The following is a 922,746-nucleotide window of genomic DNA, read 5'->3' on the forward strand; positions in this document are numbered from 1 at the left end:
GAAAATCATGATGCATTTGATTTAAATTGTCACATGCTGATTCAAGCGCTTGGAAGGCGATATCTGGGTTTTGATTCGCGCTAATTAACACAGATTCCGTAATCCGCATATATTGCATGTTATAGTTTTGGATTTGCCTGATATCCCCGTTAGAAATGGTTAACAGCTTGCCGCTCCATTCTCTAATTTGCAGAGAGCGGAGACCAATCTCTTCAATGGTTCCATTAAAGAGGTTATTCACCGTCACATAATCCCCTTTATGAATCTGGCGTTCATAGATGAGAAAAATGCCTGCTAAAATATCACGAATGAGCGTCTGGGCACCAAAACCGATGACGATCCCAGCGACACCAGCACCCGCAAGAATTTTCCCAAAGTCATGAAAGAAAAGAGAAATGACATAGAGCACAAAGCAAATCGAAGCAGTGTATTTCGTGACCGATTTGACCAAACTCTCAATTGTTTTCTTCTTTTTGTCCTCTATAAACTCAGTTCGTTTAAAGAAAATTTGAAGGGCTTTGTTGATCATAAAGACAGCAAGCCAAAGAACGAGCCCAACAAGGAGAATTTCAATGTATTTATTTTTGACCACTGTCAGAAATGTATCGTCCATCTATCGGTTACCCCCTGGCTGTTCGAGAAGTAAAATCAACATCTTGATAATAGCTGTTTTTCACTAGAACATTCGGACCGAGGCACTGCACGCTTGGGCAATGACAATTCAGCTCTTTTGCTAATTTCGTGTTCATCCAGCGTGTATAGGCTGATTGCAATGTATCAGTTGCAATGTTTCCAAGCGGCGGTGTATCGCCAAAGTCTGTCACAATAATATTCCCATCAAAAATATTCACATTCAACCGTGAGCGTCCATCAGGGTCATTTCGAACTGTGACATTTTTCTCCTGGCGCAATCGGTTGAGGAGTCGCTGGTCTTCTTCATCTGTGCTGCATGAATAAAATGGCAGGGTGCCAAACAGCATCCATGTGTTTTGATCACGAATATCAAGCAGCTGATGAATCGCATCCCGCATTTGCGGAAGCGTCAAAGATTCAAGGGCGCTGGCGAAATCACTTGGATACATCGGGTGAACTTCGTGGCGCTGGCATTTCATTTCCTCGACGATCTGCCGGTGAATGTGCTCAATATATGGAAGCGTGCGCTTATTCAGCATGGTCTCAGCGGATACGGTTACGCCTGCTTTGACAAGTGCCTGACTATTTTCAATCATGCGGTTAAATAATTTCTCGCGCTGCTCAAAGGTTGGTTTACGATCCATCATGGCAAAACCGACTGTTGCAAACTCTTCGACAGTGCCCCAGTTATGTGAAATGTGAAGGACATCTAAGTATGGAATAATTTCTTCATAGCGTGCCAAATCAAGGGTTAAATTTGAATTGATTTGTGTACGCACGCCGCGTTCGTGGGCATACTTTAATAAAGGGACGACATATTCTCGTACAGATTTAAGAGAAAGCATAGGCTCTCCGCCTGTAATACTGAGTGAGCGCAGGAGCGGAACTTCATCTAAACGGCGAAGTAACAAATCTATCGGCAGCGCATTCGGGTCTTTAGGCTGTAAGGTATAGCCGACCGCACAATGCTCACATCTCATGTTACACAATGTTGTTGTCGTAAATTCAATATTAGTCAGCTTCATTTCTCCGTAATCCTGCACATCGAGATAGGCTTCCCAAGGGTCGTATGCAGGGGTGATCGGACGAAGTGCTGTTTTTTGGTTCATGGTATCTATCTCCTTTTCATTCGGGCAAACGTAGACCCGCCAACAGTTAATTTTAAGCCTCATCACGGTTATACGCAAGAGGGACACAATTGATTTACAAGGGAAAAAAAGATAAGCTATAAACAAACGCTAAAGGGAGTGTATCAATGGGCAAGGCAGCAGACAGCAAAGAGCAGCAGGTTGATTATTTAAAGAACCGATTAGATATGTTTATGAATGTGATTGATTCATTAGATCCCGAATCAACAGACGTTGAGGATATAGACAGACTGATCCAGATGATTGACGACCTAGAAGCGAAATATGAACGGTTTAAAAATGATTGGAAGGAAGAATAGCTCGCGCAATGCGGGCTTTTTTCTTTAAATTGGCAGGTGAATCGGTGTATGAGTCTCGGTCTTATTCTGCACAATAGAAGAAAAACCGGGAAGTGACGTAAATGAAAAAATTCATGCTGATCTGTTTATGTGCGCTTTTTGTTTCCATACCTTTTTCAGAAGTAGGAGCAGTGTCTAATAAGCCCATCCACTGGGGATTTGCGAAAAGCAAAGAGCACAGGCCGCCGGATGCGGGCAAAGAATTGACGGCACTCTTAAAAAAGTATGATGCCTTCTATTTAGGTAACACGAAAAAGAAAGAGATTTATTTCACCTTCGACAACGGCTATGAAAATGGGTACACACCCAAGATCTTAGAGGTGCTGAAAAAACATCAAGTACCAGGCACCTTTTTTGTGACAGGTCATTTTGTAAAGGACCAGCCCGGGCTTGTCAAACGTATGGCAGAAGAAGGTCATATCATTGGCAACCATTCCTATCATCATCCAGATTTAACAACAAAAAGTACGAAAGAAATCAAAGAAGAACTGGACCGTGTCAATGAAGCTGTGTACAAAATCACAGGTAAACAAGATAACCTCTACCTTCGTCCGCCGCGCGGTGTGTTCAGCGAAAGGGTACTAAAAGAAACGAAACAGCTCGGCTACCAAACTGTTTTCTGGTCAGTAGCGTTTGTAGACTGGCATATCCATCATCAAAAAGGAAAACAGTATGCTTATGATCAAATGATGAAGCAGGCGCACCCAGGTGCCATTTACTTACTTCATACCGTCTCAAGAGACAATGCCGAAGCGCTGGATGATGCCATCACCGCTCTGAAAAAACAAGGATATTCCTTTAAAAGCCTAGACGATCTCATGCTTGAAAAAGTATGGCATCTGCCTCAGCTATAGAAAGAAGCCTGCAGAAGACCTGCAGGCTTTTTGATTATCCTTTTCTGATTTTACGCTGAAACAAAAGAGGGGGATGAACTGAACAAACATTATTTAAAAATCCTAAACCACCCTTTATGTTTAAACCACAAAAGCATACCCGAAACGAGCAGACCCATGAAAATCAGCACGCCAAAATAGCCGTATTTCCAATGTAATTCAGGCATGTTGTCAAAGTTCATTCCGTACACCCCAACAATAAAGGTCAGTGGAATAAAAATGGTCGACACAATGGTCAATGTCATCATAATCGCATTCATCCGGTTGGAATTCAGCGTCTGATAGCTGTCTCGTAAATCCGCTGTCATGTCCCGGTTCGACTCAACGATCTCTGTTAGTTTCAAAAGATGATCGTAAATATCATTAAAATACGCTTGGCGGTTTGTATCGCTTTTCATCGTATTTGTGTTCACAATACGATATAAAAGGTCCCTCATCGGGATAATCGTTCTTCGCAGTTTGAGCAAATCGGATCGGATTCCGAATACTTCGTTCATCAACGTGCCATACGTTTTATGACCTTCTTCATCCTCAATTTCATTCAGCCTGTCCTCTATTTGATAAATAATAGGGAAATAATCATCAACAAGCTGATCAATCAGCATGTAGGCAATATGCTCAGGTCCGCTGTTTCTTTCTTTATCAGACCCCTTGAGCTTTCGAATGACACGCTCAATGTATGGCGCTTCCTTTAAATGAAAGGTCACGATATAGTTTTCACCAACAAACAGATCAACTTCCTCAGAACGCAGCGTTTTTTGATTAAGGGCATGCAGCACGAAAAATAAATACCCCTCATAAAAATCAAGCTTCGGCCGCTGCAAATAATGGAAGCAATCCTCAATCGCAAGCGGATGGAACTGAAAATATTCCTTCAAAAGCGCTGCTTCCTTTTCCGTTGGTGCATGAAAATCAATCCAATACCAGGCGATTTCGGGGCTTGAAAGCTGCTGCATTGTTGCATGTTCAATCAAGTCGCCGTTTTTTGTCACTGCAAGTTTTCTCAGCATGTGCACCCCTCCAGACTTGCATTATATCATGAAGCAGCGCCGGTGAACTTATACGTTTTCTACATAAAAAAGCCGATCTCAGAAAGAGATCGGTTATCGGTTAAATGTGCGTGTATGATTGATGGATAAAACTGAGAATTAAGGACGATGGAACGTAACGAATTTATCTTGACGGTCAAACCAGCCTCTAAACGCCCAGTTATCCCAGCCGCCATCGCCGTTGTTTTTAAATGTACCACTTTCGAATACCCAAATTCCGTAAACAACATTACCAAGATTAGCAGTAGCGAAAGTTTTGACGCCGTTAAAACGGTCTTCGTAGTTCTGGCTTAGGTTAAAGACCATGACATTATATCTGCCGCCAGCAGCGTAGAATGTGCTTTCCATGACGCTTTTCACGAATCCAGAACGGTTTGCATTGGCGTTTACTGCGTTTACAATGGCATTGGCAATCCCAAGAACATCAAAGTTTACGTTAACATTAGGGCTAGCTGTAGTGCCAGCTTTACCTTCAGCAGCAGCTTTGTTTAAGACAGTTTGCTGAAGTGTAGTAGAAACAGGTGCTGAAGTTTTTGGCTCAGCAGCGTCAGCGAATAATGGCAGTGTCGAAGAAACAGCAGTGGCAAGTGCAACAGAAAGAATGGTTTTTTTCATTGGTCGGATCTCCTTTGTTTTTTAATTTTGGGTCTTCTTTTTTGTAAAATGTGAAACTAGGTGAAGCCGGTTATCAATGAGGTAAATATGTTCTTGCAAGATAAAACAAATGATTGCCTAATCCGCTAATTCCTTTGTTCACCTCCTTGATATGTCATAATTATACAAATATATTCAGGGAGGAAGATATCACCCAGAGGTTCTATTTCTAATTTAAGGAAAATGATCCTAAAATGTTGAAGATTGCTGTCGAATGTTAGCTGAATTCGACTAAAAACTTTCTTCTATCCAAAAGGAGAATGACCACAAATAAGGAAGATATAACTGATAAATTCTTGTACTCTTTATGTTAAAAAGTATTCAATAAAGAGAATCATTCATGCAAAATGAAACAATTACATCTGCGTATGTTGGCAGAAAGGAAGAGGACATGTATGTGGGAAAAACAGCTGGTGATAGAGCCGCCGTATCATTTCGATCAAGTGCTTAGACGCTTATCAAGTGATCCATTAAAAGCAGTCGATTTGAGTCAAAGAGAAATCAAAGTGCCGATCAGATTGGAGCAAAAACCGTATGTGGTCATCGTTCAAGCTACTGGAACAATAGATGCGCCTATGTTCCGGGTGCGATCAAACGGCCCAGAGGAACCCCTTCTTTCTGAGGTGAAACGGATATTTGGCATGGAGCATCAATTACACATGATTCAAGACCACTTTTCTCAAACCAATCTAGCGCCCATTTTTAAGGAGCATATCGGAACGCCGCTCATGCTGGATTTTCATTTATATCATTGTTTCATGAAATGCATCATTCATCAGCAGCTGAATCTTTCGTTTGCTTACGAGCTCACGAAACGATTTGTCCATACGTACGGTGAGCAAATAGAAGGTGTTTGGTTTGATCCTTTACCAGAAACCATCGCTTCTCTTGAAACAGATGATTTGAGAAAGCTTCAATTTAGTCAACGAAAAGCAGAATATGTCATCGATGTATCGAAACGAATTGTGAGCGGCTCACTTTGTTTAGAGGAATTACACGATTTATCTGATCTGGAGGTAGAAGAGCGTCTGCTTCCGATTAGAGGGATTGGACCTTGGACGGTTCAAAATGTGCTCATGAATGGGCTTGGAAGACCAAATCTCTTTCCAATGGCAGATATCGGCATTCAAAATGCAATCAAACGGCACTTCGACCTGCCTGAAAAGCCGACAAAAGAAGAGATGGTAGCGCTAAGCAAGGAATGGACCCCATATTTAAGCTACGCTTCTTTATATTTATGGAGAAGCATTGAGACAGATAAATAAATGAAAGGCATTTTCTCTCTTTGTCCAAGACGTGATATACTAAGGAGATGGAATAAAATGAAGACAACCTATCAATGGTTTAAATAGAACGGAGAGAATAAAGTGAAAGAAAAACAGCAAGGTGCCCTTTTGCAAAAGGGACAGCAGTTCCCGCTTACCATTAAACGCCTTGGCATTAATGGAGAAGGGGTCGGTTATTTTAAAAAACAAGTGGTCTTTGTCCCAGGCGCGCTTCCAGGTGAGGAAGTGGTGGTTGAAGCAACGAATGTCCAAGCAAAATATGCAGAAGGTACGGTCAGGAAAGTGCGAAAGCGCTCTGAGCATCGAGTCAAACCGCCATGCCCAGTATACGAAGAGTGCGGCGGCTGTCAGCTTCAGCATTTGGCGTATGAGCAGCAGCTAAATGAAAAGCGTGATATTGTCATTCAATCAATGGAGCGCCATACAAAGCTATCGGTTGAAAAGCTTGATATCAGGCCAACGATCGGCATGGAAGACCCGTGGCATTACCGAAACAAAAGTCAGTTCCAAGTAGGACGTTCTCACAGCGGAGACATCATTGCAGGACTTTACGGACTGAATTCTCATAAGCTTGTACCGATCAAGGAATGTATCGTGCAGCATCCAAAAACGAACAAAACAACGGGTGTTGTTCGCAAAATTTTAGAGAAGTTCGGCGTATCTGTTTACAATGAACGGACAAGAAAAGGCGACGTGCGTTCGATTGTCGTGCGTGTCGGCTTTGAAACAGGGGAAGTACAGGTCGTTCTTGTCACATCAAAACCTGAATTTCCAAAGAAAAAAGAAATTGCCGAAGCCATTCAAAAACGTCTGCCTGAAGTGACGTCCATTATGCATAATATCAATGGCGAAAAAACATCAGTCATCTTCGGCCATAAAACATCTCACCTAGCTGGCAATATGGTCATCCAAGAATTTTTAGGAGACGTCTCTTTCGAACTAAGTGCACGTGCTTTCTTCCAATTGAATCCGAAGCAGACGCTAAAGCTTTATGATGAAGCGAAAAAAGCGGCCAAACTGACTGGCAAAGAAAAGGTTGTCGATGCGTATTGCGGCGTTGGAACCATTGGGATGTGGCTCTCAGATGGCGCAAAAGAAGTAAGAGGAATGGATGTTATCAAAGAATCAATTGATGATGCTAAGAAAAATGCCAAAAAACACGGCATGAAAAACGCGACCTATGTGACAGGAACAGCTGAACATTGGCTGCCAAAATGGGTCAAAGAAGGCTTCCGTCCTGACGTCATCGTCGTCGACCCGCCAAGAACAGGCTGCGAGCGCACCTTCTTAGACACCGTCAAACAAGTCAAACCAAAACGCTTTGTCTACGTCTCTTGCAACCCATCCACACTAGCAAAAGACCTTGAATACATGTCAAAAGACTACAAAATCGAATACATGCAGCCAGTTGATATGTTCCCGCATACGGCGCATGTGGAGACAGTTGTATCAATGGTAAGAGTGTAAAAAGTGAAGTGAATAAACAGTCCGTGATTTGAATACTGGTGGCTAACTGGTAGGATGATCACGGATTTTTTTATCAACTGAGTAAATCAAGTTCATAAAATAGAGGAGGATAACGATGAGTCAATTTGAAATACTGACAAAATACATACCGATGCTTCACGAGGACCATATCGGAGAATGGGTGATCGATCAAGAAAATGATGGAACAGCTGAACGCCCAATCCAGATGCCCTTTGTGAATTATTCCGAAACGGTCCAACGCTTTCTTGATGATGTCTATACCTTTGCAGAACAGCATCAAGAAATGGAACTTACCCGCTATAGTGAAATCCTCTCAGAAAATGGAATTGATTGGGGAACGAACGATATGGAGCATGTGGACATCTCAAATTTAAATGCGCAGTGTGTACTTGCTCTCATCATGGGGGCTTTGAGAGCTGAGCGATTTAGTGAGGGAGCCATATTCAATTTCTTTAAAAGTGGAAACATGTTGAAGTGTCTTGAAAGATTAGATTGTTTGGACTAAGAGCGGTTTATTTCAATTATTGGAGTGATCATATGAAAAATAAAACAGATGCAGTCGATACTTTTCCTCCTATGAAAATAGAAGAAATTGATCAAATTTTATTATATGATCTTGATGCAATAAAAATTGAAAAAGAAGATGAACGTATAAAATTCATTTTACAAGATCCCTATTGTCCTGATAAAAGTCATATTCACAGTGTGTATGTCATTTATAAGAAATCTATACTCAATTTACTTGAAGGTAGGATTCGTTCTATTCATAGTCATGAATTCAAGAATGCTAATAAAAAAGATCGAACGATTTCTAAAGAAGATATAGAATATGTATTAGAGATGGCTACAGTTGTGGTTCTTGCAAGTGAAAATAATGGAGTAGTGACGAATTATTTTTATAGTGGAGACGGAGAAAGGTTAGATCGTATTTTTAATATATGCTTAGGTTATTCAACAGACTTACAAAAAGAGAATAGAGTAAGTTTGGAACGATTTATGAATGATATGAAGATTGTTGAGCAGATGGGATTGTTAGAAAAAATGTTAGGATAATGGGCAAAGCTTAGATTTTAGAGAAATCTAGGCTTTTTGCGCTTTTGAAAAATTTATTCAACTTCATCAAATGATTATGCAAATGAAAATCTTCTATTGACTTTCCCCTTAACTGAAAGGTTTATACTTTGATCAGATCAACAAAACGGAGGAGATCAGGATGTTCAAGATTGGTGATTTTTCTATGTTAAGTAAAGTCCCTGTCAAAACCTTAAGGTATTATGACCAAATCGATTTATTAAAGCCTAAACAGATCGATCAAGATTCTGGATACCGGTATTACTCAGCTGAGCAGCTGCTTGAGGTCAATCGGATTTTTCTATACAAGGAATTAGGTTTTACGTTAAAGCAAATGAGTCAGCTTCTTCGTGAAGATATTTCTGTCGACCAGATTCAGGGCATGTTTCTCTTGAAAGAGAGTGAGATTCAGCAATTGATCGATCGAGAACAGCAGAAATTAGCCCGTATTAAGGAGCGGATGCACCTCATCAAACGAGAGGGGTGTGTGGAAAAAGAGCAGGAGGTCATCATCAAATCGGTTGAAAGCAAACACATCATGTCTTTTCAATCCAACGGAACTGTTGACGAAATCCCATCATTCTTTGAAACGTTTCATCATTTGTTACAAAAACATCCGCAAGAATTGAACTCTGAGCCACAAATCGTGCTGTGGAGGGAATCACTTGCTAAAGAAAGTGAGTTCGAATTTCAGGTTGGGTATTCCGCTAAAGCGTTAAGGGGCTCTCTGCCTCAGGGAATTACGATGCGCACGTTACCAGCTGAAGAAACCATGGCGACGCTCCTATTTCATTCAGATTCTCCATTTGCACAATCTGCTTGTGTTGACCTGGCGACATGGATCGAAAATAACGGATACCGCGTGAAAGAAGATCAGCCTGGCAGAGAGATTTATTACCCATTGTCTGAAAATGAAGAAGGAAGACTCATTGAAATACAAATTCCTATAAAAAATGAAGTGTAAACATTGCCCAAAGGAGAAACTTCACGATGAAAAATAAAGCCGTTGTTTATTTACTTGCTTTAGCAGCCTTCTTAATCGGAACAATCGAATATATCATTACAGGGATTATTCAAATGGTCGCAGATGATTTACAGGTCACGATATCAGCTGCTGGTTTATTGGTCACATCCTTAGCGCTCTCAGCAGCAATCGGCGCACCGATTGTCATTGCACTAACCATCAATATCGACCGCAGAAAAATATTATCATGGATGCTGATCATTTTTACTTTAAGTAATATCCTCACAAGTGTCAGCCATTCGTTTGAAATGGTGCTGATGACAAGGATTTTACAAGGAATTAGTGGAGGGACGGCCATTGTGGTGGCAATGGCTGTGGCTACTCGTCTTGTCGAGCGAGAAAAAAGAGGAACAGCCATTGGCATCATTTTAATGGGATTAAGCAGTTCCTTGGTTTTAGGTGTGCCAATCGGGACATTTCTAAGCAGCATGATTGGATGGAAAGCATTATTTGCAGCCATTGGATTGATCACGCTCATTCCGCTGATTGTTGTATATAGGCGCATCCCTTCTATGAAAGAACAAGAACCGGTGACGCTAGGTATGCAGTTATCAATTTTAAAAGATAAGAGAATTTTGCTGGCAGTGGCAGTGACGCTATTCTATGTTGGGGGATATTCCACTTTATTTACCTATTTAACGCCCTTCCTGCAAGAATCAGCAAACCTTAGCATTACAGAAATCAGTGGCATTTTATTACTAGCGGGAATATGCAGCTTTTTGGGCTCCAGTCTTGGAGGGGTAGCAGCAGATAAAAAAGGCCCAACATTCACGATTTTCTCCGGAATTATTCTACAAATCATCATGCTTATGCTGCTAGCATTTGTGACAGGGAACCTCGTGGTCATGGTGGCGGTGATCATGATATGGATGATTGCTACATGGAGCACATCGCCAGCTCAGCAGCTATATCTTGTCACACTTGTACCGAAATCTCCTGATATCGCATTAAGTGTCAATACATCATTTATTCAATTCGGATTTGCTTTAGGCTCTGGTTTAGGAGGACTTGTACTAAGCAGGACATCTATATTGAACCTCAGCTGGATCAGCGCTGGAACGGTTCTTCTCGCTTTACTCATGACCATTCTGATGGTGGCGTTTGATCGAATCTCTCAGCAGAAGAGTTTGAAGGTGATGGAGCAAGTAAGGTAACATGAACGATTTCACTAGTGAACATACAAATTTAGTTTTGTATTGTGGGAACTACTTATTTAGGGTAGTTCCTTTGCCCATTTCCTGGGCTTTTTTTATAAAAATTTTTATCTCTTCACTTCTGCTTTATTACTTCTGTAAATACCTGATCATCTCATTGTCATACTTTTGAATGAAATTGACTCAATAGAATTGACGCAAGAACCATGAATAGGTGAAGATGAAATAAACTGTAAGATAAAGGGAGACGGATGATGATGCATATCATATTTGGGGCGGCAGCTGCCGGTAGTTTAAAACAAGCAATACGTGAAATGAAGCAAAATCAAATAGATGATGTCATCTCTTTTGATGATATTTATTCAATTGGGCCACTTCTACAATTACACGAACATGAAGGACAAGCAAACCGTATAGAGTGGCTACGTAACGTGATGTCAAATGAATTTGGCTATTTTGATGACATGGTCAACGATCAGCATAGAATGCTTCAGCAAATAAAAGAAATAAAAGCTGGCAGTCGTATACTCATCTGGACAGGCAGTAATGCACATGAGCAAATTGGCTTGCGATATGCCGTCTATTTATTAAAAGAGAAAAGGGTTGAATTGTCTGTAATCAATATAACGACAGCATTTGATCAGCTGTTCAATACGAATACAAGAAGAATGATCCTTCGACATTCCGGAGAAATCGCATCTGAAAAATTTAAAATTTTGTATGAGAGTAAATCGCATATTCACCCAGTGACAAAAGAAGAGAGAGAAAGATTACAAAACGAATGGCTTTCACTTGCTAAAGAAAATCATACGCTGCGGATATGGCAAAAAGGACAAATGATCAGCGTACCAGAAGATGAATTTGATGCTTATTTAGTGAAAATGGCTAAGCGCCTTCATCAGTCCGCGCCAGAAGAGGAGTACATCGTAACTCCACGCCTGATAGGGGAAGTCATTGGTCATTTAGATCAGTATATCGGCGATGATTTTATTGAATATCGATTGAAGACATTAATTGATCAAGGGATGTTTGACATGAAAGGAAAACGAACTTCCATGCGTTATTACTCGATTAAACTGACAGAGTTCGGTCAGCACTTCAAAAAATGGGTGTGCTGTCGAGAGTTTGAGGATCATCCTTTTGTGAAAATTGAAGGAGATTACGGTGGTGAACCTTTTCATTGCGGGCATTGTCAATGTCATTTAGAAAGAGATGATGTACCAATGAGTGATACCCTTTTCTCAAAGTTATGGAATTGGAATATACAGTATGGCCGATGGTTTGACGAAGAAACCGATGATTTGCAGCCAAATGGTGTAGACATGGAAAAGAAATTCAATCAAGAAGGAGAGAGAATCACTGAAGAAGTGAAACGAGCCTTATCACCTGCGTTTCAAATTGAATATAGCCCAAGTGAATACACACAATATTACATTTAAAGAATGAATTTCAAAAGCTCTTCACAAAATAATCCTTTACATCATCCATTATCATCATGTAAGATATGAAGAAATTAAAAGCGAAGAAAAGGACATGAGCCATTTTTACTGGTTATCAGAGAGGGAAGTGACGCTGAAATCTTCCTAACACAGAAAAGTTGTCTTACCACCTTTGAGCTGTATTGGGGAAATTACAGTATCCAATATCGTCTACGCCACGTTACGGCACCAGAGCCATAAAGCGAATACGCATTATGGGAATTTGGGTGGAACCACGGATCACACATTCGTCCCTCTATGAGGGATGGGTGTGTTTTTTTTGTACACTCATATAGGATCATTGCTTTGAAAAGGACATGAGCAGCTTTTATCGGTTACCAGAGAGGGAAGTGACGCTGAAATCTTCCTAACGCAGAAAAGCTGTCTTACCACCTTCGAGCTGTATTGGGGAAAATTGGAGTAACCAATACCGTCAATGCCACGTTACGGCGCCAGAGCCATAATGCGAATACGCGTTATGGGAATTTGGGTGGAACCACGGATTACACATTCGTCCCTCTATGAGGGATGGGTGTGTTTTTTTATTTCAAAAAATAGGAAAGGTGTGTCATTTATGAGAGAAAACATGGTGAAGATTCAATTTCCAGATGGAAAGATAAAGGAGTTTCCAGCAGGTACGACTGTTGCAGATGTTGCCTCCCATATTAGTCCGAGCTTAAGAAAAAAAGCGGTGGCGGGAAAGGTCAATGATCAAATGGTTGATTTAAGTGAAAAGCTAAACAGCGATGTTGGGCTGTCTATTGTCACACTTGATTCAAAAGAAGGGGTTGAAGTGCTGCGCCATACATCTGCACACGTATTAGCCCAGGCTGTGAAAAGGTTATATGACAATGTCACACTGGGAATCGGACCTGTCATTGAAAATGGATTTTACTATGATATGAAGCTCGATCAAACATTAAGCGTAGAGGATTTAGCAGAAATTGAAAAAGAGATGAAAAATATCATAAATGAGAATCATCCTATCCAAAGAAAAGAGGTCTCTTACAAAGAAGCTGAAGCGCTATTTGCACATGATCCATATAAGCTGGATATTTTAAAAGATCTGCCCTCTCAAGAAGCCATCACAGTTTATCAGCAAGGAGAATTTGTAGATTTATGCCGCGGGCCGCATGTACCTTCTACAGGGTACTTAAAGGCATTTAAACTAACACGTGTTGCAGGGGCTTATTGGCGGGGAGATAGCAATCAGGATGTCTTGCAGCGAGTGTATGGTGTAGCGTTTCAGCATCCAAATCATCTAGCTGATTATCTTCATTTCATGGAAGAAGCAAATAAACGTGATCACCGGAAATTAGGGAAACAGTTATCCCTCTTTATGTTTTCAGAAGAAGCGCCAGGCATGCCGTTTTATTTACCAAAAGGTCAGATTGTCAGAAATGAATTAATGGCCTTTTCAAGAGAAGTGCGAGGAAAAGCGCAATACGAAGAAGTGAGTACACCGTTTATGATGAACCAAGAACTTTGGGAAAAGTCAGGGCACTGGGATCATTATCATGAAAATATGTATTTCTCAGAAGTAGACCATACAAGCTTTGCTTTAAAACCGATGAACTGTCCAGGGCATATGCTCATGTTCAAAAACAGCTTATATTCATACAGAGACCTTCCAATCAGAATGGCTGAGTTTGGTCAGGTGCATCGTCATGAATTTAGCGGAGCGTTAAATGGATTGTTCAGGGTCAGGACATTTTGCCAAGATGATGCTCACATTTTTTTAAGAGAAGATCAAATCGAAGCTGAAATCAAACGGATTTTCCAATTAGTTGATCATGTGTATCGGACATTTGGGTTTGAGTATTCAGTCGAGCTATCCACTCGTCCAGAAAAAGCCTTAGGGGATGATGCTATTTGGGAAATATCCGAAACAGCACTAAAAAATGTGCTTGATCGTCTAAAGGTCGACTACCAGCTAAATGAAGGAGATGGGGCATTTTATGGCCCGAAGATCGATTTTCATATTAAAGATGCCCTGCAGCGGAGCCATCAGTGCGCCACAATTCAGCTGGATTTTCAAATGCCTGAGAAATTTGATTTAACATATATCAACGAAAAAAATGAAAAGATACGGCCAGTTGTGATTCACAGCGCCATTTTTGGTTCTCTAGATCGTTTCCTAGGCATTCTCATTGAGCATTTTGCGGGTGTCTTTCCATTATGGCTAGCACCAGTACAAGTACAAATCATCCCAGTCTCAACTGTTCACCTTGATCATTGCTTAGAGGTGCAGCAGCAATTAAGAAGTATCGGGATAAGAGCAACAATCGATGAGCGGGATGAAAAACTTGGCTATAAAATGAGAGAAGCACAAATGCAAAAAATCCCTTATATCGCTGTCATTGGCGATACAGAAATGCAAGACAACACACTAAATATTAGACAGCACGGAGAAAAGACTTCAAAGCAAATGTCTGTTGAGGACTTTAAACGTTTAGCAGCTGAGCAAATAAAAGACAGAACAGCTGCTCAAGAAATGATGTGAGGATTTCATTACGAAGTATGAGACGTCCATTGAATGATGGGTGTCTTTCCCTTTCCATTTCTGCAATGGAAAGGGAAAATATTGAAACATTTTTTCGGTAAAATCGTAATAAAGATAGAGCGTTTAACAGAAACCTTTAAAACGGAGAGGAGTATTACATGGAACAAGCTGCACTGAAAAAGATGAGGACAAAACAAGTAGTTATCTCTAATTTACTATTCGGCGTGATGATCTTGATTTTTTTTATTTTGATTCAAAAAGTTGAGATTCAATTTACATATTTCTTTCTTTGTTTAGGAATCTTCATGCTCCTTCAAGGCATTTACGGCTTGATCAAAAAAGGATCAACAAAGTCTTTCATTCCCATTTTTGAGCAGGTAGCCATTTATGAAAAAGAGAAATTGGGGAAAGAGTGGGAGAAGGAACAGAGAATGGAGAACATTTGGAAATTGATATTGAGCGGGCTTATGTTCTTCCAATCATTTAGTTTACAAACAATACCAGATACATTCTTTGAAATAGAACTTAAGTTTCTCATTTTCTTATTTGTTATGGCTCTAGCCATTATCAATATAAGCATGCTCTTTCGCTTTAGAAAAATCGACCGGTCGACTGAAGCGCACGGATTAAAAGGCTTTACAAAGGAATCAAATATGCTGGCAATGGCATTAGGATTATTAACAGCGATCGTTATCTTCGGCTTTATCGTCATCTTTCTTCTTCCATAAAACTGAATTTTGAGGTGAAAAAAATGAATGCAAACATACAACAACTGATCGATCAGACAAAGGCGAAATTTGGTTTAGATTTGTACCATCTAAAAAGACACAGTTTTCATCGCTACGTCAATATGTTCAATGAAACGGTGTATACATTGAATATGGAATGGTTTCCCTCCCATGAAGCTGAACCCGAGGACGATGATCTAAACCCGGACGGCACTGCTGTGATTGACGTGAATTTGAATACAGGGCAGGTTGAAACGGCTGTTTTTGTCATGGACAAAACCTATGCGAAGAATGGTGTCACATTTAAGAGGCCTTATCCAGCTCATGCCATTCAATGGATTGAACAAGAAACAGGGTTGATTGATGGTGAGCATTTTCACTTGCAACAAAAGGAGAAAGGGGAACTTTTTTTCGAAGAAGCAATAGATGGTGTGAAAGTGACGCCTTCAGGTAGAATCGAGGTGAAATGGGATGAACATGGGCAGCTCATTCACTTTATACATCGAGGGCCATTTATGGCAAAAAAACGACTAAGAGCTGAAGAATATGTGCTTTCCATTGATAGGACCGAGGATTTAGCTGAGCAGCAAGTGCAGCGGTTTGATTGGCCCTCCTTCGAGCAGAATCGAATCCGCCCTATATTTGCGTTAGAAGAAATTTATGTCAAGAACGATGGAACAGGAACGATACCATTTGAAATTGGGCGTGAAGAAACACATTGTATACACATGAATCAGGTCATGGAGTGGAATGAACCGTTAAACAAAGCCTTTGAAAAAAAGGAAATCAATATAAACGAGGACATTACTGCTGAACAAGCCTTCTCACTGGAGCCTTCGCCAGATACATTCCCGATCTCAAAAGAAGAGCAAGCTGAGTGTATCAAAGCGGTTCGCACCTTTTTGGCGCAAAAATATTCAAAGGATACAGGGAAGTGGGTGCTTAAAACACTCCACCGTGATCATGGCTATATCGAAGCGATATTAAAAACGAATGAGCAAGAAGGCTGTGGATTTATGGATAAGATCAAGGTCTTCATTGATGCCAGCACTTTTGAAGCCATTAATTACATAGATAAAAAAGAGATGTTTCAAGTATGCGGGATACTCAATCCATCTCAATCAGCTAGTGAAATCACCATATCTCAGAAAGAAGCCTTTGAAACATTGAGAGAACGCCTCGAACTTACACCCATCTATGTCTATGACGATGTGCAAAAACAATATGTTTTATGCGGCAAGCTTGACTGTCATGATGGCGTTGATGCAGTGAGCGGCGAAGTATTCTCTTTGACAGACCTTTCATAACTTCTAAAAGAACAGTGAGCAGCTGTTCTTTTTTGTCCTATTTTCCTCTTTTTAGAATAAAAATGGAATTTTGTAGAAGGAAGTTGTCGTTTCATCACGAAAGAAACAGATAAGAATATGATCATAGGTCCATCGGTGGGAATTCGTATTTCATATAGTAAACGTCATACATATGGAAAACTCATGACAGTAAAGTTGATCTACAAATCTTTTAGAAGAAAAAATGACATTGTGTCTCTAGTAGTATGCGAAAATAGGCGGACTGAGATCATAGGGTGAGTTGAACATGTTTGTTTTAGGTAAGCTTAAAGCTATAAATAGAAGAAAGTGAGGATATCTAACTTGAGTACATTGGAAGTGTTTCGTCAGTTTTTGGTTGACCATTATCCTGCGTTACAAGATGAGCTTTGGTTGCAAGATGTTGATACCCTTCGAATCTCTCCTATTCTTCATCCTTTTCTGAAAAGCAAGCTGCCAGAAGGAATCGAAAAATTCACTTGTGTCCTATTCACGCAGCAGACAGATCAAACTGCTGCACCGCTCAAAGTCTACCTTCTATTAGATGAATATGAGCAATCGCTTTATGCTATTGATTTGATGAATGAACAAATAGCGCTTCATTAATACAGAAGCAAAAAGCTGCTTGAGAGAGCTCCTCAGCAGCTTTTTTTGGTGAATCTTAGTTTGTCATATCAACCAATCTTGAGTGCAAGTTGTCCACTTCTTTCTTTGTTGGAAAAGAGCTGATCAGCAGCGTAGACCGTCCTAATTGATTAGGAAGTTCAGTATCGGTCACAATCATATCAATCCCAAGTCGATCCATTGTCTGTTCATTTAATGTATTTTCTGGACTTGTGAAAATATGAATGAGAGGAGGCAATCTTAATTTAATTAAATCCGCAATAAACAAACTATGATTATAACCTAATGTTGAAATGACAAAAATGTTCAACACGTTTCTCCGATCCATTTCCAAATGAACAAGACCCCTCCAGTTAGAAGTAATGATACGAATCAATTCTCGTTCATTTTTCACAAAAGAAGCAAGTATATCGTCTGTTTTTAACTCTTGGATGATATGAGTAATCCTCGAATAGAAGTAAGGAAGCTGTTTTTTTACCTCTGATAAATACCTCGATTTCTTTTTGAAAAGGAATCCATCTCTTACGGTAATTTCCCTAGAATACACATAATATTGGAGAAGAATCAGTGTCATCGCCTTGCGATTAGCCACCTCTTGATGAAATATCAACTCCAGTTGATTGATAAAGGAATGAATGGCTTCGAAGAGGTGTGGTGTATGCGATTGAAAGAACGTCAATTTTTCTTCGACAGTTTCAATTGATTTATAATGGCCAATAGCTGGTTCAATCAATAGTAAAAAGACAAATTCGTGACGATCCAACGTAACACCAAAAGTGTCCTTTGTCATTTGGCAAACGTGTTCTTCCAAGTTTTTGATTTGATTATAGATACCTTTAGCTGTAGATGTTTGTTTTTCCTTATCCATTGAGTACCTATAATCGCGTCGTATTGAAAAATTTTTCCTCACTCGGTGTATGGAAACGGCGAGCCATAGGCAAAATTTATCTATCGCCACATCAGGTAGATTGACTTCGAGCACCTGAAATAGCTTTTGTAAAAAATCAACTGCATCTTGCTTTTGAATATCATCGAATGGCCAAAGCCTGCTTCCATAGACTTCAAACAAAAATTCCACAAAAAATTGACGAATCTCCTTCTCATTTCCATGGAACTGCATACTATCTGGTCGTAACTCAATGTCATACGAGATAAGAAGCGAATTGATTTTATGAATGGTGTTATACAATGTGGATCTACTGATATTCAGTATGTCCATCCATTCATAGAAAGATCTGTTTTGTTCAAAGAAAACGCCATCAATCAATCGAATTTCAATCGTATCTTTTAGAATTTCTTTGATATAGTAGTCGACTCGTATCGTCTGTGTATAACAAATGGATATGCCTTGTCTTGGCTTTATGTGGATTAACGGCTCTCCGTTTTCTGTTTGGAACGACTTCATTTGTTCTAAATCGCTTTGAATGGCACGAACCGAACCGATTTGTTCATTCGATATTTCTTGAAGGCTCCACCACTTATCTTTTGATACAAGCAGTTTTAAAATTTTTATCCATCTCTTTGATTTATTATCAATGAGCTCCATTAAACAACTAACTCCTTCCCTTGGCTTGCCTCTATATTATGAAGTTCACTTAAAGAACATTTGATTTTCTAAATAGGCATAAAATGATTTTAATATTTAGGCTAAATCGTTTTGTCTTCACTTTTCATGATAAAAGAGAAAAAAATTAGACGAAAACAAATATTATTCGTTAATTCTCCATATTTTTCTTTTAAAAGGTGATAAGTAAGCCATGAATCCTATAAAAATGGATCATTTTAGATATTTTGTTTATTTTTTTGCTGTTGAAACGGTAAATGAAAGAATAAAATGCAGCAGATTTTTGATTACCATATGAAAGGGAGTAGAAAGGAATGCGGTCTATAAGATGCTGAACTGTCTAACCATACATACCATATGATACATGCTTGTTTCATATGAACGAACTATATGTGAATACATGCTTATATATGCATGTACACATCGTTTATTGTTCATTCAAGTATCAATAGAAAAATTCATATTTATTCTTTCATGATCCCTCTCACTATTCCCCATTTCTATGGACCCCAATCCAGTTATTGAATCCACTACTCATGATTGACAACTCATTTTATTCATAGGGTCTTAAGGTGCAATTTTTAGAAAATATTTGATCAGAAGCGGAGTGATTGATCTGACAGTATACAACTGATTTTTTTATCATTGTTGAAAATTAATTTTAGAAAAGGGTGGATGTATTGAAAAGAATATTGTCGCTGGCACTCATTGCGGTGCTAGTCATACAGTCTAGTATATTAGGAGTCTTGCCTTTAGCAGGGGCACAAGCAAAAGAAATTCAAGAAAATATTTATGGGGATATTGAGTTTGCTGATAGCGAAGGCAACAAGTTATCAAGCATGGAAGATCAGCAAGTAAGAAAGGCCACTGTGCATTGGTCAATAAAAGGAATTGATCTAAAAAAACAATATCCGTATGTTTTCACTCTTCCTTCAGCCATCCAGGTAGAGAAGGAGCAGAAGGAACCCATTACTGTAGGTGACATACCTGTTGGCGAGTATACCGTTTCAAAACAAAATGAAGTGACGGTAAAATTTAAAGAAGATGTTGAGATCGATCCAAATTTAGAAGGATCAATTGACATCGATGTCACCAGTATAACTCAGCAAGAAGAGAAAACAAAGCAAAATGAGGGTGAAGAAAGCCTTCCAAAAGATGACTCAACCTCATCTGAGAAAGATAAAGCTTCTAACAATCAAGAAGCCGCTCAAACGAAACAAAACGAAGAAGATGAATTACTAAAAAACAAAGTGAGCGTGTCTAAGCGTGCAGGGCTGCAAAGTGTTACAAAACAAACGCTGATACAAGAAAATCTCCTCACTGATGCGAAATTAATATTTGAAGATCCGGAAGGAAATTCAATTGAGAAACCTGATATCAACTCGCTGATTTCCATTAACTATGAGTGGGCCATCCCGAATGGGCATAGCTATAATGGCGGAGATGAATTCCATTTCAAGGTTCCAGAGGAATTAGTGATTTACGAAAAAATCGATCGTCTTGAGATGAAATTTAATCAGGCAACCGTTGGTTATTTCTCTGTAGATGAGAGCGGAAATGCCTCCATCGAGTTCACCGATTTTATTAAACAATATTCAAATATCCATGGAACACTTCAAGTTTGGACGCAATTAGATCAACAAACAGTCATCACTGAAGAAAAAGAAGTCATCATTACCCCGATTGAAGGCAAGGATACGGTATCTATTCCGATTCAATACATTCCAAATGGTCCAAACGTCTCTAAAAAGGGAAAACCAAATCGATCTTACAATGCTGAAACCATTCAATGGACAGTAGATTTTAATATGGACTTAGACGATGTGAAACAAGCGAAGCTATTAGATCCGATTCAAGAAGGTCAGGCATTGAAAAAAGATTCAATCAAGCTTTATCGTATTGATACAAAGCTAAATGGAGAAACATCGATTGGACAGCTGCTTGACGAAAACCACTACACAATCGGTCAAACAGCAGATGGTCAAGATTTCACGATTGAATTTAAAGATGACGTGCATCTAGCTTACCGTTTAATGTATGAAACGGACATTACAAATCAAGATCAGTCTGCATTTCGTAATAAAGCGTCCCTAGTTTCCGGTGATAAAGTGATCAGTTCAGCAGAAGGCACAGTGAATGTGACAAGAGGCAGTCCTTTAAATAAAAAAGCCGCTCACTACGATCCAGTCACACAAACGATTACTTGGGAAATTCGATATAACTATAACGAAAAAAAGCTGGCTCAAAAGGATGCTTTGTTAGAAGACTACTTTAATGGCACACAGGCGCTGATTTCTGATTCATTTCAAGTCAAAGAAGTCACAATTGATCAAAATGGCAACGAAGCAGGGACAAAAGCGTTTGAAAATTATGTAGTTCAACCTCAAAAAAAGGATGAACAAAACGGGTTTACCTTGCAATTCAATCAAGATATTCAATCAGCTTATCTCATCACCTATCAAACAAAAGCAACCGAGCGGGTTTTTGAAGCTGAAGAGATCATCAATACGGTAACAGCTGGCAAAGAGAGCAAACAAGTGAAGCAAAGAATTGACCAGCAAATCCTAACGAAAAATCATGGAACACCGAATTACAAGACCAAGACCATTCCATGGCGTATCACCTTCAACAAAGATCAACAAACGATGAACAATTTGATATTAAAAGATACGTTTACAAACGAAGGATTGACGTTGCAAAAAGATAGTTTAAAAGTGACGACAGGCAATTCAGTGCTTGAAGAAGGCACAGATTACCTAATAATTGAACATGAAAATGGATTTGATATTCAATTTACGAAAGAGATTAAGACAGAACATATAATCACATATACAACGTCTTTTGATTATGAAAAAAGAGCAGATAAAGACCAAAAGAATCTGCGTAATCATGTAAAGCTTGAATGGATAAATGAAGATGGCAAGGATTTGACGAAGGAAAATCAATCTGTCTTCACGCCTGACACATACACGCAGTCAAATGGTTTTAAGAACGGAACTTATGATGCAAAGAAAAAAGAGATCACATGGAATATCGGTGTGAACTATAATTTGAAACATCTAGAAGAGGCGAGAATCGAGGATTTCATTCAAGGAAATCAGCGTTTGCTTAAAGATTCAATCACCGTCTATTCGCTTGATTTACAAGGCGGGGAAAATGGGGCAGAAGAAAAAGAGGTATTAGCGAAAGAACATTATGACATCAAATTCCTTGAAAATGAAAAGGGAGAAACAGGCTTCGAAGTCATCTTCAAAAAAGCCATTGATTCCCCATACAAAATCACGTATCAAACAAGTGTTGAAGGAATGGATTTAGTACAGAAAACCTACGAAAATAAAGCGACCCTTTATGATGGACAGACAAAAGAATCAGATGTGAATGCTGTGGTGTCCATCCCAAATGGAGGAAAATACACGAGCAAATCAGGAAATCAACAAGGGAAAGTTATTGATTGGAAAGTGAATATCAATTTTGGTCAATCAACAGTCCAAGATGCGACGATTATAGACCATCCAAGCAGTAACCAAGCCATAATAGAAAACTCATTTCATCTCTATTCGACGACAATAGATGAAAAGGGGCAAGTGACAAAAGCAGAAGAGCTGGAAAAAGGGAAGGATTATGAACTAGACCTTGAATTCGACCCAGATTCTTTTCAAATCAAATTTAAAGAAGAAATCACGAGACCATATATTTTGGAATACCAATCTCTCATTTTAGATAAGGTGGGAAGTACACTTCAAAACGAAGTAACGTTTAGAGGTGAAAATGTAAAAGAAATCAAAAAGGAATCCGAAGCCTCAATTGTGGTCAAACGCACCGCTGGCATGGGGGACGGCACAGGAGCGATTGGTGCTTTAACCGTTAAAAAGGTAGATGCGAGTACTGGAAAAGCGCTAAAAGGAGCAACCTTCTCACTTACAGATGCTGCGAGTGGCATCGTCATTGGTACAAAGACAACAGATGAAGAAGGATCTCTTCGATTTGATCGTCTTCTGTATGGTGACTATATCGTGACAGAAGAGAAAGCACCTGATGGTTATATTAAAACCAAGGATCCGATCCATATAACGATTGATCAGCCTTACGAATCTGGAGATCAAGCGAAAACAGGAAATAGCATGACGGTGCAAAACCAAGAAATCCGCCAGCATGTCAAGTTAACGAAAAAAGACAAAGAGACGGGTGCAGCATTAGAGAATGCAGAATTTGAACTGAAAAATGAATCTGGAGATACCGTCCAAACCGATTTGAAAACGGATGAAAAAGGAGAAATCCTTTTCAAACATCTTGAGCCAGGTTCCTATTATTTTGTTGAGACAAATGCACCGAAAGGCTATCAATTAAATCAGCAAAAATGGCCGTTCACCATTAAAGAAAATCAAACAGAAACAACAATTGTAACTGCAGTAAATGACATCATCAAAGGCTCTGCAGAATTGAGCAAAATAGGTGAAGGCGGAGAGCGACTAGAAGGTGCACAGTTCAAGCTTTTAGATCAAGATGGGCATGAGCTAAAAGGTTCGCTTGTCACAGGAGAAAATGGCAAGATCACGATAAACGAACTAAGGCCGGGCACGTATCAGCTCATTGAAACAAAAGCACCCGATGGTTATGTATTAGATGAAACGCCAATCAAATTTGAAGTACCACTTGATCCAAAGGAACCAATCGTCATTTCGCAAAAGAACTTCTATGAAACAAGTGCATTAGAAGTGATAAAAGAAGGGGAAGATGGCAAGAAGCTTCAAGGTGTTCAATTTGAAGTCTTGGATCAAAATGACAAAGTCGTACGTAAAGATTTGACAACAGATGAAGATGGGAAGCTTTTGGTTGATAACCTCAAACCGGGCAAATATCAGCTCGTGGAGACAGAGAGTATTGATGGTTACCAAAAGAAAAATAAATCTTATCCTTTTACCATCGAAATCGCACAAAAAACACCGGCAGAAATCAAAGTGATCAATGATCTCAAAACTGGATCTGTCCAGCTCACGAAGCTCGGCGAAAAGGATGATGTGCTTGAAGGAGCAGAATTCAAGCTTGTAGATGCAAATGGAAAAGAGATGAAAACAGGTCTTGTCACTGATCAGAACGGGAAGATCATCGTCAACGATCTGAAGCCTGGAACCTATCAGTTTGTTGAAACGAAGGCGCCATTCGGTCACGAGCTTGACGAAACACCTGTCACTTTTGCTATTCCATTTAACCCTGAGAAGCTGGTCAGTGTGACAAAAGAAAATAGCCGCAAAACAGGCGGAGTGCTGCTCCACAAAAAAGGCGAAGATGGGAAATCATTAGAAGGGGTTGTCTTTGATCTATCTGATGATAAAGGAAAGATAGTGGCAGGAGGAGAAGGAATTACAACCAATCAGGATGGAAAGATCACCTTCACAGGGCTAAAACCTGGAACCTATCAATTTGTTGAAAGAAAGAGTCTTGAAGGCTATGAATTGAGTACGAAACCACTTGTCTTTGAAGTTGAATTAGGTCAAAAAGAATTGATTCAAGTGGAGGCAATCAATCAGCTCAAGAAAGGTTCTGTAGAACTCACAAAAATAGGGGAAGAAAAAGAAAGATTGAAAGGCGCAGAATTTACACTTTTCAATGACGATGGCAAAGAAATGATGTCAGGTTTAACAACAAACGAGAAAGGCATCATCACTGTCAACGATTTGAAACCAGGCGCTTACCAATTGGTTGAAACGAAGGCTCCGTTTGGACATAAACTAGATGCAGAACCAGTAGAATTTAAAATTGATTTCAACCCAAATCAACTGGTGAAAGTGACAAAAGAAAATATTCGGACGACAAGTGCTGTGAAGCTTCAGAAAAAAGGAGAGGATGGTCAGTTGCTCGCTGGGGTGACCTTCGATCTGATGGATGAGCATGATCAGCGTATTCAGAAAGACTTAAAGACAGACAAAAACGGTCAACTGACAGTCGATCAACTGAAGCCAGGAACCTATCGATTTGTCGAAACAGCAAGCATTGCCGGCTATGAATTGGATCAGACACCTGTCTCATTTACGATTCGTTTAGGTCAAGACAAACCAGCAAAAGTAGAAATGATCAACAAACTGACGCCGGGAGCAGTGGAACTGACCAAAATCGATGATGAGGGACATCCGCTGGAAAATGCAGAGTTTGCTCTTCTGAGTAAAGAAGGAAAAACGTTGAAGAAATCACTTGTAACGGACCAAAAAGGAAAGCTTCACATCAACGATCTAAAACCGGGAGAATATCAATTCGTTGAAACGAAAGCACCTCATGGTTATGAATTGGATAATAAGCCGATCCTGTTCACAATTGAGAAAAATCAGCAGAAGCCGCTTCAATTAACAGCGAAGAATCACTTGATCTTAGGAAGTCTGCGTATCATAAAGGTAGACCAGCAGACAGATAGAACCTTAAAAGGGGCAGCCTTTGACATTCGTACAAAAGCTGGGAAAACCATAAAATCTGTGACAACAGGAAAAGACGGAGAAGCCATTGTCAAAGGGCTTAAACCTGGAGAGTATCTACTCACAGAGACGAAAGCACCAGATGGTTATGTAGCTTTAAAGAAACCGCTCGCTTTTACAATTCAAATGGGCGAAGTGGAGATCAAGACAATGATTGTGAAAAATGCACCAGTGAAGAATGAAGAGGACCACACGAATCCTCCAGCCTCAGATAAAGGGGATCAACATCCGCCTCATGACTCAAACGGAGAGCTGCCAAAGACTGGAGAAGAATGGCTGCGTTACTTGATGTATGCAGGGATTTTACTAGTAGCTTCTGGAACTGTTCTTCTTGTTCTTAGAAGAAGAACCATTCAGTAAGAGGAAGGAACGAGTGTATTGATGAAAAAAAGAACCTTATTAGGCAGCTTTTTGGTGGTCACGGGGCTGATGCTCATCTCCGTTCCTTTTCTATATGAGTGGCGAACTTCTCAAGAGACAGAAGCAATGGAACAGGCATTAAAGATGATTGAAGAAAATGAAAGTGATGCCCTTTCTTCTATTCCACATTTAACTGTGTCAGAAGAAGACCTGCGAGATGTGATGGAGCTAGAGATCCCGTCAATTGATTTAAACGAGAAAGTGCTTCCTGTTACAACAAAAGAAAATTTAGGCATTGCATTGACTCAAATCAAATCTCATCAAATGCCAGGTGAAGGAAATTTCACGATTGCAGGCCATAGAGGGTATAGAGGCGACCGCCTTTTCCGGCAGCTGCCAGAGGTACCTAAAGGAGAAAAAGTCGTCTTACATCATCAAGCTGAAACATACGAATATAAAATTGTCAGCTCTGCTACGATAGAACCGACGGATGTGGATGTATTAAAGGATCGCGGGAAAAATGAACTGACATTGATCACTTGTACACTTGATGGTCAGAAACGCTTTGTCTTAAAAGGAATACGAATCAACGCTTCAAAGGGTGAACAGCTGTCGGATGTATAACACCAACATAATAAATGATGGATGCGATGGAAAAGCAGCGCTCACGACCGGCATGTTACACCAATTGTTATCAGAGCAATATCCAACTTTAAAAAACGAATGTTGGGATGTTGATGTAGATACAATTCGGGCTTCACCTATTCTTCACCCTTTATTAAAAAGAAAGCTGCCAGTTGGTATTGAAAAATTCACATGTGTTTTGTTCACGCAACAGACAGCAGCTTTTGGAGAACCTTTGATTGTGTACTTTCTGTTGGATGAGAAAGGCGAATCGATTTACGCAATGGATCTATTGCTTGAGCAGCAAGATACCCATTAAACGAGAAAGATTTTAAGGTAGAAAAATAAAATCAGTCATATCATGAGGACTCTAATTCGTATACGAATTAGAGTTCTTTTATTTGTTATATATAGGCGTTTTGCTAACTTTATTATCTACTAAAATTAGCATATCAATTGGTAGAAGTCCGCTGACTAGCAGATAGTCTCCAATGACTGCTTCATAAGAAATAGTAGAAAATGCTAAAGATCATAATGTGTTGACTCCTAAATACTGATAAAATTTATTTGGATATTCCTTGATTATAGGTGTGGAGGTAAAAGCATGCGAAAAGAAGACCCCCAATATATTTTTCATCATGATAAACGACCAGAAGTTGTTCATGATTTAGCCGATGTAGATGAAAATTCTACTGAGTTGTTAATTATAGGGAAAACAATAAACATTGAAAAATTGAAATCTTTTTCTAACCTGACGAAATTGTGGATTTACAAAGTGGACCAAAAGGAATTCAATACGATCTTGAGTTTAGTTAATCCAAAAATGCTCTTTGTGCATGAACTGAGAGTAGAAGATTTATCAATGATAAGTTCTCTTAAAGATGTAGAGGTATTGGCACTTGAATGGAATACAAAGGCACAAAGTTTATGGGATTTATCAAAAAACACGTTTTTAAAATCTTTATCCATAAAAGATTTTTCAAAGTTGAATGACATAGCCCCTTTGCAAAAAAACACTGGTTTAGAATTGCTAGAATTGTCAGGCGGGGTTTGGAATTCATTAAATTTAAATACGCTTCAACCTTTAAGATACCTCAAGAATTTAAAATATCTGTGCTTATCAAATATAAAAGTGAAGGACGAGTCTTTAGAGCCAATATCGGAATTAGAGGGACTCAAGGAACTTGACATTTCGAACCAATTCCCGACAGAAGAATATGCCAGGTTATCCGTAACCCTCCCAAATACGAAGTGTGATCGTTTTGCACCATACATCTTTTTATCAAGTTCTATTGTAGATAAAGATGTGATGGTGATTGGAAAGCGAAAACCGAAATTAAATTCAAAAGTGGATGGGGCAAAGTTGCAAAAATACGAAAAACAATTTAAAGCGTACCAACAAAAGTATATAAATTAACTTAAAAATGGAAAATCAATTCCATTGCTTTTTTTATTACGCAAACAACTTCAGTCCAACCACACCAATCACAATCAGCAGCAGGCTGAGTATACGAATCATGTTTTTCGGCTCTTTAAATAGAATCATATTAAACAAGACAGAGCCCGCCGTTCCAAGCCCGATCCAGACCGTATAAGCGACGGATACTTGAACGGATGAGAACGAGGCGTATAAAAACAAAAAGGATAACGCAAACCCGCCGACAAATAAAATGCCTGTCGTGATTTGCTTTTTCTTACTAAACATATTGAGGCCAATGGTGCCGCCGATTTCGCAGGCAGAGGCTAACAGTACAAAAAACCAGCCCATGTTATACCGCTTCTCCTTTCTGCTCATGTGCATCTCCATCAGACACTTTCAGTCCAATAATTCCGAGAATTAAAATGCCCATAAATAAGAGCTTTTCTAATGAAAATGAACCGCCAAACAGTGCATAATCCATCAAAGATGTCCCAATTGTTCCAACACCGGCAAACACGGCGTACACGGTCCCTGTCGGCAGCTTTTCGCAGGCCTTCATTAAAAAATAAAAATCAACCGGGATCAGGCAGATAATGATGGCCCACTCCCACAACGCATCTGCTCTATTTAAACCAAACACCCAAAGTAATTCGAATAAACAAGTAAGTGCAACATACATCCAGCTTTTTTTCATTGTATTTCCTCCTAAAACTCAAAACTGACGATTCGTCATTTTAAAGCCAAAAAAGAGCGTACAGCAAGTGCTGTACTAAGAATGTCGACAAAGGGCTAAAATGAACTTTATTTTAGCCCTTTGTTTTCTTTTCTGCGTGATAGAAAACCTTTGCAGTCTAGGAAGGACGAGCACTGGCGCGGAGCGAATTTGACATTCGTGAGCACCAGCGCGCAGGACTGACAACGAATGCGAGGGTTTGTCTACACGCTGCGTACAGCAAGTGCTGTACTAAGTTAAGGTGTCTCTATGCCAAGTGCGTAAAGAAGAAATTGCTTCACCTCTCGCTTTTGAATCAGAACCTCTTCTGTATCTGTTTCCGTAAATAAGTACATTTGCTCAGCAGACGATTCGAGTAAACCGATAATGAATTTCGCCGCGTAATGACAGTTCAAATTCGCACGGACTCGTTTGTCCTGCTTTGCTTTTTCTAGAAAAGCAGCGACCCATTTGTAAATTGGCTCATAAATATCTTCCCATTCCTTTAAATGCTCGGTGGCGGCTAAGCCTGAGTAGGTGAGTGCAAGGACATCACGGTATTGCCTTGTAAAAGCAAAAATGAATTCAACAAGTGCATCTGCTTGATCGAGGACATCTGCATGCTGAGTGAATTCCTTTTCGATCGCAGGCACCATCTGAGCGATCAGATGTTCAGCGATCGCAGGCATGACGGAAAGCTTTGAAGGAAAATATAAATAAAACGTTCCTTGCGCTACTCCTGCTGCTTTCACAATATCCGAAATGGTCGTCTTTTCAATGCCTTTTTCTTTAAACGCATCAATCGCAGCAAGCATAATCTTTTCTCGTTTCGACATATCATCACCGACCTTAAATGACTGAATGTCATTCAGTTTAGCGAGAAAATGACGATTTGTCAATATGGTTTTCTCTACATTGAATGTGAGAATAAGTGATGAATAGATGCGGGCAAGCCTGAATAAGCTGTAAATATGGTCAAGCATCATCATGTGAGAAAGGGGCAGCTCTCTGTATGACATCCAGTGCTATGTTTTCCATTGCTTATTTTCTCCTGCTCGTCCCGCTCTATTTACATATGAGATACAGACAGGCAAAAAAGCAACATCGTTTTATCTATTTACGAACAGAATTGATCCTTGCCTGCCTGTTTATTTATACGAATGTTTTATTATATTTGACGGTCTTTCCAAATCGTTTTTCCGCCCCAAGGGATCAGGTGAGTGTGAATCTCATACCTTTGCAGTCCATTTATCAAAATCTTCACGCCTACCATCACGGCTATCCAAATCTCGTCTTTTTAAATTTAGCAGGGAACATATTGTTATTTGTCCCACTCGGTTTTTTTCTTTATCAAGCCTTTCGAACCATGCGCTGGCAAAAGGCGCTTCTTGGCGGCTTTCTCCTGTCAACCATGATCGAAATGCTCCAATGGATGTTCTCGCAATCTGGTATCATTACAAGAAGCAGCGATATTGATGATATTCTTTTAAATACACTTGGCACAGCGCTAGGCTGTATCGTGTATCAGATCTATCGAAAAAGGAAGGAGAAAACCTGAGTGAAGCGAGTTTGTATTATTCCATGTGGCGCGAAGAAAATTTGGGACGTCGATCCAGAGGCAGGGAGCCAGCCAGCGAACCTTGTTTATTTAAGTCCCCTGCATCAGCGTACGAAAAGCTATGCTCAAACGTTCTTTTCAGACTGGATGATCTTATCAGCGAAGCACGGATTCTTAAAGGCAGATGATATCATACATGAAAATTATGATGTGGCTTTTGGTATACCGCATGCTAAGCAGATCACACGAGAAGAACTGAGCCGGCAATTTCATCAAAAAAATCTTTTCGCATATGATGAACTGGTGGTACTAGGTGGGAAGAAATATCGAAAAGTGATCGACCCTTTATTACATCCTCATCAAAAAGCGAATTACCCGCTGGCTCCATATAAAGGAATTGGCTATATGCTTCAGGCGTTACATCAAGCAGTGGAATCAAAAATAGAACTTCCGCCGCATATTTAACACATTCACATCTACCGGTAAGCAGGGTTTTGATCATTAAAAAGAGAATAATTGAAATAGCGATGCTGATTGTTTCATATCTTTTCAGCAGCCACTAAGATGCCCGTATCGCTCGGGTGAAGTGGCTCAATGAAAAAGGGAGGCGTATGAACATGACAACCATCTATTTAGCTGGTGATTCGACCGTTTCATCTTATCCAGATCGTCCTGTTCAAGGAGGATGGGGAGAGTTTTTACACCGCTATACAGCGCACGGCGTTCACGTCGACAATCGTGCCATTGGTGGAAGAAGCTCAAAAACATTCATTGAAGAAGGACGCCTTGATGACATATTGGCTGACATTCAGCCAGGAGACTGGCTTTTCACACAAATGGGGCACAATGATGCTTCCAAGGAGAAGACCGAGCGCCATACAGATCCTTTCACGACGTATAAAAGCTACCTGTCTCAATATATTCACGGAGCAAGGGCAAAAGGGGCAACACCACTTTTACTCACTCCAGTCGGCCGTTTTCATGAAAAAGACGGAGAATATATCAACGATTTTCCTGATTACTGTGCCGCTATGAAAGAATTAGCCGATGAAGAAGAAGTTCTTCTCGTCGATTTAAATACCGCAAGTCTTCAGTTTTATCAAATTTCCGGCATAGAGAAAACGACCTCTTACTTTATGCTGTCAACAGGAATTGAGGATCGCACGCACTTTACAAAAGAAGGCGCAGATGCGATTGCAAGACTTGTTTCTCTTGAATTAAAAGACCTTGGTTTAACGATCGTGTGATGAATGACAGGACGAGTGAGCGCTCGTCCTGTTCTTTTTTTTGCAGAAAGCTATTGATTCCCTTCACTAGAGTAGACTACAATAGATACATATGATAATGAGAATCAATATCACTGATAAATAGATCATTCGATGGAAAACTGGAGGGACTCAAATGTCAGATCAGCTTGAATTGTTTGACGTCACCATTATTGGCGGCGGACCAGCAGGCATGTACACCGCCTTTTATAGTGGGATGCGGGACTTAAAGACGAAGGTACTTGAGTACAACGAAAGCCTTGGCGGGAAAATCCTTCTGTATCCTGAAAAGGTCATTTGGGATGTCGGCGGTTTGCCGCCAACAAGAGGAGAACAGCTGATACAGCAGCTGGAAACCCAGGCGAAAACATTTGAACCAGAGATTGCACTGAATCAAAAAATCACGTCATTCGAGCGAGATGAACATAATCATATCCTACTGACGGCTGAAAATGGTGATCGTCATTTGACAAAGACCCTCATATTAGCGATGGGTCACGGCATTCCAGTTCAGCGGAAACTTGAAATCGAGCATGCAGACCGCTATGAAGTGACAAACCTTTATTACACTGTCCAGGAGCTCAAGACATTTGCAGGGAAGCGGGTTGTGATTTCTGGAGGCGGCGACTCAGCGGTTGACTGGGCCAATGCCCTTGCTCCAATTGCTGAAAGTGTCACCGTTGTGCATCGCCGTGACATGTTTGGCGGACATGAGAAAAACGTCGCCAATATGAAGGCAACTTGCAAACGAATTTTAACCCCGCATGAACTGACAGAACTGCATGGTCAAGGTGACAAAATTGATGCTGTCACCATTCAAAACATAGAGACAGGTGAAAAAGAACGAATCGAAACAGATGCTGTGATCGTTAATCACGGGATGAAAGGCGATTTAAGCGTGCTATCAGAATGGGGTCTCAAGCAAGGTGAATGGGGACTGATCGAGGTTAATGAAAAAATGGAAACCAATTTACCGGGCGTCTATGCAGTAGGCGACTTGTGTACACATAAAAGCAAGGTCCGCTTAATTGCTGGTACGTTTGTTGATGGAGTCAATGCGCTGAATAGCGCAAAGCTTTACATCGAACCAGAAGCCGAAAAAGTGGCATACGTTTCCTCTCATAATGAACGCTTTAAGGAGAAAAACAAAGAATTACAAACAGCTGGAGCTCGCTGATGAATTTCCAGTCAAACATTGAAGTGCTAAAATTTTAGCACTTTTTTTATATGGAAGGAGAAAGAGAAAATGACAACCCGTCCTCATACCATTCTGCGCATGAAAGAAAGTAAAGAGCGATCTCTTTCTGTCAAACAAACAGTCTCCTGGCATACATCTTTCCCTATGTTCTTGACATGCGACGGATCTGTGAGAATTGAAATGGAAGGATTGCAATATCAGCTAAACGCAAAAGACAGTATGTTGATCCGCTCAGGTATCAATGTCATGCTCCAATCTTTATCCAACGAACAGGTGGCGATTTATACGATCACATTTGATCAGTTTATCCTGACAAATGATGCGCAAAATGAATTGGTTTTTAAGATGAGCTATGATGATCTGCCAGATAATGGAGCAATGGTCAAAGGCTCTGCCGTGCTGTTTTCTTACATCAAACAAATGAAGGTGAGTCAGTGCATCCGAGAACAGGAGAAAAGGCTGGAGGACATCATGCACATTTTTCACCGTCAATCCAAGCCATACGCTGAGAAGGTGCATTATTCAATTGAAATGATTTTGCAGTATATGGCGCAGCATTATGAAAAAAAGCTTACGAGAAAAGACTTAGCCCATAAGATGGGTTTTCATGAGAGTTATTTTTCGACCTTTTTCAAACAAAGTATGGGACTGAGTGTGAGTGACTATATTGCACAAATTCGAATAGATGAAGCAAAAAAACGGCTTCTGCAAACAGATGATCAAATTCAAATGATTGCGCGGCAAGTGGGCTATACAGACAGTTTATATTTCAGCAGGAAATTCAGGCAGAAGACAGGAAGGTCCCCTAGTCAGTTCCGAAACAATCGAAGACCAGAGCGAATTGCTGCTTTTCAATTTGTCGGGTTATTGGGCGCGCTAGGCATTCGCCCTGTCTGCATTGACCAAGATACCTTTCACCATTCAGATATACTCAAAGATCAGCTGGCCGGTACGCTGGTCATAGATGAACACACGCCTGATGACGTATTCAAATCACTTCAACTAGATTTAATCATTATTCCTAACTATTTTTATTCGAAGCCTGCGTTGATCAAGCGGTTTGAGCGCATTGCCCCTGTCCTTGTTCTGCCATATGCCGGTGGTCATGTTGTACAAGAGGTCTTATCTACAGGGCGCCTGTTAGGAAGAGAGAAAGAGGCAGTTGATTGGGTGAAACGCTTTGAACATCTGAGTCAAAAGGCAAGAAATGATCTATCTTCCTTTAGGGAAAAAGGAGAGACAGTGGCGATTTATGAAATGAGAGGACATGACAAAGTGTACATGTGGTCCTATGATGCTAGAGGTGCCTTCTACCTTTACGAAACGCTTGACTTAAAGCCTCCGAAGACGATTCTAGAAGAAGTTCTTCTCCCCAATCAACATACAGTCATTCCTTTAGAAAGGTTAAGAGAATACGAGGCGGATCACATGTTTTTTATTGTAGGTGTTGAACATGGGTGGTATGAACAAATGGATCAGCGGATGGAGGAAAGCGATGTTCTTCGTCAATTGTCCGCTGTGAAAAATGGAACCTTCTACCCATTAAAGCTAGAGGATTTTCGATTTGATGAAGGGGAGCGGGCTCTTCATTTGATTGACCGTTTTGTCTCCCGATTGACTGCGGCAGCCAATCCAACAATTATCCATATGTAAGTTGCGAGAATCCTCCATAGACCACTTCGTATGAGGTTGGTAGAATACATGAGACTAGTAATTGATAACTATTCTCATTTGTATCGGAGAAATGAAGGAGGAATACTCATATGAAAAAGACATATTGGATATGTGCTGTCATCTTCATGCTGGTATTGTCAGCCTGTGGCAAAAAAGAAGAAGCCAAAACGGCAGAAACAGAGCAGCAAACGAAAACCATTGAGACTGTAAAAGGAAAAATCGACATTCCAGCAAACCCAAAACGCGTTCTCATAGATGGATATTTAGGCAGTGCAATTGCATTGGATGTTCACCCTGTAGGTGCAACGACTCAAGATTTAAAGAATGTACACTTGAAGGACAAGATCAAAGGTATAGAGGACATTAGTGACGAGCGTTCAGCTGAAAAAGCACTCAGCTTAAAGCCTGATCTAATTATCACCGCAGTGCAGGATGAAAAAGTCTATGATGTGTATAAAAAAATAGCACCAACACTCGTATATCCTTACAATTCATTCAAAGACGCACATGAAGAAATCACAACTTTGGCCAAGGTGTTAAACAAAGAAGAGGAAGGAAAGGCGTTTCTCGCCTCCTTTGACAAACGAATCGAAGCAGCTCGAAAAAAAGTAAAATCTGTATTAAAAGAGAATGAAACAGTTTCTATCATGGGCGCATTTAAAAATGATGTGTTTGTGTATGGGAACGGAATTTACCGAGGTGGACAAGCACTATATCAACAATTGAAAGTGAATCCGCCAAAAGAGGTCAAAGATACAATTTTAAATAGTAAAACAGGCTATGAGGTACTCTCCTATGAAACCCTTCCGAAATATGCAGGGGATTATATATTCATTGATGAATCCAATGGCGGGACATTTGATAAAAATAATTCCATCTGGAAGAGTTTAAAAGCTGTCAAAAAGGAACAGACCTATCAACTGGATGCAGAATTCTTTTGGCCTTATGATCCCATTGCAGTCATGAATCAAGCTGAAAAGTTTGCTGATTTATTGACAGATTTATCTCATCATTAGGAGGTCTGTCAATTGTTCAAACGTTTTTTTTCATACTACAAACCCTATATGGGGCTGTTTATATTAGATTTTTCCTGTGCGGTACTAGCGGCCTTACTCGAACTATCCTTTCCGCTAGCCATCAGTAAAGTGATGGACGATTTACTGCCAAATGGTGATTGGGAAGCCATTTGGTTCTGGGGCAGTTTGCTGCTCATTTTATATGTCATCAGTTCCACCATGCATTACGTTGTGACTTATTTTGGCCATAAGCTGGGGATCAATATTGAGACCGATATGAGGAATCAACTATTCTCTCATGTACAAAGAATGTCCTTCCGTTTCTTTGACCAAAAGAAAACAGGCAAGCTCGTTTCCCGCATGACCAATGATTTAATGGATATTGGAGAGATGGCACATCACGGCCCAGAGGATTTATTTATCGCCATCATGACATTAACGGGTGCGTTTGGCCTCATGCTATCGATTAACTGGCAGCTTGCGGTTCTCACATTTATTGTCGTTCCATTCCTGATCGGATTATCTGTCTACTTTACGAAAAAAATGTCTGCTGCTTTTGATAAAATGTTTTCAAGCATTGGACAATTCCATTCACGTGTGGAAAACAATATTAGCGGCATTCGTGTGGTGAAAGCATTCGGGAATGAGTCACATGAAATGGATCGTTTTATCGAGCATAACGAGCAGTTTAGAAAAACAAAACTGACCACATATCAAATGATGGCACTGCATACAGCAGTGAGTCATTTACTCATTAAAAGTGTCACCGTATTTGGCCTCGTGTGCGGTGCATGGTTTGTGCTGCAAAAAAATATGACATATGGAGAATTTGTTTCGTTCGTGCTATTAACAGGTATTTTCTTAGGACCCATTCAGCAAATCAATGCAGTCATTGAAATGTATCCAAAAGGTGCAGCTGGCTTTAAACGATTCGCATCACTGATCGATCAAACACCAGATGAAAAGGATGATGAGGATGCAATCGAAGTCTATCAGTTAAAAGGGAATATCACTTTTGAGCATGTATCATTTCAATATGAACCAAACAAACCTGTGCTGCATGACATCAATCTTGAGGTCAAGCAAGGAGAGAAAATTGCCATTGTCGGTCCATCTGGTGCCGGGAAATCGACCCTTTGCAATCTGCTTCCCCGTTTTTATGAATGGCAGGAGGGGAGCATTACAATTGATGGCATAGAAACGCGAAAGATGACACTTGCATCGCTGCGCGCACAAATTGGTGTCGTACAGCAGGACATTTATTTATTTCATGGGACGATACGCGAAAACATCCAATACGGAAAACTGAATGCATCTGAAGAAGAAATTTGGCAGGCAGTAGAGAAGGCTCAGCTTACGGACTTAGTCAAAAGTTTGCCAAAAGGACTTGATACGATGATCGGTGAGCGTGGGATGATGTTATCTGGAGGACAAAAACAGCGTATCTCCATAGCACGTATTTTCTTGAAAAATCCGCCCATTTTCATTTTAGATGAGGCGACCTCTTCGCTTGATACTGAGACAGAGTCATTTATCCAAGCATCACTAGAAGAGCTGGCTGAAGGACGAACGACCTTTATCATTGCCCATCGTTTAGCGACAATACAGCATGCCGACCGCATTATTGTTCTTACAAAAGAAGGCGTAAAAGAGCAAGGAAAACATGAAGAGTTACTCAAAATAGATGGTCTGTACCGTCGTTTATACGAAACACAATTTAGAATGTAAGGTTCGAAAAGAAGACAAAGGGCTAAAATAAACATCATTTTAGCCCTTTTTGATGTTAGAAATTAACTGCGTGGCGCAAATAACATCACACTGACTCCAGCCAAACAGATCAAAGCACCCATCCAGTCATATAGATCAGGTGTTTTTCGATCGACCCACCAGCCCCAAAACACAGCAAGAATGACAAAAACACCGCCATAGGCAGCATAAACCCGTCCGAAAGTCGGAAACTGCTGAAAGGTCGGAATGACGCCATATGCGACTAGGATAAGGCTGCCGGCGATTCCGAAGCTGACAGGCTTTGCTTCACGGAGCCAAAGCCACACCAAATAGCCGCCGCCAATTTCTGCTAAACCTGCTAATAAAAAAAGAACTATCGTCACCATCATATATGGACACTCCAATTTCTCCAATTTACACCCTATTATGACATGCGGAAAGAATGCGTTCTACCTCAATTGAATGGAGAGATCAACTGATTAGAGAGTGGTCACACATGGATTCTTGACTTTTGTATCATGAGTGATCCAAATGGTCTGTTATGTCGTAAAGTAAGTACATTCTCATGAGGAGCACACTTCCTTTTTCAGCGCTCTTTTTTTCTCCTTGAAAAAAGAGTAAAGTACAAGGTAGGCTTATTTCAGTAAATCGAGTGATAAGCAATACGTGAAGGATTTCATGATGGATGCGCATGCTCTTTCTCATGAAAAAGGAAGGAGATGACCATGGACACACTGAAAGATTTTGAGCTGTATCACAAGATCAAATATGATCGTCACAAGCCCTCGCTTGAAGTGCTGTACGATCGCTATGAACGTGTATTATATTCGTTTATTTATAAAATGACTGGCAACCGTGAGCTCGCGGAGGAAGTGCTTCAAGAGGTCTTTATCAAGCTCTGGCGCGGCATAGGAGAATATCATACGGATAAAGGGAAATTCTCTTCGTGGTTATTCATGATGTCACGCAACACGGCCATTGATCTCTTAAGAAAGCACCGGAATGAAACGGCTTTGGAAGATGAGCATATTGAATATTTAGCCGATCATCAAGAAGATGTATCAAAAGAAGTGGAATGGAAAGAGGAAAAACAGATCATACGTGAAGCAGTATCTACATTGTCAAAAGAACAGCAAACCATCATAGAAGATGTCTATTTTAAAGGAATGACACAAAAGAGCATCGCTGAAAAGCTGGGCATCCCTATTGGTACGGTAAAGGGAAGGGTTCGATTGTCTTTGAAGCATTTGCGATCGAAACTGTCTCGCGGAGGAAAGGAGGAAGAGGCATGACTCAGTGTAAACATCAAGTGATTGATTATTTCAACGGGCATTTACAAGGAGAAGAAAAAACGCAATTTGAAGAGCACATCAAGCACTGCCCAGCTTGCAAAGAAGAGCTTGAAGAATTGACAGCGCTCATGTCTGACATTCCACTTCTAGCCGAAGACCAAACACCTCCGGCAGGGATGAAAGACCGTATTTTATCCCAGGTGTTTGAAGAAGAGACAGTCGAAGAAAACAATAGCGATAGAAAAGAGCAAAAGGCTGCACCTGAGCCAAACGAAATCAAACCGCTGCAAAAGAAACGAAACCAATGGCTCTTACCGCTCGTTGCCGCACTGCTTCTTATTTCAGCAGCTGGAAATGTGTATTTCTTATCGAATGGAAAACAGCAGGCGGAAGAACCTGTCAGGGTTGTTGCCACAAAATCACTGACTTCTGCCGCATCACCAAAAACGACAGGTGCTTTCTCAGTGATAGAGCATAACGGCAAAAAAGAACTTGTTGTGAGTGCAGACGGCTTAAAGGGGCAACTTGATTCATCTGCTGTTTATCAAGTGTGGCTCATTAAAGGAGATCAGCCGGTGCCAGCCGGTGCTTTTAAAACAGATAACAAAGGGGAAGGAACCGTCACCTATGCGTTATCTGAAAAAGAAGCAAACGAATCATGGGATACCGTGGCTGTTACCCTGGAACCAAAAAAGGATAACAAGCTTCCGCAAGGTCCAGTCGTACTAAGCGCTGCTTTTTAAGTTTGATTCATCAAGGATGCCTTTTTAGGGGTATCCTTTTTTTATAGGTTTGGGAAACTTTTCGGCAAATGAAACGTAGTTCATATGGAGGTGAAACAGATGAAAACATCTATGGAAAAAGTCCTATTTCTCTTATCTGTCAGACACGCATTGATTGCCTGTTATTTTTTAGTCTTTCCGTTCGTTGCACAAGTCCTTTATACCCCATCACCTTTATTGCTCGTCCTCATCGCTCTTTTTATGATTCATAACCTAACAGAAAGTATTATTTGGTTCTACAAATCGAGAAGGATCAGAAAGCACCAGTCTGGTGATCTAACAAAACGCGGGCATGTCTTTAGCCAGCTCGTGCAAAGAGTTGAACAGCTCCTCATCGTCGGTTTTGTGATTCTTTTGATCAATGAATGGATACAGGGAAGAGTAGATCTAACTACTCTCTCATTCACTCTTTTTCTATTAATCATCGTTTTTCTGCAGCACATTCAGTTTTACTACGTTCAGCTGTTTTTTAAATCCAACAGCTGGTTCACTTATGTTTTTTCTTTGCAAAAGGCACGTCCTTCATACATGGCGAGAGAGCGAAAGGCCCTGAAGAGGTCATAAATGTGCCATCACTCGTTTGACCCAGCCATAAACATCAGAAAATTATGATAAAATGTGGAAAGAAAGAATGGAGAAAGGGAGTGCGAGCGAGTGAAAGCAGTTGGACTATTGGAGTATTTACCGATTGAGCATGAGCAAAGCCTGATGGATCAAGAGGTTGAAAAGCCTAAAGCGTCTGGCAGGGATGTACTGGTGAAGATAGAGGCTGTGTCCGTAAATCCAGTTGATACAAAGGTGAGATCACCGAAGGAGCAGAAGGAAGAAAAACTGAAAATTCTTGGCTATGATGCAAGCGGTACGGTTGTTGAAGTGGGCGAAGCGTGTACATTATTTCAGCCAGGCGATCACGTTTACTATGCGGGAGATATTACGCGTCAAGGCTCGAATAGTGAATACCAGCTTGTGGATGAGCGTATTGTGGCGAAAAAGCCAGCTAATCTATCCTTTGCAGAAGCAGCAGCGATGCCCCTTACAACAATTACGGCTTATGAGGCTTTATTTGACCGGATGCATATGAAGCGGAATGCAGAAGGCTCAACCTTGCTGATCATTGGTGGTGCAGGCGGGGTTGGTTCAATTGCCATTCAACTAGCCAAATTAGCGAAGGCAACTGTGATCGCAACCGCATCAAGACCAGAAACAAAAGAGTGGTGTCTGTCATTAGGGGCCGATCATATCATTGATCATCATCAGCCGCTTCTCGCGCAGCTCGAGGAAAAAGGAATCGGCGAAGTGGATTTTATTTTATGCTTAAATGATACAGATGGACATTTCAAAGGCATGGCAGAAGCCATCAAACCGCAAGGCACGATCTGTACCATTGTCGAGAACAAGCACAACCTAGACATTCAGTTACTCAAAAATAAAAGTGCGGCATTTGTATGGGAATTCATGTTCACACGTCCTATGTATGAAACAGCGGACATGATCAAACAGCATGAGCTTTTGACAGAAGCGAGTCGGTTATTTGAGCAGGGGAAAATAACGCATACCTTAACAAAGGTTCTCAGCCCGATCAATGCTACTAACTTGAAGCAGGCACATCAAACACTTGAACAAGGAAAGATGATTGGAAAATTTGTGCTTGAAGGATTTGAGAGAGGAGAGAACGTATGACGTCATTACAATATCCGATTGGCTTATATGAACCGGTAGAAACAAAAACGAGAGCACAGCTGGAAGCATGGATTGATGAGCTGGCTGCAATCCCTGAAGAGTATGAAGCGGTGACTGCACCGCTTACAGATGCACAGCTTGATACACCTTATCGGCCGGGAGGATGGACTGTTTGTTCGTCAGCTCATTCACCACGTAGCAGACAGCCATCTAAATGCATACTTACGATTCAAACTTGCTCTCACAGAAGATACACCGGACATACGTCCATATGATCAGGAGGGATTTGCCTCACTTCCTGACAGCAAGGCTCCCATCAGTTTATCCCTGCCTTTGATCAGCAGTTTACATCGCAGGTGGGTCACTTTACTGCGGGGAATGTCAGAGGAAGACTTCAACGCTTCTTATTATCACCCTGCCGATCAACAAACAGTGTCCTTATATGATGCAACGGGAATGTACGTCTGGCATTCAAAGCATCACCTTGCCCATATTACGGATTTAATCAAAAGAAATCATTGGAAGTAAAGGAGTAAACGCATGTCTGGAAGAAGAATTGTCGGCGCCATGTTTATCTGTATGGCGGCATTGTTTTATATAGCGAAATATGTTCTTTTTGAGATTCATTTTTTTAGAACGAGCTTTGATGATGAGGTCAGTAAATTTCAGCTTCTTGAAGAAGTGCTTCCTGGCGGTACGTGGATCAGTATCCTTTTTCTCATTATCGGCTTAGCCTATCTTTTATGGGATGACAGGGAAGTCATTCGTAAAAATCTTTTCACCCCAGATCGACAAATAGAAGAAACAAAAAAGACGGACCTCAAGTGACCGTCTTTTTTCTTTTTTACTTTTTTAGCCGCGTTCAGGACGCAGTGCTTTTTCTAAGATAGCAAGGCCTTCATTGACTTTTTCTTTTTCCTCGTCATTGAGCCGTTGCAGGGAATTTTTGATTTTTTCGTGTCCTTTTTGATAAATACTTCTGAAAATATTTTTCGCTTCCTCTGTCAGCTCTACGACAATGATTCTCCGGTCACGCTCAGAGTGCTTTCGCACGACAAAGTTAGACTGTTCTAACCGGTCAAGCAGACCTGTCATATTGGACAAAGAAGCGCCCATTTTTTCAGCGATTTCGGATACTTTGAGAGAGCCATGGTTATTGAGCAGCATGAGCACCTTCATTTGAGGCATACTCATATCAAGCTTCATCCATTCAGAAACATCTCCAAGACCTGCAGCTGTGAGCACTTTCATATAAAGAACCCATGTCTTTTTTTCCTCTGGAGATAGAATCTCTTCTTTTAATACGGTGGTGTCATGAATATTATATTCCACGCTTGTTCACTTCCTTTAAGCGGCTCTTTTTCTTTATATTACTGATTTTTACTTCTAATTGAAAGGTTCGTCAAGCTTTTGAATGTTAAACTGCATGAATCAAGTGGTATTTGTTGTATAATAATGTTCAGTTGAAATAATTGAAGCAACCTAGAAAGTTGGGAAAAACATGTGGAACAAAAAAACGGGTATGACGATCTTAAAAATGCTTTTTCCGATCGTGATTATCCTTGTCTTGATCTTTGTCGCGAAGCAGGAGCTAAGCGGACTTTCCATTAAAAAGACGTTTTATATTATTGACAGCTTGAACCGAATGGATTTGTTTATTCTTGTCTTTCTTGGACTTGTTGCGGTTTTATCGATGTCCTTATATGATTTTATTTTACGGAAAAGCCTAAATATGCCGATCAGCGGTTGGAAAACGATTCGCATTTCCTGGATTGCAAACTCCTTTAACAGTGTTCTTGGATTCGGCGGTCTATCAGGAGCAGGGCTTAGAACGCTTCTCTATAAGGAGTACATAACAGATACGAAAAAACTGCTGAAAGGCATTGCCCTTTTGACTTCCTCTGTCCTTTTGGGCTTATCTATTTTCAGTGATCTGATCTTGGTCAGGGTGCTTCCTGTTGAAAGTATTATCAGCCAGGAGCCGTGGCTATGGGCATTTGTCATTATCTTTGCCTGTATTGTACCAATATATATCGTCATGGCTTCCATTCGAAAAAGCTCGATTGAGAGCGGTGAAAATGGACTAAAGCATCCAATTTACGCTTATATCGGTGCATCGTTTTTAGAATGGCTGGCAGCTGGACTTGTCATGTACATGGCTGTCGTATCTATGGGAATGAATGTCGATGTCCGAATTGTATTAGGTGTATTTGCGATTGCATCAATTGGCGGTTTAATCAGTATGGTTCCGGGCGGATTTGGTTCGTTTGACCTCATCTTTTTACTGAGCATGCAGTACATTGGTTTTGATAAAGAGATGGTTCTGACGGCGCTCGTCTTGTACCGCTTCGTGTACTCAATCTTCCCGTTTATCCTAGGGCTTTGTCTAGCTGCTTACGATTTAACAGGCACGACGCTTAGACGTCTTGAAGGGAATCCGAAAATGGCACCTGCCATTGAAACAACGAACGTCTTAATTGTTTTGCACCGTGCTTTATTAATCCGGTTATTGTACGGATCTTTATCGATTTTAACCTTTGGAAGCGGCTTGCTTATCATGGCATCTGTTGTGCTTCCAGTCGATCGATTAGGTGTGATTACCAGCATTCCGCGCTTTCTTTTATCAGGATTTAATGGTCTTTCCTTAATGTTCGGAATCATTCTGATGATTTTGTCCATTGAAGTGTATAAAAGAACGAAAAGATCGTACGTGCTGACAATGATCTCCTTAGCAGGCGGTTTTGTGTTTACTTTGTTAAAGGGGTTTAACCTCAGTCTGATCTTTATTTTGCCAGTCATCATGGCTGTGTTTTTCTCTCTTCGAAATCAATTTGTGAAGCAGCAGGCACCTTATTCTTTGAATCAGTTTGTGGCGGCTGCCGCTGGATATTTATTCGTGCTCTTTAACTATAATGTCATTGGCAACTATATTTGGACAAAAATAGGGCATTTCTTGAGTAAGGATTATCTCGTTCACAATGAACGGCATATCACGATGACAAGCATGATTGCTCTCATCGGTGTCCCGCTTTTCTTCTTCATTAGTAAATTGATTTTTAATAAGAAAGCATTTCCGATTGGAGAAAAAGCAGATGAGGAAAAATTAAAAACGTTTTTAGAAGAAAAAGGCGGAAATGCCCTCAGTCATCTTGGCTTTTTAGGCGACAAAAAACTATTTTTCTCAAGTGATGGAGAAGCGATGCTTCAGTTTGGACGAATTGGGCGCTGCGTCATTGTGCTCGGAGATCCATCTGGACGTGAGGCGTCTTATCCGCTTGTACTTGAAGAGTTTTTACAGGAGACAGAAAAAGCCGGCTACCGCGTCGCTTTTTATCAAGTAGAACGAGAAGGGATGGCTCTTTATCATGACTTAGGTTTTCACTTCTTTAAGCTTGGGGAAGAAGCCATGGTCGATTTAGAAACGTTTACTCTGTCAGGTAAGAAAAAATCAAATTTACGAGCTGTGGCGAATAAATTTGAACGAGAAGGCTACACCTTTGAAATGCTGGAACCTCCCTTTTCAAATGAGTTGATCTCAACTTTAAAACAAATCTCTGACAGCTGGCTCGGAAAGAAGAAAGAAAAAGGATTTTCGCTCGGTTATTTTCAAGAAGACTATCTTCAAAAAGCACCGATTGCGATTCTAAAGGATGAACAAGGGCAAATCATTTCCTTTGTATCATTAATGCCGATGTATCAAGAAGGGGAGATTTCCATCGATTTAATGCGTCATATGCATGATGCACCGAACGGGATGATGGATGCGCTGTTTATCCACCTGTTTCAATGGGCGAAAGAAAAAGGCTATAAATCGTTTAACATGGGAATGGCACCTTTATCGAATGTGGGGACGTTCCATCAGTCCTTTCTCACGGAGCGTTTGGCGAGTGTTATTTTCAACAATGTCAGATATATGTACAGCTTCAGCGGTTTACGGTCGTTTAAACAGAAGTATAAGCCTGAATGGCGCGGGAAATATTTAGCGTATAAAAAAAATACGTCACTGCCTGTCACAATGGTGCTTGTCACCAAGCTGATTGGGACGGACCCAAATCGAAATCGGCGTCGATAAACCAAAAGACCTTTACCTTTCACTAGGTGAAGGTTTTTTTAGACAAAAGAATAGCAAAAGTGGTAAAGTTGAAGGGTAAGGGGGATGTTCATATGACATTAAATGAATGGTTTACAAAGGGATTAGCTGAACGTACATATGTACACAACATGGAGAAAAACCGGGAAAATCTACTCACGGTGTACAACCAGTACGCAATTCATCAAAAAGAAAAAGAGCTGCTTCAAAAGCTGCAAAAGAAAAAGCTCAGAGCACTTGTCATCACAGCGGATTGGTGCGGGGATGCAATGGTCAATGTCCCGATTTTCATGCGTATTGCAAATGAAGCACTCATTGATGCGCGCTATTTCATTCGGGATGAGAATCTAGACCTGATGGATCAGTATTTAACGAACGGGACCGCAAGATCGATTCCGATTATCGTCATCATTGATCAGGACGGAAATGAAGTGGGGAAATGGGGACCTCGCTCAGCAGAAGCACAGCGCTTTGTGGACGAGAAAAAACCGGACAAAGATGCACCTGATTATGAAGAAGCTTTTCAAGTATTTGCGAAAGAAGCCGCACATCACTATACGACAGACCGTTACTTATGGAAAGATATTGAGAAAGAAATAGTAGAAGTTTTGGCAAAAATATAAACCAAAAGACTACTTCGCCGCAATGGGAAGTAGTCTTTTTTTATCTTGTTTTTGCGTTTTACCTACAAAACCACCGCATAAAGGTGTAGAAAACCGCAGAATTCTATCAAAAACCGCAGAAAACCGCAAAGCACCACGATTTTCCCAACCACTTTTAGTTGAAAAACCTCATATATGCCATGAAATCAATGATTTTGCCCTTATCCAAAGGCTCATATAACGCACAAGGGTTGGCTTTTTCCCAATACAAGAGGCCCAGCAACTATAGTAATCTAGTTGTAATCTCCTTTGAACGAACTAAAAAAATGACAGAAAAGGACAGGCGATCAATTTATGAAAAAAATCATTTATCTCGATCAAGAAAAAAAGAAGCTCGCTGAATCGAAAAAAAGAGAACAGCGTTCCATCAAATCACTGAGACTGCTTGTGTTTTATGATGGACAAAGTCCTTCATGTGCAAAAATGATTGATTTGTTAAAATCACTCGATTGGAAAAATCGGATTCACTTTGAATCCTTTAGACACTCGCAGCTGCTCAGGCTGAATAAAATCAGTGAAGAGAAGGCGGAAAAACGAATCGTGTCTATTTCCCTAGCCAAAAATCAAAAGAATTCAGGGATCTATACTTGGCTGCGTATGGCTTGCCATATCCCTGCATTATGGGGAACGGTCCCATTCATCATGCTCAGTATATGGCTTGGCTTTGGACAGCATGCGTACGATTTTTTTGCAAAAAGACGGTATATTCATTCTGTCAAACGGATGAACCATCATGACACAGATCAACAAAAGACTATTTAATAAATAGAAAAAGCATGACCTTCGATCGGCAGAAGGTCATGCTTTTTTGTAATAGGGAAGATATACTGTTAAATGATCTAGCAGCTTCTTTGTGTAGAACTTATAGGCCTGATCATCAAGCTCAGCACCTGCATAGGTAAGCAAGGTTCTAAGCGCAAACAAATATTCACTGTGCAGCTCATTGTGTTCAAAGTAAGGAAGGGCTGCTTCGATCAAATAGGTTTTCAAATCAAGAGGATTTTCCTCAATCATCAATTTATAGATTTTGATCATATATAAACAGTTTGGCTGAATACGAGGCTGTTTTAACAGCTCATGTATGTAGGGAAGTGCCTTTTTGCGGTCATATTCAGCATATAGTGTCGCAATTTCATATAGCGTTTCACAGTAGCGATCTTCTATCTGTTCTTGATTAAAGTAATTGAGTGAATCTAGTAAATAAGGCACAGCTGAAGAGAAATCGCCTTCACGTTTTAAAAGCACCCCGTAATAAAAATATGCGGACATTTTAATATAGGCATCAGGGTAAAGGGAAGTGTGCAAAATCACTTCCTTTATATATTTCTTCGCAGTTTGATAGGCTTTTAGTTCAAGTGAGATCACGCCGTGAATAAGTGTACAGTGAATAATCCGCTTGAAATTGTTCTTTTGTCTATATAAATCCATCGCTTGATGTGTCGCTTCAAGCGCGTCACCGAGCTGTCCCATGTTTCCGAGTGCTTTTGCATAGTGATAATACAAATCACTTTGTTCAACTGAGGCGTAGGAAAAGCAGCTTTCAAGCTTTTTCAGCCCATCCTCAAGCTGACCAATTTTAATTTGATGAATACCGTCTAGATATTCAAAAATTTCTTTTTCCGTTTCAATAAACGTTTTTTCGAATTTTTTGAGCACGCGGTGTGTTTTTAAGGCAAGCGGCTGTTTTTCCGTTAATAAATAAAATTGAAATAAAGACAAATGATACTGTATGCCTAAATCCAGTGAAAAGAACTGCTCCTCGTGCTGAATGATCATTTCTGCATTTTGTTCAGCCTGATCGAGAGCATAGAAGTACATATTCATTTGAAACTCATCCAAAAGTGACAGCAGATGACGCGCCTTTTGTGACAGCTTTTCTTGGCTGATACCAAGCCGTTCAAGCAGCAGATTGATCGTATCTTGATTGGCCTCCTTTGAGCCATTTTCAATTTTACTTAAATGAGAGACAGAACAAATTCCTTCTGCCAATTCAGATTGGGTCATATTTTGTTTATAACGGTAGAGTTTAATGATTTGTCCAATATTAATTTTCATTCCATCCAGAAGCCTCCCTTCCAATCATGGTTGAAAGCCTTTTGACAAAAAAACTGAATCAGACAAAATGGGAATACTTGAAAATCATTTCATCATCTTGGCTTTTTTCTCAAAATTTGTTTAAAACGTAATATGATTGTAACATTACTTGAAAAAGTCAAACAACTATTTAGCAGACGGGGAGGAGAGATACTTGATTTGCAACTGCACGCGATGATGTTTATAATGTGAATGAGAATCAATTTCAATTAAGGTTGATTGAGAGGATGACATATATGCCAGAAACGAAACAACAAAAAGACGCGTTAACGGTTCGAGACGCTGTCAGATATAGACGATCGATTCGCAAATTCAAAGACACACCGGTGACGATTGAACAGCTTCAGCCGCTATTAGAGGATGCAGTCTATGCACCAAACCATAAAATCACGGAGCCGTGGCGCTTTTTATATGCGGTGACGGATGAAGCCAAAGCCACTTTTGTAGAGCGCTTCATTGCGTTCTTTCAGCGCAACAACCCAGATGCAAAAGAAGAAAAAATCAATCAATACAGAGATTACTTTTCTAAGGTCCCAGCGCTTTTACTTGTCGTACTAAAAGAAGACGAGAACCCTGTGGTGAGAAATGATGATTTTGCCGCCGTGAGCGCGCTCATTCAAAATCTCCAGCTGCTTGCATGGGATCAAGGAATCGGTATGGTATGGAAGAGCGGACGTATTTTATACGATAAAGGCTTTCAACAAGACATGGGATTAAAGGAAAACGAACGGTTTGCTGCGATCCTTCATATAGGTTATCCAGAAGAGGTGCCAGAGGAAAAATCACGCCAGAAAGCATCAAGTCTTCTTACTGAAATCAAATAAAAGAAAAGCAGACCGCTGAATAAGGTCTGCTTTTTTACTTATTGTTTTTTGGCGCGCTGATCGGCTGCTCTCATACGTGCCATTGCTTTTAAGTCATTCGGATCTGCAAGTTCTTTGGAAAATTCAACATATTCGCCATCCGTCTCTTGTGCTGCGAGCTCGTGGTTGGATTTTTTGTGTTGGTCTTTTTTCAAAGCCTTTCCCTCCTTTACAAGATCACTTTAGTTATGTGCTTGTTGGAGGGGAATATCCGTCTTATTTGTTTCTTTTTTCTGCTGCTCTTTCCGCTTTTTTGAATTCCTGCTGATACAGGACTTCCTGAGTTTTTTTCAGCTTTGAAGTTGGCTGGTGTTCTTTTTTCTTCATCAAAATCGCCCCCTCATATCATTTCTAATAGGATGGGTGTTTTTGACAACATTTATTCCTTAGAATGCAAAATCGCTTCTTTTAGTTCAGGGTGCAAAAAGTCATAAGAAGAGAGCAGTGCTTTTTTTGGCAGAGCACGCTGGCCTTCTAAAACAAGCAATGACATTTCACCGAGTGCCGTTTTGATCACAAACGATGGCACCTTCAGCCAATGGGGACGGTGAAGGGCAGAAGCAATGGTTTGTCCAAGCTGTTTCATTTGAACAGGATTCGGTGATGTCACATTGAGCGGGCCTGAGAGGTCGTCATTATGAATCGCATAGGCAATGAGATGTGCCACATCCTCAACATGCACCCATGAAACCCATTGCGAGCCAGCGCCAATTGTCCCGCCGGCAAACAGCTTGTAAGGAAGTGTCATCAGCGGCAGTGTGCCTTTTTCTCCTAACACGACGCCAAAGCGTGTGTAGACCGTACGAATGCCGAGGGCTTCAATCTTTTGCCCCTCAGCCTCCCAAAGTTTTGATGTATGACTTAAGAAATCAGTATCCGCAGGAGGTGACTCCTCCGTAAAATCTCCTGTTTGAGATGTGCCATAAATCCCGACAGCACTTGCTTGAATCAGCACAGTTGGTTTCGATTCCTGCGCTTCTATTATGCGTCTTACCTCTTGTGTTGATTTGAGACGGCTGGAGAGGATGCCTTCTTTTGCCTTGTCTGTCCAGCGTGTGAAAATGGATTTTCCAGCAAGGTTAATCCATACATCGATGGCAGGCAATTCATGCTCAGGCGCAGCACCTTCGGTAAGCCACTGCACATAATGTAAATGATTTTGTTCGGATTCCTTTGGATTTCTTGTTAAAATATATAGATGATGTCCCTCAGCAGCGAGCACTTTTGTAACATGCTGGCCGATAAAACCGGTTCCTCCGGTAATGGCGATATTCAATTGACATCTCTCCTCTCATATACATACCTATATCTTTCACGATTTTGAATCAGAAGAAACATCCTGACTGTTTTGGAAAAGGAGTGATCACAGGATGCCCTATATTACAAAAATTTCTGCTCAGAAAAACAATACAGAGCGGGTCAACATCTTTCTTGATGAAAAGTACGCCTTTAGCGTTGATTTAGATGTGCTCGTCCAGCACGATTTGAAAAAAGGCAAAGAGCTGGACGAAGCAGATATCATTGAGATTCAATTCGGTGATTCGGTGAAAAAAGGATTTCAGCAGGCCGTTGATTATTTATCCTACCGTATGAGATCAGTGAAAGAAGTCACCGATTATTTAACGAAAAAAGAAATCCCGGCACCTGCTATTAGTGAAATTATACACAAATTAAAGCATTATAAGTATGTAAATGATCTTGAATTTGCAGAAGCCTATGTCAGCACCCATCGCAAAACGAACAGCAAAGGACCGTCCGTCCTAAAAAAAGAATTGAAGCTCAAGGGGATAGACGATGACACGATTGAGCAGGCGCTATCGCAATACCCTGATGACTTACAGCTCGAGGAAGCTGTAAAGCAGGTTCTCAAGCTTGTCAAAAAAGAAAAAAATCGTTCTGCAAAAGAGATCGAGCAGCGCATCAAGCTGCAGCTGCAGCGAAAGGGATTTTCGTTTGAGATAATTGATAAAGCCCTTCAAGAAGCCTATGATGGACAAGAAGAGGAAAAGGAAGAAGAAGCCCTCCTTTATATGCTGGAGAAGGCAAAACGCAAGGTAGGGTATGACGGATCATTTGAAAAGAAGATGAAAGTGAAGCAATTTTTATTCAGAAAAGGCTTTGATCTCGATACAATTGATCACGTTTTAGACAAAGGGGAATGACAGATGGAAAAACGCTATAGTGAAATGACAGAATACGAATTGAAGCAGGAAATTGCCGCCCTTTCTGAAAAAGCACGAAAGGCTGAGCAGCTTGGCATTGTGAATGAATACGCAGTTTTAGAACGGAAAATCGATATGGCGAAAGCCTATTTATTAGATCCAGCCTCGTTTCAAACGAAAACGACTTATCAAATCAAAGACACAGAAGAAGAGTTTTATGTGGAATATTTAAATGGCGTGTTTGCGTGGGGATACAGAGTATCGGCTCCAAATAAGGAAGATGCCCTGCCGATTTCAATGCTGACGCAAAAGGACTGATCCTAAAAGATCAGTCCTTTTCTTTACTTCGAACGTTGTTTACGGACGTTGTTCTGAAGTACGATGTCGTGCTGCGTTTGCTGCGTTTCTCCGTTGACCTGAGAGGCAGAATGCTTTGCATTTGCCCATGGTTGAGGGTAAGCGGTTGTCCTTAATTGAACAAAGTCTGCCATATACGATTTCCCATTTGAACTCATATCTCAAGCACTCCCTTTGGAAAAATTAGCGTTTCCCTGATGCCCTCATACGTTCCTGTGGACGTGTATTCGTTTCACCATTCGGCCGTTTAGACGCATAAGCATCTGTAGCGCCTGGTTCGCCTTCAAACTTGTGATTTACCTGATTTGGAAAGCCTTTTGCTTTATTACGCATATCGATTCCCTCCAAACAATACAAATCATTTGCGTCTTTTGAAGACGTAAGGGTAGTATATGAAAAAAGAAGTTTTTTTAAAAAGGCACTTTCTGCTAGATGAAGGAGGAACAAGCATGGAACAATACTTTGAGCGACTAACAGAACAACTCATGGAAAAAAACAATATGCTGACATATGACGAAGCACGTACATGGGTAGAGCTGCTTTGGAGTGATTTTGAAACGACTTATGCAAAGGCTGGCCGCAAGTATAAAGGACAGGAAACAACAGAACGAATTGTCCAAGAGTGGATCGAGAGCTACGGCGCACAGCTGCATCTATTTCAAAATAAACAATCAAAGGCAAACGAGCATCTGCAACAAAACAATCGAGGGCTGCTTCACTAAAAAGGCTGCCCTTTCACTTCCATTCATCTTTTTCAATAAATAGGAAAATATACAAATGAACAAATAACTTTATGAAACAATACCCAGTCTGTGATCGAAATTACAGGCTTTTTACAATGATTAAACTTAAAATTACATTAAATTCATCCTGCTGAAAATCACTGGAAATAAAACTCTGATATAATGAAACGATTAAAGAGACATGTAATTTATGGATAATAAAAAAGGGTTTCGTTTTCTGACAAAAAAGGAATAATGAACATATCAGACTATGTGAAAAAAGTGAAGAGAAGGTGCGATATGGAACGGGAATTGCTCTCTGTGATAATTCCTTCTTACAATGAAGGTGAAAACATCAGACGAATCTTTGAGGCACTCGAGGAAGAGTTTCGCGATTTTCATTATGACTTTGAAATCATCTTTGTGAATGATGGAAGCAAAGACAATACGCTTCAATACATGAGAGAGCTCTCTCGCAAAAGTGCAAAGGTCAAATATATATCCTTTTCGCGTAACTTTGGAAAGGAAGCCGCTATTTTGGCAGGTCTTGAACATGCAAAAGGAGCAGCTGCGATTATTATGGACGCCGATCTGCAGCACCCGACGTATTTAATTCAGGACTTTGTCAGAGGGTATGAAGAAGGCTACCATCAAGTCATTGCCAAACGGAATCGTAAAGGTGACAGCAAGCTGCGCTCTTACCTGTCATCCATGTACTATAAGGTGATGAACAAGGTAGTAGAAGTGGACTTGCGTGATGGCGTCGGGGATTTCCGTTTAATTTCACGCCAAGCCATCGATGCACTGCTTCAGCTGAAAGAGGGAAATCGTTTTTCGAAAGGGCTTTTTTGCTGGATTGGGTTTGAAGAAAAGGTCATCTATTATGAAAATGTAGAAAGGCAGCATGGTGATACAAAATGGTCACTGAAGAAATTATTTAACTATGGCATAGATGGCGTCATTTCTTTTAACAACCGCCCGCTGCGAATTTGTTTTTATACTGGCATACTGATCTTATTTCTCTCATTGATTTACATCGTGGCCACCTTTATTCAAATCGTCAGAACGGGCATTATGGTGCCGGGTTATTTTACTTTAATATCAGCTGTGCTGTTCCTCGGAGGTGTCCAGCTTTTGAGTCTAGGTGTGATTGGAGAATATATTGGCCGTATTTATTATGAAACGAAAAAGAGGCCGCATTATTTAATCCAGGAATCAAATGTGATGGAACAAGAGACAAGCTCAAAGGAACAAGACCGAGTGTTAACGCAGTTATTTAAATAACGTGGAGTCAAATAACCGGCAAGCACGAATCGCTTGCTGGGTTGTTTTGTTTCAAAGAACAGTGGATCTTTTGTGGAAAGGATTTAGATGATGAAACGTAGATGGATAATCATAGGAATGTGCCTCATTCTCGCTTTATTAGGACACTCCTTTTTCTTATATGAATATACGCAAGGCCGGTATATGACAGGAGATGGAGACGGCATCTCACAAATGCTCCCATTTAAAAAGCTGCTTTACGATGAATACGTCAAAGGAAACTTCTTTTATTCCTATCAATTCGGTCTAGGCGGCGGTACATATACGCAATTAGGTTATTATTTCACAACCTCGACTGTCTTTATGGTCACAGTCGCTGTCGTCTGGCTGATGAATGCGCTTCATGTCATCCAGTCAACGGACATTCATTTCTGGGCAAATGCCGTCATTTGGCTGAGTGTGATCAAGCTGACGCTCATTCTGTTCATCGCTTACCATGTGCTTCTTTCAATGGTTCAGCATAGGCTGAGCGCATTAACAGGAGCCGCAATTTACGGGTTGTCTATTGTGTATTTTCGGCATCAAACATTTTGGGAGTTTTTCACCGACAGCATGATGTGGCTCCCGCTGCTTGTGCTTGGGGTTGAACGGATTTTCAAAACAGGTAAGCCGGCTTGGTTTATTGCGGCGTGCAGCCTGATGCTCATCAACAATTTTTACTTTGCTTATATTCATTTTATCTTTTTAGCGATCTATCTTGTCTTCAGATATATCATCAAGCTTCGAAGTGAGGAGAATGGGTGGAAGGTGTTCTGGACGCTGGCGGTCTCTACGCTGTTATCCTTTGGAATCAGTGCTGCCTTTTTTGTTCCGTCTGTCTATGGCTTTCTTAATAATATAAGACCGCCATATGATCAATCTATACCTTGGTTTGATCTGCATGATCATCTGCTGTTTACAAGCAGGGTGTATTTATTACCTGTGATCTTTCTCATTTGTATGTTCCTCGTTCCGCTTTACCGGAACAGGTGGTTTTTCATGTTTACATCAATCAGCCTTCTGCTCATTGTTTTTCACTACAGTCCAAAGATGGCGAGCGTGTTTAATGGTTTTTCAGCACCGCAGTACAGGTTTGAATACATTCTTGCCTTTACAGTTGGAGCGGCCGTAGCCATCACCATCAAGCATTTCTCGCAAATCGAGTGGAAGTGGAAAAAGCGTGCGGTCTTAGGCGCTTGGATCGTGTTTCTTCTCGCAGTCATCTTATCAGAACGAGCAAAGGGAAATATGGATGTTGTTGTATTTACAGCCATAGGACTGCTTGTGATCAGCGTGTTTTTCCTTGTGATTCATGCGGAAAAACGCCAGCACCTTCGTCTCTTTTCAGCTGTGCTCATCGTTGTCAGCTTACTGACAGCAGGCGTGTATCAGCAGGGCTACTTATCTGAAAGAAGCAATATTAAGAGCGTATCAGATACGTATCTGAATAGTGAGGCATATGCTGGACATGAGCAAATGAAGCTCATTCAGCAGATTCAAAGCCGCTCTTCAAAAGATCCGCTTGCCCGGATTGATTGGATGAATGGCGTGCGCAACAATACCCCGTTATTTGAAGGCTTTCAAGGCATGAGTGCGTATTCAAGTATATTGAATCAGCATTTGCTCAATTTCTACTGGAATGACCTGCAAATCGATATGGGACGTGAAAGTGTCAGCCGTTATGCAACAATGGGGGACAGGGCGAATTTATACAGCCTGACCTACGGAAAGTATTATATGAGAGACAATACGATGCCTTACTCACCGCCAGCTTATTTTAAGCCAATATTGGAAAGCGAGCATTATAAAGTGTATGAAAATACACGGCCGCTGCCATTTGCAAGAACAACAAGCACGATTTATTCAGAAGAATCCTTAAAAAATGCCTCAGCACTTGATAGGGAGCATGCGATGCTGCAAGGTGTGATTTTAGACAAAAAAGGAAACGCTGAAATTGAGCATGCGCCAAATCGAGTCAAGGATACAAATATTCATACCGAACAAGCTATATACGAACATGGTGTGCTTGATGTATACGGAGAAACAGGCGGCCTGAATATCACGCTGCCAGATGATATGGCCCGCGCTGGAGATGTGTATGTGAGCTTTTATGTGAAGCGGACAGACCGAAACGAAGGATTTCAGTTATCCGTTGACAACTACGTCACCTCACGAAAAAGCAATACATCCATCTACAAAACAGGCGTCAATGAAGTGACGATTCGAGTCCCTGCGGAAAAAATTCTTTCCATTCGAGTACCAAAAGGGACGTATGAACTCGATCAACTGAAGCTGTACCAAGAGCCTTACCGCATTCTAGAAAAAGCATATGAAAAAGAAAAACAGGACAATGGCAGCCAGCAAGTAAAGCTCGAAAATAACCGCTTTACGATTTCATATGATAACAAACGTGGCGATGATTATATGATCTTGCCAGTACCATATGAAAAAGGCTGGGAGCTCACGGTAAATGGAAAGCAGACCGATATTGAACAAGCCAATTACGCCTTTATCGGTTTTCCAATAGAAAAAGGCAAAAATGAGATTGTGCTAACCTACTATCCGCCATATATCAGAATTCTCGCGTTGATTTCACTCGTCAGTTTGATCGGTGCGATCCTATATGCACGAAGAAAACACAAGAAACACCACTTTTCATCATAAGTGGTGTTTTTTTATCTTCCAAGGGCTGATCGAGCACGATACCCATCATATGAAGCAAATCACTAAGCTTCTTTCTCAACCGAAAACGTCGCATAATCAAACAAAAAATGAAACAACCAAAGGCTTAGCGCAAAGAGAATTTCCTCAGAAGTAGAAAGTAAAATGCCGCCCACCAATTCATCTGATAAATAGACAGCACCCCAAATAAACAAAAGATGAATGGAAATGGCATAGAAAACGATGGAGCATTTTTTGGATCGGCACTTTCTAACAACCCTCATAAGCACATGTTCCACATGCTCAAAGGATATCCCAAGTACCACATAGATGCCCATAAATAAAAGCATCGATAAAATCGACTGATAAAAAGCACCAGTTAAATGAAAGAACAGTACACAAAACAACAAAAATATGTAACAGACAGCCGACGCCGCCATGAACCATTTCAGCCCTTGCCATAAAGCGTGAACAGATTGCTGCATAGTTGAACAAACACTCCCTTACATGAAGATACCTGCAAAAAGGACAGCCTTTTTGCAGGAAGTCATACGTTAATCCTCTTTTTTAGGTGCAGCGATCACAGAATGTTTTTCAGCATCAAGCAGTTTTAAGAAATCTTCGCCTTGATCTAAATGATCAAGAACAAGCTGTTTCGGTGTGACCGCAAGCCACTGATTAAGTGAGATATCTGCATAATGATCGCTCTTAAAGATTTCTAAGAAATAAAGCGGTTCGTCGCCTGTATTTTCTACATAATGCCCCATCGCAAATGGGACATATCCAACGTCTCCCGCCTGATAGTTGAAGGTTCTCGCATGTCCATCAGAAGCAAATACCGTCATTCGTGCTTTTCCAGAAATGAAATATTGCCATTCATCCGTATTTGGATGCCAATGCAGCTCGCGAATGGCACCTGGATCAACTTTCACAAGAGCGGATGCAATCGTTTTAGACGCTTTGAAATTGGTAGAGTCCGCAATCCACACTTGTCCGCCGCTTGACGTAATCGGCTCCTGTTTTAACAGCTCATATTTAAAGGAATTCGGGACTTCTCCTTGCTCTGTTTTCACCTTGTCACATTCAAGGGAACCAGGAATTCCTTTTTGGAAAATATATTTTTCTTTCTCTGGCAGCTTGTCAAACTGCTCTTTTGTCATACCGAAGTTCTTGAGCACGACTTCCTCTGGCGTGTGGGCAAGCCAATCGGTTACTTGGAACGTACTATTTTCTGAGAATGACCCATCATCAAACACAAGCAAGAATTCAGCTCCCGGTTCAAGTGCTTGGATAGAGTGCGGCAGGCCAGAAGGGAAGTACCACAAATCACCCTCAGTCACATCCTCTGTAAAATTGCGCCCCTCTGCATCAACCGATGTAATCCGGGCTTCCCCATAAATCATGTACGCCCATTCTGCTTCCTTATGCCAGTGCAGTTCACGAATCGCACCAGGCTTTAGCCGCATATTGACAGATGCAAGACTTTTAGAGATCGGCAGTTCGCGGACTGTTACCTCACGAGCGTAGCCGCCTTTTTCTAAACGATTGTGTGTATCAGAGAAAGAATATTTCAGATTGGAGACCGTTCCATGATCGGTTTCTGGCGGCGTGAGCATATCTGGGTTTTGTCTATCCCGCTCGAGATTACGTGGAATTTTGACCGTTGCTCCTTTTTCTCCTCGAATCGGCTGTGGTATTCCATTTTGCTTTTCACTCATGATAAAATCCCCTTTCAACATCGTATTGTGTGAGGTGACCAAAAGGCCTTTCATTTCGCCCTCGTTTTCATAAGGTGAAACGAATCAAGCAGATGTCAATCTGATTCATCATTTTTTTGAGCAGCGACTAATCGTTGGATGAGCTTGCTTAATTCATCAAACTTTCGTTCAAAGCGTGTCAGCAAGTAAACCGTCAAAATGGCAGGGAAGCCAGCCTGACCGAGCTGCTTCAACCATTCCTCTGAAAAAAAGGTCTCCATTTGTCTCACCCCCCAGCGGATACTCGTCTTCTATATAAGTGGTATGAAAGAAGAAAAAGGAAAGCAGAGGGGGATAAAATGAACCATTAGACCCGTTTCACGAAGTTTACTTTTTTTAACTTTTGTCCACTTAATGCTAGTAGAGGGAACAAAGGGGAGGATGCACATGGATTATCGGCTGTTATTGAAAGCAAAATGGAAGGAAATCATTGATCACCCGCTCATTCAGCAGTTTTTAAGCAACCCGAAAAACGAGCAGCTGCTCCGGCAAGTCATGGAAGAGCCAAACGAGGAAAATGCCAAAAAACTAGATTCCGAGTTCAAACAGTTCTATCAGAAAATCCGCATCATCAAGTATATCTCCACAATGATACGCATCTTTTCAGTCGACTTTGACAAACGAGTAAAAAAGAAACAGCAGCGTTTTCCACTCATACTCGATCATCCTGATACACAAGAAGTGAAAGACCCTGTTCAAACAGATACGTATGAAGCCGTGCTCTTCAACCAGCAAGACTTAGGGGAGCATCTGCAAGACCAAACATTGTACAAGGCCTACCAGCAGCTCACAGAAAAACAAAAAATGGTCTTAACCCAAATCTATGTCGAAGGTCAAACAATGAAAGAAATAGCCGATCAGTTAGGCGAAACAAGACAAAACATCTCAAACATTCACAAAAAAGCACTCAACAAACTAAAAGAAGAAACAGGGGGAGATGTCCGTGCACGAAGACAAAATGACCAATGGAGAAATGGAAGAACTCATTGAAACCTTCACACCCATGATCAAAAAGAAACTACAAAACACGGCATATCAAGAAAGAGAAGACCTCGAACAAGAACTCTATATCAAACTCATCGAAAAAGTAGACCGGCTGATTTACCAAGAAGGACCTGGCTTTTGGGAGTTTATTGTGGAATATATGACGAAGTTGTAAAAGTGAAGCACAAAAAAAGACTCGCTCACACAGAGCCGAGTCTTAATTTTTTTTGCAGTTTTTCTTCACTGAAAATCCAGCCGGTATAGGAATTTTTGATTTGATGATCCATGTCAATATGGCAGATCGCGACAAAAGGATAATGACCTTTGCTGCGGTAGCGCAAATCAATGAACCGTACCTCATAATGATCCTTGAATTTATCCACTTCCCACCGGTAGACAGGGGAGAAGGAGAGAAAGGCTGAAATGTTTTCATCTTGCTTAGCAATTTTCATAATTTCAGTATCAGGGACCGGCACTCGGTTAAAGGTGTCTAAAATGACGACCTCTCCATTCATACTGCGCCCAACATGGAAAGAGGATTTACATTTCACGGCAATGCGCCATTGTCTGAACTTCATTGTAGGCGAAATAATAATCTCTTCAATTTCATCGAATCGTGCACGCAGCTGACGTTTAATCTGAAGCTGCATGATCACCCTGACGACATAGTAACAGAATATCACCGCATACAGCGTTATGAACGTATAGCCGGGATGTCCGCCAATCGCCCAAACGACAATGGCGACAAGATGTGTAAAAAAGATAAACGGATCAAACGTATTAATGATCCCTAGCGCTACCCACTTCTTCGAAAATGGACGAATGGCCTGCGTACCGTATGCGTTGAAAATATCGACAAACACATGAAGCACAACGGCTAATAGTGTCCATAACCAAAGGTGAAGTAAATTCGCCCCTGGCACAAATGGAAAAATCACAGCCGGGATCAGCAATGACCAAAACAGTACAGCCGGAATGGAATGTGTAAATCCTCGGTGATTTCTTATATAAACCGCATTATTTTTTAGTTTTAGCACAGTATCAATGTCTGGTGCTTGGGAGCCGGCGATGGTCGCGATCATTACGGCGTGTGCCATGTGTGGATCTGCGCTGACGGCTGGATCTAAAAGTGCAAGTCCCCCAAGAGAAATGCCCATTACTACATGAGTACCAGTGTCCAATTGATTACCTCCTAGTTGTCATGCTTAGGAACAATCATACAAAGTATACGTCTCCAATCAAGACTATGTGCAAAATCACTTTTGCTTTATCCCGATTTAATGTAACATGTTAACGTATCTACAAACAGTATACAACAAATAAGGTTCTATTCAGAACGTTAGCCCTCGGTCCAATGAGAAGGAGTATAGATATGAAAGACATTCAAGAAAAGCTGGACCGCAAAGATATTGCGGGCTTTCAGCATGATTTAATTGATTGGTATGAAAAAGAACAACGAACATTGCCATGGCGTGAAAATCAAGATCCATACCGTGTCTGGGTATCAGAAGTGATGCTTCAGCAAACGAGAGTGGATACAGTCATTCCGTATTTCAACCGGTTTATGGAGCAATTCCCGACGGTGAAGGATCTCGCTTTAGCTGATGAAGAAAAGGTCATGAAAGCATGGGAAGGTCTTGGCTACTACTCAAGAGTGCGTAATTTACAGGCAGCTGTGAAAGAAGTATATGAATCCTACGGTGGCATTGTCCCTGAAACGAAAGAGCAATTTTCAAAGCTTAAAGGTGTAGGCCCGTATACGAGCGGCGCAGTGCTGAGTATCGCCTATAACAAGCCATATCCTGCGGTAGACGGCAACGTGATGAGGGTCATTTCTCGTATTTTGTCCATATGGGATGATATTGCAAAACCAAAAACGAGAAATATTTTCGAATTTGCGGTCGATCAGCTCATTTCCCGGGAAAAGCCGTCAGAATTTAATCAAGGGCTGATGGAGCTAGGTGCGCTCATTTGCACCCCAACATCCCCTGCCTGCCTCATTTGCCCTGTGAACATGCATTGCTCGGCACTTGAGGAAGGCGTTCAGCATGAGCTCCCAGTGAAAAGCAAAAAGAAAAAACCGACTGCAAAATCAATGGCAGCAGCGGTGTTATTTGATGACGCAGGCAACCTATATATTCATAAGCGGCCAAGTACAGGCCTTCTTGCGAATTTATGGGAATTCCCTAACATGGAAACAACAAAGGGAAGAAAAACGGAAAAAGAGCAGCTGATTGATTTCTTAAAAGAGGAGGCGGGTGTACAAGCGGAGCTTGGTGATTTAGAAGGCACCATCCAGCATGTATTTACCCACCTCATCTGGAATATTTCTGTTTTCTTTGGACGAGTTACCTCTATATCTGATGACACGATGCTGAAAAAAGTCACAACAGAAGAATTTGAGGCGTATGCTTTGCCAGTCTCACACCAAAAAATTTGGAAGCTGGCACTTGAACAGCCTAGTCGTATTTAACCGTTGTACCGTGGGTATAATCTGCTTCATTTCGGTGCAGACCCCCGCGGTCTTCGATTTCTGAAATGATTTCTCGATACTTAGATTGCCCTTCTTCATTCAAATAAGGTAAAATTTGTTGGAAAGCATGATGAAAGTAAGCAAGCTCAGTATCTTTCCATTGATTCTTGGACATCATGCCAAGCTGGCTTAAATCGCGTCCGACATACATGAATGTAACCTCCTAATAGGAACTTTTCTATTAGTGTGAAGCGAATGAACGAAAACTATTCAAATCAGGAGATGAACCATAATGAGTCAACGTAAATGTGCATTAATTACAGGAAGCAGCAGAGGAGTAGGGAAAGAAGTGGCCCTTCGCCTCGCTGAAAAAGGATATGACATTGTCATTAACTATGCGAGAAGCAAAAAAGCCGCACTTGAAACAGCGGAAGAAATTGAAGCGATGGGTGTTAAAACATTGGTTGTTAAAGCCAATGTAGGCCAGCCTGAGAAAATCAAAGACATGTTTCAGCAAATTGATGAAACCTTTGGCCGTTTAGATGTATTTGTAAACAATGCGGCATCAGGTGTTCAGCGTCCAATTATGGACCTTGAAGAAAATCATTGGGACTGGACGATGAATATCAATGCGAAAGCCTTGTTATTCTGCGGACAAGAAGCGGCGAAACTAATGGAGAAAAACGGCGGCGGACATATCGTCAGCATTAGCTCACTAGGCTCTATTCGCTACCTTGAAAATTACACAGTAGTCGGTGTATCAAAAGCAGCACTAGAAGCTTTGACACGTTACCTTTCAGTTGAGCTTTCACAAAAAAATATCGTCGTCAACGCTGTATCAGGCGGCGCGATCGATACAGATGCACTTAAGCACTTCCCGAACCGTGAAGAGCTTTTAGAAGATGCGAAGAAAAACACACCTGCCGGCCGAATGGTGGAAATTAAAGACATGGTCGACAGCGTGGAATTCCTTGTATCAGGCAAAGCAGACATGATTAGAGGCCAGACGATTATTGTCGATGGCGGACGTTCTTTGCTTGTTTAAAAAATTCATGAATAGGATGTACACCTTCTGCACAAATTAATGTGCGTGGAGGTGATAATGATGGATCAACAACAAAACAAAACAAACGCACAACAAGTGAAGAAACAAAACCAAGCTGCTGCACAAGGTGGTCAATACGGCACTGAATTTGCTAGCGAGACTGACGCACAGCATGTAAAAAAATACAACCAAAAAGCTGAGCAAAACAAACAACAAAACAGCTAATCACTGAAACAAAGGAAAGCACTTCATATACGAATGAAGTGCTTTTCTTTTTGCCTCGCACCACCATCCGACAAAACCTGTAAAACCTCTACATAAACAGTCAAAGGATTTCCTCCTTCTTTCAAGAAATGGTATACATACAAAAAGTGGATTAGATGAAAAGGGAGGAGTTAGATGTCTGATTTCGATCAGCTTGTAAAAGAACAAATGCAGCTCATGGATCAGCTGCTCGACGTGCAGGGAGAACTCGATCTATGCTTAGAAACAGAAAAACAATTGCTGCAGGATGAAAAAAAAGAAGAGTGGCATAGGCTTTGTGATCAGATCAAACAGAAACGTGAGGAACTGCAAAAAGTGCAAACCTTATTTACAAAACAGACAGAAGAGGTCATCAATTCATATAAACAGATGGAAAAGAGTTCTAGCGTGATGTAAATCAGTGTGCCGTTCAATTGGGTTGAATGGCTTTTTCATTTCATTTTTTAATGATGTAACGGTATAATATAATAGAGACATGTTTAGTTGGGAAATTAGGTCTTTGGACTGTTAGGTTTGTTTGTTATAGAAAGTAGGGGAGAAAATATGGGCTATCCCAAGGAAGGAGAAACCATCCAAATTCAAAGCTATAAACATAATGGCTTGATCCACAGGATTTGGAATGAAACCACCATTCTGAAAGCAACGGAATTGTGTATCATTGGTGCAAACGACCGTACAATGGTGACTGAATCCGACGGCCGTACTTGGATGACGAGAGAACCGGCTATTTGCTATTTCCATGCAAAACAATGGTTTAATGTAATTGGGATGCTTAGAGATGATGGGGTATATTACTACTGCAACATCAGCTCTCCTTTTGCGACAGATGATGAGGCAATTAAGTATATTGATTACGATTTAGACGTCAAAGTCTTTCCAGACATGACGTACAATATTTTGGATGAGGACGAATATGCAGATCATAAGAGGCAGATGAATTATCCAAAAGAAATCGATAGTATCTTAAGAGAGCATCTAAATACATTACTGCATTGGATTCACCAGCGGAAAGGTCCGTTTGCTCCTGAATTTGTGGATATGTGGTATGAACGTTTTTTACATTATACAAAATAAGCAAGAGCATCAAAAAACCTGTTTGGCACTTTAGGCTAACAGGTTTTTGACTGCGTACGGATAAGAGGCACTGATAGATTGGGAAGGAGATTTACATGGGGGTCATTAAACGCTACATGGCTTTTGTAACACCGTATAAAAAACAGATTGCATTGACAATGGTCATCGGGATGATTAAATTCTCGATTCCGTTAACATTGCCTCTGCTTTTAAAGTATGTCATTGATGATGTCATTCAAGGCTCGGGGGCGCCTGAAGAAAAGACATCAACTCTACTGATCATAATGGGAATCATGCTCGTATTATTTTTAGTGATGAGGCCGCCTGTTGAATACTATAGACAATACTACGCGCAGTGGACAGGCAGTAAAGTATTGTTTGATATTCGGGAGAAGCTGTTCTCGCATATTCAAAAGCTAAGTCTTCGTTATTATGCCAACACGAGAACAGGAGAAATTATTTCAAGAGTGATCAACGATGTGGAGCAGACAAAGGAATTTGTTATCACAGGTCTCATGAACATTTGGCTGGATATGATGACTGTACTGATCGTGATCGCCATTATGTGTACACTGGATCTGAAGCTCACGATCGTGTCTGTCATTATTTTTCCACTATACGCGTTTGCAGTAAAGTATTTTTACGGACGGCTGCGCAAGCTGACAAAAGAGCGGTCACAGGCGCTGGCTGAAGTGCAAGGACACCTGCATGAGCGGGTACAAGGAATGCCGGTCATTCGCAGCTTTGCGATTGAAGAATATGAACAAGAGAATTTTCATGATGAAAACAAAAATTTCTTAAACAAAGCAATCAACCATACGAATTGGAACGCCAAAACATTTGCTGTCGTCAATACCATCACCGACATTGCGCCGCTGTTAATCATTGCATTTGCGGGCTACACAGTAATTAACGGATCGCTGTCGATCGGGACCATGATCGCCTTTGTCGGCTATATTGACCGGATGTACAATCCGATTCGCCGTCTCATTAACTCATCTACGACGTTAACCCAGTCCGTTGCGTCAATGGATCGGATCTTTGAGTTTATTGATGAGCCATATGAGGTCACAGACCGGCCGAATGCAAAAGAAGCCAATCATTTAAAAGGAGAGGTCGAGTTTAAAAATGTGTCGTTTCGTTATGAACACACGCAGGAAGAGATTCTGCACAATATCTCCTTAAAAGTAGAAAAAGGACAAACGGTTGCCCTTGTAGGAATGAGTGGCGGAGGAAAATCGACACTCGTCAGCTTAATTCCAAGGTTTTATGATGTCACAAACGGGTCACTTGAAATTGACGGCATTGATATAAAAGAGTACAAAGCAAGAAGTCTTCGAAATCAAGTCGGAATGGTGCTGCAGGATACATTCCTATTCAGTGACACGATTAAAGAAAATATTGCGGTTGGTGACCCTGAAGCACCTTTTGAAAAAATCGTGTCGGCTGCAAAAGCGGCAAATGCGCATGATTTTATTATGTCTCTTCCTGAAGGATATGACACGAAAGTAGGAGAACGGGGCGTAAAGCTGTCAGGCGGACAAAAACAGCGGATTTCGATTGCAAGGGTATTTCTAAAAAATCCACCGCTGTTGATTTTAGATGAAGCAACGTCTGCACTTGATTTAGAAAGTGAGCATTACATTCAAGAAGCGATGCAAAAGCTGGCGAAGGATCGCACAACTTTTATTGTCGCACACCGCTTATCAACCATTACACACGCTGACCAAATTGTGGTCATGGAACAAGGCGAAATAGTGGAAAAAGGAACACACGAAGAATTAATGAACCAAGACAGTCACTATCGTCATTTATTTACCATTCAAACATTAAATTAGTAGAAGCCTATCCGATTCTAGCGGATAGGCTTTTTTATGCTTGTCAAAAACATGACATATTTCCCAGCTTGTCTCAATACAATTTTAAAAAGTATGACGGGGTGGTGAATATGTGAAAGAACAAGACGTGCTGCTAGATGTCAAACAGCTGTCCATTGCGTTTCAGCAGAAAAAGCAAAAAGTGCCCATCGTCCATCACATATCGTTCTCGATACAAAAAGGGGAAACGTTAGGAATTGTGGGCGAATCTGGCTGCGGGAAAAGCATTACAAGCATGTCATTAATGGGATTGAATCAGCAAACCGATACAACGGGCGAGGTTCATTTCGAAGGGCAAAATCTGCTGTCACTTTCAGAGAAAGAGTGGCGAGAGATAAGAGGAAATGACATTTCGATGATTTTCCAAGAGCCCATGACTTCTCTGAATCCATTAATGACCATCGGCAAACAAATGACGGAAGCCCTTTTCACACATCAATCAATCGGTCAAAAAGAAGCAAAAGCGAAGGCGATTGATCTGCTTCAAACAGTTGGGTTGAAGCAAGCAGAATCGCTGCTGAAAAAATATCCACATGAATTATCAGGCGGTATGCGCCAGCGTGTGATGATTGCAATGGCAATGCTTTGTCACCCAAAGCTCATGATCGCTGATGAACCGACAACTGCACTTGATGTCACCATCCAAGCGCAAATCCTTCGTCTGCTCAAAAAGCTGAACGAAGAGATGGACACTGCTATTTTATTTATTACTCACGATCTAGGCGTGGTGCGGCAAATATGCCAGCGAGTCATGATTATGTATGCCGGTCGAATTGTAGAAGAAGGAACCGTTGACCGTATTTTTCAAAAACCTCTGCATCCCTACACGAAAGGTCTTTTCGCCTCAGTTCCATCGTTTAAAGAGAAAAAAGAAAAACTCATCTCTATTGCAGGTCATGTGCCTAAGCCAGGTGCCATCCGGTCCGGCTGTCAATTTGCACCACGCTGCCCATATCAAATGGCGCAATGTCTTGAAAAAGATCCAGCCTTACAATCCATTGAACAGAATCACCGCGTGGCATGTTTTCTAATGGAAGGAGGAGAAGACACTGAGTCACCCACTTTTGCAAGTGAATCAGCTGACAAAACGGTATGACACAGCTGCTTTTTTTTCTAAACATAAACAATCGACTTTGGCTTTAAATCAAGTCTCCTTTCACGTGAAGGAAGGAGAAACGCTTGGCATTGTTGGTGAATCAGGCTGCGGGAAATCAACACTTGGCAAAAGCTTGATGAGATTGACTGAACCGACGTCAGGCTCTATTCAATTAAAAGGGCAGGAGATCACCCTTCTGAAAGAACGAGACATGCGTTCCTTAAGAAAAGATATTCAAATGATCTTTCAAGATCCTTATGCTTCTTTAAATCCGAGAATGAAAATCAAAGATATTTTAGAGGAACCGCTGATTGTTCATCATCATGGGACGAAAGCAGAAAGACGGAAACGGGTTAAAGAGATGCTGCACATTGTTGGATTTGATCCTTCCTACGGGGAACGTTATGCGCACCAATTCAGCGGCGGACAAAGGCAGCGTATTGGCATTGCTAGAGCGCTCATTACGCACCCAAGTCTTGTCATTGCCGATGAACCAGTTTCGGCTTTAGATGTATCCGTTCAAGCGCAAATTTTGAATTTGATGCTTGAATTACAAAAGACGCTTTCTCTGACGTATCTATTTATTTCTCACGACCTTGGGGTTGTCAGATATATGAGCGACCGGATCGCCGTCATGTATGCTGGGCGCATTGTCGAGATGGGGCCTGCCGAAGAGGTGTTTCACAGCCCGCTTCATCCCTATACGTCGCTGCTTCTGAAATCCATTCCACATATGGATCACGTACTAGAGTCGCAAGATGTGGCAGCAGAAGAGACCACAATGGCGGAACGCGGCGGCTGTCCTTTCTACAAAAGGTGTCCAAAAAGATGGGAGAAATGCCTGAAAGCAGTTCCTGCTTTGTATGAGAAGGAATCGGGACATGCGGCTGCATGTTATTTATATCAAAAGGAGGAACACAATGAAGAAGACATGGTTATTCAGTAGTTTCATTTTTGTGCTGGCACTGGCGCTCTTTTTAGGGGGATGCTCATCATCACCGACATCGGAAGAAAAAGCAACAAAAGATACCCTCGTATTTGGCAGAGGGGGAGATTCCACTTCACTAGATCCAATCACAACGACAGAAGGCGAAACCTTCAAGGTCACAGAGAATATATTTGAAAAGCTTTTGAATTACGGTGAGAAAGACACGACCATCCATCCTGGCCTCGCAACAGAATGGGATGTTGCAAAGGACGGAAAATCATACACGTTCTACTTAAGAGAAGGTGTGAAATTTCACGATGGCACAGATTTTAACGCAGAAGCAGTGAAATTCAATTTTGAACGCTGGATGAATGGGGACGCAGAAAAATTTCCTTACTATGGCATGTTTGGCGGCTATAAAAAAGATAAAGGGCATGTCATTAAAGACATCAACGTCAAAGGCGAGCATGAAATTGAATTTCAGCTAAAGCGACCGCAGGCGACATTCCTCAAAAACATTGCCATGTCACCATTTGGCATTGCCAGTCCAGCGGCCGTTGAAAAAAGCGGTGATTCATTTAGAGAAAATCCGGTGGGGACAGGACCATTCAAGTTTAAAGAGTGGAAGCAAAACGACCGTATTGTGTTAGAAAAGAACGAGGATTATTGGCAGAAGGGTAAACCGAAACTGAATCAAATCATCTTCCGCTCCATTCCAGAAAACTCTGCTCGTTTAAATGCCTTGAAAACAGGCGAGATCGACTTAATGGATGGCGTGAATCCGTCAGATTTAGATGGCATTAAAACCGACAAAGCACTCCAGCTCATTGAAAGACCATCGATGAACGTAGGCTATATCGGACTGACCGTCACAAGAAAGCCGCTCGATAACAAGCTGGTTCGTCAGGCACTCAATTATGCGGTCGATAAAGAATCCATTATTGAGTCATTTTATGGAGGACTTGCTGAGCCAGCAAAAAATCCATTGCCGCCAGCTTTAGAAGGCTACAACGACGACATTGAGCCATATCCGTATGATCCAGAAAAAGCGAAAGAACTATTAAAAGAAGCGGGCTTCCCTGATGGCTTTCGCATCAAACTTTGGGCGATGCCTGTACCACGTCCATACATGCCAGATGGGATGAAGGTAGCAGAAGTCATTCAGTCAAATTTTGAAAAAGTCGGTGTCAAAGCAGAAATTGTGACATATGACTGGGCGACCTATTTAGATAAAGCAAGTAAAGGGGAAGCAGATGTGTTCTTATTAGGCTGGACAGGAGACAATGGCGATCCTGATAATTTCATTTACACACTGCTGGACAAAGACAGCATTGGCGGTAACAACTATACATTCTTCGAAAACGATAAAATGCATGACATCCTCATTGAAGCGCAAACAGACACAGATCAAAAGAAACGAAATGAGCTGTATAAAAAAGCACAGGAAATCATTCATGACGAAGCACCTTGGATTCCATTGGTGCATTCAATTCCAATGCTTGCCGCATCTAATGATTTAAAAGGCTACCAGCCGCATCCAACTGGTTCAGAAGCTTTAACTGACGTGTATTTCGAATAAGCAAATAAGGGAGATCTTGTATCTCCCTTATTCAAACAAAGAAAAAGGCGGTGAAAGCTGTTTGTTTGCTTATTGTATGAAGCGGGCAGGAATGCTCATCCCAGTACTGATCGGAATGACATTGGTCGTGTTTTCAATTATTCGTTTTATACCTGGAAATCCAGCGCAGGTCATCTTAGGACAGCGGGCAACGAAAGAGGCAGTAGAACAATTAACGATCCAGCTCGGTTTAGACCAGCCATGGTACGTTCAATACGGTCATTATATGCTTGGCCTTTTAAAAGGGGATTTAGGGACTTCCATTCGAACAGGAGCGGCTATTGCCCAGGAAATGAAGCCTTACTTATTTGCGACGTTAGAATTGACCTTTTTTGCCATGGTTCTGGCGATTGTTGTGGGAGTGAATGCCGGAATCATTAGTGCTTGGTTTAAGCATTCTTTCTTTGATTATGCCGCGATGTTTATTGCACTTATCGGAGTGTCCATGCCGATTTTCTGGTTAGGCTTAATGGGGCAGTGGCTGTTCTCGATCGAATTAGGTATTTTGCCGACAACGGGCCGAGAAGACGTAAGGAATCCAGTGGAGTCGATCACGTATATTCATACACTGGACACGCTTTTGCAAGGCCGGTTTGATCAATTCGCTGACAGCATCAAGCATTTGATCTTACCAAGTACAGCACTCGCCACAATCCCTGCTGCAATTATTGCGAGAATTACAAGGGCAAGTATGCTGGAAGTGCTTCATTCAGACTTTATTCGAACAGCAAAAGCAAAAGGGGTACGTTCATTCTTCATCATTTATCAGCATGGTCTGAAAAATGCGCTCATTCCGATCTTGACGATTATTGGTCTTCAGACAGGCCTCTTGCTTGGTGGAGCGATTTTAACAGAAACCATTTTTGCTTGGCCGGGGATTGGCCGGTATATATATGACGCCATCAGTTATCGTGATTACCCAGTCATTCAAACAGGCATTCTCGTCGTTGCGCTTATATTTGTCCTAATCAATTTCATTGTGGACATCTTGTATGCGGTTATTGATCCAAGGATTAAATATTAGGGAGGGAGAGTGACAATATGGAAGCACAAAAAGAGCTTGAACCACCCCAGCCAAAAGATGAACGCCCTCAATCATTGATTCTTGAATCAATGAAACAGTTCTTTCAGCACAAGCTGGCGGTCATTGGCAGTGTGATTGTCTTTTTATTTCTCATCCTAGCGATCTTTGCACCGCTCATTGCTCCTTATGGAATCAATGAACAATCACTCGGTGAGCGATTTAGTGCCCCTTCAGCTGCACACTGGTTTGGTACAGATGATTTCGGTAGAGATATCTTTTCAAGAGTTGTGCATGGAGCACGGATATCCTTATGGGTCGGCTTTTTCTCGGTTCTCGGGTCTGTCATTTTAGGCACACTGCTTGGATTGATAGCTGGCTATGGCGGAAGAGTGCTAGATGCTGTGATCTCGAGATTGTTTGATATTTTACTTGCTTTTCCTAGCATTCTCTTAGCGATTGCTATTGTCTCCATCCTAGGCCCCTCCTTACAAAATGCCCTTATTGCCATTGCGATTATTAATGTCCCAACCTTTGGACGGCTCGTTCGTTCAAAAGTGCTGAGTATTAAACAAGAAGAATACGTGCTGGCAGCAAAGGCGGTAGGAATGTCACACCGCCGCATCGTGCTGCGTCACATTCTGCCAAATAGTATGGTGCCGGTCATCGTACAGGCGACGCTAGCGATCGGAACCGCAATTATTGAGGCAGCGGCTTTAGGCTTTTTAGGATTGGGTGCACAGGCGCCAAGTCCAGAATGGGGGAAAATGCTCGCCGACGCGAGACCTTATCTCGTTCAAGCCCCTTGGACATTATTCTTCCCAGGGATAGCAATCATGCTGACGGTTCTAGGCTTTAACCTGATGGGGGATGGATTAAGAGACACACTGGATCCTAAAATGAAGAAAATAAAATAAAATAAAATAAGACCGATTCTAGGAATCGGTCTTTTCTGTTTATGCTTCTTTTTCTTCTGTCTCGATTTCACTATCTTTTGGGTGATACGTCTGGAAGCTTGTAATCAATGTATCTAAATGCTCTAATTCATCACGGTATTCGATGATGCTGGACATGACATTCAGCATGTTGTAATCGAGCAGGTCATTTTCTTGGTTTTGCTGATGCTGAATAAATGATTTCGTTAACGTCTCAAGGCGAAGAGAGCATTCATTTTGAAATTCATCATCCTGCGGCTTCATTTTTCCGACGAATTTCATCAAGGTGCGCTCATGCCAATACAGTAAATAATCAATTTCATCCGTTAAGCTTTCCCTGAAATGCTCTGGCATCAAATGAATCTCATTTTCTAATTTATGAAGCTTTTTCAGCAAATATAGCGCGCGATTCGATGCCATAATGGCCTGCCTGAACAAAACAAGTTTTCTTGATTTGACATAGGTTGTTTTCTTTAAATAGCTTCGTTCTTCTTTGTATAACAAGTAAATGTGATCTAATTTGATCATGCGTTCTTTTATTTGATCGATGTCATCCTTTAAGGTGGAATGATCAGTAGACTGTCTGGAGGTCAGACGGATCCATTTTAAAATCTCCTCCGTATTTTCCATAATGTGATGAACAAGCTTTGTTTCATACTTTGGCGGCAGGAAGATTAAATTCACTAAAAATGAAGAAAGAACTCCTAACACCACAGTAGCTGTTCGAATTAAGGCAAAGGAAAGGAAATGATCCCCTGCACTTTCTAAAATTGCGATGACGGTTACAAGTGCAATCGGAATGGTGTGTTCAATCTTCAGTTTTAAATTAATGGCGATGACCATGACGGCCGTTAAACCGATAATGACTGGTCCTGTGCCAAAAAGCAGACCGAACGTAATGGCAAGTGCTGCTCCAATAATATTGGCTTGCACTTGATCAACAATAGTTAAAAAAGATCGATAAATAGATGGCTGGATAGCAAATACAGCTGCAATTCCCGCGAAGACGGGCGTTGGCAACCCAAGCCATGTTGCCAGGTAAAGCGCGAGTACAATGGCAATACCAGTTTTTAAAATACGGGCTCCAAGTTTCATTGGTTTTGTCCCTGCATTCCTTTCTTTTCGATAATAGATGATCACTCGTCATTTATCATTCATATTTTGATGAAACAACTAAGTAATATACAGCGGTCTTCCGAAATATTCAAGTGATTTTTGAAAGTTCATGAAAACATCAAAAGAAGGTATTGAGAAGAAATGTAACAGATTCGCACGCTTTTGACAAACAAGAGCTGGTCAATAAAAAAACAGGCGCATGTTTTTACGCCTGTTTTGGACTTCATTATGATTGTTTCAGCTGTGCAAACGCATGATCTACAGCTTGCAGCGTCTCGGAAATATCTTTTTCAGTATGTGCAATTGTTAAGAACCAAGCTTCATATTTAGAAGGAGCGAGGTTAATGCCTTGCGCGAGCATTAATTTGAAGAAGCGGGCAAACATTTCGCCATCCGTATTTTCAGCCTGCTCGTAGTTCACAATCGTTTCTGTTGTGAAATAAATTGTGAGAGCGCCTTTTAAGCGATTCACTGTAATATCTACTTGATGCTTTTTGGCATGGGCTAAAATGCCTTCTTCTAACATAGCGCCAAGCTGATCAAGACGTTCGTAAACGCCGTCTTCTTTTAACACTTCCAAGCAGGCAATACCTGAAAGAATGGATGCAGGATTTCCTGCCATTGTGCCAGCTTGATAGGCTGGTCCAAGCGGAGCGACTTGTTCCATAATTTCTTTTTTACCGCCGTAAGCACCGATAGGAAGTCCGCCGCCAATAATTTTTCCTAATGCAGTAAGGTCAGGTTTTACTTGAAGCAAGTCCTGTGCACCGCCATACATAAAGCGGAAAGCGGTAATGACTTCATCATAAATCACCAATGCGCCTTTTTCATGTGTGAGGTCATTGACCTGCTGCAGGAAACCGTCCTTAGGTTCCACGATGCCGAAGTTCCCGACAATTGGCTCGACAAGGACAGCAGCTACTTCATCGCCCCAGCGATCTAATGCTTCTTTATAGCTGTCAATATCATTAAATGGAACCGTAATGACTTCATTGGCGATACTCTTTGGTACACCCGCAGAATCAGGTGTTCCTAAAGTGGAAGGACCAGAGCCAGCTGCCACTAGCACAAGATCAGAGTGGCCATGATAGCATCCGGCAAACTTAATGATTTTTGTTCTGCCTGTATATGCGCGTGCCACTCGAATCGTTGTCATCACTGCTTCGGTACCTGAATTGACAAAACGAACTTTGTCCAAAGCAGGCATGGCTTCCTTCAGCATTTTAGCAAAAGTGACTTCATGCTTCGTGGGTGTTCCGTAAAGGACACCTGTTTCAGCCGCTTTCGTGATGGCTTTTGTAATATGCGGGTGGGCGTGTCCTGTAATAATTGGACCGTATGCTGCTAGATAGTCGATATAGCGGTTTCCGTCAACATCCCAAAAATAGGCGCCTTCTCCTCTTTCCATCGCAACGGGTGAACCGCCGCCTACTGCCTTATATGAACGAGACGGGCTGTTGACACCTCCAACAATGTGCTCTAGCGCCTCTTGATGTAATTTTTCTGATTCTGTGAATTTCATAAATAGCCTCCTATCTCAACGTATCACGTCGTCTATCATTATTTTAACATGCCGATGCAAGCGTCCTTAGTTGAATATCCTCTCAAAATTGGATAGGCTAATTAAAAAATAGGTTGGAGGGATTGTGTCATGACAATCGAAGTAGGGCAGCAAGTACCTGACATTGAATTAACCGGTGACAATGGGGAGAAAGTAAAGCTTTCTGATTTTAAAGGAAAACATATTGTTCTTTATTTCTATCCAAAAGATATGACACCAGGCTGTACAACAGAAGCATGTGATTTCCGCGACCGCCATCAAAGCTTTGCAGAACTAGATGCTGTCATTATCGGCGTAAGCCCAGACAGTCAGGACAAGCACCAAAAGTTTAAAGAAAAACATGATTTGCCGTTCCTGCTTCTTGTAGACGATGAACAGAAATTGTCTGAAGCCTTTGGCGTATGGAAGCTGAAAAAGAACTTTGGCAAAGAATATATGGGAATCGAGCGTTCAACGTTTCTTATTAATAAAGAAGGTACGCTTGTGAAAGAATGGCGAAAAGTAAAGGTGAAAGACCACGTAGAGGAAGCGCTTGAGGAATTGAAAGCTCACGCTTAATATCCTAACAGGATGAGATCGGCAGTCATGCCGGTCTTTTTTGTAAGGAAGAATAGGTAAAAAAGAGGATTGTAATTGACAAAGTTTCGGCTCTGGGGGTACACTATTTATAAAGATTACAATATAAGAATATTTTTGAAGAGAGGTGCATGATGAAATGGCTGCTCACGAACTAAAAGACGCTTTAGATGCTCTAAAAGAAACCGGTGTTCGAATTACTCCGCAGCGCCATGCCATCTTGGAGTTTCTCGTAAATTCTATGACTCACCCAACCGCAGACGATATATATAAAGCACTTGAAGGAAAATTTCCAAATATGAGTGTCGCAACGGTTTACAACAATTTACGAGTTTTCCGGGAATCTGGATTAGTAAAGGAATTAACGTATGGTGATTCCTCAAGCCGATTTGATTTTGCGACATCTGACCACTACCATGCGATTTGTGAAAACTGCGGAAAAATCGTGGACTTTCACTATCCTGGCCTTGATGAAGTTGAACAGCTTGCATCCCATGTGACGGGCTTTACAGTTAGTCATCATCGCTTGGAGATCTATGGAACTTGTCAAGAATGTGCGAAAAAAGAAAATCATTAATGAAAAAGCTGACCGGTTAAATGGTCAGCTTATTTTTATGACTTTTTTCGATTGTAGGATTCATCAAACTCTTTACCTTCTAATGTTGGATCAAGTGTAAGCGGCTCCCTGCAATGCATGCACATGTCCACACGCCCAAGCACTTTTGTTTCCTTCTCACAGCCTGGACAAACGACACGTACTGCCTTCGTAGAAAGCATACCAATCCAAAAGTAAACGGCTGTACTTAATCCAATCGATAAGACGCCGAGTAGCATAAAGAAAGTCGACAGCCAGATCGATTCCTTGAAGAACACACCGACATACATGATCAGAAAGCCAACAAAAACCAAACTAAGTGCAAATGTTCTGATTTTATTAATCTTACTGGAGTATTTCGCCATCCCTAGTCCCCCTTATCTCCAATATAGCACATTTTACCTTTCCGTTTGAATTAGTTATAGAGTTTTGTGAATAAATTGCTTATAATGATTCAATGATCTTTTTTCATGTATTGAAGGAATTTTGATTCTATGAGGAGAAATACATAGCATTAGAGAAGAACTTTACACCCGAGTATTGGAGGAATCACTATGGAAAATCTTCTCCGTCCTATTTATCAAGAGAGAGCAAGCCATCCAGATACATTAGCTGTGATTATAGTAGAAAGAAGACATAAAGTATCTTCTGAGACGGATAACTTTGATGCAGCACTTTTAGTCATCGTAAAAGAAGCGGAAGAGCCGTTATTTATCAAGCACTATGAATCCGATCACCAAACAGCTTCTTTAAACGTTGTCACAGATGATCAACTAAAGGAATGGATTACCCTCGGTACTAACCGCCGAATCATCGATTGGATTTTGAATGGCAAAGTCCTGTTTGATCGAAATGAATATATTTTCAACTTAATTGATGAACTAAGTACATTCCCGTTTTCAAACCGCAAGCTCAAAATCGGTTTAGAATATGGCAAGCTCATTCGCAGATATATAGAAGGAAAAGCATTTTTTGAGTCAAATCAGTTCCTTGATGCATATAATTCTATTGTGCATGCCCTGCATCACTTAGCACGTATTGAAGTAATTGATAAAGGCTTCCACCCAGAAGTGACCGTTTGGAACCAAGTGCGTCATATGGAGCCGGAAGTATACAAACTTTATTCAGAACTGATTGAAAGCCATGAAAGCCTGCATAAACGTTTGGAACTTTTATTTTTAGCAAATGATTTTTTGATCCATTCAAAAGCAGAAATTGGTGCCGCTCATTTGCGTCATGTCATGGAACAGAAGGATATATGGCTTTTTGGTGAGCTTCTTGCACACCCTGATCTAAAGTATTTCACGCCTGACCTTAGCGTTATGATTGATTTCTTTGTGGAAAAAGGAATTGTTCAAGTGGAGCCGATTGAGACAAAGGGACAAAAAATCTATCATCGAGGATATTTTGTGAAAAAAGATATTGACGCATGAATATTATGATGGTATATTATTAAACGTCGCTAACGAGCAACTGAGTTGCTTTGAAAGAAAAGCTGACAAAAAGAAATTCTAAAAAACGCTTGACGCACACGGTGCTCAAATGTTATATTAAGAAAGTCGCCTCTGAGCGATAACGAAGATGATCTTTGAAAACTAAACAAGACAAAACGTACCTGTTAATTCGAGTTTTTATAAAAAAATCCTATGATACTTCATAGGTAGTCAGTCAAACGCTGACGAGGCAGGAAATGATCACATGCTAAGTTCGCTACATCGTGTAGCAACGCATGTGTGATATGCATCCTGCATACCTCGGAGAGTTTGATCCTGGCTCAGGACGAACGCTGGCGGCGTGCCTAATACATGCAAGTCGAGCGGACAGAAGGGAGCTTGCTCCCGGATGTTAGCGGCGGACGGGTGAGTAACACGTGGGTAACCTGCCTGTAAGACTGGGATAACTCCGGGAAACCGGAGCTAATACCGGATAGTTCCTTGAACCGCATGGTTCAAGGATGAAAGACGGTTTCGGCTGTCACTTACAGATGGACCCGCGGCGCATTAGCTAGTTGGTGGGGTAATGGCTCACCAAGGCGACGATGCGTAGCCGACCTGAGAGGGTGATCGGCCACACTGGGACTGAGACACGGCCCAGACTCCTACGGGAGGCAGCAGTAGGGAATCTTCCGCAATGGACGAAAGTCTGACGGAGCAACGCCGCGTGAGTGATGAAGGTTTTCGGATCGTAAAGCTCTGTTGTTAGGGAAGAACAAGTGCGAGAGTAACTGCTCGCACCTTGACGGTACCTAACCAGAAAGCCACGGCTAACTACGTGCCAGCAGCCGCGGTAATACGTAGGTGGCAAGCGTTGTCCGGAATTATTGGGCGTAAAGGGCTCGCAGGCGGTTTCTTAAGTCTGATGTGAAAGCCCCCGGCTCAACCGGGGAGGGTCATTGGAAACTGGGAAACTTGAGTGCAGAAGAGGAGAGTGGAATTCCACGTGTAGCGGTGAAATGCGTAGAGATGTGGAGGAACACCAGTGGCGAAGGCGACTCTCTGGTCTGTAACTGACGCTGAGGAGCGAAAGCGTGGGGAGCGAACAGGATTAGATACCCTGGTAGTCCACGCCGTAAACGATGAGTGCTAAGTGTTAGGGGGTTTCCGCCCCTTAGTGCTGCAGCTAACGCATTAAGCACTCCGCCTGGGGAGTACGGTCGCAAGACTGAAACTCAAAGGAATTGACGGGGGCCCGCACAAGCGGTGGAGCATGTGGTTTAATTCGAAGCAACGCGAAGAACCTTACCAGGTCTTGACATCCTCTGACAACCCTAGAGATAGGGCTTTCCCTTCGGGGACAGAGTGACAGGTGGTGCATGGTTGTCGTCAGCTCGTGTCGTGAGATGTTGGGTTAAGTCCCGCAACGAGCGCAACCCTTGATCTTAGTTGCCAGCATTTAGTTGGGCACTCTAAGGTGACTGCCGGTGACAAACCGGAGGAAGGTGGGGATGACGTCAAATCATCATGCCCCTTATGACCTGGGCTACACACGTGCTACAATGGACAGAACAAAGGGCTGCAAGACCGCAAGGTTTAGCCAATCCCATAAATCTGTTCTCAGTTCGGATCGCAGTCTGCAACTCGACTGCGTGAAGCTGGAATCGCTAGTAATCGCGGATCAGCATGCCGCGGTGAATACGTTCCCGGGCCTTGTACACACCGCCCGTCACACCACGAGAGTTTGCAACACCCGAAGTCGGTGAGGTAACCTTTATGGAGCCAGCCGCCGAAGGTGGGGCAGATGATTGGGGTGAAGTCGTAACAAGGTAGCCGTATCGGAAGGTGCGGCTGGATCACCTCCTTTCTAAGGATATATGGAGCAGCGTGCGTTTTCGTCTTGTTTAGTTTTGAAGGATCATTCCTTCAAAACATGTCTCTAGCGAGACAGGATTGTTCTTTGAAAACTAGATAACAATAAGTAATACATTCACATTGAATGCAATGCAAAGTTCATCACACATAGTGATTCTTTCTAAAGTAAGAAATGGTTAAGTTAGAAAGGGCGCACGGTGGATGCCTTGGCACTAGGAGCCGATGAAGGACGGGACGAACACCGATATGCTTCGGGGAGCTGTAAGCAAGCTTTGATCCGGAGATTTCCGAATGGGGAAACCCACTGCTCGTAATGGAGTAGTATCCATACTTGAATACATAGAGTATGAGAAGGCATACCCGGGGAACTGAAACATCTAAGTACCCGGAGGAAGAGAAAGCAAATGCGATTCCCTGAGTAGCGGCGAGCGAAACGGGAACAGCCCAAACCAAGAGGCTTGCCTCTTGGGGTTGTAGGACACTCTATACGGAGTTACAAAGGAACGATATAAGCGAAGAGGTCTGGAAAGGCCCGCCAAAGAAGGTAACAGCCCTGTAACTGAAATGTTGTTCTCTCCAGAGTGGATCCTGAGTACGGCGGAACACGTGAAATTCCGTCGGAATCCGGGAGGACCATCTCCCAAGGCTAAATACTCCCTAGTGACCGATAGTGAACCAGTACCGTGAGGGAAAGGTGAAAAGCACCCCGGAAGGGGAGTGAAATAGATCCTGAAACCGTGTGCCTACAAGTAGTCAGAGCCCGTTAACGGGTGATGGCGTGCCTTTTGTAGAATGAACCGGCGAGTTACGATCCCGTGCAAGGTTAAGCAGAAGATGCGGAGCCGCAGCGAAAGCGAGTCTGAATAGGGCGCATGAGTACGTGGTCGTAGACCCGAAACCAGGTGATCTACCCATGTCCAGGGTGAAGTTCAGGTAACACTGAATGGAGGCCCGAACCCACGCACGTTGAAAAGTGCGGGGATGAGGTGTGGGTAGGGGTGAAATGCCAATCGAACCTGGAGATAGCTGGTTCTCTCCGAAATAGCTTTAGGGCTAGCCTCAAGGTAAGAGTCTCGGAGGTAGAGCACTGATTGGACTAGGGGCCCCTACCGGGTTACCGAATTCAGTCAAACTCCGAATGCCGATGACTTATCCTTGGGAGTCAGACTGCGAGTGATAAGATCCGTAGTCGAAAGGGAAACAGCCCAGACCGCCAGCTAAGGTCCCAAAGTATACGTTAAGTGGAAAAGGATGTGGAGTTGCTTAGACAACCAGGATGTTGGCTTAGAAGCAGCCACCATTTAAAGAGTGCGTAATAGCTCACTGGTCGAGTGACTCTGCGCCGAAAATGTACCGGGGCTAAACGTATCACCGAAGCTGCGGACTGTTCTTACGAACAGTGGTAGGAGAGCGTTCTAAGGGCTGTGAAGCCAGACCGGAAGGACTGGTGGAGCGCTTAGAAGTGAGAATGCCGGTATGAGTAGCGAAAGACGGGTGAGAATCCCGTCCACCGAATGCCTAAGGTTTCCTGAGGAAGGCTCGTCCGCTCAGGGTTAGTCGGGACCTAAGCCGAGGCCGAAAGGCGTAGGCGATGGACAACAGGTTGATATTCCTGTACCACCTCCTCACCATTTGAGCAATGGGGGGACGCAGGAGGATAGGGTAAGCGCGGTATTGGATATCCGCGTCCAAGCAGTTAGGCTGGGAAATAGGCAAATCCGTTTCCCATAAAGGCTGAGCTGTGATGGCGAGCGAAATTTAGTAGCGAAGTTCCTGATTCCACACTGCCAAGAAAAGCCTCTAGCGAGGTGAGAGGTGCCCGTACCGCAAACCGACACAGGTAGGCGAGGAGAGAATCCTAAGGTGATCGAGAGAACTCTCGTTAAGGAACTCGGCAAAATGACCCCGTAACTTCGGGAGAAGGGGTGCTTCTTAGGGTGTTAAAGCCCCGAGAAGCCGCAGTGAATAGGCCCAGGCGACTGTTTAGCAAAAACACAGGTCTCTGCGAAGCCGTAAGGCGAAGTATAGGGGCTGACGCCTGCCCGGTGCTGGAAGGTTAAGAGGAGCGCTTAGCGTAAGCGAAGGTGCGAATTGAAGCCCCAGTAAACGGCGGCCGTAACTATAACGGTCCTAAGGTAGCGAAATTCCTTGTCGGGTAAGTTCCGACCCGCACGAAAGGCGCAACGATCTGGGCACTGTCTCAACGAGAGACTCGGTGAAATTATAGTACCTGTGAAGATGCAGGTTACCCGCGACAGGACGGAAAGACCCCGTGGAGCTTTACTGCAGCCTGATATTGAATGTTGGTACAGCTTGTACAGGATAGGTAGGAGCCTTGGAAACCGGAGCGCTAGCTTCGGTGGAGGCATCGGTGGGATACTACCCTGGCTGTATTGACCTTCTAACCCGCTGCCCTTATCGGGCAGGGAGACAGTGTCAGGTGGGCAGTTTGACTGGGGCGGTCGCCTCCTAAAATGTAACGGAGGCGCCCAAAGGTTCCCTCAGAATGGTTGGAAATCATTCGCAGAGTGTAAAGGCACAAGGGAGCTTGACTGCGAGACCTACAAGTCGAGCAGGGACGAAAGTCGGGCTTAGTGATCCGGTGGTTCCGCATGGAAGGGCCATCGCTCAACGGATAAAAGCTACCCCGGGGATAACAGGCTTATCTCCCCCAAGAGTCCACATCGACGGGGAGGTTTGGCACCTCGATGTCGGCTCATCGCATCCTGGGGCTGTAGTCGGTCCCAAGGGTTGGGCTGTTCGCCCATTAAAGCGGTACGCGAGCTGGGTTCAGAACGTCGTGAGACAGTTCGGTCCCTATCCGTCGCGGGCGCAGGAAATTTGAGAGGAGCTGTCCTTAGTACGAGAGGACCGGGATGGACGCACCGCTGGTGTACCAGTTGTTCTGCCAAGGGCATCGCTGGGTAGCTATGTGCGGACGGGATAAGTGCTGAAAGCATCTAAGCATGAAGCCCCCCTCAAGATGAGATTTCCCATTCCGCAAGGAAGTAAGATCCCTGAAAGATGATCAGGTTGATAGGTCTGAGGTGGAAGCGTGGTGACACGTGGAGCTGACAGATACTAATAGATCGAGGACTTAACCTATATTCTAATGTGAAACATGAACATTGTTATCTAGTTTTGAGAGAACATTTTTAAAATATCTCTTGATTTATTTTCAATACATAGTATAATATCTTTTGTCACTAAATTGTCTGGTGATGATGGCGAAGAGGTCACACCCGTTCCCATACCGAACACGGAAGTTAAGCTCTTCAGCGCCGATGGTAGTTGGGGGTTTCCCCCTGTGAGAGTAGGACATCGCCAGGCTTTCTTCATTCCGCAGTAGCTCAGTGGTAGAGCTATCGGCTGTTAACCGATCGGTCGTAGGTTCGAATCCTACCTGCGGAGCCAATTTGGAGAGCTGTCCGAGTGGCCGAAGGAGCACGATTGGAAATCGTGTAGGCGGTAACCCCGTCTCAAGGGTTCGAATCCCTTGCTCTCCGCCACAATTTACATAATAAAAGGCCCGTTGGTCAAGCGGTTAAGACACCGCCCTTTCACGGCGGTAACACGGGTTCGAATCCCGTACGGGTCACCATTTTTATAGAATATATACCAGCATTTTTTATTCGGAGGATTAGCTCAGCTGGGAGAGCATCTGCCTTACAAGCAGAGGGTCGGCGGTTCGAGCCCGTCATCCTCCACCATATCTTTTATATCGTCGCGGGGTGGAGCAGTTCGGTAGCTCGTCGGGCTCATAACCCGAAGGTCGCAGGTTCAAATCCTGCCCCCGCAACCAAAATGGTCCGGTAGTTCAGTTGGTTAGAATGCCTGCCTGTCACGCAGGAGGTCGCGGGTTCGAGTCCCGTCCGGACCGCCATTTTTCAAAAGAATACTTGGCTCGGTAGCTCAGTTGGTAGAGCAACGGACTGAAAATCCGTGTGTCGGCGGTTCGATTCCGTCCCGAGCCACCACTATTTGCCGGTGTAGCTCAATTGGTAGAGCAACTGACTTGTAATCAGTAGGTTGGGGGTTCAAGTCCTCTTGCCGGCACTGTTTTTCAAATGTGGAGGGGTAGCGAAGTGGCTAAACGCGGCGGACTGTAAATCCGCTCCCTCCGGGTTCGGCGGTTCGAATCCGCCCCCCTCCACCATTTTTTATTTTCATAGGGGCATAGTTTAACGGTAGAACAGAGGTCTCCAAAACCTCCGGTGTGGGTTCGATTCCTACTGCCCCTGCCAATTATACTTTATAATTCATTACATCTATGGCGGTTGTGGCGAAGTGGTTAACGCACCAGATTGTGGCTCTGGCACTCGTGGGTTCGATTCCCATCAATCGCCCCATTTTATTATTGGGCTATAGCCAAGCGGTAAGGCAACGGACTTTGACTCCGTCATGCGTTGGTTCGAATCCAGCTAGCCCAGTTGATGTGCGGAAGTAGTTCAGTGGTAGAACACCACCTTGCCAAGGTGGGGGTCGCGGGTTCGAATCCCGTCTTCCGCTCCAATAATGGCGGCATAGCCAAGTGGTAAGGCAGAGGTCTGCAAAACCTTTATCCCCGGTTCAAATCCGGGTGTCGCCTTTTTTGAAAAGACTGCCGGGGTGGTGGAATTGGCAGACACACAGGACTTAAAATCCTGCGGTAGGTGACTACCGTGCCGGTTCAAGTCCGGCCCTCGGCACCATTGTTTTTAATATAAGATGCGCTCTTTAATGATCATGCCGGTGTGGCGGAATTGGCAGACGCGCACGACTCAAAATCGTGTTCCTCACGGAGTGCCGGTTCGACCCCGGCCACCGGTATCTAGTTTTAGATATTCTTTATTATCGTCAAATACAGAAGAATTAAGGAATATCAACGTTTAAAACGTCTTTCTACAAATTGTAGGAGGGCGTTTTTATTTGTTTTTTAGCTGATTTTTCACACGAAAATATCACTTCAAATTGTGTTAAAAGGAGATTATCTTTTACTTTATTGATGGTTACCTTATTATTAAACTAAAAGGGCAGGATAATTGAAGAAGGATGAGATAAATTGTACATAGGAGAGATGTTGTCATGATTACGGTTAAAAATGCTGAAAGTTATCTTAAAGATAGCATTGATGAAGATACCGATGATATAAAAAAGGTTTGGGAAACATTTAAGGCTTTTTCAAAGGAGACAGTTGAGGGCGAAGAAGATAAAGAAATTTTATTTCAGTGTGGTGTCTATGACTTTACAGGAGAGGAACTATTTCATTTTGACCTTGTACGTCAGTTTACAGTTTATGAAGAAGATGATTATTCTCACATGGAACAACTACACTGTGAATTTTTATTTAAACCAACAAGCGAGTTAAAAAAGTTAAAGGTGGTAGAAGAATGGTCAATGGATTATGACGATATCGATCATTTTTTTAATCATATTGAAAGTATTCATGAGTTTAAAATACCTTTGAGTTTAAAGCCGATAAAATCAGAAATATATCAAGAAGAACTTTGATTTTTATTTTATAAACGGGTACTTTACTTTAAGAGGGTATACCTTGCCTTTTAGGAATAATTTATCATGGATTGCCGGTTCAGCTCCGGCCATCGGTATCTATTAAAAGTTTCATGATTGGTTTTTACCGTGAACCTAACGTTTCACCCTTGTGGTAAGCGTTTTTTTTTTGGTTTAAATGAGTTATTAAAAATAGAAACCTATTAGAAAATAATGAGCATGTACTTCTTTTAGCAGAATAATCTTTAGATGATTTGCAACATTTGATAGGATATATTTAACCATGTAAGGAAACAAAATGGGGCAGCACATTCACATAAAACAGTGTACAACCTTTGAGTAACTAAAAATATTTGGGTAAATACGCATCTTTAGCTGATATCATCATTGTGATCCAAATTTAGGGGAGAATTTATGAAAAAACAAAATGATCATGAAGAGTTATTGACAGGTGGCAATATCTCGAACGTATATCGTTCGGGAGATACGGTTCGTCGAGAAGTAAAGTCAGACAATATCAATATACGAAAGCTGCTAAAGCATTTAGAAAAAAAGAATTTCTCCTATGCTCCAAAGTTTTTAGGGGTTGATGAAAAAGGTAGAGAGATCTTGTCTTTTATTGAAGGCGAAGCTGGCCATGATCCCTTAAAAGAATTCATGTGCTCTCACCAAGCTTTAAAAGAAATAGCGAGAATGCTTAGACTGTATCATGATGCTGTTTGTGATTTTCCCATTTCAGACGATTGGGAACGAATGGACAATACGCCTAACAACATAGAGGTTGTATGCCATAATGATTTTGCTATGTACAATATCATTTTCAATAACGAAAAACCAGTAGGAATTATTGATTTTGATGTAGCTGCTCCTGGTCCAAGGCTTTGGGATATCGCATATACTCTGTATACATGTGTACCTATCAGTAGGTTTTTTCGCACCAAAACAGGAGATATCGTGAACTATCATTCATCAGAACATGCAGACCATATAAAGCATAGAGTGAAACTGTTTTTTGAAGCTTATGGGGAGGAAATAGCAGAAGATTATTTGGATATGGTGCTGTTGCGTTTAAAAGGGTTATGTCAGTACATGAAACGAAAAGCGAGTGAAGGGGATATCGCTTTTCAAAACATGATTCATGAGGGGCACCTTGAGCATTATCAAAAAGACATTCAATTCATTCATGAACATAGAAAAGATTGGATGTAAAGAGGCGGCGTTGTTATTGCAAACGAAGACGATATTACAGACCATCATTAAAGACGAGGGATCACATGATTATCCTCTTTTTAGACAGTACTGTGTGAAAAAAGAACAGGGCCTGCGTAAAGATGCGCTAAAAGTTCTTCAGGCCTTTATTGAAGAGATGAGAGAGAACGATTTTGAAGTACAGCGTTCATTTGTTTCTTGGCTATTTGAGAAGATTGAACGGTTTGAGGATGGTCATCATTTGCTTGTGTATCCATTGATAATTGGGGTGATTCAGCCTGTTCTGCAAGAGTGGGAGAAGGTTGACCCAATGGATGTGAGACCATATCGCTGGCAGGGCTTGTTTGTACATCAGGGAGAAGGGCTGCCCTATTTATTGAAAGCACTAGAGCTTGGAGGCAGCAAGGAGCAGCGTGTGATTGTTCGAATTTGTGAAATCTATTTATCGGCCTTGTGGTATTCGTTTCATCATATACATGAAGATCTTTATTTAAGCATCTATGAGAAAGACCAAGAGCGAATTCAAGGTATTGAAGATGTCATGATGCTGATTGAAGATAAGAGGATTCGCTCTAATGTTGAAAAACAAGCAGCCTATTATGATCAGCTTTTATCGGACTGGAAGAAATTTCAGCAAACGGAGACAAGAGGCTTCATGAAATGGTGTGCGGAGCGTAAGAAGCCGTATGAGTGGGTAGAGGCTTTTTATTATCAACAATAGATGAGGAAACGGCAGAATTCATTCTGCCGTTTATTTATACCATATTCGTTCTATTTCTACATGATCTGGTTTGAAATATTTCAGGATATAGACATCTGGATTGCTTAATTTTTCCCACTCCTTGAATCCAATCGTTGGATCGGCATGTTTAAGAAGCAGGCTCATGATATTACCATGTGTGATGAATAGGGTATGATCTTTTTCTAATTTTATTTGTTCGTGGAGCACTTCTACAATACGATTCATGGCTTCTTGGCTCGATTCTCCGCCTTCACAGGTCATATGTAAGTCTGTAAAACTGAGCTTTAGCTTCTCATACCAATTGTCTATTGGCTTGCTGCTTAATACACGTTCAGAGAGGCGCTGATCGATTTTTATCTCGAGCTGTTTTGCATGAGCAAGGGGCTCAGTAGTTTGGATCGCTCGTTTATAAGGACTTGAGATAATCTGATTAAGATGAATGCTGGAAAAAAACTGTGACAGTTCGTGAGATTGAGTGATGCCTTGTGGTGTTAAAGCTGCATCTTTAGATTGTCCATCTGCTTGGCAGTGTCTGACGATATAATATGTTTTCATTGGATACACCTTTCATTGAGTATAAAAAAATCATCCAGTATTGGATGAGGATTTGTGAAGAGCTAGGTAAGCTTGTTCGTATCTGTTTCTTTATAGGGATCTGTGAGCTTGGAGGTCAGGTCTAGGTTGAACAAAAAATCATCGACGGTGTCTGTGCCAAAGGGAAGTGTGGAGAAGTTGATTTGGATGCTGTCTTCTTGCTTTTCTGAAGCGACTTGCTGTGCAGGCTGCTTTTTTCTCCAGTTCTTAAACAAGCGCATGTGAGGCCCCCTTTTCTTTGAAAAAGATGGATTTATACATAATATACGGGGAGAGTTGTCCAGGCGTCAAATGTTTTCTTCAAAAGGAACGATTCAATTGATAAAACAAGAGCCACAGGAAAGTGCGGCTCTTGTTGTTTCAGTTTACATTGCGCGTTGTAATGCTTGTAGTAATTTACGTTCGCATCTTAAGTTGTATCGCTTCTTATGGAGTTTCTCCGTTTTAAACCTGCCTATGAGACGCCGGACACCGGGATCATAAATGATGAGCTCCCTGCAAGTTTGATCAAGTAATAGTGCTTTAAACCAGCTATATTTTTTGAGATGTGCTGCGTTCCTTGAGATATCCTCTTCATCCACTTGTAGAAAAGGGATATACACAGCAAGTGAAAAGATGTCTAAAATGAATCCCATTTTGCTTCCTCCTTTCATATTATTCATTACGCTTAGGAGAAGGCAAGGTTTCATTCAATAAACGTTAAAAACAATCCCAGTGCATAAACCATTCTTTTGATTCTTTGTCATAATAGAAATACATCGTGCCGTTATCACCAATCATGAAACGAGGTTTTTCTTCTGAGGCGATTTGCAGCATGAATTCGCCTTGTTGTTGATGGGGTGGGGATTGAATATACGCCCCATACCCACCGATTTTTGTGAACGAATAATTTGTGTATTGATTAAAAAAGTGGTCTGTCGCTTCTTCACTTTCGTTTACTTCTGTTAGATCCACATATGACCATGCTTCTTCCCAGCAAGGGAAATCCCTTTGCTCACTTTTGTTCCATTGGATTTGAAAGGGTTTGAGTCCTCTCACTTCTTCAGGAGTCTCAGCTACTTCTAAACCTTCGATTGATGCATATTCAATGAGCTTCCAGCCTTCGCCGTTTTTTGTGATATCAATCGGAAGTGCTTTCTGGTTGAGGAAAATTTGAATCAGCTTACACTCATTGAAGCCGTTCATTCCTCCTGGCACTTCTGGTAAATAAATTTGTAAGATCGGAATCATGGAACCATCTTGATCTGTCGGCCAGCCCTGATGAGGATCGATGAAAAAATGGCCTGCAAACCAGCTGTGTACAGCTGGATCAGGACGGAACCCGCCTATTTTGGCAATGGCTGGCGTTTTCCCAATTAGATTTAATTCTTGAAAAGCTTTGATCTCCATCTAATGTCCCTCCAGCTGTTAGCCTGCAATGTGTGCATCATGAAATGTGCCATTTATATTTCCTGTGATAATAATGACATGTCCCCAAAATAAATCACCGTCATGATAGTAGACTTCAAACTCTCCCTCAGGGTAAACATGCAGGCTTTCAAGTGAAATGCGGCTCATAAATTGATTCAGTGTGAGTTCTTCTTGCTTTTCAGCTGATTCGTCTTGTTCCTGCCAATCCTTTGCTAGATCTATCAGCTGATTCGCGGCAAATGATTTAATAGAAGAATCCCATTTGGCTTGTTCTGGTATGAGTTGTTTTGCTGTAGAAAGTGAGTCATTTATTTTTTCATCTTCTTCGAGGTTGAAGTAGAGAAGGCACTCTTCATTGCTCCATTGGATCGTCTTTTCAAATAAGTCTAGTCCTTTCACTAGCTCAAAGGTTCCAAGTGTATCATCATGGTAAAACACAGGCTTTTGGGCTTGTTCTAAAATTTCTTGAAGTGCTTGATCCTTTGTATCTGTATTGATCAAAGATACAAGCATGAATTCACCTTCGCCTTTTCGAACCTGAAGTGTAACGATTGATTCTTTATGTAATTGTGACTGCTTTTCCCTTAATCCTTCGTCATCTGTTAACCAGCAAAGTCTTACATTTTCGTTTGTGATATGGCCGTTTTCCTTCCAGGCAATTAGTGGAATAGAAGCGGTCCAAAGAGGTGCCTGTCCTGCTTTTCCTGCCCCTACACCAGAAGGTCCTGTAACAGCAATGATAGTGACTATATCTTCTGAAAATCTTCCTTCAAAAGTGTTGATTTGTTTGTTAATCTTCATGTGATGTCCTCCAGCTCGATATTTTTGTTATGAACATAAGGATGATATGATCAAAATCTACCTCTTAATCACACCGCACATTAGTAGGGGAAATCAAGCTTTTTTTGTTTAAAACTGTTTTTTTAGGAGGTACATGGATTAATGAAGGTTGAGTCACAATAAAAGAAGCATGGATCGAATTTTGTATAAATTTGGGTAAGTGAGTCGAAAAGCCTAGGTGATTCTTCCTTTTCTTTATAATTACTTTGACACGAATAGATGAAAAAAGTAAAGTAATACTGAGTGATTTACAAAACCTTCTTCATCCACTAAAACATGAAGTGTGCGTAAATTTAATGTAAATGGATATTTTTCCTTTTATTTACTCGTATTTTTTTTGAAACTTATGATGCCTCTCGTTCGTTATATTAAAGGAGCGCATGTATCCGGCGGAGACAGAGCATCGGAATGCTTGACGAAGAAGATTTACATTTGCAAAATGAATGTAAATTTTTTATGATTTCATTTATATCAGAACGATGATAAGAAAGAAGAGGTTTTATGAAAAAAATATTTGCGAACAAATATAGCTTTTTTGTTTTGGCTGTCCTATTATTCTGGGCTAAATCATACACAGCCTACAAAATGGACTTTAATTTAGGAGTGAAAGGTTCTTTTCAAGAGGGGCTTCTCTTATTGAATCCATTTAGTTCAGCCATTGTGTTTTTTGGACTTGCTCTCTTTTTAAAGGGGCGTAAATCTGCCATTGTTTTAATTGTTATTGATTTTATTATGACCGCACTTTTATATGCAAATGTAGCGTATTACCGTTTCTTTGATGACTTTTTGACTTTCTCAACAATGAAGCAGGCAGGAAATCTTGGGGGAGGCATGACTGGCGGTGTGTTAGCAAGCATTAAGCCGCATGACCTTTTATACTTCCTTGATATCATCATCTTGATTGCGATTGTCATTTGGAGACCGGAAGTGAAGAAGTTCCAAATGAAAAAGACGTTTGCACTGCTGATTGTAGCTGCAGGTATTGGACTGTTATTTGTAAACCTTCATTTGGCTGAAAAGGATCGTCCAGAATTATTAACGAGAACCTTTGATCATAAGTATGTTGTCAAATACTTAGGTGTTTACAATTATACGATTTATGACGGGGTACAAGCAGCACAAAACGCAACGCAGGTTGCAAATGCAAGCAGTGAAGATTTAACGGATGTTGTGAACTATACGTCTTCTCACTATGCGAAGCCAAATGCAGAGTATTTTGGAAAAGCAAAAGGTAAAAACATTATTAAAATTCATTTAGAAAGCTTCCAGTCTTTCTTAATTGACTACAAATTAAATGGAGAAGAAGTGACTCCATTTTTAAACAAACTGGCTCATGGGAAAGATGACTTTACGTATTTCGATAACTTCTTCCATCAGACTGGTCAAGGGAAGACATCTGATGCTGAGCTGATGATGGATAATAGTATGTTTGGCTTGCCAGAGGGAGCAGCATTTGTGACAAAGGGTGAAAATACCTTCCAATCACTACCTGCCATCCTAGATCAAAAAGCAGGCTATACGAGTGCAGTGCTTCACGGGGACTATAAATCTTTCTGGAACCGTGACACGATTTATAAACATATGGGAATTGATCAATTCTTTGATGCTTCCTATTACAACATGGATGAAGAAAACCTTGTGAATATGGGTCTGAAGGATAAACCGTTCTTCAAAGAATCAATCCCAATGCTAGAATCAATGAAAAAGCCATTTTATGCACATTTAATGACACTGACAAATCACTATCCATTTAATTTAGATGAAAAAGATGCGACAATCGCTAAGGCAACAACGGGCGATAAAACAGTCGATAACTATTTCCAAACAGCAAGATATTTAGATGAGTCATTAGAGCAATTCTTCAAAGACTTGAAAAAATCAGGTATGTATAAAGACTCAGTCATTTTATTGTATGGTGACCATAACGGTATTTCTGAGAACCATAACCGTGCAATGAGTGAAATTCAAGGGAAAGAAATCACTCCTTATCAAAATGCACAAAACCAGCGTGTTCCGCTCATGATTCGTATTCCTGGTAAGAAGGGCGGCGTGAACCATACGTATGGTGGTGAAGTCGACGTGATGCCAACACTTCTTCACTTACAAGGTATCGATTCAAATGAATTCGTGAATTTTGGAACAGACTTATTCTCTAAAAAGCATGATGAGACTGTTGCCTTCCGTAATGGAAACTATGTGACACCGAAATACACACTTGTCGATAATACCGTTTATGATACGAAAACGGGTAAAGTGGTGAAACAAAATAAAAAGACAGAGGCGATTAAAGCCCGTGTTGATAATCAGTTAAGTCTTTCAGATAAAGTGCTCTATAGGGATCTTCTTCGATTCCATAAGTTATCTGATTTCAAACCAGTGAATCCATCGGATTATTTCTATGGTAAAGCAAACAAAGAAAAAGAAGCGGATTCTTCTGCTAACTAACTGAGTTTTGGGCAAGCACAGAAAGGTGCTTGCCTTTTTCTCTCTCTTTGCTTGATTTGTTGGCAAAATATGTTTATATTTAGGGAGAAACAAGCGTGATGCTGGCTGGCAGCTGGTGACACACATTTCGTCCTTGGGGAATTCAGGAGGAGCTTATGACAACAAATACAAAAACACAAAAAAAGAAATCAGAATTATTGGGCTGGATCAAAGCCATCTTAATCGCATTTATTGCTGTTTTTATCATTCGGAACTTTTTATTCGCACCGTACATTGTGAAAGGGACTTCTATGAAACCAACACTGCAAGACACAGAGCGGGTTTTTGTGAATAAAACGGTTGATTATTTCGGTGATTATAAACGGGGACAGATCATTGTTCTTGATGGGGAAGATCGCAGCACTCATTATGTCAAACGATTGATTGGTTTACCTGGTGATAAAATTGAAATGAAAAATGATCAGCTATATGTCAATGGTCAAAAAGTGGCAGAGCCTTACTTAGCGTCAAACAAAAAGAAAGCAGCGGCAGATGGTACTTTGCTGACACCTGATTTTGGCCCTCTGACTGTTCCAAAAGGAAAGTACTTTGTCATGGGGGACAATCGCCAAAATTCAATGGACAGCCGCAACGGCTTAGGTCTTTTTACAAAGCGCGATATTCAAGGAACTACCTCATTTGTATTTTATCCTTTCCAAGACATTCGATTACTCAATCATTAATAAACAAGAAAAAAGCACACAGCCGTGTGCTTTTTTCTATGTCATTCAGACTGACTTTTGGTAATCGCCTGTTCAAGATCTGCAAGAATATCTTCAATCGCTTCTGTTCCAACGGATAAACGAATGAGCTCTGGTGTGACACCTGTCGCTTTTTGTTCTGCCTCGCTTAATTGTTGATGCGTTGTGCTGGCAGGATGAATGATGAGAGATTTAGAATCGCCCACGTTTGCGAGATGGGAGAAAAGTTTCACAGAATCAATGAGCTTTTTACCTGCTTCGCGTCCACCTTTGATACCGAATGTGAGGATTGCGCCTTGTCCTTTTGGTAAATAGGTTTGAGCAAGTTCATAGGATTCGTGACTTTCAAGGCCCGGATAGCTTACCCAATCGACAAGAGGATGATCCTGTAAGAACTGTGCTGTTTTCAACGCATTTTCACTATGCCGCTCAAGACGAAGGTGTAATGTTTCTAAGCCCTGCAGAAGTAAAAATGAGTTGAATGGCGACAGAGCTGCCCCTAAATCACGTAAAAGCTGTACTCGTGCTTTTGTGATATAAGCCGCTTCTCCAATAGCTTCTGTATATGTTAGACCGTGATAACTTGGATCTGGTTCAGTCAGCCCTTTGAACTTATCGCTGTCAGCCCAAGGGAATCGGCCGCTATCAACGATGACGCCGCCAATTGATGTACCATGACCGCCAATAAATTTCGTCGCTGAATGGACGACAATGTCTGCACCGAACTCAATAGGTCTTAATAAATAAGGGCTGGCGAGTGTATTGTCCACAATAAGCGGGATATGATGCTTGTGTGCAATGGCTGAGATGGCTTCAATATGTAAAATGTCGCCTTTTGGATTCCCAATGCTCTCTGCATACACTGCCTTTGTTTTGTCTGTGATCGCTGCTTCAAGTTCTTCAAGGTTGGATGAGTCGACGAATTTTACTGTAATTCCGAGTTTTTTGAGTGTATGGGCAAATAAATTGTAGGTGCCGCCATAAAGACTACTTGAGGAAACGATTTCATCCCCGGCTCCTGCAATGTTTAAAATAGAATAAGTCGTCGCTGCTTGCCCAGAAGAAACAGCAAGTGCACCAATCCCACCTTCAAGCTCTGCGATACGCTTTTCAAATACGTCATTTGTCGGGTTCATAATACGTGAATAAATATTTCCCGGTTCCTGAAGACCGAATAAATTCGCTGCATGATCACTATCTCTAAAACCAAAGGAGCTTGTTTGGTAAATAGGCACGGCTCTTGAATAGGTCGCTGAATCAAGTTCCTGACCTGCGTGAATGGCTTTTGTTTCTAAACGAAATGGACGTTCTTCTGACATGTGTGTATCCTCCTTTTGTTAGATAAAACCAACTGTTTTGATAAGAAATATTTAATAAGACTATAAATCTTGTTCACTGCTCGGTCAATCATTTTTTAGATAAATCTGAAAAAACAATAAATATAGTTGACAGGTAGGAATAGTATGTATTAACATGAGCATACTGAAAACGCGAACAAGAATGGCTGATCGGTCAACCGAAGGCTCTATCACTTAAGCATGAGTGAAGAGCCTTTTTTTATTTGAATGAGAAAGGATGATGAAGATGGAAAAAAAGAAAAAACGAAAAAAATACAGAAAACACATGGATATCACACTAGACATCTTAATTGAGCGGAACAAATATGAGATTTACAGCAGCAAGGAACGAATAGAAGCGATTTACGATCGGATTGATGAAAAGCATACAAGGACAAAATAACTATTTTATAAAATTGAGTTGATTTATGGGATTAATATGATTTAGGATGGTGCTAACAATTCAATATGATTAGCTGATCGGACAACACGAAGGCTCTTATCTCTTTTTTGGGGATAAGGGCCTTTCTGTGTATTTATCTGATGGCAAGAGGAGTGGAGGGTTTCAATGACGATTTCAATTGATATTGCGGATAAATCCTTTTGGAAAGACAAACAGACCATTCGGGTTCTTGAAGACTTGAGATTGAGCATGATTCCAGGTGAATTTGTAACAGTGATAGGTCCGAGTGGATGCGGAAAAAGTACGTTGCTAAAAATCATAGGCGGGCTCGACACAGCGTATGATGGGCAAATTTTGATAGGAGACAGACGGGTCACAGAACCAGGAATGAAACAGGGCTTTATCTTTCAGGAACACCGCCTGTTTCCATGGCTGTCAGTCGAAGAAAACATAGCGGCCAATTTCAATTTAAAACAACAGGATGTACGCCGCAAAGTGGATGAATTGATTGAAATTGTTCGATTAAAAGGATTTGAACATGCCTATCCACATGAGCTTTCAGGAGGAATGTCGCAACGGGTTGCCATTGCGAGAGCACTCCTTCGTGATCCGGAGATCTTATTGCTTGATGAACCATTTGGTGCGCTGGATGCATTCACACGAAAACACTTGCAGGATGTGCTGCTGGACATTTGGCAGGAGAAAAAAACAACGATGATGCTCGTTACTCATGATATTGATGAATCGATTTATTTAGGAAATGTAATTGTGCTCTTACAAGCGAGACCTGGCCGAATCCATAAAATTCTTCCTGTGAATCTGCCTTTTCCGCGTGATAGAACGTCAACCTCTTTTCAACATTTAAGACAAAAGGTGCTTTCGGAATTTGAGAAAACAGATGAATTGTTACTAACTGATGGATCAGGGATTTAGGGAGGGGAAATCGCATGAAAAAGATACAAATGATCGTGATTTTTTTGAGTCTTCTCCTTGTTTTAGCAGGGTGTGGTCAAGCAGCAGACGGTTCAGAAAACAAGGTGAAAGAAATTCGGATTGGGATTCAGCAAAGTTTGAGCCCGCTGCTTTTAGCAAAGGAAAAAGGGTGGTTTGAACAATCATTTGAAAAAGAAGGAGTGAAGGTAAAGTGGGTGGAGTTTCAAAGTGGTCCTCCCCAATTTGAAGGACTTGCTGCAAATCAATTAGATTTCTCGCAAGTTGGAAACTCACCTGTCATAGCAGGTCAGGCAGCGGGTATTGATTTTAAGGAAATTGGTTTATCTCAGGATGGGCTGAAAGCGAACGGTATTTTAGTGAATAAGAACAGTGAGATTCAAAAAGTAGAAGATTTAAAAGGGAAAAAAATTGCTGTCGCTAAAGGGAGCAGTGGCTTTGATTTTTTATACAAAGTATTAGATCAGGCAGGTTTATCTGCGAAGGATGTTCAGATCATTCAGCTACAGCCAGATGAAGCGATATCAGCATTTGAAAATGGATCCGTTGATGCTTGGTCGATCTGGGAGCCGTTCTTATCACTTGAAACGATCAAGAAAGGAGCAAAGCTGCTGGTGAATGGGGAAGCGACTGATTTATATTCTCCAGGTTTCACACTTGTTCGCACTCAGTTTGCTGATCAGCATCCTGAACTAGTGGTGAAATTTTTAAAGGTATATGACCATGCGGTGAAGTGGCAGAAATCACATCCAGAAGAGGCTGTTACTCTATATGCGCGTTTAAAAAATTTAGATAAGAAGGTCGTCACACAAGTATTAAACAATACGGAACCACTCAATAAGCCCATTTCGAAGAAGATCATCAATGCTCAGCAGCATACCGCTGATTTTCAATATAAAACAAAGGCGATCCAGCGGAAAATTGATGTCAATCAGGTTGTAGATAATTCGTTTATTGAAAAAATGCTGAAAGAGGAGATGGATGAATGAAAGCTATTTCGAACCCGGCTTTAGCATCTAAAATTGAGCGGTCAAAGAGAAAAAGGAGAAAAGCTTCTTCTTTATATAAGTTAAAGGGACTGGTATTACCTGTTCTACTTATTGCGGTTTGGCAGATTATAGCTGGTTCTCAAATTGTTTCTTCCACTGTATTGCCTTCGCCCGTTTTGATTGCTGAATCCTTTCGAGAGTTGATACGTTCTGGTGAGCTGTTTGGCCATCTTTACATCAGTCTTTATCGAGCAATATGTGGATTTTTACTTGGGGGAGGCTTAGGTCTTATGCTGGGCGTATGCGTAGGGTTTTCTAAAAAAACAGAGCAGTATGTAGATCCGACCTTGCAAATGCTGAGAACCGTTCCTCATTTAGCGGTCACCCCTTTATTCATCCTCTGGTTTGGCTTTGATGAAACGGCGAAAATTTTATTGATTGCACTTGGGGCTTTTTTTCCGATTTATATTAATACTTTTCTTGGTATTCGCAGTGTAGATAATAAGCTGTTTGATGTGGCTCGCGCCTTAGAGTTTAATCTGTATCAAAGCATCACAAAGCTGATTTTACCGGCTGCTCTTCCGCATATTCTTCTGGGCGTGAGGCTGTCATTAGGAATTGCTTGGCTAGGTTTAGTGGTAGCTGAGTTAATGGGTTCAAGCAGCGGCGTCGGCTATATGATTATGGATGCAAGGCAATTCTCTCAAACGGATAAAGTGTTTGTCGGAATTATCATCTTTGCAGTAGTAGGTAAGCTGACAGATTCATTTGTACGTCTGTTAGAAAAGCGTCTGCTCAAGTGGCGCACTAGTTATCAAGGTGAATAATAACAGGGGGCGATGTCATGAATATTTTATGGTTTATTCCAACACATGGAGACGGCCGTTATTTAGGTTCAGCAAAAGGGGCAAGACAGGCAGACTATCCATATTTTAAACAGATTGCTCAAGCAGCTGATCAGCTTGGTTATACAGGGGTCTTGCTGCCGACTGGGAGATCATGTGAAGATCCATGGCTGACGGCAGCTGCTTTAGCTGCTGAAACCACTCATTTAAAGTTTCTCGTGGCTCTTAGACCAGGGCTTATGCAGCCGTCTGTTGCTGCTAGAATGACGTCTACATTAGATCGTCTTTCAGGTGGAAGGCTGCTGATTAATGTGGTAGCAGGGGGAAGTAAAGAGGAGCTTGAAGGAGATGGGTTATTTATTTCTCATGATGAACGCTATGAGGCAACAGAAGAATTTTTGACGATTTGGAAGCGGTTATTGAAAGGAGAAAATGTACAATTTCATGGCAAACATCTACAAGCGGAAAATGGCCGGCTGCTATTCCCGCCAGCTCAAACCCCCCATCCACCAGTCTTTTTTGGCGGATCATCATCAGCAGGAATTCAAGCGGCCGCCAAGCATACAGATGTCTATTTAACTTGGGGCGAACCGCCTGCACAATTAAAAGAGAAAATTGAACAAGTGAAGAAACAGGCTGAAAAGGAAGGAAGAACGGTGAAGTTTGGCATTCGTCTTCATGTGATCGTGCGAGATACCGAAGAGGAGGCATGGCAGGCAGCGGAACATCTGATTCGTCATTTAGATCAGAAAACAATTGAGGAGGCGCAAAAAGTTTTACAGGGGATGGACTCAGTAGGTCAAAGACGGATGGTGGAATTGCATCAAGGGAGGAAAGACAAACTTGAAATTAGCCCAAATCTTTGGGCAGGCATTGGCTTAGTACGCGGCGGTGCAGGAACAGCACTCGTCGGAGATCCGCAAACAGTAGCAGATCGTATCATAGAATACAAGTCTCTAGGCATTGATACATTTATATTTTCTGGCTACCCGCACCTAGAAGAAGCTTATTATTTAGCAGAGCTTGTTTTCCCGCTCCTTCCATTTAAGAGGTCGGGGGATACAGGACTCTCTGTGCCAGCTGGTGAAATCATTGGGAACAATCATTTTCCAGATGCAGCCTCTGCTGCTAGTTCCTCATAAATATGAAAAAGCAAAGCAGTCTGCGATGGCTGCTTTGCTTTTTTTCATAGAATAGGAGCGAGTCATATGTTGTGTACTGCTGAACAAGGTAAGGGCTTTTTTCCCAATCGATTTTCTTGTATATACATATTTTCAGAGTCAAGAGAAGAAGGAAAATATACTCACTCTTTTATCGGAATGATCAGTAAATATTTCATAATTGATGTTATTGCGACATATAATCAGGACTTTTATATCTGATATATCGGGGGAATTCTTTCTATCTCACAAAAAAGAAAGAATAAAAATGATAGATGATAAATATGGACTATTTGAAAAAGAGAAGAAAAAAGATGGTGCAAATGACATTAAATGGGTTTTGTGGTTCTTAAGAGGTGTTAAAATCTAGTAAATAAGAGAGGGTTTAAACAGATGAAGGTGAATAATTGAATAAAAAGTCACATTTTAATCAAATGTATGTTCGGTCAAAAATGGGATGTTCTGTAGATGTTTGGCGTGTGACGCCTATGATACGATCATCATAAGCTGGGAGGTGAAAAGTATGACTTATGCAGCGCCGCAAGTTGACTATTCCACTATGGAACCTGCTATTATGGACCAAGCTTGGTTCTTAGTATTTGTTGCTGTCCTTCTTGGATTGGGAGCAACAGTTGTTCTAGGAGCAGCAGTTTGGTGTATCGCAAACGGCAAGGGTAGCTTTACAGGAGCCGTTCAGTGGGAAAGTGGCTTAAAAGTCCAAATTGAATGTAAGTAGCTATACTTAGGATTCATCTTTTTACTTCTTAGATAAGACACCAGGGCTAAACCGTCTGTGGCGGGCGGTTTAGCCTGATCTGTTTTTAAAGAATATGCAGACACTTGGAGGTTATATGTTTACGATCGAGAATTTAACCAAAACGTATAAAAATAACGTGACTGCTGTCAATGATTTTCATTTAAAGATCGACCCTCATCAAATCGTTGCTGTTGCTGGACCGAATGGTTCGGGTAAAACAACGATGATTAACTGTATACTTGGCATCATTAAGCATACAGAAGGAAAAATTCATTTGCAGGGCGTCACTAATGATGAACCATCCTTTAAAAAACAAGTAGCCTATGTTCCAGATGACCTGCTGCTCCCTGAAGCATTGACTGGTGCTGAATATTTAGAGTTTGTTTCTTCTATGTATGAATGTAAAACAATTCACAGAAGAAATCAACTAATTGAACTGTTTGATATGGACTCGGCTTTATCAAGACCGATCGAAACCTATTCACATGGGATGAAAAAAAAGACACAGCTGATTGCTGCCTTTATGCTTAATAGTCAATTGGTGATCATGGATGAGCCCTTTAGAGGACTTGATATTGAAGCGGTTATAAACACAAAGAAACTGATGAAGCGGTATGCCGAGCACCATGGTGCGATCTTGCTTTCAACGCATGATATGCTTTCAGCGGAAGAGCTGTGCCAAAAAATCGCCATTATTTCTAAGGGAAATAAAATGGATGAAGGAACAGTTTCAGCCTTAAAGGAGAAGTATCAATCAAGCACACTGGAACAGGTGTTTCTGAAAGCTTCAATGTTAAGTGATAGGGGTGCACATTTTGATGAAATCATTAATCATTTCTAAAATGATGCTTAAAATGTGGCAGCAGGAAATGTATAAGCTCTTTGATACTCAAACGAAGCGGATCATTGTGGTCTTATTCTTTTTGTTTGCCGTCACAATGGGGGCCATTATCGGATATAGCTTTACAGGTGTCTTTATGAAGGCTTTCTTAAATGGAGATGAACGGTCACTTGGATTACTCGTTGTCTCAATGGCGATCAATGCCTCTATTTTTACAAGCTTGTTATTCGTTTTGATCAAGGTCAGAACACCTGAACAAGACCGATTTTCTATGCAGCTCAGCTGGTTTCCGCTCTCTACCTTTCAGAAAAGTTTTGGATACTTCATTCCGATGGTGACAGTGGTGGCAGGACTTGTTTTATTTTTTATCGGTATTCTGCTTTTACCTAATTTTATTGCCCAGGGAATAGGTGTTTTCTTTATCTTTACTTTCTTTTTGATGGTGCTTTTGCAGTCGCTTTTTGTCTTAATGCTCCTGCAGTTTATTTACAATATCACTTATTTACTCGTTTTGAAATTAAAATTACCGTTGCAAAAATTTGCAGCGATATTTGTTTTATTGGCACTCGTTGTGGCGTATGGATTGACGCATTTTGATATTAGCCAAATTCAGCAATCATATCTACAGTTTGATTATCATTTGATGTATTTTACAGCACCGTTTTTCTTAGCGGCACAAGGAATGTCTCCTGAAGGGGTGAATTATGCCATCTTGATTCTGTTCATCCTCTTATCGGCAGGCGGCGCATTTCTTTCTCTTGCGATGATGCCGATTATGGCAGAGAAAAAAGCGTTAACCTTTTTACACAAGATGCCATTCTCTTCTTCAAAAAAGTGGTCACTTATTGTGAAGGAAATGAAGTCACAGGTACGGAATGAAGAAAACATTTTAAACTTTCTTATTCTTCTCATAGTGATCTTATTCGTCCGTTATCAATTTGGATTCCGCTTTGAAGAAGAAGCGTTTTTTGTTCTATGTGCTCTTGCTGGATTAACAGCCTTCAATTCGTTTGGCAATGATAAACGAATGCTGGGGATGTATAAAACATTTGGCCTGAGATCCTGGGAAGTGGCTTTGTACAAGTTTATCGGTCTTCTGCTTGTTGGTGTACTGCAAATTGTTTTATTCATGCTGACAACGCTGACGCTTCCTGATCAAATTTGGCACGCGTTGATTGGTGCGGCTGTCTTATGCAATGCCACTGCGCTCTTTTATGTAGTAGGTATTTTACTTCCTCTTGATCGAAACAATCCCTACACAGGCATATTTTCATTTGGAGCGCTTATTTTACTCATGATTCCGATTGTTTTTATTGGGAACTATGTCATAGGGGCATCGAGTCAAATGCTTCAATGGCTGCTTGTCGCTGCATTTGAGGGTCTGCTCATCTTTGCCATATACAAAGGTTTTTCATGGAGGTATTCACATGATTCAACTTCTTAACAATAAGCTAAAGATTGAGCGGGTACCGGAACTAGCGCCGTATGTGACCTTACAAAAGAGGCATCTCACGGATACGCAGTATGGAAGCACACTCCCGATCAATGAAAGTGCCTATCATATGTTAACGAAAGTGGACGGTAAAAGGACAGAAGCGAGTATTACAGCAGAGCTCGCCGATTTGTTTCAGGTCGATGAGTCGGTGATTGCTCGTGATTTTTATCAGCTGATGACGGGATTGAATCAGCATCACTTGCTGTCCATTCATTATCATTCACCGTATCGGATTGTGACAGCCTGCTGTCAATTTTTCAAGCAGTATCAAGTCAAAATGAAGGAACGATTTGATTGTACTGGTCACTCGTTCCTTCACATTTTTGGAACGGCTTTGCTCATGGTGACGCGTAAAATCATCTTTTTCTGGATGCTTTTTATGGTCATGGCAGGGCTCGCTTTTTTATTCATTCCTGATCCATCGATTGCAGCCATTGCGATTTATTTTACGATTATATATTTCGGGTTAATTACCGGAACTGCCTTACATGAGGCGGCACATGGCTATGCGCATCGAAAATTTGCAGGGCGAAATGGTCCTCAAGGCTTTTTTGCGAGTGACATGATGTCAGTGAAGTTTGTAAGACCCGTATTAGATCCGTTTCAGAAAAAGCAGGTATGGATTACGCTGCTTGGACCGCTCGTTCCCGGTGTGATTGGCGCAGCAGGCATCATTGTGACCATTTTATTTCTAAAAGAAAATCCGGTTTCAACAGGTTTTTTCATTTTTTCAATCTCGTATTTTATCCAATTACTCTATCTTCTTCCGTTTATGGGGGATGGTAAATCCATTATGAAGCAGCTATTGCTTGGGGGAATGGGAGGACAACGATCATGAACGTACAGGCGATGAAACAAGGCGCAATAGTTGGTGGTTTTTTGGGGTTCTTAGGCTTTCCGATGCTGACAATCGGCGTACTGTTCTATCATTTATTTCAATCAAAAACGAATGATGCTTTATTATTTAACAGTCTCGCTTTTGAAATGGAAGGCTCGTCCGCATTTACTTTTCAGATCAAGCCAAACTTTTTTATTTATATGATTGTGATTTTTGCTGCGAGTTTTCTCATTGTGGCATGCCTATCAGCAATAAAGCAGAAAAGAGCGAAAGATTAGGAAAATTATCCTAATCTTTTTTTGTATGACAAACCAAATTTTAGTATAATAAGAAATAAAAAAACATCAAAGGGGATCACAATGTTTAAAAAATGGAGCATTCTTTTATTCACAGTTTTTCTATTAGCAGGATGCGGCGAGAAGGCTGCAGAAACGACGACGACAGAGAAGACGGTATCAGAAAAACCTGCAACAGAAAAAAATAAGGAAATATCAAATCAAGATAAAGTAACTGTTGAACCAATGAAACTAACAAAGAGTGAAAAAAATCTTTTGGATGTATTAACAGCAGATAAACCCGAATTAATGATGACAGTTCAGGGGCTCAAAGCAAATAATAAAAGCGTTTCCTTAATCGGTGTGCATTACAAGGATGGACAATTACTTAAAGAAGACACAAAAGATGTCACCATTAAACTTCATCAAAATGGTGTCGATAAGAGTGTGAATTTTATCTATCAGCTAGATGAGGAAAAAGATGATCTGTTAAAAGCAACGTATGGCTTTTGGGTAGATAAAGAGAAGAACGAACTAAGGAAACTCTCAACTAGCATGGATTTTAAACAGGATGTGGGAGGAAACCTAATGATAATGCAAGCAGAAACTTTTCACATGGCTCCCGGAGAGAAAAAATTAATATCAATAACCATCACAACTGGAGCTAAATCATCAAGTCCTGGTTTAATAGAATTTGAAAAGAACCCTAAAAAGAATTTGAAAAATGTGAAGCATGCCTATTTGGTGTATTTGCAATTAGATAAATAACTATCGTAATATATACGGAGAATATGAATTATTTTGACGAAAAATCTTCATATTCTCTTGACGAATTGTTAAGAAAGTTGTAACATAATAAAAGTCAACACGATGACGTTGCTTTTAAAAAATTGATGCGGGTGTAGTTTAGTGGTAAAACCTCAGCCTTCCAAGCTGATGTCGTGAGTTCGATTCTCATCACCCGCTCCAATACATAATTTTGTTTATAACGCAGTATTTCGTTTCATAGATAAACGAAGTGTTGCGTTTTTTATTATGTCAGTATAATGTGAAAAAGCACTGTCAGGCTACAGTGCTTTTTCAATGAGTTCATATTTGCTTTCTCCGCCATGTATTTGTACAAACATCTTCGTCAAGGATTGAATAAGAGCTTCACTCTTTTCCCGGGAAATAGATGGAGGGAAAAGGATGATTTGAAGAATGTTCTTTGTGTCTGGAGAAATATGTGCTGTACTTGCTTGAGAAAATAATCCATTCAGTCCTGCGCCGTCCTGCCATTCGATGTGACCAGCCTCATGTTTTGTCAGTGAAAGCGGTCCTTTGATGCGATCGGCATCTAATGTCAGGATGGGTAAGAAATATTTTAGTGAGAAAAATATCGACAAATCCTGTACGGAATTGGTCGAGTCAATAAATTGTTCCTTTTGGATATCAGAAAGAAGTGAAAGGAAAGGAACATCTTTTAAAAGATCCGTCCATTCTTTGATGGCTGGTACTTCTTCTAAGACTTTATCTTCGTATTCAAAAAATAAAGATTCTTGAAACAGGCGTAAGCGGCCTTTTAACATTTGAGGTGATGTGCCAACTTCAATATGCGAATATTCAATCTGCCCAACATGGATAGACGGGTTTTGAGGATGAGAAATTTCCATATGTATCTTCACAGTGACTCACTCCAATCGGTCATGATACACTCGTATTATACTGAAAACAACAGAAGAAACAAAGAAAGGAGGTTTGCAAGGTGATTCATGTTGGAGAATTAAAAGAAGAATTGATTCAATATGCGAAAGAAATTGGTGTGGATAAAATTCGATTTGCAAGTGCCGATACATTTGATTCATTAAAGGACCGTCTCATCTTACATGAATCGTTAGGGTATTTGTCAGGCTTTGAAGAGCCTGATATTGAAAAACGGACAAACCCTTCTTTGCTGCTTCCGAAGGCCAAATCAATTGTTGCGATAGCGCTCGCGTACCCTTCCAAAATGAAAGATGCTCCTCGAAGTACAAAGGACGCGAGACGGGGGATCTTTTGCCGGGCTTCATGGGGAACAGATTATCATGTCGTGCTGAAAAAAAAGCTTGATATGCTTGAAGAATTTTTGCGGAGCAAACATGTTGATATACGGACAAAATCAATGGTGGATACAGGAGAATTGTCTGATCGTGCTGTAGCAGAACGTGCTGGCATTGGTTTTAGTGCAAAGAACTGTATGATTATCACGCCAGAGTTTGGATCTTATGTGTATTTGGCTGAAATGATCACAAATGTCCCGTTTGAGCCGGATGAGAAAATTGAAGACCAGTGCGGAACATGCAATAAATGTGTGGATTCGTGTCCAACAGGTGCGCTTGTGAATCCCGGACAGCTGAATTCTCAGCGGTGCATTTCATTTTTAACGCAGACAAAAGGGTTTTTACCTGACGAATTTCGTTCGAAAATAGGAAATCGATTGTACGGGTGCGATACGTGTCAAACTGTCTGCCCGATCAATAAAGGAAAAGATTTTCATCTGCATCCTGAAATGGAGCCGGATCCTGAAATTGCAAAGCCGCTGTTAAAGCCGCTTCTGACGATCAGCAATCGTGAGTTTAAGGAAAAATACGGTCATGTTTCAGGTTCATGGCGGGGGAAAAAGCCCATTCAGCGGAATGCAATTTTGGCACTCGCTCATTTTAAAGATACATCTGCCTTACCAGTGTTAATTGAGCTGATGCATAAGGACCCAAGACCGGTCATTCGGGGAACGGCTGCTTGGGCGATTGGCAAAATTGGCGATGATCAGCAGCTCCCAGAGCTGGAAAAGGCTCTTGAGCGAGAAAGTGATGAAGAAGCGAAAGAGGAGATTGTGAAAGGGATTGAGCTCCTGCAGACACCTTTAAATACTAAATAACATCCCTGTGAACATAGAATGAACCAAACAGAGATTTTAAAAAATGTTTGGTGGTGTCTGTGTGAAACAATTATTAGAGAAAACTTTAGAAGACAGGCTGGCGTATTTAATCAATGACCGTGCAATCAAGCAGCCGCAGCTTATGTCTGATGTGGAAGCAGTAGAGCGGAAAAAAGAGCTTTTTGCTAGAAGACAGGTTGAAATTGTGAAGGCGAAAGCAAAAACAAAACTTCTCGATTCATCCATTCAAGATGATGGGGCTCAGCATGTGCAGTATCTTGCTCATCTCACATATGTCTGCAAGGATGTAGACGATTCTTTTTATTTAGAGGAACAGGTGGAAAAAAGAGAAGCATTTCTTTATAACGACATGCTTGTCAAAGATCGGATGATGCTAGAAGAGCGGCAAAGAGAAGAGCTTATGGATGAGCGCTTTCAGACCGAAGAACAATTCGGCAGAGCTTTTCACTATGACCGGCGGGCAGCCGTGCAGTATGCGGAGACTTACTGGAATAAGCGGAATCCAGCCTATAAAAATTTTGAAGATAACTGTACAAATTTTATTTCACAATGTTTGAAAGCTGGGAATGCGCCAACAAGAGGATATCCGAACCGCGGGTCTGGCTGGTGGGTGCGTCCGCATACGTGGAGCTATAGCTGGACGGTAGCTCATGCGATGAAAAATTATTTAGCGAATTCGAAAGCGGGTTTGAGAGCAAAGAAACTCAAAGAACCACGCGAGCTTCAAATTGGAGATGTCATTTGCTACGATTTTGAAGGTGATGGAAGGTATAATCATACAACCATTGTTGTTGATCATGACAAAGGCGGAATGCCTCTTGTGAATGCACAGACGTATGACTGCCGCATGCGTTATTGGTCATACGAGGATTCGACCGCCTATACACCTGCTATTCGATATATGTTTTTTCACATTTTGGACGATGCCGCGAAAGGTAGTTAGTGGTATAATGTTGAGCGGAAAAGAAAATTAGAGGTGAACTTTTTTGGGACTTCATGTCGTTTTATATCAACCAGAAATTCCAGCTAATACTGGAAATATTGCGCGTACATGTGCAGCAACAAATACAACCCTTCATCTGATTCGTCCGCTTGGTTTTTCGACAGATGACAAAATGCTGAAGCGTGCAGGACTCGATTATTGGAAATATGCCAATGTGGTCTATCATGATTCACTTGATGAATTGTTTGAGGCTCATCCGAAGGGGCAATTTTTCTATATCACAAAATTTGGCCAAAAGCCGCATACGACATTTGATTACTCTCAGCTGGATGAAGACTATTTCTTCGTCTTTGGCAGAGAGACAAGTGGATTGCCAAAAGATTTGATTGAACAGAATATGGATCGTTGTCTTCGTTTACCGATGACAGAGCATGTTCGTTCCCTGAATCTGTCGAATACGGCAGCCATTCTTGTATATGAGGCACTTCGCCAGCAGCAATATCGCGATCTCATATAAGATCATGATAAAAGCCGAGATACTGATCTCGGCTTTTTTATGTGAGATAAGATACAGACAGATGAAAAATATGACTTAATTATACTTTTTTTGACATGTTAAAAAATAGGTAGTATGATAGATTGTGATGACGTTTTCAAAAAATGATGAATCCATTAGGAGGAGTAATGAGATGAAAAAGCTACTGATCACTAGTGCCATCAGCTCAGCAATTTTAATGGGGACGATTCCAGTCAGTATTCCAGGACTCTCTCAGACGCAGGAGATAGAAGCAGCTCAGCTATCAAAAGGGATTGGCGGGCGTACTTATATCAATAGTAACGGATCCATATTGGTCACAAAAATTCAGCTCCCTCCCGCAATGAGTGTGTCAAATGGTACAGCTTATATTTATTCTGGATTCACAGGTTCAAAGGAAGCGGATATTGGGCTTCAATACAGTCCAACCTATAATGTGTGGAAACCTACGATGAAAGTAGGAGCAAATAATCAAGAGACATATATCGAAGGAAAAAATGACTTTACGTATACAAAGGGATTTAAACCTGGAAGTACTGTTCAAATGACGATTTATAAAAATTTGAATGGGCATACAAGAGCGACGTTCTGGGGCACAAATAATGTTGGCTATACCGGCCGCATTATTACAGAAATTCAAAACTCAAACATTGGCGCTGTGACCAAATGGAAACTACTGTCGACGGTAGCAGTAACTGACGATATTTATCGAAAAGACATTCGGGCGAACTTCTCTACTCGTTTTACTGACATCACATTGGATAATCGTGCCGTCACACCTGTGGTCGATACGCAAGACTTTACGAAGGTTCAGGTGTCGGGGAATACAGTGAATATGCAAGTGCTGAAAACAACGAACTAAATGAAAAAAGGATGTTCCGCAAATGGAACATCCTCAGCGTGTAGACAAACCCCCGCATTCGTTGTCAGGTCTGCGCTTCGGTGCTCACGAATGTCAAATTCGCTCCGCTCCGGTGCTCGCCCTTCCTAGACTGCAAAGGTTTTCTATCACGCTGAAAAGAAGACAAAGGGCTAAAATCAAAATCATTTTAGCCCTTTGTCAACAATCTGAGGATGTTCCGCAAATGGAACATCCTTTTTTTCATTTCCCAGGCTTGCCTTCGTACCCAGCAGTGAAAATGGATACTAAAAACGTAATGATGACGCCCATCATAATGACCGTTCTCATATAAGCTCCCCCTTATCCCTTTGTTCCGTTCGCTGCCTGTTTCATATGATGTGAAGTTCACCTTGAAAAGCAGGAGAAGAAAATCATTTTTCTCCTATTTTTCCTTTATTATGAAGGGTCTTGCGGATGGTTGTCAATTCAGTTTGCCAATTCGTCATTTTGAAGAACGAAAGCATGTAATAGGACGCCTCCGCATAGATTGTAAAACAGTATCTGATTTCTAGCTTCAATCTTGAAAGAGGAGGTTCATATGGATATTTTAAAGAAAATCGAACAGCACAGAGAAGAAGAGCAGCGTCTCAAATGGGAAGGCACATTCAGCGATTATTTAGACATTATTAAGGAAAATCCACTTGTCGCTCAATCTGCTCATTCTCGCGTTTATCATATGATTAAAGATAGCGGGATTGAAGAGGAGAATGGGGTCAGAACCTACAAATTTTTTGATCAGGAGCTGTTTGGGTTAGAGGAATCACTCGAAAGATTAGTGGAGGAATATTTTCACCCTGCTGCAAAGCGGCTGGATGTCAGGAAGCGTATTTTATTACTGATGGGACCAGTAAGCGGAGGGAAATCGACGCTTGTCACTAGATTGAAAAGAGGACTTGAAGAATATTCACTGACAGATCATGGCGCAGTTTATGCGATCAAAGGCTGCCCTATGCATGAAGATCCGCTTCATCTTATTCCGCAAAATTTGCGGGAGGATTTCTATAGAGAATATGGGATTCGTGTGCAGGGGAATTTGTCGCCTCTGAACATGATGAGACTGGAAGAGGAATATGGCGGTAGAATTGAGGATGTAAGGGTCGAGCGGATCTTTTTCTCAGAGGATAAACGGACCGGCATTGGTACCTTTAGTCCGTCTGATCCGAAATCTCAGGACATTGCCGATTTAACAGGAAGCATCGATTTTTCAACCATTGCTGAATTTGGATCAGAGTCAGATCCCCGTGCGTACCGCTTTGATGGAGAACTCAATAAAGCAAACCGAGGGATGATGGAGTTTCAGGAGATGTTAAAGTGTGATGAGAAATTTCTATGGCACCTCTTGTCATTAACGCAGGAAGGAAATTTTAAGGCAGGAAGATTCGCCTTAATTAGTGCAGATGAATTGATCGTCGCCCATACGAATGAAACCGAGTACCGGTCGTTTATTTCAAATAAAAAGAATGAGGCTTTGCATTCAAGAATTATTGTGATGCCAATTCCTTATAATTTAAAGGTCACAGAAGAAGAACGCATTTATCATAAAATGATTTCAGAAAGTGATGTCTCGGATGTGCATATTGCCCCGCATACGCTGAAGGTAGCAGCCATGTTCTCCATTTTGACGAGATTGAAAGAGCCGAAGCGTTCTGATATTGATTTGGTGAAAAAAATGCGTCTGTATGACGGAGAAAGTGTCGAAGGCTTCCAGTCAGTCGACATTGATGAGATGAAAAAGGAATTTCATGATGAAGGGATGAGCGGAATTGACCCGCGTTATGTAATCAACCGAATTTCATCTACCATCATTCGAAAGAACATGGAATCGATCAATGCACTGGATGTCCTGCGCTCCTTAAAAGAAGGGCTTGATCAGCATCCATCTATCTCCAGCGAGGACCGGGAGCGTTATTTGAATTTCATCTCAGTCGCGCGAAAAGAGTATGATGATATTGCGAAGAAGGAAGTGCAAAAGGCATTTGTGTATTCCTATGAGGAGTCTGCGAAAACGCTGATGGATAATTACTTAGATAATGTCGAGGCTTATTGCAATAAAAACAAGCTGCGTGATCCATTAACGGGTGAAGAAATGAATCCTGATGAAAAGCTCATGCGTTCAATTGAGGAGCAGATCGGCATTTCTGAAAACGCCAAAAAAGCATTTAGAGAAGAAATTCTGATTCGTATTTCGGCTTATGCGAGAAAGGGAAAACGCTTTGATTATAATTCGCATGAGAGATTGCGAGAGGCCATTCAGAAGAAGCTGTTTGCCGATCTAAAAGATGTGGTGAAAATTACGACATCGACGAAGACACCGGATGAACAGCAGCTGAAGAAGGTCAATGAAGTAGTGGCTAGATTGATTGATGAGCATGGATATAATTCAACAAGTGCAAATGAACTTTTAAAATATGTAGGCAGTCTTCTGAATCGTTAATAAATGAAGGAGGCATTATTGGCGCATCAGCACCGGTAATGTCTTTTTTAGAAATGATCGTCAACTTGGATGACGAGCAGCATAGGATAAAGGAAGAATTGTGCAAAAAGGTGAGGAGGGGGATGGATGTCCCGGCAAGAAAAAAGTCAGTTTATTGTGTCTCAGGAAGACTGGTCCCTCCATCGAAAAGGCTATGACGACCAGCAGCGTCATCAGAAAAAAGTCAAAGAGGCGATTAAAAACAATTTGCCGGATCTTGTCACAGAAGAAAGCATCATCATGTCGAACGGAAAAGATGTTGTGAAAATTCCGATCCGTTCATTAGATGAATATAAAATTCGGTATAACTACGACAAAAATAAACATGTAGGTCAAGGGGATGGAGACAGCGAGGTTGGCGATGTTGTTGCGCGCGATGGCTCAGACAGTAAGCAAGGGCAAGGAAAAGGGCAGGGCGCTGGAGATCAAGCTGGTGAGGATTATTACGAAGCAGAAGTCTCATTAATGGATCTCGAGGAAGCACTGTTTCGTGAACTGGAGCTGCCAAACCTCAAGCAAAAGGAGCTTGACGACATCATTGTCGAACAAATTGAGTTTAACGATATTCGCAAAACCGGGTTAACAGGAAATATCCACAAAAAACGAACGATGCTCTCGGCATTTAAACGAAATGCGATGACAGGCAGCCCTTCCTTTTATCCCATCTATCCGGAGGATATCAAGTATAAAACGTGGAATGAAGTGACCAAACCAGAGTCGAAAGCTGTCGTTTTGGCGATGATGGATACGAGCGGAAGCATGGGTCTTTGGGAAAAATATATGGCGAGAAGTTTTTTCTTTTGGATGACACGTTTCTTACGGACAAAGTATGAGACAGTTGATATTGAATTTATTGCTCACCATACAGAGGCGAAGGTGGTAGACGAAGAACATTTCTTCTCTCGGGGTGAGAGCGGGGGGACCATTTGCTCGTCTGTCTATCGAAAGGCACTAGAGCTCATAGACGAACGATACCCGCCGTCGCGGTATAATATTTATCCTTTTCATTTTTCTGATGGTGACAATTTGACATCAGACAACGCCCGGTGTGTGAAACTTGTTTCTGAGATCATGAAAAAAGCCAATTTATTTTGCTATGGTGAAGTGAATCAATACAACCGGCATTCTACGTTAATGTCAGCATACAAGCATATTCAGGATGAGAAATTTAAGCATTATATTCTGAAACAAAAATCAGACGTTTTTCTCGCACTAAAAAAATTTTTTCAGCAGGAAGAAGTTCATTCATAACGAGCACATTTGAAAAAACCTTTCAGCATAAGGGCTGAAAGGTTTTTTGTGTGGAGAAGGAAGGGATCACCAGAAAAAAAGTAAAACTTTCTCTTTGACATTTCAATTTTCATTTATTAATATTTAATCTTGTTAAATATAAGTTTTTCAAAAAAGATGCCGATCGTCTTTTCTTCTTTTTCTGCTCCTTGCTCATAATTGCACAATAAATATAAATGGGCTGCACACCATGTTTCGGGCGGGGGTAGATCAAGGGAAAAAGACAGATTGTTGAGCTTGTTTCATATTCTGTCAGATGATGGGCATTCTAAGTTTGCTAAAGCAGATGACACTATATTTTTATACATGAAAGGAGAAACAAAACATGAACAGAGGGCGTTTATTGCTAACGAACATTATTGGCCTTATTGTAATTCTTGCCATTATTGCCGGAGGTGCTTATTACTACTACGAAAGCACAAACTTTGTCAAAACAGATGAGGCTAAAGTGACAGGTGACATGTATCAAATCACAGCACCAGCAGCTGGACAAATCAAAGGCTGGGATATCAACGAAGGTGACGAAGTGGAAAAAGACAGCACAGTTGCAAAAGTTGAAGGACAAACAAAAACAAACATTAAAGCAGTGGCTGATGGCACATTAGTCAAAAAAGAAATCCAAAACAACCAACAAGTGCAGCCTGGTACAGTTCTTGGTGAAACAATCGATTTAAGCAAGCTTTACATCACAGCAAATATTAAAGAAACAGATATTAAAAACATTGAAAAAGGCGATAAAGTCGACATCGTTGTAGATGGAGATCCTGATACAACATTTGAAGGAACTGTTGAACAAATTGGTTATGCGACAAACTCAACATTCAATATGCTGCCAGCAACAAATTCAAGTGGTAACTATACAAAAGTAACGCAAAAAGTAGCAGTGAAAATTTCTATTAAAAATCCATCAGACAAAGTACTTCCAGGTATGAATGCTTCTGTCAAAATTTCATCTTAATGATGATTGATACCAAAAAATGAAAGGAGGTTGTCTGAGATGGCAAATCAACCTGCAGCGACAAAACAGGGAGCAGGCTCCTTGTCTTTACTGATCATTTTAATGGCCGGTTTGTTCGTAGCGATTTTAAACCAAACGCTTTTGAACGTAGCTATGCCCCATTTAATGACAGAATTTAATGTGAGTGCGACAACGATTCAGTGGCTGACAACAGGCTACATGCTTGTCAACGGTGTGCTGATTCCGTTGTCTGCGTTTTTAATCACACGTTTTGGACAGCGCAGCTTATTCCTAGTGGCGATGATCTCATTTACACTAGGTACATTTATTTGCGGTATTGCGCCAAACTTTTCAACAATGCTCATCGGCCGTTTGATTCAGGCTGTCGGCGGCGGTATCTTACAGCCGCTTGTCATGACAACAATCCTTTTTATTTTCCCTCCGGAAAACAGAGGGAAAGGAATGGGGATTTTCGGTCTTGCGATGATGTTTGCTCCTGCAGTAGGACCAACATTATCTGGTTACATTATTGAACATTATTCTTGGCGTATTATGTTTTACGGACTTGTGCCAATCGGTGCGATTGTCATTATCGCGGCTTTCTTTATGTTTAAAAATATTGTAGAGCCTAAAAAAATCAAGCTGGACAGTCTTGGTGCGATTCTTTCAATCGTTGGTTTTGCTTCCCTTCTTTACGGAGTGAGTGAAGCAGGAAGTGATGGTTGGACAGATCCGATCGTCTTATCTACGATTATTATTGGTGCGATTGCGATTATTCTCTTTATTTTCCAACAGTTGAAAGTTGATAATCCGATGCTTGATTTCCGCGTATTTAAATACAGCATTTTCTCATTATCAAGTGTCATTAACATCATTATTACGGTTGCCTTATATACAGGGATGTTCTTACTTCCGATTTATCTGCAAAACCTCGTTGGGTTTACGGCATTGCAATCTGGGCTATTAATGCTTCCAGGGGCACTTGCGATGCTCATTATGTCCCCGATATCAGGGATCTTGTTTGATAAATTTGGACCTCGTCCGCTTGCGATTGTGGGGATGCTCATTACCGTTGTCACGACATATGAGTTTACAAAGCTGACCATTGATACTTCTTATAGTCACATTGTGCTCATGTATGCAGTACGTGCATTTGGTATGTCACTTCTTATGATGCCGGTTATGACAGCAGGGATGAACCAATTACCACAGCACTTAAACAGTCATGGTACAGCGATGTCTAATACATTGAGACAAATTAGCGGTTCCATCGGTACGAGTTTGATCACAACGATTTATACGAATCGGACGACATTCCATTATTCCAATATGGCGGATCAAACAAATACAGCCGACCCGCTCTTTATGAATTCATTCCAGGCGGCTGTATCGAATGTGATGCATCATATGGGCATGACAGCAGAAGCTGCTCAAAAATATGTATCCACCCAGCTCTTTACGAAAGCACAGATCGATTCAAACGTGATGGGTATCAATGATGCTTACATGTGGGTGACATTATTCTGTGCGGCTGGTGTCATTCTCAGCTTGTTCCTGCGAGATGTTCGTAAGGATAAAAAGCGAAAAGAACAGCAGCATAAGAAACAAGAAATATCATTGCTTCCAGCACCTAAGGAAGCAAACCAAGATGCAAGATAAGTGTGGAGGGACCGTACATGAAAATTTATGTTGTATACGATAGTGAAGGTGACCATACAAAAGCACTTGCAGAAGCGATTGCAGCAGGCGCAGGTGAAACAGAGCAAGCTGAAGTATTCATTGATCACGTGAAAGATGCAGACATTCGCAAGCTTGATCAAATGGATGCGATCATTTGGGGCTGCCCTGGTCACTTTGGTACTATTAGTTCTGGGTTAAAGACATGGATTGACCGTCTTGGCTACTTATGGGCAGAAGGGAAACTAATCGATAAAGTCGGTGCTGTTTTCTGTACAACTGCTACAACACACGGCGGTTTAGAAATGACAATGCATAATTTGATTACCCCGATGTTCCACCAAGGAATGCTTGTTGTCGGCCTTCCTGGGAATGTTCCTGAGAATGCTTTATACGGCTCTTACTATGGAGCTGGTGTGACATGTCCGATCGATTCTGATGAATTGATTTCGACTGAAGGCATTGAACTCGGAAAAGCACTAGGAAGACGTGTAGCATCAGTCACTGCATCATTTAAGCGATAAGGAGAGGGTTCTTTTGGCGACGATTATTGTAGCGTTAGTAGCTGCTGTTCTAGTCATTATTGGATTAGTAGCGTTCAATGTCAGACACGCATCGGCCGATAAGGAAGAGATCAAAGAAGATGTCTCCAATCAGCCTGACGTGCCGCATAGCGAGCCAGAAGCTGTGGCGAGACCTGTAGAGCCTGAAGTTGAAAAAAAAGCGTCAGAGCCTTCTCAAACAGATGATGCTGCGTCTGGCGACGATTTCTATAGACAGGCGCTTCAAAAGTTTAAACAGCCAGAACCACCTGTCAAAGAAGAAGAACCAGAAACTAAAATGAATGATGATATGTATCGTTCTGCTTTGCAGAAGCTAAAACAGAAGGATAAATAAAAAAGAGAACCTCTCATCAGGTTCTCTTTTTTTATGGAACAAAAAAACCGCCGACAGAAGCCGGGCGGTTTTCCTTCACTCTATAAAGTGCTAAAAGAGCAGATGCTCTTAAATTACGCTTTGTTAACGTTAGCAGCTTGTGGTCCACGGTTACCTTCAACGATTTCGAAAGAAACTGATTGACCTTCTTCTAAAGTTTTGAAGCCTTCGCCTTGGATAGCAGAGAAGTGAACGAATACATCGTCTTGACCTTCTACTTCGATGAATCCGAAACCTTTTTCAGAGTTGAACCATTTTACTTTACCTTCTAACATGAAATTTCCTCCTAAAGCGATCTTAACGCTTAAATTCACTATTCTTGCTCTTACACAAACTTCAAAGACGAAAACTCTTTCAAAACTTTCTTCTTAAAGATGATACGAACAAAAATAATTACCTTTACTTTACCAGTGTTTGCGGGAAAAAACAACTGTTATACGAAAACTTTTTTAAAAATAATTAGCGCTAACAAATTGAGGAAAATGCCTATGTCAAATGGTCTTTTTTTCTCTCTGAAAAGCTCACTTGATTTCGGCCGGACTCCTTCGCTTTATAGAGCTCTTGATCAGCTATAATCGGTAATTGCTTGATGTCTGCACTAGTTCCATGAGAATAAGCACATCCAATTGATACTGTAGTGTGAATGGACAGACCGTTTTTTAAATAAATCGGCTGATCTGCTATTTTTTTTCGTAAGCGTTCTGCAATCTGCCATGTTTTTTCAATTGTACAGTTTGGTAGAAGGACAGCGAATTCTTCACCGCCAATCCGCCCAATATAATCAGAGCTTCTTGTGTTTTTAATCAGCCTTGTACCGATTTCTTTTAAAACGATATCTCCCTCATGATGCCCGTATTGATCATTAATGGTCTTGAAATAATCGATGTCTAGGTAAATAAGGGACATTTGATGGATAGGCTGCTTCAACTTCTTAGTAAAAGCATCACTTAATACCTCATCGAACTTCCGTTTATTTAAAACACCTGTTAAAAAGTCATAATGAGCTTGGAATTTATACAAATTTAACAGCTGATATGCTTTTGTTTGATGCTCAATGACATAAAAGTTAAACAATCCAGCAATATATGAGAAAATCCAATAAGTAGAATGCAGTTGAAATGATGTCTCATGCACGACCATGATAAACAGGCTTGTGGCCATCACATTACCAATCGTAATGGATAACAGCATTTTCACAACATGATTCATATGACGCTCTGCAATCAAAAAAGAAGAGGTTGCGATAAACATCATGGAAAAAATATTGATGGAAGAAGCGATGTTGGCTTCAATTAATAACCGGCCAATGATGACAACAAAGGCTGCAACCATTGTTTGGGCGATGCCTCCATAAAAGGCCGTTAAAATAAGGGGAATATGTCTTAAATCGATGATCGCTGGTCCTGTTTTAATAGAGAAGAACATTAAAAGGACACCGAGTAACCCAGAAAGCATGCCTTTGCATAGTTGTCTGAGCAAGGTATCTTCTTTCTTCAGAAAGTTCTCTTTAAACACAAGCATAAATAAATAATGGAAAGTAACAAGAATTGTTAAATTAATAAAGAGGTCTCTTAGCAAAATAGAATCACCTTTTTAAAATTACTAAAATTTGTTGCAAAAGAAAAGGGTAAAAAGGATAATTAATAAAAAATTTAATGAAGAGGAATTGAAGAAAATGCGAGGAAAACGCTTTCCAGATCAAACGGACTGGCTTTCTTTTTTTGAAAAAATGCCAGATGCCGGATTTGAAAAAGAAATGCCGGTTGAATATCAAGATTTGACGTTTCGGTTCGAGAATCAGGAGGAGCGATTTGTTGTGGACATGTCGCTTGCTATGCGGGAATTTACCTTAAAGGTTGTTCGAAAAAAGAACGAATCTGTTTTAGGCATATATGATTTTAAAACTGTGCAGCATGTAGAGATAAAAAAAGATCGGAAGGAAGAAAAGGAGCTGTTGCTGATATTAGAGCATCATGACGACTTCCTCACAACAATCGAAATCTCATTTTTACCTTCCTTTTGTCTCATGGTCAAAGAACATTTTTCTGGAGAATAAACAGGAGCCTCTTTTTATGAAGGCTCCTGTTTTATTATTTGTGCTCGATGTCATTGATGACTTGCTGGATTGATTCATCATCCATCACATTCATCACATTTTCATCAATGTGAAGAGATTGCGCATAAGACTCTCTTGGCTGATGGGTTCTTGTTGGTGATTGGTGCTGGTTTGTTTGATTTGGCTGGACAGCTGTGAATGCTTGCTTGATCATTTGTCCAACTTCACCTGTTCCTTTTGATTCTTTATGTGAGTGGGACTCATGGCGAGATGAGTTTTGGTGCTGATGGTTTGCGCCTGTCATCATTGAAGACATATTCATTTGTGCCATGCTTTTCAGCCTTCTTCGTAAAACTGGGGAGAATAATGCAATGATAGCTGTTGATACTGCGATCATTGCGCCAGTGCTCATACCTTTTCTTTTTTTAAACAAACGAATCCCTCCATTTGGTCGTGATGATTCTTCATCATGTTTAGGATGACCAAACCCAGCTGAATTATGAATTCATTTTACGAAAACAGAGGATGTGTGCATAAAAAGCCGGCTGGATGAAAAACCTATGAGCAAAAGGAGGGAATAATTGATGAATAAGAAATGGATGCTATCTTTACTGCTCGTGCCAACATTAATCACCGCTGGGTGTGGAATGAACAATCAAGGCGATGAGCGTAGAGGAACAATGAAAAGGCAATATGAAAATGTCACATATAAGAATGACAACATGAGACAGGATCAGCCAGATGTTCAAACACCTCAGAAGGTCAAAGTGGCAGATAAGGCGTCAGAGCTTGTAGCGAATATGTCTGAAGTGAAAACAGCGAACGTGCTTGTCACTGGAAAAAATGCATTTGTAGCCGTTGTGCTTGAAGGCAATAAAAGCGGTGATGTGACGGACGATCTGAAAAAGAAAATTTCAGACAAAGTCAAATCAACGGATCAACAAATCGACAACGTGTATGTATCTGCTAATCCAGACTTTGTCGATCGTATGCAAGGGTACGGAAAACGTATTAAAAGCGGAGAGCCAATTTCAGGATTCTTCGATGAATTTACTGAAACGGTTAGACGTGTCTTCCCTGAATCAAAATAGCTACGACAAAAGCCGTATGTCATATGCGGCTTTTTTGTTTGGAACCGCACCTCGCGTACCTGACTGCATAAAGTAAAAAATATATCACCTCTTGTTGATCTTTGTTTCTTCATAGAAAGAGAAAGAGGGTGCAGGATGAATTCAGGTGGGGAGCAAATGAAAGCCAAGCCGTCATTGATTCATAAAAAACTTGTAGGCGGAATGATTGCAGCAGGTCTGATTTTTTATGCTTTCACCGCGTACTTGATTTATGTTGCGTTTCAGCTGACAGGACAATATTTAGAGCAGCAGTCTTCTCCTAAAACGATTATAACGGAGGGACTCAATAAGCAAGTATATGAACATATTCGAATCTACTATGCAGAGGAAGAGGAAGCTTTTGTTGATCTGACAATAGAGGCTTTGAAACAGGCAGAGAAGAGGACAGCGTCAGTGTTTCAATTTGAAGCTGACAGACCTTTAGACGTTATCTATTTTGATGATAAAGAGTCGATCGAACAAATGGCAGGGATCAAGCATATTACTGGATTTTACTCTGATCATGATCAAATGATAGGGTTATATCCAGATAAACGGGAAGCATTATTGAAGAAAGAGACACTGCCTTTATACTTTTTCAATACGTTGTTTATTCATGAGTATGCTCATTTTGTTTTCTATGAAAAGGTCCATTCATATGAAGTGTCTCCAGGAATGTTTCCGCTTTGGTTCCACGAAGGAACAGCAGAATGGACGGCCTATGACGTGTTAAATGCTACGTCTGAACGCTTCGACGTGATTCCTTTTCAATCTCTTCATTCTGATCAAGACTGGCAGAATTCCCGGGTGACGTATGAGACAGATGTCTATTTACAAAGCTATTATATGATCTATGAGCTGGTGCAGCTTTGCGGACGAGGCGTCATACATGAAATCATAGAGGAAACTGCGAAAACGGGCCAATTTGCTAGCGGCTTTGAACAGGCGACGGGGAAGAGGCTCACAGATTTTGAAGATCAGTTTAAAGTCATGTACCAAAGAAAAAACGGCTGACCAAAGAAGGGGGTCAGCCGTTTTTCTTAATGAAGAGGCTTTTGTTGATCGGCCTTACTAGGAGGCATTTGAACCTGCCCCTGAAGCGGTGCAAAAGCTGACGTCATGGCGGTCATGTCTTGTTTGGAAAGCTGAGGAACTTGATAGTAGCCATGCTTATTTTGATACAAGAAAATTTCATACGCCATTTCGATAAAGTTCGGAATCTGCGCAGCAAGCACACGTCTGACAACAGGGTTTGTTACTTCTAATGCTGACATTGAAAGTAACCCGGAGTGTGATTTGACTAGGCTGAGCATGTGTCCTGTGATGCCTAAGTCTTTTACATCCTGTAGTGACTGGTTCGGCTTCTTCGGCTGAGAAGGTTTGATTCCGTATGTCACTTGAGTGTGTTCTTTCATCATATAAGTAGCGGTTTCTTCACTAGGCTTTTGGCCTGTAGAAAAACAATCTACAGTGACATTGTACTGGGATAAAACGAATTGATATTGTCGATCCAGGATGTCGGATAATGCAGGATCTTGAATAAATTGCCGCAAGATCATATATTGATCCAAAATATTAATCGTGCCGGCTAAAATTTCATGTAAATCGAATAACTCATGCCCGCCATGGTTGAGCTCAGGCTGCTGAGCGCTTCCTTGAAACATTGGCTGCTGATCGTTTTGCATTGAGATTCCTCCTTCTGTTTATACACTCTGTTTTAATGTGAGGATGTTTTCACGATTTCATGCAAAAAACATTATTTACAATTAGAGGGTTTTCTTTCTTTTTGTCGAAAAAAAGTATCAGACGAATGAACATGGGGGTACCAGATGCAGGACAAAATCATTAATCGTTTGATAGAAGACGAACATGTGCAGACACCAGTGATCGGCATCGGTGTTTCGCCGTTTGAACAGCATCATCTTGAGGCTTTTTTTCAATCATTACCACATGATTTAAATGCCTCTTTTATTGTTGTGCAAAATCATGTGACAGGCGATTGTATAACAGATTTGGAAGCACTTGTTTTACCGATTGGCTACCGGGCAAAAACGATTAAACATGGTGAGAAAGTCATGAAAAAGACGATCTATTTTTGTCCGCAGCATGCAGCTGTGACGTTAACGGAAGATCACCGGCTTCATGTATCTGAGCAGCTGCCAACAAACAAGGCATGCTCTGTCAACTCGCTTTTTAAGTCACTTGCCAGTGTTCAAAAGGAAGAGGCATTTGCGATCTTTTTTCAAAAAGGTCATTGTGTGGGGAGTGGGTTGCTTCAGTTGGTTGAGCAAGGCGGTACAGCCTTATCGTGCAGTGAGGTAGAGAGTGGTTTTGACAGTATGTATCATCACACATTCAAAAATCCATCCACTCTTGCGGCATATATGGCCAATATCATCAATGTTCCGCATGCTGATGAGATGGATCCAGCTTTACTAAGAATCATTGAACGTCTTGAAATGTATAAAGGGATTGCCTTTTCAGCCTATGAAAAGAAAAGGCTGCTTTCTGTCATTCAAAAGCGTATGCGCACTGCAAACGAGCCGATGTCATTATTATCAGAGTACGATCGTTTATTAGAAAGAGAACCAGATGAGCTTGATCGCCTGCACGCTCAGCTCCTAAGCGGCACGACTACTTTCTTTAGAGATACGGAGGCTTTGCGAGTATGTGAACAGAAGGTGATACCGTCAATCATTGACCATTCGATGAACAACGGGAAATCTCGATGCCGAATTTGGGTTGCGGGATGTTCGACAGGGGAAGAAGCTTATTCTTTTACAATTTTATTTTTAGAAGAAATGAAGCGAAGAGATGTGTCCATTGAACTTCAAGTCTTTGCGACAGATATCAACCGAAAAGCCATTCAAATAGCTAGTAAAGGTCTTTATTCGAGAGAATCTATGGCAAGCATACCGGAAAAATGGCGGGCGCGATATTTCGAAAAGAAAGGTGACGCTTTTATTGTGAAGCAGTCGCTTAGAAAACATATTGTTTTTGCTCCTCACAATTTATTGATTGATTCACCTTTTATCCACCTCGATTTTATCAGTTGCCGAAATGTTCTGATGTACTTTGAGCCAGAAGTGCAAAAACGAGTATTATCCCGATTCCAATATGCTTTAAAAGATCAAGGGGTGTTGATTTTAGGGCCAAATGAAACTGTCCCCAATATCCCTCGATTGTTTCAATTGTTCAATGAGAAGTGGAACATTTACACCTATTCCAACGTTCCTGCACCTAGTGTCCCTTGGGTACATGACGCTCGTGATGCCGAGTTAAAAAAGCGAGCTGCACAATATATGAAGGATGTAAGCGAGGATTATGATGCATGTATAGTCATTAATGATTGTAACAAAATCCTGGCGATGTCAAATGGGGCATATTCCTTCTTAGACCATGTAGAAGTGTCAGATCAATCATGTGAATATGTGACACCTGAATATTTGAAAGAGATGTTAAGTCAAACCTTTCAAAAGGTGTGGACTGACGAGACAGAGGTTGTGTTTCAGCATGTTCTCATTTCGGAAAAAGGAAAAAAGCAGTATGCGGATTTTACTGTAAAGAGTTTTGATCGCCGTTTTAAAGGAGTATACGTCATTCTTATTCGAATGAATGAGAGAGGAAAAAATCAAAAGAACAGCAGGGAAAATGGGATGTCAGATCAGAATTCAGTCTATCAACAGCGTATTGTCGACTTAGAAAATGAACTAAATGAAGTCAAACAAAAAGAGCAGGAGGCAAGGGCTCAATTAAAAGCGAAAAACACGCAAATAGCGGAGCTTGAGAAAAAACACGATCATTTTATTAATATCATAAACAACTTAAGGGTAACAAGGGAAGAACTGTATAGACCTTCTGTCAAGCCGGAGCTTGCGACGTTGTTTGTGGACCGAGACATGAATATTCGCTACTACACTCCTACAGCTGCCTCTTTATTTACTTCAGCTCAAATAAGGCACCAGCAATCCTTTCAGTCGATGGCTAAGAAACTTACGCAGGAAACGCTCTATCATGACATACAATCCGTTATCTCGGATAAGCGCGTCATCGAACGAGAAATTGAAACGAATGAAGGAGAACAATTCACTGTTCACATCACACCTATTCTTGACCAAGATCATGAGGGAGCGGTGATGACGTGGATTAAAATGACGGAAATGACAAAAATCAAACAGTCACTTCATCTAGCGGTAACAGCACTGGATAATAGCCATATCCATATTGTTGTTGCAACTGAGGAAGGGGTCATCCAATGCGTGAATCAGCGTTTTTGCCAGTTTGTGCAGCAGCATGAATATGACCTGATCGGCAAAGATATCTTTTCTGTCTACCATTCTCTGTGTCAATGTGATGATTTAGAAAAGCAATGGGACGTTTGTTTAAAAGAAGGCAGCTGGACAGGTGAGCTGTACTTTCAGGATTTATCAGGCCGTGAACGATGGGAGAGGGTCTCTTTACATCGAATTGATGATCCTGACAAAATGCAGTCTACCGTGATGCGAATTTCAGAGGACATTACGAATCAAAAGCAGTCAGAGAAGATGCTGATGAAGTCAGAGATGCTGTCCGCAGTTGGTCAGCTTGCAGCCGGCATCGCCCATGAGATAAGGAACCCGCTGACGTCGTTAAAGGGATTTTTACAGCTGATGATTCAAAGTAAGAAATATCAGAAGGATTATGCAGATGTGATGATGTCTGAATTTAATCGGCTTGAAGCCATTATTAATGAATTCCTTGTGCTCTCTAGAAGCAAATCGGTGAAATTTGAGCCGGTACAAGTCAATCTTCTGCTCGAAGAAGTGATCATGGTCGTTGAATCACAAGCGGTTTTAAAAGGCGTGTCTATTCAAAAGAATTTGTCTCCGTCGCTGCCAAACATTCAAGGTATACCGAATGAACTGAAACAAGTCTTCTTAAACATTCTTAAAAACGGTATTGAAGCGATGGATGGTGTGACAGGTGTTATTCAGGTCACATCCGTATTGGAACATAATCAGATGATGCTGATCTTTGAAGACCAAGGTAAGGGCATACCAGAAGACGAAATAGGGAAACTGGGTGAACCTTTTTATACAACGAAAGAAAAAGGGACTGGCCTTGGTTTAATGATGACGATTAAAATCATTGAAAGCCATGGCGGCAGCATTCGTTTTGAAAGCAAAAGCTTCGAGGGGACACGGGTGATTATTACGTTTCCAATGAGCTAGCAGACATAAGATTTACAAGAAATCCATCTACCATCAATATTTACTTAGTACACTATGAGAGATAAAGCTCGGAAGGGGAGAGGTTTAATGAAACGTGTTCGATCCATTCGAATGATCTGCTGTTTGGTTTTGGTGATTTTTAGTCTGCAATCCTTACTGCCTGGCGTGATCACAGCAGAACAAGCCAGTGCGTCTGAAAAGAAGGAAACGGTATGGAACCAAAAGAAACCAATGAAAATCAAAAAAGCCCGTCAGCTAATCGGAGAGACAGTGACAGTGAGCGGAATTGTGACAGCAGATCAATCGGTTATAGGCAATGGGAAACTGTCAACGTACATTCAAGACAAATCAGCTGGAATCAATATATATTCAGCACAGCCTGACAACTTCCCAGAACTAAAAGCTGGCATGAAGGTGACAGTATCGGGGAAGATCACGTCTTATAAAGGACTGATTGAAATTGTGCCGGATCGAGACCGCCTGAAGATCGATGGTGTGAATCAAACCTTGCCAAAGCCGAAGCGAGTCTCCGTGAAACAACTAGAAACGGATCAGGCACGTAAACATGAAGGAAAACTTGTGAAGGTCAAGGGCTATGTTGAATCAAAACCAGAGCAGCCGGCTGGCGGTGGATACAATGTGGTGATCATTGATAAAAAATATCACAGCACCACCCTTAGAGTGATGGTGGATACAAGTGCCATTGATGAAGTGAAGACAGGGAAATGGTATGAGTTTACAGGAGTGTTAAGCAGGTATGATTCGCTGCAGGTGCTTCCACGACACAAGGGTGATGTCAGCCTGCTGAAACGCCAGCCAAAGCCGCCAAAAATCAAGAAAGAATACGAGGCAACGGTTGACCGGGTGGTGGATGGAGATACGATTCATTTAAAGAAGCCTGTGCTTGGTACAACAAAGGTGCGCTTTGTGAATATGGACACGCCGGAAACGTACCATAAGCCAAAAAATGAATTAGATCAAAACCAGCTGCGTTTTGGACAGAAGGCGGCAGACTATTTAAACACACTTCTTTCAAGCGGAGATAAAGTCACATTAAAGATTGGTCCAGAAGCGAAGGACGGCTATGGACGTCTTTTAGCTCAAGTGAAAACCAAAAAAGGGGTCAATACGAATTTAGAGCTTGTGAAAAAAGGATATGCTCCTACGTATTTCATCTGGCCGGTTGGAGATGAAAAGGACTATCAGACGTTCCAAAAAGCTGTCAAAGAGGCGAAAGAAAAAGGGCTTGGCATTTGGAATGAAGCAGATCCGCTGCTGGAACAGCCGTTTGAATTTAGAGCACGTGAACAGAAAAAAGGACTGACACGCTACGTCGGTGATTCATCAGCGAAAACGTACGTATCGCCTGACAGCTGGAAAGAAATCGCTGTAGATAAACGCATCTTTTTTGCTTCGAAAGAAGAAGCAGAACAGGCTGGCTATCAGCCGGCAGAAGGAACTGGGGAAGTCCCATTAACCATTTTAAGCATGAATGATTTACACGGGAAAATTGATCAACAATACGAACTGGATCTGAAAGGTGATGGCAATAAAGGAACGTACGGACGGATGGATTATGTGGCGGCTTATATGAAACAAAAACAAGCAGCAAACAAAAATACGATCACAGTTCATGCTGGAGATATGATTGGCGGCAGCTCTCCAATATCTTCTCTTCTGCAAGATGAACCAACGGTTGAACTCATGGAGAACATTGGCTTTGATGTTGGCACGGTCGGCAACCATGAATTTGATGAAGGGGTGGACGAGCTATTACGTATCATAAATGGCGGAGAACATCCTAAAGGCACAAAGGGATATGACGGACAGAATTTTCCGCTCGTTTGTGCAAACTGTGAATACAAGGATACAGGTAAACCACTTTTACCTGCTTATGAAATCATGGATGTCGAAGGAATCCCTGTAGCATTTATCGGTGTTGTGACAAAATCAGCCGCAGGAATGGTCATGCCAGAAGGGATTAAAGACATTCAGTTTACAGATGAAGTTAAAGCCGTAAATGAAGCCGCGAAGGAATTAAAAGAAAAAGGGATCAAAGCCATTGCGGTTTTAGCTCATATGACAGCCTCGCAAAATGGAGATACCATCACTGGAGAGAGTGCGAAGCTTGCCAAAGAAGGCGATGATGAAATTGATGTCATCTTTGCAGGGCATAATCACGAAGTCGTAAACGGAGAGGTCAATGGGAAATTAATTGTTCAAGCCTTTGAATATGGGAAGGCCATTGGCGAAGTTAATGTAACACTTGACCGCAAAACGAAGGATATTGTCAAAAAGAGTGCAAATATCCAGTATGTAGACCAGTCTGGTATTGAAAAGGACAAGGAAGCAGCCGGCATCTTGGCTCATTACGGGAAAGAAGTTGAGCCGATTATTAGTGAGGTAGTTGGAGAAGCTGGTGTCAAAATGGAAGGCGGCTATTCAAATGATGGAGACACACCGCTCGGTAATTTGATTGCCGATGGTATGAGATATTCTATGAAAAGTGATTTTGCCATGATGAATGGCGGCGGGATCAGGCAAAACCTTGAAAAAGGGCCGATTACGTGGGGAGATCTGTTTAATATTCAGCCCTTCGGCAACGTCTTAGTTAAACTTGAGATTAAGGGGAAAGACTTGGCTGAGATCATTGAAGCGCAAATTTCTCCTCAATTTGGACCAGATTATAGCATTTCGGGCTTTTCATATTCCTATGATCCGGTAACATATAAAGTAGTCGACTTAAAGCTTCCAGATGGTTCAGCCGTTGCGCTCGATCAAACGTATACACTCACGGTGAATAACTTTATGGCAACTGCAACTGGCAGTAAATATGAACCGATAGGAAGGCTGGGGAAAAATCCTGAAACAGGTCCAGAGGATTTAGAAGCCACTGTCGCTTTTGTGAAGAGCTTTGAAGGAGCTTCCATTGTGTATCAAAAAGAGGGACGCATTCAAAAAGCAAAACAAGAAGAAAAAGCAGCAAGCTAATGACCGTATCATCTAAGAGAAATGTAACAGGTAAAGGAGTTTAAGCATGAAAAAGTGGCTTGCACTTACTGTGATGACAGCAGGAGTTGTCTTGCTCGGCTGGGGAATTTGGCAAATCGCCTCTACGCACCTTCAAACGGCACAATCATTAGAAGATGCAAAGAAAGCGGTAGCGGACGATCAAGGGATGTCAAAGAAGCAGTTTTCTCCTGATGTGGGGAAAGCCTCTGGCATCCTGACGATTCCGAAATTAAAAGCAGACCTTCCCATTGTCGAAGGGACAGATGCGGATGATCTTGCCAAAGGAGTCGGGCATTACAAAGGCAGTTATTACCCAGATCAGAAGGGACAAATCGTCCTATCTGGCCATCGTGACACGGTGTTTCGCCGAACAGGTGAACTGAATATTGGGGATCAGCTGAAAATCACTGTGCCGTATGGTGAGTTTGTTTATGAAATCACACATACGAAAATCGTGGATCAGCATGATACTTCCATTATTACTTTACAGAATAAAAAGGAAGAGCTGGTGTTAACGACATGCTATCCATTTCATTTCGTCGGCAATGCACCAGAGCGGTATATTATTTATGCAAAAAGAGCATCTGTCTAAATAAAAAGAGCCTGCATTTGATCAGCAGGCTCTTTTTTTAATGGATGATTTCGTCCATGAGCTGAGACATATCTAGAGGAAGCGGTGCTTCTATGCTCAGGTGCTCACCTGTAAAAGGATGTGTCATGTCTACTTGTTTGGCGTGGAGAGCGCATCTGTTGATATGATGACGAGCTCCGCCATAAAGTGTATCTCCGGCTAAAGGGTGCCCGAGACTGCTAAGATGGACTCGAATTTGATGTGTTCTTCCGGTCTCAAGTTGCAGCTTGACGGATGTCATTTGCAGACGTTTATTGGTGTCCATGACCTGAAAGTGTGTGACAGCACTTTGACCAGTAGGAGAGATTCTTCGTCTGACGGCATGATGCTTGTCACGGCCAATCGCTGCATCAATAGTGCCTTTCTTTTTCTTGAAAAGTCCTTCTGCGATGGCGATGTAGGTTCGGCTGATCGTTTTTTTAGAAAGCATTTGATCAAGCACTGCATGAGCTAATCTGTGTTTAGCAAAAATGACCGTGCCGCTTGTGTCTTGATCGAGTCTGTGAATATGTCTCACTCGCTTTTCCTCGCCATTTGCTTGAAAATGAAAGGCCACAAGGTTTGCCAGTGTGCCCGTTTGTCCCTTTTCATTCGGGTGCGTCGGTCGTCCAGCGGGTTTTTGTACAATCAATAAGTGCTCGTCCTCAAATAGCACCTCTAATTCACCATATTCTGGCGTCACATCACTTTCTTCCGTTTCAAATAAATCGATCAGTATGTGATCACCTGTACTGACTTTTGCCGCGTGATGGGCAGGCTTTTGATTTAAACGTACTTTTTGATGCTCCATCCAAAAATGGATAATCGGTTTTGAAGCCGACACGGCTGTTTTTAAAAACTGACTCAGTGAAGAATCTTGATGCTGCTCACCTACTTTTAGCGAGAGCGTGTGTCCTTTAATGTTCATGATATCCGTTCCTCTCTTTGGGTATATATAGGAAACACTTACCTTGGCGAACGCCTTTTTTTCTGTGCTATTCTGAATGGAGAAATAACGACAGAGAGGTAGATGTCACGTGAGAATAATGAAAGCTGCTACAGACCTGCAAGAGCAGGCAATTGAAGAAATATCAAAGGATGTTGAAGATCTTCTATCCCATCCTGTCGATGAAGACCCAGCTGCGCGTCAAAAAGAACGCCCGCTAACCTTTGTTGAAGGGGTTTATAACGGAACGATGGACGATGCTTTTCGTATTTTATCGGGACTTCAGCTATTACATACCATTATTGTAAAACCTAAACGCCATATTACAAAGTGTGATCGTGAGCTATTTGAGCGAAACCGTGAGCAGGTCAATGCATGCGGCTTTTCTTTTCCGTTTGATTTAGACGATTTTGCCAGCCGCCGCCTTCAAAATGCGTAAAAGTTGGTGTGAACTTCCTTGTTAACTTACAAGGCTGCCGCACATACTATTTTTAAGGGAATGGAGAAACCTTTAGATCTGTAATACCAAACCCGCTCTTTTTCAACATTGCCTATTTCTCCACGAATCGGAGCGCTTGGACCTCTTGCAGAATGAACCGAACACGGGTAGGAGCCTGACAAAATGGTACAGGCTCCTTTTATACATAATTATTTTAGCAGACATTCATCTTTGAAAGTCAATTTTATTCACGATATGATAGCATTGAGTATCATATTAAAGACTTTCGTAAAAAAAAGGAGTGGCCTCGTTGGTAAAGGCGATTATATTTGATTTTGACGGATTAATTTTAGATACAGAAACACATGAATATGAAGTATTACAAGAAATGTTTGCGGAGCATGAGTCAGAGCTGCCTCTTTCCGTTTGGGGCAACGTCATCGGGACGCAGGCAGGCTTTAAGCCGTTTGAATACTTGGAAAAACAGCTAGGAAAGACGCTCGATCATGAGGCACTCACAGCGGACCGGCGTTCTCGTTTTCAAAAGAGAATAAAGGATGAATCAGCACGACCTGGCGTAGAAGCTTATTTACAGGCAGCGAAGGAGCTTGGGATCAAGATTGGACTTGCTTCCAGCTCAGACTATAAATGGGTGTCTGATCACCTGAAGCAAATTGGTCTTTTTGATTACTTTGAATGTATCCGTACGTCAGATGATGTGGAAGAAGTCAAACCTCATCCAGAGCTTTATTTGCAAACCGCAAGCTGCTTAGGTGTAGAGCCAAAGGATTGTGTGGCTTTTGAGGATTCAGTGAATGGATCAGTGGCTGCCAAACGGGCAGGCATGAAATGCGTCATCGTCCCAAACAAAGTGACGAGCACGCTGCAATTTGAAGAATACGATGTGAGATTAGAATCCATGGCTGAAATCGAATTGCTCCAGCTATTCCATCAGCTTGAAAAAGAGGATCAGTAAGGGGGCAAAAACATCATGGCAGAAAAACTCGATTTAACGCGGTTTGAAAAAAGAATGGTGATCCGTAATATCCGGGAAGAAGATATTGACCGAATCATTGCCTTACAGGAGGTATGCTTTCCGGGCATGGACCCTTGGAAACGAGAGCATCTTGAAAGCCATCTTGAACATTTCCCAGAAGGGCAGTTTTGTGCTGAATTTGAGGGGGAAATCATTGGCTCTTGTTCAAGTTTATTAATTAACTTTGATGAATACGATGACCGTCATACTTGGCAGGACATCACAGATGATGGGTACATTACAAACCATAATCCAGATGGGATGAATATGTACGGAATTGAGGTTATGGTTAGTCCTGAGTACCGCCGCATGAAAATTGGCCATCGTTTATATGAAGCAAGAAAAGACTTAGCAAGAAGATTAAATTTGAAAAGTATCATTATTGGTGGACGCATCCCGAATTATCATAAATACCAAGAGGAAATGACGCCTCGTCAATATGTGGAGCAGGTCATGCTTCACCAAATTTATGATCCTGTTTTATCTTTTCAGCTGTTAAATGAATTCAGCCTCATGCGGATTAATCCGAATTATTTGCCGGATGATAAGGCATCCAGCACATACGCGACGCTAATGGAATGGAACAACGTCGATTATCGTCCGCAATCGAAAAGATATTATAAATCGGCATTCCCAGTTCGTATTTGCGTCATTCAATATGCGATGAAACAAATTCATTCCTTTGAGGAATTTATGAATCAGGTGGAGTATTATGTTGATGTCGCATCAGATGCGTCAGCTGACTTTGCCGTCTTCCCAGAAATTTTTACAACGCAGCTCATGTCTTATTTAGAAGAGCGCTCCCCAAGTCTTGCAGTGCAGCGTATCACGGAATATACCGAGGACTACATTAATTTGTTCACAGACCTTTCTGTGAAGTACAACATTAATATCATTGGTGGATCCCATTTCGTTGAAGAGGAAGGAAAAATCTACAATATCGCCTATTTATTTAGACGTGATGGAACGATTGAAAAGCAATATAAGCTCCATATCACACCGAATGAAAGAAAATGGTGGGGGATTTCAGCAGGTGATCAGGTTCGGGTATTTGATACGGACTGTGGTAAAATTGCGATCCAAATTTGCTACGATATTGAATTTCCTGAGCTGGCTCGGATTGCAGCTGATAAAGGAGCAAAAATTATTTTTACTCCGTTCTGTACAGAAGACCGTCAAGGTTATTTAAGAGTGCGTTATTGTGCACAGGCAAGAGCGGTTGAAAATCAGATTTATACCGTCATCTCTGGAACTGTCGGAAACCTTCCGCAAACCGAAAATATGGATGTCCAATATGCACAATCAGCGATTTTTGCCCCATCTGACTTTGAATTTGCAAGAGATGGGATTGTAGGAGAATGTAATCCGAATATAGAAATGGTTGTCGTTGGCGATGTCGATTTAGAAATTTTAAGAAGACAGCGGCAAGATGGAACGGTACGTCAGCTCAAAGACCGAAGAAGAGATGTGTACCATATTGAATATAAGAAATAATGAAAAGAAGCGCCTATCATAAGGCGCTTCTTTTTGATGACATTTTTTAAAATGACATAGCAGCTGGACGAGCTAAGGCTTTCGCTGCTACCTGTTCAAGATTCATCATAATGTATTGTAAAAATAAGCTAAGAGAGAGGAGAGCTTATTTTTTCATGTGATAAAGGGATGCTCGAGCAAAATCTGAATATACTGAAACGAGATCATGTGTTCAAAAAGGAGAGGAAAATGGGGCGACAAGCTAAACATTTGTATATCAATTTACCGGTAAAGCATGTCAAGGAATCAAAGGCTTTTTTTGAGCAGCTGGGTTTTGACTTTCAAGAGCAGCTGACGAATGATCAGGCAGCTTGTTTGGTCATTGGTGACACCATTACGGTCATGCTGTTAACCCATAAGCATTTTCAAACCATCTCAGAGAAACAATTGGTGGATGCAAAGCAGGGATCAGAGGTCATTGTCTCTATGCGGGTTGATTCCCGAAAAGAGGTCGATGAGCTGGTGGAGCAGGCGAAGGCAGCAGGCGGGTCACCGTTTAAGGAAAAGCAGGATCATGGGTTCATGTACGGTTGGAGCTTTCAGGATCTTGATGGTCATTTGTGGGAAGTGTTCTATTTGGATGAGGAGAGAAGCGGCCTTTCATAAGGGTGCTTCAGCGTGTAGACAAACCCTCGCATTCGGTGTCAGGCCTGCGATCCGATGCTCACGAATGTCAAATTCGCTCCGCTTCGGTACTCGTCCTTTCTAGACTGCAAAGGTTTTCAATCACGCTGAAAAGAAGACAAAGGGCTCATTTTAGCCCTTTGTCAATAATCAGAAGCGGCCTTTCATAAGGGTGCTTCTTTTTTATTGTTTAACAGTGGTATGATTATGAGGAAACAAAAAATAGGAATTCATCTAGAGAAAAGTAGGTGCAGCATGGAGTTTTTACTTGTCTTACTGCCAGTGTTCGGTATTTTCCTTATCGGGTATATTGGGCAGAAGGCCATTGGTTTTGACATACATACGCTCTCATCAATGTCTTTATATTTAATGTCACCATTTCTTGCGTTTGAAACCTTTTATCAAAACAAAGTGTCGATGGACTATGTGTACCTATCTATTTTTGTCGTCGGACTTTGTCTTTCACTTGTTTTATGTGTCTTTATTTTATCTCGTATCTATGGTTATTCGAAGGAAATGTATTGTGCCATGATTCTGTCGTCAGCATTTATGAACAATGGGAATTACGGCACGCCTGTTGTCCTGCTTGTCTTCGGAGCAGCTGGTTTAGATATTGCTATCGTTTTAATGGTGCTGCAGCAGCTTGTCATGAGTACGATCGGTATGTATTATGCAGCAAAGGGCGGAGAGGATGCAGGGGATGGAAAGGTCGTGCTGAAAAAAGTGCTGCGTATGCCGGTTGCATATGGGGCACTCCTCGGTCTATTATTTCAGCTGATGGATCTTTCACTACCTAAAGAGGTGATGACGGGTGTCCAGCTTGTGGGAGATGCTGCCATACCGACGATTATGCTTATTTTAGGTATGCAGCTCGCCGTCATTTCTTTTAAGCAAGTGGATTATCGCAACATTTCTTATGCTGTATTGCTGAAGCTGTTTATCTCACCACTCATCGCATTTGGCTTTACACTTATTTTACCGGTAGATGATCTAGTGAAACAAATTATGATCTTAGTTGCAGCGATGCCGACAGCAGCAAATACTACGCTCATGGCTGTACAATTTCGAACGAAGCCTGAGTTTGTCTCAAGCACGACATTTCTCAGTACCGTTTTAAGCATCGTGACATTACCCGTTTTATTATGGATCTTATCTATGCACCCTCTGGGATAGGGGATAGGCGGCAAAACAAAGGGGGACATATCAATGAATGTAGATGTTCATTTTCAAGTGAGTGATGTGTTGAAAACAAAGTATTTTGCCCATGCGAAAGTGTTAGCAGGAGAAAAGGGATTGTTTCGGCAGGTCAGATGGGTTCATGTGTTAGAAGTGCCTGCTGTAGAAGATTTGTTAAATGGGGGAGAGCTCATACTAACAACAGCCGCAGGCTTCCATGATCAATTGGATGTGTTTCAAGCATTTTTAAAGCAGCTGATCGATTCTGGTGCGGCAGGCTTGTGTATTGAATTTGTTCCGCTCAGATTCGATGTGCCGGAAGAACTGATTGTGTATGCAGAAGAAAGAGATTTTCCGCTGATTTTGTTTACAAAAGAAGTGAAATTCGTCAACATCACACAGCATCTCCATACGATGATGATTGAACGCCAGTATCAAATGATGGCTGATCTAGAAGCACTATCATCAAAGCTGAATGAGCTTTTGCTGACTCCCCATCCGCAGATGGATATTTTGGATCAAGTGTATCAGCACGTAAGGGGCATTCTTTTACTCATTCCTGTTCAGGGGGAGCCGATTATTTTATGTGATTCCTCCAAACAAACCGAAGAGATGGTCATGAATTATTTACAGTTTGCTTCCTTGCCAAAAGGATACGAAGTGACCAAAAAAGAAGTGCTTGCACTCAAGCAGACATTTGCAGACCTTGTGCTCATTCATCAAACAAACACACTCTCAGAATTTGAACTGCTCGTAATGGATAAAGGAGCAAATGCTCTGGCCCAGCAAACGCTAAGAGAGCTTTATACAGAAGAATTGAAGAAGACCAAAGAGAACGAATGGCTGCAAAAATGGTTCCAAGAAGAGCATACAGAAAGAGATATATTAGAGCATCTTGAAGAAACAGAAGGATTGAAAAAGCCAACCGGCTGTGTCGTGATGCTCTTTCAAAAGCATCATCAAATCGAAGAAATCGCAGGAAATCTATATTTTCTCGTATCGTGCCGCTCCATCTTTCAGCGTGCGGGTTTCCATTTGATTCCGTATGAGCATCAAGGACAAACCTTGTTTATTTTATTGAACACGAGAAAGAAAGAAGACTGGAAAGAGCGTGCAGAGAAGGCTGCAAGCGACATCAAACAATTGTATGATCGGGAGCAGCCACGCGGAACCGTGATCAATTATGGCATCGGTCCATATTGTGAGCAGTTTCAGCATATGAGAAAAAGCTTTCAAGCAGCCAAAGAAGTGCTGCATTTAAAGAAAGTGATGCCCCATCGGGTGGAAAGCCCATTTTATCAAGATTTGCATATGCTCCGTCTCATGCCTGTCATGCAGGAAAGCGGACTGCTTGAATGTATGGTGAAAGAGTATTTGGAGCCTGTGCTTTTATATGATAAGCAAAATAGCGGAAGACTCTATCAAACGCTGAATATCTTTTTACAGACAAACGGTTCTAAAAAGGAAACTGCAAGCCAGCTCTTTATTGTCAGGCAGACCCTTTATCATAGACTAGATAAATTGCATGCATTGCTTGGCGAGGATATGATGCAGGCCCCGAAACGACAGGCGCTTGAATTTGCGATTCTTGCATATGAATTCCTTCAAGGAAATCGCCGTTAACGAGGTTTGTTAGATTTGCTAAGGCACCAGAGTAGAATGTCTTATCGTTCTTTTCAATCAGTTGACGATCTGTCTAATGTAATCAGCCCAGCCCCTTTTTTATAATGAAAGTAACGGTTGGTTCTCTCTTACAGGCGGCCTAGTTTCAGTTTCATATGCCTCCCTTTTCATCCATATAATGAATGGAGAGGCAATGTGCTGCTGAACCGGTCTAAGCTTCTTTAGTGATGAAAACGGATACATGGGGGCGGGAAGATGAAAATACATGAGCAGGCTCAAAATATTCAGGCGAAAGATGATCAGTTGATCTGGCATCATATGAAAGGGACAAACAAGGAAAATGAAAGCATGGTTATTCACGAGGCAGAAGGCGCATGGGTGACAGATATTCATGGGAATCGCTATTTAGACGGGATGTCAGGTCTTTGGTGTGTAAATGCCGGTTATGGCAGAAAAGAGCTTGCAGAAGCGGCATATAAGCAACTAAATACAATGCCTTATTATCCGCTGACGCAAAGTCATGTGCCAGCGATTCAATTGGCTGAAAAGCTAAATGAATGGCTTGGAGGGGACTATGTCATCTTCTTTTCTAACAGCGGTTCTGAAGCCAATGAAGCCGCATTTAAGATCGCCAAACAATATCATGCGCAAAAAGGAGAGAGCACAAGAACAAAGTTCATCTCCAGGTATCGGTCGTATCACGGCAATACAGCAGCTGCCCTTGCCGCAACGGGGCAGGCGCAGCGTAAATATAAATATGAACCATTAGGTCAAGGCTTTATCCATGTCGCACCGCCTGATATGTATCGTCATCCTGAGGATCAAGAAACTTTGGCAAGTGCAGCGGCAATTGATCAAGCCATGACGTGGGAACTAAGTGAGACCATTGCTGGAGTTATTATGGAGCCGATCATTACAGGCGGCGGTATCTTGATGCCGCCAAAAGGGTATTTGAAGAAGGTTAAAGACATCTGTGAGGCTCATGGGGCGCTTCTCATTGTGGATGAAGTCATCTGCGGCTTTGGCCGGACAGGGAAGCGGTTTGGTTTTATGCATGAAGATGTAAAGCCGGACATCATTACAATGGCAAAAGGGATCACAAGCGGCTATTTACCTCTTTCTGCAACGTGCGTGAAACGAGAAATCTATGAAGCCTACGCAGGGGAAGATACGTATGACAGGCTGCGCCATGTGAATACATTTGGCGGACACCCTGCTTCCTGTGCGGTTGCCCTTGCGAACCTAGAGATCATGGAAAACGAGAAATTAGTAGAACGGTCTGACACGCTTGGGCAAGACATGCTTGAACGTTTGCAAGAGTTAAAAGAGCATCCATTTGTCGGTGATGTCAGAGGCAAAGGCCTGCTGTTTGGAATTGAGCTTGTCCAGGATCAACAGTCCAAAAAACCAGCTGATCCACAGGTTGTCGGTCAATTGATTGCAGAATGTAAAAAACGCGGACTGATCATTGGGAAAAATGGTGATACGGTTGCCGGCTATAATAACGTTGCCCAGCTTGCACCGCCGCTCAATATAACAGACGAAGACGCCTCATTTATTATGAACACGCTTAAAGAAAGCATGGCACAGTTATAGCAGAGAGATTTCTCTGCTTTTTTCTATGGAAAAAGCACATACGCTGCTAAGTAAAATCGGCATTGGATACACTAGGTGTATTGAAAAATAGAAGAGATTCTATTACTGTTAGGAGATGACTGAACCAATACATTTTGAAGGAGACGGCATATGAGTTTTCATGATCAACCCATTCTACCTGCTGTTCGCAATATGAAGCAATTTGAGGAATTTTTAAAAAGTCCATTTACATATGGGGTCTTACTTGATGTCCATTTAGGCCGGCTAAAGGGCATCATGAATGAGGCAAATGCCCATCATAAAAAAATGTTTGTCCATGTCGATCTCATTCACGGGATCAAACATGATGAGTATGGAACGGAATTTATTTGTCAGGAAATGAAGCCGGCAGGAATTATTTCTACTAGGTCTTCAGTCATAGTAAAAGCCAAGCAAAAAAAGGTATATGCCATTCAGCGAATGTTTTTACTTGATACAAGTGCCATGGAAAAAAGCATGGAGTTCGTGGGGAAACATCGCCCAGATTTTATTGAAGTATTGCCAGGGGTCGTGCCGGATCTCATTACAGAAGTGCGCGAGCGAGCTGGGATTCCAATATTTGCAGGCGGGTTTATCCGTACAAAAGAAGATGTAGAAAGAGCGCTTGAAGCAGGTGCTACAGCTGTGACAACATCGAATACAGCCCTTTGGAAAGCGTTCCAAAAGTGAAAAAGATAAAATGTGAAAATTGATTGACAACGTTTTCATCCTCTGATACTATAGCACTAAGTTAATATCATGTGATGGAGAAACGGAGATCCACAACAGCGCTTTACTAGGTGACAAATGACCCTGATGTAAAGTATGTTTGTTGTGGATCTTTTTTCTTTATCTTTTTTACACATTCATAGGGGATGGCAACTGAACCAGAGGAGGAATTTTCATGACACCATTTTGGGGTGAAGTCGTAGGTACAATGCTGCTTATTATTTTTGGAGGCGGTGTATGTGCGGCAGTCAATTTAAAGAAATCGCTCGCATATCAGTCCGGCTGGATTGTAATCGCTTTCGGATGGGGATTTGCAGTAGCCATAGCAGCTTATGCAACAGGTGGAATCAGCGGAGCGCATTTGAATCCTGCACTGACAATCGGGCTTGCGTTAGAAGGAAGTTTTCCTTGGGCTGATGTACCAATGTATATTGCCGGTCAAATGCTTGGCGCATTATTAGGAGCTATTATTGTCTTTTTACATTACTTACCGCACTGGAAAGCAACAGACGATCCAGGTGCAAAGCTTGGTGTATTCTCAACTGGTCCTGCGATTCCGCATACTTTTGCAAACGTACTTAGTGAAGTCATCGGTACATTTGTATTGGTTCTAGGAATCTTAGCGATTGGTGCAAATAAATTCGCGGATGGAATCAATCCGCTGATTGTTGGTTTCTTAATTGTCGCAATTGGTCTTTCATTAGGCGGAACAACTGGTTATGCAATCAATCCTGCACGTGATTTAGGTCCGAGAATTGCTCATGCGATTCTGCCGATTCCAGGTAAAGGTCCATCGAATTGGAAGTATGCGTGGGTGCCGGTCGTTGGTCCAATTTTAGGCGGTGCATTTGGCGGTGTTTTCTATAATGCAGCCTTTAAAGCGAACATCACTCCAGCCTTTTGGATTGTAAGCGTTATTTTAGTTGTGGTATTGTTAGGACTCTATGTCTCTACGAAAAATCAAACAAATGCTGTAAATGAAAGTATGTAAGGGGAGGAAAACACCATGGCAAAAGAAAAATATATTCTCGCTTTAGATCAAGGGACAACAAGCTCAAGAGCGATCTTATTTGATCAAGAAGGCAAAATTGCACATACAGCTCAGAAGGAATTTAATCAATATTTTCCGAACCCAGGTTGGGTAGAACATAACGCAAATGAAATTTGGAGCTCTGTTCTATCCGTCATTTCAACTGCTTTAATTGAATCAGGCATTGAAGCAGATCAAATCGCCGGTATCGGCATTACGAACCAGCGTGAGACAGCTGTTGTTTGGGATAAACATACAGGCGCACCTGTTTATAATGCAATTGTTTGGCAGTCTAGACAAACGTCAGGCATTTGTGAAGAGTTAAAAGCGCAAGGACACAATGAAACGTTTAGAAATAAAACAGGTCTTCTCATTGATGCTTATTTCTCAGGGACAAAAGTAAAATGGATTTTAGACAATGTAGAAGGTGCTCGTGAGAAAGCAGAAAATGGCGACTTGCTGTTTGGCACAATTGATACATGGCTCATTTGGAAGATGACAGGCGGTCAATCACACGTCACAGATTACTCCAACGCGTCAAGAACGTTAATGTTCAACATTTACGATCTGAAATGGGATGAAGAATTACTGGATATCCTTGGCGTACCTGCTTCTATGCTTCCAGAGGTGAAACCATCTTCACACATCTATGGTGAAACAACAGACTATCACTTCTTCGGCAGAAATATCCCGATTGCAGGAGCGGCGGGAGACCAGCAGTCTGCACTATTCGGTCAGGCTTGCTTTGAAGAAGGAATGGCGAAGAACACGTATGGTACAGGATGTTTCATGTTGATGAATACAGGGGAAAAAGCAATTAAGTCGGATCATGGTTTATTAACGACAATTGCATGGGGCATTGACGGTAAAGTTGAATATGCTTTAGAAGGAAGTATTTTCGTAGCTGGTTCAGCGATTCAGTGGCTGCGCGACGGGCTGAGAATGTTTAAAGACTCAAAAGACAGCGAAGCCTATGCGGAGCGCGTTGAGTCAACAGAGGGCGTATATGTCGTTCCAGCATTCGTTGGTCTAGGCACACCATACTGGGACAGTGATGTCAGAGGCGCTGTATTCGGATTAACACGCGGTACTTCTAAGGAGCACTTTGTCCGTGCAACGTTAGAATCACTTGCTTATCAAACGAAGGATGTTTTAGATGCGATGGAAAAGGATTCAAACATCTCATTAAAAACTTTGCGTGTAGATGGCGGAGCTGTAAAGAATGATTTCTTAATGGGCTTCCAAAGTGATTTGCTGGATGTACCAGTAGAGCGTCCAGAAATTAATGAAACGACGGCACTCGGTGCGGCCTATCTTGCGGGAATAGCAGTTGGCTTCTGGAACGACCGTTCAGACATTGCAAAACAATGGAATCTTGACAAGCGCTTTGACCCTAAAATGGAAGAGGACAGCCGTGACTCGTTATACAGCGGGTGGAAAAAGGCTGTAAAAGCAGCTCAAGCTTTCAAATAAACCAAAAGTATGGTATACTTCAAGTAAGTTAATAGAACGGTTGGAGAACTGGAGAGACCGCAGGCACCGAAGTGTAGAAATACGCTTTGGGTGTTTGCGGTCTCTTTTTCTTTACCGTACAACATGGGAGGAACAAGAGATGACTTTTTCTAGCTTAGAAAGAGAACAAATGCTGCAGGAAATGACAAAAAAACCATATGATGTGTTTATCATTGGTGGGGGTATAACAGGCGCTGGTACAGCACTTGACGCGGCTTCACGCGGAATGCGTGTCGGTCTTGCAGAAATGCAGGATTTCGCAGCAGGTACGTCTAGCCGCTCAACGAAACTAGTGCACGGCGGACTTCGTTATTTAAAACAATTTGAAGTGAAAATGGTCGCAGAGGTCGGTAAAGAGCGTGCCATCGTATACGAAAATGGTCCTCATGTTACAACGCCAGAATGGATGCTTCTTCCGATGCATAAAGGCGGGACATTTGGGAAGTTTTCAACCTCTATTGGACTGAGAGTATATGACTTTTTAGCTGGCGTAAAGCATAGCGAACGCAGAAGCATGCTAAGTGCGAAAGAAACACTTGCAAAAGAACCGCTTGTCAAAAAGGACGGCTTAAAAGGCGGAGGCTACTATGTTGAATACCGTACAGATGATGCACGCCTCACAATCGAAGTGATGAAAGAGGCTGTGAAATTCGGAGCGGAAGCGGTCAACTATGCGAAAGTAAAAGAATTTATTTATGATAAAGGCAAAGTGGTTGGTGTTGCCATTGAAGATGTCATGACGAAGAAAACATACGATGTGTATGCGAAGAAGATCGTCAATGCGACAGGTCCATGGGTAGATCAGCTTAGAGACAAAGATCACTCAAAAGAAGGAAAACACTTACAGCATACAAAAGGAATTCACTTAGTATTCGACCAATCGGTCTTCCCATTAAAACAAGCGATCTACTTTGACACACCTGATAAACGTATGGTCTTTGCCATTCCAAGAGAAGGCAAAACGTACGTTGGAACAACAGATACAGTGTACAAAAAACAGCTGGAGCATCCGCGTATGACAAAAGCGGATCGTGACTATGTTATCCAAGCGATTCAGTACATGTTCCCTGATCTCAATATTACAGAAAAAGATGTGGAGTCCAACTGGGCCGGTCTTCGTCCGCTCATTCATGAAGAGGGCAAAGATCCTTCAGAAATTTCTCGTAAGGATGAAGTGTGGACATCATCTTCAGGCTTAATCACCATTGCTGGTGGTAAATTAACAGGCTATCGCAAAATGGCTGAGCATATTGTCGATCTCGTACGTGATGGATTGAAACAAGAGACTGGCAAAGATTACGGTCCATGTAAAACAAAACATATGCCAATCTCAGGCGGTCATGTAGGCGGATCTAAAAACATGGCAGCTTTTGTTCAAGCGAAAACAGCAGAAGGAGCATCTGTTGGTTTAACAGAACCGATTGCACAAAAACTAGCTGAAAAATATGGTTCAAACGTCAGCAGTGTCTACAAACGAGTAGAGCAGCTTCAAGGGGAAGCAGACAAACGAAACATTCCAGCATATGTGCTGGCAGAGCTTGTGTATGCGATCGAAGAAGAACTAGCTGTAACACCTGTCGATTTCTTCTTAAGAAGAACAGGAAGCCTATTATTTAACATTAATTGGGCAAAAAAATACGCACAGCCTGTTGTTGATTACATGGCAGAGCGTTTTGGCTGGGATGAAGCAGCAAAACAGAAACATCAAACAGAATTAGATCAATTATTCCATGAAGCAGTCGTACCGCTTGATGCTGAATAAAAGGAAAAGCCGATCATGTATCGGCTTTTTTAATTGTTTATCGCAATTTTTGATATAGCATGACATTAAGGATGATTCGATATAAAATATAAGTAGATATTATTTATAATGATGGCAAGAAATAGGAGGACGACCATGAGTTGGAAGACGAATTATGAGCGATGGATCAATGAGAAGCACCTGGATACTGAACTAAGGGAATGGCTGGAGACGCATCAAGATGATCAGCAAGCACTTGAAGACTGTTTCTACAAAAACCTTGAGTTCGGCACTGGAGGAATGCGCGGTGAGATTGGTGCAGGCACGAACCGAATGAATGTGTATACTGTTCGTAAAGCTTCAGCAGGTCTTGCTGCTTATATTGCGAAACATGGAGAGGATGCAAAAAAAAGAGGCGTCGCCATTGCATATGATTCACGCCATAAATCGCCTGAATTTGCGATGGAAGCAGCCAAAACACTTGCTTCACAAGGCATTCAAACGTACGTATTCGATGAATTGCGTCCGACACCAGAGCTCTCCTTTGCAGTTCGTGAGCTGCATGCATTTGCTGGAATCGTTGTGACAGCTAGTCATAATCCACCAGAATATAATGGCTATAAAGTGTATGGTGAAGATGGCGGGCAGCTGCCTCCATTTGAAGCAGATCAAGTCATTCAAGAAGTAGATGCAATTGAAAATGAACTGTCGATTTCAGTTGATTCTGAAGAAACGTTGAAACAGCAAGGGCTGATCAAAATGATCGGAAAAGAAATCGACCATGCTTATATTGAAAAATTAAAAACCATAAGTGTGCACCCTGAGCTGGCACATGAGGTCGATGTCAAAGTCGTGTTTACTCCGCTTCATGGGACAGCTAATCATCCTGTCAGAAACGGGCTTCAGGCTCTAGGTTATCAGCATGTAACGGTTGTGCCTGAACAGGAAAAACCAGATCCACAGTTCTCAACAGTAACCTCGCCGAACCCAGAGGAGCATGCAGCATTTGAGTATGCCATCAAGCTTGGCGAAAAACAAAATGCCGATATCCTCATTGCCACAGACCCAGATGCTGACAGGTTAGGCATTGCAGTCAGAGATCACGAAGGAGAATTTACCGTCTTAACAGGCAACCAAACAGGCGCCCTGCTGCTCCATTATTTATTATCTGAAAAACAAAAGCTGGGTCAGCTGCCGCCTCGTCCTGTTGTGATGAAAACCATTGTCACAAGTGAGCTTGGGCGCGCTGTAGCATCAGCTTTTGGTGCCGACACGATAGACACACTTACAGGCTTTAAATTTATTGGAGAAAAAATTAAGCAGTTTGAAAAGAGCGGAGAATACACGTTTCAATTCGGTTATGAAGAGAGCTATGGCTATTTGATCGGTGACTTTGTCCGAGATAAAGATGCAGTGCAAGCGGCACTTTTAGCCGTTGAAGTCGCTGCCTTCTATAAAAAACAGGGCAAGTCCTTGTACGACGCGCTTGTCGATATTTTCAAGCAGTTTGGATTTTATCGGGAAGGATTAAAGTCATTAACCTTAAAAGGAAAACAAGGAGCAGAGCAGATTTCAGCGATCCTTCATACCTTTAGAACAAATCCCCCAGCTGCAATCGCAGGGCAGCGCATCACAGTGATCGAGGATTACCAATCAAGTCAAAGACATCTTGTGGCTGAAAAGAAAGAGGAAACCATTCATCTGCCAGCATCAAACGTGCTGAAATATTTCCTTGAGGATGGTTCGTGGTTCTGCTTAAGACCTTCCGGCACTGAGCCTAAAGTGAAATTTTATATTGCAGTCAAAGGCACATCTTTAACAGATAGTGAAGAAAAACTAAAGCATCTGTCAGAAGAAGTGATGAAAGTCGTTTATGATATTGTGGAAGAAACAGCAAAATAACGAAAAACAAGGCCATCGTGTTTGAATGCATGATGGCTTTTTTCTCAGTCAAAAGGATGAGAAGAAATCATTCTTTTGAAGAAAGAGCCGCGTGGGGACTCGTGGTATAATGAGCGTAATGATAAGTGAAGGCTGCAAATGCCGGGGGTAAACAGTATGGGAGAATACCAAGAGAAGGTTGAAACATTAAAAACGTTAAAAGAAATTGCTGAAAAGCTAAATGAAGGCATGGAAATGAAAGAAACGCTCCATGAAGTGCTCCAAATGCTGATGGATGTCACAGGCTTTCATTCAGCATGGATTTATTTTATAGAAAAAGACGGGTCATATGAACTGATGGCAGAGGTTTCTTTACCTGAAGCACTCGCAAAGCATCAAAAACAGCTCATGTGTCAAAATGATTGTTATTGCATCAATCGATACACAAAAGGCTCATTGCAATCAGCCACCAATATTATGAACTGCAAACGGATTGAAACGGCGATTGAACAAAAGCTTGGAGATACAGAAGGGATTACACATCATGCGACGGTGCCGCTACAAGCATGTAAGCGTACGTTCGGCTTATTAAATGTGGCGGCAAAGGGAAAAGTCACATTTACACAAGAAGAGCTGAATTTGCTTGAAAGCATTGCGCTTCAAATTGGCACAGCGATTCAGCGGATGAAGCTTGTGCAAAATGAACAGCAGCACGCCCTTTTACAAGAAAGAAACCGGCTGGCACAGGATTTACATGATTCTGTCAACCAAATGCTATTCTCTGTGAGTCTGACTGCTAAGGCTGCACGGCAAATGACAAGCGATCAGAATCTAGGGGAAATGATTGATTTTATTCAGCATTTGTCACAAGACGCTCTGATTGAAATGCGGTCACTCATTTGGCAGCTGAGACCAAGAGGCCTTGAAAAAGGGTTTACGACAGCAATTGAAGAGTATGCTCAGCTTTTAGGATTACGCTGCAATTTATCTTTATCAGGCTGTATAGAAATGGATCATTCTCACAATGAAACTTTGTTTCGGGTATGTCAAGAAGCGCTGAATAACTGTCAAAAACATGCGGAAGTAGAAGAAGTCGAGGTCAAACTTGAGCAATCAAAAGACACGTTTGAGATGAAAATCATTGACCTCGGAAAAGGTTTTCAATATGACGAGCAGATGAGCCTTCCTTCACTTGGGCTGAAAGGGATGTCTGACCGCATCCGAAGAGCAGGTGGTACATTTTGTATCCATTCAGAGTTAGGGAAAGGAACAACGATTCATGTAAAAGTGCCATTTTCACAAGAAAGGAAGGGATCGTCATGAGAGTTGTCATTGCAGATGATCATCATATTGTGAGAAAAGGCCTGGTGTTTTTCTTACAGACACAGCCTGATGTGGACATCGTTGGTGAGGCGTCCAATGGGCAAGAGGCATTAGAGGTTGTCAGAGATACTCAGCCTGACATTGTCTTAATGGATTTGTCTATGCCTGTCATGAATGGCATTGAGGCAACGAAACAAATGACGCTGGAAATGCCGGACACCCGCATTGTAATCCTGACAAGCTATGCGGATAAAGATTATGTGATTCCCGCTATTCAAGCAGGGGCGAAAGCCTATCAATTAAAGGATGTAGCACCAGAAAAGCTGCTTTCGACCATGATTGAAGTACAAAATGGCACCTATCAGTTAGATGGTCATATCACGACCTTTCTTGTGCAGCATCTGACAGAGCCAAAAGAGCAGAAATGGGCATTGATGAAAGAGCTGACCAATAGAGAGCGAGATGTTTTATTTGAGATTGCAAAGGGCAAAAGCAACAAAGAAATTGCCTCATCTCTGTTTATTTCTGAAAAGACTGTCAAAACGCATGTATCTCATGTATTATCAAAGCTAGAGCTGGCAGATCGAACCCAGGCGGCTCTGTATGCAGTGGATTATCAAAAAAATCAGCCAAAAGAGCTGCTATGACAGAAAGGATTTTAGTCGTTATGCTAAAACTTTTAAGCGCACATTCAATTCAATGAATTGAATAAAAAAGAGCACAGATGTTGGTTATTTGATGTGCCCTTTTGCTTAAAAAGAGAAGCATGGACAGTCTAATTTCTAATAGAAAAACGTAAAAGACTTGACGAGTGGATGCTCATCAAGTCTTTTTTTATTTTATAGGAGGTGATGAACTGGTCAATCACAGGTGAATTTAAAATGGGAGGGAATCAAAGTGGGAAAATATGAATTAGTAAGTGATTATCGCCATGATGTCAAATTAAAAGAGAGCTTTAATAAGCTTGCGATCGATACATTTGATTTGGATTTTAGTGACTGGTACGAAAGAGGCTATTGGGATGAAAAATATATACCTTATTCCTTTGTACATAACGGGAAGGTAATCTCTAACGCTTCTGTCTATCTTATGTCAGTGATCATTGATGGGCAAACGTATCGAGCAGTTCAAATAGGCACTGTTATGACAGATCAAGCCTATAAACGTAAAGGATTAGCGGCAAAGTTAATGCAGCATATCATGGATCAATACAAAAATGAGTGTGATATCATCTTTCTTTTTGCTAATGAAACTGTGTTAGATTTTTATCCTAGATTTGGTTTTACCCGTCATCACGAAAGTGAATTTAGCTTAAATATCAATAAAAGCGCTGTTCAAATAAAAAAAGGCGTAGATGTTAAAAAGCTGACATTGGAGCAAGACCTCTCATTACTTGAACGTTTCGCAGAAAAGCGGCAAACTCACTCAATGAAGCTGGATGCTCAGCATCACAGCAGCTTATTGATGTTTTATTTTACATTAGTATGGCCGGATGACATTTTTTATATTGAAGCATTAGATACCATTGTGCTGATGAATGAAGAAAATGAAACGATGCATTTGTTTGATATCATCTCGCTTCAAACGCCAAATGTACAAGAAGTTGTAGAAAGCATTGTGAAGGAAACAACGGAGAAAGTGATCTTCTATTTCACGCCTGATACGACAATTGAAGGTTTACACGTGGTTACAAGGCCAAATGACGAGGATGCATTGTTTATTTACACAAAGGAACATTGGGCAAAAGGCCACTTTATGTTTCCCATCACAGCGCACTGCTAATTGTATGTAAAAGGGGCTAAAATAAATATCATTTTAGCCCTTTTTCTTTATGTGTACATCGGTTGTGAATAAACTTCAGAAGCAGCAGCCTCTGAAGCGTGGTCAATGTACTGCAGGAGCCCATATAAACATTTTTCAACATCTGCATCGTTCCGGTTAAATTGATACGCATGTAAGAAATGCTCAATACGTTTCGAGAGCAAATCATCTTGCGTACGTACCATAAGAATAAGTAAATTATCCCATTGCGAGCGATGCGTATAATAAAGTGCTTTATCATAATCCGCCACATTCATTAAACCTTCTCCTTTCCCTTGAGAAGTCCTCATTAGTTTGCTCGGATCATATCGACTTTTTCAGGGGAAAAGTTGGTGTCCGCATGAATTGCGTACCGGGAATTATAGGCTGAATAATTGCTTCATGTATGAAAAAGGACCGGCCTGCTAAACCTAAACAAAACATATATGAAAGTGAGATCAGTGATATCATGCAGCCGAAATGGTGGATGCTTATTGCAGCAGGAATCGTTTTGCTTGGCAGTTTGATGATTCATCCTGCATCAAAAGCAGCGGTGCAGCCGTTTGAAAATTGGGAAAGACTCGCGTACACAGCGTTGCAAGATGAATATAAAGGTGCCGCTTTAAACGATTATCATTACATTGGCCGGACAGAAGTGAATGATGAGCAGACAAAAGATGTGTTTCGCGTAACTGTTAAGGAAGGCTCAACTCGCTTTGCCGCACATGCAGAAATTTATTTTCATCCGGTCACCGGTCATTTGATTAGTATTAACGTGTTTCGACTATAAAGAAGCACCTTTTTTTGTAAAAGGTGCTCGAGGTGTTCTGACAAGACCTCAATAACTGCCCTTACTAGCACGCTCAAAAAAAGACAAAGGGCCAAAATTAAGATCATTTTAGCCCTTTGTCCAACGATTTATTTCGAGATGGATTTACTTCATGCTTCCTTGAAGATAAGCGCGAATATCCACACCAAGTGAATCCGCTAATCGCTGACCGTAATCTTCATCGGCACGATAGAAGTTGCAGATTGCAAGTAATTTTGTTTTGTCATTTACATCTTTCAAATCAGCTGTTAGGTTTTTAATCAATGCTTGTTTCTCTTCTTCAGAGTAGCTTCGATATCTTTCTCCAGCTTGTTTGAAATCGTTCGGTTTTTCAATTTTTTGTCTCACCATACGGTCACCGTGAAGAACTGGCTCACTTTCTTTGTAGTGAGGGTTTTCTTTTGGCTGATCGTCATAACGGTTTGGTTCATAGTTAATATGACCGCTTGGACGAGTCGTTGTCATAAAGCCATCCTGCTGGTTATTGTGTACAGGTGCATAAGGGCAGTTAACCGGAATGCGCATGTAGTTCGCACCAAGACGGTGACGCTGCGTATCAGGATATGAGAACAGACGGCCTTGAAGCAGTTTATCTTCAGATGCCTCAATTCCTGGAACAAATGCACTTGGCGTGAAAGCAGACTGTTCTGTTTCAGCAAAGAAGTTTTCAGGATTGCGGTTGAGTGTCATGCGTCCTACTTTTTGAAGCGGGTAATCTTCCTCGCTCCACGTTTTTGTTGGGTCACATGGATCATAATCAAGTTCATCATAATCGCTAAGCGGCATAAGCTGAACATATAAGTCCCATGCTGGGAAGTTGCCTTTTTCAATGCGGTCATATAAATCTCTTGTCGCATGCTGGAAGTCGTTCGCTTGAATTTCTGCTGCTTCTTCCATAGATAAGTTGTGAATACCTTCAGAAGGTCTCCAGTGATATTTCACATATTTTGCTTCACCGTATTTGTTCACCCATCTAAATGTATGCACACCAGAACCGCGCATTTCAGCGTAGCTTGCAGGGATTCCTTCGTCAGAGAAGAGCCATGTGAGCATATGAGTGGATTCAGGTGTTAAGGTCATAAAATCCCAATAACGGTCAGGATCTTGAATATTGGTTACAGGATCTGGCTTGAGAGAGTGAACCATATCAGGGAATTTCAATGCATCACGAATAAAGAAGATCGGTAAGTTGTTACCAACGAGATCATAGTTGCCTTCTTCTGTATAAAATTTGACAGCAAAGCCGCGCGGGTCACGTAAGGTTTCAGGTGAACCTTTTGGATGAATAACGGTGGAGAAGCGAACGAAAACGTCTGTTTGTTTTCCTTCTTCACTTAAGAAGGCCGCTTTTGTATGTTTCTCCATGCTGTTTTCTACTTCAAACACACCGTAAGCGCCGGCGCCTCTAGCATGAACGACACGTTCTGGAATACGTTCACGATCAAAGTGTGCGAGTTTTTCAATCAAATGGTAATCATCAAGAAAGGTAGGTCCGCGGTGACCAGCTGTTCTTGAGTTTTGGTTATCGCCAACAGGAACGCCTTGGTTCGTTGTCAAATTTTTATGATTTGAATTTGTCATTCTTTTCTCCTCCTGTAAACAAAAAAGTGTTTTCTAGCAATCTATATACCCTAATTATATTGAATCAAACATGATAGTCAATATTTATTTATAATAATTTTAAATAAATTATTATTACAAGAAGGTAAAGAAAAAGACGAAAGAATAAAATTCTTTCGCCTTAAAGCAGGAGCTCTCTGAGAGCATCTTTGTTTTGTGTTAAATCCTTTAGTGTGTATCGGTCAAGAACGCTTAAATAAGCAGTGAGTGCTTCATGAAGTACATGCTTTAATGAACAAATCGGGGAGATGATGCAGCCATTTTTCTTTGGATCAAAGCATTCAACCATGACTAAATCATCCTCTGTATAACGGACAACCTCTCCAATGTTAATGCTTTCTGGGCTTTTTCCAAGCCTGATCCCGCCATTTCTTCCGCGAATCGTGTCTACATACCCACGTTTTCCAAGATGATAAATCACCTTCGTCAGATGATTTTTAGAAATGCCATAAACATCGGCAATCTGCTGAATATTTGACAGTTCATTGTTTTCTCTTGATGCTAAATAAATGAGTACCCTTAATGAGAAATCTGTGTAATTCGTAAGTTTCATTTTGACGACCTCTAAACCTAATAGAGTTTTGTATCATCGTAACACATTTTAGACAAAAACTGTTCGAGAAAGTGTGAAATGTGACAACATTTAAAACATGTATTATAAATATTGCTTTTAGAGACTGTCTTCCATTACGATAAAGATGTATTTAAAATACTTCTTTTGAAAGAAGGAATGACGATGTTATCTACAGATCAAATGAATGCAATAAAGCAATCAGCTCCTCTACTAAAAGCCGAGGGAACCAAACTTGTCACTGTTTTTTATCAAAATATGATTCGCCAGCACCCCGAGCTTCTCAATCAATTTAATAAAACAAATCTTATGAACGGAAGTCAGCCAGAGGCACTTGCTGCGACATTATATCAGGCTGCACTGCACATTGATCGATTAGAGGAATTACTTCCTGCGGTCAAACAAATTGCCCATAAGCATGTCAGTGTCATGGTCAAAAAAGAGCAGTACCCAATTGTCGGATATCACCTGATTGAAGCGATGAAAGATGTGTTTGGTTTAAGAGAAGAAGATGACACTTTATTAGCGTGGAAAGCTGCATATGACATCATTGCGAATATTTTCATTACCATTGAAGCAGAAATGATGGATGAAAATGTGAAGCAAACAGGCGGATGGGCAGATGTGAAGCCGTTTGTGATAAAGAAAAAGAAGCAAGAATCTCCGTCGCTTATCTCCTTTTATTTAGTACCAGAAGATGAATCAGAGCTGCCAATGTATAAAGCAGGCCAATACATTACGGTTCAGACAGAAATGCCAGGAGAAGCCTATATGTGCAGCAGACAATACAGCTTATCAGACGAGCATCATCCATCTTATTACCGTATTACAGTGAAGCGTGATGGTCATGTGTCTACATTTTTGCATGATGAAATGGAAGAAGGGGACGTTCTTCAAGTGAGTATGCCGCAGGGAATGTTCTGCTTGCAAGATGACATAAATGAGCCTGTTTATTTCATCAGTGCTGGATCTGGTGTCACACCAATGATTGGTTTAGTGAAAACTGCAGCACAAAATAGCCGGACATTTACGATGATTCATGCTGATCGACTAGAGGATGTCACCGCTTTTGATAATGAGTTTGAACGCGTTTTAGCTTCAGCTGCCCATGGGCGCATCATTCTATGTAATGAACAATTTGCGCAGTCTGGAAAGGGTGAGCTTGTTGAGAAAGCGGTTTCCCGCATTGATCGTCCATTTCTTCAATCGGTGATCGGAGAAGGGAAAGGCCAATTTTATCTATGCGGTTCCCCGGTGTTTACACAGGAGATCATTCATATTTTAAAAGAGCTGGGAATTCCAGCAGACCATATTCATTTCGAAGCATTCGGCGGGCAATCCACGAAAGAAATGGAAGTCGTCTAAACGGTTGGCGGAACATCATGTTTTTTTACATACGCTCATATAGTAGGGATAAGTCCGATGAGGAGGGATGGTTTCCTTGAGCGTATCTGAAAAACGTCTTTTACAAAGAGCGATTGATGAAATTACAGAAATTGCAGAAGGATTTGGTCTAGATTTTTATCCGATGAGATATGAAATCTGTCCCGCGGAAATTATTTATACGTTCGGTGCATACGGAATGCCAACACGATTCAGCCACTGGAGCTTTGGGAAGCAATTTCATAAAATGAAGCTTCATTATGATTTAGGGTTAAGTAAAATTTATGAGCTGGTGATCAATTCAAATCCTTGCTACGCCTTTCTACTTGATAACAATACGCTTGTTCAAAATAAATTAATTGTGGCTCATGTACTGGCACACTGTGATTTCTTCAAAAATAATTGCCGTTTTCAAAACACAAAACGAGATATGGTCGAAAGCATGTCAGCAGCGGCAGAGCGGATCAAAGAATATGAGCATATTCACGGGACAAAAGAAGTCGAATCCTTTTTAGACGCGGTATTGGCTATCCAAGAGCATATTGATCCGTCTCTTGTTCGATCAAAATTAAGCTGGAGTATGGACGATGAAGAAGAAGATGAAGATGATAAACCAAAACGTCAAACGCCTTATGATGATTTGTGGGGAATGGATGAGCCGAAGACGCGTGAGAAAAAGAAAACCGTCAAGCAATTTCCGCCGAAGCCGGAAAAGGATCTTTTACTCTTTATTGAAGCGCATTCCCGGGAGCTGGAGCCATGGCAGCGGGATGTTCTTACTATGCTGAGAGAAGAAATGCTCTATTTTTGGCCGCAGCTGGAAACAAAGATTATGAATGAAGGCTGGGCATCGTATTGGCACCAACGGATAATGCGGGAGCTTGATTTGGATTCAAGTGAATCGATAGAGTTCGCAAAATTAAATGCAGGTGTGGTGCAGCCATCTAAAACAGGCATCAATCCTTACTATTTAGGGCTGAAGATTTTTGAAGATATCGAAGAGCGCTATGACAATCCATGTGAAGAATTAAAAAAAGCTGGGGTCACAGAAGGATCTGGCCGCAGCAAAATGTTTGAAGTCAGGGAAATTGAATCGGATATTTCCTTTATTCGAAACTACTTAACGAAAGACCTTGTGATGAGAGAAGACTTGTACTTGTTTCAAAAGCAGGGGAGAGATTATAAAGTCATTGATAAAGAATGGAAGGCAGTACGTGATCAGTTAGTCAGCATGAGAGTGAATGGCGGCTTTCCGTATTTGACCGTGATTGATGGCGACTATTTAAAAAATAATGAACTTTATATCAAGCATTGGTATGAAGGCATTGAACTTGATCTGAAATACTTAGAAAAAGTCCTGCCGTATTTATATCAGCTATGGGGAAGAAGTGTGCATATCGAGTCCGTTCTTGAAGGAAAAGAAGTCATGTTTTCTTATGATGGAAAAGGGGTTCATAGGAAATATCTCGCATAAAAAAGACGAAAAAAGATGTCTCTTAGCAGACATCTTTTTTGCTCGTTTTATTGGTTTTTCAGCAGTTTGAAAATGTGCTTTGCTTGATCGGTGTTTTCCATCAGACCTTTTAGCTGCTGGCTTGTTGGACCATATGCATAGAATGGAACTTCATCACCCGTATGACCTGATGTGGTCCAGCCTGTATGTGATCTCGTGTTGATCACTTCTTCAATCGCATCATCAATTTTAACAGCATCCTTTGTTTCAGCTGCCTTTTGAATGGCGGCTGTTTCCTCTTTTGTGAAATCAAGATTGATATATTGTTTCAGCGCTGACTCAACAGGCATGCCGCTGACAATTTTGTTTGCGATAAAGTCAGGCGTCTTTTTCGCTGCTTTGACCGGCTTGTAATCCCAGCTGCCCGAACCGTCTGCTCCGAAGGAAAGTCCGCCAGTTGAATGATCTGCTGTCGTGATGACTAACGTGTTTTTATCCTTTTTCGCAAAACGAATCGCTTCTTCAAATGCTTTTTCAAAATCCTTCATTTCGCTCATCGCACTGACAATATCATGATCGTGTCCAGCCCAGTCAATTTGACTACCTTCAACCATAAGGAAAAATCCTTTTTTGTTTTTAGACAGCTGTTTGATGGCTGAGGATGTCATATCTTGCAGGGAAGGAGTCGTTTTATCACGATCGATGGCTTTATCTAGACCTCCATCAGCAAAAATGCCTAACACTTTTTCATTTTTGTTTTTTTGTAAGGCGGCTTTATTGGTGACATAATCATAACCGGCTTGTTTGAATTCTTTCGTCAGATCACGATCCTTTCGCACAAAATCGACAAGTCCACCGCCAAGCATGACGTCGACTGTATGCTGTTTACCGATTTTCTCATCGAAGAAATCATCAGCGATGGCTGCTGTGTTTTTCCTAGACACATCGTGAGTGGCATACGCAGCAGGCGTGGCATTCGTTAATTCAGATGTCACGACAAGACCCGTTGACTTTCCTTTGCGTTTGGCTTCTTCTAAAACGGTTTTTAATTTTTTGCCGTTTTTATTTACACCAATGGCATTGTTGTATGTTTTTTTACCAGTGGCCATGGCTGTACCAGCCGCTGCTGAATCAGTAATGTTACTTTTAGAGTCGTCAGGGTATGTTTTATGCATGCCAGTGAGGTAAGGGTCAAACGCTGTTTGCTTTGAAAGGTCACCGTTGTGTTTAAATGAGCGGTAAGTTGAAAGATAAGGTGTTCCCATGCCATCTCCAATCAGCACGATCACATTTTGCACATCATTTTTCGGCTTCTTTTTAGCCTCAGCTTTGTCAGCTTGTCCAAATTCAATCCCTGAAAAAATGCCAATCGATAGCACAGATGCTGCTGCCACTGCAGCGATTTTCGTTTTTGAGTTTTTCAACACACTCATTCATTTTGCCTCCTCATTGTTTATGTATCGCTCTTACGTTTACAATGGTAGAGCAGAAGTGTGGATTCCTTTTTACAGCATCGTAAAGTTCACTTTAAAATTGTAAAGGTCCACTTTACATAGAATGAACCAAAAAGAGAAATGAATGTATCATTTATCCATGACAAGGTGTGATTATTTTGTCATGATTGTGTAATGAAAATGAAATAAAAAGAACCCTAAAAAAAAATAAATTTTGCCGAATTAATAAGCATAATGTCGTAGGAAGTCAAGACTATTTCTTCTGGTATTTGATCCTTATAATAGGGAGTAGATAAAAAATCGGATCAGATAGATACATACAGGAGGAACAAATGAAAAAACAATTGATCACAGCTGCAAGTGCAGTTCTACTTGGGACGACATTATTTGCCGGAGCTGCCTCAGCACAATCAGTAAAAGTTCAAAAAGGTGACTCTCTTTCTGTTCTAGCGAAAAGATACAAAACAAGCGTGAGCAAAATTAAATCAGACAATAAGCTGAAATCTAACGTAATTTATGTTGGACAAACCTTAAAAGTGAATGGCACTTCTTCGAAAAAAGCAGTGAAAACATCAAAAACAACAACAAAAGTAAAAACGGCTTCAGCAACTGCCACTCATAAAGTTGTCAAAGGCGATACATTATCGAAGATTGGCAAAAAATATGGGATGACTGTGAAAGAGCTGAAATCGTTAAATAAACTTAAAACAGACCTCATCAAAATCGGACAAAAGCTAAAGGTGAAAAAGACGTCTAAAGTAAAGACGAAACCTGTAAAAGAAAAAACAGTCTCTACTTCTTCCTTAAACACGTCTAAGCTCATAGCAGATGCTAAAGCGCAGAACGGTACACCATATAGATGGGGTGGAACGACACCGAAGGGCTTTGATTGCAGCGGATTTATGTGGTATATCATTAACAAACAAAAAAAGATTTCAAGACAAACCACTGAAGGCTTCTGGGGATCGATGAAAAGTGTATCCAAACCAAAAGTTGGAGATTTTGTCTTCTTTACAACGTATAAATCGGGTCCATCTCACATGGGTGTCTACCTTGGGAACAACAAGTTTATTCATGCTGCTTCTGACGGAGTAACGATCAGTGATATGACATCAAGCTATTGGAAGCCTATTTATCTTGGAGCGAAAACATTTGTAAACTAATTCATTTTAAGAGACTGCTATGAAGCAGTCTCTTTTTTCATATATCATTTGTGCCGCGGAACTGGTCTTTTATCATAGATCACTATCAGTCTAAAGGCTTTAAAATAACATAATTGTGGACCCGCTTTTTAAAAAAGGTCTAATTTTTGTTGCATAATAAGTATTCTAAAAAAATATAATCTTCTATGTTGTATAATAAATAGAGAAAGACAAGCTATCAATTGAATAAGGAATGGAGAAAATCTAACCCACTTATTGACAAACATTCCGTTGATATATAAGAATTTTCACTCTATTTTTAAAAAAAGTGTTTTCATTTTTTAATTTTCATATATAATAATTTTACGCCACCAATTTATTGTGCTAAATTTAATCTAAATATTCAGAAAATATTGTGAATTACATGAATGTGGCGTCTTTAGACTGATACTAAGTTTTGGGAGTGATGGTATGAGCAATTCGTTGTTTAGAAAAAAGAGCATTTCAGAGCTCATTGCGGCAACACAAGGGGAAAAAGCATTAAAAAAGGAATTGGGTTCATTTGATTTAACCATGCTTGGCATTGGAGCCATAATCGGGACAGGGATATTTGTTCTGACAGGTACAGGAGCCGTCACTGCAGGGCCAGGACTTGTTCTATCATTTGTCATCGCAGGTCTTGCTTGTTTGTTTGCAGCACTGTCATATGCGGAATTTGCTTCCGCAGTGCCTGTATCAGGGTCTGTGTATACATTTACGTACGCATCAATGGGGGAATTTCTAGCGTTTATCATTGGCTGGGATTTAATATTAGAATATATGCTGGCCGCTAGTGCCGTTTCAGCGGGCTGGTCGGGCTATTTTGTGTCATTTTTAAATGGGATAGGGATTCATATACCAGTTGAATTAACAGCAGCACCAGGTGGTTTAAAGGGGCAAGTGACATATTTTAATCTTCCAGCATTTATTATTTTAATGGTTATCACCTTCCTGTTGTACTTTGGTATTAAAGAATCAAAACGAGTAAATAACATCATGGTTATTATGAAAATTGCTGTGATTCTGCTCTTTATTTTAGTCGCTGTGAAATATGTAAAACCTGAAAACTGGACACCATTCGTTCCATTTGGGACATCAGGGGTCTTAAGTGCAGCAGCCCTAGTATTCTTTGCATTTATCGGTTTTGATGCAGTAGCTTCCGCGGCAGAGGAGACAAAAAATCCATCACGCAACCTGCCTAGAGGGATTATTACTTCCTTATTGATTTGTACGCTGCTTTATGTTGTTGTTAGTGCGATTATGACGGGCATCGTTCCTTTCATGAATTTTGAGGGAGTATCACATCCAGTGTCTCTCGTTTTACAAGTAGCCGGACAAAACTGGGTGGCGGGTATTGTGGATGTCGGTGCGATCCTAGGGATGACAACCGTGATGCTTGTCATGCTGTACGGCCAGACACGCGTGATGTTTGCTATGTCTCGTGATGGTTTGGTGCCGAAGGTTCTATCAAAGGTTCATCCAAAGCATAAAACACCTTACATCAATACACTGTTCTTCGGTACATTGTCAGCATTAATGGGTGGATTTATTCCACTTGATGAGCTGGCAAGCCTAGTGAACATCGGGACACTTTCAGCATTCATTTTGATTTCAGTGGCGGTCATTGTGATGAGAAAAACGCAGCCGGACTTACCGAGAGCATTCAGATGCCCAGCAGTTCCGCTTATTCCGATCTTGGCTATTCTATCTTGCGGATTGCTCATTTATAAGCTTGGTGCAATCACCTTTGTTCGTTTCTTAATCTGGCTTGCCATTGGGCTGGTTGTGTATTTCTTATATTCAAGAAAGCACTCAGAATTGAATAAAAAATAAATTAAAAAAGCCCGTGCTACTTGGTGCAGTCAAGTAACACGGGCTTTTGCTTTTGATTGCTGATTAAAAACCTAACTGAAGATCGACATCGATTGATACGATGGCATAGACACAAACAATGACAAAGATATTCAGTACGACACCGAGGAAACCTGGACCCGTACGGCCTTTTTTAATGAACAGTTCAATAATGCCAAATGGAACTGCGGCCATTGCAAAAGGAAGCATTTGAAAAGAATAAAATGTCACGTTGCTGATAATGGCGAGGTTTAGCATGAGCAGGGATAATATCGCTGTGCCGACAGAAATCCAGCCAAATACATTATGCTCTTTAAAGATTCTTACCAATTCCATAATTCCACCTCGCTCACTTTTGCCGTTTTAATGCGTTTTGTCTTCACAAATTTCTCAATTTCTTTAGAAGGTCCAGTGACCACAGAGCCATAAACCGTGACGCCATTTCGATCGATATAGCGTATACGATTAGACAGATCAAGATCAGGTCTGCCAGAGATCGTTGTTGCCCAGGTCGGGTGCTGATTGACATAAGCAAGGGCATCTTTGAATTGATCTACCTCAGTTTTGGATGTGTGCTGAAGCTCTTTTAAAAATTCAGAGTCTTTCCCAGGAAAGCCGATTGGCCGCTGATTTCCACTTAATGAATCCTCTGTTTTAATCGCATTCCACAGCACTTTCATATCGTATTTTTTAGCAAAGGAATAAACATCCTTTGGTGTGTAAGCTTTGTCATAGGATACATACACTTCACTTACTGTTCCTTCAGGAAGCTTGTCTAACGTAGTGAGTGTTTGTTTTTTTGAGGCATCTGCTTGCGCCGAAGGATGAGTAAAGAAACCTTCTGTTTCGCGTGCACTGTCACCATAATAAGAGATGGTAGGCTGCTTTAATTTATCGAAAAACATCTCGATTTGTTCACTGCCAATGGCTTCTGTTTTATTGCCAATTTGTTTTTGCAGCTTCAATTCGGTGTTCATCCCAAAAAGTTTGACCTGACCTTTTAAATCCTTCATATCTATGGCCACGTTTGGTTTGGTCAAAGCGACGGTGACAGCGGCTGTTTCCATGAAGTGATTGCCTTTGCTCTCGGCTCCGCCAACGCCGTAGTATAGATAACTTCCTAATGTACAAAGTGGTAAAATAATGAGTGTCGATATGACAGCAAGTACGGAAATACGTAAATATGACTTTCTTTTTCCGTATTGTAAAATGGCTTTTTGCTTCTCAGGACTGATGGAAAAATCTGTCCAATCCGAGTCGTTCAGTTCCTGGCTTAAGCGTTTTTCGTTTTCTTCAAGCTCTTCTTCAAACGCCATCATTTCTTCCTCATTCATCTCACCATTATTATATTGTTCCCATCGCTTGTTAAACTCTTCATTCATCATTAACACCTCTGTTGTAAAGTGCTTTTAGGCGCTGCCTTGCACGAAATAAAACACTTTTAAAATTTGCTTCAGTAATATTCATGACCTTGGATGCTTCCTTGTAATTTAGTTCTTTTAAATAATACAATGTCAACGCTTCCTTGTAGTTATCTGGAAGCTGCTCCAAATACATGGTGAGGACTTCCTTTATTTCAACCTGTTCAGCAGGGCTTTGTACAGACGTTTGTAAAAGGCCGCCAATGAGGTCATCCGATATGGTCACTTCTTTTTTATGTTTCCTGACATAATCAATAAAAGCATTTCGTGCCACCTGAAATAACCAAGGTTTCACTTTGCTATGGTCGTAGGAATGAATATGTATATAAGCACGCATAAAGGTTTCCTGCAATAAGTCCTCTGCCAAATGTTTGTCTTTTGTCATGGAGAGCAGAAACCTGTAAACATCGTTCATATACATTTGATAAATTTCATCGATCGTCACTGATTTTTCTCCCCTCTATGTTATACACGCATAAGAAAGGCATAAAGTTGCACGAAACTTCTCATTACCGTACATTACTCATTTCTTTCGCCGAATCAAAATCATTTCTCCTTATCATAGCGAAATTTGCATCATTTATAAAGTATTTTCAATAGAACAAATCAGGAAAAAACATCGAAAAACGACAAAAATGGACACAATTCCTATTCTATTCTCCCCTAAAACCATGTGCTTGAATACAGTCAGAACGTTCATTTTAAACGAAAAAGACAGGGAGGATTGGGCTGCTCATAAATTTTTAGTACCAGGTAATAAAAAATTTGTTATAATAGAGACAAATCCTTCATTTTTCAAACAAAGGAAGTGCACTATGTATAAATTTTCAGGCTATACCGTCAAATTAATATTTGGTCTCCGAGGTGGAATCAAAGTATATCAAAAAGAGAATCTGCCAACTGATCGGGGGTTTGTCATTGCTTGTACACATGAGGGTTTTGTGGATGTTCTTGCATTAGGCGCAGGAATTCTTCCGTTTGAGATCCATTACATGGCGAAAAAAGAATTGTTTGCGAATAAATGGATCGGTGGATTTTTAAAAAAGATTCATGCCTTTCCAGTTGATCGAGAGAACCCTGGGCCAAGCAGTATTAAAACGCCCATTAAATTATTAAAAGAGGGAAAGATCGTTGGAATTTTTCCAAGCGGAACACGTACAACAGAGGATGTTCCTTTAAAAAGAGGGGCAGTGACCATTGCGCAGCTCGGTAAAGCGCCAATTGTTCCAGCCGCATACAAAGGGCCTTCAAATGCGAAAAGTCTTTTCAAAAAAGGGAAAATGCGCTTAATCATCGGTGAACCGATTGAGCTGTCTGAATTTGACCATCTGCCGCCAAAAGAAAGACTAGGTGCCATGACGGAAGTATTAAACACGAGAATCAAAGAGCTAGAAGCTCAATTAATTGAAAAGTCATAAGAAAAACGACCGCTTGCTTAGGCAAGGGTCGTTTTTTTATTAAGAAGCGCCTTCTTCAGCTGCTTCTAATAATTGTTCATTTAACTTTTTTACTTCGATGTATGCCACATGGTGTCCATCGACTTCATTAATGATAAATTCATAGCCTTGTTCACGAATGGCGTCATTTTTCTCTACTTCATATTTCTGAGTAAGGAACCAGCCGCCGATTGTGTCGACCTCTTCATTATCAAGCTGTATACCTAATAGCAGGTTGACTTGATCAACAAGGACCTTGCCATCAAAGATGTAATGGTCTTCTCCAAGTTTACGCACTTCGTTGATTTCATCAATGTCGAACTCATCACGAATTTCACCGACGATTTCTTCAAGAATGTCTTCAACAGTGACAAGACCTGCTGTACCGCCATATTCATCAGATAAAATGGCCATGTGTACACGTTCACGCTGCATTTTGAGCAATAAATCATGAACAGGAACCGTTTCAATCACATGAATAATCGGATTCACAAACTTTTCGATCGTATCACTTGTAGAACACTCACCGCTAATGCAGGCAGTGAGAACCTCTTTAATATTTAGAACACCGATAATGTTGTCTTTGTCGCCATCTTCAATTGGATAACGTGTATATTTTTCTACCTTTGTTACCTTCAACATTTCCTCAATGGTAATATCATGAGGGAAGCTGACAACTTCAGTACGAGGAATCATAATTTCTTTCGCCAGACGGTCATCAAATTCGAAAATTTTATTTACATATTTGAATTCAGACTGGTTAATCTCGCCGCTCTTATAGCTCTCTGATAAAATAATCCGCAATTCTTCTTCAGAATGCGCCATGTCATGCTCAGATACTTGCTGAAGACCAAACGCTTTTGTTAACAAACGAGCAGAACCATTTAATACCCAAATGAACGGGAACATCACTTTGTAAAAGATCATCAGTGGTCTAGCAAATAGAAGGGATACTTGCTCCGCCTTTTGAATGGCGAGTGTTTTTGGTGCAAGCTCTCCAACGACAACGTGTAAAAACGTCATGATACTAAACGCAATAATAAAAGTGACAATAGAACTAGCTGATTGAGGAATGGACAGCTCTACAAATAGTGGAGCAAGCATATGTGCAATTGTTTCTTCCCCTAACCAACCAATACCAAGGGCGGTAATGGTAATACCAAGCTGACAGGCTGATAGGTACTCATCAAGGTGAGTCGTTACATGCTTGACAGCAACTGCTGTTTTATTACCTTCTGCGATTAACTGATCAATTCTTGAGCTTCTTAAGCGAATGATCGCAAACTCTGATGCAACGAAAAACGCGGTTAAAGCTATAAGTAAAGCAACTATGAGTAAATTAACTATGTCCAATTAAGGCCTTCGTTCTGACTTTGAGAACGAAGGTAACACCTCCTGTTTAGTAAAAATTTTAACTTAACAGCAGTAAAAATGATTGGACAGCCGTCATTTTTTCAGGAGTAAGCTGTTCTTTTAGTTTTTCACGTTGTTCTGGCTGAAGCTGCTTACAACGTGCCAAAATGCGGTCCATATGCTCATTCATCCGATCGATATCAGAGGTTAAATGGACAAGTTCATCTTGATCTTCCTTTTGAGAAGGAAATTGTTCATCTAATCTGGATTTGATGTCAGAAAGAGCCAATCTCTGCTGTTTGCAAAGAACGATTAATTGTAATCGTTTTAAAGCATATTCATCGTAATAACGATAATTTGAGCAAGATCTAACAGGCGCAAGCAAACCTAGATTTGTATAATAATCTACAGTTCGTTTCGTTACCTGTGCAATCTGTGCTAGTTCACCAATACGATACTTTTTCTCAGCCCCATCTGAACATCTCCTCCTAACCGTCACGTTATAGTTTATGAAAATAGTTTAATATAATTCTAGTCTGAAACACAAGTTAATTGTTCATATTTCCTGCCAATAAGAAGAAACAGAGGAGGATTTCCCTCAATTTAGTCAGTCATGTCAAAAACAGCATGATGATACAGGAATTTTCAGATTATTTATGGTAAGATAAAATGAATACCGTTTCATATATATGTAGAGAGGCGGAATTTTACGTGAACCGGAGGTGGTTAAGTGGGGCCCTCAAAGTCGTCTTATTTAATCAGTTAACCGTTTTGCAAAACATAACATCATCAATCAGGAGGTGACTCCTTGTTCTTCAAAGAAAGAGCAAGGTTAAATGGACGATATTGTTAATCTGAGTATAGTCGGTGTTTTGATTGCTTTAACAGCTTTCTTTGTTGCATCTGAATTTGCCATAGTAAAGGTGAGAAGTTCAAGAATTAATCAGCTTGTTGCCGAAGGGTCCAAAAAGGCCATCATGGCGAAAAAGGTGACATCAAGGCTAGATGAATATTTGTCAGCCTGTCAGCTCGGTATTACAGTGACATCCCTTGGTTTAGGGTGGATTGGTAAGCCGGCTGTGAAAGAACTTTTGGTTCGAGGTTTTGGTTTGACAAACATTCCTGATTCAGCAATCAGCCTGATCTCAGCAACACTTGCGTTCTCTATTATTACCTTTTTGCATGTAGTTGTAGGTGAGCTTGCACCAAAAACGCTTGCCATTCAAAAGGCGGAAAAAATGACGCTATGGCTGTCAGGCCCGCTGCATGCATTTTATATCCTTATGTTCCCTTTCATTTATGTGTTAAACGGGTCAGCCCGTTTGTTAACTAAAATGATGGGCATCGATATGGGGTCTGAAAAAGAACATTCCCATTCTGAAGAGGAACTGAAGATTTTATTATCTGAGAGCTTAAAAAATGGGGAAATCAACCCATCAGAATATAATTATATGAACAAGATTTTCGATTTCGATAATCGAATTGCCAGAGAGATCATGATACCGCGCAGAGAAATTTGTGCGATTCCAGAAGATATGCCGTTAGATGATATCCTCGCCATTATGACGCAGGAAAAGTATACACGTTTCCCTGTGTTTTCAGGAGATAAAGACCATGTTATCGGCATGCTGAACAAAAAGCAGCTCTTTGCAGATCTTGTGTATCAAGGAGAAAAAGATCAACTGAAAATTCAAGATTATATATATCCAGTGATTGAGGTCATCGACACGATTCCTATTCAAGAGCTTCTCGTCAAGATGCAGCGTGATCGAATGCATATGGCGATCTTAACTGACGAATATGGCGGAACGTCTGGGCTTGTCACAACGGAAGATATTTTAGAAGAGATTGTCGGAGATATTCGAGATGAATTCGATGAAGATGAGCAGCCAGTTATTCAAAAAAGAGCCGATCATCATTATGTTTTAGATGGCAAAGTGAGATTGGATGAAGTTCAAGATTTGATCGAGATTTCATATCATGATGAGGAAATTGATACAATCGGCGGGCTCATCTTAAAAGAGAATATTGATATTAGAGAAGGACAATCCATCTATCTTGATGATATTCGAATGAAAGTGCTGGAAATGGATGGACGTTACGTTAAAAAGATTGATTTAAAAAAAGGTGTCACATCGGCAGAAAAAGGCAGTGCACGCACTGGGCTTGATATAAAGGAGCCGCTGCTAGTAAACGAAATGACCTTGAGCGAAAAATAAGCTCAAGGTTTTTTTAGGTATTTAGTCTCTTTTAAACGAATATATGTTCGGTATATAATAAGAACAAACGTTCGATAAAGGGGGATGGACATGCTTTGGTACGAAACAGCAAGTATCACGGAGAAAAAAACCTCAATGAAACGAATTGAGTTTCATTTAAAGAATTTCAAAAATTATCAAGCAGCGATCTTAAATATCGAAAGGCAGCTTGAAAAAAGAAGCCCGCATCATCTCGACCACATGACACGGAAAAAGTTAGAAGAGCAAAAAAGTCAGTATGAACTCATCGTTGCTTGTATTGAAACGGCATTAAAAGAGTTGGATGAAATAGAGCAGCAGCTCATCGATTATAAATATTTTCGAGATTGGCGGATGGCAAAATGTGCAATGGAAATCGGCTATAGTGAAAAAACACTCTTTTTGATGAAGCGCCAGCTCATGGATCAGTTGCTCATCAGCTTAGCCGCCATCACCAATATTTAAAAAAGATGCTGTCCTATTTGATAAAACGCAGCAAACAGACATAAAGACCCGATGATGGTGACCAATAAGTAGACAGCAAGCTGTCCAATTTGCCGCTCATGCAGCATGGACGCAGCCTCTACACTAAATGTAGAGAATGTTGTAAAACCACCGAAAAAACCAGTCCCAATGATCATAAGCAGCGGATCATTGTTAGTCACTGCACCTGTCAGTAAACCTAAACCGGCAGCGCCGAGTAAGTTGATGAGAATAATACTAAACGGAAAACGAGTATGAAACTTGGTTTTCTGAATCGATTGACTGAGGAAAAAACGAAGGGCACTGCCTATCCCGCCAGCAACAGCTGTATACAATACAATCATTTATCTGCTTCCTTTCGGCTGCTCATTTTGTTGAAAGAGGTGCTGAGCGGTGATCAGTCCACATAAGGCAGCGCCCACTCCAGCAATCACTGAGAGTAGAATGTACATGACACTTGATGTGAACAGTCCATCCTGTAATAAAAGAACTGTTTCTTTAGAAAAAGTGGACATTGTCGTAAAACCACCACAAAATCCTGTTCCGATTAAAGCAGCAAGATATTTTTTTCCCTTCCGAAACATAAAATACCCTGTTGAAAAGCCAAGAAGCAGACTGCCTATAATGTTTTCAATCAGCGTTGCATAGGGGAATGTGTGGCTGACAACGGACTGGCTAAGTTCATATCTACAAAGGGTACCAACCAGTCCACCGATAAATACGGCGAGATATGCTTTCATTTACATCATTTCTCCTTTAGAAAAAATGGCGGGTGATCCGTCACCACTCCATCAATGGGATATGTTTTGATCCTGTCGGCTGTTTTTTGGTCATTCACTGTCCATACAAAGACATCCATTCCAAATGAGTGGATGCGATCAATCCACCATCTGTTGATCAGCGTTTTCTTCATATTAAGGCAATCCGCAAAGGAGCTGTACTCCGCTAATTTCCTTTTCGTCAGTTTGAAGGCAGAGGGTTTTATAATAAAAGCCGTTCGAAGAGAAGGGGCGTAAGCTTTGACTCTTTGAAGGGCATTGGCATCAAAAGATTGAACCATGATGTGACGGGAATAGGCAAACCGGTTGATGATGTCGACAACTGCTTTTTCAATCCCAATCTGCCGTTTTGGATGCTTGATCTCAATCAGTATCCCGACACGCTGACTGTACCTTTGAAGGATTTCCTGTAAGGTGGGAATTCGTTCGTTGGCGTACTGAGAATCAAACCAGCTTCCTGCATCCAGTTTCTTCAGCCGATCAAGTGTATAACTTTTCACTAATCCGCTTCCGTTACTCGTTCGATCAACGGTATCATCATGGATAACGGCTACGTGCTGATCCATTGTCAGCTGGACGTCTAACTCAATATAATCCGCACCCTGCTGAACAGCTAAATCAAATGCGGCGATTGTATTTTCTGGGGCAGCGCTTGATGACCCTCTATGTGCGATAATATACACATGCTCCAGCTCCTGACATAAGTTCTGGTCTTATCATATCAAATTTTTGCTGTTTTTCCTTCTTTACTATATGGAACGAGGGAGAGCTGTATGTAATGGAACATGGCTTGTGGTGAGAAAGCATCGTGTATAAAAGGTGAAAAGTTGCAGGAATATCCCAAGCTCTTATTGAGTAAATCTGAACTACATCATTTTTTCTTCGATCAATTTTGTCCAAATCGTCAGCGTTCGTCAAAATATTAGTGCTTTCGTCATGTTGACTGAAAATTCTGATGTTTTATAATGATGAAAAGGAGGCGAGATGATTGGGTAAAGGGAGAATTAGAGTGGAAGAACGTATTAAGGCCGAAACGGATGCTGAAATGTTTAAAGCGACTCTCCTTGATCAGGCTCAGAAGAAAAAGTAGTTTGCTGCCCGTCGATATGTCTCTAGCCAAAATTTCATATTTGAACATCATGCCTCGGGATTATTCCCGAGGCTTTTTATGTAGAGGTCAGACATTTAAGAGAGGACATGAACGAAGGTTATATTATAAACTAGAGAGGATTGTTTTAAAGGAGAGAGACAGACATGTTTACACAAAAATGGATGGATACATATTTTACAGTAGATATTGCGATCCAAATTGGAATCAGCCTTTGTATTTTATTGCTGTTTTTATTGCTTCGGAAAGTATTTACGAAGTATTTATTTCAACTTCTGTTTAGGCTGACAAATCGGTCGAAGACGGAGGTCATTAACCAAATTGTTGTGGCATTTGAAAAACCAGCCAGGCTGTTTTTCGTGGCACTTGGTTTATATTTTGCGTTAAGACAGGCGCCATACTTTGAGCATCATATGGATGTCATCATTAAATTGTATAGATCCTCCATTATTTTGATGCTGACGTGGGGACTTTGTAATTTAACCGCAGCATCTTCCTTCTTATTTCAAAAGGTCAATTCGAAATTTGAATTAGAAATGGATGATATTTTAGCACCGTTTTTATCAAAGGTACTTCGTTTCATTATTATCGCACTAAGTATTAGTATCATTGCACAAGAATTTAATTATGATGTCAATGGACTTGTGGCAGGTCTTGGTTTAGGTGGTCTAGCCTTTGCGCTGGCTGCGCAGGATACAGTGGCTAACTTTTTTGGAGGGATTGTCATCATTACAGAGAAGCCTTTTACGATGGGCGACTTTGTGGAGACACCAAGTGTTCTTGGGACTGTTGAAGATATTACATTTCGAAGCACAAAGTTTCGAACACCTGCTGAAGCCGTTGTGACCGTTCCGAATTCTACGCTTTCTAAGGAGCCGATCACAAACTGGACGAGAATGAATAAACGTCAGATTACGTTTTCTGTTCGCGTTTCCTACAATACACCAAAGGAAAACATTGATCAGTGTATTAAGCGTCTCAAACAGATGCTTCACGAGCATGATGGTGTGCATAAGGAGACGATTATGGTGAATCTCGATGTATTGGCAGACAGCTATTTGAACTTGTTTTTCAACTTTTACACAAATACGACAGCTTGGTCTGAAAACCTTGATATTAAGCAGGACATTAACTATCGCATCATAGATATTTTCCACGAAGAAGGTGTAGAATTTGCTTTCCCTGGACAGACCATTTATATGAAACAAAAAGGCGAGAAACAGCTGGGTGAATAAAGGAGGAATGGTACGTGGATCAAAAAAAGGTGGAAGCGCTAAGAGAGAGAATATCGCAGGCTTCACATATCACAGTACTCTCAGGTGCAGGTATGAGTACAGAATCGGGTATTCCTGATTTTAGATCAACGGGTGGATTGTGGACGGAAGATACTTCTCGCATGGAGGCGATGAGCCGGTCCTACTTTTTATCAAATCCTCATCAATTTTGGCCGAAATTTAAGGAATTGTTTCAGATGAAAATGAGCGGGGAATACGAGCCAAATAGCGGGCACATCTTTTTAGCCAGCCTTGAGCAACAAGGGAAGCATGTGGATATTTTTACCCAAAATATTGATGGTCTTCATAAAAAGGCGGGAAGCCAGCACGTATATGAACTCCATGGTTCCATTCAAACGGCTACTTGTCCAACATGCCAGGCGGTATATGATTTGCCTTATTTGTTAAAAGAAGAGGTGCCGGTCTGTCAAAAGGTTTCCTCTGATGGCAGTACGTGCGGACGTGTGCTAAAAACAGATGTTGTTCTTTTTGGAGATATGGTCAAACATTTAGACCAAGTGGAGACATCACTTCAGAAAACGGACATGCTCCTCGTCATGGGGACTTCCCTAGAAGTAGCGCCAGCAAGATATATTCCAGAAGACGCAGCCCATGATCCTTCCATCTTCATGGTGATGATGAATTTAAGTGAAACAGAATTCGATCCGCTTTTTGATCTTGTCTTTCATGAGCGAATTGGCGATCTCGTGAAAGCTTTATAAATCATGAAAAACCCGCATCCAACAGGTGCCGATTTTTGACTTTTCATATTGAATACACGACAAAAAGAAAAGCTCCCTATTTTCGTAGGGGGCTTTTTACTGCATGAATTGATAGGTTGATGCAATGCGGTTTCTTTGGTCATGCGTCCACGAGTCGATTATTCTGCTAGTTGTTTTCTAAAATGATTAGTAGCTATCATACCTTACTTATCTAACTGCTATTGAAGGTAATATAATCTTATCAACAATTTTCTCAATGTAACTCTTACTTATTGGTTGATCAATTAATATGATACGATGTGAAAATAATCCAAGAATCGTATCAACTAATATGCTTCCCTTTTCCTCTAATGTCTCAGTGCCTAAAAAAGGTTGCACGATCGTTTCAATTGCTTTTTGTAAGTTCAAAATAAATTCTCTATATAAATCCTTATTCTTTATGCTTGCATGAGGGAGGGCTGCAAAAAGGATCGTCGTAAAATACTCATGTCGTTTATTACCCCTTACAAAGCTATGGCATAGCAAATTAACTAATTGTTCTCTAAGGGGTAATTCAGCCCCTTCTATCGGCAAAGAAATAGAACCGTTTTTAAAGGGATCAATTCGTTTTACTGCCTCCAAGACAAGTTCTTCTTTTGAACTCCATCTTCGATAAATAGCAGCTTTACTTACTTTAGCTTCTTTCGCTATTTTATCCATGGTCAAATTTAAGAAGCCAATGTCAGTTAATATGTTCAGTGTCGTTTCCAATATGAGATCATTCTTATCCGGATCTATCGGCCGGCCTCGCTCTTTGGCTTTCATACATTCTCTATCCATTCTGAAAACTCCTTTTTCTTTATTATGCACTACAACTATTTGAACACAAAAAAGTTTTTTAGTAAATACGGTACCATTAAGTACCGTATTTGTGTTATAATCATTTTCGGAACTTATGAGTTTCGAAAATGATTATAGGAGACTTCTCTATTTTTTCATTTATACACACTAATGAAAGATGAGAGGGAAGAAGAAAGGGAGATTTTATTTGAGTACAAACACAAATGTCTCGGCGCCTGAAGTTACAGGTAAAGAGTATAAAGTTATTCCAATTTTTGCTGCATTTTTAATCAGTGCTTTTATTGGACTTTTTAGTGAAACAGCTTTAAATATTGCATTAAATACATTAATTGATGTTTTCCATACTAATGCGACTACGATTCAATGGTTAACAACTGGATATCTATTAACATTAGGTATTTTGGTTCCTGTTTCAGGACTTTTACAACAATGGTTTACCACAAGACAATTATTTATTACTTCTTTAGTTTTTTCTATTATTGGCACCGTTATTGCTGCAATGGCTCCTAGTTTTGAAGTGCTAATGGTGGCTCGTATTTTCCAAGCGATAGGTACTGCATTAATATTACCTTTAATGTTTAATACGATTTTGATTATTATTCCTCCAAAAAAACGTGGTGGGGCAATGGGGATGATTGGGCTAGTGATTATGTTCGCGCCAGCTGTTGGCCCTACGTTTTCCGGATTAATTCTCGAAGATTTAACCTGGCACTGGATTTTTTGGATTTGTTTACCCTTTTTAATTATAGGATTACTAGCAGGTATTTTTTATATGGAGAACGTTTCCGAATTAACAAAACCGAAGATTGATATTTTATCCATTGTATTATCAACAATCGGTTTTGGTAGTACGGTATTTGGATTTAGTAGTGCTGGAGAAGGACCAGAAGGATGGGGAAGCCCAAAAGTAATAGGATTGCTAATTATTGGAGTGATCGCATTAATCTTATTCTGCTGGCGCCAACTAAAAATGGAACAGCCTATGATAAATTTACGTGCTTTCCAATATCCAATGTTTACCCTAGGTGTTGTACTTGTATTCGTTTGTTTTATGCTTATTATGTCGTCGATGTTACTTTTACCAATGTACTTACAAGCAGGTTTGACGCTTTCCGCATTTGTGGCCGGTCTTACTCTACTTCCAGGTGGAATCATCAACGGCTTGATGTCTCCTGTTATTGGTAAATTATTTGATCGCTTTGGCCCCAAATGGCTTGTCATTCCTGGGTTTTTAATAACTATTATTGTAGTATGGTTTTTATCCAATGTTACGACAACAACTACGTTAACAGTGATGGTTCTACTTCATATCTCCTTGATGATTGGGATTGCCTTGATTATGATGCCAGCTCAAACAAACGGATTGAATCAGCTGCCTAAGAAATATTATCCTAGTGGAACAGCTATCATGAATACCCTTCAACAAATAGCTGGTGCGATTGGAACAGCCGTTTCAGTAAGTATTATGTCTTCGGGGCAGCAAGCATACTTAGCAGCTACCAAAGACCCTACAAATCCAATACACATCCCTGAAGCCATCACGGCAGGAATTCAGAACGGCTTTATATTTGTATTATTTATTGTAGTTCTCGCATTAATCTATGCATTCTTTATAAAACGTGTAGACATTAATTAAATAAAAATACAAGAACCAAAAAGAAAAACTCCTTATGTAAGATAGGGAGTTTTTCTTTTTGGTGTGTACATTCATTCTAATGTATTTGCCATTTAAGAATTTTCAGTAGTTCAATTAATTATTCATTTATTATTTCATTCGTATCTGAGATTACGATAGAAGAAACTGCTTGTCTAATAGTAAACGCTATAGTATAACCCTAGATATCCTTTATTATAGTGAAATTTTAGAAACAATAAAGTACAGGATTTATCTAAACTACTAGTGTGTTTTATTAAATTTTCGAGCTTCATTTTGGTTTGCTGACATCTCGAAAATTGGGTAGTCATAAGCTCTCATAGCTTTTTCATATTGAGAAATCGCTTTATATACATCAGCTTTCTGTTTATGAACAGTTACAATTTGCTCTGCTAAAATACGAGCATCTCGCAAAGCTAAATTTGCACCAGCTCCGAAGCTTGGTGGCATAGCATGGATGGCATCACCAATCAATGTAACACGACTAGTCTCCCAAGGATCTATTGGTTCTATTGCACGAACGGAAAGCGCTGCTACAGTATGAGGGTCAATGCGTTCAACGAGACCTCGTAAAATAGGATGCCAATCTTTTGTTAAATCAACCATCATCTGATGAAGTTTCAGAGGAGATTCTCTGTCTGATGCACTTAAGTATTGTGGAATTCCCAGTGTAATCATGACATAATCATCAACAGACTCAATAGTAGATTTAGGTGCTAGTTCCTTAGCAGCTTCGTCTACTGTACGTCTTGGCTCAAACGGTCCAATTGCCATAATTGTGTCATTTGAATCTGCCGCCATGATGAAACCATCAAATAAGATGTCTGGTAATGTCTGTCTGATCTCTTTGGTAAGAGGAGATTTAGAATAAATTGCTCTAGCATTTGTATCTATTGGTTGGACGTGAGGCATAAGCTGATAGCGAACAGCTGAATTGATGCCATCTGCTGCTACTAATATGTCCCCTTTGGCAACCGTACCGTCAGCTAAAAATAATGTTACTCCTTGTTTATCCTGTTCAAATCCTGTAACAACTGAGTTGAAATGAACATGTTTTTCAATGCCACTCAGTAAAATTTGGCATAATGTTTTTCGATTTACAGCTGTATGGGGAAATTTTTCATCGTTTGGAGCTCCAATATGTGGACGAACACCTATTTCATTCATTTGTTCATCTATTAATACAGCCATTTCACGACGTGGATTTTTTCTTGACGTCTGTACATACAACTCATACAAATTTTCCGGAAGAGCAGCACGAAGCGATTCGCCACCATCCATATTCATATGCAAGCGATATCCATTTTTAGATACTTCATCTTCGCGCTCATATATGGAAAAGCTAATGCCTGCTTTCTTTAAGTGCTGCCCTAGACACAACCCTCCAATACCGCCGCCTGCAATTAATACGTGTAAATCTGACATTACATATTCCTCCTAAATAATATTAAAACAACACTTTGTATGTTAAAATTCAAAGTGTTAGTTTATATTATCTAATTAAGTTGCTATCCAACAACCATTAATTTTCCATAAAATGTGGTTTAAACAACATTTTTTACAATTATTGTCGTTTAAATTTTTAAAATAATTCAAAAGTAGGAGTTCAATGAGAAATGAAAAAGTTAGATCGACGTGTTTTGAAAACGAGAAGAGCCATTATTTCTGCATACCTTTCTTTACTAGAAGAAAAGAATATGCACGCTATATCTGTTATTGATATTACAGAAAGAGCAGATATAAACCGCGCTACATTTTATGCTCATTATAAAGATAAACAGCACTTACAAGAACGGAGCATCAAAGAAATATTAGATGACTTGGAAAAAGCCATTGCAAATAAGCCTTCGGGAGAGAAAACAACAGAATTTAGCTTAACAATGCTTCAAAATATCTTTGAACGAATGTTTGAAAACATCTATACCCATAGTAAATTTTATAACATCATGCTCGGAGAATATGGTCCTTCTGTATTTGCTAAGAAGTTAGAAGGGATTATTAGAAAACATACTCGAAAAGGTTTGGAGGTTGTTAAAGCAGATGACATTGATTCATCTGTTTCTCAAGATATTTACTTAAGCTATATGACATCAGCCCAACTAGGAGTTATTCATTATTGGAGAGAAAATCAGTTTAAAGATTCACCTGCTTTTATGGCTCAGCAACTTCTTCAATTGTATAAGATAGGAATGACTATTAAGGATTAAATAGGAAGGGGTTAAGGGAATACGTTATGAATTTAAACAGATTTGTAGATTTATATATAAACTTTCTTTTTATTTTTTTAAGAAGACAGATGATCAACCTTAAAGATGTGGTTTATTTTCCCTACAATTAGTAGTGAAGCAAGGTATGATAGCGAAAACAACTAACAGATTAAATCGACTCTTGGACGGACACCACAGATGCCGTATTGCATCAACCTGCGTGATAATTCATGCAGCAAAAAAGCCCCCTTTGAAAATAGGAGGCTTTTCTTTTGATCTTCTTGTTTCATCAATTCAATTTAGAAGGTTAACACAGTGACAGAAAAAGTAACTAGACTTACTAAACCACCTGTTAACATTGGTTTTATTGGTCACATTGATCATGGGAAAACCACTTATTGCTGCAGCGGCTTCATTGTTTCATCAAGGACTTCAAATGTATAGCCCTTCGCCTTTAGCTGCGTGATTAAGCTGCTTAAGTATTTTGCTGTTGCCGGCTGATCATGCATTAAGATGATTTTTGGTTCTTTTGGATATTTTGTTTCCAGCACTTGTAGCTGATTTAATACCTCTGGTACATATTTTGAGCTTTTATATTTCCAGTCCAGACTGTCAATGGTCCAGTCCCAGTAGACAAAGCCTTTTTGTTTTAAACGTGCTTTTTGCTGATCGGTTAAATTGGGGGTGCTGCCATAAGGTGTTCTTACAAGATGGGTATACTCACCTGTGACAGAAGCCAAAATGCGCTGATCTTCCTTCATCTCGTTAACAGGAGAATCACTTTTTTGATAAAAGCGTTTCACATCATGGGTAATACCATGAAGCCCTAATTGATGTCCTTCTTGATGGAGTCTTTTCACAGCTGCCGGGTGTTCTTTAATCTGCGGCCCGAGCATAAAGAATGTAGCCTTCACTTTTTGCGCTTTTAGCACATCTAACAGCTGATTTGAAGTCGCTGATGGACCATCATCAAAGGTTAAAAAGATTGTTTGATCCGTTACATGTTTATTAGAATCGATCTTAAAATGTGCATCTAATGTTTTCCTAGAAGCATCTTTTGCTTTCATACTAGTGCTTGTGTCCCTAAATTGACTGCTCGCAGACAATTTCGCCGGCTGATCTGCTGCCTGCATATTGGTTTTGGACATATCCCAAATAAAAAAGAGGATCAGTGTCAGAATGACAAAACCAATCGCCTTTGAGAGCAGCATTGTGTTTGAAGGTGTCTGTTTTTTTTTAACCCGTTGCATTACAATCGCTCCAATAAATCAAAAATTTGTGTCGAATCATGTAGTAGATTCTGTCTTTTTTCGCTGTTTTTTGTCATGTTTATATGGTGTCAGTATACAGGAAAAAAGAGCCTATGAATATAGAAGATGCTAAAAAATTGGAATCTTTTTGGTTATGAATCTATATTTGTTACAATAGAAAGTTATCCATTTTATATGATGTGAAATAATTCTGAATAATCATTGAAACGTACTCATTTATCCGCTAAGATAGCATCAGATTCAACCATTATTGCAAAGCGAAGGGGAGATTCCATATGAAAGTATTGTACAATGGAGATTTCGTTGAAAAAAAGGATGCACATGTTGATATTGAGGACAGAGGCTATCAATTTGGGGACGGAGTCTATGAAGTCATCCGTGTATACGATGGTACTTTGTTTACGTTAAAGGAGCATACAGAGCGTCTGTTCAAGAGTGCAAAGGAAATTGGTATTCATCTGCAAGGTACAGTATCTGATATGGAAGAAAAGTTAAAACAGCTCGTCGCTCACAATCAATTAACAGATGGCGGTGTATATATTCAAGTCACGCGGGGTGTCGCCCCTCGTAAACATCAATATAGTAATACTCTTATTCCTCAAATCACGGCATATACGTTCCAGGTGAAAAAGCCTGTTCAAGAGCAGAAAGCTGGTGCAAAGGCCATATTATCTGAGGATCTTCGCTGGTTAAGATGTGATATCAAAAGCTTAAACCTTTTATATAACATCATGGAAAAGCAGAAAGCATCTGAAGCTGGTGCGTTTGAAGCAATCCTGATAAGAGACGGCTTTGTGACCGAGGGAACCTCCTCGAATGTATATGCCGTGATTGATGGCGTGATTCGCACTCACCCTGCAAACAATCTCATTTTAAACGGCATTACCCGTAGAAAGCTGTTAGAAGTATGTGAGGAAGAAGGGTATAGTGTTGAAGAGACTCGTATAAGTAAAGAAGAACTGCTGCGCGCGCAGGAAATTTTCATCAGCTCGACGACGGCTGAAGTCATTCCGATTGTTGAAATAGATGGCGAGCCAGTAGGGAAAGGCGTTCCAGGCGAGCTGACAAAGCGCGTACAGGAAGGCTTCCAGCAAAAAATTAAACATGAAAGTGAAGCATCGATCTCTTCATAAATAAAAAAGGCTGTAAACATTCGTTTACAGCCTTTTGTGATGCATTTATTTCACAATAAGCACAGGTATATCTGATTTTGCTGATAACTTTTCACTCACACTGCCAAATAGCATTTTTTTCAATCTGCTTTGGTCACGTGCTCCCATGACGATGAGGTCTGCTGATATTTCCTCAGCATATTCGATAATCGCTTCTGCTGGTTCTCCCTCCACGATTTCAATGGCAGCCTCAAACTGCTCCTCATTTAAAAGCATTCGTGCTTCTGCGACGACCTCTTCTGTATGGTCTTCAAAAATCAAGGGACTTTGCTGTTCATCATGAGGCACATACACAGGGGGTGTTTGAAGATCTGCCATACCGCCGCCGATATAAGCTCCGCCAGTCATTGGGCGCGGTGCATCAAACACCTGTCTGCCTGTTTTGCCATCATGGGCATAGGCAACGGTCAGCTTGGCATGCAAGGTTTTGGCTAAAGCGATTGCCTTTTTTAATGCTTTCTTACTGTCTTCATGTCCATCAAATGCAACGACCATCCGATCAGCTTGAAACAATGTCCTCATTCCTTTCAAAAGGAGTCTTTACACTCATGGTATACCCGTTAATAGAAAAAGATACACATAAGAGAGATTGATTTTTGTTAGAAAATTTCATTTATTGAAAAATATTTATTGACAAAATGGTGACAGCCACTATAAGATAAAAAAAGATTCAAGAGCCAAAAGGAGGAAATGTCATGTGCAACATTGGAAGAATGAAATCAAACTGCATGAATGGGTTGATTCACGTGACAATTACACCTTCATTGGTCATTGAAAAGGAACTCGTATGTTCCAATTGATCGGATGAATCAAGGCGTATGTTGCGTATTTGTCAACATGCGCCTTTTTACATGACGAAAAGAGGCGTACCAGCTAGCTAGCCGGTGGCCTCTTTTTTTGTTGTATTCATTTCGCATTCCGAAATAAAGGGATGGAAAACAACAAGTAAATGAAGAGGAGTGAAAGCATGTGAACATGCCAAAATCAAGACAAATGATAAAAGCCCAAAAAACGAAACAAGGTGACTTGCAGGAAAATTTAGAAAGCGGCTAGCTTGAAAAGGAGAGACAAACATGTTTTCAGTATTTGCGAAATTAGGCTGGTTCTTTAAACAAGAGTGGAGGCGTTATACAATCGCTATTACGCTTTTGCTCATTGTGAATGTGCTTGAAATGCTGCCGCCAAGATACCTTGGCCAGGCAGTGGATGACATTCGTTCTGGTCAATTTACAACATCCAGTATTTTGTTTTATGTGACCATTTTTTGCTTACTCGGTGTCGTCGTCTATACACTTACATATTTTTGGATGTATCAGTTATTTGGGGGCGCAAATGTCATGGAGCGTGTGATGCGCGGGAAACTGATGCGCCACTTGCTGAAGATGACACCGACCTTTTATGAAAAGAAAAAAACCGGTAACTTAATGGCATTAGGAACAAACGATTTGAATGCTGTTGCCTTAACGACAGGCTTTGGCGTTCTGACCTTGGTTGATTCCACTGCTTATATGCTGATGATCTTCTTTACAATGGGTCTGACAATTAGCTGGAAATTAACCTTAATGGCGATTATCCCTATGCCGCTGATGGCGCTCTTAATTGCGTTTTATGGCAGCAAAATCCATGAGCGCTTTACTGTCGCTCAGGATGCATTTGGTGATATGAACGATCGTGTTCTTGAATCAGTGGCAGGCGTTCGAGTCATTCGGTCTTTTGTACAGGAGAAACAAGATGTCGAACGCTTTCGCGAAATGACAGATGATGTATTCCAAAAAAACATGCGAGTGGCGATCATTGATTCCTTGTTTGAACCGACAGTGAAATTACTTGTGGGGATCAGCTACTTAATCGGAATCGGCTACGGAGCCTATCTCGTATTCCAAAGTGATTTAACCATTGGGGAGCTTGTTGCATTTAACGTCTATCTTGGCATGATGATCTGGCCAATGTTTGCGATCGGCGAATTGATTAATATTATGCAACGAGGAAATGCGTCGTTAGACCGGTTGAATCATACACTCAGCTACAAGCCGGACGTAACAAACGCTGCTCAGCCGAAAACGTTACAAGAGCCTGGAGATATTGAGTTTGATCACGTGACATTCAGGTATCCAACTTCACCTAAAGATAATCTCATTGATGTGTCCTTTACCGTTCGAAAAGGGCAGACGATTGGGATTACAGGCAAAACGGGAAGCGGCAAAACGACCATTGTCAAACAGCTTCTGCGCCAGTACCCGGCAGGTGATGGGCAAATATTGCTATCAGGTGTTCCAATCCAAGACATTGAATTAGATCAGTTATTTCAATGGATCGGATACGTACCTCAGGATCATATTCTTTTCTCAAAAAGTGTCGAACAGAATATGCGCTTTGGTCATCGGGACGCGAAACAAGATGAGTTAGCACAAGCAATCAAAGATGCTTACTTTGAAAAGGATCTACGCCTTCTGCCAGAAGGTTTGGAGACCATGGTTGGGGAAAAAGGTGTTGCGCTGTCAGGCGGACAAAAACAGCGAATATCCATTGCACGTGCTTTATTAATTGATCCAGACATTTTAATTTTGGATGATTCATTGTCTGCGGTAGATGCAAAAACAGAAACCGCTATCCTAGAAAATCTAAGACAAAACCGTCATGGCAAAACGACGTTTATTACGACTCATCGCCTATCAGCTGTTGAACATGCGGATCTCATTCTTGTCATGGAAGAAGGACGCATTGTCCAAAAAGGCACTCACAACGAGCTCATCCAGCAGGATGGGTGGTACAAAGAACAATTTTTGCGTCAGCAGCTGACAAATCAGCTGGAAGGAGGGGATGAGGCATGACAACAGGAAGAAGACTCCTTGCCTACGCACTCCTATATAAGAAAGTACTGTCTGTTGCCTTAATCTTTCTAATGATTGCAGTTGGTGCTGAGCTGACAGGACCGTTTATTGGGAAGAAAATGATTGATGATCATATTTTAGGTGTAGAAAAACCGTATGTCGAGGTCAATGAAAAGACAGATAAAACCGTTTATTACCAGGGAAATAACTATATACGAAGCGATCGATTAAACAATGGACTGGATTCTGGAAAGCAAATCAATGTGGTGCAAGTCGGATTCGGCTACTATTTTGTGAATGAGCCGATTCGTTTTGATGGAAACAGAAAGATATCGGGAGATCAGCTCACCATTGATAATGGGAAAGAGCGTGAGACCTATGAGGTACAGCGCTTATCAAAAGAAGAGATTTTTGCTTTTTATCAGCCAGAAATCAGTGGTTTGGTGCAGCTTGTTCTATTTTATCTAGGGCTGCTCATCGTTGCGATTTTCTTTCAGTATGGGCAGCATTACTTGCTCCAGAGGATTGCAAATCGAATTATTCAAAAAATGAGGGTAGACGTCTTTGAGCACATCCAAACGCTGCCGATCCGATATTTTGATAATTTACCGGCTGGAAAGGTTGTCGCGAGAATCACCAATGACACGGAAACCATTCGTGACCTATATGTCACAGTCCTTGCTAATTTTGTGACGAGTGCCATTTACATGATTGGGATTTACATTGCCATGTTTTTATTAAATGTGAAGCTGGCACTCATTTGTTTGGTTGCAGTACCGATTATTTTCCTATGGTCGATGACTTACAGAAAGTTTGCATCCGTGTACAATCACCGAATTCGTTCGATCATCAGTGAAATCAATGCCAAGTTAAATGAAGCCATTCAAGGGATGACCATTATTCAAGCGTTTCGTCATGAAAAAGCGACGAAAGAGGAATTTGATGAGCTGAACAACAATCACTTTCGGTATCAGCGAAAGATGCTGCATTTAAATTCACTTCTTTCACATAACTTGGTTAACCTACTGCGAAATTTAGCATATGTGGCGCTCATTTGGTATTTTGGCGGTGCGTCATTAAGTGCGACAGGCATTGTGTCCATTGGTGTGCTCTATGCGTTTGTCGATTATTTAAATCGATTGTTTCAGCCGATCACAGGTATTGTGAATCAATTCTCTAGGTTGGAATTAGCAAGGGTTTCATCGGAAAGGGTGTTCCGATTATTAGATGAACCCGGTACAGAGGTGGAAGAACCTGTTCAGAAGAAGCTGGAGGGACACGTTCAGTTCAAAGATGTCACCTTTGCTTATAATGAAGGGAAAAATGTCTTAAAGAACATTACGTTTGAAGCTAAGAAAGGTCAAACGGTTGCACTTGTGGGGCATACTGGTTCTGGGAAAAGCTCGATCATGAACTTGCTGCTGCGTTTTTATGACATTCAGCAAGGAGACATTCTCATAGATGGCGAAAGCATTTATGATCAGTCGCGTCAAACGCTGCGTAAACAAATGGGCATTGTGCTGCAAGATCCGTATTTATTTTCGGGAACGATTGCCTCCAATGTCAGCTTAGGAAATGAAGACATCAAAAGAGAAACCATTGAATCCTCATTAAAGCAAGTAGGCGCAGCAGAGTTATTGAAGCATCTGCCGCAAGGCTTTGATGAACCAGTCGTTGAAAAGGGAAGCACCCTTTCCTCAGGGGAACGTCAGTTGATTTCATTTGCGCGCGCATTAGCGTACGATCCAGCGATTTTAATTTTAGATGAAGCCACCGCCAACATTGATACAGAAACAGAAGCGATCATTCAGCGGGCGCTTGATGTAGTCAAAGAAGGACGAACGACTTTTGTGATTGCTCACCGATTATCCACGATTAAGAAAGCCGATATGATCTTGGTGTTAGAAAAAGGTGAAATCGTCGAGCGTGGCAGTCATGAACAACTCATGCAGCAAGAAGGGCTGTATGCGCAAATGTATGAACTGCAAAAAGGCGCTGTTGCAAACAGTTGATGAAATTATAAATAGAGAAAGCCTCTTTCAATTGAAAGAGGCTTTAAAAATGAAATTTAAGTAACATTACTATTATCAGTGGAATATATCGTTCTAACTTTAAATTTAATATAAATATAATCGTAAAGTATCGTAAATATGGTTTATTAATGTATTTTTATCCATGTTTTATAGGATTTTTAAGATAGGTATATATTGTTTTCTCTCTTTTGTGATATTATATTACTTGTATCGTCATAAAAAGAGGAGGTTAGAGAATGGAGAGAAATGAAGTATTTTTTAGAAATGTCATCTTAATTGTGGTAGTAACTTTAATTATTTCTGGATTCAGTGGAATTACATTATCTGCATCGGCAACTGAACAGAAGGGGAAATTAGTAGAAGAAAAAACTAATTTATCATCGGAAATTCATTCATTTAAGACCGCCAAACAGACTGGAGAAGTTCATGCTCTAGGTAATATTGATTCATCAGAATATGCTGCTAGGGTTACTGTGAATTTTAATCAAGCTTTAAATATGGAAGCTGCTCAACGTAATGTTTATAAAAAAGCATTTCAAAAAAAAGATTATAGTAACTTAAAAGATGCATTAGGCGCAAGTTCAACAATACTTGGGTTATTATTTATTGCTAATACACCTACTGGTGTAGTTACTGGAGTGACGGGTTTACTTGCTACAATAGCTCCTAGTGCGCAAGCAGAACTAGATAAGCTAGTGAAAAATGGTTATTTTGAGATGGGTGAATTAAAAGAATTCTTACACAAAAATAAAAAGTATGATTTAATTGATGTTCAACTTCCTTTTATTGAATACAAAGTAAAAGGGAAAAGAATTAGATTTGTTACCGGAAAAGGTGTAATCAAACGAGTTCATTCAAAATCTGGTTGGGTCGCTCTCTGATTTATAATCAGAATTATTTGAATGATCAAAAAAGTCGAGGTGACACCTCGACTTTTTAATAAATATAAATTTTCCAAGATGGGCTCGTCCATCAATAAGCGATGCCGACGCGTTGATGCACAAATTCCTTCGAATTTAACTGCTGATATAAAAAGTGTGCGGTATCTTCAACTGAAATTTTCTTTCCATCTATAGGGAGAAAATCTTTCTCATAGCGATATGACCGTGTCACTTCTCCATCTGGTAAATAGGTTGGACAAATAATGGTCCAATCTAGATCAGTTGATTGAAGGATTTCAAACGCTTTCGCATGCTCTTTAGCTGCTCGGGAAGTAGTCCGCTTTGATTCATTTGTTTCAAAACGGTAAAGCTCCGGCTGCTGCCTTGCTTTTAAAATACCTGCTGTACCAATTGTAATAATTCTAGATGTATTTGTTTGCTTCATGGCTTGTACGATATGCTCCATTGAAACAGATAATGTATCATCACCATCTGTTGATAGACAGCTCACAACAATATCTGCTCCTTTCATTGTCTCAAGCACATCTTCTCGATTTCTTGAATTGCCGGTGACTTGAAACATACCCGCAAGCATTTCTTCTCGGTTTGTCCGAATCAATGAACGAACCATGTAACGATCATCTACTTGAACGAAACGAAGAAATGCTTGTCCTACACGTCCATGAGCACCGAAAAGAGCTATTTTCATCTGTTCGATCCCTCCACTACATACTATAAGTGAAAAGAACCCAAAATGGTACAACTTTTATGTGATGCTTTTTTTATAAAGGTGAAAGGACCGAATACTATGACCATATTCACATAATAGAGAGATCCCTACAAATTGTAAAAGTTCAAAATTCATACCAGAAATAATGTCCATGAAGATCCGCTCCTTTCTACTACATGATATGAGCTGAAAGGAGTTTGGTGAGGGATAAAAACAAAAAAAGAAGACACCATAAGAGGTGCCTTCTATGATCCAGGTATGAAATTAAGCTTTTGTTCCGCCAAGGTTTTGTTGAGCGTAAGACACAAGACGTTTTGTGATTTCTCCACCAACTGAACCGTTAGCACGAGCTGTAGTTTCTGCTCCAAGGTTTACACCAAATTCAGAAGCAATTTCGTATTTCATTTGATCGATTGCTTGCTCTGCTCCAGGAACTAGTAATTGGTTTGAACTATTAGAATTTGCCATGATGTGATTCTCCTTTTTGTATATGATTTATTTTTTTGGTTGGGTTTGCTGGAATCGCACCAGCGAAATGATCAAGTCATTTGCCACTTGGCGAAACCCAATGCAGTAACTGCTTTGTACTAAGTATTATGGTTATTTCCGAAAAAAACATACGAGAAAAGAACATGGTAAATGTTGTTGTGTCAACATACAAAAAACCATCACCCAATAATGAGTGATGGAGCTGCTTATATATCTTTTTATTCAGCTGAGCGTATGCGCAATTCTGTATCTGAATCAAAGAAATGGGCTTTGTTCATATTAATCGCAAGAGGGATAGACTGTCCCGCCTGTACATCGGTACGAGAATCAACACGTGCAATAAACGATTGATCATCGATAGAAGAGTAAAGCATCGTTTCTGCTCCCATTAATTCAGCTACCTCTACGTTAGCATTAATTTTTGTGCCTTCAGACGCCTCTATAAATACTGGTTCATCGTGAAAATCTTCTGGTCTGATGCCTAGTATGATATCCTTTCCAATATAGCCTTGGCTGCGTAATACTTTCATTTTTCCCTCTGGTACACGAATGTGAGTTTTTCCAACCGCGATGGCGCCGTCAGAGAGCTTTCCTGTAAAAAAGTTCATTGCAGGTGAGCCGATAAATCCACCTACAAACACATTCTCTGGGTTTTCATATACATCTTTCGGTGCTCCGACCTGCTGAATAAAACCATCTTTCATCACAACAAGGCGGGTTGCCATTGTCATGGCTTCAGTCTGATCATGTGTCACATAGATAAATGTCGTTTGCAGACGCTGATGAAGTTTAGAAATTTCAGCACGCATCTGAACACGGAGTTTTGCATCTAAATTAGAAAGCGGCTCATCCAAAAGGAAAACCTTTGCATCACGTACAATCGCTCTGCCAAGGGCAACACGTTGTCTTTGACCGCCAGACAGTGCTTTTGGTTTTCTGTCTAAATATTGCTCAAGCCCCAATATTTTAGCGGCATTTCGAACCCGCTCATCAATCTCTGCTTTCGGAAACTTCCGAAGTTTTAACCCAAAAGCCATATTATCGTACACATTCATATGAGGGTATAATGCATAGTTTTGGAAAACCATTGCGATATCCCGGTCTTTCGGTGCTACATCATTCATCCGTTTTCCATCTAACAGAAAGTCTCCTTGTGAAATTTCTTCTAGACCTGCAATCATGCGAAGGGTTGTTGATTTTCCGCAGCCTGATGGACCAACAAACACAATAAATTCTTTATCTTCTATATGTAGATTAAAGTTGTCTACTGCTGTTACCTTGTTATCGTACACTTTATAAATTTGATTCAGCATTATTTCAGCCATTTGATGTCAGCCTCCCCAGTTTCTCTTTTTGAAAGCGCTTTATTGTTGAATAAAGTGTATAAAATGGGGAAGAGTCTGTAAATGGACAACGTGCACAACATCCTATTTTCATTTTTGGGCAGGATGCTCATACCTTCGTTTTTTATGAAAGATCGAGTAGAGTCATCATTAAATAAGCAGCCGATGCTTCTGAAAAATGTCGTATATCTAGCCCAGTGCGCTCAATAAATTTATCAATTCGATATTGAAGACTGTTTCTGTGAACATATAATGCTTTTGCTGCTTTGGATGCGTTTAAATTACATTGCATATAGGTCATGAGAGTGCGGTAAACATCTCGGTCAACAATCGCTTCTTTAAAAGCATCTGATATAGCATGAGAGAGGACAGATGCATCATAACAAATGAACGATGGTAGGCATTGATAAAATGTGGCAACCCCTGATCTAAGCTTTTCTCGCTGCATGTGGCATACAAAGAGCTGTTGTTCATTTAATAATCTCATCTGTAAATGGTCATTTGGCAAATGCAGCTGCCCTTGTATAAAGACTGAGTCTGTTAAAAAATCACTTGTAATGGCCAGAGACAAATCATTTAATTGATCTAATTGACTATTTTCTGATGTAGCATTTGGTTGAATCAGCATAGCTGTTTCAGGGCCTGTCCATATGAAATGAGTATGTTCGAGGCTGTTATTCACAGCCTCTTTTATTTGCTGTCTTTGTTCCTCTTGATGGATCATTTGAAAATAATAAACACGGACGGGATGTTGGACAGTTAGTGGTTTGTTTTCAAAAAGATAGCTGAACCATCTTTGTTCACCCTCGGTATGCGCTTTTTGAAATAGATCAATCGGTGTAAGAAAAGAGTTGAGAAGTAGTGTTTCTCTTGCTGTAATCTCCGATTTGTCTACTCCAAATATTTCGCCTTCGTCTGTTTGATACCAAAGAATTTGTTTGTCATGAGTAGGTGTACTGATGATATGGTCTCCGTAAACAAGTTTTAATTTTTCTAACATGGCGGGGCTCCTTAAACAGTTTAATCATAGACATGGAATAGCATTAATTCGTGGATTTCTTCTTTTAAGGTTGGTTCAACTTCATGGGGCGGAAGCTGAGAGCCCCATTCAATGTCACCTGTTTTGTGGTAGATGCCTTCATAATGCGCACCATTGTGGAAAAAGGATATTTTCCAGCCTGGCAATTGTGCTTTTTTAAAAAGAGGTTTCCATTGAAAATGAGAAATCATATCATCATTGCCTCCTTGCTTTTATTGATGAAACAATAAACAAACACGACAACACGGAAACAACCTTGAACTTGATTTTATTGTATCTCATCTCATGAAAAGAGCATAGAAAAAGCATAAATTTAAGAGCACGACATGTGGCAAAAATGTAGTCAGTAGACGTTCGCGTGATCTGAAGTGGTGAGTGCCGTTTCTGAAAGGTAAGATGCGAAATCCATGATTCTTTTCCCGATCAGCCATTCTGATTTTTTCAAAGAGACATGCTGGAAAATCTCTCGGCCAGGGCGAGAATTGGCCTCAAACATCCAAATGGCGCCTGTTTGATCAATGCCTAAGTCAAAACCGATTTCACCAATATGCCCGGTCATTTTTTTATCTATTACTTGGCTAAGCGTGATGGCAGTATGAGAAAGCTGATGTAAAATCTGCAAACGTTTCTTTTCTTCTGGAAAGACAGCATAAAGTGTTTTCACCGTTCCGCCGTGTAACTGGTGAGTTGTGATGGTGTGATCTCCAGAAATTTTTGCTGCTGCTGCTGTGACTGTCCAATCACCGTCTTTATTTTTATTCGTATGAACTCTGAAATCCATCTGCTGATTGTCTATTTGAAGAAGCTCAATGCCTTGTTGTGCAATAAAATCATGAATTGCATGATCTTTTCGCAGCCTTTGAACAAACTGATCTATTGAATCATATGGAATAGCCCTTCCAAAATTTGAGCATACAGTGATTCCGTGATTTTCCTTTTTTAACCGATAAATACCGTCTCCATGACTTCCATTCGTCGGTTTTAAGTATATAACTTGATGCAGGTGGAGAAGTGTTTCAATTTTACTTAGAGCGTCCATGGGATCTAATTGTACAGAATGTGGGAGAAAGGACCATGTTTTTTCATCTGTTAATAGCTGTTCATGAATCTCCCATTTATTAAAAAAGTAAGGGTTGAACCAAGGGATATTATAGTCTTGGGTGAGTTTTCGCTTCGTTTCTTGAATGAGTGCTGACTGAGCAGCTTTTCTATTTGGAAGACGGTCATAAATAACTGACGGCAGGGGAAGCTGTTTTTTAACCCATGAACCTTGCTGGTACAACAATCCTTCTACAATTCCTTTTTCCCAATCAATAGAATGTGACCCAAAAAGATAGGCAAAACCAGCATGCTGTCTGAAAGAATTCAGCAGTTTGATAAAGAATTGTGATCTTGTTCCTAATGGCTGCGTGCTTTGCTCAAAACCTGCAGTGAAAATGCCCATCAACGGCCCTATAAAAAGTGTATGGTCAATGATGATCACATCAGCTTTTGATTGGTAAGGAATCAGTAAATCTCTGTATAGATCTTCAGATAATAATATTTTCTTTGGATGCTGATGATAGGAAATGTTGAAGCCATCAACTAAACGAGACCCTAGAGCAAGAGAATAGATGGCCTCTTTCTGTTTATAATGGTCTGGAAGATGAACTGTTTTTTCACTTGTGAGGTGTGGGGCGATGATGCAGCGATTTTTGTTCATAAGAAACCTCCTTCGGTTGAGACATCATCGATTGCGCATGTTCAAGAATGGTACGAATCAATTGATGTTCCTTTTCAGGGTAAACTTTTAAAAAAGCGGACCGTCCTGGCTTTGATCTGACATTTGATATGAACAGCCTGCCTTCACTTGTATGAAGTAAGTCTACTGCGAATTCAAAGCAAGGAGAGTACGTTTTATCTATATAAGCTGGAATTGATGCCTGAATGGATGCAATATCATCTAAAAGGAGCTCCTTGATGTGTGGCTGCAATGTATGTAGATAGTGTTCAAAGCCTATCACAGGATCCGATTTTTGTGTATAACTTAAAAGACTATTTTCTGCAGGTGATTTTGTGTGAATCCCCATGCGTTTCCATTGATTTTGTGAATCTTTCATAAGAAAAATCCTGATTTCATTAAATAAAGGTTCTTTTTGATCACTCGTGTTGAAAAATTGAAGGAAATACCGGCCTGCATATTTTTTGCACCAGCGCTCCATCTCTGACGCCCGAGAAAATGTAATGGTTTGATTGGAACTTAGCTGAACGGTGAATGTTGACTTGCCATCAAAGGAAATGAAGTAAGTAGATGCTGCATGCTGCTGGGAGAGAGGCTGCATTCTATAATAACCGCCAGCCCCGCACTCCCTTACCATATTGATCAGATCTGAGGGCTCTTTTAATAAAGAGCAGCCAGGTAAATATGGCTGTAAAGCAGAGAGGAGGCGGAGCTGTTCAAATAGCACCATTTTATTTGAAATGCCGGTATTCAAAAAATCTGTTTTTGGATACTTTTTTAGCCATTCCATGATGGGTTTTGCTTTTTTAGATTGTGCGTCATGCCGGTAAAGACATCGATCGTAAATCAAATCGGGAATCGGAAACTGTGCGTCGGCAAACCCTTGGTCATTCATATATGTTTGACCTTGTATCAAATTTGAAGCCGGCTTTAAATCAAGTGGTGTAAAACGAACAACCTTTAAATGATAAGAAGAGGCAGCTTTGGCGAGCTGACGTGTAAATGCCTCTTCATACTGCGGAGAAAGGGTTACAATACCTAATGTTGTCATTAAAAAACACCTTCTTTTCAACTTCTTTTTTTACCATCACAAAAACGTTTTTTTATGATTTTACTTAAAGCTTGCGCTCCTTTATCATTACGACAGATCGCTTGATCATATGTCTCGCTGCATACTTCATTTGCTTGGAAACTTGACAACAACTATAATACGTATAGATCAAAACAATAAACATCGGGTGTTGTTTGAAAGGTAGATGACGACTTTGAATATATTCACAACGTTTATCTTTATGATTGTTATCGGCGCAGTCATAGGAGCAGCGACAAACCATCTTGCAATTAAAATGCTTTTTCGGCCTTATAAGCCATATTACTTATTCGGAAAACAGCTTCCATTTACACCAGGGCTTATCCCTAAAAGAAGAGACGAAGTAGCCAAGCAGGTTGGTGTCATGGTTATGGAGCATTTGCTCACGCCAGAAGGTATTCAAAAGCGATTTGAATCATCCGAGGCAAAGCAAGAGATCCTGCGTACAGTCCATCGATATATTGACAAAGGCGCAAATATGGAGATAACCGTATTCTCCTTGCTAGAAAGATTCGGCGTTACAGAGGCTGATGTCAAAGCAGATAAATGGCTCCATCAGTGGTCTGATCAGAAGCTCAAGTCACTGCTTGAAACTTATAACCAGCAAACTTTATCTGAATTGCTCCCTGTAGAAGTGGAAAACAAAATATCATCGAAAATTCCAAATGCAGCAGATTATATTTTAAAGAGAGGCATTCATTATTTTGAAAGTGATGAAGGCAAAGCAAGGCTTGGCAATATGATTGATGATTTCTTAAAAGAACGGGGAATGCTTGGCAGTATGGTCCAAATGTTTCTAGGGAATTCAAGCTTAATTGATCGTGTACATCCCGAAATCATCAAGTTTTTAAGAAACGCAGAAACAAAAAGATTTTTATCCGATTTGCTTGTTCAAGAATGGGACAAGGTGAAGCAATTTTCTCTTCATGAGCTTGATGAAAAATGGAATGTGAAGGAACTTATTTTTAGTGTGAAAAATCAATTGCTTTCTCATTTCTCTACAAAGCTGATATTAGACAAACCTGTTGGGATATACGTCAGTGCTGTCGCGGATGATCTTAAAACACACTTTGCGCCAGTGTTGATTGATAAGGGGATCGGAGCGGCTTCAAATGCTTTAGAGGGTCTGCTTGCTAAGCTGCAATTTGAAGATATCATTCGTGAACAAATTGAACTTTTCCCGCTTGAAAAAATGGAAGAGCTAGTAGTCAGCATCTCCAATAAGGAGCTGAAAATGATTACATTTCTAGGCGGTCTTTTAGGCGGGATGATTGGTGCTATCCAGGCTGTTTTTGTGGCTCTATTCTAAGACAAGCTAGAGAAATTTTAATGAATTCATTGTATATATGTGAAACGAAAGCCATAGTTTGTTATAGTGGAGTGGTGTCCGCCGATCATATCGGTGATAACGGATAGAAAGGAGACATAACATGTCTGTAAATCTTTACGATGTTGCATATGACCTTGAAAAAGCATTGCGTCATAGCGAAGAATATTCAACTTTAAGAAATCTTTATGATGAGGTAAACGCGGATGAGTCCTCTAAAAGAATGTTTGAGAACTTCCGTGACATTCAAGTAAACCTTCAACAAAAACAAATGACTGGTCAAGAGATCACACAAGAAGAAGTGGAGCAAGCTCAAAAAACAGTTGCGCTTGTTCAGCAGCACGACAAAATCTCTCAGTTGATGGAAGCGGAACAACGTGTGAGTGTTCTTATCGGTGAATTAAATAAAATTATCATGAAGCCACTTGAAGAGCTTTATGGGAATCCAGAAGAAAACTAATGGAAAGGGCGATGTCATTCGCCCGTATTTTGTTTTATCTTTTCTCCTCAATATCTTTTAAAAAAAGGTTGTCGAAGCACATAAATTCTGCGATAATACTTATATTGAAAGTGCTTTCAAAAAGGCGCTCTCAAGGGACAATTGGGTGCGTTTCACTTGGGATTTAAGGCAGTGAGCCAAACGAGAGAGAAGCGCTTCTGGGAGAAACGCAAAGCATAAGGGGATCTGATATAAGCAATGCTTTGGTGTGTGAAAGATAAGGGGATCATGGGGAGCTTCATCACTCCATTGTAACGCATCCAAACCATACATAAAAAAAAAGCCTAGGGGTAGGCTTTTTTTATTTATCAATCATTCATAACCTGTGGCTCTTTCAACTGCATGTTCTAAAGCGCCAAGCTAGGGCATATCCTCATCGTAAGTACAGTCATCAAGAAGGGGGATGCCTCAGTGTCAAAAAAACTACTTGCACTCAATATAGATGGGACGTTACTTCGTTCCAATGGTAAAATCCATTCCGCTACAAAAGAAGCTGTGGAATATGTAAAGAAAAAAGGGGTTTACGTGACGATTGTCACCAACCGGCATTTTCGTTCCGCTCAAAAAATTGCCAAGGCGTTGAAGATTCCAACATCAACCCTTGTGACGCATAGTGGTGCATTTATCGCGGATAAACTCGATGAGCCGCTTCATGTGAAAAAATTAACGGAAGAAAAGACATTTAATCTTGTGCAAATCCTTGAAAGCTTCGATTGTAATGTCCGCTTGCTGCATGAAAAATTCTCGATCGGCAACCGGAAAAAAACGCAGTCTCAGCTGATGGGAAAGACGCTCATTCATCCGTCTGATCCAATTTTCTATCCCGTTCAGTTTGTTGAATCGTTAAGTGATATGCTGATGGATGAACCGGTCAGTACACCAGTGATTGAAGTATATTCGACAGCGGAGCTTCAGCCTGAGATTCACAGGACCATTCAACAAGCATTCCCATCTGTTGATCTTATTAGGATCAGTGATGAGAAAATGAATATTGTCTGCAAAGGGGTTTCGAAAGAAGCGGGACTTTCTCTCTTAACCTCTGCACTCGGTTTTACTTTAGAAGATACGGTCGTTATTGGACATGGAACAGATGATATTCCAATGCTTGAATTGGCTGGTTTAGGCGTTGCTATGGGAAATGCTCCCAATGATGTCAAGCGCAAAGCCGATTGGGTGACCCGCTCGCACGATGAACAGGGTGTGGCTTATATGATCAAGGAATACTTTAGAATGCAGCAAAGAGAAGGATTTTTACATCAATTTGATATTAAAAGATAATACAGTGAAGGCCCTGTCAATCAAGAAATGACAGGGCCTTCGTCTGTTCCCTTCATTGCTTTTCCTACATGAATTTTGTAAAATGAAACAAGTTTGAAGATAAAGGTGATATGATGCGAATTTTAATTAAAGGGCTGTCAGATGAACGATTTCATCGCCCGCTTGTCAATATAGCCAATTTATTTGAAGAAGATAGTGAAGTGATATTTGAACCAAGTGAATTTAATGATGGTTTGGTCATTGAATTTAGTTGGAAGGAAGAAAATGGCATGGTGGAAGCGTCTGGCTATATCGATGGATCAGATATCACCAGTCGTTTTTCACGGGATCTCCCAAAGAACTTAAACGATAAGGAGCGCTGGAAGCAAATCAAAAACACAGTGCTGTCTGTTTATTTACACTTGCTTCAGGAGCACACAGGAATGACACAAAAGTGGGGGATTCTCACAGGAATACGTCCTACGAAATTGCTTCATAAGATGCTGAGAGAAGGCATGTCAAAGGAAGATGCACATGCGACATTAAAGCGTGATTACTTGATTCATGATGAAAAAATCAATTTGATGCAGGAGATTGTCGACCGTCAGCTTAAAGCCATCCCAGATCTGTATGACCTTCAGCAGGAAGTGAGTATTTATATCGGCATTCCTTTCTGCCCCACAAAATGTGCTTATTGTACGTTCCCTGCTTACGCCATTAAAGGACAAGCTGGTAGAGTGGGAACGTTTTTGTTTGGTCTGCATTATGAAATGCAAAAAATGGGCGAATGGCTAAAAGAACATGGGATCAAAGTGACGACCGTTTACTTTGGCGGAGGCACGCCAACGAGCATCACAGCGGAAGAAATGGATTTGCTGTATGAAGAAATGTATCGCTCGTTCCCTGATGTGAAGCATATACGGGAAGTAACTGTCGAAGCAGGGCGTCCTGATACGATTTCTCCTGATAAGCTAGAGGTGCTAAACCGCTACAATATTGACCGAATTAGCATTAACCCGCAATCGTATGAGAATGAAACACTAAAAGCTATTGGCCGGCATCATAGTGTGGAAGAAACGATTGAAAAGTATCACTTATCAAGACAGTACGGCATGAATAATATCAATATGGACTTAATCATTGGATTGCCGGGAGAAGGGCTCAAAGAATTCCAGCACTCCTTGCAGCAGACTGAGGAACTCAAGCCTGAATCTTTAACTGTGCATACACTTTCCTTTAAAAGAGCATCTGAAATGACGCGCAATAAGGAGAAATACCAAGTAGCAGACCGAGAAGAAATCACACGTATGATGGATGAAGCGGTCACTTGGACGAAAGCGCATCATTATTACCCATATTATTTATATAGACAAAAAAATATTTTGGGAAATCTCGAAAATGTCGGGTATTCATTAGATGGACAGGAAAGCTTGTATAATATCATCATCATGGAAGAAGTACAGACAATCATTGGCATTGGGTGCGGTGCAGCAAGTAAATTCATTGATCCACGGTCAGGGAAAATTACACAGTATGCCAATCCAAAAGATCCAAAATCGTATAATGACCGCTATGAACACTATACAGAAGAGAAAATTCAATTCCTTGAATCATTATTTGTTTCTCACGTTTAAACACTGCGATGACGCAGTGTTTTTTTCATTTGTAAAAGGGTATATAAGTGATAAAAAGTTAAAGCAGGTGTACATATGATAGATGTGATCGGAATTGGGGTTGGGCCTGCCAATTTAGGATTGGCCGCTTTGTTAGAGGAGTATGAGGATGTCTCATGCTGTTTTTTTGAACAGGAGTCTGAGTTTGCTTGGCATCCCGGTATGCTGATCAAAGGAACGGATTTACAAGTTTCCTTTTTAGCAGACCTTGTCACAATGGCGAATCCAAGGAGCAGGTATACCTTTTTAAATTATTTACATGAATCAAATAGACTTCACCGCTTCTATACATTTGAACAGTTTGATATCCCGCGGAGAGAATTCAATGAGTATTTATCATGGGTTGCAGGAGAGTTAGATAGCTGTCAGTTTGGGATGAAGGTAGAAGAAGTGACGGACTGCCAAGAAGGCTACCTTGTGAAAGTCAGACGATTGAAAGATGGTTCACTATCTGAGTATCGTGCAAAGCATGTCGTGCTTGGAACAGGAAGTAAACCGATGATTCCGGTCGATGTGCCTGAAGCAGCATACCCATATGTGACCCATAGCAGCCGTTATTTAGAACAGCAGAAATCACTTCACGAAGCTGAGTCGGTGGCGGTGATCGGTTCAGGGCAGAGTGCAGCCGAAATTTTCTTAGACCTGCTTCAGCATCAAAAGAAAGGCCAGCAGCTTTCGTGGTTTACGCGTTCTAGTGAATTTAGAGAGCTGGAGACGGCTGAGCTTGGCCAAGAGCTTTTTACACCAAAGTATGTCGAGTATTTTCATTCGCTTCCTTATGAAGAACGTATGAACACATTGCCTAGGCTGACAGGATTAAGAAATGGCATCGATGCATCGACGCTTTCGCGCATTTATCAGGAATTGTATCATCGCTCTGTTTCAGGTGAAGAGCCATCTGTGATCATTCAGCCAATGACCGAGCTTGAAGCGATTCAAATAGGAAAGCAGCAGCCCTTAGAGCTGCACCTCAGACAGTGGCAGCTGAAGAAAGAAAAAAGCATAACAGCAGATCATGCCGTATTAGCTACAGGATACACACCGAATATCCCTGAATGGTTTGACGCATATGAACCTTTGATTGAATGGGAAAGTGATGCGCATTTTAAAGTGACAGACGACTTCAGGCTTGTGTTCAAAGACAAGCGCTCAAATCATTTCTTTACATTCACGAATCTTGATCATTCTCATGGAACAGCGGCGACCAATTTAAAACTATCGATTTACCGCAACCAGAAAGTGATTCAAACCATTCGCGGGGGCGAGGAAGCGCCAGTCAAGCAAGAAACTGCATTTCAGCAATTTGAATAAGACATAAAAAAGGGCCCAAGCATAGGGCCCCTTTTTTATTAGATCGTCGTTTCTTTTTTTACTTTTGGTTTTTCAGGTTTCCATTTGAAGATTTTGTTGAGGATTTGATAGATTTTCTTAGATTCTTTCGTTACGAGCGGTCCTAAAATCGCAAGAATTAAGACATACAATGCAGCGAAGGGCTTCAAAGTAGCGGCAAGTCCGCCCGCAATGCCAAGCTCGGCAACAATGATTGAAAACTCTCCTCTCGATACGATGGTTAATCCAATATTAGAAGAGGCTTTATGAGAAAATCCAGCTCTCCGTCCAGCAAACATTCCGGCAGTGAAGTTTCCAATTAGGGTAAGCATCACAGCGCCGATCGCAAGCCAGAAGGCATCACCCAATGTAAATGGATCAATACTGAGACCAAAGCTGAAAAAGAACATTGCTCCAAAGAAATCTCTAAACGGAACCACGAGATGCTCGATGCGGTCAGAGTGCTCTGTTTCTGAGAAAACAAGACCAAGTAAGAGAGCCCCAATAGCCTCTGCTACATGAATCGTTTCTGAGAAACCAGCGACAAAGAACAAAGCCGCAAATATCACAATGATGAACACTTCGTTCGAACGGATATCAAACAACTTGTTTAATAGTTTTGGCAGCTTTCGCGCAATGATAAAGAAAAGCATCATATAACCAAAAGCAATTAAAATAGATAATAAGGCACCGCCAACAGTAGTGGCATCTCCTAGGACAAGACCTGATACGACGGATAAATAAACAGCAAGGAAAATATCCTCAAACATAATAATCCCTAGAATTAACTCTGTTTCAGGATTTGCCGTCCGTTTCAAATCGACAAGGACTTTGGCTACAATGGCGCTGGATGAAATGGTGATAACCCCTGCCATAATGAGAACCTCAAGGAATCCAAACCCTGTGATAAAACCGTAGAGCAGTCCTAAGCTGAAGTTGATCAAAATATAAATAGATCCGCCGACTGCAATGGATTTACCCGATTTAATGAGTTTTCCGACAGAGAACTCAAGTCCAAGATAGAAAAGCAGGAACAGGACGCCCATTCTGCCAAAAAACGAAATAATCTCGGTGCTTTCGATAAATTTTAAATCAATAATCCCGATAGTTGGAGCATGCGGCCCAACAATCATTCCGAGGACAATGAGAAAAGGGATGATAGAAAATTTAATTTTATTGGCGATTAAGCTGGCAATGGCGATAAGAATAAGCGCCGTCCCAACTTCAAAGACTAAATGATCCATTCATCACTCTCCCCCTCTAGAAAGAAAATCACGTACCAATCGCTTCAAGTGTTTTCTTTCGCCCGAAATGACCATCGTATCATTTGCTTGAATAATCGAATCGGCACCAGGGTTGAGTAATTTTTCATTTGTATGTTTAATGATCGCAATCACGGTGACTTCATAATTTTGTCTCACATCTAAATCACCGAGTGTATGTCCCACCGCTTTTGCACCTTTTTCCACCTTAAACCATTCAATGATCAAGTCATTGAATGCCATTTCAATGGTTTCTAGTGCCTGCGGTTTATACACCATACCGCCGATAATAGCAGCGATTTGCCGGGATTCAGCATCATCGAGTGAAATGGTAGACAGGACTTCATCTGGATCATCATCGTCAAAACGATAAATTTCCCGTCTGCCATCATCATGAATCACAATCGTCATCTTTTCTCTATTTCTCGTTTCAATTTCAAATTTCTTTCCGATCCCAGGAAGATCATTTTCTTTAATGTTCATTTTATCCCTCCGAATTTGATAGGCTGTGTTTTTTCTAATAGTAAATACGGATGAAATAAAATGAATCAGTAGAGGTAATTAGATTGATACATAACGGGGATCGCGCACTTCATTTCCAAAAAACATAGATCAATGGATAATGCAGCTGATGGGGCAGGCTTTGGCAGAAAAGTCTTGGCATCCGCCATTGATAATCTGTCCTTCAGCAGAATGGATGAAGCATGTTTTTTTGAAAATGAAGGTGTCTTCACAGCATTAATTTCTTCATCATAGATGGATGGAGAAATCAGGCTAGGTGTGCTCGCTTCTGCTTGTGACGCAAAAACGACATTTGAAAAAGGAGAAAACATGACGATGAAGCTAACCAATATCATGATGGAACATCTGATCAATCATCCTCCTCCTTTCAAATTTATTTTCTTTCTTATTTTACTATATAAAAATATATTTCTTGTTTCAATGATTATGCTTATTTTTGGTATCAATTGATCTTGAAATTTTTTGTTTAGAGAAAAAGGTTTTACTTGATGGAAATGGAAGTAAGTTATGAGCTTTTAAATGAAAAGGGGGTTGGATGATGACATATATCAATTGTCAGTTAGACGGGGATGTTTTTGAAATCGTTTTCAATAGGCCTGAAGCATATAATTCGTTTCATGTGGATATGTTTGCTGAATTCAAAGAAGCATGTGATGCAGCGGAGGAAAGCAGTGCTAAAGTCGTTGTCATCAAGGGAGAGGGAAAAGGGTTTTCAGCAGGCGGAGATATTGGGATGATGCTTAAGCAGGAAAGTGAAGAAGATTTCCATCGTGTGATGGATTTGATCGAGGGAATTACACTTTCACTAGCTAGTATGAAAAAAGTGACGATTGCGCTTGTCCACGGGTCAGCAGCAGGCCTCGCTTTTAGCTTTGCCCTAAGCTGTGACTACTTGTTTATGCATCACGATGCTAAACTTGCCATGAATTTTAATGGGGTAGGATTAATTCCAGATGGCGGGGGGCATTTTTTCCTCACAAAAAGAGTCAGTGAGCAAACCGCCAAACAATTGATTTGGAGCGGACAAAAGCTGCCGGCTGAAGAAGCGTTAAAGCTGCGCCTTGCCGACGGGCTGTTCCAAGAAGAGGTCGATACGTACCAAAAAGTGTGTGTGAAGTCGTTTATGAACATGCCGCTTCAAGCCTTTATCGAAACAAAGATGATCTATTTCCAGCAGTCAGAATCAAAGCTCTTAGCAGTTCTTCAAAAAGAGAGGGCAGCACAGGCAAGACTGAGAAAAAGTCATGATCACAAGGAAGGTATACAGGCTTTTTTAGAAAAAAGACGACCTGTCTTTCAAAAAGCATAGATGAACATAAGGCCGGCGAAAGCTGGCTCAGCGTGTAGAGAAACCCTCGCATTCGGTGTCAGGTCTGCGCTCCGGTGCTCACGAATGTCAAATTCGCTCCGCAAAGGTAGCCGTCCTTCCTAGACTTCAAAGGTTTTCTATCACGCTGAAAAGAAGACAAAGGACTAAAATCAAGATCATTTTAGCCCTTTGTCAACAATCTGGGCCGGCGAAAGCTGGCTTTTTAACGTTCAAATAAAAGCAGTTTGCCTGCTGGATCAACGAGTCGATGAGAATGCTTTGTGTATTGCTGTTCCATTAAGCGATGACGTCCTAATTCCTTTGCCTTCTCGTCACTATCCGCTGTGATTTTTTCATTTAATAAAGTCTCACCCGACCGGTCAAATACGGTTAAAAAGTATGTCTTCTCCATCCCTCATCTTCCTTTCCTCTGTTTTTAATGTAATTAAACATGGAATAAGACAAAACCTCTTTTTTAGCCCTTAAAAATGTGTTTTGTAGAATGAGAGTGATAGAACGTGCATTCGTAAAAATGGCATGATAAAATATGGACAATGACAGTATCGGACAAGGAGATAGACGTTTGACTAAGCTCACCTTTATTCATGCCGCAGATTTACATTTAGACAGTCCATTTGCAGGAATGTCGACTATACCTAATTCCATATTTAAGCGGCTCAAAGAAAGTACATTTCAAAGTGCTAAGAACATGTTTGATCTTGCCGTTGCGCGAGAAGTAGACTTTGTGCTGCTGAGCGGAGATTTATTTGATGAATCCAATCGAAGCCTGAAAGCACAGCTGTTTTTAAGAAACCAGTTTGTAAGACTGCAAACACACGGAATTGAAGTCTTTATTATTTATGGGAATCATGATCATTTAGGCGGTGAATGGACTCCGATTGAGTGGCCCGAGAATGTACATGTCTTTTCGAGCAGTACACCAAGTGAGCACTCCTATTATCGAGGGGATCAGCTAGTCGCAAGCATATATGGGTTTAGCTACAAAGAGCGGGCTGTCTATGAAAATATGACATCTCATTATGTCAAAACGACAGATGCTGCCTATCACATTGGGATGCTTCACGGCACATTAGCCGGGCAAGAAGGTCATGATGCCTACGCCCCATTTCAGCTTCAGCAGCTCCTTTCGCAAGATTTTGATTATTGGGCGCTCGGACATATACATAAAAGAGCCCTTCTGCATGAAGATCCATATATTATTTATCCTGGTAATGTGCAGGGCAGACATATAAAAGAAACGGGAGAAAAAGGCTGTTACTTGATTCACCTCTCTGAAGATTCTCACACAGCGGATTTTATCAGCTGTGCAGATATCATCTTTGAGACACTGGCAATAGACATCACAGAAACGGCTCATATGACTGATCTTGTCACACTTGTGGAAGGCAAAATCAATGAGCTGAAAGAGGAAGGCATTCCTCATTTTGTGAGAATTGAATTGATAGGTGATGCGCCTTCTTACTTTGAGCATACACAGCTTGAGGTCCTCGAAGAGCTGATGACTGTTTTTCATGAGCAGGAGGAAGATGAAGACGTGTTCGTTTGGGTGATGTCAATTGACTGCCGAACAAATGAGGATGTGATCTATCCAGAGGATTCTTTTTTGAAGGAACTCACTACAGAAATTGCACAGTTTGAGTCATATGAAGAGCTGCTTTCACCGATCAAGCGTCACCCAACCTACAGAAAGTCAGGAAAAGCGCTCACAAAAGAGGATGAAGTGGATATAAAAGAAGAAGCACAAAGGCTGCTGACGGAACAGCTGAAGCAATTATGAGAAAAGGAGAGGTATGATGAAAATACGTTCACTCCATATAGCGAATTTCGGGAAATTTTCAAATCGAACCTTTCACTTTTCTGATGACGGTTTTCAGCTAGTTTACGGCCTGAATGAATCGGGGAAAACGACATTGAAGGCGTTTATTGAGTCGATGTTATTTGGTTTTTCAAAAAACAAGATGTACAAGTCGAAACAAGGTTCTTTCTATGGCGGCTCCCTCACTTGCTTAGATGAGGAGTTAGGTGTCATTCACATTGAGAGATCGTCCGATCGAGGCGGTCAAGCACAGGTGTTTTTACCGAATGGTGAAGTGAAAGACGAAGCATTTCTGCGGACTCTTTTAAAGGGAACGGATCGCAGATTATTCCAATCAATCTACTCATTTGATGTGTTTGGACTGCAAAATGTCCAAGCCTTAAACGAAGATCAAATCGGTGAATTTCTTCTTTTCTCAAGTTTATTTGGCTCAGATGCGGCCTCCAAGATAGAGAGCAGGCTGCTTAAGCAGCAGGAGCAGCTGTTTAAACCAAATGGACGCAAGCCAGAATTAAACCAGCAGCTTGATCGTTTAAAAGAGCTGACTGGCCAGCTGAAACAAGCTAGATTGGCAGAAGGCCGTTATACAGAAAAGAAACGGGAGCATTCTGAATTCATAGAGACGATCGCAGCGCTTCAAAAGGAAATGAAGCAGACAGAAGAACAGATACAGCAGCTAACTGAACACATTCAACTTTATCCCATGATAGAGAAGAAGCTGGAGTTAAAAAAAGAATTAGCCCGTTATCCAGAACGAGTCAAACGCTTTAGATCAGAAACAGAGCATGAATTGGATAAGTTAGAATCACACCTTCACCCGAAAAAGGCTCAAATGACTGCACTAAAGCAAAAATTAGATCATTTGCAAACCACGTTGGCACAAGTTCAACCGCTTCATGACAAGGATACGTTACTGGAGATGAAGCGTGTCGTTGATGAATCTCCTCATGCTGAACGTGTCAAAAATCGCTTAGCTGAATGTAAAGCAGAACGTGATTCATTGAAACAAAAAATGGACGAAGCCGCAGTGAAGCTGAAGTGGCAGCGTTCAGTCAAGCTCGATCAGATCGACGACTCCCTTGAATTTGAGTGGGAATTAAAGGAGGCTGTCAGCCAATATGTTCGTTTAATGGACAGAAAGGCACAGCTGGATGACAGGTTTGATCATGCAAGACATGAGCTGGAAGAAGCGGAAACCGCTTTAAAAGGATTAAAGGAACAGCAGGCCAAATCGCACAGTACAGTGGAAACTGGGGAAACAAGAACAAAAGAGAAACAGGCTCATTCCCGGGCGTGGTTATTCCCTGTGATGGTGATGTTTGATGCTGCATTTCTGCTTGTCCTTTTCTTTTTAACAGAGTGGTGGGTTACTTTCTTATTTGCAGGTTTTTCTGTTTTTGTCTTCTTTGCTATTTACCCATTTTTGAAATCGGCACAGGTGAAACAGGGAAGCGGCGTGGGAACATTCGATTCCTTCCAAGTGCAGGCAGCTTCAGCTGAAACGCTTGTGAGGCAGAAGGAGCTTTTGTACGAAAGGATTATCCGGCAATATGAAGACTGGGAGCTGGAGCTGGAACCTGTCCAGCAGCAAGTAGAGGAAAAGAAAAGACAGCTGGGCTTGTCCTCAGAGCTTTCTTTCCTTGTAGAAGCCTTCCTTATTCTGAAGCAATTAAAAACGGATACAGCGGGATATGAGGAGCTTAGCCGGGAAATAGACGAGCTTGCCGGCCAGCAATCCAATTATGAGCACAGGGTGGAAGCGTTAAGCAGTCTTCTTCAACGAAAGGAAGGCACCATTCAAGAGAATATCTTGGCCTTTCAAGAGATATTGAAAGATGAGGCGAAAAGAGAAAAAGAACGTCAGACATTGGATGTTTCGATTCAACATGTGAAACAGCAGATCACGACGCTAGAAGGGGAAATTGACTATTACGAAAAACAAATGGACGCGCTTTTTCGTCAAGTAGAAGCAGAGTCCAAAAAAGATTACCAAATCCTTACTCATTTATCAAAAGAATATCGGGAACGGCTTTCCCATTTGCAGCAGCTGAATCAAGAGCTGCATAGAAGCGGCTGCTTTGATGAGGAAGAATCGATTGTTCGTAAAGGATTGCGTCTTCTTGAAGAAGAGTGTGCAGAAGCGAAGCAGCACCTGAATAACGTACAATCGAATGCGGCTAATATGGAAAAACGCTTAGCAGAACGAGCAGTGGAAATCCGGCAAATAGAAGCTTCTGGTACAGTTTCTGATTTGACTCATCAGCTTGCAGCTGAGCAGGAGCATGCAAAGCACCTTGCGAAAAAATGGGCGGCGATTCAGCTTGTCCGCTCCGTCATTCGAGAAAAATTGAATGAGCATAAAGAAACAAGGCTGCCAGCATTGCTGCAAACAGCTTCAAGCTTTATTCAGCCGTTAACGAATGATCGATATGAAGCCATTTTATTTTCACCCGAGGATGACCGGCTGATTGTGAAAAGGCTGGATGGACGAATATTCCGCCCAGAAGAGCTCTCACAGGCAACATGTGAACAAGTCTATCTTGCGATTCGTTTTGCACTCGCCTTGTCGCATCAGCAGGAATGTCAGCTTCCGTTTATGATGGATGACAGCTTCGTTCATTTTGATCATGTTCGTCTAGGAAGAGTGCTGGAGTTGATAAATGAACTCACGCGTTTTGAAACACAGCTGTTTTATTTTACCTGTCATCAGCATATGGCGCAGGCAGCAGAAGATGGACAGATTACGAGTTTAGCAGTTGAATGATTGACAAATAATGACTTATGTTATACTTATATGAGCAGAAACATGGAAGGAGCTTTTATTGAATGGCTAAAGGGATCATGACCTATGATGTCGGCGAACAAGTTGACCTGCATTTATTAATTAAATCATCTACTAAAGGGATTGCAAGTAATGGCAAACCATTTTTAACGCTCATTCTTCAAGATCAAAGTGGAGATATTGAGGCGAAACTATGGGATGCAAAGCAGAATGATGAAATCACCTATGGCCCGCAAACCATCGTGAAGGTAGTAGGCGACATTCATCATTATCGCGGGAGGAATCAGCTGAAGCTTAGGAATATACGCCCTGTTGCTGAAAACGAGCAAATTCGAATTGATGACTTTCTCGAAACAGCTCCTATTCCAAAACACGATATGATGGATACGATTATGCAATATATCTTTGATATGAAAAACCCTAATATTCAGCGTGTTACAAGGCATTTGCTGAAGAAATATGGACAGGAATTTGCTGATTATCCAGCAGCGACAAAAAATCATCACGAATTTGTCTCTGGACTCGCCTACCACGTCGTGTCCATGCTGCATTTAGCAAAATCCATTGTTGACCTATATCCATCACTAGATCGAGATCTTTTATATTCAGGTATCATTCTTCATGATTTAGGGAAAGTAAAAGAGCTTTCAGGTCCAGTCTCTACCACATATACAGTGGAAGGGAATTTAATTGGCCACATTTCCATCATGGTGACAGAAATTGCGAAAGCGGCGGAAGAGCTTAGCATTGATTCAGAAGAAATTCTCATTTTACAGCACTTAGTCCTAAGTCATCATGGAAAAGGAGAGTGGGGCAGCCCGAAACCACCAATGGTGAAAGAGGCTGAAATTCTCCACTATATTGATAATTTAGACGCGAAAATGAACATGATGGATCGTGCGCTTGAGCATGTGAAACCAGGAGAATATACAGAACGTATTTTTGCACTTGAGAATCGTTCGTTTTATAAACCAACCTTCCATCACGAATAATCATGTCAAAACGTCCGTTTATGCGGGCGTTTTTTTCATAACTTGTCTTCTTTTCGCATAAGCATGTAACACAAAGGAAGAGAGGAATGTCCTTAAGAAAAGGAGGCGATGAAAAAATGTTGTTTTTTCCGTGGTGGGTGTATGCCTGTATCATCGGCATTATTTTCTGTGCGTATAAATTAATGACAACAGCCAAAGAGGAGCAAGAAATTGATCAATCCTTTATTGAAAAGGAAGGAGAAATTTTTATCGAGCGAATGGAACAGGAAAGAGAGCGCAGACGTCAGGATCAGCAGGTGAAAAGATCACAGGATACTGCGGCACAAGAAGATCATTCAATTGCTTAATCTAGTCATACAAAAACCCCTCTGCACGATGATGGCAGAGGGGTTTTTTGTGATTACTGTTGAGTCTGCTGATTTTGTGCAGGCTGTTCAGATTTTTCTTTGAACGTTTTTTCAAGCTCTTTATCTTTTACTTTCACATCAGCATCTTTTACTAATTTGTTTAAGATGTTTTGGATTTCATTTGTGTCTGCCTGTTTTTGGTCAAGCAGTTCTTTTTTCAAGTCCGCTTTCATGTCATCATATTTACCGCGTTCTTCGGTCTTTTTAATGATATGATAGCCGAATTGGGATTTTACTGGCTTGCTGATTTCATTTACTTTTAGTTTGAAAGCAGCCTTACTGAAGTTCTCGTCCATTTGGCCTTCTTTTGCGAACCAGCCTACATCGCCGCCTTGTGCAGCTGAAGCAGTATCAGTTGAATATTCAGAGACAAGGGCATCCCATTTTTCACCTTTATCTAATTTCTTTTCCACTTCGTCAGCTGTTTTCTTATCAGCTACTAAAATATGGCTTGCACGGATTTTCCCTTTAAGGTCATCGTAATACGCTTTGACTTCTTTATCAGTGATTTTGATGTTAGCTTTGGCAGCCTTTTGAGTCAGCAGCTCATATTTCACTTGATCTTTGATGTAATCTTTACCGAATTCATCTTGAAGCTGTTTTAAACGATCTTCACCAAGTGTCTTTTTATATTCTTCCAATTTCTTATCGATTTCTTTATCGGATACTTTGTATTTGTCAGCAAGAACCTTTTGTTGAACAAGTAGGTTTAGAGCATCTCCACCTGCTTGTTTCTTAAGAGTTGTATAAAGTTCACCTTTTGTGACATCTCCTGATTTTGTTGTTGCGATTACATCTTTATCACCGCTACTGCATGCGCCAAGAGTTAAAACACTTACTGCTGTTACAGCTGCTAAAGCCATTTTTTTCATTCAAAAAACACTCCTAATCTTTCCAATTTATTTATCATTGCTTGTATCATAACATATTGTGACATGCTGTAAAAAGAAATGCAAATGGAAGGGCATTCGTCTAGTCAAAAAATTGCGCGCGACATACACATATAGTGATCACAAAAAGGAGGCTGAATTATATGGGAGCAGGATATTCTAATGGGTTTGCTTTATTGGTCGTGCTATTCATTTTGCTGATCATCGTTGGTGCAGCATATCTTTACTAATTAAATCGCTGTGACAGAAGGGAGCCGTCCTGCCGTGCGTGAGGGCGGTTCTTTTTTCAAACGATGACAGGTGCCTAAACGCTTTTTATTTTTCTGCATACACTGAGCTTAGAACAGAGGAAGAACTGGCAGGAGGTGTTTTTACATGGGAGGAGAAGTCTTTGCTGGCGGTTTTGCACTAGTCGTCGTATTATTCATCTTATTGATCATCATCGGTGCATCTTGGATTTGCTAATTAAAATATACACAAAAAGCTGCCCTCAAACTGGCAGCTTTTGCTTTGATCTTAAATGGAAATGGTAATTTCAACAAATGATGAGATAAGTAAGATCAGTATCGATACATTGATAAAGCGAAACACCTTATCTTGCCGTTCTTCAGGAATCTCTCTGACAAGGCATAATGTATTAGTAAGCCTGTTTATTGAATACACAATAAACGCGGCAAAGACGATGAAGTAAAATAAAACTATCGGAGATCCCCCCTCTCTATGCTATTCCCATACTACATTACCAAATTTTTTATGAAAAAGATAGAAGTTGGCTTTAAAAACCTCATGATGAGGAAGTTTGGTCAACTAAAATATCAAACTCGTCTTGAGCTTGATCGATGATGCAGGATTTAGGTGCTTTGAGCAGCTTCCATGCAAATAAAAAGTCAGGCAAACAATAGCCTGCATGTATACTTGCGATGATGATAAAATAGTGTGCATACATGGGAAACGCCACGCCTAATACAAAGTAAACCGGTGAGATGACACAAAACGGGCTGAGAAGTGAAAAAAGCATCACTTTTTTAGGAACGCGCTGCCAGCAATTTCGTTTCATAAATAGCGTCATTTTTTTCTTATTTTTCATCACTGGGATCAAGTGAACCACACGGTGGACAAGCAATGTCACAAGTAAGAGCACGGCAAAAAGCGGTGCGTTATGGCTGCTTAGCCTCGTTTCAGGATGAGTCAGTTGAAAACATAAAAATGCCATAATGAAAAAAAGGATAGCAAGACTTATGGCAGAAATCATCATTCTCGTATAACCATAATCCTTTTCAAGATTAATGGTCTTCCAACAATTCATTTTTCATCCTTCCAATCTAAAAATCGAATTGAATATCTCAAGATAATTTACTCTTCCTGAGGATAAAAATCAATGGTTTTGATGAAAAAAAATAAAATGCTGCCTTCAAATGGAATAAAGAGAGGAAACTTTGGATTTTTCAAGAAAAAAGAACAGAAGGGGGAGGTTCGTCTCTTTCGTCAATGAGTAATTTCGGCTAAAATAGAAGGACTAAGAGAAAGAGGGAACGTACATGAGTATTGAGGAACGAATGAGCCAGCTTGAATATTATATGGAACTTTTATTGACGGCAACCGATATGAGCCGTTATCCATATTATGCGTTATTGATCAGGCAGCGTGTATCGAAAGAAGAGGCAGAGGGAATTGAGCGTATTTGTGCTGAGCTTTCAGAGGAAATGGATAAGCAAAAAGCACAAGGCTACGTCATGTTTGACGATCTCCTCGCGCTTTTTGCGGGACAATTAATTGAAAAGCTGGATGTTCATGAGACCATATTTGCTTTGCATGATCAAGGACTATTTCAGCCGTTAATGAATGAATTTATAAAGATCATTAAACAATTTGATTTGTGTTAGCCGCTTTTTCTGCTGCCTCAGCTGAGTTTTCAAGTTCCTCAGTCTTTTTCGTGACTTTTCCTCGCTCATTCAAAAAGTCCTTCTCAATGTTTGAAAACGATTTCTCAAAAATCTCCATGAAATCCTGACCATAAATGTTTCGGATGATGCACATCATTTCTAAAATCTCAGGGAATTTTCCGTAAATGTCATGAAGCGGCTGTGCGCCTTTGACAATACCAGTTCGTGCCGGGTCAAAATCTTCGAGTAGTTTATGGAATGTCTCTTCGCCTTTTGGCGTTAGCTCAATATACGTATTGCGTTTATCGTTTAACTTTTTAGAAAATTTTAAAAATCCTCGTTCCTCCAGTTTCTTGGAGAAGTTAAACGCCGTTGATACATGCATGACGCCAAACTTTGCAATTTCTGATATTGAAGCTCCTTTTAATTGATACGCAATCCATAAAATATGATGTTCATTGATATTTAGGTTATACGGTTTGATCCACTGCTGCCAGTCCTTTTCAATGGATTTCCAAAGAGCTTTGCTCAATTGGGCCATTCTTTGACTGAATAAAAGTGCTTCTTTTACATCGAAAGGCTGTTCCGAATGATTCATCCATTTCACCTACTTCTCTTTTTCTTGTAATTCTATTATGCCAATAAAATAAAGATTAATAAAGCTGAAAATTCAAGAATTTTTAAAAGTCATGAAAAACATTGACAAAATAACCTTTTTTCAACAAAAAAAGTGCGGGATACGCACCCCGCACACTTTTGTAAACGAATATTTTTTTGTGAGTATATTAGTTTTGTAAGGTTTTCTCCAGTTGTTTGAGCTTTTCCTCAATTTCCTGAATTTCCTTTTGTAAGTCCTGCTGATGAGGTTTGATTTCTTCACGCCATTGCTGAATCGATGTTTGCAATTCAGATCCGACTTCTTTAATCACCTCTGCGCTTTCTTTTGCTGTTTCCACAATTTGCTCTTTTAAAGCTTGTCCATCTCTTTTTAATTTTGTCAGCGTATCTTCGAATTTGTCATAGCCGTCTTTCACTTTTCCGCGCACATCTCTGCCAGAAGAGGGAGTCGTCAGGAGCACTGCCGCACCTCCGAGGAGACCGCCTACAAATAATCCTGTTAATAAAGAACGTCCACTAGCCATTCAAATCACCTCTAGTCAAATTTTACACATTCGCATGTTCTCTCTGAGCTGACGATCAGCTTCATTGAACTTCCATACATAGCTTGCTTTATTTTAGCATACTTTTGAAGAAAAGGGAGGGGAGAAGGTTGTCTGTCTTTCTGTTCGTTTTTATGTGTATCGTCATCGTTTTTACAGGTGGTTCTATTCATTATGCAAGACAGCTTGGGTATGCAGGGTCTTATCCGCCAAAACATGTCTTAAAACAAAAAGCACTTGTGTGTGCGGCAGGTGCAGGGATTTCGCTCCTCATTTTGCTGCTGACCCTTTTTCTTTTATAAAAGCATGAAAAAAACCTCTTCATCTATCATGAAGAGGTTCGGTTATTCGTTAAGCAACTTCTATCATTCTTGCACGTCTCAAAATGGACTGAGCAATTGGGAAGACAAATACCATAGCGATGGTATTAATCACAGCTGCTGGCAGGACGACGCCCACAAGAAGTGCCGGTAATGCAGCTGGCAGTCCAGTGATCAGTAAAGCGGCAGATAAAAAAATCACGCCGGATACGATGGTTCCAATCGCAGTTAACACAGCGGTCAGCACCACTTTGTTCTTTATCTTCGAGCAAGATAAGAAAAGGGCTAGGAAGATAAAGGCTGTCACTGGCTTATCAATCATATTCGGAATTTGTCCGCCTGGGAATCCCGTTGTTAATGCAGAAATGACTCCAGTCACTAGCGCAATCACGACGACATGCTGAACCTTTGGGAAAAGGATGATGCTTAAAAACATCATGACCAGCATCATATCAGGTTTCATTCCGAAGAAGATGGGCGGGAAAATCGTATGCAAAACAGCTCCCATTGCTGCAAGCAATGACATAATCACTAATTCTTTTGTTTTCATTTCTATGCTCTCCTCTGCTAAGCTCTTATAGGACTCTCCAATAATATGGCTCATCATTTATTGCAAGAGTCATGACTTTATATTTCTCGTTATTATAACAAATTTATTTCCCTATAGAAAAGCCTTTTTACTTATTTTCTTGCTGGAACTTTTTCATAAAGTCCGCAAGCTTTTGGCAGTCTTCAATTGAGACCGCATTGTAAATAGATGCTCTGCATCCACCGACAGAACGGTGGCCGGCAAGTCCAACCATTTGCTCTTGCTTTGCTTTTTCCACAAAGGAAGAAGTAAGTGCATCATCGCGAAGAGTAAAGGTGACATTCATATGCGAACGGCTGTCAGCACGCGCATGTCCTTGATAAAAACCGCCGCTTTGATCAATTGTATCGTAGAGAATGCCTGCTTTTTGTTCATTGCGTTTTTCCGCTGCTTCTACACCGCCAGCTTGTTTAACATGCTCAAGGACAAGCGACAGCATATAAATCGCAAAAGTCGGTGGTGTGTGATAAAGAGAGTTAGCTTTTGCGTGTGTTGAATATTTTAATATTTTTGGCGTACTGCTTTTCTCTTTCTCTAATAAACGTTTACGTGCGATCACAATCGTGATGCCAGAAGGCCCTAGGTTTTTTTGTGCCCCGGCATAAATGAGATCAAATGAAGAAACGTCTATTTTTTTGCTGAGAATATCACTGGACATATCCGCAATGAGCGGCAATGACGTTTGTGGGAACGTTTTCCACTGTGTGCCGAAGATCGTATTGTTTGATGTGATGTGTAAGTAAGCGCCATCTGTTAAACCGGAAGCATCTACTTCTGGAATATACGAGTAGTTGTCATCTTCACTTGAAGCAAAGACAGATGTCTGACCAAACCCTTTTGCTTCTGACAAGGCTTTTTCTGACCAAGCGCCTGTTTGAATGAAATGAGCTGTTTCGCCTTCATGTAAGAAATTCATAGGAATCATCGCAAATTGAAGACTAGCTCCGCCTTGTAAAAAGAGGACTTCATAATCTTCAGGAATGTCCATCAGTTCCACCAAAAGCGCTTTTGCTTTATTGTGGACTTCTTCATATTCACCGCTGCGATGAGAAAGCTCCATCACAGACATCCCAGTTTGTTTAAAATCAACAAGTTCTTCCTGTGCTTTTTGAAGCACTTCTAGCGGCAGTGCCGCCGGACCAGCATTAAAATTTGTCGTTCGCTTCATCACAATCTCTCCCTATTTCTCGCGTTAATGGATCAAAAGATAAAACCATCCTATCACAAATTTGAAGCATTTGGACAAAAAATTTGAATCGTTCAAAATATCTTACTATTAAAAGGTGAAAGCGATGAAAAGGGGCGAAAATAAGAAAAACCTCATCTGTTAAGATGAGGTAAGCCGCGTGTGGATGGCAGAAGAAATGTCTTTTAAATCCTCTGACGTGTATTGATCTTGATGTGATTTCCATACGGCACCAAAGCCATCGCCTTTGCCGTAGCGCGGAATGATATGCATATGGTAATGGAACACCGATTGTCCGGCTTTCTCGCCGTTATTGTTCAGGAGGTTTAACCCGATTGGTTCAAATTCCTGTTTGATCGCCCTTGCAATTTTTGGAATCGCTTGGAAGTAATGATTAGACACTTCTGGTGTCATCTCATAGATATTTTCTTTATGTATTTTCGGGATTACAAGGGTATGTCCTTTTGTTACTTGGCTGATATCAAGAAAAGCCAATACATGCTCGTCTTCATATACTTTTGCACATGGAATGTCTCCATCAATGATCTTGCAAAAAATGCAGTCGCTCACGCCATGTCACTCCTCATTATTTTTCCTTTATCGTATCACAAAAAGAAGCAAAAAAGAAAACAGGACAAGCGAACTCCTTTGGTCGCTCATCCTGCTCCTGCAGAAGAAATGCTGATGCTTTCATTCGATATGCCTTTTGAATTCTCTATTTACTGAAATAAAGAATTCATATGCCTGCTATTTCTGCCGTAAACACCTCATTTGACGTTTTGGTTTGTCGTATACATATTGTATAGGACACAAAAATCAAGAATCAGTGAAGCAAAACAGAAGCTAAGGTTTTTAGATGAAAAACCAACTTGTCATGCGGTTCTTTGCCTTTAACAAACACCTCATTTACTTATTGGTCATCAAGTTCATTTCTTCTACATACATTATGATGACCATAGCGCCTATTTTTTATTCATGACTCGTCTATAGGTAAACATTTCAAATTATCATTCGTTTTTGTTACTATAAAGGAAAAAAGAAAGAAAGGAACGAATTCATGTCCCTTCTCACTGTAAAAGATGTAACGGGTGGATATACGAAGAATCCCGTTCTAAAAAATATTTCATTTGAATTAGAAAGAAATCAAATCGTCGGTCTCATTGGCTTAAACGGGGCGGGAAAAAGTACAACCATCCGCCATATTATCGGGCTTATGAAACCGCATAAAGGTGTCATTGAATTGAATGGACGAACCCTTCAAGACGACCAAGAGGCGTATCGTTCACAATTTACATTTATTCCTGAGACACCTGTTTTATATGAAGAATTAACGTTAAAAGAGCATTTAGAGCTGACAGCGATGGCTTACGGTCTATCGAAGGAACAATTAGACGAACGGCTGCCGTCGTTGCTGAAAGAATTTCGGATGGAGAAACGGCTGAAATGGTTCCCTGCTCATTTTTCAAAAGGAATGAAGCAGAAGGTCATGATTATGTGTGCATTCCTTGTGGAACCAGAGCTGTATATCATCGATGAACCGTTTTTAGGGCTTGATCCTCTTGCGATCAATGCACTGCTTGAACGGATGAATGCTGCGAAGAAAAGCGGTGCTAGTGTCCTGATGTCAACGCATATTTTAGCGACAGCTGAGCGCTATTGTGATTCCTTTATTATTTTGCACGAAGGGGAAATCAGAGCGAAAGGAACACTGGCAGAGCTGAGAGAACAGTTCAATATGAGAGACGCGACACTCGATGATCTTTATTTGGAATTAACAAAGGAAGAAACCTATGAGTAAAACAACGCTTACTATTTGGAAATCAAGATTAGAGGAACACATACAAGAAACAAGAAAATACTTAAAATACATGTTCAACGATCATCTTGTCATTGTGCTCATTTTTTTCCTTGCAGGCGGAGCAAGCTGGTACAGCAGCTGGCTCAAACAGATTCCGGCTCACTTCCCATCCTACTGGGTGATGGCAGTTGTTTTCTCGTTAGTACTTACAAGCTCATACGTACGTACGTTAATTAAAGAAGCCGATCTTGTGTTTTTGCTTCCTTTAGAAGGGAAGATGGAGCCTTACTTAAAACAAGCTTTTAACTTTAGCTTCATTTCTCAGCTGTTTCCTCTCATTGCTGTATCCATTGTCGCACTTCCGCTTTATTCGGCAGTGTCTTCAGGAGGCATCACGGGGTATGTGCTGATACTGGCGCAAATGATTTTGATAAAGGGTTTGAATACAGCCATTCAATGGAGAATGACTTATTTTCAAGGAAAACACGTGAGATGGCTCGATGCAGCCCTTCGTTTTCTATTAAATATGATGTTGATCTACACCGTCTTACAGGCAGCCTATGTGATTGCAATCGTTTTTTATCTTATCTACGGTGTCTATCTCGTCTACTTAACAAATGCAGTGAAAAAACAGCCTTTTCAATGGGAACTGCATATTTCTGATGAATTAAAACGGAAGCAGCGCTTTTATCGTTTGGCAAACTTATTTACCGATGTGCCTCACTTAAAGAAACAGGTGAAAAGAAGAGCATACATGGACTGGATGTTGAAGTTTGTTCCTTACGATCAGCGTAAAACTTTTTCTTATATGTATGTGAGGGCGTTTGTACGCTCAAATGACTATTTTGGTCTGGTGTTTAGATTAACGGCCGTGTTTGTCCTGATTATTTTGTATACAGGTGCAGCAGGCTGGGTGGGTGCGTTGCTTGTCTTATTCACAGTATTTATCACAGGTGTACAGCTTGTGCCTTTAACGAAGCACTTTGCTCATCTTTCATTACAGGCACTTTATCCAGTTTCTCAAAAAGAAAAGGATCGAAGCTTTTTTGTTCTCGTCCGTAATGTGCTCATCATCCAATCGATATTGCTGAGCTGTGCGGTACTTCCAGCAGGAGGCTGGCAGGGAAGCGGACTTGCCCTTCTCATTTCTGTAGCGTTTGTGCTTGTCCTCTTTAAGCCTTACGTACAAAGCAGGTTAAAAAAGATGAGATAAGTGGAGGTATGTTATTTACAACGCGCGTATGATGACATCTAGGAGGGGACCGGATGAATGCAGCTGAACGGGAGTTGTATGAAGAAGCCATTCTTTTTCAAACACGTTTTTTAAGAAAACCTTCAAAGATCGAACGGTTTTCAAAAGGAGTTCAGCAGCAGGTGAACCGCCGAATTCCTGCCAGGTTTCATCAAGTCATCACTAGTGCAGTCAAAACAATGGTTGAATCCACCGTATCAGGATCACACTTCACTTCATTTTCAGTGATTGATGAACAATTATCTCTTGTAGAACGAAATGAACTGGCAAAGGATAAAGTGAAGTATTACCAGAAGGCGGCTGCCGTCGAAGGGATTGGAACAGGTGCAGGCGGTTTATTCCTTGGAATGGCAGACTTTCCGCTGCTGCTGAGCATAAAGATGAAATGCCTTTATGAGCTGGCGTGTATTTACGGCTTTGATTTATCTCAAAAGGAAGAAAGACTCTTTTTGCTCTGTATATTTCAACTCGCTTTTTCCAGCAGTGCACATCGTCAAAAAATGATGAAGATCATAGATGATTGGGAAACGAGCCGAGAGGAAATGGATTGGTACAGCTTTCAGCAGGAGTATCGAGATTACATTGATCTTGTGAAGCTGTTTCAATTAATGCCGGTCGTCGGAGCCGCTGTTGGCGGCGTGGCAAATCATCAGCTGACAGGACAGCTCGGAGAGGTCGCACGCCATGTATTTCACTTGCGAATATTGAAAGATATGAATTAGAAAAGCCGCTGAGGACAGCGGCTTCAGATTGTTGACAAAGGGCTAAAATAATTTTTATTTTAGCCCTTTGTCTTCTTTTCAGCACAGCGTGATAGAAAAAACCTTTTCAGTCTAGGAAGGACGAGCAGCGGAACGGAGCGAATTGGACATTCGTGAGCACCGGAGCGCAGACCTGAAACCGAATGCGAGGGTTTGTCTACACGCTGAAACCGCTGAGGACAGCGGCTTTTTTTTATTCATTGTAGGAAAGAACGGCGTTAGCGAGTACCTTTGCTGCGACAGGCATTGCTTTTTCGTTGATATCGAACTTTGGATGATGATGTGGATACACATCCTGGCTGTTTTCCGGCATGGCGCCTGTGTAGAAGAAGGTGCCAGGGACATGCTGAAGGTAGTAAGCAAAGTCTTCTCCGCCCATTTGGGTTTCCGCTTCTTTTACTTCTGTTACACCTTCCGTCTGTTCTGCGACGTCCGCAATATATTCAGTAGGCTTCGGGTGGTTTTTGACAGCTGGATATCCTCTCACATATTCATATGTGTAGGAAGCATCATGCATCTGGCACACCCCTTTTACCACCTGTTCAATTTCTCGTTCGATGATATGCCGTGCACTTTCTTCAAAGGATCGTGCAGTACCAGTTAAAACAGCTGAATCTGCAATGACATTAAAGGCATTCTCTGCGACAAAACCTCCAACAGACACTACAGCAGAATCAATCGGATTGACTTTACGGGCAACGACTTGCTGCAGGTTTGCGACGATTTGTGAACCGATGAGTACGGCATCTTTTGTTAAATGAGGCTGGGCACCGTGTCCGCCTTTCCCTTGGACTTGAATAGAGAAACGATCGGCGGCTGCCATAAAGTTTCCGCTTTTATAAAGAATCGTGCCACAAGGCTCTGAAGACCAAAGGTGCGTACCAAATATCACATCGACACCGTCTAAACAGCCGTCTTCAATCATTGGTTTTGCACCGCCGGGAGCATATTCTTCCGCATGCTGATGAATGAGGACGATCTTTCCTTTTAATTGGTCACGATGTGTATGCAAAACTTTTGCTAATACAAGAAGTGTCGCAGTATGCCCATCGTGACCGCACGCATGCATCACTCCAGGTTTTGTTGATTTGTAAGGTACATCTTTTTCATCGTGGATGGGAAGTGCATCAAAATCAGCTCTGAGGGCAATGGTTGGCCCCGGAGAAGCTCCTTCGATAAAAGCGAGTACGCCATGACCGCCCACCTGAGTACGCGTAGGGATTTGTAATGTATCATAGTAGCTGGCGATGAAAGCGGCTGTTTCTTCTTCCTGAAAAGAAAGTTCAGGATTCATATGGAGATGGCGTCTAATTTCAACCATTTCCTCATAATGTTCATCAAGACGTTCATTGATGCTTTTCTGTAAAGTGGATATTGTCATTGAATCGAAAACCTCCTTCATGCTCTTTTACTGATTGTATGGTAATTGTTAGAATCTTTCAACAGAAGAGGATTTCGTGGTCAGTATCAAAAGGTCATTTTGCATAAAAGTCGAAGTTGATATGAAGCAGGGAAAGGGAGGAGTAGCGTTGGGAAGCTGTCCAAATTGTTCAAAAACATTTTCTTTCGTCGAAAAGTTTCATTTATCACATACGAAAATGATGATGTGTCCAAGCTGCCGGCATCAAATCAAAGAAACGTTTGTCTCAAAAATGAGTTTTTTCATGATCTGTTTGATTCCGCTATTGGTGCTGCTCGTTCAATTGAAAGGTGCTTCACCTATGTTGAAATGGCCGGTCTTATTGGGTTGGATATTGCTGAATTTCTATGTGCTTCAGCCGATCATTCATCGGTACGAGCTGAAATCAAGCTCATAAAATGAAGAGCCCAGCGATTGGGCTTTTTTTCATGAAAAAAAGAAGTGCTGAGAGCAGCACTTCCTTAATTGTCTGTGACGGCATGGTAGGATGTGAGGTAAGCCGGACGAGAGAAAATGGAGCCTGTATCCTCGTGTGGCTGAAAGAATGCTTCTGATTCTTGAAAGTCTTGAAATAAGTCCTCTGATTCCCAAAGTGTCAAAATCAAATAAACTTCTTCATCTTTTTGAGGTCTTAAAACGCGAATAGCTTGGAAGCCGCGCTGATGTTCTGAGATGTTCGTCTTTTTCTGAAAGGTGGATTCAAAGAGTGCTCTGCTTTCAAGCTTAACAGGGATATGATTCAAGGTGACGAAACCAGATTGGACAAGCTCGCCTTTCGCATAAATCACATCATAGGCATGAGGGGCTTTAAATACAGTCTCACCCTCCGTTTCATGAAAAAGAGCTGCTTGTTCTTTCCCGACCATATAAAGCAGATTTTCCAGATGGTGTTTTTTTGCGATTTTATGCAAAAAATCTGCTGTTCCATATGTAATATAGAAATTCATCTAAACCGCCTCCTGCTTGATAGTATAACAAAAGAATGATATATAATTCTTTGGCAGTCAATCCATAAAACATATTATGAAGCAATACATCCCATACTATCCGTATAAAGGAATGAGGTGACCTAATTTGAAGAAAAAGAAGATAATCATTCCATTAGTCATTGCAGGAAGTACAATCGTACTCTCATTTATTGGCTATCTGACGATTTTATTTTTAGGACATTATGTCATAGATGAAAAGAAGCTTGTTTTTCACGCTTCCTCCAAAATCATTGACCAGAATGGAAAAGAACTCACAAGCATGTATTCAGAAAATCGGGACCCTGTGTCGTTAAAAGAGGTGCCCGATAAAGTAGCAAAAGCCTTTGTGGCTGTCGAGGACAAGCGTTTTTATGAGCATCACGGAATTGATGCACAGTCTATTTCAAGGGCGGTTTATCGAGATATATTAGCAGGAGGAAAGGTAGAGGGCGGCAGTACAATTACTCAGCAGCTCGCAAAAAATATTTTTCTCACAAATGACAAAACCTTTCTTCGAAAAACGAAAGAAGTCATTATTGCCATTAATTTAGAAAGAGATTATTCCAAGGATAAGCTGCTTGAAATGTATTTGAATCAGCTTTACTTCGGCCATGGTGTTTATGGTATTCAGGCAGCAGCCAATTATTACTTTAGTAAGGATGTCAAAGATTTAACGGTCAGCGAAGGTGCTACTCTCGCTGCGATGCCAAAGGCACCATCTACTTATTCGCCTGTTCTACACCCTGATAAAAATAAACAAAGGCGGGACACCATCCTGAATTTAATGAACGAACAAGGATATTTGTCTTCAACAGAAACGGTAGAAGCAAAAGGGAGAACACTAGGCATTCATTTAAAAAAGAAATCAGAAACACCTTGGGTGGACAGCTATGTTGATCTCATCATAAAAGAAGCAGAATCAGAGTATGCCATTTCACATGAACAATTGCTTCAAGGCGGCTATACCATTAAAGTACCGATTGATATGAATCTGCAAAAAACTGCATATGATGCGATGAAGAACAACCGTTATTTCCCGGGAAAAAGCGGTTCTCCGGAAGGCAGCGCCGTATTTATTGATAACGAGTCTGGTGGAGTGAAAGCAGCCATTGGAGGACGAGAATATCAGGCGAGAGGCTATAACAGGGTGACAGCTGTTAGGCAGCCGGGATCTGTTTTTAAGCCGATCGCGGTGTACGGTCCGGCAATGCAGGAGAAAAAATTCAGACCTTATTCGCTGCTTGAAGACAAAGAAAAAAGCTATGACGGCTACTCACCTAAGAATTACGATGGGCAGTATGAGGGCCGGGTCACAATGATGGAAGCCCTCATGAAAAGTAAAAATACCGCTGCTGTGTGGACGTTAAGCCAGCTGGGCATTGATACGTCGAAGTCATATCTCGAGAAAATGGGGATAGATATCTCTGATAAAGGCTTAGCTATTGCGCTTGGCGGTTTAGAAAAAGGAGTTTCGCCATTACAGATCGCTGGAGCCTTCCATACATTTGCCAATGAAGGCGTATATAAAAAGCCTTTCTTTATTCAAAAGATCACCAATGATGAAGGAGAAACTGTAGAAAAGAATCGTGGTAAGCAAGAACGAGTGTTTAGCGTGCAGAATGCATGGAACATGACAAGAATGCTTCAGCAAGTTGTCAAAGGCGGGACAGCCCAGAGCGGTTCATACGCTGGAGATTTAGCTGGTAAAACAGGGACGACCACATATTCGGGTGTGAAAGGTGCAACAAAGGATGCTTGGTTTGCCGGTTATACGCCTAGTACAACGGGTGCGATTTGGATGGGGTATGACAAAACCGATAACAGCCACTATTTAACTGGGGGCAGTCAATACCCAGTGCAGCTGTTTAAAGATATTTTAACAGCAGCTCAAATCACCAATGAAACGTTTGAAAAACCAGAGGGAATAAAAGAGCTTCAATCTCCTATCCATTTAGAGGGAGTATCAGGATTTGAAGCCCGCTATGCGTTTAAAATCAAAGGATTATTTACATTAGAGCTGTCTTGGGACAAGCAGGAGGATAAACGCGTTGAATACCGCATCTATGAAAAGAGAAATGGAGGCGAGACGCTGATCGACACAGTGACAGGCGTGGGCAGTTATACAATGCCGTATGCCAATGTATTTTCAAACGCAGAGTATAAAGTTGTTCCATATAATACCCAAACACAAGAAGAAGGCGAAGGCAGTGCGTATGTCAAGCCAGAGTCTTTTGGACGTTAATATTCGGCGATTTTTTGAACATTGAGCCGCTTTAGTATACCGTGCCTTGAAAACGCGGTATAGTAAAAGCAGTGTTTGAGCCTTATGCAAAGAGAGTGTAAGGCGAAAGGTGGAATGAAAGGTAATGGGAAAAACGAAGGTTTTTAATGACACGTTCTTAAAGGCGTGTAAAGGGGAAAAAACAGACCATGTACCAGTTTGGTATATGAGACAGGCAGGACGCTCACAGCCTGAATATCGTGCCCTTAAAGAAAAATACGGGCTATTTGAAATTACGCATCAGCCAGAGTTATGTGCTTATGTAACAAGACTTCCTGTAGAACAATATGGTGTAGATGCTGCTATTTTATATAAAGATATTATGACCCCGCTTCCGGCTATTGGAGTGGACGTAGAAATTAAAAATGGAATTGGACCTGTGATTGATGCACCGATTCGATCTAAAGCAGATATCGAACGTCTTGGGGAACTTCATCCTGAAGAAGACCTGCCATATGTGCTTGATACCATTCAGCTTTTAACGAAGGAGCAGCTGAATGTTCCACTTATCGGTTTTGCTGGCGCACCATTTACGATGGCAAGCTATATGATTGAAGGCGGTCCATCTAAAAATTATCATAAAACAAAGGCGCTGATGTACAGTGATCCTGAGGCGTGGATGCTGCTCATGAACAAGTTAGCTGATATGACGATCACGTACATACGCGCGCAGGTAAAAGCCGGGGTCAGTGCATTTCAAATTTTCGACTCATGGGTTGGCGCTTTAAATGCAGCAGATTACCGGACATTCATTAAGCCTGTCATGCAGCGAATTTTCACAGAGCTGAAGTCTGAAAATGTCCCAATGATCATGTATGGAGTTGGTGCAAGCCATCTAGCGAAAGACTGGCACGATCTGCCGCTTGATGTGGTTGGACTGGATTGGCGTATGAGTGTAGATGAAGCGAGAAAAGAAGGGCTCACAAAAACGTTACAGGGGAACCTTGATCCAACCATCTTACTTGCTCCTTGGGAAGTCATTGAAGAAAGAGCAAAAGATATTTTAGATCAAGGAATGAAATCAGATCACTTTATCTTTAACTTAGGTCATGGGGTATTTCCTGATGTTTCACCAGATACGTTAAAGAAGCTGACAGATTTTATTCACGATTATTCAGCGAAATATAAAAAATCATCCATCTAAACTATTTCAAATGATCTGAAGGAGTGTTGGTTGTGGAGAAAAAGAAAATGGGACTTCTTGTCATGGCATATGGCACCCCATATAAAGAAGAAGATATTGAACGTTATTATACACATATCCGCAGAGGCAGAAAACCGGAGCCAGAGATGCTGCAAGATTTGAAGGATCGCTACAAGGCAATCGGCGGTATATCTCCTTTATCAAAAATTACAGAACAGCAGGCAAATGGTTTGTGTGATCATTTGAACGACATCCGAGACGACATTGAATTTCATGTCTACATTGGCTTAAAGCATATTGAACCATTCATTGAGGATGCAGTTGCAGAGATGCACAAAGACGGCATCACAGAAGCAGTGAGTATTGTTCTTGCCCCGCATTTTTCAACCTTTAGCGTGAAATCGTATAACAAGCGTGCACAAGATGAGGCAGACAAGCTTGGCAATCTGAAGATTACGTCTGTGGAAAGCTGGTACGATGAGCCGAAGTTTGTGGACTATTGGGTGAAACAAGTGAAGGATACGTATGCATCGATGAGTGAAGAGGAAAGAGAATCAGCCGTACTCATTGTGTCTGCACACAGTCTTCCTGAAAAAATTATTGCAGCAGGAGATCCATATCCTGATCAGCTCGCACAATCTGCCAAAATGATTGCAGCAGGTGCAGGAATTGAACATTATGAAATTGGCTGGCAAAGTGAAGGCAATACGCCTGATCCATGGCTTGGACCTGACGTTCAAGACTTAACACGGGACCTATTCGAACAAAAAGGCTATAAAACGTTCGTATATGTGCCTGTTGGGTTTGTCGCTGACCATCTAGAAGTGTTATACGACAACGATTATGAATGTAAAGTTGTGACAGATGAAATCGGTGCAGCCTACTATCGTCCAGAAATGCCAAATGCGAAACCAGCATTTATTGATGCTCTCGCAACTGTCGTATTAAAGAAGCTTGACGAAAGCAAGTAATTATATAAAAGAAGGCGATCCTATGCATGACAATCAAAAACACCTTGTCATCATTGGCGGTGGCATCACTGGTTTAGCCGCCGCCTTCTATTTGGAAAAGGAAGTCGAAGAAAAAGGTCTTCCCATTCAAATATCTCTTATTGAAGCGAGCCCTAGGCTAGGTGGAAAAATACAAACATTATATAAAGACGGGTACATCATTGAACGTGGACCTGATTCATTTTTAGAAAGAAAGGTCAGTGGACCGCAGCTGGCGAAGGATGTTGGTCTCGCGGATCAGCTCGTCAATAATGAAACAGGACAAGCATATGTACTAGTCAATGAAACCCTTCACCCGATGCCAAAAGGCGCTGTCATGGGTATTCCAACTCAAATCAGCCCATTCATCACAACCGGTCTTTTTTCAGTTGCAGGAAAAGCGAGAGCCGCAATGGATTTCGTACTGCCAAAAAGCAAGCAGACAGAAGATCAGTCGCTCGGTGAATTTTTTAGAAGACGTGTCGGTGATGAAGTAGTTGAGAATTTAATCGAACCTCTTCTATCAGGCATTTATGCAGGTGACATTGACCGCCTCAGCTTAATGTCCACCTTCCCGCAGTTTTATCAAACAGAACAAAAGCATCGCAGTTTGATTCTTGGGATGAAAAAATCACAGCAGCATGCGAAAGCGCAGCAAGTGACAGCGAAAAAACAAGGGCAGTTCCAAACGATCAATCAAGGACTGCAAGCGCTTGTTGAAGCAGTAGAAAGCAAGCTCAAGCTGACAACGGTTTATAAAGGGACAAAAGTGAAGCAGATTGAAAAAACTGATGGGGGCTATGGAGTGCAATTAGACAGCGGTCAAACGCTTTTTGCCGATTCAGCCATTGTGACAACTCCTCATCAATCGATCTATTCCATGTTTCCAAAAGAAGCGGGACTTGAGTACTTGCATGATATGACATCTACTTCTGTTGCAACAGTTGCACTCGGTTTTAAAGAAGAGGATGTTCATAATGAATATGACGGCACTGGTTTTGTCATCTCAAGAAACAGTGATTTCTCTATTACAGCCTGTACGTGGACGAACAAAAAATGGCCGCATACAGCTCCTAAAGGAAAAACGCTATTGCGTGCTTATGTAGGGAAGGCTGGCGACGAATCAATTGTCGAACAGTCAGACCATCAAATCGTCAGCATTGTGCTGGAGGATTTGAAGAAAATTATGGATATTAAAGCAGATCCAGAACTGACGACAGTGACTCGTTGGAAGACGAGCATGCCGCAGTATCACGTCGGTCATCAGAAAGCCATTTCGAACATGCGAGAAACGTTTAAGCAATCATATCCTGGTGTTTATATCACAGGTGCTGCTTTTGAAGGTGTCGGAATCCCTGATTGTATTGATCAAGGAAAAGCGGCCATTTCAGAGGCTGTATCTTATCTATTTTCATAAAACAAACTCCCTTTTCTACCAAGGAAAGGGAGTTTTTCGTGTTCTCATCATTCAAAAAGAGTTGTGAATCATAAAAGTGAACAAAGTTGTTGCATCCGGAGAAAAGGATGTGGTATATTACTTTCTGTACTTAATGACCAAAACGTTCAAATAGTCATTTTGGGAGTGAGATCATGAGTGTTGATAGGAGACAAATGATTTTAGACGGGGCTACGAAGGCATTTACTCAATTTGGGTATAAAGCCACCACAATGGATCTTGTGGCGAAGCTGGCCAACGTCGGAAAAGGAACCATTTATACCTTTTTTAAAAACAAAGAAGAGCTGTTCGATGAAATTTTCACATCCCTTTTAATAGAGATGAGGAAAATTGCAGATGAAGCAATGGATGAGGAGAAAAGTTTCTCTGAAAACCTTCATTTAGCACTCTTTGCAATATTGGAATTTCGAAAAAACCACCAGCTCACAATCAAAATCTTTCAGGAAAATGCGGAGCTTGGCACATCAGCGGTCAAGGAAATGATTGAGAAGATGGAGCAAATGATCATTCGCTATGTTAAAACGAAAGTAAAAGAAGCGATTGATAAAGGCGATATTAAGCCATGTGATCCTGAATTGACTGCATTTGTGATGGTGAAACTATATATTGCACTTATTTTTGATTGGGAAAAGCGATACGACCCTTTAACAAAAGAAGAGGTGGCCGAGTCGCTGGAGCTTTATGTACTCAAAGGACTTTTAGCCGCAACATAATTTTTTTTAAGTTCAAATGACCAAATTCTAAATTTAGTCATTCATCTATGGGAGGAAAACAGCAATGAATTTAATTCGGAATCAATGGAAAGACATTGTGACGAGCAAAAAACTACTGATCCCGATTTTCGCTGTGTTATTTATTCCGCTGATTTACAGTGGCGTATTTTTAAAAGCGTACTGGGATCCATATGGTACAGTCGATCAATTGCCTGTAGCAGTGGTCAACTTGGATGAAGGCAGTCACTATGACGGGAAAACACTGCATGTCGGCGATGATTTAGTGAAGGAATTAAAGAAAAACGATAATTTCAAATGGAACTTTGTTGATAGTGAAGAAAAGGCAGTGAAGGGATTAAATAACGAGGATTATTATCTCGTCGTGGAAATACCAAAGGATTTCTCGAAAAATGCAAGTACAGTCCTTGATAAACATCCAAAAAAATCGAATCTGAAATATTATACGAATCCAGGCGCCAACTATGCGGCGTCACAAATTGCGAATAATGCCATTATCAAATTAAAAGATTCGGTTTCAAAGGAAGTCACAAAAAATTACGCAGAGGTCATTTTTGATAACTTCAAAACGATTGCAAAAGGCTTAGATCAAGCAAGCGATGGTGCGAAGAAAATTGATGACGGAACAAAAAGTGCAAAAGATGGCAGTAACAAGTTAAAAGACAATTTAGCAAAATTGGCTGAAGGAACGTTAACCTATAGCGAAGGTGTTCATCAGTTTGCTGGTAAAATGGGTGAACTGAACACAGGGATACAATCTCTTGACAGCGGACTTGGCCAGCTCTTAACAGGCTATCAAACCATCGATCAGAAATTTGGAGAGCTTGGTTCAGGAATTGATACATTGACTGAAGGGTTAAACACAAGCCGGGAAGGCCATCAGCAGCTCGCTTCTAAAATGCCGCAATTCACAGCGGGCATTGAGCAGCTAAACAACAAAGCACAATCCTTTTCAGAAAAAATTGAAGCAGTAGAAAAAGTCTTGTCATCACCAGAATTAGCGAATCTTGAAAAGATGGCGCCTAAACTCGATCAGGTGAAAAAAGACGCAAAAACGTTTAGTACAAAACTTGCTTCATTAAAAGAAGCGTTATCGAATCGAGATGCTAAAGTAAAAAGCATTATCCAAAACAGCTCAATGACAGATGAAGAGAAAAAGGCGGCAATGGATCAGCTTGACAGTCTGCCTAAAATCGAACTCCCTGATCTGTCTGGACTTGAACAAAGCTTAGCGGCCTTGCAGGAACTGCCTGATGCAAGTGAGGTTCAATCTGCGGTTGCTTCTGCAAAAGCTCAGCTGCAGCAAGTCAAACAGCTGCCACAGAAAACAGAACAGCTGTACACATCTACAGTCGCGATACAAAATGCGATTGATCAAATGACATCTGGTACGAATAAATTGTATCAAGGTGCACTGAAGCTTCAAACAGGTCAAGGCCAATTACAAGATGGTCTGCAGACAGCAAATGGAAAGCTTGATACAGCGAAAAGCGGTGCAGATAAGCTTGCAAATGGTTCAAGCCAGCTAAGCGCAGCGTTAAATAAGCTGGAAAGTGGTTCAACGAATATCCAAAGCAACACATCTAAGCTTGCTGAAGGCTCAAAATCACTCGATAAAGGATTGGGAGATTTAAAGAGCGGAACAGGTAAGCTGTCCGATAAATTAAAAAGCGCCGCTGATGAAACAGGAGAAATTGATGCGGGTCAAGACAATTACAATATGATTGCGAGTCCCGTGAAAACAGAAAATGATACAGCGAAAAAGATTGATAATTATGGTACAGGACTCACACCTTATATTTTATCGATGGGACTCTTTGTAGGGGCTCTCATGCTCACCGTTGTCTTCCCAATGAAAGACCCTGCTGGACGCCCTAGAAATGCGTTTGAATGGTTTTTCAGCAAATATAGTGTGCTCTTTTTTGTCGGTATCCTACAAGCAGTTATTGCAAGCTCCTTGCTCATCTTTGGGCTCGGTCTTGAGGTGGAAAGCCTCTGGCGCTTCTATCTCTTTGCGATTATCGTCAGTCTGACATTCTTAGCGATCATTCAGCTGCTGGCGACAACAATGGGGAACCCAGGACGCTTCATTGCTGTTATCATCTTGGTTCTTCAGCTCGCAGCAAGTGCTGGTACATTCCCGCTTGAGCTTGTGCCGAAATTCTTCCAAGTCATTCACAGTCTGCTTCCAATGACGTATACAATCAACGGATTTAGAACGATCATTGCAAGCGGTGATGACAGCTATTTATGGCACCAAGCAGCGATCCTTGGTACAGTTGCGATCATCATGATGGCGGCAACAACAGCATACTTTGCTTGGAACGTAAGAAAAATGAAACAGGACGAAGCTTAATCCATGAATCCTTTCTCTTTAATAGAGGAAGGATTTTTCATTTGAAATTAGACATCTCGAACCTGAAGCGATATATTTTAAGAAGAGATGCTGAAAAAGGCATACATGGAAGGAATTGCTTTCAGACAAAGGAGGAAATGCCGAATGACTACTGAAGTAAATGAAACCGTTCAGCTGATTCAAAAGCTTGTATCAATCCCAAGTCCATCAGGAAATACAGAAAAAGTGATCGGCTTTGTTGAACGTTTTTTACAAGATTTGAACATTGAGACAAAACGAAATCGAAAAGGCGGATTAATTGCCACCATTAAAGGAACAGATGACAAAGAACATCGCATGCTGACAGCGCATGTCGATACGCTCGGTGCGATGGTTAAGGAAATTAAATCAAATGGACGGCTTCGTCTAGCACTTATTGGAGGCTTTCAGTATAACTCAATTGAAGGCGAATATTGTGAAATTGAAACAGCATCAGGCCATACATACACAGGGACCATTCTTATGCATCAAACATCCGTGCACGTCTATGCGGATGCTGGAAAAGCGAAACGAAACCAAGAAAATATGGAGATTCGTCTCGATGAAAAGGTGAAAGATGCAGACGATGTCAAAGCACTTGGCATTCAAGTAGGGGACTTTATCTCATTTGATCCGAGAGTGGAAGTGACGTCTTCAGGTTTTATTAAATCAAGACATCTGGATGATAAGGCAAGTGTGGCGCTACTTTTGCGGCTCATCCACAGAATTCAAAAGGAAAATATCACATTGCCGCATACGACGCACTTCTTAATTTCTAATAATGAAGAAATTGGCTACGGCGGGAACTCGAATATTCCAGAAGAAACGGTGGAATATCTAGCTGTAGATATGGGCGCGATTGGTGACGGTCAGTCAACAGATGAATACAGTGTATCGATTTGTGTAAAGGATTCGAGCGGCCCTTATCACTATGGATTACGCAAGCATTTAGCTGCATTAGCAGAAGAGCACAACATTGATTACCGCCTTGATATTTACCCTTATTACGGCTCTGATGCATCAGCAGCCATTAGAGCAGGGCATGATATCATTCATGGACTGATTGGTCCTGGTATAGATTCCTCGCATGCCTTTGAAAGAACACATGAAGATTCACTTGTCCATACTGCAGATCTTCTTTATCACTATGTTCAATCACCATTAATCACAGCATAAAAAAAGAACCCCGATAGATGGGGTTCTTTTTCATTAGCTTGAAAGCTGTGTTGGCTCGGGTACCTCTTGTCCTGTCATCACGCGATGTCCTTTTTCAGGGTCATACTGCCCTTCCCATTTAGACATCACAACAGCTGCAAGTGCATTTCCTGTTAAGTTCACAACAGTCCGTGCCATATCCATGATACGGTCCACACCTGCAATAAATGCAAGACCTTCAGCAGGTACACCGATCGTTCCTAATGTCGCGAGTAATACAACAAATGAAGTACCAGGAACGGCAGCCATTCCTTTAGATGTTACCATCAGTACAAGAACAAGTGTAAGCTGCTGGACGATCGTGAGGTCAATGCCATATACCTGTGCAAGGAAAAGCGCAGCAATGGCTTGATACAAGACGGAGCCATCCAGGTTAAACGTATAACCGATTGGGATAACGAACGAAACAATTCCTTTTGGACATCCGATGCGTTCCATTTTATCCATGACTCTTGGTAAAACTGTTTCAGAGCTGGATGTACTAAAGGCAAGAAGCATTTCGTCTTTCATGTAAGCAAGAAATCTGAAAATATTGACGCCAATCATCTTTCCGATAATTCCGAATACAACGATAAGGAAGAGAGCGAGCGCAAAATAAACAAGACCTACAAGCTTACCTAATGAAATAAGAGATTCAAGACCAAATTTTGATACGGTCACACCAATGAGTGCGAATACACCAAATGGTGCAGCTTTCATCACAACATTAACGACATGGAACATGGCATGTGATACACCCTCGAAGAAGGCGAGCACTGGTTTACCGCGTTCCCCAATCGCTGAAACGCCAAGTGCAAACAGCACAGTGAAGAAAATAATCGCAAGCAAATCACCTTCCGCCAATGATTGGAAGAAGTTCGTTGGAACGATATGAAGGAACGTATCAGCAACTGATTTGCTGCTTTGCTCTTTTTCCGTTTCAACATACTGGCTAATATCTTGTTTTTCCGTATTTCCAAAGTCAACGCCTGCACCAGGCTGTACAAAGTTTGCTAGGACAAGGCCAAGGATAATCGCAAATGTTGTGATAATTTCAAAATAAAGAATGGTTCTAAAACCTAGTTTCCCTACTTTTTTACCATCACCCGCACCTGCAACACCTAAAATTAAGCTGGATACGACAATTGGTATGACAATCATCTTAATGAGTCTTAAGAAGAAGTCTCCAATTGGTTTTAAGTATGTCTCGACTCCTGGGTTACCGAAAAAGATTGCCCCAACAACGACACCGAGAATAAGACCGATTAGGATTTGAGTAGCCAATCCAAATTTTAATTTTTTCATAGATTTCCTCCCTAACATATTCATTAAAGGAATATTCCCATCATATTAAGTTTTAATATATGAATTAAAGTATAACTAAAATTAAAGAGGTTCGTCCACGATAAAATTATATTAAGAAAATACAAAATTGTTAGAAAAAATAGACATTTAGAACCTCCTTCATTGTTTTTAGTCAATAAAAAGTGTCTTCAGAACTAAAACTCATCATATAAAAATACTAAAAAACCCTTTTGTGACAAGGGTTTTACCTTTTTACCTATTTTTCAGAAAAAATAAAAAGCACTTTTGACTCCAACTGACGGAGGAGGGAAAAAGTGCTTTTTTATTCAATTTATTCCCTTATTTAAGATAACTTACTTGTGAGCATTCCTCACATTCATTACCGTAACACTCGTGCTGTTCCATTAAATCATTTCCACATTTTGTGCATTTCTTTGAGGGCAAATTTCTAAAAAACTCTGTGATTTTTCCTAGCATTTGTCATCCTCCAATACGTTTTGTTGCTATCATTGTATTATAACAGATTAATATTTGTCAATCTGTTTTGTAACAATAGGCAAGAAGAATGCTTTTTCCATGAAAAATGGGTATATTGTAAGAAGGGGATTTTTAGAAAAGGAGGGAAAATGACGATGAAATTAACCGTAATTGGATGCTATGGAGGGTTTCCGGCAGCAGGTGAAGCGACATCAGGCTACCTTTTTGAATCGAATGGCTTCAGGCTTCTTGTAGACTGCGGAAGCGGTGTTCTTTCAAAGCTTCAGCAATACATTGATATAGAAGAACTAGATGCTGTTCTCCTTTCTCATTATCACCACGATCATATTGCAGATATCGGACCACTCCAATATGCGAAGCTAGTGGGATATCATTTAGGAAAAAGCAGCGGCCAGCTTCCGATCTATGGACATACTGGTGATCAAGAAGCATTTGGACGGCTTTCTGATGATGTACATACAAAGGCAAAGCCTTATCAGCCAGAAGAAGGGATTCAGCTTGGACCATTTCAAATTGATTTTTTGAAAACGGTTCATCCGGCAGAATGCTATGCTATGAGAATTCAGGCAGAGGATGCTGTGGTCGTGTATACAGCAGACTCAAGCTATCAGGAGGCATTTATTCCTTTTAGCAAGGGAGCAGATCTGCTCATAGCCGAAAGCAATTTTTACGCTGGACAGGATGGATCAGGTGCTGGACATATGAACAGTACAGAGGTAGGGAAGATTGCAAAGGAAGCAAATGTTGGGGAACTCATCATCACCCATCTGCCCCATTTTGGTCGTCATAAAGACCTAGTCAATGAAGCACAGGCGTTATATACTGGCAATATACAGCTTGCCCATTCAGGGCTTAGATGGAACAAGGAAGGAAGATAGAGATGCTGTTTATCGATAACGAACAACATTATGATCCAATGATTAACTTGGCAATTGAAGAATATTGCTTAAAATATTTAGATCCAGAAGAAACGTATTTGCTGTTTTACATCAATCAGCCGTCAATCATTATTGGAAAGAACCAAAATACAATAGAAGAAATCAACACGAAGTATGTGGAAGACAACGGAATCAAAGTCGTGCGCCGCTTATCTGGCGGTGGTGCAGTTTACCATGACAAAGGAAACTTAAACTTCAGCTTTATCACAAAAGATGATGGGGACAGCTTCCATAACTTTAAAAAGTTCACAGAGCCGGTCATCAAAGCGCTTGAAAAGCTAGGTGTAAAAGCTGAATTGAGCGGCAGAAATGACATCATGGCAGATGGACGTAAAATTTCTGGAAATGCCCAGTTTGCAACAAGAGGACGTATTTTCAGCCATGGCACGCTGCTATTTGATTCAGAAATTGAACATGTCGTTTCGGCTCTAAATGTGAAAAAAGAAAAGATAGAATCAAAAGGCATCAAATCGATTAGAAGCAGGGTTGCCAATATCAGTGAATTGATGGATCAAAAAATGACAACAGAAGAGTTTAGAAAAATTCTTTTAAGCTACATTTTTGATACAAATGGGGACGTGCCTCAATATCGCCTGACCGAAAAGGATTGGGAAAAGATTCACGAAATTTCCCGAGATCGCTATCAAAAATGGGAATGGAACTATGGCCGTTCACCAAAATTTAATTTACAGCATTCTAAGAGATTCCCTGCAGGCTCCATTGATTTGCGATTAGAAGTGAAAAAAGGGATGATCCAGGATTGCAAAATCTTTGGTGATTTCTTTGGCGTAGGGGATATTGCCGATATTGAGAAGCGGCTCATTGGGCAGCAATATGATCGTAAAACGATCAGTGACGTCTTAGAAGATATGGATATGCGCCACTATTTCGGCAATGTATCAAAAGAGGATTTTCTTGATTTGATTTATTAATTGCGTGAAAGCACGGCTAGAGATAGCGGTGCTTTTTTGATTGAAGGAAATGAAAGCGATTTACATTTGATCTTGTGGATTTTTTCGATTGTCTATTATAATAGAAAGGAGGAATGTTCGGCCATAAAATGAATGGTCATTCATTCATTGATGACATGTAAGGGGTGGGAGAATGGATTTGATCAAAAATCTTCAGCAGACGGCGATGACGAAGGGAGAAAATATCGCACTGATCTATGAAGGAAAGAAGTGGACCTATCGAGAGCTGATGACAAGTATCGAGCGTTTTGCAGATGGATTAGTCAACGAAGGGTTTCAAGCTGGGGATCATATCGCGCTTATTTTAGGAAATTCACCGCATTTTGTCATTTCTTTTTTTGGCGCATTAAAGGCAGGACTTGTCGTAGTACCTATTAACCCAACATACACACCTAGTGAAATTGGGTATATGCTCATCACAGGCGATGTAAAAGGTATTGTGGCGCCTGAACAGCTTCTGCCAGTGTACGAGCAGGTGTATGAGCAGCTTCCGTCCATTGAAAGAGTCATCATTTGTGCAGAAAATGAATCGGCGTGCAGATCAAGCTTCAAGGAAGTATCTGATCGACTTGTTTTCTTTGGAAAGCTTGTGTCAGGAGCTGCGAATGAGAATGTACATCCTTCCATTCAGCCAAATGATACCGCTGTTATTTTATTTACATCTGGCACGACAGGAAAACCAAAAGGTGCAATGCTGACTCATTTCAACCTTTATTCAAATGCCAGAGATGTCGCTGAGTATTTATCGATTGATAAAAAGGACAAGGTCATTGCCGCTTTGCCAATGTTCCATGTTTTTTGTTTAACAGTCTGTATGAATGCACCGTTGATTCATGGTGCGACGATTTATGTCTTGCCGCATTTCAGCCCATCAGAGCTTTTGCGCATGATGGAAAAAGAGAAGCCAACGCTATTTGTTGGTGTGCCCACCATGTATAACTATTTGTACCGCCAGGAGGGGCATGATAAAGCGATGGCATCTGTGAGGATCTGTATATCAGGCGGTGCCTCCATGCCTGTTGCCTTACTTCATGGCTTTGAGAAAAAGTTCGGTGTTACGGTCCTTGAGGGTTATGGATTATCAGAGGCATCACCAGTGACTGCATTTAATCCGCTTGACGGAAAAAGAAAACCAGGTTCTGTCGGGACTGACATTATGAATGTGAAGAATAAAATAGTGAATGAACTAGGAGAAGAAGTCGGTCCAAATGAAGTCGGAGAGCTGATAGCAAAAGGGCCAAACATCATGAAAGGCTATTATCAAATGCCAGAAGATACGGAAGCTGCACTAAGAGACGGCTGGCTGTATACTGGCGATTTGGCAAGAAGAGATGAAGAAGGATATATTTATATTGTCGACCGGAAAAAGGATATGATTCTTGTTGGCGGTTATAATGTGTATCCAAGAGAAGTAGAAGAAGTACTTTATCAACATGAAGCTGTAGCAGAAGCCGTTGTCATCGGTGTGCCAGACCCAAACACAGGAGAGGCAGTCGTCTGTTACATTTCCCCTAAGAAACATGCTCACATCAATCAAGAAGACATCATTACACATTGTTCACGCTATTTAGCGAAATATAAGCAGCCCCAAACGATCCATTTCATAGATGATATTCCTAAAAACACAACAGGTAAAATTTTAAGAAGAGCGCTAAAGGAAAAGTATCAAGCAGAAGAAAGTAAATAAAAAAAGGGAGTCTCTGATGAGGAGGCTCCCTTAGCATGTAGACAAATCCTTGCATCTCACGCCGAAAGAAGACAAAGGGCTAAAAAGATCATTTTAGCTCTTTTGAATGGCTTCTTTTAACTGTTTCTGAAAAGATTTCGACTGTTTTTGATTCAGTTCATAAAACGTTCCATCAACTAAAAAAACGACTTGTGATCGGTTGGTCCAAAGCTGAAAGGTGGTGCCGTTTGTTCGTCCGAACATCACTTTGGCGATATAATCGGGCTTTTTTAAATTTTTCTTGAGATGATTGCTTGTTTGTCTGCCTTTATTTAATTCTTCAATTAGATCTTCTGCTGTGTCCTTATCATCTATTTCATACGAGATGGCTTCATTCGCTGGCGAGAGCAGCAATTTTTCTGCTCGATTCTCATCAAAGATTTCGCTCGTCCGGCTGAACACATAAAAGAAGGTGATGAATAAAAGTCCCAAAATCACAACTCCTGCAAGGATTTTCTTCATTTTGATCCTCCAACTCACTGTTATACATGTAGCTTCTCCGATTTTTAAGTCGCATAATCATTTTTTTCGCGAAAGCTTTTTCAGATGGGGCATGCTATGATGGAGCCACATGAGACAGGTTCTAAACGAAAAAAAGAGTGATTAGAATAGAGAGAGGAATGGAAAGGAGGCTGACCTGTGCGAGTACGTAAATGGGTAGCTCTTGCAACGGTAGCATACATATTGTACGGTCTTTTTATTTATTCATATTTGTTTCTAATGGGGGATTCATCGGTACCTGAAAGCGTAAAAGGGACAAGTGCAGATCCGCATACTTTTATGACAAGTCATGAGCTTGCGATCAGCGAGAATTTCTCGAACATACGGAACCTGCTGTATTTCATAACCATCCCATTAGATTGGTATGTCTTTTTCCTTTTGCTCATTTCAGGGTTTTCACGGAAAATAGCAGACTGGAGCCTGGCAGCAGCTCGTTTCACGTTTTTAAGCAAACTTGTGTACGTGTTTGTGCTGTCGCTTCTAACAATGCTCATTTCATTCCCAATTAAGTGGATTGGCTATCAGCTGTCTTTACACTACGGAGTATCTGCACAAAGTACGGCAAGCTGGTTGAAAGATCAAACACTGGATTTTTGGATTCAATATCCGCTCCTTGCCCTTTGTGCAATTGTGTTTTTTTGGCTGATTCAAAAGAGAAGAAAACGCTGGTGGCTGTATGCGTGGTGTTTGACAGTCCCAGTTACGCTGTTTCTCTTCTTTATACAGCCGGTCGTCATTGATCCATTATATAACAATTTTTATCCACTAAAGGATCAAGCGCTTGAGAAGAAGATATTAACGCTTGCAGACAAAGCGCATATTCCGGCAGATCATGTGTATGAGGTCAATATGTCTGAGAAAACGAACACGATGAACGCTTATGTCACAGGAATTGGTGAAAATAAGCGTATTGTCTTATGGGACACAACACTTCAAAAGCTGAAAGACCGCGAAATTTTATTTATCATGGCGCATGAAATGGGACATTACGTCATGAAACATGTTTATATTGGATTAGCAGGATATTTAGTGCTGTCACTGGCCGGATTATTTGCGATCGACCGTCTTTATTTTTATCTTTATCAAAAAGGAGCAGGCACATTTCGTCTGAAAATGTCACACGACATTGCTGCTCTTCCGCTTCTTTTAATCATCGTATCGATGCTGTCATTTGCAGCTTCACCTTTTACAAATGCAGTGTCAAGGCATCAAGAACGGGCAGCCGATGAATATGCGGTGAACATGACAAAAGACGGGGAGGCGGGCGTAACGTCTTTTCAAAAGCTTGCAAAATCAGGATTGTCCCAGGTGAATCCACCGTTTCTAGTGAAGATTTTCCGTTATGGACACCCAACCATGATGGAGAGAATCATGGATATGGAAAAAGCGGCGGAAAAAGAGAAGCCGCCTAAAAAGCAGTAATAAATAAAATCCGGCTGGATCAGCCGGATTTTATTTATCACACTTGGTTAGTTAGAAGCCGCTTGAACGTTGATTAACCCTTTTCCATAATAGAATGAGTCACCAAGCGGTGTCGCTGTATTTTCTAAGCGCATGCGAACCTGTGAATTTGTTAGGTTCGGGTTTTTAGAAAGAATAAGCGCTGCTGCTCCTGCTACATGAGGAGACGCCATAGATGTTCCAGTATAAGAAGTGTATCCACTGCTTGGCACTGTACTTAAAATAGAAGTACCAGGTGCAGAAACATCTAATTCAGGACCTGCGCTAGAAGATGAGTTTCTGACATTGTTACTGTTTACATTGGCAACAGCAATTGTAGAATCGTATTTTGCTGGATAGCCAACTGTACTGCTAGAGCCGCTAGAGCCAGAATTACCTGCTGCTGCCACAACAACGACTCCACGGTTATTCGCTGTATCGACGGCATTTTTAAGCGCAGTTGAACCGCTTGGTCCGCCTAAGCTCATATTGATGACATCCATATTATTGGCTACAGCCCATTCAATACCGCTAATAATCCAGCTGTATTGTCCGTCGCCATAGCGGTCTAATACTTTTACAGCATATAGGGAAGCGCTTGGAGCGACCCCGAGTACACCAATTGTGTTATCAAGGGCAGCAATGGTTCCAGCTACGTGAGTTCCATGTGATTGAAAGTCTTGGGTGGCATTTGGCTCTGAAGGGACGAAGCTCGCACCGCCTGCAACATTTAAATCAGGGTGTGCAGCGTGGATTCCAGTATCAAGGACAGCTACTTTGACATTAGCACCTTTATAACCTTGAGCGTGTACAGCTGGAGCTTTGATTTGAGGGATTCCATAAGGGACGGTTTGTGCATATGCTTCTGCTTTATGGTCTTCTTCTACGTAAGCAATGCTAGGGTCATGTTCAAGTTTTTTGGCGGCTTGTTCGGACATTTTCACTTGTGCAGCATTAATGAGGCGGTATTGTTTTTCTAGTTTTCCACCATTTTGAATGACAGCTTGTTTTTTAGAGCTGTTTGTGGTGGCAGAGGCTTTAAAACCAACAATATAGCTTTTTTCACTATCTGTTTTGGAGACCGTCTCGGCATTTGCCATGGAGCCTCCAAACCCTGCTGAAAACAGAAGAGGGACAGCCAATAAAACACTTGTCATCACATTTTTCTTTTTCACGCACATTCCACATCCCTTTTTCCTTATTTCAGAATAATCATCCGTAGTCTAATAGAATGATCCGTTTGACTATTCTGTATATTCAGTTTAAGGGAAGTAGGCAAATAAGAGTAGACCTGAATTTTTGTGAAAGTCCTAGCGAAAATTGGGGAATTAAGTCACTTGGAACTGGTGGTAAAATATGTTTATTCTATCATTTCAGCGATGATCTATTAAAAAGGGAGTGTGCTTTTTTTCTCATGATCCATTTCCGGTTAAATATTCGATACCCGAAAAGCCATAAAATAGGTAGAATCGTCTAGCATCTATTTCGAATTTCGATATAAAAAAATATTATTTTATCATTGTTTTTGTCATAAAAAAGAACCTGCTAAGATAACAGGCTCTTTAAGAAGGGGTGGATTGAGTTAAATGGCTGACCACATTGTAATCACGAACCTTCCATTTACCATCTGACCATTCCACATAATTTAAGCAAGCATTGACAAGTCTCGTGTTCTGTAGACCCATATGTTCATCAGCCAAAGTGGTGAGTAAAGCATGGATAGCAGCGCCGTGAGCTACGATCAAGACATGTTGATCTGGATAGGCGGCTCTGACTTTCTCAATACCTTCTAACATTCGGTTTTGAATCGTCTCAAGTGGTTCCATATTTGGATACTGTTTATCTGGAAACAGCTTTTGACGTTCCTCAAACGACATGCCTTCAGCGTCACCGTAATCTCGTTCAATGAAATCATCCATGATGACAAGTGGGGCATGGACATGATTTAAAATCAAGTGTGCCGTTTCTTTTGCCCTTGTTAGTGGACTGGAAATGACAACATCCCAATGGACATCCTTTAAGTAAAGTCCAGTTTGTTCAGCCTGCCATTTACCTTTGTCGTTTAAAGGGATATCTGTTCGTCCTTGAATTCGTTTCGCTGCATTCCAATCTGTTTCCCCGTGTCTGACTAGGCAAATTGTTGTCAATCAAATCCCGCCTTTTCTATCTTTTCTTCTATTATACTAAAGCAGAAGAAAAAAGGCTGTATTAGCGATTTGTCAGGCTAGTTAAGGATTCGACGGAGCTTGCGACTTGAGACACCGTTTGTTTGACTTCCTTCAATTCGTTAAGGAAGGTCTGAAGGTCAATTTCAATTTTTCCGTTTTGGTTTTTGCTTAAGTTCATGCTGCTGACGATATCATCAAAGAGTGAATTGATTTGAGTCATTTTTTCTTTACTGTCTGTCACAAGTAAGTTCACGTCCGCAATATGCTGGGACACAATGGCGATTTGTGAATTGGTATTGTTAACGAGTTCAGATACAGTTGAAACCGTTTTCTTTGTGTCCTCTGATAATTTGCGCACCTCGTTTGCAACGACAGCAAAGCCTTTTCCGTGTTCACCTGCTCGTGCAGATTCGATTGAGGCATTTAAAGATAACAAGTTCGTCTGCTCTGCAATACCTGTAACGATCCCAAAGATTTGTTCAATTTGTTTAGCGATTTCTTCAAGGCGCTTAATTTCTGTTTCAATTTTTGTCATGCTGCCGTCAATTTGATTCATTTGTGTTTGCTGAATTTCTAATTCTTTTTTACCGCCGATTGATTTTTCTTCAACCTGTGCTGAAATTTGTGTTCCAGCTTGTGACATGTCCGCCATCTCATCCGATTTTGAGACAAGCTTGTCAACTGCACTTGTTGTGTTTGAGAAGAGAGAAGCAAGCGAATTTGACGTTTCCGTGATTTTTGTATGAAGCTCCTGCTGCTGCTCTTCTGCTTCATCACGAATTTTAGAATATTCATTTTGGAATGTATCTAGGACAAGCTGCTGCTCTAAATTTAAAATTTTCGTTGTCGCTTTGACTGCTGTCTGATATTCTTTGAAATCTTGGATATGGTTTGCAAATAAATCCATAATTGATAGCAGAAGGTCTTGGAATGCGGCCATGTACCATTTAGGCTGGAGGCCAATCCGTAAATGAACTTGAGCAATTTTAATGCGTTTTGCCACATAGTTTTCGTCAATCACACCTGCAAACATTTCGCTAATATGAATGCGGAGTGTTTTTTTCAAACGATCGACAGAACTATTGTCTTGAATGATATGCATCAAGGAAGACTCGACTTCTAAATTTTTATAAAATTTATCAACGATATGTGCAATATCATCCTGAACAATTGAATTGAGCTGCTTTAATATCAATAGGTCATGCTGCGTCAGGTCGATCATTTTGATTTGTTTAGCAATGTCCGTATTGTTCGAGAAATTGATTCGTTTTATCCCATCATCCTGCTCTGTGAAAAAAGCAGTGTTTTTTCTTTTCGGTTCTTTTTTAAATAACAATTTGTTTGTCCCCCCATAATCATCACAAATATCAGACTTTATGTTTTTTATCGGATAATATTGGATTTTTTAAAGGGGAAGAGTGAAATTTTACTGTTCTTTATACGACCTTTTTAGTGGTTTTTTAGCAGGGCCTTCTACTACTTCTCCAGTAATAGAAAAACGTGAACCGTGACACGGGCAATCCCAAGTGCGGTCACTATTATTCCAAGCGACTTCGCAGCCTAGGTGTGTACACGTGGTATCGACAAGAAAGACATTTCCATCCTCTGATTTATAGGCGCCGCACTTTTTATGTTCATACGAGATAATGCCGCCCTCGCCTGGTTGTAAATCATCGATTGTTTGATCAGTTCGTTTGAATTTACCACTGATCAGCTTGGCAGCGACATTGGTATTTTCTTTTATGAAATCTTTGACGAAAGAGTCAGTAACAGGTCTTGATGGCGTAAAAATTGATTCGTATGGATTCGATTTTCCTTCAATTAAATCACCGATAAGAGTAGCAGCCACGTGGCTTGTGGTCATGCCCCATTTTCTAAAGCCGGTCGCTACAAAGATATTCTGGTGGTGTTTGGTCAGGCGGCCAATGTAAGGGATTTGATCCATTGTGACCATATCGTGTGTCGACCAGCGATACAGCACTTCTTCAATTCCAAGGGTGGCGTCTCCAAACGTTTCTAGTCCTTCATAGTGAGCGGATTCATCTCCGCCTTGTCCTGTTTTATGACCTTCTCCTCCGATGAGGACAACTTCCTCGCCGTGCCATTCTGACGTTCTTAAAGAGTGAGCAGGCTGATCAATTCCGAGGTACATCCCGTCTGGGAGAGGCTTCGTCGTTTTGGCTGCTACGACATAGGATTGTTCTGGATGAATTCGGGTGAAGTAAAGTCCTTTCCCATCATAAAAAGGAAAGTGTGAGCATGAAATGATGTAGCGCCCTGTCAGATGATGTCCGTTTTTTGTGACGACAGCAGGCCGGTTCCCTTCTTTTACATCAACAGCGGTTGTTTGTTCAAAGATACGTACACCTCGCTCGAGGAGCTTGTCAATTAGCGCATTGAGATAATGAAGGGGATGAAACTGTGCCTGATTCGTCATCGCAAGGGCTGCTTTGATGTCAGCGTCAAAAGGAAGCTCTGTTTTCCATTCTCGGTCAATACCAAGCTGTTTGTAGGCATCTAATTCCTTCTTTAACTTTTTTACACCGCTTTCTTCCTTTGTATAAAGGTACGCATCTTTAATCTCTAGCTGACAATCGATGTCGTGCTCTTTGATACGAGCTTGAATGAGGTCTTTTGCTTTCTCGTTTGCTTCTACATACAAACGTGCTTTTGGCATGCCAATTTGTTGAATCAGCTCATAATAGTACACATCATGCTGTGAGGTGATTTTAGCCGTTGTGTGTCCGGTCGTGCCTTGCAGCAATTGATCGGCATCAATGATGATCACATCTAATCCTCGCTCTTTCATTTCAAAGGCCGCAGCGATACCGTTAATACCGCCGCCGACAATGATTACATCTGCTGTGAGATCTTCATTGACAGAAGAAAAAGAATGCTTCCGGCTGTCCAACAGCCATAACGATTTTGCCTCTTCCATTCCTTTATGTTCTTGTTCCATGTTGTCGCCTCCACTTAACTTGTTGTGTATAATTTTTCCACAATAATGAAAATCATACACCTGAAAGGAAACAAGGGCGTCATACATAAAAAAGGAGCCAGCACATAAAAATAAACAAGATAAAAGGAAGGAGTGGACTACCGTGTCAACAAAGCAGCCGAAGAAAACATTGCCGCCTCAGCACCAAAATGAACGGCCGGGTCTTGAATATAAAATGAACCCTAGACCTGTCTTTGATCGTGAGGTGCAGGACAAAAAGTTAGCAGGAAAAACAGCCATTGTGACAGGTGGAGACAGCGGGATCGGAAGAGCAGTCTCTGTCTTATTTGCGAAGGAAGGTGCCAATGTCGCCATTGTTTACTTAAGTGAACATCGCGATGCCGAGGAGACGAAGGACTATATTGAGAAAGCGGGAGGCCGTGTCATCTTAATTGCAGGTGATTTAGGGGATGAGGCTTTTTCAAATGAGGTCGTCAAAAAAACAAAAGATGCGTTTGGTTCCATTGATATTTTGGTGAATAACGCCGGGGAACAGCATCCGCAAAAAAGCATTGAGCAAATTACCTCGCATCAGCTTCTTCGGACGTTTCAAACGAATATTTTTGCCATGTTTTATTTAACAAAGGCTGTTCTTCCTCATTTAAAAAAAGGAAGCAGTATTATTAATACAGCATCTGTCACCGCCTATAAAGGGCATGAAACATTGATCGATTATTCATCTACAAAAGGGGCGGTCGTCACATTTACGAGATCATTATCCTTATCGCTCATTAAACAAGGGATTAGAGTGAATGGGGTAGCACCGGGTCCCATTTGGACACCGCTGATTCCATCAACCTTTACGGAAAAAGAAGTCTCTGAATTTGGCGGGGATGTCCCAATGGAGCGTCCTGGAGAGCCAGTAGAGCTTGCACCGAGTTATTTATTTTTAGCAAGTGAAGATTCATCTTATATGAATGGACAAATGCTCCATGTGAATGGCGGAACCATTTTAAATGGATAAACAAAAAACTTGCGGTAAAGAGACAATTTGCTGTCTCTCTGCCGCAAGTAAAATCATCATGATTGATGTAAGCAGTGTTCTGCATATTGAGCTGACAAGTCATTGAATCGCTTTTCATCACGCTGATCCAGTGCCTTATCAATCTCTTCTCTTAGGAAGGTTAAGCGCTGTTTATAAAGCGCCTCATCTAAAACCATTTGAATATAGATGTCTAAAATGGTGACGCCGTTTTCTTCGGTTTTTTGGGTGTTGCGGGACTTCATGAGCTCAGCATACGTTTTTTTCTCTTTCATAAAGAATCCCCCCGATGCCTTTTTTATAGTATATGGATTGGCGGAGAAAAAATCAACAAGAATTTATAATTTTTAGACAATTTATTTTTGAGCAGAATCGACATCACTTGTCCAATCGACAGAATGTGATATATCTTTAAAAAAAGCTTTTCGATAGATCGAATGGACTAAAAAATATGATAAAAAGATGATTTTTAATAAATTTTGAAAAAATCCTGTCGTTTCTTATATGTTGGTGATAGATTAATAGTATCTTAAATAACCAAATATTAACACAGGAGGAAATGAAGTGTCAGGAATTAGTGAAACACCTTTAGATTCATACGTCATTAATCAAACAACAATGGCGGTTCTTTCAGTTGAAGAAGGAAAAAGAGTATATTCAAAAGTCATCGAAAGAGAGACAAGCTTTTATGTTGAATTAAAGCCCCTGCAAATTATTGAACGCAGCTGCAGATTCTTCGGCTCAAGCTATGCAGGCAGAAAGGCGGGAACATATGAAGTAACAGGTATATCTCATAAACCTCCAATTGTGATTGACTCATCCAATCATCTGTATTTCTTCCCAACCTATTCATCCAACCGTCCTCAGTGCGGCTGGATCTCCCACAAATACATTCATACCTTCCAGGAATCATCCCTCGGAGACACGGTGGTCACCTTTACAAATGAGCAAACCATCAAACTTGATGTCTCATATAAATCATTTGAGAGTCAGGTGCACCGAACAGCATATCTCCGAACGAAATTTCAAGATCGTCTTGATGGAGGTCTTCCTAAGAAACAAGAATTTATGCTGTATCCAAAGGAACAGCAGCTCAATCTCGTATACGATTTTATATTAAGGGAGCTTCGTAACAGATATTAATCAAAAGCCAGCGGCAGAGCAGCCGCTGGACCTCTTATCTCATATGGACTTCATGCAATGTAAAAAGGGGGACATCCATCATAAAGATGAATTCATTGAAACCAAATACGTATGTCTCGTCGTCTATTGGTTGTATTGGGAAATGACAGGGAAATGTGAATCCTTAGACGTATTTTCATCTATTTATTCATAAATCACAGAAGTGACACGAGCTTGTCTGTTACAATAAAAGAAATCATTTCTTGCGAAGTATTTTTATGTAGTAAAGGATGCTTATATTTGACCGATATGAACGAATGGGATGAAGAAATGGAGGCTCTGTATGAAAAAACAATCACATTTGGTGCTGCTATTTATCCTAACAGTGACATTACTAGCAGCCTGTCAGCAAGCAGGTCAATCGCCTTCAAAACAAGACGCAAAAGAAGCTGCTTATGAACAATGGGTTCAATCTTATATGGATGAGTTAAATGAATCATATGAAAAGATGACCGATCAGTTTATCTCAGATGGACATGGAAAAATTCAAACAAATAAAAAATTGACAGAAGCGACGAAAGCATTTGATCGTGTGATTCAAAAAGGGCTTGATCATCAAGAAGTTCCAGCCGCTTATCAAAAGGCCGATCAACAATTAAAGACGGGCCTGGCTTCATTTGAAAAAGGGGTTAGTAAGGTGGAGAAACTCTTGAAGCATCCCGATCAAGAAAAGCTGTTTATATCCGCTACCCATCATTTTCAGGATGGCTTGCAGCAGACAGCCGCATTTATTGAAGAAGTAGGTCAGATTCAGCAATCATCCTAAAAAAGCTTGGAAGGTTTACTTCCAGGCTTTTTAGATGTGCAGTATTTTCTTTAAACGGCGAACGCCCTCTTGAATCATGCTTTCGTCCGTACAGGCGAATCCTAGCAGTAATCCCTTTCGATTGCTTTCAAAACAATAAGGACTTAATGGATAAATGCCAACGCCAGCTGCCTTTGCTGCTTCAATGCTTCCTTTTTCATCAAAGTCTGGTGTTTCTTCTAAAAAGACATGAAGGCCCGTATCGGTTCCATAGATACGGAAGTGTTTGTCAAATTGATGTGCCAAAAGGGCTTCCATCATGGCTGCCTGTCTTTTTTTATACAGCTGTCTCATTCGCCTGACATACCGCGTGAATTCTCCTTCTTTGAAAAAAGAAGCGAGTGTGATTTGTTCCATAATAGGCAGCTGTCTTTGAATGAGTGATTGCAGTGCGGCAATTTCTTTTATGACTGCTTTGGTACCGATAATGGCAGCAAGCCGGATGCCAGGCGCCAGCACCTTTGAGAAGCTTAAGATGTAAATCACATGCTCGGGTGCTTCTGAAAATAGGGAAGGGAGCGGCCCGCCATGGTAACGATAATCTCCATCAAAATCATCCTCTAATATATAAGACTGATGGCTGACAGCAAACTTTAGCAGCTGCTGCCTTCTGTTTACACTCATACATACTCCAGTTGGACGCTGATGGGAGGGCGTCACAGCAATCAGTTTTGTTTGCTGGGGCAATGTATTCACCACCATTCCTTCTTCATCAACTGGTGCGGGGTGAATGTTCATTTCGCGATGCATAAACGACAGCCTTGCCCCAGGAAAACCTGGATCTTCAACAGCTACTGTATCCCCTTTTTTAAGCAATACCTGTGAAATCAAATCAATGGCTTGCTGTGTGCCACCTGTTAACACCATTTGATCTTCTTCTACTTCAATCCCGCGCTCAACAGATAAATATTGGCGTATTTCTGAACGCACTTCCCATAATCCATGCGGGGAGGAATAGCCCCAATTCTTCATATCTAATCGCTGTAATGCTTTCATGAGCGAGCGTTTCCATATGTTTTGAAAGTGGTCATCGATCGCCGGTTCCTGATGACGAAAATCAATATCGAGCTTCTCATGAAATTGATTGGCTGACAGCCAATGGTCCATTTGTTTTTCGGCTTCTTCAAAGTGAGGTCTTATCGGAGGTGGGAAAGGTGGTTCACTTTGATGGGGAGGGGAAGCTGTATATTGATCACTTGAAATGACCTTTGTACCGCCTCTTCTAGATGTGCTGACGTAGCCTCTTGCCAGCAGTTCATCGTAGGCAAGCTGGACGGTTGATCTTGATACATTAAGCTCCTGTGCGAGCACTCTTGTCGGTGTTAACTGATCGTCAGGATGCAGTTTTTGTGAATGAATTTTTTGAATGATCTCATTTACGATTTGCTGCCAGAGCGGGGTGGCGCTTGAACGGTCTAAATGAATATACATCGTGCACCTTCTCTCGTTTTCACATCATAAGATGATGATGACACGGAATTATGGACTGGTCAATAGTGCCGTTTTTGGATGTAGGAAGTAAGCCAAATGGTGTGTACACTGTTCTCATATGCAATGACATAGAGGAGAGAGTCAAATGATCCCAGCATCCAAAGAAGAAACGGCACACTTATCCATGATCCCGTTTATTTTCGTTTTACTTGGTCTTTTTATGATTACGATTGCTGTGAATCTGCAAGTGCCCCTTTATACGGCGTATGCAGAACAAGCAGGGTACGGAAAGGCGGCAACAGCACTTGTATTTGCTGCGTATGTCTTCGGACTCATTCCAGTTTTGCTTTTTCTTGGCGGCATTTCTGACCGGGCTGGACGCAAACCGATTTTATTGGTTGCGCTTAGCTTTTCGTTATGTGCCACCTTGTTGATGATTGTACATCCTTCCATACAGATGCTTTTTGCTGCCCGGCTGCTGCAAGGTGTCGGTCTTGGTCTTAGCGTTGGAACATGCACCGCATATTTGATTGCTTTATATCCTGAGAAATCAAGCTGGATTCCAACTTTTATTGCATTATGCAGTTCGGTTGGATTTGGAGGCGGTGCTCTTTTTACGGCACTTCTTTCTTTTCAGCGTGTGTCGCTCACGCCGCTTAGCTATTGGATTGTGCTGGCCTTTTTGTTCTTAACTATTGTGGGTGTCTTCTTTTTCGTTCCGCCTGTCCAAGGAGATTCAGGTAAACCGATGATGAACATGCCAAGATTTCCAAAAGGAACAATGCCGGCGAATGCAGCCATTGCTATCGCGTGGTCGGTGTGCGGCCTTGTCATTTCAATTTTGCCAGCACAGCTTAAATTAAATGGTTATGAATTGTGGGTAGGACCGGCGCTCTTTTTGATTAATATGGCAGGTGTCCTGATGCAGCCCTTTGTGCGCAAGATGAATAGCAGCACAGCGCTTCTTTTGGGGTTTATCTGTCTTCCATGCGGATATGGCCTCTTGCTATACGGTGCAAACAGCGGATCTATCTTCCTTGTGCTTGCCGGAACGATGCTGGCGGGTACTGCCTGCTATGGATTTACTTATTTAGGCGGACTTCAGCTCATTGTTGAGCGAGGGAAAAAAGAGGCGGCTAGAGCCGTTGCAGGCTATTACTTGTTTGCTTATTTAGGTCTTGGTATTCCAAGTGTGTTTGTTGGCCTCTTCGCTGATATTTACGGTACTCAACTCGTATTAACCCTATTTTTCTTGCTCGTTTTGGCTGCCTGCCTCATTTTATTCATCTCAGGTGTCAGACAGAAACAAAAGTAAGGTGTCCATCTTTCTCTTTCTCCTCCAATTCGTTTAAAATATAGAGAGGAGAGGGGAAGATGAACATGAAAAAAGTGCAGCTGGACGGCGCAGTGTGCAGGTCGCAAGAAGAGCTTCACGATCAGCTAAAAAACGTTTTACACCTTCCTGATTATTACGGGAAAAACCTTGATGCTCTTTGGGACTGTTTAACAGGAGAGGTGAATCTTCCAGTAGAACTGACATGGGTGAATTTTCAAACGAGCAAAGACGCTCTTGGCGATTATGCTGAGAGGTTGCGTCAGTTATTTCAAGAAGCAGAAGAAGAACTGAAGGGACAATTTCAATTTGATATTCAATCATGATGGAAAAAGCAGCCGCTGCCGCAGGCTGTTTTTTGATTTAGATTTGTAAATAGGTGAGCTGTCTGAAGCTTAAGATTGTGGATTCATAAAAATATGTTGTATGAAGGAAACTTTCATCAAAATATGTTATAGTGGGACCTACATTGATAGACTAAGATAGAGTGAGGGTTCGGAAAGGATGAAGGAAAAAACAAGATCAAAAAGAAGACTAAGGCCTTGGGTCAAAGCCGTGCTGTTTATCATGGCATTTGTCATGGTGATGGCAGTGTCCGTGACTGGATACGCATATTATAAAATTTCAAAAGCGTCGAATAAGGCGCAAGTATCATTAGAAAGAGGAGACACCTCGCAAAAGCGTGTGAAAGCTTTTGATCCAGGAAAAGACAGCTTTTCGGTGCTGCTGCTTGGAATTGACAGCCGTCCAGGTGAAACGGTAGACGAAGCAAGAAGTGATGCGGTCTTACTGGCGGCGGTGAACCGAACAGACAAAACCATTAAGCTTCTCAGTATTCCTCGTGATTCTTATGTGGATATACCGGGAAGAGGATATGATAAAATTGCTCACGCTCATGCGTTTGGAAGTGCAGATTTGTCAGTCAAAACGGTCGAAAACTTGTTGAACATTCCTGTAGACTATGTGATTTCAGGGAACTTTAAAGCATTTCAAGACATTGTGGATGAGCTAAACGGAATTGATGTAACGATTGAAGATGAAAGCATCGTAAAACAGATGGAAAAGGATTCAAAAGGAAAAGTTCAAGTGCAGACAGGCACTCATAGACTGAATGGCGAAGAAGCTTTAGCCTTTGTGAGAACGAGAAAAGCAGACAGTGATCTCATGCGCGGAAAGCGCCAAATGGAAGCACTTCAAGCCATCTTTGAAAAATCTAAATCGATTTCTTCGATCCCGTCATACGACAACATCATTGATACGCTTGGTGATAATGTCTCAACCAATCTTTCCATGAAACAGTTCATCGGTCTTTTCCCTTTACTGAGTTCATTAAAATCTGTGGATACCATTCAGCTCAAAGGGCATGATTATCAGCCTGGGAATGTGTATTATTTTGAGTTAGATGGACCAGGATTAAACGAAGTGAGAACAGAGCTGAGAAAACAGCTTGAATTATCATAAATAAGTAGGAGCCTGCCGCCGCGGCAGGCTTTTTTTGCATGTGTAACGCGCAACATTTCAGCCTATAGTTCATTTGTTTGTTGGAGAAAATATCGAGTCAGCAGTTCCTCTACCCGGTGACGTATACGCGGATTAAAGTATTTATGCTTTTCTTCATAGCCATTTATGATAAATAGATACGTTGTAAATCCCTCATCGTGTTCAATTTGCTGTACTTTCATACTTTCTTTACGTAAATGCTGCTTCAGTTCATAAAGTGCTTTCTGTGCTTCCTTTAACACAAAGGTCACAAGCTGAATGTATGGTTCATTTAATTTAAATGTTTGATGTTGTTTTAAGTGTGTCAGATCACGATTGAGGATGGAGATGACCATAGGAAGAAAGATGGCCTGTTCCATCATTTGAAGCTGTACTCTTGATAGTCTCGTCATGTCTAAGCCTGCTTTCTTTATAAATAGAACAAACGTTCTTATTTATTATATCGAATGAGTCAAACAATCTCAAGGGGGGGCGAGTGGGATTTATTTGTATATTTTTATGTTTTCCATGTAAAATGAAATGTAGACAAACCTTGAAGGAGTCAAACAAGTTGACATCATTTCTTTCTCTATTTACTCATGAAAATATCACATCATTTTTTGAAAGCTACAAGGCCTTTGGACCAATTGTCGCTATATTGCTTCCTCTGATTGAAGCATTTCTTCCTTTTTTACCACTCGTGGCGTTTGCGGTGGCAAATGCAAATGCATTTGGCCTTTGGGAAGGCTTTTTATTAACCTGGATCGGTGCAAGTGCAGGTTCTATTCTTGTCTTTTTACTGATCAGAAAATTTGGACAGATGAGAATGCTGAACTTTATTAGCAGACACCCTTCCATTAAGAAATTAATGCTTTGGGTAGAGAAACGGGGATTTGGTCCGTTATTTATTTTACTCTGCTTTCCTTTTACACCTTCTGCTGCCGTCAATGTGGTAGCAGGCTTATCAAGAATTAGTATGTGGCAATTTTCATTAGCTGCTTTAGCTGGTAAGTGTGTCATGCTCTTTATCATTAGTTTTATTGGTTATGACCTTTCTGCCTTAGTAAAGAATCCGTTAAGAAGTGTTTTTGCGGTTCTAGTTATCGTTTTATTATGGTATGTTGGAAAGAGAGTAGAAAATAGGTTGAACATTCGAATGAGCAAGCGTGAGGACAAAGGAGGCTCTTAATGAAAAAGAAGCCATTGCTATGGTTGATGATTATTACATGCATCGTCTTATTGTTCCAGGTAAAGAATTTCATGTTTGTGAAGTATAAAGTAGAAGGGGTTAGTATGGACCCCACATTTACAGATGGAACAGAATTATTAATCAACAAGTTCTCGCCAAAACTCACGAAAATTAGCCGGTTTGATTATGTGTTATTTCACGGACCAAAAAATCAAATTTTGATCAAACGGGTCATTGGGCTCCCGGGAGAATCGATCAAGTATGTCGATGATCAGTTATTTGTGGATGGTGCAAAATGGAAAGAACCCTATTTAAAAGAGCAGAAAAAACATAAAATGGGGAATGTCCTGACAGGGGATTTTCAGCTGAAAGCCATCACAGGACATGATAAAATCAAAAAAAACCATTACTTCGTGATCGGAGATAACCGAATACATAGCTTTGACAGCCGGCATTTTGGAACGATTTCAAAAGATCAAGTAGTTGGTGTCAAAAGAAATCAGGATGAATAAAAAAGAGGCGCTCTGCACATGCAAAGCGTCTCTCTTTTTTATTTAGCGGCTTTATAATCAGGATGTCTTTTTGCCCAGACATGATGTAAGAATCGAAAAAACGGTGGCAGCATAGCTATGACAAGAATGATTCTAACGACTTGTACAGCTACTACAAAGGTTGAGTCCTCATGGAGTGTAACTGCTGTTGTTGCCATTTCTGCAATACCGCCAGGCGAAAAGGCAAGAATGGCTGTAATGACAGAAATGCCAGTGACCTCAGCAATGGCAATTGAACTGAGAACCGTTGCAGCAATCAATCCAGCTGAGCTGACGACGGCTACAATTAACGTGTTTTTTAGTCCGACAAACATCTGTTTATTCATTTTTGAACCGATGGTTGCACCTAGAAATACCTGTGATGCGATATTCGCTTGTGCTGGCCAATAAGGAATCAAATCATGACCTATGAGCGCACCTGCACCTACTTGAAGAGCAGCAACTCCTAACATGCTGCCAATCAGCCAAGGGGCAGGGAAATGAAGACGAACCGCCAGGCGTGACATAAGCCAGGCACCTAAAATAAGTGCAGCAGTCCACGAGATATTTGACAGGGTGAAAACACCGGATGAAAAGGCGCTCCCTTGAACGCCTGCAGCTGCATCCGCTGGATTTTTTGTATTTAAATAGAACACCGTAAATGGGATGGTGAGTACCACCATTAATACACGTGTTGTTTGTACGAGACTGACAACGGCTGTATTTGCTCCAACCTCTTGGGCAATCCCTGGCATAGCAGATAAACCGCCTGGTGCTGTGCCGACAAAGCTGGTCAGCATATCTGTTTTACTCAGCTTCCATAAGGCAAAGCCAGAGAGCATCGCCAGTAGAATAGAAAAAACGAGCATGAAACTCACAGGGAGCCAATGTTCAGCGAAAATATGAAGAACTTTCATGTTCATTTTTTGTCCGAGTTCGATTCCGAGAATAAATTGACCAAGGAGTAGCCATCTGCTGTGAATACGCAAGGTGTTGTTTCCTTTACGCTGAAACAGGGTGGGACGTCGCATGGCAATAAATGCAGCTGTGATTAATGTACCGATCATCCAGCCAATAGACATTCCTGTTAAAGACAAAAGAAAACCACCTAAACCGCTTATTGCGATCAAAATGAGATCGGTTCGAAGGCTGTTTCCTTGTTTCATCACATGTAAACCTTCTTCCTGTAATTTTGTTCAGTAAGTGAAATGTTGTTATCTTCACTATAATACAAAAGTCTCTATAAATAAAATACGAATTTTTTTACCATTTTCATAAGATTAACTTATCAAGAACCTGACAGCTTCTTAATAAAAGTGAAGATATAATTTTTACCAAAAACAAAAACAAATATACAACGATTTTCCCCTATTTTTGTTATCAGTTGACTATCATTTTCAATTACACTACAATCCTTAGTGTGAGGTGATAACATGAAAATTCCTTCTTTTAAATATAATGAAAAGGGATTGAATCGTTTTTTCGGTCCTTTAGAGGGAAGAATTATGGAGATCCTTTATCAAGGTGAGGATATGCCGATTAAAGAAGTGCAGCAGAAGCTGTCAGATGAAAAGCCGATTAATTTCAACACGGTGATGACTGTGCTGAACCGCTTAACCGAAAAGGGAATTGTGGAGAAGAAAACAAAAGGGCGTTCATCTATTTATAACCCCATTTTAACAAAAGAAGAATTTCTAAATGAGCAGACAAAATGGATTACGCAAGGTCTGATGGACGATTTTGGTCCACTGGCAGTGAATCATATGGTGGATGCAATTGAAAGTGCTGACCCTGAATTACTCAAAGTGCTTGAAGCAAGGCTGGCATCCAAAAAAGAGGAGCAGCAAAATGAATAAAATGAAATCGAGCCTGCTATTTTTAGGCGGTATATTGATTGGTTTAACGATTTTTTATCAGATGGGGTATTACGTGCTTTCAAGCTTTTTTGGCTGGAATCAAGCATATAATCTCATTCATGTATGCCAATCTGTTCTCGAATTCTATGGATTCACTCCTTTGAAATATTTTCTAGATGCTTTAGTGCTCTATACACTGGGATTTGCGATTTTCTATATGACGAAGCAAATCAAAACGTACATTCAATTCAAGCAAAATCTCATGCTTGCAGTCAATCACGAGTCGACCGAATCTTTATCTGAGAAATATGCAAACGACATCGTTGTGTTTCATTGTCATGAACCGCTTGCTTTTGCCATGGGGATGCTTCACCCAAAGGTTTACTTATCAACGTCTCTCATGGACATGCTGGATGAAGAGGAGATTGACGCTGTTGTTCATCATGAATTGCACCACAAATACAGCTATGATCCTTTAAAGGCCTTCACATTCTCAATGCTCACAAAAGTTATTTGGTACATTCCAGTGTTAAAGCATATGAGACAAAGCTATTCCGTTTTTCGTGAAGTGATCGCAGATGACTATGCGATTCGGCAGACAGGCACTGAGCTTGGAGTAGGGCAAGCCCTTTTGAAACTCATTAAAAAGAGAACTCAGTTTCAAAAACAAACGAAGTTTGCGGTATCCTTTGGAGATCGGGCATTGAATTTAAGAATACAAAAGATCTTAAATCCAACATACAATATTCCTTTCAATGTACCCATCATTCCCATTGTCACATCAACCATTCTCATGGTGGTCTTAATGATTATGCTTAATCTAAATTACTAATTTTTTTTACTTATTAACATTACATTATGTAGTGTAAAAACAGGAGGAAATCACTATATGAAAACGAATCAAGAAATAGGAACACTTTTCGTGCGTGTTATTTTAGGTTTGATCTTCTTTCTACACGGACTTCAGGCATATCAAGGAGGTCTGGGAGGAACAGCGGCATTCTTTGGACAAATCGGTATACCGGAATTTATGGCCTATATTGTGAAGACAATTGAACTGGTCGGTGGTATCGCCTTGATTTTAGGTCTAGGAACACGTATTTTCGCAGCGCTATTTGTACCAATTATGGCTGTGGCGATTATGACGGTTGGTTTTTCTAAAGGATTTGTTGGCGGTTATGAATTTGAACTATCACTGCTTGTCATGGCGCTTTATTTAACACTTAGCGGCAGTAAGATGCTGTCCATTGATGGGCTGCTAAAACATCAGCAGCAAAGCAATGAAGCAAAATTTCATTAAACGATCATGAAAAAAACTCCTTCTGCTATGTGTGGCAGAGGAGTTTTTTTATTTATCAAATTGTCGTTTTCACGTTTGAAAAAGTGAAAGAGATGAGAGGTTTGCTGAAAATAGTCCTTTATTTTATAGATTGAATGAACAAAAAGACGATTTCATTTTTTGACGGAACATACGATCTCCTATTAAAATAGGACTATCTAAGACACATGGTGCGTTAAAAGATATAAAAACCATACAGCATGCTGCTGTTCATCTTGAGCAATACGTTTCATCAGCTCTTTTGTTCCTTGATCCCGGACATAATCTGATACCGTTAAGTAAAAATCGACCGTTCTTTGTTCATCTTTAAATGCGAAAAGAAGCCCTTCTCTAAATTGATCTGGACAAGGTTCTGTTACGCTTGGTTTGTGGTTTTTACCTGTTAAAGAATAATATAGCTTTGTAAATAGTTGATAGTGTCTGACTTCATCCTGGCGTATTTCTTGAATGATTTTTTTTGCCTCAGGAGTTTTTGCTCTTTGGGCAAGTTTTTCGTAGCATTGGATCGCAGAATATTCACCATTGATCGCTTTTTCAAGGTCTGAAATGATTCTTGTGTTTTGGCGCATGTCATATGGCGAGTAGTCATAATAACCGTAATACATGATATTGCCAGCCTCCTTTAAGTTCATGATGGTTTATGATATGAGAAGAGTTAGGAAAGGTGCCTATATCTTTTTAGGAAGGAGAAGGGGAAAATAGCTATTTACTTTTATTTTCGCTAGAATATGAGTACATAAGAAAGGTGTTGTGGAGCGTGGAGATTCAGTTTTTAGCAGGCAGATCGGGGAGTGGAAAAACGACTGCAATCTTAGAGGAAATCAAAGAACAGCTTCGGCTAGATCCACTGGGTCCGCCAATCATTTTTTTAGTCCCGGATCAAATGACATTCTTAATGGAATACGAGCTTGCAAAAACGTCTGAAGCTGGCGGGATGATTAGGGCCAAAGTATTTAGTTTCACGCGTCTTGCTTGGTCTATTTTACAGCAGACTGGCGGAGCGAACCGGCAATTTGTGACAAGCACAGGAATTCAAATGCTTTTAAGAAAAGTAATTGAAGAAGAGAAAGAAAAGTTTAAGGTATTCAAAAAAGCGAGTGATAAGCCAGGTTTTGTCGAGCAAATCGAAAAGACGATGGCTGAGTTCAAAAGATACTGCATGCTGCCGGAGGATATTGAAAAAATTTCATTATCGAGCATGCATTCAGAGTATACAGAAGAAAGACGGGCAGGCGAAAAATTGCATGATCTGCATGTTCTTTATCAGCAGATGGAGCAGCATTTACTAGATGAATATGTGCACTCAGAAGACTATTTGACGCTTCTCACGCAGCAAATTCCTCTATCTGAAGAAATAAAAGGAGCACATATTTATATAGATGGCTTTTATCAATTTACACCGCAGCAGCTTCTCGTCATTGAACAGCTTCTGCTTCATGCTGAGAAAATAACGGCTGCGTTCACAGTGGATCGTTCCTACCATGATAAGCAGCCAAATGAACTTGATTTATTTCGTATGACTGGTAAAACGTATTTCCAGCTCTATCAGCTTGCCAAAGAGTGCGGAGCGGTCATTTCTGAGCACATTTTGGAGAGAAATAACCGGCATCTTCATACGCCAGATCTTGCTTATTTAGAACGCCAATATGAGCAGAGACCGGTGCAGCCATATCAGGAAGTAACCCCTCATCTCACAGTGTCTAAAAGTGCGAGTAAACGAGCTGAAATTGAGGGAGTAGCGAGAGAAATTCTTCATTTAGTGAGAGAAGAAGGACTTAGACTGCGAGATATTTCAGTTGTCGCACGGCATGTAGATGACTATAAAGATACGTTAAAAGAGGTTTTTCGAGATTACGATATTCCTTTTTTTATTGATGGAAATGAATCAATGCAGTATCACCCGCTTATTGAATTGATTCGTTCGAGCTTGGATGTCATAAAAGGAAACTGGCGGTATGAGGCCGTGTTTCGCTGCGTGAAAACAGAGTTCTTATTTCCGCTCGAACTTGCCAAAAACAAAGCGAGAGAACAGGCAGATCAGCTTGAAAACTACTGTATTGCTTATGGTGTAAAAGGAGAACGCTGGACAAACGGCTCCCGTTTCCACTACAGACGATTCCAATCTTTAGATGAGGATTTTGGACAAACAGATCAAGAAATTGAAATGGAACAGATGCTGAATGATGTAAAGGAATGGATTGCACCTCCGCTTTTCCAATTGCAAAAAAGGCTGAAAAAAGCGCAAAACGTAAAAGACATGGTGGAGGCAGTTTATGTCTTTTTAGAGGAAATACAAGTGCCAGATAAACTTGAAAAAGCTAGGCTGGAAGCAGAAGAAGCAGGTAGATTAGCTGAAGCCATGCAGCATGGACAAGTATGGGATGCTGTTATTCAATTAATGGATGAATTTGTTGAAATGCTCGGTGATGAGGAGCTCTCATTTCCTTTATTCCAGCAAATGATGGATACAGGATTGGCCTCTTTAAAATTCGCTTTAATTCCGCCTTCACTCGACCAAGTATTTATCGGAAGTATGGATTTATCAAGAATGTATCAAGTGAAGTGTATGTTTATCATTGGGGTAAATGATGGCGTTATTCCCGCACGCCCTTCTGACGAAAGTGTTTTGTCTGAGGATGACAGGGAATGGTTAAAACGAGCAGGAGCAGAGCTGGCAGAGACAGGAAAGGAACGGCTGCTAGATGAGCAATTTTTAATTTACCAGGCGCTGTCGAGTCCATCTCATCATTTGTATCTGTCTTATTCAGTGTCAGATGAAGAGGGGCGCTCTTTATTGCCTTCAACTCTTATCAAGTATTGTCAGGAGCTTATGCCAAATCATCAGCATGCTTTGTATGTGTTAGACCCGGAACAGCTGGATGACGAGGAGCAATTAAAATTTGTAGCGAATGAGCATGTCTCGTTATCGTATACTGTCTCGCAGCTGCAGCAATGGCTCAACCAATATCCCATCAGTGGTGTATGGTGGAGTGTTTATAATTATTTGATAACGTCAACTCATCGGGATGTATCAAAAAACATCTTGTCGAGTTTGTTTTTTACAAATCGAGCAAAGCGCTTAAAACCAAACGTCACAAAAGAACTTTACGGTGATCACATTCAAGGCAGTGTTTCAAGAATGGAGAAATTCAATGCGTGTGCATTTTCTCATTTTGCTTCCCACGGGTTAAAACTAAAGGACCGGCAATTTTATAAATTGGAAGCACCCGATATCGGCCAGCTGTTTCACTCGGCTTTAAAGCATATTTCAGATACGCTTGTTGAACAAAAAAAGGATTGGAAAAACTTAACGAAGGATGACTGTGTCAATTATTCAAGACATGCAATCGAACAGCTTGCTCCGCGTCTTCAAAAGGAAATCCTCTTAAGCTCTAATCGGCATGCTTATATTAAAGAAAAACTCCAGAAAATCTTAATTCGAGTCTCTTCTATCTTAAGTGAGCATGCAAGAGTGAGTGGATTTTCTCCCGTTGGACTTGAGTTAGGCTTTGGCGGCCAAGGACCTCTTCCGCCGTTCACTTTTCAATTGAAAAATGGCTGCACGATGGAGCTTGTCGGAAGAATTGACCGAGTAGATAAAGCAGAAGGTTCAAAAGGGCTGCTGTTGAGAATCGTCGACTACAAATCGAGTGAGAAAGGTCTTGATCTAGCAGAGGTATACTATGGGCTTGCCTTGCAAATGCTCACTTACTTAGATTTAACCATTACGTATTCGAAGGAATGGCTCGGTGTAGAAGCAACGCCAGCTGGCATTTTATATTTCCATATCCATGATCCGCTCATTCAAGCACCGATTCCGCTTGCAGAGGATGAAATTGAGCAGGAAATATTCAAGAAATTTAAAATGAAAGGTCTATTGCTTGAAGATGTAGAAGCGGTAAAGCTAATGGATCAAACGCTTGAATCAGGAAGATCACAAGTCATTCAAGCCGGTTTGAAAAAGGACGGATCTTTCCGTTCTGATTCTGCTGTTTTAAGTGAAGATCATTTCCATATACTCACACAGCACGTTCGGCGTACATTTGAAGAAGCAGGCGAAAGAATTACAAATGGTGAAGTAGCCATTAATCCATATAAATTGAAGGATCAAACACCATGCCGCTTTTGTTCATTTAAGTCTATTTGCCAATTTGATGAATTGGTAGAGGATAATGAATTTAGAGTGCTATCATCTGAAAAGGATGATGTTGTGATAGACCGGATCAAAAAAGAAGGGGATCAGTATGCAAATACCAAAACCGAATAACAGTACTTGGACGGATGACCAGTGGGAAGCGATCGTTTCAGAAGGACAAGATATCCTTGTTGCGGCGGCAGCAGGGTCAGGTAAAACAGCAGTTTTGGTTGAACGGCTGATTCGAAAAATGACCCGTCCAGAAGATCCAGTTGATGTGGATCGTCTGCTCGTTGTGACTTTCACAAATGCATCTGCGGCAGAGATGAAGCATCGGATCACAGAAGCACTTGAAAAGGAATTAGCGAAAAACCCCGGGTCTCTTCATATGAGAAGACAGCTGTCGCTCATGAATCGTGCCAATATTTCTACCTTGCACTCTTTTTGTTTGCAGGTTCTGCGCACCTTTTATTATGAAATTGACCTTGATCCAGGCTTCCGTTTGGCTGATCAAACAGAAGGAGAATTATTAGGAGATGAAGTGTTGGATGAACTGTTTGAGGATGTATATAAGGCTGGAAAGCCATCGTTCTTTGAACTGGTTGATCGCTATACTTCTGACCGTCATGATTTAGACTTGCAATGGCTGGTGAAGAAAATTTATGAGTTTTCCAGATCTCACCCTTCACCTGAGCAATGGATGAGGGCATTTCTTTCTCTTTATGATGTAGATGTTCAAACAAAAGTAGAACAATTACCGTTTTACCCATATATCAAAGAGGACCTTTCTCTCGTTTTTCGAAGCTGTCTGGAACTACTTGAACGAGCTCTCGCCCTATCAAAAGAACCGGGCGGCCCGGCACCGAGAGCAGAAAATTTTATAGATGATCTAGAGCAAGTCAATGAATTAATCAGGCACCAAGATGATTTTGAGAAGCTTTACGAGCTGGTGCCAAACATCAATTTTAAAAGGCTCAAAACATGTAAAGGGGACGAATATGACCCTGTGCTGTTAGAAAAAGCCACAGATGCACGTAATCAAGCAAAAAAACAATTAGAAAAGCTTAAAGATGAATACTTTATGCGCAGTCCAGCCCAGCATTTGAAGAGTTTAGCTGAAATGAAGCCGGTGGTCGAAACACTTGTGGAGCTTGTCATCCAATTTGGACAGCGTTTCGAAAAAGCGAAGCAAGAAAAATCAATCGTGGACTTTTCGGATTTAGAGCATTATTGCTTACGCATTTTAGCAGAGCAGGATGCAGAAGGAAATTTGATCGAAACAGAAGCGGCTAAGTACTATCAACAGCAGTTTGAAGAAGTGCTCGTTGATGAATACCAAGATACAAACCTTGTACAAGAAACGATTTTAAAACTTGTATCTAAAGGGGAATATGCTGCAGACGGCAACCTGTTTATGGTTGGTGATGTAAAGCAGTCCATTTATCGTTTTAGACTGGCTGAGCCCATGCTCTTTTTAAACAAATATAAACAATTTACATCAGACGGCAAAGAAACAGGGAAGAGAATCGATTTAAATAAAAACTTCCGAAGCCGTTCAGATGTGTTAGACAGTACGAACTTTTTGTTCAAACAGCTGATGGGGGAAACAGTTGGAGAAATTGAATATGATGAACAAGCTGAATTAAAGCTTGGAGCGAGTTATCCAGAAAGTAAAGATACAACGACAGAAATGCTTCTTGTCCATTTAGATCAACAGGAAGCAGAAACTGACGAAGAGCGAGAAGAACTAGAGACCGTACAGCTTGAAGCGAGAGTCATTGCTAAAAAAATAAGAGAATTGGTGGAGCAGCCATTTCAAGTGTACGATGCAAAACAGCAAATGACCCGTAACTTGCAGTATCGGGATATTGTGATTTTGCTTCGTTCTATGCCATGGGCCCCGCAAATGATGGAGGAATTGAAGAAACAGGGAATCCCTGTGTATGCGAATCTTTCTTCCGGTTATTTTGAAGCAACAGAGGTGTCTGTCATTCTTTCTCTGTTAAAAGTCATCGATAATCCATATCAGGATATCCCGCTTGCAGCTGTATTAAGATCACCACTTGTCCATTTAGACGAAAATGAAATGGCAATGATTCGCACGAGTGATAAAAAAGGCACTTATTATGATGCTGTGAAGGCATTTATGAGTGTGACTCATTCAGATCACCCTACATGCAAAAAACTAGAACGGTTTTTCAGATTGCTGCGTAAATGGCGTGATTTCTCGATGAATCATTCAGTAGCGGAATTGATTTGGGAAGTATACCGCGATACGCAGTATCTAGATTACGTTGGCGGGATGCCTGGAGGCAAGCAGAGACAGGCGAATCTCCGCGCTCTTTATGATCGATCAAAGCAGTATGAAAAAGCTGCCTTTAGAGGACTGTTCCGTTTTCTTCGTTTTATCGAAAGAATGCAGGAGCGTGGAGATGATCTTGGTGCGGCAAAAACGTTCAGTGAAACAGAAGATGTTGTTCGCATGATGACAATTCACAGCAGTAAAGGGTTAGAATTTCCAATCGTCTTTACCGCAGGACTCGGCAGGAACTTTAATATGATGGACTTAAACCAGTCCTATTTACTTGATAAAGAGCTAGGTTTTGGAAGCAAGTATATCCATCCTGAGCTGAGAATTAGTTATGCAACATTACCGCTTGTAGCGATGAAAAAAAAGATGAGGAAAGAGCTGTTATCTGAAGAGCTGAGAGTTCTATATGTGGCGCTCACAAGGGCTAAGGAAAAATTATTTCTGGTCGGCTCAGTCAAAAATCAGGTGAAAGCATTAAGCAAATGGCAAAATGCTGCAACCGGAGAAGATTGGCTGCTCCCTGATTTTGAACGTTATCAATCGAAAACATACTTAGATTTTATTGGTCCTGCTCTCATCCGTCACCAAGCAATGTCATCTATTTTAGAAGAAACAGGTGATGTTGTTCTTTCGCATCCATCAGCATTCACAATCTCATTTACTCAAGCTTCCGATCTTCTAAAAGAAGATATGTCACTTGAAAAGGAGCAGCAAGACGAGGTGGTACAAGCTTTGATGGAGGGGCTGCCTGTTGAAGAATATGGTGATGCTGATGAGAAAGTAGCAGAGAGACTTTCATGGAGATACCCATATCTAGCGGCCTCACAAGTCGGCACAAAGCAGTCTGTTTCCGAGATAAAGAGAATGAAAGAAATACAGGATGAGTACAGTGTTCCTTCTTCTCTTCGAAAAGCTCGTGCCACGTTGTATGACCGGCCGGCTTTCATGAAGAAAAAAGCACTCACTGCCGCAGAGCAAGGCACCGCAATGCACACAGTCATGCAGCATATTGCGCTTCCTTCTGACGAGCCCTACGATGATTCACGTATACAGCAGCTGCTCCATTCCTTACAGCAGCGAGACTTGCTAACAAATGAGCAAGTCCAGTCAATTGATCAAGAAGGAATTGCAGCCTTCTTCTCTACTTCTATTGGTCAAAAGCTGCGAAAAGCGGATTGGGTGAAACGAGAAGTGTCATTTAGTATGGTGTTACCTGTTAAAGAGGTATACAGCCATATTGATGCAGAGGGGGAGCCTGTCCTTATTCAAGGGATGATTGACTGTTTATTTGAAACGGACGGAAAGCTATATTTACTAGATTATAAAACCGATAGAGTGCAAGGAAGATTTACAGGCGGCCTTGAAGCAGCTGTGCCTATATTGAAAAAGCGCTATGAAACTCAAATAGCGTTATATGCAAAAGCAGTAGAACGTTTAACAAACAGAACATTAGAGGAGAAAATTCTTTATTTCTTTGACGGGAATTTAGAAATTTCATTATAAATGTATCGGAATGAGAGGTGAATCACATGAGGATTCTGCATACGGCGGATTGGCATTTAGGAAAAACCCTTGAAGGCCGAAGCCGGCTTGATGAGCAAGCACAGTTTTTAGATGAGCTGTATCAAATCGTAAAAGACGAACACATTGATGTCATTGTCATGGCTGGAGACGCCTTTGATACAGTGAATCCGCCTGCTAGAGCAGAGCAGCTTTTTTATGAAAGTCTATCCGCCTTATCTGATAAAGGAAAACGTCAGGTCGTGGTCATCTCAGGCAACCATGATAATCCGGATCGACTATCCGCCGCATCTCCTTTAACAAATGATCAGGGGATTCATTTAATTGGATATCCGACAAATGATATCATCCGCGTCGATGTTCCTTCTTCGAGTGAACGTTTATCCATTGCAGCACTCGCCTATCCGTCTGAAGCGAGACTAAACGAGGTACTGGCTGAAACATTTGAAGAGAAAGTGCTTCGTGATCATTACAATTTAAAAATACAGCAAGCATTTCAACATTTAAGCACTCAATTTCAAGCCGATACGGTCAATATCGCAACGAGCCATATTTATGTGGCAGGAGGAAGTCAAACAGATTCAGAAAGACCGATTGAAGTAGGCGGTGCATATACCGTTGCGGCTGAAAGTCTGCCAGAAGCAGCCTGCTATGTGGCCCTTGGTCATTTGCACCGGCCGCAAACCATCAAGCGTGCCAAAACGATCGCCCGCTATTCCGGGTCACCTCTTGCTTACAGCTTTTCTGAATCAGGATATGCCAAATCAGTCACGATTGTTGAGGCAAAACCTAATGAAAAAGCAAGCTGGAAAGAAGTGTTGTTATCAAGCGGAAAACCACTTGTGAAATGGAAGGCGACAGAGGGACTAAGTCAAGTACACGAGTGGCTGGATGAAAAACGGGATCTTCAGGCATGGATTGATTTAGAGATTCATTTAACAGATCAGCTCTCCATAGAAGAGATCCATCAGCTCCGAAAGCAGCATAGCGGGTTTGTTCATATTAGACCAAAATTTAAAGAACTGCAGCAATTGGAAGAACAAAAGCAAGTTGAAAAGCTCTCGATCGAAGAGCGGTTCGTGAAATTTTATGAGCGCCAGACAGGCGGCGGACTTCCTGATGAAAAAACAGTTAAGCTGTTTTTGGAGCTCGCCAATGAAATGCAAGAGGAGGAAGCGACTTGAAGCCGATTACGCTAACCATTAAAGGACTTCATAGCTTCAGAGAAGAACAAACAATTGACTTTAGCTCATTATGTGATGCAGGTGTGTTTGGCATTTTTGGACCGACAGGAAGCGGAAAATCGTCCATATTAGACGCGATGACCCTGGCACTCTATGGCAAAGTGGAACGTGCGTTAAATAATACACATGGTATTTTGAACCAAGCGGAAGAGAAACTGTCAGTTTCCTTTACGTTCGCTTTGCAGAAGGAACACCATATTTCTTATAAAGTCGAACGTGCTTTTAAGCGGGCGGATGAAATGAAAGTCAGAACGACACTATGCCGTCTGATTGAAATTGGTGATACGCAGACAGTCCTTGCAGATAAAGCGAGTGAGGTCAATCGTAAAATAGAGGAATTACTCGGGTTAACCATCGATGATTTTACGCGTGCGGTTGTCTTGCCCCAAGGGAAGTTTGCAGAATTTCTTTCCTTAAAAGGAGCCGATAGACGACAAATGCTTCAGCGTTTGTTTAACCTGGAAAAGTATGGGGATCAGCTCGTCAAACGTTTGCGTGCAAAGGCGCAGAATCAGTATGGACAAAAAAATGAACTGCTTGCTGAGCTGAATGGTTTAGGTGAAGCTGGTCCAGAGGCGCTCGCAAAGGCAAAGGAAGCGGCAGAGCAGGCAAAGGCTATTTTTCATGAGAAAAAACAAGCGCGGGATGAGGCGTTCACTGCTTTTACAAAGGCGCAAACAATTTGGCAGTATCAAAAAGAACAAGAAGCTTATGAGACGGAACTAAACCATCTGAATCAACTGGCACCATCAATGGAAGAAAAAAAGGCCAAGCTTCATATTGCTGAGCAGGCAGAGGCATTAAAGCCCTATGCGGATGCATTAACAAAGGCTGAAAATCAGCTTTCTCAAGCATTAAAAGAGAAGCAGGAAGCAGAAAATCAGCTTCTGCATCAACGATCGATCTATGATCAAATGACGCAGAACTATGAGCAAGCCAGACAAAAGAAAATAGAAACTGAGCCGGAACTTCTCCAAAAGAAAGAGCAGCTGATTCAGCTAAAGGAAATTGAACGAAAAAAAGAGGCGGCTCTTCAGGAAAAGACGGCAATCGAACAGAGAAAAAATAATACAGCGCAGCAATTATTACAAAAAAAAGAAGAAGCAGACAATCTCCAATCATTGTTAGAACGTGCCCTGGCAAAACAAACACAGCTGAAGCGTGAGCTGGAGTCATTACAAGTCTCTGTAAAAGAACGGAAAAGTGTACAGGATGCTTTGCGTTTAAGCGAAAATGTTCAAAGAATACATCAAAGCATACACAAGGAAGAACAAAAGATGGAGGAGCTCAAAAAGCGATCATCACAGACCGTAGCAGCATTTGAAAAGCTTCAAAAACAGCAAAAAGACCATCATGAAAAAATAGACCAATCGTTTCAAGCGATTGAACAGCTCTATTTCTATGTATGTGAATTCGAACGGGCTTTTACAGAATGGAGTAAAAGAGAACAAAGTCAGAAGCTCGAAAAATTAAAACAGCGTGATGCTGTTAGGGCGGCGGAATTAAGAAAAGAATTAGCGGCAGAGCTTGTAGATGGTGAGCCATGTCCTGTTTGTGGATCGGTTCATCATGACCCAAAGGCATTGGAAAACAATGACCATGAAGAAACAGTGGCACAAATCGATGAAGTGATTCAACGGATGGACACAGAGCTTAATCGGGCAGAGGAATACACAAGAGACATGTATGCCGCCAAGCAGCTATTGGAAACGCACGCTAATCAATTAGTAAAACAATTTGCCTTTTTATCTCAGAAAGCTCCAGGTGCGGAAGTGGCAGCAGCAGTAGAAGCAGTGCAAAATCCGGAGTCCTTGCAGTATCTCATGCAAGAATGGAAAGGCTTGAAACAAGATATTCAAGAAGTTGATCGTAAACGAGCTCGTTTAATGGATGAAACACATGATCAAGCAGCAGAGATAAACAAGATAAAAGATCAAATGACATTTGAACAGCAGCGTATCGAAGAATTAGACGGGCTGATCAAGGAGCTTCAATCTGAGCTTTCAGAGCAAACATCTCAATTTGAACAGGCCTTCCCGCACTTTACATTGCATCAAGTACAAGAAATGCAAAAGCAGATAGATGCAAAGGACCAGCAAGTGGAAGGCTATAAAGAGCGGATTGAGAAAAGTATTTCATTTTTGGAAGAAAAACAGCAGGCAAAAGAACAGCTGCAAACAGCCATATACGATGTGGAGAAGGAACTTGATAAACTAGCGCATCAGCTGGAAAGTCAGGAAAAGCTCATTCATCAATATGAAACAGATTTAGGGCGGTATCCATTAAAAGCTGTCTCCATTTCTGAAGAACTGATCGAGGTTGAACACACGCTTGTTCGTCTGAATGAAATGGAACAGCAATCGTACAAGCAATTACAGCATGCGCAGGAGCTCTTTAGTCAAGCACAAAGCCATTTTTCAAGCAGTGAGCGTCAGCTTCAAGAGGCTGAACGAAGAAAACAAGAAGCACGAGCAGCATGGGATAAAGAATCGGAGTCTTCTCCTTTTGATAAGCCTCAAGAGATTGAATCTGCTTTGCTGAATCAGGCAGTACGTCAATCAGTTAAACAAGAAATTGATGAATTTGAGGATAAAAGAAAGCAATGTGCCGCAAACTTAAAGCGAATTTCTGAACTGCTGAAAGATGAGTCACTAGATGAAGAGCAGTGGACTGATATTCAACTGAGGAAAGAAGCGGCAGAAAAGGCATTAGAAGAAGCAACAGTGATGAGCGGCTCTGCTTATGAACATCTGCGTGTGATGGAAGAAAATCACCAGCGATTTGCAAGTATTCATGAACGCTTAGCGGAGCTGCAGCAAGAAATTGATCGGCTTGATAAGCTGCAAACTGTGTTTAAAGGAAATACATTTGTTGAGTTCTTAGCAGAAGAACAGCTGGAAAGTGTCAGTCGTGATGCATCTGCCCGTCTTGGTATTTTGACAAGACAAAGGTATGCGATTGAGGTGGATTCAGAAGGCGGCTTTGTCATGCGCGATGATGCGAATGGCGGTGTCAGACGTCCAGTGTCCAGCTTGTCCGGCGGGGAAACCTTCCTGACGTCGCTTGCGCTTGCACTAGCTCTTTCAGCGCAGATTCAGCTGAGAGGTGAGTTTCCGCTGCAATTCTTTTTCCTTGATGAAGGCTTTGGTACCCTTGATCAAGACTTGCTTGATACGGTCATTACCGCATTAGAGAAATTACAATCCCAAAACTTAGCTGTTGGTGTCATCAGCCATGTGGAAGAATTGAAAATGCGGCTGCCGAAGAAACTGATTGTCCATCCAGCAGATCCAAGCGGGAAAGGGACAACAGTCTCAATGGAATTAATGTAAATATTGAGGTGATGACACGGTGGCAAAGCAAACAATTGGATTATGTGAGCTGTGCGGAAGACAAGATGTCCTGCTCACAGAACATCACTTAACGCCAAGAGAAGAGGGTGGTGCTTTTTTACCGACTGCCTTCTTGTGCATCCCTTGTCATAAACAAGTACATGCCCTTTTTACAAACCAGGAGCTTGCCGCACGTTTGAACACAATTGATGCACTGAGGCAGGATGAAAAGCTTGCTTCGTACATCAAATGGATTCGGAAACAGCCGGCAAGCAAGCTGGTTAAAACAAAAAAATCGAGACAGCGCAGAAAGAAATAAGCATAAAAAAGCGCTCCTCTATTTGAAATGGGTGTAGAGGAGCTGCTTCATGCATTGCCTACCATATTCTGATCGTTTAAGTCAGGATCCACATAGTTGGTGGCGCTAATGCCATTATTTAATATCAAGAAATCTCCGGTATTCCCCGCTCCAGAGCCTAAAGCAGATTTTGACGAACTTTTAGGCGACAGGTAGAATGAGTCACCGACGTTTACGACGCCTCCAGAAATAGAGTTAATGTAAATGGGTCCGACAATTGCTGGCATAATCGACATCCTTTATTCGAAGTCATATCACCATCATATGCGCAGGTAGGTCCATTTGTGAGTTTTGCGGACTTTCATCATTGCTAAATAGCTCCCTAATATGCTTCACTCGCGCAACGCCATTCATTCGACAAGTAGAGCCGATTTGATAGACAGAGGACGATGATACCCCTTCTACATGGATGGAAGACACTTTAATCACAGGCTTTTCATGGTAAAAGGCTGTTCTCACTGATCGTTCTGGCAGCATCAATGGAATAGGCTCATAATACACTTCAAATTCTTTCGCATCTAAATTTTCTGCTTCATAGCCATAAAACAAACTAATGGTTCGTTGAACAGCTAACACCTTGACTTTCGGGCATAGCTCCTGAGTATCACCGATTTGAACCACACTCGAAATCCCGACAGAATTCACCTTTGAGAACTTCACTTGAGATGTGCGCTTGATCATTATCGAGGTGCTAGAGGAACAAACGGGCCAATAATCAGAGATTCTGGCGGTGTATCGAAAATTGAGGATAATTGTACATGATCTGTGTCCCCGATGATAAATAAGGAAGAAGACGATACCCCGACTACTTTAATGCTTCCGGTCTCAATGTTGCGGTTGACAACTGTGAAATTCATCCGTTTTCCTCTCCTTTCGTTTCACTTGGAATATGGGCTAAAAAGTGCTCAATCGCCCGCTTTACATCATGCTTCACATATTCAGCAATTTGCTCTGAACGCTGCAACGGTGTCATATCTTCCCGGTGTGGTAACTGTCCCGCATAGTATTTGATCCTGCTGTCAATTTGCTTGCGAATGTCCTCAATGATATGGTGTTTGTTGCTTTCATCGAGGGATCCTTCATATCGCTGTTCTAGTTCTTCAAGAAGTTCTGGAGCTTCTTCATTTAAAAATGCATCGACAAGCTGCCGTGTTTGATTGAAAAATTGATCAGCCATTTCTTGCTGCATCATTCCAATTCCCGGGGTTGTTGTTTGGCCCACTTCAAAGTTTTGAACACTGTTTGGATCAGATGGGTTGAGGCCGATATTCAGCGTCCCTTCCAGCCGTTCGATTTTCAGTTGATCAAATTGATAATCAATCCGTTCTATATTCGTTGTCGGTTTATCTTTGATCATTTGTATTTCCTGCTGAAGCTCGTTAAGCCTTTTTTCAAGCATCATGATTTGTTGCGATTGTTTTTGAATGATGCCATATACTTGTGAAGCGTTGCTCTGATAATCATACATTTACCTACACCTCCGGGGATTGCAGATGACTTAAGTTGTTGGTGACTGAAGCGGTACAAAAGGTGCTGTGCTTGCGCCTTGAGATTCTTCAATTCCTTGTGTACCTGCTGCGGCAGGCGCTGCTTCTACGTAGCTTCCCGTGTTATACAGGTTGGAAAGGGCTTTGATGGATCCAGCACTCCCGATTTGCAGAACAGAGGAGTTACTCACAGACTCCACACGTAAATAATTAATTTGTATCGCTTGATTAATATAGAAGTTCAACGGATCCTCACTCCTTACAAGTTACCAACAAGCGGTTGATCTATGACATCACTGTCGTACGTATTTGTCACACTTTTGTAGTTGCTAATTTGCAATTGATCACCTGTATTAAAACTGCCTGCGCCAGCAAACGTTTTAACCTGACTATTTGGAGAAATGGTGATACAGTCTCCAACATGAACGACTCCGCTCGTTCCGACGGCATTTACTTTAAAGGCTCCCACAATAGCCGGCATAGCGGTGCACATCCTTTATAAAATTAGGGCACTTTGTTTTGGGCGTTTCACCATAGCTTATGATGGGTCTTTTAATGTGTGATTGTCTTTTTGAAAGCTTTTCATGAGAGGAATTAGATGTATGGCTTACCCTTTTTTTGAGCAATCTTTAGAGGTGGATTTGATGCCTTTATTTAAGAGCATGTCAAGCTCTTGACTGCATCTGATGGTTTCTTCGGCATTCATCCCGAATTTTTTTGCAGTCTCAATCAAATGTAATCTTTTTTGTTCAATTTCATAATTGATCATAACGGACGCCAACTCTCACATTTTTTATCAAATAGAAGGATATGGTTAGTATACCCTATTTTTCTATAAAAAAAGCTGTTTCGTCAATATGAGTAATAAAGTGACAAAATTCGAAAGAGTTCTTACGTGCCAAATTTCTCTTTTCTGATCTCAGCCTGTAAATAACGTCGTCTTTTGTTGATATACTGCCGGATTAAGTCTCGTTCAGATGGCAGGATGTCTTTTCGATCTTTCGTATATGGATCATCTCCAATTCGGTCCACAATCGATTCATGCCATTTCTCTATGATTGGACAGAGCCGGTCTTCTACAAAATGTGTATCGAGTACATGCTGGAAAAGTGTGTAATAGGCCTCTTTAAACGAAGGGATATCTAGTAATCTAGCAGTTAATGTATTAAAGCCGTTTAATGGGATGTAATCAAACGCCATTTCTTCACCATGAATGTCACGACCCCATGTTGCATCATAATCCCAAGGAAGTACTTGAAACCGTCCTTGTTCATTCACATAAAGAGCGTAGTTATGAACAAAACCATCAAAGTTTTGTGTGCATACCACACCGATGAGCCAGCGAAAATATTGTGTTACATCTAGGTATTGTTCAATTTTTTCTGCAAAAGTGTCATCTCTTGCTGTGTTGAGAAAGTAAATAAATTCGCTCAACTGCTGATCATGTTGAGACGTCCCCGTTTTTTTCTCGTATCCGAGAAGAAGGTGCTTTTTTGGCTTTTTATCAAAAGAACTCAAAAGGGAGAAGTTCGCGTCGTCATCAACCGCATAATAAATGCCGCCTCCTGAAAGCTGCCGTTTTTGAAGAAAGAACTCATCGACGGATTCTATTTTCAAATAAATGCCTTCTTTTCTTCCGTTTATGGTGAGAAACACATGAGAAGCGGCTGGACTAAGCACCCCCATCTGCTCAAAGAAATAAAAAGATAGTCTGTTTCGGATAAACGAAGGGTCATTGTACTCTGCATTTAAATGAAAGATGGATTCGCCTTGTCTTTGTTTTGGCTTTCGATATTCAATTTGATAGGACTTTTTCTTAAGCTTTCTAATGTGTGAACCGCGGTATGAAGCATAAATATGTGATTTGATTTGGCCTGTTTTCAGAATAGCTTCAACAGGTTCATCGTTCCAAATATCTTTTTTTAGTTCAATCAGGTCCTTTGGATGAATCCACATATCAAGTTGTTTTAAAGGTTCCGTGTTCATACGTTCATCAGCCTCCTATATGCTCTTCTTTACAATATGAAAGTGAAGGAATGTCCTGTACCGGCTGGTAGGTATTCATGGAGTTTTAAAGGAAAGAGGCATTCGTCACGAACACTTGTCTACCGAGTCTCGTAACATAAAGCAGAGAAGATAAACAGCTTTGTCTGTTTGTTTTGTCGCAGCATAGACTGGGAGGGGAATTGTTCGTGAGTACATTTGATCATTCACACATTGAACATGCAGTGGCTTCACTTCGAAGTGAGGGACGTGATCATCACTTAGATCGTGAACCAGAATCGAGACGTTCGCATAAGTCAGCTCGTTCTCGTCATTCAAATCGCGGTCATTGGTTCTTTGGTGGTGGACGCCGTAAATCACGCCGCAGTAAAAAAAGCTACAGAAGCTATCGTTCAAAGAAAAGTTATCGCTCTAAGAAAAGCTATCGTTCGAAGAAAAGCATGAAGAGTAAAAAGTCATATAAAAGCAAGAAATCTTACAGAAGCAAAAAGAGCGAACCGAAAAAGTCATGTCGCAGCAAACACAGATCGCATCATAAGAAGAGCTGCCGCAAGTCACACCGCAGCAAACACAGATCGCATCATAAGAAGAGCTGCCGCAAATCACATCGCAGCAAACACAGATCACATCATAAGAAAAGCTGCCGTAAATCACATCGCAGCAAGCACAGATCACATCATAAGAAGAGCCGCAAGTCACGCCGTAGCCATCGATCTAAACGTTCTCATCACCATAAACGCAGCCGATCTTGCCATAGATGTAGAAAGAAAAAGCATCGTTCTCAAAGAACAGGAAATGTTGAGCGTAAATGGGACCAAGGAAATATGTGGGAATACCGCCGTTTCCGCTAGGCATTCAATCATCATTTTTGAAACCCTTTTTAAAAGAGAGTATGATAAAAAAGGGTTTTTTTTATTTCATAGAGAAATAAAATGAGACATCATAACTTAGCGAAATGAAGATTGTGAGGGGAAGACATGAAGTTTTTTACAGGTGAGATACATAGCAGCATGTTTATTGGGGTAGTCATTGATGATGAATGGGTGATGGACGTCAAAAAGGCAGAAGCCAAATTATTTGAGCTTGAGACTCTGCCAAACTCTTTATCTGAGTGCATCAAAATGGGGGACAAGTTTGTAGAACATGTGGGGCAGCTTCTTGATTGGGCTGAGAAAAAAGAAGAAGACCGCGGCTCTTATGTATATCCGCTTTCGGACGTGAAACTCCATGCCCCGATTCCAAAGCCGTCTAAAAACATCATGTGTGTCGGAAAGAATTATCAAGATCATGTTATGGAAATGGGAAGTGCGGCGGATATTCCTAAAGACGTGATGATTTTTACAAAGGCACCTACTTCTGTCATTGGACACGAAGATGAGATTCTTCTTCATGAAGATGTGACAAGTGAATTGGATTATGAAGGAGAGCTTGCTATCGTGATGGGCAAATCAGGGAAAAACATTGCTCCTGAAGAGGTCCGAGATTATATATTCGGTTACACCATTCTAAATGATGTGACGGCAAGAGATTTGCAGAAAAAACACAAACAATTTTTCATTGGCAAAAGCTTAGATACAACCTGCCCTATAGGACCTTATATCGTTCATAAATCAATGATCGAGGATCATGGTGCGCTCCATGTGGAAACAAAGGTAAACGGAGAGGTTCGTCAGTCTGCCAGTACGGAATTAATGATCTTCACAATTGAGAACATCGTCTCCACTCTTTCAAAAGGGATGACGCTAGAAGCAGGTGACATCATTGCAACAGGTACACCTTCTGGGGTAGGGAAGGGCTTTGAACCGCCTAAGTTTTTAGCTTCTGGAGATCGAATTGACATCACGATTGAACCGATTGGGACGCTGACAAATCACGTCAAATAAAGCACGTGATGACACAGGATTGTCGCTTTGTGTTCGACTTATTTCGTGGTACGATGAGAAGGTACTTGTTCTGATAAAGGGGGAAATCACAAATGGGAACACATTTACATATCACAGCATGGGTGCTGGGGATTATTTTATTCTTCGTAGCCTTTGCTCTAGCAGGTAAAAACGACAAAGGCGCTAAAATTGTGCACATGATCGTTCGCTTATTCTACTTGATCATTATCGCAACAGGCGTAGAGCTGTATGTTCGCACAGGAATGAAAATTCCAGGTTTCGGGGGCGAGTATATCGGAAAAATGATTCTCGGTATCCTAGTGATCGGTTTCATGGAAATGGTCCTAGTGCGCAAGAAAAAAGGAAAATCGGTGACTGGTGTGTTGATTGGTTTTATCGTATTTGCGATTGTGACCATTCTTCTCGGTTTACGTCTGCCGATCGGTTTCCATATCTTTTAATATAAAAAGGACATTGCTTATACGAAGCAGTGTCCTTTTTATGTGGCATCAAATTGTGAAACGATCCGTTGTCCATCTGAAGTGGTCCATTCAAAACGAATGTGACTGGAGGCAGGGTCATGGTGACATTGAAGTGCAAGTGATTGCGTATCTGCCGAAAACTGAAAGAAAGAGACGCGCTGCAATGAATGAAAGGAAGAGAAGACACAATCATAGACGGAAAAACCAAGCTGCTCTACCTGCTCAAGGATGTGATCAAAGACGTTCTCCGGTACGAACAAGAGAAGATCGAGCCAGCCTTTGGCAAGGGACGCCGTATATTGAATTTTTTCTCCTCCTTGTACTTCTATTAGCTGCCCGTTTTCATGAAGAACCATGGAACCAAGCAATTCTCCTTTTGTCCATCGGTCATTTTCCTTCAAACAGATCATTGTGCTTTGAAGACTTTCTGGCAGCATGATCTCTCCTTCTTCATCTTCAATCAAACAATGCCCGTTTTCAATGAGCAAATACCCGTTACACCATCTTCTGCTACAGCGTTCAAGCTGCTTCATTCGATTCTCCATTTGCAAAAGCTCCTTTCCTCTTTCTTTTCTTACCAAATCAAGCCTGTCCTATACGCCGGGAAAAAAGGACAAATCAACTATCAAGGAGACGATGCATAAACTAAGAAAGGCTGAATGAGAACACTTGAGGAAAAACGGATGGGAGCTGATGATGATGTGTGGAATTACAGGCTGGGCAGACTTTAAAAAGCAGCTCATCCAACAGGATCATGTAATCAATCAAATGACAGATACATTATCTAAAAGAGGGCCAGATGATACAAATACGTGGAAAAGTGAGCATGTTCTTTTCGGACATAAAAGGTTAGCGGTGGTAGATGTAGAAGGCGGAAAGCAGCCGATGACATATACACATCAAAACCATGCTTATACGATTGTATACAATGGAGAGCTCTATAACACGGAGGATATAAGAAAAGAATTGTTAAAAAGGGGGCACCGCTTTCTTGGGCATTCTGATACAGAAGTTCTTCTTCATGCCTATACAGAATGGAAGGAAGAGTGTGTCTCCCATTTTAATGGCATTTTTGCATTTGTGATCTGGGATAGTGAGCGTGAATTGTTATTTGCAGGGAGAGACCGGCTCGGCGTCAAGCCATTTTTCTATACAGAACGTCATCATTCCTTCTTATTTGGTTCAGAGATTAAAGCACTTCTTGCTCACCCTGATATCAAAGCAAAAGTCGATCATGAAGGGCTGTCGGAGATCTTTGGCTTAGGGCCGTCAAGAACACCAGGCCAAGGAGTGTTTAAAGGGGTAAAAGAACTGAGACCTGCACATGCCTTGACCTTTTCAAAAGACGGCCTGCGCGTGTGGAGATACTGGAATGTCAAAAGCAAGGAGCATACTGACTCACTTGATGACACCGCACAGCACATTAAGCATCTCTTTACAGATGCCGTGACAAGACAGCTTGTCTCTGATGTGCCTGTATGTACATTTTTATCTGGCGGCGTCGATTCTAGTGCCATTACTGCCATTGCCGCTAAGCACTTTGAGAAAATAGGGAAAGCACCGCTTCATACGTATTCCATTGACTACGAAGAAAATGATCAATTCTTTGAAGCAAGTCAATTCCAGCCGAATGCTGATGGCCCGTGGATTAATCAAATGACCAAAGCATTTCAAACGAATCATCACAACTGTATCATCGGTCAAAAAGAGCTGGCTGCGTATTTGAAGGAAGCGGTTGAGGTTCGAGATTTACCAGGGATGGCAGATATCGATTCTTCTTTACTTATATTCTGCCGAGAAATTAAAAAGGATTTCGTTGTCGGTTTGTCAGGTGAGTGTGCTGATGAGATTTTTGGCGGCTATCCTTGGTTTCACATGGCAAATGAAACAAATAGTTTCCCTTGGATGAGATCGACAGAAGCAAGAACGCAGCTCCTGCAAGACTCTTGGCAAAAAAAGCTGTCACTTAAGGAATATGCGCAAAGCAAATATGAAGAAACGGTTGCAGAAACGCCTCTTTTAGATGGAGAAACTGGAGTCGATAAAGCCCGGAGAGAACTTTTTTACTTAAATATGATCTGGTTTATGACAACACTGCTTGATCGAAAAGATCGAATGAGTATGGGTGCTAGTCTTGAGGTACGTGTGCCATTTGCAGATCATCGCCTTGTCGAATATGTGTGGAATATTCCTTGGGAAATGAAAATGCATGGAAATCGTGAAAAAGGGGTTTTACGAAAAGCATTAGAGGGAATTTTACCGAATGAAGTGCTTTATCGAAAGAAGAGTCCTTACCCGAAAACACATCATCCAGCCTATACTCAGGCTGTGAAAGAGATGCTGACAAACTGTCTCGCACAAAAAGATTCTGTACTTCACGAATTTTTAGATCCACATCAATTAAAGCAGCTGATTGAAACGGAAGGAGCTTCCTTTCATGTGCCTTGGTATGGCCAGCTCATGAAGGGCCCACAGTTGATTGCCCATCTAGCACAGATTCATCATTGGTTTGAAACGTATCGAATTGATATAGAAGCGTAATAGAGGGTCGGCTTTCTTGCATTTGTTGAAAGGAAGCCGGCTTTTTTGATACATAACATGAGACTTTTTGAGCACATCAAAAGTTGATCTAATCTTTCTAATTTGTATAATTAACTTAAAGTGAATTAATTTGGAGGAAAAAGGATAATGAAAATCATTGTGATCGGAGCGGGACCAGGGGGACTTGCGGCAGCTATGATGCTTCAAAGCAAAGGACATGAAGTTCATGTATACGAAAAACAGTCCTTTGTCGGCGGACGTAATGCTAAGTTTCAGCTTGGTGATTTCACGTTTGATACAGGTCCTACCTTTCTCAGCATGATTCATATTGCAGAGGAGCTGTTCACCTTTGCTGGTAAAAATCTTTATGACTATATCGATGTGATTGAATTAAAAGAGATGTATAGATTAATTTTTCAAGACAATCAGCTGGATATGATCAGGGATCGCGATGAAATGTACAAACGATTAGAAGCCTTTGCACCTGGTGAGGGTGAAGGATATCTAAGATTTATGAAGGATACAAAGCGCAAAATGGATCGGCTCACACCAATTTTACAAAGTAAAATGGACCGCTTTCATCATTACCTTCGTCCGAAGGTGATCAAAGCACTTCCACAGCTTTCGCTAAATAAAAGTTTGTATGATGTACTGTCAGACTATTTCTCGAATGAATCAGTAAAATATGCCTTTACATTTCAATCAAAGTACTTAGGAATGTCGCCGTGGGAATGCCCTGGTGCGTTCTCAATTCTTTCGTTTATGGAGCATGATACAGGTGTATTCCATCCGAAGGGCGGTGTCAATCAGCTGTCAGAAGCGATGGCAAAGGCGGCGGTTGAAGCTGGAGCAGAGATTCATCTGTCAGCTGGCGTCGAAAAGCTGCTCACGGAGGGAAGGAAAGTAAAAGGCATTCGTTTAGAATCTGGGGAAGAAATACAAGCAGATGAGGTTGTCGTCAATGGAGACTTTGCACATGTGATGACAAGGCTTGTCGAGCCAGGTCTTTTAAAGAAATACAGTCAGAAAAAACTAAAAAAGAAAAAATTCTCATGCTCTACCTTTATGCTCTATTTAGGATTGGATACCATGTATGATGAGCCGCATCATACCATTGTTTTTTCCGATGATTATGCTAGATTCGTCAAAGGCATTACGAAAACATATGAGCTGCCAGATGATCCGTCTATTTATATACAAAATGCAAGCGTAACTGATGACTCACTTGCTCCAAAAGGAAAATCAGCTCTTTATGTGCTGGCTCCAGTTGCCAATAACCAAAGCGGTATTGACTGGGAAGCGCATCAAGATGAATTTAGAGAGCTAGTGCTGGATACATTGGAGCGGAAAACCGGCTTTCAGAATGTCAGGCAGCATATAGAAGTTGAGCGGATGATCACACCGAAGCAATGGGAGGAAGACCTTTACGTATATGAAGGAGCTACATTTAACCTTGGCCACCAGCTCACGCAGATGATGGTCCTAAGGCCGCACAATGAATTTGATGAATTAAAGCACTGCTGGCTCGTTGGAGGAGGAACACATCCAGGAAGCGGACTGCCAACCATTTTAGAATCAGCGCGTATCACGACAAATGCCATTCTTTCAAAAGAGAAACATTCACACAAAACAATGCGGCATCAAGAAAAGGGGAGCGCCTCATGAAACAACATATATTGATTGCAGGTGGCGGTATTGGCGGAATGATCTCAGCGCTTTATTTGAAAAAAGCGGGACATGATGTCACCCTTGTCGAAAAAAATGAACGGCTTGGCGGGAGACTTGCTTTTGTACGTGAGAAAGGATATAAAGTAGATGAAGGTCCGACCATTGTCCTACTTCCTGACATGTTAAAAGGCATTTTACATGAGGTAGGAATTGACGAATCATCTCTTGATCTGTTGCAGCTTGATCCGCTGTACACAATTCAATATCAAGATGGAACCTCCTATACGAAATACTCTGATGCACGTCGTCAGCTAGATGAAATCAGACGTGTATTTCCAAAAGAAGATCAAGGATTCCAGAGGTTTATGGAAGAAATGACGGACCGGTTTCAAGAAGGGCAGAAAGCTTTTCTAGAAAAATCATTTCATGAAAAACGTACATTTTTTACAAAAGCCAATATGAAGATTTTAATGAAATTAAAGGCGTATCGAACGGTACAAAGCGCTCTGAAAAAATATTTCTCAGACGAACGCCTGCGAGATGCATACGCACTTCAAACCCTCTATGTTGGGGGAAACCCGTATGAAGCATCGGCCATTTATTCGCTTGTTTCATATAGTGAGCACGCACATGGAATTTACTATTTAAAAGGCGGTTATGCAAGTTTAGTAGATATATTGGAAGGGCAGCTTATCAAAATGGGTGTGCATGTAAGAAAAAATGAAGAAGTCACGCAATTTGAGTTTGAGGGAAAACGGGCAGTCAAAGCAAAAGTGAATGATGAACATGTAGCCGCTGATGCATTTGTGATTAATGGAGATTATCCAGCTGCGTTAAAACAGTTTGGTTTAGACGAACAAGATCGCCGAAAATACGTGCCGTCCTCTGGCTGTTTGATGGTGTATCTTGGTTTAAATAAGATGTATCAGGAAGCACCTGTTCATCAATTTTTTATGGGAGAACACTTTGATCAGCATATGAAAGAGGTTTTTCAAACGAAAACGATTCCTCAAGACCCGTCATTTTATACATTTAATCCATCGATCATTGATCCATCTCTTGCCCCAGATGGCTGCAGTGTTCTATACATGCTCGTTCCCGTTCCTTCAGGAGATCATATCAACTGGGAAGAGGAGACAGGTTTTGTCGAGAACATGGTGGGTGTCCTTGAAAAAAGAGGTTTTCCGGGATTGCGAGAGTCGATTGTCTGGCAAAAGGTCAGGACACCAAATGATTCCCTGCGAGAAGGATTGTTTGAAGGCGGCAGCTTTGGACTTGCGCCTAATTTGTTCCAATCAGGTGTCTTCCGCCCGCAAGTGAAGGTCAGTGAGACAGACAATCTTTATGCGGCAGGTGCTTCCATCCATCCGGGCGGCGGGGTGCCGATCGTGATGCAAAGTGCGAAGCTCATGGCTTCTGTACTACTAAAAGATTTGAATGATAGAAAGGAAGTGAAGCTAAGTGGTTGATGTACAAACAGCATTAAAAGTGTGTGAGGAAACCATTCAAACCCATTCAAAAACGTTTTACCGGGCCTTTTCCATGCTGCCTAAAAAGAAAAGACAGGCCGTCTGGGCCGTGTATTCCTTTTGCCGGAGAGCAGATGATATTGTAGATGAGTCGCCTTCGCCACAAGAGGACCTTGCATCCTTTCGGGAGACGTTTGATCGATTTTTACAAGGTGAGGTAGACCGGAATGATCCGATATGGGTGGCGCTAGAGCATACATTTCAAGAGTTTCGGATGGATGAAGCCCCGTTTCGTGACCTGCTCCAAGGACAGGAGATGGATTTAGAGCAGCAGCGATACGAAACGTTAGATGAACTGCTCATCTATTCCTATCATGTTGCTAGTACCGTTGGACTCATGCTCCTTCCTATTATTGCACCGCGTAAAAAAGAGCAGCTAAAAGAAGCAGCCATTTCGTTAGGGATCGCTATGCAGCTAACCAACATTCTTCGAGATATCGGCGAAGATCAGGCTGAAAGAGACCGTATTTATTTGCCAAAGCAAGTGATGGATCAATTCGGGTACACAGAGCAAGAATTGAAGGAAGGGATTGTCAATCAAGCTTTTCAGCACGTCTGGGAGTACATTGCTTTTGAGGCAGAGGCATACTACGAGGAGTTTTTTGACCATCTTCATGAATTCCCGCTATATTCACGTATACCGGTGAAAGCAGCAGCCCACTTTTATAAAGCCATCTTAGATAAAACAAGAGAAAACGAATACCGCGTCTTTACAGAGCGAGCATTTATTTCAAAACAGGAAAAAGCACTTATTTTAGAAGATATTACGTAAAAAAGGACTGCACCCCGCAGTCCTTTCAGCGTGTAGACAAACCCTCGCATTCGTTGTCAGGTCTGCGCTCCGGTGCTCACGAATGTCAAATTCGCTCCACTCCGGTACTCGCCCTTCCTAGATTGCAAAGGTTTTCTATCACGCTGAAAAGAAGACAAAGGGCTAGAATCAAAATCATTTTAGCCCTTTGTCAACAATCTAAAAAGGACTGCACCCCGCAGTCCTTTTTATGTGGAAGAAAAACGATACTCCGTCCATACTCTGGAACGCCAGCGCCTATACATAAAGATGCCTCTGACCCATTCATCCACGATAAAAGAAATCCAAACCCCGATGAGCCCCATTTCAAGCTGAATGCCTAACAAGTAAGCGATCGGAAGCCCGATTCCCCACATTGAAATCATCGCCATATACACTGGAAACTTCGCGTCACCAGCAGCCCGCAATGAATTAATAATGACCATATTAAAAGAGCGTCCCGGCTCTAAAATGATCGTCAATAGGAGAAGTGTGGCGGCGATTTGAATGATTTCATGATTGCTAGTGAAAAACGTAAGCAAATGCGTCGATGATAAAGATAAAGCAGTGGAAGAAAGAAGAGAGATCGCAATGGCCCAGTATAAGCTTTTCATACATCTGCGGTAGGCCGCATCGAATTCTTTCGCTCCGATATGGCGCCCGATTAAAATCTGTGTCCCTTGGCTAATCGCTGCACCAAATAACATAATAAACATCATCAAATTTTGAGTGTAGACCTTAGCTGCTAAAGCCTGCGTCCCCATAAATGTAATAAACAGGGTAATGATCATTTGAGAGCCGTTATAAGAAAGCTGCTCTCCAGCAGAAGGAATGCCAATTTTCAGCAGCCTTTTTAAATGCGTCCGCTGGATGTGAAACATGCTCTTCAGCGAAAAGCGCAATCCAATTCGGCGGCGGACAATGAGAATCATCGCCATCAATCCGATCAATCGAGCAAGCGAGGTTGAAAAGGCAACACCCATGACACCTAATACCGGAAAACCAAACGGACCAAAAATGACCAAATAATTGCCGGCAACGTTTAGCAAATTCATTCCGATGGTGACATACATCGTGTCTCTTGTATATCCGTAGCTTTTTAAAATAGCACTGTACGTCATAATAAGCGCTTGAATAAAAGAAAGCAGCCCGACAATTTGTAAAAAGACCGCCGCATCCGGCATGAGTTCACTTGATAAGCCCATCATGTGCAGAATGGGAACAGCTAACATAAACATGAGGAGACTAATGACAAAGCTGATCAAGAAGTTGGTCCCTAGTGAGACATAGGCGACTTGAGTCGCTTCCTGCTTGCGGTCAGCTCCTAGAAGCTGCGCAATCACAATGGTCGTTCCTGTTGTAATGAAGCTGAACATGACAATTAATAAATTCAGGAGCTGGTTACTTACACCTACTGCGGCCACACTGTTATCAGAGTATTGGCTGAGCATAAGTGTATCAGCGCTCCCCATGAGCATATATAAAGAGATTTCGATAAAAATAGGCCAAGTTAATGCAAATAATGAAGGGTGCGTTTTCTCATCTTTGGCTTGAACCTTTTCATATGACAGGGTTTGAGATTTCATCACAAAGCCCCCTTTCGTATAAATCCGATTTATAGTGTACCTTGCATCGACTATAATAAGAAGAGATGAAACCGAAACTTATTGGAGAAATACGACTTCATAAGGGGATGAATATGAATCGATTTATTACATTTACTGTACCGCCGTTTCCTATTTATATAGCTTCAGGTAGAGGGATATTTCATCAAGGAGAAAGACATATCTCAAGAACCTTCGCTGTATTTGATCTTCTCTATGTCACAAAAGGTGAACTATGGATGACAGAGGACGAGGAGGCTTTTCACGTAAAAGAAGGTGAATATATGATTCTCTCACCGGGCCTGTCACATGGCGGACATCTGCCATGTGAAGAGGATACCTACTATGAGTGGCTGCATTTCTCAATTGATCGATTTGAGCTGACGAACCGGCCGAGAGAACACTGGATTGATATGAAACAAAACCAAGCCACCTTCGAAAAGCCGGCAACATATGAATTTAGCCTGCCTCGTTTAGGAAAAGTGAAGGGACGAAGTGTGTTAGAAAAACACCTTTCAGCGATGAGCGCACTAAATCATGATGCATCTGAACTTCCGCTGAAAAAACAGCTTCTATTTGAGGAACTGCTCATTCACCTGCAAAAGGAAGCATTCCATATTCCAAGTGCAAAAGAGACTGTCGCATCAGAAGTAGTTCACTATCTTGAGCATCACTTTATGGAGAAATTGCATATGGAGCAGCTTTCAGAGAAGCTGCACTATCATCCTGACTACATGACAAGGTGTATGCAGACGGTGTATGGATTGACGCCAAACCAGTACAGCCATCGTCTCAAGATCGAAAAAGCTAAAAGCATGCTCGCCTCAACAAATGAAAAAATCGCAGCCATTGCAGAGCATGTAGGCATTGACGACCCTACTTATTTTTCTAAGCTGTTTCGGCAAAATGAAGGCATGACGCCGATTGAGTACCGTCATCTAGCAAAAAGAACGACAAAGTAAAGGAACGTGAACAGATGAAAAGAGAAAAGGAAGAGCTTGTGAACATACGTCCATTAACCGAAACGGACTTAGAGGCGGTGTGGCATTTAAAATTTAAAGCACCAGACCAGTCCTATCGAAATTGGAATGCCCCTTATTTTTATGAACACGAAATCCCGCTTTCTGCATTTAAGAAACGTTACTTACAGGATGAATCCATTCCCCAAAAGCTATATGGTATTGAAATAGACGGTGATATCAAAGGTACCGTATCATATTATTGGGAGAATGAACGTACACGGTGGCTTGAATGCGGCATTGTCATTTATGACTCACGCTTTTGGAGCGGGGGCGTTGGGACAAAGGCATTAAATCTATGGATTGATGTATTATTTACGCATATTGATATCCCTCGAATTGGTCTAACCACTTGGTCAGGGAATGAACGGATGATGCGGTGCGCAGAGAAATGCGGATTTGTCCTTGAGGGGAGACTGAGAAAGGTCCGTTATTATCAAGGAGAGTATTATGATTCGATGCGCTACGGAATGCTGAGAGAAGAATGGCGAAGCCTCCCGCGCAATATCCTCTGAATCATTATTTTTTAGGAAAAAAGAATCATATAATGAAATAAACTGAAGAAGGGTGGCAGAAGAATGTGGGCTGGATAACTGGATGGTTTGTTTCTATTCTAGTCGCAATCTATCTATTGATAGATGCACCAAAACATGGGAAAAATAAATGGTTATGGTCTATTTTAGGTCTTTTATTCGGGCTCTTTGCATTTGGGATATACCTCATCAAAACAGGAAGAAAAGGATTGGGCTGGACAGTTCTGATCGTGTCCATCATCATCTATTCTATTGTTATGCTAGTCTATGTTTTTTACTTCCTGTTGCTGATCATCGGATACTCAAACGCATCATAGAGAGCGCGTATACATAATAAGGGGGAGTTTAATCTTGAGAATAACGGGTCTATTCGTTTCACTTGCTGTTGCTATCTATTTATGGTTTGATGCGCCAAAGCATCACAAAGACAAATGGCTGTGGGCCATTTTAGGCGTGCTTTTTAGTACCATCGTACTCGGTATTTATTTGATCAAGACAGAGAGGAAGGGGCTGGGCTGGACGATCTTGATTTTAACCATCTTGTTTTATCTCATGCTGCTCATCTCTGTTTTAATCGGTGTAATTCTTTTTTATCAGGCGCCTTCATGAAGAAGGGCCTTTTTCTTTTACCTTTTGAGCCGGCACACCAGCAATAACGATCTCCTCTTCATGAAAGGAATGATTCACCACGGCATTTGCTCCAATTGAGATATGATTTGCGATATAAATGTCTCCAAACAGCTTAGCACCGGGCCCAATCCATACGTGATCTCCAATGGTTGGTACATCCTTTTCGGAATGGTTTTGACCAATATTCACCCCTTGATGAATATCACAAAATGCCCCAATTTTTGCGTGCTTATTCACAATTAAGAGGCCAGTATGATTGATTCTAAGGCCGGGGCCAAAGACGCCAATCGGGATATCAAAGCCAAGCTGCATCCCTTTCTTTTTATGTAAATAGCGGTAAAACCATTTGCGCAATGTAGCACCGCTATTAGAATAGTATTCATATTTTCGTAAATACCTTTGATATTTCCATATATCGTCCCCAAACCATTTTGGCCTTCTGCGCGTGATAGCTAATGCTTTCTTATCCTGCGTTAAGTAATGGTGAAGATCTTGCTTTGTTAAAATCATCAAAATTCCCCTCTCCATCCCCTTATGTTTCAGAGAAATTATACCATCCAAACCATTTATATCAAGAAAAAATAGTGTGATTTCTTCAATTTTCTACCTTCATTTCATCCAAATTTCTGCATAAAATGAGTGCTTTGAATTGAATAGAACAAATGAACCAGGAAAAATGATTTGTAATTTTTTTCAATGTCAATCCATCTCATGCGTTCCATCTCCTTATGGCAGTAAGGTTTGTAAAAATTACTCGAAAATACTCATTAAAAAGAGAATATTGCATTCATATGCTTTTAGAATCATCTTTTTGAATACAATTGACTTTCATATCTTACATCCTCTAGGCTAGTAAATGAAAATGATAATCTTTATCAATTGGAGGAGTGTTTTATTATGTCCATCAAAACCGTTTCTAAAAATCAGCAATTTTTAGAGCAGCAAAGTCAAAGAGAATCTAATGCAAGGTCTTACCCGAGACGGTTCCCATTAGCCATGCAAAAAGCCGAGGGCATGATCGTGACAGATGCGGATGGCAGAGAGTTTTATGACTGTCTAGCAGGCGCAGGAACACTTGCACTTGGCCACAATCATCCGGTTGTGATAGAAGCGATTGAACGTATGCTTCATGAAAAAAGGCCATTGCATACGTTGGACATAACCTCAGAAATTAAAGAAGAGTTTGTGAATGAAATTTTTTCTCACCTGCCAGAAGAGTTTGCAAAGAGAGCAAAAATTCAATTTTGTGGACCAACTGGCGGTGATGCCATAGAAGCTGCGATTAAATTAGTCAAGACAGCGACAGGAAATCGTTCCATTCTTTCTTTCCACGGTGCTTATCACGGTGCGACACATGGCACGATGTCATTAAGCGGGAATTTGTCTCCAAAGGAAAGAGTGCAAGGGTTAATCCCAGATGTGCATTTCATGCCTTATCCATATGAATATCGCTGCCCATTCGGAATTGGCGGGAAAGATTCACACCGCATTTCCAGCTCTTATATTGAGCGTGTATTAAATGATCCTGAAAGTGGTATTCTTCCGCCAGCAGGTATGATCTTTGAAGCAGTACAAGGTGAGGGAGGCTCAATTCCAGCATCTATTGAATGGATGCAAGAAATGAGAAGAATCACAAATGAAAAAGGCATTCCGCTCATCATCGATGAGGTTCAATCAGGCATTGGCCGAACAGGTAAGATGTTTGCTTTTGAACATGCAGGAATTGTGCCGGACGTCATTGTATTATCTAAAGCCATTGGTGGAAGCCTGCCGCTTTCAGTTGTGATTTATGATAAAGATTTGGATCAATGGAATCCAGGTGCACACATTGGCACATTTAGAGGAAATCAAATGGCAATGGCTGCAGGAACCGCTACGCTTAAATTTATAAAAGAAACGAATTTGCTTGATCATGTTGACCAGTTAGGGAATCGCATGCAGGCTCATCTAAAAGACATTCAAAAAAATGTACCTGCTATCGGTGATGTTCGAGGAAGAGGATTAATGATTGGTGCTGAAATAGTTAATCCAAATGAAAAGCAGGATGTGGATGGAAGTTATCCAGCAAATCCTGAGCTAGCCAGTCTCATTCAAAAGAATTGCTTCGATAAAGGCTTAATTGTAGAGACAGGAGGCCGTTTCGGCAGCGTCATTCGATTCTTACCGCCATTGATCATGACAGAAGAACAGCTTGAACAAGTTATCGCTATTTTCAAAGAGGCCGTATACGATGCAATCAACTAAAGCTTCTGTGGATTCATTATTTATCAATCAAAGCCAGCTTGGAAGAGAGTCCTTCCAAGCGGCTCTTCATACATCTATCGACAGCTTACTGGACCAATGGCAAAAAGACCAAGGACCATACAGTGGAATATTGCCTGGGAAATTAGCGGCTAGTGTCGAATCATTATTTCAGTTTCAACCGTCAGGCGAATCAATTGAATCTGTCTTTCAAGATATAAAGCAGCACCTTTTGCCACATCTGGTTGATGTATCGCATCCTAAATGCTTGGCACATTTGCATTGCCCGCCGCTTATACCTGCGCTTGCCGCAGAGGTGATAGTAAGTTCTTTTAACCAATCAATGGATTCCTTTGATCAAAGCGGTATTGCATCTTTGGTTGAAGAGGAAATTTTAAAGTGGCTATGTGCGAAGTTTTCTTATGGAAATTTAGCAGATGGGACATTTACGAGCGGTGGAACCCAATCTAACTACATGGGGCTGCTTCTTGCAAGAGATGCTTTTTGTGAAAACACATGGCAATGGAATGTTCAGCAGAAAGGCTTGCCGAGTGAGGCTCACCGCATGAGAATTCTTTGCTCTAAGAATGCTCATTTCACTGTGAAAAAATCTGCATCCCAACTAGGCTTAGGGGAGCAGGCGGTTGTTCTGATAGAGACAGATGAGCGTCACCGCATGGACCTCAACGATTTGAAGAAGAAACTTGTTGAGTTAAAGGAACAGGATCTCCTGCCTTTTGCGCTAGTGGCGACTTGCGGGACAACTGATTTTGGCAGTATTGATCCCGTTCGAGGTGTGTATGACATCGTCAAACCATACGGTCTGTGGATACACGCAGATGCTGCCTATGGTGGAGCGCTTGTATTAAGTGAAAACTACCGAGATAAATTAGATGGTGTTGAGCTTGCTGATTCCATCACGATTGACTTTCATAAACAATTTTATCAGCCGATCTCCTGCGGAGCATTTTTGCTGAAGGATAAAAGGCATTTCGGTTTGATCAATTATCATGCAGATTATCTTAATCCAAAAGAAGATGAACTGGATGGAATACTACATCTCGTCCATAAATCTGTCCAAACGACGCGCCGTTTTGATGCACTGAAATTGCTTCTTTCTCTTCGTCTGATTGGGGAGGAAGGGTTTGGTGACATGATTGACCATACCATTGATTTTGCGAAGGATGTGGCTGCGCTTATCGAGAGCAATGATCACCTTGAAGTGATCAATCCTGAGCCAGAAATCAATGCAGTAGTGTTTCGATTTAAGGGTGCGGATGACATCAATAAAATCATCCATCGAACGCTATTCACATCAGGAACTGCTGTCATTGCAAAAACAGTGGTGGATGGTCAAACATGCTTGAAATTCACTTTGTTAAATCCGAGAACGACAATTACACATATTGAGGAAATCCTTTCTGACATCGTTGATATCGGGATCGCTCATATTCAATCCGGGAGGGTACTACGTTGAGTCAATATAAACAAATGGCTGAAAATGCAACTATGCAAAGTTTTTTAAACTGTTTTTTACGTGAAACAGGAATCGATCGATCTGCAAAAAAAGAGACGAAAGCAGATGGTTCGCTTGTATTCGTGGCAAAACTAGCAAAGCAAGACCTTGAGCTTGTGATTCCGATCCGATACTTTTCATCTGTAGGCCGCCATCTCTTTGATTTTCCGATTCGCTTTCGTCCGAGTGGAAGCGAGCAAGAGGGGACGATCGTCGATTACACGACACTTGTTGCTTTATGTTCAAAGGAGCTTCTCATTGCATATGGCCGCACAGATGCAGAGGATGAATTCATGCTTCGCATCATTTTAAGCTGCCGAAATATTGAACGATTCTTAAGGGAGAGAGAAATTGATCGAGCTGCTTTATCTCAAGCTGATTTTGAGTACATCGAGGCTGAACAGTCACTTCTCCTTGGGCATTTAACACATCCAACACCAAAAAGCAGACAAGGGATGACAGAAGAGGAGGAAGCCGTCTATTCTCCTGAGCTGAAAGGGGCTTTCCAGCTTCATTACTTTAAAGCGCACCATTCGATTGTGCTTCAGGATTCATCTATTTCACAACCTGCGGCAAGTCTCATGTTAGAAGAGCTTTCGCGTCAAGTGCCAGAAGAAACAGAGAGACTGAATAGGTTAACAGAAAACGGAGAATATGTGTTCATTCCAATTCATCCGCTGCAAGTCAAAGTGGTCATGGAGAAGGCATTCGTGAAGCGTTATATAGAGGAGGGGAAACTGACTTATTTAGGACCGCTAGGGTCTGAATACACAGCGACCTCATCCTTTAGAACGGTCTATCAAAAGGATTCTGCTTACATGCTCAAATTCTCTGTTCCTGTGAAAATTACGAACTCGTTACGCATCAATAAACAAAAGGAACTGGATCGAGGAGTAGAGATGTCCCGCATCTTAAAAACAGAATTAGGCGTTTCTTTATATGAAAAATTCTCTGGATTCCGGGTCATTGAAGATCCTGCATATCTATCTATTCGAGGAGATGAAGCGGAATCTGGCTTTGAAGTGGTCATTCGTCAAAATCCATTCTTGCATCGTGAAAAAGGCGCAAGCTTAATTGCTGGGCTGTGTCAGGATCATGCGTACGGAGGAAAATCAAGATTAGCAGGAATTATTTATAAACTTGCAGATGCAGAAGGCCGGTCAACAGAAGCGGTCAGCCAAGATTGGTTTAAACAATACTTAACCATTTCGTTAAAGCCGATGCTCTGGCTGTTTGAAACGTATGGTCTTGCACTCGAGGCCCATCAGCAAAATGCTGTTGTGCAAATGAAGGATGGTTATCCAGACACCTTCTATTACCGTGACAATCAAGGCTACTATTATAGTGAATCAAAAAAAGATAAGCTCGCAAATCTAGTTCAAAACTTGAGCGTAAGAAGTGAAACCATTTGTGCGGATGATGTCGCCGTTGAGAGACTCCGTTATTATTTCTTCTTTAATCATTTATTTGGTCTCATTAATGGCTTTGGCACAGAAGGACTAGCAAAGGAAGAAGACTTGCTGGCACTCGTGAGAGATACATTGCTTGCTCATGAGGAGATGTATGGAGCTTCTGATCTGACAAACAGCCTTCTCCGTTCAAAAGAACTTCCTTCAAAAGCGAATTTGCTGACACGATTTGAAGATATGGATGAGCTGACAGGATCTCTGGAAACACAGTCTCGTTACACAGCTGTCTTGAATCCGCTCTTTTTACATAAGGAGGCGCTGATTGGATGAGGCATCGTATTAGGTTTATTCGTGCTGAATATGAAAGAGACGTCCAGCTTGTCCATAAATGGATGCAAGAAGAGTATGTTCACCCATTTTGGCATTTGAATATTCCGTTTCCTGATTTTGAAAAGCATTTTTATCAGGCAATACATGATCCGCATCAAACCCTTTATTTAGGCACGATTGATGGGACGCCAATGAGTTATTTTGAGGCTTACAACGTGAAAGGGGATGTCATTGAATCCTACTATGAGCCTTCTCCGCATGATCAAGGCATTCACCTGTTAATAGGGGAGCCGGATTATGTGGGAAAAGGATTTGCTGCGCCGCTCCTTCAGGCAATGACAGCATTTCAATTTGAGCAGAACAAGCGAACAGAAAAAATCGTCGCTGAGCCGGATATTCGCAATGAAAAAATGATTCATGTATTTGAAAAATGCGGCTTTGAACGTGTAAAACCAGTCACTTTGCCGGATAAAACAGGTCTTTTGATGTTTTGTGATCGAGAACGATTCGAAAGGAAGTATAACCATGACGCGGTTCAACAAGCAAAATAATTTAGTGGATGTAATTGGGATCGGCATTGGCCCGTTTAACCTTGGACTTGCCGCATTATCTGAAGAGGTAAATGAAATCGACGCTTTGTTTTTTGAAAGAAGTGAAGCCTTTCACTGGCACCCAGGGATGCTCATTGAAGGGACAACACTGCAAGTCCCATTTTTAGCGGACCTTGTCAGTATGGCAGATGTGAAAAGCAAATATAGCTTTCTCAACTATTTGCAGGAACAAAACCGTTTGTATTCATTTTACTTTCTAGAGGACTTCCATATCCCGCGCAAGGAATACAGTCATTACTGTCGCTGGGTCGCTGACCAGTTAGACTCTTGCCGATTTGGCATGAACGTCGAATCTGTCTCACTGGTTGAAAAGGCAGGGGAAAAGCGGTATGAAGTGCATGTCCGTCATGTGAAGGATCAAACTGTAGAGGTGTTTGAAAGCAAACATCTTGTCTTAGGAATTGGCACGCAGCCCGCAGTGCCAGCATCGCTCCAGCCAGCTTTAGGAGAGAAGGTTTTTCACTCAGCTGACTATTTAAAACGAAAGAAAGAAGGCTGTTTCAAAGGGAAATCTGTCACAGTTATCGGCTCTGGTCAAAGTGCAGCAGAAGTGTTTTATGACATTTTATCAGATGATGAAGCGAAGGATATTCACTGGTTCACACGGTCAAAAGGATTTTTCCCAATGGAATATTCAAACCTAGGGCTGGAGTATTTCTCCCCTGACTATATTGATTTCTTTTATGAGCTTCCGCAAACAAAAAAGGATGCGTTATTAAAACAGCAAGACTTGCTGTATAAAGGCATCAGTTCGGCAATGATTCGTGATATTTATCATTTGCTTTATGAACGTTCTGCCTGCGGAACGCAGTTGAACACAGTGCTTCAAGCCATGACGGAGGTCAACTTGATTGAGGAAACAGCGGGCGGATTATCACTTTCCTGCACGCAATGGGTCAAGGAAGAATCATTTACGCATGAGACGGATATTGTTGTATTGGCGACTGGCTATCAATCCGTTCTGCCGCCATTTATCAACCCTATTTCTCACCACATTCAATGGGATGATCAAGGACGTTTCCAAGTGGAACGTGAATATCGTTTGAAAACAAATACGATGGGTGAAAATGATATTTTTGTACAAAATGCAGAGCTTCATACACATGGGGTCGGCGCTCCAGATTTGGGGCTGGGGGCTTATCGAAACAGTGTGATCATCAATGAACTTGCTCGTCAAACCGTGTATCCACTTTATCAAAAGCACGTCTTCCAGACATTTGGTACACACAAGAACGCACACACATTTGAAGAAATCAAAGGTTAAGGAGGATGAAGCGATGAGTGTACAAGACGAATTGAAAAAAGCGGTGAATCCTGCTGCTTGGAAAAAGGCAAACCAGAGAATGGTGGCAAAAATGCTGTCCGAATACATGTATGAGGACATGCTTCATCCTGTCGAGCTGGATCGTAAGGATGGCATTGCCCAGTATGAATTAATCATTCATGAACATAAGAAATATCGTTATCTGGCAAAACCTCGGTTGTTTGATAGTTTTGATACAATCGCTGAATCAATTGAGTACTGTCAGGATGGAAAGTGGTCAAAGGATGTCAGTGCCATTGTGTTTTTACTAGACATTCAGCCGATCATTCCAATGTCCTCTGACACAACAGGCCATCTTATCAAAGAGCTTCACCATACTTTGTTAGCCGATGTCCATTTGCTGTCGAAAAAAGCACTTCGTGCGGATGAGCTGACAGATACGGATTATGCATGGATTGAAGGAGAAATGACAGGCCATCCTTGGATTGTGTATAACAAAGGGCGTATAGGATTCAGCTACGATGATTACTTAGCCTATGCACCAGAACGTCAAGAATGTGTGCAGCTGTCTTGGATTGCTGTTCACAGGGAACTTGCGACATTCCATGCAGTCGATCATGAAAACTATGAGCAGGTGATCGCCAAAGAATTAGATGAAGTCACGATTCGTCAATTTCAACGTGTGTTAAAGGATGAAGGACTGAATGCAGCTGACTATTATATGATGCCTGTCCATCAGTGGCAGTGGACGCATATGATTATTCAGCATTTTCCGGAAGATTTGGCCTTGCGCCGGATTGTGTATTTAGGAGAGGGGCTGGATCAATATATCCCGCAGCAGTCGATCAGAACCTTTACAAATATCTCAAATAAAGGCAAGCATCATATTAAACTGCCAATGAGTATTTTAAATACACTTGTGTACCGTGGACTCCCATCAGAACGTACGGTCATTGCCCCGCGCATTACAGCACATATTAAAGGGATTGCCGATCAAGACTCATTTTTATCTGATGTGTGCCGCGTCATTTTACCAGGTGAGAATGCAAGTATCAATGTCGATCATCCATACTACAGCAAACTGCCTGGTGCGCCTTATCAATATCTTGAGATGCTCGGTGTCATTTTTAGAGAAAGCATTTATACGTACTTAGATGAAGGGGAGAGCCCTGTTACACTTGCGGCACTCACATATGAGGATCATGAAGGAGAGCCGTATATCAAGCAGCTGATTGAAAAATCAGGTCTCTCCGCAAAAGAATGGATGGCGAAGTTTTTCCATGTCGTGATGCCGCCGCTTTTACACTTTATGTATCAATACGGCACAGTCTTTTCACCGCATGGGCAAAATACAATTCTTGTGTTAAAAAATCATCAGCCGCATCGTTTGGCGATCAAAGATTTCGTTGATGATGTGAATATAAGTGACCAGCCGCTGCCTGAATTAGCTTCACTAGAAGAAGATTTAAAAGAAGTGCTGCGCAGTGAGCCGCCAGAAGGTTTAGTACAATTTATTTTTACAGGATTATTTATTTGCAATCTGCGCTATGTATCCAACGTATTAGACAATCACGATCTGTTAGATGAAACGACTCTTTGGCGTTTGCTTGCTGAAGAAATTCAGCAGTATCAAAATCAATTCCCACAGCTAAAAGACCGTTTTGAATTATTTGATCTATTCCAGCCGAAGCTGACAAAGCTTTGCTTAAATCGTAATCGAATGATTGATTACGGCTATGGAGATGGTGATGACCGCCCGCATGCATCAGAGCATGGGAAGGTCACAAATGCACTCGCTCATGTTCTTTCATCAGTTGGAGAGAAGTAATAAAAAAGCTGTAGACATCTAGTGTCTACAGCTTTTTTGTTTTTTAAGAAAATGCTTGAGAGGCGAGGAAATAGAATAGGGCGGGATCATTTAGTTTTTCTTTCCCACGAATCATCATAAAATGGGCTACGTTTGTTTTCGTAAATCCTGCTTCAACAAGTGTTTCATGCAGGTGCTCAGCTGTTTCTTCCTGCATATCTAAACGAATTGCCCCTGAATAAGACGAGATGAGTGATTGGATGAGCGAGAGAGCGGTTTGTTCATCGTTTGCTGCAAGCGGCCCAATCATGAGATTAGCAGGGGTTTCGATGCCAAATGCAAAGCCAGTTGTTTCATGATGTTCATTCTGTGCGATCAGCCGGAACGATGCTCGATCCATTCGCTTTCTTATAAAGCTTGATCGATTGGTACCTGCACCTTTTTCGTCAAGTGCTTCAATAGACGGGAGATGAGTTTCATCAGCGGGAGACAGATGAATCTTATCTGACACCTGAAGCGCAGTAGGATTTGTTTTCTGTGCTTTGTATGTATGAATGTAGCCGGCCGTTTGAAATCCGATTTTTTCGTAAACGGGCTGTCCTTGTACAGTAGCGGTTAAAACGACAGGAACGCTTTGATCACTCCGGCGAAGCAGGGTGTCAATCATTTTCCGTGCAAGACCTAAGCCGCGATGCGTCTCAGATACAATCACGGCACCAATTGATGCTGCTTTATCATATTGGAAAAGTCCCGCACATGAGATGACTTGTCCATCTGTTGTTGAAAAACCAGTAAAGTATCCGTTTGTTAAAAGAGATGTAAGCTCATCCACATTGTAATCAGGCCAGTCGACCTCTTTTGACAATGCGATAAGATCGGGTATGTCATGAAGTGTTAAAGTTCGTTGTACAACGTTTTCCAATACACGCAACTCCTTCTTAGCTGATTTCATCTATATGTATCGTACCATATGAAGGCATAAGAAAAAGGAAAAGGAAGATCCTTTTCCTCACAGCGTGTATCAAATAAGAACCCCCAATCACGGAGGTTCTAGTCTTAATGAACATTAAAATATCGAGCTTCAGGGTGGGAGACGACGATCGCTGAAACAGATGCTTCAGGTTCCATCATGAATCCTTCTGTCAGGTGGATGCCGATTTTTTCAGGCTGAAGCAGCTTGAACAGCTTTTCTTGGTCCTCAAGATTTGGACACGCTGGATAACCAAAGGAATAGCGCTGCCCTTGATATTTCGCTTGAAATCGTTTTTCCATTGTAAAATCGACTGGGTCAGGGAAGCCCCATTTGTCACGAATCACTTGGTGGGTTCTTTCAGCTAATCCTTCTGCAAGCTCAAGTGCCAGAGCTTGGACAGCATGCATTTTTAAATAATCTCCTTCCTGCTTAAATTGCTGCGCGACTTCACGTATACGCGCGCCAGCTGTGACGGCGAATAAGGCAATATAATCTTTCTCGTTTTCATCACTTTTCCGTACATAATCAGAAATGGAGCGGTACGGGAGCTTCTCCTGCCTTGGAAATTGGAACGTTTCAATGATGCGGTCAGGCTTTTCGGGATCATAAATATGCAAATCATTTCCGTCTGAACCGGCAGGGAAGAATTGATACACAAATGCTGGCGCAAACCAGTTTTTCTCTCTGCCTTCGTTTAGAAGATCTGTGACAAGCTGTTTTAATTCCAATGCTTTTGGGTGCTGTTCAGCTAATAAGGTTTTGACCTTTCCCTTTAAGCCGAGATGATGACCAATGAGCATTTGTTCATTCACATAAGGCATAATATGATGCAAATCGATGTCCCTCACATAATGGCGTGCAGTATCTTCTGGCGTAAATACCGGTGCCTGAGGAAGGGCTACGCGTTTTTCTAGTAATTCAATGACAGCTTTCGGCTGCTTTCCTTCTTTCTCCTTGAAAGGTGCCACTGGCTCCTCTTCGGGCTTTGTTTGAAATTGCAGTGGATTCGCTTTTAACTCATTGGCTAATGACAGACCGTCCATGGCATCTTTTGCATAAAGAACAGGTCCATCATAATGAGGCGAAATTTTCATTTTCGTAAATTTGCGAGAAAGGGCAGCACCGCCGACCAAAATAGGAACAGAAATATTGGCCTTTTGTAAATCCTGAGCGGTTAATACCATTTGCTGTGCGGACTTTACAAGTAAGCCTGATAATCCGATCATATCTGGTTTTTCCTTTTGCACAGCTTCAATCAATGTTTGAGGTGTCACCTTGATGCCGAGGTCGACTACTTGAAAGCCGTTATTGCTCAAAATGATGTCGACAAGGTTTTTCCCGATATCATGGACATCTCCTTTTACGGTCGCAAGAAGAATCTTTCCTTTCCCGCTGGCATGCTGCTTTTCCATATATTGCTCAAGGAACGAAACAGATGCTTTCATGACCTCTGCTGATTGAAGCACCTCGGCGACAATCAGTTCGTTTTGATTAAAAAGACGACCAACCTCAGCCATTCCCTGCATTAACGGACCATTGATAATATGAAGCGGCGATTCATATTGCTCCAAAGCAAGGGATAAATCATCGATGAGACCTTCTTTCGTTCCTTCGACGACGTAGAGCGCCAGCCTTTCATCAAGTGATAAGGAGACCTTTGGTTTTTTCTCCGTTTTCTTTTTGCCGCGGTAAAATTGGGTGAATTCAGCCAGTGTTTGGTCATTTGTTTCATAAAGCAAGGTTTCAGCTAGTTTGATTTCTTCCTTTGGAATGGATGCGAAGCGCTCAAGCTTTTCCGTATTCACGATGGCATAGTCAAGTCCTGCTTGCACGCAGTGATACAAATAGACGGCATTTAAGATTTCTCTGCCAACAGGCGGAAGTCCGAAAGATACATTGCTGATGCCTAAAATGGTGAGGCACTCGGGCAGGGTTTCCTTGATCATTTTAATGCCTTTGATCGTTTCTTCAGCGGCGCCAATATATTGCTCGTCTCCAGTGCCTACAGGAAAGACAAGCGGATCAAAAATAATGTCACTTGCAGGAATTCCATATTTCTTCGTTAACAAATCATGCGAACGTATAGCAATTTCAAGCTTTCGTTCTGCTGTCACAGCCATTCCTATTTCATCAATTGTGCCAACAACAAGTGCACCGCCATATAGCTTCACAAGAGGTAGAATCTCTTCAAAACGTTCCACGCCATCCTCAAGATTAATAGAATTGATGATGGCTTTCCCTTGAGAATAGGTGAGTGCCTTTTCAATCACGTGTTTATCCGTTGAATCAATGACAAAAGGAGCTTTCACCTTTTTCATCGCTTCTTGTAAAAAGCCTTCCATGTCTGCTGCCTCATCACGGTCTGGATCGGCGAGACACACATCAACGACGTGAGCGCCATTTTTCACCTGAGCACGAGCAATTTCTGCTGCTTCTTCAAACTTTTGTTCCGCAATGAGCCGTTTGAATTTGCGAGAACCAATGACATTGGTCCGTTCGCCTACAAAAAGAGGACGCATTGAATCCTCATAAATAAGGGGCTCAATTCCTGATACGGTATGCTGCGGTGATTCGCGAGTGATATGACGCGGCTGAATCGTGCGTACTTCATCTGACAATGCTTGAATATGTGCAGGTGTCGTTCCGCAACAGCCGCCGACAATATTTAACCAGCCTTCCTTAGCAAAGGCAGCGATTTTTTTAGCAAGAGAAGCAGGGGATTCATGATATTGGCCTTCTTCATCTGGGAGACCAGCATTCGGATAGCAGCTCACCGCTGACTTTGCGATGGAGGAGAGCGTGCGGATGTGGTCTGTCATAAATTCTGGACCAGTCGCACAGTTCAGGCCCACACTGATGGGTTTCATATGCTCAAGAGAGATATAAAAGGCTTCGATATCCTGACCAGCAAGGGTGGTGCCCATTGGTTCAATCGTTCCTGATACCATGAGTGGTAATTGAATGCCCGTCTGCTGAAAGGCTTCCTGAATTCCTTTGAAACCAGCTTTTACATTCAGCATGTCTTGGCTTGTTTCTAAAAGAAGGGCATCACACTTTCCGTCAATTAGAGCGCGGGCCTGTTCTTCATAGTTTCTGACGAGCTCACTGAAGGTTGTGCCGCCTGTTACAGATAATGTTTTCGTTGTTGGGCCCATTGCGCCTACAACAAAACGTGGCTTATCCGGTGTGGAGAAACGGTCTGCTTCAGCCTTTGCCAGCTGTGCAGCTCGAACATTGAGTTCATAGGCAAGGTGGCCAAGCCCATATTCATCAAGAACGAGCTTTGTCGCGCCGAACGTATTTGTTTCAATGAGATCGGCACTTGCTTCGAGGTACTCCCTATGGATCGCACGGATGATGTGAGGGGCTGTCACATTCAAATACTCGTTACAGCCCTCATACTCTTCTCCGCCAAATTCCTCTGCTGTCAGGTTGGCGTTTTGAATCATTGTGCCCATTGCACCATCAAGGACGAGGATGCGTTTTTTGAGCTGTTCAGTGATAGTTGACATGGATGTTAGACTCCTTTTCTTTCTGATGGATGTAGGTGGTCAGTTCTGCTGTTAAATCTGATCGAAGGAAAGGAGTAATTAAATAAATGCCATTAAACAATTCGCAGGCTGTATCTAATAAAGAGCGGGCAATCGCTAAACCTTCTGCTCGCTGCTTTTCTTTATCCTCGCCAGCCTTAGCCATAATGTCACGAATAGAATCAGATAATTTGATGCCGGGAATTTCGTGATGAATAAACTCTGCATTTCGGCTGCTTGTTAACGGCATAATGCCGATGTAAATTGGTTTATCCAAGTGGCGGCTTTCCTCATGAATTTTCACAAGCTGTTCTTCAGAATAAACAGGCTGTGAAATAAAATAATCAGCGCCGTATTCGATTTTTTTCTCAAGACGTTTGACCGCTTTATCTATATGACGCACATTTGGGTTAAACGCGCCAGCCACTGAAAAATTGGTCTTTTTGCCAAGAGGCTTTCCTGAGAAAGAAAGGCCTTCATTAAATTGTTTGATGAGACGAATCAAATCAAAGGAGGTTAAATCATAGACAGATGTTGCACCTGGGAAGTCTCCAATTTTAGATGGATCGCCTGTGATCGCTAAAATATCGGTTAATCCAAGGGTGTCGAGCCCCATTAAATGGGATTGTAGCCCAATCAAATTACGGTCGCGGCATGTGATATGAACAAGAGAACGCATATCAAGCTGCTGCTTTAATAATGCGCCGCAAGCGACATTGCTAATGCGCGGAGTCGCAAGAGAATTATCGGCTAACGTTAACGCATCAATGCCAGCATTCTTTAATTCATTTGCAGCAACGAGAAATTTTTCGAAGTTCAGCTTCTTCGGTGGATCGAGCTCTACGATAATCGATCGTTTTTTCACAGCCAGCTCATCAAGACCTGGTTCAGTGCGCTGATCTTGGATGGAAATGATTTCTTCTTTTAACACCTTCACTTCTTTTTCAGTAATCGGTGCTAAATCTTTGACCGCTTCAGCCATTGTGCTAATATGTTGAGGTGTTGTTCCACAGCAGCCTCCGATAATGCGTGCGCCCTGATTTCTAAATTCAAGTGCACTTTTTCGGAAATAATCGTTATCAGTATCATAGACGAGTCTGCCTTCTTCAAGAGAGGGGAGACTACTGTTAGGATAGACAGATAAATGCGAATTTTCTAAAAGTGGAACGCCTTCAAGTGCCTGAATCATGTGATAAGGGCCCAGCCTGCAGTTGATGCCGACGACATCTGCACCAAGAGATGATAACTCAGATAAACCATCCTTCAGCGGGGTACCATCCTGCAAAACGCCTTGTTCATGCATAGAGACATTCATGACAATCGGAAGAGTCGTTTCTTTGCGAGCAATTTGGAGAACAGCCTTCGCTTCTTCTATGTCATAATACGTTTCAAGCAATAATCCGTCAGGCTCTTCATTTAATAGGATGTACAGCTGCTCTCTAAAACTTCGTTTGATTTCTTCTATAGAGTAGGCATTTTTGTTAAACGTTCGAATGCCGCCAATTGTTCCGAGAACATAAGCAGAGCCAGCGGCTGCTTTTGCAATTTGTACCGCTTTTGTATTGATGCGTTTCGTTTCTTCCTCTAAGCCGTAGCGGGATAGTTTAATATAATTCGCACCGTATGTGTTCGTTTGGATGATGTCAGCGCCTGCCTGCACATAAGCTTCGTGCACGCGTTTCACTTCATCCTCTTTCGATAAATTTAATTCTTCAAAACAGCGGTCAATGCCGTAAGAGTATAAAAGTGTTCCCATCGCTCCGTCAGCTATCAGTACGCGATTTTGTAAGTCTTGTAATAGGCCCATTGTATTCCTCCTTATTTCTATGTAACAAAAAAAGCCTTCTGATAAGAAGAAGACTTTTTGGCTGTATCGTAATTCTTCTCCTTATCTTCCAAGCAGTTGCTTGCTGGATTTAGCACCTTGGTCATAGAAAATAGATTTCTACTACACCGGTTGCTGAGGCTTCACAGGGCCAGTCCCTCTGCCTCTCTTGATAAGAAAGCAATATGAACATGTCAATGAATTGAACTTCCATCAACTGTAACGAAAAATGCAGAAATAATCAATGGAAAATTTGAAATTTATCGAAAATTTATAAATTGGACATCAATCGGCAAATCAGCCTTACGCATAAGAGAAATAACCTCTTGTAAATCATCTTTATTTTTCCCTGTCACACGCACTTGGTCATCCTGAAATTGTGATTTCACTTTGATGCCAGACTGCTTGATGAGTGCGTTAATCTTTTTAGCGTTGTCTTGATCAATCCCGCTGATCAGCTTCGCACGCTGGCGTACTGTACCGCCAAGAGCATGCTCGGTTTTTCCGTAATCGATGTTTTTAGTTGGCACATTTCGTTTGATCAGCTTTGTCACAAGTACATCTTTTAGCTGCTCAAGCTTGAAGTCATCATCAGAAATGAGAACAAGTTCTTCTTTTTCGAGAGAAATATCACTTTTACTTCCTTTAAAATCATAACGGTTTTTAATTTCTTTCAGCGCTGCTTGAACAGCGTTTTGCACCTCAGGCAGTTCGACTTTCGATACAATGTCAAATGAGCTTTCTTTTGCCATCACACATGACCTCCAAGTATTGATATTGCGTCTATTTTATCATGCCAATAGGCGAAGAAGAAACTTTATCGAAGAGATGAGGCAAAGAGTTCAGCCGGCTGCGGTATAAATCGTGACCAGTTTGTCCACTTTAGCTAACAGAACTAGAGATGTTCATGCGGGGAGAAGTATAGTAGAATAAAGTGAATCAAAAGATGAACGAACGCTCTTTTATGGGCAGATAGGAAGGAAGAGAACATGAGACCAGGTGAGCAACTGACCTTGCAAATAGAGAACGAAATGGAATACGGCTACTTTTTGACAGATGGTGAAGATTCGGTTCTCCTGCACCGCAGTGAAATGACAGAGGATCTTGATGACCGAGATGAAGTAGAGGTCTATTTATATGTAGATCATGAAGAAAGACTCGCTGCCACAATGAAAATCCCTACAATTAACGCACATACATATGGCTGGGTACAAGTTGTAGACGTGGTAGAAGACATGGGTGCATTTGTCGATGTTGGACTATCAAAGGATGCACTTGTTGCAACAGAACACCTCCCGCCATTTGAGGAAGCATGGCCGAAAAAAGGAGACAAACTCTACTGTATGCTGAAAGTCACAAGTTACGGCAGAATGTTCGCAAAACCAGCCACAGAAGACGTGATCAGTGAATTGTTTACTGAGGCACCAGAAACCTTAATGAACAAAGAAATCACTGGAACAATCTATCGTTTAATTGCGACAGGTTCTTTTATGCTGACAGATACAGGTGTGCGAGGGTTTATTCACCGCACGGAACGAAAAGAAGAGCCAAGACTAGGATCGACCGTTACGGGACGCGTTATTGCAGTGAAAGAGGATGGAACCGTGAACGTTTCTCTGCTTCCTAGAAAACAGGATGCATTATCTGTCGATGCAGAAGAAATTTTAACCTATATGAGAACAAGAAACGGCGCCATGCCTTACGGAGACAAAAGTGATCCAGAGGATATCCGCGAAAGATTTCAAATGAGCAAAGCCGCCTTTAAACGAGCACTAGGTCATCTGATGAAAAATGATCTCGTTTACCAAAAAGAAGGCTGGACATACGAGAAAAAGTGAGCATTTGCTCACTTCAGCGTGCAGACAAACCCTCGCATTCGGTGTCAGTCCTGCGTGCCAGTACTCACGAATGTCAAATTCGCTCCGCTCCGGTACTCGTCCCTCCTAGACTGCAAAGGTTTTCAGGTCACGCTGAAAAGAAGACAAAGTTCTAAAATAAAGTTCATTTTAGCCCTTTGTCAATGATCTAAAAGTGAGCATTTGCTCACTTTTTTATTTTTGTCTTAAATAATGGATTTTTTCTATGAAAAAAGTCATGAAAACCTTCACTATATCATTGAAACAACGCCCCTCAAATCCGATAAAAAAGGAGTAAGGATGATAAAAGGAGTGTGTTTTTGGATGAAAGTGAAGATTTCATTGCTTCTGATGGCAGCCATGCTTATGGTGCTCGCCGCATGCGGTAATCAACAGGAGGGGTCGCCAAAATCAACTGCGAAGCATATTGGCGTTATGCTCACAGATGATGGTCTTGGTGATCAATCATTTAACGATTCATCATTTAAAGGATTAGAAAAAGCACGTGATGAGCTTGGCATTGAATTTGATTATAGAGAAATTGCAGAAACTGATACATATGAAAAAGGGCTGACAGAACTCGTAAAAGATGGTAATGATCTCATTATCGGTGTAGGTTTTAGTATGCAAGAAGACCTAGAAAAAGTCGCAAAGAAATATCCGAAGAAGCAGTTTCTTCTGATCGATGCCGTATCTGAGCTGAAAAATGTGACCTCTGTGACGTTTAAAGAAGAGGAAGGCAGCTATTTAGCAGGTGCACTTGCTGCGATGACAACGAAAAGCGATGTCATTGGATTTGTTGGCGGTGTTGATGCAGACGTCATTCATCGTTTTGAAAAAGGGTTTCAAAAAGGCGCCAAATCAGTCAATCCAAAAATCAAAATCTTATCTACCTATGCCGGTACATTTAGTGATGCAGGTAAGGGCGGTAAAATAGCCAAAGATATGATCAAAAAGAAAGCAGACGTTTTATATGCTGCAGCCGGTTATTCAGGTGTTGGTGTATTAAAAGAAGCGCAATCGCAAGGCAAATATGCCATTGGTGTTGACAGCGATCAGTACTATACTGCGGAAAAAGCTGTGATTTCATCTATGGTGAAAAAAGTCGATGAAGTGGTTTATCAATTCAGCGAACAGGTCGTCAAGAACAATCAAATTAAAAGCGGGCATGTTGTCTATGACTTAAGCAATGATGGAATCGATATGGCAAAAATCCGGATCTTGAAAAATGCTGAGACACTGACCAAAAAATTAAATGGTCTGAAGCAGACGCTTCTGAAAGAAGAGGGGGGCGCATCATGAGTTTACGCGTCAAAATTTTACTCAACTCACTTATCTCACTTCTTTTAGCAGTTGGTGTCATTGCCTTTATCATTGTCAGCATGACAAAGATCCAATCATCAAATGAAGCAGATGTCCAAACCTTATTAAACGTACAAAAAACGAAGGCAAGCTTTGAAAGTGTCGAGCAAGCGATGACCAATTATTCGATGACACTTTCAGATGAACAGCTAGAGATCGTTCAAAACGATATTTCTACAGCAAAAAAACAGCTGCAAACGTTAAACAAGTATGCAGGAAATTTGAACAAAGAGGCATTAACAAGGTTAAATTCAAAATATGACACATGGACCAAAGAAGCAAACAATGCCATTGGTGAAAAAAACGCCTCGGATGCAAGACGTGTGGCAGCAAGAATTGATGGCGTTTTAAACGATGTGCATACGATGAATAAAAGAGCAGAAGAAGCGTATAAACAAAATCTAGAGGATGCAGCAGACAATGTACAATGGATTATTACAAGTGCACTCGTCTCAGCCCTCACACTGATTGTCATTGCCGTCTTTTTGAATATGGGGTTAACGCGATCCATCGTGACACCTATCAAATCACTATCCTACAGAGCAAAGCAGATCGCAGAAGGGAATCTTGCTGTGGAGCGGACAGATATTCAGCGTAAGGATGAAATCGGCGGCTTGAATGAATCCTTTAATCAAATGACAGATCAGTTGATTAGTTTGATTAAAGAAATCAGCCATGTCTCAAGCCGGGTAGAGACATTCTCGATCCACCTGAATGATGAAAATAAAAAGATGATGGAATCTGCCAATCAAGTATCTGTCTCAACAGACGAAATGGCCAATGGGTCACAAGCGATTTCAGAAGATCTCCAGCATGGCGTCAGCTTGATTGAGAAAATGGACCAGCATGGACGTAAAAATTCCGAACGCTCACAAACGGTCATCCGCAGTACAGAGGATGCCATCGAAGCCGTAGAAAGCGGAAAGCACACGTTAACAGAAACAAAATCAGCGATTGAAAAAAATACACATGCCACGAGACAAATCGAAGAATCAGCAGGAGAATTCACGCAATACGCCAGCGGAATCTCGGCCATGGCCAAAACGGTTTCTGACATTGCGGATCAAACAAACTTACTTTCCTTAAACGCAGCCATTGAAGCGGCAAGGGCAGGCGAAGCTGGAAAAGGCTTTGCCGTTGTAGCAGATGAAATTCGCAAGCTTGCCGATGAATCGTCAAATGCAACAAGACAAATTTTTGACATGGTCAGTCATATTGAAAGAGGGATTCAATCCATTAGTCAAACGGTTCAAGAAGGGGTCAAGCTTTCAATTCAGCAGCAGGATGCGATGGACAAAACCTCACACTCCTTTGAAGATATAGAAACAAAAGCGCAGCATATTAAACAAGAAATGGCGGTCTTAAATGACCAAATTATCCAATCAACAGAACTTGGCGGACAAGTACTGCACTCGATTGAAAATATTAGTGCAGTAGTAGAAGAAACAGCAGCTGGCAGCGAAGAAATTTCTGCCTCAGCAAATGAACAGCTGCAATCGTTCCATCAAATGAACAAACAAGTCGAAGAATTGATGAGTATGACGGCAAGGTTAAATGAAACTGTCCAGCGATTTAAACTTTCATAAGAAAAGCACCCTTCCCGTGTTGTATCAGGGAAGGGTGCTTTTTATGATCATTTGCCTGTAAAAAAGATCGCAAGCGTGCTAGGTCCTGAATGGGATCCCACAGCGGCGCCGATGATATGAATATCAATTTCTTTAGGATGAAATTCGTCTTCAATCAGTTGTTTCATGTCTTCTGCAAGTGCAGGATCATCACCATGACTAATGCCAACCGTTTGATTAGGCCAATCCGTTCCGCGTTCTTTCATTAGTTCAATAATGCGTTTCAGCAGCTTTTTACGTCCACGGATTTTTTCTAGTGGGATGAGTTTTCCATCTTCGACATGTAAAATGGGTTTAATGCTTAACAAACCGCCAACAAATGCGGACGCTTTACTGATCCTTCCGCCTCTTGCTAAATACGTTAAATCGTCTACAGTAAAAATATGTTGTAAAGATTCACAAAAATGCTTTACAGACGTTTCAATTTCTTGTATTGTATTTCCGTCAATGGCAAGTGATTGAGCGTGTTTGACAGCAAGCCCATAGCCGAGTGAAGCGCATTTAGAATCAATGATTCGTAAATCAAAATCAGGATATTCTTCCTTCACTTCATTTGCCATCATCATAGCTGTCTGATATGTACCTGAAAGCTCTGATGAAAAAGCGACATAGATGGCAGATGTATGGGTTTGAGCGGCAGAAACAAAGGCTTCCTTGATCCGGTTTGGTGAAGCCTGTGACGTTTTTGGACTGGCTCCTTGTCTCATCGCATCAAATACTTGTTTTGGTTCAATGGTGATCAAATCCTCAAATTCCTGCTCGCCAAGCAACACGCGGAGCGGAATGAGTGTTATGTTATGTTCATCATAATAAGAAAGAGGCAGATCAGCAGCACTGTCTGCTATGATATGAACAGTCATATAAATCCCTTCTTTCTAAAAAATAAGCCATATTTTACATCTTTTTAGCCTAACTATATCATAGAAATCATCTTTTCGTGTTCAAATTCTAAATTTTAGGGAAAACCATAGAGAGAATGGTAAGTGGAGGAATGACAACATGTTCATTGGAGAAGCAAAAAAACTCATTGTCGTCGTAATTGGTGCATTACTCAATGCGATTGGACTGAATTTATTCTTAATCCCAGCTGACGTATATGCGAGCGGTTTTACAGGGGTGGCCCAGCTGCTATCCAGCTTAATCGATCAATATGCGCCATTTTATGTATCAACAGGGATTCTATTATTTATTTTAAACATTCCAGTCGGCATTTTAGGCTGGATGAAAGTTGGCCGTTCCTTTACTTTGTACAGCATCATCAGTGTTGCACTAACAACCATTTTCCTTGGCGTTTTACCAGAAACGAGTGTTTCCCATGATATTTTATTAAATGCTGTGTTTGGTGGTGTCATATCCGCCGTTGGGATTGGGATCACGCTCAAATACGGGGCATCGACAGGCGGACTCGACATCGTTGCTATGGTATTAGCAAAATGGAAAGACAAACCAGTTGGCACGTATTTCTTCATTTTAAATGGAATCATCATTTTTACAGCAGGATTATTACAAGGTTGGGAGAAAGCATTATATACGCTTGTCACATTATATGTGACCACAAGGGTCATTGATGCCATCCATACAAGACATGAGAAGCTGACCGCGATGATTGTGACGAAAAAAGCAGATGAAATCAAAGAAGCCATTTACGGAAAAATGGTCAGAGGTATTACGACTGTACCTGCAAAAGGCGCATTCACCAACGAGCAAAAGGAAATGATGGTGATCGTCATTACAAGGTATGAGCTGTATGAACTTGAACAAATTATTAAAGAAGTCGATCCAAAAGCCTTTACAAATATTGTGCAGACAACCAATATTCTTGGATTTTTCAGACGAGATTAAAAAGGTGGGTAGCAGATGAAAAAAGGGTTGGTACTTCTTCTCATTCTATTGTTTTTAGCCGCTTGTGGACAACAAAAAAAGGATGAACCAGACAAGGAGGTTTCCGGTCAAATGGGAGAAAAAACGGTTGTACTCACAGTAGACCCCGTCCAGAAAGGTTCTTCAGTTCAATTTAACATGTCACTGAAAAATGAATCAGATCGAGATATTGAATTTACCTTTAACACAAGCCAAAAATTCGAACTCAGTGTGTATGACGAAAACGGGAACGAACAATATCGCTATTCGAAAGACCGTATGTTCACACAGGCCATCCAAACTTTTGTGCTGAAAAAAGGCGAGGCCTATGATTTTCAAGACACGTGGTCAAACGGTGTAAAGCCCGGAACATACGAAGCGGTTGTAACGTTTAAAGGAAAAGCAGAAGGGCTGAAACAAATCACGGAGAAGAAAACATTCCAAGTCAAATAAGCATGGGAATTAGAAAAAGCTGTCCATCAAATGTGGACAGCTTTTTTATGTCAGAGATCATCAAGCAAGTCTTGGAAGGTATGCAGCTGGTTTCTTTCTGCATCTGTTGAATTGGCAAATGCAGAGGATACGGCATTTTTCGCTCGTTTGACTGCCTGTTGACGCTCTAACCCAGATGAAAATGAAGAAGTAAGAGCCTCTTCAGTAAATGATTTGGCTTGATCAAAAAGTTCGTTTCTCACAATGAACCTCCAGAAGCATCAGTCTTCATATTTCCTCTGTCTGACGCTTCTTCAAGTGTCGAACGGTAAGGAAAACGTGCGTCATGAAGACTGACTGAATCTTTACCTTGTTGTATAAAGCGTTTCGATTTGCTTCTTTTACCCATTCGGAATCCGCCCCTTTACACAAGCTGACAGGACAACCTGTCTAACGGTAGTATGCCCGCTTCCATCTGCTATGTATGAATGGAAAAATTAAAGCGAGAAGTAATTCGTTAGAAACTTAGCAATCCCGTCTTGTTCATTCGTATCAGTGACTTCATTTGAGACACGTTTCACGGCATCAATTCCGTTGCCCATTGCCACACCACATCCAGCAAATTCAAGCATTTCTAAATCATTGTCTTCATCTCCGAATGCCACAATCCGCTCCTTAGGAACACCGTAATAATCACTGATCTTTTGCAGTCCAACAGCTTTGTTCATGCCTGTTTTAATGATTTCAATCACGTGCCACGGGGCAGCCCAGCGTCTGTGATCAATCACTTCTGCATGAACATCTGATAAATAGCTTCGAATAGCTCCGACGTCCTCTTCTTTTGCATGAATTAACACGCTCGTCACATTTTCTCCAAGGTTGTCCCTTAGGTCTCCAACAGTGACTTTGTTTGCATTCATATTAAAGATATCAATGAGTTTTTCATCATGATAATGGAAATACAAATCGTCTAACACTTCAGCTAACACATTGTGCACTTTATACTCTTCACTAATGTCTACAAGCTGTTTGACCACTTGAAGATCAAGTGACGTATGAAATCTGCCCCATTTTTCATCGAGAGGATGATGGACAAACGCTCCGTTAAAATTCACAATTGGTGAATCAAGCTGTAATTGCTGATAATAAGGAGAGCTGGATCGAAATGGCCGGCCTGTTGATATACAGACGTGATGCCCGCTGTCTCTCACTTTTTGAATGACGTCAAGTGTGTGCGCAGAAATGGTTTTATCATCTTTTAATAATGTGCCATCCAGGTCAAGTGCGATTAGATAAGGTTTAGTCTCCATAAAATCTCCTTTGATCTGTAAGTGATAGGAGGCAATCCATGTTAGCGCCTCTTTCTATAGTGTATCTTTATCACATCTTTGTTGTCTACATGTTAAAATAAACAAAGACGGGAATGATAAAGGAGGATTCATAGGCTGTGATCACCATTGATGAGCAAATTACGCGCGATATTCCATTTTTACATATCGTAAAAGCTGAAAATAAAGACAAACCGCTGCCGCTTGTATTTTTTATTCACGGATTTACAAGTGCACGAGAGCATAATTTACACTTCGCCTTCCATCTGGCGGAAAAAGGCATGAGAGTCATTTTGCCTGACTGTGCTTATCATGGTGTAAGATCAGAAAACCTCAACTTAGAGGAACTGGCATCAAAGTTCTGGGAAATTGTCCTGAACGAAATTCGTGAAATCGATATACTCAAAACATACTTTCAAGAAAAACAATTGATTGAAGCCGATTTGATAGGCGTTGCAGGTACTTCCATGGGCGGCATCACCACCTTTGGCGCACTTGCCAAGCATGATTGGATCAAAGCCGCTGTCAGCTTGATGGGGAGTCCGAACTATACGACGTTTCTAAAAGCACAGATCATGGACATGCGTCACAAAGGGTTGATGAAAGACATTACAGACGAAGAGGTTCATCTGCAACTAGACGCCCTGCGCCCATATGATTTAACGCTGCAAACGGATCGATTAAACAAAAGACCGCTGTTATTCTGGCATGCAGAAAATGATCCTGTAGTCCCTTACCGGCACGCAAAATCCCTATACGATGAGTTAGCGTCCACACAATATAAGCAGGATCCGCACCTGATTCGCTTTATCACTGATGGACAAGCTGGCCATAAGGTCTCAAGACAAGCGATGTTTGAAACGATTGACTGGTTTGTGACTCATCTGAAAAGCACAAACGTTTAGTCATAAGAAAAAGTACGTTATACTAATGGAAAAAGGAGTGGATATCATGGATGAAGCATTGAAAGAAAATATTTTAGGTGCCCTAGAACAGGTGATTGACCCTGAGCTGAATGTTGACATCGTCAACCTTGGACTTGTCTATGATGTCGATCTTGATGAGAATGGAAAAGCGGATATCACCATGACCTTAACATCAATGGGTTGTCCTCTTGCACCAATTATCGTGGATGAAGTCAAAAAAGCATTAAGTGATCTTCCAGAAGTAAAAGAAACAGAAGTTCACATCGTATGGAATCCGCCTTGGACACGAGACAAAATGTCAAGATACGCAAAAATCGCGCTCGGTATTCAATAAGCACAAAATGAAAAATGCCTGGTATGAGATAAACTCATGCCAGGTTTTTTTATGAAAAATTAAGGTGGAGGAAGAGAATGGCTTGATATAATGGATGTAATTTTATAGAACGGAGTACCTATCATGAAACGAAAATGGCTATGGGTCGTTCTTTTGATCGTATATGCTACTGCATTTTTTGTATCAATCACTATACGAGAAGGCCAAACACACAAAAAACAGGATCTTGAGGCTTTTACTGATGTTAGTCATCTCATGCCTGTCAAAATCAAAAAAGTTGTTCAAGGGAAAGAAATAGACACGTTAAAAGAAGTATTGAAAGAAGCAAAAGCAAAACACCTGCCGATTTCTATTGCCGGTAAACAGCATAGTATGGGCGGCCACACATATTATGAAAACGGCATCGTGCTCGATATGACGGAATTCCGCCAGATTTTAGCGTTTGATCCTAAAAAGAAAACGATTCGGGTTCAAAGCGGCGCTACATGGGATGATATACAAAAATATGTGAATCCATATGGTCTTGCTGTGAAGGTGATGCAATCGCAGAATATCTTTACAATTGGCGGATCTTTAAGTGCAAACGCACATGGACGTGACATTCGTTACGGGTCACTCATTGACACAGTTCGCTCATTCAGGCTGTTAAAAGCAGACGGTGAGATTGTCACAGTAAAGCCAGGCGATGATTTATTTACTGCCGTTATTGGGGGATACGGTTTGTTCGGCGTCATTTTAGATGTGGAGCTTTCTTTAACAAAAGATGAACTATATAAAATGGAGACAACCTCTCTGGGTTACGATGAGTATACGGATTATTTTCAAAAGCATGTCAAACACAATAAAGAAGTACGCATGCATCTTGCCAGAATCTCAACAGCGAAAACAAACTTTTTGAAAGAGATGTATGTGACGAATTATTCACTTACTTCACAACAAGGGATTGAATCATATCAAGAACTGAAAGAAGATCAACTCGTCATGCCTTTGAAATTTATGCTCGGCCTTTCAAGAAGATTTGATATGGGAAAAGATCTGCTCTGGAATTTGCAAAAAAAGTATTTCTTAAGTCAAAATGATCAGCTGATCACAAGAAACAATGTGATGCGTTCTGACTCTGCCTTTTTAGAATATGAAAATGAATCTGACACAGATGTGCTGCAGGAATATTTCGTCCCAGTTGACCGTTTTCGTGCGTACATCGATGACATGAGATCCTTTTTACAACAAGAAGATTTGAATCTAATGAATATCACAATACGTTATGTACAAAAAAATGAAAAAGCGGATCTCTCATATGCGAAACAAGATATGTTTGCACTTGTGCTTTTAGTGAATTACGGGTTCGAAAAAGAAGAGAAGGCGGAAGCCGAGCGAATCATTCGAAAAATGACAGATATCACGCTGCGGCACGATGGAAGCTATTACTTACCGTATATGCCTTATCAAACGAAAGCGCAAATGAAGCGGGCGTATCCTAAAACCGATGTATTCTTCCAAAAGAAAAAACAAGCAGATCCAGATGGCACGTTCACCAACTACTTTTATGAGAGGTACAATACACAATGAATGCAAAAGCAATGAAATGGTTCGTTTACTCACAAAGTCTGCTGTTTTTCGCCAGCAGTTTGATTTTCCCTTTTTACATTCTTTTTATTAAAAATGTTGGGTCAAGCTATTCACAGTTTGGTCTTGCCTACGGCCTGTTTGGTTTAAGCGGAGCATTTATTCATTTACTCTTAGGGAAACTGCCCGAAACCACCGACAGGCGGCTCTTTTTAATCATTCATTCGTTCGGTATGGCGTTTCTTTTGCTGCTTTTTCCGCATATAACAGAAGTGGAGCAAGTGTATATGATTCAGCTGGCACTTGGTGCGCTTGGCGGCTTTCAAAAGCACGGAGAGAAACTGCTCGTCACGGACCTTACAACAGAGAACAAAAGAATGAAAGAAGTCGGTCACTATCATTTTTGGACAGCCCTTTTTTCATCCATCGCTATTATGCTTGGAGGTCTGTTCGCTGATTTCTTTACCGTTTACTTCATTTTTTATGCAAGCTCTATATTATATTTATGCAGTGCGCTCATGGTCATCTATATCAAAAACGAAAGATAAATCCGCATGTCTCGTGAAGATATGCGGTTTTTTTGTTGAAAAAAAATGAAAACAAATATTAAATATACAATTGAATTAATTTTTATACATGTTATAATGTTAAATAATTTCACAAAGATCAAGAGGGTGTATTGACGTTGAAAATAGGTATTATAGGTGCTACAGGGTACGGTGGTGCGGAATTGGTTCGTATCTTCAAGCATCACCCGCATGTGGAGGAATGTATATTGTATTCATCAAGTGGTGATGGGCAATCATACAGTCAATCTTATCCACATCTAACAACGATTACTGACCAAACATTAAAAGCCATTGACCCGGCTGCTATTGTGCAAGAGACAGATGCTGTGTTTTTAGCGACTCCAGCAGGCGTATCAAGTGAACTGACGCCAAAGCTTATGAATCAAGGAGTGCCGATCATTGATTTATCAGGTGATTTGCGCATTCAAGATGGAGCCACCTATGAAGCTTGGTATAAACGAAGGGCAGCGGATGAAGCATCTGTTCAACAAGCGGTGTACGGTTTATCCGAACTGAATCGTGACAAAATTCAACAAGCTGAAGTGATTGCCAATCCGGGCTGCTTTCCTACCGCAGTTCTTCTCGGTTTAGCACCACTCATCAAACAGAATGTCATCGATGAATCTATGATTATAATAGATGCAAAAACAGGGGTGTCCGGTGCCGGACGATCTGCCTCACTTGGAACGCATTTTTCAGAACTAAACGATAACTTTAAAATTTATAAGGTGAATGAGCATCAGCATACGCCAGAAATAGAGCAAATATTAAGAGAATGGAATCCGCAGACGGCGAACGTCACATTTTCTACGCATCTTGTCCCGATGACAAGAGGGATTATGGCGACGATGTATACACAATTAAAAACCGATGTCACAAAAGAAGAATTGATGAAGCGAATGAAAGGCTTTTATGAAGATTCCTATTTTGTCAGAGTGAGAGATCACGGAATTTATCCACAAACGAAAGAAGTATATGGCAGTAACTTCTGTGACATTGGCTTTCATTTAGATGAGCGAACAGGGAGACTTACAATCGTGTCGGTCATAGACAATCTCATGAAAGGCGCGGCCGGCCAAGCGGTTCAAAACTTCAACATCATCAAAGGCTTACATGAAGAGGCGGGCCTCACAATGACACCTCTTTATCCATAAGAGAACAGGGGAGACAACAAACATGATCGAATTGAATGAAAAAAGCATTGTCAAAATAGACGGTGACGTATCATCACCAAAAGGCTTTGAAGCGAAGGGGATTCACATTGGCTTGCGCTATTCAAAAAAAGACCTTGGCCTCATCGTCAGCGAAGTACCAGCAGCAAGTGCAGCGGTCTACACACAAAGTCACTTTCAAGCTGCGCCTCTCAAAGTCACACAACAAAGCTTAAAAAAGACAGGACAATTAAAAGGTGTCATTGTCAATAGTGCCATCGCCAATGCATGTACTGGTGAGCAGGGATTAAAAGACGCGTACGACATGCAGGCAGCCTGTGCAGATATGTTAGGTGTAGCACCTGATTACATCGCTGTTTCTTCTACTGGTGTCATTGGGGAATGTCTGGAGATGGATAAAATCAAAAAGGGCATCGCCGAGTTAAAAGAAGCAAAAGCCGAAAAAGGCCATTTTGAAGAAGCGATCTTAACGACAGATACTGTCATTAAAAATACAACATACACCCTTACGATAGACGGAAAAGAGATCATCATTTCAGGCGCAGCAAAAGGCTCTGGCATGATTCACCCGAACATGGCGACAATGCTTGGCTTTGTCACAACAGATGCAAATGTCGAACAGGAAGCCTTACAGCAAGCGCTTCGTGACATTACGGATGTGACCTTTAATCAAATTACCGTCGATGGAGAAACGTCGACAAACGATATGGTGCTCGTGATGGCAAATGGCATGGCAGAAAACGATGTACTCAATGAAGAGCATCCAGAATGGCCTTTGTTTAAAGAAGGATTAAAACTAGCTTGTGAGGATTTAGCCAAAGAGATTGCGAGAGATGGAGAAGGTGCAACGAAATTAATTGAAGCGAAAGTCGCTGGTGCTAAAAATAATTTGGAAGCCGGCATCATTGCGAAAAAAATCGTTGGTTCAAGTCTTGTCAAAACCGCCGTATATGGTACGGATGCTAACTGGGGTCGAATCGTTGGAGCCATTGGTCATAGCGCAGCTTCCGTCACTCCGGAAGAGGTAGAAGTTTATTTAGGCGGACAATGTTTATTCAAACACAATGAACCGCAGCCATTCTCAGAAGAGGAAGCAAAAGCATATCTAGAGCAGGATGAGATTACGATTTTCATTCAAATGAGTGAGGGAAATGGTGAAGCAGCAGCTTGGGGCTGTGATCTCACCTATGATTATGTGAAAATTAACGCGAGCTATCGCACATAAAGAAGGAGATAGACATGGATAAAACGATCGTGTTCAAGTGTGGAGGCAGTGTCATTCGAGAACTTTCAGATACCTTCTATGAAAATGTCCGCTCACTTCAAGCTGCTGGGTTTAAGCTGGCTATCGTGCATGGCGGAGGACCTGAAATCACCGACATGCTGCAAAAATTAGAAGTGAAAACAGAATTTGTTGACGGTCAGCGTAAAACAACGAAGCCTGTGTTAGAGGTAGCCGAAATGGTTCTCTCGGGAACAGTCAATAAATACTTTGTGTCAGAGCTCGCAAAGCATGATATACCATCTGTCGGCGTATCCGGTAAAGATGGGCAGATGCTTGTCGCCGATTTCCTTGATCAAGACGTTTATGGGTACGTTGGCGAAATCAAAGAAGTTCATCCAGAAATGGCGGAAGCACTCATGGAGAAACAATTCATTCCTGTAATTGCGCCGCTGTCTATGACGGAAGAATGCCAAACCTTAAATGTGAATGCTGATTTAGCAGCATCAGCTGTCGCCGGAGCCATGAAAGCTGATAAGCTCATGTTTGTCACAGATGTTGAAGGCATTTTAAAAAATGGTGAACTATTAGATGTCGTCACCGAACAAGAAGCCCTTTCACTCATTGATGAAGGCATTATTTCCGGGGGAATGATTCCAAAAGTACAATCCGCTTTGAGTGCTTTATCAGGTGATGTAGATGAAGTGATGATCGTAAATGGCAAAGGCAGTATCTTTACAGGAGAAACCTTTAAAGGCACAAGAATCGTAAAACAAAAGGAGGCGGTCCTGTGAGTCATCTTTTTCAAAATTATGGACGGTGGAATGTTGAAATTAAAGAGGCAGCAGGTTCTTGGGCAGTCGATACAAATGGGAAAAAATATTTAGACTTTATCCAAGGCATTGCAGTAACAAATTTAGGCCACAATCATCCAAAGGTCAATCAAGCCATTAAGGAACAGCTTGATCACGTCTGGCATGTGTCGAATCTGTTTGAAAATGGTCTGCAAGAAAAAGCAGCAGAAAAGCTGGCAGCAAACAGTTCAGGCGATCTCGTTTTTTTCTGCAATAGCGGCGCAGAGGCAAATGAAGGTGCCATTAAATTAGCACGTAAAGCGACAGGGAAAACAAATATCATCACATTTTTGCACTCTTTCCATGGGCGCACGTATGCTGGTATGGCTGCCACAGGTCAAGATAAAATCAAAACTGGCTTTGGTCCTATGCTAGAAGGCTTTCACTATGTACCGTTTAATGATCCAGACGCTATGTCAGCCTGTGCAGTCGATGATGTGGCAGCGGTGATGCTGGAGGTTGTGCAAGGTGAAGGTGGAGTGAATCCAGCGACACCAGAATTTCTAGAAGCAGTTCAAGCATTTTGTGAAAAGCATGAAGCACTGCTGATTGTAGACGAAATTCAAACGGGCATCGGTCGTACAGGAACAGCATTTGCGTACGAAGAGACGTGTCTTGATCCTGATATTATCTCTGCAGCAAAAGGGTTAGGAAACGGCTTTCCAGTTGGTGCAGTTATAGGGAAAAAAGCTCTAGGAGATGCATTCTCCCCAGGTTCACATGGTACAACATTTGGTGGAAATATGCTTGCCATGGCCGCTGTGAATGCGACACTCGATGTAATTTTCCAAGAAGAGTTTCTTTCAGAAGTGAAAGAAAAGGGTGATTACTTGTTAGAAAAGCTGCAAAATGTCAAACAGCTGAATATCGTAAAAGAGGTGCGGGGAAAAGGATTGATGGCAGGTATTGAATGTGGTCAGCCAGTCGGTGAATATATCACAGCTCTTAGAGAACTGGGGTTGCTGGTGCTTCCAGCTGGTCCCAATGTCATTCGTTTATTACCTCCGCTGAATGTGAAGAAAGCAGAGCTGGATCAAGCGATCGAAGCAATTGTTCAAGTATTAGCCAATAAAACAGTTTCGGTGTAAATTTTTTTACAAAGAAACGTATAAAAATACATTTGTATCATTAATTATTCAATTTTGGGGTGACATAAGCATGAAAGGTTATTTAAATTTAGAAGATGGAGCCTCTTTTGAAGGAGATCTGACAGGAGAAGCTGGCATCACAGGTGAAGTGGTCTTTTTTACAGGTATGACAGGTTATCAAGAGGTGCTCACAGATCCTTCCTATAAAGGTCAGATCATTGTTTTCACATATCCGCTGATCGGAAATTACGGCATTAATCATGAAGACTTTGAGAGCAAAAAGCCTCAAGTAAAAGCGGTGGTTGTTTACGAGGCAGCAGAGCATTTTTCACATCATCTTGCAGCGGTCAGCTTAAAAGATTATTTACAAAAGTGGAATATTCCGCTTCTGACACATACAGATACGCGCGCAGTCGTGCAAAACATCCGGGCAAATGGAACGATGAACGCTGTGCTCAGTGTAGACGAAAACGAAACGCCGCCTGCAATGAAACAAGACAATGTCGTCGCACAGGTGACAGATAGCGAGATCTACACACAAGGCAGTGGTGAGGAACATGTGGCGCTCATTGATTTTGGCTTTAAAAAATCAATTGCAGATTCGCTTGCAGCGCGCGGCTGTAAAGTAACCGTCATTCCATATAAACAAATGGAAAAGGTGTTTGAGATCAAACCAGATGCGATCCTGCTGTCAAACGGACCTGGAGATCCGAAAACCATGACACCATATTTAAAAACGATTCATGACATCATGATGACATTCCCGACACTTGGAATCTGCTTAGGTCACCAATTAATCGCTCTAGCACTTGGCGGGGATACGTATAAGCTGCCATTTGGCCACAGGGGAGCGAATCATCCTGTACAGGATACAGAATCCAAACGTGTCTTTATGACAAGTCAGAACCACAGCTATGTGGTGAATGAAAAAAGCATGAATGACAAAGAAGTGGATGTGAAATTCCTTCATGTCAATGATGGATCTGTAGAAGGATTCATTCATAAAGAAAAGCTGATTATGTCAGTTCAATTTCATCCAGAAGCACACCCAGGGCCTGCTGAAAGTGAATGGGTATTCGATGATTTTATTGAGAAAGTGAAACAAGCAAGGAGAGAAGTCGCACATGCCTAAAGATCAAAGCATACAAACCATTCTAGTCATCGGGTCTGGTCCAATCATCATTGGTCAGGCAGCAGAATTTGATTACTCAGGAACACAAGGATGTATGGCCTTAAAAGAAGAAGGCTACAAAGTCATCTTAGTGAATAATAACCCAGCAACCATTATGACAGACGAGTCATTTGCTGATGAAATCTATTTTGAACCGCTTTCAGTTGATTCAGTGACAAGAATCATTGAAAAGGAAAAACCAGATGGTCTTTTAGCCAACCTTGGCGGACAGACGGCTTTAAACCTTGCTGTCGAGCTAGAAAAAGCCGGTGTGCTGAAAAAGCATGGGGTAACTCTGCTCGGAACGTCAGTTGAAACAATTGAAAACGGTGAAGATCGAGAGAAATTCCGTGCTCTCATGAAGCATTTGAACGAACCTGTGCCAGATAGTGAAATTGTGGATAATGCGGAAGATGCCCTTCAATTTGCAAAAGAAGTCGGCTTCCCAGTCATCCTAAGACCAGCATACACACTTGGCGGTAAAGGCGGCGGAATCGCTCTAACAGAAGAGGCATTTAAGCCGCTCATTGAAGGAGCTCTTTTAGCGAGTCCGATTCACCAGTGTTTAGTTGAAAAAAGCATAGCTGGCTTTAAAGAAGTCGAATATGAGGTCATGAGAGACCGTCAAAATACGTGTATCACGGTATGCAACATGGAAAATATTGATCCAGTTGGTGTGCATACAGGAGACTCAATTGTCGTTGCACCTTCCCAGACATTAACGGATCAGGATTATCAAATGCTCCGTTCAGCGAGCCTGAAAATCATTTCAGCACTGGATGTAGTCGGCGGCTGCAACATCCAATTTGCCCTTGATCCACTCAGTAAAGAATACTTTGTCATTGAGGTGAATCCTCGGGTCAGCCGTTCATCTGCTCTTGCATCAAAAGCAACGGGCTATCCGATTGCGAAAATGGCAGCTAAGCTTGCGGTGGGGTATACGCTTGACGAATTGAAAAACCCGCTCACAGGCACAACCTATGCTAGTTTTGAGCCGGCACTCGATTATGTTGTCGTGAAATTCCCGCGCTGGCCGTTTGATAAATTTAAACAGGCAGACCGTCAATTAGGCACAAAAATGAAGGCTACTGGCGAAGTCATGGCGATTGATCGGAATTTAGAATCAGCCATCCAAAAAGCAGTTGCATCCCTTGAAATTAAAACGAAGGGCTTCCACCTGCCAGAACTGAAAGAGCAATCGACAGAACAATTATTTGAACTCATCAAAACACCAGACGATCGCCGATTTTTCGCAGTTATGGAGCTTCTTTCAAGACAAGAAACGGTTGAAACGATTCATCAAACGACGAAAATCGATCGATTCTTCTTACATGTGTTCCAGAATATGATTACGCTCGAGCAAGAATTGAACGATCATAAGGGGACGCTATCAAAAGATACCTTGAAAAAGGTAAAAGAAAAAGGATTCCTTGATGAAACGATTGCTCTTCTTACGGGTCAAACGGAAGAGTCAATCAGGCAGCTCCGTCAAGAGTACGGGATTGCTGCTTCATTTAAAATTGTCGACACATGTGCGGCGGAATTTGATGCAAAAACGAATTACTTCTATTCCACCTACTTTGGAAAAAGTGATGGTGAGCATCAAGAAAAAACAAAGCAGCGTGCTCTTATCATTGGCTCAGGTCCGATTCGAATCGGGCAGGGGGTCGAATTTGATTATAGTGCCGTTCATGGCGTTCTTACCTTGCAAAAGCTTGGATTTGAAACCATCATGATGAACAACAATCCAGAAACAGTCAGTACTGATTATGAGATTGCAGATCGTTTATATTTTGAGCCGATTACATTAGAGCACATCCTAAACGTTGTGGAAGCAGAACAAATTGATTTTGTCATTGTCCAATTTGGCGGACAGACTGCGATCAACGTCGCAGAAGGCTTAGAAAAAGCCGGTGTCACGTTGTTAGGTACATCCTTTGCTACGCTGGATGCACTTGAAGACCGTGATTTATTCTATCAGCTTCTTGATGAACTGAACCTTCCTCACGCAAAAGGAGATACAGCTCATTCAAAAGAAGAAGCACTCGTACATGCGAAAAGCATCGGTTACCCTGTATTAATTCGCCCATCGTATGTCATTGGCGGAATGGGAATGATCGTTGTTCAGTCAGAAGCACATTTGGCATCACTGCTCGATCAGCCAGATCATTTGCCATACCCAATCTTAATTGATGAGTACGTCACTGGAAAAGAAGTTGAAGTGGATCTTATTTCTGACGGAAAAACAGCCTTCATTCCAACGATCGTAGAACATATTGAGAAAGCGGGCGTGCACTCAGGTGACAGCTTTGCCATTTTACCAAGCATCTCAATCAGTGAAGATATCAAACAGCAGGTGCATACTGCGTCTGAACAAATAACGAAGAAATTAGCGTTCAAGGGCATTATGAATATCCAATTTGTCATCAAAGGTGATCAGGCGCTTGTATTAGAGGTGAATCCGCGGGCAAGCCGGACTGTTCCAGTCGTCAGTAAGGTAATGGGCATTGATATGATCCCAATAGCCACTCAATTATTAGCTGGTGCGGCGCTTGAAGAGCTAAACCCTGCAACGAAAAACAAAGGGGGGACAGCGGTCAAATTCCCAGTGTTCTCATCCCATGCCATTCAAGATATCGACCTCAAGCTGACACCTGAAATGAAAGCGACAGGAGAAGGAATGTGTGTAGGCAAGAACGCCGAAAGCGCCTTGAAAAAAGTGTTTGCACCGATCTGGAAGAAAAAAGGAAGCCTCTTTATACAAGGCAGTGAGCAATTGATCGATGAAGCGAAACATGCAGGCTTTGACGTCTGGACTGGCAGCTTTGAATCCTGGCTGCAGAATGAAGATAAATCCCTTCATATTCATTTAGGAGAAGATGAAGAGGCAAAAGAGCAGCGTGTAAAAGCACTCACACACGGCGTTCAAGTTCTAACTGAATATGAAACAGTTCAAGCATTCCTGCAAGGGAAAAATGGAGATGTATCACCAGTATCACTCCATGAATTATATAAAAAGGAAGTGACGGCATGAGTCAAATCGACGTGCAACCGGCATTATACGGAAAAGACTTTTTATCGTTAAAAGATTTCTCAATCCATGAGATTGCTTATTTAATTGAAAAAGCGGAAGAAATGAAACAAAACCCATATCAAGATTTATTCAAAGGGAAAACGTTAGCAATGATTTTTGAAAAATCTTCGACTAGAACCCGTGTCTCGTTTGAAGCGGGGATGACGCAGCTAGGAGGACATGCGCTCTTCCTCAGCTCAAATGATTTGCAAATTGGCAGAGGGGAAACCATCAGTGATACAGCGCAGGTGCTGTCTGGCTATGTCAACGGTATTATGATTCGAACCTTTGAGCATGAGAAGGTTGAAGAGCTTGCACAATACGCGTCTATTCCAGTCATTAATGGATTAACGGACTACTCACATCCATGTCAGGCACTTGCTGATTTATTAACGATTAAAGAAACAAAAGGCACGTTAAAAGGAATCAAAGTCGCCTATATCGGTGACGGAAATAACGTGGCGCACTCCTTGATGGTCGGCTGTGCGCAGCTAGGCTGTGACATTGCGGTTGCATCACCAAAAGGCTATGAACCACTTCAAGAAGTAACAGACACTGCCCGTGAGTTTGCGAAACAATCAGGTGCAGAAGTGACCGTGACGACAGATCCTGTCGCAGCTGTAAAAGATGCAGATGTTATTTATTCAGATGTGTTTACAAGCATGGGACAGGAAGCAGAAACAGAGAAACGTCTTGCTGAATTTAAAGAATATCAAATCAATGACGAACTGATGAGTCTTGCGGCAAAGGACTATATTTTCCTTCATTGTCTCCCGGCACATCGCGGCGAAGAAGTGACGGCAGATATTATTGACGGGCCGCACTCAAAAGTATTTCAGCAGGCAGAAAACCGCCTGCATGTGCAAAAAGCGTTAATGAAAGAACTTATGTATCAACCATCCAAATAAATCAAAGTGTCCCTGACTCGTATGAGCAGGGACTTTTTGCATAAAGGATTGGAGAGTCAAGGGACGGGACATAATAACATCAATCGAGAAAGGAGGATGAAAATGGGTCAGCAGCATCAATTTAAATCAGGGAATAAGGCACCAAATAATGGTGTATATATCGAGATCGGTGAAACTGGCAGTATGGTGAAAGATCCTTTAAAGATTAAGCTTAAAGCAGGCGATGTCTTTCCTGATAACTCGAACCATAATCGTGTTTGGACTTACCAAAGAAAGCCGTAAGCAATTGACTAAGAGTCATAAGGAATAAGTCTTTAGAGGCATGTGTCATGCCTCTTTTTTCTTTATAATAAAAAACAATTAAGTTCCAATTTTCAAATAAATAGTATGAAAAAAAGAGAACTTAAGGTAAAATATGTAATATATTGTTGAAAGGATTTGTGTGATGGAAAAGATGAATCTCAGTGAAAGTGTTTGGAATAAACGCTTCACCTCATTATTCATATCAAGACTCATTAAAAACACAGGGGAAAGTTTTGCTTTTACATCCGTCCTTTGGCTATTGATTTTAAGAGGGGATGGAGCGCTCGGTACAGGACTTCTTCTAGCAGTAACTGTTCTCCCTTCATCTTTGCTAGCCCCAATATTAGGACCTCTTATGAAAAAGCATCATTTGTCTAAATGGATGTTCGCTTCAGATGTTGTTCGAGCAACAATTGTACTCATTATTCCACTTCTGCACTTTTCGCATCTATTGCCTCTATGGTTATTGATCTCATTAATGGTTATTCAATCGGCAACAGGTGCAGCATATAATCCAGCTTCGGTGGCCATCTTACCGCAGATTGTTCCAAAGCATCTCATTCAAAAAGCAAATGCGATCCTGCAATCTTCTTTTGAGATTGTTGCACTTGCAGCAGTCATGGTGGCTGGTCTTTTGGTTAAATTGATTGGCCCTGCTGATACCCTGCTGATCACCACTGCTTTATTTGTTATTTCTGGCCTGTTTATTATCGGGGTTAAGCTGAAGAAAACCGATGAAGAAAAAGCAGCAGGCATTAAACAAGCGAAGAATACATATTTGTATAACTTAAAAAAAGGGTTTCTCGTTGTCAAAAACCATCACATTTTATTTGCACTCACACTTTATTGTATCTTAATGAATGTCGCAGCAGCTCCGTGGCAGGCGCTCTCAGCGGTATACGTAGCAGAAGCGCTGCAAAGCGACTCCATGGTGTATTCCATTTTAAGAGGCGTTGCCGCAGTGGGCGCGTTTATGATGGGCTTTGCTCTAGCGAAGGTCAAAATTAAGAGATTTGGTTTGTTCTTTATTGTCGCTGGCATGATTGAAGGGGCCGCGTTCTTTATGACAGGGATGAGTACATGGCTGCCGGTCGTTCTGCTTGCTTCCTTTATTTTCGGAGCTGCTGTCAGTGCGATCAATGTACCGGAAATGGTCATTATTCAAACGTCTGTTGACCAAGAGGATCAGCCGCAAGTATATGCTGTGATCAATGCGTCATCAAATGTCTTTCTCCCGCTTGCAGCTGTCGTATCAGGCGTTCTGGCAGAAAGATTTGGAGCGGGACCTGTCATTGCTGGCGGAGGAATCCTTGAAATTTTATCAGGTATCGCGATCTTCCTGTTTACAGGGCTTGCGAAAAGCCATTTGACAGCGGACAAACAAAAGTCCGAAACCGTCGAGGTGTAAACGATAAAAACCCCCTGAATGTTATAGACAGGGGGTTTTAGCATGCCGCTTTTTAATCACGCAGAAAAAAAGAAAAAAGAGCTAAACATCATTTTAGCTCTTTTTCACAAATCGTTTTCTTGCATATTAAGAGTGTTTTGTTGAACTTTCCGTTTCTTTCATTGGACTTACTTCAGCAAAGATGAATAAAATAACCGTAAACACAACTGCAAGAATGGAAGTGAGCGTAAAATCATAAGCAGCTCCATTCATAGAGGCAACGATGTAACCAGCCATATGTGTCAGCAGAAAAGTCCAAATGAGGGTGATAATATAATGCATAATCCCACCGTCCTTTATGTAACAATCTATTGATTATCATACCATAGATGCAAGTGAAGGGAAAAGACTGTTTTCCGCCTTTATGTGACCATTTTTAGACCTTCTGCTATAAAAATAAAAAGAATTCTTCTGTCTTTAGGGGATTTCCTTATTCCTACAAGAGTTGTTGTTCATATCATAGAAAGCAGAATCACTGAAAGGAGGCTGGCCATATGGGTGTAAGCGAACGTTTTTTCCAGCTTGGTTCCCAGTGGAACATCATTCACCTTCCTCAAAAACCAAATGGCTTTGGCATTCTAATCCTCGGTGACCGAAATCACTTTGTGCAGGAAAATACATCATTCTGGCTTCAGCATTATGGAAGAAACCAGCTTTTAACTGCCTTAAAGGATGAAGGATATACATTGTTTAATAGTCAACTTCATGGGAATCACTGGGGATGCGAAGATGCTGTTTTTAGTGCCAAGCAGCTCGTGCATCACACATTAAAACAAGAAATATTAAACCGGGAAATTCATGTGCTCGCAGAGGGAATGGGCGCACTTGTTGCCATGAGCCTTGCAGAGGAGATGCCTGAAGTGTTAAGGTCCATTGCGATGATGAATCCATGTCTGAATCTGGATGCACAACGAGAAAGAGAAAGGGAACACAAATTCTTTTACAAGCAGCTGATCAAAGAGTTAGCAGAGAGCTATGGCTGTTCTGAAAAGGAAGCTGAAACGTATCCACTGCCTTCTTGCCCTGTTCATTCTGCTCATGTGCCGATTCATATATGGCAAAGACTAAACGGCGCACCTTATGCATATGATCTTCACGCAAAACCTTTTATTGATCAGCATATGAAAAATCCAGAACATTGTCAGATCGATCTCACACTGCATATGTTTGATCATCCGAGAAGAATCTTTCAATCCATTCACAAGTTTTATAAATCGCATGAAAGAGAATTGTGATGAATAGGATGATAACAGCCCTTCATAGAAAGGGCTCTTCTTTTTATTCGATATTAAAAAAGGGGACATGAACATGGAAACAGGACTGATCATAGGGGCAGATGAATTTTTTGGCCTGACACTTTGTGAATATATGATGAAAGAGGGCATTCAAGTGGATATCACGCGTCCTCATGATCTTAAAGAAGAACAAAAGGAACTGTTAGAAGAGCGGATGATGTGGCTGGGCAGAAATGATCTCGTTCGTGTCATTGACCTTCAGGATAGCAAAGACACGTATGATCTCATTTTTATTCAATCAGAGGAACCGCATAACAGGCAGGAAGACATCAAAGCAAAGCATGGCATGTACAGGATTCTTTTTCATAAACCTGAAAACGAATCAGCAAAACAGAATGTGCCGGCAGTGATTCTTCCTCACATGTTCGGACCATGGACACTCAATGAAGATCAAACAAAGCGTGCAGATTCATTTTTTGTAGAAGATGTGGCGAAGAACTTGTTACAATGGGCATCAGACACAGGTCAAAGACAGGACATGACGTATGAATTGAAGGTAGAAAGCGAAACAGATGACAAAAAAGCAGAAGATATGATAGCTGAATGGAAAAGACAAAACTCAACATTTTTCGACAAAAAGCAAGAATGATCTTCCATCTTATCTTTTTTCAGTATAAAATAAACCTATATTTAACATACAGGTTCATCACTGCATGTTGCAAAAGGGAGTTGAACATGGCATGAAGTACCAGCGGCTTGTCATGATCTTTTCGTTCCTTCTTCTATTATCTGCCTGCTCGCAGGCGCCTTTAAAAGGAAAAATTGAGAAGGTGGGTTTACTCGTCCCCGATACGATCAATGATCAAGTTTGGGGAACGAAAGGTTATAAAGGCTTATTAAGTATCCAATCAACATTTGGTGTAGATGTTTATTATAAGGAAGGAATGGTCGACAAGGAGAAAATCGTTGATGCCATTGAAGAATTCCATAAAAAAGGAGTCAATTTGATTATTGGCCATGGCAATGAATACAGTGAAATTTTCAACTTGATCAGTGAAGATTATCCAAACATACAATTTATTACGGTCAATGGAAACAAGCCTCAGGCGGACAATGTCACAAACGTGACGTTTAAAGGTGAAGCGATGGGCTTTTTCGGAGGCATGACAGCTGCACATATGTCTAAAACAAAAAAGATTGGTATTCTTGCTACATATGATTGGCAAAGTGAGGTAGACGGCTTTATAAAAGGGGCAAAATATCAAGATGAACATGTACAAGTGTTAGCAGAGTTTGTCGAAAACTGGGATGATGCTGACAAAGCGGTGGAGCTCTATCAAAAATTAAAAAAGCAGGGCGTAGATGTTGTGTATCCCGCAGGTGATGGTTATAATATCCCTGTCATTGAACAAATCAAAGCCGATAATTTATCAGCGATCGGGTACGTGACTGATCAATCCAACCTCGGAAGTCATACGGTTTTAACGAGCACTGTCCAGCATGTTGATAAAGCGTACAGCATCATTGCAAAGAAATTTAATGAAGGCAAGCTGAATGAACAAGGTCAGTACTCCTTTGATTTTAAAGAAGGAGTGATCGAGATGGGGAAATTTAGCACCACCATTGACGACGCTTTTGTGAAAGACATTGAAAGTGATATTGCGTCTTACAAAAAAACAGGCAAACTGCCAAATGAAAAGTGAGGAGACGACGATCATGCAGCACGAAAAATCGATGGAATTTTTACAAATTGCCATGAAGTATTTTCCGCAGGCAAAGGAAGAATTAGATAAAGCAGGGATTCAGCTTGAGCCTGAAGCGCTTCAGCCGCTGCTAACATTATTTACATCTGTCATGCAGGAAGCATATGAGCTAGGAAAAGCAGATGCAGAATCAGAAAAAGCCACAGAATAGTGGCTTTTTTTTATGATAATTTTTTCTTGAAGGCACTAATCATAGGACCAACATCTTTAAACACAGGCTTCAGCTCATCGATGGAGTTCATAATGTTCCCAATTTGATTCATGACATGCATGTAGTCAATTGAGTCATCACTTGAAGATGTCTCCGCACGTTCCTCCTTTGCCTCTGACTTACTTTTCTCCTTTTCAATCGGCTGTCCAAACATCATTGCTGAGAAAATATCTTTTTGCGCCATAACACATGTTCCTTTCTACTATTGGTATATATCATTAATCTATGAAAAAAGTGAGAGAAAAGGTTAGACGTTTGTATTGCCAAGAAGAAAAAAATAAGGTAAAATTAGTACCAGATACTAATATAAGATCACAATATCACATGCTCGTATGAGTAAAAGGAGTCTTATTCAATGAATGCTGGAATTATTGGCCTTGGCCGCTATATACCTGAAAAAGTATTAACAAATCATGATTTAGAAAAAATGGTTGAAACTTCTGACGAGTGGATTCGTACTAGAACAGGTATAGAAGAAAGAAGAATTGCATCTGATGATGTCAATACATCTCATATGGCGCTTGCTGCTGCAAAAAAAGCATTAGCTGACGCAGATGTGGCTGCAGAAGATATCGATATGATTCTTGTGGCAACAGTCACGCCAGATCAAGCATTTCCGACAGTCGCTTGTATGATTCAAGAGCAGCTCGGTGCACATAAAGCATGTGCAATGGATATTAGCGCTGCGTGTGCTGGCTTTATGTATGGGCTTGTTACTGGAAAACAATTTATCGAATCAGGAACTTACAAACACGTGCTTGTCGTCGGTGTTGAAAAACTTTCTCGCATTACCGACTGGGATGACCGCAATACAGCTGTTTTGTTTGGAGATGGAGCTGGCGCTGCTGTGCTGGGAGAAGTCAGCGAAGGCAAAGGAATTCTATCATTTGAACTCGGAGCAGATGGAAGCGGCGGGAAGCACTTGTACTTAGATGAAAAAGATCATACAATCATGAATGGACGAGAAGTATTTAAATTTGCTGTAAGACAAATGGGCGAGTCAAGTGTAAACGTCATTGAAAAAGCTGGACTATCAAAAGAAGACGTTGACTTCTTGATCCCGCATCAAGCAAATATTCGCATTATGGAAGCAGCACGCGAACGCTTAGAGCTGCCAGTTGAAAAAATGTCGAAGACTGTCCATAAATATGGAAACACATCAGCAGCTTCTATTCCAATTTCACTATGTGAAGAAATCGAAGCCGGAAAAATTCATGACGGCGATGTGATTGTAATGGTTGGTTTTGGCGGCGGATTAACTTGGGGCGCAATCGCTATGCGATGGGGCCGATAAAAGAGTGGGGTGCACAAATTAATGGATAAGAAACGAGTAGTTGTTACAGGATTAGGTGCTTTGACACCACTTGGCAACGATGTAGAATCAACATGGAAAAATGCTTTAGCGGGAGTATCAGGGGTTGGACCGATTACACGTGTCGATTCAAGTGAATATACCGCAAAAGTAGCAGCAGAACTAAAAGATTTTAACATTGAAGATTACATGGAGAAAAAAGAAGCGCGAAAAATGGCACGCTTTACGCAATATGCAGTCGTTGCTGCTCAAAAGGCGCTCGAAGATTCACGTCTTGAAATCACAGATGAAATCGCACCGCGTGTTGGTGTATGGGTTGGGTCTGGTATTGGCGGACTTGAAACATTTGAAGAGCAGTTCGAAGTGTATTCAAATAAAGGGGCAAGACGCGTAAGTCCATTCTTCGTCCCAATGATGATTCCTGATATGGCGACAGGTCAAATCTCTATTGCACTTGGTGCAAAAGGAGTTAACTCTTGTACAGTGACAGCATGTGCAACAGGTACAAACTCAATTGGTGATGCATTTAAAGTCATTCAGCGCGGAGATGCAGATGCAATGATCACAGGCGGAACAGAAGCGCCGTTAACAAAAATGTCGTTTGCGGGTTTCTGTGCGAACAAAGCCCTTTCGACAAATCCTGATCCAAAGACAGCAAGCCGTCCGTTCGACAAAAACCGTGACGGATTTGTCATGGGTGAAGGTGCAGGGATTATTGTTCTTGAAGAACTTGAGCATGCGTTAAAACGTGGTGCGACCATTTATGCTGAAATCGTTGGTTATGGTTCAACTGGAGATGCCTACCATATTACGGCGCCAGCTCCAAACGGTGAAGGCGGCGTCCGTGCAATGCAAGAAGCGATTCGAGATGCAGGTTTGTCTGTGGAAGACATTGATTATATCAATGCCCACGGAACAAGCACACCTTACAATGATAAATTTGAAACAATGGCGATTAAAGAAGTGTTCGGAGAGCATGCGAACCAGCTTGCAATCAGTTCAACAAAATCAATGACAGGTCACTTACTTGGCGCAGCGGGCGGAGTAGAAGCTATTTTCTCTGTTCTTGCGATTAAAGACAGCGTCATTCCTCCGACCATTAATCTTGAAACACCGGATGAAGAATGTGATCTTGATTATGTAGCAAATGAAGCACGTTCAAAAGAAGTACAAGTTGCTTTAAGTAACTCACTTGGTTTTGGCGGGCATAATGCGACAATAATTTTCAAAAAATACGAAGCGTAATACTTCCTGAGAAAGCGGCGGTCGATAAACAGATCGCCGCTTTTTTGCATATGATGAAAATGGAGGTGTTCAGCGGTATGGGTCTGATCAATACACAATATCTCATTCATCAATCATCATCATTTCAGGAGCTTGCGGCGCGCTTTATTCCTTATTTTAAAGGGGCAGAGGAAAAAGAATGGTCGTCTATCCTCGCTCACCTGCAGCATCACGGGATGGTTCGGTCTTGGAGCTCGTGTAAAAACATGATCGACAAGCTCAAAGAAAAAGGGTACTTCAAGCTTGTCATGAAAGAATACCAAACGCTTCAAAAAGAGTGGGAAGGTCCTGACATCCCTGTGTTTATTTTACCTGTCAACGAGAGCAGCAGAGAAATCAGAGAGCAATTTTATTATCAATCCGGCATGGCATTTGATGACAAGGTCTTTCTTTTTTTGTCTCCAAATACCCCGAAGGAGCGAATCGGTACATTGCTGACTCACGAGTATCACCATGTATGCAGGCTGCATTTTCTCTCAAAAGAAGAAAAAGACTTTACATTCCTCGATACAATCATGATGGAGGGGCTCGCTGAATATGCTGTGTATCATAGATATGGTGAGAGCTATACAGCGAAATGGACCACCTTCTATAGCGAATCCCAGCTTCAGCGCATGTACAAGAAATGGGTATCCAGTCATCTTGATCAAAAAGTCCAGGACGACGAAAGGCTGATACAGAATCTTCTTTATGGAAAAGGGAACTACCCTAAAATGCTTGGTTACGCCACCGGGTTTTATATCGTGAAAAAATATTTTAATGAGCACCGAATCAGCGAGGAGTCTATGATTGCAGAGCCGTCAGAAACTTTTTTAAAAGCGATAGAATCAAAAAGTGAGTAATTCACATAAAAAGAGACATATTACAAATTTACTAAATACTTCTTGATTTCGTCATAGCGATGTAATAATATACAAATAATTCTTTTTATTTTAAAAAGACGGAATATTCAGGTTCGATTCTATTGATCTATGGAGAAAGGGGCGAATGAATGAGCACGCTGCTTGAAGTGCAAAACTTAAAAACATATTTTTTTCGAAAAAAGGAACCGATACCTGCTGTTGATGGCGTTGATTTCAGCATCAACAGAGGAGAAACTGTCGCATTAGTCGGTGAGTCTGGATCTGGCAAAAGCATTACGTCCTTATCCATTATGGGTCTGATTCATGGAACTGGTGGGAAAATTATGGACGGTTCTATCAAACTTGATGGAAAGGACCTTGTTACATATAGTGAAAAGGAATTATGCAGCATCCGTGGTAATGAAGTATCTATGATCTTTCAGGAACCCATGACCTCACTTAATCCCGTCTTAACCATCGGAGAACAAATAACAGAAATCCTCATCTATCACAAAAAATTTTCAAAAAAAGAAGCGGTCAAAAAAGCGGTTGATCTGCTGAAGCTTGTTGGTTTTTCCCGTCCGGAGCAAATCATGAAAGATTATCCGCATCGATTATCAGGCGGCATGCGGCAAAGAGTAATGATTGCCATAGCGCTCAGCTGTGATCCGAAGCTTCTCATTGCAGATGAACCGACAACAGCCCTGGATGTGACCATTCAAGCACAGGTCCTCACATTAATGAAAGATTTATGCTCTACCTTTGGTACTTCTATTCTTCTTATCACACATGATTTAGGTGTCGTGTCTGAAGTAGCAGATCGAGTGATTGTCATGTACTGCGGACAGGTTGTTGAAAATGGAACCGTGGAAGAGTTGTTTGAACAGCCGCTTCATCCTTACACAGAAGGGCTGCTTGAATCAATTCCTGTCATTGACGGAGACATCCAGCCGTTAACAGCCATCAAAGGAAATGTTCCTGCGCCAGATCAGCTTCCAGCCGGCTGCCGCTTTGCTCCTAGATGTCCGCAAGTGAAGGAACGCTGCCTGGGTGAACTGCCTAAGCTGAGAACATTTGAAGATGGCAGAAGCGTCAGATGTTTCTTATATGAGGAGGCAGATCAAACATGACCCTTGCTCAAAATCAAACACAAATAACGGAATTACCAGAGAAAGAAACGATTCTTGAACTGAAACAGATTCGAAAACATTTTCCGATTAAAGCGGGTGTCTTTCAGAAAAAAGTCGGTGCAGTAAAAGCTGTTGACGGCATAGACTTGAAGATTTATAAAGGTGAAACGTTAGGTATTGTCGGGGAGTCAGGATGCGGTAAATCCACATTAGGACGGACGATGATTCGTCTATATGAACCAACTGACGGTCAAATCTTTTTTAAAGGGCAAGACATCACGCGCGTATCAGAATCAAAGCTAAGACAATCTACACGAAAAAACATCCAAATGGTTTTTCAAGATCCCTTTGCATCACTCAACCCTAGAAAAACACTTCGAAGCATCATCAAAGAACCCTACAAAACACATCACTTATATTCCTTAAAAGAAAGAAATGAAAAAGTAGAACAGCTTTTATCAAAGGTAGGCCTTCATCCAAGCTTTGCGAACCGCTATCCCCATGAATTTTCAGGCGGGCAGAGGCAGCGAATCGGCATCGCTCGTGCGCTTGCCATGAATCCCTACATGATCATCGCAGATGAGCCTGTATCAGCACTTGATGTATCCATTCAGGCGCAGGTCATTAATCTAATGGAGGAGCTTCAGGAGGAATTTGACCTTACCTATCTATTTATCTCTCACGATTTAAGTGTGGTCAGGCATATTAGCGATAGAGTCGGCGTCATGTATCTCGGCAAAATGATGGAGCTTGCCGATAAACATAGTCTGTACGATGAACCGCTCCATCCATATACACAGGCTCTGCTTTCTTCCGTTCCTGTCACCCGTAAAAAAGGGCAGGTGAAAAGAGAACGCATTATGCTGCAAGGCGACCTGCCGAGTCCTGCAAATCCGCCAAAAGGCTGCGTATTTCACACAAGATGCCCGCATGCGAAAGAAATCTGTAAAGAAAAAGTACCAGCATTTCAGGAGTTAAAAACGAACCACTTTGTTGCCTGCCACCTCTACAACGCTTGATCAAGCTTGTATGATCTCATCTTTGAGAGGGGGGATGAAACAGGATTCTGTCATGATTTTTAAAAAAGAATAGGGGGAATTGTCTATGAAAGTTAGAAATAGAAAGTCCATTTTGGTCAGTTTACTGCTGATTTTTACATTAATCCTAGCTGCTTGTTCTGGTGGAAATAAAACATCTGGAGACAGTGAAAAGAAATCCACTGGTAAACCGGTACAAGGCGGAGATCTTGTCATCGGTTCAATTGCAGAGCCAACATTATTTAACTCTCTGTATTCTACAGATGTGGCAAGCTCTGATATTGAAGAAAGAATCTACAGCTTCTTACTTCAAACAGACGGAAAGCTGAACCCTCAGCTATCGCTGGCAGAGGATATTAAAGAATCGGATGACGGCAAGCAGTTTGATGTCACCATTAAAAAAGGTGTGAAGTTTCATGATGGTGAAGAACTGACTGCTGATGATGTTGTGTTTACATACAGCATTCCAATCAATAAGGACTACAATGGGGAGCGCGGATCAGGCTTTGAAGTATTAGAGTCTGTTAAAAAGACAGGGGACTACTCGATCGAATTTAAGCTTAATAAAAAAGATCCCTATTTTTATAATGTCACATTAGGAAGCTATGGCATTTTACCTAAGCATATTTTAGGTGATGTGCCTATAAAGGATCTCGGTGAAAACGAATTTAACCGAAAAAAACCAATCGGTTCTGGTCCATTTAAATTTGCAGAGTGGAAAGAAGGAGACTACGTCAAACTAGAAGCCTTTGACGATTATTGGGATGGACGTCCATACCTTGATACCGTCACGATTAAAACGATTCCTGACCAAAATGCAGCCATTGCTCAGCTGTCAGCAGGCGATATTGATTTCTTTGCTGTACCAGGAGCGGAGCTGCAAACAGCTGAAAAAGTGAGCAACATTAAAATTGAATCTGACTTAGGCCTGAATTATTCATACATTGGCTGGAACCAGAAAAATGAACTTTTTAAAAGTAAAAAGGTCCGCCAAGCGCTGACACATGCCATTGATCGTCAAACGATTGTTGACCAAGTGTTAGATGGAGACGGCAAAGTAGCTAACATTCCAGAAAGTCCGCTGTCCTGGAACTATCCAAAGGATGAAAGTGTTCCAGTATTTGAATTTGATCAAGAAAAAGCGAAAAAGATGCTGAAAGAAGAGGGCTGGGAGGATACAGATGGAGATGGCTATCTTGATAAGGATGGCAAGAAATTCTCCTTTGTCATAAAGACCAACCAAGGAAATAAAGTTCGTGAAGATATCGCTGTCGTTGTCCAGCAGCAGCTCAAAGAAATTGGTGTGGAAGCGAAGCCGCAAATTGTGGAATTCAGTGCACTCATTGAGCAGACGACACCGCCTAAATGGGATTATGATGCGCTGCTGCTCGGCTGGAGCCTTGCGACATTCCCTGATCAATTTAGCATTTTCCACTCAAGCCAGTCAGAAAAAGGCTTAAATAACATCTGGTATAAAAATAAAGAGGTCGATAAGCTGTTAGTCGATGCTAAAAAATTAAGCGATCGAAAAGATTATTCAAAGGCATATGAAAAAATTTATAAACTGATCGCAGAGGATCAGCCATATACGTTCCTTTACTATGCTAACTCACATCGCGCTATGCCATCTAATCTTCAAGGCTATTCTTACCACCCGAAAGATGAGTATTACAAAATCGAAAAATGGTGGCTTGAACAGTAGGCTGATAGTGAAGAGGGGGAGGATTCTCCCCTTTCACCGTGAGAACAATCCCTTGCATTTGGTGTCAGGTCTTTGCGTGGTGCTAATCGCGCTCCCGTATCAGCACGAGAATTCAAGGGGGTTCATATCACGCTGAAAAGAAGACAAAGGGCTAAAATAACTTCATTTTAGCCTTTTTTTCACAGAATGGCGATCCGATGAAAAAGGAGTTGTGCATATGGTTACATATATCATTAGAAGGACATTGCTCTCTATTCCTATTTTATTAGGGATTACCATTTTGTCCTTTGCCATTATGAAAGCAGCACCAGGCGATCCGATGTCACTCATGATGGACCCTACCATTAGTGCGGCAGACCGGGAAGCATTTATTGATAAGTACGGCTTGAATGATCCGGAATATGTGCAATATATGAAATGGCTTGGCAATATGCTTCAAGGTGACTTTGGCACATCCATTGTCAAAAAGGGAACGCCCGTGGCTGATTTGATTTTTGCCCGGCTGCCAAATACCCTCATCCTCATGATTTTTTCTACATTAGTTGCCCTGCTGATCGCCATCCCATTTGGTGTTCTTTCAGCAAAACGTCCGTATACAAAGCTTGACTATGGGATTACGGTTACATCTTTTATCGGACTGGCTATTCCAAACTTTTGGTTTGGTCTCATCCTCATTATGGTTTTATCCGTGAACCTAGGGTGGTTCCCGACTGGCGGAGTCTCTACCTTGAATGCTGATTTTAATGTGTTTGATCGGCTCCATCACATTATTTTACCTGCCTTTGTTTTAGCAACGGCTGATATGGCAGGGCTGACCCGGTACACAAGGTCGAGTATGCTTGATGTCATGAGGCAGGATTACATTCGCACCGCAAGAGCGAAAGGCTTTAGAGAAAACAAAGTTATTTTTAAACATGGTTTACGGAACGGTCTTATGCCTGTCATAACGATTTTCGGATTGATGATACCATCCTTTATTGGCGGCGCAGTCGTGGTGGAACAAATCTTCACCTGGCCTGGACTTGGAAAGCTGTTCATTGATTCTGCCTTTTCGAGAGATTATCCGGTCATTATGGCGATGACCGTTATTTCCGCAGTGCTCGTGGTGGTGGGGAATTTAATAGCGGATATTTTATATGCGATCGTTGATCCGCGTATTGAATATTAGAAGGGAGCTGAAGGACAATTGGCACAGCCTAATATGGGAACACCTCCTGTTGATATCAAATTAAAGGAGGGCCTTCCGCCAAAGCCAGAGACAATGCTGCGTTTATTTTGCGAGAAATTTTTCAAAAATAAATTGGCAGTTGCCGGCTCCGTGATCTTATTGGTCATTATTTTTTCTGCCATTTTTGCTCCAGTGATCGCTCCATATGCACCAGAGCATCAAGATTTATTGAAGCGGCTCCAGCCGCCAAGTGCTGAGCATTTTATGGGGACAGACAAGTTTGGCCGCGATATTTTCTCAAGGGTGCTATATGGCGCGCGCGTTTCTTTATTGGTCGGTTTCGTCTCGGTGGTTGGTGCAATCACTATTGGAACTGTCGTTGGCGCGGTCGCGGGGTATTTCAAAGGGTTTGTTGATTCCTTGTTAATGAGGTTTGTGGATGTCGTGTTGTCGATTCCAGATATTTTTCTATTGATCACGCTCGTCACCATTTTCAAACCGGGCATTGATAAATTGATTTTAATCTTTGCTCTGACTGGCTGGACAACAACCGCCAGGCTCATTCGCAGTGAATTCTTATCACTTCGAACAAGAGAATTCGTACTCGCGGCAAGAACCATTGGAACGAAAAATCATGTCATCATCTTTTCGCATATTTTACCGAACTGTATCGGTCCTATTATTGTGTCAGCTACATTAAAAGTAGGCTCTGTCATTTTAGCTGAATCAACGCTCAGCTACCTTGGCTTTGGTATTCAGCCACCAACGGCAAGCTGGGGCAACATGCTGCAAGATGCACAAAATTTCTCGATTATGGTGCAAGCGTGGTGGTACCCGCTTTTCCCAGGCTTACTCATTTTGCTGACTGTTTTATGCTTTAATTTTTTAGGAGATGGGCTGAGAGATGCGCTTGATCCTAAAAAGCTGAAGTAAGGTTTAAAGGGGCTCTGCGTGCGCTCTCCGTTTCCTGAATGAAATAAAGACACGAAGCCGTCATTCATCCAGCTTGAAGTTTTGATAAAGTTGGAATAATTTCTCTATCCCTTGCCCATACTGTGGACAACAGTTTTTATAAAGTGAGGGATTGGTTATGTTATTTCTTCATGACGTATGGGTGAATTGGTTTGAAGGGGAAGAAAATGGCTACAATGTGTGTCATTTTCATGAGTGGCGTAAGGAGGACAGCGTTGAGCTGTTAGATCAAGTGCCTTTACTTAAGGTGCAGAGTCCTTTGTTTGATTACATAGAGAATGATCTTTCAGAGCTGCCAAAGACGCTGCTAGAGTCTGTATTTGAGAAATCATATATTCGAAAAAATCATGAGCGCCGTAAATTAGAGTATTGCTTTGTAGTCACAGATGGCATACGAATCATTGCCGTGGATACGATTGGGTATTCCATTCCTGTGAGAAAAAGCCGCTTGATCCCAAGGCAGGAGCAATTGGTCTATGAAATGGTGAAAGATGTGAAAGCAGAAGAATATGAATTCTCTAAGGACAGTCTTGAATCGACGAAGGAGTACCACATTCTATCACTGCCGCCGCAGCATATCAGCGGATTAACGAGAAAAGAAAGACAGCTGAAGCAGCTGATGTTTATGGCGCTCGATCAATTAAAGGGGCTCCAAAACAGGGCGGAGATTGCGTATTGGTATACGGAATGGAACCCGCGCATGTACAACCAAATCAAACGAATGTCATTCGAAGAGATTTGGAACATGCTTTACAATGAAACGATTGATGGATGGTCAGAAAATCATTTAGCTTTCTGTGAAAAAATGATTAAAGGACAGCCATTTTTCGAAAAACTTTGGGAAATGGAAAACGAATCAAAAGTAAATTAGAAAAAGCTTGCAGCGAGTAGTGCTGCAAGCTTTTTTTATTTGCGTTTTCTGCCAAGACCCATCGCATTCTCCATTTTTTTCAGCATTTTGTTTGCTGTGCGGTTTGCTTTTTCAGCACCTTCGTCTAGAATACGGTCAAGCTCGTCTGATTCAATGAGTTCATAGTATCGATCTTGAATTGGTTTTAAAGCATCAACGACAACGTTCGCAAGATCTCCTTTAAACTCACCATATCCTTTGCCTTCGTACTTTTGCTCCAGCTCTGCAATCGATTTGTTGCCTAATACAGAATAAATCGTCAGCAAGTTGGCAATTCCAGGCTTGTTCTCTTTGTCATACTTGACGATGCCTTCTGAATCCGTCACAGCACTTTTAATTTTCTTTTCAAGCTGCTTTGGTTCATCTAATAAGGTAATGAAGGATTTTTGGTTTGGATCGGATTTGCTCATTTTTTTCGTTGGATCTGTTAAAGACATAATCCGAGCGCCTTCTTTTGGAATTTTCACTTCAGGCACAGTGAAGATGTCATTGTATTTTCGGTTAAAGCGTTCAGCAAGCGTTCTAGTCAATTCAAGATGCTGCTTTTGGTCTTCTCCAACAGGGACTAAATCAGTACCATATAATAAGATATCGCCAGCCATTAATGGGGGATACGTTAATAGGCCTGAAACAACTGCTTCCTTACCAGCGGATTTGTCCTTGAATTGGGTCATTCTTTCTAATTCTCCAATATAAGCAACACATTGCAGCATCCATCCTGCCTGGGCGTGAGCAGGTACCTCTGATTGGATAAACAATGTCGCCTTCTCTGGATCAAGTCCAACGGCTAAATAAAGAGCTGCTAAGCTTCTAATATTTTGGCGGAGAGCTAATCGGTCCTGACTCACTGTAATCGCATGCTGATCTACGACACAAAAATAGCCATTATAGTCATGCTGCAAATCGACAAATTGCTTCATTGCTCCAATATAGTTCCCTAATGTGACAGAACCGCTCGGCTGAATGCCTGAAAAAATTGTCTTCTTTGTCATACTAAAACCTCTTTTCTTCAATATAAAAAGGCCCACCCGTCACTTTTCAACAGAAAAGGGACGAATGAACCGTGGTACCACCCTTGTTATTTCACATAGAAATCACTCAAGACGTTGATAACGGAGACTGCTCCGTCTAAGCCTACTCACTTATTTAGAAGTGTTCGGTTAGCTGCTCCAAAGCCCATTCCATACATGCCATTATCTGCTCACACCGGCCGCAGACTCTCTGTAAATGGTGAATATATGTACTCTTCTTTTTCATCGCAACAGTATAATTTAATCCATTATAAATAAGCAAAATTCAAATGTCAAAGCCTATATATAATAAATGAAAAGCAAAATAAACATTTCAATTAGTAAGCTAAAACCTATTATTTTCATAGAGGAAAAATTGCTTTGGAATGATGATGATAAATGTTTGTTTAAATCATCGTCAATAGTGCCCTTTTGTTTATTTATTGAATCAAATACCTTTCGAAAGCTGTAAGCTGTTTGATCAAAAAATCCACTTTTTAAAGTGATTAACGATAACCATACTAGCAAAGTGCCCGATGCTAAATAAAAAGTGATGTTAATCATGTTTAAGAGAGAGATGTGCCCATAAAAAATGAAACTTAAAATGAATACAAGACAATTAGAACTAATTAAAAGAATAAAAAATTTGATAACAATCACTCCTGCGCATTAAAACTTTACTGTACTAAAATAGCAATTAAAACGTTTAATTCAAGACTTTCACTATATAAGAAAAACGAAACAAGGAATTAAGCAGTTGTTTTAACAAAATTCTTGATATTAGTTTACAATGAATCATGAAGATTGCCAATTGTATAGACAGGATTACTTCTGATTAGGTATTTAAGATCACAAAATGAAAGGAAAATACCCAATTTGTTTCAATTTTTTAATAAATTTATTAAAAAACAATCGAAATATGAAAATTTTCTTAAAAAAATGAATGCACAATTACTTATTTGCTAGTATAATAGTTCCTGTAGTTCATTTATGAAGGGGAGGTCAACAACTAGATGAAAAAGTCTAAATTTTCACTGCTTTTAGTTTTTTTATTGGTGCTGACTATTTTTGTATCTGCATGTTCAGGTAAACAAAGTAGCGACAAGGGCACTGCATCCAAAGATTCAAAACAAGAGGCTACAATTTTAGAATCACAGGAAATGCCTGCAATGGATACAATCCAAGCAAGTGATACAATTAGTTTCACAACGATGAATAACGTTTTTGAAGGTTTGTATCGATTCAACGATAAAGAAGAATTAGTACCTGGTATGGCGGATGGCGAACCAGTTGCTAACAAAGATAAAACAGTTTATAACATTAAACTGAAAGATGCAAAATGGTCTAATGGTGATCCAGTTAAAGCACAAGACTTCGTTTATGCTTGGCAACGTGCTTTAGATCCAGAACAAAAGTCTGAGTATGGCCCATATATGATGGTTGGTAAAATCAAAAATGCTGATAAGGTCTACAACAAAAAAGCAAAGCCTGACGAACTAGGAATTAAAGCTGTAAGTGATAAAGAATTGCAAATTACACTTGAAAAACCAATTCCTTACTTCCAATCTCTACTTTCATTCCCAACTTTCTATCCAGTGAATGAAAAGTTCGTTAAAGAACAAGGCGATAAATATGCGAAGACTGCAAAAAATCTTGTATACAATGGCCCATATGAACTTTCTTCTTGGGATGGACCACAAGCAACTACTTGGGAATACAAAAAGAATGAAGAATATTGGGACAAAAAGAACGTCTCTATGACAAAACTTACTTTTAAAGTATCTAAAGATCCACAGGCAGCCGTTAACGCATTCGAAGCTGGAGAAGCTGATATTACACCTAAATTATCAACTCCTGCAATCATCTCCCAATACGAAGGTGATAAGCGAATGAAAAGATTACTAGAGCCTACTGTGTTCTGGTTGAAAATGAACCAAGGAAATAAATCTCTAAAGAATGAAAACATTCGTCGTGCAATTGCAACAGCAATTGACAAAGAAGCGTTTGTAAAAGATGTATTGCAGAATGGTTCTGTTGCTGCATACTATCAAATTCCAAAAGACTTTGTACATGATGAAAACGGAAAAGACTTCCGCGATGGAATGCCTAAATACTTAGAAACAAACAAAGACGAAGCTAAGAAACTTTTCGAAAAAGGTCTAAAAGAATTAGGTACGTCTAAAGTAACGCTTAATTACTTAGGTGATGATTCTGAGACAGCTAAAACAATCGGAGCTTTCATTAAAGATCAGCTTGAGAAAACTTTACCTGGCTTAGATATCAATATTCAAAGTGTTCCTTTCGCTACTCGTATTGATCGTGATAAGAAAGAGGATTACGATCTACAGATGGCTGGATGGGGTCCTGATTACCTTGATCCAATCACATTCTCTGACTTGTTTATCACTGGTGGCGGAAACAACCACATGGGATACTCAGATAAGAAATATGATCAGCTGTTAAAAGATGCATCTGGGAAATTAGCTGCTAAACCTGAAGAACGCTGGAAAGCTTTACAAGAAGCTGAAAAAGTATTACTACAAGACGACGCAGCACTTTCACCAATTTATCAGAGAGCAACTAACTATTTGATTAATAATAAAGTTAAAGGGTTTGTCATTCACAAGGTTGGTCCAGAATTCAGCTACAAATGGATGAAAATTGAAGGATAATTAACAATCTTATAGAAAAGAGAGTGTATTCTCTGAATATACTCTCTTTTTCACTGAAAGAAATATGTCGAAATATACAGAAAAGTCAGTTTTATCAGGAGGTGCAAGTATGCTGAAATACTTAATTAGACGGGTTGGCTTCATGGTCGTTACCCTCTTCATCATTGTTTCAATCACTTTTTTCTTAATGAAACTCATTCCGGGTTCTCCTTTTGTTAATGCACAAAAGTTGTCAGAAGCCCAACAAGCTGTACTTAATGCAAAATATGGGCTAGATCAGCCTATCCCAGTTCAATACTTTCATTACTTGATTAATACATTCACTGGGGATTTAGGTGTTTCATTCCAATTCAACAATACCTCCGTAACAGAACTTCTTTCATACCGAGTAGGACCATCTGCTGTCCTAGGCCTTCAAGCGATTATTATAGGAACGATTGTTGGTATCTTCTTGGGAGTAGTTGGAGCTTTAAGGCAGAACACATGGGTGGATTACTCTGCTACTTTCTTGGCAGTTATCGGTAAATCAATACCGAGTTTTGTATTCGCGGGATTACTTCAATACTATATTGCGGTGAAATTGGGGTTATTACCAACTCAATTCTGGAATGGATTCGAGTATACAATCTTGCCTACTATCGCATTAGCAATGTTCCCTATTTCCATTTGTGCACGTTTTATGCGAACAGAAATGGTTGAAGTACTTGAGACAGACTATATTTTGCTGGCAAAGGCAAAAGGGGCAGGCTATTTTGAAATAGCATTTAAGCATGCAATGAGAAATGCTTTAATCCCTGTTGTTACAGTTCTTGGTCCATTAACTGTTAGTTTAATGACGGGATCTCTCGTAATCGAAAAAATCTTCTCAATCCCTGGAATTGGTGAGCAGTTTGTTAAAGCAATTACTGTAAATGACTATCCAGTTATTATGGGAACAACAATTTTATTCGCCGTTCTTTTTGTTGTGGTTGTATTTATTGTCGATATTCTATATGGAATTATCGATCCGAGAATTCGTGTAGCAGGGGGTAACAAATGATGAAACAGCAAGAAGAAAATATTGATAAAAGTCTATTTGAGCCCGCTGGTGTTGATACATTTTCTGCTGAAAAAATTGAGAAACCTAGTCTGAATTATTGGCAAGATGCATGGCTTAGAATCAAAAAGAATAAAGCTGCGGTTGTGAGCTTGGTGATTTTATTTTTAATTGTATTGATGGCTATAGCCGGACCTTTAATTAGTGGTAAAGATTTTAGTACTCAGACAACATCTGAAGCGAACCTACCACCTCGAATCCAAGGATTAGAGCATGTTAGTTTTCTTCCATTTACTGGAGAGAGAACGCTGAAAAATGGTGATGTGGTTAATCCTTATGAACAAAAAGGAATTGATCATTACTACTGGTTCGGTACAGATAATCTTGGGAGAGATCTATTTACACGGGTGTGGAAAGGAACTCAAATCTCACTGCTTATTGCTGTTGTTGCAGCTGTGATCGATTTAATTATTGGTGTTGCTTATGGTGCTATTTCTGGTTATTTTGGCGGGAAAATTGATAATGCGATGCAGCGTGTTTTAGAGGTTCTAATGGGTATTCCAAACTTGATCGTTGTCATATTAATGATTCTCGTCTTAAAGCCAGGGATTATTCCAATTATTATTGCTCTAAGTATTACCGGGTGGATCAGTATGGCCAGGGTTGTACGAGCCCAAGTCATGAAGCTGAAAGAACAGGAATATGTACTAGCCGCTAGAACTTTGGGGTTAAGCAACTTTAAAATTATCTTTAAACACATGTTGCCTAACTTAACAGGTGTGATGATTATTAATACAATGTTCACCATTCCTAGTGCAATTTTCTTCGAAGCTTTCTTAAGCTTTATTGGTTTAGGTCTCCAAGAGCCGCAAGCTTCACTAGGGACGTTAATTGAAGACGGATTTAAATCAATGATCGCTTTCCCATATCAGATGGTTTATCCAGCAATTATCATTAGTGTTATCATGATCGTCTTTAACCTTGTTGCCGACGGTGTGAGAGATGCACTTGATCCAAAAATGAAAGATTAGTACGGGACGGTGATGATGATGAATAAACAAGAAACCATTCTAACAGTAAATGACTTAAATATCTCATTTCACACGTTCGCTGGTGAAGTCAAGGCGATAAGAGGTGTGAATTTTGATCTGAAAAAAGGTGAGACACTTGCCATTGTAGGAGAATCAGGTTCAGGAAAATCAGTTACTTCTAAATCAATCATGGGACTGCTTCCTAAATCTAACTCTGAAGTGAAAAAAGGCGAGATTTTGTTTCAAGATAAAGACTTAACAAAACTTTCTGATAAGCAAATGCAAAAAATACGTGGAAAAGATATTGCAATGGTCTTTCAAGATCCTATGACATCGTTGAATCCTACAATGACAATCGGCAAACAAATTATAGAACCGATCTTAAAACATCAAAATGCTAGTAAAGAAGAGGCTAAAAAAAGAGCGCTTGAATTACTTAGTCTTGTAGGCATCCCAAATCCTGAACAAAGATTTAAACAATATCCTCATCAATTTTCTGGAGGGATGAGACAAAGGGTTGTGGTGGCAATTGCACTTGCTTGTAATCCGAAAATATTAATTGCAGATGAGCCAACTACAGCGTTAGATGTAACAATTCAGGCGCAAATTTTAGAACTGATGAAGGACCTTCAAAAGAAAATTGAAACATCAATTATCTTTATTACGCATGATTTAGGTGTCGTTGCGAATGTAGCAGATCGTGTAGCGGTAATGTATGGTGGTCAAATTGTTGAAATTGGTACAGTTGATGAGATTTTCTATAATCCGAAACACCCTTATACATGGGGTTTATTAAGTTCTATGCCAAGCCTGGATACTAAAGAGGAGAAATTATTTGCAATTCCTGGAACGCCCCCAGATTTGCTAAATCCTCCAAAAGGCGATCCATTTGCCGCTAGAAATCAATATGCAATGAAAATTGATTTTGAAAAGCAACCGCCTTTATATCAAGTGTCAGAAACGCATTATGCAGCGACATGGCTATTACACCCAAATGCACCTAAAGTAGAACCTCCTGAATCCATTAAGCAAAGGATGCTACAATTTAAAGCGCAAAAAGGGGGGGATCACATTGAGTGAAAAAGATGTTATTTTACAAGTGAAAAATCTTAAACAATATTTTAATGTGGGCAAACCAAATGAAGTAAAAGCTGTTGATGATGTTAGTTTTGACATATATAGAGGAGAAACATTGGGGCTAGTAGGTGAGTCTGGCTGTGGAAAATCAACTACGGGCAGAACCATTATTCGGTTATATAATGCAACAGGTGGAGAGGTTATTTTTAATGGACAGAATGTTCATGATAAAAAATCGACCACTGATCTTAAGCAATTTAATCGTAAGATGCAAATGATTTTTCAGGATCCATATGCTTCTCTCAATCCAAGAATGAAAGTTGAGGATATCATTGCAGAGGGCATCGACATTCATGGTCTTGCGAAAACAAAACAGGCGCGTAAAGAGCGTGTGTATCAATTACTTGAAACTGTTGGATTGAACAAAGAGCATGCGAACAGATACCCGCATGAATTCTCAGGCGGTCAAAGACAGCGTATTGGAATTGCACGTGCATTAGCAGTAGAGCCTGATTTCATCATCGCCGATGAACCAATCTCTGCATTAGACGTGTCGATCCAAGCGCAGGTCGTCAACTTATTGAAAGAGCTTCAAGAGGAAAAAGGTTTAACGTACTTATTCATTGCTCATGACCTGTCCATGGTAAAATACATCAGCGATCGTATCGGCGTGATGTATTTCGGAAAATTGGTTGAGCTGGCACCAGCGAATGAATTATACGAAAACCCGCTTCATCCATACACAAAATCATTGTTGTCTGCGATTCCGCTTCCAGATCCTGATTATGAGCGTAATCGTAAACGAATCAAGTATGATCCATCTGTTCACAAAGGAACAAACACCGAGTTCCGTGAAGTAAAGCCAGGTCACTTTGTGAGCTGCACAGAGGAAGAATTCAAAGAACTTCAGGCGAAACAATCATAAGAAGAGAGAAGCACTGCTAATGCAGTGCTTCTTTTTTTATTTTACAAAAAAACAAGATGATGGTAATTTTTAGTTAAGTACAAGCAGATACCGGAGGAAATCAAATGTCCAATTGGAAAACCTATCGTTATTCATTGCTTCATGTTCTCATTGTATTCATACTATTTTCAACGTCTTTTTTCAGGAAACCAAACGGAGGAAAGTGGATGCTCTTGTTTATGGTGCTCATTGGGATTGTGTCTTTTTCAGTGGAATATATGCTTAACCAAAAGACAAGGGGTCAGAAGCAAGAAACACGGCGTGTAAAATATCTTTATTTCATCATGTTGCAAATCACGATGACACTGATCTTGTTTGTCTGTATTCAACTCGTCATGAATCGTTCGTTATAAAACTTTTTTTACGTTAATTGAAAAAAAGTGAAACTACTGAAGACCTTGCTGCGTCTTACTAGTACAGGCGTTTAAATAGCAGGAAATCGGGAATATCTAAGGAAGTGGTTCTTAACTATAGCATAAGGAGCAGATCCATGAATTGGTATGAAAAGCTCAGTGAATACTTCCCGATAGAAGAAATGAAGTCAAAAGAGCATATGGAAGCTTTATTAAAGGAAAGAAGTGATATTTATCATAAGGAGGAAGGACCTCATCATGTGATGATGTATGCCGAATTTGATTCTTTCATCTTTATTGATTATTTATTTGTTTCCAAAGATGCAAGAGGTGAAGGCCTCGGATCAAAGCTGATCCATAAGCTGAAGGAAAAAAAGAAACCGATCTTGCTTGAAGTCGAGCCTGTAGATGAAGATGATGCAGATACTGCAAAACGCCTAAAGTTTTACCAAAGAGAGCACTTCAAGCATGCAGAATCAATTGGTTATAAACGCAGGTCACTTGCAACAAATGAAGTGAACCGCATGGAAATTCTTTATTGGTCGCCTCTTACAAACCATGAGGAAGAGATCATGGAAGCTATGAGGAAGACCTATGAACGAATCCATACGTATAAAGATGAAGAATGGTATGGACAATCGTATGAGGATGTTGATGATGTATTGAAGATCATTGAAAATAGAAAGCAAAAAAATATTTTCGATCATCTCGACTAAATGAGAATGTTCTGACATCAAGCAGCACCACAAAATGAATAAAATTGTCTAGTTTTTGTCACAAAAATTGCAAGAAAATCTGTTCACACTTACTTTTTTATAGTATAATCACTATAAAGATTACTTATTTAGAACAATTTTAATTTAAGAATACAGATCAATATTCATTCTACAAATTGAGGAGTGAAGATTTATGGTAACATTATACACATCACCAAGTTGTACATCATGTAGAAAAGCAAGAGCGTGGTTAGAAGAGCACAATATCCCGTATCAAGAGAGAAACATTTTTTCTGAGCCTCTTTCAATCGATGAAATCAAAGAAATTCTTCGAATGACAGAAGACGGTACAGACGAAATTATCTCAACACGTTCAAAAGTATTCCAAAAACTAAATGTCAATGTTGAGACAATGCCGCTTCAACAATTGTATAAACTAATCAATGAGCATCCAGGTCTTTTACGTCGTCCAATTATCTTGGATGAAAAAAGATTACAAGTTGGGTACAATGAAGATGAAATTAGACGTTTCTTGCCAAGAACCGTTCGTACATTCCAACTTAGAGAAGCTCAGCGACTTGCTAACTAATATAAACACGAAAAGCTGCCGATCATTTGGCAGCTTTTTTTATTTGGTTTCAGCCGTTTGCTCGTAAAAGAGGCCCGCTAATATGACCACTATGACGGTTAAGAACGGAAGCAACAATTCAAGCGTGGCATGCTGTGACATAAATTCAGTCAATTTCACATCACGTACAATCATTTCTCCGCCAGTAAAGGCTAAAAGCGCACTTCCTCCGTATAAAAGAAACGGAAATTTGGTCAAAGCTGCATGAATCAGCTTGCTTCCCCAAATAATAATCGGTACTGAAATCATGAGGCCAAAAGCGGTCAGAAGCATGTTGCCTTTTGCCGCACCTGCAACTGCGATGACATTATCAAGTGACATAAAGAGGTCGGCAATCACAATGGTTTGCACCGCACGCCAAAGGGAGCCGCTGCTCTTAATCCGAATCGATTCCTTCTTTTGTTCAATTAACAGATTGTATCCTATATAAAGGAGAAAAAGACCGCCAATAAACTGCAAATAAGGGATAGTCAATAAATAAACGGCGGCACCAGTCATTGTAATTCTCATCAGCACGGCTAAAAGTGTGCCGATCCAAATGGCTTTATTGCGTTTATCATGTGATAAATTTCGACTGGCCATTGCAATGATGAGCGCATTATCTCCGCCTAAAATCAGGTCTATGCCAATAATCATCAGTAAGGATACGATCCACTCTGTTTCCATCCATTTCACCTCATGTCCCAAATAGAGCTCGTACAACCAATATATGAAGACAATTCAAATATATGTTTCTGCAAGTTTTCTCTGCAAAAAATGCGTTTTTATTTCTTTTATTCATGTTTTATCATAAAATAGACAGTACGAAGCAATACCTCAATTCTTTAAACGGTTAACATGTAGACGTAACGGGTAAAGTGTAGTAAAGTACTATTAATTGGGAGCTTGTATGTCCCTTCAACATCTTATATAGAAGGGAAGGTTGGCAAAATGGAAATCGAAAGAATAAATGAACATACAGTCAAATTTTATATTTCCTACGGTGATATTGAAGATCGCGGATTTGACCGTGAAGAGATTTGGTATAATCGTGAGCGCAGTGAAGAGCTGTTTTGGGAAGTAATGGACGAAGTGCACGAAGAAGAAGAATTTGCAGTAGAGGGACCGCTTTGGATTCAAGTACAGGCACTTGACAAAGGTCTTGAAATTGTCGTGACAAAAGCCCAACTTTCTAAAGATGGACAAAAGCTCGAATTGCCGATTCCAGAAGATAAAAAAGATCAAACAGATGAAGAAAGCTTAGACGCACTGCTTGATGATTTTCATAAAGAAGAGCAAGATCAAGAAGACCATAATGAGAAGGACAAAAAACTTCAACTTCAATTCGTGTTGAAAATGGATGATTTTGAAGATTTGATTGCACTTTCTCAATTAAATATGCAGGATTTTACCACAAGTTTATATTCGTTTGAAAACCGTTATTATCTATATGTTGACTTCCACGAGGATTTGTCAGATGAGCAAGTGGAGAATAAGCTCAGCATTTTGCTTGAATATGCTCATGAATCAGTTGTCAGCATCTACAGACTGAAAGAATACGGTCAGCTGATTATCGAAGGGAATGCCCTTGAAACGATTCAACAGCACTTCTCGTAACTACAAAAAGTCGATTTCTATAGAGGAATCGGCTTTTTTATCTGAATGAATAGGTAAATAAAGAGATTGGCAAGGAGAAAATGAAATGAGAAATTTAGTCAAAGTTCTATTTTTTCTAATCATTACGATAGGTGCTTATTTAATCGTCCAATTGATTGTCGGTGATTTAGCGGTAAGTGTATTAAGTTCAGTCAGTGTTCTATTTACTTTATCGATTATTTTCATCGGATTTGTTATTTTCTTGGAGAACCGGAATCCGTCTCACACGATTACATGGCTTGTCCTGCTGGGCAGCTTTCCGTTATTCGGCTTTTTGTTCTACATTTTCTTTGGACGCAATATCAAAAAGCGCCGGCTGTTTGAAAAGAAAGCGGTATTGGATGAGCAGTTAATCCAGGAAGATGAACGTATTCATAGAGAAGCAATTGAAAAAATGACGCATATGGGTTATCATCAGCAGCTCTTATTTAAGCTGGCCCACAGACTTGGACATACTCCTATTACATATCGCACGTCCTCTAAAGTCTTAACCAATGGTGAAGAAACATTCTCTCATATTTTTGAAGAGATCAAAAAAGCAACACATCACATTCATTTAGAATATTACATTCTCCGCCACGATGACCTTGGCCAAGAATTAAAGGACATTCTAATTGAAAAAGCGAAAAATGGCGTGATTGTCCGCTTTTTATATGACGATGTAGGAAGCTTAAAGCTTTCTCGTCAATATATTGCTGACCTAGAAAAGGCTGGCGTTCAGATCGTTCCATTTTTACCAGTAAGGCTCCCCCTTTTAAATAATAAAATTAACTTCCGAAATCATAGAAAAATTGTTGTTATTGATGGAGAAGTGGGGTTTGTCGGCGGGCTTAATATCGGAGACGAATACATGGGCAGAAGCAGACAATATGGATTCTGGCGTGATACACATCTGATGATTAAGGGCGAAGCTGTTCGTGACCTCCAACAGATTTTCATGCAGGATTGGTATTATATGACGAATGAAAGATGCTCAGGTGTGGACTATTTCAAAGATTTCAGTCACCTTGAGAGTACAACAGAAGGCGTACAAATGATTGCTGGCGGGCCTGACAAGCAGTGGGAGGTTATTAAAAATCTCTTTTTCTCTATGATCATCTCTGCTAAAAAGTCCATCTGGATCGCTTCACCGTATTTTGTCCCGGATGATGATATTTTGTCCGCATTGAAAATTGCCGCATTGAGCGGAGTAGATGTCCGGATTATTGCTCCAAAGAATCCAGATAAACGGATTGTGTTCCATGCGTCTCGTTCATACTTCCCAGAGCTTCTTGATGCAGGGGCGAAGGTGTACGAGTATGATCAAGGCTTTATGCATAGTAAATTTATTATTGTGGATAGCGAGCTGGCTTCGATAGGAACAGCAAACATGGATATGAGAAGCTTTCATTTGAACTTTGAAGTGAATGCCTTCCTCTATAAAACGAAAAGCACAGAGAAGCTTGTCAACGATTTCTTAGGTGATTTAGAGCAGTCACATGAAATTGTGTCAGAAGAGTTCGCAAAGAGACCTTTGAGGGTCAGACTGTTTGAATCAACTGCAAGATTATTATCACCACTTTTATAAAGATTGTATTTTCCCTCTTTTCTATAAGGGGGATTTTTTATTTTACGGAAGTTATGATCAGTAAAATCATTTTTTGACACGGTAAAAATTCATTTTCCCTTTTCGCTTTCTTATAGACGAACAAGCTATAATACGGGCATCAAAGAGCGAGGGGCGAACTGAATGAATGCAGCAATGATGGATAACGGTAAGCTTATCCGAATTACACATCATCTATCGAAAAGCCGGCTGGAGCATGTAAGAACGACGTGCAAATTTTATTGTCCTGAATGTAGGGAGGAGGTGCAATTAAAGCTAGGGGAGCATCGTGTCTATCATTTTGCGCATAAACAGCTGACAGCATGTTCGTTAGCCTCAGGCGAAACAGCTTATCATCAGGCGGGAAAGGAAGCCATTATGAATTGGCTGAAGCGGCTTGGACATATACCTGCGCTGGAAAAGTATATGTCAAAGGTTCATCAGCGTCCTGATGTGACCGTCACTATAGGAAATGAAACCTATGCAATCGAATTTCAATGTGCTAATATTTCCCGGCAGGAGCTGCGCAGAAGAACAGCAGGTCTCCGTGAAGCAGGTCTCTTTCCAATATGGATGATAGGGGCAAATCGTTTGAAACGAAAATCTGCCCAGCTTTTTTCTTTCTCCTCCATTCATTGGGGAATTTTAAGGGAATCAGAGAAAAGGCGGTTGATTTTTTTCTGCCCGCTTCAAAATAAGTTCATCCATCTTGATCAATTTCTCGTGTTTCAACCAACGAAAATATGTGCGGCAATGACTGTCAGATCACCTTCCGCATACAGCGAAATTCCTGCACTCCTATCTCCGCCCTCAAGCAAGTGTCAAGTAAACCAACAATGGCTTAAATGTATACAGCAATTTAGGCAGCGTCCTCCTCGCATTTTATCAAATGAAAGCAAACGTTTGAGAGATGTTTTTTATGAGCATCATCAAACGGCATTCCCTTTTTTGCCGACTGCATTATTTATCCCGGTGCAAGAAGCGTATATCTTTACAAGTCCCGTATATGTTTGGCAAGGTTGCCTCTATGATTGGATGATGAGGAAAAAGGGAAGCAGGCGAGTAACGATTCAACAGCTCATGAAAGAAATCAACCGGTGTGTGCAGATGAAAGAAGTGAAACTCCGATATAGTGATGTGTCAAGAGAAGAAATAAAAGGGGTGGTCACTGCATATGTAAAGGCGCTTGTAAGACAAGGGTTTTTACATATGACGAAAGAGGGTAATTATGAAGTATCGTCGAATCAAATGCCAATACAAACACTTGATGAAGTGCTAAAACGAGATGCTTTCTTATTTCATTAGCATGTTTCATGACCACTTTGATCATGATAAGAAAAAGGTGGTGCTGCTATTGAATCGAAAGAAACGCTTTTTTCTCATTTTTTTAGTCTGTTTGGTATTTATTTCTGCATATGATTTGACAAATATAGTTCAAAACAAAGAAGATAAATACAACACCAATTTCTTTCACTTTCCGAAAGGTTGGTTCAACACAACTCATGCAAGGGGGATTCATATGACTTCACAAAACAAAAACAATCATCTACCAGACAGAAGCGAAGTAAAAGAAGAAAACAAATGGCGCCTTGAAGATATTTTTGAAAGCGTCGATGCATGGAACAAGGAATTCGAAGCGGTCAAAAAAGAAATTCCGAAGCTGGCACAATTTAAAGGCAAGCTGGCCCATTCTGCTGATGTCCTGTATGAAGCCCTAACCTTTCAGGATCAACTTTCTGAAAAGCTTGGCAAGCTTTATACATATGCGCACATGAAATACGATGAAGATACAACGAACTCATCCTTTCAGGCGTTAAATGATAAAGCCTCGAATCTATTTACACAGCTATCTAGTACATCTGCTTATATTGTTCCAGAGATTTTATCAATTCAAGAAGATAAATTGCAGCAATTTATTCTGGAAAAAGAAGAATTAAAACTGTATTCTCATGCTCTCGAAGAAATTAATAAAGAGCGTCCACATATTTTAAGTGAGGAACAAGAAGCTTTATTAGCTGGGGCCTCTGAACCACTTTCATCTGCATCTACTACTTTTAGTATGTTTAACAACGCCGATATTTCGTTCCCTTCTGTAAAGGATGAGAATGGGGAGGAAAAGAAAATTACCCACGGCAACTTTATTACATTTTTAAATAGTGATGATCGTGAAGTGAGAAAGAATGCCTTTAAAGCTGTGTATAAAACGTATGATCAGTATAAGAACACACTTGCTTCTACACTAAGCGGTTCAATTAAAAAGGATAATTTTTATGCAAAAGTACGAAATTACAAATCGGCAAGAGAAGCAGCACTATCACGAAACAGCATCCCAGAAGAAGTGTATGACAATCTAATTGATACAGTTCATCAATATTTACCGTTGTTACACCGCTATATTGAATTACGCAAAAAGGTATTAAAGCTTGATGAAGTGCACAATTACGACTTGTATACACCACTTGTGAAAGATGCTGGCATGAAGCTCACCTACGATGAAGCAAAGGATTATATGCTGAAAGGGTTAGCGCCATTAGGAGAAGAATATGTGTCCGTGTTAAAAGAAGGACTCGAAAATCGCTGGGTAGACGTTTATGAGAATAAAGGGAAACGAAGCGGTGCTTATTCATCAGGAAGCTATGGTACAAATCCATATATCCTCATGAACTGGCAGAATAACATTGATAATTTGTTTACGCTGGCTCATGAATTTGGGCACTCTGTACACAGCTACTACACGAGAAAACACCAGCCATATCCGTATGGAAACTATAGCATCTTTGTAGCTGAAGTGGCTTCCACTACAAATGAAGCGTTATTAGGCGAATACCTGCTTAATCATTTAGACGATAAAAAACAGCGCCTGTATGTATTAAACCACTTGTTAGAAGGATTTAGAGGAACAGTATTCAGACAAACGATGTTTGCTGAGTTTGAGCATCTTATTCATGTGAAAGCACAAGAAGGAGAGGCTTTAACGCCAGAATTTATGACGAACCTTTATTATGACCTGAACAAGAAGTATTTTGGTGACGGCATGGTGGTTGATAAGGAAATTGGATTAGAGTGGACGAGAATTCCTCATTTCTATTACAACTATTATGTGTATCAATACGCGACAGGCTATAGTGCGGCGCAGGCATTAAGCAAGCAAATCTTACAAGAAGGAAAACCAGCGGTAGAGCGCTATACAGATTTCCTTAAAGCAGGAAGCTCTGATTATCCAATCAATGTGCTGAAAAAAGCTGGTGTTGATATGGCTTCTAAAGAACCAATTGAAGCAGCATGCCAATTGTTTGAAGAAAAACTAAAAGAAATGGAAGAGCTCATCTCTAAAACAGGTGAGTAATGAAAAGACTTCTGTCAGACGTGTGAGTGCCAGCTCATCTTTTGACAGGAGTTTTTTTCTCATAAAAAAGACCTCTTCAGATGGAGAGGCCAATCCTTTTAAATGATCAACCTTTAAAACCTCTAAAGGTCTTACGATGATTCATTCGATAAAGCGTAAAAAGAATTGCAGCAAATAAAAGTGGAGACGTCAAATAAAGAGGAAGCATTTTCATTAAGCCTAATATATTTAAAAAGAAACATAAGCCAATGGCAACAAGTCCAATAGTTGTGCTGCGCATGCAGATCCCCCCATTTTTTTGTTACTTTTACTATATGAAAGTGACAACCCTCTTATGTTTTGTGACAAAAATATGAACATATAGTATATCTGTTGTCATAAGTCGACAAAATTTGATATACTACAGATGTGAAATTAATCACATACAAACATTACCCCTTTGTTTGACCGTGAAAAATTTCTCCCATCCCCTTTGTTGTCGTTAAGACATAGTGAAACCGCGCTTATCCCGGCGCGGTTTCTTCGTGTCTATAAACGGAACAAATGTTCCTTTTTGGAGTAAAGAAAAACATGGGTCAGCACCCATGTTCATTTTCACAGCGATAGACATCAAGATCTGTATGGTTGTCATTCTCTTTATAGCGCCAAAACATTTCTTGCTGCACTTGTACACGTTCTACCTTTTGAGCGAAAGCCAGCTTCTTCATTTCTCGTTCAACTTCTTCAAGCGTCAGATCATAAACAACGGCTATCTCTTTTGCGGATGCAAATTGAAAGTATGCAATAAACCATTCAATTGGAGGCCGTTCAGATGGTGTTGGTTTTTCACCAATCATTTCAAAAAGGATTTCCTCGTATATATCATAAGAGTAGGCACCTGAAATTTTTAATCCTTCATCTCCATTTACGGTATTAAAAAAGGCGAAGGTCGGAAGCTCAGATACGTCCATTTCAGCTGCAATTTTCATATCACATTGCAGTGCTTTCACCGCACTTTGAGAATGAATGTCGCGCTGGAATTCCTCGATGTCCAGACCAGCACTTTTTGCATTTTCTATCAGCACCTGCTCACTTGTGACATCTTGCTGATGGCAAAAAAGCGATTCTTGAATGAGACGCAAAAATTTCATTCCGCATTTTCTTCCTTGAAGCTCCGCTGCTTTTAATGCGAGTGAGGCGAGGTAGGGTGATGTCACAATTTGTTCAGACAGCATTTGTTCTTTTTTGGTCTGCGTTTTAGTGGCAAATTTCCCCCATGCTTCAGTCAGTAAATGTTTCTTTCTTTTCCGATTCAATGCATTAATACTAGAACTTGTTACTGTTCGTAAAGTGAAAAAACGGCCATATTTCATTTTCAATTTTTTAATGGATGGCTCTAATAACCAGCAGTCTGGGCTTAGCGGATCAATGAATACATAGATTTCAATCGGCTTTTGAGGATGTCCGTGACAGTGTGAGAAATATTGATCGTGCGAATTGCAGCTCAAAATCGTCCATCCTTTTCAGGTGTTTGGTTGACCATATGACGAGCCGTCAGAGAAAGCCGTTCAAATAAAAAGTCACGAATATCGCCGGTTAGTCCTACTTGATCCATTGCATCCTCCATGCATTCAAGCCATGCGTCCGCCCGCTCCTCAGTAATCGGAAAAGGGAGATGTCTCGCCCGCAGCATTGGGTGGCCATGCTCCTCTGTATAGAGCGGTGGTCCGCCTAAATATTGCGTTAAAAACTGTTTTTGTTTTCTTGCTGTTTCTTTTAAGTCATCCGGGAAAATAGGATGAAGCAAAGGATGACACTTTACATTTTCATAAAAAGTATCAACAAGTTGCGATAGAAGTTCCTCTCCAACCGCTTCGTAAGGTGCGTTAAACGATTGTACCATGTTGACTACTCCTTTTACTCGTAGTTAATAGGATGACTCACCCTATTGCGCATTTCATTTATTTCAAAAGTGATATTCAGTTTGTTCTATTTTATTGTTTCTATTCTTGTACTTATTTTAACAACCTCATCTCAATTCCACAAACAAACAGCTTTGGTCTGCTCGAAATAAAGAGTGGGGCGGGTTCCGTGATCAATTGACCATATCATAACACATTCAGTCAAAAAAGGGGGAAAAGCGACATACAAAAAACCGAAGAGGTTATTCTCTTCGGTTTAAGCGAAATATTGAGCTGTGATTTTCTTTACATAATTTTGTGTTTCTTTAAATGGAGGGATGCCCCCGTATTTATCTACATTTCCTGAACCTGCATTATAGGCAGCTAAGGCGAGTGAGATATTTCCGTTATATTTCTGAAGCATTTGTTTTATATACTTCGTTCCGCCTTCAATGTTTTGGGCAGCATCAAAGGCATTGTTGACGCCAAGTGACTTAGCCGTAGATGGCATGAGCTGCATGAGACCAAGCGCACCTGCATGGCTGACAGCATTCGTGCGATAGCCGGATTCCTGCTTGATGACTGCGTGAATCAGCTTTTCGGGAACGCCATGCTTTTGAGCCATTTGTGACACGATTTGATTAATCTCTTTTGATGATGAGCCGCTGGAGACAGCCTTTTGAAGCGGCGGTGTGTAGCTGTTGTTTAAGACATTTCCAATGCCATTCGCTGTATTTAATTGATTGTCATTTGCATATAAAGATTGAGCCTCAAGCTGATCACTGCCGGCAATCGCAGATAAATATGGGTTTGTACGCGCATATTGCGTGTTCGGAGCCGTTGATGGGTCCGTGCCCATAAAAGCAGAAATGGATAGCGGGAGACGTGATAATTCTGATCCGCCTAAAAAATCTTGCAGCAGCGATTGAAATGAAGCTTGGGCATTTGATTCTTGACCGGCAGACATTTGCGTTTGTGCTGGATCTGTTTGTAACGTTTTAAGCGCTTGAAGCTGCATAAAGGATTGAAGTTGATTAACGTTCATCATGTTCCTCCTTCAAGGAATTCATCTATTCTGTGATTTCATTTTTTCTTCATAAAAACGAACGACTTTGTTTTTCGTGTTTCGTACTGGGATATGAAATTTGCGGAGCAATGCGGAGAAAGCGGCTTGTCCGATTTCCAGGTCGCTCACTTCAAATTCAAGTTCATAGTCCTCTACTGTTAAATATCGGCTGTGATCCAAAACAATTAAGCCTTCTTGGATCATTTTTTCTGCTCTTGACGTTTCAAGTGAACCAAAGTACACAATTTGATCCTTTTGAATGTTCAGGTGGTCTAATCTGTCCGCAACTTCACCTTCTGGCAGCTCAAAATCGTTAAGTTGTGATGGGGGAGCGATCGTTTGGTGGGTTTCAAGCAAGCCTATCTCGTGCGGTTCCTTTAATGTGAGCACCCATTGACCGTTTTTTTCTCTCATTCTTAATGCAGCCAATTGAGATTTTATATCAAATTGAGGTGTATCAAAATAATAGTTGGTTTGCGTGTGGAAATCCGCATCCTTCAATTGAAAATGCAGTTTCAGCTGTTCAAATTCTTCTTTCATTAATAATTGTTTTAGTTCTATTTCAATTTCCTGTGCCATTTTGACATCAACCTTTCATTTAGAGGAAATATGATTATTGTACATGAAGTGTGTTCACCATGTAAAAGACTGTTTTATTCTCTTTATTTTCTTTAGGTGTGGACCAAAATGAATGAAGAATCGTGTGAAAGAATCATTTAAAAGAGAAAAACAGGATTTTCTCCAAAAGTTCGGTTTATCAATATTGAACTTGATATGATAAAATAAAGCTGTACTTTGTTGTAAAGGAGATCATGATGCAAAACAGAATTGAAATCACAGAAGCAACTTTAAAAGAAGACAGGCTGATTTTGACAATCCAGTCAGAAGAGCAAATCCAAAAAGCAAAAGCATCAGGACAAATGCTTGTTGATTCTGATCACTTTGCGTTCGTTTACATACTTGAAACCGAGGAGTCCTTTTCGTATCTTATTTTAGGGGAACATACATGGGCTCCATTAAAAGAAGCAATGAATCGTGACATCCCTGTCTATTTGGCATCGGATGAATATTCGCTGGAACTCATTCAGCTTCAACAGGAATTACATTATTTAATCGACAATATTAAAGACAATGCCAATTACGGAGATATGGAAGAGAAAGTGAAAAGCACATTCCTCTGAAATAATTAGGTATATGGAATTGGGGGAAGTTTCATGGACAAAAAACAATGGGATCAATTCCTCGCACCGTATAAACAAGCAGTCGAAGAATTAAAAGTGAAACTAAAAGGCATTCGAAAGCTGTATGAATTCGAGGATGACCATTCACCAGTAGAATTTGTCACAGGCCGAGTGAAACCCGTTGCCAGCATATTAGAAAAGGCAAAGCGTAAAAACATCCCGATGCATGAGATTGAAACGATGCAGGATATTGCTGGGCTTCGCATTATGTGCCAGTTTGTAGAAGATATACAAGTCGTGAAAAAAATGCTCCAGTCACGTAAAGATTTTGTGGTTGTAGATAAACGCGACTATATTGCAGAACATAAAGAAAGCGGATACCGCTCTTACCACCTTGTTGTGTTATATCCGCTGCAAACGATCAACGGAGAGAAGCAGCTCCTTGTCGAAATCCAAATTCGTACGCTTGCGATGAACTTTTGGGCGACCATTGAGCATTCTCTGAATTATAAATATAGCGGGAATATCCCGGAGAAGGTTAAGCTGCGCCTTCAAAGAGCATCTGAGGCAGCATCTCGTCTCGATGAAGAGATGTCCGAAATTAGAGGGGAAATTCAAGAAGCACAAGTGGCATTTTCCCGGAAAAAGAAAAACGACAGCTGAGCCAGTTTGATCAAATATGATGCTGCCCTCTCATAGCAGCAAGGTGAAAAAGGAGAAGAATTCATGAAATTTGCAGTTTCTTCAAAAGGGAATTCTGTATCTGACACGCTCAAAAGTAAAATTCAGACCTACTTATTGGATTTTGGCATGGAACTAAATGAAGAGGAACCGGATCTTGTCATTACGGTTGGTGGAGACGGCACCCTTCTTTATGCCTTTCACCGCTACAGCAACCGTCTGAATGAAACAGCCTTTGTCGGTGTTCATACAGGTCATCTTGGCTTCTATGCTGACTGGGTGCCGAGTGAGATTGAAAAACTCGTCTTAGCCATTGCGAAAACGCCTTATCATATTGTGGAATATCCGATCTTAGAGGTCATTGTCAGATACAACGACGGCGGCAGAGAAGAGAAATATTTAGCAATGAATGAATGTACGATTAAAAGCATGGAAGGGACACTTGTGGCAGATGTTGAAATCAGAGGCCAGCTGTTTGAAACATTCAGAGGTGACGGCCTTTGTTTGTCTACTCCATCAGGCAGTACGGCCTATAATAAGGCACTTGGAGGCGCCATTATTCATCCTTCCATTAGAGCCATTCAGCTGGCAGAAATGGCTTCAATCAACAACAGAGTGTTTCGGACGGTCGGTTCACCGCTTATTTTGCCTGACCACCATACTTGTGTGATTAAGCCGAGGAATGATGTCGATTTTCAGGTGACGATTGATCATTTGACGCTGCTTCATAAAGACGTCAAATCCATTCAATGCCGGGTGGCAGATGAGAATGTCCGTTTTGCTAGATTTAGACCGTTTCCGTTTTGGAAAAGGGTGCAAGATTCCTTTATCGGAAAAGGAGAATAAGAAAGAGGTTGTTCTCGCTGGAATACTTTACGTTAAACAAAACCATGACAGCCAAAGAAGAAGGGCTGTTTTTAAAGGAATATTTAATTGATCTTGGTATTTCGAAAAGAATGCTGACGGATATTAAGTTTGATGGCGGTGACCTCCTCATTAATGGAGAGCATGTTACCGTGAGATATGAGCTGCATGAAGGGGACAGGCTCACCATTTTATTTCCCGAGGAAAAAGTGAGTGAAGGGCTGAAGCCTGCACCGATTCCGCTTGATATTATATTTGAGGACGAGCATGTCCTTGTGCTGAATAAAAGGCCGTATATTCCTTCGATCCCTTCTCGGGAGCACCCCGAGCACAGTATTGCGAATGGATTACTGCACCATTATGCCAAGCAGTCTGTTCGGCATACGGTTCATTTAGTGAACCGTCTTGATCGTGATACATCTGGCGTTATGCTTGTGGCGAAGCATCGTTTTGCCCATAGCCTTTTATCTAAGGCACAAAAGAGTGGAGCGGTTAAGCGAACATACAGAGCGTTTACACATGGCATGATCACAGAAAAACATGGAACCATCGCTGCAAAAATTGCCCGAAAAGGGGATAGTATCATCGAGCGGATGGTTGATGATACTGGGCAGGAGGCAGTGACGCATTATACCGTGCGAGCAGTAATCGCTGAGTTAAATATGTCGGATGTGTCTCTCTCGCTTGAAACCGGGAGAACACATCAAATTCGTGTGCATATGCAATTTCTTGGGCATCCGCTCATCGGAGATACGCTGTATGGCGGAAGGGCCGAGCGGATAGACAGGCAGGCACTGCATAGTGAAACCCTTGTGTTTCCTCATCCGATGACAGGTGAGCAAATGACATTTTCAGCTCCGCTTCCTGATGATATGAAATCCTTGCTTTTTAATTAGAGAAACCCGGTCACCTGCATCGCAGGGCCGGGTTTTTTTATAATGTGAAATGCTGAAATCTTGAATCGTCATAAGGCATAGATGAGGGAACGGAGACCGTTTTAAGCTCAGGGTATGTGAGGGCAGACAGTTTGTTGCCAAATACACAGCCTGTATCAATATTGACGGTTCTGCCAACGAATCGAGGTTCTTTCACAGGTGTATGGCCGTACACAATCCACGGTTTTCCGTGATATTCCTTTGCCCAGTCCTTGCGAACAGGCCGTCCATCTGGCCATGTTTCTCCTGTGACGGCACCAAATAATAAGTAGGACCGCATCTGTTTATTCGGCTTTTTTCCAATATCCTTTTCCTTCATCGCTGCGTGTGCAATGATCAGCTCATCAGGAATGAGTACATCATAAAGCGGAGCCTTCTCAAATAACTGCTTAAATTCATGTGACAATTTGTTTTGTTCATGAGTTGGCAGTTTTTTTATTTCGTTCACTGTCGTTTCGATGCCATGAAGCAATTTGACGGGATTTCCTTTTAAATAACGATAAAGCTTAAAGCAATGGTTGCCAGGTACATATCGGATTGCGCCTTGTGAATAGGCATGAATGACAAATCGCATGACGTCTACTGACTGAGGCCCTCGATCTGTTAAATCGCCAACAAGGGCCAGCGTTCTCTTATCAGGATGGACGGGTAATCCATGTTTGAGTTCGTATCCTAGTTTGTGTATGAGGGTAAGCAGCTCTTCGTAGCAGCCGTGGATATCGCCAATGATATCGAATTTCATAAGGTTTCCTCCTGATTTTTTTCATCCATTCGTCGGATATAAAGAAGTTTGAATTTTAGAAAATATAACGAATGGCTTTCATTTCATTTAGGCAATTGTTAGAATCAATCCTTTAACGTAAGACTTATAAAATTAAACATGAATGTTAGGAGGCTTTAGCCAATGGAGCATACATCTGTTTCATCACTCGTTGTCGTTATTATTGTCGCCTTTTTCACCCCTATTTTATTGCACCGATTTAAGCTGACCATTCCGGTCGTTGTAGCTGAAATCATTATGGGGCTCATCATTGGGAAAAGCGGTCTTCAACTGGTTGTCGAACATGATGCGTGGTTAGATACATTATCCATGCTCGGTTTTATTTTTCTGATGTTTTTAAGTGGACTTGAAATAGATTTTTCTTCTTTTGAGTCAAAGAAGAAAGCACGAGAACTTCCAAATGGTTTAAAAGAACCAAATACATTTAAAGCAGCCACCATTATTTTTCTTGGGGTATTTTGTATTTCTTTTATCCTGTCCTATGCGTTTGTACTCGCAGGGTTTATCCAAAATGCCTTTTTAATGACGCTCATTATCTCTACCATCTCATTAGGCGTAGTGGTGCCAACCTTAAAAGAGGAAAAGTTGATGCAGACGAATATCGGTCAAATCATTCTGCTTGTAGCTGTCATTGCTGATTTGGTCACGATGATTTTACTTGCTGTGTTTTCCTCCATTTATGGAGATGGAACAGGGAACATGTGGCTTCTGCTCTTATTATTTGCTGCAGGCATTCTTCTTTATTTATTTGGCCGCGTATTTAAGACAAAGTCAATTTTTCAGTCGATGTCAAAAGGAACCGTGCAAATTGGGACAAGGGCAATCTTTACTCTCATTATAGTCTTAGTTGCCTTATCTGAATCACTCGGGGCTGAAAATATTCTAGGGGCGTTTTTAGCTGGCGTGCTTGTGTCCCTTCTTTCACCAAATAAAGAGCTCGTTCAGCAGCTGGACTCATTTGGCTACGGATTTTTAATCCCGATCTTTTTTGTGATGGTCGGAGTGGATCTAAATATATGGGCACTGTTTAAGGACCCGACGATTATGATCATGATTCCGCTGCTGTTTATTGCGTTGCTTATAAGTAAGCTTATCCCAATTCTTTATTTGAAAAAATGGTATGACATGAATAAGGTCATCGGCTCAGGCTTTTTATTAACTTCAACATTATCTCTCGTCATTGCAGCTGCGACGATTGGTGAGCGGCTCGGTGTCATTGATCATAAAATGTCTGGAGCGCTGATTTTAGTTGCTGTGCTAACGAGTATTTTAACACCTGTTTGGTTTAAAGCGCTCTTTAAAAAAGAACAAGCGGCGAGCCATAAGAAGCGTGTGACCTTTATTGGTGCAAATCAGCTGACCTTACCTGTCACACTTGATTTGCATCATGATGAATATGACATTCGGATTTTGCATGTGTTTCAAGAAAATAAGGAAGCACTGCTGGCAGACTCTATCTTTGAAGTCGAATCAATTGAACAATACGACGATGAGACGCTGAGAAAGGCAGGCGTCGGCCAAGAGGATGTCCTTGTCGTCGCAACAGGCAGTGAGACAAAAAATAAGGAAATTGCTTTATTTGCAAAAGAAGAAGGTTCAAAACAAGTCATTGCAAGTGTCAACAAAGCTGAGGCAGAGCTGACATTGAAGGAAGCGGGCATTGATACGTTTTCTACTTTCCTTTCATCTAAAACGGTGCTAAGAGCTTTGATTGAAGCACCTGATGCGATTCGATTGCTAACAAATGAGGATTCTTCTTTGTATCAAATTCAAATGAACAATCATCGTTATCATAATGTCATGCTGAGAGAATTTCCTTTCACCGGTGATTTGGTATTTGTCCGGATTTTCAGAGGGGTAGACAGCTTAGTACCGCATGGAGATACGACACTTAGAAGCGGCGACCGTGTGCTTGTATCGGGCTCCCGGGAGTATGTAGCAGGACTAAGAGCCCAATTAGAATGACAATGAACCCTTGACCAATGAACAATTCCTGATTAAGATAGAGGTACAACATCATATATTTGATCCACTAGGGGAGTCCTTTAAAAGGGCTGAGATAAAAGTGTCGACTTTTAGACCCTCATTACCTGAACAGGTTCATACCTGCGTAGGGAAGTGGTGCGGTTTTTGACTATGCTTTTTACAAATTCCAAGCCACTTTCCACGCGGAAAGTGGCTTTTTTATATGGAAAAAAAGGAGGAGAGGAACATGACGTTTTCAACAGAATGTAAAGAGGCTGCAGCAACATGGTGGAATGGAAGCTTTACGCATCCTTTTGTCAAAGGGATTGGGGATGGCACACTTTCACTCGATCGTTTCACCTATTACGTGATGCAGGATTCGTATTATTTAACTCATTTTGCAAAGGTGCAGGCATATGGAGCGGCGATTAGTGAAGACTTACATACGACGGGCAGAATGGCGTATCATGCACAGGGCACGTATGAAGCAGAGCTGTCGCTGCATAGGAAATTTACAGAGCTTCTGCAAATTTCTGATGAAGCCATTGAGAACTTTAAGCCTTCCCCGACTGCTTATGCGTATACCTCTCATATGTACCGGTCTGTAAAAAGCGGACGGTTTGAAGAGATTTTAGCCGCGTTATTACCGTGTTACTGGCTTTATTATGAGGTAGGTGAAAAGCTAAAACAAACAACACCTGACCATCCAATTTATCAAGAATGGATTTTGACATATGGAGGCGATTGGTTTAAGGAACTCGTTTTCGAACAGGTGAACCGCTTTGATGAACTAGCAGAAAAAGCACCAGAACATGTACGCGCCAATATGAAAGAAAATTTTGTGATTTCAAGCTATTACGAATATCACTTTTGGGAGATGGCGTATCAAAAAGAATTGTGGCAAACAGCATGCTTAGATGGGGTTGGTGCAAATGGAACTCCACGCAGTGACAAATGATTCGCTTCCTGCGGGTGAACTGATCAAACAAATAAAAGCCATTGCGTCTGAAGTGGATTTTATTCATATTCGGGAACGGTCTAAAACAGCAGGTGAGCTTGTTGATCTCGTGAAGAATCTCCTTTTAGAAGGTGTACCGAAAGAAAAGCTCGTGATCAATGACCGAGTAGACGTGGCGCTGCTAACCAATATTCACAGGGTGCATCTTCCGGGCCATAGCTTTTCGCCGAAAGAGCTGCGAAGAAAATTCCCTCACCTTCATGCAGGGGTGTCTGTCCATTCGATAGAAGAAGCGAAAGCAGCAGAGAAAAATGGAGCAGAGTATGTCATGTTTGGGCACGTATATGACACCTCTTGTAAACCAGGACTTCAGGCAAGAGGTGTACAGCTTGTGAAAGAACTGACTTCTGCACTAACAATTCCAGTGGTGGCCATCGGCGGGATGACCCCAGAACGAGTTCCAGAATTGAAACACGCTCATGTGAAAGGAATCGCTGTCATGTCTGGGATTTTTACTCATCATCAGCCGCGTATGATGGCACAAGCATTTTCTGAAAAGGTAAAGGAGAATCCTTATGAAAAAGCATTATGACGTTGCAATCATTGGTGGTGGAATCATAGGGATGTCAATCGCCTATCACCTTGCAAAAGCAGGAAAACAGGTGATCTTATTTGAAGCAAATGAGATAGGGAAGCAAACGACAAGTGCGGCTGCCGGGATGCTCGGTGCACATGCTGAAGGAGAGGGGCATGAGGATATTTTCTTTCAGGCAGGCAGAGCAAGCCAGGCATTATACGAAAAATTAAAGGTCGATCTTTTGCATGAATCAGGTATTGATATTCGGACTTCAGCAGGCGGCATCATGAAGGTCGCCTTTACTGAAGAAGAGAAGCAGGCCCTTTGCCGGATGCAGCATTTGTCTACGTTTAAGTGGCTTGATGCAAGCAGCGTAAAAAAATGCATGCCTCAAGTCACAGATCACATGCTGGGAGCAGGTTTGATTGAAGAGGATGTGCATGTGGAGCCTTATGCTGTATGCAGGGCTTTGTGGCAGGCGGCGGTCCGGTACGGAGCAGATGTGAAAGAGTGTACACCTGTGATCGAAGTGAAGCGGGACAAAGAAGTGTTAACTGTCAGAACAACGAAGGGCACATTCACATGTGATGACCTGACAGTTGCAAGTGGTGTATGGTCTGGCCGTTTTTTTGAAGAGCTCGGATTATCTCATTCTCTTTATCCAGTAAAAGGAGAATGTGTGTCTGTATGGAATAACGGTCCAGCGCTCGCACACACCATTTATCATGATCATTGTTATATCGTTCAGCGAGATAGTGGAAAGCTTGTTATCGGTGCAACGATGAAGCCAAACGAGTGGCAGGCTGTTCCAACGCTTGGCGGCATGGAAGCTGTGATTCAAAAGGCGTCTCAGCTTATGCCTTCTATTAAAGAGATGCCGATTGAAGAGTGCTGGGCAGGCCTTCGTCCGGCGACAAACGACCGGCATCCCTATATCGGAAGACATCCAGAAGACAAGCGTATTCTTTTTGCTGCAGGGCATTACAGGAATGGCATTTTACTTGCGCCGATTACTGGAGGAATCATTCGTGACCTCATATTAGACAAACCGGTCAAAGAGGAATGGCTTCACGCATTTCGTATTGGACGAAAGGAGGCACTATTCGTATGAAGATTCAATTGAATGGCAGAATCGTTGACTTCGATCAAGAGAATGGAACGATCTATGATCTGCTATCAGCCTATCAGCTTGAAAACCGTGTGGTGATCGTTGAAAAGAACCAAGAAATCATTGATAAAGAAGCGTTTCAACAAGTAGTGATTCAACCAAATGACACGATTGAAATCGTTCATTTTGTAGGAGGAGGATGATCCAATGCTGCACATTGGCGGAAAAACATTCACATCAAGACTATTACTCGGAACAGGGAAGTACCCATCATTTGAGGTTCAAAAAGAAGCGGTGAACGTATCGGAAGCCGAAATTTTAACCTTTGCTGTCAGAAGGATGAACATATTCGAAGCATCTCAGCCTAATTTTCTAGAGCAGCTTGATTTATCAAGATATACGCTGCTTCCGAATACAGCTGGTGCAAGTACAGCAGAAGAGGCAGTGCGTATTGCCCGTTTAGCAAGGGCTTCTGGGCTGTGTGACATGATCAAGGTAGAAGTCATTGGCTGTTCAAGGTCTCTTTTGCCAGATCCAGTTGAAACATTAAAAGCATCTGAAATGCTGCTCGAAGAAGGATTTATCGTGCTGCCATATACATCTGATGATGTGGTGCTCGCAAGAAAATTAGAAGAACTCGGTGTCCACGCCATCATGCCAGGTGCTTCTCCGATTGGTTCAGGCCAAGGCTTACTAAATCCTCTGAATCTCTCATTTATTATCGAGCAGGCGAAGGTGCCGGTCATTATTGATGCTGGCGTAGGTTCTCCGAAGGATGCAGCTTATGCGATGGAGCTTGGAGCTGACGCAGTATTACTAAATACCGCTGTCTCTGGTGCAAAGGATCCTGTGAAAATGGCAAAAGCAATGAAACTGGCGATTGAATCAGGAAGACTAGGCTATGAGGCAGGACGTATTCCCCTGAAAAACTATGGGACAGCGAGCAGTCCACAGGAAGGAATGCCGTCATTTTGAGCACTCGTTATTCACGCCAAGAGCTTTTTCAGCCAATTGGAACAGAGGGACAAAAGCGGCTAAATGACTCAAAGGCGGTCATTATTGGAGCGGGGGCACTTGGAACGGCTAGTGCAGAAATGCTCGTTCGTGCCGGCGTTGGATCTGTCACCATTTTGGACCGAGATTATATTGAATGGAGCAACCTTCAGCGCCAGCAGCTTTACACGGAGCAAGACGTGAAGGATCGGCTGCCAAAGGCTGTGGCGGCTGAAAAAAGACTCAAGCAAGTAAACAGTGACGTGTACGTCAAAGGCATCGTGATTGATGTGACTGCTCACAATATTGACGAACTGGTCAGCGGGGCTTCGATCATTGTCGATGCAGCGGATAATTTTGAGGTAAGAATGATTGCAAATGATGCTGCTGTCAAACATCAAATTCCGTTCCTTTATGGGGCCTGTGTAGCCAGTTATGGTATTCAATTTACTGTGATTCCTGGTGAGACGCCGTGTTTACACTGTCTGCTTGAACATTTACCTGCACAAGGCATGACATGTGATACAGCAGGTATCATTAGTCCAGTTGTGCAGCAGGTGGCCGCATATCAAGTGGCAGATGCACTTAAATATTTAACAGGACATCCAGTGACGCCAATATTAAAATCCTTCGATTTATGGAAAAATGAACGGTCTGACATTCGGTCGGCCGCATCTTTAAAGAAGAAGCAATGTCCAAGCTGTGGACTTAAGATGTATCCATTTCTTTCATATGAGAAGAGTGCGAAGGCAGATGTACTATGCGGCCGCAATACGGTACAAATCCGCAGTGCAGCAGAAACACCGCCGCCTTTACATGAAGTGGCTCTTCGGTTAAAGAAAGCAGGGATGGATGTGCTTGAAAATCCATATTTGCTTTCGTGTCAAAAGGATGAATTTAAGCTTGTCTTATTTAAAGATGGCAGAGCGCTTGTTCATGGAACCAATGATATTGCCAAAGCAAGAACGATTTATCATCAATGGATTGGCTAATGAGAGGTGTGAAGAAATGACGATCAAAAAAGCATTCACAATCGCGGGTTCTGATTCTGGCGGCGGAGCAGGCATTCAGGCCGATTTGAAAACTTTTCAGGAGCTCGGTGTGTATGGAATGTCTGCAATCACAGCGATTACTGCGCAAAACACACTAGGTGTTCACGGAATTTACCCGCTTTCAATTGAGGCGTTAGAGCGTCAAATAGATGCAGTGGCAGAAGATTTACTGCCAGATGCCGTCAAAACAGGGATGCTGTGGAGTGCAGACATGATCAAGATCGTAGCTGAAAAAACGGTTCAATATGATATGAAGCTGATTGTAGATCCAGTCATGATTGCAAAAGGAGGAGCCTCTTTATTAAATGAAGATGCGGTCGCTGCGATGAAAACACACTTGCTGCCTGTGAGCTATGCTGTAACGCCGAATCTTCCTGAGGCAGAAGTACTGTCAGGTTTACGTATTCAGACGAAAGAGGATCGCTATCTGGCAGCAGAGCGCCTTTATGAGCTCGGTACGAAACATGTCGTGATCAAAGGCGGCCATGGTCCATCTGATGGGATGATTACAGACCTGCTGTATGATGGAAAAGGCTTTATTGAAATCACAAATGAACATATTGATACACCACATACACATGGCACAGGCTGCACGTTTGCAGCAGCATTAACCGCTGAAGTTGCGAAAGGTTATTCGATAAAGGAAGCCTTTGAAACAGCAGAAACCTTTGTCCATGAAGCGATCAAATTCCCTTTACGAATTGGATCTGGACACGGGCCTACAAACCATTTTGCTTATCAGCAAAACAGAATCAAACGTTAAGGGAATCGAACCGTCTTCCTTGTGAGGGCGGTTTTTTTGCGAAAATGAAACTTTCTTTCAGAGGAAATTGTCATTCTCTTATGATCTGTGATAATATTATGATCAGGTACTAATACTATGTCTTGAAAAAATAGGAGGCTTTATTACATATGAACTTTTCTTTAGAAGGCCGTAATATCGTGGTGATGGGTGTTGCCAATAAACGAAGCATCGCTTGGGGAATTGCCCGATCACTTCATGAAGCTGGAGCTCGTTTAATTTTTACTTATGTTGGAGATCGTCTTGCTGAATCGGTAAAAGAGCTTGCAAGCACACTTGAGCGTGATGATTCAATTATTCTTCCGTGTGATGTGACAAGTGATGAAGAAATCGAGAAATGTTTTGCTGAAATTAAAGAAAAAGTACAAGTCATTCATGGCGTTGCGCATGCCATTGCATTTGCAAATAAGGAAGAGCTTGTTGGCGAATACTTGAACACGAATCGTGAAGGTTTCCTTTTGGCGCACAACATTAGTGCATACTCATTAACTGCTGTAGCAAAAGCAGCACGTCCATTAATGACAGAGGGTGGAAGCATTGTGACGCTTACATACCTAGGCGGAGAGCGTGTTGTATCTAACTACAACGTAATGGGTGTAGCGAAAGCATCACTTGAAGCAAGTGTGAAATATTTAGCAGCTGATTTAGGCGCAGAAGGCATCCGCGTGAACAGTATTTCTGCTGGTCCAATTCGTACGTTATCTGCAAAAGGCATCAGCGGCTTTAATACCATTCTGAAGGATATTGAAGAGCGTGCACCGCTTCGTCGTACAACAACTCCTGAAGAAGTTGGCGATACAGCTCTATTCTTATTCAGTGATCTATCTCGCGGCATGACAGGTGAGAATCTGCATGTTGATTCTGGCTTCCATATCATTGCCCGCTAAACGAATACATGATTTGCAGCATACCGAAGAAGGGTATGCTGTTTTTTTATTTTTCTTCTGATTTGAGCCCTCCGTTCATATATATAAGGAATGAATCATTCGGGAGGGATTAGTATGTCAAATAAAGGTGATGAGAATCAAAAGCCGCTGATGTATATTGTTCAGCCGAGCTATCATGAATCAAAGCCGGCCATGCAAAATATTGTGAGAAAGCGAAAAAAATCAGAAAAAAAGTCAGAAAGTGATCACAATGCAAAAGGCGAGATCGAAGAAAGCACGCAGCAGGAGCCTGCGATTCAAGAGATAGAGCAGAAAAAAGAAGCCGAGCCGCCTGCACACCAGCAAGATCGAGATATAAAACAAGAAGCCGAGTTTACAGAAGAACGAGATATCGCACAAGAGGCTGAGCTTGCACAGGAACAAGAGAACACACAAGAACCAGAGCTCATACAAAAGCAAGAGCCTCAGCAAGAAGAGGGGAACCAGCCAGAGGGTGTCTTTCATGAAACAAAAGAAGAACCAAGAAGAAAACGAGTGAAAAAGCCTTTAAGTCAGATGAGTATTGATGAAAAAGTCGATTTTCTCACAAGACTGCCTCATAATATGCCAAGGGCTCTTTGTCTGATTGAAGCTGATGGTAAAACATATAGAGGAATCATCATGGATCGAAAAGACGATACTGTGATCATTCGTACAGCAGGCGGGGGGAATCCAGTCGAATTAGTGATTGCTGAGATTTCTTCCATCCACCCGCTTGGTTTTTAACAAAGAAAAAAGTCCCATATAGGGACTTTTTTTTTAGCAGTTACGGTTGATGAGTCTTGGGTTTAGGCATTCGATTGCGCAGAAGCAGTCAAGGTCTACTTCAATGCAATATTTTGATTTTTCTAATCGGAACACATCACATAAGGAATCTTTATCTGTAAAATCTAAAATATGACGGTCTTTGTCAAATGCGATAAGCAAGCTGAGAGTTGCGCAGTGATCAGAGATGTGTTCGACTCTGAAAAATGCAGTGCTGAAGCAAGGGCCTGGATCTACTTCTCCGACGTTTCCGAATGCGACGAATGGTTTTGATTTGGATGTAAAGAGAACAAATGGGACAGTGTCACCTAAAGAATGTGATGGAGAAAGGAGATTGCTGTAACAGCTGGTCGGGCAATCTTCTTCGACGGCATTTTGTAAGTCGTGAATGTTTTCAACAGCCTCTGCTACACAGTTCCATGAATGTTTGCGGCTCATATTCAACCCTCCTATACTAGGAAATTTGTTTGAGTGTTTGAGCACTGTTATCATCTACAAGCTATTTTTGCCGGTTCGTGCATCTACTTTTAACCAATGCGGAAGCGGCCGCTACTTATGCTGCCTGCTCCGCATAATTGGCTGTCATTCGTAAGGAAGGGGATGCTTTGACTCATGACAAGTTAGATGATCGGCCTGTTGATTTAGCCGTGGTGATGATGCTTTTTATCTTTCGATGGCATGACTCTGTCGACAAGCTCTGGGTTTAAGCATTGGATTGCGCAGAAGCAGTTTAAATCAACCTCAATACAAAAGTCCGTTTTTTCTAGACCAAAGAAGTCAGGGTCACAAGGGTGACACACGCTTAGCGTATGTCCGTGTACATCAACAGGTCTTAATACAGATAACGTAGCACAGCAGTCGTGTAATTTTTCAACCCGGAAGAAAATAGATTCGAAGCATTGGCAATCGTCAACGAATCCTCCAATATTTCCGAAAGTAGAGAACAACCCGCCCTTTTTATCAAAAAGTAAAAACGGAATCGTATCTTTTCCAGAAACTGTTGGGCTTAATAAATTACTGTAGCAGCTCGTAGGACATTTATCTTCTACAGCTTCCTGCTCTGCTAAAATCTTATCAACCGCATCGCATACACAGTTTTCATCATGTCGGCCATGGTGTTTTCCGCAGCTCATGGATTTCAGCTCCTTTAACAAGGTATTTGACTTTAGTCCTTAACAACATATGTATGCGCCCTCTAGTTGGTGTGGGTAAATGACCATTTATATTTGTTGTATTTTTATAAAAGGAAAAGCAGAGCTTTTCGCTCTGCTTTTGGACATTAGAGGATGCCGATTGCAACGATTGTCGCAACAAGAGTTTGTGTAAGTGTTTGGATTGCGATAGAGATGTCCGCATCGATTGTAGATACTGTAACGTTTCTTGAATTTTCGATGACAAGTTTTTGGCGGTTTGTTTGTTTGTGAGTAGCAGCTTGTAAGAGATCCTGCGTGACGCGGTCTGCCAAATCACCGTCTGCGATTGAGATGTTTGTAATGGTGATGATCGCTGTTTGAATCGCTACTTGGATAGATGCTGCAACCTGTGCATCGACAGAAGATACGTTAATGTCACAAGAGTCCCTAACGATAATGACCTCTTCAGATGTCTGCTTTGTGAAGCTTACTTGATCCAAATCTTGTAAGACATCTTCGTCATCATAATAATCGTCACAAAGTGCTTTTCTTTCATAGTTGCAATCGTCGTGGTGTTCGTGGTATCTGTGGTGTCCGTGGTGTGAACAGTTACGATCTAGAGCGACCCAAGAATATGGTTTAGAATCCATTTCTATTCCTCCTTCCGTTTACTTTATTAAATGCTGGAATGCGTTGTTTTGTCTCGGGCATTTACCCTAGCAGGCAACCCATTTTTATTTAATCGTTATTACGCTGAGCATTACGACGCTGCTGAATACGATTTCGAAGTGAATTTCGATTTGGACGTACTTTTGGTTCAGGCACTACTTCTTCTGGCTGTTTTGCTGCCTCAGCCTGCCTTTTTTTCTCCTGCTGCTGTTCTACGAAATCATTTGCTTTCTTTTGTAAGTCCTCGACTAATTTCAAAATCATTTTTCTTTGATCATCTGAAATTTTTGCTTTCTGATCATCAGTGATATTGTTTTTGTTTAACACATCACTGACAAGAAGACTTGTTAATGGATCAATATCCGTATTGATTTGAAACTCCTTTTTTTCGTTCTCTTCAGCCACGATGATTTCACCTCTTTCATACGTCATGTTAGAAAAAGAAAGGGTCAAAGAATGCCGGCTTCAACTAAGAGCACATTCAATGTTTGAGTGAGAATTTGGACGGAGTTCATAATGGATGCATCTGATAATGTAATTGTAATGTTATAGCAGTTGATGATTTGAATCACAGTTTTCTTTTGGATTTCCACTTGTTGCACAGCTAAAAGCTGATCTGTGATGTCAGCAGCCACTTCATCGTCTGGTACAAGAATTTGGATTAAAAGAGTAATGATTGTCGTTACGGTCGCTTGAAGGGAGAGTGCAGCTGTTACATCTGTTTTATGAATTGTGACATTTTCGGAATCTTTGATCTCAATGAAATCATCATAATTGCTGATTAATTCGTTTAACAGTTGTGTATATAATATTTCAGCACTTTCTTCAATAGACAATACTTTCACTCCTTTCTTATCTATACATTATTTAATGCAGCAAGGACTCAAGGTGGAATCGGAAAGTGTGAAAAAGTACAACCCAATTTTATTTCCACTCGATTCATCATGATGGTCTTTTTTCTTGCATATATAAAGAAAGGACGGAAAAAGAAGAAAGAAGGAGGTGGAGGCTTCTGAGCGGTGCTTTGTCATTTGTCGTGTTTGCCCTCGCATCCTTTAGACTGACGAGACTGATTGTGTTTGATACCATTACTGCCCCTTTCCGCCGTCTATTTCATGAAGAACAGGAAGAGGTAAATGAACAAGGTGAGGTCGAAACATATATCATCATTAAAGGTGAAGGACTGCGGTCCTGGGTTGGAGAACTGTTAAGCTGTTATTGGTGTACTGGCATGTGGTGCACTGCTGCCTTACTTCTGATATACATACTTTTTCCTGTCATCAGCATGTGGCTTAATTTATTATTAGCGATTGCCGCAGCAGCAGGCATCATTGAAGCGGTCGTCTCGAAGCTTGTGAAATAAACAGGCATTCTGATCAGACACGCTTTCAATAAATGCATATACTATCAAGGAATAGGAAAGGAAGGGTTGCGATGAAACCAACTGAAACGCCGTCACATATGCTTCAAGGTTATCCAGCGCAGTCAAATCAACAATCTGTATATACGAAAAAAATCAAGAAAACAGGCTGCGGCTGTGGAAACAAAAAGAAACCTCAATAATAGAAGAGAAAAACAAAAGCCGGATTTATCCGGTTTTTTTGTTGCCCTTTTTTTGAGTGGTGCATATGTAAGAGAGAAGGGGTGACCAGAATGGATGCATTCGAACAATTAATCGGTTCCTTGTTCACTAAACCCCATGATGGGAAAGAACAAGCGCACGAAAAGGCTGAAATGGATCTATCGGATAAAGCTCATGATCTTGAGGAGCACTTAAAAGCATTTGGCGTGAAGATGGAGGCTTTTGCAAAAGAAACAGAAGCATTCATGATGCGTCATACAGAGGCAGATTACGTCTTTAAACAGCAGAAATAAAAATTCCGCACTTTTTTATGTGATCGTCCAAACCATTTCTTGCATTTTTCATACTTTGTAAGGGAGAAGAGGAGGTGCTTAAATATGAGTTACGGTTACGGTGGCGGTTCTTGCGGCGGCTACGGTGGAGGCTACGGCGGCGGATATGGATCAACATTTGTTCTTGTTGTCGTGCTTTTCATCCTTCTAATCATCGTTGGTGCTTCTTTCTTTAACTACTAAAAAGTAAGAAGGTGAGGGAAGCAAGGGGGAAGCCTTTTGCTTTCCTTTCTCTTTGGTCAAACAAGGTTTTAGGATAGGCACATATCCCGCCTATTTTCATATAGTAAGGTGATTACTCCACAAAGAGGAGGCAAATGAATGGATAATAAATTCTTTAAAAGCGTAGAAAACAAAACCGGTGTGAATATGAATGATGTGTTTAAACTTGCAGGTTCTTTGCAAAATGCCAACTTTAAAGATGAGAATACCGTTCGAGGTGTCATTAAAAAAGTAGCGCAGCTTGCGAACAAACGTGTACCTAAAGAAATGGAAGACAAAATCGTTCAATCGATTACTAGTGGAAAAGAAAAGCTTGATTTCAATACAATCGCTAAAATGATGAATAACAAAAAATAAACAACAGGCTCTCCGTTTAAAGGGGGGCCTGTTGTTTTTTTGTAAATAATTCACGGTTTTTCTTTAGAAGAGGATACAAAAAGCGAGAACGATGAGCCGTTTTGCCTCGTCTAAATGAAGGAACAGACAGATAAAGAGATTGTTCAGCTCTTGTCATGGCCACGTATAATAAACGGCGCTCTTCTTCCAGCGCTTCTTCATCACCGTTTCTGAGTTCATCCAGTGAGAAATCATGAGGCAATGCCCCATCGACCACACAAGTGATGTATACTGTCTGGAATTCAAGTCCCTTTGCACGGTGGATCGTCATGAGCTGAACACCGGGTTCATCTGTTTTTTCCTTTTCGGCAGATTTCATATGTTCGGCATGTGCGAGAAAGGCTTCAATCGTTTCAAAGCGTCTGGCAGCTGTTTTCACATCACGTACATCATCTGTCCCTTTTTCAAGTACATTCGTATCGTTCACCCGTTTTTTTAAGTAATCACCGAGTCCCATCTTTTGTTCAATAAATGTCACCGCGTCCGATGGCTTTAATGTTCGTAACGTTCGGAACAAAGGAACGATTGATTGCAGCTTTTTCCGTTGAAACGGCTGTATATCTGTCAGCTTTCCGAGCGCATCTACCATTGAACAATCCTCTGTGATAGTCAGTGCCTTTAGTGTATTCAGCGTTTGCTGCTTTAAAAAGAAAACCGGCAGCAGCTGTTTCATGGCGGCCACATCATCTGCATCCTGACTTAAGGAAAGAAAGGCGAGGAGTACCCGAACAATTCGTCTGCTGTAGAAGGCTTTAACGCCAGCATCCGTTTCATACGGAATGGCCGACTGATGCAGTCGTTCATAAATCGCACGGCCGCCTGTATTCGTACGAAACAGCACGCAGAAGTCATTCGGCTTTGCGCCGTTTTTAATTTTCTCCTGAATATCTGCGACAATCATCGTCGCTTCCTCTTCTTCATCATATGGATAAAAGAGCGTCGGCGAAATTTTCTCCGCCCGAACGGCTTTTAACGTCTTCTCATAACGATGCTGATTTTTCTTAATAATCGCATCTGCACTTGCGACAATTGTATGATGAGAGCGGTAATTCGCATGTAAATGGACGATCTGAGCCGAAGGATAATCCTGTTTGAATTCAAGGATGAAAGCAGGATTGCTACCCCTAAATGCGTAAATGGCTTGATCATCGTCCCCTACACAAAATAACTGCTCTGATTCTCCGGCTAAAAGTTGAATCAAGCGATATTGCACTGGATTAATATCCTGAAATTCATCCACTAAAATATACTGGAATCGTTCTTGATACCGTTTTAACAGTTTAGGCTGTTCTGTCAGCATATGTAAGCAGGCAATCGCCATATCATCAAAGTCAAATTGCTGATGATCTCGTTTTTGCTGTTCATATGATTGATAGATCGTCCACATGTGTTTTTCCTTTTCATCCTTCAAATCAGGAAGTTCACCTGGTAAAAAGGCATTTTTCCAATAGCCGATGGATTGCAGCACTTGATCAGTAGGGTAGTCTTTCTCATCAAATCCTTCATTCATTATGGCTTTTCGAATGTATTGCTCCTTTTGCCAGTCAAACTTGATCAGATGCTGGCCGTTCCATTTATTTGCGTCATCGTGAAGCAGCATTTTATAAAAAAGACTGTGGAAGGTGCCTGTCACCACTTGGCTGGCTTGTGAAGGATGAAGCTGGTATTGCTTGCGCAGTCTTTCTTTCATCTCACTGCTCGCTTTTGTAGTAAAAGTTACGAGTAAAATATGGTGAGCAGGAATATGATGATGGGACATGAGATAAGCCGCTCTAGCCGTCAGGACTCTTGTTTTCCCGCTGCCGGCACCAGCCAGCACAAGCATCGGACCATCTAAATGTGTGACAGCTTGAAGCTGCGGTGTGCTAAAGGTGATATGCGGGAAGAGGTCGATCGTATGAACTTGTTCATTTTCTTCTAAATGTAAGGCGTCGCTAAATTGAATCGACTTTGGTTCCTGCCAGTCATATGATTCGCTAGTTTGCGAGATGATCTGTTTGCCGGTTGGAAAACGGAAGCCGCCAAGTTCTTTATAGGAAGCCTTTTCCTCCTGTTCAGCCGTTTGATTATGATCTGCTTGTTCTTCAGCTTGTTCACAAATCTCTTGCTGAGACATGTGCTTATGAATAAAGGCAGGTTCATCATGTATATTTAATCTAAAAAAGACCGGTTGTCCGCAATATGGGCAGAATAATTGTCCTTTTTTTCCCTCGTCATGGAGGAATTGATAATGTTCTCTCGAATACGTATGTAATGAGATCGTTCGATCATGTCGTCGTGCGCATTTCAAAGCTAGTCCTCCAATAGTCAATCAATCTTAAAATGAAACACATCTAATCATATCAAATGAGGCGTGTTTCAAACAGTCATAATTAGGGAATAGTAGAGTAAGAGAGAAGCAAAGGAGGCGTTCTTGATGGGATATATAGCCCCGATTCAGCCGGATCTGTATTTTCAATATATCAATCGTCCAGCTCCTCAGGATAAAGAAGACTACGCGAAAGTAACAAAGGTTACTCGCACCTTTCATGACAAGATTTACAGAGAGCTGGAGAAAAAAGAGGACTTAGTGACAGAAGCGGAAACGAAAGTACAGCAAAAAAAGCGGGAACGCTTTGTACGAGATATGTTTATGGAGGAAGGAAAAGGCGTTCATATCAATACGTATATATAAATGATTGCGCTTTCTTCCATTGGCGAACGATAATGAAAAAGAAAAAGCCAGGGCATTTTGAATGCTCTGGCTTTTCTTTTGGTCAAACAGACAGTGTTTTTGTCATTTTGACATGGGTGATTCCAGCTTCTTCAAACGGTTCAGAAACCGCTTTGTAGCCTTTCTTTTCGTAGAAAGGAAGCGCATGGACTTGGGCATGCATCACCGCTTCTTTTGCTCCATTAGCAATTGCTTCTGTTTCTAGCGCCTCTAATAGCTTGAGGCCAAGGCCGAAGGAGCGCGCCTCTTTTAACACACAAATTCTTTCTAGCTTTGCCTTTGATCCCTCAATGATCCGCAGTCTAGCGGCCGCCTGAGGCTTTTTGTCATCATTGTAAATGACAAAATGGGTGGCTTTGTCCTCTAGTTCATCTATTTCGATCTCTACTGGAACTTCTTGTTCTTTGACGAATACTTCTTTTCGAACGTAATATGCATCTTCTCGTTGTGTTTGTTCTGTTGCGATGACTGTTTTCAAATGTCTTTAACCCTCTTCTCCTAAAATAAATGTTTCATAGACGGTCCAAGATCCGTTTTCTAATTGATATAAAAGGTGGAAGCGATCCACTGTTTCTTCATGGTCAATCTTTCTCAGCTTTAATGTGCCAAGTACGTCTGAATGCTCATCATCTGATAGTTTTTGAGCCACTGTGACATGCGGAACAAAGGCATATTCAGGTGTACCAGCCAGTGGCTCTGCGTACAATCTTTCATTGAGCGCCATGATGTCCTCGTTCGGTTCTACTTTCATATAAATGACGTTGTTTACAGGAGCGAATGAACTGAATTTTTTAATACGTAACGTAATAGGAGAAGCATTTTTTGCATAATCTCTTAACGTTGAGACGACCTCAGCCGCTTCTAGATCCGTTAATTCAAAAGGTGTTCTTAATGTTAAATGAGGCGGTATGAGTGCATAGTTCGGATCATAACGCTTCCGGTAAGAGTTCGCAATATCTTGCAATTTTTTTGATGGAAATATAACAACTCCGTATTTCATCATGTTCCCTCCTGAATAAGAAAGTATTTATTATTGTTTATTATAACAAAATTCAGTTGATTAACGAATATGGGAGCATTCTTTTTAACGAAGGCGCAATGAGCGGCTGCCAAAACGTCCATTTATGATCCCCTTCGAATGTCTCAAATAAATAATCCGCTCCAGATTGTTCAAGAAGGGCCTTTAAATCATCATTCGGCTGAACAAAATCAAGCACCTGGCCATCTGTTGTTTTCACAGCGGTTTCCTCCAGCCCAATTTGATGGATAATCGCATAATGAGAAAGGGCTGTCGACTGTTTGACGGCTTCTAGAACCGACTCGTCAACGTAAGGGGACTGCAAAATCAGCCCGCCAAATAAAGAAGGATAATCAATGGCTGTCATGAGGGAAATCGTCGCACCAAGTGAATCACCAATAAACGTACGTCCTGATCCAATTTGATAGGTTGGATAGTGTTCATCAATATAAGGAACCAGTTCATTGGCTAAAAAGCGTTTATACGCTTCAAACTTTGTGCCGTCTGGATGATACGTGTTCCGTCTTTCCGTAACATTTTCATAAGGGACACCAATGATAATCGAGCGTTCCATTTCTTTGTTCTGCATCAATTCTTCTGCCTGTCTGCCTATTTTGCCTAGGCGGAAATAATCATGACCATCCTGGGCAATGATGACATGATATGTATAAAGGGGGGAGTAATTGACTGGCAAATAGATCAAAATAGTCATGTCCGCCCCAAGTTCTTTTGACTGTAAGGTTTCTTCTTGAATGATTCCTGTTTTCTTCACCATAATCCATTCCTCCAGCTAACCAAATTCATCATAAAGTGAAACGTTTCCATTCATTGTAACACGAAAAACAGCGTTGTTCCTATATGCTAACATGCAATCAAACCGTATAACATCGATTCTGTTATAAAATACAGAAAATTTTAATTAATCATGACATTTCCCCTTGAAAAATGAGATTTAATGGGTTACAGTATTAAGAATTAGAACAGACAGACAACACATTCTTATCGTGAGAGGTGGAGGGACTGGCCCTTTGAAACCTCAGCAACCGGTATGCATCACTACATGTGATGTACCAAGGTGCTAAATCCAGCAAGCAGCTTTTTTGCTTGGAAGATAAGAGGAAGCGATTAAACCCCTTCTTCTTATGAAGAAGGGGTTTTCTGTTTTGAAATCAGATTTTTACTTAGGATGGTGTCAAATGACAGAACATGTGGAAACGAAATTAGCGCAGATTGGAAACCGTAGCGAAGAGGTGACTGGCACTGTCAGTCCTCCCGTTTACCTTTCGACAGCATACAGACATAGAGGTATAGGGGAATCTACAGGATTTGATTATATTCGAACGAAAAACCCAACAAGACAGCTCGTAGAGGATGCAATTGCTTCACTCGAAGAAGGGACGGCCGGTTTTGCCTTCAGTTCGGGAATGGCTGCGATTCAAACGATCATGGCTCTATTTGAAAGCGGAGATGAACTCATCGTCTCATCAGACCTATATGGCGGTACATACCGTTTGTTTGAAAACGAATGGAAAAAGTACGGCTTACGTTTTCTTTATGATGATTTTGCAGATGAAGACTGTTTACGCTCTAAAATCACGCCAAACACAAAAGCGGTCTTTATTGAAACACCGACAAATCCACTGATGCAGGAAGCAGATATTCAAAAAATAGCGAAGATTGCAAAAGAACATGGCGCTTTGGTGATTGTCGATAATACTTTTTACACACCAGTCTTGCAAAAGCCGATTACGCTTGGAGCGGACATTGTCATTCATAGCGCAACCAAATATTTAGGCGGACATAATGATGTTCTTGCAGGGCTTGTCGTGACAAAAGGAGAGCAGCTGTCTGAAGACATGTTCCAGCATCAAAACGCGATTGGAGCGGTTCTATCACCATTTGACTCATGGCTTTTAATGAGAGGAATGAAAACACTGGCTCTTAGAATGCGCCAGCACGAGGCAAATGCGAAGGAGCTGGCTGAGTTTTTAAAGAAACAGCCAGAAATTCAAGATGTGCTTTATCCAGGAAAGGGAGGCATGCTGTCATTTCGAGTAGCTAAAGAGGACTGGGTCAATCCATTTTTAAAGCAGCTAAAAACGATTTGTTTTGCTGAAAGCCTTGGCGGAGTCGAAAGCTTCATTACGTATCCTGCAACGCAAACGCACATGGATATCCCAGAAGAAATTCGCATTGCAAACGGTGTATGTAACAAGCTGCTCCGTTTCTCTGTTGGCATCGAGCATGTAGATGACCTGAAAGCAGACCTGAAACAGGCACTATCACAAGTAAAAGAGGAGGTACACGCCAAATGACCACACATGATTGGACACTCGAAACACAACTCGTTCATAATGCGTTTAAAACAGACCGTTCAACAGGTGCAGTCAGTGTACCGATTCAGCATGCATCCACCTTTCATCAAAGCAGCTTCGATGAATTTGGCCAATATGACTACTCGAGATCGGGAACTCCTACACGTCAAGCATTAGAGGATACGATTGCGGCGCTGGAAGGAGGAACGAGAGGGCTTGCCTTTGCATCAGGCATGGCTGCTATTTCAACCGCTTTTCTTCTATTATCAAAGGGAGATCACGTCCTTGTCACAAGAGATGTGTACGGCGGGACTTTCCGAATGATCACCCAAGTTCTGTCGAGATTTGGAATTGAGCATACCTTCGTGGATATGACGGATTTGAATGAAGTCAAAAGAGGCATTCAATCGAATACAAAGGTCATTTACATGGAAACACCGTCAAATCCAACACTAGGCATTACAGATATTGAAGGTGTCGTACAGATTGCGAAAGAGCATGACTGTTTGACATTCTTAGATAATACGTTTTTAACGCCTGCTCTTCAGCGCCCGCTGGACCTTGGTGTGGATGTTGTTCTGCACAGCGCAACGAAATTTTTAAGCGGCCATAGTGATGTGCTGTCAGGCTTAGCCGTGGTAAAAGATGAGAAGCTGGGAGAGGAACTCTATTCACTGCAAAACTCCTTCGGTGCGGTCCTTGGCGTGCAGGATTGCTGGCTCGTGTTAAGAGGATTAAAAACCCTTCAGGTCAGATTAGAGAAAGCTAGTCAAACGGCCTTCGAGCTAGCTTCATTTCTTAAAGAACATCCTGCGGTCAAAAAAGTATACTATCCAGGCTTAGATGATCACCCGGGTGCAGATATTCAGCGAAAGCAAGCGAGCGGAGCAGGGGCTGTTCTCTCATTTGAACTAGAAAACCAAGCGGCAGTCAAAGAATTAGTGGATGCCGTCACATTACCTGTATTCGCCGTCAGCCTCGGCGCCGTCGAATCCATTCTGTCGTATCCAGCCAAAATGTCACATGCGGCTATGCCAAAAGAAGAAAGAGAAAAAAGAGGGATTACAGATGGGCTGCTTCGTTTAAGTGTAGGTGTCGAAAACGGAGAAGACCTCAAACGTGACTTCAAACAAGCACTCGATCAACTAAAGCCCGTCCTTGTGAACCAATCATAAAGAAGGAGAGAAAAAAGCCGGCACGGCCGCCGGCTTTTTGACCTTTTTTAAACAAAACCATTGACGCTTTATTATTATGGTTATATAATAGAGACTGTCAGTAACAGAAAGCCCAGAACTGATACATAACCCGATTCCGTAGCTCAGCTGGGAGAGCGCTACCTTGACAGGGTAGAGGTCGCTGGTTCGAGCCCAGTCGGAATCATCGTTGAAACCCTTGCGTAGCAAGGGTTTTTTGTTTTTATCTTTCTTCATGAAAACGTATGAAATTTGTATCGCAACGCCTTTTGAGTCACCTAATAAATGGATCAGTAACTTTTAAATCCTATATGATTTTATTTCCTTTATCTTTCCAGACTTTGCAGCACTACTAAAAATATATACATCACAGAAATCAATTTTTAAACCATTCGCTAGTAACATCACACCATTTATTGAAGCAAATTTCCCGTGTGTGATTACTTGGCAAATTTCAAGTTCGCTAACGATTTCTCTGTCCTCTTTGTACAAAGTGGAGATTAAGGCATTTCGTCCTTCAAGCTTTGTATTATCCTTTAACTGATACCAGATAATAGATTCATCCGCATATTCCTTAATAACTTCAGTCTGCCGCGTTAATATAGCTACTGTAAAATCAATGACTATTTGCTTCCTAGGAGCATTGTCACATCCTGTTGGAATGATAAGCTTTATTTCATTGAGGGAACTGTCCACTAATGTTAACCTCCTAAAAATACGTTTTATAAAAGCTTTTTGTGATGTAATTTGGATCGTCTGTTAAAGTTCAAAAAAGGCATTTTTAAACTGATATTGAATTATATCATAAAGAATTTATAGTTCATTACCTAAGATGGGAGAGATTAATTTAGAAAAACAATTAAATCCTCCCTTAAAAAGGTAGAGTAATCCACATTTTCAGGATAGAGGTCGCTGGTTCGAGCCAGTCGGAATCATCGTTGAAACCCTTGCCTAGTGTTCTGCAGTGTTAAATTCTAATTTGTTTGTGACATGACTATAAATACCTGAGGTTGTTTTAGCACTAGCATGTCCCGCTCTTTTTTGAATAGATGTACCCCACCTGTTTGGGATGGGGTATCTGCATCAATACATTCAATATTTGTCTGGTGTAATTTAAATAAATAAAGTTCGTTTATCTTAATATTTAATAATGGTTCTTCCTAAATGTTGGCCATTTTTAATGGCTTCAATTTTTTCAGGTAACGTATCGAGCGTAATCTCATTGACTAGAGTCGTTTGGGAGATATTCCATTCGTTTGCTATCTCGTTCCAAATTACTTTGCGTTTATTGATTGGTACATTTACAGAATCAATCCCTAGAAGGTTGATCCCTCTTAGAATAAAAGGTAACACAGTTGTTGTTAATTTAATTCCGCCTGCATTCCCGCACATGCTCATGCTTCCACCATAAGAAATTTGAGGAATGATCACAGAAGCCACATCTCCTCCTACGGTATCTAAGACGAAGTCAAATTTTTGCTTGTTTAATGGTTTTTTTAGCTCTCCTAATTCGTTTGCAAAAATGACATCAGCTGCTCCTAAAGATTTTGCTATATCAACTTGATTATCTTTACGCACTAAAGCAAAAATATTGTTGTACCCAATTTTAGATAATAATTGTATAGCAATGCTACCAACTCCACCAGTTGACCCTGTAACGAGTATATTAGGTTGATTTTTCGTACTCATACCATTTTCCTGTAAAGCCATGATAGAAAGAGCTGCGGTAAAGCCTGCTGTTCCAAAAATCATTGCTTCTTTTAAAGTCAAGTTATTTGGCAAAGGAACAATCCAATCCGCAGGTACTCTAGCATATTCAGAAAAACCTCCAGTGTGGCTCATGCCCATAGCGAAACCTGTGACAATCACTTGTTGACCCTCTACGAAACGATGATCTGTTGTATGAACGATAGTCCCACTTAGATCAATTCCAGGAATCATTGGATAGTTACGAATAACACCTCCATTTTTTTGAACAGCCAGCATATCTTTATAATTGATTGAAGAATATGCTACTTTAATTAATACTTCTCCTTCGGATAAATCATTAACACTTACATTTTGAAGATCATAACTAACTTGATCATTTTTTTCTGTAACTAGAATCGCTTTAAATGAATCCATTGTGTATCTTCCTCTCCAAAAATATATTACAACAAAATATTTCTGTTCCAAAAGTATTTCAATTAAAAAACTACCATGATATTATAGGTGAAGTCAATGTGGGGGAGATAAAATGGAATTATCAGAGTGCATAAATTTTTTACTAAGTGTTAGTCAAAATAAAGTGTTCAAGTACTTTAGTAAACTTTTAGAGGAAAGTGATTTGACACCCGCTCAATATGGTGTGTTGAACTGTCTATGGAGAGAGGGTCAGTTATCTCCTAAACAAATTGGAGAACTTGTATATTTAGAAGCCTCAACCGTTTCTGGAATATTAGATAAAATGCAAAAAGCTGACTTAATTGAACGCACAATAGATCCAAACAATCGAAGAAATATATTAGTAGAGGCTACTCAAAAATCTTTAGTCATTAGAGATCAAGTTGAAGCAGCAACAATTGAGCTGAACAAGACAGCGCTTCAAAACTTGTCAAATGATGATAAGGTTGTACTAAAGAAAGCATTAAGTACCATTATAAATAATTTTCAATGATGTACTTTTATAAACAAGTTTCATATTAAATCGATAACTATCACAAGGCTCCTTTACAGGAGCTTTTTTCAGTTTCTTTTCGGTGCTTTGTAAATCCTTGGATGTGATAATAAATATAATATTAAGTTTTTTATGGAAATTAGGTAAGGAATGGACAAAATTCTTTCTTCAGTGGAGAAGATTCAATGTTGATGGCAGCTATTCAGAATGGTTGGCTTGATGTAAATGTTGTAATTGAAGAATTATTAATGTCGTTCAAACGCGCCGGATGAGCTGGCATTTTGACTTATTTTGCTTTAGATATGGCTCCGCGACTGAGAGATGGAGAATCTCAAAACATATAGGCAAAATGAAAACAGACCATGCAGGGTCTGTTTTTTTATGAGGAATTATTTGAGGACCTTCAGAAAAAGTATTGATGGAAGAAATCCTTTTTCATACCGATCACACATCTTTTAATAGTATCAGCATATTCAGTTTAAGAGGTTACTTACAAAATATTTAGAACTATCTTGTAAGAATCCTCCTAAATGTAATACGGACTTTACATATTTTCTATTTGTCTATACCTTTCATATCTCTGTTGGATAAGCTCTTCTGAGGATAATGGTGTCAATTTTTTTAGAGATGATTCGATCACAGATTCAATCATTTGTGCCTGTGATTTTATATCATTTTGTGCTCCACCTTTTATTTCAGGGATGATTTCATCAATAATTCCTAAATGCTTTAAATCTTTTGCTGAAATTTTCATATGTTCAGCAGCTTCTGGAGCATACTTAGCGTCCTTCCATAGGATAGATGCTGCTCCTTCTGGTGAAATTACCGAGTACCATGAATACTCTAACATATGGATATGGTTACCGACACTAATGCCAAGAGCTCCACCACTTGATGCCTCTCCAATTACAATACAAACAATTGGCACTTTAAGCGTAGCCATTTCCAATAGATTTCGAGCTATCGCTTCAGAAATTCCACGTTCTTCAGACCCTTTCCCTGGATAGGCGCCTATAGTATCAATAAATGTAATAATAGGGCGATTAAATTTATCAGCTTGTTTCATCAGTCTTAGCGCTTTTCTATATCCTTCTGGATGAGCCATTCCAAAATTTCTTTCTATATTTTCCTTTGTACTTCTACCTCTTTGATGACCTATAACCGTAACGGGCATTCCTTTAAATTTTGCAATACCACCTATCATTGCTTTATCATCACCATATAATCGATCACCATGAAGTTCGAAAAAATTTGTAAACAATAAAGGTATATAATCCAATGTCGTGGACCGGTTACGTAGCCTTGCAATTTGAACTCGTTGAAAAGCTGTAAGATTAGAATAAACTTCATCTTGCATTTTATTTAAACGTTTTTCTAATAAATGAATTTCTGACGATAAATCTACATTATTTTCTTTCATCATTTTCTTTAATTCATCAAATTTCTCTTTTAGTTCAATAATAGGACGTTCAAAATCCAAACTCATTTTATCCTCCAAAGGTTATGACCTCACTCTAATCAAAAGACTTAGAAATAGAATCAATAAATAATTCAAAACCATCCACAACAATTTTTTGTTCTGATTCTGATAAATTATTAAGGATACGTTGATAAAATGTAAGGGATTGTTCTCTTAAGCGATTAACAGTAATGTGCCCTTTTTCTGTGAGGTGCAGAAAAAGCTCTCTTCTATTTTTTTCATTTACTTCACGATAAACAAGCCCCATTTTTACTAACTTATCTACCAACCTACTTACAGTTGAAGTCTCTAATCTAAGTTTATTGGATAGTTGCCAAACAGTTAATTTTTCCATCTCTAGTTCCTCTAACGCCATCATTTGAGAAGTTGGTAGAGGTTTTTCAAATGGTCCATTCGGCAAATTTTGAGATTCGAAAACCCCAGTTAATATAATCATTTTCTTAATATCTGTTCTTAATTTTAAGGCATCTTCTCTTTTCAAAAGGTCAACCTCCTAAAATTCATGCATCATACATCAATTGTATTATACATCAATTTGGTTTTTTCACAAGCTTAACATAAGCCAATGTGACAACATGGACGAGGTATTTTTTCTTGTTAAAATGGTTTAGGTGGATTGTTTTCTACAAATGGCAGAACATCAATTATGTATCAGGGACCTTTATGGGGTACCGCTCATCGCAATCAAGCTAAGAAAATGAAAGTATCTCAAAAGGTCGATTTGAAGAAGCTACAGCTGCTTATTAAAAGATATTAGAAACACAACTCAAAATTTAGAGAGAGGATTGTTTGTATGATTTTTAAGAAGGATTTTACGATGATCGCTCTTACAGTGATTTCAGCTGCAGGAATGTACAGTATTGCAGCTGATCGAAACACGACGATGATTGATCCAAACTCAACATTTTAAAAAGGAGACGAACCCTTTCAGTTTTCTTTAGAAATGCACATTTTTTATCAGAAAGGCTCATCATAGAACCTTATTTAAATCAGTCTTGTTCAGGGAAAGTCTGTTTGCTTCGGATGAAGTCATTCACCTTGACAGGGTAGAGGTCGCTGGTTCGAGCCTAGTCGGAATTATCGTTAAAACCCTTGCGTAGCAAGGGTCATCTTGTAGACAAAGTTGAAAAGGACGGCATCATTGCGGACGGCGTTGACTTAATCGGCTACATATCATGGGGACCAATCGACCTTGTCAGCGTATCCACTGAGGAAATGAAAAAACGCTACGGCTTCATTTATGTAGATCGGGACAATGAAGGAAACGGAACGTTAAAGCGCATCAAGAAAAAAGCTTCAACTGATATCAGCTAGTCATCGCCACAAACTGAGAGAGTCTCTGACAACTTTTTGAAAACTGACGCACTTCAATTGACAATAATCGGAAGCAGGAGGACAATAAAAGAGAAAGATGAACCAGCCACATTCCGAAAGGCGGGAAGAGCATGTTTAACAAAATGTTAGTTGCGATTGATGGATCAGACATGAGTGAAAAAGCGTTTGATGCCGCAGTGCATTTGGCTAAAGAACAGCAGGCCGAACTAAGCATCCTTCATGTGGGGAGAGAAGCCGTCGTCGCGACTTCTTCTCTGACGGGAATTGTCTATGTACCCAAACATTTTATTGATGAAATTAGGGACCAGGTTAAAAAAGAAGGCCTGAAAATCCTTGAGAACGCAAAAGAAAAAGCAGCCGAGAACGGTGTTCAGGCTGAAATCATTTATGCGAATGGCGAGCCGGCACATGAGATATTAAATCATGCAAAAGAGAAAGGCATCAGCTTGATCGTAGTCGGAAGCCGGGGCATCAGCGGCCTGAAAGAAATGATGCTTGGAAGCGTCAGCCATAAAGTGTCGCAATTATCACCTTGCCCGGTTTTGATTGTTCGATAGATTTGTAAAAAAAGCGCCCTCGGGCGCTATTTTTATCTGTTAGAAAAGGTAACTAATAAGATATCTCGATGTGCCTGCCCCATCTGCATTGGCAGTGTCGACCGGTGTTACCGCATGAAAAACCTGTTTCAAGCGGTTGATTTTCAATAATCTGAATACTACAGTTTGACAATCAATGCAGCAGGAATAAGGGAAAAATCACCCTGTCCGGGATTAACGGCAGCACCTCATTGACACAGCTGATGGGATCTGGCATCATTTGGGCAGTTCTCGCTGCACTGTTTTATGCGTTAACAACTTTAGTGGGAAAAGGCATTCAAAACCTCAGCCCTTACACGACCACCTTCCTGCAAACTGGTTTAGGGGTTATTATCCTGATTCCGTTTATTCACTTCGGCGCTTTTACCAACCTGTCTCAAGGAAACTGGATCATGGTGGTATCTACTGGTATCATCCATACAGGTATTGTGTATTTGCTGTTTTTTGATAGTTTGCGATTTTTATCAACGAAGTTTATTTCAATCATTGTCTTCCTAGACCCGGCTGTCGCGATCGTGCTGGATACCGTCTTCACAGGCTTCCGCCCAGACCTCTATCAAACACTGGGTATCGTAATGATCTTTGCAGGTATGACTTTGACGCTTGTCAGGAGTCGGGGAAAGGCAGATATGGTTGCTGAGGATAAGGATATTGAGCAAATTCACTAATAAAAAAATGTAAAAAGGCCTAAGCGGCCTTTTTTTTGATTCTTAAAATAAAATAAACATTCCAGAAAACATATTGTAATCATATTTTAATGACGATAACATGTTAAATCAATAATACACTTATTTCAAATTGCGAGGTGAATCATTGAATCACTTGTTAAGGATTTGATGCAAGTATCATAAAGGTTTTTATTGGATTTTACCATTTATTTAGCAGAAGTAACATATACGTTCTTACCAGAATTCACACCAGTAATTAAAATAATGACTGAAATGAAGATTAGCATTAACAGAGGCACAGTCCAATGATAAGTAACGTCATGTAACCAACCGAATAAAATAGGACCTATAGCTGCTAATAGATAGCCTAAAGACTGTGCCATACCAGATAATTCTGCTGCTTCTTGTATATTTTTGGTGCGTAAACTAAAAAACATCATGGCTAAGCTAAAGGCCATTCCAATGCCAATCCCAATCATTATAATCCACAGAGGTATAAAGAAAGACACTCCAAATAAAATTCCCAATAAACCAACAACAAGCAAGAGAAAAGAAATCAATACTAATATCTGTTGCTTGCTAAAATGTCCAGCTAAAATAGGTACAATAAATGTAGCAGGAAGCATTGAAAGTTGCATTAATGAAAGCATCCATCCACCTTCATTAGTATTTAGCCCTTTAGTTTCAAGAATTTCAGGAAGCCATGAAATTACTGTGAAAAATATGAAGGACTGAGTCCCCATAAACAACGTAACATTCCATGCTATCTTTGAACGCCAAAGGCTGATAGAATTTTTCTTATTTTCTTTTTGAAAAAAATCCACAGATTCTGGGTTGTTCTTTAATTGTGGTATCCAAAATATCATGGTAAGAAGAGTTAAGAATCCCCAACAACTCAGGGAGCCTGACCACTCGAAACCTAATGATGAAGAAATAGGGACGCTAATCCCTGAACCAATAGCTCCAAATAAATTCATAGAAACTGCATATACGCCAGTCATCAAACCTAATTTTTTTGCAAATTGATGTTTAATGAAGCTAGGTAATAAAACATTACAAACCGCGATAGATGAACCTATTATGATGGTACCTAAAAATAACGTGTCCACTCTACCAACAGAGCGTATTCCAATTCCAACTAATAATAATGTTATTGCTATAAACAGTGTTGATTCTATGCTGAAATGACGAGTGATCTTAGGGGCAAAAGGAGAAAACAATGCGAATGTGAATAAAACGGCTGTAGGAATTGTACCAGCTAATGTGTTAGAGATCTCAAGATTATCACGAATGGAAGATAATAATGGACCAACTGCTGTAATTGGAGCCCTAAGATTTGCTGCAATTAGAATAACACCAACAACAGTTAATATCCTCTTTTTTGTCTGCATACTCGATCTTTGCTCTTGCTCTGTTTGTGGAATTCTCATGACAGCTAAGGCCCCCCTCCAAATCTCTTATGGTTAATTGGGACAAGCAGGATTAAATGATTTGAACCTGCTTGCAAGAAATAATAACTATCGAATTGGAGAACGACAACTACCTACTTTTATTCCCAAAGCATTGTAATGATTTTTAATATTTACAACTGCGTGTCCACGTGTAACTTTATCGATTAATTTATTTATTTTTTGAAGGTTCACAGGCTTTTTTGCAACTAAGTCAGTAAAAAATTTTTGAATCTCTTTTGGATAAACATTTCCTACCATACTAGAAAGCCCATTACATCCGTTTAATATTTTTTCAGTGATATTTACATCTCCTCCAGCGAACATGATAAAGTCATCTGGTAAAGTTGTATTTTTATGGCGTCTAACATCACTCTCTTCTTTCATACCAACCAATGTAGCGTGTTTTTGATTAATAAGAGTCTGAAATGAGTCAGCACTCAATTCAAACCCTGTGCGAGAAGGATTGTTATAAAGAACAATGTTTTTGAGGTTTGCTCTAATAATTCATTAATGTAAGACATTGCTTGTTCTTGAGTTGGTTGAATATAAGGAGGAAATTGAATTAGAATGGAGTCGAAAACTGAATCCTCGAGACGTTCAATTAATTTTATTGCATTTTTTGTCGTTGTAGCTGATACACCAAACATTAGTTCAACATTTTTAAAATCTTGCTGATTGAAAAAATCAATAATGTGTATCCTTTCTTCAATACTCATTGAGTTTTGTTCACCTGTAGTTGCAGATACGAGTAGTGAGTCAATACCATTTTCAGCTAAATATTCAACAATTGGTTTAAATCCATCCAAGTATAGACTTTCATCTTCGTGAAACGGGGTTGGAATTGCTACATTTAAATTCTTCACTTGATTTAACCTCCTACAATAAAATTTCTATAACTTATAAAAAATGTTACTTGTTCTTGTTATATCTACTGACCTCCTTTACACGATCTGAAGGATTTCTTTGTATAAGAATTTTGCATTTAAGTCTGGCCTTCATGTAATAGTCTAGGACACTTTTTTTAATAGAACAATTCAATTATTTATATAATAACTATAGTTTGTAACTATGGTATAATTTGTATAATGATGTATATTAGATGACAATATTTAAAAATCATAAGGTTTGTACTTATAAAAAATATAATTGGGAATCGAAAGAATGGAATTAAGACAATTGGAGTATTTTTATGCAATGTGTCAGGAACTGCATTTTACAAAAGCTGCAGAAAAGGTTGGAATATCTCAACCATCTTTAAGTCAGCAAATCAAACTTTTAGAGTATGAAATAGGAACACCTTTGTTTGATCGTATTGGTAAGAAAACGACTCTTACTGAGTCTGGAAATCTTCTGTTAAAATATACTCGCAATATTTTTCACGAAATTGAACAGGCGAAAATATCGATCAATGAATTGAATGGACTTCAAAGAGGATCAATCTCTATTGGGACATTACTAACAGTAGAGAATTATCTTATTCCACCAGCATTATTTAAATTTCATCAGCAATACCCAGCTGTTAAAATTTCTGTACTAGGTCTGCGTACTGGGGATATTCAAAAACACTTAATAGAAAATAAAGTGGACTTAGGGATTGTCTTTTTACCAATGAAAGGGGATGAATTTGAAACAATCTCTCTATACACTGAAGATATGGCTTTTGCAGTACCTGTTAAACACCCCCTAGCACAAAGCGAAATGCTGGGGCTAGAAGTATTAAAGGAAACCGCTTCAATTTTGTTTCCTGAGCAATTTTTCATCAGACAATTTATAAACAAAAATTGTAAGGATATCGGTTTTGCACCGAATCCTATTTTTGAAGTAACAACTATGCAGTCATTAATTAATATGGTGGTAGATGGCATAGGGATAACGGTCTTACCGACCCCTTATCTTGAATATCTAAGCGAACCTCAATTAAAGATTATTCCTATAAAGAACGCTCATCTTATTAGAAGTGTAGGAATCGTTTATAGGAAGGACAAACATCTAGGAGCAGCCATTCATATTTTCATTGATATATTAAAAGAGATTGCTTTTGGTTTGAACTATGTTTATGAGTCGAGAAAGAAGTAATGAATTTTTTTGGAAGTAAAAAAGACTCTTAGAGAAAAAAACAGCTCTTAAGGGTCTATTTTTATATGAGGACGAGCTGATATTTGCCAGAAAAAACGATGACTAAGATTGATGATTAGGAAATCATCACCTGAAAATATACTGACAAGTCTATGTACCGTAATGTTAGAAGAGCAACTCCTATGCAGAAGTTGCCCCGTATGTCATTCACTAATTCAATGACTCAAGGTGCTAGTCATAATTTAAGTCACTGCTGTTGCAACTGATTGTGCCGATTTCTAGTTATTCCTATATCAATAAGAAAACCTTATTAGCAATAGATAATACTTAAGAGCATGAAAATAGCTGAAAATCCATACTGTAAAGGTGCAATTTTTCTCTTGAAGATTAGAGAAACACTCATATAATGCAAACTGTCAGTAGCCAGTATGTCATTGTTTACTTCTTTGTAGAAAAGAAATAAGAAATTATTTTATTTCCTCATCCATCACTTTCTTATATTTTTCAAACTCAGAATCCTTCATTTCTCCGTTCATTTGAAGCAGGAAGTTTCCTTTTGAATATGTGTGAGAGAAGAACATAGATCCAGCATTTCCCAACTCATCATAATAAGATTTGGCCTGGTTAAGGTCAGTTTCATTTCCAAATTTAAAAATCCTTCCACCAGCATTTTCACCTAAAGAAGGAATGAGAATCCTTTTTCCTTCTTCTCTTATATTTCCAAACTCTTTTTGTTTAAGGTCAGTTGGTTTTTCTGCTTCAAGCCCAGCACTTTTGAAAGCTTCAATGATGTTGTCTGTGGTGAGCTGTTTTTTAGTAGATGCTGCACTGCTACAAGCTGTTAACAATAGTAAACAAGTAAAAAATAATACAAAATTTTTCTTCATAGTAGATCCTCCTGATTGATAGATGCATAAGGATCTTACACTAAGTAATTCCTGTTTACTATCCTTTCGACAAAAGTAGACAAATATGAAAAAATAAAGGAAGGGTAAAATGATAACATCCAGGTGAATATATATTTGATAAAATATTTAGCGAGGGTAGAAAGATATGAAGTCATTTTTACTAATTGGACAATCAAATATGGCGGGGCGTGGCTTCAAACATGAAGTGCCTCCGATTTATAATGAAAGAATTATGATGCTGCGAAATGGTAGATGGCAAATGATGACTGAGCCCATTCATTTTGATAGGCCGGTAGCTGGCGTAGGACTAGCTGCTTCCTTTGCGGAGTCTTGGTGTATGGATCATGAAAGAGAAAAGATTGGCCTTATTCCTTGTGCAGAGGGTGGCAGTTCCATTGATGAGTGGTCGCAGGATGGAGCATTATTTCGTCATGCTATAAGTGAAGCTAAATTTGCAAAGGAAAATAGCGAATTGGTCGGGATATTATGGCATCAAGGAGAAAGCGACAGCCAAGATGGGAAATACAAAGAATACTATGAAAAAATAATAAGATTATTTCATGAACTAAGAACTGAATTATCTGTACCTAACATTCCGCTTGTAATAGGAGGTTTGGGCGATTTCTTGGGGAAAACAGCATTTGGCGCAGGGTGTGTGGAATATCAACTGATGAATGAAGAACTAAAAAAATATGCACATCATCATGAAAATTGTTATTATGTTACTGCCAAAGGCCTTGCACCTAACCCAGACGGAATTCACATCAATGCGATGTCTCAGAGAATATTTGGTATAAGATATTATGAAGCATTTCGAAAAAAAGAACATATACATGAACCATTACCAAATGAATATGAGTTAGTGAATGAATGTCATAATAGAATGAATACCTCAGCGGAGAAAACATATATAGCACTAGAAAAATTCACGTTGGGCAAGCTGACTTACGAAGAGTTGTTAAAGGTTTTATCGTAGGCTAAGTGATAGACTGAAATATAATATATCTCTTGAAAGGATGATTGTGGTGGTGAAAACAGATAAAGTCTCCTCCTGAATACAGTAAATCACATTCAGGAGGAGATAAAAAATGTTTAAAAAAATAGATGGAAATTATCCGAGAAAAGAGCACTTTCATCATTATATGAAGGTAACCCGATGCTCATATAGCCTAGTGATCGATTTAGATATCACGAAATTGCATGCAATATCAAAAGAAAAAAAGCTAAAAGTATATCCTGTGCAAATTTATTTGTTAGCAAGGGCTGTGCAAAAAATACCGGAGTTTCGGATGGATCTAGTGAATGATGAACTTGGTCACTGGGATCTTCTCCATCCTAGTTATACGATTCTAAATAAAGAAACAAAGACATTTTCAAGTATTTGGACGCCTTATGACGAAAATTTTGCTCGGTTTTATAAAAGCTGTGTAGCTGATATTGAAGCTTATAGCGAAAGTAACAAACTATTTCCGAAACCTCATATGCCAGAAAATATGTTCAATATTTCAAGCCTGCCTTGGATTGATTTTACTTCTTTTAACCTTAATGTATCTACAGATGAAACTTATTTACTGCCGATATTTACGTTAGGCAAATTTAAGGTGGAAGAAGAAAAAATCATCTTGCCAGTCGCCATTCAAGTACATCATGCTGTTTGTGACGGCTATCATGCCGGTCAATATGTGGAATATTTGAGATGGCTGATAGAACATTGTGAAGAGTGGTTAAGCGATTCATTGTATACTTAATTTTCAAAGGTATAGTCATTTGATAGAAAAAGGCAGACTTAGTAGAGTCTGCTTTTTCTGTTGTGAGCAGAAATGTGTAAAGTCACGTTATGAATTGTTCTTTTTGCGGTTTCTTTTCGGTGCTTTGTCATCTCTTACATGTGATAATAAATGTAATATAAGGGAAATTAGTGGAAGGGGAATAAGGGATGGAGAAAGTGATTTCTTCACATGTTGGTGTGAAAATTAATGAATGGTATAAAATGATTCGGCAATTCAGTGTACCCGATGCAGAGATTTTGAAAGCTGAGGTAGAACAAGAAATTGAACGGATGGAAGAAGATCAGGATTTACTGATTTACTATCAACTAATGTGTTTTCGCCATCAGCTTATGCTTGATTATATTAAACCTTCGGAAAAACGATCACCTTCTGTTTCTGATTTGGTTGATAAAATCGAAAATTCAAATCATCAACTTTCTGGTATGTTGCAATACTATAATGCTTTTTTTAGAGGAATGTATGAGTTTAGTAAGAAAGAATACATACAGGCTATTCAATATTATAAGATCGCTGAAAGGCAGCTCGCACTGGTTGTCGATGATATTGAGCAAGCGGAGTTTCACTTCAAGGTAGCTGAAGCCTACTATATTATGAAACAAACTCATGTTTCTATGCATCACATCATAAAGGCGCTTGAAATTTACGATCAGTATGAGTTATATAAGATTAGAAAAGTTCAATGCTTATTTGTCATAGCAGGAAATTATGATGATTTTAAGCAGTATGAAAAATCATTAATACATCTGAATAAAGCCTATTCCATCGCTGAAGAAATAGCGGATAAAAGGTTGATTGCCAAGGTACTTTTAAATATAGGAAACAATTATGAAAAAAAACAAGAGTATGCAAAGGCTATCCAATACTATCAAGAATCCCTTGAAATATCAGAAGATGGTATGGACGATGTAAAATCGGTCATATATGTTAACCTTTGTTGGGCTCTATATAAGATTGGAGAAAATGCCGAAGCATCCAAATTAGTGGATAAAGCTTTGAAGCTGGTCTCTCATAAAGAGAATCCACACGAGAATTTATTAATACGATCTATAAGAACAACATATGAGAGTAATGATGAGGAAGAGATTCAAGCTATGCTTCAGACATTTGAAGAAAAGCAGTTGTTTGTTTTCGTTGAAGAATTCACTAAAAACCTTGCAGTTATTCATGAAAAAAGAGGAAAGTTTGAGAAAGCAACAGAATATTACAGGAAGGCATTTCAAGCCCAACATAATATTCAAAAAGGAGAGTGTCTTTATGAGTGTTAAAAAAATGATTGTTATAAGCACAATTATCCTTCTAGGTGCAGGTGTATATGAAGCATCTAGCTTAATTAAACCAGCATCAAATAGAAATACAACAATGGAGGAGTCGAATAGAAATACAACTTTTATTCCACAAAAAATCGATCGAAACACAACTTCTCAAAACGTATAAATAAAAAATTAAAACAGACCCTGCCTGGTCTGTTTTTTTAGGGGAGGGTTTGGGGTTTAACCCTTTCGGTTTTCTTCAGAAATTCACATTTTTTATCAAAAAGGCTTATCATAAAACTTTAATAAATTAGTCTTTTTCAGAGAATTTATGTTCAATCATCGTTGAAACCCTTGCCTAGCAAGTTTTTTTGTTTTTCCAATAATGAATGTTCTGTTTTTTTGATCGGGACGGGCTTTTCTATCAAAATTGTTTTGAGTGTTTTTAGGAAGAGCTCGATATCACTTATTAAAAAACAAGTAACCTATAACTCTAGATAGTAATCTGGGTTTTGTTTTTGTGTCTTTACTCCTATTTCATGACAAATCCTCTGTTGGTAAAATTGACCTTGTCAATGAATAGGAAGGAGTGAATTCTGCTGGGGAAGATACTTGATGCAAAAGCACTAACAAGTGCAATGGACACAAGGGCAAAACACTATCAGGAACTCCGCGAACAAATGATAGATTTAAAACAGGCATTACAAAGTGTTGCCAACCTCGGTGATGATTTTACTGGGAAAGGTGCCGATAACATTAAAAGCTTTTATAAAGAACTAGCGGGTAATGTTGACATGTTTATCAATTTCATTGATAAGCAAAAAGCCTTTCATGAAGGTGTTTCTGGGACACTGGATGATACGAGCTTTGGCGGCGATACCTTTGTAGAAGAACACTTTTTAGACAACGCAGTACATATGGGCATCAAGAATGCCAAAAGCATTGTGAAGGATCAAAAAAAGGCACTCAGAACGATTTTTCAAGACATTGATGACCTCATTTCCCTAGAGGTATTTGATAGCCAAACCTTTGATGAAAAAATAGAAGATGCGGAAGATGAACGAAAAAAAACGGTCAAAGAACTAAGAGAGCTTGATCAAAATTTAAAAGATGAATATGCTTTGTCAGAGACTGAAGAGAAGGCTACAATGGCATTGTACGCTGAAATGATGAGTGCAACAAATGACGGAAAAGCGATTTCGCCTATGAATTTTGACAAGAAAGCGTATCAAAATAGCGACATCTACAAGGCAAAAAGCGATATTGAGAAGCAAACTTCTGAATATCTCAAAATCAAAAAAGAACAAGAAGAAGCCCGAGAGATCGCAAAGGAACAAGAAGCACTCGCCAACCGCCCTTGGTATGAAAAAGCGCTCGATTATGGTGGAAACATCGTGAATGAACTGACAGGTGTGAACGATGCAAAACGTGCCGCAACAGGCGTTGATCCAATCACGGGCGAGGAACTCACCGCTGGACAGCGTGTCGCGGCAGGTGGAATGGCAGCAGCCGGTTACATTCCAATCGTCGGCTGGGCAGGCCGCATTTTCAAAGGCGGAAAAGCTGTCTATAAAACCACCCAAGCCACATCAGCTGCAGTCAGAGCAGTCGACATCTACAAGACATCACAAAAATCCTTTGATGCCCTAAAGACATCACAAAAAGGATTATATGGCCTCACCGCCACCAACGGCTTCAGCGAAGCAATCACAGGCCGAGACATGTTTGGAAATAAGATCTCGAAAGAACAGCAGGAAGCAAGTATGAATGCGGCGCTGGGAATGCTTTTGCCATTTGGGGCGAAAGGGTTTCATGGGAAAATGGGAATTAAGAAAGGTGAGAAAAATTCTTTATCTCCAGGTAATGGATTAGCTACACATGAATCCAGAGGTGGGCACTTAATAGAAAGACACGTTGGGAAAACAGATAAAGAACTATTAGAAAGATTGAAAAGTAATCCTAAAATTACGGGTTCTTCTACTTTTAATGATAGAATGACTGCAGAAAAAGTTGCTGATTCAGTTTTGGGTGATCCTAAGAGTGTTGATAAAATACAAAAGTGGTTATCTGACCCCAACAGTAGACCTACTTTACAATTAAAATATAAGGGTGATGGAGAGGTAATTGGCAGAAGTGTTTCGAGAAATTCAGAAGTAGTCGAGAATGTTACAAATGCGAAAATTATATTGAAAAAAGATGAGAATGGCGGTTTTATTTTAACAGGATACCCTGTTAAATAGAAAGAAGGATGATAAAATGAATGAGAGTTACAGATATTTAGAAGAGTTAGAAGATTTTTTAGGTGGCACATTTCATCAAGATATCGATTCACCAGAAGAAGCGATGGATGAGTTTATTCATGAAGCAAGCAAAGAATGTCTGGTGTCTACTATAAAGGATTGTCAGGATTTTATGAATAGTACTTTAACAATACAGGAAAAAGAAAGCTTTATCGAAAACAATGCAGAAATCCACTTTCCGGCGATCTCATTAAACCCTTTACAGTGGTTTAATAAAATAATAGAGGAAATGAAAGAAGCAGTGAAAATGAAGTAACAAAATGAACCTTGATTGGCTAATGCCTTTCAAGGTTTTTTTGTCTCTATTGGTAAACAAACCGAGAAAAAGAGGATCTTTTTCTACGTGGATCATCGTATGATATAGATAAACAAATCGAACGTGAATATTTTGTCCAGAAGGAATAACCTGAGGATGCTGGCATTGAGCACTTTAAGTGCCTTGTACTTAGCTGGCACTCCAGTCAGATCTTTTTTATATCTACTGATAAATTCTTTATTGGAGGAAGGGATTGAACAGGTTTGTAATTTGAGGTTTTAAAATGGTAAATGAACAGTTGGTCAATGTTATACTAACCTCAATAGATATAGGGAGGTATCCACTTTGAAATCATTCTGGGAGAAAGAAGAAGAGAGCCCTTTCACGTTAGAAAAGGTAGATGAGGAAAAAATTCGTGAAGCAGAGGGGACACTTGGTGTCACTTTACCTGCTACATACAAAAAGCTCATTTTAGAATGGAACGGTGGCTTTACAGTGCGTAATGCGTTTCCAACTGATCGGCCGAACTCATGGGCAGATGATCATGTTCAATTTGACCATCTAAGAGGAATCGCCAAAGATGATGGCATCATGAATAGTTCCCAGTTAAGTGATGAATTGGAGCTGCCGGAGGGGCTTGTGATCATCAGCGGAGAAGAAGATACATGGATCGCAATGGATTATCGAGAAACGAAGGAACACCCGCCTATTCACTATTTTGATTTAGAGATGGGAGTCGATTTTAAACTGGCGGATACTTTCGATGATTTTATTGAGCAGTTATATACAGCTGAAGATGCGATGATCGAGGTTGTAGAGATTGATGAGGAATCTTCTGAATTATATATAAGTAGAGAAGAGCTTGAACTCATATTTGAGAGAGGAGACCTTCGTCAGCAGAACCTCTTTAAAATGGCACATTATCCAATGGAAGACATTGAAGAGATTGAATGGTTTTTCGATCGTATGAAAAAATGCATCAAACAGATAAAAGATCAAAATGTCTTGTACGAAGCAGCCACTACTGTTCACTCAATCCTTTTGTTAAATCCAGAAATGCCAAGGAATGACCGTATCAATCAAGAGCTGAAAGAAATTGCTGAGTTTCTAGAAAAGAGTGGAGAGTCTCTTACCGTCCTTTTGGGAGAAGACATTCATCCAGTGAAAAAACGATAGTGAAAGAATAAAAGCCCTTAAAAGGCAATTAGCCAGCATTATAGAAAAGTTCTATTTGAAGGTTGATCAAAAACGCTTTTTATTTTCTTCTTTATCTGTCTTGAGGTATGAGTTACAATCTATCCAAAATCCATTAAAATAAAGAAAAACTGATAAAGGAGCAACCACATGAATTTTAATTTAAATGAAGCTTTGGATATGTTGAGTCGAACTCCTCACACGTTAGAAAGTCTTTTGTCGGGTTTATCGAAGGATTGGCTTCACAGCCGTGAAGGGGAGGGGACGTGGAATCCAGTTGAAGTCATTGAACATTTGATTGAAGCAGAGAAATTCAACTGGATTCCTCGATTAAATGTGATTCTTGCTGATGGAGAGAATACACCATTTCCTGCGTTTGACCGCTACTCTCATTTGAACCAATCTGAAAGACAGATAGAACAAGCATTATCTGAGTTTCATCATATGCGGATGGAGAATGTGGCATACATTCAGCGTATGACACATTCAGGCCTTGATTTAGAAAAAAAGGGCGTTCACCCGGAGTTTGGAGTCGTGAAAGTGAGCGAATTACTTTCTGCGTGGGTTGTCCATGACTTCACACATATGTCCCAGATTGTTCGGGTCATGGCGGAACGATATCGAACCGATGTAGGCCCGTGGAGCGCTTATTTAGGGATTTTGAATAGGAAATAAATGTTTAATGGTGCTTGGCGGCCCACTCAGATTGAAGCATGGCATATTGATATTCATCGACCCAATGTCCCTTCGACATATAATTTTGCAGCAAATGTCCTTCGCGTCTCATTTCTAAACGTTCCAGCACTCGAATGGATTTTTCGTTGCGCACATCTGTAAAGGCAATGATTTTATGTTTGTTTAGTGTTATAAAGATATATTCGAAAATTGCACTCAGAGCTTCATGAATATAGCCCATTCCTTGGTATTCAGGCGCGAGTGTAAAACCTATTTCAACAATTCTCGGCTCACTGTCAAGTGTATGAATGGCGCAATCTCCTATCAGCTGATTGGATTCAGATAAGGCAATAGCGTATTGAAACCACGTCCCCGGTTGATTAGGTTTTTGTGTCATTTGATGTTGAACAAATGATTCAGCATCTTCGTACGTGTAGTTTTCCCAAGATTGAAATTTTGCAATAGAGGGATTTGCTCGGTATTGATAAAATGCTTCAATATCCTGCCTGTCAAATTGGCGAATAACAACCCGGTTTGTTCTTGTGAATATGCTGTTTGCATTCTTCATGTGTTAACCTCACTTTTAGTTTGTTCTTGATTTGAAAAAGTCTATCAGCCATTCAGATAGCTGCTGTTGTGCTTTGCTGACAAATCGATCTGCATAATAAATTAATTCCAAGTGCCGGACAGGTGCTGGCTCAGCAATAGGAATCGAAACAATATTGGACCACGTCGAATGTTGTTTTAGTAATCCTCTTGGCTGAATGGTTGCACCGATCCCGGCTTCAACCAGCTGCAATAGCGAAAATGCGGATCCAACCTCCATGGCAGTGTCTAGTTCAACACCCTGTTCTTTACATACGTCATCTACTAAATCCCTTCCTAGATATCCCTTCGGATACATGACCAACGCATGCTGAGTCAGCTCTTCCAATGTCACTTCACTCTTTTGGGCTAAATCACTTTTTGAATGAACAAATAATTCGTATGGCTCACTCCCAAGTGGAATTTGAACGAGACGCTTATCTGCAGGCCCTCGCAGCCCGATGCCGAGATCCACTTTATGCGAAAGGACTTCTTCACGCACGAAGATATTTGAATATGCCTTCAGATTGGTTTCGGGGTAAAGTGTTTTAAATTCTACAAAAAGTGGCACCAGCTGAAAATCAAGATCGGATGGGAGTACTGCGAGACGAACGGTTCCTCGTTTTTCCGATAATAGTTCTTTCATCGCATTTTTTGCATCTCTTTCAGCTTGAAGCATTTTCATGCCATATTGATAAAGCAGCGAACCGGCTTCGGTAGCCACGACTTTTTTGCCGATTCGATCAAAGAGCGGCATCCCAACTGCTGCTTCAAGCAGTCGAATTTGCTGGCTAAGTGTCGGCTGTGAAATGCCTAGCTCCTCAGCAGCCTTTGTAAAATGCAAATGATGATATACAGCCATAAAATAGGTAATATGCCGGGTATCCATTTGTCCTCCTTTCATAAATGATAGCCTTTTCCTATCATCATAATACGATTTATTGTATTGATCAATGGATGCAGCAGTTTTATACTCAAAGTAACCTTAACGAGATGAAAGAAGGGTATTGATGAAAAAAATATATTATTTAGCCGCTTTATTTTTAGCAGCATTAAACTTACGTCCAATCATTACGTCCGTGGCTTCCATGATGAGCATGATTCAATCAGAGCTTGGTGTAAACGCACTGACAGCAAGTCTTTTGACCACTTTGCCTGTCCTTTGTATGGGGGTATTTGCTCCTGTTGCGACGATACTCAGCCGGCGTTTTGGTTTAGAAAGAACGCTGTTTTTCTCAATTCTTCTTATCACGATTGCCACAGCACTGCGTGGTACAAGCCAATCGGTTGCTATCCTGCTCATGACTGCGTTCGCAGGAGGGGTAGGGATTAGCTTTGCGGGTCCTTTATTGTCTAGTTTTATTAAAAAATATTTCCCGAGAAATCCTGGTATTGTTAGTGTGTATTCAATTTCGATGACAATAGGTGCAGCGCTCGCTTCCGGCTTCACCATTCCGATTTATCTACGCAGTCAGCATCACCTTACGTTAGCTTTGTCCTGCTGGGCGATTCTAGGGGTGATTACCCTTATTCTATGGGTCGGTTTAGTTCGCAAAAATGAGCGGAGTGATCATGTAACTTTGCCGTTAAAATTGCCGTTGAGAAACAAAAAGGCTATTCAATTCACTTTGTTCTTTGGCTTTATGTCTAGTATGTTTTATTCTTTGACGGCATGGATTTCACCGATTGCTCTTAGCTTTGGAAACAGTCCGCAATATGCTGCCATGCTGCTGACCATATTTACACTCATTCAGATTCCAGTGGCACTGCTTGTTCCAGCGGTCGTTACTCGATTAGGAAAACCGAAATTATTTCTCATCTTATGCAGTCTGTCTGAACTCATTGGCCTTATCTTTCTTCTTCTGCCAATGCCGATCTTGCCAGCCGTCATTTTCCTAGGTATGGGTGCAGGTGGATTATTTCCTTTAGCGCTTATGCTCCCGATTATGGAGACGAATACTCCAGAGGAAGCCGGAACCTGGTCAGCGATGTCGCAGATGGGCGGGTACATTGTAGGTGGATTCGGTCCATTTTTCATTGGCTTGGTTTTCGATCTAAGCGGACATTTTTATGCTTCTATTGTGGCAATGGTTGTCATCGTCATGCTGATGATTGGCGTTCAGTTATCCATGAACCTTGGTAAAAAACGCGAAGTGGGATCCAATTAAAGATCAATTGATCGGCGCTTTTATATCATTGCACAATGGAAATCGCCATAGCCTTCCTAAATAAATAGGCTATGGCGGTTATTTTTTTAGAAGCTGCACATGAACGAATTATCTTGCAAGATATTTTTCAACTTTACGGGTAGCCATTTCTGCAGCTTCCATGATCATTTCACCTAATGTTGGGTGAGGATGAATCGTCATTGCTAAATCTTCTGCTGTAGCGCCAATTTCAATAGAGAGAGCTAGTTCTGATATAAGAGTAGATGCTTCAGCCCCTACGATTTGTGCCCCTAGAATAAGACCAGATTCAGCATGGGCTACAATCTTCACAAAACCTTCTGGTTCTTTTAATGCAAGCGCTCGGCCATTAATGGAGAACATTGCTTTCCCAATGACAGTCGGAATGGATTTTTGCTTGCAATCCGTTTCGCTTAGTCCAACACTCGTCAATTCTGGGCTGGAAAAAACAACAAGTGGGATCGCTTTATAGTCTATTATCGAAGGTTTACCAGCGATTGCTTCTGCTGCAACTTTTGCTTCATAGGAAGCTTTATGAGCCAAAGCAGGCCCCTCTGTGATATCACCAATCGCATATATGTGCGGGATGGATGTTCTGCATTGTTCATCAATTTCAATTCGTCCGTGAGAAGGAATAGACAACCCGATAGAATCAAGACCTAATGTTCCATCTGTATTCGGTTTTCTTCCGACAGTAATCAGTGCATATTCCGCTTTCACCGTGTAGCTTTCTTTCTGTTTCTCATAATGAAGATCAATTCCGCTCATACGCTGCTCGGCATCTGTGACGTTTGCTCCTGTAATCAGCGTGATTTTATCTTCTTTCAATTGACGAACGACAGGCGAGACAAGCTCACTTTCAAAGCCAGGCAATACTTGATTGCCGCCTTCCAAGATGGTGACTTTTGTTCCAAACCTAGCAAACATCTGTCCTAATTCAACCCCAATATAACCACCCCCAACTACGACAAGGCTTTTAGGGATCTCGGGAAGGGATAGTGCTTCAGTGGAAGACAATATACGACCACCGAAAGGGAGTGATTTAATTTCAATTGGACGGGAGCCGGTTGCTAGTATAAGGTGTTTGAAGTTGATTTGCTTTTCACCTTTTTCTCCATGTTGAATGACCGCTGTATGCTGATCGATCAAGCTTGCATCGCCTTCCAGTATGGTAACTCCCGCTGACTTTAACAAAAATTGTACGCCTCCCGCTTGTTTATCCACAACCGCTTTTTTGAACGCTTGAGCTTCCTTGAAAGAGCCGCCTTCTTGAAAACCACCCCATTGTGTGCGGAGCTTGAACCGCTCTGCTTCTGCTATTAGCGCCTTAGAAGGGATACAGCCTACATGGGTGCATACTCCACCTAACTGATCACGCTCTACAATCGCTGTCTTCATGCCGAGATGAGCTGAACGTAATGCCGCCACATAGCCTCCCGGACCTGATCCAATTACTAATGTATCTACTGTGTCTAAATGAATCATTTCTTGCACCTCCAACTTCAAAATATGATGATCATAATATATTATAGTCGTCATATTTTAATGAAGTCAATCCCATCTGAGTGAGGAAAGATGGATTTCAGTCAATTGACAGAAGATAATATGATGAATATAATATTTTGATAAGAAGGAGGTTAGGTAGAGGGATGCCTTATCCGAAAGGTCATAAGTCAAAAGTGAGAGAGCAGATCATTGAAAGTGCTGCACGAGCATTTCGAACAAATGGCGTTCGTAATATCAGTTTGCCATTCATTATGAAAGGAGCAGGCCTAACTCATGGAGGGTTTTATGCTCACTTTAAGAACAAGGATCAGTTGGTGATAGAGGCTTTTCATTTTGCTATCACTGATACGATCAAGCTGCTGCAAAGTGTTGCAGACAAGAAAGCAGATCAGCCTCGAATTCAGACGATCATTGAATTCTATTTAAGTTCGGTTCACCGTGATCAGACGGAGGTCGGCTGTATACTGCCTGCGCTGTCAGGAGAAATTGCTCAATTATCGCAAGAGGTACGGAATGCTTATACCGATGAATTGAAACGATTTATGGATTTTATAGCTGATGCTGGAAACATAGATCTCTCTACAAGTTACGCACTAGTAAGCAGCATGATTGGTACAATTGCTCTTGCACGTGCTGTCAATGATTCGCAGTTCAGTGATCAATTGTTACTGGCAGGCATAATACAGGCAAAACGCGTTCTAGAGGCGAATTAACATTCAAATAAAAAACATAGGAGATGTTGCGATGTTGATTAGAGAAGCAAGCATAGAAGATTATCCAGAATTAAGACAAATCTATTTAGAATCCCGGCGCCAAAGCTTTCACTGGCTTAATCCAGAAGAACTCAATCTGCAAGATTTTGATCAAGATACGCAGGAAGAGCAAATTTTCTTAGCTGAGGAGAACAATAAAATCCTCGGATTCATTTCTCTATATGTACCCGATCGATTTATTCACCTCTTGTTTGTACATCCAGAAGCTGCGGGCCAAGGGGCTGGAGATCTGCTGCTCAAACAAGCGATAAAAGTTTTGGGAACACCGGTCACCCTCAAATGTGTCTCCGAAAATCACAAAGCTTTATCTTTTTATCAAAAAAGAGGCTGGAAGGCTGTTGTAGAAGAAGGAGAACCTGGGGCAGAATACTGGGTGCTTATTTATGAATAGAAGTCTTTTTATCTTATCATTCGCATGGCCCTTTATAGGGCTTTTTTGCGGTTTCTTTTCGGTGTCGAATGGTTCATAAAATGATAATATATGTCATTATAGGGAAAATAGAGGAAGGGGTAAGGGCTGATGGAGAAAGTGCTTTCTTCTCACGTCGGTTTGAAAATCAATGAATGGTATTATCATATTCAAAGATTTAACGTACCGGACGCCGAAGCATATAAAGAGGAAATCAAATCAATGCTTGATCATATGGAAGAAAATCAAGATTTATTATTGTATTTCTCACTCATGGAGTTCAGACATAAATTAATGCTTGATTACTTGAATCCTTTAGAAAATGGGAAAGAGCGGGCCAACTTCAAGGAACTCGCAATGAAGATCAAAAGGGACCAAGAGAAATTAACAGGATTGCTCGAGTATTACTTCAATTTTTTCTACGGCATGTATGAATTCGAAAACTATGAATACCTAAATGCGATTACCTTCTATAAACGGGCAGAAAAAAAGCTGTCTCTTGTCAGTGACGATATTGAACGGGCCGAGTTCAATTACAAGATGGCTGAAATCTATTACCACATGAAACAAACCCACATGTCCATGCACCATATCGCACAGGCGATAGAATGTTATCGAGAAAAAGATACATACACAGTAAGAGAAATACAATGTTCTTTTGTGATTGGATTAAACTACATAGATATGGGCTGCCCCGAAAAAGCAATACCCCATTTTCAACACGCACTAGAAAAAGCCGCCGACAACTCAACAAAACGATTAAAAGGATCAGCACTCTATAATTTAGGGTTGAGTTATTTTCATAACAAAGAAATAGCCCAAGCAATAATTCACTTTAATGACTCAATTCGAGCATTTAGAGAGCAGGGATACGAACATTTAAATAGAATCTTAGACCCGCTTATTATGTTGTCAAAAGCCTACTTCAAAAAGAAAGAACAGGATTTAGGTATATATGCTTTAAATAACGGCATAGAACTATCTGAAAAACTGAAAGACCATGTGCTGTTATTGATATTCAAATTTTTAAGATCACTATACGTTGACAACAATTTTGAGCAGTTGGAAAAAATAATGGAATTGCTAGAAATAAAGTCAATGTATCCTGATCTAGAAGATTTAGCAAAAGATGCTGCAAAATATTATAATGAAATGGGAGATAAAGACAATGCGATGCTTTTTTATGAGAAAATTCTTTATTTCCAAACTCAAGTGAAGCGGGGGGACTGTCAGTATGAAATTTAAAACGTTATCAGTCGTATTTGTGATGATCAGCATTATCAGTATTGTTGGTTATTTTACATCTGAAGTGACAGCAAGTCATGATGAAGCTAGGAGAGGTCATACTGCAAGTATCGGTTACACTGCATAAAATAAAAAGCCCTTTAAGGGCTTTTTATTTTAAGACGGAATATATGCTATGAATAAAGAATATTTTTTCCATAGAAAAGATATTAAGGAGGAAGTAAAAATGACAATGTTAAAATCAACATTATTTAGAAGGATTTTTATTATATTTTTTGCTTTAACCTTTATGATTAGCTTGTTTAATATGGCTGTGTTTCCAGGAACGCCAGCGTCTTATTATATTGGCCTAGTTTGTAAGATGTTGTTTATCAGTTTGTTAAATGGTTTGTTTTTCGGAACAATCATCTATTTGATTGTCGTCTTTCTCAATGCTAAATCTTCAAAAGAAAATCAATAACGAGCGAGCGGCTAAAGTCCGTTCTTTTTTATTTTAAAAATGACAGAGAACATGTATGAACTAGATCGCACATTACATTATTTTTAATATCCTACTGCATTCTATTTTAAAGGATGTTACCGTTGGTTGTAAGGAATGATTGGCCAGTCTTCCAATAAAAATTGGAGGGAAATCATGAATTACAAAATTGAAATGTTAACGAATATGAAAATGGTGTATATGAGAAATATAGGATCATATGGCAGCAAAGAGAATTTTGAGATGATGAAGAGATTTAAGAAATGGATCAAGCAACATCAATTAAATGATGAATTAAAGGAATATGGTATATATGGTGTTCCTCAAGATGTTCCTGGAAAAATTCCATCAGAAAAATGCAGATACGACCTCATGCTTATGACAAATAGAGATTTCACAAATGATCAAATGGTTCAGACTGGTCATTTTGAAGGGGGAAAGTATGCTGTGTTTACAGTGACACATACAACCGAAAAAGTGAATTTATTTTGGAGACAATTGCCTCAAATGATCCAACACAATCAATTGAACACGCGTCAGGTACCTATTATGGAGAGATATAGAGAAGAAGAAGGCGTGTGTGAGTTCTTACTACCTATCTTTTAAACACTTTATTGAACTGCAATGAAAACAGACCTCTTATGGTCTGTTTTCATGAATATGAAATGTTTAAATATTCTACGACTCGCTCCTTTAAATAACGATACTGATCCTCATTCGTATCTTGAAATGCTTCTTCTCGATTTGAAGGTACATCCATATAAACGATTTCCTCAGAGAATTGTGCAGAAGTAAAGTCGATTCTTGTTCCATTCACTACGTTGTAAAAGTGCCATCCGTTGGGTAATGCAGTTTTGTTTATTTTTCCGCCTAAAAGATCATGTACGACTAAAGAAGTGACGCCACATTGTCCGTTTGCCGGGTTGTCTTTACTCCATTTTGAACTAGATTGAGAAGACCATGCTTTATAAAGAGCATCAATGATTTCGTCTGTCGTGTAGAGGTTCATCATAAAAATCCTTTCTATTTGAAAAGTGAAATGAATGTAGTATCTGTTTAGTCTATAGTAGATTTTTTTTCGATCAAAATCCAGATGCTATACTATGGCTAAACCAATATAACAATGAAGATTCAGACAGGAGAGCTCGATGTGGTATTCATCATAGGTATTGTAATCGCTTATATTGTTGCTATTTTAGGCTTTACTGTTTTCGTAGATGTAGGGAATGGGTTGGGGACGGCTCTCAGCATCATCGGGGGAATGGTCATTTTATTCATAGCTGGTAGATTACAAAGACAAAAAGAAAAGAATGGTCCAAACATATTATTAGATAAAATGATGATGCTTTTTCAAGAAGACGGATTTCAGGCTTCAACATACATCTTTTCACAAAATGTGGATAAAGGTTTTGCGATTGATGATGTGCGAAAGGTCATGCGCTTTATTACACATCAACCTGGCGGCTCATCTCGAAAATTCAGGTTTGATGTTACTGAGCTTTCCATGAAAGAGTTGAAACAAGTTGACATGTTAGAAGATGGTGTGCCGATTGAACAATCTGTTGAGAGTGATAATAATGAAGAGATCTCGACACTTGAATTGAGATTAACTATGAATGATCAGGAATCATCAACGATCACGCTCACCTTTCTAAAATTTGATGTGCCTGTTCGTAAGAGCACCGCAGAATATTTGATTGAACGAGAAAATCTGGAGGAGATTTATCATGAAATTGATTCAATGATGAAATCTGAGGATTAATGAAATGACTGTTCATAAAGAAGAAATCACAGTTTGAGGTGGTTTCTTTTTTTATGTCAATCAAGTCAAAGCTGATCCAGTCATTGCGGTTGAATGTTTTTCTCAAAAATGAATAAAGATAGACTAGACACGAAAACGAACATTGATATCGAAATGACTCATGTGATGAGGAGGAAACATACATGCAAAAGCTTTGCAGGGAAGTCTGGATCGAGGTCAATCTTGACGCGATTAAAAGAAATATCGAAGCCATTCAAGCGCATATTCCAAAGAAAAGTAAGATCATGGCTGTCGTAAAGGCGAATGCATATGGGCACGGTTCCGTGGAGGTTGCGCGGCAGGCATTAGAAAGCGGTGCGACAGAGCTTGCAGTTGCCAGCTTGGAAGAAGGCATTGTATTGCGGAGAGCAAAAATTGAAGCACCGATTCTCGTCCTTGGATTTACCCCGCTCGACTGTGTGAAAAGAGCTGCAACCTGGAGAATTGATCTCTCCGGCCTTCGTGAAGACTGGATTGTTCAAGCAAATGAGATTTTAGCGGAAGAAGAAAGTCTGCCCCGGCTTGGGATTCATGTCAATGTCGATACTGGGATGGGACGATTAGGTGTACGGACAAAGGAAGAGCTGTTAGAGGTGGTGAGGGCGCTTGAAGAGAGTGAAAACCTGAGATGGGATGGAATATTTACGCATTTTTCCACTGCGGATGAGCCTGACCCTGATTTCACACTGCTTCAGCACAGCATTTTTATTGATTTTCTTCGTTTCTTAAAAAAACAAGGCATTACATTGCCCACGGTACATATGAACAATACAGCAGCTGCCATCGCATTTCCTGAATTTAGTGCAGATATGATTCGGCTCGGCATCGGGCTATATGGACTGTACCCCTCGCAATACATTGAGAGTTTAGACGCTGTTAAGCTAGAGCCCGCTCTCAGTTTAAAAGCAAGGATTGCGTTCGTGAAGGAAATGGTGACAAAGCCAAGGACCGTCAGCTATGGGGCAACCTATGTAGCAAAACCTGATGAAGTTATAGCAACCATACCAATCGGTTATGCAGATGGGTATTCACGTGCTTTATCCAATAGAGGATTTATGCTTTTCCGAGGAAAACGAATGCCGATTGCTGGCCGAGTCACAATGGATATGACCATGATCAGTTTAGGAGAAATGAAAGCAAAGCAAGGCGAGGAAGTCGTTATTTACGGTCGTCAAAAGGGCGGAGAAATTTCTGTCGATGAAATTGCTGAAATGCTCAATACGATCAACTACGAAGTTGTTGCCACTTTAAGCCGCCGCGTTCCTAGGTTTTATCGTCGGGGCGGGAAGATTATTAAAATATCGACGCCGGTGATGTATGTGTGAGTCAATTTGTTAGACCTCATATGAAAATTCAAATAGCCCCCTTTACTTGGCAAGGGGGCTAATGAGTTTGTGCTCTACTTTCACGACTTAAGCACGATACTCTTTATCTAAAATAAGAATTGGTTTAATCGTAGATCCATTTTTAGAATCTTCAAAGGCTTGTTCAATATCTTCTAATTCGTAGAATTTTGCTAGTTTCTCAACTGGGAATTGTCCATTTTTAAAGAACTTCACTAGTTTAGGAATAAGTAGTTGTGGAACGGCATCCCCTTCTATCACACCTTTTAATGTGAGAGCATTGGTCATTAGGTCATTTGTTACATTAAATGTTAAGTCACGCTTTCCTACTGCTACTGTTGCACAAGTCCCTTTGACACGCAGACAATGAAGGGCAGCTAGAGTGACTTCTGGTACACCAGTTGTTTCAAATGAGTAATGTGCACCTTTGCCTTCTGTGATTTCCTTAATTTTTTCAGCTGGATTCTCATGCTTACTGTTGATGATATGTGTTGCACCTAATTCTTTTGCTAACTCAAGGCGGCTATCATGAATATCAACGGCAATAATCGGATCACAGCCAGCGATTTTTGCTGCCATTAACCCACTTAAACCAACAGCCCCTGTACCGAACACTACAAAGCTTGTACCTGGTGCTGGAGCAAGTGAATTTAAGACAGTACCGCTCCCGGTCATTAAGCCGCATCCGAATGGGCCTAAATAACGTAAATCGATTTCTTTGTCTACTTTCACCACATTTTTCTCATCAACCGTGGCATATGTACCAAATGACGATTGACCGAAAAATTGCGATACATCTTGGTGATCATGTGTATGAAGTGGCGTTTCATTATGTTTATTACGACCAGAGAAATTCAAAGGCATCATGTTCTCACATCCACCTGCGTTCCCATCTAGACAATTATGACAATGACCACAATAAGAGAAACCTAGTACAACGTGGTCTCCTTCTTGAACGGTTGTGACATTAGAACCTGCTTTCACTACAATGCCAGAACCTTCATGTCCTAATAGAGCAGGACGAGGGACAGGAAGCGTTCCATCTAATACTGTCGCATCAGTATGACAGACGCCAGATGCAACAATTTTGACAAGCACTTCATCTGCTTTTGGGTCATCTAGTAATAACGTTTGTTTCTCAAAATCTTTTTCATTTGTTGTGACCATCGCTTGAATTTCCATATCATGTGCCCTCACTTTGTATAGTATAATATTCAATAAAGTTAGATCAAATGTCACAAAAAATTCATTTCTTTATGACTAATTTGATTGTAGGATGAAAGATTTTTCGTTTCAATCAGCAAAAAAACTTTTTTGTATAGGTTTTCAACATAAAAGTTTTTTTGTATCTCTATTCAACATTTTTTTAAAAGTGTCTAAAGGAGGGGCCAATGATCAAAAAAGAGGATCGCCGTGTTGAGCGAACAAAAGAAACACTTCGTCAAACATTCAAAATACTAGTAAAAGAAAAAGGATATTCACACGTAAAAGTGAAAGATATCGTGGAAAAGGCAAACTATAATCGGACGACGTTTTATGTGCATTATGAAAGTAAAGATGAACTAGCAACAGATGTTATTCACCGGGAAATGGAAGATTTCGAATATGAATTTTGTAAGCCAACTCGTGAAAATCCACTGTTGGATTTAACCCGCATGAAACCAGGGGGCACCGATGTGTTTCAATATATCATCGAAAATCGCGACTACTATGATTTATTAGTGATGGAAGACCGCATCCCGCAAATACAAGAACAATTACTTAAGAAAATACAATATATCTTCCAAAATAGAATGTCGTTTGTGAGTGATCAGTATGCAGAAATCAACGACAGTTATTTTATCCAATATCGTTCATACGGTATCTTTGGTTTTATCATTGAATGGATCAGAAATGACTACAATGCATCTCCCTCAGAAATGGCACGTCGCATTATCAATTTATTATATATTCAATCCTCACTTATGATTCAATTGAAAGATGAAGAAGTGATTATGAAAAGGTAATGCTTAGGGCGCATCTCTAGCACACAACATTTTGAATGTATATAAATTTTTATTTAAACGCCTTTAAATTGTAAACTTTGTAAAAAATAGCACGATAAAAGGAGGGAATATGACGAGTTGGAGGAATTATGAAATGAAAAAAAGGTTTTTATTATTTATCACGGTACTCCTATTAATGAGTACTCTTAGTCCATTTAAAGCAAATGCAGAAAATTCAATTGGATGGACGAAACGAGCTGATTTACCAGAAGAACGTATTAATGCTGGTGTAGGCGTTGTTGATGGGAAAATTTATGTATTTGGTGGAGCTAGTGAAAAAAATAAGTTAAATAACCAAACATTTATGTATGATCCAAAAAAAGATGTTTGGGAAGAGAAAGCCAGTATGCCAAGAAATAGAACAGGCGGTACTTACGCTACTGTAGGTAAAAAAATCTATCTAATAGGTGGAATTAATGAAGAGACAGAAGTAGCTTATAACACTATAGATATTTATGATGCAGAACTTGATCAGTGGGCTGAAGAGCCGATTCGAATTCCAAGAGAGCCGGTTTTTTCAGCTTATAGTAAAGGAACTTTACAAGCAGTTGCAGTGAAAGAGAAGATATATATTGTATCTTCAAAAAACTCATATAAGAATAATGTCTATGAATACAATACAGTCTCTGGTGAATGGAAGAGCTTGAACTCATCGGGTTTACCATCTCGGAATGGGAGAGCCATTTCTGCAATTGATGGAAAAATATATGTTGCAGGTGGCGAAAATTCGATAGGGCATAGTAGAGAAAAGTATTTGTTTCAGTATGATATTTCAACAGATACTTGGAAGAGATTAATTGATGTTCAGTTAACATCTTATATATATGAACCCTCCTATGAAACTTACAACGGCAAGTTCTTTATTATTGGTGGGCAATTATATGGTGATAGTTCAAAAAATATGGTAAACAAAGTTCAGATTTTCAATCCAAAAGATGGCCAATTTAAAAATTCAGCATATGATTTACCAGAAGGTAGAGTATCAGCTGTCGCAGCAATTGTTGATGACCAATTGTATGTCATTGGCGGACGTAACTACTCGGAATCAATGAGACATCTTTCTGTAAAAAGTGATTACAGATCCGTTATTTCTATTTCATTAAAAGACTTACAAGTGATTGAGGATGGAACAAAGCAGGATGATGGGTTAGCAGAAGACCCAAAGGATCAAGGTGGAACAAGGCCAGATGATGACACAACGAAAGACCCGAAAGATCAAGACGGAACAAAACCAGATGACGGAACAACCGAAGAACCAAAAGATCAGAATGGAACAAAGCCCGGTGATGGGGCAACGGAAGAACCAAAAGATCAGGACGGAACAAAACCAGATGACGGAACAACCGAAGAACCAAAAGATCAGGATGGAACAAAACCTGGAGAAGAAACTGCGAAAGGTATACTTTCTATAACTATGATCAATGGACTGCAAAAGGATTATCTGCTCTCAATGAAAGATATCAACGATTTTCTTAACTGGTACAAAGAAAGAAGTTTTGGAATTGGTATGAACTTCTATGAAATCAATGATGAGCATAATAAAGGACCATTCACAAGTAAGAAGGATTACGTGGTGTACCAAAATATCTTAATGTTTGATATTAAGCAATACTGATATTCAAAAACGATAGAGCTGCTGAAAATAGATCAGCAGCTTTTATATTTGTAAAATTGTTAAAATTAGGATCAATGTCATGAAAAAATATGATATCTTTTAAAAAATCTGCTAAACATCCTATAACCACGTCCGATAATAAAATTGTCAGGGTTGATAAGCCCTAGAACGAAGGACTTTTTTCAGATAAGGACGTCTGTCAGGTCCCACATACATGGAGGTAATAGGAAATGAGAATTAACCACAATATCGCAGCACTTAACACATTAAACCGTTTGTCTGCAAACAACGGTGCGAGCCAAAAGAACATGGAGAAACTTTCTTCTGGTCTAAAAATCAACCGTGCAGGAGATGACGCAGCAGGTCTAGCAATCTCTGAAAAAATGCGTGGACAAATCCGCGGATTAGAAATGGCTACTAAAAACGCACAAGACGGTATCTCTCTTATCCAAATCGCTGAAGGTGCATTGACTGAAACTCACTCAATCCTTCAACGTGTTCGTGAACTTGTTGTTCAAGCTGGAAACACTGGTACACAAGACGATACAGACCTTGGTGCAATTCAAGATGAGATCAAGGCGCTTGTAGAAGAAGTTGGTGGACAAACAGATAGTAAGGGTATTGCTGACCGTACTCAATTTAACGGTAAAAACCTTTTAGATGGTTCTTTTGCTACTGATAAAATTACATTCCAAATTGGTGCCAACTCTGGTCAACAATTAAGCGTAAATATCGATAGCATGAAAGCTGCTGATTTAGGTAGCGCTACTGTAAAGATCAGTGCAATCGATGTAACTGATTTTGCTACAACATCTTTTGACAATCAACTTGATGGAGTTGATGCTGCAATCAACCAAGTATCTACTCAACGTTCTAAACTAGGTGCGGTCCAAAACCGTCTAGAGCACACAATCAACAACCTTGGTGCTTCTGGTGAAAACTTAACAGCTGCTGAGTCTCGTATCCGCGACGTTGACATGGCGAAAGAAATGAGTGAGTTCACAAAGAACAACATTCTTTCTCAAGCGTCTCAAGCAATGCTTGCACAAGCGAACCAACAGCCACAAAACGTACTTCAATTACTACGTTAATGACAGGCCCCTTTATGGGGCTTTTTTCTTGATAACTTACTACTTAGATGGAATTAGATTGTATAAGTTAAACTAGATATAAAAGATTGGTAAATTAATAATAAAATTAAGATGAAAGATAGAAAAATGCTAAACTTTCTTTGGAATTATCCGATATTTTAAATGTCAGGGCACCTTAGCCCTAGAATAAAGGACTTTTTTCAGACAAGGACGTCTGTCAGGTCCCACATACATGGAGGTAATAGGAAATGAGAATTAACCACAATATCGCAGCACTTAACACATTAAACCGTTTGTCTGCAAACAACGGTGCGAGCCAAAAGAACATGGAGAAACTTTCTTCTGGTCTAAAAATCAACCGTGCAGGAGATGACGCAGCAGGTCTAGCAATCTCTGAAAAAATGCGTGGACAAATCCGCGGATTAGAAATGGCTACTAAAAACGCACAAGACGGTATCTCTCTTATCCAAATCGCTGAAGGTGCATTGACTGAAACTCACTCAATTCTTCAACGTGTTCGTGAACTTGTTGTTCAAGCTGGAAACACTGGTACACAAGACGATACAGACCTTGGTGCAATTCAAGATGAGATTAAGGCGCTTGTTGAAGAAATTGGTAATGGAGCAGACAAAAATGGTATTTCTGATCGTACAGAATTCAACGGAAAGAAACTACTTGACGGTTCTTTCAGCGCAACTGCTGCTACACCAAAATCATTAACTTTCCAAATCGGTGCTAATGGCGCGCAACAGTTATCAGTTAACATTGAAGCAATGTCTGCTGACAAACTTGGTGCAGTTGATCCCGGTACTGGTGATTTAGTAGCGAACCAAGCTGTAGTAAATATTGATGTTACAAAATTTGCAGCAAACGCTGCTGATGCAGCTGATGTTGGTTTTGATGCACAATTAGGAATTGTTGATGGAGCGATCAAACAAGTTTCAACTCAACGTTCTAAACTAGGTGCGGTCCAAAACCGTCTAGAGCACACAATCAACAACCTTGGTGCTTCTGGTGAAAACCTAACAGCTGCTGAGTCTCGTATCCGTGACGTTGATATGGCGAAAGAAATGAGTGAGTTCACAAAGAACAACATTCTTTCTCAAGCGTCTCAAGCAATGCTTGCACAAGCGAACCAACAGCCACAAAACGTACTTCAATTACTACGTTAATGACAGGCCCCTTTATGGGGCTTTTTTTTATGTTGTTTTTTCTTCGAATTACCTCCACTCTTATGATTCTTAAATCCCTCTGATAAATCATGAAAAATGACCTTTAAATTTGGCATGCTCTAGCGAAACGATCATAGTGAATGAGACTTTATTCTTATTTATCCCTTTTTTGTTAAACATATTCCAGTTAAGTTCGATAAATGGATTGTAAGGCTTACAAAAAAATTTTAATTTAGAACTTTTGGATAAGGACGTCCAATTGGTTCAAACACATGGAGGTCATTTAACATGAGAATTAACCACAATATCGCAGCACTTAACACACTGAACCGTTTGTCTGCAAACAATGGGGCAGGACAAAAGAACATGGAAAAGCTTTCTTCTGGTCTTAAAATCAACCGTGCAGGAGATGACGCAGCAGGTCTTGCAATCTCTGAAAAAATGCGTGGACAAATCCGCGGATTAGAAATGGCGACGAAAAATGCACAAGACGGTATTTCTCTTATTCAAACTGCTGAGGGAGCATTGACTGAAACTCACTCAATCCTTCAACGTGTTCGTGAACTAGTCGTTCAAGCTGGAAACACAGGTACTCAGGATGATACAGATCTAGGTGCGATTCAAGAAGAAATTGATGCGCTAGTTCAAGAAATTGGTAACGGTACAGATAAGAACGGTATTTCTGACCGTACTGAATTCAATGGAAAGAAACTTCTTGATGGTACTTTTGCTGCTGAACCAGAAGGCGGAGAAGCGAAAAAACTTACTTTCCAAATTGGAGCTAACGGTGCGCAGCAATTGTCAGTTCATATTGAAGCAATGTCTGCTGATAAACTTGGAGTTGAGGATAAAACAGTTTCTACTATTAAAGTAACTGATTTCGCCGAAATTGCAGCAGATGAAGAAGGTGGATTTAACGACCAATTAGCAATCATTGATGGAGCAATCAAACAAGTTTCTGATCAACGTTCTAAACTAGGTGCAGTCCAAAACCGCCTAGAGCACACAATCAACAACCTTGGTGCTTCTGCTGAAAACTTAACAGCTGCTGAGTCTCGTATCCGTGACGTTGACATGGCGAAAGAAATGAGTGAGTTCACAAAGAACAACATTCTTTCTCAAGCATCTCAAGCAATGTTAGCACAAGCAAACCAACAGCCACAAAACGTACTTCAATTATTACGTTAATGAAAAAGCCCCATTAAAGGGGCTTTTTTTAGTTCAATCAAATGACAGCAAGTGCTCTAGACGAAAGTCAGGAACCGCTTCATGGAAAAAAGCTCGGTTGCCTTCATCGTTCTTTTGATCCCATTGCTTCCACCATTCGGCGGTTTCTCCTGAGGTGTCAGCTTGAATCATGTCGTGCAGCTGTTCTAAGTTGATGATTTCTCTCGGTTCTGTTAAGAAAGAATGCATCCGGTGATACACCTCAAAACGTTCAGGCTGTTTTGTGACAATGGCGTATTGTACGTAGCGATTTAAAAATTCCTGTACGAACGTCAAGTGGGGTATGGTTGTTTCTCCTTTTAACTCGACACCGTCCCAAGCCATATCAGCAATTGCACAAAGCCACCAGCCAAGTTCACTCGCGTGCTGCATTTGTTGTAATGTGTCCTTTTCAAAAGAGACTCGCTCATTTTTTTGTGTTTGTTTGAGCATACGGTCAAGTGTTTGTGCTTCAAGAGCTGCTTTGGTCATACCCTGCCCATGAATGGGATCTAATGTACACAAGGCATCGCCCATCACCAATAATCCACTTGGCCAATCCTGCATGTGTTCATAGTGATGTCTTACGCAAGAAGGAACTCTAAATCCTTTTGGTTTTGTAAAGGGCGTTAAATGGGTGATGGCTTCTGCTATCGCGGGATCGCTCAGAGCAGCGGTTTCTGAATCAAACTGATCAGCATCCGTTGTTGGATAATGTGAACCGCCGGCTGCAGAAAGAAGCACAGCTACTAAATCATGATCTACCCGTTCAAACAGTCCTGTTGGGATTTGCTTGTCTGGCTGGCCAACTACAACCATTGATTGCAGGGGTGGCGCACCTGATGGTATTTGATAGTATCTTGTGCTGTAGCCTAGAAACACACTTAACTCATCAGTCTGTGGTAAGGTGAGTCCAGCGTCTTTCAGCCATTTTGGCAATTTAGACATTCTTCCAGACGTATCAATTACTAAGTCCGCTTTCATTTTATGAATGCTGCCAGGTTTTACTTGCCGGTCCTTCACGATAAGCCCCATGACTTGATTAGTTCCCTCTTTAAACTGAAGGGAGATGGCTTCATGTTTTTCTAAAAACTGCACGCGTTCTTCTGTTACTATTCTTTGCATCAATACCCACTCTAGCATTGCGCGTCTTGTGACGGCGGTTTCTTCTCTATCAGTGAGTGTTAATTCGCCATCTTTTGTGATAAATCGAGAGGTTTGATGCATGGTATTAAATCCGCCCATCGCCAGTAACTCTTTTGTATAACCAGGAAATAGCCGTTCAACGATTTGCTTGCCAAGTGGCAGCATTCTATGTGGATGAAAGGCTTGAGGAGTGCCGAGACGATTCTCAGGAGAGTCCGGCAGTTCATCCTTTTCAATAATCAATACTTGATGATAAAACGTTGATAAAACTTTTGCAGCGAGCATCCCGGTGATACCTCCGCCAATGACGATTGCCCGCTCATATTTCATGGGTTGTGTCACAACATGCGCCTCCATTGAATACACAAAATGGTTACATGACCATTTCATCATATGTTGATTCATTAATTATAGCAAATTTACGCTTGAATATAGAAAGGAAACGTACTTCTTTTTACTCGTAAATATGAAGAATTTCTTCAATCATTATTATTATTTTTAAAAAGTAACTATTAATTTAAGAAGAACGACCGATAAACTATATAAGGGGGTAGAGAAATTGGATATACTACAGAGTATTGTGACAGCAGCACCTTATATGATGCAGATTTTAAAAAACGAAGTGACGATGGGTGTCATTGATCGAGAGAAATTCTTGCTGTATTTGCCATCGAAAGATGTGGATTTTCAAATTCGTGCTGGAGAACTTATTAAACCAGATGATTTAAATATGAAAAAAGCGCTTAGAGGTGAGACATCAAGTATGTTTGTGCCTGAATCGGTTTACGGAATACCGTTAAATGCAATGGGGCTGCCAATTTTTGATGAAAATCAACAGGTTATTGGTGCACTCGCTTTAGGTTTTCCGCTTAAAAATCAATTAGAGCTTGAAGCATATATGGAGTCATTAAATGACATCATTCATAGTATTCAAGAAAAGGTGCATGTGGTGGCGGCGCATTCAGAAGAGCTTTCTGCGACAAGTGAGGAAATGACCTTACAAACGCAGCAAACACTTGAAAGCTCGAAAAAAACATCCGATATTACAAAAATGATTAAAGGGATTTCGAAACAAACGAGTTTGCTAGGATTGAATGCGTCAATTGAAGCAGCCCGGGCAGGAAAAGAAGGGGCTGGCTTTAGTGTTGTAGCCAGTGAGGTTCAAAAGCTTTCAAGTGAAACTTCACGTGCAACAGAAAATATCGAAAGCTCTTTGCAAGGAATTTCCTCCAATATACATACATTACTTGAGAGTATGGGACATATGAAAAGTTCATCAGCAGAGCAGGCTTTACTTGTAACAGAGTTTAGTGAAATTGTGGAACGACTGACAATCGTAAGTAAAGAAATGAAAGAATTTATGCAGCATGTGATGTCAACGTAAAAAACGAATCCAAGAGGGATTCGTTTTTTTAATACGCTATTTTCTTTTGTTCCGATCAAAGCGATAATCGTATGTTTCACCCTTTACCACATTTAAAAATTCATGCCCGATTTGTACAAGCTGTCCATTTTTCCACTTGATGAGGGGGTCTTTATCAGGGTATTTCCAGTAAATCGTTTTCTTTCGGTGGGTGAGCTTGTTTTCAATTTCTGCTCTAACTGCGTTCTCCTTTAGTTTCCCTCCGCTATGTCGATAGGTGTTGATGATATATGTTCCGTCTGGTGATGTCATCGAGCGGATAAAGGTTCCGTGAGATACGCCTTGAAGAGAAAAGCATTTCCAGTAAATGATGCCAGCGAAGCTAAGGAATAAGATGACAAGGGTGATGGTGGTTTTCTTTTTTAACATGAATTCCTCCAGATGTAGATCACAATATTTCTAATTTATGAGAGAGAATGCAAAAAGATTCATATAGTCCAAAAGTTCTATTCATTTCAATTATCGGTCATTTTTTCTCAAAATTCAACAGATAGCCGTAAAGATAAGGAAAATTTAAGGATGTTTCATGTCGATAGGTCATTCGAAATCCCTTTACAAAAGAATTTAAGATCAGTAGACTTATGCTCATATAGAGAAATGGGGAAGATGGAATGACGCAAATCATTGATACATATCAAAGTTATGAAGAGCTTTCCGCTCATGAAAGAGAAGGAATCGATTATCAAATTCTTCACGAGTGGAAAGGTGACCAGCTTTTGGTTTTATCTCCTCATGCCGGAGGAATTGAATCTGGCGTGAGTGAGCTCATTCATGAAATCGCAAGTGATCAGTCTATGTATTTATTTGAAGGCCTTAAAGTGAAAGGCAATCATGTGCTTCACATTACAAGCACACGTTTCGATGAGCCGGTCTGCCTTTCTCTAGTGCATACCCATCATTACACGTTTGCGCTCCATGGCTACGGTGAAACGGAGATGCTTCAAACATTAGTGGGCGGGACAGACAGAGAAAGAGCGGCAGAAACAGTGAAACGTTTAACGCTTAATGGCTTCCAAGCAGTGCTGCTATCTGAATCTGATCGTTATTCTGGAACACATCCTCACAATATCAATAATCAATGTCTGACGGGAAAAAGTGTACAACTTGAAATCAGTCAGGCGCAAAGAAGAGCATTCTTTCAAGACTTCAGACGGCGCTATCGCCGCGAAACGCAAAATGAGCAATTTTATCGGTACACAAATGTACTCAAGCAAGTATTAAACCTGTATGAATAAACGCCTGCTCCCCTATGCAGAGAGGCTTATGTTTGATAAACAGCTTCTTTTTCCGCGACCTTTTCAGCTTTCATTAAATAAGATGTAAACTCTTGTTGAAAGCGAATGCCTGCTTTCCGTTGTTCGAATAAGGCCAGCCGCTTTTCAGCGAAAGCCCAGGTGACGTGAAATGTTTGCGCAATCTGCAAAATGGCTTGCTGCCGAAGGTTTGGAAGCTTCATTTGCATCAGCATAAAGGTCGGTACACAAAAGTGATACATGAATTGTTTAGCCTGAAACTCTTGCAGTTCTCGAAAGAGTTTGTGCATCTTGAAATGATTGCCTGCATGCTTCAGCACATGACAAAGCTCGTGGGCAAAATCCTGCCATTGTTCCTCTGATGATAGAGATCTGTTTAATATAATACTGTAAAGACCTTGATGTTTGATCATCATGCTGCCAGTATCCTCATAGTGGACCCATACATGAAATTCAGAAGCGATCCTTTGCATGTCTCTATAAGCAGGACCGCTTATTTGTAGTTTGGCATATAACCGTTTAATCTCTTCTTCTAAATGGGTTAAAAATCCAGTCATTTAAAAACCTCCAAGCAAACGTATGTTCTGTTTTTGGCGTAAAAGAAAAGTCCATATAGGACTAAATAGCTAATTGAGCTATTGCTTACTTTTATTATCGGCTTATTTTTAACAATTTTAACATAAAATCAAGGAAAAATGGAATTAATTCCTGTTTTTTTCTTCATTTTTACGTTTTCCACTACTAAAATGAGTGATTGAATTCAAATTTTACCATAGTCTTATCACTAAAACAAACTCATGTTGTCTTACGAACGCCACCAATTGATGAGAAAGATCAATTCAATCTAGCAAAAGGGAGTGCAGAACATGGTAGAAATTTATCAAGATTTTATTCCAGTTGGAAACGGAAACCGCCCAGGATACGCCATGACACCGATGTATGTGACGGTGCATAACACAGCAAACACATCAAAAGGAGCGGATGCGAAAAGTCATGCGGCATATGTGAAACGCCCAACGACAGAGGTGAGCTGGCACTTTACAGTGGATGATCATGAAATCTTTCAGCATCTGCCGTTAAATGAAAATGGCTGGCATGCAGGGGACGGACAAGGCAATGGTAATCGAAAGTCGATCGGCATTGAAATTTGTGAAAATGAAGATGGGAATTTCCAGCAAGCGGTCAAACATGCGCAATGGCTCATCCAAAAGCTGCTGAAAGAACATAACATTCCACTAGCTAACGTGGTTACACATCAGCACTGGTCTGGAAAAGCATGTCCACGCCTGCTTCTTGCTACATGGGATGAATTTAAAAAAGGAATTGAAACGGCAGGAGACCCTGAGACGGTCATCACGTATGTCGTCAAAAGCGGGGATACGTTAACGAGTATTGCTAAAGCTCATGACGTCACAGTTCAGGATCTACAGAAGTGGAATAACATTAGCGACCCGAACAAGATTCAAATTGGACAGGTTCTTAAAATTTATCGAAATGATGGAAAAATGATGTATGAGCTGCCGGATGGGATTTTAAAGGTGACTTCGCCTCTAACGAAGGGAGAGCACGTACGCCTCGTCCAAAAAGCGCTTGCTGCCGTTTATTTTTATCCTGATAAATCGGCTGCAGATAAAGGCATCGATGGTGTTTACGGAGAAAAAACGGCGAATGCCGTGGCACGCTTTCAGCTGGTGAACGGTCTGACAAGTGATGGGGTATACGGTCCTAAAACGAAGGAAAAGCTGCTTAAACTATTAAATCAGTGAGTGTTTCTGTTTGTATGATTGGATGGCTGTTTCACTTTTTTCAATTAATCGCCTAGTATATGGGGATGGCTGATATTCGGCAAACTGAACATATCTTAGTTGTTTGATTTTCTTTTTCATTTTGGCACCTCAATCGTTGCAGCGTATAGCGTATTGTATGCAAGTCTATGTAAAAATGGAATCAGGACGCGGATTTCGTTCCGCGTCCTTTAGTGTAATCAAGCCTTTTTGTTTTTATACTCATCGAGAAGCTGTTCATTCTTTTTAAAAATTCGCTCAGTATGGGGGCTTACCTTATAATCGGCCATACTGATATGGCGTTTTTTCTTTAAAATTTTAAAAGGGTTTTTCTTAGGATTGTTGTTATCCCCTTGAAGTGCGTGGTCCATCTTCATCACCTTCCTCTTCGTCAGGCAAGATTAGGTCATAAATTGTTGTAAGTGATGTCATTAATAAATAGTCGAACTCCGTGACAATCTCATCGGAGGTGAGCTTAATGACAAAATGAGCATCTGCTACAGAAAATGGGATGAGCACCAAATGACCGAAATCATCATAATATACTTCCTGCCTGTCAAGCTTCGCCTGAATGAGAGCCCGCTGGTCAAGTGTCCGAAGCAGGTCATCTTTTTGTTCCTGCGTATCGTATGGACAAAGCACCGCTTGAATATTCATCTTGTCGGCAAAAGAATAAATTAGCCGCTCAATTCCCTCTATATATGCCTCTACACTTCCATAATATACATGGATCGGTTCATTTTTCAATAGGTATTGGTACGTTTTTAGTTTATTAAGGTAAGAATGAAGCAGATCGTTATTTTGTTCAAGGAGTTGATGGGTGTCGGTTTCCAGCTCATGATTTCCGAGTTTCTTAATATAGGAGCTAAGAAAGATGAAAGCATCGGTTAATGCGAAAAAAACGGCAATGATCAAGTAGTGCATCCAATCAGTGAAGATAGAAGAAGGATCATTTGTCCAGTACACGACAGCACCCGCTACATAAATCCAATACCACGTTTTACGAATGGCAAACATCTTTTCTTTTACTTTTTGTTCAAAGCGCCATACCGCAAATACATACACAGCAAGAGCACCTAGCAATAACCATACAGTCAATTGAAAAAATAATAGCATGTTCTTCTCTCCCATAGACAGATGATTACTTGTTTATTTCTATGGATATGATTGGAAACCCTGCTTCATGAAAAAATGTCCTGCGGGGAAAGGATATTTAAGTGTGCAGACAAATAAAAAAAGACCTGTCAGACAGGTCTTTGAAATTAGAGAATCGCATTTAACACAAAGTATATAAGAGCTCCTAGAGTTCCTGAAATCGGTAATGTAATCACCCAAGTGACAAGCATACGTTTTGCCGTACCCCAGTTTACCCCTTTGACTCTGTGTGCAGAACCTACACCTAGAATAGAAGATGAGATCACGTGAGTGGTACTAACAGGTAAGTGAATAAACGTCGCACCGAAGATAATAGCTGCACCCGTTAAGTCGGCAGATACTCCGTTTACTGGACGAATTTTCATAATTTTACCGCCGACTGTTTTGATAATCTTCCAGCCGCCAATAGAAGTACCGAGTCCCATTGCAAGCGCACAAGAGAATTGTACCCAGAAAGGAATGTCGTCTGTTGTATGCAAATTACCTGCAATTAAAGCCATCGTAATAATTCCCATCGCTTTTTGCGCATCGTTTGTTCCATGGGTATACGATTGCAGTGCAGCCGTTAAAATTTGAACACGTCGGAATTGTTTATTTGTTTTTGCGAGATTGTTGTTTCTAAATATAATTTTGATAATGGTATACACGATATATCCCAATACGAAAGCTAGGATAGGTGAAAGCAAAAGGGCTTGAATGATTTTAATGAATCCCGAATAGTTTAAAGCGCCAAAACCAGCAGAGGCAATAACCGCTCCTGCAATTGATCCGATTAGTGCATGTGAAGAACTACTCGGAATCCCGTAATACCAAGTAAGCAAGTTCCATGTGATGGCGGCAATTAAAGCAGCCAAGATCACAACAGAGCCGTTTTGAAGTGTAAATGGATCTGCGATATCTTTTGTAATGGATTTTGCCACACCTGTAAATGTCATTGCTCCTAAGAAGTTCATGAACGCTGCCATGATAATCGCATGTCTAGGCTTTAATGCCTTCGTTGAAACTGAAGTCGCAATGGCATTTGCTGTATCGTGGAACCCGTTAATGAAATCAAAAGCAAGTGCACAAATGACAATAAGTATGGTAAGGATGAGTAATGTGTCCATGTTTAACTAACCCCGTTACGCATTCTTCATAATGATTGTTTCTAGATTGTTGGCAACACTTTGACAGGAATCAGCGATTTCTTCAAGTGTTTCGTAAATTTCTTTGTATTGAATCACCTTAATTGGATCTGTTTCTTTTCCAAACAAGTTCTTTAATGATTTACGATGAAGATTGTCACAATTATGTTCAATCTCTTTAATCTTGATTGCGTGCGGATGAATATCTTTCAAGCGATTTTCAGCTAGTAAATCAATTGTGATTAAAATTTCTTTCGCACACTCTCTGATGTAGTGGCTGAATTTGTCGATATGTTCGTCAGAGCTTGTGATTGAGTAAATTTCTAATGTTGCGGAAAAATGCTCAATTCCATCTAAAACATCATCGAGGCTATTCGTTAATTGAAGAATGTCTTCACGTTCAATCGGTGTAATAAAGGCTTTGTTCAGCTCTTTAATCATGGTATGAACATGATTATCACCTTTTGTCTCATATTCCTTCAATGTGTCAGAAAATTCTTTCAGAGTGGTTTGATTTGTTACTTTATAGCTAACAAAATACTCAGCAGTTTCATCTAAATTTTTAGCAATTTCCGTTAACAAGACGGAAAACTTGTCTTTTTTCCTTTTTAACATGTAAAAACCCTCCATTGTATAAATGAGACAATGCACACATCAAATAATTATATATTCTTTTGTCGAAAAAAAACAGGTGTAGTCGAAAATTTCTTCACTTTTTCTATTTGATCTTATTCTGACCTAAAGATGTGATCTCAACACACCTTTTTCTAAAAGGGGAAAAGCAACGAAAAAAGCGGGCCATTTTTGGCACCGCTTATAGGCTAAGAAGCCGAATGAATCAGCTTAAACCTTTCACAAACAAGAAGCATATCCTCTTTGAAATCTAATCCGTATGATTGGAGTGCTTCTGTGAAAAATTCTTTATGTTCTCTATACCAATAGTCATAAGATAAATCGCCTTCACCTTCTGCTTTTGCAAATGATTCGGGGACTTCATTCATTGGCATGACATCTACATGTGTAATTTCAATGATGGCTTTTGGCTCTTCCTGGCTATCCAAAATGACCGCATATTGTCCGGGTTTTGGAAGCGGCTCCTGTTCCTTTTCATAAAACAGGTGTCCAGAACAAGTGGCTGTTTTCTTTCCTTGCTTGACAAGATCAAGTAAATGATCTGGATCTGATCCGAATGCCCACGCCGATACAAATGCGTCAGCGGGTGCTTGTTCTGATTTCTCTTTCCAATAGTCTTCCCAAAATAATCTGCTTTTGTTGTTCACCGTTTTTTCCCCCTCTTTGTTGTATTTATTATACCTTGAACCCGAATCGTTGGAAATGCTGTGTCTTTATTCCTAATGATCGAGTGCGTCATATGTTTTGAAAAACAATGTCCGATTTGGGAAATGTAGGATGATAGGATGAAAATTTTAGAAATTTTAGAATAATCTATTGTATTCTGGTCAAGAAGTCGGTAAGGTCAAAGTAAGAATATGGAAGGGGTGTTGTTCATGAAACGCATTTCTCTAACTGTTTTGTCCATATGTCTGTTTGTTTTCTCGTTTTTTCTGCCTGTCAGCCAAGTCAATGCGAACGAATCTCATGGGAGTAAAGTAGCTGTTGGTAAAGATGGCATGGTTGCTACTGCTCACCCGCTGGCATCAGAAGTAGGTGCTGATGTATTGAAGAAAGGTGGAAACGCAGTGGATGCTGCTGTTGCCATCCAGTACGCACTGAATGTGACAGAGCCAATGATGTCTGGAATTGGCGGCGGTGGTTTTATGATGGTTTATGATGGAAAGACAAAAGAAACATCCATCATCAATAGTAGAGAACGAGCACCACAGGGCGCAACACCTGACATGTTTTTAACGGACGAGGGAAAAGTCATCCCATTTGCTGAGCGGTCTTCACACGGTAATGCGGTTGGTGTTCCAGGGACAGTAAAAGGTCTCGAGGCAGCATTGGATAAGTGGGGGACCCGTTCGATGAAGGAATTGATTGAGCCTTCCATCAAGCTTGCAGAGGATGGATTTGAAATCGATTCTGTTCTGGCACAAGCCATTGAAGATCATCAAGGGAAGCTGAAAAAAACGGCTGCAGCGCCAATCTTTCTTCCAGATGATCAGCCGCTCAAAGAAGGCGATCTGCTTGTACAGCCAGGCCTTGCCAAAACATTTAAGCTCATTGCGAAAAAAGGAAGTAAAGCATTTTATGAAGGAAAAGTAGCAAAGGCACTTGCAAATACAGTCCAAGATTTTGGCGGAACGATGACAACTGATGACATTGGTCGTTATGAGGTCAAGACTGACAAGCCTATCTGGGGGGACTATAAAGGATACCAGCTTGCAAGTATGCCTCCACCAAGCTCAGGCGGTGTGTTTATGCTGCAAATACTCAAAATACTAGATCACTTCAATCTATCACAATATGACCCCAAATCATTCGAAAAATATCAGCTGCTTGCTGAAACAATGCATCTCTCCTATGCTGACCGTGCTGCATATGCAGGCGACCCCGAATTCGTAGATGTTCCACTAAAAGGACTACTAGACGATGATTACATTTCAAAAAGAGCTTCTCTCATTCAATTAGATCAAATGAATAAAAACCCGAAAGAAGGAGATCCATGGGCTTATGAGGATGAAAAGAATCCATCCCCGATTGTCCCGCAGCCAGAAGATAAAACCATTGGCGAGACCACTCATTTTACTGTTGCCGATCAGTGGGGAAATGTCGTGTCATTCACAACAACCATTGAACAGTTATTTGGTACAGGGATTCTTGTTCCGGAATATGGCTTTTTCTTAAACAATGAACTAACAGATTTTGACGCAAGACCAGGCGGAGCAAATGAAGTCCAGCCGAATAAACGTCCATTATCCAGTATGACTCCGACGATCATATTCAAAGATAACGAGCCGGTCATGACTGTTGGCTCACCTGGAGGAACGACCATTATTGCTTCTGTTTCACAAACCATCCTAAACTTGCTTGAATACGATATGGAGCTTCAAGATGCAGTGGAAGAGCCGCGGATATATACAAACAGTCCAACTTCTTACCGTTACGAAGTAGGAGTTCCCCTTGATGTGAGAACGAAGCTAAATGACATGGGTCACCGTTTTGGCAGTTCGCCTATTGATATAGGAAATGTGCAAGCCTTACTCATTGATCGAAAAGCAGGGACATTTACTGGAGTAGCTGACTCCTCGAGAAATGGAACCGCTGTTGGTGTCAATTTAAAGCTATCTGCCGATTAAAACCATTTCCCGGGAAAAGAAGCGCCTCTTCAAGATGGCGTTTCTTTTTTGTTAAATGAAAAAACAGAGTTGACACCTGTGAATAGTTTGAATAATATATAGACTAACATCAATCATACATAGCTGATCGGACAACCGAAGGCTCTTGGCAATTTGAAGTACAGGACTGTAATGTATTTCAGGTGGCTAAGGGTCTTTTTTGCGTATGAAACGGCAAGGTTGGTGTCACTATTATTTGATAACAGGGGAGCGGGATAACGTGAAAAAGTGGAAATGGGTCTCGGTTGTAACCATCGTAGTGGTCTTGGCTGTGACGAGTGCTGCGTGCTCAAACGCAAACGAAGCCTCAAAGCAAAAGGGGAAGGTTGAGCTGTTAAATGTTTCGTATGATCCTACACGTGAATTGTATCAGGAATACAATCAAGCCTTTCAGACGTATTGGAAAGACAAAACAGGTGAGGATGTCACGATCAAGCAGTCTCACGGTGGATCAGGCAAGCAGGGAAGATCGATTATTGATGGACTCGAGGCAGATGTGGCAACGCTGGCTTTAGGGTATGACATTGATGCGATTGCAGATCGCGGACTGCTTTCGAAAGATTGGCAAAAAGAATTTCCAAATCAGTCAACTCCTTATACATCCACCATTGTGTTTCTTGTGAAGAAAGGGAACCCCAAAAATATTAAAGACTGGGACGACTTGATTAAACCAGGTGTGTCCATCATTACACCAAATCCGAAAACGTCCGGCGGTGCGAGATGGAATTACTTAGCTGCATGGGCCTATGCCGATAAAACATTTCATGGGAATGAAGACAAAACAAAGGATTTTGTCAAAAAGCTATATGAACATGTCGAAGTCCTTGATTCAGGTGCACGCGGGGCCACAACGACCTTTGTTGAACGCGGTCTTGGAGATGTGTTAATTGCATGGGAAAATGAAGCCTATTTAACACAGCACGAACTAGGCAAAGACAAATTTGAGATTGTCACCCCATCGATTAGTATTCTAGCAGAGCCGCCTGTTGCGGTCGTCGATCAAAATGTGAAACGTAAAGGAACAGAGAAAGTGGCAAAGGCTTATTTAGATTATTTATATTCTAAAAAAGGGCAGGACATTGCGGCGAAAAACTATTATCGTCCTAGAAATCAAGAAGTCTTAAACAAATATAAAGACCAGTTTAAAAAGATTGATATGGTGACGATTGATCAAGCATTTGGCGGGTGGAGAAAGGCGCAGAAAAGATTTTTTGATGATGGCGGCTTATTTGATCAAATATACAGCGGACAAAAATAGGGGGCGATGTGATGAAGAAAACACATGCAGCCGCCAATAAAAGAAAACGTATATTGCCTGGATTTGGGCTGAGCCTTGGGGTGACGCTCGTTTATGTAAGTGCGATTGTCGTCATTCCTTTATCCATGGTATTTATTTGGACGGCTTCATTAGGAGCAGAGGGGATTTGGAAGGTGTTTACCGATGCAAGAGTATTGAAGTCGCTCCAGCTGACCGTGACGACTTCCTTTGCAGCTGCTCTCATCAATGCAGGGTTTGGTGTACTGATTGCCTGGGTTCTCGCCAGGTACACATTTCCCGGAAAGAAAATTTTAGATGCTCTCATCGATTTGCCTTTTGCGCTCCCAACGGCTGTTGCGGGTATCGCTCTCACCACCCTTTATTCTCCAAATGGGTGGATTGGTCAATTTCTGCATTTAAAGGTGGCATACACACCGATTGGGATTATTTTGGCACTTATTTTTATCGGCATACCATTCGTTATCCGAACCGTTCAGCCTGTGATAGAAGGGCTGCAGCAGGAAGTGGAAGAGGCTGCGGCGATTCTTGGTGCGACAAGGAGACAGACCTTTTTTCACGTGCTACTGCCAGCTTTGTTTCCTGCGGTGATGACTGGATTTTCACTTGCGTTTGCAAGAGCACTAGGGGAATATGGCTCTGTTGTGTTTATTGCTGGAAATATTCCGTTTAAAACAGAAATTACACCGCTGATGATCATGTCCAAGCTTGAACAATATGATTATCATGGTGCAGCAGCGATTGCATGCTTGATGCTGCTTCTTTCGTTTTTCATCCTGTTATTGATTCACGGCATTCAGTGGTATGTTGAGCGGAAAAAACAAGTATACGTGAGGTGAAACCATTGGAGAGAGAGCTTAGTCATCGGCATCATGTTCAGTATAAAAGTCCTGTAACCGAATCTAAAGCGGTGAAAATCCTATTAATTACGGTTGTGTATGCTTTTTTGATTTTATTTTTACTCATACCGCTGATCGCCGTGTTTTCAAAGGCATTTGAGAAAGGGTGGAGTTCATACCTTCTGGCCATCTCACATCCAGATACACTAGCGGCAATCAAATTGACCGTTTTCATTGTCGTCGTCACCTTGCCGCTTCAAATGATCTTCGGGGTGAGTGCTGCATGGCTTATCACAAAATTTAACTTCCGCGGCAAACGTTTGTTGACGACTGTAATTGACCTCCCGTTTGCCGTTTCGCCTGTGATTGCTGGACTTGTATTTGTGCTTTTATTTGGTTCAAACGGGCTTTTAGGACCTTGGCTTATGGAGAATGGATGGAAAGTCATTTATTCTGTACCAGGCATGATTCTAGCAACCATATTCGTTACATTTCCGTTTATTGCTAGAGAATTAATCCCGTTTATGCAGCATGAAGGCATTCATGAGGAGGAAGCATCACTCACACTTGGTGCAAACGGATGGAAGACTTTTTTCCTTGTGACACTCCCAAATATCAAATGGGCTCTTTTTTACGGCGTTATTTTAGCCGGGGCAAGAGCGATTGGTGAATTTGGTGCTGTGTCGGTTGTATCAGGTCATATTCGAGGGATGACCAATACGATACCGCTTCATATCGAAATTTTATACAATGAGTACCAATTTCAAGCCGCTTTTGCTGTGGCGTCTCTTATGGCATTTGTGGCAGTCATTACTTTAATCATTAAACAAATCATTCAGCAGAGGGATCACCGTCTTGGCAAGCGGTCAACATAAATGGAGGGATCGGCCTTGGGGATTACAGCAAAACAAATATCAAAACAATTTGGTCAGACAAAGGTTTTGCAAAACGTGGATTTATCGATAAGAAATGGTGAATTGATTTCTTTATTAGGACCATCTGGCTCTGGAAAGACGACGTTATTAAGAATCATTGCAGGTCTTGATTACGCCAATAACGGGCAAGTTTTATTCGGAGATCAGGATTATACACACGTTCCAGTACGAAAGCGGCAGATTGGATTTGTGTTTCAGCAATATGCGCTTTTTCGAAATATGACGGTTTTTGATAATGTGGCATATGGGCTGAAAATTAAACCTAGAGGAGAAAGACTGCCTAAAAAAGATATCAAAGAGCGGGTGCATGAGCTTTTAGAGGTTGTTCAGCTCACACAGTATGAGCAGCGTTATCCAGAGCAGCTGTCAGGCGGACAAAAGCAGCGTGTAGCACTGGCACGAGCACTTGCCGTTCAGCCGAAGGCACTTTTATTAGATGAACCTTTTGGTGCGCTTGACACAAAGGTGAGGAAAGAATTAAGGCATTGGCTGAAAAAAGTTCATCGTGACTTTCAAATGACCACTATTTTTGTGACACATGATCAAGAAGAAGCATTCGATATTGCTGATCGTGTCGTGGTGATGAATGAAGGAAGAATCGAAAAAATTGGCACAAAGGAAGAAATGGCAGTACAGACTGACAATCTATTTGTATCTGAATTTTTAGATATAGGAAGCCACATTTAACAAGAAGTATAGAAGGTGAGTAGGGAAAGACGCAGTGATCACTGCGTCTTTTTTTTATAAAAATTTCCCTAGGAACATTGACTTATAATTTCGAATATTATAATATCTTTACAAAGGTAACAACGTTGAACATTTTTAATAACTTGATATTGTAAGCGCTTTATAAAAGATTCTATTCTAAAATGTTCTTTTTTTTGTTACATGTGTTCATGTTTATACCAAATGAAAGGGGTGGTTGTTTGAATAACTTGTTTGAGTTAAATGAACAACTGATTACGCTGCAGTTCGAAGCATCTTCGAGAGAGGAGGTGACGACATACTTAGCAGATAGGTTAGAAGCTGGAGGGTACATTAAATCGAGCTATTTACCTGCAGCGCTTGAAAGAGAAAAAACATATCCTACAGGTCTCCCGCTTGCAACTTTTGGGGTAGCGATTCCGCATACAGATCCTGAGCATGTGAACAAACCGGCGATTAGTGTTGCTACATTAAAGGAACCTGTCGTGTTTCATAAGATGGGGAGCCCCGATGAAACAGTGCAAGCCAAAATTGTGTTTGTCCTAGCAATCTCTGAGCCTAGCAAACAGCTTGTGATGCTCGAGAAGCTCATGACACTTTTTAGAAAAGAAGAAGTGATGACAAAGCTGTCTCACATGACCTCTTATGAAGAAGCGGCTCATTTGCTTCAACAAGAGCTAAACCAATAATCATTCATGAAATAATGTAAGCGCTTTATCTGAAAAATTCAGGAGGTGGATGTATGATCAAGCAAGCCGTCGATTTTATATTAGACCTTGGACCAACTATTATGCTCCCGATTATTATGACGCTTTTCGGTATGATTTTAAGACAGGGCTTTAAGAAATCCTTCAGGGCCGGTATTACGATCGGAATTGGATTTGTCGGTGTCAATCTTGTCATTAATTTGCTCGTGAGCGGTCTTGGGCCAGCAGCGAAAGCTATGGTTAATTCCCTTGGACTAAAGCTCGACATTTTGGATGTTGGATGGCCGATTGGCGCTGCCATATCCTTTGGTACACCTGTTGCCCCGCTCATGATTCCTCTTGTGCTTTTGTTAAATGTGATTTTATTGTCCGTAAACTTCACGAAAACACTGAATGTGGATATTTGGAACTTCTGGCATTTAATTTTCGCAGCCTCTGTTACTTACTACGCTTATCATAATATGTTCTTGGCTCTTGCTGTTGGCTTGATTGTTTCTGCGATCACGCTTAAATTAGCCGATTGGACAGCGCCGACAATCGAACACCATTTTGGATTAAAAGGCGTATCGATGGCTCATGCTGAAACGGTCAACTTCGCACCGCTGATGTATGCGTCCAACCGCGTCATTGATAAAATTCCTGGTTTAAACAAAATTCATGCTGATCCAGAAACATTAAAGAAACGCTTTGGCATCTTTGGTGAACCGCTTGTGATGGGTCTCATACTTGGTATCATTATTGGTCTTCTCGGCGGCTATGATGCAAAAGGCGTGATGACACTCGGGATTCAAATGGCAGCAGTTCTTGTCTTAATGCCAAGAATGGTTGCGTTATTAATGGAAGGACTCATTCCAATCTCTGAGGGCGCTCGTTCTTATATTCAAAAGCGTTTCCCAGGGAAAAATGTCTATATTGGTTTAGATACAGCGATTGTCATTGGTCATCCAGCGAATATGGCGGTAGCCCTTTTAATGGTGCCGATTACGATTTTGCTCGCTGTTGTTCTGCCTTACAATGGCATGCTTCCGTTTGCTGACTTATCGGTTCTGCCATTTACAGTTGTCTGGGCAGTAGCAGCCGCTCGTGGAAATATTATTCGCGGCCTTATTAACAGTATTTTTACATTAATGATTGTCTTCTTTATCGCAACGAACCTTGCACCGCTTGCAACGACCATGGGGAAAGCCGTCGGCTTTGATTTCCCAGAAGGGGCAAACATGATTTCAGGTATTGACCTTGGTTCTCACGTCATTCCTTGGATCATGGTGAGACTTCTTGATCCGAGCAACCCTTACTTTATTGCAGCGATTATCTGTGCTCTGGCTTATGCGCTTCTATGGTACTGGGTGCGAAATGATATTAAAAAGCAGTATGCAAAAGAAATGGGTTTAGATCAGAAAGAACAATAAATGAGCTGGAGGGATTCTAATGGCGAAGAAAATATTAGTATCATGCGGAACGGCAGTTGCAACATCAACGGTTGTGGCTAAAAAGGTAGAAGAGACGTTAAAGGAAAAAGGATATGATGTCGTGGTGGAACAATGTAAGGCATCTGAAGTCCCGCAAAAAGCAGAGGGCGCCGATTTAATTGTGACAACAACGCCTGTGAGTGATACAAAAGGGACACCTGTGATTCAAACATTATCCTTTTTAACTGGATTTGGCATTGAAGATGATATCGAGAAAATCATAGAGTATATCAAGTAGAGGGCTATTTTCTGGAGGAGCTTTCGCGGCTCCTTCTAGTGATTTGAAAGGAGGAAGTCTCATGCAGCATCATGCTTATAGCCGAACGTCTGCAGTGTTGTCTATTTTTCTTCCGGCTGTGCTTATCTGTCTGTTTTTTCTCTGGTCTCTTTATACGTTATGGTCAGCAGGACCTGAGCCGTTAGCTGTGCTGGGCGTTTATACACTGCCGATTCTCATGCTGTCTAGTATCACAGGACTGAACCAGCCGACAAATGTCGTCATTAGTGAAGATCAACTGAAGATAGGGGCTTTTGGCAGATGGCACACATATGCAGTGTCTGATATTAAAGGAAAGCTTTTTTTAAAGCCATATCCTCATATTGGGAAAGTCTATGTCAGGGTGGGACCAGCCCGGATATTCGGAGGGCGCTACTGGATATCAAGTGAGATGAGTGAGTATAAGCAGCTTGTTCAAACGTTACAGGATTTTGCGACGGGTGATGAAAAGGAGGATGCCGCTACATGAAATCAGCTGTCTTTTATTCTTCAGAGGACATTCGGTATGAGGAGCGGAACCGGCCAGCCATCGGTGATGATGAAGTTCTGTTAAAGCTGCGAGCCTGCGGCTTATGCGGAACGGATATTTATAAAGCAACGCATGAGACAGTACCTCCTGGGACCGTGCTGGGACATGAAATCGCTGGTGATATTGTCGAGACCGGCACACGAGTGACACATGTCCAGACGGGGGACAGGGTCTATGTGGCGCATCATGTGCCTTGTTTCACCTGTGACTTTTGTCAAAAGGGATTCTATACGATGTGTCCGCAGTTTACAGCCACAAATGTAGAGCCAGGCGGGTTTTCAGAATATATCCGTATACCTGCTTTGCATGTCAAGCACACGATGGGCAAGCTTCCAAAAGACGTATCGTATGAGCAAGGGGCGATGGTAGAACCCGTTGCCTGCTGCCTGCACGGATTTGAACGAGCACCTGTTCATCCAGGAGATTCCGTCTTGATCCTTGGAGCGGGGCAAATTGGCTGTATTCAATTGCAGCTTGCCAAATATTATTTAGCTGGAAAAGTGATGATAACAGATGTGAATGAGAACAGGCTGCTGCGTGCGAGAAGTTTAGGTGCAGATGCCGCTTTTCATCCAGCAGCTGAACCAGTGGAAAACCGGGTGATGAAAGAAACAAATGGAAAGGGAGCAGACCTCGTTATTATTTCTGTTGGGAGCAGTGCGCTTTTAAAAGAGGCGTTTCAAGCTGTAGCGCGAGGCGGGACGATTTTGGTGTTTGCTCATTTTCCAAAGGGAGATGTGGCCATTCCTGCTGAACGATTTTTCAATGATGAAGTGAAGGTAGTAGGAGCCTATTCATCGCATCCATATCATTATCGTGAAGCCCTTGAGCTTCTGAAAGCAAAAGTGGTCAACACTGAAAAGATGGTGACGCACCGTTATCCGTTAAGCCAGCTGCTTCAGGCGATAAAATGCGCAAGGAATCCTGAGGGTGAGAGCGTCAAAATCATGATGTATCCAGATGAATGAGTGTAGGAGATTAAAAGAGAAAGAGAAGTTCTTTGGAAAAGGGCTTTGCCTTTCTCTTTTTTTCTGACAAAAGATGAAAACGCTTAAAAATGAGAGAGAATTGCTTGACTTCGCTGACACTTAAACGTATGATAATTACAAATGTAACATACAAGAACAAATGTAAAGGGGAGAGAAGAAATGCAAAAACAAATCACTTTGCCTGAACAGATTAGTCATGAGAAGTTAGCAGATTTATATAAACAAATGTGGTTAGTGAGATATTTTGATGAAAAGGTCGATCAATTCTTTGCAAAAGGACTTATCCATGGCACCACTCATTTATGTGTTGGACAGGAAGCATCAGCTGTTGGATCGATTGCAGTGTTAAAGGATAAAGATAAGATCGTCAGCACACACCGAGGACATGGTCACTGTATTGCAAAAGGGGCCGAGGTCAATAAAATGATGGCTGAATTGTTTGGACGTGAAACCGGCTATTGTAAAGGAAAAGGCGGCTCCATGCATATTGCGGACTTAGAAAAAGGAAACCTTGGGGCAAATGGAATCGTTGGCGGCGGTATCCCGCTGGCAACAGGTGCAGCGCTCACATCTAAAATGAAGCAGGAAGGCTTTGTTGTTCTTTGTTTCTTCGGAGATGGCGCCACAAATGAAGGCAGCTTCCATGAAGCATTAAACCTTGCGTCTATTTGGGATTTACCAGTTGTGTTTATTTGTGAAAACAACCAGTACGGCATGTCTGGCCCTGTGAAAGAAATGATCAACATTGAAGATATTTCAACAAGAGCAGAAAGCTACGGAATGCCAGGGAAAACAGTTGATGGAAATGACATGGTTGAAATTATGAACACAGTTGATGAAGCAGTCAGCCGTGCGAGAGCGGGAGAAGGCCCATCACTTATTGAAATGAAAACGTACCGCTGGAAGGGTCACTCTAAGAGTGATGCGAAAAAATACCGTACACGTGAAGAAGAGACAGAGTGGAGACAAAAAGACGGCATCAAACGCTTTAAGTCTCTTTTGATTGAACTGAATGTTTTGACAGAAGAGCAGGCAGCAAGCTTACAGGAAGAAGCGAAGCAGGAAATTGAAGCGTCTGTAGAATTCGCCAAAAACAGTAAAGAACCGTCAATCGACACACTATTAGAGGATGTATACGCCTAATTAGGAGGGGAATCACGTGACAAAAACAACAGTGAGAGAGATTTCATATTTAGAAGCCGTTCGAGAGGCTATGAGTCAGGAAATGAGAGAAAACCAAGATGTCTTCATTTTAGGTGAAGATATTGGCGTATATGGAGGTGCTTTTGGGGTCACGCGCGGCATGATTGAAGAATTTGGGCCAGAGCGCGTTCGCAATACACCTATCTCAGAGGCTGCCATCGCAGGTGGGGCAGTCGGAGCGGCTTTAACCGGTATGCGTCCGATTTTAGAACTTCAATTCTCTGACTTTATTACAATCGCAATGGATCAGCTTGTGAACCAAGCAGCCAAAACACGATACATGTTTGGCGGAAAAGGGAAGGTGCCGCTTGTTGTAAGAACGCCAGCAGGATCGGGAACGGGTGCAGCGGCGCAGCACTCACAAAGCTTAGAAGCGTGGATGGCACATATTCCAGGACTCAAAGTGGTTCAGCCTTCAACAGCCTATGATGCAAAAGGTCTTTTAAAAGCAGCGATGGATGATGACAACCCTGTCATTTTCTACGAGCACAAGCTTTTATATAAAACAATCGGTGAAGTGCCTGAAGAGCAATATTCAATTCCTCTAGGAAAAGCAGATGTGAAAAGAAGCGGGAAAGACGTCACGATTGTAGCAACAGCGATTATGGTTCACAAAGCGTTAGAAGCGGCGAAGGAACTAGAAGCAGAGGGAATCGATGTTGAAATCATTGACCCAAGAACACTTGTCCCATTAGATGAAGAAACGATTATCGAATCTGTGAAGAAAACAGGTAAATGTATCGTGGTTCATGAAGCGGTAAAACGAGGCGGCTATGGCGGAGAGATTGCAAGTATGATAGCGGAAAGTGAAGCCTTTGACTACTTAGATGCTCCAATTAAACGACTTGGCGGTCTTGCGGTTCCAATACCATACAACCCGACGCTGGAAAAAGCGGTCATTCCACAAGTGCCAGATATTATTGAAGCAGCAAAAGAGCTTGTGCGCTCTTAAGTAAAGGGGAGAAGATCATGCCAAAAGAGATATTTATGCCGAAGCTAAGCAGTACGATGGAAGTCGGCACCTTGCTTCAATGGTTTAAAGAAGAAGGAGATTCGGTTGAAATCGGTGAGCCTCTTTTTGAAATTATGACAGACAAGATCAATATCGAAGTGGAAGCCTATGATGATGGTATTTTTCTAAAGAAATATTATGAAGCCGATGATCAAATTCCAGTCAATGCTGTCATTGGATATATCGGAGAGGCAAATGAACAGGTGCCAAGCGAACCGCCAGCACAATCAGATGAAGATTCATCCGGGAGCAGCGAATCGGCTTCATCAGACACGGCTTCATCCAGTTCTACTGAAGCCCCAAAAACACCTAATGAAAAAGTGCGTGCCACTCCTGCGGCGAGAAAAACGGCAAAGGATCATCATGTGGCGATTCATGAGGTATCTGGCACAGGACCTAAAGGCAGAGTTCAAAAGCGGGACGTCGAGGCGGCTGTCCACTCTAATGAGAAAGATCAGCGCGTGTCACCTCTAGCAGAGAAAGTGGCTGCTCGTGAAGGAATCGATTTAGCGAATGTTGCTGGATCTGGTGCGCACGGAAAAATTATGAAGAGTGATGTAACGGCAGCAGCTGCACAAACAGCTGAGTCTTCTCCAGTGAAAACACAAAAACTAGCTGGTATGAGAAAAGTGATTGCTGATCGCATGTCACAAAGTGCCTTTACAGCACCGCACGTGACATTAACAAGTGAAATCGATATGACAAAAACAAAAGAAGTACGCAAACAGCTATTGCCAGCGATTGAAAAAGAGACAGGCTACAGACTGTCGTTCACAGAAATTATCATTCATGCGGTTAGCAATGTACTCACGCGCCACCCGCATATCAATATGACGTTTGAACAAAATGAGCTCCATTTCCATGATGATGTGCACATTGGTCTCGCTGTCGCTGTAAAAGATGGCTTAATGGTTCCAGTCATTTCTCATGCGAACCAAAAAGGGTTAAAACAGCTGACAAAAGAGGCGAAAGAAATCGGCCGAAACGCACGTGACCAAAAACTGCTGCCAGACCAGCTGAAAGGGTCCACTTTTACCATTAGTAACTTAGGTATGTATGCCATTGATACCTTTACCCCGATTATTAATCAGCCAGAAGTGGCGATCTTAGGCGTTGGGCGCATTCAAGAAAAACCTGTTGTGGTAGATGGAGAAATTCAGGTGCGGCCGATGATGGGCGTTAGTTTATCGTTTGATCACCGAGTGGTAGATGGCGCACCAGCGGCTGCCTTTTTAACAGACCTTAAAAAAGTGCTTGAACAACCATTTGAATTGCTAATGTAGGAGATGAATCGGATGACGAAAACGTATGATCTGACAGTCATTGGCGGAGGGCCTGGCGGATATACTGCCGCCCTTCAAGCAGCTGAGCGTGGACGGAAGGTCGCATTGATTGAAGAGGATTTTCTTGGCGGTACTTGTTTAAATCGTGGCTGCATTCCTTCAAAGACACTGCTCAAACATGCAGAAGTCATTGAATCAATTGAGAAGGCGAAAAGCTGGGGAATTGAAACAGGTGATTTGGTCCTTTCCTTCGATAAAATGAGAAAGCGCAAAGATGACGTCATTGAAAAGCTCAGAGGCGGAATTGCCTTTTTATTAAACCAAGGAAAGATTGATGTATATAACGGCAGAGGTACAGCTGTGACAAGACACCAGATTGGGATTGAAAAACAAGATGGTTCAGAATTGATTGAAACGAAAGAGCTCATGATTGCCACTGGATCTTCACCCGCTATTCCGCCAATACCGGGCCTTAAAGACATTCAATTTGACACAAGTGATACGATCTTTGACATCCCAGATATTCCTGCTTCTGTCGTCATCATTGGCGGCGGTGTCATTGGACTTGAGCTGGCTTGTATCTTCCAGAGCCTTCAATCAAAAGTCACGATTATTGAAGCAGCTCCGTCCATTATTCCGCAAGAAGACGAGGAAGCATCTAAGCTGCTAGAAAGAGAATTAAAGAAAAAAGGCATCCATATCGCGAAGAAAACCACTGTGACAGAGGTAACGGAAAGCGAAGGAGTCAAAGCGGTTCATGCATCAGACGATAAAGGGGAGACGCATATCTTTACGGCTGAAAGACTGCTTGTTTGTGTAGGAAGAAGACCTGCTGTTTCTGCTGTCAGCCAGCTTGATCTTCAGCTGGATGGTCCTTTTATCAAGGTGAACGACAAGATGCAGACAAGCGTTGAAGGTGTCTATGCAGTTGGGGATGTTGCGGGCGGCTATCAACTGGCTCATGCAGCGATGGCAGAGGCGGCTGTTGCGGTCAGTAATATTTGCGGTGTGTCTGAAAAAATGAATGCTGATATCATGCCTAGATGTATTTATACATTACCAGAGGTAGCAAGTGTCGGTCTGACTGAGAAAGAGGCAAAAGCCAAAGGACTTAACGTGCGGGCAGAACGATTTGATTTAGCGGCAAGCGGTAAAGCACTAGCGGCAGGTGAGCAAACAGGCTTTATTAAATTGGTATACGATACAGCCTATGGTGAAGTGATTGGCGCGACGATGGTTGGCCCGCACGTCACAGAGATGATTTCAGAAGCTTCCTCCTTTATGTATTTAGAAGGAACAGCAGAAGAGATGGCGAAAATGATTCATCCGCATCCGACCATCTCAGAAGGTTTTTATGAAGCAGCACTTGATATCGTGAGTAAGCTGAGAAAATAATGGCCAAACAAGGGATAGGGAGGAGATACGTGTGCACGTCCAGCTTCATCAGAAAGCGGCACTTGTGACAGGTAGCACAGATGGATTTGGAGAAGCCATCTGCCTGGCTTTAGCCCAGGCAGGTGCACATGTTTTTTTACACACGTTTCATGATGAATCAAAGGCTAAAACCATTCGTGAAGACATTCAAAAAATGGGCGGTCAAGCGAGTATTATTCAGAACCCGCTGGAAACGCCGCATGATGCGACACGGATGCTGAGGCAAGTGATTGATACATGCGGTAAACTGGATATTCTGGTCAATCAAGCAGAGCAAGGAGCGTGCGCAGAGCTTGATGACGTGAGCCCTGATGGATGGGTAGATGAAGTGGAATCGGCTGTGAATACCGTCTTTCTTTCCAGTCAGGCTGCCGTATGGCATATGGTTGATCAGAAGCAAGGCTGCATCATTAATATATCGTCATCAGGCAGTATCACAGGAGATGGCGGGATCTCGCATGCTACTTCGAATTCTATGCTGAATGCCATGACAAAAGGGTTAGCGAGAGAATTTAAAGACAAAGGCATTCGGGTGCTTGCGCTGCTGCCTCCGCCTCTCGATTTGGTTCCTGATACAGAGCAAATCAAGGAGACTGTGGCCCATATGACGGTGTTCCTCAGTACATCCTATGGTGCATTTACAGATGGCGTGGCGATTATGCTTGATGGGGGTGAGAGCGCTGGCTAATGATCAAAAACCAGTTCTCATCGTTGGCGGAGCACAAGGGATCGGAAAAGAAATAGCTGAGCGTTTTTTAAAAGAAGGACAGCCAGTTGCTGTGTCAGATATAGATGAAAAGGGACTTTCGCTCTTAAAGACACAGTATCCTCAGCTGCTGATATTTCAAGCTGACGTTTCATCGTGGGAAAGTGTTCAGCAAATGATATCAGCAGCTGAAAGGGAGCTGGGCGGTATTGCTCATCTTGTGTATTCAGCAGGAATGACAAAATCACTACCTTTTTTAGAAGTCGATTTTTCACTCTGGAAAAAGACATTGGCTGTGAACTTATATGGTCTTTACTATTGCATCAAAGCGTTGGCACCCTATATGTGTGAGCGGGAGGAAGGCAGTGTTGTCATTATTGGATCGGGATCGGCCATCACCGGCTCAGGCGGCGGTATTCAATATTATGCATCAAAAGCAGGTGCTTTTGGATTGATGCGATCGCTCGTAAAGGACCTAGGCTCCCATCATATACGCATCAATGTGATTGCTCCCCGCGTGATTGAATCTCAAATGCTTGATACACTCTATCCGACTGTTGAGGAGAAACGGCAGCTGCAATCACTCATTCCCATCGGAAGGTTAGGAAAACCTGATGATATCGCGGGACTCACTTTATTTCTCACACGTGATGAGGGGAGTTATTTGCACGGACAAATTATCTTGTTAGACGGTGGGAGAACGTATCAGCCGAAATATACTGAGGGAAAAAGAGCGGAGAGTTAATCGCTCTTTTTGTCATTTTCATAACAATTGTTCCAATTGGAAACGAATGTTTGATATACTGGTAATCATAGTATATTAAAAGGATGATGTCACATGCTGAATTGGGAAGAAAGACGACAGCTCGTCAAAGTTGCTCATCTTTATTATACAGACGGGTGGACGCAGCAAGAAATTGCAAAAAAGCTCAATGTCTCAAGACCAGTCATTTCAAAGCTCTTACAAAAAGCAAAAGATGTGGGAATCGTTGAAGTGTACATTAAAGACGAAAGCATTCATACAGTGGAACTTGAGAAGCAGCTGGAAACAACCTTTCAATTAACAGATGCGGTCGTTGTCCCAAGTGTTGGGACAATGTCCGAGATGGTGAAGCGGGCAGTCGGTCAAGCAGGCGCCTATTATTTGTCTAAAAACATGAAAAATGCGGAGAAAATCGGTATTTCATGGGGGACGACGCTTGCTGAGCTTGTCAAAGAATATCCGTTTGAACGAAGAAACGATGTGAAGGTCATTCCTTTAGAGGGCGGAATGGGCAGGCAGGCAGTCGATATTCATGCCAATCAGCTGGCATATGAGCTGGCAAAGAAAATGAACGGCACGTGTTCCTATTTATATGCCCCTGCGATTTTAGAAACAGAAGAATTAAAAGAACGGCTCATGGCGATGCAGGACATAGAAGCTGTGCTTGAAGAAGGCAGAAATGTGGATATTGCCCTCATCGGTATTGGCAACCCGCATAAAGGGTCGACTTTAAAAACAGTCGGTTATTTAAAAGAAGAGGATTTATCTGGTTTAAGGCAATCAGGCGCTGTCGGTGATATTGGTTTTCGTTTCTTTGATGGAGAAGGAAAACCTGTCCAAGATGAACTGAATCAAAAGGTCATAGGCTTATCGCTGGAACAATTAAAGAGCGTCAAAACGGTCATCGCTGTTGTAGAAGGAACCCATAAAGCTGAAAGTATTTTAGGGGCTTTAAATGGCGGCTTCATCCAAGTACTGGTGACAGACGAACTAACGGCGGCAGCCATTTTAAAGGAAGCATCCGTGCAATAAAAGGCTTGCAGCGTTCGAATGGTATAACAAGAGCAACATCAAACGAGAAAGGAGCTGTGTATCTTGAAGAAAACCGAAATGGAAGCAAACCTACATTGTACTCGGTGCCAAGAAGAGACCCTCCACAGCATCGTTTATGTGAATGATCAGATGAAAAGCGTTGAGTGTACAGAGTGTCATCAAAAGATCAGTGTGCAAGTCGACATCATGAAGGAATTTTACAAAGAAGTATATGAAAAAATAGCGACAAAGCCAAAGCGGATCACGCAGGAATATAAGTCGAACCTGAATGGATTTATCTCAAGGCTCCCAATCCGCGTGCTTAGTAAGCCATACCGGCTCATGAGATATTTAAACGAATCATATAAAGTGATCAAACAATATAAAAAATGAAGCAGAGCACTGATTAGTGCTCTGCTTTATTTTGTGTTTTTTTCATATAATAATAAATAGGCAGTCCAGCCATGCCGATCAGCATGGAGATCAGACAGCTTTTCCAATCGGTGATCATGGTGCTGATTAAGACGAATAATGAACCGATAATCGCAATGATTGGTGTCAGCGGGTAAAGTGGTACACTGTACGCACGCTTCATTCCGCTGTTTTGTTTTCTCAGCTTAAAGACGGCGAAAAAGGCCATGACATAAAAGATGTAAATCATGAAAATCGATACTTCAGACAGCTTCTCGGGATTACTGACGATCATAAACACAATGGCGATCAAAATTTGCACAAATACAGCGATCCAAGGTGTTTTAAATGTTGGGTGAATACGGGAAATCGCGTTGGCGAAAGGAATCTGCTTTCGTTCTGCCATCGCAAAAATCACACGTGGGAATGAAAGAACCTTTCCGTTCAAACAGCCAAAGATACTGATGATGATCCCAATACTAATGATTTTCCCGCCAATTGGTCCAAAGAGCATGGTAGCAGCAGTGCTTGTCGCATTTTCACCTAGCTGGACGATTTGATCAGCTGGCAGCACGTGCAAAAGTGCGACATTAATAAAGAGATAACAAGCCGTCACAATTAAAATTCCGCCTGCCATCGCGCGAGGAAGCAGTTTCTCAGGGTTTTTCATTTCTCCACCAAGCGCAGCAAGTAAAATCCAGCCATCATAAGCAAATAACGTAGCCAAAATCGCTGCACCGAAGTTCATTTGAGCGATACTATCGTTGACAGCCATGAAGATGTTTTCGTTACCTTTCCATATGCCAAACACAATAATAGCGGCAATCGGGACAAGCTTTCCAATAGTGGTCAGCCCCTGAACAAATCCGCCGTATTTTGTTCCCATGATGTTGATGATACATAAAAATAAAACGGTGATAATGCCGATCGTTGTAGACCATAAAGTCGAAAGCGAAAATAAATTGGCTAATAATGAACCAAAATAAAGACCAAGTGCACCAATGATGGCGGGTCCGTAAATAATAATCTGTACCCAGCCGCATAAGTAGCCCCAAAATTCACCATACACTTCTTCAAGATAGGCGTATAAACCGCCGGTTCTCGGGATTTGTGTACCAATTTCAGCGACAGTCAGTCCGCCTGCAAGGGTTAAGATTCCACCTAACAGCCAAGCGAATAATGCGATGTCTGAGCTCCCTGAATAGGAAAGGACGTTGCCTGGCTTCATAAAGACGCCTGACCCGATAATGGTCCCGATGACAAGAGATAGGGCGAAAAATAAGCCGATGTCTTGTTTTAACGCTGGTTGTTCTTTGTTCATTACACACGACCTCCTGCATCAATTTCGTACGTTACTGTGACATGTATTTTGTTCATTGTAATACGATTTTAGGAAAACAAGAATTAAAAAAATTTTCTGATTTTCGTATTTGTGATTGAAAGTGTTCGTTTATTGGAGATATCAGGGTGAATGTTGTGTTAAAAACGAACAATGAAAGATTATTTTCGATTTAATGTTAATTTAATGTCCAGAAACCGAACATCCAGTAAACGTACAGTTAAATGGTTGACTTTTCTTGAAAAATGAACTATTTTATTCATAAGGAAATTATCTCGAATTCGAGATAATTAAAAATAGGAGTGAAAATAATGAAAATCAATGGGATTCACCACGTATCTGCGTTAACAGCCAATGCTCAGAAGAATGTTGATTTCTATCGCCAAATTCTTGGCTTGAAACTTGTAAAGAAAACAGTCAATCAAGATGACCCGTCTATGTATCACTTGTTTTATGGAGATGAGGTTGCTTCACCAGGAACAGAGCTTACATTCTTTGAGATTCCAATGCTTGCCCGCCGTTTGGAAGGGACAAATGCGATCACAAGCACAGGCCTTCTCGTTTCTTCTGAAGAGGCACTCACGTTTTGGGAAAAGCGGTTTGAAGATAAAGGCGTACAGCAAGAAACAGCTTCCTTGAGAGGCGGAAGACCTGCCTTACGTTTTAAAGACCCAGAAGGGCAGCAGCTGTTTTTAACAGTAGAACCGAACGCACAAGAAGAAGGCTCACCGCCAGTGCATGATGATATTCCTGCAGAGTATGCGATTAGAGGTTTAGGTCCAGTTGAATTAACCGTTGCAGAAGCTGATAAGACGATCCGTGTTTTAACAGACATCCTTGGTTTCACCGAAAGAGCACGTGAACAATCAAATGATGGTGAGATCGTGACCATTTTTGAGTCAGGAAATGGCGGTGCTGGAACAGAAATTCATGTGATTGAAAAAACAGGAGGGCCTTCTGAACGTTCCGGCAGAGGAAGTGTGCATCATGTCGCATTCCGCGTAAAGGATGCAGAAGAGCTTGAAAAATGGTATGAAAAAATATCAAAAGCAGGCTTTACGAATTCTGGTGTTGTAGAACGTTTTTACTTTAAAGCTCTTTACTTTAGAGAGCCAAATGGTATTTTATTTGAAATTTCAACAGATGGTCCTGGGTTTACAGTCGATGAAGGGGTGGATGTACTTGGCGATCAATTAGCCCTTCCGCCATTCCTAGAGCATAAACGAGCAGAAATTGAACAAAGATTAACGCCAATTCAATCGTCATAAAAAAACAGCTCATAATTGAGCTGTTTTTTCATTAGGAACTGACCTGCTTAGATTCAGATTGTGTTAATGTGACCTGTTTTGTTTCTTGTTTTCCGTTTCGAATGAGGGTGATGCTCACGGTGTCTCCTACTTTTGTATTCGTGTATAGCTCGTGACGTAATTCGCTGCCAGTTTTGATTTGTATTCCATTGATGGCGGTAATGACATCCTCTGACTTTAAGCCTGCTTTGGCGGCAGGTGAGCCAGCGGCGATTTCTTTGACATACACGCCTTGATCGAGCTGACTGCTTTTAAGTCCGAGTGTTTCTTTCTGATACACATCTGGAACTTGTTCGAGATCCAGCATGCTGATGCCGATATATGGACGTTCAATTTTTCCTTTAGCGAGAAGCTGATCAGCGATTGGTTTGACATCATTGATTGGCAGCGCGAATCCAATGCCTTCCACACCTGTTTCAGAGATTTTCATACTCGTGATCCCCACAACCTTTCCGTCTGTCGTCAGAAGCGGGCCGCCGCTGTTACCTGGATTAATGGCTGCATCTGTTTGAATGACATTAATGCTGCTTTCGCCTGCTGATGTGTTCATAGAGACTGTTCGGTCGACACCGCTGACAATTCCTTGTGTCACCGTTCTTGAAAGGTCTTCACCAAGCGGGTTTCCGATTGCGATGACAGTTTCTCCAGCACGCAGTGAGGAGGAATTGCCTAATGCCGCCACCTTCGTCACATGACTGCTGCTAATTTCCACAACAGCTAGGTCAGTGAGCGGATCAGCTCCGACCAGTTTTCCTTCAATGGTTTTGCCATCGTGTAAGGATACGGTGAGTTTGTTTGCCCCTTCAATGACGTGGTTGTTTGTTAAGATATAGGCTTTATTGCCTGATTTTTTGAAAATCACTCCTGAGCCTGTACCGGTTTTTTCCTCTTGACTGCTTTTGTTTTGCTGTGATTCATCGAAAGGGTTACTGAAATCGCCAAAGCTCGTGTCTGTTTGAGTTTGTGCTTGGTAGTTTGTAATGCCGACAATTGCTGGTGATACATTTTCGACCATGCTGGAAATGCTGTTTGATGAATTTGATGTTTGGACGGCTGTTGTTTTTGACGAATTCGTGTGATTTGTCGATACTGCTTCTGTTTTCGCTGCCGAATCATTTGCAGTGCTGTCTGATGAATGCTGAGCATACGGTGTAAGAACGTAGACACCTAACGCTAATATACCGCCCACAACACCGCTGACGAATGGTTTAAACCAGCCATTTGGCTTCTTCTGTTTTTGAGGTTGTTCAATAGTTTGTTTGTCATCTTTGTGAGTCATCCGAATCACTCTCTTTCATTGATTTTTTCATGTATGTGTTCAAGGTGTTTTACCGTATGTGGTGGTGACTGATTTTATCGTAAGAAAAAAGTGTGGGATAAAAATGAAAACATTGTGGGAAATTGTTAAAATAAGTAGTGAATCTTAGTAAATAGAGGAGTTTAAACTGTGGAGACAATCGGAATTATTGGATATGGAAGTATGGCTGATATGATGGTGCAAAAGTGGTTGGAAAATGGGGTGCTAGATGCTCATCAAATCATGATCCATACAAGAAGTGAAACGGAACGCCTGCATCAGCTTAAAGAAAAGCACCAAGAAATCAACATTTGTTCATTAGACGAACTTTCTGCGTCATGTGATATATTGTTTGTCTGCGTGCCGCCGCTTGCTGTACTAGATGTTCTAGATCAGCTGCCATCTAAAGCGAAAGCGGTACATATTGTGTCAGTAGCAGCAGCTGTGACATTAGAAAAGTTACAAGCGCATACAACACAGCTAGTGTCTAGATACATCCCAACACTCACGTCAGCTGTTGGCACAGGCGTATCCCTTGTTGCGCATGGTGCAGCCGCAGGGCGTGAGAACAAGGAGCGTTTACACCGTCTGCTTTCAGCTTTTAGCATCGTCAGGGAGGTAGAGGAAGACCGGTTTGATGCGGCAAGCAATTTGACAAGCTCATCTCCTGGTTTTATTGCTGCTCTGTTTGAAGAAATGGCGAAAGCCGCTGTGAGAAATAGTGATCTTTCCTTAGAGGAAGCGAATGAATTTTTAACGTATGCCCTTTTAGGGACAGGCCAGATCCTTGTAGAACGAGGTCTCACCTTTGCTGAAACTGTCGATAGAGTGGCGACAAAAGGGGGAATTACAGGAGAAGGTGCTGAGGTCATTCAACAGCAGGCACCTCAGATGTTTGATGATTTATTTACACAAACCATGAAGAAATATGAACAGCTGAAATCGCAGATTAATGAAGCGGATAAACACCACTAAAGACATAGTTAGTGGTGTTTTATTTGTTAAAAAAATCCTTTCTGAAATAGTCTTTTGACCTGTATTATCTAAGTCTAAATTCCTTATTTTCAGACATTGTATTGAAAAATCAATCAAGTTCTCATATAATTTTTTAGAAAATTTAGAAAAATATACACAAATTTTATGTTTAATTAAAGGGGGATGGGAATGAAGCTCTATCTATCTGTCGATATGGAGGGAATTACTGGTCTAGCTGATCATACATTTGTTGATTCACGCCAGCATAATTATGAGCGGGGCAGACGCATTATGACAGGTGAAGTGAACGCCTGTGTAGAGGCGCTTATTCAGCATGGTGCCACCGACATTTTGGTGAATGACAGTCATTCTAAAATGAATAATCTTTTGATCGAAGAACTGCATGAAGAGGCAGTTCTCATATCAGGTGATGTAAAGCCTTATTCAATGGTGCAAGGGTTGGATCAAACCTATGATGCAGCTGTTTTTTTAGGCTATCATGCAAGAGCATCAATGAAAGGTGTGATGTCGCACAGTATGATTTTTGGGGTCAGACATTTTTACATAAATGATCATCCAATTGGTGAAATGGGCTTTAATGCGTATATTGCAGGCTACTATGGTGTTCCAGTGATTCTTGTTTGCGGGGATGATCAAGCAGCACTTGAGGCAGAAGAGCTGATGCCTGGTGTAAAGACAGTAGCGGTGAAAGAGACCATCTCAAGATCTGCTGTGAAATGCTTACCTCCTGCCAAAGTCAATAAACAAATCTCGCAGCAAGTGGAAGCCGCGATGAAACAGATTGATCAAATGAACCCGCTGACGCCTCCTGATCAGCCGCTGCTTAAGATTGAGTTTGCCAACTATGGACAAGCTGAATGGGCGAATTTAATGCCGGGTACTGCCATCATAGAAGGAACAACAATGGTAACGTACCAAGCAGAGAATATATTAGAAGCCTATCAAGCGATGCTTGTCATGACAGAGCTTGCCGCACGTACAACATTTTGTTAAGCGAGGGGGAGACAGCAGATGGCCAGCTTTTTGCTCAAGCGTTTCATTGCGATGATTGCCACGATCTTAACGATTACGACTTTAACGTTTATTTTAATGAAGGTCATCCCAGGATCGCCTTTCAATGAAGAACGAAATACAAACGAAACCGTCCAGCGAAACCTCGAAAGCTACTATCACTTAGACGAACCACTCTATGTTCAATATGTCATCTATTTAAAATCCATTGTTACCTTTGATTTTGGTCCTTCCATTAAAAAGCCTTCTGAAAGTGTCAATGATCTATTGGCGAGAGGCTTCCCAGTCTCATTAGAACTTGGTCTTATCTCAATATTGATTGCTGTCATCTCTGGCATTCTGCTAGGGGTCATGGCTGCCCTCCGGCATAATGGTTTGATTGATTACATCGCTATGACCATTGCTGTTTTCGGTATATCCATTCCAAACTTTATCTTTGCTACCTTATTAATTCAGCAGCTTGCTGTCAATTTGAAGCTCTTTCCTACAGCGATGTGGACAAGTCCAATGCATATGGTGCTGCCTACAATCGCCCTTGCTGTCGGGCCAATGGCCATTATCGCCAGGTTAACGAGATCGAGCATGATTGAAGTGCTGTCGCAAGACTATATCCGTACTGCCAAAGCAAAAGGACTTTCTCCCTTAAAAATTGTATTTAAGCATGCGCTTCGGAATGCACTTTTACCCGTTGTGACCATTCTTGGAACACTTGTCGCAAGTATTTTAACAGGAAGTTTTGTCATTGAAAAAATATTTGCCATTCCTGGAATGGGAAAATACTTTGTCGAGAGCATTAACAATCGTGATTATCCTGTCATCATGGGAACCACTGTTTTTTACAGCATTATTTTAATCACACTTCTCTTCATTGTCGATGTGGCGTATCGTCTCCTTGATCCGAGGATTCAGCTGCATCAGAAAGGAGGAAAGGCATGAGTATACACCTTCAGCATGATCCACCGAACAGGCACCCTGAAGTCCCGGACGAATGGTTTTCTTCTCGAGAGCAAAAGAAAACGGAAGCCCATGCCATTAAAAGACCCTCTCTTTCCTATTGGGCTGATACATGGAGGCGGCTGAAGCAAAATAAGCTTGCGATGTTTAGTCTATCGGTCCTGATTTTTCTTTTTGTCATGGCAATCTTAGGCCCATTGCTTGCGCCAAATAGTGTGACAGAGCAGCGTCTTTCGATGCAAAATCTGCCGCCCTCGGCTGCTCACTGGTTCGGAACAGATGAGCTTGGGCGAGATGTGTTCACACGTACTTGGTACGGAGCACGCATTTCGTTATTTGTGGGTGTCATGGCAGCCCTGATTGATTTTGCCATCGGTGTGATTTATGGGGGCATAGCCGGCTATAAAGGCGGACGCTATGACCATATCATGATGCGGATTGTCGAGGTGCTCTATGGACTTCCTTATTTACTTGTCGTCATTTTATTGATGGTGCTCATGGGGCCAGGGCTTGTCACCATTATTGTAGCGCTCACTGTCACCGGATGGATTGGAATGGCAAGAATTGTGAGAGGTCAGGTTCTTCAGCTGAAAAGCCAGGAATATGTCCTTGCCTCCAAAACCTTTGGTGCCAAAAGCCTGCGGATCATTCGCCGCAACCTTCTGCCGAATACGATGGGGCCGATTATCGTCCAGATGACCCTCACTGTGCCGACCGCGATATTTGCTGAAGCGTTCCTAAGCTTTCTCGGTTTAGGTATTCAAGCGCCGTTTGCAAGCTGGGGCGTGATGGCCAATGATGCTTTGCCGACTGTGTTGTCAGACAATGGACATTGGTGGCGTTTATTTTTCCCGGCATTTTTTATTTCACTCACGATGTTTTGCTTTAACAATTTAGGTGATGGCTTGCAAGATGCGCTTGATCCAAAGATGAAGAGGTGATGGTGCTGTGAAAAAAGTTCTGCAAATTATCGATCTGCACGTCAGCTTTCGAACATACGGCGGTTCAGTTCAAGCAGTACGCGGAGTGAATGTCGATGTTTATGAAAAAGAAACCTTAGCCATTGTAGGAGAATCAGGCTGCGGAAAAAGTGTGACATCACAAAGTATTATGAGGCTTCTGCCTGCATACAGCGCGCATGTTGATCAGGGAGAAATCTGGTTTCAAGACCGCAACTTGCTGTCATTATCTGAAAAAGAAATGCGCGCCATAAGAGGTGTCGATATCTCGATGATCTTCCAAGATCCGATGACGGCACTCAACCCAACCTTGACAATAGGAGATCAGCTGATGGAAGCAGCGAAGGAACATCAAAAGCTGACGAAAAAAGAAGTGAAAGAAGCCGCCGTACAGATGCTTGATTTGGTTGGTATTCCGCAGCCGAAGGAGAGATTAAAGCAATACCCGCACCAATTCAGCGGGGGAATGAGGCAGCGGCTCATGATTGCAATGGCACTGATTTGTGAGCCAAAGGTACTGATTGCAGATGAACCGACGACCGCGCTGGATGTGACCATACAGGCACAAATTTTAGAGCTGTTTAAAGAGATTCAGAGGAAAACAGGTGTCACCATTATTTTAATCACACACGACTTAGGGGTCGTAGCCCAAGTTGCCGACCGGGTAGCGGTCATGTACGGAGGGAAAATGGTTGAAGTCGGAACAAGGCGAGATATTTTTTACAGTCCGCAGCATCCTTATACTAAAGGGCTCCTGCAATCCGTTCCAAGACTTGATATGAAAGATGAACTGATTCCGATTGAAGGAAGCCCGCCTGATTTATTTGCTCCGCCAAAGGGCTGTCCGTATACCGATCGCTGCCCATCTGCCATGAAAGTGTGTGATCATATCATGCCGCACGAAACGCAGCGGTCACCTACTCATACAGTGCATTGCTGGCTCCAGGATGAGCGAGCGAACCAAGCGATGTTATCTTCAACACAAAGGGGGAGTTTTTGATGAGAAAAAAAGGGTGGATCATCAGTGTTTGTTTGTTCATCATCATGCTGCTCGCAGGATGTACAGCGAATGAGCAAGCAGGTAAAGGATCATCAAGTAACAAGGGTGAAAAGAAAATATTAACCTTAAATAACGAAAACGAACCGACGTCATTTGACCCGCCGATTGGTTTTAATAATGTATCGTGGCAAGGGCTGAATAACTTAATGGAAGGATTAACAAGACTGAATGAAAAGCACGAACCATCTCCTGCAATGGCTGAAAAATGGGAGATTTCAGAGGATGGAAAAACGTACACGTTTCATTTAAGAGATGGTATCAAGTGGTCGAATGGTGATCCAGTGAAAGCGAGTGACTTTGAATATGCGTGGAAGCGTCTGCTCGATCCGAAAACAGGCTCCTCTGCATCGTTCTTAGCTTACATGATTGAAGGCGGAGAGGCATTTAACAGTGGAAAGGGAAAGAAAGAGGACGTAAAAGTCAGTGCTGAAAATGACAAAACGCTAAAAGTCACACTGGCATACCCGCAGAAGTCATTCTTAAATATGACCGCAAACCCTGCCTTTTTCCCTGTTAATGAGAAGGTAGCTGAGAAGGACCCAAATTGGGCAAAGGATGCCAAAACTTTTGTTGGGAATGGACCGTTTCAGCTGACAGAATGGAAGCATGATGAGAGCTTCACTATGGAAAAAAGTGAGACGTATTGGGACAAAAAATCAGTTAAGCTGGATCAGGTAAAGTGGCTGATGATCAGTGATCGCAACACTGATTATCAAATGTATCAATCGGGAGATTTAGATACTGCCTTCGTCCCAGCAGAACAAAGTGAAAATTTGCTGAAAAATAAAGATGTGCACATTGAAGATCAGGCAGGACTGTTCTTTTATCGTCTGAATGTGAACATGGAACCTTTTCAAAATAAGAACATTCGCAAAGCCTTTCAAATGGCGATCAATCCGCAAGATATCGTGGATTATGTAACGAAGAATAAAGAGAAGCCTGCCCGCGCCTTCGTTTCACCGGGAATTCTAGATTCAAAGGGTGAAGATTTCAGAGAAGCTGGCGGCGATCTTGTCAAACAAGATACGAGTGAAGCTGCGAAGCTATTAGAAAAAGGGCTGAAAGAAGAGAACTATTCGAAGCTGCCGCCCGTCACATTAACATATAGTACAAAGCCTGAGAACAAGAAAAAAGCTGAAGCCATCCAGCAACAATTAAAAGAAGCGCTGGGTGTAGACGTGAAGCTTGCGAACATGGAAGCCAATGTATTTGCAGAAGATCAAAAGGCACTGAAATTCCAATTCTCGCAAAGTTCATTTTTAGCAGACTATGCAGATCCGATCAATTTCCTAGAGAGCTTTCAAACAGGGAATGCGATGAACCGGACGGGATGGTCAAACGACACCTATGATCAGCTGATTAAAAAGGCGAGCCAGGAAGCAGATGAACAAAAGAGAAACAGCATCCTTCATGAGGCAGAGGCACTTCTCATGGAAGAAGCACCGATCATTCCAATTCATTTTTATAACCAAGTCCATTTACAAAAAGAGGGCGTAAAGGGGATTGTCCGCCATCCTGTTGGGTATATCGATTTGAAATGGGCGCAAGTAGATGGAGAGTAATAAATGAGAAACACGGACGCTTTGGAAAAAAGCGTCTGTTCCTTTATTCGTTCATGTTATGGAGAAGATGCCCATAGATTGAAAGAAACAAAGAGAAAGAGGGGATTGGCATGAACCAGCTGCCAGCAGCGCTTCAAACAGGGGATACGGTGGGGATTATTGCACCAGCAAGCCCGCCTGATGAATTGAAATTAGCAAAAGGAATTGCCTTTTTAGAAAGCCTCGGGCTGAAGGTGAAAAAAGGGAAGTATCTCGATTCTCGGTACGGGTATTTAGCGGGGCGTGATCATGAAAGAGTGGAAGATCTTCATGGCATGTTTCAAGATCCAGAAGTCAAAGCAGTTATTTGTGCCTGCGGAGGGTACGGAACTGGAAGACTTGCGGAAGCCATTGACTATGATCTCATTCGCCGGAATCCGAAAATCTTTTGGGGTTATAGTGACATTACGTTTTTACATACGGCCATCCAGCAGCAGACCGGCCTTGTGACCTTTCATGGTCCAATGCTTTCCTCTGATGTGGGACTTGAAGAGGTTCATCCGTATACGAAGGATACCTTTTTGCAGCTGTTCACGCCGAAGGCCTTTACGTATACGCATCACTTGTCACCTCTTCATACCTTCTACCCCGGCACTGCTTCAGGTGACATCATAGGAGGGAATCTTGCCCTCATCGTGACAACACTTGGTACACCTTTTGAAATTGATACGAAGGGAAAGCTGTTGTTCATTGAAGATATTGACGAAGAGCCGTATAAAATCGATCGCATGATGCAGCACCTCACCTCTGCTGGAAAACTGGATGATGCGGCAGGATTCATCATTGGAGATTTTCATCAATGTGAACCAAAAAAGAAAGACCAGTCCTTAACCTTGGAACAGCTGTGGGAAACCTATATTGTGCCGCAAAAGAAACCTGCACTCGGCGGCTTTCGGATCGGTCATTCATCACCGAACTTTGCCATTCCAATGGGCGTGCAGGCTGCTCTAGATGCGGCGGGGAAAAAACTGCACATTTCCCCAGGCGTTGCTGCGAAAGAGGCGATCAAATGAAAATCGTGGATGTTCATACATGCAGAACGAGTGTACCGCTAAAAAAGCCTTTTAAAACCGCTTTAAGAACGGTGTATGACGCAGCATCTCTGATCGTCATCATCACATATGATCAAGGTGACGTCAGCTACGGAGAGGCAGTTCCCACGGCGGTGATTACAGGAGAAACGCTGGAAAGCATCGACTATGCTATCTGTGAAGTGATCAGACCCATTTTGCTCGGGGCTTCCTTGGCAGAGTATGAACAAATCTTTTCTGCTATGAACCGTGTGCTCGCAAGCAACACAAGCGCAAAGGCTGCAATCGATATGGCCATTTATGATGGGTTAGCAAAGCAGGCAGGACTTCCGCTTTATCAATATCTTGGCGGATATCGTCATCAGCTCGAAACCGACTATACGGTCAGTGTAAACCGTCCGCTCGAGATGGCAGAAGATGCGAAACAATACGCAGCCGAAGGCTTTCAGACGTTAAAGGTGAAAGTGGGGAAAGATGACATACACACGGATATTCAGCGGATCAAGCGGATTCGAGAAAAAGTCGGACCGGACATTCAGATCAGGCTCGACGCAAACCAAGGATGGACGTGGAAGGAAGCGATCACAGCCATTCGAAAAATGGAAGCACTGAATATTGAATTAGTAGAACAGCCAGTACCGAAAGAAGATATCGAAGGTCTGCGCCGTGTGACAGAAGCAACTGATACATTGATTATGGCAGACGAAAGCATTTTTAGTTTTCATGATGCAATCAAAGTGCTTGAAACGAGAAGCTGTGATCTGATCAATTTAAAATTAATGAAATCAGGCGGCATAAAAGAAGCACTAAAAATCAATGCCCTAGCTGAAGCATACGGTGTTCAGTGCATGGTTGGCAGTATGATTGAGTCAAAGCTTGGCATTACAGCAGCGGCACATTTCGCCGCAAGTCAGCCGAATATCACCCGCTGCGATTTTGATGCGCCGCTTATGCTGAAAGAAGACATGATAGACGGAGGAATCGTGTACAAAGGAAAAGACATATTTTTACCGATCGATCATGGGTTAGGCATTCAAGGGGTGAAAGGAGTCTCGTGATGATATATGAATCGAAGGTTCCAGTCGCTAACGTATGGACAGCGCCGCAGTCTCCGAGAGAAATCGATCGAAAGGTACTTCAGGATTCCATCAACATCAAAGAATGGATTGACCAGCAAACATATGAAGAAAAGTTGGCTTTATGTGAAGAAAATTTGATTCAATCTCAAGTACTGCTCGGCGGGCGAGTGATTGGATTAGAAGAGACAGATGGCTGGATAAAAGTCGTCATACCGCAGCAGGCCAGCCGGAAACATCCGCAAGGCTATCCAGGCTATATACCTGCTGAGCAATTAAACCAAGTAACAGAGGGAAGTGCGTCAGCAGCATCTCTGATCGTTTGTCAGAAAAAAGCCACGCTCTATCAAAACGGGGAACCCGATATGGAGATTAGTTTTTTAACAGAGCTGGCAGCAGCTAAAGAAACAGATGATCAATTTTATGTTGTCACCCCAGTAGGAATAAGAGAAATCAACAAAGCGGATGTGCGCCCAGTTTCACATGCTTACTCTTTGACCGGCAAAGATGTCGTAGACACAGGAAAACAATTTATTGGACTTTCGTATTTATGGGGAGGCATGAGCAGCTTTGGCTATGATTGTTCAGGCTTTGCTTACAGCATGTACAAAGCGTGCGGATATCTTTTGCCGAGAGATGCAAGTGACCAAGCAGTTCAAGGAACGCCGGTGACATCAAGCCATTTAGAACCAGGCGACTTGTTGTTTTTTGCAAATGAAAACGGAAAGGGAGCGGTCCGCCATGTAGGGATCTACGCTGGAGACGGGAAGATGCTTCATTCGCCTAAAACCGGCAGACATATTGAACTGCTCTCCCTTTCTGGCACTTCATATGAAAAGGAATGGGCAGGTGCAAGGCGGTATTTACCAAGCGAGAGGAGGAGCGATCATGACAGTTGAACCACTTTTACAAGTAAACAACCTCAAAAAACATTTTCACCTATCAAAAGGGAGAACGTTAAAAGCGCTGGATGGTGTCTCTTTTCAGTTGAAACAAGGTGAAACCTTTGGTCTCGTTGGTGAATCTGGCTGCGGCAAATCCACACTTGGAAAAGTGCTCATGCGTCTTTATGAACCAACAGATGGTGAAGCCTTATATGAAGGGAAAAGTCTTCACCACCTTTCTAAAAAAGAATCATTTGATTTCAACCGGCAAATGCAAATGGTCTTTCAAGATCCGTATTCCTCCTTAAATCCGAGACTGTCAGTAAAAGATATTATGCTGGAGCCAATGGAGATTCATCAGCTTTATGGCAGTCAAAAGAAAAGGATTGCCCGCGTAAAAGAACTGCTCGAAGCGGTAGGGTTAAGCTATGATTTTGCCACCCGGTATCCGCACGAATTTAGCGGAGGACAGAGGCAGAGAATCGGCATTGCAAGAGCACTTGCCTTAGCGCCAAAGTTTATTGTGGCAGATGAGCCAATTTCTGCACTAGACGTCTCCGTTCAAGCGCAGGTCGTGAATCTGCTGAAGAAACTGCAAAAAGACGAAGGATTAACTTTTCTTTTTATTGCACATGACTTGTCGATGGTGAAATATATTAGCGACCGAATCGGTGTCATGTATTTAGGCCATCTCGTTGAATTGACGACGAGTGATGCATTATATCAAACACCGCTTCACCCATATACACAAGCCTTACTGTCTGCCATCCCCATTCCAGATCCTGACGTAGAGGACAAGCGCAAAAGGTTTATTTTAAAAGGAGAAATTCCAAGTCCTGTGAACCCGCCAAGCGGCTGTGTATTTCGAACAAGATGTCCTGCCGCGATGGATGTGTGTGCTGAAAAAAAGCCAGTATTACAAGCAGTGGAAGAAGGACATGAAGTTGCCTGTCATTTATATAATAGAAAATAGGACAAGCCAGATAAAAAGCCAGCAAGTAGACAAGCTGTTCTACTCGCTGGCTTTTTTAATAGATGAACGCCGAATAGGCAATGTGCAGCACCTGAACGAGCCGCCAGATTTAATAATTTCAGAAAAGTCCACTTCAATAACGTTGTACCCGTGAGCGGTTAATGCAGCATTTGTTTCTTGGTTGCTGGGCAAGCTGATCACTTTTTTCTGCCCAATGGATAAAACATTTGGTCCAAGCGTGAATTGCTCTTGTTCACCGATTTCAACAAAATCATAATACGTTTTGAGCAGCTGGAGATCCTTTTGCTTGAACGCTTCAGGATAAATGAATATCTCGTCATGAGACAGAATATTCATCACACAATCGAGATGCAAAATGTGAGGAGGAAGGTGAATTGGGATGATGTCGTGATCCGGCAGTTCCTTTTTGAGCTGGTAGATAGCGGCTGGACTAGTTCTTTTGCTCGTGCCAACAAACACTCGGTTCTGATCCACAAGCACATCGCCGCCTTCAATCGTTCCGTCTGTCAAGGTGACAGCTGATAACCCGTTTGCCTGTGCCCACTCTTTTAGACATTGTTCTTCCCCTTGCCGAACCGGAGCGGCCATCTTTGAAACAAACAGTGTATGTCCAATCGTAAACCCAATATCCCGAGTGAAGACTTGCTCAGGGAAGCGGTCATTCGCTGGGAGCAGGATGGGCCGTACTTGATGATCTTTAAGCGCTTGGATCAATTGCTTATGCTGAGCGACTGCTTTCATTTGAGAAATATTTTCTTTCGCAAAATGTTTCTGTGTTTCGTTGATAATTTGTTTGATTTCCATATAAATAGGACTGCATAAAAGAACTTCTTCTAAATCGTCGTATTCACTCATGCATTGCGGCATTTTGTATAATTGCTCTGCTCTCATCGAATCCATCAAATGGCCTCCTTGTTTGTTCATAGTTCTATTATTCCTTCTTCTTGTCATGGTTGAAACATTTCCGAAAGAAAATCTCTCACATAAGACTAAAGCAAAAAGTTTAGACAAACCTAAAAGAATAGTGTTTAATAAAAGTCGTTCCGCATCTACGAAAACAGCAAGAAGGAGCTATGATGATGAGTGAAGAAAATTTCAAATACTGCAAGGAATCGAAAGTTGTAAAAACCAGCAGGGTATTCCCTCTCGATACGAATAACCACCAAACGTTATTTGGCGGGAAATTAATGAGCTATATAGATGACATTGCCTCTATCTCGGCAGCAAGACACAGCCGCAGTGAAACGGTCACAGCTTCAATGGATTCTGTTGACTTTTTAGAGCCGATTGGACAAAAGGAGTCAGTATGCTTGGAATCCTATGTCACATGGGTCGGCACGTCTTCTATGGAAGTGTTCGTCAAAGTTATTAAAGAAAACTTGATGTCTGGAGAACGCAGGCTCGCAGCGACTTCATTTCTGACATTTGTCTCATTAGATGAAAACGGAAAGCCTAAACGAGTCCCGCAGGTGATGCCGGAAACAGAAGAAGAGATCATGCTTCATCAAACAGCGAAGCAGCGGGCAGAGGAAAGAAAAAGCCGCCGAAAACATAGTAAGGCGCTTGCTGACGCACTTGGGACAGATAAACCTTGGGCGTAAAAATCACCCTTTAAGTGGTGATTTTTTTTCTAGTACGGTATCTTGCATGGCAAGATAGTGTATGGTAAGATGAAGCTATCTTGTGATGCAAGATACTTAAATCGGAGGAACAATCATGACAACATCCACACAAATGCTAAAAGGGATTTTAGAAGGCTGTCTGCTGTCGATTATTTCTGAGGGAGAAATTTATGGGTATGAAATGACGAAGAAGCTCGCGCTTTATGGGTTTGATCAAATAAGTGAAGGCAGTATCTATCCGATTTTGCTGCGAATGCAAAAGGAACAGCTGGTGACCACTGTCACAAAAGCGTCAGCAAGCGGACCGAAAAGGAAATACTATACGCTCACACAAGCGGGTGAACTAGCGCTCACAGAGTTTATTGCCCGCTGGGATGAGCTTTCAAATAATGTAAACCGCTTATTACAAAAAGGGAAGTGAGATTATGGTATCAAAAGAAACACGACACATTCTACTAGAGCTGCAACTTTATCTCATATCAAAGGGAAAAAATCAGGATGAGATTGATGAGCTGATGGATGAACTGACCACACATGCAGTTGAGGCTGAAAAAGACGGCAAAACAGGAGAGGATGTGTTCGGCGGAGATCCGCGGAGCTATGCAGATGAACTGGCAAAAGAGCTGTCAGGAAATCATAAAGACTGGGTGCCGTTTGTCAGTGCATTTTTGATTGGGTCACTTTTTTACATGATTTTATCAGATGCAATCAGTCAAAACTTATCGTATTCTTGGTTTGCTTTGATTGGATATCCAATCGTTTTAGTGGCCAATGTGATCATGATCATTGTGATGTTTAGAGCGACCGCCTTTCAAACAAGCCGCAGGGCATTTCTCTATTTTTGGATATTAGGAATTTTCCAGCTGACAGCAATGGTGACAATCAAACTTTTGGATCAAAAACTTGGCACGCCATTACTTGTACTTACTTCAGGACAAAGATGGGGCGTCATTCTGCTTATGCTGCTATGTATCGTTGTATTCAATGCAATCTTAAAGGCGAATGTCGTTTCATTGATTCCGCTCATTTTTTTCGGACCGCAGCTCATATTCGAATGGATTGGCTGGACGTCACCAAGTGTGATTTTACTGCAAAGCCTGCTGTCTATTGTGATTTTAATAGGGCTTATGCTCATTGTCCTGCGCCGGGCAAATAAGAAAAATGAAAATACGAATGTAAACTGAGCACATCCGATCCGATGTGCTTTTCTTTTTCTAAAAAAATGTAGAAATGGAATTGTGTTTTTCATTACAATGGGGAGAGGACAAAAATGAAAAGGGGTTCTGTTTTTGGATATCGTATGGGGGTATGTACTCGTTTTTGTATTGGCTGCTTTGCCTTTTTTTGAAGTGATTGGAGTCGTTCCATTCGCAATCTTAAGTGGACTGCATCCTGTGACAACAGCTGTGATTGGATTCATCGGCAACTTTCTCACAGTCTTGTTTCTCATTGTGTTTGTGGACCGGTTTAAAGCATGGTGGTTAAAGAGAAAAGAAGAGAAAGGTGATGAAAAAGGAGAGAAAAAGCAGCTGCGGGCGAGAAAAATTTGGGAACGATATGGTCTGCCTGGATTAGCGCTCATTGGTCCTTTTATCATCGGCAGTCATTTAGCGGCCTTGATGTGCATGAGCTTTGGAACGAAAAGAAAGCAAGTCGCGGTGTGGATGACCGTCAGCTTAATGATGTGGACAGCGCTGGCTGCAAGTTTAACCGGTGCGGGCTTCCATTACTTTGCCCCAGATTCAAATGGGTTGTTCGGAGATATTTTTAGCAAGTAAAAAAGGGAGGATCATCAATGACAATTCAAACAAGAACAGTATTTGAAACAGAGCGCCTGAAACTGAGAACGATGAATGAACATGATGCGTCATTTTTATATGACGAGCTGTTCCAAGACGAAGAAGTGATGAAGTATTATCCTTCTTTGAAGGATGAACAGCAGACAAAAGAGTGGATTGCATGGAATCAAAAAAATGACCGCACGTACCACACCTCGCTATGGATCATTGAAGATAAAGAAACAAATGAACGACTTGGACAAAGCGGAATTGTTCTGCAAAACATTGAAGGGCAAACCGAGCTTGAGATCGGCTATATGCTAAAGAAAGCGGCGTGGGGAAATGGCTATGCTGCGGAGGCTGCAAAAGGCTGTCTTACTTATGGATTTGAAGAAATGATGGTCAGACGGATGATCAGCTTAATACGCCCTGAGAATGAAGCGTCGGTGAAGGTTGCTTTAAAAATGGGCATGAAAAAAGAAAAAACCATTTCAAAATGGGACCAAATCATTGATGTATACAGCATCACCCGTGACGGAGAAAATGGCTCGCTTACTGAATAAGCAGAGCCGTTTTTTTCTTTTATGCACGTTGTTCTAACTGAAGCAAATATTTCTTTCGTTCAATTCCCCCGCCGTAGCCTCCAAGTTCACCATTTGTTTGAATCACGCGGTGGCAAGGAATGATAATCGCCAATTGATTCGCACCATTTGCATTACCAACGGCACGAACCAAATGCGGATCGCCAAGTCTCGTGGCTAGATCACGATAGGATCTCGTTTCGCCTGATGGAATGAGTGAGAGCTGCTCCCACACCTTCATTTGAAAAGGGGTGCCATGTAAGGAAAGGGGTACAGTAAACTTGGTCAGCTTTTTCTCAAAATATAAGGCCAATTCCTTTGCTAATTGCTGATGGACGTTTGTTTCTCCAACTAAAATACGGGCATGATGCTTCTTTCTTAATGTTTCAATTTCTTTTTCGAGTCCCCGCCTGTCCATAAACTCCAGTAAATACACATGTGTGGCATCTGTCACGCTGATCATCCGCCCGATTGGTGTGGAAATAAAATTAGCATAGAGAATGTGAATCTGCGCTTTTTTAGGGGGATTTCCCATGATTTTCGTAAATGCATCATTGAAGGCGCTTGAAGATTCATAGCCGAAGGTGACCTGCTGATCGATTACTTTTTTTCCGTTCAAAATTTCTTTAAAGGCAAGTCCCATTCGGCGTGATCTTGCATATTGAACAAAGGTCATGCCGTAAATGTCTTTAAACTTTCTTCGAGCTGTGGCAGAGTGAATCCCTAATTGACGGAAGTCCTCTTCCTTCCAGCGTTTCTCAGGATTTTTTTCTACTGCTGAAACGAGTGTTTTGACTTCTTCAGGAATACTGTTAGGGTATGTTAATGGTGTGCAGCGTTTGCATGGGCGATACCCTGCCAGCAGTGCCTCCTCCGCTGTAAAGAAAAACTCACAGTTTTCATATTTGGGCTTTCTGGCCGTACATGTGGCATGACAGAAGATGCCGGTTGTCTTAATACAGGCAAAGAATGTGCCGTCATATTGCGGATTCTTGTCAATAAGTGCTTGATAAAATTCATGTTTTTGTTCATCGGTCATCATCATATGAATCCACCTCTTGATTTTCTATAAAATGTTTTTCAGTATTTTAAAGTTGAACGTTCATCACATCAATCTTATTTCATTATATCAGCGATGTGATCGTTGCCGTACCCGTACCCGCGCTTTAAGGAAGGCGGAATGAACCTTCTTTCTCGTATGAAAGCATGATAAATATGTCGATCTCCTCCTGTTTTAGTTCATATACTTTAGCTGCTTCTGTTTCATTTCTTCATAAAATGCTTCAACTTCTTGTTCGTAAAGTACGGTCTCCATGTCCTTGTATTTACGCTTGATCGTCAATGTCATAAAAAATAAATGGATTGTCATATATGCTCATTTCCCTTCAGTCCGCAGCACGCGAAACAGCCCGTAAATCTTCTTGATCAGTTAACCTGTTTCTAACACTTAGTATACGGCGGTCCCATAAAAATTCTTTCGAAAAATGAACAAGTATATTTGGCAGAGGAAAGCAAAGTGATAGACCAGTATTTAGGGGTGTGATACAATTTTGACACAGAATCTGCTCTAAGTCAGATCTGCTTATCATGAATTGGTTTTCTAGGGTTCCGTGCGGGTGGCGCAGTCTGGACCGAGAGAAAACACATAGGGTCTAGACAATAGACCGTATGACACGGAGGGATAAAAGCCCGGGAGATTTGATCAAACGATCGATTTCCAGGCTTTTTTTGTTGGTTGGAATCGTTCAGAAAGGAAGGGATCTAATGAAATGGGGAAATGTCTTGATTGCGGCGATCTTTGAAGTCGGCTGGGTGATGGGATTGAAATATGCTGACTCTTTATTGGAATGGGCCGCAACCATCGTTTGTATTGTCGTCAGCTTTTATTTACTCCTGAAAGCTACGACTGTACTGCCAGTTGGCACACTTTATGCCGTTTTTACCGGACTTGGGACAGCAGGTACTGTCATAGTAGGTATGGTCATGGGGGAGCCGGTACAGCTAGTGAAATTACTTTTAATCATGGTGCTTTTAAGCGGTGTATTAGGGCTCAAACTGACCATAGGAGAAAAGAAAGGAGAGACTGAATCATGAGCTGGCTTTTACTCATTGGGGCAGGCATTTTAGAAATGCTTTGTGTCACCATGATGAATCAATTCCAGAAAGACCGGCATGTCAAATGGATTTTATTTATTGCAGCTGGATTTTCGCTGTCCTTTCTCATGCTCTCTCTTGCGATGAATACAATTCCGATGGGAACGGCGTACGCCATTTGGACAGGTATTGGAGCTGCTGGAGGAGCCATTGTCGGCATGCTGTTTTATGGTGAGTCGAAAGACGCAAAACGTATTTTCTTTATCGCATTGATTTTATCTGCGGCGGTCGGTTTAAAGATTATTGAATAAGAAAAGGGCTGGCATCTGTCTGCCAGCCTTTTTTATTACATCGAATGATGATTGGAATCGTTTTCATTTTTTCGGTAAAGCTGACTCACAAGCAGAAAACAGACACCAAATGTGAGCAAAGGAATGAGTCTCTCACCGGTCATAAATAGATAAATACCTGTGATTAGACATACGATGCCGAGCCAAAAGCTCACTTTACCAAACAAAGTCATGCTTTTCATCTCCATCACTCCTTTTGTGATAAAAGGTCTACTCACATTATATCACGCTAGGTGCAGAATTGAATGAATATTCAATAAAAAATGGACTCTTCATTGCTTTTTCTCTTTCCAGTCCAGTATAATATTTCATTAGAATGAAAACGTAAATGAGGTCATGATACATGAGAACATTGATTACAGAGAAACTTGAATTACACAGACAAAAGCACGAGCAAAAAGGCAGACTGCTTGTCAGTTGCCCGGATCAGCCTGGTATTGTATCAGCTGTTTCTTCCTTTTTATTTGAGCACGGAGCGAACATCATTGAATCCAGCCAATACACAACAGATCATGAAAGCGGCCGGTTCTTTTTAAGAATTGAATTTGATTGGAAAGACATTTCGGCCAACTTAGATCAGTTGAAAAATAGCTTTGAGCCAATTGCCGCATCATTTCAAATGACATGGAGCATGTCACGTGCAAGTGATCTGAAAAAGCTGGCGATCTTTGTATCGAAAGAGCTTCATTGTTTAAATGAACTTCTATGGGAATGGCAAAGCGGAAATTTAATGGCTGAAATCGCAGTTGTGATCAGCAATCATGAAACGGCAAAGGATACGGTCGAAGCACTCGGCATCCCATTCCATTTTGTGAAGGCGAATAAAGACATTCGTCAAGAGGCAGAAAAACAGCAGCTTGCTCTATTAGAAAAGTACGACATTGATGCCGTTGTGCTTGCTCGATACATGCAAATTTTAACGCCTAAATTTATTGAAGAGCATCCAAACAAAATCATTAATATTCATCATTCCTTCCTGCCGGCGTTTATTGGTGCAAACCCATACAAGCGGGCATATGAACGAGGCGTCAAATTAATTGGTGCGACTTCTCATTATGTGACCAATGATTTAGACGAAGGACCGATCATTGAACAAGATATTGAGCGTGTAGATCACCGGGATGATGCGGAAGCTCTAAAAAATATTGGCCGGACAATTGAGCGCAGTGTGCTTGCACGTGCTGTCAAATGGCACTTGGAAGATCGAATTATTGTTCATGAGAATAAAACGATTGTCTTTAATTGACCGCTTGACTTTTCTTTAGCAATTGGTGATAATATAAAAAAATTAACGAGCGTTGAAAAGGAATAGTAAGCAGGAACTGATGCGTAAAGAGAGCAAATGATATGCTGAAACATTTGCCGCAGACAGCTGCTGAACCTGCCCTTTGAGCCTTAGAGGAAAAATCTAAGCGCGTGCCTGGCGTTACAGGAGTTGAGTGGAATAAGCATGTCGCATGCTTATTCAATGAAGGTGGTACCACGGAAAATCCCTTTTCGTCCTTTACATAAGGAGAAAAAGGGATTTTTTTGTGCCTAAAGGTATAGCGGAGGGAATCAAGGATGAAAAAGCAAAGGATCGTCATAAAAATTGGCAGCAGTTCATTAACAGAGCAAAAAGGAGCGATTGATGAACAAAAGATGCAGGATCATGTAAGAGCCATAGCAAAGCTCAAAGAAGCAGGGCATGAAATCATTTTAATTTCATCAGGAGCCGTTGCGGCAGGATTTGGAAGCCTAGGCTATCCATCAAGACCTGTGACCTTAAAGGGGAAACAGGCAGCCGCTGCCGTTGGTCAGGGCTTGTTAATGCAAAAATATACAGAGCTTTTTTCACAGTTTCAGATGACACCTGCTCAAATGCTTTTAACACGTAATGACTTTTCAGATCGAACAAGATATCGAAATGCTTACGCAACGATGATGGAGCTGCTGGAAAGAAAGATTTTGCCGATCATAAACGAAAATGATTCAGTTTCCATCGAGGAGCTTACCTTTGGGGATAATGACATGCTGTCAGCTCTTGTCAGTGGATTAATCCATGCAGACCAATTGATCATATTAACAGACATCAATGGCATTTATGATGCAAATCCAAATGAGCATCCTGAGGCGAAGCGGTTTGATGTCCTGACTCACATTTCAGAAGAATTGTTTTCATATGCAAAGAGCACTGGTTCAAAGGTTGGAACAGGCGGAATGAAATCGAAGCTGTCTGCTGCACAAACGGCACTTTCACTTGGTGTGAAAGTCTTCATTGGTACAGGCACTGGGGAAGACAAACTGCTTCGCATTCTTGCGGGTCAAGGTGACGGAACGTATATCGGTGAACAGGATTTATCAGCTGTGAACAACCGCCGTCAATGGATTCAATTCCACTCACCGGTCTCTGGAAAGATCATGATTGATGCAGGAGCGGAAGCGGCGATTTTGCATAATGGCAGAAGTCTTCTTCCGGCAGGAGTCATTGATGTCGCTGGTGACTTTTCTAAAGGAGAGGTTGTAGAAGTCGTCGGGCCAAACGGATTAGTTGGTAAGGGACAAACCTTGTACGCATCCGATGAGCTTCTTGGCATTAAAGGAATGCGAAGTGACGAGCTTTCAAAAGAGAAGCCTGAGGTCATACACCGAGATCACTGGGTACAGCATGTACAAAACTGAGGAGGGAATACGATGAATGAAGTTCTTGAAAAAGCAAAAAAAGCAAGTGTAGCTAAAGATCAGCTGCTTCTAAAAACGACGGAACAAAAAAATGCTGCCCTGCACGCCATAGCAAGTGCACTAAAAGCATCTTCAGCTTATTTAATAGAGGAGAACCAAAAGGATGTTCAAGCGGCTGAGGAAAAGCAGTTCACGCCATCTGTCATTGACCGGATCACACTCACGGAAGAGAGAATTGAAGCCATTGCAGACGCAACCCTTCAACTCATTCAGCTAAAAGACCCAATTGGTGAAACGTTAGAAACCATTCAAAAAGAAAACGGTCTATTCATCGAAAAGGTCCGTGTACCGCTTGGAACGGTTGGTATGATTTATGAAGCAAGACCAAATGTGACAGTCGATGCTGCGACCCTTTGTTTGAAAACTGGGAATGCTGTTATTCTGCGCGGAAGCTCATCTGCTATTCATAGTAATAAAGCGATTGTAAAGGTGATTCATGAAGCGCTTCATACGACGGATATTCCAGTAGACAGTGTGCAATTGATTGAAGATACGGGCCGTGAAACGGCGAAAACGCTGTTCACCTTAAATGAATACCTGGATGTCCTCATTCCGCGCGGAGGGAAGAATTTAATTGATCTTGTAGTGAGAGAGTCTACTGTGCCGGTGCTTGAGACAGGTGCAGGAAATTGTCATATCTACATTGATGAAACAGCGAAAAACGAAATGGCTGAGCGGATTGTGCTGAATGCCAAAACCCAAAGACCATCTGTTTGTAATGCGATTGAGAGCATTGTCATTCATGAAACTTGGGCAAAAACATACGGTGCTTCGTTATTTGAAGCCCTTCAATCAAATGGGGTAGAAATACGCGGTGATGAAGCCGTTTGCGCGCTTGCTCCTAGTGCTGCATTAGCGACAACTGAGGACTATGCAACGGAGTTTTTAGCACCGATTGTCAGCATTAAAATAGTAAAAAACTTAGAAGAAGCGATTCAGCATATTCAAACATATAGCTCTAAGCACTCTGAAGCGATCATTACAGAAAATGATGAACATGCAGCCCTTTTCTTAACAGCTGTCGATGCAGCCGCTGTTTATCATAATGCTTCTACTCGTTTCACAGATGGATTTGAATTTGGTTATGGAGCGGAAATAGGTATTAGTACACAAAAACTTCATGCAAGAGGGCCAATGGGTCTACCAGCCTTAACGTCTGAAAAATTTGTCATTCGTGGTCAAGGACAAATAAGAGAATAACGAATTCAAAAGAGAGTCTTGTGACAACAGGCTCTCTTTTTCCTTTCATTTTTGTATTTCTCCGGTCAAGTATGATAAAATATGGTAATGTTTTATATTTTGAGAAGATTGGAGAAGGCAACGTATGGCGAAAATCATTCCCTCTTCGGATATTGGAGTGAAAATCAACAAGTGGTATGAATTAATCCGCAGATTTGATTCAGAACAAGCAGAACAGTTAAAACAGGAAATTCGCACCTCTCTTGATTCAATGGAAGAAGATCAGAATTTGCTTCTCTATTTTTCTTTAATGGAATTTCGGCATGAGGTCATGCTCGATTATTTAAAGCCATTAAAGGAAGGAAAGCTTCGCGCCAACTTTTCCGAGCTTTCGAAAGAAATAGATGAGCATCAAACGCATGTCACAGGCATGCTTGAATACTACTATCATTTTTTCAGAGGCATGTATGAATTCGGACGGAGGGAGTATATTGCTGCCATATCGTCTTATCAAAAGGCAGAGCACAAGCTTTCTTTTGTATCAGATGATATTGAACGTGCGGAATTTCATTTTAAAATGTCAGAAATATATTACCACATGAAACAAACACATATCTCGATGCACCATGCTAAACTAGCGCTGGATGTTTATGTTCAGCATGAACTGTATGCGCTTCGCACCATTCAGTGTCAATTTATTGTGGCCGGTAACTACGATGATATGAGAAGGCATGAAAAAGCATTACCACATCTCGAAAGAGCACTTGCGAGATCAAGAGAGTTTCAGAATGTGCGTTTTATTGCCTCCTCTTTATTTAATATGGGCAACAGTTATTACCGAATGGGAGACTTGGACCGCGCACTCGAATTAATGAAAGAATCCATCTCGTTATTTGATCAAAATCAATCCGATCATCTTCGTCGATCTATAGACCCTCTTTATACAGCCGCTCAGATATTATACAAACAAGGAAAACACGAAGAAGCATTACACTACAGAGAAGAATGTATGAAGCGAGCAGAAGCTCTTCAAGATGACATTCATATTCAGAAAACCATATTTCTAGAAGCTTTGTATTTAAGACAAGATGCGGAGCATATGAAACGAATTTTCCATTTTTTAGAGTCTGCCTATGCATATCCTGATATAGAGGAGCTGGCATTAGATACCGCAAAGTATTATAATGAAATGGGGGATTATGAAAAATCTTCCATGTTCTATGGGGAAGCGGAACATGCGCGAATCTATATTCAGAGAGGGGATTGTTTATATGAATTTTAAAAAATGGGCAGTCGTCTGTACAAGCATCACCATCATGGCATTGTGGCTGGCAGCAGCAAATGCCGATCCAGATAACAGAAACCATACGCTAGAACAACCGAATCCACAGCATGACACGATCTAAAAGCCCTTGTTAAAGGGCTTTTTTTATGTCTAACAATTTTGGGACATGCTCATAAAAAGGGTTCAGGGAGGAAAACTTAAAAAAGAGTATTTATTGATTGACTCCGCAATTTAAATTGTGTACAATTCAATTGTAGAAAATATTATTGGAGAGAAAGAGGGTTATATTCATGTCAGACGTTTTATTTACAGCAACGGTATCAGCTGTCGGAGGAAGAGAAGGAAAGGTTGTTTCAACAGATGGTGTACTTGAGCATGATGTAGCAATGCCTGGAACACCAAGAGCAAAAAAACTTGAAAAAGCAACAAACCCAGAGCAATTATTCGCAGCAGGCTACTCTGCATGTTTTGATTCTGCCCTTCAAATGGTAGCAAGACAAGAGCGTATCCGTTTTGAAAGTGAAGTAACAGCACATGTCAGCTTATTAAAAGACAGTTCAGATGGCGGCTTCAAACTAGGCGTTCAATTAGAAGTAAAGGGAACTGGCATTGAGCAGTCAGTATTAGAAGAACTTGTTCATAAAGCACACGGTGTATGTCCATATTCAAAAGCAACTCAAGGAAATATCGAAGTAGAACTAGTAGCTGTCGCACAATAATTAGACATCAATAAAAGGCTGAGGGGATCGTTCCCTCAGCCTTTTGGTTGTGTTAAATTTTGCAAAAGCTCATGTAAAGAGGCGCGCAGTATTTTTAGCTCTTCTTCTGATCTGCCTGTCCCAGTCAGCATGTGAGACGGAATTGCAGTAGCCTTTTCCTTTAGCTGTTCTCCATATTCCGTTAAACGAATTTGCACAGACCGCTCATCCTCTTTCGAGCGTTCTCGGATAATGAGTCCGTTTTGCTCCATTCGTTTCAGCATGGGTGTGAGTGTACCGGAGTCTAAATAGAGAAGCTCTCCCATCGTTTTCACATTTAATGTTCCATGCTCCCACAATAAAAGCAGTGCCAAATATTGCGGATACGTAATGTTTAATTCTTCTAATAACGGTTTATACTGCTTCGTCATCTCTCGTGAACTTGCATATAACAAGAAACAAAGCTGATTTTCCAGCTTCATATGTTCAAATTCATTTGTCATGTCAGTCACCAACTATTTTTTGTCATACTTATCATTGTATAAGATTTTCTTCCTTTTTAAAATAAATACAGACGAAAAATGAAAAATTGTTCAATGTGCGATAAATGTTTGAGAAATGAATAGAACGTGAAAAGGATCAATAGATAAAGGAGGAGATGAAGATGAAACCATTATTCACAGCAAAAGTAAAGGCGCAGCATGGAAGAGCTGGACATGTTCGTTCAGAAGATGGTGTGCTCGATCATAACATTGTCATGCCTAACGCAAAGAAAGATGGAGAGACTGGTACAAACCCAGAGCAATTATTTGCAGCAGGCTATGCAGCTTGTTTCGGAGGAGCACTTGAACAGGTAGCCAAGAAGCAAGGGATAGAAATTGAATCGGAAGTAGAAGGACATGTCAGTCTTTTAAAAGATGAAAGCGACGGCGGCTTTAAGCTTGGCGTAAAGCTGATTGTGTCTGCGAAAGGTCATGATCATGACAAAGTGAAAGAGCTTGTCCATGCTGCACATGAATTCTGTCCATATTCAAAAGCAACAAGAGGGAACATTGAAGTAGAGCTTGAAGTGGCGAAGTAATAGTAGAAGACACCTGCTTACGAGCAGGTGTCTCAGCGTGTAGACAAACCCTCGCATTCTTTGTCAGGTCTGCGCTCCGGTGCTCATGAATGTCGAATTCGCTCTGCAAAGGTAGCCGCCCTTCCTAGACTTCAAAGGTTTTCTATCACGCTGAATAGAAGACAAAGGGCTAAAATAAAAACCATTTTAGCCCTTTGTCAACAATTCGCAACACCTGCTTACGAGCAGGTGTCTTTTTTTAATATTCTTTCTTTTTATCGTATGCTTCCCATGCTTCAAATGGCGCAAGGGTTTTTTGAGGTGTCAGCTTGTAAAATGGTATATTTCTTGATTCGTATTCTTTGTTGATTTCTTCATAAATAAACGAGTCATCAAAACCAGCATCCGCTGCATCCTGATGTCCAGCAGCAAAATACACCGCTTTTGGTCTAGCCCAGTAAATAGCGCCAAGGCACATCGGACAAGGCTCGCAGCTTGTGTATAGAGTGCAATCTTCTAATTGGTATGTATGTAGAGTTTGGCATGCATTTCGAATGGCTGTGACTTCTGCATGTGCGGTAGGGTCATTACTCGTTGTCACATTGTTGCTTCCCTCTGCAATAATCTGACCATCCTTGACAATGACTGCTCCAAAAGGGCCGCCAGTTCCACTATTGACTCCTTCTACTGCAAGATCAATTGCGCGTTGTAAAAAATCTTCGTGATTCATTGTCTTCCTCCCTTTGTTCGACTGACTTCTCTAGTATAAACGAATCATGCTAGAAAAGAAATCTTCATAGTAGAAGATCGAACAGGCCAATTTGCACATAAAAAACCCCTGCCACGTTCAGCAGGGGAGAGGTATTCAATTATGCGTGCTGCGCAAGCTTTTTACGAGCGACTTGAGCAGCTGTGACCATGTTTTTCAAAGCAGCAATGGTTTCAGGCTCTTGTCTAGTTTTTAGACCGCAATCCGGATTCACCCAGAAGCGATCTGTTGGACAAACGTTCAGCGCATCATCAATGATTTCGCTCATTTCTTCAACAGATGGAACGCGCGGGCTATGGATGTCATAAACGCCTAGTCCAAGTCCTTTCAAATACGGGTGCTTTTCTAAGTAATCGAGGAATCCGCCATGACTGCGTGAATGTTCAATTGTAATCACGTCAGCATCCAAGTCTTCGATCGTATCGACAATATCCTCGAAGTTACTGTAGCACATATGTGTATGAATTTGTGTGTCATTTTGAACGGATGATGTGGATAAACGGAATGACTCTGCTGCCCAGTTTAAATATTCTGCCCAATCACTTTCTTTGAGCGGAAGTCCTTCTCTTAGCGCAGGCTCATCCACTTGGATCACTTGAATACCAGCTGCCTCTAAAGCTTCTACCTCTTTACGCAAAGCGAAAGCGATTTGGAAAGCAATGTCTTTTCGAGAGATATCCGTTCTTGGGAAAGACCAGTTTAAGATGGTAACAGGTCCTGTCAGCATTCCTTTAACTTTTTTCTCTGTTAAACTTTGTGCGTAAACTGTCTCTTTCACTGTCATTGGCTCTGTAAACTCTACATCTCCATAAATGATTGGCGGCTTCACGCAGCGTGATCCATAGGATTGTACCCAAGCAAATTTTGTAAAGGCAAATCCGGCTAGCTTTTCACCGAAGTATTCAACCATGTCTGTCCGTTCAAATTCTCCATGTACGAGCACATCCAGGCCAATTTCTTCTTGAATATCAATCCATCGTTTTGTTTCTTTCTTAATAAATTCATCATACTCTGCATCTGTCCACTCATTTTTGCGCCACTTTTGACGAGCACTGCGTACTTCGGCAGACTGCGGGAAGCTGCCAATTGTTGTGGTTGGAAGAAGCGGGAGCTCAAGAGATTCGTTTTGGATACGCAGGCGTTCTTCAAAGGCAACTGGACGTTTAAAATCTTTCGATGAAAGATTGTTGCGTTCCGCTGTGAGATCCGCATTTGTTCCTTTTGCGAACTCTTTTAAGGTAAGAAGTGCTTGTGCTGCTTCGTTAATGTCGGCATCAATGGCAGCTGCTCCTTTTGTTAAACCTTCTTTTAATAATGTCAATTCAGCCAGCTTTTCAGTGGCATAAGATAGTCCGTTTAATAGTTTTTCTTCAAGCTGTTCACTTGGGTGCTTGGCAACTGGTACATGCAGTAAGCTGCTTGATGGCTGCAGCCACACTTCTTTCGGCTGAGCCTCAGCAATGACTTCAGAAATAAAGGATAATCTTTCCCCAAGATCTGATCTCCAAATATTTCTTCCATCAATGATGCCAGCTGCTAAAATTTTATCTTTCGGGAAGCCGTGCTTTTTCACTTGATCCAGGTTGCGCCCTTGATCATGGACAAAATCAAGACCGATTGCTTCAACAGGATATGTGACAAGCTCTTCATACGCATCTACTGAATCAAAGTAGGTTTGAAGAAGAATGTTCAAGCCAGGTACGGCTTCTTTGATCGTTTGATAAATTTCTTTTACGGATTTTACGTCTTCACTTGAAGCTGTGACAAGTGCAGGTTCATCAATTTGAACCCATTTGACGCCGGCTTCTTCAAGTTCTTTTAAAAGCTGCGTATAAAGCGGCACTAGACGCTGCTGGATTTCTTTCACTTCATTTGCTTCATAACCTTTAGAAAGTGAGACAAATGTATAAAGACCAAGTACAACCGGTTTTGTTTCAACACCAAATGCCTTTTTCACCTTTTCGTAAGCTTCAAGCGGTTTGTTGTGTGTGAGTTTAAATTCTGTGCTTTTTTCGTATTCTGGAACGATGTAGTGATAGTTTGTATTAAACCATTTTGTCATTTCACTTGAGACGGCATCTTTTGTCCCTCTTGCCATCGCGAAGTATGTATCTAGCGGGTCTTTTAAGCTGCGGAAGCGCTCTGGAATCCAATTGAACATAACAGCAGTATCCAGTACGTGATCATAGAAGGTAAAGTCTCCAGAAGGTACAACATCAATTTGTTGATCGATTTGTGTTTTAATGGCAGTTAAAAATTGTTCATCCAGTGTGCCTAAGAGGGTTTCGCGGTCTGTTTGACCTTTCCAGTAAGACTCAAGTGCTTTTTTCCATTCTCTGTTTAAACCAATTCGCGGAAAGCCTAGATTACTTGTTTTAACAATTGTCAATTCCAATTCCTCCTCTAAATATAAAAAGACATTTACGCTCATGATCAAGATTGATGAGGTAAATGTCTGGTTTAAAAGACAAAATGTGTGTGCGAAATAAGGCGTGAGTATCACCGACGCTTTTCCGACATCTCCTATCAACCGTAGGGGGTTTGATGTGATAGAGCGGCTGGTATCCTGGCTGGTGAATCTGCAAGCTTTTCATCCTTCCCATCCTAATGACAGTGGATTACTGAGAAAAGCTCTCCTCACTCACAGTGGCGGGACCGCGCCGGATTTTCACCGGTCTTCCCAATTAAAATTCGACGTGTAATCGAATTACCGACTCTCAAACTATGAATTTATTGTGTTCGATTATATAACGTTCACTTCATTTCGTCAAAGTAAATTTTGAATAATTTTAATTAAAAAAATCCTGAGAAAATTCTTACTTTTCTCAGGATCTCTATTTAAGCTATAGAGATAAAAGATCTGCTTCCAATGTTTTTTCTAAAAGGACATCAGGCGCAGTTAAATATAAAAATCCATTCCCTACAAGGGCTTTCGACTGTTTTAATGGAAGGGTTCTTCTGACAAGCTGAGCATAGATCTCAGGCTCTGTCAGCTTGCGCTGGAACGCTTCTTCTTCGGCATTTTTAATAATGGCTAGTGCACCGCTTACGTGAGGGGCAGCCATTGAAGTCCCTGTGAGCCTGCCATATTTATGGTTAGGGAGAGTGGATAAAATGTCTTCTCCTGGAGCAACGAGGTCGATTTCTTTATTGGCATTAGAAAATTCAGAGGATTCTCTAGCAAGGGAAACAGAACCGACGGCAATGACCTCATTGTATGCTGCTGGGTAGGAGAACTCTTCCGTACGCTCGTCCCCGTCCCCTTCATTTCCTGCTGCGCAAACAACAAGCACACCGCTTTTCACCGCATTTTGAATGGCTTCCTGCAGGGCTGGCTCATTGCTTGGACCACCGAGAGACATGGAGATAATATCAACCTTCTGCTCTGCAGCATAGTTGATGCCATCAATGATCCATTCATATTTTCCGCTGCCATTTTCACCGCCAAGAACTTTCACGATGAGCAGCTTGGCTTCAGGGGCAACCCCTAAAATTCCGCCATTTTGATCTGTTGCGGCAATCGTTCCTGCTACATGGGTACCATGCCCATTGTAGTCTTTGACATTTTCAGCATCTCCATCGTCATCATCGGTAAAGTTCTTTCCTCCGATAATCTGATCTTTTAAGTCGGGATGCTCTGTGTCACAGCCTGTATCAAGGACAGCAATGGTTATGCCTTTTCCTTTGAAGCCACTTGACCAAAGTTCGGGTGCTTTAATCTCCTGAATACTTTCCGGCGTCTCTTTCGCTTCCATCACATTGGCTTTTACTTCATACGGAATTAAGCGAATTTCACCTTTCATAAGAAAGCCCTCCTTATTTTGTTTTCAAAGTAGATTCAGGCTGCATAATGTTATTGTATAAAAGAAACTTTTGATCGGAAAGGGTCAATTGTAATAATTTTTCAAATAATCAATCTATTATCAAAAGTGCAGTTCTCCTCACTTATTGACGAAAGAGCTCACCTTTTGAAGAAAACTCTTGATATCATATGAAAAAGAAGGAAATGCTGCATAGTGAGGTTGCACCTGTACAGATGAAAATGGGTGAATAGAACTAAAATAGGCAGATTGAAAAAGAATCAATAGATGAAAGAAGAGAAGAAAATAGATAAACCATGAGAGCAGAATATTGCTTTTCAATGATAATTTTATAAAGAATAAGAAATGTAAAAAGTATTTGACATTTAAGGGACTAATGCTATGATTATAAATGTAAAGAATATTTGACATTTTATTTGAAAGGGGACTAAAGATTGGATTACGTAAAGGTTGTCTATTCAGTTATAATATTATTGATCGGATTGTTCATTTTGATCACTTCGATGATTCAAAAGGGTGATGAACGAAAGAGATTTATTTACTCGAAAGCTCAATCTTATGCGTTTATTGTGGTTTTCGGTATGCTTTTATTAGAAGTCGCACAAAATATTTTTCTAACGATTCAAGGGAACTCAAATCAGGGGATTGGGATTTCACCTATCGCGTTCCTGTCTGTGGTTTCAATAATATATGTATTCACATTCCTCATTTACAGAAAAAAATATGGTGATTAAATGCAGAATCATATTAGAGAGCTAAGAAAATCTAATAAATTGTCTCAAGAAGAATTAGCTAAACTTTGTAAGGTGTCGAGACAAACCATTAATGCGATCGAAAATGATAAATATGACCCCACTTTGCAATTAGCTTTTGACATAGCTTTTGTTTTAGGAACTTCAGTAGATCAGCTCTTTGTCAGCAGACCTATAAAAAAGTAAACAGGCCTCAAGATGAGGTCTTTTTTTGAGTGGTTAGCCGTTTTATTTTCCTTTCAATTGATGTGCGGTTACTGTGTTAAAAAACAACTTCATTCAATATATTTCTTCTTTTATGAAAAAATAGATGTGAAGATTGTGACTGTTCCAAATGAGAAAGGCAACATATAATAATGGAAAGACAAGCTTGCCTTTCAGATAGGAGAGATAGAGATGAACAAAGGGAAGATACTCGTAGTCGAAGATGAAAAGAAAATCGCAAGGGTGCTGTCACTTGAACTTGAATATGAAGGATATGAGGTGACAGTCAAAGAGACAGGAATGGCCGGCCTTCAGGCTCTTGAAGAAGACAGCTTCGATTTGGTGCTGCTTGACGTCATGCTTCCAGAGTTAAGTGGTCTTGAAGTGCTGAGAAGGGTTCGAAAGACAAATACAGCGACACCTATTATTTTGATTACAGCAAGGGGGAGTGTCCCTGACAAGGTAAGCGGGCTCGATCTTGGGGCGAATGATTATATAACAAAACCTTTTGACATAGAAGAATTATTAGCACGAATTCGCGCGCAGCTAAGACTGAATATACATGCACAAGAAGAAAAGGAGACAGAGCTGAGCATAGCAGATTTAACGGTCAACGAGAAAACAAGAGAAATACAAAGGGCTGGGCAAATGCTTGAACTCACGCCGAGAGAATATGATCTGCTTGTCCACTTACTGAACCATCAGCAGCAAGTGCTCACAAGAGATCAGCTTTTAACAGCGGTTTGGGGTTTTGATTATTTTGGTGATACAAACGTGGTTGATGTCTATATCCGTTATTTAAGGAAAAAAATCGATTACCCATTCGAAAAACAGCTGATTCACACAGTGAGAGGTGTGGGTTATGTGATGAAAGGATAAAGAATGAGATTAAAAAATAAGATTCAGCTTTATACGTCGTTGTCTTTGTTTTTAATGGTGCTCTTGTTTCATACAGCCATTTATTTTATTTTTTCGATGACCTTGACGCAAAAAGATATGTCCCGTTTGTCTGAGGTGGCTGAAAATATTGCCATTGCTTTAAAAAAATCAGAGGAAGAGGGTCTTCCGTCCTCGGAGCTGCTGAAGGCGTACCTGCCTCAAAATGGCATGATCCGTGTCGTGACAGAATCGGGAGAGTCAAAACTGACTGTCACAAAGGAATCAACGTTTAGCTCACTGCCTTTTACATACGAATCTGGCCAGACGGCTGAAATCAAAGAATACAATAAGCATATGGTTGCGTTCGCTGCTATTCCGGTCATTTGGACAAATGGTGAGATTATGTCGCTTCAAGTATATGAAGAAATCGAAAATACGGAAGAGAACTTAGCGTTATTAAAAATGATTTTAATCACAACCGGCGTTTTGTTTATTGTGCTTTCCTATTTTGCTGGCCACGTGTTAACAAAGCAAATTGTCCGGCCGATTAGCAGAATAACGAGTACCATGAAGGCAAGTATGAAAGAGAAGGCGTTTAAACGAATTGAATTAACAGGCGATTCAAAGGATGAACTATATCAAATGGGACAAACCTTTAATGAAATGTCCGAGATTCTCGAGAAGCATTATGAAAAAGAACAGCAATTTTTGCATGATGCCTCTCATGAATTAAAGACTCCTATTACCGTCATTATGAGCTACAGCAATTTACTAAAACGCTGGGGGCAAACACGTCCAGAGGTTGTAGAAGAATCTTCCCAAGCGATTCATGATGAAGCGAAAAAAATGAAAAGACTGACAGATCAATTACTGACATTGGCGAAAAACGGTCAGCCGTTATACTTGGATATGAAGCCGGTTGATCTTGGTCATTTGTGCAAGCAGCTATGTCATACACTTGAAGTGGCCACCAATCGAACGATCCAATTCCATGTGCAGACAGATCAGCCGCTGATCGCAGAAGGAGACGAAGAGAAAATCAAACAGCTTTTGACCATCTTAATTGATAATGCGGTCAAATATAGTAGAGAGCCAGTTGATGTGACCTGCGGATGGGCAGGAGACAAGCCGTTTATTTCAGTGATTGATCAAGGAATCGGTATAAAAGAAGAGGATCTGCCGAAAATCTTTGACCGCTTTTTCCGTGTGGATGAAGCGAGAAACAGCGAGACGGGCGGAACCGGTCTTGGTCTTTCAATTGCGAAGCAAATTGCAGAAGAACATGGGGCCGAGCTGAAGGTAGACAGCCGTATCGGCGAAGGGACAGCCATGACCATTCTTTTTCAGAAATGAATGGGTCTTTTCTCATCAATTTCTCATTTCCTCCTTATAAAATAGGAAATAGGAAGGAGGCGCTGCATGTCTAGAAAAACGAAAATGGTGCTTGCGCTCGCAGGATGTCTTGCAATTCTTGCGGCCTTTGCAATGCTCATGATCCAAACCATTGATCATAAAATATTAAGTGAAGCAGAAATGAAAAAAATGATCTCAAAAGACTACAATGGAAACATTACACATATTGATCTAATCAACCATAAACAGGACTATACATTGACGCTGGAAAATGCAAATGGCATCTACCAAATCATTGCATCTTCTTCAAGCGGTCAAATGAAAGAAATTAGACAGTTAAAAAGCTATCAGAAGCCGAATGAAAAAAATGCTGAGCTCCAGGCAGAAGAGGCGGCTGTTAAAAAGGTGAGCGGAACCGTCATTCAAAAAAAAGAGACGACAGATCGTTTTATTTTTACCATCCAATCAAAAAAAGAATTGTATCAAGTCGAGGTCGACAAACAGTCATTCAAGGTGCTTGAAGCAGAAAAGAAAAAACCAACCTCTAAAGAAAAGAAGCTCACAAAAATCACTGTCGAGGAAGCCATCCAAATTGCCGTCAAAGAAGTTGGCGGAACAGTGGATGATGCCGATCTTGAAACATTCAGCGGTATGCTCGTTTTTGAGGTGGAGCTGGATTTGCCTGACGGCAGAGAGGCAGAGGTGCTTGTGAACGCCTATACAGGAGACATTGAGGGCATTACGTACGAAAACTAATCCTTTTCTCATGATATTCTCATGTTTCTTTCCTTCCTTTATCATCTTGTTTTCTTAAGATATAGAAGAAATCAAAAAGAGGAGGAAATGAACATGATGAAAAAAGTACTAGTAGCTACTGCATTAACGGGAACTCTTGTCGCAGGTGGTTTCACACTTCAAGCGCAAAATACAAATCAAACAGCAAACGCCGAGCAAGTCGTGCAAAAGAAATCGTCTTTTGTTTCAAAGAAACAAGCTGAAAAAGCAGCCTTAAAAGTGGTGAAAGGCTATGTAGACGATGTGGATCTTGAGCGTAAAAAAGGAAAATGGGTGTATGAGGTCGAGATTAAAAAAGGCGGCTTTGAATATAAAGTATATGTCGATGCAAAAACTGGAAAAGCGCTGAATGATCCAGTCAAAGAAAAGAAACAGAATGTGAAGATCACGAAAAAACAAGCTGAAAAAATTGCTCTTGCAAAAGTAAAAGGCACAGTCACCGATTCTGATCTAGATAAAGAAAATGGTGTGTACATCTATGAAGTTGAAATCACAACACCTAGCGGCGAAGAAGTTGATTTTGAGATTTCCGCTAAAACGGGCAAAATCCTGAAGCAAGAATGGGATGATTAAGCCATCACCAAACCTTACACTTTCATGTGTAAGGTTTTTTCATTGGGACAAACTACGGGAAAGGAGGCGAGAGAATATGAAGAAAAAAGAAGAAGAGCAGACAATGGATTATGCGGAATACGTTCCGCATCCTGATGGAGAAGGATATGCTTTGTTTTTGCATGATTCCTTTCATCTCCTCTCCCAAGAGGATATGAATCAGCCGGAAGAGGAATAAAAAGACAGGAAAGGGCGATGGCAAGAGCTGTCCATCGCTCTTTTTTTAAAAAGTAAGCGAATACATAAGAATACTTGGCATCTTGCTTATTGACATCATTCCGCTTTTTCTGTAATCTCAGTGTGTTAACAATATGAGACTTCGTTAGGTGAGGCTCCTGTATGGAGATACGCTGCTGCCCAAAAATGTCCAAAGACGCCAATGGGTCAACAGAAATCATCGACATAAGGTGATTTTTAATGCAGCTGGATTTTATCCTATGCCATACAGTGCTAAAGCTCTACGATTGAAGGAGCAAGTGTTTATTTTGTCATGCTTACAAAGCGCCTTCATTCGGTTGAAGGTGCTTTTTTATGAGAAAAGGAGGTGTGGGGATGGATCATCCCGATTCGAGACACATAGAGAGTATGTCAGAAGATCAGATTGACGCATCAGACAGAGGAGATCCTGACCCCCGCACATTCTAAGGGATTCGGGTATCTCCTGATTTTGGGGAGGTAACAGCGATGATACAGAACATTACGTACGATGAACTCATTTTAAGAATCATTATTTTGTTAAGAGATGGCAAACGCAAAGAATTCAAAAACATTATGGAAGAACTTCAGCCATATGATATGGCCTATTTATTTAAAGAACTTCCAGAAAAACACCGCGGCCGCTTCCTTAGCTTTTTAACAGTCGATGATGTGACGGAAATGATGGGTGAGCTTGAGCGCGAGTACCAAGAAATTGTGCTTGAAAAAGTAGGGAAAGACAAAGCCACCTTCGTCACAAACAAAATGGATAACGATGACCTAGCCAACTTGTTTGATGAAATGGATGATGAGCTGAAAGATCAGCTTTTATCAAACATGGAGGCAGAGGAATCAAAGGCCGTCCAGCTTCTCATGAATTATCCTGCTGAGACAGCAGGCCGGATTATGACCAACCGGTACGTATGGATTCCTCAGCACTATACGGTTCAGGACGCAGTTGTGAAGCTGAAAAGCTTTGCTGAAATTGCAGAATCGATCAACTATTTATATGTTATTAACGATCAAAAGCAGCTTGTAGGGGTTCTGTCGTACCGCGATCTCATTTTAGGTGAACCAGATGAAAAAGTGCAGGATCTTATGTTTACAAGAGTCATTGCCGTTGGGGCCTTTCAGGATCAGGAAGAAATCGCCAAGCTGATTGAACGGTATGATTTTCTTGCCATTCCTGTTGTGGAAGAGAACAATGTCCTCGTCGGAATCGTCACAGTCGATGATATCATTGATGTCGTCATCCAAGAGGCAGGAGAAGACTATGAGAAGTTCGCAGCCTCCGGTAAAGATATTACATTCGACACGCCCGCTTTTGTTGCAGCATACCGCCGTCTCCCGTGGCTCATTTTACTTTTATTCATTGGGCTGATTTCAGGCAGTATTTTAAATTACTTTGAAGATACCCTTCAGCAAGTCGTCGCCTTAGCTTTCTTCATGCCAATGATTGCTGGGATGACAGGGAATACAGGGACACAGTCGCTAGCGGTCGTCATTAGAGGACTTTCAAAAGAAGAATTAACGAAAAAAACCATTATGCGCCTAATTTTTAGAGAGCTCCGGACCAGTATTTACATTGGGATTGTCTGTTCCATCATTATTACAGTCGTCGCAATGGTGTGGCAGGGCAATATGATTTTAGGTTTTGTTGTCGGGTCCTCACTACTTGCCACACTGATTATTGGAACGATGGCAGGTACGATCGTGCCTATTATTTTACACAGATTAAACGTCGACCCTGCTATTGCATCTGGGCCGCTTATTACAACATTGAATGATATTTTATCACTGCTCATCTATTTTGGAATTGCGACAGCGTTCCTCCATACACTTATGTAGCAAGAAGACTGTAAAACATGACGTTTTACAGTCTCAGCGCGCTGACAAACCCTTGCATTCGGTGTCAGTCCTTGCGTGCCGGTGCTCACGAATGTTCAATTCGCTCCGCTCCGCTCCGGTACTCGTCCTTCCTAGACTTCAAAGGTTTTCAGATCGCGCTGAAAGGTAGACAAAGAACCATCCTTTGTCCACAATCTAAGACTGTAAAACATGACGTTTTACAGTCTTTTTTTGTATAAAGATTGCATATAGCGCTTCCATCCTTTACATTTTAAGGAGAAGGTGGGAGAGAAACATGAAGAAGTTTTTATTCATTGTGATGTGTTTGCTTTTGCTGAATGCATGTCAAAGGGAAGACGAGGGGAAAGACCGGAGGCTAGTGGCTGCAGAGCATATGCTTGAAGCCATCACTGAAGGAAATAAAAGAAAAATGGAAGACGTCTACGTCGAAGGTGCGGTCCCGAGCCCAAATGACATTCTGAAATTGAAAAAAGAATGGGGCATAGACACAATTTCTTATGAGGATTTTCAATTAGAAGAAGCCAGCATTCATGTGTTCCATGCGAATTATGAAGATGCAAAAACCGGGAAGAAAAAGGCACTTGCCCTTCGGGTGAAAGAAGATCCAGAAAGAGGCGGTGTGCGAATTGACTTTGTAGGGGTTGTTGAAGGGTCTGAGGCATCCTCTAAATAAAAGTCAAGGTATATTTAAAAGGATAGAAGAGCTGACAAAAATTAGCTCTCCTATCTTTTTTTTATCACAAATCAGTTATACCCATTAACTCCATAAAGTGTGAGAGGGCACTGGTCATGTAAGAATCGCGGCGCCTTATAAACACAGTGGGTACTATTCTATGTGGCTCCGGTAATGGATGACAGGTAAAGCCGCCTTGCACCCGGGATTCAACCATAGATTTTGGTAATACGGTAACTCCCAGACCGTTTTCAACGCATTTAAGCACGCCCTCTAAAGTACCATATTCCATTACCTTCATAGGAGGATAACCGCTGCTCTCTAGCCATTGCTGCCAACGGCCTAAATAGATGCAATGAGCGAATGACGAGAGCAATGGTTCGTGTAAAATTGATTCTACCTGGAATTGCTCCGAGGAGTAGCTTGTAATCAGGACCAGGGATTCGTCCAATAAAGGATACTCCATAATTTCCGGATGAAGAATGGGCCCATCTACCAATGCGCCGTCTACCTTGTAGTTGAGAATAGAATTAACTTGATCTACTGTAGGTGCCATATACATACTCAATTCTACTTGTGGAAAATTCTTATGATATTCGGCAAAAATTTTTGGCAATCTTGTAGAAGCGGTTGACTCTATAGATCCAATGTGTAAAGTTCCCCGCGGAGTAGAGGAAAGCTTTACTGCCTCTATCGCTTCTTCGAAATCGTAGAGTAATTTGTTTACATAGGGCAATAGTTCGCGTCCTGCAGGTGTTAAAGATATCTTCTTATGATATCGATAGAGAAGAGGAACTCCTAATTCTTGTTCAAGACGTTGGATTCGTGCAGTAACATTGGACTGCACATAATTCAATTTCTGTGCCGCTTTTGTGATGCTTTGTTCAATTGCAACGGCTTTAAACACTTCCAAAGATTTAATATCCAAAATAACTCTCCTTTTTGCATCACAAATTGTGATCAACTATACATTATTTTTTGATTTTACGTGATCCAATGGAATAAGTAAACTTAAAGATATAAGAGGTTGATGCTAATTGTGTCCCTTGGTATCTGATCATGAGGAGGATGGTGAGGTAGGGAATTTTATCTAGGAAAAGAAAAACAAACGTTTCCAATGAATGAGGAGGGAATCTATTGATTTCAAAGACGAATGTCCAAGAGAAATTTTTGCAAATAAATGATTATTGGAATCCTAGAATAAGCGGAGAATTGAACGATTCATACATTAAGATGGTAAAAGTTAAAGGTGAATTCATTTGGCATCACCATGATGAAGAGGATGAAATGTTTTTTGTATGTAAAGGGAAGCTGGTCATCCGTTTCAGGGATAAAGAAATAGCTCTTAATGAAGGGGAGTTTATTGTGATTCCTAAAGGAATTGAACATCAGCCAATTGCTGAAGAAGAAGTTCATTTGCTATTAATTGAACCCAAAACGACGCTAAACACGGGGAATGTGGTCAATGAACGAACCGTTTCGATTCCTGAGCGAATCGATGAACACTAACTCGTTGCACTTAACAGGTGCGTTAGTTAAAAAAGAGGCAGCAATCGCTGTCTCTTTTTCATTCAGCAATTGCAACAATCAATACGAACAAAACTTTGATTTTAAAGAATAAGCGATTCTTTTTTTGTTTAACGATTTTTATACCGAAAGTGTGCATTAATCTGGCCTTCAAGCATTTTTTTCTTAAATTGTCCGCTTTTTAGCGCTTGTTCTTTTTTCTTCATGTCTTTTAAAATTTCAGCTGTCTGCACACCGTCTTCCCGTTTATTGGCGATGTCCATTAAACGTTCAACATCTGCAAAAGAATATTTCCGTGTGCCTCTTGTTGAGCGCTGGGGGTAAATGAGTTTACGTTCCTCATAATATCGGATTTGCCTGACGGAAAGCCCTGTTAACTCACTGACAATCCCGATTGAAATGACTTTTTTATCTTTATAAGATACATCTTCCTGCGTCATATACTCACCCCTGCAAGTCTTTTCTTCATATTATATAGAACGAGAAGTAAAAAAACCTATCGTTTGTTAGAAAATATAACACAAAAACGAAAAAAATGAAAAAACTATGGAAGGAAAGATAACAGATAATGTGCAATACATCTTACGCCGGCATATAATCATGGTGAGTTGACATAGGAGGAGGAGCATATAATGGAGCAAGCACAGATCATTCGTATGGCAAAAGAAATCATCGCATTAGATGTGAAGAGGGATGAATTGCTCGAGCAATTCATGCAGGCTGCGGGTCAGAATGCACATGCGCTTCTAAGGGCCATACAAAATGATTTGTATAAGAGGTCTTCATAAGCACCCGATCCAAATCACTTGATAGGAGGGGATAATCGGTGCGGCGTATATTAAAGGAAGCTTTAGCAAAAGAAAGACATTATTATACGAAGCAGCTATGTTCATTAGGGGTTTACAGCCCTGATGCGGCCAAGAACATGACAATTAGTGACTTAAAAAAAGAGTATCATTTCTTTTTCAACAAAACAGAGCGCTGTTTGTAAAAATCCCTTGAAATGTGCGTATGTCACATAAAGGGTTCTTTTTTTGTGTTTAATATTATAGCAATATTGAATTTTGTAGAAATTTGGCGAATGGAGTGCAAGAAACCATAGATTCTTTACAGATTATGTTAAAGTGTGTCGCATCTTGATGGTTTGCTGAAAAAGCTTTTTTTCGAGATGATTGTGAAAAATAAGAAGGATTTTAAAAGTTTATATCGAAAACTTATACATAACACGAATGGAGTCACTTATGTGGTTGAAAGGGTTTTCAAAAACGTACTTCTATTTTTTACGAAAGGCTCCAACTGCACCGCAAGACAGCCTTGAAGTTAAAAAAATATTATAAGAGGTAGATATGTGATGAGACTATCGTTTAATGAAGAAGAAGTAGAACGCTCAATGACGCTTTACAAAGTTTTTGCAAGAGCATTTAAAAGCGTTTCAGAACACAGTATTAGAGACAGCAAAGAGCATGGGTTTAATCCAACTGAATTTGCCGTACTTGAATTACTGTACACGAGAGGTGCTCAAAAGCTTCAGCAAATCGGCTCAAGACTCCTGCTTGTCAGCGGGAATGTGACGTACGTAATTGACAAATTAGAACGAAATGGTTTCATTGAAAGAGAACAGGACCCTAAGGATAAACGTTCGGTTTATGCCCATTTAACGGATAAAGGGCGAAGTTATCTTGACAAGATTTATCCGATCCACTCTCTTCGGATTGCGCGTGCATTCTCTGGTCTGACGCGTGAAGAACAAGAGCAATTGATTAGTCTATTGAAAAAAGCAGGTATTCACAGTCAGCATTTATTATTTAGATAAAACGAAAAGGTGCCATGATTGGCACCTTTTCGATTGTTGATAAAGGGCTAAAGTGATCTTTATTTTAGCCCTTTGTCTTCTTCTCGGCTCAGCGTGACAGAAAACCTTTGAAGTCTAGGAAGGACGAGTACCGGAGCGGAGCGAATTGAGCATTCGTGAGCACCGGCACGCAGGACTGACACCGAATGCGAGGGTTTGTCTGCACGCTGGAAGGTGCCATGATTGGCACCTTTTTTATGTATCAAGATGCGCCGGATAGGCGATGAATTTTTCAATATCGCTTGCTGGCAGCGGCTTGGCATAATAGAACCCTTGCAGGTCGTCACAGCCCTGGGCAGATAATAGCTGGGCCTGTGCAAATGTTTCAACACCTTCTGCTATCACTTCGAGAGATAATTGGTGTCCCATCGCTATAATAGCCCCTGTAATCTGTTCTGACTTTGAATCACTTAAAATATCCTCAATAAAGGATTTATCAATTTTCAGCCGATGAATAGGTAAATCCTTTAAATAGCTTAAGGAGCTGTGGCCTGTACCGAAATCATCAATACTAATGCGGACGCCAAGCTGTTTTAGCGATGTCAGCACTTGTTTTGATTGCTTGATATTGTCCATTGTCATACTTTCTGTGACTTCAAGCTCCAAGAGGGACGGTTTCAGGTCGTATTTTTTCAGTGTCAGCTTGATCAAATCAATTAAGTCTTCAGAATTGAATTGTTTCGCAGATAAATTCACAGCCACAGGGATCTTTAGCCCATCGTCATACCACCTTTTTGCCTGCTTGCCAGCCGTATCAATGACCCATCTGCCAATATCGATGATCAGTCCTGATTCCTCTGCCAGCTCAATAAAAGCCTCAGGTGACTTTAAGGAACCATCTGGTGCCTTCATTCTTAAAAGGGCTTCAACCCCAGTCATCTTTCTTGTTTTGGCACTGACTTGCGGCTGGTAGTGAAGGACAAATTGTTCTCTTTGAATGGCATCCCTCAGCTCCAGCTCCCGGTTTAACCTGTCCTCACTCAATCTTTCCATGGATTCGGTAAAGAACTCATAACGGCTTTGCTTATGTTTTTTGGATAAATACATGGCCATATCGGCTTTTCTCATCAGCTCCATTCCGTCTTTGCCATTTTGCGGAGAGATAGCGATTCCAATGCTGATGGATGTAATGAGCTGATGGTTCTGGATGAAAAAAGGACGTTCAAATTGATGGATGATATTTTTAGAAAATTGTTCGACTTTATATGTATCATGATCCATGTGAGGAAAGATCATTAAAAATTCATCGCCGCCAAGTCTTGCGATAAAGCCATTGTCCGGTAAACATTGCGTCAGTCTATTTGCGGCAGCTTTCAGCAGTAAGTCTCCGATGTTATGCCCAAGTGCATCATTAATAATTTTAAAACGATTTAAGTCAAGAAACAGAACCGCTGTTGATGTTTTTGACTTTTCTTGAGCGGAGAGAACATCATTTAAATGATTAATGCCGTGGCGGCGGTTAGGAAGCTCTGTTAATGCATCATAATGTGCCATCACATGAATTTCTTTTTCTGCTATCCGCTGCTGCGTTAAATCTTTTAAAACAAGATAAATGCTGTCGAGTGAATTGTTTACATGGACAGGTATGTAAGTGACATGATAATAATAAAAACGATCTGCTGCTTTCAGTTCTGCTTCGCGTGTAATGGCTTTTTTTGACTGAGAAATAAATTCTTCCCACAATTCAGTAGGCATCACATATTGGCTGACATCATCACCAATCTTAGAATTGCACAACTCTAAGATTTGTTTACCTGAGTCATTTGCAGAAAGCACCTTTCGATGGACAGATAACACGATAATACCGTCTATATTATGCTTGATCAGCGATTGAAACCGCTGTTCATTTTCCTTCAGCTGATCTGACTGTGTCATGATCCGGTGATCAATATAGGCACCAAAGATCATCAGCGTTTGGACAATCAGTGTCATCAATCCGATGAAAAGCGACAGGCTAAATGGCGACATTTCAAAAAAACCACCTGCATCGGCCTGTCCATTTGAATGATAAAACATGGTAGAGGCAGCCATACCAGTATAATGCATACCTGCTATAGCACCGCCCATCAACATTGAACCAAGACCCTTTAAAAGATAATTCTCCCGTTTACTTTTAGTGCGGTCAACACGAAAGAAGAGTTTCAATGAGAAGTAGGAGGTAATGGCAGCAATGAAAAACGAAAGAAAAAAGAGGACTGGATCATAGCTGATTGAGACATTGGCCATTGATTCCATTCCAAGATAATGCATGCTACAAATAGCTGAACCCATGGTGATTGAACTAATGAGCAGCCGTCTTCTAGAGAGCTGCTTTTGAATGCATATTGAAAAAGCGATCAAGGATCCGATAAATGAGGCCAAAATCGATAAAATCAGTAAGTATGTATCATATGTGATGCCAACACGCATTTGAAATGCCATCATGCCAATAAAATGCATCGACCATATCCCCATTCCCATGATCATTGCACCAATGAGCAGCCATACCTTTTTCTTTGCACCGCTTGATTGTGCTACCCTGCTGGCTATATGAAGAGCTGAGTAGGAGGCAACAGCGGCGACAGCGATTGACAGAAAGACAAGCCATCCGTTGTAGCTTCCTGTTAAATGGGTCATGTAAGAAAACCTCCAGTACTTTAAAACAGACATATACTTAATATATCGGATCGAATGGCTTCTGTGTTCACCTTTCCTTCACTTAAATACAATAATCAACGTTTTTTTCACCCTTTTTTTATAGTAAAATCAAATTTAATGTAAAAAAACGACGAAAAGCGAATCGTTTCTTTGGTTTTATTCGTTTAATATATGGTGTGATTCTAAAAGAGATAGGATCAGTCAAATGATTATGTTTGAAAGGGATTGATAAACATCGAAGATTTTATTATTTCTTTAGCTGATGCCTTTAAGAACTTGTCATACTTTGGCATCTTCCTCGCATTATGCATTGAATTTGTACCTGCTGAAGTGGTTTTGCCTCTTGCGGGTTACTGGGTCTCAGAAGGGGACATGGCTTTTATCGGTGTTGTGGCGGCCGGCTCCATTGGCGGCGTGGCAGGTCCTTTGACCTTGTACTGGTTAGGACGTTACGGCGGCAGACCCTTTTTAAATAAATATGGAAAGTACTTTTTTATAAAACCTGAGTCGCTTGATAAATCGGATGCTTTCTTTGAAAAGCATGGTGGATTCGTCGCATTCAGCGGCCGGTTCATACCAGGGGTCAGAACACTTATCTCCATCCCGTGTGGCATTGCCAAGATGAATGTGTGGGTCTTTTGCCTGTATACGTTTTTGGCAATTACACCAATTACGTTTGTGTATGTGTATCTTGGATTTATGCTCGGAGAGAACTGGAAAGAGGTTGGCGCCATCTTAGATCCATATCTTTTACCAATTGGGATCGGTGTGGTGTTATTGTTTGTTCTCTACTTATTGCTAAAACGAAGAAAAAGAAAAACAGAAACGCCAACTGCCTAATCAATGGATCGAAGTGAATTTCACCTGTTGACAATCCAGTGTCTATTGATTAAGATATAAGTAATCTAAATATTCTAAATCCCGCCAAAGGGGAGTAGCGTCCGGTTTTTACCGGAAACAAAGTCGTCATTACATGGACTGATGTTCATCGGCTTTGTTGGCATGATTCTACATATCACATGTCTAGCAAGACCTTTGCCATTACAGGCAAAGGTCTTTTTTGCATTCATAAGCCTTTGTCTGTTGTGGGACAATAGATAAAAACAAGGAGGAATGATGATGGATGCAGCCATTATTTTAGAGTACGGGTGGGTTCTACTCGTACTGATTGGATTAGAAGGGATTTTAGCAGCTGATAACGCGCTGGTCATGGCCGTGATGGTCAAACACCTTCCTGAAAAACAAAGAAAAAAGGCACTGTTTTACGGACTTGCAGGTGCGTTTGTCATGCGATTTGGTTCTCTGTTTCTTATTTCGTTTTTAGTGGATGTATGGCAAGTTCAAGCCATTGGCGCAATTTATCTTCTTTATATTTCCATTCACCATATTTTAAAATCGCACGTATTTAAGAAAAAGGAAACTGAAACAAATATGAAACAAAGCGGCTTCTGGGCAACAGTCGTGAAAGTAGAGCTTGCCGACATTGCTTTTGCTGTTGATTCCATTTTAGCGGCCGTCGCTTTAGCTGTGACACTGCCGAAAACAAGTCTTCCGCAAATCGGTGGACTCGATGGCGGTCAATTTATTGTCATTCTTTTGGGCGGTATTATTGGTCTTGTCATTATGCGATTTGCAGCAACGGTCTTTGTGAAACTGCTCAAAACAAGACCGAGCCTAGAAACAGCAGCATTTGTCATTGTCGGATGGGTGGGTGTGAAGCTCACGCTTTATACACTGTCACATCCAGCCATTGGGGTCGTATCGTCTCATTTTATCCATTCAGCATTATGGAAAGTGATTTTCTGGACAGTGCTTCTCGCAATTGCAGCATTTGGCTGGTTTTTATCAAATCCATCAAGAAAAGGCGGGCAGGAAAACGAGGAGAAACAAGAGGCACGCCTGGGAGAGTAGGTTTTTTGAAAGAAATATCATTTCATTTTCATAACACGTATATTACAAATAAGGGGGAGATACCCCCTTATTTCTTTGCTTTTAGACGAAACATTGTAAAGTAGATGATGACATACATGTCATAATTGAGTAACAGGAAATGAATTCCTCATTTCTTCCTTTGCGCTTCCCTCATAAATTAGCTATCATAAATGAGTAATATAGGGAGAACTGAGGTGAAACCATTGCTTAGCCTTTTGTTTAAAAAAGGAAAGAAAAAGCAAACATTAGAGCAGTCGGCTATCAGTATTCAACAAGGTGATAGCGAACTGCAAAATGCATTAATAGAGCAATACAAACCATTTGTCGCTAAGACGGTTTCATCCGTTTGTAAACGATATATAGATGAAAAAGATGATGAATTCAGCATAGGCTTAATTGCCTTTAATGAAGCGATAGAAAAATACTCTGCCGAAAAAGGAAACTCACTGCTTGCTTTCGCAGAATTAATTATTAAAAGAAAAGTGATTGACTATATTCGAAAAGAAGCAAGAAATGCGCCAACGGTTCAAATGGACCTGCAAGAAAGTGAGAATGGCGAATACTCTCAAAGCATGATTGAAGCAGAGCTCTCTGCAAATGAATATAGGCGTTTAATTGAACAAGAACATAGAAGAGAAGAGATTGAACATTTTAAAGAACGACTGAAAGTATACGGTCTCACGTTTCAAGAGCTGCTTGAGCATTCACCAAAGCATGCAGATGCCAGGCAAAATGCCATTAAAGTAGCCCATACACTCGTTGAACACGATGAGCTGAGAACGATTTTATTTCAGAAAAAACAATTGCCGGTCAAACAGCTGGAAAAGCTAGTGGAAGTCAGCCGCAAAACGATTGAGAGAAATAGAAAATATATCATTGCGATGGCGATCATTATGACAGGTGATTATGTGTATTTGAAAGATTACCTTAAAGGGGTGCTTAATTCATGAGAAGAGGCATTATAGTAGAGAAAAACAAAAAATATGTCACGCTGCTGACCCCTGATGGACAATTTCTGCGGACAAAATATGAAGAGCAAAACTATGAAATCGGCCAAGAAGTGACATTTCCAAATGAATCACGTCTTGAAAGAAAAAGAGCCGGTTTTTTTGACCTGCTTCGTTTACGTCCTTTAAATGCAGGAATCCTATCAATAGCAGCGATTATTGTCGTAATTTTTACTATGATGCCATCTTTCTCAAGTCAAAAAGCATATGCGTATATGACAATTGACATTAACCCAAGCTTTGAGCTGAAGCTTGATCACAATTATCAAGTGATCGGTGTCACACCGCTGAATAAAGATGCGAAGCAAGTACTGGCGAGTATGAAGGATTTAGAAAAAAACGACATGACCAAAGTCGTGCAGGAAATTATAGATGACTGTGACAAAAAAGGATATGTGAACGACTCTAAAAGTATTTATATTTCAACCGTTTATGAAAACAAGCAGGACAATACATATAAAACAAACGTAAAAAGCAAAATTAATACCATTTCTGGTGAATATCAAAAACGCAATTATAAGCTGGAAGCTGTGGAAAGTGACCTGGAAACAAGGGAAAAAGCTCAAAAGGCAGGCATTTCAACAGGAACATATATTAGAAATCAAGAAATGCAAGACAAAGAACATGAAAATATCAAAAAGGATGAAGACGCAGCAGAGAACGATGCTGTGAAGGAAGAAGATCCTAAGAAACATGATGAAGAACAAGCAGATAAAGACAAACAAGAAGACGTAAAAATAGACGATAGCAAAGAGATGCAGCCAGATCAAGAGGCTCCAGAAGCTGAGGACAAAGAGCAGAAGGAAGCAGAGAGGGAAGAGCAAGGATCTGTTCAAAAGCCTCAAAAACCTGAGGATGAAAGCAAAGACAACAAAATAAAGGAAGAAAAGGTTCCTTCTTTCGATAAAGAGCAAAAAAAAAATCACTCAACTGATCGTGATGAAAGAAGACACTGGAACGGACCATCACGTGGTGATGCGGAAAAACACGCAAAAAAAAACCGCAGGGATCTGAACAATCCTTCCGCTGAACAAAAAAGAGAACATGCAAAGCAAAAAGGGAAAGGTGCACCGTTTCCTTATCGCGAGAACAGGCATGAGCACACATATGAACAATAAAAAAACGCCAGAATAGCTCCGGCGTATTTCACCATGTCTTTATTTAGATTGATTGCCCATTTGTGATTGAGCTTGTTGAACGAGTCTTTTTGTGATTTCACCACCAACAGAACCGTTAGCACGTGAGACTGTATCTGAACCGAGAGTGACGCCAAATTCTTGCGCGATCTCGTATTTAAATTGATCTAAAGCTTGTTCTACTCCAGGAACAAGAAGTTGATTTCGATTTGCCATGTCATATTCCTCCTTTCACCTCATGTTTGTTGCGCCTTCTTATTTTGAAAAAAACGGCGTGCAATTATGCTGGCAATTGCTGTACAAAAAAGCCGAGGTGATGGAAGTCACCTCGGTTCTTATTTATCCCTTATTCAGCTGCAGCGTATTATACATCATTTCTTGAGCTGTGCTTTGCAAATGAGAAGTAAAGACAGAGAAGACGGTAGAACTGATAATGCCTTTAATCAAATGCCATTGGCTCTTCGTTAATTCTGTAAACTCGTCATGGAGCTTGTCTGTCTGCTCCTCGGTTATTTCTCGTAAATTTGTTTCCTTTAATGGAAATTGTGTATGGTGATAAATAAAATCAAGGACGTGCGCATATGCTTCATAAAAACGGATTGGACTAATAATATCATCTGTTCGATCTGTGATGGTGTTAAATAAGGCAGATAAGATCACACGAATGGTATCGAAGTCAAAAACTGATTTTAAATCCCTGACAATTAATAAAATAACGACCTGATCAATAGAGTATTTTTTGCCAAGCTCTGGATGGCCAATCATATCTTTAATATCACGTTTGATCCAATTTTGAATCGCCGTCGATTTAAGAGAAGTCAGCTCACACAAGTTGCCAAGCTCAACAATTTCATTTGTAGACAGACCATGCTCTGATTTTTGCTTCCGCCGTTCAAGCTTCTCAAAAAAAGACGGGATCTTTAATTCATCATAGTCATGATCCTTGCCATTTTTTACAGATAGTTTCAAAAGCTGAAGCGGAGTCAGATCTCCCTCTCCTTTTAGAGAATACAGAAGTCTTGTCATGTCAATTCTCGTTAATTTAAAAGTAACCATGTTCCACCTCATTTGTACGTCAAAACGTGATTATTGATCTAATTCAACATCATAGTCTCTTTTTGATGAAAATGCAAAATAAACTCAAAATCAAAGCCGGCGCGTCACAATTTGTTCACTTTTATGCTGGGACAAATGTCGTAAATATTGATGTGACGGGGCTTTAGCCGTTATGATAAACAGAGAAAGTGATTCCTTTTTCCTTGCAATTTGAGACGTTTATTTTTATAATTTTATTAATAAGTTCATTTGAACTTAATATGACAGCGGAGGTTATGTATGGGTAAGAGAATATTTCTGTTTATATTAACGAACATTCTTGTTATCACTACGATTGGTATTGTACTGTCGGTTATTAGTGCAGCAACTGGTGTTGGTTCTTATATAGGAGCAGACGGAAGACTTGATATCCTTTATCTTCTTGTATTCAGTGCAGTTGTTGGTTTTGTTGGCTCGTTTATGTCACTTGCAATGTCTCGTTGGATGGCAAAAATGATGATGGGTGTACGTGTGTTAAATCCAGAAAAGGATTCATTAACATATGATGAGCAGCAGCTTGTTGACCGCGTGCACAGACTTTCAAGAGCAGCAGGCCTTTCTAAAATGCCTGAGGTTGGTATTTATCAATCATCTGAAGTAAATGCATTTGCAACAGGTCCTTCTAAGAGAAGATCACTTGTTGCGGTATCAACTGGATTGCTTCATGAAATGGATGATGCAGCAGTTGAAGGTGTAATCGCCCACGAAGTTGCTCACGTTGCAAATGGTGACATGGTGACAATGACGCTGCTTCAAGGAATCGTCAACACGTTCGTTGTCTTCCTTTCAAGAATTGCGGCATGGATCGCAAGCCGTTTTGTTTCACGTGAAGAGCTTGTGCCGATTGTTCACTTTATCGCTGTGATTGTTTTCCAAATCATTTTCTCTGTCCTAGGAAGTCTTGTCGTGTTTGCATATTCTAGACACCGTGAATTCCATGCAGACCGCGGCGGAGCCGACCTTGCAGGTAAAGATAAAATGATTCATGCGCTTCGTTCACTTGAGGCGTACACGTCAAGAATCAAAGATGATGACCAAACAGCAGTCGCTACGCTAAAAATCAGCGGTAAACGAAAAGCTTCTCTTTTCTCAACACACCCTGATTTAAATGAAAGAATCAGAAGACTTGAAGCAAAATAAGAAGGACGAAAAGACATTCTTTTACAGGATGTCTTTTTCTTTTTGATGAAAAAGAAAATAAAGCATAAAATAGCTTTAAAATCATGTCTCTTTTCATTAAAATGATAAAGGTATTCGAAAAGATAGATAAAAGAAGGAATGACAATGAATCCTATAAAAAAGCTAATTGACCGGCTGTCAGCGTTTCAGTTGATTGCCCTTTATTATTTTCTTGCTGTAACCGTGTCGCTTATTCTTCTCAGCCTTCCAGTGGCTCATCAAGAGGGGGTCAAATGGACATTCATTGATGCCTTGTTTACAGCGGTGAGTGCTGTAAGTGTCACAGGACTGACTGTTGTCGACACCTCACAAACTTTTAGTGTCACAGGGATGTGGATCCTTGCGTTTGTTCTGCAAATCGGAGGCATTGGCATTATGACGCTCGGTACCTTCGTATGGCTTGTCATGCGAAAAAGAATTGGAATTAAAGAAAGAAAACTTATCATGGCAGATCAAAACCAGAGCAATTTATCTGGAATTGTAAAACTAATGAAGCAGGTCTTATATTTGATTTTACTGATTGAGTTTGTCGGCGGGCTCATTTTAAGCATGTATTTTCTCAAATATTATGATGTGCAAGGAGCTTTCTTACATGGTTTCTTCTCGAGTATTAGTGCGACAACCAATGGGGGCTTCGATATTACGGGGAGCTCACTTATCCCTTACAAAGATGATTATTTCGTCCAGTTTATTACGATGCTGCTGATCATCTTTGGAGCGATTGGTTTTCCTGTGCTAGTGGAAGTGAAGGATTATTTGTTCAATCAGGACCGAAAGCACGCATCGTTCTCATTGTTTACAAAAATCACAACGCTCACGTTCGGCGGTCTTGTCGTTGTTGGAGCGATTGGGATATATGCACTAGAGGCCGGGTTTAGCTTCGTAGGGAAGAGCTGGCACGAAATCTTGTTTTACTCTTTGTTTCAATCGACTGCAACAAGAAGCGGGGGGCTGACAACGTTAGATATTACGCAGCTGACCGAACCGACGCTTTTATTTTTATGTATGCTCATGTTTATCGGGGCTTCCCCAAGCTCTGTGGGGGGCGGAATTCGGACAACTACGTTTGCCCTTAATTTACTCGCATTGTTTCATTATGCTAGGGGAAACAAGTCCATCAAAATCTTCAAGAGGGAGCTTCATCAAGCAGATATTAATAAATCCCTTATGGTGACCATGATGGCTTTTATTTTGGTTTTTGGCGCTACGTTCCTGTTATCCTTAACAGAGCATAATACACTTCTTGAAAATTTATTTGAAGTTTGCTCTGCTTTCGGAACAACGGGACTGTCGCTTGGGATTACCTCAGATCTCACTGTGTTTGGTAAATGTATCATCATGATTGTCATGTTTATTGGACGGATCGGTATTCCAAGCTTTTTATATTTAATCGGCCGAAGAGAAAGCGAAGCGAATTATCATTATCCGAAAGAGCGCGTCATCATTGGCTAAACAGCATTCAATTTGAATGCTGTTTTTTTATTTCCATTATCTAACTGGCTAAATCACATGGGATGTTCGCAATCTATAGGTAAGAGGTGAACGAGACGTGCTGGATGTGTTGTGGAAAGCAATTGTCATGCTGCTAGTTGGTACCTTGCTGCTGAGAATAGCAGGGCCTAAATCCATTAGTCAATTAACTGTACAACAAACAGTGATTATGATTTCAATCGGATCGATTATTATCCAACCCTTTATTGAGCATAATTTACTTGAAACCATTTATGCAGCTACCATCTTTATTGTGGCACTTGTCATTATGGAAAAACTGTCGATTCAATCTGATTTCTTTGAAAAGTTGCTTTCAGGCAAATCGGTCGTGATTTTACAGGATGGCGAAATGCTTGATCATAAGCTGAAGAAAACAAGGCTCACAAGGGACGAATTTAGAATGCGTTTAAAGCAGCAAGGCATCACTGACATCAGCAGTCTCAAAAAAGCCACGCTAGAAGCCAATGGACAAATTGGCTATGAGTTAAAACCTGAGGAAAAGCCAGTGACGGTCAAGCAGATGAAGGAATTCCTTGACCAATTAAGAGAAGAACTAAACCTGCCAAAAAAGGACTGAATTCAGATGAAAAGAAAAGCAGCGAAAAATGAAGCATTAACAAATAATATGACGCCGACAGAAAGCATGGCACATGATCAAGGACAAACCCAATTTGATGAACAATCAAGAGATCGTCAGGCAAACCGAAATTCTCATAAAGGGAAACAAGGGGGGGCATCTCGTGACTAAGAAGCATGTGAAGAGCAAAGAGATGAAGGACCATAAAAAGCCGATGGACCCAGATATTTTAGAAGAGGAATTTGGCAGTGAGCTTGGAGATATCAACAGCAGCAAATGGATTGATACGTTGATGAAGCCAAAGAAAGATGCTGCATGTAAGCAGAATAAGAAATAGAAAAAACGATCCAATCAGGATCGTTTTTTATTTGATATAACTCCCCTGCCTGCCGGTGATCGTTCGCATGAAGTTGTTCATTTTGAGCTCAATCACTGGCTGTGCAACGGTTTTAACAAAAGTGCTAGACAGGGTAAAGGTTAACAGAATGGTCAGCAGCAATAAAATAAGAACACTTGCTGCATTTAGCGCCCAGTCATCAAACCAAGTGGTTCTTAGCAGCTTGATCACAAAGCCATGTAATAAATAAACATATAACGTTCTTGTTCCCCATTTTGTAAAGAAGAAACGGCGTGTTGGAACTAATGCAAAGAAGCTGAATGTAGCACCAAATGCAAGCAAATACCAAGCCATTCGTTTCATCGCCGCAATCATTCCTTCATCTCCTAGAGAAGCATACGACTTTGAGCCAAATAAGAAGGAATAATCAAATTCATAGAAGTAGCAAAACAGGAAGACAGCCATTAATACAAAAAGTGCTGCCAGTTTTCCTTTGCTTGTACGAATGAATTCAAAATGCTGCTTTTTTAAATAAAATCCAGCTAAAAACATAGGCAAAAAGACAAACGTACGTGATAAGCTGAGTGTATTGCTGATGCTGTCCACATAACCGACAAGTAATGCAATCGATAAACTGACGATCATCGCCCAGTGGAACGGCAGTTTTGAAAAAGGAATAAGCAGCAAATTCCAAAAGAATAAACTAATTAAAAACCATAAGGACCATTGCGGATCAATTGGATTTAAATTGGTTATGCTTTGATCCTGTAATAGGTAATAGTAAACCGAATAGATCACCTGAAAGATTAAATATGGGATGATCAGCTTAACGGCGACTTTTTTCATAAAGCCCGGTTTTCTAAACCCTTTTGCAAAAAAGCCAGAAACTAAAATAAAGGCGGGCATGTGAAAGGTATAAATAAACTTGTATAAATAGAGCATCCAGTCATTATCGTGAATGAATGATCGTAACAAATGACCAAAAACAACTAGAAAAATCAGAAGGAATTTCGCATTATCAAAATAACTATCTCGTGAAGATGCCATAACATCACCTTTCCTGCTCGATTTCAAACATAAATGTTCTAAGTGCACTGTTCCCTTATTTGCCCCATTCTAAAATACATTTTTGCTTAATTCGCTATTTGATGTGAAATTGTAGAACGGTTGTAAAAGAAGCGTAAGAAAAGTGAAATGTTATACAATCCTGTCATCCAAATGAAATAAATGAGACAGTCTTCGTGTAAAAAGTTATCTTTTTTTATGAGTCGAATGAAGGAACAATGAAAATATTGTAGAAATATTGTAGAGGAATGAGGCTGGAAAAGGAGTGTAAGAGAATGACTGAAACGCTCGATGGCAATAGATTAACCCCTGCAGGAGATATCAGAAAATTAGAAAAAGAGAACGAATATTTGCGAACTGAGTTGATGCAGCAAAAAATGCTGTTAAATAAGACGCTAGATGCCATTTTTATATTTGATCAACACCTCAACATCATCCAAGCCAACGAAGCAACATGCAGGCTTGTACAGACACCGAAAGAAGACCTCCTCAATAAATCCGTTCTAGATTTCCTATACGGCATCCCGAAAGATAAAGTTGAATGCTCACTCGATCTATTTTTTCGAAAAGGTACGTTAAAAAGAGAAATCTCCATTCAGCTTGAAAGTGGTGAAACAAAATACATTGAATTTGTTGCAGAGCATGACACCATGAATCAGCAATATATTGTGGTCATGCGAGACATTTCCTCCAAAAAAATATTAGAACGGGAACGCTCCATGAATGAGCAGCTGTTCAAAGATTTGTTTGACCGGGCCATTGACGGGATGGTCATATTTGATCAGGATGGCTGCATGATTGATGCGAATCATTCTTTTTGTCAGAGCTTTGAGCTGCAAAAGACTGATTTAACCGACCGCTATTTACATGAATTTGTCGAAGGCGATAATCTTCCAGCTTTGCAGCATCTTTTAACGTCACTTAAAGAAACAGGGAAAGCAAAAGGGGAGCTTCCTGTTACCCTTCAATCTGGCCAGCAAAAATTATTCGAACTCACCATTACATCAAATGTGATGAGTGGTTTTTATATGTCCATCATGCGGGATATTACAGAAAAAAGACTGATGGAAGAGAAACTGTTAAAAAGTGAAGAACGCTTTAGAGAAATTTTCGAAAATGCAATGGATGCCATCATTATATGGGCGGACGATGGAGAGATTGTGAGAGCCAATGAATCAGCCTGCCGAATTTTTGAATTACCGATGCACTCGCTGATTGGCAAAAAGCTCACCGACTTTCTCGTCAAATCTGATAAGAGATATAGACCAACAAGAAGACGTTATATCCGCAATCATGAAATAAGGGAAGAGCTATTGTTCAAAATGGCAAATGGGCAGTATAAAGAGCTTGAGTTTACATCAAAGCATGCGGTATTAGAAGGACAGCACTTAACCATTTTACGTAATGTAAGTGATCGAAAAAGAATGGAGCAGGAGCTGCGCGAAAGTGAGCTCAAATTCCGTAAAGTATTTAATGGGTCAATGGACGGCATTGTTCTTTTTGATAATCAATACCGAATCATTGAAGTCAATCCATCTGCAAGCGAGCTGCTTCAATTGAAGGACGATCATTTAACAGAAATGAATCTTTTCCACATCCTTGCCCCTTATCAAATTGAAAATTTGGCTCAACCAGCCGAGGCGATGTCATTAGATGAAATGGACAATGAGGTTCCGTTTGTACTGAATCATCCAGATCAGCGTATATTGGAATTCTCTTTTAAACGTAACATTATCCATAATATGAATTTGGCCATCTTTAGAGATGTGACAGAGCGGAAGGAATTAGAAGAGCGGGTGAGAAAATCAGATACCCTTCATGTGGTCGGAGAGCTTGCTGCTGGAATTGCTCATGAAATTAGAAACCCGATGACAGCATTAAAAGGCTTCATTCAGCTATTAAAAGGAAATATTGAAGGGGAGTATTCGCTCTATTTTAATGTCATCACATCAGAGCTGAAAAGAATAGAATCCATCATCACTGAATTTTTGATTTTAGCGAAACCGCAAGCTATTGTATATGAAGAAAAAAATGTGGTGCAAATTGTGAAGGACACGATGGATCTTCTGCACGCACAGGCGAATCTTGGCAATGTTCAAATGCATCTCAATGTGCTGGATGAGATTCCGCTCATTTATTGTGAACAAAACCAATTAAAGCAAGTCTTTATTAACATTTTAAAAAATGCAATTGAAGTCATGCCGCGCAAAGGAAATGTCTATGTGAGCATTCAGCGGAAGGGCGAGGAGCATATTGTCATTTCACTGCGTGATGAAGGCTGCGGAATGGCAGAGGATAAGCTAAAGCGTCTAGGTGAGCCTTTTTATACTACGAAAGAAAGAGGAACTGGACTTGGTTTAATGGTTAGTTATAAAATTATTGAAGAGCATCAAGGAACCATTGAAGTAGAAAGTGAGGAAGGCGTAGGAACCGTCTTCCATCTCACGCTGCCACTAAGGCAGCAGAAACAAGAAGGAGAGCAGTAAAGTGTATTATACCGTCTATCACGCACCCATTGGGGCATTATACATACTAGAAAAGGACGGTGCCATCATCGAGGTGATGTTTGATGATGAGCCGTTTTTAGCAAAAAAGCAGGCAGTGTATTTAAAGCAAGCAGATACGCCAGTCTTACAAGAAGCGAAAAAGCAGCTGGATGAATATTTCAAGGGAGAGCGTCAAGTATTCGATCTCCCGCTCAAGCAAACAGGTTCTCCGTTCCAAGAGCAGGTGTGGGGAGCATTGTCGGCCATTCCATATGGTGAATCAAAAAGCTATGCAGACATTGCAGAAGCGATAGGCAATCCCAAGGCTGTAAGAGCCATCGGACAAGCTAACAGACGAAATGCATTACCTATTTTTATTCCTTGTCACAGAGTGATTGGAAAAGACCGGTCTCTGACTGGCTATGCAGGATCGAAGACAGACATGAAAGCGGTCCTCCTTGAATTAGAAGGCATCCCATTTGTTCAAAAATAAATCGATTGACCTGTTCCGAATTTTTCCTAAGCGACATATCCTTTTATTAAGCTAAAAAAGTTGGTTGAGGGAAAAAGGAGGGCGCTGGCATGTTTTGGGGCAAAAAAGGTAAAATGTATGCCGTTACGTCACTATGTGTCAAAATGAACGTTTTAACGGAAGAACAGAAAGAAGAAATCTTAACAAAAACGAATCAAGAAACAAAAAAGCGCGGTGCTCTTAAATGACAAGAACACGGCGCTTTTTTGCGATCATTGGGAGATGCTTTCGGCGAAAAGAGCATCAATCTCTTCTGCATAGTTCGATGTGATAATTCCCTTTTCTGTAATGATGCCTGAAATGAGATGATGAGGAGTGACATCAAAGGCGGGATTGAATACTTGGACATCGGGCGGTGCAATGGGGACACCGTTTAATTCCTTTACTTCCAGCGGGTCGCGCTCTTCAATTGGGATATCTGACCCGTCATGGGTGGATACATCAAAGGTTGAAAGCGGTGCTGCTACAAAAAACGGAATGTGAAAATGTTTGGCTAGAACGGCAAGACCTAACGTTCCAATCTTATTCGCTGTATCTCCATTACGGGCGATACGGTCTGCTCCAACAATGACAGCAGAAATTTGCTTTTCTTTCATCGTATGGGCGGCCATGTTATCTGTAATGAGTGTCACATCCACGCCGCCTTGCATGAGCTCCCATGTTGTCAGACGAGCGCCTTGAAGAACAGGGCGTGTTTCACATGCATAAATGTGAAGGTCAAGATTTTTCTTTTTGGCTAAATAAAAGGGAGCAAGGGCTGTTCCGTACCGGCTCGTTGCAATGGAGCCTGCATTACAAATGGTCATGATACGGTCACCTGATTTAAAGAGCTGAAGTGCATTTTGACCGATTTGTCTGCATGTTTCTTCATCTTCAATTTGAATTTGAATGGCTTCATGGACAAGATCTGTTTTAGCTGCATTTACTGATGCTGCACGCTGAATGCGCTGCAGCAGCCGGTCTAATGCCCAGGCGAGGTTCACAGCAGTTGGACGAGCACTGTTTAAATATTCTTTGATTCGAATCACTTCTTGTTTAAAAACATCGATTTCTTCTGTCTCAATGGCTTGCGCACTAAGTGCCAGTCCAAATGCTGCTGTAATGCCAATCGCAGGGGCTCCGCGTACTTTTAATGTCACAATTGCATCATACACATCTTCTTTCGTATATAAATGCTCAAAGACGGTTTCGGTCGGTAATTTTTGCTGATTTAAAATGTGAATACGGTTTTCTTCCCATTCGACAGAACGGGGGACTTCAAATTCTTTTGACAAAACCCGTCACTCCTTTACAGATGGCTGGAATAATGCGACGAGGTCAGACGCTGTTTCCACTGCATGATATTGTTTGATAAATGTTTTTCCAAGTGTCAGTGCTGCTTTTTTCTGTTGAATCCGTCTAGTTGGTGATGGAATCGCATCAAGATCAGCGGCATGAGCAAGGCCAATTGTTCGGCGGACAAGCTCACAGCCGGCAAAGCCTGTCGCTTCTTTTAAAATCCGGTCAAACGTTGTTTCTAAAAAGCTGTCCGATACACTAAATGCTTCAATGCTGTCCTCTTTCCAAGCTTTTGTGAACACTTCTTTGAATGTTGCCCATACATTGACGACATGGTCAAAAAGGTGCTGCTGCTCGTGTTCATTCTCGCGAGATAAAGCATTCAGGAACAGATTGGCGATAAAGTGGCCGATATCGAATCCAAAGGGACCGTAAAACGCGAATTCTGGATCAATGATTTTCGTTTCAGTCTCATTTGCAAAAATACTGCCTGTATGAAGATCTCCATGAACCAATGTTTCAGCTGATGTCAGGAAGATACGCTTCAATTCTGCTGCTTTGGCCTGCACTTCAAGATCTGCCCAAAGCGCTTCTGCTGATTCTCTTAATTCTTCTTCGAAGTCATTTGTTTCACTATCAAAGAAAGGGTCTGTGAAGACAAGTTTTTCTGTGATATCACACAGGTCAGGGTTCGTAAATTGCTTCACAAATTGTTTTTTGATTTTAGGATTTGTCGCAAAGTCAGATGTGTAAAAAAGTGTTTTTCCTAAAAATTCTCCAACATGATCAGATAAATGCGGATATTGTTTTCCGGCAATTAGCCCTTTTCTGACGATTTCTAAGTGTGAGAGATCCTCCATGGCTGTCACTGCAAGAGCTGTATCCGAGTAATAGACCGCTGGTACGAGATGCGGAGCATATTCTGACTGTTTGATCAGGGCAGCACTTTCAATTCTTGCCCGGTCTAATGTAAGAGGCCAGCTCTCACCAACCACCTTTGCATAAGGTAGCGCCTGCTTGATGATCAATCCTTTTTCTTGTTTGTGATCATAAATATGAAAGACGTAATTTAAATTTCCGTCGCCGATTTCAGTACAAGTCAAATGACTGCTTTCTTGGATTAAGCCAAGTCTAATTGCGAGTGCAACTGCCGAGCTTTCTGTTAGTTCTTCATATGATGCCGTAAGTGTAACCAATTGCTTCCCCTCCAAATCATATAAAAAAGCCTCTTTCTCCTGAGAGAAAGAGGCTTGATGGTGTGTATGCTCAAAGCCTCTCTTATCTCTCAGCACATACGTCTGATGGAATTAGCACCGTGCCCTATAAGACAATTGTCTTGGCGCGTTACTTGCTGCGCCCCACTTCACAGTGGTATTAACGGTCGGTTGCTGTTGGGGTCAAAAGGCCAAATCCCTCGCCCAACTCTCGATAAGAGAAATCAATATGTAATTGTTTCGTGTCTGTTTGCATTTCTTAATTCAAGATATTATCAGAGCTGCGCTTTACATGTCAATCTTTTTTCAAAATTGCTTTACAATTCATAAAACAATCCATTACAGTGATTGTATTGTTACGTAACTTGAATAGAAGGTGAAGAAATGGAATTCCAGCAATCAGATGTGTTGAAACAATTACCGAAACAATTTTTTGCGTCTCTTGTCCAAAAGGTGCAGAAAAAAGTGCAGGAAGGGGCAGATATCATTAATTTGGGGCAGGGAAATCCTGATCAGCCAACTCCTCCGCACATTGTAAAAGCCATGCAGGAAGCGGTAGCAAAACCTGAAAATCATCAATACTCCTCATTCCGTGGAACAGCGAAATTAAAAAAGGCCGCTGCCGCTTTTTATGAAAGAGAATATGGCGTTACGCTTGATCCAAAGACGGAAATTGCGATTTTATTTGGCGGGAAAGCAGGGCTTGTTGAGCTGCCTCAATGCCTGCTGAATCCGGGTGATACGCTTCTCGTCCCTGACCCAGGTTATCCTGATTATTGGTCAGGTGCTGTACTTGCTGGAGCTCATATGGTGACCATGCCACTTCTTGAAAAAAATGATTTTTTACCTGACTACGATTTGCTGCCTGAGGATGATAAGAAAAAGGCGAAATTAATGTACTTAAATTACCCCAACAATCCGACGGGGGCTACGGCAAGCCGTTCATTTTTTGAAGAAACCGTGACATTTGCGAAAGATCACAAGCTTTGTGTTGTTCATGATTTTGCATATGGCGGCATTGGATTTGATGGAGAAAAGCCGATCAGCTTTCTGCAAGTAGATGGAGCGAAAGAGACGGGAATAGAAATTTACACATTGTCTAAAACGTACAATATGGCAGGGTGGAGAGTAGGATTTGCAGCAGGTAATCCGTCTGTTATTGAAGCGATTGAGCTTTATCAGGATCATTTGTTTGTCTCGTTGTTTAAAGCCACGCAAGATGCAGCAGCGGAAGCCCTATTAAGCGATCAAACGTGCGTACGGGTGCAAAATGACCGATATGAGAAAAGACGGAATGTGTGGATAGCTGCCTGCAAAGAAATTGGCTGGGAAGTCAGTGCTCCAAAGGGATCATTTTTTGCTTGGTTAAAGGTGCCAGAAGGATATACATCTGAAGCCTTTTCTGATTTATTATTAGAAAAAGCGCATGTTGTTGTAGCGCCAGGTAATGGCTTTGGTGCTCACGGTGAAGGGTACGTGAGAGTAGGGCTTCTAACAAGCGAGGAGCGGTTACAAGAAGCTGCTCAGCGCATCGCTGCCTTGAAGCTGTTTGAAAAAAAGCCATTGACAACATAAAAAAATGGTGCGATAATTCAGGCAATATTTAAGAAAATTGAATATTCTTATCAAGAGTAGGCAGAGGGACTAGCCCAATGAAGCCCGGCAACCGACTTCCATGAAGCACGGTGCTAATTCTTGCAGCAAGCGCTGAGAGATAAGATTCGGATGAATAACACGAAATAACCTCTTTAAGGCGCTCAAGAAGCACTTGAAGAGGTTTTTTTATTGAACATATGCATGACGCAATCGAAAGGGGATTCCTAGTGAGTGAATTACTGGCAACATACGTATTAACACATCGAGAGGATGAACAAATAAATCGAAAAGCGGAGCAGATCGCGCTTGGTTTAACAGTTGGATCATGGACGGATTTGCCGCAGCTCAAAAAGGAGCAGCTTCAAAAGCATAAAGGCCGAGTTGAAAAAGTATTAGAAAAGGCTGCTACAGCCGAAAATGGCCTTTATCAATCAGAGGTGACCATTGCTTATCCTGAGGCAAACTTTTCAGCAGATTTACCAGCTGTTTTCACGACGATTTTTGGAAAGCTTTCACTAGACGGAAAAGTGAAGCTAGTCGATATCCAATTTTCTGAAGAATTTAAAAAAAGCCTGCCAGGACCGGTATTTGGAATTGATGGCATACGAAATAAGGTAAATGTATTTGATCGTCCATTATTGATGAGTATTTTTAAAGGTGTTATCGGCCGTGATATGCAGGATTTAAAAGAGCAGCTCCGTTTACAGGCATTAGGCGGGGTTGACCTCATCAAAGACGATGAAATTTTATTTGAAAGTCCATTAGCTCCTTTTGAAGAGCGAATCAAAGAAGGAAAAGAGATTTTAAAAGAAACCTATGAAGAGACAGGACACCGCACGCTGTATGCTGTCAATTTAACGGGCAGAACCTTTGACCTGAGGGATCGAGCGAGAAAGGCCGCTGAACTTGGAGCAGATGCGCTCTTATTCAATGTCTTTGCTTACGGCCTTGATGTTATGCAAAGCTTAGCTGAGGATCCAGATATTCCACTGCCTATTATGGCGCATCCCGCAGTGAGCGGTGCATTGACATCCTCTCCTGAATATGGATTCTCGCATTCTCTTCTTTTAGGCAAATTAAATCGATATGCTGGCGCTGATTTGAGCCTCTTTCCCTCACCGTATGGATCGGTTGCACTTCCGCAAAAGGATGCCCTTGGAATCTATGAAGCTTGCGTGAAAGAGGATACGGTTCAAAAAACATTCCCTGTCCCGTCAGCAGGCATTCATCCAGGAATGGTTCCAGTATTGATCAAAGATTTTGGAATTGATCATGTGATTAACGCAGGTGGAGGCATTCACGGACATCCGCGGGGAGCCATCGGCGGAGGGAAGGCATTTCGTTCGATCATTGATGCCGTGATACAGGAAGAGTCTATCCAAGATAAGGCGGCTTCCTGCCAAGACTTAAAAGCGGCACTTGATCTTTGGGGAAGGGTAGCAGAATAATGAAAAAACCAATTGTGTGTTGTGATTTTGATGGAACAATTACAAAAAATGATAATATCATCCGCATCATGAAACAGTTTGCACCGAGTGAATGGACGAAACTGAAGGATGGTGTCCTGTCAAAGGAAATTACCATTCAAGAAGGCGTCGGGCAGATGTTTCAATTACTGACAAGTGATCAGAAGGAAGCCATTCAATCATTTATTTTAGAGGATACAGAGATTCGAGAAGGATTTAAGGAATTTGTTGATGAGGTAAAAAAAGCAGACATTCCTTTCTATGTACTTAGTGGGGGGATGGACTTTTTTGTCTACCCCATCCTCGAAGGCATTGTCGATCGAGACGATATTTATTGCAATCATGCATCATTTGGGGAAGAGCATATTCAGATTGAATGGCCGCATGCCTGCGATACGCAATGTCAAAATGGGTGCGGATGCTGCAAGCCCTCAATCATTCGAAACCTGACTCATGAGGATGATTTCATCATCATGATCGGAGATTCAGTGACTGATGTGGAGGCGGCGAAACATGCAGATCTTACGTTTGCGCGCGACTACTTGCTCAATGAATGTCAAGAGCTCGGGCTCGTACATAAGGAGTTTGACACATTTATTGATCTACACGCGCAATTTGTTCAAATAAAGGAAGTGAAGGAATGGCAGACGCAAAGAGCAAACGCTGGCAGGAGCTAGCAGACGTTAAACGTGAACTGGCCCAAAGAGACTGGTTTTTCGGAACAAGCGGTAATTTATCGATCAAGGTGTCGGATGATCCAACCACGTTTTTGGTGACGGCAAGCGGCAAAGATAAACGAAAAGAAACGAACGAAGATTTTCTGTTAGTGAATGCGGAAGGCCAGCCTCACGATCCGAACGAATCACTTAGACCATCAGCTGAAACACTGCTTCACACGTACGTGTATGAACGGACGAAAGCAGGCTGCTGTCTCCATGTCCACACCATTGATAATAATGTGATGTCAGAGCTGTATGGGGATAAGGGAGAGATTCGTTTTAAAGGCAACGAAATCATCAAAGCGCTTGGTTATTGGGAAGAGGATGCAGAAGTGTCGATTCCGATTATTGAAAATCCAGCTCATATTCCGCATCTTGCAGAGCAATTTGCCAAACATCTGACACTAGAGGCGTCATCTGGTGCTGTACTCATTCGCAATCATGGCATCACGGTCTGGGGAAAAACAGCCTTTGAAGCAAAACGAGTATTAGAAGCATATGAATTTTTATTTAGCTATCACTTAAAATTAGCGCTGTATCAACAGCAGCTTGTAAGATAAAAAGGAGGAAAAGCACATGGCGACGATTTTGATTCACAATGAAGAGAACACATTACTTGAGAACGAGCAAGAGGTTGCATCATATTTAGAAAACCAAGGGGTTATTTATGAGCATTGGGATATTGAAAAGCTGCCAAACCGTTTATCAGAAAAGTATGATTTAACCGATGAGGAAAAGGAAGAGATTTTGACTGTTTTCCAAAAGGAAATCCAAAGTATTTCTGAAAAAAGAGGGTACAAAGCGCAGGATGTGATTTCATTATCTGATGCCACGCCAAATCTTGATGAGCTGCTCCAAAACTTTAAACGTGAGCATCACCATACAGATGATGAAGTACGCTTTATTGTGAGCGGGCACGGAATCTTTGCTATTCAAGGCAAGGATGGCGTCTTTTTTGATGTGAGATTGAACCCAGGTGATTTAATTTCTGTTCCGCCAAACATCCGTCATTACTTTACACTTCAAGAGGATCGCAAAGTGGTCGCAGTTCGCATATTTGTCACAACTGAGGGCTGGGTGCCAATTTACGAGGAAGAAACGGTTTAATGATAGAGCTGATCATTCCGCATGAGGCGGAAGATCAGCTTTTTTTTAGGAAATTAGACATAAAATGTGAAAGAAAATAGTTGATTTTGATCTTCTGTATAGGATAAAATTCTGTTTAATCAATGTGACAGTCCTGTCCAAATTTGAAGTTTACCCCCAAATTTGATTGGGTAAAAGGTCTTTAGGCTGTAAAAAATTAAATAAAATAAGCATATTTAATTTAATTTACAAATAAAGTATAATTTTGGTGTCGGATCATTTTGAGCATAGACAGTCGAAATCATTGCGGGAGCTGAGATCATGAATATTTATGTAAGGAAAGAACAATTGCTGATGTCCATTGATGAGAAGAGAAAACAGATGGTAGAAGCTGCTCAAGTGGAAGGGTACACTGGTGAGATGACAATTAAATATAGTCAAGAACTGGACAACCTGATGAATGAGTATCAGCATCTTCTTTTTCATGAGAAACAATCTGCCCCCTCCTTTCATGATCTTGTGTCTCAAATGAGTCTTTTATCTGTGAACCGCCCCTCTTATTGACATGAAAAACCGGTCTTGCATAAGCAAAACCGGCTGACATCTTCAGCTATGCTGAGTGAGCAGAAGGAAGCATGATCATAACAGTCGTTCCTTTATTCACTTCGCTATGAATATCAATTGTTCCGCCATACATCGAAATGATTCGTTTACACACGACAAGCCCGAGACCCGTGCCTTTTTCCTTCGACGTAATAAAGGGGAGGAAGATGTGCTTTAACATCTCTTCTGGTATGCCTTCACCTGTATCCGCTACTTTAATGATGACATGTTCTTTTTCAGCTTCGATCACAATCTTCAAATGACCGCCGTTTGGCATCGCTTCTAAAGAGTTCTTTGCTACATTTAAAACGACTTGTTTAATATGATCCTTCGTGCAATACACGCCCACATCTTGAATCGTATTGATTTGCAAATCCACTTCGACATTATAAAGGTTTGCCTCAGAGAAAACGATCGGCATAATCTCACTTACAATTTCTTTTACAGAGTTATTCTGCCATTTTTCTGCCGTTGGTTTTCCTAATACAAGAAATTCACTGACGATTTGGTTGATCCGTTTAATTTCTTCCTCGATGACAGAAAAATAGAGCTGATCTTCTTCTGAATGATACTTCTTTTGCAATAGCTGGATAAAGCCGCTAATCCCTGTTAATGGGTTACGAATTTCGTGTGCTGTACTTGCTGCGAGTGTTCCGATCAATTCAAGCTTTTGCGCTTCGTTTTGATGACGCTCCTGCTGAGTTTGCCGCCTTAACACGATATATTGGACTAGTGTGAATAAAATATTTAATAAAATAAACGCACTGGATAAAGGAATGAGCATCACAGACAGCACTTCACTTGTTGAAGCACGCTGCGGAAAGACCTCTAGCTTCCAGCTGTTTTCGTCTAAATATGTAGACACGGTGCTGCCGCCCTCGGATATTGGCTGTGGACCACTTGTAAACACGACATGTCCATTTTGATTCAGCATTTTAAAATGAAGATCAGGATTCAATACATTCATAATATTTCTTAAATAATCAATTTGAATGGCTGCAATCAGCACATTGGTGACCTCTTCATTTTCATCGAGAACAGGCACACAAATGGAGAGAATCCGCTGTTTTGTAATTCGGCTCACATAGTTGTCTGTGATCACGGTCTGCTTGGTCACTTGAATGCGTTTAAAGTAATCTCTGAATGATAGGTTGATTTTTTCCTTTAACGGGGTGGTGCTTGCTGTTACATTTCCTTTTTTGTCTAGGAGATACAGACCTGAAAAACGAGGTTCTTGTTTATAGATTTTCTCTAGGATGTTTTGTACTTTTTTCGTCTCAAGTGGCTGGTCAAATCCCATGGCAAGGGAAGTTAATCTCGCTTCTGTTTCACTTATTAAATAATTCATTTGGTTTTTGTGAATATTTAACATAAGTGTAGCGGTTTGTTTGTTCTTTAAATCGATTTTTTCAGTTTCTTTTTCGTAGATAAAATAACTAATGATTAGGGTTGGAAGCATGACCAAAATAAGGTAAAGTCTGATCTTCTTCCAAAACCCTTTGAGTATACTCATCATTCATCGCTCCAACGTATTACCTAATAGACTTATTATAGCATTGAACCTATCTTTATTACGATGACTTGTGTGATTTTTAAAAAATTAGGTGATTCGTTCTGGTCTCATTTTCGTGCTAAAGATGGATCAAAATGTTGACATTTTACTTATTGTTTATTAATGTCACATTAGTGGGTTGCATTTCATAAAGGATGATAAAAAATGGAAAATCATAATGTTGAAAAATCATTGAAATTATTTATTGTATTATCACGTGCCTATCGCTCAATTAATCATCACATGAACAAACATATTGTGAAGCACGGGCTGAATCCAACTGAATTTGCTGTGCTAGAATTGCTGTATCATAAAGGTGATCAGCCGCTTCAGCAAATCGGTGATAAGATCTTACTTGCAAGCGGCAGCATCACGTATGTGGTCGATAAATTGGAGAAGAAAGAACTCCTCAGCCGGAAGGCTTGTGCAGAAGACCGCAGGGTGACATTTGCGCATATTACAAAGCAGGGACGAGCTTTGCTTGATGACATCTTCCCAGATCATGCGAAAGAAATTCATGAGATGATCAGTGTCCTGAGCGAAGAAGAGAAAGATGCCTGCATCGATATGCTCAAACATGTAGGGCTGCGTGCAAAGCATTTATATGATCATCAAGAATAAATAAAAAGGAAGCCGCTGGCTTCCTTTTCAGCGTGCAGGCAAACCCTCGCATTCGGTGTCAGTCCTGCGCTCCGGTGCTCGTCCTTCCTAGGGCTGCAAAGGTTTTCTATCACGCTGAAAAGAAGACAAAGGGCTAAAATAAAGATCATTTTAGCCCTTTGTCAACAATCTGAAAGGAAGCCGCTGGCTTCCTTTTTTATTTCGCTTTTTTCTCAATCGGTAAAATGAGTACTTCTACACGCCGGTTTTTACTTCTGCCTTCTGCTGTATCGTTTGAGGCAATCGGTTTGAATTCGCCGTATCCTTTTGTACTAAAGTTCTCTTGGTCTAGGTTGCTGTTTTCAAGAAGAATATTTAAAAAGTTCACAGCACGAATGGCGCTTAAATACCAGTTTGATTCAAATTCTGAATTTCTGATCGGTACATTATCTGTATGTCCGCTAATGACGATGTCACGAGCGGGATTAATGACGAGCAGCTTTGAGATTTCTTTTGCTAACGGGACATCCTGAGAGCGAATAACTGCCCGTCCGGAATCAAAGAAGATACTGTCCTCAATCGTAATGAGAAGTCCTTCATCCGTAAGCTTTGTTTCGAGCTTGGAACCAAGTTTTTTATTTGCAATGAATGAATCGACCTGCTGTTTGACCTTTGTGAGAACCGCTTGGTCTCGAGCCTTTGCTTTGGCTTCTTCATCTTTCTCTTCCTCGGCTGCTTTCTTGACTTGGTTGCTATGTTCAGTTTCTTCCGTGCTTTGCATGCTGGATTGATCCATGACACCAGTACCGCCAGTAAAAACAACATTAAAAGACTTAGCCATCTGTTCATATTTTGCCGCATCAATCGAACTAGATGCAAAAAGCACAATGAAGAGGGCGAGAAGAAGCGTCAGAAGATCGGCATAAGGGATAAGCCAAGATTCATCTACATGGTCTTCATGATCATGGTTTTTACGTTTCCTAGCCATTTTGATTTTCTCCTTCTTCAATGACAAGATTTGCACGTTCTTTTGCTGGTAAGTACATAAGAAGTTTTTGTTCAATGACTTTTGGAGATTGACCTTCAAGAACAGAAAGAATACCTTCGATCATAATCAGACGAAGCTTTACTTCTTCCTTTGATTTACGCTTCAATTTGTTGGCAAATGGGTGCCATAATACATACCCGGTAAAAATCCCAAGCAGTGTGGCGACGAAGGCAGCACTGATTGCATGTCCAAGTGCTTCAATATCTCCCATGTTGGCAAGTGCTGCAATAAGTCCGACAACGGCGCCAAGTACCCCTAGCGTCGGAGCGTATGTACCAGCTTGTGTAAAGATTAATGCGCCTGACTGATGTCGTTCAGACATGGCGTCAACTTCTTCTGTTAAGACGTCTCGAATAAATTCAGCACTTTGGCCGTCAACTGCCATGCTTAACCCGTTCTTTAGAAAATCATCATCGACTTCCTCAAGACTTGCTTCTAATGCCAAAAGGCCTTCACGACGCGCAATTTGTGCCCAGTTTGAAAATAGAGGGATCATTTCTTGAATCGTTGGAAGCTGGCTGTCTTTGAAAATTTTGCCGAACAATTTTGGTGTTTTCTTAATTTCACTAGAAGGGAATGCGATGACAACAGCTGCAACCGTCCCAACAATGATGATTAATATAGCCGCCGGGTTGAGAAGAGCAGTTAGACTCACACCTTTCAAAACCATACCGACACCTAGTGCAATAAATGCTAAAATAATACCAATTAACGATGTTTTGTCCATTATCTCACCAAATCCTTTAACTATCTTTTTCTATAGTTAATATCGGTGTGTTCTAGAAGGGTTTTAGTCAGAATATAAAATTAAGACAGTTTCTGTGAAGAATTTTTGACGAAAGCGCTTTCTATATTTGTAAAAAGAAGAAACTCCCTCTCATATAAAGGGAGTCTCCATTTAATCGTTTTGTGCTGGTTCATCTAAATGAAGCAGCTCTTTTAATTTTTCTTCATACATAATTTTGACAAGATCGTAGCTCCAATTCATCATGTGATCCACCTCTTTTTCTTTTATCGTAAAGGAAAAGAGGCGGGGGAGCGTCAGCGTTCAGATGGAACTTAGCCGCCGCAACATGATGGAGGTACATATCATCCTGAAGATGTAGTTATCCTTTTTTTACGACGATTTCGTCATGTTCAACATCCACAGTAAATCCAGAAAGCTGCTCCTCTTCAAGCAGGATTTCTGTCATTTGATCTTCAACGTGCTCTTGGATGGTTCTTCGAAGTGGACGAGCACCAAATGCAGGGTGATATCCAAGCTCTGCGATTTTTTCTTTCGCTTCATTTGTGACATGGACTGTTAAATTCTGTTCTTTTAATTGCTCTGACAGCTCATTGAGCAGAAGATCAACAATCTTCACTAAGTCCTCTCTGTCTAGTGAATCAAATTGAATAATGCTGTCAAAGCGGTTCAAAAATTCTGGTTTGAAGTAGCTGCTGAGCGAATCAATGAGTGATTGTTCCTCAATCGCTTCGTCCTGATCAGACTGGAAGCCGACCTTGACCGTTTTATCTGTGCTGCCTGCGTTACTTGTCATGATGATGACTGTATCTTTAAAGCTGACCGTTCTGCCTTGACTGTCTGTTAAGCGGCCATCTTCCATGATTTGAAGGAACATGTGCTGTACATCTGGGTGTGCTTTTTCGATTTCATCCAGCAAAATGATGCTGTAAGGTTTTCTGCGCACTTTTTCAGTCAGCTGGCCAGCTTCATCGTGTCCAACGTAACCAGGAGGAGAACCGATGAGTTTGGACACAGAGTGTTTTTCCATGTACTCACTCATATCTAAACGAATGATCGCATCTCTTGAACCGAATAATTCTTCAGCCAGTGTTTTAGACAATTCGGTTTTCCCGACACCTGTTGGTCCAACGAAAAGGAAGGAGCCTGTCGGTCTATGTTTCGATTTTAATCCAGCTCTGCTTCTTTTCACGGCTTTCGCCACTTTATCAACCGCATGCTCCTGCCCAATTACTCGTGCTTTTAGACGGACATCAATTTCTTTCATTTTGGTTTGTTCGTCTGCTTGCAGTTTGCCGACAGGAATGCCTGTTTTTTGTTCCACAATGGCCTGAATGTCCTCTGCTGTGACGATATGCTCTTTGTCAGTTGTTTTGTTTTGAAGTCTTGCTTCTATCGCTTCTTCTTCGTCGCGAAGCTTCGCTGCTTTTTCATATTGTTCTTCTTTTAGCGCAGCCTGTTTTTCTGCGGCAATTTGCGCTAGTCGGTTTGTCAGTTCATCTTCACTTGCTGCATCAATGGAGAGGTTCGCTTTTGAACCAGCTTCATCCATTAGATCAATGGCTTTATCCGGCAAATGACGGTCTTGAATATACCGGGAAGATAATTGAACGCACGCTTTGATGGCTTCATCTGAATAGGTGACACCATGATAGGCCTCGTACTTATCTTGAATGCCTTTTAAGATGTCGATCGCTTCATCTGGTGTTGGCTCATCCACGATAACGGGCTGGAAGCGTCGTTCGAGTGCAGCATCTTTTTCAATTTGGCGATATTCTTTTAATGTCGTCGCACCTACTAACTGCAGTTCGCCTCTTGCAAGGGCTGGTTTTAAAATGTTTCCAGCATCCATTGATCCTTCTGCAGATCCTGCGCCCACAAGAAGGTGGATTTCATCTACAAACAAGATGATATTTTTACGGCTTTGCAGTTCTTTAATTAACTGCTTCATTCTTTCCTCAAATTGACCGCGTACACCTGTGTTTGCGACAAGTGAAGAAACATCTAATAAATAGATTTGTTTGTTCTTTAATTTATTTGGCACATCGCCGCTCGCAATTTTCAGTGCGAGTCCTTCTGCGATCGCTGTTTTCCCAACACCTGGTTCACCAATAAGAACAGGGTTATTTTTATTTCTTCTATTTAAAATCTCAATGACTCTTGCGACTTCTTCATCACGGCCAATGACTGGATCAATTAAGCCAGCATTTGCTCCATCTGTTAAGTTACGGCCAAGCTCATCGAGTAAGCCTTTTTGTTTTGGCTGCTCCATGTTTGGGGCATGACCTGCCTGCTGAGAGAAGAATGAACTTCCTCCAAAAAGCTGAGGTCCCATTTTCATTTTTGACTGCTCCATCAAAGAGGTATAGCAGTCTTCACATAAAACCATTTGGCTCCGGGACGAATTTACTTGCATATTCAGGCGAATAGTTGCTTCATTTACTTGACAATGTTGACAACGCATTTGCCATGACCTCCTTAAAATAAAGTTTGACTTTATTTGACCAATGAATGTTAAAGAAAATGGTCTGTTGTTTGACCATCTTTGACTATAGTATACTCTGACCTATTTTGACTTTCAACTGTTTTGCTCAAAGACGGATAAAAATCCTTTTTTGCATTTAATCATGGTTTGTCCTTCTTTTCAAGGAACTTGTCTCATAGGATAAAAAAGAGACAATCGAAAGTGATGGGTGCGGAGGGGTCACATGAAACGTTCAAATGAATCCGCTTTTCAGCTTGCCTTTGTATATGTAGGAACAGTGGTTGGAGCTGGGTTTGCGACAGGAAAAGAAATCGTAGAATTTTTTGTTCGTTTTGGCTGGATTGGACTATTAGGAATCCTGATTAGCGGTGTTATTTTTACTGGCCTTGGTGCAAAAATGATGCTAATTTCGAAACGAATCAAAGCAGAATCTTATCAAGATATGAACCGTTTTTTATTTGGCGCAGTTGCGAGTCGATATATTAATATTGTGATGTTTTTTATTTTACTCGGTGTTACCTCAGTCATGATTTCAGGTGCAGGGGCTATCTTTGAAGAACAGCTTGGTATATCGAAGGAGTATGGGATCTTTTTGACGATCATTCTGAGCGTCATTGTACTCTTTAAAGGTTCAAAAGGGCTGTTTGGTGTTAACGTCCTTGTCGTTCCAATGCTGATTTTCTTTTCATTGATTGTGTTTCTTGATTCATTTGTTTTTAGCAGCAGTGAAAGTTATGTTCTTGCGCTGCAAATGGGTGAGGGCGAGTGGATACTATCAGCAGTGTCCTATGGTGCCTTTAATTTAGCACTGTCACAGGCAGTGTTAGTACCCGTTGCAAATGAAATGACCTCTGAAGCAGTCATTAAAAAGGGAGCGGTGCTTGGGGGCGTCATGCTGACCCTCATTTTGCTTGCTTGCTTTTTATCTCTTTCTTCATTAGATATGCTGGAGGCGTTTGATATTCCAATGGCTCAGGTGGTGTATCAAGTCGCAAACTCCATTCATCTCATTTATTTATTTGTCATCTTCGGTGAAGTTTTTACATCCGTCATAGGCAATTTATACGGGCTGGAGAGACAAGTAAGGGCATATATCCGAATGAACAGCATCTTTACGATATCCCTTATTCTCATATGCTGCTATGTGATTAGTAAAATTGGTTACGGTACACTGATATCAACGGTTTACCCGGTTTTTGGCTATGTCAGCATCTTTTTTATCCTCTTTCTTTGTCTAAAAAAAGTGCCTGCACCGCTAGGTAAGTAAAGAAAGGATAGCCTGCATGAAAAATATGTGGTACACTATCCTCTGTGAAAATTGAACAAAAATCCGTGAAGACGGGAGAGGTTCTAGCAAAACCCTCTATAAAAAACTAAGGACTTGCCGTATCCTTGGATGTGGCATTTTTTATTTTTTATGGCTGGGACACCTCATACACATGTAAAGGTGTCTTTTCTTTTGAGGAAAATAGGGGTTTTCAGGAGCCTTTCAGATGCAGTGTTGTACGGTTGTACGCTCTGCAAAAGGAGGAGAACAGAAAATGAAAAATGAAAAAGCAGTCGTTGTCTTCAGCGGGGGACAGGACAGTACGACATGTTTGTTATGGGCACTTCAACAATTTGAAGAGGTAGAAACAGTGACCTTTCATTATAATCAGCGTCATCAAGAAGAAATTGATGTCGCCAAAAGAATCGCTGACAAGTTAGGTGTGAAGAATCATCTATTAGATATGTCACTTTTAAATCAGCTGGCGCCTAATGCTTTAACAAGAGATGACATTGACATTGAGGAAAAAGAAGGAGAGCTTCCTTCCACATTTGTGCCAGGAAGAAACTTAGTGTTCTTATCCTTTGCCTCTATTCTGGCGTATCAAATTGGAGCAAGACATATTATCACAGGTGTTTGTGAAACAGACTTTAGCGGCTATCCAGATTGCCGTGACGAGTTTGTGAAATCTTGCAACGTCACAGTGAACTTAGCAATGGAAAAACCATTTGTGATTCATACACCACTGATGTGGCTGAATAAAGCAGAAACATGGAAGCTGGCAGATGAGCTCAATGCACTGGATTTTGTGAAAAATGAAACGCTCACTTGCTATAACGGCATTATTTCTGATGGCTGCGGGGAATGTCCTGCGTGTAAGCTGCGGAAAAACGGCTATGACACTTATATGGAAATGAAGGAGGCAAAATAAATGCTTTCTCAAATCTATCCACAAACCGATCATCCATTTTCATTTGAATTGAATAAAGACATGCATGTATCGGCTGCCCATTTCATCCCGCGAGAAGATGCGGGCGCATGCAGCCGTGTTCATGGTCATACGTACACCATCAACATCACAATTGCGGGCGATGAACTAGATGAATCGGGTTTCCTTGTCAATTTTAGTACATTGAAGAAGCTTATTCATGGGCAGTACGATCACACGCTGCTCAATGATCATGAGGAATTCTCATCAAACGATCGATACGCGATGCCAACCACTGAGGTGGTGGCAAAGACCGTACATGACAAAGTCGCAGCGTATTTATCGACTTTAGCGAACAAGCCAACATGTGTTCAAGTCTTTGTCAGAGAGACACCAACAAGCTACTGCATTTACCGTCCGAAACGAGTTGAGATCAATGGCTAAAGCGATTCCTGTATTAGAAATCTTTGGTCCAACCATTCAAGGAGAAGGAATGGTGATTGGACAAAAAACGATGTTTGTCAGAACGGCTGGCTGTGACTACTCTTGCAGCTGGTGTGATTCAACCTTTACATGGGACGGCTCAGCGAAGCATGATATTCAGTGGCTTGAGGCAGAAGACATTGTCAAAGAATTAAAAAGAATAGGCGGACAGGCTTTTTCTCATGTCACCATTTCAGGAGGAAATCCTGCGCTTTTAAAACAAATGGAATCCCTCATTGATTTGCTGCATGAAGAAGGGATTGATACAGCGCTTGAAACACAAGGGACGATGTATCAGGAATGGTTTTTGAAAATTGATGACTTAACCATTTCCCCTAAGCCGCCAAGCTCGAATATGAAAACAGATTTTACGAAACTAACACGTATCATAGATGAGCTGAAAAACGGAAATAGATTGCAGCATGCAAGCCTGAAGGTCGTGATCTTTGACGATCGTGATCTAGCGTATGCGAAGGATGTTCATGCGAAGTACCCTGAGCTTCCTTTTTATTTGCAGGTAGGAAATGATGACACGACGACAGGTGATGATGCGTACTTATTGACGCATTTATTAAAGAAATATGAAGCGCTTGTAGATCAAGTCGCACAAGATCCAGACTTAAACCGCGTAAGAGTGCTGCCGCAGCTGCACACGTTATTGTGGGGAAATAAACGAGGCGTATAGAAAGGAAGAGATGTCATGACGACAAGAAAACCGGAAGAATTAGAAGGTGTCACGTTACTAGGAAACCAAGGAACCAATTATTTGTTTGATTACGCACCACATGTGCTTGAAACGTTCCCAAATAAACATACAAATAGAGATTACTTTGTGAAATTCAACTGCCCAGAATTTACATCACTATGTCCGCAAACAGGACAACCGGATTTTGCAACAGTTTATATCAGCTATATCCCAAATGAAATCATGGTCGAAAGTAAATCCCTAAAATTATATTTGTTCAGCTTCCGTAACCATGGTGACTTCCATGAGGATTGTATGAACATTATTATGAACGACTTAATCGAATTGATGGACCCAAGATATATTGAAGTTTGGGGCAAATTTACGCCAAGAGGCGGTATTTCAATTGATCCGTATACGAACTATGGGAAACCTGGGACAAAGTATGAAGAAATGGCATCGTACCGTATGATGAACCATGATATGTATCCAGAAACGATTGATAATCGCTAATAAATAGGAAAAGACATGCCGGATGCATGTTTCAGCGTGTAGACAAACCCTCGCATTCGTTGTCAGTCCTGCGCTCCGGTGCTCACGAATGTCAAATTCGCTCCGCTCCGGTTCTCGTCCTTCCTAGACTGCAAAGGTTTTCTATCACGCTGAAATGAAGACAAAGGGCTAAAATCAAGCATTTTAGCCCTTTGTCAACAATCTGAGACATGACGGATGCATGTCTTTTTTTTATGGGATTGTAGCGATTCAATCATAAAAAAAGAGAAGAGTCATGTCACTCTTCTCATACGAATGGGAATAGAACTTGCTAGGACGGCTGGGGGCTACCAGCTCGTAAATATATTATACATGACAGAACGTATGTTTGTAAAGGTGAATCATGCTTTTTTTGCTTATCTCATTTGATTTAAGATAAAATAGGGGTATTGAATGGTAAATGGAGGCGTTGGATTTGGCAAACAAAGAAGAGCGGGCAGAGCAGCTGCTAATGGAGCTTAGAGAAGAGCTTCAAATGCTTGAACATCAAAACAAAGAACGGTATAAATGGAGTGCCTCCACATTGCTTGGAGTGATTGCCCTCTTGATTGATAAAGGAGTGATCACCCCTGAGGAAGTCGAGATGTACAAGACGAAGGCGGAAATGCAAACCTTTCATACGCAAAAAGACTAATGCTTACTGATATGATGTGGCGAGAAAAAGAAAAGGACATAACAAATTGATGACTCAATTGATATTATGTCCTTACTTCTGCAATTCGTTTTCACAGCATTAAACCAGCTTATACATTAAAACGTCATCCCAGTATTCATGATCATTTATTTTAAATTCTTTTATTTTACGTCCTTCTTCTATAAACCCCATCTTTTTGTATAAAGAAATGGCCTTTTGATTTGTAGAGAAAACGGCTAAACTAACCTTTTCAATTGAAGGATTCTTTTCTGCCCAATGTAATAAAGCTGTTAGTAACTTTTCTCCTACGCCTAAACCTCTATAGCTCTTATGCACCATCAGCCCGAATGATCCCGTATGAGAAGTTCTTTTTCTATTTGATGAATGTTCAAAGGCTATCCATCCAATGACTTTCTCATCAGTTTGAGCAACTATGTACGTCTCGTTTTCATTTTCAATTCTTTTCTGTATCCATTCCCTGTGTTCTAAGAGGGTTTTTTTGTTTTCTTCAGGTGATGTAAGAAGATAATCTGATTCAGCAATAACTGATTTCTGTATTTCTAAAGTCATTTCAGCATCTTCTATTTTTCCAAAACGTACAATGATATCATTGGAATTTTGCATATTAGTTTCTCCTGTCTAGAGCTAATACTGAATCTTATCATTTTTTTAGAAGGGTACTGAAATAGCAATCACCATTTGGTCGAATCGTGATTAGCTTTGCTTTATATATACGTATGTACCGATCGTCTGTATTGAGGATTGCAAATTAATGTACGGAGTCTTTGATGATTTTATAGTTTTTGTGATTAACGACTGTTAGTGAATCCAGTTCTAAATCTCTATAGTTGTCCATAATGGTGACATCCACAATGACAGAGTTTTCATTCACTTTTTCAACTACACCTGTTAAACCATTTCTAAATTCGATCACATTTCCAATTTTTGCAATCTTCAACCGATCCCTCTCCTTTAAAAACAGATTTCATTCCCTATTAAAAAGTATTTTGCAATATTTTCATACCAATGTAAAGGATAAAGACGTTTTTGTTTTGTTTTCGTTGTATGCTCTTCTAACGAATGGTATATTTAATATTTGATCATGGCTGAAAAGGAGCGATTTTTTTGACTGAAGAACAAATCCTCACAATCATCGAATCTTTACGGAATGGGACGGAAAAACAGGTGACCATCCAAAAAGATGACTTTTTAACGTTTCGTTCTGTTTTGGTGAATCAAGATGATTTTAAACATTTTCGCGGAATCGCCAAACATGGTGGAGATGTTATTTTTGAATATCTTACAGAAGCAAGAAGCTAAAGCTTTTTCTCATTGATGAGAGAAAGCTTTTTTATTTCGTTCTTTTGTCACACTTCAAACCACTTTGATACATATGAAAAGAAAATGTAATAACCCATAAACAGGAGCATAAGGATGATGATAGGTGAAAAAAGGACCTTTTTAAGCGCTAACAATTCCATTTTATGTGCGCAAAACTAGGTCATGCCATTTAATGACGGAATTTGGACAGGCATGTAAATCTTTGTGCGTGAAAATAGAATGAGGTCTTGTTAGAGTGGACAAGTATCTTACAGCCTACTTTGATTAAAGGAGGAAAAAGGCGAATGATTAAAATTCATACAGCTCTTTTTGTCATCCTTATGCTGGTTGCAGCAATGAAGATGGACAATATACAAGAGCATCAAGGCACATTAAGTCACGAACTTTCACAAGCACCTGTTAAACATCAGCTTTCATATATAGATCAAGGTCACGATCAAGTCATCCCAGCATTTTCTGAAGAGAAGCGTCAACCAAAAGTGAAAATGCTAAGTACGTCAACAGAAGAAAAGTCTTCAAAACCGAAGCAAAAGAAAAAAGTAAAATCTGAAACGACGAATAAGGCAAGCGGCAAACAGTATTCTAATGAAGAAATGGACTTGCTTTCTCGATTGGTTCACGCTGAAGCGAAAGGTGAATCTTACGAAGGGAAAAAAGCGGTGGCAAGCGTTGTTTTAAACAGAGTAGAGCATCGTTCTTTTCCTGACAGCGTAAAAGGTGTGATCTATCAGCGAAATGCTTTCCAGCCAGTATCGAATGGAAGTATTCATGATAAGGCAGATCAAGATTCCATTAAAGCTGTGAAGCAGGTAGTAAAAGAGCATGACAGAACAACAAAGGCTATCTATTTTTATAATCCAAAAACGGCAACAGATCATTGGATTCGTTCCCGCAAAATTGTAGAACGCATCGGACGTCACGTATTTGCCGTATAAAGAAAAAGAGCGATCAATGAGATTGCTCTTTTTTGTCTTCAATTATTAAAATATTTTTTGGACTTGTCTCATAGAATGTGAAAAGAATTTGCTTTAGACAAGGGGAGGCTACATGAATCGATTTGTAAAAGGGGTCATTCTGCTATCTGTCGCAGCTTTTATTGCGGAGTGTATCGAGTTTTTAGTCAATATGATTTTAGCGAGAGAGCTTGGAGAACATGGAATGGGTTTATATATGAGTATCCTTCCAATCATCATGCTTGTCCTTGTGATCGCTAGCTTAGAGCTGCCAGTCTCCATTTCTAAATTCATTGCAGAATCACATGAGCGTCTCCACAAAAGTATGCTTCGTCATGCCTTTAAAATGACGCTTGTGGTGACAAGTACAACAACAGGTATAGCAGCCATTGTACTGCCTTTCATTCCAGTGTTTCAGTCGTATCATCCGCTTATGAAGGGCCTAGTGCTGTCACTTATCCCGATTATTGCGTTTACCTCCATTGCCCGCGGCTACTTTATGGGAAAGCAGCAAATGGGCAGAATCGCTCTAGCCAATATGATGAAGAAAACAATCCAGCTGATCTGCTTATTTTTGTTTTTTCATTGGTATTCGTTTGATATTGAAACAGCAGTACTCATCGCCATCGGTGTCATTGTTGCGAGTGATCTTGTCGTCTTTATTTATTTATACTCCCAATACGTCATGGCGAAAAATGCTGTGAATGTCAGGTCTGTTGAATTAAGAGGGATTGATGTGCGAAAGCGCCTATTAGCCGTTTCTATACCGACAACGGGCATGCGCATCTTTCATGCGATCGCTAATGCGGTTGAACCATTTTTAATCAAAGGAGCGCTCGTTGCAGCAGGCATCTCTGGAACACTTGCTGTTGATCATTACGGCATGCTGGCTGGTGTCGCGATGTCGATCGGTTTTTTCCCAGCGTTTATCGCTCATTCGATCATGATTGTGATGATTCCGAGTGTCTCTGAAGCCTATGCTTTAGGTCAGTATGATCTTGTGAAAAAACGGGTCAGACAGGCGATTCTCATAACGTTTGGATACGGGGTGCCGGCAGTGATGGTCATGTATTATTTTGCTTACCCGCTCACACAGCTTTTTTTTGATTCACCGCAAGCTGCTGTCTATTTACAGCTGCTTTGGCCATACTTTTTATGCCACCTGTTTGTGATGCCGTTTCAAGCGTGTTTAATCGGTATGGGGCTCATCAAAGATGTGTTCCTACATAATATATGGGTGCATGTCGTTTCTTTTTCTATGGTGTATTTCCTCGGTTCAATGGAAAGCTTGAATATGATGGGGGTCATTTTAGGGATGAACACAGGCATGCTGCTTTTGACTGCCCTGCATTATGCGACGATTTGTAAGGAGCTCGGCGTTTCAATGTTTCTTACATTGAAAAAAGCTTGAATGTCATCGCCATCGAGAGGGCAAGCTATAAGAAAACTGGGAAGGAAGATCCTGATGAATCGTAAACATCTACCCGCCAGTCTTCTAATGATGACCATGCTGCTATTTCTAATGAGCGCAGCAGCGGAAGCAAAAGAGCCTGTGATGGCGCCAAGAATAGAGGCACCGACATTAACTGGTGAAATGCAGATGGTTCCCGCAAAAGGGAAAAAGACCATTTTGCATTTTTGGACAACATGGTGTCCGTCCTGCAAAATGGAGCTGCCCGAATTTGAACAGATTGTGAAAGAAAATCAGAGTGATGTTGACATATTGACCGTGAATTTACTAGGTGCTGAACAAAGTAAACATGCTGTTGCCCAATTTGTGAAAGACAGAAGGTTTACATTCCCGATCATACTAGATGAACACGGAGAAATGATGAAGAAGTATCAAATTATCACCATTCCAACGACCTTTTTGATTAATGAAAAAGGAGAAGTGGTGAAAAATCATGTAGGTCCACTGACGAAAAAACAAATTAAAGAGTGGACGAATTCGTAGAACCAATCCTTTCTGTGAAAGAACCAATTCTGTTGGTTCTTTTTTGTGTTCATTTGCTTTTCATCTGAATACACTGTGCTCAGAAGAAGAAGGAACGGTCTATATCAATAATGATAATTATTATCAAAAAGAAATTATAATAATTATTAATTGAAAATTGTTCAGAACCTGTTATAATGAGTTACAGACCAATAAAAAGCTTGAAACAGCAGAAAATATAGATGGAATAAGAAACGGGCAACGATTGATAATGTGAAAACGATTATCAATTAGAGAGGAGAAAACAATCATGAATGAGAATACAGTACTTTACCAAACGACAAATCAAAAGGAATCGAAATGGTCCTTACATAAATGGGCACAGCACGGAGAATTAATTGCAGCAGGAATATCGGGGATTCTCATTTTAATTGGATGGTTTCTAAAAGATGAGAGCATGTGGAGCATTCCTCTTTTCATCCTGGCATTTGTCATTGGTGGTTTTGCAAAGGCGAAAGAAGGAATTGAAGAAACGATTTCGTCTAAGACCTTGAATGTGGAACTTTTAATGATTTTCGCAGCAATAGGCTCAGCTCTGATCGGCTATTGGGCAGAAGGCGCTATTTTAATTTTTATTTTCTCACTGAGTGGTGCGCTAGAAACGTATACGTCAAATAAAAGCAAGAAAGATTTAACAGCTTTAATGAGCATTGCACCAGATGAAGCAACTTTAATTGAAGAAGATGGTACGACCATTCAAATCGCCGCTTCATCATTAACACCTGGTGACCGTATTATGATCAAAGCTGGGGAACGCATTGCAGCAGATGGTGTGATTTTAAGCGGGAGAACAAGTGTGGACGAATCTGCACTTACAGGCGAATCTGTTCCACAGGAAAAAGGGCAGGGGGAAGACGTATTTGCAGGAACAGTGAACTTAAATGGTTCCTTAACAGTGGAAGTCACTAAACATAATGAAGAAACGCTTTTCCATAAAATTATTAAACTTGTCGAATCCGCTCAAGAAAGTGTTTCGCCAAGCCAGGCATTTATTGAAAAATTCGAGGGTGCCTATGTAAAAGGTGTGCTGATCACCGTCGCAATTTTAATGGTTCTGCCTCATTTTGTACTCGGCTGGAGCATGAGTGAAACCTTCTACCGGGCAATGGTGTTTATGGTCGTTGCTTCACCTTGTGCTCTAGTTGCATCCATAATGCCAGCAGCACTGTCATTGATCTCAAATGGCGCGAGAAATGGAATGCTTGTCAAAGGAAGTGTCTTTTTAGAAAAACTAGGCACAAGCAGCATGATTGCTTTTGATAAAACGGGGACGATTACAAACGGGAAGCCAGCCGTAGAGCAAGTCGTCATCGCTAAAGGACAGGATGAATCTGCTTTTTATCAGGCGCTCTATCAAATTGAGAGTCAATCAAACCATCCATTAGCGAAAGCAATTTCTGATATGGCAAAGGAGCACCAAACAGATAAATCAGTCCATGTCACCATTGAAGAAACCTCTGGATTTGGTGTGAAAGCACAATTAAATGGGGAAACGTGGCGGATTGGGAAGAAAGACTTCGCTGGTAAGGCGTCAATCGACCGCGAGATGGAAGAGACAGGTGATGACCTTTCAGCGCAAGGATACACAGTGGTCTACGTTCAAAAGGGTGAAGAAGTTGTTGGCTGTCTTGGCCTTAAGGATCAAATCAGACCTGAAGCCAAAAAAATGATTCAAGAACTAAATGATTTAGGCATCCAAACCGTCATGCTGACAGGAGATCAGCAAAAAACGGCTGAAGCGATTGCGCAGGAAGCCGGCATCCAAACTGTCGTGGCTGAATGTCTTCCAGATGAAAAGGTACATGAGGTCAATCAATTAAAAAAACAAGGTAATTCAATCATCATGGTAGGAGACGGAATCAATGATGCGCCAGCACTCGCTACAGCAGATGTTGGGGTTGCGATGGGCGGAGGCACAGACGTTGCTTTAGAGACTGCGGATCTCATCTTAATGAAGAACAATTTAAATAACCTAACAAAGATGATCCGTCTTTCAAGAAAAATGAATCGAATCATTAAGCAAAACATTGTTTTCTCATTAACGGTGATCTGTCTGTTAATTTGTGCGAATTTCTTACAAGTGCTTGATTTGCCTTTTGGCGTCATCGGGCATGAAGGAAGTACGATTTTGGTCATTTTAAATGGTCTGCGTCTGCTTCGTGCATCTTAATTAATCATCAAGGCGCACTGGATCTATGCCAGTGCGCTTTTGTGCGAAATACAGCAAAAACTGATACAATAGACCAGTAGTAAAACGTGTGAGGAGGATCATGATGAACCGAATGAAGAGCTTGTCTTCTTGGTTTAAGAAAGAAGACATTCAAGGTGCATTTATACATACAAAGGAAAATGTGTTTTATCTATCTGGATACTTCACAGAGCCGCATGAAAGAGTGATGGGGCTGTTTGTGTTTCAAGAGGCAGAACCATTTTTTATTTTGCCTAAAATGGAAGTCGAGCAGGCAAAAAATGCAGGATGGTCCGGAGATATCATTGGATATGAAGATCATGAGAATCCATTTGATTTCATTCAATCAGCGATAGAAAAACGAGGTGTTCATGCCGCGCGTCTTGCGATTGAAAAAGAATCGATACCGCTTCAAAGAGCAGAGCAGCTCCAAGCTGTCACCGGGGCAGAAATGTTCGTCCGGGCTGAAGATGAGCTCAATCAGCTCAGACTGATTAAAGATGAATCTGAAATTGCTACACTCAAAAAAGCGGCACAATTAGCAGATGAAGGTGTAAAAGTTGGGGTTAATGCCTTAAAAGAAGGAATCACGGAAACAGAAGTTCTCGCTGTCATTGAATATGAACTAAAGAAAAAAGGCATTCAAGGCATGTCCTTTTCAACCATGGTTCTCTTTGGTGAAAAATCAGGCGAGCCTCATGGAAATCCGGGGCAGGCAACCTTAAAAAAAGGCGATTTTGTGTTATTTGACCTTGGTGTCATTGTCGATGGATATTGCTCAGACATCACACGAACATTCATCTATCAGGAGGCTTCTGAAAAACAAAAGGACATTTATCATACTGTCTTAAATGCAGAAATGGCAGCACTTGAAATGAGTAAGCCTGGCGTTAGAATCGGTGATCTTGACTTAAAAGCCCGCGGGCTCATCACAGAAGCGGGATATGGTGAATATTTCCCGCATCGCCTCGGACATGGGTTAGGGGTTTCTGTTCATGAGTTTCCTTCTATGAGTCAGGCAAATGACGACCTTCTGCAAGAAGGTATGGTGTATACGATTGAACCAGGAATTTATGTCCCGGGAGTCGGCGGCGTAAGAATTGAAGATGATGTTCTCATTACGGCAGATGGTCCAGTCACTTTAACCAATTATCCAAAAGAGCTGACGATCATCAAGTAATGAAAAAAATCACGATGAACGTCCAGGTCTTGGAAGCGTCATCGTGATTTTTTATCACTCTTCTCGATCCTTATCAACAAAAAAATCATCAATTGATTGAAACGGTTTGATTTTATGTTCTTTTCCTAAAGGATGTAATGCAAAACGAGCAGAAAACAAAACAGTCATACATAATATAATCCATATGATGAAACCCATCTTGAATTCCCCTTTCCATCCAGTGATTTGTTCAGCTCACATACATCTTAAAGTATGAAACGCTTACCATATCAAGAGAAAGTAGGAGAAAAAATGGCAAACATAAGGGAGATTGCGAAAAGAGCGGGCGTATCTGTGACAACCGTATCACGTGTGTTGAATGAGCATCCTTATGTTAAAGAAGAAAAAAGGGAACGTGTTCTACAAGCGATGGAAGAGCTCAAGTATACGAGAAACATTCAGGCGGTCCATTTAGCGAAGGGCTATTCGAATATGCTTGGCATCGTCCTTCCAAACATTGAACACTCTTATTTCAGCGCACTCGTCACAGGTATTGCAGAAAAAGCACAGGCGCGCGGCATGCATTTTGCTTTATTTCAAACAGGATATGATCCATTAAAAGAAAAAGAAGCGTTAATGAGTTTAAAAGAGCGCCGTGTGGATGGTTTAATATTTTGTTCAAATGCGTTAAGTGATAGGCATATTTTAAAGTGGCAGGAATCAGGACCGATTATATTTTGTCATCCTGCGCCGCACGATAAGTGCTCAACCGTGTCAATTGCGCATGATCATGCATTTAAGGAGGGCCTGCATCATTTGGCGGCATGCGGACATCAACGAATTGCGATCGTTCTCGCCAGAACAGAAGGAGCAAATAGCGAGTCGCGCCTTCAGGCCTATCAAGACATGATGCAATCCCTCGGGCAGACCATTGATGAGGAATGGATCATCGAAGGGAAGTTATCCCTGCTTGATGGGAAGCACTTATTTGCAGAATGGCAGAAAATGAAAAATCGTCCTACAGCTTTATTCATTACAAATGACGAAGTTTCTGCAGGCTTTTTATTAGAGGCGCAGCGTCATGACATAAAAGTAGGCGAATCACCAGCCATACTTAGCTTTCAAAATAACCAATTGAGTGAGGCGCTAGGGATTTCCAGCATTCATATTCCCCTCAAACAAATGGGGCAGGAAGCGTTTGACTTGTTTGACCGGGCATTAAAGGGAGAGAAATCAGAAAAAAGAATGCTGCCATTTCGTCTGATTGAGCGAACAACTACCGTTTTGAAAAACAATCGTTGACGCACGTTTCATCTGTTTTGTACGATAAGAGGGATTGAAAAAGAAGGAGGTGGGGATGTTCATGGAATCCTTCACCGTTGATAAAGCGTTAAATAATAATGTCATCATCGCAAGGCACCCTTCTTTGGGCGAAGTAGTTCTGATTGGGAAAGGGATTGGCTTCGGTAAAAAATCGGGGGATGTTCTCGATCAAGACGTGTTTGAAAAAATGTTTGTGTTAAAAAACACGAAAGAACAAACAGAATATAAACAACTGCTTCATCATATTGATGAGAACATGATTGAGCTTGCCAATGACGTCATTTATCATATACGAGAAAAAATGGGACAACGCTTGAATGAGCATATTCATGTTGCACTGACCGACCATATTGCGTTTAGTTTTAAGCGGGTGCAGCAAGGCTATGATATCACGAACCCTTTTATGCTTGAGACGCAATCGCTATACCCGAAAGAATACGAGGTCGCAAAGGAAGTCGTTGAACTGATTAACGAGCGGCCAGATGTTAAAACGAAGCTGCCAGAAGGAGAAATTGGCTTTATAGCGCTTCATATCCATTCAGCTTTGACGAATCGGCCTTTATCTGAGGTCAACCGTCATTCGCAACTGATTACACAAATGGTCCAAGTTATAGAAGATTCATTTCATATGAAAGTAGACAGAGAAAGTATTCATTATTTACGCTTATTACGCCATATTACGTTTTCAATTGAGCGTATTAAACGGGGAGAATCTTTAGAGGAGCCAGAAAAATTGCTTCATCTATTGAAAAATGAATATCCTTTATGCTACAATACTGCTTGGAAAATGATCAAAATTTTGCAGCATGCATTGAAAAAGCCTGTACAGGATGCTGAGGCTGTCTACTTGACACTTCATCTGTACAGATTGACAAATAAAATTTCATAGTTTCCTTGAAACGTGTAACTGATTCGATCAGGCATGAGTGACTTAAGGTAAATACAGGATAAGATCCTGTTATTTGCGCAACCTTATATCACCATGCCTTTTTTGCATTTGAAAGTGAAATGTAAACGGTTAATTATGAAATGTACGTCAGGGAGCAGCCCAAATGTATGTTGTAAGCGAAAACAAAAGGAGGTTCAACCAGTGTTTAAATCACTTTTTGGTGTGTTGCAAAAAATTGGACGAGCTCTCATGCTTCCAGTTGCGATCCTTCCTGCTGCCGGTATTTTACTAGCACTTGGGAATGCGATGCAAAATCCGCAGCTGATTGATGTAGCTCAATTTTTAAGCAATGATACAATTCAGCTTGTTGCAAGTGTCATGGAGAATGCGGGGAACATCGTCTTCTCGAATCTTCCGCTATTATTTGCTGTAGGGGTTGCCATCGGTCTTGCAAATGGAGACGGAGTGGCAGGGATTGCCGCTATCATCGGTTACCTTGTCATGAACGTAACGATGAGTGCCGTATTAATGGCTAACGGATCTATTCCATCCGATTCAATCAAATTGGCTAAGTTCTTTAAGGAAAGCCATCCAGCATATGTGAATATGCTCGGTATACCGACCTTGTCTACCGGCGTTTTTGGCGGGATTATCGTCGGGGTATTAGCCGCTTATATGTTTAATAAATTTTACAAGATTGAGCTTCCGCAATACCTTGGCTTCTTTGCAGGTAAGCGTTTTGTTCCAATCGTCACTTCTATTTCAGCACTTATTTTAGGGCTTTTGATGCTAGTCATTTGGCCGCCAATCCAAGGTGCATTGAACTCATTTTCAACAGGACTGCTTGCAGCAAATGAGCCGCTGGCTGCCTTTGTATTCGGAGTCATTGAACGCTCATTAATTCCGTTTGGTCTGCACCACATATTCTACGCACCATTCTGGTATGAATTTTTTAGCTATAAGAGCTTATCAGGAGATATTATCCGTGGTGACCAGCGTATTTTCATGGCGCAAATCAAAGATGGTGTTCAGCTGACAGCTGGTACATTCATGACAGGGAAATATCCATTCATGATGTTCGGTCTTCCAGCAGCAGCTCTTGCGATTTACCATGAAGCAAAACCAAAGAATAAAAAGCTTGTAGCAGGAATTATGGGATCAGCAGCCCTTACTTCTTTCCTAACAGGGATCACTGAACCGCTTGAATTCTCATTCTTGTTTGTAGCACCGATATTATTTGCGATTCACTGTGTATTTGCTGGATTATCCTTTATGATAATGGATATTCTAAACGTGAAAATCGGGATGACCTTCTCAGGAGGGTTAATCGACTTCTTCCTATTTGGTATCCTGCCGAATAGAACCGCTTGGTGGCTTGTCATTCCAGTAGGTCTCGTACTTGCTGTCATTTACTACTTCGGATTTAGATTCGCCATTCGCAAATTTAATCTGAAAACGCCAGGCCGCGAGGATGAAGCAGCAGACGGAGCAAGTGAAGCGAAGTCTGAAAAAGGGAATGACTTGCCTTATGAAATCCTTGAAGCAATGGGTGATCAAGAAAACATTAAGCACCTTGATGCTTGTATCACGCGTTTACGTGTTACTGTCAATGATCAGAAGAAAGTGGACAAAGACCGCTTGAAAAAGCTTGGCGCTTCTGGTGTTCTCGAAGTAGGGAACAACATCCAGGCAATTTTCGGCCCGCGTTCTGATAATTTAAAAACACAAATGCAGGATATCATTGCAGGCCGCACGCCTCGTCCAGCGAAAGACCCTTCTGCAAAAGAAGAAGTCAGCCAGCAGGTCGAAGAAGTCATTGCAAAGCCGCTTCAAAATGAACAAGGGGAAGAAATTTTTGCTTCACCAATTACAGGGGAGCTTCATCCAATTACAGATGTACCAGATCAAGTATTCTCAGGGAAAATGATGGGTGACGGTTTCGCTATCTTGCCAACAGATGGAACGGTTGTTTCACCGGTAAGAGGGAAGATTTTAAATGTGTTCCCGACGAAACACGCCATTGGCCTGCAATCTGACGGTGGACTTGAAATTTTAATCCACTTCGGAATTGATACGGTCGGCCTCAAAGGAGAAGGATTTGAAGCATTTGTACAAGAGGGAGATCAAGTAGAAATCGGTCAAAAACTTTTAGAGGTTGATATTGATAAAATTAAGTCTGAAGTACCATCTTTGATGACACCAATTGTATTTACCAACTTAAGTGAAGGACAATTTATTGACCTTCAAGAATCCGGTGAAATCAAAGCTGGACAAGAAAACATCATGAAAATTTCAAAATAATTTTCATAACTGCCGTTCTTGTTAGATGACAAGCTCGGCAGTATGATATAATATTGTGGATGTATTAATTGTATAAAAAGGAGATTGATAAAAATGGCTCAACAAACATTCAAAGTAACTGCAGATTCTGGAATTCACGCACGTCCTGCAACAGTTCTTGTACAAACTGCTAGTAAATATGATGCTGATATCAACTTAGAATATAATGGTAAAACAGTGAACCTGAAATCTATTATGGGTGTAATGTCTCTAGGAATTGCGAAAGGTGCTACAATCACAATCTCTGCTTCTGGTTCTGATGAAAATGATGCACTTGCTGCGCTTAAAGACACAATGAAAAGTGAAGGCCTAGGCGAGTAATGCAACAACTGAAAGGAATCGGTGCTTCAGCAGGCGTTGCAATTGCAAAAGCATATCGTCTGGAAGAACCAGATTTAACAGTTCACCAAAAAGACATCAACGATCCAGAGACAGAAGTGAAGCGTTTTGAAGAAGCAATTCATGTTTCTAAACAAGAACTTGAAGCAATTAAAGAACATGCGCTAAAAGAACTTGGCCAAGACAAAGCAGATATCTTTTCTGCCCACCTTCTTGTGTTAAGTGATCCTGAACTGCTTAACCCAGTAAAGGATAAAATTAGTGCTGACAAAGTAAATGCTGAATTTGCTTTAAAAGAAACAGCGACAATGTTTGTCACAATGTTCGAAGCAATGGACAATGAATACATGAAGGAACGTGCAGCGGATATTCGCGACGTCACAAAACGTGTTATTGGACATTTGCTAGGCGTTGACATTCCAAATCCAAGCATGATTTCTGAAGAAGTCATCATCATAGCTGAAGATTTAACACCTTCTGATACTGCTCAGCTGAACAGACAATTTGTTAAAGGCTTTGCGACAGATATCGGCGGTCGTACTTCTCACTCAGCGATCATGGCGAGATCTATGGAGATTCCAGCAGTTGTTGGGACAAAAGAAGCAACAAAAACGGTGAAAAACGATGATCTGATCATTGTGGATGGTATTACTGGAGACGTCATCATTCAGCCTTCTGAAGATGAAGTGAAAGCGTATCAAAAAAAGCATGAAGACTACTTAGCTCAAAAAGCGGAATGGGCGAAACTTGTTGACCAGCCAACGGTAACAAAAGACGGCGTTCACGTAGAGCTAGCTGCAAATATCGGAACACCTGAAGATGTAAAAGGTGTACTTGAAAATGGCGGCGAAGCAGTCGGATTGTACCGTACTGAATTTTTATACATGGGCAGAGACCAGCTTCCTACAGAAGAAGAGCAGTTCGATGCGTATAAAACCGTTTTAGAGAAGATGGAAGGGAAAGCAGTGGTTGTCCGCACACTAGATATTGGTGGCGATAAAGAACTTCCTTACTTGCAGCTTCCAAAAGAAATGAACCCGTTCCTTGGCTATAGAGCTATTCGCCTTTGCCTGGAAGAGCAGGAGATTTTCAGAACTCAACTACGCGCCTTACTTCGTGCAAGTACATATGGAAACTTGAAAATCATGTTCCCTATGATCGCGACATTATCAGAATTTAGAGAAGCAAAAGCCATTTTACTTGAAGAAAAAGAAGCATTGGTTGCCGCTGGTACAGACGTTTCTGATTCCATTGAAATCGGAATGATGGTAGAAATTCCATCAACGGCTGTCATCGCAGACCAATTTGCAAAAGAAGTAGATTTCTTCAGTATTGGAACGAATGATTTGATTCAATACACAATGGCTGCTGATCGAATGAACGAACGAGTGTCTTATCTTTACCAGCCTTACAACCCAGCGATTTTACGTCTCATTACGCTTGTGATTGAAGCAGCGCATAAAGAGGGTAAATGGGTCGGCATGTGCGGTGAGATGGCAGGAGATGAAATCGCAATCCCTCTTCTACTTGGATTAGGATTAGATGAATTCTCAATGAGTGCAACATCCATTCTTCCAGCTAGAACACAGCTAAGCAAGCTATCTAAGGAAGAAGCTGCATCATTTAAAGAGCATATTTTATCACTTAGCACAACAGAAGAAGTGGTTGATTTCGTCAAGAAAACATTTCAACAGAACTAAGTGAATGAAAACCAGACAGGTGAAACTGTCTGGTTTTTTTGTCGAATTTTATCATATTGAGTCATATTGGGCAGTGAGAAGGGCACCCTATTATTAAAAAATGGAGGTGACCAGATTGCCTTTCTCAGACTATAAACCAGGTGATCAAGTATATGTGATTTATCGAAATCCACATGCTGCAAACGTAGCACAAATTAAAGAAGCTGAAATTGTTTCACATCCTTACAACGAAGAAGAGCTTGCCCTCTTTTTACTTGAAACGTATCATCCACTAGCACCTGATGATGCTGTTTTTCCAACATATGAAGAAGCAGAAGCACTTTATCAAGACTTATTTGAATAAGGGAGATTTTAGAAAGGATAAAAGCCATCCTGTGCGGTTAAAGTAACGGTATAAAAACGTTAAAGGTAAGGATGTGCTTAATATGATCAAACCTTTCGTCCCCCAGCTTGTTTACATTGAACCCCGGGCGTTAGAGTACCCGTTAGGACGAGAGCTGAAGGAAAAGTTCGAGGGTATGGGAATCGAAATAAGAGAAACAACCTCACACAACCAGGTAAGAAATATTCCGGGGAAAAATGACCTGCAAAAGTATCGTAACGCGAAGTCAACGCTTGTTATTGGTGTGAGAAAGACATTGAAGTTTGACTCGTCTAAACCATCTGCAGAGTATGCGATCCCATTTGCAACAGGATGTATGGGACATTGTCATTATTGCTATTTGCAAACAACAATGGGAAGTAAGCCCTACATTCGAACGTACGTCAATGTAGAAGAAATATTAGATCAAGCTGAGCAGTACATGAACGAGCGAGCGCCAGATATCACAAGATTTGAAGCATCATGTACTTCAGACATCGTAGGAATTGATCATTTGACACACACTCTCAAACGAGCGATTGAATACTTTGGGCAGACCGATCTAGGAAAACTTCGATTTGTCACGAAATTCCATCATGTTGATCATCTGTTAGATGCAAAGCATAATGGCCGGACAAGATTCCGTTTCAGTATTAATGCCGATTATGTCATTAAATATTTCGAGCCTGGCACATCACCGCTTGATCAGCGGATTGAAGCGGCTGTTAAGGTTGCAAAGGCAGGCTATCCTCTTGGCTTTATTATTGCTCCCATCTACATCCACGAAGGCTGGCAGGAAGGATATAAAGTTTTATTTGAAAAGCTCGATGCAGCCCTTTCTGATGATGTGAGAGACGATATCACCTTTGAAATGATTCAGCATCGCTTTACAAAACCAGCAAAGCGTGTGATTCAAAAAAACTACCCGAAATCTAAATTAGAATTAGATGAAGAAAAAAGACGATACAAGTGGGGGAGATATGGGATTGGGAAATATATCTACCAAAAAGATGAGGAACAAGAACTAAGAGAGACGTTAGAATCATATATTGATCAGTACTTTCCGTCCGCAAAAATTGAATATTTTACTTAAAGCAAGCCTATAGGGCTTGTTTTTCTATTTAAATTTTCTTACAACTATTGAATGCTTTACCCATTTTGCCGATATATAAAATAAGGTGTGAAAGTAGATGTAGGGGTGTGAGGAGATGTTTAAGAAACTTCAAGTGAGAATAGCTGTTTTCATCTCAGTTATTTTAATTTTAACCGTCGTGGCTGTTCAAGTGGGTTCTAACTTAGTGTTAAGACCACTTATTGAACGAGATGCAAAAACCACCGCAGCAGCAACGGCAGAAAGCCTGAAAGACATTATTACAGAAAAGCTTGATAATTACGGCAATACCATTAACAAAGTGGCAACAAGTACAATGACTGAAGAATTTGCGCAAAAACAAACAAAACAAACATTAGCTTATGAAACAGATGCACTAAAAAAATTGCAGGAACAGGATAAACTCATTTCGTTTACCTATATTGGAACAATTGATGGCAAAATGCTCGGCTTCCCAGAGTTCGATCTTGGCGAAGGCTATGATCCATCTAAACAAGGCTGGTTTAAACAAGCAGCCGAAAAGCCTGATCAGGTCGTTTGGACAGATCCATATGTTGATGAAGCAACGAAAAAAGTGATTGTCTCAGCCACGAAGGCGATTGTCAAAGATGGAAAGGTCATTGGGGTCGCTGGACTTGATTTGAAGCTGTCCTCGATTCAGTCCTATATCAATGAACAAGAGATTCCTTATAAGGGGACCGCTTTCTTAGTTGATGGCACAGGCACCCTTTTGGCGCATCCAACAGAGCAAGGAAAAAATATATCAAAGGTCGCTTCTGTGAAAAAAGCGATCGACAACTCAGGTATTGATGACAGTAAAGAACTGACGGTCACATCTAAAATCAAAGAAGCCGATTGGACGGTTGGTGTCAGCTTTGAGAAAAAGCAACTGCTTTGGATTACAGAAAAAATGAATCAGACAAGCATCATTATATCCGTCATTGCCATTATTCTTGCGATGATCCTCAGCTTCTTATTGGCAAGAAGCATAACTACGCCAATCAAGCGTCTAATAGAGCACGCTCGTAAGGTGTCAGAAGGCGATTTAACAAGCACGCTTGAAACGAAGTCTCAAGATGAAATTGGTTTCCTTACGAAAAGCTTTAATCAAATGACCGAGGACATCAGGGAGTTAATTGAAAAAGTGAAAGGGGCTTCAGATCAAGTTGTGGAATCAGCGGATGAAGTGACCCAAATTTCAAATGAGACCTTGCTGTCTAGCGAACAGATTGCAACCGCGATTCAAGAGGTGGCAACAGGGGCGACTAAGCAGGCGTCGGATGCAGAAACGATTAATGAGAAATCAGAGCAATTGTATGAGAAAGTGCGCCATATGGGTGAACTCGCCACACAAATGCAAACCAACTCAAAATCATCTGAAGATGCAAGCTATAAAGGGCTTGATGCACTTGGTGTGCTCGTCCAAAAATCAACACAAGCGAGCGATGAATCGAAAAAGGTTGAGCAAATGCTGCTAGATCTTGAGCATAAAACGAAAAATATTGAAAACGTCGTGACTGCTATCTCTGAAATCTCTGATCAAACGAATTTACTTGCACTGAATGCAAGTATTGAAGCGGCGAGAGCAGGAGAAAGTGGACGAGGATTTGCTGTAGTTGCAGAAGAAGTCAGAAAGCTTGCTGAACAATCTGCGCAGTCAACAAAACACATTAGTGAAACCGTCAAACTCATTCAAGATGAATCGAAGAAAGCGGCGGAAGCGATGACAGCAGCAAGTAGAATGAATGAGGAACAAGGTGATGCCATTAATGCAACAGGTGAGGCACTCAGCAGCATCACAATGGAAATGCAGGCACTTGTCGGTTCAATCGACAGCATTCATACACAGATCAATGAAATGACAGAAGAACAGCAGAAGATGAGTGAATCCATTCAAAGTATTGCTGCTATTTCAGAAGAATCTGCTGCCTCAGCTGAGGAAGTGCATGCGTCTACAGATGAACAAGTTCAAGCGTTAGAAAGAACGAAAACCTCAACTGAAATGCTAAACGAATCAAGCCAGGCACTGCGTCAGGCGGTTGACCGATTTAAGGTGTGATTCGCGGAAAGGAACCTTGCGACGTGAGCAAGGTTCTTTTTGTATGATAAAATGAACGAGAGGAGGTGCTTACATGGATGTCAAACTAACTGGAAAAAAAGCATTGGTCGCTGCAAGCAGTCAAGGTATCGGAAAAGCGATTGCCTTTGCTCTAGCAAAAGAGGGAGCGGATGTAATGCTCTCGGGAAGACATGAACAAACGCTGAAAGAAACAGTCAACGAGCTGTCTCCATTTGCCAAAGGACAGCTGACTTATCAAGTATGTGACGTATCTGACGCCAGGCAAATTAAGGCGCTTGTTCAAGCGGCGGCTGGCGATGAGCAACGTCTAGACATTCTTGTGAACAATACAGGCGGACCTAAAACAGGAACGCTTGACACCTTAACAGATGAAGATTGGATCGAATCATTTCAGCTTCATTTACTCAGCTATATTCGGTTATTAAAAGAGGCATTACCTTATTTGAAAAAACGTGGTGCACGTGTGTTAAACATTGCGTCAATGTCAGTGAAAGAACCGATCCCAGGCTTGATGCTGTCGAATACATTTAGACCAGCTATAGCCGGCTGGACAAAAACAGTCGCTCAGGAGCTTGCAAAGGATGGTATTTTGATCAATACGTTAGCACCCGGAAAAATTGAAACAGACCGCGTCAAACAGCTGGAAAAGCACCGCGCACAAAAAGAGAATCGAACGGTTGAAGAAATCAAAGCACAGGCTGAACAAGCGATCCCGCTTGGCCGCTATGGACAGCCAGAGGAATTTGCAGCATATGCAGCTTTTCTTTTATCTGAAGCCAATACATATATGACAGGTCAAACACTGATCATTGATGGTGGCTTGACAAAGTCTCTTTAAGGAGGAACAAGTGATGGCACAAATCAAAACGGTTGGTTTTATAGGAATCGGTGTAATGGGGCGCAGTATGGCAGGACATTTAATGGATGCAGGCTATGAAGTTCTCGTTTATACAAGAACGAAAGCAAAAGCAGACGCATTGATTCAAAAAGGGGTGTCATGGAAGCCGGCAGTAAAGGACATTGCAGAGAGTGCAGATGCTGTCATCACAATGGTGGGATATCCATCTGATGTAGAAGAGATCTATTTAGGTGAAGATGGGCTTGTGGCACATGCCGCGCCTGGAACATATCTCATTGATATGACGACCTCGAAGCCTCAGCTTGCAAAAGAAATTGAGTTGAAAGCGAAGGAAAGAGGTGTATTTGCATTAGATGCACCTGTATCAGGGGGAGACATAGGAGCTCAAAATGGCACGCTCGCCATTATGATCGGCGGAGAAAGGTCTGCCTATGAAGCCTGCCTGCCGGTATTTGAGCAAATGGGTAAAAATATTCAATATCAAGGACCGGCAGGAAGCGGTCAGCATACAAAAATGTGTAACCAAATTGCCATCGCAGCGGGGATGGTCGGTGTCGCAGAGGCAATGGCCTATGCCGAAAAATCAGGGCTTGATCCAGAGCAGGTGCTCAAAAGCATCACAACAGGTGCAGCAGGCAGCTGGTCATTGTCAAACCTTGCACCAAGAATGCTGAAAGGCGATTTCGAGCCAGGGTTTTATGTAAAGCATTTTATCAAGGATATGGGCATTGCACTTGAAGAAGCAGAGCTGATGGGAGAAGAAATGCCAGGGCTCTCACTTGCGAAATCACTTTATGAAAAGCTGAGTGAACAGGGCGAAGAAAACAGCGGGACACAGAGCATCTATAAATTATGGGTCAAATAAAAAAACGGCCCCGCCTATGTGGATTGCAGCGTGTAAACAAGCCCTCGCATTGCTGAAAAAGTAGACAAATTAAAAACCTGTCCCAAATAAGGACAGGTTTTTTGATATTATTTTCCGATGAATTGCTGCGTCCAGTAGTTGCCAGATTTCACATAACCAACACCGATATGTGTATAGCTTTTGTTTAAAATGTTCGCTCTGTGGCCTTCACTGTTCATCCATGCTGTCACAACTTCTTGAGGAGATCTTTGACCTTGAGCAATGTTTTCACCTGCTGATTTGTAAGTGATACCGAATTGCTTCATTTGATCAAATGGAGAGCCATAAGTTGGGCTTGTATGAGAGAAATAGTTTTTATCTTTCATATCTTGAGATTTTGCGCGAGCAGATTTGCTTAATTTAGAATCCACAGAAAGTGCCTTTAAGCCCTGTTTTGCACGCTCTTTATTTGTAAGCTCGACCACTTCTTTTTCAAATGCATTTAAGCTGCTGTCTGCTTTTGATGCATTTGTGTCTTTTTGGTCAGCTTTTGTGTTGCTATTGCTGTTTGTGTTTTCTTTTGCTGGAGTGCTTGGTTTAGAAGCAGTTGGTTTTTTCACTGATTCTTGTTTTTGTTCTTGTTTTGCTTTGTTTACTTCTTTTACTACTTTTGTTCCAGTAACAGGCTGGCCGCTTTTGATCAGCTTGTTTAATAGAGCTTCGATCTCTTTTTGATTTGACTTGCTTAGCTTGTTTACATCTGAAGAGATATGTAATTTTGCTGCTAATGTATGAAGATCAATGGCTTGATGCTGTACGTTTATCACTTGTTTCAGGTTAAGCTCCTTCGCATCAGCTGAATGTCCCCCAGTGAATGTGATGAGTGCAGCAGCTGTCAGCGCTGAAAAAAAGAATGATTTCTTCTTCATATTGTAACTCCTCCTAAAATCTTTGTTTTGTTTTCTCACAAAAAATCATACCATGGACTTTTTGTTATAAACGTACCAGCATCCTCCATTGACAATACCAGTTTGTCATTTTTGTTAAAGTCATAGTAAGAGCCGCTTCATATCAAAGGATAGGGAATTCTTCCATTTAAAGAAAACGACATAAACATACCAATATTTTAAAGTGTTAGTATATTTTTTTGCAGATTAGGGATTGACAGCTTTTTTTCACTCGTTTCGCTGTAACAACTATTACAAAAGTGTTACAATAATGAGTGGTAATTGTAAAAGATTGAAAAGGATGAGAGGAGCTACATAAGTGGGAGAGAAACAGCATCAAGGTGCTGCCGAGCAGAAAAAAATGAAGCGCCGGAACGCCTGGAGGATTAATCTCTTTTTCTTCGCTGTATTTAGTTTATTTGCTGGACTTGTGATCAAGCTTGGTGTGCTGCAAATCGTCAATGGTGAAGATTATAAAAAGCAAGCCAACCGAACAGAGGTCAAAACGGCATCATACCCGTCTCCAAGAGGAAAAATGTATGACGCGAGAGGAAGAGTCGTCGTTGATAACGAAAGTGTACCTGCCATCGTTTATACATCAGAAAGCGGTGTGAAAGCGAAGGATAAGATTAAGGTAGCAAGAAAACTTGCGACTTATATAAAAATGGATACTGATTTTTTGAGAGAGCGTGACATTCGGGATTTTTGGCTGGCGAGCCATCCAAAAGAAGCGGATAAGCTCATTTCAAAAGCGGAGAAAAAGGATATCGATGCAAAAGATGTCTATCCGCTTCAAGTAGAGCGTGTCCCAAAGAAAGAAGTCAAAGCGATTGAAAAGGATGCGGAGGAAAAAGCTGTTGCAGCGATCTACCGTAGATTTACAGGCGGATATGCCTTTGAGCCTCAAATCGTGAAGGCAATGGACCCAAACGAAGAGAAAAAAGGAGACGAAAAAGTTGCTTTACTCGATGAAACGAAAGAATCAAAACAGACTTCATCCGTGAGTTTGACATATGAAGAGATTTCACTTGTCTCAGAGCATCTTGATGAACTGCCAGGTGTGAACGTCATCAATGACTGGACAAGAAAATATCCGTATGAAAAGACCCTTTATAATGTACTTGGCGGTGTGACCACACCAGAGCAAGGAATCATTAAAGAGCGCGAAGATTACTATATGGCAAGAGGCTACTCGCGAAATGACCGTGTAGGGAAGAGCTATTTAGAATATCAATATGAGGATTTTCTGAACCCAGAGAAAGCAACCGTTCAATATACACAGGTTGGCGGGAAGCTGCTTGATGAAATCAAGCGGACAGAAGGACGAAGAGGACTTGATCTTGCGCTGACATTTGATATGGAGCTGCAAAAGGAAGTCGACAAAATCGTCGAATCAGAGCTTAGATCGGCCAGTGCGAGAAACTATATGATGGATCGTGCCTTTGTCGTCATGATGGATCCTCACACAGGGGATGTTCTCGCCATGTCGGGCAAGAAAATGGACGGCAGAGACGTCACAGATTATGCGATCGGAACATTTACGACTCAGTATGAAATGGGCTCTGTTGTCAAAGGAGCCACAGTACTTGGCGGTTATCAGGACGGGATGTCACACAACCAAGCCTATATGGATACACCGCTCTACTTTGCAGGAAGTAAAGGAAAGCCGAAACAGTCTTACAAAGTTCTTGGATGGGTTAACGACATTCAGGCACTCCAAAAAAGTTCCAACGTCTACATGTTCCAAGTAGCGATGAGAATGGCGGGCATCACCTATCAAAAGGATGGTCCGTTACCTGCAAGGCCTGAGCACTTACAAAAAATGAGAAACTACTATGCGCAATTCGGTCTTGGCGTAAAAACAGGGATCGACCTGCCGCAGGAATCAAGCGGGATGCAGACGCATCCTAAGACGGTCGGCGGACTCTTGCTTGATGAAGCAATTGGTCAGTATGACACGTATACACCGCTCCAAGTGGCACAATACATGTCGACGATCGCCAACGGAGGCAGCCGTATTCAGCCAAGAGTAGTGAAAAGTGTTCATCTTCCAACGAAGAAGGATGAAGTAGGCCCAGTCGTAAAAAAATATGAGCCGAAGGTGCTGAATACGATTAACAACTCGAAAGCAGATATTGACCGCGTAAAAACGGGACTGAAAATGGTCACATCAACAGGCGGAACTGCCGCTGGCCGATTTGGTCAGCATGATGTCGCGGGAAAAACGGGTACAGCGCAAACCTTCTACTATGGCGCCAACCGCAGCTGGTGGGGAAATGCCACGTACAATTTAACCTTTGGAGGATATTATCCTTCTTCTAATCCAGAGGTAGCGTTTAGTGTCGTGACACCTTATGTCTCAGATAAAGATCCTGTCATTAAAAATATCCCAAGTAAAATTGTGGATAAGTACGTAGAATTACAAAAGAAATATGAAAAACAATAAACCGCAGGGAGCACAGCAGCAGAAAGTGCTCCCTTTTTGCTGAAAATATGGACGTTTCCCTCGATGACAGAAGGAAAATACGGGTTTTCTAGCGAATCTTTTTTATACATCAATCTAAGGACAACCCTAAAAAATGAAAAGGAGGGTCGGACGACGATGGAACAACAAATGAAAGATTCGAATCAATTGTATTCGAACATCGATTTACATGCCGTTCTTTCTTCTAATGGCCGCTTTCTCTACATTTCTTCCAACTGTAAGCAGCTTTTGCTCTATGAACAAAAGGATTTACTAGGGTGTTTTTTGAAAGACTTTGTTCATACCGAAGATCAATTTCTCGTCGAAAGTTATTTTTACAATCAGCACATGCTAGAGGTTTGCCACTTTAGACTGCTAAGAAGTGATCTGACAGCTGTATGGGTCGAAGCAAGCATTGATTTTGTTGCTTGTGATGGGTTAGACAACGAAGAAAGTAGAGAAATGATCCTGAAAATGAGGGTGCTGGATACTAAGCCCCAAAAAGCAGCATTTCAAGAAGTATCAAAAGTAGCAGAACAGTCGCTGGGCAGTCTGCCGGCTTTCCAAAATGTCGGTGAAGCTGAACAATTGATTGCCATGCTGCCAAATCCGTTATGTATTACGACTTTAGGGAAAATTGTGTATGCGAATGATGCGATGCTGCAATTAATGGGGGTAAGTGCAAGAGATGACATGATCGGCAAGTCCGCGTTTGATTTTATTGCTGAAGAGTACCATGATATTGTCAGAAGCCGCATAACAAGGCTGCAGCAAGGTCTTCCAGTCGGAATGATTGAACAGATATGGAAGCGTAAAGATGGGAGCAGTATTCATATTGAGGTAAAGTCATCACCGACGATTTATCAAAATCAGCGGGCAGAGCTTTTGCTGCTCGTGGACATCTCATCCCGTAAAAAATTCCAAACTGTTCTTCAAAAAAGCCGGGAAAGGTATCAGCTGCTCATTCAAAACTCCATTGACACGATTGCAGTCATCCATGATCACAAATGGGTGTTTATGAATGAATCAGGTATTAAATTATTTGAAGCCGAGCATTACGATAAATTAATAGGAAAGGATATTTTTCATCAAATTCATTCCTGTGATCAGCAGAAGGTCAAAAACAGCTTATCTCGTATTATTGAAAGAGCATCAGATTCCGAGATTGTCACGATGAGCTGTCATACGTTTAAGCATAAGCTGATTTATACAGAAATGGTCTGTATCCCAACTACATTCTTTGGAGAAACAGCGGTTCAAATTATTTTAAGAGATATATCCGAACGTAAGCAGACAGAAGAGCTCATGCTCCGCTCTGAAAAATTATCGATCGCAGGTCAATTGGCGGCTGGCATTGCACATGAAATCAGAAATCCATTGACCGCCATCAAAGGCTTTTTACAGCTCATTAAACCGAAAACAAAGGATCGCGATCAATACTTCGAGATTGTTTTCTCTGAGCTGAGCCGAATAGAAATTATCTTGAGTGAACTGCTAATGCTGGCGAAACCGCAGCAAACGTCCTCAATGCAGACGCTTGATTTGAAAAAAATCATCAGCGAAGTCACGGCTTTGTTAGAAACACAAGCGAACTTAAATGGCATTTTAATGAACACAAGTGAGATAGAGGAAGGTCTCCTGATGAACGGGGATCAAAATCAGCTCAAGCAAGTGTTTATCAATTTAATCAAAAATGCCGTAGAATCCATGCCGGACGGAGGAAAGGTAGACATCACGGCCAAAGCAGAAAGTGAAGGAATACTTGTCACCATTCGTGATGAAGGGGTCGGCATTCCAGAAGCGGTAATGAAACGGATTGGAGAGCCCTTTTTAACCACAAAGGAAAAAGGAACTGGACTTGGCCTTATGGTCACATTTAATATTTTAGAAAATCATAATGGGACGATCCGTGTGGATAGTCAGCCTGAAAAGGGCACCGTATTTCACATCATGTTTCCTGCAAAATAAAAACAACGGCAAGAGAGCCGTTGTTTCAATCTAGCGAATGAATGGAACGTTTTTCAAGTACAAATTGTTCTAGCCGGTCAAGTCCTTCTTTCAGCGTTTCAAGTGAATAAGCATAAGACAGGCGCACATACCCTTCGCCGAGTGGAGAGAAAGCAGAGCCTGGGACGACCGCAAGTCTTGTACTTTCTAACAGCTCCATGCAAAAATCAAAGGAACTTATCCCAAACGATTCAATGGATGGAAAAATATAAAAAGCGCCAGAAGGTTTAATCACCGGAAGCCCCATAGAAATGAGCCGATCATATACATAATCGAGTCTTTTCTTATATTGCTCTCTCATGATCAGTGCATCATCCACACCATTTGTCACAGCTTCAAGTGCCGCCTTTTGTGAGACAGCCGAGGCACAAGACACGTTATATTGATGTACTTTTAATACATGTTTAGCAATTGGAGCTGAAGCAAATAAAAAGCCAATTCTCCATCCAGTCATGCTATGAGATTTAGACAGTCCATTGATGACAATGGTCTGTTCTTTTAAGAAAGAGGCAATTGAATGATGCGGCCGGTCAAATGTCAGCTCACTGTAAATTTCATCGGATAAAATAAAGATGTCTTTTCCTTCAAGGAGCTGGGCAATTTCTTTCAATTCTTCTTCTGAAAGCGTGACACCAGTCGGGTTTGAAGGGTAAGGAAGAACCACACACTTTGTCTTTTCCGTTAACGCATCCTCAATCAGCTTGGCATTCAATTTAAAGCCGGCATTCGTTGTGTCAATATGTACAGGTACTGCACCGCACATTCGAATGATCGGTTCATATCCGGGGTATACAGGTCCAGGTAAAATGACCTCGTCGCCTTCTGTTAAAATGGTTCGAAACGCAGCATCAATTGCTTGACTTGCACCTGTTGTCACAATGATTTCTGACTCTGCATCATAATCAAGATTCACTTTCTTCTTGATATAATGCTGAATCGCTTGTCTTAGCTCTAGGAACCCAGCATTGTGAGTGTATGAAGTGAAATTCTCGTCAATGGCTGCTTTGGCAGCTGTTTTGACATGATGCGGCGTATAAAAATCGGGCTGGCCTATCGTCAATGAAACGACATCCTCATATGACGATACGAGATTTGAAAATGTTCGAATGCCTGAAATTTCAATATCCTTTACTCTTGGATTCAGCAAATGCTCCATTTCTCATCACCTTAAAAATTTATGTTTTTATCCTATTTTACCATTCACTGCATAAATGTCATCTGCGAAAGGCACTGGATATCGTTATATGTAGTCTATTCTCCTATCCATCACCGCATGAGTGATATATTAAAGAAAGAGCAACATTTATTATAGCGTAACCTCAAGAGAAAATACAGGCTGTGATGAGAATGATTAGAAAACGGCAAAACTGCGTAAACTGAAAGAACGTGAGAATCATGGTCATGGGAATGGCTTTCATAGACATACGATCTCCTAAAGGAGGACGATAGATGGAACAATCAGCGAAGACATCGAAAATCGCGTTTCTATCCGTGCTGAGCAACACATTTGTTGTCATCTTAAAAATCATTGTAGGTCTCTTAACCGGATCTGTTGCGGTTTTATCAGAAGCCATTCATTCGTTTCTCGATTTAATGGCTTCGTTTATTGCATTTATTTCTGTTCGTATTTCAAGAAAGCCAGCAGATTCTAAACATCCTTATGGACATGGAAAAGTCGAAAATATTTCTGGAACGATTGAGACCCTGCTCATTTTCGTTGCTGGCATTTGGATTATATACGAATGTGTTCACAAATTAATGCATCCAGAGCCAGTTAAGCTACCCGTGCTTGGCATTGTGGTCATGCTGCTAGGCGCGCTCATCAATTTTGTTGTATCGAGGATTGTGAACAAAGAGGCTGAGCGAGTACATTCAGTCGCCATGAAATCAAATGCATTGCACCTTTTAACGGATGTGTATACGTCACTAGGGGTGGCATTCAGTTTATTGCTTGTAGCATTAACCGACTGGTATTTCCTAGATCCGATCATTGGAATGATTCTGGCCCTCTTTATTATGCGTGAAGCGTTTAAACTCATGAAGGAAGCCTTCCCGCCGCTTGTTGATGCTCGTTTAACACCAGAGGAAGAACAATCAATTGAAGCGATCATTCAAGGATTCAGTCAAGAATTTATTGAATATCATGACTTTCGAACAAGGCGGTCTGGTGCAGAGGAATATATTGATTTCCATTTGATTGTAGATGGAAAGACAACCATTGAAGATGTTCACCAATTATGTGATCGAATTGAAGAGAAGATTCAGCTCGAATTTCCGCATGCGCAAATCTTTATTCATGTGGAACCTGAAAGTGAAAGAAGCTCACAAACGTAAAAAAGGCGATCAACCTATTCTCAGGTTGTATCGCCTTTTTTTACGCTTCATCTATGAAATGAAATCAATATCCATAAGCAGTATCGTAGTCTTCGTACCAAGAGATATAAGCTGTGTCATCGTTTGACAAACCATGCTTCATATCTAAATAATCAGCTTCGCAAATATCTTCAATTACAGTCATTTCGTTGTTCTTTAATAATACGACAGTTCCCATCATGAACACCTTTCTTTAAAAAATCCTTGACTATTGTACCATTTGAAGAATCATTGTCAACAGAAGAATGGAAACAAGACGAAAATATCACAAAATGTTAAAAAATCAGGAGGTAAAAGAACTAGAAGTGCCATGATTTTCACAAATTTTCAGTATTTATTCACATAAATCATTTAGATCAAACTGATCTAAAATGTATGTAAAAGTGTAAAGCTGCATTGATCTTGCTATATTCATAGGATATAATAACGAATGATTATAAGAAATTTATAGAAAACATACATAATAAAGGAGAAATAGGATGGAAACCAACATAACAGAACCACACATTCAAGAAAAGAAGCATCCTGAGCTAGCAGGCGTAGGCTATCGTTTTCTTGCACATCTTTTGGACGGTATCATTATTAGTGTACCATTTTCATTCATTGTATTTATTCTGGCAACACTCTTTTTTGTCTCAAGCCCTGAGGCGGCATTTTTAATGTATGATGATAGCTATTACTATTCTTCAACGGTGATTACGGATGAAGAATGGGCAGTCATTATGGGCCTTATCTTTTTCTATGGCGTAACGATCTTAGTCGGTATCGCGGTGACTTGGCTGTATTATGCGATCATGGAATCATCAAAGTTGCAAGGAACTCTTGGCAAGATGGCTCTTGGAATTAAAGTGACAAAAGTAACGGGTGAAAAAATAACATTCGGGCGCGCGACAGGCCGATTTTTTGCAAAAGGCTTTTTGTCTCCAATCTTATGTATTGGCTACATCATTGCGTTTTTCACAGAAAAAAAACAAGCACTTCACGATTTGATTGCAAGTACCATTGTTGTAAAGAAATAATGAAAAGAAGCACCTCTGCTATATAGTAAGGGGTGCTTTTTGTATAGATGCTTGTATGGAAGAGGGAAACGTCACATAAAGTAGAATGATAGTGAAAATAAAGCAGAGAAGGGAGTCAATCTATTGAAAAGAGGGAAAATGACTGTTCAGAAAAAAGGGGCAGGCTTCGGGCTGTTTTTGACAGCACCTGTGCTGGCCTGGGCTTTGTATGATTTTGCAAATACGATCTTTTCATCAAATATGATCACCATTTTCTTCCCGTTTTACTTGCAGGAAACGATCGGGGACAGTGCGAGAATGGACCAGATCGCAAGTACCTTTATTTCTTATGCAAACGCATTAGCCAGCTTTTTTCTCGTCATTTTTACACCTTTATACGGAGTGCTGATTGATCGTACAGGAAAAAAGAAACGCTACATTACGGTGTTTACGTTCATATGTATTGCTTGTACGGTGTTGATGGGGATTTTTGCTGGGATTGATTTCTCAAGTGAATGGTTTGGGCTGCCTGTTTCTTTATTGGTCGTGGTTACCTTGTTTGTGATCGCAAAGTTTTTCTATCATTCTAGTCTTGTTTTCTATGACACCATTTTGCCCGATCTTGGGACAAAGGATGAAATCCCGCTTATTTCTGGATTTGGTATCGCCGTTGGCTATTTAGGAACACTTGTGGGTCTCTCTGTTTATTTACTTGTCGGCAATGACCAGTTTCATGAAGCATTTATCCCAACAGCCCTTTTATTCCTTCTCTTTTTCCTACCTTTTCTCTTTTTTGTAAAAGATCCTCATCCGCTGCCTCAGCAAGAGAAAAAGGCATCTTTTTTCAGCGGGTATAAAGAGATTGTTCACACGTTTAAAGAGATGAAAAGGTACAAGCCAGCTTTTATTTTTATGATCGCCTTCTTTTTTATGAATGATGCCTTACAAACAGCAATTGCGATGATGGCTGTTTATGCCAAAATCATTATTGGCTTTACAGCTGGGCAATTTATTTTACTCTATCTTGTGTCGACCATTTCAAGTATCATTGGCTCCTTTCTGTTTGGTTATATCACAAAAGCGATAGGGGCAAAACGCTCGATTACCGTCGTGTATGTCATTTTAATTGTGGCGCTCATTCTAGCTGTGACAGCGACAACCGAATGGGTCTTCTGGGTAGCTGGCAGTTTATTTGGGATTTCACTTGGCGCAAGCTGGGGGGCATCACGAATCTTGATTATTGAACTAACCCCGAAGGAAAAGCGAGGACAGTTTTTTGGCCTCTTTGCCTTCTCAGGAAAGGTGTCTTCCATTATTGGGCCCATTATTTATGGCTCAGTTACCCTGCTGTTTGCAGAGCACGGAAATCTCGCAAGCCGCCTTGCACTAGGGTCTTTGCTCATCCTTGCATCGATAGGACTTGTGATTCATCAATTCGTTCGAGAGAAAGCGTAAAGAAACGTCAACTTTTTACCTATGCTGCCGATATAAAAAGTACAATCTAATATTGAAGAATAGAGGGATTTCCGTGGCTTTAAATAAACAAGAAATTTTACTTGACTCTGGTACCAATGAATTGGAAATTGTGAAGTTTGAAATTGGTGCAAATCAATTCGGCATTAACGTCATGAAAGTAAGAGAAATCATTCAGCCGGTTGAGGTGACGGTTGTACCGCACTCTCACCAAGATGTAGAAGGGATGATTAGTTTACGAGGCGAGATTTTACCAGTCATCAATCTATTTTCCTTTTTTAATGTCGAGTCAGATCAGTCGGAACAAGAGAAATATATTGTGACTGAATTCAACCAACGGAAATTTGTGTTCCACACAGGAACAGTATCACAAATTCACCGCGTCAGCTGGGAAGAGATTGAGAAGCCGACTGCACTGAATCAAGGGATGGACCGTCATTTAACTGGCATCATTAAGCTTGATGAAAAAATGATTTTCCTTCCAGATTACGAAAAAATCATTTATGATATTGAATCCGCTTCAGGTGTTGATACGTATCATATGTTTGACGGTGAGAAAGACGAGAGAAGAACAGGGAAGAAGCTGTATGTCGTTGAAGATTCTCCGCTTCTCATGCGTTTATTAACAAATGAATTAACCGAAGCAGGCTATAAAAACATTGTGACCTTTGAAGATGGCAAACAGGCATATGATCATGTCATGGATCTTGTCAGCAAAGGAATCAGTGTGACAGAAGAAATTGATATGATTATTACGGATATTGAAATGCCTAAAATGGATGGCCACCGGCTAACAAAATTGCTCAAGGACAATCCTTTAACAAATTCCATCCCGATTCTTATCTTCTCTTCATTAATCACTGAAGATTTGCGTCATAAAGGGGAAACGATCGGTGCAGATGATCAAATCAGTAAACCAGAAATTCATCAGCTGATTGAAAAAGTCGATCATTTTATTATCTAAACAAAAAACCACTCGGCATGAGTGGTTTTTTTCTGTTTAAAAATAACTTTCCCCGAGTCGTTTGAAGACGGGCTTTGTGTAATGTGATTTTTGTTTTGTGGCGGCAGGTTTTTCTTTTAAACCGACATACGTTTGAAGTATTTGCTTTGCTCGGTTTAATGACATATTCGCTTTCGGATTGCGATATGATTGATTTAAATTTCCTAAGTGTGGCAAAAATTCGAAGTCTTCTTTCGTTGGTGGCAGGTGAAAATAATAATCTCCAATTTCAATCAGCACGTCGGACTGTTGTTGACTATACTTGGGATTGTTAGAGAAATGTAGGCCCACTTTTCTTCCTTTACCTTCTTGCAATAGTTTTTGCAGCGCGCGTTTTTTCAAAAGATAAAGAAACTTTGGGTTTGGTGCGGTTTTAGCATGGCGGTTAACAGTATAAATGGCTTTTGCGATGTTTTCTGCTGTAGGTTCTATGTCTTTAGTATGAGCATAATCGTCCATTTTTTCTCTCCTTTGTCTTTCGTCTTCCTGTGCTTAGTATAAATTATACGTTTTTATTAGTAAATTGCAAATAGAGATATTGTAAAAAGAAAACCTTTGGTATAAAGGGATTATGGAGGGTTAAAAATTTTGTGTGTTCGAATCCCCCAATCTCCCCCAAAAAAACTTCAACTGATTCTATTTCTGTTGATTATATAGTATGTATATAAGTTATTAATGAAAGGAGGTAATATCATGACATTCAAAAAAGCATTCAATATAGGTTATCTTGTGTTGCTTTTATCTTTTGTTGTCGTATATTTCTTGCTTCCAGCCGATCAATTATTTACAGCAATTATGATCCTCACCGTACTATTCGGAGTATATCAATTTGTGATTTTTAAGAAACTAAAAGAACAAAAACAGCAATAAAAAACGCCCTTGTCTGCATTAGGCGAGGGCGGTTGAAATGTAGCCATTCTCATCGTTTGTATTTACAAAAGCCATTTAAGACGCCTTCTGCATTATTTTTCTTCTATCCATTTTATCTGGAGAGAATCCAGCTGTTTTAATTTTCTATATGCTAAAGGTGTCGTATTTTTTATTCTTTTAAACAAATTGATAAAATAACTTGTGCTGTTAAAGCCTACTTGGTAGGCGATTTCTGTAATATTGAAATCCGTTTCTTGGAGCAGGACGAGGCTTTGCTGAATTCTATATTCATTTACATAATGCATGGGTGATTTCTTTAAAATGTCTTTGAAGGATCTGCAGCATTCTGAGCGACTTAACTGTCCTGCACGAGCAATATCTTCGAGAAGGATCTTTTCATAATAATGCTGGTGAATCCAATTCAGCATAAGTTTCATCCGTTCATTTTTATCGTGTTTACGCGCATCATGTTTCATTTGGAATCCGTTTTGTAATAAGCATTTCCAAATGGTGATAAGCTGAATATTGAGTTCAAGTTCATAATATACCGGAGTTTCATCAATTAATTGTTGAATGATTTGAATGCATTGATAGATCTGCTTTGGCCAATGATCTTTTCGGTTGAATAAAATATAAGGTGTCTGGCTCGCACGCATATATGGATGGACAAATGTGGTGAATAATTCATTCGCTGTGATGAAAGAGGGAGAGACATTTAAACAAACATAAGTACATGCCGTCCCATTCGCATCTTTTGCCATGTGCAGGCAGCCACTATTGATGAAAATGCCATCTCCTTGCTTTAAACATAATGTTTCTTCATTGATATGAAATTCAGCTTCACCCTCTAAAATAAAGACAAATTGAAACTCGTCATGCCAGTGAAGAGGGATATAGCTGCTTCTATGATGACGAATTTTTGTATGATAAATAGCAATAGGCCATGTTGTCGTAGAATGCTCCGTCAATTCTTTCAGGTTGTAGTCAATCAGAAAATGATGGTTGTGCATAATTCTCCTCAATATTCTTTTATTTTTATGTTCAATTGATATATCAATATGTAACAAAGTGAACTACTATCAACTATATTATCATGATTTGTTGAGAATTGAGGAGAATGAAAATGAATAGGAGAAAGGGAATTTTACTTGTACTCATAGGCGCTATCTGCTGGGGAGTAGGAGGAACAATTTCACAAAAATTGTTTCAGCAATATGGGATTGATGTCAATTGGCTTGTGACGGTCCGGCTGCTCATTTCAGGGGGATTGCTTTTATTTGTTCATGTGATGACAAAAGAAAAAACACATCTGTTCGGTGTGTGGCAAAAGAAGAGGACAGCGATGCAAGTCCTTCTATTTGGGCTAATGGGTATGCTGGCTGTTCAATATACTTATATGGCATCCATTCAACATGGAAATGCTGCTGTGGCAACGCTGCTGCAGTATACAGCCCCTGTCATGATTATCGTGTATTTGGTCATTCGCAGGCAATCAACCTTCACTAGAAGAGATTTGGTCACAGTGGTATTGGCTTTAGCGGGTATGTTTTTCTTATTGACGAATGGTTCTATTTCAACATTAACCGTTCCATTTGTGGCAGTGATTTGGGGAATACTATCGGCTGTGTCGCTCTCGTTTTATACGTTATATCCGATCAGCCTGTTAAAACAATTCGACTCTCTAGTGGTTGTCGGCTGGGCGATGCTTATAGGAGGAGGCGCCCTTAGCTTGATCCATCCTCCATGGAAGGTCAATCTCACTCATTTACCTTTTGAAGCGTATGTCTATTTATTGTTTGTGGTCATATTTGGAACGATGATCGCTTTTTGGTTTTACATAGAAAGTTTGCAATACTTATCACCAAAAGAGTCGAGCTTAATTGGAAGTGTTGAGCCCCTTGCAGCAGTCGTCACGACTGTTTTCTGGTTAAAAGAGCCATTCGGACTTTTCCAATGGATAGGGACAGCTTGTATTGTCTATATGATTTTATTCTTGGCATTGTATCAGCCGAAAAAATGAGCGGGGTGGGCGATGAACAATAGAAGAAATGATAAGAAGAATTGACTGAATGAAATATAAACAAAGTGAACTATTAGTTCATGATAACTACCTATTTATCAAAATGGGTAGTTTCTCAAATGATATTTTTTTATATATGCAGTCCACCATATGCGCGTATATGTGATGCATACAGGATAAATTATTTTGTATGAATAGAATAAGCGCAATAAAAACAACCATTAAAGTCAGTTTCATTCGTCATTTGTTTGGCTTCATCCATGGCGCTTTCGCCATTCATGTGCAGGCCAATCAACGTACGGCTTGCAGCATCGCCTAAAAATGCACAATCTTCTGTATGTACAACAAACTGTCCCTGTTCATTTTTAGTATGAATAAAATAGTAACTTTTTAGCATTTCTTTCACCTCCAACCTGACTATCCTACTATAAAACGTTTAAAGATGTAAAGGAATTTAATTGTGAAAAACAAGAAAAAATGGATCAATAAAGCAAGCCTTCAAGCAGATTCTCTCAACAGAGGAAATGCATGAAGGACGTTTCATCCATGAAAAAAGGACTTTCCTGAAAAGAAAGTCCTTTTTGCTATTTACTTATTGAACTCCCTGCCCCTTTAGTTCACGCTGCACGTCTAAGTCGTCAGCTTCTCTGCTGAACTTTGGCAGTGTAATGAAGTAAAAAAGGAAGACAAGTAAAATAATAAAGCCCATTCCGTAATAAATATAAGAAACATTTGTGATGAGTTTTGGAAATAATACAGCAATCAGACCTAATGTCATCGATTGAGCAAACATAGTGAGCGGGTCAACCCATCCTGACACACGACCCATCAGTCGAGGATGGACGATTCTAGGCAGCCAGCCTCCAATGACAATGTTGACTGGGCCGATGCATGTACCAATGACAAATGAGGTGACATAAAACAACCATAATGTATGGGTAGAACCAAGGACAAAAATCAAAATACCTGCGACCAAAATTGGAATCGACATGAGATATTGCATCTTTACCTTTTTAGCGAGGACAGAGCCCATTAAGCTTCCAACGAGCAAGCCTGCACCGATCGCAATGGTAAAGAAGGATGTATGCAGTTCAAAATGGTCTGGTGAAAGTCCATATTTCATTGTAAACATCGGCAGAACGGCAAATGCGCCATTAACTAGACCGAAAACAAAAAAGCCAAAAATTAAAGAAGCCAATAATTTATTTTTTAAAATATATAGGATGCCTTCTTTAAAATCTTTCAGAGACGTTTTGATGGTCATGCCTCTCCAGCCAGCTTGTCCATTTGGCTGACGCGCTTCAATTGGAATGTTACATGAACGAATCAGGATGCCTGAAATAATAAAGCTGACCAAATCAATTGTAATGGCACCGTGAAGTCCAATCGTCTTATACATAATGGCACCGAGTCCAACGCCAAATACCATAAATAAACTAAACAGCATTTGATTTAAGCCAGCGGCTTTTGCATATTGATCTTTATTTAAAATCGCCTGAACGAGAGAAGCTTCAGCTGGATAGAAGAACTTCGTAATAGCACTTCGAATAAACAAGATCAAGAAAATAAGTGGCAGTGAATTAAAATAAATAACGATGAATAATACAATCGTCAGCCCAGCTCGTATCCAATCACAATTCTCTGCGACTTTTTTACGATCAAAACGGTCTGCGACCACACCGACCATAAAAAAGACAAAGACGGTAGGAAGAGAATACATAAGTTCAGCCAATGTGGCGTATGCGGGCTGATGACTAAAATGGTCGAGCAAATAAAAGGCAAACGCCATATTGCCTACTGTTGTCCCCATTTGCGAAGCAAGTGCCGCAAAAAAGAGACGAACAAAATTTCTGTTTTTAAAAATATCCATAAATACGCTCCTTAACCTGAAGATCCCACTTTATATCATATAAAATTTTAACCATTCGTACAATTGATTTCATCTACTGGCTAATGGTCACAGGTGTTCCGTTTGGAACGAGTGAAGCAAGCTCGATGACATTCTGATTATACATGCGAATGCATCCTCTAGAAACAGCTTTACCAATTGAAGACGGGTTATTCGTACCGTGAATGCCGTAATGAATTTTTGAGAGGCTCAGCCAATAAGCGCCAAAGGGACCTCCTGGGTTTGGCTGTCTGTTGACAATATAATAAGAACCTGTCGGTGTCATATTTAAAATTTTCCCTGTTGCAATCGGATACGAACGAATAAGCTGTGATCCAGAAAACAAAACGAGACGTTTCGTTGAAATCGAAACAAAGATGCGGTAAGGGATCGTATTAGGATCTGGCAAACCAGGTATGATGATGACCTCATTTTGTTCAGGCTCGCGAGCTTGAAGTGACGGATTTGCAGCCTTTAAGGCATCTGTTGTTGTTCGAAAATCAAGCGCTATAGAAGCAAGAGTTTCTCCTCTTTTCACCGTATATCGAAGCACCAAAGTACACTCCTTTTACTTAAATAAAAGAAGCCATGATGCCGTCACTTGACATACTATATGGACGGAATCAGGCTCAGTAAGGTTTCTCCTAACATTTGTCATGAAAAAGTACTTTGATTATACATATGCAGGAGAGGGCGGTTTGGCTTCTATTTATACACGAGATGTAAAGGTAAAAAAGGTTAACTCCGGCTTGGCTAAAAACCGAAGCGGGAGACGTGTTGTCCCAAGTCCACGGTTGACATAGATGCGGTGCTGACCGCTTTCGTATAAACCTTCTACATATGTACGGCCGTAAGGTGCTGTGAGAATCGGTCCATAGAAAGGCAGCTGCACTTGACCGCCATGCGTATGCCCGGAAAGCTGCAAGTTAATAGGTGTTGTTTTCAGCTCTAATGCTGCATCAGGCTCATGGACGAGCAGCAACGTAAATAAATCAGATGATACTTCCCGTTTGATCAAATCGTAATCAGGCACGCTCATCATAAGATCATCCAGTGCAGCAATCTGAATATGTGCATGATCTTTTTCTAATAGAAACACATCATTTTTACATAATGTAAATCCACAAGCCTCCATTGTTTTCTCATAAAGCTCCACTCCGAATGGTCCGTAGTCATGATTTCCGTAGATGGCTAGTTTACCGAACGGAGCATGAAGCTTATTCAAATAAGTCTTCGCTTTTTCATGCTCTTGGGTGGATGCTTGAAAATCAACGAGATCACCTGTGAACACAATGAGATCTGGAGATGCAGCATTGATTTTCTGAACGATGGCTTCTAGGTCCTTCGCAGGAAATGTATCACTCAAATGAACGTCACTAAATTGGGCTATTTTAAACTGGTCAAATGAAGCTGGAAGCTGAGCATCTTGAATGGTCAGTGACACGGTATCGATCATGCGCGGCTCAATGTACCTGGCATATCCATATCCACAACTTGTAGCCAAAAAACCGAGAATACTCGCACCAGCTGCTCCTTTTAAAAATTGTCTGCGGGAAAGCTGCTTCATATAAGACTCCTTTATAAATAAAATTAAGTATAGCATCATATTTGGATAATCTCCCATATGGTGCACCGAGGGTCAATCATGATATGATAGACAATAATGAATGAATAGTCATTCAAATCATACAAAGGGGGAGAACAAATGACGAAGCAAACAGTGATTGTCACAGGGGGATCAAGCGGTATGGGGAAGGCAATGGCTGCCCATTTGGCAGCTGAAGGCTGGAATGTTGTGATTACTGGTAGAACGGAAGAGACGCTGGAAAAGACGGCAAAAGAAATGAAGCAGAAGGGCGGAGCAGTCGCTTACTTCCAAATGGATGTGCGAAACCCAGAGGATGCTGACCAAATGGTCAAGTTTGCGGTGGATACATTTGGTGATGTCGATGCCCTCATTAACAACGCAGCAGGAAATTTTTTAGTGCCAGCAGAAAAGCTGTCTCCTAACGGCTGGAAAGCTGTGATTGATATTGTGTTAAATGGTACATTTTTTTGCAGCCATGCAGTGGGCAATTACTGGATTCGGCAAAAGAAAAGGGGCAGTATACTTAACATGGTGGCTACCTATGCATGGGGTGCTGGTGTAGGCGTGGCGCATTCGGCGGCAGCAAAGGCCGGCGTGTTGTCCCTGACTCGAACGCTTGCTGTTGAATGGGGGAGGCAATATCGAATTCGCGTCAATGCCATCGCACCAGGCCCAATCGAGAGAACAGGCGGAGCAGATAAACTATGGGAATCAGAAGAAGCAGCGCAAAGAACATTAGATAGCGTTCCTCTTGGCAGACTGGGCACACCTGAGGAAATTGCAGCGCTTGCGAGCTTTTTATTATCGGAGCATGCGTCTTATATAAATGGAGATTGTATTACGATGGATGGGGGACAATGGCTCAACCAATCACCATTTTGATTGACGATGTAAGACCTGCTTTTGATGTGGTATAATCACACAAAGAGAGAAGCAGGTGATGAAAATGGTCGATCCATTGGATATTTTAACGAATATTGAAGATGTTTTCCCGCACTATCAAGCAATATTCAGTGCGGAAGAGCAAAAAGTGATAGGCTATGAGATTCTAGGAAGAATGAAGCTTGAGTCAGAAACGGTCAGCCTAGGCTCCTTCTTTACGGATTCATCTATTCCTGACGAATATAAATTGGAAGTAGATCACAAAGTACTGACTCAAGCACTTGATCTCTTCACAACAGCAGATGACGATTTGCTCATTTTTATTAATCATGATGCCAATATCCTCATGCTGGATCACGGGGAAAGCTTTTTAGAACTCTTAAAGGAATATGAAGCAAGGGGCATTCAGCTTAACCGGTTTGTTATTGAGTTTGCAGAGCATACGTTTAGCGGCGACATTGAACAGCTTTACCATACGTTAACGTATTATCGTACATATGGGATTAAAATCGCCGTCTCAAATATAGGAAAAGAAAGCAGTAATCTGGACCGGATTGCCTTGCTTTCACCTGATTTATTAAAAATAGATTTACAGGCATTAAAGGCATCGGCTCCATCTCCTTCCTATGAATATGTCTTGTACAGCATTTCATTGCTTGCAAGAAAAATAGGAGCTGCTTTAATTTATGAGGACATTGAAGCAAATTTCCAGCTACAGTATGCTTGGAGAAATGGCGGGAGATATTTTCAAGGGTTCTATCTTCATGAGCCTGCAGGAGAATTAATCGATCGAAGCCACCGAAAAGATCAGCTTAGAGAAGAATTCCAGCAATTTATTGCCCATGAGAAAAAGAAGCTGCAAGCTGTCTACGAACATTCTGAAACATTTTATAAACGAATTCATCAAGCTGTTACGACTTTAAAGAAATCGTGCAGCACAAATGATGAGCTCATTCAAAAACTGGCACTTGAACTAACAGATTGCAGCTTTCGGATTTATATGTGTAATGAAGAAGGCTTTCAAATCACTGGAAATGTGTTCAAAAAAGAAGAAGAATGGTTGTTTCAGCCGGAGTATATAGAAAAAAACTGGAGCTGGCGTCCTTATTTCCTAGCAAATATTCTTCAAATGAGAATTAGCGGAAAAGGATTTTTCAGCGATATTTATAGTGATTTAGAAACAGGTGAGAGGATACGTACGTTTTCTTATCCTTTAGAGGGAGATATGTATTTGTTTATAGACCTTCCATATGCCTATTTATATGAGCAAGATGGATTAATTTGAAGACGCGGCGTGAAGACTAATCCTCGCATTCTTTGTCAGTCCTGCGTGGCAGTGCTCACGAATGTATAATTCGCTCCGGTACTCGTCCTTCCTAGACTTCAAAGGTTTTCTATCACACTGAAATGTAAACAAAAGGAATTTCAGCTTTTTGTCATCAATCTGAGCAGCCTCGTAGGCTGCTTTTTTTGATAGAAAAAAGAAAATAAAAAATGGTTGACAATGAAACTGATAATCATTATCATTTAGTTATAGAGAGAAGCTACTCTCTGTTCCCCAACCCCTCTATCAGATCAAGATCCAAAAAACTTGGCGCTACCCCCGCCAAGTTTTTTTTGTGCTTCAATCTTTCCCTTCATGCATAGGACAGCCCAAACCCTCCATACATCTTAAGTGATGATAGTTAGACAGTAGGAGGGAAACATCATGATCAAACGTGACACGCGGCTGCTCATTGATTTGCCAAGACCAGATCACCCAGATGCAAATGGTGCCGCTGCTGTGCAAGAATTACTCGGCGGAAAATTCGGTGAAATGTCCACATTAAATAATTACATGTTTCAATCCTTTAACTTTAGAGGGAAACGAAAACTCAAACCGTTTTATGACCTCGTATCCAGTATTACAGCTGAAGAATTCGGTCATGTTGAGCTTGTGACCACAGCCATCAATCTCATGATTACAGGAACTACCCATGGAGGAGATCCAGATACGACGCCGATGAAGGCAGCTGTCGATAAACGAAATACACAGCATTTTATTCAAACAGCCCAAACAGGCTATCCGTTTGATTCAATGGCAAAACCTTGGACAGGAGAGAATGTGTTCTCAAGCGGCAACCTGATTCTTGACCTCCTTCATAATTTCTTCCTTGAATGCGGAGCACGTACGCACAAAATGCGTGTATATGAAATGACGGACCACCCTACAGCAAGAGAGATGATCGGTTATTTACTTGTCAGGGGCGGCGTGCATATTGTGGCATATGCAAAGGCACTAGAAGTCGCTACAGGAGTAGATGTAGGGAAGATGCTCCCAATCCCAAATCTCGATAATAAATACTTTGATTCAGCGAGAAAATTTGAAGACCAGAATGTTCATACAAAGCTGTATACATTTAGTGATACGGACTACAAGGATATCAATAAAATTTGGAAAGGGAGCCACCCGATTGATGGAAAACCGCTCACAGTCATTGAAGGCACCCCGCAAGGTGCACCTGTGCCAGATTATAGAGAATTACCGGAAGAGTTTGCTCCAGGCATTTCAAAAGAGGATTTTGATGAAATTGCGAAACGGCTGATGAGATCTGCTGGTTTATAAAAATCATGGTGCATGAGATTAGAAAAAAGACTCAAACTAAAAAAACAGATTCTTTTTCTTTTTTTGAATTCAAGAGGAAAAATATCATCTGAGAACACTTTATGGTATGATGCTTTGTAGGACTTGTGTATAATCAATACGGGTTCATCTTGAGTTGTTTTTTTGAAAGGAGTCTTTTTTTAGAATGTCACAATTAATGGGTATCATTACAAGGCTGCAAAGTCTTCAAGAGACAGCAGAAGCTGCAAACGAGCCGGCACAGCGTTATTTCGAAGTGAACGGTGAGAAAATCTGTAGTGTTAAGTATTTCGAAAAGAATCAAACGTTTGAATTGACTGTTTTTCAACAAGGGGATAAGCCAAACACTTTCCCATTTGACAACATTGATATGATTTCGATTGAGATTTTTGAGCTTCTACAATCCTAAGCTGAATCGTATGAAATGTTTTTTCTGAGGATTCCTTCGTTTATTGCGGCAGCATACATGGATCATCATAGATGATATGTACAAATGGAAGATGATCAATCAGCGCATTTTTCGGATAAGAGACCATTAAAAAGGAGTTCCTTTCTGTGAGTGATTCTTTTTTCTACAATCTTTCTGAAGATCGTTTAGCGTTTTCTGATGTCGTCATGAGAATGAAAGACTTTATTCGAAAAGACCCTAGGTCCGCCTATGTGTTATCAATTGGTACGGACTCTCAGGTCAATCAAAATGTCACAACATTTATGACTGCAATTCATCTCCACCGGATTGGCAAAGGAGCTTGGGGCTGCCTCACACAACAAGTGATTGAAAGACCCGTGCAAAGTCTTAGAGAAAAAATTTCATTAGAGACAGCGTTTAGCCAAAAGGTATGTGCAGACATCCTTGAGGGGCCTTTAACAGAACTGATGGATTTGCTTCTTCCGTTTGCTGAGGAAGGGGCAGACCTTCGTTTTGAAGCCCATCTGGACATTGGCAAAAAAGGAAGTACAAAAGAGCTGATCCAGGAAATGACCGGAATGATCACAGCTATGGGAATTGAAGCGAAAATAAAACCCGACTCATATGCAGCATTTTGCTATGCCAATCGATATACAAAATAAATTCCGTCATTTTTCTCCAAACCTTGTCGAAACGTGCGGTTGACGATTCGATTCTAGTTCCTTATTCTAGCTGTATAGAGAGGAAGCAGACATTCAAAAGCCTGCTAATCAATATAAAAGCATATATGAAACAGGGGGCCTGATGTTGAATGAGCGTCATCGAAAATCGTTTTAATGAAGAAGAGAAAAAGCTATTATTAAACGTATTGCTGAATCAGGAATATGCTGTCGAATTACTAAGCAGTGAGATCAATGATATAGAATGTGGAACAAAAAATGTCGACGACAATACGTATAAGCAATTGATCACATTGTATGACAGAGTAAGGTTTGAGAATTAATATTGCTTTAACATTCTATTAGATACTCGGGGGCTGAGTATCTTTTTTATGCAGAAAAAATCTTTCGACAAAATTCGTTTTAGTTTATGCTTAATCGTAATGGGGAATGTATGATTGATGATTGAGAGAAAAGGGGTCGAAGAAACATGATAGAGATAGAGCCGACTCAATTGCTTGAGTCCACAGTAGCCGAGCATATGATTGATGCAGATAAAGTCGCACATGTTCAAATTGGCAATAACCTTGAGCATGCCCTATTGGTCCTAACCAAAACAGGATATACAGCTATTCCGGTATTAGACGCTTCTTATCATTTACACGGGTTAATTGGAACGAATATGATTATGGATAAAATCTTCGGTTTAGAACGAATCGAATTTGAGAAGCTCGACCAGTTGAAGGTCGAAGAGGTTATGCTGAAGGATATTCCGAGACTCAAAACGACAGATCCTGTAATAAAAGGCGTTCACGCTGTGACAAATAATGGATTTGTTTGTGTAGTAAATGAGGAGCAAGTCTTTGAAGGCATTTTTACTCGACGAGTTGTATTAAAGCGCTTAAATGAGGTCATTCATTCCGCGAAAAAATGAGCTGCAGCCCAGCTTATTTTTTTTGCCTTCATAAGTTAAAATTTATATAATGAGCATATGAAATAAGAAAAACTTATAGAGAGAAAGGGGACGCCCATGCAGCTTCAGGAGTTACATATGCTTGTTGTGCTAAGTGAAGAATTGAATATGAGGAAGGCTTCGGAACGGCTCTTTGTCTCTCAGCCTGCATTATCGCAAAGATTGCAGACGATCGAAAAGGAATGGGGAACGAAAATCTTTTTTCGTTCACAAAAGGGGCTGACCGTGACTTCAGCAGGTGAACAGATTATCCAATTTGCAAAAGAAGTAACGGTTGAACAGGATCGAGTGAGAGAACGAATTGATGAACTTGAGGGTGACATTCACGGTACACTCAAGCTTGCGGTGGCGTCGATTATTGGACAGCACTGGCTGCCAAAGGTGTTAAAACGGTATGTCGAAAAATATCCAAATGCCAAGGTGTCACTCGTTACCGGCTGGAGCAGTGAAATGCTCAAAAGCTTGTATGAAGACCATGTGCACATAGGAATCATTCGCGGAAACCCTGATTGGAAGGGGACAAAGGAATACTTGATGACAGATCATTTATACTTAGTCGATTCCGTGATCAAGGACGTAGATGAATTAATCAAGACTGAACGGCCATTTATCCAATTTAAAAGCGACAGCACGTATTATCAGGAAATCCAGCACTGGTGGCATCAAAAATTTAAAGTATCTCCAAAGCAGACGATTTTAGTAGACCAAATTGAAACATGTAAACAAATGGCCTACCACGGCATCGGCTACGCCATTTTGCCTTCTGTTACTCTATATGACCACGAAAAAAGTGTTTATAAAACACCGCTTGTTGATGTGAACGGAGAGCAAATCGGCCGTGACACATGGCTGCTAGGCTATGAAGCGTCTTTTCAGTTAAAACAGGTACAAGCATTTGTTGGTGTGGTTAAAGAAATGCTTGAAAATGATGCCGTGTAAGTACCTTCTTGGAATAGGGAGGTACTTTTTTTTATGAAATCATTTGACAATGAAAATCATTATCATTTAAAGTGTACATATAATAATTGAAAATGATTATCATTTAGATGAGGTGACCGATAGATGAAAGCACTAATTGCATTTGCGAGTATGTCTGGAAATACGGAAGATATGGCAGCGATCTTAAAGCAAACACTTGAAGGAAAAGGGATAGATACAGAGATGATGGAATTTGATGATACGAACGCAGAGGACCTATCCTCATACGATTACGTATTCATTGGTTCTTATACTTGGGGTGATGGAGATTTGCCATATGAAGCAGAGGATTTTTATGAGGAGGTCTCTACTCTTGAACTTAGTCACATAAAAGCAGCTGTCTTTGGATCGGGTGATTACAGCTATCCAAAGTTTTGCGAGGCTGTCCATACATTCCATGACATGCTGAAATCAACGGGTGCATCTGTTTTTCCTGAAACATTAAAAATGGAGCTTGCACCGGATACAGATGAAGATGTGGCGTGCTGTCAGGAATTTGCTGTGAGCTTTTTAACGTGGGCCGCTTTGTCTGAGAAACGAGTTGAAAATCATGTTTCATAAAGGAGCAACAGCCGTTGCAGCATCTAAAAGTGGTGGATACTTTGTTGCTGTAAAACGTGAAGGTATTTTTCACTATAGTGTGGAGAGCGGATGGCAGCAGCTATTTAAGCTCAAGCATAAAATTCATGCGATCAGCTATATTGGCCCTTATTTATTCGGTGTTGGTGAAAATGGCACAGTGATTAGATCAGGAGATGAAGGCAATACATGGGCGTTATCTTCATTTCCAACAAACGCAGTCGTCTGGTCTATTACAGGACGCAAAGATGGGTTTGTATGTGCGCATGGAAAACATAGTATCTATGTGTCAAATGATTTCGGAATTTCCTGGGAAATTATGAAGCCATTTGCTCATGTGAATCATCCGCCGGTCATTCGTTCTTTATGTGCTGCAGGTGACCACCTTTATATTGGAACACAGATTCATGAAGTTCACGGAGGAATATGGGTGTATGACTTGCAGAGTGAACAAATTTTTCTTTTAAACAGAGAGGAGCACCGAATGACAGCTTCTATGCTTCTCTGTCATGAACATCTTCTTGTTTGTGCATTAGGTTCAAAAAAAGGCAAAAAAGGATCTGTTCAAATTTTAGATTTACATACAAATATTCTGCATGATATTCAATCACAGGCCTTTGCTAGAGAAGAATCATTTTTGGATGTATCAGAGGATAATGGCATTGTGTATGTGACTACCTCACAAGACGAACACGGATTTTCTAAAGTGTATCAGCTTGATATTGAGCAAAAAGAGCTCAAATGGTTTGATACGATCAAAGGACACGGTTTTCGTGTAGCCAATCAAAACGAAAACTTTTTCTGTGCGGGTTTATATGAAAGTAAGTTTGTCAGGCCGTATGAGGAGCCTGCATTGATTCATTGATAAGGAGGAAGAAAAAGTGACAGAAAAGGTTTTATTGGTGTATGCCACGATGTCTGGAAATACAGAAGCGATGGCAGATTTAATTGAAAAAGGTATAACGGAAGCAGGAGCCAGCGTGGACCGGCATGAAGCGATGGATATTGATGCGGAGCTGCTTAATGATTACTCGCACATTATGTTAGGTGCGTATACATGGGGAGATGGCGATCTTCCGGATGATTTTATTGATTTATATGAAGAAATGGAAGAGCTTGATTTAACGGGAAAAGCATTTGCAGTATTCGGTTCTGGCGATACATCTTACGAACATTTTTGCGGAGCTGTTGACCTAATCGAAGAAAAAGTGAAGGAGCTTGGCGGTGACATTGTCCTCCCATCAGTTAAAATTGAGCTGAATCCAGAAGGAGAGGAAGAAGACGAATTAATTTCTTTTGGTAAACAATTTGTTCAGCTTCACCAGCAAGAAGCGGGATAATCGGTCCCGCTTGTTTTATTTTCCATTGAGGAGATGACTCTTTCACTTGTCATTAAAACACTCCTTTGGTACAGTAATGAAGTATAAATTAAGAGGAGGACATACATACATGAAACAAATGGATGCTAATGAAATTATTTCATTTATTCAAAATAGTACAAAATCAACACCTGTCAAAGTCTATATTAAAGGTGACTTAGAAGGTATTGAGTTTGGTGAACATGCAAAAACATTCATCACAGGAAACACTGGAGTTGTTTTCGGTGAGTGGAGTGAAATTCAAGAAGTGTTAGCATCAAACAAAGACAAAATTGAAGATGTTGTCGTGGAAAATGACCGCCGCAACTCTGCAATTCCGATGTTAGATTTGAAAAACATTAAAGCCCGTATTGAGCCAGGGGCAATCATCCGTGACCAAGTTGAAATCGGTGATAATGCAGTCATTATGATGGGTGCTTCTATTAATATCGGTTCTGTGATTGGCGAAGGTACGATGATTGACATGAACGTGGTGCTTGGCGGCCGTGCGACAGTAGGTAAGAACTGTCATATCGGTGCTGGATCTGTTCTTGCAGGTGTTATTGAGCCGCCGTCTGCTAAACCAGTTGTGGTAGAAGATGACGTTGTCATCGGTGCGAACGCTGTTGTTCTAGAAGGCGTGACAATTGGTAAAGGTGCAGTAGTAGCTGCTGGTGCGATCGTTGTGAACGATGTAGAGCCTTACACAGTTGTAGCAGGTACACCTGCTAAGAAAATCAAAGACATCGATGAAAAAACAAAAGGTAAGACTGAAATCAAACAAGAACTGCGTCAGCTTTAATCATATAATTCGCAGCTGAAGACAAAGACGTGGATGAGATATCCACGTCTTATTCGTATAGAAGAAAGGAAGTGAGTTCACTTGTTAAATCGTGAGCAATTAATATCCATTCGAAGAGATTTACACCAAATCCCTGAGCTTGGTTTCCAAGAATTTAAAACACAAGCTTATCTCATTCAGCATTTGGACACCTATTCAAAAGATCGAGTTGAGATTGAAACGTGGCGAACTGGGCTTTTTGTAAAAGTGAAAGGGACAAATCCAACGCGCGTATTTGCTTATCGTGCAGATATGGATGGCCTGTCTATACCCGAGGAAACAGGGTATCCATTTGAATCTGTGCATGAAGGGAAGATGCATGCATGTGGACATGACCTTCATATGACCATTGCACTTGGTATCATCGATCATTTCGTTCATGAACCGATCAAAGAAGACGTATTATTTATCTTCCAGCCGGCAGAAGAAGGTCCAGGCGGTGCCGAACCAATGCTTGCAAGTGATGTTCTCAAAAAATGGACGCCAGACTTTATTACAGCGCTGCATATCGCACCTGAATATCCTGTTGGAACAATTGCTACAAAGCCTGGTTTGTTATTTGCCAATACGAGTGAGCTTGTGATTGAGCTTGAAGGAAAAGGCGGACACGCTGCATATCCTCATTTAGCAAATGATATGGTTGTTGCTGCAAGTGCTCTTGTAGGTCAGCTGCAATCGGTGATTTCGCGTAATGTTGATCCCCTTGATAGTGCGGTCATTACAGTGGGCACGATTACTGGAGGAACGGCTCAAAATATTATTGCGCAGCATGCAAAGCTTGACGGTACCATTCGCACACTTTCGCCAGAGTCTATGGACAAGGTGAGAAAGCGAATTGAAGCATTGGCAAAAGGAATTGAAATTGGCTACGAATGCAAAGCAACCGTTCGTTACCCTTCGTCTTATTACGAAGTGGACAATTCAAAGGATTTGACAGAGGAATTTATGTCATATGTAGCCGAAGAAGGACTTGCGAATGTGATTGAATGCAGAGAAGCCATGACAGGAGAAGATTTTGGCTACATGCTGAAAAAATATCCCGGCTTCATGTTTTGGTTAGGGGTCGATTCAGAATACGGCCTCCATCATGCAAAGCTCCAGCCGGATGAAAACGCGATTGAAACAGCTGTGAATGTCATGACGGCTTATTTTAAAAAGCAAGCTGGTGAATGAATAATCGAGCTGCCTCCTGTACACCTTATGAACAGGAGGTGTTCTTGATTATGACAAGAATTGGTGTAGAACAATCTTTATCCGATGTAGAAGAACTATTGAAGCAAAAAGGGTATGATGTCGTACGTATTCAAAATGAACAGCAAATGGATCAGTGTGACTGTTATGTCGTCACAGGATTAGATTCAAATGTTCTTGGCATTTCAGACACAACAACAAAGGCATCTGTTATTACAGCATCAGGTATGACGGCTGATGAAATTTGCCAAGAAGTAGAACAGCGTGTTCAATAAAACAAGAAAAAGAACCGGTAGATTATGATCCCGGTTCTTTTTGCTCTTTTTCTATATCGAGTACTTCTTTCATTTTTTTGCGCAAGATTCGTTCTACCCGCCATTGCTCCATTGTTTCAGTTTTCGCTATGATGCGCAGCACAAGGGAAGAAGAACCGAACGCCTCCACGCCGACAACTTGAGGACCTTCGATAATTTGAGGAGTTTCCTCCCGCACCTCATCACAGGCAGCTTGAAGGGCTGTGATCATTTGATCCACATTTTCATCCGGAGACAGCTCAATATCAACGAGTGCCTGCATCGTCCCTCTTGAATGGTTGCTCACATTCAGTATGCTGCGATTAGGAATGAAATGAAGGGTGCCGTCGAAGCTTCGAAGCTGTGTGGTTCTTAGTCCAATTTGTTCGACAATCCCATCAAAGCCAGCGACCGTTATATATTCTCCTACATCAAATTGTTTTTCCAATAGTATAAAGAATCCGGTCACAATATCACTCACTAACCCTTGAGCGCCAAAACCGATCGCAAGTCCTACAACGCCTGCACCTGCCAGCAAAGCAGTCGGGTTATAATGAAATAAGTCGAGGATCATCACAACTAGAATAAAAATCAATAAGTAGGCGAAAATATTTAACGTTAGACTTTGCAGCGTCTGGGCTCTTGATAAAGAGACTTCATGCTTTTCAGCGAATGTGGAATAGGCTCGCTTAATCATCTTGTTTCCTATGGCTCTGATGATAAAGTAAATGGCAAAAATGGCGACTAGTTTTAGCAAAATCATACTGCTATTGAGGATAATGGAAACCCAATCTACTTGTTGAAATGCTCTCATGATCTTCAAAACCTTTCTATGTATGCTCTAAAAGAGAAGCTAATCATTTGTTCCCTTATGCAAGTCATGTTAAACTTTTGATAGGTGAAGCAGGAATTGTGACAAATCGTTAATTAAATTTATTATTAATTAATATTGACTAAAAATCGCATAAGTATTATAATTGTAATTGTGAAGTTATTAACTAAATGAGAATTTTAAGTTTTGATTCTCATTTTATATACAGCTAAGAAGACTGTATAAAGATATTATTTTTTGGAGGGATTTACATATGGCAGAGCGTTTTGTAGGAAAACAAGCTCCACGTTTTGAAATGGAAGCAGTACTTGCTAACAAGGAATTTGGTAAAGTAAGTTTAGAGGAAAACATGAAGAATGACAAATGGACAGTTCTTTTCTTCTATCCAATGGATTTCACATTTGTTTGCCCAACTGAAATTACTGCAATGAGCGATCGTTATGACGAGTTCGAAGATTTAGATGCAGAAATCATCGGTGTATCTACTGATACAATCCACACGCATCTTGCTTGGATCAATACAGACCGTAAAGACAATGGTCTAGGTGAATTAAAATACCCGTTAGCTGCTGATACTAACCACACAGTGTCTAGAGAATACGGCGTTTTAATTGAAGAAGAAGGAATTGCTCTTCGCGGTTTATTCATCATTAACCCAGAAGGCGAACTTCAATACCAAACAGTATTCCACAACAATATCGGTCGTGATGTAGATGAGACATTACGTGTTCTTCAAGCATTACAAACTGGTGGACTTTGCCCAGCGAACTGGAAACCTGGTCAAAAAACACTTTAATTGATAACTGAAGAAACAGGAGGGTCTAACTGATGTTAGACCTTTTTGTTTCGACACATACAATGGATGGAGGCGCTTCATAATGAAATTACGTCAACCAATGCCAGAACTAACTGGTGCAAAAGAGTGGTTAAATGGAGAAGTAACAAAAGAAGATTTGATTGGTGACAAACCAACATTGATTCATTTCTGGTCAGTCAGCTGTCATCTTTGTAAAGAGGCAATGCCTCAAGTCAATCAATTCCGTGATGAGTACAAGGATCAACTAAACGTTGTAGCAGTTCATATGCCTCGTTCAGAAGATGACCTAGATCTAGAAAAAATCAAAGAAGTTGCGAAAGAACATGAAATTACGCAGCCAATCTTTGTGGACAGTGATCATCACCTAACAGAAGCCTTTGAAAACGAATATGTACCTGCATATTATGTATTTGATAAAACAGGTGCTTTGCGTCACTTCCAAGCCGGCGGAAGCGGAATGAAAATGCTTGAAAAGCGTGTCAATCGAGTGCTTTCTGAGTCTGAAAAGGCTGCAGAATAGACTTTCCCCCATAAATGGGGGTTTTTTCATGGGCAAAAACAGGCGGCGTATTGCACTGGATGAGTTTATTATTCCTAAGAAAAGAGAAAATGAGGGAGTTTATTAAAAAATATCCCTGAAACAAAAAGGTATAACGACCTATTTACATTTTTGTTTTGAAATGAAATTGTAAAGATTTTAACTTTTTACTATTCAGAACGTTTTTGCACAAAAGAAATTTCAGTTAGGTAAATAACTATATAAATCAAGTAGTATAAGCGTTTATTCAATTTTTTTACAATATTTTAAGGTTTGTCAAAAGCCTATAGTGGCAATGAAATAAGTGCCGATTCTTCCTCCTTGGCAAAATTTTAGTTGAAAATACCTATCTGTTAGCAAACTGTAAAATGATAAAAAAATAGTTGATAAAATTAGTTTTCTAATCTAATATTTACTATAGAATATTTTTTATATGATGAGGGGGAAATCCATTGTTTAATGAGAGGGAAGCGTTACGTTTACGATTGGAACAATTAAACGAGGCAGAAGTAAAGGTCATCCGTGAATATCAAATTGAGCGCGATGCGATTTATGCAAAATTAAGAGAATTAGACCGTCAAGGAACAGGTCTAGTGTCAGATACAAAAAAAGAAGTACGTACAGAAAGAAAGACAGATTCACTGCCTGTATTAGCTGAGCTTGCTGCGCAAGAAATGAGAAGCTACCAGCAGCCGGCACAACCACAATCATCATCTTTAGGAACAGGACAGCTAAACGGTGCACCTGTAGGTATTCCTGAAGGATCGACAAGACGCAGAAGAGGCACAGCTCGTCCTGGCTCAAAGGCAGCGAAGCTTCGTGAAGCTGCGATTAAAACGTTAAAACGTCATAATGCAGCGATTAAAAGCTCAGAGCTTCAAAAAGAGATCGAAAAAGAGAGCGGTCTTGAAATCCCAAATATGACAACGTTTATGCAAAGCTTAATTAAAATGTATCCTGAAGTGAAGAAGCCTTATCGCGGACAGTATATTTTAGAAGGCGACATTCAAACAGAAGACGAATAAATAAAAAAACTGCTGGGCGTCAAGCCAGCAGTTTTTTTATTCGAGAATTACTTCTTTTGATCAACTGTATAGACAATTTTGCGTTCCTTAGGCAGGTGATCACGCTGTTTTTTAAAGCCGTCGATTTTGACTGTCATGACTTCTCCATTACGCTGCACAGCATCGACTTGTTCCTGAAGTGTTTGAACTTGTTCGTTGAGTTTCTTCAAAATCGGTTCGATTTCTTCTGTCGTTTGCAGGATGCGGTCTCGTGAGAATGGCTGTGAATTTGTTTGTGCTGACTGGTCAATATCAGCAAAATGAGATGCGATCCATTCCTCGCTTTCTGCTAACTGCTTTTGATAGCTCGTGAGCGTTTCATAAAAAATCGCTTCTTTTGCTTTTTCAATTTGCAGTAATTTCTCCTGCGTTTCATAAAAACGCTCTTGAAGGTGTCTGACGCCTTCCTGTAATACATGGAGCTCTGCGTTTTTATCGCCCAAATTTTGCTGCAGCTTTTCAATCACTGCGGATAAAGTATTTCCTTTTTTCTCCTCTTTTGCAAGTCGTTTATCTTGATCCTCTATCCGTTCATTTAATTGTTGCGAGATTTCCTTATATTTGACAACTTTCAAATGCAGCCTGTGTTTTTCTTCTGTTTCTTTTCTTCTATGATAGGTTTCCTTTTGCAGCATCTCATGGAGAAGGACCATTTTATGTAACAATTCTGATTTGCTGTAGGAGAGATCCTGTATTTTTGAGGCAGCATCATGTTGATCATTGGTTATTTCATCCAGTTGTTGTTTTAATTGCGTGTAATCCTTTTTCATCTCATGATATTCTTGAGTTAGCTTCTTATTTTTAGAATACGTATACGAGGACTGTAAATCAGAGATCATTTGTTGATATTTGGCAGTTTCAGCTTTTAAGTATAAATTCTCTTGAGATAGATCATGGAATAGGGGAGAAGCATGGCGCCTGTTCATCGATAGACCCTCCTTATTCATGTTACCAATAAAGTATGCGAAAGGAGTGCGATTAGAACAACCATATCAAAGGAGGATGAGAGGATGCACGTAGTGAATGTGATTTTAGCTGGAGGAGCTTCCAGACGTTTTGGAGAGCCAAAGGCAAGTCATATGTATCAAGGGAAACCATTATATGAGCATGTGAAAGAGCAGCTTTTAGAGGGGCAGACTGTCATCATCAGTCATCCATCGCTTCTTCCTTTTTTCAAAGCAAGAGGTGAACAAAGTGTGTGGTTAGATGATGAAGAGGTGCGCGGATGCGGACCGCTTGCTGGCATATATACAGCAATGCAAAAGCAAGAAGCAGAATGGTATTTAGTGACGGCATGTGACATGCCTTTCATACGGAAGAAAACGGCGGAAGTATTATCGTCCTATTGCAGTGAGCACGCAGATGCCATCATCCCGCTTGTTCAGGGCAGATTACAGCCTTTATTTGCACTTTATCACCGCCGCTCTCTGCCGTTTATTCGCGCGTGCTTAAAAGAGAATCAATTAGCCATTAAAGATTTGCTTCAAAAGCTTCATGTGCGTATCGTTTCAGAGAAAGAACTGAACGTGACATCAAACGAATTTCGTAATATCAATAAAAGAAGCGATTTACCTGAAAACGGTATGATATGATACATAAAAAAACGGTGAGGAGAGAACAGCATTGAATGACCGATATTCAAGACAAATCTTGTTCCCTCCGGTTGGGGAAAAAGGGCAGAATGCGCTGGCTGAAAGTCATGTGCTGATCGTTGGAGCCGGTGCACTTGGTACCGCTTCTGCGGAAGGGCTTGTCCGGTCTGGCATCGGTACGCTTACGATTGTCGATCGTGATTATGTGGAATTTTCAAATTTACAGCGGCAGCAGCTCTACACGGAACATGATGCAAAGGCACATGTACCAAAAGCAGCTGCGGCACAAAAACGTCTCGAGCAGATCAATCATGAAGTGACCATACACGCTCTGATTGAAGATGCAGGGGCGGAGCTGTTAAGGCCGTTATTCCAGAGAGCAGATATCGTCATTGATGCAACAGATAATTTTGAGACAAGAATGGTGATGAATGACTTATCACTAGAAACGAAGACGCCGTGGATATATGGTGCTTGTGTGAGCAGTCAGGGGATGTATATGACCATATTGCCGGATAAAACGCCATGTTTATCATGTGTGTTCACGGCAATGCCTGTTGGCGGCTTGACGTGTGATACAGCGGGGATTATTTCACCTGCTGTTCAAATGGTTTCTGCTTATCAGCAAACAGAGGCACTAAAATATTTAACAGGGCATGAAGATCAAATCGAGCGGAAATTTGTCACGTTTGATCTTTGGCAGTCCACATCATTTAAAATGGATTTATCTCGCACTAAAGAGAAGAACTGTCCAACTTGCGGCATCGCAAGAACCTATCCTTATTTACATGATCAGCGTAAAAAATCGACGGTCCTTTGCGGACGTGACACCGTTCAAATTGTTTCAAAGGATTTAGCAAAACTCTCATTTCAGCATATGAAAGAGCGGCTCTCATCTATTTGTGAGGTGAAAGTAAACGACTTCTTAATCCATGTACGCTACGAAAATTACCGGATGGTCTGTTTCAAAGGAGGACGTGCATTAATCCATGGAACAAATGATGAAAAAGAAGCCAATTCATTACTAGCGAGACTGCTAGGGATATAGGAGTGAAGTGTGATGGAAAGACGGCAGCCAATACCAGTAGAAGAGGCTATAAAGAAAGTTCACCAATACGAAAAACATGGAGAAATAGAATGGGTCCCTTTAAAGGATAGCCTTGGAAGGTTTATTGCAGAAGATATTTTGGCAGACCATGATGTTCCGGCATTTGATCGTTCTCCGTATGATGGATTTGCGCTTCGGGCAGAAGATACAAAAGAAGCGTCAAGTGCGCATCCAGTTGAATTCGAGGTCATTGATCATATTGGTGCAGGAACGATCTCAGCAAAAACCATCGGTCCCTTTCAGGCCATCCGTATAATGACAGGGGCAAAAATTCCAAATGGAGCAAATGTCGTCATCATGATCGAGCTGACGAAGACTTTCGAAAAAGACGGCAAATCATTCATGTCACTGAAAAGACCGCTGAAAAAGGGAGATAATATTTCTCGTCAAGGAGAAGAGGTTCTCAAAGGAAACGTGATGGTCAAAAAAGGAACAGCTGTCACTTCTGGCGTCACGGCTCTTTTGGCGACATTTGGATATGCGGTAGTGCCAGTTGTCAAAAAACCGGTGATTGGCATTATTTCAACGGGCACAGAGCTTCTTCAAGTAAGTGATGCCATGGTAGACGGCAAGATTAGAAATAGTAATCTGAGTATGGTCTATGCGCAGGTACTTGAGGCCGGAGCTGATCCGCTAGATTTAGGCGGAGTCTCCGATGATTTTGACAAAAGTTATCATGCGGTAAAAGAAGCCATGAGCAAGGTAGACATTTTGATCACAACAGGCGGTGTGTCTGTGGGTGATTTTGACTTTCTGCCTGCCATTTATGAAAAGCTGGGAGCCAAGGTACTGTTTAATAAAGTAGCCATGAGACCTGGAAGTGTGACGACTGTGGCTGCAATGCCGAATGGTCAATTGCTGTTTGGGCTGTCTGGAAACCCTGCTGCCTGTTTTGTGGGCTTTGAATTATTTGTGAAACCGATCATTTATAAATGGTATATGAAAGAAAATCCGTTTCCCGCTTTTGCTGAGGCGAAACTCACACATGATTTTCCAAAAGCCAATCCGTTTACTCGTTTTGTCAGGGCGGCTCTTCAATTCACTGGGAGTCAGATCAGTGTGACTCCGACAGGTCTTGATAAATCAAGTGCGGTGACCTCTATTGCAGAGGCTGACTGTTTCATCATGCTGCCTGGGGGAACAAGAGGTTTTCAAGCAGGTGATCAAGTTGATGTTCTGCTGTTTCAGCACAAAGGCGGTGGGTCTCCATGCTGGATGACAAATTAAGCATATTACAGGTGGTCGGTTTTCAAAATAGCGGCAAGACCACATTAATCGAAAAGCTCTGTCAGCTGGCCGAACGTGAAGGACTGAAGCTGGGTTGCTTTAAACACCATGGACATGGCGGGACACCAGATCGTCTTGTCAAAGAAAAAGATACTGATCGATATATTCAGGCAGGTGCCTATGCCGCAGGTGTGGAAGGAGAAGGTGAATTTCATTTTTCGATGCAGGACTTCACGTTAGAACAGCTGCTCAACATGTGTCAGCATCTTCCGTTAGACGCTGTTCTCATAGAGGGGTACAAACAGGCGCCTTATCGCAAAATCGTTTGTGTAAAGAATGAAGAGGAGCTTATTGACCTTTCCACTCTTTCCAATATACAAGCAGCTATTTATTTTTCTCAAGAAGATCAATTAACCGAAAATTACCCGTTTCCTGTGTTTTCAGCTTTTGATAAGCGCGGGATGACATTTGCTTTTCACTTATTGAAGGGAGGCGGCACGTTTTGAGCGAATTTTTTAAAATAACAAAAACCCCGATTGAGGTAAACGAATTGATTCAGCATGTGACAAGACGAAAGGCAGGGGCGATTACGACGTTTATCGGGACGGTCAGAGAATGGACAAACGGCAAGAAAACATTGCGTTTAACCTACGAAGCATACATACCAATGGCGGAAAGCATGCTAAGGCAGATTGGACAAGAAATCAAGAATCGATGGCCTGACACTGAAGCAGCGATTGTGCACCGGATTGGAACACTTGAGATAACGGATATTGCTGTTGCGATCGCCGTTTCGTCTCCTCATAGGAAGGCTGCCTACGAAGCCAATGAATATGCCATTGAACGAATCAAGGAAATCGTTCCCATTTGGAAAAAAGAATATTGGGAAGACGGAGAGGCCTGGATAGGTGATCAGCTTGAAACGGTTTCATATCCAGAAGGTAAACCTAGCAATCTTCAACTTGCAGAGAAAGAAGGTGATCAGCATGATTAATGTATTATTGTTCGCCGGCCTTGCTGAGAAGGCCGGTAAACAACAAATCATCATTCAAAAAGATCAAACAACGGTTGATGAGATTAAAATAGAATTACAGGAGGTATATGGTGTTGATGCTGCACAAAACGTAATGGTTGCAGTCAACGAAATATATACGAGGGAAAATGCTGAAGTGCGTAGCGGGGACACTGTTGCACTCATTCCTCCTGTAAGTGGTGGATAATAGATATTAGAGGATTTGGTTATGGCCACCCGGCTGTAACCAATTTTTTATGTGTGAAAAGTTTGTAGAGGTACTTGGGTGTGATCTTCGTAAATAAAACATCCCCTTCTTGCTTTAGAAATGTGAGGATCGAGCTGCTGAATGAGATCATACAATTCGCTGATTCGTCTCACATTGAAATCTGTTTGGGCTTGAAGCTGTTCTTTTAATTCTTTTGTGCTCACAATGCTTCCCTTTTTCTCTTTGATAATATCTACACATCTTGCAGCGTAGTATATTTTGTCATTAGAAGGTCTGCTTTCTTTCATATCAAGTAATTTGAGCTCATGATAAATCGATTCTCTTTCCTTTCGAAAGTATTGCCATGCTTCTTGTTCCTTTTCATACAGTAAAATCAATTGCATTTTCAATTTTTCTCTTAACATTCACTTGACTCCATTTCCACTATCATTTAACCTACCTCTATTTTACATTATATGAAAAAATAACTTTTGATCAAGTAAAATCCCTTTATTTTTAATTTTTTAATATGAAAGTATTGATACTAAAGACTTATTTGTTCTGTAAAAGAAACCAATCATAGTCCTATAAAGCCGGGATTTGTCGAAATTACTAGGAATATTTTAACAAAAAATTGTTGTGTCTATCTAAGACCATGCGAATCCAAAAGAAAAGGATATTTATTCCGAAAGACATATTGTTTACTTAATAAAATGTTTTTAGGTCAGTAAAAGCACGATTCTTGGTATGAATATGGTCGGATCATGAGGTCATTTGAAGGGTTTCTTTCGTGAAAATAGAATAATAGATAAAATTTTTTCTCAACGAAAATAAGAAAATCAAATGTTCGATCACTTATTGGCAATCTTTTGATAAAATAGAAAGAAAAAGAGCGTTATTGTGCGTTTGCATACTTGCTTGACATAGAGAGGATGACATTTGATGAAAGAAAACATGGACAAACCTACAATCATTGGAGTGAGTACAAGACCATCAGAGCACCTGAAAAGAGTATGGGAAAATCCAGTTGTTTGGTGGCCTTTATCTTGTGTGCTTATTTTAACAGTCGTTGTGACTTATTTGTCTGAGCTCGTAAATAAGGGAATGTGGGCAGATTTAAGTTTGCCGGTACCTGTTGTTTATGTGGTGACGCTCATTGGTCTCGTATTTGGAATTGTCATCAATGCGGCTATATATAAGTTCATCGTTTTTTTAGCGAAAGGTGATGCATCATTTCGGCAGCTTTTTTCAGCGGTCCTGTTCATTACACCCGTTACGATCATTGGGACAATTATTTCTCATTTGGCAGTCATCCTTTTTCATGTTCCAAAAGACATCACGGTTACCTCGTTAAACGCGCTCATTCGAATTTCTGGTCCATGGCAGGCGGTGTTAGCCAATATCGATCTATTTGTGATCTGGAATCTTGTTTTAACTGGCTTTTTATTCATCCAAGTTGGGCGTATATCACCGAGAATTTCTTGGGTGATTATAGGCGTTTTTTATATCTTAACGTTAATTTTTCAATATGTAGGAACAGCAATTAACATATCAGTAAGCTGGGGGTAGAAGGTTTTTATGAGAAAGAAAATCATCATCGGATCTATTTTAATTATTGTGATTGGACTATTTATTGGATTTAATATTGCGAAAAACCAAGCAAAGCCTGCTTCTACAGCAGCGATTAAAACAGTCAAACTCACGCCAAAAGAAATCACCTCTACCGTGATGACACCGGGGACACTTTCATTCTCTGAAGAGCAGTTCATCTATGAAGAAGAGGAAAAGGGGAAATTGAAGGGAATTGCTGTGAAAGAAGGGGAAAAGGTAAAGGCTGGAACGCCGCTTCTTACATATGAAAATAAGGAACTGGAGTTTGAAGAGCAGCAGCAAGCACTAGCCGTTGAATCAAGTACATTAAAACTGGAACAATTGCAAAATCGGCTGAGTGAATTAGAGGAGAAAAAAGCAGGCGTTAATATCAAAAGCGAGCGAGATCAGCTTCAATTAGAACTGAAAGCGGCTGAATTAGAACAAAAGCAAGCAGAGATCAGCCAAGAAAAAGTAAAGGCTCAAATAGAAGATTTAACCGTACATAGTAAAATTGATGGAACAGTGATTTCCATTGAGCAAGAGGCAGGGGCAGGCAAGGCGGAAGAAAGGCAGCCGATCATCCATATTGGTCATGATAAAAAAATGACCGTGCGGGGTTTGATCTCAGAGTATGATGCCATAAAAATCAAAAAGAAACAAAAAGTGAAGGTAACGTCTGATGTCATTCGCGGGAAGAGCTGGCAAGGAGTCGTGAAAAAAGTAGGCACTGTTCCTGTCCAGACAGCAGTCGAAACAACTTCGAGCGACCAAACGGTTCAATATCCTGTTGAGGTAGAAATAAAGGGAAAGAAACCTGAGGCGAAGCCTGGTTTTAAAATGATCATGGAAATTCAAACAGATAAGCGCCAAGCGCAAACAATTCCTGAAACAGCGGTAAAAAAAGAGACTGATGGACAATACGTTTATGTTGTTGAAAAAAATGAATTGAAAAAAGTAAAAGTGGTCATAGGGGAAACGTCAGGTCATGATCTTGAAGTGACAAAAGGTGTCAAGGCAGAGGATCAAATCATTGCTCATCCAACAGATGACATGTATGACGGAATGGAAGTGAATGCTGAATGATTCAGCTTTCCAACGTGACAAAAAGCTATGAGGTCGCACACGAAACATTTGATGTATTAAGTGATATGAATCTTGTCATTGAAAAAGGCGAGTATATGTCCATTATGGGCCCGTCCGGCTCTGGAAAATCAACATTAATGAATATTATTGGCTGTTTAGACCGCCCAACGACAGGACAATATCATTTTAAAGGTACAGAGCTGTCAGCAGCAAAGGACCAGGAGCTTGCGGTCATTCGAAATCAATCCATTGGATTTGTTTTTCAGCAATTTCATCTGCTGCCAAGGTTAAATGCGAGGCGCAATGTGGAACTGCCGATGATTTACGCTGGGATCAGTCAAAAGGAAAGAAAAGAACGTGCGGAATTGGCACTGGAAAAGGTTGGTTTGGCAGATCGAATGAAACATATGCCAAGTGAGTTGTCAGGAGGACAAAAGCAAAGGGTGGCAATTGCACGAGCGATTGTCAATAAGCCTCAGCTGATTTTAGCAGATGAACCGACTGGTGCTCTCGACTCAAAAACAAGCATCTCAATTATGGAACAGTTTACACAGCTGAATGAGGAAGGGACAACGATTGTGCTTGTCACCCATGAAGAAGAAATAGCTGCGTATACAAATCGGACTGTCGTTGTGAGAGATGGACGGCTTGTTGAAGATAGATGGATACAAGGGGACGCTATGAATGAAACTCTTTGAAAATATCAAAATAGCGCTGAATTCGGTTTTAGCTCATAAATTACGTTCTATTTTAACGATGCTTGGGATTATTATTGGTGTTGGATCAGTCATTGCAGTCGTGGCGATCGGTCAAGGCGGTGAGCAAATGTTAAAAGGATCAATTTCAGGTCCAAACAATACCATTGATATGACATATACGCCTTCTGACGAAGAATTAAATGCAAATCCAAATGCCTTATTCGAAGCCGCATTTACTGAGGAAGACATAAAAAGCATTCGGACAATCAACGGGGTGAAGCAGGTCGCCTCCTCGACTGCACAAGGAATGCAGCTGAGGTTTCAAGATACGACAGTTGATGCGACAGTTAACGGTATAAATGAAGGGTATACAAATGTACATTCATTACAAATCGCAGAAGGACAGAATTTAAGAGATATTGATTTTAGAAGCGGCAGAAGAGCTGCTCTTATCTCAGATGGCTTACAAAAAGAACTATTCAACGGACAAAAGGCATTAGGCGAACTGATTTGGATGAACGGACAGCCAGTTGAAGTCATCGGTGTGTTAGCAAAACAGATAGGGATGTTTTCATTTGATATGAATGAAATCTATGTCCCATTTGCGATGCTCACCTCCACATTTGGTATGAGTGAATATGATAAGTTGTCTATTCAAGTCGCACATGCTGATCAAATGAAGGAAGTAGGAAAGAGCGCGGCTGCCATATTAAATGAAAATCATCATACAGAAGATGATTACGAAATGATCAATATGGAAGAAATCGCAGAAGGGATTGGTCAAATAACGTCCGTTATGACAACGATCATTGGCTCAATAGCTGGGATCTCTTTACTTGTGGGCGGAATCGGTGTGATGAATATTATGCTCGTTTCTGTGACAGAGAGGACAAGAGAAATCGGTATTCGAAAGGCGATGGGCGCAACAAGGGCTCAAATTCTCGTTCAGTTTTTAATTGAGTCTGTCGTTTTAACACTCATCGGCGGGTTGATGGGGATTGCACTTGGCTTAGGTGGTGCTTCGTTAGTATCACTATTTGCCGGCTGGCCGTCTCTTGTATCTTGGCAAGTAGTATGTGGAGGCGTACTGTTTAGTATGCTCATTGGTATTGTTTTTGGGTTAATTCCTGCGAATAAAGCAGCGAGACTAGACCCTATTGAATCGCTCAGGTATGAATAATTCGGAGAGGAAAGAAGCATACAATCGGTTTACATTCGCCTTCATTACCCATCAAAAGCTTTTATGCAAATTGCATAAAAGCTTTTTTTAGTTCCATTGAATGAAATAAAAAATGATAGAAATGCTAATATCATGACTTTCATCTTATTGTCACATATTTTTCAGTTTACAAATGGTACATATAAAGGTAAGATGACCATGGTGAAAGATTTTGATAGTTATTGAATGTATTTGATTGTTTTGTATTGATAATGTTGAAAAAAGCGATTACAATAAAGGTGCGCGCAAAATGAATACGTTTTCAAAAGGGGTGTTTGCATGTTAACACCGGAAAGACATCAACTCATTATCGACAGCTTGGAAGAAAATGATGTCATTAAAATACAGGACTTAACGATGATGACGGATGCGTCTGAATCTACAATTAGAAGAGATTTATCAGCCCTTGAAGAAAAAGGATTTCTTAAAAGGGTTCATGGAGGAGCAGCCAAGATTTCGAGTATTCGCCTTGAACCAGATGTATTTGAGAAATCTGCCAAAAACCTTCAAGAAAAGTCATTGGTAGCAGAGGCAGCGGCATCTCTTTTAAAACAGGGCGACTGTATTTATTTAGATGCTGGTACAACCACACAGCAAATGATTGAATATATCGATCCAGATCAAGATATTGTCGTGGTGACAAACGGTGTGATGCACATTGAAGCCCTCATGAGAAAAGGTATTACCTTTTACTTGATAGGCGGATCAGTGAAACATCGAACAGGAGCCATGGTTGGAGCCGCAGCTTTGACAGCGATGGAGAATTATCGTTTTGACAAAAGCTTTGTTGGGACAAATGGCATTCATCCCGAGGCGGGTTTTACAACACCTGATCCAGAGGAAGCACTCATGAAAAAAAGAGCCATGAAACAGGCGAAAAAAACCTATATCTTATCAGATGCCTCGAAGTTTGGCGAAATATCGTTTTCAACCTTTGCTAGTTTACAGGAAGCCACCATTATCACAAACGACGCAAAAGAAGATTCATTCGATAATTACCATGAAAAAACGGTTATAAAGGTAGTGAAAACATGATTTATACAGTTACTTTAAACCCATCAGTTGATTACATCGTACACGTGGAGGATTTTGCAGTCGGCGGTTTAAATCGTTCAACCTATGATCAAAAATATCCAGGTGGTAAAGGAATCAATGTCTCAAGGCTATTAAAACGTCACGGTGTTGAATCGAAAGCACTTGGATTCATTGGTGGATTTACAGGCAAATATATTCAAAATTTTTTACAGAACGAACAATTACAAACAGCCTTTCACGAGGTGTCAGAAGATACAAGGATCAATGTGAAACTAAAAACAGGTGAAGAGACAGAAATCAACGGACTCGGCCCATCTATTACTGAAGCGCAATTTGAGTCGTTTCTATCTCAATTTTCTTCATTGACTGAAGGAGATGTCGTTGTTTTAGCTGGCAGCATTCCTTCATCATTACCTCATAACACATATGAGCGTATTGCTGAAGTTTGCCGAGAGCAAGGTGTAAGAGTTGTTCTTGATATTTCTGGCGAAGCGTTAAAAAAAGCAGCAGACATGAAACCGTTCTTAATGAAGCCAAATCATCATGAACTGGGTGAAATGTTTGAGACGAGTATTTCATCAGCAGCAGAAGCCATTCCTTATGGGAAAAAGCTGTTAGAACAAGGTGCTGAGCATGTCATCGTCTCCATGGCTGGTGATGGCGCCCTCTTATTCAGTAAAGAAGGAATCTATCAGTCCAATGTTCCAAAAGGAACGCTCGTTAATTCAGTTGGAGCAGGGGATTCAGTCGTTGCAGGGTTTTTAGCCGGCGTTTCAAAAGGCCTTTCAATTGAAGAGTCATTTAAGCTTGGTGTCACTTCAGGAAGCGCTACAGCCTTTTCTGAGGAGCTTGGCACAAAAGAGCTTGTCGACACACTATTACCACAAGTAAAAGTCACACGCATTTAAAGGAGGAGTCATCATGAAAATTACAGAACTACTCACGAAGCATACCATTAAGCTTCAATTAGACAGCCAGCAGAAAGAAGCAGTCATTGAAGAGCTTGTCACTGTTTTAGATACAGCAGGCAAGTTAAATGATAAAGAGGGCTATAAAGAAGCTGTGATTAATCGTGAAAAACAGAGCTCTACTGGTATTGGTGAAGGAATTGCCATCCCGCACGCTAAAACAGCAAGTGTAAAAGAGCCTGCCATTGCATTTGGCCGCTCCACTGCTGGTGTAGATTATGAATCACTGGACGCTCAGCCGAGTCATCTTGTCTTTATGATTGCCGCAACTGAAGGCGCAAACAACACGCACTTAGAGGCACTTTCTCGTTTATCTACACTTCTTATGCGTGAAGAAATTCGAAAGCAGCTTCTTGAAGCGGCGACTGAAGATGAAATCATTGAGATCATCAATACACATGATCAAGATGATGAAGAAGAAGAGGAAGTTCAAGAAGAGCCGGCTGCAGAAGGAAAACCTGCTAAAATTTTAGCGGTAACAGCTTGCCCGACCGGCATTGCACATACATTTATGGCAGCAGATGCTTTGAAAGAAAAAGCAAAAGAAATGGGCGTTGACATTAAAGTTGAAACAAACGGCTCTGGCGGTATTAAACATGCCCTTACAGCAAAAGAAATTGAAGAAGCACCAGCCATCATTGTGGCAGCGGACAAGCAAGTTGAAATGGAACGCTTTAAAGGCAAACATGTCATTGAAGTCCCTGTAACAGCTGGTATTCGCCGTCCGCAGGAGTTAATTGAAAAAGCCATCAATCAAGATGCGCCGATTTATAAAGGTTCAGGCGGCAGTTCTTCTAAAGACGAAAATGAATCATCTGGCAAAGGAAGAAGCGGATTTTACAAGCACTTAATGAGTGGTGTAAGTAACATGCTTCCATTTGTTGTCGGAGGCGGTATCTTAGTTGCGATTTCATTCTTCTGGGGTATTAACTCAGCAGATCCTAAGGATCCTTCATTTAATTCATTTGCAGCTGTCTTAAAAGGAATTGGCGGCGATAATGCGCTTGCCTTGATCGTTGCGGTATTAGCTGGATTTATTGCCATGAGTATTGCAGATCGTCCAGGTTTTGCGCCAGGTATGGTCGGTGGATTTATGGCGTCAGCAGCAGGTGCAGGGTTCTTAGGTGGACTGATTGCTGGTTTCCTAGCAGGTTACATTGTTGTACTGCTCAAAAAAGTATTCACATTCGTACCGCAGACACTCGACGGGATTAAACCGGTTCTGCTGTATCCATTGTTCGGTATTTTCTTTACAGGCATTATCATGCATTATATTGTCAACACACCAGTGAAAATGGTGATGGACGGATTAACACATTGGCTTGAATCATTAGGTACTGGAAACCTTGTTTTAATGGGTATTATTTTAGCTGGTATGATGGCAATTGATATGGGTGGCCCAATTAACAAAGCGGCTTACACATTTGGTCTTGCAATGATTGCTGCTGGCAACTATGCACCGCATGCTGCAATTATGGCAGGCGGAATGGTTCCACCACTAGGTATTGCACTTGCAACAACGATCTTTAGAAATAAGTTCTCAAAACGTGACCGTGAAGCAGGGATTACATGCTACTTCATGGGAGCAGCCTTCATCACTGAAGGGGCGATCCCATTTGCGGCGGCAGATCCTCTTCGTGTGATTCCTTCAGCTGTTATTGGTGCAGCAGTTGCTGGTGGATTAACGGAATTCTTTAGAGTGACGCTTCCTGCACCGCATGGCGGACTATTTGTTTTCTGGGTAACAAATCATCCAGTTCTTTACATCATCAGCATCTTAATCGGTGCCGTTGTGACAGCGATTTTACTGGGTATTTTGAAAAAACCGGTTCAACAAGAAGCGTAATGCAGAAGAGAAGCATCGTGAAAAACGGTGCTTCTTTTTGTTTAATCATCAGTGAATTAGGAAAAAATATCTAATTAGATGGTTGTCTTGTGAATTTTTAAATGACATATGATAAAGTAAAGTTATTCAATTCACGTTTCAAGTCTTTTAGCAGAAAGTCTTAGGAGGAAGCAGTATTTTGAACGAAGAAAACAAACAAAACGAAAATGACATTCAATCTGATGCGAAGCAAGCCAAAACAGAGAAGAAAAGTTCACTGTTTGAATGGATCAAAGCCATTTTAATTGCACTTGCGCTCGTCTTGCTCATCCGTACATTTATATTTGAACCGTATGTGGTGGAAGGAGAGTCAATGGAACCGACACTTCATGACGGGGAAAAGCTGTTTGTCAACAAAACCATTAACTATCTCGGTGGTGTGAAACGCGGTGACATCGTGATTATTAATGGAAAAGATGGACAGAAGATTCATTATGTCAAACGATTGATCGGCCTTCCAGGTGATACGATTGAAATGAAGGATGATACGCTTTACATTAATGGTAAAAAAGTAGATGAGCCTTATTTAAAAGAGAACAAGGCGCATGCGAAAGAGTATGAAGTGCATTTAACTGGAGATTTTGGTCCAGTGAAAGTACCGAAAAACGATTACTTTGTGATGGGGGACAATAGACTCAATTCCATGGACAGCAGAAATGGACTTGGCCTCATTGAAAAGGATCGGGTTGTCGGGACATCAGAATTTGTTTTCTTCCCGTTTGGCGACATTCGACAGACAAAATAAAAGCACCTTCTCAGAGGCAAGAGAAAGGTGCTTGAACGAGCGACCCTTACAGAAGGGTCGTTTTTAATTTGGCGTGAGCACTGTAACAATGATCACAATGGCTAGTACCGAAGCGAATACAGATCCGGTAATGGCTAATACGGATCGAAACAATCCGATTTTTTTGTTTTCTTTTCCCCGCTTTTGTAAAAAGCGTTTGGAAAAGATGTGGACCAGTGTGTAAATGAGGACAAGCCCAATATAAAGGCCAAAGTCCTTCGCATTAAAGCCTGTTGCAGATAAATAAATGCCCATAAAGAAAATCAATAAACAGTATTCCATCAGTGTGAGTAATCTCAAATCGCCCGAACTCCTTCAATCAATCATTCCCGTTTATTATACCATAATGGACAAAAAGCCTTCGTTCTTAGCGAGAGACGTTTCTATCAAACGTTATTCATGTTATACTTCATAATGATGAATGAGTGATGGAGGATTAATAAATGATTGCAGTAAATAATGTTAGTTTGCGCTTTGCTGATCGTAAACTATTTGAAGAAGTAAATATTAAATTCACTCCTGGCAACTGCTACGGATTAATTGGTGCCAATGGAGCTGGTAAATCAACGTTCCTAAAGATTCTTTCTGGAGAAATTGAGGCTCAAACGGGTGATGTTCATATGAGCCCTGGTGAGCGTTTAGCGATTTTAAAACAGAACCACTTTGAATACGAAGAGTTTGAAGTGCTGAAAGTCGTCATCATGGGTCACAAACGTTTATATGACGTGATGCAGGAGAAAGATGCGATCTATATGAAACCTGATTTCTCAGATGAAGACGGGATTCGTGCAGCCGAGCTTGAAGGTGAGTTTGCTGAATTAAACGGATGGGAAGCTGAAAGTGAAGCAGCGATTCTACTAAAGGGTCTTGGCATTCCAGAAAGCCTTCAATCGAAGAAAATGTCTGAGCTTGGCGGTTCTGAAAAGGTAAAAGTACTTTTAGCTCAAGCTTTATTTGGCAAGCCTGACGTTCTTCTTCTCGATGAGCCAACGAACCACTTGGACTTACAAGCGATCCAGTGGCTCGAAGAGTTCCTCATTAACTTTGAAAATACCGTCATCGTCGTTTCGCATGATCGTCATTTCTTAAACAAAGTATGTACACATATTGCGGACCTTGATTTCGGAAAAATCCAAGTATATGTCGGTAACTATGATTTTTGGTATGAGTCCAGCCAGTTAGCGCTGAAATTAAGCCAAGAAGCAAATAAGAAAAAAGAAGAACAAATTAAGCAGCTTCAAGAATTCGTTGCCCGGTTTAGTGCGAACGCTTCTAAATCGAAGCAAGCGACATCAAGAAAGAAATTGCTTGATAAAATCTCTTTAGATGACATTAAGCCGTCTTCACGTAAATATCCGTATGTTCATTTTGCGCCAGAGCGCGAAATCGGAAATGATGTCCTTCAAGTAGAAGGTCTATCAAAAACAATTGACGGTGTGAAAGTACTTGATAATGTCAGCTTTATTATGAACCGCGAAGATAAAATTGCGTTCTTAAGCCGTAATGAACTTGCTGTGTCCACTTTATTTAAGATCCTTGCTGGTGAAATGGAGCCAGACAGCGGATCATTTAAATGGGGTGTCACAACGTCACAAGCCTTTTTCCCGAAAGACAATAGTGAATATTTTGAAGGAAACGATGTTGATCTCGTTGATTGGCTTCGTCAATATTCTCCGAATGATCAAAGTGAAAGCTTCCTGCGTGGTTTCTTAGGACGTATGCTTTTCTCTGGGGAAGAAGTGAAGAAAAAAGCAAGTGTCTTATCAGGAGGAGAAAAGGTTCGTTGTATGTTATCAAAAATGATGCTGTCTGGAGCGAATATTTTGCTGCTGGATGAGCCAACGAACCACTTAGACCTAGAATCCATTACAGCGCTGAATAACGGCCTCATGAGCTTTAAAGGAGCAATGCTCTTCTCATCTCATGACCATCAGTTTGTTGAAACAGTCGCAAACCGAATTATCGAAGTGACGCCAAATGGCATCGTCGATAAACAAACAACATATGATGAGTTCTTATCAGATCAAGACATCCAAAAAAGACTTCAAGAGCTTTACGCATAACAAAGAAAAGACATCCTATGGATGTCTTTTTTTGATTAAATCGCCCAGTTTCCATTTCGGAAGATCGGTTCGCGTTTCCCGTCTTTTGTAATCCCGTCAATATTCATTTCCTTTGAACCAATCATGAAATCAACGTGTGTAATACTGCTGTTCACACCCGCTGCATCCAATTCTTCTCGTTTCATTTCTTTTCCGCCTTCGATATTAAACGCATATCCGCTGCCGATCGCAAGGTGATTTGATGCATTTTCATCGTAAAGTGTATTGTAATAAAGAATATTGGAGTTAGAAATTGGTGAATCATCTGGTACGAGGGCAACCTCACCTAGATAATGAGAGCCTTCATCTGTTTCAACGAGAGATTTTAAAATATCTTCGCCTTCTTTTGCTTTCACATCCACAATCCGGCCATTTTCAAAGGTTAATGAAAATTCATCAATGATGTTTCCGGCATAGCTGAGCGGCTTAGTGCTTGAGACTGTCCCATTTACACCGTCTTTTTTCGGTACGGTAAAGACTTCTTCTGTCGGCATGTTGGCCATGAAGGAAACGCCGCGTTCACTTACGCTGCCAGCACCTACCCAAATATGCTGCTCTGGAAGTTCAATCGTTAGGTCTGTGCCCGGTGCTTCATAATGAAGCTTGTGGTAGTGGCGTTCATTGAGTATTTTGACCTTTTCATTTAATGACGCATCATGCTTTTTCCAAGCCTCAACAGGATCTGCTTGATCAGCGCGTGCGACTTTAAAGATTTGATCCCACAATAAAGTGACAGCTTCTTCATCTGTATGATCAGGGAAAATCTTTTTCGCCCATTCTTTTGATGCAGCACCTACGACCGTCCAAGCGACTTTGTCAGATTGAACGTATTGACGATATGTATGTAGTGCTGAACCAGCAGCTTTTTGCTGTGCAGCGATTTTTTTCGAATCAATGCCTCGCAGAAGGTCAGGGCTTTCTGACAGGATGGTAATAAAAGCACCGCCGCGTTTTGCGATGGTTTCCATCATCTGTGCTTCCCATTCTGGGAATTGCTCAAAGACATCCTGTGGCGCATGTTCAAATTTTAAACGGGTGAGAACACCATCACTCCAGCGGATATGTATGTTTTTCGCCCCGCGCTCATACGCGTGTTTCGCGACAAGACGAACAAGGTGTGCAGATTCAGTAAATGCGGATACAACCACTTCCTGCCCCTTTTGTACATTCACACCGACTTCAACGATGGTCTTAGCATATTGATCTAGTTGTTTTTCAAATGAACTCATAAAAAACCCTCCTTTAGTCATGTTCATCATATCAGATTTATGACCGAAAAGGAAAATGGGGAGCACGCTTAAAGCCAAAATAAAAAAGCCGCTTTCGTGCGGCTTTTTTAGCGGTTCAGTTGTTTCACAGGCTGTGCATTAGAAGGCGGCATATGTGAAAACGACAGGCTCATTCCTCCTAAAATAATACCCGTTAAAATGACTGTGACAACGACCCGTTTACCTAAATCAAGCAACATGTTCTTCCTCCTTCACGTTTATCCATTTCTCACGATATGATCGAAATGACAAAAAAAGAAGTAGAACATGAAGATTATTTTAATGTTTTTTGCAATTTGTCGATGACTTCTAATGAACGACCTGTTCCAATGGCAACAGACTCAAGTGGATTAGCTGCAATATGAACTGGAACAACAATCTCTTGAGAGAGCCATTCTTGAATTCCATTTAACAGAGCGCCTCCGCCAGTTAAAATGACGCCGCGGTCTACAATATCTCCGCTTAGCTCTGGAGGGCTGTCCTCTAATGTGGCACGAATCGCTTCTAAAATATGAAGAAGTGATTCTCGCATAGCGCCTTGAATTTCATGAGAGACAAGTGTGATCGTTTTTGGCAGACCTGTCACAAGGTCGCGCCCGCGCACTTCTAATGATTCAGGCTCATGCTCAATAAGACCATACCCAATTTCCATTTTCACCTGCTCGGCAGTCCGTTCGCCGATTAATAGGTTATATTTCTTTCTGACAAACGTAATGATATCTTCATCCAGCTGATCGCCGCCAATTCGGATCGAATGACAAGAGACAACACCGCCAAATGAAATAATCGCAACTTCTGTTGTTCCGCCGCCAATATCGACTACGACGTTCGCAACAGGCTCGTCTACCGGAAGATCAGCACCGATTGCTGCTGCAACAGGTTCTTCAATTAAATGCACATGTTTTGCTCCACAGTTTTTCACAGCATCGCTGATGGCGCGGCGCTCAACAGCTGTTGATCCAGAAGGTGTACATACAACGACAGTTGGTTTTCTAAAGGTAAACCCGATATTTTTTCCTGCTTTTTTCATGATTTGTTTAAGTAAATCTGTTGTCATATCATAATCAGCGATAACACCGTCTTTCATCGGACGGATCGCAACAATTTTCCCAGGTGTTTTCCCGATCATTTCTTTTGCTTCTGATCCGACGGCAAGTACAGTCTTTGTTTCTGTATCGACTGCCACGACGGACGGTTCATTTAAAATAATTCCCTTATTTTTACTATAAACCAATATGTTAGCTGTTCCTAAATCAATTCCAATTTCGGCATTTTGAAACATGTTTTCACCCAATCTCTATTTTTGCTGTTTTAAACAATTTTACATTTAAAAGTTCAGAGGGTTGATGTCATTTGTGGGGGTTTGTGATCACCTTGAAATGAATCTGTAAAATTCAAGTATCATTTTGACAATCACAATAAATTTTCCCTTTGTTTTTTCTTTTATGAAAAAAATTTTTATAGAGGAGAAACCTTTTAAGAATCTCTTACGTCTACGATATATCAATTGGTGAAAAACAGATTGATCTTGAGCTAATGAAAGAAAGAGGGAACGAAATTGAAATCTATCGGAGTCGTAAGAAAAGTAGACGAACTAGGGCGTATTGTGATGCCAATCGAATTGAGAAGAGCACTTGATATCGCTATTAAAGACAGTATGGAATTTTTTATAGATGGAGATAAAATCGTCTTGAAAAAATATCAACCAGAGGGCGTTTGTCTCATGACTGGTGAGATTACATCAGAGAACCATGAATACGGAAATGGTCAAATTACATTAAGCGCTGAAGGCGCAGAACTGCTGTTAAAAGAGCTGCAAGAAGCTCTTCAGCAGTAATCGAAATAGCCTGATCTCTTCCTTTGTGCTGAGAACAGGCTATTTTTCTTTAAAAAAAAGTTCCTTAAAAATGCCCCATCTCCCTCAAAAAATAAGTGGAAAATGGTACAATTGACAAAGAATCTCAGGGCGGCAGGTGGAATCATTTGAACAAAACATATCAAGTGCGGATCGTGTTATCTGTTCTTGCATTTATCTTAATCATAAGCTGGGATTTCTTTTATTATCTAGGCGGCTATCAAATTAATTGGCCGCTCGATTTAGCCTTTACAGTCGTTGTGTTAGCAGGGATCTGGGTTGTCTCAGGGTATGTAGACCGCTTGAATTTATTTGTGTCAGATCTAAATAAGAGAGAAAAAGAAGCACACGAACTAACAGAGCGGCTGAATCGAATTACAGATAACTTGCAGGAAATCGTCTTTGAAACAGATGAAAAAGGGCACATCATTTTCTTAAATCAAGCATGGAAACAAATGACCGGCTATGACATAGATGAATGTCTAGGTACGATGTACAATCAGTACTTTGATCAAGAAGAAAGAGTTATTCAGCATTTGTCATCTGTCATCAAAGAGCATAAAGATTCAGGACGGATCGAGCTCCAGCTTCTTCATAAAGAGGGGAAGAAAGTATGGGGAGACGTACATTATAAGCTCTACTTTGATGAAGAGCATCAGTTTACTGGAGGTATTGGAACAGTTGCAGATATTACAAAACAAAAGCTGGCAAAGCTTGAGCTTGAAAGGTCAAATCAACAATTGCAAATGCAGGCGCAAAAGCTGGCCGTTGCAGGACAAATCGCCGCTGGAATCGCCCATGAAGTCAGAAATCCGCTGACCTCAGTAAACGGCTTTTTGCAGCTGATGAAAACTCAATATCCTGAAAGAACCGATTATTTTGACATTATCTTTTCCGAAATTAAACGGATTGATTTTGTTTTAAGTGAACTGCTTGTGCTGGCAAAGCCGCAGTCGGTCCATTTTCAAGAAGTTCAGCTTCATGGACTGTTAGAGCAGGTCATTACATTGCTAAAAACCAATGCAGTCCTTTCGAATATTGATCTCAAACAGCCATTTAAAAAGCAGGATGCCGGCGCTATTTTAGCAGACGCTAATCAAATGAAGCAGCTGTTCATTAATTTAATCAAAAATGCCATTGAGGCAATGCCTGAAGGCGGCAGCATATACATATCAACAGAAAAAGTGATGAACGAATGGAAAATTACCATTCAAGATGAAGGAAAAGGGATGTCTGAAGAGGATATTCAGAAAATATATGATCCTTTCTTCTCCACGAAAACAGAAGGGACGGGTCTTGGCCTCACCATCTGTGCAACGATTTTAAAAGATCATCACGGTAGGATGGATGTGGTCAGTGAGCTGGGAAAAGGTACAACTTTTCATATCTATTTACCTGTGTGTCAAAAAAGCAGACAGCAGCAAGGCGAGAGGACGTGATTTCATGAAGGCGAAAGCTTTATTTGTATATGGGACGCTTCTGCAGCATGAAGAACACCACGAGACATATATGAAAGAAAGCAGACCATTAGCTAAATCAGCTTGGATCAGCGGCAAAATCTATGATACAGGTCAAGGATACCCTGCGTGCGTTCCAGAAGAAAAAAGCACAGTATATGGAGAATTGTACGAGGTAACCGCAAGCACGCTGAATAAGATAGATTTACTTGAGGAAGGGTATGACAAGCAGGTGGTCGATGTCATGACAGACCGGGGGCTGGTGGCGGCTATTACATACACTTTACCAAAACAGAAGGCATCAGCGCTGAAGGAAATCGAGAGTGGCTGCTGGAAGGAATATAGACTATGGCAGCAGAGGCCGGCATCCTTCTATTATTTTGCCTATGGCTCTTGTATGGATGATGCAAGATTTAAACTGGCAGAAGTCGATCATTATTTTAAACAAATCATCGGCGGTGGTGCTCTGAACGGCTTTACAACTAGATTTACATTGGTGAGGCCTGATGGGTCAAGAGCCGATATGGTAGAAGACGGCGGAGAAACAGAGGGCGTTTTATATGAGGTTCCTTTTGATGCCATTCGATATTTGTACAAACGAGAAGGCGTATATGAGGGCACATATCGTCCAGCTTTTGTGGATGTTAAAATAGGTGACCAAATATATGAGGACTGTTTAACCTTTCTTGTTCTTCAAAAGAGCGAAGAAATTGCTCCACCAGGTCATTACCGCAGTGAAATTGAAAAAGGAGCAGACCTTTACTTAAGTGAAGCGTTCCGTAAAAAAATTCGCTCGCATATGGATTCATTAATCAAACCGTAGTAAAATGCATGGTAAGTGAGATAAAAGGAGTCTGAACATGAAAAAGGAATATGCAGTCATTGGTCTTGGACGCTTTGGCGGAAGTATTTGCAAAGCGCTGAGCGAAGAAGGACTTGAAGTCATGGCCATGGATATGAATGAAGATCGAGTGAACGAATACGCGAAAATTGCATCACATGCGGTCATTGGCGATTCGACGGACGAATCGGTTTTAAAAAATCTCGGTATTCGTAATTTTGATCATGTCATCGTTGCGATTGGTGAAAACATTCAGGCTAGTATTTTAACGACGATTATGCTGAAAGAGCTTGGCGTCAAAATGGTCACAGTAAAGGCGCAAAACGACTATCACGAAAAGGTACTAAATAAAATTGGGGCTGATCGCATCGTTCATCCAGAGCGAGACATGGGCAGACGAATTGCACATAAAATCATCTCCAACAACGTATTAGATTATCTTGAGCTGTCAGATGAGTACAGCCTCATTGAAATCGTTGCCAACAGCAGGCTTGCAGGGCATTCTCTTTTAGATCTCGATATTAGAGCGAGATATGGCATTAATATTGTGGCGATAAAGCGTGGAAAAGAAGTGATTGTTTCACCACTCGCAGATGAAATGATACAAAAAGAAGATATTCTCATTGTCATCGGGGCAGTAGCCGATATTGGACGCTTTGAAAAACGAGAAATGCAGAACGATTATTAAACACTCCGGAGCGGGGTGTTTTTTATATTGTTGTGTACACACAGGACGGACAGTGAGGAGAGAAGAAGACACTAAAAAAGGGCTATTTTGTTCTGCATAAACAGCAAAAGCCAATCATCATATTTTTCGTGCAATTATCACTATTCAGAAATAAAAATCAGCCTTTTTATCTGGATGATTTTCTCTAAATGTCATTGACTGGGCAAACAGATTCGTTTACGATAAGAAACATTATATTGTTTACTTGGAGGAGGCAGTGTCGTTGGATAAGGAGCTTTTCAGACATCAAATTGAAGTAGCTGCAAAGAGAAAAAAAGCAGCTCTAGTGATTAAACATGCGAAGGTTATGGACGTGTTTAACCAGGAATGGATAGACGCTGATGTCGCTGTTGAAAATGGACAAATAGTAGGGATTGGAGAGTACGAGGGAGAACAGGAGCTGGATGCAGCAGGTCAAATGCTTGTACCCGGTTTTATTGATGGCCACGTTCATATCGAGTCCTCTATGGTGACCCCTGCTGAATTCTCCAAAGCTGTCGTCCCGCACGGTGTGACAACTGTCGTAACAGACCCGCATGAAATTGCCAATGTGTCAGGGATCTCAGGCATCCGTTTTATGCTGGAAGAAGCGAGAAAAGCTGCCTTAAATATTTATTTCATGCTGCCATCCTGCGTACCGGCAGTCAGTTTTGAACGATCAGGTGCTGTCTTAAAAGCGAAAGATTTAAAGCCTTTGTATCAAGAGAAAGAGGTTCTTGGTCTTGCTGAGGTGATGGATTACGTCGGTGTAGAGCAGGCAGAAGAAGATATGCTTCAAAAGCTGCTTGATGCACAAAACGAACATAAACTGATTGATGGCCATCTAGCAGGCTTAACAGACCGATTAATAAACGTTTACCGCACAGCAAGTGTCCAAACAGATCATGAGGTAACAACAGCCAGCGAAGCCCTTGAACGTGTAAAACGAGGCATGTATGTCATGCTAAGAGAAGGCTCTGTTGCCAAAAACGTGAAAAACGTTTTACCAGCTGTGAATGAAAAGAATGCGAGACGCTTTTTCTTTTGTACCGATGATAAACATTTAGATGATTTAATGTCGGAGGGAAGTATTGACGAACAAGTACGTATGTCTATAAAAGAAGGGTTAGACCCATTTTTAGCGTATCAAATGGGAAGTTTAAACGCAGCAGAGTGTTTTGGCCTCAAAACAAAGGGAGCCATTGCGCCAGGCTTTGATGCTGATTTTATGCTCGTCTCTGATCTTCATCAAGTCGACATCACCAGCGTATTTATTGCAGGAGAATTGGTGGCGCAGCATGGAGAGTACAAGCCAAGTGTCGAAAAAATTGCACCGAGTCCAGCATTATTACAATCTGTTCATACTATAGACGTTCAAGAGCAAGATCTGGCACTGCCTATCACAGCTCATCAAAAAATGAATGTGATCCGCATTATTCCGAATCAGCTAGAAACAAAATTAGAACAAGTCTCTCCTTCAGAAACGAACGGACAATTCACTAGTGATACAGAAAGAGATGTATTAAAAATGGTGCTTGTCGAACGCCATCAAGGCTTATCTGAAATGGGGATAGGGGTTGTCAGCGGCTTTGGATTAGAAAAGGGCGCAATTGCAACAACGGTTGCGCATGATTCTCACAATTTAATTGCGGTTGGCACAAATGATGCTGATATCGTAAAAGCCATTGACGTGTTAAAAGAAGCAGGCGGCGGTTTGACTGTTGTCAAAAATGGCGAGTCTCTACATACGCTGCCATTACCGATATCTGGTTTACTTTCAGATCAGCCGGCACATCTTGTAAATGAAAGCCTTCATGCGCTCCATGAAGCGTTAAAAGAAACAGGCTTTACTTTAGACTTTAATCCATTTTTGACGCTGTCCTTCTTGGCACTCCCAGTCATTCCTGATGTGAAAATGACGACAAAGGGTTTGTTTGATGTCAGAAGCTTTCAGCATCTCCCAATTCAATCATAAAAAAGAGAAACCGCATATGTATATATGCGGTTTTTTCAATGAATGGTGAAAAAAAGAGACACAGCCAAGCGGCTTGTGTCTCTTTTTTGTGATTACACTTCCATAATAATCGGTAAGATCATTGGACGGCGTCTTGTTTTTTCATAAAGGAAAGGTGCAAGAGTGTCAGTAATTTCGTTCTTGATTTCAGACCACTGAGTTGTCTTACGTTCCATTACTTTTTCAAGATGCTTTGAAATTAAATCCTGTGCATCGTTGATAAGGTCTCCAGATTCTCTCATGTAGACAAAACCTCTTGAGATCAAATCAGGTCCAGCAGAGATTTTGAATTCTTTCATGTCCATGCTGACGACTACAATGACAAGACCCTCTTCAGAAAGAATGCGGCGGTCTCTTAAAACGATGTTTCCGATATCGCCAATACCGCTTCCATCGATATACACGTTGCCTGATGGAATTTTGCCAGCGACACTTGCTTCGTCACCTTTCAGTGCAAGAACTTCACCGTTATCCATGATAAAGCAGTTTTCCTCAGGGATGCCGCAGTCATTCGCAAGCTTGATATGCGTTTTTTGCATGCGGTATTCACCGTGAATCGGCATAAAGAATTTTGGTTTAATTAAACGGAGCATCAGTTTTTGTTCTTCTTGTCCGCCGTGACCAGATGTATGAATATTATTAAGCGAGCCATGAATAACCTCAGCGCCTGCACGATAAAGCTGGTTAATGGTGCGGCTTACGCTAATATTGTTACCTGGGATTGGTGAAGATGAGAAGACAACAGTGTCTCCAGGGTTAATCGAAATCTGGCGGTGAGTACCGTTCGCAATACGAGAAAGAGCTGCCATCGGTTCACCCTGGCTACCAGTACAAAGAATGGTTACTTTGTTTGCTGGAAGGCGGTTGATTTCATTATGTTCAATAAACGTGTTTTTTGGACATTTAATATAGCCAAGATCTTGTCCAATATCAATAGCAGACTCCATACTGCGTCCAAATACAGCGACTTTTCTACCGTTGGCAACAGCAGACTCAATCACTTGCTGAAGTCTGTGAATGTTTGAAGCAAACGTGGCAAAGATGATACGTCCGTCGACTTTTCTAAAGATGTCATCAATGCTTTCACCTACACGTCTTTCAGACATCGTAAATTCTGGGATTTCACTGTTTGTACTATCAGATAAAAGACAAAGTACGCCTTCTTTTCCGATCTCAGCCATTTTGGTTAAATTGGCAGGCTCGCCAACAGGAGTAAAGTCAAACTTGAAATCACCTGTATGTACGATGTTACCAGGAGGTGTCTTGACGACAATTCCATAAGAATCTGGAATACTGTGTGTCGTTCTAAAGAAAGACACAGCTGTTTTTCTAAATTTGATGGTATCTTCTTCTTCAAAAATGTGAAGTTTTGTTTGTCTCAAGAGACCATGCTCTTCCAATTTATTACGAAGTAGGCCGATTGCGAGTTTGCCGCCGTAAACTGGAATATTCACTTGCTTGAGAAGGTAAGGGATACCGCCGATGTGGTCTTCATGTCCGTGAGTGATGAAAAGACCTTTGATTTTATCTTCGTTTTTAACTAAGTACGTATAGTCAGGGATGACGTAGTCAATTCCAAGAAGCTCATCTTCAGGAAACTTAATACCAGCATCAATTAAAATGATTTCATCTTGAAATTGAACGCCATACGTGTTTTTACCGATCTCGCCTAAACCGCCGAGCGCAAAAACTGCCGCCTGATCGTTTTTTACAAATTTCATTCCTCTCATAGCTCCAATACTTTAAAATTTTCACTTTCTCGTTCATAGTCTAAAAAAGCACCGTCTACAGGCTGAATGAATTCAATGTTGTAGTTATGTTTTTTCAACTTATCGCGTACGTCTCTTTCAGAAACCGCTTCAACGTATAGTGAATCTGTGTGTTCTCTTACAGGTACCTCAGTAGTACTTGCCTGAAAAAATACCTTATATATCATCCAAATCTCTCCTTAAATACCGTATGTTACACTCGCTTATTCTATTATATTAAAAAAACGCGCATAAGAAAAGTCTCTGAGAAAAAAGGACCTTCGGCAAATGTGCGAAAGATCCCTTTAAGCAATCGATTTTTTACGAAGCATGTCCTTCCATTGTCTTCGAATTTTCTTGCGCAGACGACGAAGCATCACAGGCCGCCTCCTTTCGGTTTAAAGTAAGCTTAAACAGCGTATTCCGATCTCTCTATATACTTGTATTATATGATGTTTCCAATGAATGTTACATGGATATATGTGGGAAAATAGGCGTTTTCAAAAGGATTTGGTTTCGAAAGCGAAAATCTTTCTGTATGATGAAAGGGAGTGTGTATACATAACAAAGGGCAGGAGGGCGAGATATGAATAAAAAAGTCATCTTCTTTGATATCGATGGTACTTTATATGATCATGATAAAAAAATACCTGAGTCAACGAAGCGAGCGGTTCATTTATTAAAAGAAAAAGGTCATCATCTCTTTATTGCATCTGGGCGTTCTCCTTTTCTGATTCAGCCCATTTTAGAAGAATTAGGGCTTGACTCATTCATTGCTTATAACGGTCAGTATGTCATGTATGAGGGAGACGTTATTTACGGTAATCCGCTGAAGCAGGAGCTGATGGAGCGGATTTATGAGACAGCGGATCGTCATGATCATCCGCTTGTTTTTATGGGAGAAGAAACGATGAAGGCGTCTGTACCGAACCATCCGTTTATCCATGAAGGAATCGGTACTTTAAAAACAGAGCATCCTGAGCACGATTTGTCTTTCTTTAAAGAAAACGACATTTTTCAAATGCTGTTATTTTGTAAGGCAGAAGAGGAAGAGCAATATAAGGCATTCTACGATGAGATTGACCTTGTCAGATGGCATGAGCTGTCAACAGATGTTCTGCCAAAAGGCGGATCAAAAGCTGAAGGAATCAAACGAGTCATCGAAAGACTTCCTTACGATCAAAAGGATACCATTGCCTTTGGAGACGGACTGAACGATAGAGAAATGATTTCGTTTGCTGGAACAGGCGTTGCGATGGGAAATGCTGTGAGTGAACTGAAAGCATTGGCTGATTTTGTGACAAAGCCAGTAGATGAGGACGGCATATTCCATGCAGTGACCCATCTTGGCCTTATTGAAGAATAAAAAAGAAGACCCTTAGATGTGGGGTCTTCTTTTTTATGTTATGATCTGCCGATCGCAACAGAGTTTTCTGGCTCAGCGAAAGGCTGATCCTTTTGAATATGATCATAAAACATAATGCCATTTAAATGGTCAATTTCATGCTGAAAGACAATAGCAGGGAATCCTTTTAGACGGATATCAATGTCCTCTCCTTCAAGCGTTGTGGCCTTGACCCTGATTTTTTGATATCGAGGAACAAATCCAGGGATGGCTTCATCAACTGATAAGCAGCCTTCACCAGTAGCTAAATAAGCTCTTTTGACTGAATGACTGACAATACGCGGGTTGAACAGAGCATAGCTGTATTCTTCTCCGTCTTCATCCTCACAATGAACTGCGATCATCCGTTTACTAATATTGATCTGCGGAGCAGCTAATCCAACGCCGGGTCTTAGTCCGTATTTTTCAGCAATATCAGCATCTTGACTGTTTTTGACGAATTCGATCATGTCAGTTAATTGCTGTTTTTCCTCTTCTGTCGGCGGGAGCTCGACCGCTTCAGCTGTTTGTCTTAAGACGGGATGTCCGTCCCTTACGATATCATCCATGGTAATCACAAAACTTCACTCCTATTTCCTTTGTATGTAAAGTATATAAAATGATACACAACATATGCAATGAAATAAAGAAGACCGGTCCTTTGAGACCGGTCAGAGGCTTAAACAGCCTTAGCAGCAGCCACCGCCGCCTAAGAATGCTGCGCCAACGATGATTAATAGGATGAAAAGCACAACGATTAAAGCGAATGTACGTCCGCCGCCGTATCCGCATCCGTATCCACCGCCATAACTTGGGTAACAACAGCCGCCGCCGTATCCATACCCGTAACCGCCGTATCCACCATACATACTTCCATGACTATAATTAGACATACTTTTGACCTCCTTTGGAAATACACTCGGCCTTTCATAAGTGAAGGCGAAGCGTGTAATATAAACTATGTATGAATGCACTATTTGTATAGTCATGAGCCTATTGCTTGAAAAAAATCTTCTCCGCCTCATCTGACTGACCTCTTTCCTTGTCACAAACGCCTATAAAAATTATAGTGGTATGTGGAGATGTAAAGGGGGACCTTGTGATGAGACAGATGAAAAGAAGCATGAAAGCAGGTGCTGCTTTAGCGGGGATATGTACCCTTTTGCTGACAGGATGCGGAGGTCAAAATCCATTCAATGACATGCAGGATGCGATGATGAAAATGAGTGAAAAAGAAGCATCCTTCGAAAAAGAGCAAGGTACACTGCAAAGCTATGAGAAAAAAGAACAGAAGCTGTACACAAAAATGATTCAAACAACAAAGGACCATACAAAAACAGTGTCAAGCCTTTCTAATCAGGCGTTAGCATCGGCAGCGAAACGAGAAGAACATTTAAAAACAGAAAAAGACAGCATGGATGAATCGAAAAAAGAATTGAAAACGGTAAAGGAATCTGCTGCACGATTGCAAGATGCCGAGTTAAAAGAGAAAGCAGATCAAACAGTCAAATCGATCGAGAAACGATATGCATCATATGATCAGCTTTACAAGGAGTATCAAAAGGCGCTGAAACAAGATCAGCATTTGTATCAATCTTTAAAGAAAAAGGATCTAGGATATGAAGAGCTGAAGTCTAAGCTGAAGACCGTCAATCGTTCATATAGCAAAGTCAGAAAAGAAAGTAAGAAGTTCAATCGATATACAGATCAATTGAATGATCATAAAAAGGCTTTGTATAAAGCAGCAGAACAAGAGTCAAAAAAGAGCTGAAAAACAGCTCTTTTTTTATTTTTCGACAAAAACAAACATTTTCTATTGTAGTACAGTAGTACACTCTATACTAGTACAGATTAGGTTGTTTGTTAAACAGATTGATACAGTTCACCATAAAAAGTAAAGCGAATACATTTATTTAAATAAAGCCGTTAAATCAATTGACGGACTATTTTTCTTGTTGTAAACTATTCCTTGTTAACAGAAGTTGTATTAGTTTTTTGTGAACTATCGTTAATACAGTTAGAAGGACTCAAAAAAGAGTGGTCAACCTATGTTTCGACAACGATCTTAGTGGCTATTATATACAGGAGTCATATGAGTATTTTGGGTTATCCTATATCTGTATGTATAAATGGATTCACGACAAATGGACTGTTAAAAGAAAGGAAGAGGTGACTTTAGAATGGCTGCAAAAACAAAAAAAGCAATTGTTGATAGCAAAAAGCAATTTGATGCCATCAAAAAGCAGTTTGAAACGTTTCAAATTTTAAACGAAAAAGGCGAAGTCGTAAACGAAGCGGCAATGCCGGATCTTTCAGATGACCAATTAAAAGAATTAATGCGCCGTATGGTGTTTACACGTGTATTAGATCAACGTTCAATTTCATTGAACCGTCAAGGACGTCTTGGCTTCTATGCGCCAACAGCTGGACAAGAGGCTTCTCAGCTTGCAACTCACTTTGCACTTGAGAAAGAAGATTTCATTCTTCCAGGATATCGTGATGTACCACAATTAATCTGGCATGGTCTTCCGCTAACAAAAGCATTCTTGTTCTCTCGCGGACACTTTGTTGGTAACCAAATGCCTGATGATGTGAATGCACTTTCACCGCAAATCATTATCGGTGCACAAATCATTCAAGCTGCTGGTGTAGCTCTTGGTTTGAAAAAGCGCGGTAAAAAAGCTGTTGCAATCACTTACACTGGTGACGGTGGAGCTTCACAAGGTGATTTCTACGAAGGTATTAACTTTGCAGGGGCTTACAAAGCGCCAGCGATTTTTGTTGTCCAAAACAACAGATATGCGATCTCTACACCTGTTGAAAAGCAGTCTGCTGCACAAACAATTGCACAAAAAGCAGCTGCAGCTGGTATCGTAGGCGTACAAGTTGACGGTATGGATGCATTAGCTGTTTATGCAGCAACTGCTGAAGCTCGTGAGCGCGCTGTAAATGGTGAAGGACCAACATTAATCGAAACTCTTACATTCCGTTACGGCCCACATACAATGGCTGGTGACGATCCAACAAGATATCGTACAAAAGAAGATGAAAACGAGTGGGAGCAAAAAGATCCATTGGTACGCTACCGCAAATTCTTGGAAAACAAAGGCCTATGGTCTGAAGAAGAAGAGAATAAAGTGATCGAAGATGCAAAAGAACAAATCAAACAAGCGATCAAAGAAGCTGACGAACAGCCTAAGCAAAAAGTCACTGACTTGATTGAAAACATGTACGATGTGAAACCATTCAACTTAGTTGAACAGCTTGAAATTTACAAACAGAAGGAGTCGAAGTAAGCCATGGCGCAAATGACAATGATTCAAGCGATCACTGATGCGTTACGCACAGAACTGAAAAATGACGAAAACGTTCTCGTTTTCGGAGAAGACGTTGGTAAAAACGGCGGCGTATTCCGTGCGACTGAAGGATTGCAAAAAGAGTTTGGTGAGGATCGTGTATTCGATACTCCACTTGCTGAATCTGGTATTGGCGGTCTTGCAATTGGCCTTGGACTACAAGAATTCCGCCCAGTAATGGAAATTCAATTCTTCGGATTCGTTTACGAAGTATTAGATTCTGTTTCTGGACAAATGGCTCGTATGCGTTACCGTTCTGGCGGACGCTGGCATTCTCCAGTGACAATCCGTTCTCCATTCGGTGGGGGAGTTCACACACCTGAGCTTCACGCTGACAGCTTAGAAGGTCTTATCGCACAACAGCCTGGTATCAAGGTTGTCATTCCTTCAACACCTTATGATGCAAAAGGACTTTTAATTTCTGCAATTCGTGACAACGATCCTGTAGTGTTCCTTGAGCATATGAAACTTTATCGTTCTTTCCGTCAGGAAGTTCCTGAAGAAGAGTACACAATTGAAATCGGTAAAGCTGACGTGAAACGTGAAGGTACTGACCTTTCAATCATCACTTACGGTGCAATGGTTCACGAATCACTAAAAGCTGCTGAAGAGCTAGAAAAAGAAGGCGTTTCTGCTGAAGTTATCGATCTTCGCACAGTAAGCCCGCTTGATATTGAAACAATCATCGCTTCTGTTGAAAAAACAGGCCGTGCGATCGTTGTTCAAGAAGCACAAAAACAAGCTGGTATTGCTGCAAACGTAGTAGCTGAAATCAATGACAGAGCGATCCTTAGCCTGGAAGCACCAGTACTTCGTGTAGCTGCACCTGATACTGTATTTGCTTTCTCTCAAGCTGAGAGCGTATGGCTTCCAAACCATAAAGATGTACTTGAAACAGCGAAAAAAGTTCTTGAATTTTAATTAAATGACAGAGGGGAAAAGAATTTATTTCTCTTCCCCTTTATCAATTACATGACCGTGTAAACATACACAACAAGGGTTCAACAAAATCTAGGAGGCGAAAAACAGTGGCATTTGAATTTAAACTTCCGGACATCGGAGAAGGTATCCACGAAGGTGAGATCGTTAAGTGGTTTGTTAAACCAAACGACGAAATCAATGAAGATGACGTTTTAGCAGAGGTACAAAATGATAAAGCAGTTGTAGAAATTCCTTCACCTGTTAAAGGAAAAGTATTAGAATTAAAAGTTGAAGAGGGAACAGTTGCAACTGTAGGACAAACAATCATTACGTTTGATGCACCTGGTTACGAAAATCTTCAATTTAAAGGCAGCGAAGAAGAAGGCGAAGCAAAAACTGAAGCTCAAGTACAAGGTACTGCTGAAGCTGGTAACGAGCCAGAGAAGAAAGAAGTAGCACAAGAAGAAGCGGCAGCAGCAACTGGTGCAGGCGCACAAGAGCAAGTAGATGCTGATCCAAACAAACGCGTGATCGCTATGCCATCTGTACGTAAATATGCTCGTGAAAAAGGCGTTGAAATTTACAAAGTTGCAGGTTCTGGTAAAAACGGACGTGTGTTAAAAGAAGATATCGACAGCTTCGTTAATGGTGGTTCTGCAGCTCCAGCAGCAGCACCTCAAGCAGCTGAAAGTGCGAAAGAAGAAGCAGCTCCTAAAGCGGCAGCAGCTCCAGTTCTTGAAGGAGAATTCCCAGAAACTCGCGAGAAAATGAGCGGAATCCGCAAAGCAATCGCGAAAGCAATGGTGAACTCTAAGCATACAGCTCCTCACGTAACATTAATGGATGAAGTTGATGTAACAAACCTTGTTGCACATCGTAAACAATTCAAACAAGTTGCAGCTGATCAAGGAATCAAGTTAACTTACTTGCCTTACGTTGTAAAAGCTCTAACTTCTGCTTTGAAAAAGTACCCAGTACTTAACACTTCTATCGATGATAAAACGGATGAAGTTGTTCAAAAGCATTACTACAACATCGGAATTGCAGCTGACACTGAAAAAGGCTTGCTCGTTCCAGTTGTGAAAAATGCAGATCGCAAAGCGATTTTCGAAGTTTCTAACGAAATCAATGAGCTTGCAACAAAAGCACGTGATGGTAAATTGGCTCCAGCTGAAATGAAAGGTGCATCTTGCACAATCACAAACATCGGTTCTGCTGGTGGACAATGGTTTACTCCAGTCATCAACCACCCAGAAGTAGCGATCCTTGGTATTGGCCGTATCGCTGAAAAAGCGGTTGTTCGTGATGGCGAAATCGTTGCAGCTCCAGTCTTAGCTCTTTCCCTAAGCTTTGACCACCGTATGATTGACGGAGCTACTGCGCAAAATGCCCTTAACCACATCAAGCGTTTATTGAATGATCCACAATTAATTTTAATGGAGGCGTAATGTCATGGTAGTAGGAGATTTCCCAATCGAAACAGATACTCTTGTCATCGGTGCAGGTCCTGGTGGATATGTAGCTGCTATTCGTGCTGCACAGCTTGGACAAAAAGTAACAATCGTTGAAAAAGGAACACTTGGCGGTGTATGTCTAAACGTTGGTTGTATTCCTTCAAAAGCATTAATCAATGCTGGCCATCGTTTCGAAAATGCTAAGCATTCTGAAGACATGGGTATCAAAGCTGAAAACGTAACAGTTGATTTCACAAAAGTTCAAGAGTGGAAAGCTTCTGTTGTAAACAAATTAACAGGTGGAGTTCAAGGTCTTCTTAAAGGAAATAAAGTAGACATCGTTAAAGGTGAAGCTTATTTCGTAGACAGCAACTCTGTACGTGTAATGGATGAAAATTCAGCACAGACTTACACTTTCAAAAATGCAATTCTTGCTACTGGATCTCGTCCAATCGAATTGCCTACTTTTAAATACACAGACCGCGTGATCAACTCAACTGGTGCTTTAGCGCTTAAAGAAGTACCTAAAAAGTTAGTTGTCATCGGTGGTGGATACATCGGTACTGAGCTTGGTACTGCTTATGCAAACTTTGGAACAGAAGTTGTGATCCTTGAAGGTGGAGACGAAATCCTTCCAGGTTTCGAAAAGCAAATGAGCTCATTGGTTAAACGTAACCTGAAGAAAAAAGGAAACGTTGAAATCCATACAAACGCTCTTGCAAAAGGCGTTGAAGAAAAATCTGATGGTGTCACTGTTACATTCGAAGTAAAAGGTGAAGAAAAAACAGTTGATGCTGATTACGTACTTGTGACTGTTGGGCGTCGTCCAAACACTGATGAGCTTGGTCTTGAGCAAGTTGGTGTTGAATTGACTGACCGCGGAGTTGTCAAAACAGACAAACAATGCCGTACAAGCGTATCTAACATCTATGCAATTGGTGACATCGTTGATGGACCACCACTTGCACACAAAGCTTCTTACGAAGGTAAAATTGCAGCTGAAGCAATCGCTGGAGAGCCAGCTGAAATTGATTACCTTGGTATTCCTGCTGTTGTATTCTCTGAGCCAGAACTTGCAACTGTTGGATACACTGAAGCAGAAGCAAAAGCAGAAGGAATCGAAATCGTTGCAGCGAAATTCCCATTCGCAGCGAACGGACGTGCACTTTCTCTTGATGCAACTGATGGCTTCATGAAAATGATCACTCGTAAAGAGGATGGTCTAGTTATCGGTGCTCAAATCGCAGGTGTTGGCGCTTCTGATATGATTTCAGAGCTTAGCCTTGCAATCGAAGCTGGAGTGACTGCTGAAGACATCGCTATGACAATTCATGCTCACCCAACATTAGGTGAAATTACAATGGAAACGGCTGAAGTAGCAATTGGAAGCCCAATCCACATCGTAAAATAATGAACCTATGAAACCCTCTCCTTGATGGAGAGGGTTTTTTTGCGCCCTGAACACCATATGAAAAACCCCTCATGAGGTGAGGGGTTTTTTCATATGGTTATATATAAGTGCAAGGAAAATATCATTAGTTTGTATTGACGCGGTCTAAAGCATGGCATAAGGGCGATAAGATCTCCTGTTTACTGCGAACATTTCCTTCAACCTTCACGATGACTTTTTCATCATTGACAAGTAAAATAGCCGGCAGTTCATCAACTTCATTTTTCCAGCCTTTACGATCTTCTTTCACAATCATTTTTGACATTTCCTTAGGGTATTCATTCTTTAAATCGAGGACTGCATCATAATAAGGGCTTTCTTTATCAAGGTTTTCTGCATCAGTAAAGAAGAGAATTCTCGGTTTTTGAATATGACTGACTTGGTCGGTCTGAGTCGGTATGATATACGCAAATGAGCATGAACTAAGTACAAAGAGCATGGGGAATATAATGAGAAGTGTCCTCATAAAATTCAATCTATTCACCTCAAAATCATTTGGGGTTGTCCCAACATTTTTAGGAGCTTGTTCCCTGTTAGTCACTCTAGTGTATCATGTCCCTTTTGACAATTTTCGATTGTTACTCAATTGTTACAGAATTGATATGAAGCAAAATACAATTGAAACGTTCCCTCAATATGATGAGAAAAAAGCACATATTTATAAAAAATGATTAAATGTGTCATACAATTAACCGTTGACAACTTAAATGTGACATCATATTATAGAGATAAGAAATAGATCAAACGCTTTCAAACTATGAATGAAGAAAAGGGGAATGTACGTGGGTACAATTATTTGTCAAGATTGCAATGAAACCATTGATCAATTTGAAAATGAAAAAGTGACAACGCTATACGGAACGTGCGGTCACTGTCATTGCTGTGATGAAGCCTCTGAATAAATAAAAAAAGCATGCAGCTCCATTTGGGGCTGCATGTTTCTTTTTTATAAAATTGGTTTTTGTTCCTTAATCACACGGATCATTTCAAGCGTTGAATCTTCAGGTCCTTGGACAGGGAGGCCAATTTCAATATTTTTAAAGATATACGATATATTTTCTTCTGTGATAATTTCACCTGGTATAAAAATTGGAATACCTGGCGGATATACCATCACAAACTCTGCGGTGATGCGGCCGACTGCTTCCTTAAAAGGAACGACTTCAGTTGTGGCATAAAAGGCGTCACGCGGCGTCATAGCAAGCGATGGGATATCAGGCAGCAGTACCTCTGTTACCGCTTGTTTGCCGCCGTCACGAGTAGACGCTGCGGCAATTTCCTGCATCGCCGTCACGAGCGTATCAATTGTCTCATCTGAATCACCAGGGGTTACGATACATAAGATATTGTAAAGGTCAGAGAGCTCTACTTCAATTCGATAGCTTTCTCTCAGCCATTTTTCGACATCATGTCCGTTTAACCCAAGGTCTTTAATGGAGATAATTAATTTCGTTGGGTCATAATCGTAAGTAGAAGCTGAACCGAGTATTTCCTTGCCGATGCAGCTAATACCGTCAATTTGATTCAAGCGGTCTCTCGCTGATTCAGCCAAACGAATGGCTTCGTCAGCAAGTGCCTTTCCTTCAGTGGCTAATCGTTTTCGAGCGACATCCAGTGATGCTAAGAGCAAATAAGAAGTGGATGTTGTCGTCAGCATACTCAAAATCGATTGCACGCGGTCTTTTGAAACAAGCCCTTCCTTCATATTTAAAATAGAGCTCTGCGTAAGAGAGCCGCCAAGTTTATGGACACTTGTTGCTGCCATGTCGGCACCTGCCTGCATCGCAGAGAGGGGAAGCTCATCATGAAAATGGATATGCACACCGTGTGCTTCATCGACAAGGACAGGCACATCAAATGAATGGGCAATGTCTACGATTGATTTTAAGTCTGCTGAAATACCAAAATACGTTGGATTAATGACAAGTAAACCTTTCGCATCTGGATGCTTAGTGAGCGCCTTTTTGGCTGATTCAGGTGTAATACCGTGAGAGATGCCAAGCTCTTTGTCTATTTCTGGGTGAATAAAAACAGGAATGGCGCCAGAAAATACAATCGCGGACATAATTGATTTATGAACGTTACGAGGAACGATAATTTTATCTCCAGGTCCGCATACCGTCATCACCATTGTCATGATGGCGCCGCTTGTTCCTTGAATAGAGAAAAACGTATGATCAGCACCGAAGGCTTCAGCAGCAAGCTCCTGTGCTTCTTTTATCATCCCTCGTGGTGAATGTAAATCATCGAGAGGTTCTATATTAATGAGGTCAATGCTTAATGCATTGTCGCCAATGAATGCTCTAAATTCAGGATCCATTCCGGCTCCTTTTTTATGGCCTGGAATGTGAAATTGGACTGGATTGGTTGCTGCGTGTTTTTTTAGTCCAGTGTATAAGGGTGTATCATGTTGTGACAATTGCTTTCCCACCTTCATCGAAATACCTGCTATTATTGTGCCAATTACAGCAGATTTCATTGCATAAAACAAAAGAATTATATTATGAACTGATCGGAATGTAAAGCATAAAATCAATCGGTTTCTTAACAAACAGATGCTATAATAAAAGTTCAAATCAGAAATGAGTATTAAAGTGAGGGACAAGTAAATGGAATATCAATATCCAATGGATGTCGACTGGACGACAGAGGAAAAGATTGCGGTCATTTCATTTTTTCAGGCTGTTGAAAAAGCCTACGAAAAAGGAATTGCGAAGCAGGAGTTATTAGACGCATATAAACGATTTAAAGAGGTTGTGCCATCAAAAGCAGAGGAAAAAACGCATTGTGCGGCGTTTGAAAAGGGAAGCGGGTATTCCCCTTATCATGCAGTAAAAACCGCAAGAGAGGCAGAAGAGACTGCTATTATACGCATGTAAAAAACGAGCCTAAAAGGGCTCGTTTTTTCATACAGATTCTTTCTGTGTAAAACGGTATAGATACGTCAGCGTGCGGAAGGCATTTTCAATTTTCGAGAGGAATTCTTCATTATTCATTTGCACGACTTCTTCTCTCGGTAGCTGAATGCCGCAAAGAAGCTCGGCTTTCTTGACTGTTTGAACACGTTCAAACAGCGTTTTCAGCTGTTCTGAATCTAGTTCGCTGTGACGCATGACATCTGGTTTCATATGATCTTTAGACCAAACAAAATCTTGCGGTATTTTCTGCTGAATGGTGTCTAGTTCTTTTTCAAATAGCTGGCCGTACTCACCTTTTACTGGAGATTCATAAATGAGTGCAAACCAGACAAAGACATGTGTTTTCCAAAGCCCGATTTGAAAATGAGGGAGTTTTTTATATCCGCGCTTACTGTTTGCAAAAGCAACCCACGTATCATTTGGCGGGTTGACAGATCTTCTAGCATGCTTTGCGACGTGTACAAACATTTCGTCTCCTGTAATAGAAGAAAGAAGTGGTGCAAAATGTTCGCCAAGTGCCTCAAGCTTTGGACGGACTCTTTCTTTTAATACAGTCATTCGTTCATCTAAACCATCAACTGTGAATGTTTCAAAATCTTCATCTCTAAAACGCATTTCACTCATGTTATGCCTCCTGTATCTTTTCGCTGATCATATTTTATCATAGCTTGGGTCAAGCTCAAAAAAAGATGCACCGTTAGATCAAAGTTTATGAAGGTCGTGTCGCAGCGTTTAAAATCATCAATTTTGTGGTACATAATAAATAGGTAAAGACACAATTTTCAGAATGTCGTTGCGGTTATGCGATCGCTTCATACGATATAAGCAAGAACCATTTCTCTTATCGATTGAATTTTTTATCAATGAAAACTGACAAGGAATGAATCATTCTCTGGAAGGGGCGTTGACCAATGAAGCAAATCGTGAAGCAGGGGTATAGGCAGGAGAAGAAGAATCGCATCGCTGTGTGGAGATTAGAGGTTGATTATGAGCTTTCTACGCTTCATGAAGCCATCGAGCATAAAGATGACATCCAAATCGAACGCAGCAAACGAAAGCTTGAGCGCCTAAGAAAAGAATGGGAGCAGCTTCAAGGGTAAAACAGCGTGAGGTAAAAACGAACCAATTCATCGGTTCGTTTTTGTATGAAGCTGCTTTTTTCTTGCTTTTACGTACATAATATCAGTATGCTATTACAAATAGGTCCTACATAGAAAAGAGGTTTACAATCTGATGACAAACTGGGTGGAAATTGACCGTCTTGCAAAGCTCTGGGTAAAAGAAGCAGGGAGCCGTATTAAAGCGTCCATGCAGGAAGGTCTATCAATTGAAACAAAATCAAATCCAAATGATCTTGTCACGAATATCGATAAAGAAACAGAGCGTTTTTTTATTGAAAAAATACAGTCGACATTTTCAGACCATCACATTTTAGGAGAAGAGGGACAAGGGGAAGAGGTGACCTCACTCGATGGGATTGTGTGGATTATTGATCCGATCGATGGCACAATGAACTTTGTCCATCAAAAACGCAACTTTGCCATTTCAATCGGGATATTTGAAAATGGTGTTGGGAAAATCGGTCTTATTTATGACGTTATTCATGACGAGCTCTACCATGCCATCAAAGGAGAAGGAGCTTATATGAACGATACCCTGCTCCCTCGATTAAAAGATGTGGAAATTGAAAAAGCCATTGTGGGGATTAATCCGACATGGGCGATCGAAAGCCCTTATTTTGACGCCAAACCATTTGCCCGTCTTGTGCGTGATGTGAGAGGGACACGAACGATTGGATCCGCTGCCCTTGAGCTTGCTTATATTGCAAGCGGCAGAAGTGACGCATATGTCACGTTAAGGCTTGCGCCATGGGATTATGCAGCGGGCTGCGTACTGCTTGATGAAGTAGGGGCTGTTTACTCAAATATTCACGGAGAGCGTCTTACGTTCCTAGATAAAAACAGCATAGTCGCCGGAAATCGATCCATTTGTGAAAAAATCTTGCATGATTACATAAAAGGAAGCGGAAATAAAAAATAATCGGAATCACTTCATGAGAATGAAGTGATTTTTTGTTTTTCCTGAAACTTTTTGGTAAGGCGAATGTCTATACGAATGAGGCCTTAATTTTATGTAAAGGATTGTGTATCAATGTTTGATTTGTTTAGTGATTTATCGCTCCATTTTGAAAGGTATTTTATTTTAAATGAGTATAGTATCCGCATCATTCAATGGTGTGTACTTGGACTATTTGTTCTTTTCATGACACTTCCGCTATGGAAAGAAAAGAAGAGTGGTTATGTATTTTATGCTGGAATCGTATTAAGAGTTGTTCTGCTTGGCGGAATAACAGTTGAAATGATCCACCAAGTCCTAGCTAGACAGTATACGATCGAAACATTTGAAGTGCTGACAGATTTCATGCAATTTCTCATTTATGGGTATGTTTTGCTTGCATCACTGTACTATGTGATTACTCTTCCTTATTTAAAAAATAAAGGCATGTTTTTTGCTTTTGATTTATCTGTATTACTTCTGCCTTTATGTCAAACCGTGTTTATTGTGTTTGCTGAAAGCAAAAAGTTCTTTCTTAGCGGTGATATGGGGCTAGTATGGAGAGATCTGATCACCATTTTGGTTATGGCTGGCTTTGCCGCTTTAGTACTGCATCTTTTCTTTCGCTTGTTTTGGCACTGGAAGTGGAAGGGATTGCTGTTGTTCTATGGCCTAATTTTTGCAGCCCTGCTTTATATTTTTTATCCTTCTATTTCGAAGTATGAACTTCAATCTACATTTAAATCGATTGTCATTTTAGCGGCAGCAGCAGGAAGCTTTATGACGATTTATTTGTTATCTGCTTTACTGCGGGACAAAGTGAGATTAAGGCAGTGGGGCGCTGGTTGTATAGCTGTCTTTTTTCTGCTATTACTCAATCCGATTATTAATATCCCTCATACCATGTTCCAATTCACCAAAACGGAATTGGTAGATACTTTCTCGGAAGAATATCGCCCTTTATCAGCAGCAAGTGCAAAAGCATTCGCTTCAAAGTTTGTACCGGAGAATCAATCGCTGTATTTAAATGCTAGTCATCAGCCTATCCCTTATCATTACGTGTTTGCAGATGATCAGTATGAAGTGAATATTTCTCCGTTTACAGGTGAATTAAGCGAATATTCTTATCGAGGTCGTGTAGAGGGAAAGGAACTGACCGATAAAGAATATAGGCAAAAGACCATTGAATTTTTCGAAAGAAGCGGAAGGTCAATAGATCTCAATCGCATTCAATTGACTGTACAAAAAGAGGATGGAGAGACGAACGTTCTTCTTCTGCCAAAAATGTCTCAGATTGAAGAGGACAGTTTAGCGTCTGCCACCTGGGAAAAAGGGACGCTTCGACAAGCGCAATACGTAAACGCCATCTTTCAATTAAAGGATATTGACGGAATCCATTTAACAGAAACGGAGATAAAAAACAGGATCAACAGTATTTATAAACATTTAAACCTCAAGCCGCCAGCTTATCAAATCACAGGCATTGATGAATTTTATTTTGATTGGCAGCATGAAGTGAGGGTCACAACAAAAGATCAATCGGAGTTTCTGTTTAATGGCTCATTAAATGAAGTCATCAGCTTCAAGCTGTCAAAAGCGTTTCTTCAACAGAAAAAAGGGAACGTCAGCGATAAAGATTTGTTAAAGATCATAGGGAAAACACCAAAAGACGTAAGGAAAGAAATAGGCACTAGTGAAAGTAAACAATATACATTTAAACGCTCCTCTCATGTCGTCAATCTTTTTAAAGGGGATGATGGAATTGAGTTGAGAGTGCAAGTTGCTTCTTCTATCCCGCACGCAGTATCTAATCAAGATCGTGAGGACGTCTATCAGCAAGTACTTAAAAGGTATAAACCATATACGATCTATAAAAAGCAAATAAAACCTGTGAGAATGATCGACAAAGAAGGGAACATCGACATTTCATGGCTTGTCATCATACAAACCTTCGGATCAAATGAGCATAAAATCTATGAAGTGCGAACAAAAGAGGTGCATCGTTTTGACAGATAAAGAAAAACAAGCCATCTTTCAAGACTTATATGAACTGTATCAAGAAGGGGATCTGGGAGACGAGGCAGCTAGCTGGATGAAGGCACACGAACAGCAATTTCAGCATGCGGTCACGGGTAAAAAGCCGTCTTCAGCGCCGATGGAAGGTCAGAAGGACTATGACGAGTTAAAACGTATGAAAGGGTTTATTTACTCGTTATATTTCTTTTTTATCGTTTTATCGATTTGGATGACTGTGTGGTTTTATTTTTGATGTCCAGACCAGCAGAGCAAATTGAAAAAATCTATCAAGAATATTTTCAGGAAATCACTAAATATTTATATCGCCGGACGGGAAATATGGAAACAGCCAAGGACCTTGCACAGGACGTATTTATGAAGGCACTGCATGGGTTGTCCTCCTTTAAGGGACATTCAAGTATGAAAACATGGCTTTATACCATTGCGTATCACACATTTGTGAATGATTATCGCCGAAAAGTAAAATGGACTTTTACGAACGTAGAGGAAATGGATTTCTTAGAGCAGCAGTCGTTCACGACACCAGAAGATCACATTGAAAAACAAGCTGATATAGAAAGGCTGTGGCATCATATTTATCAGCTGAAGGATTCCTACCGGGAGGTCCTCATTTTAAGAGATATTCAAGAATTGTCATATGAAGAAGTAGCTGAAATTTTGAATTGGACTTTATCTAAAGTCAAAACAACCCTTCATCGAGCCAGATTAGAGCTGAAGCGAATGCTACATTGTGAGGAGTTCAATAAATGAGCTGTTATTTGATTGAAGAAATGTTACCACTTTATATAGAGGGGGACACAAGTGCAGAAACAAATAAAATTGTTGCAGAGCACTTACAATCCTGCGAGAGCTGCCAACACCTTTATCACGAAATGAAAGAGCCAATAACCCTTATACAAACTCCTGATCTCATGCCATATATAGATGAAAAGGAAGAAAGAAGAAAATTTGAAAAGCGCTACTATGGCAAGCTGTTATATAGAGCAAGTATCGCATTTGGTATAGGATACGCCATGATGATCATTCTTTATTGGCTGAAATAAAAAACCCCCATCTGGATAAACCAGGTGGGGGTTTTTTCTGAGCTTAGCTTAATTTTTCTTTCGCAATTTGAACTGCATCATAAAACGTTTTTAATTGCTCTTGAGGAATTTTCTTAAGCATTTGGTTGAAAACAAGTAATTCAGTAGAGCTGAATCCAAGACCTTTTGCGATTTTTGAATCAATCACAACGTTTCCTTTTTTGTCTAGAACAAGGGCATCACCAGCAAGATCAGCAATTCTGATCACTGATTTGAAAAGCTTTTCGAATTTAGCCGCTTCTTCTTTTGTAAGACCAAGTTCAACAGCTTTTGCTGCATCAAAAACCAATTTCCCTTTTTCGTTTTTAGTGATGCTTTCACTGAAAACGATTGTAAGAACAGCTGCGCGATCTAAGAATTTCTCAGCAGTCGCCGCTTCTTCTTCAGTTAGTCCGAGCTCAACAGCTTTTTTCACATCAAATGTGTAGTTGTTGTCTTCCTCAACAAATGAATTGATGAGAATGTTGATGACACGCTCGTTTTTCTCCAATAATTCTTGAATGATTTGCTGCTGTTCAAAAGGAATTCCTTTGAAAGTTGCAGCGCTTGCTTGCCCAGGAGCTACTGTTGTGAAAGTAAGAATGATAGCTAAAGCGAAAAATACAACAGAGCTGAGCGATTTGCTCAAAAACTTCTTCATGCTTCTTTTCTCTCCCTTTTCTGTTAAATTTTGTTGCAAGAACAGCATACCATGAGAAACTTTGTGGAAGAATAGGAAAATTGTAACTTTCTGTTTGATTTTGGAGAACTATAAAAGTTCTTGTCGAATTATGGAGAGGTTCAGATTGCTTACTTTTGTCAATTCTCAATAGATGTTTTTGTATGTGACGCAAGCTTTCATAGGTGATTTGTCTTGTTTTTACTCAAAATAAAAAGCCTTCTACATATAGAATGTAAAAGGCTTTTACCTAATTTTATGATTGCACGTTTAATTTTCTTTTTAATGTAAATCCTGTACCCATGAAAATCATGGCGAATACAATGCTTAGACATATGCCCAGTATGTTTTTTTCTGCAAGAGTTACCCCAATAAACGCCATACTGACAACTGCAAGTAATGCACATAATAATAGAAGCCATTTGATTTGTTTCATAATGTCCCCATCCCTTTTTTTAGAGTTAATATAAGTTTACAGAAAAACGATCGGCATTTAAAGGGGATTGTGATATAATATGAAAGTTATCTAATTATTTTAGGAGATGAAAATGTGAAACTTCGAAAAGACCTTCGCAACATCGCAATTATTGCCCACGTTGACCATGGTAAAACGACGCTTGTTGACCAATTGCTCCATCAAGCTGGTACTTTCCGTGCGAATGAAAATATCGCTGAGAGAGCCATGGATTCAAATGATTTAGAGCGAGAGCGCGGTATTACGATTTTAGCTAAAAATACTGCGATAAATTATAAAGATACACGCATTAATATTTTAGATACACCAGGACACGCCGATTTCGGTGGTGAAGTTGAGCGTATCATGAAAATGGTAGATGGTGTACTCCTCGTTGTGGATGCTTATGAAGGCTGTATGCCTCAAACACGCTTTGTGCTGAAAAAAGCACTTGAGCAAAACTTAACACCAATCGTTGTCGTCAATAAAATTGACCGCGACTTTGCTCGTCCGGCTGAAGTAGTCGATGAAGTGATTGACTTGTTCATTGAATTGGATGCAACAGAAGAACAGCTTGAGTTCCCAGTTGTCTATGCATCAGCAATCAATGGTACAGCAAGTAACGATGCGAGCAAACAAGATGAAAACATGGAATCTTTGTTTGAAGCTATTGTGAACCATATTCCTTGCCCGGTTGATAACCATGAAGAGCCGCTTCAATTCCAAGTGGCGCTACTTGATTACAATGATTATGTTGGCAGAATTGGAATTGGCCGTGTATTCAGAGGAACAATGCAAGTAGGACAGCAGGTAGCCTTGATGAAAGTCGACGGCACTGTGAAACAATTTCGTGTAACAAAGATCTTTGGTTTCCAAGGGTTAAAACGAGTGGAAATCAACGAAGCGAAAGCGGGAGATCTTGTCGCTGTATCTGGAATGGAAGACATCAACGTAGGTGAAACGGTTTGTCCGGTAGAACACCAAGAGGCACTTCCAATCCTTCGTATTGATGAGCCGACACTTCAAATGACGTTTGTTGTAAACAACAGCCCATTTGCAGGCCGTGAAGGAAAATACGTGACATCACGTAAAATCGAAGAGCGTTTAGAGCAGCAGCTTCAAACAGACGTCAGTCTTCGTGTGGATCCAACTGATTCACCTGATGCTTGGGTTGTTTCTGGACGCGGAGAGCTTCACTTATCCATTCTCATTGAGAATATGAGACGTGAAGGATTTGAATTACAAGTATCGAAGCCAGAAGTTATTGTAAAAGAAGTTGATGGTGTTCGATGTGAGCCTGTAGAGCGCGTTCAAATTGATGTACCAGAAGAGCATACTGGCTCTGTTATGGAATCAATGGGTGCAAGAAAAGGTGAAATGATTGACATGATCAACAATGGTAACGGTCAAGTTCGCCTGATCTTTACAGTGCCATCACGTGGTTTAATTGGATACACAACTGAATTTCTTTCATTAACTCGTGGTTTTGGTATTTTGAACCATACGTTTGACAGCTACCAGCCAATGCAGTCTGGTCAAGTCGGCGGACGCCGTCAAGGTGTACTTGTTTCAATGGAAACAGGTAAAGCGACTGCTTACGGAATCCAAGGTGTTGAAGAGCGCGGTGTGATCTTCGTTGAGCCAGGTACTGAAGTATACCAAGGCATGATTGTTGGGGAGCATAACCGTGAGAACGACCTTGTTGTAAACGTAAGCCGTATGAAACAACAAACAAACGTACGTTCAGCGACGAAAGATCAAACGGTTAGCATGAAAAAACCTCGTATTATGTCACTTGAGGAATCTCTTGAGTACTTGAATGAAGACGAATACTGTGAGGTTACACCTGAATCCATTCGTCTTAGAAAGAAAATTTTAGACAAAAACGAACGTGAGAAAGCAGCGAAGAAGAAAAAGCTAGCAGGATTATCTTAATTCCATGAAGAATTAAAAAGATAGAACCCTGAAAGATAAGGGGAGGGAATCTTTTTGAATGAACAGGAAGTAAGTGAAAATCTATCCTTTTTCGCGATGCTGTTTCGTGTCGATGAAAATCCGCAAACAGGGATGTGGCTCCTATATGGCACCATCCTTGTTTTAGCGATTATTGTTTTTAAGCTCGGCTTTGCAAGACGTTTACCGATTTTAAAAGCGCTCGTGATTTATTTGTTTTTGATTTTTGGCTGCACGTTTCTCACATTTCTAGGAATCTTCCTGCCAGTAGCGGAAGGCCTTGTTGTGGCAGCTGCCATTTTGATTATTTATAAAATACGGCTGCATCGTGCGAAAAAAGAAGGAACAGTCAATACGTAAAAAAAGACCTGAACATGTGTCAGGTCTTTTTTTATGTCTTTTGTTCTTTCTTTCCTTTTTTCTTCTTTTTCTCTTTTGTCGCAGGATCCTGATAAAGAGAGAATCTGCCGGTTTTGATGCGAGCTTCTGTCTTTATTTTAATGCGTTCTTGGCAGTCATCGCACATATATGTATGAATTGGCCGGTTTCTTAACCGTTTCGCAACGAGTGTATCATCATCAATGGTTTCAAGCTTTTCACATAATGAGCACTTCACTCTCATCATTTTCACCTCACTTTATTGCATTTATTATAGCATGTTTTCCAGCCACTTAAAATCAGCGTAGAAAAAGGCTTATATCACAGGAGATATAAGCCGTTCTCATTATTTCTTTTGGTTCATATGATGATTTGATTGGTCGTTTTGATTTTTTTCTAACTGTTTTTGATCTTGTTCTTTGAGCTGATTATTCGGATCATTTGTCGGATCCTTTTCGTTACGGTCGATCTCATTTTTCGGCATCTCTGGCATCACGCGGCCGACAATGGCAGCCAGTTCATCCATAATACCGCTTACAGGGCGGCCTGCTTGAATTTCTTTGCCCATTTCTTTTAAACGGCTGACTGTATCCGGATCAGCAACCACAACAGCATTTGCACCTTCCGGGTCATTTCTCAGCGCTTTTGCAACTGAATATTTAATGGTTTCTACTTTGCTTCTATCTAAATCATCTTTTACATCAATACCAACAACAGCATATCGGCCGATGACGATTGCTGTTGCATCATTGACATCTGCTACGTGCTCTGTCACATTGACAAGATGCTGCGCAACATCTGTGGATGGGCGGGCTTGATCTGTCTTTTTCTTCGATGAGTCAGACACCCTTACTAAGTGCTGGCGTCCATCTTGCTTGTCCAGCGCCTCTGGCTTTTCCTGCTGCTGGCAAGCGCCTAACAGAATGATCGTTTGAATCATGAATAATGTTAAAAATAGTCGCATCTAAATTCCCTCCTTCACAAACTGCATGATTTATTTTATTGTTGAATTAACCTTCTAACTTTATTCATGAAAACATATATTTTAACAATCGTTTTGGGAAAGACAAGGATGAATGAAACCCCGATCAGGAGGCGAAGGACCTGAGTAAAATTTATGTATTAGACACAAATGTGTTATTACAGGATCCGAATTCAATCTTTTCATTTGAAGACAACGAGGTCGTCATTCCGGCCGTTGTGTTAGAAGAAGTAGACTCGAAAAAGAGATACATGGACGAGGTTGGGCAAAACGCTCGGCGCGTCTCACGTTTAATCGACGGTTTGAGATCGAAAGGGAAACTGCATGAAAAAATTACGCTAGAGTCAAAAGGAACGCTGCGCATCGAGCTGAATCATCGCTCTTTCCATGAACTTCAAGAAATTTTTATTGAAAAAACGAACGATAATCGGATTTTGGCTGTCGCGAAAAATTTGAGCTTAGAGGAAGAAACAAAGCCTCACGGCCGGCCAGTTATTTTGGTCAGTAAAGATGTTTTAGTCCGGGTAAAGGCAGATGCTATAGGCCTCCAAGCTGAAGACTTCTTAAGTGACCGTGTGCTGCAAAACGAAGACATTGATAACGGCTATCATGAGCTCTATATTCCGACGGAGCAATTAAATACATTTTATAAACAAAGCCAATTACCGATAAAAGAAGTCACGAGTGTACCATTAAACCCTCATCAGTTTGTCATTATGAAGGGGAATGAAGGCGGCTCTGCTTTAGGAATGCTTGACCAAAAAGCAGAGAATGTGAAACGGCTCATTTATGATCAAGAGCATGTTTGGGGAATTCGTCCGAAAAATGTTCAGCAGACGATGGCACTAGAACTGCTATTGCGCCGTGATATTCCCCTCGTGACATTGATCGGAAAAGCGGGAACTGGTAAAACACTCCTTGCGCTGGCTGCCGGATTAATGCAGACAGAGGATCTCGGCATGTTTAAAAAACTGATCGTAGCCCGTTCAATTGTTCCTGTCGGCAAGGACTTAGGCTACTTGCCAGGTGAAAAGGAAGAGAAACTCAGACCATGGATGCAGCCGATCTATGACAATCTAGAATTTTTATTTAATACAAAAAAACCTGGTGAACTTGATGCGATTTTGGCAGGAATTGGTTCGATTCAAGTGGAAGCTTTAACGTATATCCGCGGAAGAAGTATCCCTGATCAATTTATTATCATTGATGAGGCGCAGAATTTAACGAAACACGAGGTGAAAACATTATTAACGCGAGTCGGAGAGGGAAGTAAAATTGTGCTAATGGGAGACCCAGAGCAGATCGATCATCCTTATTTAGACAGCTTAAATAATGGGCTTACGTATGTCATTGAGCGGTTCAAAGGACAGCAAATATCTGGACATGTCAAGCTTGTCAAAGGAGAAAGGTCTGGACTTGCACAGCTTGCAGCTGATTTGCTGTAGTCCAGACCCTCTGTCTTATGTAATGATGAGCTCTTTGACACCTTTTATCGGCTGAGTGAGGTTGGACTGATCCGCGAAATAAACGTGGATTGGTCCTTCTTCAGTTATAGGCTTCCCATTTTGGCTGAAGTGTGCAATGCTTTCCATTGCCTGAGAAAGCGGAACAGAAATTGTTCCTGTTTCTGTGACAAATTCGCATGTATCTGCATGTTCAAGCGGTTCTGCATTTTTCAGCATATCACCCAGCTTCATTCCGAAGCTGCCTGTGACGAGTCTTTCCTTTTCGTACTTCTTCTCTGTTTTTAAAGTGGGTGGAAGTGTTTGTCCTTCTCTGATCACCCGCTCTTGGTCAAGCTCCTGATCCAGCTGACTTTCTTCATTTGCTGCACTTTTTTCAAAAAATGAATCCATTAAAAATTTGCGGTCATCAAAAATCCATACACTTGGATCAATGGTGATCTTGTACTTTACGTTCCCCTTAATTTGAATGATGCTCATGTTCAAGACAACCCCTTTCCACCATAAATTATAGAAGTTTTCGCCTGCTTTGTCACTTTCATAAACATGCATCTCCTTGTACACACTAATCTTACATGAAAGATAGGGAGGATATTGGGCATGGCATGTCGCGACAATGAAGAGCTTCAGCGATTTGTAGAAGAAGCAAAAAAAGTGGCCAAAGATGGCAAAGTAGCATCCTATATTCCCGCTCTCGCCAAAGCGGATCAGACGGATTTATCTGTGGCTGTGTATCATGTGAGTAATACTTGCCACTCGGCAGGAGATGTAGATAAACGCTTTACTCTGCAAAGTATTTCAAAAGTATTAGCCCTTGCGCTCGTACTCTCAGAAGAAGGGCCAAAAAAAGTTTTTCAATTTGTTGGCCAAGAGCCTACAGGTGACCCGTTTAATTCAATGATTAAGCTGGAAACAGCAAGTCCGAATAAGCCGCTGAATCCAATGATTAATGCAGGAGCGCTTGCAGTCACAAGCTTAATAAGAGGCGCGACACCGCAAGATCAGCTAAACCGCCTGCTTGGCTTTATTAGAGAGCTTGCAAATGATAAAAGCATTACATATTGCAAGGAAACAGCCGCATCCGAATTCGAGACATCTATGATTAACCGGGCTATGTGCTATTATATGAAGCAATATCATATTATTAGAGGGAACGTAGAAGAGGTCATGGACGTGTATACGAAACAATGTGCCATCATGATGAACAGCTTAGATTTGGCGAAAATTGCTTGTGTTTTTTCATTAGATGGCAGACATCCAGAGACGGGGCAGCAAATTCTTTCAAAAGATGTCGCTAGAATTTGTAAAACCTTTATGGTGACGTGCGGCATGTACAATGCAAGCGGGGAGTTTGCCATTAATATCGGCATACCCGCTAAAAGCGGTGTTTCAGGCGGGATTATGGGAGCGGCTCCATATGATTTTGGGATCGGAATTTTTGGTCCTGCACTGGATGAAAAAGGGAATAGTATTGCTGGGATTAAGCTGCTTGAGCTCATGAGTGAAAAATATGAGATGAGTATCTTTTAATGATGAATGTCTTCTTTTTATTTTTACAAAGCGAACTGTACAAATCTGCTTGCAATTTTGGGCGTTTCGCTTTATGATAAATAGAAGAATTAGGTACTCGCCTGGGGAACGGAGGGATACTTTTGGCGTCAGAAATTTTAGTCGATCATCGGCAAAAAGCACTGGCTTTATTAAAATTGGATGCAGATAAAATTTTAAAATTGATCCAAGTGCAAATGGACAACTTAACGATGCCGCAATGTCCTCTTTATGAAGAGGTTTTAGATACTCAAATGTTCGGATTATCGAGAGAAATTGATTTCGCTGTCCGGCTTGGATTAGTTGATCAACATGAAGGCAAGAAACTGCTCGATAAACTTGAGAGAGAGCTTTCCGCACTTCATGATGCGTTCACAAAAAAATAATGATTGAAAACTCAAACTTCCATAACTAAGTTTGAGTTTTTTTGTCCTCTATTTTCTTTTGATGGATTGACGGCAAACGGACTTGATTCTTTCATGAATGACGAACAATATAAAAGAGGTAAAACGGGATCAAACGGAGAAAATGTAGTAGAATAAGAACAGCTAAGAAGATATCAAGCAGTAGAAACAGACGTTAGGAAGAGGATTATATGTTAAAGAGAATGCTAAAATCGTATGACTACTCATTATTGTTCGCCATTATCTTAATCAGCGCATTCGGTTTGGTTATGGTGTATAGCTCAAGTATGATTACATCTGTTATCAGATACGATGCCGCGCCAGATAACTTTTTTAAGAAACAGCTCTTATTTATGATTGTTGGAGCAGCCATCTTGATCTTTACAGCATTAGTTCCATATCAGCTGTTTTCAAATAAGAAATTCCAGATTGGTATGCTGCTGCTTTCAGTTTTTTCCCTCATCTATGTATATTTTGGCGGTCATATTGCAGGGAACGCAAGAAGCTGGATCAAATTAGGACCTTTTAGTCTTCAGCCAGCTGAATTTGTGAAGATTGTCGTCATCATCTATCTTGCTGCGGTGTATGCCAAAAAGCAGCATTATATTGATCATATTTTAAGAGGTGTTACGCCTCCGATCGTGATTGTCTCTATCCTGTGCGGATTTATCATTTTGCAGCCAGACTATGGGACAGCCTTTATCATTGGCATGATTGCCCTTGCGATGATTTTATGCTCAGGTTTTAGCGGCAAAACGCTAGCGAAGCTGCTCGCGCTATTTAGTGCAGTAATGGTCGTCGTGACCCCATTTATTATTCTTTTTTGGGATAAAATTTTCACGCAAAATCGTCTCGGACGTTTTGAGAGTTTCCAAGATCCATTTAAAGATGCAGGGGCTACTGGGCATCAATTGATTAATTCATATTATGCCATTGGATCAGGCGGCTTTTTTGGACTCGGTCTAGGAGAAAGCGTTCAAAAGTACGGATATCTGCCAGAACCGCACACAGACTTTATCATGGCAATTATCTCAGAAGAGCTTGGTTTTTTCGGCGTGTTTTTCGTTATCGCTCTTCTTGGTTTCATCGTCGTGAAAGGTTTTTATATTGCGAGAAAGTGTGAAGATCCGTTTGGAAGTTTGCTTGCAATAGGAATTTCCTCCATGATTGCGATCCAAACTTGTATCAATTTAGGCGGTGTTTCAGGTCTTATTCCAATCACTGGGGTGACACTTCCGTTTATCAGCTACGGGGGATCGTCCATCATTTTACTTAGCATCTGTATGGGCATGCTGCTGAATATCAGCATGTTTACTGAATATAAAGAGCGTTACAAAAAGAAAAAATCAATGAGCAAACCATCGGTTGAAAAAAATGGATTGCAGAAAACTTTGAATCTTTAGAAAACAAAAGTGTACAGTTTTCATTTCTTCCTTTATTATAGAGTACATATAAAATTTTAAGGGATATGGAGGAGTGAGAATGTCACAGAGAACAATTCAAAAGGTTCTAGTTGCAAACAGAGGGGAAATCGCTATCAGAGTCTTCAGGGCCTGTACGGAGCTCAACTTACGTACAGTGGCCATTTATTCCAAAGAAGACTCTGGCTCTTATCATCGCTATAAAGCAGATGAAGCATATCTAGTTGGAGAAGGAAAGAAACCGATTGATGCCTACCTTGATATCGAGGGGATCATCGAAATTGCAAAACGAAATGACGTGGATGCGATTCATCCAGGCTACGGATTTTTATCCGAAAACATTCATTTTGCAAGACGATGCGAAGAGGAAGGCATTCAATTTATCGGTCCAACTTCTCAGCATTTAGATATGTTTGGAGATAAAGTAAAGGCGAGAGAAGAAGCGAAAAAAGCTGGTATTCCAGTCATTCCAGGAAGTGACGGACCAGTTGATTCGGTCGAAGAAGTCGAAAAATTCGGTGAAGAATACGGTTACCCGTTTATTATTAAAGCTTCACTAGGCGGCGGCGGCCGGGGTATGCGGATTGTCAGATCAAAAGAAGAGCTGAAGGAAGCCTATGACCGTGCGAAGTCAGAGGCAAAAGCTGCTTTTGGAAATGATGAAGTATACGTTGAAAAGCTGATTGAGAATCCAAAACATATTGAAGTGCAGGTGATTGGTGACAATCACGGCAATATCATTCATTTATATGAGCGTGACTGCTCAGTTCAAAGGCGGCATCAAAAGGTCATTGAAGTGGCGCCAAGTGTGTCTCTAACAGATCAATTGCGTGAAGATATTTGCGAAGCAGCTGTCAAGCTGGCCCAGAATGTATCGTACATTAATGCTGGGACTGTAGAATTCCTTGTTGCAAATGGAGAGTTTTACTTTATTGAAGTTAATCCAAGGGTGCAGGTAGAACACACGATCACAGAAATGATCACAGGTGTCGATATCGTCCAAACCCAAATTCTTGTTGCAAAGGGGCATAACCTTCACAGCAAAGAAGTTGGTATTCCAAAGCAGGAAGATATCTTTACACACGGCTTTGCCATTCAATCAAGGGTCACAACAGAAGATCCGCTCAATGACTTTATGCCAGACACAGGAAAAATTATGGCCTACCGTTCAGGTGGGGGATTTGGTGTACGTCTTGATACAGGGAACAGTTTCCAAGGTGCGGTCATTACACCTTATTACGATTCACTATTGGTCAAGCTGTCCACATGGGCGCTCACATTTGATCAAGCGGCTGCTAAAATGGTCCGAAATTTACAAGAATTCAGGATTCGCGGGATTAAAACAAACATCCCATTTCTTGAAAACGTAGCTAAGCATGAGAAATTCTTAAAAGGAGAATACGATACATCGTTTATCGACTCAACGCCAGAGCTATTTAATTTCCCTAAGCAAAAAGACCGCGGAACGAAGATGTTAACTTATATTGGTAACGTTACCATTAATGGGTTCCCTGGTATTGCGGAGAAAAAGAAGCCTCATTTTGACAAGCCAGACGTACCGAAGCTTCCTCTCAATCAAGAGATCCCGTCTGGGACAAAACAATTGTTAGATACGCATGGACCTGAAGGACTTGCCAACTGGGTGAAAGAACAAAATAACGTCCTTTTAACTGATACAACCTTTAGAGATGCGCATCAGTCTTTGCTTGCGACACGCTTTAGAACTCATGATTTAAAGAAAGTTGCCCAGCCAACAGCAGGTTTATGGCCGGAGCTGTTTAGTATGGAAATGTGGGGCGGTGCTACATTTGATGTCGCGTACCGTTTCTTAAAAGAAGATCCGTGGGAACGATTGAAAGAGCTTCGTCAAGAAGTGCCAAACACACTGTTCCAAATGCTATTAAGATCATCAAACGCTGTCGGATATACAAACTATCCGGATAATGTGATCAAAGCATTTGTAAAAGAATCTGCCGAGGCAGGCATTGACGTGTTCCGTATTTTCGATAGCTTAAACTGGGTCAAAGGCATGACGCTTGCCATTGATTCTGTTCGGGAATCAGGCAAAGTGGCAGAGGCGGCCATTTGTTATACGGGGGACATCCTTGATCCGTCTCGTCCAAAATATGATCTTAGGTACTATGTATCTCTTGCGAAGGAGCTTGAATCTGCCGGCGCACATATTTTAGGTATTAAAGATATGGCGGGGTTATTAAAACCGCAGGCAGCCTATGAGCTAGTCTCTGCTTTAAAAGATGAGCTTACAATCCCTATCCATCTTCATACGCATGACACGAGTGGAAATGGACTGTTCACCTATGCAAGAGCGATTGATGCAGGTGTTGATATTGTGGATGTTGCCGTCAGCTCTATGGCAGGACTCACATCGCAGCCAAGTGCAAGCTCACTTTATTATGCTTTAGATGGACATGAAAGAAAGCCAGACATGAACGTCCAATCTGTCGAACGCCTTTCTCAATACTGGGATTCCGTCAGAAAATACTATCATGAATTCGAAAGCGGCATGAATTCGCCTCATACAGAAATTTATGAGCATGAAATGCCTGGCGGTCAATATAGTAACTTGCAGCAGCAGGCGAAAGGTGTCGGTCTTGGCGAACGCTGGAATGAAGTAAAGGAAATGTACAGACGTGTGAATGACATGTTTGGTGATATTGTAAAGGTAACACCATCCTCTAAAGTAGTTGGAGATATGGCACTTTATATGGTGCAAAATGATCTAACAGAAGAAGATGTCTATGAAAAAGGAGCAACATTAGACTTCCCGGATTCTGTTGTGGAATTATTTAAAGGCTATTTAGGCCAGCCGCATGGCGGATTCCCAGAAAAACTGCAAAAGCTGATTTTAAAAGGGGAAGAGCCTCTTACTGTCAGACCTGGTGAGAAGCTGAAGCCAGTGGACTTTGAAGACATTAAGAAGCAGTTCAAAGAATCTCATGACCTGACGTTAACAGAGCAAGACGCAATTGCGTATGCCCTATATCCAAAAGTCTTTTCTGAATTTGTCCAAACAGCAGAAAGCTATGGTGACATCTCTGTTCTTGATACACCAACGTTCTTCTACGGGATGAGACTTGGAGAAGAGATTGAGGTAGAAATCGAAAAAGGAAAAACCCTTATTGTCAAACTCGTATCAATTGGCGAACCGAATCCAGATGCCACAAGAGTTCTTTACTTTGAGTTAAATGGCCAGCCACGTGAAGTGGTGATTAAGGATGAAAGCATCAAATCCTCCGTTCAAGAAAAAATGAAGGCGGACCGCTCGAATCCAAATCACATCGCCGCGTCGATGCCAGGCACTGTCATTAAAGTACTCGTGGAAAAAGGACAAAAAATTTCACAAGGCGAGCATTTGATGATCAACGAAGCCATGAAAATGGAAACGACTGTACAAGCCCCATTTTCTGCGGTCGTAGATGAAATACATGTGACAAATGGAGAACCGATTCAAACCGGTGATCTGCTCATTGTATTAAAGCCTGAATAAGAAGTGAGACACATCCACCGTGATGTGTCTTTTTTTTGAGCGCATTAAAATGTGCAGCAGCAAGTGAGAGTGATTACACTATAGAGTGAGGTGAAGAAGGTTGGACAAAACTGTTGTGATATGGTTTCGCCGGGATATGCGATTAGATGATCATATCGCCTTATCAAAAGCGATCACATATGCAAAAAAACACGAGTACAAATTATTTGCTCTTTATCATCTAGATCCATTCTTTACTGAAATGGACCTCGATTTAAACAACGAACATTTTTTCCAAAACGTGGCGCATTTCGTCAAGGAAGCAAGAGAATCTCAAATGTATGTTCACCTTCTCTATGGAGATGTCTTGCGTGCCTTTCAGCAAGTTATCGATCTGTATGACATCAAAGCTGTTTTTTTTAATGAAGATCAAGTGGGAATCGGACAAAGGCGTGACCATCACGTAACCGATTTTTTAGAAAAGAAGGGCATTCATGTGTCAAAATGGCAAGATACACACCTTCACGGGGCGCAAGATATTTTAAAAGCGGATGGCACTCATTATCAAGTGTTTACTCCATACTATCAATCATGGCGAAAGCAAGAGAAGCAGCCTGTGATAAAAGTTGACAAATCATTTCTCAGCAGCGCTCATACGATTTGTGATGAGTCACTTTCGCATGAAGGGAATGACAAACTACGCAGCATGATCAAGAAATGCTCAAGGAAATTTGATCAAATCGGCTCACACAAAGCGATGAACACGCTGCATGACTTTATCCAAAAAAGATTAACACGTTACCATGAAAAACGAGATATTCCATCTGTTTTTGGAACGAGCAAGCTGTCACGTTTCTTAAAAACAGGGACAATCTCAATCCGAACGATCTTCCATGCGGTTCAGGAGGAAGCGCTGTTTGAAGACGAGGGCAGAGAAACCTTTATCAAAGAGCTAGCATGGCGAGATTTTTACCATATGATTTATGCTCATTATCCAGAGATGAAAGAAAAAGAAATTAATTCGGCGTTTCAAGGGATGAAATGGAATGAAGATGAGACGCTGTTTAACGCATGGTGTAAAGGTGAAACAGGCTTTCCCCTCGTCGATGCAGGGATGCGGCAGTTAAATGAGGAAGGCTGGATGCATAACCGTTTAAGAATGGTCACCGCCTCATTTTTAACAAAGGACTATTTGATTGATTGGAGAAAGGGAGAAGCGTATTTTGCAAAAAAGCTTGTGGATTATGATGAGGCTTCGAATATCGGAGGATTTCAGTGGGCAGCTTCTGTTGGGACAGATGCCGTTCCATACTTCCGTATTTTTAACCCAACGACTCAGTCAAAGCGATTTGATCCGAGCGGGGAATATATTAGAAGATATGTACCAGAGCTTAAGCATGTCGATGAAAAATGGATTCATGAACCAAGTAAAATGCCGATCGATGAACAACTGAAATCGAGCTGTGTACTAGGGGATACATACCCGCTGCCAACAGTTGATCACGGGGAAAGACGCAAAAAAGCCATCTCGCTATTCGAAGAAGCAAAACAACAATAAAAAAATCCCCCTTTCGGCATGATAGGGGGATGTAAATCTTATTTAAATGGCTCTTTGCTTTCATATTTAAACCGGGCAATAAGTAAGCAGAAGTAGCATAGTACCCCAAACAAACAAGAAATAAAGAATGAATGAGCCAACGCGTAACCAAGTGCAAGCTGAGAATAAACAGACATCACACCTGAAATGGCTTGAAGTGTAATCAGAATGGCTGAGATGATCCATCCATAATACAGCTGCTTCTGTTCTTTATAATGTTTCATGGCATGGAACATAGCGACAAATATCCAGACGAATAAAAGAAGTGCTGCTGCTCGGTGAGACATTTGAACCCACTGATTAAAATAAGTTGGAAGCGCACCGTCTTTTGAACAAAACGGGAAGACAGAGCAAGCAAGGCTTGACTTTGTATGTCTCACATAAGCACCCGTATAGACAACGATATACGTATATGTGATCAACCCATAAATATGGAACTGCATCTTTTTGCCGATATGAAGCGGCTTCACAAGCTTTGTTTCAGATCTGGTTGCTTCAAAGACAAGAAGGGCAAGCAGTAATACTGAAGCAAATGAAATGAGTGAAATACCGAAGTGCAGTGCCATCACAAGTGCGTTAGAACCAAATACGACGGCAAGAGCTCCTAAAAGCGCTTGAAGCACTAAGAATATAATGGACATGATGACCAAAAATTTGGTTTCACGGAATACTGGACTAATTTTTTTCCAGCATAAGACCGCTAGTGCCAGAACAAGAATGGTGGAAACCCCTGTTGACATGCGGTGACTCCATTCGATGATGGAAGCGGGGTTCATTTCAGGAAAGAAACGACCGTGGCAAAGCGGCCACTGTCTACCGCAGCCAAGACCCGAACCGGTTTTCGTAACAAGCGCACCGCCAATCAGTACGATCAGCATCACAAACGTTGTGATCACGCTCAATAGCCTTAAAGCAAATTTCATCAAATTATTTCACCTTCTCTAAAAAACTTCTGATGTAAATGAAAACCTCACATGCTCTCAAGTTTAAGCCAAATGCGTGTTCTGTTGCAATTCATAATGACCAAAGTTCACAAAAAAATGATATGTTAGTTCACAAAGTTTACAGATTTAGAGTGCTTGATCTTTCTTTGACAGTCTGATAGAAATAGAGGAGAGAATATTTCATTTTGCACCGCCTTCTGAAACACACATATATCCTAATAAATTCACGAAAAGTTCACAAATAACTTCAAGTTTGTCGTTTATTATTTAATAGGATGTTTTTTTACAGCTGTTTATCTTGTATGATAGAGTTGTAATGATTTTACGTGTCATTCGTTCGTTTGAAGGTTTGGGCAAGGGAGGTTATACACATTGGCAAATTCCAAAACAGCCGCGGAAGCAGCTATTCATGGACAAATAGAAGAAACAACAGCGTGGAAAGATTTTCTTGCTCTGATTAAAATGGGCATCGTCAATTCCAATTTCATTACGACATTTACTGGAATGTGGCTTGCTTTTTATTTTACAGGTATGAGTTTTCTTGGAAATCTTGATATTGTGCTGTTAACAATGATTGGTTCTTCTCTTATTATTGCCGGTTCATGCGCGATTAATAATGCGTTTGACCGTGATATTGATATATTAATGGAAAGAACAAAAACAAGACCGACGGTTACAGGTAAAATTCAGCCGGGGCAAGCGTATGCATTTGGCATTCTGCTTGTTGTATTAGGACTCATTATGCTTCTGATGACAACCATTACATCAGCAGTGATTGGATTTATTGGAGTCTTTACTTATGCGGTTCTTTACACCATGTGGTCTAAACGCCATTACACCATCAATACAGTTATCGGAAGTGTATCTGGCGCGGTTCCGCCATTAATTGGCTGGACAGCTGTCACAGGTACAATCGACACAACGGCTTGGGTTTTGTTTATGATTATGTTCATTTGGCAAATCCCGCACTTCCTATCACTTGCGATTAAGAAAACAGAAGATTACCGTAAGGCGGGCATTCCAATGCTGCCAGTTGTTTACGGCTTTGAAGTCACAAAACGCCAAATCATCATTTGGACAGCATGTCTTCTTCCACTTCCATTTTTCTTAGGTGGATTAGGATGGCCGATTGTCGCACTTGGTACACTGCTTAATATTGGATGGCTTGTTATTGGCCTTATGGGCTTTAAAATGAAAGACGTCATGAAGTGGTCAACGCTCATGTTCGTTTATTCATTAAACTACTTAACCATCTTTTTCGTAGCGATGATTATTATTACACTATTCTAGAGTGAAATACACTTTGATCACATCAAAACAATGGCTATATCTTATAACACAACATTTTCTAACAACTATGAAAGCCGCCTGATATTCAGTTCTATTTAGGCGGCTTTCTGTTTATACATAGATGGTATTTTGAGTAAAAACATCATTTTTTTATGAAAAGAGGAAATGTAAGTGCTTTTATAAGAGGCGGGGGTTATAGATGGGTGAGAAGTGATTTTATAAATAAGAGGTAAAAAGCGAAAGGCAAAGGAGATCAAGCAAAAGGGGTTGGGACAAATTATGATAAGAAAATGGCGTGTTTATTCACTGTTTCTCTTACTGACGCTCGTTTTGGCGGGCTGTGGTGAACCATACTTATCAACACTCAAGCCAGTTGGGGAAGTAGCAGATAAACAGTTTTTCCTAACGGTACTGAGTACACTTATTATGGTTCTTGTCGTCATTGTTGTATCGATCATTTTCTTTTACGTCATCATTAAATTCAAACGTTCTAAAGTGGGAGAAGATACGATTCCAAAGCAGGTGGAAGGGAACCGCAACTTGGAAATCACATGGACAGCGATTCCGATTCTTCTACTTATTATTCTCGTTGTACCTGTTGTGGCATACACGCTTGAACTAGGGGATACAAGCGCTATGGATAAGAAAAAACGAGATCCTGAAAAGACACTTGTTGTGAATGTAAGGGCCAGCTTATATTGGTGGGAATTTGAATACCCTGATTATGGGATTGTCACAAGTCAGGAATTGATCGTACCAACAGATCAAAAGGTGTACTTTAAGCTAAAAGCATCCGATGTCAAACACTCATTCTGGGTTCCATCGGCTGGCGGTAAAATAGATACAAACACAGATAATGAGAACAAATTTTATTTAATCTTTGACTCGAAACGAACGAAAGATGCAGGGGAATATTTCTACGGGAAATGTGCGGAGCTTTGCGGACCGTCACATGCTTTAATGGACTTTAAAGTTAAAACGCTTTCTCAAGATGAGTTCTTAGGATGGACGAAAAAAATGGCTGATTACAAGAAGCCTGAATCCACAAAAGATCTCGCTTTAGAGGGTGAAAAGCTATTTAAAGAGAAAAACTGTTTAAGCTGTCACGCAGTAGAGCCTGGTGACGAACGGCCGGAAGCAGCAAGGACAGCACCAAACCTTGCGACCTTCGGAGAACGGACGAAAGTAGCTGGAATCAAAGACATGAACAAAGAAAATGTGAAAGCGTGGCTGAAAGATCCAGAAAGCTTTAAACCAGGTAATAAGATGACAGGAACGTACCCTAAATTAAATGACTCAGAAGCAGATGCACTTTACGAGTATTTAAAAGGTCTTAAAGTCGAGTAACAACTAGAAGCAGATATGCAAGAGGGTATGTGATCGATGTGAAGTTTTTGTTAAGAGCTCCCGAATATGTCTCTACAACCGAGAAGTCGTCATCTGTCAGACATAGTCTGTTTAAAGGATCGTGAAGAAAGACATCTATATGAAAAGGGGCAAATGGGAGATAAGAGGGGGATTTCATGGTGAGTACAATAGCTAAAAAGCGGGGGTTTGGCGCTGTCTTATGGGATTACTTGACAACGGTTGACCACAAAAAAATTGCCATATTATATTTAGTGGCAGGGGGATTTTTCTTTTTGGTTGGCGGAATCGAAGCGATGTTTATCCGTATTCAGCTAGCCATCCCTGAAAGTGATTTTGTCAGTGCAGGGGTTTACAATGAAATCATGACGATGCATGGAACGACAATGATTTTCCTTGCAGCTATGCCGCTTTTATTTGCATTAATGAATGCGGTTGTACCAATTCAAATTGGTGCACGTGACGTAGCATTTCCGTTTGTGAATTCACTTGGTTTTTGGTTATTCTTTTTCGGAGGAATTTTCTTAAACCTTGGATGGTTTATGGGCGGAGCACCTGATGCAGGTTGGACTGCATACGCTTCGCTCACGCTGAATTCTGAAGGGCATGGAATGGATTTCTATATTTTGGGTTTGCAGATTGCGGGTATTGGTACGCTGATTGCCGGGATTAACTTTCTTGCAACGATTATAAATATGAGAGCGCCTGGTATGACGTATATGAGAATGCCGCTCTTTACTTGGACGACATTTGTCGCCTCCGCACTTATTTTATTCGCATTCCCGCCGTTGACAGCAGGGCTTGCGATGCTGATGCTTGATAGAATGTTTGACACGAGCTTTTTCAATCCAGAGCTTGGAGGAAATACAATCATCTGGGAGCATTTGTTCTGGATTTTCGGACACCCGGAAGTATATATCTTGATCCTGCCGGCATTTGGAATCTTCTCTGAGATCATTCCTGTGTTTGCAAGAAAAAGACTGTTTGGCTACTCGTCCATGGTGTTCGCTACTGTATTGATTGGTTTCCTTGGATTCATGGTGTGGGCGCATCACATGTTCACAACAGGGCTTGGACCTATCGCTAATGCGATCTTTGCCGTAGCGACCATGGCAATTGCGGTGCCAACAGGAATTAAAGTGTTCAACTGGCTGCTCACGATATGGGGCGGTAATGTGAAGTTTACAACGCCGATGCTTTATTCTGTTGCCTTTATTCCGTCGTTCTTACTTGGCGGGGTAACCGGGGTCATGCTTGCGGCAGCTGCAGCAGATTATCAGTTCCATGATACGTATTTTGTTGTGGCGCATTTCCATTACGTCATTATCGGCGGGGTTGTATTCGGTATTCTAGCAGGTGTGCATTACTGGTGGCCGAAGATGTTTGGAAAGATACTGAATGAGAAACTTGGAAAAATTGGCTTTGTGCTGTTTTTCATCGGTTTCCACTTAACTTTCTTTATCCAGCATTTTCTCGGTCTATGGGGCATGCCGCGCCGGGTCTTTACGTTCCTGCCAGGTCAGGGTCTCGAGCTTGGGAACTTGATCAGTACGATTGGGGCACTGTTTATGTTTGTAGCTGTTGTGATCATGCTGATTAATATCATCTGGACAACAGCAAAAGGGGAGCGTGTATCGAGCGATCCTTGGGGAGATGGAAGAACACTTGAATGGGCAGTGTCTTCGCCTCCGCCAGAATACAACTTTAAACAGCTTCCGCTTGTGAGAGGACTAGATCCATTATGGATTGAAAAAATGGATGGTAAAAAAGGAATGACAGCATCTGAACCGCTCGATGATATTCACATGCCGAATAATTCCATTTTGCCTGTCATTATCTCATTCGGTCTATTTGTGTCAGCGTTTGGTTTCATGTATCGTCAAGAGCACGACTGGGGGCTTCCAGTGATCTTCATTGGTCTTGGTATTACGTTTGCGACCATGCTCGTTAGGTCTCTGAAAGATGATCATGGATACCATATTCACAAAGAAGATTTGACCGACGACGATGATAAAGGGGTGAAAGCATAATGGAACCACAAAAAATGACGGCGGAAACCTTTCCGGCTTCTCCTGAGAAAGCCACGTTAGAAGGGAAGAATAAGTTTGTCGGGTTCTGGCTGTTTCTTGGAGGAGAAACCGTTCTGTTTGCATCGCTTTTCGCCACGTATTTGGCGCTGAAAAACTCAAATGCAGGCGGAGCAAAAACAACTGATATGTTTGACCTCACACTTGTCTTTATTGCCACAATGCTTCTATTAACGAGCAGTTTAACGAGTGTGTATGCCATGTATCATATGAAAAACTTTGCCTTTAAAAAGATGCAGCTTTGGCTTGGTATCACGGTCCTTTTAGGTGCTGGATTTTTAGGGGTTGAGATTTATGAGTTTTATCACTACGTGCATGCGTATGAATTTACGATTACCAGCTCAGCTCTTGGTTCTTCCTTCTATACACTTGTAGGAACTCACGGAGCTCACGTCGCCTTCGGACTTTGCTGGATTACCGCTCTCATGATTCGAAATATGAGACGCGGACTCGATTTATACAATGCACCGAAATATTATGTGGCAAGTCTCTATTGGCACTTCATTGATGTTGTGTGGGTCTTCATCTTTACCGTTGTATATTTAATGGGAATGGTGGGATAAGAATGGGAAATAAAAACACAAATCAGTCCAAAGTCGACCTTGTATATCGTAAAAAGAAAAATGCCGAAGAAATGAAGCATCAGCTCATTTCTTTCGGCTTGATGATTGGATTAACATTTGTTGCGTTTTTAACGATCGCCTCAGAAGACGTTGGAAATTGGTTCGCTGTACCGTTTATTTTACTGCTTGCAGGCATTCAGGTGGCTTTTCAGCTTTATTATTTTATGCACATGAACCAAAAAGGGCATGAAACACCCGCCTTGTTTCTATACTCAGGTGTGTTTGTTGCGTTTATTACCGTATTAGCCTTTTTGACCATTATATGGTGGTAAACCCGCTTTGCCCTTGAAGGAGGCGCAGCAATGGAGAACTTAGAAATATTCGGATTTCGGGCATTATGGAGCCCTTATTATTTGACTTGTATTGTGATAGCAGCTGCTCTTTATCTGCTTCTTGTGACAAAGGGGAAGTACCGTGCGACGGTGAAAGAGAAAACGTTATTTCTGACGGGGCTTGTTCTATTATATGCCGTGAAAGGGAGCCCAATTGATTTAATGGGGCATATTATGTTTAGTGCACATATGGCGCAAATGGCAGTGCTCTATTTAGTCATCCCGCCTCTCCTTATTACAGGATTGCCTGCAGCCATCTGGGAGCGGATCATTCAAACACCAGGTATTCAAGCCGTTTTCCGTTTGTTTTCCAAGCCTTTAATTGCACTGCTTGGGTTTAACGGCTTGTTTTCGCTGTATCACATTCCACTTGTGTTTGATTTTGTGAAAACAGATCCGTTTTACCATGCATTGATGACGGTTGTTATTTTTATCGCTGCCTTTTTCATGTGGTGGCCGCTTGTCCATAAAGTTCAAAGTCTGCCGCAGATTACAGGCATTTTGAAGCTTGGATATATCATGGCAGACGGGATATTGATGACTCCGGCCTGTGCACTCATCATGTTTAGTGAGGCACCGATCTATGCAACCTATTCTGATGCAGGTGCATGGATACAAGCACTGCATTTATGTGTGCCAAGTGATATGCTTGCAGGCCTTGCTCTCACTGGTCCTGATATGTTCCACACCTTGCCGCTGCTAGAGGATCAGCAGCTAGGTGCCATTTTGATGAAAATTATTCAGGAGATTGTGTACGGCTCTATTCTTGCTGTTGTCTTCTTTGACTGGGCAAGAAAAGAAAGAGCAAAAGATGCCGTACCAGATGCGCTTATTCCGAAATATGAATAAAAAAGCACAGCCGACTGGCTGTGCTTTCATCTTAGAAAAAGGGCTAAAAGATCATTTTAGCCTTGTTTTATGCTTCAGCCGTCATGGCTTCTAGTTTTTCCTTCAGTTGTGCAAGTGTTTTTTTGCTTGATTGGATGAGAGACTTAGGGAATTCTTCGCCTTCGCCATATTCAACGCCATGTGGATAATAATGTTTTCCAAGTAATGGTGTTAGAAGCTGGATGTGTGCCTTTTTGGAACCGACATCTCCTTCAGTGGCGTAGCCGGAAATTCGTAAATAAAAGGTTCCCTCTACCATGCTGTACTTTCTGTCGTACGTCACACGCTCATAATCCCATTGATCGGCTCGTACAAATCCTTCACTTTCCATAATGAAATCTAATTTATTTAAGTCAGCTGATACTTCTTCAATCCCCGTACCTTCAAACTTCACCCAAAACCCCTCCTTATAAAATTTCCCTTTACTGACAATCATAGTATGAAAGCGTTAAACTTTCAACTGTGAAAGGTATGTTCTTTTATAAGCTGGTTACAGTAATAAAGAAAATAACGGATGGAGGAATCAACGTGAAAACGAAAAAAATCAAAGATATTATGACAAAAAAAGTAGTGACATGTCAGCAAGATGACAATACGTATGAAGCAGCAGTCAAAATGAGAGATGCTGACATCGGTGCCATTCCAGTAGTTGACGGAGAACAGCTCGTTGGAATAGTGACAGACCGTGACCTTGTGCTTAGAGGCATTGCAGAAAAAAAGCCAAATTCACAGGAAGTGGGCTCGCTGATGACTAAGGAAGTACTAACAGCTGAAGAAGATGCAACGCTTGAAGAAATTGTCCGGCTCATGTCAGAGCATCAGCTCCGCCGCATTCCCGTTGTGAAAAACGGTGCATTAACAGGGATTGTCGCTCTTGGAGATTTATCAGTCGAAGATTTATCAAATGATCGCGCGGGAGATGCACTGACAGAAATCTCTCAACAGGATCAAGATCATGGACAAGGATTTCTTCATTAAGAGGGGCATATTTTAAATTCGTGTTAAATAGGCTGTATTGTCGTTGATAAATGGAGCAAGTTTTGTTTAAATGACAGTAGAAGGTACTTTTTGTACCTTGCCAATTTAACGGAGGTGTTTATTTGAAAACTGTGCTCAAAACACTCCTCATCCTCCTGATTATATCTGGAACGTACGTTCTGTTTATTCAATATGGATCTTCACCAGAAAAAGAAAACAGCAATGAACCGAAGGTGTCTAATGAAGAAACATCTAGCGATAAGCCGATCAATATCCCAAAGAAGGGGCTCATGTCCTTTATGGGGAAATCTTCAAACGAAGTGCTTAAACAGCTGGGAGAACCAGATCGCATTGATCCTTCCGCATATGATTATGACTGGTGGATTTACAACCAATCGAAGAAGCACTATATTCAAGTAGGGGTAAAGGATAGTAAAGTGGTGACCTTGTTTGCAACAGGAGACGGACTGAATGTAGAACCATTTAAAATCGGTCAAGCCACAAGTGAAGTATTTAAGAAAACACAAATTGCACCTTACATTCATGTAGAGGATGAACAAAATTCATACCGCTTTGAATTCTCAGAAGATGATATGAATACAAGACCCACTGTGAAAGTGGGAGATGATGTGTATGTTCAGCTTTACATGGATAAGTTTGAAAGCACCCTTTCAAGTATCAGGGCCTTCAACGCAGATACATTTGTGAAACAAAAGCCGTATGAGGTCGTCTACCGAGGTCAATTGGTAGAACCTGAGCCAATATCGGGCGAAAAGTGGAAAGATATCGAAACATCCAGTCAAAAACAAATTTTTGATATGACCAATATTATCCGCCATAAGTACAACCTGCCGATCTTAAAGTGGGATGATGAAACCTCTCAAGTGGCCTTTATGCATAGTGAGGACATGAAAGAGAATCATTATTTCTCCCATGAATCTAAAAAATACGGTACGCTGAAAGACCGGTTAGAAAGAGGCGAGGTGGGCTTTCAGCTCGCAGGTGAAAACATTGCCTATAACTATGTCGATGGACCTGCAGCGGTAGAGGGCTGGCTCAATAGTGAAGGTCACAGGAAGGCGTTATTAAATAAAGATTACACGCATCTTGGCGTAGGGGTGAAAGAAAAATATTACACCCAGAATTTCATCAAGAAATCATCTTAAACGAAAGCAGCTGCATAAGTCGCAGCTGTTTTTTGATGTTTAAAAAGAGGCTCACCAAAATAGATGCTGGTGTATATAGTATAGTAGGCATTTGTATGGGGGGTGAGGATATGACAAACAAGCAAAAACAAACATCCATTGATGAATTTAAACAATTCGTCAGACGCCATCCGAAGTTAATTCAAGAAGTGCAAACGCAAGAAAAAAGCTGGCAAAGTGTCTACGAGAATTGGGTCATGTTTGGTGAGGAAGATGAGATGTGGTCACCTTACCGGCAATCGAAATCTGAAGACGCGAAAGAAGAAAAAGCCTCTAAGCCAAGTGAAGCAGGAAAAGCAGATTTTATGTCTAAAATGGTTTCTGCTGTGAAAAAAATGGACGCTGATCAAATGAATGAACAGATTAACAAAATGAGCCAGTCTATTTCCTCTTTACAAAGCTTACTCGGCCAATTTTCATCCAATGGTTCAAAGAAAGGTTCATCTGGAGGCAGTCAGCACCCATTCTCCTTCAGGAAAGATTAAGTGAAAGGGGATGCTTCTGGTGCGAAAAGAAGTACAGGAATTTGTCATGGCCGAAGAGGATCGAATCAAATTCATAAGGCAGCGTCCTCTCTGGTACAGACAGCTGACGCGACATCCTGAAAATCTCTCGTCCTTTGAATTAGATAAAATGAACTTTTACGAAAAAACCATTCCTCATCGTGTAAGTCAGTTGAGCAATAGCGTCCAAATGGCTGAAATGATGATTCAAATGTTCCAAGCAATGCGCAATCAAAATGGAGCCGGTTGAGGCTTTTTTGAGTTGATTAAGATGTCTATTTCCTGAGCATCCTATAAAAGTAGATGAAAGGAGAATCAGATGATGAAATGGATGCTGTCAATAGGCGCATTGCTTTTTCTTGTTACCGGGTGTCAAAGTCAACATGGAGAAGAGCAAGTGATCAAGCAAGACCCAGCAGTACCAGTCATGCAGCAAACCAAAAGCGAAATGCAGCAGCAAGGCTTTTTGAAATACAAAGTGCAAGGATCGTCGGTCTATATAGAAAGTACACTTCAAGATTTTCATCTTCAGCCAGAGCGTCTAAAAAAGAACGAGAAGGCGGGATATTTCACAGTGTATGTAGACGGGAAACGTGCAGGGAATGAGTATACTGCGGCATTTGTGGTCAAGCACCTTTCAAAAGGAAAGCATAAAATGACCGTTGTGCTGAATTCTCGTCATCCAGAATATAAACAGAAAAGAGAAACATGGGATGTATTTGTCACGTAAAAGCATTTTCTGATCCATAGGTTTCGTGGTAAACTATGAATTGGAGGTGCAACATTTATGTATGCGACAATCGAATCTGTGGAGCTCCAAGAGGAAGCAAATCAATTGGCTGCCATGATTCTTCAGTCGGAGGAGGCTGAACATTACCGCAACTGCTTTAAGCGTCTCCAGCAAGACGAAGAAGCCCAACAAATTATTGCCCATTTTACAAAAGTAAAAGAGCAATATGAGGATGTGCAGCGGTTCGGCAAATACCATCCGGACTATAGAACGATCTCAAAGGAAATGCGTGAGGTCAAAAGAAAGCTAGATCTTCACGATACAGTGGTTGATTTCAAAAAAGCAGAAACAGCGATTCAATCCATCTTAGATGAGATTAGTATTGAAATCGGTCAAGCTGTATCAGCATATATTAAAGTTCCAACAGGGAACCCATATTTTGATGGTCTATCATCATGCGGCGGTGGCTGTGGATCAGGTGGCAGCTGCGGCTGTAAAGTATCTTGACGAGACTTGAATGTCTCGTCTTTTACATAATGAATGAAAAGAATTGAAAAGCGGCAGGTGAAAAGATGGAAACCAAACGTCAAGGGATGGTCGTCTGGCTGCATTCGTTAAAGCAGTCAAAAGCGCTAAGAAAATTCGGGAATGTTCACTATATTTCAAGGAAAATGAAATATGCGGTGATCTATTGTGATATGAATGATCTTGAGCGCCATATGGCTAAGCTCAGCTCGTTACCATTTGTGAAACGTGTTGAGCCTTCATATAAACCTTTTATTAAATTAGAGTACGAATCCAAATTGGACAAAGCAAAAGAGTATGATTATAAGGTGGGCTTTTAAAGACACAAAAAAATCCCCGCGGCATCACCCGCGGGGTCCTTCTATTCTTAATGATTCATTAAGGAGAAGGCAAAGGGAGAGGAGAAACCGGAGGAAGAACTTATGGGGAAACGTAAGTCTTCTCCGCGGTTGGCAACAGCACCACATCAGATGCTGTTATAAGTAGTATGACCCCGGATTTCTTGATCTATACATAGAAAATGAATGAAAATCCGCGCATTGTTCCTTGAGGAGTGATGTGGTAAGATAATGTTGAATTTTTTGTCATCAACAATGACCAATAGAAGCAAGCAGAAAAAGTGGTGGAAAAATGAGAGTCATCTCTGGAACGAGAAAAGGCCGCACACTTAAAGCGGTACCAGGTCAATCAACAAGACCGACGACAGATAAAGTAAAAGAATCGATATTTAATATGATCGGCCCGTATTTCGATGGCGGATGGGCCCTTGATTTATTTGCAGGAAGCGGTGGTTTAGGAATTGAAGCGCTTTCTAGAGGATTCGATCATTGCATATTTGTTGATCGCGATATGAAGGCGATTCAAACGATTAAAGGCAACCTGAATCAATTGTCGCTAATGGATCAAAGTGAAGTGTTTCGAAATGAAGCAAAGCGTGCACTCGCAGCTGTTGTGAAACGAGAGGAATCCTTTCAAGCCATCTTCCTTGATCCGCCCTATAAAGATCAACAGCTAAAAGCACTTCTTGAAATGATTGACGAGCACGCCTTGTTAACAGATGACGGCGTGATCGTGTGTGAGCACGACAAAGATGTGAAGCTGCCAGAAGAAGCAGGACAACTTCACATCACAAGACAGGAACTGTACGGATTGACTGGTATTACGATCTATAGAAAGCGGGGAAATTAATATGGGGAACATAGCCGTTTGTCCGGGCAGCTTCGATCCAGTCACATTGGGGCATTTGGATATCATCAAAAGAGGTGCAAAGATTTTTGATGAAGTGTATGTATGTGTATTAAATAATTCATCTAAAAAACCGTTATTTACTGTTGAAGAACGGTGTGAGCTTATTCGCCAAGCGACGAAGGAGCTGCCAAATATCAAAGTTGAATCCTTTCACGGCCTGCTCGTTGATTACGCGAAACAAAAAGAAGCCAAAGTCATTTTACGTGGACTAAGAGCTGTGACGGACTTTGAGTATGAGATGCAAGGCACCTCAATGAACAAAGTGTTAGACGATGAAATTGAAACGTTTTTTATGATGACCAACAATCAATATTCTTTCTTAAGCTCCAGCATTGTCAAAGAAGTAGCGAAATATCATGGGGCAGTCAAAGATCTTGTACCAAAAGAGGTAGAAGCAGCGCTGAAGGAAAAATTTAATGGATGAGTGCACCTGGCACTCATCCATTTTTTAATTTCCGATAGTAGAGCGCGATATACACAATCAAGCTGCAAAGTGTGATTAAGGGACCAGCTGTCACAAGCTGATTCCAAAGCACGCTGCTGAACATGACGACCTGCTGGCCTGCATCAAAGGCACCCGCCGGGAGAGCGATGTCTGATCGAGAGACATAAAGAGGCTTGAATAATAAAAAGGCAAAAACAGCTGCATAAATCCCGTGAAGCAAACGGGCGAAGAAAAATGGTTTAAAGCGGATATCGGTTGCCGCTAGAATGCCGGCGACTTGGGCTTGAACAGAAAACCCGCTGAATCCTAAAATAAAGCTGACGACAATGGTTTTAGCGAGAAGGGTGACTTCCTGTGCCCCCGTCATCTGGCTTCCTAATGTGATTTCAAATAAACCAGCAATCATGGCAAGGTCTAATTCTGGCGGAAGGTGCATCGTTTGCAGCATATATCCGAGCCCTATGGATAAAAGGTCTGTCACATGGACAACTGACAGCATTTTACTAAACACAGAAAATAAGATAATAAAGCCGCCAATCATAAAGAGTGTTTGGACTGATGACATGACTGCATCACTTAAAATTTGGCCGAGCGGTCTTTTCTCTGCGAGTCTTGCTGTATGAAGAGCATTGAAAGCCTCTTTAAACGGCGGGATTAAAAATTTCTTGCGGCTTCTTAGATGCGCATCATGCCGCGCTTTATATCCCCGCATCGTCACACCAACAGCAAGGTTCCCTAAATAATGTGCGCTTGCCAATACAATGCCTAAAGCTGGGTGATGAAAAAAACCAACAGCCACCGCACCGAAAATAAACAATGGATTCGATGAATTTGTAAAGGAAACGAGACGCTCTGCTTCGATCCGCGTCAGCTGCCTTTCCTGCCTCAGTCTTGTCGTTAATTTCGCACCGGAAGGAAACCCTGAAGCCATTCCCATTGCTAGGACAAATCCGCCTACACCTGGCACCCGGAAGATGGGGCGCATAAATGGCTCTAATAATACTCCGACAAATCTGACAATCCCAAAACTAATTAATAGCTCGGACAAAATAAAAAAAGGAAGCAATGATGGAAACACAACCTCCCACCACATTGCAAGTCCATTTTTCGACGCTTGCAAAGAGGCTTGTGGGTGTGTAATCACAGTGGCTGTTAAAAAAATAAAAAAAGCAGCGATGAACAGAGTGTTCCATTTTTTCATGGAGATTTCGCCCCTTGCCGTTATGATCTATTGGCGAGCTCGTGATAAGAAATTTGCCGAGCCTGTCTTCTATTACTATACGAGCAGTAGGGGCATGTTTAGACCTATAGATTCGTATATATGCATAGAAAGAGGAGGGTGGATTTTCATGAAGCGACCGATCATCGGGCTTGCACTAGGCTCCGGGGGTGCGAGGGGAATGGCGCATATCGGGGTTTTGTCTAGTCTTGAGAAGCAAGGGATACAGGTAGATATGATCGCAGGAAGCAGTATTGGCGCACTTGTTGGGAGCTTTTATGCGGCAGGACAAGACGTAGAAAAAATGAAAAAACTTGCACTTGTCTTCAGAAGAAAGTATTATGCTGACTATACACTGCCAAAAATCGGTCTTTTAAAAGGAAATCGAATTTTGCAGCTGATTCACACGTTTACATATGGGAAAACATTCAAAGAATTAAGCATGCCCCTTGCGGTGGTCGCCTGTGACCTCGAAACAGGGGAAAAGGTTGTGTTTAAAGAAGGGTCTGTCTCACAAGCAGTCAGAGCAAGCATCAGCATTCCAGGCGTGTTTGTTCCTCACGAAATGGGCGGCAGACAGCTAGTGGATGGAGCGGTTGTTGACCGCATTCCTGTGTCTGTGTTAAAAGAAATGGGCGCAGACCTTATCATCGCCTCTGATGTATCAAGGGTGAAAAAAACAGAAAAGGCGACGAGATTATCGGATGTGATTATGCAAAGTTTGGACATCCTTCAAAATGAATTGGTCCGTCATCAAACCATTCATGCAGATCTCATGATTCGGCCGAGGCTTGAAACATTTAGCTCTAGTTCGTTCACACAGGTTCAGGAGATGATTGAAGCTGGGGAGCTCGCCGCAGACCAATTAACAGGTAAACTGAAAGATGTCATTGATAAATGGGAGTGTTAATAGAATGAAAAAATTGAATATTCGCTGGCTCAGCTTTTTTGTCGTTGTTCTTGTCTTATTTGGCTTAACTTTTGTCAAACTGCCGTATTACGTGACAAAGCCGGGTGATGCAACAGAGATTGCCCCTCACATTCAAGTGGACGGTGGATACGGTGAGAAGGGCAGCTTCTCTCTTATGACAATTAAAGTAGGTCCAGCCAATCCGTATACGTATTTGCTTGCGAAAATGAATAAATATGACGAAATCGTCCCAGAAGAAAATATTAAAGCGGACGGAGAGTCGGATGAAGATTATATGAAAAGACAGCTTCAGCTAATGAAAAGCTCTCAAGAAAATGCCATGATTGCAGCGTATACAAAAGCAGGTAAAAAAGTAGATTATACGTTTAATGGGGTATATGCGAGCTACGTCATGAAAGGCATGCCTGCTTACGGCAAAATTGAAGTGGGTGACCGGATTAAAAGCGTTGATGGCAAGACGTATGACTCAGCTGATAAAATGGTGTCGTATATCAGTCGTCAAAAAGCAGGTACATCTGTCCGTTTTGTCCTTGAACGAAACGGCAAGGATATCACGCAGCAAGTGAAGTTAAAACCTTTTAAAGAAGAGCCGAATCGAGTCGGGATTGGCGTATCATTATTTACAGATCGAAATGTGAAAGTCTCGCCTTCCATTAAGGTCGATATTGAAAATATCGGCGGCCCGTCGGCAGGTTTAATGATGTCACTTGAAATTTATAACCAGCTAACAAAGGAAGACGAAACTCATGGCTATGCGATTGCAGGGACCGGAACGATTGACGCAGATGGCACGGTCGGGCCAATTGGCGGCATTGATCAAAAGGTCGTTGCAGCAGATAAAGCAGGAAAAGATATCTTCTTTGCACCAAACGATAAAGGTGATCCAAACTCAGACTACAAAAATGCAGTGAAAACAGCGAAAGATATTAAAAGTGATATGAAAATCGTTCCTGTGGACACAATGCAGGACGCACTGAACTATTTAAACAAGTTAAAAGAGAAAGCATCTTAACTAAAAAAGAGCAGCCTTCATCAAAGGCTGCTCTTTTTATCAAGATTGGAAGAGACCAGTCTCTTCATCATAGCGGATCGGTGAGGTTTTAAATTCTGCTTCTGTTAACTTTGTTTGCATTGGTTCGCTGATGGGAAGGCTGAAGACGCGGGAAGCACGAATGTCAAGATCAAGGGCAGGGTGTGAAAAGGAAGACAGCTTGCTGATGAGCGGTACGTCCAATTCTTTTTTGACAAGTGATAAGTATTGCTGTCCTTTCTTTGACATACCAAGTAAACGAATGTATGGCGTGTGTTTCTCGTTTAGCAGCTCATGCATCACAGTTTTCTTTACCCTCATTAAAAGGTGCGTATTCATCCGCTGCAGCCTTGTCCACGTATATCGTTTTGTTTTCAAAAGTGATAGATATTCCTCGTAGGAGGACGCATGCGTGATCGCCTTTTGCATGCGGTGTTCGATGCCTTCTTCAATTTCATAGATGCCTTCTAATTCTGCTGTATCCATTGTGTGAAACACATGTTTTAAGAAGCTGAAATAGTCTTCTTGTGTATGTAAAAGATCATAAGAAGAATAATAGTCATGTAATTGCTTAAGCGAAGCTTCCGGAAGATAAGAGGCGACAGTTTCAAATGACCCATTCTCTTTTAACGCTTTTCGGATGCTTGTTGCGCTTGCGATTTTCTGATGTTTAGGAAGCTCTTGATCATGATAACCTGATGCAATTCTTTGAGAGGTAAAGGGCTCTATGTGAGGAGATCTCTCTAAGATCGCTTTGACATAATGGAAGCCTAAAATGTTATTGGGCTTAGACAGATCCAGTAAGTGTTTAGGATCAATGATCTCTTGAAACGCAGCGGCAGAGGCAGCTGGATAACTAAGCCCTTCTTTGACCTTTGCTTTTGTGAAAAAATCAATTTCTTCTTTTTTCTCATGCCAAGCGTGAGCTGTTCGTTCAAATGCTTTGATATCTCCATCCTCGCTTCCGAAAAAAAGGGAGCGGCATTTTAAAGCGTCTAAAATGGACACAGCGCCGTTTGCAAAGGTTTCTGCCTTTTGCACTGCATAGATGTATGGAAGCTCACATACGATGTCTACACCGTTTTGTAATGCCATTTTAGTACGTGCCCATTTGGAGACGATGGCAGGCTCTCCGCGCTGGAGGAAGGAACCGCTCATGACGGCAATGGCTACATCTGAGGAGGTATGTGTTTTCGCCTGACGAACATGATAGGCATGTCCATAATGAAATGGATTGTACTCGACAACAACTCCTGTTGCTTTCAATAGATGTTCCGCCTTTCTTGCTATGGTTAAATGGTCTATGCTACAGTAGCATAAGGGAAAAATGAAGCCCATTTTTTTCAGTGTAGGCATTCCGTGAACTGATGTCAAACAACGCTCTGACATCACAAAGGACTGTAAAGAAAAAATATTGACAAATAGCATGATGAAAGCTATAATCATGTTTGTTGCTCTTAGAGGTGATACAATTGAAATGGACAGTTTATCAGTTACATCAAAAAGCTAAAAACAGCTTCGATTTTCATGAGACGGTTGACTTAAATGAACTTACTAGCCTTCATTCAGATATACGTCGCATTTCACCAGTAGAGGTGAAAGGGACTGGAGTGATCGAATCAAAGCAAGTCGCATTTGATTTAACCATCACAGGTGAAATGACATTGCCTTGTTCAAGAACGCTTGTTGATGTAAATTATCCATTTGCGATTTCAACGAAAGAACTATTTGTACTTCATAAGACAGACGATATAGAAGATGAAGACGTATCTGTTGTAGAAGACGATATCATCGACTTAACGCCTATAGTCAAGGAAGAAATTCTTCTTGAAGTGCCGATGCAAATCTTTTGCGACCAAACAGACGTAAAAGGTGCTGCACCACAGGAAGGGAATGACTGGGCGGTCATTTCGGAAGATGCACATCAAAACCGAATTGATCCGCGTCTGGAAGGCTTGAAGAAGCTCTTAGAAGAAAATAATGAATCTTAACTCTTTAAGGAGGTGGGAATAATGGCTGTACCTTTTAGAAGAACTTCTAAAATGAAAAAAAGATTGCGTCGTACGCATTTCAAACTACAAGTACCTGGTATGGTAGCTTGCCCAGAATGCGGTGAAATGAAAATTTCTCATCGTGTCTGCAAATCTTGCGGAACATACAAAGGCAAAGACGTAAAAAGCAACTAATGCTTGATAAAAAAGCGTAAGGGAATCTTCCCTTGCGTTTTTTTATTTGTCTATTTTTTAGGTTTCTCTCCTGCAAATAGTCTATCTACTCTAGTAAGCGCATATGATGTGGTATTCAGATTCAGGGGGGATGATCAATTGACGATTACAAGGCAGGATGCATGGACACAAGATGAAGATTTACTTTTAGCGGAAGTCGTCTTAAGGCACATTCGAGATGGAGGAACGCAGCTTTCCGCATTTGAGGAAGTCGGGAAAGCATTGTCAAGAACAGCTGCAGCATGTGGATTCAGATGGAACTCATACGTCAGAAAACAATATCAGGCAGGCATTGAGCTGGCGAAAAAACAGCGAAAAGAACTGCGTAAAAAGATTGGGATCCATTCCTCAGGTTTACCGCAAAATACGTTAACGATAGAAGAGAAGACATCTTCAGATCAGACTGAATTAACCTTGCGAGAAGTGATTCAGTTTTTAGAGCAGCTTGAAAAAGAACCTGCTGGCTCTGCTTATTTACGTGAAGAACTAGCGGATGCACAGCATCAACTGAAGTCGCTCACGGAAGAAAATGAACACTTGAAGCGACAATTAAAAATGACAGAAGAAGATTACCGGGCACTCATTGGGATTGTTGAAAGAGTCAAACAGAATATCAACTTAAAAGAATATGCTAAATAAGAAAACGCCCCTCACAGAGAAAGGAGGGGCGTTTTGCCATCAGTATTAAGCGGATTCACCTGTATTCTTTTGAATATGGGCGGGCTCCCAGATGAGTGGATTTTCACCTTTGTCGCGTTCCATATCATATTTCACCGCTTCAAAGCCCATTTTATCCCAAAAACCGGCAGATTTGACGCGTGGATTGGTTCGGATAGGCAACCCGAAAGATTTGGCGAAATCAACAAGTGCCTCGCCGTACCCTTTACGCTGATACCCAGGAAGCACTTCCAGCTTCCATAGCTCTAAATAATCATGATTGTGGTCAAAATACGTTGTCGTCGAGCCGTCCACTTGATAAAGGCTCATACGTGCAACCAGCTTATCTCCAAAATAAATCCCGTAAAATGGAGAGTTGCTGTCATTTTCTATCATATTACTTTCAAGGTCTTCAAGCATGGATAGTTCTTGTATGCCATATTCCTTAAATTGTTTAAATTCCTCTAAAGTTTTGTAATTGATTAGAAGTCGCTTTACTTGTGTCATATGATCTTCCCCCTTACACACATAATGTTGACAGTGATGTCGTTGAAGGCGTTTTCATCCCATCCGCCTCAAAAAGTTTTTACACTTATTATTATAGTTTTTAAATTAAAAAAATTCAATCGCGGCGCGCCATCTGCTTTTTGCATCGCGGCATGAAACTGTTAAAATGGTTGATATGATGAAGTAAACAGAAAAAGGGAAGTGCGGCAGTTGAACATTGGAATCATTGGCGGCGGTGCGATTGGTCTGCTTTGTGCTAGTTATTTATCACAGCATCATGACATCACTGTTTTGACAAGAAGAAAAGAACAGGCAGAGGAGATTCGAACATCAGGAATTAAGCGAACGGTAAAAGGAGAGACATTCTGGTCGTCTGCTGAGGCACGGGCAGGGATTACAGGAGGATTTGATCTGCTGATTGTGACGGTGAAATATCATCATTTGCAAGAGGTGCTTGATGACCTATCGACATTACCTCGTCAGCGAATCTTATTTTTACAAAATGGCATGGCCCACTTATTAGATTTAGAAAACTGGAAAACGGCGCATACAATATATATAGGTGTCGTAGAGCACGGGGCGATGAAGGTATCAGATCATGCGGTAAACCATACAGGGATTGGTGTCATCAAGTGGGGGGCTTTTCATCCTGAGGATGTAGCTGATGTGAGAAATGCTTTAAACGAAACGCCGGCTCATTTTCAGATGATTTATACGGATGAATGGAAAAAAGTGCTGGAGGAAAAACTGCTAGTCAATGTATGCATTAACCCGCTCACGGCTTTATTGCATGTGAAAAATGGGGAATTGATTGCAAATCCTTCATATGAATACATGATGAAATGTGCATTTGAAGAAGCATTGTCCATTTTAGGTCTGGCTGAAAAAGAGCAGCTCTGGTCACACGTCGTTTCAATTTGTAAGAAAACGGCCGCCAATCAATCGTCGATGCTTCAAGATATCGTCAAAGGCCGTGAAACCGAAAGAAAAGCCATCGTTGGCTATCTTTTAAAAAAGGCTCAAGCTCAAGAGATTCTGGCGCCACATCTTACTTTCTTCAATCGAAGCTTGGAAGTATTGGAAAAAAAGCAAACAAAATCTTTTGAGTGAGCTCATTTACATGCTATACTTTTTTCGGGAAACTAACTATTTATTGAAGAAAGGAAGTTCTAAACATGCAATTGACTGAACTTTCCATCCGAAGTCAGAATTTATTCATACGTGATTATATAGAAGAAAAAAAAGAGATGACTGCTTTTTTTGATTATGATATACATTCTGAGCACACATGGAAAAAGAGATACGACGATCTCATGGAAATGAGCTTCCCGCGCGAGGCTTTAGCAGATTATATGAGCGCATACCATGCAAAGTTTGAATCGGCAGCGATGCGTCAGAACATTGAAAAGATCCGTGACAAGCGGAGTGTCATGGTGGTTGGAGGGCAGCAGGCAGGCCTACTTTCAGGACCGCTTTATACCATACATAAAATCATATCCATTATTCAGTTCGCAAAAGAAAAAGAATCAGCGCTTGGCGTTCCTGTGATTCCAGTCTTTTGGGTAGCAGGTGAGGATCATGACGTAGATGAAATTAATTTTGTCTACACATCTGGCGACAAAGGTCCAGTCAAGCAAAAGCTGCCATTACATAACGTTAAAAAAACTGCTGCAAAAAGAACACCGCTACATCAAGAAAAAACAGAGAAATGGCTACGTGACGTGTTTTCAACGTATGAGGAATCTGCATATACAAATGACTTGCTTGATCAGCTTCTTCGATGTTTACGCAAATCACAAACGTTTACGGATTTCTTTGAATGGATTGTATGCGACCTTTTTGAAGAAGATGGACTTCTTCTATTTAATTCAGGAGACTTAGGCGTTAAACCACTTGAGCGTACGTTGTTCAAGCACATTGTCGAGACAAATGATGCGGTCACAGCTCGTTTGAATGAAACGCAGGCTGCCATGAAACGAGCGGGATATCAGCCGATCATTGAAGCTGTTGACAATCAGGCGAACCTGTTTTACGAATATGATGAGGAGCGTTTCCTTATTGAAAAAGAAAACGGCCAGTTTTCTATATCAGAAGTGGGGCTTACATGGACAAAAGAAGAGATTTTGCAGGAAATTGAGGAGCACCCAGAACGGTTCAGCAACAATGTGGTGACGCGCCCCTTAATGCAGGAAACCCTTCTTCCGACACTTGCTTTTATGGCAGGACACGGTGAAGTCAACTATTGGGGGGAGCTGAAAGGAATCTTTGAGCATTTTAAATTGAAGATGGCACCTGTTCTTCCAAGACTGCACGTGACCATTCTTGAAAGGCACATCGATAAGAAGCTGCCGGCTAGAGAACTTTCTGTAGAAGAAGTGCTGACAAGCGGAGTAAAAGAAAAGAAAGAGGCTCACTTTGAGCAAAGCCTTCCAGACAGCTTTGTTCAAGCCGTTGATCATGCGAAACGTGAATTAGCGAAAGTTCACGGTGTATTGAGGCAAGAAGCACTGGAGGTTGAACCAAACTTCGAGCAGCTGCTAGATAAAAATGCCAAATTTATCGAAGACCAGCTTCAATTTGTTTATCAAAAGGTGGCGCAGCGTGTGGAAGAGAAGGAAGGATATATCCTTCGGGATTTTGAACGGATTGAAAACAGCTTAAAACCACTAGATGCCCCGCAAGAAAGAATTTGGAATATCATGTACTTTTTAAACAAATATGGTCCAGAATTCTTCAAAACGTTCAAAAATCTGCCATTTTCATTTCAAAACAAGCAGCAAATTGTCAAACTTTGAAATAAAGTTTTAATGAACCCTGACTAGTTCAGGGTTTTTTTTTATGTAGAAACAGTGTAAAATAAGTTTTGTGGAGAGAAGTGGTGGATAGTGGAGAGTAAGGGTGAGAAAGTGGGGCTCTGATTATCATGTTCATGGGTGAATACCAACATACGATTGATACAAAAGGGCGCATGATCATCCCTGCTAAATTTAGAGACGGTCTCGGAGAACAGTTTGTGCTGACGAGAGGGCTTGATCAATGTTTATTTGGCTACCCTATGAGTGAGTGGAAACTAATTGAAGAGAAACTCAAAGCACTGCCGCTAACGAAAAAAGATGCACGTGCGTTTACCCGGTTCTTCTTCTCCGGCGCAGTTGAATGCGATCTGGACAAGCAGGGGCGCATTAACATCGCATCAAACCTACTCCAATATGCAAAACTCGAAAAAGAATGTGTGGTCATCGGCGTTTCAAATCGAATTGAGTTGTGGAGTAAGTCGATCTGGGAACAATATACAGAAGAGCAAGAAGATTCTTTTGCTGAAATTGCTGAAAACATGATTGGGTTTGATATATAATAATCCCTTGTGCAGCAAGCTTTCTACACATTCATTTCTATTTGAAAAAGGTGGGACCATAACATCATGTTTCAACATGAGACAGTATTATTAAAAGAAACAGTTGACGGTTTAAACGTCAAAGAAGACGGTACATATGTAGACTGCACGCTGGGCGGAGCAGGTCATAGCTCATATTTACTATCTCAACTATCAGAAAAAGGTACATTGATTGGATTTGACCAAGACGATGCTGCACTGGATCATGCACGAGAGAAGCTCGCGGATTCTAAAGCGAACATTCTTTTCATAAAAAGCAACTTCCGATATTTAAAAGAACGTCTGAATGAACAAGGCATTACAAGCGTAGACGGTGTGATTTTTGATCTTGGGGTTTCATCTCCTCAGCTCGACACACCAGAGAGAGGCTTTAGTTATCACCATGATGCACCTCTTGACATGCGAATGGATCAAACAGCCGCATTGTCGGCAAAGCAAGTGGTGAATGAATGGCCATTTGAAGATCTAGTTCGGATTTTCTACAAATATGGGGAAGAAAAATTCAGCAAGCAAATCGCACGCAAAATTGAAGAAGCTAGAAAAAAAGCGCCAATTGAAACAACAGGTGAGCTTGTCGACATTATCAAAGAAGGAATTCCCGCACCTGCAAGACGAACTGGCGGACATCCAGCAAAAAGAGTGTTTCAAGCGATCCGAATTGCCGTAAATGATGAATTGAAAGTTTTTGAAGAAGCACTAGAACAAGCAATAGAGTTACTCAATCCGAAGGGGAGAATTTCTGTCATTACATTCCATTCACTTGAAGACCGGATTTGTAAAAGTACATTTAAAGAAATGTCTTCTCTTCCAGAACTTCCGCACGGACTACCAGTGATTCCAGAAGGACTTGAACCAAAGCTGAAGCTGATCACGAGAAAACCAATCGTTGCATCAGAACAAGAGCTGGAACATAACAACCGTGCCCGTTCAGCGAAGCTCCGAATTGCAGAAAAAAAGTAAAACGACACCATAGATGATGATAAAAAGGAGGTTTCTTATGAGTAATTTGGCTTACCAAAGAGAAGTAAAACAATATCAAACAGAGCAGCAAGGCCAATCGGTTGTTATTAAAAGAAGAGGTTCTATAACACTTGGTGAAAAAATCTTACTTGTCATGTTTGTCATGGCTCTTATGTGCAGCTCTATTCTCATCATTTCTAAAGCCTTTGCTGTCTATCACGCCAATATCGAGGTGCAGAAATTAGAGCAGCAAGTATCTTTAGAATCGAAGAAGATTACTGAGCTTCAAAAGGAAAAAGACTTGCTGAGTGAACCAGAAAGAATCATCGAAGCTGCGAAAAAAGCTGGCTTAAGCATTTCGAAAGATGTTAAGAAGGTCGATTAAGATGGCGATGCCTAAAAAGAATAAAATGATGAACAGAGGCGCGGCAATTGCGAGTATTTGCTTCGCCCTGTTTTTCTTTATCATCCTTGCACGTTTTATTTATATTCAGATTACAGGAACGGTCGATGGTCAAGTGTTAGCCGCAAAGGCAAATGAACAATATCAATCGAAAAAAACACTTGAAGCCAAAAGAGGGTCTATTTTAGACCGAAATGGGAATGTGATTGCCGAGGATACATCTGTCTATAAACTCATTGCGATCATGAGCAAGAAAATGACGGTCGATCCAAAGCACCCAATGCATGTCGTCGACAAAGAAAAGACAGCAAAAGAGCTGTCAAAAGTAATTGATATGAGCGAAAGCGAAATTTTAAAGCGTCTGAATACAAAAGATGCGTTCCAAGTTGAGTTTGGTAAAGCTGGGAAAGACATCAGTTTTTCAACAAAGGAAAAAATTGAAAAGCTAAAGCTGCCAGGAATCGCATTTGAAAAAGACACGAAGCGATATTATCCAAACGGCATGTTTGCTTCAAATCTGATCGGTTATGCAAGATTAGATGAGGCAACGAAGGACATGTCAGGCGCGATGGGACTTGAGAAGGCACTGAACAAATTTTTAAAAGAAAAAGACGGCTATGTGACATATAACAGTGACAGAAGCGGATGGGCTCTTCCAAATAGTAAAGAAGACATTGTCGCTCCGAAGGATGGGAAAAACGTCACGCTGACCATCGATCAAAAAATCCAAGCGTTCCTTGAAGAAAGTATGACGCAGGTTGCTAAAAAATATAAACCGAAGAAAATCATTGCTACAGTCGTTGACCCAAAAACGGGAAAGGTGCTCGCGATGGGACAACGGCCAAGCTTTAATTTAAATGAATTAGACATTACGAATTATAACAATGATGTCATTTCATATGCGTTTGAACCAGGTTCAACGATGAAAATCTTTACACTTGCTGCGGCAATCCAAGAAGGGGCCTACCAAGGCAATGATAAATATCAATCTGGTACTTATAAAGTAGGCGGCGGCCTTGTAAGAGACCACAACAACGGAAATGGCTGGGGGAAAATTGACTTTCATGAAGGTGTTCTCCGTTCGTCAAACGTAGCCTTTGCAAAGCTGGCAAAAGAAAAGTTAGGCTTCACGCGCTACGAACAATATTTGCAGAAGTTCCATTTCTATGACAAAACAGGTATTGACTTGCCGAACGAAGCGTCTAGTAAAATCAATTACAGATACGAATATGACAAAGCATCGACAGCTTACGGTCAAGCGTCTGCCATTACACCGATTCAACAAATCGAAGCAGCGACAGCGATAGCAAACGGTGGAACGATGATGAAGCCATATGTCATTGATCATATTACAGACCCGAACACAAACAAAACGATTTTACAGCACGAACCAACAGTAGCTGGAAAGCCAATTTCCTCAGATACAGCAAAGCAAGTACGTGACATTTTAGGTGAGGTTGTTTCCTCGAAGATTGGAACAGGTCAGCCTTACCAAATCAAAGGCTTTGACGTTGCTGGAAAAACAGGAACAGGACAAATCGGCGGTGCCGGCGGTTATCTCCAAGGAAGAAACGATTACGTCTTTTCATTTATGGGAATGGCGCCGAAAGATGATCCAAAGCTGCTCGTTTATGTAGCTGTACAGCAGCCGCAGCTGTCTGACACAGAAACTGGCTCTGCCCCAGTTGCACAAATCTTTAACCCAGTGATGAAAAATAGTCTGCTATATTTAAATATTGCACCAACAAAAACAGACGATAAAAAATCAGGCGAACAAAAAGTGAAGCAAGAAACAATGCCTTCACTCTTAGATTTAGAAGTGAAGCAGGCGGAAACAGAAGCCAAAAACAAAAACTTAACGCCTGTTGTCATCGGCGATGGCCTCTCCATTAAACGACAGTGGCCAAGTGCAGGCTCTGAATTCTCTGAAAGCCAGAAAGTTTTCTTGAAAACAGCAGGAAAAACCATCAAAATGCCTGATATGACAGGCTGGTCGAGAAGAGAAGTTCTTCAATATGCATCCATTTCCGGTGTGCATATCGAAACAAAGGGACAAGGATATGCTATCAAACAAAGTGTGAAAAGTGGAGCGGAGATTTCAGATAAAGTTGTCACTGTGACATTTAAAAGCCCGAATTAATTGCAAAACCTAGCAAACGACTTGCTAGGTTTTTTCTTTTGCCGAGCGGGATAGACGAGACGTTCTACATAAGGACGGGCCTGCATATGATGGAAACAAGCCATATGTATGTAAGGAGTGAACCGGGCGTGCGAGTATCAAGTGTAACAGTGAGAAAACGATTGCTTTTCGTGCTGCTGATTGGGGTGATCATTTTTTTCATCATAGATACTAGATTAGGATATGTACAGTTTATTATGGGTGAGAAGCTCACAAGCTTAGCAAAAGATTCATGGAGCCGGAACCTCCCGTTCGAACCAGAAAGGGGAGATATTTTGGATCGAAATGGGGTAGAGCTTGCGACGAACAAAAGTGCCCCATCTATATTGGTCGTTCCGCGTCAAATTAAAGATCCCGCAGAAACAAGCAAGAAACTGGCGGCAGTACTGAATATGTCAGAGGAAAAAGCGTACAAGCACGTCACAAAGAAAACATCGATCGAACGAATTTCTCCAGAGGGAAGAAAAGTATCTCATGAAAAAGCAAAAGAAGTCAGAGAGCTTGATTTAGATGGCGTTTATGTCGCGGAAGACAGCATCAGACACTATCCCTTCGGCAGTTTTCTTTCTCATGTGCTTGGCTTCGCTGGAATTGATAATCAAGGGTTACTTGGACTTGAAGCCTATTATGATGATGACCTGAAAGGTGAAAAAGGCTCTGTAAAGTTCTATTCCGATGCAAAAGGGCAGAAAATGCCAGATGAAGCAGATGATTATACACCGCCTAAAGATGGGCTTGATATGAAGTTAACTGTCGATGCGAAAGTACAAACCATCATAGAGCGGGAATTAGACAACGCGCAGGCAAAATATAACCCAGACGGCATGATTGCAATTGCGATGAATCCGAAGAACGGTGAAGTGCTTGGAATGTCGAGCAGACCGGATTTTGATCCAGCGGATTATCAATCAGTTGACTCGAAAGTGTTTAACCGAAATCTACCGGTGTGGAGCACATATGAGCCAGGTTCGACGTTTAAAATAATTACACTTGCAGCAGCACTAGAAGAGAAAAAAGTCAATTTAAAACGCGATCATTTTTTTGACAGCGGATCTGTAACAGTAGATGGTGCAAGGCTTAGGTGCTGGAAAAAAGGCGGGCACGGATCACAGTCATTTTTAGAAGTGGTGCAAAACTCCTGTAACCCCGGCTTTGTTGAACTAGGCGACCGTCTAGGAAAGGATAAATTATTTTCCTATATTAAAAATTTCGGGTTTGGCCAAAAAACAGGGATCGATCTTCAAGGGGAAGGGCGGGGCATATTGTTCCCGCTGGACCGGGTTGGCCCTGTAGAGCAGGCGACAACTGCCTTTGGTCAAGGTGTATCTGTTACGCCGATACAGCAAGTAGCTGCCGTAGCCGCAGCGGTAAATGGCGGAACACTTTACACGCCGTACATTGCAAAAGAATGGATAGATCCAATCACAAAAGAGGTTGTGAAAAAGCAATCACCGATTGCCAAAAAGAAAGTGATTTCAGCAGAAACATCAAAAGAAATCAGATATGCGCTTGAAAGTGTAGTCGCTCAAGGGACTGGCCGCAATGCATTTGTTGAAGGATATCGTGTTGGCGGTAAAACAGGGACAGCACAGAAGGTAAAAGACGGCAAGTACATGGAAAATAATCACATTGTGTCGTTTATCGGGTTTGCGCCTGCTGATGATCCAAGTATCGTTGTATATGTGGCTGTAGATAATCCGAAAGGCACCATTCAATTTGGCGGGACAGTTGCTGCGCCAATTGTGGGTCATATTATGCGGGACAGCCTGCCTGAAATGGGTGTGAAAAAAAGAAAAGGACAAATTGAAAAGAAGTACCAGTGGCTGGACACAAAAACAATTGAAGTACCGAATCTTGTAGGGGGATCTGTTTCAGACCTTGAATCCCTCCTGATTAATCTTAAGATCGATGCTTCTGGAACTGGCAGTAAAGTGGTGAAGCAATCACCTGCTGCTGGGACGAAGGTCAAAGAAGGCTCCACCATCAGATTATACTTAAACGATGAATAATAAAGAATGAACAGAGGGTAGCCGCACTCATTCGGCTGCCTCTTTTTGTTGAAAGAGAAGGTCTGTTTGAAAAAAAGAACCTAAAGTGTGTTTTTTCCAAGAGAAACTTAAGGAATACGCTGGATGTATCCTTTTTTTTACGATAAAATATAGACTGTGTGTTTTTTTCGCAAGACATGCACGTGAACGAATTTGAGAGGTTTGATATGAAATGAAATTACAAGAACTCCTTACATACTTTAAAAGTGAAAACAACGAATTAATAAACGAAAATCCTGATATCACTTCCATCGAAATGGATTCTAGAGAGGTGAAAAAAGGAAGCCTTTTTGTCTGTATAAAAGGCTATACAGTAGATGGACACGATTATGCTGAAAAAGCGGTGAAAAGCGGGGCTGCAGCGATTGTAGCAGAACACCCTCTTAACATAACAGATGTACCAGTCATTATTGTGAAACACTCTCAAAGAGCTCTTGCAAGAATAGCTGATGCGTTTTACGAACAGCCAACTCATAAGCTGAATCTCATCGGGATCACAGGCACAAACGGAAAAACTTCCACAACACACATGATTGAACAAATGATGAGAAAAGCCGAAAAGAAAACAGGCTTAATCGGTACGATGTATATGAAGGTGAATGACGACATTCTCGATGTGAAAAACACGACACCTGAAAGTGTCACACTTCAGAAGACCTTTAAACAGATGCTTGATCAAGATGTAGACACAGCCATTATGGAAGTATCATCACACGCACTGCATCTTGGCAGGGTACATGGATGTGATTATGATATTGCCGTTTTCACAAACCTTTCGCAGGACCATCTTGACTACCACAACACAATGGAAGAATATAAACATGCGAAAAGCTTGCTGTTTTCACAGCTGGGCAGTGCCTTTCATCACGATAAGCCAAAGCATGCGATTTTAAATGCGGATGATGATGCTTCGAGTTACTATGAAAAAGTGACAGCTGCTGAAGTCATGACATATGGCTTAGAGCAAAAAGCAGATGTCATGGCAAAGAATATTCAAATCAAGCCGAAGGGAACTCAATTTGATTTAATCACTCCAATTGGCACCAAAAATGTGACAGTTGCCCTCATCGGTAAGTTTAATGTGTACAACATCCTAGCAGCTGTATCAGTAGGGATCGTATCTGGCTTAACATTTGAAACGATTGTAAGTGCTATTGAAGAGCTGGAAGGAGTTAAAGGCCGATTTGAACTTGTGAACTGTGATCAAGATTTCCCTGTGATCGTCGATTACGCCCATACACCTGACAGCTTAGAAAATGTCCTGACAACGTGTAGAGAATTAACAGCCGGCAAAATTTTCTGTGTGATAGGCTGCGGCGGCGACCGTGATAAAACAAAGCGTCCTCAAATGGCCCAAATCGCTGTGAAGTATGCAGATGAGCCTGTATTTACATCAGACAACCCAAGAAGCGAAGATCCTTCAGCTATCTTAAAGGATATGGAAAATGGTGTGCCAGACGCATATTATCATAGCTTTGTGAATCGCAAACAAGCCATCTTTTTTGCAATTGCCAATGCGAAAAAAGGCGATACAGTCTTAATAGCGGGTAAAGGCCATGAGACATATCAAATCGTTGGCGATCAAGTGTACGATTTTGATGATGCAAAGGTTGCAATGGACGCTATTTTAGATCTAAACAAATCTTAAAATGATGAAAAGAGTGTAATGAAATGAAGCATTTTGTACAAAAACAACATACGAAGAACGCGAATGAATACCTTAATAATGAATGCAATTTTCTGATGGAAAACGGCTTTGGAAATTCGGAAGGAGTAAAGAACGATGCTTGAACAGGTGATATTGTTTACAATCATAATGGGATTTTTAATCAGTGTTCTTTTATCCCCGATTTTTATTCCGTTTTTAAGAAGACTTAAATTTGGTCAAAGTATTAGAGAAGAAGGACCACAGTCTCATCAAAAGAAATCAGGTACTCCGACAATGGGCGGAATTATGATTATCTTTTCTATCACAATTACGACGATTGTGATGATCAACAAATTTTCTGAGATTAGTCCAGAAATGTTTTTATTGTTATTTGTCACGCTTGGCTACGGTCTATTAGGATTTTTAGATGATTATATTAAAGTAGCGATGAAACGAAACCTAGGTTTAACATCAAAACAGAAATTAATCGGTCAAATTGTGATCGCAGTGATTTTTTATGCAGTCTTCCATTATTATCAGTTTGCAACGACGATTCGCATTCCAGGAACAGATGTCAGCTTCGATTTAGGATGGGCTTACTTTATCCTTGTCGTTTTCATGCTTGTCGGGGGTTCAAATGCTGTGAACTTAACGGATGGACTGGATGGTCTATTATCTGGTACCGCTGCTATTTCCTTTGGAGCCTTTGCTATACTGGCTTGGAATCAATCACAGTACGATGTAGCGATCTTTTCAGTAGCTGTTGCTGGAGCCGTTCTTGGGTTTCTTGTGTTTAACGCGCATCCTGCAAAAGTATTTATGGGCGATACAGGGTCGCTTGCTTTAGGCGGAGCGATTGTAGCGATTGCCATTTTAACAAAGCTTGAAATTTTACTTGTCATTATTGGAGGAGTATTTGTTGTCGAAACGTTATCCGTTATTCTTCAAGTGATCTCCTTTAAAACAACTGGAAAAAGAATCTTTAAGATGAGTCCGCTTCACCACCACTATGAGTTAGTTGGCTGGTCTGAGTGGAGAGTAGTTGTCACCTTCTGGACAGCTGGTTTATTACTTGCTGTTTTAGGAATTTACATCGAGGTGTGGTTATAATTGAATAAGATGCAAATGTTAAAAAACGAACATGTACTAGTATTAGGTCTTGCAAAAAGCGGATATGCGGCAGCTTCAATTCTTCATGAGCATGGAGTAAATGTCATAGTAAATGACCAAAAGCCGTTTGAAGAAAATGAACCTGCTCAGCTTCTTTCTGAAAAGGGGATTGATGTCATTTGTGGCAGCCATCCTCTTCGTATGTTCGATGATAATGAAATAACGATTTTAATTAAAAATCCAGGAATTCCATATGAAAATGTGATGGTTCAAGAGGCGATTCGCCGCCAAATTCCAGTTTGGACGGAAATTGAATTAGCTTATCATTTAACCTCAGCTCCTTTTATTGGGATTACTGGATCAAATGGAAAAACCACTACCACGACTTTGATTTATGAAATGCTGAAAAGCGATAGTCAAAAAACTTTAGTGGCAGGTAATATTGGCACAGTTGCCAGCGAAGTCGCTGCAAAGGCAGCTGGCGATGAGTGGATTGTAACTGAGTTGTCTTCTTTCCAGTTAATGGGAACGGTTGATTTTAGACCTAAAATCAGCTTAATATTAAATATTTTTGATGCACATTTAGACTATCACCACACTCGTGATGAATATGAAAAAGCAAAGCAGAAAGTATACGCACATCAACTTGAAGATGACATAGCTGTCATTAACCTTGATGATCCATCAGTTGTAAAACTGGCCGAAGCTTCAAAAGCAAAAAAAGTATTTTTCTCGGTAAAAGAGCAAGTAGAACATGGTGCTTATATTAAAAATGGTGCGATTTACTACATGAATGAACATATCATTGATTTAAAGGATGTTGTTCTTCCTGGTGAGCATAACCAAGAAAATATTTTAGCAGCTATTTGTGTTGTGAAAAATACTGGCTGCTCAAATGAAGCAATCGCACACGTTCTCACGACTTTTAGTGGAGTGAAGCATCGTCTCCAGTTTGTAGATACAATTCAAAGCAGAAAATTCTATAACGATAGTAAAGCCACCAATATACTGGCAACAAGTAAAGCATTGTCAGCTTTTAAGCAGCCGACCATTTTACTAGCCGGCGGGCTTGATCGCGGTAATGAATTTGATGAATTGAAGCCTTTTATGAAAAATGTAAAAGGAATCATCACATTTGGTGAGACGGCACCTAAGTTTGTGAAGCTTGGTGAAGAACTGGGAATACATCACGTAAAACATGTCGATAATGTTGAACAAGCAGTACCTGCGGCGTTTAACATTTCTGAAGAAGAAGACGTGATTTTATTATCCCCGGCTTGTGCAAGCTGGGATCAACATAAAACATTTGAAGAACGTGGAGACATGTTTGTAAACGCCGTGCATATGCTTAAATAAGGGCTTGTCTCTCATAATGACTGACAGCCCAAATGAATTATGCTTGGGGTGTCGGTCTCTTGACGAATAAGAAAACTTCTCCGGACTTTTTGCTTGTTGTCATTACGTTACTTTTATTGACGATTGGTTTAATTATGGTGTACAGCGCTAGTGCTGTGTGGGCATCGTATAAATTTGATGATTCGTTTTATTTTGCAAAAAGACAGCTTTTGTTTGCCGGAATCGGAGTTATCGCGATGTTTTTCATTATGCGAGTCGATTATTGGACGTGGCGGACTTGGTCAAAGATATTGATTGCTGTTTGTTTTCTCCTTTTACTGCTTGTACTTATTCCAGGTATCGGTATGGAGAGAAATGGATCAAGAAGCTGGATCGGTGTCGGTGCGTTTAGTATTCAGCCCTCTGAATTTATGAAGCTTGCGATGATTGCGTTTCTTGCAAAATTCTTATCTGAAAAACAAAAAAATATCACATCCTTTCGTAAAGGTTTCGCACCAGCATTAGGCATTGTGTTTTCTGCATTTGCCATCATAATGCTGCAGCCAGATTTGGGAACAGGGACGGTAATGGTTGGAACCTGTATTATTATGATATTTGTTTCAGGTGCGAGAATTGCTCACTTTATATTTCTCGGTCTTTTAGGGCTCAGCGGATTTGCTGCACTCGTCTTATCAGCGCCCTACCGCATAAAACGAATTACATCGTACTTAAATCCTTGGGAAGATCCACTAGGCAGTGGGTTTCAAATTATTCAATCCTTATACGCTGTTGGTCCAGGCGGTCTGTTCGGAATGGGTCTCGGTCAAAGTAGACAGAAATTCTTTTATTTACCTGAGCCTCAAACAGACTTCATCTTTGCGATATTGTCTGAAGAGCTTGGCTTTATAGGAGGATCACTCATTTTGCTGCTCTTTAGTGTTCTATTATGGAGAGGCATACGAATAGCACTTGGAGCCCCAGACTTATACGGAAGTTTCCTAGCAGTTGGCATTATTTCAATGGTTGCCATTCAAGTGATGATTAATATCGCAGTTGTTACTGGACTCATCCCTGTGACAGGGATCACGCTCCCATTCCTAAGTTATGGCGGCTCATCACTGACATTAATGCTGATGGCAATTGGCGTACTTCTGAATGTAAGCAGGTACGCTAGATATTAATGTGCTGCTAGTTCATGAAACCATGATGACATTTATTTTGCAAAAGTACAAAAAAATGATTTGAAGAGTGAAAAAGACAGCTTTCGTATTGAAAACATGTTTTTTTGACTCTTCTTTACAGGTTTTAACGGAGCCCTGTTGTTTAAAACAGGGTTTATACTTTGTTCAGAGCAGAAAAAAATTGAGGGGAAATGGTATAATGCGTATAGTAATCAGTGGAGGCGGAACAGGCGGACATATTTATCCGGCCTTAGCTTTTATTAAAGAAGTGAAAAGACTGCATCCTAATGTAGAATTTTTATATATTGGTACTGAAAATGGACTTGAAAAGAAAATTGTAGAAAGAGAAAATATCCCTTTCAAGTCCATAGAAATTTCAGGTTTTAAAAGAAAGCTTTCCTTTGATAACGTAAAAACGGTGATGAGATTTCTAAAGGGCGTTCAAAAAAGTAAATCTTACTTAAAAGAATTCAAGCCAGATGCGGTCATTGGAACAGGTGGTTATGTGTGCGGCCCTGTTGTTTATGCAGCTTCTAAGCTGAAAATCCCGACTATTATTCACGAACAGAACAGTCTGCCTGGAATCACAAATAAGTTTCTGGCGAGATATGTTGATAAGGTAGCCATCTGTTTTGAAGAAGCAAAGGCACATTTTCCTTCTGAAAAGGTTGTATTTACGGGAAACCCTAGAGCCTCTGAAGTCGTCTCTATAAAAGAGGGGAAATCTCTTAAAGAGTTTGGGCTGGATGAAAAGAAAAAAACAGTTCTTATTTTTGGCGGGAGCCGGGGGGCTGCACCGATTAATAGAGCAGTCATTGACATGCAAAATGAATTAAAGGCTAAGAACTATCAGCTTTTATATATCACAGGTGAGGTTCATTATGAAAAAGTGCTGAACGAACTAAAGGAAAAAGATGCAGCACCTAATATGATCACAAAGCCTTTCTTGCACCAAATGCCGGAGTACTTGAAATCAATTGATGTGATTGTTGCAAGAGCAGGTGCCACAACGATCGCTGAAGTGACAGCCCTTGGAATCCCAACTATTTTTATTCCAAGCCCATACGTGACAGCAAATCACCAGGAAATTAATGCAAGATCATTAGAAAAGCATGACGCTGCAATCGTTTTAAGAGAATCAGAGCTTTCTGGAGAGAGCCTCCTTCATGCCATTGATGAAATTGCTGGTAATGAAGAAAAATTAAACGAAATGAGCCGCTTAACAAAAGAACTGGGAGTACCAGATGCGGCTGGACGTTTATATAATGTATTAAAAGAAATTACGACTACATGATGGAATGATATTAGGTAAGGCGGAGGGTAATATGGAGAACTTGAAGAATGAATTATTAGAAGCGCAAGTCGGTAAAGTGCTTGAAAATGAGCCGCTTGCAAATCATACGACAATGAAAATAGGCGGGCCGGCAGATCTATTGATCGTTCCTAAAGATATCGATGCAGTTAAAACGATCATGGATCAGATAAAAAAACACCACGCGGACTGGACGGTTATTGGGAGAGGGTCGAATTTACTCGTACTTGATAAAGGAATACGTGGCGTTGTCCTGAAGTTAGGCGCTGGACTTGATCATTTAACTGTAAATGATGAAGAAATTACAGTTGGCGGCGGCTATTCTGTTGTAAGGCTTGCAACGTCTCTTAGTAAGCAGGGTCTTTCAGGGCTGGAGTTTGCAGCTGGTATCCCGGGATCTATTGGCGGTGCTGTTTATATGAACGCAGGTGCGCACGGATCTGATATTAGTAAGATCCTTGTGAAAGCGAGAATCTTATTTGAAGATGGAAGCATCGAGTGGCTAACAAATGAGCAGATGAACTTTAGCTATAGAACATCTGTCCTTCAAAAGGAACGACCAGGCATTGTTCTCGAGGCCGTGTTTAAGCTCAAACAGGATGATCGCGAGAAAATCACAAAGAAAATGCAGCAAAATAAAGACTATCGTAAGGAAACACAGCCTTATAATCGACCATGTGCCGGAAGTATTTTTCGAAATCCGCTGCCTGAATATGCAGGACAGCTTGTAGAAAAAGCGAATTTAAAAGGGTACCAAATTGGCGGAGCAAGAATCTCTGATATGCATGGCAACTTTATTGTGAACGCTGGTGGTGCTACTGCTCAAGACGTGCTGGACTTAATTCAGTACATCCAAAAGAAAATTAAAGATGACTACAATGTAGATATGCTTACAGAAGTAGAAATTATCGGTGAAGCAAATTAAAAGCTAGTTTTTATGAATGATGGCATCACAGGAAAACAAACGGCATGAAAGAATGCCGTTTGTTTTCTCATCAAAATGATGACCCAAAGGTGTGGACAAGCAGCTTTGAATGGGGTGAAGAATATACATGCGACCTGATCATGAAAATGAAAAGATCGTCAATATAGAAGAACGAATTCCTAAAATTAAAGAACAAAGGAAGCAGAAAGCGAACCGGAGACTAATCTCTTTTATTCTACTGTTTTTTATCATGGTTTTAATCATTATTTATTTGCAGACACCAATCAGTAAAATTTCTTCTTTAACTATTACGGGTAACGAGCATGTCCCTACAAAACAGCTTGTGAAACTTTCTCAAATCAAAGAAGGCGAAACAGAGTTTTGGAATTTAAATAAAGATTTAACAGCAGATCATATTAAACAAAACAAACTGATTAAAAGTGTCAGTATCAAAAAACATTTTCCAAATAAGGTCAGTATTGCTGTCAAAGAATATGCCAATATTGCGTATCTTCAAAAGGGAAATCTATACTATGAGCTTCTTGAAAATGGGACAGCATTACCAGAAGAAGTCACACCAAGTCATGCAGGACCTATTTTTGTGGATTGGGACAATAAAGAGAAGCTGAAGCAAACTGTAAGATCTTTAAATCAGCTGCCAGCCTCTATTCAGGAACTCATCTCGGAAATATATTATGTGCCGACAAGCTCAAACCAATGGCTCGTTAAATTTTATATGAATGATGGGAACACTGTGATTGCATCAATTAAAACATTCGCTGATAAAATGGAAACCTATCCTGCCATTGTAAAAGAACTTTCACCTTCTGAAAAAGGCACAATCCATATGGAAGTCGCGACGTATTTTGAAGCGTTTAAATCTAAGAAAAAGGAAGATGAACGTTGAGAGGCAAAACAGTTATATTCTCAATTGTAATGCTTGTTCTTGGTTTTCTGATTTCTTTTTCATACCAATATACTAAGCAGCATCAGGCAGAGGTCATTCGCACAGAGCAATGGAAAAAAGAATACTCCTTGAAAAGTCAGCTGACAAAGCAAGAAAAGGCGAATCAGAAACTTGAAAAAGAATTATACAGCCTTCAATCACAGGTTCAAGCCACTGAGTCCAATTTGAAAAATGAAAAAGAGCAGTATTTTAATGTATTGGAAGATGTTGAGAAATACAGGATGTTTACAGGAGAGATCGGCGTAAAAGGAAAAGGGGTAAAAGTATCCCTTGAAGATGCATCTTATATCCCGAGTGGACAAAATGTCAATAATTACATTGTTCATGAGAGCCACATTTTTCATGTGATAAACGAACTATTTATATCAGGAGCCTCTGCCGTATCTATTAATGGACAGAGAATTACACACCAATCATACATACATTGTAACGGCCCAGTTGTCACAGTTGACGGTGTACAGCATCCAGCGCCGTTTGTCATTTCTGCTATCGGTGATCCGGCTGTGTTAATACCTGCATTAAATATTGCAGGAGGAGTGGTCGATCAGCTGACAAGTGATCATATTTCGATGACGATTGAAAAAAAGGATATTCGTATGAATCCTCTTTTAAAACACAAAGATTAAAAGTGAAAAGGTGAGTGGTGTTGAGGAAAAAGAAGCCTTTACTTAGTTTGACAGTCTTAATGGTGATATTCGGCATCATGGTCTCCATCCAATTTAACTCATTGCAAAAGCCCAAAGTTCGTGATACTCGCGATGTGTGGGAGCTAAGAGAGGATTTATCTGCATCTAAAAGTAAAGAATTGGATTTACTGAAAGAAATTGATAAATATGATGAAATGCTGAAAAAGTATGGTCATCAAGGTGATCAATCAAAAGAAGCTCAACTAACAAAAACATTAAAAGATTTAAAAGAAAAGGCTGGTTTTACAGAAGTGACAGGAGAGGGAATTGAAGTTGATATCTCTCAGCTCTTCTCAAAGGATCTGACTGGAGAAGAAGTGAAAAATATCCCGCCTGATCTTCTGAAAAAGCTAATCAACGAAGCCAATATGTATGGGGCAAAGCATATTTCCATTAATGACCACCGTGTGATTAATACTAGTGTGATTCGAGATATTAATGGCACGACGAAAATGGATGGCTATAGCTTAGATGGTGATGAAGTGACCATCAAGATGATCAGCGACCAGGCCGACAAATTATACAGCCGTTTAAATGTATCAGATATTGGTGATTTGTTTGCTCAGGAAAATTTCGGCTTGAGTATTAGCCAGCCAAAGCAACAAATTCAACTAAAAGCATATGACGGTGCAATTCAGGTAAACGAGTTGAAGCCTCTTGACGATGTAAAGGAGGGAAAATCTTAATGTGGCTTCCTGTACTTGGCTTAATCATAGGAGTTGCGATCGGTTTCTTAACAAATTTTACGATACCGAATGAGTATTCTAATTATCTTTCCCTCGCTGTACTTGCTGCACTTGATACATTGATTGGTGGAATCAGGGCACATCTGCAAGGGGCATACGATGAACTAGTGTTTGTATCAGGCTTCTTTTTTAATATTATACTTGCAATAAGTTTAGCTTTTCTGGGCGTCCATCTTGGTGTAGACTTGTATTTAGTCGGAATGTTTGCTTTCGGCGTTAGATTGTTTCAAAATATAGCAGTTATTCGAAGAATTCTACTAACTAAATGGACAATTTCTAGAGAAAAAAAGAAAAAAAGTGAGTCATAAAAAAGGATATACATATGATGTAACGAATATTTTCAGTAATCCTAATAAAAAATGTTGATTTTTTAAGTTTTGTTACACACTTGTAAAAACACATTCATTGTATTGTTGTTCAGCAAATAATAGAATAGAAAGTATTGATATGTGAGGAGGTGCCATAGAATGAACAACAATGAAATTTACGTCAGCCTTGACATCGGTACATCCAATATTAAAGTCATCGTCGGAGAAATGGCGGATGATTCGCTTAACATTATAGGTGTTGGAAATGTCCCTTCAGAAGGGTTAAAAAAAGGATCGATTGTTGATATAGATGAGACAGTTCATTCTATTAGACAAGCATTTGAACAGGCTGAAAGAATGGTAGGTTTTCCTTTACAAAAGGCGATTGTCGGAATTAACGGAAACCACATTCATATTCAGAATACGAGCGGCGTGGTCGCAGTATCTAGTGAAAACAAAGAAATACATGCTGAAGATGTGAGACGTGTCTTAGATGCTGCACAGGTAGTATCTATTCCTCAAGAACATCTCGTCGTAGACGTCATCCCGAGGCAATTTATCGTCGACGGAAGAGATGAGATCACTGATCCGAAAAAAATGCTTGGTGTTCGGCTAGAGGTGGATGGATCGTTAATTACAGGTTCTAAAACGATTCTACATAACTGGCTCCGATGTGTAGAGAGAGCTGGAATTGAAATTATGGATATTTGCTTGCAGCCGCTCGCATCGGGCTCAGCAGCATTATCGAAAGATGAAAAAAATCTAGGGGTAGCTCTCGTTGATATTGGCGGCGGATCTACAACGATTTCCGTATTTGAAAACGGGCATCTCTATTCTACTCACAGTATCCCTTTGGGCGGAGAGAACATTACAAAAGATTTGTCTATAGGACTTAGAACTTCTACTGAAGAAGCTGAACGAATCAAAAAACAATTTGGACATGCGTTTTATGATGAGGCATCGTCTGATGAAACATTTGAAGTTTCTGTCATCGGTACCGATCAGAAACAGACGTATACACAGCTTGAAGCGGCTAATATCATCGAAGCTCGGCTGGAAGAAATCTTGCTCTTTGTGGCAGAGGAATTAAGAAATATGGGTGTCCATGATTTGCCTGGCGGATTCGTTCTAACAGGTGGACAGGCAGCTATACCAGGTATCCTTTCTCTTGCACAAACGGTCTTGCAAAACAATGTTAGAATTGCAAGTCCGAATTATATTGGGGTGAGAGAACCTCAGTATATGACAGGAGTGGGTCTGATCCACTTTGCTTATCGCAATGCAAAGATTCAGGGCAGACAGGTTGGATTCCAAATGCCGGATGAGGCGTTTCATGAAGTAGGCGCATCCATGGAGCCGGTTTCTTCTGCACCACAAGTGAAAGAAGCGCAGCCAAGACCGAAAGTAAAACAAAAAGCACAAGAAGAGACAAATAAAAAACCGGGCAAAATGAAAAAACTATTTAATATGTTCTGGGAATAGAATTAGATTTTCGACGGATTAGGAGGATTCAGCATGTTGGAGTTTGAAACAAATATAGACGGCCTAGCATCAATTAAAGTAATCGGAGTAGGTGGAGGCGGAAATAACGCTGTCAACCGAATGATTGAAAATGACGTACAAGGTGTCGATTTCATTGCAGTTAATACAGATGCACAGGCGTTAAATCTATCAAAAGCAGAAACGAAAATGCAAATCGGTGCTAAGCTGACAAGAGGGCTTGGAGCAGGTGCGAATCCTGAAGTCGGTAAAAAAGCTGCTGAAGAAAGCAAAGAACAGATTGAAGAAGTATTAAAAGGCGCTGACATGGTCTTTGTAACTGCTGGTATGGGCGGTGGAACTGGTACGGGTGCTGCACCTGTCATTGCAAAAATCGCAAAAGATTCTGGTGCATTGACAGTTGGAGTCGTGACTCGTCCTTTCACATTTGAAGGAAGAAAACGTCAGCTTCAAGCAGTAGAAGGAATTGCTTCTATGAAAGAAGCAGTTGACACATTAATTGTGATTCCAAACGATCGCTTGCTTGAAATTGTTGATAAAAACACGCCAATGCTTGAAGCATTCCGTGCAGCAGATAACGTACTACGACAAGGTGTTCAAGGGATCTCAGATCTTATTGCTACACCAGGTTTAATCAACCTTGACTTTGCTGACGTGAAAACGATCATGTCTAATAAAGGTTCTGCTCTTATGGGTATTGGTGTCGCAACTGGTGAAAATCGTGCTGCTGAAGCTGCGAAGAAAGCTATTTCTTCACCACTTCTGGAAACGGCAATCGATGGTGCACAAGGTGTCATCATGAATATTACTGGTGGTACGAACCTAAGTCTTTATGAGGTACAAGAAGCAGCGGACATTGTGGCTTCTGCATCTGATGAAGATGTAAACATGATTTTCGGTTCTGTCATTAATGATAACTTGAAGGATGAAATTGTGGTAACCGTGATCGCGACTGGCTTTATTGAGCAAGAGCCAGAAGTGACAAAATCACAAAGAAATCCATTAGGACAAGGATTAAAGCAAAATCAATCCATTCCTCAAAAGCGTGAAGTGAAACGTGAGGAGCATCAGCAGCCATCATCTCAGCCGAGACAAAATACACAATCTAGCGATGATACGCTGGATATCCCAACGTTCTTGCGCAATCGTAATAAACGCTAGTCGAGTATCACTCATCCCCTTCCATTGGAAGGGGATTTTTTTCATGTCTCATATATAAAGAAACCCGTATGACTACTAATCAAAAAGTCTTAAATCTGTCTGGGTCACTTCATTCAAAATATGTATTTTGGCTTAGGGTGATTAAGTAAAAAGAATCATTTTTAAATCCTATTACAAAAAGCGACAAAATGATGATCTTTATTTGACTACATTAAATAGAACACCATGAATCTTGTCATGAACAAAGGAAAGGGAGGAGTGAGACCCGCACTCTGTTTGACCATTTGAGGAGGAGGGATTTGATTGAAAGTGAAGTTTCGCAAAACCGCCGGCTATCGTTTGATGAGTCTTTTGGTGATTGGTACTTTAACGATGACAAGCTTTGGGATGGTTCAAGCAAAATCGACTTCTACCTCATATCAAGAGGAAGCTGTTTCCTCCAAGAAAACAAAAGCAAAGATCTCATCTAGATTAATGAAACAGTTTCAACAAGAAGACAAGGTGACCTTTTTAGTCAAAATGAAGGAACAAACAAATGTCAAAAAAGTGGCGAAGGATGCTGTGTCAAAAGCCAAAAAACAGAAGTTAACAGCTGCTAAAACGCAGTACACAAAAAGATCAGCTGTTGTATCAGAACTAAGAGCAACATCTGAAGAGACGCAGGAAGCGCTGCTTGCTTATTTACAAAAGGCACAAAAGAAAAAGCAAGTGAAGGATATTCATTCGTACTATATTGTGAATGGTCTCGCTGTGACGGGAACGAAAGAAGTCATGGAAAAGGTTGCTTCCTTCCCAGAAGTAGATCAAGTACTGCCAAATGAAATCCGTCAAATTCATCGTCCTGTTGATTTGAAGACTTCAAAGCCGAACAAACAAATCAAAGCAGCAGATGGAATCGAGTGGAATATTTCTCAAGTTCATGCCCCAGAAGCATGGGCTTTAGGCTATGACGGTACTGGTACCGTTGTGGCAAGTATTGATACAGGTGTGGAATGGGATCATCCTGCATTAAAAGAAAAGTACCGCGGATTTGATCCTGCACGTCCGAATGAACCTTCACATGAATTCAATTGGTACGATGCAACGACAGGTTCTGAAACGCCATACGATGATTTAGAGCATGGTACACATGTGACGGGAACGATGGTTGGCTCTGAGCCAAATGGAGAGAATCAAATTGGCGTCGCACCAGGTGCAAAATGGATTGCGGTGAAAGCTTTCTCAGAAGATGGTGGATCAGATGCTGATCTGCTTGACGCAGGTGAATGGATTTTAGCCCCAAAAGATGAAAATGGGAACCCTCATCCGGAAAAGGCACCTGACGTAGTGAATAATTCTTGGGGCGGCGGGCCTGGTCTTGATGATTGGTATAAAGATGTGGTCAATGCTTGGAGAGCGGCAGACATCTTCCCAGAGTTTTCAGCTGGTAATACGGATTTATTTAACCCTGGCGGTGAGGGATCTATTGCAAATCCTGCGAACTATCCAGAAGCCTTTGCGACGGGTGCAACAGATCAAAACAACAAATTGGGTTCTTTCTCTTTGCAAGGTCCCTCTCCATATGGCGTCATGAAACCAGATATTGCGGCCCCAGGGGTAAACATTCGTTCTTCTATACCTGGAAAAGGGTATGAGGATGGCTGGAATGGAACCTCGATGGCAGGTCCGCATGTTTCAGCTGTTGTGGCTCTTCTTCGCCAAGTACAGTCAGATCTGTCTGTGGAAGAGATCGAAGAAATTCTCATTGATACTGCAAAGCCGCTGACAGATCAGCAATTCCCGGAATCCCCTAACAATGGCTATGGGGCAGGATTAGTTGATGCAAGAGAGGCGATCACAGCATTAACAGATGGAATTGGCAAGATTGAAGGACAGGTAACAAAAGAAGGAGAAGATACAGAACCACCTGTTTTTTCTCATAAAGGACCGAATGAAATTTTTGCCTCTACGCCAACTCCTCTAAGCATCACAGCCGAAGATGAAGTAGCTGTGACAAATGTCTCCTTGAGCTATCAAGTGGATCAAGGGAAAAGGGAGACGCTGCAAGCAAAACGTACGGATGGAAATCATTTAAAGGGGACATATGTTGTCCAGCTGCCAGAACTTGAGGGAGAAAACGTCACGTACCGATGGATTGTGAAAGATTTTGGAGAAAATGAAGCCGCATCAGAACCGTATACGCTTCCGATTAAAACATCCATCACGACTGGCTACTCGCAAGATTTTGAAGCGTGGCCTAGTGGATGGTTCAGTGGTGGAACAAAAGATCCTTGGCAGTGGGGAAAGCCGACCACAGGTCCGAAACAAGCCTTTACTGGAGATCATGTCTACGCCACGAACCTAGACAGTCCTTATGAAAATCAAACAGATGCTCATTTATCCATGCCGATGATTGCTGTACCTGAGTCAGGCTCCTCCTTTTTACAATATCAATACTGGCATGACCTTGAAGCAAATTATGACTATGTGCATATTCATGTGCAGCCTGAGGGGGAAGATGCTGTCCAGGTGGCAGCCTATACAGGTAAAACAAGTGCATGGACAAAAGGAGAAGTTGATTTATCGGCCTACAAAGGTCAAAATGTGAGGGTTATTTTTCAGCTTAGAACGGATGGCAGTGTGACAAAAGACGGTTTTTATTTAGATGATGTGAAAATAACAGATGAAGCCTTGCCTCAAAAGGCAAAGAAACAACTTGGCATCATCAAAAAAGAAAAGCCAGCACAGGAGCAGAAGAAACCCGTTGATCCGAAAAGGGCAAAGCCTGCTAAAATAAAAGAAAAACATGTCCAGATGAAAAAGGAAAAAAGCTTAGATGCTCCGTCTATCAAAGCTCTTCCGATGAAGGCAGAAATCAGTGTTCTTGAAAGCGGCAAGTCCACGTACACAGATGAAGCGACAGGGAGATATCAGCTTTCTCATGGTGCAGGGGAGTTTACAGTGAAAGCTGAAGCATATGGATTTGAATCACGCACCCAAAAAGTCAATATTTCCTCAAATGACACGGCAGAGGCGAATTTCTCTTTGCAGCCACTTGAGAAACGAACGATCTCCGGCACAATTGTAAACGAAACAACGGGTGAAAAAGTCAAGGATGCCACGGTTTATCTTGTAGAAGATGCGAAAATTGAGCCGGTCAAAACAGATGAATCTGGCGAGTTTTCTCTAGAGGCATTGAGCGGTGTGTATACAGTCAAAGTATTTGCGAAAGGGTTTAAAGGATATTCGTTTACAGCGGATGTGACAGAAAAGCCGCTTGAAAAAGCAATTAAGCTTGAACCATTCATCGGTTTTGCTGGCGAAATTGGCTACGATGACGGAACAGCTGAAAATGCGCGGGCGTTCTATGATCCTGGCAATGGCTGGGCGGTGAAATTTTCATTAGAAAAGGGGAAGAAACAAGCGCAAGTCACAGGTGGGCTTTTCCGTTTCTGGACAACAGAGTGGCCAGCCCCTGGCGGGAATGAATTTGCGGTTGAAGTGTATGATGCGTCCGGGAAGGACGGCGCTCCAGGTGAGAAAGTCGCTGGACCTTTCAAAGCGAATGCGCTGCGCAATGGTGAATGGACAAAAGTAGATTTAGAAGATCAAGCCATTACGGTGGAGGGAGATTTCTACCTTGTCTATATTCAAACGAAAAAGAATACGGAATCTCCAGGCCTTGCAACAGATGAAGATGGACCAAATGCTGAAAGAAGTTGGCAGCTGACAAGCGGTGCCTTTTCTCCTTCTCCAAAAGAAGAGGGAAATTATATGATTCGTGCGCTTGTCCAATATGAAGCAGATGTACCAGAAATAACGTCTCCAAAAGCAGGAACGGTCACGAACAAAGATGAACTGGAGATTGAAGGAAAAGCCTCTCCAGGGCTTGATGTAGCGATCTATCAAAATGATGAAGAGATTGCCAAAGTAAAAGCAGACCAGTCAGGTGTTTTCAAAGAGAAGGTCACAGTGTCAAGCGGAGAGCATGTATTCACGGCTGCTACTGTTACGGATAAAGGCGCAACGAAAAAATCCAAATCAGTAAAGGTGATCATTGATCAAACAGCCCCAGCGTTAACGATAGATACACCGAAAAAAGGGGAAAAGTCTAACAAAGAATCTCTCACTGTAGAAGGAAAGGTAACGGATGATCATCTTGATCAAGTCACTGTGGATGGAAAAAAGGCAGCAATAAAAGATGGGAAATATACTGCAAGAATACTGCTTGAAAACGGGAAAAATACGATCAAAGTAACAGCGAAAGATGCAGCAGGAAACAAAACGACTAAAAAAGTCGATATCGATGTTCAATACGAAGCACCTGAGATTTCAAAGCTGACACCAGCAGAGAATGTCAATCTATCATCAGGTGAGTCTGTTAAAATTTCATTTCACAGCAGAGAAAAGTTAGACGCAACGTTTGTCATTCATATGCCGCTGACAAATGCTAGATCAAAGCTGCAAAATACAACAGAGCTGCCGCTTCGCGAGGTAGCTAACGGAACATATGAAGGCTACTGGACAGCTACCTCTACTGCCAAAGCAAAAGGTGCAGTCATTGAAGTGATTGTGCGGGATGATTATGGAAATGTCACACGACAAAAGGCTCCAGGCACATTAAATATCAATGAAAAATAATCCTTGAAAAAAGGCACGACTCCTAGGAGCGTGTCTTTTTCATTTCGAACAATTGTTTGAAGGCTTGTCCAGGAGCACACTCCCTTGCTTTACGCTCTCATTCCTCGACAAAAACAATAACAATCCACCAAAAGTTCTCTATCATCCCCAACAAGAATTGACAGACTTCCATCTCATGGCTGTTTTATACTGGTACAAACAAGTGCAAGTACTGCTTTTGATTCTTTGTTTCAGATGAAAGGAGCAGAAGGTGGTCATTTATTTAGATGTGATTTGGCTGTTAAACTTTTGTTTTGATCTATTGCTTCTCTTACTCACTGCATTTATTCTCAAACGACAAGTAAAAAAAAGGCGATATATGTTAGGAGCTCTGATTGGATCGAGCATTGTTCTCTTGCTCTTTACACCATTTGCAATGTTTGTGTCACACCCTCTAGGCAAACTGCTTTTTTCTGTCTTGATCGTGCTTGCAACTTTTGGATTTCAAAGATTTCGTTCCTTTTTTCAAAACCTGTTTGCTTTTTACTTTGTCACATTTTTGATGGGAGGAGGCATGATCGGGGTTCATTCGTTTTTACAAACCAATACTGTTATTCAAAACGGGCTGCTGATTTCACAAAATGATGGATTTGGTGATCCCATTAGCTGGCTTTTCGTTTTAACTGGCTTTCCTGCGATTTGGCTCTTTTCAAAGAAAAGATTAGGAGAGGTCGGTGCGAAAAAAAGACAGTTTGATGAACAAGTACTTGTGGAGATACACATTCACGGAGAGACCATCCGGCTAAAGGGACTCGTCGATTCTGGCAATCAGCTGTATGATCCTATGACGAAAACACCTGTGATGATTGTTCAGGCCGATCAGCTCATGTCCATTTGCGGAGAGCCTTTTATAGAGCTTATGAAGCAGTCTCATCCTGTTGAAGTGATGCAAAAGCTAGATGATCGATTTCCGCTTCTTGATCGTTTAAGACTTGTTCCATATCGAGCGGTCGGTCATGATCACGGGTTTCTTCTATGCTTAAAACCAGATACGGTCATCATTTATTCAAAAACACATATGATCCAGCCAGCCAAGTGTTTTGTAGGCATGAGTCTAAGCGGTTTATCAGCAGATCAGGAATTTCAATCCATCATTCATCCAGATATGTTAGACGGAAAAATCATCCAAGGGGTGTCTTAAGTTTTGGTGATGTCTTTTATCTTACGAGGTCAACTTGACATTTAGAAGGGAGAAGAAGATGAAAAAATTAAAATTTAAACTCACTTACTACTGGTATAAACTCCTCATGAAGCTAGGTCTTAAGAGTGATGAGATTTATTATATTGGTGGTAGTGAGGCGCTGCCGCCGCCATTATCAAAGGATGAAGAGCAGGAACTGCTTGTCAAATTACCAAAAGGTGATCAAACAGCAAGAGCCATCCTGATCGAAAGAAATTTGCGGTTGGTGGTCTACATCGCAAGAAAATTTGAAAACACAGGGATTAATATTGAGGATTTAATTAGTATTGGAACCATTGGCCTGATTAAGGCGGTCAATACATTTAACCCAGAAAAAAAGATCAAGCTCGCGACATATGCTTCGAGATGTATTGAAAATGAGATTTTGATGTATTTGCGCCGGAATAATAAAATTCGTTCAGAAGTGTCGTTTGATGAGCCGCTCAATATTGATTGGGACGGAAATGAACTGCTTTTATCAGACGTCCTTGGAACAGATGATGATATTATCACGCGGGATATTGAAGCAAATGTAGATAAAAAACTTTTGAAAAAAGCGCTGGAGCAATTAAATGACCGCGAAAAGCAGATCATGGAGCTCAGGTTCGGTTTGGTCGGCGGCGAAGAAAAAACCCAAAAAGATGTCGCTGACATGCTAGGAATTTCTCAATCGTATATTTCGAGGCTTGAAAAAAGAATTATTAAACGATTACAAAAAGAATTTAACAAAATGGTCTAAAAAAATTTTTTTGAAAGCTCTGTCCCTTTGCTGTCAAAGGAATCAACTTCTTTTCTCATGATTCTCATCATCACTCGTGCATATTTTTCCATCCCAAGGAGATACTGAACTTTGTACAACAGCTCCTGTAGGGAGGGAAAAAAGTGTCCAGAAATAAAGTGGAAATCTGCGGAGTCGACACCTCCAAACTGCCTGTTCTGAAAAACGAAGAGATGAGAAAATTGTTCAGACAGCTGCAAGATGAAGGTGACGATACAGCAAGAGAAAAGCTAGTCAATGGCAATTTGCGGTTGGTTTTAAGTGTGATTCAGCGTTTTAACAACAGAGGCGAGTATGTGGATGATCTCTTCCAAGTAGGCTGTATCGGATTAATGAAATCAATTGATAATTTTGATTTAAGCCACAATGTCAGATTTTCAACTTATGCGGTCCCTATGATCATAGGAGAAATCCGTCGATACTTGCGTGATAACAACCCGATTCGGGTGTCTCGTTCACTAAGAGATATTGCCTATAAAGCGCTTCAGGTCCGTGAGAGGCTGATTAGTGAGACAAGCAAGGAGCCAACGGCAGAAGACATTGCCAAAGTGCTGGAAGTGCCTCATGAGGAAATTGTCTTTGCCCTAGATGCGATTCAAGATCCTGTTTCTTTGTTTGAACCGATTTATAATGACGGAGGAGATCCGATTTATGTGATGGATCAAATTAGTGATGATCGGAACAAAGACACACAATGGGTAGAGGAATTAGCCTTAAAAGAGGGAATGCGCCGATTGAATGATCGAGAAAAAATGATTCTCCGCAAACGTTTCTTCCAGGGAAAAACGCAAATGGAAGTCGCTGAAGAGATCGGGATTTCTCAAGCACAAGTCTCAAGACTTGAAAAAGCAGCCATCAAACAAATGAATAAAAATATCTTTTAAAGCCGCCGCTTCATGTGCGGCTTTTTTCATTCTTGTGAGAGAGCACGTCTCTAGTATTGACTCTGTTATTTTTTTCATTTAATCTGTTTTTAACAAATGTTATTTTAGATATCATTTGTTAGGGAACACTTAAGCGGAAAGAAGGGTTATTATGACATTCCATGATGAAAGAAGGCTGCTCATAAAGGTTGCGCATATGTATTATGAAGAAGGCGCCACTCAATCTAAAATAGCAGAAGCTGTTGGGGTTAGCCGTTCGCTCATATCGAAATATTTGGCAAAAGCACGTGAAGCAGGAATCGTGGAAATCATTATTCATGATGAAGTGAATCAACAATATGGATCATTAGAAAGAAAAATAGAGCGGAAATATGGGCTGCGAGAAGTCGTCTGTGTGGAAACGCTCAGCCAAGAAACAACCAAAAGCCGAATCGGCGCTGCAGCGGCAGGCTTTTTGTTAAAAGTAATAAAGGATGGACAAGTTATCGGTTTTTCCTCAGGAACCACTTTGCATGAAATGGCGAAAGCGCTTACGTCAGTTCAGCACTTTCCATCCGTGACATTTGTTCCGCTTGTCGGGGGTGTGGGAAACGAAGATGTTGATATCCACGCCAACTATATTATTGCAAGGTGCACAGAAGCACTCAAATCTAAATGTGAGTTTTTACATGTGCCTGTTATGCTTGATACGAAAGAAGCGAAGGACGTACTAATCCGGCAGCCATCAATCAAAAAAGTGATTAAACTAGGAGAATCATCAAATATTGCGGTTGTCGGAATTGGCGGGGTTCCGCAGCATTCAACGATGGTGAAATCTTATATGACAAGCGGTGAGGAGGATATTCTTCAAGCGAAGGATGTGGCGGGTGACATTTGCTATAACTTTATTGATCATCAAGGGGAAGTGTATCCCCACCCGTGGAACGACCGGGTAATGGGCATAAGCCCGCAAAAGCTGAAGGAAATCCCGCTAGTCATTGGTGTCGCTGGAGGCGAAGAGAAAATTGAAGCGATCCGGGCAGCATTAGAAGGTGGATTAATTCATGTATTAATTACGGATGAACGAACAGGAGATGCCTTGTTAAAGTAACTACCTAATCATATTAGGTAGTTTTTTTGAGTCTTTAGACTCAAAAAGATTGAAAATTTTATCGATTTTAGCTTGACACAAAGTTGACACATCATATAAACTAAGTTCATAACAAATGATAAATAAAATAACAAATGTTACAAGAAACAGATTTTTGTTAATTTTTATAACATTTGTTAAAAGTTTCAGATTATTTTTCTAGCAATCTACCCGAGAAGCAAGAAAACCTGAAAGGATGATTTAGATGTCAATCTATCAACAATTGTTAGCTCGAGAACGCAGTGGAGATCCAATCAAAGTAGGAATTATTGGGGCAGGCCAAATGGGCTTTGGACTCATTTCACAAATTTCTAAAATTCCAGGCATGATTGTAGCAGGTGTTTGTGATATTCACCTTAGTGCAGCAGAGAAGGCAGCGAATTTTTACAAGCAGCATGCGAAGCCGCATCAAATGGTCGTCACAAATGATTATAGAGAAGTGATTCAATCAGATTTTGTGGAAGTAGTTGTAGATGCAACAGGTGTTCCAGAAGTCGGAGCAAACATTTCTTTGGAAGCGCTTAATTCAAAAAAACATCTCGTTCTTTTAAATGTAGAAGTTGATATTACCATCGGTTTGGTGATGCATAAATTATTCACAAATGCAGGACTTGTTTACTCTGGATCAGCTGGTGACGAACCGGCAGCAACACTAGAATTATATGAATTTGCGAAAACAATGGGACTTGAGGTGCTCGTTGCTGGGAAAGGCAAGAACAACCCATTCTTCCCAGAAGCAAATCCAGATACGTGTAAAGCAGAAGCAGATAGTAAACATATGAGTGCACATATGCTCGCTGCCTTCCAAGACGGAACAAAAACAATGGCAGAAATGAACTTATTAAGTAACGCGACAGGGCTTTTGCCAGATAAAGTCGGTATGCACGGAGTCGAAGCAAATTTAGAGAATGTAGCAGATAAATTGAATCAAAAACAACAAGGCGGCGTGCTCGATAACTTCGGAGTCGTTGAATATGTAAATGGGCTAGCACCAGGCGTATTCGTTATCGTCAAGAGTGATCTTGAGCCAGTAGATGAAGAGCTTCGTTACTTAAAAGTTGGAAAAGGTCCTCACTACACACTTTACCGTCCTTTCCACTTAGCAAGTCTTGAAACACCTGTTACCATCGCAAAAGCGGTCTTACAGCATGACTCATCGATCCACCCGATTGGTGTACCAGTGTCAGAAACAGTTGCTGTAGCGAAAAGAGATATTCAAGCAGGAGAATCACTTGACGGAATTGGCGGATACTCCGTAAGAGGTGTACTTGAAACGCATCAAGACATGAAATCGAACGGTCATATTCCGATTGGCTTAATCAGCGGAAAAGTCGTAGCGAAAAAAGACATCAAATTAGGACAGTTCCTCACTCATGATGATGTAGAGCTTGATTCAAACACAACCGTTTGGAAGCTGCGTTCATTACAAGATCACTTATTTCAATCATAAGGACGTGAAGCTATGGAAAAATTAGCAATCGTACTTTGTATCATTCTCATCGTGCAGTATGGATTATCTTTTATTCAGATCAAGTATTACCGCAAAAGCATGGACTCACTAATTGATGACTACAGAGGGAAACAGGGATATCACTTATTTTCAGGAATGGAACGGCGCAAAGTTGGCCCTGGGGCCATTGCGCTCATCATTGTGGATGAATCGTATATCATTCAAAAATGTCATGTGCTTGGCGGCGTGTCGATCTTATCTAAATTTAAAGAAGTTCCTTCATATGAAGGAAAGCATGTAGGGGCTGTGCTGGACGAGCACCACATGATGAAGAAAACATTGAAAAAACGTAAAAAGACGCCAGCTGTCATGCAAGCACTATCCATGGCGGCTGAGCAGGCACTTGTCTCGATTTCGAAAAAAAATATAACAAATGTGAACTAAAGAAAGGGGAGATGAAACATGGAATGGATTCAATGGTTTGGAGAGCACTTTATCGGAATGTTTGAAGCCGGCGGAAAGCAATTCATGGGTCTTGTTACAGGTATCGTTCCAACGCTTGTTGTGTTACTTACTTTCACTTATGCTGTCATGAAATTTATTGGAGAAGAGCGAGTGAATAGAGCCATTCAGTTTGCAGCGAAGTATACCATTTTGCGCTACACGTTAATGCCGATCTTATCCGTTCTTATTTTGACAAACCCAATGGCTTATACGTTTGGCCGCTTCTTACCTGAAAAACAAAAACCAGCATTCTATGATTCAGCTGTTTCATTTGTTCATCCGGTGACATCACTTTTCCCGTATGCCAACGCAGGAGAACTATTTGTCTACTTAGGAATTGCGAACGGGATTAAAGAAGCTGGATATTCAATGTCAGAGCTTGCTGTTCGTTACTTCTTAGTCGGGATCGTCGTCATTTTACTACGCGGAATCATTACTGAATGGATTACAAAATATTTAGCAGGAAAAATGAAAGCGAATTCACAATAGGGGAGGGTTAGACATGACAAACCACAAAGTATTTGTTGCAAAAGGTGCTGGCGGATGGGGAGAAGGCTTAGAGCTTGAACCAACTGGTAAAAGAAGAAAAGTTGTTTCCATTACAGGGGGAGGCATTCACCCGGTTGCACGTAAAATTGCAGAAATGACAGGGACAGAAGCATGTGACGGCTTTAAAAACTCCATACCAGAAGATGAAATGATGTGTGTTGTCATTGACTGCGGGGGAACAGCGCGAATCGGACTTTATCCAATGAAACGCATTCCTACTGTAGACGTTTTGGCATCCTCTCCTTCTGGACCGCTTGCTAAACATATTACAGAAGATATCTTCGTATCAGGCGTAACAGAAAAAGATATTTCCTATGCAGAAGCATCTGATGGTGAGGCAAAAGCAGAAGGTCAGGAAAACAGTGAGTCGATTGACAAAGAGAATTTCAAAGAGACGTATGCAAAGCTGAAAGAGGAAAATATCGAGCGGCAGGAAAAAGGCAATTTTCTGATGAGATTCTCGCGTGGAATTGGGAAAGTCACCGGTACGTTCTACCAGGCTGGCCGTGATTCGGTTGATATGCTTTTGAAAAACATTATTCCATTCATGGCATTTGTCAGTATGTTAATTGGAATTATCAATTATACAAAAATTGGTGACCTGATTGCCCATTTTCTATCACCTTTGGCAGGATCTCTTTGGGGGCTCTTACTGCTCGTAGTGGTCTGTACATTGCCGTTCCTATCACCAGTCTTAGGACCTGGAGCAGTCATTGCCCAAGTTATCGGTGTTCTGATTGGTAGTCAAATCGCACTAGGAAACATTCCGCCTCAATTTGCACTTCCTGCACTATTTGCCATCAACGGTCAAGTAGGGTGTGATTTTATTCCAGTGGGGCTGTCACTTGGTGAAGCGAAGCCGGAAACGGTACAATATGGGGTACCAGCTGTTTTGTATAGCCGTCTCATTACAGGGGTTCTATCTGTTGTGATCGCATACGTTGCTAGCTTCGGTATGTATTAAACGTATTAAAGGAGGAATCGAGATACATGGTAACACAATCTGTCGTAAAAGAAATTGGGATCTTAGTCCCGCAATTTAAAGAAGATAAGCTGATTGTATTATTTGGACCCGCAGCGCCGCAGGAATTAAGAGATATGTCTGTCATTCATGAGTTCGAACATCTAGAAGAAGAGCCGCTGAAGCTGGGCGGAACCATTCAAGTGGGCGATCAAACGTACACGATCACAGCCCTCGGCAATAAAGCAAATGACAACTTTAAAGAGCTCGGCCATATTTCGATCTACTTCCAAGAGCCGTTTGATGATGTATTACCAGGAGCTGTATTTGCATCCCCGCACACGTTTCCTGATATAAAAGAAGGCGTACGAATTGAAATTTCGTAACCATAAAAAAAGCTGTTCCTAAAAAGGAGCAGCTTTTTTACATGAGGTTTACCAGAAAGAGCATTTGCGATATGCTGTAAACATTCATTATTTGTATATTCAGAATTTTTACTCAGGAGGAAGTTATCGTGTCACTTGAATTGAAGAATGTTTCATTAAAACGAAATGGGAAATGGCTGCTTGAGTCTATTGACTGGCAGGTGAACAAGCAGGAACACTGGGTACTTTACGGTTTAAATGGTGCGGGGAAAACCGCATTATTAAATATGCTCTGCTCTTATTATTTCCCCACGTCAGGCGAGATGACAGTGCTGGGACATGTCTTTGGCAAGGAGGCTCTTGGTGAAAAGCTCAGGAGGAAAATTGGACTCATCTCAGCAGGACTTGAAAAGAAATTGCACAGAGACGACAATGCTTTTGAAATTGTGCTGAGCGGCGCATTTGCTTCTATCGGGCTTTATGAAACCCCGACAGATGAAATGAGAGAGAAAGCCATTGATCTATTAAAAGCATTTGGTTCATTCAAATATGCCAACAGAACTTATGAAACACTCTCACAGGGAGAGAAGCAAAAAGTCTTGATTGCGAGAGCTTTAATGAATGATCCGCAGCTCTTGATTTTAGATGAACCTGTGACGGGTCTTGATTTTCTAGCAAGAGAGCAAGTGCTGGAGACCATCTCATTGATTGCAGCAAAGCCTGATGCGCCTACTTTGCTCTATACGACCCATCATGCAGAGGAGATTCTGCCTGTTTTTCAGCATACCTTATTATTAAAAAATGGATCTGTTTTTGATCAAGGAGAAACAAAAGAGATGATGACAAGCGGCCTGCTTTCTTCTTTTTTTGAATGTCCGGTAGATGTCATGTGGAGAAATGGCCGTCCGCATTTAAGTAAATTGTAGATAAAAGAAACTATTGGTCTGCGTCCCTGCTTTTCCATCATACATATTATAGTAGAAAACGAAAGGCGGGGAAGGACAGATGATCAGCATTTCTGAATTCCAAATCAAGGATGTCGTCGATGTATCCAGCGGGAAAAAACTAGGTACCATTGGGGACATTGATATTAATGTCACAAGCGGCAAAATCCAAGCGATTATTATTGGCGGCACAGGTAAAATGATGGGATTTTTCGGAAAAGAAGAGGAAATGATTGTCCCATGGCGAAATATAGTAAAAATTGGCGAAGATGTGATACTTGTCCGCTTGTCTTCTTAATTCGTATAACTCCTCAATGAATCATTCAATTTTTCCTTAAAATAAACTCTTCATTCTTAGCAAACAATGTCTTTTTCGGGTAAAAAGATTACGTTTTCATATCAATTTGAAAAAAAACCTGCAGAAAGGGCACATTTGAGTGTAATATTTAATGAATCCCACTAACTGTCTATGTATGTCTTGTGGTAAAATAGGAGCGAAATAAAGAGAGATGAATGAAAGGTGGGAGGCAGCTTTGACACACAAATATGACCCCTTTCAGCAGAAATCACCATATGCAATGACCATTCATGATTGGACGAACATGACATGTTCTGGTAAAGAGGTATTGGCCGGATTTACAACAAAAAATGGCGGCTTCAGCCTTACTCCATATCAATCATTGAACACTGGACTCCATGTAGGAGACGATGCTTCTAGTGTTCAAATGAATCGTCAAGTCATAGCAGATGCTGCTGCTGTGCCGCTCTCTGATTGGGTGTTTGCAGACCAAACACACGAGGATCGCATCCTGAAAGTCACCAAGGAGCAAAGAGGAAGAGGAAGTCTTCATTATGATGAGGCACTGCCAGGTACAGACGGTTTATATACGTCTGAGACGAACATGATGCTCGCTCTTTGTTTCGCTGATTGTGTTCCGCTTTATTTTCTAGCTCCGCAAAACGGATTAATTGGAACGGCTCATGCCGGCTGGAAAGGAACCGTCAAGCAAATTGGTGCAAAGATGGTTGATGTATGGGTCAGCCAAGAAGGTGCCAAGGTCGATCAGATTCAAGTCGTCATTGGACCATCCATTGGCAGCTGCTGCTACATAGTCGATGACGTCGTCATGGATCAAGTGAAACAGCTTCCTTTTTCAACAGAGGATGTGTATTCCGAGATTTCACAAGGACAATATAAAATTGATTTGAAAACACTAAACAAAAACGTATTGCTTCATGCAGGAATAAAAGAAGAAAACATACATGTCAGTTCGATGTGCACAAGCTGCAATGATCAGCTTTTCTTCTCACACCGGCGTGATCAAGGGAAAACAGGACGTATGATGTCTTTTGTCGGGTTTAAGGAGGCATAAGTGCAATTGAATGTACGAGAGAATCTCAGACAAATAAATGAACAAATAAACGAAGCATGTAAAAGAGCCGGTAGACAACCAGCAGATGTATCAGTCGTCGCTGTGACAAAATATGTCTCGATTGAACGAGCACTAGAAGCCAAGGAAGCAGGGATTGTGCACTTTGGTGAAAATCGAGACCAAGGGTTACTTGAAAAGCAGGCGGCCATAACCGATGAAAACATTAACTGGCACTTTATCGGCAGTTTACAAACACGAAAAGTGAAATCAGTCATTCAGACAATTGACTACTTACATTCGCTCGACAGAATGTCTCTTGCGAATGAAATTGAAAAAAGAGCGGATCACACAGTTCGCTGTTTTGTACAAGTGAACACATCACTTGAGGAGTCAAAACACGGCTTGAAAAGTGAAGACGTCATTCCATTTGTGAAACAGCTCGCTGATTTCAAACAGATTGAAATTGCAGGACTGATGACGATGGCTCCATTTACAGAGGATCACACTGTGATTCGCAACTGTTTTAAAGCATTAAAAAACCTTCAAGAAGAAGTAAAACATCTTAACCAAGTAAATGCACCTTGTCAGCATTTATCGATGGGCATGTCAAATGATTTTGAAATCGCAATTGAAGAAGGTGCGACATTCGTTCGGATTGGCTCTTCACTTGTTGGAAATGAAACAGGAGGTGCGTGACATGAGCATAAAAAATAAGTTTAAAAGCTTTTTCACTCTCGACGATGAAGAGTATGAGTACGAATATATTGATGAAGAAAGAGAACCCGTTCAAGAAGAAAAAGGAACGAAGGACAAAGCAGCATTTCAAGAGCGCCCGCAGACAGGAAAACAAAATGTTGTCAGCTTGCAAAGCGTGCAGAAATCCTCTAAAGTGGTGTTAAGTGAGCCGCGTGTTTATGCAGAAGCGCAGGAGATTGCAGACCATATTAAAAACAGACGTGCAGTCGTCGTGAATTTGCAGCGCATACAGCATGATCAAGCAAAGCGAATCATTGACTTCTTAAGCGGAACCGTTTATGCAATTGGTGGAGACATCCAGCGTATTGGCTCGAATATATTCCTCTGCACACCTGATAATGTAGATGTATCTGGCACAATATCAGAGCTATTGACAGAGGAAGAACCTCAGAGGTGGTAAATCATAGTGATTCTAAATTTCATTTTTAATATTTTAGGAACGGTATTAACGATTTACTCATTCGCGATTATTATTTACATCTTTATGTCATGGGTGCCATCTGCAAGAGAAACTGTGTTTGGCCGTTTTCTGACAAATATTTGCGAACCGTATTTAGAACCATTTCGTAAAATTATTCCGCCAATCGGTATGATTGACATCTCGCCGATTGTGGCATTGCTTGTGATTCGCTTTGCATCATCATATGGACTAACTGGTCTTTACAATATGATTGTGCGCTTCATGTAAACAGGCTGCCGGGCTTGGCACTGCCAGGCCCTTTTACATAAGAGGGGAACAAAATGAGCGATATCTATCAGCATTTTAGAAAAGACGAACAGCCATTTGTCGACCAAGTGTTAGGCTGGAAAAAAATCGCACTCGACCAATATCGAATGAAATTAACAGACTTCCTTGATCCGCGTGAGCAATTTATTACCGAGTCCGTCATCCAGCATGCTGAAGAACTTGGAATCATGTTTTTTGGCGGGTATGAGGGAGCCGAGCGCAAAAGAGCTCTCATTTATCCTGATTATTTAGAACCTTCTATTGAAGATGTTGAGCTGTCATATTTTCAGGTGAACTATGCGAAAAAGTTTATTTCCTTAGAACACCCGAAACTTCTCGGCTCATTGATTGGGACAGGCTTGAAGCGTCAAAAATTCGGAGATCTATTATTTTCAGAGGAAGATGTGCAGTTTATTTGTACAAGTGATGTCGCTGATTTTGTGCGGGCGCAGCTGACACATGTCGGCAGAGCCTCCGTTTCATTAGAGGAAATCACGCAGGCAGAAATAAAGCCAGTGATGACGAAGACTGATATCAAAGAAGATACCATTTCTTCACTTCGGCTTGATGCTGTATGTGCTGCTGTCAGCCGTCAGTCTCGGCAAAAAGCACAGCTTTTAGTCAAAAATGGACTTGTCAAAGTCAATTGGAAAGTCACTGAGGACCCTTCCTTTACAATCGGTGAAGGTGATCAGCTCTCTGTTCGGGGATTTGGCCGCTTTAGCCTCAAAACGATTGATGGGAAGACCAAAAAAGATAAATTCAAAGTAACATTTGAGCTTATGACATAACGAACTTGAATCTGGAGGTGGCGAGGTTGCCATTAACACCTAATGATATTCATAATAAAACGTTCACAAAAAGCTTTCGCGGCTATGACGAAGACGAAGTAAACGAGTTTTTAAGCCAAGTACGTAAAGACTACGAGATCGTACTCCGTAAAAAGAACGAGCTTGAAGACAAAGTAAACGAGCTTGACGAAAGACTAGGTCATTTTGCAACAATTGAAGAAACATTAAACAAATCGATTCTTGTGGCGCAGGAAGCAGCAGAAGACGTTAAGCGTCATTCTGATAAAGAAGCAAAATTGATTATTCGTGAAGCAGAGAAAAATGCTGACCGAATTATCAACGAAGCGCTGTCAAAATCAAGAAAGATTGCAATGGAAATTGAAGAGCTGAAGAAACAATCGAAGGTCTTTAGAACTCGTTTCCAAATGCTCATCGAAGCGCAGCTTGATCTTCTGAAAAATGACGATTGGGATCATTTACTGGAATATGAAGTGGACGCTGTCTTTGACGAAAAAGAATAAGCGCATCATCTTGACATGACGTGCTCATGTTGCATATAATACCATCATAAATTAACAAGAGATAAACGTTTGAAAGGGACACTCGCAGCTGTCACATGCGTAATTAAGCGAATCAGGGATGGTGGAAGCCTGACATTACGAGACGCTGCAATGAGATCACCCCTTTAGTTCCTTTTCTGAAAAAACAGTAAGAAAAGGCGTCTGATCACGTTACGATTTTAGAGTGGATAAGCGACTGCTTAAATAGCGCTTGTCTAAAAGGGTGGTACCGCGAGACAAGCCTTCTCGTCCCTTATGGGATGAGAGGGCTTTTTTTATTGTTTTTTAATCAGAATTTGCATGTGGAGGAATGGGTATGAACTACAAAGACACCTTATTAATGCCGAAAACAGAATTCCCGATGAGAGGGAATTTGCCGAACAAAGAGCCTGAAATCCAAGAGGAGTGGGCAGAGAAAGACATCTATCAAATGGTTTTAGAGCGGACAAAAGGACGCCCAACGTTTATTTTGCATGATGGGCCTCCATATGCGAATGGTGACATTCATATGGGGCATGCACTCAATAAAATCCTAAAAGATTTTATCGTCCGTTTTAAATCAATGAACGGATACCATGCTCCGTACGTACCAGGCTGGGATACACACGGGCTGCCAATTGAAACAGCTCTTACTAAAAATAAAAAAGTAAAGCGCAAAGAAATGTCTACAGCAGAATTCCGCAAACTATGCGAGGAGTATGCTTGGAAGCAAATTGAAGGTCAGCGCAGCCAGTTTAAGCGCTTAGGCGTCAGAGCAGACTGGGACAATCCATATGTCACATTAAAGCCTGAATACGAAGCGCAGCAAATTCTTGTCTTTGGTGAAATGGCGAAGAGAGGCTATATCTACAAAGGTCTGAAGCCAGTTAACTGGTCTCCTTCAAGTGAATCAGCTCTTGCTGAAGCGGAAATTGAATATAAAGACAAACGTTCACCATCGATTTACGTTTCGTTTAAAGTAAAAGATGGCAAAGGCGTTCTTGAAAACGGCGAACAATTCATTATCTGGACAACAACACCATGGACGCTTCCAGCAAACCTTGGCATTTGTGTTCATCCGAACTTAGAGTACAGTGTTCTTCAAGTCGGTGCTGAGCGTTATGTCGTTGCATCTGAACTGGTTGAACAAGTGGCAAAAGCACTCGGCTTTGAAGAGTATGAAGTCGTGAAAACGCTAAAAGGAAAAGAATTAGACAATATCGTTGCAGAGCATCCAATCTATGGTAGAGATTCTCTTGTGATGCTTGGCGATCACGTGACAACTGATGCAGGAACAGGCTGTGTTCACACTGCACCAGGCCACGGGGAAGATGACTTTATTGTCGGTATGAAATACGGTCTTGATGTGCTCTGTCCAGTAGATGAAAAAGGTGTGATGACAGATGAGGCACCTGGTTTTGAAGGACTATTCTACGAGGATGCCAATAAAGCCATCACAGAACAGCTTGAAGCAAAAGGCGCGCTGAAGAAGCTCGACTTTATCACGCACTCCTATCCGCATGACTGGAGAACGAAAAAACCAACGATTTATCGTGCGACAGCTCAGTGGTTTGCATCCATTAAAGATTTTAGAGAAGCGTTATTAGACAATATTAAAGAAACGAAATGGGTTCCAGCATGGGGTGAAACACGCCTGTTCAATATGGTGCGTGACAGAGGTGACTGGTGCATTTCAAGACAGCGTGTATGGGGCGTTCCAATTCCGGTGTTTTATGCAGAAAATGGTGAGCCGATCATCACAGACGAAACCATCCAGCATGTCTCTCAATTATTTAGAGAGCATGGCTCGAATATTTGGTTTGAAAAAGAAGCGAAAGAGCTATTGCCAGAAGGCTTTACACATCCAGGCAGCCCGAATGGTGAATTCACTAAAGAGCAGGACATCATGGATGTATGGTTTGATTCCGGTTCTTCTCACCAAGCCGTTTTAGAAGAAAGAGATGACCTAGTCCGTCCGGCAGATCTATACCTTGAAGGCTCTGACCAATATCGCGGCTGGTTTAACTCCTCTTTATCAACAGCAGTTGCTGTCACTGGAAAAGCGCCGTATAAAGGTGTCCTAAGCCACGGCTTTACGCTTGATAAAGAAGGACGTAAGATGAGTAAATCATTAGGCAACACGATTGACCCAACGAAGGTTGCGAAGCAGCTCGGTGCAGAAATTCTTAGACTTTGGGTATCTTCTGTCAACTATCAAGCCGATCATCCAGTGTCTGATGATATTTTGAAACAAGTAGCAGAAGTCTATCGTAAAATCCGTAACACATTCCGCTTCCTGCATGGAAACCTATTTGACTTTGATCCAGCAGTAAATGCTGTGCCAGTAGAAGAGCTTCGCGAAGTGGACCAATACATCTTGATCAAATTAAACAAATTGATTGATAAAGTGAAAAAAGCTTATGATGATTACGAATTTGCGGTCGTCTATCATGCGATTCACAATTTCTGTACGATTGAGCTCAGCTCTTTCTATCTCGATTTTGCAAAGGATGTCGTCTACATTGAGCATGCAGATCACCCAGACCGCCGCAGCATGCAGACTGTCTTCTACGAAACATTAATGGCATTAGTGAAGCTGACTGCACCAATTCTTCCGCATACAGCAGATGAATTATGGAGCCATTTAAGCTTTGTTGAAGAGCCAAGTGTTCAGTTAACAGATATGCCAGAAGGTGTGGCAGTTCCTCAAGCTGAAGCGACAGAAGCGAAGTTTGACCGCTTTATGGAGGTACGTGACGATGTGCTAAAAGCGCTGGAGATTGCGCGTAATGAGAAAGTCATCGGTCGTTCACTTGAAGCAAGTGTGACGCTTTATGCGACAGACGAAGTGAAAAACCTTCTTGCATCCATTAAAGAAGATGTGAAGCAGCTCTTTATCATCTCTGAATTAACGGTCGAGGATAAGCAGCATGCAGATACATCGGCGCCTGAATATACATCAGGAAGAATTGTGGTTCAAAAAGCAGAAGGAGAACTGTGCGAACGTTCCCGCATTATTTCAAAAGATGTTGGTGCAAATCCGAAATACCCAACATTGTCGCTGAAAAATGCTGAAATCGTGGAGAAATATTACCAAAATTAACAGTGCGATATCACAAGCTGGCGCCCCGTCATATGCGGGGCGTTTTCTTTTTTGAGAAAATGACAGCGTTTAGAACGAAAGGAAAAATCTTATGGCTTTAAAGTAACCAGGCAGGGCAACAATATGATTATCACGACAGGGCAGGAGTTGAAATAGCGACATGAATGGCGATCTAGAGACGATTTACACGGAACTCCTTCAAATCAAAGAAGAGCTGCAATCTAAACTGTTTGAATACGCATCATTTCGTTCACCCGCTGAGCATGTCTCGTTGAATGACGTTAAAACGACCACACTTCTTTATCACATCAAAGAAGAGCTGCAAGATGTGTCTCTCGCTATTGCAAAGATCGAACAAGGGACCTATGGCATATGTGAGGCGACAGGTAATATGATTCCGCTTGAACAAATGAGCATTCTTCCTACCGCCCGCACGGCTGACGACTTTTTATATCATAAGCAATACGAGAAAAAAGCATTCACTCCTTATCCTTCCGAATCAAATGATTCTCATTTTGAAGCCTTCCACATGTAGGGAGGTTTTTGTCTGTCAACTAAAGTTTCTTTACTCCTTCCTGTTTTCTTGATAAAATGCTTAAAGATCAAAGTATGAAGATGGAGGAACGTGTGTGTTCTATTACATAATCGCATTCGTTATCATTTGTTTAGACCAATTAACAAAATGGCTCATTGTCAAAAATATGATGCTCGGTGATTCTGTTCCAGTCATTGATGGATTCTTTTATATCACGTCTCACCGAAATTCAGGAGCCGCATGGGGAATTCTCCAAGGGCAAATGTGGTTTTTCTATGTGATCACACTCGTTGTTATTGCGGGAATTGTTTATTACTTACAAAAACATGGACAAAAGGACAAGCTGCTTGGAGTAGCGCTGGCCTTAATGCTTGGCGGAGCGATCGGAAACTTTATCGACCGTATTTTCCGTCAGGAAGTGGTTGATTTTGCTCATTTCGTATTTGGGGATTATCACTACCCAATCTTTAATATTGCAGATTCTTCTCTCTGTGTAGGGGTTATTCTGCTCTTCATTCAAATGCTGTTAGATGGAAAGAAAAATAAGGAGTCAACTACATGAATCAAGTAAATATTGCCGTTTCAGAAGAACAAACGAGTGAACGGCTAGATAAATTTCTAAGCACAACAGAACCAGAATGGTCAAGAACCCAAGTCCAGCAATGGGTAAAAGATGGGCTGATCGAAGTAAACGGGAAACAAGTAAAGGCCAATTACAAAGTACAAGCTGGGGATCAAATCAAAGTGGAGATTCCAGATCCGGAAGCGCTAGATGTAGAAGCAGAACCAATGGATCTTGATATTTATTATGAGGATGCAGATGTGTTAGTCGTAAATAAGCCTCGAGGAATGGTCGTTCATCCAGCCCCAGGTCATGTGTCAGGTACACTTGTAAATGGTCTGATGGCACATTGTACCGATTTATCAGGGATTAACGGTGTGATGCGTCCTGGAATTGTCCACCGAATTGATAAAGATACGTCTGGGCTGTTAATGGTTGCAAAAAACGATATCGCACATGAGTCACTCGTCAATCAGCTGGTGGCTAAAACTGTCACAAGAAAGTATACGGCTGTTGTCCACGGTATTATCCAGCATGATACAGGCACAATTGATGCACCAATTGGCAGAGACAAAAAAGACCGCCAAAGCATGACGGTCACAAAAGAAAATGCAAAACAGGCCGTCACTCACTTTGATGTGATTGAACGCTTTAAAGACTTCACGGTTGTCGAGTGCCGTCTGGAAACAGGAAGAACACACCAAATTCGTGTTCATATGAAATATATCGGCTACCCTCTTGCAGGAGATCCGAAATATGGGCCGAGAAAAACAGTCGATTTTAATGGACAGCTTCTGCATGCTGGTGTTTTAGGATTTGATCATCCTAGAACAGGAGAATATATCGAGTTCACAGCACCAATTCCAGCTGATATGCGGGGCTTTATCGATTCATTAAGAAATAACGATTGACAGGCCGTTCTTTTTCTGAAATAATAAACGAAGAAATTGAGATTCTTTAAAACAGTCCAGAGAGGCTGAGAAGGATAACGGATCAATTTGTGCACGAGTATGCACAAATGAACGCCCCTCTCTGCCCTTTGCAGAAGGGGCTTTTTATTTGTCAAAAAGAGGTGTAAAAGATGGAACAAAAAGCAGTCATTCTTGATGAACAAGCGATCAGACGAGCGCTTACCCGCATTGCACATGAAATGATTGAGCGCAACAAAGGGATGAAGGATGTCATCCTTGCCGGGATCAAGACAAGAGGCATACATCTTGCAAAGCGCCTTGCAGAGCGCATCGAGCAAATTGAAGGAAATCCAGTCACTGTGGGTGAACTTGATATTACGCTATACCGTGATGACCTGACAAAAAAGACAGACAACCAAGACCCGCTTGTAAAGGGTGCAGACATCCCAGCTGACATTAATGACAAAACACTCATTGTCGTTGACGATGTCCTGTTTACAGGCAGAACCGTCAGAGCAGCTATGGATGCCCTTGTGGATGTAGGAAGACCATCTTCCATTCAGCTGGCTGTGCTCGTCGACCGGGGACACCGGGAGCTGCCAATTCGAGCGGATTATATCGGGAAAAACATTCCGACATCGAAAGCAGAGACCGTCATGGTTCAACTGAATGAAGTAGATCAAAACGACCTTGTCGCTATATATGAAAAATAACCTTTTTAAATGCATTCCAGAGAGTTTGCAAAGAGGGCAATAACAGAGACACCGAGCACACGGCTAACATGACGTGTCCGGTTTTTCTAGGCCTCTTTGCGCATACTCGCAAAGAGGCTTTTTTAATGAAAAAGGACACATCTAGGAGGAAAATCATGAGTCAGCAAAAAGCCAATTTAGGCATTCGAGATATCCCAAAACCATTCACATGGCTGTCACTTAGCCTGCAGCATTTGTTTGCGATGTTTGGTGCAACCATTCTTGTACCAAAAATCATTGATATGAGTCCAGCCGTCGCGCTCATCTCAAGCGGTGTGGGAACGATTGTTTACTTAATCATCACAAGAGGACAGATTCCGGCGTATCTTGGATCGTCCTTTGCCTTCATCGCCCCCATACTAAATGTGAAAGCAACGGGCGGCCCCGGAGCCGCAATGGTTGGCGCCTTCATGGCGGGTGTCGCTTATGCGCTCATTGCCCTGTTCATTAAATGGCTCGGCACAGGCTGGCTGATGAAGCTTCTGCCGCCGGTCGTCGTAGGACCAGTCATTATGGTCATTGGACTTGGACTCGCTGGAACAGCAGTCAACATGGCGATGTATGTTGATCCGAATGCAACCGAGCTTGTTTACAGCCTCAAGCATTTAATGGTCGCTGGCTTCACACTGGCTGTCACGATTATCAGTATGATTTTCCTAAGAGGATTCCTTAGCTTAATCCCAGTATTAATCGGCATAATCAGCGGCTATCTCTTTGCCTTAACTCAAGGCATTGTGAACTTCCAGCCGGTCATTGACGCAAAATGGTTTGCCGTACCAGACTTCGTCGTGCCATTTGTCGACTATACACCTGCTGTGACTTTAAGCATTCTCACAGTGATGGTGCCGGTTGCCTTTGTCACAATGTCTGAGCATATTGGCCACCAGGTGGTGTTAAGTAAGGTCGTAGGACAAGATTTTATTAAAAAACCAGGTCTTCACCGCTCCATTTTAGGAGACAGTGCGGCGACCATCTTCGCTTCACTTATTGGTGGACCACCAACAACAACTTATGGAGAGAACATTGGCGTACTTGCCATCACAAGAGTGTTCAGTATCTTCGTCATCGGCGGAGCAGCAGTGTTTGCGATCTGCTTCGGTTTTGTAGGAAAAATTTCAGCATTAATCAGTACAGTGCCGTCCGCGGTGATGGGAGGCGTTTCGTTCCTGCTCTTTGGAATCATTGCCTCAAGCGGCCTGAGAATCCTGATTGATCATAAAGTGAATTTTGAAGAAAAGCGTAATCTCATTATCGCATCAGTCATCCTAGTCATCGGAATTGGCGGGGCATTCATTGAGGTGAAACAAATCAATCTCACGCTATCTGGAATGGCACTTGCTGCGATTACGGGTGTCCTGTTAAACCTGATCCTGCCGCATCAAAAAGCGGAAGATGACGAGTCAAATGAATCAAATACAGAAAACCTTTTAAAAGAAGTCCAGTGAGGCTGACAAGGGTTCTAAATGGAGCAGAATGCACGAAAGTGCCGCTGCTTCTTTTGGAGAACCCTAAGCTGCCGAGGCTTAGGGTTTTTTTGAACCTGAAAGTGATGAAAAACTAGAGGGGGAAGAAAAAATGAATGATTTATCGACAATGAGCAGCTTGTCTAAAGAAGAGATTTTACAGCTGATTGAAGAAGCAGCGGCACTCAAAAAGGGGAAACAAGAACATGGATTAGCCGGAGAATTTGTGGCAAACCTCTTCTTTGAACCAAGCACAAGAACACGTTTTAGCTTCGAAGTAGCAGAGAAGAAATTAGGGATGAATGTCCTGAGCTTAGATGCAGCAAGCACCTCCGTTCAAAAGGGCGAAACACTTTACGATACGGTAAAAACACTGGAATCGATCGGAGTAAAGGCATGTGTGATCAGAGACAGCACCGATGAATATTATAACGAGCTGATCGGGAAGGTTGGAATTCCCATCATCAATGCAGGAGATGGCTGCGGACAGCATCCAACCCAATCACTGCTTGACCTCATGACCATTTTTGAAGAGTTTGGCGGTTTTGAAGGCTTAACGATTTCGATTCATGGAGACATCAAACATAGCAGGGTAGCAAGGTCAAATGCTGAGGTTCTCTCAAGGCTGGGAGCCACAGTCCTCTTTTCAGGACCTGCTTCCTTCCAGGATGAACAAAACCCTCACGGAACGTACGTCCAAGTAGATGAAGCCATCGCACTATCTGATGTGGTGATGCTGCTCAGAATCCAGCATGAACGGCACGCTGAAAAAATGGGCAGTGAAGATTACTTATCAACTTATGGATTAACAGTAGACAGAGCAAACAAAATGAAAGAACGCGCGATTATTATGCATCCAGCACCAGTAAACAGAGGTGTTGAAATAGATGATTCTTTAGTAGAGTCCAAGCAGTCAAGGATTTTCAAGCAAATGGAAAACGGTGTTTATATCCGAATGGCCGTATTAAAAAGAGCTTTTCAAAATAGCACACTACATCAAAAAGGGAGAGATTCTGTCTATGTCATATCTCATTAAAAACGGTTTTATCTTAACAAGCACAGGTGAAAGAGTGCAGCAGGATATTAGGGTAAAAGGAAAAGTGATTCAAGCGATTGGTCACCTAGAAAGAGAAGACGGAGAAGAGGTTATTGATGCAGCAGGGCTATTTGTGTCACCAGGCTTGATCGATCTGCATGTGCATTTAAGAGAGCCAGGCGGAGAGAAAAAGGAAACAATTGAAACAGGCTCTAAAGCAGCCGCAAGAGGCGGATATACGACGATTGCAGCGATGCCGAATACAAGGCCGGTTCCAGATACAAAAGAGCAAATGGAATGGCTCATGAATCGAATCGAAGAAACCTCATCTGTGAGAGTACTGCCATACGCCTCCATCACAACGAGACAAATTGGGGAAGAGATGACGGATTTTGCAGCACTAAAAGAAGCAGGCGCCTTTGCCTTTACAGATGATGGTGTCGGCATCCAAACAGCAGGCATGATGTACGAAGCGATGAAACAGGCAGCAAGTCTTGATCAAGCGATTGTGGCGCACTGTGAGGATAATTCGCTCATTTACGGCGGGTGCGTTCATGAAGGAGAATTTTCAAAAGCAAATGGGTTAAACGGAATACCGTCAATCTGTGAATCGGTGCATATTGCAAGAGATGTTCTTTTAGCAGAAGCAGCGAACTGTCATTATCATGTATGTCATATCAGTACGAAAGAATCTGTGCGGGTCGTACGCGATGCAAAAAAAGCGGGTATCCGTGTGACGGCTGAGGTGTCACCGCATCACCTGCTGTTGTGTGATACGGACATTCCGGGTCTTGATACAAACTATAAAATGAACCCGCCGCTCAGAGGAAAAGAGGATCGCGAGGCATTGATCGAGGGACTGTTAGATGGAACGATTGATTTCATCGCCACAGACCATGCGCCGCATACAGAAGAAGAAAAGAACGAAACCATGCAGCGTGCCCCGTTTGGAATTGTGGGACTTGAAACAGCGTTTCCGCTTCTGTATACACGATTTGTCAAAACAGGCGAATGGACATTAAAAGAACTCGTTGATTATATGACAATCAAACCAGCAGAAGCCTTTTCCCTTCCATACGGAAAGCTTGAAGAAGGACACATAGCTGATATTACACTCATTGATTTAAACAAAGAAACGACAATCGATAAAACAAGCTTCTTATCAAAAGGACAAAATACACCGTTTGACAAATTGACTGTATCAGGATGGCCGGTCATGACACTTGCATCTGGGAAAGTCGTTTATGAAGAGGGGAGACTAGTAAAATGAAGAGACGCTTAGTGCTAGAAAACGGAACAGTATTCGAAGGAACAGGCTTTGGCAGCTTAGAACCATCAGTCGGAGAAGTCGTCTTTAATACAGGGATGACGGGCTATCAAGAAATTTTATCTGATCCATCATACTGCGGACAAATTGTCACACTGACTTACCCGCTTATCGGCAACTACGGCATTAACCGTGACGATTTTGAATCGATCACACCGTTTGTGAAAGGGCTGATTGTGAAAGAGCTTTGTGAAAAGCCCTCAAACTGGCGCTCTTCATACTCACTTGATGAATATTTAAAAATGAAAAACATTCCGGGTCTGAGCGGAATCGATACACGGAAGCTGACTAGAATGATTCGAAGTGCAGGGACTTTAAGAGGGGCGTTTGCAGGACCTGATGAACAAGTGGAGGACGTTGTCCGCCGTCTTCAAACATTGCAGCTGCCAACTGATCAGGTGAGTCAAGTATCTGTGAAAAATGCGTACCCAAGCCCAGGCAGAGGAAAAAGAATTGTCCTTGTCGATTTCGGCATGAAGCACGGCATTTTGCGCGAGCTCAATAAACGTGATTGCGACGTCATTGTGGTGCCATACAACATCACTGCAGATGAAGTGCTGCAGCTAAAGCCTGATGGCATCATGCTTTCAAACGGACCTGGAGATCCTGTGGATGTACCAGAAGCCGTTGAGATGATTCAGCAATTGATTGGAAAGGTGCCGCTCTTTGGAATTTGCCTCGGACATCAATTATTTGCTCTAGCGTGCGGTGCAAGTACAGAAAAAATGAAATTTGGTCACAGAGGATCAAACCATCCGGTGAAAGAACTAGCAACTGGCAAGGTAACACTGACGTCTCAAAACCATGGCTACACGGTTAGCAGTATTAACGAAGACGTGCTCGAAGTCACACATATTGCCTTAAACGACAATACGATTGAAGGATTAAAACATAAAGAAGCACCAGCATTCACTGTTCAGTACCACCCAGAAGCATCACCGGGTCCAGAAGATGCAAACTACTTATTTGACCAGTTCATGGAAATGATTCATACGACTGAGAAAGAAGGGGAAGAAGTATGCCAAAACGCGTAGACATCAAAAAGATTTTAGTAATCGGATCAGGTCCTATCATCATCGGTCAGGCAGCGGAGTTTGACTATGCAGGCACACAGGCTTGCTTAGCACTAAAAGAAGAGGGCTATGAAGTCGTTCTTGTGAACTCTAATCCTGCGACCATCATGACAGATACAGAAATGGCCGACAAGGTATACATCGAACCACTGACACCAGAATTTTTAACACGAATCATTCGAAAAGAACGCCCTGATGCGATCTTGCCAACACTTGGCGGGCAAACTGGATTAAACCTTGCTGTTGAATTGTCAGACCTTGGTGTATTAGCTGAATGCGGCGTTGAAGTACTCGGTACAAAGCTGTCAGCCATCCAAAAAGCAGAGGATAGAGATTTATTCCGTAATTTGATGAATGAACTAAATGAGCCTGTACCAGAAAGTGAAATCATTCATAACCTGGAAGAAGCAATTGCGTTTACGGATCAAATCGGTTTCCCTGTCATCGTCAGACCAGCCTATACATTAGGTGGAACGGGCGGCGGAATTTGTACAAACGAGCAAGAACTGAAGGAAATCGTTGAAAACGGCCTGAAGCTAAGCCCAGTTACACAATGCTTACTTGAAAAAAGCATTGCAGGCTTTAAAGAAATTGAATATGAAGTCATGCGAGACAGCGGTGACCATGCAATCGTTGTTTGTAACATGGAAAACTTTGACCCTGTCGGTATCCATACAGGTGACAGTATTGTTGTAGCACCAAGCCAAACGTTAAGTGATCGTGAATATCAGCTGCTTCGCAATGTGTCGCTTAAGCTGATCCGTGCACTTGGCATAGAAGGCGGCTGTAACGTTCAGCTCGCACTTGATCCAAACAGCTTTCAATACTATATCATCGAAGTAAACCCGCGTGTGAGCCGTTCCTCTGCGCTTGCGTCAAAAGCGACAGGCTATCCAATTGCCAAATTGGCAGCGAAAATTGCAGTCGGCTTAACGCTTGATGAAATGATGAACCCAGTCACAGGTAAAACCTATGCAGCCTTCGAGCCTGCACTTGACTATATCGTTTCAAAAATACCGCGCTGGCCGTTCGATAAATTTGAATCTGCCAACAGACGTCTTGGTACGCAAATGAAGGCAACTGGTGAAGTCATGGCGATCGGCCGCACATTAGAAGAGTCTCTTTTAAAGGCTGTACGCTCACTTGAAGCCGATGTGCATCACATTGAATTAAAAGATGAAGCAGACATCACAAATGAAGTGCTTGAAAAACGGATTATTAAAGCGGGAGACGAACGATTATTTTATATCGCTGAGGCGCTTAGAAGAGGCTATACAGTCGAACAAATACACGAATTCTCAAAAATTGATTATTTCTTCCTTCATAAACTGGAAGGCATCATCGCCTTTGAGAAGACATTAAAAGAAAACAAAGGCAATACAGACGTATTAAAAGAAGCGAAAGAAAAAGGCTTCTCAGATATCTACATTAGCCGCGAGTGGAATATGAACGAAGCGGATGTCTACAAGCTAAGACAAGAAGCAGGCATTGTACCTGTATACAAAATGGTAGATACATGTGCGGCAGAATTTGAATCAGAGACACCTTATTTCTACAGCACGTATGAAGATGAAAATGAATCAGAACGTACAGACAAGAAAAGCGTTATCGTATTAGGTTCAGGTCCTATCAGAATTGGACAAGGGGTAGAATTTGATTATGCGACCGTTCACTCTGTGTGGGCAATTAAACAAGCAGGCTATGAAGCGATCATTATTAACAACAACCCTGAAACGGTTTCAACAGACTTTAGTATTTCAGATAAGCTCTACTTTGAACCACTCACTGTAGAAGACGTGATGCATATCATCGACCTTGAACAGCCTGAAGGAGTTGTCGTTCAGTTCGGCGGGCAAACAGCGATCAACTTAGCAGATGAATTATCAAATAGAGGGGTTAAAATTCTTGGAACTTCTCTAGAAGACCTAGACCGCGCAGAAAACCGGGACAAGTTTGAACAAACGTTAGAAACACTTGGCGTGCCCCAGCCTAAAGGGAAAACAGCAACGTCTGTGCCTGAAGCAGTAGCGATTGCCAATCAAATTGGCTACCCAGTCCTTGTCCGTCCTTCCTATGTATTAGGCGGCCGCGCGATGGAAATTGTGTATCAAGAAGCCGAGCTTCTTCACTACATGGAGAATGCGGTGAAGGTCAATCCGCAGCATCCAGTGTTAATTGACAAGTATTTGACAGGAAAAGAAATTGAAGTAGATGCCGTGTCTGATGGCGAAACTGTCGTGATCCCAGGCATTATGGAACACATTGAAAGAGCCGGAGTTCACTCTGGTGACTCGATTGCGGTCTATCCGCCGCAAACATTGTCTGAGGACATCAAAGCGAAGATCGCAGAATACACGATCAAGCTTGCAAAAGGACTCAACATTATTGGGCTTTTGAACATCCAGTTTGTCCTATCAAAAGGTGAAGTGTATGTACTTGAAGTGAACCCGCGATCAAGCCGGACGGTTCCTTTCTTAAGTAAAATTACAGGCATCCCGATGGCCAACCTTGCGACAAAAGTCATCTTAGGAGAGAAGCTCAAAAATTATGGCTACGAAGAAGGGCTTCACACAGAGCAAGAAGGAGTGTACGTTAAAGTCCCAGTCTTCTCTTTTGCTAAATTAAGAAGAGTCGATATTACACTCGGACCTGAAATGAAATCAACAGGTGAAGTCATGGGGAAAGATGTCACGATCGAAAAAGCCCTATATAAAGGATTGATTGCGTCAGGTATTCAAATTCCTAATGACGGAACAGTACTTCTGACAGTGGCTGATAAGGATAAAGAAGAAGGACTTGAGATCGCAAGAAGATTCCATTCTATCGGCTATCATATTTTAGCAACGGAAGGAACGGCGAATTATTTAAAACAAGCCTCCATTCCATCAAGTGTGGTCGGCAAAATCGGAGAAGAAGGCAAAAATCTTCTCGATGTCATTCGAAACGGGGAAGCGCAATTTGTCATCAACACCTTAACAAAAGGAAAACAGCCGGCAAGAGACGGCTTTAGAATTAGACGTGAATCTGTTGAAAACGGAGTGGCCTGCTTAACGTCCTTAGATACAGCAGAAGCCATTTTAAGAGTGCTTGAGAGCATGACATTTAGAGCAGATGAAATGCCAGAAGTGAAAACGAATGCTGAGGTGACAGTAACGATATGAAAAAAGCATACTTGACGGTCGTCTCGAACCGAGAGATCGCTGATCATATTTACGAAATGACATTAAAAGGTGACCTTGTGGACTCCTTTCAAACGGCTGGACAATTTCTTCATCTAAAGGTCAGTGAATCCATGACACCGCTGCTGAGAAGACCGATCAGTATTGCCAACATTCATGCCGAGCAAAAAGAAGCAACCATCATTTACCGCGCAGAGGGAGAGGGCACAAAGCTCCTCTCCCAAAAGCGGGAGGGAGAATCAGTCGATGTATTAGGGCCGCTTGGAAACGGGTATGATCCTTCAGTCGTCCAGCCCGGAGAGACGGCATTACTAGTCGGCGGCGGAATTGGCGTACCGCCTCTATATGAACTGTCCAAGCGTTTAACGAAAAAAGGCGTCATCGTGAAGCATGTGCTCGGCTTTCAATCGAAAAAGGATGTATTTTACGAGGAGAAATTTCAAGCACTCGGTGATACGTTTATTGCAACGGTTGATGGCACATACGGTGCTAAAGGCTTTGTAACAGATGTGATAAAAGAGCAAAACCTGAGCTTTGATGTGCTGTTTTCATGCGGTCCAACACCTATGCTAAAAGCGCTGAAAGACACGTATCCTGATAAGCCCGTCTACATTTCGATGGAAGAACGAATGGGCTGCGGAATTGGTGCGTGCTTTGCATGTGTCTGTCATACCGATCAGCTCGACAAACCTTACGTCAAAGTCTGTCTTGATGGACCTGTTTTTAAAGCAGAGGAGGTGGCGTTGTCATGCTAAACGTTGAGTTACCGGGATTATCTTTAAAAAATCCAATCATCCCTGCATCAGGCTGCTTCGGGTTCGGGAGAGAATTTGCATCCTTATATGACCTATCATTGCTAGGCGGTATCATGATCAAAGCCACAACCCTTGAACCGAGATTTGGCAATCCCACACCAAGGGTAGCCGAGACAGGAGCTGGTATGCTTAATGCAATCGGCCTTCAAAATCCGGGTCTAAAAGGCGTGCTTGAAAATGAGCTGCCTTGGCTTGAACAATTTGATACACCTATTATTGCGAATGTTGCTGGCTCACAGGTTGATGATTATGTGGAAGTAGCCAAGCAAATCAGCCAAGCAAAAAATGTTCATGCCCTTGAACTGAATATTTCTTGCCCAAATGTGAAAACAGGCGGGATTGCCTTCGGTACAGATCCAAATATGGCGGCGTCATTGACAAAAGCGGTCAAGGAAGTCTCTTCTGTACCTGTCTATGTCAAGCTGTCACCTAACGTAGCCAATATTGTGGAGATTGCTCAAGCGATTGAAGCTGCTGGAGCGGATGGACTCACCATGATTAACACATTAATCGGTATGCGTTTAGATTTAAAAACGGGGAAACCCATCCTTGCCAATAAAACAGGTGGATTATCAGGACCAGCTGTCAAACCGGTCGCTGTGCGCATGGTACACGAGGTGAGTCAAGCGGTTTCTATTCCGATTATCGGGATGGGCGGAGTGCAAAGTGCTGAAGATGTACTTGAATTTTTACTAGCAGGTGCAAGTGCAGTAGCTGTCGGCACAGCCAATTTTGTGAATCCATTTATTTGCCCGGAAATCATTGAAGAGCTGCCAAATGTGTTAGCAGCATATGGTTATTCATCTGTAGAGGAATGCATCGGAAGGAGCTGGAAAAATGAAGCACTTGCCCATCATCGCGCTTGATTTTCCATCAGGGAAGGACGCGCTTGCCTTTTTAGACCTTTTTGAAGGGACACCATTATTTGTGAAGGTTGGCATGGAGCTGTTTTACCAAGAAGGACCTGCCATCCTTGATGCGCTGAAAGAAAAAAATTGCCGTATTTTCCTTGATCTGAAGCTTCATGATATTCCAACAACCGTGCAAAAAGCGATGAACCGGCTTGCTGCACTTGGTGTTGATTTGGTCAATGTGCATGCTGCTGGCGGGAAACGAATGATGCAGGCTGCGTTAGAGGGACTTGAAAGCGGGACTCCTGCTGGACAAAACCGCCCGGGCATTATTGCAGTGACCCAGCTGACTAGTACGTCAGAAGACATGATGAGAAATGAATTACTCATTGACCGTCCGCTGCAAGAGACTGTGATCCGGTACGGACAATTAGCATATGAAAGTGGGCTGGACGGGGTTGTTTGTTCTGTTCATGAATCTAAAGCACTTCATGAACATATTTCACCATCCTTTCTCACTGTAACGCCAGGAATTCGCTTACCGAATGATCAAACCGATGATCAACAGCGCGTGGCGACACCTGCCTATGCAAAAGAGCAAGGTGTTTCACAAATCGTTGTCGGAAGATCAATCACAAAAGCTGATAAACCAATAGAAGCCTATCATCAAATTTTGAAAGAGTGGGAGTGACTGCCAGATGAAATCAAAAATCGCGAAACATCTATTACAAATCAAAGCGGTCTCATTAAAACCAGACGAACCGTTTACATGGGCGAGCGGTATAAAATCACCGATCTATTGTGATAACCGCCTGACATTGTCATATCCAGAAGTGAGACACGACATTGCTGAAGGTCTAAAAGATTTGATTCTCACTCATTTCAAGGGAGCAGAGGTTGTCGCGGGTACTGCAACAGCAGGCATTCCTCATGCGGCATTAGCAGCAGACCGCTTGAACATCCCGATGTGTTATGTCAGAAGTAAGCCTAAAGCACATGGAAAAGGAAATCAAATTGAAGGAGCCGTATCAAAAGGCCAAAAGGTTGTCGTTGTAGAAGACCTTATTTCCACAGGAGGCAGTGTGCTTGAAGTGGTCGCTGCTCTTCAAGATGAGGGCTGCGAGGTACTTGGGGTTGCTGCGATCTTCACATACGGACTGCCAAAAGCAGCGGCAGCCTTTCAAGAAAAAAATATTCCATATGTCACCCTAACAGACTATGACACATTGACAGACGTGGCGCTTGAACTGAAAGCGATTGAGCCTGCTGCGATGAACAAACTAAAACGCTGGAGACAAGATCCTTCCTCAGAATCTTGGATGGAAGAAACGGTCTGAAAAGTCAAAGCCCATCGTTAACAAAAACTGTGCCTGCCCGCACAGTTTTTTTATTTAGGTAAAAATAGTAAAATAGACTCAAATTTTAATAAAAACTAATCCTATCAATAAAGTCGGGTTGACTTTTGTTTGAATTGTGTTAATATTTAAGACAAATTGAAACTCTTATCCAGAGAGGTGGAGGGACTGGCCCGATGAAACCCGGCAACCTGCGATACGCAAGGTGCTACTTCCTGCAAAATGATTCTATTTTGAAAGATAAGGAAATCGTGTGCTTCCTCATCTTTCTTTCGGACTGAAAGAAAGTTTTTTTATTTTAACGGTGAGGAGGAAGAGGAGATGGAAGTGAAACAAAATCAGGATGAGGACTTAGTAAAGCATATGCAAGAACTGATTGGGGATATGAAATTCGGTTCAATTACGTTAATTGTTCAGGACGGTCATGTGATTCAAGTGGAAAAGAACGAAAAAATTAGATTGAAGTAGTGCGGAAAAAAGCAATATGAGCTGTACTCCGGAAGGGGAGAAATCATGTTAACTTATGAAAATTGGCAAGAGCCGTCCATTACATTTCAAGAAGATGATTTGTATAAAGGAGCCCTGTCTGTACTGAAATGGGCGTACGGTCATTATGGTGACCAGCTCGTATATGCGTGCAGCTTTGGGATTGAGGGCATCGTTCTGATTGATCTGATTGCAAAAGTAAAAAAAGATGCGAAAATTGTCTTTTTAGATACAGGTCTGCATTTTAAAGAAACATACGACACAATTGATGCGGTAAAGGAAAGATACCCGGGTTTAGACATTGAACTGAAAACGCCTGAGCTGACGGTTGAACAGCAAAATGAGCAGCACGGTGATCAATTATGGAAAACAAATCCTCAAAGCTGCTGCCATATGCGTAAGGTCATTCCTTTGCAAGAAGCCCTATCTGGTTATCCAGCTTGGCTTTCCGGTTTAAGAAGAGAGCAGTCACCAAAACGAGCAGGGACGAATTTCTTAAATAAGGATGAAAAATTCAAATCAGTGAAAGTATGTCCGCTTATCCATTGGACGTGGAAGGACATATGGAGATATGCATCTAGAGAAGAACTTACTTATAATCCGCTGCATGACCAGGGATATCCAAGTATCGGCTGTGCACCGTGTACACAGCCAGCATTTACTGCAGATGATCTGCGTTCTGGCAGATGGTCAGGCACAGCAAAGACAGAGTGCGGATTACATGAGTAAGGGAGCATAATGTATGGAAATCGCCGCAATTTTATTTAGTCTATTCTTTGCTTTAAACATAGGCGCAAGCGGAGCAGCTGCTTCTATGGGCATTGCGTACGGGTCAGGCGCGATTCAAAAGCCCATTTATGCGCTCAGCGTTTGTGCAATTGGGATTTTAGCAGGTTCAGTGATTGGCGGCGGTGAGGTCGTCAAAACGATCAGCTCTGGTATTATGCCAGAATCAGTCATTACACTTGAGATCGTTTGTATTATCATTGGTTCTGCTGCACTATCACTTTTCATAGCGAATCTGATGGCGATTCCTTTATCAACAAGTGAGGTCACAGTAGGGGCTGTGGTTGGTGTTGCCGTCGCGTATAAAGTATTGTTTGTGAAATCCATTTTAGTGATTGTGGCATTTTGGGTGATCATCCCAATTTTCGCCTTTCTTTTTACCTTTGCTGTCGTCAAAATCATCAGAATGTTCCCTAAACGGAAGCTGTCTAAAAAAGGCACAGCTATTTTATCTGTCGTGTTAATCCTCAGCGGATTTCTAGAGGCGTTTTCAGCTGGTATGAACAATGTCGCAAATGCGGTCGGTCCGCTTGTCGCGTCAGGCGTTTTGTCAGTCGGGCAAGGAACTCTTTACGGCGGGATCTTTGTTGCACTTGGTGCGCTTTTGCTTGGGAGAAGGGTACTAGAAACAAACGGAAAGAAAATCACCCGTTATCAAACGGGCGAAGGGATTTTACTTTCGAGTACCGGTGCCGGGCTTGTCATCGTCAGCTCTATTTTTGGGCTGCCTGTTCCGCTTACGCAAATCACCTCATCGTCTATCATCGGGCTTGGAATGGCAAAAGGCGGGCCAAACATTTTTCACAAACATGTTGTGAAAAAAATGCTGAAAGTGTGGGTGGTGTCACCCTTCTTATCACTCAGCCTATCGTATTTGCTGGTGAGCCTTTTCTTAAAAGGAGACTATTACTCTATCTTTATCATGATGAGTGTACTGCTTGCCTCACTTGGTGCGCTGAGTCTGATGAAGGCAGTCAAAAATGAGAGCAGCTCTATTCATGAACAGGGCGGCGGGATTTAATCACAAATCCGACTATTAACATCTAATAAATATGAACATTGAGAGGAAGATGAACAAATGAGTTTAACACCACATGGTGGCGTATTAATTAATCGAGTAAATGAAGAATATGATCTCAGCACAGCTGCAAAGGAAATTGAACTAGATGCGATCTCCTTTGCAGACCTTGAACTCATTGCAATTGGCGGATATAGTCCAATTGAAGGGTTTTTAACAAAAGCTGATTATGAAGCAGTTGTGAGCAGTATGCGGCTAGCAAGTGGTGTCGTTTGGTCTCTTCCTATTACACTGCCAGTGACAAAAGAAAAGGCGGCGGAAATCCATCAAGGCGATATCGTGCGCTTATCTTATAATGGAACTGTATATGGGGTCATTGAAGTAGAGGATCAATACACACCAGATAAGGAAAAAGAAGCGGTAAATATCTATAAAACTGATGACCGCAATCATCCAGGCGTGAAAAAATTATTTGAACGCGGTGATACTTACATTGGCGGGAAAATTACACTGACGAAACGCAGTGAAAAACCATTCCCTCAATTTACGTATGAGCCAGAAGAAACAAGACGTCATTTTAAAGAAAACGGCTGGAAAACCATTGTTGGTTTCCAAACGAGAAACCCGGTTCATCGTGCGCATGAATATATTCAAAAAACAGCATTAGAAACGGTCGATGGTTTATTCTTAAATCCTCTTGTCGGTGAAACAAAATCTGACGATATCCCGGCAGATGTGAGAATGAAAAGCTATCAAGTGTTATTGAATGGTTATTATCCAAAAGACCGCGTCTTTTTAGGTGTTTTTCCTGCTGCAATGCGTTATGCTGGACCAAAGGAAGCGATATTTCACGCGCTTGTTCGTAAAAATTATGGCTGCACCCATTTTATTGTCGGAAGAGATCATGCAGGTGTTGGTGACTATTACGGCACATACGAGGCGCAGGAACTATTTGATCAATTTACAAGCGAAGAAATCGGCATTACTCCATTAAAATTTGAACACAGCTTCTACTGTAATACATGTGAAGCGATGGCCACACCAAAAACGTGTCCTCACGACAAAAGCGAGCATGTCATTCTTTCAGGTACAAAGGTTCGAACGATGCTGAGAAACGGTGAATTACCACCAAGCACGTTCAGCCGAAAAGAAGTCATTGAAACATTAATCGAAGGATTAAAAACGACGGTATCTTAAAGGGAGGGTATGACATGAGCAACGAACATATCGTGTGGCATGATGCATCTATTACAAAAAAAGAATATCAACAGAAAAACAATCATACGAGCGGCATTATCTGGCTTACAGGTTTAAGCGGATCAGGTAAATCAACGATCGCAAATGCAGCTGCAAGAGAGCTGTTTGAACAAGGCTATCAAGTCACCGTTCTTGACGGCGATAACGTGCGGCACGGACTCAATAAAGATCTAGGGTTTTCAGATGACGACAGAAAAGAAAACATCCGCCGAATCGGAGAAGTGGCGAAATTATTTGTGGAGCAAGGTACGATTGTCATCACTGCTTTTATTTCTCCATTTCAAGAAGACCGCCACATTGTCAGACAGTTAGTCGAAGATGGGGAATTTCACGAAGTGTTTGTCAAATGTGATCTGAACGTGTGTGAAGAGCGTGATCCAAAAGGGTTATATAAAAAAGCGAGAAACGGCGAAATTCCATTTTTCACTGGAATCGATTCACCATATGAAGAGCCAGCTGCGCCTGAGCTCGTCTTAGATACAGGGGAATTATCCCGTGAGGAATCCAAACAGCGTCTTGTTGATTATGTAAAAGCAACAACGAAATAATCGCCTGATGGCAGGGGGAGAAAAGCAAGATGGGGAAAGTATACATTGTGGGTGCTGGACCCGGAGACCCAGATTTAATCACATTAAAGGCCCATAAGGCGATACAGCAGGCAGATGTCATCTTATATGATCGTCTTGTCAATCAAGACATTCTCGCCCACGCCAAACCAGAGGCGGAATTGATTTATTGCGGAAAGCTGCCAAATCATCATACAATGAGACAGGAAGCCATCAATGAAGCGCTTGTGGCTCATGCAAAGGAAGGGAACGTTGTCGTTCGGCTGAAAGGCGGCGATCCCTTTGTCTTTGGCCGCGGCGGTGAAGAAATCGAATGCTTAGCTGAGCACGGAATTCCGTATGAGGTTGTCCCAGGAATTACTTCTGGTATTGCGGCGGCTGCTTATGCGGGCATCCCTGTGACACACCGTGAATTCAGCTCAAATGTTGCTTTTGTCACGGGTCACTATCAAAAGGATGAACATTTTGAAGAAAAGTGGGAGGCGCTGGCTACAGGGATTGATACTCTTGTGATTTACATGGGTGTCAAAAACGTGGAAAGAGTGCAGCGCCTGCTTTTAAAAAATGGACGGGATCCAGAAACACCCGCTGCATTTATACACTGGGGAACCACGACGAGGCAAAAGACAACTTGCTGCACTGTGGCGACACTGTCTGAAACCGTTGAAAAAGAAGGGATCGAGCATCCAAGTTTAATTGTTGTTGGAGATGTCGTTCATTTTCATCAAAAACTGAACTGGTTTGAACCCTCATTAATTGAGAATTGAGAATGATAGAGAAAAGACACGTATATACATCGTGTCTTTTCGTCTGATGAAAATAAGTGAGAGGGAGGAGCCGCATGAAACAAGCTGTCCTTTATGTTGGGCATGGAAGCAGGGTGAAAGAAGCACAAGATAAGGCCATTTCTTTTATGAAAAGCTGTATGCCGTTAGTGAAAGCAGATATACAAGAAATTTGTTTTTTAGAGCTGACGGACCCTTCTATAGAAGAAGGATTTGAGGCCTGTGTGAACAAAGGAGCGACACACATTGCAATCGTCCCGCTCCTCCTTTTAACTGCCATGCATGCCAAATCGGATATCCCGGTCGAAATTGAGAAAGTGCGCGCGCGTTTCCCGCAAGTGAAGGTCACATATGGAAAGCCAATCGGCGTGAATCAAGAAGTAACAAAAGCGGTTGCCGCGAGAATTGAAGAAGCAGGATATCAAGGCGAGCAGGCGCGGATTCTTTTAATTGGCCGCGGGAGCTCTGATCCGGATGTGAAGCGAGATGTGTTTGGCATTGCAGACGATGTCAGAAGTCTGCTTCCACATGCAGAGGTTTTTCCGTGTTTTATTACAGCATGTGAGCCCAATTATCGAGATGTTCTCGCGCAGTTATCAGCAGATGACGATGGGCCTGTCTATATCGTTCCTTACTTGCTGTTTACCGGAATTTTAATGAAAGAAATTGAAAGTGAAGCCGCTCAGGCGAGAAATCAGCTGAAAGATGTCCGGGTATGCCGGTATATTGGCTTTCATCCGCATGTTAAAGCGGCTTATATTGAACGCGTGCAAGAAACCATGTTAAACAAAGACGATGCGTTTCGTTTCCAAGGAGAAAGCCATGCTTCCAGTCCATCTTGATTTAACCAATAAACAAGTGGTCATTGCCGGCGGCGGATCTGTGGCGTTAAGAAGAGCAAAGGCACTGTGCACGGAGCCTTGCCATATAACCATTGTCAGTCCTAATCTTTCTGAAGAGATGGCACACATCATTGATACATACCAATTGAATTGGAAGGAAAAGAAGGTAGATGCTGAAGATTTGAAGGATGCATTTTTCATTGTAGCTGCGACAAATGACCCTTCGGTAAATGAATGGATTGCACAAACAGCACAGCCTCACCAGCTTGTGAATTGTGTGAGCCAATCAGAGCTAGGCAATGTGATGGTGCCGAAGGTTGTCAAAGCAGGAAAAGTGACGATTTCAGTCTCTACAAGCGGTGCAAGCCCCGCCCGGACAAAACAGCTGGCGGCGGCAATTGAATCCTTGCTTGAACAAGAGGATATTGACGCACTTGATGCCCTTTACATCGAAAGAAAAAAACGACAAAGAAAAAGCCGATAAATCCTCATGTCAGGATTTTATCGGCTTTTCTTATTTATTTTCTCAGCTTGAGCACAAGATCTTCGTCAGGCGTGACAAATAATGTTTGCTGCTGATCATACGTAACAAAGCCAGGCTTTGCTCCGTTCGGTTTTTTCACATGCCGGATTTTTGTATAGTCGACAGGAACGGAGCTGGACTCTTTTGCTTTCGAAAAGTAGGCGGCAATTTGAGCCGCTTCAAGCAGCGTTTGTTCATCAGGTGCTTGGTGACGAATGACGACGTGTGATCCAGGAATATCCTTTGTATGCAGCCAAATATCATCACGAGCAGCTGCCTTTGTAGTCAAATGCTCGTTTTGTTTGTTATTTTTTCCAACTAAAATCGGAATACCTTGGGACGATTCATACGTTTCGAGCTGAATGGCCGCCGGTTTTTTCTTTTTGGCGTGACGCTTTTGTTTGGCGCGCAAATATTTTCCTTCAACAAGCTCTTCTCTCATTTCCTCTAAATCCTTCGGAGAAGCAGAGGACAGCTGCTGAATCAGCTCTTCAAAATAAGCAATTTCTTCATGAGTTCGCTCAATTTGTTCATTTACAGCTTCTACAGCATTTTTTGCCTTTTGATATTTTGTAAAATATGCTTGTGCATTTTCAGAAGGGGTTTTGTTTGTTTTAAGCGGGATTGTAATTTCTCCGCCGTCTTCATCGTAATAATTGATGACAGTCGCTTCTTTATCCCCTTTTTTGATCGCATATAAATTGGCTGTTAACAATTCGCCATAGAGCTGATACTTGTGTGCATCCTGAGATTCTTCAAGGGTTCTTTTTAGCTTTTTTAGCTTGTTTTCATTTTTCTTTTTTTCATTGACGACAAACCGTTCAAGGTCAGCCGCCTGCTGTTTGACTCTGTCTCTCTCAGCTTTTCCAAAATAAAAGCGGTCAAGCAGCTGGCTGAGTGAGTTGAATGTCTTCATCTCGCCTTGGACATGCTGAAGCTCTAATAAATAGAAATACTCTTTCCCGTCTTTTCTTGTAAGCTGCGGCGTAAAAGAATGCATGCGAATGAGCTGGAACATGTCGAGCAGTGTATTTGGGATCGTTTCTTGATTGGCAAGACCGGCCCGGTGTACTGCTTCCTTTGCAAAAAGCGGGGAAACCCCAGAGAAGGTATCGACAATTTGATTGGCGATCTTTCCTTCTTGAAAGCGTAAATGCTTCAAAATATCATCCTTTGTCACGTCAAAAGGATTCAATTTTTGCTGCGCAGGTGGCAGTAGGTATTCATAACCAGGGAGCACCGTTCGATAGCTGTTTACAGATGGAGAAAGGTGTTTCAGACCATCAATGATCTGCTGCGTTCCATCCTCTACAAGAATGAAGTTGCTATGACGTCCCATGATTTCAATGTAAAGCTTACGCGTCTGCTCATCGCCGATTTCGTTTCGGCTTCGCACGTGAAGCACAATGACCCTGTCAAATCCAATCTGTTCAAAACGTTCAATGAAGCCGCCCTCAAGATGCTTTCTGAGTAGCATACAAAACATTGGCGGCTCACTTGGATTGTCGTATTGATGCTCGGTGAGCTGCACTCTTGCATAGCTCGGATGAGCCGATAAAAGGAGCTTATGATTTTTCCCGTTTGCTCGAATATGAAAAATCAGCTCGTGCTTATATGGCTGATGGATTTTTGAAATCCTTCCGCCAGTTAATGCCTTTTGCAATTCATTAGTCATACCATATGTAAAAATGCCGTCAAATGACATGTTGGATACACCCTCTTCTTTCACACAAATCTACTGAAAGAACCTTCCGTTTTCTCGTTCTTTAGGCAGTCTTATTATTATAGCATGATTTAGGACGAGTCTGAATAAACTGGCTTATAGAACACTGCATATGAGAGAGAACAAAAGAGGAGTGGACGAGGTCAAATGAATTGGCATGAACTGAACCAAACCGATTTATTAAAAACAATGAATACATCGATAGGTGACGGACTGTCAGAAAAAGATGTACAAAAGCGGCTTGAAAAACACGGGCCAAATGAATTGCAGGAAGGAAAAAAGGCGTCGGCTCTGATCATTTTTTTAGCACAGTTTAAAGATTTCATGGTGTTAATCTTGCTTGCTGCAACAATCATTTCTGCCTTTTTAGGAGAATACATTGATGCTGTTGCGATTGTGGCCATTGTTTTGATTAATGGTGTACTCGGCTTTTATCAAGAACGCCGGGCGGAAAAATCCCTTCAAGCGTTAAAGGAATTATCAACTCCGCACGTGTATGCAAGGAGAAATAATGAATGGGTCAAGATCCCGTCTAAACATCTCGTGCCAGGGGATATTGTGAAATTTTCAAGCGGAGACCGGATTGGGGCAGATATTAGATTACTAGAAACAAAGAGCTTAGAAATTGAGGAGTCCGCCCTCACTGGTGAGTCTATCCCAGCGGTCAAACACGCAAGTCCGCTTTCAAGCGGCCATGTTTCGCTCGGGGATTTGACGAATATGGCCTTTATGGGGACGCTTGTTACTAGAGGCAGCGGCGTAGGGGTTGTCATTGGTACAGGAATGAATACAGCGATGGGACAAATTGCCGGCATGCTGGATGCAGCAGGTAATATGGAAACGCCGCTGCAAAGGCGTCTCGAGCAGCTTGGAAAAATTCTGATTGTGGCTGCTTTATTTTTAACGGTGCTCGTTGTTGTTCTTGGTGTAGTGCAAGGACATGAATTGTATCATATGTTCCTAGCGGGTGTATCTCTTGCTGTGGCGGCGATTCCAGAAGGACTGCCGGCGATCGTCACTGTCGCCCTTTCCCTAGGGGTACAGCGGATGATCAAACAAAAATCGATTGTCAGAAAGCTCCCGGCAGTGGAAACACTCGGCTGCGCGTCAATCATTTGCTCTGATAAAACAGGAACCATGACGCAAAATAAAATGACTGTGACCCATGTGTGGGCAGAGGGAAAAACGTGGAATATTTCTGGCACAGGCTACGAGCCATCCGGTGACTTTACCTTAAACGGGGAAATCGTCCATGCCGACAAGCATCCAAGCCTGCAAAAGGTGTTATTATACGGGGCGCTTTGTAATACATCGACCATCGTTGAAAAAGACGGGGAGATGAGGCTTGATGGGGATCCAACAGAGGGAGCGCTCCTTACCGCAGCACGTAAAGCGGGTTTTACAGAGCAATTCATCGAAGCTGGATTTCATGTCATTGAGGAGTTTCCTTTTGACTCAGAAAGAAAGATGATGTCAGTCGTCGTTGAAACAAATCAAAAAGAGCGGTATGTCATTGCAAAAGGTGCGCCGGATGTACTAATGAACCGTTCAAGTCATATCATGCACGGCGGACGCACAGCTTCTTTTTCAGCCACTCACAGGCAAGAAACAGAAGCTGCGATTCAAGGTTTAGCAAGACAGGCGCTTAGAACCATTGCCATTGCGTATAAAAAAGTCGGTCTGACAGAAAAAATCACCTCTGTACAGCAGGCTGAAGCTGATTTAACATTTATCGGATTAGAGGGCATGATCGATCCGCCGCGTCCTGAAGTCAGACGAGCGATTAAAGAGTGCCGGGATGCTGGCATTAAAACGGTCATGATTACAGGGGATCACGTGGAAACGGCCAAAGCGATCGCAAAAGACTTAAGCCTTTTACCGAAGCAAGGACAGGTGCTCGACGGAAAAGCACTTGATCAAATGAGCGACAAAGAGCTTGAGCAAACGGCTGAAAATGTATATGTCTTTGCCCGGGTTTCTCCTGAGCATAAGCTGAGAATTGTCAAAGCCTATCAAAAAAATGGTCATGTTGTAGCGATGACAGGTGACGGGGTCAATGATGCGCCTGCCATTAAACAAGCAGATATCGGCATCTCCATGGGCATCACTGGTACAGACGTAGCCAAGGAAGCGTCTTCTCTTATTTTACTTGACGACAACTTTGCGACCATTAAATCCGCCATTAAAGAAGGCCGAAATATTTATGAAAATATTCGTAAGTTTGTCCGCTATTTGCTGGCATCAAATGTTGGAGAAATTTTGGTCATGCTGTTTGCGATGCTCCTCGCGCTGCCGCTTCCGCTCGTTCCTATACAAATCTTATGGGTAAACCTTGTCACAGATGGTCTACCGGCTATGGCACTTGGCATGGATAAGCCAGAAGGCGATGTCATGAAGAGAAAGCCGCGGAATATGAAAGAGGGTATTTTTGCTAGAGGGCTTGGCTGGAAGGTCATCTCAAGAGGATTCCTCATCGGGCTTGCGACCCTTTTGGCATTTATATTTGTGTATCACCGCGATCCAAACAACCTGCAATATGCACAGACTGTCGCATTTAGTACGCTTGTTTTGGCGCAGCTCATTCATGTATTTGACTGCCGCAGTGAACGGTCCATTTTTGAACGTAATCCATTTGGGAACCTTTATTTGATCGGTGCGGTTTTGTCATCACTTTTACTCATGCTTGTGGTCATTTATTACCCGCCGCTTCAGCCAATTTTCAAAACGGTCGCGATTGCACCAATTGATTGGCTGCTGATCATCGGGATGTCTGCACTGCCAACTTTTTTACTGGCAGGATCACTTTTGACAAGAAAAAAATAATTCATTATGGTATAATTTTGAGGTAATAGTGTCTGCTATTACCTTTTTCATTTTATTAATATGAAAGAATTGGGTGTTTTAACATGATACGCAGTATGACGGGATTCGGCCAAGCGAGTAAAACGGATGGAGAACTGACAGTGTCAGTTGAGCTAAAATCGGTCAATCACCGTTTTAAAGAGGTTCATGCCCGTTTGCCGAGGCCGCTTTTATATTTCGAAGATACATTAAAAAAGATCATTCTTCGTCACGTGCAGCGCGGTAGAATTGAGCTGTTTGTCACGATTGAAGGCGGTAAACTAGCAAGCCGGTCCTTACAGATCGACTGGCCGCTGCTTGATGAATACATGAAAGCCGCAAAAGACCTCGAGGAACGCTATCACATTTCAGGCATTCAGCATGCACATGACTTATTGGGGCTTGAGCTTGCCGTTCAGGTGGAAGAGTCAGCCAGCCGAAATGAACAGCTAGAGCAGCTGCTGATGGAAGCTTGCGAGGATGCTGTCAAGGAGCTTTGCTTCATGAGAGAGCAAGAGGGAGCATCACTTCAAAAAGACTGTGAACTAAGGCTTTCTGAACTAGAGGCCTATACAGAAGAAATCAAAGTCTTTGCACCAGAGGTTGTGAGTCAGTACAAAGAACGATTGAATCAGCGATTGCAAGAATGGATCGGAGAGGCGCTTGACGAGAGCAGACTGACAACAGAGGCTGCCATCTTTGCTGACCGGTGTGACATTACAGAAGAGATGACGAGATTAAAAAGTCACTTTCAGCAATTTCAGCAAATCTTGCTGCAAGGCGGTGCTGCCGGCCGAAAACTTGACTTCCTTGTACAGGAGCTCAACCGTGAAGTGAACACCATTGGATCAAAAGCGAACCATCACCATTTAACAAAGCTGGTGGTTGAAATGAAAAGTGCTATTGAAAAAATAAAAGAACAAGTGCAAAATATAGAATAGTCATTGTGTATACTGTTTACAGTGCGTCTCTTTCGGCGAGACTAGAGACGTTTATATTACAGGGGGACGAAAGAAGATGACCATAAAGTTGATCAATATCGGATTTGGAAACATCATTTCAGCGAATCGGATGATTTCGATCGTCAGTCCGGAATCAGCACCGATTAAACGAATGATACAAGACGCAAGAGATCGAGGCATGCTCATAGATGCTACATACGGAAGAAGAACCCGTGCTGTTGTCATTATGGACAGTGACCATGTCATCTTATCTGCCGTTCAGCCTGAGACTGTCGCGCAAAGACTTTCTGTAAAAGAAGAAATCATAGATGAAGGGCAGGGGTAATACGCCATTATGAAAGAAAGAGGACTATTAATCGTTCTCTCTGGACCTTCGGGAGTTGGAAAAGGAACGGTCAGACAAGCCATTTTCTCCCAGGAAGATACGAAATTTGAATACTCTATTTCTGTGACGACACGCAAACCGCGTGAAGGAGAAAGAAATGGTGTCGATTATTTCTTTAAAACCAGGGAAGAATTTGAACATATGATTGAAAACAAAAAGCTGTTAGAATGGGCAGAGTACGTCGGGAATTACTACGGCACGCCTGTTGACTATGTTGAACAGACATTAAGCGAAGGAAAAGATGTTTTCCTTGAAATTGAAGTGCAAGGTGCACTTCAAGTAAGAGAAGCATTCCCGGAAGGTCTATTTATTTTCCTTGCACCGCCTAGTCTTTCAGAACTTCAAAACCGCATCATTACACGCGGTACAGAATCTGAAGAGCTCATTCGAAACCGAATGGCCGCTGCGAAAGAAGAAATTGAAATGATGGATGCTTACGACTATGTCGTTGAAAACGATGATGTCGAGCTTGCTTGTGAAAGAATCAAAGCGATCGTCCTTGCAGAACACCTGCGCAGAGACAGAGTCGCACCGAGATATAAAAAAATGCTGGGGGTAGAATAAACCATGTTAGATCCTTCAATTGACTCATTGATGAACAAACTTGATTCAAAATATACGCTTGTAACAGTGTCTGCACGCCGTGCACGTGAAATGCAGATCCACCAAGATCAGCAGATTGAAAACACAAAGTCTTACAAATTCGTAGGCAAAGCACTAGAAGAAATCGACGCTGGTCTTTTGACATTTGAAAAAGAGGATCAAGAATAACACATCGCTTCTGCTATGCAGATACGATACGTTCAAAAAAGTCAAAACTATGATTGGTTTTGACTTTTTTGAATTGTAGACGAATTTGTGAAAAAGGCCGTTAAGGGGGACAATCAAATGTTACAGTCAAAAAATATTTTGCTCGGTGTCAGCGGAGGAATCGCCGTATATAAAGCAGCAGCACTTACTAGTAAACTCGTACAAGCAGGCGCAAATGTCAGAGTGATTATGACGGAATCTGCTCGTGAGTTTGTGTCTCCGCTAACCTTCCAAGCTCTGTCTAGGCATGAGGTATATGTGGATACATTCAAAGAAAACAATCCAAGAGTCATTGCGCATATTGACGTAGCTGACTGGGCCGATCTCATTCTTGTTGCCCCTGCAACAGCACATACAATCGGTAAAATGGCCGCTGGACTTGCAGATGATATGCTGACGACGACTTTGCTTGCTTCAACAGCGCCTGTATGGATCGCTCCAGCGATGAATGTGCATATGTACGATCACCCGGCTGTGAAACGGAACATTCGCATATTATATGAAGACGGGTACCGGTTTATTGAGCCAAGTGAAGGTTATTTAGCCTGCGGATACATTGGAAAAGGGCGATTAGAAGAGCCTGAAAAAATTGTTGAACACATCCGTGCTTTTTTTGATGAGCCAAAAAGCTTACCGCTCTCAGGAAAAAAAGTCGTGGTGACAGCAGGTCCTACACGTGAAGTCATCGATCCTGTCCGATTCTTTACAAATCGTTCTAGTGGAAAAATGGGCTATGCGATTGCAGAGGCTGCTCAGCAAATGGGGGCAGATGTTACGCTGATTTCTGGACCTGTTTCTTTAACTGAACCTGACCATGTACATGTAGTGCACGTTGAATCAGCTGAAGAGATGTATCAAGCTGTGCTAGAGGTATATGGGGAAGCTGATCTTGTTATTAAATCAGCAGCTGTCGCCGATTACACCCCTGTCACGACATATGCTCATAAAATGAAAAAACAGGACGGCGCTTTGGACATTGAATTCACCCGGACAAAAGATATTTTAAAAGAGCTCGGGAAAAGAAAAGAGCATCAAGTGCTGGTCGGTTTTGCAGCTGAAACGCAGGATGTAGAATATTATGCGAAAAAGAAAATTGAATCCAAACATCTAGATATGATTGTCGCCAATAACGTCACAAAAGAGGGTGCAGGCTTTGGCACAGATACCAATGTGGCAGCGATGATCAAAGCAGATGGAACGAAAAAAGAGCTGCCGATGATGAGCAAAAAAGACCTCGCTTTTGAAATTTTAAAGGAGGCAATACAGCTGCTTCCAGAAGAGCGTGATCGAGCATGATTGCTGAAGTCATCGTAGATGTCACAACGAAAGCCATTGACCGGCCATTTGATTACCGTGTACCAGATCGATTCAAAGATCTCGTCAAAGCGGGAATGAGGGTGGTCGTTCCCTTTGGCCCGAGGAAGATTCAAGGGTTTGTGACAAAAGTCAAAGATGAAACAGACATCAAGACAGGAAACATCAAAGAGATTGTCGATTTATTTGATTTATCACCTGTTCTGACAGATGAGCTATTGGAGCTTTCCCACTGGCTGACGGAAAAAACATTGTCTTATCATATCACGGCACTTCAATCGATGCTGCCCGCAGCCATGAAGGCAAAGTATGAAAAAGAAATTCAGGTGCTTTCAGAGGAAGAACTTCCGCAGTCATTGAAAGAGCTTTTCGGTCAGCGAGAAAGCATTCTTTATGCTGACATCCCGGCTGAACAATTAAAACAAATTCAAAAGCATGTTCAAAAAGGTCATCTAGAGGTGAGATACCATGTCTCGCAAAAATCTGGAAAGAAAAAGGTCCGCATGCTCCAGATGGCTGTATCGAAAGAAAAACTTGCAGAAAAACAGCAGCAGCTAAAGAAAAATGCGGTGAAACAAAAAGCACTGATCTCCTATCTGCTTGAAGCGGGAGAGACAACCTTTTTAGCGAAAGACTTGCAGCAGCAAACAGGCGCAAGTTCTCAAACGCTTAAAACCTTTATTCAAGAAGGGCTGTTAACAGAAAGCTATGAAGAGGTCTATCGAGATCCTTATCGTGACCGTGAGTTTACACCATCTGCTCCACTTGATCTCACGCCAGAGCAAAGAGAGGCGGCCGATCATATTCATCAAGCAGTGAGTGAGGATCAGCACGAAACCTTTCTTTTGCACGGAGTGACAGGAAGCGGCAAAACGGAGATTTACTTGCAGACAATCGATCATGTTCTTCAAAAAGGAAAAGAAGCGATCGTTTTAGTTCCTGAAATCTCGTTAACCCCTCAAATGGTGCAGCGATTTAAAGAACGATTTGGCTCATATGTGGCCGTTCTTCACAGCGGCTTATCGACAGGAGAAAAATATGATGAATGGCGGAAAATCCATCGCAAGGAAGTCAAGCTTGTCGTTGGCGCAAGATCTGCTGTTTTCGCTCCATTTGAAAATCTAGGCATGATTATTATAGATGAAGAGCACGAATCCTCTTATAAACAAGAAGAAATGCCTCGTTACCATGCCAAGGATGTCGCCATTGAACGAGCAGGGCGGCATCAATGTCCAGTCGTATTAGGCAGTGCAACACCTTCACTTGAAACCTATGCACGTGCGAAAAAAGGCGTCTATACATTGCTGTCGCTCAAACACCGCGTCAACCAGCAGCAGCTGCCGCACGTTTCGTTAATTGATATGAGAGAAGAACTAAGAAATGGCAACCGCTCCATGTTTTCAGAGGAATTAATGCTTAGGTTAAAGGAAGTGCTTGAAAGAAAAGAACAAGCCGTTTTATTTCTGAACAAAAGAGGCTATTCATCCTTTGTCATGTGCCGTGATTGCGGATATGTAGAGCAATGTCCTCATTGCGAAATTTCTCTCACCTATCACCGCTATCAAAAACGGCTGAAATGCCATTATTGTGGTCACGAAGCACCAGTACCTGCTGAATGTCCAGAATGCCACAGTGAGCATATTCGCTATTTTGGTACGGGTACGCAGCGTGTAGAAGAAGAGCTGACAAAAGTACTGCCAGAGGCAAGAGTCATCCGAATGGATGTGGATACAACGTCTCGTAAAGGTGCTCATGAAAAGCTTCTTACCTCTTTTGGCAATAAAGAAGCGGACATTTTGCTCGGGACGCAAATGATTGCAAAGGGACTGGATTTCCCAGATGTCACACTTGTTGGTGTTCTCAGTGCGGATACATCCCTTCACATCCCTGATTTCCGTTCAAGTGAAAAAACATTTCAGCTTCTCACGCAGGTCAGCGGCAGGGCAGGGCGACATGAAAAAGCGGGCTCGGTTATTATTCAATCGTATACGCCTTCTCACTATAGTATTGAATTAACGAAGCAGCATGACTACGAAGCCTTTTATGAACAGGAGATGCTGCATCGCCGCCACCAGTCCTATCCGCCGTATTACTTTTTGGCGATGGTGACAGTATCACATGAGGAAGTGACGAAGGCAGCACATGTGACTGATCAAATTGTTCAGTTCCTAAAAATGAATTGTGCACCGAATACGCGAATCCTTGGTCCGGCTGCATCACCAATCGCTAAGATCAAAGATAGATATCGCTATCAATGCGTGATAAAATACAAAAGGGAAAATGAACTGGCAAGTTTACTACGGAAAATACAAGACCATTATCAAAAGGAAATGGAACAAAAACAATTGATGATTTCAATAGATATGAATCCATATATGATGATGTAAAACGGAGGGCTATAAGTGGCAGTAAAACCAATAGTCATACATCCGGCAGAAGTGCTTGAACAAAAGACAGAGCGTGTCGATACGTTCGATAAAAAGCTGAAAAAACTGCTGGATGATATGTATGATACAATGCTTGAGCTGGATGGAGTTGGACTAGCCGCACCACAAATCGGTGTTTCAAAAAGAATCGCTGTTGTAGATATTGGAGAAGAATCTGGCAGAATTGATTTAGTGAACCCCGAGGTGCTTGAAGTTGAAGGAAGCCAAACAGATATTGAAGGCTGCCTGAGCTTTCCATCTTTATACGGCACTGTAGAGAGACCAAACTATGTGAAGGTAAAAGCCTTTGATAAGAAAGGAAAACCATTTACAATAGAAGCAGATGGATTTTTAGCAAGAGCTTTATTGCACGAAATTGATCATTTAGACGGCATTTTATTTACGTCAAAAATCATTGAAACCTATACAGAAAAAGAACTTGCGGAAATGGAAGGGTGAAGAAAATGGCACGTATCGTATTTATGGGAACCCCTGATTTCTCAGTACCTGTGCTGCAAACACTGATAACAGAAGGATACGAAGTGGTAGGGGTCGTCACGCAGCCAGACCGCCCGAAAGGAAGAAAGCGAGTGCTCACACCGCCTCCTGTGAAAGTGGAAGCCTTAAAGCACGGCATTCCTGTGTTACAGCCTGAAAAGGTACGTCTAGATGAAGAAATTGATAAGGTGCTTGCATTACAGCCGGATTTAATCGTCACAGCGGCATTTGGACAAATTCTACCTAAACGGTTACTTGATGAACCTAAGTTTGGCTGTATCAATGTTCATGCCTCGCTCCTGCCAGAACTAAGAGGCGGCGCACCGATTCATTATGCGATCCTTCAAGGCAAAAAGAAAACAGGCGTTACGATCATGTACATGGTGGAAAGGCTCGATGCAGGTGACATGATCAGTAAAGTAGAAGTTGAAATCGATGAATTAGACAATGTTGGAACACTGCATGACAAATTAAGTACAGCTGGTGCCGCACTTCTAAAAGATACGGTGCCAAATGTTCTGAGCGGGTCTATTTCTCCGATTCCGCAAAATGAAGAAGCGGCCACATACGCGCCAAATATTAAGCGGGAGCAAGAAAGATTAGACTGGACAAAAACCGGTGAAGAGCTTTACAACCAAGTTCGCGGGCTAAATCCATGGCCAGTTGCCTATACTGAATGGAACGGCGCTCATCTAAAAGTATGGGAAGCGAAAAAGGTTCCGCTGCAAGCGCAAGAAGAACCTGGGAAAGTGATTGAGCTTCAAAAAGAAGGTCCGGTCATTGGAACGGGGAATAAGCAAGGCCTCTTATTGACAGGTGTGCAGCCGGCTGGTAAGAAAAAAATGAGCGGTGAAGACTTCTTAAGAGGCGCAAATATCGAAATTGGGCAGAAATTAGGGTTAATGAATGAAGAAAAGTAATGTGAGAGAAGTAGCGCTGGACGCTTTAATCAAACTCGAACAAAACCAAGCTTACAGTAATTTGCTTTTGCAGTCAGTCATGAAAGATAAAGACTTAGCTGATCAGGACAAACCGCTGTTAACAGAGCTTGTGTATGGTACACTGCAAAATAAGCTGGCATTAGATTATATGCTTGCGCCCTTTGTGAAAAAACCGCAAAAGGTGGCTCCATGGGTGATGCAGCTTTTACGGATGTCACTTTATCAAATGGTGTACCTTGAAAAAATCCCAGATCGTGCAGCCATTCATGAAGCAGTCGAGCTAACGAAAAAGCGCGGGCATAAAGGTATTTCTTCACTTGTGAACGGTGTTCTTCGTTCCGTACAAAGAGAAGGCGTTCCGTCATTTGATGCGATCAAAGATCCAGTAAAGCGGCTGTCCATTGAGACAAGCCACCCATTATGGCTTGTGCAGGAATGGGTTCAGGCGTACGGATTTGAAGCGGCAGAAAACATGTGCCGCATTCATTTAGTCCCGCCAAAGCAAACCCTTCGCGTCAATCGAATGAAAACTGACCGCACGGCACTGCAGCAAAAACTAATGGATGCAGGCATTGAAACGGAGCTTGGCGACTTATCTGAAGATGCACTTAAGCTCATGAAAGGGTCCATCGTCTCAACCCCTTCTTTTCAAGAAGGCTATGTTACGATACAAGACGAAAGCTCTATGCTTGTTGCAAGAGCGCTTGACCCTCAGCCGGGAGAAACGGTGCTTGACGCCTGTGCGGCTCCTGGCGGAAAATCAACACATATTGCAGAACGTATGAATGATGAGGGGAAAATTGTTTCGCTTGACTTACATGAACATAAAGTGAAACTCATCAAACAAGCAGCGAAACGTCTGAACCTTACTCACATTGAGGCAAAAGCACTTGATGCAAGGAAAGCAGCAGACTATTACAGCGAAGCTTCGTTTGACCGCATTCTCATTGATGCGCCGTGTTCCGGTTTTGGCGTCATTAGACGAAAACCAGATATGAAATATACAAAGTCACAAGAAGACTCAGCAAGGCTTGCAGCTATCCAGCAGGCCATTTTAAAGGAAGCGGCCCCGCTTTTAAAACCGGGCGGAACCCTTGTATACAGTACATGTACAATGGACCCAACAGAAAATCAACAAGTGATTCATGCGTTTTTACAAGAACACCAAGACTTCGAACCCGATCTATCTCTTAATGAACGGCTGCCTGAGCAGGTTGCTCCGTTTGTTCAAAACGGAAGTGTACAAATTCTTCCTCATTATTTCGGAACAGATGGTTTCTTTATTTGCAGCATGAGAAAGAAGGGATAAAAAATGACAGAACAAAAAGTAAGAAAAGAACTGAAGACAGAAATGCCGTCGATCTACTCATTTGAGCTTCACGAAATGAAAGAATGGTTAAAAGAACAAGGCGAAAAGTCTTTCCGCGCAGCTCAAATTTTCGAGTGGCTTTATGAGAAACGTGTGACATCCTTTGACGATATGTCTAACCTTTCAAAGGATTTAAGAGAAAAATTAAAAAATCAATTTGCGATCACCACATTAAAAACCGTGATCAAACAAACGTCTCAAGACGGAACGATCAAGTTTTTATTTGAATTACATGATGGCTATACCATTGAAACAGTGCTGATGCGCCACGAATACGGAAACTCTGTCTGTGTCACAACTCAAGTTGGCTGCCGAATTGGCTGTACATTCTGTGCATCTACACTTGGTGGGTTAAAACGAAACCTTGAAGCAGGAGAAATCGTTGCTCAAGTATTGAAAGTGCAGCAGGCACTTGACGAAACAGATGAGAGAGTCAGCTCGGTTGTCATCATGGGAATTGGTGAACCGTTTGATAACTTTGACGAAATGCTTGCTTTCCTTAAAATCATCAACCATGACAACGGCTTAAATATTGGCGCGCGTCATATTACAGTGTCGACAAGCGGAATCATTCCAAAGATCTATCAATTCGCTGATGAGCAAATGCAAATCAATTTTGCTGTCTCCCTGCATGCACCAAACACAGAGATCAGAAGCCGTCTTATGCCGATCAATAAGGCATATAAGCTGCCGAAATTAATGGAAGCCATTGAATATTACATTCAAAAAACAGGAAGACGTGTCAGCTTTGAATACGGCCTGTTTGGCGGAGTAAATGATCAAGTTCATCATGCAGAAGAGCTTGCAGACTTATTAAAAGGAATCAAGTGCCACGTGAACCTCATTCCGGTGAACTATGTACCGGAAAGGGATTATGTAAGAACACCGAGAGAACAAATCTTCCTATTTGAAAAAACGCTGAAAGAACGCGGCGTAAACGTAACGATTAGACGAGAGCAAGGCCATGATATTGATGCTGCTTGCGGTCAGCTAAGAGCGAAGGAGCGTCAGGAAGAGACGAGGTGACGAATGTTGATAAGGGCAGCCTTTCAAACCGATACAGGAAAAGTCCGTCAGCATAATGAAGATGATGCAGGTATTTTTGAAGCAAAAGAAGATACCCTTCTAGCTGTTGTAGCAGATGGAATGGGAGGTCATCTTGCTGGTGATGTTGCCAGCAGGATGGCCGTCTCTTCTTTAAAAGAATACTGGGAAGAAACATCTTCAATTCCAGCAAAACCAGCAGAGCAAGAAAGCTGGTTAATCTCAAAAATTAGTGACATTAATGATCAAGTATATGAACATGCGAAAAACAATGAGGAGTGCCAAGGAATGGGGACAACCATTGTTTGTGCGCTCGTTCATTTGCAAACGGTCACAATTGCCCATATTGGAGACAGCCGCTGCTACTTGCTAAGAGAAGGAGCACTGACCCAGCTAACGGATGACCATTCACTTGTAAATGAGCTTGTGAAAACAGGTGAAATTTCTAAAGAAGATGCAGAATATCATCCAAGAAAAAATGTGCTCACGAAAGCACTAGGAACAGATAAACACGTTCAAATCGATGCACATACTTTTGAAGTGGACCCAGGAGATCAAATCCTGCTTTGCTCAGATGGTTTATCAAATAAAGTAGAAGAAGAGAATTTGATTCATATTTTAAACCAAACGACCGCACCAGATGAAAAAGTAACAGCATTAATCCAAACAGCGAATGACAACGGCGGTGAAGATAACATTACAGCAGTATTGTTAGAAATCTCCTCCCAGCCAGAGGAGGGTGACAGCAAGTGTTGATCGGAAAACGGATCAGCGGCCGTTATCAGATTCTTCGCGTCATAGGCGGAGGCGGAATGGCAAACGTTTATTTGGCGGAGGATATGATTTTAGATCGCGAAGTCGCGATTAAAATTTTGCGCTTTGACTTTGCAAGCGATGATGATTTTATTAGACGTTTCCGGCGCGAGGCGCAATCAGCCGCAAGCTTAGATCATTCAAATATTGTCAGCATCTACGATGTAGGGGAAGAAGATGACATTTATTATATTGTCATGGAATATGTCGAGGGGATGACGCTAAAAGAATACATACACGCCAATGGCCCGCTTCATCCGAAAGAAGCCGTTCGCATTATGGAGCAAGTCGTTGCGGCGATGGAAGAAGCCCATGCGAAACAGCTCGTCCACCGGGACATTAAGCCTCACAATATATTAATAGACAACATGGGGAATATTAAAGTCACTGATTTCGGGATTGCCATAGCACTCAGCTCAGCGACCATCACCCACACAAATTCGGTCCTAGGATCCGTGCACTATTTGTCTCCAGAACAAGCACGCGGAGGTCTTGCGACGAAAAAGTCAGACATCTATTCACTTGGCATTGTGCTCTATGAACTCATTTCTGGACGCATGCCATTTGAAGGGGAATCAGCTGTCAGTGTTGCGCTGAAGCATTTACAATCAGAGCCGCCATCTGTGAGAAGGTGGAACCCTTCTGTTCCACAAAGCGTGGAAAACATCATTTTAAAGGCGATGGCCAAAGATCCTTTTTATCGATATGAAGATGCATCTGAAATGCAAAAAGATTTACAAACTGCTTTCGACCCTTCAAGACTAAAAGAAAAACGCTTTGTGATTGAAGAAGATCATGAAGCAACGAAAGCGATCCCAATCATTCAAGATCATCAAGTCGATCAAGACAATGAAAAAACAGCTGTCCATCCGGTGAAAAAACCGAAGAAAAAAGAGAAACAAAAGCCGAAAAAGAAACGGAAAAAATGGCCTTGGATTGTGGCATCCATCCTATTTATTCTGACTGCTGCGACCATTTTAGCCATCACTGTGTTTCCGGGACTGCTTTTTCCAAAAGATGTGGAGGTCACTGATGTATCTGGCATGACGATTGACAAAGCCGAGGACACCTTGAAGAAAGCCGGCTTTACCGTCGCCTCTGATCCAATTGAGATCGCTGATGAAAAAATTGAAAAAGGGCTTGTCGTCAAAACAGACCCGAAAATCGGCACAAAGGTAAAAGAAGGAACCGAAATTCAGCTTTATCAAAGTACGGGCAAGGAAAAGACCGAATTACCTGATGTAACAGGTGAAAAGGTCGATAAAGCAAAAGAATTATTAGCGAAAAAAGGGTTTAAGCAAGTTGTTGTGGAGGAAGTAAATGATAATGACACCGAATCTGGGATTGTCATGGAACAGAAACCTTCAGCGAGTACTGAGCTTGTGGCAGCAGATGAAGAAGTGACGTTGACGGTCAGCATAGGTCCTGCCGATATTACTTTGCGGGATTTAACGACATATAGTAAACAGGCTGCATCGAATTATTTAGAGGATAACGGATTAAAGCTTGATGAAAAAGAAGCGTATTCTGATGATGTGCCAAAAGGTGAAGTGATGAAACAGGAGCCAGGAGCTGGTACTGCTGTGAAACCAGGTGATACGGTTAAGATCACCTTCTCACTCGGACCGAAGAAAAAACCGGCTAAAACGGTGACTGAGAAGATCGCCATCCCGTATGAACCAGTAACAGAAGGGCAAGAGATGACCGTTCAGATTTCCATTGACGATGCTGAGCATAGCATTTCTGATTCATATGAAACCTTTAACATCACTGCACCAACTGAACGGACCATTAAATTTAAGATTGAACCAGGTCAAAAAGGATACTATCAAGTGACGGTTGATGATAAAGTCGTAAGCTCTAAAACAATTGAATACCCTGAAGATGAATAAAGGAGGGACTTTATGCCTGAGGGCAAAATTATTAAAGCATTAAGCGGATTTTATTATGTGCTCGATGAGTCTTTAGAAACTGGAAAAGTGATTCAGTGCAGAGCGAGAGGTATTTTTCGTAAAAACAAAATCACACCTCTTGTTGGAGATTATGTTGTGTATCAAGCAGACAACGATAAAGAAGGCTACTTATTAGAAGTAAAAGAGCGGACAAATGAACTTGTTCGTCCGCCTATTAGTAACGTCGATCAAGCGGTGCTCGTTTTCTCTGCGACAGAACCAACCTTCAGCACATCGCTTTTAGACAGATTTCTAGTGCTTGTAGAAGCAAATGATATTGAGCCGATTATCTGTATCACAAAAGTGGACTTATTGAAAACAGATGAAGAGCGTGAAAGTATTCAAGGCTATGCAGAGGACTATCGGCAAATTGGATATGATGTTCATTTAACATCCACGATCGAGGGAGACGGAATTGAAAAGCTGACCCCGCATTTTCACAATAAGATTACTGTATTTGCTGGTCAGTCTGGTGTAGGCAAATCCTCCCTTTTAAATGCGATGAGTCCTGATCTGGCGCTGAAAACCAATGATATTTCCTCCCATCTTGGAAGAGGAAAACATACGACTAGACATGTCGAACTCATTCGTACAGCAGAAGGGCTTATTGCAGATACACCTGGCTTTAGCTCACTCGAATTTACCGGCATCGAAGCGGAAGATTTAGGTCTTTACTTTTTAGAAATCAAAGAGCGGAGTGCGGATTGTAAGTTTAGAGGCTGCCTGCACGTGAAAGAGCCAGGCTGTGCGGTAAAAGATGCGGTCGAACAAGAGCAAATCAGAGAGTATCGCTATCAGCATTATTTAGAGTTTTTAACTGAAATCAAAGACAGAAAGCCGAGGTACTAAATCATGGTTTATATTGCCCCTTCCATTTTATCAGCAGATTTCGCCAATTTGGAGAAAGATATCCGTGATGTGGAACAAGGCGGAGCGGATTACATTCATATCGATGTGATGGACGGCCATTTTGTACCGAATATCACATTTGGGCCGAATGTTGTGGAAGCAATCAGACCGCATACAAAGCTGCCGCTTGATGTTCACTTAATGATTGAGCAGCCAGACCGGTATATTCCTGCATTCGCCAAAGCAGGTGCTGACATTATTTCTGTCCATGTTGAGGCTTGTCCGCACTTGCACCGAACGATACAGCACATAAAAGAACAAGGTGTAAAAGCAGGTGTCGTCTTGAACCCGCACACACCTGTTTCTCAGATTGAGCATGTATTAGAGGATGTAGACCTTGTCTTATTCATGACGGTGAATCCTGGTTTTGGCGGACAGGCGTTTATTCCTTCTGTCCTCACGAAGGTAAAAGAAGTGAAGACCCTTAGCGAACAAAAGGGCTTATCAGACTTACTCATAGAAATAGACGGCGGTGTCAATGTAGAGACTGCAAAAAGCTGTAAAGAGGCGGGCGCTAATTTACTTGTGGCCGGCTCAGCTGTATACGGTAAAGACAACCGTGCAGCTGCTATTCAGGCTATTCGAGAAGCGTAAAAAAAGGAACCAAAGTCACTCTGATCTTTGGTTCTTTTTACATGGAGAGGAGCGTATATCATGCACATACATATCGTAGCCGGCGGTCCTTTTGAATACATTCCGCCCCTTGAACATGAAGCATCACAGGATGATATTCTCTGGGTTGGTGTAGACCGGGGAACGCTTTTTTTACTAGAGCGCGGCATCATGCCTGCCAAGGCTTTTGGTGATTTTGACAGTGTGACAGAAGAAGAGCTTTGTGAGCTGAAAAAGAAATTGCCTGCCCTGAATGTATTTCAGGCTGAAAAGGATGAAACCGATTTAGAGCTTGCGCTGAACTGGGCCATGCGCCAGCATCCAGCGCATATTTACATCTACGGCATTACAGGAGGAAGGGCTGATCATTTTCTAGGAAATATTCACCTTCTATATCAAGGCATTCAGCACAAGCAGAACATGACTCTTGTAGATAAACAAAATATCATTCAAATGTTTGGGCCTGGTACATACGAAATCAAAGAAGACCCTGATAAAAAATATGTGTCGTTTCTGCCCTTTGGTACATCGGTTGAAAAGCTGACATTAAAAGGTTTCAAATATCCTCTGAAAAATTGTCATATTGAGCCTGGTTCCACACTATGTATTAGTAACGAACTCATCCACTCAAATGGTACTTTTTCTTTTCATGAAGGCATATTAATAATGGTAAGAAGCAAAGATTGACCAACCTATCAATGTGGATGGCTGATTAAGCTCAATTGTGCTGCAAGCGGTACTTTTAGGAGGGGGACAAAATGAAATTTTATACAATCAAACTGCCTAGATTTCTTGGCGGCATTGTCCGTGCGATGCTTGGTTCATTTAAAAAAGATTAATGAGTAATCTCCTTTATTTCCACATAAAAACGCCTGCTACAGTTTATTGTAGCAGGCGTTTACTCTTGCTTATACACGCTCAACTTTACCAGATTTCAAAGCTCGAGCTGATACATATACTCTTTTAGGCTTACCGTCCACTAGAATACGAACTTTTTGAAGGTTCGCGCCCCATGTACGTTTTGTAGAGTTCATTGCGTGAGAACGGTTGTTCCCAGCTTTTGTTTTTCTGCCTGTAATAACGCATTTACGTGCCATTTGTTTCCCTCCTAACTGCGAAAACATCATCATATTCTTCATATACGTACTTAGAGATGCCTCAAGATACTTTAATAATTTACCACAGCTTCAAGGGGTTTGCAAGGATTGTTTACTCCTCTTTCAAGAAAAATACCTTGACATCTTGATAAAAAATCAAGGCTATAGTATAAGTAGGATTGGGTCGGATTGAATGATTTCTTTTAAAAAGAAGGGTCTTATAGTAAAATAGTGATAACTCAGGGCAATTTCTCAAAAAGGGGGAACCAATGTGTCCATTGAACTTAGAACGAAATACGGACAAATTGATATATCAAATGAAGTCATTGCAATGGTGGCAGGAGGCGCTGCGATCGATTGCTATGGTATTGTTGGCATGGCGTCCAAAAATCAAATCAAGGACGGCTTGACGGATATTCTCCGCAAAGAGAACTTCAGCCGGGGTGTTCTTGTGCGTCAAAAAGAAGACCGCATTCATATTGATATGTACATCATCGTCAGCTACGGTACAAAAATATCAGAAGTCGCACATAATGTTCAAACGAAAGTCAAATACACGATTCATCACACAATTGGACTTTCTGTTGACTCGGTCAACATTTATGTACAAGGAGTAAAAGTTACGAACCCGTAGTAAGGAGGAAATATATTGTCTATTAGAAATCTTGATGGCCGCTCATTTGCAAAAATGATTCTTGCAGGTGCTCACCATCTTTCTCAAAACGCACAAATTGTGGATGCGTTAAATGTTTTTCCAGTGCCAGACGGAGACACGGGGACAAATATGAATTTGTCGATGACTTCAGGGGCAAAAGCAGTTGAAGAAACAAATACCGATCATATTGGGAAGGTCGGCGTGGCTCTCTCGAAAGGGTTATTGATGGGCGCAAGAGGAAACTCAGGCGTGATCCTGTCACAGCTCTTTAGAGGTTTCAGTAAACATATTGAACAAAAAGAAACGATTGATGCAAAAGAATTTGCTCTTGCCTTACAGGCGGGTGTTGATACAGCATATAAAGCCGTGATGAAACCAATTGAAGGAACCATCTTAACGGTTGCAAAGGATGCAGCAAAGAAAGCGGTTGCTGTTTCAGCGGCAGAAGATCAAATTGACCGCGTTCTAGAGTTAACGATTGAGGAAGCAAGAGCATCACTTGATCGAACGCCAGATCTGCTTCCTGTCTTAAAAGAAGTGGGTGTTGTCGATAGTGGAGGTAAAGGACTTCTATGCGTATATGAAGGTTTCCTTGCTTCATTAAGAGGAGAAGAGCTTCCTCCTAAAGCTGCTTCTTTACCGACGCTAAAAGAACTTGTCAGTGCAGAGCATCATAAAAGTGCGCAAAGCCATATGAACACAGAAGATATCGAATTTGGCTATTGTACTGAATTTATGGTGAAATTTGAAGAAGACAAACAGTCCTTTGATGAGAATGCCTTCAGAGAAGACTTAAGTGAATTCGGAGATTCACTTCTTGTAGTGTCTGACGATACACTTGCGAAAGTTCATATTCATGCAGAGCAGCCGGGAGATGTTTTATCATATGCACAGCGCTACGGCAGCTTGATTAATATGAAAATTGAAAACATGAGAGAGCAGCATAGCTCAATCGTAAACGAAGAAAGAGAACATGCACCTGCTGCACCAAAAGCACCTGCTGCTGAAAAACAGCGCTTTGGTGTCGTCAGTGTCGCAATGGGAGAAGGAATTGCTGACTTGTTCAAAAGCATCGGAGCTTCCGTCGTCATTGAAGGCGGGCAGACGATGAATCCGAGCACAGAAGACATTGTCACAGCAATAGAAAGCGTACATGCCGAAACCGTCTTTATCTTACCTAATAATTCTAATATTGTCATGGCAGCTAAACAGGCGGCAACTGTCTCAAACCGTGAGGTCGTTGTCATTCCGACGAAGACCGTTCCTCAAGGAATGTCGGCACTTCTTTCTCTCAATGAAGCAGCTTCAAATGAAGATAACGAAAGAGCGATGCTAGAAGCGATTGACCATGTGAAAAGCGGGCAAATTACCTTTGCAGTGAGAGATACCCAAATTGATGGAATCGACATTGCGAAAGGTGACTATATGGGTCTGTTCAACGGGAAAATCACCTTAACAGCGAAAAATCAATTAGATGCAGCAAAAGAACTTCTCGCCAAAATGGTGACAGAAGATGATGAGATTGTCACCATCATTAAAGGGGAAGATGCATCATCTGATGAAATGGATGCGTTACAAGCCTTTATTGAAGAAACATTTGAAGATGTAGAAGTTGAAGTCCACGATGGAAAACAGCCGCTTTATTCATATATTTTGGCGGTTGAATAACGAAAGAAGGGCAAATAAAGCCCTTCTTCTTCTTTTGCAATTTTTTACTAGCCATTCCACGGTGAAATGAGTTGCGGGAAACGAATGAATCCATTAGTCTAAAGAAAGAACCAAACCATACGTGAGTGGTGATGAGAGGGGAAGACCTATGAAATTTAGAAGTGTGTTTGATATTATTGGACCTGTCATGATTGGGCCATCAAGTTCGCACACAGCGGGTGCGGCTCGTATCGGGAGAGTAGCTCGCAGCTTATTTGGAAGAGAACCAAAACGAATTATCGTTTCATTTTATGGTTCCTTTAAAGATACGTATAAAGGGCATGGTACAGATGTCGCCATTATCGGCGGTGTTCTTGACTTTGATACATTTGATGAACGAATCAAAACAGCGATCGATATTGCTAAAAGCAAAGAGATCGATATTGAATTTAAAGAAGAAGAGGCAGTGCCGGCGCATCCAAATACAGCAAAAGTAGAGATTTCAGATGCGAACGGAAGCCTTGAATTAATCGGAATTTCCATCGGCGGAGGTAAAATTGAAATCACAGAATTAAATGGCTTTGAGCTCAGGCTTTCAGGGAATCATCCTGCCATTCTTGTGGTTCATAACGATCGCTACGGGACGATTGCGGCAGTTGCCAATGTCTTAGCGAAATTCGCCATCAACATCGGTCATATGGAAGTGGCACGTAAAGATGTCGGGCAAGAGGCACTGATGACGATTGAAGTGGATCAAAATATTGACCCAGCGGTCCTATCAGAGCTTGAAACACTGCCAAACATTATTCAGGTCACACAAATTGCAGAGTAACAACAAGGAGGTTATGAATGATGTTTAAAAACGTCAAAGAACTCGTGCAGCTAACAGAAGAACGGAATACCTCCATTTCAGAAATTATGATTATGCAAGAAATGGAAGTGACAGGGAAGTCACGTGAAGAAATTTTCTCCCAGATGTACCGCAACCTAGAAGTGATGGAGCAGGCTGTTGAAAACGGGCTGAAGGGTGTGAAATCATTATCAGGGTTAACAGGCGGAGATGCAGTCAAACTTCAAGCCTATATCGCATCAGGCAAAACGCTGTCTGGTCATACGATATTAGATGCTGTTAGTAAGGCTGTTGCAACAAATGAAGTCAATGCTGCAATGGGAACCATTTGTGCAACGCCTACAGCAGGCTCAGCAGGTGTTGTACCAGGTACGTTATTTGCAGTGAAAGAAACATTAAAGCCAACAAAGGAACAAATGGTCAGATTCCTGTTTACTTCTGGCGCATTTGGTTTTGTTGTGGCGAATAACGCCAGCATTTCTGGTGCAGCAGGCGGCTGTCAGGCAGAGGTAGGTTCTGCATCAGGTATGGCAGCAGCAGCTATTGTCGAAATGGCAGGAGGTACACCGCAGCAATCTGCAGAAGCGATGGCGATTACACTCAAAAATATGCTTGGACTTGTTTGCGATCCAGTAGCAGGACTTGTCGAAGTGCCGTGTGTGAAACGAAATGCAATGGGTGCATCTAACGCTATGATCGCAGCAGATATGGCGCTTGCCGGCATCACTAGCCGCATTCCTTGTGATGAAGTCATTGATGCGATGTACAAAATCGGTCAAACGATGCCAACAGCTCTTCGTGAAACAGCCCAAGGCGGACTCGCTGCGACACCGACAGCAAGAGAGCTTGAAAAGAAGATTTTCGGAGGTGTGACCTCATCTCGTGATACAGAAACTGCAAGATAATGTCTCTGTCCTGAAGGGGATTGGAGAGGAAACCGAAAAAACACTCAATGAACTTGGAATCTACACAGTAGCCGATTTACTCGGCTACTTTCCTTATCGATATGACGACTATGAGCTTCGTAACTTAGAAGAAGTAAGGCATGACGAACGTGTCACAGTTGAAGGGAAAGTACATAGTGAGCCCGTTCTCACCTATTATGGAAAAAAACGAAGCAGGCTGACATTCAGGCTGCTTGTCGGGCGTTTTCTCATTACAGCGATTTGTTTCAATCGTCCATATTTAAAACGAAGCCTTGTGTTAGGTGATACAGTTTCCGTCACAGGAAAATGGGATAAAAACCGCCAATCTATCATGGTACAGGAATTTAAAAAAGGGACACACGAGCAAGATGGCAGTATAGAACCCGTTTATTCAGTAAAAGAAAATGTGACCGTGAAAATGATGAGACGCTTTGTGAAACAAGCTTTGTCACTTTATGCAGACAAAGCTGAAGATCCATTGCCAAAGCAGCTTGTTTCTGCCTATAAACTTATGTCCTATCAGGAAGCATTAAAAACCATTCATCTCCCAGAGACAAGAGACTCGCTCAAACAAGCAAGACGACGTTTTGTGTACGAAGAATTTCTCATCTTTCAGCTGAAGATGCAGGCGATTAGAAAGAAAGAACGAGAGAGAACATCAGGCATCCAGCATCCGTTTTCCAAAGAAGCTGTTTTTGAGTTTGTTCACAGTCTGCCATTTCCACTGACGAAGGCACAATCAAGAGTGCTTGATGAAATCATGTCAGACATGGCGTCTCCATATCGAATGAACCGGCTGCTCCAAGGAGATGTAGGTTCAGGGAAAACAGCTGTTGCAGCCATTGCGCTTTATGCCGCTCATTTATCAGGTTTTCAAGGTGCATTAATGGTCCCAACAGAAATTTTGGCAGAACAGCATGCGGATTCGCTTTACCAGCTGTTTGAAAAATGGGGACTGAATATCGCCCTTTTGACAAGCTCTGTGAAAGGAAAGCGCCGCAGAGAATTGCTTGAACGTTTAAAAGAAGGTGAGATTGACATTTTAGTCGGTACCCACGCACTCATCCAAGACGAAGTCGAATTTCAGCAGCTCGGTCTTGTCATCACAGATGAGCAGCACCGGTTTGGCGTAGAGCAGCGGAAAAAACTGCGAAGTAAAGGGCAGGACCCGGATGTCTTGTTTATGACTGCCACACCTATTCCGCGAACACTTGCGATTACTGTCTTTGGAGAAATGGACGTATCCGTCATTGATGAATTGCCAGCTGGCAGAAAACAAATCGAAACGTATTGGGTGAAGCATGACATGCTTGAGAGAATTCTTGCTTTTGTGGATAAAGAGCTGAGAAAAGGCAGACAGGCATATATTATTTGTCCGCTCATTGAAGAATCAGACAAGCTTGATGTCCAAAATGCGCTTGATGTCCATAGCATGCTGACTGAAGCATACCGCGGAAAGTGGTCAATCGGCTTAATGCATGGGAAACTGGCAAGTGATGAAAAAGATCAGGTCATGAGAGCCTTTACCGCAAATGAAGTACAAATTCTCGTTTCAACCACAGTCGTTGAAGTCGGGGTCAACGTGCCGAATGCAACCATCATGGTTATTTATGATGCAGACCGCTTCGGGTTGTCTCAGCTTCATCAGCTAAGAGGCCGGGTCGGCCGAGGAGAGCATCAATCATTTTGTATTTTAATGGCTGATCCAAAGTCAGAAACGGGGAAAGAGCGGATGCGGATCATGTCCGAAACAACCGATGGCTTTGAGCTGTCTGAAAAGGACTTAGAACTAAGAGGACCCGGCGACTTCTTCGGTAAAAAACAAAGCGGGATGCCCGAATTTAAGGTAGCAGATATGGTTCACGACTATAGAGCACTGGAAACGGCTAGAAAAGATGCGGCCGACCTTGTCCAATCGGACGCCTTTTGGACTGATCCCGAATACAAAGAACTCCGGCAAACGCTGATAGATAGCGGTGTGCTGGGCGGAGATAAATTAAGCTGATCAAACGCTGGAGGAATTTTCTTGTCTTTTTGAAACAAGGATTGATTTATCATCTATGAGATTATATACTACTATTAGTACCTAGTCATAAATGTACGGATGGTGTCTGCATATGAAACTAAATAAAAAAGAACGTCAAAAGCTCCTCCAGCAAACGATCAGCTCGACTCCATTCATTACTGATGAAGAATTGGCAAGTAAATTCGGTGTCAGCATACAAACGGTTCGTCTTGATCGTTTAGAGCTGTCGATCCCTGAATTACGCGAAAGAATTAAGCATGTGGCCGAAAAGACATTAGAGGATGAAGTAAAATCACTTCCACTGGATGAAGTGATTGGAGAAATGATTGATGTAGAACTTGATGACCAAGCCATTTCCATTTTAGAAGTGAGAAAAGAGCATGTATTCAGCCGAAACCAAATTGCCAGGGGACATCATCTCTTCGCCCAGGCAAATTCGCTGGCAGTTGCCGTCATCGACGATGAATTGGCTTTGACAGCAAAAGCGAATATCAGGTTTACAAGGCAGGTGAAACAAGGCGAAAGAGTCGTCTCTAAAGCCAAAGTAGCCTCACATGATAAAGAAAAAGGAAGAACCGTAGTTGAAGTAAACAGCTATGTTGGTGAGGAAGTTGTCTTCTCAGGTGACTTCGTCATGTATCGCTCAAAACAAAAGTAAAAGGTGGCACGTAATATGAGAATTGCAGTCGATGCAATGGGGGGAGATCATGCCCCTAAAGCCATTATTGACGGTGTGCAAAAAAGCTTAACAGCATTTTCAGATATCGAGATTACACTTGTCGGCGATGAAAACAAAATCAAACCATACATAACAAACAACGATCGCATCACGATTTTAGATGCAAAAGAAGTCATTGAACCGACGGATGAACCAGTGCGTGCAGTCAGACGTAAAAAGGATTCATCTATGGTGAAAATGGCGCAGGAAGTCTCCGAGGGACGAGCAGATGCCTGCATCTCAGCAGGAAATACCGGTGCCCTCATGACAGCTGGGCTGTTTATCGTAGGCAGAATTGACGGTATTGACAGACCAGCCCTTGCCCCAACTTTGCCAACACTGGATAGCAGCGGCTTCTTATTACTAGATGTTGGTGCCAACGTTGATGCAAAACCAGAGCATCTCGTGCAATATGCCATGATGGGATCCATCTACGCAGAGCGTGTCTTCCCAAAGAGCAATCCGCGTGTTGGACTGTTAAATGTAGGAACAGAAGATAAAAAAGGCAACGATTTAACGAAAAAAACCTTTGAATTATTAAAAGCATCAGACTTGAATTTTGTAGGAAATGTAGAGTCCCGTGACTTATTAGAAGGTGTTGCTGACGTTGTTGTCACAGATGGTTTCACAGGAAATATTGCGCTTAAAACAATTGAAGGCACAGCCCTTTCTGTCTTTAAAATGCTGAAAGAAACATTAACATCCAGTTTCACAGCAAAAATAGCAGCAGGCATGATGAAGCCGAAATTGATGCAGATGAAATCTAAAATGGATTACTCTGAATATGGCGGTGCCGCTTTATTTGGTTTAAAGGCACCTGTTATTAAAGCGCACGGCTCCTCTGATGAAAATGCCATTTTCCATGCAATTCGTCAGGCACGTGATATCGTAGAAAAAGACGTTTCAGCTATCATTCATCAAGAAGTCCAAAAAGAAACGACGAATGAGTCTTAATGGAGGTAAAGCAGCATGACTAAAATTGCATTTTTATTCCCTGGCCAAGGCTCTCAAAAAATTGGCATGGGAAAAGATTTATTTGACCAAGAAGCAGTATCTAAAGCTGTATTTGAAGAAGCAGACAATACCCTCGGGTTTGATTTATCTTCTATGATTTTTGAAGGGGATGCAGAAGAACTGACGCTCACTTATAACGCGCAGCCAGCTCTTTTAACGACAAGTATCGCCATCTTAAAGAAATTTGAAGAGAGCGGAATCAAAGCCGATTATGCAGCAGGACACAGTCTTGGCGAATACACTGCCCTCGTTGCAGCAGGCGCACTTTCGTTTAAAGATGCTGTTTATGCAGTTAGAAAGCGCGGAGAATTAATGAATGAAGCTGTTCCAGCAGGAGAAGGCGCCATGGCAGCGATTCTCGGCTTAGACAAAGCGGCACTTGTCGAAGTGACAAAAGAAGTGACAGAAAGCGGTCACCTTGTAGAGCTCGCTAACTTAAACTGTCCTGGTCAAATCGTCATCTCTGGTACAGCAAAAGGGGTAGAACTTGCTTCAGAGAGAGCGAAAGAAAAAGGCGCAAAACGTGCAATTGCTCTTGAAGTGAGCGGACCTTTCCATTCTGCATTAATGAAACCAGCTGCTGAAAAATTTACAGATGTTTTGTCAAAGCTGGATATTGCGGATGCCAAAACTCCGGTCATCTCAAATGTAACAGCAGACATCGTGACATCTCGTGATGACATTGAGACAAAGCTCATTGAACAACTGTATTCTCCAGTTCGTTTTGAAGAAAGTGTGGAACGCCTCATTGATCTAGGCGTCACAACATTTATTGAAATTGGTCCTGGCAAAGTGCTTTCAGGTCTTGTGAAAAAAGTGAATCGCCGCCTGACGACGATTTCCGTTTCAGATCAAGAAACAATTGAAGCAGCCATTCAAACACTCAAGGGGGATTCTTGATGCTTACAAATAAAACAGCCGTTGTAACAGGAGCATCACGCGGTATTGGCCGTTCCATCGCGATCGATCTAGCGAAAAGTGGTGCAAATGTTGTCGTGAACTATTCTGGAAACGAAGCAAAAGCAAATGAAGTCGTAGATGAAATCAAAGCACTCGGCCAGCAGGCATTTGCAGTTAAAGCTGATGTCTCAAATGCTGAAGAAGTACAAGCTATGATGAAACAAGCGATTGATACCTTTGGTTCAATTGACATTCTTGTGAATAATGCAGGCATCACAAAGGACAACCTGCTCATGAGAATGAAAGAGAATGAATGGGATGATGTTATTAACATAAACTTAAAAGGTGTCTTTAACTGTACAAAAGCCGTGACACGTCAAATGATGAAGCAAAGAAGCGGAAGAATCATCAATTTGGCTTCAGTCGTTGGTGTGTGTGGAAACCCTGGACAAGCAAACTATGTTGCAGCAAAAGCTGGCGTCATCGGATTAACAAAAACAACAGCAAAAGAGCTGGCAACCCGCCATATTACAGTGAATGCAGTAGCACCAGGCTTTATTTCAACAGATATGACAGACAAGCTTGATGACAATGTACAGACGGAAATGCTCAAACAAATCCCGCTCGCACGCTTTGGTGCACCTGAAGATATTAGCAATGTTGTTGTCTTTTTAGCTTCAGAAGGAGCAGGTTATATTACAGGCCAAACCATCCAAGTAGATGGCGGAATGGTCATGTCCTAAGAAATATCAAAATTTCATTAGGTTTTCTCTAGTTTTTTAAAAACAATTCAACTATAATACTTTGAGGGGAGGTGAAAGGCAATGGCAGACGTATTAGAGCGTGTATCAAAAATTATTGTAGACCGCCTTGGCGTTGATGAGGCTGACGTGAAAATGGAAGCTTCATTTAAAGAAGATTTAGGCGCTGATTCCCTTGATGTAGTTGAGCTAGTTATGGAACTTGAAGATGAGTTCGATATGGAAATTTCTGACGAAGATGCTGAAAAAATTGCAACAGTCGGTGACGCTGTGAACTACATAAATAACCAGCAATAAGCGTAACAAAGTCCCGTCTACTTTCGACGGGACTTTGAAAATTTATGTTAGTTTCAACACATTCAGCTGATCAATTGTCAGCCTTTTTCAGATGCTGGGAGCAATGTTTCCCTGCATGTAGAAAGAGAGACTCCATATAATCAGTATCCTTAAAGGCGATTACGCCTACCTGGAGGTTGCTATGCCAAAACAATATAAAGACAAACAGAAACAGAGCAAAAAACTAGAGCAATTTAGAGAATTCCAGCAGCGCATTTCTGTACACTTCAAAAATGAAAAGCTTCTATATCAAGCTTTTACCCATTCCTCTTATGTGAATGAACACCGGAAAAAGCCATACGAGGACAATGAAAGACTTGAATTTTTAGGAGATGCTGTTTTAGAATTGACCATCTCTCAATTCTTATTTGCAAAATATCCAGCGATGAGCGAGGGAGATTTAACGAAACTAAGAGCGGCGATCGTATGTGAACCGTCACTTGTATCACTAGCACATGAGCTGTCCTTCGGTGACCTTGTTCTCTTAGGAAAAGGCGAAGAAATGACAGGCGGCAGAAAACGCCCAGCCCTCTTAGCGGACGTATTCGAGGCGTTTATCGGCGCACTTTATTTAGATCAGGGACTGGAGCCAGTTGAACGGTTCCTAGAAGCGTACGTTTATCCGAAAATTAATGATGGAGCGTTCTCGCACGTCATGGACTTTAAAAGCCAACTGCAAGAATTTGTGCAGCGCGATGGAAAAGGTGTGCTTGAATACCGCATCCTGCATGAAAAAGGGCCTGCACATAACCGGGAATTTGAAGCAAATGTATCCCTTCGAGGTGAAGTGCTCGGAATCGGAAATGGACGCTCTAAAAAAGAAGCAGAACAGCACGCTGCACAGGAAGCACTTGCTAAATTGCAGAAACATCATATGAACCAATAAAATCCCCCTCGTTATTCAGGGGGATTTCACTCTGTTTTCCATCATCTTTTTTCACTTCATATGGTAAGATGATAGTACTTTAAATACATAAGGAGGATCACTCTCATGTTCCTCAAACGTTTAGACGTGATAGGATTCAAATCATTTGCACAGCGAGTGACCGTGGACTTTGTCAAAGGGGTCACAGCTGTTGTTGGACCAAACGGAAGCGGCAAAAGCAATATTACCGATGCCATCCGCTGGGTACTTGGAGAACAATCAGCGAAAAGCCTCCGCGGAGGAAAAATGGAAGATATCATTTTTGCAGGAAGTGACTCAAGGAAAAGAGTCAATCTAGCAGAAGTGACTTTAACATTAGATAACGAAGACCACTTTTTACCGATCGATTTTCACGAAGTCAGTGTGACAAGAAGGGTTTATCGTTCAGGCGAAAGTGAATTTCTCATCAACAATCAATCTGTCCGCTTAAAGGATATTATTGATCTTTTCATGGATTCAGGTCTTGGAAAAGAAGCTTTTTCAATCATCAGTCAAGGAAAGGTAGAAGAAATTCTATCAAGTAAGGCAGAAGAGAGAAGAAGCATCTTTGAAGAAGCGGCTGGTGTTTTGAAATATAAAACAAGAAAGAAAAAAGCCGAGAATAAACTGTTTGAAACGCAGGACAACTTAAACCGAGTAGAAGATATTCTGCATGAACTAGAAGATCAAGTAGAACCATTAAGAATGCAAGCCTCTATTGCAAAAGACTATTTGCAAAAAAAAGAAGAGCTTGAAAATGTCGAAATCGCCCTCACTGTCCATGACATCGAAGCACTTCATGAAAAATGGACAACACTTGGTGAAGCAGTCGAGCGCTTCAAACAAGATGAAATGAAGCAGTCTGCAGATATCCAAGCAAAAGAAGCCAAAATTGAAGAATCGAGAGACCGCATTCAAGCGCTTGACGAATCAATTAATGACCTGCAAGAAGTTCTTCTTTTCACAAGTGAAGAGTTAGAAAAACTTGAAGGAAAAAAAGAAGTGCTAAAAGAACGGAAAAAAAATGCTGCCGCAAACCAAGGGCAGCTAGAAGAAACGCTCGTTCGCTTAACTGAAAAGCAGGCACTGTTAACCGAAAAGATTGAACAGCAGAAAATCACGCGGGACAGCCTGCAAAAAGAAGTGCAGCAGCTAAAAGATGAAGTGAGCACAAAGCAGCATCAACTGTCGCTTCATAGTGAAGATGTGGAAGCTCAAATTGAACAGCTGAAAAGCGATTATTTTGATCTGCTCAATGAACAGGCTTCCATCCGTAATGAACGTAAATTACTAGAAGAACAGCAGCGACAAGCGGCGATGCAGCTAGAGCGGCTGACGCAAAATAACCAAAAACATATCGAAGAACGAGTGTCTGTCAAAGAAAAGAAAACAGAGGCTGAGCAGCAGCTTTCAGCACTGGAAGAAGACATTCTGGCACAAGTCAAACGTTTTAGAGAAGCTGAACAAAAGCTTGAGCAAATGAAACGTCAATACGAGAAAAAAGAAACGGCTCTTTACCAAGCCTATCAATACGTACAGCAGGCAAAATCAAAAAAAGAGATGCTTGAATCCATGCAGGAAGATTTCTCAGGCTTTTTCCAAGGAGTGAAAGAGGTCTTAAAGGCAAAAGAACGGTTAGGCGGTATTCACGGTGCCATTGCAGAGCTGATTCAAACGGATCAGCAGTATGAGACAGCAATTGAAATTGCGCTAGGTGCAGCCACGCAGCACGTCGTCTCAGAAAATGAAGCTGCTGCGAGACAAGCGATTGGATACTTAAAGCAGCATTCCTTTGGACGTGCAACCTTCCTGCCAATGAACGTCATCAAAGAAAGAACCATTCAGCTCAGAGATGTCCAAACAGCAGAGCAGCACGCTGCATTTATCGGTGTAGCGAGTCACCTCGTTTCCTTTGACGAAAAGTATCAAAAGGTGATTCAGAATTTACTTGGAACTGTGCTGATCGTTAGAGACTTAAAAGGCGCCAATGAATTGGCAAAAATGCTTGGACATCGTTACCGTATCGTGACCCTTGATGGAGATGTCGTGAACCCCGGCGGTTCAATGACCGGTGGCGGCGTAAAGAAAAAGAACAACTCTCTTCTTTCAAGAAACCGGGAGATCGAAACGTTAACAAAGCAGCTCGTTGAAATGGAAGAGAAAACAACGATCCTTGAAAAAGAAACAAAAGAAACGAAGCAATTGATCGGAGCAAACGAAAGCCAATTAAACGAACTGCGCCAGCGCGGCGAAACGCTTCGCGAAAAGCAGCAAGAACTCAAAGGGAAATTATACGAACTGCAAGTCGCAGAAAAAAATATCAATGCTCATCTTGAACTCTATGATCAAGAAAAAGAAGAATTGCAGCAGCGTTCTACTGAACTTGCGGATAAGGACAAAAAGCAGGTTACTCTTGAAGCCTCTATAGGTGAAAAATTGACGGCTCTTGATCAAGAGATCAATACATTAACAAAGCGTAAGCAGACGCAAAGCTCAACGAAAGAAACCATTTCTGCCGAATTAACAGAGCTGAAAATCTCGCTTGCCAAAAAAGATCAGTCCTTAGCCAATGAACAAGAAAAGCTTTCGAGCTTAATGGCTGAATTAGAAGAGGCTGAACAGACGCTGATGGAAACAAAAGAAGATCTGTCACTCTTAACAAGTGAAATGTCATCTAGTTCAAGCGGAGCCGAACAACTGGAAGAAGCGGCGAAAGAGAAGCTGGAAAACAAAAACAAAACAACCGCACTCATTTCAGAGCGGCGTAAGCAGCGTCTTGCTCTTTCTGAAACATTAGAATTCGCTGAACGTGAACTTAAAGAACAAAAGCGTTTATACAAGCAGCTCACCACAAGCTTAAAAGATGAAGAGATTAAGCTAGGCCGTATGGAAGTCGAGCTCGATAACCTGATTGCTTATTTGAACGATGAATATGCTCTTTCGTTTGAAGGAGCAAAAGAGATGTATCAGTTGACGTTATCGCCAGATGAAGCGAGAAAACGAGTGAAGCTGATCAAACTAGCGATTGAAGAACTTGGAACAGTGAACTTAGGCAGCATTGACGAGTATGAACGTGTCAATGAACGCTATCTCTTCTTAACAGAGCAGCGAAATGATCTGACAGAAGCGAAAAATACATTATTCCAAGTCATCGAAGAAATGGATCAAGAGATGACAAAGCGCTTCTCTGAGACATTCTCTCAAATTCGCAGGCACTTTGAATCTGTATTCCAAGCATTATTTGGCGGCGGAAGAGCCGATCTTAAGCTGACAGATCCAAATGATTTGCTCAACTCTGGCGTTGATATTGTCGCGCAGCCGCCAGGGAAAAAACTGCAAAACTTAAGCCTGCTTTCAGGCGGGGAGAGAGCCTTAACAGCGATCGCTTTACTATTCTCTATTTTAAAAGTGAGACCTGTTCCATTCTGCGTATTAGATGAGGTAGAAGCGGCGCTTGATGAAGCAAATGTTTTCCGTTTTGCGCAATATTTAAAGAAATACAGCGAGGAAACACAGTTCATTGTCATTACGCACCGCAAGGGAACAATGGAAGAAGCCGATGTGCTCTATGGTGTGACCATGCAGGAATCAGGTGTTTCTAAGCTTGTATCTGTCAAACTAGAAGAAACAAAAGAGCTTGTCCAGTAATTAAAGGAGGTTTTTGAACCAATGAGCTTTTTTAAGAAATTAAAAGAAAAATTTACGCAGCAAACCGATTCAGTATCTGAAAAGTTTAAAGATGGACTCGAAAAAACGAGAAACTCCTTCCAAGGAAAAGTAAATGAACTGATTTCTCGCTACCGCAAAGTCGATGAAGACTTTTTTGAAGAGCTCGAAGAGGTTCTGATCGGCGCTGATGTTGGTTTCACAACTGTGATGGAACTGATTGATGAGCTGAAAAAAGAAGTGAAATTAAGAAACATTCAAGACCCAAGTGAAGTACAAGCGGTGATTTCTGAAAAACTGGTTGACATCTACAATAGCGGAGAGGAACAAATTTCTGCGCTGAACATTGAAGACGGGCGTTTGAATATCATTTTGTTTGTAGGCGTCAACGGTGTTGGGAAAACAACGACTATCGGTAAGCTTGCAAACAAGCTGAAAAATGAAGGGAAATCCGTTATTTTAGCAGCAGGTGATACGTTCCGTGCCGGTGCGATCGAGCAGCTTGAAGTTTGGGGAGAGCGTTCAGGTGTTCCTGTCGTCAAACAAACAGCAGGCTCTGATCCAGCAGCGGTGATCTATGATGCCGTCCAATCAGCAAAAGCGAAAAATGCAGATGTCCTCATCTGCGATACAGCAGGAAGACTTCAAAACAAAGTCAACTTGATGAAAGAGCTGGAGAAAGTCAAGAGAGTCATTGAACGCGAGGTTCCAGATGCACCTCATGAAGTATTGCTCGCTCTTGATGCGACAACAGGTCAAAACGCCATGGCACAAGCCAAGGAATTTTCTAAAGCGACAAATGTGACAGGGATTGCTTTAACAAAGCTTGACGGTACTGCAAAAGGCGGAATTGTTCTTGCGATTCGAAATGAGCTGAACATCCCAGTAAAGCTTGTCGGTTTAGGTGAAAAGGTGGACGATCTGCAAGAGTTTGATGCAGAATCGTATGTGTATGGATTATTCTCAGACGTAATTGATCAACAAGACTGACAAAAAAATGCCGGCAAAACTGCTGGCATTTTTATTTATACGTAGCTTCATGAAGTGACAAGATAAAAACTTGACACACAGAAGAGAACCGTGTAAACTTAGTTGATGTAAAGGGAATGAACTTAACAAAGGGGAGAGAGCCCATGACGCTTGAAAAAACAACGAGAATGAATTACTTGTTTGACTTCTATCAATCGTTGTTGACCGCAAAGCAAAAGAGCTACATGTCGCTTTACTACCTAGACGATTTTTCCCTCGGTGAAATTGCGGATGAATATGAAGTATCAAGGCAGGCTGTTTATGATAATATTAAACGGACTGAAGCGATGCTTGAACAATATGAAGAAAAGCTGCTCTTGTTTAAGAAATTTAAAGAGCGTAAAGAACTTCTCAAAAAAATGAGAGAGCTTGTAGCTGATTCTGCGCAAACGGAAGAAGCAGAAGCTTTAATTGAATCGCTTGAGAAATTAGATTAGGAGGCGGCACAGTATGGCATTTGAAGGATTAGCCGACCGACTGCAGCAGACGATTTCAAAAATCCGCGGCAAAGGAAAAGTGTCAGAGCAAGATGTAAAAGAAATGATGCGCGAGGTACGCCTTGCCCTTCTTGAAGCTGACGTCAATTTTAAAGTAGTCAAAGACTTTGTGAAAAAAGTAAGTGAGCGGGCAGTTGGACAAGAGGTCATGAAAAGCCTTACCCCTGGACAACAGGTCATTAAAGTTGTAAAAGAAGAACTCACTGAATTAATGGGCGGAGAAGAGAGTAAGATCGCTGTAGCGAAAAAATCTCCAACAGTCATTATGATGGTTGGTCTTCAAGGGGCAGGTAAAACAACCACAACTGGGAAGCTTGCCAATTTACTTCGCAAAAAACATAATCGCAAGCCGATGATGGTGGCTGCTGATATTTATAGACCAGCAGCGATCCAGCAGCTTCAAACGCTTGGGAAACAGCTTGATATGCCGGTGTTTTCATTAGGTGATCAAGTCAGCCCTGTCGAAATTGCCAAACAGGCAATTGAAAAAGCGAAAGAAGAACACCATGATTATGTCATTTTAGATACAGCAGGACGTCTTCATATCGATGAAGAATTAATGGATGAACTTCAAAAAGTAAAAGAAGTAGCGAATCCAGAAGAAATTTTCCTAGTTGTTGACTCTATGACTGGTCAAGATGCTGTCAATGTCGCAAAAAGCTTTAATGAACAGCTTGGTTTAACAGGTGTTGTTCTCACAAAACTAGACGGTGATACAAGAGGCGGTGCAGCCCTTTCTATTCGAGCTGTCACCAATACGCCGATTAAATTCGCTGCACTAGGAGAAAAGCTTGATGCAATTGAACCATTCCATCCGGAGCGGATGGCATCAAGAATTCTTGGCATGGGAGATGTGCTCACGCTGATTGAAAAAGCACAGGCAAACGTCGACCAAGATAAAGCGAAAGAGCTTGAGCAAAAAATGCGGACAATGAGCTTCACGCTCGATGATTTCCTCGAGCAGCTTGGCCAAGTTCGCAATATGGGTCCTCTTGATGAACTGATCCAAATGATGCCGGGAGCCGGTAAAATGAAAGGGCTCAAAAACGTCCAAGTGGACGAAAAGCAGCTCAATCACATTGAAGCGATCATTAAATCAATGACGACTCAGGAAAAAGAACAGCCAGAGGTCATCAATGCAAGCCGAAGAAAACGGATTGCAAAAGGAAGCGGAACATCTGTACAGGAAGTCAATCGCCTTTTAAAGCAATTTGATGAAATGAAAAAGATGATGAAGCAAATGACCAACATGTCCAAAGGAAAGAAAAAGGGCTTTAAATTACCATTTATGTAATTGGTTATACATGATAAAACCGTTGTTAAGAAAAAACACTTTACAAACCCTTTTATCATTGTTAATATACTATCTTGTTGAAATATTTTCGGAGGTGCTAGTAAAATGGCAGTAAAAATTCGTTTAAAACGTATGGGAGCAAAAAAATCTCCTTTCTATCGTATTGTTGTAGCAGATTCTCGTTCACCACGTGACGGTCGTTTCATCGAAACAGTTGGAACTTACAACCCAGTGGTATCACCAGCTGAGGTGAAAATCAACGAAGAATTAGCGCTTAAATGGCTTCAAAATGGTGCGAAACCATCTGATACAGTTCGCAACCTTTTCTCAAGCCAAGGAATTCTTGAAAAATTTCATAATGCGAAAAACAGCAAATAATGAATGAGCTGTCCTTGGAAGAATTGATTGTGTCCATCGTCGAGCCACTTGTTGATTTCCCTGAAGATATTCACGTATCTTCATTAGAAAAAGATGAGCAGGTGATTTACACACTGTCTGTCAATGCTGAAGATACCGGAAAAGTGATCGGAAAGCAGGGACGTACAGCAAAAGCGATACGAACAGTCATTTTTGCAGCAAGTGCAGAGTCTTCTAAGAAAGTTCAACTTGAGATTGCTGACTAAAAAGGGAGAGGGCTTAGGACCTCCCCTTTTTTTACACGTTTAAATCTATTTTTCGTTATACTGTAGAGGACAAATGCCTTCGGATAGGGGGACAAAAAGGAAGATGCAGATCATTCAACATGTCACCGTGATGCAAGTATTAACTGAAAGCAGTAAGGACAAACTGTTAACGACTTTTTTGGAGAAAAAAGAAAGACTAGAACGTGAATGCAATCAATTATATTTTCAACTAAAAAAACATGAAAAAGAACCACATCAGCAAGAAGCCATCCCTCAATTTCAAAAAGCGATCGATAAAAGGCAAGAGAAGATCAGGCAGATTGATTTTCAAGTAGAGCAGCTTCATATTTTGCCGCTTGGAAGTGAAATGAAAGAAACAGAAGTGGATGCACTGGTTGAAGTAAAAATAGGTGATAAATGGGATGACAAAATGCAAGATAATGTCATCGTCGTGAAAGACGGCACCATTGTGGAAATACGTCAGGGGTGATTGAGAACATGGAGCTAGAATGGTTGAATGTTGGAAAGATCGTCAATACACACGGAGTGCGTGGAGAAGTACGCGTCGTGTCAAAGACGGATTTCCCAGAAGAGCGTTACAAAAAGGGAAGCGTGCTCTATATTTTTAAACAAGGCCAAAATGAGCCGCTGAAAGTGACTGTCGCATCACACCGCCAGCACAAACAGTTTGATTTGCTCACATTTGAAGAAATCAACTCATTAAATGAAGCAGAGCTTCTGAAAGAGTCAATCTTAAAGGTAGAAAAAGAACATCTTGGGTCATTAGACGAAGGAGAATTTTATTTCCACCAAATCATTGGCTGTGAAGTATACGATGAAGAGGACAAGCTGATCGGTCAAATCAAAGAAATTCTTACGCCAGGGGCAAATGATGTGTGGGTGATTGGAAGAAAAGGCAAAAAAGATGCCCTCATTCCATATATTCCATCTGTCGTCAAAAACATCGATATCTCATCCAAAACCGTACACATAGAAGTGATGGAAGGACTCATTGACGAATGAAAATCGATTTCTTAACTCTTTTTCCTGAAATGTTCGATGGTGTGCTTCACTCATCCATCTTAAAAAAAGCACAGGAGAAAGATGCCGTCTCATTTCAAGTCGTCAATTTTAGAGAGTATTCAGATCATAAGCATAAAACAGTGGATGACTATCCGTATGGCGGCGGTGCTGGTATGGTACTGAAAGCACAGCCCGTATTTGATGCGGTAGAAGATTTAACGAAGAAAGCAAGCACGAAGCCCCGAGTTATTCTTGTCTGTCCTCAAGGGGAAAGATATACACAAAAGAAGGCAGAAGAACTTGCAAAAGAAGAGCATCTTATGTTCATTTGCGGCCACTATGAAGGCTACGATGAGCGCATCAGGGAGCATCTTGTCACAGATGAGATCTCAATCGGAGATTTCGTCCTCACAGGCGGAGAGCTGCCAGCGATGATGATTGCAGACAGTGTGGTCAGGCTTTTGCCTCATGTGCTTGGAAAAGAAGCGTCTCACATCGAAGATTCATTCAGTACAGGTCTGCTTGAGCACCCGCACTATACAAGGCCAGCGGATTATAAAGGACTAAAAGTGCCGGATGTGCTCCTCTCTGGAAATCATGCCAAAATAGAAGAGTGGCGGCGCAAAGAATCATTGAAGCGAACCTATACAAGACGCCCAGATTTGATCGATTCTTGCAAAACGTTAACGAATGAAGAAAAAAGATGGCTTTGGCAGCTTCATAATGACTAGATTGTATTGCACACGGCATAGAGGTATGGTATGATACTACTTGTGACTTGGACGGCTTGCTGATCCAAGTTTGAAAACGATGTTCCGCTGCAATGAAGAAAGAGGACATGAGCATCTGTTGGAAGGAGTTGAAAACGATGCAACATTTGATTGAAGAAATCACAAAAGAACAATTACGCACTGATCTTCCTGCGTTCCGTCCTGGTGACACTTTACGTGTACACGTTAAAGTTGTCGAGGGTACTCGTGAGCGTATCCAGATCTTTGAAGGTGTTGTAATTAAGCGTCGTGGTGGTGGAATCAGCGAAACTTTCACAGTTCGTAAGATCTCTTACGGTGTAGGCGTTGAGCGTACATTCCCTGTACACACACCAAAAATCGCTAAGATCGAAGTTGTACGTCACGGTAAGGTACGTCGTGCGAAACTTTACTACCTACGTGAACTTCGCGGTAAAGCGGCTCGTATCAAAGAAATCAGACGATAATGATATCAAAGGAAAGAGCTTGTTACCTGTAACAGGCTCTTTTTTTGTACAATGTATAAAGATAACAGGTAGAAGAGAGAAGGTGCACATATGACGATTCAATGGTTTCCAGGCCATATGGCAAAAGCAAGACGTGAAGTCACAGAAAAATTAAAGCTCATCGACATCGTATTTGAATTAACCGATGCAAGAATTCCGATGTCCTCTAGAAACCCAATGATCGAAGAAATCCTTCAAAATAAACCCAAAATCATGCTATTAAACAAAGCAGATAAAGCAGATCCTCGTATGACAAAGGAGTGGCAGGCGCATTTTGAGCAGCAAGGCGTTCGGTCACTAGCTATTAACTCTGTCGATGGACAAGGGTTAAATCAGATCATCACAACTTCAAAAGAAATTTTAAAAGAAAAGTTCGACCGCATGAAAGCAAAAGGCGTCAAACCACGTGCCATTCGAGCACTGATTATCGGGATTCCCAACGTCGGAAAATCGACCTTAATCAATCGTTTAGCGAAAAAGAACATTGCCAAAACAGGAGACCGTCCTGGTATTACGACATCACAGCAATGGGTAAAGGTAGGGAAAGAACTAGAGCTGCTCGATACCCCTGGAATCCTCTGGCCGAAGTTTGAAGATGAGCAAGTAGGACTCAGACTTGCGGTGACCGGAGCGATCAAAGATTCGATCATCAACTTACAGGATGTCGCTGTGTATGCACTTCGTTTTCTAGAAGAGAACTACCCAGAGCGATTAAAAAAACGCTATGACCTAGCGGAGATACCTGAAGATACGGTTGAGCTGTTTGATGCAATTGGCACTAAGCGCGGCTGTCTAATGAGCGGGGGATTCATAAACTATGACAAAACCACCGAAATCATTATTCGGGATATTCGAACAGAAAAATTTGGTCCCCTCACTTTTGAGAAGCCTGAAAGCTAAAAGACACGCAGCTCATGCGGGTCTTTATTTTTTGCGAAAAACTGCCGATATAAAGAAGGAGGCTGCGAAAAAGCCTATGTACACTGTGAAACAAATAAAAGAACTAATAGAAAAGCATGCAGGCGATGAGTCATACATTCGTGAGCTTGTGAAAGATGATACGAGAAAAAGTGTCCAAAAACTCATAGAAAAGTGGCACAAAGAGAGAGAAAAGCAGCAAGCACTTCGCGTGGGATGGGATGACATGCTGCAATTTGAAAACAAAGCAAAGGCACAGGGATACACATGTATTGCGGGAATAGATGAAGCAGGAAGAGGACCGCTCGCCGGCCCAGTTGTGGCAGCAGCCGTCATACTAAAGGAAGATACAGTCCTGCTCGGTTTAAACGACTCAAAGCAATTATCTGAGAAAAAAAGATTGGCTTATTATGATTTAATTCAAAAAGAAGCACTTGATATCGGAATCGGCATTGTTGATGCGGCTACGATTGACGAAATCAATATTTACGAAGCATCAAGACTGGCGATGGTGAGAGCTGTGGAACAGTTAACTCATACACCAGATTATCTACTCATAGATGCCATGACACTCCCGCTTTCAACTCACCAAGAGAATATCATCAAAGGAGATGCAAAAAGTGCATCCATTGCAGCAGGTGCATGTATTGCGAAGGTGACAAGGGATCAGATGATGGAAGAGTATGGGCGTAAGTATCCTGAGTATCAATTTGAAAAACATAAAGGGTACGGAACGAAAGAGCACTTGGCTGCGATTCAAACACATGGTGCGGCCCCAATCCACCGATTATCGTTTGCGCCAGTGAAATCTGTTATATCATAAATTTTAATCTAAGGAGGCTGCCTGTGATGACAAGAGTTGAGGATATACATACAGCACTGAATAGCCGGCTGAATACGGCTGAATCTGTTCCATTAAACACCGAAGGGAAGGAAAATGTTCATCGGCTGATTCTCGGTAAAGTACTAAAAATGCTTGGAGATGATACAGCCCTTGTTCAAATAGGCTCAACGAAAATAAAAGCGCAGCTGGCGGCCCAGCTTAAAGCAGACGCATTTTATTGGTTCCAATTTGAACAAGAGGGCGGAGGCAGCCTCAATAAACTAAGACCCGTTCAGCAATTTGATCAAGATCCTAAGACGTTAAAGGATGCAGCAGCCAAACTATTAGAAGGACTTTCACTGAAAAATGGGCTTGAAAACATGCTGACAGCTACAGCTTTTTTAAAGGAAAAGTCCGTCATTAACGAAGGAGAGTTAAGAACGGCAGTGAAATGGATCGAACAGCTTCAAGGAGCTGATGTGAAGAAAGGGCTCCAAGCACTCCTCTTTGCTTTAAAGAAAGATTTACCGATCCAGCAAGGGGTACTTCAATCTATTTTAGCCGTGAAATCATCCTCTGCTCTTCATCAGGATATAACAGCGCTGCTAAATCAATTAACACAGCTTCCGAAGCACACAGATGCTACACAGACCCTTACACAAGCCGTTCGGTCAGTTGTAGATGCAGAGACAGCCATCCATGCAGAAAAGCTCTTATCAGTCCTTCTAGCAGCGAGAGAAGGCGAGGCGAAGCAAGGCGGTAATATACCAGTAACGACTCAGCTCAACTCGTCTCAGCAAAAAGAAAATAGCCAAGCCCCAATCGTTCAAGAGCGTCAGCCGTCCCAAGTTCTTCAGACAAACGCGCAGCAGCAGTCAACAAGTCCAAAAGAGCTGCAAATCCCGCTTCAGCAAATTGAGCGGATACTGGCCAGCTTGATGAAACAAGGTGCAGATGGGCAGCAAGAACCCAACGTAAAACAGCTCACAGCATTGCTGCACGGACTCCAGCAGGCAGGCACTCAGCCTGACGCAAAAGCAGCTGTGCTTCAAAAAGAGTTTCCATTCCTTTCGAAACCAGAGGCGAAAGCATTAGCTCAGGCGGTGCAGCAGACTGAACCAACATTAAGCAATAAAACTGATGTGCTCGATTTACTAATGACGATGAAAAAGGCAATCGGTGTGCGTGATGAAATTGGTATGCTGAAACTGCTTGAAAAAGGCAGCCAGGATGTCAAAAGTCAGGAGCTGCACCAATTAAAGCTTACCTTAAATGATGTGAGACAGGCTGATTTACCAGAGCACGTTAAAAAAGAAGTGGATCAATTATTTCATAGATTGAATGGACAGTTATTTGTGCAGCAGGAGAACCAAACCGTCAGTCAAATGATGGTTTCCTATCCTCTTTTCTCAAAACATAGTGTTCAAGATTTAACCTTTATACTAAAGGGACATAAGAAAAAAGATGGCTCTATTGATATTTCTCAGTGCCGCCTGATGTTTTATTTAAACATGGAAAACCTTGAAGAAACCTTAATAGACTGTACGATTCAGCAAAAGGTCATGTCCATTACTGTCGAGACAGCTCATGAACTGCAAGGAACCATTAATCCGATGATTCCGGCTGTTCGGGAGAATTTAAATGCTTTAGGTTACAGTTTAACGGGAATTACAGCAAAAAAGAGACAAGAGCCAGTAGATCCGTCTCAATTTCTAGATGAACACTTTCATAAAATCAGCGAGAAAGGGCTGGACTTACGAGTATGAAGGATTCAAAACCGCTTAGAAGAGCGGTCGCTCTGCATTACGATGAAGAAAAACAAAAGGCGCCAAAAGTCGTTGCAACAGGCAGCGGCTATGTGGCAGATCATATTATTGAAGAAGCAAAAAAGTCGGGAGTCCCTATTCAAGAAGACCGTAATTTAGTCGAACTCATGCGCCACTTAACGTTAGATGAGGAGATCCCTGAAGCGTTATACGATACTGTAGCAGAAATTTTTTCGTTTATCTACAGGTTAGATCAAAAAATGAAAAAATAAGGTAAAATAAGTGATTTGACTGAAAAATTTATATTTTTAATAAAATAAAAGTTTGAATGTTTAGAAGGATTTTACGATTTTACATAGAACCCTAGACATTCTCTTTTTTATTCTTTAAAATGAAAGCGCAGTCTATTTTATAATTTTTGTTTCTACATATGTTGGGAGGATGGGAAATGAATATCCATGAGTACCAAGGAAAAGAAATCCTAAGAAAATATGGGGTTTCAGTTCCAAATGGTAAAGTAGCATTTACACCTGATGAAGCAGTGAAAGCATCAGAAGAGCTAGGGAGCTCTGTATATGTCGTAAAAGCACAGATTCATGCAGGCGGCCGTGGTAAAGCAGGCGGGGTAAAAATTGCAAAAACGAAAGATGAAGTGAAAGGGTTTGCAGAGGAATTGCTCGGCAAGACACTTGTCACACATCAAACAGGGCCTGAAGGGCGCGAAATAAAACGCTTACTTATTGAAGAAGGCTGCGATATTCAAAAGGAATACTATGTTGGACTAGTTTTGGACAGAGCGACATCAAGAATTGTATTGATGGCATCTGAAGAAGGCGGTACTGAAATTGAAGAAGTAGCAGAAAAAACGCCAGAAAAAATCGTCAAAGTTGTCATCGACCCAGCGATTGGCCTGCAAGGCTATCAGGCGAGAGAAGTAGCATTTAAAATTAATATTCCAACAAAATTAGTTGGCCAAGCTGTTAAGTTTATGACAAGCCTTTACAATGCGTTTATTGAAAAAGATTGTTCAATTGCTGAGATTAATCCACTGGTTGTAACAGGCGATGGAAAAGTCATGGCACTTGATGCAAAATTAAACTTTGATAGCAATGCCTTATATAGACAAAAAGATATATTAGAATACCGTGACCTTGATGAAGAGGATCCAAAAGAAATTGAAGCATCTAAATATGACTTAAGCTACATTTCTCTAGATGGAAATATTGGCTGTATGGTCAATGGAGCAGGTCTTGCGATGTCTACAATGGATATCATCAAGCATTACGGCGGGGACCCTGCAAACTTCCTAGATGTTGGCGGCGGTGCAACAGCTGAAAAAGTAACGGAAGCATTTAAAATCATCTTATCTGATCAAAATGTAAAAGGGATTTTCGTGAACATTTTTGGCGGCATCATGAAATGTGATGTCATTGCAGAAGGTGTTGTTGAAGCGACGAAACAAGTCGGCTTAACATTACCACTTGTTGTACGTCTGGAAGGAACAAACGTTGAATTAGGGAAGAAAATCCTGAGTGATTCAGGCTTAAATATCACTTCTGCTGAGTCTATGGCTGACGGGGCAGAAAAGATTGTATCTTTAGTCAAGTAGAGCAGAAAGGCAGGGAACCTAAATGAGTGTATTTATTAATAAAAATACGAGAGTAATTGTTCAGGGGATTACCGGTTCAACCGCATTGTTCCATACAAAACAAATGATTGAGTACGGAACAAATATTGTTGGCGGTGTCACACCTGGAAAAGGTGGAACTGAAGTAGAAGGAGTTCCTGTATTTAATACTGTATCTGAAGCAGTTCAGACAACTGGAGCGAACGCTTCTGTTATCTATGTACCAGCACCATTTGCGGCAGATGCCATTTTAGAGGCTGTTGACGCAGAAGTCGATCTCGTCATTTGTATCACAGAACATATTCCAGTTCTGGACATGGTCAAAGTGAAGCGTTACATGGAAGGTAAGAAAACAAGACTTGTTGGACCAAACTGCCCAGGTGTCATCACACCTGAAGAATGTAAAATTGGTATCATGCCTGGCTACATTCATAAAAAAGGTCATGTGGGTGTTGTTTCTCGTTCTGGAACGCTTACATATGAAGCGGTACATCAGCTTTCAGAAGCTGGCGTTGGTCAATCGACAGCTGTAGGCATCGGGGGGGACCCGGTAAATGGGACAAACTTTATTGATGTGTTAAAAGCATTCAATGAAGATCCTGAAACGCATGCTGTGATTATGATCGGTGAAATCGGTGGTACGGCTGAAGAAGAAGCAGCTGAATGGGTAAAAGCAAATATGACTAAACCAGTCGTAGGCTTTATTGGCGGTAAAACGGCGCCTCCAGGAAAACGTATGGGACATGCTGGTGCCATTATTTCTGGTGGTAAAGGAACAGCTGATGAAAAAGTAAAAACAATGCGTGAATGTGGAATTGAAGTGGCAGAAACACCATCTGTCATGGGAGAAACGTTGATTAAAGTATTAAAAGAGAAGAATCTCTTCGAAGCTTGTAAAACGCATTAATGACACAAGAAGACTTGTTCTTTGACAAGTCTTCTTCTTTCTATCTTAAACTGGAGGAATGGTATGTACAACGTGTCCGAAAGAATGATTTTTCACCGCTTAAAAGGCCTCATCTCACCCTCATTACTTACAAAATGGTGGAAAGTCGATCCTGAGCTATATATAAATGAAGAAACACATCATTTTAAACAGGATCGAGCATTACAAACGATCGACTTTACCCGCTTAAAACAAGCTGAAGAAAATGAATTCCCCATTTTTCAACACATCGTTCAAGCCTATTTAAAGCAAAACATTCACATGATTCCCATCACATCACCCTTATATCCAAGCACTCTAAAAAATATTTATGATCCTCCCCCTGTGTTATTCCTAAAAGGAAACGTATCATATTTAAATGAAGAAAAAAGTTTAGGTGTAGTCGGCACGCGACTTCCATCATCTTATGGAGAAGCATGTGTGAAAAAAATTGTTGGTGAGCTTGTCAAAGAAGAGTGGATGATTGTTAGTGGGCTAGCTAAAGGAATCGATGGACTGGCACATAAAGAGTGCATCAGGAAAAAAGGGAAAACGATTGGCATTATAGCCGGTGGCTTTCAGCATTTATACCCAAAAGAGCATGCGCAAATGGCTCAATACATGGGCGAGCATCATTTGCTTTTGTCAGAGCATCCGCCTTATGTCAAACCAGAAAAGTGGCATTTTCCAATGAGAAATCGTTTAATTAGTGCGTTGACGAGAGGAACCATTGTCATTCAGTGCAAAGAAAAGAGCGGTTCTCTTATTACAGCCTATCAAGCACTTGAGCAAGGAAAAGAAGTATTTGCGGTTGCCGGTTCCATCTTTGATCCTAATTCCACAGGACCGGCAAGACTCATTCAGCAGGGAGCAAAGCTTGTTCATTCTACAAAGGATATTTTAGAGGAATTCTCCTTCCGCAGCGTTCAATATACTGAACTCTCATAAAAATATCGTTTGACAAAAGACATCGGAATATTTAATAATAGTGAGGATTTAAGTTTACACTTTGTTTTTCGTGTTTATAATGATGTTCATCATAAAGAATTTTTAACGATTGCCTGTTAGATAGGTGCAATTAACATAAATATGAATTGTGAAATGTATAAAGAGAGAACACCTCTTAAGGGGGATTTTGAGTATGGCTGATTATTTAGTCATCGTTGAGTCGCCAGCAAAGGCGAAAACGATTGAGCGTTATTTAGGAAAAAAGTATAAAGTAAAAGCTTCAATGGGACACGTCAGGGATTTACCGAAAAGTCAGCTCGGTGTTGACACTGATCATGACTTCGAACCGAGATATATTACGATTCGCGGGAAAGGCCCAGTTCTAAAGGAATTAAAAACAGCGGCGAAAAAAGCAAAGAAAGTCTTTCTCGCGGCTGACCCCGATAGAGAGGGAGAAGCGATTGCTTGGCATTTAGCACATAGCCTTGACCTTGACCTCTCTTCTGACTGCCGTGTTGTTTTTAACGAGATTACAAAAGATGCGATTAAAGATTCCTTTAAGCATCCTCGTATGATCGATATGGACTTAGTTGATGCACAGCAGGCAAGACGAATTTTAGATCGTCTCGTTGGGTATAAAATCAGTCCGATTTTATGGAAGAAAGTGAAAAAGGGTTTAAGTGCTGGCCGTGTTCAATCAGTTGCACTTCGACTCATTATTGATCGCGAGAATGAAATTAATGAATTTAAACCAGAAGAATACTGGACAATTGACGGTACATTCCTCAAAGGAAAAGAAAGCTTCGAAGCAAGTTTCTTTGGCCTCAACGGGAAAAAGCATCCACTGAAAACAAAAGAAGATGTAAAAGAAATCCTTTCGAAATTAAAGGGAAGCAAATTCTCTGTAGAGAAAGTAACGAAAAAAGAGCGAAAGCGTAATCCAGCTGTTCCGTTTACGACTTCTACTTTACAGCAGGAGGCTGCAAGAAAATTAAACTTCCGTGCGAAAAAGACGATGATGATTGCACAGCAATTATATGAAGGAATTGATCTTGGTAAAGAAGGTACAGTCGGTCTCATCACTTATATGAGAACGGACTCAACACGTATTTCAAATACGGCGATTGAAGAAGTATCTGCTTTCATTGATCAGACGTACGGCAAGAATTTCTTAAATACAACAAAACGAACGGCTAAAAAGAATGAAAACGCACAAGATGCTCACGAAGCCATCCGTCCGACTTCTACGTTAAGAAAACCGGCAGATGTCAAGCATGTGCTAAGCCGTGATCAGCTTCGCCTGTACAAATTGATTTGGGAACGATTCGTGGCAAGCCAAATGGCGCCGGCTGTTCTTGATACAATGAGTGTGGATCTTGATCATAATGGTCTTACTTTCCGTGCGAATGGAAGTAAAGTGAAATTCCCTGGGTTTATGAAGGTTTATGTAGAAGGGAAGGACGACCAGCTCGAGGAAAAGGACAAAATGCTTCCTGATCTGAAAGAAGGGGATACAGTCCTTTCAAAAGATATCGAACCTGAACAGCATTTCACACAGCCGCCTCCACGCTACACAGAGGCAAGATTGGTCAAAACACTTGAAGAGCTCGGTATAGGCCGTCCATCTACGTATGCACCAACATTAGATACGATTCAAAAGCGCGGTTATGTCGCGCTTGATAATAAACGATTTACTCCGACAGAGCTTGGAGAGATTGTACTCAACTTAATCATCGAATTCTTTCCTGAAATCATTAACGTTGAATTTACAGCGAAAATGGAAAAGGAACTTGATAGTGTTGAAGAAGGTACGATCGAATGGGTTCGTATTATCGACAGCTTCTATCAAGACTTTGCAAAACGGGTAGAAAAAGCTGAAGCAGAGATGCAAGAAGTTGAGATTGAGCCGGAATACGCAGGTGTTGATTGTGAAGAGTGCGGACATCCGATGGTGTACAAAATGGGTAGATACGGCAAGTTCATGGCGTGCTCTAACTTTCCTGACTGCCGTAACACAAAACCAATTGTCAAAGATATCGGTGTCAAATGCCCGTCATGTCATGAAGGAAACATCGTTGAACGAAAATCGAAGAAACGCCGCATTTTTTACGGCTGTGATCGTTTTCCAGAGTGTGAATTCGTTTCTTGGGACAAACCAATTGAAAGAAAGTGTCCAAAATGCGAAAATATGCTTGTAGAGAAAAAGCTGAAAAAAGGCGTTCAAGTTCAATGTGTGAACTGTGATTATAAAGAGGAACAACAAAAATAGCGGTGAGCAGCCTTGTTCACCTGCTTTTTTATGTCATCAAACAGAACTTACGAAATAGGAGAGTTGTCCAATGAGTCAATTTGTAAATGTGATCGGAGCCGGTTTAGCTGGAAGTGAAGCTGCATGGCAAATCGCTAAACGAGGAATTAAAGTCAATTTATACGAAATGAGACCTGTGAAACAAACGCCGGCTCACCACACAGATAAATTTGCGGAGCTTGTATGCAGCAACTCACTGCGTGCGAACGCTTTGACGAATGCAGTAGGTGTATTAAAGGAAGAAATGCGTCATTTAGATTCAGCCATTATCGCAGCAGCAGATGAAAGCTCAGTTCCTGCAGGCGGCGCGCTTGCAGTAGACCGTCATGAATTTGCAGCAAACGTGACAGATCGCGTGAAAAATCATCCGAATGTTACGGTCTTTCAAGAAGAAGTGCAAAGCATTCCAGAAGGTCCGACAATTATCGCGACTGGCCCGCTGACATCAGAAGCACTTTCAAAAGAATTAAAATCGTTAACAGGAGAAGAATATCTCTATTTCTACGATGCAGCGGCACCTATTCTAGAGAAAGATAGCATTGATATGGATAAGGTGTATTTGAAATCACGCTATGACAAAGGGGAAGCCGCATATTTAAACTGTCCAATGACAGAAGAAGAATTCGATCGTTTTTATGAGGCGCTCATTTCTGCTGAAACTGTGCCATTAAAAGAATTTGAAAAAGAAATCTTCTTTGAAGGCTGTATGCCAATTGAAGTCATGGCGAAAAGAGGAAAGAAAACGATGCTGTTTGGCCCGATGAAGCCAGTAGGACTGGAAGATCCGAAAACAGGAAAAAGACCTTACGCTGTTGTTCAATTAAGACAGGATGATGCAGCAGGTACTTTATATAACATCGTTGGCTTCCAGACACATCTAAAGTGGGGCGATCAAAAGAAAGTATTCCGTTTGATTCCAGGCCTTGAAGAAGCAGAGATTGTTCGTTACGGGGTAATGCACCGTAATACATTTATTAACTCGCCAAGCCTTTTAAGACCGACTTATCAGTTTAAAAATAGAGATGATCTATTCTTTGCCGGACAAATGACAGGCGTTGAAGGGTATGTCGAGTCTGCAGCTTCCGGACTTGTGGCTGGCATTAACGCCGCTCGTTTTGTTAAAGGGGAAGAGCTTGTGACACTTCCTGAGGAAACGGCGATTGGCAGTATGGCTTATTACATCACGTCGACAAACAAGAAAAGCTTCCAGCCGATGAATGCGAATTTTGGTTTGCTGAAAGATCTAGGTGTTCGAATTAAAAACAAACAAGAACGTTATGCAGAGTACGCTAAGCGCGCAATCGAAACTATTCAAACTATTTCGAAATCTCTGTAGTAAAACATTGCACGGAAAGCAAGATATGTGATACCATTTAAAAGCCTTAAAGAGGTGTAAAAATGACGAATAAACAGCGTCTTGTCCACTTATTCATTGAATATCTGCAAATTGAAAAAAACTATTCAGCTTTAACGATCTCAGGATATACAGAAGCCATTGAAGAGTTTGTCAGATTTATGAACATTCAAGGAATAGACGGTTTTGAAGAGGTATCCTATCAAGATACGAGAATTTATTTAACAGAAGCTTATGAAAAAGGCCTGGCAAGAAGAACGATTAGTAAGAAAGTCTCTGCGCTTCGCAGCTTTTATAAATTTTTATTAAGAGAACAGCTTGTGAAAGAAAATCCTTTTTTACTCGTTAGCTTACCAAAACAGGATAAGCGGATTCCTTCATTTTTGTATGAGGAGGAACTAAAAGAGCTTTTTACAGTTTCTGATGTCAGCACACCGCTTGGGCAAAGAAATCAAGCCATTTTAGAACTTCTTTATGCAACAGGTATGAGGGTCAGTGAGTTATGTTCATTAAAAGAATCTGATCTTGATTTATCGATGGATACAGTGCTTGTTCATGGGAAAGGCAGCAAGCAGCGGTATGTTCCTTTCGGGTCATATGCTCATGAAGCGCTCATTACTTATTTAGAGGATGGAAGGCAGAAGCTGAAATCTAAGGGGAAAGACCGCGCTGATGCACATGTGTTTTTGAATCAGCGCGGGGCGCCTCTTACAGACCGAGGTGTTCGATTCATTCTCACTGAATTAATGAAAAAGGCGTCAGGTACATTACATATCCATCCTCACATGTTAAGGCACACCTTTGCCACGCATCTCTTAAACGAGGGGGCGGATTTGAGAAGTGTTCAAGAACTTCTCGGTCATTCAAATTTATCATCTACACAGGTGTACACGCATGTATCAAAAGATTCTTTAAGAAACACGTACATGTCTCATCACCCAAGGGCTTTTAAACGATCCTAAAAGGAGGTTTTTTCATGTCATCATTTCATGCAACAACCATCTTTGCCGTTCAACATAAAGGAAAAAGTGCAATGGCTGGCGACGGTCAAGTCACTTTCGGGCAGGCTGTCGTGATGAAACACACAGCAAAAAAAGTGCGCCGTCTTTTCGGAGGCAAGGTGCTTGCAGGTTTTGCAGGTTCAGTAGCAGATGCGTTTACACTCTTTGAAAAGTTTGAAACAAAGCTTGAAGAATATGGTGGCAACTTAAAGCGGGCAGCCGTAGAACTAGCGAAGGAATGGCGAAGTGACAAGATGCTAAGGCAGCTTGAGGCCATGCTCATCGTCATGAACAAAGAGAGCATCCTGCTCGTCTCTGGAACTGGAGAGGTCATTGAACCAGATGATGGGATTTTGGCCATTGGCTCAGGCGGCAACTATGCCCTTAGCGCAGGGAGAGCACTCAAAACCCATGCAGGTGATCATCTCTCAGCGAGAGAAATTGCAAAGGCCGCTCTTGAAACGGCCGGAGAAATCTGTGTCTACACGAACGATCAAATCACTTTAGAAGAGCTTGAATAGAAAGGACATGAGACGTATGGAGAAAAAGCCGTTCACCCCAAGAGAGATAGTTGAAAAGCTTGATCAATATATCATTGGTCAGCTTGATGCGAAAAAAGCAGTGGCGGTGGCTTTAAGAAACCGTTACAGAAGAAGTCTTTTACATGATAAGCTAAAGGATGAAGTCGTTCCTAAAAATATTTTAATGATCGGCCCTACAGGTGTGGGGAAAACAGAAATTGCCCGAAGAATTGCTCGAATTTCTGGTGCGCCTTTTATTAAAGTGGAAGCGACGAAATTTACTGAAGTGGGTTATGTTGGCCGTGACGTAGAGTCAATGGTGAGAGATTTAGTTGAAACAGCGATTAGACTCGTCAAAGAAGAAAAAATGAAAGATGTTCAAGATGAAGCAGAAAAACAAGCAAATAAACGTCTTGTTCATTTACTTGTTCCTGGTAAGAAAAAAAGCCAGTCTGTAAAAAATCCTTTTGAGATGCTGTTTGGCGGTTCAGATGAAGATGACCGTGATCGAGATCATTCAAATGAAGAAGTGGAACTCGAATCGACAAGAAAGCGAATTGCTCATCAGCTGGCGATGGGAGAACTTGAAGATCATTACGTCACGATCGAAGTAGAAGAACAGCAGCCTTCCATGTTTGATATGCTTCAAGGCTCGGGTATGGAGCAAATGGGTATGAACATGCAGGATGCGCTCGGCAATCTCATGCCTAAAAAGAAAAAACGCAGAAAGCTGACTGTCAGAGAAGCAAGAAAGGCGTTAACGGCTGAGGAAGCTTCAAAACTGATTGATATGGATGAAGTCAGTCAGGAAGCGGTCTACAAAGCAGAGCAGCAAGGAATTATTTTTATCGATGAAATCGACAAAATCGCCAAAAGCGGCGGTGCATCATCTGCAGATGTTTCTCGTGAAGGGGTTCAGCGTGATATTTTACCGATTGTAGAAGGTTCAACTGTGATGACGAAATATGGTGCCGTTAAAACTGATCATGTGCTTTTTGTTGCAGCAGGTGCATTTCATATGGCAAAGCCATCAGATTTGATTCCCGAGCTTCAGGGGCGCTTCCCAATTCGTGTAGAATTAGATAAATTAAGTATAGAAGACTTTGTGAAAATCTTAACGGAACCAGATAATGCATTATTAAAGCAATATAAAGCTTTACTTGAAACAGAAGGTATATCTCTTGAATTTTCTGACGATGCTATTCATAAGATTGCCGAAGTGGCTTATCATGTCAATCAGGAGACAGATAACATCGGTGCAAGAAGGCTTCATACCATACTTGAGAAGCTGCTTGAAGAGCTTTCATTTGAGGCGCCTGATATTACGATGGAGACAGTGACCATTACCCCTCAGTATGTCGAAGAGAAGCTAGGAAAGATTGCAAATAACAAAGATTTAAGTCAATTTATACTTTAACAAATGAATAAAGTAATCTAGGAGGATCATTATTATGGCGTTACTACAAAAAACAAGGATTATTAACTCAATGCTGCAAGATGCAGCGGGGAAACCAGTTAATTTCAAAGAAATGGCGGAAACACTGAGAGATGTCATTGATTCAAACATTTTCGTATTAAGCAGAAGGGGAAAGCTTCTTGGTTACTCCATTAATCAACAGATCGAAAATGCACGTATGAAAAAAATGCTTGAAGATCGTCAGTTCCCTGAAGAATATACAAAGAGTCTATTCAATGTCCCAGAAACGTCTTCAAACCTTGATATTAACAGTGAATATACAGCTTTCCCGATTGAGAACCGTGACTTATTCCAATCAGGTTTAACAACAATTGTTCCAATTATCGGCGGAGGAGATCGTTTAGGTACGTTAATCCTGTCCCGCTTACAAGATACATTCACAGATGATGATTTAATTCTTGCTGAATACGGGGCAACAGTTGTTGGAATGGAGATTCTTCGCGAGAAAGCAGAGGAAATCGAAGAAGAAGCAAGAAGTAAAGCGGTTGTCCAAATGGCGATTAGCTCTCTATCATACAGTGAGCTTGAAGCGATTGAGCACATTTTTGAAGAGCTTGATGGAAACGAAGGTCTTCTTGTCGCAAGTAAAATTGCAGACCGTGTAGGGATCACTCGTTCAGTGATCGTAAACGCATTACGTAAGTTAGAAAGTGCAGGCGTAATCGAATCTCGTTCTCTTGGAATGAAGGGAACGTACATCAAAGTGTTAAACAACAAATTTTTAATTGAACTCGAAAATTTAAAATCTCATTAATCAAAAACCCTTTTTAGCCGAAATAAATGCTGAAAAGGGTTTTTTTATGTGAAAAAATGAGGATTTGTCCGAAAAATGTCACTCTTTTTTCCAAGAAACCCCTTACAAATCTGTAGTGCTTTGAATCTAGGCCTTTATACCTATTCGTAAAATAGATATATATTACGAGTTTTTTTTACATATACATCATAGACTTTAATCCTATTATTTCTTACAATGAACATATGGTTTTACAAATCTCGACATGATTAAATGGAATGAAATACATATGATTGGAGGTATATGGTTTTGGATATATTTTCTGGAACGATAAGCAACCTTGAGAATGCCTTGGGTAGAGCGAATGTTAAGCAAAAAGTCATAAGCAATAATATCGCGAATATAGACACACCGAACTACAAGTCGAAAAACGTCGCATTCCATGACATGCTAAATGACGCATCGAACAAATTAGATGCTAAAAAAACATACCAAGGTCACATTGATTTTTCAAAAACAGGGTCTAATTATTCAGTTGTTTCTAGCAACCGTACTTCATATCAAGAAAACGGAAATAATGTCGATATTGATCAAGAGATGAGTGAACTCGCTAAAAACCAAATTCAGTATAATGCTTTGGTGGAAAGAATGAGCGGGAAATTTAATTCTCTTAAAACAGTTTTGACAGGAGGTAAGTGATGTCGATTTTTTCAGGAGTGAACGCTTCGGCCTCAGCATTAACGGCACAGAGGCTCAGAATGGACGTTGTATCCTCAAACCTTGCAAATATGGATACAACAAGAGCTAAACAGGTTGATGGCAACTGGGAGCCTTATAGACGTAAACTTGTCACATTACAGCCGTCAGGTGAATCATTTTCATCTATATTGAACTCAAGTATGAATTCGAGCGGCAAATTAGGAAACGGCGTCAAAGTAACAAAGATTACAGAAGACGAAACTCCATTCAACCTTCAATATGATCCTACAAATCCCGATGCCAATGAAAATGGATATGTTCAAACACCAAATGTCGATCCATTAAAAGAAATGGTCGACCTCATCAGCAGCTCAAGATCATATGAAGCGAACGTGACTGCTCTAAATGCGAACAAAAGCATGCTGATGAAAGCTTTAGAAATAGGAAAGTAAGGTGAAAAGAATTGGTTAATGCAATATCTCCTTTCCAGCTTCAAACCGCTCAGCAAGCAAGTGAATTGACGAATGCATCGTCCTTGCAGGCGGCTGCACCTAAAAGTCAAACGAATTTCTCTGATGTGCTGAAGAATTCCATTGAGGCATTAAATCAATCACAGCTGAAATCAGACCAGTATACAAATGCGCTTGCACAAGGAAAAGATGTCAATCTCGATGAAGTCATGATTGCCTCGCAGAAAGCGAGTGTCACACTCACAGCTGCGACAGAGTTTCGAAATAAAGCAGTCGAAGCGTACCAAGAGATTATGAGAATGCAGATGTAGGAGGTGCTGGTGGACAAAAAAAGACTGAATGGAATGACCGGGGGTTAAGATGAATCGTACTTTAATGCAATTAAGAACAAAAACAGTTGAGTTTTGGCGAAATCGATCAAAATTACAAAAAATACTCATGATTGGCGGCGTTGCTGCCCTAGCAATCATTATTACGGTTGTTAGCATCTTTGCTTCTTCTGAAAAAATGGTTCCGCTCTTTAGAGACTTGTCTGAGGCAGAAGCTGGACAAATCAAACAGGAACTAGATGGCAAAAACGTTAAATCGGAACTTGCAAACAATGGAACAACGATTCTCGTTCCAGAAAAGCAAGCAGACTCTTTAAAAGTAACACTCGCATCTGAAGGGCTTCCTAAGACAGGCAACATTGATTATTCCTTCTTTGCAAACAATTCAGGCTTCGGTTTAACAGATAATGAATTTGATGTTCTGAAAGTAGACGCAACTCAGACAGAACTATCCAATCTGATCAACACAATTGATGGGATTAAAGATTCAAAAGTGATGATTAACCTGCCAAAAGATTCCGTTTTTGTTGGAGAAGAGCAAAGTAATGCATCAGCATCCATTGTGCTGCAAGTTGAGCCTGGCTACACGCTTACGCCGCAGCAAGTAAAAGGCCTTTATCATCTTATTTCAAAAAGTGTGCCGAATTTAAAAACAGAAAACATTGTCATTATGGACCAAGATTCCAACTACTACGACTTAAACACCAGTTCCGATTCTTATGCAAGTGGAATGGATGCACAGCAGCAGAAAAAAGAGGAAATCGAAAAGAATCTTCAAAGAAAAATTCAGCAGCTGCTCGGAACAATGATGGGTCAAGATAAAGTGGCTGTATCGGTCACAACAGACATTGATTTTACTGAAGAAAAAAGAAAAGAAGACCTTGTAGAACCTGTTGATAAAGAAAACATGCAGGGGATTGCTGTCAGCGCTGAAAAGATTGCTGAAACATATTCAGGCAATGGAGCAGCAGCTGGAGGCACCGCTGGAACAGGTGACGATGATGTCACAAATTATCAAGGTGCCGATGGAGCGAATGGAAGCGGAGATTACGAGAAGAGTGAAGATCGTATCAATTATGAAGTCAACCGCATTCATAAAGATATCAAAGAAAGCCCTTATAAAATTAGAGATGTTGGCATTCAAGCGTTGGTCGAACCACCAACTGCAAACGATGCAAACTCTTTAACAGCTGAAAGACAAGATGATATCAAAAAGATTCTTTCAACGATCATTAGCACATCGATTGATAAAGAATACACAAATGGTCAAGCGCTCACTCAAGCAGACTTAGATAACAAAATCGTTTTATCAGTATCAAAATTAGACGGTAAACAGCAAACTGCGGCAGATAACCCTTCAAATAATATTCCAATCTGGGTTTATATTGTAGGCGGTGTGCTCCTACTTGCAATTATCGCTCTTATCATTCTTCTTGTACGTAAGCGTAGAAGAGATGAGGAAGAAGAGTTTGAGTTTGATGAACGTACACCAATCGATGTTCCTGATATCGACACTGAACCAGAAACAGAAGAAATGGTGAGAAAAAATCAGCTTGAAAAAATGGCAAAAGAAAAACCAGAAGACTTTGCTAAATTGCTACGCAGCTGGCTGTCCGAGGATTAGGAGGAATACACATGTCGAGAAAAGATCCAAATCGACTAACAGGCAGACAAAAAGCAGCAATCCTAATGATTTCCTTAGGGCTAGACGTGTCAGCATCTGTATACAAACATCTGTCTGAAGACGAAATAGAAAAATTAACATTAGAAATTTCCAATGTACGAAGTGTAGATACTGCTAAAAAAGATGAAATCATCGAAGAGTTTCACAGCATTGCCATCGCGCAGGACTACATATCGCAGGGTGGTCTTATGTACGCAAGACAAGTGCTTGAAAAAGCGCTTGGTGAGGACAAAGCGGACAGCATCTTAAACCGGTTAACATCCTCTCTTCAAGTAAAACCATTTGATTTTGCTCGAAAGGCTGAACCAGAACAAATTTTAAACTTTATCCAGCATGAGCATCCACAAACGATTGCGCTCATCCTTTCCTACCTGGATCCAGTGCAGGCTGGGCAAATTTTATCTGAATTAGGCGAGGAAGTACAAACTGAGGTTGCAAGACGTATTGCCTTAATGGACCGCACATCTCCAGAGATCATCAATGAGGTGGAACGCATTCTTGAACAAAAGCTGTCTTCAACCTTTACGCAGGACTACACGCAAACAGGCGGAGTCGAAGCGGTTGTGGAAGTGCTAAATGGTGTAGACCGTGCTACGGAGAAGACCATTTTAGACACACTTGAAATTCAAGATCCTGAACTTGCTGATGAAATTAAGAAACGTATGTTTGTCTTTGAAGATATTGTCACTCTTGACAGCAGAGCGATTCAGCGCGTCATCAGAGATGTTGAAAATGATGACTTATTGCTCGCACTCAAAGTGGCAAGCGAAGAGGTCAAAGAAATTGTCTTCCGCAACATGTCACAGCGGATGGTCGAAACATTCAAAGAAGAAATGGAGTTTATGGGGCCTGTCCGGCTTAGAGATGTCGAGGAAGCACAAACCCGTATTGTCAGCATCGTAAGACGACTTGAGGAAGCTGGAGAAATCGTCATAGCTCGAGGCGGAGGAGACGATATCATTGTCTAGGATTATCAAACATGAAACATCTGTTATTCCTGAACAAGGACGGCAAACGATTCCTTTACAGCAAGTGGAGTTTAAAAGAGAACATCACGAAGAAGAGCTTGTCAATGAAACCGAAGCATCGCAGCTTGTACTTAGTGATGCAGAAGATCAGGCGAGCCGCATCTTAGACCAAGCAAACAGTGAGCTGGAAAAAACAATGGCTGAAATCAATCAGCGCAGAACTGATTTTGAAGAAGAAAGAATACAGCTCATTGAAGAAGCGAAACAAGCAGGTTATCAAGACGGCTTTCAAAAGGGCGAAGCAGATGCAAATTTGCAGTACCAAGCTATTCTTGATCAAGCAAATGACATCGCCGGTCTTGCAAGGCAGGACTACGAAGAAAAAATTGAAAGCTCTGCTGAGCAAATTGTGGAACTTGCTTTTGAACTCGCTAAACGCGTTTGGAATGCAGCTGAGGAGACGAAAGATCAATTTTTGGCTCTTGTGAAGCAGGTCATTTCAGAAGTGAAAGAATATGACGATATTTCCATCTATGTTGACCCTGAACATTACGAGCATGTGATGGAATATAAAGACGAATTGATTAGAATCCTTCAAAAGGATACACATCTTGCCATTTACTCGGATGAAAAAGCGCCAAAAGGAACTTGTTACGTAGAAACAAGTTTTGGAAAAGTGGAAGCGAGTGTTGATACCCAATTGAATCAGCTGAAAGAAAAATTATTAGAAGTCATTGATTCAGGTGATCACAAATGAAAATGGATGTGTTAAAAGAAACGATTGAAACCGCTGATCCTTATAAACGATTTGGAAAAGTCAACCGAGTGGTTGGGCTCATGATTGAATCTAAGGGGCCGGAGAGTTCGATCGGTGACGTGTGTCTCATTCATAAAAAAGGGAGCAAGCACCATCCGATAAAAGCAGAGGTCGTAGGGTTTAGAGATGAAAACATTCTGCTCATGCCTTATGTAGAAGCATCCAATATTTCACCAGGAAGTCTTGTGGAAGCGACGGGTGAGTCGCTGAAGGTCAAAGTAGGGACTGGATTAATAGGTGAAGTCGTTGATGCCTTCGGTGATCCGCTTGATGGCAGTATGCTTCCAAAGGGACTTGCACCTGTTTCGACAGATCAATCACCCCCAAATCCGATGGACAGACCGCCTATTCGAGAAAAGATGGGTGTCGGCGTTAGAGTCATTGATAGTTTGCTCACAGTTGGCACTGGTCAAAGGATCGGGATTTTTGCCGGAAGTGGTGTTGGAAAAAGTACCTTAATGGGGATGATTGCAAAGCAGACAGAAGCAGACCTCAATGTCATTGCCCTTGTTGGAGAGCGTGGCCGTGAAGTTCGTGAGTTTATTGAAAAGGATTTAGGTGCTGAAGGACTGAAGCGATCAATTGTTGTCGTCGCAACTTCTGACCAGCCTGCACTGACGAGACTGAAAGCTGCCTATACTGCAACAGCCATTGCGGAATATTTCAGAGACAGAGGCAAAAATGTCATGTTCATGATGGATTCTGTTACGAGGGTTGCCATGGCGCAAAGGGAAATAGGTCTTGCAACTGGCGAGCCGCCAACAACAAAAGGATATACACCATCAGTGTTCGCTATACTGCCAAAATTGCTCGAACGAACTGGAACAAATCAGCTTGGTTCGATCACAGCGTTTTACACAGTTCTTGTTGATGGGGACGATATGAATGAACCGATCGCTGATACAGTGAGGGGGATCCTGGATGGCCACATTGTCCTTGATCGTGCTTTAGCCAACAAAGGACAATTTCCCGCTGTTAATATTTTGAAAAGTATCAGCCGTGTCATGAGCAATATCGCAAGTCATGATCACAAGGAAGCGGCTAACCGGTTCCGCCAGCTTTTATCCACTTATCAAAACGCTGAAGACCTCATTAATATAGGAGCATATAAAAAAGGCTCCTCCAAAGATATTGATGAGGCCATGCAGGCTTACCCTCATCTGATTTCATTTTTAAAGCAGGATGTAGAAGAGGCTGTATCTATTGAAGACAGTGTGAGTTTATTGCTCAGTTTGATGAATAGAGAGGATTGACAAAAACAGTGAGATATCAATACAAATTTCAAAAGCTCTTAGAACTGAAAGAAAGTGAAAAAGACAAGTCACTTGCAGCGTACCAACAATCCGTTTCGGCATTTGAGCAAGTCGCTGAAAAACTCTATGAAAATATGAGTAAAAAAGAGCTAATGGAAAAAAGCAAAGAAGAAAAGCTGAGAAGTGGAATGAGTGTTCAAGAAATGCGTCATTACCAGCAATTTGTGACCAACTTAGATAACACCATTCAGCATTATCAGCAGCTTGTGATCATGAAACGTCATCAAATGAATGAAAAACAATCTGATTTAACTGAAAAAAACATTGAGTTTAAAAAGTTTGAAAAAATGAAAGAAAAGCAATTTGAAAAGTTTTCCCTTGAACATAAGGCAATTGAAATGAAAGAAATGGATGATATCTCTATCAGCCAATTCATGTTTCAAGGACATTAGGAGTCGAGATGAATGCCTAAGAAGGAAAAAACAAAGGAATCAGGCGGCGGGAAATTTCAATGGATCTTGTTTATTGTCATCATCCCATTGATTGTGCTTGTGATTGTCACTGGCACGATCCTTTATATGGCAGGTTTTGATCTAAAAAAACCGCTCCAAAACATTCCGGTGATCAGCAGCTTAGTTGGTTCAGATGACACCTCAAAAACGTCATCTTCACCTAATGATCAAAGCGATGCAGAGTTGAAAGAACTGAAAAAGACTATTAAAGAGCAAAAAAATGAGCTCGAAATTGCACAAAAAGATTTGAAAACAAGTGATGAAGAGATTAAAAGACTGAATCAAAAAATCAACTCACTTGAAAAAACATCTGCAAATGATGCAAAGAATACGTCAGCCAATGACAGTTCATCGAATAACAGCTCATCAAATAATACGTCAGGTAATAACTCGGCAGCGGAGTCCTCTGATGCAGCGGCATCCTCTAATCAGCAGACAAAAGGAAAGATCGCCAGCATTTATGAAAGCATGGACCCAGGGAAATCCGCCAAAATTTTATCAGAACTAAGTGATAAAGAGGCATTAAAAATCCTTGAAGAGCTGAGCAAAAATAAACTGACAGACATATTAGCAAAACTGACACCTCAGAAGGCAGCAACGTTTACAAAAGAGCTTGCCAAAAAAGAAGAACGTGAAAATGGGGGTGGACAATAAGTGAAGCTATTGGATATTGCAGCCTTACAGCAATCTTCTCAAGGTCTCTCGGGACTAAAGGGAGGCGGCGCGGCAACTGCCAGCGGTTTGTTTAAACAATTACTTAGCGGAGCAGGCGCCCAAAGCGGTCCTGTTGATGCTGAGACAGCCGCTGCTGCCTCTCTTTCTATCAATGATGCGATGCAGATCATTGAAAAATGGATGCAATCACCTGAAGAAGGAATGAGCGCAGATCTACTAAGTGCGCTTCAAACACTACAAGGTCAAACACTTGAAGCAACTGATCTCAAGTCACTTGAAGAATTATTTCAAAAAATGGAATCTTCCATTTACGGTGATCAAGCTGAAAAGCCAGGTTCTGAACATAGTGAACAGCTCATACAAGTCCACTTTTTCATCTATCAATTGCTTAATCAACAGCCGCTCAGCTTTGATGCGAAACTTGTGCAGGATATTGAAGGAAAAGGTCAAGACTTCATCGACTTTCTTTCGAAAAACGGGGTAGATGAGAAACTCGTTCAGCAAGTAAAAGAGCAGTTCTTTTCGCAGGGTTCAGCACCAAAGCTGAATTCGATGACTCAAAGTGAGCTAAAGCACTTTAATCAGTTAATCGATCATATGATGGCGAGTGCGAAAGGATCTGACAAAGAGTGGAAAATTTCACTAGGAGAGTTGAAGGAACTGGTCTCTCCAAAACAAGAATCTACTCTCGCTTCTCCGGCAAAAGGGAATGCATCTCTTGAGTGGCTCATCAAAAAAGAAGTCGTTAAAGGACAAAGCACTGCTGCGCCAGCTTCTGAAAAAATAATGACCCACTCGCTTCTGCCAGGTCATAAGCAGTTTTTCCACCTGCAGTCAGCGGCTCCTGTTCAGCAGACACAAACGACGGATGAAAAGCCAGGAACAGTTGATCAGCAAATTCTAAACACGTGGAAGCAAATGAAATTCACGCCGTTTGGCAATTCAAGCGGACGGTTTACCGTTCGATTAAATCCTGAAAATCTTGGATTTATTACCATTCAGCTAACGAAACAAAACGGTATGTATGCGAGTAAAATTACTGCCTCGACGCAAGCAGCAAAAGAGCTGTTAGAGCATCACCTTCCGCAGCTCAAGCAGGCGCTTCCGAATATGTCGGTTCAAGTGGACCGTTTCCATATACCGCTTCAATCAAATGAGCAGCCGTTATTTGGACAGTTTAGTGAAGAAAACAAGCAGCAGCAGCCAAAAGGACAGAATTTCCAGCAGACTGATGAACAGGAAGCAGAATTCCAAGATGTCCTAGATGCTCTTGTTGGGTCAGATGAAGAAGAGGAGGAGATCTAATGGCAACAGTTGATGCTACGAATAGAACAGCCGCACAAACAGACACTTCTTCAAAAGCAGAAAAGAAAACAGATACGCTCGGCAAAGATCAATTCTTGAAAATTTTGCTCACACAGCTTCAAAACCAAGATCCGACAAACCCACTTGATGACCGTGAGTTTGTCACGCAGCTTGCCACTTTTTCATCTTTAGAACAGCAAACCAATATGAACGATTCGATCACCAAGCTGAATCAGCTCATGTCTACATTTGTTGCACACCAAGATCCGTTTACGACGTATGTAGGCTGGATTGGTAAAGAAGTATCGGGCAAGCTGGATGATAAAGAGATATCGGGCACTGTGAAGTCTGTTAAAAACATAGACAATGAATACTTGCTTATTTTGGAAGATGGAACGAAAATCAGCCCTTGGGACGTTACAGCAGTTGGAGAAAAAACGAAGTAATTCGAGGAGGAAAATAAATGTTACGCTCACTTTACTCAGGAATTAGCGGAATGAAAAACTTCCAAACAAAATTAGATGTGGTAGCCAATAACGTAGCCAACGTCAATACACACGGATACAAAAAAAGCCGTATCACGTTTAAAGATATGGTCAGTCAAACCATTTCAAGCTCAGGTGGACCGACGAACAATTCTGGTTCGATCAACTCAAAACAAGTTGGTTTAGGATCATCTTTATCTTCTATTGATAAAATCATGAAACCAGGCTCTTCTCAAAATACAGACGAACCATATGATTTCTATATTAATGGAGATGGATTTTTCCGTATTCAAAAGCAAGGTGAAATCCTATTTACAAGAACAGGGAACTTCAAACCTGATTCAAATGGGGATTTGGCAACACCTGATGGAAACTATCTACTTGGCATGGATGGACAAAGAATCAACATTCCAAGCGACAATGTGTCAAGTGTCAGTGTTGGGCCAGATGGGACCGTTTCTGTTGTTGAGAACAACGTTTCTCGTACTGTTGGGCAAATATCACTTGTGTCATTCAGTAATGCAGGAGGATTAGATAAGATTGGGGATAACCTATATCGCCAAACGCTCAGTTCCGGTGCACCAAGTAATGCCATCGCTCCTGGAACTCAAGGAACAGGTGAACTTCAAACAGGGAAACTTGAAATGTCAAACGTTGATTTAACAGACGAGTTTACCGAAATGATTATCGCGCAGCGCGGATTCCAATCGAATGCAAAGACGATCACAACTTCTGATGAAATTCTGCAAGAGCTTGTGAATCTGAAACGATAGGAGGTAGGGGGAGCGGATGATCGCTTCTCTGCTTAATATGATTGAAGTGACAAGATTAAATGGCAAAGGATTTATGCTGAACGCTCTCCATATCGAGCAAATCGAAAGTTTTCCAGACACGACCATTACTTTGGCCAATGGAAAGAAATTCGTTGTGAAAGAAGATGAAGAGCAGCTTCAAGAGAAAATCATTTCTTTCTACAGAAAAATCCAAGTCATTTCATTGAATCAAGGAATAGAGGAATTTGAATGAAGAAGAAATTAGTCGTAGTAATGCTAATCATGATTATTGCCATCGTCGGAATTGGAGCAGGCATCTTTTTTCTGCTGAATGGGTCAGACGAAGCAAAAGCTGAAAAAGAGCCAACAGCAGATGAAGTCGTAAAAGCTTCTGTTGAAATTCCTGAGATTATCACCAATTTAAAATCTGAAGGAAATGCTGTCAAACTTGTCCTGAATATTGAAACGGACTCTGAAAAGGCAAAATCAGAGCTTGAGAAAAGAAGTTTCCAAGTAAAAGATGCTGTAATCGACATTTTATCAGACACGAATGCAGATGAACTTGATGGCAAAAAAGGCAGAGAACATTTTAAAACACAAGTCAAAAACAAAGTGAATAACTATTTGCAAGATGGCAAGGTGAAAGAAGTATATATAACCTCCTTTAATCTGCAATAGAGGCGATTAATTAACGCGACGGAGGTGAAGAAATGTCAGGAGAAGTGCTTTCCCAGAATGAGATCGACGCATTATTATCCGCCATCTCAACAGGCGAAATGGATGCAGAAGAGCTGAAAAAAGAAGAAACGACGAAAAAAGTGAAAGTGTATGACTTTAAACGTGCACTGCGCTTTTCAAAAGACCAGATTCGAAGTTTAACAAGGATTCATGATAACTTCGCTAGACTGCTCACCACGCATTTTTCAGCGCAGCTAAGATCATATATTCAAATTACTGTCAGCTCGGTTGACCAAGTACCATACGAAGAATTTATTCGTTCGATTCCTAATATGACATTATTAAACTTATTTTATGTCAGCCCGCTTGAAGGAAGAATCATGCTTGAAGTGAACCCAACAATCGGCTATGCGATGATGGACAGGCTGATGGGCGGGATTGGCATTAGTCATAATAAGACAGAATCACTTACAGAAATTGAAACAAAGATTATCTCAAACATGTTTGAGGGAGCTTTGGAAAATTACAGAGAAGCGTGGCAGTCCATAACCGACATCGAGCCTGAAATGGCAGATTTCGAGGTAAATCCCCAGTTTGTTCAAATGGTGTCACCAAACGAAACAGTTGTCGTCATTTCTCTTAATACACAGATTGGCGAGGTAAGCGGGGTTATTAACCTATGTATTCCTCACGTTGTATTAGAGCCTATTATTCCGAAGCTGTCTGTACACTACTGGATGCAGTCTGAACGAAATGAACCAAAACAGCAAGAGACAAAGGCCATTGAAAAACGGATTATGAAGGCAAAAATACCGGTAGTCGCAGAGCTGGGACAATCGGAAATGACGGTGGAAGAGTTTTTGAATTTGGAAATTGGTGATTGTATTGCCTTGGACAAACCAGTAAATGCGCCTCTTACTGTTATGGTCGGAAATAAACCGAAATTCTTGGGACAGGCCGGCCGCGTGAATCGGAAACAGGCGATTCAAATTCTAGATCACGACATAAGAGGTGAAGAAGATGGAGAATAACGGAAGTAAATTATCACAAGACGAAATCGATGCGCTCCTTAAAGGAGGCAGCAATGATGATATAGAGCCTGATACAATCCTTTCTGCAATGGAGCAAGATGCCATTGGAGAAATCGGTAATATTTCATTTGGCAGCTCTGCAACAGCACTTTCAACCCTATTAAATCAAAAAGTGGAGATTACAACTCCAACGGTTACAGTGATTCAAAAAAGTAAGCTGAATGAGGAATTTCCTCATCCGTATGTCGCTATTGAAGTGAATTATACAGAGGGCTTCAGCGCAAGTAACCTGCTTGTTATCCAGCAAACAGATGCAGCAGTCATTGCGGACTTAATGATGGGCGGAGACGGGACAAATGCTGACCCTTCTTTAAGCGAAATTCATTTAAGTGCAGTGCAAGAAGCGATGAACCAAATGATGGGCTCTGCTGCGACGTCTATGTCGACAGTCTTTAATAAAAAGATTGATATTTCTCCGCCGCGCGTCGAATTACTTGATGTGAAAGAAGGAGAAGGGACAGACCGAATTCCAGCTGAAGAAATGCTTGTCAAAGTATCCTTCAGATTAACAATAGGTGAACTGATCGATTCAAATATTATGCAGCTTTATCCTATTACATTTGCGAAGGATTTAATCGCAGAATTAACAGTCCCTGCGCAAGAAGAAGAGCCTGTTCAAGAAGCTCAAGTGAGCACACCTGAACCTCAGCCGGCAGCAACGCAAACGCAGTCTGCCCCAGCGCAGCAAGCAGCACCGCCGAAAAGACAGGCGAAGCCGGCAGCACCTGTAAATGTGGCGCCAGTCGAATTTGAAGCGTTCAGTGAGCCTCAGCATACAACAAGCCAGCTTGGAAATCTTGATATGCTGATGGACATTCCCCTTTCTATTACGGTGGAACTTGGAAGAACTCAGCGCAGTGTGAAAGAAGTTCTTGAGCTTTCAGCTGGAAGTATCATTGAACTGGACAAACTTGCTGGTGAGCCAGTAGACATTCTAGTTAACAAACGAATCGTCGCCAAAGGGGAAGTCGTTGTCATTGATGAGAACTTTGGTGTTCGTGTGACTGACATTCTAAGCCAGTCAGAAAGACTTTCTAATTTAAAATAAACAAACATACAGGGAGAGAATAAGTAAATGGCTACTAAGGTATTAATCGTAGATGATGCAGCATTCATGAGAATGATGATCAAGGATATTCTTGTAAAAAACGGATTTGATGTAGTAGGAGAAGCAGAAAACGGCGCACAAGCAGTTGAAAAATACAAAGAAACATCTCCTGATCTTGTCACAATGGATATCACAATGCCAGAAATGGACGGAATCACTGCACTAAAAGAAATTAAACAAATCGATGCTTCTGCAAAAATCATCATGTGTTCTGCAATGGGACAGCAGTCAATGGTTATTGACGCGATCCAAGCAGGCGCAAAAGACTTTATCGTGAAGCCATTCCAGGCAGACCGTGTACTTGAAGCAATTAATAAAACGTTAGGCTAAAAAAGGGTGTAAGATTTGTTGAAAAAACGTTTGATATGTATAGCAATGATCAGTTTTATGCTTTTCTTGACGATGCAGCCTGCCTCACTGTTTGCTGAAACGAAAGATCCTGAGAATGGCACAGTGAATGACTGGCTCAAAGATGAGAAAGAAAGCAAAAAGGATACAGAGAAGAAAACCACTGACAATCAAACGAATCCGGCAGAAGAAGTTCCCTCTTCTTCTGTCTCCATTATGGATTTTGTCAAAATGATTGGTGCCTTACTATTTGTCATCCTGCTTATTTATGGATTGGTGAGATTTGTTGGTAAGCAAAACCGCTTACTCAAACCATTTCGCTATGTTGAAAATATTGGCGGAACGACAGTCGGACAAAACCGTTCAGTCCAGCTGATCAAGGTGGGCAAACGAGTATTAGTTGTCGGCGTAGCAGATTCAATCCAGCTGCTAAAAGAAATTGATGATGAACAAGAATGTGAAGCAATCGTAAAACAATATGAAGAAGCGATGGAGAGTAAGACCGATTTACCAAAAATGGTTCAAAAATTCACCTCGCAGGTAAAGAAACATGATCAGCCGACCACTTCTTCTTTTTCAGCCAATTTAAAGGCGCAGCTAGCCGAATTGAAAAAGACCCAATCAGAAGTCAGAAAGAAAGGCCCGAAACAAAATGAATGAGTTTATCGATTTATTTAATTCCAGCGGTGCAGGAAATATTAGCACATCTGTCCGTCTTCTATTACTTTTAACTGTATTTTCGGTTGCACCGGGCATTCTCATTTTAATGACGTGTTTTACACGGATTGTGATTGTTCTTTCATTTGTCAGAACATCACTTGCAACCAACTCAATGCCGCCAAACCAAGTGCTTGTTGGACTTGCTTTGTTTCTCACATTTTTTATCATGGCACCCACGTTCTCACAGATTAATAAAGAGGCGCTCACGCCGCTTTTAAATGATGACATCACGTTAAATCAGGCATATGAAAAAGCCGAAGTGCCTATTAAAGAGTTTATGAGTAAACATACAAGACAGAAAGATTTGGCTTTATTTCTTAGCTACGCAAAAATGGATACACCTGAATCGATTAAAGATATTCCATTAACGGCGATGGTTCCCGCTTTTGCCATCTCAGAATTAAAGACGGCATTTCAAATTGGTTTTATGATCTTTATTCCATTTTTAATTATTGACATGGTGGTCGCAAGTGTTCTGATGTCAATGGGGATGATGATGCTTCCGCCGGTTATGATATCACTCCCTTTCAAAATATTGTTATTTGTTTTAGTCGATGGATGGTATTTGATAGTTAAATCTTTGCTGCAAAGCTTTTAGAGTAGGTGCTTAAAACATGAGTTCAGAATTTGTCATTACGATGGCTGAAAGATCAGTGTATGTAGTATTGCTTGTGAGTGGGCCGCTTCTAGCGCTCGCACTCATTGTGGGACTGATTGTCAGTGTGTTTCAGGCGACAACCCAAATTCAAGAACAGACGCTTGCGTTTATTCCTAAGATTGTTGCAGTACTCATTGGACTCGTTGTGTTTGGTCCATGGATGCTTTCAACAATCGTGTCCTTTACGACAGAGCTGTTCTCAAATTTAGATCGATTTGCAGGTTAACCAGCGATGTCAATCATAGAATTATTCCCTGCTTTTCTTTTAGTTTTTATTCGGATCACCGCTTTTTTTGTGACAGTACCGCTTTTAGCGCATAGAACGATCCCAGCTGTTCACAGAGTTGGATTCTCGCTATTTTTAGCTGTCATTAGTTTTAGCACCATAAAAGAACCGCCATCACTTGACATCGACGGTCTTTATATGATGCTTGCGGTGAAAGAAGCAATGGTCGGTCTGCTGCTTGGGCTGATTGCATACATCATGGTGTCCGCTGTTCAAATTGCCGGCTCATTCATTGATTTTCAAATGGGTTTTGCGATTGCCAATATTATCGATCCGCAAACAGGGGCGCAGACGCCGCTGATGGGACAGTTTTTTTATACGGTCACATTGCTGTTGATGCTGGCAACAAACGCACATCACCTGCTGCTTGATGGAATCTATTACAGCTTTCAATACATTGCAGTTGATCAATACGCGCTGAATTTCGGCAGTGAATCCTTTGCTTACTTTATCGCAAAGAGCTTCAACCAAATGTTTATCATTGCCTTTCAAATCTCGGCACCTGTAGTGGCAAGTCTGTTTTTAGTCGATTTGGCACTGGGGATTGTGGCACGTACAGTTCCGCAAATGAACGTATTTGTGGTTGGACTTCCTATTAAAATGGGTGTGAGTTTTATTATGATCATCATCTGTATGGGCGTCATCTTCGGTGTTGTCCAAAATACATTTGAAACGATTGTACTCACCATGAGGAATTTCTTAGCATTGGTCGGTGGTTCGTCATGATGACAAGGCTTAGACTAGACTTGCAATTTTTCGCAGGTGAAAAAACAGAAAAAGCAACGCCGAAAAAAAGACGGGATTCACGTAAAAAAGGACAGGTTGCCAAAAGTACCGACGTCAATACAGCCATCTCATTTCTATTAATCTTTTTATCATTCTTTTTTATTGGGCCTTTTATGAAAGAGCGGATTATCGCGCTCATTGAACGTTTTTATTCAACAACCATGCTAATGAAGGTTAGCACATCTAATATTCATCAATTATTCTTGGAATTGCTTCAAGAAACAGGGATCCTCCTTATGCCAATCCTTGGTGTTGGTATGCTGGCAGGCGTTCTCAGTAACTATTTACAAGTCGGCTTTCTCTTTTCGACAGAAGTAATTCAACCGAAATTAGAAAAGCTTGACCCAATCAAAGGATTTAAACGAATATACAGTATTCGAGCCCTCGTAGAGCTATTAAAATCTATTTTGAAAATTGGCTTTGTTGGCTTTGCGACATTTATTGCTCTTTGGATGCACTTTGATGAAATTCTGCGGCTTCCTTTATTAACAGCAGAGGAAACCCTTCATTTCGTCGCAAATATGACCTTGATTATGGGGCTGTATGCTGCTGGTGCTCTTCTGATCTTGGCAGGGCTTGATTATATGTATCAGAAATTTGATTATGAAAAAAACTTGCGGATGTCCAAACAAGACATCAAAGATGAGTATAAAAAATCAGAGGGTGACCCGCTTATCAAATCAAAGATTAAACAGCGTCAGCGGGAAATGGCCATGAGACGGATGATGCAGGAAGTCCCAAAAGCGGACGTCATCATTACAAACCCAACCCACTATGCCATTGCTTTAAAGTATGACGAAGAAAAAATGGACGCGCCCTATGTTGTAGCAAAGGGAACGGATATTTTGGCTTTGAAAATTAGAACGATTGCGAAAGAACATGATGTCATGACTGTAGAGAACAGGCCGCTTGCCCGTGCGCTCTATGATCAGGTCGACATCGACCAAGCGGTGCCAGAAGAATACTTTAAGGCCATCGCAGAAATTTTAGCTTACGTCTATAAAACGAAACAAAAGATTTTATGAATTTTTGGTTTTAAAAGGAGAGAACAGGCATGTCAGCAAGAGATTTATCTGTTTTATTCAGTGTTATTTTAATTGTGGCGATGCTGGTCATACCGTTTCCGCCCGTTTTATTAAGTATTTTAATCATTATTAATATTTCTCTTGCGCTTATCGTGCTTCTCACCACAATGAACATGCAAGAACCACTGCAATTTTCAATTTTTCCATCATTGCTTTTGCTCTTAACGCTGTTTCGTTTAGGGCTTAACATCTCTACAACACGTTCTATTCTTTCAACAGGAGATGCTGGGAAGGTTGTCGAAACGTTCGGTTCATTTGTTGTTGGAGGAAATATCCTCGTTGGTCTTGTTGTTTTCCTTATCCTGATCATCATTCAGTTTATTGTTATCACAAAAGGGGCAGAGCGTGTATCAGAGGTTGCGGCAAGATTTACACTCGATGCGATGCCAGGTAAACAAATGAGTATTGACGCAGATTTAAATGCAGGAATGCTGACAGAAAGTGAAGCAAGAAATCGCCGTGAAAAAGTAGCGAGAGAAGCAGACTTTTATGGAGCGATGGATGGTGCCAGTAAGTTCGTGAAAGGGGACGCCATCGCAGGTATTATCATCGTCATCATCAATATTATATTTGGAATCATTATCGGGATGCTTCAGCAAGGCATGTCGATTCAAGAATCAGCTTCACACTTTACCCTATTAACGGTAGGAGACGGAATCGTTTCGCAAATTCCGGCACTCCTCATTTCAACGGCGACAGGGATTGTTGTGACTAGAGCAGCTTCTAATGGAAACCTTGGGTCAGACATCACAGGTCAGCTCTTCGCATTCCCAGCCATGCTTTATGTGACAGCGGGCACGATCTTCCTTCTTGGGCTGTTTACGCCAATCGGCATACTTTTGACAGGGCCGATCGCAGGTTTACTTGCACTTGGCGCATACATGATGTCGAAAAACAAACAAGACCAAGAAGAAATTGAAGAGGTACTAGAGGAACAGGCAGAGGTAGAAGAGATGAAAAGTCCAGAAAGCGTTATTCATCTCCTGCAAATGGATGCCATTGAATTTGAATTTGGCTACGGCCTCATCCCGCTCGCTGATGCAAACCAGGGCGGTGACCTGTTAGACCGAATTGTGATGATCCGAAGGCAGCTTGCCCTCGAACTGGGTCTTGTCATTCCAGTCGTCCGGATCCGGGACAATATTGCACTGAACCCAAATGAATACCGATTGAAAATTAAAGGGAACGAAGTAGCAAAAGGGGAGCTGCTGCTTGATCACTACTTAGCGATGTCCCCAACGCCTGATGATGATCCAATTGAAGGTATTGAAACAATCGAACCATCCTTTGGACTGCCGGCTAAATGGATATCCGAAGCAGAAAAAGATCAGGCTGAGATGCTAGGCTATACGGTTGTGGACCCAGCATCTGTCGTGTCTACTCACATCACAGAGAAGATTAGACAAAACACACACGAACTGCTCGGACGCCAAGAAACGAAGCAATTAATCGATCATCTGAAAGAAAGTTATCCTGTCTTAGTGGATGAGGTAACGCCAAATCCGCTGGCAGTCGGTGATATTCAAAAAGTACTGGCGAAGCTGCTGAAAGAAAAGGTCTCTATCCGAAACCTTGTCACCATTTTTGAGACGCTTGCAGACTACGGAAAATTAACGACTGATACAGATTTATTAACAGAGTATGTCAGACAGGCGCTGGCAAGACAAATTACCGCACAGTATGCAAGAGAAGATGAATCACTCAAAGTCGTGACATGCTCAGGCCGAGTAGAAAAGGTGATTGCAGACAGCGTTCAGCAGACAGAGCATGGCAACTACTTATCGTTAGATCCAGAATCCTCTGAAAGTGTGATTCAATCAGTGGCGAGAGAAATTGAACAGCTTTCGCTTCGTCAGGAAACGCCGGTTCTATTATGCTCACCTCCTATAAGAATGTACGTGAAGCAGTTGTTAGAAAGATATTTCCCAGATTTACCGGTACTATCTTATAACGAACTAGAAGCGAATGTGGAAGTACAGAGCATCGGAGTGGTGGATATCTAATGAAAATGAAAAAAATCACAGCAAATTCTATGCAGGAGGCAACGATTCAAATCAGGCAGCAGCTTGGGAAAGATGCCGTTATTTTAAATTCCAAAACCGTTGTCAAACGCAAACTGTTTGGTTTAAAGAAACAGCAAATGGTCGAAGTGATTGCAGTGCTGGATCAAGATTTCGAGGAAAGAGCTGGTAAAGGGTTAAAACCTGTGCCGCCTCTTCCAGTGTTACCAAAAAAGGAACAAGTTCAAAAGCAGCCCGAAGAGCCATCCTTTGCTCCCAAGGCGGCGAAACCAGCGCCTACTCATACTCAGCCTTTAGAATATGTGAGGAATGAACGGCATGCTGGTATTCTGCCTGAACCTCTCGTAGCAATCGATCAAAAGCTAAAGGATCAAGGTCTTGATGATGCTATTCGAGACGAATGCCTGAAAGGTCTTTTAACAAAGGGCGCGGTTAAAGAAGATCACATAGAAAAAGAACTTGAACAACTGCTGACAGATATGCTACCAGCTAAAACCTCTGATGAGCCGATGATTTCTTCAAAATACATTGTACTGTTCGGTTCAACTGGAGCTGGTAAAACGACAACGATTGCAAAGCTGGCTGCTAAAACGGCCATTCAGCAGCAAAAAAAGATCGCTTTTATTACAACTGATACGTACCGGATTGCAGCGATCGAACAGCTGAAAACATATGCTGAACTGCTGAATGCACCGCTTGAGGTTTGTTATTCGAGAGAGGATTTTGTAAAAGCTCAAGAGACCTTTAAAGAGTATGATCATATTTTCATCGATACAGCAGGCCGTAACTTTAAAGAAGAAGCGTATATCAAAGAGCTGACCGACATTATTCCATTTGATGAGAGCATTCAAAGTTTTCTCGTGATGAGTGCTACATCAAAATATCAAGACATGAAAGCCATGGTCAAGCGCTTTGAACACGTTCCAATCGATCAATTCATTTTTACAAAAGTAGATGAAACGGACACGATGGGAACCATTTTTCAAATCATTGCTGACTCTCAAATCAAACTTGGTTTTTTAACAAATGGCCAAAATGTGCCTGAGGATATTCTTGAAGGTTCTCCTCGTGAACTTACAAGGATGGTTTTACAATCATGAAGCCCGACCAAGCAGAAGGGTTAAGAAAACTAGTTCAGCAGAGTCAAATGATCACACCGGCTCCTCATAACGTCAACGGACAGGCAAAAACCATTGCCGTTATGAGCGGCAAAGGCGGGGTAGGTAAATCGAATTTGACACTGAATATGGCACTGTCTATCGCAAGCACAGGCAAAAGAGTGTTAGTGATCGATCTTGATTTTGGGATGGGGAATATTGATATTTTACTAGGGAAAACATCGACTAGCTCTATATTAGATGTTCTCGTTAGAAAAAAATCCTTCCAAGCAGCTATGACAAAAGGAACGGACAACCTATATTACATTTCTGGCGGAAGCGGACTTGAACAGCTGTTTTCTTTAGATAAAGATCAATGGTCGTTCTTTTTGGAAGAGATGGAAAAAATGATGCAGGGCTTCGATTGTATTTTCTTTGATATGGGTGCCGGGCTGTCAAAAGATCAGCTGCCATTTGTCTTATCAGCAGGAGAAGTAGTCGTTGTGACTACGCCAGAGCCAACATCCATCATGGATGCCTACAGCGCAATTAAACACTTAGCCATTCATCAGTTTGAACGGTCTGTGCAAATCATTGTCAATCGGTGTAAAACCCCGTCAGAAGGGTCTGAAACCTACCGGAAATTAGCAGGAGTGGTCACAAGTTTTCTTCACAGAAAACTTGTATTCGCTGGCGCTGTGCCTGATGATCCTGCGGTTCCTAAAGCAGTATCAGAACAAATTCCATTTTATATGAAGCAGCCTCATTCAAGGCTGAGTAAAACCGTTAAGATGCTGGCAGAAACACTATATCATCAGCAGATAAGAGAGGCACGGAGAGAACAGCATACGTTTATAGATAAGTTGTCCTCTTTTTTTAAAAGGAGGAAGGTGGACTCATGATTAGAGTGCTAGTAGTAGATGACTCGGCCTTTATGAGAAAACTCATTAGTGATTTTCTAAGTGCTGAGCAAGAAATTGAAGTCGTCGGAACGGCGCGAAATGGGGAAGATGCCTTAAAACGGATCAAGGAACTGAATCCAGATGTTGTCACATTAGATGTGGAAATGCCTGTTTTAAATGGAACAGAAGCATTAAAACAAATTCTGGCTGAACACGACCTTGCCGTAATTATGGTGTCAAGCCAGACAAAGCAAGGAAAAGATTTAACCATCCATTGCTTAGAACTCGGTGCTTTCGACTTTGTGACAAAACCTTCGGGAAGTATTTCGCTCGATTTGCACAAAGTGAGAGGGCAAATTGTAGAGCGGGTACTTGCGGCAGGACTGTCAAGGAAACGCACTGAAGAGAAGGTGTCTCCTAAGCCGGTGATAAAGCCGCCAAGTCCAGTGGCTGCACCCCGTCTGCAAACAGTAAAAGGCGCCTCACTCCGAAAGATTATTTCTATTGGAACATCTACAGGAGGGCCAAGGGCACTTCAACGAGTCGTAACGAAGCTGCCTAAGGACATAGAGGCACCTATATTGATTGTGCAGCATATGCCGGCAGGATTTACGGCATCACTTGCTGCTAGGTTAGACCATTTATCACAAATTACGATTAAAGAAGCGCAAGATGGAGACATCGCGAAAAATGGAGTGGCTTACATAGCTCCTGGTGGAATGAATATGTCACTTCATGACCAAGGGGGATCACTTGTTATCAGGCTGTCCCCTGAAGACACGGAAAGCCGGCACAAACCATCTGTTAACTATTTATTTGAATCCATCAGCAATATAAAGGGTTACGAGAAAATCGCTGTCATTATGACAGGCATGGGCAGTGACGGTACGGAAGGTGTCAAAAAAATGGTCGCAAGCGGTCATACGAAAGTCATTGCAGAAAAAGAAGAATCATGTGTTGTTTTCGGAATGCCTAAATCAGTCATTAAAGCAGGCCTTGCACATGAAACAAGGCATGTGGATGACATCGCACATGCAATTATAAGCTCCATGAAAAAAGAGAGGGCGTGAACACGTTGGATGTAAACCAATACTTAGATATCTTTTTAGATGAAAGCAGAGAACACTTACAAACTTGTAATGAAAAACTTCTTGATTTAGAAAAGAACCCAACCGACTTGCAGCTAGTGAATGATATATTCAGAGCAGCTCATACATTGAAAGGCATGAGTGCAACGATGGGCTTTGATGATATGGCTCACTTAACGCATCATTTAGAAAACATGTTTGATGCTATCCGTAATGAACAAATGATTGTCACTCCTGAGTCAATGGATACGATGTTCGAAGCACTCGATCATCTTGAAGCAATGGTTCAATCGATTGCAGAAGGAGGAGACGGGAAACGTGATGTCACTGAGATTAGTAAAAAGCTAGATGTGACAGGAAGCCATGCTGAGGCAGCTTCTAGCGTTGAAACAGCAGATGCATCAGCAGCTGCTAATGACTTAGATTATAACGAATTTGAACGAACGGTTCTTGATGAAGCGAGAGAGCAAGGCTTTAAATGCTATGAACTCAACGTGACATTAAGCGAAGCGTGCTTACTAAAAGCCGTTCGTGTCTATATGATTTTTGAAAGACTAAATGAAGCAGGCGAGGTTGTCAAAACCGTTCCGAATGCAGAGCTGTTAGAATCAGAAGATTTCGAATCAGAATTCAGCATTTCTTATCTTTCTAAACTGCCGATGGACGAAGTGCAGAAAATCGTCACGGCGATCTCAGAGGTTGAGAAGGTTGAGATCTCTGAAGTCTCCGCATTTGATGAAGCAGCTCCGGCTGAAAAACAAGAGGCGCAGCCTGAACAGAAAAAAGAAGAAGTCTCCGTTCCTGCTGCGAAAGCGCCAGCAAATGATGCACCAAAAGCAAATGGCAATAACGGTGCAGCTGCCGGCGGAACAAAAACAATTCGTGTCAACATCGACCGTCTAGATTCTCTAATGAATCTATTTGAAGAACTTGTGATTGATAGAGGCCGATTAGAACAGATTGCCAAAGAACTAGAAAATAACGAACTCACAGACACAGTCGAAAGAATGACACGTATTTCTGGAGACCTGCAATCAATCATCCTGAACATGAGAATGGTACCTGTGGAAACTGTCTTTAACAGATTCCCGCGTATGATTCGTCAATTGACGAAAGAGCTTAATAAGAAAATTGAACTTATTATTGAGGGTGCTGAGACAGAGCTTGATCGAACAGTGATCGACGAGATTGGAGATCCGCTCTTGCACTTACTTAGAAACAGTCTAGATCACGGGATTGAATCACCAGAAGAACGTGTGAAAAAAGGCAAGCCGGAAAAAGGTACGGTTCTATTAAAAGCGTATCATAGCGGAAACCATGTCTTCATTGAAGTAGAGGATGATGGAGGCGGGATTAACCGTAAAAAGGTGCTTGAAAAAGCATTAGAGCGCGGAGTTATTACAGAAAGAGAAGCAGAAACACTTGAAGATCATCAAATTGATTCATTGATCTTTGCAGCAGGATTCTCTACAGCTGACACGATTTCTGACATCTCAGGCCGCGGTGTAGGTCTTGACGTTGTGAAAAACAAGCTGGAATCACTTGGCGGATCTGTGAGTATTAACTCAACAGAGGGACAGGGCTCCCTATTCTCGATCCAGCTTCCGCTGACACTATCGATTATTTCCGTTCTTCTTGTAAAACTGGAAGAGGAAACATTTGCGATTCCGATTTCTTCTATTATTGAAACGGCTGTCATTAAGAAAAGTGACATCCTGCAAACGCATGATCGTGAAGTGATTGATTTCCGCGGATTTATCGTACCGGTCGTGTACTTGAAGAAACAATTCCACGTACCAAATGCGAATGAATTAGAGGAAGAGCTGCACATCATTGTTGTTCGTAAAGGAGACAAGCTGACAGCATTTGTGGTCGATTCATTTATTGGTCAGCAAGAGGTTGTATTGAAATCACTAGGAGATTATCTGCCAAACGTATTTGCGATATCCGGCGCAACGATCCTAGGTGACGGTCAAGTTGCACTCATCGTTGACTGTAATGCACTGATCAAGTAAAAAACAATAGAGGAGCGGTCTGAAATGAGTACAGATATCAAAACTGGCGAAAAGATGATTGTGTTTATCGTAAACAAAAAAGAATACGCCATTTCAGTATCAGAAGTAAAGTCCATTGAAAAATGGCAGCAGCCGACAAGAGTTCCTGGCGTTGCCCCTTATATATGCGGTGTTATTAATTTACGCGGTGTCGTGACACCTGTCATTGACCTGAGAGTCAGACTTGGTTCTACTGACAACGAGATTACAGATGAAACAAGAATGATCATTGTACAAGTTGGTGATATTGAAGTCGGCTGGATTGTTGATGAAGCAAATGATGTCATAACCGTCCATCAGGAAGAAGTAGAATCTTCTCCTGAATCAGCTGAAAAAGAAGGACAGTCATGGGTGACAGGTATTATTAAGCATGATCAGCGTCTTTTCAATATCATTCATGCCGGTGCTGTCCTCGACAAGAGCGTTCAAGGTGCACCTGTTCATTAAGGGGGATGTGAAATGAGCATTTTCAACGAAATTAAAGATGAACAGCTAGATATTTTAGGAGAGGTTGGTAATATCGGGGCAGGCCACGCAGCGTCTGCTCTTGCCAACCTATTGGATCGCAAAATTGATATGGCTGTTCCTTTTGTCAAGGTTCTCTCGTTTGAAGATTTAATGGATTTCTTTGGCGGTGCAGACCTTCCCGTTGCAAGCATTTTCCTGCGAATGGAAGGGGATTTAACCGGGTCAATCTTTTTCATTATGCCGTTTGAGCAAGCGGAGCAATTTGTAAGAGAGCTTGTGCAGGATCCGGCATTTGATATTGATACGATTCATGAACATGAGATGGGGACGTCAGCACTTCATGAACTGGGAAATATTTTAGCGGGCTCTTATCTATCAGCCCTTGCCGATTTAACAAAATTGCAGCTTTACCCAAGTGTTCCAGATGTCACGCTCGATATGTTCGGAGCTGTCATTAGTGAAGGGTTAATGCAATTCAGTCCTCTTGGTGATCAGGCGATTGTGATTGATACATCTATTTTTGATGATCAAAATAAGCAAGAGCTGAAAGGAAATATGTTTCTATTACCAGACTTTGAATCGTTTGAAAAACTATTCAAAGCATTAGGTAACCTATAATGAACGTGCAAATTCCGGCAGTTGTAAAGGTTGGTATTGCGGATGTTCAGCTTGTCAAAACACCGGACCGCATTCGGACATCAGGTCTTGGTTCTTGCGTAGGGCTTGTCTTGTTTGATCAAGAGAAAAAGCTGGCAGGCCTTGTCCATGTTATGCTGCCAGACTCCTCTCTTTCAAAAGGGACGGTGGAGAACTTGGCTAAATATGCAGATACAGGTGTCAAGCATACAATTGATCTGCTCCTAAAAGCAGGCGCACGCAAACATGCGCTAAAGGCAAAACTTGCTGGCGGGGCGGAAATGTTTAAGTTTAAGTCAACCAATGATCTTATGAGAATTGGACCTAGAAACGTTTCAGCTGTGAAAGAACATCTGTCTCTTCATCATATCCCGATTATTAGTGAGGATACAGGCGGAAACAGTGGCCGTACGATTGAATTCGATCCGCTTACGGCAGAGCTTGAGATCCGTACTGTGAAGCAAGGCATTATGAAGATATAACTAAGGAAGTATAGGGGGATAAAGATGCAATCCTTAAATTACGAAGATCAGGCGCTATGGGCTAGATGGAAAGAGTGGAAAGACCCTGCTGCTGGAGATGATCTTATGCGCCGCTATATGCCGCTCGTCACATATCATGTTGGAAGAATTTCCATCGGTCTCCCGAAGTCAGTGCATAAAGAAGACTTGATCAGTCTAGGGATGCTCGGTTTATATGATGCCCTTGAAAAATTTGATCCCGGAAGAGATCTGAAGTTTGATACATATGCATCCTTCAGAATCCGCGGGGCCATCATCGACGGTCTTCGTAAAGAGGACTGGCTGCCTCGTACATCAAGAGAAAAAACAAAAAAAGTAGAAGCGGCTATTGAAAAGCTTGAACAGCGTTATTTGCGTAATGTGACGCCGACAGAGGTGGCTGAGGAACTCGGCATGAGTGAACAAGATGTTGTCACAACGATGAATGAAGGATTCTTTGCAAATCTGCTCTCAATCGATGAGAAGCTGCATGATCAAGAAGACGGAGAAAACGTCCAAGTCATGATTCGCGACGAGAAGTCTGTGACTCCAGAAGAGAAAATGCTGAAAGATGAATTAATTGAACAGCTTTCTGAAAAAATCACTGAGCTTTCTGAAAAAGAAAAGCTTGTGATCAGTCTTTTCTATAAAGAAGAACTGACATTAACGGAAATCGGTCAAGTGCTCAATTTATCTACCTCGCGCATTTCGCAAATTCATTCAAAGGCCTTGTTCAAGCTTAAGCATCTGCTTGATAAAGCCATTCAATCTTAAAGAGTTAGTGAGTGAAAAAATATGTTATGGCTGATTAGCTTCATGCTTCATGCTGCACTTATTTATTTTGTGATTATTTTATATACGAGAATGAATTCGCTGAAGGCAACAGAACAAAAACAGCGAGAACTTCTAGAAGAAACGGAAAATACCCTGGCTGCATTTTTGATGGAAGTCAAAGAAGAGAATGACAAACTAACAAAAGTGGCAGCCGCTTCCCCTGATTTTTCTGCTGAAGAGCTGAAATCGGATCTTCAGACACCAAAGCAGCCACAACCACCAATTGAATCCCAGCAATCGGTCGAAAGTGAAGATCCCGTACCAGAGCACCTGTCGGCTCTTCTTAGCGAAGTTGAGGTGCAGGAAGAGAAGGTAAACGAACCCGTTCCACAACTTGAAACAGAGGCTTCTCTGCCTTCTAAAAGTGAAATAGAAGAAACATTCGAAGATCAAGTGAAGACCTTATATGATGAAGGGCGATCACTAGAAGAAATAGCGAAAGAAATGAAAACTGGCAAGACAGAAATCGAGCTTTTATTAAAATTTAGCGGAAAGCTGTAAAGGATTCTTGATTGTCAGTCCATCATGTGTTATATTATTTCTTGGTGTTAAATACACACGCTTAATGATTCGTATGAAGGTGCTGCCGTGGCGCAGTTTTATGTGAATATGACTTAAGCGGAGGAAAAAAAACCATTATATTAGGAGGCAACAAAATGTCAGTTATTTCTATGAAACAATTGCTAGAAGCTGGTGTTCACTTCGGTCACCAAACTCGCCGTTGGAACCCAAAAATGAAGCGTTACATCTTTACAGAGCGTAACGGTATCTACATCATCGACCTTCAAAAAACGGTGAAAAAAGTAGAGGAAGCTTACAACTTCACGAAAAACCTTGCTGCTGACGGAGGAAAAATCCTTTTCGTTGGTACGAAAAAGCAAGCACAAGATTCAGTGAAAGAAGAAGCAATCCGTTCTGGTATGTTCTATGTGAACCAACGCTGGCTTGGTGGAACTTTAACAAACTTTGAAACAATCCAAAAACGTATTAAACGTTTAAAAGATATTGAAAAAATGCAAGAAAACGGTACATTCGAAGTTCTTCCTAAGAAAGAAGTCGTTCAACTGAAAAAAGAATTAGAGCGTCTTGAAAAATTCCTAGGCGGAATCAAAGACATGAAGAGTCTTCCGGATGCACTTTTCATTATCGACCCTCGTAAAGAGCGTATTGCAGTTGCAGAAGCTCGTAAATTGAATATCCCAATCATCGGTATCGTTGACACAAACTGTGATCCAGACGAAATTGATGTTGTGATCCCTGCAAACGATGATGCAATCCGTGCTGTAAAACTTCTAACTGCTAAAATGGCAGATGCAATTCTTGAGTCTAAACAAGGCGAAGAAGAAGCTGTTGTAGAAGAAACGACAGAAACTGAAACAACAACTGCGTAACCTATTCAAAAGGTGATAAGAGGGAAATGCCTTTTATCACCTTTTTTTCACCTAGTAATCCGTGTTTTAACATAGAAGGAGGAAATGTAAAATGGCAATTACTGCTCAATTAGTTAAAGAACTGCGTCAAAAAACTGGTGCAGGTATGATGGACTGTAAAAAAGCGTTAACAGAAACTGATGGTGACATCGAGAAAGCAATCGACCTTCTAAGAGAAAAAGGAATCGCAAAAGCTGCGAAAAAAGCAGACCGTATTGCGGCAGAAGGATTAACTCTTATCAAAACTGACGGCAACACAGGCGTCATCCTAGAAGTGAACTCTGAGACTGATTTCGTTGCGAAAAACGAAGGATTCCAAGCACTTCTTAACGAACTTGCTGATCATTTGCTTGCTGCTAAACCTGCAACAATTGAAGAAGCTCATGCTTCTAAAATGGAAAATGGTTCAACAGTTGAAGAGCATATCACATCTGCAATTGCGAAAATCGGAGAGAAAATCACTCTACGCCGTTTCTCTGTCATCACAAAAGAAGATAATGCTGCATTCGGTTCTTACCTGCACATGGGCGGACGTATCGGTGTGTTAGCTGTTCTTAACGGAACAACTGACGAAGAGCTTGCAAGAGACATCGCAATGCACGTTGCAGCTGTAAACCCTAAATACATTTCTCGTGACCAAGTGTCAGAAGAAGAAGCAAACCGTGAGCGTGAAGTATTAACTCAGCAAGCGCTTCAAGAAGGAAAGCCTGAAAACATCGTAGCTAAAATGGTAGAAGGCCGTCTAAACAAATTCTTCGAAGAAATTTGCTTACTTGACCAAGCGTTCGTTAAAAACCCAGATGAAAAAGTGAAACAAGTTGTAGCTGCGAAAAACGCAACTGTTCAAACTTATGTTCGCTATGAAGTGGGCGAAGGTATCGAAAAACGTCAAGACAACTTTGCTGAAGAAGTTATGAGCCAAGTGAAAAAATAATGTTTGAAAAGCTCTCTGGGGCTTTTTTAGGGAGCACAAGCACTGTGTTCCCTATTTTTTAGAGGATATTGATTTACAAAAGGCAGTTTCTTACGCATAATAAGAGACGGTATAGTATACACTTGGAGGTTATCATGAGCAAACCGAAATATAATCGCATTGTACTGAAGCTAAGTGGCGAAGCACTAGCGGGTGATGCTGGAAATGGAATTAACCCAACTGTCATTCAATCCATTGCTAAGCAAGTAAAAGAAATTGCAGAGCTTGATGTTGAAGTTGCAGTCGTTGTAGGCGGAGGAAACCTTTGGCGCGGAAAGACAGGCAGTGATCTAGGAATGGACCGTGCAACAGCAGACTATATGGGGATGCTGGCAACAGTGATGAACTCACTGGCGTTACAGGACAGCCTAGAAACGCTTGGCATTCAGTCTAGAGTGCAAACCTCTATTGAAATGAGACAGGTTGCAGAACCATACATAAGAAGAAAAGCGATCCGTCATCTTGAGAAGAAACGTGTCGTCATTTTTGCTGCTGGAACAGGTAACCCTTATTTCTCTACAGATACTACGGCAGCACTTCGTGCAGCAGAAATTGAAGCAGATGTCATTTTAATGGCGAAAAATAATGTAGATGGTGTCTACAGTGCTGATCCTCGTACAGATGCGGATGCAGTAAAATATGATAAGCTTTCATATCTTGATGTACTTAAAGAAGGGCTTGCTGTAATGGATTCTACTGCGTCCTCATTATGTATGGACAATGACATTCCATTAATTGTCTTCTCCATTATGGAAGAAGGAAATATTAAACGTGCCGTAAATGGCGAATCAATCGGAACGATCGTGAGGGGGAAATAACGTGTCAAAAGAAGTGTTGAACCAAACGAAAGAAAAAATGGAAAAAGCTGTACAAGCATACGGACGTGAGCTTGCAACTGTTCGTGCAGGCCGTGCAAATGCTTCACTGCTTGATAAAGTGACAGTTGATTATTACGGTGCACAAACACCTCTTAACCAAATTGCGTCAATCACAGTGCCAGAAGCACGTATGCTGATTATCACACCTTACGATAAAACAGCAATCGGTGATATCGAAAAAGCGATCCAAAAGTCTGATCTTGGCATCACGCCAACAAGTGACGGAAATGTGATCCGCATTGCGATTCCTGCGCTGACAGAAGAAAGACGTAAAGAGCTTGTGAAAGTAGTGAAAAAATACTCAGAAGAAGCAAAAGTAGCTGTTCGTAACGTTCGTCGTGATGCAAACGATGATTTGAAAAAGCTTGAGAAAAATGGGGAGATCACTGAAGATGAATTAAGATCATCGACAGAGGATGTCCAAAAATTGACAGATGAATATGTCGCTAAAATTGATGACGTGACGAAAGATAAAGAAAAAGAAATCATGGAAGTTTAAGAAAAAACTATGTACAATAGATAATAGTGAAAAGACCCTCTTCATGTTTACAGGGGGTTTTTTTGTTAATACTGTTGATGACTATATTATTAGCGGGAACGCAACCTTTTTGGGTGATGGAGGAATCTCATGCTCAATATACTCAAAAATTGGAAGAATCAGCAAACAGCAGCTTCCAACTTAGAAAGCCTGACAAAAGAAGACATATTAAATGGAGAAATTCCTGAACATATCGCCATTATCATGGATGGGAACGGAAGATGGGCGAAAAAACGTGCTCTTCCACGGGTAGCAGGTCATCATGAAGGAATGAAAGTCGTCAAGCGCATGACAAAGCTTGCAAATGAGCTGAATGTCAAAGTGCTGACTTTGTATGCTTTCTCTACGGAAAATTGGAAACGTCCAAAACTAGAAGTAGACTTTTTAATGAAACTTCCTGAAGAATTTTTAAACATCTACCTGCCTGAACTCATCGAGGAGAATGTCCGTGTGCGTTTAACAGGTGATCCAGACGGCCTCCCGCAGCATACGAAAAAAGCGGTAGAGAATGCAGTAAAGAGTACGGCAAATAACGACGGACTCGTTTTGAATTTTGCGCTCAACTATGGAGGGCGCACAGAAATCGTCTCCGCATGCAGACAAATTTCTGAAATGGTCAAAGAAGGTAAGCTTCAAGCAGAAGACATCACAGAAGAGATGTTTTCAGCTTATTTAATGACAGAATCTCTTCAAGATCCGGATTTGCTCATTCGCACGAGTGGAGAAATTAGATTAAGCAACTTTATGCTTTGGCAAATTGCTTACAGCGAGTTTGTCTTTACGGATGTGCTTTGGCCTGACTTTTCTGATGAGCACCTTATAGGCGCTATTGGAGAGTACCAGCGCCGCGGCCGGAGGTTCGGTGGAATTTAGAGGGTGGTGCAGATGAAACAAAGAATTTTGACGGGTGTTTTGGCAGCTGCAGTCTTTTTACTTGCTGTGATATATGGACAGATGCCATTTACCCTGCTGATTTATTTAATGGGAAGTGTCGCTCTCTTTGAGCTTTTAAGAATGAAAAAAATCTCGATTTTCAGCTTTCCTGGTATTGTCAGCTTAATATTGCTTTGGCTTTTAATGGGCGGAGACAACAGTTTCTTCCCAAACGTGGACGCATCAAAAATGCAGATTGCTTTATTCGCAGTCTTAATACTTTTAACTTATACAGTTTTGAGCAAAAACTCTTTCACATTCGATGAGGTTGCTTTTGTTGTATTAGCCACATTATATATTGGCGTTAGTTTCTATTATTTTATCCAAATTAGAGGCTTATATGGCATGAGTGCGATCTTCTTCGCAGCAGTGATTATTTGGTCTACTGACTCAGGAGCCTACTTTATTGGGAAATCTATGGGGAAACGAAAGCTTTGGCCTGAAATCAGCCCAAACAAAACAGTAGAAGGATTTATCGGCGGAATCGTCACAGCGGTCGTGTTGTCACTTGTGTTTCAAGCGGTTACAGGATTTTTGCCATCATATCTGCTTGTGATGTTTATTACTCTTTTACTCAGTATCTTTGGACAGCTTGGCGACCTAGTGGAATCTGCTTTAAAGCGTCATTATCACGTGAAGGATTCAGGGACAATTCTCCCTGGCCATGGCGGAATTTTGGACAGGTTTGACAGCTTTTTATTCGTTCTGCCGTTTTTATACTTACTGCTCGCAACGTTTGCCAGCTAACCTCATAGAAACTTATTGAACGAGAGAAGGAGTGGCAATTTGAAATATATTTCGCTATTAGGCGCAACAGGATCAATTGGAGAACAAACGTTAGATGTGATCAGGCAGCACCCGGACAAATTTAAGCTGAAAGCCATGACCTTTGGCAGAAATATAGCAAAAGCGATTCCGATCATTGAGCGCTTTCAGCCTGAATTCGTTGGCTGTGTAGACGAAGAAACCTATCGCATGCTAAAAAATCATTCATTTGCATACGGTGTGAAGCTGGCTGCTGGTGATGAAGCCAACATCGAGGCAGCGACCTATGATGCAGTGGACGTAGTGGTAAATGCACTTGTAGGAAGTGTTGGACTTGTTCCAACATTAAAGGCCATTGAACAAAAAAAGACGATTGCACTCGCAAATAAGGAAACACTTGTAACAGCTGGTCATATAGTAAAAGAGTACGCTAAAACATATGATGTACCTTTACTTCCTGTCGATAGTGAGCATTCCGCTATTTTTCAATGCCTGCAAGGTGAACAAGCTAAAAATATTGAACGCTTAATCGTGACAGCTTCAGGTGGTAGTTTCCGAGATAAAAAACGAACTGAACTTGAAGGTGTTACGGTTGAAGAAGCGCTGAACCACCCGAACTGGTCGATGGGAGCGAAAATCACCATTGATTCAGCGACGATGATGAATAAAGGGCTCGAGGTGATTGAGGCACATTGGTTGTTTGATATCCCTTATGAACAAATTGATGTGCTGCTACATAAAGAGAGCATTATCCATTCGATGGTGGAATTTCACGACAAAAGCGTCATGGCTCAGTTAGGGACACCTGACATGAGAGTGCCTATTCAATATGCACTCACATACCCTGACAGGGCGCCGTTACAAGAAGCGAAATCATTGAACCTTTGGGAGATTGGACAATTGAATTTCCAAAAAGCGGATTTTGACAGGTATCGCTGCTTACATTTTGCTTATGAATCAGGTAAAATAGGAGGGACAATGCCTGCTGTACTTAATGCAGCAAATGAAATAGCAGTCGATGCATTTCTGAAAGGCAAAGTAACGTTCCTGCAAATTGAAGAATTGATTGAAAAGGCACTAATTAGACATCATGTGATTTCAACGCCTAGTTTGCAAGATATCCATGAAGTGGACAAAGATACACGAGACTTTGTTCAATCAATCCTCACATAAGGTGGTATGTTCGTGAATACAGTGATTGCGTTTATTATTATTTTTGGAACGCTCGTTTTTTTCCACGAGCTTGGCCATTTAATTATGGCGCAGCGCGCGGGGATTTTATGCCGCGAGTTCGCAATTGGTTTTGGGCCGAAGATTTTCTCCTTTAAACGAAAGGAAACCGTTTATACCATTAGACTCCTCCCTATTGGCGGATTTGTGAAAATGGCTGGAGAAGACCCAGAAGTCATCGAAATTAAACCAGGTCATACAGTGGGGCTCTTATTCAATGAGCAAAATGAAGTAGAAAAGATCATTTTAAATGATAAAGAAAAATATCCTGATGCACTTGTCATCGAAGTGGAGCAGATCGATTTAGATCATGCCATGAGAATCTCGGGATATGAAGCTGGAAATGAAGATATTCTGACTGGCTACAATGTCAGTCAAACAAGCTTCTATATTGCAGATGGTGAAGAAATTCAAATTGCACCATACAATCGTCAATTTGGTTCAAAAACAGTTTGGCAGAGAATTAAAGCCATCGCAGCTGGACCAATTATGAACTTTATCCTGGCGTATGTGATTTTGGTTGCTTTAGGCTTTATCCAAGGGGTAACCGTTGATGATCCTGTACTCGGTAAGCTGACAAAAGATGGACGAGCGGCGGAAGCTGGACTGATGCAGGGAGATCACATCGTGTCCATTAACGGCGAGAAAATGAATTCTTGGACAGACGTCGTTCAAACAGTTCAAAAGAACCCTGAGAAAAAAATGAATGTCGTCATTGACCGAGACGGCAAAGAAAGTACTGTGCAGGTTGTACCAGAAGCTGTGAAAGCTGACGGAAAAAGCATTGGCCGTTTCGGATCATATCCGCCAACGGAAAATGGATTTTTGAAAGTCATTTCATCTTCAGGCACAACCGTCATTTCAACGGCAGGTCTGATCTTAACGAACTTGCAAAAAATTGTCACAGGACAATTTTCACTAGATATGTTAGCAGGTCCTGTTGGAATTTATGACATGACAGGAGAAGTAGCCAAACAAGGTGTGTTAACATTAATGCAGTTTGCGGCGTTCCTCAGTATCAACCTAGGCATCGTGAATTTGTTACCGATTCCTGCATTAGACGGAGGACGTTTACTATTCTTATTTGTTGAAGCCATTCGCGGTAAACCAATTAATCGTGAGAAAGAAGCACTTGTTGTCTTTATTGGTGTTGCTTTCCTCATGCTGTTAATGTTAGTGGTAACGTGGAATGACATTCAGCGGTTATTTTTATAAAAACCATTCTCTCTTGTTTCTCATTCCGGGAAACAAGAGTTTTTGTGAGAAGTCCTATTTCATAAATGAGGTGTAACGACATGAGACAATCCCTGACTTTCATTCCAACTCTTCGAGAGGTGCCGGCAGATGCTGAGGCAAAAAGCCATCAACTCTTAGTAAGAGCTGGATTTATTAGACAAAATACAAGTGGAATCTATCATTATCTGCCGCTTGCGCATAAAGTCATTCAGCATATTCAATCCATCGTCCGCAAGGAAATGGAAAAGGCAGGCGCAGCTGAGCTGTTAATGCCAGTGCTTCAGCAGGCAGAAATGTGGCAAGAGTCAGGAAGATGGTATACATACGGTCCAGAACTGATGCGTATGAAGGATCGCCATGGCCGCGAATTTGCGCTTGGTCCAACCCACGAAGAAGTGATTACATCACTAGTACGCAGTGAAGTGAAATCGTATAAGAAGCTACCTTTAACTCTATATCAAATTCAATCAAAATTCCGTGATGAACAGAGACCACGCTTTGGACTGCTGCGCGGACGTGAATTTATTATGAAGGATGCATACTCATTCCATTCTTCACCAGAAAGCCTTGACGAGACATACAACAAAATGTTTACAGCTTATTCTAATGTGTTCTCAAAAGTGGGTCTCAACTTTAGACCAGTCATTGCAGATTCTGGGGCAATGGGCGGAAAAGATACACATGAGTTCATGGCACTCTCAGAGGTCGGAGAGGATACCATCGCTTATTCTGATACTTCCTCATATGCTGCGAACATTGAAATGGCTGAGGCTGTATATCACGGAGATGAAGCAAACCCTGCGGACTTCAAAGAGCTTGAAAAAGTCCACACGCCGCAAGCGAAAACAATTCAAGATGTGGCTGAATTTTTAGAAGTTGATCCTTCTGCATGCATGAAATCTGTTTTGTTTAAAGCAGATGATGCGTATGTTCTCATCCTTACTAGAGGCGATCATGAAGTAAATGATGTGAAAGTGAAAAACTTAGTAGGAGCACAGCTTGTCGAACTAGCATCACGCGAAGAAGTGCTAGAAGTCATTGGAACTGAGCCTGGATTTGTTGGACCTGTTAAACTGGAAGCAGAAGTCGATATTTATGCGGACCTTGCTGTGAAGGGAATGACAAATGCAGTCGCTGGTGCAAACGAAGCGGATTATCACTATGTCAATGTCAACCCTGCACGTGATGTGTCAGTGAAAGAATTCACAGATCTTCGCTTGATTCAAGAAGGAGATGTTTCTCCAGACGGGGAAGGCACCATCCAGTTTGCAAAAGGGATTGAAGTAGGACAAGTCTTTAAACTTGGCACTCGTTATTCTGAGTCAATGGATGCAACGTACCTTGATGAGAATGGACGTGCACAGCCAATGATAATGGGCTGCTATGGCATCGGCATCTCTAGAACTCTTTCAGCGATTGTTGAACAGCATCATGATGAGAAAGGAATCATTTGGCCGGAAACAGTGGCACCATATGACCTTCACCTCCTTGCATTAAATATGAAAAACGATGCGCAAAAAGAACTGGCTGAAACGTTGTACGAGCGCTTAGAAGATGAAGGCTTTGACGTACTTTTCGATGACCGCCAGGAGCGTGCAGGAGTGAAATTTGCAGACAGTGATTTAATTGGACTGCCAATTCGCATTAGCTGCGGTAAACGTTCAGAAGAAGGTATTGTTGAAGTGAAGTTTAGAAAATCAGGTGAATCACATGAAGTATCTGTTGATGATCTGATTTCATTTATACGCCAAGCATAAAACGAACAAAAAAATGAAGGTACCTCCTGTAGAAAAGAGGTACCTTTCTGATTGACAAAAGGAGGGTCCTGTCTTGGATGAACAATTACCGATCACACGGCGGCAATTTCATATATTACTCAATCAGATTCAAATGACAGATGATGACCTCAGTCGTTACTTTGAAGAAGGAGAAATCGTCAAATTGACGGTGCACAAAGCGACGAAAACATGGCATTTCCTTTTTAAATTTAAGGCTCTTTTGCCTTACAAAGTATACGCCATGTTTCTCAGCAGACTGACAAATGCATTTTCTCATATTGCACAAATTACTTGTACGATTGAAGTGAGTGATCCGCACATCTCTGAAGAACTCGTACAATCGTACTGGTCACATTGTGTGGAAGAACTTCAAGGAATTTCTCCCCCAATCATCAGTTTGCTTCAGCAGCAAAAGCCATCGCTGTCTGGTCATAAAATCATCATTAAAACGAAAAGCGAAACAGAGGCACTCGCTATTAAGAAGAAGTACAGCCCGATGCTCCAGGCCGCATTTAAACAAGTAGGTTTTCCAGAGCTGCAATTCGATACAGAAATTTTTGTATCAGATCAAGAGATTCAGAAGTTCAGAGAACAAAAGCTTGCTGAAGATCAAGAAAGAGCCATGCAAGCCCTCACTGAGATGGAGAAGAAAGAAAGTGAGGAGCAGGATGAAGCTCCGTCAGGCCCTCTGATGATTGGCTATCAAATCAAAGACAATGAAGAAATTCGTACGCTTGACAGTATCATGGACGAGGAAAGAAGAATCACCGTTCAAGGCTACGTATTCGATGCAGAAACCCGTGAGCTGAAAAGCGGGAGAACGCTTTGTATCTTTAAGATCACTGATTATACAAATAGTATATTGATCAAAATGTTTGCAAGAGAAAAAGAAGATGCTCAGCTGATGAAATCATTGAAAAAAGGCATGTGGGTGAAAGCAAGAGGAAGCATTCAAAATGATACGTTTGTCAGAGATCTTGTCATGATCGCTAATGATGTCAATGAAATGAAACCGCAGCTGAAAGAAGATACAGCACCTGAGGGTGAAAAGCGTGTGGAGCTTCATTTACATTCACCTATGAGCCAAATGGATGCTGTCACTGGCATCGGCAGGCTTGTTGAACAAGCAAAAAAATGGGGACATGAAGCCATTGCCCTGACAGATCATGCCGTTGTACAATCCTTCCCGGATGCGTATGCAGCAAGTAAAAAGCATGGCATCAAAATGATGTACGGTGTGGAAATCAATTTAGTGGACGACGGGGTACCGATTGCATATAACCCAGAGCACCGCTTGTTAGAGGATGCGACATATGTCGTATTTGACGTAGAGACAACTGGACTTTCAGCCGTTTATGACACGATCATTGAGCTGGCAGCAGTGAAAATCAAAGGCGGGGAAATCATTGACCGCTTTGAGGCGTTTGCAAATCCCCATCACCCGTTATCAGCGACAACCATCGAATTAACAGGTATCACCGATGATATGGTGAGAGATGCACCAGATGTCGTCGACGTCGTACGGGATTTCAAAGAATGGATTGGACAAGATATTCTTGTTGCGCACAATGCGAGCTTTGATATGGGCTTTTTAAATGCAGCGTATAAACGCCTCTTAAAAACAGATAAAGCGTCAAACCCTGTCATTGATACACTTGAACTTGGCCGTTTCCTTTACCCAGAATTTAAAAATCACCGGCTGAACACCCTCTGTAAAAAGTTTGATATTGAACTAACGCAGCATCACCGAGCGATTTATGATGCAGAGGCGACAGGCTATCTCATGCTGAAGATGCTAAAAGATGCGGCTGAAAAAGAGATTGCCTATCACGATCAATTGAATGAAAACATGGGGCAGTCGAATGCTTACCAGCGCTCACGTCCTTACCATGCAACTTTGATTGCTCAAAATGAGACAGGTCTTAAGAATTTATTTAAGCTTGTTTCACTTTCTCATATTCATTATTTCTACCGTGTCCCGCGTATTCCACGCTCCCAGCTTGAGAAATATCGAGAAGGTTTAATTGTTGGGTCTGCTTGTGATAAGGGTGAGGTATTTGAAGGAATGATGCAAAAGTCACCTGATGAGGTGGAAGACATTGCAGCATTTTATGACTATTTAGAGGTACATCCGCCAGAAGTGTATCAGCACCTGCTGCAGCTTGAGCTAGTTCGAGATGAACGTGCGTTAAAAGAAATCATCACAAACATTGTCAAACTTGGCGAAAAGCTGAATAAACCAGTTGTGGCGACTGGAAATGTACATTACCTGCATCCAGAAGACAAAATCTATCGTAAAATCTTAATTTCATCACAAGGTGGAGCAAATCCGCTGAACCGACATGAACTGCCAAAAGTTCATTTTAGAACGACAGATGAAATGCTCGAAGCGTTCTCCTTCCTAGGAGACGAAAAAGCGAAAGAGATCGTCGTAACAAATACGCAAAAAGTATCTGAGATGGTCGAAAGCATTAAACCTATCAAAGATGATCTTTACACACCAAAAATTGAAGGTGCAGATGAAGAAATACGGGAAATGAGCTATCAAATGGCGCGCAGTATCTACGGAGATGACCTGCCGAAAATCGTAGAAGACCGCATTGAGAAAGAATTAAAAAGTATTATCGGTCATGGTTTCGCCGTTATTTACTTAATCTCTCATAAGCTCGTAAAAAAATCACTTGATGATGGATATCTTGTTGGTTCAAGGGGATCTGTCGGATCATCTCTTGTTGCGACATTAACAGAGATTACTGAAGTAAATCCACTTGCACCTCATTATGTATGCCCAAGCTGTAAGCACTCTGAGTTCTTTAATGACGGATCTGTTGGTTCAGGCTTTGACCTTCCTGATAAAGATTGTCCTGAATGTGGTACGCCGTATAAAAAAGACGGACATGATATTCCGTTTGAAACGTTCCTAGGCTTTAAAGGAGACAAAGTTCCTGATATTGACTTGAACTTCTCAGGCGAATATCAGCCGATCGCGCATAACTATACGAAAGAGTTGTTCGGAGAAGAGTATGTATACCGAGCAGGTACGATTGGCACCGTTGCAGAAAAAACAGCATACGGTTATGTGAAAGGCTATGCAGGGGATCATAACCTTCATATGAGAGGTGCTGAAATCGACCGGCTTGTACAAGGCTGTACAGGGGTAAAACGGACAACGGGCCAGCATCCAGGCGGGATTATCGTTGTGCCGGATTATATGGATATTTACGATTTCTCACCTATTCAATACCCAGCAGATGCGACAGGTTCTGATTGGAAGACGACACATTTTGATTTCCATTCGATTCACGATAACTTGCTCAAGCTGGATATTCTTGGGCACGATGATCCAACGGTCATTCGTATGCTTCAAGATTTGAGCGGAATCGATCCAAAAACGATTCCAACAGATGACCCTGAAGTCATGAAGATTTTCCAAGGGACAGAGCCACTAGGTGTAACAGAAGAGCAAATAGGCTGTAAAACAGGTACACTCGGTATCCCGGAATTTGGAACAAGATTTGTTCGGCAAATGCTAGAGGATACAAAACCAACGACCTTCTCAGAGCTTGTTCAGATTTCTGGACTCTCACACGGTACGGATGTATGGCTCGGAAACGCACAAGAGCTCATTCACAATAAAACGTGTGAACTAAGTGAAGTCATTGGGTGCCGTGATGATATTATGGTCTATCTCATTTATCAAGGCTTAGAGCCGTCACTTGCCTTTAAAATCATGGAATCTGTTCGTAAAGGAAAGGGGCTTCCTCCTGAATGGGAAGAAGAAATGAAGAATAATAATGTACCAAACTGGTATATTGATTCTTGTAAAAAGATCAAATACATGTTCCCTAAAGCCCACGCGGCTGCATATGTATTGATGGCTGTTCGTATTGCTTATTTCAAGGTGCATCATGCACTCCTGTACTATGCGGCTTACTTTACCGTTCGTGCGGATGACTTTGATATTGAAACGATGACAAAAGGATCGAATGCAATCCGAGCCGTTATGGATGATATTAATTCAAAAGGTTTAGATGCATCACCGAAAGAAAAGAACCTATTAACTGTGCTAGAGCTTGCGCTTGAAATGTGTGAAAGAGGCTACCACTTCAAAAAAGTGGATCTCTACCGCTCAAGTGCAACAGAGTTTATCATTGATGGAGACGGATTAATTCCGCCATTCAACTCGATCCCTGGACTCGGTACAAACGTTGCATTAAATATTGTCCGCGCGCGGCAAGATGGGGAATTCCTTTCAAAAGAAGATTTACAAAAGCGTGGAAAAGTCTCAAAGACTATTCTTGAGTATTTAGATCGTCAAGGCTGTTTAGAAGCACTTCCTGATCAAAATCAGCTTTCTTTATTCTAATGTGATGAATAAGAGCGCCCTTAAAAGGGCGTTCTTTTCTATGTATACAATAATATTATTATGTTAACTAATAAAGATTTTTCATCAACTGGAATTATTTTCATATCCATTCATATATCTTGATTTAGCGTGATGTTTTAAGAGAAGAGATTGTATGTCATTCTTTCTACCCAAATAGAGCTCAAAAGAGAATTTCGCCGTCTGAAATGTTCTTAAGCGACATATGATCATTCTGGGTACAGTCAGAAGGAGAATCAAGAGAAAACTTCGATGAGCGTAAAGCTGATTGCTGTTTACTATGCTTATTTTTGAAACATATTTGATTCTTTTCAAAACTGTACAGATCACGAAACGAAGTATCAAAAGGAGGCGGTGCGTCTATTGATCAATGTTTCACTAAAAAGAAGGGGTGAGCAATAGAGAAATGGCATCTTACAACTATGTAGAGGTTTTACAAAAATCCATGCTTTTTTATGAAGCGCAGCGGTCAGGCCGGCTTCCGGAAAACAATCGTCTTAACTGGCGGGGAGATTCTGGGCTAGAGGACGGGAAGGATGTTGGGCATGATTTAACCGGCGGCTGGTATGATGCAGGAGATCATGTGAAATTTGGACTTCCGATGGCTTATTCAGCAGCCGTGCTTGCATGGACAGTATATGAATACCGGGAAGCTTATGAAGAGGCGGAGCTGCTTGATGAGATACTAGATCAAATCAAGTGGGCAACGGATTATTTTTTGAAAGCACATACGGGCCCGAATGAATTTTGGGCGCAAGTAGGTGATGGAAATGCTGATCATGCTTGGTGGGGACCAGCAGAAGTGATGCCGATGAACCGGCCAGCTTTTAAAATTGATGAACATTGTCCTGGAACAGAAGTAGCTGCACAAACTGCGGCGGCTTTAGCAGCAGGTTCTATCATTTTTAAAGAAACAGATGCGTCTTATGCGGCAAAGCTTTTGACGCACGCTAAACAGCTATATGCATTTGCTGACAAGTATCGCGGCAAATATTCAGATTGTGTCACCAATGCGCAGCCATTTTACAACTCCTGGAGCGGCTATGTTGACGAACTGATTTGGGGCGGAATCTGGCTGTACTTGGCGACAAATGAAGAAACTTATTTAAACCAAGCATTAAAAGCGGTAGAGGAATGGCCGGAGGATTGGGATTATACGTTTACCATGTCATGGGACAATACTTTTTTTGCTTCACAAATCTTACTTGCAAGAATCACGAAAGAGAACAGATTTATAGAATCCACTGAGCGCAATCTTGATTACTGGACCACAGGCCTCGTTCAAAATGGAAAAGTAGAAAGAATCACCTATACGCCTGGTGGTTTGGCATGGCTAGATCAATGGGGTTCACTTCGTTATGCCGCCAATGCAGCATTTTTAGCCTTTGTTTATGCTGATTGGGTATCTGATCAAGAAAAGAAGAATCGATACCAATCGTTTGCGATCAAGCAAACTCACTATATGTTAGGTGATAATCCGCTGAATAGAAGCTACGTCGTTGGGTTTGGCCAGAATCCGCCGAAGCACCCGCACCATCGTACTGCACATGGCTCATGGTCTAACCAGCTGACAATCCCTCCAAATCACCGGCACACACTTTATGGAGCGCTTGTTGGAGGTCCTAATGCACAGGATCAATATGACGATGACATCTCTGATTATATATCTAACGAAGTGGCGACTGATTATAATGCCGCCTTTACTGGAAATATCGCCAAAATGGTGCAGCTCTTTGGTCAAGGCCAATCAAAGCTGCCAAATTTCCCGCCTAAAGAACAGGTGGAGGATGAGTTCTTTGTAGAGGCAGCTGTGATGCATAACGATACAACATCTACTCAAGTGAAAGCAGTGCTGTACAACAGGTCCGGCTGGCCGGCAAGAACCAGTCAAACACTCTCCTTCAGATATTACGTTAATCTGAGCGAGGTCTTTGCAAAGGGATTGACTGAAAAGGATATTCAGGTGACAGCAGCCTACAATGAAGGCGCTTCCTTATCGCCTTTAAAGGTATATGACGCATCAGCTCGCGTCTATTTTGCAGAAATTGATTTTACCGGCGTAGCTATTTCTCCTAGAGGAGAATCTGAGCATAAGAAGGAAATACAATTTCGAATATCTGCTCCAAATGGATCGAATATATGGGATGCCTCAAATGATTATTCCTATCAAGGATTAACATCCACTATGCAAAAAACAACGAAGATTCCTGTCTTTGACGATGGTGCTTTAGTATTTGGCACACTTCCAGACAAATAAAAATCAACGATTTTATTGAAAGGGTGAAGGTCTTGTCAAATAAAGAACGGTTTTTAACGCTTTATCATCAAATCAAAAGCGATGCGAATGGATATTTTTCACCAGAAGGAATTCCGTATCATTCAATCGAGACGCTCATTTGCGAAGCGCCTGATTACGGACATATGACAACTTCAGAAGCGTATAGCTATTGGCTATGGCTTGAGGTACTGTACGGACATTACACAGGGGATTGGAGCAAATTAGAGGCAGCTTGGGACAATATGGAGAAGTACATCATCCCAGTCAATGAAGATGGGCATGATGAGCAGCCGCATATGAATGCTTATAATCCGTCCAGTCCAGCCACATATGCAGCAGAGAAACCAATTCCGGATCAATACCCAAGCCAATTAACCGGTGCCCGTCCTGCTGGTCAAGATCCAATTGATGGTGAATTAAAATCAACCTATGGATCGAATGAAACGTATTTAATGCACTGGCTCCTTGACGTAGATAACTGGTATGGCTATGGGAACTTGCTCAACCCATCACATACAGCCGCATATGTGAACACATTCCAGCGTGGTCCACAGGAATCTGTATGGGAGTCCATCCCTCATCCATCACAAGACGATAAATCTTTTGGTAAGCCGAATGAAGGCTTTATGAGCTTGTTCACAAAAGAAAATCAAGCTCCAGCTGCTCAGTGGCGTTATACGAATGCAACAGATGCTGATGCACGTGCGATACAAGCGATGTATTGGGCGAAGGAGCTCGGCTATAATCAGTCAGCTTATCTTGATAAAGCGAAAAAAATGGGGGATTTCCTTCGTTACGGCATGTACGATAAATATTTTCAAACGATTGGAAGCGGGAAGCAGGGGAATCCGTATCCTGGAAACGGAAAGGGTGCCTGTCATTACTTAATGGCTTGGTATACCTCTTGGGGCGGAGGACTTGGGGAGTATGCAAACTGGTCATGGCGTATTGGAGCGAGCCATTGTCATCAGGGATATCAAAATCCTGTCGCTGCTTATGCTTTATCCTCAGATAAAGGAGGCTTAAAGCCATCTTCTGCTACCGGGGCAAGCGATTGGGAAAAAACTTTAAAGAGACAGCTTGAATTTTACGTATGGCTTCAATCGAAAGAAGGAGCCATAGCAGGAGGCGCAACCAATAGCTGGAATGGAGACTATAGCGCTTATCCGGCGGGAAGAAGTACTTTTTACGATATGGCATATGAAGATGCGCCTGTTTACCTTGATCCACCATCAAATAACTGGTTTGGAATGCAGGCGTGGCCAATGGAGCGCGTAGCAGAGCTTTATTATATTTTTGTCAAAGATGGCGACAAAACATCTGAAAATGTCCAAATGGCCAAATCTGCCATAACAAAATGGGTCAACTATGCATTAGATTATATTTTTATCGGCAGCCGTCCTGTGTCGGATGAAGAGGGTTATTTCTTAGATGAGCAAGGACAGAGAATTCTAGGAGGAACAAATGTTTCGGTTGCTGCAACAAGTGCGCCTGGAGAGTTTTGGCTACCTGGAAATATTGCTTGGAGCGGACAGCCTGATACTTGGAATGGATTCCAGTCTGCAACAGGAAATCCAAATTTAACAGCTGTCACAAAAGATCCAACTCAGGATACAGGCGTATTAGGGAGTCTTGCCAAAGCTTTGATTTTCTTTGCTGCAGCCACAAAGCTGGAAACAGGTGATTATACAGCGCTTGGTGCAAGAGCGAAAGATGCAGCCGCGCAGCTTCTAGAGGTTGCATGGAATTACAATGATGGCGTCGGCATAGTGACCGAGGAAGATAGAGAAGACTATGACCGTTTCTTTAGAAAAGAAGTGTATTTTCCAAATGGATGGAACGGGACATTTGGTCAAGGAAATCAGATTCCTGGAGCCAGCACCGTTCCTTCTGACCCGCAGCGAGGAGGGAATGGGGTCTATACGAGTTTTGCTGACCTTCGTCCGAAGATTAAACAAGATCCAGCGTGGTCTTCACTCGAAAGTAAATATCAGTCTTCATTTAATGAAGCTACAGGCAAATGGGAGAATGGCGCACCAGTTTTCACTTATCACCGCTTCTGGTCTCAAGTGGATATGGCCACTGCCTATGCTGAATATCATCGTCTGATCAACTAAGAGATCAAAGGTCAAATTCAAGCTGTCGGCTTCTAGCCGGCAGTTTGAATAGAAAATATTAACAATCCAATGAAGGTAAGGGTGAGTTTATATGGTCAAAGAAAGAAGTTTTCTTCATCATTCATTCAATAGGGGCGAAAATGGACAGGACAGTCTGATGTGGAAAAAAGAGGCGGATGATCGAATCTCAGAGCATAGACAAAGAGATCTTGTGATCAACGTAACAAACGGTGAAAAAAAGCCAATAGCAGGTATAGAGGTTGAAATAAAGCAAATCAGACATGAATTCGCCTTTGGTTCAGCGATGAATGATCAAGTGTTATTTAATCAACAATATGCTGATTTTTTCGTGAAGTATTTTAATTGGGCTGTTTTTGAAAATGAGGCAAAATGGTATGCGAATGAGCCACAAAGAGGGAGAATCACCTACGAAAAAGCAGATGCGATGCTGAATTTTGCAGATCGACATCAGCTTCCAGTGAGAGGGCACGCTTTGTTTTGGGAGGTAGAGGATGCGAATCCAAGCTGGCTAAGGTCACTGCCAAATCATGAAGTATATGAAGCCATGAAAAACCGGCTTGAGCATGCGGGCAATCACTTTAAGGGAAGGTTCCGTCATTGGGATGTAAACAATGAAATGATGCATGGTTCATTTTTTAAAGATCGCTTTGGGAAAAATATTTGGAAGTGGATGTATGAAGAAACGAAAAAAATTGACCCTCAAGCACTATTGTTTGTGAATGATTATAATGTGATCTCATATGGTGAACACCATGCCTATAAAGCGCATATCAATGAACTGCGTCAGTTAGGCGCACCTATTGAGGCGATTGGGGTTCAAGGCCATTTTGAAGAACGGGTCGATCCAGTCATTGTCAAAGAGAGACTCGATGTGCTTGCTGAGCTAGGTCTTCCAATATGGGTCACAGAGTACGATTCGGTTCACCCTGACCCTAATCGAAGAGCGGATAACCTGGAAGCTTTATATCGCGTCGCATTTAGTCATCCAGCCGTAAAAGGAGTGCTGATGTGGGGATTTTGGGCAGGTGCCCATTGGAGAGGGGAAAATGCAGCCATCGTGAATTATGATTGGTCTTTAAATGAAGCAGGAAGACGTTATGAAAAGCTTCTAAATGAGTGGACGACCCAAAGAATTGAAAAAACAGATGCTAATGGCCATGTGAGATGTCCAGCATTTCACGGAACATATGAGGTTCGAATCGGTAAAGAAAGTAAAATGTTGAAACAGCAGACGATTGAACTTGATTCAAATGAACAAACACCGTTTCAACTAGACGTGATCCTGCCTCAAGAAGGATAGAGATAGATTGTGAGGAGAATGTAAATGAAAAAGTGGGCTCAAAAAGTATCTTGCTTCATACTTGTGGCCGCTATATGGTCCGGCTGGTTTTCGCTTACGATTAAAGCGGCCGCTTATGTGCAGACGTCTGGTACACAATTTACGCTGAACAATCAACCATTTTACTTCGCCGGCACAAATAATTACTATTTCCATTACAAATCTAAAAAAATGGTAGATGCTGTGTTCGATGATATGAAAGCAATGAATTTAAAGGTCATACGGATTTGGGGCTTTCACGACGGGGCCCCTCAAGAAAACTCAGTCTTACAATCTAGTCCAGGGGTCTATGAAGAATCGGGATTTCAAAAACTAGATTATGCCATTTATAAAGCAGGAAAGGAAGGAATAAAGCTTGTCATCCCACTAGTGAACAATTGGGATGACTTCGGCGGTATGAATCAATATGTGAAGTGGTTCGGGGCAGGATCGCATGATGCCTTTTATACAGATCCTCGTATTCAAAAGGCTTACAAAAATTATGTCCGCTATGTATTAGAAAGAACCAATACGTATACAGGTGTTCAATATAAAGACGATCCAGCTATTATGACGTGGGAATTAGCCAACGAGCCGCGGATGCAGTCAGATCCAACGGGAAATGGACTAGTCAAATGGGCAGATGAAATGAGTACATGGATCAAATCGCTTGATCGTCATCACCTTGTTGCAGTAGGAGATGAAGGATTCTTTCGTATACCAGGACATGAAGATTGGTTTTACGGAGGAGGGGAAGGCGTCGATTGGGACCGTCTAACATCTCTTCCTAATATCGATTATGGAACCTATCATCTGTACCCAGACCATTGGAACAAGTCTGCTGTCTGGGGAGTGAAATGGATCGAAGACCATATCACCCGCGGAAATTCAATCGGAAAACCAGTTGTGCTAGAAGAGTTTGGCTACCAAAATCAATCAGCTCGTCCAGACGTATACCAAAGCTGGCTGTCAGCGGTAGAGCGGCTTGGAGGTGCTGGCAGTCAATTTTGGATTTTAACAAGCATTCAGGATGATGACTCGCTCTATCCGGATTATGACGGATTCCGCATCATAAAAGGGAGCAGGGAGGCAGCACTTATCAGTGAACATGCGAAAAGAATGAATGAAAGAAACCGATGATAAATGCCTGCTGAAAAAAGCTGTGTATATAACTAACTTTACTTAGTATGTTCACTATCCAAGTAGAGAATGAGAATACTATATTTAAATTTTTTGAAATATGAACCGGTTATGAGACCAACCAATGAACAAGGTTTTCAGAAAAAATCAACAAGCAGAAGGTATTTATGAGATTGCGTTGAGGAAGGAGGTGGTTATTTATTTTTAATCTTAATTCATAAAAAATGTATTTCCAATAACTTGACTAAATGGAAATTTAATTCTATACTCTGTAGTACAGAGTTCTTTGTGAAAGAGGAGTTTATTTATGTCTAATGAAAAAAATAATAATTCAGAAATATTAGAGAATTTATCTCATATCAAGACGATTACAAATTATAAAACAGAGTATTGTAAACAAACAAGTATTTATTTTATCATTTGGGGCCTTATTTGGATAATGGGATATTCAATCCCTTTACTTTTTGCTAATTCAATAACTACAGGTGTCTTTTGGCTTATTTTAGGCATTGCGGGCTGGGTTATCACTTTAACTACATATTTTAAACAAAAGAAAATGATACCGATGCCCTTGTTTTTAAGAACTCAATTGCAATACACATGGCTTGGTCTTGGAATTATTTTAGGTATCTTTATTTTTTTAATATGTGTTGGTTTATTACCATATACATTAAATAATTTACCCTTTTATATTGTTTTATTGGTTTCTATCATGTATTTACTCTTAGGTATTGTTTTGGCTAAAGAGATCTTTATTATGGGGTTCTGGTTAAGTGTTTTAGGTGTAACTACATTTTTATTATTTCCTAGTTTAATGAACATTATCTTCGCTTTTATTGGTGGAGGAAGTTTGTTATTAACTGGTGTGATTTTAAAAAGAAAAGGACAAGGAAATGAGTAATGTCAATAGTTTAAATGATTTAATCCATCCAAAAGTTCGGTTAGGTATTATGAGTTTATTAATGATTTATGAAAAATGTGATTTTAGCTTCTTAAAAAGTTCTTTATCTGTAACAGACGGTAATTTGGGCTCGCATTTAAAAAAATTAGAGGAAGCAGGCTACGTGCTAATTACAAAAACCTTTGTGGATAAAAAACCAAAAACAATAGTCAGTATAACGAATTTGGGAGAGCACGCCTACAAAGAATACTTGAGTGTTATTGAAGCCATTTTAAAAAATAAATGAGATGGAAGGAAAGGGTGCCGAATGTTGAAAATAGAAAACGTTAGTAAAAAATACGGAACTTCCCAAGCATTAAATAGTGTTACATTAACGATTCCAGAAGGAGTTTGTTATGGATTAATAGGTCCAAACGGGTCTGGTAAATCAACCTTGATGAAAATTATATCTCATATCATTCAATCATATGAAGGCAAAGTTGAGCATGTTGGTGAGTCTAAAAGTGCGCTCGGCTACATCCCGCAAGACATCAGCTTAGAGGAAAAATTAACAGCTAAAGTAAATATGGAGTTTTTTGGACAAATTTATGGTTTAAAGTGGAAAACATTAGATGAAAGAGTAGAACAAACACTAAAAGATGTAGGATTGTGGGAAAGAGCAAATGATATAGTTGAAAGCTTTTCAGGAGGAATGAAACGTCGTTTGAATATTGGCTGCGCTTTAATGCACGCTCCTCAGTTAATTCTTTTAGATGAACCGACAGTGGGGGTAGATCCTCAATCAAGACGTTATATTTTCGACATCATTAACAAATTGAAGGAAGAGGGAAGAACTATTATCTATGTTAGTCATTATATGGAGGAAATAGAGAGTTTATGTGATTATGTGGCTTTCATTGATAAAGGGAAAATTGTTGAAGAAGGAAAAATAGGTGAGCTTTTGAATCGTTACGCAGAAACATCTGTCTTTTTTGAATCTAAGATTCCTAGTAAAACATTAACTAGTCTCGGGTATGATTTTGTAACCTATCAAGGTGGAGTGTTAGTTAAAACAACAAAACCATTAGATACATTAGAAGAATTGGCTAAACTAAGTAAAAAGGAATCGCTGGTTCCCCAACAATTATCTTTGTACAGACCGAGACTTGAAGATGTTTTTTTTCAATTAACAGGAACAGATTTACGTGATCAATTACAATAAAAATGTCTTTATGAATGAAAACCACTCTCGTATTCAATTACTTATAAGAGTGACTGATGTAGAAAGAGCATCAAAATCTAAAGAAAAGAATTAATTTGTGTGTACCGTAAATTTAAAATCATAAGTAATTAGTCGAAATTTTTTGGCTAATTATAATTCATCACATCTGCAAATGGTAAAATTAATAAAAAATGTGATTATTTAAGAGTGATAGATGAAAGGGAATCAAATTAATATAACGGGAGTGATTTTTATGTGGCCACTAGTCCGCATCGAATCTATAAAACAGGTGAAAGACCGATCATTGTTATTCTGGACCATTTTATTACCAGTTGCTTCAATTATTCTTTTAATAGAATTATTCACAACAGGTAGTTCTCAAGCGCAAAAAACATTGGTTGCTTCTCAATCAGTGACAGGGATGAGCGTGTTTTTCTCCACATTTGTCATTATTTCAATTGTCATTAGTTTTGTAAAAGATCGTGAGAAAGGGATTGTGACAAGGCTAGCAAGTACTCCTTTACAGCCGCATCATTTTTTTCTTGGAAAGTGCGTTCCGTTTTTTATCATCATTTTATTTCAAGTTTTGCTGTTAACCATTTTAGGGGTTTATTTATATGGTATTGAAATAACACAATACAGCTCGTATTTCTTAGTAGTGGTTCTATTATCAATGCAAGTGACTTCATGGGGAGTTGCCATCGCCGCATTTGCTAAAACTGAGAATACAGGCTTAGTAATGACAAACATGATTGCTTTAGGGACAGCAGTTGCTTGTGGTTTATGGACTCCATTTGATCAATTACCTAGTTATCTCAAAATAATTGGTATGCTCTTCCCGCAGTATTGGGCACATCAAGGCTTAGTGCAATCAGTATCAACACTACCCGGGGGAGAGAATTTAATCTTAGTAACAGTAGTTCTTATAGGCTATACACTGTTAGGGTTTATTCTTTCGTTGGTTGGCTACAAAAAATATATAAAAAGAGCCAGAGGCTAGGCTCTAAAAATTTCAGTTAAAAGTTGATTTTAATCATTTATCTAAATTTCAAGTATGCCGGCTGTAAAAAAGGGAGTGAGGCAATGTTAAGTGAAGAGTTAGTACTGTATGTTGAAAGTTTTTTTCGGCCATATAAAAAAGACAAAACATATGAAGAAAAGAAAAAAGAATTATTAGAGCTGCTTGGCGACATTAAATTAAAACTCGAAAATGATGGATTAAAAGAGGCAGAAGTTCAGGATATGCTTATTGAAAAGCTGAAATCAGGCGAAATAAGCACTGATAATCATACATTAGTAATTGATGATCATAACCGCGTAGTGCATGTGAAAAAAATATTTGTTAATGCTGATTTAGATTGGTTAACATTTATAAATGTTAAATATAAGTTGTGCGATTTTAAGGGGCTGTCGATTGAACAAAAAGTGATGAGTCATTCAGAGTTTAATGGGTGCTATCTAAAAAAAGTGAATATTAGCGATTCTGAAATTTCCTCATCTACCTTTGAAAAGAGTGATTTGAATCAATCTCATTTTGAACATTGTGAGATAAAGAATTCCTCTTTATATGGCTGTCATTTACCCAACGTTAGTATTGATGAATCATCTTTAATAAATGTTTCATTTGAAAATTGTTATTTTAAAAATATTTCTTTTGAGAATTCTAAATTAATAAATGTGAATTTTAAATCATGTACGATTAAAAAATTAAATTTTATTGGAGTGACAATGGATAAAATGACTTATCATATTTTAGAAGGAGAAGGGGCAAATTTAAGTGGTGTGGAAGTAATCGATATGTAATACAGCAGGGGCTATTGAGAAAATCTCAATAGCCTTTTATTTTGTTTTATTCACTATTTCTTGCTTAAACAAAAGATGCCCACACACCTAGCTAAGTCTGCTTCGCTAGGTGGCGAGCGATATTTTCAATGATATGTCGAAAAAACTAAAGTTGATTAGAAAGTTGAAGAACTTGAGATGATTGTTGTGCAAGTGCAGCGCGCAGCCATTGGTTCGAATAAATGTTGACCTTCCCCATGTACCTTAGCAGCCAAAGCAGTTGGGATTGTAATTTTAGTCATCTTTAGACCTCCTTATTTAAAATTTATCAACATAGATATGTAGTTGATATATTACATATGATGGTTCATAAGTCTTTATTTGTCAATGGATAAGTTTGAAAGTTTTATGTTTTCTGAAAAGTACGTTGATAAGACCAGGAGAGTGTGGTTTAATATGACTATGGAAAATAATACTATATTTAAAATTTTATGTATTTAAAGGATTTATATGGTCTCAATGTTGTTTTTTGTTGGAAGGGTGACGTTTATTTGGGTTGAATATTTTGGATATTTAGATATTAAGTTAAGTAAATGTGTGAAAATATTGAGATTACTAGTTATAAAGAACTCTAATAGAAGAATGAAATTTCTTTTATAAGTTGATTACCTTAGATTTCAACCTTTTTATTCCATTGGTGAGTTAAGAAAGAGAAAAGAGGGGGGCTGTTTATGAGTATTCATTATGTCGGGATTAGAGAACCAATAAAAGCCTATTTAGAGAAGATGAAAGTTGAGTATGAAGACTATCCTGTTCAAATAATTGATTTGGGTGGAGCTGTTAGTTATGACAAAGAATACTTTATAAATAATACTGATTTTCAAACGGAAACGATTATTTTATCTAATAGAAGGCATACTGTCGAGGATGAACTAGGTTCTCTTGAAAGTGAATTATTGAAAATCTATCAGAATAGCATACTTTATAGGACATCACCGCTTGATATTAATATAGAACTTTATAGAGGATGGGCAGGTGCTACTGGTAAATTAATAACTGCATTTTCTCCCGAGGGAGTTAATTGGATCAATACAAAAGATGTTGTAAAGGCATGTTTGATCCCTAAACAGGATGTTAGGAATCGCGCTGGAAAGGCATATGATTTAACAGGACCAGAGTTAGTAAGTATGAGTAGGCTGAAGGATATTTTTGAAGAGGATTTAAACATGAAAATTGAATTGTATTGTAAAAGTAAAGAAGAGGTCATATCAATTTTGTCCCAGAACAATATGCCTTTAGACGTATTAGAATGGTTAGCCGAATTTCAAGAAGCTTCTTCTTCAAAACATTTACAGCCATTTACGAACACGCTGGAACAAATAATTGGTCACCCCCCAAATCGGGCACAATTATCTAAAATACAAATTAATTACTCTTAAGGAGGAATAATATATGTTTGTCAAAGACCAAGAAATGACGAGGTATAAATTAGCACCACACATTACGCTAGGTAAACTAGAAGACAGTTTGATTGGTTTAAAAGCACAAACTATCACCAAAATTGAAGGTGACGGAATTATTGAATTTATTCAAGAAATTTCTGATTATCTTACGGAAGATAATGGGGTTTCAATTAAAGAGCTTAAGGAGAATTTCGAAGTAGAGAGTGATCAATTAAAACATGTCCTCGAATTTTTAGTTGCGAACGGAATGTGTGTTAAGACGGATATGACCTTTGATTTAACTGCGCTTTTGTCTTATGAAAGAGCCGGTGGACAAGTATTGGTTGAAGATATACTAGATCGTTTAAAAACAGGGATTGTTGAAGTTATTACGCGAGATCATAACCCAGTTGCTGCTGAATTCATTCGTTATTTGCAAGAGGCGGGGCTACAAGTAGTGCTTAAAGGAGAATTAAATAAGCAGCCAGATATCAGGGTTGCTATTGGCAACTCTCATTTAGACCCGATTTTTGAAGAAATAAATGATCTGGCATTAGAAGACCACATCCCTTGGTTAAGCATTGTGCCATATGATGGACAGACATCGTGGGTAGGTCCATTTTTCTTGCCCCATCAATCAGCTTGTTTACATTGCTATAACCTTCGAAAATCAGCAAACTTTTCTGACGAAGTATTGCGATCAGACTTAATGAAAATAAAACCTATAAATCCTGAAAAGAAACCGGTTTATCATATGCCGATTAATTTAGTTCAAATCGGAATTGCAAGTAATTTAATTTTAGAATGGCTCACACTAAAAGATTACGCACCAAGTGCAACACCAGGTGGATTTACAACAATTAATTTAGATGATAAAGGTGTTTCATTTAATCATCATCGTGTTTATCGAGTTCCTAGATGCCCAAAGTGTTCCCCAGCTGCAGATACAGGTTTTCCTCAAGTTTGGTTTCAAGGTGAGGTGAATAATTAATTATGGCTAATCAATGGACAACGTTAGAAGAGTCATGGGAAATACTCGACCAATTGGCAGATCCTTATGTTGGGATAGTCCGTAGAGAGTATAGAAAACTCAGAGATGTTGATGATATATGGGGTCATTCATATGGAGCGCATGGTACAGACAGTAATATTTTATTCGGGGTCCCATCGAATTCTTATAATGGGGGAGGATCTGCTAATCCAGCTGCAGCTAGATTAGCAGCAATAGGTGAAACGGTGGAAAGATATAGTGCCGCTTATTTACCTTTAAACTCTGATGTTGTATGTTTTGGTACTCAAAAGGACTTAGTCAATGAAGGCAAATCAGTAATTGGTTTTGATAAGTGGGAGATGTATGCTGTCACTCAATATGAAGATCCGAATTTTCCTCATGATAGATGGAATGAAGATACAAAATTATGGTGGAGAAAAGGTCATATTGCTGAAAATAATGAAGAAGTTTGGACGCCTGCTCAATTAATTCATATTGCAAACTATACTGAGTGGCCAGGAGACCCCAATATTGGTCATGCAACTAGTAATGGCCTAGCTTGTGGTATTACATATCAAGAAGCGGCAATCTCAGGTTTATTTGAAACAATTGAAAGAGATGCATTTATGCTTACTTGGTACAATAAGTTAAGTTTACCCAAGATTGATATTAATACTTCCCCTAGATTAAAACATTTCTATGAAAGATATATTAAACCTACTTCTCTTGATTTGCATTTAGTAGACATGAGCATTTTTTCTGGTGTTCCTACTATTTTGGCAGTAATAAGAAATCCTCATACAGATTTAGCTCCATTTGCTATTGGCGCTGCCTCGGCTCATTCAATTGAAAGAGCATGTGAGAAAGCTGCAATAGAGGGAATGTATACAAGAACTTGGGTGAAAACAGAACAACGATTAGGGAACGCCTTAGTGGATGTAGATTATTATCGTGATATTAACAGTTTTGAAGATCATATTAAACTATATGCGGGAACAGCTATTGTGAAAGAAGCTGATTTTTTAACAGCGAGTGAGAAATTAGTGGACGTTAAAAACTATGCACCGTTTGATGATCGTTCTCCAGACATTTTATGGACTAACCTTGTCAGTCATTTATCAAACCAAGGATATCATGTGGCAACTTTTGATTTAACCAGCCCTGACATAAAAGATGCTGGTGCCTATGTCGTAAAATCAATTATTCCTGGATATAAACCGATTGACGTTCTTTATAGAGGTAGAATGTTGGGCGGAGAACGAATTTTAAAACATTCTTATCATTTAGGTTTAGTAGATAAACCTTTTAAGTTAGAAGAACTGAATCCAATTCCGCATCCATTTCCTTAATATCGTAGAAAGGTGATTAAATATATGAATAGTATTGAAAGACATGCTACTAATTTGGCTGATGTTGTGTATGGAAACGAAGCATTACGGTTTGATGATCCTTCTGAAAATTGGTTTGAGGCAACAAAAATCTATAGAGGCTCAATGGCATGGGACGCACCTGGTGTTGCAGGGCTGCTTCGATCTCAAACTTTGCAAAAGATTGCTACACATGCAAGTAAAAGGTTTGATGATCTACCTTTAATTTCACTACCTAAACCATTAAATACAAATATTTCTTTAGACGATGTCATTAAGGGACGAAGAAGTGCAGATTATTTTAGCGGGGGGAGTGTTTCATTAGAACAACTCTCAACAGTTTTACAGAAGAGTTATGGATTGGTAGAACGTAAAGAAGGACCTAGACGCCCTATACCCTCTGGCGGGGCACTTTATCCTCTAGATCTATTTATTGTAGCAAGCAAAGTCGATTCTTTAGACAAAGGTGTTTATCATTTCGATCCGTATAGAAAAGGATTGACTAAAATGGGTGATTACTCTGAAAAAGAATTTGAGAAAATAATGCTACAAGAAGAATCCGTTCAAGATTTTGCATTTGCTGTAGTCATTTCAGCTAATTTTTGGCGTTCTCGATTTAAATATGGACATCGTTCTTATCGCTTCGTTTTTATGGAGGCAGGACATGTCATGCAAAATATGATTTTGCTATCTACTGCACAGAAGATTAATAGTCGACCATTCGGAGGGTTTATCGATGATGAGTTAATGGAACTGATTGGTGGATTTAATGGAGTAGATGATGCCCCAATTTATACATTGATTGCGGGTACTTAAATAGATGATTTCAATGGTAGCAGCTTTAGGGATCCTCATTCACTTTTTGGGTCCCTTAAGCTCAAAAATGGTTATCAAAATCAAAAGAGATAAACCAATATCCGTTCGAAAGTTCATAACATATATCACTCCTCAGAGGAGCTATGATGGATTCACGATTATTGGAGCTTCTATATGCTGTGGAGCATTTTCTCAAGAGCTCTTAGCTGAAATTTCTCATAAACAAAATGTGTATGGTATTTTATTCTTCTTTTTATTAGGTATCCTATTACCGTCAGTTATATGGAAATTAAAAAAGAAAGTTGTTGCATTTAGAGGCAGATATGTTGTCAATGTTGATTCAATCTTTTTTCTTCCATTAACTGCTCTATCAGAAGAATTAATTTGGCGGTTCTTTCTTCCGTTATTATTACTAACAAATTTTGTGGAATCTGCAGCGGTATCTTTCTGTATCAGTTCAATAGGATTTATCTTGCTACATATACCAATAGGCGGTGTTAAGTCTATTGCTTATATGTCGCTTTTTACATTAATCACAGTTATTTCATACTTAACATTCGGTATTTTAGCAGCGATAGCATTTCATATTTCACATAATCTGTTCATTCATTTTTTTCAACCTCGCAAAATAAAGAACTTCAAAACGAAACCTCCCGTATTATCTGAAACTGATTGGTGAGGCTTTAATAAAGGTGGTAAACCCTGTGATAATACAAGAAAAGATGAAAGAGCTTAAAGAAAAAAGAGCTCTGGCTCAGTCATGGTTTTTGGATCCAGAAAAAAGAAAAATAAGTTCAAATTATGATAATCGAGAAACACCATTTACTCGATGTCTATCAGCTGAAACTTTCATTTCTTATTATCAACTAATATTCAAAAAAACACCTGCTTCTATTTTAGATATAGGATGTGGACAAGGGCAGATGCTTGAGTATGTATCTAAGCAATTACCTCTAGCTGATTTGACTGGAATTGATTCATCTGAAGAAGCCATACATTGTGCAAAAAAATTAAATATAAAAGCTAATTTTATTTGTACGGATATCAAAAATTTTTCATCACATGCGAAAAGTTATGATGTGATTTTGATACATCTGTGTTTTGGTCTATTTGAAGATCCTTTAGCATTATTAGAACAGTTACTTCCTTATTTATCAAATGAATCGATTATTTATATAGTTGATTTAAATCGAGATAGTATAGAAAGTGGATTGAGTTCAGTTCAGAACAAAGAAGAAGAGCTGTATTTATATGATCAATATCACGCCTCATTGACATTATCTGAGTTCGAGCAGTTACTCACCTATATGACCAAAACTAGAAAGGATATGACGTATAAGATTGGTACTTCTATAATTGGAGGATTTAGCCCATTTAGTATGGAATTTTTATCGTTAATAGGAAATGAAAATTTACAACAAACGTTAAGACAGGTTCCAGGTGAATATAACAGTTCAGCACAGAATGCGCCTTTACTTTTACATGCATGGCTTATTAAACAGTCTGGATAAATAACGCCATATAAACATGGTTCTTTCTTTCGTGTGAAGATCATCCGGGGAGCTCTGTTCTTCGCTCATTGCTTACACCTGCAGTATGACCAGCCCGTTCTGTTCAGAGTGGTTTCCATTCATATATAAAGGAAGAGAGAGGTGTTAATCGTAGTGAACATGCTGTAGTAACTGATGAACGAGTACCTATTATAAGGAGGAACTTCATTTGCATAAAAAAATTGGATATGGTATAGTTTTTATGGAAATGCTAACGATTACCGAGACAAGAGTGGGGAAACCCGCTCTTTTGTATTGAACAGGCAATTTTTGTCTCGACATTATTCATCCGTTTTCTGCTCCCCCTGCTCACATAAAGCAGGGTTTTTATGCAGAATGATTGATAAGAGCGTTTATCGAAAGCACAAGGAGGAAGAGAATGAGCAAAAAAGTAGTGGATGTCGTAAGCGGAATGGTGCAGCCAATTTTAGATGGCTTACAGCTTGAACTCGTTGATGTTGAATTTGTCAAAGAGGGTCAAAACTGGTTCCTTCGCGTGTTTATTGACTCTGATAAAGGTGTCGATATCGAAGAGTGTGCCAAAGTGAGCGAAGCCTTGAGCGAAAAGCTTGATGAGGCAGATCCGATTAGCCAAAACTACTTTCTTGAAGTGTCCTCTCCTGGAGCGGAGCGCCCATTAAAGAAAAAAGCTGATTTTGAAAAAGCACTTGGAAAAAATGTTTTCATGAAAACATATGAACCAATTGATGGTGAAAAAGCATTTGAAGGTGAGCTTACAAGCTTTGATGGTGAGATTGCAACAGTGACAGTGAAGATCAAGACAAGAAAGAAAGAGATCAATATTCCATACGAAAAAATAGCTAACGCAAGATTAGCAGTTTCGTTCAATTAACCTTTTCATTGATATAAGGGGGAACCATAAAAATGAGTAGTGAGTTGTTAGATGCCCTGACTGTTCTTGAGAAAGAGAAGGGTATTAGTAAAGAAATTATAATTGAAGCGATAGAAGCTGCACTCATTTCTGCATATAAGCGTAATTTTAATCAAGCACAAAATGTTCGTGTTGATTTAAACCGCGAAACGGGAACGATTCGTGTGTTCGCAAGAAAAGATGTTGTAGATGAAGTGTATGATTCTCGCCTTGAAATCTCTGTAGATGATGCAGCCAATATTAACCCGAATTACATGGTGGGTGACGTCGTTGAGATTGAAGTCACACCAAAAGACTTCGGACGCATTGCAGCTCAGACAGCGAAACAAGTTGTGACGCAGCGAGTGAGAGAAGCAGAGCGTGGTGTGATCTACACTGAGTTTATCGACCGCGAGGAAGACATTATGACGGGAATCGTTCAGCGAATTGACAGTAAATTCATTTACGTGTCACTTGGCAAAATCGAAGCCCTTCTTCCTGTCAATGAACAAATGCCAAATGAAGAATACAAACCTCATGACCGCATTAAAGTGTTCATTACAAAAGTAGAAAAAACAACAAAAGGGCCACAAATTTATGTGTCTAGAACACATCCAGGTCTTTTAAAGCGTTTATTTGAAATTGAAGTACCAGAAATTTATGATGGTACTGTAGAGCTTAAATCGGTTGCTAGAGAAGCTGGAGACCGTTCTAAAATATCTGTTCGTACAGATGATCCTGATGTTGATCCAGTTGGCTCCTGTGTTGGACCAAAAGGTCAGCGTGTACAAGCAATTGTCAATGAGCTAAAAGGCGAAAAAATTGACATTGTCCATTGGTCTAATGACCCGGTTGAATTTGTTGCCAATGCGCTGAGTCCATCAAAAGTACTTGATGTCATTGTGAATGAAGAAGACAAGGCGACAACAGTCATTGTCCCTGATTATCAGCTGTCATTAGCGATTGGTAAAAGAGGTCAAAATGCTCGTCTTGCAGCGAAGCTGACCAGCTGGAAAATTGACATTAAAAGCGAAACAGATGCAAGGGAACTCGGTATTTTCCCAAGAACTGAAGACTCTGAATCTCTTTTCTTAGAGGCTGAACCAGTAGCTGAGGAATCTGACGAATAAGAGGTGATATAAAAGGTGAAAAGCCGAAAAAAAATCCCGCTTAGAAAATGCGTCGTGACGGGAGAAATGAAACCAAAGAAAGAACTGATCCGTGTTGTTCGTTCGAAAGAAGGAGAAGTGTCAGTTGACGCTACTGGAAAAATGAACGGACGCGGGGCTTACCTTTCTCTCGATAAAGAAACCATTCTTGCGGCAAAGAACAAACGCAGTTTACAGCAGCAATTTCAGACACAGATTGACGAACACATATTTGAAGAATTACTAGAACTAGCTGAAAAGGTGAAAAAACCTAATGAATGAATCTGAATGGTATCCTTTGCTTGGTCTAGCAAATCGAGCTCGTAAAGTCGTGTCAGGAGAAGATCTGGTGATCAAAGAAATTAGACATGCGCGTGCTAAGCTGGTTCTTCTTGCAGCAGATGCCTCACCTAACACAGAAAAAAAGGTATCTGACAAATGCAAATTTTATAATGTTCCGGTTAGAAAAGTTGAAGACCGTTCCGTTCTCGGACGTTCTATTGGGAAAGAAGCTCGCGTAGTTGTCGCTGTCACTGACCAAGGCTTCGCTAAGAAGCTCATAAGCTTGCTCGATTAATTTATTTGGGGGTGAACGAATGGCTAAAGTGAGAGTATATGAATACGCAAAAGCCATAGATGTTTCAAGTAAAGATATTATAGCAGCGCTTAAGGATATGAACGTGGAAGTGAACAACCACATGGCGACGCTTGAAGACGACACTGTGAAAAAGCTAGACGCTATCTATAAAAAAGCCAAAGCAAAAGAGACAACTAACGAGAAACCCGCAGAACAAAAAAAACAATCATCTAACAAAAACAATGATAGAAAGAAGAATGACGTGCAGAATAATCAATTTAATAAAAACAAAAAAAACAACAACCAAAATAAAAACAAAAATAAACGTGGTGGAAATAACAAACCGCAGCATCAGCAAGCTAGACCTGTGAAGCCTAAAAAAGAGCTTCCTGAAAAAATTGAATTTACAAATTCAATGACCGTCGGCCAGCTGGCTGATGAGCTTGGAAAAGAAACAGCTGAAATCATCAAAAAGCTGATGATGCTTGGTGTCATGGCAACGATCAACCAAGAACTTGACAAAGATACAGTTGAATTAATCGCTTCTGAATATGGTGTTCCAGTAGAGGAAGTCATTATTTTAGAAGAAACTGAACTTGAAAAGTATGAAGTTGAAGATAAAGAAGAAGATATGCAAGTACGCCCTCCAGTTGTAACGATCATGGGACACGTTGACCACGGGAAAACAACTCTTCTTGACAGCATTCGTAAGACAAAAGTCGTCGAAGGCGAAGCAGGTGGAATTACGCAGCATATCGGTGCATACCAAATCGAAGAAAACGGCAAAAAAATTACGTTCCTTGATACACCTGGACACGCAGCATTTACAACGATGCGTGCACGTGGTGCCGAAGTAACCGATACGACAATTCTGGTTGTTGCAGCAGATGATGGTGTCATGCCGCAAACAATTGAAGCGATTAACCATGCGAAAGCGGCAGAAGTGCCAATCATTGTCGCTGTCAATAAAATTGACAAACCAACAGCAAACCCTGACCGCGTGATGCAGGAATTAACTGAGCATGGTCTTGTACCAGAAGCTTGGGGCGGGGAAACGATCTTCGTGCCACTATCTGCAAAAACAGGTGAAGGCATTGACGAATTGATCGAAATGATCCTTCTTGTCAGCGAAGTAGCAGAATTGAAAGCCAACCCAAATCGTGCGGCAAAAGGGACTGTTATCGAGGCTGAGCTTGATAAAGGAAGAGGTTCTGTTGCAACCCTTCTTGTTCAAACAGGTACCCTTCAAGTAGGTGACCCAATCGTTGTCGGAAATACATTTGGCCGTGTACGTGCAATGGTCAATGATATCGGCCGCCGCGTGAAAACAGCAGGACCATCTACACCTGTTGAAATCACTGGTTTAAACGATGTACCGAATGCAGGGGATCAGTTCCTCGTATTCAAAGATGAAAAAACAGCTCGTCAAGTTGGTGAGGCGCGTGCTTCTAAACAGCTGGACGAACAGCGTTCAGACAAAGCAAAATTATCTCTAGACGACCTATTTGAGCAAATCAAACAAGGTGACGTAAAAGATATCAACTTGATCGTGAAAGCAGACGTACAAGGCTCTGCTGAAGCATTAACGGCAGCTCTACAAAAAATTGAAGTCGAAGGCGTAAAAGTGAAAATCATCCATACGGGTGTTGGAGCGATTACAGAATCAGACATCATTTTAGCAAGTGCTTCTAATGCCATCGTAATCGGCTTTAACGTACGCCCTGATGGAAATGCGAAGAGCACAGCTGAAACAGAAAACGTAGATATCCGCTTGCACCGCATTATCTATAAAGTCATCGATGAAATTGAAGCTGCGATGAAAGGGATGCTTGACCCTGAATATGAAGAAAAAGTCATCGGTCAAGTTGAAGTTCGTCAAACGTTTAAAGTATCTAAAATCGGTACAATTGCTGGCGGCTATGTGACTGAAGGAACGATTACAAGAGATAGCGGAATCCGCTTAATCCGTGACGGCGTCGTTATTTTCGAAGGCGAAGTTGACGTATTAAAACGATTTAAAGATGATGTGAAAGAAGTTTCACAAGGCTATGAATGTGGTATTACCATTAAGAAATACAATGATATCCGTGAAGGTGATGTTATGGAATCATTCGTTATGCAAGAAATCGAAAGAAAATGATCGGTTATACCGAATGTGAGTGCATGATCTATGATGCATCCTCACTGAAGGAAAAACGTGCGGTTCTTCAGCGTATATTGACAAGAACGCGTCATAAATTCAATGTAACCATTGCTGAAATGGATTACCAGGATACATGGCAGCGTACATCAATTGGAATCGCCGTGATTTCCTCATCTCGGGTTCAAGTGGAAAAGGAACTTCAGCGTGTATTAAGCTTTATCGATTCTTTTCCAGAAATTGAACGAACGATCACGAAAACTGAGTGGTTTTAATTAGAGGTGATAAGATCATGAGTATGAGAGCAACCCGTGTGGGTGAGCAAATGAAAAAAGAATTGGGCGACATTCTAGGCAGAAAGCTAAAAGATCCAAGAATCGGCTTTTTGACTGTAACCGATGTCGAAGTATCCGGTGATTTGCAAATTGCCAAAGTCTACATTTCTGTTCTTGGCGACGAGAAGAAAAGAGAGGAAACCTTAAAAGGCCTTGCAAAGGCTAAAGGGTACATCCGCTCTGAAATTGGCAATCGAATCAGACTTCGCAAAACACCAGAACTTCATTTTGAATTCGACGAATCCGTAGATTACGGAAACAGAATTGAAAGCCTGATTGCTGAATTAAACACAAAAGATCAAGAATAAGACGTTGAAATAAGGATAGGCGATGATCGTCTGTCCTTTTTCATCGTTTATGAAAGGAGAGAACGCAGATGATAAATGGTGTTCTTTTATTACATAAAGAAAGAGGTATGACCTCCCACGACTGTGTGTTTAAGGTAAGAAAAATTTTGCACACAAAAAAAGTCGGACATACAGGCACCCTCGACCCAGAGGTTTCAGGTGTTCTGCCTATTTGTATCGGAAGAGCAACGAAGATTGTAGAATACTTAACAGATAAATCGAAAACATATGATGCAGAAATCACGATTGGTTTTTCTACAACAACAGAAGACCAAACAGGTGAGATCGTAGAAGAAAAAAAAGTGGAAAAACCGATCTCAGAAAAAGACATTGATGCGGCGCTGAAGCAGTTTGAAGGAACCATTGAACAAATTCCTCCCATGTTTTCTGCTGTGAAAATTGGCGGGAAAAAGCTCTATGAATATGCTAGAGAAGGCATTGAAATTGAGCGTCCGGCCCGTGAAATTACTATTCATCGTATCGAGCGGACTACACCTGTCACATATGAGGATGGCAGCGTGTCATTTAGATTCACCGTACTATGCTCAAAGGGAACATATGTGAGAACATTAGCGGTTGATATCGGGAAGAAACTAGGGTTTCCAGCCCACATGTCACACCTCATTCGCACAGGGTCTGGTGATTTTACACTTGATGAATGTATCACGCTGGATGAGCTGCGAGAGATAAGCGAGGAAGGAACTGTAGATGAGCACCTTGTTCCGATCGAGCGTGCGCTCAATCATTTGCCGAAATGGGAGATAAATGATACATTAGCAAGTAAAGTGGAAAACGGTGCAGTCCTGCCAATGCCTGATGAATTTGCTCATTTCGCAGAGGAGGATCGTGTCGCTGTTTTTGCTCCTTCAGGTCGTTGTCTGGCGATATATATGAAGCACCCGACCAAACCGAACCTGATGAAGCCGGCGAAGATCTTATCTCAGGACAAGCAATCTTAAAGAAAAGGTGACATCTCGTGAAGACTATACATATTTCACACCCACATACATTGAATCAAAAGGATCAAGTCCCGTCTGTCATGGCTTTAGGGTACTTTGACGGTGTTCACCTCGGGCATCAAAAAGTCATTGATGAAGCAAGAAGCATTGCGAAAAAAGAAGGATTGGCCTTAGCGGTCATGACCTTTCATCCGCATCCATCACATGTTTTGCAAAAGGCACGGGAACCAAAAGACTTAATTACACCGCTTGAGGATAAAATTGATTTTATCAAGCAGCTGGGCGCTGACTATTTATACATCGTACAATTCAGTGAGAGCTTTGCAGCTCTATCTCCTCAAGAGTTTGTGGATCAATATTTGGATGAATTGAATGTGAAGCACGCAGTAGCGGGGTTTGATTTTACGTTTGGCCGTTTTGGTGCAGGCACAATGGAAACGTTTGATGAATATGGAAAAGGCCGTATCACGGCAACCATCGTCCCTAAGCTGTCCAATCAAGACCGAAAAGTCAGCTCCACTCTCATCCGTTCCGCATTAAAAAATGGGGATGTTGAATATGTGAGCGAGCTTCTAGGAAAACCTTATCAGCTTCGCGGCATTGTCATCCATGGAGACAAACGCGGACGGACGATCGGGTTTCCGACAGCTAATGTCGGCTTATCTGCTGAATACATTATTCCGCCAACAGGGGTATATGCTGTAAGAGCAGAAGTGAAAGGCAAAGTATATGACGGCGTTTGTAATGTTGGGTATAAACCAACGTTTTATGAAAAGCGACCTGATCAGCCTGCCATTGAAGTAAACCTCTTTGATTTTAACGAAGAAATATATGGCCAGCCGATTAAATTACAATGGTTCAAGCGCATACGCAGTGAACGTAAATTTAACGGAATTCAGGAGCTGACGGCTCAAATTAGTCAAGATAAAGAAGAAGCGATTCAGTTTTTTCAAGATCAACACAAGCAAACAAAAAAAATATAGAAAAACTGCTCTACCATTTGCAAATTCAGCATATTTTTAGTATGATAATTCCTGTAGCTTTAAAACCACTTACTTGGCAGGCCGACTTCACCGACGGTTGCGAGGTAGATGGGGCTAACATGATTTGGAGGTGAAACAGGATGGCAATTACTCAAGAGCGTAAAACGCAATTAATTAATGAGTTCAAAACACACGAATCTGATACTGGATCTCCAGAAGTTCAGATCGCTGTCCTAACAGAATCAATTAACAACTTGAACGAGCATTTACGTACTCATAAGAAAGATCACCACTCACGTCGCGGTCTTTTGAAAATGGTAGGTAGACGTCGTAATCTTCTTACGTATCTACGTAATAAAGACGTAACTCGTTACCGTGAGTTAATTAACAAACTAGGCTTACGTCGATAATCGTAAAAAGCGGGAGGATTCCCGCTTTTTTATCGTATAATCACTAATATTTTATGGTTAAAATGTTGAAAGAATGGCAAAAACCCTTCTACATACAGCTTTCACATTGATATGTGAAAATCATTTTGTTCATAATAAGAACTAACTAAAACTTTACGATAAGAGAGGAGTTTATCTCAGAATGGGACAAGAGAAACATGTCTTCACCATAGACTGGGCTGGACGTCAACTGACAGTTGAAACTGGCCAGCTTGCAAAGCAAGCAAACGGAGCGGTCCTCGTACGCTACGGAGATACAGCTGTGCTTAGCTCAGCAACAGCTTCTAAAGAACCAAAACCACTTGATTTCTTCCCGCTCACTGTGAACTACGAAGAAAGACTATACGCAGTAGGTAAAATTCCTGGCGGCTTCATTAAAAGAGAAGGCCGTCCAAGTGAAAAGGCGATCCTTGCAAGCCGCTTAATTGACAGACCAATTCGTCCGCTGTTTGCAGATGGATTTAGAAACGAAGTACAAGTCATTAGTATCGTCATGAGTGTGGATCAAGATTGCTCATCTGAAATGGCTGCAATGTTTGGCTCATCTTTAGCTTTATGTGTGTCTGACATTCCATTTGAGGGACCAATCGCCGGCGTTACAGTAGGACGAGTGGATGGAAAGCTCATCATTAACCCAAATGTGGAGCAGCTTGAACAAAGTGACATCAATCTTGTGGTTGCTGGAACAAAAGATGCGATCAACATGGTAGAAGCTGGTGCTGATGAAGTACCGGAAGAAACAATGCTTGAAGCGATCATGTACGGTCACCAAGAAATCAAACGCTTAATCGAATTCCAAGAAGAAATTGTGAAGGCAGTCGGTAAAGAAAAAATCGATATTCCTTTATATGAAGTAGATCAAACGTTAGCAGACGAAGTAAAAGCCCTTGCTGAAGCAGACCTGCTGAAAGCGATTCAAGTACATGAGAAGCATGCGCGTGAGGATGCAATTAGTGCTGTGAAAAAAGCTGTAGTTGAGAAGTTTGAAGCAGAAGAACGTGACGAAGCAACGATTAAACAAGCGAAAGATGTATTAAACAAGCTTGTCAAAAACGAAGTTCGCCGTCTGATCACTGAAGAGAAAGTACGTCCAGATGGACGCGGTGTAGATCAAATCCGCCCACTTTCTTCAGAAGTAGGACTCCTGCCAAGAACGCACGGTTCAGGCTTATTTACAAGAGGACAAACACAGGCGCTTAGTATTTGTACATTAGGTGCACTTGGCGATGTGCAAATTCTTGATGGTCTAGGTGTTGAAGAATCAAAACGCTTCATGCACCATTACAACTTCCCGCAGTTCAGTGTTGGTGAGACAGGTCCAATGCGCGGTCCAGGCCGCCGTGAGATCGGACATGGCGCACTAGGTGAACGTGCACTAGAACCAGTCATTCCATCCGAAAAAGATTTCCCTTATACGGTTCGCCTTGTTTCAGAGGTATTAGAATCAAACGGGTCTACTTCACAAGCAAGTATTTGCGCAAGCACACTTGCGATGATGGATGCGGGTGTTCCAATTAAAGCACCAGTTGCAGGGATTGCAATGGGACTTGTGAAATCAGGGGAATACTACACAGTGCTGACAGACATTCAAGGAATGGAAGATGCACTTGGAGATATGGACTTTAAAGTTGCAGGTACATCAAAAGGTGTCACAGCACTTCAAATGGACATCAAAATCGATGGTCTATCAAAAGACATCTTAGAAGAAGCTCTTCAACAAGCGAAAAAAGGAAGAATGGAAATCCTAGACAGCATGCTGTCAACGATTCCTGCTTCTAGAGGAGAATTGTCTCGTTATGCACCAAAAATCTTAACGATGACAATCAATCCGGATAAAATTCGCGATGTCATTGGACCAAGCGGTAAACAAATCAATAAAATCATTGAAGATACCGGTGTAAAAATCGATATTGAACAAGATGGTACAATCTTTATTTCTTCTACAGAAGAAGATATGAACCAAAAAGCGAAGAAAATCATTGAAGATCTTGTGAGAGAAGTTGAAGTAGGACAGCTTTACCTAGGTAAAGTCAAACGCATTGAAAAATTCGGTGCCTTCCTTGAAATCTTCAGCGGAAAAGATGGACTTGTTCATATTTCTGAGCTTGCGCTTGAGCGTGTGGGCAAAGTAGAAGATGTTGTGAAACTTGGCGATGAATTACTTGTCAAGGTCACTGAAATCGATAAACAAGGCCGTGTGAACCTCTCTCGGAAAGCTGTTTTACGTGAAGAAAAGGAAAAAGAAGAAAAGCAGTCTTAATGAGATCAAATAAAATGTGTTAGAAGCCAGGTATCCGTGCCAGGCTTCTTTCTTTTCTTGCGCTAACAATAGTTCTAGCTTGTTTCTCCCCATCATAATTTGTGGTAAAGGGGAGGGACAACCATTGAAAAAAACGTTACCATTCATTGTGTTTGTATTTTTACTGCTCGTGTCATATCAAACGATGAAGCAGCCGGCTGCTGTTACATATATTGAATCAATGAAAGAGCATGCCGAGGTAGCATCTGTTTCAAAAGATATTTTATATCAGGAGATTGAATCGAAGTCTTCTGACTATGAAGTAAAGGCGCAAAATGCTAAGATTGATAAAGTGTGGAAAAAGATACCTGGCTTAAATGGACAGACAGTTGATATCGATGCTTCTTATGAAAAAATGAAGAAACAAGGGTCATTCGATGAAAAGCTGCTTGTTTTGAATGAAACAAAACCATCTATTCATTTACATGAACTTGGTGCTGAGCCCATTTATAAAGGCCATCCAGATAAAAAAATGAATGCATTCCTCATCAACGTAGCTTGGGGTGACGAGCATTTAATCAACATGTTAAAGACGCTGGAAAAGCATCAAGTCAAGGCGACCTTTTTCTTAGAAGGCAAATGGGTGAAAAAAAGCACAGAGCTTGCTAAAAAAATCGTGGCAGATGGTCATGAAATTGGAAATCATTCATACAATCACCCAGATATGCGCACACTGACAAGAGAACGAGCATTAGAGCAGATAACGAAAACAAATCGCCAAATTGAAGAATCCCTTGGGAAGAAACCAAAATGGTTTGCGCCTCCAAGCGGCAGCTTTAAAGAAGAAACAGTTAAGCTTGCCAAACAAGAAGGCATGGAAACCATTATGTGGACAGTAGACACCATCGACTGGCAAAAGCCATCACCGGCTATTTTACAAAAGCGGGTGCTTGGGAAAATTCACAATGGGGCGATGATATTAATGCATCCAACAGATGCAACGGCCAAAAGTCTTGACGCACTTATCACTCAAATCAAGGAAAGAGGATATGAATTAGGGACGGTTTCTGACCTCCTAAGTGAAAAAAGACATCCGTGATGCGATCTGTTTGTTGAATAGGAGGAGCAAAACTTGGTCAAAACGTATACTTGCCAAAACGGAGTAAGAATTGTACTCGAAAACAATCCCACTGTAAGGTCTGTCGCAATTGGCGTCTGGATTGGAACAGGCTCTAGACATGAGACACCTGAAATTAATGGAATCTCACACTTTTTAGAGCATATGTTCTTTAAAGGGACAAAGACAAGATCTGCACGTGATATCGCAGAATCCTTTGACCGCATTGGTGGTCAAGTGAATGCCTTTACATCAAAAGAATATACTTGCTACTATGCAAAGGTGCTTGATTCACATGCTGGCTACGCCCTCGATGTATTAAGCGACATGTTCTTTCACTCTGCTTTTGATGAAGAAGAGCTGAAAAAAGAAAAAAATGTGGTGTATGAAGAAATTAAAATGTATGAGGATACACCTGATGACATCGTTCATGATTTATTAAGCAAAGCCATTTATGGTGAACATTCATTAGGATATCCGATTTTAGGAACAGAGGAAACACTTTCTACCTTTAACGGAGACTCACTTAGAAAATATATGGATGAATTCTACACGCCGGACCGCGTTGTGATCTCTGTTGCAGGGAACGTAGATGAAACCTTTATTCGTGAGGTTGAAAAGCTATTCGGCTCTTATGAAGGAAAAGGGAAAAAGCAGCCTGTAGAAGCCCCAGCATTTCATTATGACAAGCTCACACGCAAAAAGGAAACGGAACAAGCGCACCTATGTCTGGGCTTTAATGGCCTTCCAGCGGGAGATAAAGGCATCTATGACTTAATCGTCTTAAATAATGTTCTTGGCGGAAGCATGAGCAGCCGATTATTCCAAGATGTAAGAGAGGACAAAGGACTTGCTTATTCCGTCTTCAGCTATCATAGTTCATTTGCAGATAATGGAATGCTGACGATTTATGGCGGAACTGGGGCGAAGCAGCTAAACCTGCTCTCTGAGACCATCTTACAAACATTAGACGTCTTAAAGCGTGAGGGAATCACGCAGAAAGAACTAGAGAACTCTAAAGAGCAAATGAAAGGCAACCTTATGCTGAGCCTTGAAAGCACAAACAGCAAAATGAGCCGAAACGGTAAAAACGAACTGCTCCTTGGCAAACATCGGACACTCGATGAAATTATTGACGAAATCAACAGCGTCACATTAGACGGCGTGAATAACTTATCTAAACGCATCTTTACAGAAGATTACGCGCTCTCGCTTATTAGTCCGACGGGTGATCAGCCATCATAATGTAAACAACACGGCAGATTCAAAAAAAGTCTGCCGTTTTTATTGTAGGTAAAGAAGAAAGGGGTTCTGCTTTCATGGAACTTGAAAAACTGAAACAGCTTTCTCCACTTCTGACACAATCTATTTCCTTCCAACGAATGACATCTGGTTTTTCGGGAGATCGTACCTTTTTGGTTACAATATCATCTAGTGAAAAGCTGGTGCTTAAGTTATCGGACATTCAAACGTATTCCCGCTTTAAAAGAAAAGCATCAGTTCAGCGGAAATTTAAAGATCGAGGGATTCTTTGTTCTGAAGTGATTGAGATTGGAATAAGTGCTGAACTAAACTGTACCTATCGTATTTTCTCCTATATTGAAGGCGAGATTGGTAGAGATTCCATCCATCTACTCACGAATGAAGAGCAGTATGAGATCGGGAGGCGGGCAGGCAGAGAGCTAAGTTTGATGCATACATGTCATGCACCTTCTCATGTTCGTCCATGGGATGAGAAAGTCATGGCAAAACATGAACGGTATGTACATGCTTATCAATCAAGTGGCTTGTCGTTTCCCAATGATCAGTTTGTATTAGATTTTATCAAGTCGCATGCTGATGAGGTAAAAGAGAGACCTAACCAGTTCCAGCATGATGATTTTCATTTAGGGAATATTATCATACAAGGTAATCAGTATGCCGGTGTGATTGATTTCGATCAATCCGACTGGGGAGATCCGGTTCATGATTTTTATAAATTGTCCTTATTTAGTCGAGAAAGCAGCATTCCGTTTTCAGCTGGACAATTGGATCAATACGTGAGTAAGCAGTCCACAAATAATTTTTGGCTTCTTTTTTCCATCTATACAGCAATGAGCTGCTTTTCCTCTATTGTCTGGACACTTTCCTATGATCCGGGACATGTAAAAGACATGTTGAACCGAGTGGAGAGAATGCTGACAGATCATAATTGCTTTCATCAACTTAAGCCTGTTTGGTATACCAACTCGCATCACATAACTTGAAAAGAGCAGGACGGTCTATTTCTTCCTTTTGATGCATATATGATACGGAAGGGAAGTGATGCGATTTTGAGGCTGAGTGAACTGTCAGGAAAAGAGATCGTCGATATTAAAAGAGCGGAGCGGCTTGGCGTGCTTGGACAAACCGACCTTGAAATCAATGAACAGGACGGTCAAATTACAGCACTCATTATACCTTCCGTGAAGTGGTTTGGCTTTCGAAAACAAGGAAATGACATCCGCGTCCCGTGGAATCACATTCAAAAAATAGGATCAGATATGATCATTCTCGATGTGCCTGAAGAACTTCAGCCGCACGGAGAAAAAGAGCACCCACAATAACGGGTGCTCTCAGCGTGTAGACAAACCCTCGCATTCTTTGTCAGGTCTGCGCTCCGGTGCTCACGAATGCTAAATTCGCTCCACTCCGGTGCTCGTCCTTCCTAGACTTCAAAGGTTTTCTATCACGCTGAATAGAAGACAAAGGGCTAAAAGAAAACCCTTTTAGCCCTTTGTCAACAATCTAAGAGCACCCACATGGGTGCTCTTTTTCTTTTCTCTCTCTGATTCGTTCACAGGCTGAATCCTCTCCTCATATGCTGAAAGGGAGATTCAGAAAATATTACAGACTTTTTTAAATAAAGAAGGTGAACGGTCAGTATGTTGAGCGGTTTAACGGTTGCGGTGATCGGGGGAGATGCAAGGCAGCTTGAAATTATTCGCAAGTTGTCACAGCAGCATGCCAAAGTGTTTTTGGTCGGATTTGATCAGCTGGATCATGGATTTATCGGTGCTGAAAAGCTGAAAATGTCTGAACTTCCATTCGAACAAGTAGACAGTATGATCCTGCCAGTATCAGGAGCAACGGATGAAGGCGCTGTTGCTACAGTTTTTTCAAACGAGCAGGTCTTGCTGGAAGCCAAATATTTAGAAAGAACCCCTGCCCATTGTACCTTGTACTCAGGTATTTCAAATACGTACTTAGACAATCTGGCAAAGCAGGTGAACCGGAAGCTTGTGAAGCTGTTTGAGCGAGATGATATTGCCATATATAACTCTATTCCAACAGTTGAAGGGATTATCATGATGGCCATTCAGCAAACGGACTATACGATTCACGGGTCACATGTCGCTGTTCTCGGACTTGGAAGAACAGGACTCACGATTGCCCGCACATTTCGGGCACTAGGGGCAGACGTAAAAGTAGGGGCGGCAGACACGGCACATTTAGCGAGGGCCTTTGAGATGGGGCTTGATCCATTTTCAATGGACCGGTTAAAAGAAGAAGTAACGGACGTTGATATTATCATCAATACCATTCCAAGTCTTGTATTAGATTCATCTGTCATCGTCAGTATGACACCAAAGACACTCATTTTGGATATCGCCTCCCGCCCGGGCGGAACAGACTTTGACTTTGCACAAAAGCACGGAGTAAAGGCACTTCTTGCACCAGGACTCCCGGGGATTGTTGCACCTAAGACAGCAGGACAAATCATTGCAAAAGTGCTTTCCGGGCTTTTATGTGAACTTGCGGAGGAAAAAAGGGGGATGGAATCATGACAACATTAAAAGGGAAAAGAATCGGCTTTGGTTTAACAGGTTCCCACTGTACGTATGAAGCCGTTTTTCCGCAAATCGAAGCGCTTGTAAAAGAAGGGGCAGAGGTGCGTCCAGTAGTGTCGTACACGGTGCAGAGCACGAATACGAGATTTGGAGAGGGAGCCGAGTGGATCGAGCGGATTGAGAAGCTGACTGGATTTCAAGCGATTGACTCAATCGTGAAAGCAGAGCCGCTCGGACCTAAGCTGCCGCTTGATTGTATGGTCATTGCTCCTTTAACTGGAAACTCAATGGCGAAATTTGCAAATGCCATGACAGACAGTCCTGTTTTAATGGCTGCTAAAGCGACCATTCGAAATCATCGACCTGTTGTTTTAGGTATCTCAACAAACGATGCGTTAGGCTTAAATGGTACAAATCTGATGAGGCTGATGTCGACAAAGAATATTTTCTTTATTCCGTTTGGCCAAGATGATCCATTCAAAAAACCGACCTCTATGGTCGCAAATATGGATCTGCTATCTCAAACAGTAGAAGAGGCACTCCAGCATAGACAAATTCAGCCGATTTTAATTGGACCAAACGAATAATAGATTCACTAGAAAATCATGAAAGATTCAAAAAAGATGCTTCAAGCCTTGCTTTTCTATGGTAAAATAAAATGTAAAAAGTCATAGGATGGCCATCCGAAAGAAAAGAATCATGGATGGGTCGGAAGGAGTTTTACTGATGGGAAGAGGATTGCATGTAGCTGTAGTTGGAGCGACTGGAGCTGTCGGTCAACAAATGTTAAAAACACTAGCTGACAGAGATTTTGAAATGGATACACTTACTCTACTATCCTCAAAACGTTCTGCTGGAACAAAAGTGACATTCAGAGGTCAAGAGTACACTGTTCAGGAAGCAACACCTGAAAGCTTTGAAGGAGTAAACATTGCATTATTCAGTGCTGGAGGAAATGTTTCTAAAGCGCTGGCTCCTGAAGCAGTCAAACGAGGTGCGATTGTTGTTGACAACACTAGTGCTTTTCGTATGGACGAAAACATCCCTCTTGTCGTACCAGAGGTAAACGAAAAAGATTTGCATGATCATCAAGGGATCATTGCGAACCCTAACTGTTCAACGATTCAAATGGTAGCGGCATTAGAACCGCTTCGTCAGGCGTATGGAATGAAAAAAGTCATTGTCTCTACGTATCAAGCAGTATCAGGTGCGGGACATGAAGCCATTGACGAACTATACAGCCAATCACAAGCCATTTTAAATAAAGAAGATGTAAAACCAGAAGTCATGCCTTATCAAATTGCATTTAATGCGATTCCGCAAATTGATAAATTCCAAGACAATGGTTATACATTCGAAGAAATGAAAATGATTAACGAAACGAAAAAAATCATGCATATGCCAGAGCTGGAAGTAGCGGCAACATGTGTGAGACTTCCAATTGAAACGGGACATTCAGAATCTGTCTACGTCGAACTAGAATCAAATGATGCAACAGTCGAAGACCTCAAATCAATTCTAAAAGATGCACCAGGAATTACGCTGCAAGATGATCCGTCTCAGCAAATTTATCCAATGCCTGCAGATGCTGTTGGGAAAAACGACGTATTTGTCGGCCGCATTCGGAAAGATTTGGACCGTCCAAACGGGTTCCATATGTGGATTGTATCTGATAACCTGCTTAAAGGTGCTGCATGGAACTCAGTTCAAATTGCAGAAAGCTTAAAAGCATTAAAATTAGTTTAACATTTAATGGATGTTGAGGACGAACAGAAGAGAGTTAGGCATCTTTCGCCTGCTCTCTTCTGTTACGTCAGAATGAACTTGGAGTGAAAACAGTGAAAATAATTGTCCAAAAATTTGGCGGTACATCTGTCAAAGATGATCAAGGTAGAAAAAGGGCACTTGCACATATCTTATCTGCAAAAGAGAAAGGCTATAAGTCGGTTGTCGTCGTTTCTGCAATGGGACGAAAAGGCGATCCCTATGCGACAGATACGCTGCTTGGTCTGCTTTACGGCAGCGCGCAGCATATGACAAATCGAGAAAAGGATTTGCTTGTTTCCTGCGGAGAGAATATCTCAGCTGTTGTGTTTTCAAGTATGCTGAATGAAAACGGTCTAAAGGCTGTAGCGATGACTGGAGCTCAGGCGGGCTTTGTAACAGATAAGGAGCATACAAGTGCGAAAATTATTGACATGAAGTGCGAACGTCTGGAGGCAGCACTTTCTGAACATGATGTTGTTGTTGTTGCTGGATTCCAGGGAGCCGCGAAAAATGGAGACGTGACAACAATCGGACGAGGTGGCAGTGATACGTCCGCCGCTGCTTTAGGCGCTGCATTGCAGGCAGACTTTATTGATATTTTTACAGATGTAGAAGGCGTTATGACAGCAGATCCCCGTATTGTTGAAAATGCAAAACCGCTGAGAGTCGTGACATATACGGAAATTTGCAACCTCGCATATCAAGGGGCAAAAGTCATTCACCCGAGAGCTGTCGAAATTGCGATGCAAGCAAAAGTACCAATGAGGGTCCGTTCAACATACTCTGATGATGAGGGCACACTCGTTACATCACACTACTCAGATAAAATGAGCCATGATGTGTACGACCGCCTCATTACGGGTATTGCACATGTCAATGATGTGACGCAAATCAAAGTTCCAGCAAAAGAAGGTCAGTACAGCGTACAAACAGAGGTCTTCAAAGCAATGGCAAACGCACAAATCAGTGTCGACTTCTTCAACATCACACCGAGTGAAATTGTGTATACAGTAACAGGTGCAATGACTGAAAAGGCAACGTCGATCCTAAAAGATCTTGGCTATACGCCAATTGTGACAACAAATTGTGCGAAAGTATCAGCTGTTGGCGCAGGTATTATGGGTGTACCAGGTGTCACATCTAAAATTGTATCGGCTCTATCCGAGCAAAACATTCCGATTTTACAATCAGCTGACAGTCATACGACCATTTGGGTGTTAGTGAACGAAGAAAACATGAGAGCGGCCGTCAATGCCCTGCATGAAGTGTTTGAACTTTCAAGATAAATGTGATTGAATCATGATGAGGTGAAAAAAATGAATTTCGGAAATATCGCAACAGCTATGATTACACCTTTTGATAAAAAGGGCAACATTGATTTCCAAAAGCTATCAATTCTCATTGATTATTTATTAAAAAACGGCAGTGACTCCTTAGTCGTTGCAGGGACAACAGGCGAATCGCCAACTTTATCGAATGAAGAAAAAGTCGCTCTTTTTCAGCAATCGGTCAAATTAGCAAATGGTCGTTGTAAAATCATTGCAGGAACAGGCAGTAATAATACAAATGCGTCTATCAAACTAACGAAAAAAGCAGAAGAAGCGGGCGTTGATGCAGTGATGCTTGTCGTACCTTATTACAACAAGCCATCACAGGAAGGCATGTATGCACACTTTAAAGCCATTGCCGAGTCTACATCTCTTCCTGTCATGCTTTACAATGTACCAGGAAGAACGGTCGCTTCATTAGCACCAGAAACAACGATTAAGCTTGCGCAAATACCTAACATTGTTGCCATCAAAGAAGCAAGCGGCGATCTTGATGCCATGACAAAAATCATTGCTGAGACGCCAGAAGATTTCGATGTATATTCAGGGGACGACAGCTTAACACTTCCGGCTGTATCTGTTGGTGCAAAAGGAGTTGTCTCTGTTGCGTCTCATATCGTAGGGCTTGATATGCAGCAAATGCTGAAAAGCTATGCTTCAGGCCAAACAGCGAATGCAGCATTGATCCATCAAAAGCTGCTTCCAATCATGAAACAGCTTTTCTCAGCGCCAAATCCAACGCCTGTCAAAACAGCTCTTCAGCTGAAAGGACTAGACGTCGGATCTGTTCGTCTTCCGCTTTTGCCTTTGTCAGAAGAAGAGAGACTGGATTTAAGCAGCGTTTTAAACAGCTGATCAAAACAAAAGATTTCGTAAGCGGTCATTCTCAGATGTCCCTGAGTATGACCGTTTTTTATACATAAACACTTTCTTAAAATGTGACTTCATCTTGTTTTCTAAAATTAGATTCAGTTATAATAGCATTAAGCGATGATGGACGGGCTTGAGACTAGGAGGATAAGAATTTTGAAAAAGAAAAATACAGAGAACGTAAGAATTATTGCACTCGGAGGCGTTGGAGAAATCGGAAAAAACCTATATGTCATTGAGATTGACTCTGACATATATGTAGTAGATGCAGGTTTAATGCATCCAGAAAATGAAATGCTGGGCATTGACGTCGTCATTCCTGATATCTCTTACTTAACAGAACGTGCTGATCGGGTGAAAGCAATTTTTCTTACCCACGGACATGATGAAGCAATCGGAGGCGTATTCCATTGCTTGAGCAAATTGTCTGTACCAGTCTACGGAACGAAGCTGACCCTTGCGTTACTTCGAGAAAAATTAAAGCAGTATGGCTTCAATCAAAAAGCTGATTTGCGTGAGGTACATGCAAAATCAGTCATTACTTTTGAAACAACAAAAGTATCATTCTTTAGAACGAATCACAGTATCCCTGATTCAGTTGGGATCAGCTTCAAAACCTCTCTTGGTTCAATCGTATGCACAGGTGATTTTAAATTTGATCAAACCCCAGCGCTTAACCAAGCCTGTGACATCGGAGAGATTGCGAAAATTGGAAACAATGGCGTTTTAGCACTACTTTCAGACAGTGCAAATGCTGAAAAACCAGGCTATACACCTTCTGAGGCGCTCGTCCAAGACGAAATCTCAAATGCGATGTACAATGCTGAAAATCGTGTGATTGTTGCTGTGTCTTCATCTAATATTAACCGCGTGCAGCAGATCATTAATGCAACCAATCAAAATGGCCGTAAGCTTGCCGTTGCAGGGAAGAATATGATGACAACCCTTCAGCTGGCGATCAAGCTTGGTTATGTGACAGCAGACGAAGAATTATTTGTACCCGTTCAAGAAGTGAAGAAAATGGCGAAAAACGATGTGGTCATCCTGACTGCTGGAAGCCACGGAGAGCCGCTTGCTGCTTTAACAAAAATGGCAAAGCAAAATCACAAACAGCTTCATATTGAAAAAGATGACACTGTTGTGATTGCATCTACACCACTCCCTGGACAAGAACTCACATACTCTAAAACAGTGGATTTCCTCACAAGAAGCGGAGCACAAGTCATTTTTGCACAAAAACGTGTGCATGTATCTGGACATGGCTGCCAAGAAGAGTTAAAGCTGATGCTGAACTTACTAAAACCGAAGTATTTAATTCCGGTGAATGGCGAATATCGTATGCAAAAAGCACATTCTCGTATTGCCGAAGAAGTAGGTATGAAACGCAGCGACATTTTCTTGATTGATAAAGGAGATGTGGTTGAGTTTAGAGGACAGAACGTCAAAATCGGTGAAAAAGTTCACCAAGGGAACATTTTAATCGATGGTCTTGGCGTTGGTGATATCGGAAACATCGTGCTACGCGATAGACGCCTGTTGTCTCAAGACGGCATCTTGATCGTTGTCATTACGCTCGATAAACAAAAGAAACAATTAATTTCTGGACCTGAAATCATCACAAGAGGATTTGTCTATGTAAGAGAATCTGAAGAGCTGATTGTGAAAGCAACAGAAATGGTCAAAGGGATTGTCAAAGAGCAAACGGAAAACTCAATTGTTGAATGGTCCACATTGAAACAATCCATGCGCGATGTACTCAATCAATTCCTTTATGAAAAAACAAAACGTAAGCCGATGATCATTCCAATTATTATGGAAGTGTGATGAGAAAAGCCCAAAGAGTATAAGCTCTTTGGGCTTTAGATTATTGACAAAGTGCTAAAATGAACTTTATTTTAGCACTTTGTCTTCTTTTTAGCGTGATAGAAAACCTTTGCAGTCTAGAAAGGACGAGCACCGGAGCGGAGCGAATTTGACATTCGTGAGCACCGAAGCGCAGGACTGACAACGAATGCGAGGGTTTGTCTACACGCTAAGCCCAAGGAGCATAAGCTCTTTGGGCTTTTTTGATGTAGCGTGAGGAATACGGATGGAATATGGGCTATTTGTTCATAATAGGAGAAGAGTTTGAGGAAAGGATGGAGACAAATGGACGAAAAGAATGAACAGCAGCCTGAGCGAAAGCCAGAAGAAAAAGATAGCATTATGAGCAAAATACAGCAGCTTGGTGAAACAGCCGTTCCGCAGCTGCCGCAAGATACAAATATCCATTGCCTCACCATTATTGGACAAATTGAAGGCCATATGCAGCTTCCACCGCAAAATAAAACAACCAAATACGAACATGTCATTCCACAAATCGTAGCCGTTGAACAAAACCCTAAAATAGAAGGTCTTCTGATCATCTTAAATACAGTAGGAGGAGATGTTGAAGCGGGACTCGCAATTGCAGAAATGCTTGCTTCTTTATCAAAACCAACTGTCTCGATTGTGCTTGGCGGCGGCCACTCTATAGGTGTCCCGATTGCTGTATCGTGTGACTATTCGTATATTGCAGAAACAGCTACGATGACCATTCATCCTGTGCGTTTAACAGGTCTTGTCATTGGTGTTCCGCAAACCTTTGAATACTTAGATAAAATGCAGGAAAGAGTCATTAACTTTGTCACAAGCCACTCCAACATTACAGAAGAGAAGTTTAAAGAGCTCATGTTCTCAAAAGGCAATTTGACAAGAGACATCGGAACAAATGTCGTTGGTCATGAGGCAGCGGAATACGGACTCATGAATGAAGTCGGCGGTGTAGGACAAGCGATTAAAAAGTTGAATGAACTTATCGGAGACAGGGCATCTCAAAACGAGGGGCTGATCCAATGATTTTATATACGCCTATGCCATATGAAGCCATTTACGCTGAGGAACAGGGAGAACGTAAACTCCAGCAGGTAAACATTCAAGGTGTGCCAGTGATGGTTGAAATGAAAGAAGATGAAGCAGAAATCGTTCAAGTCATGAGCACCAATCCTATGGATTTTCTCAATCAAGAGCTTGCACCAGGCAAGCGATTGAAGTTACATTTAGGCACCAATCAAACCGACTCATATGAATGATTCTATGCTATAATAAAGGGAAAACTTACAACAAGATGCAGCCAAAACCAGGCTGCTTTCTTTCTGATCTTTCGGTAGGTTATATTTTCTTTCGTAGTAAGGTGATGAGTATGGCTAAAAAGAGAAAACGGAAAACGAGAAAAAAACAAAATAAACAGCTAAAACTGAAATATGAATTAAATGGGTTAGTCTGTATTGCCATAGCGATCATTGCCATTTTACAGCTGGGCGTTGTTGGACAAACCTTTGTACATTTATTCCGATTCTTTGCAGGTGAATGGTTTATTCTCTGCCTTATCGGATTATTTCTTTTTGGTGTGACGATTTTCTGGAAAAAACAAATCCCAGATATTTTGACAAGAAGAAAAGCAGGTCTCTACTGCATCATTGCGAGTATCTTGCTTTTGTCACATGTGAAGCTTTTCCAGCATCTTTCATCTGCTGGCGTCATTGGCTCTCAAAGTGTAATTAGAAATACATTTGAGCTTTTCTTGATGGATATGAAAGGCGAAACAGGGTCACCTGATTTAGGAGGCGGCATGATCGGAGCTGTATTGTTTGCTGCTTCTTATTTCTTATTTGCGCAAGCAGGCTCGCAAATCATGGCGATTGTTCTAATGCTGATTGGAATTGTTCTGATTACAAACCGATCCCTGCAGGAAATGGTGAAAAAAGTGACGATTCCTGTATCACAATTTATGGTGAAGCAGTGGAAGGCGTTTGTTGAAGATATGAAAGGAATCAGGCAGGCGAAAAAGAGCGCGTCCTCTCAGAAAACAGGTGAAAAGAAAAAACGTTCACGCATTCAAGAACAGGACGAGGATGATCTGATCTTGATCGAAGAGGAAACGCCGTCTTCTGAGAATAGCCAGCCGATTATTTCAAGCTTTGCAGACAGGGATGACATTCTCACCCCGCCCGTTCAAAAGAAGCAGGCTGCAAAAGAGACAGAGCCTCTTCAAGAGTCTGTGCAAAGTGCACCAGTTCAATCTGATACAGCTGATGAACCTAAAGAGGCGCCGCCGATGACATTTACAGAACTTGAAAACAAAGATTACGAATTGCCATCACTTGATATTTTGGCAGAGCCCCAGCATTCAGGTCAGCAAACAGATAAGAAAAATATATATGAAAATGCAAGAAAGCTTGAAAAAACATTTCAAAGCTTTGGTGTGAAAGCAAAAGTCACACAGGTTCATTTAGGTCCAGCTGTGACCAAATATGAAGTATATCCAGATGTTGGCGTGAAGGTCAGCAAAATCGTCAATCTAAGTGATGATTTAGCCCTCGCCCTTGCAGCAAAGGACATTCGAATTGAGGCGCCGATTCCTGGTAAATCAGCCATCGGGATTGAAGTTCCGAATGCAGAAATCGCTATGGTTTCATTAAAAGAGGTATTAGAATCGAAGCAAAATGACCGTCCAAATGCTAAGCTCCTTATTGGCTTAGGCCGCAATATCTCGGGTGAAGCCGTGCTTGCTGAAATGAACAAAATGCCGCATTTACTTGTAGCAGGTTCGACTGGAAGCGGAAAAAGTGTGTGTATCAATGGCATTATCACAAGTATTCTCATGAGAGCGAAGCCTCATGAAGTGAAAATGATGATGATTGATCCAAAAATGGTTGAATTAAATGTGTATAACGGCATTCCGCACCTTTTGGCACCTGTCGTAACAGACCCTAAGAAAGCTTCTCAAGCACTTAAAAAAGTAGTCAGCGAAATGGAACGCCGCTATGAATTGTTTTCTCATACGGGGACAAGAAATATTGAAGGATACAATGATTACATTAAACGAATGAATCAAACAGAAGATGCCAAACAGCCAGAGCTTCCTTATATTGTTGTCATTGTAGACGAGCTTGCAGATTTAATGATGGTGGCTTCCTCTGATGTGGAAGATTCCATTACAAGACTTTCTCAAATGGCTCGTGCTGCGGGAATTCATTTGATTATCGCTACACAAAGACCTTCTGTTGATGTTATTACTGGTGTCATTAAAGCCAACATCCCGTCCCGCATTGCCTTTAGCGTATCCTCCCAAACAGATTCAAGGACGATCCTTGATATGGGGGGTGCAGAAAAGCTGCTGGGCAGAGGGGACATGCTGTTTTTACCTGTTGGTGCAAACAAGCCGGTTCGTGTGCAAGGCGCCTTTTTATCAGATGAAGAAGTGGAACATGTTGTTGATCATGTGATCACACAGCAAAAAGCACAATACCAAGAGGAAATGATTCCAAGCGAAGAAACGCAGGATCAGCTTGCAGCTGTGGAAGATGATCTATATGATGAAGCAGTTGAACTGATTATCGGCATGCAGACGGCTTCTGTCTCTATGCTGCAAAGAAGGTTCCGCATCGGTTATACCCGGGCAGCACGTCTCATTGACGCAATGGAAGAACGAGGCGTTGTAGGCCCATATGAAGGAAGTAAACCAAGAGAGGTTCTTCTCTCAAAAGAACAATATGACGAGCTCTCTTCATAAGTTGAAGAGAGCTTTCCTGAAAAATAGTAAACGATAGTATGATTATGTTAACTGGATGTCAGACTATTTATTTATTTGCAAAAACATGATATAGTTATGTTCAACTTATCTCGGAATAGAGATTTCTCATCTTATCATTTGCATTGATTAGACGGAGGGAAAACATGTCGACCAAAACAGACAATCGCCATTTATATTTGAAAGTGATTGACCGTATTAAAGAAGATATTCAAACAGGTGTATATGCCGAAAAAGAAAAGCTGCCTTCTGAGTTTGAGCTCTCAAAGCTTTTAGGTGTGAGCAGAGCGACACTGCGTGAAGCCCTTCGTATATTAGAAGAAGAAAAGTATTTAATAAGAAGGCATGGTGTGGGGACTTTCGTCAACTCAAGACCACTTTTTTCGACAGGCATAGAACAGCTGACAAGTGTCACGAAAATGATTGAGCAGGTCAATATGACGCCTGGTACCATCTTTCTATCCTCGCAAGAAGGGGAGCCAACAGAGAATGATGTCATTCGTTTTCAGTGTGATGAATCTGATGGGATTTTTTCAATGGAACGCGTTCGAACGGCAGATGGACAGCCAGTTGTTTATTGTTTAGATAAAATTCCAGTCAAACACCTTCCTGCTTCTTTTACACATGAAGAAGAGTCTCTTTTTGAGCTGTTTGGAAGAGAGCCGCACAGCGGGATTAAATATGCGGTTGCGGACATTGAACCAATTGGCTACCACGATCAGGTCTCACCGATTCTAGATTGTGACCCTGAAACGGCGTTATTATTACTGAAACAAATGCACTATGATCAGGATGATCAGCCGGTCTTATACTCCCTCAATTATTTTCGAGCGGATAAATTCAGCTTTCATGTCATACGCAAACGATTTTAAAAAGCAGTCGCTTCCATAGGCGGCTGCTTTTTGTTTGCCCATACATAATACTCGTCAAACTTGCCACACTAATACGTAACAGTATATAGAATTGGGTGAATGATGTTGGGCGAGAAAACAGTCAGTAAAAAGAATATCATTGCGTTATCATCAGTCCCTCTAATCATGACACTAGGGAACTCGATGTTAATACCTGTATTGCCAGAGATAGAAAAGAAACTCTCGATCACTTCCTTTCAAGTCTCTCTCATTATTACGGTATATTCGGTTGTAGCAATCTTATGTATTCCAATCGCCGGTTATTTATCAGACCGGATTGGGCGGAAAAAGGTACTGCTGCCGTGTCTTTTAATCGCCGGACTTGGAGGGGCTGTGGCAGCAGTCGCCTCAACAATCATGAAAGAACCGTATATGTGGATCCTTCTTGGCAGGGTCCTTCAAGGTGTCGGTTCAGCTGGAGCGGCACCTGTTGTTATGCCATTTATAGGAGATTTGTTTCATGATGATGAAGAGGTCAGTGCGGGACTTGGCGCCATTGAAACCTCTAACACAGCGGGAAAGGTCCTAAGCCCGATTATTGGGGCATTTCTTGCTTCATGGTTTTGGTATGTGCCGTTTTGGTTCATTCCGTTCTTTTCGGCCATCAGCTTTCTCATGGTACTGTTCATGGTAGAGTCGGCGAAAAAAGAGGAGGACCCGCCTACATTTAAAGAGTTTTTAAAAGCAACAAAGACCATTTTTAAGCATGAGGGACGCTGGCTTTATGCCATTTTTGCTATTGGCGGTTTTATTATGTTTCTTCTTTTTGGTGTGCTTTTTTACTTATCCGATAATCTAGAGGCAGCTTATCAAATAAAAGGTGTCAAAAAAGGGTTTCTGCTGAGTATTCCGCTCCTTTTTCTATCAATCAGTTCCTTCGTTGCTGGAAAAACGATTGGAAAAGAAAAAGGCAAAATGAGAATCTTTTTAATCGCAGGTATGGCTTTGTTATCACTTTCTTATATTTTTTTATGGTGGAATCACAGCTTTTACGTATTGTTTATCTGTTTAAGCATTGGCGGTGTTGGTATCGGTATTGTGCTGCCTGCACTTGATGCGCTGATTACAGAAGGAATTGAAAAAGAACAATGCGGTACCATTACGTCATTTTATAGCAGTATGCGTTTTATCGGTGTTGCTTTAGGGCCTCCGATTTTTGCCTATCTTATGGATAAAGGGGACTCCATTGTTTTTATTCTCTCGACCATTTGCAGTCTCATTTCACTATTTTTGGTCCTCTTTTTCATCCAGCCAGATGAAGAGGATGAGAGCGAACAATTGAAAACAGTTTAAATATAGAAAAAAGACGGCATTTTGCCATCTTTTTTCTTTTTTATAAATTGACATGTAAAATTTTGATAGTTAAACTAATGTATAGTAATATCTTTTAAATTATCCCAAATTGGAGGTGTTCAAAAACATTCATTTTCTGTCTTTCTTTAGGCAGAAATTGAGCACGCGTGCTGATGATGGAGATGTGTTTCTTCAACACGTAAGGACAATTGAATAGGTCATCCTGCCATTTGAAGGAGACGCAGTCAGCACTTCAGACACGCTCAAATACAGCAAATTGATTGATGAACTAGAAGGAGCTTGAAGCAGCTATGTTGCAAATAATTAAAGCAAGATGGATTGTATTAGTGGTGTGGATGATAACAGCTGTGATTCTGTTTATTACTGCGCCCGATTTAGAGGAATTAACAAGAGAAAAAGGGCAATTAAAGGTTCCGGAGGGGACACCAACAGCTGAGGCACTTCACCTATTGGATAAGCTGTCAGATAAGAACGGGAAAAAAGATACAGGTGTGCTTGTATTCTCCGAACAACATCTGTTCCCTGCGAAAGAGCAGGAATTAAAAAAGGCTTTAGCTGCACTCATGACACATGCCCCAGAACTCCACATTGACGGAATTACTTCATATTTTCATGTAGATCCGGACATTCAAAAACAACTTTTATCAAAGGATAAAAGTACACTTCTTGTTCCATTCAAATTCGACCACTACGAAACAAAAGCTGTGAAGATTAAAGAACAAATTGAGGAAGTTTTAAAGCCCTATCATGTCTCATATGAAATAACGGGTCAAAAATTTGTGGATTCAGATGTCATTAAAAGTTCTCAACAAGGTCTGAAGAAAACTGAACTTATCACGATGATTTTTATTTTCTTTATTTTAATTATTGTTTTCAGATCGATATTGGCACCTGTTGTTCCGCTCATTACGATAGGCATTTCTTACGCTGTCAGCCGGTGTATTGTGGCTTTTCTTGTAGAATATACACAATTTCCTCTATCTAATTTTACTCAGATTTTTATGGTAGCCATTATGTTCGGTATCGGAACGGATTATTGCATCCTGCTGTTAAGCCGTTTTAAAGAGGAGATCGGTCAAGGCCGTGATGTCAAAGAGTCGATTATCGTCACGTATCAATGTGCAGGGAAGACGGTATTTTTCAGCGGCTTAGCCGTGTTAGTCGGCTTCTCAAGTATTGGATTTGCTAAATTCCAATTGTATCAATCAGCCGTTAGTGTTGCCGTTGGAGTGGGCATTCTGCTGATTGCCCTTGTCACTATCGTTCCCTTTTTTATGTCTGTTTTCGGAAAATCTCTATTCTGGCCATCTAAAAGAGAAAACATTCGGCACCCGCAAAGTAAAATGTGGGAATGGGCTGGGCGTTTTTCATTTAAAAGGCCGCTGATCAGCTTAGGTTTAGTCGCTCTTATTACAGTGCCTCCTATTCTGATGTACGACGGCACCCTATCTTATAACAGTTTAAATGAAATTGGGAATAAGTATGAGTCGGTGTCTGCATTTAATAAGATATCAGAGCAATTTGGCTTTGGTGAAGCGCTGCCGCTGAATGTGCTTGTTGAAAGTGACAATAAGCTAGATAATCAAAAAAAGATTGTGATCATTGAAAAACTGACCCGTAAGCTAAATGACATTGACGAAGTCAAAACAGTCCGCAGTGTCACGCGCCCTGTTGGAGACGGACTGAGCCAGCTTTATGTCACCTCTCAAGCGAAAGAGCTGGGAGGAGAACTTGGCAAAGGACATGAAGGAATCGGGAAAATTTCTGATGGCTTGACCGAAACAAATCTGGCTCTTCTCAAACAAAAACCAAAAATTGAAGAATCCGCTCAAGGCATTGACAAGCTGATTGATGGAACGAAAGCAATCAAAAGCGGTATCGGAGAAGTCAGGGAATCCCTAATCTCTTTAGAAGATGGGGTGAGGCGCAGTAAAGATGGCGTCGGTACGATTCGAAGTAAAATCAAAGAAGCGAAAAAAGAATTAGAGCAAGAATATCGCAGCAGTGAAACGATGATTCAAGAGCTAGAGCAAGTGGTGAATACACTGGAACGCCATGCGAAATCGAATCAGCAGCTGATGACAACCATTAAGAAAGTAAAGAAATCTTATGAAAATCTATCATTTGAAGCACTAGAAAATCGTCTTCCAGAAGTAAAAGACATGGAAGAATATAAAGAAATCAAGAAAGTATTCAAAGAAACAAAAGGAATGCTTGATCAAGCAGGGGATCAAATGAGTGTATATGAAGAGGAAGCCTCTCACTTTAAGCAAAAGATCAAGCAGGCAGATCAAGTGATTCAAATCTTATCAAGCAAGCAAAAAGAAGTAAAACGCCAAGTGCAGGCGCTCATGGATGGGCTTGATCAAATTTATGACGGTCTTGACCAAACAAATGAGGGCCAAAAACAATTGATTAAAGAAATGCCTAAAATTGAAGATGGTGCAGATCAGCTGACAGACGGCCAAAAAGCCATCAAAAAAGGATTTGGCCAGCTTTCATCAAAACTTACATTATTAACAGATGGATTAGATGAAAGTATTGAAGGGCTTGAGCAGGTCAAAAGCGGCTTCACCGAGGCTGACGGCTACTTAAAACAGCTTCAGCAAGCACCAGATGAAGAAATAACGGGCTGGTTTATTCCAGAAGAAGTGCTGAAACGCCAAGAATTTAAGCAAATCTTCCATACGTATATGTCTCCAGATCGTAAATTAACGACTTTTGAAGTCATCCTAAATGTGAATCCATACAGCAATGAAGCGATGAAAGGTGTCGCAAAAATCGAGGAAACTCTTGATCAATATTTACCTGTAAGTGGACTCAAAAATGCCAAATACGGTGTATCTGGTATCTCAAGCTTAAATGTGGACTTAAAAGAAACGTCTGACGGTGACTTTATTAGAACTGTCATCTTCATGTTAATTGGTATTTTTATAATTTTAATTATTTTATTACGGTCAATCGTCATGCCGATATACTTAACACTTTCACTGATTTTAACGTATTTTACATCAATCGGGTTAACAGAATGGATCTTTAAAACATTTTTTGGCTACGATGGTGTCAGCTGGGCTGTCCCATTTTTCAGCTTTGTTATTCTTGTGACACTCGGGATCGATTATTCCATCTTCCTCATGGATCGTTTTAATGAATGGAAGGGAGAGCATGTACAAGCATCGATGATATCAGCGATGAGAAATATGGGTTCTGTCATTATTTCTGCAGTGGCCATTTTGGCAGGTACGTTCGCCGCTATGCTGCCATCAGGAGTATTATCACTTGTTGAAATTGCAACGGTCGTACTCATTGGACTTTTATTATATGCTTTTGTTGTATTGCCGCTCTTTATTCCGGTTATGGTTCGTATTTTTGGTAAATGGAATTGGTGGCCGTTTAGAACGAAATAATGACTGGCGTCTCTGCTTTGAGCAGAGGCGTTTTTATTTCCTATCCTTTCCTCTGATTGATATAATGTCTATTAAATGGCTGTTTCACGTATATATCAGCTATGTTCTAATACATAATAAATAGGATGAACAAAGGAGGTTTCTCATGACGTACTTACAAGAGAAGACACTGGACACACCTGGTCTTCATACTCATATTGTCAAAACAGAAAAATTTAAAACCGTGACAATCCTTTTTAAAATGCTTGCACCGTTATCCAAAGATGACGTCACCATGCGTTCTCTTTTCCCGCATGTGTTGTTAAGAGGAACAGAAAAGATGCCGAAAACAGGTGCATTGCGTGCTTATTTTGATGAGCTCTATGGAGCAACCGTTTCAGCAGACATGGCGAAAAAAGGTGAGAATCACATCATTACCTTCCGCTTGGAAATGGCGAATGAAAAATATTTAAAGGATCAAACCCCTTTACTAGAAAAAGGGATTGCCTTACTATCTGACCTATTATTCCACCCGTATGTTGAAGATGGGGTGTTTAGTCAATTATATGTAGATCAAGAAAAACGCACGTTAAAACAGCGAATTCAGGCAGTCTATGATGACAAAATGCGTTATTCGAATTTAAGACTCGTGCAGGAAATGTGTAAAGGTGAACCATATGCACTGCACGTCAATGGTGAAATGGAAGACATCGACGCAATCACCGCTCACTCGCTCTTTGAAGCTTATGAGCATGCGCTTCAATCAAACCAGCTTGATCTTTATGTAGTAGGAGATGTTGACGAACAAGACATCAGCCGAATGGTCTCCCAATACTTTAAAACAAGTGAAAGAGAACCGGTCAAACAACAGACTGAATCAGCAAGACCTCAAAATGAACCAAAAAAAGTCATTGATGAAGAGGACGTAAAACAAGGCAAACTGAACATCGGTTTTCGCACACATACAACGATTGCAGATAAAGATTATCCGGCGCTGCATTTGTTTAATGGTATATTCGGCGGTTTCTCGCATTCTAAGCTATTCATCAATGTTCGTGAAAAAGCAAGTCTTGCGTACTACGCTGTGTCTAGACTTGAGAGCTTTAAAGGCTTGATGATGGTCATGTCAGGAATTGAAGTCGGCAACTACCAGCAGGCAGTAGACATCATCAAAGAACAATTTGAAGCGATGCAAAAAGGTGATTTTTCTGATGAAGCAATTGATCAAACAAAAGCAGTCGTCAAAAACCAACTGCTTGAAACGATCGATACGTCTTATGGGACAGCAGAATATTTGTATCAGCATGCCGTTGTACCAACTGGGGAAACCCTTGATTCCTTTTTAGAAGCATTAGACCAAGTGACAAAAGAGGACATCATCAAAGTGGGTCAGAAAATCGAGTGGGATACGACCTATTTTCTTAAAGGAACGGAGGGTGCTTCATGACAGTGAAAACAATTCAATTCGATCAGCTGCAAGAAACGGTCTATCACGAAAAAATGGAAAGCGGACTTGACGTCTATGTGCTGCCAAAGCAAGGGTTTAATAAAACCTATGCGACCTTTACAACAAAATATGGCTCAGTTGATAATGAATTTGTGCCGCTTGGCAAAGAAGACATGATTCGAGTACCTGACGGAATAGCCCATTTCTTAGAGCATAAGCTGTTTGAAAAAGAAGATGGAGATGTGTTTCATACCTTTAGTAAACAAGGAGCATCCGCAAACGCTTTTACTACGTTTACGAGAACGGCTTATTTATTCTCAAGCACCTCAAATGTCGAACAAAATCTTGAGACACTTATTGATTTTGTTCAGGAGCCTTATTTTACTGAAAAAACAGTCGAAAAAGAAAAGGGTATTATTGGCCAAGAGATTAACATGTATGATGACAATCCGGACTGGCGTTTATTCTTTGGTCTGATTGAAAATTTATATCAAGAGCATCCTGTGAGAATAGATATTGCTGGAACAGTAGAGAGCATTGCCCCTATTACAAAAGATCATTTGTATGAATGCTATGAAACGTTCTATCACCCGAGCAATATGCTTCTTTTCGTTGTCGGTCCCGTTGATCCGAAGCAAATTTTAGATCAAGTCAGAGCGAATCAGGCGAAAAAGCCATTTACAGATCAGCCGGAGATCAAACGAAAAGACATCAATGAGCCTGAAGGTGTATACCGGAAAGAATACGAACTTCCAATGAACGTACAAGGCTCTAAATGTATGTTCGGGTTGAAAACAAAAAATCCGCATAAAAAAGGAAATCAGCTGCTAAAGCATGAGCTTGGGATGAACCTCATTTTAGAGACGCTGTTTGGCAAAAGCTCATTACAATATGAACAGATGTATGAAAAAGGCTTAATTGATGAAACATTCAGCTACGATTATACAGAAGAAGGCGGCTTTGGCTTCACTTCAGTTGGCGGGGATACAAATGATCCTGATCAACTTGCAAAAGTATTAAAAGAAACCCTTCTTCAAGCAAAAAGCCTCATGACAGAGGAGAAAATTGAGCTTGCACGCAAGAAAAAAATCGGCAGCTTTTTAAAAGCCATGAATTCTCCAGAATACATTGCGAACCAATTTACTCGATATGCATTCTTAGACATGAGCTTATTTGATGTCGTCACAGTGCTGGAACAAATTCAATTAGCTGATATTCAGCAAATTTTAGATGAAGAAATTGATGAAGAACGGATGTCCGTTTTCAAAGTCGTCCCAAAAACAAAATAAATTTTAAAAAGACAAACTCATATCGGCAGAGTTTGTCTTTTTTTATGTTCATTGAAAAAGCCGCTTTATTTGCGAGGATATTCATTGACAATTGTTTTGTTCGTTAGTTAAACTCTTTAATAGTTAAACACTTAAACTAAAAAGGAGCAGCGTATGGAACAAAATAAAATTGCCCAGCTCATCCAGAGGTATACAGATGTCTATCTCATGATGGAGAAAAAAGTATCGAGTATGATCACAGAAAAGCTTGATAAAGAGCTGACGCTTGATCAATATTACTCCCTTCGATACATCAATTTACATCCGGGGTGTACATCAACGGACCTGGCTTATGTATGTAATGTAAACAAAAGTGCTGTAACATCTATGACCAATCGTCTTTTTACGAGAAACTATATTTTTCGTGAACATGATCAAGCTGACAGAAGAAATGTTCACCTGTACGTCACGCCAGAGGGCAAAGACGTAGTCAGCCGAATGGAAAAGCAGCTTCAAGACCTAGTTCGATCTTATTTTGAAAAGCTTGAAGAAAAAGAAATGGAATCATTTATTCAAACATATGAAAAGATCTATCAAGTGATCATCGAAGAGGAGGCACAAAGTACTAATGAGAGCAATCATAAAGGGTAGATGGCTGATCACGATCCTGTGGGTCGTATTAGCGGCGGTGTTACTCATCACCGCTCCTAATATGGCGCAATTAACAAAAGAAAAAGGGCAAATTTCTGTACCAGACGGCTATCCGTCCTCATATGCCAATCAGTTATTAAAGAAAATGTCTGAAAACGGGGATACAGAAAAATCAATCGTCATTGTCTTTCAAGAAAAGAACATTGTGAAAGAAAGAGAAACCTCTTTAAAAAAGGCAATGGACATTTTAGAAAAGGATCAAGATCTCCACATAGAGGACATCACTTCTTACTTTGAAGCCAATAAAGATATTAAAAAACAAATGCTCTCCAAAGATCAAACGACACTTCTTGTGCCAGTTACATATGACTCAAACAAAATCAAAGCATCCGATTTTAAAGAAAGAGTCAATGAAAAGCTGAAAAGCTTAAACCTGAAATTTGAAATGACAGGGCAGCCGTTAATTGATGATGATGTTATCACAAGTTCGCAGGAAGGCTTGAAGAAAACAGAATTCATTACGATTGGGTTTATTCTCGTCGTCCTTGTTCTTGTCTTTAGATCAGCTGTGGCGCCTTTCGTTCCGTTAGTCGCAGTGGCACTGTCTTACTTGGTGAGTCAATCGATCGTGGCTTATTTAGTAAAATATGTAGACTTTCCGCTCTCGACCTTTACTCAGATCTTTATGGTCGCGATCATGTTTGGAATTGGAACGGACTACTGCATACTGCTTCTCAGCCGCTTTAAGGAAGAGATCGCACATGGTAAAGATAAAATTGAGGCGATTCTCATTACGTATAAAACAGCAGGAAAGACCGTCTTATTCAGCGGAATTGCGGTTCTGATTGGTTTTACATGTATTGGTCTGGCACAATTCCAGCTTTATAAATCAGCTGTTGCAGTAGCAGTCGGGGTTGCTGTGCTCATTGTGGCCCTTCTCACGATTGTACCGTTCTTTATGGCGGTTTTAGGAAAGGTGTTATTTTGGCCGATTAAAGGCGATATTGCTCACCCGCAGTCAAAAATGTGGGAAACAGCAGGCCGCTTTTCATTTAAGAAACCGCTTTTCAGCTTATTAATCGTAGGAATCATTACGCTTCCGCCAATTCTGATGTATAAAGGAACCCTTTCTTATAACAGCTTAGATGAAATTGGTAACAAATACGAATCGGTCAACGCATTCAATACCATTTCTGACAAGTTTGGACCGGGTGAAGCACTTCCGGCAACAGTGGTCGTGAAATCAGCTGATGTTTTAGACAACAATGAAGGGCTGATTGCTATCGAAAAACTCAGCCGTGCAATTGAACAAACAGATGGCGTCAGCAAAGTCAGAAGTGCTACCCGTCCTGTCGGTAAAGGGCTGAGTGATCTGTACGTGAAATCACAAGCCAAGGAACTGAACACAGGGCTTGATAAAAGCAATGAAGGATTGAAAAAAATTCAGGATGCACTCACAACAATGAGTCAATCCATTGAGGATCAAACGCCGCAAATCAAATCATCAGGAAAAGGCATTAATCAATTGATTTCCGGTACTGAATCTGTGCAAACAGGGATTCAAAATGTTGAAAAATCCTTAAGAAAATTGCAAAACGGCATCGACCAAAATAAAAAAGGTGTAGCAGCCATTAAAAATGAAATCAAAGGTGCGAAAAAGGAATTAACGGCTCAAGTCGCACAAGTGAATCAGCAAGTTTCACTGTATAAAAGCATTTCCAAAGAATTAAAGGCGGCATTAGCGCAAGTGGATACATCATCATCTGCCGCAGCAGATGTAAAAGCGTTAATCAAACAAGCAAATACACAATTTAGTACACTTGAAAAGCAAATCCCGCAGGTAAAAGAAAATCAATCGTATCAAGCGATCAAAGCTTCGTACAATGAACTTTCTGCGACCTTGCAAGAAGGGGCGAAACAGGCAGACAGCTATGCCAAACAAGCGAAAGAAGCTAGAAAGCAGCTTGAAGCAGCTGATGCCTTTATCGCAAAAGCTTCAGAGCAGCAAAAAGTCTTGACGAGTCAGATCGATGAACTCATTGCTGGCTTAGATGCAGTTGAAACTGGACTGGATCAAACGTCAAAAGGCCAAGGACAATTAGCTGATAATATGCCAAAGCTTGCAAATGGAGCGGGCGACATCATTAATGGTCAAAAGCAAATGAAAGAAAAGATTGGCGGCTTTGGGGATGATCTGACAAAGCTGACAGATGGCCTGAACAAAAGTGTTAATGGACTGGAGAAAATTTCGAGCGGCTTAATGGGTGCAGGTGACTACTTAGATGAACTGAAAAATGCACCAGATCAAGACATGGCCGGCTGGTTTATTCCAAAAGACGTCTTAAAAAATAAAGCGTTCAAGCAAGTATTTGATTCATACATGTCAGATGATCGCAAGATGACAAAAATTGATGTCATTTTAGAAAAAAATCCATATGGAAATGAAGCTCTGTCGACAATAAAACAAGTGGAAGCTTCTGTTGAAAGGGCACTTCCTGAAACAAACCTAAAAGATGCGTCATTTGGCGTTTCAGGTGTATCAAGTATGAACGCTGATCTGAAACAGCTGTCAGATCAAGATTTCAATAAGACAGTGCTTTACATGATGATTGGTATTTTCCTTATTTTGGTGATCTTGTTCCGTTCGCTTGTTATGCCGCTGTACTTGGTAGGTTCACTCATATTGACTTACTTTACAGCAATCGGTATAACAGAATTTATTTTCACCCATTTCTTCGGATATCCAGGCATTAACTGGGCTGTACCATTCTTTGGATTTGTCATATTAATGGCGCTCGGAGTCGATTATTCGATTTTCTTAATGGAGCGATTCAATGAATACAAAACAAAAGACATCCAGTTTGCCATGACCGAATCAATGAAAAATATGGGATCTGTCATTATGTCTGCTGCTGTTATTCTGGCAGGAACATTTGCCGCAATGCTTCCATCAGGTGTGCTGTCTCTCTTGCAGATTGCAACACTTGTCCTCACAGGACTTTTATTGTACGCACTCGTTGTGCTACCATTGTTCGTACCTGTAATGGTAAAATTGTTCGGATCAGCCAACTGGTTCCCATTTAAACGAAAAGAATAGGTATCCCATATAGAAAGAAGGAATCAATGTGATGAGTCGTTGGGCGCTGATAACAGGTGCCAGTGGCGGGATTGGGCAGGCAGCAGCCAAAAAGCTTGCCCAAGAAGGCTGCAACCTAATGCTTCATTATCATAAAAATGAACAGGCAGCTATGCGCCTCGCCGCTCATTTGGATGAGGCATATCACATTCAGACGCATGTCGTTCAAGCAGATTTAGCTATAACGGGCGGAGCAGATGAGCTTGTCAGCCGCCTGCCGCTCTGTCCAGATATACTTGTTTTAAATAGCGGCAGGAGCCATGTCGGATTGGTGACAGACACAGAAAAAGATGTATTAGCCAGTATGGTGCAGCTTCATGTTACAAGTCCATATGAGCTTACCCAATCCCTTTTACCTGCCATGATCCAAAAGAAAGCAGGCCATATCATTGCGGTCAGCTCGATATGGGGAGAAACGGGAGCATCGTGTGAAGTGCTGTACAGCATGGTCAAAGGTGCGCAAAATGCGTTTATAAAAGGATTAGCAAAAGAGCTTGCCCCAAGTGGAATTAGAGCAAATGCTGTCTCACCAGGTGCTGTCAAAACAGACATGATGAGTAGTTTTACGCAGGAAGACATCGCAATGCTGGAAGAAGAAATCCCGCTTGGCCGGCTTGCATCGCCTGAGGAAGTTGCAGATGTCATTTGGTTTCTCGCCTCAAAACAGTCAAGTTATATCACAGGTCAAATTTTATCTGTTAATGGCGGCTGGTACTGTTAAAAAACGTGTATAATTCGTCTCTCCATGACAAAAGCTATGGCTGTAATTCATCTTTTCGAATGGAGGAATCGACATGTCTGTACTTGAGAACTGGGACCATTGGAAAAACTTTTTAGGTGATCGCTTAAATCATGCGCAGGATAAAGGTTTAGAAGATGAGACCATCAATAACCTTGCATATGAAATTGGCGGATATCTAGCTAACGAAGTTGAGGCAAAGAACGAGCAGGAAAGAGTACTTGCTGACCTTTGGAGCGTTGCATCAGAAGATGAGCAGCGTGCCATTGCAAATATGATGGTCAAGCTAGTTGAAAATAATAGCTCGCACTAAACAAAAAGAGAGGTCGTTTGTGCCTCTCTTTTTATTTTAACCGTTTCACAACATTGTGCTTTCTAAAAATGTGAAAATGCTTTATGATAAAGGAAGGTAAAAATTTGCCACAATGAAGGGGGTAATATCATTTGGCAAAGCTCGAATGGTATTTTGAATATGAGATACAGGTAAACCGTCCCGGACTTTTAGGAGACATTTCTTCTCTAATGGGGATGCTTTCAATTAATATTGTGACAATCAATGGTGTTGATGTATCAAGACGCGGAATGCTTTTACGCTGTGACCACACAGATCAAATTAAGCGGCTTGAATCAATTTTAAATACAATGGAAACGATAAAAGTAACGAAATTAAGACAGCCAAAGCTTCGTGACCGCTTAGCTGTTCGTCATGGAAGATACATACAGCGTGATGCGGATGACAAAAAGACGTTCCGTTTTGAAAGAGACGAGCTCGGTCTTCTTGTTGATTTTATGGCTGAACTCTTTAAAAAAGAAGGACATAAATTGATTGGGATTCGCGGTATGCCGCGTGTCGGAAAAACAGAATCAATTGTGGCTTCAAGTGTTTGTGCAAGCAAGAGATGGCTGTTTGTATCGTCTACTCTTTTGAAACAGACGATCCGAAGTCAGCTGATCGCAGATGAATACAGCCCAGATAACGTCTTTATTATTGATGGAATTGTGTCGACAAGAAGAGGTTCTGAGAAGCATTTGCAGCTTTTAAGGGAAATTATGAGACTGCCGGCAACAAAGGTGGTCGAGCATCCAGACATCTTTATTCAAAATTCAGAATATACAATGGATGATTTCGACTATATCATTGAATTGCGTAATAGCGCAGACGAAGAGATTACATATGAACACGCTGAAGAACCACAAGTGTTTGATCATTCTGGTTTTTCTGGCTTCGATTTTTAATATGGTAATGGTAGGTGTTTGTTTTGACTGAATTGGGAAAACGGCTCGTTGAGGCCAGAGAGGAAAAAGGGATGTCGCTGGAGGATCTTCAGACGGTTACCAAGATCCAAAAGCGCTATTTGCTAGCAATCGAACAAGGAAACTATGATATTATTCCAGGTAAATTTTACGTCAGAGCGTTTATTAAACAATATGCCGAAGCCGTTGGACTGAATCCTGAACAATTGTTCGAAGAGTTTCGTAAAGATGTTCCAAGCACGTACAATGATGAAGTATCTGATAAATTATCGAATATTAAGCCGCAAAGAGAGCTGCCAAAGCCTGCCTCGAAAGTGCTTGAACTATTGCCGACAATTTTAATTATTGGAGGCATCATTGTGGTCATCGCCATCATTTATGTGATCGTGCAGGCGGTCAATCATGATAGCGGACAGAAGAATAATCAGGCGGCTCCTCAGCAATCAGAATCTAAATATGAAGTATCTGAGGATTCATCTCTTGCAAAAGATCAAAAGAAAAAAGAAAAAGCTTCGTCAGATGATAAAGAAAAATCATCTAAAAAAGATGATTCATCAAAAGGCGATGAAACGGTCTCTTTAAAGGCGACGAATACAGAAGGCTCGACGACTACGTATGAAGTATCAGGTGCTGACGAAATGGAGTTAACCATTTCTGCCTCCCAAGCTTCATGGCTGCGCGTAAGAGACGAATCTGGAAAAGTGCTGAAGATGGGTGAACTAAAAGATGGCGAATCGTTTAAAACAGATCTGTCTGATCTTTCTCAGGTCGATATCCGTCTAGGCAATGCGTCTGGAATTGATATCAAGGTAAATGACGAGACACTTAAGTACGAATTAGACCCTAAGAATACCATGACACAAAACATTGTGATTGTGAATAAAGGAAAGGAAAAGTCATCTTAAGCAAGTAGATGACTTTTCTTTTGTTCCTACTATTATATATACATAAAAAATTGCATTATTGGAGGATTGGATTTCATGTTTAACTTACCGAATAAAATAACTCTTTCTAGGATCGCCTTGATCCCTGTTTTTATGATCATTATGCTTGCACCGTTTGATTGGGGTGTCGCACGCTTTGGCGACGTCAGCATCGATGTGACGCACCTTGTTGGAGCGATCCTGTTTATTGTCGCATCAACAACTGACTGGATTGATGGCTACTACGCACGTAAACTTAATTTAGTGACGAACTTTGGTAAATTTTTAGATCCGCTTGCAGATAAATTGCTTGTTTCAGCTGCTTTAATTATACTTGTTCAATACCACCTCACACCGGCATGGATGGCGATTGTGATCATCAGCCGTGAATTTGCTGTAACAGGTCTAAGACTTGTATTAGCTGGAGGCGGTGAAGTAGTGGCGGCGAATATGCTTGGAAAAGTGAAGACATGGGCGCAAATCATTGCGATTTCAGCACTTTTACTGCATAACCTGCCGTTTGAACTTGTATCATTCCCGTTTGGTGATCTAGCGATGTGGGTAGCGGTGTTCTTCACTGTTGTCTCAGGCTGGGATTACTTTGCAAAAAACTGGGAAGCTTTAAAGAATTCTAACTAAAAAGGACGTGTACGCTTTGAAGTCAGAGAGAAAAGCAGAAATTATTGCAGTCGGTTCCGAACTCTTGCTAGGGCAAATTACGAATACGAATGCACAATTCATCAGCAAACAACTAGCTGAAATTGGTGTGAATGTTTATTACCACACAGCAGTTGGTGACAATCCAGAGCGTTTAAAACAGGCCATTCAGGTGGCGCAGGAAAGATCTAATTTTATTATCTTCTCAGGTGGTCTTGGACCAACCAAAGATGACTTAACAAAAGAAACAATTGCGAGTACGCTCGGTAAAGAGCTTGTACTAAATGAAGAAGCATTTGAATCGATTCAAGACTACTTTCGAAAGACCGGCCGCGATATGTCACCGAACAATCGTAAGCAGGCACTCGTTCTAGAAGGATCAGATGTGCTCGTGAACCGTTTCGGGATGGCCCCAGGTATGTTTGTTCAAGAAGACGATACGTTTTATATACTTCTTCCTGGACCGCCAAGTGAATTGCACCCGATGTTTGAAAACGAGGCAAAGCCGCTGATTTCTGAGAAGCTTGGCTTAAAGGAAAAAATTGTGTCTGTTGTTCTGCGCTTCTTCGGAATCGGTGAATCGCAGCTTGAAACAGACCTAGAAGATTTAATTGATGCTCAAACCAACCCGACGATTGCACCACTCGCATCTGACGGTGAAGTGACGCTAAGGTTGACTGCTAAGCATGAGGATGAAAAAGAAACAGAGCGTCTGTTAAAAGAAACAGAAGCGCAAATTTTAGCGCGGGTAGGAGAGTACTTCTACGGATATGGGGATACATCGCTTGTCCGCGAAGCGTCCAAAGCCTTGCACGAGCACGGGAAAACAGTAGCAGCAGCAGAAAGTCTGACTGGTGGAATGTTCTCCGAATGGCTGACAGATCTCGAAGGGGCATCATCCATTTTGAACGGAAGTGTGGTTTGTTATACAAACCAAGTAAAGCAGCAGGTACTTGGCTGCCGGGAGGAAACACTGTCTTCTTATGGTGCTGTCAGCAAAGAGTGCGCTTTAGAGCTTGCTGAAGGGGTTAGAAAGCTGACCGGAAGTGATATTGGCATTAGCTTTACGGGTGTAGCAGGACCTGATTCCCAAGAGGGTCAGCCTGTTGGAAAAGTATTCATTGGATTATCCACGAAAGACCAGACGGACGTGTTTGAATGGATGTTTACGGGCAGCCGGTCGGGCATTCGAAAGCGCGCTGTGAAATATGGTCTGCATCACTTACTCAACTTATTAAAAGAGAGTTAATTTTGTTTTTTGTTAGGTTTACTCCTTTATAAAAGAGCGTTTTTTTCTAATAGAAAACACTCTTTTCTTAAAAAATCGGCCAAGAAAAAAATCGAATATGTGTTCGTTTTTTTCTTGGCAAATGACGTAAAACAAGGTATAGTATAGATAGTGGAATTGATAAAGGAGGAAACAATAGAATGAGTGATCGTCAAGCAGCCTTAGATATGGCTCTTAAACAAATAGAAAAACAGTTTGGTAAAGGCTCTATTATGAAACTAGGAGAGCAAACAGATACACGTATTTCAACAGTACCTAGTGGTTCGTTAGCACTTGATACTGCGCTTGGAATAGGCGGATATCCCCGAGGCCGTATTATCGAAGTATATGGTCCAGAGAGTTCTGGTAAAACGACAGTAGCCCTTCATGCCATTGCTGAAGTTCAGCAGCAGGGAGGACAAGCTGCATTTATTGATGCAGAGCATGCACTCGATCCAGTTTACGCTCAAAAACTAGGTGTCAACATTGATGAACTGTTACTTTCTCAGCCGGATACAGGAGAGCAAGCACTTGAAATTGCAGAAGCTCTTGTCCGCAGTGGGGCAGTTGATATTGTTGTGATTGACTCTGTAGCTGCTCTTGTACCAAAAGCAGAGATTGAAGGAGACATGGGTGATTCACACGTTGGTCTTCAAGCGCGTTTGATGTCTCAAGCACTTCGTAAACTATCAGGTGCTATCAACAAATCAAAAACAATTGCCATCTTTATTAACCAAATTCGTGAAAAAGTTGGTGTCATGTTTGGTAACCCTGAAACAACGCCTGGTGGACGTGCGCTAAAGTTCTATTCATCTGTTCGTTTAGAAGTGCGCCGTGCTGAACAGCTGAAACAAGGCAATGACATTATGGGGAATAAAACGAGAATTAAAGTGGTCAAAAACAAAGTAGCACCGCCATTCCGTATTGCGGAAGTAGACATTATGTACGGTGAAGGGATTTCAAAAGAGGGAGAAATCATCGACCTTGGAAGCGAACTAGATATCGTACAAAAGAGCGGCGCTTGGTATTCTTACCAAGAGGAACGTCTTGGACAAGGCCGTGAAAATGCGAAACAGTTCCTAAAAGAAAATAAAGATATCATGCTGATGATCCAGGAGCAAATTCGTGAACATTACGGCTTGGATACTAACGGAGTAACGCAGCAAGAATCTGAAGAGGCGCTAGAACAATTAGAATTAGAATAAAAATTAAATTAGTATGAAATGATAAAAAAGGCTGAGTGAAAAACTCAGCCTTTTTTATTTTGCAAAAAACTTTCGACAACTTTTTCAGTACTTCATCCGTCTAAAGTGTACAAAATGGAATTTATTTTGGGAGGAAAAAATAATGACAAGCCCGACCCGCAGAAGAAATGCAAAACGTAGCCGGAAACAACCAAGTCAGAAGGGAAAAATTGTGCTTGTTTTTTTAGCAGCGATGATTTGCTTTACGATGTGGAATGTGCTTCATCGAACTAGTGAAGAAAAAAACCCGTTTCAAAAAACTGCAGTAGCTTTAGAAAACAGCCAGAAAAAAGAAGTCAAAAGGAAAACCGCCAAAATATCAAAGGAACAAATCAAAACAGTGGACCGCAATCACAAAATCAGCAGTTATTTAAATAAGATCGGTTTCAGCGGAACAGCCATGATTGTTAGCAATGGAGAAATCATAATAAATAAAGGTTTTGGCTATGCAGACCGTAAACGAAAAATTCGAAATAATCCATCAACATCTTTTTATGTCGGTTCGTCACAAAAAGCGCTGATTGCAACCGCCATTTTACAGCTTGAGGAAAAGGGGAAACTCCGGACAAGTGATCCGGTAAGCACGTATTTACCTCATTTCCCTAACGGACATACAATTACTTTGAAAAATCTGCTGACACATACATCGGGAATAAACGGACATATTGAAGGAAACGGCGCAATTACTCCGGACGAATTAATAAAAGACATAGAACGTCAGGGAATTAATCGTCAGCCGGGCGTATGGGGCTACAAGGATTCCAACTATTCTGTTCTTGCTTATATTGTTGCTGAAGTAAGCGGTGAGTCCTATGAACAATATATAAAGAATCATATTTTTAAACCGGCGGGAATGACGCATGCAGGCTTTTACAAAACATATAAAAAAGAACCTTATCCTGCTGTCGGGTATAAGCTGAAAGGCAGCAAAGCGGTTACACCGTATATGCCCGATCTATCTCAGCTGTACGGTGCTGGAGATATTTATATGAGTGCTATAGATATGTACAAATTTGACCAAGCCCTGATTGACGGCAAACTGTATTCGCAGAAGAGCTATAAAAAGATGTTTACGCCAGGAAGCAGCTCCACATACGGAATGGGATTTTATGTTGCTCCCGGTAGCTATTCAAGCCATGGTGTCATGCCGGGCTTCAACATTTTGAACAGCTTTAGCAAATCTGGTCAAACCATCGTTGTTTTGTTCTCCAATATACAAAATAACACTAAACTGGGCCAAGTGAACAATAAAGTATATCAGCTGCTGAATCAAGAATAATTCTGATCTGCTTTTGCAAACGCTAAGATAGCTAGCTTGACAAGTATTTCCGACACAATTACAATGGGAATGTATCACTTGTTTTTCTTAACATGATTGATAACTAATTTAAACTTGACAAGGGCAGTGAGGATCTCATTCCCTGTGAAGGCCCTGTATGTTGAGACACAAAACAATGTACATGCCGACACTTTATTTGTAAAACCAAGTTCATAGCAAGAGGAGGTGAAAATATGTCGCCTACGATGTTTACGATCATCTCCATTTTGCTGAGCCTAATCTGTTTAGTTGTTGGCTACTTTGTTCGTAAAACCATTGCAGAAGCAAAAATATCCGGCGCAAGAAACATGGCCGAACAAATTGTTGAGGATGCAAAGCGTGATGCGGAAGCATTGAAGAAAGAAGCGCTCTTGGAAGCGAAAGATGAAATTCATTCGTTTCGTGTAGAGGCGGAGCAAGAAGTTCGTGAAAGACGAAATGAGCTTCAAAGACAAGAAAACCGTTTACTTCAAAAAGAGGAAAATCTTGATCGCAAAGACGAATCTTTAGATAAACGGGAGTCCCTGTTGGAGAAGAGAGATCATTCTCTGAATGAACGACAACAACATATTGAAGAGATGGAAAGCAAAGTGGATGATATGATTCGTTTGCAGAAAGCCGAGTTGGAACGCATTTCAAGTCTAACTCGAGATGAAGCGAAACAAATCATTCTGGATCAAGTTGAAAATGAGCTTTCCCACGACATTGCAGTCATGACGAAAGAATCTGAAAACCGAGCGAAAGAAGAGGCTGACAAAAAGGCGAAAAACATTCTTTCACTTGCGTTACAGCGTTGTGCAGCTGATCATGTAGCTGAAACAACGGTATCTGTAGTCAATCTTCCAAATGATGAGATGAAAGGTCGTATTATCGGACGTGAAGGACGAAATATCCGTACGTTAGAAACGTTAACTGGTATTGACTTGATCATAGATGATACACCTGAAGCTGTTATCCTATCGGGCTTTGATCCGATTAGACGTGAAACAGCGAGGATAGCTCTGGACAAGCTAGTCCAGGATGGCCGCATTCATCCTGCACGAATTGAAGAAATGGTGGAAAAATCACGCCGTGAAGTCGATGATTATATCCGCGAGATGGGTGAGCAAACGACATTCGAAGTCGGAGTTCACGGTCTGCATCCGGATCTTATCAAAATTCTCGGCCGCTTGAAATTCCGTACAAGTTATGGACAAAATGTCCTGAAGCATTCAATTGAGGTTGCACATCTTGCAGGTCTCATGGCTTCAGAGCTTGGAGAAGATGCAAAGCTTGCAAAACGAGCAGGTCTTCTGCATGACATTGGAAAAGCCATTGATCATGAAGTAGAAGGAAGCCACGTAGAAATTGGCGTTGAGCTTGCGACGAAATATAAAGAGCATCCTGTTGTCATCAACAGTATTGCCTCTCACCACGGTGACCAAGAACCGACATCTATTATCGCTGTTCTTGTTGCGGCAGCTGATGCATTATCTGCAGCACGCCCTGGTGCAAGAAGTGAGACGCTTGAAAATTACATTCGGAGACTTGAGAAATTAGAAGATATCTCTGAATCTTATGAAGGTGTTGAAAAATCGTTTGCGATACAGGCTGGACGTGAAGTACGTATTATGGTGAAGCCAGATTCAATTAATGATCTTGAAGCTCACCGTCTAGCAAGGGATATTCGTAAGCGAATTGAGGACGAGCTCGATTACCCTGGTCACATTAAAGTGACAGTCATTCGAGAAACTCGCGCAGTAGAGTATGCAAAATAGAGCGGTGCGCTTAGCGCCGCTTTATTTTTTTGTGTAAATATGCAACACTGATAAGAAGATCAATTTATAAGAGAAAGGGTTCAAAAGCGCATGAAAATATTATTTGTTGGAGATATCGTCGGTTCACCTGGCAGAGACACACTGAAAGAATACTTGCCAAAGCTGAAGAAAAAATATCAGCCGCACTTTACCATTGTCAACGGAGAAAATGCTGCTCACGGGAAAGGCCTGACTGAAAAAATCTATCATGAGCTCCTGCAAGCAGGAGCTGATGTGCTCACAATGGGCAACCATACTTGGGATAAAAGAGATATTTTCGATTTCATCGATGACGCAGCCCATATGGTCCGTCCTGCTAACTTCCCAGAAGGCACACCTGGAAAAGGTCTCACGTTTATTAAAAAACAAGGAAAAGAATTGGCTGTCATCAACCTGCAAGGACGTACGTTTTTACCGCCAATTGACTGCCCATTTCAAAAAGTAGATGAATTAATTGAGGAAGCATCCAAACGGACACCGTTTATTTTTATTGATTTTCATGGTGAAGCCACAAGTGAAAAGCAAGCAATGGGCTGGTATACAGATGGCCGTGCATCATGTGTCGTTGGAACGCATACACATGTTCAAACAGCAGATAACCGCGTATTGCCAAAAGGAACTGCGTATATTTCAGATGTTGGGATGACAGGACCTTATGATGGCATTTTAGGTGTTGACCGAGAAACGATTATTAAACGATTCAAAACAAGTCTTCCAGTCCGGTTTGAAATTGCAGAAGGCCGCACAACGTTAAGTGCAGTCATCGTAGAAATTGACGAACAGTCGAAAAAAGCTGTCAAAATTGATCGAATTTTGATAAATGATGACCATATTTTCTTTGAATAAATGTTCACATATTTATTTCAGAAAAATATTAATCAGAAAGAAGGAATATGCGCCCTCTATCGTGAATATAGTAAAAATGGTAGGTAGCCTGCTATTTTTGAAAAACATTTTGGGGATGGATTTTCAAAAAATAGCATCATCTAACAAAGATTGTTCTAATGAACACTCACTTATCCATTGTAAATTTAAGGGGGAGCAGAAATGGAAATTTTAAAAGTTTCAGCAAAGTCAAATCCGAATTCAGTAGCAGGAGCATTAGCGGGCGTTTTACGTGAACGCGGTGCAGCAGAAATACAAGCAATCGGCGCTGGAGCACTGAATCAGGCGGTTAAGGCTGTCGCCATTGCAAGGGGATTTGTTGCGCCAAGCGGAGTGGATTTGATATGCATTCCAGCCTTTACTGACATTCTGATCGATGGAGAAGAAAGAACAGCCATCAAATTGATTGTTGAGCCACGATAATTCTAATTTTATTATTTTCAACCTGCTTACATCATGTAAGCAGGTTGTTTTTGTTTACCGCTATACATTTCTTATATAACATATTCAGTTCGTGAAATAGATAAAAATGACATATTAGAGCTTGCATTTTTTCACCATGATGATAAATTAAGATTAAGTTGAATTTACTTCATCAAAAATAAATATTTAAGTAGGTGAAATAATGTTTGAAGCTTTTTTGAAAAGAGGAAAGCTTGTTTTGATTTTATTTTTTATCGTTCTCATTGCTGGCGGCTATTTATTCACGCAGCTTCCTAAACGAGAACTGCCAGAATTCGAGGCGAATCTCGTCACGATTTCTACCGTTTTCCCTGGTGCAGATGCAAAACAGGTGGAAAGAGACGTCACCAATAAGCTGGAATCAGCTTTATCTGATATCAATGGGGTAGAGAAAACGAGCTCGGTTTCTGCCATTGGTTTCTCAAATATTGTGCTTGAAATTGAGGATCAAGCCGACTTTCAAAAGGTGGCAAGTCAAATTAAGAATGAAACGACAAGTGCTGCGTCATCTTTTCCTGACGGAGTGATGGAGCCGGATGTAAAGGATGAGTTCGGCAGCGTACCCGTTGGTTCTTATATGATTGTGTCGAGTCAATCATCGGACTTAGCAAAGAGTCAGAAATCGCTGCGTGCATTAAAGAAAAAAGTAGAGGACATCAAAGGGGTAGACAATGTCGTTATCAAAGGCTTCAATGACAAACAAGCGATATTAAACTTAGATTCAAACAAGCTGGAGGGTGAAGGGTTCAATGTAACTGATGTCACAAATGCCATCAATCAGGAATTTGATACATCTCCACTAGGCGATATTCGGGCAGGTAAAGAGAAGGTCAAGCTGTCCATCGATACATATGACCGCTTAGATCAAGTCAAAAAAATTGAGCTTTTCTCAAAAACAAAACGAGAGCCGGTCAAAATTAGTCAGCTTGGCAGCTTAAAAGAAGTAGAAAAAGAGAAAAGTGATATTGTGTCCTATAACGGAAAGCCCGCCTATTCATTTACAGTGAATATTAAACCAGGGCTTGATATTCCTAAAATGTATGACAAAGTCAATGATGTCATTGAGAAAGAAAAGCAGCTGCCAAATGGGGTGGAGTGGGTAGACTACTATTCACAAAAAAGTGAAGTGGATGCCATTTTCAATGATTTAATAAAAGAAGCCATTGTTGCAGTCATCGCGGTCATTATCGTTACTACACTTGGACTCACGATTGGCGGGGCGTTTATCGTTTCACTCGCCATTCCGCTATCCATTACAATTGGAACCATTCCGCTGCCATTTTTACAAGTGGATCTCAATCAAATTTCGATCATCGGCTTTATCATTGCCTTAGGGATACTTGTCGATGATGCGATTGTCGTCAATGATAATATTTTAAGACAAATGAAAAAATACGAAAGTCCGCTTAAAGGAACAATTGCTGGCGTAAAAGAAGTCGCAGGGTCCATTTTGACATCAACACTTGCTGTTGTATTTGCTTTCCTGCCGCTTCTTTTCTTATCAGGTGCAAACGGTTCATTTATTCGGGCACTACCGTCTGTTCTAGTAACGACTGTGCTTGCGTCCATGGTGATTTCACTGACACTTGTGCCGGTCTATCAATATACTATGAACAGGAAAAGAAAGAACAAGAAGAGTGAAAAAGAGCCGGGCTTTCTAGGAAAACCATTAAAAAAGCTGGCGGATTTCTATGCAGACCGTGTGCTGAAAAACATTGTGAAGCGGCCGCTCGTTATTGGACTAAGTGGCTTGCTTGTTGCAACGCTTGCTTTTTTACTTATTTTCGTCACACCATTTGAATTTTTCCCTGCGGCGAATAAGAAAGAAGTGGTCGTCACGGTCACGCTTCCAAGTGAAACAACATTAGACAAAACAAATGAAACACTAAAGAAAATAGAACAAGAAATTAAGCAGCAAAAAGGCATTGAAGAAACGGCGATTTTTGCAGGCGGCGGGGTGCCGAATCTGTTTAATGAAAGTATTTCAAATGCAAGTGACCACACTGGTCAGATTGTTGTAAGAGTAGACAATGATCAGATGACAAGTAAGGCATTGATAGATCGTATGACCGAGCCTTTGCGAGAGAAATTCAAAGAGGCTGATCTCTTTATGAAAACTATTGTTCAAGGACCGCCCACTGGAGCGCCAGTAACAGTAACAGTTGCAGGTGACTCTTTCACAAAGCTCATTGATGTCAAAGAAACGCTGACAAATGAAATGAAAGACAAAGGAGCAAGCTTGATTACAGATGATGTCAATAAGCCGGTAAAAACGATCTCCTTTGAATTAAACCGTGAGCGAATGGCAGAGGATGGGCTCAGTGCTCAATTTGTCAGCAGACAGCTTGGGCTTGTGACAGAAGGGATTCCATTAGGTACCTTTAAACAAGGAACAAATGATATCGATTTAGTGGTAAAACAGGATACAGGTACACATCAAAATGGTTTAAAGCTAAAAGAATTGAAAGTGCCTGTGAAGACAAACGAGGGTGGTATGCCTCAACTTGAGCCGCTTAGCCGATATGTAACAGACAAAGAAACAGAGCAGTATGAAAGCATTCCACATGAAAATGGAGTTCCAACCATTACGCTAAAGGCGTATCCCGGCGCATCAGATTCGTTTAAAGACGATATGAAAGAAGTCGTTAATCAAGTGGGGAAAAGCGCGGCAGCGAAGGATTTGACCATTTCACAAGGTGGAGAAAATGAAAATCAGACCCAGTTCTTTATTGAAATTAGTCTCTTATTTGCGGTTGTCCTGCTGCTCATTTACGTGACCATCGCATTCCAGTTCAATTCATTAATGCTTCCACTGTTAGTTCTAGGAACGGTTTACTTAGCCGTATCAGGAGCCATTATCGGACTGTTTGTCACACAAACGCCATTCAGCTTTATGGCAACAATGGGAATTGTCTCATTGGCTGGTATTGTCGTTCGAAATGCGGTCGTCTTATTCGAATTTATTGAACAGCGGCGCAAGCAAGGATTTGATCAACAGACAGCCGTCATTGAAGCGGGAAGAGCAAGGATTAGACCGATACTTTTAACAGCATTTACGGCATTAGTTGCATTAATGCCTGTTGCATTAAGTCATGATCCACTCTTTAAGCCGCTGGCCATCTGCATTGTATCAGGTGTCTTTTTCTCAACGATTCTGACATTATTTATTGTGCCAGCCCTATATGTTGCCGTTTCAAAGAAACGCTGACGATGAAAGCAATCTCCTCTCAACCGGAGATTTGCTTTTTTTTTTAGAAAATATCTAAAAAAATATGTGGGGTGTTCATTTGTCTTTATCTAGTAGACAGTGGTGTTTACGACTAAAATAAGTCGTGTTAAAATCTGATTGGGAGAAGTTTTTTAACAAAGGGGTTGTACGTCATGTGTGGAACGATGAAAGCAATTGTTAAAAAAGAAAGCGCTTACGGAGCGGTGCTGACGGAGATGCCGATTCCAGAAATCAAAGATCATGAAGTATTGATAAAGGTGAAAGCCACTTCGATATGCGGAACAGACGTGCATATTTATAATTGGGATGACTGGGCTAAGGGGCGAGTCAAAGCGCCCTACATTTTTGGTCATGAATTTACAGGGGAAGTTGTCAAAGTGGGGAAGCAGGTCTCACGAGCAAAAGTAGGGGATTTTGTATCGGCTGAGACGCATGTTGTATGTAATCAATGTTATATGTGCTTAACAGGGCAGCAGCATTTGTGCAGTGAAACGAAAATTTTAGGGGTAGACATTGATGGCTGTTTTGCTGAATATGTCAAAATACCTGAACAAAATGTGTGGCATAATCCGGCTCAAATGCCAGTTGAACTTGCCTCTATACAAGAGCCGCTAGGAAATGCTGTCCATACAGTACTGCACACACCTGTTTCAGGTAAATCTGTGGCGATTTTTGGCTGCGGACCAATCGGTTTAATGGCAATCGCTGTCGCAAAAGCTTCTGGAGCTGTTCAAGTGTTCGCCGTTGATAAAAATGAATACAGGCTCGATCTTGCCCGAAAAATGGGTGCAGATCATATCGTGGATATTGGGAAAGATGATCCAGTCGCGATGATTAAGCAGCTCACGCGGATGGAAGGGGCAGATGTGATGTGTGAGATGTCAGGTCATCCAGCTGCCATTAATCAAGCACTCGAAGCTTGTGCAAATGGAGGAAAAGTCAATATACTAAGCTTGCCAGAACGGCCAGTGACAATTGATATTACGAACCAAATTGTTTTTAGGGGATTAACTGTGCAAGGGATCACGGGGAGAAAAATGTTTGAGACGTGGCGTCAAGTATCTGAGCTGTTAAGAACGAATACCATTGATGTAAAGCCAGTTGTCACTCACACACTGCCATTTGAAGAGTTCGAAAAGGGTTTTGAACTCATGCGGAATGGTACGTGCGGAAAAGTCGTACTGATGATGCCATCATATCAAAGGGGGAAGAAATGATGAAGGAATTCACGTATTTACAAGATGAATTGGAAACAATGAAGCAGCAAGGCACCCACCAAACCTTAAAAGAGATCGACTCAAAACAATCATCCACTGTTACATTAAATGAACAATCTGTTATACAACTCTCATCAAATAACTACTTAGGCCTCACCTCGCACCCAAGGCTGATGAAAGCAGCAAAAGAGGCGATTGATGAATTCGGAGCGGGTACAGGATCCGTTCGAACCATCGCCGGCACAATGACAATGCATGAACGTCTTGAAAAAAAGCTTGCTGCATTTAAAAAGACAGAGGCAGCCCTTGTGTTCCAATCAGGCTTTACGACCAACCAAGGGGTTTTATCAAGTATCCTAACAAAAGATGATATTGTCATTTCGGATGAACTGAATCATGCCTCAATTATTGATGGAATCCGATTAACCAAAGCAGATAAAAAGGTATACAGTCATTCCAATATGGAAGAGCTGGAGAAGATTTTGAAAAAATCAATGAATTATCGCGTCCGTCTCATCGTAACAGACGGTGTTTTCTCAATGGATGGTGATATCGCGCCACTTCCTGAAATCGTCAGGCTAGCAGAAGCATATGATGCATTTGTCATGGTAGACGATGCGCATGCCTCGGGCGTGCTTGGCGAGAATGGCCGCGGGACGGTCAACCATTTTAAACTCGACGGCAGAGTGCACATTCAGGTCGGGACCCTTAGTAAGGCTGTTGGCGTGCTCGGCGGTTACGTAGCTGGTTCAGCGGTTTTAATTGATTATTTAAAACATAAAGCAAGACCGTTTTTATTCAGCACCTCACATCCGCCAGCTGTGACTAGAGCGTGTGAAGAAGCGATTGAAGTGCTGTTAGATGAACCGGAGCGAATCGATACACTTTGGGAGAACGCCGCTTATTTTAAAGAAAAGGTCATCAGCCTTGGATTTCAAGTCGCCCCAACAGAGACACCGATTATCCCAATCATGATTGGAGACGAAGCACTTACTTTTCGTTTCTCAAAAGCTTTAATAGAACGAGGTGTGTTTGCTCAAGGCATCGCCTTCCCAACAGTAGCAAAAGGCAAGGCAAGAATTAGAGCCATCATCACAGCCGAGCACACAAAAGAAGAACTAGACCGGGCACTGACAATCATTGAAGAAGAAGCAAAAAAACTAAACATACTTGATTGAGAGAGCGCAGGCTCTCTTTTTCTTTTTATGAAAAATGGTTATGACTAATAGACAATTTTCATAGAAGAACCGTATATGATTTATTTTCAATTCATCACAAAATAGTCTATACTGTAGGGTGGAACTTGGTTTGAAAGGAGTACAAATTCATGAATGAAGAGCAGAGAAAAGCGAGCGGACAAGTAAGTTCATCGGACAAAAAATCCGAGAAGGACTACAGCAAATATTTTGAAGCTGTGTACATTCCGCCTTCCTTAAAAGATGCAAAAAAACGGGGTAAAGAAGAAGTCGAATACAATCAATTTCAAATTGACGAGCAGTTTCAAGGGTTAGGGAACGGCCGCAAGTTTTATATTCGCACATATGGCTGTCAAATGAATGAGCATGACACAGAAGTGATGGCTGGTATTTTTATGGCGCTTGGCTATGAACCAACAAATTCAACGGAAGATGCAAATGTCATCTTATTAAACACTTGTGCTATTCGTGAAAATGCAGAAAATAAAGTGTTTGGAGAGCTTGGTCATTTAAAAGCATTAAAACGCGAAAAGCCAGATTTAATTTTAGGTGTATGCGGATGTATGTCACAAGAAGAATCTGTCGTGAGCCGTATTTTGAAGAAACACCCATTTGTTGATTTGATTTTCGGCACGCACAACATTCACCGCCTGCCAGAGCTGTTATCTGAATGTTACCTTTCAAAAGAAATGGTGATTGAGGTTTGGTCAAAAGAAGGCGATGTGATTGAGAACCTTCCGAGAGCCCGTCAAGGTAAAATCAAGGGCTGGGTGAATATTATGTACGGCTGTGATAAATTCTGTACATACTGTATCGTGCCTTATACGCGCGGCAAGGAAAGAAGCCGCCGCCCAGATGAAATTATTCAAGAGGTCAGACGTTTAGCAGCAGAAGGATATAAGGAAATTACCCTTCTTGGTCAAAACGTGAATGCATATGGAAAAGATTTTGAAGATATGGAATATGGTCTTGGCCACCTGATGGATGAGCTGCGAAAAATTGATATTCCACGTATCCGTTTTACAACAAGTCACCCGCGTGATTTTGATGATCACTTAATTGAAGTGCTAGCCAAGGGCGGAAATCTTCTTGATCATATTCATCTGCCAGTACAATCCGGAAGTTCTTCTGTGCTGAAGCTTATGGCGAGAAAATATGACCGTGAGCGCTACCTTGATCTTGTGCGCAAAATCAAAGAAGCTATGCCGAATGCTTCATTAACAACGGACATTATTGTTGGGTTCCCAAATGAAACAGATGAGCAGTTTGAAGAAACACTTTCCCTCTATCGCGAGGTTGAGTTTGATGCCGCTTATACGTTCATTTATTCTCCAAGAGAAGGAACGCCGGCAGCGAAAATGAAAGACAACGTGCCAATGCGTGTGAAAAAAGAACGTCTGCAGCGCTTAAATGCACTTGTGAATGAAATTTCTGCGAAAAAAATGAAGGAATATGAAGGGCAGATTGTCGAAGTATTAGTAGAGGGTGAAAGTAAAAATAACCCTGAGATCCTAGCCGGATATACAAGTAAAAGCAAGCTTGTGAATTTTAAAGCACCAAAAGAAGCGATTGGCAACATCGTCAAAGTGAAAATCACACAAGCCAAAACTTGGTCTCTTGACGGAGAAATGGTTGGAGAAGCTATCGAGGTGAATTAAAATGACACTTTATTCAAAGAAAGAGATTGTCGAGCGCGCAAGAGAGCTCGCTAAAATGATTTCTGAAACGGAAGAAGTTGATTTCTTCAAAAAAGCAGAAGCGCAAATCAATGAAAATACAAAAATTTCAACGATCATTAATCAAATTAAGGCGCTTCAAAAACAAGCTGTGAACTTAAAGCATTACGGCAAACATGAAGCCTTAAAGCAAGTCGAAGAAAAAATCGATGCCCTGCAAGAAGAACTGGATGACATCCCAGTCATTCAAGAATTCAAAGAATCACAAATGGAAGTCAATTCCCTACTTCAGCTTGTAGCGCACACAATTTCGAATCAAGTAACAGATGAAATCATTCTTTCAACCGGCGGTGACCTCTTATTAGGAGAAACCGGTTCAAAAGTGAAAAACTCATCACCAAGTTGCTCCATTAAATGAGAAAACCCCGCAGATGCGGGGTTTTTTATTATATAGATTATATGTTATTTGTATTTTGCTACTGCATCAACATTTTGTTGTTGATGCAGTAGCCCTTGTATTTCGTAAAAAATAAATATTATATTGAAGTGTTATCAACTAAAAATGAATTGATTCTACAGATTAAAAGATTTGAATTGAAACTTAATACTTAATCCAAAAATATTTATTACAATATGAAACTCTCTCATAAAATCCCCTCCCTATATAAAGAAGGGCTACTATCTTTATTACATCAAATGACACCATTTCAGTCAACCCCAATCTCTCACTCTCCAACTTTTCCAATTTTCAAGGCAAGTTTATGGGCGACCATGCATACACTGAAACAGAAATGAATTTAATTGAACATGAAGTTCAAAATCGTGACACACTAGACGAATGCCCAGCATAAGATAAAACGATCAAGAACAAGGAGGCATGCCGGAATGTCTGAATACAGAGAAATTATTACAAAAGCGGTGGTTGCAAAAGGGAGGAAATTCACCCAAAGCACACACACCATTTCTCCATCGCAAAAACCAACCAGCATCCTAGGTGGTTGGATCATTAATCATAAGTATGATGCTGAAAAGGTCGGTAAAACGGTTGAGATCGAAGGAACATTTGATATTAACGTATGGTACTCTTACGCTGACAACACGAAAACAGAAGTCGTCACAGAGCGTGTGAAGTATGTAGACATCATTAAACTGAGATATAAAGATAAAAATTTTCTTGATGATGAGCACGAAGTGATTGCGAAAGTTTTGCAGCAGCCCAATTGCTTAGAAGTGACCATTTCTCCAAATGGCAATAAAATTATCGTTCAGGCAGAGCGAGAGTTCATTGCTGAGGTAGTCGGTGAAACAAAAATTGTTGTAGAGGTCAATTCAGACTGGAAAGAAAAAGATGATCACGAGTGGGAAGAAGAAGTGGATGAGGAGTTAGAGGATATTCATCCAGAGTTCCTAGCAGGTGATCCAGAAGAGTAAGGAATGACTAGGGCGCATATCCCCCTAGTTTTTTTGTGCCTAATCTAGGAGAAAAAAGGTGATTTTTTATGCTATAATTGAAGATGGTATGAATTCGAAAGTAATATAGTGAGGGATTAGAAATATGGCAAGTTATACGCCCATGATACAGCAATATTTAAAGATCAAGGCAGATTATCAAGATGCCTTTTTATTTTTTCGCTTAGGCGATTTTTATGAGATGTTTTTTGATGATGCGAAAGAAGCGGCGCAAGAACTAGAAATTACGCTAACAAGCAGAGACGGCGGCACAATTCCAATGTGCGGCGTTCCATATCATTCTGCTTCTGCATACATAGAACAGTTGATTTCAAAAGGCTACAAGGTCGCCATTTGTGAGCAGGTGGAAGACCCTAAAACGGCAAAAGGTGTAGTCAAAAGGGAAGTCGTTCAACTGATTACACCAGGTACGGTCATGGATGGTAAAGGTTTAAGTGAAAACGAGAACAACTTCATTGCGTCTGTTACCAGCTTTCAAAATGGATACGGTCTTGCGCTGTCTGATTTATCAACAGGTGAAAACATGGCGGCTTTCATCGATCGATTAGATGAAGTCGTATCAGAAATTTATTCTGTTGGTGCAAAAGAAATTGTGGTGTCAAAGCAGCTGGATGAGGAAACAATCAAAACCCTTAAAGAACGCTGCCAAGCAACTATTTCATACGAAGATAGTGATGAACTATTAGAGGAAGCTGAACAGCTCGTTTCCCATCTTGACGACAAGTTAAAAACGGCATTTTTAACACTATATGCCTACTTAAGAAGAACGCAAAAAAGAAGCTTGGATCACCTTCAGAAAGTTCAAGTGTTTGAGCTTGAACAAACGATGAAAATTGATCTTTACTCAAAACGAAACCTTGAATTAACAGAAACGATTCGTTCAAAAAGCAAAAAAGGCTCTTTATTATGGCTGTTAGATGAAACAAAAACAGCGATGGGCGGCAGACTGCTCAAGCAATGGATCGACCGGCCGCTCATTCGTCTTTCGCAAATCAACGAGCGCCAGGAAATGGTGCAAATTCTGATGGATCATTTCTTTGAGCGCGAGGATCTGCGCGAACGATTAAAGCAAGTATATGATCTTGAGCGTCTAGCGGGCCGCGTGGCATTTGGCAACGTGAATGCCCGTGACCTCATTCAACTCAAGGAATCTTTAAAACAAGTACCGGATATTAAACAACTCGTTCAATCATTACCAGAGGAAATGGCAAAATCAAGAGCGAATGAGATTGATCCTTGCGGCGACCTGCTTGATTTATTAGAAGATGCACTTTATGAAAATCCGCCGATGACGATAAAAGAAGGCAATTTGATTAAAGATGGCTACAATGCAAAATTAGATGAATACCGTGATGCCAGCCGAAACGGAAAGGACTGGATTGCACGTCTCGAACAGCAGGAAAGAGAATATACCGGCATTCGCTCATTAAAAGTCGGGTTTAATAAAGTGTTTGGTTATTATATCGAAGTGACACGTGCGAATACACATCTGCTGGAGGAAGGGCGTTATGAAAGAAAACAAACGCTTGCCAATGCAGAGCGGTATATCACACCTGAATTAAAAGAAAAAGAAGCACTGATTCTTGAAGCAGAATCAAATATTAACGAATTGGAATATGAACTATTTACAGCTCTTAGGGAGCAAGTAAAAGGCTATATTCCTAGATTACAGCTGCTCGCAAAACAAATGAGTGAGCTTGATGCGCTTCAATGCTTTGCGACTGTTAGTGAAAAGCGCCGTTATATCCGTCCGGAATTCTCAGAGGATGACGTGGATGTCAAGGATGGCCGTCACCCTGTCGTTGAAAAAGTGCTGGATCACCAGGAATATGTACCGAATGACTGCCATATGGGAAAAGGAAGACAAACCTTACTCATCACTGGACCGAATATGTCAGGGAAAAGTACGTATATGAGACAAATGGCTCTCATCTCGATTCTTGCACAGATTGGCTGCTTTGTACCTGCGTCAAAGGCGACGCTACCAATCTTCGATCAAATCTTTACCCGTATTGGTGCAGCAGATGATTTGATTTCTGGTCAAAGTACTTTTATGGTAGAGATGCTCGAAGCAAAAAATGCGATGGTGCACGCAACGAAAAACAGCTTGATTCTATTCGATGAAATTGGACGTGGGACAAGCACCTATGATGGAATGGCGCTTGCGCAGGCGATCATTGAATTTGTTCATGATCATATTGGGGCCAAAACCCTATTTTCTACACATTACCATGAGCTTACGGTTCTTGAATCTCAATTAAGCGAGCTGAAAAATGTTCATGTGCGCGCTGAAGAGCATGAAGGCACAGTCGTTTTCTTACATCAAATCAAAGAAGGTGCAGCTGATAAAAGCTATGGTATTCATGTAGCGCAGCTAGCTGAATTACCTGATGCCATCATCAATAGAGCCCAGACCATTTTAACGGAGCTTGAGAGCGGATCACATGACGTGACCCCAAACGTATCTGTAGCACCAAAAGTAGAAAAGACTGAAGAAAAACAGCAGCTATCCTTCTTTGAAGTAGAGGAGAAACCGCAGCCAAAAGCTGTCCTAAAACAGAAAGATCAAGCGGTCATCGATGAATTAAAATCATACAACCTAATGGATATGACGCCGCTTGAAGCTATGACAAAGCTGTATGAATTACAAAAGAAATTATAATGTAAGGTGAGGTGAGCAGAAATGGCAAAGATTATTCAGTTATCCGATGACCTATCCAATAAAATTGCTGCAGGTGAAGTGGTCGAGCGCCCAGCTTCTGTTGTAAAGGAGCTTGTGGAAAATGCGATCGATGCAAAAAGTACAGTGATTGAAATCGATGTAGAAGAAGCAGGTCTTTCTTCTATAAGGATTATTGATAATGGGGTTGGAATCGATGCTGAAGATTGTAAGCTCGCCTTCCAGCGTCATGCAACGAGCAAAATCAAAGACGAAAATGATCTGTTCCGTGTCAGAACCCTTGGATTCAGGGGAGAGGCACTGCCAAGTATTGCATCTGTCTCTCATTTAGAAATGAAAACAAGTACTGGCGAAGGAGCTGGGACACACTTAGCTTTGCAAGGCGGGAAGATTATTTCAGAGAAAAAAACCTCTGGCCGCCGCGGCACTGAGATTGTGGTCACCAATTTATTTTACAATACGCCAGCTCGCCTGAAATATATGAAAACCGTTCATACGGAGCTTGGTAATATATCGGATGTGGTCAACCGAATTGCGCTAGCACATCCCGAAGTATCGATCCGTTTGCGTCATCAAGGGAAAGTTCTCCTCCAAACGAATGGAAATGGAGATGTGCGTCATGTACTTGCGGCCATTTACGGAACAGCCGTGGCGAAAAAAATGCTGCCGCTCCACGTACAATCACTTGATTTTGAAGTGAAAGGATATATTTCGTTACCTGAAGTGACGAGGGCATCACGGAATTATATGTCTTCTGTTGTAAACGGCCGATATGTCAAACATTTTCCGCTCGTGAAAGCGATCCATGAAGGATATCACACGCTGCTTCCAATTGGCCGTCATCCAATTACATTTATTGAGATGAAGATGGATCCGATTTTAGTGGATGTGAACGTTCATCCTTCGAAGCTTGAAGTGAGACTAAGTAAAGAACAGGAACTTCATGAGCTGATTAAACAAGGAATTAAGGAAGTATTTCAAAAGCAGCAGCTCATTCCAAGTGCCTCAGTACCAAAAAAAGCACCAATACCAGCTGTGAAAAATGAGCAGCAATCCTTAACCTTTGATGCGAAACAAGGAAACCAAAGCCAACCGGAAACACCGCTAACCTATCAGCCGGAGCCGCACGAGTCGGTCATATACGAGACAAGTTATACCGATGCATATGGGATGCCTAAACAAGAGAAGAGAGAAGCATCATCACCAGTATCTTATGAAGAAGTATCATCTGAGCGTATTCATTTAGAGGAATCCGCCGCTTCATTTGAAGATGAAGAGACGGTACTATATGAAGATGTGACAGAGACGATGCCTGAAAACGAACGCGTCCCTGTGATGTATCCAATTGGGCAAATGCACGGCACATATATTTTGGCTCAAAATGAACGAGGACTTTATATCATTGACCAGCATGCAGCTCAAGAGAGAATCAAGTATGAGTATTATCGTGAGAAGGTGGGAGAGATCGAACAGGAAGTGCAAGAAATGCTCGTCCCCTTAACATTTCACTACTCTAAAAACGATATGCTGATCATTGAAGAGCATAAGGATATTCTAGCGAAAGTGGGTGTCTTCTTAGAGCCCTTTGGTTCAGGAAGCTACATCGTTCGTTCGCATCCGCAGTGGTTTCCGAAAGGTGAAGAGGCTGAACTGATCGAAGAGATTATAGAGCAAGTGCTTAATGAAAAACGTGTTGACATCAAGAAACTGAGAGAAGAAGCGGCGATTATGATGAGCTGCAAAGGCTCAATCAAAGCAAATCGTCATTTGCGTCATGATGAAATCAAAGCCTTATTAGATGAACTCCGGACAACGAAGGATCCATTCACCTGTCCGCACGGCCGGCCGATCATTATTCATCACTCCACTTATGAAATGGAGAAAATGTTTAAACGGGTGATGTGATATAAAAAAAGCGCTCTTAACAGAGCGCTCAGCGTGTAGACAAACCCTCGCATTCGTTGTCAGGTCTGCGCTTCGGTGCTCACGAATGTCAAATTCGCTCCGCTCCGATGCTCGTCCTTCCTAGACTGCAAAGGTTTTCTATCACGCTGAAAAAAAGACAAAGGGCTAAAATTAAGATCATTTTAGCCCTTTGTCAACAATCTGAAGCGCTCTTAACAGAGCGCTTTTTTCTTTAGCATCCGCAAGGATCTGGCGGTGTGACCACAACTGGTCGTGTATTAATATCAATCGTATCTTCTGCATAAAATTTGGAACCAATGCTGATTGCTCGATTTTCTGCGCGGAACGTATATGTACCTGCAGCAGGAAGTACTTTATGTGAAAGCTTTAATGTATATTTGGAAATTCCAAGTAAATCCAGTCTGAGCGGAATACGAACGGTTTGTCCGTTGTTCAAAATGTAGCTGTCTTTTAATGCTTTACCGTTCATAATGTCTTTAGTTGTTGCTTGGAAACCCTTTGGCAGAGTGAACTCAACCGCACCAAGACTTAGAACTGAATTTGGGCTGTACGTCAGCTCAATGTCAGAATAAGACCATTCCTGCTTACTAGCTCCTGTAATTTTAGCGTAAAGCGCAGCTGGCTTTACATTGGTTGATGCTTTGCTTTCGGCTCCTTCAGCAGATGCAGAAAGTGGTATTGACAGCGCCATAACCAATGTGAGCATCCCCAGCATAAGAATCGTCCATGTTTTTTTCATTTTTTCCTTCCCCCTTGTTGAATATAGGTAAATAATAGATGATTACACCCATTATTTACCTATAATGTTACCATATTACCATATGGTATTAAATGGGATATTATACCCTTATTTTGTCATTCTTTAGTAATAGCGGGGGAATAGCGCATTTGGTTGATTCATTCCGTAAAAATGGCCAGGCATTTGTTGGTTTGTTGGCATCATCATATGCATATCTTGATAACCGTATGGATGGTGCGGCATCATCCCGTATCCACCATAATGGCCTAGATGATGGTGATCCTTCATTGGAACATGCTTTGAAAAGTTATCATGCTGATTGGGAAACGTTGAATAGGGTGAATGATGATGTGGATGGTGCGCATTATACATATCTTTTTTGCCGCTATGATAATGGTTTGGCATATTCATATGATCATGCATGTTTGGTGCGATCATATGCTCATGATTGGCTGTATACACATTTTCAAATGTGTGATAGGGATTTTCTTGGTGATAATGATTCATTTGGCTGTTCATATCGTTCATGTATATCTCATCCTTTATGTCAGGTTGCCATATCCTATGAGACAGATTTACTTGATGAGCCTATCCATATGAAAGAAAAAACCGGCTTTTCAGCCGGGAAAAGGAAAAGCAGGTAAAGCGTCAAGCCTTAAATTTCGTAGCGATGTCTTCTTCTACGACGCTTTTTACATCTGCTGCAGACACTTTTAGGAAAATAACAGGGATCGTAGCTTCGAGAGGTATCCCAAAAATCGCTCTCAAACCATTTATCTTTTTTATGACAATACTTTTTTTCTTTACATGGATCCTCATGGTGATGATCGTCATGCTTTTTATGACAGTTTGAGTGGGAATGTTTGCACTTGCATTTGCACATTGTCATCCCTCCTAAATGTGACTCAATGCTAGTATATGCAAGAAAGAGTCATGAGGACTGGATGCTCTCACTTCTTTTATAAAAAAGGCTTTTTCTGAAAAAACTCAAATAAAAAGAATTGACTAGTGCTAAATTAACATGATAAAATATAAATTTTTATCCTCTGATGAAATGTGTTATAATGATATTGTGAATACTTTCGGAGGTGGCGGATTTGTTTCAAATAGGTGATAAAATTGTTTATCCAATGCATGGAGCCGGTGTGATTGAAGGAATGGAAGAAAAAGAGATTTTAGGTAAGACGCAGGAATATTTTCTGATTCAAATGCCGAATATGCAGATGATGGTCCCAAAAGGCAGAATCAATCAACTAGGTATACGTCCGGTAGCAGATCAAGCAACGCTGAAAGTTGTGATGAACAATTTTGCAGAAGAAACAAACGACGACACGCTTACTTGGAAGCAAAGATATGATGAAAATCTGAAAAAGCTAAAAACAGGTGCGATCGAAGATGGTGCAGACGTTGTTAAAGATCTGATGAGACGAAATCAGAAGAAAGCATTAAATTCAAGTGAAAAGAAGATGCTTGAAGATGCAAGAGGCATGTTAGTGAGTGAGATTTCACTTGCACAGGGACTGTCGCAAGATGAAGTGATGACAGCTTTAGAGAATGAATTAAGAATGTAATGATGATATACAGAGACTAGCTGTAAACAGAAGAGGAGACTCCTTTGTTTACAGCTTTTTTGTTTTGAAAAAAAGAGTAATATTGGCATTTTTGTAGGTGGTTTTAACTAATATTGAAAAGAGGTCATACGATTTAGTTTTTACGCGGACAACAAAAATTCAAAGACCTCTGATATACCTAGATGACATTAAAAACAGGTAAGTTTTCCTGATTCATTCAAATGAGCCGGACAACCTTTGAATTTTTTAAGCCATTGATAGTAAAATATTGCGGTAAGATGACACCTAAGAGAAAAAAGGAGCGGTGAAATGAAAAGGTTACTAATATGTGGATTCATCTTTCTTATTCTGTGTACTCTTTTAATGGTGAAATGCACCCATTCTGTTCAAGAAAAAAAAGAGCAAAAGAAGCATTATCAAGAGGTAGAAAAGTATCAAAAAGAGCGAAAACAAGGTGATCAATACGAAAGCTTTAAACAGCTCATACGACATGAAAAAGAAGGGTACGAGATAGAATTTCACGAAAAGGGCGGAAGTGATTTACTCGTATTTTCTCCTCATGGAGGTGAGATTGAACCAGGAACAAGTGAAATTGTAGAAGCCTTTCAAGAAAGCTATTCTACATATTTGTTCGAAGGTACAAAGCAAGACAATAACCGGGACCTGCATATCACGAGTACTAATTTTGATGAACCCGTTTTGGTTCAAATGATTAAAACGTATCCTTTTTCAATTTCCATCCACGGCTATAAAAGTGATAAAAGACACACGCTCGTTGGCGGCACAAATGAAAAAATGCAAAGAGCGGTTGTGCGAGAACTAAGAGATCGAGGATTTTCCGCAGAAATGGTACAAAAAGGCGAACGGCTTTCTGGTACAGATCCTAAAAATATAAATAATCAAAATGCAAGTGGTGAGAGTGTTCAACTAGAAATTAGTACAGCGCAAAGAGAAGCTTTTTTTGACAATTTTGATACGAGAAAAGGAAAGAAAAAAGCATTCAGACGTTATATCAATGCGTTAAAAGAAGTATTAAGAGAATTCGACCCGTCTTCGTAAAAAAGTTTTGATGGGCAAAAGTACTCTATTTAAACTTGGTAAAAAAGATAGGAATATGCGATTTGAGCATAAAATATGTAATAACTTACAATTTGCCTTAAAAACATAAATTATGTAAAATAATAGTTATCAGTTTGATATGATAGAATGGGGCTGAAGTGGATGGCACACAAAATACCATCTTCCGAAGTAGGTGTAAAGATCAATCAATGGTACACGCATATTTGCAAATTTGAAGTTGAACAGGCAAACGGCATGAAGCGCCTTGTTGAAGAAGAAATTCATGATATGGAAGAGGATCAAGATTTACTCCTATATTATTCCCTAATGGATTTTCGCCATCAAATGATGCTTCAGCACTTAGCGCCCGTCCATGCAGGGAGTGAAACGCTTCAAGCAGTGTCCTTTCCTAAAGAAATTGACGATGCAGAAGATGAGATGACAGGCTTACTAGGCTATTATTTTCATTTTTTTCATGGAATGTATGCGTTTATCCAGCGCCGGTATATCGAGGCCATTTCATATTACAAGCATGCGGAACATCAACTGATTTTAGTGACAGATGAGATCGAAAAAGCAGAATTCTACTATAAAATCGCAGAAGTATACTATCATATGAAACAAACTTATTTCTCCATGCACTATGCTAAAAAGGCGAGAGACATCTATAAGAAACATCAGCTTTATGGAAAAAGAAGCATTCAATGTGATTTTGTCATGGCAGGTAATTGGATTGATGTCAATCAGTATCAAAAAGCGCTTCCTTATTTAGAAAAAGCGTTAAAAGTCTGTGAAGCGATGGAACAAAAAGAATGTACATCTTACTTTAAAGCAATGGCTCTTAATAACTTAGGCACTTGTCATTATAGTATGGGAACGTACCATACAGCGACTGTCTTTTTTGAACAAGCCATTTCACTTTATCAGAAAGATCAAGCATCCACGATGATCAAATCGTTGTTTTCACTTGCCCTTACTTGTTTTAAACTCGGAGATATTCAGCGGGCGGGCGAGGCCATCTCTACAGGAATGAAAGAGGCTTGTGTATTGGAAGATGAAATTTATCAGTTAAAATTTCAATTTCTACAGGCGCTCTATTTAGAGAAAGACGGCTGTGAGCAATTGAGGTCGGCCCTTTTTGGTCTAAGAAATAAAAAAATGTTTGCTGATTTAGAGGAATTAGCACTTGATGCGGCTAATTATTATAAGGAACGCGACATGTACAAGGAATCCTCCACTTTTTTTGAGATTGTGATCGAAGCGCGTACGCACATTCAAAAAGGAGATGAGATGTATGAGAACGAAGCATAACATGTCAGCTGCTCAAGTAGATGAAAGACTTCACACTTAAAAATGAGACAAACAACACCCTTTACGCATAAACGTAAAGGGCTTTTTTTCTTTATTCTTTGATTGCTTTTTCTGCGTCAATTGCACCTGCTCCATAAATCATCGGATCATCCCCAGACCACTTGCTTGTATTTTCTTTTAACAGGGTTTTGACTTCATCTGGCGTTAAATCTGGTGAATGCTCTAATAGTAGAGCGCAAATACCAGCACAAATCGGTGTTGCCATCGATGTGCCAGATAACGTTGTATAATCATCGTCTACTCTGCTTGATTTGTCGAGTTTATCCAGAAAGGATCTTGGTGATCTGAGAGAAACGATGTTTACTCCTGGTGCGAGGATATCAGGCTTTGCTTCCCCGTAAACAGTAGGCCCTCTGCTTGAAAATGGTGCCACGATATCGTCACTTGATTCTGGTGTATTCCTGTCATCATAGGCTCCGACCGTAATGACTTTTTGACTGACAGCAGGGCTTGCAATCGTCTGGCTGTTAGGACCAGAGTTCCCGGCAGCGACGCATACAACAATCCCTTGATCCCAAGCCGCGTTGACAGCACGCACCATTGGATCGTCCTGTTCGTCATCATAACGCTGCGCAGCTCCGCCTAGCGACATGCTAATAATATGAATCGGATCATCAGGGTGGTCTTCGTTGAACTGCATGCACCATTCAACACCTTCTATAATAGTAGAAAGTGATCCAGCCCCCTGTTTATTTAACACTTTCACACCAATCAGATTTGCTTTTGGGGCAGGTCCTTTGTATAAGCCGTCTGAGGCGGATCCATCTCCCGCGACATCTCCCGCGCAGTGTGTACCGTGGCCATTATCATCATAAGGCTTTGTTTTTTGTTTGACTAAATCCACAAAATCACGAATTCTTCCATCTAAATCTTCATGCGGATAAATTCCCGTGTCAATGACAGCGACCGTAATGCCTTCACCGGTTAAAGTTGTCCCGTTTCGGATGACTTCTTCAGCATGACTTGCTTGTGTGGCTACGTCCAGCAGCGCATGAACTTTCCGGTCTAAATAAATTTTACGAATATGCTCACCGTTTGCTAATAGCTCCTCTAAAGCAGCAGGGGTTAAATCAGCAGCGCAGCAGTCGATATGTGAAAAATGTCGTTTTATATTTGTTTTTCTGCTTTTTTTCATTAATTGTTTCGTGCTTTGAATTCCTGTCTCGGCTGCACCTTCCTTAAATTCAATGATCACACGAAGCTTCTTTTTCTTCTTCAGCCTGCCTTCGAAAAAACGATGAAGAAAGCATGGCGTCCATTTAAAAGGTTTATAAAGGTGAAGAACGGTTTCTCTTAAAGGCTGATCTAGTTTACTAGCATGTGTTCTGACCATTTGCACCATAGAAAATCCAAACATGTGATGCCCTCCATTCCAGCTATCCATTCTCGTACACTCTTACGTTATGTGATTGAGAACTGCTTGGTTCGGATTCTTGTCCCTTCTTTTCTTTATATTGGCGGCTTGCTTATGCCTTTCAAAAAAGAAAAGCGCTTACATTTTGTAAAATAATAGAAAAAGGTGGAAATCATGTAGAATCTGCCGATGATAGGTGGGAGAGTTCTTCTAAGAGAACCAGCGAATCAAAGGATTTTGCAGAAAAAGGAGGGGTGTAGACAGGGTCAATGCTCATATAAATGTGATGCGTGACAGATGGAAAAAATCAAATCCTTATCAAAAAAAGCCGAATTAAAGAAAACAGACTGGATAGGACTAGGTCATATTAAACATAACGTCATTTCTTTGTCATACTATTCTAACTCTGTTTTCAAAGAGGAGAGGCGTTTCTGTGTATATAAATGCAATTATCTTATTTTTGAGGAATCTCATGATCTAGAGTGTTATGATCAAACGTGAAGAGAAAATGTGGAAAAAATGATAAGAAATGATGATTCAATATAAATCATAGAAACGGCTTAGAAATCTGTTAAAGGAGAACGGGAATGAAGAAGTTTTTTGCTTTGCTTCTCCTGCTTGCGATCGGATGGGGCGTTTATTATACCATGCAAGCACAGGAACATGATGAGCCAGTGTCATCAGGTGGGGAAGACGAAAGCGGTTCAAATGATATTTATCGAAATTTTAAAGAACTGGAAGAAAACGAATCAACAAGCAGCTACAACATTACAGCCAACCCAGTGCCCGGCAGCCGCCTTCTTGTGATGTCACCTCATGGCGGGAGGATTGAAGGCGGCGTGAGCGAGATTGTCCATTTTTTTGACAACGATTTTTCGACGTATTTATTTGAAGGTCTAAGAGAGAATGCATCAGAACTTCATATTACAAGTACAAACTTTGATGAGCCAATCGGCGTCGCGCAGGCAAAAGCACATGATTACGTGTTAGCAGTGCATGGATACAAAGGCGAGGAAGGAATTGACCATACTCTCGTCGGCGGAACAGATTACGACCGTGCAGAGAAAATTGTGAGCTCATTAGAGCGGAACGGGTTTTCTGCTGAACTAGCTGTCGCACACGCAACCCTGAGCGGGACAAGCAATCATAATATTAATAATCTTACTAAAACAGGGCAAAGTGTGCAGCTTGAGATTAGCAGAAGTCAGCGTGAAGCTTTATTTGACAGTTTCGACTTTCGGAGGCGGTCGAGTACAAAAAACGAGACGTTCTATCGTTATGTCAGGGCAATTCGCACAGTGCTTGATGAAGAATATACATAAGGGCCGTGCACATGTTAAGACAAGCAGGGGAATTCTTGTTACACTATGAACAGTGATAACAAAAGGAGAGACGGATATGACGCGTCATCATTTTCATCTTCAGGCAAGCTGGCCTGGTCTGCGTAACGATGTGGGTACAATCGCATGTGAACAATTAAAAACAAAGATTTCGATTCCAAAGGAAATGGACGGTCCAGGTATTGGAACCAATCCAGATGAGATGCTCTTAGGTGCAGCGGCTACGTGTTATATCATTACACTTGCAGCCATGATGGAGCGGAGTCAATTAGAGAAAGAGGATCTATCGATGAGCTCTGAAGCTGTCGTAGATGTGACAAATGGTGTGTTTACTTATGAGGAAATCATTCATCGACCTGTCATCATCCTCAAAGAGACCGCTTCCGCACAAGATATTGAGCTGGCCCGAAAGCTTGCGCATAAAGCCGAAAGCTCATGTATGATTTCAAGAGCTGTTCAGGGTAATGTGAACATTTCCTTAGAAGAAACTATTCAAGCCGGTCGTTAAAACAAAAAAGTCATTTTCTCTTGAAATATGGAGAAAATGACTTTTTTTATGACGTCCATTCGGTTTGATCGAGTTGTGCTTCGGTTTCGTTCTTTTGCTTCTTGGACTGATTTAAGACAATCACGCCGCAGATAACAAGTGCAAGGCCAATGAAGCCTTTCGTGCTGATTGTTTCGTTAAACAGGACAAGTCCTACAAGAGCAGTGAGAGCTGTTCCAACACCAGACCATGTTGCATAGGCAGATGAGAGCTCAATGGTTTTAAGTGCTAAACTGAGGAAAGTAAAGGCGCATCCAAATCCGATCAGTACCCCGATACTCGGCAGCAGCTGCGAAAAGCCTTGAGAAAGCTTCAGCATTGTACTGCCAAAAACCTCCGTTAAAATGGCTCCTGTTAAGTAGAGCATTCCTTTCATGCTCTCTCACATCCTTTATGACATATTTAATAGTACGACCCCTGAGACAAGCATCGCCATCCCAATGACTGCTTTTTGGTTCAAGGTTTCTTTGAAAAAGAGCACGCCAAAAATAGCCGTGAGGACCGTACCAACCCCAGACCATGTTGCATAAGACATGCTAAGCGGAATAATGTTCAGTGTCAATGACAGCATATAAAAAGCAAGTGAATAGCCAGCCACAACGACAGCGCTTGGCTTCCAGCGTGTAAAACCATTAGATAATTTTAACATCGCGGCGCCAATGGCTTCAGAAAAAATGGCCACTGCCAAAAAAAGATATCCGAGGATCATCATCATCCCTCCTCTAATAGGTGTAAAATCCGATGAAGTAAAAGGGTTTTTATCCTCTCTTTTCAGCGGTTCAAGCTGAAATATTTCTGAAAACCAGCATGCTCTGCCATCTGATGAAGGGTGAGCTAGCTTAACCCTTCTTTTAAAATCGTGCTGGCAGCTGCATCAAAAATTTGCTCTTTTTTGGTTTTAGACATAAAAAAAACACCTACTTTACTGAACAGTCGGTAAAGTAAATGTTAACCCATGAAAAAAGAGTGTGTCAATCGATTCATTTTATGAACGGATGTTTTCACTTAAACGTCATATTTAATACCAAGGGTATGGTCCGTACGGCGGGTAAGGAGGCGGGTAAGGGTATCCATAACCATATCCTGGCGCAAGAAGAGATCCAGCAAGCAAGCCTCCAGCAAAACCACCTAAAAATGGAGGTCCAAAGAATCCAGGTCTCCCAAACCCAAAACCAGGGCGTCCAAATCCAAATCCGGGTCTCCCAAACCCAAAACCAGGACGTCCAAATCCGAAACCAAAAGGTCTTCTCATGTCTTCTTGAATAAACGGAGGTGCGTCAAAATAATTCATAATAAAAGGCTCCTTTCTCATAAAATCACTGTAACTGACATCAGTGTATTCCAGTTGCCTACATATGTTTGGGTGAACGCCTAATATAAGGAGGAATGTTAGAAATGGGCCTGTATCCATCTGATTGGGCAAAGTGTCCGCCGCATGCTCATGCGTATAAAGCACGTACGGATGTAACAGAGGGGCATTATCATTTAATAGAAGGTATTTCTCAGCCTGTGAATGGAAGCAGTACTGACCGGCATACTCATTTTTATCGCGGGATCACCTCCTTTGAAAGAGGGCATTTCCACAGGTATTACGGTATCACAGGTCCTGCAATTCCTAGAGTGGATGGAACACATTATCACGAGATTGAGGAAGTCACCTATCCTGCCTACCTCGATTCTGTTCCCATCCCATATGGAGGTGTCGTCTATAGTCCAGATGAGAATCAGCCAACACATAAGCATCGTTTAAAAGGAAAAACATATGAAGTGGTCGGAAATGAACCGCTTGGCTGGTGATGGCCAGGATATAGGAGAGAAAGAAAAGTTATGCTATACTGTAGGCAGTTTTGTAAAAGAGAGTGATGTTATGAATAAAGCGAAGCAGCCAGTAATCGTATTAGTAGGGCCGACGGCTGTCGGCAAAACCAAATTGAGCATTGATATAGCCAAAGCATTTAATGGAGAGATTATCAGCGGGGATTCTATGCAGATTTATAAAGGGATGGATATCGGAACAGCTAAAATCACTCCCGAAGAAATGAATGGCATCCCGCACCATTTAATTGATATTAAACAGCCGGACGAATCTTTTTCGACAGCTGAATTTCAGCAGCTGGTTCGCTCGAAAATCAAAGAGATTGCCGCTAGAGGGAAAACGCCAATGATTGTCGGCGGAACAGGCCTCTATATCCAATCTGTTTTATATGATTACACATTTACGGATGAGAAAAGTGATCCTGTTTTTAGAGAAGAAATGGCGCTGTTTGAACAGCAGCACGGCGCGATTTTGCTGCACGAAAAGCTAAAGGCAGTAGATCCTGATGCGGCAAATGCTATTCATCCGAATAACGTCCGCCGCGTGATTCGGGCGCTGGAAGTGATCCATACAACAGGTCAGAAAATGTCGGAAATGCAAAACGGGCATCAAGAAGTTCCTCTTTATGATACAGCCTTCATTGGGCTGAAAATGGATCGAGAGCTTTTGTACGAGCGCATTCATCAAAGAATTGATATGATGATAGATGAGGGCTTAATTGAAGAAGTGAGAGCACTTTATCAATCAGGCTTGAAGGATTGTCAGTCTGTTCAAGCCATTGGTTATAAAGAGCTGTATACCTATTTTCAAGGTGACTGCTCACTTGATGAAGCCATCCAGCAATTAAAGCAAAATTCCCGTAGATATGCGAAGCGTCAGTTCACGTGGTTCCGTAATAAAATGGCGGTCACTTGGTTTGATATGACACCGCCTTGCCACTTTTCAGACAAAAAAGAGGAAATTTTCGCATATATAGCAGGAAAGCTTGGACTTAAAGCGAAACTGTAGTTATCAGAATCAAGGAGGACGAAACATGAAACCGATTAATATTCAGGAGCAGTTTTTGAATCAGATCCGCAAAGACAATACATTTGTCACAGTATTCTTACTGAATGGCTTTCAGCTTCGCGGTCAAGTGAAAGGATTTGACAATTTCACGGTGCTGCTTGAAACAGAAGGAAAGCAGCAGCTTATTTATAAACACGCCATTTCTACATTTGCACCTCAAAAGAATGTAAATCTGGAATTAGAATAGTATAGGTTGTATTGAATAGCCCCATGCCTCTGCGAATAAACCGGCCGAACCCGCTACGTTTTTTGTCAGTGCAGAGGGGCTATTTTGTATGCAATGAAACTTTTCTGCCGATTTTCCGTATAATTCCTTATTGGATATTAGAAGGGTGAGGGGATTCATATGGAAAATGCAGAGCTTGAATTAAGAAGGATTAGAGTAATCCTCCTTTTGATTGGAATTGTAGTCTTGTTTGGATCGTGCGCTATCTCAAACATTGAAACGAGACAAGAAAGTTGGAATAACCATTCTCATGAAAATGCAGATGGCGTTTTACCATCATCTGCTGCACTAAAAAATAATCACTTTGCTGTTGTGAAAGATGATCAAGTACATGTGTACCGATTTGATGAAAAAGAAGGAGAACTGACGCTCGTTACAACGAAATACATAGATGAATGGGATGAAGAAGAATATGATGATGGCCTTGATGATGAAGAGTAAGCACGTAAATTTACAAATGAATGTGAAGCCGCTACACTATAATCATGCATCAGACATCTAGACAGAAAAGGATGAGTTCATGACACATAAAATTAAAATTAATCATTGGGAACAAACTTGTGAAGACGATTCCTGTTTCGAATATGGAACAAGTGTTTCTGTAAATGGGAAAGAATTAGTGAGAGAAGCTTCAATCGCCTCTGCGCTTGAAGCGGTGCTAAAAGAATTAGGTGTTGAAGTGGAAATTACAGAAGTGTCAGAAGATTTACAGTGCGATGCCTACAAAAAATAAAACAAAAAGTCTAGTCTACTAAGCGATTTTTTTTCGTGTTATGATAGATTTCGGTTTCAGTTGAATAGGGAGTAGAGCAGTCTATTTTTAGATCCTGTTCTGCTCTATTTATTTGAACGTACGAGTTCGGCTATGAAGGTTCGGCCGGGTTGGTTGATTTTTTTCGTTTTGAACATCTATATGTTGTGTTTTGAAAAAACATAGTATACTATATATAGTGAATAGCGAAATGATCAACAATACTAAAAACTAGGTCGTGATGGAATTGATTCAAATCGTATTTGATTCAAAAACAGGAAATGTTCAACGCTTTTTGGACAAGACCCCTTTTACAGACAAACGAAAATTGACTGGAGAAGAGTTTTTGGATACGCCGTTTATTCTCGTCACCTTTACGACAGGATTTGGACAAGTCCCTAGTACCACTCAGTCTTTTTTAGAAAAAAATGCTCACCTTTTACTAGGTGTTGCGGTGAGTGGCAACAAAGTGTGGGGAGATAATTTTGCAAAAAGCGCCGATACGATTTCTAAACAATATCAAGTTCCTATTTTGCACACCTTTGAACTAAGCGGAACAAAAAGGGATGTTGAATTGTTTACACAGGAGGTAGAAAGAATTGTCACAAAATCAGGTTCCAAAGTGGATACAATTAAATAACGAAATTATGATTCAAAAAGAAGGAAAGTTTCAGTTCGATAAGGACAAAGAAGCTGTACATAGTTATTTCGTAGATTACATTAATCAAAACACGGTCTTTTTTCACAATCTAGAAGAGAAGATTGATTACTTAATAGAAAACGACTACTATGAGGAAGAATTTTTAAGACAATACAGCATGGCAGATATTAAAGAAGTTTTTGAAGCTGCATATGCCAAAAAATTTAGATTCCCATCATTTATGAGTGCATTTAAGTTTTACAATGACTATGCACTGAAAACAAATGATAAAAAGAAAATCCTTGAACGCTATGAAGACCGCATTTCAGTTGTAGCACTTTTCTTTGCGGGTGGGGATAAAGAAAAAGCACTTGAGTTTGTAGAATTGATGATCAATCAAGAGTACCAGCCAAGTACACCAACCTTCTTGAACGCTGGACGTAAAAGACGCGGTGAGCTTGTGAGCTGCTTCTTGCTTGAAGTGAATGACTCACTAAACGATATTTCAAGAGCGATTGATATTTCCATGCAGCTGTCAAAACTAGGCGGCGGCGTCAGTTTGAACCTGTCAAAACTTCGTGCAAAAGGCGAAGCAATCAAAGATGTAGAAAATGCGACAAAAGGTGTCGTCGGCGTGATGAAGCTTCTTGATAATGCATTCAGATATGCAGATCAAATGGGGCAAAGACAAGGATCAGGCAGTGCCTACCTGAATATTTTCCACAGAGATATCAATGATTTCTTAGATACGAAAAAAATCTCTGCAGATGAAGATGTTCGCGTGAAGACTCTGTCCATTGGAGTCGTCATCCCGGATAAATTTATCGAGCTTGCTAGAGAAGATAAAACAGCTTACACTTTCTATCCGCACACAGTCTATAAAGAATATGGACAGCATCTTGATGAGATGGACATGGAAGAAATGTATGACGAGCTTGTAGAAAACCCGAAAGTTAAAAAAGAAAAAGTCAATCCGAGAAAGCTTCTTGAAAAATTGGCTGTTCTACGCTCAGAATCAGGCTATCCATATATCATGTTCCAAGATAATGTAAACAGAGAGCATGCTTTGAACCATATTTCACGAGTGAAATTCTCAAACCTTTGCTCAGAAGTGCTTCAGGCGTCAGAGGTTTCTTCTTACACGGACTATGATCAAGAAGATGAAATCGGTCTTGATATTTCTTGTAACCTTGGTTCATTAAATATCATGAATGTCATGAAAAACAAATCGATCGAAAAAACGGTTAAGCTTGCAACAGACTCACTAACGCTTGTGTCTGAAACAACAGACATTCGCAATGCACCGGCTGTTCGAAAAGCGAACAAAGCGATGAAGTCAATTGGACTTGGTGCGATGAACCTTCATGGGTATTTAGCTCAAAACCAAATTGCCTATGAAAGTGAAGAAGCAAGAGATTTCGCAAATACGTTCTTTATGATGGTGAACTATTATTCAATTAAACGCTCAAGTGAGCTTGCGAAAGAAAAAGGAGAAACATTCCATCGTTATGAAGGCTCTGGCTATGCAACTGGTGAGTACTTCAATAAATACGTGGAAAATGATTTCACACCAAAAACAGAAAAAGCAGCAGCACTATTTGAAGGCATGCACATTCCAACAAAAGAAGACTGGGCAGCACTCAAAGAATTTGTAGCGGAAAATGGCATGTATCACAGCTATCGTTTATGTATTGCACCAACAGGTTCCATTTCTTATGTTCAATCGGCAACAGCCTCTGTGATGCCAATTATGGAACGTATCGAAGAAAGAACATACGGTAACAGCAAAACCTATTACCCAATGCCGGGTCTTTCAGCGCAAAACTGGTTCTTCTATAAAGAAGCGTACGATATGGACATGTTTAAAGTGGTCGATATGATCGCAACGATTCAGCAGCACGTCGATCAAGGAATCAGCTTTACACTATTCCTAAAAGATACGATGACAACGCGTGATTTAAACCGCATCGATCTTTATGCACACCATAAAGGCATTAAGACACTTTATTATGCAAGAACGAAGGATACAGGGCAGGAAGGCTGTCTTTCTTGTGTTGTTTGATTAAAGGAGAGTTTAACGTGACAAAAATTTATGATGCAGCCAACTGGTCAAAACACGAAGACGATTTTACACAAATGTTTTACAACCAAAATGTGAAGCAGTTCTGGCTTCCAGAAGAGATTTCCTTAAACGGAGATCTCTTAACATGGAAATATTTAGGTGAAAAAGAGCGAGATACGTACATGAAGGTACTTGCTGGACTGACTTTACTTGATACAGAACAAGGAAATACAGGGATGCCGATTGTGGCTGAGCATGTAGAAGGTCATCAGCGTAAAGCGGTATTAAACTTTATGGCAATGATGGAAAATGCGGTACATGCGAAATCATACTCCAATATCTTCATGACACTCGCACCAACTGAAACGATCAGTGAAGTGTTTGAATGGGTCAAGAAGAATAAATTCCTGCAAAAGAAAGCAGATATGATTGTCAGTTTATACCGTTCGATTCAAAAGGACGATCCTATTTCTCTCTTTAAAGCAATGGTGGCTTCTGTTTATTTAGAAAGCTTCCTATTTTATAGTGGTTTTTACTACCCGCTATATTTCTATGGGCAAGGAAAGCTCATGCAAAGCGGTGAAATCATCAACTTAATTTTGCGTGATGAAGCGATTCATGGTGTGTACGTTGGATTATTAGCACAAGAAATTTACAACAAACAAACACCTGATGTGCAAAAAGAGCTGTATGATTTCTCAATTGACCTCTTGAACGAGCTTTATGAAAATGAACTTCATTACACTGAAGATATTTATGACCAAGTCAATTTATCGCATGATGTGAAAAAGTTCATTCGTTACAATGCCAATAAAGCGTTAATGAACCTTGGATTTGCCCCTTATTTTGAAGAAGAAGAGATTAACCCTATTGTATTGAACGGACTCAATACAAAAACAAAATCGCATGACTTCTTCTCAATGAAAGGGAACGGCTACAAAAAAGCAACAGTTGAGCCGTTAAAAGATGACGACTTCTTCTTTGGAGATGAATCATAAGGAAAGCGTAAAAGTCAAAACGCATCACTCGTTTTGGCTTTTTGCCATTTCTAACAATGTGTTACATACTGGAGGTTACCGAACATGGGAAAAATGGACGAAATCATTTTAGTTGCACCGCGTACGCAAGTGTTCCAAAATGAAACACTTGCGTTTAATGGTGTGAACAGTGAAGAGAAAACAATCAGCACCATTATGAAAGAAATCGAAGAGCACTTCGAGCAGATGCGAAGAGGCGATGCAGAAGAAAATCCTGACTTCAAGCAGCCGATTCCTTATGTCGTGATTAAGCGTGAGGACGAAGTGTATGTATACGAAAGACTTCAAGGCGGAGGAGAGACTCGCTTACATCATAAGTTATCTCTTGGCTTTGGGGGGCATATGAATTTCATTGAAGGAAAAAACTTTGCTGAGATTCTAAAAGAAAATACGGATCGTGAGCTGGACGAAGAACTTTCAATTCAAGAAGAAGACAAACTTGAAATGAAAACCCTTGGATTAATCAATGACGATGACAACAGTGTCGGCCGTGTGCACATTGGACTGTTATCAGCGCTTGAACTATCTCCAGGTGCTCATGTAGAAGTAAAAGAAACAGATCAAATCTCAGGAAAATGGATGAAAACAGCCGATTTGAAAAAGCCTGAATACTTCGATCGTCTTGAAACATGGTCTCAATTTGTCGTCAACATCTTAGCGTAAATAAATACACAACAAACCGGCTCAGCAGAAGACTTGAGCCGGTTTGTTTCGTTACAACAGCTTTGGATTATTGGAAAACGAATGCGTCATGACCGGCCTGCTTCAATCTTGCGACGAGGTCATCTGCATTTTGCTTTGTACGGAAAGCCCCGGCCTGTACTCGGAACATGCCTCCGTCTAATACAACAAATGCGTCAAAGCCTTTGGATTTAAGTGTGGCTGCTAATTCATCTGCATTGGCTTTCACTTTGAAAGCTCCTGCCTGCACTTTATAAAGATTACTTGCTTTTTTTTTCAATTGAAAGGCTTCTTCTAGACCAGTCGCATGAGCGCGAGCGATGCCTTGAAGGAAGGTTGCGTTGCGGAGCTTATTAGCATCAGCTGTCGTATCAATGAAACCATTCTCTGTTAAAATAGCGGGCATAGAAGTTTCTCGAAGAACGTGGAAGTTCGCAGTTTTCTTGCCGCGGTTAGCAAAATCAACTGAGCGGACAATTTCATCATGAAGGGCGTTGCGATACGTGGTGGTCGGTGCTGAAACGCCAGGATACACATAGCTTTCAAACCCTGTGCCCCCGCCAGCATTAATATGAATAGATACGAAATAGTTAGCTCCCCAGCTGTTTGCTGCATTCGTACGCTGGGACAAAGTGACGGATTGGTCAGTTGAACGACTTAAGCGGACAGAAACCCCATCATATTCACTAATCAAAATGTCTCTCAGTAAAAGCGCGATTTGAAGTGTTATATTTTTCTCCAAAAGTCCATTAGCACTAGCTCCAGAATCTGTTCCTCCGTGGCCAGGATCAATAAAAATTTTCACCATCTATTCATCACCTCGTCTTTATTTTATGAGAAAATAGAAGAATTGCCTGTACAAAATGCGGAAATCATTGAGACTCTTTTCTGCATCATTTGTGATCAAAAAGCTACATTTTTCTAAGAAAAAACAAATTGTTGGTTTGTCCGCCCAAACGGGATGAATACAATGGAAATAGCACATCATTTCCTGGGAAACCGCACAAATCCCTACAATATTCGGTATCTCGGGTCATTTTGACAGCAAACTTGGGCTTAAGCGGGCGATTGTCACGATTACAGCTCCACCCGAATAGAATAAAGAGAGAAGAGCGAGAGGTGAATACGTTGGAGCGAGCTGTCACATATAAAAACAACGGCCAAATCAATATTATACTTAACGGACAAAAGCAAGTATTGGTTGATGCAGACTCAGAGGCAGAATACCTAGAAGCCTTGCAGAAAAATGAGGCAAAACACAGCATCTTACGGGAAATAGAGCGTGAAATGAACAGCCTTGTCGGTATGGATGAAATGAAACGAAACATAAAAGAGATTTATGCTTGGATTTTTGTTAATCAAAAACGGCAGGAACAAGGGTTAAAGGTAGGGAAACAAGCGCTTCATATGATGTTCAAAGGGAATCCTGGCACAGGGAAAACCACAGTTGCAAGACTTGTCGGGAAGCTTTTCTTTGAAATGAATGTGCTCTCAAAGGGTCACTTAATCGAAGCAGAACGCGGTGATCTTGTTGGAGAGTACATTGGTCATACAGCGCAAAAAACAAGGGATTTAATTAAAAAATCACTGGGTGGTATTTTGTTCATTGACGAAGCCTATTCTCTTGCACGCGGAGGAGAAAAGGATTTTGGAAAAGAGGCGATAGATACCCTTGTAAAACATATGGAGGACAAACAGCACGAATTCATTCTAATTTTAGCTGGCTACTCCAAGGAAATGGATCATTTTCTTTCTTTAAACCCCGGTCTGCAATCAAGATTTCCAATCAACATCAGCTTTCCTGATTATACAGTCGATCAGCTCATGGATATTGCTAAACGAATGATGGCGGACAGGGAATATGTTTTTACCCAAGAAGCCGAATGGAAGTTGCGGGATTATTTAATGCACATTAAAAGTACCACGAGCCCGGCAAAATTCAGCAATGGCCGGTTTGTGCGAAACACCATTGAAAAGGCCATACGAACCCAGGCGATGAGACTGCTTCTTGTGGATCATTATGATAAAAAAGATTTGCTGACCATTAAAAGTCACGATCTTCAAATGAAAGAGGATACGCCTTCTTGAAATGGCGTATCCTTTTTATAAAGAGTCACTAAAATAAACCATCCGAATAGTGGTATACGTGTGATCTGTTTGGTATGATGGTACTACTGAAAACTTAAGTACAGAAAGGAAACAACTGACGTTGAATGAACATGAAATGACTGAAAAAGCGATCCTTGTCGGCTGTCAATTGCCGCATGTAACGGATGAACGCTTTCAATACTCAATGGAAGAATTAGCTTCCTTAACCAAAACGGCTGGCGGTGAAGCTGTCAGCGTGATGACGCAGAAGAGAAATAGACAAGACAGCGCAACGTATATCGGTAAAGGGAAAGTAGAAGAACTTGAGGTGCTTTGCGAGGAACTCGAATGTGATGTCATTATTTTTAACGACGAGCTTTCTCCAAGCCAGCTAAAAGCTTTGGCGACTGCTTTAGATGTAAAAATTATTGATCGTACGCAATTGATTTTAGATATCTTTGCAAAAAGAGCACGTACAAGAGAGGGGAAGCTGCAAATAGAGCTTGCCCAGCTTCAGTATGCCCTGCCGAGACTAAGTGGACAAGGGATCAGCCTCTCAAGACAAGGAGGCGGAATTGGCGCAAGAGGTCCAGGTGAAACAAAACTCGAAACAGACAGACGCCATATTCGAAACCGCATTCACGAAATTAACGGGCAGTTATCTGCAGTCAAAGAACACCGAACAAGATACCGGGAACGCCGAAAGAAAAATGGTGTGTTCCAAATTGCCATTGTCGGGTATACGAATGCCGGAAAATCAACTTTGTTTAATCAATTAACAGAAGCAGATAGTCATGAAGAGGATCTGCTGTTTGCGACACTTGACCCAATGACACGTAAGATGACATTAGAATCCGGATACAGTGTGCTCATTTCGGATACAGTTGGGTTTATCCAAGACCTTCCTACAACACTGATCGCTGCATTTCGTTCAACCCTTGAAGAAGTGAAGGAAGCCGATTATTTGCTTCATGTCATCGACTCTTCTAATGAGGATTATGAAGGACACGAACGAACGGTTCATGAGCTTTTAGAAGAATTAGAAGCGGACCGTATTCCGATGCTGACTGTTTATAATAAGGAAGATCAAATCCGACCAGATTTCATCCCATCTTCAAAGCATCGCCACATATTAATCAGTGCTAGACGCAAAGAAGATGTAAAAAGGTTAAAAGCGGATATTATGGCTGAGCTGAAAAAAGCCTTTTTAAAGCCATATCATGTGAAGATTCCAGCGTATGAAGGGAAGCTCATCTCCGCATTAAAATCAGAAACGCTTGTGGAATCACTAGAATTTCAAAAAGAAGCAGAAATTTACGACATCACCGGATTTAGTGGTGAGGATCAGACCATTTTAGGTCAAATCAAAAAGTATATGTTGGAAAGGAATTAAATCAAGATGTTTCACACATTAAAACACGGCAGTATTTTAGAAAAAGCAGCAGCAGAAACAGAACAAGAGATTTTACACGTACATCAGCAAATTGATCAAACGAGCGAACAAAATGAGTGGCGGGTGCTTGAAAGCTATCGAAAGCACAAAGTCAGTGACTCTCACTTTAATCCAACAACTGGATATGGCTACGATGATATGGGGAGAGACACGTTAGAAAAGATTTATGCGGATGTCTTCGGAGGAGAAAGCGGCCTTGTCCGTCCGCAGATCATTTCCGGCACACACGCGATTTCCATTGCTTTATTTGGTGTGCTGAGACCTGGCGATGAATTGATCTACATGACGGGAAAACCATACGACACGTTAGAAGAAATTGTCGGGATTCGCGGGAAAGAAGGGACAGGCTCATTAAAAGACTTCCAGATTGACTACAAAGCCATTGATTTGCTTCAAGATGGATCAGTCGATTACGACAAAGTAAAAGAGTCGATTTCTTCTAAAACAAAAGTGATAGGCATTCAACGTTCAAAAGGCTATGCGTCGAGGCCATCCTTTACTATAGAAGAAATTGAGCAAATGATTTCATTTGTGAAAGAGATAAATGAAGAAATCATTGTGTTTGTAGACAACTGTTATGGTGAATTTACTGAATTACAAGAGCCGTGTCATGTCGGAGCTGATCTCATGGCCGGTTCACTTATTAAAAACCCAGGCGGAGGTCTTGCCAAAACAGGCGGCTACATCGTTGGAAAAGAAAAATGGGTCGAAGCTTGCTCTTATCGAATGACATCTCCGGGCATCGGCAGTGAAGCGGGTGCATCGCTGTATGCGCTCCAGGAAATGTATCAAGGCTTTTTCTTGGCGCCGCATGTTGTGGCTCAAAGCTTAAAAGGCGCAGTATTTACGGCTCGTTTTCTTGAGAAGCTCGGATTCCTAACAAACCCAGCATGGAATGCGAAAAGAACGGATTTAATTCAATCTGTCGAATTTGGAGATCCTAAAAAAATGATTGCGTTCTGTCAGGCAATCCAGTATGCATCTCCGATTAACAGTCACGTCACTCCACATGCAAGCTATATGCCGGGCTACGAGGATGATGTCATTATGGCAGCGGGCACATTTGTACAAGGAGCCAGTATCGAATTATCAGCCGATGGTCCGATCAGACCGCCTTATACTGCCTACGTGCAAGGCGGTCTCACGTATGCCCATGTGAAAAATGCGATTTGCAGTGCTGTCGATGCCTTATTGGATCAAGGTTTTATTGAAGTGCCTGCTCAATAAAAAACCATGTTAATATTCCTAACATAGTGTTGACACATAATATAACATGACATATAATAAATTTAAGCAAAGAGGAGGAGACAGTTGAGATGAGTGATAACATTCGCCGCTCAATGCCTTTATTCCCAATTGGGATTGTCATGCAGCTAACAGAATTATCTGCAAGACAAATTCGCTATTATGAGGAAAATGGTTTAGTATTTCCAGCAAGAAGTGATGGAAACCGCCGATTATTTTCTTTTCATGATGTTGATAAATTACTAGAAATTAAAAACCTCATCGAACAAGGTGTAAACATGGCAGGAATCAAAAAGCTTTTTGCCAAAGCTGAGGCAGAAAATCCATCGTCTGATAAAAAGACGGAGGAAAAAACCACAGCTAAGCACAACTTGTCAGATGATGAACTCAGGAAGCTACTGAAGAAGGAACTCATTCAGGCTGGACGTTTCCAACAAGGAACGACCTTTAGGCAGGGGGATATGTCAAGGTTCTTCCGTTAACCAATTAGCAAAAGCATTGCTATACACATTTTACCTTTTGTAGGGGAGGAGTTTTACGAAATGGCAAAGTACACAAGAGAAGATATCGTAAAATTAGTAAATGAGGAAAACGTAAAGTACATCCGTCTGCAATTTACAGACATTCTCGGAACGATTAAAAATGTTGAGATTCCTGTGAGCCAGTTAGAAAAAGCTCTCGATAACAAATGTATGTTTGACGGTTCATCTATTGAAGGATTCGTACGTATCGAAGAATCAGATATGTACCTATACCCAGATCTAAACACATTTGTTATTTTCCCTTGGACAGCAGAAAAAGGTAAAGTTGCACGCTTTATTTGTGACATTTATAAGCCAGACGGGACACCATTTGATGGAGACCCGCGTAACAACTTAAAGCGTATCTTAAAGGAAATGGAAGAACTAGGATTTAGTGATTTCAACCTTGGACCTGAGCCAGAATTCTTCTTATTTAAATTAGATGAAAAAGGCGAGCCAACGCTTGAACTAAACGATAAAGGTGGATACTTTGACCTTGCACCAACAGATCTAGGTGAAAACTGCCGCCGTGATATCGTGCTAGAACTTGAAGAAATGGGCTTTGAAATTGAAGCATCTCACCACGAAGTAGCACCAGGACAGCACGAAATTGATTTCAAATATGCAGGCGCTATCCGTTCTTGTGATGACATTCAAACATTCAAACTCGTTGTCAAAACAATTGCGAGAAAACACGGTCTTCATGCGACATTCATGCCAAAACCATTGTTCGGTGTAAACGGATCTGGTATGCACTGTAACCTATCATTATTCAAAAATGGTAAAAACGCATTCTTTGATGAAAAAGCAGATTTACAATTAAGCGAGACTGCTAGACACTTTATCGCAGGTATCGTCAAGCACGCAACAAGCTTTACAGCAGTCACAAACCCAACGGTTAACTCATACAAGCGTCTTGTACCTGGCTATGAAGCACCTTGCTATGTAGCATGGAGTGCACAAAACCGCAGCCCATTGATCCGTATCCCGGCATCACGCGGCATCAGCACACGTGTAGAAGTGCGCAGCGTAGACCCATCTGCAAACCCATATCTTGCACTAAGCGTATTACTTGCAGCAGGTCTAGACGGAATCAAAAATAAACTAGAAGCACCAGCACCAATCGACAGAAACATCTATGTCATGGATAAAGAAGAGCGCCTTGAAAACGGCATCGCTGACCTACCTGCAACACTTGCAGAAGCACTCGAGCTGCTAAAATCAAACGAAGTCATGATCAACGCACTAGGCGATCACCTATTCGAGCACTTCATCGAATCAAAAGAAATCGAATGGGATATGTTCCGCACCCAAGTACACCCATGGGAACGCGATCAGTATATGTCTCAGTATTAATAAAGAAAACCCCTTGGAGCCAATGGTTTCAGGGGGTTTTTATTTTGGTCAAAAAATGAACGGAACAATATTTTTGGTCCTTGACCAAAATATGATCAAAAAAATTAAAAGTTATGAATTTAACTCCACAATTAATTATACGTAAGATCGTGAATAAACAGACAATAGATAAAATCATTAATTATTACAAGGCATTGCTCAAGACTTCAATACAAAAATAGATGGCTGGTTCAACATGAAAGGGATGCGGCGATAAAAGTCTCGAGATTGCTCGTTTTATTTTGGGAGAACGGATGGAGGGTCCTTGACACTTCCGTTTCAAATTTTGAAAGTGAAAAACGGACAAGCTATCTTTAGAAATTTACGAAAGGGCCATGTTTTATTTTAAGGGGAATAAATCATGACTATTATTCATTACAACTATTCAGATACAGAGTTAAAAGAAATTTTAGGCAGTATGATCATTATTGTGGATACGAGAGAACAGAAGAATCAACATGTTCTTGACTATCTCCGCAAAAAGAATGTATCAATCAAATTCAAAGGGATGAAGACGGGTGACTATTCCGCAATGATTCCCAAAAATGAGGCATACGGGATCAATAGAGATATGTATTTAAACGCTGCTATCGAAAGGAAAAATGGAGTTGACGAGCTTGTTCAATCCATTAAGGATCGTTCCAGGTTTGAAAATGAATTGATTCGTGCATCAAAAAACCCTTTCACTCTTCTTGTGGAAGACCTGGAAGGGTATCAAAAGATACTCAACGGAAAATATCGTTCAAAATATGAACCTAAATCGCTGCTCGATAGCTTGAAAACATTTGAAGTGCGTTACAATTTTTCAACTGTTTTTATTAATCCAAGTGCGACCGGAAACTATATCTATCATCATTTTCATTATATGGCACGGGAATTATTAAAAGGTGGATTAGTATAGCAAAGCCCAGACAGCAAAGAAGTTGTATATGAGATGAGTTTTGCTGTCTGGTTTCTTATATAATCACTTATTTTTATCGTGTGAGTGTTTGAGTACCATCTAAATCGTAAACTGATACCCATCTAGCCTCTATAACACATGAACCATTACTAGATACTCTTGGATATACGACATAGATGTATTCTATCCATTCATTTCTTACGTTGTCATATTGAAACTTTACATCATGAATAAATACTCTAGTGCCATTTTTAAAGGCTGTCGATTGTGGTGGGACTGTAATAATCTGTCCAATACTTGGTTGATATTTTCTTAGTTCCGATCTTTGAATATTCGGTGCGTAATCATTGTGAATATAAGGTGACGGAACATGATAATACATTGGATACATTGAATACATTTTAAAACATCTCCTTGGAAAATAATTTACAGTTCATCGTATTTCTGATTTGTGTATAAGGTGATGGGTATAACTTATTGTCCTGTTTTTAGGACTTTGAACACGAAATGTAAAATAATTAGACGGAATATTCAAAAAACAATTGATTGAAAGGGGAAAATGAATATGGCTTTTGTAGGTTTTGAAGAATCACACGAGGTGCGGCAGCTGGCTAAAAGTTTAATTGATGAACACCACCCACATTTAAAAGATGCGATAGGACAAATTGGTTTTTATATTCGAGAAGGCAGTAGCAAATGGGCGGGGAAAGCGAAAAAATGCACGGCCTTTGAACGCCATATGACCGATTACATGCTTTTCGTATTTGTAAATAAGGAAGCCTGGAAGGCAATGAACAAGAAACAGCGTGCGCCCTGGTCGATCATGAACTAAACGGAAGAACCTGACCCGAAAGATGCGAAGAATTGGATCACTGTGTACGGGCCCGCCGATAAGCCTGACAGTTGGGCATTCGTGAGCACGATGTTGAAAAATTTTCCGAAATCATTGAGCGTCATGGTTTTTGGGATACGGGTATTGAATCATTCGCCGCAGTTGTGTGGGAGGCTGATCACCAAATGAATATTGATGATGTAAACCGTATAACAAGGGTGAAGTAGATGAGGAATCGGCTACTAATCTTTTATATCGTGTTTGGATCGGTTTCTGTTTAGCAGTCATGAATATAAATTAGGGAGGCAATGAAAGACTTGAGATTACAAGAACATCCAAGTGAAATTATAGATATTGAGACTTTAGGCACAGGAAAAGAGTCAATTGTTTTGGTTTTCTCCGATGGCAGAGCTAGATATGCACCGTTGCCGTCTCATGGCGAAATAAAAATTGTTACACATGATGATAAAGTAACTCGTGTTAATTTCAACGAAGGAGAGTTATTCTAATAAATCGTTCTACCGGAAAGCCGGGGGGCACTGATCATGACAGCATAAGCGCTGTTTGGTTGGTGTCCCTTTTTTATATTCAGAAAAGAAGAAAACGAGGTGTAAATCTATGTCTAAAAAAAGAACTGATGTTCCAAAGAGCTTTCATATGAAGAGATAAAGGAACTCGTGGGTATCCGCCCTACATATAAAAGAAGCCGTGGCGGACGTTAAAAAGCAAATAAATGGGGAGGGTATTTTATGTTAGGTGAACCACCAGTAATAGATAAAAAGGAATCGAGAAAAAGAGTTGAACGTATACTAGACAATTATCGTTTGTATCTTCTTCAAATTCCTGATGATATGCTACCTAAAATAACGGCCGGATTTAGTATCGTGCCGCCAGCTGCGACGAATGCTTTTCATTCTTCTACAGAGAGTACGGCCATAAAACGTATTGAGTGGGAGCAAAAACGAAATGCATATCTTGAGAGAGTGCAAAAGGCTGTCAACCGTCTTCCGTATAACGAGAGAAAAATAATCATTAAACGTTACATGCAGCAAGAACCTGTTTTCGATTACCAGGTATATAACGAAATTGGCATGAGTGAAAGATCATACACACGCCTAAAAGGGAAGACATTTCTTGATCTTGCTCATGCTCTCAATGAAATTGTATTTAAACGCACCCGTTTAGAGGTGTTTTTTATTTAGAAAAAAACGACCCCAAAAACTGGAAGTCGTTTAAAAAATTTGGCTTATTACTTTGAAACCCAGCACTTTCCATCAGTTAATTCTTCGCATTTTACAAGGATATAACTGTTACTACTTGTCCAAACTTGAGTGTAATTCTGACCATTTACTTTGACTAATACATAATTCCATGCATTAGGATAAGCGTCTCTGACCCATTCTAAGGCATTGATGCTTGCTGCACTTGCGGTATTCATGGAAAATAACATTGATGTAGAAAAGGCAACGGCTAATAAAACTTTTTTGATGGGTGATTTTTTCATAACAACCATCTCCTTAATTTGTATTTTAACCCATTAAATGTTAATGGATTAATCTAATAGTATCAAAGAGAAAAAACAATTTGTGTCGAAAAATGTAAAAAAACCTTAAAATTACCTATTTTCATAGGTGGGAATTTTCATAATTTTTTAAAAGAGTGCCTAACACCGATTAACGGTGTTTTTATTTTGGCGTGATGTTGGCGTAGCATGACCGAAAAAAGGTTGTAATATTGTATTATAAGATAGATTGAGAACGGCTTCCGAAGGAGATCGTTTTTTCATAATACAAATTTGTAAGTTAATTTAACATTTATGTTTCCTTTCCGATATAGACTTGGGAGGAAATTATATGAAAATTTTAAAGAAGATACTGTTTTATTTGTTCTGGATGATCAAAAAATTTATGGTTTTTTTAATTGTTCCATCAAAAAAATATTCAACAAGAAATTTCCAATTAATTATACAGGTAATTTTAGTTCGTAAATTCGCGGTATTTCTAAAATTTCCAAATGTTGAATTTTTATCTTTCCTATTAAGAAATATAATTATCTTTTCTATGATTAATTGGTTTGCAACTTTAGTTCTTTATCTAATAAGCAGAAAAGATCCAATATTTATGAAAAGTGAAGAAATATCCCCTTTCACACATGAAAACTCAAATATAAATAACATAATATTCCAGATTGAAAATCTAAAGAAATCTGTTAAAAAGTGGGCAGGAGATGATGAGGAAAAAGCTCTAAAAAATTTAAAGCTATTAAGAATACTTGATAAAGTTAATGCAGATAAAAAAAGATATAATTTCTTTATTAATTCTACAATAACTTTTATTTTAGGTTTAACGGCGACTATTATTTTTAATAAGGACGTAATGAAGGTTCTTAATTCTAAAATTGGACCAACTTCAATTGACGAAAATCTCATTTATTATACTAATGGATTCACTCTGTCTTTAATTGGAATAATGCTAGCAAGTAAACTTTTAATTCTAGGTCACAATATAAATAGAATAAATGAGCTTTATGAGGAAGTTCTTAATAATCTTATTTTAGAAATTGAAGAAAAAAAGATTGATACTGAAAATACCTCGATTTCCAATAACTAGATATACTTATTCAAAATAATTCTAATCAGTGTTTAATTTCATATATATGTATTATGGCGCTTTCCCAAAAGGGATGGCGTTTTTTCTATTTGCTGTAAAGCGTCCCTGTCTGTTTATAAAAACAATGGCGGCTAACAAACAGGGAAGGCTTAGATCAAATAAAAAAGGAGCGATTGCAATGTCATTTATAAAACCAACAAGTTTGAGTTTTGCAAAGTCATCTGATGATGAGGGAAATAAAGAAGAGCAAGACTTTCAAAGAACCTTCGTTTAGGGATATTAACACTCAATGAAGTGCGTGCGCATTATGGACTAAAGCCCATAGGAGCGATTGGTAATGTTATTTATAGGGGGAGGAAAAACCAATGAAACCTATTAAAGAAACGTCAGAAGGTCAGATCATGTCGGATGAAAAGAATCATAAGGTGATATTTGTCCCGAGACATCAAAGACATCAAATGAATGAATCAATACAAGAAGATGAAACACCTGTGATTGAAGAAACAGAACAGCGACACGAAGACGGATCCGGCGCTTGATGATCTTACGAAAGAGGGACTTATGAAGCTTACTACGGGTCGAGGCATTGAAGTAAAGCCAGCGATGAACAAACCAACGATCGCAGCTGGACGAACTAAAGGAATACGATCCAGACCTTTATCGAATAGCCCGAAAAGGTCATTTTAGCATTAACGGAATTCGTGTTCTTCCTCAATTCGAGGTACGGCCGCATGAAGATATGATGCTGTCCATCTCAAAGGATTAATCGGCCTTTACTTAGGCGGGTATGGACTTTGGTTTCGTAGAGTCATATAACGCTTTGATTCGACTGGCCGTCGATCACGAGAAGAAATATCTATGTATCTATTGGGAGTAATATCAAATGGGCACAACCGATGATGAAACTGAACAAGAGCTCATCGAATTTACAAAAACAAAAGAGCTGATCAAAGCGGATGCAGCTGAACCGAAAACCATCTCATACTTCAGGAAGATGGGTTACAACATGGTGGCTGCTCGTAAATTCCAGGGATCACGCTTGCAGTACACCAAGAAGATCAAACGGTTCAAGAAAATCATATGTTCCGATTCATGTAAAAACACGATCTATGAGCTTCAGCCGCTGACATACAAGACAGACAAGAACGGTAACATCATAGAAGACGAGTTTAAGATTGACCCTCATACTTTTTCAGCTATCTGGTATGTGTTAGATGATTATGAGGTCACCGATCTGAAAGAGCAGCCTAAAGAGCGGACACGTCCGAACAGAGATAGGAGGTCACGCTGATGAATAAAGTGAAAGCGACTGTGATTAAATCAACTGTTTCTGAAACGACCAAACAAATTCATAAAGAGACAGCTGAGAAAGAATGGACCCAACTTGAAGAGTTAACCAGGTATATGAACTATGATGAGTCAGCCGAAGTGGTTCTTGGTTATGTAATAGAAGACCGAGAGAAAACCGGTAATGGATTTGTCGAAGTTCTTCGTGAAGGTACAGGGAAGCCTGCAGGCATTGAATATCTTGATGCACAATATTTACGTGTTTGTAAGCTGAGCGATCCCTTGACGTCGAATTCCGATACACAGAAAACGGCCAAGTGAAGTCATTGCAACGGAAGAAGAGATTCAGGAAGTATGTGCAGCAGGTCAATACTAAAAAGTTTTCTTTAAGGAGTACGGTGATCCCAGAGTCATGAATGCTACTACGGGAGAATACAGCGAAGACACCCCATCTGATCTTGTAGCAAGCGAAGTCATCCACTTTAAGATTGGCAGCGGTACATATGGTGTTCCTCGTTGGATTGGTAACATCGTCAATATGTAAGGAGCGTGCAAAGCTGAAGAGCTGAACTATCTTTACTTTAAGCAAGGTCGTCATGTGCCGGCAGCAATTACTGTAGAGAATGGAATGCTTTCTGAATTTTCATATGAGCAGCTGCAGGAATACATGAACGGCATTGAAGGTTCAGATAATGCACATAAATTCCTGTTACTCGAAGTGAAGGGATTCCGAAGAAGGATGAGCTAGCGAACGATGAAGAGCCGGCTAATGTAAAGGTGGATGAGCCGATAGAAAACACAATACCTTTGTGCAAAAAGCGGAGGAAGATGAGGTCAAGGAACTCGAAGCAGCTGTAGCAGATTTCCCTGAACTGCAAGACATACCCTCTTTGGTAGAAGAATACGAGAAAACCATTGCTAGATTGTTCAGATTACAACGTAGGACGTTTTTAAACGCTCTGAATGGTTTTTTTAGATTCAGAGACGTTAGAATCCATTCTGGCGTTTTTTAATAATGATCTTTTCACTTCAGATGAATTTGCGGAGTTGTTCGTAAAAGAAACGGCTGCCTTTCTAACACTTACCGTCGCGCAACTGGCTGAGAAGATCATGTATTCCATCGATGCTATTCCTTTTAAGGTCTTATCCGAAAAAACCTCAGAGTGGATTGAATCATGGTCGCAGGAATTGGCGCAGCTGATGAAGCTGAATACTCATATGGCCATTGAGCAAACGCTGAAGGAAGGAATAAAAGAAGGCCGCTCTATCCAAGAAATTGAATTGGAGCTGAAGGACCTACCTGAATTCAGTCGCAAACGTGCACGTGTAACAGCCATTACAGAGGTGTTGACCGCGTCTTCTGTCGCTCAACATGAGTCATATGTGCAATCTCCAGCTGTAACGGGGAAGAAGTGGAAGCATAGCGGCGGGAAAAAGAATCAGTCCAGAGAAAGTCATGTGCAGCTGGACGGCACGATCATCCCGCTTGATGATGAATTTGAGATACCAGGTAGCGGAGAGCGGTGCATGTTTCCGAGAGATACACAGCTCACACCAAAAGAGCGAGTAAATTGTCATTGTGCGGTTGGGCCTGTGGTTGATCCAGTCATTTTAGGATTGTCAGCTGAGGAAAAAGAGGCTATACGACAGGAAGTTGTTGGAGTGAATTAAAATGATTAACGGCGGTCAAGTTTCATTTGATTGTTACTTTTCATATGCATGATCCTGAATAACTATTTTAGGAGTGTTTAATGTGTATAGTAAACAGCTGAATCCTAACATGCCTTACAGTCCATATACGGATTGGCCATATCCCGATGATCCATTAAAATGTTGTCACTTGTGCGAAGATGACACAGGTAGACCCCACATGTGCTGTCCGATGTGTTATTTATTATACCCACCGTACAATCCTTATTATCCTAACTTTCCGCCGCATAGCTTTTATAAGAAATATTATCCACAATTTATAAGTTAATTTGTTGAGCGGCTTCTGTCGCTTTTCTTTTGAAAGGAGGTGAATGAATTGCCACGCGAATTGATAAATGCAAAGATCACACACGTTTCATATGTGGACAAGGCTGCTAATCAAAAGCAGTTCTTTTTTATGAAATCAGAAAAGCAGCCAGACTTTCAAAAAGAGATCAAGGTCATTGCAAAGGCTGATGATGCACAGCGTCTTGTGTATGGAATTGTATACGAACCAAACGTTGCTGATGCACATGGGGATTACATGACACCGGCGGAGATCGAAAAAGCCGCTAATGGGTTCCTGAAGGATGCACGTGAGATCGATAAGCAGCACGACTTTCAAGGCGGTGTCGGAGAAGTCGTTGAATCTTATATCGCTCCGTCTGACTTTGAAATGGGCGATGAGATGATCAAGAAAGGATCATGGGTCCTTGTGACAAAAGCATCTGATGAAATCTGGGAACAGATTCAAAAGGGCGAGATCACCGGCTACTCAATGGCCGGAACAGCAGACATAGGAAAACAAGAGGATCACAAGCCAGTTTCTGATGAGAAGGGGCTTTTTTCTTTGCTCAAAAACTTCTTTCTTAAAGGAGAAGTAAAGAACAGATACGACAAAGACCGCATGCGTCGTGAGTTTTGGGCGGCACAAGATGCGCTGAATTCTGTTTTGTATAAATGGGATTCTTACGACGATGAAGACTTGGAGACTGATTCTGAAAAGGTGAGGGCAGCACTGCAAGATTTTGTGGAAATCACACAAGAGATTTTGCTTACTGATGACTTGGGTGGGATCCAAACTGATCCACCTGAAGAAGTCGCAAAAGCTGGCCGAAAGTTTTCAGCTGCTAACTTAACTGAATTGAAAAATGCAAGAGCCGCTATCGACAACTTGCTAAGTCAAGCGGAAGAGAAGGAGGAAGATGAAGTGAACAAAGAAGATTTGCAAAAGATGCTAGATGACACAATTGCACCGGTTGTAAAGCGTCTGGATGACCTTGAAAAAGGAGAAGGCGAAGGTCAGCCTGATCCGCAAGGAAAACAAATTGATGAAGCTATCGCAAAAAGAAATGGCCGCAGCTGTAGGGATGTCTAAGTCACAAGTTGCAAATAATTTGGATCGATATTCAGCGGTTGATTGAGCAACAAAATTGTATCGATGTATCAAATATAGGCTATACGAACTTCTCATTCTTTTAAGGAAACAAGTGGTTAAAGATTTCCGATTAAAAAATTGAAATGATTGATAAAGTAAAGTAGTACTTCATTATAAGTACAAATACAGGTAGAATTGAGCAAGTAAACCATAAAATACAACTGAGTTAGAGCAGTATAGCCAATATTCGAAAATAATTAAAATATGAGGGAGAAATTTAATGGAGTATGTATTAATGGAACCACCAATTATAATGGAATCCTTTGAAACTTTATCAAAAAAAGAGGCTAAAAATCTGTTTGATTGGTTTGTTAATCAGATACCACTACGGATTGAAGTTTTGAAAAATGTTACTAATGGAGAGGTGGACTTTAATTTCACCCCCGAGTCACTTATAGATATCTATAGTTGGTTTTTATCTCAGGTGGAGATTTATGAACTATCAGAAGAAGAGATTGGTAGAGAATTAGAAGAATTAAGGCAATACCCTAATTTTATTTATGAAGATGAAAAAAAGAGCTTATTGGCTAATCCAGTTGAAATTGCAAAAGTGGACTATGCAATAGCAATGGATATCGGGATTTATTATGCAGAAGTTATTAGAAGAAACCATCCTCAAGTAAAGTGGACGTGCTTTACTAAGCCAAAATCTTATTCATACTTAAACAAGCCTATTCTTCATTTCGAAGAAAGCGACAGTATTTATTATGAGCGTGAACCTATAGATTTAATGTTTATTCTGAACCAACGAATTAAAAAAGGAGAAGTAACAGAGCGTACACTTTATGAAATGTATTTTAAAGATGAGAATTTGATATTGGGTGTAGACGAAGATCCTGAAGATGAAGATTAAAAAGAGTAACTTCTGACATGGAAGTTGCTCTTTTCATTTTGTTTTTAGAAACTTGAATAAAGAAAGTATGTCTAAAATAAATACTCAACGAAAATGATTGTTTGCTGATACTCTATAATCATAATACTAGTTGGATTTCAAAAGAATATGGAGATAGGTTAAAGAAGATGGGATATTTACAAAATGACTGAGCCCTTATGCGTCTTTTGGTTAATTTAAGAGCTGAAGATCCTTTTCAGTAAATATATTAGAATTGTATTAAATATGAAAATTAGTGAAAAGATACTTATGTAATCCAGAAAAATATTAATTTTTAATGCCCTTAGAAATTGAGGGATTATTTTTAAATTAGGCAAGGAGACTGTAATTTAGATGAGTTCGGATAAATTTAAAAGTATAAATACTATAGAATATACCGAATTAAAGAATGATCTGAGGACTGGTGACCTTTTATTATGTTCGGGTGAATATTTGGTAAGTAAGTTAATTAAACAAGTTTCCAATTCACTCTTTAGTCATGTTGGTATTATTGTGAAGTGGAAAGGGCTATTATTAATAATTGAAAGTGTCGAGGACGATGGTGTTAGAATAGTTCCTTTAGAACATTATTTGACTAACTATGAGAATACAAATAAAAGTTATGATGGGAAGCTATATATTGCACGGCACAAACAGTTAAATGAAGATGGTGGTGAAAAACAAAATACCATTATTGTTAAAGGTTTATCTTTATTAAACAAGAATTATGATAAATCTGAAATAGCACAGATAGTTGCTCGAATAGGATTGGGAGTAGGTAAACATAGAGAAAATGAGGAGTTTATCTGCCCTGAATTTGTAGATGTATGTTTTAAAGAGGCAGATATTTGTTTTACCTCAGATACAAAAGGTTTTATTTTTCCTGAACACATTGCTGCTGATGAAAATGTTATTCCTATCGCTCGAATAGGTTAATATTTGATTCATAACAAACAGGCCTTCGACATGAGAAAGGCTTGTTTGTTTATGCAATTACCTGTTGATTTTTTTGTGATAGGCATTAAAATAACATTTTGTGAATTCCACTTTTAGCGTAGCCCTTCTAAAAGAACTCAGAATTCGTTCAGTTGCTTGTCACTTCTAATCAGCGATTCTAAAGTCACTCATTCAATGTATTTGCGGGATACCGAAAATTTCTATTAGGGACAGTTTGTCTTTACATATGTTGTAAATCTAGTGTTAAAATATTATAAGGGATTTGCTTAGAAGGGGGTAAAGGGATGACAGAATTAATTGCCTCTCAGGAGGTAGGAAACATGTTAAACACCTGGAATCTTGCCATACAAAAAGGGGATTTGTCGGCAGCTATTGAAATGCAAGATGACATAGACAAGGCAATCGAGCAAATGGAAGAAAATCAAGATGTTCTTTTGTATTATCAACTTTTAAGCTTTAGACTTAAGCTAAAACTTCAGAATATTAGCAAAAACCTAAATAAACCATTCTTTGAGAGGAATGCACCAAACGAAAAAGAAGAGAAGACAAACAAACTCATGTCCTATTACTTCTATTTCTATAATGGGATCTATCATGACTACTTACAAGATTATGATAAGGCGCTAAGTTATTTCAGAATAGCTGAAAAGAAGTTGGCCTATGTTGATGATGAAATAGAAAAAGCAGAATTTCATTATAAATTAGCTGTTCTATTTTATGATTTGAAAATGACTTTCTTATCTAAATATCATGCTCAAATTGCTTGTGACACATTTAATGCACATGAATCATATATCAAAAGACAAATTAACTGTCGAATGCTGCATGCGCTGAACTTAATCGATCAATTTGAATATGAGAAAGCAAGTGAACTTTTTAACGAAGCAGAGAACATGATCCGAAGTATCAATGACAATCATTTAATTATTCATCTCTATTACAGCATGGGTTTTTTGGAAAGCAAAAGAGAGAATGCTGAGAAAGCATCTGCATTTTTTAGACGCACACTGAGTTATGAAGAAATTGAGAAACAAATGTTATTAAAAATGAGATGTTTATATGAACTAGCCAGAATAGAAGTATCAAATCGAAGCAATGAAGTGATTGAATGGGTTGATCTAGGCATTTCTTTGTCGGAACAAGTGAACCATCACATTTTTCAAATTAAATTTAAATTGTTAAAAGAACTATTATATGAAACAAATGAAACTCAACAAGCCAATATCAGTAATTTGTGTGCAGAGCTTGAAGAAAGAAGAGTTTGGGTTGATTTAGAGGAAATCTTGGTTGATGTGGCGAAATATTTAGAGGAAAAAGGCTTGTTGCAACAATCATTGAGTTATTATAAAAGAGCCTTACATGCAAGTCAATTTGTAGGAAAAGGAGTGAATTAAATGAAAAAGTCTTTTTTTATTCCATTATCAATAGCTGTGGTAGCATTAGGTACACTTTTCTTTACAAATGGTTTCATTCAACCTCAACATGATGATGTCCAAACCGTCGCATCAAGAGGGAGCTCTGGAGGATAATTGGTTAAAAAACGATAAAGTGGATTAAAGTGTCAGACTCCTTATGGTATTCTAGTAAAAGAATACGCCATAAAAGGAGTCTTTTTTATATGAAAATATTAGATGCTCCATCTTTACTATCAGCAGTCGAACAAAGGTCAAAAGCCTTTCAGGAGCTTCAAGACGAAATGCAGCATGTGAAAAAAGCATTAAAAAGTGTGTCGGGATTAGGTGATAAATTTACTGGAAAAGGTGCGGACAATATCAAAGCTTTTTATGAGGATCTTGCGCTTTACACGGACACTTATCTTGATTTTATTGATATGCAAAAAGCTTTTTTAGATGGGGTAAAAGGAAAGCTTGATGATGAATCGTTAGGCGGGAGTACATTTATTGATGAGCATTTCTTAGACGCTCAACTGAAACAAGGGATTCAGAATAATAAAGATATGGTCAAGGAACAAAAAGAAGCCCTATCCACTATTTTTGATGACATCAGTGATCTCATAGAACTGAATGTATTTTCAAGTAAAGAGATCAATGAATATTTAGATGATGCGAACAAAAAAAGAAAAGAGGCAATTGATGCTGTACATAAAATAGATCATGAGCTAAAAACAGAATACGCAAAATCAGAAGCGATTGAAAAACACCTCGCCACTTTTTATGCAAAAATGATGGCCGCTACAGGAAAAGGGAAAAATGCGCAGCCAATGTATTACGATGCAAAAGCATTTCATGAAACAGATGTGTACAAGAATCATGATAAAATCGATGCACAGGTGAAAGCATATTTAAAGGTGAAAAAAGAAGAAAAAGAGAAACGAAGAATCAAAGAATTGAAGGAAAAGCTCAACGATCCTTCATGTATATCAGAAGAGAAATACTTTGAAATTGTAGACGAGATTGGATATGAAAATCTTTCTTATGATCAAAAAATGTATTACAGCCAGCTTCTCCAGATCAAAGCGCAGGAAGAAGCTTCAGAGGGGTTCGTTGATGTTGTAAAAGGTGCAGCAGTTGGTCTATATGATGTGGCCAAAGATACAGTAGTTGGCATCTATGATCTTGTGACAGATCCTGGAGGTGCCGTTGAATCGGTCGTAACGGCTGTTTCTCATCCAATTGAAACGTCGAAAGCGATTGGAAAGTCGATTTCAGACTCATTCCAAAAAGAAGTCATCGATGGTGATGCATATTCTCGATCACACTGGTTTGCCTATGCGACTGGTTCTCTAGCAGAAATCGTCTTTGGTTCTAAAGGTGCAGGAGCCATTACAAAAACGGGGACAACAGCGGCCAAAACGACTGTGAAGAAAGGGCTTGAACAAGGAGCAAAATCATTAGACAGAGTTTCTATTCCGAATCTATTGCCATACTCACCAAAGTTTCAACTGGCTGGTGGCCCGAAGCTGCCGTATAACGTGTTTGACGGAGAAAATCTCAAAAATAAACTCCTCTCTATGGCAAAGCGTCTAGACAACAATTCAGGATACGGTATCTCTAAGACAGGCAGACGATTACCAGCACCAAAATCACCACCGACTGTTGTTAGCTACGGAGATCACTATGTGAGATGGAAACGTAAAAAAGTATTAAAACCAAATGTTGTTTATTCAACAAAGCAAGGCTACACCTACACAACCGATCACTACGGACGTATTGTCAAAGTCGAAGCAAGTGATTTAAAATACGGAGAGGTCAAAAGAAACCAATATGCCCAATCCAATTCAGGTAAGCCAGATCGATTACTAGATGATGACGGAGGTCACTTGATTGCAACTATTTTTAAAGGGTCTGGGGATATTGATAATCTTGTGCCGATGAATGGGAATTTAAATAAAGGTGAATGGAAAAAGCTTGAGAATGCATGGGCTGATGCTCTTCAAAATGGTGATCAGGTTAAAGTAAAAATAACACCTAACTATAAAGCTGATTCTCTACGTCCAGAAACTTTTGATATTAAGTATAAAATTGGTGATGATGAATGGGAAATCAGACGATTCGATAATGTGTATGGAGGGAAAAAATAATGAATGAAGAAGAACTAGAACATGTTTACAAACAGATAGTTGATATTGTAGTTAAGACTATACCTGTCAATTGGGTAAAGGTGTATTTATATGGTGAAGTAGTTGAAGGTTCACAGACTGCTTACTTTTATTTTTTACCTGAGGAAAATAATGATCAGCCGATATATAGTCATGAGATCACTGAATTGTTTGAGGTGAGTGAACATGAATACAGAGAAAGATGGCATCAATTAGTTGACTGTATCCAAGAACTTAGGAGAGCGTTTGAACAAAGTGGTCAAGAGCCTTGGACAAATTTCACAATGATATTTAATGAAACGGGACATTTCAATATAGAATTTAATTATGATGATCTTTCGAATACAAACCCTCATGAAAGAAAAACCATTTGGAAATATAATCATCTAGGTATTATACCTAAAAGTAATTCTGGTAAAAAACATTTAGAAAAATACCTTTCTACATTAGAGTAACTTTTGAATTTTTTAAGATGTTATAAATTTCATTTTGATAGATTATAGAAAAAAAATAGAGAACTAATTGAGAGCACCATTCCGTGCAGAAATGGTGCTCTTATTAAATAATAACTCCTTATATTGAATAACAAAACAGACACATGTAACAACAAAATAAAATTATTGATTGTGATTGGAATCAATTGTTATTGATTAGCATGTCAAAGAAACCGATCAACGAAAGCAAAAAGATTGAAAAACAAATTCCCCTTCTAATTACATTTTTCATTTCCCTCTATCTAAACCGATAAACCGTCACCTCACAATCACCCAGTTCCTCTTCAATCATCTCTTCAACAATCGTCCAATCGCCGCCTGCCAAGCCGCAGCCAATCCCGTATGGAATGGCGATGGACGTCTGGTTTTTCTCTTCAGGTGAATGTGTCACTGTATCCTTTAAGTGTTGAAAGCAGCTGCGTAAGGCATCGTAGTCTGTTTGCTTTCTTGTTCTTCCGTATCCAACTTGGGCAAATAAGTTGGCAATTGTTTTTCCGTCTTTTGTTGTGATAAGTTGAACGGAGCTTAACAAGTCATCTCCTTGTTCTGTACATAACTGTTTATAATCTTTGTACACATTCGGATATTTGCTTTTGATCTGTTTCGCTAATCCAGCGCCCATGACTCCTTTACAGTTCACCTGGTGACAGATGATGTCTTCGCTTGCCTCTAAAATGTTGCCATCCACCGTATTGATCATATGATGTAACCCCTTTTTGATAAAATGCAAACCTATGTTCTATTATAACAGTTGTCATCATGTTATTTAATAGCCAAAATGCTTTTGATGGGTTTATTTGAAGACAATTCAATATGAATCTGATTGTCAAAGTTGATACATGTCATCTAGAATATGGAGAGACTACAAACGCGAAATCAAGCAGAAACAGTGAGGGGTAACATATGAATCTATTAGAAACGAATCGGTTAATGATTAGACCGTTTTGCGATGAAGATGCGGCAGGAATGTTAGAGTACTTGGCTCATCCAAGAGTCAATTGTTTTCTTGATGATCGAATCTCTACATTGGAGGAAGCGGCTGCTAAGGTGCAAAAGAGAAAAGAAGATCACTCATATGTAGCGGTTTGTTTAAAAGAAAGTGGGCAGGTTATTGGTGAATTGTTTCATTTAAAAGAGGAGCCTGATACGTATGCAATTGGATGGAATTTTAATGCAGCGTATGAAGGGAAAGGATATGCGCGTGAGAGTGCTGAAGCATTCTTATCCTATTTATTTTTAGAAAAGAGAGCAAGGCGTCTTTATGCCTATGTAGAGGATGATAATGTCCGTTCACAGGCATTATGTGAGCGATTAGGCATGCGGAAAGAAGGCCTTTTTCTTGAGTTTATTTCATTTACGAACCATGAAGACGGCACACCTAAATATGAAAACACATATCAATATGCTTTGCTAAAAAAAGAATGGGTGCAACATCACTCTCGTTAAACAAGTTAGTACATGATGTTCAAGTGACAGCAAAGTGACAAAACTGTCATATGATTCCATGGTTTGTTCGTTCGATCGATGGAGGCAGACATCTCATTTCAATTATCCTTATCATAAATCATGTAAAAAGGATGAAATGAGATGCGGGGATTTAATGAAGATTTATTTAGGTGGGTGAATCAGCTCAGTATTGATTATGGTTCCTTGAATCCGATATTTATTGGACTAGCTGAATATACAGTGCTGCTAGCAGCGCTCATGTGTTTGTTTGTATGGTTTCAAAATCGCAGGGGTGTTTTATTTCAATCAGCAGCCCTTTGCAGAAATGAGCCACGTCAATCTTTTGATTCAAAAGGAAGTGAATAACTCGTTTCCGAGTGATCATACGATCTTTATTTTTTCGATTTGCCTGATCTTTTGGCTGTTTCATAAACGCCATTTTTATTGGTTGATCATTGCGTGTGCTGTTGGATTTTCAAGGATTTGGGTAGGGGTTCATTATCCATTTGATGTCTTCGCAGGAGCTGCTATAGCGTGTTTAACAGCCGCTGCTGTTGTATATTTGCCGATATTTCAAAAAAGTGTTAATTCCATCTTGTCATGTTATGAGTGGCTTGAACAGAAATTGGTAGGGAAGAGAACAAAATAACATGAAGCAGTAAAATACCCCGATCTGTTAACGGCTGAGATCGGGGTACTGTTTATTTTCGCCAAAACGTTGAACAATCCGCTTTGTCTTCGATATTAAATTCGATGATTTTTTTCAGGAGAGGATAATCAACTGGCAAGCTTTCTTTCATGCGAAACATCTTTTTTCCATGATCGTACCCAGCTCGTACAATGTCAGCTGAAAATTGATCAATTCCTTTTCCTTCTGGTGCGACAGAAATGTGATGTTTTGCGACGCTAAACCCAATAATAAATGTGCCGTGATCTGTGAACATAGGCTGATTCCAAGCAATTCTTGGCTCTAATTGAGGGAATGTGTCTTCTACCCATTGTAAGATGTCTTGAGTGCGCTGCTTCAGCTCGGGGTTACCGATGTTGCTGATATATTCTTCAAACACATACATGATGTTTATCCTCCATTTCCATCGACCTCATAAGCCTCAGACGGGATTCGAACCCGCACTCCTTTCGTAAGCATAGGCTAGGGGCAACACGCTTCCCTACGGAATTTCACCGACAGGAATCTCACCTGTCTCAGCTCATGTGCTTTTCGGTGCTTCTGAAACCCTTGCCTTGCGACCCGCCAGCTACAATTTGTTTTACGGCGCTCTTCCCTTCTAGAGCTACTGAGGCGTGTAAGTGATTGATCATATTATATAAAGAAACTCGATAAATGAAAAGCTGAGCTGATCATTAGTTTACTGATCTTTAGGCGAATCGCACAAAATAGTCTTTGAAATGATGCGGTATTAACCATCATAAGATTAGAAAGCCCTAACAATGGGCTTTTTTCATTTCATCTCGAGATGTTTATTTTAAAAAAAGGCGGAATTTTTTCGCAAATATCATTGACTAGGAGAAAGAAACGCACTTTCAATGGAAACGGTTATTGAAGATTCAAGTGATTCATATTAAAATGATGTCAAATGGACTAATTAGCAATTGCTAATAGAAGTTCCATATTTAGTGAAATCATGTGCTGCAGCTGAAGGTGATTGGGGGTGTAGAATGAGCAAAGTTCCTGTTGCGGAATTGGCATCATTATTAAATGACTGGAACATGGAAATCAAAAAAGATCATGCAGATGAGGCAGAACGGTTATTTGCCAAAGCGAAACAAGCAGTAGAGGAAATTGACGATGCGGATATCCTCATATACTATTCTCTTCTTGAGAAAAGACATCACATTCTTATGTACAATTTAAGAGGGCAAAAGGGCAATGTTTCAACGAAAAGTATAGAGGGTCATTATGGAAAAAAAGAAGATGACCTGTCTAATCGTCTTGCCTATTATTTCGATTTCTATGAGGGTGTGTATGAGCAGCATCAAGGTAATTATGAGGTTGCATTGCAAATGTATCAAAGTGCTGAAAAGCTCTTAGATAAAATTCCAAGTGAGATAGAACGTGCTGATTTCGATTTTAAAGTGGCATGGCTTTACTACCGGCTTAGTCATATTATGCTTTCATTAAGCTATATCCGCAGAGCGCTCCACGTCTATAAGCGGCACAAGCAGTATGAAAGAAGAACGGCCCTTTCATACTCTCTTATAGCAGCGAATCTAACAGAGATCGGCCGGTATGAAGAGGCGCTTGAGAATTATCGTCTGGCAGAAGAAGTTTTGACAAGTGAGCAGGATGATTTTATGCTGGCTCAGCTTCATCACAATGTGGCCATTTTATATTCATTTTGGAACAAACCGAAGGAATCGATACGTCATCTTGAAAAAGCACTGTCCCATCAAGAGTACTATGATTCAGATTTCTTTTTCCATTCTACGTATCTGATCAGCCGGGAACTCTGTGTGATTGGTGAAAAGCAGCGTGCAAGCCAATATATAGAGGCTGCATATGCCAGAATAAAGGATGCTTCGCATGAAGTGTTTCAGCTAAAAATAGGCATCGTACATGATCTTTACTTAACGCATGCGCCACAAAGATTTCAGCAAATTGATGAGAAATTAAGAAAGTTAGAAGAGAAGAATGAATATCATGAAGTAAAAGAGCTATCACAATTTGCAGCAAAATATTGTGAAAAGCAAGCACTTTATGAGCAGTCTGTTTTTTACTTGAACAAAAGTTTAGAAGCAGATTTACATATGAAAAGAATGGGGTTGATTTAAGATGAAAACAGGACTAAAAGTATTATTTGTTGTTGGTTTAGCGGTCGCTGCGACTGTTCTATCGCAAAATGTAGCGGGTTCATTCGAAGTTGCAGAAAAAATCATTGGTGGTTAATACCATGTATCTCTCGCCCTTGTTGATATCGTCAGCAAGGGTTTTTTGTGTTTTAATAGGCTCTTCTTATTAAACGCTGCAAGAACGTTTAATAAGAAGAATTCGCAACAAAGGGGGTGTGCAAATTTATTACCTGCTCCATTATTCTAAATAAACATAGGGCAGAGCAACAAGTTAAAAAGGTCACTTTTCTTTGCTTAATTTAATTTTTTGCAGGACTTTTCATTCAAATTTTATCAAATTGGTCTAATGTACATAGAAGGAAAAGAAAAAGCAGGAGCACCGCCCCTTTTGTCATGCATATGATGAGATAAGGTCTGATTTGAAGGCAGGTGATTGTATGTATCCACGGGTTTATGGTGGTTTTCATGGAGGCGGTTTTAGCGGAGGCGGGGCACATATTGGGCCAGTTGGTTCCCATATCGGCTTTGGCGGATATTATTTGAGCCCTGGTGTATTCTCTGGCTTAGGCGGTTTTCCCGGGTACGGAGGATTCGGGACATTTTCTGGATATCCATATGGTTCTACGTTCATCATGGGACGCCCTCCTGGTTTTTATGTAAGGAGTTATTAGTGTAAGATCACAATCATTGAAATAGCCTTCTAAAGAGAGGCTATTTCAATTGGTGAAAGTGCTTCAATCCAGCTGTTATCACAATGATGCCTAGAATGATGATCGGCAGCCAAATGATGATAAACGGATCGTAACGATCTGTGTATGCAGCTAAAGCCGCACCAAGGCAATAGAAGACAATAGAGCCTATTCGCATCAAGCTGACAAGCTGGATAGGAGCTTTTCTTTTTTCCCTGTATGATATGCGCTGAGCTGCATCTTCAAATAGATTAGCGAGTGTACTCGTGAGAACAGTTGTGGAAATGCCAGCAACATTCAATTTACGAGCGGCTGCTGTCTGCATGCCCATGGCCATACTTAAAAGGATGATCAGAATAAAGTAAGCACCTTGTGTATAAGGGAAAATGGTCATGAGAGCAAATAGAAGCAAAATCATCACTTCTATGATAAAAATGCGTGTCACGGCTTTTGGCCAAAACGCTTTCTCATGCTTCCCGCCTACCACAACTGCAAGTAAAACCCCTAAAACGAATCCACTTAGAGCAATGATGGAATGAAGGGCTGTTAGCTGTAAGGAGCTTCCTGCTGCAATGCCAAGCAGCACAATATTACCTGTCATATTGGCTGTAAACACATGCCCTAGGCTTAAATAGCCAATCACATCCACAATTCCTGCGGAAAGACATAAGAAAATCAAAACTGTATTACGAAATGAATGTGCGGTCAAAATCGTCATCCCTTTCTTCCTCTCTAATGAATAAGTGTAACGCTTCATGACCGCGGATGTCCATCTGATGAGAAGGTCACATGTGTGCAAGCTGATGTAAGACTTGTCTAAAAGCATCATCATTCACAAGGTGCCTCATGCGGCGGAACGGATCGCCTTTTTCCTTTAAACGCTCTATGACAGCTGGCATCGTAAAAAGAGTAGGATGAAGCTCATCATGATAGAGTTCGTCCCATTCAAGCGGTGTCGCAACAAGTCCAAGCTCATTTCCTCTCGGGGAATATGGAGCGATAATTGTTTTTCCAGCATCATGCTGAATGTAGTCTAAATACAAGCGATTGCCGCGATTTTTCTTAAGACGTTCCAGAGTAAATAGATCCGGTGCTTGCTCACATAAAAAATGGCATATAAACGCGGTGAATTTTCTTGTTTCTTCGTATGTGAAGGCATTTTTCTTTAAAGGAATATAGACCTGAAGCCCTTTACCTCCGCTTGTTTTAATAAAGGCTGTGAGAAAAAGTCCGTCTAAAAGCACTTTGATTCGTTTAGCAGCTTCGATAGCTAGATGAAATTCATTTACAGATGGCGGGTCCAGATCAAAGACGATTTCTGTCGGCCGATCGGTATCTCTTGTTTCAAAAGGGATATGAAACTCCATCGTCAGCTGGTTGCCAAGCCAAAGAAGCGTACGAGGATCATTACAGACCGTGTAAGAAATATCATCAACTTCATCTGTCAAAACAAAATCCGGCGCATAATCAGGAGTTGACTTTTGATAAAAGAATTCGTCTCCACTGCCGTGCGGATACCGAATTAAAGTAAGACGCCTTTCACGTAAAAAGGGCAAAAGATAGGGAGCCACTTGTCTTAAATAAAGTAAGTAATCTGCCTTGTTCAGTTGAAGGGCCGGGACAATGGGTTTCTCAGGGTGAGTGACATGTATAACAGCAGGGAGTGGATACAGCTGTTTGAGCATTTGCTGAAATGTACATGCTGATGGATCCGCATCCAGTAAAAAGGAAGAAAAACGCGGCTCTCTTAACGCCGATCCATCAAAGGATATACACGCAATGCTGGCAACGATAGAAGGAGGGATTTCATATGATGATCCTCCTGTAAACTGGCCCTTTGTCTGGAATAGCGTGCGCAGTGTTTGTTCTTCTTCTTTAGAAAATCCATGCTTGAATTGGACAACCTCGATGAGAGCCGAATCTTGATAAATGGAGCCTTGGAAATAGCCATTTTCTTTGTCAAAACGGGTTACAATGACAGATACATACCGCCAGTTTTTTATTTTCAGCCATTCTTTTGAACGAGTATTGTCATGCCATTTACTCGTCTTTTTTTTCGCTACTAACCCTTCTGCTAAATACATTGTCATCAAGTTTTTCATGTATTCAGAGTCTAGGTCTGAATGAATGACCTGCAGAAGGGAAGGGTGCTCCAGCTGAACTGATGAAGGGAGCTTTGCGTCTTGGAAAACTTGCTGAAGCTGATTTTTTCTCTCCGTCAACGGTAAATCAACGAGAGGTTTCCCTTTACATCTTAATAGATCAAACGCAATGAAATGACATGGAAATCGTTCAGCCTGTCTTTGGATGGCTTCTTTGTTTTTCAGCCGGCCTCTTTGCTGAACCTTCGCAAACTCACTTTGCTGTTCACTGAGTAAAAAGACCAATTCTCCGTCAAGTGTCAGTGGTAAAAAGGGAGCAAATTTGTCTCTTAATTGTTCGCACTGATCCATCACTTCAGGAAATTGCTCATTTAGCTGTTTTCCGGTCCTGCTTTCTAAACGAATCTCGTCTTCTTCCCATACAAGAATAGCCCGAAAGCCATCATATTTTAATTCATACACCCAGTCTGCACCGGTAGGAATATCATGTGCAGGTGTTAATCGCATAGGTTTCATTGTGCATGTCACTTCCTTATATCATGTGTTCTTAGAGTGGGATGAAATTTTCAATCACATACATAAGTATGGTGAAAACATTACATAGTAAGGAGAAAAGAACGGAGGAAGCGCGATGCATACAGTATGGAAAGGCGGCATTAGTTTCGGATTGGTCAATATTCCAGTCAAGCTGTTTACCGCTACAGAGAACAAAGACATTAAATTAAGACAGCTGCATAAAGAATGTCACACGCCCATTAACTACAAGAAAGTATGTGCCAATTGCGGCGGTGAAGAGGTAGCGCCAGAACAAATTGTGAAGGCGTATGAATATGCGAAAAATAAATTTATTGAATTGGACGATGAAGAGCTAGAAAAACTGCGAAAAGAAAATGAAGAAAAAGCCGTTGAAATCATTGATTTTGTAAAGATTGAAGAGATAGATCCAATCTATTATGAAAGAAGTTATTTCTTATCACCGGATACCGGCGGAGCGAAGGCTTATTCATTATTAAGAAAAGCTTTAGAGGAATCAGGGAAAATTGGTGTAGCAAAAATTATGATCCGCTCCAAGGAGCAATTAGCGATCGTTAGGTGCTATGAACATATTTTGCTGATGGAAACCATTCATTTCCCTGACGAAATTAGACAAGTATCAGATGTACCGAATATTCCCCAAGAGGAGAACATTGTCAAGAAAGAGCTAGATACAGCGCTCCTTTTAATCGAGCAGCTGACCACGACATTCGATCCAGCGGTATATCAGGATGAATACAGAGAACAGCTGATGAATTTAATTGGCGATAAAATATCTGGAGAACATACCGTTCAACCAGAAACGACAGGCAAAAAAGATCCTGCATCCAATGTGACTGATTTAATGGCCGCACTACAGGCATCAATCGACCGTTCAAAACCAGCCAAAGCGAAAAAAGCAGCGCCTAAGAAAAGAAAAACACCAGCGAAAAAAGAAAAGAATGCATAAAATAAGACCG

General features: G+C 41.0%; 925 protein-coding genes, 18 tRNA genes, 3 rRNA genes, 11 pseudogenes, 11 riboswitches and 5 other annotated features (1 of these 973 cut by a window edge). Of the genes and pseudogenes, 740 read left to right on the top strand and 217 right to left on the bottom strand.

Annotated features, from left to right (window positions below):
* Positions 1-613: the 5' portion of a mechanosensitive ion channel family protein gene (locus QR42_RS03860; protein ID WP_039177163.1), read on the bottom strand. 224 nt of this gene lie to the left of the window's left edge; the window shows 613 of its 837 coding nt (coding positions 1-613); its start codon is at positions 611-613; the stop codon falls past the left edge of the window.
* Positions 614-620: 7 nt separating this feature from the next.
* Positions 621-1,742, bottom strand: a complete 1,122-nt coding sequence (gene yfkAB / locus QR42_RS03865; protein WP_024425845.1) for a radical SAM/CxCxxxxC motif protein YfkAB — start codon at positions 1,740-1,742, stop codon at positions 621-623.
* Between the two features lie 146 nt (positions 1,743-1,888).
* On the opposite strand from yfkAB, the gene QR42_RS03870 reads away from it, so the two are divergent.
* Together QR42_RS03870 and pdaA are read left to right on the top strand one after the other, a co-directional pair.
* Positions 1,889-2,080, top strand: a complete 192-nt coding sequence (locus tag QR42_RS03870; protein WP_012009274.1) for an SE1561 family protein — start codon at positions 1,889-1,891, stop codon at positions 2,078-2,080.
* Between the two features lie 113 nt (positions 2,081-2,193).
* Positions 2,194-2,973: a delta-lactam-biosynthetic de-N-acetylase gene (gene pdaA / locus QR42_RS03875; protein ID WP_442852929.1), complete on the top strand. Its 780-nt coding sequence runs from the start codon at positions 2,194-2,196 to the stop codon at positions 2,971-2,973.
* Between the two features lie 89 nt (positions 2,974-3,062).
* On the opposite strand, the gene corA is transcribed toward pdaA, so the two are convergent.
* Together corA and QR42_RS03885 are read right to left on the bottom strand one after the other, a co-directional pair.
* Positions 3,063-4,022 (bottom strand): magnesium/cobalt transporter CorA, encoded by a 960-nt coding sequence (gene corA / locus QR42_RS03880; protein WP_039177170.1) that lies wholly within the window; start codon positions 4,020-4,022, stop codon positions 3,063-3,065.
* Between the two features lie 138 nt (positions 4,023-4,160).
* Positions 4,161-4,676 carry a hypothetical protein gene (locus QR42_RS03885; protein ID WP_039177173.1) on the bottom strand — a complete coding sequence of 172 codons (516 nt, stop codon included), beginning with the start codon at positions 4,674-4,676 and terminating at the stop codon, positions 4,161-4,163.
* A gap of 434 nt (positions 4,677-5,110) precedes the next feature.
* On the opposite strand from QR42_RS03885, the gene QR42_RS03890 reads away from it, so the two are divergent.
* The 11 genes from QR42_RS03890 to QR42_RS03940 all read left to right on the top strand — a co-directional run bounded on the left by QR42_RS03890 (position 5,111) and on the right by QR42_RS03940 (position 17,378).
* Complete coding sequence (locus QR42_RS03890; RefSeq protein ID WP_039177175.1) at positions 5,111-5,980, top strand: DNA-3-methyladenine glycosylase family protein; 870 nt, start codon at positions 5,111-5,113, stop codon at positions 5,978-5,980.
* 102 nt (positions 5,981-6,082) lie between these two features.
* The gene (rlmD, locus tag QR42_RS03895) at positions 6,083-7,468 is read left to right on the top strand and encodes a 23S rRNA (uracil(1939)-C(5))-methyltransferase RlmD (protein ID WP_039177177.1); all 1,386 of its coding nucleotides are present in this window, start codon (positions 6,083-6,085) and stop codon (positions 7,466-7,468) included.
* 115 nt (positions 7,469-7,583) lie between these two features.
* Positions 7,584-7,994, top strand: a complete 411-nt coding sequence (locus QR42_RS03900; protein WP_039177178.1) for a DUF6508 domain-containing protein — start codon at positions 7,584-7,586, stop codon at positions 7,992-7,994.
* Between the two features lie 32 nt (positions 7,995-8,026).
* Positions 8,027-8,542 (top strand): hypothetical protein, encoded by a 516-nt coding sequence (locus tag QR42_RS03905; protein ID WP_039177181.1) that lies wholly within the window; start codon positions 8,027-8,029, stop codon positions 8,540-8,542.
* 160 nt (positions 8,543-8,702) lie between these two features.
* On the top strand, positions 8,703-9,524 hold the full coding sequence (locus tag QR42_RS03910) for a MerR family transcriptional regulator (protein ID WP_039177183.1): 822 nt from the start codon (positions 8,703-8,705) through the stop codon (positions 9,522-9,524).
* A 26-nt stretch (positions 9,525-9,550) separates the two neighbouring features.
* Positions 9,551-10,738: an MFS transporter gene (locus QR42_RS03915; RefSeq protein WP_039177189.1), complete on the top strand. Its 1,188-nt coding sequence runs from the start codon at positions 9,551-9,553 to the stop codon at positions 10,736-10,738.
* 254 nt (positions 10,739-10,992) lie between these two features.
* On the top strand, positions 10,993-12,177 hold the full coding sequence (locus QR42_RS03920) for a DUF1835 domain-containing protein (protein ID WP_039177191.1): 1,185 nt from the start codon (positions 10,993-10,995) through the stop codon (positions 12,175-12,177).
* Positions 12,178-12,251: 74 nt separating this feature from the next.
* Positions 12,252-12,475: a binding site (T-box leader), on the top strand.
* A 38-nt stretch (positions 12,476-12,513) separates the two neighbouring features.
* Positions 12,514-12,738, top strand: a binding site (T-box leader).
* Between the two features lie 52 nt (positions 12,739-12,790).
* On the top strand, positions 12,791-14,719 hold the full coding sequence (thrS, locus tag QR42_RS03925; protein WP_084096359.1) for a threonine--tRNA ligase: 1,929 nt from the start codon (positions 12,791-12,793) through the stop codon (positions 14,717-14,719).
* Between the two features lie 158 nt (positions 14,720-14,877).
* Positions 14,878-15,447 (top strand): hypothetical protein, encoded by a 570-nt coding sequence (locus QR42_RS03930; RefSeq protein ID WP_039177192.1) that lies wholly within the window; start codon positions 14,878-14,880, stop codon positions 15,445-15,447.
* A gap of 23 nt (positions 15,448-15,470) precedes the next feature.
* A complete protein-coding gene (locus tag QR42_RS03935) occupies positions 15,471-16,754 on the top strand; it encodes a hypothetical protein (RefSeq protein WP_039177193.1) in 1,284 nt (427 codons plus the stop codon).
* Positions 16,755-17,096: 342 nt separating this feature from the next.
* Complete coding sequence (locus QR42_RS03940; RefSeq protein ID WP_039177194.1) at positions 17,097-17,378, top strand: hypothetical protein; 282 nt, start codon at positions 17,097-17,099, stop codon at positions 17,376-17,378.
* A 55-nt stretch (positions 17,379-17,433) separates the two neighbouring features.
* Here the strand turns inward: QR42_RS03940 and QR42_RS03945 are convergent, their stop codons facing one another.
* The gene (locus QR42_RS03945; RefSeq protein ID WP_039177198.1) at positions 17,434-18,942 is read right to left on the bottom strand and encodes an AcpB/EbpR/MafR family transcriptional regulator; all 1,509 of its coding nucleotides are present in this window, start codon (positions 18,940-18,942) and stop codon (positions 17,434-17,436) included.
* Positions 18,943-19,631: 689 nt separating this feature from the next.
* Here QR42_RS03945 and QR42_RS03950 point away from each other — a divergent pair.
* The 4 genes from QR42_RS03950 (at position 19,632) to QR42_RS03965 (ending at position 27,825) form a co-directional block, all read left to right on the top strand.
* Positions 19,632-25,784 (top strand): SpaA isopeptide-forming pilin-related protein, encoded by a 6,153-nt coding sequence (locus QR42_RS03950; protein WP_235354790.1) that lies wholly within the window; start codon positions 19,632-19,634, stop codon positions 25,782-25,784.
* Positions 25,785-25,805: 21 nt separating this feature from the next.
* Positions 25,806-26,408: a class D sortase gene (locus tag QR42_RS03955; RefSeq protein ID WP_039183026.1), complete on the top strand. Its 603-nt coding sequence runs from the start codon at positions 25,806-25,808 to the stop codon at positions 26,406-26,408.
* Positions 26,401-26,727 carry a hypothetical protein gene (locus tag QR42_RS03960; protein ID WP_039177201.1) on the top strand — a complete coding sequence of 109 codons (327 nt, stop codon included), beginning with the start codon at positions 26,401-26,403 and terminating at the stop codon, positions 26,725-26,727. The genes QR42_RS03955 and QR42_RS03960 overlap by 8 nt, the downstream gene beginning before the upstream one ends.
* A 285-nt stretch (positions 26,728-27,012) precedes the next feature.
* Complete coding sequence (locus QR42_RS03965) at positions 27,013-27,825, top strand: leucine-rich repeat domain-containing protein (protein WP_039177206.1); 813 nt, start codon at positions 27,013-27,015, stop codon at positions 27,823-27,825.
* 36 nt (positions 27,826-27,861) lie between these two features.
* Here QR42_RS03965 and QR42_RS03970 read toward each other — a convergent pair whose 3' ends face one another.
* From QR42_RS03970 to QR42_RS03980, 3 genes are all read right to left on the bottom strand, one after another.
* Positions 27,862-28,176 carry a DMT family transporter gene (locus tag QR42_RS03970; RefSeq protein WP_003217878.1) on the bottom strand — a complete coding sequence of 105 codons (315 nt, stop codon included), beginning with the start codon at positions 28,174-28,176 and terminating at the stop codon, positions 27,862-27,864.
* Between the two features lies 1 nt (position 28,177).
* Entirely contained in the window at positions 28,178-28,522 is a 345-nt protein-coding gene (locus QR42_RS03975; protein ID WP_024425239.1) for a DMT family transporter, read from the bottom strand.
* 275 nt (positions 28,523-28,797) lie between these two features.
* Positions 28,798-29,376, bottom strand: a complete 579-nt coding sequence (locus tag QR42_RS03980; RefSeq protein ID WP_039183028.1) for a TetR/AcrR family transcriptional regulator — start codon at positions 29,374-29,376, stop codon at positions 28,798-28,800.
* Between the two features lie 176 nt (positions 29,377-29,552).
* Here QR42_RS03980 and QR42_RS03985 point away from each other — a divergent pair, with 176 nt between their 5' ends.
* The 7 genes from QR42_RS03985 to QR42_RS04015 all read left to right on the top strand — a co-directional run bounded on the left by QR42_RS03985 (position 29,553) and on the right by QR42_RS04015 (position 36,979).
* Entirely contained in the window at positions 29,553-30,098 is a 546-nt protein-coding gene (locus QR42_RS03985) for a VanZ family protein (protein WP_039177210.1), read from the top strand.
* The gene (locus QR42_RS03990; protein WP_039177212.1) at positions 30,099-30,563 is read left to right on the top strand and encodes a DUF6884 domain-containing protein; all 465 of its coding nucleotides are present in this window, start codon (positions 30,099-30,101) and stop codon (positions 30,561-30,563) included. It abuts the gene before it with no gap.
* A gap of 152 nt (positions 30,564-30,715) precedes the next feature.
* Positions 30,716-31,345: a rhamnogalacturonan acetylesterase gene (locus QR42_RS03995; protein ID WP_039177214.1), complete on the top strand. Its 630-nt coding sequence runs from the start codon at positions 30,716-30,718 to the stop codon at positions 31,343-31,345.
* A gap of 154 nt (positions 31,346-31,499) precedes the next feature.
* A complete protein-coding gene (locus tag QR42_RS04000) occupies positions 31,500-32,540 on the top strand; it encodes an NAD(P)/FAD-dependent oxidoreductase (RefSeq protein WP_039177215.1) in 1,041 nt (346 codons plus the stop codon).
* Positions 32,541-32,609: 69 nt separating this feature from the next.
* Positions 32,610-34,214, top strand: coding sequence for a helix-turn-helix domain-containing protein (locus QR42_RS04005; protein ID WP_039177226.1), 1,605 nt, complete (start codon positions 32,610-32,612; stop codon positions 34,212-34,214).
* A gap of 110 nt (positions 34,215-34,324) precedes the next feature.
* A complete protein-coding gene (locus QR42_RS04010; RefSeq protein ID WP_039177229.1) occupies positions 34,325-35,251 on the top strand; it encodes an ABC transporter substrate-binding protein in 927 nt (308 codons plus the stop codon).
* Positions 35,252-35,263: 12 nt separating this feature from the next.
* On the top strand, positions 35,264-36,979 hold the full coding sequence (locus tag QR42_RS04015) for an ABC transporter ATP-binding protein (protein WP_039177231.1): 1,716 nt from the start codon (positions 35,264-35,266) through the stop codon (positions 36,977-36,979).
* A gap of 62 nt (positions 36,980-37,041) precedes the next feature.
* Here QR42_RS04015 and QR42_RS04020 read toward each other — a convergent pair whose 3' ends face one another.
* Complete coding sequence (locus QR42_RS04020; RefSeq protein WP_024425817.1) at positions 37,042-37,368, bottom strand: YnfA family protein; 327 nt, start codon at positions 37,366-37,368, stop codon at positions 37,042-37,044.
* 336 nt (positions 37,369-37,704) lie between these two features.
* Between QR42_RS04020 and QR42_RS04025 the strand changes: the two genes are divergently transcribed.
* The 6 genes and pseudogenes from QR42_RS04025 (at position 37,705) to QR42_RS04050 (ending at position 41,561) form a co-directional block, all read left to right on the top strand.
* A complete protein-coding gene (locus QR42_RS04025; RefSeq protein WP_039177235.1) occupies positions 37,705-38,271 on the top strand; it encodes an RNA polymerase sigma factor in 567 nt (188 codons plus the stop codon).
* Complete coding sequence (locus QR42_RS04030) at positions 38,268-39,014, top strand: anti-sigma factor (protein WP_039177238.1); 747 nt, start codon at positions 38,268-38,270, stop codon at positions 39,012-39,014. Before QR42_RS04025 ends, QR42_RS04030 begins: the two co-directional genes overlap by 4 nt.
* 99 nt (positions 39,015-39,113) lie before the next feature.
* Entirely contained in the window at positions 39,114-39,617 is a 504-nt protein-coding gene (locus QR42_RS04035) for a hypothetical protein (protein ID WP_039177241.1), read from the top strand.
* 90 nt (positions 39,618-39,707) lie between these two features.
* Positions 39,708-40,733 carry a zinc-binding alcohol dehydrogenase family protein gene (locus QR42_RS04040; RefSeq protein ID WP_039177244.1) on the top strand — a complete coding sequence of 342 codons (1,026 nt, stop codon included), beginning with the start codon at positions 39,708-39,710 and terminating at the stop codon, positions 40,731-40,733.
* Positions 40,730-41,261, top strand: a pseudogene (locus tag QR42_RS04045) (YfiT family bacillithiol transferase). Before QR42_RS04040 ends, QR42_RS04045 begins: the two are co-directional and overlap by 4 nt.
* 12 nt (positions 41,262-41,273) lie before the next feature.
* Positions 41,274-41,561, top strand: a complete 288-nt coding sequence (locus QR42_RS04050) for a hypothetical protein (RefSeq protein WP_039177247.1) — start codon at positions 41,274-41,276, stop codon at positions 41,559-41,561.
* 24 nt (positions 41,562-41,585) lie between these two features.
* Here QR42_RS04050 and QR42_RS04055 read toward each other — a convergent pair whose 3' ends face one another.
* Positions 41,586-42,065, bottom strand: coding sequence for a MarR family transcriptional regulator (locus QR42_RS04055; protein ID WP_024425228.1), 480 nt, complete (start codon positions 42,063-42,065; stop codon positions 41,586-41,588).
* Positions 42,066-42,234: 169 nt separating this feature from the next.
* Here QR42_RS04055 and mprF point away from each other — a divergent pair, with 169 nt between their 5' ends.
* From mprF to QR42_RS04070, 3 genes are all read left to right on the top strand, one after another.
* Complete coding sequence (mprF, locus tag QR42_RS04060) at positions 42,235-44,805, top strand: bifunctional lysylphosphatidylglycerol flippase/synthetase MprF (RefSeq protein WP_039177250.1); 2,571 nt, start codon at positions 42,235-42,237, stop codon at positions 44,803-44,805.
* Between the two features lie 92 nt (positions 44,806-44,897).
* Positions 44,898-45,446 carry a thioredoxin family protein gene (locus QR42_RS04065; protein ID WP_039177253.1) on the top strand — a complete coding sequence of 183 codons (549 nt, stop codon included), beginning with the start codon at positions 44,898-44,900 and terminating at the stop codon, positions 45,444-45,446.
* A 333-nt stretch (positions 45,447-45,779) separates the two neighbouring features.
* Positions 45,780-46,247, top strand: coding sequence for a thiol-disulfide oxidoreductase DCC family protein (locus QR42_RS04070; RefSeq protein ID WP_039177256.1), 468 nt, complete (start codon positions 45,780-45,782; stop codon positions 46,245-46,247).
* A gap of 36 nt (positions 46,248-46,283) precedes the next feature.
* Here QR42_RS04070 and QR42_RS04075 read toward each other — a convergent pair whose 3' ends face one another.
* Positions 46,284-47,540 (bottom strand): transcriptional regulator, encoded by a 1,257-nt coding sequence (locus QR42_RS04075; RefSeq protein WP_039177258.1) that lies wholly within the window; start codon positions 47,538-47,540, stop codon positions 46,284-46,286.
* Positions 47,541-47,815: 275 nt separating this feature from the next.
* On the opposite strand from QR42_RS04075, the gene QR42_RS04080 reads away from it, so the two are divergent.
* Entirely contained in the window at positions 47,816-48,403 is a 588-nt protein-coding gene (locus QR42_RS04080) for a nitroreductase family protein (protein WP_039177261.1), read from the top strand.
* A 38-nt stretch (positions 48,404-48,441) separates the two neighbouring features.
* On the opposite strand, the gene QR42_RS04085 is transcribed toward QR42_RS04080, so the two are convergent.
* From QR42_RS04085 to QR42_RS04090, 3 genes are all read right to left on the bottom strand, one after another.
* Entirely contained in the window at positions 48,442-48,597 is a 156-nt protein-coding gene (locus QR42_RS04085; RefSeq protein ID WP_039177264.1) for a YfhD family protein, read from the bottom strand.
* Positions 48,598-48,658: 61 nt separating this feature from the next.
* A complete protein-coding gene (locus QR42_RS18825; protein WP_017358836.1) occupies positions 48,659-48,769 on the bottom strand; it encodes a YfhE family protein in 111 nt (36 codons plus the stop codon).
* Positions 48,770-48,821: 52 nt separating this feature from the next.
* On the bottom strand, positions 48,822-49,718 hold the full coding sequence (locus QR42_RS04090; protein ID WP_039177266.1) for a TIGR01777 family oxidoreductase: 897 nt from the start codon (positions 49,716-49,718) through the stop codon (positions 48,822-48,824).
* A 94-nt stretch (positions 49,719-49,812) separates the two neighbouring features.
* On the opposite strand from QR42_RS04090, the gene recX reads away from it, so the two are divergent.
* Positions 49,813-50,604, top strand: coding sequence for a recombination regulator RecX (recX, locus tag QR42_RS04095; RefSeq protein ID WP_024425808.1), 792 nt, complete (start codon positions 49,813-49,815; stop codon positions 50,602-50,604).
* A 3-nt stretch (positions 50,605-50,607) separates the two neighbouring features.
* Positions 50,608-50,922 carry a YfhH family protein gene (locus QR42_RS04100; protein ID WP_039177269.1) on the top strand — a complete coding sequence of 105 codons (315 nt, stop codon included), beginning with the start codon at positions 50,608-50,610 and terminating at the stop codon, positions 50,920-50,922.
* 23 nt (positions 50,923-50,945) lie between these two features.
* Here QR42_RS04100 and QR42_RS18830 read toward each other — a convergent pair whose 3' ends face one another.
* Positions 50,946-51,119 (bottom strand): YpzG family protein, encoded by a 174-nt coding sequence (locus QR42_RS18830; protein ID WP_008360604.1) that lies wholly within the window; start codon positions 51,117-51,119, stop codon positions 50,946-50,948.
* 25 nt (positions 51,120-51,144) lie between these two features.
* Positions 51,145-51,294, bottom strand: coding sequence for a small, acid-soluble spore protein K (locus tag QR42_RS04105; RefSeq protein ID WP_003217849.1), 150 nt, complete (start codon positions 51,292-51,294; stop codon positions 51,145-51,147).
* Between the two features lie 116 nt (positions 51,295-51,410).
* On the opposite strand from QR42_RS04105, the gene QR42_RS04110 reads away from it, so the two are divergent.
* The 3 genes from QR42_RS04110 (at position 51,411) to QR42_RS04120 (ending at position 55,649) form a co-directional block, all read left to right on the top strand.
* Entirely contained in the window at positions 51,411-51,683 is a 273-nt protein-coding gene (locus QR42_RS04110) for a YfhJ family protein (protein ID WP_024425219.1), read from the top strand.
* A 300-nt stretch (positions 51,684-51,983) separates the two neighbouring features.
* Entirely contained in the window at positions 51,984-52,967 is a 984-nt protein-coding gene (locus QR42_RS04115; RefSeq protein ID WP_024425218.1) for a glycosyltransferase family 2 protein, read from the top strand.
* 87 nt (positions 52,968-53,054) lie between these two features.
* Positions 53,055-55,649 (top strand): YfhO family protein, encoded by a 2,595-nt coding sequence (locus QR42_RS04120; protein WP_039177274.1) that lies wholly within the window; start codon positions 53,055-53,057, stop codon positions 55,647-55,649.
* Positions 55,650-55,711: 62 nt separating this feature from the next.
* On the opposite strand, the gene QR42_RS04125 is transcribed toward QR42_RS04120, so the two are convergent.
* From QR42_RS04125 to QR42_RS18835, 3 genes are all read right to left on the bottom strand, one after another.
* Entirely contained in the window at positions 55,712-56,131 is a 420-nt protein-coding gene (locus QR42_RS04125) for a regulatory YrvL family protein (protein WP_039177277.1), read from the bottom strand.
* 69 nt (positions 56,132-56,200) lie between these two features.
* Positions 56,201-57,364, bottom strand: a complete 1,164-nt coding sequence (locus tag QR42_RS04130) for an oxalate decarboxylase family bicupin (RefSeq protein WP_039177280.1) — start codon at positions 57,362-57,364, stop codon at positions 56,201-56,203.
* A gap of 95 nt (positions 57,365-57,459) precedes the next feature.
* A complete protein-coding gene (locus QR42_RS18835; protein ID WP_073204399.1) occupies positions 57,460-57,624 on the bottom strand; it encodes a YvrJ family protein in 165 nt (54 codons plus the stop codon).
* 166 nt (positions 57,625-57,790) lie between these two features.
* Between QR42_RS18835 and QR42_RS04135 the strand changes: the two genes are divergently transcribed.
* A complete protein-coding gene (locus QR42_RS04135; protein ID WP_039177282.1) occupies positions 57,791-58,393 on the top strand; it encodes a sigma-70 family RNA polymerase sigma factor in 603 nt (200 codons plus the stop codon).
* Positions 58,341-58,562, top strand: coding sequence for a sigma-O factor regulator RsoA (rsoA, locus tag QR42_RS04140; protein WP_039177285.1), 222 nt, complete (start codon positions 58,341-58,343; stop codon positions 58,560-58,562). Before QR42_RS04135 ends, rsoA begins: the two co-directional genes overlap by 53 nt.
* Positions 58,563-58,587: 25 nt before the next feature.
* Here rsoA and QR42_RS04145 read toward each other — a convergent pair whose 3' ends face one another.
* A complete protein-coding gene (locus QR42_RS04145; RefSeq protein ID WP_039177294.1) occupies positions 58,588-59,568 on the bottom strand; it encodes a metal-dependent hydrolase in 981 nt (326 codons plus the stop codon).
* A 191-nt stretch (positions 59,569-59,759) separates the two neighbouring features.
* On the opposite strand from QR42_RS04145, the gene mutY reads away from it, so the two are divergent.
* Positions 59,760-60,860: an A/G-specific adenine glycosylase gene (gene mutY, locus QR42_RS04150; RefSeq protein WP_039177297.1), complete on the top strand. Its 1,101-nt coding sequence runs from the start codon at positions 59,760-59,762 to the stop codon at positions 60,858-60,860.
* On the opposite strand, the gene QR42_RS04155 is transcribed toward mutY, so the two are convergent.
* Positions 60,847-61,071: a hypothetical protein gene (locus QR42_RS04155; protein ID WP_039177299.1), complete on the bottom strand. Its 225-nt coding sequence runs from the start codon at positions 61,069-61,071 to the stop codon at positions 60,847-60,849. The two genes, mutY and QR42_RS04155, sit on opposite strands and share 14 nt — an antisense overlap.
* An 81-nt stretch (positions 61,072-61,152) precedes the next feature.
* On the opposite strand from QR42_RS04155, the gene fabL reads away from it, so the two are divergent.
* From fabL to QR42_RS04205, 10 genes and pseudogenes are all read left to right on the top strand, one after another.
* The gene (gene fabL, locus QR42_RS04160; protein WP_024425211.1) at positions 61,153-61,905 is read left to right on the top strand and encodes an enoyl-[acyl-carrier-protein] reductase FabL; all 753 of its coding nucleotides are present in this window, start codon (positions 61,153-61,155) and stop codon (positions 61,903-61,905) included.
* Positions 61,906-61,980: 75 nt separating this feature from the next.
* Positions 61,981-62,130, top strand: a pseudogene (locus tag QR42_RS04165) (gamma-type small acid-soluble spore protein); the annotation flags it as partial.
* A gap of 174 nt (positions 62,131-62,304) precedes the next feature.
* Positions 62,305-62,565, top strand: coding sequence for a YgaB family protein (locus QR42_RS04170; RefSeq protein WP_039177303.1), 261 nt, complete (start codon positions 62,305-62,307; stop codon positions 62,563-62,565).
* A gap of 147 nt (positions 62,566-62,712) precedes the next feature.
* Positions 62,713-63,243, top strand: coding sequence for a nucleoside tri-diphosphate phosphatase (ntdP, locus tag QR42_RS04175; protein ID WP_024425209.1), 531 nt, complete (start codon positions 62,713-62,715; stop codon positions 63,241-63,243).
* A gap of 95 nt (positions 63,244-63,338) precedes the next feature.
* On the top strand, positions 63,339-65,081 hold the full coding sequence (locus tag QR42_RS04180) for an ABC transporter ATP-binding protein (RefSeq protein ID WP_039177317.1): 1,743 nt from the start codon (positions 63,339-63,341) through the stop codon (positions 65,079-65,081).
* Positions 65,082-65,193: 112 nt separating this feature from the next.
* On the top strand, positions 65,194-66,216 hold the full coding sequence (locus QR42_RS04185) for an ABC transporter ATP-binding protein (protein ID WP_039177320.1): 1,023 nt from the start codon (positions 65,194-65,196) through the stop codon (positions 66,214-66,216).
* Positions 66,185-67,162, top strand: coding sequence for an ABC transporter ATP-binding protein (locus QR42_RS04190; protein WP_080772273.1), 978 nt, complete (start codon positions 66,185-66,187; stop codon positions 67,160-67,162). The genes QR42_RS04185 and QR42_RS04190 overlap by 32 nt, the downstream gene beginning before the upstream one ends.
* Positions 67,137-68,723 carry an ABC transporter substrate-binding protein gene (locus QR42_RS04195; RefSeq protein WP_039177324.1) on the top strand — a complete coding sequence of 529 codons (1,587 nt, stop codon included), beginning with the start codon at positions 67,137-67,139 and terminating at the stop codon, positions 68,721-68,723. The genes QR42_RS04190 and QR42_RS04195 overlap by 26 nt, the downstream gene beginning before the upstream one ends.
* 61 nt (positions 68,724-68,784) lie before the next feature.
* Positions 68,785-69,786: an ABC transporter permease gene (locus tag QR42_RS04200; protein WP_024425205.1), complete on the top strand. Its 1,002-nt coding sequence runs from the start codon at positions 68,785-68,787 to the stop codon at positions 69,784-69,786.
* Positions 69,787-69,803: 17 nt separating this feature from the next.
* The gene (locus tag QR42_RS04205; RefSeq protein ID WP_039177326.1) at positions 69,804-70,700 is read left to right on the top strand and encodes an ABC transporter permease; all 897 of its coding nucleotides are present in this window, start codon (positions 69,804-69,806) and stop codon (positions 70,698-70,700) included.
* A 39-nt stretch (positions 70,701-70,739) separates the two neighbouring features.
* Here QR42_RS04205 and QR42_RS04210 read toward each other — a convergent pair whose 3' ends face one another.
* Positions 70,740-71,813, bottom strand: a complete 1,074-nt coding sequence (locus QR42_RS04210; RefSeq protein ID WP_039177329.1) for an FUSC family protein — start codon at positions 71,811-71,813, stop codon at positions 70,740-70,742.
* Positions 71,814-72,060: 247 nt separating this feature from the next.
* The gene (locus tag QR42_RS04215) at positions 72,061-73,356 is read right to left on the bottom strand and encodes a glutamate-1-semialdehyde 2,1-aminomutase (protein ID WP_039177331.1); all 1,296 of its coding nucleotides are present in this window, start codon (positions 73,354-73,356) and stop codon (positions 72,061-72,063) included.
* A gap of 129 nt (positions 73,357-73,485) precedes the next feature.
* On the opposite strand from QR42_RS04215, the gene bcp reads away from it, so the two are divergent.
* Entirely contained in the window at positions 73,486-73,953 is a 468-nt protein-coding gene (gene bcp, locus QR42_RS04220) for a thioredoxin-dependent thiol peroxidase (RefSeq protein ID WP_024425791.1), read from the top strand.
* 157 nt (positions 73,954-74,110) lie between these two features.
* Positions 74,111-74,548 (top strand): peroxide-responsive transcriptional repressor PerR, encoded by a 438-nt coding sequence (perR, locus tag QR42_RS04225; RefSeq protein ID WP_003217782.1) that lies wholly within the window; start codon positions 74,111-74,113, stop codon positions 74,546-74,548.
* Between the two features lie 35 nt (positions 74,549-74,583).
* Here perR and QR42_RS04230 read toward each other — a convergent pair whose 3' ends face one another.
* Positions 74,584-74,931 (bottom strand): YgzB family protein, encoded by a 348-nt coding sequence (locus QR42_RS04230; RefSeq protein WP_039177334.1) that lies wholly within the window; start codon positions 74,929-74,931, stop codon positions 74,584-74,586.
* Between the two features lie 189 nt (positions 74,932-75,120).
* Between QR42_RS04230 and QR42_RS04235 the strand changes: the two genes are divergently transcribed.
* The 23 genes from QR42_RS04235 to QR42_RS04345 all read left to right on the top strand — a co-directional run bounded on the left by QR42_RS04235 (position 75,121) and on the right by QR42_RS04345 (position 85,294).
* The gene (locus tag QR42_RS04235) at positions 75,121-75,999 is read left to right on the top strand and encodes a nucleotidyltransferase-like protein (protein ID WP_024425790.1); all 879 of its coding nucleotides are present in this window, start codon (positions 75,121-75,123) and stop codon (positions 75,997-75,999) included.
* Positions 76,000-76,317: 318 nt separating this feature from the next.
* Positions 76,318-77,866: ribosomal RNA gene (locus QR42_RS04240) — 16S ribosomal RNA — on the top strand.
* Positions 77,867-78,048: 182 nt separating this feature from the next.
* Positions 78,049-80,979: ribosomal RNA gene (locus QR42_RS04245) — 23S ribosomal RNA — on the top strand.
* Positions 80,980-81,088: 109 nt separating this feature from the next.
* Positions 81,089-81,204 (top strand): 5S ribosomal RNA (gene rrf, locus QR42_RS04250).
* The 16S, 23S and 5S rRNA genes sit together here with 16 tRNA genes alongside, the layout of an rRNA operon.
* A gap of 9 nt (positions 81,205-81,213) precedes the next feature.
* A tRNA-Asn gene (locus QR42_RS04255) sits at positions 81,214-81,288 on the top strand.
* A 4-nt stretch (positions 81,289-81,292) separates the two neighbouring features.
* Positions 81,293-81,383, top strand: a tRNA-Ser gene (locus tag QR42_RS04260).
* 17 nt (positions 81,384-81,400) lie between these two features.
* A tRNA-Glu gene (locus QR42_RS04265) sits at positions 81,401-81,475 on the top strand.
* 33 nt (positions 81,476-81,508) lie between these two features.
* Positions 81,509-81,584, top strand: a tRNA-Val gene (locus tag QR42_RS04270).
* Between the two features lie 15 nt (positions 81,585-81,599).
* Positions 81,600-81,676 (top strand) — tRNA-Met (locus QR42_RS04275).
* A 4-nt stretch (positions 81,677-81,680) separates the two neighbouring features.
* Positions 81,681-81,757 (top strand) — tRNA-Asp (locus QR42_RS04280).
* Positions 81,758-81,775: 18 nt separating this feature from the next.
* Positions 81,776-81,851, top strand: a tRNA-Phe gene (locus QR42_RS04285).
* Between the two features lie 6 nt (positions 81,852-81,857).
* Positions 81,858-81,930, top strand: a tRNA-Thr gene (locus tag QR42_RS04290).
* Between the two features lie 15 nt (positions 81,931-81,945).
* Positions 81,946-82,030 (top strand) — tRNA-Tyr (locus QR42_RS04295).
* Between the two features lie 14 nt (positions 82,031-82,044).
* Positions 82,045-82,118 (top strand) — tRNA-Trp (locus tag QR42_RS04300).
* 29 nt (positions 82,119-82,147) lie between these two features.
* A tRNA-His gene (locus tag QR42_RS04305) sits at positions 82,148-82,223 on the top strand.
* Between the two features lie 9 nt (positions 82,224-82,232).
* Positions 82,233-82,304 (top strand) — tRNA-Gln (locus tag QR42_RS04310).
* A 7-nt stretch (positions 82,305-82,311) separates the two neighbouring features.
* Positions 82,312-82,386: transfer RNA gene (locus QR42_RS04315), tRNA-Gly, on the top strand.
* 5 nt (positions 82,387-82,391) lie between these two features.
* Positions 82,392-82,462: transfer RNA gene (locus QR42_RS04320), tRNA-Cys, on the top strand.
* A 14-nt stretch (positions 82,463-82,476) separates the two neighbouring features.
* Positions 82,477-82,565: transfer RNA gene (locus tag QR42_RS04325), tRNA-Leu, on the top strand.
* 36 nt (positions 82,566-82,601) lie between these two features.
* Positions 82,602-82,683, top strand: a tRNA-Leu gene (locus QR42_RS04330).
* A gap of 255 nt (positions 82,684-82,938) precedes the next feature.
* Positions 82,939-83,364: a hypothetical protein gene (locus QR42_RS04335; RefSeq protein WP_039177337.1), complete on the top strand. Its 426-nt coding sequence runs from the start codon at positions 82,939-82,941 to the stop codon at positions 83,362-83,364.
* Positions 83,365-83,778: 414 nt separating this feature from the next.
* Positions 83,779-84,573: a phosphotransferase gene (locus tag QR42_RS04340; RefSeq protein ID WP_039177340.1), complete on the top strand. Its 795-nt coding sequence runs from the start codon at positions 83,779-83,781 to the stop codon at positions 84,571-84,573.
* A 16-nt stretch (positions 84,574-84,589) separates the two neighbouring features.
* Entirely contained in the window at positions 84,590-85,294 is a 705-nt protein-coding gene (locus tag QR42_RS04345; protein WP_039183031.1) for a hypothetical protein, read from the top strand.
* A 30-nt stretch (positions 85,295-85,324) separates the two neighbouring features.
* Here the strand turns inward: QR42_RS04345 and QR42_RS04350 are convergent, their stop codons facing one another.
* The 5 genes from QR42_RS04350 to QR42_RS04370 all read right to left on the bottom strand — a co-directional run bounded on the left by QR42_RS04350 (position 85,325) and on the right by QR42_RS04370 (position 88,120).
* A complete protein-coding gene (locus tag QR42_RS04350; protein ID WP_039177341.1) occupies positions 85,325-85,870 on the bottom strand; it encodes a histidine phosphatase family protein in 546 nt (181 codons plus the stop codon).
* Between the two features lie 62 nt (positions 85,871-85,932).
* Complete coding sequence (locus QR42_RS04355) at positions 85,933-86,130, bottom strand: hypothetical protein (protein ID WP_039177342.1); 198 nt, start codon at positions 86,128-86,130, stop codon at positions 85,933-85,935.
* Between the two features lie 144 nt (positions 86,131-86,274).
* Positions 86,275-86,544 (bottom strand): hypothetical protein, encoded by a 270-nt coding sequence (locus tag QR42_RS04360; protein ID WP_039177345.1) that lies wholly within the window; start codon positions 86,542-86,544, stop codon positions 86,275-86,277.
* A gap of 64 nt (positions 86,545-86,608) precedes the next feature.
* Positions 86,609-87,298: a DUF1963 domain-containing protein gene (locus QR42_RS04365; RefSeq protein ID WP_039177346.1), complete on the bottom strand. Its 690-nt coding sequence runs from the start codon at positions 87,296-87,298 to the stop codon at positions 86,609-86,611.
* 18 nt (positions 87,299-87,316) lie between these two features.
* The gene (locus QR42_RS04370; protein ID WP_039177349.1) at positions 87,317-88,120 is read right to left on the bottom strand and encodes a DUF2262 domain-containing protein; all 804 of its coding nucleotides are present in this window, start codon (positions 88,118-88,120) and stop codon (positions 87,317-87,319) included.
* 540 nt (positions 88,121-88,660) lie between these two features.
* Here QR42_RS04370 and QR42_RS04375 point away from each other — a divergent pair.
* Positions 88,661-90,604 carry a lipoteichoic acid synthase gene (locus QR42_RS04375; RefSeq protein WP_039177351.1) on the top strand — a complete coding sequence of 648 codons (1,944 nt, stop codon included), beginning with the start codon at positions 88,661-88,663 and terminating at the stop codon, positions 90,602-90,604.
* A 155-nt stretch (positions 90,605-90,759) separates the two neighbouring features.
* On the top strand, positions 90,760-91,326 hold the full coding sequence (gene lepB / locus QR42_RS04380; RefSeq protein WP_039177354.1) for a signal peptidase I: 567 nt from the start codon (positions 90,760-90,762) through the stop codon (positions 91,324-91,326).
* A 41-nt stretch (positions 91,327-91,367) separates the two neighbouring features.
* Here lepB (QR42_RS04380) and QR42_RS04385 read toward each other — a convergent pair whose 3' ends face one another.
* Positions 91,368-92,663, bottom strand: coding sequence for a homocysteine synthase (locus QR42_RS04385; RefSeq protein ID WP_039177356.1), 1,296 nt, complete (start codon positions 92,661-92,663; stop codon positions 91,368-91,370).
* A gap of 265 nt (positions 92,664-92,928) precedes the next feature.
* Here QR42_RS04385 and QR42_RS04390 point away from each other — a divergent pair, with 265 nt between their 5' ends.
* The 12 genes from QR42_RS04390 (at position 92,929) to QR42_RS04445 (ending at position 102,204) form a co-directional block, all read left to right on the top strand.
* The gene (locus tag QR42_RS04390) at positions 92,929-93,084 is read left to right on the top strand and encodes an FbpB family small basic protein (protein ID WP_039177358.1); all 156 of its coding nucleotides are present in this window, start codon (positions 92,929-92,931) and stop codon (positions 93,082-93,084) included.
* A 165-nt stretch (positions 93,085-93,249) separates the two neighbouring features.
* Positions 93,250-94,017, top strand: a complete 768-nt coding sequence (locus QR42_RS04395) for an ABC transporter ATP-binding protein (RefSeq protein WP_039177361.1) — start codon at positions 93,250-93,252, stop codon at positions 94,015-94,017.
* A gap of 29 nt (positions 94,018-94,046) precedes the next feature.
* Positions 94,047-95,024 (top strand): aliphatic sulfonate ABC transporter substrate-binding protein, encoded by a 978-nt coding sequence (locus QR42_RS04400; protein ID WP_371412179.1) that lies wholly within the window; start codon positions 94,047-94,049, stop codon positions 95,022-95,024.
* A complete protein-coding gene (locus QR42_RS04405; RefSeq protein ID WP_039177367.1) occupies positions 95,021-95,851 on the top strand; it encodes an ABC transporter permease in 831 nt (276 codons plus the stop codon). Before QR42_RS04400 ends, QR42_RS04405 begins: the two co-directional genes overlap by 4 nt.
* A gap of 17 nt (positions 95,852-95,868) precedes the next feature.
* Positions 95,869-97,011, top strand: a complete 1,143-nt coding sequence (ssuD, locus tag QR42_RS04410) for an FMNH2-dependent alkanesulfonate monooxygenase (RefSeq protein WP_039177370.1) — start codon at positions 95,869-95,871, stop codon at positions 97,009-97,011.
* A gap of 541 nt (positions 97,012-97,552) precedes the next feature.
* The gene (locus QR42_RS04415; protein WP_012009371.1) at positions 97,553-97,765 is read left to right on the top strand and encodes a hypothetical protein; all 213 of its coding nucleotides are present in this window, start codon (positions 97,553-97,555) and stop codon (positions 97,763-97,765) included.
* 115 nt (positions 97,766-97,880) lie between these two features.
* Positions 97,881-98,627, top strand: coding sequence for an ABC transporter ATP-binding protein (locus QR42_RS04420; RefSeq protein WP_039177374.1), 747 nt, complete (start codon positions 97,881-97,883; stop codon positions 98,625-98,627).
* Positions 98,605-100,071 carry a hypothetical protein gene (locus tag QR42_RS04425; protein ID WP_039177376.1) on the top strand — a complete coding sequence of 489 codons (1,467 nt, stop codon included), beginning with the start codon at positions 98,605-98,607 and terminating at the stop codon, positions 100,069-100,071. The genes QR42_RS04420 and QR42_RS04425 overlap by 23 nt, the downstream gene beginning before the upstream one ends.
* A complete protein-coding gene (locus tag QR42_RS04430; protein WP_039177379.1) occupies positions 100,055-100,960 on the top strand; it encodes a PqqD family protein in 906 nt (301 codons plus the stop codon). Before QR42_RS04425 ends, QR42_RS04430 begins: the two co-directional genes overlap by 17 nt.
* The gene (locus tag QR42_RS04435; protein ID WP_039177382.1) at positions 100,957-101,238 is read left to right on the top strand and encodes a hypothetical protein; all 282 of its coding nucleotides are present in this window, start codon (positions 100,957-100,959) and stop codon (positions 101,236-101,238) included. Before QR42_RS04430 ends, QR42_RS04435 begins: the two co-directional genes overlap by 4 nt.
* A gap of 81 nt (positions 101,239-101,319) precedes the next feature.
* Positions 101,320-102,003, top strand: coding sequence for a putative periplasmic lipoprotein (locus QR42_RS04440; RefSeq protein ID WP_039177385.1), 684 nt, complete (start codon positions 101,320-101,322; stop codon positions 102,001-102,003).
* Between the two features lie 127 nt (positions 102,004-102,130).
* Positions 102,131-102,204, top strand: a tRNA-Gly gene (locus QR42_RS04445).
* A gap of 98 nt (positions 102,205-102,302) precedes the next feature.
* Here the strand turns inward: QR42_RS04445 and QR42_RS04450 are convergent.
* Entirely contained in the window at positions 102,303-102,899 is a 597-nt protein-coding gene (locus QR42_RS04450) for a hypothetical protein (protein ID WP_224927855.1), read from the bottom strand.
* Positions 102,900-102,982: 83 nt separating this feature from the next.
* Here QR42_RS04450 and queG point away from each other — a divergent pair, with 83 nt between their 5' ends.
* The 11 genes from queG to QR42_RS04500 all read left to right on the top strand — a co-directional run bounded on the left by queG (position 102,983) and on the right by QR42_RS04500 (position 113,826).
* The gene (queG, locus tag QR42_RS04455; protein ID WP_024427417.1) at positions 102,983-104,131 is read left to right on the top strand and encodes a tRNA epoxyqueuosine(34) reductase QueG; all 1,149 of its coding nucleotides are present in this window, start codon (positions 102,983-102,985) and stop codon (positions 104,129-104,131) included.
* A gap of 61 nt (positions 104,132-104,192) precedes the next feature.
* A complete protein-coding gene (locus tag QR42_RS04460) occupies positions 104,193-105,095 on the top strand; it encodes an amidase domain-containing protein (RefSeq protein ID WP_039183034.1) in 903 nt (300 codons plus the stop codon).
* 43 nt (positions 105,096-105,138) lie between these two features.
* On the top strand, positions 105,139-105,612 hold the full coding sequence (gene trmL / locus QR42_RS04465) for a tRNA (uridine(34)/cytosine(34)/5-carboxymethylaminomethyluridine(34)-2'-O)-methyltransferase TrmL (protein ID WP_034282301.1): 474 nt from the start codon (positions 105,139-105,141) through the stop codon (positions 105,610-105,612).
* A 172-nt stretch (positions 105,613-105,784) separates the two neighbouring features.
* Positions 105,785-106,492, top strand: a complete 708-nt coding sequence (locus QR42_RS04470) for a YrpD family protein (RefSeq protein WP_039177393.1) — start codon at positions 105,785-105,787, stop codon at positions 106,490-106,492.
* A 22-nt stretch (positions 106,493-106,514) separates the two neighbouring features.
* The gene (locus tag QR42_RS19360) at positions 106,515-106,823 is read left to right on the top strand and encodes a hypothetical protein (RefSeq protein WP_162473401.1); all 309 of its coding nucleotides are present in this window, start codon (positions 106,515-106,517) and stop codon (positions 106,821-106,823) included.
* 246 nt (positions 106,824-107,069) lie between these two features.
* Positions 107,070-108,965, top strand: coding sequence for a PrkA family serine protein kinase (locus tag QR42_RS04475; RefSeq protein ID WP_024425326.1), 1,896 nt, complete (start codon positions 107,070-107,072; stop codon positions 108,963-108,965).
* Positions 108,966-109,091: 126 nt separating this feature from the next.
* The gene (gene yhbH / locus QR42_RS04480; RefSeq protein WP_034282299.1) at positions 109,092-110,255 is read left to right on the top strand and encodes a sporulation protein YhbH; all 1,164 of its coding nucleotides are present in this window, start codon (positions 109,092-109,094) and stop codon (positions 110,253-110,255) included.
* 364 nt (positions 110,256-110,619) lie between these two features.
* The gene (locus QR42_RS04485; protein WP_039177397.1) at positions 110,620-111,252 is read left to right on the top strand and encodes a biotin/lipoyl-containing protein; all 633 of its coding nucleotides are present in this window, start codon (positions 110,620-110,622) and stop codon (positions 111,250-111,252) included.
* 39 nt (positions 111,253-111,291) lie between these two features.
* Positions 111,292-112,911 carry a DHA2 family efflux MFS transporter permease subunit gene (locus QR42_RS04490; protein WP_039177398.1) on the top strand — a complete coding sequence of 540 codons (1,620 nt, stop codon included), beginning with the start codon at positions 111,292-111,294 and terminating at the stop codon, positions 112,909-112,911.
* A 17-nt stretch (positions 112,912-112,928) separates the two neighbouring features.
* Positions 112,929-113,453: an NAD(P)H-dependent oxidoreductase gene (locus tag QR42_RS04495; RefSeq protein ID WP_024425322.1), complete on the top strand. Its 525-nt coding sequence runs from the start codon at positions 112,929-112,931 to the stop codon at positions 113,451-113,453.
* Positions 113,454-113,466: 13 nt separating this feature from the next.
* Positions 113,467-113,826, top strand: a complete 360-nt coding sequence (locus QR42_RS04500; protein WP_039177402.1) for a hypothetical protein — start codon at positions 113,467-113,469, stop codon at positions 113,824-113,826.
* 113 nt (positions 113,827-113,939) lie between these two features.
* Here the strand turns inward: QR42_RS04500 and cspB are convergent, their stop codons facing one another.
* On the bottom strand, positions 113,940-114,140 hold the full coding sequence (cspB, locus tag QR42_RS04505; RefSeq protein ID WP_008349061.1) for a cold shock-like protein CspB: 201 nt from the start codon (positions 114,138-114,140) through the stop codon (positions 113,940-113,942).
* A gap of 211 nt (positions 114,141-114,351) precedes the next feature.
* Positions 114,352-115,443, bottom strand: a complete 1,092-nt coding sequence (locus QR42_RS04510) for a GGDEF domain-containing protein (RefSeq protein ID WP_039177405.1) — start codon at positions 115,441-115,443, stop codon at positions 114,352-114,354.
* A 97-nt stretch (positions 115,444-115,540) separates the two neighbouring features.
* Here QR42_RS04510 and QR42_RS04515 point away from each other — a divergent pair, with 97 nt between their 5' ends.
* Positions 115,541-115,921: a hypothetical protein gene (locus QR42_RS04515; protein WP_039177408.1), complete on the top strand. Its 381-nt coding sequence runs from the start codon at positions 115,541-115,543 to the stop codon at positions 115,919-115,921.
* Positions 115,922-115,955: 34 nt separating this feature from the next.
* On the opposite strand, the gene QR42_RS04520 is transcribed toward QR42_RS04515, so the two are convergent.
* Positions 115,956-116,354, bottom strand: coding sequence for a hypothetical protein (locus QR42_RS04520; protein ID WP_039177410.1), 399 nt, complete (start codon positions 116,352-116,354; stop codon positions 115,956-115,958).
* 151 nt (positions 116,355-116,505) lie between these two features.
* Here QR42_RS04520 and QR42_RS04525 point away from each other — a divergent pair, with 151 nt between their 5' ends.
* Both QR42_RS04525 and QR42_RS04530 read left to right on the top strand, forming a co-directional pair.
* Positions 116,506-117,012 carry a YhcN/YlaJ family sporulation lipoprotein gene (locus QR42_RS04525; protein WP_034282294.1) on the top strand — a complete coding sequence of 169 codons (507 nt, stop codon included), beginning with the start codon at positions 116,506-116,508 and terminating at the stop codon, positions 117,010-117,012.
* Between the two features lie 156 nt (positions 117,013-117,168).
* The gene (locus QR42_RS04530; protein ID WP_039183037.1) at positions 117,169-118,044 is read left to right on the top strand and encodes a hypothetical protein; all 876 of its coding nucleotides are present in this window, start codon (positions 117,169-117,171) and stop codon (positions 118,042-118,044) included.
* Between the two features lie 26 nt (positions 118,045-118,070).
* Here the strand turns inward: QR42_RS04530 and QR42_RS04535 are convergent, their stop codons facing one another.
* Positions 118,071-118,715, bottom strand: coding sequence for a spore coat protein (locus QR42_RS04535; RefSeq protein WP_039177415.1), 645 nt, complete (start codon positions 118,713-118,715; stop codon positions 118,071-118,073).
* Between the two features lie 144 nt (positions 118,716-118,859).
* Here QR42_RS04535 and QR42_RS04540 point away from each other — a divergent pair, with 144 nt between their 5' ends.
* From QR42_RS04540 to QR42_RS04550, 3 genes are all read left to right on the top strand, one after another.
* Positions 118,860-122,240, top strand: coding sequence for a CheR family methyltransferase (locus tag QR42_RS04540; protein WP_039177417.1), 3,381 nt, complete (start codon positions 118,860-118,862; stop codon positions 122,238-122,240).
* An 87-nt stretch (positions 122,241-122,327) separates the two neighbouring features.
* Positions 122,328-125,231, top strand: a complete 2,904-nt coding sequence (locus QR42_RS04545; protein ID WP_039177420.1) for a 5'-nucleotidase C-terminal domain-containing protein — start codon at positions 122,328-122,330, stop codon at positions 125,229-125,231.
* Positions 125,232-125,277: 46 nt separating this feature from the next.
* Positions 125,278-125,844, top strand: a complete 567-nt coding sequence (locus tag QR42_RS04550; protein ID WP_039177423.1) for a class D sortase — start codon at positions 125,278-125,280, stop codon at positions 125,842-125,844.
* Between the two features lie 37 nt (positions 125,845-125,881).
* Here QR42_RS04550 and QR42_RS04555 read toward each other — a convergent pair whose 3' ends face one another.
* Entirely contained in the window at positions 125,882-126,790 is a 909-nt protein-coding gene (locus QR42_RS04555; protein WP_039177426.1) for an RluA family pseudouridine synthase, read from the bottom strand.
* A 109-nt stretch (positions 126,791-126,899) separates the two neighbouring features.
* Here QR42_RS04555 and QR42_RS04560 point away from each other — a divergent pair, with 109 nt between their 5' ends.
* From QR42_RS04560 to QR42_RS04630, 15 genes are all read left to right on the top strand, one after another.
* Entirely contained in the window at positions 126,900-127,247 is a 348-nt protein-coding gene (locus QR42_RS04560) for a DUF5365 family protein (protein ID WP_039177427.1), read from the top strand.
* Positions 127,248-127,557: 310 nt separating this feature from the next.
* Complete coding sequence (locus tag QR42_RS04565) at positions 127,558-128,223, top strand: HAD family hydrolase (RefSeq protein ID WP_039177430.1); 666 nt, start codon at positions 127,558-127,560, stop codon at positions 128,221-128,223.
* 15 nt (positions 128,224-128,238) lie between these two features.
* Positions 128,239-129,777 carry a bifunctional GNAT family N-acetyltransferase/carbon-nitrogen hydrolase family protein gene (locus tag QR42_RS04570; RefSeq protein WP_012009394.1) on the top strand — a complete coding sequence of 513 codons (1,539 nt, stop codon included), beginning with the start codon at positions 128,239-128,241 and terminating at the stop codon, positions 129,775-129,777.
* A 228-nt stretch (positions 129,778-130,005) separates the two neighbouring features.
* The gene (locus QR42_RS04575; RefSeq protein ID WP_039177432.1) at positions 130,006-130,422 is read left to right on the top strand and encodes a VOC family protein; all 417 of its coding nucleotides are present in this window, start codon (positions 130,006-130,008) and stop codon (positions 130,420-130,422) included.
* 273 nt (positions 130,423-130,695) lie between these two features.
* Entirely contained in the window at positions 130,696-131,613 is a 918-nt protein-coding gene (locus tag QR42_RS04580) for an AEC family transporter (protein WP_039177433.1), read from the top strand.
* A 33-nt stretch (positions 131,614-131,646) separates the two neighbouring features.
* A complete protein-coding gene (locus QR42_RS04585) occupies positions 131,647-133,239 on the top strand; it encodes a PucR family transcriptional regulator (RefSeq protein ID WP_039177436.1) in 1,593 nt (530 codons plus the stop codon).
* 255 nt (positions 133,240-133,494) lie between these two features.
* Positions 133,495-134,835, top strand: coding sequence for an aspartate aminotransferase family protein (locus tag QR42_RS04590; RefSeq protein WP_039177439.1), 1,341 nt, complete (start codon positions 133,495-133,497; stop codon positions 134,833-134,835).
* A gap of 150 nt (positions 134,836-134,985) precedes the next feature.
* Positions 134,986-135,543, top strand: coding sequence for a glycerol-3-phosphate responsive antiterminator (locus QR42_RS04595; protein ID WP_024425304.1), 558 nt, complete (start codon positions 134,986-134,988; stop codon positions 135,541-135,543).
* A gap of 214 nt (positions 135,544-135,757) precedes the next feature.
* Positions 135,758-136,573, top strand: a complete 816-nt coding sequence (locus QR42_RS04600) for an MIP/aquaporin family protein (RefSeq protein WP_039177442.1) — start codon at positions 135,758-135,760, stop codon at positions 136,571-136,573.
* A 15-nt stretch (positions 136,574-136,588) separates the two neighbouring features.
* A complete protein-coding gene (gene glpK / locus QR42_RS04605) occupies positions 136,589-138,085 on the top strand; it encodes a glycerol kinase GlpK (protein WP_039177444.1) in 1,497 nt (498 codons plus the stop codon).
* Between the two features lie 139 nt (positions 138,086-138,224).
* Positions 138,225-139,886, top strand: coding sequence for a glycerol-3-phosphate dehydrogenase (glpD, locus tag QR42_RS04610; RefSeq protein ID WP_039177448.1), 1,662 nt, complete (start codon positions 138,225-138,227; stop codon positions 139,884-139,886).
* Positions 139,887-140,021: 135 nt separating this feature from the next.
* On the top strand, positions 140,022-141,767 hold the full coding sequence (locus QR42_RS04615) for a phospho-sugar mutase (protein ID WP_039177450.1): 1,746 nt from the start codon (positions 140,022-140,024) through the stop codon (positions 141,765-141,767).
* A 156-nt stretch (positions 141,768-141,923) separates the two neighbouring features.
* Positions 141,924-143,069 (top strand): GAF domain-containing sensor histidine kinase, encoded by a 1,146-nt coding sequence (locus QR42_RS04620; protein WP_039177453.1) that lies wholly within the window; start codon positions 141,924-141,926, stop codon positions 143,067-143,069.
* Positions 143,066-143,716 carry a response regulator gene (locus tag QR42_RS04625; protein ID WP_039177456.1) on the top strand — a complete coding sequence of 217 codons (651 nt, stop codon included), beginning with the start codon at positions 143,066-143,068 and terminating at the stop codon, positions 143,714-143,716. The genes QR42_RS04620 and QR42_RS04625 overlap by 4 nt, the downstream gene beginning before the upstream one ends.
* A gap of 250 nt (positions 143,717-143,966) precedes the next feature.
* Positions 143,967-144,851, top strand: a complete 885-nt coding sequence (locus QR42_RS04630) for a GNAT family N-acetyltransferase (protein ID WP_039177458.1) — start codon at positions 143,967-143,969, stop codon at positions 144,849-144,851.
* Positions 144,852-144,898: 47 nt separating this feature from the next.
* On the opposite strand, the gene QR42_RS04635 is transcribed toward QR42_RS04630, so the two are convergent.
* Positions 144,899-145,147 (bottom strand): YhdB family protein, encoded by a 249-nt coding sequence (locus QR42_RS04635; RefSeq protein WP_024426598.1) that lies wholly within the window; start codon positions 145,145-145,147, stop codon positions 144,899-144,901.
* Positions 145,148-145,338: 191 nt separating this feature from the next.
* Here QR42_RS04635 and QR42_RS04640 point away from each other — a divergent pair, with 191 nt between their 5' ends.
* A complete protein-coding gene (locus tag QR42_RS04640) occupies positions 145,339-145,659 on the top strand; it encodes a YqzG/YhdC family protein (protein ID WP_369879394.1) in 321 nt (106 codons plus the stop codon).
* A gap of 144 nt (positions 145,660-145,803) precedes the next feature.
* On the opposite strand, the gene QR42_RS04645 is transcribed toward QR42_RS04640, so the two are convergent.
* Positions 145,804-147,279 (bottom strand): catalase, encoded by a 1,476-nt coding sequence (locus QR42_RS04645; protein WP_039177466.1) that lies wholly within the window; start codon positions 147,277-147,279, stop codon positions 145,804-145,806.
* Between the two features lie 160 nt (positions 147,280-147,439).
* Positions 147,440-147,871, bottom strand: coding sequence for an Rrf2 family transcriptional regulator (locus QR42_RS04650; RefSeq protein ID WP_039177468.1), 432 nt, complete (start codon positions 147,869-147,871; stop codon positions 147,440-147,442).
* A 183-nt stretch (positions 147,872-148,054) separates the two neighbouring features.
* On the opposite strand from QR42_RS04650, the gene QR42_RS04655 reads away from it, so the two are divergent.
* On the top strand, positions 148,055-149,254 hold the full coding sequence (locus QR42_RS04655; protein ID WP_039177470.1) for a globin domain-containing protein: 1,200 nt from the start codon (positions 148,055-148,057) through the stop codon (positions 149,252-149,254).
* 67 nt (positions 149,255-149,321) lie between these two features.
* On the top strand, positions 149,322-150,746 hold the full coding sequence (locus QR42_RS04660; RefSeq protein WP_371412178.1) for a SpoVR family protein: 1,425 nt from the start codon (positions 149,322-149,324) through the stop codon (positions 150,744-150,746).
* A gap of 47 nt (positions 150,747-150,793) precedes the next feature.
* On the opposite strand, the gene QR42_RS04665 is transcribed toward QR42_RS04660, so the two are convergent.
* On the bottom strand, positions 150,794-152,158 hold the full coding sequence (locus tag QR42_RS04665) for an alkaline phosphatase (protein ID WP_039177476.1): 1,365 nt from the start codon (positions 152,156-152,158) through the stop codon (positions 150,794-150,796).
* 353 nt (positions 152,159-152,511) lie between these two features.
* Here QR42_RS04665 and QR42_RS04670 point away from each other — a divergent pair, with 353 nt between their 5' ends.
* Both QR42_RS04670 and QR42_RS04675 read left to right on the top strand, forming a co-directional pair.
* Positions 152,512-153,342: a C40 family peptidase gene (locus tag QR42_RS04670; protein ID WP_025093318.1), complete on the top strand. Its 831-nt coding sequence runs from the start codon at positions 152,512-152,514 to the stop codon at positions 153,340-153,342.
* A 450-nt stretch (positions 153,343-153,792) separates the two neighbouring features.
* Positions 153,793-155,193, top strand: coding sequence for a branched-chain amino acid transporter BcaP (locus QR42_RS04675; protein ID WP_039177483.1), 1,401 nt, complete (start codon positions 153,793-153,795; stop codon positions 155,191-155,193).
* 63 nt (positions 155,194-155,256) lie between these two features.
* On the opposite strand, the gene QR42_RS04680 is transcribed toward QR42_RS04675, so the two are convergent.
* From QR42_RS04680 to QR42_RS04690, 3 genes are read right to left on the bottom strand one after another with little or no spacing between them, the layout of a single operon-like run.
* Positions 155,257-155,547, bottom strand: a complete 291-nt coding sequence (locus QR42_RS04680; protein ID WP_024425288.1) for a hypothetical protein — start codon at positions 155,545-155,547, stop codon at positions 155,257-155,259.
* Complete coding sequence (locus QR42_RS04685) at positions 155,535-156,593, bottom strand: anti-sigma factor (RefSeq protein ID WP_039177486.1); 1,059 nt, start codon at positions 156,591-156,593, stop codon at positions 155,535-155,537. The genes QR42_RS04680 and QR42_RS04685 overlap by 13 nt, the downstream gene beginning before the upstream one ends.
* Positions 156,586-157,077 (bottom strand): sigma-70 family RNA polymerase sigma factor, encoded by a 492-nt coding sequence (locus QR42_RS04690; protein ID WP_024425287.1) that lies wholly within the window; start codon positions 157,075-157,077, stop codon positions 156,586-156,588. Before QR42_RS04690 ends, QR42_RS04685 begins: the two co-directional genes overlap by 8 nt.
* Positions 157,078-157,447: 370 nt before the next feature.
* On the opposite strand from QR42_RS04690, the gene QR42_RS04695 reads away from it, so the two are divergent.
* Complete coding sequence (locus QR42_RS04695) at positions 157,448-158,050, top strand: lysophospholipid acyltransferase family protein (protein ID WP_039177489.1); 603 nt, start codon at positions 157,448-157,450, stop codon at positions 158,048-158,050.
* 39 nt (positions 158,051-158,089) lie between these two features.
* Here QR42_RS04695 and QR42_RS04700 read toward each other — a convergent pair whose 3' ends face one another.
* Both QR42_RS04700 and QR42_RS18845 read right to left on the bottom strand, forming a co-directional pair.
* The gene (locus tag QR42_RS04700; RefSeq protein WP_039177491.1) at positions 158,090-159,421 is read right to left on the bottom strand and encodes a hemolysin family protein; all 1,332 of its coding nucleotides are present in this window, start codon (positions 159,419-159,421) and stop codon (positions 158,090-158,092) included.
* A 58-nt stretch (positions 159,422-159,479) separates the two neighbouring features.
* Complete coding sequence (locus QR42_RS18845; protein WP_075622707.1) at positions 159,480-159,920, bottom strand: MerR family transcriptional regulator; 441 nt, start codon at positions 159,918-159,920, stop codon at positions 159,480-159,482.
* Positions 159,921-160,257: 337 nt separating this feature from the next.
* Between QR42_RS18845 and QR42_RS04710 the strand changes: the two genes are divergently transcribed.
* Together QR42_RS04710 and QR42_RS04715 are read left to right on the top strand one after the other, a co-directional pair.
* Complete coding sequence (locus QR42_RS04710; protein WP_039177497.1) at positions 160,258-161,640, top strand: hemolysin family protein; 1,383 nt, start codon at positions 160,258-160,260, stop codon at positions 161,638-161,640.
* Positions 161,641-161,730: 90 nt separating this feature from the next.
* Positions 161,731-162,123, top strand: a complete 393-nt coding sequence (locus tag QR42_RS04715) for a hypothetical protein (RefSeq protein WP_034282242.1) — start codon at positions 161,731-161,733, stop codon at positions 162,121-162,123.
* Here the strand turns inward: QR42_RS04715 and crcB (QR42_RS04720) are convergent.
* Genes crcB (QR42_RS04720) through QR42_RS04730 form a run of 3 tightly spaced genes read right to left on the bottom strand, consistent with a single transcriptional unit; the run spans position 162,120 to position 163,603 of the window.
* Positions 162,120-162,485, bottom strand: a complete 366-nt coding sequence (gene crcB, locus QR42_RS04720; protein WP_039177499.1) for a fluoride efflux transporter CrcB — start codon at positions 162,483-162,485, stop codon at positions 162,120-162,122. The genes QR42_RS04715 and crcB (QR42_RS04720) overlap by 4 nt on opposite strands.
* Positions 162,486-162,881 (bottom strand): fluoride efflux transporter CrcB, encoded by a 396-nt coding sequence (crcB, locus tag QR42_RS04725; RefSeq protein ID WP_039177502.1) that lies wholly within the window; start codon positions 162,879-162,881, stop codon positions 162,486-162,488.
* Between the two features lie 5 nt (positions 162,882-162,886).
* The gene (locus QR42_RS04730) at positions 162,887-163,603 is read right to left on the bottom strand and encodes a glycerophosphodiester phosphodiesterase (protein WP_039177505.1); all 717 of its coding nucleotides are present in this window, start codon (positions 163,601-163,603) and stop codon (positions 162,887-162,889) included.
* A 305-nt stretch (positions 163,604-163,908) separates the two neighbouring features.
* Between QR42_RS04730 and QR42_RS19220 the strand changes: the two genes are divergently transcribed.
* The 3 genes from QR42_RS19220 to QR42_RS04740 all read left to right on the top strand — a co-directional run bounded on the left by QR42_RS19220 (position 163,909) and on the right by QR42_RS04740 (position 166,024).
* Positions 163,909-164,010: a YhdX family protein gene (locus QR42_RS19220; protein WP_017360338.1), complete on the top strand. Its 102-nt coding sequence runs from the start codon at positions 163,909-163,911 to the stop codon at positions 164,008-164,010.
* A 164-nt stretch (positions 164,011-164,174) separates the two neighbouring features.
* Entirely contained in the window at positions 164,175-165,263 is a 1,089-nt protein-coding gene (locus QR42_RS04735) for a mechanosensitive ion channel family protein (protein ID WP_039177507.1), read from the top strand.
* Positions 165,264-165,292: 29 nt separating this feature from the next.
* Positions 165,293-166,024: an NAD-dependent protein deacylase gene (locus QR42_RS04740; RefSeq protein ID WP_039183039.1), complete on the top strand. Its 732-nt coding sequence runs from the start codon at positions 165,293-165,295 to the stop codon at positions 166,022-166,024.
* 207 nt (positions 166,025-166,231) lie between these two features.
* Here QR42_RS04740 and QR42_RS18710 read toward each other — a convergent pair whose 3' ends face one another.
* Entirely contained in the window at positions 166,232-166,843 is a 612-nt protein-coding gene (locus tag QR42_RS18710) for a TetR/AcrR family transcriptional regulator (protein ID WP_052196516.1), read from the bottom strand.
* 208 nt (positions 166,844-167,051) lie between these two features.
* Here QR42_RS18710 and QR42_RS04750 point away from each other — a divergent pair, with 208 nt between their 5' ends.
* Positions 167,052-168,500 carry a DHA2 family efflux MFS transporter permease subunit gene (locus tag QR42_RS04750; RefSeq protein ID WP_039177509.1) on the top strand — a complete coding sequence of 483 codons (1,449 nt, stop codon included), beginning with the start codon at positions 167,052-167,054 and terminating at the stop codon, positions 168,498-168,500.
* Between the two features lie 261 nt (positions 168,501-168,761).
* Here QR42_RS04750 and QR42_RS04755 read toward each other — a convergent pair whose 3' ends face one another.
* Positions 168,762-169,943, bottom strand: coding sequence for an FAD-dependent oxidoreductase (locus QR42_RS04755; protein ID WP_039177511.1), 1,182 nt, complete (start codon positions 169,941-169,943; stop codon positions 168,762-168,764).
* A gap of 191 nt (positions 169,944-170,134) precedes the next feature.
* On the opposite strand from QR42_RS04755, the gene QR42_RS04760 reads away from it, so the two are divergent.
* Positions 170,135-170,725, top strand: coding sequence for a TetR/AcrR family transcriptional regulator (locus QR42_RS04760; protein ID WP_039177513.1), 591 nt, complete (start codon positions 170,135-170,137; stop codon positions 170,723-170,725).
* Positions 170,726-171,120: 395 nt separating this feature from the next.
* Here QR42_RS04760 and QR42_RS04765 read toward each other — a convergent pair whose 3' ends face one another.
* A complete protein-coding gene (locus tag QR42_RS04765) occupies positions 171,121-171,975 on the bottom strand; it encodes a polysaccharide deacetylase family protein (protein ID WP_039177516.1) in 855 nt (284 codons plus the stop codon).
* 296 nt (positions 171,976-172,271) lie between these two features.
* Here QR42_RS04765 and dat point away from each other — a divergent pair, with 296 nt between their 5' ends.
* Complete coding sequence (gene dat / locus QR42_RS04770; protein WP_039177518.1) at positions 172,272-173,129, top strand: D-amino-acid transaminase; 858 nt, start codon at positions 172,272-172,274, stop codon at positions 173,127-173,129.
* 45 nt (positions 173,130-173,174) lie between these two features.
* Here the strand turns inward: dat and QR42_RS04775 are convergent, their stop codons facing one another.
* Positions 173,175-173,681: a universal stress protein gene (locus tag QR42_RS04775; protein ID WP_039177520.1), complete on the bottom strand. Its 507-nt coding sequence runs from the start codon at positions 173,679-173,681 to the stop codon at positions 173,175-173,177.
* A 560-nt stretch (positions 173,682-174,241) separates the two neighbouring features.
* Here QR42_RS04775 and QR42_RS04780 point away from each other — a divergent pair.
* From QR42_RS04780 to QR42_RS04790, 3 genes are all read left to right on the top strand, one after another.
* Positions 174,242-175,999: a multidrug ABC transporter ATP-binding protein BmrC gene (locus QR42_RS04780; RefSeq protein WP_039177521.1), complete on the top strand. Its 1,758-nt coding sequence runs from the start codon at positions 174,242-174,244 to the stop codon at positions 175,997-175,999.
* Positions 175,996-178,011 carry an ABC transporter ATP-binding protein gene (locus QR42_RS04785; RefSeq protein ID WP_039177523.1) on the top strand — a complete coding sequence of 672 codons (2,016 nt, stop codon included), beginning with the start codon at positions 175,996-175,998 and terminating at the stop codon, positions 178,009-178,011. Before QR42_RS04780 ends, QR42_RS04785 begins: the two co-directional genes overlap by 4 nt.
* 257 nt (positions 178,012-178,268) lie before the next feature.
* Complete coding sequence (locus tag QR42_RS04790) at positions 178,269-178,913, top strand: hypothetical protein (protein WP_039177525.1); 645 nt, start codon at positions 178,269-178,271, stop codon at positions 178,911-178,913.
* 91 nt (positions 178,914-179,004) lie between these two features.
* Here the strand turns inward: QR42_RS04790 and QR42_RS04795 are convergent, their stop codons facing one another.
* The 7 genes from QR42_RS04795 to QR42_RS04825 form a co-directional block, all read right to left on the bottom strand.
* Positions 179,005-179,622: an NAD(P)-dependent oxidoreductase gene (locus QR42_RS04795; protein WP_039177527.1), complete on the bottom strand. Its 618-nt coding sequence runs from the start codon at positions 179,620-179,622 to the stop codon at positions 179,005-179,007.
* A 285-nt stretch (positions 179,623-179,907) separates the two neighbouring features.
* A complete protein-coding gene (locus QR42_RS04800) occupies positions 179,908-180,111 on the bottom strand; it encodes an alpha/beta-type small acid-soluble spore protein (RefSeq protein ID WP_039177528.1) in 204 nt (67 codons plus the stop codon).
* A gap of 239 nt (positions 180,112-180,350) precedes the next feature.
* A complete protein-coding gene (locus tag QR42_RS04805) occupies positions 180,351-181,457 on the bottom strand; it encodes an ABC transporter ATP-binding protein (protein WP_039177530.1) in 1,107 nt (368 codons plus the stop codon).
* Positions 181,458-181,599: 142 nt separating this feature from the next.
* Positions 181,600-182,475 (bottom strand): helix-turn-helix domain-containing protein, encoded by an 876-nt coding sequence (locus QR42_RS04810; RefSeq protein ID WP_039177533.1) that lies wholly within the window; start codon positions 182,473-182,475, stop codon positions 181,600-181,602.
* Between the two features lie 20 nt (positions 182,476-182,495).
* The gene (locus tag QR42_RS04815) at positions 182,496-182,705 is read right to left on the bottom strand and encodes a YheE family protein (RefSeq protein ID WP_003211787.1); all 210 of its coding nucleotides are present in this window, start codon (positions 182,703-182,705) and stop codon (positions 182,496-182,498) included.
* 152 nt (positions 182,706-182,857) lie between these two features.
* Positions 182,858-184,216: a YheC/YheD family endospore coat-associated protein gene (locus QR42_RS04820; RefSeq protein ID WP_039177536.1), complete on the bottom strand. Its 1,359-nt coding sequence runs from the start codon at positions 184,214-184,216 to the stop codon at positions 182,858-182,860.
* Complete coding sequence (locus tag QR42_RS04825; RefSeq protein ID WP_039177539.1) at positions 184,173-185,285, bottom strand: YheC/YheD family protein; 1,113 nt, start codon at positions 185,283-185,285, stop codon at positions 184,173-184,175. Before QR42_RS04825 ends, QR42_RS04820 begins: the two co-directional genes overlap by 44 nt.
* Positions 185,286-185,499: 214 nt before the next feature.
* Between QR42_RS04825 and QR42_RS04830 the strand changes: the two genes are divergently transcribed.
* The 5 genes from QR42_RS04830 (at position 185,500) to QR42_RS04850 (ending at position 191,391) form a co-directional block, all read left to right on the top strand.
* Entirely contained in the window at positions 185,500-186,633 is a 1,134-nt protein-coding gene (locus QR42_RS04830; RefSeq protein WP_039177542.1) for a DUF445 domain-containing protein, read from the top strand.
* Between the two features lie 121 nt (positions 186,634-186,754).
* Positions 186,755-187,111 carry a YlbF/YmcA family competence regulator gene (locus QR42_RS04835; protein ID WP_024425750.1) on the top strand — a complete coding sequence of 119 codons (357 nt, stop codon included), beginning with the start codon at positions 186,755-186,757 and terminating at the stop codon, positions 187,109-187,111.
* 450 nt (positions 187,112-187,561) lie between these two features.
* Entirely contained in the window at positions 187,562-188,428 is an 867-nt protein-coding gene (locus QR42_RS04840; protein WP_039177545.1) for a Cof-type HAD-IIB family hydrolase, read from the top strand.
* A 113-nt stretch (positions 188,429-188,541) separates the two neighbouring features.
* On the top strand, positions 188,542-190,041 hold the full coding sequence (locus tag QR42_RS04845) for a coproporphyrinogen III oxidase (protein WP_039177547.1): 1,500 nt from the start codon (positions 188,542-188,544) through the stop codon (positions 190,039-190,041).
* Between the two features lie 75 nt (positions 190,042-190,116).
* A complete protein-coding gene (locus QR42_RS04850) occupies positions 190,117-191,391 on the top strand; it encodes a lysine N(6)-hydroxylase/L-ornithine N(5)-oxygenase family protein (protein ID WP_039177550.1) in 1,275 nt (424 codons plus the stop codon).
* 38 nt (positions 191,392-191,429) lie between these two features.
* On the opposite strand, the gene QR42_RS04855 is transcribed toward QR42_RS04850, so the two are convergent.
* From QR42_RS04855 to QR42_RS18850, 3 genes are all read right to left on the bottom strand, one after another.
* Entirely contained in the window at positions 191,430-192,653 is a 1,224-nt protein-coding gene (locus QR42_RS04855) for a cation:proton antiporter (RefSeq protein ID WP_039177552.1), read from the bottom strand.
* Between the two features lie 3 nt (positions 192,654-192,656).
* Positions 192,657-193,154 carry a cation:proton antiporter regulatory subunit gene (locus QR42_RS04860; RefSeq protein ID WP_024425442.1) on the bottom strand — a complete coding sequence of 166 codons (498 nt, stop codon included), beginning with the start codon at positions 193,152-193,154 and terminating at the stop codon, positions 192,657-192,659.
* A 65-nt stretch (positions 193,155-193,219) separates the two neighbouring features.
* A complete protein-coding gene (locus QR42_RS18850; RefSeq protein ID WP_231730827.1) occupies positions 193,220-193,546 on the bottom strand; it encodes a potassium:proton antiporter in 327 nt (108 codons plus the stop codon).
* 185 nt (positions 193,547-193,731) lie between these two features.
* Here QR42_RS18850 and QR42_RS04875 point away from each other — a divergent pair, with 185 nt between their 5' ends.
* On the top strand, positions 193,732-194,502 hold the full coding sequence (locus QR42_RS04875; RefSeq protein WP_039177561.1) for an enoyl-CoA hydratase: 771 nt from the start codon (positions 193,732-193,734) through the stop codon (positions 194,500-194,502).
* A gap of 223 nt (positions 194,503-194,725) precedes the next feature.
* On the opposite strand, the gene QR42_RS04880 is transcribed toward QR42_RS04875, so the two are convergent.
* The gene (locus tag QR42_RS04880; RefSeq protein ID WP_039177563.1) at positions 194,726-194,914 is read right to left on the bottom strand and encodes a YhzD family protein; all 189 of its coding nucleotides are present in this window, start codon (positions 194,912-194,914) and stop codon (positions 194,726-194,728) included.
* Between the two features lie 171 nt (positions 194,915-195,085).
* Between QR42_RS04880 and QR42_RS04885 the strand changes: the two genes are divergently transcribed.
* The 4 genes from QR42_RS04885 to QR42_RS04900 all read left to right on the top strand — a co-directional run bounded on the left by QR42_RS04885 (position 195,086) and on the right by QR42_RS04900 (position 200,460).
* Positions 195,086-196,300 carry a metallophosphoesterase family protein gene (locus QR42_RS04885; protein ID WP_039177565.1) on the top strand — a complete coding sequence of 405 codons (1,215 nt, stop codon included), beginning with the start codon at positions 195,086-195,088 and terminating at the stop codon, positions 196,298-196,300.
* Between the two features lie 16 nt (positions 196,301-196,316).
* Positions 196,317-199,103, top strand: coding sequence for an ATP-binding protein (locus QR42_RS04890; RefSeq protein WP_039177568.1), 2,787 nt, complete (start codon positions 196,317-196,319; stop codon positions 199,101-199,103).
* A gap of 62 nt (positions 199,104-199,165) precedes the next feature.
* Positions 199,166-200,113: a 3'-5' exoribonuclease YhaM gene (yhaM, locus tag QR42_RS04895; RefSeq protein WP_024425447.1), complete on the top strand. Its 948-nt coding sequence runs from the start codon at positions 199,166-199,168 to the stop codon at positions 200,111-200,113.
* A gap of 116 nt (positions 200,114-200,229) precedes the next feature.
* Positions 200,230-200,460 (top strand): sporulation YhaL family protein, encoded by a 231-nt coding sequence (locus tag QR42_RS04900; protein WP_039183045.1) that lies wholly within the window; start codon positions 200,230-200,232, stop codon positions 200,458-200,460.
* Positions 200,461-200,513: 53 nt separating this feature from the next.
* Here the strand turns inward: QR42_RS04900 and QR42_RS04905 are convergent, their stop codons facing one another.
* A complete protein-coding gene (locus tag QR42_RS04905; RefSeq protein WP_039177572.1) occupies positions 200,514-201,392 on the bottom strand; it encodes a peptidylprolyl isomerase in 879 nt (292 codons plus the stop codon).
* Between the two features lie 161 nt (positions 201,393-201,553).
* On the opposite strand from QR42_RS04905, the gene QR42_RS18860 reads away from it, so the two are divergent.
* Positions 201,554-201,640, top strand: a complete 87-nt coding sequence (locus QR42_RS18860; RefSeq protein ID WP_008361129.1) for a YjcZ family sporulation protein — start codon at positions 201,554-201,556, stop codon at positions 201,638-201,640.
* Between the two features lie 145 nt (positions 201,641-201,785).
* Complete coding sequence (locus QR42_RS04915; protein WP_017360317.1) at positions 201,786-201,875, top strand: YjcZ family sporulation protein; 90 nt, start codon at positions 201,786-201,788, stop codon at positions 201,873-201,875.
* Positions 201,876-201,926: 51 nt separating this feature from the next.
* On the opposite strand, the gene QR42_RS19565 is transcribed toward QR42_RS04915, so the two are convergent.
* Positions 201,927-202,112: a hypothetical protein gene (locus QR42_RS19565; protein ID WP_072368131.1), complete on the bottom strand. Its 186-nt coding sequence runs from the start codon at positions 202,110-202,112 to the stop codon at positions 201,927-201,929.
* Positions 202,113-202,194: 82 nt separating this feature from the next.
* Positions 202,195-202,716, bottom strand: coding sequence for a DUF3267 domain-containing protein (locus QR42_RS04920; protein WP_039177576.1), 522 nt, complete (start codon positions 202,714-202,716; stop codon positions 202,195-202,197).
* 232 nt (positions 202,717-202,948) lie between these two features.
* On the opposite strand from QR42_RS04920, the gene QR42_RS04925 reads away from it, so the two are divergent.
* Positions 202,949-203,293: a YhaI family protein gene (locus tag QR42_RS04925; protein WP_039177580.1), complete on the top strand. Its 345-nt coding sequence runs from the start codon at positions 202,949-202,951 to the stop codon at positions 203,291-203,293.
* Here the strand turns inward: QR42_RS04925 and QR42_RS04930 are convergent.
* Together QR42_RS04930 and QR42_RS04935 are read right to left on the bottom strand one after the other, a co-directional pair.
* Entirely contained in the window at positions 203,271-203,891 is a 621-nt protein-coding gene (locus QR42_RS04930) for an HTH-type transcriptional regulator Hpr (protein ID WP_039177583.1), read from the bottom strand. The genes QR42_RS04925 and QR42_RS04930 overlap by 23 nt on opposite strands.
* 187 nt (positions 203,892-204,078) lie before the next feature.
* On the bottom strand, positions 204,079-204,435 hold the full coding sequence (locus QR42_RS04935) for a YtxH domain-containing protein (protein ID WP_024425453.1): 357 nt from the start codon (positions 204,433-204,435) through the stop codon (positions 204,079-204,081).
* A 128-nt stretch (positions 204,436-204,563) separates the two neighbouring features.
* Here QR42_RS04935 and QR42_RS04940 point away from each other — a divergent pair, with 128 nt between their 5' ends.
* The gene (locus tag QR42_RS04940; protein ID WP_024425454.1) at positions 204,564-204,755 is read left to right on the top strand and encodes a membrane protein YhzF; all 192 of its coding nucleotides are present in this window, start codon (positions 204,564-204,566) and stop codon (positions 204,753-204,755) included.
* A 49-nt stretch (positions 204,756-204,804) separates the two neighbouring features.
* Here QR42_RS04940 and QR42_RS04945 read toward each other — a convergent pair whose 3' ends face one another.
* The 3 genes from QR42_RS04945 to QR42_RS04955 form a co-directional block, all read right to left on the bottom strand.
* The gene (locus tag QR42_RS04945) at positions 204,805-205,323 is read right to left on the bottom strand and encodes a tryptophan transporter (protein WP_039177586.1); all 519 of its coding nucleotides are present in this window, start codon (positions 205,321-205,323) and stop codon (positions 204,805-204,807) included.
* A 127-nt stretch (positions 205,324-205,450) separates the two neighbouring features.
* Positions 205,451-206,530, bottom strand: coding sequence for a 3-phosphoserine/phosphohydroxythreonine transaminase (gene serC / locus QR42_RS04950; RefSeq protein ID WP_039177590.1), 1,080 nt, complete (start codon positions 206,528-206,530; stop codon positions 205,451-205,453).
* A 159-nt stretch (positions 206,531-206,689) separates the two neighbouring features.
* On the bottom strand, positions 206,690-207,118 hold the full coding sequence (locus QR42_RS04955; RefSeq protein ID WP_024425457.1) for an HIT family protein: 429 nt from the start codon (positions 207,116-207,118) through the stop codon (positions 206,690-206,692).
* Between the two features lie 487 nt (positions 207,119-207,605).
* Here QR42_RS04955 and QR42_RS04960 point away from each other — a divergent pair, with 487 nt between their 5' ends.
* Genes QR42_RS04960 through QR42_RS04970 form a run of 3 tightly spaced genes read left to right on the top strand, consistent with a single transcriptional unit; the run spans position 207,606 to position 210,320 of the window.
* The gene (locus QR42_RS04960; RefSeq protein WP_039177592.1) at positions 207,606-208,346 is read left to right on the top strand and encodes an ABC transporter ATP-binding protein; all 741 of its coding nucleotides are present in this window, start codon (positions 207,606-207,608) and stop codon (positions 208,344-208,346) included.
* Positions 208,339-209,559, top strand: coding sequence for an ABC transporter permease (locus tag QR42_RS04965; protein WP_039177593.1), 1,221 nt, complete (start codon positions 208,339-208,341; stop codon positions 209,557-209,559). The genes QR42_RS04960 and QR42_RS04965 overlap by 8 nt, the downstream gene beginning before the upstream one ends.
* Positions 209,560-209,612: 53 nt before the next feature.
* On the top strand, positions 209,613-210,320 hold the full coding sequence (locus QR42_RS04970) for an EcsC family protein (RefSeq protein ID WP_039177595.1): 708 nt from the start codon (positions 209,613-209,615) through the stop codon (positions 210,318-210,320).
* A 232-nt stretch (positions 210,321-210,552) separates the two neighbouring features.
* Here QR42_RS04970 and QR42_RS04975 read toward each other — a convergent pair whose 3' ends face one another.
* Positions 210,553-211,740 carry a M20 family metallopeptidase gene (locus QR42_RS04975; protein ID WP_039177597.1) on the bottom strand — a complete coding sequence of 396 codons (1,188 nt, stop codon included), beginning with the start codon at positions 211,738-211,740 and terminating at the stop codon, positions 210,553-210,555.
* Between the two features lie 283 nt (positions 211,741-212,023).
* Between QR42_RS04975 and QR42_RS19570 the strand changes: the two genes are divergently transcribed.
* Complete coding sequence (locus QR42_RS19570; RefSeq protein WP_228285951.1) at positions 212,024-212,176, top strand: hypothetical protein; 153 nt, start codon at positions 212,024-212,026, stop codon at positions 212,174-212,176.
* Between the two features lie 64 nt (positions 212,177-212,240).
* Here QR42_RS19570 and QR42_RS04985 read toward each other — a convergent pair whose 3' ends face one another.
* Positions 212,241-212,726, bottom strand: coding sequence for an antibiotic biosynthesis monooxygenase family protein (locus QR42_RS04985; RefSeq protein ID WP_024425462.1), 486 nt, complete (start codon positions 212,724-212,726; stop codon positions 212,241-212,243).
* A 127-nt stretch (positions 212,727-212,853) separates the two neighbouring features.
* On the opposite strand from QR42_RS04985, the gene QR42_RS04990 reads away from it, so the two are divergent.
* The 7 genes from QR42_RS04990 (at position 212,854) to QR42_RS05020 (ending at position 222,898) form a co-directional block, all read left to right on the top strand.
* Positions 212,854-214,989 (top strand): transglycosylase domain-containing protein, encoded by a 2,136-nt coding sequence (locus QR42_RS04990; RefSeq protein ID WP_039177599.1) that lies wholly within the window; start codon positions 212,854-212,856, stop codon positions 214,987-214,989.
* A gap of 124 nt (positions 214,990-215,113) precedes the next feature.
* Positions 215,114-216,172, top strand: coding sequence for a uroporphyrinogen decarboxylase (hemE, locus tag QR42_RS04995; RefSeq protein ID WP_039177601.1), 1,059 nt, complete (start codon positions 215,114-215,116; stop codon positions 216,170-216,172).
* A gap of 32 nt (positions 216,173-216,204) precedes the next feature.
* Positions 216,205-217,143 carry a ferrochelatase gene (hemH, locus tag QR42_RS05000; RefSeq protein WP_039177603.1) on the top strand — a complete coding sequence of 313 codons (939 nt, stop codon included), beginning with the start codon at positions 216,205-216,207 and terminating at the stop codon, positions 217,141-217,143.
* Between the two features lie 22 nt (positions 217,144-217,165).
* Complete coding sequence (gene hemY / locus QR42_RS05005; protein WP_039177605.1) at positions 217,166-218,578, top strand: protoporphyrinogen oxidase; 1,413 nt, start codon at positions 217,166-217,168, stop codon at positions 218,576-218,578.
* Between the two features lie 173 nt (positions 218,579-218,751).
* On the top strand, positions 218,752-219,330 hold the full coding sequence (locus tag QR42_RS05010) for a TetR/AcrR family transcriptional regulator (protein ID WP_039177607.1): 579 nt from the start codon (positions 218,752-218,754) through the stop codon (positions 219,328-219,330).
* A gap of 64 nt (positions 219,331-219,394) precedes the next feature.
* A complete protein-coding gene (locus QR42_RS05015) occupies positions 219,395-221,704 on the top strand; it encodes a YhgE/Pip domain-containing protein (protein WP_039177608.1) in 2,310 nt (769 codons plus the stop codon).
* Positions 221,705-221,848: 144 nt separating this feature from the next.
* On the top strand, positions 221,849-222,898 hold the full coding sequence (locus QR42_RS05020; RefSeq protein WP_039177610.1) for a M42 family metallopeptidase: 1,050 nt from the start codon (positions 221,849-221,851) through the stop codon (positions 222,896-222,898).
* A gap of 33 nt (positions 222,899-222,931) precedes the next feature.
* On the opposite strand, the gene QR42_RS05025 is transcribed toward QR42_RS05020, so the two are convergent.
* Both QR42_RS05025 and yhfH read right to left on the bottom strand, forming a co-directional pair.
* The gene (locus QR42_RS05025; RefSeq protein WP_039177611.1) at positions 222,932-224,221 is read right to left on the bottom strand and encodes a glutamate/proton symporter GltT; all 1,290 of its coding nucleotides are present in this window, start codon (positions 224,219-224,221) and stop codon (positions 222,932-222,934) included.
* A gap of 339 nt (positions 224,222-224,560) precedes the next feature.
* On the bottom strand, positions 224,561-224,698 hold the full coding sequence (gene yhfH / locus QR42_RS18875) for a protein YhfH (protein ID WP_008359029.1): 138 nt from the start codon (positions 224,696-224,698) through the stop codon (positions 224,561-224,563).
* Between the two features lie 155 nt (positions 224,699-224,853).
* On the opposite strand from yhfH, the gene QR42_RS05030 reads away from it, so the two are divergent.
* The 3 genes from QR42_RS05030 to QR42_RS05040 all read left to right on the top strand — a co-directional run bounded on the left by QR42_RS05030 (position 224,854) and on the right by QR42_RS05040 (position 228,315).
* A complete protein-coding gene (locus tag QR42_RS05030) occupies positions 224,854-225,597 on the top strand; it encodes an MBL fold metallo-hydrolase (protein WP_039177613.1) in 744 nt (247 codons plus the stop codon).
* Between the two features lie 2 nt (positions 225,598-225,599).
* Positions 225,600-226,589 (top strand): lipoate--protein ligase, encoded by a 990-nt coding sequence (locus QR42_RS05035; RefSeq protein ID WP_024425472.1) that lies wholly within the window; start codon positions 225,600-225,602, stop codon positions 226,587-226,589.
* A gap of 172 nt (positions 226,590-226,761) precedes the next feature.
* On the top strand, positions 226,762-228,315 hold the full coding sequence (locus QR42_RS05040) for a fatty acid--CoA ligase family protein (protein ID WP_039177615.1): 1,554 nt from the start codon (positions 226,762-226,764) through the stop codon (positions 228,313-228,315).
* 93 nt (positions 228,316-228,408) lie between these two features.
* Here QR42_RS05040 and QR42_RS05045 read toward each other — a convergent pair whose 3' ends face one another.
* Complete coding sequence (locus QR42_RS05045) at positions 228,409-228,816, bottom strand: YhfM domain-containing protein (RefSeq protein WP_039177616.1); 408 nt, start codon at positions 228,814-228,816, stop codon at positions 228,409-228,411.
* Positions 228,817-228,993: 177 nt separating this feature from the next.
* On the opposite strand from QR42_RS05045, the gene QR42_RS05050 reads away from it, so the two are divergent.
* Positions 228,994-230,277 (top strand): M48 family metallopeptidase, encoded by a 1,284-nt coding sequence (locus QR42_RS05050; RefSeq protein ID WP_039177617.1) that lies wholly within the window; start codon positions 228,994-228,996, stop codon positions 230,275-230,277.
* 47 nt (positions 230,278-230,324) lie between these two features.
* Here QR42_RS05050 and QR42_RS05055 read toward each other — a convergent pair whose 3' ends face one another.
* The 4 genes and pseudogenes from QR42_RS05055 to QR42_RS05070 all read right to left on the bottom strand — a co-directional run bounded on the left by QR42_RS05055 (position 230,325) and on the right by QR42_RS05070 (position 235,422).
* Entirely contained in the window at positions 230,325-231,470 is a 1,146-nt protein-coding gene (locus tag QR42_RS05055; protein WP_039183048.1) for a serine alkaline protease SapB, read from the bottom strand.
* A gap of 387 nt (positions 231,471-231,857) precedes the next feature.
* On the bottom strand, positions 231,858-232,442 hold the full coding sequence (locus tag QR42_RS05060) for a histidine phosphatase family protein (protein WP_039177618.1): 585 nt from the start codon (positions 232,440-232,442) through the stop codon (positions 231,858-231,860).
* A gap of 61 nt (positions 232,443-232,503) precedes the next feature.
* Positions 232,504-233,799 (bottom strand): annotated as a pseudogene (locus QR42_RS05065) (globin-coupled sensor protein); the annotation flags it as partial.
* Between the two features lie 90 nt (positions 233,800-233,889).
* Entirely contained in the window at positions 233,890-235,422 is a 1,533-nt protein-coding gene (locus QR42_RS05070) for an FAD-dependent oxidoreductase (RefSeq protein ID WP_039177623.1), read from the bottom strand.
* 142 nt (positions 235,423-235,564) lie between these two features.
* Here QR42_RS05070 and QR42_RS05075 point away from each other — a divergent pair, with 142 nt between their 5' ends.
* Positions 235,565-236,425: an SDR family oxidoreductase gene (locus QR42_RS05075; protein ID WP_024425480.1), complete on the top strand. Its 861-nt coding sequence runs from the start codon at positions 235,565-235,567 to the stop codon at positions 236,423-236,425.
* A gap of 56 nt (positions 236,426-236,481) precedes the next feature.
* On the opposite strand, the gene QR42_RS05080 is transcribed toward QR42_RS05075, so the two are convergent.
* Entirely contained in the window at positions 236,482-236,718 is a 237-nt protein-coding gene (locus QR42_RS05080; RefSeq protein WP_008348804.1) for an IDEAL domain-containing protein, read from the bottom strand.
* A gap of 289 nt (positions 236,719-237,007) precedes the next feature.
* On the opposite strand from QR42_RS05080, the gene QR42_RS05085 reads away from it, so the two are divergent.
* Complete coding sequence (locus QR42_RS05085) at positions 237,008-237,586, top strand: competence protein ComK (protein ID WP_039177625.1); 579 nt, start codon at positions 237,008-237,010, stop codon at positions 237,584-237,586.
* A 322-nt stretch (positions 237,587-237,908) separates the two neighbouring features.
* Entirely contained in the window at positions 237,909-238,391 is a 483-nt protein-coding gene (locus QR42_RS05090) for a hypothetical protein (protein WP_039177626.1), read from the top strand.
* Between the two features lie 30 nt (positions 238,392-238,421).
* Here the strand turns inward: QR42_RS05090 and pdxR are convergent, their stop codons facing one another.
* Positions 238,422-239,861, bottom strand: coding sequence for a MocR-like pyridoxine biosynthesis transcription factor PdxR (gene pdxR / locus QR42_RS05095; RefSeq protein WP_039177628.1), 1,440 nt, complete (start codon positions 239,859-239,861; stop codon positions 238,422-238,424).
* 145 nt (positions 239,862-240,006) lie between these two features.
* Between pdxR and QR42_RS05100 the strand changes: the two genes are divergently transcribed.
* From QR42_RS05100 to QR42_RS05110, 3 genes are all read left to right on the top strand, one after another.
* Positions 240,007-241,176, top strand: a complete 1,170-nt coding sequence (locus QR42_RS05100; RefSeq protein ID WP_039177630.1) for an MFS transporter — start codon at positions 240,007-240,009, stop codon at positions 241,174-241,176.
* A gap of 65 nt (positions 241,177-241,241) precedes the next feature.
* Positions 241,242-241,520 carry a barstar family protein gene (locus tag QR42_RS05105; protein ID WP_039183050.1) on the top strand — a complete coding sequence of 93 codons (279 nt, stop codon included), beginning with the start codon at positions 241,242-241,244 and terminating at the stop codon, positions 241,518-241,520.
* 178 nt (positions 241,521-241,698) lie between these two features.
* Positions 241,699-242,655: an LCP family protein gene (locus QR42_RS05110; RefSeq protein WP_039177632.1), complete on the top strand. Its 957-nt coding sequence runs from the start codon at positions 241,699-241,701 to the stop codon at positions 242,653-242,655.
* A gap of 62 nt (positions 242,656-242,717) precedes the next feature.
* Here QR42_RS05110 and QR42_RS05115 read toward each other — a convergent pair whose 3' ends face one another.
* Entirely contained in the window at positions 242,718-243,086 is a 369-nt protein-coding gene (locus QR42_RS05115) for a YhjD family protein (RefSeq protein WP_039177634.1), read from the bottom strand.
* 158 nt (positions 243,087-243,244) lie between these two features.
* On the opposite strand from QR42_RS05115, the gene QR42_RS05120 reads away from it, so the two are divergent.
* Complete coding sequence (locus QR42_RS05120) at positions 243,245-243,862, top strand: TVP38/TMEM64 family protein (protein WP_024425492.1); 618 nt, start codon at positions 243,245-243,247, stop codon at positions 243,860-243,862.
* The gene (gene lepB, locus QR42_RS05125) at positions 243,862-244,374 is read left to right on the top strand and encodes a signal peptidase I (RefSeq protein WP_039177636.1); all 513 of its coding nucleotides are present in this window, start codon (positions 243,862-243,864) and stop codon (positions 244,372-244,374) included. The genes QR42_RS05120 and lepB (QR42_RS05125) overlap by 1 nt, the downstream gene beginning before the upstream one ends.
* Positions 244,375-244,412: 38 nt before the next feature.
* Here lepB (QR42_RS05125) and QR42_RS05130 read toward each other — a convergent pair whose 3' ends face one another.
* Entirely contained in the window at positions 244,413-245,558 is a 1,146-nt protein-coding gene (locus QR42_RS05130; protein ID WP_039177638.1) for an AbrB family transcriptional regulator, read from the bottom strand.
* Positions 245,559-245,825: 267 nt separating this feature from the next.
* On the opposite strand from QR42_RS05130, the gene QR42_RS05135 reads away from it, so the two are divergent.
* Genes QR42_RS05135 through QR42_RS05145 form a run of 3 tightly spaced genes read left to right on the top strand, consistent with a single transcriptional unit; the run spans position 245,826 to position 247,548 of the window.
* A complete protein-coding gene (locus tag QR42_RS05135) occupies positions 245,826-246,248 on the top strand; it encodes a BlaI/MecI/CopY family transcriptional regulator (protein WP_024425495.1) in 423 nt (140 codons plus the stop codon).
* The gene (locus tag QR42_RS05140) at positions 246,241-247,080 is read left to right on the top strand and encodes a M56 family metallopeptidase (RefSeq protein ID WP_039177640.1); all 840 of its coding nucleotides are present in this window, start codon (positions 246,241-246,243) and stop codon (positions 247,078-247,080) included. The genes QR42_RS05135 and QR42_RS05140 overlap by 8 nt, the downstream gene beginning before the upstream one ends.
* Positions 247,081-247,137: 57 nt before the next feature.
* Positions 247,138-247,548 (top strand): DoxX family protein, encoded by a 411-nt coding sequence (locus tag QR42_RS05145; RefSeq protein ID WP_039177642.1) that lies wholly within the window; start codon positions 247,138-247,140, stop codon positions 247,546-247,548.
* A gap of 197 nt (positions 247,549-247,745) precedes the next feature.
* Here the strand turns inward: QR42_RS05145 and QR42_RS05150 are convergent, their stop codons facing one another.
* Positions 247,746-248,192, bottom strand: coding sequence for a ferritin-like domain-containing protein (locus QR42_RS05150; RefSeq protein WP_039177646.1), 447 nt, complete (start codon positions 248,190-248,192; stop codon positions 247,746-247,748).
* Positions 248,193-248,344: 152 nt separating this feature from the next.
* Between QR42_RS05150 and addB the strand changes: the two genes are divergently transcribed.
* From addB to QR42_RS05175, 5 genes are read left to right on the top strand one after another with little or no spacing between them, the layout of a single operon-like run.
* Positions 248,345-251,854: a helicase-exonuclease AddAB subunit AddB gene (addB, locus tag QR42_RS05155; RefSeq protein ID WP_039177648.1), complete on the top strand. Its 3,510-nt coding sequence runs from the start codon at positions 248,345-248,347 to the stop codon at positions 251,852-251,854.
* Positions 251,832-255,536 carry a helicase-exonuclease AddAB subunit AddA gene (gene addA, locus QR42_RS05160; protein ID WP_039177651.1) on the top strand — a complete coding sequence of 1,235 codons (3,705 nt, stop codon included), beginning with the start codon at positions 251,832-251,834 and terminating at the stop codon, positions 255,534-255,536. Before addB ends, addA begins: the two co-directional genes overlap by 23 nt.
* Positions 255,537-255,562: 26 nt before the next feature.
* On the top strand, positions 255,563-256,738 hold the full coding sequence (gene sbcD, locus QR42_RS05165; protein ID WP_039177655.1) for an exonuclease subunit SbcD: 1,176 nt from the start codon (positions 255,563-255,565) through the stop codon (positions 256,736-256,738).
* The gene (locus tag QR42_RS05170) at positions 256,735-260,130 is read left to right on the top strand and encodes an AAA family ATPase (protein ID WP_039177657.1); all 3,396 of its coding nucleotides are present in this window, start codon (positions 256,735-256,737) and stop codon (positions 260,128-260,130) included. The genes sbcD and QR42_RS05170 overlap by 4 nt, the downstream gene beginning before the upstream one ends.
* Positions 260,131-260,149: 19 nt before the next feature.
* The gene (locus QR42_RS05175; protein ID WP_039177660.1) at positions 260,150-260,449 is read left to right on the top strand and encodes an HNH endonuclease family protein; all 300 of its coding nucleotides are present in this window, start codon (positions 260,150-260,152) and stop codon (positions 260,447-260,449) included.
* Between the two features lie 47 nt (positions 260,450-260,496).
* Here the strand turns inward: QR42_RS05175 and QR42_RS05180 are convergent, their stop codons facing one another.
* The 8 genes from QR42_RS05180 to QR42_RS05215 form a co-directional block, all read right to left on the bottom strand.
* Complete coding sequence (locus tag QR42_RS05180) at positions 260,497-260,715, bottom strand: spore germination protein (RefSeq protein WP_003211468.1); 219 nt, start codon at positions 260,713-260,715, stop codon at positions 260,497-260,499.
* A gap of 22 nt (positions 260,716-260,737) precedes the next feature.
* Positions 260,738-261,169 carry a spore germination protein GerPE gene (locus tag QR42_RS05185; RefSeq protein ID WP_024425504.1) on the bottom strand — a complete coding sequence of 144 codons (432 nt, stop codon included), beginning with the start codon at positions 261,167-261,169 and terminating at the stop codon, positions 260,738-260,740.
* Positions 261,169-261,345 (bottom strand): germination protein GerPD, encoded by a 177-nt coding sequence (locus tag QR42_RS05190; RefSeq protein WP_003210893.1) that lies wholly within the window; start codon positions 261,343-261,345, stop codon positions 261,169-261,171. Before QR42_RS05190 ends, QR42_RS05185 begins: the two co-directional genes overlap by 1 nt.
* Positions 261,342-261,956 carry a spore germination protein GerPC gene (locus tag QR42_RS05195; protein ID WP_039177664.1) on the bottom strand — a complete coding sequence of 205 codons (615 nt, stop codon included), beginning with the start codon at positions 261,954-261,956 and terminating at the stop codon, positions 261,342-261,344. The genes QR42_RS05190 and QR42_RS05195 overlap by 4 nt, the downstream gene beginning before the upstream one ends.
* A gap of 30 nt (positions 261,957-261,986) precedes the next feature.
* Positions 261,987-262,220, bottom strand: coding sequence for a spore germination protein GerPB (locus tag QR42_RS05200; protein WP_003210877.1), 234 nt, complete (start codon positions 262,218-262,220; stop codon positions 261,987-261,989).
* 14 nt (positions 262,221-262,234) lie between these two features.
* Complete coding sequence (locus QR42_RS05205; RefSeq protein ID WP_024425506.1) at positions 262,235-262,456, bottom strand: spore germination protein; 222 nt, start codon at positions 262,454-262,456, stop codon at positions 262,235-262,237.
* A gap of 126 nt (positions 262,457-262,582) precedes the next feature.
* Positions 262,583-262,744, bottom strand: coding sequence for an aspartyl-phosphate phosphatase Spo0E family protein (locus QR42_RS05210; RefSeq protein WP_039177669.1), 162 nt, complete (start codon positions 262,742-262,744; stop codon positions 262,583-262,585).
* Positions 262,745-262,866: 122 nt separating this feature from the next.
* On the bottom strand, positions 262,867-263,961 hold the full coding sequence (locus QR42_RS05215) for a CotH kinase family protein (RefSeq protein WP_039177672.1): 1,095 nt from the start codon (positions 263,959-263,961) through the stop codon (positions 262,867-262,869).
* 206 nt (positions 263,962-264,167) lie between these two features.
* On the opposite strand from QR42_RS05215, the gene cotG reads away from it, so the two are divergent.
* From cotG to QR42_RS05225, 3 genes are all read left to right on the top strand, one after another.
* Positions 264,168-264,830, top strand: a complete 663-nt coding sequence (gene cotG / locus QR42_RS19775; RefSeq protein ID WP_084096367.1) for a CotG/ExsB N-terminal domain-containing protein — start codon at positions 264,168-264,170, stop codon at positions 264,828-264,830.
* A 126-nt stretch (positions 264,831-264,956) separates the two neighbouring features.
* On the top strand, positions 264,957-265,862 hold the full coding sequence (locus QR42_RS05220) for a fumarylacetoacetate hydrolase family protein (RefSeq protein ID WP_039177674.1): 906 nt from the start codon (positions 264,957-264,959) through the stop codon (positions 265,860-265,862).
* Between the two features lie 92 nt (positions 265,863-265,954).
* Positions 265,955-266,323: a YisL family protein gene (locus QR42_RS05225; protein WP_034282135.1), complete on the top strand. Its 369-nt coding sequence runs from the start codon at positions 265,955-265,957 to the stop codon at positions 266,321-266,323.
* Positions 266,324-266,361: 38 nt separating this feature from the next.
* On the opposite strand, the gene QR42_RS05230 is transcribed toward QR42_RS05225, so the two are convergent.
* The gene (locus QR42_RS05230) at positions 266,362-266,889 is read right to left on the bottom strand and encodes a DUF2777 family protein (RefSeq protein WP_039177677.1); all 528 of its coding nucleotides are present in this window, start codon (positions 266,887-266,889) and stop codon (positions 266,362-266,364) included.
* A 154-nt stretch (positions 266,890-267,043) separates the two neighbouring features.
* Between QR42_RS05230 and asnB the strand changes: the two genes are divergently transcribed.
* From asnB to QR42_RS05250, 4 genes are all read left to right on the top strand, one after another.
* Positions 267,044-268,885 carry an asparagine synthase (glutamine-hydrolyzing) gene (gene asnB, locus QR42_RS05235; RefSeq protein WP_039177680.1) on the top strand — a complete coding sequence of 614 codons (1,842 nt, stop codon included), beginning with the start codon at positions 267,044-267,046 and terminating at the stop codon, positions 268,883-268,885.
* Positions 268,886-269,032: 147 nt separating this feature from the next.
* The gene (locus tag QR42_RS05240) at positions 269,033-270,550 is read left to right on the top strand and encodes a phytoene desaturase family protein (RefSeq protein ID WP_039177682.1); all 1,518 of its coding nucleotides are present in this window, start codon (positions 269,033-269,035) and stop codon (positions 270,548-270,550) included.
* Positions 270,547-272,022 carry a phytoene desaturase family protein gene (locus QR42_RS05245; RefSeq protein WP_039177685.1) on the top strand — a complete coding sequence of 492 codons (1,476 nt, stop codon included), beginning with the start codon at positions 270,547-270,549 and terminating at the stop codon, positions 272,020-272,022. The genes QR42_RS05240 and QR42_RS05245 overlap by 4 nt, the downstream gene beginning before the upstream one ends.
* Positions 272,015-272,854, top strand: coding sequence for a phytoene/squalene synthase family protein (locus QR42_RS05250; protein ID WP_039177688.1), 840 nt, complete (start codon positions 272,015-272,017; stop codon positions 272,852-272,854). Before QR42_RS05245 ends, QR42_RS05250 begins: the two co-directional genes overlap by 8 nt.
* Before the next feature lie 227 nt (positions 272,855-273,081).
* On the opposite strand, the gene QR42_RS05255 is transcribed toward QR42_RS05250, so the two are convergent.
* Positions 273,082-274,458 carry an MATE family efflux transporter gene (locus QR42_RS05255; RefSeq protein WP_039177690.1) on the bottom strand — a complete coding sequence of 459 codons (1,377 nt, stop codon included), beginning with the start codon at positions 274,456-274,458 and terminating at the stop codon, positions 273,082-273,084.
* A gap of 113 nt (positions 274,459-274,571) precedes the next feature.
* Here QR42_RS05255 and QR42_RS05260 point away from each other — a divergent pair, with 113 nt between their 5' ends.
* From QR42_RS05260 to QR42_RS05275, 4 genes are all read left to right on the top strand, one after another.
* The gene (locus QR42_RS05260; protein WP_039177692.1) at positions 274,572-275,438 is read left to right on the top strand and encodes an AraC family transcriptional regulator; all 867 of its coding nucleotides are present in this window, start codon (positions 274,572-274,574) and stop codon (positions 275,436-275,438) included.
* A 14-nt stretch (positions 275,439-275,452) separates the two neighbouring features.
* Positions 275,453-276,010: a GNAT family N-acetyltransferase gene (locus QR42_RS05265; RefSeq protein ID WP_039177694.1), complete on the top strand. Its 558-nt coding sequence runs from the start codon at positions 275,453-275,455 to the stop codon at positions 276,008-276,010.
* A gap of 65 nt (positions 276,011-276,075) precedes the next feature.
* On the top strand, positions 276,076-276,345 hold the full coding sequence (locus QR42_RS05270; RefSeq protein ID WP_039177697.1) for a hypothetical protein: 270 nt from the start codon (positions 276,076-276,078) through the stop codon (positions 276,343-276,345).
* A gap of 34 nt (positions 276,346-276,379) precedes the next feature.
* Positions 276,380-276,637: a hypothetical protein gene (locus QR42_RS05275; protein WP_039177699.1), complete on the top strand. Its 258-nt coding sequence runs from the start codon at positions 276,380-276,382 to the stop codon at positions 276,635-276,637.
* On the opposite strand, the gene QR42_RS05280 is transcribed toward QR42_RS05275, so the two are convergent.
* On the bottom strand, positions 276,632-277,168 hold the full coding sequence (locus tag QR42_RS05280) for a serine O-acetyltransferase (protein ID WP_039177702.1): 537 nt from the start codon (positions 277,166-277,168) through the stop codon (positions 276,632-276,634). The genes QR42_RS05275 and QR42_RS05280 overlap by 6 nt on opposite strands.
* 387 nt (positions 277,169-277,555) lie before the next feature.
* Here QR42_RS05280 and QR42_RS05285 point away from each other — a divergent pair, with 387 nt between their 5' ends.
* From QR42_RS05285 to QR42_RS05310, 6 genes are read left to right on the top strand one after another with little or no spacing between them, the layout of a single operon-like run.
* Positions 277,556-278,902, top strand: a complete 1,347-nt coding sequence (locus tag QR42_RS05285; RefSeq protein WP_039177704.1) for an aspartate aminotransferase family protein — start codon at positions 277,556-277,558, stop codon at positions 278,900-278,902.
* A complete protein-coding gene (locus tag QR42_RS05290) occupies positions 278,889-280,376 on the top strand; it encodes a pyridoxal phosphate-dependent decarboxylase family protein (RefSeq protein ID WP_039177707.1) in 1,488 nt (495 codons plus the stop codon). The genes QR42_RS05285 and QR42_RS05290 overlap by 14 nt, the downstream gene beginning before the upstream one ends.
* On the top strand, positions 280,373-282,154 hold the full coding sequence (locus QR42_RS05295; protein WP_039177709.1) for an IucA/IucC family protein: 1,782 nt from the start codon (positions 280,373-280,375) through the stop codon (positions 282,152-282,154). The genes QR42_RS05290 and QR42_RS05295 overlap by 4 nt, the downstream gene beginning before the upstream one ends.
* Complete coding sequence (locus tag QR42_RS05300) at positions 282,151-282,705, top strand: GNAT family N-acetyltransferase (protein WP_039177712.1); 555 nt, start codon at positions 282,151-282,153, stop codon at positions 282,703-282,705. Before QR42_RS05295 ends, QR42_RS05300 begins: the two co-directional genes overlap by 4 nt.
* Positions 282,680-284,029 (top strand): lysine N(6)-hydroxylase/L-ornithine N(5)-oxygenase family protein, encoded by a 1,350-nt coding sequence (locus QR42_RS05305; RefSeq protein WP_039177715.1) that lies wholly within the window; start codon positions 282,680-282,682, stop codon positions 284,027-284,029. Before QR42_RS05300 ends, QR42_RS05305 begins: the two co-directional genes overlap by 26 nt.
* A 13-nt stretch (positions 284,030-284,042) precedes the next feature.
* On the top strand, positions 284,043-285,857 hold the full coding sequence (locus QR42_RS05310; protein WP_039177718.1) for an IucA/IucC family protein: 1,815 nt from the start codon (positions 284,043-284,045) through the stop codon (positions 285,855-285,857).
* A 43-nt stretch (positions 285,858-285,900) separates the two neighbouring features.
* Here QR42_RS05310 and QR42_RS05315 read toward each other — a convergent pair whose 3' ends face one another.
* The 4 genes from QR42_RS05315 to QR42_RS05330 form a co-directional block, all read right to left on the bottom strand.
* Positions 285,901-286,758, bottom strand: coding sequence for a GNAT family N-acetyltransferase (locus tag QR42_RS05315; protein WP_039177721.1), 858 nt, complete (start codon positions 286,756-286,758; stop codon positions 285,901-285,903).
* 134 nt (positions 286,759-286,892) lie between these two features.
* Positions 286,893-290,321 (bottom strand): methionine synthase, encoded by a 3,429-nt coding sequence (gene metH, locus QR42_RS05320; RefSeq protein WP_039177724.1) that lies wholly within the window; start codon positions 290,319-290,321, stop codon positions 286,893-286,895.
* Positions 290,305-292,146 (bottom strand): bifunctional homocysteine S-methyltransferase/methylenetetrahydrofolate reductase, encoded by a 1,842-nt coding sequence (locus QR42_RS05325; RefSeq protein WP_039177725.1) that lies wholly within the window; start codon positions 292,144-292,146, stop codon positions 290,305-290,307. Before QR42_RS05325 ends, metH begins: the two co-directional genes overlap by 17 nt.
* A gap of 78 nt (positions 292,147-292,224) precedes the next feature.
* A riboswitch (SAM riboswitch) is annotated at positions 292,225-292,343 on the bottom strand.
* Between the two features lie 81 nt (positions 292,344-292,424).
* Entirely contained in the window at positions 292,425-292,916 is a 492-nt protein-coding gene (locus tag QR42_RS05330; RefSeq protein WP_012009527.1) for a YajQ family cyclic di-GMP-binding protein, read from the bottom strand.
* A gap of 237 nt (positions 292,917-293,153) precedes the next feature.
* Between QR42_RS05330 and QR42_RS05335 the strand changes: the two genes are divergently transcribed.
* The 3 genes from QR42_RS05335 to QR42_RS05345 all read left to right on the top strand — a co-directional run bounded on the left by QR42_RS05335 (position 293,154) and on the right by QR42_RS05345 (position 296,968).
* Entirely contained in the window at positions 293,154-294,002 is an 849-nt protein-coding gene (locus tag QR42_RS05335; RefSeq protein ID WP_039177728.1) for a CvfB family protein, read from the top strand.
* Positions 294,003-294,344: 342 nt separating this feature from the next.
* A complete protein-coding gene (locus QR42_RS05340; protein ID WP_039177730.1) occupies positions 294,345-295,322 on the top strand; it encodes a BMP family lipoprotein in 978 nt (325 codons plus the stop codon).
* Positions 295,319-296,968 (top strand): methyl-accepting chemotaxis protein, encoded by a 1,650-nt coding sequence (locus QR42_RS05345; protein ID WP_039177734.1) that lies wholly within the window; start codon positions 295,319-295,321, stop codon positions 296,966-296,968. The genes QR42_RS05340 and QR42_RS05345 overlap by 4 nt, the downstream gene beginning before the upstream one ends.
* A gap of 47 nt (positions 296,969-297,015) precedes the next feature.
* On the opposite strand, the gene QR42_RS05350 is transcribed toward QR42_RS05345, so the two are convergent.
* The gene (locus tag QR42_RS05350) at positions 297,016-297,867 is read right to left on the bottom strand and encodes a DegV family protein (protein ID WP_039177737.1); all 852 of its coding nucleotides are present in this window, start codon (positions 297,865-297,867) and stop codon (positions 297,016-297,018) included.
* A gap of 139 nt (positions 297,868-298,006) precedes the next feature.
* Here QR42_RS05350 and QR42_RS05355 point away from each other — a divergent pair, with 139 nt between their 5' ends.
* Positions 298,007-298,849, top strand: a complete 843-nt coding sequence (locus QR42_RS05355) for a YitT family protein (RefSeq protein WP_039177740.1) — start codon at positions 298,007-298,009, stop codon at positions 298,847-298,849.
* A 15-nt stretch (positions 298,850-298,864) separates the two neighbouring features.
* Positions 298,865-299,320, top strand: coding sequence for a BsuPI-related putative proteinase inhibitor (locus QR42_RS05360; protein ID WP_039177744.1), 456 nt, complete (start codon positions 298,865-298,867; stop codon positions 299,318-299,320).
* Between the two features lie 50 nt (positions 299,321-299,370).
* On the opposite strand, the gene QR42_RS05365 is transcribed toward QR42_RS05360, so the two are convergent.
* From QR42_RS05365 to QR42_RS05375, 3 genes are all read right to left on the bottom strand, one after another.
* Positions 299,371-299,562 (bottom strand): DUF3813 domain-containing protein, encoded by a 192-nt coding sequence (locus QR42_RS05365; protein ID WP_024425070.1) that lies wholly within the window; start codon positions 299,560-299,562, stop codon positions 299,371-299,373.
* Positions 299,559-299,708 (bottom strand): hypothetical protein, encoded by a 150-nt coding sequence (locus tag QR42_RS05370; protein WP_024425069.1) that lies wholly within the window; start codon positions 299,706-299,708, stop codon positions 299,559-299,561. The genes QR42_RS05365 and QR42_RS05370 overlap by 4 nt, the downstream gene beginning before the upstream one ends.
* A gap of 88 nt (positions 299,709-299,796) precedes the next feature.
* Positions 299,797-300,609: a Cof-type HAD-IIB family hydrolase gene (locus tag QR42_RS05375; RefSeq protein ID WP_024425068.1), complete on the bottom strand. Its 813-nt coding sequence runs from the start codon at positions 300,607-300,609 to the stop codon at positions 299,797-299,799.
* Positions 300,610-300,746: 137 nt separating this feature from the next.
* Here QR42_RS05375 and QR42_RS05380 point away from each other — a divergent pair, with 137 nt between their 5' ends.
* The 13 genes from QR42_RS05380 (at position 300,747) to QR42_RS05440 (ending at position 315,221) form a co-directional block, all read left to right on the top strand.
* Positions 300,747-301,532, top strand: coding sequence for an alpha/beta fold hydrolase (locus QR42_RS05380; RefSeq protein ID WP_039177751.1), 786 nt, complete (start codon positions 300,747-300,749; stop codon positions 301,530-301,532).
* Positions 301,533-301,578: 46 nt separating this feature from the next.
* Positions 301,579-301,887 carry a metal-sulfur cluster assembly factor gene (locus QR42_RS05385; RefSeq protein ID WP_024425066.1) on the top strand — a complete coding sequence of 103 codons (309 nt, stop codon included), beginning with the start codon at positions 301,579-301,581 and terminating at the stop codon, positions 301,885-301,887.
* A gap of 123 nt (positions 301,888-302,010) precedes the next feature.
* Entirely contained in the window at positions 302,011-303,456 is a 1,446-nt protein-coding gene (locus tag QR42_RS05390; protein WP_039177755.1) for an FAD-binding oxidoreductase, read from the top strand.
* Positions 303,453-304,001, top strand: coding sequence for an MFS transporter (locus QR42_RS05395; protein WP_039177758.1), 549 nt, complete (start codon positions 303,453-303,455; stop codon positions 303,999-304,001). Before QR42_RS05390 ends, QR42_RS05395 begins: the two co-directional genes overlap by 4 nt.
* A gap of 137 nt (positions 304,002-304,138) precedes the next feature.
* Positions 304,139-305,176 carry an N-acetyl-gamma-glutamyl-phosphate reductase gene (argC, locus tag QR42_RS05400; protein WP_039177761.1) on the top strand — a complete coding sequence of 346 codons (1,038 nt, stop codon included), beginning with the start codon at positions 304,139-304,141 and terminating at the stop codon, positions 305,174-305,176.
* Positions 305,177-305,198: 22 nt separating this feature from the next.
* Positions 305,199-306,419 (top strand): bifunctional ornithine acetyltransferase/N-acetylglutamate synthase, encoded by a 1,221-nt coding sequence (gene argJ / locus QR42_RS05405; protein ID WP_039177764.1) that lies wholly within the window; start codon positions 305,199-305,201, stop codon positions 306,417-306,419.
* A gap of 14 nt (positions 306,420-306,433) precedes the next feature.
* Complete coding sequence (argB, locus tag QR42_RS05410; RefSeq protein WP_039177767.1) at positions 306,434-307,210, top strand: acetylglutamate kinase; 777 nt, start codon at positions 306,434-306,436, stop codon at positions 307,208-307,210.
* Positions 307,207-308,358: an acetylornithine transaminase gene (locus QR42_RS05415; RefSeq protein ID WP_039177771.1), complete on the top strand. Its 1,152-nt coding sequence runs from the start codon at positions 307,207-307,209 to the stop codon at positions 308,356-308,358. Before argB ends, QR42_RS05415 begins: the two co-directional genes overlap by 4 nt.
* A gap of 70 nt (positions 308,359-308,428) precedes the next feature.
* The gene (locus QR42_RS05420; RefSeq protein ID WP_039177774.1) at positions 308,429-309,490 is read left to right on the top strand and encodes a carbamoyl phosphate synthase small subunit; all 1,062 of its coding nucleotides are present in this window, start codon (positions 308,429-308,431) and stop codon (positions 309,488-309,490) included.
* Positions 309,483-312,563: a carbamoyl-phosphate synthase (glutamine-hydrolyzing) large subunit gene (locus QR42_RS05425; protein ID WP_039177778.1), complete on the top strand. Its 3,081-nt coding sequence runs from the start codon at positions 309,483-309,485 to the stop codon at positions 312,561-312,563. Before QR42_RS05420 ends, QR42_RS05425 begins: the two co-directional genes overlap by 8 nt.
* Positions 312,560-313,510 (top strand): ornithine carbamoyltransferase, encoded by a 951-nt coding sequence (argF, locus tag QR42_RS05430; protein WP_039177780.1) that lies wholly within the window; start codon positions 312,560-312,562, stop codon positions 313,508-313,510. Before QR42_RS05425 ends, argF begins: the two co-directional genes overlap by 4 nt.
* 102 nt (positions 313,511-313,612) lie before the next feature.
* A complete protein-coding gene (locus QR42_RS05435) occupies positions 313,613-313,792 on the top strand; it encodes a YjzC family protein (protein ID WP_008348517.1) in 180 nt (59 codons plus the stop codon).
* Positions 313,793-313,955: 163 nt separating this feature from the next.
* Positions 313,956-315,221: an MFS transporter gene (locus QR42_RS05440; protein ID WP_039177783.1), complete on the top strand. Its 1,266-nt coding sequence runs from the start codon at positions 313,956-313,958 to the stop codon at positions 315,219-315,221.
* A gap of 126 nt (positions 315,222-315,347) precedes the next feature.
* Here QR42_RS05440 and QR42_RS05445 read toward each other — a convergent pair whose 3' ends face one another.
* Positions 315,348-315,542, bottom strand: a complete 195-nt coding sequence (locus QR42_RS05445) for a YjzD family protein (RefSeq protein ID WP_003211779.1) — start codon at positions 315,540-315,542, stop codon at positions 315,348-315,350.
* 212 nt (positions 315,543-315,754) lie between these two features.
* On the opposite strand from QR42_RS05445, the gene QR42_RS05450 reads away from it, so the two are divergent.
* The 4 genes from QR42_RS05450 to QR42_RS05465 all read left to right on the top strand — a co-directional run bounded on the left by QR42_RS05450 (position 315,755) and on the right by QR42_RS05465 (position 318,409).
* On the top strand, positions 315,755-316,495 hold the full coding sequence (locus QR42_RS05450; protein ID WP_039177786.1) for a hypothetical protein: 741 nt from the start codon (positions 315,755-315,757) through the stop codon (positions 316,493-316,495).
* Between the two features lie 73 nt (positions 316,496-316,568).
* Positions 316,569-317,144, top strand: a complete 576-nt coding sequence (locus QR42_RS05455; protein ID WP_039177788.1) for a hypothetical protein — start codon at positions 316,569-316,571, stop codon at positions 317,142-317,144.
* Positions 317,145-317,235: 91 nt separating this feature from the next.
* Positions 317,236-318,198, top strand: coding sequence for a BMP family ABC transporter substrate-binding protein (locus QR42_RS05460; RefSeq protein ID WP_039177790.1), 963 nt, complete (start codon positions 317,236-317,238; stop codon positions 318,196-318,198).
* Between the two features lie 13 nt (positions 318,199-318,211).
* Positions 318,212-318,409, top strand: a complete 198-nt coding sequence (locus QR42_RS05465; protein WP_024425054.1) for a ComZ family protein — start codon at positions 318,212-318,214, stop codon at positions 318,407-318,409.
* 10 nt (positions 318,410-318,419) lie between these two features.
* Here QR42_RS05465 and QR42_RS05470 read toward each other — a convergent pair whose 3' ends face one another.
* On the bottom strand, positions 318,420-318,653 hold the full coding sequence (locus tag QR42_RS05470; RefSeq protein ID WP_039177793.1) for a hypothetical protein: 234 nt from the start codon (positions 318,651-318,653) through the stop codon (positions 318,420-318,422).
* Between the two features lie 171 nt (positions 318,654-318,824).
* Here QR42_RS05470 and QR42_RS05475 point away from each other — a divergent pair, with 171 nt between their 5' ends.
* The 9 genes from QR42_RS05475 (at position 318,825) to QR42_RS05515 (ending at position 328,787) form a co-directional block, all read left to right on the top strand.
* Positions 318,825-319,763, top strand: coding sequence for a beta-ketoacyl-ACP synthase III (locus QR42_RS05475; RefSeq protein ID WP_024425052.1), 939 nt, complete (start codon positions 318,825-318,827; stop codon positions 319,761-319,763).
* Positions 319,764-319,784: 21 nt separating this feature from the next.
* On the top strand, positions 319,785-321,026 hold the full coding sequence (fabF, locus tag QR42_RS05480) for a beta-ketoacyl-ACP synthase II (protein WP_039177794.1): 1,242 nt from the start codon (positions 319,785-319,787) through the stop codon (positions 321,024-321,026).
* Between the two features lie 77 nt (positions 321,027-321,103).
* A complete protein-coding gene (locus tag QR42_RS05485; protein ID WP_039177797.1) occupies positions 321,104-321,907 on the top strand; it encodes a DUF2268 domain-containing putative Zn-dependent protease in 804 nt (267 codons plus the stop codon).
* 149 nt (positions 321,908-322,056) lie between these two features.
* A complete protein-coding gene (locus QR42_RS05490) occupies positions 322,057-323,037 on the top strand; it encodes an ABC transporter ATP-binding protein (protein ID WP_039177799.1) in 981 nt (326 codons plus the stop codon).
* Complete coding sequence (locus QR42_RS05495) at positions 323,034-324,056, top strand: ABC transporter ATP-binding protein (protein WP_039177802.1); 1,023 nt, start codon at positions 323,034-323,036, stop codon at positions 324,054-324,056. Before QR42_RS05490 ends, QR42_RS05495 begins: the two co-directional genes overlap by 4 nt.
* A gap of 85 nt (positions 324,057-324,141) precedes the next feature.
* Complete coding sequence (locus QR42_RS05500) at positions 324,142-325,776, top strand: peptide-binding protein (RefSeq protein ID WP_039177804.1); 1,635 nt, start codon at positions 324,142-324,144, stop codon at positions 325,774-325,776.
* A gap of 217 nt (positions 325,777-325,993) precedes the next feature.
* On the top strand, positions 325,994-326,944 hold the full coding sequence (locus tag QR42_RS05505) for an ABC transporter permease (RefSeq protein WP_034621771.1): 951 nt from the start codon (positions 325,994-325,996) through the stop codon (positions 326,942-326,944).
* Between the two features lie 33 nt (positions 326,945-326,977).
* The gene (gene opp4C, locus QR42_RS05510) at positions 326,978-327,877 is read left to right on the top strand and encodes an oligopeptide ABC transporter permease (RefSeq protein WP_080772319.1); all 900 of its coding nucleotides are present in this window, start codon (positions 326,978-326,980) and stop codon (positions 327,875-327,877) included.
* A 157-nt stretch (positions 327,878-328,034) separates the two neighbouring features.
* Complete coding sequence (locus QR42_RS05515) at positions 328,035-328,787, top strand: YjbA family protein (protein ID WP_039177811.1); 753 nt, start codon at positions 328,035-328,037, stop codon at positions 328,785-328,787.
* A gap of 35 nt (positions 328,788-328,822) precedes the next feature.
* On the opposite strand, the gene trpS is transcribed toward QR42_RS05515, so the two are convergent.
* Both trpS and QR42_RS18885 read right to left on the bottom strand, forming a co-directional pair.
* Positions 328,823-329,818, bottom strand: coding sequence for a tryptophan--tRNA ligase (trpS, locus tag QR42_RS05520; protein WP_039177813.1), 996 nt, complete (start codon positions 329,816-329,818; stop codon positions 328,823-328,825).
* 53 nt (positions 329,819-329,871) lie between these two features.
* Positions 329,872-330,092 (bottom strand) — a binding site (T-box leader).
* Between the two features lie 44 nt (positions 330,093-330,136).
* Positions 330,137-330,400, bottom strand: a complete 264-nt coding sequence (locus QR42_RS18885) for a DUF3899 domain-containing protein (protein WP_235354791.1) — start codon at positions 330,398-330,400, stop codon at positions 330,137-330,139.
* Positions 330,401-330,849: 449 nt separating this feature from the next.
* Between QR42_RS18885 and QR42_RS05525 the strand changes: the two genes are divergently transcribed.
* The 8 genes from QR42_RS05525 (at position 330,850) to spxA (ending at position 338,274) form a co-directional block, all read left to right on the top strand.
* Positions 330,850-332,508 (top strand): peptide ABC transporter substrate-binding protein, encoded by a 1,659-nt coding sequence (locus QR42_RS05525; RefSeq protein ID WP_039177814.1) that lies wholly within the window; start codon positions 330,850-330,852, stop codon positions 332,506-332,508.
* 109 nt (positions 332,509-332,617) lie between these two features.
* A complete protein-coding gene (gene opp3b / locus QR42_RS05530; RefSeq protein WP_039177817.1) occupies positions 332,618-333,547 on the top strand; it encodes an oligopeptide ABC transporter permease in 930 nt (309 codons plus the stop codon).
* Positions 333,547-334,575, top strand: coding sequence for an oligopeptide ABC transporter permease (gene opp3C, locus QR42_RS05535; protein ID WP_039183054.1), 1,029 nt, complete (start codon positions 333,547-333,549; stop codon positions 334,573-334,575). Before opp3b ends, opp3C begins: the two co-directional genes overlap by 1 nt.
* Positions 334,576-334,593: 18 nt before the next feature.
* Entirely contained in the window at positions 334,594-335,655 is a 1,062-nt protein-coding gene (locus QR42_RS05540) for an ABC transporter ATP-binding protein (protein WP_039183056.1), read from the top strand.
* A 10-nt stretch (positions 335,656-335,665) separates the two neighbouring features.
* Positions 335,666-336,577, top strand: a complete 912-nt coding sequence (locus QR42_RS05545; RefSeq protein ID WP_370880877.1) for an ABC transporter ATP-binding protein — start codon at positions 335,666-335,668, stop codon at positions 336,575-336,577.
* Positions 336,578-336,681: 104 nt separating this feature from the next.
* A complete protein-coding gene (locus tag QR42_RS05550) occupies positions 336,682-336,969 on the top strand; it encodes a hypothetical protein (RefSeq protein WP_039177820.1) in 288 nt (95 codons plus the stop codon).
* A 137-nt stretch (positions 336,970-337,106) separates the two neighbouring features.
* Complete coding sequence (locus tag QR42_RS05555; RefSeq protein ID WP_024425040.1) at positions 337,107-337,685, top strand: GNAT family N-acetyltransferase; 579 nt, start codon at positions 337,107-337,109, stop codon at positions 337,683-337,685.
* Between the two features lie 193 nt (positions 337,686-337,878).
* Positions 337,879-338,274, top strand: a complete 396-nt coding sequence (gene spxA, locus QR42_RS05560) for a transcriptional regulator SpxA (protein WP_003211421.1) — start codon at positions 337,879-337,881, stop codon at positions 338,272-338,274.
* Between the two features lie 39 nt (positions 338,275-338,313).
* Here the strand turns inward: spxA and QR42_RS05565 are convergent, their stop codons facing one another.
* Positions 338,314-338,979 (bottom strand): TerC family protein, encoded by a 666-nt coding sequence (locus tag QR42_RS05565; protein ID WP_039177823.1) that lies wholly within the window; start codon positions 338,977-338,979, stop codon positions 338,314-338,316.
* Positions 338,980-339,243: 264 nt separating this feature from the next.
* On the opposite strand from QR42_RS05565, the gene mecA reads away from it, so the two are divergent.
* From mecA to pepF, 4 genes are all read left to right on the top strand, one after another.
* Complete coding sequence (mecA, locus tag QR42_RS05570) at positions 339,244-339,909, top strand: adaptor protein MecA (RefSeq protein ID WP_024425038.1); 666 nt, start codon at positions 339,244-339,246, stop codon at positions 339,907-339,909.
* A gap of 85 nt (positions 339,910-339,994) precedes the next feature.
* On the top strand, positions 339,995-341,515 hold the full coding sequence (gene cls / locus QR42_RS05575; protein WP_039177825.1) for a cardiolipin synthase: 1,521 nt from the start codon (positions 339,995-339,997) through the stop codon (positions 341,513-341,515).
* Positions 341,516-341,677: 162 nt separating this feature from the next.
* The gene (locus QR42_RS05580; RefSeq protein ID WP_039177827.1) at positions 341,678-342,838 is read left to right on the top strand and encodes a competence protein CoiA; all 1,161 of its coding nucleotides are present in this window, start codon (positions 341,678-341,680) and stop codon (positions 342,836-342,838) included.
* A 214-nt stretch (positions 342,839-343,052) separates the two neighbouring features.
* The gene (pepF, locus tag QR42_RS05585; protein WP_326996191.1) at positions 343,053-344,879 is read left to right on the top strand and encodes an oligoendopeptidase F; all 1,827 of its coding nucleotides are present in this window, start codon (positions 343,053-343,055) and stop codon (positions 344,877-344,879) included.
* A 106-nt stretch (positions 344,880-344,985) separates the two neighbouring features.
* On the opposite strand, the gene QR42_RS19405 is transcribed toward pepF, so the two are convergent.
* The 5 genes from QR42_RS19405 to QR42_RS05610 form a co-directional block, all read right to left on the bottom strand.
* Positions 344,986-345,159 (bottom strand): hypothetical protein, encoded by a 174-nt coding sequence (locus QR42_RS19405; protein WP_039177829.1) that lies wholly within the window; start codon positions 345,157-345,159, stop codon positions 344,986-344,988.
* 295 nt (positions 345,160-345,454) lie between these two features.
* On the bottom strand, positions 345,455-346,366 hold the full coding sequence (locus tag QR42_RS05595; protein ID WP_039177830.1) for a ClpXP adapter SpxH family protein: 912 nt from the start codon (positions 346,364-346,366) through the stop codon (positions 345,455-345,457).
* Positions 346,363-346,761, bottom strand: a complete 399-nt coding sequence (locus QR42_RS05600) for a globin domain-containing protein (protein ID WP_039177831.1) — start codon at positions 346,759-346,761, stop codon at positions 346,363-346,365. Before QR42_RS05600 ends, QR42_RS05595 begins: the two co-directional genes overlap by 4 nt.
* A gap of 275 nt (positions 346,762-347,036) precedes the next feature.
* A complete protein-coding gene (locus QR42_RS05605) occupies positions 347,037-347,804 on the bottom strand; it encodes a lytic transglycosylase domain-containing protein (RefSeq protein WP_039177832.1) in 768 nt (255 codons plus the stop codon).
* A gap of 21 nt (positions 347,805-347,825) precedes the next feature.
* Entirely contained in the window at positions 347,826-348,404 is a 579-nt protein-coding gene (locus QR42_RS05610; RefSeq protein WP_039177833.1) for a CYTH domain-containing protein, read from the bottom strand.
* A gap of 236 nt (positions 348,405-348,640) precedes the next feature.
* Here QR42_RS05610 and QR42_RS05615 point away from each other — a divergent pair, with 236 nt between their 5' ends.
* From QR42_RS05615 to QR42_RS05630, 4 genes are all read left to right on the top strand, one after another.
* A complete protein-coding gene (locus tag QR42_RS05615; protein ID WP_024425029.1) occupies positions 348,641-349,006 on the top strand; it encodes a UPF0738 family protein in 366 nt (121 codons plus the stop codon).
* Between the two features lie 33 nt (positions 349,007-349,039).
* Entirely contained in the window at positions 349,040-349,669 is a 630-nt protein-coding gene (locus QR42_RS05620; protein WP_039177834.1) for a GTP diphosphokinase, read from the top strand.
* Between the two features lie 63 nt (positions 349,670-349,732).
* On the top strand, positions 349,733-350,533 hold the full coding sequence (locus QR42_RS05625; RefSeq protein ID WP_039177835.1) for an NAD kinase: 801 nt from the start codon (positions 349,733-349,735) through the stop codon (positions 350,531-350,533).
* A 17-nt stretch (positions 350,534-350,550) separates the two neighbouring features.
* The gene (locus tag QR42_RS05630) at positions 350,551-351,447 is read left to right on the top strand and encodes an RluA family pseudouridine synthase (RefSeq protein WP_039183058.1); all 897 of its coding nucleotides are present in this window, start codon (positions 350,551-350,553) and stop codon (positions 351,445-351,447) included.
* 37 nt (positions 351,448-351,484) lie between these two features.
* Here the strand turns inward: QR42_RS05630 and prpE are convergent, their stop codons facing one another.
* Positions 351,485-352,228 carry a bis(5'-nucleosyl)-tetraphosphatase PrpE gene (prpE, locus tag QR42_RS05635; RefSeq protein ID WP_039177836.1) on the bottom strand — a complete coding sequence of 248 codons (744 nt, stop codon included), beginning with the start codon at positions 352,226-352,228 and terminating at the stop codon, positions 351,485-351,487.
* Between the two features lie 162 nt (positions 352,229-352,390).
* On the opposite strand from prpE, the gene QR42_RS05640 reads away from it, so the two are divergent.
* From QR42_RS05640 to QR42_RS05685, 10 genes are all read left to right on the top strand, one after another.
* Positions 352,391-354,232, top strand: coding sequence for a monovalent cation:proton antiporter family protein (locus QR42_RS05640; protein WP_039177837.1), 1,842 nt, complete (start codon positions 352,391-352,393; stop codon positions 354,230-354,232).
* Between the two features lie 59 nt (positions 354,233-354,291).
* Positions 354,292-354,401, top strand: a riboswitch (TPP riboswitch).
* Positions 354,402-354,479: 78 nt separating this feature from the next.
* Positions 354,480-355,190: a thiaminase II gene (gene tenA, locus QR42_RS05645; RefSeq protein WP_039177838.1), complete on the top strand. Its 711-nt coding sequence runs from the start codon at positions 354,480-354,482 to the stop codon at positions 355,188-355,190.
* Positions 355,165-355,782 (top strand): thiazole tautomerase TenI, encoded by a 618-nt coding sequence (gene tenI / locus QR42_RS05650; protein ID WP_039183061.1) that lies wholly within the window; start codon positions 355,165-355,167, stop codon positions 355,780-355,782. The genes tenA and tenI overlap by 26 nt, the downstream gene beginning before the upstream one ends.
* The gene (thiO, locus tag QR42_RS05655; protein ID WP_039177839.1) at positions 355,766-356,878 is read left to right on the top strand and encodes a glycine oxidase ThiO; all 1,113 of its coding nucleotides are present in this window, start codon (positions 355,766-355,768) and stop codon (positions 356,876-356,878) included. The genes tenI and thiO overlap by 17 nt, the downstream gene beginning before the upstream one ends.
* Positions 356,875-357,078, top strand: a complete 204-nt coding sequence (gene thiS / locus QR42_RS05660) for a sulfur carrier protein ThiS (RefSeq protein ID WP_039177840.1) — start codon at positions 356,875-356,877, stop codon at positions 357,076-357,078. Before thiO ends, thiS begins: the two co-directional genes overlap by 4 nt.
* A gap of 4 nt (positions 357,079-357,082) precedes the next feature.
* On the top strand, positions 357,083-357,850 hold the full coding sequence (locus tag QR42_RS05665; RefSeq protein ID WP_039177841.1) for a thiazole synthase: 768 nt from the start codon (positions 357,083-357,085) through the stop codon (positions 357,848-357,850).
* Entirely contained in the window at positions 357,847-358,860 is a 1,014-nt protein-coding gene (locus QR42_RS05670) for a thiazole biosynthesis adenylyltransferase ThiF (protein ID WP_039177842.1), read from the top strand. The genes QR42_RS05665 and QR42_RS05670 overlap by 4 nt, the downstream gene beginning before the upstream one ends.
* Positions 358,861-358,876: 16 nt before the next feature.
* Positions 358,877-359,683, top strand: coding sequence for a bifunctional hydroxymethylpyrimidine kinase/phosphomethylpyrimidine kinase (gene thiD, locus QR42_RS05675; protein WP_039177843.1), 807 nt, complete (start codon positions 358,877-358,879; stop codon positions 359,681-359,683).
* A 149-nt stretch (positions 359,684-359,832) separates the two neighbouring features.
* Positions 359,833-360,609 carry an enoyl-ACP reductase FabI gene (fabI, locus tag QR42_RS05680; RefSeq protein WP_039177844.1) on the top strand — a complete coding sequence of 259 codons (777 nt, stop codon included), beginning with the start codon at positions 359,833-359,835 and terminating at the stop codon, positions 360,607-360,609.
* Between the two features lie 114 nt (positions 360,610-360,723).
* Positions 360,724-361,374 (top strand): CotO family spore coat protein, encoded by a 651-nt coding sequence (locus QR42_RS05685; protein WP_039177845.1) that lies wholly within the window; start codon positions 360,724-360,726, stop codon positions 361,372-361,374.
* A 33-nt stretch (positions 361,375-361,407) separates the two neighbouring features.
* On the opposite strand, the gene QR42_RS05690 is transcribed toward QR42_RS05685, so the two are convergent.
* From QR42_RS05690 to QR42_RS05710, 5 genes are all read right to left on the bottom strand, one after another.
* The gene (locus QR42_RS05690) at positions 361,408-361,851 is read right to left on the bottom strand and encodes a CotY/CotZ family spore coat protein (protein WP_039177847.1); all 444 of its coding nucleotides are present in this window, start codon (positions 361,849-361,851) and stop codon (positions 361,408-361,410) included.
* 203 nt (positions 361,852-362,054) lie between these two features.
* The gene (locus QR42_RS05695; RefSeq protein ID WP_003211658.1) at positions 362,055-362,546 is read right to left on the bottom strand and encodes a CotY/CotZ family spore coat protein; all 492 of its coding nucleotides are present in this window, start codon (positions 362,544-362,546) and stop codon (positions 362,055-362,057) included.
* Positions 362,547-362,692: 146 nt separating this feature from the next.
* A complete protein-coding gene (locus QR42_RS05700; protein ID WP_039177849.1) occupies positions 362,693-363,196 on the bottom strand; it encodes a spore coat protein in 504 nt (167 codons plus the stop codon).
* Positions 363,197-363,284: 88 nt separating this feature from the next.
* Positions 363,285-363,620 carry a hypothetical protein gene (locus tag QR42_RS05705; protein WP_039183064.1) on the bottom strand — a complete coding sequence of 112 codons (336 nt, stop codon included), beginning with the start codon at positions 363,618-363,620 and terminating at the stop codon, positions 363,285-363,287.
* A gap of 44 nt (positions 363,621-363,664) precedes the next feature.
* Positions 363,665-364,060 (bottom strand): spore coat protein, encoded by a 396-nt coding sequence (locus QR42_RS05710; protein ID WP_228285950.1) that lies wholly within the window; start codon positions 364,058-364,060, stop codon positions 363,665-363,667.
* A gap of 167 nt (positions 364,061-364,227) precedes the next feature.
* On the opposite strand from QR42_RS05710, the gene QR42_RS05715 reads away from it, so the two are divergent.
* The 5 genes from QR42_RS05715 (at position 364,228) to QR42_RS05730 (ending at position 365,708) form a co-directional block, all read left to right on the top strand.
* A complete protein-coding gene (locus QR42_RS05715) occupies positions 364,228-364,578 on the top strand; it encodes a DUF1360 domain-containing protein (RefSeq protein WP_039177852.1) in 351 nt (116 codons plus the stop codon).
* A gap of 71 nt (positions 364,579-364,649) precedes the next feature.
* Entirely contained in the window at positions 364,650-364,778 is a 129-nt protein-coding gene (locus QR42_RS19695) for a hypothetical protein (protein WP_254967544.1), read from the top strand.
* A gap of 90 nt (positions 364,779-364,868) precedes the next feature.
* Positions 364,869-365,090, top strand: coding sequence for a hypothetical protein (locus QR42_RS05720; RefSeq protein WP_025093421.1), 222 nt, complete (start codon positions 364,869-364,871; stop codon positions 365,088-365,090).
* Positions 365,091-365,174: 84 nt separating this feature from the next.
* Entirely contained in the window at positions 365,175-365,312 is a 138-nt protein-coding gene (locus QR42_RS18890) for a YjcZ family sporulation protein (RefSeq protein ID WP_024426457.1), read from the top strand.
* A 138-nt stretch (positions 365,313-365,450) separates the two neighbouring features.
* Positions 365,451-365,708 (top strand): sporulation-specific transcription regulator SpoVIF, encoded by a 258-nt coding sequence (locus QR42_RS05730; RefSeq protein WP_008348417.1) that lies wholly within the window; start codon positions 365,451-365,453, stop codon positions 365,706-365,708.
* Between the two features lie 16 nt (positions 365,709-365,724).
* Here QR42_RS05730 and QR42_RS05735 read toward each other — a convergent pair whose 3' ends face one another.
* Positions 365,725-368,037: a UvrD-helicase domain-containing protein gene (locus tag QR42_RS05735; RefSeq protein ID WP_039177855.1), complete on the bottom strand. Its 2,313-nt coding sequence runs from the start codon at positions 368,035-368,037 to the stop codon at positions 365,725-365,727.
* Positions 368,038-368,163: 126 nt separating this feature from the next.
* Between QR42_RS05735 and QR42_RS05740 the strand changes: the two genes are divergently transcribed.
* Positions 368,164-368,421, top strand: a complete 258-nt coding sequence (locus QR42_RS05740; RefSeq protein WP_003210759.1) for a hypothetical protein — start codon at positions 368,164-368,166, stop codon at positions 368,419-368,421.
* An 82-nt stretch (positions 368,422-368,503) separates the two neighbouring features.
* Here QR42_RS05740 and QR42_RS05745 read toward each other — a convergent pair whose 3' ends face one another.
* From QR42_RS05745 to QR42_RS05755, 3 genes are read right to left on the bottom strand one after another with little or no spacing between them, the layout of a single operon-like run.
* The gene (locus QR42_RS05745; RefSeq protein ID WP_039177857.1) at positions 368,504-368,938 is read right to left on the bottom strand and encodes a GNAT family N-acetyltransferase; all 435 of its coding nucleotides are present in this window, start codon (positions 368,936-368,938) and stop codon (positions 368,504-368,506) included.
* Between the two features lie 6 nt (positions 368,939-368,944).
* The gene (locus tag QR42_RS05750; protein ID WP_039177859.1) at positions 368,945-369,460 is read right to left on the bottom strand and encodes a YjcG family protein; all 516 of its coding nucleotides are present in this window, start codon (positions 369,458-369,460) and stop codon (positions 368,945-368,947) included.
* A gap of 52 nt (positions 369,461-369,512) precedes the next feature.
* Positions 369,513-370,253, bottom strand: a complete 741-nt coding sequence (locus QR42_RS05755; RefSeq protein ID WP_039177861.1) for an alpha/beta hydrolase — start codon at positions 370,251-370,253, stop codon at positions 369,513-369,515.
* Positions 370,254-370,474: 221 nt separating this feature from the next.
* A riboswitch (SAM riboswitch) is annotated at positions 370,475-370,596 on the top strand.
* A gap of 78 nt (positions 370,597-370,674) precedes the next feature.
* On the opposite strand from QR42_RS05755, the gene QR42_RS05760 reads away from it, so the two are divergent.
* The 3 genes from QR42_RS05760 to QR42_RS05770 all read left to right on the top strand — a co-directional run bounded on the left by QR42_RS05760 (position 370,675) and on the right by QR42_RS05770 (position 373,173).
* On the top strand, positions 370,675-371,793 hold the full coding sequence (locus QR42_RS05760; protein ID WP_039177862.1) for a methionine biosynthesis PLP-dependent protein: 1,119 nt from the start codon (positions 370,675-370,677) through the stop codon (positions 371,791-371,793).
* Positions 371,790-372,968: a cystathionine beta-lyase gene (metC, locus tag QR42_RS05765; RefSeq protein ID WP_039177864.1), complete on the top strand. Its 1,179-nt coding sequence runs from the start codon at positions 371,790-371,792 to the stop codon at positions 372,966-372,968. Before QR42_RS05760 ends, metC begins: the two co-directional genes overlap by 4 nt.
* A 132-nt stretch (positions 372,969-373,100) precedes the next feature.
* Positions 373,101-373,173 (top strand) — tRNA-Val (locus QR42_RS05770).
* A gap of 113 nt (positions 373,174-373,286) precedes the next feature.
* Here QR42_RS05770 and QR42_RS05775 read toward each other — a convergent pair.
* The gene (locus QR42_RS05775) at positions 373,287-373,682 is read right to left on the bottom strand and encodes a hypothetical protein (RefSeq protein WP_039177866.1); all 396 of its coding nucleotides are present in this window, start codon (positions 373,680-373,682) and stop codon (positions 373,287-373,289) included.
* A 441-nt stretch (positions 373,683-374,123) separates the two neighbouring features.
* A complete protein-coding gene (locus QR42_RS05780) occupies positions 374,124-375,110 on the bottom strand; it encodes a YhdH/YhfP family quinone oxidoreductase (protein ID WP_039177867.1) in 987 nt (328 codons plus the stop codon).
* A 112-nt stretch (positions 375,111-375,222) separates the two neighbouring features.
* On the opposite strand from QR42_RS05780, the gene QR42_RS05785 reads away from it, so the two are divergent.
* Together QR42_RS05785 and QR42_RS19575 are read left to right on the top strand one after the other, a co-directional pair.
* Positions 375,223-375,642 (top strand): MarR family winged helix-turn-helix transcriptional regulator, encoded by a 420-nt coding sequence (locus QR42_RS05785; RefSeq protein ID WP_039177869.1) that lies wholly within the window; start codon positions 375,223-375,225, stop codon positions 375,640-375,642.
* Positions 375,643-375,824: 182 nt separating this feature from the next.
* Positions 375,825-375,914, top strand: a pseudogene (locus QR42_RS19575) (hypothetical protein); the annotation flags it as partial.
* Between the two features lie 272 nt (positions 375,915-376,186).
* Here the strand turns inward: QR42_RS19575 and QR42_RS05790 are convergent.
* Positions 376,187-377,128 (bottom strand): acetyl-CoA carboxylase carboxyltransferase subunit alpha, encoded by a 942-nt coding sequence (locus tag QR42_RS05790; protein WP_039177871.1) that lies wholly within the window; start codon positions 377,126-377,128, stop codon positions 376,187-376,189.
* Positions 377,129-377,156: 28 nt separating this feature from the next.
* Complete coding sequence (locus QR42_RS05795) at positions 377,157-377,603, bottom strand: MarR family winged helix-turn-helix transcriptional regulator (RefSeq protein WP_039177872.1); 447 nt, start codon at positions 377,601-377,603, stop codon at positions 377,157-377,159.
* A 632-nt stretch (positions 377,604-378,235) separates the two neighbouring features.
* On the opposite strand from QR42_RS05795, the pseudogene QR42_RS05800 reads away from it, so the two are divergent.
* From QR42_RS05800 to QR42_RS05810, 3 genes and pseudogenes are all read left to right on the top strand, one after another.
* Positions 378,236-378,453: pseudogene (locus QR42_RS05800) on the top strand (family 1 glycosylhydrolase); the annotation flags it as partial.
* A gap of 114 nt (positions 378,454-378,567) precedes the next feature.
* Positions 378,568-379,014, top strand: coding sequence for a universal stress protein (locus tag QR42_RS05805; RefSeq protein ID WP_039177876.1), 447 nt, complete (start codon positions 378,568-378,570; stop codon positions 379,012-379,014).
* A gap of 191 nt (positions 379,015-379,205) precedes the next feature.
* Positions 379,206-379,721: pseudogene (locus QR42_RS05810) on the top strand (DMT family transporter); the annotation flags it as partial.
* 206 nt (positions 379,722-379,927) lie between these two features.
* Here the strand turns inward: QR42_RS05810 and QR42_RS05815 are convergent.
* Both QR42_RS05815 and QR42_RS05820 read right to left on the bottom strand, forming a co-directional pair.
* Positions 379,928-381,151 (bottom strand): CynX/NimT family MFS transporter, encoded by a 1,224-nt coding sequence (locus QR42_RS05815; RefSeq protein WP_039177877.1) that lies wholly within the window; start codon positions 381,149-381,151, stop codon positions 379,928-379,930.
* Between the two features lie 87 nt (positions 381,152-381,238).
* A pseudogene (locus tag QR42_RS05820) lies at positions 381,239-382,035 on the bottom strand (dihydrodipicolinate synthase family protein).
* 298 nt (positions 382,036-382,333) lie between these two features.
* On the opposite strand from QR42_RS05820, the gene QR42_RS05825 reads away from it, so the two are divergent.
* Positions 382,334-383,248 (top strand): LysR family transcriptional regulator, encoded by a 915-nt coding sequence (locus QR42_RS05825; protein WP_039177878.1) that lies wholly within the window; start codon positions 382,334-382,336, stop codon positions 383,246-383,248.
* A gap of 467 nt (positions 383,249-383,715) precedes the next feature.
* Here QR42_RS05825 and QR42_RS05830 read toward each other — a convergent pair whose 3' ends face one another.
* The gene (locus tag QR42_RS05830; protein ID WP_039177880.1) at positions 383,716-384,135 is read right to left on the bottom strand and encodes a hypothetical protein; all 420 of its coding nucleotides are present in this window, start codon (positions 384,133-384,135) and stop codon (positions 383,716-383,718) included.
* A gap of 166 nt (positions 384,136-384,301) precedes the next feature.
* On the opposite strand from QR42_RS05830, the gene QR42_RS05835 reads away from it, so the two are divergent.
* From QR42_RS05835 to QR42_RS05870, 8 genes are all read left to right on the top strand, one after another.
* On the top strand, positions 384,302-385,132 hold the full coding sequence (locus tag QR42_RS05835) for a sialate O-acetylesterase (RefSeq protein WP_039177882.1): 831 nt from the start codon (positions 384,302-384,304) through the stop codon (positions 385,130-385,132).
* A gap of 112 nt (positions 385,133-385,244) precedes the next feature.
* Complete coding sequence (catA, locus tag QR42_RS05840) at positions 385,245-385,904, top strand: type A chloramphenicol O-acetyltransferase (protein ID WP_039177883.1); 660 nt, start codon at positions 385,245-385,247, stop codon at positions 385,902-385,904.
* A 188-nt stretch (positions 385,905-386,092) separates the two neighbouring features.
* The gene (locus QR42_RS05845; protein ID WP_039177885.1) at positions 386,093-387,211 is read left to right on the top strand and encodes a response regulator aspartate phosphatase; all 1,119 of its coding nucleotides are present in this window, start codon (positions 386,093-386,095) and stop codon (positions 387,209-387,211) included.
* A complete protein-coding gene (locus QR42_RS05850; protein ID WP_039177887.1) occupies positions 387,201-387,380 on the top strand; it encodes a hypothetical protein in 180 nt (59 codons plus the stop codon). Before QR42_RS05845 ends, QR42_RS05850 begins: the two co-directional genes overlap by 11 nt.
* Before the next feature lie 454 nt (positions 387,381-387,834).
* Positions 387,835-389,436 carry a ribonuclease YeeF family protein gene (locus QR42_RS05855; RefSeq protein WP_039177888.1) on the top strand — a complete coding sequence of 534 codons (1,602 nt, stop codon included), beginning with the start codon at positions 387,835-387,837 and terminating at the stop codon, positions 389,434-389,436.
* Positions 389,437-389,452: 16 nt separating this feature from the next.
* Positions 389,453-389,752 carry a contact-dependent growth inhibition system immunity protein gene (locus QR42_RS05860; RefSeq protein ID WP_039177890.1) on the top strand — a complete coding sequence of 100 codons (300 nt, stop codon included), beginning with the start codon at positions 389,453-389,455 and terminating at the stop codon, positions 389,750-389,752.
* Positions 389,753-390,097: 345 nt separating this feature from the next.
* Positions 390,098-390,928 carry an SMI1/KNR4 family protein gene (locus QR42_RS05865; RefSeq protein ID WP_039177892.1) on the top strand — a complete coding sequence of 277 codons (831 nt, stop codon included), beginning with the start codon at positions 390,098-390,100 and terminating at the stop codon, positions 390,926-390,928.
* Positions 390,929-391,096: 168 nt separating this feature from the next.
* Entirely contained in the window at positions 391,097-391,621 is a 525-nt protein-coding gene (locus QR42_RS05870; RefSeq protein WP_039177893.1) for a DinB family protein, read from the top strand.
* A 4-nt stretch (positions 391,622-391,625) separates the two neighbouring features.
* On the opposite strand, the gene QR42_RS05875 is transcribed toward QR42_RS05870, so the two are convergent.
* Together QR42_RS05875 and QR42_RS05880 are read right to left on the bottom strand one after the other, a co-directional pair.
* Positions 391,626-392,189: a GNAT family N-acetyltransferase gene (locus tag QR42_RS05875; protein ID WP_039177895.1), complete on the bottom strand. Its 564-nt coding sequence runs from the start codon at positions 392,187-392,189 to the stop codon at positions 391,626-391,628.
* A gap of 15 nt (positions 392,190-392,204) precedes the next feature.
* Positions 392,205-393,095, bottom strand: coding sequence for a LysR family transcriptional regulator (locus tag QR42_RS05880; protein ID WP_235354792.1), 891 nt, complete (start codon positions 393,093-393,095; stop codon positions 392,205-392,207).
* A gap of 121 nt (positions 393,096-393,216) precedes the next feature.
* Here QR42_RS05880 and QR42_RS05885 point away from each other — a divergent pair, with 121 nt between their 5' ends.
* Positions 393,217-394,374, top strand: coding sequence for an MFS transporter (locus tag QR42_RS05885; RefSeq protein WP_039177899.1), 1,158 nt, complete (start codon positions 393,217-393,219; stop codon positions 394,372-394,374).
* A 108-nt stretch (positions 394,375-394,482) separates the two neighbouring features.
* Here QR42_RS05885 and lpdA (QR42_RS05890) read toward each other — a convergent pair whose 3' ends face one another.
* On the bottom strand, positions 394,483-395,877 hold the full coding sequence (gene lpdA, locus QR42_RS05890; protein WP_039177901.1) for a dihydrolipoyl dehydrogenase: 1,395 nt from the start codon (positions 395,875-395,877) through the stop codon (positions 394,483-394,485).
* Positions 395,878-396,041: 164 nt separating this feature from the next.
* Between lpdA (QR42_RS05890) and QR42_RS05895 the strand changes: the two genes are divergently transcribed.
* The 6 genes from QR42_RS05895 (at position 396,042) to QR42_RS05915 (ending at position 399,409) form a co-directional block, all read left to right on the top strand.
* On the top strand, positions 396,042-396,611 hold the full coding sequence (locus QR42_RS05895; RefSeq protein ID WP_039177903.1) for a TetR/AcrR family transcriptional regulator: 570 nt from the start codon (positions 396,042-396,044) through the stop codon (positions 396,609-396,611).
* Between the two features lie 31 nt (positions 396,612-396,642).
* On the top strand, positions 396,643-397,062 hold the full coding sequence (locus QR42_RS05900; protein ID WP_039177905.1) for a GNAT family N-acetyltransferase: 420 nt from the start codon (positions 396,643-396,645) through the stop codon (positions 397,060-397,062).
* Between the two features lie 129 nt (positions 397,063-397,191).
* On the top strand, positions 397,192-398,325 hold the full coding sequence (locus tag QR42_RS05905; RefSeq protein WP_039177907.1) for a Rap family tetratricopeptide repeat protein: 1,134 nt from the start codon (positions 397,192-397,194) through the stop codon (positions 398,323-398,325).
* The gene (locus QR42_RS19230) at positions 398,315-398,452 is read left to right on the top strand and encodes an aspartate phosphatase (RefSeq protein WP_144246064.1); all 138 of its coding nucleotides are present in this window, start codon (positions 398,315-398,317) and stop codon (positions 398,450-398,452) included. Before QR42_RS05905 ends, QR42_RS19230 begins: the two co-directional genes overlap by 11 nt.
* Before the next feature lie 99 nt (positions 398,453-398,551).
* Positions 398,552-398,785 carry a hypothetical protein gene (locus QR42_RS05910; protein ID WP_039177908.1) on the top strand — a complete coding sequence of 78 codons (234 nt, stop codon included), beginning with the start codon at positions 398,552-398,554 and terminating at the stop codon, positions 398,783-398,785.
* Positions 398,786-398,959: 174 nt separating this feature from the next.
* Positions 398,960-399,409, top strand: a complete 450-nt coding sequence (locus tag QR42_RS05915; protein WP_039177910.1) for a GyrI-like domain-containing protein — start codon at positions 398,960-398,962, stop codon at positions 399,407-399,409.
* A gap of 46 nt (positions 399,410-399,455) precedes the next feature.
* Here the strand turns inward: QR42_RS05915 and QR42_RS05920 are convergent, their stop codons facing one another.
* A complete protein-coding gene (locus tag QR42_RS05920; protein WP_126681723.1) occupies positions 399,456-399,812 on the bottom strand; it encodes a YunG family protein in 357 nt (118 codons plus the stop codon).
* A gap of 141 nt (positions 399,813-399,953) precedes the next feature.
* On the opposite strand from QR42_RS05920, the gene QR42_RS05925 reads away from it, so the two are divergent.
* Positions 399,954-400,565, top strand: a complete 612-nt coding sequence (locus tag QR42_RS05925; protein ID WP_039177914.1) for a hypothetical protein — start codon at positions 399,954-399,956, stop codon at positions 400,563-400,565.
* 182 nt (positions 400,566-400,747) lie between these two features.
* Positions 400,748-401,929, top strand: coding sequence for an alanine racemase (alr, locus tag QR42_RS05930; RefSeq protein WP_039177916.1), 1,182 nt, complete (start codon positions 400,748-400,750; stop codon positions 401,927-401,929).
* An 87-nt stretch (positions 401,930-402,016) separates the two neighbouring features.
* Here the strand turns inward: alr and QR42_RS05935 are convergent, their stop codons facing one another.
* Positions 402,017-403,129, bottom strand: a complete 1,113-nt coding sequence (locus QR42_RS05935; RefSeq protein WP_039177917.1) for an NAD(P)-dependent alcohol dehydrogenase — start codon at positions 403,127-403,129, stop codon at positions 402,017-402,019.
* Between the two features lie 209 nt (positions 403,130-403,338).
* Between QR42_RS05935 and QR42_RS05940 the strand changes: the two genes are divergently transcribed.
* The 5 genes from QR42_RS05940 (at position 403,339) to hag (QR42_RS05960) (ending at position 409,058) form a co-directional block, all read left to right on the top strand.
* A complete protein-coding gene (locus tag QR42_RS05940; protein WP_039177919.1) occupies positions 403,339-403,953 on the top strand; it encodes a TetR/AcrR family transcriptional regulator in 615 nt (204 codons plus the stop codon).
* A gap of 133 nt (positions 403,954-404,086) precedes the next feature.
* The gene (locus QR42_RS05945) at positions 404,087-405,607 is read left to right on the top strand and encodes a Kelch repeat-containing protein (RefSeq protein ID WP_039177920.1); all 1,521 of its coding nucleotides are present in this window, start codon (positions 404,087-404,089) and stop codon (positions 405,605-405,607) included.
* Positions 405,608-405,837: 230 nt separating this feature from the next.
* Positions 405,838-406,698, top strand: a complete 861-nt coding sequence (gene hag / locus QR42_RS05950; protein ID WP_039177922.1) for a flagellin Hag — start codon at positions 405,838-405,840, stop codon at positions 406,696-406,698.
* Between the two features lie 248 nt (positions 406,699-406,946).
* The gene (gene hag, locus QR42_RS05955) at positions 406,947-407,870 is read left to right on the top strand and encodes a flagellin Hag (protein ID WP_039177923.1); all 924 of its coding nucleotides are present in this window, start codon (positions 406,947-406,949) and stop codon (positions 407,868-407,870) included.
* 288 nt (positions 407,871-408,158) lie between these two features.
* Complete coding sequence (gene hag, locus QR42_RS05960; protein WP_034623420.1) at positions 408,159-409,058, top strand: flagellin Hag; 900 nt, start codon at positions 408,159-408,161, stop codon at positions 409,056-409,058.
* 33 nt (positions 409,059-409,091) lie between these two features.
* Here hag (QR42_RS05960) and QR42_RS05965 read toward each other — a convergent pair whose 3' ends face one another.
* Complete coding sequence (locus QR42_RS05965; protein WP_052196517.1) at positions 409,092-410,564, bottom strand: NAD(P)/FAD-dependent oxidoreductase; 1,473 nt, start codon at positions 410,562-410,564, stop codon at positions 409,092-409,094.
* A gap of 217 nt (positions 410,565-410,781) precedes the next feature.
* Between QR42_RS05965 and QR42_RS05970 the strand changes: the two genes are divergently transcribed.
* Positions 410,782-411,606, top strand: a complete 825-nt coding sequence (locus QR42_RS05970) for a methyl-accepting chemotaxis protein (protein ID WP_039177926.1) — start codon at positions 410,782-410,784, stop codon at positions 411,604-411,606.
* A 36-nt stretch (positions 411,607-411,642) separates the two neighbouring features.
* Here the strand turns inward: QR42_RS05970 and QR42_RS05975 are convergent, their stop codons facing one another.
* Positions 411,643-412,014, bottom strand: a complete 372-nt coding sequence (locus QR42_RS05975; protein WP_039177928.1) for a DUF5412 domain-containing protein — start codon at positions 412,012-412,014, stop codon at positions 411,643-411,645.
* Positions 412,015-412,256: 242 nt separating this feature from the next.
* Here QR42_RS05975 and QR42_RS05980 point away from each other — a divergent pair, with 242 nt between their 5' ends.
* The gene (locus QR42_RS05980) at positions 412,257-412,880 is read left to right on the top strand and encodes a poly-gamma-glutamate hydrolase family protein (RefSeq protein WP_039177930.1); all 624 of its coding nucleotides are present in this window, start codon (positions 412,257-412,259) and stop codon (positions 412,878-412,880) included.
* Between the two features lie 26 nt (positions 412,881-412,906).
* Here QR42_RS05980 and QR42_RS05985 read toward each other — a convergent pair whose 3' ends face one another.
* Positions 412,907-413,455 carry an ImmA/IrrE family metallo-endopeptidase gene (locus tag QR42_RS05985; RefSeq protein ID WP_039177931.1) on the bottom strand — a complete coding sequence of 183 codons (549 nt, stop codon included), beginning with the start codon at positions 413,453-413,455 and terminating at the stop codon, positions 412,907-412,909.
* Between the two features lie 309 nt (positions 413,456-413,764).
* Between QR42_RS05985 and QR42_RS05990 the strand changes: the two genes are divergently transcribed.
* Complete coding sequence (locus tag QR42_RS05990) at positions 413,765-414,664, top strand: N-acetylmuramoyl-L-alanine amidase (protein WP_039177933.1); 900 nt, start codon at positions 413,765-413,767, stop codon at positions 414,662-414,664.
* Between the two features lie 218 nt (positions 414,665-414,882).
* On the opposite strand, the gene QR42_RS05995 is transcribed toward QR42_RS05990, so the two are convergent.
* The 5 genes from QR42_RS05995 to QR42_RS06015 form a co-directional block, all read right to left on the bottom strand.
* Positions 414,883-415,053, bottom strand: a complete 171-nt coding sequence (locus QR42_RS05995) for a type II toxin-antitoxin system SpoIISB family antitoxin (protein ID WP_024424961.1) — start codon at positions 415,051-415,053, stop codon at positions 414,883-414,885.
* Positions 415,028-415,798 carry a type II toxin-antitoxin system SpoIISA family toxin gene (locus tag QR42_RS06000; RefSeq protein WP_039177934.1) on the bottom strand — a complete coding sequence of 257 codons (771 nt, stop codon included), beginning with the start codon at positions 415,796-415,798 and terminating at the stop codon, positions 415,028-415,030. Before QR42_RS06000 ends, QR42_RS05995 begins: the two co-directional genes overlap by 26 nt.
* A 146-nt stretch (positions 415,799-415,944) precedes the next feature.
* Entirely contained in the window at positions 415,945-416,943 is a 999-nt protein-coding gene (locus tag QR42_RS06005; RefSeq protein WP_017359158.1) for an inorganic phosphate transporter, read from the bottom strand.
* A 15-nt stretch (positions 416,944-416,958) separates the two neighbouring features.
* Complete coding sequence (locus QR42_RS06010; RefSeq protein ID WP_024426775.1) at positions 416,959-417,576, bottom strand: DUF47 domain-containing protein; 618 nt, start codon at positions 417,574-417,576, stop codon at positions 416,959-416,961.
* Between the two features lie 206 nt (positions 417,577-417,782).
* The gene (locus QR42_RS06015; protein ID WP_039177937.1) at positions 417,783-418,241 is read right to left on the bottom strand and encodes an ASCH domain-containing protein; all 459 of its coding nucleotides are present in this window, start codon (positions 418,239-418,241) and stop codon (positions 417,783-417,785) included.
* A 228-nt stretch (positions 418,242-418,469) separates the two neighbouring features.
* Between QR42_RS06015 and ggt the strand changes: the two genes are divergently transcribed.
* From ggt to QR42_RS06105, 18 genes are all read left to right on the top strand, one after another.
* On the top strand, positions 418,470-420,221 hold the full coding sequence (ggt, locus tag QR42_RS06020; RefSeq protein WP_039177938.1) for a gamma-glutamyltransferase: 1,752 nt from the start codon (positions 418,470-418,472) through the stop codon (positions 420,219-420,221).
* Between the two features lie 259 nt (positions 420,222-420,480).
* A complete protein-coding gene (locus tag QR42_RS06025; RefSeq protein ID WP_039177940.1) occupies positions 420,481-421,518 on the top strand; it encodes a sulfate ABC transporter substrate-binding protein in 1,038 nt (345 codons plus the stop codon).
* 11 nt (positions 421,519-421,529) lie between these two features.
* Positions 421,530-422,375 carry a sulfate ABC transporter permease subunit CysT gene (gene cysT, locus QR42_RS06030; protein WP_039177942.1) on the top strand — a complete coding sequence of 282 codons (846 nt, stop codon included), beginning with the start codon at positions 421,530-421,532 and terminating at the stop codon, positions 422,373-422,375.
* Positions 422,376-422,380: 5 nt separating this feature from the next.
* Positions 422,381-423,250: a sulfate ABC transporter permease subunit CysW gene (cysW, locus tag QR42_RS06035; protein ID WP_039177945.1), complete on the top strand. Its 870-nt coding sequence runs from the start codon at positions 422,381-422,383 to the stop codon at positions 423,248-423,250.
* A gap of 15 nt (positions 423,251-423,265) precedes the next feature.
* A complete protein-coding gene (locus QR42_RS06040) occupies positions 423,266-423,997 on the top strand; it encodes a sulfate/molybdate ABC transporter ATP-binding protein (RefSeq protein WP_052196518.1) in 732 nt (243 codons plus the stop codon).
* Positions 423,998-424,236: 239 nt separating this feature from the next.
* Positions 424,237-424,704, top strand: a complete 468-nt coding sequence (locus QR42_RS06045; RefSeq protein WP_039177947.1) for a PTS sugar transporter subunit IIA — start codon at positions 424,237-424,239, stop codon at positions 424,702-424,704.
* Positions 424,705-424,757: 53 nt separating this feature from the next.
* Positions 424,758-426,131 carry a PTS galactitol transporter subunit IIC gene (locus tag QR42_RS06050; RefSeq protein ID WP_025093457.1) on the top strand — a complete coding sequence of 458 codons (1,374 nt, stop codon included), beginning with the start codon at positions 424,758-424,760 and terminating at the stop codon, positions 426,129-426,131.
* A 19-nt stretch (positions 426,132-426,150) separates the two neighbouring features.
* Complete coding sequence (locus tag QR42_RS06055) at positions 426,151-426,429, top strand: PTS sugar transporter subunit IIB (protein ID WP_039177949.1); 279 nt, start codon at positions 426,151-426,153, stop codon at positions 426,427-426,429.
* Positions 426,430-426,490: 61 nt separating this feature from the next.
* Complete coding sequence (locus QR42_RS06060) at positions 426,491-426,937, top strand: hypothetical protein (protein ID WP_039177951.1); 447 nt, start codon at positions 426,491-426,493, stop codon at positions 426,935-426,937.
* Positions 426,934-427,965 carry an alcohol dehydrogenase catalytic domain-containing protein gene (locus tag QR42_RS06065; RefSeq protein WP_039177952.1) on the top strand — a complete coding sequence of 344 codons (1,032 nt, stop codon included), beginning with the start codon at positions 426,934-426,936 and terminating at the stop codon, positions 427,963-427,965. The genes QR42_RS06060 and QR42_RS06065 overlap by 4 nt, the downstream gene beginning before the upstream one ends.
* 180 nt (positions 427,966-428,145) lie before the next feature.
* Positions 428,146-429,129 carry a pyruvate dehydrogenase (acetyl-transferring) E1 component subunit alpha gene (gene pdhA / locus QR42_RS06070; RefSeq protein WP_039177954.1) on the top strand — a complete coding sequence of 328 codons (984 nt, stop codon included), beginning with the start codon at positions 428,146-428,148 and terminating at the stop codon, positions 429,127-429,129.
* A 31-nt stretch (positions 429,130-429,160) separates the two neighbouring features.
* A complete protein-coding gene (locus QR42_RS06075; RefSeq protein ID WP_034281944.1) occupies positions 429,161-430,141 on the top strand; it encodes an alpha-ketoacid dehydrogenase subunit beta in 981 nt (326 codons plus the stop codon).
* Between the two features lie 17 nt (positions 430,142-430,158).
* Entirely contained in the window at positions 430,159-431,484 is a 1,326-nt protein-coding gene (locus QR42_RS06080) for a dihydrolipoamide acetyltransferase family protein (RefSeq protein ID WP_039177957.1), read from the top strand.
* Positions 431,485-431,496: 12 nt separating this feature from the next.
* Positions 431,497-432,879, top strand: a complete 1,383-nt coding sequence (gene lpdA / locus QR42_RS06085) for a dihydrolipoyl dehydrogenase (RefSeq protein WP_039177959.1) — start codon at positions 431,497-431,499, stop codon at positions 432,877-432,879.
* Between the two features lie 31 nt (positions 432,880-432,910).
* Complete coding sequence (locus QR42_RS06090; RefSeq protein ID WP_039177961.1) at positions 432,911-433,606, top strand: SDR family NAD(P)-dependent oxidoreductase; 696 nt, start codon at positions 432,911-432,913, stop codon at positions 433,604-433,606.
* Positions 433,584-434,369 (top strand): SDR family NAD(P)-dependent oxidoreductase, encoded by a 786-nt coding sequence (locus QR42_RS06095; RefSeq protein ID WP_039177963.1) that lies wholly within the window; start codon positions 433,584-433,586, stop codon positions 434,367-434,369. The genes QR42_RS06090 and QR42_RS06095 overlap by 23 nt, the downstream gene beginning before the upstream one ends.
* A 93-nt stretch (positions 434,370-434,462) precedes the next feature.
* Entirely contained in the window at positions 434,463-435,419 is a 957-nt protein-coding gene (locus QR42_RS06100; protein WP_024424944.1) for a sugar-binding transcriptional regulator, read from the top strand.
* 63 nt (positions 435,420-435,482) lie between these two features.
* Positions 435,483-435,812 (top strand): hypothetical protein, encoded by a 330-nt coding sequence (locus QR42_RS06105; protein WP_024426788.1) that lies wholly within the window; start codon positions 435,483-435,485, stop codon positions 435,810-435,812.
* 13 nt (positions 435,813-435,825) lie between these two features.
* Here QR42_RS06105 and QR42_RS06110 read toward each other — a convergent pair whose 3' ends face one another.
* Positions 435,826-437,151, bottom strand: a complete 1,326-nt coding sequence (locus tag QR42_RS06110) for an APC family permease (protein ID WP_039177966.1) — start codon at positions 437,149-437,151, stop codon at positions 435,826-435,828.
* 329 nt (positions 437,152-437,480) lie between these two features.
* On the opposite strand from QR42_RS06110, the gene QR42_RS06115 reads away from it, so the two are divergent.
* On the top strand, positions 437,481-438,437 hold the full coding sequence (locus tag QR42_RS06115; protein WP_039177967.1) for a ring-cleaving dioxygenase: 957 nt from the start codon (positions 437,481-437,483) through the stop codon (positions 438,435-438,437).
* A gap of 31 nt (positions 438,438-438,468) precedes the next feature.
* Here the strand turns inward: QR42_RS06115 and QR42_RS06120 are convergent, their stop codons facing one another.
* Positions 438,469-439,755: a S1C family serine protease gene (locus QR42_RS06120; protein ID WP_039177969.1), complete on the bottom strand. Its 1,287-nt coding sequence runs from the start codon at positions 439,753-439,755 to the stop codon at positions 438,469-438,471.
* 168 nt (positions 439,756-439,923) lie between these two features.
* Here QR42_RS06120 and proG point away from each other — a divergent pair, with 168 nt between their 5' ends.
* The 10 genes from proG to QR42_RS06170 all read left to right on the top strand — a co-directional run bounded on the left by proG (position 439,924) and on the right by QR42_RS06170 (position 450,318).
* A complete protein-coding gene (gene proG, locus QR42_RS06125) occupies positions 439,924-440,748 on the top strand; it encodes a pyrroline-5-carboxylate reductase ProG (RefSeq protein WP_039177970.1) in 825 nt (274 codons plus the stop codon).
* Between the two features lie 189 nt (positions 440,749-440,937).
* Positions 440,938-441,762 (top strand): M55 family metallopeptidase, encoded by an 825-nt coding sequence (locus QR42_RS06130; RefSeq protein ID WP_039177972.1) that lies wholly within the window; start codon positions 440,938-440,940, stop codon positions 441,760-441,762.
* 18 nt (positions 441,763-441,780) lie between these two features.
* A complete protein-coding gene (locus QR42_RS06135; RefSeq protein WP_039177974.1) occupies positions 441,781-442,716 on the top strand; it encodes an ABC transporter permease in 936 nt (311 codons plus the stop codon).
* On the top strand, positions 442,713-443,675 hold the full coding sequence (locus tag QR42_RS06140) for an ABC transporter permease (protein WP_039177976.1): 963 nt from the start codon (positions 442,713-442,715) through the stop codon (positions 443,673-443,675). The genes QR42_RS06135 and QR42_RS06140 overlap by 4 nt, the downstream gene beginning before the upstream one ends.
* Positions 443,676-443,682: 7 nt before the next feature.
* Positions 443,683-444,693 (top strand): ABC transporter ATP-binding protein, encoded by a 1,011-nt coding sequence (locus QR42_RS06145; protein WP_039177978.1) that lies wholly within the window; start codon positions 443,683-443,685, stop codon positions 444,691-444,693.
* Positions 444,693-446,315 (top strand): peptide ABC transporter substrate-binding protein, encoded by a 1,623-nt coding sequence (locus QR42_RS06150; protein ID WP_039177980.1) that lies wholly within the window; start codon positions 444,693-444,695, stop codon positions 446,313-446,315. Before QR42_RS06145 ends, QR42_RS06150 begins: the two co-directional genes overlap by 1 nt.
* A gap of 110 nt (positions 446,316-446,425) precedes the next feature.
* The gene (locus tag QR42_RS06155) at positions 446,426-447,367 is read left to right on the top strand and encodes a S66 peptidase family protein (RefSeq protein WP_039177981.1); all 942 of its coding nucleotides are present in this window, start codon (positions 446,426-446,428) and stop codon (positions 447,365-447,367) included.
* A complete protein-coding gene (locus QR42_RS06160; RefSeq protein ID WP_039177982.1) occupies positions 447,364-448,443 on the top strand; it encodes a dipeptide epimerase in 1,080 nt (359 codons plus the stop codon). The genes QR42_RS06155 and QR42_RS06160 overlap by 4 nt, the downstream gene beginning before the upstream one ends.
* Positions 448,443-449,360 (top strand): C40 family peptidase, encoded by a 918-nt coding sequence (locus QR42_RS06165; RefSeq protein WP_039177984.1) that lies wholly within the window; start codon positions 448,443-448,445, stop codon positions 449,358-449,360. The genes QR42_RS06160 and QR42_RS06165 overlap by 1 nt, the downstream gene beginning before the upstream one ends.
* Entirely contained in the window at positions 449,350-450,318 is a 969-nt protein-coding gene (locus tag QR42_RS06170) for an ABC transporter ATP-binding protein (protein ID WP_039177986.1), read from the top strand. The genes QR42_RS06165 and QR42_RS06170 overlap by 11 nt, the downstream gene beginning before the upstream one ends.
* Positions 450,319-450,357: 39 nt before the next feature.
* Here QR42_RS06170 and QR42_RS06175 read toward each other — a convergent pair whose 3' ends face one another.
* Positions 450,358-451,239 carry a dimethylarginine dimethylaminohydrolase family protein gene (locus QR42_RS06175; protein WP_039177988.1) on the bottom strand — a complete coding sequence of 294 codons (882 nt, stop codon included), beginning with the start codon at positions 451,237-451,239 and terminating at the stop codon, positions 450,358-450,360.
* A 179-nt stretch (positions 451,240-451,418) separates the two neighbouring features.
* Here QR42_RS06175 and QR42_RS06180 point away from each other — a divergent pair, with 179 nt between their 5' ends.
* The 5 genes from QR42_RS06180 (at position 451,419) to QR42_RS06200 (ending at position 454,302) form a co-directional block, all read left to right on the top strand.
* The gene (locus QR42_RS06180) at positions 451,419-451,940 is read left to right on the top strand and encodes an acyl-CoA thioesterase (protein ID WP_008346212.1); all 522 of its coding nucleotides are present in this window, start codon (positions 451,419-451,421) and stop codon (positions 451,938-451,940) included.
* A gap of 115 nt (positions 451,941-452,055) precedes the next feature.
* A complete protein-coding gene (locus QR42_RS06185) occupies positions 452,056-452,382 on the top strand; it encodes a PadR family transcriptional regulator (protein ID WP_039177990.1) in 327 nt (108 codons plus the stop codon).
* A 4-nt stretch (positions 452,383-452,386) separates the two neighbouring features.
* The gene (locus QR42_RS06190) at positions 452,387-453,145 is read left to right on the top strand and encodes an HAAS domain-containing protein (RefSeq protein WP_039177992.1); all 759 of its coding nucleotides are present in this window, start codon (positions 452,387-452,389) and stop codon (positions 453,143-453,145) included.
* Between the two features lie 105 nt (positions 453,146-453,250).
* On the top strand, positions 453,251-453,739 hold the full coding sequence (locus QR42_RS06195; RefSeq protein ID WP_039177994.1) for a small multi-drug export protein: 489 nt from the start codon (positions 453,251-453,253) through the stop codon (positions 453,737-453,739).
* A gap of 17 nt (positions 453,740-453,756) precedes the next feature.
* Complete coding sequence (locus tag QR42_RS06200) at positions 453,757-454,302, top strand: GNAT family N-acetyltransferase (RefSeq protein ID WP_039177996.1); 546 nt, start codon at positions 453,757-453,759, stop codon at positions 454,300-454,302.
* A gap of 19 nt (positions 454,303-454,321) precedes the next feature.
* Here QR42_RS06200 and QR42_RS06205 read toward each other — a convergent pair whose 3' ends face one another.
* Together QR42_RS06205 and QR42_RS18895 are read right to left on the bottom strand one after the other, a co-directional pair.
* A complete protein-coding gene (locus tag QR42_RS06205; RefSeq protein WP_039177998.1) occupies positions 454,322-455,365 on the bottom strand; it encodes a bifunctional transcriptional activator/DNA repair enzyme AdaA in 1,044 nt (347 codons plus the stop codon).
* A 189-nt stretch (positions 455,366-455,554) separates the two neighbouring features.
* Positions 455,555-455,689: a YrzI family small protein gene (locus tag QR42_RS18895; protein WP_073204910.1), complete on the bottom strand. Its 135-nt coding sequence runs from the start codon at positions 455,687-455,689 to the stop codon at positions 455,555-455,557.
* 220 nt (positions 455,690-455,909) lie between these two features.
* A riboswitch (guanidine-I (ykkC/yxkD leader) is annotated at positions 455,910-456,018 on the top strand.
* Positions 456,019-456,084: 66 nt separating this feature from the next.
* On the opposite strand from QR42_RS18895, the gene QR42_RS06210 reads away from it, so the two are divergent.
* Entirely contained in the window at positions 456,085-456,414 is a 330-nt protein-coding gene (locus QR42_RS06210; RefSeq protein WP_039178000.1) for a DMT family transporter, read from the top strand.
* Positions 456,411-456,725: a DMT family transporter gene (locus tag QR42_RS06215; protein ID WP_024424636.1), complete on the top strand. Its 315-nt coding sequence runs from the start codon at positions 456,411-456,413 to the stop codon at positions 456,723-456,725. The genes QR42_RS06210 and QR42_RS06215 overlap by 4 nt, the downstream gene beginning before the upstream one ends.
* Positions 456,726-456,760: 35 nt before the next feature.
* Here QR42_RS06215 and QR42_RS06220 read toward each other — a convergent pair whose 3' ends face one another.
* On the bottom strand, positions 456,761-456,946 hold the full coding sequence (locus tag QR42_RS06220; protein ID WP_024719622.1) for a hypothetical protein: 186 nt from the start codon (positions 456,944-456,946) through the stop codon (positions 456,761-456,763).
* A gap of 161 nt (positions 456,947-457,107) precedes the next feature.
* Here QR42_RS06220 and purU point away from each other — a divergent pair, with 161 nt between their 5' ends.
* The 6 genes from purU to QR42_RS06250 all read left to right on the top strand — a co-directional run bounded on the left by purU (position 457,108) and on the right by QR42_RS06250 (position 462,668).
* The gene (purU, locus tag QR42_RS06225; protein WP_039178002.1) at positions 457,108-458,010 is read left to right on the top strand and encodes a formyltetrahydrofolate deformylase; all 903 of its coding nucleotides are present in this window, start codon (positions 457,108-457,110) and stop codon (positions 458,008-458,010) included.
* A 43-nt stretch (positions 458,011-458,053) separates the two neighbouring features.
* Positions 458,054-458,272, top strand: a binding site (T-box leader).
* Positions 458,273-458,327: 55 nt separating this feature from the next.
* Positions 458,328-459,425 carry a glutamate 5-kinase gene (gene proB / locus QR42_RS06230; protein ID WP_039178004.1) on the top strand — a complete coding sequence of 366 codons (1,098 nt, stop codon included), beginning with the start codon at positions 458,328-458,330 and terminating at the stop codon, positions 459,423-459,425.
* 12 nt (positions 459,426-459,437) lie between these two features.
* Positions 459,438-460,685 carry a glutamate-5-semialdehyde dehydrogenase gene (locus QR42_RS06235; protein WP_039178006.1) on the top strand — a complete coding sequence of 416 codons (1,248 nt, stop codon included), beginning with the start codon at positions 459,438-459,440 and terminating at the stop codon, positions 460,683-460,685.
* Positions 460,686-460,809: 124 nt separating this feature from the next.
* Positions 460,810-461,946: a Rap family tetratricopeptide repeat protein gene (locus QR42_RS06240; RefSeq protein WP_039178008.1), complete on the top strand. Its 1,137-nt coding sequence runs from the start codon at positions 460,810-460,812 to the stop codon at positions 461,944-461,946.
* Positions 461,936-462,070 carry a hypothetical protein gene (locus QR42_RS06245; RefSeq protein ID WP_024424642.1) on the top strand — a complete coding sequence of 45 codons (135 nt, stop codon included), beginning with the start codon at positions 461,936-461,938 and terminating at the stop codon, positions 462,068-462,070. Before QR42_RS06240 ends, QR42_RS06245 begins: the two co-directional genes overlap by 11 nt.
* Before the next feature lie 169 nt (positions 462,071-462,239).
* A complete protein-coding gene (locus tag QR42_RS06250; RefSeq protein ID WP_039178010.1) occupies positions 462,240-462,668 on the top strand; it encodes an organic hydroperoxide resistance protein in 429 nt (142 codons plus the stop codon).
* 35 nt (positions 462,669-462,703) lie between these two features.
* Here QR42_RS06250 and QR42_RS06255 read toward each other — a convergent pair whose 3' ends face one another.
* A complete protein-coding gene (locus tag QR42_RS06255) occupies positions 462,704-463,150 on the bottom strand; it encodes a MarR family winged helix-turn-helix transcriptional regulator (RefSeq protein ID WP_039178012.1) in 447 nt (148 codons plus the stop codon).
* Between the two features lie 161 nt (positions 463,151-463,311).
* On the opposite strand from QR42_RS06255, the gene QR42_RS06260 reads away from it, so the two are divergent.
* Complete coding sequence (locus QR42_RS06260) at positions 463,312-463,728, top strand: organic hydroperoxide resistance protein OhrB (protein ID WP_039178014.1); 417 nt, start codon at positions 463,312-463,314, stop codon at positions 463,726-463,728.
* Between the two features lie 238 nt (positions 463,729-463,966).
* Here QR42_RS06260 and QR42_RS06265 read toward each other — a convergent pair whose 3' ends face one another.
* The 3 genes from QR42_RS06265 to QR42_RS06275 all read right to left on the bottom strand — a co-directional run bounded on the left by QR42_RS06265 (position 463,967) and on the right by QR42_RS06275 (position 468,279).
* Complete coding sequence (locus QR42_RS06265; protein WP_039178016.1) at positions 463,967-464,437, bottom strand: guanine deaminase; 471 nt, start codon at positions 464,435-464,437, stop codon at positions 463,967-463,969.
* Positions 464,438-464,576: 139 nt separating this feature from the next.
* On the bottom strand, positions 464,577-466,865 hold the full coding sequence (metE, locus tag QR42_RS06270) for a 5-methyltetrahydropteroyltriglutamate--homocysteine S-methyltransferase (RefSeq protein WP_039178018.1): 2,289 nt from the start codon (positions 466,863-466,865) through the stop codon (positions 464,577-464,579).
* Positions 466,866-467,015: 150 nt separating this feature from the next.
* Positions 467,016-467,207, bottom strand: a riboswitch (cobalamin riboswitch).
* A gap of 112 nt (positions 467,208-467,319) precedes the next feature.
* Entirely contained in the window at positions 467,320-468,279 is a 960-nt protein-coding gene (locus QR42_RS06275) for a S8 family peptidase (protein WP_039178019.1), read from the bottom strand.
* A 752-nt stretch (positions 468,280-469,031) separates the two neighbouring features.
* Here QR42_RS06275 and QR42_RS06285 point away from each other — a divergent pair.
* From QR42_RS06285 to QR42_RS06315, 8 genes are all read left to right on the top strand, one after another.
* Positions 469,032-469,235 (top strand): helix-turn-helix transcriptional regulator, encoded by a 204-nt coding sequence (locus QR42_RS06285; RefSeq protein ID WP_039178022.1) that lies wholly within the window; start codon positions 469,032-469,034, stop codon positions 469,233-469,235.
* Between the two features lie 210 nt (positions 469,236-469,445).
* A complete protein-coding gene (locus QR42_RS06290; RefSeq protein WP_039178024.1) occupies positions 469,446-470,132 on the top strand; it encodes a response regulator transcription factor in 687 nt (228 codons plus the stop codon).
* A 3-nt stretch (positions 470,133-470,135) separates the two neighbouring features.
* Positions 470,136-471,485 carry an ATP-binding protein gene (locus tag QR42_RS06295; protein WP_039178026.1) on the top strand — a complete coding sequence of 450 codons (1,350 nt, stop codon included), beginning with the start codon at positions 470,136-470,138 and terminating at the stop codon, positions 471,483-471,485.
* A 66-nt stretch (positions 471,486-471,551) separates the two neighbouring features.
* Positions 471,552-472,241 (top strand): PepSY domain-containing protein, encoded by a 690-nt coding sequence (locus tag QR42_RS06300; RefSeq protein ID WP_039178029.1) that lies wholly within the window; start codon positions 471,552-471,554, stop codon positions 472,239-472,241.
* A 93-nt stretch (positions 472,242-472,334) separates the two neighbouring features.
* Positions 472,335-472,853 carry a PepSY domain-containing protein gene (locus QR42_RS06305; protein ID WP_039178030.1) on the top strand — a complete coding sequence of 173 codons (519 nt, stop codon included), beginning with the start codon at positions 472,335-472,337 and terminating at the stop codon, positions 472,851-472,853.
* A 76-nt stretch (positions 472,854-472,929) separates the two neighbouring features.
* Positions 472,930-473,070, top strand: coding sequence for a hypothetical protein (locus tag QR42_RS19415; protein WP_180272400.1), 141 nt, complete (start codon positions 472,930-472,932; stop codon positions 473,068-473,070).
* Positions 473,071-473,203: 133 nt separating this feature from the next.
* Positions 473,204-473,368, top strand: a riboswitch (M-box (ykoK) riboswitch).
* A gap of 208 nt (positions 473,369-473,576) precedes the next feature.
* Entirely contained in the window at positions 473,577-474,935 is a 1,359-nt protein-coding gene (gene mgtE / locus QR42_RS06310) for a magnesium transporter (RefSeq protein WP_039178033.1), read from the top strand.
* 295 nt (positions 474,936-475,230) lie between these two features.
* The gene (locus QR42_RS06315) at positions 475,231-475,629 is read left to right on the top strand and encodes a metal ABC transporter substrate-binding protein (RefSeq protein ID WP_039178034.1); all 399 of its coding nucleotides are present in this window, start codon (positions 475,231-475,233) and stop codon (positions 475,627-475,629) included.
* Between the two features lie 64 nt (positions 475,630-475,693).
* On the opposite strand, the gene QR42_RS06320 is transcribed toward QR42_RS06315, so the two are convergent.
* On the bottom strand, positions 475,694-476,557 hold the full coding sequence (locus tag QR42_RS06320; protein ID WP_039178036.1) for a LysR family transcriptional regulator: 864 nt from the start codon (positions 476,555-476,557) through the stop codon (positions 475,694-475,696).
* A 209-nt stretch (positions 476,558-476,766) separates the two neighbouring features.
* On the opposite strand from QR42_RS06320, the gene QR42_RS06325 reads away from it, so the two are divergent.
* Entirely contained in the window at positions 476,767-477,138 is a 372-nt protein-coding gene (locus QR42_RS06325) for a cupin domain-containing protein (RefSeq protein WP_081258444.1), read from the top strand.
* 128 nt (positions 477,139-477,266) lie between these two features.
* Here QR42_RS06325 and QR42_RS06330 read toward each other — a convergent pair whose 3' ends face one another.
* On the bottom strand, positions 477,267-477,596 hold the full coding sequence (locus tag QR42_RS06330; protein ID WP_024424656.1) for a MerR family transcriptional regulator: 330 nt from the start codon (positions 477,594-477,596) through the stop codon (positions 477,267-477,269).
* Positions 477,597-477,788: 192 nt separating this feature from the next.
* Here QR42_RS06330 and QR42_RS19420 point away from each other — a divergent pair, with 192 nt between their 5' ends.
* The 3 genes from QR42_RS19420 to QR42_RS06340 all read left to right on the top strand — a co-directional run bounded on the left by QR42_RS19420 (position 477,789) and on the right by QR42_RS06340 (position 478,969).
* On the top strand, positions 477,789-477,944 hold the full coding sequence (locus tag QR42_RS19420) for a hypothetical protein (protein WP_185847124.1): 156 nt from the start codon (positions 477,789-477,791) through the stop codon (positions 477,942-477,944).
* 38 nt (positions 477,945-477,982) lie between these two features.
* Complete coding sequence (locus QR42_RS06335; RefSeq protein WP_024426818.1) at positions 477,983-478,147, top strand: hypothetical protein; 165 nt, start codon at positions 477,983-477,985, stop codon at positions 478,145-478,147.
* A gap of 357 nt (positions 478,148-478,504) precedes the next feature.
* Complete coding sequence (locus QR42_RS06340) at positions 478,505-478,969, top strand: MarR family winged helix-turn-helix transcriptional regulator (protein WP_095408317.1); 465 nt, start codon at positions 478,505-478,507, stop codon at positions 478,967-478,969.
* 234 nt (positions 478,970-479,203) lie between these two features.
* Here QR42_RS06340 and QR42_RS06345 read toward each other — a convergent pair whose 3' ends face one another.
* Positions 479,204-481,624, bottom strand: a complete 2,421-nt coding sequence (locus tag QR42_RS06345; protein ID WP_039178040.1) for a bifunctional diguanylate cyclase/phosphodiesterase — start codon at positions 481,622-481,624, stop codon at positions 479,204-479,206.
* A gap of 246 nt (positions 481,625-481,870) precedes the next feature.
* Here QR42_RS06345 and QR42_RS06350 point away from each other — a divergent pair, with 246 nt between their 5' ends.
* The 4 genes from QR42_RS06350 to QR42_RS06365 all read left to right on the top strand — a co-directional run bounded on the left by QR42_RS06350 (position 481,871) and on the right by QR42_RS06365 (position 485,702).
* Positions 481,871-482,485 (top strand): DedA family protein, encoded by a 615-nt coding sequence (locus QR42_RS06350; RefSeq protein WP_039178042.1) that lies wholly within the window; start codon positions 481,871-481,873, stop codon positions 482,483-482,485.
* Positions 482,486-482,562: 77 nt separating this feature from the next.
* Positions 482,563-482,733: riboswitch (yybP-ykoY riboswitch) on the top strand.
* Between the two features lie 31 nt (positions 482,734-482,764).
* Entirely contained in the window at positions 482,765-483,556 is a 792-nt protein-coding gene (locus QR42_RS06355; protein ID WP_039178043.1) for a TerC family protein, read from the top strand.
* A gap of 215 nt (positions 483,557-483,771) precedes the next feature.
* Positions 483,772-484,527 (top strand): RNA polymerase sigma factor SigI, encoded by a 756-nt coding sequence (sigI, locus tag QR42_RS06360; RefSeq protein WP_039178045.1) that lies wholly within the window; start codon positions 483,772-483,774, stop codon positions 484,525-484,527.
* Entirely contained in the window at positions 484,524-485,702 is a 1,179-nt protein-coding gene (locus QR42_RS06365; protein WP_039178047.1) for an anti-sigma factor domain-containing protein, read from the top strand. The genes sigI and QR42_RS06365 overlap by 4 nt, the downstream gene beginning before the upstream one ends.
* 39 nt (positions 485,703-485,741) lie before the next feature.
* Here QR42_RS06365 and QR42_RS06370 read toward each other — a convergent pair whose 3' ends face one another.
* Together QR42_RS06370 and QR42_RS06375 are read right to left on the bottom strand one after the other, a co-directional pair.
* Positions 485,742-485,936: an alpha/beta-type small acid-soluble spore protein gene (locus QR42_RS06370; RefSeq protein WP_024424662.1), complete on the bottom strand. Its 195-nt coding sequence runs from the start codon at positions 485,934-485,936 to the stop codon at positions 485,742-485,744.
* 123 nt (positions 485,937-486,059) lie between these two features.
* On the bottom strand, positions 486,060-486,776 hold the full coding sequence (locus QR42_RS06375) for a DUF1836 domain-containing protein (protein ID WP_039178049.1): 717 nt from the start codon (positions 486,774-486,776) through the stop codon (positions 486,060-486,062).
* 279 nt (positions 486,777-487,055) lie between these two features.
* On the opposite strand from QR42_RS06375, the gene htpX reads away from it, so the two are divergent.
* From htpX to QR42_RS19430, 5 genes are all read left to right on the top strand, one after another.
* Positions 487,056-487,955: a protease HtpX gene (gene htpX, locus QR42_RS06380; protein WP_039178050.1), complete on the top strand. Its 900-nt coding sequence runs from the start codon at positions 487,056-487,058 to the stop codon at positions 487,953-487,955.
* Between the two features lie 144 nt (positions 487,956-488,099).
* Positions 488,100-489,446 (top strand): TrkH family potassium uptake protein, encoded by a 1,347-nt coding sequence (locus tag QR42_RS06385; RefSeq protein WP_084096377.1) that lies wholly within the window; start codon positions 488,100-488,102, stop codon positions 489,444-489,446.
* Positions 489,447-489,543: 97 nt separating this feature from the next.
* Positions 489,544-490,062 (top strand): DUF421 domain-containing protein, encoded by a 519-nt coding sequence (locus QR42_RS06390; RefSeq protein ID WP_039178055.1) that lies wholly within the window; start codon positions 489,544-489,546, stop codon positions 490,060-490,062.
* A gap of 6 nt (positions 490,063-490,068) precedes the next feature.
* Positions 490,069-490,233, top strand: coding sequence for a hypothetical protein (locus tag QR42_RS19425; protein ID WP_087975542.1), 165 nt, complete (start codon positions 490,069-490,071; stop codon positions 490,231-490,233).
* Complete coding sequence (locus QR42_RS19430) at positions 490,226-490,399, top strand: hypothetical protein (protein WP_189292461.1); 174 nt, start codon at positions 490,226-490,228, stop codon at positions 490,397-490,399. Before QR42_RS19425 ends, QR42_RS19430 begins: the two co-directional genes overlap by 8 nt.
* Before the next feature lie 27 nt (positions 490,400-490,426).
* Here QR42_RS19430 and QR42_RS06395 read toward each other — a convergent pair whose 3' ends face one another.
* A complete protein-coding gene (locus QR42_RS06395; protein ID WP_039178056.1) occupies positions 490,427-491,446 on the bottom strand; it encodes an acyltransferase family protein in 1,020 nt (339 codons plus the stop codon).
* Positions 491,447-491,739: 293 nt separating this feature from the next.
* Between QR42_RS06395 and QR42_RS06400 the strand changes: the two genes are divergently transcribed.
* From QR42_RS06400 to QR42_RS19435, 3 genes are all read left to right on the top strand, one after another.
* Positions 491,740-493,950, top strand: a complete 2,211-nt coding sequence (locus tag QR42_RS06400) for a PAS domain-containing sensor histidine kinase (protein ID WP_039178058.1) — start codon at positions 491,740-491,742, stop codon at positions 493,948-493,950.
* 1 nt (position 493,951) lies between these two features.
* Positions 493,952-494,443, top strand: coding sequence for a methylated-DNA--[protein]-cysteine S-methyltransferase (locus QR42_RS06405; RefSeq protein WP_039178060.1), 492 nt, complete (start codon positions 493,952-493,954; stop codon positions 494,441-494,443).
* A gap of 89 nt (positions 494,444-494,532) precedes the next feature.
* A complete protein-coding gene (locus tag QR42_RS19435; protein ID WP_181286132.1) occupies positions 494,533-494,670 on the top strand; it encodes a hypothetical protein in 138 nt (45 codons plus the stop codon).
* A 24-nt stretch (positions 494,671-494,694) separates the two neighbouring features.
* Here QR42_RS19435 and mtnA read toward each other — a convergent pair whose 3' ends face one another.
* On the bottom strand, positions 494,695-495,756 hold the full coding sequence (mtnA, locus tag QR42_RS06410; RefSeq protein ID WP_039178062.1) for an S-methyl-5-thioribose-1-phosphate isomerase: 1,062 nt from the start codon (positions 495,754-495,756) through the stop codon (positions 494,695-494,697).
* Between the two features lie 6 nt (positions 495,757-495,762).
* The gene (gene mtnK, locus QR42_RS06415) at positions 495,763-496,956 is read right to left on the bottom strand and encodes an S-methyl-5-thioribose kinase (RefSeq protein ID WP_039178063.1); all 1,194 of its coding nucleotides are present in this window, start codon (positions 496,954-496,956) and stop codon (positions 495,763-495,765) included.
* Positions 496,957-497,036: 80 nt separating this feature from the next.
* Positions 497,037-497,194: riboswitch (SAM riboswitch) on the bottom strand.
* Between the two features lie 164 nt (positions 497,195-497,358).
* Between mtnK and QR42_RS06420 the strand changes: the two genes are divergently transcribed.
* From QR42_RS06420 to QR42_RS06445, 6 genes are all read left to right on the top strand, one after another.
* A complete protein-coding gene (locus tag QR42_RS06420) occupies positions 497,359-498,549 on the top strand; it encodes a pyridoxal phosphate-dependent aminotransferase (RefSeq protein ID WP_039178065.1) in 1,191 nt (396 codons plus the stop codon).
* Positions 498,550-498,593: 44 nt separating this feature from the next.
* Positions 498,594-498,695, top strand: a riboswitch (SAM riboswitch).
* A gap of 102 nt (positions 498,696-498,797) precedes the next feature.
* Positions 498,798-500,018 (top strand): 2,3-diketo-5-methylthiopentyl-1-phosphate enolase, encoded by a 1,221-nt coding sequence (gene mtnW / locus QR42_RS06425; RefSeq protein WP_039178067.1) that lies wholly within the window; start codon positions 498,798-498,800, stop codon positions 500,016-500,018.
* A complete protein-coding gene (locus QR42_RS19580) occupies positions 500,018-500,713 on the top strand; it encodes a 2-hydroxy-3-keto-5-methylthiopentenyl-1-phosphate phosphatase (RefSeq protein ID WP_039178068.1) in 696 nt (231 codons plus the stop codon). The genes mtnW and QR42_RS19580 overlap by 1 nt, the downstream gene beginning before the upstream one ends.
* On the top strand, positions 500,677-501,315 hold the full coding sequence (locus QR42_RS19585) for a methylthioribulose 1-phosphate dehydratase (protein WP_039178070.1): 639 nt from the start codon (positions 500,677-500,679) through the stop codon (positions 501,313-501,315). The genes QR42_RS19580 and QR42_RS19585 overlap by 37 nt, the downstream gene beginning before the upstream one ends.
* A gap of 16 nt (positions 501,316-501,331) precedes the next feature.
* Positions 501,332-501,862, top strand: a complete 531-nt coding sequence (locus QR42_RS06440) for a 1,2-dihydroxy-3-keto-5-methylthiopentene dioxygenase (RefSeq protein WP_024426834.1) — start codon at positions 501,332-501,334, stop codon at positions 501,860-501,862.
* A gap of 300 nt (positions 501,863-502,162) precedes the next feature.
* Entirely contained in the window at positions 502,163-502,405 is a 243-nt protein-coding gene (locus QR42_RS06445) for an aspartyl-phosphate phosphatase Spo0E family protein (protein ID WP_039178071.1), read from the top strand.
* Positions 502,406-502,451: 46 nt separating this feature from the next.
* Here QR42_RS06445 and QR42_RS06450 read toward each other — a convergent pair whose 3' ends face one another.
* A complete protein-coding gene (locus QR42_RS06450) occupies positions 502,452-503,957 on the bottom strand; it encodes a sporulation kinase KinD (RefSeq protein WP_039178073.1) in 1,506 nt (501 codons plus the stop codon).
* A gap of 204 nt (positions 503,958-504,161) precedes the next feature.
* Here QR42_RS06450 and QR42_RS06455 point away from each other — a divergent pair, with 204 nt between their 5' ends.
* On the top strand, positions 504,162-504,617 hold the full coding sequence (locus QR42_RS06455; RefSeq protein WP_034281539.1) for a MarR family transcriptional regulator MhqR: 456 nt from the start codon (positions 504,162-504,164) through the stop codon (positions 504,615-504,617).
* A gap of 196 nt (positions 504,618-504,813) precedes the next feature.
* On the opposite strand, the gene motB is transcribed toward QR42_RS06455, so the two are convergent.
* The 3 genes from motB to QR42_RS06470 all read right to left on the bottom strand — a co-directional run bounded on the left by motB (position 504,814) and on the right by QR42_RS06470 (position 508,853).
* Positions 504,814-505,584 carry a flagellar motor protein MotB gene (gene motB, locus QR42_RS06460; protein ID WP_039178076.1) on the bottom strand — a complete coding sequence of 257 codons (771 nt, stop codon included), beginning with the start codon at positions 505,582-505,584 and terminating at the stop codon, positions 504,814-504,816.
* The gene (motA, locus tag QR42_RS06465) at positions 505,577-506,371 is read right to left on the bottom strand and encodes a flagellar motor stator protein MotA (protein ID WP_024424680.1); all 795 of its coding nucleotides are present in this window, start codon (positions 506,369-506,371) and stop codon (positions 505,577-505,579) included. The genes motB and motA overlap by 8 nt, the downstream gene beginning before the upstream one ends.
* Positions 506,372-506,750: 379 nt before the next feature.
* Positions 506,751-508,853, bottom strand: coding sequence for an ATP-dependent Clp protease ATP-binding subunit (locus QR42_RS06470; RefSeq protein WP_039178078.1), 2,103 nt, complete (start codon positions 508,851-508,853; stop codon positions 506,751-506,753).
* A gap of 244 nt (positions 508,854-509,097) precedes the next feature.
* Here QR42_RS06470 and QR42_RS06475 point away from each other — a divergent pair, with 244 nt between their 5' ends.
* The 6 genes from QR42_RS06475 to QR42_RS06505 all read left to right on the top strand — a co-directional run bounded on the left by QR42_RS06475 (position 509,098) and on the right by QR42_RS06505 (position 513,423).
* A complete protein-coding gene (locus QR42_RS06475; protein WP_039178079.1) occupies positions 509,098-510,141 on the top strand; it encodes a YkvI family membrane protein in 1,044 nt (347 codons plus the stop codon).
* A 71-nt stretch (positions 510,142-510,212) separates the two neighbouring features.
* Positions 510,213-510,257, top strand: a riboswitch (PreQ1 riboswitch).
* Positions 510,258-510,415: 158 nt separating this feature from the next.
* The gene (gene queC / locus QR42_RS06480; protein ID WP_024424683.1) at positions 510,416-511,072 is read left to right on the top strand and encodes a 7-cyano-7-deazaguanine synthase QueC; all 657 of its coding nucleotides are present in this window, start codon (positions 510,416-510,418) and stop codon (positions 511,070-511,072) included.
* Positions 511,073-511,513, top strand: a complete 441-nt coding sequence (gene queD / locus QR42_RS06485; protein ID WP_024424684.1) for a 6-carboxytetrahydropterin synthase QueD — start codon at positions 511,073-511,075, stop codon at positions 511,511-511,513.
* Positions 511,506-512,237, top strand: a complete 732-nt coding sequence (gene queE, locus QR42_RS06490; RefSeq protein ID WP_039178081.1) for a 7-carboxy-7-deazaguanine synthase QueE — start codon at positions 511,506-511,508, stop codon at positions 512,235-512,237. Before queD ends, queE begins: the two co-directional genes overlap by 8 nt.
* Before the next feature lie 15 nt (positions 512,238-512,252).
* The gene (queF, locus tag QR42_RS06495; protein WP_039178083.1) at positions 512,253-512,750 is read left to right on the top strand and encodes a preQ(1) synthase; all 498 of its coding nucleotides are present in this window, start codon (positions 512,253-512,255) and stop codon (positions 512,748-512,750) included.
* Between the two features lie 454 nt (positions 512,751-513,204).
* Positions 513,205-513,423 (top strand): hypothetical protein, encoded by a 219-nt coding sequence (locus tag QR42_RS06505; protein ID WP_039178087.1) that lies wholly within the window; start codon positions 513,205-513,207, stop codon positions 513,421-513,423.
* Positions 513,424-513,522: 99 nt separating this feature from the next.
* On the opposite strand, the gene QR42_RS06510 is transcribed toward QR42_RS06505, so the two are convergent.
* Both QR42_RS06510 and QR42_RS06515 read right to left on the bottom strand, forming a co-directional pair.
* Positions 513,523-514,047 (bottom strand): GNAT family N-acetyltransferase, encoded by a 525-nt coding sequence (locus tag QR42_RS06510; RefSeq protein ID WP_039178089.1) that lies wholly within the window; start codon positions 514,045-514,047, stop codon positions 513,523-513,525.
* A 145-nt stretch (positions 514,048-514,192) separates the two neighbouring features.
* Positions 514,193-514,381 carry a YkvS family protein gene (locus QR42_RS06515; protein ID WP_003211747.1) on the bottom strand — a complete coding sequence of 63 codons (189 nt, stop codon included), beginning with the start codon at positions 514,379-514,381 and terminating at the stop codon, positions 514,193-514,195.
* Between the two features lie 167 nt (positions 514,382-514,548).
* Between QR42_RS06515 and QR42_RS06520 the strand changes: the two genes are divergently transcribed.
* The 6 genes from QR42_RS06520 to QR42_RS06545 all read left to right on the top strand — a co-directional run bounded on the left by QR42_RS06520 (position 514,549) and on the right by QR42_RS06545 (position 521,078).
* On the top strand, positions 514,549-514,743 hold the full coding sequence (locus tag QR42_RS06520) for a hypothetical protein (protein ID WP_039178090.1): 195 nt from the start codon (positions 514,549-514,551) through the stop codon (positions 514,741-514,743).
* A gap of 305 nt (positions 514,744-515,048) precedes the next feature.
* Positions 515,049-515,699 carry a cell wall hydrolase gene (locus QR42_RS06525; protein ID WP_039178093.1) on the top strand — a complete coding sequence of 217 codons (651 nt, stop codon included), beginning with the start codon at positions 515,049-515,051 and terminating at the stop codon, positions 515,697-515,699.
* A gap of 112 nt (positions 515,700-515,811) precedes the next feature.
* On the top strand, positions 515,812-517,128 hold the full coding sequence (locus QR42_RS06530; protein WP_039178095.1) for a polysaccharide biosynthesis protein: 1,317 nt from the start codon (positions 515,812-515,814) through the stop codon (positions 517,126-517,128).
* Positions 517,129-517,182: 54 nt separating this feature from the next.
* A complete protein-coding gene (gene stoA / locus QR42_RS06535; protein ID WP_039178098.1) occupies positions 517,183-517,671 on the top strand; it encodes an endospore biogenesis thiol-disulfide oxidoreductase StoA in 489 nt (162 codons plus the stop codon).
* A 289-nt stretch (positions 517,672-517,960) separates the two neighbouring features.
* Positions 517,961-519,880, top strand: coding sequence for a heavy metal translocating P-type ATPase (locus QR42_RS06540; RefSeq protein WP_039178100.1), 1,920 nt, complete (start codon positions 517,961-517,963; stop codon positions 519,878-519,880).
* 103 nt (positions 519,881-519,983) lie between these two features.
* Positions 519,984-521,078, top strand: a complete 1,095-nt coding sequence (locus QR42_RS06545) for a M24 family metallopeptidase (RefSeq protein WP_039178102.1) — start codon at positions 519,984-519,986, stop codon at positions 521,076-521,078.
* A 54-nt stretch (positions 521,079-521,132) separates the two neighbouring features.
* Here QR42_RS06545 and QR42_RS19445 read toward each other — a convergent pair whose 3' ends face one another.
* On the bottom strand, positions 521,133-521,276 hold the full coding sequence (locus QR42_RS19445; protein WP_162842493.1) for a hypothetical protein: 144 nt from the start codon (positions 521,274-521,276) through the stop codon (positions 521,133-521,135).
* 93 nt (positions 521,277-521,369) lie between these two features.
* Between QR42_RS19445 and QR42_RS06550 the strand changes: the two genes are divergently transcribed.
* From QR42_RS06550 to QR42_RS06595, 10 genes are all read left to right on the top strand, one after another.
* Positions 521,370-522,359 carry a LacI family DNA-binding transcriptional regulator gene (locus tag QR42_RS06550; protein WP_039178104.1) on the top strand — a complete coding sequence of 330 codons (990 nt, stop codon included), beginning with the start codon at positions 521,370-521,372 and terminating at the stop codon, positions 522,357-522,359.
* A gap of 55 nt (positions 522,360-522,414) precedes the next feature.
* Positions 522,415-523,269 carry a glucose PTS transporter transcription antiterminator GlcT gene (glcT, locus tag QR42_RS06555; RefSeq protein WP_039178106.1) on the top strand — a complete coding sequence of 285 codons (855 nt, stop codon included), beginning with the start codon at positions 522,415-522,417 and terminating at the stop codon, positions 523,267-523,269.
* 201 nt (positions 523,270-523,470) lie between these two features.
* Complete coding sequence (ptsG, locus tag QR42_RS06560; protein ID WP_039178107.1) at positions 523,471-525,570, top strand: glucose-specific PTS transporter subunit IIBC; 2,100 nt, start codon at positions 523,471-523,473, stop codon at positions 525,568-525,570.
* A 93-nt stretch (positions 525,571-525,663) separates the two neighbouring features.
* Positions 525,664-525,930, top strand: coding sequence for a phosphocarrier protein HPr (locus QR42_RS06565; RefSeq protein ID WP_003211078.1), 267 nt, complete (start codon positions 525,664-525,666; stop codon positions 525,928-525,930).
* Entirely contained in the window at positions 525,930-527,648 is a 1,719-nt protein-coding gene (gene ptsP / locus QR42_RS06570) for a phosphoenolpyruvate--protein phosphotransferase (RefSeq protein WP_039178109.1), read from the top strand. Before QR42_RS06565 ends, ptsP begins: the two co-directional genes overlap by 1 nt.
* A gap of 100 nt (positions 527,649-527,748) precedes the next feature.
* Positions 527,749-527,991, top strand: coding sequence for a transcriptional regulator SplA domain-containing protein (locus QR42_RS06575; protein WP_044331928.1), 243 nt, complete (start codon positions 527,749-527,751; stop codon positions 527,989-527,991).
* An 82-nt stretch (positions 527,992-528,073) separates the two neighbouring features.
* On the top strand, positions 528,074-529,102 hold the full coding sequence (gene splB, locus QR42_RS06580) for a spore photoproduct lyase (RefSeq protein WP_039178111.1): 1,029 nt from the start codon (positions 528,074-528,076) through the stop codon (positions 529,100-529,102).
* Between the two features lie 115 nt (positions 529,103-529,217).
* On the top strand, positions 529,218-531,179 hold the full coding sequence (locus QR42_RS06585) for a methyl-accepting chemotaxis protein (RefSeq protein WP_039178114.1): 1,962 nt from the start codon (positions 529,218-529,220) through the stop codon (positions 531,177-531,179).
* Positions 531,180-531,252: 73 nt separating this feature from the next.
* Entirely contained in the window at positions 531,253-532,038 is a 786-nt protein-coding gene (locus QR42_RS06590; RefSeq protein ID WP_039178115.1) for an SDR family oxidoreductase, read from the top strand.
* 13 nt (positions 532,039-532,051) lie between these two features.
* On the top strand, positions 532,052-532,924 hold the full coding sequence (locus QR42_RS06595) for an NAD(P)-dependent oxidoreductase (protein WP_039178117.1): 873 nt from the start codon (positions 532,052-532,054) through the stop codon (positions 532,922-532,924).
* A gap of 107 nt (positions 532,925-533,031) precedes the next feature.
* Here the strand turns inward: QR42_RS06595 and QR42_RS06600 are convergent, their stop codons facing one another.
* Positions 533,032-533,832 carry a CAP domain-containing protein gene (locus QR42_RS06600; protein ID WP_039178119.1) on the bottom strand — a complete coding sequence of 267 codons (801 nt, stop codon included), beginning with the start codon at positions 533,830-533,832 and terminating at the stop codon, positions 533,032-533,034.
* Positions 533,833-534,169: 337 nt separating this feature from the next.
* On the opposite strand from QR42_RS06600, the gene QR42_RS06605 reads away from it, so the two are divergent.
* A complete protein-coding gene (locus QR42_RS06605; protein ID WP_039178121.1) occupies positions 534,170-536,296 on the top strand; it encodes a peptidoglycan D,D-transpeptidase FtsI family protein in 2,127 nt (708 codons plus the stop codon).
* A gap of 156 nt (positions 536,297-536,452) precedes the next feature.
* Entirely contained in the window at positions 536,453-538,282 is a 1,830-nt protein-coding gene (locus QR42_RS06610; protein WP_039178122.1) for a PAS domain-containing sensor histidine kinase, read from the top strand.
* A 25-nt stretch (positions 538,283-538,307) separates the two neighbouring features.
* Here the strand turns inward: QR42_RS06610 and QR42_RS06615 are convergent, their stop codons facing one another.
* Positions 538,308-539,477: an aminotransferase A gene (locus tag QR42_RS06615; protein WP_039178123.1), complete on the bottom strand. Its 1,170-nt coding sequence runs from the start codon at positions 539,475-539,477 to the stop codon at positions 538,308-538,310.
* 293 nt (positions 539,478-539,770) lie between these two features.
* On the opposite strand from QR42_RS06615, the gene QR42_RS06620 reads away from it, so the two are divergent.
* Positions 539,771-540,655 (top strand): cation diffusion facilitator family transporter, encoded by an 885-nt coding sequence (locus QR42_RS06620; RefSeq protein WP_039178125.1) that lies wholly within the window; start codon positions 539,771-539,773, stop codon positions 540,653-540,655.
* A gap of 64 nt (positions 540,656-540,719) precedes the next feature.
* Here the strand turns inward: QR42_RS06620 and QR42_RS19450 are convergent, their stop codons facing one another.
* Entirely contained in the window at positions 540,720-540,872 is a 153-nt protein-coding gene (locus QR42_RS19450; protein WP_180272403.1) for a hypothetical protein, read from the bottom strand.
* A 301-nt stretch (positions 540,873-541,173) separates the two neighbouring features.
* Here QR42_RS19450 and QR42_RS06625 point away from each other — a divergent pair, with 301 nt between their 5' ends.
* The 3 genes from QR42_RS06625 to QR42_RS06635 all read left to right on the top strand — a co-directional run bounded on the left by QR42_RS06625 (position 541,174) and on the right by QR42_RS06635 (position 544,129).
* Positions 541,174-541,713 carry an RDD family protein gene (locus QR42_RS06625; protein ID WP_039178127.1) on the top strand — a complete coding sequence of 180 codons (540 nt, stop codon included), beginning with the start codon at positions 541,174-541,176 and terminating at the stop codon, positions 541,711-541,713.
* 123 nt (positions 541,714-541,836) lie between these two features.
* The gene (locus QR42_RS06630; RefSeq protein WP_039178128.1) at positions 541,837-543,147 is read left to right on the top strand and encodes an MFS transporter; all 1,311 of its coding nucleotides are present in this window, start codon (positions 541,837-541,839) and stop codon (positions 543,145-543,147) included.
* A 73-nt stretch (positions 543,148-543,220) separates the two neighbouring features.
* Positions 543,221-544,129: a chemotaxis protein gene (locus QR42_RS06635; RefSeq protein ID WP_024424709.1), complete on the top strand. Its 909-nt coding sequence runs from the start codon at positions 543,221-543,223 to the stop codon at positions 544,127-544,129.
* 36 nt (positions 544,130-544,165) lie between these two features.
* On the opposite strand, the gene QR42_RS06640 is transcribed toward QR42_RS06635, so the two are convergent.
* Positions 544,166-544,627 (bottom strand): YkyB family protein, encoded by a 462-nt coding sequence (locus QR42_RS06640; RefSeq protein WP_008356877.1) that lies wholly within the window; start codon positions 544,625-544,627, stop codon positions 544,166-544,168.
* A gap of 234 nt (positions 544,628-544,861) precedes the next feature.
* Here QR42_RS06640 and QR42_RS19455 point away from each other — a divergent pair, with 234 nt between their 5' ends.
* Positions 544,862-545,038, top strand: coding sequence for a hypothetical protein (locus QR42_RS19455; protein WP_180272404.1), 177 nt, complete (start codon positions 544,862-544,864; stop codon positions 545,036-545,038).
* Between the two features lie 92 nt (positions 545,039-545,130).
* Here QR42_RS19455 and QR42_RS06645 read toward each other — a convergent pair whose 3' ends face one another.
* Positions 545,131-546,048 (bottom strand): AraC family transcriptional regulator, encoded by a 918-nt coding sequence (locus QR42_RS06645; RefSeq protein WP_039178130.1) that lies wholly within the window; start codon positions 546,046-546,048, stop codon positions 545,131-545,133.
* Between the two features lie 113 nt (positions 546,049-546,161).
* Here QR42_RS06645 and QR42_RS06650 point away from each other — a divergent pair, with 113 nt between their 5' ends.
* Positions 546,162-547,058, top strand: coding sequence for a DMT family transporter (locus tag QR42_RS06650; protein ID WP_039178132.1), 897 nt, complete (start codon positions 546,162-546,164; stop codon positions 547,056-547,058).
* 181 nt (positions 547,059-547,239) lie between these two features.
* On the opposite strand, the gene QR42_RS06655 is transcribed toward QR42_RS06650, so the two are convergent.
* The 4 genes from QR42_RS06655 to QR42_RS06670 form a co-directional block, all read right to left on the bottom strand.
* Positions 547,240-547,455, bottom strand: coding sequence for a hypothetical protein (locus QR42_RS06655; RefSeq protein WP_039178134.1), 216 nt, complete (start codon positions 547,453-547,455; stop codon positions 547,240-547,242).
* A 195-nt stretch (positions 547,456-547,650) separates the two neighbouring features.
* Positions 547,651-548,928: an MFS transporter gene (locus QR42_RS06660; RefSeq protein WP_039178137.1), complete on the bottom strand. Its 1,278-nt coding sequence runs from the start codon at positions 548,926-548,928 to the stop codon at positions 547,651-547,653.
* A 73-nt stretch (positions 548,929-549,001) separates the two neighbouring features.
* A complete protein-coding gene (locus QR42_RS06665) occupies positions 549,002-549,499 on the bottom strand; it encodes a L,D-transpeptidase family protein (protein ID WP_039178139.1) in 498 nt (165 codons plus the stop codon).
* Between the two features lie 156 nt (positions 549,500-549,655).
* Positions 549,656-550,513 carry a metallophosphoesterase gene (locus QR42_RS06670; RefSeq protein ID WP_039178141.1) on the bottom strand — a complete coding sequence of 286 codons (858 nt, stop codon included), beginning with the start codon at positions 550,511-550,513 and terminating at the stop codon, positions 549,656-549,658.
* Positions 550,514-550,651: 138 nt separating this feature from the next.
* On the opposite strand from QR42_RS06670, the gene fadH reads away from it, so the two are divergent.
* From fadH to QR42_RS06740, 14 genes are all read left to right on the top strand, one after another.
* Positions 550,652-551,416 carry a 2,4-dienoyl-CoA reductase gene (gene fadH / locus QR42_RS06675; RefSeq protein WP_039178144.1) on the top strand — a complete coding sequence of 255 codons (765 nt, stop codon included), beginning with the start codon at positions 550,652-550,654 and terminating at the stop codon, positions 551,414-551,416.
* A 64-nt stretch (positions 551,417-551,480) separates the two neighbouring features.
* Positions 551,481-552,701, top strand: coding sequence for an EAL domain-containing protein (locus QR42_RS06680; protein ID WP_024426863.1), 1,221 nt, complete (start codon positions 551,481-551,483; stop codon positions 552,699-552,701).
* Positions 552,702-553,124: 423 nt separating this feature from the next.
* Positions 553,125-554,021 carry a manganese catalase family protein gene (locus QR42_RS06685; RefSeq protein WP_024424718.1) on the top strand — a complete coding sequence of 299 codons (897 nt, stop codon included), beginning with the start codon at positions 553,125-553,127 and terminating at the stop codon, positions 554,019-554,021.
* Positions 554,022-554,205: 184 nt separating this feature from the next.
* A complete protein-coding gene (locus QR42_RS06690) occupies positions 554,206-554,448 on the top strand; it encodes a YkuJ family protein (protein ID WP_003212254.1) in 243 nt (80 codons plus the stop codon).
* A 146-nt stretch (positions 554,449-554,594) separates the two neighbouring features.
* Positions 554,595-555,110: a ribonuclease H-like YkuK family protein gene (locus QR42_RS06695; RefSeq protein WP_039178147.1), complete on the top strand. Its 516-nt coding sequence runs from the start codon at positions 554,595-554,597 to the stop codon at positions 555,108-555,110.
* A 149-nt stretch (positions 555,111-555,259) separates the two neighbouring features.
* Positions 555,260-555,451 (top strand): antirepressor AbbA, encoded by a 192-nt coding sequence (abbA, locus tag QR42_RS06700; protein ID WP_003210802.1) that lies wholly within the window; start codon positions 555,260-555,262, stop codon positions 555,449-555,451.
* Between the two features lie 146 nt (positions 555,452-555,597).
* The gene (gene cbpB, locus QR42_RS06705) at positions 555,598-556,041 is read left to right on the top strand and encodes a cyclic-di-AMP-binding protein CbpB (protein WP_039178150.1); all 444 of its coding nucleotides are present in this window, start codon (positions 555,598-555,600) and stop codon (positions 556,039-556,041) included.
* Between the two features lie 96 nt (positions 556,042-556,137).
* The gene (locus QR42_RS06710) at positions 556,138-557,019 is read left to right on the top strand and encodes a transcriptional regulator CcpC (RefSeq protein WP_024424721.1); all 882 of its coding nucleotides are present in this window, start codon (positions 556,138-556,140) and stop codon (positions 557,017-557,019) included.
* Between the two features lie 123 nt (positions 557,020-557,142).
* Complete coding sequence (locus QR42_RS06715; RefSeq protein ID WP_039178153.1) at positions 557,143-557,619, top strand: flavodoxin; 477 nt, start codon at positions 557,143-557,145, stop codon at positions 557,617-557,619.
* Positions 557,609-558,502, top strand: coding sequence for a WD40/YVTN/BNR-like repeat-containing protein (locus QR42_RS06720; protein ID WP_034281596.1), 894 nt, complete (start codon positions 557,609-557,611; stop codon positions 558,500-558,502). Before QR42_RS06715 ends, QR42_RS06720 begins: the two co-directional genes overlap by 11 nt.
* A 16-nt stretch (positions 558,503-558,518) precedes the next feature.
* Positions 558,519-558,977 carry a flavodoxin gene (locus QR42_RS06725; protein WP_039178158.1) on the top strand — a complete coding sequence of 153 codons (459 nt, stop codon included), beginning with the start codon at positions 558,519-558,521 and terminating at the stop codon, positions 558,975-558,977.
* Between the two features lie 109 nt (positions 558,978-559,086).
* Positions 559,087-559,797, top strand: a complete 711-nt coding sequence (dapD, locus tag QR42_RS06730) for a 2,3,4,5-tetrahydropyridine-2,6-dicarboxylate N-acetyltransferase (protein WP_039178160.1) — start codon at positions 559,087-559,089, stop codon at positions 559,795-559,797.
* An 81-nt stretch (positions 559,798-559,878) separates the two neighbouring features.
* Positions 559,879-561,009 (top strand): N-acetyldiaminopimelate deacetylase, encoded by a 1,131-nt coding sequence (locus tag QR42_RS06735; RefSeq protein ID WP_039178162.1) that lies wholly within the window; start codon positions 559,879-559,881, stop codon positions 561,007-561,009.
* Between the two features lie 50 nt (positions 561,010-561,059).
* The gene (locus tag QR42_RS06740; protein WP_024424725.1) at positions 561,060-561,302 is read left to right on the top strand and encodes a YkuS family protein; all 243 of its coding nucleotides are present in this window, start codon (positions 561,060-561,062) and stop codon (positions 561,300-561,302) included.
* A gap of 22 nt (positions 561,303-561,324) precedes the next feature.
* Here QR42_RS06740 and QR42_RS06745 read toward each other — a convergent pair whose 3' ends face one another.
* A complete protein-coding gene (locus tag QR42_RS06745; protein ID WP_024424726.1) occupies positions 561,325-562,134 on the bottom strand; it encodes a mechanosensitive ion channel family protein in 810 nt (269 codons plus the stop codon).
* A gap of 271 nt (positions 562,135-562,405) precedes the next feature.
* Between QR42_RS06745 and ahpA the strand changes: the two genes are divergently transcribed.
* The 3 genes from ahpA (at position 562,406) to rok (ending at position 564,532) form a co-directional block, all read left to right on the top strand.
* Positions 562,406-562,948: a biofilm-specific peroxidase AhpA gene (gene ahpA, locus QR42_RS06750; protein WP_003211758.1), complete on the top strand. Its 543-nt coding sequence runs from the start codon at positions 562,406-562,408 to the stop codon at positions 562,946-562,948.
* Between the two features lie 82 nt (positions 562,949-563,030).
* Complete coding sequence (locus QR42_RS06755; protein ID WP_024424727.1) at positions 563,031-563,489, top strand: TlpA family protein disulfide reductase; 459 nt, start codon at positions 563,031-563,033, stop codon at positions 563,487-563,489.
* A gap of 470 nt (positions 563,490-563,959) precedes the next feature.
* Positions 563,960-564,532, top strand: coding sequence for a transcriptional regulator Rok (rok, locus tag QR42_RS06760; protein WP_024426871.1), 573 nt, complete (start codon positions 563,960-563,962; stop codon positions 564,530-564,532).
* Positions 564,533-564,579: 47 nt separating this feature from the next.
* Here rok and QR42_RS06765 read toward each other — a convergent pair whose 3' ends face one another.
* Positions 564,580-565,497 (bottom strand): coiled-coil domain-containing protein, encoded by a 918-nt coding sequence (locus tag QR42_RS06765; protein WP_039178167.1) that lies wholly within the window; start codon positions 565,495-565,497, stop codon positions 564,580-564,582.
* 84 nt (positions 565,498-565,581) lie between these two features.
* On the opposite strand from QR42_RS06765, the gene QR42_RS06770 reads away from it, so the two are divergent.
* Genes QR42_RS06770 through moaD form a run of 6 tightly spaced genes read left to right on the top strand, consistent with a single transcriptional unit; the run spans position 565,582 to position 569,718 of the window.
* A complete protein-coding gene (locus tag QR42_RS06770) occupies positions 565,582-566,163 on the top strand; it encodes a molybdenum cofactor guanylyltransferase (RefSeq protein ID WP_039178170.1) in 582 nt (193 codons plus the stop codon).
* 31 nt (positions 566,164-566,194) lie between these two features.
* Positions 566,195-567,211: a thiazole biosynthesis adenylyltransferase ThiF gene (locus QR42_RS06775; RefSeq protein WP_039178172.1), complete on the top strand. Its 1,017-nt coding sequence runs from the start codon at positions 566,195-566,197 to the stop codon at positions 567,209-567,211.
* Between the two features lie 9 nt (positions 567,212-567,220).
* Positions 567,221-568,498, top strand: a complete 1,278-nt coding sequence (locus QR42_RS06780; RefSeq protein WP_039178175.1) for a molybdopterin molybdotransferase MoeA — start codon at positions 567,221-567,223, stop codon at positions 568,496-568,498.
* Positions 568,480-569,004, top strand: a complete 525-nt coding sequence (gene mobB, locus QR42_RS06785; RefSeq protein WP_039183079.1) for a molybdopterin-guanine dinucleotide biosynthesis protein B — start codon at positions 568,480-568,482, stop codon at positions 569,002-569,004. The genes QR42_RS06780 and mobB overlap by 19 nt, the downstream gene beginning before the upstream one ends.
* Positions 569,001-569,492 (top strand): molybdenum cofactor biosynthesis protein MoaE, encoded by a 492-nt coding sequence (locus QR42_RS06790; RefSeq protein WP_039178177.1) that lies wholly within the window; start codon positions 569,001-569,003, stop codon positions 569,490-569,492. The genes mobB and QR42_RS06790 overlap by 4 nt, the downstream gene beginning before the upstream one ends.
* Positions 569,485-569,718 (top strand): molybdopterin converting factor subunit 1, encoded by a 234-nt coding sequence (gene moaD, locus QR42_RS06795; protein ID WP_039178180.1) that lies wholly within the window; start codon positions 569,485-569,487, stop codon positions 569,716-569,718. The genes QR42_RS06790 and moaD overlap by 8 nt, the downstream gene beginning before the upstream one ends.
* A 47-nt stretch (positions 569,719-569,765) precedes the next feature.
* Here the strand turns inward: moaD and QR42_RS06800 are convergent, their stop codons facing one another.
* On the bottom strand, positions 569,766-570,143 hold the full coding sequence (locus tag QR42_RS06800) for a Rok-like winged helix domain-containing protein (protein ID WP_034281609.1): 378 nt from the start codon (positions 570,141-570,143) through the stop codon (positions 569,766-569,768).
* Positions 570,144-570,660: 517 nt separating this feature from the next.
* Here QR42_RS06800 and QR42_RS06805 point away from each other — a divergent pair.
* From QR42_RS06805 to lepB (QR42_RS06840), 8 genes are all read left to right on the top strand, one after another.
* Entirely contained in the window at positions 570,661-571,287 is a 627-nt protein-coding gene (locus QR42_RS06805) for a YknW family membrane protein (protein WP_039178183.1), read from the top strand.
* Between the two features lie 9 nt (positions 571,288-571,296).
* On the top strand, positions 571,297-572,394 hold the full coding sequence (locus QR42_RS06810; RefSeq protein ID WP_039178185.1) for an efflux RND transporter periplasmic adaptor subunit: 1,098 nt from the start codon (positions 571,297-571,299) through the stop codon (positions 572,392-572,394).
* Entirely contained in the window at positions 572,391-573,092 is a 702-nt protein-coding gene (locus tag QR42_RS06815) for an ABC transporter ATP-binding protein (RefSeq protein WP_039178188.1), read from the top strand. The genes QR42_RS06810 and QR42_RS06815 overlap by 4 nt, the downstream gene beginning before the upstream one ends.
* Positions 573,079-574,272, top strand: a complete 1,194-nt coding sequence (locus tag QR42_RS06820) for an ABC transporter permease (RefSeq protein WP_039178191.1) — start codon at positions 573,079-573,081, stop codon at positions 574,270-574,272. Before QR42_RS06815 ends, QR42_RS06820 begins: the two co-directional genes overlap by 14 nt.
* A 318-nt stretch (positions 574,273-574,590) precedes the next feature.
* Positions 574,591-575,346 carry a DeoR/GlpR family DNA-binding transcription regulator gene (locus tag QR42_RS06825; RefSeq protein WP_039178192.1) on the top strand — a complete coding sequence of 252 codons (756 nt, stop codon included), beginning with the start codon at positions 574,591-574,593 and terminating at the stop codon, positions 575,344-575,346.
* The gene (gene pfkB, locus QR42_RS06830; protein WP_039178195.1) at positions 575,343-576,254 is read left to right on the top strand and encodes a 1-phosphofructokinase; all 912 of its coding nucleotides are present in this window, start codon (positions 575,343-575,345) and stop codon (positions 576,252-576,254) included. The genes QR42_RS06825 and pfkB overlap by 4 nt, the downstream gene beginning before the upstream one ends.
* Before the next feature lie 13 nt (positions 576,255-576,267).
* On the top strand, positions 576,268-578,160 hold the full coding sequence (locus QR42_RS06835) for a PTS fructose transporter subunit IIABC (RefSeq protein WP_039178197.1): 1,893 nt from the start codon (positions 576,268-576,270) through the stop codon (positions 578,158-578,160).
* Positions 578,161-578,371: 211 nt separating this feature from the next.
* Positions 578,372-578,944, top strand: a complete 573-nt coding sequence (gene lepB, locus QR42_RS06840) for a signal peptidase I (protein WP_029706712.1) — start codon at positions 578,372-578,374, stop codon at positions 578,942-578,944.
* A gap of 63 nt (positions 578,945-579,007) precedes the next feature.
* On the opposite strand, the gene QR42_RS06845 is transcribed toward lepB (QR42_RS06840), so the two are convergent.
* Entirely contained in the window at positions 579,008-579,283 is a 276-nt protein-coding gene (locus QR42_RS06845) for a hypothetical protein (RefSeq protein WP_039178200.1), read from the bottom strand.
* A 143-nt stretch (positions 579,284-579,426) separates the two neighbouring features.
* Here QR42_RS06845 and QR42_RS06850 point away from each other — a divergent pair, with 143 nt between their 5' ends.
* Positions 579,427-581,046, top strand: a complete 1,620-nt coding sequence (locus QR42_RS06850) for an ABC-F family ATP-binding cassette domain-containing protein (protein ID WP_039178203.1) — start codon at positions 579,427-579,429, stop codon at positions 581,044-581,046.
* Positions 581,047-581,081: 35 nt separating this feature from the next.
* Here QR42_RS06850 and QR42_RS06855 read toward each other — a convergent pair whose 3' ends face one another.
* From QR42_RS06855 to mreBH, 3 genes are all read right to left on the bottom strand, one after another.
* Complete coding sequence (locus QR42_RS06855) at positions 581,082-582,314, bottom strand: aminopeptidase (RefSeq protein ID WP_039178206.1); 1,233 nt, start codon at positions 582,312-582,314, stop codon at positions 581,082-581,084.
* A 107-nt stretch (positions 582,315-582,421) separates the two neighbouring features.
* Positions 582,422-582,553 (bottom strand): protein YkpC, encoded by a 132-nt coding sequence (locus QR42_RS19320; protein ID WP_003210922.1) that lies wholly within the window; start codon positions 582,551-582,553, stop codon positions 582,422-582,424.
* Between the two features lie 74 nt (positions 582,554-582,627).
* Complete coding sequence (gene mreBH / locus QR42_RS06860) at positions 582,628-583,635, bottom strand: rod-share determining protein MreBH (RefSeq protein WP_024424745.1); 1,008 nt, start codon at positions 583,633-583,635, stop codon at positions 582,628-582,630.
* Positions 583,636-583,911: 276 nt separating this feature from the next.
* On the opposite strand from mreBH, the gene QR42_RS06865 reads away from it, so the two are divergent.
* The 5 genes from QR42_RS06865 to ade all read left to right on the top strand — a co-directional run bounded on the left by QR42_RS06865 (position 583,912) and on the right by ade (position 589,187).
* Complete coding sequence (locus QR42_RS06865) at positions 583,912-584,190, top strand: transcriptional regulator AbhA (RefSeq protein ID WP_017359400.1); 279 nt, start codon at positions 583,912-583,914, stop codon at positions 584,188-584,190.
* A gap of 146 nt (positions 584,191-584,336) precedes the next feature.
* Positions 584,337-585,647, top strand: a complete 1,311-nt coding sequence (locus QR42_RS06870) for an ATP-binding protein (protein ID WP_039178209.1) — start codon at positions 584,337-584,339, stop codon at positions 585,645-585,647.
* Between the two features lie 4 nt (positions 585,648-585,651).
* The gene (locus QR42_RS06875; protein ID WP_039178212.1) at positions 585,652-586,488 is read left to right on the top strand and encodes a gamma-glutamylcyclotransferase family protein; all 837 of its coding nucleotides are present in this window, start codon (positions 585,652-585,654) and stop codon (positions 586,486-586,488) included.
* 37 nt (positions 586,489-586,525) lie between these two features.
* The gene (locus tag QR42_RS06880) at positions 586,526-587,194 is read left to right on the top strand and encodes a potassium channel family protein (protein ID WP_008345123.1); all 669 of its coding nucleotides are present in this window, start codon (positions 586,526-586,528) and stop codon (positions 587,192-587,194) included.
* Between the two features lie 262 nt (positions 587,195-587,456).
* Positions 587,457-589,187, top strand: a complete 1,731-nt coding sequence (ade, locus tag QR42_RS06885; RefSeq protein WP_039178214.1) for an adenine deaminase — start codon at positions 587,457-587,459, stop codon at positions 589,185-589,187.
* 92 nt (positions 589,188-589,279) lie between these two features.
* On the opposite strand, the gene rnjA is transcribed toward ade, so the two are convergent.
* Positions 589,280-590,947 carry a ribonuclease J1 gene (gene rnjA, locus QR42_RS06890; RefSeq protein ID WP_012009818.1) on the bottom strand — a complete coding sequence of 556 codons (1,668 nt, stop codon included), beginning with the start codon at positions 590,945-590,947 and terminating at the stop codon, positions 589,280-589,282.
* Between the two features lie 5 nt (positions 590,948-590,952).
* Positions 590,953-591,162: a DNA-dependent RNA polymerase subunit epsilon gene (locus QR42_RS06895; protein ID WP_008345114.1), complete on the bottom strand. Its 210-nt coding sequence runs from the start codon at positions 591,160-591,162 to the stop codon at positions 590,953-590,955.
* A gap of 398 nt (positions 591,163-591,560) precedes the next feature.
* Between QR42_RS06895 and QR42_RS06900 the strand changes: the two genes are divergently transcribed.
* Positions 591,561-592,340: a Cof-type HAD-IIB family hydrolase gene (locus QR42_RS06900; protein WP_039178215.1), complete on the top strand. Its 780-nt coding sequence runs from the start codon at positions 591,561-591,563 to the stop codon at positions 592,338-592,340.
* Positions 592,341-592,378: 38 nt separating this feature from the next.
* Here QR42_RS06900 and def (QR42_RS06905) read toward each other — a convergent pair whose 3' ends face one another.
* Positions 592,379-592,936, bottom strand: coding sequence for a peptide deformylase (gene def / locus QR42_RS06905; protein ID WP_039178217.1), 558 nt, complete (start codon positions 592,934-592,936; stop codon positions 592,379-592,381).
* Between the two features lie 111 nt (positions 592,937-593,047).
* Positions 593,048-593,227, bottom strand: a complete 180-nt coding sequence (locus QR42_RS06910) for a YjcZ family sporulation protein (protein ID WP_026050085.1) — start codon at positions 593,225-593,227, stop codon at positions 593,048-593,050.
* 233 nt (positions 593,228-593,460) lie between these two features.
* Here QR42_RS06910 and QR42_RS06915 point away from each other — a divergent pair, with 233 nt between their 5' ends.
* From QR42_RS06915 to lpdA (QR42_RS06935), 5 genes are all read left to right on the top strand, one after another.
* Positions 593,461-594,129 (top strand): YkyA family protein, encoded by a 669-nt coding sequence (locus QR42_RS06915; RefSeq protein WP_039178220.1) that lies wholly within the window; start codon positions 593,461-593,463, stop codon positions 594,127-594,129.
* 409 nt (positions 594,130-594,538) lie between these two features.
* A complete protein-coding gene (gene pdhA, locus QR42_RS06920; RefSeq protein ID WP_039178223.1) occupies positions 594,539-595,654 on the top strand; it encodes a pyruvate dehydrogenase (acetyl-transferring) E1 component subunit alpha in 1,116 nt (371 codons plus the stop codon).
* Positions 595,655-595,657: 3 nt separating this feature from the next.
* On the top strand, positions 595,658-596,635 hold the full coding sequence (gene pdhB / locus QR42_RS06925) for a pyruvate dehydrogenase complex E1 component subunit beta (protein ID WP_039178226.1): 978 nt from the start codon (positions 595,658-595,660) through the stop codon (positions 596,633-596,635).
* Between the two features lie 107 nt (positions 596,636-596,742).
* Complete coding sequence (locus tag QR42_RS06930) at positions 596,743-598,083, top strand: dihydrolipoamide acetyltransferase family protein (protein WP_039178229.1); 1,341 nt, start codon at positions 596,743-596,745, stop codon at positions 598,081-598,083.
* Between the two features lie 4 nt (positions 598,084-598,087).
* A complete protein-coding gene (gene lpdA / locus QR42_RS06935) occupies positions 598,088-599,500 on the top strand; it encodes a dihydrolipoyl dehydrogenase (protein WP_039178233.1) in 1,413 nt (470 codons plus the stop codon).
* Positions 599,501-599,624: 124 nt separating this feature from the next.
* Here lpdA (QR42_RS06935) and QR42_RS06940 read toward each other — a convergent pair whose 3' ends face one another.
* Positions 599,625-600,005, bottom strand: coding sequence for a hypothetical protein (locus tag QR42_RS06940; RefSeq protein WP_224929246.1), 381 nt, complete (start codon positions 600,003-600,005; stop codon positions 599,625-599,627).
* Between the two features lie 316 nt (positions 600,006-600,321).
* Here QR42_RS06940 and QR42_RS18925 point away from each other — a divergent pair, with 316 nt between their 5' ends.
* Positions 600,322-600,441, top strand: a complete 120-nt coding sequence (locus tag QR42_RS18925; RefSeq protein WP_003212464.1) for a GapA-binding peptide SR1P — start codon at positions 600,322-600,324, stop codon at positions 600,439-600,441.
* Positions 600,442-600,485: 44 nt separating this feature from the next.
* On the opposite strand, the gene QR42_RS06950 is transcribed toward QR42_RS18925, so the two are convergent.
* Positions 600,486-601,958: an aminotransferase class I/II-fold pyridoxal phosphate-dependent enzyme gene (locus QR42_RS06950; protein WP_106025214.1), complete on the bottom strand. Its 1,473-nt coding sequence runs from the start codon at positions 601,956-601,958 to the stop codon at positions 600,486-600,488.
* Positions 601,959-602,148: 190 nt separating this feature from the next.
* On the opposite strand from QR42_RS06950, the gene QR42_RS06955 reads away from it, so the two are divergent.
* Positions 602,149-602,418, top strand: coding sequence for a UPF0223 family protein (locus QR42_RS06955; protein WP_039178240.1), 270 nt, complete (start codon positions 602,149-602,151; stop codon positions 602,416-602,418).
* Between the two features lie 27 nt (positions 602,419-602,445).
* Here QR42_RS06955 and QR42_RS06960 read toward each other — a convergent pair whose 3' ends face one another.
* Positions 602,446-603,081 (bottom strand): DUF1054 domain-containing protein, encoded by a 636-nt coding sequence (locus QR42_RS06960; RefSeq protein WP_024426894.1) that lies wholly within the window; start codon positions 603,079-603,081, stop codon positions 602,446-602,448.
* Between the two features lie 287 nt (positions 603,082-603,368).
* Between QR42_RS06960 and QR42_RS06965 the strand changes: the two genes are divergently transcribed.
* From QR42_RS06965 to QR42_RS06990, 6 genes are all read left to right on the top strand, one after another.
* Positions 603,369-603,557, top strand: a complete 189-nt coding sequence (locus QR42_RS06965) for a hypothetical protein (protein ID WP_039178243.1) — start codon at positions 603,369-603,371, stop codon at positions 603,555-603,557.
* 133 nt (positions 603,558-603,690) lie between these two features.
* Positions 603,691-604,497 (top strand): inositol monophosphatase family protein, encoded by an 807-nt coding sequence (locus QR42_RS06970; RefSeq protein WP_039178252.1) that lies wholly within the window; start codon positions 603,691-603,693, stop codon positions 604,495-604,497.
* A 111-nt stretch (positions 604,498-604,608) separates the two neighbouring features.
* Positions 604,609-606,528, top strand: coding sequence for a membrane protein (locus QR42_RS19460; protein ID WP_039178255.1), 1,920 nt, complete (start codon positions 604,609-604,611; stop codon positions 606,526-606,528).
* Positions 606,518-606,781, top strand: a complete 264-nt coding sequence (locus tag QR42_RS06980; protein WP_039178259.1) for a hypothetical protein — start codon at positions 606,518-606,520, stop codon at positions 606,779-606,781. The genes QR42_RS19460 and QR42_RS06980 overlap by 11 nt, the downstream gene beginning before the upstream one ends.
* The gene (locus QR42_RS06985; protein ID WP_039183084.1) at positions 606,781-607,299 is read left to right on the top strand and encodes a sigma-70 family RNA polymerase sigma factor; all 519 of its coding nucleotides are present in this window, start codon (positions 606,781-606,783) and stop codon (positions 607,297-607,299) included. Before QR42_RS06980 ends, QR42_RS06985 begins: the two co-directional genes overlap by 1 nt.
* Positions 607,296-607,592, top strand: a complete 297-nt coding sequence (locus tag QR42_RS06990) for an anti-sigma factor family protein (RefSeq protein ID WP_039178260.1) — start codon at positions 607,296-607,298, stop codon at positions 607,590-607,592. Before QR42_RS06985 ends, QR42_RS06990 begins: the two co-directional genes overlap by 4 nt.
* Before the next feature lie 43 nt (positions 607,593-607,635).
* Here QR42_RS06990 and QR42_RS06995 read toward each other — a convergent pair whose 3' ends face one another.
* Both QR42_RS06995 and QR42_RS07000 read right to left on the bottom strand, forming a co-directional pair.
* On the bottom strand, positions 607,636-608,271 hold the full coding sequence (locus QR42_RS06995; RefSeq protein WP_039178263.1) for a hypothetical protein: 636 nt from the start codon (positions 608,269-608,271) through the stop codon (positions 607,636-607,638).
* A gap of 274 nt (positions 608,272-608,545) precedes the next feature.
* Positions 608,546-608,725, bottom strand: a complete 180-nt coding sequence (locus QR42_RS07000) for a DUF5325 family protein (RefSeq protein ID WP_024426900.1) — start codon at positions 608,723-608,725, stop codon at positions 608,546-608,548.
* A gap of 114 nt (positions 608,726-608,839) precedes the next feature.
* Here QR42_RS07000 and typA point away from each other — a divergent pair, with 114 nt between their 5' ends.
* Positions 608,840-610,678 carry a translational GTPase TypA gene (typA, locus tag QR42_RS07005; protein WP_024424768.1) on the top strand — a complete coding sequence of 613 codons (1,839 nt, stop codon included), beginning with the start codon at positions 608,840-608,842 and terminating at the stop codon, positions 610,676-610,678.
* A gap of 96 nt (positions 610,679-610,774) precedes the next feature.
* On the top strand, positions 610,775-611,056 hold the full coding sequence (locus QR42_RS07010; RefSeq protein ID WP_044334035.1) for a YlaH-like family protein: 282 nt from the start codon (positions 610,775-610,777) through the stop codon (positions 611,054-611,056).
* A 31-nt stretch (positions 611,057-611,087) separates the two neighbouring features.
* Here QR42_RS07010 and QR42_RS07015 read toward each other — a convergent pair whose 3' ends face one another.
* Both QR42_RS07015 and QR42_RS07020 read right to left on the bottom strand, forming a co-directional pair.
* The gene (locus QR42_RS07015; protein WP_024424769.1) at positions 611,088-611,318 is read right to left on the bottom strand and encodes a YlaI family protein; all 231 of its coding nucleotides are present in this window, start codon (positions 611,316-611,318) and stop codon (positions 611,088-611,090) included.
* A 102-nt stretch (positions 611,319-611,420) separates the two neighbouring features.
* Positions 611,421-612,038: a YhcN/YlaJ family sporulation lipoprotein gene (locus tag QR42_RS07020; protein WP_039178268.1), complete on the bottom strand. Its 618-nt coding sequence runs from the start codon at positions 612,036-612,038 to the stop codon at positions 611,421-611,423.
* A gap of 140 nt (positions 612,039-612,178) precedes the next feature.
* Here QR42_RS07020 and QR42_RS07025 point away from each other — a divergent pair, with 140 nt between their 5' ends.
* The gene (locus tag QR42_RS07025) at positions 612,179-613,501 is read left to right on the top strand and encodes a PhoH family protein (protein ID WP_039178271.1); all 1,323 of its coding nucleotides are present in this window, start codon (positions 612,179-612,181) and stop codon (positions 613,499-613,501) included.
* Positions 613,502-613,516: 15 nt separating this feature from the next.
* Here the strand turns inward: QR42_RS07025 and QR42_RS07030 are convergent, their stop codons facing one another.
* Positions 613,517-613,999: a hypothetical protein gene (locus QR42_RS07030; protein WP_039183087.1), complete on the bottom strand. Its 483-nt coding sequence runs from the start codon at positions 613,997-613,999 to the stop codon at positions 613,517-613,519.
* A 120-nt stretch (positions 614,000-614,119) separates the two neighbouring features.
* Here QR42_RS07030 and glsA point away from each other — a divergent pair, with 120 nt between their 5' ends.
* The 5 genes from glsA to QR42_RS07055 all read left to right on the top strand — a co-directional run bounded on the left by glsA (position 614,120) and on the right by QR42_RS07055 (position 621,937).
* Positions 614,120-615,049: a glutaminase A gene (gene glsA, locus QR42_RS07035; protein ID WP_034281651.1), complete on the top strand. Its 930-nt coding sequence runs from the start codon at positions 614,120-614,122 to the stop codon at positions 615,047-615,049.
* 122 nt (positions 615,050-615,171) lie between these two features.
* The gene (locus QR42_RS07040) at positions 615,172-615,453 is read left to right on the top strand and encodes an Fpa/YlaN family protein (protein WP_003212509.1); all 282 of its coding nucleotides are present in this window, start codon (positions 615,172-615,174) and stop codon (positions 615,451-615,453) included.
* 209 nt (positions 615,454-615,662) lie between these two features.
* Positions 615,663-616,874: a putative lipid II flippase FtsW gene (gene ftsW / locus QR42_RS07045; RefSeq protein WP_039178273.1), complete on the top strand. Its 1,212-nt coding sequence runs from the start codon at positions 615,663-615,665 to the stop codon at positions 616,872-616,874.
* A gap of 79 nt (positions 616,875-616,953) precedes the next feature.
* Positions 616,954-620,400: a pyruvate carboxylase gene (gene pyc, locus QR42_RS07050; protein ID WP_039178276.1), complete on the top strand. Its 3,447-nt coding sequence runs from the start codon at positions 616,954-616,956 to the stop codon at positions 620,398-620,400.
* Between the two features lie 100 nt (positions 620,401-620,500).
* The gene (locus QR42_RS07055) at positions 620,501-621,937 is read left to right on the top strand and encodes a cryptochrome/photolyase family protein (protein ID WP_257218364.1); all 1,437 of its coding nucleotides are present in this window, start codon (positions 620,501-620,503) and stop codon (positions 621,935-621,937) included.
* Positions 621,938-621,975: 38 nt separating this feature from the next.
* On the opposite strand, the gene QR42_RS07060 is transcribed toward QR42_RS07055, so the two are convergent.
* Complete coding sequence (locus QR42_RS07060; RefSeq protein WP_039178279.1) at positions 621,976-622,899, bottom strand: COX15/CtaA family protein; 924 nt, start codon at positions 622,897-622,899, stop codon at positions 621,976-621,978.
* A 393-nt stretch (positions 622,900-623,292) separates the two neighbouring features.
* Between QR42_RS07060 and cyoE the strand changes: the two genes are divergently transcribed.
* The 6 genes from cyoE (at position 623,293) to ctaG (ending at position 629,466) form a co-directional block, all read left to right on the top strand.
* A complete protein-coding gene (cyoE, locus tag QR42_RS07065; protein ID WP_003211774.1) occupies positions 623,293-624,210 on the top strand; it encodes a heme o synthase in 918 nt (305 codons plus the stop codon).
* A gap of 279 nt (positions 624,211-624,489) precedes the next feature.
* Positions 624,490-625,557, top strand: a complete 1,068-nt coding sequence (gene coxB, locus QR42_RS07070) for a cytochrome c oxidase subunit II (protein ID WP_039178282.1) — start codon at positions 624,490-624,492, stop codon at positions 625,555-625,557.
* 176 nt (positions 625,558-625,733) lie between these two features.
* Complete coding sequence (gene ctaD / locus QR42_RS07075) at positions 625,734-627,605, top strand: cytochrome c oxidase subunit I (protein WP_039178285.1); 1,872 nt, start codon at positions 625,734-625,736, stop codon at positions 627,603-627,605.
* Complete coding sequence (gene ctaE, locus QR42_RS07080) at positions 627,605-628,225, top strand: cytochrome c oxidase subunit III (protein ID WP_024424780.1); 621 nt, start codon at positions 627,605-627,607, stop codon at positions 628,223-628,225. The genes ctaD and ctaE overlap by 1 nt, the downstream gene beginning before the upstream one ends.
* Positions 628,226-628,227: 2 nt before the next feature.
* Positions 628,228-628,557, top strand: coding sequence for a cytochrome c oxidase subunit IVB (gene ctaF, locus QR42_RS07085; RefSeq protein WP_024426910.1), 330 nt, complete (start codon positions 628,228-628,230; stop codon positions 628,555-628,557).
* 30 nt (positions 628,558-628,587) lie between these two features.
* The gene (ctaG, locus tag QR42_RS07090; protein WP_039178288.1) at positions 628,588-629,466 is read left to right on the top strand and encodes a cytochrome c oxidase assembly factor CtaG; all 879 of its coding nucleotides are present in this window, start codon (positions 628,588-628,590) and stop codon (positions 629,464-629,466) included.
* Between the two features lie 67 nt (positions 629,467-629,533).
* On the opposite strand, the gene QR42_RS07095 is transcribed toward ctaG, so the two are convergent.
* A complete protein-coding gene (locus QR42_RS07095; RefSeq protein WP_039178290.1) occupies positions 629,534-629,899 on the bottom strand; it encodes a YugN family protein in 366 nt (121 codons plus the stop codon).
* Positions 629,900-630,060: 161 nt separating this feature from the next.
* Between QR42_RS07095 and QR42_RS07100 the strand changes: the two genes are divergently transcribed.
* From QR42_RS07100 to coaD, 9 genes are all read left to right on the top strand, one after another.
* The gene (locus QR42_RS07100) at positions 630,061-630,483 is read left to right on the top strand and encodes a CBS domain-containing protein (protein ID WP_039183094.1); all 423 of its coding nucleotides are present in this window, start codon (positions 630,061-630,063) and stop codon (positions 630,481-630,483) included.
* 122 nt (positions 630,484-630,605) lie between these two features.
* A complete protein-coding gene (locus QR42_RS07105) occupies positions 630,606-631,649 on the top strand; it encodes a CAP domain-containing protein (RefSeq protein ID WP_039178293.1) in 1,044 nt (347 codons plus the stop codon).
* A gap of 110 nt (positions 631,650-631,759) precedes the next feature.
* A complete protein-coding gene (locus QR42_RS07110) occupies positions 631,760-632,173 on the top strand; it encodes a YlbD family protein (protein ID WP_024424279.1) in 414 nt (137 codons plus the stop codon).
* Between the two features lie 19 nt (positions 632,174-632,192).
* On the top strand, positions 632,193-632,441 hold the full coding sequence (locus QR42_RS07115) for a YlbE-like family protein (RefSeq protein ID WP_039178297.1): 249 nt from the start codon (positions 632,193-632,195) through the stop codon (positions 632,439-632,441).
* A gap of 69 nt (positions 632,442-632,510) precedes the next feature.
* Positions 632,511-632,921 carry a hypothetical protein gene (locus QR42_RS07120; protein WP_235354793.1) on the top strand — a complete coding sequence of 137 codons (411 nt, stop codon included), beginning with the start codon at positions 632,511-632,513 and terminating at the stop codon, positions 632,919-632,921.
* 57 nt (positions 632,922-632,978) lie between these two features.
* A complete protein-coding gene (locus tag QR42_RS07125) occupies positions 632,979-633,428 on the top strand; it encodes a regulatory iron-sulfur-containing complex subunit RicF (RefSeq protein ID WP_007499807.1) in 450 nt (149 codons plus the stop codon).
* A 65-nt stretch (positions 633,429-633,493) separates the two neighbouring features.
* Complete coding sequence (locus tag QR42_RS07130) at positions 633,494-633,766, top strand: YlbG family protein (protein WP_003212137.1); 273 nt, start codon at positions 633,494-633,496, stop codon at positions 633,764-633,766.
* A 310-nt stretch (positions 633,767-634,076) separates the two neighbouring features.
* Positions 634,077-634,634 carry a 16S rRNA (guanine(966)-N(2))-methyltransferase RsmD gene (gene rsmD, locus QR42_RS07135; RefSeq protein WP_039178303.1) on the top strand — a complete coding sequence of 186 codons (558 nt, stop codon included), beginning with the start codon at positions 634,077-634,079 and terminating at the stop codon, positions 634,632-634,634.
* Between the two features lies 1 nt (position 634,635).
* The gene (gene coaD, locus QR42_RS07140) at positions 634,636-635,118 is read left to right on the top strand and encodes a pantetheine-phosphate adenylyltransferase (RefSeq protein WP_024426917.1); all 483 of its coding nucleotides are present in this window, start codon (positions 634,636-634,638) and stop codon (positions 635,116-635,118) included.
* 13 nt (positions 635,119-635,131) lie between these two features.
* On the opposite strand, the gene ylbJ is transcribed toward coaD, so the two are convergent.
* A complete protein-coding gene (gene ylbJ, locus QR42_RS07145) occupies positions 635,132-636,340 on the bottom strand; it encodes a sporulation integral membrane protein YlbJ (protein ID WP_039178307.1) in 1,209 nt (402 codons plus the stop codon).
* Positions 636,341-636,488: 148 nt separating this feature from the next.
* Between ylbJ and QR42_RS07150 the strand changes: the two genes are divergently transcribed.
* Positions 636,489-637,268 (top strand): patatin-like phospholipase family protein, encoded by a 780-nt coding sequence (locus QR42_RS07150; protein WP_039178310.1) that lies wholly within the window; start codon positions 636,489-636,491, stop codon positions 637,266-637,268.
* Positions 637,269-637,272: 4 nt separating this feature from the next.
* The gene (locus QR42_RS07155) at positions 637,273-638,301 is read left to right on the top strand and encodes a SepM family pheromone-processing serine protease (RefSeq protein ID WP_039178313.1); all 1,029 of its coding nucleotides are present in this window, start codon (positions 637,273-637,275) and stop codon (positions 638,299-638,301) included.
* Between the two features lie 39 nt (positions 638,302-638,340).
* Here QR42_RS07155 and QR42_RS07160 read toward each other — a convergent pair whose 3' ends face one another.
* Positions 638,341-639,585 carry a nucleotidyltransferase gene (locus tag QR42_RS07160; RefSeq protein ID WP_039183098.1) on the bottom strand — a complete coding sequence of 415 codons (1,245 nt, stop codon included), beginning with the start codon at positions 639,583-639,585 and terminating at the stop codon, positions 638,341-638,343.
* Between the two features lie 206 nt (positions 639,586-639,791).
* Between QR42_RS07160 and QR42_RS07165 the strand changes: the two genes are divergently transcribed.
* The 3 genes from QR42_RS07165 to gerR all read left to right on the top strand — a co-directional run bounded on the left by QR42_RS07165 (position 639,792) and on the right by gerR (position 641,183).
* Positions 639,792-640,310, top strand: a complete 519-nt coding sequence (locus QR42_RS07165) for a YceD family protein (protein WP_019743276.1) — start codon at positions 639,792-639,794, stop codon at positions 640,308-640,310.
* A gap of 21 nt (positions 640,311-640,331) precedes the next feature.
* The gene (gene rpmF, locus QR42_RS07170; protein ID WP_008354700.1) at positions 640,332-640,505 is read left to right on the top strand and encodes a 50S ribosomal protein L32; all 174 of its coding nucleotides are present in this window, start codon (positions 640,332-640,334) and stop codon (positions 640,503-640,505) included.
* A gap of 138 nt (positions 640,506-640,643) precedes the next feature.
* A complete protein-coding gene (gene gerR, locus QR42_RS07175; RefSeq protein ID WP_039178316.1) occupies positions 640,644-641,183 on the top strand; it encodes a sporulation-specific transcriptional regulator GerR in 540 nt (179 codons plus the stop codon).
* Between the two features lie 45 nt (positions 641,184-641,228).
* On the opposite strand, the gene QR42_RS07180 is transcribed toward gerR, so the two are convergent.
* Positions 641,229-641,708 (bottom strand): N-acetyltransferase, encoded by a 480-nt coding sequence (locus QR42_RS07180; protein ID WP_007499784.1) that lies wholly within the window; start codon positions 641,706-641,708, stop codon positions 641,229-641,231.
* 201 nt (positions 641,709-641,909) lie between these two features.
* Here QR42_RS07180 and QR42_RS07185 point away from each other — a divergent pair, with 201 nt between their 5' ends.
* The 59 genes from QR42_RS07185 to QR42_RS07470 all read left to right on the top strand — a co-directional run bounded on the left by QR42_RS07185 (position 641,910) and on the right by QR42_RS07470 (position 704,346).
* A complete protein-coding gene (locus tag QR42_RS07185) occupies positions 641,910-642,818 on the top strand; it encodes a 2-dehydropantoate 2-reductase (RefSeq protein ID WP_235354794.1) in 909 nt (302 codons plus the stop codon).
* A 65-nt stretch (positions 642,819-642,883) separates the two neighbouring features.
* Complete coding sequence (bshC, locus tag QR42_RS07190) at positions 642,884-644,503, top strand: bacillithiol biosynthesis cysteine-adding enzyme BshC (RefSeq protein ID WP_039178321.1); 1,620 nt, start codon at positions 642,884-642,886, stop codon at positions 644,501-644,503.
* 128 nt (positions 644,504-644,631) lie between these two features.
* Positions 644,632-645,063: a division/cell wall cluster transcriptional repressor MraZ gene (gene mraZ, locus QR42_RS07195; RefSeq protein WP_003211163.1), complete on the top strand. Its 432-nt coding sequence runs from the start codon at positions 644,632-644,634 to the stop codon at positions 645,061-645,063.
* Between the two features lie 66 nt (positions 645,064-645,129).
* Positions 645,130-646,062, top strand: a complete 933-nt coding sequence (gene rsmH / locus QR42_RS07200; RefSeq protein ID WP_024426925.1) for a 16S rRNA (cytosine(1402)-N(4))-methyltransferase RsmH — start codon at positions 645,130-645,132, stop codon at positions 646,060-646,062.
* A 37-nt stretch (positions 646,063-646,099) separates the two neighbouring features.
* Positions 646,100-646,447, top strand: a complete 348-nt coding sequence (gene ftsL, locus QR42_RS07205) for a cell division protein FtsL (protein ID WP_039178324.1) — start codon at positions 646,100-646,102, stop codon at positions 646,445-646,447.
* Positions 646,448-646,454: 7 nt separating this feature from the next.
* Positions 646,455-648,605, top strand: a complete 2,151-nt coding sequence (locus QR42_RS07210) for a penicillin-binding protein (RefSeq protein WP_039183102.1) — start codon at positions 646,455-646,457, stop codon at positions 648,603-648,605.
* Positions 648,606-648,733: 128 nt separating this feature from the next.
* Positions 648,734-650,653, top strand: coding sequence for a stage V sporulation protein D (locus QR42_RS07215; RefSeq protein WP_039178327.1), 1,920 nt, complete (start codon positions 648,734-648,736; stop codon positions 650,651-650,653).
* A 211-nt stretch (positions 650,654-650,864) separates the two neighbouring features.
* Complete coding sequence (locus QR42_RS07220) at positions 650,865-652,340, top strand: UDP-N-acetylmuramoyl-L-alanyl-D-glutamate--2,6-diaminopimelate ligase (RefSeq protein WP_039178333.1); 1,476 nt, start codon at positions 650,865-650,867, stop codon at positions 652,338-652,340.
* A gap of 135 nt (positions 652,341-652,475) precedes the next feature.
* The gene (gene mraY, locus QR42_RS07225) at positions 652,476-653,450 is read left to right on the top strand and encodes a phospho-N-acetylmuramoyl-pentapeptide-transferase (RefSeq protein ID WP_039178336.1); all 975 of its coding nucleotides are present in this window, start codon (positions 652,476-652,478) and stop codon (positions 653,448-653,450) included.
* A 9-nt stretch (positions 653,451-653,459) separates the two neighbouring features.
* The gene (gene murD, locus QR42_RS07230; protein ID WP_052196550.1) at positions 653,460-654,806 is read left to right on the top strand and encodes a UDP-N-acetylmuramoyl-L-alanine--D-glutamate ligase; all 1,347 of its coding nucleotides are present in this window, start codon (positions 653,460-653,462) and stop codon (positions 654,804-654,806) included.
* A gap of 59 nt (positions 654,807-654,865) precedes the next feature.
* Positions 654,866-655,966: a stage V sporulation protein E gene (spoVE, locus tag QR42_RS07235; RefSeq protein WP_024424259.1), complete on the top strand. Its 1,101-nt coding sequence runs from the start codon at positions 654,866-654,868 to the stop codon at positions 655,964-655,966.
* Between the two features lie 199 nt (positions 655,967-656,165).
* Positions 656,166-657,260, top strand: coding sequence for an undecaprenyldiphospho-muramoylpentapeptide beta-N-acetylglucosaminyltransferase (murG, locus tag QR42_RS07240; RefSeq protein ID WP_039178340.1), 1,095 nt, complete (start codon positions 656,166-656,168; stop codon positions 657,258-657,260).
* 31 nt (positions 657,261-657,291) lie between these two features.
* Positions 657,292-658,203 carry a UDP-N-acetylmuramate dehydrogenase gene (gene murB / locus QR42_RS07245; RefSeq protein WP_039178343.1) on the top strand — a complete coding sequence of 304 codons (912 nt, stop codon included), beginning with the start codon at positions 657,292-657,294 and terminating at the stop codon, positions 658,201-658,203.
* 127 nt (positions 658,204-658,330) lie between these two features.
* On the top strand, positions 658,331-659,110 hold the full coding sequence (locus QR42_RS07250; protein ID WP_039178345.1) for a cell division protein FtsQ/DivIB: 780 nt from the start codon (positions 658,331-658,333) through the stop codon (positions 659,108-659,110).
* Positions 659,107-659,796, top strand: a complete 690-nt coding sequence (locus tag QR42_RS07255; protein ID WP_039178348.1) for a DUF881 domain-containing protein — start codon at positions 659,107-659,109, stop codon at positions 659,794-659,796. The genes QR42_RS07250 and QR42_RS07255 overlap by 4 nt, the downstream gene beginning before the upstream one ends.
* 20 nt (positions 659,797-659,816) lie before the next feature.
* A complete protein-coding gene (locus tag QR42_RS07260; RefSeq protein ID WP_039178351.1) occupies positions 659,817-660,542 on the top strand; it encodes a DUF881 domain-containing protein in 726 nt (241 codons plus the stop codon).
* The gene (locus QR42_RS07265) at positions 660,542-660,910 is read left to right on the top strand and encodes a small basic family protein (protein ID WP_003210988.1); all 369 of its coding nucleotides are present in this window, start codon (positions 660,542-660,544) and stop codon (positions 660,908-660,910) included. Before QR42_RS07260 ends, QR42_RS07265 begins: the two co-directional genes overlap by 1 nt.
* Positions 660,911-661,069: 159 nt before the next feature.
* Complete coding sequence (gene ftsA, locus QR42_RS07270; RefSeq protein ID WP_039178353.1) at positions 661,070-662,392, top strand: cell division protein FtsA; 1,323 nt, start codon at positions 661,070-661,072, stop codon at positions 662,390-662,392.
* 33 nt (positions 662,393-662,425) lie between these two features.
* Positions 662,426-663,571: a cell division protein FtsZ gene (gene ftsZ / locus QR42_RS07275; RefSeq protein ID WP_003211613.1), complete on the top strand. Its 1,146-nt coding sequence runs from the start codon at positions 662,426-662,428 to the stop codon at positions 663,569-663,571.
* Positions 663,572-663,874: 303 nt separating this feature from the next.
* Complete coding sequence (locus QR42_RS07280; protein ID WP_039178357.1) at positions 663,875-668,191, top strand: S8 family peptidase; 4,317 nt, start codon at positions 663,875-663,877, stop codon at positions 668,189-668,191.
* A gap of 250 nt (positions 668,192-668,441) precedes the next feature.
* Positions 668,442-669,371: a sigma-E processing peptidase SpoIIGA gene (gene spoIIGA / locus QR42_RS07285; protein WP_039178359.1), complete on the top strand. Its 930-nt coding sequence runs from the start codon at positions 668,442-668,444 to the stop codon at positions 669,369-669,371.
* Between the two features lie 58 nt (positions 669,372-669,429).
* Positions 669,430-670,149, top strand: coding sequence for an RNA polymerase sporulation sigma factor SigE (sigE, locus tag QR42_RS07290; RefSeq protein ID WP_007499746.1), 720 nt, complete (start codon positions 669,430-669,432; stop codon positions 670,147-670,149).
* A 143-nt stretch (positions 670,150-670,292) separates the two neighbouring features.
* Entirely contained in the window at positions 670,293-671,072 is a 780-nt protein-coding gene (gene sigG / locus QR42_RS07295; RefSeq protein ID WP_024424250.1) for an RNA polymerase sporulation sigma factor SigG, read from the top strand.
* 151 nt (positions 671,073-671,223) lie between these two features.
* The gene (locus QR42_RS07300; RefSeq protein WP_039178363.1) at positions 671,224-672,162 is read left to right on the top strand and encodes a sugar-binding transcriptional regulator; all 939 of its coding nucleotides are present in this window, start codon (positions 671,224-671,226) and stop codon (positions 672,160-672,162) included.
* A gap of 244 nt (positions 672,163-672,406) precedes the next feature.
* Positions 672,407-673,651 (top strand): NAD(P)H-dependent oxidoreductase, encoded by a 1,245-nt coding sequence (locus tag QR42_RS07305; protein ID WP_039178366.1) that lies wholly within the window; start codon positions 672,407-672,409, stop codon positions 673,649-673,651.
* A gap of 12 nt (positions 673,652-673,663) precedes the next feature.
* A complete protein-coding gene (locus tag QR42_RS07310) occupies positions 673,664-674,095 on the top strand; it encodes a transcriptional regulator GutM (protein ID WP_039178369.1) in 432 nt (143 codons plus the stop codon).
* A gap of 18 nt (positions 674,096-674,113) precedes the next feature.
* Positions 674,114-674,644 carry a PTS glucitol/sorbitol transporter subunit IIC gene (gene srlA / locus QR42_RS07315; RefSeq protein ID WP_003210918.1) on the top strand — a complete coding sequence of 177 codons (531 nt, stop codon included), beginning with the start codon at positions 674,114-674,116 and terminating at the stop codon, positions 674,642-674,644.
* Between the two features lie 13 nt (positions 674,645-674,657).
* Positions 674,658-675,668, top strand: coding sequence for a PTS glucitol/sorbitol transporter subunit IIB (gene srlE / locus QR42_RS07320; protein WP_024426936.1), 1,011 nt, complete (start codon positions 674,658-674,660; stop codon positions 675,666-675,668).
* 26 nt (positions 675,669-675,694) lie between these two features.
* Positions 675,695-676,051, top strand: coding sequence for a PTS glucitol/sorbitol transporter subunit IIA (locus QR42_RS07325; RefSeq protein WP_007499733.1), 357 nt, complete (start codon positions 675,695-675,697; stop codon positions 676,049-676,051).
* Positions 676,052-676,179: 128 nt separating this feature from the next.
* Positions 676,180-676,956: an ABC transporter ATP-binding protein gene (locus QR42_RS07330; RefSeq protein ID WP_039178373.1), complete on the top strand. Its 777-nt coding sequence runs from the start codon at positions 676,180-676,182 to the stop codon at positions 676,954-676,956.
* A gap of 79 nt (positions 676,957-677,035) precedes the next feature.
* The gene (locus tag QR42_RS07335; protein ID WP_008344958.1) at positions 677,036-677,272 is read left to right on the top strand and encodes a YlmC/YmxH family sporulation protein; all 237 of its coding nucleotides are present in this window, start codon (positions 677,036-677,038) and stop codon (positions 677,270-677,272) included.
* Positions 677,273-677,483: 211 nt separating this feature from the next.
* The gene (pgeF, locus tag QR42_RS07340) at positions 677,484-678,347 is read left to right on the top strand and encodes a peptidoglycan editing factor PgeF (RefSeq protein ID WP_039178375.1); all 864 of its coding nucleotides are present in this window, start codon (positions 677,484-677,486) and stop codon (positions 678,345-678,347) included.
* Positions 678,348-678,353: 6 nt separating this feature from the next.
* Positions 678,354-679,043 carry a YggS family pyridoxal phosphate-dependent enzyme gene (locus tag QR42_RS07345; RefSeq protein ID WP_039183105.1) on the top strand — a complete coding sequence of 230 codons (690 nt, stop codon included), beginning with the start codon at positions 678,354-678,356 and terminating at the stop codon, positions 679,041-679,043.
* A gap of 1 nt (position 679,044) precedes the next feature.
* Complete coding sequence (gene sepF / locus QR42_RS07350) at positions 679,045-679,503, top strand: cell division protein SepF (protein WP_003212271.1); 459 nt, start codon at positions 679,045-679,047, stop codon at positions 679,501-679,503.
* Between the two features lie 6 nt (positions 679,504-679,509).
* Positions 679,510-679,791 carry a YggT family protein gene (locus QR42_RS07355; protein WP_024424240.1) on the top strand — a complete coding sequence of 94 codons (282 nt, stop codon included), beginning with the start codon at positions 679,510-679,512 and terminating at the stop codon, positions 679,789-679,791.
* 53 nt (positions 679,792-679,844) lie between these two features.
* Positions 679,845-680,621, top strand: a complete 777-nt coding sequence (locus tag QR42_RS07360) for a YlmH family RNA-binding protein (RefSeq protein WP_039178378.1) — start codon at positions 679,845-679,847, stop codon at positions 680,619-680,621.
* 26 nt (positions 680,622-680,647) lie between these two features.
* Positions 680,648-681,142, top strand: a complete 495-nt coding sequence (locus QR42_RS07365) for a DivIVA domain-containing protein (protein WP_008344947.1) — start codon at positions 680,648-680,650, stop codon at positions 681,140-681,142.
* A gap of 59 nt (positions 681,143-681,201) precedes the next feature.
* Positions 681,202-681,438: a binding site (T-box leader), on the top strand.
* A gap of 59 nt (positions 681,439-681,497) precedes the next feature.
* Positions 681,498-684,263 (top strand): isoleucine--tRNA ligase, encoded by a 2,766-nt coding sequence (ileS, locus tag QR42_RS07370; protein WP_039178381.1) that lies wholly within the window; start codon positions 681,498-681,500, stop codon positions 684,261-684,263.
* A 160-nt stretch (positions 684,264-684,423) separates the two neighbouring features.
* Positions 684,424-684,798, top strand: coding sequence for a TraR/DksA family transcriptional regulator (locus QR42_RS07375; protein ID WP_039178384.1), 375 nt, complete (start codon positions 684,424-684,426; stop codon positions 684,796-684,798).
* Between the two features lie 94 nt (positions 684,799-684,892).
* On the top strand, positions 684,893-685,360 hold the full coding sequence (gene lspA / locus QR42_RS07380) for a signal peptidase II (RefSeq protein WP_024424236.1): 468 nt from the start codon (positions 684,893-684,895) through the stop codon (positions 685,358-685,360).
* Complete coding sequence (locus tag QR42_RS07385; protein ID WP_039178386.1) at positions 685,357-686,271, top strand: RluA family pseudouridine synthase; 915 nt, start codon at positions 685,357-685,359, stop codon at positions 686,269-686,271. The genes lspA and QR42_RS07385 overlap by 4 nt, the downstream gene beginning before the upstream one ends.
* Positions 686,272-686,441: 170 nt before the next feature.
* Positions 686,442-686,984, top strand: a complete 543-nt coding sequence (gene pyrR, locus QR42_RS07390; RefSeq protein ID WP_024424234.1) for a bifunctional pyr operon transcriptional regulator/uracil phosphoribosyltransferase PyrR — start codon at positions 686,442-686,444, stop codon at positions 686,982-686,984.
* A gap of 155 nt (positions 686,985-687,139) precedes the next feature.
* Entirely contained in the window at positions 687,140-688,468 is a 1,329-nt protein-coding gene (locus tag QR42_RS07395; RefSeq protein ID WP_039178389.1) for a solute carrier family 23 protein, read from the top strand.
* 130 nt (positions 688,469-688,598) lie between these two features.
* Positions 688,599-689,522 (top strand): aspartate carbamoyltransferase catalytic subunit, encoded by a 924-nt coding sequence (locus QR42_RS07400; protein ID WP_039178391.1) that lies wholly within the window; start codon positions 688,599-688,601, stop codon positions 689,520-689,522.
* Positions 689,506-690,792: a dihydroorotase gene (locus tag QR42_RS07405; RefSeq protein WP_039178394.1), complete on the top strand. Its 1,287-nt coding sequence runs from the start codon at positions 689,506-689,508 to the stop codon at positions 690,790-690,792. The genes QR42_RS07400 and QR42_RS07405 overlap by 17 nt, the downstream gene beginning before the upstream one ends.
* Positions 690,789-691,883, top strand: a complete 1,095-nt coding sequence (locus QR42_RS07410; RefSeq protein WP_024424230.1) for a carbamoyl phosphate synthase small subunit — start codon at positions 690,789-690,791, stop codon at positions 691,881-691,883. The genes QR42_RS07405 and QR42_RS07410 overlap by 4 nt, the downstream gene beginning before the upstream one ends.
* Complete coding sequence (gene carB / locus QR42_RS07415) at positions 691,868-695,083, top strand: carbamoyl-phosphate synthase (glutamine-hydrolyzing) large subunit (protein ID WP_039178397.1); 3,216 nt, start codon at positions 691,868-691,870, stop codon at positions 695,081-695,083. Before QR42_RS07410 ends, carB begins: the two co-directional genes overlap by 16 nt.
* Complete coding sequence (locus tag QR42_RS07420; RefSeq protein WP_039178400.1) at positions 695,080-695,856, top strand: dihydroorotate dehydrogenase electron transfer subunit; 777 nt, start codon at positions 695,080-695,082, stop codon at positions 695,854-695,856. The genes carB and QR42_RS07420 overlap by 4 nt, the downstream gene beginning before the upstream one ends.
* Positions 695,850-696,782, top strand: a complete 933-nt coding sequence (locus QR42_RS07425; protein WP_039178404.1) for a dihydroorotate dehydrogenase — start codon at positions 695,850-695,852, stop codon at positions 696,780-696,782. Before QR42_RS07420 ends, QR42_RS07425 begins: the two co-directional genes overlap by 7 nt.
* On the top strand, positions 696,754-697,458 hold the full coding sequence (gene pyrF / locus QR42_RS07430; protein ID WP_039178406.1) for an orotidine-5'-phosphate decarboxylase: 705 nt from the start codon (positions 696,754-696,756) through the stop codon (positions 697,456-697,458). Before QR42_RS07425 ends, pyrF begins: the two co-directional genes overlap by 29 nt.
* A gap of 7 nt (positions 697,459-697,465) precedes the next feature.
* On the top strand, positions 697,466-698,104 hold the full coding sequence (gene pyrE / locus QR42_RS07435; RefSeq protein ID WP_039178408.1) for an orotate phosphoribosyltransferase: 639 nt from the start codon (positions 697,466-697,468) through the stop codon (positions 698,102-698,104).
* Between the two features lie 162 nt (positions 698,105-698,266).
* A riboswitch (SAM riboswitch) is annotated at positions 698,267-698,369 on the top strand.
* 116 nt (positions 698,370-698,485) lie between these two features.
* Positions 698,486-698,590, top strand: coding sequence for a DUF2292 domain-containing protein (locus QR42_RS18930; RefSeq protein ID WP_442852930.1), 105 nt, complete (start codon positions 698,486-698,488; stop codon positions 698,588-698,590).
* Between the two features lie 45 nt (positions 698,591-698,635).
* Positions 698,636-699,337 carry a phosphoadenylyl-sulfate reductase gene (locus tag QR42_RS07440; RefSeq protein ID WP_039178411.1) on the top strand — a complete coding sequence of 234 codons (702 nt, stop codon included), beginning with the start codon at positions 698,636-698,638 and terminating at the stop codon, positions 699,335-699,337.
* 13 nt (positions 699,338-699,350) lie between these two features.
* A complete protein-coding gene (locus QR42_RS07445) occupies positions 699,351-700,415 on the top strand; it encodes a sulfate permease (RefSeq protein ID WP_039178413.1) in 1,065 nt (354 codons plus the stop codon).
* 57 nt (positions 700,416-700,472) lie between these two features.
* Positions 700,473-701,609 (top strand): sulfate adenylyltransferase, encoded by a 1,137-nt coding sequence (sat, locus tag QR42_RS07450; protein WP_039178416.1) that lies wholly within the window; start codon positions 700,473-700,475, stop codon positions 701,607-701,609.
* Positions 701,610-701,623: 14 nt separating this feature from the next.
* Complete coding sequence (gene cysC, locus QR42_RS07455; RefSeq protein WP_039178419.1) at positions 701,624-702,217, top strand: adenylyl-sulfate kinase; 594 nt, start codon at positions 701,624-701,626, stop codon at positions 702,215-702,217.
* A 29-nt stretch (positions 702,218-702,246) separates the two neighbouring features.
* The gene (cobA, locus tag QR42_RS07460; RefSeq protein ID WP_039178420.1) at positions 702,247-703,002 is read left to right on the top strand and encodes a uroporphyrinogen-III C-methyltransferase; all 756 of its coding nucleotides are present in this window, start codon (positions 702,247-702,249) and stop codon (positions 703,000-703,002) included.
* Positions 703,003-703,076: 74 nt separating this feature from the next.
* Entirely contained in the window at positions 703,077-703,862 is a 786-nt protein-coding gene (locus QR42_RS07465; RefSeq protein ID WP_039178424.1) for a sirohydrochlorin chelatase, read from the top strand.
* Positions 703,843-704,346, top strand: coding sequence for a precorrin-2 dehydrogenase/sirohydrochlorin ferrochelatase family protein (locus QR42_RS07470; RefSeq protein ID WP_039178428.1), 504 nt, complete (start codon positions 703,843-703,845; stop codon positions 704,344-704,346). Before QR42_RS07465 ends, QR42_RS07470 begins: the two co-directional genes overlap by 20 nt.
* 34 nt (positions 704,347-704,380) lie before the next feature.
* Here the strand turns inward: QR42_RS07470 and QR42_RS07475 are convergent, their stop codons facing one another.
* Complete coding sequence (locus QR42_RS07475; RefSeq protein ID WP_039178431.1) at positions 704,381-706,090, bottom strand: Rqc2 family fibronectin-binding protein; 1,710 nt, start codon at positions 706,088-706,090, stop codon at positions 704,381-704,383.
* A gap of 165 nt (positions 706,091-706,255) precedes the next feature.
* Between QR42_RS07475 and QR42_RS07480 the strand changes: the two genes are divergently transcribed.
* The 17 genes from QR42_RS07480 to spoVM all read left to right on the top strand — a co-directional run bounded on the left by QR42_RS07480 (position 706,256) and on the right by spoVM (position 723,823).
* Positions 706,256-708,931 (top strand): calcium-translocating P-type ATPase, SERCA-type, encoded by a 2,676-nt coding sequence (locus QR42_RS07480; RefSeq protein WP_039178434.1) that lies wholly within the window; start codon positions 706,256-706,258, stop codon positions 708,929-708,931.
* 83 nt (positions 708,932-709,014) lie between these two features.
* A complete protein-coding gene (locus QR42_RS07485; RefSeq protein ID WP_039178436.1) occupies positions 709,015-709,890 on the top strand; it encodes a YicC/YloC family endoribonuclease in 876 nt (291 codons plus the stop codon).
* A 76-nt stretch (positions 709,891-709,966) separates the two neighbouring features.
* A complete protein-coding gene (remA, locus tag QR42_RS07490; protein WP_008344898.1) occupies positions 709,967-710,236 on the top strand; it encodes an extracellular matrix/biofilm regulator RemA in 270 nt (89 codons plus the stop codon).
* A 9-nt stretch (positions 710,237-710,245) separates the two neighbouring features.
* A complete protein-coding gene (gmk, locus tag QR42_RS07495) occupies positions 710,246-710,860 on the top strand; it encodes a guanylate kinase (RefSeq protein WP_024424214.1) in 615 nt (204 codons plus the stop codon).
* Positions 710,861-710,863: 3 nt separating this feature from the next.
* Complete coding sequence (gene rpoZ, locus QR42_RS07500; RefSeq protein WP_003211647.1) at positions 710,864-711,067, top strand: DNA-directed RNA polymerase subunit omega; 204 nt, start codon at positions 710,864-710,866, stop codon at positions 711,065-711,067.
* A 117-nt stretch (positions 711,068-711,184) separates the two neighbouring features.
* The gene (gene coaBC / locus QR42_RS07505) at positions 711,185-712,402 is read left to right on the top strand and encodes a bifunctional phosphopantothenoylcysteine decarboxylase/phosphopantothenate--cysteine ligase CoaBC (protein ID WP_039178440.1); all 1,218 of its coding nucleotides are present in this window, start codon (positions 711,185-711,187) and stop codon (positions 712,400-712,402) included.
* Positions 712,399-714,807, top strand: coding sequence for a primosomal protein N' (gene priA, locus QR42_RS07510; RefSeq protein WP_039178443.1), 2,409 nt, complete (start codon positions 712,399-712,401; stop codon positions 714,805-714,807). Before coaBC ends, priA begins: the two co-directional genes overlap by 4 nt.
* A gap of 15 nt (positions 714,808-714,822) precedes the next feature.
* Positions 714,823-715,305: a peptide deformylase gene (gene def / locus QR42_RS07515; protein WP_039178446.1), complete on the top strand. Its 483-nt coding sequence runs from the start codon at positions 714,823-714,825 to the stop codon at positions 715,303-715,305.
* Positions 715,306-715,310: 5 nt separating this feature from the next.
* Positions 715,311-716,264, top strand: a complete 954-nt coding sequence (gene fmt / locus QR42_RS07520) for a methionyl-tRNA formyltransferase (RefSeq protein WP_039178449.1) — start codon at positions 715,311-715,313, stop codon at positions 716,262-716,264.
* Entirely contained in the window at positions 716,251-717,594 is a 1,344-nt protein-coding gene (gene rsmB / locus QR42_RS07525) for a 16S rRNA (cytosine(967)-C(5))-methyltransferase RsmB (protein ID WP_039178451.1), read from the top strand. The genes fmt and rsmB overlap by 14 nt, the downstream gene beginning before the upstream one ends.
* Before the next feature lie 3 nt (positions 717,595-717,597).
* Positions 717,598-718,680 (top strand): dual-specificity RNA methyltransferase RlmN, encoded by a 1,083-nt coding sequence (rlmN, locus tag QR42_RS07530; RefSeq protein WP_039178453.1) that lies wholly within the window; start codon positions 717,598-717,600, stop codon positions 718,678-718,680.
* A 3-nt stretch (positions 718,681-718,683) separates the two neighbouring features.
* Positions 718,684-719,454 carry a Stp1/IreP family PP2C-type Ser/Thr phosphatase gene (locus tag QR42_RS07535; protein ID WP_029706534.1) on the top strand — a complete coding sequence of 257 codons (771 nt, stop codon included), beginning with the start codon at positions 718,684-718,686 and terminating at the stop codon, positions 719,452-719,454.
* Positions 719,448-721,403, top strand: a complete 1,956-nt coding sequence (gene pknB / locus QR42_RS07540; RefSeq protein ID WP_039178459.1) for a Stk1 family PASTA domain-containing Ser/Thr kinase — start codon at positions 719,448-719,450, stop codon at positions 721,401-721,403. The genes QR42_RS07535 and pknB overlap by 7 nt, the downstream gene beginning before the upstream one ends.
* A gap of 12 nt (positions 721,404-721,415) precedes the next feature.
* Positions 721,416-722,312, top strand: coding sequence for a ribosome small subunit-dependent GTPase A (rsgA, locus tag QR42_RS07545; protein WP_039178462.1), 897 nt, complete (start codon positions 721,416-721,418; stop codon positions 722,310-722,312).
* A gap of 3 nt (positions 722,313-722,315) precedes the next feature.
* The gene (gene rpe / locus QR42_RS07550; protein ID WP_039178465.1) at positions 722,316-722,966 is read left to right on the top strand and encodes a ribulose-phosphate 3-epimerase; all 651 of its coding nucleotides are present in this window, start codon (positions 722,316-722,318) and stop codon (positions 722,964-722,966) included.
* A 60-nt stretch (positions 722,967-723,026) separates the two neighbouring features.
* Entirely contained in the window at positions 723,027-723,671 is a 645-nt protein-coding gene (locus QR42_RS07555; RefSeq protein WP_039178468.1) for a thiamine diphosphokinase, read from the top strand.
* 71 nt (positions 723,672-723,742) lie between these two features.
* Positions 723,743-723,823 (top strand): stage V sporulation protein SpoVM, encoded by an 81-nt coding sequence (gene spoVM, locus QR42_RS07560; protein WP_008354550.1) that lies wholly within the window; start codon positions 723,743-723,745, stop codon positions 723,821-723,823.
* 69 nt (positions 723,824-723,892) lie between these two features.
* On the opposite strand, the gene rpmB is transcribed toward spoVM, so the two are convergent.
* Positions 723,893-724,081: a 50S ribosomal protein L28 gene (gene rpmB / locus QR42_RS07565; RefSeq protein ID WP_003212514.1), complete on the bottom strand. Its 189-nt coding sequence runs from the start codon at positions 724,079-724,081 to the stop codon at positions 723,893-723,895.
* Between the two features lie 271 nt (positions 724,082-724,352).
* On the opposite strand from rpmB, the gene QR42_RS07570 reads away from it, so the two are divergent.
* The 85 genes from QR42_RS07570 to QR42_RS07990 all read left to right on the top strand — a co-directional run bounded on the left by QR42_RS07570 (position 724,353) and on the right by QR42_RS07990 (position 809,860).
* Positions 724,353-724,715 (top strand): Asp23/Gls24 family envelope stress response protein, encoded by a 363-nt coding sequence (locus tag QR42_RS07570; RefSeq protein ID WP_008344871.1) that lies wholly within the window; start codon positions 724,353-724,355, stop codon positions 724,713-724,715.
* Positions 724,716-724,730: 15 nt separating this feature from the next.
* A complete protein-coding gene (locus QR42_RS07575) occupies positions 724,731-726,404 on the top strand; it encodes a DAK2 domain-containing protein (RefSeq protein WP_039178471.1) in 1,674 nt (557 codons plus the stop codon).
* Positions 726,405-726,552: 148 nt separating this feature from the next.
* Entirely contained in the window at positions 726,553-727,215 is a 663-nt protein-coding gene (sdaAB, locus tag QR42_RS07580; RefSeq protein WP_039178474.1) for an L-serine ammonia-lyase, iron-sulfur-dependent subunit beta, read from the top strand.
* A gap of 20 nt (positions 727,216-727,235) precedes the next feature.
* The gene (sdaAA, locus tag QR42_RS07585) at positions 727,236-728,138 is read left to right on the top strand and encodes an L-serine ammonia-lyase, iron-sulfur-dependent, subunit alpha (RefSeq protein WP_039183108.1); all 903 of its coding nucleotides are present in this window, start codon (positions 727,236-727,238) and stop codon (positions 728,136-728,138) included.
* On the top strand, positions 728,116-730,164 hold the full coding sequence (gene recG / locus QR42_RS07590) for an ATP-dependent DNA helicase RecG (protein WP_039178477.1): 2,049 nt from the start codon (positions 728,116-728,118) through the stop codon (positions 730,162-730,164). The genes sdaAA and recG overlap by 23 nt, the downstream gene beginning before the upstream one ends.
* A gap of 112 nt (positions 730,165-730,276) precedes the next feature.
* Positions 730,277-730,843, top strand: a complete 567-nt coding sequence (gene fapR, locus QR42_RS07595; protein WP_024424199.1) for a transcription factor FapR — start codon at positions 730,277-730,279, stop codon at positions 730,841-730,843.
* A 15-nt stretch (positions 730,844-730,858) separates the two neighbouring features.
* Positions 730,859-731,857, top strand: coding sequence for a phosphate acyltransferase PlsX (plsX, locus tag QR42_RS07600; protein WP_039178481.1), 999 nt, complete (start codon positions 730,859-730,861; stop codon positions 731,855-731,857).
* A 15-nt stretch (positions 731,858-731,872) separates the two neighbouring features.
* Entirely contained in the window at positions 731,873-732,817 is a 945-nt protein-coding gene (gene fabD / locus QR42_RS07605; RefSeq protein ID WP_039178483.1) for an ACP S-malonyltransferase, read from the top strand.
* Positions 732,817-733,560 (top strand): 3-oxoacyl-[acyl-carrier-protein] reductase, encoded by a 744-nt coding sequence (fabG, locus tag QR42_RS07610; RefSeq protein WP_039178486.1) that lies wholly within the window; start codon positions 732,817-732,819, stop codon positions 733,558-733,560. Before fabD ends, fabG begins: the two co-directional genes overlap by 1 nt.
* A gap of 81 nt (positions 733,561-733,641) precedes the next feature.
* The gene (gene acpP, locus QR42_RS07615; RefSeq protein ID WP_008344853.1) at positions 733,642-733,875 is read left to right on the top strand and encodes an acyl carrier protein; all 234 of its coding nucleotides are present in this window, start codon (positions 733,642-733,644) and stop codon (positions 733,873-733,875) included.
* A 181-nt stretch (positions 733,876-734,056) separates the two neighbouring features.
* A complete protein-coding gene (gene rnc / locus QR42_RS07620) occupies positions 734,057-734,800 on the top strand; it encodes a ribonuclease III (RefSeq protein WP_008344850.1) in 744 nt (247 codons plus the stop codon).
* 105 nt (positions 734,801-734,905) lie between these two features.
* A complete protein-coding gene (gene smc, locus QR42_RS07625) occupies positions 734,906-738,466 on the top strand; it encodes a chromosome segregation protein SMC (protein WP_039178489.1) in 3,561 nt (1,186 codons plus the stop codon).
* Between the two features lie 21 nt (positions 738,467-738,487).
* Complete coding sequence (gene ftsY, locus QR42_RS07630; RefSeq protein WP_024424194.1) at positions 738,488-739,474, top strand: signal recognition particle-docking protein FtsY; 987 nt, start codon at positions 738,488-738,490, stop codon at positions 739,472-739,474.
* Between the two features lie 143 nt (positions 739,475-739,617).
* Positions 739,618-739,950, top strand: a complete 333-nt coding sequence (locus QR42_RS07635) for a putative DNA-binding protein (RefSeq protein WP_012009935.1) — start codon at positions 739,618-739,620, stop codon at positions 739,948-739,950.
* A gap of 13 nt (positions 739,951-739,963) precedes the next feature.
* On the top strand, positions 739,964-741,304 hold the full coding sequence (ffh, locus tag QR42_RS07640) for a signal recognition particle protein (RefSeq protein ID WP_024426967.1): 1,341 nt from the start codon (positions 739,964-739,966) through the stop codon (positions 741,302-741,304).
* A gap of 105 nt (positions 741,305-741,409) precedes the next feature.
* Positions 741,410-741,682: a 30S ribosomal protein S16 gene (rpsP, locus tag QR42_RS07645; RefSeq protein WP_008344841.1), complete on the top strand. Its 273-nt coding sequence runs from the start codon at positions 741,410-741,412 to the stop codon at positions 741,680-741,682.
* Entirely contained in the window at positions 741,682-741,927 is a 246-nt protein-coding gene (locus QR42_RS07650) for a KH domain-containing protein (RefSeq protein WP_024424192.1), read from the top strand. Before rpsP ends, QR42_RS07650 begins: the two co-directional genes overlap by 1 nt.
* Positions 741,928-742,030: 103 nt before the next feature.
* Positions 742,031-742,417 carry a YlqD family protein gene (locus QR42_RS07655; RefSeq protein WP_024424191.1) on the top strand — a complete coding sequence of 129 codons (387 nt, stop codon included), beginning with the start codon at positions 742,031-742,033 and terminating at the stop codon, positions 742,415-742,417.
* An 8-nt stretch (positions 742,418-742,425) separates the two neighbouring features.
* Positions 742,426-742,950, top strand: coding sequence for a ribosome maturation factor RimM (rimM, locus tag QR42_RS07660; protein WP_039178492.1), 525 nt, complete (start codon positions 742,426-742,428; stop codon positions 742,948-742,950).
* On the top strand, positions 742,947-743,681 hold the full coding sequence (gene trmD / locus QR42_RS07665; protein WP_039178494.1) for a tRNA (guanosine(37)-N1)-methyltransferase TrmD: 735 nt from the start codon (positions 742,947-742,949) through the stop codon (positions 743,679-743,681). Before rimM ends, trmD begins: the two co-directional genes overlap by 4 nt.
* Before the next feature lie 137 nt (positions 743,682-743,818).
* Positions 743,819-744,166: a 50S ribosomal protein L19 gene (gene rplS, locus QR42_RS07670; RefSeq protein WP_008354510.1), complete on the top strand. Its 348-nt coding sequence runs from the start codon at positions 743,819-743,821 to the stop codon at positions 744,164-744,166.
* A gap of 90 nt (positions 744,167-744,256) precedes the next feature.
* Positions 744,257-745,105 carry a ribosome biogenesis GTPase YlqF gene (gene ylqF, locus QR42_RS07675; protein ID WP_024424188.1) on the top strand — a complete coding sequence of 283 codons (849 nt, stop codon included), beginning with the start codon at positions 744,257-744,259 and terminating at the stop codon, positions 745,103-745,105.
* A 76-nt stretch (positions 745,106-745,181) separates the two neighbouring features.
* Positions 745,182-745,946 carry a ribonuclease HII gene (locus QR42_RS07680; protein ID WP_039178498.1) on the top strand — a complete coding sequence of 255 codons (765 nt, stop codon included), beginning with the start codon at positions 745,182-745,184 and terminating at the stop codon, positions 745,944-745,946.
* A 26-nt stretch (positions 745,947-745,972) separates the two neighbouring features.
* Positions 745,973-747,712, top strand: a complete 1,740-nt coding sequence (locus QR42_RS07685) for a hypothetical protein (protein WP_039178501.1) — start codon at positions 745,973-745,975, stop codon at positions 747,710-747,712.
* Positions 747,709-747,984 (top strand): FlhB-like flagellar biosynthesis protein, encoded by a 276-nt coding sequence (locus QR42_RS07690; protein ID WP_003211418.1) that lies wholly within the window; start codon positions 747,709-747,711, stop codon positions 747,982-747,984. The genes QR42_RS07685 and QR42_RS07690 overlap by 4 nt, the downstream gene beginning before the upstream one ends.
* A gap of 176 nt (positions 747,985-748,160) precedes the next feature.
* Positions 748,161-749,321 (top strand): ADP-forming succinate--CoA ligase subunit beta, encoded by a 1,161-nt coding sequence (sucC, locus tag QR42_RS07695; protein WP_024426972.1) that lies wholly within the window; start codon positions 748,161-748,163, stop codon positions 749,319-749,321.
* Between the two features lie 22 nt (positions 749,322-749,343).
* The gene (gene sucD, locus QR42_RS07700; protein WP_007499624.1) at positions 749,344-750,246 is read left to right on the top strand and encodes a succinate--CoA ligase subunit alpha; all 903 of its coding nucleotides are present in this window, start codon (positions 749,344-749,346) and stop codon (positions 750,244-750,246) included.
* A gap of 63 nt (positions 750,247-750,309) precedes the next feature.
* Positions 750,310-751,212 carry a DNA-processing protein DprA gene (gene dprA, locus QR42_RS07705; RefSeq protein WP_039178503.1) on the top strand — a complete coding sequence of 301 codons (903 nt, stop codon included), beginning with the start codon at positions 750,310-750,312 and terminating at the stop codon, positions 751,210-751,212.
* A 193-nt stretch (positions 751,213-751,405) separates the two neighbouring features.
* A complete protein-coding gene (topA, locus tag QR42_RS07710) occupies positions 751,406-753,481 on the top strand; it encodes a type I DNA topoisomerase (protein ID WP_039178505.1) in 2,076 nt (691 codons plus the stop codon).
* Between the two features lie 70 nt (positions 753,482-753,551).
* Positions 753,552-754,856, top strand: a complete 1,305-nt coding sequence (trmFO, locus tag QR42_RS07715; RefSeq protein WP_039178506.1) for an FADH(2)-oxidizing methylenetetrahydrofolate--tRNA-(uracil(54)-C(5))-methyltransferase TrmFO — start codon at positions 753,552-753,554, stop codon at positions 754,854-754,856.
* A 62-nt stretch (positions 754,857-754,918) separates the two neighbouring features.
* Positions 754,919-755,836 carry a tyrosine recombinase XerC gene (gene xerC, locus QR42_RS07720; protein WP_039178508.1) on the top strand — a complete coding sequence of 306 codons (918 nt, stop codon included), beginning with the start codon at positions 754,919-754,921 and terminating at the stop codon, positions 755,834-755,836.
* 14 nt (positions 755,837-755,850) lie between these two features.
* The gene (hslV, locus tag QR42_RS07725) at positions 755,851-756,396 is read left to right on the top strand and encodes an ATP-dependent protease subunit HslV (RefSeq protein ID WP_024424181.1); all 546 of its coding nucleotides are present in this window, start codon (positions 755,851-755,853) and stop codon (positions 756,394-756,396) included.
* Between the two features lie 16 nt (positions 756,397-756,412).
* Positions 756,413-757,813: an ATP-dependent protease ATPase subunit HslU gene (gene hslU, locus QR42_RS07730; RefSeq protein ID WP_039178511.1), complete on the top strand. Its 1,401-nt coding sequence runs from the start codon at positions 756,413-756,415 to the stop codon at positions 757,811-757,813.
* 34 nt (positions 757,814-757,847) lie between these two features.
* Positions 757,848-758,627 carry a GTP-sensing pleiotropic transcriptional regulator CodY gene (gene codY / locus QR42_RS07735; RefSeq protein WP_007499612.1) on the top strand — a complete coding sequence of 260 codons (780 nt, stop codon included), beginning with the start codon at positions 757,848-757,850 and terminating at the stop codon, positions 758,625-758,627.
* Between the two features lie 288 nt (positions 758,628-758,915).
* Positions 758,916-759,305 (top strand): flagellar basal body rod protein FlgB, encoded by a 390-nt coding sequence (gene flgB, locus QR42_RS07740; RefSeq protein WP_039178512.1) that lies wholly within the window; start codon positions 758,916-758,918, stop codon positions 759,303-759,305.
* Entirely contained in the window at positions 759,305-759,757 is a 453-nt protein-coding gene (gene flgC, locus QR42_RS07745; RefSeq protein ID WP_024424179.1) for a flagellar basal body rod protein FlgC, read from the top strand. Before flgB ends, flgC begins: the two co-directional genes overlap by 1 nt.
* An 11-nt stretch (positions 759,758-759,768) precedes the next feature.
* A complete protein-coding gene (gene fliE, locus QR42_RS07750; RefSeq protein ID WP_039178515.1) occupies positions 759,769-760,086 on the top strand; it encodes a flagellar hook-basal body complex protein FliE in 318 nt (105 codons plus the stop codon).
* A gap of 49 nt (positions 760,087-760,135) precedes the next feature.
* Positions 760,136-761,728 carry a flagellar basal-body MS-ring/collar protein FliF gene (gene fliF, locus QR42_RS07755; RefSeq protein ID WP_039178517.1) on the top strand — a complete coding sequence of 531 codons (1,593 nt, stop codon included), beginning with the start codon at positions 760,136-760,138 and terminating at the stop codon, positions 761,726-761,728.
* 11 nt (positions 761,729-761,739) lie between these two features.
* On the top strand, positions 761,740-762,756 hold the full coding sequence (fliG, locus tag QR42_RS07760; RefSeq protein ID WP_039178520.1) for a flagellar motor switch protein FliG: 1,017 nt from the start codon (positions 761,740-761,742) through the stop codon (positions 762,754-762,756).
* Positions 762,749-763,513, top strand: a complete 765-nt coding sequence (gene fliH, locus QR42_RS07765) for a flagellar assembly protein FliH (RefSeq protein WP_039178522.1) — start codon at positions 762,749-762,751, stop codon at positions 763,511-763,513. The genes fliG and fliH overlap by 8 nt, the downstream gene beginning before the upstream one ends.
* Positions 763,510-764,826 (top strand): flagellar protein export ATPase FliI, encoded by a 1,317-nt coding sequence (gene fliI / locus QR42_RS07770; RefSeq protein ID WP_024424174.1) that lies wholly within the window; start codon positions 763,510-763,512, stop codon positions 764,824-764,826. Before fliH ends, fliI begins: the two co-directional genes overlap by 4 nt.
* An 8-nt stretch (positions 764,827-764,834) precedes the next feature.
* Positions 764,835-765,278 (top strand): flagellar export protein FliJ, encoded by a 444-nt coding sequence (gene fliJ, locus QR42_RS07775; protein ID WP_024424173.1) that lies wholly within the window; start codon positions 764,835-764,837, stop codon positions 765,276-765,278.
* 12 nt (positions 765,279-765,290) lie between these two features.
* Complete coding sequence (locus tag QR42_RS07780; RefSeq protein WP_039178526.1) at positions 765,291-765,992, top strand: MotE family protein; 702 nt, start codon at positions 765,291-765,293, stop codon at positions 765,990-765,992.
* On the top strand, positions 765,993-767,318 hold the full coding sequence (fliK, locus tag QR42_RS07785) for a flagellar hook-length control protein FliK (protein ID WP_039178529.1): 1,326 nt from the start codon (positions 765,993-765,995) through the stop codon (positions 767,316-767,318).
* Positions 767,318-767,764, top strand: coding sequence for a flagellar hook assembly protein FlgD (gene flgD, locus QR42_RS07790; RefSeq protein ID WP_039178531.1), 447 nt, complete (start codon positions 767,318-767,320; stop codon positions 767,762-767,764). Before fliK ends, flgD begins: the two co-directional genes overlap by 1 nt.
* Before the next feature lie 17 nt (positions 767,765-767,781).
* Positions 767,782-768,576 carry a flagellar basal body rod protein FlgG gene (gene flgG, locus QR42_RS07795; protein ID WP_039178534.1) on the top strand — a complete coding sequence of 265 codons (795 nt, stop codon included), beginning with the start codon at positions 767,782-767,784 and terminating at the stop codon, positions 768,574-768,576.
* 37 nt (positions 768,577-768,613) lie between these two features.
* Positions 768,614-768,829, top strand: coding sequence for a swarming motility protein SwrD (locus QR42_RS07800; RefSeq protein WP_008344794.1), 216 nt, complete (start codon positions 768,614-768,616; stop codon positions 768,827-768,829).
* Entirely contained in the window at positions 768,826-769,254 is a 429-nt protein-coding gene (gene fliL, locus QR42_RS07805) for a flagellar basal body-associated protein FliL (RefSeq protein ID WP_024424168.1), read from the top strand. The genes QR42_RS07800 and fliL overlap by 4 nt, the downstream gene beginning before the upstream one ends.
* Before the next feature lie 32 nt (positions 769,255-769,286).
* Positions 769,287-770,285 carry a flagellar motor switch protein FliM gene (fliM, locus tag QR42_RS07810; RefSeq protein ID WP_024424167.1) on the top strand — a complete coding sequence of 333 codons (999 nt, stop codon included), beginning with the start codon at positions 769,287-769,289 and terminating at the stop codon, positions 770,283-770,285.
* Positions 770,275-771,393: a flagellar motor switch phosphatase FliY gene (fliY, locus tag QR42_RS07815; RefSeq protein ID WP_039178540.1), complete on the top strand. Its 1,119-nt coding sequence runs from the start codon at positions 770,275-770,277 to the stop codon at positions 771,391-771,393. Before fliM ends, fliY begins: the two co-directional genes overlap by 11 nt.
* Before the next feature lie 27 nt (positions 771,394-771,420).
* Entirely contained in the window at positions 771,421-771,783 is a 363-nt protein-coding gene (locus tag QR42_RS07820; protein WP_007499584.1) for a chemotaxis protein CheY, read from the top strand.
* Between the two features lie 18 nt (positions 771,784-771,801).
* Complete coding sequence (fliZ, locus tag QR42_RS07825) at positions 771,802-772,461, top strand: flagella biosynthesis regulatory protein FliZ (protein WP_039178546.1); 660 nt, start codon at positions 771,802-771,804, stop codon at positions 772,459-772,461.
* Entirely contained in the window at positions 772,454-773,119 is a 666-nt protein-coding gene (gene fliP, locus QR42_RS07830; protein WP_008354479.1) for a flagellar type III secretion system pore protein FliP, read from the top strand. Before fliZ ends, fliP begins: the two co-directional genes overlap by 8 nt.
* A 16-nt stretch (positions 773,120-773,135) precedes the next feature.
* Positions 773,136-773,405: a flagellar biosynthesis protein FliQ gene (gene fliQ / locus QR42_RS07835; protein ID WP_003211206.1), complete on the top strand. Its 270-nt coding sequence runs from the start codon at positions 773,136-773,138 to the stop codon at positions 773,403-773,405.
* 6 nt (positions 773,406-773,411) lie between these two features.
* Complete coding sequence (gene fliR, locus QR42_RS07840) at positions 773,412-774,191, top strand: flagellar biosynthetic protein FliR (protein ID WP_039178551.1); 780 nt, start codon at positions 773,412-773,414, stop codon at positions 774,189-774,191.
* A complete protein-coding gene (gene flhB, locus QR42_RS07845; RefSeq protein WP_039178554.1) occupies positions 774,188-775,276 on the top strand; it encodes a flagellar biosynthesis protein FlhB in 1,089 nt (362 codons plus the stop codon). Before fliR ends, flhB begins: the two co-directional genes overlap by 4 nt.
* A 29-nt stretch (positions 775,277-775,305) precedes the next feature.
* Positions 775,306-777,339 (top strand): flagellar biosynthesis protein FlhA, encoded by a 2,034-nt coding sequence (gene flhA / locus QR42_RS07850; protein ID WP_039178556.1) that lies wholly within the window; start codon positions 775,306-775,308, stop codon positions 777,337-777,339.
* Positions 777,339-778,457 (top strand): flagellar biosynthesis GTPase FlhF, encoded by a 1,119-nt coding sequence (gene flhF, locus QR42_RS07855; RefSeq protein WP_039178558.1) that lies wholly within the window; start codon positions 777,339-777,341, stop codon positions 778,455-778,457. The genes flhA and flhF overlap by 1 nt, the downstream gene beginning before the upstream one ends.
* Complete coding sequence (locus QR42_RS07860; protein WP_039178561.1) at positions 778,451-779,356, top strand: MinD/ParA family protein; 906 nt, start codon at positions 778,451-778,453, stop codon at positions 779,354-779,356. The genes flhF and QR42_RS07860 overlap by 7 nt, the downstream gene beginning before the upstream one ends.
* The gene (locus QR42_RS07865) at positions 779,353-780,426 is read left to right on the top strand and encodes a protein-glutamate methylesterase/protein-glutamine glutaminase (protein WP_039178562.1); all 1,074 of its coding nucleotides are present in this window, start codon (positions 779,353-779,355) and stop codon (positions 780,424-780,426) included. The genes QR42_RS07860 and QR42_RS07865 overlap by 4 nt, the downstream gene beginning before the upstream one ends.
* Before the next feature lie 5 nt (positions 780,427-780,431).
* Entirely contained in the window at positions 780,432-782,459 is a 2,028-nt protein-coding gene (locus QR42_RS07870; RefSeq protein WP_039178565.1) for a chemotaxis protein CheA, read from the top strand.
* A 24-nt stretch (positions 782,460-782,483) separates the two neighbouring features.
* Entirely contained in the window at positions 782,484-782,945 is a 462-nt protein-coding gene (locus QR42_RS07875) for a chemotaxis protein CheW (RefSeq protein ID WP_024424157.1), read from the top strand.
* Positions 782,946-782,957: 12 nt separating this feature from the next.
* The gene (locus QR42_RS07880) at positions 782,958-783,584 is read left to right on the top strand and encodes a chemotaxis protein CheC (protein ID WP_024424156.1); all 627 of its coding nucleotides are present in this window, start codon (positions 782,958-782,960) and stop codon (positions 783,582-783,584) included.
* Positions 783,584-784,084, top strand: coding sequence for a chemotaxis protein CheD (locus QR42_RS07885; RefSeq protein ID WP_039178568.1), 501 nt, complete (start codon positions 783,584-783,586; stop codon positions 784,082-784,084). Before QR42_RS07880 ends, QR42_RS07885 begins: the two co-directional genes overlap by 1 nt.
* A 24-nt stretch (positions 784,085-784,108) precedes the next feature.
* Positions 784,109-784,876, top strand: a complete 768-nt coding sequence (locus tag QR42_RS07890; RefSeq protein WP_024424154.1) for a FliA/WhiG family RNA polymerase sigma factor — start codon at positions 784,109-784,111, stop codon at positions 784,874-784,876.
* A 21-nt stretch (positions 784,877-784,897) separates the two neighbouring features.
* Complete coding sequence (locus tag QR42_RS07895; RefSeq protein WP_039178571.1) at positions 784,898-785,437, top strand: hypothetical protein; 540 nt, start codon at positions 784,898-784,900, stop codon at positions 785,435-785,437.
* A 155-nt stretch (positions 785,438-785,592) separates the two neighbouring features.
* Positions 785,593-786,327 (top strand): 30S ribosomal protein S2, encoded by a 735-nt coding sequence (gene rpsB, locus QR42_RS07900; protein ID WP_024426991.1) that lies wholly within the window; start codon positions 785,593-785,595, stop codon positions 786,325-786,327.
* A 91-nt stretch (positions 786,328-786,418) separates the two neighbouring features.
* Positions 786,419-787,300, top strand: a complete 882-nt coding sequence (gene tsf / locus QR42_RS07905) for a translation elongation factor Ts (protein ID WP_034281801.1) — start codon at positions 786,419-786,421, stop codon at positions 787,298-787,300.
* A 134-nt stretch (positions 787,301-787,434) separates the two neighbouring features.
* A complete protein-coding gene (gene pyrH, locus QR42_RS07910) occupies positions 787,435-788,157 on the top strand; it encodes a UMP kinase (protein ID WP_008344767.1) in 723 nt (240 codons plus the stop codon).
* A gap of 1 nt (position 788,158) precedes the next feature.
* On the top strand, positions 788,159-788,716 hold the full coding sequence (frr, locus tag QR42_RS07915; protein ID WP_024424150.1) for a ribosome recycling factor: 558 nt from the start codon (positions 788,159-788,161) through the stop codon (positions 788,714-788,716).
* A 129-nt stretch (positions 788,717-788,845) separates the two neighbouring features.
* The gene (locus tag QR42_RS07920; protein WP_039178577.1) at positions 788,846-789,628 is read left to right on the top strand and encodes an undecaprenyl pyrophosphate synthase; all 783 of its coding nucleotides are present in this window, start codon (positions 788,846-788,848) and stop codon (positions 789,626-789,628) included.
* A gap of 12 nt (positions 789,629-789,640) precedes the next feature.
* Entirely contained in the window at positions 789,641-790,435 is a 795-nt protein-coding gene (locus tag QR42_RS07925; RefSeq protein WP_024424148.1) for a phosphatidate cytidylyltransferase, read from the top strand.
* Positions 790,436-790,474: 39 nt separating this feature from the next.
* The gene (gene dxr, locus QR42_RS07930; RefSeq protein WP_039178581.1) at positions 790,475-791,626 is read left to right on the top strand and encodes a 1-deoxy-D-xylulose-5-phosphate reductoisomerase; all 1,152 of its coding nucleotides are present in this window, start codon (positions 790,475-790,477) and stop codon (positions 791,624-791,626) included.
* A 6-nt stretch (positions 791,627-791,632) separates the two neighbouring features.
* Positions 791,633-792,898, top strand: coding sequence for an RIP metalloprotease RseP (rseP, locus tag QR42_RS07935; RefSeq protein WP_087975441.1), 1,266 nt, complete (start codon positions 791,633-791,635; stop codon positions 792,896-792,898).
* 80 nt (positions 792,899-792,978) lie between these two features.
* Positions 792,979-794,676 carry a proline--tRNA ligase gene (locus tag QR42_RS07940; protein WP_039178585.1) on the top strand — a complete coding sequence of 566 codons (1,698 nt, stop codon included), beginning with the start codon at positions 792,979-792,981 and terminating at the stop codon, positions 794,674-794,676.
* Positions 794,677-794,749: 73 nt separating this feature from the next.
* Complete coding sequence (locus tag QR42_RS07945) at positions 794,750-799,063, top strand: PolC-type DNA polymerase III (protein ID WP_039178587.1); 4,314 nt, start codon at positions 794,750-794,752, stop codon at positions 799,061-799,063.
* A 424-nt stretch (positions 799,064-799,487) separates the two neighbouring features.
* On the top strand, positions 799,488-801,338 hold the full coding sequence (locus tag QR42_RS07950; protein WP_039178590.1) for a glycoside hydrolase family 9 protein: 1,851 nt from the start codon (positions 799,488-799,490) through the stop codon (positions 801,336-801,338).
* A 32-nt stretch (positions 801,339-801,370) separates the two neighbouring features.
* Positions 801,371-803,476 (top strand): glycoside hydrolase family 48 protein, encoded by a 2,106-nt coding sequence (locus QR42_RS07955; RefSeq protein ID WP_039178592.1) that lies wholly within the window; start codon positions 801,371-801,373, stop codon positions 803,474-803,476.
* Between the two features lie 91 nt (positions 803,477-803,567).
* A complete protein-coding gene (locus QR42_RS07960) occupies positions 803,568-804,797 on the top strand; it encodes an endo-1,4-beta-xylanase (RefSeq protein WP_039178603.1) in 1,230 nt (409 codons plus the stop codon).
* A 24-nt stretch (positions 804,798-804,821) separates the two neighbouring features.
* Entirely contained in the window at positions 804,822-805,955 is a 1,134-nt protein-coding gene (locus tag QR42_RS07965) for a glycoside hydrolase 5 family protein (RefSeq protein WP_039178606.1), read from the top strand.
* 307 nt (positions 805,956-806,262) lie between these two features.
* The gene (locus QR42_RS07970; RefSeq protein WP_039178609.1) at positions 806,263-806,856 is read left to right on the top strand and encodes a hypothetical protein; all 594 of its coding nucleotides are present in this window, start codon (positions 806,263-806,265) and stop codon (positions 806,854-806,856) included.
* A complete protein-coding gene (locus tag QR42_RS07975; RefSeq protein ID WP_039178612.1) occupies positions 806,849-807,142 on the top strand; it encodes a winged helix-turn-helix domain-containing protein in 294 nt (97 codons plus the stop codon). Before QR42_RS07970 ends, QR42_RS07975 begins: the two co-directional genes overlap by 8 nt.
* A 21-nt stretch (positions 807,143-807,163) precedes the next feature.
* Positions 807,164-808,057: an ABC transporter ATP-binding protein gene (locus QR42_RS07980; RefSeq protein WP_039178615.1), complete on the top strand. Its 894-nt coding sequence runs from the start codon at positions 807,164-807,166 to the stop codon at positions 808,055-808,057.
* A gap of 214 nt (positions 808,058-808,271) precedes the next feature.
* A complete protein-coding gene (locus QR42_RS07985) occupies positions 808,272-809,057 on the top strand; it encodes an ABC transporter permease (protein WP_235354797.1) in 786 nt (261 codons plus the stop codon).
* 83 nt (positions 809,058-809,140) lie between these two features.
* A complete protein-coding gene (locus tag QR42_RS07990) occupies positions 809,141-809,860 on the top strand; it encodes a pentapeptide repeat-containing protein (RefSeq protein ID WP_039178621.1) in 720 nt (239 codons plus the stop codon).
* A gap of 155 nt (positions 809,861-810,015) precedes the next feature.
* On the opposite strand, the gene QR42_RS18935 is transcribed toward QR42_RS07990, so the two are convergent.
* On the bottom strand, positions 810,016-810,141 hold the full coding sequence (locus QR42_RS18935) for a plantazolicin family TOMM peptide (RefSeq protein ID WP_080701195.1): 126 nt from the start codon (positions 810,139-810,141) through the stop codon (positions 810,016-810,018).
* Between the two features lie 429 nt (positions 810,142-810,570).
* On the opposite strand from QR42_RS18935, the gene QR42_RS07995 reads away from it, so the two are divergent.
* From QR42_RS07995 to mutL, 56 genes are all read left to right on the top strand, one after another.
* Complete coding sequence (locus tag QR42_RS07995; RefSeq protein ID WP_039178624.1) at positions 810,571-811,278, top strand: Rossmann-fold NAD(P)-binding domain-containing protein; 708 nt, start codon at positions 810,571-810,573, stop codon at positions 811,276-811,278.
* Positions 811,279-811,291: 13 nt separating this feature from the next.
* Positions 811,292-812,272 carry a TOMM precursor leader peptide-binding protein gene (locus QR42_RS08000; protein WP_039178629.1) on the top strand — a complete coding sequence of 327 codons (981 nt, stop codon included), beginning with the start codon at positions 811,292-811,294 and terminating at the stop codon, positions 812,270-812,272.
* 2 nt (positions 812,273-812,274) lie between these two features.
* The gene (locus QR42_RS08005) at positions 812,275-813,621 is read left to right on the top strand and encodes a YcaO-like family protein (RefSeq protein WP_039178632.1); all 1,347 of its coding nucleotides are present in this window, start codon (positions 812,275-812,277) and stop codon (positions 813,619-813,621) included.
* Positions 813,622-813,645: 24 nt separating this feature from the next.
* Positions 813,646-814,455: a SagB/ThcOx family dehydrogenase gene (locus tag QR42_RS08010; RefSeq protein WP_039178635.1), complete on the top strand. Its 810-nt coding sequence runs from the start codon at positions 813,646-813,648 to the stop codon at positions 814,453-814,455.
* A 13-nt stretch (positions 814,456-814,468) separates the two neighbouring features.
* The gene (locus tag QR42_RS08015) at positions 814,469-815,134 is read left to right on the top strand and encodes a CPBP family intramembrane glutamic endopeptidase (protein ID WP_052196521.1); all 666 of its coding nucleotides are present in this window, start codon (positions 814,469-814,471) and stop codon (positions 815,132-815,134) included.
* A gap of 25 nt (positions 815,135-815,159) precedes the next feature.
* Entirely contained in the window at positions 815,160-815,966 is an 807-nt protein-coding gene (locus QR42_RS08020) for a class I SAM-dependent methyltransferase (RefSeq protein ID WP_039178641.1), read from the top strand.
* 418 nt (positions 815,967-816,384) lie between these two features.
* Positions 816,385-816,858, top strand: coding sequence for a ribosome maturation factor RimP (gene rimP / locus QR42_RS08025; RefSeq protein ID WP_039178644.1), 474 nt, complete (start codon positions 816,385-816,387; stop codon positions 816,856-816,858).
* Between the two features lie 32 nt (positions 816,859-816,890).
* Positions 816,891-818,006: a transcription termination factor NusA gene (gene nusA, locus QR42_RS08030; RefSeq protein ID WP_024424140.1), complete on the top strand. Its 1,116-nt coding sequence runs from the start codon at positions 816,891-816,893 to the stop codon at positions 818,004-818,006.
* A 15-nt stretch (positions 818,007-818,021) separates the two neighbouring features.
* Entirely contained in the window at positions 818,022-818,306 is a 285-nt protein-coding gene (gene rnpM, locus QR42_RS08035) for an RNase P modulator RnpM (RefSeq protein WP_024424139.1), read from the top strand.
* The gene (locus tag QR42_RS08040; RefSeq protein WP_039178647.1) at positions 818,299-818,601 is read left to right on the top strand and encodes a YlxQ family RNA-binding protein; all 303 of its coding nucleotides are present in this window, start codon (positions 818,299-818,301) and stop codon (positions 818,599-818,601) included. The genes rnpM and QR42_RS08040 overlap by 8 nt, the downstream gene beginning before the upstream one ends.
* Before the next feature lie 19 nt (positions 818,602-818,620).
* Positions 818,621-820,741 carry a translation initiation factor IF-2 gene (gene infB / locus QR42_RS08045; protein ID WP_039178650.1) on the top strand — a complete coding sequence of 707 codons (2,121 nt, stop codon included), beginning with the start codon at positions 818,621-818,623 and terminating at the stop codon, positions 820,739-820,741.
* Complete coding sequence (locus QR42_RS08050) at positions 820,738-821,016, top strand: DUF503 domain-containing protein (protein ID WP_024424137.1); 279 nt, start codon at positions 820,738-820,740, stop codon at positions 821,014-821,016. The genes infB and QR42_RS08050 overlap by 4 nt, the downstream gene beginning before the upstream one ends.
* A gap of 17 nt (positions 821,017-821,033) precedes the next feature.
* Positions 821,034-821,384: a 30S ribosome-binding factor RbfA gene (gene rbfA, locus QR42_RS08055; RefSeq protein ID WP_039178653.1), complete on the top strand. Its 351-nt coding sequence runs from the start codon at positions 821,034-821,036 to the stop codon at positions 821,382-821,384.
* Between the two features lie 68 nt (positions 821,385-821,452).
* Positions 821,453-822,382: a tRNA pseudouridine(55) synthase TruB gene (gene truB, locus QR42_RS08060; RefSeq protein WP_039178656.1), complete on the top strand. Its 930-nt coding sequence runs from the start codon at positions 821,453-821,455 to the stop codon at positions 822,380-822,382.
* 17 nt (positions 822,383-822,399) lie between these two features.
* On the top strand, positions 822,400-823,365 hold the full coding sequence (ribF, locus tag QR42_RS08065; protein ID WP_039178659.1) for a bifunctional riboflavin kinase/FAD synthetase: 966 nt from the start codon (positions 822,400-822,402) through the stop codon (positions 823,363-823,365).
* A 140-nt stretch (positions 823,366-823,505) separates the two neighbouring features.
* On the top strand, positions 823,506-823,775 hold the full coding sequence (gene rpsO, locus QR42_RS08070; RefSeq protein ID WP_008354438.1) for a 30S ribosomal protein S15: 270 nt from the start codon (positions 823,506-823,508) through the stop codon (positions 823,773-823,775).
* A 181-nt stretch (positions 823,776-823,956) separates the two neighbouring features.
* Complete coding sequence (pnp, locus tag QR42_RS08075) at positions 823,957-826,074, top strand: polyribonucleotide nucleotidyltransferase (RefSeq protein WP_024424134.1); 2,118 nt, start codon at positions 823,957-823,959, stop codon at positions 826,072-826,074.
* Between the two features lie 124 nt (positions 826,075-826,198).
* Positions 826,199-827,152 carry a polysaccharide deacetylase family protein gene (locus QR42_RS08080; RefSeq protein ID WP_039178663.1) on the top strand — a complete coding sequence of 318 codons (954 nt, stop codon included), beginning with the start codon at positions 826,199-826,201 and terminating at the stop codon, positions 827,150-827,152.
* 33 nt (positions 827,153-827,185) lie between these two features.
* Positions 827,186-828,415: a M16 family metallopeptidase gene (locus QR42_RS08085; RefSeq protein ID WP_039178666.1), complete on the top strand. Its 1,230-nt coding sequence runs from the start codon at positions 827,186-827,188 to the stop codon at positions 828,413-828,415.
* A gap of 74 nt (positions 828,416-828,489) precedes the next feature.
* Positions 828,490-829,416, top strand: coding sequence for an aminoglycoside phosphotransferase family protein (locus QR42_RS08090; RefSeq protein WP_039178670.1), 927 nt, complete (start codon positions 828,490-828,492; stop codon positions 829,414-829,416).
* Positions 829,417-829,482: 66 nt separating this feature from the next.
* Positions 829,483-829,755 carry a YlmC/YmxH family sporulation protein gene (locus tag QR42_RS08095; protein WP_024424130.1) on the top strand — a complete coding sequence of 91 codons (273 nt, stop codon included), beginning with the start codon at positions 829,483-829,485 and terminating at the stop codon, positions 829,753-829,755.
* A 318-nt stretch (positions 829,756-830,073) separates the two neighbouring features.
* Entirely contained in the window at positions 830,074-830,976 is a 903-nt protein-coding gene (gene dpaA, locus QR42_RS08100) for a dipicolinic acid synthetase subunit A (RefSeq protein WP_039178673.1), read from the top strand.
* Positions 830,973-831,566 carry a dipicolinate synthase subunit B gene (dpaB, locus tag QR42_RS08105; protein ID WP_039178677.1) on the top strand — a complete coding sequence of 198 codons (594 nt, stop codon included), beginning with the start codon at positions 830,973-830,975 and terminating at the stop codon, positions 831,564-831,566. The genes dpaA and dpaB overlap by 4 nt, the downstream gene beginning before the upstream one ends.
* Before the next feature lie 139 nt (positions 831,567-831,705).
* Positions 831,706-832,725: an aspartate-semialdehyde dehydrogenase gene (gene asd, locus QR42_RS08110; RefSeq protein WP_024424127.1), complete on the top strand. Its 1,020-nt coding sequence runs from the start codon at positions 831,706-831,708 to the stop codon at positions 832,723-832,725.
* A gap of 92 nt (positions 832,726-832,817) precedes the next feature.
* Positions 832,818-834,032, top strand: coding sequence for an aspartate kinase (gene dapG / locus QR42_RS08115; protein WP_034662253.1), 1,215 nt, complete (start codon positions 832,818-832,820; stop codon positions 834,030-834,032).
* Positions 834,033-834,062: 30 nt separating this feature from the next.
* Positions 834,063-834,929, top strand: a complete 867-nt coding sequence (gene dapA, locus QR42_RS08120) for a 4-hydroxy-tetrahydrodipicolinate synthase (protein ID WP_039178685.1) — start codon at positions 834,063-834,065, stop codon at positions 834,927-834,929.
* Between the two features lie 171 nt (positions 834,930-835,100).
* Positions 835,101-836,768, top strand: a complete 1,668-nt coding sequence (rnjB, locus tag QR42_RS08125) for a ribonuclease J2 (protein WP_012010007.1) — start codon at positions 835,101-835,103, stop codon at positions 836,766-836,768.
* Between the two features lie 324 nt (positions 836,769-837,092).
* Positions 837,093-837,821, top strand: a complete 729-nt coding sequence (locus tag QR42_RS08130; RefSeq protein ID WP_024424124.1) for a ClpP family protease — start codon at positions 837,093-837,095, stop codon at positions 837,819-837,821.
* A complete protein-coding gene (locus QR42_RS08135) occupies positions 837,818-838,054 on the top strand; it encodes a YlzJ-like family protein (protein WP_008344712.1) in 237 nt (78 codons plus the stop codon). The genes QR42_RS08130 and QR42_RS08135 overlap by 4 nt, the downstream gene beginning before the upstream one ends.
* A 110-nt stretch (positions 838,055-838,164) precedes the next feature.
* Positions 838,165-840,537: an FtsK/SpoIIIE family DNA translocase gene (locus QR42_RS08140; protein ID WP_039178690.1), complete on the top strand. Its 2,373-nt coding sequence runs from the start codon at positions 838,165-838,167 to the stop codon at positions 840,535-840,537.
* Positions 840,538-840,701: 164 nt separating this feature from the next.
* Positions 840,702-841,427, top strand: a complete 726-nt coding sequence (locus QR42_RS08145) for a GntR family transcriptional regulator (RefSeq protein WP_039178693.1) — start codon at positions 840,702-840,704, stop codon at positions 841,425-841,427.
* A gap of 102 nt (positions 841,428-841,529) precedes the next feature.
* Positions 841,530-842,759, top strand: a complete 1,230-nt coding sequence (locus QR42_RS08150; RefSeq protein ID WP_039183112.1) for a bacillibactin exporter BcbE — start codon at positions 841,530-841,532, stop codon at positions 842,757-842,759.
* Between the two features lie 311 nt (positions 842,760-843,070).
* On the top strand, positions 843,071-846,187 hold the full coding sequence (locus QR42_RS08155; RefSeq protein ID WP_039178696.1) for an MMPL family transporter: 3,117 nt from the start codon (positions 843,071-843,073) through the stop codon (positions 846,185-846,187).
* Positions 846,188-846,332: 145 nt separating this feature from the next.
* Positions 846,333-847,613, top strand: a complete 1,281-nt coding sequence (gene yfmF, locus QR42_RS08160; protein WP_039178698.1) for an EF-P 5-aminopentanol modification-associated protein YfmF — start codon at positions 846,333-846,335, stop codon at positions 847,611-847,613.
* Complete coding sequence (gene yfmH / locus QR42_RS08165; RefSeq protein WP_039178701.1) at positions 847,610-848,902, top strand: EF-P 5-aminopentanol modification-associated protein YfmH; 1,293 nt, start codon at positions 847,610-847,612, stop codon at positions 848,900-848,902. The genes yfmF and yfmH overlap by 4 nt, the downstream gene beginning before the upstream one ends.
* A gap of 153 nt (positions 848,903-849,055) precedes the next feature.
* A complete protein-coding gene (locus QR42_RS08170) occupies positions 849,056-849,532 on the top strand; it encodes a MarR family winged helix-turn-helix transcriptional regulator (RefSeq protein ID WP_039178702.1) in 477 nt (158 codons plus the stop codon).
* Positions 849,510-852,629 carry an MMPL family transporter gene (locus QR42_RS08175; RefSeq protein WP_039178706.1) on the top strand — a complete coding sequence of 1,040 codons (3,120 nt, stop codon included), beginning with the start codon at positions 849,510-849,512 and terminating at the stop codon, positions 852,627-852,629. The genes QR42_RS08170 and QR42_RS08175 overlap by 23 nt, the downstream gene beginning before the upstream one ends.
* A 31-nt stretch (positions 852,630-852,660) precedes the next feature.
* Positions 852,661-853,389, top strand: a complete 729-nt coding sequence (gene ymfI / locus QR42_RS08180) for an elongation factor P 5-aminopentanone reductase (RefSeq protein WP_039178709.1) — start codon at positions 852,661-852,663, stop codon at positions 853,387-853,389.
* Between the two features lie 73 nt (positions 853,390-853,462).
* Positions 853,463-853,720: a DUF3243 domain-containing protein gene (locus QR42_RS08185; RefSeq protein ID WP_024424114.1), complete on the top strand. Its 258-nt coding sequence runs from the start codon at positions 853,463-853,465 to the stop codon at positions 853,718-853,720.
* A gap of 131 nt (positions 853,721-853,851) precedes the next feature.
* Positions 853,852-854,643: a DUF3388 domain-containing protein gene (locus QR42_RS08190; protein WP_003211480.1), complete on the top strand. Its 792-nt coding sequence runs from the start codon at positions 853,852-853,854 to the stop codon at positions 854,641-854,643.
* Between the two features lie 23 nt (positions 854,644-854,666).
* The gene (locus QR42_RS08195) at positions 854,667-855,566 is read left to right on the top strand and encodes a helix-turn-helix domain-containing protein (protein ID WP_039178712.1); all 900 of its coding nucleotides are present in this window, start codon (positions 854,667-854,669) and stop codon (positions 855,564-855,566) included.
* Positions 855,567-855,641: 75 nt separating this feature from the next.
* A complete protein-coding gene (gene pgsA / locus QR42_RS08200) occupies positions 855,642-856,223 on the top strand; it encodes a CDP-diacylglycerol--glycerol-3-phosphate 3-phosphatidyltransferase (RefSeq protein WP_039178715.1) in 582 nt (193 codons plus the stop codon).
* Positions 856,224-856,239: 16 nt separating this feature from the next.
* Positions 856,240-857,490: a competence/damage-inducible protein A gene (locus QR42_RS08205; RefSeq protein ID WP_039178717.1), complete on the top strand. Its 1,251-nt coding sequence runs from the start codon at positions 856,240-856,242 to the stop codon at positions 857,488-857,490.
* 179 nt (positions 857,491-857,669) lie between these two features.
* A complete protein-coding gene (gene recA, locus QR42_RS08210; protein ID WP_039178719.1) occupies positions 857,670-858,713 on the top strand; it encodes a recombinase RecA in 1,044 nt (347 codons plus the stop codon).
* Positions 858,714-858,855: 142 nt separating this feature from the next.
* Complete coding sequence (locus QR42_RS08215; protein WP_039178720.1) at positions 858,856-860,031, top strand: serine hydrolase domain-containing protein; 1,176 nt, start codon at positions 858,856-858,858, stop codon at positions 860,029-860,031.
* A gap of 233 nt (positions 860,032-860,264) precedes the next feature.
* Positions 860,265-861,827, top strand: a complete 1,563-nt coding sequence (gene rny / locus QR42_RS08220; RefSeq protein WP_003211958.1) for a ribonuclease Y — start codon at positions 860,265-860,267, stop codon at positions 861,825-861,827.
* 90 nt (positions 861,828-861,917) lie between these two features.
* Entirely contained in the window at positions 861,918-862,712 is a 795-nt protein-coding gene (locus tag QR42_RS08225) for a TIGR00282 family metallophosphoesterase (protein WP_039178723.1), read from the top strand.
* A gap of 201 nt (positions 862,713-862,913) precedes the next feature.
* Complete coding sequence (gene spoVS / locus QR42_RS08230; RefSeq protein WP_003211281.1) at positions 862,914-863,174, top strand: stage V sporulation protein SpoVS; 261 nt, start codon at positions 862,914-862,916, stop codon at positions 863,172-863,174.
* A 202-nt stretch (positions 863,175-863,376) separates the two neighbouring features.
* Positions 863,377-866,421 carry an efflux RND transporter permease subunit gene (locus tag QR42_RS08235; protein ID WP_039178725.1) on the top strand — a complete coding sequence of 1,015 codons (3,045 nt, stop codon included), beginning with the start codon at positions 863,377-863,379 and terminating at the stop codon, positions 866,419-866,421.
* A 173-nt stretch (positions 866,422-866,594) separates the two neighbouring features.
* The gene (gene tdh, locus QR42_RS08240) at positions 866,595-867,659 is read left to right on the top strand and encodes an L-threonine 3-dehydrogenase (RefSeq protein ID WP_039178727.1); all 1,065 of its coding nucleotides are present in this window, start codon (positions 866,595-866,597) and stop codon (positions 867,657-867,659) included.
* Positions 867,656-868,837: a glycine C-acetyltransferase gene (locus tag QR42_RS08245; protein ID WP_126681849.1), complete on the top strand. Its 1,182-nt coding sequence runs from the start codon at positions 867,656-867,658 to the stop codon at positions 868,835-868,837. Before tdh ends, QR42_RS08245 begins: the two co-directional genes overlap by 4 nt.
* Positions 868,838-868,986: 149 nt before the next feature.
* Positions 868,987-870,513 carry a tRNA (N6-isopentenyl adenosine(37)-C2)-methylthiotransferase MiaB gene (gene miaB, locus QR42_RS08250; RefSeq protein WP_034281907.1) on the top strand — a complete coding sequence of 509 codons (1,527 nt, stop codon included), beginning with the start codon at positions 868,987-868,989 and terminating at the stop codon, positions 870,511-870,513.
* 1 nt (position 870,514) lies between these two features.
* Entirely contained in the window at positions 870,515-870,949 is a 435-nt protein-coding gene (locus tag QR42_RS08255) for a regulatory iron-sulfur-containing complex subunit RicA (RefSeq protein ID WP_008358013.1), read from the top strand.
* 467 nt (positions 870,950-871,416) lie between these two features.
* Positions 871,417-871,962, top strand: a complete 546-nt coding sequence (gene cotE / locus QR42_RS08260) for an outer spore coat protein CotE (RefSeq protein ID WP_039178732.1) — start codon at positions 871,417-871,419, stop codon at positions 871,960-871,962.
* Between the two features lie 124 nt (positions 871,963-872,086).
* Positions 872,087-874,663 (top strand): DNA mismatch repair protein MutS, encoded by a 2,577-nt coding sequence (gene mutS / locus QR42_RS08265; protein ID WP_039178735.1) that lies wholly within the window; start codon positions 872,087-872,089, stop codon positions 874,661-874,663.
* Between the two features lie 21 nt (positions 874,664-874,684).
* Complete coding sequence (gene mutL, locus QR42_RS08270) at positions 874,685-876,586, top strand: DNA mismatch repair endonuclease MutL (protein WP_039178738.1); 1,902 nt, start codon at positions 874,685-874,687, stop codon at positions 876,584-876,586.
* 232 nt (positions 876,587-876,818) lie between these two features.
* Here the strand turns inward: mutL and bslA are convergent, their stop codons facing one another.
* Positions 876,819-877,346, bottom strand: coding sequence for a biofilm surface layer hydrophobin BslA (gene bslA, locus QR42_RS08275; protein ID WP_039178741.1), 528 nt, complete (start codon positions 877,344-877,346; stop codon positions 876,819-876,821).
* Between the two features lie 123 nt (positions 877,347-877,469).
* Positions 877,470-877,874, bottom strand: coding sequence for a hypothetical protein (locus QR42_RS08280; protein ID WP_039178745.1), 405 nt, complete (start codon positions 877,872-877,874; stop codon positions 877,470-877,472).
* 569 nt (positions 877,875-878,443) lie between these two features.
* Between QR42_RS08280 and QR42_RS08290 the strand changes: the two genes are divergently transcribed.
* The 3 genes from QR42_RS08290 to QR42_RS08300 all read left to right on the top strand — a co-directional run bounded on the left by QR42_RS08290 (position 878,444) and on the right by QR42_RS08300 (position 881,287).
* A complete protein-coding gene (locus QR42_RS08290; protein ID WP_039178750.1) occupies positions 878,444-878,917 on the top strand; it encodes a CarD family transcriptional regulator in 474 nt (157 codons plus the stop codon).
* Between the two features lie 309 nt (positions 878,918-879,226).
* Positions 879,227-879,976 carry a poly-gamma-glutamate hydrolase family protein gene (locus QR42_RS08295; protein ID WP_039178752.1) on the top strand — a complete coding sequence of 250 codons (750 nt, stop codon included), beginning with the start codon at positions 879,227-879,229 and terminating at the stop codon, positions 879,974-879,976.
* 162 nt (positions 879,977-880,138) lie between these two features.
* Positions 880,139-881,287, top strand: a complete 1,149-nt coding sequence (locus QR42_RS08300; RefSeq protein WP_039178755.1) for a Rap family tetratricopeptide repeat protein — start codon at positions 880,139-880,141, stop codon at positions 881,285-881,287.
* Between the two features lie 91 nt (positions 881,288-881,378).
* On the opposite strand, the gene QR42_RS08305 is transcribed toward QR42_RS08300, so the two are convergent.
* A complete protein-coding gene (locus QR42_RS08305) occupies positions 881,379-882,704 on the bottom strand; it encodes a S8 family peptidase (RefSeq protein WP_039178758.1) in 1,326 nt (441 codons plus the stop codon).
* Positions 882,705-883,288: 584 nt separating this feature from the next.
* Here QR42_RS08305 and QR42_RS08310 point away from each other — a divergent pair.
* Positions 883,289-884,023 carry a poly-gamma-glutamate hydrolase family protein gene (locus tag QR42_RS08310; protein WP_039178760.1) on the top strand — a complete coding sequence of 245 codons (735 nt, stop codon included), beginning with the start codon at positions 883,289-883,291 and terminating at the stop codon, positions 884,021-884,023.
* Positions 884,024-884,099: 76 nt separating this feature from the next.
* A complete protein-coding gene (locus tag QR42_RS08315; protein ID WP_039178763.1) occupies positions 884,100-884,549 on the top strand; it encodes an OsmC family protein in 450 nt (149 codons plus the stop codon).
* Between the two features lie 46 nt (positions 884,550-884,595).
* Here QR42_RS08315 and erbB read toward each other — a convergent pair whose 3' ends face one another.
* From erbB to QR42_RS08330, 3 genes are all read right to left on the bottom strand, one after another.
* Entirely contained in the window at positions 884,596-884,964 is a 369-nt protein-coding gene (gene erbB, locus QR42_RS08320) for an SMR family multidrug efflux transporter EbrB (RefSeq protein ID WP_039178767.1), read from the bottom strand.
* Positions 884,965-884,979: 15 nt separating this feature from the next.
* Positions 884,980-885,297: an SMR family multidrug efflux transporter EbrA gene (gene erbA, locus QR42_RS08325; RefSeq protein ID WP_039178769.1), complete on the bottom strand. Its 318-nt coding sequence runs from the start codon at positions 885,295-885,297 to the stop codon at positions 884,980-884,982.
* A gap of 309 nt (positions 885,298-885,606) precedes the next feature.
* Positions 885,607-885,879, bottom strand: a complete 273-nt coding sequence (locus QR42_RS08330; RefSeq protein WP_039178773.1) for a hypothetical protein — start codon at positions 885,877-885,879, stop codon at positions 885,607-885,609.
* A gap of 104 nt (positions 885,880-885,983) precedes the next feature.
* On the opposite strand from QR42_RS08330, the gene QR42_RS08335 reads away from it, so the two are divergent.
* The 9 genes from QR42_RS08335 to QR42_RS08375 all read left to right on the top strand — a co-directional run bounded on the left by QR42_RS08335 (position 885,984) and on the right by QR42_RS08375 (position 892,851).
* Positions 885,984-886,385: a YmaF family protein gene (locus QR42_RS08335; RefSeq protein WP_039178775.1), complete on the top strand. Its 402-nt coding sequence runs from the start codon at positions 885,984-885,986 to the stop codon at positions 886,383-886,385.
* Between the two features lie 70 nt (positions 886,386-886,455).
* A complete protein-coding gene (gene miaA, locus QR42_RS08340; RefSeq protein ID WP_039183114.1) occupies positions 886,456-887,412 on the top strand; it encodes a tRNA (adenosine(37)-N6)-dimethylallyltransferase MiaA in 957 nt (318 codons plus the stop codon).
* A gap of 25 nt (positions 887,413-887,437) precedes the next feature.
* On the top strand, positions 887,438-887,659 hold the full coding sequence (gene hfq, locus QR42_RS08345; RefSeq protein ID WP_024424088.1) for an RNA chaperone Hfq: 222 nt from the start codon (positions 887,438-887,440) through the stop codon (positions 887,657-887,659).
* 159 nt (positions 887,660-887,818) lie between these two features.
* A complete protein-coding gene (locus tag QR42_RS08350; protein WP_039178780.1) occupies positions 887,819-888,139 on the top strand; it encodes a YmzC family protein in 321 nt (106 codons plus the stop codon).
* A gap of 79 nt (positions 888,140-888,218) precedes the next feature.
* Complete coding sequence (locus tag QR42_RS08355) at positions 888,219-888,431, top strand: hypothetical protein (protein ID WP_039178783.1); 213 nt, start codon at positions 888,219-888,221, stop codon at positions 888,429-888,431.
* A gap of 265 nt (positions 888,432-888,696) precedes the next feature.
* Positions 888,697-889,089 (top strand): class Ib ribonucleoside-diphosphate reductase assembly flavoprotein NrdI, encoded by a 393-nt coding sequence (nrdI, locus tag QR42_RS08360; RefSeq protein WP_008360380.1) that lies wholly within the window; start codon positions 888,697-888,699, stop codon positions 889,087-889,089.
* Positions 889,049-891,151, top strand: coding sequence for a class 1b ribonucleoside-diphosphate reductase subunit alpha (gene nrdE, locus QR42_RS08365; RefSeq protein WP_034281935.1), 2,103 nt, complete (start codon positions 889,049-889,051; stop codon positions 891,149-891,151). The genes nrdI and nrdE overlap by 41 nt, the downstream gene beginning before the upstream one ends.
* A gap of 17 nt (positions 891,152-891,168) precedes the next feature.
* Complete coding sequence (nrdF, locus tag QR42_RS08370) at positions 891,169-892,149, top strand: class 1b ribonucleoside-diphosphate reductase subunit beta (protein ID WP_003212452.1); 981 nt, start codon at positions 891,169-891,171, stop codon at positions 892,147-892,149.
* Between the two features lie 84 nt (positions 892,150-892,233).
* Positions 892,234-892,851, top strand: a complete 618-nt coding sequence (locus QR42_RS08375; RefSeq protein ID WP_039178787.1) for a hypothetical protein — start codon at positions 892,234-892,236, stop codon at positions 892,849-892,851.
* A 67-nt stretch (positions 892,852-892,918) separates the two neighbouring features.
* Here QR42_RS08375 and QR42_RS08380 read toward each other — a convergent pair whose 3' ends face one another.
* Positions 892,919-893,677, bottom strand: coding sequence for an N-acetylmuramoyl-L-alanine amidase (locus QR42_RS08380; protein ID WP_039178790.1), 759 nt, complete (start codon positions 893,675-893,677; stop codon positions 892,919-892,921).
* A gap of 320 nt (positions 893,678-893,997) precedes the next feature.
* Here QR42_RS08380 and spoVK point away from each other — a divergent pair, with 320 nt between their 5' ends.
* From spoVK to QR42_RS08430, 10 genes are all read left to right on the top strand, one after another.
* Entirely contained in the window at positions 893,998-894,957 is a 960-nt protein-coding gene (gene spoVK / locus QR42_RS08385) for a stage V sporulation protein K (protein WP_024424083.1), read from the top strand.
* Positions 894,958-895,078: 121 nt separating this feature from the next.
* Positions 895,079-896,350 carry a GTPase HflX gene (gene hflX / locus QR42_RS08390; protein ID WP_039178793.1) on the top strand — a complete coding sequence of 424 codons (1,272 nt, stop codon included), beginning with the start codon at positions 895,079-895,081 and terminating at the stop codon, positions 896,348-896,350.
* 6 nt (positions 896,351-896,356) lie between these two features.
* The gene (locus tag QR42_RS08395; RefSeq protein WP_039178796.1) at positions 896,357-897,637 is read left to right on the top strand and encodes a methionine gamma-lyase family protein; all 1,281 of its coding nucleotides are present in this window, start codon (positions 896,357-896,359) and stop codon (positions 897,635-897,637) included.
* Positions 897,638-897,726: 89 nt separating this feature from the next.
* Entirely contained in the window at positions 897,727-898,137 is a 411-nt protein-coding gene (locus QR42_RS08400) for a MerR family transcriptional regulator (protein ID WP_039178801.1), read from the top strand.
* A 60-nt stretch (positions 898,138-898,197) separates the two neighbouring features.
* Positions 898,198-899,532 carry a type I glutamate--ammonia ligase gene (glnA, locus tag QR42_RS08405; protein WP_025093273.1) on the top strand — a complete coding sequence of 445 codons (1,335 nt, stop codon included), beginning with the start codon at positions 898,198-898,200 and terminating at the stop codon, positions 899,530-899,532.
* A 400-nt stretch (positions 899,533-899,932) separates the two neighbouring features.
* The gene (locus tag QR42_RS08410) at positions 899,933-900,472 is read left to right on the top strand and encodes an ERCC4 domain-containing protein (RefSeq protein WP_039178804.1); all 540 of its coding nucleotides are present in this window, start codon (positions 899,933-899,935) and stop codon (positions 900,470-900,472) included.
* A 565-nt stretch (positions 900,473-901,037) separates the two neighbouring features.
* Positions 901,038-901,304 (top strand): putative metallopeptidase, encoded by a 267-nt coding sequence (locus QR42_RS19590; RefSeq protein WP_235354799.1) that lies wholly within the window; start codon positions 901,038-901,040, stop codon positions 901,302-901,304.
* A 71-nt stretch (positions 901,305-901,375) separates the two neighbouring features.
* Positions 901,376-901,531, top strand: a complete 156-nt coding sequence (locus QR42_RS19595; RefSeq protein ID WP_235354800.1) for a hypothetical protein — start codon at positions 901,376-901,378, stop codon at positions 901,529-901,531.
* A gap of 81 nt (positions 901,532-901,612) precedes the next feature.
* Positions 901,613-901,813 carry an XtrA/YqaO family protein gene (locus QR42_RS08425; RefSeq protein ID WP_039178808.1) on the top strand — a complete coding sequence of 67 codons (201 nt, stop codon included), beginning with the start codon at positions 901,613-901,615 and terminating at the stop codon, positions 901,811-901,813.
* Positions 901,814-902,053: 240 nt separating this feature from the next.
* Positions 902,054-902,506 (top strand): ArpU family phage packaging/lysis transcriptional regulator, encoded by a 453-nt coding sequence (locus QR42_RS08430; RefSeq protein ID WP_039178811.1) that lies wholly within the window; start codon positions 902,054-902,056, stop codon positions 902,504-902,506.
* A gap of 47 nt (positions 902,507-902,553) precedes the next feature.
* Here QR42_RS08430 and QR42_RS08435 read toward each other — a convergent pair whose 3' ends face one another.
* Entirely contained in the window at positions 902,554-902,808 is a 255-nt protein-coding gene (locus QR42_RS08435; RefSeq protein ID WP_039178814.1) for a hypothetical protein, read from the bottom strand.
* Positions 902,809-903,157: 349 nt separating this feature from the next.
* On the opposite strand from QR42_RS08435, the gene QR42_RS08440 reads away from it, so the two are divergent.
* From QR42_RS08440 to QR42_RS08485, 12 genes and pseudogenes are all read left to right on the top strand, one after another.
* Positions 903,158-903,913, top strand: coding sequence for a hypothetical protein (locus tag QR42_RS08440; protein ID WP_039178821.1), 756 nt, complete (start codon positions 903,158-903,160; stop codon positions 903,911-903,913).
* Between the two features lie 365 nt (positions 903,914-904,278).
* Positions 904,279-904,452, top strand: a complete 174-nt coding sequence (locus QR42_RS19325) for a hypothetical protein (RefSeq protein ID WP_158333013.1) — start codon at positions 904,279-904,281, stop codon at positions 904,450-904,452.
* Between the two features lie 83 nt (positions 904,453-904,535).
* Positions 904,536-905,204 (top strand): annotated as a pseudogene (locus tag QR42_RS08445) (PBSX family phage terminase large subunit); the annotation flags it as partial.
* A gap of 59 nt (positions 905,205-905,263) precedes the next feature.
* A pseudogene (locus QR42_RS08450) lies at positions 905,264-905,983 on the top strand (phage portal protein); the annotation flags it as partial.
* A gap of 26 nt (positions 905,984-906,009) precedes the next feature.
* Positions 906,010-906,871, top strand: a pseudogene (locus tag QR42_RS08455) (phage minor head protein).
* Between the two features lie 355 nt (positions 906,872-907,226).
* Positions 907,227-908,267: an XkdF-like putative serine protease domain-containing protein gene (locus QR42_RS08460; RefSeq protein WP_052196522.1), complete on the top strand. Its 1,041-nt coding sequence runs from the start codon at positions 907,227-907,229 to the stop codon at positions 908,265-908,267.
* A 295-nt stretch (positions 908,268-908,562) separates the two neighbouring features.
* Entirely contained in the window at positions 908,563-909,180 is a 618-nt protein-coding gene (locus tag QR42_RS08465) for a hypothetical protein (RefSeq protein ID WP_144246067.1), read from the top strand.
* 372 nt (positions 909,181-909,552) lie between these two features.
* Complete coding sequence (locus QR42_RS08470; protein ID WP_039178827.1) at positions 909,553-910,134, top strand: YiiX/YebB-like N1pC/P60 family cysteine hydrolase; 582 nt, start codon at positions 909,553-909,555, stop codon at positions 910,132-910,134.
* Between the two features lie 305 nt (positions 910,135-910,439).
* Complete coding sequence (locus QR42_RS08475; protein ID WP_039178830.1) at positions 910,440-911,549, top strand: response regulator aspartate phosphatase; 1,110 nt, start codon at positions 910,440-910,442, stop codon at positions 911,547-911,549.
* The gene (locus QR42_RS19700) at positions 911,550-911,684 is read left to right on the top strand and encodes a hypothetical protein (RefSeq protein WP_254966822.1); all 135 of its coding nucleotides are present in this window, start codon (positions 911,550-911,552) and stop codon (positions 911,682-911,684) included. It abuts the gene before it with no gap.
* An 89-nt stretch (positions 911,685-911,773) separates the two neighbouring features.
* Positions 911,774-913,696 (top strand): T7SS effector LXG polymorphic toxin, encoded by a 1,923-nt coding sequence (locus QR42_RS08480; protein WP_039178832.1) that lies wholly within the window; start codon positions 911,774-911,776, stop codon positions 913,694-913,696.
* Entirely contained in the window at positions 913,696-914,169 is a 474-nt protein-coding gene (locus QR42_RS08485) for an antitoxin YezG family protein (protein WP_039178835.1), read from the top strand. Before QR42_RS08480 ends, QR42_RS08485 begins: the two co-directional genes overlap by 1 nt.
* 277 nt (positions 914,170-914,446) lie before the next feature.
* Here QR42_RS08485 and QR42_RS08490 read toward each other — a convergent pair whose 3' ends face one another.
* Positions 914,447-914,908, bottom strand: coding sequence for a macro domain-containing protein (locus QR42_RS08490; protein ID WP_039178839.1), 462 nt, complete (start codon positions 914,906-914,908; stop codon positions 914,447-914,449).
* Between the two features lie 203 nt (positions 914,909-915,111).
* Here QR42_RS08490 and QR42_RS08495 point away from each other — a divergent pair, with 203 nt between their 5' ends.
* On the top strand, positions 915,112-915,654 hold the full coding sequence (locus QR42_RS08495; protein WP_039178842.1) for a GNAT family N-acetyltransferase: 543 nt from the start codon (positions 915,112-915,114) through the stop codon (positions 915,652-915,654).
* 141 nt (positions 915,655-915,795) lie between these two features.
* Positions 915,796-916,303, top strand: a pseudogene (locus tag QR42_RS19780) (phosphatase PAP2 family protein).
* Between the two features lie 52 nt (positions 916,304-916,355).
* On the opposite strand, the gene QR42_RS08505 reads toward QR42_RS19780, so the two are convergent.
* Entirely contained in the window at positions 916,356-916,727 is a 372-nt protein-coding gene (locus tag QR42_RS08505) for an iron chaperone (protein ID WP_039178845.1), read from the bottom strand.
* A gap of 604 nt (positions 916,728-917,331) precedes the next feature.
* Between QR42_RS08505 and QR42_RS08510 the strand changes: the two genes are divergently transcribed.
* Both QR42_RS08510 and QR42_RS18955 read left to right on the top strand, forming a co-directional pair.
* Positions 917,332-918,444, top strand: coding sequence for a response regulator aspartate phosphatase (locus QR42_RS08510; protein ID WP_039178848.1), 1,113 nt, complete (start codon positions 917,332-917,334; stop codon positions 918,442-918,444).
* A 455-nt stretch (positions 918,445-918,899) separates the two neighbouring features.
* Complete coding sequence (locus QR42_RS18955; protein ID WP_024425111.1) at positions 918,900-919,133, top strand: hypothetical protein; 234 nt, start codon at positions 918,900-918,902, stop codon at positions 919,131-919,133.
* A 40-nt stretch (positions 919,134-919,173) separates the two neighbouring features.
* On the opposite strand, the gene QR42_RS08515 is transcribed toward QR42_RS18955, so the two are convergent.
* Positions 919,174-919,869, bottom strand: a complete 696-nt coding sequence (locus QR42_RS08515) for a YoaK family protein (protein WP_039178850.1) — start codon at positions 919,867-919,869, stop codon at positions 919,174-919,176.
* Positions 919,870-919,936: 67 nt separating this feature from the next.
* Positions 919,937-921,769 (bottom strand): DNA ligase D, encoded by a 1,833-nt coding sequence (locus tag QR42_RS08520; protein WP_039178853.1) that lies wholly within the window; start codon positions 921,767-921,769, stop codon positions 919,937-919,939.
* A gap of 115 nt (positions 921,770-921,884) precedes the next feature.
* On the opposite strand from QR42_RS08520, the gene ku reads away from it, so the two are divergent.
* Positions 921,885-922,736, top strand: coding sequence for a non-homologous end joining protein Ku (gene ku / locus QR42_RS08525; protein ID WP_039178855.1), 852 nt, complete (start codon positions 921,885-921,887; stop codon positions 922,734-922,736).
* Positions 922,737-922,746 lie beyond the last annotated feature (10 nt).

The organism is Bacillus sp. WP8 (genome assembly GCF_000800825.1).
GTDB classification, from domain to species: Bacteria; Bacillota; Bacilli; order Bacillales; family Bacillaceae; genus Bacillus; species Bacillus safensis.

Excerpts from the sequence above, each read along its gene's own strand:
- yfkAB (WP_024425845.1), bottom strand. The coding sequence starts at position 1,742 with ATGAACCAAAAAACAGCACTTCGTCCGATCACCCCTGCATACGACCCT.
- QR42_RS03870 (WP_012009274.1), top strand. The coding sequence starts at position 1,889 with ATGGGCAAGGCAGCAGACAGCAAAGAGCAGCAGGTTGATTATTTAAAG.
- pdaA (WP_442852929.1), top strand. The coding sequence starts at position 2,194 with ATGCTGATCTGTTTATGTGCGCTTTTTGTTTCCATACCTTTTTCAGAA.
- corA (WP_039177170.1), bottom strand. The coding sequence starts at position 4,022 with ATGCTGAGAAAACTTGCAGTGACAAAAAACGGCGACTTGATTGAACAT.
- QR42_RS03885 (WP_039177173.1), bottom strand. The coding sequence starts at position 4,676 with ATGAAAAAAACCATTCTTTCTGTTGCACTTGCCACTGCTGTTTCTTCG.
- QR42_RS03890 (WP_039177175.1), top strand. The coding sequence starts at position 5,111 with ATGTGGGAAAAACAGCTGGTGATAGAGCCGCCGTATCATTTCGATCAA.
- QR42_RS03900 (WP_039177178.1), top strand. The coding sequence starts at position 7,584 with ATGAGTCAATTTGAAATACTGACAAAATACATACCGATGCTTCACGAG.
- QR42_RS03905 (WP_039177181.1), top strand. The coding sequence starts at position 8,027 with ATGAAAAATAAAACAGATGCAGTCGATACTTTTCCTCCTATGAAAATA.
- QR42_RS03910 (WP_039177183.1), top strand. The coding sequence starts at position 8,703 with ATGTTCAAGATTGGTGATTTTTCTATGTTAAGTAAAGTCCCTGTCAAA.
- QR42_RS03915 (WP_039177189.1), top strand. The coding sequence starts at position 9,551 with ATGAAAAATAAAGCCGTTGTTTATTTACTTGCTTTAGCAGCCTTCTTA.
- QR42_RS03920 (WP_039177191.1), top strand. The coding sequence starts at position 10,993 with ATGATGCATATCATATTTGGGGCGGCAGCTGCCGGTAGTTTAAAACAA.
- thrS (WP_084096359.1), top strand. The coding sequence starts at position 12,791 with ATGAGAGAAAACATGGTGAAGATTCAATTTCCAGATGGAAAGATAAAG.
- QR42_RS03930 (WP_039177192.1), top strand. The coding sequence starts at position 14,878 with ATGGAACAAGCTGCACTGAAAAAGATGAGGACAAAACAAGTAGTTATC.
- QR42_RS03935 (WP_039177193.1), top strand. The coding sequence starts at position 15,471 with ATGAATGCAAACATACAACAACTGATCGATCAGACAAAGGCGAAATTT.
- QR42_RS03945 (WP_039177198.1), bottom strand. The coding sequence starts at position 18,942 with ATGGAGCTCATTGATAATAAATCAAAGAGATGGATAAAAATTTTAAAA.
- QR42_RS03955 (WP_039183026.1), top strand. The coding sequence starts at position 25,806 with ATGAAAAAAAGAACCTTATTAGGCAGCTTTTTGGTGGTCACGGGGCTG.
- QR42_RS03960 (WP_039177201.1), top strand. The coding sequence starts at position 26,401 with ATGTATAACACCAACATAATAAATGATGGATGCGATGGAAAAGCAGCG.
- QR42_RS03965 (WP_039177206.1), top strand. The coding sequence starts at position 27,013 with ATGCGAAAAGAAGACCCCCAATATATTTTTCATCATGATAAACGACCA.
- QR42_RS03970 (WP_003217878.1), bottom strand. The coding sequence starts at position 28,176 with ATGGGCTGGTTTTTTGTACTGTTAGCCTCTGCCTGCGAAATCGGCGGC.
- QR42_RS03975 (WP_024425239.1), bottom strand. The coding sequence starts at position 28,522 with ATGAAAAAAAGCTGGATGTATGTTGCACTTACTTGTTTATTCGAATTA.
- QR42_RS03980 (WP_039183028.1), bottom strand. The coding sequence starts at position 29,376 with ATGTCGAAACGAGAAAAGATTATGCTTGCTGCGATTGATGCGTTTAAA.
- QR42_RS03985 (WP_039177210.1), top strand. The coding sequence starts at position 29,553 with ATGACATCCAGTGCTATGTTTTCCATTGCTTATTTTCTCCTGCTCGTC.
- QR42_RS03995 (WP_039177214.1), top strand. The coding sequence starts at position 30,716 with ATGACAACCATCTATTTAGCTGGTGATTCGACCGTTTCATCTTATCCA.
- QR42_RS04000 (WP_039177215.1), top strand. The coding sequence starts at position 31,500 with ATGTCAGATCAGCTTGAATTGTTTGACGTCACCATTATTGGCGGCGGA.
- QR42_RS04005 (WP_039177226.1), top strand. The coding sequence starts at position 32,610 with ATGACAACCCGTCCTCATACCATTCTGCGCATGAAAGAAAGTAAAGAG.
- QR42_RS04010 (WP_039177229.1), top strand. The coding sequence starts at position 34,325 with ATGAAAAAGACATATTGGATATGTGCTGTCATCTTCATGCTGGTATTG.
- QR42_RS04020 (WP_024425817.1), bottom strand. The coding sequence starts at position 37,368 with ATGATGGTGACGATAGTTCTTTTTTTATTAGCAGGTTTAGCAGAAATT.
- QR42_RS04025 (WP_039177235.1), top strand. The coding sequence starts at position 37,705 with ATGGACACACTGAAAGATTTTGAGCTGTATCACAAGATCAAATATGAT.
- QR42_RS04030 (WP_039177238.1), top strand. The coding sequence starts at position 38,268 with ATGACTCAGTGTAAACATCAAGTGATTGATTATTTCAACGGGCATTTA.
- QR42_RS04035 (WP_039177241.1), top strand. The coding sequence starts at position 39,114 with ATGAAAACATCTATGGAAAAAGTCCTATTTCTCTTATCTGTCAGACAC.
- QR42_RS04050 (WP_039177247.1), top strand. The coding sequence starts at position 41,274 with ATGTCTGGAAGAAGAATTGTCGGCGCCATGTTTATCTGTATGGCGGCA.
- mprF (WP_039177250.1), top strand. The coding sequence starts at position 42,235 with ATGTGGAACAAAAAAACGGGTATGACGATCTTAAAAATGCTTTTTCCG.
- QR42_RS04065 (WP_039177253.1), top strand. The coding sequence starts at position 44,898 with ATGACATTAAATGAATGGTTTACAAAGGGATTAGCTGAACGTACATAT.
- QR42_RS04070 (WP_039177256.1), top strand. The coding sequence starts at position 45,780 with ATGAAAAAAATCATTTATCTCGATCAAGAAAAAAAGAAGCTCGCTGAA.
- QR42_RS04075 (WP_039177258.1), bottom strand. The coding sequence starts at position 47,540 with ATGAAAATTAATATTGGACAAATCATTAAACTCTACCGTTATAAACAA.
- QR42_RS04080 (WP_039177261.1), top strand. The coding sequence starts at position 47,816 with ATGCCAGAAACGAAACAACAAAAAGACGCGTTAACGGTTCGAGACGCT.
- QR42_RS18825 (WP_017358836.1), bottom strand. The coding sequence starts at position 48,769 with ATGAAGAAAAAAGAACACCAGCCAACTTCAAAGCTGAAAAAAACTCAG.
- recX (WP_024425808.1), top strand. The coding sequence starts at position 49,813 with ATGCCCTATATTACAAAAATTTCTGCTCAGAAAAACAATACAGAGCGG.
- QR42_RS04100 (WP_039177269.1), top strand. The coding sequence starts at position 50,608 with ATGGAAAAACGCTATAGTGAAATGACAGAATACGAATTGAAGCAGGAA.
- QR42_RS18830 (WP_008360604.1), bottom strand. The coding sequence starts at position 51,119 with ATGAGTTCAAATGGGAAATCGTATATGGCAGACTTTGTTCAATTAAGG.
- QR42_RS04105 (WP_003217849.1), bottom strand. The coding sequence starts at position 51,294 with ATGCGTAATAAAGCAAAAGGCTTTCCAAATCAGGTAAATCACAAGTTT.
- QR42_RS04110 (WP_024425219.1), top strand. The coding sequence starts at position 51,411 with ATGGAACAATACTTTGAGCGACTAACAGAACAACTCATGGAAAAAAAC.
- QR42_RS04115 (WP_024425218.1), top strand. The coding sequence starts at position 51,984 with ATGGAACGGGAATTGCTCTCTGTGATAATTCCTTCTTACAATGAAGGT.
- QR42_RS04120 (WP_039177274.1), top strand. The coding sequence starts at position 53,055 with ATGATGAAACGTAGATGGATAATCATAGGAATGTGCCTCATTCTCGCT.
- QR42_RS04125 (WP_039177277.1), bottom strand. The coding sequence starts at position 56,131 with ATGCAGCAATCTGTTCACGCTTTATGGCAAGGGCTGAAATGGTTCATG.
- QR42_RS04130 (WP_039177280.1), bottom strand. The coding sequence starts at position 57,364 with ATGAGTGAAAAGCAAAATGGAATACCACAGCCGATTCGAGGAGAAAAA.
- QR42_RS18835 (WP_073204399.1), bottom strand. The coding sequence starts at position 57,624 with ATGGAGACCTTTTTTTCAGAGGAATGGTTGAAGCAGCTCGGTCAGGCT.
- QR42_RS04135 (WP_039177282.1), top strand. The coding sequence starts at position 57,791 with ATGGATTATCGGCTGTTATTGAAAGCAAAATGGAAGGAAATCATTGAT.
- rsoA (WP_039177285.1), top strand. The coding sequence starts at position 58,341 with ATGTCCGTGCACGAAGACAAAATGACCAATGGAGAAATGGAAGAACTC.
- mutY (WP_039177297.1), top strand. The coding sequence starts at position 59,760 with ATGAAAGACATTCAAGAAAAGCTGGACCGCAAAGATATTGCGGGCTTT.
- QR42_RS04155 (WP_039177299.1), bottom strand. The coding sequence starts at position 61,071 with ATGTATGTCGGACGCGATTTAAGCCAGCTTGGCATGATGTCCAAGAAT.
- fabL (WP_024425211.1), top strand. The coding sequence starts at position 61,153 with ATGAGTCAACGTAAATGTGCATTAATTACAGGAAGCAGCAGAGGAGTA.
- QR42_RS04170 (WP_039177303.1), top strand. The coding sequence starts at position 62,305 with ATGTCTGATTTCGATCAGCTTGTAAAAGAACAAATGCAGCTCATGGAT.
- ntdP (WP_024425209.1), top strand. The coding sequence starts at position 62,713 with ATGGGCTATCCCAAGGAAGGAGAAACCATCCAAATTCAAAGCTATAAA.
- QR42_RS04180 (WP_039177317.1), top strand. The coding sequence starts at position 63,339 with ATGGGGGTCATTAAACGCTACATGGCTTTTGTAACACCGTATAAAAAA.
- QR42_RS04195 (WP_039177324.1), top strand. The coding sequence starts at position 67,137 with ATGAAGAAGACATGGTTATTCAGTAGTTTCATTTTTGTGCTGGCACTG.
- QR42_RS04205 (WP_039177326.1), top strand. The coding sequence starts at position 69,804 with ATGGAAGCACAAAAAGAGCTTGAACCACCCCAGCCAAAAGATGAACGC.
- QR42_RS04210 (WP_039177329.1), bottom strand. The coding sequence starts at position 71,813 with ATGAAACTTGGAGCCCGTATTTTAAAAACTGGTATTGCCATTGTACTC.
- QR42_RS04215 (WP_039177331.1), bottom strand. The coding sequence starts at position 73,356 with ATGAAATTCACAGAATCAGAAAAATTACATCAAGAGGCGCTAGAGCAC.
- bcp (WP_024425791.1), top strand. The coding sequence starts at position 73,486 with ATGACAATCGAAGTAGGGCAGCAAGTACCTGACATTGAATTAACCGGT.
- perR (WP_003217782.1), top strand. The coding sequence starts at position 74,111 with ATGGCTGCTCACGAACTAAAAGACGCTTTAGATGCTCTAAAAGAAACC.
- QR42_RS04230 (WP_039177334.1), bottom strand. The coding sequence starts at position 74,931 with ATGGCGAAATACTCCAGTAAGATTAATAAAATCAGAACATTTGCACTT.
- QR42_RS04235 (WP_024425790.1), top strand. The coding sequence starts at position 75,121 with ATGGAAAATCTTCTCCGTCCTATTTATCAAGAGAGAGCAAGCCATCCA.
- QR42_RS04335 (WP_039177337.1), top strand. The coding sequence starts at position 82,939 with ATGATTACGGTTAAAAATGCTGAAAGTTATCTTAAAGATAGCATTGAT.
- QR42_RS04340 (WP_039177340.1), top strand. The coding sequence starts at position 83,779 with ATGAAAAAACAAAATGATCATGAAGAGTTATTGACAGGTGGCAATATC.
- QR42_RS04350 (WP_039177341.1), bottom strand. The coding sequence starts at position 85,870 with ATGAAAACATATTATATCGTCAGACACTGCCAAGCAGATGGACAATCT.
- QR42_RS04355 (WP_039177342.1), bottom strand. The coding sequence starts at position 86,130 with ATGCGCTTGTTTAAGAACTGGAGAAAAAAGCAGCCTGCACAGCAAGTC.
- QR42_RS04360 (WP_039177345.1), bottom strand. The coding sequence starts at position 86,544 with ATGGGATTCATTTTAGACATCTTTTCACTTGCTGTGTATATCCCTTTT.
- QR42_RS04365 (WP_039177346.1), bottom strand. The coding sequence starts at position 87,298 with ATGGAGATCAAAGCTTTTCAAGAATTAAATCTAATTGGGAAAACGCCA.
- QR42_RS04370 (WP_039177349.1), bottom strand. The coding sequence starts at position 88,120 with ATGAAGATTAACAAACAAATCAACACTTTTGAAGGAAGATTTTCAGAA.
- QR42_RS04375 (WP_039177351.1), top strand. The coding sequence starts at position 88,661 with ATGAAAAAAATATTTGCGAACAAATATAGCTTTTTTGTTTTGGCTGTC.
- lepB (WP_039177354.1), top strand. The coding sequence starts at position 90,760 with ATGACAACAAATACAAAAACACAAAAAAAGAAATCAGAATTATTGGGC.
- QR42_RS04385 (WP_039177356.1), bottom strand. The coding sequence starts at position 92,663 with ATGTCAGAAGAACGTCCATTTCGTTTAGAAACAAAAGCCATTCACGCA.
- QR42_RS04390 (WP_039177358.1), top strand. The coding sequence starts at position 92,929 with ATGGAAAAAAAGAAAAAACGAAAAAAATACAGAAAACACATGGATATC.
- QR42_RS04395 (WP_039177361.1), top strand. The coding sequence starts at position 93,250 with ATGACGATTTCAATTGATATTGCGGATAAATCCTTTTGGAAAGACAAA.
- QR42_RS04400 (WP_371412179.1), top strand. The coding sequence starts at position 94,047 with ATGATCGTGATTTTTTTGAGTCTTCTCCTTGTTTTAGCAGGGTGTGGT.
- QR42_RS04405 (WP_039177367.1), top strand. The coding sequence starts at position 95,021 with ATGAAAGCTATTTCGAACCCGGCTTTAGCATCTAAAATTGAGCGGTCA.
- ssuD (WP_039177370.1), top strand. The coding sequence starts at position 95,869 with ATGAATATTTTATGGTTTATTCCAACACATGGAGACGGCCGTTATTTA.
- QR42_RS04415 (WP_012009371.1), top strand. The coding sequence starts at position 97,553 with ATGACTTATGCAGCGCCGCAAGTTGACTATTCCACTATGGAACCTGCT.
- QR42_RS04420 (WP_039177374.1), top strand. The coding sequence starts at position 97,881 with ATGTTTACGATCGAGAATTTAACCAAAACGTATAAAAATAACGTGACT.
- QR42_RS04425 (WP_039177376.1), top strand. The coding sequence starts at position 98,605 with ATGAAATCATTAATCATTTCTAAAATGATGCTTAAAATGTGGCAGCAG.
- QR42_RS04430 (WP_039177379.1), top strand. The coding sequence starts at position 100,055 with ATGATTCAACTTCTTAACAATAAGCTAAAGATTGAGCGGGTACCGGAA.
- QR42_RS04435 (WP_039177382.1), top strand. The coding sequence starts at position 100,957 with ATGAACGTACAGGCGATGAAACAAGGCGCAATAGTTGGTGGTTTTTTG.
- QR42_RS04440 (WP_039177385.1), top strand. The coding sequence starts at position 101,320 with ATGTTTAAAAAATGGAGCATTCTTTTATTCACAGTTTTTCTATTAGCA.
- QR42_RS04470 (WP_039177393.1), top strand. The coding sequence starts at position 105,785 with ATGAAAAAGCTACTGATCACTAGTGCCATCAGCTCAGCAATTTTAATG.
- QR42_RS19360 (WP_162473401.1), top strand. The coding sequence starts at position 106,515 with ATGGAACATCCTCAGCGTGTAGACAAACCCCCGCATTCGTTGTCAGGT.
- QR42_RS04475 (WP_024425326.1), top strand. The coding sequence starts at position 107,070 with ATGGATATTTTAAAGAAAATCGAACAGCACAGAGAAGAAGAGCAGCGT.
- yhbH (WP_034282299.1), top strand. The coding sequence starts at position 109,092 with ATGTCCCGGCAAGAAAAAAGTCAGTTTATTGTGTCTCAGGAAGACTGG.
- QR42_RS04485 (WP_039177397.1), top strand. The coding sequence starts at position 110,620 with ATGAACAGAGGGCGTTTATTGCTAACGAACATTATTGGCCTTATTGTA.
- QR42_RS04490 (WP_039177398.1), top strand. The coding sequence starts at position 111,292 with ATGGCAAATCAACCTGCAGCGACAAAACAGGGAGCAGGCTCCTTGTCT.
- QR42_RS04495 (WP_024425322.1), top strand. The coding sequence starts at position 112,929 with ATGAAAATTTATGTTGTATACGATAGTGAAGGTGACCATACAAAAGCA.
- cspB (WP_008349061.1), bottom strand. The coding sequence starts at position 114,140 with ATGTTAGAAGGTAAAGTAAAATGGTTCAACTCTGAAAAAGGTTTCGGA.
- QR42_RS04515 (WP_039177408.1), top strand. The coding sequence starts at position 115,541 with ATGCGAGGAAAACGCTTTCCAGATCAAACGGACTGGCTTTCTTTTTTT.
- QR42_RS04525 (WP_034282294.1), top strand. The coding sequence starts at position 116,506 with ATGAATAAGAAATGGATGCTATCTTTACTGCTCGTGCCAACATTAATC.
- QR42_RS04530 (WP_039183037.1), top strand. The coding sequence starts at position 117,169 with ATGAAAGCCAAGCCGTCATTGATTCATAAAAAACTTGTAGGCGGAATG.
- QR42_RS04535 (WP_039177415.1), bottom strand. The coding sequence starts at position 118,715 with ATGCAAAACGATCAGCAGCCAATGTTTCAAGGAAGCGCTCAGCAGCCT.
- QR42_RS04540 (WP_039177417.1), top strand. The coding sequence starts at position 118,860 with ATGCAGGACAAAATCATTAATCGTTTGATAGAAGACGAACATGTGCAG.
- QR42_RS04545 (WP_039177420.1), top strand. The coding sequence starts at position 122,328 with ATGAAACGTGTTCGATCCATTCGAATGATCTGCTGTTTGGTTTTGGTG.
- QR42_RS04550 (WP_039177423.1), top strand. The coding sequence starts at position 125,278 with ATGAAAAAGTGGCTTGCACTTACTGTGATGACAGCAGGAGTTGTCTTG.
- QR42_RS04555 (WP_039177426.1), bottom strand. The coding sequence starts at position 126,790 with ATGAACATTAAAGGACACACGCTCTCGCTAAAAGTAGGTGAGCAGCAT.
- QR42_RS04570 (WP_012009394.1), top strand. The coding sequence starts at position 128,239 with ATGGCAGAAAAACTCGATTTAACGCGGTTTGAAAAAAGAATGGTGATC.
- QR42_RS04575 (WP_039177432.1), top strand. The coding sequence starts at position 130,006 with ATGGGGCGACAAGCTAAACATTTGTATATCAATTTACCGGTAAAGCAT.
- QR42_RS04580 (WP_039177433.1), top strand. The coding sequence starts at position 130,696 with ATGGAGTTTTTACTTGTCTTACTGCCAGTGTTCGGTATTTTCCTTATC.
- QR42_RS04585 (WP_039177436.1), top strand. The coding sequence starts at position 131,647 with ATGAATGTAGATGTTCATTTTCAAGTGAGTGATGTGTTGAAAACAAAG.
- QR42_RS04590 (WP_039177439.1), top strand. The coding sequence starts at position 133,495 with ATGAAAATACATGAGCAGGCTCAAAATATTCAGGCGAAAGATGATCAG.
- QR42_RS04595 (WP_024425304.1), top strand. The coding sequence starts at position 134,986 with ATGAGTTTTCATGATCAACCCATTCTACCTGCTGTTCGCAATATGAAG.
- QR42_RS04600 (WP_039177442.1), top strand. The coding sequence starts at position 135,758 with ATGACACCATTTTGGGGTGAAGTCGTAGGTACAATGCTGCTTATTATT.
- glpK (WP_039177444.1), top strand. The coding sequence starts at position 136,589 with ATGGCAAAAGAAAAATATATTCTCGCTTTAGATCAAGGGACAACAAGC.
- glpD (WP_039177448.1), top strand. The coding sequence starts at position 138,225 with ATGACTTTTTCTAGCTTAGAAAGAGAACAAATGCTGCAGGAAATGACA.
- QR42_RS04615 (WP_039177450.1), top strand. The coding sequence starts at position 140,022 with ATGAGTTGGAAGACGAATTATGAGCGATGGATCAATGAGAAGCACCTG.
- QR42_RS04620 (WP_039177453.1), top strand. The coding sequence starts at position 141,924 with ATGGGAGAATACCAAGAGAAGGTTGAAACATTAAAAACGTTAAAAGAA.
- QR42_RS04625 (WP_039177456.1), top strand. The coding sequence starts at position 143,066 with ATGAGAGTTGTCATTGCAGATGATCATCATATTGTGAGAAAAGGCCTG.
- QR42_RS04635 (WP_024426598.1), bottom strand. The coding sequence starts at position 145,147 with ATGAATGTGGCGGATTATGATAAAGCACTTTATTATACGCATCGCTCG.
- QR42_RS04640 (WP_369879394.1), top strand. The coding sequence starts at position 145,339 with ATGCAGCCGAAATGGTGGATGCTTATTGCAGCAGGAATCGTTTTGCTT.
- QR42_RS04645 (WP_039177466.1), bottom strand. The coding sequence starts at position 147,279 with ATGACAAATTCAAATCATAAAAATTTGACAACGAACCAAGGCGTTCCT.
- QR42_RS04650 (WP_039177468.1), bottom strand. The coding sequence starts at position 147,871 with ATGAAACTTACGAATTACACAGATTTCTCATTAAGGGTACTCATTTAT.
- QR42_RS04655 (WP_039177470.1), top strand. The coding sequence starts at position 148,055 with ATGTTATCTACAGATCAAATGAATGCAATAAAGCAATCAGCTCCTCTA.
- QR42_RS04660 (WP_371412178.1), top strand. The coding sequence starts at position 149,322 with ATGGTTTCCTTGAGCGTATCTGAAAAACGTCTTTTACAAAGAGCGATT.
- QR42_RS04665 (WP_039177476.1), bottom strand. The coding sequence starts at position 152,158 with ATGAGTGTGTTGAAAAACTCAAAAACGAAAATCGCTGCAGTGGCAGCA.
- QR42_RS04670 (WP_025093318.1), top strand. The coding sequence starts at position 152,512 with ATGAAAAAACAATTGATCACAGCTGCAAGTGCAGTTCTACTTGGGACG.
- QR42_RS04675 (WP_039177483.1), top strand. The coding sequence starts at position 153,793 with ATGAGCAATTCGTTGTTTAGAAAAAAGAGCATTTCAGAGCTCATTGCG.
- QR42_RS04680 (WP_024425288.1), bottom strand. The coding sequence starts at position 155,547 with ATGGAATTGGTAAGAATCTTTAAAGAGCATAATGTATTTGGCTGGATT.
- QR42_RS04685 (WP_039177486.1), bottom strand. The coding sequence starts at position 156,593 with ATGAATGAAGAGTTTAACAAGCGATGGGAACAATATAATAATGGTGAG.
- QR42_RS04695 (WP_039177489.1), top strand. The coding sequence starts at position 157,448 with ATGTATAAATTTTCAGGCTATACCGTCAAATTAATATTTGGTCTCCGA.
- QR42_RS04710 (WP_039177497.1), top strand. The coding sequence starts at position 160,258 with ATGGACGATATTGTTAATCTGAGTATAGTCGGTGTTTTGATTGCTTTA.
- QR42_RS04715 (WP_034282242.1), top strand. The coding sequence starts at position 161,731 with ATGCTTTGGTACGAAACAGCAAGTATCACGGAGAAAAAAACCTCAATG.
- crcB (WP_039177499.1), bottom strand. The coding sequence starts at position 162,485 with ATGATTGTATTGTATACAGCTGTTGCTGGCGGGATAGGCAGTGCCCTT.
- crcB (WP_039177502.1), bottom strand. The coding sequence starts at position 162,881 with ATGAAAGCATATCTCGCCGTATTTATCGGTGGACTGGTTGGTACCCTT.
- QR42_RS04735 (WP_039177507.1), top strand. The coding sequence starts at position 164,175 with ATGTTTACACAAAAATGGATGGATACATATTTTACAGTAGATATTGCG.
- QR42_RS18710 (WP_052196516.1), bottom strand. The coding sequence starts at position 166,843 with ATGGATAGAGAATGTATGAAAGCCAAAGAGCGAGGCCGGCCGATAGAT.
- QR42_RS04755 (WP_039177511.1), bottom strand. The coding sequence starts at position 169,943 with ATGTCAGATTTACACGTATTAATTGCAGGCGGCGGTATTGGAGGGTTG.
- QR42_RS04760 (WP_039177513.1), top strand. The coding sequence starts at position 170,135 with ATGAAAAAGTTAGATCGACGTGTTTTGAAAACGAGAAGAGCCATTATT.
- QR42_RS04765 (WP_039177516.1), bottom strand. The coding sequence starts at position 171,975 with ATGCAACGGGTTAAAAAAAAACAGACACCTTCAAACACAATGCTGCTC.
- dat (WP_039177518.1), top strand. The coding sequence starts at position 172,272 with ATGAAAGTATTGTACAATGGAGATTTCGTTGAAAAAAAGGATGCACAT.
- QR42_RS04780 (WP_039177521.1), top strand. The coding sequence starts at position 174,242 with ATGTTTTCAGTATTTGCGAAATTAGGCTGGTTCTTTAAACAAGAGTGG.
- QR42_RS04785 (WP_039177523.1), top strand. The coding sequence starts at position 175,996 with ATGACAACAGGAAGAAGACTCCTTGCCTACGCACTCCTATATAAGAAA.
- QR42_RS04790 (WP_039177525.1), top strand. The coding sequence starts at position 178,269 with ATGGAGAGAAATGAAGTATTTTTTAGAAATGTCATCTTAATTGTGGTA.
- QR42_RS04795 (WP_039177527.1), bottom strand. The coding sequence starts at position 179,622 with ATGAAAATAGCTCTTTTCGGTGCTCATGGACGTGTAGGACAAGCATTT.
- QR42_RS04800 (WP_039177528.1), bottom strand. The coding sequence starts at position 180,111 with ATGGCAAATTCTAATAGTTCAAACCAATTACTAGTTCCTGGAGCAGAG.
- QR42_RS04805 (WP_039177530.1), bottom strand. The coding sequence starts at position 181,457 with ATGGCTGAAATAATGCTGAATCAAATTTATAAAGTGTACGATAACAAG.
- QR42_RS04810 (WP_039177533.1), bottom strand. The coding sequence starts at position 182,475 with ATGTTAGAAAAATTAAAACTTGTTTACGGAGACCATATCATCAGTACA.
- QR42_RS04815 (WP_003211787.1), bottom strand. The coding sequence starts at position 182,705 with ATGATTTCTCATTTTCAATGGAAACCTCTTTTTAAAAAAGCACAATTG.
- QR42_RS04820 (WP_039177536.1), bottom strand. The coding sequence starts at position 184,216 with ATGAACAAAAATCGCTGCATCATCGCCCCACACCTCACAAGTGAAAAA.
- QR42_RS04825 (WP_039177539.1), bottom strand. The coding sequence starts at position 185,285 with ATGACAACATTAGGTATTGTAACCCTTTCTCCGCAGTATGAAGAGGCA.
- QR42_RS04835 (WP_024425750.1), top strand. The coding sequence starts at position 186,755 with ATGTCTGTAAATCTTTACGATGTTGCATATGACCTTGAAAAAGCATTG.
- QR42_RS04845 (WP_039177547.1), top strand. The coding sequence starts at position 188,542 with ATGCGAATTTTAATTAAAGGGCTGTCAGATGAACGATTTCATCGCCCG.
- QR42_RS04850 (WP_039177550.1), top strand. The coding sequence starts at position 190,117 with ATGATAGATGTGATCGGAATTGGGGTTGGGCCTGCCAATTTAGGATTG.
- QR42_RS04855 (WP_039177552.1), bottom strand. The coding sequence starts at position 192,653 with ATGGATCATTTAGTCTTTGAAGTTGGGACGGCGCTTATTCTTATCGCC.
- QR42_RS04860 (WP_024425442.1), bottom strand. The coding sequence starts at position 193,154 with ATGAACATTAAAGAAAATGATCTTCCTGGGATCGGAAAGAAATTTGAA.
- QR42_RS04875 (WP_039177561.1), top strand. The coding sequence starts at position 193,732 with ATGACATATATCAATTGTCAGTTAGACGGGGATGTTTTTGAAATCGTT.
- QR42_RS04880 (WP_039177563.1), bottom strand. The coding sequence starts at position 194,914 with ATGGAGAAGACATACTTTTTAACCGTATTTGACCGGTCGGGTGAGACT.
- QR42_RS04890 (WP_039177568.1), top strand. The coding sequence starts at position 196,317 with ATGAAAATACGTTCACTCCATATAGCGAATTTCGGGAAATTTTCAAAT.
- yhaM (WP_024425447.1), top strand. The coding sequence starts at position 199,166 with ATGGCTAAAGGGATCATGACCTATGATGTCGGCGAACAAGTTGACCTG.
- QR42_RS04900 (WP_039183045.1), top strand. The coding sequence starts at position 200,230 with ATGTTGTTTTTTCCGTGGTGGGTGTATGCCTGTATCATCGGCATTATT.
- QR42_RS04905 (WP_039177572.1), bottom strand. The coding sequence starts at position 201,392 with ATGAAAAAAATGGCTTTAGCAGCTGTAACAGCAGTAAGTGTTTTAACT.
- QR42_RS18860 (WP_008361129.1), top strand. The coding sequence starts at position 201,554 with ATGGGAGCAGGATATTCTAATGGGTTTGCTTTATTGGTCGTGCTATTC.
- QR42_RS04915 (WP_017360317.1), top strand. The coding sequence starts at position 201,786 with ATGGGAGGAGAAGTCTTTGCTGGCGGTTTTGCACTAGTCGTCGTATTA.
- QR42_RS04920 (WP_039177576.1), bottom strand. The coding sequence starts at position 202,716 with ATGAATTGTTGGAAGACCATTAATCTTGAAAAGGATTATGGTTATACG.
- QR42_RS04925 (WP_039177580.1), top strand. The coding sequence starts at position 202,949 with ATGAGTATTGAGGAACGAATGAGCCAGCTTGAATATTATATGGAACTT.
- QR42_RS04930 (WP_039177583.1), bottom strand. The coding sequence starts at position 203,891 with ATGAATCATTCGGAACAGCCTTTCGATGTAAAAGAAGCACTTTTATTC.
- QR42_RS04935 (WP_024425453.1), bottom strand. The coding sequence starts at position 204,435 with ATGGCTAGTGGACGTTCTTTATTAACAGGATTATTTGTAGGCGGTCTC.
- QR42_RS04945 (WP_039177586.1), bottom strand. The coding sequence starts at position 205,323 with ATGAAAACAAAAGAATTAGTGATTATGTCATTGCTTGCAGCAATGGGA.
- serC (WP_039177590.1), bottom strand. The coding sequence starts at position 206,530 with ATGAAGCGAACGACAAATTTTAATGCTGGTCCGGCGGCACTGCCGCTA.
- QR42_RS04960 (WP_039177592.1), top strand. The coding sequence starts at position 207,606 with ATGTCCCTTCTCACTGTAAAAGATGTAACGGGTGGATATACGAAGAAT.
- QR42_RS04965 (WP_039177593.1), top strand. The coding sequence starts at position 208,339 with ATGAGTAAAACAACGCTTACTATTTGGAAATCAAGATTAGAGGAACAC.
- QR42_RS04970 (WP_039177595.1), top strand. The coding sequence starts at position 209,613 with ATGAATGCAGCTGAACGGGAGTTGTATGAAGAAGCCATTCTTTTTCAA.
- QR42_RS04975 (WP_039177597.1), bottom strand. The coding sequence starts at position 211,740 with ATGACAATATCCACTTTACAGAAAAGCATCAATGAACGTCTTGATGAA.
- QR42_RS19570 (WP_228285951.1), top strand. The coding sequence starts at position 212,024 with ATGATCTGTTTGATTCCGCTATTGGTGCTGCTCGTTCAATTGAAAGGT.
- QR42_RS04985 (WP_024425462.1), bottom strand. The coding sequence starts at position 212,726 with ATGAATTTCTATATTACATATGGAACAGCAGATTTTTTGCATAAAATC.
- hemE (WP_039177601.1), top strand. The coding sequence starts at position 215,114 with ATGGGAAAAACGAAGGTTTTTAATGACACGTTCTTAAAGGCGTGTAAA.
- hemY (WP_039177605.1), top strand. The coding sequence starts at position 217,166 with ATGCATGACAATCAAAAACACCTTGTCATCATTGGCGGTGGCATCACT.
- QR42_RS05010 (WP_039177607.1), top strand. The coding sequence starts at position 218,752 with ATGAGTGTTGATAGGAGACAAATGATTTTAGACGGGGCTACGAAGGCA.
- QR42_RS05015 (WP_039177608.1), top strand. The coding sequence starts at position 219,395 with ATGAATTTAATTCGGAATCAATGGAAAGACATTGTGACGAGCAAAAAA.
- QR42_RS05020 (WP_039177610.1), top strand. The coding sequence starts at position 221,849 with ATGACTACTGAAGTAAATGAAACCGTTCAGCTGATTCAAAAGCTTGTA.
- QR42_RS05025 (WP_039177611.1), bottom strand. The coding sequence starts at position 224,221 with ATGAAAAAATTAAAATTTGGATTGGCTACTCAAATCCTAATCGGTCTT.
- yhfH (WP_008359029.1), bottom strand. The coding sequence starts at position 224,698 with ATGCTAGGAAAAATCACAGAGTTTTTTAGAAATTTGCCCTCAAAGAAA.
- QR42_RS05030 (WP_039177613.1), top strand. The coding sequence starts at position 224,854 with ATGAAATTAACCGTAATTGGATGCTATGGAGGGTTTCCGGCAGCAGGT.
- QR42_RS05035 (WP_024425472.1), top strand. The coding sequence starts at position 225,600 with ATGCTGTTTATCGATAACGAACAACATTATGATCCAATGATTAACTTG.
- QR42_RS05040 (WP_039177615.1), top strand. The coding sequence starts at position 226,762 with ATGGATTTGATCAAAAATCTTCAGCAGACGGCGATGACGAAGGGAGAA.
- QR42_RS05045 (WP_039177616.1), bottom strand. The coding sequence starts at position 228,816 with ATGAAGAAAATCCTTGCAGGAGTTGTGATTTTGGGACTTTTATTCATC.
- QR42_RS05070 (WP_039177623.1), bottom strand. The coding sequence starts at position 235,422 with ATGGAACAAGAACATAAAGGAATGGAAGAGGCAAAATCGTTATGGCTG.
- QR42_RS05080 (WP_008348804.1), bottom strand. The coding sequence starts at position 236,718 with ATGAAAGAGAAAAAAACGTATGCTGAGCTCATGAAGTCCCGCAACACC.
- QR42_RS05090 (WP_039177626.1), top strand. The coding sequence starts at position 237,909 with ATGAAAAAACAATCACATTTGGTGCTGCTATTTATCCTAACAGTGACA.
- pdxR (WP_039177628.1), bottom strand. The coding sequence starts at position 239,861 with ATGTATATTCATTTAGACCGTTCAAGCGCCACCCCGCTCTGGCAGCAA.
- QR42_RS05100 (WP_039177630.1), top strand. The coding sequence starts at position 240,007 with ATGATCCCAGCATCCAAAGAAGAAACGGCACACTTATCCATGATCCCG.
- QR42_RS05105 (WP_039183050.1), top strand. The coding sequence starts at position 241,242 with ATGAAAAAAGTGCAGCTGGACGGCGCAGTGTGCAGGTCGCAAGAAGAG.
- QR42_RS05110 (WP_039177632.1), top strand. The coding sequence starts at position 241,699 with ATGAAGGAAAAAACAAGATCAAAAAGAAGACTAAGGCCTTGGGTCAAA.
- QR42_RS05115 (WP_039177634.1), bottom strand. The coding sequence starts at position 243,086 with ATGACGAGACTATCAAGAGTACAGCTTCAAATGATGGAACAGGCCATC.
- lepB (WP_039177636.1), top strand. The coding sequence starts at position 243,862 with ATGAAAAAGAAGCCATTGCTATGGTTGATGATTATTACATGCATCGTC.
- QR42_RS05130 (WP_039177638.1), bottom strand. The coding sequence starts at position 245,558 with ATGAAACAAGGAAACAGCCTTCGAACCGATCTCATTTTGATCGCAATA.
- QR42_RS05135 (WP_024425495.1), top strand. The coding sequence starts at position 245,826 with ATGAAAATTCCTTCTTTTAAATATAATGAAAAGGGATTGAATCGTTTT.
- QR42_RS05140 (WP_039177640.1), top strand. The coding sequence starts at position 246,241 with ATGAATAAAATGAAATCGAGCCTGCTATTTTTAGGCGGTATATTGATT.
- QR42_RS05145 (WP_039177642.1), top strand. The coding sequence starts at position 247,138 with ATGAAAACGAATCAAGAAATAGGAACACTTTTCGTGCGTGTTATTTTA.
- QR42_RS05150 (WP_039177646.1), bottom strand. The coding sequence starts at position 248,192 with ATGTATTACGGTTATTATGACTACTCGCCATATGACATGCGCCAAAAC.
- addA (WP_039177651.1), top strand. The coding sequence starts at position 251,832 with ATGCAAATACCAAAACCGAATAACAGTACTTGGACGGATGACCAGTGG.
- sbcD (WP_039177655.1), top strand. The coding sequence starts at position 255,563 with ATGAGGATTCTGCATACGGCGGATTGGCATTTAGGAAAAACCCTTGAA.
- QR42_RS05180 (WP_003211468.1), bottom strand. The coding sequence starts at position 260,715 with ATGCCAGCAATTGTCGGACCCATTTACATTAACTCTATTTCTGGAGGC.
- QR42_RS05185 (WP_024425504.1), bottom strand. The coding sequence starts at position 261,169 with ATGATCAAGCGCACATCTCAAGTGAAGTTCTCAAAGGTGAATTCTGTC.
- QR42_RS05190 (WP_003210893.1), bottom strand. The coding sequence starts at position 261,345 with ATGAATTTCACAGTTGTCAACCGCAACATTGAGACCGGAAGCATTAAA.
- QR42_RS05195 (WP_039177664.1), bottom strand. The coding sequence starts at position 261,956 with ATGTATGATTATCAGAGCAACGCTTCACAAGTATATGGCATCATTCAA.
- QR42_RS05205 (WP_024425506.1), bottom strand. The coding sequence starts at position 262,456 with ATGCCGGCTATTGTGGGAGCCTTTAAAGTAAATGCCGTCGGAACGAGC.
- QR42_RS05210 (WP_039177669.1), bottom strand. The coding sequence starts at position 262,744 with ATGATCAATTATGAAATTGAACAAAAAAGATTACATTTGATTGAGACT.
- QR42_RS05215 (WP_039177672.1), bottom strand. The coding sequence starts at position 263,961 with ATGAACACGGAACCTTTAAAACAACTTGATATGTGGATTCATCCAAAG.
- QR42_RS05220 (WP_039177674.1), top strand. The coding sequence starts at position 264,957 with ATGAAGTTTTTTACAGGTGAGATACATAGCAGCATGTTTATTGGGGTA.
- QR42_RS05225 (WP_034282135.1), top strand. The coding sequence starts at position 265,955 with ATGGGAACACATTTACATATCACAGCATGGGTGCTGGGGATTATTTTA.
- QR42_RS05230 (WP_039177677.1), bottom strand. The coding sequence starts at position 266,889 with ATGGAGAATCGAATGAAGCAGCTTGAACGCTGTAGCAGAAGATGGTGT.
- asnB (WP_039177680.1), top strand. The coding sequence starts at position 267,044 with ATGTGTGGAATTACAGGCTGGGCAGACTTTAAAAAGCAGCTCATCCAA.
- QR42_RS05240 (WP_039177682.1), top strand. The coding sequence starts at position 269,033 with ATGAAAATCATTGTGATCGGAGCGGGACCAGGGGGACTTGCGGCAGCT.
- QR42_RS05245 (WP_039177685.1), top strand. The coding sequence starts at position 270,547 with ATGAAACAACATATATTGATTGCAGGTGGCGGTATTGGCGGAATGATC.
- QR42_RS05255 (WP_039177690.1), bottom strand. The coding sequence starts at position 274,458 with ATGAAATCTCAAACCCTGTCATATGAAAAGGTTCAAGCCAAAGATGAG.
- QR42_RS05260 (WP_039177692.1), top strand. The coding sequence starts at position 274,572 with ATGAATCGATTTATTACATTTACTGTACCGCCGTTTCCTATTTATATA.
- QR42_RS05265 (WP_039177694.1), top strand. The coding sequence starts at position 275,453 with ATGAAAAGAGAAAAGGAAGAGCTTGTGAACATACGTCCATTAACCGAA.
- QR42_RS05280 (WP_039177702.1), bottom strand. The coding sequence starts at position 277,168 with ATGATTTTAACAAAGCAAGATCTTCACCATTACTTAACGCAGGATAAG.
- QR42_RS05285 (WP_039177704.1), top strand. The coding sequence starts at position 277,556 with ATGTCCATCAAAACCGTTTCTAAAAATCAGCAATTTTTAGAGCAGCAA.
- QR42_RS05290 (WP_039177707.1), top strand. The coding sequence starts at position 278,889 with ATGCAATCAACTAAAGCTTCTGTGGATTCATTATTTATCAATCAAAGC.
- QR42_RS05300 (WP_039177712.1), top strand. The coding sequence starts at position 282,151 with ATGAGGCATCGTATTAGGTTTATTCGTGCTGAATATGAAAGAGACGTC.
- QR42_RS05305 (WP_039177715.1), top strand. The coding sequence starts at position 282,680 with ATGACGCGGTTCAACAAGCAAAATAATTTAGTGGATGTAATTGGGATC.
- QR42_RS05310 (WP_039177718.1), top strand. The coding sequence starts at position 284,043 with ATGAGTGTACAAGACGAATTGAAAAAAGCGGTGAATCCTGCTGCTTGG.
- metH (WP_039177724.1), bottom strand. The coding sequence starts at position 290,321 with ATGTCAACTATCACTGAACAGCTCAAAAAACGCATCCTCGTCCTTGAT.
- QR42_RS05325 (WP_039177725.1), bottom strand. The coding sequence starts at position 292,146 with ATGGGCCTATTACAAGACTTACAAAATCGCGTACTGATAGCTGACGGA.
- QR42_RS05330 (WP_012009527.1), bottom strand. The coding sequence starts at position 292,916 with ATGGCAAAAGAAAGCTCATTTGACATTGTATCGAAAGTCGAACTGCCT.
- QR42_RS05335 (WP_039177728.1), top strand. The coding sequence starts at position 293,154 with ATGAGACCAGGTGAGCAACTGACCTTGCAAATAGAGAACGAAATGGAA.
- QR42_RS05340 (WP_039177730.1), top strand. The coding sequence starts at position 294,345 with ATGAAAGTGAAGATTTCATTGCTTCTGATGGCAGCCATGCTTATGGTG.
- QR42_RS05345 (WP_039177734.1), top strand. The coding sequence starts at position 295,319 with ATGAGTTTACGCGTCAAAATTTTACTCAACTCACTTATCTCACTTCTT.
- QR42_RS05350 (WP_039177737.1), bottom strand. The coding sequence starts at position 297,867 with ATGACTGTTCATATCATAGCAGACAGTGCTGCTGATCTGCCTCTTTCT.
- QR42_RS05355 (WP_039177740.1), top strand. The coding sequence starts at position 298,007 with ATGTTCATTGGAGAAGCAAAAAAACTCATTGTCGTCGTAATTGGTGCA.
- QR42_RS05360 (WP_039177744.1), top strand. The coding sequence starts at position 298,865 with ATGAAAAAAGGGTTGGTACTTCTTCTCATTCTATTGTTTTTAGCCGCT.
- QR42_RS05370 (WP_024425069.1), bottom strand. The coding sequence starts at position 299,708 with ATGGGTAAAAGAAGCAAATCGAAACGCTTTATACAACAAGGTAAAGAT.
- QR42_RS05375 (WP_024425068.1), bottom strand. The coding sequence starts at position 300,609 with ATGGAGACTAAACCTTATCTAATCGCACTTGACCTGGATGGCACATTA.
- QR42_RS05385 (WP_024425066.1), top strand. The coding sequence starts at position 301,579 with ATGGATGAAGCATTGAAAGAAAATATTTTAGGTGCCCTAGAACAGGTG.
- QR42_RS05390 (WP_039177755.1), top strand. The coding sequence starts at position 302,011 with ATGAAACGAAAATGGCTATGGGTCGTTCTTTTGATCGTATATGCTACT.
- QR42_RS05395 (WP_039177758.1), top strand. The coding sequence starts at position 303,453 with ATGAATGCAAAAGCAATGAAATGGTTCGTTTACTCACAAAGTCTGCTG.
- argJ (WP_039177764.1), top strand. The coding sequence starts at position 305,199 with ATGATCGAATTGAATGAAAAAAGCATTGTCAAAATAGACGGTGACGTA.
- argB (WP_039177767.1), top strand. The coding sequence starts at position 306,434 with ATGGATAAAACGATCGTGTTCAAGTGTGGAGGCAGTGTCATTCGAGAA.
- QR42_RS05420 (WP_039177774.1), top strand. The coding sequence starts at position 308,429 with ATGAAAGGTTATTTAAATTTAGAAGATGGAGCCTCTTTTGAAGGAGAT.
- QR42_RS05425 (WP_039177778.1), top strand. The coding sequence starts at position 309,483 with ATGCCTAAAGATCAAAGCATACAAACCATTCTAGTCATCGGGTCTGGT.
- argF (WP_039177780.1), top strand. The coding sequence starts at position 312,560 with ATGAGTCAAATCGACGTGCAACCGGCATTATACGGAAAAGACTTTTTA.
- QR42_RS05435 (WP_008348517.1), top strand. The coding sequence starts at position 313,613 with ATGGGTCAGCAGCATCAATTTAAATCAGGGAATAAGGCACCAAATAAT.
- QR42_RS05440 (WP_039177783.1), top strand. The coding sequence starts at position 313,956 with ATGGAAAAGATGAATCTCAGTGAAAGTGTTTGGAATAAACGCTTCACC.
- QR42_RS05445 (WP_003211779.1), bottom strand. The coding sequence starts at position 315,542 with ATGCATTATATTATCACCCTCATTTGGACTTTTCTGCTGACACATATG.
- QR42_RS05450 (WP_039177786.1), top strand. The coding sequence starts at position 315,755 with ATGGGTGTAAGCGAACGTTTTTTCCAGCTTGGTTCCCAGTGGAACATC.
- QR42_RS05455 (WP_039177788.1), top strand. The coding sequence starts at position 316,569 with ATGGAAACAGGACTGATCATAGGGGCAGATGAATTTTTTGGCCTGACA.
- QR42_RS05460 (WP_039177790.1), top strand. The coding sequence starts at position 317,236 with ATGAAGTACCAGCGGCTTGTCATGATCTTTTCGTTCCTTCTTCTATTA.
- QR42_RS05465 (WP_024425054.1), top strand. The coding sequence starts at position 318,212 with ATGCAGCACGAAAAATCGATGGAATTTTTACAAATTGCCATGAAGTAT.
- QR42_RS05470 (WP_039177793.1), bottom strand. The coding sequence starts at position 318,653 with ATGGCGCAAAAAGATATTTTCTCAGCAATGATGTTTGGACAGCCGATT.
- QR42_RS05475 (WP_024425052.1), top strand. The coding sequence starts at position 318,825 with ATGAATGCTGGAATTATTGGCCTTGGCCGCTATATACCTGAAAAAGTA.
- fabF (WP_039177794.1), top strand. The coding sequence starts at position 319,785 with ATGGATAAGAAACGAGTAGTTGTTACAGGATTAGGTGCTTTGACACCA.
- QR42_RS05485 (WP_039177797.1), top strand. The coding sequence starts at position 321,104 with ATGGGTCTGATCAATACACAATATCTCATTCATCAATCATCATCATTT.
- QR42_RS05490 (WP_039177799.1), top strand. The coding sequence starts at position 322,057 with ATGAGCACGCTGCTTGAAGTGCAAAACTTAAAAACATATTTTTTTCGA.
- QR42_RS05495 (WP_039177802.1), top strand. The coding sequence starts at position 323,034 with ATGACCCTTGCTCAAAATCAAACACAAATAACGGAATTACCAGAGAAA.
- QR42_RS05500 (WP_039177804.1), top strand. The coding sequence starts at position 324,142 with ATGAAAGTTAGAAATAGAAAGTCCATTTTGGTCAGTTTACTGCTGATT.
- QR42_RS05505 (WP_034621771.1), top strand. The coding sequence starts at position 325,994 with ATGGTTACATATATCATTAGAAGGACATTGCTCTCTATTCCTATTTTA.
- opp4C (WP_080772319.1), top strand. The coding sequence starts at position 326,978 with ATGGGAACACCTCCTGTTGATATCAAATTAAAGGAGGGCCTTCCGCCA.
- QR42_RS05515 (WP_039177811.1), top strand. The coding sequence starts at position 328,035 with ATGTTATTTCTTCATGACGTATGGGTGAATTGGTTTGAAGGGGAAGAA.
- trpS (WP_039177813.1), bottom strand. The coding sequence starts at position 329,818 with ATGACAAAGAAGACAATTTTTTCAGGCATTCAGCCGAGCGGTTCTGTC.
- QR42_RS18885 (WP_235354791.1), bottom strand. The coding sequence starts at position 330,400 with ATGATTAACATCACTTTTTATTTAGCATCGGGCACTTTGCTAGTATGG.
- QR42_RS05525 (WP_039177814.1), top strand. The coding sequence starts at position 330,850 with ATGAAAAAGTCTAAATTTTCACTGCTTTTAGTTTTTTTATTGGTGCTG.
- opp3b (WP_039177817.1), top strand. The coding sequence starts at position 332,618 with ATGCTGAAATACTTAATTAGACGGGTTGGCTTCATGGTCGTTACCCTC.
- opp3C (WP_039183054.1), top strand. The coding sequence starts at position 333,547 with ATGAAACAGCAAGAAGAAAATATTGATAAAAGTCTATTTGAGCCCGCT.
- QR42_RS05540 (WP_039183056.1), top strand. The coding sequence starts at position 334,594 with ATGAATAAACAAGAAACCATTCTAACAGTAAATGACTTAAATATCTCA.
- QR42_RS05550 (WP_039177820.1), top strand. The coding sequence starts at position 336,682 with ATGTCCAATTGGAAAACCTATCGTTATTCATTGCTTCATGTTCTCATT.
- QR42_RS05555 (WP_024425040.1), top strand. The coding sequence starts at position 337,107 with ATGAATTGGTATGAAAAGCTCAGTGAATACTTCCCGATAGAAGAAATG.
- spxA (WP_003211421.1), top strand. The coding sequence starts at position 337,879 with ATGGTAACATTATACACATCACCAAGTTGTACATCATGTAGAAAAGCA.
- QR42_RS05565 (WP_039177823.1), bottom strand. The coding sequence starts at position 338,979 with ATGGAAACAGAGTGGATCGTATCCTTACTGATGATTATTGGCATAGAC.
- mecA (WP_024425038.1), top strand. The coding sequence starts at position 339,244 with ATGGAAATCGAAAGAATAAATGAACATACAGTCAAATTTTATATTTCC.
- cls (WP_039177825.1), top strand. The coding sequence starts at position 339,995 with ATGAGAAATTTAGTCAAAGTTCTATTTTTTCTAATCATTACGATAGGT.
- QR42_RS05580 (WP_039177827.1), top strand. The coding sequence starts at position 341,678 with ATGAATGCAGCAATGATGGATAACGGTAAGCTTATCCGAATTACACAT.
- pepF (WP_326996191.1), top strand. The coding sequence starts at position 343,053 with ATGACTTCACAAAACAAAAACAATCATCTACCAGACAGAAGCGAAGTA.
- QR42_RS19405 (WP_039177829.1), bottom strand. The coding sequence starts at position 345,159 with ATGCGCAGCACAACTATTGGACTTGTTGCCATTGGCTTATGTTTCTTT.
- QR42_RS05600 (WP_039177831.1), bottom strand. The coding sequence starts at position 346,761 with ATGGTACAATCGTTTAACGCACCTTACGAAGCGGTTGGAGAGGAACTT.
- QR42_RS05605 (WP_039177832.1), bottom strand. The coding sequence starts at position 347,804 with ATGAACGTTAATCAACTTCAATCCTTTATGCAGCTTCAAGCGCTTAAA.
- QR42_RS05610 (WP_039177833.1), bottom strand. The coding sequence starts at position 348,404 with ATGGCACAGGAAATTGAAATAGAACTAAAACAATTATTAATGAAAGAA.
- QR42_RS05615 (WP_024425029.1), top strand. The coding sequence starts at position 348,641 with ATGCAAAACAGAATTGAAATCACAGAAGCAACTTTAAAAGAAGACAGG.
- QR42_RS05620 (WP_039177834.1), top strand. The coding sequence starts at position 349,040 with ATGGACAAAAAACAATGGGATCAATTCCTCGCACCGTATAAACAAGCA.
- QR42_RS05625 (WP_039177835.1), top strand. The coding sequence starts at position 349,733 with ATGAAATTTGCAGTTTCTTCAAAAGGGAATTCTGTATCTGACACGCTC.
- prpE (WP_039177836.1), bottom strand. The coding sequence starts at position 352,228 with ATGAAATTCGATATCATTGGCGATATCCACGGCTGCTACGAAGAGCTG.
- QR42_RS05640 (WP_039177837.1), top strand. The coding sequence starts at position 352,391 with ATGGAGCATACATCTGTTTCATCACTCGTTGTCGTTATTATTGTCGCC.
- tenA (WP_039177838.1), top strand. The coding sequence starts at position 354,480 with ATGACGTTTTCAACAGAATGTAAAGAGGCTGCAGCAACATGGTGGAAT.
- tenI (WP_039183061.1), top strand. The coding sequence starts at position 355,165 with ATGGAACTCCACGCAGTGACAAATGATTCGCTTCCTGCGGGTGAACTG.
- thiO (WP_039177839.1), top strand. The coding sequence starts at position 355,766 with ATGAAAAAGCATTATGACGTTGCAATCATTGGTGGTGGAATCATAGGG.
- thiS (WP_039177840.1), top strand. The coding sequence starts at position 356,875 with ATGAAGATTCAATTGAATGGCAGAATCGTTGACTTCGATCAAGAGAAT.
- QR42_RS05665 (WP_039177841.1), top strand. The coding sequence starts at position 357,083 with ATGCTGCACATTGGCGGAAAAACATTCACATCAAGACTATTACTCGGA.
- thiD (WP_039177843.1), top strand. The coding sequence starts at position 358,877 with ATGACGATCAAAAAAGCATTCACAATCGCGGGTTCTGATTCTGGCGGC.
- fabI (WP_039177844.1), top strand. The coding sequence starts at position 359,833 with ATGAACTTTTCTTTAGAAGGCCGTAATATCGTGGTGATGGGTGTTGCC.
- QR42_RS05685 (WP_039177845.1), top strand. The coding sequence starts at position 360,724 with ATGTCAAATAAAGGTGATGAGAATCAAAAGCCGCTGATGTATATTGTT.
- QR42_RS05690 (WP_039177847.1), bottom strand. The coding sequence starts at position 361,851 with ATGAGCCGCAAACATTCATGGAACTGTGTAGCAGAGGCTGTTGAAAAC.
- QR42_RS05695 (WP_003211658.1), bottom strand. The coding sequence starts at position 362,546 with ATGAGCTGCGGAAAACACCATGGCCGACATGATGAAAACTGTGTATGC.
- QR42_RS05700 (WP_039177849.1), bottom strand. The coding sequence starts at position 363,196 with ATGGATTCTAAACCATATTCTTGGGTCGCTCTAGATCGTAACTGTTCA.
- QR42_RS19695 (WP_254967544.1), top strand. The coding sequence starts at position 364,650 with ATGAAACCAACTGAAACGCCGTCACATATGCTTCAAGGTTATCCAGCG.
- QR42_RS05720 (WP_025093421.1), top strand. The coding sequence starts at position 364,869 with ATGGATGCATTCGAACAATTAATCGGTTCCTTGTTCACTAAACCCCAT.
- QR42_RS18890 (WP_024426457.1), top strand. The coding sequence starts at position 365,175 with ATGAGTTACGGTTACGGTGGCGGTTCTTGCGGCGGCTACGGTGGAGGC.
- QR42_RS05730 (WP_008348417.1), top strand. The coding sequence starts at position 365,451 with ATGGATAATAAATTCTTTAAAAGCGTAGAAAACAAAACCGGTGTGAAT.
- QR42_RS05740 (WP_003210759.1), top strand. The coding sequence starts at position 368,164 with ATGGGATATATAGCCCCGATTCAGCCGGATCTGTATTTTCAATATATC.
- QR42_RS05750 (WP_039177859.1), bottom strand. The coding sequence starts at position 369,460 with ATGAAATACGGAGTTGTTATATTTCCATCAAAAAAATTGCAAGATATT.
- QR42_RS05755 (WP_039177861.1), bottom strand. The coding sequence starts at position 370,253 with ATGGTGAAGAAAACAGGAATCATTCAAGAAGAAACCTTACAGTCAAAA.
- QR42_RS05760 (WP_039177862.1), top strand. The coding sequence starts at position 370,675 with ATGACAGAACATGTGGAAACGAAATTAGCGCAGATTGGAAACCGTAGC.
- metC (WP_039177864.1), top strand. The coding sequence starts at position 371,790 with ATGACCACACATGATTGGACACTCGAAACACAACTCGTTCATAATGCG.
- QR42_RS05780 (WP_039177867.1), bottom strand. The coding sequence starts at position 375,110 with ATGGATTCATTTAAAGCGATTCTAGTTACAGAAAAAAATGATCAAGTT.
- QR42_RS05785 (WP_039177869.1), top strand. The coding sequence starts at position 375,223 with ATGGAATTATCAGAGTGCATAAATTTTTTACTAAGTGTTAGTCAAAAT.
- QR42_RS05790 (WP_039177871.1), bottom strand. The coding sequence starts at position 377,128 with ATGAGTTTGGATTTTGAACGTCCTATTATTGAACTAAAAGAGAAATTT.
- QR42_RS05805 (WP_039177876.1), top strand. The coding sequence starts at position 378,568 with ATGTTTAACAAAATGTTAGTTGCGATTGATGGATCAGACATGAGTGAA.
- QR42_RS05815 (WP_039177877.1), bottom strand. The coding sequence starts at position 381,151 with ATGAGAATTCCACAAACAGAGCAAGAGCAAAGATCGAGTATGCAGACA.
- QR42_RS05825 (WP_039177878.1), top strand. The coding sequence starts at position 382,334 with ATGGAATTAAGACAATTGGAGTATTTTTATGCAATGTGTCAGGAACTG.
- QR42_RS05830 (WP_039177880.1), bottom strand. The coding sequence starts at position 384,135 with ATGAAGAAAAATTTTGTATTATTTTTTACTTGTTTACTATTGTTAACA.
- QR42_RS05835 (WP_039177882.1), top strand. The coding sequence starts at position 384,302 with ATGAAGTCATTTTTACTAATTGGACAATCAAATATGGCGGGGCGTGGC.
- catA (WP_039177883.1), top strand. The coding sequence starts at position 385,245 with ATGTTTAAAAAAATAGATGGAAATTATCCGAGAAAAGAGCACTTTCAT.
- QR42_RS05845 (WP_039177885.1), top strand. The coding sequence starts at position 386,093 with ATGGAGAAAGTGATTTCTTCACATGTTGGTGTGAAAATTAATGAATGG.
- QR42_RS05850 (WP_039177887.1), top strand. The coding sequence starts at position 387,201 with ATGAGTGTTAAAAAAATGATTGTTATAAGCACAATTATCCTTCTAGGT.
- QR42_RS05855 (WP_039177888.1), top strand. The coding sequence starts at position 387,835 with ATGGACACAAGGGCAAAACACTATCAGGAACTCCGCGAACAAATGATA.
- QR42_RS05860 (WP_039177890.1), top strand. The coding sequence starts at position 389,453 with ATGAATGAGAGTTACAGATATTTAGAAGAGTTAGAAGATTTTTTAGGT.
- QR42_RS05870 (WP_039177893.1), top strand. The coding sequence starts at position 391,097 with ATGAATTTTAATTTAAATGAAGCTTTGGATATGTTGAGTCGAACTCCT.
- QR42_RS05875 (WP_039177895.1), bottom strand. The coding sequence starts at position 392,189 with ATGAAGAATGCAAACAGCATATTCACAAGAACAAACCGGGTTGTTATT.
- QR42_RS05880 (WP_235354792.1), bottom strand. The coding sequence starts at position 393,095 with ATGGATACCCGGCATATTACCTATTTTATGGCTGTATATCATCATTTG.
- QR42_RS05885 (WP_039177899.1), top strand. The coding sequence starts at position 393,217 with ATGAAAAAAATATATTATTTAGCCGCTTTATTTTTAGCAGCATTAAAC.
- lpdA (WP_039177901.1), bottom strand. The coding sequence starts at position 395,877 with ATGATTCATTTAGACACAGTAGATACATTAGTAATTGGATCAGGTCCG.
- QR42_RS05895 (WP_039177903.1), top strand. The coding sequence starts at position 396,042 with ATGCCTTATCCGAAAGGTCATAAGTCAAAAGTGAGAGAGCAGATCATT.
- QR42_RS05900 (WP_039177905.1), top strand. The coding sequence starts at position 396,643 with ATGTTGATTAGAGAAGCAAGCATAGAAGATTATCCAGAATTAAGACAA.
- QR42_RS05905 (WP_039177907.1), top strand. The coding sequence starts at position 397,192 with ATGGAGAAAGTGCTTTCTTCTCACGTCGGTTTGAAAATCAATGAATGG.
- QR42_RS19230 (WP_144246064.1), top strand. The coding sequence starts at position 398,315 with ATGAAATTTAAAACGTTATCAGTCGTATTTGTGATGATCAGCATTATC.
- QR42_RS05910 (WP_039177908.1), top strand. The coding sequence starts at position 398,552 with ATGACAATGTTAAAATCAACATTATTTAGAAGGATTTTTATTATATTT.
- QR42_RS05915 (WP_039177910.1), top strand. The coding sequence starts at position 398,960 with ATGAATTACAAAATTGAAATGTTAACGAATATGAAAATGGTGTATATG.
- QR42_RS05920 (WP_126681723.1), bottom strand. The coding sequence starts at position 399,812 with ATGAACCTCTACACGACAGACGAAATCATTGATGCTCTTTATAAAGCA.
- alr (WP_039177916.1), top strand. The coding sequence starts at position 400,748 with ATGCAAAAGCTTTGCAGGGAAGTCTGGATCGAGGTCAATCTTGACGCG.
- QR42_RS05935 (WP_039177917.1), bottom strand. The coding sequence starts at position 403,129 with ATGGAAATTCAAGCGATGGTCACAACAAATGAAAAAGATTTTGAGAAA.
- QR42_RS05940 (WP_039177919.1), top strand. The coding sequence starts at position 403,339 with ATGATCAAAAAAGAGGATCGCCGTGTTGAGCGAACAAAAGAAACACTT.
- QR42_RS05945 (WP_039177920.1), top strand. The coding sequence starts at position 404,087 with ATGAAAAAAAGGTTTTTATTATTTATCACGGTACTCCTATTAATGAGT.
- hag (WP_039177922.1), top strand. The coding sequence starts at position 405,838 with ATGAGAATTAACCACAATATCGCAGCACTTAACACATTAAACCGTTTG.
- hag (WP_039177923.1), top strand. The coding sequence starts at position 406,947 with ATGAGAATTAACCACAATATCGCAGCACTTAACACATTAAACCGTTTG.
- hag (WP_034623420.1), top strand. The coding sequence starts at position 408,159 with ATGAGAATTAACCACAATATCGCAGCACTTAACACACTGAACCGTTTG.
- QR42_RS05975 (WP_039177928.1), bottom strand. The coding sequence starts at position 412,014 with ATGTTAAAAAAGAAAACCACCATCACCCTTGTCATCTTATTCCTTAGC.
- QR42_RS05980 (WP_039177930.1), top strand. The coding sequence starts at position 412,257 with ATGACGCAAATCATTGATACATATCAAAGTTATGAAGAGCTTTCCGCT.
- QR42_RS05985 (WP_039177931.1), bottom strand. The coding sequence starts at position 413,455 with ATGACTGGATTTTTAACCCATTTAGAAGAAGAGATTAAACGGTTATAT.
- QR42_RS05990 (WP_039177933.1), top strand. The coding sequence starts at position 413,765 with ATGGTAGAAATTTATCAAGATTTTATTCCAGTTGGAAACGGAAACCGC.
- QR42_RS05995 (WP_024424961.1), bottom strand. The coding sequence starts at position 415,053 with ATGGACCACGCACTTCAAGGGGATAACAACAATCCTAAGAAAAACCCT.
- QR42_RS06000 (WP_039177934.1), bottom strand. The coding sequence starts at position 415,798 with ATGCTATTATTTTTTCAATTGACTGTATGGTTATTGCTAGGTGCTCTT.
- QR42_RS06005 (WP_017359158.1), bottom strand. The coding sequence starts at position 416,943 with ATGGACACATTACTCATCCTTACCATACTTATTGTCATTTGTGCACTT.
- QR42_RS06010 (WP_024426775.1), bottom strand. The coding sequence starts at position 417,576 with ATGTTAAAAAGGAAAAAAGACAAGTTTTCCGTCTTGTTAACGGAAATT.
- ggt (WP_039177938.1), top strand. The coding sequence starts at position 418,470 with ATGAAACGCATTTCTCTAACTGTTTTGTCCATATGTCTGTTTGTTTTC.
- cysT (WP_039177942.1), top strand. The coding sequence starts at position 421,530 with ATGAAGAAAACACATGCAGCCGCCAATAAAAGAAAACGTATATTGCCT.
- QR42_RS06050 (WP_025093457.1), top strand. The coding sequence starts at position 424,758 with ATGATCAAGCAAGCCGTCGATTTTATATTAGACCTTGGACCAACTATT.
- QR42_RS06055 (WP_039177949.1), top strand. The coding sequence starts at position 426,151 with ATGGCGAAGAAAATATTAGTATCATGCGGAACGGCAGTTGCAACATCA.
- QR42_RS06060 (WP_039177951.1), top strand. The coding sequence starts at position 426,491 with ATGCAGCATCATGCTTATAGCCGAACGTCTGCAGTGTTGTCTATTTTT.
- QR42_RS06065 (WP_039177952.1), top strand. The coding sequence starts at position 426,934 with ATGAAATCAGCTGTCTTTTATTCTTCAGAGGACATTCGGTATGAGGAG.
- pdhA (WP_039177954.1), top strand. The coding sequence starts at position 428,146 with ATGCAAAAACAAATCACTTTGCCTGAACAGATTAGTCATGAGAAGTTA.
- QR42_RS06080 (WP_039177957.1), top strand. The coding sequence starts at position 430,159 with ATGCCAAAAGAGATATTTATGCCGAAGCTAAGCAGTACGATGGAAGTC.
- lpdA (WP_039177959.1), top strand. The coding sequence starts at position 431,497 with ATGACGAAAACGTATGATCTGACAGTCATTGGCGGAGGGCCTGGCGGA.
- QR42_RS06095 (WP_039177963.1), top strand. The coding sequence starts at position 433,584 with ATGGGGGTGAGAGCGCTGGCTAATGATCAAAAACCAGTTCTCATCGTT.
- QR42_RS06100 (WP_024424944.1), top strand. The coding sequence starts at position 434,463 with ATGCTGAATTGGGAAGAAAGACGACAGCTCGTCAAAGTTGCTCATCTT.
- QR42_RS06110 (WP_039177966.1), bottom strand. The coding sequence starts at position 437,151 with ATGAACAAAGAACAACCAGCGTTAAAACAAGACATCGGCTTATTTTTC.
- QR42_RS06115 (WP_039177967.1), top strand. The coding sequence starts at position 437,481 with ATGAAAATCAATGGGATTCACCACGTATCTGCGTTAACAGCCAATGCT.
- QR42_RS06120 (WP_039177969.1), bottom strand. The coding sequence starts at position 439,755 with ATGACTCACAAAGATGACAAACAAACTATTGAACAACCTCAAAAACAG.
- QR42_RS06130 (WP_039177972.1), top strand. The coding sequence starts at position 440,938 with ATGAAGCTCTATCTATCTGTCGATATGGAGGGAATTACTGGTCTAGCT.
- QR42_RS06135 (WP_039177974.1), top strand. The coding sequence starts at position 441,781 with ATGGCCAGCTTTTTGCTCAAGCGTTTCATTGCGATGATTGCCACGATC.
- QR42_RS06140 (WP_039177976.1), top strand. The coding sequence starts at position 442,713 with ATGAGTATACACCTTCAGCATGATCCACCGAACAGGCACCCTGAAGTC.
- QR42_RS06150 (WP_039177980.1), top strand. The coding sequence starts at position 444,693 with ATGAGAAAAAAAGGGTGGATCATCAGTGTTTGTTTGTTCATCATCATG.
- QR42_RS06155 (WP_039177981.1), top strand. The coding sequence starts at position 446,426 with ATGAACCAGCTGCCAGCAGCGCTTCAAACAGGGGATACGGTGGGGATT.
- QR42_RS06160 (WP_039177982.1), top strand. The coding sequence starts at position 447,364 with ATGAAAATCGTGGATGTTCATACATGCAGAACGAGTGTACCGCTAAAA.
- QR42_RS06165 (WP_039177984.1), top strand. The coding sequence starts at position 448,443 with ATGATATATGAATCGAAGGTTCCAGTCGCTAACGTATGGACAGCGCCG.
- QR42_RS06170 (WP_039177986.1), top strand. The coding sequence starts at position 449,350 with ATGACAGTTGAACCACTTTTACAAGTAAACAACCTCAAAAAACATTTT.
- QR42_RS06175 (WP_039177988.1), bottom strand. The coding sequence starts at position 451,239 with ATGGATTCGATGAGAGCAGAGCAATTATACAAAATGCCGCAATGCATG.
- QR42_RS06180 (WP_008346212.1), top strand. The coding sequence starts at position 451,419 with ATGAGTGAAGAAAATTTCAAATACTGCAAGGAATCGAAAGTTGTAAAA.
- QR42_RS06185 (WP_039177990.1), top strand. The coding sequence starts at position 452,056 with ATGACAACATCCACACAAATGCTAAAAGGGATTTTAGAAGGCTGTCTG.
- QR42_RS06190 (WP_039177992.1), top strand. The coding sequence starts at position 452,387 with ATGGTATCAAAAGAAACACGACACATTCTACTAGAGCTGCAACTTTAT.
- QR42_RS06200 (WP_039177996.1), top strand. The coding sequence starts at position 453,757 with ATGACAATTCAAACAAGAACAGTATTTGAAACAGAGCGCCTGAAACTG.
- QR42_RS06205 (WP_039177998.1), bottom strand. The coding sequence starts at position 455,365 with ATGATGATGACCGATGAACAAAAACATGAATTTTATCAAGCACTTATT.
- QR42_RS18895 (WP_073204910.1), bottom strand. The coding sequence starts at position 455,689 with ATGACAATCCATTTATTTTTTATGACATTGACGATCAAGCGTAAATAC.
- QR42_RS06210 (WP_039178000.1), top strand. The coding sequence starts at position 456,085 with ATGAAATGGGGAAATGTCTTGATTGCGGCGATCTTTGAAGTCGGCTGG.
- QR42_RS06215 (WP_024424636.1), top strand. The coding sequence starts at position 456,411 with ATGAGCTGGCTTTTACTCATTGGGGCAGGCATTTTAGAAATGCTTTGT.
- QR42_RS06220 (WP_024719622.1), bottom strand. The coding sequence starts at position 456,946 with ATGAAAAGCATGACTTTGTTTGGTAAAGTGAGCTTTTGGCTCGGCATC.
- purU (WP_039178002.1), top strand. The coding sequence starts at position 457,108 with ATGAGAACATTGATTACAGAGAAACTTGAATTACACAGACAAAAGCAC.
- proB (WP_039178004.1), top strand. The coding sequence starts at position 458,328 with ATGAAAAAGCAAAGGATCGTCATAAAAATTGGCAGCAGTTCATTAACA.
- QR42_RS06235 (WP_039178006.1), top strand. The coding sequence starts at position 459,438 with ATGAATGAAGTTCTTGAAAAAGCAAAAAAAGCAAGTGTAGCTAAAGAT.
- QR42_RS06240 (WP_039178008.1), top strand. The coding sequence starts at position 460,810 with ATGGCGAAAATCATTCCCTCTTCGGATATTGGAGTGAAAATCAACAAG.
- QR42_RS06245 (WP_024424642.1), top strand. The coding sequence starts at position 461,936 with ATGAATTTTAAAAAATGGGCAGTCGTCTGTACAAGCATCACCATCATG.
- QR42_RS06250 (WP_039178010.1), top strand. The coding sequence starts at position 462,240 with ATGTCAGACGTTTTATTTACAGCAACGGTATCAGCTGTCGGAGGAAGA.
- QR42_RS06255 (WP_039178012.1), bottom strand. The coding sequence starts at position 463,150 with ATGACAAATGAATTTGAACATATGAAGCTGGAAAATCAGCTTTGTTTC.
- QR42_RS06260 (WP_039178014.1), top strand. The coding sequence starts at position 463,312 with ATGAAACCATTATTCACAGCAAAAGTAAAGGCGCAGCATGGAAGAGCT.
- QR42_RS06265 (WP_039178016.1), bottom strand. The coding sequence starts at position 464,437 with ATGAATCACGAAGATTTTTTACAACGCGCAATTGATCTTGCAGTAGAA.
- QR42_RS06275 (WP_039178019.1), bottom strand. The coding sequence starts at position 468,279 with ATGAAAGGTGAAATTCGCTTAATTCCGTATGAAGTAAAAGCCAATGTG.
- QR42_RS06285 (WP_039178022.1), top strand. The coding sequence starts at position 469,032 with ATGCAGAATCATATTAGAGAGCTAAGAAAATCTAATAAATTGTCTCAA.
- QR42_RS06290 (WP_039178024.1), top strand. The coding sequence starts at position 469,446 with ATGAACAAAGGGAAGATACTCGTAGTCGAAGATGAAAAGAAAATCGCA.
- QR42_RS06295 (WP_039178026.1), top strand. The coding sequence starts at position 470,136 with ATGAGATTAAAAAATAAGATTCAGCTTTATACGTCGTTGTCTTTGTTT.
- QR42_RS06300 (WP_039178029.1), top strand. The coding sequence starts at position 471,552 with ATGTCTAGAAAAACGAAAATGGTGCTTGCGCTCGCAGGATGTCTTGCA.
- QR42_RS06305 (WP_039178030.1), top strand. The coding sequence starts at position 472,335 with ATGATGAAAAAAGTACTAGTAGCTACTGCATTAACGGGAACTCTTGTC.
- QR42_RS19415 (WP_180272400.1), top strand. The coding sequence starts at position 472,930 with ATGAAGAAAAAAGAAGAAGAGCAGACAATGGATTATGCGGAATACGTT.
- mgtE (WP_039178033.1), top strand. The coding sequence starts at position 473,577 with ATGATACAGAACATTACGTACGATGAACTCATTTTAAGAATCATTATT.
- QR42_RS06315 (WP_039178034.1), top strand. The coding sequence starts at position 475,231 with ATGAAGAAGTTTTTATTCATTGTGATGTGTTTGCTTTTGCTGAATGCA.
- QR42_RS06330 (WP_024424656.1), bottom strand. The coding sequence starts at position 477,596 with ATGACGCAGGAAGATGTATCTTATAAAGATAAAAAAGTCATTTCAATC.
- QR42_RS19420 (WP_185847124.1), top strand. The coding sequence starts at position 477,789 with ATGGAGCAAGCACAGATCATTCGTATGGCAAAAGAAATCATCGCATTA.
- QR42_RS06345 (WP_039178040.1), bottom strand. The coding sequence starts at position 481,624 with ATGACCCATTTAACAGGAAGCTACAACGGATGGCTTGTCTTTCTGTCA.
- QR42_RS06355 (WP_039178043.1), top strand. The coding sequence starts at position 482,765 with ATGGATGCAGCCATTATTTTAGAGTACGGGTGGGTTCTACTCGTACTG.
- QR42_RS06365 (WP_039178047.1), top strand. The coding sequence starts at position 484,524 with ATGAGAAGAGGCATTATAGTAGAGAAAAACAAAAAATATGTCACGCTG.
- QR42_RS06370 (WP_024424662.1), bottom strand. The coding sequence starts at position 485,936 with ATGGCAAATCGAAATCAACTTCTTGTTCCTGGAGTAGAACAAGCTTTA.
- QR42_RS06375 (WP_039178049.1), bottom strand. The coding sequence starts at position 486,776 with ATGGTTACTTTTAAATTAACGAGAATTGACATGACAAGACTTCTGTAT.
- htpX (WP_039178050.1), top strand. The coding sequence starts at position 487,056 with ATGGGTAAGAGAATATTTCTGTTTATATTAACGAACATTCTTGTTATC.
- QR42_RS06385 (WP_084096377.1), top strand. The coding sequence starts at position 488,100 with ATGAATCCTATAAAAAAGCTAATTGACCGGCTGTCAGCGTTTCAGTTG.
- QR42_RS19425 (WP_087975542.1), top strand. The coding sequence starts at position 490,069 with ATGAAAAGAAAAGCAGCGAAAAATGAAGCATTAACAAATAATATGACG.
- QR42_RS06395 (WP_039178056.1), bottom strand. The coding sequence starts at position 491,446 with ATGGCATCTTCACGAGATAGTTATTTTGATAATGCGAAATTCCTTCTG.
- QR42_RS06400 (WP_039178058.1), top strand. The coding sequence starts at position 491,740 with ATGACTGAAACGCTCGATGGCAATAGATTAACCCCTGCAGGAGATATC.
- QR42_RS19435 (WP_181286132.1), top strand. The coding sequence starts at position 494,533 with ATGTTTTGGGGCAAAAAAGGTAAAATGTATGCCGTTACGTCACTATGT.
- QR42_RS06420 (WP_039178065.1), top strand. The coding sequence starts at position 497,359 with ATGGAATTCCAGCAATCAGATGTGTTGAAACAATTACCGAAACAATTT.
- QR42_RS19580 (WP_039178068.1), top strand. The coding sequence starts at position 500,018 with ATGAAAAAACCAATTGTGTGTTGTGATTTTGATGGAACAATTACAAAA.
- QR42_RS19585 (WP_039178070.1), top strand. The coding sequence starts at position 500,677 with ATGGCAGACGCAAAGAGCAAACGCTGGCAGGAGCTAGCAGACGTTAAA.
- QR42_RS06440 (WP_024426834.1), top strand. The coding sequence starts at position 501,332 with ATGGCGACGATTTTGATTCACAATGAAGAGAACACATTACTTGAGAAC.
- QR42_RS06445 (WP_039178071.1), top strand. The coding sequence starts at position 502,163 with ATGAATATTTATGTAAGGAAAGAACAATTGCTGATGTCCATTGATGAG.
- QR42_RS06450 (WP_039178073.1), bottom strand. The coding sequence starts at position 503,957 with ATGAGTATACTCAAAGGGTTTTGGAAGAAGATCAGACTTTACCTTATT.
- QR42_RS06455 (WP_034281539.1), top strand. The coding sequence starts at position 504,162 with ATGGAAAATCATAATGTTGAAAAATCATTGAAATTATTTATTGTATTA.
- motB (WP_039178076.1), bottom strand. The coding sequence starts at position 505,584 with ATGGCTAGGAAACGTAAAAACCATGATCATGAAGACCATGTAGATGAA.
- motA (WP_024424680.1), bottom strand. The coding sequence starts at position 506,371 with ATGGACAAAACATCGTTAATTGGTATTATTTTAGCATTTATTGCACTA.
- QR42_RS06470 (WP_039178078.1), bottom strand. The coding sequence starts at position 508,853 with ATGCGTTGTCAACATTGTCAAGTAAATGAAGCAACTATTCGCCTGAAT.
- QR42_RS06475 (WP_039178079.1), top strand. The coding sequence starts at position 509,098 with ATGAAACGTTCAAATGAATCCGCTTTTCAGCTTGCCTTTGTATATGTA.
- queC (WP_024424683.1), top strand. The coding sequence starts at position 510,416 with ATGAAAAATGAAAAAGCAGTCGTTGTCTTCAGCGGGGGACAGGACAGT.
- queD (WP_024424684.1), top strand. The coding sequence starts at position 511,073 with ATGCTTTCTCAAATCTATCCACAAACCGATCATCCATTTTCATTTGAA.
- queE (WP_039178081.1), top strand. The coding sequence starts at position 511,506 with ATGGCTAAAGCGATTCCTGTATTAGAAATCTTTGGTCCAACCATTCAA.
- queF (WP_039178083.1), top strand. The coding sequence starts at position 512,253 with ATGACGACAAGAAAACCGGAAGAATTAGAAGGTGTCACGTTACTAGGA.
- QR42_RS06510 (WP_039178089.1), bottom strand. The coding sequence starts at position 514,047 with ATGCAAAATTCCAATGATATCATTGTACGTTTTGGAAAAATAGAAGAT.
- QR42_RS06525 (WP_039178093.1), top strand. The coding sequence starts at position 515,049 with ATGATTAAAATTCATACAGCTCTTTTTGTCATCCTTATGCTGGTTGCA.
- QR42_RS06530 (WP_039178095.1), top strand. The coding sequence starts at position 515,812 with ATGAATCGATTTGTAAAAGGGGTCATTCTGCTATCTGTCGCAGCTTTT.
- stoA (WP_039178098.1), top strand. The coding sequence starts at position 517,183 with ATGAATCGTAAACATCTACCCGCCAGTCTTCTAATGATGACCATGCTG.
- QR42_RS06540 (WP_039178100.1), top strand. The coding sequence starts at position 517,961 with ATGAATGAGAATACAGTACTTTACCAAACGACAAATCAAAAGGAATCG.
- QR42_RS06545 (WP_039178102.1), top strand. The coding sequence starts at position 519,984 with ATGAACCGAATGAAGAGCTTGTCTTCTTGGTTTAAGAAAGAAGACATT.
- QR42_RS19445 (WP_162842493.1), bottom strand. The coding sequence starts at position 521,276 with ATGGGTTTCATCATATGGATTATATTATGTATGACTGTTTTGTTTTCT.
- QR42_RS06550 (WP_039178104.1), top strand. The coding sequence starts at position 521,370 with ATGGCAAACATAAGGGAGATTGCGAAAAGAGCGGGCGTATCTGTGACA.
- glcT (WP_039178106.1), top strand. The coding sequence starts at position 522,415 with ATGTTCATGGAATCCTTCACCGTTGATAAAGCGTTAAATAATAATGTC.
- QR42_RS06565 (WP_003211078.1), top strand. The coding sequence starts at position 525,664 with ATGGCTCAACAAACATTCAAAGTAACTGCAGATTCTGGAATTCACGCA.
- ptsP (WP_039178109.1), top strand. The coding sequence starts at position 525,930 with ATGCAACAACTGAAAGGAATCGGTGCTTCAGCAGGCGTTGCAATTGCA.
- QR42_RS06575 (WP_044331928.1), top strand. The coding sequence starts at position 527,749 with ATGGAGGTGACCAGATTGCCTTTCTCAGACTATAAACCAGGTGATCAA.
- splB (WP_039178111.1), top strand. The coding sequence starts at position 528,074 with ATGATCAAACCTTTCGTCCCCCAGCTTGTTTACATTGAACCCCGGGCG.
- QR42_RS06585 (WP_039178114.1), top strand. The coding sequence starts at position 529,218 with ATGTTTAAGAAACTTCAAGTGAGAATAGCTGTTTTCATCTCAGTTATT.
- QR42_RS06590 (WP_039178115.1), top strand. The coding sequence starts at position 531,253 with ATGGATGTCAAACTAACTGGAAAAAAAGCATTGGTCGCTGCAAGCAGT.
- QR42_RS06595 (WP_039178117.1), top strand. The coding sequence starts at position 532,052 with ATGGCACAAATCAAAACGGTTGGTTTTATAGGAATCGGTGTAATGGGG.
- QR42_RS06600 (WP_039178119.1), bottom strand. The coding sequence starts at position 533,832 with ATGAAGAAGAAATCATTCTTTTTTTCAGCGCTGACAGCTGCTGCACTC.
- QR42_RS06610 (WP_039178122.1), top strand. The coding sequence starts at position 536,453 with ATGGAACAACAAATGAAAGATTCGAATCAATTGTATTCGAACATCGAT.
- QR42_RS06615 (WP_039178123.1), bottom strand. The coding sequence starts at position 539,477 with ATGGAGCATTTGCTGAATCCAAGAGTAAAGGATATTGAAATTTCAGGC.
- QR42_RS06620 (WP_039178125.1), top strand. The coding sequence starts at position 539,771 with ATGGAACAATCAGCGAAGACATCGAAAATCGCGTTTCTATCCGTGCTG.
- QR42_RS19450 (WP_180272403.1), bottom strand. The coding sequence starts at position 540,872 with ATGGGAACTGTCGTATTATTAAAGAACAACGAAATGACTGTAATTGAA.
- QR42_RS06625 (WP_039178127.1), top strand. The coding sequence starts at position 541,174 with ATGGAAACCAACATAACAGAACCACACATTCAAGAAAAGAAGCATCCT.
- QR42_RS06640 (WP_008356877.1), bottom strand. The coding sequence starts at position 544,627 with ATGGACGATTATGCTCATACTAAAGACATAGAACCTACAGCAGAAAAC.
- QR42_RS19455 (WP_180272404.1), top strand. The coding sequence starts at position 544,862 with ATGACATTCAAAAAAGCATTCAATATAGGTTATCTTGTGTTGCTTTTA.
- QR42_RS06645 (WP_039178130.1), bottom strand. The coding sequence starts at position 546,048 with ATGCACAACCATCATTTTCTGATTGACTACAACCTGAAAGAATTGACG.
- QR42_RS06650 (WP_039178132.1), top strand. The coding sequence starts at position 546,162 with ATGAATAGGAGAAAGGGAATTTTACTTGTACTCATAGGCGCTATCTGC.
- QR42_RS06655 (WP_039178134.1), bottom strand. The coding sequence starts at position 547,455 with ATGCTAAAAAGTTACTATTTTATTCATACTAAAAATGAACAGGGACAG.
- QR42_RS06660 (WP_039178137.1), bottom strand. The coding sequence starts at position 548,928 with ATGGATATTTTTAAAAACAGAAATTTTGTTCGTCTCTTTTTTGCGGCA.
- QR42_RS06670 (WP_039178141.1), bottom strand. The coding sequence starts at position 550,513 with ATGAAGCAGCTTTCCCGCAGACAATTTTTAAAAGGAGCAGCTGGTGCG.
- fadH (WP_039178144.1), top strand. The coding sequence starts at position 550,652 with ATGACGAAGCAAACAGTGATTGTCACAGGGGGATCAAGCGGTATGGGG.
- QR42_RS06680 (WP_024426863.1), top strand. The coding sequence starts at position 551,481 with ATGGTCGATCCATTGGATATTTTAACGAATATTGAAGATGTTTTCCCG.
- QR42_RS06685 (WP_024424718.1), top strand. The coding sequence starts at position 553,125 with ATGATCAAACGTGACACGCGGCTGCTCATTGATTTGCCAAGACCAGAT.
- QR42_RS06690 (WP_003212254.1), top strand. The coding sequence starts at position 554,206 with ATGTCACAATTAATGGGTATCATTACAAGGCTGCAAAGTCTTCAAGAG.
- abbA (WP_003210802.1), top strand. The coding sequence starts at position 555,260 with ATGAGCGTCATCGAAAATCGTTTTAATGAAGAAGAGAAAAAGCTATTA.
- cbpB (WP_039178150.1), top strand. The coding sequence starts at position 555,598 with ATGATAGAGATAGAGCCGACTCAATTGCTTGAGTCCACAGTAGCCGAG.
- QR42_RS06710 (WP_024424721.1), top strand. The coding sequence starts at position 556,138 with ATGCAGCTTCAGGAGTTACATATGCTTGTTGTGCTAAGTGAAGAATTG.
- QR42_RS06715 (WP_039178153.1), top strand. The coding sequence starts at position 557,143 with ATGAAAGCACTAATTGCATTTGCGAGTATGTCTGGAAATACGGAAGAT.
- QR42_RS06720 (WP_034281596.1), top strand. The coding sequence starts at position 557,609 with ATGTTTCATAAAGGAGCAACAGCCGTTGCAGCATCTAAAAGTGGTGGA.
- dapD (WP_039178160.1), top strand. The coding sequence starts at position 559,087 with ATGAAACAAATGGATGCTAATGAAATTATTTCATTTATTCAAAATAGT.
- QR42_RS06740 (WP_024424725.1), top strand. The coding sequence starts at position 561,060 with ATGACAAGAATTGGTGTAGAACAATCTTTATCCGATGTAGAAGAACTA.
- QR42_RS06745 (WP_024424726.1), bottom strand. The coding sequence starts at position 562,134 with ATGAGAGCATTTCAACAAGTAGATTGGGTTTCCATTATCCTCAATAGC.
- ahpA (WP_003211758.1), top strand. The coding sequence starts at position 562,406 with ATGGCAGAGCGTTTTGTAGGAAAACAAGCTCCACGTTTTGAAATGGAA.
- QR42_RS06755 (WP_024424727.1), top strand. The coding sequence starts at position 563,031 with ATGAAATTACGTCAACCAATGCCAGAACTAACTGGTGCAAAAGAGTGG.
- QR42_RS06765 (WP_039178167.1), bottom strand. The coding sequence starts at position 565,497 with ATGAACAGGCGCCATGCTTCTCCCCTATTCCATGATCTATCTCAAGAG.
- QR42_RS06770 (WP_039178170.1), top strand. The coding sequence starts at position 565,582 with ATGCACGTAGTGAATGTGATTTTAGCTGGAGGAGCTTCCAGACGTTTT.
- mobB (WP_039183079.1), top strand. The coding sequence starts at position 568,480 with ATGCTGGATGACAAATTAAGCATATTACAGGTGGTCGGTTTTCAAAAT.
- moaD (WP_039178180.1), top strand. The coding sequence starts at position 569,485 with ATGATTAATGTATTATTGTTCGCCGGCCTTGCTGAGAAGGCCGGTAAA.
- QR42_RS06800 (WP_034281609.1), bottom strand. The coding sequence starts at position 570,143 with ATGTTAAGAGAAAAATTGAAAATGCAATTGATTTTACTGTATGAAAAG.
- QR42_RS06805 (WP_039178183.1), top strand. The coding sequence starts at position 570,661 with ATGAAAGAAAACATGGACAAACCTACAATCATTGGAGTGAGTACAAGA.
- QR42_RS06810 (WP_039178185.1), top strand. The coding sequence starts at position 571,297 with ATGAGAAAGAAAATCATCATCGGATCTATTTTAATTATTGTGATTGGA.
- QR42_RS06815 (WP_039178188.1), top strand. The coding sequence starts at position 572,391 with ATGATTCAGCTTTCCAACGTGACAAAAAGCTATGAGGTCGCACACGAA.
- QR42_RS06820 (WP_039178191.1), top strand. The coding sequence starts at position 573,079 with ATGAAACTCTTTGAAAATATCAAAATAGCGCTGAATTCGGTTTTAGCT.
- QR42_RS06825 (WP_039178192.1), top strand. The coding sequence starts at position 574,591 with ATGTTAACACCGGAAAGACATCAACTCATTATCGACAGCTTGGAAGAA.
- pfkB (WP_039178195.1), top strand. The coding sequence starts at position 575,343 with ATGATTTATACAGTTACTTTAAACCCATCAGTTGATTACATCGTACAC.
- QR42_RS06835 (WP_039178197.1), top strand. The coding sequence starts at position 576,268 with ATGAAAATTACAGAACTACTCACGAAGCATACCATTAAGCTTCAATTA.
- QR42_RS06850 (WP_039178203.1), top strand. The coding sequence starts at position 579,427 with ATGATTGCAGTAAATAATGTTAGTTTGCGCTTTGCTGATCGTAAACTA.
- QR42_RS06855 (WP_039178206.1), bottom strand. The coding sequence starts at position 582,314 with ATGAGTTCATTTGAAAAACAACTAGATCAATATGCTAAGACCATCGTT.
- QR42_RS19320 (WP_003210922.1), bottom strand. The coding sequence starts at position 582,553 with ATGTTGCTTGATTTAGGTAAACGGGTCGTTGTCACAGTCATTTTAACG.
- mreBH (WP_024424745.1), bottom strand. The coding sequence starts at position 583,635 with ATGTTTCAAAATGCCGAAATTGGAATTGATTTAGGAACAGCTAACATA.
- QR42_RS06875 (WP_039178212.1), top strand. The coding sequence starts at position 585,652 with ATGAAGGCGAAAGCTTTATTTGTATATGGGACGCTTCTGCAGCATGAA.
- QR42_RS06880 (WP_008345123.1), top strand. The coding sequence starts at position 586,526 with ATGAAAAAGGAATATGCAGTCATTGGTCTTGGACGCTTTGGCGGAAGT.
- rnjA (WP_012009818.1), bottom strand. The coding sequence starts at position 590,947 with ATGAAATTTGTAAAAAACGATCAGGCGGCAGTTTTTGCGCTCGGCGGT.
- QR42_RS06895 (WP_008345114.1), bottom strand. The coding sequence starts at position 591,162 with ATGATATATAAGGTATTTTTTCAGGCAAGTACTACTGAGGTACCTGTA.
- QR42_RS06900 (WP_039178215.1), top strand. The coding sequence starts at position 591,561 with ATGAATAAAAAAGTCATCTTCTTTGATATCGATGGTACTTTATATGAT.
- QR42_RS06910 (WP_026050085.1), bottom strand. The coding sequence starts at position 593,227 with ATGTATGGTGGATACGGCGGTTACGGGTATGGATACGGCGGCGGCTGT.
- QR42_RS06915 (WP_039178220.1), top strand. The coding sequence starts at position 593,461 with ATGAGACAGATGAAAAGAAGCATGAAAGCAGGTGCTGCTTTAGCGGGG.
- pdhA (WP_039178223.1), top strand. The coding sequence starts at position 594,539 with ATGGCTGCAAAAACAAAAAAAGCAATTGTTGATAGCAAAAAGCAATTT.
- pdhB (WP_039178226.1), top strand. The coding sequence starts at position 595,658 with ATGGCGCAAATGACAATGATTCAAGCGATCACTGATGCGTTACGCACA.
- lpdA (WP_039178233.1), top strand. The coding sequence starts at position 598,088 with ATGGTAGTAGGAGATTTCCCAATCGAAACAGATACTCTTGTCATCGGT.
- QR42_RS06940 (WP_224929246.1), bottom strand. The coding sequence starts at position 600,005 with ATGAGGACACTTCTCATTATATTCCCCATGCTCTTTGTACTTAGTTCA.
- QR42_RS06955 (WP_039178240.1), top strand. The coding sequence starts at position 602,149 with ATGGAATATCAATATCCAATGGATGTCGACTGGACGACAGAGGAAAAG.
- QR42_RS06960 (WP_024426894.1), bottom strand. The coding sequence starts at position 603,081 with ATGAGTGAAATGCGTTTTAGAGATGAAGATTTTGAAACATTCACAGTT.
- QR42_RS06965 (WP_039178243.1), top strand. The coding sequence starts at position 603,369 with ATGAAGCAAATCGTGAAGCAGGGGTATAGGCAGGAGAAGAAGAATCGC.
- QR42_RS06970 (WP_039178252.1), top strand. The coding sequence starts at position 603,691 with ATGACAAACTGGGTGGAAATTGACCGTCTTGCAAAGCTCTGGGTAAAA.
- QR42_RS19460 (WP_039178255.1), top strand. The coding sequence starts at position 604,609 with ATGTTTGATTTGTTTAGTGATTTATCGCTCCATTTTGAAAGGTATTTT.
- QR42_RS06985 (WP_039183084.1), top strand. The coding sequence starts at position 606,781 with ATGTCCAGACCAGCAGAGCAAATTGAAAAAATCTATCAAGAATATTTT.
- QR42_RS06990 (WP_039178260.1), top strand. The coding sequence starts at position 607,296 with ATGAGCTGTTATTTGATTGAAGAAATGTTACCACTTTATATAGAGGGG.
- QR42_RS06995 (WP_039178263.1), bottom strand. The coding sequence starts at position 608,271 with ATGAAGAAGTTTTTGAGCAAATCGCTCAGCTCTGTTGTATTTTTCGCT.
- QR42_RS07000 (WP_024426900.1), bottom strand. The coding sequence starts at position 608,725 with ATGAAACAAATCAAATGGCTTCTATTATTATGTGCATTACTTGCAGTT.
- QR42_RS07010 (WP_044334035.1), top strand. The coding sequence starts at position 610,775 with ATGCTGTTTCGTGTCGATGAAAATCCGCAAACAGGGATGTGGCTCCTA.
- QR42_RS07015 (WP_024424769.1), bottom strand. The coding sequence starts at position 611,318 with ATGAGAGTGAAGTGCTCATTATGTGAAAAGCTTGAAACCATTGATGAT.
- QR42_RS07020 (WP_039178268.1), bottom strand. The coding sequence starts at position 612,038 with ATGCGACTATTTTTAACATTATTCATGATTCAAACGATCATTCTGTTA.
- QR42_RS07030 (WP_039183087.1), bottom strand. The coding sequence starts at position 613,999 with ATGAGCATCATTCAAATTAAGGGGAACGTAAAGTACAAGATCACCATT.
- glsA (WP_034281651.1), top strand. The coding sequence starts at position 614,120 with ATGGCATGTCGCGACAATGAAGAGCTTCAGCGATTTGTAGAAGAAGCA.
- ftsW (WP_039178273.1), top strand. The coding sequence starts at position 615,663 with ATGTTAAAGAGAATGCTAAAATCGTATGACTACTCATTATTGTTCGCC.
- pyc (WP_039178276.1), top strand. The coding sequence starts at position 616,954 with ATGTCACAGAGAACAATTCAAAAGGTTCTAGTTGCAAACAGAGGGGAA.
- QR42_RS07060 (WP_039178279.1), bottom strand. The coding sequence starts at position 622,899 with ATGAAATTTGCTTTAAGGCTATTGAGCGTGATCACAACGTTTGTGATG.
- coxB (WP_039178282.1), top strand. The coding sequence starts at position 624,490 with ATGATAAGAAAATGGCGTGTTTATTCACTGTTTCTCTTACTGACGCTC.
- ctaD (WP_039178285.1), top strand. The coding sequence starts at position 625,734 with ATGGTGAGTACAATAGCTAAAAAGCGGGGGTTTGGCGCTGTCTTATGG.
- ctaE (WP_024424780.1), top strand. The coding sequence starts at position 627,605 with ATGGAACCACAAAAAATGACGGCGGAAACCTTTCCGGCTTCTCCTGAG.
- ctaF (WP_024426910.1), top strand. The coding sequence starts at position 628,228 with ATGGGAAATAAAAACACAAATCAGTCCAAAGTCGACCTTGTATATCGT.
- ctaG (WP_039178288.1), top strand. The coding sequence starts at position 628,588 with ATGGAGAACTTAGAAATATTCGGATTTCGGGCATTATGGAGCCCTTAT.
- QR42_RS07100 (WP_039183094.1), top strand. The coding sequence starts at position 630,061 with ATGACAAAAAAAGTAGTGACATGTCAGCAAGATGACAATACGTATGAA.
- QR42_RS07110 (WP_024424279.1), top strand. The coding sequence starts at position 631,760 with ATGACAAACAAGCAAAAACAAACATCCATTGATGAATTTAAACAATTC.
- QR42_RS07120 (WP_235354793.1), top strand. The coding sequence starts at position 632,511 with ATGATGAAATGGATGCTGTCAATAGGCGCATTGCTTTTTCTTGTTACC.
- QR42_RS07125 (WP_007499807.1), top strand. The coding sequence starts at position 632,979 with ATGTATGCGACAATCGAATCTGTGGAGCTCCAAGAGGAAGCAAATCAA.
- QR42_RS07130 (WP_003212137.1), top strand. The coding sequence starts at position 633,494 with ATGGAAACCAAACGTCAAGGGATGGTCGTCTGGCTGCATTCGTTAAAG.
- rsmD (WP_039178303.1), top strand. The coding sequence starts at position 634,077 with ATGAGAGTCATCTCTGGAACGAGAAAAGGCCGCACACTTAAAGCGGTA.
- coaD (WP_024426917.1), top strand. The coding sequence starts at position 634,636 with ATGGGGAACATAGCCGTTTGTCCGGGCAGCTTCGATCCAGTCACATTG.
- ylbJ (WP_039178307.1), bottom strand. The coding sequence starts at position 636,340 with ATGAAAAAATGGAACACTCTGTTCATCGCTGCTTTTTTTATTTTTTTA.
- QR42_RS07150 (WP_039178310.1), top strand. The coding sequence starts at position 636,489 with ATGAAGCGACCGATCATCGGGCTTGCACTAGGCTCCGGGGGTGCGAGG.
- QR42_RS07155 (WP_039178313.1), top strand. The coding sequence starts at position 637,273 with ATGAAAAAATTGAATATTCGCTGGCTCAGCTTTTTTGTCGTTGTTCTT.
- rpmF (WP_008354700.1), top strand. The coding sequence starts at position 640,332 with ATGGCTGTACCTTTTAGAAGAACTTCTAAAATGAAAAAAAGATTGCGT.
- QR42_RS07180 (WP_007499784.1), bottom strand. The coding sequence starts at position 641,708 with ATGACACAAGTAAAGCGACTTCTAATCAATTACAAAACTTTAGAGGAA.
- bshC (WP_039178321.1), top strand. The coding sequence starts at position 642,884 with ATGCAATTGACTGAACTTTCCATCCGAAGTCAGAATTTATTCATACGT.
- mraZ (WP_003211163.1), top strand. The coding sequence starts at position 644,632 with ATGTTCATGGGTGAATACCAACATACGATTGATACAAAAGGGCGCATG.
- rsmH (WP_024426925.1), top strand. The coding sequence starts at position 645,130 with ATGTTTCAACATGAGACAGTATTATTAAAAGAAACAGTTGACGGTTTA.
- ftsL (WP_039178324.1), top strand. The coding sequence starts at position 646,100 with ATGAGTAATTTGGCTTACCAAAGAGAAGTAAAACAATATCAAACAGAG.
- QR42_RS07210 (WP_039183102.1), top strand. The coding sequence starts at position 646,455 with ATGCCTAAAAAGAATAAAATGATGAACAGAGGCGCGGCAATTGCGAGT.
- QR42_RS07220 (WP_039178333.1), top strand. The coding sequence starts at position 650,865 with ATGAAATTACAAGAACTCCTTACATACTTTAAAAGTGAAAACAACGAA.
- mraY (WP_039178336.1), top strand. The coding sequence starts at position 652,476 with ATGCTTGAACAGGTGATATTGTTTACAATCATAATGGGATTTTTAATC.
- murD (WP_052196550.1), top strand. The coding sequence starts at position 653,460 with ATGCAAATGTTAAAAAACGAACATGTACTAGTATTAGGTCTTGCAAAA.
- murG (WP_039178340.1), top strand. The coding sequence starts at position 656,166 with ATGCGTATAGTAATCAGTGGAGGCGGAACAGGCGGACATATTTATCCG.
- murB (WP_039178343.1), top strand. The coding sequence starts at position 657,292 with ATGGAGAACTTGAAGAATGAATTATTAGAAGCGCAAGTCGGTAAAGTG.
- QR42_RS07250 (WP_039178345.1), top strand. The coding sequence starts at position 658,331 with ATGCGACCTGATCATGAAAATGAAAAGATCGTCAATATAGAAGAACGA.
- QR42_RS07265 (WP_003210988.1), top strand. The coding sequence starts at position 660,542 with ATGTGGCTTCCTGTACTTGGCTTAATCATAGGAGTTGCGATCGGTTTC.
- ftsA (WP_039178353.1), top strand. The coding sequence starts at position 661,070 with ATGAACAACAATGAAATTTACGTCAGCCTTGACATCGGTACATCCAAT.
- ftsZ (WP_003211613.1), top strand. The coding sequence starts at position 662,426 with ATGTTGGAGTTTGAAACAAATATAGACGGCCTAGCATCAATTAAAGTA.
- sigE (WP_007499746.1), top strand. The coding sequence starts at position 669,430 with ATGAAAAAATTAAAATTTAAACTCACTTACTACTGGTATAAACTCCTC.
- QR42_RS07300 (WP_039178363.1), top strand. The coding sequence starts at position 671,224 with ATGACATTCCATGATGAAAGAAGGCTGCTCATAAAGGTTGCGCATATG.
- QR42_RS07305 (WP_039178366.1), top strand. The coding sequence starts at position 672,407 with ATGTCAATCTATCAACAATTGTTAGCTCGAGAACGCAGTGGAGATCCA.
- QR42_RS07310 (WP_039178369.1), top strand. The coding sequence starts at position 673,664 with ATGGAAAAATTAGCAATCGTACTTTGTATCATTCTCATCGTGCAGTAT.
- srlA (WP_003210918.1), top strand. The coding sequence starts at position 674,114 with ATGGAATGGATTCAATGGTTTGGAGAGCACTTTATCGGAATGTTTGAA.
- srlE (WP_024426936.1), top strand. The coding sequence starts at position 674,658 with ATGACAAACCACAAAGTATTTGTTGCAAAAGGTGCTGGCGGATGGGGA.
- QR42_RS07325 (WP_007499733.1), top strand. The coding sequence starts at position 675,695 with ATGGTAACACAATCTGTCGTAAAAGAAATTGGGATCTTAGTCCCGCAA.
- QR42_RS07335 (WP_008344958.1), top strand. The coding sequence starts at position 677,036 with ATGATCAGCATTTCTGAATTCCAAATCAAGGATGTCGTCGATGTATCC.
- pgeF (WP_039178375.1), top strand. The coding sequence starts at position 677,484 with ATGAATGAAAGGTGGGAGGCAGCTTTGACACACAAATATGACCCCTTT.
- sepF (WP_003212271.1), top strand. The coding sequence starts at position 679,045 with ATGAGCATAAAAAATAAGTTTAAAAGCTTTTTCACTCTCGACGATGAA.
- QR42_RS07360 (WP_039178378.1), top strand. The coding sequence starts at position 679,845 with ATGAGCGATATCTATCAGCATTTTAGAAAAGACGAACAGCCATTTGTC.
- ileS (WP_039178381.1), top strand. The coding sequence starts at position 681,498 with ATGAACTACAAAGACACCTTATTAATGCCGAAAACAGAATTCCCGATG.
- QR42_RS07375 (WP_039178384.1), top strand. The coding sequence starts at position 684,424 with ATGAATGGCGATCTAGAGACGATTTACACGGAACTCCTTCAAATCAAA.
- QR42_RS07385 (WP_039178386.1), top strand. The coding sequence starts at position 685,357 with ATGAATCAAGTAAATATTGCCGTTTCAGAAGAACAAACGAGTGAACGG.
- pyrR (WP_024424234.1), top strand. The coding sequence starts at position 686,442 with ATGGAACAAAAAGCAGTCATTCTTGATGAACAAGCGATCAGACGAGCG.
- QR42_RS07395 (WP_039178389.1), top strand. The coding sequence starts at position 687,140 with ATGAGTCAGCAAAAAGCCAATTTAGGCATTCGAGATATCCCAAAACCA.
- QR42_RS07400 (WP_039178391.1), top strand. The coding sequence starts at position 688,599 with ATGAATGATTTATCGACAATGAGCAGCTTGTCTAAAGAAGAGATTTTA.
- QR42_RS07405 (WP_039178394.1), top strand. The coding sequence starts at position 689,506 with ATGTCATATCTCATTAAAAACGGTTTTATCTTAACAAGCACAGGTGAA.
- QR42_RS07410 (WP_024424230.1), top strand. The coding sequence starts at position 690,789 with ATGAAGAGACGCTTAGTGCTAGAAAACGGAACAGTATTCGAAGGAACA.
- carB (WP_039178397.1), top strand. The coding sequence starts at position 691,868 with ATGCCAAAACGCGTAGACATCAAAAAGATTTTAGTAATCGGATCAGGT.
- QR42_RS07420 (WP_039178400.1), top strand. The coding sequence starts at position 695,080 with ATGAAAAAAGCATACTTGACGGTCGTCTCGAACCGAGAGATCGCTGAT.
- QR42_RS07425 (WP_039178404.1), top strand. The coding sequence starts at position 695,850 with ATGCTAAACGTTGAGTTACCGGGATTATCTTTAAAAAATCCAATCATC.
- pyrF (WP_039178406.1), top strand. The coding sequence starts at position 696,754 with ATGAAGCACTTGCCCATCATCGCGCTTGATTTTCCATCAGGGAAGGAC.
- pyrE (WP_039178408.1), top strand. The coding sequence starts at position 697,466 with ATGAAATCAAAAATCGCGAAACATCTATTACAAATCAAAGCGGTCTCA.
- QR42_RS18930 (WP_442852930.1), top strand. The coding sequence starts at position 698,486 with ATGCAAGAACTGATTGGGGATATGAAATTCGGTTCAATTACGTTAATT.
- QR42_RS07440 (WP_039178411.1), top strand. The coding sequence starts at position 698,636 with ATGTTAACTTATGAAAATTGGCAAGAGCCGTCCATTACATTTCAAGAA.
- QR42_RS07445 (WP_039178413.1), top strand. The coding sequence starts at position 699,351 with ATGGAAATCGCCGCAATTTTATTTAGTCTATTCTTTGCTTTAAACATA.
- sat (WP_039178416.1), top strand. The coding sequence starts at position 700,473 with ATGAGTTTAACACCACATGGTGGCGTATTAATTAATCGAGTAAATGAA.
- cysC (WP_039178419.1), top strand. The coding sequence starts at position 701,624 with ATGAGCAACGAACATATCGTGTGGCATGATGCATCTATTACAAAAAAA.
- cobA (WP_039178420.1), top strand. The coding sequence starts at position 702,247 with ATGGGGAAAGTATACATTGTGGGTGCTGGACCCGGAGACCCAGATTTA.
- QR42_RS07465 (WP_039178424.1), top strand. The coding sequence starts at position 703,077 with ATGAAACAAGCTGTCCTTTATGTTGGGCATGGAAGCAGGGTGAAAGAA.
- QR42_RS07470 (WP_039178428.1), top strand. The coding sequence starts at position 703,843 with ATGCTTCCAGTCCATCTTGATTTAACCAATAAACAAGTGGTCATTGCC.
- QR42_RS07475 (WP_039178431.1), bottom strand. The coding sequence starts at position 706,090 with ATGTCATTTGACGGCATTTTTACATATGGTATGACTAATGAATTGCAA.
- QR42_RS07480 (WP_039178434.1), top strand. The coding sequence starts at position 706,256 with ATGAATTGGCATGAACTGAACCAAACCGATTTATTAAAAACAATGAAT.
- QR42_RS07485 (WP_039178436.1), top strand. The coding sequence starts at position 709,015 with ATGATACGCAGTATGACGGGATTCGGCCAAGCGAGTAAAACGGATGGA.
- remA (WP_008344898.1), top strand. The coding sequence starts at position 709,967 with ATGACCATAAAGTTGATCAATATCGGATTTGGAAACATCATTTCAGCG.
- gmk (WP_024424214.1), top strand. The coding sequence starts at position 710,246 with ATGAAAGAAAGAGGACTATTAATCGTTCTCTCTGGACCTTCGGGAGTT.
- rpoZ (WP_003211647.1), top strand. The coding sequence starts at position 710,864 with ATGTTAGATCCTTCAATTGACTCATTGATGAACAAACTTGATTCAAAA.
- coaBC (WP_039178440.1), top strand. The coding sequence starts at position 711,185 with ATGTTACAGTCAAAAAATATTTTGCTCGGTGTCAGCGGAGGAATCGCC.
- priA (WP_039178443.1), top strand. The coding sequence starts at position 712,399 with ATGATTGCTGAAGTCATCGTAGATGTCACAACGAAAGCCATTGACCGG.
- fmt (WP_039178449.1), top strand. The coding sequence starts at position 715,311 with ATGGCACGTATCGTATTTATGGGAACCCCTGATTTCTCAGTACCTGTG.
- rsmB (WP_039178451.1), top strand. The coding sequence starts at position 716,251 with ATGAAGAAAAGTAATGTGAGAGAAGTAGCGCTGGACGCTTTAATCAAA.
- rlmN (WP_039178453.1), top strand. The coding sequence starts at position 717,598 with ATGACAGAACAAAAAGTAAGAAAAGAACTGAAGACAGAAATGCCGTCG.
- QR42_RS07535 (WP_029706534.1), top strand. The coding sequence starts at position 718,684 with ATGTTGATAAGGGCAGCCTTTCAAACCGATACAGGAAAAGTCCGTCAG.
- rsgA (WP_039178462.1), top strand. The coding sequence starts at position 721,416 with ATGCCTGAGGGCAAAATTATTAAAGCATTAAGCGGATTTTATTATGTG.
- rpe (WP_039178465.1), top strand. The coding sequence starts at position 722,316 with ATGGTTTATATTGCCCCTTCCATTTTATCAGCAGATTTCGCCAATTTG.
- QR42_RS07555 (WP_039178468.1), top strand. The coding sequence starts at position 723,027 with ATGCACATACATATCGTAGCCGGCGGTCCTTTTGAATACATTCCGCCC.
- spoVM (WP_008354550.1), top strand. The coding sequence starts at position 723,743 with ATGAAATTTTATACAATCAAACTGCCTAGATTTCTTGGCGGCATTGTC.
- rpmB (WP_003212514.1), bottom strand. The coding sequence starts at position 724,081 with ATGGCACGTAAATGCGTTATTACAGGCAGAAAAACAAAAGCTGGGAAC.
- sdaAB (WP_039178474.1), top strand. The coding sequence starts at position 726,553 with ATGAAATTTAGAAGTGTGTTTGATATTATTGGACCTGTCATGATTGGG.
- sdaAA (WP_039183108.1), top strand. The coding sequence starts at position 727,236 with ATGTTTAAAAACGTCAAAGAACTCGTGCAGCTAACAGAAGAACGGAAT.
- fapR (WP_024424199.1), top strand. The coding sequence starts at position 730,277 with ATGAAACTAAATAAAAAAGAACGTCAAAAGCTCCTCCAGCAAACGATC.
- plsX (WP_039178481.1), top strand. The coding sequence starts at position 730,859 with ATGAGAATTGCAGTCGATGCAATGGGGGGAGATCATGCCCCTAAAGCC.
- fabD (WP_039178483.1), top strand. The coding sequence starts at position 731,873 with ATGACTAAAATTGCATTTTTATTCCCTGGCCAAGGCTCTCAAAAAATT.
- fabG (WP_039178486.1), top strand. The coding sequence starts at position 732,817 with ATGCTTACAAATAAAACAGCCGTTGTAACAGGAGCATCACGCGGTATT.
- acpP (WP_008344853.1), top strand. The coding sequence starts at position 733,642 with ATGGCAGACGTATTAGAGCGTGTATCAAAAATTATTGTAGACCGCCTT.
- rnc (WP_008344850.1), top strand. The coding sequence starts at position 734,057 with ATGCCAAAACAATATAAAGACAAACAGAAACAGAGCAAAAAACTAGAG.
- smc (WP_039178489.1), top strand. The coding sequence starts at position 734,906 with ATGTTCCTCAAACGTTTAGACGTGATAGGATTCAAATCATTTGCACAG.
- ftsY (WP_024424194.1), top strand. The coding sequence starts at position 738,488 with ATGAGCTTTTTTAAGAAATTAAAAGAAAAATTTACGCAGCAAACCGAT.
- QR42_RS07635 (WP_012009935.1), top strand. The coding sequence starts at position 739,618 with ATGACGCTTGAAAAAACAACGAGAATGAATTACTTGTTTGACTTCTAT.
- ffh (WP_024426967.1), top strand. The coding sequence starts at position 739,964 with ATGGCATTTGAAGGATTAGCCGACCGACTGCAGCAGACGATTTCAAAA.
- rpsP (WP_008344841.1), top strand. The coding sequence starts at position 741,410 with ATGGCAGTAAAAATTCGTTTAAAACGTATGGGAGCAAAAAAATCTCCT.
- QR42_RS07650 (WP_024424192.1), top strand. The coding sequence starts at position 741,682 with ATGAATGAGCTGTCCTTGGAAGAATTGATTGTGTCCATCGTCGAGCCA.
- QR42_RS07655 (WP_024424191.1), top strand. The coding sequence starts at position 742,031 with ATGCAGATCATTCAACATGTCACCGTGATGCAAGTATTAACTGAAAGC.
- rimM (WP_039178492.1), top strand. The coding sequence starts at position 742,426 with ATGGAGCTAGAATGGTTGAATGTTGGAAAGATCGTCAATACACACGGA.
- trmD (WP_039178494.1), top strand. The coding sequence starts at position 742,947 with ATGAAAATCGATTTCTTAACTCTTTTTCCTGAAATGTTCGATGGTGTG.
- rplS (WP_008354510.1), top strand. The coding sequence starts at position 743,819 with ATGCAACATTTGATTGAAGAAATCACAAAAGAACAATTACGCACTGAT.
- ylqF (WP_024424188.1), top strand. The coding sequence starts at position 744,257 with ATGACGATTCAATGGTTTCCAGGCCATATGGCAAAAGCAAGACGTGAA.
- QR42_RS07680 (WP_039178498.1), top strand. The coding sequence starts at position 745,182 with ATGTACACTGTGAAACAAATAAAAGAACTAATAGAAAAGCATGCAGGC.
- QR42_RS07685 (WP_039178501.1), top strand. The coding sequence starts at position 745,973 with ATGACAAGAGTTGAGGATATACATACAGCACTGAATAGCCGGCTGAAT.
- QR42_RS07690 (WP_003211418.1), top strand. The coding sequence starts at position 747,709 with ATGAAGGATTCAAAACCGCTTAGAAGAGCGGTCGCTCTGCATTACGAT.
- sucC (WP_024426972.1), top strand. The coding sequence starts at position 748,161 with ATGAATATCCATGAGTACCAAGGAAAAGAAATCCTAAGAAAATATGGG.
- sucD (WP_007499624.1), top strand. The coding sequence starts at position 749,344 with ATGAGTGTATTTATTAATAAAAATACGAGAGTAATTGTTCAGGGGATT.
- dprA (WP_039178503.1), top strand. The coding sequence starts at position 750,310 with ATGTACAACGTGTCCGAAAGAATGATTTTTCACCGCTTAAAAGGCCTC.
- topA (WP_039178505.1), top strand. The coding sequence starts at position 751,406 with ATGGCTGATTATTTAGTCATCGTTGAGTCGCCAGCAAAGGCGAAAACG.
- trmFO (WP_039178506.1), top strand. The coding sequence starts at position 753,552 with ATGAGTCAATTTGTAAATGTGATCGGAGCCGGTTTAGCTGGAAGTGAA.
- xerC (WP_039178508.1), top strand. The coding sequence starts at position 754,919 with ATGACGAATAAACAGCGTCTTGTCCACTTATTCATTGAATATCTGCAA.
- hslV (WP_024424181.1), top strand. The coding sequence starts at position 755,851 with ATGTCATCATTTCATGCAACAACCATCTTTGCCGTTCAACATAAAGGA.
- hslU (WP_039178511.1), top strand. The coding sequence starts at position 756,413 with ATGGAGAAAAAGCCGTTCACCCCAAGAGAGATAGTTGAAAAGCTTGAT.
- codY (WP_007499612.1), top strand. The coding sequence starts at position 757,848 with ATGGCGTTACTACAAAAAACAAGGATTATTAACTCAATGCTGCAAGAT.
- flgC (WP_024424179.1), top strand. The coding sequence starts at position 759,305 with ATGTCGATTTTTTCAGGAGTGAACGCTTCGGCCTCAGCATTAACGGCA.
- fliF (WP_039178517.1), top strand. The coding sequence starts at position 760,136 with ATGAATCGTACTTTAATGCAATTAAGAACAAAAACAGTTGAGTTTTGG.
- fliG (WP_039178520.1), top strand. The coding sequence starts at position 761,740 with ATGTCGAGAAAAGATCCAAATCGACTAACAGGCAGACAAAAAGCAGCA.
- fliI (WP_024424174.1), top strand. The coding sequence starts at position 763,510 with ATGAAAATGGATGTGTTAAAAGAAACGATTGAAACCGCTGATCCTTAT.
- QR42_RS07780 (WP_039178526.1), top strand. The coding sequence starts at position 765,291 with ATGCCTAAGAAGGAAAAAACAAAGGAATCAGGCGGCGGGAAATTTCAA.
- flgD (WP_039178531.1), top strand. The coding sequence starts at position 767,318 with ATGGCAACAGTTGATGCTACGAATAGAACAGCCGCACAAACAGACACT.
- flgG (WP_039178534.1), top strand. The coding sequence starts at position 767,782 with ATGTTACGCTCACTTTACTCAGGAATTAGCGGAATGAAAAACTTCCAA.
- QR42_RS07800 (WP_008344794.1), top strand. The coding sequence starts at position 768,614 with ATGATTGAAGTGACAAGATTAAATGGCAAAGGATTTATGCTGAACGCT.
- fliL (WP_024424168.1), top strand. The coding sequence starts at position 768,826 with ATGAAGAAGAAATTAGTCGTAGTAATGCTAATCATGATTATTGCCATC.
- fliM (WP_024424167.1), top strand. The coding sequence starts at position 769,287 with ATGTCAGGAGAAGTGCTTTCCCAGAATGAGATCGACGCATTATTATCC.
- fliY (WP_039178540.1), top strand. The coding sequence starts at position 770,275 with ATGGAGAATAACGGAAGTAAATTATCACAAGACGAAATCGATGCGCTC.
- QR42_RS07820 (WP_007499584.1), top strand. The coding sequence starts at position 771,421 with ATGGCTACTAAGGTATTAATCGTAGATGATGCAGCATTCATGAGAATG.
- fliP (WP_008354479.1), top strand. The coding sequence starts at position 772,454 with ATGAATGAGTTTATCGATTTATTTAATTCCAGCGGTGCAGGAAATATT.
- fliQ (WP_003211206.1), top strand. The coding sequence starts at position 773,136 with ATGAGTTCAGAATTTGTCATTACGATGGCTGAAAGATCAGTGTATGTA.
- fliR (WP_039178551.1), top strand. The coding sequence starts at position 773,412 with ATGTCAATCATAGAATTATTCCCTGCTTTTCTTTTAGTTTTTATTCGG.
- flhB (WP_039178554.1), top strand. The coding sequence starts at position 774,188 with ATGATGACAAGGCTTAGACTAGACTTGCAATTTTTCGCAGGTGAAAAA.
- flhA (WP_039178556.1), top strand. The coding sequence starts at position 775,306 with ATGTCAGCAAGAGATTTATCTGTTTTATTCAGTGTTATTTTAATTGTG.
- flhF (WP_039178558.1), top strand. The coding sequence starts at position 777,339 with ATGAAAATGAAAAAAATCACAGCAAATTCTATGCAGGAGGCAACGATT.
- QR42_RS07865 (WP_039178562.1), top strand. The coding sequence starts at position 779,353 with ATGATTAGAGTGCTAGTAGTAGATGACTCGGCCTTTATGAGAAAACTC.
- QR42_RS07875 (WP_024424157.1), top strand. The coding sequence starts at position 782,484 with ATGAGTACAGATATCAAAACTGGCGAAAAGATGATTGTGTTTATCGTA.
- QR42_RS07880 (WP_024424156.1), top strand. The coding sequence starts at position 782,958 with ATGAGCATTTTCAACGAAATTAAAGATGAACAGCTAGATATTTTAGGA.
- QR42_RS07885 (WP_039178568.1), top strand. The coding sequence starts at position 783,584 with ATGAACGTGCAAATTCCGGCAGTTGTAAAGGTTGGTATTGCGGATGTT.
- QR42_RS07890 (WP_024424154.1), top strand. The coding sequence starts at position 784,109 with ATGCAATCCTTAAATTACGAAGATCAGGCGCTATGGGCTAGATGGAAA.
- QR42_RS07895 (WP_039178571.1), top strand. The coding sequence starts at position 784,898 with ATGTTATGGCTGATTAGCTTCATGCTTCATGCTGCACTTATTTATTTT.
- rpsB (WP_024426991.1), top strand. The coding sequence starts at position 785,593 with ATGTCAGTTATTTCTATGAAACAATTGCTAGAAGCTGGTGTTCACTTC.
- tsf (WP_034281801.1), top strand. The coding sequence starts at position 786,419 with ATGGCAATTACTGCTCAATTAGTTAAAGAACTGCGTCAAAAAACTGGT.
- pyrH (WP_008344767.1), top strand. The coding sequence starts at position 787,435 with ATGAGCAAACCGAAATATAATCGCATTGTACTGAAGCTAAGTGGCGAA.
- QR42_RS07920 (WP_039178577.1), top strand. The coding sequence starts at position 788,846 with ATGCTCAATATACTCAAAAATTGGAAGAATCAGCAAACAGCAGCTTCC.
- QR42_RS07925 (WP_024424148.1), top strand. The coding sequence starts at position 789,641 with ATGAAACAAAGAATTTTGACGGGTGTTTTGGCAGCTGCAGTCTTTTTA.
- rseP (WP_087975441.1), top strand. The coding sequence starts at position 791,633 with ATGTTCGTGAATACAGTGATTGCGTTTATTATTATTTTTGGAACGCTC.
- QR42_RS07940 (WP_039178585.1), top strand. The coding sequence starts at position 792,979 with ATGAGACAATCCCTGACTTTCATTCCAACTCTTCGAGAGGTGCCGGCA.
- QR42_RS07950 (WP_039178590.1), top strand. The coding sequence starts at position 799,488 with ATGGCATCTTACAACTATGTAGAGGTTTTACAAAAATCCATGCTTTTT.
- QR42_RS07960 (WP_039178603.1), top strand. The coding sequence starts at position 803,568 with ATGGTCAAAGAAAGAAGTTTTCTTCATCATTCATTCAATAGGGGCGAA.
- QR42_RS07965 (WP_039178606.1), top strand. The coding sequence starts at position 804,822 with ATGAAAAAGTGGGCTCAAAAAGTATCTTGCTTCATACTTGTGGCCGCT.
- QR42_RS07970 (WP_039178609.1), top strand. The coding sequence starts at position 806,263 with ATGTCTAATGAAAAAAATAATAATTCAGAAATATTAGAGAATTTATCT.
- QR42_RS07975 (WP_039178612.1), top strand. The coding sequence starts at position 806,849 with ATGAGTAATGTCAATAGTTTAAATGATTTAATCCATCCAAAAGTTCGG.
- QR42_RS07980 (WP_039178615.1), top strand. The coding sequence starts at position 807,164 with ATGTTGAAAATAGAAAACGTTAGTAAAAAATACGGAACTTCCCAAGCA.
- QR42_RS07985 (WP_235354797.1), top strand. The coding sequence starts at position 808,272 with ATGAAAGGGAATCAAATTAATATAACGGGAGTGATTTTTATGTGGCCA.
- QR42_RS07990 (WP_039178621.1), top strand. The coding sequence starts at position 809,141 with ATGTTAAGTGAAGAGTTAGTACTGTATGTTGAAAGTTTTTTTCGGCCA.
- QR42_RS18935 (WP_080701195.1), bottom strand. The coding sequence starts at position 810,141 with ATGACTAAAATTACAATCCCAACTGCTTTGGCTGCTAAGGTACATGGG.
- QR42_RS07995 (WP_039178624.1), top strand. The coding sequence starts at position 810,571 with ATGAGTATTCATTATGTCGGGATTAGAGAACCAATAAAAGCCTATTTA.
- QR42_RS08000 (WP_039178629.1), top strand. The coding sequence starts at position 811,292 with ATGTTTGTCAAAGACCAAGAAATGACGAGGTATAAATTAGCACCACAC.
- QR42_RS08005 (WP_039178632.1), top strand. The coding sequence starts at position 812,275 with ATGGCTAATCAATGGACAACGTTAGAAGAGTCATGGGAAATACTCGAC.
- QR42_RS08010 (WP_039178635.1), top strand. The coding sequence starts at position 813,646 with ATGAATAGTATTGAAAGACATGCTACTAATTTGGCTGATGTTGTGTAT.
- QR42_RS08015 (WP_052196521.1), top strand. The coding sequence starts at position 814,469 with ATGGTAGCAGCTTTAGGGATCCTCATTCACTTTTTGGGTCCCTTAAGC.
- rimP (WP_039178644.1), top strand. The coding sequence starts at position 816,385 with ATGAGCAAAAAAGTAGTGGATGTCGTAAGCGGAATGGTGCAGCCAATT.
- nusA (WP_024424140.1), top strand. The coding sequence starts at position 816,891 with ATGAGTAGTGAGTTGTTAGATGCCCTGACTGTTCTTGAGAAAGAGAAG.
- QR42_RS08040 (WP_039178647.1), top strand. The coding sequence starts at position 818,299 with ATGAATGAATCTGAATGGTATCCTTTGCTTGGTCTAGCAAATCGAGCT.
- infB (WP_039178650.1), top strand. The coding sequence starts at position 818,621 with ATGGCTAAAGTGAGAGTATATGAATACGCAAAAGCCATAGATGTTTCA.
- QR42_RS08050 (WP_024424137.1), top strand. The coding sequence starts at position 820,738 with ATGATCGGTTATACCGAATGTGAGTGCATGATCTATGATGCATCCTCA.
- rbfA (WP_039178653.1), top strand. The coding sequence starts at position 821,034 with ATGAGTATGAGAGCAACCCGTGTGGGTGAGCAAATGAAAAAAGAATTG.
- truB (WP_039178656.1), top strand. The coding sequence starts at position 821,453 with ATGATAAATGGTGTTCTTTTATTACATAAAGAAAGAGGTATGACCTCC.
- rpsO (WP_008354438.1), top strand. The coding sequence starts at position 823,506 with ATGGCAATTACTCAAGAGCGTAAAACGCAATTAATTAATGAGTTCAAA.
- pnp (WP_024424134.1), top strand. The coding sequence starts at position 823,957 with ATGGGACAAGAGAAACATGTCTTCACCATAGACTGGGCTGGACGTCAA.
- QR42_RS08090 (WP_039178670.1), top strand. The coding sequence starts at position 828,490 with ATGGAACTTGAAAAACTGAAACAGCTTTCTCCACTTCTGACACAATCT.
- dpaA (WP_039178673.1), top strand. The coding sequence starts at position 830,074 with ATGTTGAGCGGTTTAACGGTTGCGGTGATCGGGGGAGATGCAAGGCAG.
- dpaB (WP_039178677.1), top strand. The coding sequence starts at position 830,973 with ATGACAACATTAAAAGGGAAAAGAATCGGCTTTGGTTTAACAGGTTCC.
- asd (WP_024424127.1), top strand. The coding sequence starts at position 831,706 with ATGGGAAGAGGATTGCATGTAGCTGTAGTTGGAGCGACTGGAGCTGTC.
- dapA (WP_039178685.1), top strand. The coding sequence starts at position 834,063 with ATGAATTTCGGAAATATCGCAACAGCTATGATTACACCTTTTGATAAA.
- QR42_RS08130 (WP_024424124.1), top strand. The coding sequence starts at position 837,093 with ATGGACGAAAAGAATGAACAGCAGCCTGAGCGAAAGCCAGAAGAAAAA.
- QR42_RS08135 (WP_008344712.1), top strand. The coding sequence starts at position 837,818 with ATGATTTTATATACGCCTATGCCATATGAAGCCATTTACGCTGAGGAA.
- QR42_RS08140 (WP_039178690.1), top strand. The coding sequence starts at position 838,165 with ATGGCTAAAAAGAGAAAACGGAAAACGAGAAAAAAACAAAATAAACAG.
- QR42_RS08145 (WP_039178693.1), top strand. The coding sequence starts at position 840,702 with ATGTCGACCAAAACAGACAATCGCCATTTATATTTGAAAGTGATTGAC.
- QR42_RS08150 (WP_039183112.1), top strand. The coding sequence starts at position 841,530 with ATGTTGGGCGAGAAAACAGTCAGTAAAAAGAATATCATTGCGTTATCA.
- QR42_RS08155 (WP_039178696.1), top strand. The coding sequence starts at position 843,071 with ATGTTGCAAATAATTAAAGCAAGATGGATTGTATTAGTGGTGTGGATG.
- yfmF (WP_039178698.1), top strand. The coding sequence starts at position 846,333 with ATGACGTACTTACAAGAGAAGACACTGGACACACCTGGTCTTCATACT.
- yfmH (WP_039178701.1), top strand. The coding sequence starts at position 847,610 with ATGACAGTGAAAACAATTCAATTCGATCAGCTGCAAGAAACGGTCTAT.
- QR42_RS08170 (WP_039178702.1), top strand. The coding sequence starts at position 849,056 with ATGGAACAAAATAAAATTGCCCAGCTCATCCAGAGGTATACAGATGTC.
- QR42_RS08175 (WP_039178706.1), top strand. The coding sequence starts at position 849,510 with ATGAGAGCAATCATAAAGGGTAGATGGCTGATCACGATCCTGTGGGTC.
- ymfI (WP_039178709.1), top strand. The coding sequence starts at position 852,661 with ATGAGTCGTTGGGCGCTGATAACAGGTGCCAGTGGCGGGATTGGGCAG.
- QR42_RS08185 (WP_024424114.1), top strand. The coding sequence starts at position 853,463 with ATGTCTGTACTTGAGAACTGGGACCATTGGAAAAACTTTTTAGGTGAT.
- pgsA (WP_039178715.1), top strand. The coding sequence starts at position 855,642 with ATGTTTAACTTACCGAATAAAATAACTCTTTCTAGGATCGCCTTGATC.
- recA (WP_039178719.1), top strand. The coding sequence starts at position 857,670 with ATGAGTGATCGTCAAGCAGCCTTAGATATGGCTCTTAAACAAATAGAA.
- QR42_RS08215 (WP_039178720.1), top strand. The coding sequence starts at position 858,856 with ATGACAAGCCCGACCCGCAGAAGAAATGCAAAACGTAGCCGGAAACAA.
- rny (WP_003211958.1), top strand. The coding sequence starts at position 860,265 with ATGTCGCCTACGATGTTTACGATCATCTCCATTTTGCTGAGCCTAATC.
- QR42_RS08225 (WP_039178723.1), top strand. The coding sequence starts at position 861,918 with ATGAAAATATTATTTGTTGGAGATATCGTCGGTTCACCTGGCAGAGAC.
- spoVS (WP_003211281.1), top strand. The coding sequence starts at position 862,914 with ATGGAAATTTTAAAAGTTTCAGCAAAGTCAAATCCGAATTCAGTAGCA.
- QR42_RS08235 (WP_039178725.1), top strand. The coding sequence starts at position 863,377 with ATGTTTGAAGCTTTTTTGAAAAGAGGAAAGCTTGTTTTGATTTTATTT.
- tdh (WP_039178727.1), top strand. The coding sequence starts at position 866,595 with ATGTGTGGAACGATGAAAGCAATTGTTAAAAAAGAAAGCGCTTACGGA.
- QR42_RS08245 (WP_126681849.1), top strand. The coding sequence starts at position 867,656 with ATGATGAAGGAATTCACGTATTTACAAGATGAATTGGAAACAATGAAG.
- miaB (WP_034281907.1), top strand. The coding sequence starts at position 868,987 with ATGAATGAAGAGCAGAGAAAAGCGAGCGGACAAGTAAGTTCATCGGAC.
- QR42_RS08255 (WP_008358013.1), top strand. The coding sequence starts at position 870,515 with ATGACACTTTATTCAAAGAAAGAGATTGTCGAGCGCGCAAGAGAGCTC.
- cotE (WP_039178732.1), top strand. The coding sequence starts at position 871,417 with ATGTCTGAATACAGAGAAATTATTACAAAAGCGGTGGTTGCAAAAGGG.
- mutS (WP_039178735.1), top strand. The coding sequence starts at position 872,087 with ATGGCAAGTTATACGCCCATGATACAGCAATATTTAAAGATCAAGGCA.
- mutL (WP_039178738.1), top strand. The coding sequence starts at position 874,685 with ATGGCAAAGATTATTCAGTTATCCGATGACCTATCCAATAAAATTGCT.
- bslA (WP_039178741.1), bottom strand. The coding sequence starts at position 877,346 with ATGAAAAAAACATGGACGATTCTTATGCTGGGGATGCTCACATTGGTT.
- QR42_RS08280 (WP_039178745.1), bottom strand. The coding sequence starts at position 877,874 with ATGAACGATATGAACAGCCAAATGAATCATTATCACCAAGAAAATCCC.
- QR42_RS08295 (WP_039178752.1), top strand. The coding sequence starts at position 879,227 with ATGAAAAGGTTACTAATATGTGGATTCATCTTTCTTATTCTGTGTACT.
- QR42_RS08300 (WP_039178755.1), top strand. The coding sequence starts at position 880,139 with ATGGCACACAAAATACCATCTTCCGAAGTAGGTGTAAAGATCAATCAA.
- QR42_RS08305 (WP_039178758.1), bottom strand. The coding sequence starts at position 882,704 with ATGTTTGGATTTTCTATGGTGCAAATGGTCAGAACACATGCTAGTAAA.
- QR42_RS08310 (WP_039178760.1), top strand. The coding sequence starts at position 883,289 with ATGAAGAAGTTTTTTGCTTTGCTTCTCCTGCTTGCGATCGGATGGGGC.
- QR42_RS08315 (WP_039178763.1), top strand. The coding sequence starts at position 884,100 with ATGACGCGTCATCATTTTCATCTTCAGGCAAGCTGGCCTGGTCTGCGT.
- erbB (WP_039178767.1), bottom strand. The coding sequence starts at position 884,964 with ATGAAAGGAATGCTCTACTTAACAGGAGCCATTTTAACGGAGGTTTTT.
- erbA (WP_039178769.1), bottom strand. The coding sequence starts at position 885,297 with ATGATCCTCGGATATCTTTTTTTGGCAGTGGCCATTTTTTCTGAAGCC.
- QR42_RS08330 (WP_039178773.1), bottom strand. The coding sequence starts at position 885,879 with ATGAATTATTTTGACGCACCTCCGTTTATTCAAGAAGACATGAGAAGA.
- QR42_RS08335 (WP_039178775.1), top strand. The coding sequence starts at position 885,984 with ATGGGCCTGTATCCATCTGATTGGGCAAAGTGTCCGCCGCATGCTCAT.
- miaA (WP_039183114.1), top strand. The coding sequence starts at position 886,456 with ATGAATAAAGCGAAGCAGCCAGTAATCGTATTAGTAGGGCCGACGGCT.
- hfq (WP_024424088.1), top strand. The coding sequence starts at position 887,438 with ATGAAACCGATTAATATTCAGGAGCAGTTTTTGAATCAGATCCGCAAA.
- QR42_RS08350 (WP_039178780.1), top strand. The coding sequence starts at position 887,819 with ATGGAAAATGCAGAGCTTGAATTAAGAAGGATTAGAGTAATCCTCCTT.
- QR42_RS08355 (WP_039178783.1), top strand. The coding sequence starts at position 888,219 with ATGACACATAAAATTAAAATTAATCATTGGGAACAAACTTGTGAAGAC.
- QR42_RS08375 (WP_039178787.1), top strand. The coding sequence starts at position 892,234 with ATGGGAAAAATGGACGAAATCATTTTAGTTGCACCGCGTACGCAAGTG.
- QR42_RS08380 (WP_039178790.1), bottom strand. The coding sequence starts at position 893,677 with ATGGTGAAAATTTTTATTGATCCTGGCCACGGAGGAACAGATTCTGGA.
- QR42_RS08395 (WP_039178796.1), top strand. The coding sequence starts at position 896,357 with ATGTTTCACACATTAAAACACGGCAGTATTTTAGAAAAAGCAGCAGCA.
- QR42_RS08400 (WP_039178801.1), top strand. The coding sequence starts at position 897,727 with ATGAGTGATAACATTCGCCGCTCAATGCCTTTATTCCCAATTGGGATT.
- glnA (WP_025093273.1), top strand. The coding sequence starts at position 898,198 with ATGGCAAAGTACACAAGAGAAGATATCGTAAAATTAGTAAATGAGGAA.
- QR42_RS08410 (WP_039178804.1), top strand. The coding sequence starts at position 899,933 with ATGACTATTATTCATTACAACTATTCAGATACAGAGTTAAAAGAAATT.
- QR42_RS19590 (WP_235354799.1), top strand. The coding sequence starts at position 901,038 with ATGGCTTTTGTAGGTTTTGAAGAATCACACGAGGTGCGGCAGCTGGCT.
- QR42_RS08425 (WP_039178808.1), top strand. The coding sequence starts at position 901,613 with ATGAAAGACTTGAGATTACAAGAACATCCAAGTGAAATTATAGATATT.
- QR42_RS08430 (WP_039178811.1), top strand. The coding sequence starts at position 902,054 with ATGTTAGGTGAACCACCAGTAATAGATAAAAAGGAATCGAGAAAAAGA.
- QR42_RS08435 (WP_039178814.1), bottom strand. The coding sequence starts at position 902,808 with ATGAAAAAATCACCCATCAAAAAAGTTTTATTAGCCGTTGCCTTTTCT.
- QR42_RS08440 (WP_039178821.1), top strand. The coding sequence starts at position 903,158 with ATGAAAATTTTAAAGAAGATACTGTTTTATTTGTTCTGGATGATCAAA.
- QR42_RS19325 (WP_158333013.1), top strand. The coding sequence starts at position 904,279 with ATGAAACCTATTAAAGAAACGTCAGAAGGTCAGATCATGTCGGATGAA.
- QR42_RS08465 (WP_144246067.1), top strand. The coding sequence starts at position 908,563 with ATGGAACCACCAATTATAATGGAATCCTTTGAAACTTTATCAAAAAAA.
- QR42_RS08470 (WP_039178827.1), top strand. The coding sequence starts at position 909,553 with ATGAGTTCGGATAAATTTAAAAGTATAAATACTATAGAATATACCGAA.
- QR42_RS08475 (WP_039178830.1), top strand. The coding sequence starts at position 910,440 with ATGACAGAATTAATTGCCTCTCAGGAGGTAGGAAACATGTTAAACACC.
- QR42_RS19700 (WP_254966822.1), top strand. The coding sequence starts at position 911,550 with ATGAAAAAGTCTTTTTTTATTCCATTATCAATAGCTGTGGTAGCATTA.
- QR42_RS08480 (WP_039178832.1), top strand. The coding sequence starts at position 911,774 with ATGAAAATATTAGATGCTCCATCTTTACTATCAGCAGTCGAACAAAGG.
- QR42_RS08485 (WP_039178835.1), top strand. The coding sequence starts at position 913,696 with ATGAATGAAGAAGAACTAGAACATGTTTACAAACAGATAGTTGATATT.
- QR42_RS08490 (WP_039178839.1), bottom strand. The coding sequence starts at position 914,908 with ATGATCAATACGGTGGATGGCAACATTTTAGAGGCAAGCGAAGACATC.
- QR42_RS08495 (WP_039178842.1), top strand. The coding sequence starts at position 915,112 with ATGAATCTATTAGAAACGAATCGGTTAATGATTAGACCGTTTTGCGAT.
- QR42_RS08505 (WP_039178845.1), bottom strand. The coding sequence starts at position 916,727 with ATGTATGTGTTTGAAGAATATATCAGCAACATCGGTAACCCCGAGCTG.
- QR42_RS08510 (WP_039178848.1), top strand. The coding sequence starts at position 917,332 with ATGAGCAAAGTTCCTGTTGCGGAATTGGCATCATTATTAAATGACTGG.
- QR42_RS18955 (WP_024425111.1), top strand. The coding sequence starts at position 918,900 with ATGTATCCACGGGTTTATGGTGGTTTTCATGGAGGCGGTTTTAGCGGA.
- QR42_RS08515 (WP_039178850.1), bottom strand. The coding sequence starts at position 919,869 with ATGACGATTTTGACCGCACATTCATTTCGTAATACAGTTTTGATTTTC.
- QR42_RS08520 (WP_039178853.1), bottom strand. The coding sequence starts at position 921,769 with ATGAAACCTATGCGATTAACACCTGCACATGATATTCCTACCGGTGCA.
- ku (WP_039178855.1), top strand. The coding sequence starts at position 921,885 with ATGCATACAGTATGGAAAGGCGGCATTAGTTTCGGATTGGTCAATATT.